General features: G+C 62.6%; 835 protein-coding genes, 14 tRNA genes, 2 other RNA genes, 4 pseudogenes, 3 riboswitches and 1 other annotated feature (2 of these 859 only partly in view). Of the genes and pseudogenes, 377 read left to right on the top strand and 478 right to left on the bottom strand.

The window, feature by feature from the left end:
* A protein-coding gene (gene thiL, locus IEV58_RS12240) for a thiamine-phosphate kinase (protein ID WP_188409991.1) crosses the window boundary here: on the top strand, nt 1–621 show its 3' portion. It extends 384 nt beyond the left edge of the window; 621 of the gene's 1,005 nt are visible here — the last part of the coding sequence; the start codon falls outside the window, past its left edge; it ends in the stop codon at nt 619–621.
* Between the two features lie 39 nt (nt 622–660).
* Here thiL and IEV58_RS12235 read toward each other — a convergent pair whose 3' ends face one another.
* A complete protein-coding gene (locus tag IEV58_RS12235; protein WP_229729394.1) occupies nt 661–1,911 on the bottom strand; it encodes an alpha/beta hydrolase in 1,251 nt (416 codons plus the stop codon).
* A 192-nt stretch (nt 1,912–2,103) separates the two neighbouring features.
* Between IEV58_RS12235 and IEV58_RS12230 the strand changes: the two genes are divergently transcribed.
* Nucleotides 2,104–4,224 carry a sodium-translocating pyrophosphatase gene (locus IEV58_RS12230; RefSeq protein ID WP_188409990.1) on the top strand — a complete coding sequence of 707 codons (2,121 nt, stop codon included), beginning with the start codon at nt 2,104–2,106 and terminating at the stop codon, nt 4,222–4,224.
* 75 nt (nt 4,225–4,299) lie between these two features.
* Here IEV58_RS12230 and IEV58_RS12225 read toward each other — a convergent pair whose 3' ends face one another.
* A complete protein-coding gene (locus tag IEV58_RS12225) occupies nt 4,300–4,773 on the bottom strand; it encodes an outer membrane protein assembly factor BamE (protein WP_188409989.1) in 474 nt (157 codons plus the stop codon).
* A gap of 111 nt (nt 4,774–4,884) precedes the next feature.
* On the opposite strand from IEV58_RS12225, the gene IEV58_RS12220 reads away from it, so the two are divergent.
* The 6 genes from IEV58_RS12220 to IEV58_RS12195 all read left to right on the top strand — a co-directional run bounded on the left by IEV58_RS12220 (nt 4,885) and on the right by IEV58_RS12195 (nt 9,157).
* Nucleotides 4,885–5,442 carry a ubiquinol-cytochrome C chaperone family protein gene (locus tag IEV58_RS12220; protein WP_188409988.1) on the top strand — a complete coding sequence of 186 codons (558 nt, stop codon included), beginning with the start codon at nt 4,885–4,887 and terminating at the stop codon, nt 5,440–5,442.
* Nucleotides 5,439–5,963 carry a YceD family protein gene (locus tag IEV58_RS12215; protein ID WP_188409987.1) on the top strand — a complete coding sequence of 175 codons (525 nt, stop codon included), beginning with the start codon at nt 5,439–5,441 and terminating at the stop codon, nt 5,961–5,963. The genes IEV58_RS12220 and IEV58_RS12215 overlap by 4 nt, the downstream gene beginning before the upstream one ends.
* 127 nt (nt 5,964–6,090) lie before the next feature.
* Nucleotides 6,091–7,152 (top strand): phosphate acyltransferase PlsX, encoded by a 1,062-nt coding sequence (gene plsX / locus IEV58_RS12210; RefSeq protein ID WP_188409986.1) that lies wholly within the window; start codon nt 6,091–6,093, stop codon nt 7,150–7,152.
* Entirely contained in the window at nt 7,149–8,126 is a 978-nt protein-coding gene (locus tag IEV58_RS12205) for a beta-ketoacyl-ACP synthase III (RefSeq protein WP_188409985.1), read from the top strand. The genes plsX and IEV58_RS12205 overlap by 4 nt, the downstream gene beginning before the upstream one ends.
* Nucleotides 8,127–8,204: 78 nt before the next feature.
* A complete protein-coding gene (locus IEV58_RS12200; protein WP_188409984.1) occupies nt 8,205–8,516 on the top strand; it encodes an integration host factor subunit alpha in 312 nt (103 codons plus the stop codon).
* A gap of 38 nt (nt 8,517–8,554) precedes the next feature.
* Nucleotides 8,555–9,157, top strand: coding sequence for a MerR family transcriptional regulator (locus IEV58_RS12195; RefSeq protein WP_229729393.1), 603 nt, complete (start codon nt 8,555–8,557; stop codon nt 9,155–9,157).
* A gap of 277 nt (nt 9,158–9,434) precedes the next feature.
* Here the strand turns inward: IEV58_RS12195 and IEV58_RS12190 are convergent, their stop codons facing one another.
* Together IEV58_RS12190 and IEV58_RS12185 are read right to left on the bottom strand one after the other, a co-directional pair.
* On the bottom strand, nt 9,435–10,574 hold the full coding sequence (locus tag IEV58_RS12190; protein WP_229729392.1) for an NADH:flavin oxidoreductase/NADH oxidase: 1,140 nt from the start codon (nt 10,572–10,574) through the stop codon (nt 9,435–9,437).
* A 31-nt stretch (nt 10,575–10,605) separates the two neighbouring features.
* The gene (locus tag IEV58_RS12185; protein ID WP_188409982.1) at nt 10,606–11,277 is read right to left on the bottom strand and encodes a dienelactone hydrolase family protein; all 672 of its coding nucleotides are present in this window, start codon (nt 11,275–11,277) and stop codon (nt 10,606–10,608) included.
* A 94-nt stretch (nt 11,278–11,371) separates the two neighbouring features.
* Here IEV58_RS12185 and IEV58_RS12180 point away from each other — a divergent pair, with 94 nt between their 5' ends.
* Nucleotides 11,372–12,109 carry a GntR family transcriptional regulator gene (locus tag IEV58_RS12180; RefSeq protein WP_188409981.1) on the top strand — a complete coding sequence of 246 codons (738 nt, stop codon included), beginning with the start codon at nt 11,372–11,374 and terminating at the stop codon, nt 12,107–12,109.
* Between the two features lie 40 nt (nt 12,110–12,149).
* Here the strand turns inward: IEV58_RS12180 and IEV58_RS12175 are convergent, their stop codons facing one another.
* Nucleotides 12,150–13,070 carry an SMP-30/gluconolactonase/LRE family protein gene (locus IEV58_RS12175; protein WP_188409980.1) on the bottom strand — a complete coding sequence of 307 codons (921 nt, stop codon included), beginning with the start codon at nt 13,068–13,070 and terminating at the stop codon, nt 12,150–12,152.
* A 163-nt stretch (nt 13,071–13,233) separates the two neighbouring features.
* On the opposite strand from IEV58_RS12175, the gene IEV58_RS12170 reads away from it, so the two are divergent.
* The 16 genes from IEV58_RS12170 to IEV58_RS12095 all read left to right on the top strand — a co-directional run bounded on the left by IEV58_RS12170 (nt 13,234) and on the right by IEV58_RS12095 (nt 28,328).
* Nucleotides 13,234–13,755, top strand: a complete 522-nt coding sequence (locus IEV58_RS12170) for an FAS1-like dehydratase domain-containing protein (RefSeq protein WP_188409979.1) — start codon at nt 13,234–13,236, stop codon at nt 13,753–13,755.
* Between the two features lie 5 nt (nt 13,756–13,760).
* Nucleotides 13,761–14,303 carry a MaoC family dehydratase gene (locus IEV58_RS12165; RefSeq protein ID WP_229729391.1) on the top strand — a complete coding sequence of 181 codons (543 nt, stop codon included), beginning with the start codon at nt 13,761–13,763 and terminating at the stop codon, nt 14,301–14,303.
* Entirely contained in the window at nt 14,303–15,268 is a 966-nt protein-coding gene (locus IEV58_RS12160) for a hydroxymethylglutaryl-CoA lyase (RefSeq protein ID WP_188409978.1), read from the top strand. The genes IEV58_RS12165 and IEV58_RS12160 overlap by 1 nt, the downstream gene beginning before the upstream one ends.
* Nucleotides 15,269–15,278: 10 nt before the next feature.
* A complete protein-coding gene (locus IEV58_RS12155; protein WP_188409977.1) occupies nt 15,279–16,655 on the top strand; it encodes an MmgE/PrpD family protein in 1,377 nt (458 codons plus the stop codon).
* Nucleotides 16,656–16,678: 23 nt separating this feature from the next.
* Nucleotides 16,679–17,896 carry an acyl-CoA dehydrogenase family protein gene (locus IEV58_RS12150; RefSeq protein WP_188409976.1) on the top strand — a complete coding sequence of 406 codons (1,218 nt, stop codon included), beginning with the start codon at nt 16,679–16,681 and terminating at the stop codon, nt 17,894–17,896.
* A 7-nt stretch (nt 17,897–17,903) separates the two neighbouring features.
* On the top strand, nt 17,904–19,157 hold the full coding sequence (locus IEV58_RS12145; protein ID WP_188409975.1) for a CaiB/BaiF CoA transferase family protein: 1,254 nt from the start codon (nt 17,904–17,906) through the stop codon (nt 19,155–19,157).
* The gene (locus IEV58_RS12140) at nt 19,154–19,855 is read left to right on the top strand and encodes an RraA family protein (protein ID WP_188409974.1); all 702 of its coding nucleotides are present in this window, start codon (nt 19,154–19,156) and stop codon (nt 19,853–19,855) included. The genes IEV58_RS12145 and IEV58_RS12140 overlap by 4 nt, the downstream gene beginning before the upstream one ends.
* Before the next feature lie 57 nt (nt 19,856–19,912).
* On the top strand, nt 19,913–20,863 hold the full coding sequence (locus tag IEV58_RS12135; protein WP_188409973.1) for a tripartite tricarboxylate transporter substrate binding protein: 951 nt from the start codon (nt 19,913–19,915) through the stop codon (nt 20,861–20,863).
* 72 nt (nt 20,864–20,935) lie between these two features.
* Nucleotides 20,936–21,382 (top strand): tripartite tricarboxylate transporter TctB family protein, encoded by a 447-nt coding sequence (locus tag IEV58_RS12130; RefSeq protein WP_188409972.1) that lies wholly within the window; start codon nt 20,936–20,938, stop codon nt 21,380–21,382.
* A complete protein-coding gene (locus tag IEV58_RS12125; RefSeq protein WP_188409971.1) occupies nt 21,382–22,887 on the top strand; it encodes a tripartite tricarboxylate transporter permease in 1,506 nt (501 codons plus the stop codon). Before IEV58_RS12130 ends, IEV58_RS12125 begins: the two co-directional genes overlap by 1 nt.
* 57 nt (nt 22,888–22,944) lie before the next feature.
* The gene (locus IEV58_RS12120; protein ID WP_188409970.1) at nt 22,945–23,904 is read left to right on the top strand and encodes a Bug family tripartite tricarboxylate transporter substrate binding protein; all 960 of its coding nucleotides are present in this window, start codon (nt 22,945–22,947) and stop codon (nt 23,902–23,904) included.
* Nucleotides 23,905–23,915: 11 nt separating this feature from the next.
* Nucleotides 23,916–24,899: an NAD(P)H-quinone oxidoreductase gene (locus IEV58_RS12115; protein WP_229729390.1), complete on the top strand. Its 984-nt coding sequence runs from the start codon at nt 23,916–23,918 to the stop codon at nt 24,897–24,899.
* Nucleotides 24,900–24,913: 14 nt separating this feature from the next.
* Complete coding sequence (locus IEV58_RS12110) at nt 24,914–25,801, top strand: amidohydrolase family protein (protein ID WP_229729389.1); 888 nt, start codon at nt 24,914–24,916, stop codon at nt 25,799–25,801.
* Nucleotides 25,802–25,820: 19 nt separating this feature from the next.
* Entirely contained in the window at nt 25,821–26,276 is a 456-nt protein-coding gene (locus IEV58_RS12105) for a tripartite tricarboxylate transporter TctB family protein (RefSeq protein WP_188409968.1), read from the top strand.
* Between the two features lie 12 nt (nt 26,277–26,288).
* Nucleotides 26,289–27,788, top strand: coding sequence for a tripartite tricarboxylate transporter permease (locus tag IEV58_RS12100; RefSeq protein WP_188409967.1), 1,500 nt, complete (start codon nt 26,289–26,291; stop codon nt 27,786–27,788).
* A 60-nt stretch (nt 27,789–27,848) separates the two neighbouring features.
* Nucleotides 27,849–28,328, top strand: coding sequence for a PaaI family thioesterase (locus tag IEV58_RS12095; protein ID WP_229729388.1), 480 nt, complete (start codon nt 27,849–27,851; stop codon nt 28,326–28,328).
* Nucleotides 28,329–28,352: 24 nt separating this feature from the next.
* On the opposite strand, the pseudogene IEV58_RS12090 reads toward IEV58_RS12095, so the two are convergent.
* Nucleotides 28,353–28,463 (bottom strand): annotated as a pseudogene (locus IEV58_RS12090) (winged helix-turn-helix domain-containing protein); the annotation flags it as partial.
* A gap of 500 nt (nt 28,464–28,963) precedes the next feature.
* On the opposite strand from IEV58_RS12090, the gene IEV58_RS12080 reads away from it, so the two are divergent.
* The 4 genes from IEV58_RS12080 (at nt 28,964) to IEV58_RS12065 (ending at nt 32,923) form a co-directional block, all read left to right on the top strand.
* Nucleotides 28,964–29,143 (top strand): YegP family protein, encoded by a 180-nt coding sequence (locus tag IEV58_RS12080; RefSeq protein ID WP_188409965.1) that lies wholly within the window; start codon nt 28,964–28,966, stop codon nt 29,141–29,143.
* A gap of 786 nt (nt 29,144–29,929) precedes the next feature.
* Nucleotides 29,930–30,475 carry a PTS sugar transporter subunit IIA gene (locus IEV58_RS12075; protein WP_188409964.1) on the top strand — a complete coding sequence of 182 codons (546 nt, stop codon included), beginning with the start codon at nt 29,930–29,932 and terminating at the stop codon, nt 30,473–30,475.
* Nucleotides 30,476–30,520: 45 nt separating this feature from the next.
* Nucleotides 30,521–31,615: a carboxynorspermidine decarboxylase gene (locus IEV58_RS12070; RefSeq protein WP_229729387.1), complete on the top strand. Its 1,095-nt coding sequence runs from the start codon at nt 30,521–30,523 to the stop codon at nt 31,613–31,615.
* Nucleotides 31,616–31,657: 42 nt separating this feature from the next.
* Nucleotides 31,658–32,923 carry a saccharopine dehydrogenase family protein gene (locus IEV58_RS12065; protein WP_188409963.1) on the top strand — a complete coding sequence of 422 codons (1,266 nt, stop codon included), beginning with the start codon at nt 31,658–31,660 and terminating at the stop codon, nt 32,921–32,923.
* Nucleotides 32,924–33,034: 111 nt separating this feature from the next.
* Here IEV58_RS12065 and IEV58_RS12060 read toward each other — a convergent pair whose 3' ends face one another.
* From IEV58_RS12060 to IEV58_RS12050, 3 genes are all read right to left on the bottom strand, one after another.
* On the bottom strand, nt 33,035–34,387 hold the full coding sequence (locus tag IEV58_RS12060) for an amidase (RefSeq protein WP_188409962.1): 1,353 nt from the start codon (nt 34,385–34,387) through the stop codon (nt 33,035–33,037).
* A gap of 191 nt (nt 34,388–34,578) precedes the next feature.
* Entirely contained in the window at nt 34,579–35,532 is a 954-nt protein-coding gene (locus IEV58_RS12055; RefSeq protein ID WP_188409961.1) for a Bug family tripartite tricarboxylate transporter substrate binding protein, read from the bottom strand.
* 1,029 nt (nt 35,533–36,561) lie between these two features.
* A tRNA-Pro gene (locus IEV58_RS12050) sits at nt 36,562–36,639 on the bottom strand.
* A gap of 111 nt (nt 36,640–36,750) precedes the next feature.
* Here IEV58_RS12050 and murJ point away from each other — a divergent pair.
* Nucleotides 36,751–38,274 (top strand): murein biosynthesis integral membrane protein MurJ, encoded by a 1,524-nt coding sequence (murJ, locus tag IEV58_RS12045; protein WP_188409960.1) that lies wholly within the window; start codon nt 36,751–36,753, stop codon nt 38,272–38,274.
* On the opposite strand, the gene IEV58_RS12040 is transcribed toward murJ, so the two are convergent.
* From IEV58_RS12040 to IEV58_RS12025, 4 genes are all read right to left on the bottom strand, one after another.
* Nucleotides 38,225–39,514 (bottom strand): O-antigen ligase family protein, encoded by a 1,290-nt coding sequence (locus IEV58_RS12040; RefSeq protein WP_188409959.1) that lies wholly within the window; start codon nt 39,512–39,514, stop codon nt 38,225–38,227. The two genes, murJ and IEV58_RS12040, sit on opposite strands and share 50 nt — an antisense overlap.
* Entirely contained in the window at nt 39,511–41,025 is a 1,515-nt protein-coding gene (locus IEV58_RS12035; protein WP_229729386.1) for an undecaprenyl-phosphate glucose phosphotransferase, read from the bottom strand. The genes IEV58_RS12040 and IEV58_RS12035 overlap by 4 nt, the downstream gene beginning before the upstream one ends.
* 146 nt (nt 41,026–41,171) lie before the next feature.
* Nucleotides 41,172–42,305 (bottom strand): glycosyltransferase, encoded by a 1,134-nt coding sequence (locus IEV58_RS12030; protein WP_188409958.1) that lies wholly within the window; start codon nt 42,303–42,305, stop codon nt 41,172–41,174.
* A 3-nt stretch (nt 42,306–42,308) separates the two neighbouring features.
* Complete coding sequence (locus IEV58_RS12025; protein ID WP_188409957.1) at nt 42,309–42,854, bottom strand: polysaccharide biosynthesis/export family protein; 546 nt, start codon at nt 42,852–42,854, stop codon at nt 42,309–42,311.
* A gap of 152 nt (nt 42,855–43,006) precedes the next feature.
* On the opposite strand from IEV58_RS12025, the gene IEV58_RS12020 reads away from it, so the two are divergent.
* The gene (locus tag IEV58_RS12020) at nt 43,007–45,136 is read left to right on the top strand and encodes a GumC family protein (RefSeq protein WP_188409956.1); all 2,130 of its coding nucleotides are present in this window, start codon (nt 43,007–43,009) and stop codon (nt 45,134–45,136) included.
* 20 nt (nt 45,137–45,156) lie between these two features.
* Here IEV58_RS12020 and IEV58_RS12015 read toward each other — a convergent pair whose 3' ends face one another.
* Nucleotides 45,157–46,353, bottom strand: coding sequence for a GNAT family N-acetyltransferase (locus IEV58_RS12015; protein ID WP_188409955.1), 1,197 nt, complete (start codon nt 46,351–46,353; stop codon nt 45,157–45,159).
* 166 nt (nt 46,354–46,519) lie between these two features.
* Between IEV58_RS12015 and IEV58_RS12010 the strand changes: the two genes are divergently transcribed.
* A complete protein-coding gene (locus IEV58_RS12010; protein WP_188409954.1) occupies nt 46,520–47,557 on the top strand; it encodes a polysaccharide deacetylase family protein in 1,038 nt (345 codons plus the stop codon).
* A gap of 3 nt (nt 47,558–47,560) precedes the next feature.
* Here the strand turns inward: IEV58_RS12010 and IEV58_RS12005 are convergent, their stop codons facing one another.
* Nucleotides 47,561–47,776 (bottom strand): DUF2842 domain-containing protein, encoded by a 216-nt coding sequence (locus IEV58_RS12005; RefSeq protein ID WP_188409953.1) that lies wholly within the window; start codon nt 47,774–47,776, stop codon nt 47,561–47,563.
* Nucleotides 47,777–47,865: 89 nt separating this feature from the next.
* Here IEV58_RS12005 and IEV58_RS12000 point away from each other — a divergent pair, with 89 nt between their 5' ends.
* On the top strand, nt 47,866–48,966 hold the full coding sequence (locus IEV58_RS12000; RefSeq protein WP_188409952.1) for a COX15/CtaA family protein: 1,101 nt from the start codon (nt 47,866–47,868) through the stop codon (nt 48,964–48,966).
* A gap of 5 nt (nt 48,967–48,971) precedes the next feature.
* Here IEV58_RS12000 and IEV58_RS11995 read toward each other — a convergent pair whose 3' ends face one another.
* The 3 genes from IEV58_RS11995 to IEV58_RS11985 all read right to left on the bottom strand — a co-directional run bounded on the left by IEV58_RS11995 (nt 48,972) and on the right by IEV58_RS11985 (nt 51,279).
* Nucleotides 48,972–49,286: a helix-turn-helix domain-containing protein gene (locus tag IEV58_RS11995; protein WP_188409951.1), complete on the bottom strand. Its 315-nt coding sequence runs from the start codon at nt 49,284–49,286 to the stop codon at nt 48,972–48,974.
* A 105-nt stretch (nt 49,287–49,391) separates the two neighbouring features.
* Complete coding sequence (locus IEV58_RS11990) at nt 49,392–50,678, bottom strand: O-acetylhomoserine aminocarboxypropyltransferase (protein ID WP_188409950.1); 1,287 nt, start codon at nt 50,676–50,678, stop codon at nt 49,392–49,394.
* Between the two features lie 64 nt (nt 50,679–50,742).
* Nucleotides 50,743–51,279 carry a CoA-binding protein gene (locus IEV58_RS11985; RefSeq protein ID WP_188409949.1) on the bottom strand — a complete coding sequence of 179 codons (537 nt, stop codon included), beginning with the start codon at nt 51,277–51,279 and terminating at the stop codon, nt 50,743–50,745.
* A gap of 151 nt (nt 51,280–51,430) precedes the next feature.
* Between IEV58_RS11985 and IEV58_RS11980 the strand changes: the two genes are divergently transcribed.
* From IEV58_RS11980 to IEV58_RS11935, 10 genes are all read left to right on the top strand, one after another.
* Nucleotides 51,431–52,114 (top strand): outer membrane protein, encoded by a 684-nt coding sequence (locus IEV58_RS11980; RefSeq protein WP_188409948.1) that lies wholly within the window; start codon nt 51,431–51,433, stop codon nt 52,112–52,114.
* A gap of 278 nt (nt 52,115–52,392) precedes the next feature.
* Nucleotides 52,393–52,854 (top strand): 50S ribosomal protein L13, encoded by a 462-nt coding sequence (gene rplM, locus IEV58_RS11975; RefSeq protein ID WP_188409947.1) that lies wholly within the window; start codon nt 52,393–52,395, stop codon nt 52,852–52,854.
* A 2-nt stretch (nt 52,855–52,856) separates the two neighbouring features.
* Nucleotides 52,857–53,342, top strand: coding sequence for a 30S ribosomal protein S9 (gene rpsI / locus IEV58_RS11970; RefSeq protein WP_188409946.1), 486 nt, complete (start codon nt 52,857–52,859; stop codon nt 53,340–53,342).
* Between the two features lie 105 nt (nt 53,343–53,447).
* Nucleotides 53,448–54,428, top strand: coding sequence for an agmatinase (gene speB, locus IEV58_RS11965; RefSeq protein WP_188409945.1), 981 nt, complete (start codon nt 53,448–53,450; stop codon nt 54,426–54,428).
* A gap of 157 nt (nt 54,429–54,585) precedes the next feature.
* A complete protein-coding gene (locus IEV58_RS11960; RefSeq protein ID WP_188409944.1) occupies nt 54,586–55,356 on the top strand; it encodes an IclR family transcriptional regulator in 771 nt (256 codons plus the stop codon).
* Nucleotides 55,353–56,459: an ABC transporter substrate-binding protein gene (locus IEV58_RS11955; RefSeq protein WP_229729385.1), complete on the top strand. Its 1,107-nt coding sequence runs from the start codon at nt 55,353–55,355 to the stop codon at nt 56,457–56,459. Before IEV58_RS11960 ends, IEV58_RS11955 begins: the two co-directional genes overlap by 4 nt.
* A 79-nt stretch (nt 56,460–56,538) precedes the next feature.
* On the top strand, nt 56,539–58,257 hold the full coding sequence (locus IEV58_RS11950; RefSeq protein ID WP_188409943.1) for an ABC transporter permease: 1,719 nt from the start codon (nt 56,539–56,541) through the stop codon (nt 58,255–58,257).
* Nucleotides 58,250–59,326 (top strand): ABC transporter ATP-binding protein, encoded by a 1,077-nt coding sequence (locus IEV58_RS11945; protein WP_188409942.1) that lies wholly within the window; start codon nt 58,250–58,252, stop codon nt 59,324–59,326. Before IEV58_RS11950 ends, IEV58_RS11945 begins: the two co-directional genes overlap by 8 nt.
* A gap of 8 nt (nt 59,327–59,334) precedes the next feature.
* Nucleotides 59,335–60,549, top strand: coding sequence for a CaiB/BaiF CoA transferase family protein (locus IEV58_RS11940; protein WP_188409941.1), 1,215 nt, complete (start codon nt 59,335–59,337; stop codon nt 60,547–60,549).
* Nucleotides 60,546–61,385 (top strand): HpcH/HpaI aldolase/citrate lyase family protein, encoded by an 840-nt coding sequence (locus IEV58_RS11935; RefSeq protein ID WP_188409940.1) that lies wholly within the window; start codon nt 60,546–60,548, stop codon nt 61,383–61,385. The genes IEV58_RS11940 and IEV58_RS11935 overlap by 4 nt, the downstream gene beginning before the upstream one ends.
* 76 nt (nt 61,386–61,461) lie before the next feature.
* Here IEV58_RS11935 and IEV58_RS11930 read toward each other — a convergent pair whose 3' ends face one another.
* Both IEV58_RS11930 and IEV58_RS11925 read right to left on the bottom strand, forming a co-directional pair.
* Complete coding sequence (locus IEV58_RS11930) at nt 61,462–63,012, bottom strand: AMP-binding protein (protein WP_188409939.1); 1,551 nt, start codon at nt 63,010–63,012, stop codon at nt 61,462–61,464.
* Nucleotides 63,009–64,850: an extracellular solute-binding protein gene (locus IEV58_RS11925; protein WP_229729384.1), complete on the bottom strand. Its 1,842-nt coding sequence runs from the start codon at nt 64,848–64,850 to the stop codon at nt 63,009–63,011. The genes IEV58_RS11930 and IEV58_RS11925 overlap by 4 nt, the downstream gene beginning before the upstream one ends.
* Nucleotides 64,851–65,060: 210 nt before the next feature.
* Here IEV58_RS11925 and IEV58_RS11920 point away from each other — a divergent pair, with 210 nt between their 5' ends.
* Nucleotides 65,061–65,831 (top strand): invasion associated locus B family protein, encoded by a 771-nt coding sequence (locus IEV58_RS11920; protein ID WP_188409938.1) that lies wholly within the window; start codon nt 65,061–65,063, stop codon nt 65,829–65,831.
* A gap of 56 nt (nt 65,832–65,887) precedes the next feature.
* Here IEV58_RS11920 and hspQ read toward each other — a convergent pair whose 3' ends face one another.
* Complete coding sequence (gene hspQ / locus IEV58_RS11915) at nt 65,888–66,217, bottom strand: heat shock protein HspQ (protein WP_188409937.1); 330 nt, start codon at nt 66,215–66,217, stop codon at nt 65,888–65,890.
* A 72-nt stretch (nt 66,218–66,289) separates the two neighbouring features.
* On the bottom strand, nt 66,290–67,264 hold the full coding sequence (locus IEV58_RS11910; protein WP_188409936.1) for a lysophospholipid acyltransferase family protein: 975 nt from the start codon (nt 67,262–67,264) through the stop codon (nt 66,290–66,292).
* A gap of 120 nt (nt 67,265–67,384) precedes the next feature.
* On the opposite strand from IEV58_RS11910, the gene IEV58_RS11905 reads away from it, so the two are divergent.
* Nucleotides 67,385–68,353 carry an AEC family transporter gene (locus IEV58_RS11905; RefSeq protein WP_188409935.1) on the top strand — a complete coding sequence of 323 codons (969 nt, stop codon included), beginning with the start codon at nt 67,385–67,387 and terminating at the stop codon, nt 68,351–68,353.
* 5 nt (nt 68,354–68,358) lie between these two features.
* Here IEV58_RS11905 and IEV58_RS11900 read toward each other — a convergent pair whose 3' ends face one another.
* From IEV58_RS11900 to rimO, 3 genes are all read right to left on the bottom strand, one after another.
* Nucleotides 68,359–69,543 (bottom strand): UbiH/UbiF family hydroxylase, encoded by a 1,185-nt coding sequence (locus IEV58_RS11900; RefSeq protein WP_188409934.1) that lies wholly within the window; start codon nt 69,541–69,543, stop codon nt 68,359–68,361.
* Nucleotides 69,544–69,636: 93 nt separating this feature from the next.
* Complete coding sequence (locus tag IEV58_RS11895) at nt 69,637–70,497, bottom strand: DUF2189 domain-containing protein (RefSeq protein ID WP_188409933.1); 861 nt, start codon at nt 70,495–70,497, stop codon at nt 69,637–69,639.
* A 128-nt stretch (nt 70,498–70,625) separates the two neighbouring features.
* Nucleotides 70,626–71,945, bottom strand: coding sequence for a 30S ribosomal protein S12 methylthiotransferase RimO (gene rimO / locus IEV58_RS11890; protein WP_188409932.1), 1,320 nt, complete (start codon nt 71,943–71,945; stop codon nt 70,626–70,628).
* 71 nt (nt 71,946–72,016) lie between these two features.
* Between rimO and IEV58_RS11885 the strand changes: the two genes are divergently transcribed.
* Both IEV58_RS11885 and IEV58_RS11880 read left to right on the top strand, forming a co-directional pair.
* Nucleotides 72,017–73,351 (top strand): TadE/TadG family type IV pilus assembly protein, encoded by a 1,335-nt coding sequence (locus IEV58_RS11885; protein ID WP_188409931.1) that lies wholly within the window; start codon nt 72,017–72,019, stop codon nt 73,349–73,351.
* A 41-nt stretch (nt 73,352–73,392) separates the two neighbouring features.
* Nucleotides 73,393–74,142: an SOS response-associated peptidase gene (locus IEV58_RS11880; protein WP_188409930.1), complete on the top strand. Its 750-nt coding sequence runs from the start codon at nt 73,393–73,395 to the stop codon at nt 74,140–74,142.
* 3 nt (nt 74,143–74,145) lie between these two features.
* On the opposite strand, the gene IEV58_RS11875 is transcribed toward IEV58_RS11880, so the two are convergent.
* Nucleotides 74,146–74,433 (bottom strand): hypothetical protein, encoded by a 288-nt coding sequence (locus IEV58_RS11875; RefSeq protein ID WP_188409929.1) that lies wholly within the window; start codon nt 74,431–74,433, stop codon nt 74,146–74,148.
* 102 nt (nt 74,434–74,535) lie between these two features.
* Nucleotides 74,536–74,625: transfer RNA gene (locus IEV58_RS11870), tRNA-Ser, on the bottom strand.
* 197 nt (nt 74,626–74,822) lie between these two features.
* On the opposite strand from IEV58_RS11870, the gene IEV58_RS11865 reads away from it, so the two are divergent.
* The 9 genes from IEV58_RS11865 to IEV58_RS11825 all read left to right on the top strand — a co-directional run bounded on the left by IEV58_RS11865 (nt 74,823) and on the right by IEV58_RS11825 (nt 85,297).
* Nucleotides 74,823–75,866, top strand: a complete 1,044-nt coding sequence (locus IEV58_RS11865; RefSeq protein ID WP_229729383.1) for a septal ring lytic transglycosylase RlpA family protein — start codon at nt 74,823–74,825, stop codon at nt 75,864–75,866.
* Between the two features lie 61 nt (nt 75,867–75,927).
* On the top strand, nt 75,928–77,106 hold the full coding sequence (locus IEV58_RS11860; RefSeq protein WP_188409928.1) for a D-alanyl-D-alanine carboxypeptidase family protein: 1,179 nt from the start codon (nt 75,928–75,930) through the stop codon (nt 77,104–77,106).
* Entirely contained in the window at nt 77,103–77,780 is a 678-nt protein-coding gene (gene tmk / locus IEV58_RS11855; RefSeq protein WP_229729382.1) for a dTMP kinase, read from the top strand. Before IEV58_RS11860 ends, tmk begins: the two co-directional genes overlap by 4 nt.
* Nucleotides 77,781–77,824: 44 nt before the next feature.
* A complete protein-coding gene (locus IEV58_RS11850) occupies nt 77,825–78,883 on the top strand; it encodes a DNA polymerase III subunit delta' (RefSeq protein WP_188409927.1) in 1,059 nt (352 codons plus the stop codon).
* Nucleotides 78,884–79,029: 146 nt separating this feature from the next.
* On the top strand, nt 79,030–80,586 hold the full coding sequence (gene metG, locus IEV58_RS11845; RefSeq protein WP_188409926.1) for a methionine--tRNA ligase: 1,557 nt from the start codon (nt 79,030–79,032) through the stop codon (nt 80,584–80,586).
* Nucleotides 80,583–81,395 (top strand): TatD family hydrolase, encoded by an 813-nt coding sequence (locus IEV58_RS11840; RefSeq protein ID WP_229729381.1) that lies wholly within the window; start codon nt 80,583–80,585, stop codon nt 81,393–81,395. The genes metG and IEV58_RS11840 overlap by 4 nt, the downstream gene beginning before the upstream one ends.
* The gene (locus IEV58_RS11835; RefSeq protein WP_188409925.1) at nt 81,392–82,192 is read left to right on the top strand and encodes an MBL fold metallo-hydrolase; all 801 of its coding nucleotides are present in this window, start codon (nt 81,392–81,394) and stop codon (nt 82,190–82,192) included. The genes IEV58_RS11840 and IEV58_RS11835 overlap by 4 nt, the downstream gene beginning before the upstream one ends.
* Nucleotides 82,193–82,367: 175 nt before the next feature.
* A complete protein-coding gene (locus IEV58_RS11830; protein WP_229729380.1) occupies nt 82,368–83,918 on the top strand; it encodes an ABC transporter substrate-binding protein in 1,551 nt (516 codons plus the stop codon).
* A 35-nt stretch (nt 83,919–83,953) separates the two neighbouring features.
* The gene (locus tag IEV58_RS11825; protein ID WP_188409924.1) at nt 83,954–85,297 is read left to right on the top strand and encodes an MmgE/PrpD family protein; all 1,344 of its coding nucleotides are present in this window, start codon (nt 83,954–83,956) and stop codon (nt 85,295–85,297) included.
* Here IEV58_RS11825 and IEV58_RS11820 read toward each other — a convergent pair.
* A complete protein-coding gene (locus tag IEV58_RS11820) occupies nt 85,284–86,201 on the bottom strand; it encodes a LysR substrate-binding domain-containing protein (RefSeq protein ID WP_188409923.1) in 918 nt (305 codons plus the stop codon). The two genes, IEV58_RS11825 and IEV58_RS11820, sit on opposite strands and share 14 nt — an antisense overlap.
* 90 nt (nt 86,202–86,291) lie before the next feature.
* On the opposite strand from IEV58_RS11820, the gene IEV58_RS11815 reads away from it, so the two are divergent.
* The 7 genes and pseudogenes from IEV58_RS11815 (at nt 86,292) to IEV58_RS11785 (ending at nt 93,820) form a co-directional block, all read left to right on the top strand.
* Nucleotides 86,292–87,410 carry an NAD(P)/FAD-dependent oxidoreductase gene (locus IEV58_RS11815; protein WP_188409922.1) on the top strand — a complete coding sequence of 373 codons (1,119 nt, stop codon included), beginning with the start codon at nt 86,292–86,294 and terminating at the stop codon, nt 87,408–87,410.
* Nucleotides 87,391–87,687 (top strand): (2Fe-2S)-binding protein, encoded by a 297-nt coding sequence (locus IEV58_RS11810; protein WP_188409921.1) that lies wholly within the window; start codon nt 87,391–87,393, stop codon nt 87,685–87,687. Before IEV58_RS11815 ends, IEV58_RS11810 begins: the two co-directional genes overlap by 20 nt.
* Nucleotides 87,684–89,087, top strand: coding sequence for an FAD/NAD(P)-dependent oxidoreductase (locus IEV58_RS11805; RefSeq protein WP_188409920.1), 1,404 nt, complete (start codon nt 87,684–87,686; stop codon nt 89,085–89,087). Before IEV58_RS11810 ends, IEV58_RS11805 begins: the two co-directional genes overlap by 4 nt.
* Nucleotides 89,084–90,214, top strand: a complete 1,131-nt coding sequence (locus IEV58_RS11800) for an NAD(P)/FAD-dependent oxidoreductase (protein ID WP_188409919.1) — start codon at nt 89,084–89,086, stop codon at nt 90,212–90,214. Before IEV58_RS11805 ends, IEV58_RS11800 begins: the two co-directional genes overlap by 4 nt.
* Nucleotides 90,211–91,158, top strand: coding sequence for an ABC transporter permease (locus IEV58_RS11795; RefSeq protein ID WP_188409918.1), 948 nt, complete (start codon nt 90,211–90,213; stop codon nt 91,156–91,158). The genes IEV58_RS11800 and IEV58_RS11795 overlap by 4 nt, the downstream gene beginning before the upstream one ends.
* Nucleotides 91,155–92,015: an ABC transporter permease gene (locus IEV58_RS11790; protein WP_188409917.1), complete on the top strand. Its 861-nt coding sequence runs from the start codon at nt 91,155–91,157 to the stop codon at nt 92,013–92,015. The genes IEV58_RS11795 and IEV58_RS11790 overlap by 4 nt, the downstream gene beginning before the upstream one ends.
* A pseudogene (locus IEV58_RS11785) lies at nt 92,015–93,820 on the top strand (ABC transporter ATP-binding protein). The gene IEV58_RS11790 and the pseudogene IEV58_RS11785 overlap by 1 nt, the downstream one beginning before the upstream one ends.
* 62 nt (nt 93,821–93,882) lie before the next feature.
* Here IEV58_RS11785 and IEV58_RS11780 read toward each other — a convergent pair.
* Entirely contained in the window at nt 93,883–94,779 is an 897-nt protein-coding gene (locus IEV58_RS11780) for a LysR substrate-binding domain-containing protein (protein ID WP_188409916.1), read from the bottom strand.
* Between the two features lie 271 nt (nt 94,780–95,050).
* Here IEV58_RS11780 and IEV58_RS11775 point away from each other — a divergent pair, with 271 nt between their 5' ends.
* Nucleotides 95,051–96,214 (top strand): acyl-CoA dehydrogenase family protein, encoded by a 1,164-nt coding sequence (locus IEV58_RS11775; RefSeq protein ID WP_188409915.1) that lies wholly within the window; start codon nt 95,051–95,053, stop codon nt 96,212–96,214.
* 165 nt (nt 96,215–96,379) lie between these two features.
* Here the strand turns inward: IEV58_RS11775 and IEV58_RS11770 are convergent, their stop codons facing one another.
* The 10 genes from IEV58_RS11770 to IEV58_RS11725 all read right to left on the bottom strand — a co-directional run bounded on the left by IEV58_RS11770 (nt 96,380) and on the right by IEV58_RS11725 (nt 107,869).
* Nucleotides 96,380–97,339, bottom strand: a complete 960-nt coding sequence (locus tag IEV58_RS11770) for a Bug family tripartite tricarboxylate transporter substrate binding protein (protein ID WP_188409914.1) — start codon at nt 97,337–97,339, stop codon at nt 96,380–96,382.
* Nucleotides 97,340–97,400: 61 nt separating this feature from the next.
* On the bottom strand, nt 97,401–99,056 hold the full coding sequence (locus tag IEV58_RS11765; RefSeq protein ID WP_188409913.1) for a thiamine pyrophosphate-binding protein: 1,656 nt from the start codon (nt 99,054–99,056) through the stop codon (nt 97,401–97,403).
* 47 nt (nt 99,057–99,103) lie between these two features.
* Nucleotides 99,104–100,603: a tripartite tricarboxylate transporter permease gene (locus IEV58_RS11760; RefSeq protein WP_188409912.1), complete on the bottom strand. Its 1,500-nt coding sequence runs from the start codon at nt 100,601–100,603 to the stop codon at nt 99,104–99,106.
* Between the two features lie 10 nt (nt 100,604–100,613).
* Nucleotides 100,614–101,081, bottom strand: coding sequence for a tripartite tricarboxylate transporter TctB family protein (locus IEV58_RS11755; protein ID WP_188409911.1), 468 nt, complete (start codon nt 101,079–101,081; stop codon nt 100,614–100,616).
* 327 nt (nt 101,082–101,408) lie between these two features.
* Nucleotides 101,409–102,632 carry a CaiB/BaiF CoA transferase family protein gene (locus IEV58_RS11750; RefSeq protein ID WP_188409910.1) on the bottom strand — a complete coding sequence of 408 codons (1,224 nt, stop codon included), beginning with the start codon at nt 102,630–102,632 and terminating at the stop codon, nt 101,409–101,411.
* A gap of 30 nt (nt 102,633–102,662) precedes the next feature.
* Nucleotides 102,663–103,538, bottom strand: a complete 876-nt coding sequence (locus IEV58_RS11745; protein ID WP_188409909.1) for an HpcH/HpaI aldolase/citrate lyase family protein — start codon at nt 103,536–103,538, stop codon at nt 102,663–102,665.
* A 35-nt stretch (nt 103,539–103,573) separates the two neighbouring features.
* On the bottom strand, nt 103,574–104,380 hold the full coding sequence (locus tag IEV58_RS11740; protein WP_188409908.1) for a FadR/GntR family transcriptional regulator: 807 nt from the start codon (nt 104,378–104,380) through the stop codon (nt 103,574–103,576).
* On the bottom strand, nt 104,377–105,147 hold the full coding sequence (locus IEV58_RS11735) for an enoyl-CoA hydratase/isomerase family protein (RefSeq protein WP_188409907.1): 771 nt from the start codon (nt 105,145–105,147) through the stop codon (nt 104,377–104,379). Before IEV58_RS11735 ends, IEV58_RS11740 begins: the two co-directional genes overlap by 4 nt.
* Entirely contained in the window at nt 105,144–106,448 is a 1,305-nt protein-coding gene (locus IEV58_RS11730; RefSeq protein ID WP_188409906.1) for an acetyl-CoA hydrolase/transferase family protein, read from the bottom strand. The genes IEV58_RS11735 and IEV58_RS11730 overlap by 4 nt, the downstream gene beginning before the upstream one ends.
* Complete coding sequence (locus tag IEV58_RS11725) at nt 106,448–107,869, bottom strand: MmgE/PrpD family protein (RefSeq protein WP_188409905.1); 1,422 nt, start codon at nt 107,867–107,869, stop codon at nt 106,448–106,450. The genes IEV58_RS11730 and IEV58_RS11725 overlap by 1 nt, the downstream gene beginning before the upstream one ends.
* A 116-nt stretch (nt 107,870–107,985) precedes the next feature.
* Here IEV58_RS11725 and IEV58_RS11720 point away from each other — a divergent pair, with 116 nt between their 5' ends.
* Both IEV58_RS11720 and IEV58_RS11715 read left to right on the top strand, forming a co-directional pair.
* Entirely contained in the window at nt 107,986–108,660 is a 675-nt protein-coding gene (locus IEV58_RS11720; protein WP_188409904.1) for a nitroreductase, read from the top strand.
* Nucleotides 108,661–108,723: 63 nt separating this feature from the next.
* The gene (locus tag IEV58_RS11715; protein ID WP_188409903.1) at nt 108,724–109,680 is read left to right on the top strand and encodes a Bug family tripartite tricarboxylate transporter substrate binding protein; all 957 of its coding nucleotides are present in this window, start codon (nt 108,724–108,726) and stop codon (nt 109,678–109,680) included.
* A gap of 366 nt (nt 109,681–110,046) precedes the next feature.
* On the opposite strand, the gene IEV58_RS11710 is transcribed toward IEV58_RS11715, so the two are convergent.
* Entirely contained in the window at nt 110,047–110,421 is a 375-nt protein-coding gene (locus tag IEV58_RS11710) for a hypothetical protein (protein ID WP_188409902.1), read from the bottom strand.
* Between the two features lie 35 nt (nt 110,422–110,456).
* Between IEV58_RS11710 and IEV58_RS11705 the strand changes: the two genes are divergently transcribed.
* The 4 genes from IEV58_RS11705 (at nt 110,457) to mazG (ending at nt 113,554) form a co-directional block, all read left to right on the top strand.
* Nucleotides 110,457–110,864 (top strand): DUF3597 domain-containing protein, encoded by a 408-nt coding sequence (locus IEV58_RS11705; protein WP_188409901.1) that lies wholly within the window; start codon nt 110,457–110,459, stop codon nt 110,862–110,864.
* A gap of 180 nt (nt 110,865–111,044) precedes the next feature.
* Nucleotides 111,045–112,352: a nicotinate phosphoribosyltransferase gene (gene pncB, locus IEV58_RS11700; RefSeq protein ID WP_229729379.1), complete on the top strand. Its 1,308-nt coding sequence runs from the start codon at nt 111,045–111,047 to the stop codon at nt 112,350–112,352.
* A 91-nt stretch (nt 112,353–112,443) separates the two neighbouring features.
* Nucleotides 112,444–112,596: a hypothetical protein gene (locus tag IEV58_RS11695; protein ID WP_188409900.1), complete on the top strand. Its 153-nt coding sequence runs from the start codon at nt 112,444–112,446 to the stop codon at nt 112,594–112,596.
* 139 nt (nt 112,597–112,735) lie between these two features.
* On the top strand, nt 112,736–113,554 hold the full coding sequence (mazG, locus tag IEV58_RS11690; protein WP_188409899.1) for a nucleoside triphosphate pyrophosphohydrolase: 819 nt from the start codon (nt 112,736–112,738) through the stop codon (nt 113,552–113,554).
* 4 nt (nt 113,555–113,558) lie between these two features.
* Here the strand turns inward: mazG and hflX are convergent, their stop codons facing one another.
* From hflX to dusB, 9 genes are all read right to left on the bottom strand, one after another.
* Nucleotides 113,559–114,947, bottom strand: a complete 1,389-nt coding sequence (gene hflX / locus IEV58_RS11685; RefSeq protein ID WP_188409898.1) for a GTPase HflX — start codon at nt 114,945–114,947, stop codon at nt 113,559–113,561.
* Nucleotides 114,948–115,199 carry an RNA chaperone Hfq gene (gene hfq / locus IEV58_RS11680; protein WP_188409897.1) on the bottom strand — a complete coding sequence of 84 codons (252 nt, stop codon included), beginning with the start codon at nt 115,197–115,199 and terminating at the stop codon, nt 114,948–114,950.
* A 128-nt stretch (nt 115,200–115,327) separates the two neighbouring features.
* A complete protein-coding gene (locus IEV58_RS11675) occupies nt 115,328–116,191 on the bottom strand; it encodes a D-amino-acid transaminase (protein ID WP_188409896.1) in 864 nt (287 codons plus the stop codon).
* A 21-nt stretch (nt 116,192–116,212) separates the two neighbouring features.
* Nucleotides 116,213–117,589, bottom strand: a complete 1,377-nt coding sequence (trkA, locus tag IEV58_RS11670; protein ID WP_188409895.1) for a Trk system potassium transporter TrkA — start codon at nt 117,587–117,589, stop codon at nt 116,213–116,215.
* Nucleotides 117,590–117,601: 12 nt separating this feature from the next.
* Nucleotides 117,602–118,969: a nitrogen assimilation response regulator NtrX gene (gene ntrX, locus IEV58_RS11665; RefSeq protein WP_188409894.1), complete on the bottom strand. Its 1,368-nt coding sequence runs from the start codon at nt 118,967–118,969 to the stop codon at nt 117,602–117,604.
* 2 nt (nt 118,970–118,971) lie between these two features.
* Nucleotides 118,972–121,239 carry a sensor histidine kinase NtrY-like gene (locus tag IEV58_RS11660; protein ID WP_188409893.1) on the bottom strand — a complete coding sequence of 756 codons (2,268 nt, stop codon included), beginning with the start codon at nt 121,237–121,239 and terminating at the stop codon, nt 118,972–118,974.
* A gap of 80 nt (nt 121,240–121,319) precedes the next feature.
* Nucleotides 121,320–122,762: a nitrogen regulation protein NR(I) gene (gene ntrC, locus IEV58_RS11655; RefSeq protein WP_188409892.1), complete on the bottom strand. Its 1,443-nt coding sequence runs from the start codon at nt 122,760–122,762 to the stop codon at nt 121,320–121,322.
* The gene (locus tag IEV58_RS11650) at nt 122,731–123,891 is read right to left on the bottom strand and encodes a two-component system sensor histidine kinase NtrB (protein ID WP_188409891.1); all 1,161 of its coding nucleotides are present in this window, start codon (nt 123,889–123,891) and stop codon (nt 122,731–122,733) included. The genes ntrC and IEV58_RS11650 overlap by 32 nt, the downstream gene beginning before the upstream one ends.
* Nucleotides 123,888–124,892, bottom strand: coding sequence for a tRNA dihydrouridine synthase DusB (gene dusB, locus IEV58_RS11645; protein WP_188409890.1), 1,005 nt, complete (start codon nt 124,890–124,892; stop codon nt 123,888–123,890). Before dusB ends, IEV58_RS11650 begins: the two co-directional genes overlap by 4 nt.
* 129 nt (nt 124,893–125,021) lie before the next feature.
* On the opposite strand from dusB, the gene IEV58_RS11640 reads away from it, so the two are divergent.
* Both IEV58_RS11640 and IEV58_RS11635 read left to right on the top strand, forming a co-directional pair.
* Entirely contained in the window at nt 125,022–126,230 is a 1,209-nt protein-coding gene (locus tag IEV58_RS11640) for a bifunctional 2-C-methyl-D-erythritol 4-phosphate cytidylyltransferase/2-C-methyl-D-erythritol 2,4-cyclodiphosphate synthase (protein WP_229729378.1), read from the top strand.
* Nucleotides 126,231–126,239: 9 nt separating this feature from the next.
* Entirely contained in the window at nt 126,240–126,779 is a 540-nt protein-coding gene (locus IEV58_RS11635) for a CinA family protein (RefSeq protein WP_188409889.1), read from the top strand.
* Here IEV58_RS11635 and IEV58_RS11630 read toward each other — a convergent pair.
* From IEV58_RS11630 to IEV58_RS11555, 16 genes are all read right to left on the bottom strand, one after another.
* On the bottom strand, nt 126,764–127,216 hold the full coding sequence (locus tag IEV58_RS11630; protein ID WP_188409888.1) for a type II toxin-antitoxin system RatA family toxin: 453 nt from the start codon (nt 127,214–127,216) through the stop codon (nt 126,764–126,766). The genes IEV58_RS11635 and IEV58_RS11630 overlap by 16 nt on opposite strands.
* Before the next feature lie 93 nt (nt 127,217–127,309).
* On the bottom strand, nt 127,310–128,731 hold the full coding sequence (locus IEV58_RS11625) for a peptidoglycan DD-metalloendopeptidase family protein (protein ID WP_188409887.1): 1,422 nt from the start codon (nt 128,729–128,731) through the stop codon (nt 127,310–127,312).
* A gap of 106 nt (nt 128,732–128,837) precedes the next feature.
* Nucleotides 128,838–129,503: a protein-L-isoaspartate(D-aspartate) O-methyltransferase gene (locus tag IEV58_RS11620; protein WP_188409886.1), complete on the bottom strand. Its 666-nt coding sequence runs from the start codon at nt 129,501–129,503 to the stop codon at nt 128,838–128,840.
* A 3-nt stretch (nt 129,504–129,506) separates the two neighbouring features.
* On the bottom strand, nt 129,507–130,277 hold the full coding sequence (gene surE, locus IEV58_RS11615) for a 5'/3'-nucleotidase SurE (protein WP_188409885.1): 771 nt from the start codon (nt 130,275–130,277) through the stop codon (nt 129,507–129,509).
* A gap of 1 nt (nt 130,278) precedes the next feature.
* The gene (gene serS, locus IEV58_RS11610) at nt 130,279–131,568 is read right to left on the bottom strand and encodes a serine--tRNA ligase (RefSeq protein ID WP_188409884.1); all 1,290 of its coding nucleotides are present in this window, start codon (nt 131,566–131,568) and stop codon (nt 130,279–130,281) included.
* A 65-nt stretch (nt 131,569–131,633) separates the two neighbouring features.
* Nucleotides 131,634–132,425, bottom strand: coding sequence for a twin-arginine translocase subunit TatC (gene tatC, locus IEV58_RS11605; RefSeq protein ID WP_188409883.1), 792 nt, complete (start codon nt 132,423–132,425; stop codon nt 131,634–131,636).
* Nucleotides 132,422–132,967: a Sec-independent protein translocase protein TatB gene (gene tatB / locus IEV58_RS11600; RefSeq protein ID WP_188409882.1), complete on the bottom strand. Its 546-nt coding sequence runs from the start codon at nt 132,965–132,967 to the stop codon at nt 132,422–132,424. Before tatB ends, tatC begins: the two co-directional genes overlap by 4 nt.
* A 27-nt stretch (nt 132,968–132,994) precedes the next feature.
* Entirely contained in the window at nt 132,995–133,234 is a 240-nt protein-coding gene (locus tag IEV58_RS11595; RefSeq protein WP_188409881.1) for a twin-arginine translocase TatA/TatE family subunit, read from the bottom strand.
* Nucleotides 133,235–133,264: 30 nt separating this feature from the next.
* On the bottom strand, nt 133,265–133,459 hold the full coding sequence (locus tag IEV58_RS11590; RefSeq protein ID WP_229729377.1) for a twin-arginine translocase TatA/TatE family subunit: 195 nt from the start codon (nt 133,457–133,459) through the stop codon (nt 133,265–133,267).
* Nucleotides 133,460–133,495: 36 nt separating this feature from the next.
* The gene (locus IEV58_RS11585) at nt 133,496–134,602 is read right to left on the bottom strand and encodes an ABC transporter ATP-binding protein (protein WP_188409880.1); all 1,107 of its coding nucleotides are present in this window, start codon (nt 134,600–134,602) and stop codon (nt 133,496–133,498) included.
* Complete coding sequence (gene scpB / locus IEV58_RS11580) at nt 134,599–135,288, bottom strand: SMC-Scp complex subunit ScpB (RefSeq protein ID WP_188409879.1); 690 nt, start codon at nt 135,286–135,288, stop codon at nt 134,599–134,601. The genes IEV58_RS11585 and scpB overlap by 4 nt, the downstream gene beginning before the upstream one ends.
* Nucleotides 135,285–136,061, bottom strand: a complete 777-nt coding sequence (locus tag IEV58_RS11575) for a segregation and condensation protein A (protein WP_188409878.1) — start codon at nt 136,059–136,061, stop codon at nt 135,285–135,287. The genes scpB and IEV58_RS11575 overlap by 4 nt, the downstream gene beginning before the upstream one ends.
* 4 nt (nt 136,062–136,065) lie before the next feature.
* The gene (nagZ, locus tag IEV58_RS11570) at nt 136,066–137,085 is read right to left on the bottom strand and encodes a beta-N-acetylhexosaminidase (protein ID WP_188409877.1); all 1,020 of its coding nucleotides are present in this window, start codon (nt 137,083–137,085) and stop codon (nt 136,066–136,068) included.
* Nucleotides 137,086–137,124: 39 nt separating this feature from the next.
* Nucleotides 137,125–138,582, bottom strand: coding sequence for an SPOR domain-containing protein (locus IEV58_RS11565; protein WP_188409876.1), 1,458 nt, complete (start codon nt 138,580–138,582; stop codon nt 137,125–137,127).
* A gap of 43 nt (nt 138,583–138,625) precedes the next feature.
* The gene (gene argS, locus IEV58_RS11560; protein WP_188409875.1) at nt 138,626–140,371 is read right to left on the bottom strand and encodes an arginine--tRNA ligase; all 1,746 of its coding nucleotides are present in this window, start codon (nt 140,369–140,371) and stop codon (nt 138,626–138,628) included.
* Between the two features lie 48 nt (nt 140,372–140,419).
* Nucleotides 140,420–141,652, bottom strand: coding sequence for a deoxyguanosinetriphosphate triphosphohydrolase (locus IEV58_RS11555; protein ID WP_229729376.1), 1,233 nt, complete (start codon nt 141,650–141,652; stop codon nt 140,420–140,422).
* A gap of 105 nt (nt 141,653–141,757) precedes the next feature.
* Between IEV58_RS11555 and erpA the strand changes: the two genes are divergently transcribed.
* Entirely contained in the window at nt 141,758–142,087 is a 330-nt protein-coding gene (gene erpA, locus IEV58_RS11550; protein WP_268235585.1) for an iron-sulfur cluster insertion protein ErpA, read from the top strand.
* 78 nt (nt 142,088–142,165) lie between these two features.
* Nucleotides 142,166–142,957 (top strand): exodeoxyribonuclease III, encoded by a 792-nt coding sequence (xth, locus tag IEV58_RS11545; RefSeq protein WP_188409873.1) that lies wholly within the window; start codon nt 142,166–142,168, stop codon nt 142,955–142,957.
* A 16-nt stretch (nt 142,958–142,973) separates the two neighbouring features.
* On the opposite strand, the gene IEV58_RS11540 is transcribed toward xth, so the two are convergent.
* From IEV58_RS11540 to IEV58_RS11520, 5 genes are all read right to left on the bottom strand, one after another.
* On the bottom strand, nt 142,974–143,852 hold the full coding sequence (locus IEV58_RS11540) for a tetratricopeptide repeat protein (protein ID WP_188409872.1): 879 nt from the start codon (nt 143,850–143,852) through the stop codon (nt 142,974–142,976).
* Nucleotides 143,853–144,208: 356 nt separating this feature from the next.
* Entirely contained in the window at nt 144,209–146,917 is a 2,709-nt protein-coding gene (locus IEV58_RS11535; RefSeq protein WP_188409871.1) for a valine--tRNA ligase, read from the bottom strand.
* 81 nt (nt 146,918–146,998) lie between these two features.
* Complete coding sequence (locus IEV58_RS18380; protein ID WP_188409870.1) at nt 146,999–147,748, bottom strand: PopZ family protein; 750 nt, start codon at nt 147,746–147,748, stop codon at nt 146,999–147,001.
* 139 nt (nt 147,749–147,887) lie between these two features.
* Nucleotides 147,888–149,297 (bottom strand): TolC family outer membrane protein, encoded by a 1,410-nt coding sequence (locus IEV58_RS11525; protein WP_188409869.1) that lies wholly within the window; start codon nt 149,295–149,297, stop codon nt 147,888–147,890.
* A 176-nt stretch (nt 149,298–149,473) separates the two neighbouring features.
* Nucleotides 149,474–150,136: a protein-L-isoaspartate O-methyltransferase family protein gene (locus IEV58_RS11520; RefSeq protein ID WP_188409868.1), complete on the bottom strand. Its 663-nt coding sequence runs from the start codon at nt 150,134–150,136 to the stop codon at nt 149,474–149,476.
* A gap of 157 nt (nt 150,137–150,293) precedes the next feature.
* Between IEV58_RS11520 and IEV58_RS11515 the strand changes: the two genes are divergently transcribed.
* Nucleotides 150,294–150,367, top strand: a tRNA-Cys gene (locus tag IEV58_RS11515).
* Nucleotides 150,368–150,369: 2 nt separating this feature from the next.
* Here the strand turns inward: IEV58_RS11515 and IEV58_RS11510 are convergent.
* Nucleotides 150,370–150,624, bottom strand: a complete 255-nt coding sequence (locus tag IEV58_RS11510) for a hypothetical protein (protein WP_229729375.1) — start codon at nt 150,622–150,624, stop codon at nt 150,370–150,372.
* A 104-nt stretch (nt 150,625–150,728) separates the two neighbouring features.
* Here IEV58_RS11510 and IEV58_RS11505 point away from each other — a divergent pair.
* From IEV58_RS11505 to IEV58_RS11495, 3 genes are all read left to right on the top strand, one after another.
* A tRNA-Asn gene (locus IEV58_RS11505) sits at nt 150,729–150,803 on the top strand.
* A gap of 94 nt (nt 150,804–150,897) precedes the next feature.
* Nucleotides 150,898–152,334: a cryptochrome/photolyase family protein gene (locus IEV58_RS11500; RefSeq protein ID WP_188409866.1), complete on the top strand. Its 1,437-nt coding sequence runs from the start codon at nt 150,898–150,900 to the stop codon at nt 152,332–152,334.
* Between the two features lie 73 nt (nt 152,335–152,407).
* Nucleotides 152,408–153,448: a cysteine synthase A gene (locus tag IEV58_RS11495; RefSeq protein WP_188409865.1), complete on the top strand. Its 1,041-nt coding sequence runs from the start codon at nt 152,408–152,410 to the stop codon at nt 153,446–153,448.
* Nucleotides 153,449–153,504: 56 nt separating this feature from the next.
* On the opposite strand, the gene IEV58_RS11490 is transcribed toward IEV58_RS11495, so the two are convergent.
* From IEV58_RS11490 to IEV58_RS11475, 4 genes are all read right to left on the bottom strand, one after another.
* A complete protein-coding gene (locus IEV58_RS11490) occupies nt 153,505–154,287 on the bottom strand; it encodes an amino acid ABC transporter ATP-binding protein (RefSeq protein ID WP_188409864.1) in 783 nt (260 codons plus the stop codon).
* A gap of 13 nt (nt 154,288–154,300) precedes the next feature.
* A complete protein-coding gene (locus tag IEV58_RS11485; RefSeq protein WP_188409863.1) occupies nt 154,301–155,440 on the bottom strand; it encodes an amino acid ABC transporter permease in 1,140 nt (379 codons plus the stop codon).
* Between the two features lie 10 nt (nt 155,441–155,450).
* Nucleotides 155,451–156,656: an amino acid ABC transporter permease gene (locus tag IEV58_RS11480; RefSeq protein ID WP_188409862.1), complete on the bottom strand. Its 1,206-nt coding sequence runs from the start codon at nt 156,654–156,656 to the stop codon at nt 155,451–155,453.
* Nucleotides 156,657–156,799: 143 nt separating this feature from the next.
* The gene (locus tag IEV58_RS11475; protein ID WP_188409861.1) at nt 156,800–157,813 is read right to left on the bottom strand and encodes an amino acid ABC transporter substrate-binding protein; all 1,014 of its coding nucleotides are present in this window, start codon (nt 157,811–157,813) and stop codon (nt 156,800–156,802) included.
* Between the two features lie 239 nt (nt 157,814–158,052).
* Here IEV58_RS11475 and metC point away from each other — a divergent pair, with 239 nt between their 5' ends.
* A complete protein-coding gene (gene metC, locus IEV58_RS11470; protein WP_188409860.1) occupies nt 158,053–159,228 on the top strand; it encodes a cystathionine beta-lyase in 1,176 nt (391 codons plus the stop codon).
* A 58-nt stretch (nt 159,229–159,286) separates the two neighbouring features.
* Here the strand turns inward: metC and IEV58_RS11465 are convergent, their stop codons facing one another.
* The 10 genes and pseudogenes from IEV58_RS11465 to IEV58_RS18440 all read right to left on the bottom strand — a co-directional run.
* On the bottom strand, nt 159,287–159,616 hold the full coding sequence (locus IEV58_RS11465; RefSeq protein ID WP_188409859.1) for a lipid-A-disaccharide synthase N-terminal domain-containing protein: 330 nt from the start codon (nt 159,614–159,616) through the stop codon (nt 159,287–159,289).
* On the bottom strand, nt 159,603–160,349 hold the full coding sequence (locus IEV58_RS11460) for a glycosyltransferase family 2 protein (protein WP_188409858.1): 747 nt from the start codon (nt 160,347–160,349) through the stop codon (nt 159,603–159,605). Before IEV58_RS11460 ends, IEV58_RS11465 begins: the two co-directional genes overlap by 14 nt.
* A complete protein-coding gene (locus IEV58_RS11455; RefSeq protein WP_188409857.1) occupies nt 160,346–162,094 on the bottom strand; it encodes an ArnT family glycosyltransferase in 1,749 nt (582 codons plus the stop codon). The genes IEV58_RS11460 and IEV58_RS11455 overlap by 4 nt, the downstream gene beginning before the upstream one ends.
* 30 nt (nt 162,095–162,124) lie before the next feature.
* Nucleotides 162,125–162,201 (bottom strand) — tRNA-Arg (locus IEV58_RS11450).
* 54 nt (nt 162,202–162,255) lie between these two features.
* Nucleotides 162,256–162,561 carry an ETC complex I subunit gene (locus tag IEV58_RS11445; RefSeq protein ID WP_188409856.1) on the bottom strand — a complete coding sequence of 102 codons (306 nt, stop codon included), beginning with the start codon at nt 162,559–162,561 and terminating at the stop codon, nt 162,256–162,258.
* Between the two features lie 24 nt (nt 162,562–162,585).
* Nucleotides 162,586–162,662, bottom strand: a tRNA-Pro gene (locus IEV58_RS11440).
* A 155-nt stretch (nt 162,663–162,817) separates the two neighbouring features.
* On the bottom strand, nt 162,818–163,294 hold the full coding sequence (locus IEV58_RS11435; RefSeq protein WP_188409855.1) for a DUF192 domain-containing protein: 477 nt from the start codon (nt 163,292–163,294) through the stop codon (nt 162,818–162,820).
* A gap of 13 nt (nt 163,295–163,307) precedes the next feature.
* The gene (locus tag IEV58_RS11430) at nt 163,308–163,898 is read right to left on the bottom strand and encodes a cold-shock protein (RefSeq protein WP_188409854.1); all 591 of its coding nucleotides are present in this window, start codon (nt 163,896–163,898) and stop codon (nt 163,308–163,310) included.
* 106 nt (nt 163,899–164,004) lie between these two features.
* A complete protein-coding gene (locus IEV58_RS18255) occupies nt 164,005–164,226 on the bottom strand; it encodes an SIR2 family NAD-dependent protein deacylase (RefSeq protein ID WP_229729374.1) in 222 nt (73 codons plus the stop codon).
* A 68-nt stretch (nt 164,227–164,294) separates the two neighbouring features.
* Nucleotides 164,295–164,714 (bottom strand): annotated as a pseudogene (locus IEV58_RS18440) (SIR2 family NAD-dependent protein deacylase); the annotation flags it as partial.
* A 100-nt stretch (nt 164,715–164,814) separates the two neighbouring features.
* Between IEV58_RS18440 and IEV58_RS11420 the strand changes: the two are divergent.
* A complete protein-coding gene (locus tag IEV58_RS11420) occupies nt 164,815–165,234 on the top strand; it encodes a VOC family protein (protein WP_188409853.1) in 420 nt (139 codons plus the stop codon).
* Nucleotides 165,228–165,650: an alternative ribosome rescue aminoacyl-tRNA hydrolase ArfB gene (gene arfB, locus IEV58_RS11415; RefSeq protein ID WP_188409852.1), complete on the top strand. Its 423-nt coding sequence runs from the start codon at nt 165,228–165,230 to the stop codon at nt 165,648–165,650. The genes IEV58_RS11420 and arfB overlap by 7 nt, the downstream gene beginning before the upstream one ends.
* Nucleotides 165,651–165,653: 3 nt before the next feature.
* Here arfB and IEV58_RS11410 read toward each other — a convergent pair whose 3' ends face one another.
* The 7 genes from IEV58_RS11410 to IEV58_RS11380 all read right to left on the bottom strand — a co-directional run bounded on the left by IEV58_RS11410 (nt 165,654) and on the right by IEV58_RS11380 (nt 172,143).
* Entirely contained in the window at nt 165,654–165,959 is a 306-nt protein-coding gene (locus IEV58_RS11410; protein ID WP_229729372.1) for a hypothetical protein, read from the bottom strand.
* Between the two features lie 67 nt (nt 165,960–166,026).
* A tRNA-Glu gene (locus IEV58_RS11405) sits at nt 166,027–166,102 on the bottom strand.
* A 38-nt stretch (nt 166,103–166,140) separates the two neighbouring features.
* On the bottom strand, nt 166,141–167,955 hold the full coding sequence (recJ, locus tag IEV58_RS11400; protein WP_229729371.1) for a single-stranded-DNA-specific exonuclease RecJ: 1,815 nt from the start codon (nt 167,953–167,955) through the stop codon (nt 166,141–166,143).
* A 97-nt stretch (nt 167,956–168,052) separates the two neighbouring features.
* Nucleotides 168,053–169,051, bottom strand: coding sequence for a class II fructose-bisphosphatase (gene glpX / locus IEV58_RS11395; protein ID WP_188409850.1), 999 nt, complete (start codon nt 169,049–169,051; stop codon nt 168,053–168,055).
* Between the two features lie 34 nt (nt 169,052–169,085).
* A complete protein-coding gene (locus tag IEV58_RS11390) occupies nt 169,086–170,399 on the bottom strand; it encodes a homoserine dehydrogenase (RefSeq protein WP_188409849.1) in 1,314 nt (437 codons plus the stop codon).
* Between the two features lie 186 nt (nt 170,400–170,585).
* The gene (locus tag IEV58_RS11385) at nt 170,586–171,803 is read right to left on the bottom strand and encodes an LL-diaminopimelate aminotransferase (RefSeq protein WP_188409848.1); all 1,218 of its coding nucleotides are present in this window, start codon (nt 171,801–171,803) and stop codon (nt 170,586–170,588) included.
* Between the two features lie 103 nt (nt 171,804–171,906).
* Nucleotides 171,907–172,143 carry a hypothetical protein gene (locus tag IEV58_RS11380; protein WP_188409847.1) on the bottom strand — a complete coding sequence of 79 codons (237 nt, stop codon included), beginning with the start codon at nt 172,141–172,143 and terminating at the stop codon, nt 171,907–171,909.
* 88 nt (nt 172,144–172,231) lie between these two features.
* Between IEV58_RS11380 and phaC the strand changes: the two genes are divergently transcribed.
* Nucleotides 172,232–174,034, top strand: a complete 1,803-nt coding sequence (gene phaC / locus IEV58_RS11375) for a class I poly(R)-hydroxyalkanoic acid synthase (protein WP_308791180.1) — start codon at nt 172,232–172,234, stop codon at nt 174,032–174,034.
* A gap of 7 nt (nt 174,035–174,041) precedes the next feature.
* Here phaC and argC read toward each other — a convergent pair whose 3' ends face one another.
* The 3 genes from argC to IEV58_RS11360 all read right to left on the bottom strand — a co-directional run bounded on the left by argC (nt 174,042) and on the right by IEV58_RS11360 (nt 177,456).
* Nucleotides 174,042–175,082, bottom strand: a complete 1,041-nt coding sequence (gene argC, locus IEV58_RS11370; RefSeq protein ID WP_188409846.1) for an N-acetyl-gamma-glutamyl-phosphate reductase — start codon at nt 175,080–175,082, stop codon at nt 174,042–174,044.
* Nucleotides 175,083–175,143: 61 nt separating this feature from the next.
* The gene (acuI, locus tag IEV58_RS11365) at nt 175,144–176,133 is read right to left on the bottom strand and encodes an acrylyl-CoA reductase (NADPH) (protein ID WP_188409845.1); all 990 of its coding nucleotides are present in this window, start codon (nt 176,131–176,133) and stop codon (nt 175,144–175,146) included.
* 75 nt (nt 176,134–176,208) lie between these two features.
* Entirely contained in the window at nt 176,209–177,456 is a 1,248-nt protein-coding gene (locus IEV58_RS11360) for an MFS transporter (protein WP_229729370.1), read from the bottom strand.
* Nucleotides 177,457–177,708: 252 nt separating this feature from the next.
* Between IEV58_RS11360 and nadA the strand changes: the two genes are divergently transcribed.
* The 3 genes from nadA (at nt 177,709) to nadC (ending at nt 181,334) form a co-directional block, all read left to right on the top strand.
* Nucleotides 177,709–178,755: a quinolinate synthase NadA gene (gene nadA, locus IEV58_RS11355; protein WP_371873623.1), complete on the top strand. Its 1,047-nt coding sequence runs from the start codon at nt 177,709–177,711 to the stop codon at nt 178,753–178,755.
* A gap of 132 nt (nt 178,756–178,887) precedes the next feature.
* Nucleotides 178,888–180,477: an L-aspartate oxidase gene (locus IEV58_RS11350; protein WP_188409844.1), complete on the top strand. Its 1,590-nt coding sequence runs from the start codon at nt 178,888–178,890 to the stop codon at nt 180,475–180,477.
* Between the two features lie 2 nt (nt 180,478–180,479).
* On the top strand, nt 180,480–181,334 hold the full coding sequence (nadC, locus tag IEV58_RS11345) for a carboxylating nicotinate-nucleotide diphosphorylase (RefSeq protein WP_188409843.1): 855 nt from the start codon (nt 180,480–180,482) through the stop codon (nt 181,332–181,334).
* Between the two features lie 80 nt (nt 181,335–181,414).
* Here nadC and mfd read toward each other — a convergent pair whose 3' ends face one another.
* On the bottom strand, nt 181,415–184,918 hold the full coding sequence (gene mfd, locus IEV58_RS11340) for a transcription-repair coupling factor (RefSeq protein WP_188409842.1): 3,504 nt from the start codon (nt 184,916–184,918) through the stop codon (nt 181,415–181,417).
* Nucleotides 184,915–185,214 (bottom strand): FAD assembly factor SdhE, encoded by a 300-nt coding sequence (locus IEV58_RS11335; RefSeq protein ID WP_188409841.1) that lies wholly within the window; start codon nt 185,212–185,214, stop codon nt 184,915–184,917. Before IEV58_RS11335 ends, mfd begins: the two co-directional genes overlap by 4 nt.
* 175 nt (nt 185,215–185,389) lie before the next feature.
* On the opposite strand from IEV58_RS11335, the gene recG reads away from it, so the two are divergent.
* Nucleotides 185,390–187,483 (top strand): ATP-dependent DNA helicase RecG, encoded by a 2,094-nt coding sequence (recG, locus tag IEV58_RS11330; protein ID WP_188409840.1) that lies wholly within the window; start codon nt 185,390–185,392, stop codon nt 187,481–187,483.
* 104 nt (nt 187,484–187,587) lie between these two features.
* Nucleotides 187,588–189,087 (top strand): CoA-acylating methylmalonate-semialdehyde dehydrogenase, encoded by a 1,500-nt coding sequence (locus IEV58_RS11325; RefSeq protein WP_188409839.1) that lies wholly within the window; start codon nt 187,588–187,590, stop codon nt 189,085–189,087.
* A gap of 5 nt (nt 189,088–189,092) precedes the next feature.
* Here the strand turns inward: IEV58_RS11325 and IEV58_RS11320 are convergent, their stop codons facing one another.
* Nucleotides 189,093–189,839 carry a DUF502 domain-containing protein gene (locus IEV58_RS11320; RefSeq protein WP_229729369.1) on the bottom strand — a complete coding sequence of 249 codons (747 nt, stop codon included), beginning with the start codon at nt 189,837–189,839 and terminating at the stop codon, nt 189,093–189,095.
* A 45-nt stretch (nt 189,840–189,884) separates the two neighbouring features.
* Here IEV58_RS11320 and IEV58_RS11315 point away from each other — a divergent pair, with 45 nt between their 5' ends.
* A complete protein-coding gene (locus IEV58_RS11315) occupies nt 189,885–190,307 on the top strand; it encodes a YbaN family protein (protein ID WP_308791176.1) in 423 nt (140 codons plus the stop codon).
* Here IEV58_RS11315 and glmS read toward each other — a convergent pair.
* Entirely contained in the window at nt 190,294–192,117 is a 1,824-nt protein-coding gene (glmS, locus tag IEV58_RS11310; protein ID WP_188409838.1) for a glutamine--fructose-6-phosphate transaminase (isomerizing), read from the bottom strand. The two genes, IEV58_RS11315 and glmS, sit on opposite strands and share 14 nt — an antisense overlap.
* A gap of 81 nt (nt 192,118–192,198) precedes the next feature.
* Nucleotides 192,199–193,554, bottom strand: a complete 1,356-nt coding sequence (glmU, locus tag IEV58_RS11305) for a bifunctional UDP-N-acetylglucosamine diphosphorylase/glucosamine-1-phosphate N-acetyltransferase GlmU (protein WP_188409837.1) — start codon at nt 193,552–193,554, stop codon at nt 192,199–192,201.
* Between the two features lie 205 nt (nt 193,555–193,759).
* Between glmU and IEV58_RS11300 the strand changes: the two genes are divergently transcribed.
* A complete protein-coding gene (locus tag IEV58_RS11300; RefSeq protein ID WP_188409836.1) occupies nt 193,760–194,383 on the top strand; it encodes an SPOR domain-containing protein in 624 nt (207 codons plus the stop codon).
* A gap of 81 nt (nt 194,384–194,464) precedes the next feature.
* Nucleotides 194,465–194,872, top strand: coding sequence for a hypothetical protein (locus IEV58_RS11295; RefSeq protein ID WP_188409835.1), 408 nt, complete (start codon nt 194,465–194,467; stop codon nt 194,870–194,872).
* Here IEV58_RS11295 and IEV58_RS11290 read toward each other — a convergent pair.
* Nucleotides 194,808–196,418, bottom strand: a complete 1,611-nt coding sequence (locus tag IEV58_RS11290; RefSeq protein ID WP_229729367.1) for a glycoside hydrolase family 17 protein — start codon at nt 196,416–196,418, stop codon at nt 194,808–194,810. The two genes, IEV58_RS11295 and IEV58_RS11290, sit on opposite strands and share 65 nt — an antisense overlap.
* A gap of 705 nt (nt 196,419–197,123) precedes the next feature.
* Between IEV58_RS11290 and IEV58_RS11285 the strand changes: the two genes are divergently transcribed.
* The gene (locus IEV58_RS11285) at nt 197,124–199,763 is read left to right on the top strand and encodes a glycosyltransferase (RefSeq protein WP_188409834.1); all 2,640 of its coding nucleotides are present in this window, start codon (nt 197,124–197,126) and stop codon (nt 199,761–199,763) included.
* 136 nt (nt 199,764–199,899) lie between these two features.
* Nucleotides 199,900–200,085, top strand: a complete 186-nt coding sequence (locus tag IEV58_RS11280) for a hypothetical protein (RefSeq protein ID WP_188409833.1) — start codon at nt 199,900–199,902, stop codon at nt 200,083–200,085.
* On the opposite strand, the gene IEV58_RS11275 is transcribed toward IEV58_RS11280, so the two are convergent.
* From IEV58_RS11275 to coaD, 8 genes are all read right to left on the bottom strand, one after another.
* Nucleotides 200,086–200,601 (bottom strand): flavin reductase, encoded by a 516-nt coding sequence (locus IEV58_RS11275; RefSeq protein ID WP_188409832.1) that lies wholly within the window; start codon nt 200,599–200,601, stop codon nt 200,086–200,088.
* Between the two features lie 70 nt (nt 200,602–200,671).
* Nucleotides 200,672–200,747, bottom strand: a tRNA-Lys gene (locus IEV58_RS11270).
* Between the two features lie 59 nt (nt 200,748–200,806).
* Nucleotides 200,807–201,940: a tRNA guanosine(34) transglycosylase Tgt gene (gene tgt / locus IEV58_RS11265; RefSeq protein ID WP_188409831.1), complete on the bottom strand. Its 1,134-nt coding sequence runs from the start codon at nt 201,938–201,940 to the stop codon at nt 200,807–200,809.
* A complete protein-coding gene (gene queA / locus IEV58_RS11260; protein WP_188409830.1) occupies nt 201,937–203,016 on the bottom strand; it encodes a tRNA preQ1(34) S-adenosylmethionine ribosyltransferase-isomerase QueA in 1,080 nt (359 codons plus the stop codon). The genes tgt and queA overlap by 4 nt, the downstream gene beginning before the upstream one ends.
* A 10-nt stretch (nt 203,017–203,026) precedes the next feature.
* Complete coding sequence (locus IEV58_RS11255; protein WP_188409829.1) at nt 203,027–203,479, bottom strand: DMT family transporter; 453 nt, start codon at nt 203,477–203,479, stop codon at nt 203,027–203,029.
* A 22-nt stretch (nt 203,480–203,501) separates the two neighbouring features.
* Nucleotides 203,502–203,972 (bottom strand): peptidylprolyl isomerase, encoded by a 471-nt coding sequence (locus IEV58_RS11250; RefSeq protein WP_188409828.1) that lies wholly within the window; start codon nt 203,970–203,972, stop codon nt 203,502–203,504.
* Between the two features lie 23 nt (nt 203,973–203,995).
* Nucleotides 203,996–204,517, bottom strand: a complete 522-nt coding sequence (locus IEV58_RS11245) for a peptidylprolyl isomerase (RefSeq protein WP_188409827.1) — start codon at nt 204,515–204,517, stop codon at nt 203,996–203,998.
* A 22-nt stretch (nt 204,518–204,539) separates the two neighbouring features.
* Nucleotides 204,540–205,040 (bottom strand): pantetheine-phosphate adenylyltransferase, encoded by a 501-nt coding sequence (coaD, locus tag IEV58_RS11240; protein WP_188409826.1) that lies wholly within the window; start codon nt 205,038–205,040, stop codon nt 204,540–204,542.
* Between the two features lie 125 nt (nt 205,041–205,165).
* Here coaD and IEV58_RS11235 point away from each other — a divergent pair, with 125 nt between their 5' ends.
* The gene (locus IEV58_RS11235) at nt 205,166–205,351 is read left to right on the top strand and encodes a hypothetical protein (protein ID WP_188409825.1); all 186 of its coding nucleotides are present in this window, start codon (nt 205,166–205,168) and stop codon (nt 205,349–205,351) included.
* A 3-nt stretch (nt 205,352–205,354) separates the two neighbouring features.
* On the opposite strand, the gene gyrA is transcribed toward IEV58_RS11235, so the two are convergent.
* Complete coding sequence (gyrA, locus tag IEV58_RS11230; protein WP_188409824.1) at nt 205,355–208,117, bottom strand: DNA gyrase subunit A; 2,763 nt, start codon at nt 208,115–208,117, stop codon at nt 205,355–205,357.
* 230 nt (nt 208,118–208,347) lie between these two features.
* On the opposite strand from gyrA, the gene IEV58_RS11225 reads away from it, so the two are divergent.
* Entirely contained in the window at nt 208,348–208,974 is a 627-nt protein-coding gene (locus tag IEV58_RS11225) for a MarC family protein (RefSeq protein WP_188409823.1), read from the top strand.
* Between the two features lie 54 nt (nt 208,975–209,028).
* Here IEV58_RS11225 and IEV58_RS11220 read toward each other — a convergent pair whose 3' ends face one another.
* A complete protein-coding gene (locus tag IEV58_RS11220) occupies nt 209,029–209,541 on the bottom strand; it encodes a single-stranded DNA-binding protein (protein WP_188409822.1) in 513 nt (170 codons plus the stop codon).
* 238 nt (nt 209,542–209,779) lie between these two features.
* On the opposite strand from IEV58_RS11220, the gene uvrA reads away from it, so the two are divergent.
* The 3 genes from uvrA to trmFO all read left to right on the top strand — a co-directional run bounded on the left by uvrA (nt 209,780) and on the right by trmFO (nt 214,530).
* Entirely contained in the window at nt 209,780–212,683 is a 2,904-nt protein-coding gene (uvrA, locus tag IEV58_RS11215) for an excinuclease ABC subunit UvrA (RefSeq protein WP_188409821.1), read from the top strand.
* Between the two features lie 157 nt (nt 212,684–212,840).
* Entirely contained in the window at nt 212,841–213,008 is a 168-nt protein-coding gene (locus IEV58_RS11210; protein ID WP_188409820.1) for a DUF1127 domain-containing protein, read from the top strand.
* A gap of 109 nt (nt 213,009–213,117) precedes the next feature.
* On the top strand, nt 213,118–214,530 hold the full coding sequence (gene trmFO / locus IEV58_RS11205; RefSeq protein WP_188409819.1) for a methylenetetrahydrofolate--tRNA-(uracil(54)-C(5))-methyltransferase (FADH(2)-oxidizing) TrmFO: 1,413 nt from the start codon (nt 213,118–213,120) through the stop codon (nt 214,528–214,530).
* A 10-nt stretch (nt 214,531–214,540) separates the two neighbouring features.
* Here trmFO and IEV58_RS11200 read toward each other — a convergent pair whose 3' ends face one another.
* From IEV58_RS11200 to yajC, 5 genes are read right to left on the bottom strand one after another with little or no spacing between them, the layout of a single operon-like run.
* Complete coding sequence (locus IEV58_RS11200; protein ID WP_188409818.1) at nt 214,541–215,383, bottom strand: phytoene/squalene synthase family protein; 843 nt, start codon at nt 215,381–215,383, stop codon at nt 214,541–214,543.
* A 3-nt stretch (nt 215,384–215,386) separates the two neighbouring features.
* The gene (locus tag IEV58_RS11195) at nt 215,387–215,770 is read right to left on the bottom strand and encodes an Mth938-like domain-containing protein (RefSeq protein ID WP_188409817.1); all 384 of its coding nucleotides are present in this window, start codon (nt 215,768–215,770) and stop codon (nt 215,387–215,389) included.
* Nucleotides 215,771–215,773: 3 nt separating this feature from the next.
* Nucleotides 215,774–216,745 carry a protein translocase subunit SecF gene (gene secF, locus IEV58_RS11190; RefSeq protein ID WP_229729366.1) on the bottom strand — a complete coding sequence of 324 codons (972 nt, stop codon included), beginning with the start codon at nt 216,743–216,745 and terminating at the stop codon, nt 215,774–215,776.
* Between the two features lie 29 nt (nt 216,746–216,774).
* Nucleotides 216,775–218,379 (bottom strand): protein translocase subunit SecD, encoded by a 1,605-nt coding sequence (gene secD, locus IEV58_RS11185; protein ID WP_188409816.1) that lies wholly within the window; start codon nt 218,377–218,379, stop codon nt 216,775–216,777.
* Between the two features lie 32 nt (nt 218,380–218,411).
* Nucleotides 218,412–218,753, bottom strand: a complete 342-nt coding sequence (gene yajC / locus IEV58_RS11180) for a preprotein translocase subunit YajC (RefSeq protein ID WP_188409815.1) — start codon at nt 218,751–218,753, stop codon at nt 218,412–218,414.
* Between the two features lie 177 nt (nt 218,754–218,930).
* Between yajC and IEV58_RS11175 the strand changes: the two genes are divergently transcribed.
* Nucleotides 218,931–219,812 carry an ATP-binding protein gene (locus tag IEV58_RS11175; protein ID WP_229729365.1) on the top strand — a complete coding sequence of 294 codons (882 nt, stop codon included), beginning with the start codon at nt 218,931–218,933 and terminating at the stop codon, nt 219,810–219,812.
* Nucleotides 219,813–219,819: 7 nt separating this feature from the next.
* Here the strand turns inward: IEV58_RS11175 and lipA are convergent, their stop codons facing one another.
* Nucleotides 219,820–220,800, bottom strand: a complete 981-nt coding sequence (lipA, locus tag IEV58_RS11170; protein ID WP_188409813.1) for a lipoyl synthase — start codon at nt 220,798–220,800, stop codon at nt 219,820–219,822.
* A 145-nt stretch (nt 220,801–220,945) separates the two neighbouring features.
* Here lipA and IEV58_RS11165 point away from each other — a divergent pair, with 145 nt between their 5' ends.
* Together IEV58_RS11165 and IEV58_RS11160 are read left to right on the top strand one after the other, a co-directional pair.
* Nucleotides 220,946–222,049 carry an acyltransferase family protein gene (locus IEV58_RS11165; protein ID WP_188409812.1) on the top strand — a complete coding sequence of 368 codons (1,104 nt, stop codon included), beginning with the start codon at nt 220,946–220,948 and terminating at the stop codon, nt 222,047–222,049.
* A gap of 7 nt (nt 222,050–222,056) precedes the next feature.
* Entirely contained in the window at nt 222,057–223,127 is a 1,071-nt protein-coding gene (locus IEV58_RS11160) for an acyltransferase family protein (protein WP_188409811.1), read from the top strand.
* A gap of 51 nt (nt 223,128–223,178) precedes the next feature.
* Here the strand turns inward: IEV58_RS11160 and IEV58_RS11155 are convergent, their stop codons facing one another.
* From IEV58_RS11155 to eno, 10 genes are all read right to left on the bottom strand, one after another.
* Nucleotides 223,179–223,565, bottom strand: a complete 387-nt coding sequence (locus tag IEV58_RS11155; RefSeq protein ID WP_188409810.1) for an Ig-like domain-containing protein — start codon at nt 223,563–223,565, stop codon at nt 223,179–223,181.
* A 207-nt stretch (nt 223,566–223,772) separates the two neighbouring features.
* The gene (locus IEV58_RS11150; protein ID WP_188409809.1) at nt 223,773–224,021 is read right to left on the bottom strand and encodes a GlsB/YeaQ/YmgE family stress response membrane protein; all 249 of its coding nucleotides are present in this window, start codon (nt 224,019–224,021) and stop codon (nt 223,773–223,775) included.
* A gap of 76 nt (nt 224,022–224,097) precedes the next feature.
* Nucleotides 224,098–225,534, bottom strand: coding sequence for a dihydrolipoyl dehydrogenase (gene lpdA / locus IEV58_RS11145; RefSeq protein WP_188409808.1), 1,437 nt, complete (start codon nt 225,532–225,534; stop codon nt 224,098–224,100).
* On the bottom strand, nt 225,524–226,186 hold the full coding sequence (locus IEV58_RS11140; protein WP_188409807.1) for a GNAT family N-acetyltransferase: 663 nt from the start codon (nt 226,184–226,186) through the stop codon (nt 225,524–225,526). The genes lpdA and IEV58_RS11140 overlap by 11 nt, the downstream gene beginning before the upstream one ends.
* Nucleotides 226,187–226,198: 12 nt before the next feature.
* Nucleotides 226,199–227,566, bottom strand: a complete 1,368-nt coding sequence (locus tag IEV58_RS11135) for a pyruvate dehydrogenase complex dihydrolipoamide acetyltransferase (RefSeq protein ID WP_188409806.1) — start codon at nt 227,564–227,566, stop codon at nt 226,199–226,201.
* A 15-nt stretch (nt 227,567–227,581) separates the two neighbouring features.
* The gene (locus IEV58_RS11130; RefSeq protein ID WP_188409805.1) at nt 227,582–228,991 is read right to left on the bottom strand and encodes a pyruvate dehydrogenase complex E1 component subunit beta; all 1,410 of its coding nucleotides are present in this window, start codon (nt 228,989–228,991) and stop codon (nt 227,582–227,584) included.
* Between the two features lie 96 nt (nt 228,992–229,087).
* Nucleotides 229,088–230,119 carry a pyruvate dehydrogenase (acetyl-transferring) E1 component subunit alpha gene (gene pdhA, locus IEV58_RS11125; protein WP_188409804.1) on the bottom strand — a complete coding sequence of 344 codons (1,032 nt, stop codon included), beginning with the start codon at nt 230,117–230,119 and terminating at the stop codon, nt 229,088–229,090.
* A gap of 168 nt (nt 230,120–230,287) precedes the next feature.
* Nucleotides 230,288–230,599 (bottom strand): FtsB family cell division protein, encoded by a 312-nt coding sequence (locus IEV58_RS11120; RefSeq protein WP_188409803.1) that lies wholly within the window; start codon nt 230,597–230,599, stop codon nt 230,288–230,290.
* Between the two features lie 39 nt (nt 230,600–230,638).
* Nucleotides 230,639–232,450 (bottom strand): potassium/proton antiporter, encoded by a 1,812-nt coding sequence (locus IEV58_RS11115; RefSeq protein ID WP_229729364.1) that lies wholly within the window; start codon nt 232,448–232,450, stop codon nt 230,639–230,641.
* A 167-nt stretch (nt 232,451–232,617) separates the two neighbouring features.
* A complete protein-coding gene (gene eno / locus IEV58_RS11110) occupies nt 232,618–233,901 on the bottom strand; it encodes a phosphopyruvate hydratase (protein ID WP_188409801.1) in 1,284 nt (427 codons plus the stop codon).
* Nucleotides 233,902–234,001: 100 nt separating this feature from the next.
* Here eno and queF point away from each other — a divergent pair, with 100 nt between their 5' ends.
* Complete coding sequence (gene queF, locus IEV58_RS11105) at nt 234,002–234,454, top strand: preQ(1) synthase (protein WP_188409800.1); 453 nt, start codon at nt 234,002–234,004, stop codon at nt 234,452–234,454.
* Here queF and IEV58_RS11100 read toward each other — a convergent pair.
* The 9 genes from IEV58_RS11100 to tpiA form a co-directional block, all read right to left on the bottom strand.
* The gene (locus IEV58_RS11100) at nt 234,439–235,074 is read right to left on the bottom strand and encodes a thiamine phosphate synthase (RefSeq protein ID WP_188409799.1); all 636 of its coding nucleotides are present in this window, start codon (nt 235,072–235,074) and stop codon (nt 234,439–234,441) included. The two genes, queF and IEV58_RS11100, sit on opposite strands and share 16 nt — an antisense overlap.
* Nucleotides 235,071–235,841, bottom strand: coding sequence for a thiazole synthase (locus IEV58_RS11095; protein WP_188409798.1), 771 nt, complete (start codon nt 235,839–235,841; stop codon nt 235,071–235,073). Before IEV58_RS11095 ends, IEV58_RS11100 begins: the two co-directional genes overlap by 4 nt.
* 8 nt (nt 235,842–235,849) lie before the next feature.
* On the bottom strand, nt 235,850–236,068 hold the full coding sequence (gene thiS / locus IEV58_RS11090; protein ID WP_188409797.1) for a sulfur carrier protein ThiS: 219 nt from the start codon (nt 236,066–236,068) through the stop codon (nt 235,850–235,852).
* A complete protein-coding gene (gene thiO, locus IEV58_RS11085) occupies nt 236,065–237,195 on the bottom strand; it encodes a glycine oxidase ThiO (protein ID WP_188409796.1) in 1,131 nt (376 codons plus the stop codon). Before thiO ends, thiS begins: the two co-directional genes overlap by 4 nt.
* A gap of 7 nt (nt 237,196–237,202) precedes the next feature.
* Entirely contained in the window at nt 237,203–238,036 is an 834-nt protein-coding gene (gene kdsA / locus IEV58_RS11080) for a 3-deoxy-8-phosphooctulonate synthase (RefSeq protein ID WP_188409795.1), read from the bottom strand.
* A gap of 67 nt (nt 238,037–238,103) precedes the next feature.
* The gene (locus tag IEV58_RS11075; protein WP_188410291.1) at nt 238,104–238,967 is read right to left on the bottom strand and encodes a VOC family protein; all 864 of its coding nucleotides are present in this window, start codon (nt 238,965–238,967) and stop codon (nt 238,104–238,106) included.
* 5 nt (nt 238,968–238,972) lie between these two features.
* Entirely contained in the window at nt 238,973–240,601 is a 1,629-nt protein-coding gene (gene pyrG, locus IEV58_RS11070; protein ID WP_188409794.1) for a CTP synthase, read from the bottom strand.
* Between the two features lie 95 nt (nt 240,602–240,696).
* Complete coding sequence (gene secG / locus IEV58_RS11065; protein ID WP_188409793.1) at nt 240,697–241,188, bottom strand: preprotein translocase subunit SecG; 492 nt, start codon at nt 241,186–241,188, stop codon at nt 240,697–240,699.
* 80 nt (nt 241,189–241,268) lie between these two features.
* The gene (gene tpiA, locus IEV58_RS11060) at nt 241,269–242,027 is read right to left on the bottom strand and encodes a triose-phosphate isomerase (protein ID WP_188409792.1); all 759 of its coding nucleotides are present in this window, start codon (nt 242,025–242,027) and stop codon (nt 241,269–241,271) included.
* A gap of 163 nt (nt 242,028–242,190) precedes the next feature.
* On the opposite strand from tpiA, the gene IEV58_RS11055 reads away from it, so the two are divergent.
* The 18 genes from IEV58_RS11055 (at nt 242,191) to lexA (ending at nt 263,622) form a co-directional block, all read left to right on the top strand.
* The gene (locus tag IEV58_RS11055) at nt 242,191–244,086 is read left to right on the top strand and encodes a peptidylprolyl isomerase (protein WP_188409791.1); all 1,896 of its coding nucleotides are present in this window, start codon (nt 242,191–242,193) and stop codon (nt 244,084–244,086) included.
* Between the two features lie 12 nt (nt 244,087–244,098).
* Nucleotides 244,099–245,619 (top strand): anthranilate synthase component I, encoded by a 1,521-nt coding sequence (trpE, locus tag IEV58_RS11050; RefSeq protein ID WP_188409790.1) that lies wholly within the window; start codon nt 244,099–244,101, stop codon nt 245,617–245,619.
* A 72-nt stretch (nt 245,620–245,691) separates the two neighbouring features.
* On the top strand, nt 245,692–246,375 hold the full coding sequence (locus IEV58_RS11045; protein ID WP_229729363.1) for an anthranilate synthase component II: 684 nt from the start codon (nt 245,692–245,694) through the stop codon (nt 246,373–246,375).
* A complete protein-coding gene (trpD, locus tag IEV58_RS11040; RefSeq protein WP_371873620.1) occupies nt 246,372–247,388 on the top strand; it encodes an anthranilate phosphoribosyltransferase in 1,017 nt (338 codons plus the stop codon). The genes IEV58_RS11045 and trpD overlap by 4 nt, the downstream gene beginning before the upstream one ends.
* Nucleotides 247,389–247,392: 4 nt before the next feature.
* Nucleotides 247,393–248,193, top strand: coding sequence for an indole-3-glycerol phosphate synthase TrpC (gene trpC / locus IEV58_RS11035; protein WP_188409788.1), 801 nt, complete (start codon nt 247,393–247,395; stop codon nt 248,191–248,193).
* Between the two features lie 4 nt (nt 248,194–248,197).
* Nucleotides 248,198–248,692: a cyclic pyranopterin monophosphate synthase MoaC gene (gene moaC / locus IEV58_RS11030; protein ID WP_229729362.1), complete on the top strand. Its 495-nt coding sequence runs from the start codon at nt 248,198–248,200 to the stop codon at nt 248,690–248,692.
* Nucleotides 248,692–249,897, top strand: a complete 1,206-nt coding sequence (locus tag IEV58_RS11025; protein WP_188409786.1) for a molybdopterin molybdotransferase MoeA — start codon at nt 248,692–248,694, stop codon at nt 249,895–249,897. The genes moaC and IEV58_RS11025 overlap by 1 nt, the downstream gene beginning before the upstream one ends.
* Before the next feature lie 89 nt (nt 249,898–249,986).
* Complete coding sequence (locus tag IEV58_RS11020) at nt 249,987–250,577, top strand: ANTAR domain-containing response regulator (protein ID WP_188409785.1); 591 nt, start codon at nt 249,987–249,989, stop codon at nt 250,575–250,577.
* Nucleotides 250,578–250,589: 12 nt separating this feature from the next.
* A complete protein-coding gene (locus tag IEV58_RS11015; RefSeq protein ID WP_188409784.1) occupies nt 250,590–251,855 on the top strand; it encodes a CmpA/NrtA family ABC transporter substrate-binding protein in 1,266 nt (421 codons plus the stop codon).
* Nucleotides 251,856–252,180: 325 nt separating this feature from the next.
* Nucleotides 252,181–253,476: a CmpA/NrtA family ABC transporter substrate-binding protein gene (locus tag IEV58_RS11010; protein WP_229729361.1), complete on the top strand. Its 1,296-nt coding sequence runs from the start codon at nt 252,181–252,183 to the stop codon at nt 253,474–253,476.
* Between the two features lie 57 nt (nt 253,477–253,533).
* Nucleotides 253,534–254,439 (top strand): nitrate ABC transporter permease, encoded by a 906-nt coding sequence (ntrB, locus tag IEV58_RS11005; protein WP_188409783.1) that lies wholly within the window; start codon nt 253,534–253,536, stop codon nt 254,437–254,439.
* Between the two features lie 11 nt (nt 254,440–254,450).
* Nucleotides 254,451–255,248, top strand: coding sequence for an ABC transporter ATP-binding protein (locus IEV58_RS11000; RefSeq protein WP_188409782.1), 798 nt, complete (start codon nt 254,451–254,453; stop codon nt 255,246–255,248).
* A 25-nt stretch (nt 255,249–255,273) separates the two neighbouring features.
* The gene (nirB, locus tag IEV58_RS10995; RefSeq protein WP_188409781.1) at nt 255,274–257,721 is read left to right on the top strand and encodes a nitrite reductase large subunit NirB; all 2,448 of its coding nucleotides are present in this window, start codon (nt 255,274–255,276) and stop codon (nt 257,719–257,721) included.
* Nucleotides 257,718–258,071 (top strand): nitrite reductase small subunit NirD, encoded by a 354-nt coding sequence (gene nirD / locus IEV58_RS10990; protein ID WP_188409780.1) that lies wholly within the window; start codon nt 257,718–257,720, stop codon nt 258,069–258,071. Before nirB ends, nirD begins: the two co-directional genes overlap by 4 nt.
* A gap of 2 nt (nt 258,072–258,073) precedes the next feature.
* Nucleotides 258,074–260,821, top strand: a complete 2,748-nt coding sequence (locus IEV58_RS10985; RefSeq protein WP_188409779.1) for a nitrate reductase — start codon at nt 258,074–258,076, stop codon at nt 260,819–260,821.
* On the top strand, nt 260,793–262,244 hold the full coding sequence (gene cysG, locus IEV58_RS10980; protein WP_188409778.1) for a siroheme synthase CysG: 1,452 nt from the start codon (nt 260,793–260,795) through the stop codon (nt 262,242–262,244). The genes IEV58_RS10985 and cysG overlap by 29 nt, the downstream gene beginning before the upstream one ends.
* Nucleotides 262,237–262,872: a molybdenum cofactor guanylyltransferase MobA gene (gene mobA / locus IEV58_RS10975; protein ID WP_188409777.1), complete on the top strand. Its 636-nt coding sequence runs from the start codon at nt 262,237–262,239 to the stop codon at nt 262,870–262,872. The genes cysG and mobA overlap by 8 nt, the downstream gene beginning before the upstream one ends.
* 42 nt (nt 262,873–262,914) lie before the next feature.
* The gene (gene lexA, locus IEV58_RS10970) at nt 262,915–263,622 is read left to right on the top strand and encodes a transcriptional repressor LexA (protein ID WP_188409776.1); all 708 of its coding nucleotides are present in this window, start codon (nt 262,915–262,917) and stop codon (nt 263,620–263,622) included.
* Here the strand turns inward: lexA and IEV58_RS10965 are convergent.
* Nucleotides 263,616–265,787, bottom strand: a complete 2,172-nt coding sequence (locus IEV58_RS10965; RefSeq protein WP_188409775.1) for a ComEC/Rec2 family competence protein — start codon at nt 265,785–265,787, stop codon at nt 263,616–263,618. The two genes, lexA and IEV58_RS10965, sit on opposite strands and share 7 nt — an antisense overlap.
* Nucleotides 265,788–265,961: 174 nt before the next feature.
* Between IEV58_RS10965 and gltX the strand changes: the two genes are divergently transcribed.
* Complete coding sequence (gene gltX / locus IEV58_RS10960; protein WP_188409774.1) at nt 265,962–267,383, top strand: glutamate--tRNA ligase; 1,422 nt, start codon at nt 265,962–265,964, stop codon at nt 267,381–267,383.
* Between the two features lie 143 nt (nt 267,384–267,526).
* Entirely contained in the window at nt 267,527–268,819 is a 1,293-nt protein-coding gene (gene gltA, locus IEV58_RS10955; protein WP_188409773.1) for a citrate synthase, read from the top strand.
* Between the two features lie 32 nt (nt 268,820–268,851).
* Here the strand turns inward: gltA and lpxB are convergent, their stop codons facing one another.
* The 15 genes from lpxB to dnaE form a co-directional block, all read right to left on the bottom strand.
* The gene (gene lpxB, locus IEV58_RS10950; protein ID WP_188409772.1) at nt 268,852–270,006 is read right to left on the bottom strand and encodes a lipid-A-disaccharide synthase; all 1,155 of its coding nucleotides are present in this window, start codon (nt 270,004–270,006) and stop codon (nt 268,852–268,854) included.
* A 3-nt stretch (nt 270,007–270,009) separates the two neighbouring features.
* Nucleotides 270,010–270,870: an LpxI family protein gene (locus IEV58_RS10945; RefSeq protein WP_188409771.1), complete on the bottom strand. Its 861-nt coding sequence runs from the start codon at nt 270,868–270,870 to the stop codon at nt 270,010–270,012.
* Between the two features lie 3 nt (nt 270,871–270,873).
* A complete protein-coding gene (gene lpxA / locus IEV58_RS10940; RefSeq protein ID WP_188409770.1) occupies nt 270,874–271,680 on the bottom strand; it encodes an acyl-ACP--UDP-N-acetylglucosamine O-acyltransferase in 807 nt (268 codons plus the stop codon).
* Nucleotides 271,681–271,685: 5 nt separating this feature from the next.
* Nucleotides 271,686–272,150, bottom strand: a complete 465-nt coding sequence (gene fabZ, locus IEV58_RS10935; RefSeq protein ID WP_188409769.1) for a 3-hydroxyacyl-ACP dehydratase FabZ — start codon at nt 272,148–272,150, stop codon at nt 271,686–271,688.
* Complete coding sequence (gene lpxD / locus IEV58_RS10930; protein ID WP_188409768.1) at nt 272,143–273,228, bottom strand: UDP-3-O-(3-hydroxymyristoyl)glucosamine N-acyltransferase; 1,086 nt, start codon at nt 273,226–273,228, stop codon at nt 272,143–272,145. The genes fabZ and lpxD overlap by 8 nt, the downstream gene beginning before the upstream one ends.
* A 65-nt stretch (nt 273,229–273,293) precedes the next feature.
* Nucleotides 273,294–275,657: an outer membrane protein assembly factor BamA gene (gene bamA, locus IEV58_RS10925; protein WP_188409767.1), complete on the bottom strand. Its 2,364-nt coding sequence runs from the start codon at nt 275,655–275,657 to the stop codon at nt 273,294–273,296.
* 148 nt (nt 275,658–275,805) lie between these two features.
* The gene (gene rseP / locus IEV58_RS10920) at nt 275,806–276,945 is read right to left on the bottom strand and encodes an RIP metalloprotease RseP (RefSeq protein WP_229729360.1); all 1,140 of its coding nucleotides are present in this window, start codon (nt 276,943–276,945) and stop codon (nt 275,806–275,808) included.
* 9 nt (nt 276,946–276,954) lie between these two features.
* Nucleotides 276,955–278,157 carry a 1-deoxy-D-xylulose-5-phosphate reductoisomerase gene (dxr, locus tag IEV58_RS10915; protein WP_188409765.1) on the bottom strand — a complete coding sequence of 401 codons (1,203 nt, stop codon included), beginning with the start codon at nt 278,155–278,157 and terminating at the stop codon, nt 276,955–276,957.
* A complete protein-coding gene (locus IEV58_RS10910; RefSeq protein ID WP_188409764.1) occupies nt 278,157–278,861 on the bottom strand; it encodes a phosphatidate cytidylyltransferase in 705 nt (234 codons plus the stop codon). The genes dxr and IEV58_RS10910 overlap by 1 nt, the downstream gene beginning before the upstream one ends.
* On the bottom strand, nt 278,858–279,637 hold the full coding sequence (locus IEV58_RS10905) for an isoprenyl transferase (RefSeq protein WP_188409763.1): 780 nt from the start codon (nt 279,635–279,637) through the stop codon (nt 278,858–278,860). The genes IEV58_RS10910 and IEV58_RS10905 overlap by 4 nt, the downstream gene beginning before the upstream one ends.
* Before the next feature lie 26 nt (nt 279,638–279,663).
* Nucleotides 279,664–280,227: a ribosome recycling factor gene (frr, locus tag IEV58_RS10900; RefSeq protein ID WP_188409762.1), complete on the bottom strand. Its 564-nt coding sequence runs from the start codon at nt 280,225–280,227 to the stop codon at nt 279,664–279,666.
* Between the two features lie 48 nt (nt 280,228–280,275).
* Nucleotides 280,276–280,992, bottom strand: a complete 717-nt coding sequence (gene pyrH, locus IEV58_RS10895) for a UMP kinase (protein ID WP_188409761.1) — start codon at nt 280,990–280,992, stop codon at nt 280,276–280,278.
* 9 nt (nt 280,993–281,001) lie between these two features.
* On the bottom strand, nt 281,002–281,937 hold the full coding sequence (gene tsf / locus IEV58_RS10890) for a translation elongation factor Ts (RefSeq protein ID WP_188409760.1): 936 nt from the start codon (nt 281,935–281,937) through the stop codon (nt 281,002–281,004).
* 59 nt (nt 281,938–281,996) lie between these two features.
* Nucleotides 281,997–283,004, bottom strand: coding sequence for a 30S ribosomal protein S2 (locus IEV58_RS10885; protein WP_188409759.1), 1,008 nt, complete (start codon nt 283,002–283,004; stop codon nt 281,997–281,999).
* A 160-nt stretch (nt 283,005–283,164) separates the two neighbouring features.
* The gene (gene dnaE / locus IEV58_RS10880; RefSeq protein ID WP_188409758.1) at nt 283,165–286,596 is read right to left on the bottom strand and encodes a DNA polymerase III subunit alpha; all 3,432 of its coding nucleotides are present in this window, start codon (nt 286,594–286,596) and stop codon (nt 283,165–283,167) included.
* A 365-nt stretch (nt 286,597–286,961) separates the two neighbouring features.
* On the opposite strand from dnaE, the gene IEV58_RS10875 reads away from it, so the two are divergent.
* The 7 genes from IEV58_RS10875 (at nt 286,962) to IEV58_RS10845 (ending at nt 293,679) form a co-directional block, all read left to right on the top strand.
* Nucleotides 286,962–287,711: a GntR family transcriptional regulator gene (locus IEV58_RS10875; protein ID WP_188409757.1), complete on the top strand. Its 750-nt coding sequence runs from the start codon at nt 286,962–286,964 to the stop codon at nt 287,709–287,711.
* A gap of 102 nt (nt 287,712–287,813) precedes the next feature.
* Nucleotides 287,814–288,650, top strand: a complete 837-nt coding sequence (locus IEV58_RS10870) for a transporter substrate-binding domain-containing protein (protein WP_188409756.1) — start codon at nt 287,814–287,816, stop codon at nt 288,648–288,650.
* A 127-nt stretch (nt 288,651–288,777) separates the two neighbouring features.
* Complete coding sequence (locus tag IEV58_RS10865; protein WP_188409755.1) at nt 288,778–289,443, top strand: amino acid ABC transporter permease; 666 nt, start codon at nt 288,778–288,780, stop codon at nt 289,441–289,443.
* 10 nt (nt 289,444–289,453) lie between these two features.
* The gene (locus IEV58_RS10860; protein WP_188409754.1) at nt 289,454–290,119 is read left to right on the top strand and encodes an amino acid ABC transporter permease; all 666 of its coding nucleotides are present in this window, start codon (nt 289,454–289,456) and stop codon (nt 290,117–290,119) included.
* 26 nt (nt 290,120–290,145) lie between these two features.
* Nucleotides 290,146–290,925 (top strand): amino acid ABC transporter ATP-binding protein, encoded by a 780-nt coding sequence (locus IEV58_RS10855; protein ID WP_188409753.1) that lies wholly within the window; start codon nt 290,146–290,148, stop codon nt 290,923–290,925.
* A gap of 41 nt (nt 290,926–290,966) precedes the next feature.
* Entirely contained in the window at nt 290,967–291,878 is a 912-nt protein-coding gene (locus IEV58_RS10850; protein WP_188409752.1) for an aminotransferase class IV, read from the top strand.
* Between the two features lie 127 nt (nt 291,879–292,005).
* Nucleotides 292,006–293,679 carry a chloride channel protein gene (locus IEV58_RS10845; protein ID WP_229729358.1) on the top strand — a complete coding sequence of 558 codons (1,674 nt, stop codon included), beginning with the start codon at nt 292,006–292,008 and terminating at the stop codon, nt 293,677–293,679.
* 16 nt (nt 293,680–293,695) lie between these two features.
* Here the strand turns inward: IEV58_RS10845 and IEV58_RS10840 are convergent, their stop codons facing one another.
* From IEV58_RS10840 to IEV58_RS10690, 31 genes are all read right to left on the bottom strand, one after another.
* A complete protein-coding gene (locus IEV58_RS10840; RefSeq protein ID WP_188409750.1) occupies nt 293,696–294,382 on the bottom strand; it encodes an ABC transporter ATP-binding protein in 687 nt (228 codons plus the stop codon).
* Nucleotides 294,379–295,671: a lipoprotein-releasing ABC transporter permease subunit gene (locus IEV58_RS10835; RefSeq protein ID WP_229729357.1), complete on the bottom strand. Its 1,293-nt coding sequence runs from the start codon at nt 295,669–295,671 to the stop codon at nt 294,379–294,381. The genes IEV58_RS10840 and IEV58_RS10835 overlap by 4 nt, the downstream gene beginning before the upstream one ends.
* A 7-nt stretch (nt 295,672–295,678) precedes the next feature.
* Nucleotides 295,679–297,001 carry a proline--tRNA ligase gene (gene proS / locus IEV58_RS10830; RefSeq protein WP_188409749.1) on the bottom strand — a complete coding sequence of 441 codons (1,323 nt, stop codon included), beginning with the start codon at nt 296,999–297,001 and terminating at the stop codon, nt 295,679–295,681.
* 391 nt (nt 297,002–297,392) lie between these two features.
* Complete coding sequence (locus IEV58_RS10825) at nt 297,393–297,647, bottom strand: DUF1467 family protein (RefSeq protein WP_188409748.1); 255 nt, start codon at nt 297,645–297,647, stop codon at nt 297,393–297,395.
* A 59-nt stretch (nt 297,648–297,706) separates the two neighbouring features.
* The gene (locus IEV58_RS10820; RefSeq protein WP_188409747.1) at nt 297,707–299,386 is read right to left on the bottom strand and encodes a ribonuclease J; all 1,680 of its coding nucleotides are present in this window, start codon (nt 299,384–299,386) and stop codon (nt 297,707–297,709) included.
* A complete protein-coding gene (locus IEV58_RS10815; RefSeq protein ID WP_229729425.1) occupies nt 299,383–300,114 on the bottom strand; it encodes a biotin--[acetyl-CoA-carboxylase] ligase in 732 nt (243 codons plus the stop codon). The genes IEV58_RS10820 and IEV58_RS10815 overlap by 4 nt, the downstream gene beginning before the upstream one ends.
* A 53-nt stretch (nt 300,115–300,167) precedes the next feature.
* Complete coding sequence (gene nuoN / locus IEV58_RS10810; RefSeq protein ID WP_188409746.1) at nt 300,168–301,604, bottom strand: NADH-quinone oxidoreductase subunit NuoN; 1,437 nt, start codon at nt 301,602–301,604, stop codon at nt 300,168–300,170.
* A gap of 15 nt (nt 301,605–301,619) precedes the next feature.
* Nucleotides 301,620–303,134 carry an NADH-quinone oxidoreductase subunit M gene (locus IEV58_RS10805; RefSeq protein ID WP_188409745.1) on the bottom strand — a complete coding sequence of 505 codons (1,515 nt, stop codon included), beginning with the start codon at nt 303,132–303,134 and terminating at the stop codon, nt 301,620–301,622.
* Complete coding sequence (nuoL, locus tag IEV58_RS10800; protein WP_188409744.1) at nt 303,134–305,233, bottom strand: NADH-quinone oxidoreductase subunit L; 2,100 nt, start codon at nt 305,231–305,233, stop codon at nt 303,134–303,136. The genes IEV58_RS10805 and nuoL overlap by 1 nt, the downstream gene beginning before the upstream one ends.
* 9 nt (nt 305,234–305,242) lie before the next feature.
* Nucleotides 305,243–305,551 (bottom strand): NADH-quinone oxidoreductase subunit NuoK, encoded by a 309-nt coding sequence (nuoK, locus tag IEV58_RS10795; protein WP_188409743.1) that lies wholly within the window; start codon nt 305,549–305,551, stop codon nt 305,243–305,245.
* A gap of 7 nt (nt 305,552–305,558) precedes the next feature.
* Nucleotides 305,559–306,173, bottom strand: a complete 615-nt coding sequence (locus IEV58_RS10790) for an NADH-quinone oxidoreductase subunit J (RefSeq protein WP_188409742.1) — start codon at nt 306,171–306,173, stop codon at nt 305,559–305,561.
* 66 nt (nt 306,174–306,239) lie between these two features.
* Nucleotides 306,240–306,728, bottom strand: coding sequence for an NADH-quinone oxidoreductase subunit NuoI (gene nuoI / locus IEV58_RS10785; protein ID WP_188409741.1), 489 nt, complete (start codon nt 306,726–306,728; stop codon nt 306,240–306,242).
* Between the two features lie 17 nt (nt 306,729–306,745).
* Nucleotides 306,746–307,771 carry an NADH-quinone oxidoreductase subunit NuoH gene (nuoH, locus tag IEV58_RS10780; protein ID WP_188409740.1) on the bottom strand — a complete coding sequence of 342 codons (1,026 nt, stop codon included), beginning with the start codon at nt 307,769–307,771 and terminating at the stop codon, nt 306,746–306,748.
* Nucleotides 307,772–307,780: 9 nt separating this feature from the next.
* On the bottom strand, nt 307,781–308,500 hold the full coding sequence (locus IEV58_RS10775; protein WP_188409739.1) for an aspartate/glutamate racemase family protein: 720 nt from the start codon (nt 308,498–308,500) through the stop codon (nt 307,781–307,783).
* 8 nt (nt 308,501–308,508) lie between these two features.
* Nucleotides 308,509–310,584: an NADH-quinone oxidoreductase subunit NuoG gene (nuoG, locus tag IEV58_RS10770; protein ID WP_188409737.1), complete on the bottom strand. Its 2,076-nt coding sequence runs from the start codon at nt 310,582–310,584 to the stop codon at nt 308,509–308,511.
* A 6-nt stretch (nt 310,585–310,590) separates the two neighbouring features.
* A complete protein-coding gene (nuoF, locus tag IEV58_RS10765; RefSeq protein WP_188409736.1) occupies nt 310,591–311,895 on the bottom strand; it encodes an NADH-quinone oxidoreductase subunit NuoF in 1,305 nt (434 codons plus the stop codon).
* Nucleotides 311,896–311,903: 8 nt separating this feature from the next.
* The gene (nuoE, locus tag IEV58_RS10760) at nt 311,904–312,863 is read right to left on the bottom strand and encodes an NADH-quinone oxidoreductase subunit NuoE (protein ID WP_188409735.1); all 960 of its coding nucleotides are present in this window, start codon (nt 312,861–312,863) and stop codon (nt 311,904–311,906) included.
* A gap of 27 nt (nt 312,864–312,890) precedes the next feature.
* Nucleotides 312,891–314,081 (bottom strand): NADH-quinone oxidoreductase subunit D, encoded by a 1,191-nt coding sequence (locus IEV58_RS10755; protein WP_188409734.1) that lies wholly within the window; start codon nt 314,079–314,081, stop codon nt 312,891–312,893.
* A 2-nt stretch (nt 314,082–314,083) separates the two neighbouring features.
* Nucleotides 314,084–314,689 carry an NADH-quinone oxidoreductase subunit C gene (locus IEV58_RS10750; protein WP_229729424.1) on the bottom strand — a complete coding sequence of 202 codons (606 nt, stop codon included), beginning with the start codon at nt 314,687–314,689 and terminating at the stop codon, nt 314,084–314,086.
* A 22-nt stretch (nt 314,690–314,711) separates the two neighbouring features.
* Nucleotides 314,712–315,296 carry a NuoB/complex I 20 kDa subunit family protein gene (locus tag IEV58_RS10745; protein ID WP_188409731.1) on the bottom strand — a complete coding sequence of 195 codons (585 nt, stop codon included), beginning with the start codon at nt 315,294–315,296 and terminating at the stop codon, nt 314,712–314,714.
* Entirely contained in the window at nt 315,287–315,652 is a 366-nt protein-coding gene (locus IEV58_RS10740; protein WP_188409729.1) for an NADH-quinone oxidoreductase subunit A, read from the bottom strand. Before IEV58_RS10740 ends, IEV58_RS10745 begins: the two co-directional genes overlap by 10 nt.
* Nucleotides 315,653–316,084: 432 nt before the next feature.
* The gene (locus tag IEV58_RS10735) at nt 316,085–316,483 is read right to left on the bottom strand and encodes a response regulator (RefSeq protein ID WP_188409728.1); all 399 of its coding nucleotides are present in this window, start codon (nt 316,481–316,483) and stop codon (nt 316,085–316,087) included.
* A gap of 257 nt (nt 316,484–316,740) precedes the next feature.
* A tRNA-Asp gene (locus IEV58_RS10730) sits at nt 316,741–316,817 on the bottom strand.
* 118 nt (nt 316,818–316,935) lie between these two features.
* Nucleotides 316,936–317,011, bottom strand: a tRNA-Val gene (locus IEV58_RS10725).
* Nucleotides 317,012–317,105: 94 nt separating this feature from the next.
* On the bottom strand, nt 317,106–317,381 hold the full coding sequence (locus IEV58_RS10720) for an HU family DNA-binding protein (RefSeq protein WP_188409727.1): 276 nt from the start codon (nt 317,379–317,381) through the stop codon (nt 317,106–317,108).
* 205 nt (nt 317,382–317,586) lie between these two features.
* Nucleotides 317,587–320,004, bottom strand: a complete 2,418-nt coding sequence (lon, locus tag IEV58_RS10715) for an endopeptidase La (protein ID WP_188409726.1) — start codon at nt 320,002–320,004, stop codon at nt 317,587–317,589.
* Between the two features lie 231 nt (nt 320,005–320,235).
* Nucleotides 320,236–321,504, bottom strand: a complete 1,269-nt coding sequence (gene clpX / locus IEV58_RS10710) for an ATP-dependent Clp protease ATP-binding subunit ClpX (protein ID WP_188409725.1) — start codon at nt 321,502–321,504, stop codon at nt 320,236–320,238.
* 230 nt (nt 321,505–321,734) lie between these two features.
* On the bottom strand, nt 321,735–322,370 hold the full coding sequence (clpP, locus tag IEV58_RS10705; RefSeq protein ID WP_188410286.1) for an ATP-dependent Clp endopeptidase proteolytic subunit ClpP: 636 nt from the start codon (nt 322,368–322,370) through the stop codon (nt 321,735–321,737).
* Nucleotides 322,371–322,408: 38 nt separating this feature from the next.
* On the bottom strand, nt 322,409–323,770 hold the full coding sequence (tig, locus tag IEV58_RS10700; protein ID WP_188409723.1) for a trigger factor: 1,362 nt from the start codon (nt 323,768–323,770) through the stop codon (nt 322,409–322,411).
* A gap of 66 nt (nt 323,771–323,836) precedes the next feature.
* A tRNA-Leu gene (locus IEV58_RS10695) sits at nt 323,837–323,921 on the bottom strand.
* 89 nt (nt 323,922–324,010) lie between these two features.
* The gene (locus IEV58_RS10690) at nt 324,011–325,519 is read right to left on the bottom strand and encodes an NAD(P)H-hydrate dehydratase (protein ID WP_188409721.1); all 1,509 of its coding nucleotides are present in this window, start codon (nt 325,517–325,519) and stop codon (nt 324,011–324,013) included.
* Between the two features lie 253 nt (nt 325,520–325,772).
* Here IEV58_RS10690 and IEV58_RS10685 point away from each other — a divergent pair, with 253 nt between their 5' ends.
* The 3 genes from IEV58_RS10685 (at nt 325,773) to IEV58_RS10675 (ending at nt 328,825) form a co-directional block, all read left to right on the top strand.
* The gene (locus IEV58_RS10685) at nt 325,773–326,111 is read left to right on the top strand and encodes a P-II family nitrogen regulator (protein WP_188410285.1); all 339 of its coding nucleotides are present in this window, start codon (nt 325,773–325,775) and stop codon (nt 326,109–326,111) included.
* 78 nt (nt 326,112–326,189) lie between these two features.
* Entirely contained in the window at nt 326,190–327,599 is a 1,410-nt protein-coding gene (gene glnA, locus IEV58_RS10680) for a type I glutamate--ammonia ligase (protein ID WP_188409719.1), read from the top strand.
* Between the two features lie 122 nt (nt 327,600–327,721).
* Nucleotides 327,722–328,825, top strand: coding sequence for an acyltransferase family protein (locus IEV58_RS10675; RefSeq protein WP_188409717.1), 1,104 nt, complete (start codon nt 327,722–327,724; stop codon nt 328,823–328,825).
* A gap of 367 nt (nt 328,826–329,192) precedes the next feature.
* Here IEV58_RS10675 and IEV58_RS10670 read toward each other — a convergent pair whose 3' ends face one another.
* On the bottom strand, nt 329,193–329,876 hold the full coding sequence (locus IEV58_RS10670; RefSeq protein WP_188409715.1) for a fumarylacetoacetate hydrolase family protein: 684 nt from the start codon (nt 329,874–329,876) through the stop codon (nt 329,193–329,195).
* 129 nt (nt 329,877–330,005) lie between these two features.
* On the opposite strand from IEV58_RS10670, the gene parE reads away from it, so the two are divergent.
* Nucleotides 330,006–332,051 carry a DNA topoisomerase IV subunit B gene (gene parE, locus IEV58_RS10665; RefSeq protein WP_229729356.1) on the top strand — a complete coding sequence of 682 codons (2,046 nt, stop codon included), beginning with the start codon at nt 330,006–330,008 and terminating at the stop codon, nt 332,049–332,051.
* 18 nt (nt 332,052–332,069) lie between these two features.
* On the top strand, nt 332,070–332,633 hold the full coding sequence (locus tag IEV58_RS10660; protein WP_188409714.1) for a hypothetical protein: 564 nt from the start codon (nt 332,070–332,072) through the stop codon (nt 332,631–332,633).
* A gap of 16 nt (nt 332,634–332,649) precedes the next feature.
* On the opposite strand, the gene IEV58_RS10655 is transcribed toward IEV58_RS10660, so the two are convergent.
* Nucleotides 332,650–333,762, bottom strand: a complete 1,113-nt coding sequence (locus IEV58_RS10655; protein WP_188409712.1) for a hypothetical protein — start codon at nt 333,760–333,762, stop codon at nt 332,650–332,652.
* 333 nt (nt 333,763–334,095) lie between these two features.
* Here IEV58_RS10655 and IEV58_RS10650 point away from each other — a divergent pair, with 333 nt between their 5' ends.
* Complete coding sequence (locus IEV58_RS10650; RefSeq protein WP_188409711.1) at nt 334,096–335,493, top strand: DEAD/DEAH box helicase; 1,398 nt, start codon at nt 334,096–334,098, stop codon at nt 335,491–335,493.
* Nucleotides 335,494–335,595: 102 nt separating this feature from the next.
* On the top strand, nt 335,596–336,669 hold the full coding sequence (locus tag IEV58_RS10645) for a GGDEF domain-containing protein (RefSeq protein WP_188409710.1): 1,074 nt from the start codon (nt 335,596–335,598) through the stop codon (nt 336,667–336,669).
* Nucleotides 336,670–336,672: 3 nt separating this feature from the next.
* Here IEV58_RS10645 and IEV58_RS10640 read toward each other — a convergent pair whose 3' ends face one another.
* From IEV58_RS10640 to IEV58_RS10610, 7 genes are all read right to left on the bottom strand, one after another.
* Nucleotides 336,673–337,071 (bottom strand): HesB/IscA family protein, encoded by a 399-nt coding sequence (locus tag IEV58_RS10640; RefSeq protein ID WP_188409709.1) that lies wholly within the window; start codon nt 337,069–337,071, stop codon nt 336,673–336,675.
* 60 nt (nt 337,072–337,131) lie between these two features.
* Nucleotides 337,132–337,491, bottom strand: coding sequence for an SUF system Fe-S cluster assembly protein (locus tag IEV58_RS10635; protein WP_188409707.1), 360 nt, complete (start codon nt 337,489–337,491; stop codon nt 337,132–337,134).
* 11 nt (nt 337,492–337,502) lie between these two features.
* A complete protein-coding gene (locus IEV58_RS10630; RefSeq protein ID WP_188409706.1) occupies nt 337,503–338,747 on the bottom strand; it encodes a cysteine desulfurase in 1,245 nt (414 codons plus the stop codon).
* A 97-nt stretch (nt 338,748–338,844) separates the two neighbouring features.
* Nucleotides 338,845–340,143, bottom strand: a complete 1,299-nt coding sequence (gene sufD / locus IEV58_RS10625; RefSeq protein WP_188409704.1) for a Fe-S cluster assembly protein SufD — start codon at nt 340,141–340,143, stop codon at nt 338,845–338,847.
* Nucleotides 340,144–340,153: 10 nt separating this feature from the next.
* Nucleotides 340,154–340,903: a Fe-S cluster assembly ATPase SufC gene (gene sufC / locus IEV58_RS10620; protein WP_188409703.1), complete on the bottom strand. Its 750-nt coding sequence runs from the start codon at nt 340,901–340,903 to the stop codon at nt 340,154–340,156.
* A gap of 63 nt (nt 340,904–340,966) precedes the next feature.
* A complete protein-coding gene (gene sufB / locus IEV58_RS10615) occupies nt 340,967–342,442 on the bottom strand; it encodes a Fe-S cluster assembly protein SufB (protein WP_188409702.1) in 1,476 nt (491 codons plus the stop codon).
* Nucleotides 342,443–342,549: 107 nt separating this feature from the next.
* Nucleotides 342,550–343,725, bottom strand: coding sequence for a cysteine desulfurase family protein (locus IEV58_RS10610; protein ID WP_188409701.1), 1,176 nt, complete (start codon nt 343,723–343,725; stop codon nt 342,550–342,552).
* Nucleotides 343,726–343,932: 207 nt separating this feature from the next.
* Here IEV58_RS10610 and IEV58_RS10605 point away from each other — a divergent pair, with 207 nt between their 5' ends.
* Nucleotides 343,933–344,589: an alpha/beta hydrolase gene (locus IEV58_RS10605; protein ID WP_188409700.1), complete on the top strand. Its 657-nt coding sequence runs from the start codon at nt 343,933–343,935 to the stop codon at nt 344,587–344,589.
* A 32-nt stretch (nt 344,590–344,621) separates the two neighbouring features.
* On the opposite strand, the gene IEV58_RS10600 is transcribed toward IEV58_RS10605, so the two are convergent.
* Nucleotides 344,622–345,752, bottom strand: a complete 1,131-nt coding sequence (locus IEV58_RS10600; protein ID WP_308791145.1) for an anhydro-N-acetylmuramic acid kinase — start codon at nt 345,750–345,752, stop codon at nt 344,622–344,624.
* Nucleotides 345,753–345,835: 83 nt separating this feature from the next.
* Here IEV58_RS10600 and tyrS point away from each other — a divergent pair, with 83 nt between their 5' ends.
* Complete coding sequence (gene tyrS, locus IEV58_RS10595; RefSeq protein ID WP_188409699.1) at nt 345,836–347,092, top strand: tyrosine--tRNA ligase; 1,257 nt, start codon at nt 345,836–345,838, stop codon at nt 347,090–347,092.
* Nucleotides 347,093–347,104: 12 nt separating this feature from the next.
* Here the strand turns inward: tyrS and IEV58_RS10590 are convergent, their stop codons facing one another.
* Nucleotides 347,105–350,518, bottom strand: a complete 3,414-nt coding sequence (locus IEV58_RS10590) for a YhdP family protein (protein WP_188409697.1) — start codon at nt 350,516–350,518, stop codon at nt 347,105–347,107.
* Between the two features lie 67 nt (nt 350,519–350,585).
* On the opposite strand from IEV58_RS10590, the gene IEV58_RS10585 reads away from it, so the two are divergent.
* Entirely contained in the window at nt 350,586–351,053 is a 468-nt protein-coding gene (locus IEV58_RS10585) for a peroxiredoxin (RefSeq protein ID WP_188409695.1), read from the top strand.
* A gap of 83 nt (nt 351,054–351,136) precedes the next feature.
* On the top strand, nt 351,137–352,345 hold the full coding sequence (locus IEV58_RS10580; protein WP_188409694.1) for a M23 family metallopeptidase: 1,209 nt from the start codon (nt 351,137–351,139) through the stop codon (nt 352,343–352,345).
* Between the two features lie 19 nt (nt 352,346–352,364).
* On the opposite strand, the gene prfB is transcribed toward IEV58_RS10580, so the two are convergent.
* The 3 genes from prfB to IEV58_RS10565 form a co-directional block, all read right to left on the bottom strand.
* Nucleotides 352,365–353,496 (bottom strand): peptide chain release factor 2 gene (prfB, locus tag IEV58_RS10575; RefSeq protein WP_188409693.1). Its coding sequence is split into 2 segments (ribosomal slippage): nt 352,365–353,426 and nt 353,428–353,496, totalling 1,131 coding nucleotides; the frame shifts between segments, so codons are not numbered across the junction.
* Between the two features lie 141 nt (nt 353,497–353,637).
* A complete protein-coding gene (locus IEV58_RS10570; protein WP_188409692.1) occupies nt 353,638–356,115 on the bottom strand; it encodes a penicillin-binding protein 1A in 2,478 nt (825 codons plus the stop codon).
* 128 nt (nt 356,116–356,243) lie between these two features.
* Nucleotides 356,244–357,467, bottom strand: a complete 1,224-nt coding sequence (locus IEV58_RS10565) for an N-acetylmuramoyl-L-alanine amidase (protein ID WP_188409691.1) — start codon at nt 357,465–357,467, stop codon at nt 356,244–356,246.
* Nucleotides 357,468–358,038: 571 nt separating this feature from the next.
* Here IEV58_RS10565 and IEV58_RS10560 point away from each other — a divergent pair.
* The gene (locus IEV58_RS10560; RefSeq protein WP_188409690.1) at nt 358,039–360,678 is read left to right on the top strand and encodes an Rne/Rng family ribonuclease; all 2,640 of its coding nucleotides are present in this window, start codon (nt 358,039–358,041) and stop codon (nt 360,676–360,678) included.
* Nucleotides 360,679–360,719: 41 nt separating this feature from the next.
* On the opposite strand, the gene IEV58_RS10555 is transcribed toward IEV58_RS10560, so the two are convergent.
* Nucleotides 360,720–361,091, bottom strand: coding sequence for a thioredoxin fold domain-containing protein (locus IEV58_RS10555; RefSeq protein ID WP_188409688.1), 372 nt, complete (start codon nt 361,089–361,091; stop codon nt 360,720–360,722).
* A gap of 186 nt (nt 361,092–361,277) precedes the next feature.
* Nucleotides 361,278–362,462, bottom strand: a complete 1,185-nt coding sequence (locus tag IEV58_RS10550; protein ID WP_308791141.1) for a pyridoxal phosphate-dependent aminotransferase — start codon at nt 362,460–362,462, stop codon at nt 361,278–361,280.
* Between IEV58_RS10550 and IEV58_RS10545 the strand changes: the two genes are divergently transcribed.
* The 6 genes from IEV58_RS10545 to aat all read left to right on the top strand — a co-directional run bounded on the left by IEV58_RS10545 (nt 362,445) and on the right by aat (nt 367,974).
* Nucleotides 362,445–363,941, top strand: coding sequence for a M48 family metalloprotease (locus IEV58_RS10545; RefSeq protein WP_229729354.1), 1,497 nt, complete (start codon nt 362,445–362,447; stop codon nt 363,939–363,941). The two genes, IEV58_RS10550 and IEV58_RS10545, sit on opposite strands and share 18 nt — an antisense overlap.
* A gap of 58 nt (nt 363,942–363,999) precedes the next feature.
* Nucleotides 364,000–364,854, top strand: a complete 855-nt coding sequence (locus IEV58_RS10540; protein ID WP_188409684.1) for a DsbA family protein — start codon at nt 364,000–364,002, stop codon at nt 364,852–364,854.
* A gap of 100 nt (nt 364,855–364,954) precedes the next feature.
* Complete coding sequence (gene aroQ, locus IEV58_RS10535; RefSeq protein ID WP_188409682.1) at nt 364,955–365,410, top strand: type II 3-dehydroquinate dehydratase; 456 nt, start codon at nt 364,955–364,957, stop codon at nt 365,408–365,410.
* On the top strand, nt 365,410–365,868 hold the full coding sequence (gene accB / locus IEV58_RS10530; protein WP_188409681.1) for an acetyl-CoA carboxylase biotin carboxyl carrier protein: 459 nt from the start codon (nt 365,410–365,412) through the stop codon (nt 365,866–365,868). The genes aroQ and accB overlap by 1 nt, the downstream gene beginning before the upstream one ends.
* An 18-nt stretch (nt 365,869–365,886) precedes the next feature.
* Entirely contained in the window at nt 365,887–367,242 is a 1,356-nt protein-coding gene (gene accC, locus IEV58_RS10525) for an acetyl-CoA carboxylase biotin carboxylase subunit (RefSeq protein WP_188409680.1), read from the top strand.
* A 54-nt stretch (nt 367,243–367,296) separates the two neighbouring features.
* Nucleotides 367,297–367,974 (top strand): leucyl/phenylalanyl-tRNA--protein transferase, encoded by a 678-nt coding sequence (gene aat / locus IEV58_RS10520; protein WP_188409678.1) that lies wholly within the window; start codon nt 367,297–367,299, stop codon nt 367,972–367,974.
* On the opposite strand, the gene IEV58_RS10515 is transcribed toward aat, so the two are convergent.
* From IEV58_RS10515 to IEV58_RS10500, 4 genes are all read right to left on the bottom strand, one after another.
* The gene (locus tag IEV58_RS10515; RefSeq protein ID WP_229729353.1) at nt 367,975–368,427 is read right to left on the bottom strand and encodes a DUF2155 domain-containing protein; all 453 of its coding nucleotides are present in this window, start codon (nt 368,425–368,427) and stop codon (nt 367,975–367,977) included. It lies immediately after the preceding gene.
* A 37-nt stretch (nt 368,428–368,464) separates the two neighbouring features.
* Nucleotides 368,465–369,238: a class I SAM-dependent methyltransferase gene (locus IEV58_RS10510; protein WP_188409676.1), complete on the bottom strand. Its 774-nt coding sequence runs from the start codon at nt 369,236–369,238 to the stop codon at nt 368,465–368,467.
* Nucleotides 369,235–369,627, bottom strand: coding sequence for an NADH:ubiquinone oxidoreductase subunit NDUFA12 (locus IEV58_RS10505; RefSeq protein ID WP_188409675.1), 393 nt, complete (start codon nt 369,625–369,627; stop codon nt 369,235–369,237). The genes IEV58_RS10510 and IEV58_RS10505 overlap by 4 nt, the downstream gene beginning before the upstream one ends.
* An 80-nt stretch (nt 369,628–369,707) precedes the next feature.
* Nucleotides 369,708–370,595, bottom strand: a complete 888-nt coding sequence (locus IEV58_RS10500; protein ID WP_188409673.1) for a cation diffusion facilitator family transporter — start codon at nt 370,593–370,595, stop codon at nt 369,708–369,710.
* A 597-nt stretch (nt 370,596–371,192) separates the two neighbouring features.
* On the opposite strand from IEV58_RS10500, the gene IEV58_RS10495 reads away from it, so the two are divergent.
* Nucleotides 371,193–374,906: a vitamin B12-dependent ribonucleotide reductase gene (locus IEV58_RS10495; RefSeq protein ID WP_188410281.1), complete on the top strand. Its 3,714-nt coding sequence runs from the start codon at nt 371,193–371,195 to the stop codon at nt 374,904–374,906.
* A gap of 170 nt (nt 374,907–375,076) precedes the next feature.
* Here the strand turns inward: IEV58_RS10495 and IEV58_RS10490 are convergent, their stop codons facing one another.
* From IEV58_RS10490 to IEV58_RS10465, 6 genes are all read right to left on the bottom strand, one after another.
* On the bottom strand, nt 375,077–375,610 hold the full coding sequence (locus IEV58_RS10490) for an AAA family ATPase (RefSeq protein ID WP_188409672.1): 534 nt from the start codon (nt 375,608–375,610) through the stop codon (nt 375,077–375,079).
* Nucleotides 375,611–375,705: 95 nt separating this feature from the next.
* Nucleotides 375,706–377,205, bottom strand: a complete 1,500-nt coding sequence (locus IEV58_RS10485; protein ID WP_188409670.1) for a tripartite tricarboxylate transporter permease — start codon at nt 377,203–377,205, stop codon at nt 375,706–375,708.
* A gap of 50 nt (nt 377,206–377,255) precedes the next feature.
* The gene (locus IEV58_RS10480; RefSeq protein ID WP_188409669.1) at nt 377,256–377,726 is read right to left on the bottom strand and encodes a tripartite tricarboxylate transporter TctB family protein; all 471 of its coding nucleotides are present in this window, start codon (nt 377,724–377,726) and stop codon (nt 377,256–377,258) included.
* Between the two features lie 60 nt (nt 377,727–377,786).
* On the bottom strand, nt 377,787–378,761 hold the full coding sequence (locus tag IEV58_RS10475; protein ID WP_188409668.1) for a Bug family tripartite tricarboxylate transporter substrate binding protein: 975 nt from the start codon (nt 378,759–378,761) through the stop codon (nt 377,787–377,789).
* A gap of 65 nt (nt 378,762–378,826) precedes the next feature.
* Entirely contained in the window at nt 378,827–381,559 is a 2,733-nt protein-coding gene (gene acnA, locus IEV58_RS10470; RefSeq protein WP_188409667.1) for an aconitate hydratase AcnA, read from the bottom strand.
* A 36-nt stretch (nt 381,560–381,595) separates the two neighbouring features.
* Complete coding sequence (locus tag IEV58_RS10465) at nt 381,596–382,288, bottom strand: GntR family transcriptional regulator (RefSeq protein WP_188409666.1); 693 nt, start codon at nt 382,286–382,288, stop codon at nt 381,596–381,598.
* 367 nt (nt 382,289–382,655) lie between these two features.
* Here IEV58_RS10465 and IEV58_RS10460 point away from each other — a divergent pair, with 367 nt between their 5' ends.
* Nucleotides 382,656–383,456 carry an alpha/beta hydrolase family protein gene (locus tag IEV58_RS10460; protein WP_229729352.1) on the top strand — a complete coding sequence of 267 codons (801 nt, stop codon included), beginning with the start codon at nt 382,656–382,658 and terminating at the stop codon, nt 383,454–383,456.
* 24 nt (nt 383,457–383,480) lie between these two features.
* Here the strand turns inward: IEV58_RS10460 and IEV58_RS10455 are convergent, their stop codons facing one another.
* Nucleotides 383,481–384,149 (bottom strand): DUF2161 domain-containing phosphodiesterase, encoded by a 669-nt coding sequence (locus tag IEV58_RS10455; RefSeq protein ID WP_188409664.1) that lies wholly within the window; start codon nt 384,147–384,149, stop codon nt 383,481–383,483.
* Nucleotides 384,150–384,228: 79 nt separating this feature from the next.
* Nucleotides 384,229–386,370, bottom strand: coding sequence for a hypothetical protein (locus IEV58_RS10450; protein ID WP_188409663.1), 2,142 nt, complete (start codon nt 386,368–386,370; stop codon nt 384,229–384,231).
* Nucleotides 386,371–386,693: 323 nt separating this feature from the next.
* On the opposite strand from IEV58_RS10450, the gene IEV58_RS10445 reads away from it, so the two are divergent.
* The 8 genes from IEV58_RS10445 (at nt 386,694) to IEV58_RS10410 (ending at nt 395,294) form a co-directional block, all read left to right on the top strand.
* A complete protein-coding gene (locus IEV58_RS10445; RefSeq protein ID WP_229729351.1) occupies nt 386,694–387,764 on the top strand; it encodes a type 2 periplasmic-binding domain-containing protein in 1,071 nt (356 codons plus the stop codon).
* Nucleotides 387,765–387,838: 74 nt separating this feature from the next.
* On the top strand, nt 387,839–389,869 hold the full coding sequence (locus IEV58_RS10440) for a tripartite tricarboxylate transporter permease (RefSeq protein ID WP_229729350.1): 2,031 nt from the start codon (nt 387,839–387,841) through the stop codon (nt 389,867–389,869).
* A gap of 252 nt (nt 389,870–390,121) precedes the next feature.
* Complete coding sequence (locus IEV58_RS10435) at nt 390,122–391,321, top strand: amino acid ABC transporter substrate-binding protein (protein ID WP_229729349.1); 1,200 nt, start codon at nt 390,122–390,124, stop codon at nt 391,319–391,321.
* A gap of 55 nt (nt 391,322–391,376) precedes the next feature.
* The gene (locus tag IEV58_RS10430; RefSeq protein WP_188409660.1) at nt 391,377–392,243 is read left to right on the top strand and encodes a branched-chain amino acid ABC transporter permease; all 867 of its coding nucleotides are present in this window, start codon (nt 391,377–391,379) and stop codon (nt 392,241–392,243) included.
* A complete protein-coding gene (locus IEV58_RS10425; protein WP_188409659.1) occupies nt 392,240–393,184 on the top strand; it encodes a branched-chain amino acid ABC transporter permease in 945 nt (314 codons plus the stop codon). Before IEV58_RS10430 ends, IEV58_RS10425 begins: the two co-directional genes overlap by 4 nt.
* Nucleotides 393,181–393,933 carry an ABC transporter ATP-binding protein gene (locus IEV58_RS10420; RefSeq protein WP_188409658.1) on the top strand — a complete coding sequence of 251 codons (753 nt, stop codon included), beginning with the start codon at nt 393,181–393,183 and terminating at the stop codon, nt 393,931–393,933. The genes IEV58_RS10425 and IEV58_RS10420 overlap by 4 nt, the downstream gene beginning before the upstream one ends.
* Complete coding sequence (locus IEV58_RS10415; protein WP_188409657.1) at nt 393,930–394,649, top strand: ABC transporter ATP-binding protein; 720 nt, start codon at nt 393,930–393,932, stop codon at nt 394,647–394,649. The genes IEV58_RS10420 and IEV58_RS10415 overlap by 4 nt, the downstream gene beginning before the upstream one ends.
* Before the next feature lie 3 nt (nt 394,650–394,652).
* On the top strand, nt 394,653–395,294 hold the full coding sequence (locus tag IEV58_RS10410) for a 2-hydroxychromene-2-carboxylate isomerase (protein ID WP_188409656.1): 642 nt from the start codon (nt 394,653–394,655) through the stop codon (nt 395,292–395,294).
* 26 nt (nt 395,295–395,320) lie between these two features.
* Here the strand turns inward: IEV58_RS10410 and IEV58_RS10405 are convergent, their stop codons facing one another.
* The 13 genes from IEV58_RS10405 to IEV58_RS18435 form a co-directional block, all read right to left on the bottom strand.
* Complete coding sequence (locus IEV58_RS10405) at nt 395,321–396,574, bottom strand: alpha-hydroxy acid oxidase (RefSeq protein ID WP_188409655.1); 1,254 nt, start codon at nt 396,572–396,574, stop codon at nt 395,321–395,323.
* A gap of 63 nt (nt 396,575–396,637) precedes the next feature.
* Nucleotides 396,638–397,870 carry a CaiB/BaiF CoA transferase family protein gene (locus IEV58_RS10400; RefSeq protein WP_229729348.1) on the bottom strand — a complete coding sequence of 411 codons (1,233 nt, stop codon included), beginning with the start codon at nt 397,868–397,870 and terminating at the stop codon, nt 396,638–396,640.
* Nucleotides 397,871–397,887: 17 nt separating this feature from the next.
* Nucleotides 397,888–399,012 (bottom strand): NAD(P)/FAD-dependent oxidoreductase, encoded by a 1,125-nt coding sequence (locus tag IEV58_RS10395; RefSeq protein ID WP_188409653.1) that lies wholly within the window; start codon nt 399,010–399,012, stop codon nt 397,888–397,890.
* A gap of 18 nt (nt 399,013–399,030) precedes the next feature.
* A complete protein-coding gene (locus tag IEV58_RS10390) occupies nt 399,031–399,825 on the bottom strand; it encodes an enoyl-CoA hydratase (protein WP_188409652.1) in 795 nt (264 codons plus the stop codon).
* Between the two features lie 35 nt (nt 399,826–399,860).
* Entirely contained in the window at nt 399,861–401,405 is a 1,545-nt protein-coding gene (locus tag IEV58_RS10385; protein ID WP_188409651.1) for a tripartite tricarboxylate transporter permease, read from the bottom strand.
* 84 nt (nt 401,406–401,489) lie between these two features.
* The gene (locus IEV58_RS10380; RefSeq protein WP_188409650.1) at nt 401,490–402,014 is read right to left on the bottom strand and encodes a tripartite tricarboxylate transporter TctB family protein; all 525 of its coding nucleotides are present in this window, start codon (nt 402,012–402,014) and stop codon (nt 401,490–401,492) included.
* Between the two features lie 131 nt (nt 402,015–402,145).
* Nucleotides 402,146–403,138, bottom strand: a complete 993-nt coding sequence (locus IEV58_RS10375; RefSeq protein ID WP_229729347.1) for a Bug family tripartite tricarboxylate transporter substrate binding protein — start codon at nt 403,136–403,138, stop codon at nt 402,146–402,148.
* A 250-nt stretch (nt 403,139–403,388) separates the two neighbouring features.
* Nucleotides 403,389–404,360, bottom strand: a complete 972-nt coding sequence (locus tag IEV58_RS10370; protein ID WP_188409648.1) for a LysR family transcriptional regulator — start codon at nt 404,358–404,360, stop codon at nt 403,389–403,391.
* Nucleotides 404,361–404,536: 176 nt separating this feature from the next.
* Nucleotides 404,537–405,625, bottom strand: a complete 1,089-nt coding sequence (locus IEV58_RS10365; protein WP_229729346.1) for an AbrB family transcriptional regulator — start codon at nt 405,623–405,625, stop codon at nt 404,537–404,539.
* Between the two features lie 58 nt (nt 405,626–405,683).
* Nucleotides 405,684–406,112 (bottom strand): PaaI family thioesterase, encoded by a 429-nt coding sequence (locus IEV58_RS10360; protein WP_229729345.1) that lies wholly within the window; start codon nt 406,110–406,112, stop codon nt 405,684–405,686.
* 188 nt (nt 406,113–406,300) lie between these two features.
* Complete coding sequence (locus IEV58_RS10355; RefSeq protein ID WP_188409645.1) at nt 406,301–406,510, bottom strand: hypothetical protein; 210 nt, start codon at nt 406,508–406,510, stop codon at nt 406,301–406,303.
* 25 nt (nt 406,511–406,535) lie between these two features.
* Nucleotides 406,536–407,462: a ring-cleaving dioxygenase gene (locus tag IEV58_RS10350; protein WP_188409644.1), complete on the bottom strand. Its 927-nt coding sequence runs from the start codon at nt 407,460–407,462 to the stop codon at nt 406,536–406,538.
* Between the two features lie 80 nt (nt 407,463–407,542).
* Complete coding sequence (locus IEV58_RS18435) at nt 407,543–407,704, bottom strand: Rdx family protein (protein WP_371873622.1); 162 nt, start codon at nt 407,702–407,704, stop codon at nt 407,543–407,545.
* Between the two features lie 151 nt (nt 407,705–407,855).
* Here IEV58_RS18435 and IEV58_RS10340 point away from each other — a divergent pair, with 151 nt between their 5' ends.
* The 3 genes from IEV58_RS10340 to IEV58_RS10330 all read left to right on the top strand — a co-directional run bounded on the left by IEV58_RS10340 (nt 407,856) and on the right by IEV58_RS10330 (nt 409,215).
* The gene (locus IEV58_RS10340) at nt 407,856–408,362 is read left to right on the top strand and encodes a YciE/YciF ferroxidase family protein (protein WP_188409643.1); all 507 of its coding nucleotides are present in this window, start codon (nt 407,856–407,858) and stop codon (nt 408,360–408,362) included.
* Between the two features lie 127 nt (nt 408,363–408,489).
* Entirely contained in the window at nt 408,490–408,663 is a 174-nt protein-coding gene (locus IEV58_RS10335) for a hypothetical protein (protein WP_188409642.1), read from the top strand.
* A gap of 135 nt (nt 408,664–408,798) precedes the next feature.
* Nucleotides 408,799–409,215: a BA14K family protein gene (locus IEV58_RS10330; protein ID WP_188409641.1), complete on the top strand. Its 417-nt coding sequence runs from the start codon at nt 408,799–408,801 to the stop codon at nt 409,213–409,215.
* A 132-nt stretch (nt 409,216–409,347) separates the two neighbouring features.
* Here the strand turns inward: IEV58_RS10330 and IEV58_RS10325 are convergent, their stop codons facing one another.
* Together IEV58_RS10325 and IEV58_RS10320 are read right to left on the bottom strand one after the other, a co-directional pair.
* On the bottom strand, nt 409,348–409,611 hold the full coding sequence (locus IEV58_RS10325; protein ID WP_188409640.1) for a YMGG-like glycine zipper-containing protein: 264 nt from the start codon (nt 409,609–409,611) through the stop codon (nt 409,348–409,350).
* Nucleotides 409,612–409,820: 209 nt separating this feature from the next.
* Nucleotides 409,821–411,380, bottom strand: a complete 1,560-nt coding sequence (locus IEV58_RS10320; protein WP_188409639.1) for an EAL domain-containing protein — start codon at nt 411,378–411,380, stop codon at nt 409,821–409,823.
* A gap of 130 nt (nt 411,381–411,510) precedes the next feature.
* Here IEV58_RS10320 and IEV58_RS10315 point away from each other — a divergent pair, with 130 nt between their 5' ends.
* A complete protein-coding gene (locus IEV58_RS10315) occupies nt 411,511–412,404 on the top strand; it encodes a sugar kinase (RefSeq protein ID WP_188409638.1) in 894 nt (297 codons plus the stop codon).
* A gap of 39 nt (nt 412,405–412,443) precedes the next feature.
* Here IEV58_RS10315 and IEV58_RS10310 read toward each other — a convergent pair whose 3' ends face one another.
* Nucleotides 412,444–414,726 carry an NADP-dependent malic enzyme gene (locus IEV58_RS10310; protein WP_308791127.1) on the bottom strand — a complete coding sequence of 761 codons (2,283 nt, stop codon included), beginning with the start codon at nt 414,724–414,726 and terminating at the stop codon, nt 412,444–412,446.
* Nucleotides 414,727–414,916: 190 nt separating this feature from the next.
* Between IEV58_RS10310 and IEV58_RS10305 the strand changes: the two genes are divergently transcribed.
* Nucleotides 414,917–416,800, top strand: a complete 1,884-nt coding sequence (locus IEV58_RS10305; protein WP_188409637.1) for an aq_1923 C-terminal domain — start codon at nt 414,917–414,919, stop codon at nt 416,798–416,800.
* Nucleotides 416,801–416,826: 26 nt separating this feature from the next.
* Here the strand turns inward: IEV58_RS10305 and rnd are convergent, their stop codons facing one another.
* Nucleotides 416,827–417,996: a ribonuclease D gene (rnd, locus tag IEV58_RS10300; protein WP_188409636.1), complete on the bottom strand. Its 1,170-nt coding sequence runs from the start codon at nt 417,994–417,996 to the stop codon at nt 416,827–416,829.
* A 198-nt stretch (nt 417,997–418,194) separates the two neighbouring features.
* Between rnd and aspS the strand changes: the two genes are divergently transcribed.
* Nucleotides 418,195–419,985 (top strand): aspartate--tRNA ligase, encoded by a 1,791-nt coding sequence (gene aspS / locus IEV58_RS10295; RefSeq protein ID WP_188409635.1) that lies wholly within the window; start codon nt 418,195–418,197, stop codon nt 419,983–419,985.
* 40 nt (nt 419,986–420,025) lie between these two features.
* On the opposite strand, the gene IEV58_RS10290 is transcribed toward aspS, so the two are convergent.
* From IEV58_RS10290 to IEV58_RS10260, 7 genes are all read right to left on the bottom strand, one after another.
* Complete coding sequence (locus IEV58_RS10290; protein WP_188409634.1) at nt 420,026–420,508, bottom strand: YciE/YciF ferroxidase family protein; 483 nt, start codon at nt 420,506–420,508, stop codon at nt 420,026–420,028.
* Nucleotides 420,509–420,532: 24 nt separating this feature from the next.
* Complete coding sequence (locus tag IEV58_RS10285) at nt 420,533–421,045, bottom strand: DUF4142 domain-containing protein (RefSeq protein WP_188409633.1); 513 nt, start codon at nt 421,043–421,045, stop codon at nt 420,533–420,535.
* A gap of 108 nt (nt 421,046–421,153) precedes the next feature.
* Nucleotides 421,154–422,632: an exopolyphosphatase gene (gene ppx / locus IEV58_RS10280; protein ID WP_229729343.1), complete on the bottom strand. Its 1,479-nt coding sequence runs from the start codon at nt 422,630–422,632 to the stop codon at nt 421,154–421,156.
* A 32-nt stretch (nt 422,633–422,664) separates the two neighbouring features.
* A complete protein-coding gene (locus IEV58_RS10275) occupies nt 422,665–424,872 on the bottom strand; it encodes an RNA degradosome polyphosphate kinase (protein WP_188409631.1) in 2,208 nt (735 codons plus the stop codon).
* A gap of 46 nt (nt 424,873–424,918) precedes the next feature.
* Nucleotides 424,919–425,611, bottom strand: a complete 693-nt coding sequence (locus tag IEV58_RS10270; RefSeq protein WP_188409630.1) for a P-loop NTPase family protein — start codon at nt 425,609–425,611, stop codon at nt 424,919–424,921.
* A gap of 1 nt (nt 425,612) precedes the next feature.
* Nucleotides 425,613–426,728: an AI-2E family transporter gene (locus tag IEV58_RS10265; RefSeq protein WP_229729342.1), complete on the bottom strand. Its 1,116-nt coding sequence runs from the start codon at nt 426,726–426,728 to the stop codon at nt 425,613–425,615.
* Nucleotides 426,715–427,257: a CDP-alcohol phosphatidyltransferase family protein gene (locus tag IEV58_RS10260; RefSeq protein WP_188409629.1), complete on the bottom strand. Its 543-nt coding sequence runs from the start codon at nt 427,255–427,257 to the stop codon at nt 426,715–426,717. The genes IEV58_RS10265 and IEV58_RS10260 overlap by 14 nt, the downstream gene beginning before the upstream one ends.
* Nucleotides 427,258–427,401: 144 nt before the next feature.
* Between IEV58_RS10260 and purM the strand changes: the two genes are divergently transcribed.
* Nucleotides 427,402–428,487 (top strand): phosphoribosylformylglycinamidine cyclo-ligase, encoded by a 1,086-nt coding sequence (gene purM / locus IEV58_RS10255; RefSeq protein WP_188409628.1) that lies wholly within the window; start codon nt 427,402–427,404, stop codon nt 428,485–428,487.
* Nucleotides 428,484–429,125, top strand: a complete 642-nt coding sequence (gene purN, locus IEV58_RS10250) for a phosphoribosylglycinamide formyltransferase (protein ID WP_188409627.1) — start codon at nt 428,484–428,486, stop codon at nt 429,123–429,125. Before purM ends, purN begins: the two co-directional genes overlap by 4 nt.
* Nucleotides 429,126–429,168: 43 nt before the next feature.
* Here purN and IEV58_RS10245 read toward each other — a convergent pair whose 3' ends face one another.
* Nucleotides 429,169–429,474, bottom strand: a complete 306-nt coding sequence (locus tag IEV58_RS10245; RefSeq protein ID WP_188409626.1) for a hypothetical protein — start codon at nt 429,472–429,474, stop codon at nt 429,169–429,171.
* Between the two features lie 26 nt (nt 429,475–429,500).
* Nucleotides 429,501–429,923 carry a nucleoside-diphosphate kinase gene (ndk, locus tag IEV58_RS10240; protein ID WP_188409625.1) on the bottom strand — a complete coding sequence of 141 codons (423 nt, stop codon included), beginning with the start codon at nt 429,921–429,923 and terminating at the stop codon, nt 429,501–429,503.
* Nucleotides 429,924–430,060: 137 nt separating this feature from the next.
* Between ndk and IEV58_RS10235 the strand changes: the two genes are divergently transcribed.
* A complete protein-coding gene (locus IEV58_RS10235) occupies nt 430,061–430,576 on the top strand; it encodes a DinB family protein (protein WP_188409624.1) in 516 nt (171 codons plus the stop codon).
* Nucleotides 430,577–430,632: 56 nt separating this feature from the next.
* On the top strand, nt 430,633–431,937 hold the full coding sequence (gene ribB, locus IEV58_RS10230) for a 3,4-dihydroxy-2-butanone-4-phosphate synthase (protein WP_188409623.1): 1,305 nt from the start codon (nt 430,633–430,635) through the stop codon (nt 431,935–431,937).
* A 2-nt stretch (nt 431,938–431,939) separates the two neighbouring features.
* Here the strand turns inward: ribB and IEV58_RS10225 are convergent, their stop codons facing one another.
* Genes IEV58_RS10225 through IEV58_RS10215 form a run of 3 tightly spaced genes read right to left on the bottom strand, consistent with a single transcriptional unit; the run spans nt 431,940 to nt 434,944 of the window.
* Nucleotides 431,940–432,938, bottom strand: a complete 999-nt coding sequence (locus tag IEV58_RS10225; protein ID WP_188409622.1) for a YcjF family protein — start codon at nt 432,936–432,938, stop codon at nt 431,940–431,942.
* Nucleotides 432,939–432,956: 18 nt separating this feature from the next.
* Complete coding sequence (locus IEV58_RS10220) at nt 432,957–434,426, bottom strand: YcjX family GTP-binding protein (RefSeq protein ID WP_188409621.1); 1,470 nt, start codon at nt 434,424–434,426, stop codon at nt 432,957–432,959.
* Complete coding sequence (locus tag IEV58_RS10215) at nt 434,426–434,944, bottom strand: SixA phosphatase family protein (protein WP_188409620.1); 519 nt, start codon at nt 434,942–434,944, stop codon at nt 434,426–434,428. The genes IEV58_RS10220 and IEV58_RS10215 overlap by 1 nt, the downstream gene beginning before the upstream one ends.
* Nucleotides 434,945–435,127: 183 nt before the next feature.
* Here IEV58_RS10215 and IEV58_RS10210 point away from each other — a divergent pair, with 183 nt between their 5' ends.
* The 4 genes from IEV58_RS10210 to IEV58_RS10195 all read left to right on the top strand — a co-directional run bounded on the left by IEV58_RS10210 (nt 435,128) and on the right by IEV58_RS10195 (nt 443,139).
* Nucleotides 435,128–435,493: an Hpt domain-containing protein gene (locus IEV58_RS10210; protein ID WP_188409619.1), complete on the top strand. Its 366-nt coding sequence runs from the start codon at nt 435,128–435,130 to the stop codon at nt 435,491–435,493.
* 109 nt (nt 435,494–435,602) lie between these two features.
* A complete protein-coding gene (locus tag IEV58_RS10205; RefSeq protein WP_188409618.1) occupies nt 435,603–435,923 on the top strand; it encodes a 2Fe-2S iron-sulfur cluster-binding protein in 321 nt (106 codons plus the stop codon).
* 86 nt (nt 435,924–436,009) lie between these two features.
* On the top strand, nt 436,010–437,047 hold the full coding sequence (locus IEV58_RS10200) for an NAD(P)/FAD-dependent oxidoreductase (protein WP_188409617.1): 1,038 nt from the start codon (nt 436,010–436,012) through the stop codon (nt 437,045–437,047).
* A gap of 419 nt (nt 437,048–437,466) precedes the next feature.
* Nucleotides 437,467–443,139: an apolipoprotein A-IV repeat region-like domain-containing protein gene (locus IEV58_RS10195; protein WP_188409616.1), complete on the top strand. Its 5,673-nt coding sequence runs from the start codon at nt 437,467–437,469 to the stop codon at nt 443,137–443,139.
* A 169-nt stretch (nt 443,140–443,308) separates the two neighbouring features.
* Here the strand turns inward: IEV58_RS10195 and IEV58_RS10190 are convergent, their stop codons facing one another.
* The 4 genes from IEV58_RS10190 to IEV58_RS10175 all read right to left on the bottom strand — a co-directional run bounded on the left by IEV58_RS10190 (nt 443,309) and on the right by IEV58_RS10175 (nt 447,222).
* Nucleotides 443,309–443,887, bottom strand: a complete 579-nt coding sequence (locus tag IEV58_RS10190) for an ABC-type transport auxiliary lipoprotein family protein (RefSeq protein WP_188409615.1) — start codon at nt 443,885–443,887, stop codon at nt 443,309–443,311.
* Between the two features lie 79 nt (nt 443,888–443,966).
* Entirely contained in the window at nt 443,967–445,277 is a 1,311-nt protein-coding gene (locus IEV58_RS10185; RefSeq protein ID WP_188409614.1) for an MlaD family protein, read from the bottom strand.
* A 20-nt stretch (nt 445,278–445,297) separates the two neighbouring features.
* Nucleotides 445,298–446,065, bottom strand: coding sequence for an ABC transporter ATP-binding protein (locus IEV58_RS10180; RefSeq protein WP_229729341.1), 768 nt, complete (start codon nt 446,063–446,065; stop codon nt 445,298–445,300).
* Between the two features lie 2 nt (nt 446,066–446,067).
* On the bottom strand, nt 446,068–447,222 hold the full coding sequence (locus tag IEV58_RS10175) for an ABC transporter permease (RefSeq protein ID WP_188409612.1): 1,155 nt from the start codon (nt 447,220–447,222) through the stop codon (nt 446,068–446,070).
* A gap of 106 nt (nt 447,223–447,328) precedes the next feature.
* Here IEV58_RS10175 and dgcN point away from each other — a divergent pair, with 106 nt between their 5' ends.
* The 3 genes from dgcN to IEV58_RS10160 all read left to right on the top strand — a co-directional run bounded on the left by dgcN (nt 447,329) and on the right by IEV58_RS10160 (nt 450,236).
* Complete coding sequence (gene dgcN / locus IEV58_RS10170) at nt 447,329–448,345, top strand: N-acetyltransferase DgcN (RefSeq protein WP_188409611.1); 1,017 nt, start codon at nt 447,329–447,331, stop codon at nt 448,343–448,345.
* Nucleotides 448,342–449,325, top strand: coding sequence for an N-acetyl-D-Glu racemase DgcA (dgcA, locus tag IEV58_RS10165; protein ID WP_188409610.1), 984 nt, complete (start codon nt 448,342–448,344; stop codon nt 449,323–449,325). Before dgcN ends, dgcA begins: the two co-directional genes overlap by 4 nt.
* A gap of 116 nt (nt 449,326–449,441) precedes the next feature.
* Complete coding sequence (locus tag IEV58_RS10160) at nt 449,442–450,236, top strand: hypothetical protein (RefSeq protein ID WP_188409609.1); 795 nt, start codon at nt 449,442–449,444, stop codon at nt 450,234–450,236.
* Here the strand turns inward: IEV58_RS10160 and IEV58_RS10155 are convergent.
* The 4 genes from IEV58_RS10155 to ccmA form a co-directional block, all read right to left on the bottom strand.
* Nucleotides 450,172–451,245 carry a glycosyltransferase family 4 protein gene (locus IEV58_RS10155; protein WP_229729340.1) on the bottom strand — a complete coding sequence of 358 codons (1,074 nt, stop codon included), beginning with the start codon at nt 451,243–451,245 and terminating at the stop codon, nt 450,172–450,174. The genes IEV58_RS10160 and IEV58_RS10155 overlap by 65 nt on opposite strands.
* On the bottom strand, nt 451,245–452,039 hold the full coding sequence (locus tag IEV58_RS10150; RefSeq protein ID WP_188409607.1) for a UDP-2,3-diacylglucosamine diphosphatase: 795 nt from the start codon (nt 452,037–452,039) through the stop codon (nt 451,245–451,247). Before IEV58_RS10150 ends, IEV58_RS10155 begins: the two co-directional genes overlap by 1 nt.
* A gap of 91 nt (nt 452,040–452,130) precedes the next feature.
* Nucleotides 452,131–452,787 carry a heme exporter protein CcmB gene (gene ccmB, locus IEV58_RS10145; protein WP_229729422.1) on the bottom strand — a complete coding sequence of 219 codons (657 nt, stop codon included), beginning with the start codon at nt 452,785–452,787 and terminating at the stop codon, nt 452,131–452,133.
* A gap of 5 nt (nt 452,788–452,792) precedes the next feature.
* Complete coding sequence (gene ccmA / locus IEV58_RS10140) at nt 452,793–453,455, bottom strand: heme ABC exporter ATP-binding protein CcmA (RefSeq protein ID WP_268235576.1); 663 nt, start codon at nt 453,453–453,455, stop codon at nt 452,793–452,795.
* A 173-nt stretch (nt 453,456–453,628) separates the two neighbouring features.
* Between ccmA and acnA (IEV58_RS10135) the strand changes: the two genes are divergently transcribed.
* The 3 genes from acnA (IEV58_RS10135) (at nt 453,629) to IEV58_RS10125 (ending at nt 457,869) form a co-directional block, all read left to right on the top strand.
* The gene (acnA, locus tag IEV58_RS10135) at nt 453,629–456,313 is read left to right on the top strand and encodes an aconitate hydratase AcnA (RefSeq protein ID WP_188409604.1); all 2,685 of its coding nucleotides are present in this window, start codon (nt 453,629–453,631) and stop codon (nt 456,311–456,313) included.
* Between the two features lie 114 nt (nt 456,314–456,427).
* A complete protein-coding gene (locus IEV58_RS10130; protein WP_188409603.1) occupies nt 456,428–457,174 on the top strand; it encodes a DUF1223 domain-containing protein in 747 nt (248 codons plus the stop codon).
* A 404-nt stretch (nt 457,175–457,578) separates the two neighbouring features.
* Nucleotides 457,579–457,869 (top strand): DUF2794 domain-containing protein, encoded by a 291-nt coding sequence (locus IEV58_RS10125; protein WP_229729421.1) that lies wholly within the window; start codon nt 457,579–457,581, stop codon nt 457,867–457,869.
* 56 nt (nt 457,870–457,925) lie between these two features.
* On the opposite strand, the gene IEV58_RS10120 is transcribed toward IEV58_RS10125, so the two are convergent.
* From IEV58_RS10120 to IEV58_RS10110, 3 genes are all read right to left on the bottom strand, one after another.
* Nucleotides 457,926–458,705: an SDR family oxidoreductase gene (locus IEV58_RS10120; protein ID WP_188409602.1), complete on the bottom strand. Its 780-nt coding sequence runs from the start codon at nt 458,703–458,705 to the stop codon at nt 457,926–457,928.
* Nucleotides 458,706–458,729: 24 nt separating this feature from the next.
* Nucleotides 458,730–459,263 carry an RNA 2',3'-cyclic phosphodiesterase gene (gene thpR / locus IEV58_RS10115; RefSeq protein WP_188409601.1) on the bottom strand — a complete coding sequence of 178 codons (534 nt, stop codon included), beginning with the start codon at nt 459,261–459,263 and terminating at the stop codon, nt 458,730–458,732.
* A 137-nt stretch (nt 459,264–459,400) separates the two neighbouring features.
* Entirely contained in the window at nt 459,401–460,042 is a 642-nt protein-coding gene (locus IEV58_RS10110; protein WP_188409600.1) for an arylesterase, read from the bottom strand.
* Nucleotides 460,043–460,096: 54 nt separating this feature from the next.
* On the opposite strand from IEV58_RS10110, the gene IEV58_RS10105 reads away from it, so the two are divergent.
* From IEV58_RS10105 to IEV58_RS10095, 3 genes are all read left to right on the top strand, one after another.
* A complete protein-coding gene (locus IEV58_RS10105; protein ID WP_188409599.1) occupies nt 460,097–460,783 on the top strand; it encodes an ABC transporter ATP-binding protein in 687 nt (228 codons plus the stop codon).
* Nucleotides 460,780–463,347 (top strand): ABC transporter permease, encoded by a 2,568-nt coding sequence (locus tag IEV58_RS10100; protein ID WP_188409598.1) that lies wholly within the window; start codon nt 460,780–460,782, stop codon nt 463,345–463,347. Before IEV58_RS10105 ends, IEV58_RS10100 begins: the two co-directional genes overlap by 4 nt.
* Nucleotides 463,348–463,517: 170 nt before the next feature.
* A complete protein-coding gene (locus IEV58_RS10095; protein ID WP_188409597.1) occupies nt 463,518–464,303 on the top strand; it encodes a Bax inhibitor-1/YccA family protein in 786 nt (261 codons plus the stop codon).
* A 67-nt stretch (nt 464,304–464,370) separates the two neighbouring features.
* Here IEV58_RS10095 and bla read toward each other — a convergent pair whose 3' ends face one another.
* The 7 genes from bla to IEV58_RS10060 form a co-directional block, all read right to left on the bottom strand.
* A complete protein-coding gene (bla, locus tag IEV58_RS10090; protein ID WP_188409596.1) occupies nt 464,371–465,237 on the bottom strand; it encodes a class A beta-lactamase in 867 nt (288 codons plus the stop codon).
* A gap of 80 nt (nt 465,238–465,317) precedes the next feature.
* Nucleotides 465,318–466,628, bottom strand: coding sequence for an OmpP1/FadL family transporter (locus tag IEV58_RS10085; protein ID WP_188409595.1), 1,311 nt, complete (start codon nt 466,626–466,628; stop codon nt 465,318–465,320).
* A gap of 154 nt (nt 466,629–466,782) precedes the next feature.
* Nucleotides 466,783–467,394 carry a helix-turn-helix domain-containing protein gene (locus tag IEV58_RS10080; RefSeq protein ID WP_188409594.1) on the bottom strand — a complete coding sequence of 204 codons (612 nt, stop codon included), beginning with the start codon at nt 467,392–467,394 and terminating at the stop codon, nt 466,783–466,785.
* A gap of 91 nt (nt 467,395–467,485) precedes the next feature.
* A complete protein-coding gene (gene thiD, locus IEV58_RS10075) occupies nt 467,486–468,334 on the bottom strand; it encodes a bifunctional hydroxymethylpyrimidine kinase/phosphomethylpyrimidine kinase (RefSeq protein ID WP_229729339.1) in 849 nt (282 codons plus the stop codon).
* Nucleotides 468,323–468,430: riboswitch (TPP riboswitch) on the bottom strand. (Overlaps the previous gene by 12 nt.)
* A gap of 36 nt (nt 468,431–468,466) precedes the next feature.
* Nucleotides 468,467–469,405, bottom strand: coding sequence for a DMT family transporter (locus IEV58_RS10070; protein WP_188409593.1), 939 nt, complete (start codon nt 469,403–469,405; stop codon nt 468,467–468,469).
* A gap of 164 nt (nt 469,406–469,569) precedes the next feature.
* Nucleotides 469,570–471,870 (bottom strand): xanthine dehydrogenase family protein molybdopterin-binding subunit, encoded by a 2,301-nt coding sequence (locus IEV58_RS10065; RefSeq protein ID WP_188409592.1) that lies wholly within the window; start codon nt 471,868–471,870, stop codon nt 469,570–469,572.
* A 46-nt stretch (nt 471,871–471,916) separates the two neighbouring features.
* Nucleotides 471,917–473,068: an aminotransferase gene (locus IEV58_RS10060; protein ID WP_188409591.1), complete on the bottom strand. Its 1,152-nt coding sequence runs from the start codon at nt 473,066–473,068 to the stop codon at nt 471,917–471,919.
* A 94-nt stretch (nt 473,069–473,162) separates the two neighbouring features.
* Here IEV58_RS10060 and IEV58_RS10055 point away from each other — a divergent pair, with 94 nt between their 5' ends.
* Nucleotides 473,163–474,158, top strand: a complete 996-nt coding sequence (locus tag IEV58_RS10055; protein WP_188409590.1) for a threonine ammonia-lyase — start codon at nt 473,163–473,165, stop codon at nt 474,156–474,158.
* A gap of 98 nt (nt 474,159–474,256) precedes the next feature.
* Complete coding sequence (locus IEV58_RS10050) at nt 474,257–475,369, top strand: S-(hydroxymethyl)glutathione dehydrogenase/class III alcohol dehydrogenase (protein WP_188409589.1); 1,113 nt, start codon at nt 474,257–474,259, stop codon at nt 475,367–475,369.
* Nucleotides 475,370–475,424: 55 nt separating this feature from the next.
* Here IEV58_RS10050 and ggpS read toward each other — a convergent pair whose 3' ends face one another.
* The 8 genes from ggpS to IEV58_RS10010 form a co-directional block, all read right to left on the bottom strand.
* Nucleotides 475,425–476,939, bottom strand: a complete 1,515-nt coding sequence (ggpS, locus tag IEV58_RS10045; protein ID WP_188409588.1) for a glucosylglycerol-phosphate synthase — start codon at nt 476,937–476,939, stop codon at nt 475,425–475,427.
* A complete protein-coding gene (locus IEV58_RS10040; protein WP_188409587.1) occupies nt 476,936–477,691 on the bottom strand; it encodes an HAD-IIB family hydrolase in 756 nt (251 codons plus the stop codon). The genes ggpS and IEV58_RS10040 overlap by 4 nt, the downstream gene beginning before the upstream one ends.
* Nucleotides 477,691–478,809 carry an NAD(P)H-dependent glycerol-3-phosphate dehydrogenase gene (locus tag IEV58_RS10035; RefSeq protein ID WP_188409586.1) on the bottom strand — a complete coding sequence of 373 codons (1,119 nt, stop codon included), beginning with the start codon at nt 478,807–478,809 and terminating at the stop codon, nt 477,691–477,693. Before IEV58_RS10035 ends, IEV58_RS10040 begins: the two co-directional genes overlap by 1 nt.
* A gap of 1,297 nt (nt 478,810–480,106) precedes the next feature.
* A tRNA-Lys gene (locus IEV58_RS10030) sits at nt 480,107–480,182 on the bottom strand.
* 94 nt (nt 480,183–480,276) lie between these two features.
* Nucleotides 480,277–481,782, bottom strand: coding sequence for a tripartite tricarboxylate transporter permease (locus IEV58_RS10025; protein WP_188409585.1), 1,506 nt, complete (start codon nt 481,780–481,782; stop codon nt 480,277–480,279).
* A 10-nt stretch (nt 481,783–481,792) separates the two neighbouring features.
* Complete coding sequence (locus IEV58_RS10020) at nt 481,793–482,245, bottom strand: tripartite tricarboxylate transporter TctB family protein (RefSeq protein ID WP_229729338.1); 453 nt, start codon at nt 482,243–482,245, stop codon at nt 481,793–481,795.
* Nucleotides 482,246–482,330: 85 nt separating this feature from the next.
* Entirely contained in the window at nt 482,331–483,314 is a 984-nt protein-coding gene (locus IEV58_RS10015) for a tripartite tricarboxylate transporter substrate binding protein BugD (protein WP_188409583.1), read from the bottom strand.
* A gap of 214 nt (nt 483,315–483,528) precedes the next feature.
* Nucleotides 483,529–485,082, bottom strand: a complete 1,554-nt coding sequence (locus IEV58_RS10010) for a 2-isopropylmalate synthase (RefSeq protein WP_188409582.1) — start codon at nt 485,080–485,082, stop codon at nt 483,529–483,531.
* A 544-nt stretch (nt 485,083–485,626) separates the two neighbouring features.
* On the opposite strand from IEV58_RS10010, the gene IEV58_RS10005 reads away from it, so the two are divergent.
* A complete protein-coding gene (locus IEV58_RS10005; protein WP_188409581.1) occupies nt 485,627–485,977 on the top strand; it encodes a hypothetical protein in 351 nt (116 codons plus the stop codon).
* A 15-nt stretch (nt 485,978–485,992) separates the two neighbouring features.
* On the opposite strand, the gene IEV58_RS10000 is transcribed toward IEV58_RS10005, so the two are convergent.
* From IEV58_RS10000 to IEV58_RS09980, 5 genes are all read right to left on the bottom strand, one after another.
* On the bottom strand, nt 485,993–486,895 hold the full coding sequence (locus IEV58_RS10000; protein WP_188409580.1) for a PhzF family phenazine biosynthesis protein: 903 nt from the start codon (nt 486,893–486,895) through the stop codon (nt 485,993–485,995).
* The gene (gene pdxY / locus IEV58_RS09995) at nt 486,895–487,743 is read right to left on the bottom strand and encodes a pyridoxal kinase PdxY (protein WP_188409579.1); all 849 of its coding nucleotides are present in this window, start codon (nt 487,741–487,743) and stop codon (nt 486,895–486,897) included. Before pdxY ends, IEV58_RS10000 begins: the two co-directional genes overlap by 1 nt.
* A gap of 153 nt (nt 487,744–487,896) precedes the next feature.
* Complete coding sequence (locus IEV58_RS09990; protein ID WP_188409578.1) at nt 487,897–488,907, bottom strand: ABC transporter substrate-binding protein; 1,011 nt, start codon at nt 488,905–488,907, stop codon at nt 487,897–487,899.
* 28 nt (nt 488,908–488,935) lie between these two features.
* Nucleotides 488,936–489,730: an ABC transporter permease gene (locus tag IEV58_RS09985; protein WP_188409577.1), complete on the bottom strand. Its 795-nt coding sequence runs from the start codon at nt 489,728–489,730 to the stop codon at nt 488,936–488,938.
* Nucleotides 489,727–490,563 carry an ABC transporter ATP-binding protein gene (locus IEV58_RS09980; protein ID WP_229729337.1) on the bottom strand — a complete coding sequence of 279 codons (837 nt, stop codon included), beginning with the start codon at nt 490,561–490,563 and terminating at the stop codon, nt 489,727–489,729. Before IEV58_RS09980 ends, IEV58_RS09985 begins: the two co-directional genes overlap by 4 nt.
* A 167-nt stretch (nt 490,564–490,730) precedes the next feature.
* Here IEV58_RS09980 and IEV58_RS09975 point away from each other — a divergent pair, with 167 nt between their 5' ends.
* Complete coding sequence (locus IEV58_RS09975) at nt 490,731–491,342, top strand: DedA family protein (RefSeq protein WP_188409576.1); 612 nt, start codon at nt 490,731–490,733, stop codon at nt 491,340–491,342.
* A 57-nt stretch (nt 491,343–491,399) separates the two neighbouring features.
* Here IEV58_RS09975 and ilvC read toward each other — a convergent pair whose 3' ends face one another.
* From ilvC to IEV58_RS09955, 4 genes are all read right to left on the bottom strand, one after another.
* Nucleotides 491,400–492,419, bottom strand: coding sequence for a ketol-acid reductoisomerase (gene ilvC / locus IEV58_RS09970; protein ID WP_188409575.1), 1,020 nt, complete (start codon nt 492,417–492,419; stop codon nt 491,400–491,402).
* Between the two features lie 134 nt (nt 492,420–492,553).
* Complete coding sequence (pcp, locus tag IEV58_RS09965) at nt 492,554–493,195, bottom strand: pyroglutamyl-peptidase I (RefSeq protein ID WP_188409574.1); 642 nt, start codon at nt 493,193–493,195, stop codon at nt 492,554–492,556.
* Between the two features lie 13 nt (nt 493,196–493,208).
* Nucleotides 493,209–493,727, bottom strand: a complete 519-nt coding sequence (ilvN, locus tag IEV58_RS09960; protein WP_188409573.1) for an acetolactate synthase small subunit — start codon at nt 493,725–493,727, stop codon at nt 493,209–493,211.
* A gap of 86 nt (nt 493,728–493,813) precedes the next feature.
* Entirely contained in the window at nt 493,814–495,574 is a 1,761-nt protein-coding gene (locus IEV58_RS09955; protein WP_188409572.1) for an acetolactate synthase 3 large subunit, read from the bottom strand.
* A 414-nt stretch (nt 495,575–495,988) separates the two neighbouring features.
* Here IEV58_RS09955 and IEV58_RS09950 point away from each other — a divergent pair, with 414 nt between their 5' ends.
* Nucleotides 495,989–496,975, top strand: coding sequence for a Bug family tripartite tricarboxylate transporter substrate binding protein (locus IEV58_RS09950; RefSeq protein ID WP_229729336.1), 987 nt, complete (start codon nt 495,989–495,991; stop codon nt 496,973–496,975).
* A 46-nt stretch (nt 496,976–497,021) separates the two neighbouring features.
* Here the strand turns inward: IEV58_RS09950 and miaA are convergent, their stop codons facing one another.
* Nucleotides 497,022–497,918: a tRNA (adenosine(37)-N6)-dimethylallyltransferase MiaA gene (gene miaA / locus IEV58_RS09945; RefSeq protein ID WP_229729335.1), complete on the bottom strand. Its 897-nt coding sequence runs from the start codon at nt 497,916–497,918 to the stop codon at nt 497,022–497,024.
* Between the two features lie 24 nt (nt 497,919–497,942).
* Here miaA and serB point away from each other — a divergent pair, with 24 nt between their 5' ends.
* Nucleotides 497,943–498,839 carry a phosphoserine phosphatase SerB gene (gene serB / locus IEV58_RS09940; protein WP_188409570.1) on the top strand — a complete coding sequence of 299 codons (897 nt, stop codon included), beginning with the start codon at nt 497,943–497,945 and terminating at the stop codon, nt 498,837–498,839.
* Between the two features lie 16 nt (nt 498,840–498,855).
* Here the strand turns inward: serB and IEV58_RS09935 are convergent, their stop codons facing one another.
* The 7 genes from IEV58_RS09935 to IEV58_RS09905 form a co-directional block, all read right to left on the bottom strand.
* Nucleotides 498,856–500,352 carry a Do family serine endopeptidase gene (locus tag IEV58_RS09935; protein WP_188409569.1) on the bottom strand — a complete coding sequence of 499 codons (1,497 nt, stop codon included), beginning with the start codon at nt 500,350–500,352 and terminating at the stop codon, nt 498,856–498,858.
* A 114-nt stretch (nt 500,353–500,466) separates the two neighbouring features.
* On the bottom strand, nt 500,467–500,652 hold the full coding sequence (locus IEV58_RS09930; RefSeq protein ID WP_188409568.1) for a DUF2065 domain-containing protein: 186 nt from the start codon (nt 500,650–500,652) through the stop codon (nt 500,467–500,469).
* Nucleotides 500,649–501,572, bottom strand: coding sequence for a protease modulator HflC (gene hflC / locus IEV58_RS09925; RefSeq protein WP_188409567.1), 924 nt, complete (start codon nt 501,570–501,572; stop codon nt 500,649–500,651). Before hflC ends, IEV58_RS09930 begins: the two co-directional genes overlap by 4 nt.
* Nucleotides 501,569–502,708, bottom strand: a complete 1,140-nt coding sequence (gene hflK / locus IEV58_RS09920) for an FtsH protease activity modulator HflK (RefSeq protein WP_188409566.1) — start codon at nt 502,706–502,708, stop codon at nt 501,569–501,571. The genes hflC and hflK overlap by 4 nt, the downstream gene beginning before the upstream one ends.
* A 134-nt stretch (nt 502,709–502,842) precedes the next feature.
* Nucleotides 502,843–503,364 carry a dihydrofolate reductase gene (locus IEV58_RS09915; RefSeq protein ID WP_188409565.1) on the bottom strand — a complete coding sequence of 174 codons (522 nt, stop codon included), beginning with the start codon at nt 503,362–503,364 and terminating at the stop codon, nt 502,843–502,845.
* Complete coding sequence (locus tag IEV58_RS09910; RefSeq protein ID WP_188409564.1) at nt 503,361–503,846, bottom strand: GNAT family N-acetyltransferase; 486 nt, start codon at nt 503,844–503,846, stop codon at nt 503,361–503,363. The genes IEV58_RS09915 and IEV58_RS09910 overlap by 4 nt, the downstream gene beginning before the upstream one ends.
* Complete coding sequence (locus IEV58_RS09905) at nt 503,843–504,637, bottom strand: thymidylate synthase (protein WP_188409563.1); 795 nt, start codon at nt 504,635–504,637, stop codon at nt 503,843–503,845. The genes IEV58_RS09910 and IEV58_RS09905 overlap by 4 nt, the downstream gene beginning before the upstream one ends.
* 196 nt (nt 504,638–504,833) lie before the next feature.
* Between IEV58_RS09905 and IEV58_RS09900 the strand changes: the two genes are divergently transcribed.
* From IEV58_RS09900 to IEV58_RS09875, 6 genes are all read left to right on the top strand, one after another.
* Nucleotides 504,834–505,187: a PepSY domain-containing protein gene (locus IEV58_RS09900; protein WP_188409562.1), complete on the top strand. Its 354-nt coding sequence runs from the start codon at nt 504,834–504,836 to the stop codon at nt 505,185–505,187.
* 56 nt (nt 505,188–505,243) lie between these two features.
* Nucleotides 505,244–505,598, top strand: a transfer-messenger RNA (tmRNA) gene (gene ssrA / locus IEV58_RS09895).
* 42 nt (nt 505,599–505,640) lie between these two features.
* Nucleotides 505,641–506,186: an SspB family protein gene (locus IEV58_RS09890; protein ID WP_188409561.1), complete on the top strand. Its 546-nt coding sequence runs from the start codon at nt 505,641–505,643 to the stop codon at nt 506,184–506,186.
* Between the two features lie 105 nt (nt 506,187–506,291).
* On the top strand, nt 506,292–507,683 hold the full coding sequence (fumC, locus tag IEV58_RS09885) for a class II fumarate hydratase (RefSeq protein WP_188409560.1): 1,392 nt from the start codon (nt 506,292–506,294) through the stop codon (nt 507,681–507,683).
* Nucleotides 507,684–507,745: 62 nt separating this feature from the next.
* Complete coding sequence (locus IEV58_RS09880) at nt 507,746–507,931, top strand: DUF4169 family protein (protein ID WP_188409559.1); 186 nt, start codon at nt 507,746–507,748, stop codon at nt 507,929–507,931.
* Nucleotides 507,928–508,143, top strand: coding sequence for a ribbon-helix-helix domain-containing protein (locus IEV58_RS09875; RefSeq protein ID WP_188409558.1), 216 nt, complete (start codon nt 507,928–507,930; stop codon nt 508,141–508,143). The genes IEV58_RS09880 and IEV58_RS09875 overlap by 4 nt, the downstream gene beginning before the upstream one ends.
* A gap of 2 nt (nt 508,144–508,145) precedes the next feature.
* On the opposite strand, the gene IEV58_RS09870 is transcribed toward IEV58_RS09875, so the two are convergent.
* Both IEV58_RS09870 and IEV58_RS09865 read right to left on the bottom strand, forming a co-directional pair.
* A complete protein-coding gene (locus tag IEV58_RS09870; RefSeq protein WP_188409557.1) occupies nt 508,146–511,748 on the bottom strand; it encodes an AsmA family protein in 3,603 nt (1,200 codons plus the stop codon).
* A gap of 71 nt (nt 511,749–511,819) precedes the next feature.
* Nucleotides 511,820–513,226, bottom strand: coding sequence for an FAD-binding oxidoreductase (locus IEV58_RS09865; RefSeq protein ID WP_188409556.1), 1,407 nt, complete (start codon nt 513,224–513,226; stop codon nt 511,820–511,822).
* A 175-nt stretch (nt 513,227–513,401) separates the two neighbouring features.
* Here IEV58_RS09865 and IEV58_RS09860 point away from each other — a divergent pair, with 175 nt between their 5' ends.
* Nucleotides 513,402–513,890, top strand: coding sequence for an NUDIX hydrolase (locus tag IEV58_RS09860; protein WP_188409555.1), 489 nt, complete (start codon nt 513,402–513,404; stop codon nt 513,888–513,890).
* Here IEV58_RS09860 and IEV58_RS09855 read toward each other — a convergent pair.
* Nucleotides 513,887–515,389, bottom strand: coding sequence for an inorganic phosphate transporter (locus IEV58_RS09855; RefSeq protein ID WP_188409554.1), 1,503 nt, complete (start codon nt 515,387–515,389; stop codon nt 513,887–513,889). The genes IEV58_RS09860 and IEV58_RS09855 overlap by 4 nt on opposite strands.
* A 293-nt stretch (nt 515,390–515,682) precedes the next feature.
* On the opposite strand from IEV58_RS09855, the gene IEV58_RS09850 reads away from it, so the two are divergent.
* Both IEV58_RS09850 and IEV58_RS09845 read left to right on the top strand, forming a co-directional pair.
* The gene (locus IEV58_RS09850; protein ID WP_188410272.1) at nt 515,683–517,941 is read left to right on the top strand and encodes an ATP-dependent helicase; all 2,259 of its coding nucleotides are present in this window, start codon (nt 515,683–515,685) and stop codon (nt 517,939–517,941) included.
* A gap of 22 nt (nt 517,942–517,963) precedes the next feature.
* Nucleotides 517,964–518,851 (top strand): 50S ribosomal protein L11 methyltransferase, encoded by an 888-nt coding sequence (locus tag IEV58_RS09845; RefSeq protein ID WP_188409553.1) that lies wholly within the window; start codon nt 517,964–517,966, stop codon nt 518,849–518,851.
* A 16-nt stretch (nt 518,852–518,867) separates the two neighbouring features.
* Here IEV58_RS09845 and IEV58_RS09840 read toward each other — a convergent pair whose 3' ends face one another.
* Nucleotides 518,868–519,143: a hypothetical protein gene (locus tag IEV58_RS09840; RefSeq protein WP_229729334.1), complete on the bottom strand. Its 276-nt coding sequence runs from the start codon at nt 519,141–519,143 to the stop codon at nt 518,868–518,870.
* A 177-nt stretch (nt 519,144–519,320) separates the two neighbouring features.
* On the opposite strand from IEV58_RS09840, the gene IEV58_RS09835 reads away from it, so the two are divergent.
* Both IEV58_RS09835 and IEV58_RS09830 read left to right on the top strand, forming a co-directional pair.
* Entirely contained in the window at nt 519,321–521,141 is a 1,821-nt protein-coding gene (locus IEV58_RS09835; protein ID WP_188409551.1) for an aminopeptidase P family protein, read from the top strand.
* Between the two features lie 104 nt (nt 521,142–521,245).
* On the top strand, nt 521,246–521,401 hold the full coding sequence (locus tag IEV58_RS09830; protein WP_188409550.1) for a DUF3309 family protein: 156 nt from the start codon (nt 521,246–521,248) through the stop codon (nt 521,399–521,401).
* Nucleotides 521,402–521,410: 9 nt separating this feature from the next.
* Here the strand turns inward: IEV58_RS09830 and ligA are convergent, their stop codons facing one another.
* The 21 genes from ligA to carA form a co-directional block, all read right to left on the bottom strand.
* Nucleotides 521,411–523,519 (bottom strand): NAD-dependent DNA ligase LigA, encoded by a 2,109-nt coding sequence (ligA, locus tag IEV58_RS09825; protein WP_229729333.1) that lies wholly within the window; start codon nt 523,517–523,519, stop codon nt 521,411–521,413.
* Between the two features lie 82 nt (nt 523,520–523,601).
* Nucleotides 523,602–525,272 carry a DNA repair protein RecN gene (gene recN / locus IEV58_RS09820; RefSeq protein WP_188409549.1) on the bottom strand — a complete coding sequence of 557 codons (1,671 nt, stop codon included), beginning with the start codon at nt 525,270–525,272 and terminating at the stop codon, nt 523,602–523,604.
* A 12-nt stretch (nt 525,273–525,284) separates the two neighbouring features.
* A complete protein-coding gene (locus tag IEV58_RS09815) occupies nt 525,285–526,148 on the bottom strand; it encodes an outer membrane protein assembly factor BamD (protein WP_229729332.1) in 864 nt (287 codons plus the stop codon).
* A gap of 85 nt (nt 526,149–526,233) precedes the next feature.
* The gene (gene lpxC, locus IEV58_RS09810) at nt 526,234–527,172 is read right to left on the bottom strand and encodes a UDP-3-O-acyl-N-acetylglucosamine deacetylase (protein ID WP_188409548.1); all 939 of its coding nucleotides are present in this window, start codon (nt 527,170–527,172) and stop codon (nt 526,234–526,236) included.
* A gap of 181 nt (nt 527,173–527,353) precedes the next feature.
* Entirely contained in the window at nt 527,354–529,069 is a 1,716-nt protein-coding gene (ftsZ, locus tag IEV58_RS09805; protein ID WP_188410269.1) for a cell division protein FtsZ, read from the bottom strand.
* An 80-nt stretch (nt 529,070–529,149) separates the two neighbouring features.
* Nucleotides 529,150–530,472 carry a cell division protein FtsA gene (gene ftsA, locus IEV58_RS09800; RefSeq protein ID WP_188409547.1) on the bottom strand — a complete coding sequence of 441 codons (1,323 nt, stop codon included), beginning with the start codon at nt 530,470–530,472 and terminating at the stop codon, nt 529,150–529,152.
* On the bottom strand, nt 530,469–531,413 hold the full coding sequence (locus IEV58_RS09795) for a cell division protein FtsQ/DivIB (RefSeq protein ID WP_229729331.1): 945 nt from the start codon (nt 531,411–531,413) through the stop codon (nt 530,469–530,471). Before IEV58_RS09795 ends, ftsA begins: the two co-directional genes overlap by 4 nt.
* Nucleotides 531,380–532,300, bottom strand: a complete 921-nt coding sequence (locus tag IEV58_RS09790) for a D-alanine--D-alanine ligase (protein WP_188409545.1) — start codon at nt 532,298–532,300, stop codon at nt 531,380–531,382. Before IEV58_RS09790 ends, IEV58_RS09795 begins: the two co-directional genes overlap by 34 nt.
* A 25-nt stretch (nt 532,301–532,325) precedes the next feature.
* Nucleotides 532,326–533,246: a UDP-N-acetylmuramate dehydrogenase gene (gene murB / locus IEV58_RS09785; RefSeq protein ID WP_188409544.1), complete on the bottom strand. Its 921-nt coding sequence runs from the start codon at nt 533,244–533,246 to the stop codon at nt 532,326–532,328.
* Nucleotides 533,243–534,661 carry a UDP-N-acetylmuramate--L-alanine ligase gene (murC, locus tag IEV58_RS09780; RefSeq protein WP_188409543.1) on the bottom strand — a complete coding sequence of 473 codons (1,419 nt, stop codon included), beginning with the start codon at nt 534,659–534,661 and terminating at the stop codon, nt 533,243–533,245. Before murC ends, murB begins: the two co-directional genes overlap by 4 nt.
* The gene (gene murG, locus IEV58_RS09775) at nt 534,658–535,767 is read right to left on the bottom strand and encodes an undecaprenyldiphospho-muramoylpentapeptide beta-N-acetylglucosaminyltransferase (protein WP_188409542.1); all 1,110 of its coding nucleotides are present in this window, start codon (nt 535,765–535,767) and stop codon (nt 534,658–534,660) included. Before murG ends, murC begins: the two co-directional genes overlap by 4 nt.
* Nucleotides 535,764–536,918, bottom strand: coding sequence for a putative lipid II flippase FtsW (gene ftsW, locus IEV58_RS09770; protein WP_188409541.1), 1,155 nt, complete (start codon nt 536,916–536,918; stop codon nt 535,764–535,766). The genes murG and ftsW overlap by 4 nt, the downstream gene beginning before the upstream one ends.
* A gap of 58 nt (nt 536,919–536,976) precedes the next feature.
* Nucleotides 536,977–538,392 (bottom strand): UDP-N-acetylmuramoyl-L-alanine--D-glutamate ligase, encoded by a 1,416-nt coding sequence (gene murD / locus IEV58_RS09765; protein WP_188409540.1) that lies wholly within the window; start codon nt 538,390–538,392, stop codon nt 536,977–536,979.
* Nucleotides 538,393–538,395: 3 nt separating this feature from the next.
* On the bottom strand, nt 538,396–539,478 hold the full coding sequence (mraY, locus tag IEV58_RS09760) for a phospho-N-acetylmuramoyl-pentapeptide-transferase (protein ID WP_188409539.1): 1,083 nt from the start codon (nt 539,476–539,478) through the stop codon (nt 538,396–538,398).
* 1 nt (nt 539,479) lies between these two features.
* Nucleotides 539,480–540,919 carry a UDP-N-acetylmuramoylalanyl-D-glutamyl-2,6-diaminopimelate--D-alanyl-D-alanine ligase gene (locus tag IEV58_RS09755; protein WP_188409538.1) on the bottom strand — a complete coding sequence of 480 codons (1,440 nt, stop codon included), beginning with the start codon at nt 540,917–540,919 and terminating at the stop codon, nt 539,480–539,482.
* Nucleotides 540,916–542,379, bottom strand: a complete 1,464-nt coding sequence (locus IEV58_RS09750) for a UDP-N-acetylmuramoyl-L-alanyl-D-glutamate--2,6-diaminopimelate ligase (RefSeq protein ID WP_229729330.1) — start codon at nt 542,377–542,379, stop codon at nt 540,916–540,918. Before IEV58_RS09750 ends, IEV58_RS09755 begins: the two co-directional genes overlap by 4 nt.
* Nucleotides 542,376–544,082 (bottom strand): peptidoglycan D,D-transpeptidase FtsI family protein, encoded by a 1,707-nt coding sequence (locus IEV58_RS09745; RefSeq protein WP_188409537.1) that lies wholly within the window; start codon nt 544,080–544,082, stop codon nt 542,376–542,378. The genes IEV58_RS09750 and IEV58_RS09745 overlap by 4 nt, the downstream gene beginning before the upstream one ends.
* Nucleotides 544,079–544,498 carry a cell division protein FtsL gene (gene ftsL, locus IEV58_RS09740; RefSeq protein ID WP_188409536.1) on the bottom strand — a complete coding sequence of 140 codons (420 nt, stop codon included), beginning with the start codon at nt 544,496–544,498 and terminating at the stop codon, nt 544,079–544,081. The genes IEV58_RS09745 and ftsL overlap by 4 nt, the downstream gene beginning before the upstream one ends.
* Nucleotides 544,495–545,532 (bottom strand): 16S rRNA (cytosine(1402)-N(4))-methyltransferase RsmH, encoded by a 1,038-nt coding sequence (rsmH, locus tag IEV58_RS09735; protein WP_188409535.1) that lies wholly within the window; start codon nt 545,530–545,532, stop codon nt 544,495–544,497. The genes ftsL and rsmH overlap by 4 nt, the downstream gene beginning before the upstream one ends.
* Entirely contained in the window at nt 545,532–546,008 is a 477-nt protein-coding gene (locus IEV58_RS09730; protein ID WP_188409534.1) for a division/cell wall cluster transcriptional repressor MraZ, read from the bottom strand. Before IEV58_RS09730 ends, rsmH begins: the two co-directional genes overlap by 1 nt.
* 252 nt (nt 546,009–546,260) lie before the next feature.
* Entirely contained in the window at nt 546,261–547,466 is a 1,206-nt protein-coding gene (carA, locus tag IEV58_RS09725; protein WP_188409533.1) for a glutamine-hydrolyzing carbamoyl-phosphate synthase small subunit, read from the bottom strand.
* A 183-nt stretch (nt 547,467–547,649) separates the two neighbouring features.
* On the opposite strand from carA, the gene IEV58_RS09720 reads away from it, so the two are divergent.
* From IEV58_RS09720 to IEV58_RS09710, 3 genes are all read left to right on the top strand, one after another.
* Nucleotides 547,650–548,105, top strand: a complete 456-nt coding sequence (locus IEV58_RS09720; RefSeq protein WP_188409532.1) for a GatB/YqeY domain-containing protein — start codon at nt 547,650–547,652, stop codon at nt 548,103–548,105.
* A gap of 478 nt (nt 548,106–548,583) precedes the next feature.
* Nucleotides 548,584–549,591: an extensin-like domain-containing protein gene (locus tag IEV58_RS09715; protein ID WP_188409531.1), complete on the top strand. Its 1,008-nt coding sequence runs from the start codon at nt 548,584–548,586 to the stop codon at nt 549,589–549,591.
* A gap of 62 nt (nt 549,592–549,653) precedes the next feature.
* Nucleotides 549,654–549,709 (top strand) — a sequence feature (sul1 is cis-regulatory element that is thought to sense ions involved in sulfur or methionine metabolism; They are found in Alphaproteobacteria).
* Between the two features lie 74 nt (nt 549,710–549,783).
* A complete protein-coding gene (locus tag IEV58_RS09710; RefSeq protein ID WP_188409530.1) occupies nt 549,784–551,268 on the top strand; it encodes a SulP family inorganic anion transporter in 1,485 nt (494 codons plus the stop codon).
* 31 nt (nt 551,269–551,299) lie between these two features.
* Here the strand turns inward: IEV58_RS09710 and IEV58_RS09705 are convergent, their stop codons facing one another.
* Nucleotides 551,300–551,641 carry an antibiotic biosynthesis monooxygenase family protein gene (locus IEV58_RS09705; RefSeq protein WP_188409529.1) on the bottom strand — a complete coding sequence of 114 codons (342 nt, stop codon included), beginning with the start codon at nt 551,639–551,641 and terminating at the stop codon, nt 551,300–551,302.
* 131 nt (nt 551,642–551,772) lie between these two features.
* Between IEV58_RS09705 and IEV58_RS09700 the strand changes: the two genes are divergently transcribed.
* From IEV58_RS09700 to rnpB, 4 genes are all read left to right on the top strand, one after another.
* A complete protein-coding gene (locus tag IEV58_RS09700; RefSeq protein ID WP_188409528.1) occupies nt 551,773–552,534 on the top strand; it encodes an N-acetylmuramoyl-L-alanine amidase in 762 nt (253 codons plus the stop codon).
* 425 nt (nt 552,535–552,959) lie between these two features.
* Entirely contained in the window at nt 552,960–553,601 is a 642-nt protein-coding gene (locus IEV58_RS09695) for a lytic transglycosylase domain-containing protein (RefSeq protein WP_188409527.1), read from the top strand.
* A 155-nt stretch (nt 553,602–553,756) separates the two neighbouring features.
* Nucleotides 553,757–554,476 (top strand): lytic transglycosylase domain-containing protein, encoded by a 720-nt coding sequence (locus IEV58_RS09690; RefSeq protein ID WP_229729329.1) that lies wholly within the window; start codon nt 553,757–553,759, stop codon nt 554,474–554,476.
* Between the two features lie 53 nt (nt 554,477–554,529).
* Nucleotides 554,530–554,903, top strand: an RNA gene (gene rnpB, locus IEV58_RS09685) — RNase P RNA component class A.
* A 10-nt stretch (nt 554,904–554,913) separates the two neighbouring features.
* Here the strand turns inward: rnpB and IEV58_RS09680 are convergent.
* Nucleotides 554,914–555,675 carry a glutaredoxin domain-containing protein gene (locus IEV58_RS09680; RefSeq protein WP_188409526.1) on the bottom strand — a complete coding sequence of 254 codons (762 nt, stop codon included), beginning with the start codon at nt 555,673–555,675 and terminating at the stop codon, nt 554,914–554,916.
* Nucleotides 555,676–555,775: 100 nt separating this feature from the next.
* Nucleotides 555,776–556,561 (bottom strand): SDR family NAD(P)-dependent oxidoreductase, encoded by a 786-nt coding sequence (locus tag IEV58_RS09675; protein WP_188409525.1) that lies wholly within the window; start codon nt 556,559–556,561, stop codon nt 555,776–555,778.
* Between the two features lie 228 nt (nt 556,562–556,789).
* Here IEV58_RS09675 and carB point away from each other — a divergent pair, with 228 nt between their 5' ends.
* Together carB and greA are read left to right on the top strand one after the other, a co-directional pair.
* A complete protein-coding gene (carB, locus tag IEV58_RS09670; RefSeq protein ID WP_188409524.1) occupies nt 556,790–560,107 on the top strand; it encodes a carbamoyl-phosphate synthase large subunit in 3,318 nt (1,105 codons plus the stop codon).
* A gap of 109 nt (nt 560,108–560,216) precedes the next feature.
* Nucleotides 560,217–560,690, top strand: a complete 474-nt coding sequence (gene greA, locus IEV58_RS09665; RefSeq protein WP_229729328.1) for a transcription elongation factor GreA — start codon at nt 560,217–560,219, stop codon at nt 560,688–560,690.
* A 4-nt stretch (nt 560,691–560,694) separates the two neighbouring features.
* Here greA and IEV58_RS09660 read toward each other — a convergent pair whose 3' ends face one another.
* Entirely contained in the window at nt 560,695–561,156 is a 462-nt protein-coding gene (locus IEV58_RS09660; protein ID WP_188409523.1) for an Lrp/AsnC family transcriptional regulator, read from the bottom strand.
* A gap of 150 nt (nt 561,157–561,306) precedes the next feature.
* Between IEV58_RS09660 and IEV58_RS09655 the strand changes: the two genes are divergently transcribed.
* From IEV58_RS09655 to IEV58_RS09645, 3 genes are read left to right on the top strand one after another with little or no spacing between them, the layout of a single operon-like run.
* Complete coding sequence (locus IEV58_RS09655) at nt 561,307–562,278, top strand: mitochondrial fission ELM1 family protein (RefSeq protein ID WP_188409522.1); 972 nt, start codon at nt 561,307–561,309, stop codon at nt 562,276–562,278.
* Between the two features lie 34 nt (nt 562,279–562,312).
* On the top strand, nt 562,313–563,272 hold the full coding sequence (gene trxB / locus IEV58_RS09650; RefSeq protein WP_188409521.1) for a thioredoxin-disulfide reductase: 960 nt from the start codon (nt 562,313–562,315) through the stop codon (nt 563,270–563,272).
* Nucleotides 563,273–563,276: 4 nt separating this feature from the next.
* Nucleotides 563,277–564,173 carry a LysR family transcriptional regulator gene (locus IEV58_RS09645; RefSeq protein WP_188409520.1) on the top strand — a complete coding sequence of 299 codons (897 nt, stop codon included), beginning with the start codon at nt 563,277–563,279 and terminating at the stop codon, nt 564,171–564,173.
* A 247-nt stretch (nt 564,174–564,420) separates the two neighbouring features.
* Here IEV58_RS09645 and IEV58_RS09640 read toward each other — a convergent pair whose 3' ends face one another.
* The 3 genes from IEV58_RS09640 to IEV58_RS09630 all read right to left on the bottom strand — a co-directional run bounded on the left by IEV58_RS09640 (nt 564,421) and on the right by IEV58_RS09630 (nt 567,232).
* Entirely contained in the window at nt 564,421–564,906 is a 486-nt protein-coding gene (locus tag IEV58_RS09640) for a DUF992 domain-containing protein (RefSeq protein ID WP_188409519.1), read from the bottom strand.
* Between the two features lie 155 nt (nt 564,907–565,061).
* Complete coding sequence (locus tag IEV58_RS09635) at nt 565,062–566,264, bottom strand: pyridoxal phosphate-dependent aminotransferase (protein WP_188409518.1); 1,203 nt, start codon at nt 566,262–566,264, stop codon at nt 565,062–565,064.
* Between the two features lie 107 nt (nt 566,265–566,371).
* Nucleotides 566,372–567,232 (bottom strand): FkbM family methyltransferase, encoded by an 861-nt coding sequence (locus IEV58_RS09630; protein WP_188409517.1) that lies wholly within the window; start codon nt 567,230–567,232, stop codon nt 566,372–566,374.
* 144 nt (nt 567,233–567,376) lie between these two features.
* Between IEV58_RS09630 and map the strand changes: the two genes are divergently transcribed.
* The 6 genes from map to IEV58_RS09600 all read left to right on the top strand — a co-directional run bounded on the left by map (nt 567,377) and on the right by IEV58_RS09600 (nt 573,004).
* Nucleotides 567,377–568,213: a type I methionyl aminopeptidase gene (map, locus tag IEV58_RS09625; RefSeq protein WP_188409516.1), complete on the top strand. Its 837-nt coding sequence runs from the start codon at nt 567,377–567,379 to the stop codon at nt 568,211–568,213.
* Nucleotides 568,213–568,920, top strand: coding sequence for a RadC family protein (gene radC, locus IEV58_RS09620; RefSeq protein ID WP_188409515.1), 708 nt, complete (start codon nt 568,213–568,215; stop codon nt 568,918–568,920). The genes map and radC overlap by 1 nt, the downstream gene beginning before the upstream one ends.
* 104 nt (nt 568,921–569,024) lie before the next feature.
* A complete protein-coding gene (locus IEV58_RS09615) occupies nt 569,025–570,440 on the top strand; it encodes a circularly permuted type 2 ATP-grasp protein (protein ID WP_188409514.1) in 1,416 nt (471 codons plus the stop codon).
* A gap of 16 nt (nt 570,441–570,456) precedes the next feature.
* Entirely contained in the window at nt 570,457–571,401 is a 945-nt protein-coding gene (locus IEV58_RS09610; RefSeq protein WP_188409513.1) for an alpha-E domain-containing protein, read from the top strand.
* Nucleotides 571,401–572,204 carry a transglutaminase family protein gene (locus tag IEV58_RS09605; RefSeq protein WP_188409512.1) on the top strand — a complete coding sequence of 268 codons (804 nt, stop codon included), beginning with the start codon at nt 571,401–571,403 and terminating at the stop codon, nt 572,202–572,204. Before IEV58_RS09610 ends, IEV58_RS09605 begins: the two co-directional genes overlap by 1 nt.
* A gap of 59 nt (nt 572,205–572,263) precedes the next feature.
* The gene (locus tag IEV58_RS09600; RefSeq protein WP_188409511.1) at nt 572,264–573,004 is read left to right on the top strand and encodes a proteasome-type protease; all 741 of its coding nucleotides are present in this window, start codon (nt 572,264–572,266) and stop codon (nt 573,002–573,004) included.
* 34 nt (nt 573,005–573,038) lie between these two features.
* Here IEV58_RS09600 and cueR read toward each other — a convergent pair whose 3' ends face one another.
* The 5 genes from cueR to IEV58_RS09575 all read right to left on the bottom strand — a co-directional run bounded on the left by cueR (nt 573,039) and on the right by IEV58_RS09575 (nt 576,672).
* Complete coding sequence (cueR, locus tag IEV58_RS09595; RefSeq protein WP_188409510.1) at nt 573,039–573,437, bottom strand: Cu(I)-responsive transcriptional regulator; 399 nt, start codon at nt 573,435–573,437, stop codon at nt 573,039–573,041.
* A 240-nt stretch (nt 573,438–573,677) separates the two neighbouring features.
* The gene (locus IEV58_RS09590; RefSeq protein WP_188409509.1) at nt 573,678–573,947 is read right to left on the bottom strand and encodes an usg protein; all 270 of its coding nucleotides are present in this window, start codon (nt 573,945–573,947) and stop codon (nt 573,678–573,680) included.
* Between the two features lie 121 nt (nt 573,948–574,068).
* Nucleotides 574,069–575,679, bottom strand: a complete 1,611-nt coding sequence (locus IEV58_RS09585; RefSeq protein ID WP_188409508.1) for an NTP transferase domain-containing protein — start codon at nt 575,677–575,679, stop codon at nt 574,069–574,071.
* Nucleotides 575,676–576,419, bottom strand: a complete 744-nt coding sequence (locus tag IEV58_RS09580) for an XdhC family protein (RefSeq protein WP_229729327.1) — start codon at nt 576,417–576,419, stop codon at nt 575,676–575,678. Before IEV58_RS09580 ends, IEV58_RS09585 begins: the two co-directional genes overlap by 4 nt.
* Nucleotides 576,364–576,672 (bottom strand): XdhC family protein, encoded by a 309-nt coding sequence (locus IEV58_RS09575; protein ID WP_188409506.1) that lies wholly within the window; start codon nt 576,670–576,672, stop codon nt 576,364–576,366. Before IEV58_RS09575 ends, IEV58_RS09580 begins: the two co-directional genes overlap by 56 nt.
* Nucleotides 576,673–576,924: 252 nt before the next feature.
* Here IEV58_RS09575 and IEV58_RS09570 point away from each other — a divergent pair, with 252 nt between their 5' ends.
* The 6 genes from IEV58_RS09570 (at nt 576,925) to IEV58_RS09545 (ending at nt 582,404) form a co-directional block, all read left to right on the top strand.
* Nucleotides 576,925–577,842 carry an ABC transporter permease subunit gene (locus tag IEV58_RS09570; RefSeq protein ID WP_188409505.1) on the top strand — a complete coding sequence of 306 codons (918 nt, stop codon included), beginning with the start codon at nt 576,925–576,927 and terminating at the stop codon, nt 577,840–577,842.
* A gap of 4 nt (nt 577,843–577,846) precedes the next feature.
* Nucleotides 577,847–579,178, top strand: coding sequence for a high-affinity branched-chain amino acid ABC transporter permease LivM (gene livM / locus IEV58_RS09565; RefSeq protein ID WP_188409504.1), 1,332 nt, complete (start codon nt 577,847–577,849; stop codon nt 579,176–579,178).
* Between the two features lie 8 nt (nt 579,179–579,186).
* On the top strand, nt 579,187–580,089 hold the full coding sequence (locus IEV58_RS09560) for an ABC transporter ATP-binding protein (RefSeq protein ID WP_188409503.1): 903 nt from the start codon (nt 579,187–579,189) through the stop codon (nt 580,087–580,089).
* Entirely contained in the window at nt 580,086–580,811 is a 726-nt protein-coding gene (locus IEV58_RS09555) for an ABC transporter ATP-binding protein (RefSeq protein WP_188409502.1), read from the top strand. The genes IEV58_RS09560 and IEV58_RS09555 overlap by 4 nt, the downstream gene beginning before the upstream one ends.
* Nucleotides 580,812–580,824: 13 nt before the next feature.
* On the top strand, nt 580,825–581,187 hold the full coding sequence (locus IEV58_RS09550) for a DUF6867 family protein (RefSeq protein WP_188409501.1): 363 nt from the start codon (nt 580,825–580,827) through the stop codon (nt 581,185–581,187).
* A 116-nt stretch (nt 581,188–581,303) separates the two neighbouring features.
* Nucleotides 581,304–582,404 carry a branched-chain amino acid ABC transporter substrate-binding protein gene (locus tag IEV58_RS09545; RefSeq protein WP_188409500.1) on the top strand — a complete coding sequence of 367 codons (1,101 nt, stop codon included), beginning with the start codon at nt 581,304–581,306 and terminating at the stop codon, nt 582,402–582,404.
* A gap of 59 nt (nt 582,405–582,463) precedes the next feature.
* Here the strand turns inward: IEV58_RS09545 and IEV58_RS09540 are convergent, their stop codons facing one another.
* The 3 genes from IEV58_RS09540 to IEV58_RS09530 form a co-directional block, all read right to left on the bottom strand.
* A complete protein-coding gene (locus IEV58_RS09540; protein ID WP_229729326.1) occupies nt 582,464–583,477 on the bottom strand; it encodes an aldo/keto reductase in 1,014 nt (337 codons plus the stop codon).
* On the bottom strand, nt 583,474–583,968 hold the full coding sequence (locus tag IEV58_RS09535) for a hypothetical protein (RefSeq protein ID WP_188409499.1): 495 nt from the start codon (nt 583,966–583,968) through the stop codon (nt 583,474–583,476). The genes IEV58_RS09540 and IEV58_RS09535 overlap by 4 nt, the downstream gene beginning before the upstream one ends.
* 67 nt (nt 583,969–584,035) lie before the next feature.
* Nucleotides 584,036–584,773 (bottom strand): cytochrome c biogenesis CcdA family protein, encoded by a 738-nt coding sequence (locus tag IEV58_RS09530; RefSeq protein WP_188409498.1) that lies wholly within the window; start codon nt 584,771–584,773, stop codon nt 584,036–584,038.
* Nucleotides 584,774–584,994: 221 nt separating this feature from the next.
* Between IEV58_RS09530 and IEV58_RS09525 the strand changes: the two genes are divergently transcribed.
* From IEV58_RS09525 to ettA, 3 genes are all read left to right on the top strand, one after another.
* A complete protein-coding gene (locus IEV58_RS09525) occupies nt 584,995–586,332 on the top strand; it encodes a globin-coupled sensor protein (protein WP_188409497.1) in 1,338 nt (445 codons plus the stop codon).
* Between the two features lie 59 nt (nt 586,333–586,391).
* Nucleotides 586,392–587,675, top strand: coding sequence for an MFS transporter (locus IEV58_RS09520; RefSeq protein WP_188409496.1), 1,284 nt, complete (start codon nt 586,392–586,394; stop codon nt 587,673–587,675).
* 79 nt (nt 587,676–587,754) lie between these two features.
* A complete protein-coding gene (gene ettA / locus IEV58_RS09515; protein ID WP_188409495.1) occupies nt 587,755–589,407 on the top strand; it encodes an energy-dependent translational throttle protein EttA in 1,653 nt (550 codons plus the stop codon).
* Between the two features lie 164 nt (nt 589,408–589,571).
* On the opposite strand, the gene IEV58_RS09510 is transcribed toward ettA, so the two are convergent.
* A complete protein-coding gene (locus IEV58_RS09510; RefSeq protein ID WP_188409494.1) occupies nt 589,572–590,552 on the bottom strand; it encodes an acyl-CoA desaturase in 981 nt (326 codons plus the stop codon).
* A 197-nt stretch (nt 590,553–590,749) separates the two neighbouring features.
* Here IEV58_RS09510 and IEV58_RS09505 point away from each other — a divergent pair, with 197 nt between their 5' ends.
* On the top strand, nt 590,750–591,370 hold the full coding sequence (locus IEV58_RS09505; RefSeq protein WP_188409493.1) for an MOSC domain-containing protein: 621 nt from the start codon (nt 590,750–590,752) through the stop codon (nt 591,368–591,370).
* Between the two features lie 6 nt (nt 591,371–591,376).
* Here the strand turns inward: IEV58_RS09505 and IEV58_RS09500 are convergent, their stop codons facing one another.
* Nucleotides 591,377–592,390: an amino acid ABC transporter substrate-binding protein gene (locus IEV58_RS09500; RefSeq protein WP_188409492.1), complete on the bottom strand. Its 1,014-nt coding sequence runs from the start codon at nt 592,388–592,390 to the stop codon at nt 591,377–591,379.
* 156 nt (nt 592,391–592,546) lie between these two features.
* On the opposite strand from IEV58_RS09500, the gene IEV58_RS09495 reads away from it, so the two are divergent.
* The 4 genes and pseudogenes from IEV58_RS09495 (at nt 592,547) to metH (ending at nt 598,497) form a co-directional block, all read left to right on the top strand.
* The gene (locus IEV58_RS09495) at nt 592,547–593,557 is read left to right on the top strand and encodes an ArsR/SmtB family transcription factor (RefSeq protein WP_188409491.1); all 1,011 of its coding nucleotides are present in this window, start codon (nt 592,547–592,549) and stop codon (nt 593,555–593,557) included.
* Nucleotides 593,558–593,562: 5 nt separating this feature from the next.
* Nucleotides 593,563–594,462: a methylenetetrahydrofolate reductase [NAD(P)H] gene (gene metF, locus IEV58_RS09490; protein ID WP_188409490.1), complete on the top strand. Its 900-nt coding sequence runs from the start codon at nt 593,563–593,565 to the stop codon at nt 594,460–594,462.
* A gap of 113 nt (nt 594,463–594,575) precedes the next feature.
* Nucleotides 594,576–595,634: pseudogene (locus IEV58_RS09485) on the top strand (homocysteine S-methyltransferase family protein); the annotation flags it as partial.
* A gap of 175 nt (nt 595,635–595,809) precedes the next feature.
* Nucleotides 595,810–598,497, top strand: a complete 2,688-nt coding sequence (gene metH / locus IEV58_RS09480; RefSeq protein WP_188409488.1) for a methionine synthase — start codon at nt 595,810–595,812, stop codon at nt 598,495–598,497.
* 19 nt (nt 598,498–598,516) lie between these two features.
* Here the strand turns inward: metH and IEV58_RS09475 are convergent, their stop codons facing one another.
* From IEV58_RS09475 to IEV58_RS09460, 4 genes are all read right to left on the bottom strand, one after another.
* Complete coding sequence (locus IEV58_RS09475; protein WP_188409487.1) at nt 598,517–599,170, bottom strand: class I SAM-dependent methyltransferase; 654 nt, start codon at nt 599,168–599,170, stop codon at nt 598,517–598,519.
* A gap of 78 nt (nt 599,171–599,248) precedes the next feature.
* Nucleotides 599,249–600,271, bottom strand: a complete 1,023-nt coding sequence (dctP, locus tag IEV58_RS09470) for a TRAP transporter substrate-binding protein DctP (protein ID WP_188409486.1) — start codon at nt 600,269–600,271, stop codon at nt 599,249–599,251.
* Nucleotides 600,272–600,384: 113 nt separating this feature from the next.
* Entirely contained in the window at nt 600,385–601,587 is a 1,203-nt protein-coding gene (locus tag IEV58_RS09465) for an MFS transporter (protein ID WP_188409485.1), read from the bottom strand.
* A gap of 2 nt (nt 601,588–601,589) precedes the next feature.
* Entirely contained in the window at nt 601,590–602,483 is an 894-nt protein-coding gene (locus IEV58_RS09460) for an HpcH/HpaI aldolase/citrate lyase family protein (RefSeq protein WP_229729325.1), read from the bottom strand.
* Between the two features lie 105 nt (nt 602,484–602,588).
* On the opposite strand from IEV58_RS09460, the gene IEV58_RS09455 reads away from it, so the two are divergent.
* From IEV58_RS09455 to IEV58_RS09420, 8 genes are all read left to right on the top strand, one after another.
* Nucleotides 602,589–603,125 (top strand): MaoC family dehydratase, encoded by a 537-nt coding sequence (locus IEV58_RS09455; protein WP_188409484.1) that lies wholly within the window; start codon nt 602,589–602,591, stop codon nt 603,123–603,125.
* 54 nt (nt 603,126–603,179) lie between these two features.
* On the top strand, nt 603,180–604,592 hold the full coding sequence (locus IEV58_RS09450) for an MmgE/PrpD family protein (RefSeq protein ID WP_229729324.1): 1,413 nt from the start codon (nt 603,180–603,182) through the stop codon (nt 604,590–604,592).
* Nucleotides 604,593–604,670: 78 nt separating this feature from the next.
* Complete coding sequence (locus tag IEV58_RS09445) at nt 604,671–605,849, top strand: acyl-CoA dehydrogenase family protein (RefSeq protein WP_229729323.1); 1,179 nt, start codon at nt 604,671–604,673, stop codon at nt 605,847–605,849.
* A gap of 9 nt (nt 605,850–605,858) precedes the next feature.
* Nucleotides 605,859–607,061 carry a CaiB/BaiF CoA transferase family protein gene (locus IEV58_RS09440; protein WP_188409483.1) on the top strand — a complete coding sequence of 401 codons (1,203 nt, stop codon included), beginning with the start codon at nt 605,859–605,861 and terminating at the stop codon, nt 607,059–607,061.
* A 208-nt stretch (nt 607,062–607,269) separates the two neighbouring features.
* Nucleotides 607,270–608,640, top strand: coding sequence for an amidase (locus IEV58_RS09435; protein ID WP_188409482.1), 1,371 nt, complete (start codon nt 607,270–607,272; stop codon nt 608,638–608,640).
* A gap of 38 nt (nt 608,641–608,678) precedes the next feature.
* Nucleotides 608,679–609,224: a TRAP transporter small permease gene (locus IEV58_RS09430; protein ID WP_188409481.1), complete on the top strand. Its 546-nt coding sequence runs from the start codon at nt 608,679–608,681 to the stop codon at nt 609,222–609,224.
* A 12-nt stretch (nt 609,225–609,236) separates the two neighbouring features.
* Nucleotides 609,237–610,508 (top strand): TRAP transporter large permease, encoded by a 1,272-nt coding sequence (locus tag IEV58_RS09425; protein WP_188409480.1) that lies wholly within the window; start codon nt 609,237–609,239, stop codon nt 610,506–610,508.
* Between the two features lie 20 nt (nt 610,509–610,528).
* The gene (locus IEV58_RS09420) at nt 610,529–611,368 is read left to right on the top strand and encodes a GntR family transcriptional regulator (protein WP_188409479.1); all 840 of its coding nucleotides are present in this window, start codon (nt 610,529–610,531) and stop codon (nt 611,366–611,368) included.
* A 62-nt stretch (nt 611,369–611,430) separates the two neighbouring features.
* Here the strand turns inward: IEV58_RS09420 and IEV58_RS09415 are convergent, their stop codons facing one another.
* On the bottom strand, nt 611,431–612,693 hold the full coding sequence (locus tag IEV58_RS09415; protein ID WP_229729322.1) for an MFS transporter: 1,263 nt from the start codon (nt 612,691–612,693) through the stop codon (nt 611,431–611,433).
* A gap of 47 nt (nt 612,694–612,740) precedes the next feature.
* Between IEV58_RS09415 and tam the strand changes: the two genes are divergently transcribed.
* Nucleotides 612,741–613,505, top strand: coding sequence for a trans-aconitate 2-methyltransferase (gene tam / locus IEV58_RS09410; protein WP_188409478.1), 765 nt, complete (start codon nt 612,741–612,743; stop codon nt 613,503–613,505).
* A gap of 7 nt (nt 613,506–613,512) precedes the next feature.
* On the opposite strand, the gene IEV58_RS09405 is transcribed toward tam, so the two are convergent.
* Nucleotides 613,513–614,055, bottom strand: a complete 543-nt coding sequence (locus IEV58_RS09405) for a GNAT family N-acetyltransferase (protein WP_188409477.1) — start codon at nt 614,053–614,055, stop codon at nt 613,513–613,515.
* A complete protein-coding gene (murI, locus tag IEV58_RS09400; RefSeq protein ID WP_188409476.1) occupies nt 614,049–614,930 on the bottom strand; it encodes a glutamate racemase in 882 nt (293 codons plus the stop codon). The genes IEV58_RS09405 and murI overlap by 7 nt, the downstream gene beginning before the upstream one ends.
* A gap of 161 nt (nt 614,931–615,091) precedes the next feature.
* Here murI and IEV58_RS09395 point away from each other — a divergent pair, with 161 nt between their 5' ends.
* The 4 genes from IEV58_RS09395 to IEV58_RS09380 all read left to right on the top strand — a co-directional run bounded on the left by IEV58_RS09395 (nt 615,092) and on the right by IEV58_RS09380 (nt 620,514).
* Entirely contained in the window at nt 615,092–616,336 is a 1,245-nt protein-coding gene (locus IEV58_RS09395) for an NAD(P)/FAD-dependent oxidoreductase (RefSeq protein ID WP_188409475.1), read from the top strand.
* Between the two features lie 104 nt (nt 616,337–616,440).
* The gene (locus IEV58_RS09390) at nt 616,441–617,100 is read left to right on the top strand and encodes a hypothetical protein (RefSeq protein ID WP_188409474.1); all 660 of its coding nucleotides are present in this window, start codon (nt 616,441–616,443) and stop codon (nt 617,098–617,100) included.
* A gap of 146 nt (nt 617,101–617,246) precedes the next feature.
* Nucleotides 617,247–618,950, top strand: a complete 1,704-nt coding sequence (locus IEV58_RS09385; RefSeq protein WP_188409473.1) for an OmpA family protein — start codon at nt 617,247–617,249, stop codon at nt 618,948–618,950.
* Between the two features lie 112 nt (nt 618,951–619,062).
* Nucleotides 619,063–620,514, top strand: coding sequence for a protein adenylyltransferase SelO (locus IEV58_RS09380; protein WP_188409472.1), 1,452 nt, complete (start codon nt 619,063–619,065; stop codon nt 620,512–620,514).
* Here IEV58_RS09380 and IEV58_RS09375 read toward each other — a convergent pair.
* From IEV58_RS09375 to IEV58_RS09365, 3 genes are read right to left on the bottom strand one after another with little or no spacing between them, the layout of a single operon-like run.
* Nucleotides 620,480–623,602, bottom strand: coding sequence for an efflux RND transporter permease subunit (locus IEV58_RS09375; protein ID WP_188409471.1), 3,123 nt, complete (start codon nt 623,600–623,602; stop codon nt 620,480–620,482). The genes IEV58_RS09380 and IEV58_RS09375 overlap by 35 nt on opposite strands.
* A 4-nt stretch (nt 623,603–623,606) precedes the next feature.
* Entirely contained in the window at nt 623,607–624,710 is a 1,104-nt protein-coding gene (locus IEV58_RS09370) for an efflux RND transporter periplasmic adaptor subunit (protein WP_188409470.1), read from the bottom strand.
* An 11-nt stretch (nt 624,711–624,721) separates the two neighbouring features.
* Nucleotides 624,722–625,210, bottom strand: a complete 489-nt coding sequence (locus tag IEV58_RS09365; RefSeq protein WP_188409469.1) for a GbsR/MarR family transcriptional regulator — start codon at nt 625,208–625,210, stop codon at nt 624,722–624,724.
* On the opposite strand from IEV58_RS09365, the gene IEV58_RS09360 reads away from it, so the two are divergent.
* From IEV58_RS09360 to IEV58_RS09320, 9 genes are all read left to right on the top strand, one after another.
* Nucleotides 625,209–625,823 carry a chemotaxis protein CheW gene (locus IEV58_RS09360; RefSeq protein ID WP_188409468.1) on the top strand — a complete coding sequence of 205 codons (615 nt, stop codon included), beginning with the start codon at nt 625,209–625,211 and terminating at the stop codon, nt 625,821–625,823. The genes IEV58_RS09365 and IEV58_RS09360 overlap by 2 nt on opposite strands.
* The gene (locus tag IEV58_RS09355) at nt 625,805–627,244 is read left to right on the top strand and encodes a CheR family methyltransferase (RefSeq protein WP_188409467.1); all 1,440 of its coding nucleotides are present in this window, start codon (nt 625,805–625,807) and stop codon (nt 627,242–627,244) included. The genes IEV58_RS09360 and IEV58_RS09355 overlap by 19 nt, the downstream gene beginning before the upstream one ends.
* Before the next feature lie 78 nt (nt 627,245–627,322).
* Nucleotides 627,323–627,835, top strand: a complete 513-nt coding sequence (locus tag IEV58_RS09350) for a chemotaxis protein CheW (protein WP_188409466.1) — start codon at nt 627,323–627,325, stop codon at nt 627,833–627,835.
* A 5-nt stretch (nt 627,836–627,840) separates the two neighbouring features.
* Nucleotides 627,841–629,517 carry a methyl-accepting chemotaxis protein gene (locus IEV58_RS09345; protein WP_229729321.1) on the top strand — a complete coding sequence of 559 codons (1,677 nt, stop codon included), beginning with the start codon at nt 627,841–627,843 and terminating at the stop codon, nt 629,515–629,517.
* 18 nt (nt 629,518–629,535) lie between these two features.
* On the top strand, nt 629,536–631,683 hold the full coding sequence (locus tag IEV58_RS09340) for a hybrid sensor histidine kinase/response regulator (RefSeq protein WP_188409465.1): 2,148 nt from the start codon (nt 629,536–629,538) through the stop codon (nt 631,681–631,683).
* Nucleotides 631,680–632,753: a chemotaxis-specific protein-glutamate methyltransferase CheB gene (gene cheB / locus IEV58_RS09335; RefSeq protein ID WP_229729320.1), complete on the top strand. Its 1,074-nt coding sequence runs from the start codon at nt 631,680–631,682 to the stop codon at nt 632,751–632,753. Before IEV58_RS09340 ends, cheB begins: the two co-directional genes overlap by 4 nt.
* A complete protein-coding gene (locus IEV58_RS09330; protein ID WP_188409464.1) occupies nt 632,753–634,483 on the top strand; it encodes a response regulator in 1,731 nt (576 codons plus the stop codon). Before cheB ends, IEV58_RS09330 begins: the two co-directional genes overlap by 1 nt.
* Before the next feature lie 10 nt (nt 634,484–634,493).
* Nucleotides 634,494–636,383: a response regulator gene (locus IEV58_RS09325; RefSeq protein WP_229729319.1), complete on the top strand. Its 1,890-nt coding sequence runs from the start codon at nt 634,494–634,496 to the stop codon at nt 636,381–636,383.
* Between the two features lie 115 nt (nt 636,384–636,498).
* A complete protein-coding gene (locus IEV58_RS09320) occupies nt 636,499–637,863 on the top strand; it encodes an MmgE/PrpD family protein (RefSeq protein WP_188409463.1) in 1,365 nt (454 codons plus the stop codon).
* Nucleotides 637,864–637,915: 52 nt separating this feature from the next.
* Here the strand turns inward: IEV58_RS09320 and IEV58_RS09315 are convergent, their stop codons facing one another.
* The 7 genes from IEV58_RS09315 to IEV58_RS09285 are packed head-to-tail and all read right to left on the bottom strand — an operon-like array spanning nt 637,916 to nt 644,188.
* The gene (locus IEV58_RS09315) at nt 637,916–639,802 is read right to left on the bottom strand and encodes a TRAP transporter large permease (protein WP_188409462.1); all 1,887 of its coding nucleotides are present in this window, start codon (nt 639,800–639,802) and stop codon (nt 637,916–637,918) included.
* 5 nt (nt 639,803–639,807) lie between these two features.
* Nucleotides 639,808–640,803 (bottom strand): TRAP transporter substrate-binding protein, encoded by a 996-nt coding sequence (locus IEV58_RS09310; protein WP_229729318.1) that lies wholly within the window; start codon nt 640,801–640,803, stop codon nt 639,808–639,810.
* 54 nt (nt 640,804–640,857) lie between these two features.
* Nucleotides 640,858–641,661 (bottom strand): SDR family NAD(P)-dependent oxidoreductase, encoded by an 804-nt coding sequence (locus tag IEV58_RS09305; RefSeq protein WP_188409460.1) that lies wholly within the window; start codon nt 641,659–641,661, stop codon nt 640,858–640,860.
* The gene (locus IEV58_RS09300) at nt 641,658–642,092 is read right to left on the bottom strand and encodes a cupin domain-containing protein (protein ID WP_188409459.1); all 435 of its coding nucleotides are present in this window, start codon (nt 642,090–642,092) and stop codon (nt 641,658–641,660) included. The genes IEV58_RS09305 and IEV58_RS09300 overlap by 4 nt, the downstream gene beginning before the upstream one ends.
* Nucleotides 642,082–642,411 (bottom strand): YciI family protein, encoded by a 330-nt coding sequence (locus IEV58_RS09295; protein ID WP_188409458.1) that lies wholly within the window; start codon nt 642,409–642,411, stop codon nt 642,082–642,084. Before IEV58_RS09295 ends, IEV58_RS09300 begins: the two co-directional genes overlap by 11 nt.
* Nucleotides 642,412–642,434: 23 nt before the next feature.
* Nucleotides 642,435–643,484 carry an SDR family oxidoreductase gene (locus tag IEV58_RS09290; RefSeq protein ID WP_188409457.1) on the bottom strand — a complete coding sequence of 350 codons (1,050 nt, stop codon included), beginning with the start codon at nt 643,482–643,484 and terminating at the stop codon, nt 642,435–642,437.
* Nucleotides 643,481–644,188, bottom strand: coding sequence for an EthD family reductase (locus IEV58_RS09285; protein ID WP_229729317.1), 708 nt, complete (start codon nt 644,186–644,188; stop codon nt 643,481–643,483). Before IEV58_RS09285 ends, IEV58_RS09290 begins: the two co-directional genes overlap by 4 nt.
* Nucleotides 644,189–644,389: 201 nt before the next feature.
* Between IEV58_RS09285 and IEV58_RS09280 the strand changes: the two genes are divergently transcribed.
* A complete protein-coding gene (locus IEV58_RS09280; protein ID WP_188409455.1) occupies nt 644,390–645,301 on the top strand; it encodes a LysR family transcriptional regulator in 912 nt (303 codons plus the stop codon).
* Here IEV58_RS09280 and IEV58_RS09275 read toward each other — a convergent pair.
* The 3 genes from IEV58_RS09275 to IEV58_RS09265 all read right to left on the bottom strand — a co-directional run bounded on the left by IEV58_RS09275 (nt 645,298) and on the right by IEV58_RS09265 (nt 651,565).
* Nucleotides 645,298–647,310 carry a CHASE2 domain-containing protein gene (locus IEV58_RS09275; protein WP_229729316.1) on the bottom strand — a complete coding sequence of 671 codons (2,013 nt, stop codon included), beginning with the start codon at nt 647,308–647,310 and terminating at the stop codon, nt 645,298–645,300. The genes IEV58_RS09280 and IEV58_RS09275 overlap by 4 nt on opposite strands.
* Entirely contained in the window at nt 647,310–650,960 is a 3,651-nt protein-coding gene (locus tag IEV58_RS09270; protein WP_188409454.1) for a FecR domain-containing protein, read from the bottom strand. The genes IEV58_RS09275 and IEV58_RS09270 overlap by 1 nt, the downstream gene beginning before the upstream one ends.
* A 119-nt stretch (nt 650,961–651,079) precedes the next feature.
* Nucleotides 651,080–651,565 carry a Pycsar system effector family protein gene (locus IEV58_RS09265; protein ID WP_188409453.1) on the bottom strand — a complete coding sequence of 162 codons (486 nt, stop codon included), beginning with the start codon at nt 651,563–651,565 and terminating at the stop codon, nt 651,080–651,082.
* 213 nt (nt 651,566–651,778) lie between these two features.
* Here IEV58_RS09265 and IEV58_RS09260 point away from each other — a divergent pair, with 213 nt between their 5' ends.
* The 3 genes from IEV58_RS09260 to IEV58_RS09250 are packed head-to-tail and all read left to right on the top strand — an operon-like array spanning nt 651,779 to nt 657,199.
* Nucleotides 651,779–652,492 carry an ImuA family protein gene (locus IEV58_RS09260; RefSeq protein WP_188409452.1) on the top strand — a complete coding sequence of 238 codons (714 nt, stop codon included), beginning with the start codon at nt 651,779–651,781 and terminating at the stop codon, nt 652,490–652,492.
* Nucleotides 652,392–653,945, top strand: a complete 1,554-nt coding sequence (locus tag IEV58_RS09255) for a Y-family DNA polymerase (RefSeq protein WP_188409451.1) — start codon at nt 652,392–652,394, stop codon at nt 653,943–653,945. The genes IEV58_RS09260 and IEV58_RS09255 overlap by 101 nt, the downstream gene beginning before the upstream one ends.
* Nucleotides 653,942–657,199 carry an error-prone DNA polymerase gene (locus tag IEV58_RS09250; RefSeq protein ID WP_188409450.1) on the top strand — a complete coding sequence of 1,086 codons (3,258 nt, stop codon included), beginning with the start codon at nt 653,942–653,944 and terminating at the stop codon, nt 657,197–657,199. The genes IEV58_RS09255 and IEV58_RS09250 overlap by 4 nt, the downstream gene beginning before the upstream one ends.
* Before the next feature lie 205 nt (nt 657,200–657,404).
* On the opposite strand, the gene IEV58_RS09245 is transcribed toward IEV58_RS09250, so the two are convergent.
* From IEV58_RS09245 to dapA, 5 genes are all read right to left on the bottom strand, one after another.
* Nucleotides 657,405–657,842, bottom strand: coding sequence for a DUF1810 domain-containing protein (locus IEV58_RS09245; RefSeq protein ID WP_188409449.1), 438 nt, complete (start codon nt 657,840–657,842; stop codon nt 657,405–657,407).
* 72 nt (nt 657,843–657,914) lie between these two features.
* Nucleotides 657,915–659,201 carry a TRAP transporter large permease gene (locus IEV58_RS09240; RefSeq protein ID WP_188409448.1) on the bottom strand — a complete coding sequence of 429 codons (1,287 nt, stop codon included), beginning with the start codon at nt 659,199–659,201 and terminating at the stop codon, nt 657,915–657,917.
* Nucleotides 659,201–659,722, bottom strand: a complete 522-nt coding sequence (locus IEV58_RS09235; protein ID WP_188409447.1) for a TRAP transporter small permease — start codon at nt 659,720–659,722, stop codon at nt 659,201–659,203. The genes IEV58_RS09240 and IEV58_RS09235 overlap by 1 nt, the downstream gene beginning before the upstream one ends.
* Before the next feature lie 58 nt (nt 659,723–659,780).
* On the bottom strand, nt 659,781–660,758 hold the full coding sequence (locus tag IEV58_RS09230; protein ID WP_188409446.1) for a TRAP transporter substrate-binding protein: 978 nt from the start codon (nt 660,756–660,758) through the stop codon (nt 659,781–659,783).
* Between the two features lie 83 nt (nt 660,759–660,841).
* On the bottom strand, nt 660,842–661,723 hold the full coding sequence (gene dapA, locus IEV58_RS09225) for a 4-hydroxy-tetrahydrodipicolinate synthase (protein WP_188409445.1): 882 nt from the start codon (nt 661,721–661,723) through the stop codon (nt 660,842–660,844).
* Nucleotides 661,724–661,885: 162 nt separating this feature from the next.
* On the opposite strand from dapA, the gene IEV58_RS09220 reads away from it, so the two are divergent.
* The 11 genes from IEV58_RS09220 to IEV58_RS18240 are packed head-to-tail and all read left to right on the top strand — an operon-like array spanning nt 661,886 to nt 670,541.
* Nucleotides 661,886–662,254: a tautomerase family protein gene (locus IEV58_RS09220; protein WP_188409444.1), complete on the top strand. Its 369-nt coding sequence runs from the start codon at nt 661,886–661,888 to the stop codon at nt 662,252–662,254.
* Nucleotides 662,255–662,310: 56 nt separating this feature from the next.
* Nucleotides 662,311–663,453 (top strand): acyl-CoA dehydrogenase family protein, encoded by a 1,143-nt coding sequence (locus tag IEV58_RS09215; protein WP_188409443.1) that lies wholly within the window; start codon nt 662,311–662,313, stop codon nt 663,451–663,453.
* 11 nt (nt 663,454–663,464) lie between these two features.
* Nucleotides 663,465–665,030, top strand: a complete 1,566-nt coding sequence (locus tag IEV58_RS09210) for an acyl CoA:acetate/3-ketoacid CoA transferase (RefSeq protein WP_188409442.1) — start codon at nt 663,465–663,467, stop codon at nt 665,028–665,030.
* 15 nt (nt 665,031–665,045) lie between these two features.
* Nucleotides 665,046–665,981: a dihydrodipicolinate synthase family protein gene (locus tag IEV58_RS09205; protein ID WP_188409441.1), complete on the top strand. Its 936-nt coding sequence runs from the start codon at nt 665,046–665,048 to the stop codon at nt 665,979–665,981.
* A 4-nt stretch (nt 665,982–665,985) separates the two neighbouring features.
* A complete protein-coding gene (locus IEV58_RS09200) occupies nt 665,986–666,495 on the top strand; it encodes an ureidoglycolate lyase (RefSeq protein ID WP_188409440.1) in 510 nt (169 codons plus the stop codon).
* A 14-nt stretch (nt 666,496–666,509) separates the two neighbouring features.
* Entirely contained in the window at nt 666,510–666,995 is a 486-nt protein-coding gene (locus tag IEV58_RS09195) for a MaoC family dehydratase (protein WP_188409439.1), read from the top strand.
* Nucleotides 666,995–667,999, top strand: a complete 1,005-nt coding sequence (locus IEV58_RS09190; protein WP_188409438.1) for an aldo/keto reductase — start codon at nt 666,995–666,997, stop codon at nt 667,997–667,999. The genes IEV58_RS09195 and IEV58_RS09190 overlap by 1 nt, the downstream gene beginning before the upstream one ends.
* A gap of 10 nt (nt 668,000–668,009) precedes the next feature.
* Nucleotides 668,010–668,774 (top strand): enoyl-CoA hydratase-related protein, encoded by a 765-nt coding sequence (locus tag IEV58_RS09185; protein ID WP_188409437.1) that lies wholly within the window; start codon nt 668,010–668,012, stop codon nt 668,772–668,774.
* Nucleotides 668,775–668,821: 47 nt separating this feature from the next.
* Nucleotides 668,822–669,529 (top strand): GntR family transcriptional regulator, encoded by a 708-nt coding sequence (locus IEV58_RS09180; protein ID WP_188409436.1) that lies wholly within the window; start codon nt 668,822–668,824, stop codon nt 669,527–669,529.
* Complete coding sequence (locus IEV58_RS09175) at nt 669,529–670,302, top strand: asparaginase (RefSeq protein ID WP_229729315.1); 774 nt, start codon at nt 669,529–669,531, stop codon at nt 670,300–670,302. The genes IEV58_RS09180 and IEV58_RS09175 overlap by 1 nt, the downstream gene beginning before the upstream one ends.
* The gene (locus tag IEV58_RS18240; RefSeq protein WP_229729314.1) at nt 670,302–670,541 is read left to right on the top strand and encodes a hypothetical protein; all 240 of its coding nucleotides are present in this window, start codon (nt 670,302–670,304) and stop codon (nt 670,539–670,541) included. The genes IEV58_RS09175 and IEV58_RS18240 overlap by 1 nt, the downstream gene beginning before the upstream one ends.
* Here the strand turns inward: IEV58_RS18240 and hydA are convergent.
* From hydA to IEV58_RS09155, 4 genes are all read right to left on the bottom strand, one after another.
* Nucleotides 670,538–671,947: a dihydropyrimidinase gene (gene hydA, locus IEV58_RS09170; RefSeq protein WP_188409435.1), complete on the bottom strand. Its 1,410-nt coding sequence runs from the start codon at nt 671,945–671,947 to the stop codon at nt 670,538–670,540. The two genes, IEV58_RS18240 and hydA, sit on opposite strands and share 4 nt — an antisense overlap.
* 31 nt (nt 671,948–671,978) lie before the next feature.
* Nucleotides 671,979–673,400, bottom strand: coding sequence for an amidase (locus IEV58_RS09165; protein ID WP_188409434.1), 1,422 nt, complete (start codon nt 673,398–673,400; stop codon nt 671,979–671,981).
* Nucleotides 673,397–673,615 (bottom strand): hypothetical protein, encoded by a 219-nt coding sequence (locus IEV58_RS09160; RefSeq protein ID WP_188409433.1) that lies wholly within the window; start codon nt 673,613–673,615, stop codon nt 673,397–673,399. Before IEV58_RS09160 ends, IEV58_RS09165 begins: the two co-directional genes overlap by 4 nt.
* Nucleotides 673,616–673,711: 96 nt before the next feature.
* Nucleotides 673,712–674,641, bottom strand: a complete 930-nt coding sequence (locus IEV58_RS09155; RefSeq protein WP_188409432.1) for a LysR family transcriptional regulator — start codon at nt 674,639–674,641, stop codon at nt 673,712–673,714.
* A gap of 243 nt (nt 674,642–674,884) precedes the next feature.
* Between IEV58_RS09155 and IEV58_RS09150 the strand changes: the two genes are divergently transcribed.
* Both IEV58_RS09150 and IEV58_RS09145 read left to right on the top strand, forming a co-directional pair.
* On the top strand, nt 674,885–676,246 hold the full coding sequence (locus IEV58_RS09150) for a protoporphyrinogen/coproporphyrinogen oxidase (protein WP_229729313.1): 1,362 nt from the start codon (nt 674,885–674,887) through the stop codon (nt 676,244–676,246).
* A 96-nt stretch (nt 676,247–676,342) separates the two neighbouring features.
* A complete protein-coding gene (locus IEV58_RS09145; protein ID WP_229729312.1) occupies nt 676,343–677,302 on the top strand; it encodes a dihydrodipicolinate synthase family protein in 960 nt (319 codons plus the stop codon).
* A 74-nt stretch (nt 677,303–677,376) separates the two neighbouring features.
* Here IEV58_RS09145 and IEV58_RS09140 read toward each other — a convergent pair whose 3' ends face one another.
* The 6 genes from IEV58_RS09140 to IEV58_RS09115 are packed head-to-tail and all read right to left on the bottom strand — an operon-like array spanning nt 677,377 to nt 684,233.
* A complete protein-coding gene (locus IEV58_RS09140; RefSeq protein WP_188409430.1) occupies nt 677,377–678,651 on the bottom strand; it encodes a metal-dependent hydrolase family protein in 1,275 nt (424 codons plus the stop codon).
* A gap of 2 nt (nt 678,652–678,653) precedes the next feature.
* Complete coding sequence (locus tag IEV58_RS09135; RefSeq protein WP_188409429.1) at nt 678,654–679,928, bottom strand: metal-dependent hydrolase family protein; 1,275 nt, start codon at nt 679,926–679,928, stop codon at nt 678,654–678,656.
* A 34-nt stretch (nt 679,929–679,962) separates the two neighbouring features.
* The gene (locus tag IEV58_RS09130) at nt 679,963–681,042 is read right to left on the bottom strand and encodes an ABC transporter ATP-binding protein (protein WP_188409428.1); all 1,080 of its coding nucleotides are present in this window, start codon (nt 681,040–681,042) and stop codon (nt 679,963–679,965) included.
* Between the two features lie 9 nt (nt 681,043–681,051).
* Complete coding sequence (locus IEV58_RS09125) at nt 681,052–681,894, bottom strand: carbohydrate ABC transporter permease (RefSeq protein ID WP_188409427.1); 843 nt, start codon at nt 681,892–681,894, stop codon at nt 681,052–681,054.
* Nucleotides 681,891–682,814 (bottom strand): carbohydrate ABC transporter permease, encoded by a 924-nt coding sequence (locus IEV58_RS09120; RefSeq protein ID WP_188409426.1) that lies wholly within the window; start codon nt 682,812–682,814, stop codon nt 681,891–681,893. Before IEV58_RS09120 ends, IEV58_RS09125 begins: the two co-directional genes overlap by 4 nt.
* A 51-nt stretch (nt 682,815–682,865) precedes the next feature.
* Complete coding sequence (locus IEV58_RS09115; RefSeq protein ID WP_188409425.1) at nt 682,866–684,233, bottom strand: ABC transporter substrate-binding protein; 1,368 nt, start codon at nt 684,231–684,233, stop codon at nt 682,866–682,868.
* 268 nt (nt 684,234–684,501) lie between these two features.
* Between IEV58_RS09115 and IEV58_RS09110 the strand changes: the two genes are divergently transcribed.
* Nucleotides 684,502–684,915, top strand: a complete 414-nt coding sequence (locus tag IEV58_RS09110; protein WP_188409424.1) for a DUF3830 family protein — start codon at nt 684,502–684,504, stop codon at nt 684,913–684,915.
* 13 nt (nt 684,916–684,928) lie between these two features.
* Here the strand turns inward: IEV58_RS09110 and IEV58_RS09105 are convergent, their stop codons facing one another.
* The gene (locus IEV58_RS09105; RefSeq protein ID WP_188409423.1) at nt 684,929–686,137 is read right to left on the bottom strand and encodes a multidrug effflux MFS transporter; all 1,209 of its coding nucleotides are present in this window, start codon (nt 686,135–686,137) and stop codon (nt 684,929–684,931) included.
* A 284-nt stretch (nt 686,138–686,421) separates the two neighbouring features.
* Here IEV58_RS09105 and IEV58_RS09100 point away from each other — a divergent pair, with 284 nt between their 5' ends.
* A complete protein-coding gene (locus IEV58_RS09100; RefSeq protein WP_229729311.1) occupies nt 686,422–687,198 on the top strand; it encodes a sulfite exporter TauE/SafE family protein in 777 nt (258 codons plus the stop codon).
* Between the two features lie 4 nt (nt 687,199–687,202).
* Here the strand turns inward: IEV58_RS09100 and IEV58_RS09095 are convergent, their stop codons facing one another.
* Together IEV58_RS09095 and IEV58_RS09090 are read right to left on the bottom strand one after the other, a co-directional pair.
* Nucleotides 687,203–688,183, bottom strand: coding sequence for a ketopantoate reductase family protein (locus tag IEV58_RS09095; RefSeq protein ID WP_188409422.1), 981 nt, complete (start codon nt 688,181–688,183; stop codon nt 687,203–687,205).
* A 123-nt stretch (nt 688,184–688,306) separates the two neighbouring features.
* Entirely contained in the window at nt 688,307–689,191 is an 885-nt protein-coding gene (locus IEV58_RS09090; RefSeq protein ID WP_188409421.1) for a manganese catalase family protein, read from the bottom strand.
* Between the two features lie 290 nt (nt 689,192–689,481).
* On the opposite strand from IEV58_RS09090, the gene IEV58_RS09085 reads away from it, so the two are divergent.
* The 4 genes from IEV58_RS09085 (at nt 689,482) to IEV58_RS09070 (ending at nt 691,488) form a co-directional block, all read left to right on the top strand.
* The gene (locus IEV58_RS09085; RefSeq protein ID WP_188409420.1) at nt 689,482–690,780 is read left to right on the top strand and encodes an NAD(P)/FAD-dependent oxidoreductase; all 1,299 of its coding nucleotides are present in this window, start codon (nt 689,482–689,484) and stop codon (nt 690,778–690,780) included.
* Complete coding sequence (locus IEV58_RS09080) at nt 690,764–691,120, top strand: hypothetical protein (RefSeq protein ID WP_188409419.1); 357 nt, start codon at nt 690,764–690,766, stop codon at nt 691,118–691,120. The genes IEV58_RS09085 and IEV58_RS09080 overlap by 17 nt, the downstream gene beginning before the upstream one ends.
* A 78-nt stretch (nt 691,121–691,198) precedes the next feature.
* Nucleotides 691,199–691,333 carry an EncA/B family entericidin gene (locus IEV58_RS09075; RefSeq protein WP_188409418.1) on the top strand — a complete coding sequence of 45 codons (135 nt, stop codon included), beginning with the start codon at nt 691,199–691,201 and terminating at the stop codon, nt 691,331–691,333.
* Between the two features lie 79 nt (nt 691,334–691,412).
* Nucleotides 691,413–691,488, top strand: a tRNA-Ile gene (locus tag IEV58_RS09070).
* Nucleotides 691,489–691,536: 48 nt separating this feature from the next.
* Here the strand turns inward: IEV58_RS09070 and IEV58_RS09065 are convergent.
* The 7 genes from IEV58_RS09065 to IEV58_RS09035 are packed head-to-tail and all read right to left on the bottom strand — an operon-like array spanning nt 691,537 to nt 699,239.
* Nucleotides 691,537–692,868 carry an NAD(P)/FAD-dependent oxidoreductase gene (locus IEV58_RS09065; protein WP_188409417.1) on the bottom strand — a complete coding sequence of 444 codons (1,332 nt, stop codon included), beginning with the start codon at nt 692,866–692,868 and terminating at the stop codon, nt 691,537–691,539.
* Nucleotides 692,869–692,889: 21 nt separating this feature from the next.
* Nucleotides 692,890–693,864 carry a dipeptidase gene (locus tag IEV58_RS09060; protein ID WP_188409416.1) on the bottom strand — a complete coding sequence of 325 codons (975 nt, stop codon included), beginning with the start codon at nt 693,862–693,864 and terminating at the stop codon, nt 692,890–692,892.
* A gap of 48 nt (nt 693,865–693,912) precedes the next feature.
* Nucleotides 693,913–695,316 (bottom strand): MmgE/PrpD family protein, encoded by a 1,404-nt coding sequence (locus tag IEV58_RS09055; protein ID WP_188409415.1) that lies wholly within the window; start codon nt 695,314–695,316, stop codon nt 693,913–693,915.
* A gap of 16 nt (nt 695,317–695,332) precedes the next feature.
* A complete protein-coding gene (locus IEV58_RS09050) occupies nt 695,333–696,406 on the bottom strand; it encodes an ABC transporter substrate-binding protein (protein WP_188409414.1) in 1,074 nt (357 codons plus the stop codon).
* Nucleotides 696,407–696,419: 13 nt separating this feature from the next.
* Entirely contained in the window at nt 696,420–697,232 is an 813-nt protein-coding gene (locus IEV58_RS09045; protein ID WP_229729310.1) for an ABC transporter permease, read from the bottom strand.
* On the bottom strand, nt 697,225–698,136 hold the full coding sequence (locus tag IEV58_RS09040; protein ID WP_188409413.1) for an ABC transporter permease: 912 nt from the start codon (nt 698,134–698,136) through the stop codon (nt 697,225–697,227). The genes IEV58_RS09045 and IEV58_RS09040 overlap by 8 nt, the downstream gene beginning before the upstream one ends.
* Nucleotides 698,133–699,239 (bottom strand): ABC transporter ATP-binding protein, encoded by a 1,107-nt coding sequence (locus IEV58_RS09035; protein WP_188409412.1) that lies wholly within the window; start codon nt 699,237–699,239, stop codon nt 698,133–698,135. Before IEV58_RS09035 ends, IEV58_RS09040 begins: the two co-directional genes overlap by 4 nt.
* 115 nt (nt 699,240–699,354) lie before the next feature.
* Here IEV58_RS09035 and IEV58_RS09030 point away from each other — a divergent pair, with 115 nt between their 5' ends.
* Nucleotides 699,355–700,284: a LysR substrate-binding domain-containing protein gene (locus tag IEV58_RS09030; RefSeq protein ID WP_188409411.1), complete on the top strand. Its 930-nt coding sequence runs from the start codon at nt 699,355–699,357 to the stop codon at nt 700,282–700,284.
* 10 nt (nt 700,285–700,294) lie between these two features.
* On the opposite strand, the gene IEV58_RS09025 is transcribed toward IEV58_RS09030, so the two are convergent.
* Nucleotides 700,295–701,041: a sulfite exporter TauE/SafE family protein gene (locus tag IEV58_RS09025; protein ID WP_188409410.1), complete on the bottom strand. Its 747-nt coding sequence runs from the start codon at nt 701,039–701,041 to the stop codon at nt 700,295–700,297.
* 166 nt (nt 701,042–701,207) lie between these two features.
* Between IEV58_RS09025 and IEV58_RS09020 the strand changes: the two genes are divergently transcribed.
* On the top strand, nt 701,208–701,912 hold the full coding sequence (locus tag IEV58_RS09020; RefSeq protein WP_188409409.1) for an SIMPL domain-containing protein: 705 nt from the start codon (nt 701,208–701,210) through the stop codon (nt 701,910–701,912).
* A gap of 7 nt (nt 701,913–701,919) precedes the next feature.
* Here the strand turns inward: IEV58_RS09020 and IEV58_RS09015 are convergent, their stop codons facing one another.
* Both IEV58_RS09015 and panD read right to left on the bottom strand, forming a co-directional pair.
* The gene (locus tag IEV58_RS09015; protein ID WP_188409408.1) at nt 701,920–702,810 is read right to left on the bottom strand and encodes a diacylglycerol/lipid kinase family protein; all 891 of its coding nucleotides are present in this window, start codon (nt 702,808–702,810) and stop codon (nt 701,920–701,922) included.
* A gap of 25 nt (nt 702,811–702,835) precedes the next feature.
* Nucleotides 702,836–703,198: an aspartate 1-decarboxylase gene (gene panD / locus IEV58_RS09010; RefSeq protein WP_188409407.1), complete on the bottom strand. Its 363-nt coding sequence runs from the start codon at nt 703,196–703,198 to the stop codon at nt 702,836–702,838.
* 149 nt (nt 703,199–703,347) lie between these two features.
* Between panD and IEV58_RS09005 the strand changes: the two genes are divergently transcribed.
* Complete coding sequence (locus tag IEV58_RS09005; protein ID WP_188409406.1) at nt 703,348–704,454, top strand: ATP-dependent DNA helicase; 1,107 nt, start codon at nt 703,348–703,350, stop codon at nt 704,452–704,454.
* On the opposite strand, the gene IEV58_RS09000 is transcribed toward IEV58_RS09005, so the two are convergent.
* Nucleotides 704,455–705,330, bottom strand: a complete 876-nt coding sequence (locus IEV58_RS09000) for a Tad domain-containing protein (protein WP_188409405.1) — start codon at nt 705,328–705,330, stop codon at nt 704,455–704,457. It abuts the gene before it with no gap.
* 183 nt (nt 705,331–705,513) lie between these two features.
* Between IEV58_RS09000 and IEV58_RS08995 the strand changes: the two genes are divergently transcribed.
* A complete protein-coding gene (locus IEV58_RS08995) occupies nt 705,514–706,281 on the top strand; it encodes a glutaredoxin domain-containing protein (protein ID WP_188409404.1) in 768 nt (255 codons plus the stop codon).
* Nucleotides 706,282–706,290: 9 nt separating this feature from the next.
* On the opposite strand, the gene trhO is transcribed toward IEV58_RS08995, so the two are convergent.
* Nucleotides 706,291–707,049 (bottom strand): oxygen-dependent tRNA uridine(34) hydroxylase TrhO, encoded by a 759-nt coding sequence (gene trhO / locus IEV58_RS08990; RefSeq protein WP_188409403.1) that lies wholly within the window; start codon nt 707,047–707,049, stop codon nt 706,291–706,293.
* Between the two features lie 93 nt (nt 707,050–707,142).
* On the opposite strand from trhO, the gene IEV58_RS08985 reads away from it, so the two are divergent.
* Genes IEV58_RS08985 through IEV58_RS08975 form a run of 3 tightly spaced genes read left to right on the top strand, consistent with a single transcriptional unit; the run spans nt 707,143 to nt 709,496 of the window.
* The gene (locus tag IEV58_RS08985) at nt 707,143–708,051 is read left to right on the top strand and encodes a class I SAM-dependent methyltransferase (RefSeq protein ID WP_188409402.1); all 909 of its coding nucleotides are present in this window, start codon (nt 707,143–707,145) and stop codon (nt 708,049–708,051) included.
* Nucleotides 708,048–708,776: a pseudouridine synthase gene (locus tag IEV58_RS08980; protein WP_188409401.1), complete on the top strand. Its 729-nt coding sequence runs from the start codon at nt 708,048–708,050 to the stop codon at nt 708,774–708,776. Before IEV58_RS08985 ends, IEV58_RS08980 begins: the two co-directional genes overlap by 4 nt.
* Nucleotides 708,777–708,836: 60 nt before the next feature.
* The gene (locus IEV58_RS08975; protein WP_229729309.1) at nt 708,837–709,496 is read left to right on the top strand and encodes a hypothetical protein; all 660 of its coding nucleotides are present in this window, start codon (nt 708,837–708,839) and stop codon (nt 709,494–709,496) included.
* A gap of 65 nt (nt 709,497–709,561) precedes the next feature.
* On the opposite strand, the gene IEV58_RS08970 is transcribed toward IEV58_RS08975, so the two are convergent.
* The 7 genes from IEV58_RS08970 to dnaG form a co-directional block, all read right to left on the bottom strand.
* Entirely contained in the window at nt 709,562–710,356 is a 795-nt protein-coding gene (locus tag IEV58_RS08970; protein ID WP_188409400.1) for an SDR family NAD(P)-dependent oxidoreductase, read from the bottom strand.
* A gap of 110 nt (nt 710,357–710,466) precedes the next feature.
* Nucleotides 710,467–711,573, bottom strand: a complete 1,107-nt coding sequence (locus IEV58_RS08965) for a mechanosensitive ion channel family protein (protein ID WP_188409399.1) — start codon at nt 711,571–711,573, stop codon at nt 710,467–710,469.
* Between the two features lie 148 nt (nt 711,574–711,721).
* A complete protein-coding gene (locus IEV58_RS08960; protein WP_188409398.1) occupies nt 711,722–712,732 on the bottom strand; it encodes an LLM class flavin-dependent oxidoreductase in 1,011 nt (336 codons plus the stop codon).
* A 50-nt stretch (nt 712,733–712,782) separates the two neighbouring features.
* The gene (locus IEV58_RS08955; protein WP_188409397.1) at nt 712,783–714,063 is read right to left on the bottom strand and encodes a DUF2254 domain-containing protein; all 1,281 of its coding nucleotides are present in this window, start codon (nt 714,061–714,063) and stop codon (nt 712,783–712,785) included.
* A gap of 86 nt (nt 714,064–714,149) precedes the next feature.
* Complete coding sequence (locus tag IEV58_RS08950; RefSeq protein ID WP_188409396.1) at nt 714,150–715,187, bottom strand: metal-dependent hydrolase; 1,038 nt, start codon at nt 715,185–715,187, stop codon at nt 714,150–714,152.
* A gap of 78 nt (nt 715,188–715,265) precedes the next feature.
* Nucleotides 715,266–717,266: an RNA polymerase sigma factor RpoD gene (rpoD, locus tag IEV58_RS08945; protein ID WP_188409395.1), complete on the bottom strand. Its 2,001-nt coding sequence runs from the start codon at nt 717,264–717,266 to the stop codon at nt 715,266–715,268.
* A gap of 120 nt (nt 717,267–717,386) precedes the next feature.
* Nucleotides 717,387–719,306, bottom strand: a complete 1,920-nt coding sequence (dnaG, locus tag IEV58_RS08940; RefSeq protein WP_188409394.1) for a DNA primase — start codon at nt 719,304–719,306, stop codon at nt 717,387–717,389.
* A gap of 275 nt (nt 719,307–719,581) precedes the next feature.
* Here dnaG and rpsD point away from each other — a divergent pair, with 275 nt between their 5' ends.
* Together rpsD and IEV58_RS08930 are read left to right on the top strand one after the other, a co-directional pair.
* The gene (gene rpsD, locus IEV58_RS08935; protein ID WP_188409393.1) at nt 719,582–720,199 is read left to right on the top strand and encodes a 30S ribosomal protein S4; all 618 of its coding nucleotides are present in this window, start codon (nt 719,582–719,584) and stop codon (nt 720,197–720,199) included.
* An 82-nt stretch (nt 720,200–720,281) separates the two neighbouring features.
* Nucleotides 720,282–720,839: a DUF4269 domain-containing protein gene (locus tag IEV58_RS08930; protein ID WP_188409392.1), complete on the top strand. Its 558-nt coding sequence runs from the start codon at nt 720,282–720,284 to the stop codon at nt 720,837–720,839.
* Between the two features lie 72 nt (nt 720,840–720,911).
* Here IEV58_RS08930 and grxD read toward each other — a convergent pair whose 3' ends face one another.
* Genes grxD through purL form a run of 3 tightly spaced genes read right to left on the bottom strand, consistent with a single transcriptional unit; the run spans nt 720,912 to nt 723,725 of the window.
* On the bottom strand, nt 720,912–721,247 hold the full coding sequence (gene grxD, locus IEV58_RS08925) for a Grx4 family monothiol glutaredoxin (RefSeq protein ID WP_188409391.1): 336 nt from the start codon (nt 721,245–721,247) through the stop codon (nt 720,912–720,914).
* 12 nt (nt 721,248–721,259) lie between these two features.
* Complete coding sequence (locus IEV58_RS08920) at nt 721,260–721,496, bottom strand: BolA family protein (protein WP_188409390.1); 237 nt, start codon at nt 721,494–721,496, stop codon at nt 721,260–721,262.
* Nucleotides 721,497–721,505: 9 nt separating this feature from the next.
* On the bottom strand, nt 721,506–723,725 hold the full coding sequence (gene purL / locus IEV58_RS08915) for a phosphoribosylformylglycinamidine synthase subunit PurL (RefSeq protein WP_188409389.1): 2,220 nt from the start codon (nt 723,723–723,725) through the stop codon (nt 721,506–721,508).
* A 520-nt stretch (nt 723,726–724,245) separates the two neighbouring features.
* Here purL and IEV58_RS08910 point away from each other — a divergent pair.
* Both IEV58_RS08910 and IEV58_RS08905 read left to right on the top strand, forming a co-directional pair.
* Nucleotides 724,246–725,478, top strand: a complete 1,233-nt coding sequence (locus tag IEV58_RS08910; protein ID WP_188409388.1) for a TadE/TadG family type IV pilus assembly protein — start codon at nt 724,246–724,248, stop codon at nt 725,476–725,478.
* Between the two features lie 471 nt (nt 725,479–725,949).
* Entirely contained in the window at nt 725,950–727,230 is a 1,281-nt protein-coding gene (locus tag IEV58_RS08905) for a TadE/TadG family type IV pilus assembly protein (protein WP_188409387.1), read from the top strand.
* Between the two features lie 64 nt (nt 727,231–727,294).
* On the opposite strand, the gene purQ is transcribed toward IEV58_RS08905, so the two are convergent.
* The 3 genes from purQ to purC all read right to left on the bottom strand — a co-directional run bounded on the left by purQ (nt 727,295) and on the right by purC (nt 729,117).
* The gene (purQ, locus tag IEV58_RS08900) at nt 727,295–727,993 is read right to left on the bottom strand and encodes a phosphoribosylformylglycinamidine synthase subunit PurQ (RefSeq protein WP_188409386.1); all 699 of its coding nucleotides are present in this window, start codon (nt 727,991–727,993) and stop codon (nt 727,295–727,297) included.
* Nucleotides 727,994–728,008: 15 nt separating this feature from the next.
* Nucleotides 728,009–728,260, bottom strand: a complete 252-nt coding sequence (gene purS / locus IEV58_RS08895) for a phosphoribosylformylglycinamidine synthase subunit PurS (RefSeq protein ID WP_188409385.1) — start codon at nt 728,258–728,260, stop codon at nt 728,009–728,011.
* 86 nt (nt 728,261–728,346) lie between these two features.
* The gene (gene purC / locus IEV58_RS08890) at nt 728,347–729,117 is read right to left on the bottom strand and encodes a phosphoribosylaminoimidazolesuccinocarboxamide synthase (RefSeq protein WP_229729308.1); all 771 of its coding nucleotides are present in this window, start codon (nt 729,115–729,117) and stop codon (nt 728,347–728,349) included.
* 268 nt (nt 729,118–729,385) lie between these two features.
* Here purC and IEV58_RS08885 point away from each other — a divergent pair, with 268 nt between their 5' ends.
* From IEV58_RS08885 to IEV58_RS08875, 3 genes are all read left to right on the top strand, one after another.
* Nucleotides 729,386–729,706, top strand: coding sequence for a DUF1476 domain-containing protein (locus tag IEV58_RS08885; RefSeq protein ID WP_188409383.1), 321 nt, complete (start codon nt 729,386–729,388; stop codon nt 729,704–729,706).
* An 83-nt stretch (nt 729,707–729,789) separates the two neighbouring features.
* Nucleotides 729,790–730,191, top strand: coding sequence for an SH3 domain-containing protein (locus tag IEV58_RS08880; RefSeq protein ID WP_188409382.1), 402 nt, complete (start codon nt 729,790–729,792; stop codon nt 730,189–730,191).
* Nucleotides 730,192–730,270: 79 nt separating this feature from the next.
* Nucleotides 730,271–730,819: an SH3 domain-containing protein gene (locus tag IEV58_RS08875; protein WP_188409381.1), complete on the top strand. Its 549-nt coding sequence runs from the start codon at nt 730,271–730,273 to the stop codon at nt 730,817–730,819.
* A 12-nt stretch (nt 730,820–730,831) separates the two neighbouring features.
* Here the strand turns inward: IEV58_RS08875 and IEV58_RS08870 are convergent, their stop codons facing one another.
* From IEV58_RS08870 to IEV58_RS08855, 4 genes are all read right to left on the bottom strand, one after another.
* The gene (locus IEV58_RS08870; protein ID WP_188409380.1) at nt 730,832–731,383 is read right to left on the bottom strand and encodes an RBBP9/YdeN family alpha/beta hydrolase; all 552 of its coding nucleotides are present in this window, start codon (nt 731,381–731,383) and stop codon (nt 730,832–730,834) included.
* Nucleotides 731,384–731,388: 5 nt separating this feature from the next.
* Nucleotides 731,389–732,696: an adenylosuccinate lyase gene (purB, locus tag IEV58_RS08865; protein ID WP_188409379.1), complete on the bottom strand. Its 1,308-nt coding sequence runs from the start codon at nt 732,694–732,696 to the stop codon at nt 731,389–731,391.
* A gap of 60 nt (nt 732,697–732,756) precedes the next feature.
* Nucleotides 732,757–733,440: a ribulose-phosphate 3-epimerase gene (rpe, locus tag IEV58_RS08860; RefSeq protein WP_188409378.1), complete on the bottom strand. Its 684-nt coding sequence runs from the start codon at nt 733,438–733,440 to the stop codon at nt 732,757–732,759.
* A 65-nt stretch (nt 733,441–733,505) separates the two neighbouring features.
* Nucleotides 733,506–734,321, bottom strand: coding sequence for an RNA methyltransferase (locus IEV58_RS08855; RefSeq protein WP_188409377.1), 816 nt, complete (start codon nt 734,319–734,321; stop codon nt 733,506–733,508).
* Nucleotides 734,322–734,459: 138 nt separating this feature from the next.
* On the opposite strand from IEV58_RS08855, the gene IEV58_RS08850 reads away from it, so the two are divergent.
* The gene (locus IEV58_RS08850; protein ID WP_188409376.1) at nt 734,460–735,671 is read left to right on the top strand and encodes an NADP-dependent isocitrate dehydrogenase; all 1,212 of its coding nucleotides are present in this window, start codon (nt 734,460–734,462) and stop codon (nt 735,669–735,671) included.
* A 103-nt stretch (nt 735,672–735,774) separates the two neighbouring features.
* On the opposite strand, the gene alaS is transcribed toward IEV58_RS08850, so the two are convergent.
* From alaS to IEV58_RS08805, 9 genes are all read right to left on the bottom strand, one after another.
* On the bottom strand, nt 735,775–738,432 hold the full coding sequence (gene alaS / locus IEV58_RS08845; protein ID WP_188409375.1) for an alanine--tRNA ligase: 2,658 nt from the start codon (nt 738,430–738,432) through the stop codon (nt 735,775–735,777).
* 137 nt (nt 738,433–738,569) lie between these two features.
* Nucleotides 738,570–739,658 carry a recombinase RecA gene (recA, locus tag IEV58_RS08840; protein ID WP_188409374.1) on the bottom strand — a complete coding sequence of 363 codons (1,089 nt, stop codon included), beginning with the start codon at nt 739,656–739,658 and terminating at the stop codon, nt 738,570–738,572.
* Nucleotides 739,659–739,753: 95 nt separating this feature from the next.
* Nucleotides 739,754–742,303, bottom strand: coding sequence for a cell cycle histidine kinase CckA (cckA, locus tag IEV58_RS08835; RefSeq protein ID WP_229729307.1), 2,550 nt, complete (start codon nt 742,301–742,303; stop codon nt 739,754–739,756).
* Nucleotides 742,304–742,342: 39 nt separating this feature from the next.
* Entirely contained in the window at nt 742,343–743,419 is a 1,077-nt protein-coding gene (gene flhB / locus IEV58_RS08830; protein WP_188409373.1) for a flagellar biosynthesis protein FlhB, read from the bottom strand.
* A 4-nt stretch (nt 743,420–743,423) separates the two neighbouring features.
* Nucleotides 743,424–744,185 (bottom strand): flagellar biosynthetic protein FliR, encoded by a 762-nt coding sequence (fliR, locus tag IEV58_RS08825; RefSeq protein WP_188409372.1) that lies wholly within the window; start codon nt 744,183–744,185, stop codon nt 743,424–743,426.
* A 12-nt stretch (nt 744,186–744,197) separates the two neighbouring features.
* Nucleotides 744,198–744,461 (bottom strand): flagellar biosynthesis protein FliQ, encoded by a 264-nt coding sequence (gene fliQ, locus IEV58_RS08820; protein WP_188409371.1) that lies wholly within the window; start codon nt 744,459–744,461, stop codon nt 744,198–744,200.
* An 11-nt stretch (nt 744,462–744,472) separates the two neighbouring features.
* Entirely contained in the window at nt 744,473–744,796 is a 324-nt protein-coding gene (gene fliE / locus IEV58_RS08815; RefSeq protein ID WP_188409370.1) for a flagellar hook-basal body complex protein FliE, read from the bottom strand.
* Between the two features lie 14 nt (nt 744,797–744,810).
* Nucleotides 744,811–745,221 (bottom strand): flagellar basal body rod protein FlgC, encoded by a 411-nt coding sequence (gene flgC, locus IEV58_RS08810; protein ID WP_188409369.1) that lies wholly within the window; start codon nt 745,219–745,221, stop codon nt 744,811–744,813.
* Nucleotides 745,222–745,234: 13 nt separating this feature from the next.
* Nucleotides 745,235–745,672, bottom strand: coding sequence for a flagellar basal body protein (locus IEV58_RS08805; protein ID WP_229729306.1), 438 nt, complete (start codon nt 745,670–745,672; stop codon nt 745,235–745,237).
* A 223-nt stretch (nt 745,673–745,895) separates the two neighbouring features.
* Here IEV58_RS08805 and IEV58_RS18235 point away from each other — a divergent pair, with 223 nt between their 5' ends.
* A complete protein-coding gene (locus IEV58_RS18235) occupies nt 745,896–747,176 on the top strand; it encodes a flagellar biosynthetic protein FliO (protein ID WP_229729305.1) in 1,281 nt (426 codons plus the stop codon).
* Nucleotides 747,173–747,925, top strand: a complete 753-nt coding sequence (gene fliP, locus IEV58_RS08795; protein WP_188409368.1) for a flagellar type III secretion system pore protein FliP — start codon at nt 747,173–747,175, stop codon at nt 747,923–747,925. Before IEV58_RS18235 ends, fliP begins: the two co-directional genes overlap by 4 nt.
* A gap of 83 nt (nt 747,926–748,008) precedes the next feature.
* Here fliP and IEV58_RS08790 read toward each other — a convergent pair whose 3' ends face one another.
* From IEV58_RS08790 to fliL, 5 genes are all read right to left on the bottom strand, one after another.
* On the bottom strand, nt 748,009–751,665 hold the full coding sequence (locus IEV58_RS08790; RefSeq protein ID WP_188409367.1) for a hypothetical protein: 3,657 nt from the start codon (nt 751,663–751,665) through the stop codon (nt 748,009–748,011).
* Between the two features lie 76 nt (nt 751,666–751,741).
* Entirely contained in the window at nt 751,742–752,602 is an 861-nt protein-coding gene (locus IEV58_RS08785) for a MotE family protein (RefSeq protein ID WP_188409366.1), read from the bottom strand.
* Nucleotides 752,603–752,614: 12 nt separating this feature from the next.
* Nucleotides 752,615–753,112 carry a DUF6468 domain-containing protein gene (locus IEV58_RS08780; RefSeq protein ID WP_188409365.1) on the bottom strand — a complete coding sequence of 166 codons (498 nt, stop codon included), beginning with the start codon at nt 753,110–753,112 and terminating at the stop codon, nt 752,615–752,617.
* On the bottom strand, nt 753,112–754,287 hold the full coding sequence (gene fliM / locus IEV58_RS08775; RefSeq protein ID WP_229729303.1) for a flagellar motor switch protein FliM: 1,176 nt from the start codon (nt 754,285–754,287) through the stop codon (nt 753,112–753,114). The genes IEV58_RS08780 and fliM overlap by 1 nt, the downstream gene beginning before the upstream one ends.
* On the bottom strand, nt 754,284–754,784 hold the full coding sequence (gene fliL, locus IEV58_RS08770; RefSeq protein WP_188409364.1) for a flagellar basal body-associated protein FliL: 501 nt from the start codon (nt 754,782–754,784) through the stop codon (nt 754,284–754,286). Before fliL ends, fliM begins: the two co-directional genes overlap by 4 nt.
* Before the next feature lie 286 nt (nt 754,785–755,070).
* Between fliL and flgF the strand changes: the two genes are divergently transcribed.
* The 4 genes from flgF to flgH are packed head-to-tail and all read left to right on the top strand — an operon-like array spanning nt 755,071 to nt 758,360.
* Complete coding sequence (gene flgF, locus IEV58_RS08765; protein ID WP_188409363.1) at nt 755,071–755,817, top strand: flagellar basal-body rod protein FlgF; 747 nt, start codon at nt 755,071–755,073, stop codon at nt 755,815–755,817.
* Nucleotides 755,818–755,829: 12 nt separating this feature from the next.
* On the top strand, nt 755,830–756,615 hold the full coding sequence (gene flgG / locus IEV58_RS08760) for a flagellar basal-body rod protein FlgG (RefSeq protein ID WP_188409362.1): 786 nt from the start codon (nt 755,830–755,832) through the stop codon (nt 756,613–756,615).
* Between the two features lie 5 nt (nt 756,616–756,620).
* Nucleotides 756,621–757,595, top strand: a complete 975-nt coding sequence (gene flgA / locus IEV58_RS08755; protein ID WP_188409361.1) for a flagellar basal body P-ring formation chaperone FlgA — start codon at nt 756,621–756,623, stop codon at nt 757,593–757,595.
* A 12-nt stretch (nt 757,596–757,607) separates the two neighbouring features.
* Nucleotides 757,608–758,360 (top strand): flagellar basal body L-ring protein FlgH, encoded by a 753-nt coding sequence (gene flgH / locus IEV58_RS08750; RefSeq protein ID WP_188409360.1) that lies wholly within the window; start codon nt 757,608–757,610, stop codon nt 758,358–758,360.
* A gap of 82 nt (nt 758,361–758,442) precedes the next feature.
* Here flgH and IEV58_RS08745 read toward each other — a convergent pair whose 3' ends face one another.
* Complete coding sequence (locus IEV58_RS08745; RefSeq protein WP_188409359.1) at nt 758,443–759,153, bottom strand: GntR family transcriptional regulator; 711 nt, start codon at nt 759,151–759,153, stop codon at nt 758,443–758,445.
* On the bottom strand, nt 759,150–760,028 hold the full coding sequence (locus IEV58_RS08740) for an NAD(P)-dependent oxidoreductase (protein ID WP_188409358.1): 879 nt from the start codon (nt 760,026–760,028) through the stop codon (nt 759,150–759,152). The genes IEV58_RS08745 and IEV58_RS08740 overlap by 4 nt, the downstream gene beginning before the upstream one ends.
* 270 nt (nt 760,029–760,298) lie before the next feature.
* On the opposite strand from IEV58_RS08740, the gene IEV58_RS08735 reads away from it, so the two are divergent.
* Nucleotides 760,299–761,228, top strand: coding sequence for a dihydrodipicolinate synthase family protein (locus tag IEV58_RS08735; RefSeq protein ID WP_188409357.1), 930 nt, complete (start codon nt 760,299–760,301; stop codon nt 761,226–761,228).
* Between the two features lie 51 nt (nt 761,229–761,279).
* Here IEV58_RS08735 and dksA read toward each other — a convergent pair whose 3' ends face one another.
* Together dksA and IEV58_RS08725 are read right to left on the bottom strand one after the other, a co-directional pair.
* Nucleotides 761,280–761,696: an RNA polymerase-binding protein DksA gene (gene dksA, locus IEV58_RS08730; protein ID WP_188409356.1), complete on the bottom strand. Its 417-nt coding sequence runs from the start codon at nt 761,694–761,696 to the stop codon at nt 761,280–761,282.
* A 188-nt stretch (nt 761,697–761,884) separates the two neighbouring features.
* Entirely contained in the window at nt 761,885–762,316 is a 432-nt protein-coding gene (locus IEV58_RS08725; protein ID WP_188409355.1) for a flagellar assembly protein FliX, read from the bottom strand.
* Between the two features lie 227 nt (nt 762,317–762,543).
* Here IEV58_RS08725 and IEV58_RS08720 point away from each other — a divergent pair, with 227 nt between their 5' ends.
* From IEV58_RS08720 to flaF, 7 genes are all read left to right on the top strand, one after another.
* Nucleotides 762,544–763,851, top strand: coding sequence for a flagellar basal body P-ring protein FlgI (locus IEV58_RS08720; protein ID WP_188409354.1), 1,308 nt, complete (start codon nt 762,544–762,546; stop codon nt 763,849–763,851).
* Nucleotides 763,851–764,168, top strand: coding sequence for a rod-binding protein (locus IEV58_RS08715; RefSeq protein WP_229729302.1), 318 nt, complete (start codon nt 763,851–763,853; stop codon nt 764,166–764,168). Before IEV58_RS08720 ends, IEV58_RS08715 begins: the two co-directional genes overlap by 1 nt.
* A complete protein-coding gene (locus IEV58_RS08710) occupies nt 764,165–764,659 on the top strand; it encodes a hypothetical protein (protein WP_188409353.1) in 495 nt (164 codons plus the stop codon). Before IEV58_RS08715 ends, IEV58_RS08710 begins: the two co-directional genes overlap by 4 nt.
* A 169-nt stretch (nt 764,660–764,828) precedes the next feature.
* Nucleotides 764,829–765,260, top strand: a complete 432-nt coding sequence (locus IEV58_RS08705; protein ID WP_188409352.1) for a hypothetical protein — start codon at nt 764,829–764,831, stop codon at nt 765,258–765,260.
* Between the two features lie 183 nt (nt 765,261–765,443).
* A complete protein-coding gene (locus IEV58_RS08700) occupies nt 765,444–767,606 on the top strand; it encodes a flagellin N-terminal helical domain-containing protein (protein ID WP_188409351.1) in 2,163 nt (720 codons plus the stop codon).
* A gap of 140 nt (nt 767,607–767,746) precedes the next feature.
* On the top strand, nt 767,747–768,229 hold the full coding sequence (gene flbT, locus IEV58_RS08695) for a flagellar biosynthesis repressor FlbT (protein ID WP_229729301.1): 483 nt from the start codon (nt 767,747–767,749) through the stop codon (nt 768,227–768,229).
* Nucleotides 768,171–768,566 (top strand): flagellar biosynthesis regulator FlaF, encoded by a 396-nt coding sequence (gene flaF / locus IEV58_RS08690; RefSeq protein ID WP_229729300.1) that lies wholly within the window; start codon nt 768,171–768,173, stop codon nt 768,564–768,566. The genes flbT and flaF overlap by 59 nt, the downstream gene beginning before the upstream one ends.
* 71 nt (nt 768,567–768,637) lie before the next feature.
* Here the strand turns inward: flaF and IEV58_RS08685 are convergent, their stop codons facing one another.
* Together IEV58_RS08685 and IEV58_RS08680 are read right to left on the bottom strand one after the other, a co-directional pair.
* Entirely contained in the window at nt 768,638–769,747 is a 1,110-nt protein-coding gene (locus IEV58_RS08685; RefSeq protein ID WP_188409349.1) for a PQQ-dependent sugar dehydrogenase, read from the bottom strand.
* Between the two features lie 77 nt (nt 769,748–769,824).
* Nucleotides 769,825–770,178, bottom strand: a complete 354-nt coding sequence (locus IEV58_RS08680) for a hypothetical protein (protein ID WP_188409348.1) — start codon at nt 770,176–770,178, stop codon at nt 769,825–769,827.
* A 316-nt stretch (nt 770,179–770,494) separates the two neighbouring features.
* Between IEV58_RS08680 and IEV58_RS08675 the strand changes: the two genes are divergently transcribed.
* Genes IEV58_RS08675 through IEV58_RS08665 form a run of 3 tightly spaced genes read left to right on the top strand, consistent with a single transcriptional unit; the run spans nt 770,495 to nt 776,357 of the window.
* Nucleotides 770,495–772,216 carry a flagellar hook-basal body complex protein gene (locus IEV58_RS08675; RefSeq protein WP_188409347.1) on the top strand — a complete coding sequence of 574 codons (1,722 nt, stop codon included), beginning with the start codon at nt 770,495–770,497 and terminating at the stop codon, nt 772,214–772,216.
* A gap of 59 nt (nt 772,217–772,275) precedes the next feature.
* Nucleotides 772,276–774,465 (top strand): flagellar hook-associated protein FlgK, encoded by a 2,190-nt coding sequence (flgK, locus tag IEV58_RS08670; protein WP_188409346.1) that lies wholly within the window; start codon nt 772,276–772,278, stop codon nt 774,463–774,465.
* 14 nt (nt 774,466–774,479) lie between these two features.
* On the top strand, nt 774,480–776,357 hold the full coding sequence (locus tag IEV58_RS08665; protein ID WP_188409345.1) for a flagellin N-terminal helical domain-containing protein: 1,878 nt from the start codon (nt 774,480–774,482) through the stop codon (nt 776,355–776,357).
* A 50-nt stretch (nt 776,358–776,407) separates the two neighbouring features.
* Here the strand turns inward: IEV58_RS08665 and IEV58_RS08660 are convergent, their stop codons facing one another.
* The 4 genes from IEV58_RS08660 to chrA form a co-directional block, all read right to left on the bottom strand.
* Nucleotides 776,408–776,752, bottom strand: a complete 345-nt coding sequence (locus IEV58_RS08660) for a DMT family protein (RefSeq protein WP_188409344.1) — start codon at nt 776,750–776,752, stop codon at nt 776,408–776,410.
* Nucleotides 776,753–776,763: 11 nt separating this feature from the next.
* Nucleotides 776,764–778,083: an NCS2 family permease gene (locus IEV58_RS08655; RefSeq protein WP_188409343.1), complete on the bottom strand. Its 1,320-nt coding sequence runs from the start codon at nt 778,081–778,083 to the stop codon at nt 776,764–776,766.
* A gap of 102 nt (nt 778,084–778,185) precedes the next feature.
* The gene (locus IEV58_RS08650) at nt 778,186–779,124 is read right to left on the bottom strand and encodes a DMT family transporter (protein ID WP_229729299.1); all 939 of its coding nucleotides are present in this window, start codon (nt 779,122–779,124) and stop codon (nt 778,186–778,188) included.
* Nucleotides 779,125–779,182: 58 nt separating this feature from the next.
* Nucleotides 779,183–780,478 (bottom strand): chromate efflux transporter, encoded by a 1,296-nt coding sequence (chrA, locus tag IEV58_RS08645; RefSeq protein ID WP_229729298.1) that lies wholly within the window; start codon nt 780,476–780,478, stop codon nt 779,183–779,185.
* Nucleotides 780,479–780,696: 218 nt separating this feature from the next.
* Between chrA and IEV58_RS08640 the strand changes: the two genes are divergently transcribed.
* On the top strand, nt 780,697–781,923 hold the full coding sequence (locus tag IEV58_RS08640) for a lytic murein transglycosylase (protein ID WP_308791057.1): 1,227 nt from the start codon (nt 780,697–780,699) through the stop codon (nt 781,921–781,923).
* Nucleotides 781,924–781,990: 67 nt separating this feature from the next.
* A complete protein-coding gene (locus IEV58_RS08635) occupies nt 781,991–783,508 on the top strand; it encodes a class I SAM-dependent methyltransferase (protein WP_188409341.1) in 1,518 nt (505 codons plus the stop codon).
* A gap of 6 nt (nt 783,509–783,514) precedes the next feature.
* On the opposite strand, the gene uvrB is transcribed toward IEV58_RS08635, so the two are convergent.
* Nucleotides 783,515–786,157 carry an excinuclease ABC subunit UvrB gene (gene uvrB, locus IEV58_RS08630; RefSeq protein WP_188409340.1) on the bottom strand — a complete coding sequence of 881 codons (2,643 nt, stop codon included), beginning with the start codon at nt 786,155–786,157 and terminating at the stop codon, nt 783,515–783,517.
* 68 nt (nt 786,158–786,225) lie between these two features.
* Nucleotides 786,226–786,648 (bottom strand): lysozyme inhibitor LprI family protein, encoded by a 423-nt coding sequence (locus IEV58_RS08625; protein ID WP_188409339.1) that lies wholly within the window; start codon nt 786,646–786,648, stop codon nt 786,226–786,228.
* Nucleotides 786,649–786,765: 117 nt separating this feature from the next.
* Here IEV58_RS08625 and IEV58_RS08620 point away from each other — a divergent pair, with 117 nt between their 5' ends.
* On the top strand, nt 786,766–788,190 hold the full coding sequence (locus IEV58_RS08620; RefSeq protein ID WP_229729297.1) for an APC family permease: 1,425 nt from the start codon (nt 786,766–786,768) through the stop codon (nt 788,188–788,190).
* Nucleotides 788,191–788,256: 66 nt separating this feature from the next.
* Here the strand turns inward: IEV58_RS08620 and IEV58_RS08615 are convergent, their stop codons facing one another.
* Nucleotides 788,257–788,817: a hypothetical protein gene (locus tag IEV58_RS08615; protein WP_188409338.1), complete on the bottom strand. Its 561-nt coding sequence runs from the start codon at nt 788,815–788,817 to the stop codon at nt 788,257–788,259.
* A gap of 142 nt (nt 788,818–788,959) precedes the next feature.
* Between IEV58_RS08615 and IEV58_RS08610 the strand changes: the two genes are divergently transcribed.
* Both IEV58_RS08610 and IEV58_RS08605 read left to right on the top strand, forming a co-directional pair.
* The gene (locus IEV58_RS08610) at nt 788,960–789,376 is read left to right on the top strand and encodes a hypothetical protein (RefSeq protein WP_188409337.1); all 417 of its coding nucleotides are present in this window, start codon (nt 788,960–788,962) and stop codon (nt 789,374–789,376) included.
* Nucleotides 789,373–790,011: a ribonuclease T2 family protein gene (locus tag IEV58_RS08605; protein ID WP_229729296.1), complete on the top strand. Its 639-nt coding sequence runs from the start codon at nt 789,373–789,375 to the stop codon at nt 790,009–790,011. The genes IEV58_RS08610 and IEV58_RS08605 overlap by 4 nt, the downstream gene beginning before the upstream one ends.
* Nucleotides 790,012–790,022: 11 nt before the next feature.
* On the opposite strand, the gene IEV58_RS08600 is transcribed toward IEV58_RS08605, so the two are convergent.
* Nucleotides 790,023–790,250 carry a hypothetical protein gene (locus tag IEV58_RS08600; protein ID WP_188409336.1) on the bottom strand — a complete coding sequence of 76 codons (228 nt, stop codon included), beginning with the start codon at nt 790,248–790,250 and terminating at the stop codon, nt 790,023–790,025.
* A gap of 91 nt (nt 790,251–790,341) precedes the next feature.
* Here IEV58_RS08600 and IEV58_RS08595 point away from each other — a divergent pair, with 91 nt between their 5' ends.
* Complete coding sequence (locus IEV58_RS08595) at nt 790,342–791,193, top strand: 23S rRNA (adenine(2030)-N(6))-methyltransferase RlmJ (RefSeq protein WP_188409335.1); 852 nt, start codon at nt 790,342–790,344, stop codon at nt 791,191–791,193.
* A 37-nt stretch (nt 791,194–791,230) separates the two neighbouring features.
* On the opposite strand, the gene IEV58_RS18465 is transcribed toward IEV58_RS08595, so the two are convergent.
* Complete coding sequence (locus IEV58_RS18465; protein WP_443092847.1) at nt 791,231–791,587, bottom strand: hypothetical protein; 357 nt, start codon at nt 791,585–791,587, stop codon at nt 791,231–791,233.
* Nucleotides 791,588–791,600: 13 nt separating this feature from the next.
* On the opposite strand from IEV58_RS18465, the gene IEV58_RS08585 reads away from it, so the two are divergent.
* Nucleotides 791,601–792,209, top strand: coding sequence for a glutathione S-transferase family protein (locus IEV58_RS08585; protein WP_188409333.1), 609 nt, complete (start codon nt 791,601–791,603; stop codon nt 792,207–792,209).
* 69 nt (nt 792,210–792,278) lie between these two features.
* On the opposite strand, the gene IEV58_RS08580 is transcribed toward IEV58_RS08585, so the two are convergent.
* Together IEV58_RS08580 and IEV58_RS08575 are read right to left on the bottom strand one after the other, a co-directional pair.
* Nucleotides 792,279–792,893 (bottom strand): outer membrane protein, encoded by a 615-nt coding sequence (locus tag IEV58_RS08580; RefSeq protein WP_188409332.1) that lies wholly within the window; start codon nt 792,891–792,893, stop codon nt 792,279–792,281.
* 217 nt (nt 792,894–793,110) lie between these two features.
* Nucleotides 793,111–793,767: an outer membrane protein gene (locus IEV58_RS08575; RefSeq protein WP_188409331.1), complete on the bottom strand. Its 657-nt coding sequence runs from the start codon at nt 793,765–793,767 to the stop codon at nt 793,111–793,113.
* Between the two features lie 316 nt (nt 793,768–794,083).
* Between IEV58_RS08575 and IEV58_RS08570 the strand changes: the two genes are divergently transcribed.
* Nucleotides 794,084–794,851: a glycosyltransferase family 2 protein gene (locus tag IEV58_RS08570; protein ID WP_229729295.1), complete on the top strand. Its 768-nt coding sequence runs from the start codon at nt 794,084–794,086 to the stop codon at nt 794,849–794,851.
* 104 nt (nt 794,852–794,955) lie between these two features.
* Nucleotides 794,956–796,890, top strand: a complete 1,935-nt coding sequence (gene uvrC / locus IEV58_RS08565; RefSeq protein ID WP_188409330.1) for an excinuclease ABC subunit UvrC — start codon at nt 794,956–794,958, stop codon at nt 796,888–796,890.
* A 3-nt stretch (nt 796,891–796,893) separates the two neighbouring features.
* On the opposite strand, the gene IEV58_RS08560 is transcribed toward uvrC, so the two are convergent.
* Both IEV58_RS08560 and IEV58_RS08555 read right to left on the bottom strand, forming a co-directional pair.
* Entirely contained in the window at nt 796,894–797,730 is an 837-nt protein-coding gene (locus tag IEV58_RS08560; protein ID WP_188409329.1) for a phytanoyl-CoA dioxygenase family protein, read from the bottom strand.
* Nucleotides 797,727–798,419 carry a class I SAM-dependent methyltransferase gene (locus IEV58_RS08555; protein WP_188409328.1) on the bottom strand — a complete coding sequence of 231 codons (693 nt, stop codon included), beginning with the start codon at nt 798,417–798,419 and terminating at the stop codon, nt 797,727–797,729. Before IEV58_RS08555 ends, IEV58_RS08560 begins: the two co-directional genes overlap by 4 nt.
* Before the next feature lie 179 nt (nt 798,420–798,598).
* On the opposite strand from IEV58_RS08555, the gene IEV58_RS08550 reads away from it, so the two are divergent.
* Genes IEV58_RS08550 through IEV58_RS08535 form a run of 4 tightly spaced genes read left to right on the top strand, consistent with a single transcriptional unit; the run spans nt 798,599 to nt 800,648 of the window.
* Entirely contained in the window at nt 798,599–799,303 is a 705-nt protein-coding gene (locus IEV58_RS08550) for a class I SAM-dependent methyltransferase (RefSeq protein ID WP_229729294.1), read from the top strand.
* A gap of 49 nt (nt 799,304–799,352) precedes the next feature.
* Nucleotides 799,353–799,949 (top strand): CDP-diacylglycerol--glycerol-3-phosphate 3-phosphatidyltransferase, encoded by a 597-nt coding sequence (pgsA, locus tag IEV58_RS08545; RefSeq protein ID WP_188409326.1) that lies wholly within the window; start codon nt 799,353–799,355, stop codon nt 799,947–799,949.
* Nucleotides 799,946–800,197: a molybdopterin converting factor subunit 1 gene (gene moaD, locus IEV58_RS08540; protein ID WP_188409325.1), complete on the top strand. Its 252-nt coding sequence runs from the start codon at nt 799,946–799,948 to the stop codon at nt 800,195–800,197. Before pgsA ends, moaD begins: the two co-directional genes overlap by 4 nt.
* A gap of 1 nt (nt 800,198) precedes the next feature.
* The gene (locus IEV58_RS08535) at nt 800,199–800,648 is read left to right on the top strand and encodes a molybdenum cofactor biosynthesis protein MoaE (protein ID WP_188409324.1); all 450 of its coding nucleotides are present in this window, start codon (nt 800,199–800,201) and stop codon (nt 800,646–800,648) included.
* Here IEV58_RS08535 and IEV58_RS08530 read toward each other — a convergent pair.
* Together IEV58_RS08530 and IEV58_RS08525 are read right to left on the bottom strand one after the other, a co-directional pair.
* Nucleotides 800,634–801,539 carry an alpha/beta fold hydrolase gene (locus tag IEV58_RS08530; RefSeq protein ID WP_188409323.1) on the bottom strand — a complete coding sequence of 302 codons (906 nt, stop codon included), beginning with the start codon at nt 801,537–801,539 and terminating at the stop codon, nt 800,634–800,636. The two genes, IEV58_RS08535 and IEV58_RS08530, sit on opposite strands and share 15 nt — an antisense overlap.
* Before the next feature lie 126 nt (nt 801,540–801,665).
* Nucleotides 801,666–802,562 carry a branched-chain amino acid aminotransferase gene (locus tag IEV58_RS08525; protein ID WP_188409322.1) on the bottom strand — a complete coding sequence of 299 codons (897 nt, stop codon included), beginning with the start codon at nt 802,560–802,562 and terminating at the stop codon, nt 801,666–801,668.
* A 242-nt stretch (nt 802,563–802,804) separates the two neighbouring features.
* Between IEV58_RS08525 and IEV58_RS08520 the strand changes: the two genes are divergently transcribed.
* The 5 genes from IEV58_RS08520 (at nt 802,805) to IEV58_RS08500 (ending at nt 806,930) form a co-directional block, all read left to right on the top strand.
* The gene (locus IEV58_RS08520; protein WP_229729293.1) at nt 802,805–803,311 is read left to right on the top strand and encodes a MarR family winged helix-turn-helix transcriptional regulator; all 507 of its coding nucleotides are present in this window, start codon (nt 802,805–802,807) and stop codon (nt 803,309–803,311) included.
* Between the two features lie 3 nt (nt 803,312–803,314).
* Complete coding sequence (locus IEV58_RS08515) at nt 803,315–804,013, top strand: response regulator (protein WP_188409321.1); 699 nt, start codon at nt 803,315–803,317, stop codon at nt 804,011–804,013.
* Nucleotides 804,010–805,386: an ATP-binding protein gene (locus tag IEV58_RS08510; protein ID WP_188409320.1), complete on the top strand. Its 1,377-nt coding sequence runs from the start codon at nt 804,010–804,012 to the stop codon at nt 805,384–805,386. The genes IEV58_RS08515 and IEV58_RS08510 overlap by 4 nt, the downstream gene beginning before the upstream one ends.
* 277 nt (nt 805,387–805,663) lie before the next feature.
* Nucleotides 805,664–806,455 carry a carboxymuconolactone decarboxylase family protein gene (locus IEV58_RS08505; protein WP_188409319.1) on the top strand — a complete coding sequence of 264 codons (792 nt, stop codon included), beginning with the start codon at nt 805,664–805,666 and terminating at the stop codon, nt 806,453–806,455.
* Between the two features lie 22 nt (nt 806,456–806,477).
* Entirely contained in the window at nt 806,478–806,930 is a 453-nt protein-coding gene (locus IEV58_RS08500) for a (R)-mandelonitrile lyase (protein ID WP_188409318.1), read from the top strand.
* A 42-nt stretch (nt 806,931–806,972) separates the two neighbouring features.
* Here IEV58_RS08500 and IEV58_RS08495 read toward each other — a convergent pair whose 3' ends face one another.
* Both IEV58_RS08495 and IEV58_RS08490 read right to left on the bottom strand, forming a co-directional pair.
* Nucleotides 806,973–807,866, bottom strand: a complete 894-nt coding sequence (locus tag IEV58_RS08495) for a LysR family transcriptional regulator (RefSeq protein WP_188409317.1) — start codon at nt 807,864–807,866, stop codon at nt 806,973–806,975.
* Between the two features lie 167 nt (nt 807,867–808,033).
* On the bottom strand, nt 808,034–809,149 hold the full coding sequence (locus tag IEV58_RS08490; RefSeq protein ID WP_188409316.1) for an alpha/beta hydrolase: 1,116 nt from the start codon (nt 809,147–809,149) through the stop codon (nt 808,034–808,036).
* Nucleotides 809,150–809,602: 453 nt separating this feature from the next.
* Between IEV58_RS08490 and IEV58_RS08485 the strand changes: the two genes are divergently transcribed.
* Together IEV58_RS08485 and IEV58_RS08480 are read left to right on the top strand one after the other, a co-directional pair.
* Complete coding sequence (locus tag IEV58_RS08485) at nt 809,603–810,691, top strand: MFS transporter (RefSeq protein ID WP_188409315.1); 1,089 nt, start codon at nt 809,603–809,605, stop codon at nt 810,689–810,691.
* A gap of 201 nt (nt 810,692–810,892) precedes the next feature.
* Nucleotides 810,893–811,945 carry an NAD(P)-dependent alcohol dehydrogenase gene (locus IEV58_RS08480; RefSeq protein ID WP_188409314.1) on the top strand — a complete coding sequence of 351 codons (1,053 nt, stop codon included), beginning with the start codon at nt 810,893–810,895 and terminating at the stop codon, nt 811,943–811,945.
* Between the two features lie 52 nt (nt 811,946–811,997).
* Here IEV58_RS08480 and IEV58_RS08475 read toward each other — a convergent pair whose 3' ends face one another.
* The 5 genes from IEV58_RS08475 to IEV58_RS08455 all read right to left on the bottom strand — a co-directional run bounded on the left by IEV58_RS08475 (nt 811,998) and on the right by IEV58_RS08455 (nt 815,475).
* On the bottom strand, nt 811,998–813,158 hold the full coding sequence (locus IEV58_RS08475; protein ID WP_229729292.1) for a winged helix-turn-helix domain-containing protein: 1,161 nt from the start codon (nt 813,156–813,158) through the stop codon (nt 811,998–812,000).
* Nucleotides 813,159–813,178: 20 nt separating this feature from the next.
* On the bottom strand, nt 813,179–813,520 hold the full coding sequence (locus IEV58_RS08470) for a tRNA-binding protein (protein WP_188409313.1): 342 nt from the start codon (nt 813,518–813,520) through the stop codon (nt 813,179–813,181).
* Nucleotides 813,517–814,191, bottom strand: a complete 675-nt coding sequence (locus tag IEV58_RS08465) for a TetR/AcrR family transcriptional regulator (protein ID WP_188409312.1) — start codon at nt 814,189–814,191, stop codon at nt 813,517–813,519. Before IEV58_RS08465 ends, IEV58_RS08470 begins: the two co-directional genes overlap by 4 nt.
* Before the next feature lie 248 nt (nt 814,192–814,439).
* Nucleotides 814,440–814,940, bottom strand: a complete 501-nt coding sequence (locus IEV58_RS08460; RefSeq protein WP_188409311.1) for a type III secretion system chaperone family protein — start codon at nt 814,938–814,940, stop codon at nt 814,440–814,442.
* A gap of 232 nt (nt 814,941–815,172) precedes the next feature.
* Complete coding sequence (locus tag IEV58_RS08455) at nt 815,173–815,475, bottom strand: accessory factor UbiK family protein (RefSeq protein ID WP_188409310.1); 303 nt, start codon at nt 815,473–815,475, stop codon at nt 815,173–815,175.
* A 95-nt stretch (nt 815,476–815,570) separates the two neighbouring features.
* Here IEV58_RS08455 and lgt point away from each other — a divergent pair, with 95 nt between their 5' ends.
* The 10 genes from lgt (at nt 815,571) to IEV58_RS08405 (ending at nt 823,605) form a co-directional block, all read left to right on the top strand.
* Nucleotides 815,571–816,404, top strand: a complete 834-nt coding sequence (lgt, locus tag IEV58_RS08450; RefSeq protein ID WP_229729291.1) for a prolipoprotein diacylglyceryl transferase — start codon at nt 815,571–815,573, stop codon at nt 816,402–816,404.
* Nucleotides 816,401–817,504: a class I SAM-dependent methyltransferase gene (locus IEV58_RS08445; protein WP_188409309.1), complete on the top strand. Its 1,104-nt coding sequence runs from the start codon at nt 816,401–816,403 to the stop codon at nt 817,502–817,504. Before lgt ends, IEV58_RS08445 begins: the two co-directional genes overlap by 4 nt.
* Complete coding sequence (gene pgeF / locus IEV58_RS08440) at nt 817,501–818,265, top strand: peptidoglycan editing factor PgeF (protein ID WP_229729290.1); 765 nt, start codon at nt 817,501–817,503, stop codon at nt 818,263–818,265. Before IEV58_RS08445 ends, pgeF begins: the two co-directional genes overlap by 4 nt.
* Nucleotides 818,266–818,401: 136 nt before the next feature.
* Nucleotides 818,402–819,334, top strand: coding sequence for a ribose-phosphate pyrophosphokinase (locus IEV58_RS08435; RefSeq protein WP_188410238.1), 933 nt, complete (start codon nt 818,402–818,404; stop codon nt 819,332–819,334).
* A gap of 165 nt (nt 819,335–819,499) precedes the next feature.
* Nucleotides 819,500–820,138, top strand: a complete 639-nt coding sequence (locus IEV58_RS08430; RefSeq protein ID WP_188409308.1) for a 50S ribosomal protein L25/general stress protein Ctc — start codon at nt 819,500–819,502, stop codon at nt 820,136–820,138.
* A 26-nt stretch (nt 820,139–820,164) separates the two neighbouring features.
* Entirely contained in the window at nt 820,165–820,779 is a 615-nt protein-coding gene (gene pth / locus IEV58_RS08425; protein ID WP_188409307.1) for an aminoacyl-tRNA hydrolase, read from the top strand.
* A gap of 6 nt (nt 820,780–820,785) precedes the next feature.
* Nucleotides 820,786–821,883 (top strand): redox-regulated ATPase YchF, encoded by a 1,098-nt coding sequence (gene ychF, locus IEV58_RS08420; protein ID WP_188409306.1) that lies wholly within the window; start codon nt 820,786–820,788, stop codon nt 821,881–821,883.
* 111 nt (nt 821,884–821,994) lie between these two features.
* Entirely contained in the window at nt 821,995–822,684 is a 690-nt protein-coding gene (gene nfi / locus IEV58_RS08415) for a deoxyribonuclease V (protein ID WP_188409305.1), read from the top strand.
* Nucleotides 822,681–823,145, top strand: coding sequence for a MaoC family dehydratase (locus IEV58_RS08410; RefSeq protein ID WP_188409304.1), 465 nt, complete (start codon nt 822,681–822,683; stop codon nt 823,143–823,145). The genes nfi and IEV58_RS08410 overlap by 4 nt, the downstream gene beginning before the upstream one ends.
* Nucleotides 823,135–823,605 carry a MaoC family dehydratase gene (locus IEV58_RS08405; protein WP_188409303.1) on the top strand — a complete coding sequence of 157 codons (471 nt, stop codon included), beginning with the start codon at nt 823,135–823,137 and terminating at the stop codon, nt 823,603–823,605. The genes IEV58_RS08410 and IEV58_RS08405 overlap by 11 nt, the downstream gene beginning before the upstream one ends.
* Here IEV58_RS08405 and IEV58_RS08400 read toward each other — a convergent pair.
* From IEV58_RS08400 to petA, 4 genes are all read right to left on the bottom strand, one after another.
* On the bottom strand, nt 823,602–824,123 hold the full coding sequence (locus tag IEV58_RS08400) for an adenine phosphoribosyltransferase (protein ID WP_188409302.1): 522 nt from the start codon (nt 824,121–824,123) through the stop codon (nt 823,602–823,604). The two genes, IEV58_RS08405 and IEV58_RS08400, sit on opposite strands and share 4 nt — an antisense overlap.
* A 109-nt stretch (nt 824,124–824,232) precedes the next feature.
* Nucleotides 824,233–825,114, bottom strand: a complete 882-nt coding sequence (locus tag IEV58_RS08395; protein ID WP_188409301.1) for a cytochrome c1 — start codon at nt 825,112–825,114, stop codon at nt 824,233–824,235.
* 23 nt (nt 825,115–825,137) lie between these two features.
* Nucleotides 825,138–826,424: a cytochrome b gene (locus tag IEV58_RS08390; protein ID WP_188409300.1), complete on the bottom strand. Its 1,287-nt coding sequence runs from the start codon at nt 826,422–826,424 to the stop codon at nt 825,138–825,140.
* A 34-nt stretch (nt 826,425–826,458) separates the two neighbouring features.
* A complete protein-coding gene (gene petA / locus IEV58_RS08385) occupies nt 826,459–827,028 on the bottom strand; it encodes a ubiquinol-cytochrome c reductase iron-sulfur subunit (protein WP_229729289.1) in 570 nt (189 codons plus the stop codon).
* A gap of 188 nt (nt 827,029–827,216) precedes the next feature.
* Between petA and IEV58_RS08380 the strand changes: the two genes are divergently transcribed.
* A complete protein-coding gene (locus IEV58_RS08380; protein WP_188409298.1) occupies nt 827,217–827,699 on the top strand; it encodes a tRNA (cytidine(34)-2'-O)-methyltransferase in 483 nt (160 codons plus the stop codon).
* On the top strand, nt 827,686–828,573 hold the full coding sequence (gene hemF, locus IEV58_RS08375; RefSeq protein WP_188409297.1) for an oxygen-dependent coproporphyrinogen oxidase: 888 nt from the start codon (nt 827,686–827,688) through the stop codon (nt 828,571–828,573). Before IEV58_RS08380 ends, hemF begins: the two co-directional genes overlap by 14 nt.
* A 7-nt stretch (nt 828,574–828,580) precedes the next feature.
* On the opposite strand, the gene IEV58_RS08370 is transcribed toward hemF, so the two are convergent.
* From IEV58_RS08370 to IEV58_RS08355, 4 genes are read right to left on the bottom strand one after another with little or no spacing between them, the layout of a single operon-like run.
* Nucleotides 828,581–829,807 (bottom strand): CCA tRNA nucleotidyltransferase, encoded by a 1,227-nt coding sequence (locus IEV58_RS08370; RefSeq protein WP_188409296.1) that lies wholly within the window; start codon nt 829,805–829,807, stop codon nt 828,581–828,583.
* The gene (locus tag IEV58_RS08365) at nt 829,804–830,076 is read right to left on the bottom strand and encodes a DUF6111 family protein (RefSeq protein ID WP_188409295.1); all 273 of its coding nucleotides are present in this window, start codon (nt 830,074–830,076) and stop codon (nt 829,804–829,806) included. Before IEV58_RS08365 ends, IEV58_RS08370 begins: the two co-directional genes overlap by 4 nt.
* Nucleotides 830,077–830,736 carry a CoA pyrophosphatase gene (locus IEV58_RS08360; RefSeq protein ID WP_229729288.1) on the bottom strand — a complete coding sequence of 220 codons (660 nt, stop codon included), beginning with the start codon at nt 830,734–830,736 and terminating at the stop codon, nt 830,077–830,079.
* The gene (locus IEV58_RS08355) at nt 830,733–831,329 is read right to left on the bottom strand and encodes a DUF1285 domain-containing protein (protein ID WP_229729287.1); all 597 of its coding nucleotides are present in this window, start codon (nt 831,327–831,329) and stop codon (nt 830,733–830,735) included. The genes IEV58_RS08360 and IEV58_RS08355 overlap by 4 nt, the downstream gene beginning before the upstream one ends.
* A gap of 159 nt (nt 831,330–831,488) precedes the next feature.
* Between IEV58_RS08355 and IEV58_RS08350 the strand changes: the two genes are divergently transcribed.
* The 4 genes from IEV58_RS08350 to IEV58_RS08335 are packed head-to-tail and all read left to right on the top strand — an operon-like array spanning nt 831,489 to nt 838,290.
* A complete protein-coding gene (locus tag IEV58_RS08350) occupies nt 831,489–832,499 on the top strand; it encodes an AAA family ATPase (RefSeq protein WP_188409294.1) in 1,011 nt (336 codons plus the stop codon).
* Between the two features lie 9 nt (nt 832,500–832,508).
* On the top strand, nt 832,509–833,420 hold the full coding sequence (locus tag IEV58_RS08345) for a DUF58 domain-containing protein (protein ID WP_188409293.1): 912 nt from the start codon (nt 832,509–832,511) through the stop codon (nt 833,418–833,420).
* The gene (locus IEV58_RS08340; RefSeq protein ID WP_188409292.1) at nt 833,420–836,212 is read left to right on the top strand and encodes a DUF4159 domain-containing protein; all 2,793 of its coding nucleotides are present in this window, start codon (nt 833,420–833,422) and stop codon (nt 836,210–836,212) included. The genes IEV58_RS08345 and IEV58_RS08340 overlap by 1 nt, the downstream gene beginning before the upstream one ends.
* A gap of 2 nt (nt 836,213–836,214) precedes the next feature.
* Nucleotides 836,215–838,290: a hypothetical protein gene (locus IEV58_RS08335; protein ID WP_188409291.1), complete on the top strand. Its 2,076-nt coding sequence runs from the start codon at nt 836,215–836,217 to the stop codon at nt 838,288–838,290.
* A gap of 225 nt (nt 838,291–838,515) precedes the next feature.
* Here the strand turns inward: IEV58_RS08335 and IEV58_RS08330 are convergent, their stop codons facing one another.
* Nucleotides 838,516–839,019, bottom strand: a complete 504-nt coding sequence (locus IEV58_RS08330; RefSeq protein ID WP_188409290.1) for a GNAT family N-acetyltransferase — start codon at nt 839,017–839,019, stop codon at nt 838,516–838,518.
* A gap of 244 nt (nt 839,020–839,263) precedes the next feature.
* Here IEV58_RS08330 and IEV58_RS08325 point away from each other — a divergent pair, with 244 nt between their 5' ends.
* The gene (locus IEV58_RS08325; RefSeq protein ID WP_188409289.1) at nt 839,264–840,214 is read left to right on the top strand and encodes a glutathione S-transferase family protein; all 951 of its coding nucleotides are present in this window, start codon (nt 839,264–839,266) and stop codon (nt 840,212–840,214) included.
* A 3-nt stretch (nt 840,215–840,217) separates the two neighbouring features.
* Here the strand turns inward: IEV58_RS08325 and IEV58_RS08320 are convergent, their stop codons facing one another.
* On the bottom strand, nt 840,218–840,682 hold the full coding sequence (locus tag IEV58_RS08320) for an NUDIX domain-containing protein (RefSeq protein WP_229729286.1): 465 nt from the start codon (nt 840,680–840,682) through the stop codon (nt 840,218–840,220).
* A gap of 418 nt (nt 840,683–841,100) precedes the next feature.
* Between IEV58_RS08320 and IEV58_RS08315 the strand changes: the two genes are divergently transcribed.
* Nucleotides 841,101–841,967: a metallophosphoesterase family protein gene (locus IEV58_RS08315; RefSeq protein ID WP_188409288.1), complete on the top strand. Its 867-nt coding sequence runs from the start codon at nt 841,101–841,103 to the stop codon at nt 841,965–841,967.
* A 9-nt stretch (nt 841,968–841,976) separates the two neighbouring features.
* Here the strand turns inward: IEV58_RS08315 and IEV58_RS08310 are convergent, their stop codons facing one another.
* The 3 genes from IEV58_RS08310 to IEV58_RS08300 form a co-directional block, all read right to left on the bottom strand.
* A complete protein-coding gene (locus IEV58_RS08310; RefSeq protein WP_188409287.1) occupies nt 841,977–842,774 on the bottom strand; it encodes an SDR family NAD(P)-dependent oxidoreductase in 798 nt (265 codons plus the stop codon).
* A 93-nt stretch (nt 842,775–842,867) separates the two neighbouring features.
* On the bottom strand, nt 842,868–843,989 hold the full coding sequence (locus IEV58_RS08305) for a ribonucleotide-diphosphate reductase subunit beta (RefSeq protein WP_188409286.1): 1,122 nt from the start codon (nt 843,987–843,989) through the stop codon (nt 842,868–842,870).
* A gap of 82 nt (nt 843,990–844,071) precedes the next feature.
* A complete protein-coding gene (locus IEV58_RS08300) occupies nt 844,072–846,945 on the bottom strand; it encodes a ribonucleoside-diphosphate reductase subunit alpha (RefSeq protein WP_188409285.1) in 2,874 nt (957 codons plus the stop codon).
* Nucleotides 846,946–847,062: 117 nt separating this feature from the next.
* Nucleotides 847,063–847,278, bottom strand: a riboswitch (cobalamin riboswitch).
* A gap of 193 nt (nt 847,279–847,471) precedes the next feature.
* Between IEV58_RS08300 and IEV58_RS08295 the strand changes: the two genes are divergently transcribed.
* The gene (locus tag IEV58_RS08295; RefSeq protein WP_188409284.1) at nt 847,472–847,960 is read left to right on the top strand and encodes a YaiI/YqxD family protein; all 489 of its coding nucleotides are present in this window, start codon (nt 847,472–847,474) and stop codon (nt 847,958–847,960) included.
* 109 nt (nt 847,961–848,069) lie between these two features.
* Here the strand turns inward: IEV58_RS08295 and IEV58_RS08290 are convergent, their stop codons facing one another.
* Both IEV58_RS08290 and IEV58_RS08285 read right to left on the bottom strand, forming a co-directional pair.
* Complete coding sequence (locus tag IEV58_RS08290; RefSeq protein ID WP_188409283.1) at nt 848,070–848,486, bottom strand: hypothetical protein; 417 nt, start codon at nt 848,484–848,486, stop codon at nt 848,070–848,072.
* A gap of 66 nt (nt 848,487–848,552) precedes the next feature.
* Nucleotides 848,553–850,376, bottom strand: a complete 1,824-nt coding sequence (locus IEV58_RS08285) for a glycoside hydrolase family 15 protein (protein WP_188409282.1) — start codon at nt 850,374–850,376, stop codon at nt 848,553–848,555.
* Nucleotides 850,377–850,499: 123 nt separating this feature from the next.
* Nucleotides 850,500–850,691: riboswitch (cobalamin riboswitch) on the top strand.
* A gap of 107 nt (nt 850,692–850,798) precedes the next feature.
* Here IEV58_RS08285 and metE point away from each other — a divergent pair.
* Complete coding sequence (gene metE, locus IEV58_RS08280) at nt 850,799–853,153, top strand: 5-methyltetrahydropteroyltriglutamate--homocysteine S-methyltransferase (RefSeq protein ID WP_188409281.1); 2,355 nt, start codon at nt 850,799–850,801, stop codon at nt 853,151–853,153.
* Between the two features lie 33 nt (nt 853,154–853,186).
* On the opposite strand, the gene IEV58_RS08275 is transcribed toward metE, so the two are convergent.
* Complete coding sequence (locus IEV58_RS08275; protein WP_188409280.1) at nt 853,187–854,356, bottom strand: 2-methylaconitate cis-trans isomerase PrpF family protein; 1,170 nt, start codon at nt 854,354–854,356, stop codon at nt 853,187–853,189.
* A gap of 122 nt (nt 854,357–854,478) precedes the next feature.
* Nucleotides 854,479–855,309 (bottom strand): aldo/keto reductase, encoded by an 831-nt coding sequence (locus IEV58_RS08270; RefSeq protein WP_188409279.1) that lies wholly within the window; start codon nt 855,307–855,309, stop codon nt 854,479–854,481.
* A 231-nt stretch (nt 855,310–855,540) separates the two neighbouring features.
* On the opposite strand from IEV58_RS08270, the gene IEV58_RS08265 reads away from it, so the two are divergent.
* The 9 genes from IEV58_RS08265 (at nt 855,541) to IEV58_RS08225 (ending at nt 866,200) form a co-directional block, all read left to right on the top strand.
* Nucleotides 855,541–856,809 (top strand): glycosyltransferase family 4 protein, encoded by a 1,269-nt coding sequence (locus tag IEV58_RS08265; protein ID WP_268235571.1) that lies wholly within the window; start codon nt 855,541–855,543, stop codon nt 856,807–856,809.
* Nucleotides 856,797–857,696 carry a dTDP-4-dehydrorhamnose reductase family protein gene (locus IEV58_RS08260; protein ID WP_188409277.1) on the top strand — a complete coding sequence of 300 codons (900 nt, stop codon included), beginning with the start codon at nt 856,797–856,799 and terminating at the stop codon, nt 857,694–857,696. The genes IEV58_RS08265 and IEV58_RS08260 overlap by 13 nt, the downstream gene beginning before the upstream one ends.
* 164 nt (nt 857,697–857,860) lie before the next feature.
* Nucleotides 857,861–859,000, top strand: coding sequence for a UDP-N-acetyl glucosamine 2-epimerase (locus IEV58_RS08255; protein ID WP_188410234.1), 1,140 nt, complete (start codon nt 857,861–857,863; stop codon nt 858,998–859,000).
* Nucleotides 858,997–859,959, top strand: coding sequence for an NAD-dependent epimerase/dehydratase family protein (locus IEV58_RS08250; protein ID WP_188409276.1), 963 nt, complete (start codon nt 858,997–858,999; stop codon nt 859,957–859,959). The genes IEV58_RS08255 and IEV58_RS08250 overlap by 4 nt, the downstream gene beginning before the upstream one ends.
* 3 nt (nt 859,960–859,962) lie before the next feature.
* Complete coding sequence (locus tag IEV58_RS08245; RefSeq protein WP_188409275.1) at nt 859,963–861,081, top strand: glycosyltransferase; 1,119 nt, start codon at nt 859,963–859,965, stop codon at nt 861,079–861,081.
* On the top strand, nt 861,078–861,980 hold the full coding sequence (locus IEV58_RS08240; protein ID WP_188409274.1) for a glycosyltransferase: 903 nt from the start codon (nt 861,078–861,080) through the stop codon (nt 861,978–861,980). The genes IEV58_RS08245 and IEV58_RS08240 overlap by 4 nt, the downstream gene beginning before the upstream one ends.
* Entirely contained in the window at nt 861,977–863,509 is a 1,533-nt protein-coding gene (locus IEV58_RS08235) for a hypothetical protein (RefSeq protein ID WP_188409273.1), read from the top strand. Before IEV58_RS08240 ends, IEV58_RS08235 begins: the two co-directional genes overlap by 4 nt.
* 18 nt (nt 863,510–863,527) lie before the next feature.
* The gene (locus tag IEV58_RS08230) at nt 863,528–864,844 is read left to right on the top strand and encodes a lipopolysaccharide biosynthesis protein (RefSeq protein ID WP_188409272.1); all 1,317 of its coding nucleotides are present in this window, start codon (nt 863,528–863,530) and stop codon (nt 864,842–864,844) included.
* A gap of 96 nt (nt 864,845–864,940) precedes the next feature.
* Entirely contained in the window at nt 864,941–866,200 is a 1,260-nt protein-coding gene (locus IEV58_RS08225) for an Hsp70 family protein (RefSeq protein ID WP_188409271.1), read from the top strand.
* Between the two features lie 4 nt (nt 866,201–866,204).
* Here the strand turns inward: IEV58_RS08225 and IEV58_RS08220 are convergent, their stop codons facing one another.
* A complete protein-coding gene (locus tag IEV58_RS08220) occupies nt 866,205–866,618 on the bottom strand; it encodes a winged helix-turn-helix transcriptional regulator (RefSeq protein WP_188409270.1) in 414 nt (137 codons plus the stop codon).
* 115 nt (nt 866,619–866,733) lie between these two features.
* Between IEV58_RS08220 and IEV58_RS08215 the strand changes: the two genes are divergently transcribed.
* Nucleotides 866,734–867,486: an SDR family oxidoreductase gene (locus IEV58_RS08215; RefSeq protein ID WP_188409269.1), complete on the top strand. Its 753-nt coding sequence runs from the start codon at nt 866,734–866,736 to the stop codon at nt 867,484–867,486.
* Between the two features lie 88 nt (nt 867,487–867,574).
* On the opposite strand, the gene IEV58_RS08210 is transcribed toward IEV58_RS08215, so the two are convergent.
* The 5 genes from IEV58_RS08210 to IEV58_RS08190 all read right to left on the bottom strand — a co-directional run bounded on the left by IEV58_RS08210 (nt 867,575) and on the right by IEV58_RS08190 (nt 872,293).
* Nucleotides 867,575–867,651, bottom strand: a tRNA-Met gene (locus IEV58_RS08210).
* 54 nt (nt 867,652–867,705) lie between these two features.
* Nucleotides 867,706–868,413 carry a class I SAM-dependent methyltransferase gene (locus tag IEV58_RS08205; protein WP_229729284.1) on the bottom strand — a complete coding sequence of 236 codons (708 nt, stop codon included), beginning with the start codon at nt 868,411–868,413 and terminating at the stop codon, nt 867,706–867,708.
* Nucleotides 868,410–869,588 (bottom strand): tRNA 2-thiouridine(34) synthase MnmA, encoded by a 1,179-nt coding sequence (gene mnmA / locus IEV58_RS08200; protein WP_188409268.1) that lies wholly within the window; start codon nt 869,586–869,588, stop codon nt 868,410–868,412. Before mnmA ends, IEV58_RS08205 begins: the two co-directional genes overlap by 4 nt.
* Nucleotides 869,589–869,710: 122 nt before the next feature.
* A complete protein-coding gene (locus tag IEV58_RS08195) occupies nt 869,711–870,400 on the bottom strand; it encodes a flagellar hook assembly protein FlgD (RefSeq protein ID WP_188409267.1) in 690 nt (229 codons plus the stop codon).
* Nucleotides 870,401–870,418: 18 nt separating this feature from the next.
* Complete coding sequence (locus IEV58_RS08190) at nt 870,419–872,293, bottom strand: flagellar hook-length control protein FliK (protein ID WP_188409266.1); 1,875 nt, start codon at nt 872,291–872,293, stop codon at nt 870,419–870,421.
* 295 nt (nt 872,294–872,588) lie between these two features.
* Here IEV58_RS08190 and sciP point away from each other — a divergent pair, with 295 nt between their 5' ends.
* From sciP to flhA, 7 genes are all read left to right on the top strand, one after another.
* On the top strand, nt 872,589–872,867 hold the full coding sequence (gene sciP / locus IEV58_RS08185; RefSeq protein WP_188409265.1) for a CtrA inhibitor SciP: 279 nt from the start codon (nt 872,589–872,591) through the stop codon (nt 872,865–872,867).
* Nucleotides 872,868–873,234: 367 nt separating this feature from the next.
* Nucleotides 873,235–874,878, top strand: a complete 1,644-nt coding sequence (fliF, locus tag IEV58_RS08180; RefSeq protein WP_188409264.1) for a flagellar basal-body MS-ring/collar protein FliF — start codon at nt 873,235–873,237, stop codon at nt 874,876–874,878.
* Nucleotides 874,879–874,885: 7 nt separating this feature from the next.
* Nucleotides 874,886–875,929 carry a flagellar motor switch protein FliG gene (gene fliG / locus IEV58_RS08175; protein ID WP_188409263.1) on the top strand — a complete coding sequence of 348 codons (1,044 nt, stop codon included), beginning with the start codon at nt 874,886–874,888 and terminating at the stop codon, nt 875,927–875,929.
* Nucleotides 875,929–876,570, top strand: a complete 642-nt coding sequence (locus IEV58_RS08170; RefSeq protein ID WP_188409262.1) for a FliH/SctL family protein — start codon at nt 875,929–875,931, stop codon at nt 876,568–876,570. The genes fliG and IEV58_RS08170 overlap by 1 nt, the downstream gene beginning before the upstream one ends.
* Nucleotides 876,567–876,929, top strand: a complete 363-nt coding sequence (gene fliN, locus IEV58_RS08165; protein ID WP_188409261.1) for a flagellar motor switch protein FliN — start codon at nt 876,567–876,569, stop codon at nt 876,927–876,929. The genes IEV58_RS08170 and fliN overlap by 4 nt, the downstream gene beginning before the upstream one ends.
* Before the next feature lie 34 nt (nt 876,930–876,963).
* Nucleotides 876,964–878,334 carry a sigma-54-dependent transcriptional regulator FlbD gene (gene flbD, locus IEV58_RS08160; RefSeq protein WP_188409260.1) on the top strand — a complete coding sequence of 457 codons (1,371 nt, stop codon included), beginning with the start codon at nt 876,964–876,966 and terminating at the stop codon, nt 878,332–878,334.
* A gap of 80 nt (nt 878,335–878,414) precedes the next feature.
* A complete protein-coding gene (flhA, locus tag IEV58_RS08155; RefSeq protein WP_229729282.1) occupies nt 878,415–880,619 on the top strand; it encodes a flagellar biosynthesis protein FlhA in 2,205 nt (734 codons plus the stop codon).
* A 15-nt stretch (nt 880,620–880,634) separates the two neighbouring features.
* On the opposite strand, the gene IEV58_RS08150 is transcribed toward flhA, so the two are convergent.
* Nucleotides 880,635–882,008: an ATP-binding protein gene (locus IEV58_RS08150; RefSeq protein ID WP_188409259.1), complete on the bottom strand. Its 1,374-nt coding sequence runs from the start codon at nt 882,006–882,008 to the stop codon at nt 880,635–880,637.
* Nucleotides 882,005–882,667, bottom strand: coding sequence for a response regulator (locus IEV58_RS08145; RefSeq protein ID WP_188409258.1), 663 nt, complete (start codon nt 882,665–882,667; stop codon nt 882,005–882,007). The genes IEV58_RS08150 and IEV58_RS08145 overlap by 4 nt, the downstream gene beginning before the upstream one ends.
* 102 nt (nt 882,668–882,769) lie before the next feature.
* Here IEV58_RS08145 and IEV58_RS08140 point away from each other — a divergent pair, with 102 nt between their 5' ends.
* Nucleotides 882,770–883,477 (top strand): L,D-transpeptidase, encoded by a 708-nt coding sequence (locus IEV58_RS08140; RefSeq protein ID WP_229729281.1) that lies wholly within the window; start codon nt 882,770–882,772, stop codon nt 883,475–883,477.
* The gene (locus IEV58_RS08135) at nt 883,477–884,079 is read left to right on the top strand and encodes a DsbA family protein (protein WP_188409257.1); all 603 of its coding nucleotides are present in this window, start codon (nt 883,477–883,479) and stop codon (nt 884,077–884,079) included. The genes IEV58_RS08140 and IEV58_RS08135 overlap by 1 nt, the downstream gene beginning before the upstream one ends.
* Before the next feature lie 41 nt (nt 884,080–884,120).
* On the opposite strand, the gene IEV58_RS08130 is transcribed toward IEV58_RS08135, so the two are convergent.
* Nucleotides 884,121–885,200, bottom strand: coding sequence for an NADH:flavin oxidoreductase/NADH oxidase (locus IEV58_RS08130; RefSeq protein WP_188409256.1), 1,080 nt, complete (start codon nt 885,198–885,200; stop codon nt 884,121–884,123).
* 67 nt (nt 885,201–885,267) lie between these two features.
* Nucleotides 885,268–885,843 carry a TetR/AcrR family transcriptional regulator gene (locus tag IEV58_RS08125; protein ID WP_188409255.1) on the bottom strand — a complete coding sequence of 192 codons (576 nt, stop codon included), beginning with the start codon at nt 885,841–885,843 and terminating at the stop codon, nt 885,268–885,270.
* A gap of 69 nt (nt 885,844–885,912) precedes the next feature.
* Between IEV58_RS08125 and IEV58_RS08120 the strand changes: the two genes are divergently transcribed.
* Nucleotides 885,913–886,332, top strand: a complete 420-nt coding sequence (locus IEV58_RS08120; RefSeq protein WP_188409254.1) for a VOC family protein — start codon at nt 885,913–885,915, stop codon at nt 886,330–886,332.
* On the opposite strand, the gene IEV58_RS08115 is transcribed toward IEV58_RS08120, so the two are convergent.
* From IEV58_RS08115 to fliI, 3 genes are all read right to left on the bottom strand, one after another.
* Complete coding sequence (locus tag IEV58_RS08115; RefSeq protein ID WP_188409253.1) at nt 886,329–886,937, bottom strand: glutathione S-transferase family protein; 609 nt, start codon at nt 886,935–886,937, stop codon at nt 886,329–886,331. The two genes, IEV58_RS08120 and IEV58_RS08115, sit on opposite strands and share 4 nt — an antisense overlap.
* A 77-nt stretch (nt 886,938–887,014) precedes the next feature.
* Entirely contained in the window at nt 887,015–887,425 is a 411-nt protein-coding gene (gene fliJ / locus IEV58_RS08110) for a flagellar export protein FliJ (protein WP_188409252.1), read from the bottom strand.
* 25 nt (nt 887,426–887,450) lie between these two features.
* Nucleotides 887,451–888,776: a flagellar protein export ATPase FliI gene (gene fliI, locus IEV58_RS08105; RefSeq protein ID WP_188409251.1), complete on the bottom strand. Its 1,326-nt coding sequence runs from the start codon at nt 888,774–888,776 to the stop codon at nt 887,451–887,453.
* Between the two features lie 355 nt (nt 888,777–889,131).
* Here fliI and ctrA point away from each other — a divergent pair, with 355 nt between their 5' ends.
* Entirely contained in the window at nt 889,132–889,839 is a 708-nt protein-coding gene (gene ctrA / locus IEV58_RS08100; protein ID WP_188409250.1) for a response regulator transcription factor CtrA, read from the top strand.
* A gap of 79 nt (nt 889,840–889,918) precedes the next feature.
* Here the strand turns inward: ctrA and IEV58_RS08095 are convergent, their stop codons facing one another.
* The 6 genes from IEV58_RS08095 to chpT all read right to left on the bottom strand — a co-directional run bounded on the left by IEV58_RS08095 (nt 889,919) and on the right by chpT (nt 896,286).
* Nucleotides 889,919–890,770: a CheR family methyltransferase gene (locus IEV58_RS08095; protein WP_188409249.1), complete on the bottom strand. Its 852-nt coding sequence runs from the start codon at nt 890,768–890,770 to the stop codon at nt 889,919–889,921.
* Nucleotides 890,767–891,915: a protein-glutamate methylesterase/protein-glutamine glutaminase gene (locus tag IEV58_RS08090; protein ID WP_188409248.1), complete on the bottom strand. Its 1,149-nt coding sequence runs from the start codon at nt 891,913–891,915 to the stop codon at nt 890,767–890,769. The genes IEV58_RS08095 and IEV58_RS08090 overlap by 4 nt, the downstream gene beginning before the upstream one ends.
* 25 nt (nt 891,916–891,940) lie before the next feature.
* Nucleotides 891,941–892,306: a response regulator gene (locus IEV58_RS08085; RefSeq protein ID WP_188409247.1), complete on the bottom strand. Its 366-nt coding sequence runs from the start codon at nt 892,304–892,306 to the stop codon at nt 891,941–891,943.
* Nucleotides 892,307–892,335: 29 nt separating this feature from the next.
* Nucleotides 892,336–892,791: a chemotaxis protein CheW gene (locus tag IEV58_RS08080; protein ID WP_188409246.1), complete on the bottom strand. Its 456-nt coding sequence runs from the start codon at nt 892,789–892,791 to the stop codon at nt 892,336–892,338.
* On the bottom strand, nt 892,788–895,487 hold the full coding sequence (locus IEV58_RS08075; RefSeq protein WP_188409245.1) for a hybrid sensor histidine kinase/response regulator: 2,700 nt from the start codon (nt 895,485–895,487) through the stop codon (nt 892,788–892,790). The genes IEV58_RS08080 and IEV58_RS08075 overlap by 4 nt, the downstream gene beginning before the upstream one ends.
* Before the next feature lie 100 nt (nt 895,488–895,587).
* Entirely contained in the window at nt 895,588–896,286 is a 699-nt protein-coding gene (gene chpT, locus IEV58_RS08070) for a histidine phosphotransferase ChpT (protein WP_188409244.1), read from the bottom strand.
* Between the two features lie 87 nt (nt 896,287–896,373).
* Here chpT and cysQ point away from each other — a divergent pair, with 87 nt between their 5' ends.
* On the top strand, nt 896,374–897,159 hold the full coding sequence (cysQ, locus tag IEV58_RS08065) for a 3'(2'),5'-bisphosphate nucleotidase CysQ (protein ID WP_188409243.1): 786 nt from the start codon (nt 896,374–896,376) through the stop codon (nt 897,157–897,159).
* A gap of 84 nt (nt 897,160–897,243) precedes the next feature.
* Here cysQ and IEV58_RS08060 read toward each other — a convergent pair whose 3' ends face one another.
* Nucleotides 897,244–897,630, bottom strand: a complete 387-nt coding sequence (locus IEV58_RS08060; RefSeq protein ID WP_188409242.1) for a YHS domain-containing (seleno)protein — start codon at nt 897,628–897,630, stop codon at nt 897,244–897,246.
* A 260-nt stretch (nt 897,631–897,890) separates the two neighbouring features.
* Between IEV58_RS08060 and IEV58_RS08055 the strand changes: the two genes are divergently transcribed.
* The 8 genes from IEV58_RS08055 (at nt 897,891) to IEV58_RS08020 (ending at nt 906,469) form a co-directional block, all read left to right on the top strand.
* Nucleotides 897,891–898,613, top strand: coding sequence for a DUF1134 domain-containing protein (locus IEV58_RS08055; RefSeq protein WP_229729280.1), 723 nt, complete (start codon nt 897,891–897,893; stop codon nt 898,611–898,613).
* A gap of 165 nt (nt 898,614–898,778) precedes the next feature.
* On the top strand, nt 898,779–900,347 hold the full coding sequence (locus IEV58_RS08050; protein ID WP_188409241.1) for a coiled-coil domain-containing protein: 1,569 nt from the start codon (nt 898,779–898,781) through the stop codon (nt 900,345–900,347).
* 203 nt (nt 900,348–900,550) lie between these two features.
* Nucleotides 900,551–901,207 carry an extensin-like domain-containing protein gene (locus IEV58_RS08045; protein WP_188409240.1) on the top strand — a complete coding sequence of 219 codons (657 nt, stop codon included), beginning with the start codon at nt 900,551–900,553 and terminating at the stop codon, nt 901,205–901,207.
* Between the two features lie 67 nt (nt 901,208–901,274).
* Entirely contained in the window at nt 901,275–902,177 is a 903-nt protein-coding gene (locus tag IEV58_RS08040) for a transglutaminase family protein (RefSeq protein WP_188409239.1), read from the top strand.
* A 62-nt stretch (nt 902,178–902,239) separates the two neighbouring features.
* The gene (gene purU / locus IEV58_RS08035) at nt 902,240–903,094 is read left to right on the top strand and encodes a formyltetrahydrofolate deformylase (RefSeq protein WP_229729279.1); all 855 of its coding nucleotides are present in this window, start codon (nt 902,240–902,242) and stop codon (nt 903,092–903,094) included.
* 253 nt (nt 903,095–903,347) lie between these two features.
* Nucleotides 903,348–903,716, top strand: coding sequence for a DUF1236 domain-containing protein (locus IEV58_RS08030; RefSeq protein ID WP_188409237.1), 369 nt, complete (start codon nt 903,348–903,350; stop codon nt 903,714–903,716).
* A 138-nt stretch (nt 903,717–903,854) separates the two neighbouring features.
* Entirely contained in the window at nt 903,855–905,285 is a 1,431-nt protein-coding gene (locus tag IEV58_RS08025; protein WP_188409236.1) for a mannose-1-phosphate guanylyltransferase/mannose-6-phosphate isomerase, read from the top strand.
* A gap of 11 nt (nt 905,286–905,296) precedes the next feature.
* Nucleotides 905,297–906,469 carry a BaiN/RdsA family NAD(P)/FAD-dependent oxidoreductase gene (locus tag IEV58_RS08020; protein ID WP_188409235.1) on the top strand — a complete coding sequence of 391 codons (1,173 nt, stop codon included), beginning with the start codon at nt 905,297–905,299 and terminating at the stop codon, nt 906,467–906,469.
* Here IEV58_RS08020 and IEV58_RS08015 read toward each other — a convergent pair.
* Together IEV58_RS08015 and IEV58_RS08010 are read right to left on the bottom strand one after the other, a co-directional pair.
* On the bottom strand, nt 906,415–907,329 hold the full coding sequence (locus IEV58_RS08015) for a class I SAM-dependent methyltransferase (RefSeq protein ID WP_188409234.1): 915 nt from the start codon (nt 907,327–907,329) through the stop codon (nt 906,415–906,417). The two genes, IEV58_RS08020 and IEV58_RS08015, sit on opposite strands and share 55 nt — an antisense overlap.
* Before the next feature lie 702 nt (nt 907,330–908,031).
* The gene (locus IEV58_RS08010; protein WP_188409233.1) at nt 908,032–908,970 is read right to left on the bottom strand and encodes a GntR family transcriptional regulator; all 939 of its coding nucleotides are present in this window, start codon (nt 908,968–908,970) and stop codon (nt 908,032–908,034) included.
* A 148-nt stretch (nt 908,971–909,118) separates the two neighbouring features.
* On the opposite strand from IEV58_RS08010, the gene IEV58_RS08005 reads away from it, so the two are divergent.
* A complete protein-coding gene (locus IEV58_RS08005; protein ID WP_188409232.1) occupies nt 909,119–910,186 on the top strand; it encodes an isocitrate/isopropylmalate dehydrogenase family protein in 1,068 nt (355 codons plus the stop codon).
* 39 nt (nt 910,187–910,225) lie between these two features.
* Here IEV58_RS08005 and IEV58_RS08000 read toward each other — a convergent pair whose 3' ends face one another.
* The 3 genes from IEV58_RS08000 to IEV58_RS07990 all read right to left on the bottom strand — a co-directional run bounded on the left by IEV58_RS08000 (nt 910,226) and on the right by IEV58_RS07990 (nt 912,073).
* Entirely contained in the window at nt 910,226–910,381 is a 156-nt protein-coding gene (locus IEV58_RS08000; RefSeq protein WP_188409231.1) for a hypothetical protein, read from the bottom strand.
* Nucleotides 910,382–910,441: 60 nt separating this feature from the next.
* Nucleotides 910,442–911,083, bottom strand: coding sequence for an esterase/lipase family protein (locus tag IEV58_RS07995; protein ID WP_229729278.1), 642 nt, complete (start codon nt 911,081–911,083; stop codon nt 910,442–910,444).
* Nucleotides 911,084–911,149: 66 nt separating this feature from the next.
* Nucleotides 911,150–912,073 carry a ketopantoate reductase family protein gene (locus tag IEV58_RS07990; protein WP_188409229.1) on the bottom strand — a complete coding sequence of 308 codons (924 nt, stop codon included), beginning with the start codon at nt 912,071–912,073 and terminating at the stop codon, nt 911,150–911,152.
* Between the two features lie 115 nt (nt 912,074–912,188).
* Here IEV58_RS07990 and IEV58_RS07985 point away from each other — a divergent pair, with 115 nt between their 5' ends.
* Entirely contained in the window at nt 912,189–913,088 is a 900-nt protein-coding gene (locus tag IEV58_RS07985; protein WP_229729277.1) for a lytic transglycosylase domain-containing protein, read from the top strand.
* Nucleotides 913,089–913,092: 4 nt separating this feature from the next.
* Here the strand turns inward: IEV58_RS07985 and IEV58_RS07980 are convergent, their stop codons facing one another.
* Both IEV58_RS07980 and IEV58_RS07975 read right to left on the bottom strand, forming a co-directional pair.
* A complete protein-coding gene (locus tag IEV58_RS07980; RefSeq protein ID WP_188409228.1) occupies nt 913,093–914,505 on the bottom strand; it encodes an MFS transporter in 1,413 nt (470 codons plus the stop codon).
* Between the two features lie 204 nt (nt 914,506–914,709).
* Nucleotides 914,710–915,299: the 3' portion of a DUF4336 domain-containing protein gene (locus IEV58_RS07975; protein ID WP_229729276.1), read on the bottom strand. 157 nt of this gene lie beyond the right edge of the window; 590 of the gene's 747 nt are visible here — the last part of the coding sequence; its start codon lies beyond the right edge, outside the window; its stop codon occupies nt 914,710–914,712.

The raw sequence follows: 915,299 nt of genomic DNA, 5'->3' as shown, positions 1-915,299 counted from the left end.
CGGACGCACGGGCCGGTCTGGGTCTCGGTGACGGCGTTCGGGCTGGTGCCGGATGGACGAAGGCCGCTCCGCGCTGGTGCGAGGGTGGGCGACTGTATCTATCTCTCGGGTTCCGTGGGCGATGCCGCGCTCGGCCTCCTGCTGCGGCAAAACCCGGATCTGTTTAAATCCTGGGGCATCAGCATCGATGAGCGCGACCACCTGCTCGACCGTTATCTGAAGCCGCAGCCTCGCGTGCGCCTTGCCTCCACCATCGCTAAATTCGCGTCCGCCTCAATGGATGTCTCGGATGGATTGCTCGGTGATCTGGAGCGCCTCTGCGAGGCATCCGACGTTGCTGCCGCCGTCGAGATCGATAACCTCCCTCTGTCACCGGCGGCTCGGAAAGCCCTCCGCGCCGATTTCGATGCCCAGGCGGCAGTCCTCGGCGGAGGAGATGATTATGAGATTCTCGCCACCCTGCCGCCGGAGCATGTGAAGGACTTCGAGGAGAGCGCACGGCGCGCTCGGATACCGGTGACGCGGATCGGCGAGATCGTCGGGGGCGCGGCAGGGCGCCTTCGCGTTACCAGCGGCGGGCGCGTTCTCAATGTTCCCGCGCGCAAATACCAGCACTTTTAACCCGCTGGCTCAGAGCGCGTTAGCGTCGAACTGACGAACCTAGAGGCCGGGCTCCGTGATAATGCTGCCGGTCGAGCGGGCGGTGTGGCTCAGCCGTCCACCGAATTCCCTGGTTCGATCACCATAGTTGCGCCTCGTCCCCGGTGACACGATGGCGATGGGAGCGGCCACCACCAGTCCTGCCGCGCTTCCGACGCTTGCCGCGGCTCCCGTTGTGGCCTCGATGATCTTGTCGCCGAGCCCGATGTTCTCGTCGCTGATGTCCTGCCCAGCGAGCAGCCGTGAACCGATCAGCTTCACCACCTCGGGGCTTTCCGCGAACTTGCCGTGGTGCAAACTGTCGCCTGCCTTGACCTTGGTGAGGTCGAGCACGGCGATGCCACTTCGCTCCAGCTCGGTCTTATAGGGTTCTTGCTCCGGATCGATGGCGCCCAGCCGGGCTGTGCTGCCCCAGACACGCCGGGAGAAGGCGAGGGCCCGGTCGTCGCGTGAGACGAACAGCGTGAAACGAGGTCGCGTCTTGCCCATCTCCGCGATCTGGGTTCGGAAGACGTCCACATCGACGTCGGGGGCGGCCAGCATCACGTTCTTGATCTTCGGCGCGACGTGTCCGTCACGTATGGCCATCTGACGCAGGCCCTCCAGGGTCAACCAGTTTCCCATGGAATGGGAGAGGATGGAGATCTCATCCACCTGAGGATCGCGGGCCAACGCCTGGAGCGTCTCTTCGAAGGCATCCCGCGAGTAGTTGGTGCTCTCACGATCATAGGTATAGGCGAGCAGCTTTCCCCGAGACGGCCAGGTAAAGAGCACCGGAACCGCTTCCGCGCCGGAGTCATGGATGATCTGGGCGAAGCGGTAGACCGCCGCCTCAAACACATTGTTGTAGCCGTGGACGAACAGAAGCACACGCCGGGGGCGCTTCTGCTGCGCCAGCATCCGACGGAAGCTTCTGATGCCGCCGGCCTTGTCCACGGCCTCCGCGCGCGTGACCACGAAGTCACGAGCCGGGTCTCCCGGCAGGCGCTTCGGCCATTGAACCTCTCCCGCCTTGCGCACCGCATCCGGCGGGATCGATATGGTCATGTCGGCAAAGGCGAGTTCGGTCCCGCGCTCACCGGAGAAGAGCTCGGAGGGATTGGCGGGCGCGCGCGTCGTGGCCACCAGCATATCGATCTTCGTGGTGTGCAGTCCCTCGGCCGAGACCGGTAACAACACGCCGTGGGGCCTGCCGGCGCATCCCACGCAGAACATCATGACGGCGGCGAGGGTAATGAGGCGATGCAACATCAGGCGGCGCTCTCGGTCTGTCGGCTCATCGCATTTGAAACGTCATTAGCTCTGAAAGCGCAAGCCTCGTTGCAGGACTCATACAAGTTTGGCACTGTCGCTCACTCTAGGGGCAGGGGTTCTGTTCATAAGCCGAGAAATGGCGCGCGTACGGCGCAACATCCCCCTGCTGGCAACGCACAAGGACGGATCATGATCGCACTTTGGTTGATTATTGCCGCAGGCGCGCTTTCCATTGTCTACGGCATCGTTACTGTCCGCAGCCTTATGGCCGCGGACGCAGGTACCCCGCGTATGCAGGAGATCGCCACCGCGATCCAGGAAGGCGCTCAAGCATACCTCGCAAGGCAATACACCACCATTGCCATCGTCGGCGCCGTCATCTTTGCGGCTGTTGCATACTTTCTGTCCCTGACCGTTGCGATCGGTTTCGCCATCGGCGCGATCCTGTCCGGAGCCGCCGGCTTCATTGGCATGAACGTCTCGGTCCGCGCGAACGTGCGCACAGCACAGGCCGCCAGCAAGAGCCTGGCCGCCGGGCTCGATATCGCATTCAAATCCGGAGCGGTGACGGGCATGCTGGTGGCCGGCCTCGCGCTTCTGGGCGTCACCGTCTACTACGCGATCCTGACTGCCTCGGGCTACCGCGCGGGCGATCGTGTTGTCATAGATGCGCTCGTGGCGCTGGGCTTTGGCGCCTCTCTGATCTCCATCTTCGCCCGGCTGGGCGGCGGCATTTTCACCAAGGGGGCCGATGTCGGCGGCGATCTCGTCGGCAAGGTCGAGGCGGGCATCCCTGAGGATGATCCGCGAAATCCGGCCACCATCGCCGATAATGTGGGCGACAACGTCGGTGACTGTGCCGGCATGGCGGCGGACCTTTTCGAGACCTATGCGGTCACCATTGTCGCGACCATAGTACTGGGATCGATCTTCTTCGCGGGCAACGTCCTGCTCGACACCATTCTTGTCTATCCGCTGGCTATCGGCGGCATCTGCATCATCACCTCGATCATCGGCACCTACTTCGTGAAGCTCGGTGCCAGCCAGTCGATCATGGGTGCCCTTTATCGCGGCTTCATCGCATCGGCGGTGCTCTCGCTGTTCGGTCTTGCTCTGGTCACATGGCTTCTCATCGGCTTCGGCACGGAGCTCACGACCAGCCGCGGCACCACCTTCACCGGCACGGACCTTTTCCTTTGCGGTACCGCCGGGCTGATCGTGACCGGCCTCATCATCTGGGTGACGGAATATTACACCGGCGTCACCTATCGGCCTGTCAAATCAGTGGCCGCCGCCTCGGTTACGGGCCATGGCACCAATGTCATCCAGGGTTTGGCCGTATCCTTGGAGTCAACGGCATTGCCCGCCATCATCATTATCGCGGGCATCATCGTCACCTACAGTCTGGCCGGCCTCTTCGGCATCGCCATCGCCGTGACGACCATGCTGGCACTGGCTGGCATGGTGGTCGCCCTCGACGCCTTCGGACCGGTCACGGATAACGCCGGCGGCATCGCCGAAATGGCCGATCTCCCCAGCGAGGTGCGCAAGACCACCGACGCGCTCGACGCAGTGGGCAACACCACCAAGGCCGTGACCAAGGGATACGCCATCGGCTCCGCCGGCTTGGGGGCGCTGGTGCTCTTCGCCGCCTACACCGAGGATCTGAATTACTTCATCTCCAACGCTAGCCCCGAACGCTTCTCCTACTTCCAGGGCGTGACGCTCGATTTCTCACTCTCGAACCCATATGTCGTCGTCGGCCTCCTGTTCGGCGGGCTCCTGCCCTACCTGTTCGCGGCTATGGGCATGACTGCGGTTGGTCGGGCCGCGGGCGCTGTCGTGGAGGAGGTCCGCCGTCAGTTCCGCGAGAAGCCCGGCATCATGCAGGGCACCGATCGGCCCGATTACGGCCGCGCGGTCGATATGCTGACGCGCGCTGCAATTCGCGAGATGTTCATTCCCTCGCTCCTGCCGGTGCTGTCCCCCATCGTCGGTTATTTCATCATCTATGCCGTCGCCGGCAAGTCGGCGGCCTTCTCGGCGGTTGGCGCCATGCTGCTCGGCACCATCGTGACGGGTCTCTTCGTTGCGATCTCCATGACGTCAGGAGGCGGCGCCTGGGACAACGCGAAGAAGTACATCGAAGATGGCCACTACGGCGGCAAGGGATCGGAGGCCCACAAGGCGGCGGTGACGGGTGATACCGTGGGCGATCCCTACAAGGATACGGCAGGTCCGGCCATCAATCCCTTGATCAAGATCGCGAACATCGTCGCTCTTCTGCTGCTCGCCATTCTCGCGCACTGAGTTAGGTGCCCAAGCAATGAAAAAGCCCCGCCGGGTGACCCGGCGGGGCTTTTTGTATGGGCGGACGAGAGAGGCTCAGTTGAAGAGCTGAGGCGTACCCGTCGTGGCCTTCAGGATCTGATTGAGGAAGGTTAGCTCACGGCCGGAGGTCGGGGTCGTGCGGCTGATGAAGTCGAAGGCGACCCCATCCTGGAGACCATAGTCGGCGACCCGCTCAACCTGCTTGTTCTTGTTGAAGTAGACCGCGATCACCCGCTGGTCGACCGTACGGGCGTTCATGAAGGCTACCGGCCGGCGGCGCGTGGTCTGGATGTAGTAGAAGACCTCGCCGTCGATGGTGGAGACGGTGGACGGCGTGCCGAGCACCACCAGCACCTGCTCCTGGCTCGACCCCCGAGGGATCTGCTCGAGGGCAGAGGCCGGCAGGATGAAGCCGTGGGTGCGGGTCTCGGCGATGCTGTTGCAGCCGGACACGAGGAGGGCAAGGGCGGCGGCACCCGCGAAGGCGCGGGCATGCGAGGAAAACGAGCGGTAACGGCGGTACGTCACGTTTTGAGCGTCCTTCGTTGTCGTCCACGGGCGATCCGGGGACCATTTGGGCTTGTCGCCGGGCGCCTCATGGCCTAACCGCTTCCTTAACGAGGCGCAACCGTTGTGCGTATGGATGATGAAGCGATGATATTCAATCTGTTCAAGCGTCGCCAAGAAGATCCGGCTGTTGCGGTACTTCACGAAGCTGTTGTCAGCCAGTCGCGGCAGCCATGCTTCTATCTGGACTACGGCGTTGCGGACAGCGTCGATGGTCGCTACGACATGCTCATCCTCCACACCTTCCTGGTCTTCCGCCGGCTGTCGGACGGCGGTGAGGAGAGACGCCTGGCGGCGCAGGAACTCTGCGATCGCATCTTCCTCGATCTCGACCGTTCCCTGCGCGAGATGGGCGTGGGTGACCTCTCCGTGCCCAAGCGCATGAAGAAGCTGGCGCAGAAGTTCTACGGCCGCGTGGAGGCTTACGATAAAGCCCTGCTTGAGCCCGACGACATTGCGCTGGCCGAGGCGCTTGACCGCAATGTGTATCGCGGGGATGGCACAGCGACACCAAATGCCATGCGGCTTGCATCTTATCTGCGGACGGCACTGAAAGAGCTCGAGCACCAGGATATTTTTCCCCAGGTGCCGCGTTTTCCGGGTCCCGAGACGATCAGGAAGGTATCATGACCGATCAGCCTATTCTTACGCACATCATTCATGTTCATCAGCTGCCTGCGGGCGGAGAGACGATAGAGATCGGGGCGGACGAAAAAGCCCGCAAGGAGATGGCGCAGGCATATGGGGTGAAGGAGGTGACCTCCTTCCGGGCTCAGCTGACCGCCAAACCATCGGGACGTGATTCTGTCGCAGTGTCGGGAAGAATCGAGGCGGATATCGTGCAGATCTGCGGCGTGACCCTCGATCCATTTCCGGTGAGAATGGAAGAGGACGTCAACATGCTGCTCGCTCCGCCGCAGGAAGCTTCGGAGGAGGATGAGGAGGCGGTCGAGAACCTCGATTTGCCGGATCCGCTCCTCGGCAACACCATCGATCTCGGCGCCATCGCGCTGGAATTCTTCGCCCTCGGCATCGACCCCTACCCAAGAAAGCCGGGCATAGAGTTCACCGATCACGTAGAAAGTGAAGAGCAGGAGAATCCTTTCGCCGCCTTGGCGAAGCTGAGGCTTGACGATCAGAAAAAACAGTAGCCGCCGCAGCAGCGGGACAAGCGCCGACGAACTTTCTATTGCGGGCAGACGTTGAGTGGCTATTGTCCCGGCGCTCTTGAGTGAAGGCGCACGACGCTTGCCGAAGAAGCTTTTTGAACCGGGTTACATGTCCAAAACCGTACGTATTGCACTTGACGTCATGGGAGGCGACTCCGGCGCACCGGTGGTCATCGCAGGCGCTGATCTCGCGCGTGAACGGCACCCAGACGCCAGTTTCATTCTCTTCGGTGACGAGGCGATAGCCGGTCCCATTCTCAGCCGGCATCCAAAGCTCGCTGCGGTTTCCCGGATCAGCCATACCGACGTTGCGATCAAGATGGACGACAAGCCGAGCCAGGCCCTGCGCTATGGCCGGAAGGTCTCCAGCATGTGGCAGGCTGTCGACGCCGTGCGGACGGGCGATGCAGATGTTGTCGTGTCCGCCGGCAATACCGGCGCCCTCATGGCAATGGCCAAGGTCAACCTCAAGTCCATGACCGGCATCGAGCGTCCGGCGATTGCCGCCATGTGGCCCACCATGCGCGGCGAATCGATCGTGCTCGATGTGGGCGCCACCATCGGCGCCGATGCGCAGCAACTTGTCGACTTCGCCGTTATGGGCGGCGCCATGGCGCGCATCGTCTTCGATATCGAGCGGCCTACCGTCGGCCTTCTCAACATCGGCGTTGAGGAGATGAAGGGTGTCGAGAGCATCCGCGAGGCCGGCCAGCACCTGAAGGCGGCGAACTATCCCGACATTGACTACCGCGGCTTCGTCGAAAGCGACGACATCGGCAAGGGCACCGTCGATGTGGTGGTGACGGAAGGATTTTCCGGCAATATCGCCCTGAAGGCGGCGGAAGGCACAGCGCGGCAGATCGGCGCCTATCTTCGTGCCGCCATGAACCGGACCTGGCGCGCCAAGCTTGGCTATCTTCTGGCCAAACCTGCCTTCGATGCGCTGAAGGAGAAGATGGACCCGCGCAAGGTCAACGGCGGCGTTTTCCTCGGCCTCAACGGCATCGTGGTGAAAAGCCACGGTGGCACGGATGCGGAAGGCTTTGCCTCGGCCATCGACGTCGGCCATGAAATGGTGCGATACGCTCTTCTGGAGAAAATCACGGCGGGTCTGTCGCACGCGGGGGCGGCACGACAGTTGGCGGTGGCGAACGAGGTTTCTGAATCGTGACACAATTACGATCCGTGGTGCGAGGCATCGGTTCTGCTCTACCGGCCCGCGTCGTCACCAATGAGGAACTCGCCAAGACAGTCGACACCAGCGACGAATGGATCACCCAGCGCACTGGTATACGCCAGCGCTACATCGCCGATAAGACGGAAACCACGTCGTCCCTCGCCCTGGCCGCTGCCCGAAAGGCACTTGCTGACGCTGGCATGGACGCGTCCGAGATCGATCTCATCATCGTCGGCACCTCAACGCCGGATAACACCTTTCCATCCTCCGCCACTCAGGTGCAGGACGGGCTTGGCATTCGTCATGGTGCGGCTTTCGATCTTCAAGCCGTCTGCTCCGGCTTTGTCTTCGCCCTTGCCACCGCGGATAAATTCCTGACGTCCGGCAGCCATAAGCGTGCGCTGGTGATCGGCGCGGAAGTCTTCTCGCGCATCCTGAATTGGGAAGACCGCACCACCTGCGTGCTGTTCGGCGATGGGGCAGGGGCGCTGGTGCTGGAGGCACAGGAACAGGACGGCGCTGTCACCGATCGCGGCATCCTCACGACACATCTGCGCTCCGACGGGCGTCACCGCGAGAAACTCTATGTCGATGGCGGACCGGGCTCGACGGGAACGGTCGGTCATTTGCGCATGGAAGGCAAAGAAGTTTTTCGTCATGCGGTCGGCATGATCACCGATGTCATCGAGGATGCCTATGCCGCGACCGGCATGACGTCCGATGATCTCGACTGGTTCGTCCCGCATCAGGCTAACAAACGCATTATCGATGCCAGCGCCCAAAAACTTGGTATCGCACCGGAAAAGGTGGTGCTGACGGTGGACCGGCACGGCAACACATCCGCCGCGTCGATCCCCCTGGCCCTGGCCGTTGCCTATGAAGATGGCCGCATCAAGGGAGGCGACGTCGTCCTGCTGGAAGCCATGGGCGGCGGCTTCACCTGGGGCTCGGCATTGCTGCGTTGGTAAAACATCGGTTGACCGGCACCTGCTTGCTTAATACGTTGTTTTTCAACGGGATGAAGGCCTTCTTGATCAGGTGTCGCAATGAGCGGACGAACCATTACCCGAGCGGATCTGTGTGAAGCGGTTTACCAGCGTGTAGGGCTGTCGCGCACCGAGTCGGCAAGCCTCGTCGAGACGGTGCTGGACGAGATCTCCGGCACCCTCGCGCAATGCGAGACAGTGAAACTTTCTTCCTTTGGCTCCTTCATCGTGCGTGACAAAGGCGAGCGAGTCGGGCGCAATCCCAAAAGCGGCGTCGAAGTGCCGATTCCGCCCCGCAAGGTGCTCGTCTTCAAGCCGAGCAATATTCTCAAAGACCGCGTAAACGGGATTGCGACCAGCGGCGAAGATTGAACCCGCGGCCGGCGTTGCCCCGTTAAGGGAGCGTACTGGTGGATAAAGGGCCTGAAGCATTTCGCACGATCAGCGAAGTCGCTGACGATCTCGATTTGCCGCAACATGTGCTGCGTTTCTGGGAAACGCGCTTTTCCCACATCAAACCGCTAAAGCGGGGAGGTGGCCGTCGGTATTACCGGCCGGACGACGTGACCCTGCTGCGTGGTATCAAACACCTGCTGTACGGCGAGGGGTACACCATCAAGGGTGTCCAGCGCATCCTGCGCGAGCAGGGGCCGCACCACGTCATGACGCTGTGGCGCGAACTGGAGGACGAGGAGGTCGAAATGGCTCCTGTGACCTCCATGCCGGAAGATTTTGCACCGCAACGCAATACGGTGCGGACCGTAGAACCGCAGATTCGGGCGGAGCCTCAGATTTCGTTGCATGACGAGGAAGAAGATCTCGTCGAGGAGGTGCCTCCGTCCATAGAACTGGCGCCGGCGTCACATCAGGACGAAGCTTCAAGAGCGGCGGAGCCTCGTCAGGACAAGGTGCCGGAGAGGGTGCAAGCATTCGCGCCCGAAAATGCACGGAAGCTTCAGCTCACCTTGTTTGAGCTTCTGGAGTGCAAGGAAATTCTCGACGCGGCGCGGTGAGGCGCGGGCTTCAACGGCGATAGCCGCGCGGCCGATCGCGCGACCGATTGAGGAATTTCTTGGCGATCCAGCCCAGTATGGCCGCCTTGATAAGATTCTTGATCATAAATCCGCTCCTGATTTTCTCGAACAAAAGCGGCGGAGGGGCTGCTTTGTTCCGCGGGAACATCGACCGCCGCATGCAAAACCGCGCGGAGACTCAGACGCCGCGATCAAGTTCAGCAATGCAGGCGCAAGAATCGCCTCGCCATCAACGGCAAGCCCTGATGCCAAAGGCTTAAATGCCTCTTTGCCAGGTAGATGGTTTCCCCGCGAAGCCAGATGCGCTGCGCTTGTCCAGCCAATAGCCATAGGCCTCCGGGATGCCGGCGGAACTTGGCATGTAACCGAGCTTCTGCGCGGCATCGATGGACCAATTGGGATTGTGCAGCAACTCGCGCCCCAGTGCCACGAGGTCCGCGCGGCCTTCATTTAGGATACTTTCCGCCTGATCCGCGTGAATGATGAGGCCGACTGCCATGGTTATGATGTCGGCTCCGGTTCTGATCCTTTCGGCAAAGGGAACCTGGTAGCCGTAGTCCGGCGGCTGCGCGGCATCGAGAGTATGGCTGCCGATGCCGCCCGAACTGCAATCGATGACATCCACCCCATGTGCCTTGAGGACACGGGCCAAAGCAACGCTGTCCTCTATGGTCCACCCCATGTCGTCGACTGATGAGATGCGTACGAACAGGGGCTTCTCGTCGGGCCAGTATCGCCGCACCTCGTCCACGACCTCGACTGCAAAACGGATGCGGTTTGCGAACGAGCCACCATAGGCATCAGTGCGGCGGTTGGCATCGGGAGACAAAAACTCATGGATCAGATAGCCGTGGGCGGCGTGCAGCTCGATCACATCGAAACCTGCACGCCTGGCACGATCGGCAGCCTGACCCCAGGTCCCGATGAGATCCTTGATCTCGCCGGAGGTCAGCTCGCGCGGCACCGGATAACCTTCCGCATGAGGAGCGGCGCTGGGTCCGATGAGATCCCACTCTCCACCATCCTCCACGTTTACGGCCTGCAGAAGCGGGGCGCGGCCTTCCCAAGGCACCGAATGGCGGGCCTTGCGGCCGGAATGGCTGAGCTGGATGCCCGGCACGGCCCCTTGCGCCTTGATGAAATCCGTCACCCGGCGCAACGGCTCGATGAAATCATCCTTCCACAGGCCAGCATCGCGGATGGTCGTGCAACCACGAGGATCGACCTTGGTCGATTCCATGAAAACGAGGCCGACCCCGCCGACCGCGAACTTGCCGAGATGAGCGAGATGCCAGTCGGAGATCCGCCCATGCTCGGCCGCATATGTCAGCATGGGCGCCAGAACGATACGGTTCTTCAGGCGCACCCCACGTAGGTCCAGAGGTGAAAACAGCATGGGGGCCATAGCCTGATGTCCGATATATAGGTCAGCCTCGCGCGTTGGCCTTGAGAAAGGAGATGGTGCGCTCAAAGGCACGGGCGGCGCTTTCGGGCTCATAGGAAGCACGCGCGTCGCAACTGAAGCCATGGCCCGCGTCATAGGTATAAAGCGGCGCGTCCGGCAGGGCCTTGCGCACCGCGTCTATGGTCTCTGCCGGAATGGATTGATCCTTCTCACCGAAGTGGAAGAGAACCGGGCATCGCGGCGGGCTATTCAGCAGGTTGGCGACACCGCCGCCATAGTAGCTCACGGCGCAGCTCAGCTTGTCCCCGATTTGTGTTGCCGCGGCGAAGGCAAGCGTGCCACCCCAGCAGAAGCCGACGACGGCAGGCTTCATGCTGCCGCATGCATCGACAGCCGCGGCGATGTCCGCTATCGCGTCCGCTGTCGGGATTTCGGACATGACCGCCCGCCCGCGTGCTATTCCGTCCGGCGTATAATCAAGTTCGATATCCGGTTCCACCCGGTCGAAGAGCGCGGGAGCCAGGGCGTTGAAGCCCGCCTGTGCGTAACGCTCGCATACGTTGCGGATATGCTCATTGACCCCGAAAATCTCTTGTACGATGACGACATCGCCAATGACGTCGCCAACTGCATTCGCGCGATAGCAACGTACTGCGGTGCCGTCGTTCCGGCGCGCTTCAATCCAATGTCCCATGATTTTCCCGCGATTTCATGTAAGAAGGTGTTTACGTATACGATATTGCCAATCTGGTATGCAAGATTGCGCGACAGAAGACCAAGGGGATACAGTGAGCCGCACGAAAAGAACCGCCGAGAAGAAGCCTGTCAGTCCACCCGAGACTGACATACCGCTGGCGAGCGATATGATGATGCCCGACAGGGGAGCGACCCGAAGCGAACATCTCAGCCAGAAGCTCGAGGAGATGATTCTCGAAGGCACCCTGAAGCCGGGCGAGAAGTTGGATGAAGTCGCCTTGGCTGCCGAGTTCGGCGTTTCGCGCACACCCGTGCGCGAGGCCATCCAGCGCCTTGTCGCCATCGGCCTCGTGGAGCCGCAACCCCGTCGCGGGCCTGTGGTCACGGTGCTTCCGCTGCCCAAGCTTATCGGTATGTTCGAGCTCATGGCCGAATTCGACATATTGGCCGCGCGGCTGGCCGCCCGCCGCGCCACCGAGGAGGAGCGCGAGCATCTTCGCGACGTGCTGGAGCGCAGCCGAAAGGCGATTGACGATCCGATTGGCTATACCCGGCTTAATCGCGAATTCCATGCCAGCATCTATTCCGCTTCGCATAATGATTATCTCGAAGCGCTTGCGAACCGGACGTGGAAGCAGCTTCAACCGTTCCGCAACTTTCGTCTGGAGCAGCCTGAGCGTCTGCGGGAATCGCTCTCCCAGCATGAACAGATTCTGGAGGCGCTGCTGGCCTATGATGCGGACGAGGCGGCAGCGCGAATGCGCCATCACGTCCGCATCGGCGGCATGATCGCGGATTTCGTGCTGACGATGCCGGAGGCTGCTCGCTGACGCCAAGATATTCTAGGTTATCGGACGTCTGGATTTTCGGTCACATGTGGGAAAAGGCTGCCGCGCCGGGAATATCGACCTTGGCCATCAGGATGGATCCTGAGTGACTCTCGGTGGCGAAGATCGTCCGGTTGTCCGGGCCGCCGAACGCGACATTGGTGACGAAGCTTCCGACCGGCGATTCGATGCGATGGGTTGGCTCGCCCCTGCTGTCGAAGACCCATATGACGCCGAGGCCGGGATGGGCCACCACAAGCCCACCGGATTCATCGATGGTGATGCCATCAGGGCCGACACCACCTGAAAGAGTGATGAAGGTGCCGATCTTGGTAGAGGATCCATCGACCATCAGTGGCAGCCGCCATATGGCATTCGCGCGTGTCATGGCGACAAAAAGCGACGTGCCGTCAGGGCTGAGTACGATGCCGTTGGGGCTTGGGGCGTTCTCCATCAGGCAGCGCAACGTACCGTCGGGCGACAGGCAGAACACCCGGCCGTAGGGATGACTGAGGTCGCTCAGGCCTTGATCGGTGAAATAGATTTCGCCCGCGCTCGAGAAGCACAGATCATTGAGCCCGCGGAACCCTTCGGTGTAGCGGCGCGGCAGGTGGGGTGAGACCTCGCCGGTCGCAAGATCGGCCTTGAGCAGCCCAAGGCGCTGGTCGGTGATGAAGCTGCTGCCATCCTTGTGGATCTTATGCCCACAGGGTTCTCCATCATAGTGCAGCGCCAGTTCGAACGTGCCGCCCGGAGTGATGCGGAACAGGCGGCCGTAGGGAACGTCGTTCACATAGAGGTTTCCCTGGCGGTCAAAGGAGGGGCCTTCCAAAAAGCTGTGCGTTTCCTTGTGCTGACCGCGTGAGCCGCTGCTGCGCGGAGACGGACGCCCCGTGATGCGGAAATGATCCGGCAGCGTGGCGAAGACCTCTGCTGTGAGAGTTTTGCAGTTTCCGAAATACATGGCGCTCTCGCTCGTCCGTGATGCTGGGTGGCAATATGGGCGTTCCATATCGGCTTTGTAAAATAATAAAATGGCCTTGCAATATACGAAAGGCGCTGATTAGGATGCTTAAGCGCAGACGATATATGCGCTGAAGACGTCTCTCGAAACTGCTGGCGGGACGATGAGCATCATCAACGACGACATCAGGAAATACATCGGCATGGAAACGCAGCCCTTGGTGTGCTGCGATCCGGTCGAGCGCGGCGCCGTTCGCCGTTTCTCTCAAGCGATCATGGATCCTGATCCGATCTATATGGATGAGGAGTATGCGGCGCGGACCCGTTACGGGGCACCGGTGGCCCCGCCGCTTTTTGCAGCGGCCATGCTGCGGCTCGAATTCGGCGGCCCGGATCTCGTGCACGAGCGGGCGGAGGATCCCGACTTCGATGGCGCAGTCGGCTCTTCAAGCCTGGGGTTGCCGCCCATCCCCTGCAATCTCGCCATGCTGAACGGCGGCACCGACGTGGAGATCTTCCAGCTCCCGCGTCATGGCGAATGGGTCAGCGTCACGTCCCGCTACAAGGACATCTACGAGCGCGAGACCTCCAAGGGGCCCATGCTCTTTGTGGTCTACGAGAGCGACTTCAAGGATGAGAGCGGCGAGCTGATCATGCGCTTCAGCAAAACACAGATCAGGCGGTGACGAATATGGAACAGGCGATCACCAAACCCATTGCAACATCATCTGATATTTCGCAGATCCTCTTCGAGGATGTCGAGGTCGGCCATCAGCTCGACGAACTGCACAAGGCGCCGCTGACGACCGTGCATCTGATGCGCTGGTCGGCCGCCATGGAGAACTGGCACAAGATCCATTACGACGAACGCTTCGCCATGGAGCACGACAAGCTCCCGGGCCTGATGGTCAACGGCTCGCTGAAGCAGCAATTCATTCTGCAGCTCCTGAAGGACTGGGCAGGGCTTGAGGGCTGGGCCTGGAAAGTCAGCTTCCGCTTCCGCGCCATGGACGTGGTCGGAACGCGGCTCAGGGTCTGGGCTGAGGTCGTGCGCAAGATCCCTCTGGATGACTACGGGATCGTGGAACTGAAGCTCGGCATCAAGAACGAGAATGATCGGGAATCGACACCCGGCATGGCACTGGTGGCGCTGCCCTATCGCGCCGGCAAGCCCGTACCCTATCCCTTCGTGCCGCCGGCTGGTGTCGACTTCTCCGACGAGGGAGGCGCGTGATGTCCGATCTGCCCAAAGCAATCCGCATCAATGAGGAAGGCCCGCGCGAAGGCTTCCAGTTCGAGAAGGGGCACATCCCGACCGAACGCAAGCTGGAGTTGATCGATGCCCTGTCCGGCACGGGCGTAAAGGAGATCCAGGTGGTCTCCTTCGTCAATCCCAAGCGCGTGCCCGGGATGGCCGATGCCGACGAGGTCGTGGCACGCATGAACATGCGTGAAGGTGTGCGCTACACGGCGCTGTGGCTGAACGAGCAGGGCCTGCAACGGGCGCTCGCTGCCAAACGCGTCGACGTCAAGGGACGCATCGTGCTCTGCGCGTCCGACGCCTTCCTGAAGCGCAACACCAACATGACGCCGGAGGAGAACCGCCAGGCGACGCGGAACATGCTGCAGACCTACCGCGAGCATGGCGTGCCGACCTCGCATGGGGGGCTGCAAGCCGCCTTCGGCTGCAACTTCGAAGGTGACATATCGACCGCGAAGGTTCTCGCCGCGGCCGAAAGCGTGTTCTCCCTTGCCCGCGAGCATGACGTCACGCTCAAGACCTTCGCGCTGGCCGATACCATGGCCTGGGCGACACCGGGCTCGGTCAAACGCGTCGTCGGTGCCTTGCGTGAACGTTATCCAGACGTCGAGTTCATCCTGCATCTGCATGACACCCGGGGCATGGGCATAGCCAATGCCTACGCGGGTCTGCAGATGGGCGTGCGGATCTTCGATGCCTCCGTCGCCGGCCTCGGTGGCTGCCCCTTCGCGGGCCACAAGGGCGCCGCCGGCAATGTCTGCACCGAAGACCTCGTCTTCATGTGCGACGAGATGGGGATCGAAACGGGCATCAATCTTGAGGAACTGATCCGCGCGGCGCAGCTCGCGGAAGAAGTCGTGGGCCACCCGCTGCCGGGCTCCGTCATGAAGGGCGGCAGCCTGGCACGGCTGCGTGAAGCCGTCAGCGCTGCGGCGTGAGGAGATCATCATGGCTTTGACCAAAGAAATCGCCGCTTTCGTATCCGGCTTGACCTATGCGGATCTTCCGCAGGCCGCCATCGACGTCGCCAAGCTCGGCTTTCTCGATTGCTCGGGGGTGCTGATCGCGGGAAGCGCGGAGGATACCGCGCGCATCATGGAGACAACGCTGCTTGCCGCGCTCGACGGCAAGCCGGAGGCCTCCATCGTGTTCACCGAGCGCCGCGCCTCGGCACTCGTCGCGGCACGGATCAACGGCACCGCTGCTCATGCGCTTGACTATGACGACGCCGGCGGCCACCGCAGCGCCATCCTTGTCCCGGCCATCCTTGCGGAGGGCGAGGCGCTCGGCTCGACGGGCAAGGACATGATCACCGCCTATGTCGCGGGCTTCGAGGTCTGGTCCGAACTCGTGCGACGCGAGGACGACCAGCTTCACGAAAAGGGATGGCATCCGACGGGTGTCTATGGGGCTGTGGCCGCGGCCGCGGCCATGGCAAATCTTCGCCGGCTGAACCCCGAGGAGACCGCGGTCGCCATCGCGCTTGGCGCATCGCAGGCGAGCGGTGTGGTGGCGAACTTCGGCACCATGATCAAGCCGTTTCACGCCGGTGCTTCCGCCCACGCGGGCGTTCTGGCGGGACGCCTCGCCGCCAACGGCATGAGCGGCGGGCTTTCGGTGCTGGAGCATAAGCGCGGCTTCCTGGCGGCAGTCTCGCCGCGTGGCAGCGTTGACCGCAGCCGGAGCGCCACCCATCTCGGCCGTGACTGGCACATCGTCAATGACGGGGTCAGCATCAAGAAATTCCCCACCTGCTACTGCACGCATCGTGCCATCGACGCCATGCTTGGGCTTGTCGCCGAACGACCGATCCGGCCGGACGAGGTGGAGGAGATTCGAGTCAAGATCGGCAAGACCCAGGCCGCCATCCTGATCAACCACCGGCCGCAGACGGGTCTTGAAGCCAAGTTCAGCATCGAGTTCACCATGGCTTGCGCGCTCCTGGAGCAGGCGGTGACGCTGCAGCATCTGACGGACTCGTTTGTGCTGCGGCCGGAGGTGCAGAAGCTGCTGCCCAAGGTCTTCGTCGATGCCGACGAAACCTATGATCCGACCCTGACGAGCTATTCGCCGGCCGACCAGGTCAGCGTGCGGCTGACTTCAGGAGAGGTGCTGGTGAGCGAGGAGATATCCCGCGCGCGCGGGCATATCTCGCGGCCACTCGCCCGCGAGGAGCTTTTCGCCAAATTCGAGGCTTGTCTCGCCTACGGCGGCTCGGATCTGGATCCGATGGGAGCCTTCGAGATGTTCGAGACACTTGAAACGCTTGGAGCGGGCTGGCCGCGGGAACTGCCCCGACAGGGCGTCGAGCGGATGCGTGCTTGATCTGACGACGTGAGGATTGCTTCGTGGACGCCATTGCCGACGTGAATACCGAACCTGCCTTCGCCCTGCCGTCCGACGTGCAGGAGTTCAAGGATCTCGCCCGCCAGATCGTGCGGGACGAACTCCTGCCATTGGAGCGCCAGTATCTGGCGCATCCCGGCAAGGCGCACAGCCTGAGGGCCCGCGATGCCCTGCGGAACATCTTTCCGACCGAGACGGTGGAGCGGCTCTACAAGATATCAAAGGACACCGGGCTCTGGGGCCTGCACATGCCAGAGGAATACGGTGGCAGCGGCCTCGGCCTCCTCGCCAAGGCCGCGATCCTCGAGGAATTCTACTACACGGCGGTGCCGTTTCCTTTCGCCGAGGTGCCGAACATCCTCTACATGTGCGATCCCTCGCAGCGCGATCGCTATCTCACGCCATGCATCGAGGGCACCAAGCTCGCCGCCTTCGCCCAGACCGAGCCTGATGCGGGATCTGATCCCGGCGGCATGATGAAGACCTCCGCCGTCCGCGATGGCGACGACTGGATCATCAACGGCACCAAGATGTGGATCTCCAATGCCGATCCTGCCGATTTCGTGATGGTTCAGGCGGTGACCGATCCGACCAAGCGCCAGCGTGGTGGCATCACCATGTTCCTGGTGGAGCGCGATAATCCCGGCATGGAAGTGGTCACGCCTGGTCTCACCACCTGGCTCGACAGCATGGCCTCGCAGTTCATCATCCATTTCACCGATTGTCGGGTGCCGGGTCATGCGGTTCTGGGAGAGGTCGGGCAAGGCTTCAACCTCGGCCAGAGTTGGCTGACGATCCATGACCGACTGCTGCGCGGGCCTTTCTGTCTCGGCAAGATGCAGCGCGGGCTCGATATGTCGATCGAATGGGCCAAGCAGCGGGTTACCTTCGGCAAGCCGATCTCAGAGCGGCAGGCGATCCAGTGGAAGCTGGTGGACATGTACACCGCGATCCGGGCGGTGCGGGCACTGATCTACGAAGCGGCGGCGAAGTTCGATGCCGGCGAGGACGTGCGCACCGAGGCGTCCCTCGTGAAGCTGGTTGCGGCCGACTGGGGTGCACGCTGCCTTGACGACGCCATCCAGATCCACGGCGCCATGGGCGAGTCCCTCGAACTCCCGTTGACGCTCTTCTATCGCTACGTCCGTCACGCCCAGATCGGCGGCGGGACCAGCGAGATCCAGCGCATGCTGATCGCGCGCAAGCTCCTGAAAGGGTAGGTGGACCATGACAACCACGAAACCCGTTCCTGAAGCGCAAGGGCCTCTTAAAGGTCTGAAGGTCGTCGACGTCGGCATGCTGTTCGCGGGGCCGCTGATCGGCACCTTCCTCAGCGATCTCGGCGCTGATGTCATCAAGATCGAACACCCGCAGGGCGACGAAGTGCGCCGCGTGGGACGGTTCCGCGATGGCCAGAGCCTCTGGTGGCGCGTCACCTCCCGCAACAAGAAGTTGATGTCCATCGACATCCGCACCCCACGCGGTGCCGATGTGGTGAAACGCCTGGCGGCGCGGACCGATATTTTGATCGAGAACTTCAGGCCCGGCCGGTTCGCCGAATGGGGCTTCGATTACAAGACGCTGTCGGCGATCAATCCCGGGCTCGTACTGCTGCACATCAGCGGCTATGGCCAGACCGGCCCCTACAGCCAGCGCCCCGGCATGGGGACCTTGGCCGAGGCATTCAGCGGCTTCGCCCATACGGCGGGCGAGGCCGACCGACCGCCGACGCTGCCGCAATTCCCGTTGGCGGACGGCATCACGGCTCTGACAGGCGCCTATTCGGTCCTGGCCGCGCTCTACGCCCGCGACCGCAACGGCGGGCAGGGCGATGAGATCGACATCAGCCTCTACGAGCCCATGCTGCCCATGCTCGGCGCCATGCTGATCGACTATGACCAGCTCGGGTTCGTCTCGGCCAGGCGCGGCAATCGCTCGACCTGGAGCGTGCCGCGCAATTCTTACCGCACCAAGGATGACAAATGGGTGGCGGTCTCTGCAGCCGCCAATTCGGTCGCCAAGCGGCTGTTCCGGGCGATCGGCCGGGATGATCTCGCCGATGATCCGTCGCTTGCCACCAACCCGCTGCGCGTGAAGCGGCTGGAGGAATGCGATGGTGCGATTGCCGGCTGGATCGCGGAGCACACCCAGAAGGAGGTGCTGGATCACTTCCTGAAATGGGAAGTGGTCGCGGGGCCGATCTATGACGTCTCGCAGATTTTCGACGATCCGCATGTCCATGAGCGCGAGACGCTGGTGGAACTGGACGATCCGAAGCTCGGCAAGGTGCGCCTTCAGAATGTGGTGCCGCGCTTTGCCCGCAACCCCGGCAAGGTGCGCTGGCCCGGCAAGCCTGACATCGGCGCCGACACCGAGGATGTGCTGACGGAGCTCGGCTATTCGGAAGCGGAGCTGGACGAGATGCGCCGCGAGGGCGTGCTGCGCAATGAAAACGAAACGGCAGGGGAGGCGGCGCAATGACCATGGAAGCTCAGGCACGACAGACGACCTCGATCGACACCGACGCGGCGGCGCGAGATATCGCAACCTTCTTGGCGAACCAGCCAACGGGCATCACCGTCGACGCCATGTGCCGCATTCGTGCCGCCGGCTGGATCGAAGGCATCCGCGCCATGGGCGGACGCCGGCGCCTCGCGGGCCGTGTCCGCACGCTGCTCTATGCCCGCGGGCAGGGCCGGCCGCCGATCGCGCGCTCGATCTACGCGATCATACGGGATTTCGATCCCGGTGATGTGCTTGTTGTCTCCACCTCGGGGGCCAACCGCTGGTTCCTTGGCGAGAACATGACCCACGAGGCTCTCTACCATGGGCTGAGTGGGATCATCACCGATGGGCTGGTGCGTGATGGGGACGAACTTGCCGGCATGGATTTCCCGGTGTTCGCCCGGGGGCTCGGAGTGTCGCCGCCATCGCCCGACTACGGCCTCTACGGTATCGACGTGCCGATCACGCTGGACGGCATGCTGATAACACCCGGTGACGTGATCCATGCCGATGCCGATGGTGTCGTGGTAGTGCCGGCCGGAATGGTCGCGCAGTTGAAGGAACATGTCGTGGACTTCGCCGCGCTGGAAGCGCGCCAGGAAGAGGTCATCCGCAGCCGCGCACCGCTATCGGAGCTCGATGTGGTTCTAAAGGAAAAGTCCAAGAAAATCTGACTTCCAGCCAAAGCATCCGCAGAGATGCCTGGCACATCAAAATAATCGGAGGAAACAATGAATCTGGTGAAAGTGATCGCATCAGCGGTCGGTCTATCTATTCTGTCGGCGACGCCTGTCCTGTCCTACCCGGACCGGCCGGTGAAGATGATCGTCGCCTATACCGCGGGTGGCGCCACCGACCTTGCTGCCCGCACCATGGCCACCTTCATGGAGAAGCAGCTTGGTCAGCCGGTCGTGGTGATCAACCGACCCGGCGCCGGCGGGGAATTGGGATTTACCGAGGTTCAGAGCGCCGCGGCGGATGGCTACACCATCGGCTTCGTCAACATGCCGCCGTTCCTCACCATGCCAATCGAGCGCAAGACGAAGTATTCGCCTGACGACTTCACCTATATCGCCAATCTCGTGGATGATCCGGTGGCCCTGGCGGTCAATATCGAGAGCGAGTTCAAGAGCATCGAGGACATCGTCAAGCATGCCAAGGAGAACCCGGGCAAGCTGAGCTACGGCACCACTGGTGTAGGCTCTGACGATCATCTCGCCGCGCTGGCGTTCGAGCGCGAGGCCGGCATCAAGCTGAAGCACATCGCCTTTAGCGGCGGAGCGGATGTCCGTCAGGCCCTGATCGGCGGCCACATCGATCTCGGGGTCTACAATCTCGGCGTGATGAGCCGGGAAGCCGCCGACAATCTGGTGCGACCCCTGGGGATGATGGGAGACAGCCGCTGGGATGGTGCGCCTGACGTGCCGACCTTCAAGGAGGCCGGTTACGACGTGGTGCAGGGCGCTGCGCGCGGTATTGCCGGTCCGGGCGGCATGCCGAAGGAGGTCACGGCCAAGCTGGCACAGGCGATCCAGAAGACGGTCGATGATCCCGAATTCATCGACCTTGCCAAGAAAGCGCCGCTGCCGCTGCGCTTCCTGCAGATCGATGACTACAACGCCTACATCCGCCAGGAAGACGAGAAATACAAGAAGCTGTGGGCGAGCCAGCCCTGGAACTGATGCCTTCGTGAGCTGACCTGCGGAAGATGATCCTCCCTGCATCATCTTCCGCGCTACACCCGGATGGTTCAGATGGAAAAGCGTGGCGTGATTGACCTGGCCGGCGGCGGATTCATGTGCCTCGTCGGGCTGGTGTCCCTTTCGCAGTCCTTCGAATATGGAATCGGCACGGCCAGTGAGATGCAGGCCGGCTACTTCCCCATGGTGCTGGGGATTATCGCAATCGCCATAGGCATCGGCATCGCCGTTCCTGCCTGGAGCAAGCCGAGTTCCTGGCCGTCGATCCCATGGCGTCCGATCCTGGCGATCGTCGCGGCGCTCGCAGCTTTTGCGCTTCTGATCGAACGCACCGGCATGATGCCCGCCGTCTTCGTAACCGTCGTTATCAGCACGCTTGCCAATCCCGGCTTGGGCCTGCGGCGAATACTGGCCCTCAGCATCGGTGTCAGTCTCACCGCCTGGCTGATTTTCTCCGTCGGGTTCGGCCTGCCCATACCGGCCTTCGGGAGCCTGCTCTGATGGATCTGTTCACGGTAGGGTTCCCGACCGCCTTTTCGCTTCAGAATCTCGCTTTCTGCTTCGCCGGCGTGTTCCTGGGCACGCTTGCCGGAGCGCTTCCCGGCATCGGTGCGCTCACGGCCGTGACGCTGCTGCTGCCGATCACCTTTCATCTTGATCCGACGGCGGCGATCATCATGCTCGCGGGCGTCTATTACGGCACCGAATACGGCGGTTCCACCGCGTCGATCCTGCTCAACCTGCCGGGAACCGCGGCCAATGCCGTGACCTGCCTCGATGGTTATCCCATGAGCCAGCAGGGCAGGGCCGGTGTCGCCCTGTTCGTCACGACGGCGGGCTCCTTTGTCGGCGGCAGCATCGGAATCCTCGTGCTCCTGGCGATGGCGCCGCTGCTGGTCTCCTTCTCCCTCGCATTCGGCCCGGCGGAATACTTCGCCATCATGGTCTTCGGGCTGCTGGCCTCGGCCACAATTGCTCAGGGCTCGCCGCTCAAGGGGCTCGGCATGGTGGTCATGGGCCTGCTGCTTGGCACTGTCGGCATCGACATCAACAGCGGGACCTATCGCTTCACCTTCGGCTTCTTCGACCTCTTCGATGGCATCAGCCTCATCGTTCTGGCGATGGGACTGTTCGGCGTGACGGAAGTCATCGCGGCGATCAGCGAAAAATCGGGCGATCGCGACAGGAAGCTGAACAAGGTTTCCCTGCGATCCATGATTCCGACCCGCGAAGACGTGAGGCGCTCCATCCTGCCGGTGCTGCGCGGCTCGGGAATTGGCTCTATCCTTGGGCCGCTGCCCGGCACCGGCCCGACTATCGCGAGTTTCATCAGCTACAGCATAGAGAAGCGCGTGGCCAAGGACCCGTCGCGCTTTGGCAAGGGAGCCATCGAAGGCATTGCCTCGCCGGAAGCGTCGAATAATGCTGCGGGTCAAACCGCCTTCGTGCCGACCCTTCTCCTTGGGATTCCCGGCAGCGCCACCATGGCGCTTATGATCGGTGCCTTGATGATCCATGGGATATCGCCTGGCCCGCGGCTGATGGCGAGCCATCCGGAGATATTCTGGGGTCTGATCGCCAGCTTCTGGATCGGCAATGTCCTGCTGGTCATCCTCAACATACCGCTGATCGGCATCTGGGTCCGTCTGCTCAGCATCCCGGCCAACATGCTCTATCCGGTCGTTGTCGTCCTGATCTGCCTTGGAACCTACACGGCAACCAACAATCTCTTCGACGTCTGGTTGCTCATCTTCTTCGGCATCGCTGGCTATCTGATGCGGATCCTGAAGTTCGAGCCGGCGCCCGTGCTGGTGGGGTTCATCCTGGGCCCCATGGTGGAGGAGAACCTGCGCCGCGCCATGCTGCTGGCAGACGGTAATTTCCTCGAGATCGTCAGCCGGCCTCTCGCCGGAAGCATCATAGCCGTCACAGTCATAATGGCGGCGATACTGCTCATCCTGAGTATCAAAAAATACTACAGCGGACAGGCTATGCCTGCCGAATAGCCTGTTTTCCTGTGAATGCTTGAAGAAAAACAACTGAGCAAAATAACGGAGGACGCCATGAAGATGCTACGCTTGGCAGCGACGCTGCTCACAGGTGCTTTGATCGCGGGCGCCACACCGGCGCGCGCCGAGTTTCCGGAAGGGCCGATCCGCTTGATCGTGCCCTTTGCCCCCGGCGGCACCACCGATGTCGTGGCGCGTCGGATCGCGCCGAAGGTTGGGGAGCTTCTGGGGCAGTCGGTCATCATCGACAACCGTGGCGGCGGAGGGGGCTCCATTGCTGCCCAGGCGACCGCGACCGCGGAGCCCGATGGCTATACGCTGATGATGACGACCACGTCGCATACCGCCAATCCGTCGGTGCAGATGAACCTGCCCTATGACACCCTCAAGGACTTCGTATCGGTTGCCCTGGTGGCCGACCAACCGGGCGTGATCGTCGTTCATCCAAGTGTGCCGGTGAACAGCTTCAAGGAGCTGATGGAATACGCCAAGACCCACAAGCTGACCTACGCGACGGCGGGACCAGGCACTTTTCCGCATCTCGGCATAGAGCTTCTGAAAAGCCGCGCCGGGGTCGACATGTCCGCCATCCCCTACAAAGGCGCCGGACCGGCCATGACGGACCTGCTGGCAGGTCACGTGAAGCTGAAACTCGACGCCTACATCACCGCCTATAGCCATGTGAAGGCGGGCAAGCTCAAGCTCCTCGCGGTCTCCAGTCCCGAGCGCATTCCGCAACTGCCGGACACGCCGACCGTCGCCGAACTCGGTTATCCCGGATACGAGGTATCGTTCTGGATGGGCATCGTCGGTCCCACCGGAATACCGGAGCCCGTGAGGGCCAAGCTGGAGAAGGCTTTCACCGACGCCTTGACGCCTGAGATCCGCGCCGTGCTGGAGAAGGATGGCGTGCGGCCCATCGGCGGCAGCGGCAAGGATCTGGATGCCCTGATCCAGCGCGAAATCCCGCAATGGGCCAAGCTGGTGAAGGACGCCAACATAACCGCCAACTGACGGGCGCGGCCGTGCAGGACGTTATCGACATCGACGGGTCGGGGCCGGACGGCGCGCTTGTGCTGCGCCAGGCCCCGGTTCCCGAACCGGGCCCAGGGGAAGTGCTCATCGCCATCCATGCGGCCGGTGTGAACCGCGCCGACATAAAGCAGCGGCAGGGGCGCTATCTCATGCCGCCGGGGGCGCCTTCCATTCCCGGGCTCGAAGCGGCCGGCGAGGTTGCTGCCTGCGGCCCGGGTGTTAGTCGCTGGCGGCCCGGCGACAGGGTCTGCGCGCTCCTTCTCGGCGGCGGCTATGCCCAGCATTGCGCTGTGCCGGAGGCGCAATGCCTTCCGGTGCCGAAGGGTCTCTCCATGGTGGAGGCGGCGTCACTGCCGGAAGCGGCCTTCACAAGCTGGCTTGCGCTGATCGAACAGTCATCCATGCAGCCGGGCGAGACGGTTCTGATCCACGGCGGGGCAGGGGGCGTCGGCAGTTTTGCCCTGCAGCTCGCCACGGCCTTCGGGGCGCGCGCGATCGCGTCCGGTGGAAGCGAGGAGAAGCGCCACCTCATCGCTGATCTCGGCGCGGTGCTCGCGCTCAACTATCGCATCACCGACGTCGTGAAGGCGGTTAAGGATTTCACCGGCGGGCGTGGCGTTGACGTCATCCTCAATCAGGTCGGCACCAACTACTTGGCCGCGGATATGGAGATGCTGACGGACAAGGGGCGCCTTTGCATGATCTCCCACGATCATGGCCGGCAGGCCCAGTTCGACTATTTCGACGTGATGTACAAGCGCCTGGTGCTGACCGGGGCGCGGCTGCGCCAGCGCACGACCGCGGAAAAGGCGCATATCGCCCTGCAATTGGAGCGGCGCGTCTGGCCGCTGCTGGAGACCGGCCGGATCAGGCCGTTGGTGACCCAAACCTATCCACTCGCTGAAGCCGCCGAGGCCCATCGCTTCCTGGAAAGCGGGGATGCCGCCGGCAAGATCGTGCTCACCGTTCAATGATCGGGATGAACCTCATGAACACCCATGTGCCGCCCCTGACACCGCCGCCGGATCCGAACCCCAAAACGCCCCGGCTGGTGTGCCCGCCCGGTGCCGTGGACTGCCATATCCACTTGTTCGGTCCGGCCGACCGCTATCCGTTCGATCCCGGCAGCAAATACACGTCGGCAGATGCCCTGCCGGAAACCCACATCGCCATGCAGGATAAATTCGGGTTGAGCATGGCGGTGGTGGTGAGCGGAGGCGGCTATGGCCCGAACACCCGCCACCTCACTGACGTGTTGGAGCGTTTCCCCGACAGGTTTCGGGGTGTGGCCCTGCTCCCCTCCGACGTCACCACCGAGGAGATCGCCCGCCTCGACAGGCTCGGGGTCCGGGGTGCCCGGTTCGTCAGCCCCAATCACGGCGGCCACATGCCAAGACTGTCGGCGGACATGGCCGCGCGCATCGCCGATTTCGGCTGGCATGTGCAGTTCTATCCCCACGGTACGGAACTGGTCGACTATGCGGATGAACTCCTGAAGATGCCGGGCACCATCGTGCTCGATCATTTCGCCTGCATCCCGGCCGAGGGGGGAACGGAGCAGCCCGCCTTCCGCAAGCTGTTGGAAATTCTCGATACCGGCCGTGTCTGGGTGAAGCTCTCCGGCCCCATGCGCTGCTCGCGTCAGGAGCCGCCCTACTCAAACGTGACGCCCATGGCGCGAGCGCTGGTCAGGCACAGTCCGGAGCGCCTCGTTTGGGGGTCGGATTGGCCGCATGTCAATATGACAGGCCGCACCATGCCCAACGACGGCGATCTCATCGACATGCTGCTGGACTGGGTCGAGGACGAGGACGTTCGAAACCGCATTCTCGTGGACAATCCGGCTGAACTTTATGGACTGAACCGCAAGTCATGACGCGGCAGGGGAGCGCCAGATGTTTCAGGTAAAAAGCCCGAAAGACGTGATCGGCGGCGGCTTGCTGGTGGTCTTTGCCCTTCTGCTCGGCGAACAGAGCTTCGTTCTGCCGCTCGGAAGCTCCGCGCGCATGGGTCCCGGCTATTTCCCGCTCGTGCTCTGCGTCGTATTGGCCGCCATGGGCTTGCTCATCGCGGTCAGGGGCTTCCGTTTCGAAGGGGAGATATACGGTCACATCGCGTGGCGCGGCATGGGGCTGGTTCTGATTGCGGTACTGTTCTTTGCCTTCACACTCCGACCCCTGGGCCTCATTCCGGCTCTGGCTGGCACCGGCCTTCTCGCCACCCTTGCCAGCAGACGGTTTCACCTCAAAACGGCTGTGCTGCTGGTCGCGGCTCTCGTCTTATTCTCCTGGGCGGTCTTTGTGGAGGGGCTCGGACTTCCCTTCGTCCTGTTCGGTTCCTGGTTCGGGTAAGGGAGGCGCGCAGTGGAGATCTTCACAGGCATCGAACTTGGCTTTGCAACCGCCCTGTCGTTTCAGAACCTGATCTACTGTTTCGTCGGTGCATTGCTTGGCACCATGATCGGCGTTCTGCCGGGGCTCGGGCCGGTCGCAACGATCGCCCTGCTTCTGCCGCTGACTTTCGCGCTGCCGCCCATTCCGGCGTTGATCATGCTCGCCGGCATATACTATGGCGCGCAGTACGGCGGTTCGACCACCGCCATCCTGATCAATGTCCCGGGTGAATCCTCCTCCGTGGTGACGGCGCTCGACGGATATCAGATGGCCCGCAGGGGCAGAGCAGGAGCGGCGCTCGCCATCGCCGCTCTGGGCTCGTTCTTCGCCGGCACCGTCGCGACCTTCCTCCTCGCGCTCTTCGCGCCGCCTCTGGCCGAGATCGCGCTTACCTTTGGACCAGCGGAATATTTCTCGCTGATGGTGGTCGGATTGATTGCCTCGGTGACATTGGCCTCCGGATCGGTTCTGAAGGCGCTGGCCATGGTGGTCCTGGGGCTGCTGCTCGGCCTGACCGGACAGGACATCTATTCCGGCATGCCGCGTCTGACCTTTGGCAGCGCCAGCCTGATCGACGGCTATGAGTTCGTCGCGGTCGCCATGGGGATCTTCGGGCTCGGCGAGATCATCCGCAATCTGGAAGACGAGAGCCGTCCGCCGATGAAGGTGGGAACGTTCAGCAGTCTTGCTCCCTCACGCGAGGAAGTTCGCCGCAGCATCAAACCGGTGCTGCGGGGCACGGTGCTGGGCTCGCTTCTGGGCATCCTGCCGGGAGGTGGAGCGCTTCTGTCCTCCTTTGCCTCCTACTCCATGGAGAAGAAGCTCTCGAAACATCCGGAAGAGTTCGGCCGCGGCGCAGTCGAAGGCGTCGCGGGACCGGAGAGCGCCAACAACGCGGGGGCGCAGACCTCGTTCATTCCCATGCTGACGCTTGGCATTCCCTCCAACCCTGTCATGGCGCTGATGATCGGTGCCATGATCATTCAAGGCATCACGCCGGGCCCCGACATCATCACCAGCCAGCCCGATCTCTTCTGGGGGCTGATCGCCTCCATGTGGATCGGCAATTTCATGCTGGTTTTGCTCAACCTGCCGCTGATCGGCATGTGGGTCCGGCTGGTGACGGTGCCCTATCATCTCTTGTTCCCCATCATCGTGATGGTCTGTTGCATCGGCGTCTACAGCGCCGAGAACAATGTCGCCAATGTCACCACAATGGCGGTCTTCGGCGCCGCGGGCTATCTCCTGGCTAAGCTGGATTTCGAACCGGCGCCGTTCCTCCTGGGCTTCGTCATAGGCCCGATGGTCGAGGAATATCTGCGGCGGGCCATGCTGCTCTCGGAAGGGGACCCGACGGTTTTCATCACAAGACCGATTTCCGCGGGGCTCCTGATGATTGCTGCCATTGCCCTCGTGGTAGTTGCATTGCCCTCGATCAATTCGGTACGCGACGTGGTATTCCGCGAATAGCGGGAGCTCGCGGGTATATCTCGATGGGCACGATGTTTCTTGACGGCGAAGGATGCTGATGTGAGCAGAGCGATAGAGAAGGATGACGGCTTGTCGGGGGTGGAAGGCGCCACGATTGATCCTGCGGCCTCGGGCTGGGAAATGGTCGCCGACGACGGCTTTATCGCTCTGGTCGGCCCGGTGTGGCAAAAGCGGGATGAGAATGAGCTGATCCGTTATGCCTTTCTCGCCGAGGCCAAGCACAAGAACCTGCGTGGCGTCGTACAAGGCGGCATGATCATGACCTTCGCCGATCGCGCCATGGGAATGACAGCGCGCCAGCAGAACCAGAATCGGCCTCAGGCGACGGTCCAGCTCGATGTGCACTTTGTGGATGCGGTGCGGATCGGTGATTTTGTTGAGGCGCACGCCCAGCTTGTCCGCAAGACGCGATCGCTTCTGTTCATGCGGGCAGACCTCATGGTGGGCTCGCGCGTGGTGGCCACCGCCAACGGCGTATGGAAGACGCTCGAGCGAGCGGAAAAGCCGGCTGGGGAATAGCCCTCCGCCTTGGCGAAAGGCCGTCTAATCGCTGCAAACGCGGTAGCCGATGCCGGGTTCGGTCAAGAGGAGCCTCGGGTTTGCCGGATCATCCTCCAGCTTGGCACGCAACTGGCCGATGTAGACCCGCAGGTATTAGGTATCGTTGAGGACGCCTCAGAAGGACTTACGCTTCAAAAGCAAGGCCACGAGATAGACGCCGAGCGCCAGCGCCACAGCGCCGCCAAGGATGAGGTCCAGCATCATGGGATCAGGCTCGCGTGGCGAGATGGGCGTAGAGACTGAAGAGCGCGAAAGCCGCGCAGCCAGTCAGAAGATAGACAGCATCAAGCATAGTGACGGCTCCAAAGAGGGCGTCACGGCAAGCTAGTCATCAAGGCATAAGGGCTCGATAGAGAATCCGGCGGAAGAGCATAAGGGCAACGTAAAGATGCCGACGCCTTTCAGGTCCAGGCTCGTCGGATCGAGAGATCTCCACTCTTTCCTCAACCACATTCTCTGATTTTCGATAAGACTCGGTTGGCCTTCGAAAAGCGGCATGGCAGCCTGCGAATCGCGTGCCGTCGGGCACGGCGGGGGCCGCCGGTGCAGCCGGCAACAGCGTTGCGCCGGCTCCACTCATGGATGGAGGCTATATGTATTCGTTCGAACTCTTCAAAGACAAGACAGGCGGTTTCCGTTTTCGGTTCCGCGCATCAAACGGCGAAGTAATGTTCAGTTCCGAATCCTACAAGGCGAAGGCTTCCGCAGTTAACGCCATCGAATCAATCAAGAAGAACGCGCCAGGCGCCACCGTTAAGGACGGCAACGACTAGTTCTTCCGTGCCCACGCCCGCAACAATGCGTGGGCACGAAACCTCCCTGAACAAAAAGATAAACGGCCTCAGCTGCGAGGAAGCTGCGCGCCACATCGCCATGGGGCCGACTGAACTTGAATGTGTAACTTTATTCAGGTAGGTTGCGAACCATGTGTCTGGAAACTTTTATCAGGACTTCGAGGCTTGCCGGAAAAGGTCGGGACTTTTCCCGGGGCGGGCACCTGAATCCTGAAATCCGCACGTAATACCTGCTCCGGGACAGTTCAGAACATCGCGGTTCATTTTCTGCGGCGCGTGAGTTGCCGTATCGATGGAGCGTAAGAATGAGAACTCCCCGTACAAGGCGCATTTGCCTTTCCTGCAATCGGACGCTGCCGGCTGCCGCCATTCGGTGCCTGTGGTGCGCTGAATCCCAAACACTTCCTTTAGGTTCGGCATGGGTGTCGAGCCAGCGTCCCCATCTCCAAACCGGGAATGGCGCGCGGGAGCCGCGGTCATGAGTATTTCGGTGCAGCAGGTTCGCCTTGTTCTCCAACAGATCGTGAAATCTTCGGGACGCTCTCCTGACGGATCAACGTTGCGCGGAGGGCACTCGTCGATTGGTCGGTCCGGAACGGCTGCCAAGGAAAGTCGCCCCGAATCAAGCGTCTGATCGGGACGTGATCCCGATCCGGCCTCGCGCGGGGCTAGGCCCCTGCGCCTTGTTTTCTTCCACCCGCGACAGCCGACGGAGCCCTCCTCAACGGAGTTGCCGATCGAATTGCACGATCCCCGGAGCAGACGATGGACATCCTTCAGTTCCTGCACAAGGACGACATCTTGTTGAGAATACCGGCCAAAGGAATTCGGTCGGCGCTATCACGGATTTCTGGCCACCTCGAAGAGAGGACTGGCAAAAGCCAAGAGGAGATACTGGCAGCACTGATCGCGCGCGAGGCGCTGGGACCCACAGGCATCGGACGTGGCGTAGCAGTGCCGCACGGACGTCTTGAGAGGCTGTCGGCTCCTGCGGCAATACTGGCGACCTTGGAGCGGCCTGTGAGCTATGAAGCTCCGGATCTGGTTCCGGTAGATCTCCTGCTGGTCTTGATCTGGCCGAAGTCCAGCATGGCTGGCTCTCTTTCCGCCCTTACTCATTTCTGCCGACTGCTGCGCCAGTCTGAACTGCGGGATCGATTGCGGTCGAGCAAGGATCCGGCCGAAGCGCACGCCTGGCTGAAGCTGTGTGAGAGGCGGACCCTAACCGGGCTCGAGAGGACCGGAGAAGAGCCGTTAAGCATCCGTGATCCCCGTCGGGAGGCTCTCTCATGTTCGATCCCGGAACCCTGAAGCGAGCGTGCCTCGCAGTCTCACGCGCCCAAGCAAGGAAAGCTGATGCAGACGCCGTATTACCTCATCGATAAGTCGAAACTGGCCCGCAACCTCCAAAAGATCGCGTTCCTGCGCGAGAGATCGGGTGCGAAGGCGCTGCTGGCTCTCAAATGCTTCGCCACATGGTCACTGTTCGATTTCATCCGCCCCTACATGGACGGCACCACGTCGTCGTCGCTCAACGAAGTCCGGCTTGGGAAGACACGGTTCGGCGGCGAGACCCACGGCTACAGCGTCGCTTGGGCCGACGACGAAATCGATGAGGCAGTGACGCATGCCGACAAGATCATCTTCAATTCGATCAGCCAACTGAGCCGCTTCGGCGCTCGCGCAGGAGGCATCTCCTGCGGCCTTAGGCTCAATCCGGAGATCAGCTCTTCCAGCTTTGACCTAGCCGATCCCGTTCGGCCGTTCAGCCGCCTCGGCGAACGAGATGTCGGCAGGGTTGAAGCGGTACTGGATCGGATCGACGGTTTCATGATCCACAACAACTGCGAAAATGCGGATTTCAGGTTGTTCTCGGACATGCTGGGCGCGATCGAAACCCGGTTCGGCGAACTCCTCCATTACGTCGACTGGGTAAGCCTGGGCGGCGGCATTCACTTCACGGCCGACGGTTATCCGCTCGACGCGCTGGCCGAACGCCTCCGGGCCTTCTCCGACCGCTTCGGCGTGCAGGTTTACCTCGAGCCGGGCGAGGCCGCGGTCACGGGTGCTGCAACGCTTGAGGTCAGCGTCCTCGACACGATGTTCAACGAGAGGAATCTGGCGGTCGTGGATGCCTCGACCGAGGCCCACATGCTGGACCTCCTCATTTACCGCGAGCAAGCCTCCGTGGCCCCCGGCACTGGTCCGCACGAGTACATGGTCTGCGGGAAGTCGTGCCTGGCGGGCGACGTGTTCGGCACCTTCCGCTTCGACCGCCCGCTGGAGGTGGGCGACCGCATCTCGATCCAGGATGCTGCGGGATACACCATGGTGAAGAAGAACTGGTTCAACGGCGTGCGGATGCCCGCCATCGCGATCCGCGAGCTCGACGGCTCGGTGCGGACGGTCCGCGAGTTCGATTACGCGGACTACGAAGCGAGCCTTTCCTAAGGTCTCGCTGACAGCCCAAAAAGAAGGAGAACCTCCCCCGAAATGAAGAAGCACGTCCTCATCATTGGCGCTGGCGGCGTCGCAAACGTGGTCGCGCATAAGTGCGCGCAGAACAACGACGTCCTTGGCGACATTCATGTCGCTTCGCGCACTCTGGGTAAGTGCGAGGCCATCGTCGCCTCCGTTGTTCGGAAGACAGCTCTGAAGACCGCTGGAAAACTTCAGGCGCATGCGCTCGACGCAACCGATCTTGAAGCCACAAAGGCGCTGATAGAGAGGACGGGTGCGCGGATCGTGATCAATGTCGGATCGGCATTCCTGAACATGTCGGTGCTATCGGCCTGCATCGCCACGGGCGCGGCGTACATCGACACCGCGATCCACGAGGACCCGCTCAAGATCTGCGAGACGCCTCCGTGGTACGCGAACTATGAATGGAAGCGGCGCGAGGAGTGCAGGCAGCGCAAGGTCACCGCGATACTGGGCGCGGGGTTTGATCCCGGGGTCGTGAATGCCTATGCCAGGCTCGCGTTTGACGAATATTTCGATCGGGTCGATTCAATCGATATCATCGATATCAACGCAGGATGCCACGGCAGATACTTCGCCACCAATTTTGATCCGGAGATCAACTTCCGCGAGTTCACCGGGCAAGTCTGGTCCTGGCAAGACCGAAGGTGGGTGTCCAACAAGATGTTCGAGGTCGGCCGGGAATGGGACCTGCCTGTCGTGGGCAGGCAGAAAGCGTACCTCACAGGTCATGACGAGGTACATTCCCTGTCACAGATCCTCAAAGTGCCAAACGTCCGCTTCTGGATGGGATTTGGTGACCACTACATCAACGTGTTCACGGTTCTGAAGAACCTCGGATTGCTGTCGGAGCAGCCGATCAAGACAGCGGAAGGCGTCGAGGTGGTTCCGCTGAAGGTCGTGAAGGCAGTGCTGCCCGATCCGTCATCCCTTGCACCCAGCTATACGGGACTGACCTGTATCGGCGACCTCATCAAGGGAGTGAAAGACGGCCGTGAGTGCGAGGTGTTCATTTACAATCTGGCCGATCACCGCGAAGCCTTCGAGGACGTCGGCAGTCAAGGCATCTCTTACACGGCAGGTGTTCCGGCAGCCGCGGCAGCCATGCTCATAGCCCGAGGAGATTGGGACGTCGGAGAGATGACGCACGTGGAGGAGCTGCCCCCACTGCCTTTCCTCCAGCTGTTGGACCGCATGGGTCTTCCGAGCCGGATCCGCCAAGGCAAGATTGATCAGGAACTGTTGGACGCGCGCTCGGAGCGGCTCCTCACGGAATAAGCGGTGTGATGAACGCCATTGCGGTGAATGCGTCAGTTCCACGGATGACGAGGTGCTCTCGACGGCTAAGGAGGCGAGAGCACCTCATTTTGGCGGCGCGGGAACCAAGCTTCAGCGCCTCAAGTCGATGCCCCATTTGGCAACGGGATCACCTAACGCTTGCTCCAGCCAGTGTCCCACTGCAAGCAGCCGTCTTTCGCTCAGAGGCGGTCCCACCAACTGAATTGCAATGGGGAGGCCCTCACGTGTCATTCCCACAGGAACCACGAGAGAGGGAAATCCGGTTGCGTTCGAAATCGGATTGAAAGGTGCCGTGATCGCGCGCAAGGGGAGCGACCTGCCGTCGACTTCGATTGTGGCGGATCCATGCGGGATGGTTCCTCCGAGATTCGCCGGCAGGAGGACGACGTCCATTCGGTCGAACAACAGCTGCCATTCTCGCCTTGCTGCCGCTTGAATTCCCTTCGCCCGGAGGTACTCAGGCGCGGAGATCTGTTTGCCAGCCAGTGCCCGTTCCCTGAAGCCGGCCCCGTAGTCCGCTTCCTGATCGGCAAATTGCTCGTGGTAGGGCCATAGCTGTGTGGGAAGCAGCACTTGGCGAACTGCATCAACGACTTCTGTGACCCGTTCCAACGCGAATTCGACCGGCTGCAAGCCGCTTTCAATGAGAATGTCTCGAGCATTGTCGATGAGATCAAGCGCCTCCCTGAAGCCGAACCGGAACACCTCGTTTGTCGGGAGACCAAGCCGCAGACCGCGGACGTCAGTGCGGAGAGCTGACATGTAGTCATCCGCATGCTCACGCAGAGAATAGGGATCCTCCGCGTCCCAACCTGCGATGGTTGCCAAACTGGCGGCAACATCGGCAACGGAGCGCCCCAGCGGTCCCACGTGGTCCAGCCCCGGGCTGAGAGGGATGACGCCTCGTACCGGCACAAGGCCATACGTCGGCTTGAGCCCAACCACCCCGCACACCGACGCGGGGTGGCGTATGGATCCCCCCGTATCGGTGCCCAGCGAAACAACCCCCAGACCAGCCGCTGTCGCGGATCCAGAGCCGCTCGACGAGGAGCCGCTCTGGTAACCCATCTTTCGTGGGTTCTGCACAAATCCGAACGAACCGCCTGGGTCGGGGTCACCAAGCGCAAACTCGTGCAGATTAACCTTCCCCAGGACGATTGCACCCGCCGCACGAAGCCGCCGAACGGCAGTCGAATCCTCATCGTCAAGCGGCGCATTGTTCAGGATTTTCGACGCCGCGCCGGTTCGGCTCCCTTTCACCCGGATGATGTCTTTAACGGACACCGGAATCCCGTGCATCGGTCCGAGGTCGATCTCTGCGCGCAGTTGTGTCTCGGCGGCTTGGGCAGCAGCCATGGCAGATTCTGCCAATACACTCACATAAGCGTTCAACTCGGGGTTCAAACGCTCGATCCGTTCAAGCGTCGCCCGTGTAACCTCCACGGGTGACGCCTCACGGCTCCTATAGAGCCGTCCCAGTTCAGTCACGCCTAGAGCGCAAAGATCAGCGCTTGCCATGGCCATCCCAACACCTTTTGTTGTGAATTATAAGTCTGGAGAGGCAGCGAGGGAGCTGCAGATGCGTGGCATTCTCCGGCGCCCCCCGATTGGTGTGCGCGGTTCTGCTGGGGTGTCTACTGGACAGCCATGTTGGCCTGTTTGGCAATCTTCTGCCATTTCTCCGATTCGCTCTTTACGAAGTCCTTGAGTTCTTGGACCTCCATGGGATCGGGGTAGGCACCATCCTGCGCAAAGAACGCTTTCGTGCCGTCGCTCTCCAGTATGGCGTTGATGTCTGCGTTGATCTTTTCGATCACGGCGTCGGGCGTCTTCTTGGGAGCAAATATCGCCCACCACTGCTGCACGTCCATTCCCTGGAGGCCAGCCTCGGCGAAGGTCGGTGTGTCCGGCAGGGCGTCCGAGCGCTTGTCACCCGTTACGGCTATCGCGGTCAGCTTGCCGGCGCGGATCTGCTGCATGAGCTGTGTGAGGCTTCCGAAGTACATGTCGACGTGACCGCCGATAAGATCGATCATCGCGTCAGTTCCGCCCTTGTAGTTGACGGTCTCCAGCTTGATGCCGGCAGATTCCATGAGCAGCACGGATGCAAAATGATCGATTGCGCCTACACCCGTGGTGCCGGAATGAAGCGTTTTGGAGCGGGCGATTTCCAGGAATTCCTTGACTGATTTCGCCGGAACCGATGGGCCGACTGCGAGAACCATCGGAACTTGTCCGAGCATGGCAACCGGAGTGAAATCCGCGTCCAGATCATAGGGCAGGTTTGCTTGAACCGATTCAATCATCGTGATGGTCACCGGACCCACCATCAGGGTGTGCCCGTCGGGAGCGGCTTGCGACACATGGGCAGCACCGATGGCGCCGCCTGCACCCGGACGGTTCTCGACGATGACCGGCTGCCCCCATGTGTCCTTGAGCCCATCTGCGATGTGACGCCCGACCTTGTCGTTCGAGCCGCCCGGTGTGTAGCCGACGACAACGGTGACGACCTTTTCCGGAAATTGTGCTGATGCGGCGGTGGCAGTTAGTGCCAATATGGCGGCTGCGGCATAGCTGATAATGCGCATTCGTTCCTCCCTACATTGAGCAGCACTTCGAAGTTTCTTGTTTGCGGCCGATGCGCATCATCTCCTTGCACTCTGTTGCAGCGGAGGGACTCTGGTGCGCCGGCGGAGCAGTTCGATCCATGTCGTACTGTGCACAGTCGGCAGAGATTCAAAAGCTATCGGCAAAGCAACTTTGAAGTCAAACAACCTTCTGCCGCCGTGAAGGTTATGCGGAAGTGCGAGGGCCCGGCTCCATGCGTGAGGAGGGCTGTGTGGAGACACCTTCGTGCCGGACAGCAGCCTGTCAGGCTCTGTGGCATTGAGGCAAAGGCACCACAGGGCGGAACGCGCATCAACGCGAGCCCTGACGCGCATGATCATGGGAAAGCAGGATCGATGTGTGCCCTTCGGTCAAGGCAGCCTCTGTACGTACAGCGGCGAGCGTATCAACGCGCATCGCTTCATCGGTGGGAAGGACATGCAACAGAGATGGGGCAAGCGAAGGACTGGTATCGCTTTTCCGGCGGCTATTACCGCCGAGCTGCGGAATGCTGCCTTGGCAGCCTGGCTATTTCCGACAGCCGGCCACACACGAACTATGGCTCTGCGTGCAGCTATTTCTGCAACTGGCAGCCGCGTTGCTTCCCATTCCATGCTGGGAAATGCAGCTGTTGGCGCAGGATTCCCGCCGCACATCGCAGTTGTGGGCGCAGTGCATCACGTCTGCTTGCGCCACAACAAGGGGAGTCATGTTGACGACCTGCGAGACACTCTGGCCAGTGCATCCGGTGAATGCGCTTGATCCCTCGGAATGACCGAGGGCGGTCGATGAAAGAAACATGAGCAAGACACATGCGATCCGCAACATCACGGTCACCATCGGTTGCATGTCTGATACGGAACCATAGTAGTTCAGAATTTGAGATCGGCTCTGCGCCAGATCAATTCGGTGGTTCATTCGCAGGAAAAGTGACCGCCGCGGCCACGGACCTGGACTTCCCCACGCTCGTGCTAGCCGGTTGTTAATTCTAGCAACATCGAGAAGTTGAATGGTCGGAGCGGCGGGATTTGAACCCACGACCCCTAGTCCCCCAGACTAGTGCGCTAACCGGGCTGCGCCACGCTCCGACTTGGGCGCCCTTATAGAAGCAGATTTCGCTCCGCGCAACGCATCCGTGGCATCTCTTCCGTGAACAAGTTAAACCGCGTCCGGTGAAGGATCCGGAGGACGAATCGCCGATGTGGAGAAAAGTGGCTTCGGTCGGCGGGCTGACCCTCGTCTCGCGCGTCTTCGGTTTTGCCCGCGATGTGCTTATGGCCGCGGTTCTCGGAGCAGGGCCTCTGGGCGATGCCTTCATGGTGGCCTTCCGTCTGCCCAACCATTTCCGGGCCATTTTCGCGGAAGGCGCCTTCAATGCCGCCTTCGTGCCGCGCTATGCCGGAACGCTGGCCGCCTCCGGCCCCGAAGCGGCGAAACGCTTTGCGAGCGGTATTCTGGGATGGACGCTGCTGGTCCATGCGATCCTGCTGGTGACAGCCTTCGCCGCCATGCCTTGGCTGGTCGGCCTTCTGGCGCCGGGTTTCACCGATGACGCCGGACAGTTCGCCCAGACGGTGGAACTGACGCGCATCACCTTTCCCTATCTGGTGCTGATCTCCATCGTCACGCTCATCTCCGGCATGCTCAACGCCCATGAGCGTTTTGCCGCCGCTGCCGCCGCGCCCATCCTTCTCAACATCTGCCTGATCGGCGCACTCCTGCTGGCCCCCTGGTTTCCCGACGCGGCCTATGCGCTCGCCTGGGGTGTGCTGGCGGCAGGCTTTGCCGAGCTTGCCTTCGTGCTGTGGGATCTGAGGCGAGCCAACATCGGTCTTGGCCTGCGCAAGCCATCGGTCGAGCCGGAGACACGCGATTTCCTGAAGGGCTTCCTTCCGGCAACGCTTGGTTCGGCAGGCACGCAGATCGCCATGTTCGCCGACACCATCATTGCCTCCTTCCTGCCGTCAGGATCGGTGTCCTTCCTCTATTACGCCGACAGGCTCTATCAGCTTCCCGTGGCCATCATCGGCATCGCCATCGGCACGGTCCTCCTGCCGGACCTTGCCCGCCGTCTCGCCTCCGGCGACCACACGGGAGCCAACAGAAGCTTCAACCGCGCCATCGAGGGCAGCATCATCCTGGGGTTGCCCTTCGTCATTGTCTTCGCTCTGGAGGCCACGGCGGTCATAGCGGTGATGTTCGGCCGCGGCGCCTTCGACGCCCGTGCCGTCGAGGGCTCCGCTGCCGCTCTTGCCGCCTATGCCGTGGGCCTCATCGCGGTCCTGATGCTGCGCCCGGTCACCGCGTCCTTCTATGCGCGCCGGGATACACTGACGCCAGTGCTCGCGCTTGGGATCGCGACTGCCGTCAACGTAGGTCTCAAGATCCTGCTGGTCGGCAGCATGGCCCACGCGGGTCTGGCGCTCGCAACCTCCGTCGGAGCCTGGATCAATCTGCTGGTGCTCTTCGTCATCCTGATGGTGCGCGGGCACATCGTTCCCGATCGCAGGCTGATCGCCTTCACCTGCATCGCCGTGGCCGCGGCCGTCGCCATGGCAGCGGTTCTGTGGGGTCTGAGGCCGATGGTGGCGGGGCTTCCCGATCTTCTTCCCGTATTTCCGGGTCTGCTGCCGCTTGGGCTGCGGGGGGCTGCCGCGGCGTCCGCCTATCTCGTCATCCTCGGTATCGCATGGCGCCTGCTGGCACGACGGCTCCCCGGCTGACGCCTTTCGCCCGGCGTTCGTGCATCAAAACGGCGGCAATGAAGCCCCAGTTGATACCGAGCAGCATGAAGAAGTGGCGCCAGTGGTCGGTATCAATGATGAAGCCGAGCACCGTCATCACCATGAAGGTCGCCATGGTGGCGCAGAACGGCCGCTGGAAAGGGCTGGGCTTGAAGAGCTGCCTGAGCCCGCTGATCCAGGTGATGACGATGAGGGTGGCATAGGAAAAGCCACCCAGCCAACCATAGGCGGCAAAGGCGTTCAGATAGACATTGTGCGGATCGCCGCCAAAGCGGATGCCGAAGGCATAGGGGCCGAGCCCCGCCGGTTTTTCCAGAAGGATCGGAATGCTGGTCGCCTGATTGTCGAACCGCCCACCTTCTTCCAGGTCATATTGCTGCCCGAGCTTTGCCCGCGTCTCGAACAATTCGCCAACGGCCGGAACGGTGAGAAGTGCCGAAAGCGCAACCACGCAGACGACGGCCCCCACGGCTGACAGCAGCAGGATGCGCAGCCGCAGTATCGGCGAGGGCAGTGTCACCATTAGAAAGAAGATCATCAGCACGGTGGAGGCGACGAAGTGGGCCCAGGCGCCGCGCGAAAAGGTCAGGAACAGGCCGATCAGGATGATGCCGAGCGGTATCACTCTCCACGCCTTCGTCAGTGATTTGCCGAGCAGGATATCCTGCAGCAAAAGAAGCGCGGGCAGAATGAGGAAGGGGCCAAAAACGTTGGGATCCTTGAAAGAGCCCTTGGCGCGTCCATAGAGCGTGAAAGCATCCGCCAGGCCGGCAACGTCGAAATAGCCGACGATGGCCATCAGGGAGGAGGCGACCGCCGCCAGGATGTAGCCTGCCCGCAGATAGGTGAAACGTTCCAGCGTCCGATCGGCGAGGCAGGCCGCGAAAAAGATGGCGTTCACACCCATGAAGATGGAGACGATGACGTAAGTCAGCGTCTTCTCTTCCCCGAAGACCTCGAGAAGGGCGATAGCGCCGCCGATGTTGAACAGCGTCAAAAGGATGAGAAGGGGGATGTGTGCCTGATGGAACCTCAGGCCTGCCAGCACGAAGACGAGCAGAGCCGGGATCATCATGAACTCATAAGGCGACGGCTCCACCATGACATAGAAGCCGCTGAAGGCCAGCAGACCGAGCGTGAAGCAGGCCAGCCGCTCCAGCGAAATCCGTAAGGGGACGGCCGCGCCGGATGGAAGGGTGCTCAGGTCGATCCGGCTCAATAGGCATTCTCTGTCGAGACGAGTGAGAGCGGCGTCATCGCCAGGATCTTGAGATCGAAGAACACCGACCAGTTCTCGATATAGTAGAGATCATGGGCAACGCGTTGCTGGATCTTCTCTTCCGTGTCGGTCTCGCCGCGCCAGCCGTTGATCTGGGCCCAGCCGGTGATGCCGGGCTTGACCTTATGGCGGGCGAAATAGCCGTCGACCACGTCATTGTAGAGCCGGTCGACGGCCTTGGCGTGGATCGCGTGGGGGCGCGGCCCGACCAGTGAGAGGTTGCCTTTGAACACCACGTTGAAGAGCTGCGGCAGCTCGTCGATGGAGGTTTTGCGGATGAAGCGGCCCACGGGCGTCACGCGCGGATCATCCTTGGTCACGAGCTTGGACGCCGTTGCATCGCACTGATCGATGTACATCGAACGGAACTTGAAGACCTCGATCAGCTCGTTGTTGAAGCCGTACCGCCGTTGCCGGAACAACACCGGTCCGTTCGAGGTGAGCTTGATGGCGATGGCCGTCACCAGGAAGATCGGAGAAAGGGCGAGAAGCGCCAGACCGCCGACGATCCGGTCGAACAGCCATTTCTGCACGATGTCCCAGTCGGCGATCGGACGGTCCAGCACATCCAGCACGGGAACCGAGCCGAGATAGGAGTAGGAGCGCGGCCGGAACTGAAGCTTGTTGGTGTGAGCGGACAGCCGGATGTCCACCGGCAGGACCCAGAGCTTCTTCAGCATCTGGAGGATCCGGCCCTCCGCCGTGATCGGCAGGGTGAAGATCACGAGATCAAGCTTTGTCCGCCGCGCGAAGGTGACGAGATCCTCCACGGTGCCGAGCTTGGCATGCCCCGCGACGCTGTCGGGAGAGCGGATGTCGCTGCGGTCGTCGAACACACCGCAGATGGTGACATCACCCACCGCACGTGCCTCAAGTTCCCGGATCAGCTTCTCGCCCGCCTCACCGCCGCCGACGATGGCTGTCCGGCGTGCGAGGCGGCCGGCGGAGCTCCAGGCCTTGACGAGGTGGTGGGTGGAAAGGCGGAAGAGGACCAGCACCACAGCCAGGATGGCCAGCCAGCGTTCCAGCCAGCCGATGTTTTCGACCGTGAGCACCGACCCCATGGCGAAGGATGCGATAAGCAACCCGCAGACCATGGCAACGACCGCCATGACACGCAGAAGCTGAACGCCCCGCTGGCGGAAGAGGGGAACGGAAAACAGGTGAGCGGCCTCGCCCAGCAATACGTAGACCAGGGCGACGATCGGCGGGACGGCCATCTTCAGCCAACTCTCGCCCACCAGGAGATTTGGCAAGAGCCCGATAAGGCCGGTGGTAACGATCAGGGCAGCTTCGGCAAGGCGGACGACGCCGGCTAGAACCACCGGAGAAGTGGTCTTCGTTGCCGGTGTGCCGGGCAGAGGAGAAATCTCTATCGCAGGCGGTCCGGCGTCTGCGGGTGTCGGTCCCGCATCCATCGGCAATGCGTCGCGGGTAGAAAGGCCGAACATCTAAAGCGTATCCTCACCGGGTCGGTTTTGGCCCCGGGTCGACCCTTAGGAGAAAATGCTCACAGAAGGCTTAATCCGATCGTCGAAAAACCGGTCTATTCTGCGGAATGCATTGGGAACTCAGGAGTAAAAAGCTCATTCGCATTTTATGTATCGAACCCATGCGTTCGGGCCTCGTCATAGAACGAGGTGATCCCCGTCGCCATGGCAGCCACGGAAAACCGGTCGCGAATGGCGTCGGAGAGGTCTTTGGCGGCCGCGAGAGTGCTGGCGCCGCCGTCAATCTTGGATCCTAACGCGGCAGCGAGTGCGTTGACGTCGGACGGGAGAACAAGATTGTTCTCGGGAAGGATTTCCGGGATGCCGCCGACCTTGCTGGCAACCACTGGCTTGGCGGCGGCGACCGCCTCCAGCACGACGTAGGGGAGGGCCTCCGCTCGCGAGGGCACCGCCATGATCCGCCCGAGCCGAAAGGCGTCGAGTGCCGGCATGGGAGCATGAACTGTGATCCGGTCTTCAAGTCCGCGGGTTGCGATGCGCTCGACGAAGGCATCCCGATCCGGCCCGCCACCAACGATGGCCGCGGTTACCACGCGCTCCTTGTTCAGGACGGCGAGGGCGTCGATCAGCACGTCGACGCCTTTGAGTTGCCGGAGTTCTCCGAGGAACAGCACATCCGCGGCTGTCACTGAGAGGTCGCAAGGAATGAAGTCGTCTTGGTGCAGTCCGTTATAGACCTGACGCACCGCGCAACGCGGCATTCCGACCTTGTTGTTGTAGGTGTCCTCTTCAAACCGGCTGACAAAGACGATGCCGTCGGTTGCCCGTTCCAGAAGGCGCTCCACGGTGAAGTAGAACCGCCCGGCCAGGCTTGAGGGATCATAGTGAAGACTGCCGCCATGCGCGGTGTAGAAACGTTTCACCCGACGACCGCGCCGATCCGCCAGCGAGGCGCCCAGGCGAGCGTAAACGCCCCCCTTTGCGCCGTGCCCGTGCACCACATCGGGTTTGATCCGGCGCAGGACACGGGCCACCTCGATCATGGCTTTCAGATCGCCAAGCCCGACGCGCCGGTCCATGGATATGCGGGTCACACCCAATGTGAGATCCTTTGCCAGCGCGTCAAGCCGCTCGCTGTCCCGCTGATTTCCAGTGTCGAGGTCGCAGACGAGACCGACCCTGTGCCCCAGGGAGGTCTGGGCTCGCGCCAGATCATCCACATGCCGCAGTACCCCGCCACGCGGCGCCCGAAGGACATGCAGGATCGACCGGGGTGGCATGGATCAGAACCAGCGTTCCCGCACGGTGATGCTGTCACCTGGCCGGATGGGCGTCGTGATCGGCACGGTGCCTCGCACCTCTTCGCCGCCGAGGCGCCGGGTAACGATCACGGAACTTTTCACGGCGCGCGGGGTGAAGCCGCCCGCGATCGCAACCGCTGTTTCAGCCGTCAAACCGGCGACGTAAGGATATTGGCCAGCCCGTGTCACCTCCCCCAGAATGAAGAAGGGCCGATAGGTTTCGATTTCGACCGAGACATCAGGTTCCCGGATGAAACCGTTGCGAAGGCGGGTTTCGATCGCTTTTTCAAGATGGGCGCCGGTAGATCCACGGGCGGGCACAGCACCGATGAGCGGCATGGCGATGTTGCCGGCCGGGTCGACGGTATAGTTGGCCGTGAGATTTGCCTGGCCAAACACCGTCACGCGCAACCGGTCGCCGGAATCGATGGTGTAGGGCGCGTCGGATGTGTCCAGCTCGAGGGATGCCTGCGGCGCGGCGCATCCGGCAAGAACAGCGGCAAGGAGAAGGCTGGTTATCCGAAACATGAGACGTAGCAGCATCCATGGATAAACGGACCTCACCGTTATCGTCGCATGGTTAATAAAGTCTTTGTGAGCGGCTTTGCCCGTTTCGACTCATTAACCTCGTCGAAACCATGTGAGGAGCACTTTCGCCTCAGTAATTCGTTGAGGCTCCAATGTCCTTCCGTGATTCTCCCGCGAGCGGCTATATCGCCGAGGCAACACCAGCCGGCGCGATCGATATCAATCGATTGCTGGCGGCGTTGTTGAGGCGCTGGGCCCGTCTTCTTGCCGCGGCAATCATCATTGGCGGCATCGTCTATCTTTGGGCCTCTTCGGTCACGCCGCTCTACAAGGCGGAATCGCGGGTTCTGGTCGACCATTCCGACAACTTCTTCACCCGGCCGGAAAATGCGCCGGAGCAGCGTGCGGAATACGACGAGCGGGCCATCAGCAGCCAGGTGCAGGTGATTCTGTCACGGGATTTGGCGCGCGATGTCGTTCGCTCGCTTGATCTTTCCAATCGGGCTGAGTTCGATCCTGTTGGAAACAGTGGCTCCGCCTTCAGTCGCCTTCTCGGTCTCTTCGGGCTTGTCAGCGATCCGTCGAGGCTTTCGTCGGAGGAGCGTGTACTTGACGCTTATTACAAGCGGCTTGTGGTTTATGCCGTTCAGGGCTCGAAAGTGATCGGGATCGAATTCACTTCGGCCGATCCGGAACTCGCGGCCGAAGTCGCCAATGCTGTCGCCGACAAATACATCGAACTCCAGCAATCGGTCCGGCAGTCCAGCACCCGTCAGGCGTCCGAATGGCTGCAGAACGAGATCGAGGGGCTGCGCGCCCGTGTGGTTGACGCAGAAGAAAGGGTCGAGCAGTTCCGCTCCGAGGCGGGCCTGTTCGCCGTTCCCAATAATTCCACGTTGAACACGCAGGAACTTGGTGAAATTAACACTCAACTGGTTGCGGCTCGTGCGGCGCAGGGCGAGGCTGAGGCCAAGGGCAACCTCATCCGCCAGGTGCTGAAATCGGGGCGCCCCATCGAGTCGCTTGACATCGCCAATACCGAGCTGATCCGCCGCTTGCTGGAGCAGCGTGTCAACCTCCAGGCTCAACTGGCGGGCGAACTGCGCACCCTTCTTCCGGGCCACCCGCGTATCAAGGAATTAAACGCGCAGATCGAGAACTTCGAATCTCAGATCCGGGTTGAGGCGGAGCGGATCGCGCGTGCTTTTGAAAATGAGTCGAAGCTCGCGGAAGCTCAGGTGACGGCGCTGACGGCGCGCATCAATGCTCAAAAGGAAACCGTGTCGAGTTCCAACGAGCAGGAGGTCCAGTTGCGCGCCCTTGAGCGCGAGGCGCGGGTTCAACGTGAACTTCTGGAGCAGTTCCTCGGGCGCTATCGTGCCGCCGATGCTCGCGAGGGGATGACCAATCTTCCGCCTGATGCCCGCGTGATCTCGCGCGCTGCGGCCCCGCTGGAACCGTACTTCCCCAAAGTCGTTCCGATGGTCCTGATCGCGGTGCTGGGAACCCTGTTTCTGGGCGTCGGTATCGTCATCGCTGGAGAACTGCTTCGTGCCGACGACAGCGAGGTGGCCATATCAAACTCGCGCAACGTGCCGGAGGTTTCCGGCGCCGTTCCGGTCTATGGGTCACTCGCTCACCGCAGCGGGACGTTCGATGCCGATCCCGGCACGATCGAAGCCGCTGACGCCAAAATCATCAGGGACATCGCCCAGCATCTGGCCGCTGTCGATCGAGGGGAGACCGCCCAGAGGATCCTGGTGACCACGGCCCTTCCGGACGTTGATGCCGGCCGGATCGCTTTGGAATTGTGCCGATCTCTCACCATGCACGACCGCAAGGCTATCGTCGTTGATGCCGGCGCGAACAGCGTGAGCTTGGCAGGCGCCATGATTGACAATGAAGTCGCTGGTCTCAGCGACCTTCTGACGGGAGCGGCCTCCTTCACCCAAGCGATCCATCGCGATCGCGATAGTGGCGTGCATATCATTCCCGCCGGTCAGGCAACTCTCGGTGATAAGTTTAGGTCCCGCATGAGCATCGTGACTGATGCCATTGGCTTTACTTATGATTTTGTCGTCCTTCTCGCATCTGTATCGGAGCAGGAGGACGAGCAGTCGTTCGCTGAGCAGTGCAACGCCGCCATTTTGGTCGCGACAGGGCAGGCCACCGATCCTGCAACCGTGACACTGCACAGCCGGCTGAACAATGTCGGCATAGATGATGTCGTGGTGCTGCTGATGCAGCCGGAGAGTGTCGCCAGCCGACGGTCAGCGGCCTGAGAGCGAGCGCGGCGACAGGATTAGCGGACCAGCAGCCGGCGAATGTGCTGCAGCCTGGCGAGCAGGGCGGGCCGTTGTTTGAGCCTGAACTTCAGGTCGCGCCATCCGTGCCATAGCCAGGAGACGATGGAGCCAAGCCCGGTATTCGCGATCACACCGTCGTAGACCTGCTGGATCTCCGGACAGTACTGCATCTTGTAAGAGGCTTCGCCGAGCCCAAGGTCAAAGGTTTGAAAGCCGCGCTCTCCACAATCCCCGATCAGGCGAAGGAGCAGGATATCTCCGGGGCTGTATCGGCGGGTCTGGCTGTCGAGGGCCATGGCGTTGACGGAGCCGGAAAAGCGGGGCCCGTGCTCGCAGCCGCCGTAGATGGCAACGACGCGATCACCGCTGGTCAAGGCATAGAGGACGAGCGCGGGCGACCCCGTTGTCAGGTGCTCCGTCGCACAGCGACGCATGAAGGCCTTCGTGCCCTCGTCGCGAAACACGTCGGGAATGCCGAGCTCCGCAAAGCGGTCGGCCTTCAGCTGGAAGAAGGCATCGAGGATCTTGGTGACCTCGGCCATGGTCGAGGCCCGAAAGAAGTTCAGGGGCGCGAGGCGGCCGAGCCCCCGTTCTTTCTGCCGATGTTTTTTAAGATGGCTGTGGCTTAGCCGTTCCGCCAGGTAATCGTCGAGCTTCGTGTGGAGGGCCGTCTTGAAGCCGAGAGTGGGCCCTTGGTGGGTCAGCATGGGTGCGAGCGGATTGGGGACGCCTTCCCACTCCATGGGCATGTTGTCCAGGATCAGAAGGTCAATCCCGGCCTTGCGGAGAGTTGAGACGATGGTGCTTCGCAGCACGTCGGGCCGCCACTCCGTCGCCGGGCCGGAAAGGATCGGAAACTTGAAGTTGGCGTGGTCTTCACCGACCACGACAGCAGCGCGGGCCGGGCCGATCTTTTTCAGGGTCAGCGGCAGCAGCAGGCGATCGCCCGTCTCGCTCTCAATCAGCAGAACAATCGGGTTGCGCCCTTGTGGCTCCTCGATTTCCTCGTTCCAGGCCGAGATCCACCGCCAGGTCTGATAGGGGCTGAGATGCCCGCGAGCTTCCGCTTCGCGCCACATGGGCGCGGCGTCGCGCCAAGGCAGGATACGAGATTTGGGGGGCGTTACCGGGGGGCGAGAGGAATCAGGCAATTGTGTCGCTGCCGTTTGGATGTCGGATGCGGAAAGGCTCATGGAAATTCTCGTCGCACGCATGGCCCCCGAGCGCGCTGGTAAAATCCTTATCAAGCAATCATCAACAAAACGTGCCGTATTATCGAAAAATCATCTGGTTTATCGACGCTCACGGTGAGCACCGGGGTTCAAACGCAGCGCGTGCTGCTTCAGGAGACGTTCCGCCTTGCGAACACGTTTGATCGCTTCGGCCCTGGATCTGATGCACGCCAGCGGACTGGCGAAGGCGGCGGAACGGCACACGCGCGGGCAGGGCATCATTCTGACGATGCACCATGTGCTTCCCGACAGGATTGATCCCTTCCAGCCCAACAAGCTTCTTGCCATCACGCCGCAGTTCCTGGAGCACGCCATTCTGACTCTTCGCCGCAAGGGCTACGATATCGTGACCTTGGATGAAGCCGCCGACCGCATGATCTCGGGTCGAGAAAGTCGCTCTTTCGCGGTGCTCACCTTCGACGACGCCTATCGCGATGTCCGCGACAATGCCCTGCCGGTGCTGCGGCGCCATGCCTGCCCAGCCACGATCTTCGTCGTCTCTTCCTTCGCGGCAGGCCGCGGGTTCATGTGGTGGCGGGCGCTGGAAGCGGCTCTTGCCAGCCAGGCCCTGGTCCGGATCGATCTCGGGCAGGGCGAGGAGGCGATCCCGACAGCAACCGCTGAAGAGAAGAACCGCGCCTGGAGCCATATTTATTGGCGTCTCAGAGGAGGCGAGGAGGAGCGCCTTCGGGCTGTGGTCGCCATGCTGGCGGCTCAGGCCGGATACGACTGCGAGAGCGATTGTAAGGCGGTATGCCTGAGTTGGCAGGAACTGCGCGAGCTTGCCGCCGATCCGCTGATTACCATAGGAGCGCACACGGTGCGCCATTACATGTTGGCGAAGTGGCCGGAGGATGTAGCGCGCGCCGAAATCGCCGATAATCGCGCCGACATCGAGCGTGAACTGGGCCTCTCTGTCGATCACCTTGCCTATCCCGTGGGCGATCCAGCCTCTGCTGGCACCCGCGAATTTGCCATTGCAACGGAGCTCGGTTTCCGCACGGCCGTGACCACGCGGCCTGACCATCTCCGTCCACGGCACAGGGCGCAGTTGACCTCCTTGCCGCGGGTTTCGTTGAATGGACTGTTCCAGAGCCAGCGCCATCTGGACGTCTTGCTCTCCGGGCTGCCCTTCGCCCTCCGCAATGCCGTAAAAGGGAGCTGAAGCCTACTCCGCATCATCCGGCTTTTTTTCCATCCAGCGGATGACGACCATGGCGGGCAGGACCCAGCCCATGCCGGCGACGACATAGTAGATCAGCTGCCACATGCGCGCTGCATCCTTTATCCGTCCCTGCGCCAGCGCCATGAAGAACAGCGCCCAGACGATGACGATCGTCACCAGCAGTATCATTCCGATCAGTTTCCTGAGGCGAGGCGGCATGAAGAGGGCTCCCGTGAAGCGGCGAGCGGTCGCGTGGACGCGTTCCGCGGGGCGCTTTATGTGTCCGCATGAACCGGACATCAACCGTCATGACAACAGCTGTTTCTTCCACTGCCATCCCTGACCCGTGGCGCGGCCTGCGCATCTGGCTCTGGATCACATTGGCGCTGGTCGTTGTCATGATTACCATCGGCGGCGCAACACGCCTTACCGGCTCAGGTCTTTCCATCACCGAATGGCGCCCGGTGACGGGTGCCATACCGCCTCTGTCGCAGGGTGACTGGGTGGCTGAATTCGAAAAATATCGGCAGAGTTCGCAATATGAATTGCTGAACCAGGGCATGTCCCTGGGCGATTTCAAGTTCATCTACTGGTGGGAGTGGGGGCACAGACAGCTCGGCCGCCTGATCGGATTGGTCTATCTCGGCGGCTTTGTCTGGGCGGCGGCGACGCGCCGCGTCAGCCTACGCCAGGGTGTGACCCTTTTCGCCATGGGCCTGCTTCTCGGCATGCAGGGTGCTGTCGGATGGATCATGGTGGCGTCGGGGCTGGAGCCTGGCATGACCGCGGTGGCTCCCGTAAAGCTCACGCTGCACCTTGGGTTGGCATGTCTTTTCCTCGCGTCACTGGTGGTGGCGCTGGTGCGCTTTGGCGCCTTCTCTGGGGATGCCGCGCCGGCTTCAAGCGCCATGCGATGGGCGACGACGGGCCTCTTCATATTGATTTTCTGCCAGGTGCTGCTCGGCGGCCTGGTTGCTGGTTCGCGAGCCGGCATGACGTTCAACACCTGGCCCTTGATGGACGGACAGATCGTGCCGTCCACGAGCCTGCTGTTCGTCGTCCAGCCGTGGTGGGAAAACTTCATCGACAACCCGGCGCTGGTTCAATTCAATCACCGAATCGGCGCCTACCTGGTTCTCATTGCGGTGGTCTGGCACGCGCTGGCGTTGCGCAAGGGTGCGCCGGACATTCGCAGACGGGCGAGGGGGCTGATGCACATCGTGGCAACCCAGGTCATCCTTGGGATCGTCACGCTGCTGCATGTGGTGCCGCTGTCACTTGGATTGGCCCACCAGTTCCTAGCCGTCGTGTTGCTGATCTTCGCTGTTCGCCACGCGACGCTCACCTTCATGGGCGCGGGTCAGCGCACAAGCCAATCTCCAAGAGCTGCTGAGACCTTGCCGGCGTAGTAGCCCTACCTGGCGGCTTGCTCGATCGCGAGAATCTGTTCCAGCTCGCCAGCGCCCGGCAGGGCCTGCGCGTCTTCCCAAAGCTGCAAGGCTCCAAGCGGAAAGCGATACTGGGTGGCGAAGTCCGCGCGACTCATCTTCAGCTTTGCTCGTAGAGCACGCAGGCGCGTTGCAAGCTGGAAGCGCTGCGCGGTCTCGTCACGGGCATCGAAGTTCTGCGATTTCTGGCCGTCAGCCGGATCGACCGAACCCACTTTCCGGTGCGGCGGGAAAGCTGAATAGGCGCCGCCTGTCTTGCCGAACTCGATATCGGAACTCATGACCGTCTCCTTTGGACGAGCATGGCGAACGGCATGCTTAGCAATGCTAAGCGAAACAGGCACCGCCTGCAATTGTTGCAGGCGGTCCGATATGCGGGGTGGACGTCAGTTGGCGGAGAGAGCCTGATCGAGATCCGCGATGATGTCTTCCTTGTCCTCAAGGCCCACCGAGATGCGCACCACGTCAGGACCGGCGCCCGATATGGTTTTCTGCGCGTCGCTCAACTGCCGGTGGGTGGTCGAGGCGGGATGGATGATCAGCGAGCGGGTATCGCCGATATTGGCAAGATGCGAGAACAACTGCACCTCGGAGACGAGCTTGACGCCCGCATCATAGCCACCCTTGACGCCGAAGGTGAAAACCGCACCGGCGCCTTTGGGCACATATTTGAGTGCGAGGTTGTGGTAGCGGTCGCCCGGCAGGCCCGGGTAGCTCACCCAGTCGATCTGAGGATGGTTCGACAGGAATTCGGCGACCGCCTGTGCGTTGTCGCAGTGACGTTGCATGCGCAGGGGCAGGGTCTCGATCCCGGTCAGCAGCATGAAGGCGTTGAACGGCGACAGGGCTGGACCGAAGTCGCGCAGCCCGAGGACACGGCAGGCGATGGCGAAGGCGAAATTGCCGAAGGTCTCGTGCAGCACGATGCCCTGATATTCCGGGCGGGGTTCCGACAGCATGGGATAGCGGCCATCGCGCGACCAGTTGAACGTTCCGCAGTCGACGATCACGCCACCGATGGAGTTGCCGTGGCCGCCGAGAAACTTTGTTGCCGAATGGACGATGATATCAGCGCCATGCTCGATGGGACGGCACAGGTAAGGCGTCGCCATGGTGTTGTCGACGATCAACGGCACGCCGGCCCGCTTGGCGATGGCCGAGATGGCATCGAGGTCGAGGATAACGCCGCCAGGATTGGCGACGGATTCGACGAAGATGGCCTTGGTCTTGGGTGAGATCGCCTTCTCAAAGCTCGAGATATCGTCGGGGTCGGCCCAGACCACATTCCAGTTGAAGTTCTTGTAGGCGTGATTGAACTGGTTGATCGAGCCGCCGTAGAGCTTGCGCGACGCCACGAATTCATCGCCCGGCTGCATCAGTGTGTGCATGACCAGGAACTGGGCGGCGTGACCGGAGGCGACGGCCAGACCGGCGGTGCCGCCTTCCAGGGCGGCCACACGTTCTTCGAGAACCGCGTTCGTGGGATTTCCGAGCCGCGAATAGATATTGCCGAAGGTCTGCAGCCCGAACAGCGCGGCGGCATGATCCACATCATCGAAGACGAAGGAGGTCGTCTGATAGATCGGCGTCGCGCGCGCGCCGGTCGTCGGATCGGGCTGCGCACCGGCATGAATCGCCAGGGTCGAGAAACCAGGAAGGCGCTCGTCGGACATCAAAAACTCCCTATCTGCAATCCGCGCCGCCGTAAGATCGTGCCGCGGCCAATCGATGATCCGCTTACTTATCGTTTCTTGCCGGGCTTATCGAGAGCCGTTGAACACCGCCCGTCTGCCGTTGCGGGCGTTTGGCGGAAATCATGCGGGAATTGACGCCGACCCAGCTGATCTCCTTCGACAGGCGGCCGTACTCGATCTTCGGGCAGCGGTTCATCACCACCTTGAGCCCCGCGGCCTCGGCCAATGCTGCCGCCTCATCATTGCGAATGCCGAGCTGCATCCAGATCACGCCGGGGCGCGGCGACAGGGCGAGGGCCTCCTCCACGATGCCGGGCGCATATTCAGGAGCGCGGAAGATATCGACCATATCGATCGGCTCGGGAACATCGGCGAGTCGTGCATAAACAGGCCGCCCGAAAATCTCTTTGCCGGCATGGCCGGGATTGATCGGATGGACCCGATATCCCTTCTCGGTCAGATAGCGGACCACAAAGAAGGAGGGCCGAACCTCCTTGGGGCTAGCGCCAACAATTGCCACCGACTTAACGGTGTTCAGGATGCCGCGAATATAGCCGTCGGAATAAAAATCATGGTTCATGAAAGGTTAAGCTCTGTTGCAAATCCACATCAGTCCTGCCGCCATGTGTGGCAAAGTCTCTTTCCCATGCAAGATTTTGTTGCGGAGGGCTGAGTCGAGGCGTAAGCCGGTTGCACACGAATTCGCCAATATATGACTGGGGTTTCAGCAAATGGCTATCTTCACTTCTACCCGCGCTATCGCGCTCGCAGCTTTCGGCGTTGTCGCAATGACCGGTGCTGCTTCCGCTGCCGACCTTCCGGCCGTGCAGCCCTACGTTGCCGCAGCTCCCGTTGCCTTCAACTGGACCGGCTTCTACCTCGGTGCCCAGGTCGGCTACGGCTGGGGCGAGGCTGGACTTGAGGACTTCGCAGGCGACTATGACGTCGACGGCTTCAATGTCGGCCTCTACGGCGGTTACAACCATCAGTTCGTCAACAACGTGGTCGTCGGCCTTGAAGCTGACATCAACTACAACGATGCAGATGGCGACATCGGCCTCGCTGGCGTTGCATTCTCCTCGACCGAATTCAACTGGGATGGTGCTGTCCGCGCTCGGCTCGGCTACGCCTTCGACCGCGTCCTCGTGTACGTCGCCGGTGGTGTTGCTTTCGCTGACATCGACCTCACCAACACCGTTCTCGGAGTTACTGTAACCGACTCCGACACCACCGTTGGTTGGACCATTGGTGCTGGCGTTGAAGCTGCTGTCACCGAACAGATCGCTGTCCGCGCTGAATATCGCTACACCAACTATGACGACATCGACACCGGCTTCGTCGATCTTGCCGGCGCAGACATCGACGGCGAACTCGACAACCACAAGATCATGGTCGGCGTGTCCTACAAGTTCTGATCTTCCGATCAGTGACTGCATCAAGGGCGCGATCTTCGGATCGCGCCTTTTTTGTTTCTGAATGTCGTTTCTTGGCGCTATCACAACAGATACAGGCCATAGCGAAGGGGTATCTAAATACCCTTTTTATAAACCATTGAAATAACTTGTTTTTCCGCTGTTAGTTGATGTTGACCCCGTGCCGCGCCTTCGGTAAATAACTGCCACTCGCTGCCGCGGCCTTTCCGCGGCGGTTTTCGTTTTGGCGCTGCGGCGCCTCAGCAAGACGGACAGGTTCCATGAAGTCCTATGTGGCCAAGCCTGCCGATGTCGAAAAGAAGTGGGTCTTGATCGATGCCAGCGGCCTTGTGGTCGGCCGGCTTGCTTCGGTCATCGCATTGCGTCTGCGCGGCAAGCATCTGCCGACCTTTACGCCCCACGTCGACACCGGTGACAACATCATCGTCATCAATGCCGAGAAGGTCGTCTTCACCGGCAACAAGCGCGCTGCCAAGCCCTATTACTGGCACACCGGTTATCCCGGTGGCATCAAGGAGCGTCGCGCGGGCCAGATCCTCGACGGCCGGTTTCCGAACCGGGTCATCGAGAAGGCCGTTGAGCGCATGCTTCCCCGCGGTCCGCTCGGCCGCCAGCAGCTCGGCAATCTTCGCGTCTACGCTGGCGCATCCCATCCCCATGAGGCGCAGCAGCCCGAGACGCTCGACGTCGGCGCGCTGAACCCCAAGAACATCCGGAACTGATCATGTCGGACAATTTGCAGTCTCTCGATCAGCTCGGCGGCGCCCTTGGCCAGACAGCCAGCGCGGAAACCTCGCCGACCTACGTTCAGAAGCTCGATGCCCAGGGCCGCGCCTATGCGACCGGCAAGCGTAAGGACGCTGTCGCCCGCGTCTGGATCAAGCCGGGCAAGGGCACCGTCACCATTAACGGCCGCGCGGTTGAAGTCTACTTCGCCCGCCCGGTGCTGCGCATGATCCTTCAGCAGCCGCTTGAGATCGCCAACCGCAAGGACCAGTACGACATCACCGTGTCGGTCGCCGGCGGCGGTCTCTCCGGCCAGGCAGGCGCCGTTCGTCACGGCCTTTCCAAGGCGCTGACCAACTTCGAGCCCGAGCTTCGCGCCGTGCTCAAGAAGGAAGGCTTCCTGACCCGTGACAGCCGCGTGGTTGAGCGTAAGAAGTACGGCCGCGCCAAGGCTCGCCGCAGCTTCCAGTTCTCCAAGCGCTGAGCTTGTCGCATTCGAATGCCAAAAAGCGGGCTTTGCGGCCCGCTTTTTTCATGTGTTGCCTCTGGCGCCCGGCAGGATCATCCTGCGGGCGACCGGAGACTGACCATGAATGATGATCCTGCACATCCGCGACCAGTGGATCGCGCCCTTGATCTAGAGTTTCGCTATGGCCAGTCGACTGAGCCCAATTATTCAGGGGCGGTCTCGTTTCTGAGGCGGCCCTACCGTTCGGCCAGCGATGCAGACGTCGCCGTCTGGGGCGTCCCCTTGGATGTCGCCGTATCCAATCGCCCTGGTACGCGATTCGGTCCACGCGCAATTCGCGAAGCATCGACCATCCTTGATGGTGATCCGATCTATCCATTCGGGGTCGACGCCTTTGCGGAGATGGCGGTGGTCGATACGGGCGACGCCGCTTTCGATCACGGCCGGCCGGAGGAAATCCCGGCGGCCATCGAGGCGCAGGCCCGGGAAAGGCTGCGCTCCGGTACGCAACTGGTGACCCTGGGCGGCGATCACTTCATCACGTACCCCATCTTGCGGGCGCTTGTGGCAAGGCTAGGTACCCCCATTGCTCTCATCCATTTTGACGCTCATCAGGATACCTGGCCCGACGACGGCGACCGGATCGATCACGGCACCTTCGTCCGCCGCGTGGTGCGTGAGGGATTGATCATTCCGGAGAGATCAATCCAGATCGGCATTCGAACGCATGCGCCGGAGGACCTTGGCATCGCCCGAGTGGACGGCTTTGAATTCGACGAGCTTGGCGCGCTTGCTGCCGCAAGCCGGATTCTTGGCCATGTGAAGGATGCACCTGCCTACATCACCTTCGACATCGATGCGCTCGATCCTGCGTTCGCGCCTGGCACCGGCACCCCGGTGTGTGGTGGACTGTCGACGCGCGAGGCCCAGGCCTGCCTCATGTCCCTGGGTTCGCTCGACTTGAAGGGCTTTGATATCGTCGAAGTCTCGCCGCCCTATGATCATGCCGGGATAACATCTCTCGCGGGAGCCATGCTCGCGCAGACCTACCTCAGCCTTCTCGCCGCCCGAAAAGCCAACGGTCAGTCGATCGCCGTCTGAGGCGAACCTCCGATCTTGCGGATCAGTCGACGGCCATCTTCCTCCACATCCTCCCTCTGCCGGTTCAGCCACCGTTGACAGCTCTTTCGCTGACCAGTAAGTTTTAAATAATGAATACGTTCAAAATATTGAACGGAACGGCTTGGGAGGGCCGGAAGTGAGCGGAAGAGGCTCTGAACGCATTCTCGATTTGCTGGAATGGCTGGCTGAGCGATCGAACGCGGCCGGTCTGGCTGATTCCGCCCAGGCGCTTTCCATACCCAAGAGCAGCGCGCTGCTTCTGCTGCGCATCCTGGTGGAGCGGGGCTATGTCCGGCGGCTGCCGGATGGTCGCTATCTTCTCGTGCGGTTGCCGGGTGAGCGGATCGGCGGGCAGGGCACCTGGACTACGCTCCTGCGCCTTGCCGAGCCCTTGCTCCATAACGCCGTGGAGCGGTCGGGAGAGAGCGTCTTCATCGCTGTGCTGGAAGGCGACCGCATTCGTTATCTCAACAAGCTCTTGCCCGATGTCGAGATCCGCTATGACCGCGATATCGGGCCAGCCAGGTGGGTCCATCAGGTCTCCAGCGGCATTGTGCTCCTCTCCTGTCTGGCAGAAGAGGAGGCCGCTCGGCGCCTCGACAATCTCGGCCTTGCAGGGAGCGAGCGGCGTCAGGTTGAAGCTCTCATCGCCCAGGCCCGGCGCGATGGCTTCTATTTCAATGCAGAAGGCGTTGTGGAGGGGGCGGCAGGTATAGCAGCTCCCATTGTCGATGGCATGGGGCGTACCGTAGCGGCGCTTAACATCTCCGGACCGCAGCAGAGGATCCGGAGCAAGATCGCTGACGTCACCGGAGTCATCCTCGACGTCGCCAGCGGCATCTCAGCCGAGCTGGCAAAGCGCAGTCGTTCCAATCACCAAAACAGCTCTGGGAGGAGCAGCACATGAAGAAGCATCTTTTCGCCGGCGTCATGACGGCGGCAGCGGTATTGGCAGGCGCCGCATCGGCGCAGACGCCGTCCGTTCCGGAAGGCTACCCGGCCGATTACGCCAAGATCATCGAAGGTTCGCGTTCCGAGCAGGGCCTCGTGATCTATTCCAATATGGCCGACAACAACTGGCAGCCGGTGCTCGCGGGCTTCCGCGAAACCTATCCCTGGATCAAGGTGGAAACCCTCGACCTTGGCTCCGGCACCGTGCACTCGCGCTGGGAGGCTGAAGCCGGCTCCGGATCCCGCACCGCCGACATTCTCATCTCCGGCGCCAACGACCGCTGGGCGGCCTATGGCGGCGGCGACGGCAAGATGATGGACTACAAGAGCCCCGAGTTGGCCAAGCTTCCGGATTTCGCCAATCCCTATCCCGGCGTCATGACGCTTTCGACCGATCCTCTGGTCATCACTTACAACGCGACCCTGCTGCCGGAAGGTCAGCGTCCGACGGGCATGGCCTCCCTGGTGAAGCTTGTCACCGAGGACAAGTCGACCTTCGACGGCAAGATCACGACCTATGATGCGGCGCGCAACTCCTTCGGGCTTACCGCCTGGTGGGCCTATGTGAACAAGAAGGGCGATGAGGCCTGGAAGCAGCTTGCCGCCATCGGTCCTTCGATCCGCGGCGAAGTTTCCGGCGGCCCGATGAACGAAAAGATCGCCACGGGCGAATATGTCGCCGGCATCGCGGTGTCGGGCATCACGATCTTCCCGCGCCTGGAGCAGCCGGGCGGTGAGCTTCTCGGCTTCGCCTTCCCCGACGACGGCACCATCATGATGCAGCGTGGCATGGGCATTCCCGCCAAGGCCGCCAATCCGAACTCGGCCAAGTTGTTCGTCGACTACGTTCTGTCCAACAAGGGGCAGACCCTGATCGGTGAGGGAGGTCTCGTGCCTTACCGCGATGACGTCGATGAAGGATCGGTGCGCTACACCTATCAGGCCATCGAGAAGGAAGTCGGCAAGGACAATCTGATCATCGCCGGCTTCGACAAGGGGCTTATCGAAGAGGGGCCTGCCTTCATCGAAAAATGGAAAGCTGCCATGGCCGGCCGCTGAACCATCGCCTTTGACGTCGAGCGCCCGGGCACGAACCGGCCCGGGCGCTCAGACTTTTTATCCCGAAACGGATCAATCCATGACTGATATCGCCACCGACCAGGCCCCGGCGACCGGCTGGGACCGTTCGCGCCTCATTTTCTGGGGTGTGTCGCTTCTCACGACCGTGCTGGTCATCGGTCCGATCGCGCCGATCATCGCGCAGGCCTTTCTGGACAAGCCGCTGTACGCCGACGACGCCAATTACACGCTGGCGAACTTCAGCCGGCTGTTTGGTGACGCGGCGATCCTGCAGACCTTTCTGAACACGCTCTATTTTGGCGTGCTCACCATGGTGGTCGCGCAGCTCTTCGGCTCGGTCATGGCCGTCGTCATCGGGCGCACCAACCTGCCGGGTCGGAAGTGGATCGGCGAGATACTGATCTGGCCGCTGTTCGTTTCCAATCTCGTCATCGCTTTCGGCTGGCTGACGATGTACGGCCCATCCGGCTACATCTCGATCGCCATGCGCAACTGGTTCGGGTTTATTCCCTGGAACCTCTACTCGCTGACCGGAATGGGCATTGTGGCCGGCCTCAGCCAGGCGCCGCTTGCCTATCTCATGTGCCTCGGCGCTGTAACAAAGGCCGACGCGCAGCTTGAAGACGCCGCCCGTTCCACGGGTGCCGGTCCTTTCCGCGCGTTGTTCTCGGTGACGGTGCCGATGATGCGCCCCGCGATGATCTACTCGGCGGTGCTGAACTTTGTCGTCGGCATCGAAATGCTGGCCATCCCGCTCCTGTTTGGCGCGCCGGGCAGCATCAACACCGTCACCACGTTCCTCTACAACGTGGGCATCAATGCCGCTGTGCGGCCGGACTACGGCATCGTCGGCGCGGCAGCGCTGTTCCTCCTGATCATGGTCGCGGCGCTGGTGTGGCTGCAGGGCTTCCTGATGAAGGGCTCCGGCCGCTTCGTGACGGTGCGCGGCAAGGCCAGCCGGCCCGCCACCCTTGACCTCGGCGGCTGGCGCTGGGTCGCTTTCGCGGTAGTGGGAACCTACGTGCTCTTCAGCATCATCGTCGTCTTCACCGGCATTTTCATGCGGGCGGGCGTCAGCTTCCTGACGCCGCTGATTCCATTCTGGAAACTGCTCACGACGGCGAATTTCGAAACCGTCTTTGCCTCCGAGACTTACATTCGCTCCATCATCAACTCTGTGGTCATCGCCTTCTTCGGCGGGATCATCGGCACCTTCTTCGTGGCGGTGATCGCGCTCGTCGCGAGGCGTTCGGAGTTCCGCTTCGCGCGGCCGCTGGAGTATGTGGCGCTGTTCCCGCGCTCGCTGCCGGGCATCATCGCCGGTCTCGGCTTCTTCTATGCCGTCATCTGGGTGCCAGGGCTCGACCTCATTCGCGGCACGGTGATCGTGCTGATGCTCGCCTTCATCGTCCGCTACATCCCGGTCGGTTTCGGCGCCATTGCGCCGGCGCTCTCCCAGATAGGCGACGAACTCGACCGCGGCGCGCGCATCTCGGGCGCCGATTGGTGGACCACCGTGACGCAGATCATCCTGCCGATCCTGAAGCCGGCGCTGTTCTCGTCCTTCGCGCTCCTCTTCATCCACTTCTTCAAGGAATACGTGACGGCCGTGTTCCTCTATCAGCCGGGCTCGGAGATTCTTGGATCGACCATGCTGCAGCTCAGCGCCCAGGGCGATAATGGTCCGGTCGCCGCACTCGCCGCGATCCAGATCGTCATCACCGCCCTTTTTGTCATCATTGCCCGCCGCGTCCTTGGAGCTAAGATCTATGGCTGACCTCGTTCTCGACCGTCTCACCATCCGCTATGGCAAGGTGACCGCGGTCAACGACATCTCGCTCACCGTCGGTTCGGGCGAGTTCCTGACCTTTCTTGGTCCGTCCGGCTGCGGAAAATCAACGACGCTCTTCTCCATCGCCGGCCTGAATCACGCAACGTCGGGCACCATCCGCATCGGTGACACGGTTCTCTTTGACGGCGCCAAGGGCATTGCCGTCGCACCGGAGCGGCGGGATATCGGTCTCGTGTTCCAGAGCTATGCGCTTTGGCCCCACAAGACGGTGGCTGAAAACCTCGCCTTCCCGCTGAAGCTCCGCAAACTCGGCCGTGCCGAGCGCGACGAGCGCATCAAGGAAGCGCTCTCGCTGGTGGAAATGATGCCCTATGCCGAACGCTATCCCTTTGAGCTCTCCGGCGGGCAGCAGCAGCGTGTGGCGCTCGCCAGGGCGTTGGTTTACCGACCACGGCTGCTCCTGCTCGACGAGCCCTTGTCCAACCTCGATGCAAAGCTGCGCGAGCGGGCCCGGGTGTGGCTGCGTGAACTGCAGGAGCGCCTCAACGTGACCACGATCTATGTGACGCATGACCAGTCCGAGGCGCTTGCTGTCTCGGACCGCATCGCCGTCATGAGCATGGGGCATCTGCGCCAGCTCGGCACTCCAAAGGAAATTTACGAGAACCCGGCGGATGCCTTCGTGGCCGACTTCATCGGCTCGTCCAACTTCCTGTCCGCCCGGATGGTGGGCGAGGCCAACGGCCGCGCTACTGTGGCGCTTGGCGATGGTACGCAGTTGAGCGTGCCGAAGGGCACGGCCAGCCAGGATGGGAGCCTGGTCATCGCGGTGCGCCCGGAGCGCATCGAGCTTGTAAACGGTCCCGGCGAAAATGCCGTCAAGGTGGATGTCACCAGTGGCACCTACCTCGGCTCAGTATATCAATACGAGGTCGCCGGCGGCGGCTCCCGGTTCCGCATTCAGACGACCCATCCGGTGGAGCAGGGCGCGGCCTTCGTGCGCATCCCGCCGGAAGCCGCGGCCATCTTCGCCGCGGGCCCTGATGTGAAGTGAGGCAAAGCATGACGGACACCATCCGCTTCGACCCTGGTCTCCGGGGGCCGCTGTCGGGCGTGCGCGTTCTGGACCTGTCGCGTCTGGTTGCGGGCAATATGCTGTCGCTGCAACTGGCTGACTTTGGTGCAGATGTCATCAAGGTCGAAGCGCCGGCGGGCGATCCCTTGCGGGACTGGACCGACAACGGTGAGTCGCTGCACTGGAAAACCTATGCCCGCAACAAGCGCTCGGTGCTTCTCAACCTCCGCGAGGCGCAGGACATGGAAGCGCTGCTGGCCCTCGTTAGGACAGCGGACGTCTTCCTGGAAAACTTTCGTCCGGGAACCTTGGAGAAGATGGGCATCGCGCCCGACCGCCTTCTGGATATCAACCCTGATCTCATCGTGGTGAGGATTTCCGGTTTCGGACAGACCGGCCCCTATGCGCAATATCCCGGCTTCGGAACGCTGGTGGAAGCCATGAGCGGTTTCGCGACGCGGACCGGCTTTCCCGACCGCGAGCCGGTGCTGCCGCCGCTCGCCCTCGCCGACATGATCTCCGGCACCTTCGGCGCCCAGGCCGTCACCATGGCGCTGCTGGCGCGTGAGAAGGGAATGGCCAAGGGACAGGTGATCGATCTGTCGCTGCTGGAGCCGATGTATGCCTGCCTGGGGCCGGAGGCCGCCATCTACCGGGTGACCGGCAAGGTCAAGCAGCGCACCGGCAGCGCCTCCAATACGTCCTCGCCGCGAAACGTCTATCTCTGCCGCGATGGCAAATATGTCGCCCTGTCGGGATCGATGCAGGTCATCGCCATGCGCATGTTCGACATCATCGGCCGACCGGATATGAAGACGGACCCGCGCTTCGCCACCAATGCCCAACGCGTGAAGCATCGGGCGCTGGTGGATGAGGCTATGGGAGCATGGTTCGCCACCCGCGACCGCGAGGAGGCCCTGAAGATCATGCGCGAGGCCGGCGCCACGGTGGGCCCGGTCTATGATATCGCGGACATCGTCCAAGACCCGCACTTCCGCGAGCGCGGCGTGATCGTTGAGGTGGAGGACGCCGATCACGGCACCTTGCCCATGCACAATGTGCTGCCGCGCATGTCGGCGACGCCGGGCGGCATGCGCCGGCCGGCGCCCTCGCTGGGCGAGCATACCGCCGAGGTGCTGGCGGAAGTGGGGCTTACGCTTTCCGATGTAAAGCAGCCGAACATGGCGAGGCAGGACACATGATCCGCTCTCTTCTCTATATCCCCGCCTCTTCGGAGCGCTTCATCGAGAAGGCGCACACGCGCGGCGCCGATGCCATCGTCCTCGACCTCGAGGACGCGGTGGTGCCGGCGGAAAAGACACCGGCGCGCCAGCGACTGGAGATTTCCGTGCCACAGGTTGGGCAGGGCGGGGCGACAGTCTATGTCCGGGTGAACTCGGAAGAAGATCGATTGTTCGACGACGCCGAAGCCGCAGCGCGCGCTGGTGCCGGAGGCCTTTTGGTGCCGAAGACGGGTTCTGCGGAGATGCTCGCCGCCATCGCCCGGCGGCTGGAGCCGATTGAGCACCAGATGGGTAGGCAACCGCTCGACTTCGTGCCTCTGGTGGAGGACGCCGCGGCGCTGCTCGATGCCCGCTCCATCGCCCGGTTCGAGCGTGTCAGCGCCATGGCCCTGGGGTCAGAGGATCTTGCAACGTCCATGGGTGCCTTGCCAACGCCCGACGTGCTGCGCATGCCGAAGCTCCTTTTGCACTATGCAGCGAAAGCGGAGGGGCGCCGCTCTTACGGCATGCTGCGCTCCGTCGCCGATTATCGGGATACGGAAGGCCTGAAGGCCGCGGCTGCCGAGGCCAAGGCCTTCGGCTTCGATGGCTCCACCTGTATCCATCCCAGTGTGGTCCCCGTCCTCAACGAGGTCTTCGCCCCCTCGGCGGATGAGATCGCCTGGGCTGAAAAGGTGATCGCGGCCAATGCCGAGGCGGAGCGCAGCGGCACCGGCGCCTTTCTTCTCGACGGAAAGTTCATCGACGTGCCGATCGTCGAACGTGCCCGCCGCACTCTGGCGCAGCGGCGATGACAACTTGGCGGCGGCGGGTTCCACCGCCGCCGATCAAGTCACCCGTGGGCTACGCGTCAAGGTGAACGGAGTATCCTCAGGCGACGGCGGCAGCCGGCGGGGACTTGGTGGTTTCAGCCTTGCCGTGTTGTACCGGGGCATCGTCGCCGAGGCCGGTAAGGGCCGCGGTGAAGCCGGCCTCGCGCAGGCGCACAGCGTGTTTGCCCGCCCAAAGGCGTGATCCGAACATCCCGTCGGCGATGAACTTCGGATCGGCGGCACCGTCCAACGCCTCGCGGATCGCTTCGAGAGTCGAACGTGTGGGCAGTGAGATGCCGCCGATGGATGTCACGCCGCGCCGGCCAGGCGTTATGGCAAAGCACTCATTCCGCGGCTGCGCGCTCCATCCCATCGGATAAAAGCCCTCCGTCTCGCCCATGAGAGCGGCATCCTCCGGCTTCCTGCCGGGAAATTCACCGTCGGGCGCGATGGGTCCGCTGATTTCGAGGACACCATCCTCACGCAGCCGGGTCTCCGCCAGCAGCATGCCGTTCGGAGCTGCTTTCGACACGGGGATGCGTCCCGCGAGCAGGGTCCCGATGGGATGATCGCGCCGCCGCGACAGGAACCCGATTTCGCCGAAAGAGATAAATTCGGTCCGACTGAGCCCGGCAAGCGTTGTCCCCGGCACTTCGCAGGGATCGCGGCGGACGGCAGTGATGCCCCGCAATGGCGGGTGCGGTAGACGGCTGCTGCCGAGCGCATCGGCCACCAGCCCCGGAAGCACCACGTGAGCGGCGCCTGTCGCGGCGATCGCACCGGACAGAGCCTGCCCATTGAAGGTTTGATGCAGATACAGCCCCGCTCCCGAGAGGAGCGCGGTCATGACGCCAGTAGCAAGGCCGGCCAGGCTGGAGGCGGGGAGGGTGGTGACGATGGCGTCCTCTCCCTCGATCCGAGCCTCAACCAGATGGGCCATTCCAGCAACGATGAGCGTATTATGGCTGCGTGGAACAGGCACGAAACCGGCGGAGGTCGCGTCGAAGGTCACGACGGCGATATGATCTCCGGGGTTTCCATCGCGTGCATCGGGCGTGAGTTCCGGCCAGCTGTCGTCTTCCATGGCCTCGTGCAGGGCGAGAACCCCATCGGGCACATCCTCGCCGAAGGCACAAACGAAGCGCATGTCAAAATTTTCCGCGGCGGCGCGCGAGACGACGCCTGCGTGCGCCACCGGCCCGGACCTCACCACGGTGACGGCGGCGGCGGCGGCGGTCCGTTGCATGGCCCAGGACAACTCGCGCCGGCGCCAGGCGAGCGGCACGGGTGCCGCGATCATGCCGGCACGTATGATGCTCAGGAAAGCGATGATGCTCTCGACCGTATTCGGCAGTTGCAGCACCACGACGCTGTCGCCCTGCAACCCAAACCCGGCGAGGCATCGGGCGAATTTCTCGGTCTCCGCATTCAGTTCAGCCCATGTCAGCCGGCGCGGTGGACCGTCGGTGAAGACCGAGCGGTCTGGTGCATCGGCAAGAGCCAGCTGGTCACCTTTGGTGGCAGCAAGGCGTCGCAAGATCTGATCGATCGTCGCCCGGCCCGCGAAAGCGGTGTCATTCCCCGACGAGGGGCGTTGCTCAAGAATCATGGCGCCGGCTCCTTGTGCCACCACGTTTCGAATATGGGTCCGAACAGCGAATTGCGGATTGGATGATCGATTCGAGACCATCGCGCGAGCCATTGTTTCGGCGCATGGTAGAGGGGAACAGTGTAGAAGCCCGACAAGAGCACACGATCAAGCGCCCGAGTGGCGGTGACGAGGTTTTCCCGTGTTTCCGCACCGAGGATGGCCGCGATCATGGCATCGGCCGCAGGCTCATCTACGCCTGCATAGTTGCGGGATCCCGGCTGGTCCGCGGCCGCGCTGCTCCAATAGAGCGACTGCTCGTTGCCTGGCGACAAGGATGACAGCCAGAAGTAGACGGTCATATCGAATTCACGTTCGGCCAGGCGCCTCTCGAACTGCAGCGCGTCGATCAGCCTGACGGAGGCCATGATGCCCGCTCGCTCCAGTGATTTGGCATAGGCGAGGGCAACGCGTTCCTGATCTTTCGTTCGCACCATGATTTCGAAGGCAAAGCGCTTTCCGTCACGGCGGAGGGCGCCGTTTGACGGCGCCCAGCCCGCCTCGGCGAACAGGTTCAAGGCTCGTGCCAAGGCTCTTCTGTCGCGCCCGCTGCCATCACTGACGCTGGGCCGCCAGGTTCCGGCCAGGATATCATCCCGAACAACGCCTTCGAAGGGAGTCAGCAGGGCATTCTCCGCGGGAGAGGCGGGGCGACCGCTCGCCGTGAGTTCCGAGCCCTCGAAATAACTGCTGGTTCGGCTGTAGGCGCCGCCGAACAGATTGGCGTTCATCCATTCGAAGTCGAACAAGAGACCCAGGGCTTCGCGCACCCGCACGTCCGAAAAGAGCGGTCGGCGTGTGTTGAAGACGAATCCGTTCATGCCCTTGGGCGTACCGGTTTCCAGCTCCTCCATAACGACCTTGCCGTCACGCACACCAGGGAAATCATAACCGGACATCCACCGCCCGGGCTCTGTCTCTATCCGCAGGTCCACCAGGCCGCGTTTGAAAGCCTCGAACAAGGTGTTGGCATCGCGGTAGTAGTCATAGCGGATCTTGTCGAAGTTGTTGTGCCCACGCGTGGCCGCGTGATCCGCTGCCCAGTAGCGGGGATTGCGCGTTAGCGTCAGACTTTCTCCGCGTCGGACCTCATCGATGACATAGGGGCCGCTGCCCAGCAGCGGCTCCCACCCGCCGGCCTCGAAGGTCTCCGGATCCGTCACATGTTTCGCCAGGATCGGCATCATCCCCAGGATCAGAGGCAGCTCCCGATCCTCGGCGCCGGCGAGGTCGAAACGCACGGTTTTTTGATCAAGGGCCTCCGCTTTGGCGACCTTGCTGTAGTAAAGCCGATGATTGGGCCGGCCCTTGTTCTTGAGAAGCTGCCACGAAAACACGACGTCTTCCGCCGTGATGGAGCGGCCATCCGAAAACTGCGCCCGATCATCGATTCGAAATTCGACCCAGCTCCGATCTTTGGGAACCCGGATGCTCTCGGCGATCAGTCCATAGAGGGTGAAGGGCTCGTCGTAAGAGCGCGCCATCAGGCTTTCCACGACGTTTCCGCTCACGCCAAGAGCTGGCAGGCCTTGGATTACGAATGGATTGAGCGAATCAAACGTGCCTTGCACACCATAGACGATCTGGCCGCCTTTGGGCGCCCGCGGGTCTGCATAGGGAAAATGCTGGAAGATCGGTGGCAGGGCAGGCTCGCCATGCATGGCGATGGCATGAGAAGGCTGAACAGCCTCAGCTCCGCCCTCCTGTCCTGTGGAGGCAACAGGCGCTAACAGCAGCATCCCGCCCGCAACAGCAGGAACAATCAGCCGTTTCAGGGTCACGCCGTAGCGTCCGATCACAGGACAACTCCACCACGCGCGATTCGCGCCTTGCCAAAAGGTTAACACAAGGCGGCGTTTCGCTGGTGCTCGCGGACGTGCTATGCACACACCTCGATGCGGCGGGGCTTGTGCGAGGTCACGCTCATGCCGTATTTGGCGCTGAGACAGCGCAAAGCTGCGGCTGTGCAGAATGCCTGCCGGCTTTCTCTGACGACGAGGACAACGATTATGTTTGGTGACCGCACGGTGACATTTGCCGCGCCCCGCCGCGCCCTGACGCTGGCAGCACTGCTTGCGCTTGGCACAACTTCCGCCTTGGCGCAGAGCCCTGCTCCTGCACCCGCTCCGGCGCCCGCCAGTCCTGCTGCCCCGGCCGCCAATGCCGATGCGCCAAAAGTCGCGCCGGAATGGTTCAAGCTGTGCGGCGACGATCAGCGGACCAAGGCAAACGTCTGTGCCGTCCAGTCTTTCGCCCTCGCCGAAGCAGGCAATGTGGTTGCCGAGGTTCGCATTCTGGAAATCAAACAAGGGAAGGAGACCAAGCGCGCGTTGGAGGCGCTCATCCCGGTCGGCTTCCTGGTTCCACCCGGCGTGAACTTGGTGATCGATCAGAACAAGCCCGTTCCGGGCCGCTATCAGGTGTGCTTCCCCAACGGCTGCATCATCGAGGCGCAGATCAATGACGAGTTCATTGCTGGCCTCAAGAAGGGCTCGGACCTCACCGTGTTCGCGGCCAATCAGCAAGGCAATTGGGTCGGAGCGAAGGTGTCGCTCGCCGGCTTCACCAAGGTCTTCGATGGCGCTCCGGCCGATGCGAAGGCCTACGAGGAATGGCGAAAGAAGTTCGAAGCCTCTCAGGCCAGCGTTCAGCAGGACCTTCAGGCGGGCCTGATGAAGCGCGCGGAAGAGCAGCGCAAGAAGCTTCAGGAACAGCAGGGCGGCGGCGCAGCCCCCGCAAATGGCGGCTCGGGACAACCGGCGCCAAAACCAGCGAACTGACCGAAAACAAACGGGCGCCGAGGCGCCCGTTTTTTATTTCAGCCCAGCTTGCGCGGTTAGTGCAGAATGGGGTCGCGCTCCCGCAGAATGCCGTTCTCGTCCCGCTCGAAATATTCGTCGATCTCAGGATGACGCAACGGCTCGTCTGACGTGTCCGGAACAAGGTTCTGTTCGGACACATAGGCGACGTATTCGGTCTCGTCGTTTTCGGCGAACAGGTGGTAGAAGGGCTGGTCTTTTCTCGGACGCACTTCTTCTGGGATCGACAGCCACCATTCTTCGGTGTTGTCAAAAACAGGATCCACGTCGAACACCACGCCCCGGAAGGAATAGCGGCGGTGCCGAACGACCTGTCCGATCGAAAATTTGGCGTTGTGACATTTCATTGAATGGTTCTCGTCTGCTTTCGCTCAGATGTGGCGGGGCGGCGCTGAAATCAACTGGACGATAGCGCCGCATCAACCCCAGCGGCGGTGGGCCCACATCCATTGATCGGGTCGCTCGCGGATCCAGCGCTCGAAGGTGGCATGGATCGCGGCCGTCGCCGCGGCGATATCCGCGTCCTTGTCATCGGTTTGGGGAACCGGAATTTCCACGGCCTCGACCTCAAAATGCACCTTCTCTCCGCGCAGGGTGCGGGCCGCGAGCAATGGAACACCGAGGTGCCTGGCCACCATGGCTGGAAAAGTGTTGGAGGGGGCAGGGTGGCCAAAGAAGGGGACATCGATCCCCCGGACATGCCGCTGGTCGGCAAGCACACCAATGAGATTTCCCTCACGAACCCAGTCCATCAAACGGCCGGCCGCACCGGTGCCCTTGCTGTGAAGCCCTCCGAAATAAATGGGCTGACGCATCTTTATGACGGCTTGCTCGATCAGCGGATTAAGAACGCGCTGGTAGGCACCCGCCAGCTTGAAGCCCTGCGCCCCCGCGGGGCAACTGACCAGTTCCCAGTTGCCGTAATGCATCGAGACGACAACGCCTTGCCCGCCGGTTCTGTGGATCGGCTCCAAGGCCTGCTCGTCCGCAAGGCGGACCCGATCAGGATCCGCGATGATATGGTCCAGCAGGAGAGCTTCACCCATCACCTGCCCCAGATTATCCCACATACTGCGGGCGATGGTCTCCCGCTCCGCATCGCTTTTCTCCGGGAAGGCAAGGGCAAGGTGGCGAAGCGCCCGCGTGTGACGAGAGGTGTGGGGCGCGATATGCCGCCAGATAGCGCCGGACAGGCGTGACGATTGTTCCAGGCCGAGCATCCGCAGCAGCCCCCTTACTCCCAGAAAGCCGAGGTATTCCAGCCGATATCTGAGATCGCGCAGGGTTTTGCGCCACCCTTTGGGGTGGTGCTTGCGCAGATAGCGCTTGCGGGTTCTCCGCGCCGCAAGAGCGGCGGCATCCTCGCCAGTGGTGGGGTGGGGGTTCTGGTTCATCAAACTAACTTAGGTCGCAGGTCAATTGACCTCGTATCTTGAAGGGGTTAGGCGAGGGCGGAGCCATGCGCAACCACTCTTGCGCGCCCGGCCGTCTTCCATTCACCGGAACCGCTGACCGTGTCCAGTGTCATCAGCCTCGTTCTGCCGTTTTTCGGCCTGATCTTCCTCGGCTACATCTGCGCCAAGATCGTTCGCATTCCGGAGGCGGGTCTGGAATGGATGAACTTCTTTATCATCTACCTCGCCCTTCCTGCGCTGTTCTTCTATCTCATCGGCGAGACACCGGTGGCGGATCTCGCAAACTGGCGCTTTGTTGCCGCCACCACCTGTTCCACAGCCCTTGCCTTCATGGCGTCCCTCGCCATCGGTCTTGCAGCAAGCCGCCGCCACATTCCCGAAGCGGCGGTACAGGCGGCCGCTGGCAGCTACTCCAACATCGGCTACATGGGCCCTGGCGTCACTCTCGCGGTTCTGGGTGCCGGAGCCACGGCGCCGACGGCGCTGATCTTCTGCTTCGACAATGCGCTCATCTTCACGCTGGTGCCCTTTCTCATGGCTCTTGGCGGCGGTGAAAGGGCCTCACCGGCCCAGATCGCGGTTGCTGTTTTGAAGCGGATCTTCCTGCACCCGTTCATTCTGGCGACCTTCGCCGGAATCCTTGTTGCCGTTTCCGGCGTGAAGGCGCCGGCTGCCTTCGACCAGATGATCCAATTCCTGAAGAACGGGGCGGCGCCCTGCGCTCTTTTCGCCATGGGTGTGACGGTCGCGCTGCGCCCCGTGAAGCGGGTTCCCCACGAAATACCGTTCCACCTTTTCATTAAGCTGGTGCTCCATCCGGTCCTGGTGTGGCTTGTGCTCGGTCTGGCCGGGGATTTTGATCCCGTCTGGGTGCAGACTGCGGTGCTCATGGCTGCCTTGCCGCCGGCGCTCAGCGTTTTCGTCATCGCCCGGCAGTACAACACCTATGTGGAGCGGGCTTCGAGCATCGTCCTCGTCGGGACGCTCCTGTCGGTGGTGACGCTGACAACCTTCGTCTACATCGCCACTCACAACATCGTGCCCATCAACCCCTTCGCCGCCTGGTGATGCCCTCAACGCGCGCCGATGCCGGCGCGCATGGCAAATTTTCGGATCGGTGCGATGCCGGCGATCAACCGCAGTCCCAAACCCCGAGCCATGTCCGAGGGAATGAAACCCGCCAGCAGAGACCGGTTGAGGGCGTCCACGGCGATCGTGCGCGGCCAGACATCCCGCCTACGAGCAGAACCATAGGCGGAGAGGACGGCGGGTTTGCCTGGGTCGGCGCCCAGCCGGATGGCCTGAGCGGCGACAGTCGCTATCGCCTCCGCATCGCGGACGCCGAGGTTCAGGCCCTGCGCTCCGATGGGAGGCAGAAGATGGGCCGCTTCCCCCACGAGAGCGATGCGTCTGGCGCCGAACTGGGTCACGACGCTCGCACCCAGCGGAAAAACGCCGCAAGGGCCGTCCGGCTCCAGTCTTCCCAGGATATTGTGAGACCGGGTCGTAAGTTCGGCCCCGAGCGCATCCGCATCGAGCGCCTTCAGGCGCTCCGCATCATCCGGCCGCAGACCAGCAACCAGGCTCGAGCGGTTGCCGGGCAGCGGCACCAGGGTGAACGGACCGGATTCGGTATGGAACTCTGTTGAAGTATCATTATGCGGCCGGTCATGCCGGAGGCTCAACGCGAGTGCCGCTTGACGATATTGCCAGCAGCGACTGTCGACGCCCGCGGCCTCGCGGGACAGCGAGCGTCGTCCGTCGGCCGCGATGACAAGCCGCGCGTAAAGCTGTTCGCCCCCTTCCAAGGCAATCCGGACGCCATCTTCATCAGGCGTGACAGCAGCCGCTTTGGTGCTCAATGTCCGGATGGAAGGCATGGCGGCGATCCGCTCCCGCAAGGCGCCGGTCAGCTCCACGTTGGGGATGTTCCATCCGAAGGCCTCCAGTCCTACCTCCGCTGCATGGAATGTGACCTCCGGGGCCCGGAACAGTCGCCGCGTCGCGTCGACCATGCGCAGGTGGCGAAGCGGGGCGGCACGTCCGCTCAGTGCCGGCCATATGCCGATCGTGGCGAGCACTTGCAGCGATCCTGCCATCAAAGCCGTGGTGCGCGGATCGTCCGGCGCGGGAGGCGCGACAAGAGTAACATCTATGTTTTGCGCGCCGAGCAGGGCAGCCGCGATCAGTCCGGTTGGACCCCCTCCGAGAATGACGACAGGAGACGGATGAGGCGGGGACGACGTATCGATGCGCATGATTCCTAATGTCGTTGATGTCTCGGTCCAGTCCAAGGCTAATCGACACACACACAGCCTCGAAGTGAAGTGAGGCTGCGTGTGTCCTGAAATCTAGGCAATCGCCCTGCGGTAGAGGTGCCAGGTGGCATGCCCCAACACGGGCAGGGCGATGATGAGGCCGAGCAGGGCTGGCAGCGCCCCGAGCGCGAGACAGGCAGCGACGATCGCGCCCCAGAGAAACATCGGCACAGGATTTGTCATGACGACGCGGACCGAGGCTCGCATGGCCGTCGCGACGGTGACATTGCGATCAAGCATCAGGGGGAATGACACCACGCTGATCGCGAGCACGATAACGGCGAAGACAAAACCCACGCCGATGCCCAGGCCCATCAACAGCCATCCCCGTGGAGTTCCCAAAACCTGCGCGATGAAGGCCGACAGTGAGGCTGGCGTTTCGCCTCCGAAGGTCAGCCAGTAGATGGCCATGGCCGACAGCATCCACAGGATGAAAATGCCAAAGAGGATCGCGCCCAGGAGAACCACGCCGCCGAAGGAAGGCCGTTGAGTGACCTTGAAGGCATCGGACCAGGTCACCGGCTCGCCTCGTTCGCGCCGGCGGCTGATCTCGTAAAGCCCGGCGGCAGCAAACGGGCCGACCAGCGCGAATCCGGAGACAAGCGGGAAGATCAGCGGCAACAGTCTCTCCTGCAGGAGAAGGCCTGCCAAAAGCAGGCCGGCGAGGGGATAGATCAAGGTGATGAAGACGACGTCGGTGCGGTTGGCAGCAAAATCGTCGAGCCCTCGCGACAGTGCCGTTTCGATATCGCGAACACTGATCCGGCGGATGACAGGTTCATCCGATTGCATGCTTTCCTGCGGCCGGTGCAGCATATGCCCCGTTGCTTCGGCGGCCTGAACAGCCGAGCGAAGCTGGTCAACGCCCCATTGGGCCGGATTTCCGATGGTCATGGCTAATCACCTCCCGATCTTTCGAGAGGACGGAGCCGCCGCCGTGCAGCCTTGAACCCGATCAGACACGCGGTGGCCGCGTCCCTTATAGAAGAACATTATATGGCGCTTCTCGCCAAAGGCGACCCTCAGGCGGAGCGCCCATAGAGGTCGTGCTCATCAGCCCGTTCGATCTTCACCGAAACGATGTCGCCGACCCTGAGCGGGCGGCGCGCCGTGACATGGACGGTCCCATCGATTTCCGGGGCATCGCCCTTGGTGCGTCCGCGGATTATGCCGCCGTCGACGCTGTCGATCAGGACCGGCATATGCCGCCCGACCTTGCGTCGGAGCTTGCGGGCACTGATCCTTGCCTGGGCTTCCATGAACCGCCGCTGGCGTGCCGCCTTCACCTCCTCGGGCACGGGTGGTGCAATATCATTGGCGGGGGCGTTCTGGACGGGCTCATATTGGAAGCAGCCGACGCGGTCGAGCTCCGCCGCTTCCAGCCAGTCGATCAGGATGTCCATGTCCTCTTCGGTCTCGCCGGGAAAGCCCACGATGAAGGTCGAGCGAAGCGTGATATCGGGGCAGATCTCGCGCCAGCGCCGGATGCGGTCCAGCGTCTTCTCCTGATGAGCCGGGCGGCGCATCGCCTTCAGGACGTTGGGGCTGGCGTGCTGCAGGGGGATGTCGAGATAGGGCAGGATCTTGCCCTCCGCCATGAGCGGGATGACATCGTCCACATGGGGGTAGGGATAGACATAGTGCATCCGCACCCAGGCCCCGAGTTCACCAAGCTCACGCGAGAGGTCGAGGAACTTCGCCCGGACATCCCGATCCTTCCACCGGCTGGCGGCATATTTCAGGTCGATGCCATAGGCGCTCGTGTCCTGCGAGATGACGAGGAGTTCCTTGACGCCCGCCTTCACCAGCCTTTCAGCCTCGCGCAGCACGTCGGCCGCCGGCCGGCTGACAAGATCGCCCCGAAGCTGCGGAATGATGCAGAAGCTGCAGCGATTGTTGCAGCCCTCGGAAATCTTTAGATAGGCGTAGTGCCGGGGCGTCAGGCGCAGGCCCTGAGGTGGCACGAGATCGAAATAGGGATCATGGACGGGTGGCACTGCCTTGTGGATCGCGTCCACCACAGCTTCGTATTGTTGCGGCCCGGTAACCGCCAGCACGTCGGGATAGGTCTCATGGATGATGCCGGGATCGGCGCCCATGCAGCCGGTCACGACCACCTTGCCATTGGCGGACAGGGCTTCGCCGATGGCCGACAGCGACTCCGCCTTGGCGCTGTCCAGGAAGCCGCATGTGTTGACGATCACGACATCGGCGCCCTGATAGGTCTTCGACAGCTCATAGCCTTCGGCACGCAGATGCGTGACGATCCGCTCGCTATCAACAAGGGCCTTCGGGCAGCCGAGGCTGACTAATCCCACACGTGGGGCGGGCCGTGCCGTCATAAGAATGCATCCTGAGAAATCTGCGGCCCAGATAGCCGATTGTTTGGAAATGTTCAAACCAATGCAGTGGGATGGACCATCCCCTGCCAGTCATCGTGCCGAGCCGCGAAACCATATTTCTTAAAGTTCTTCGGCAAAAATTAATTGCTCAATCTATATATCCTGGCTCCGTGACGCGAAGATCTCGGGGGAAACAGGTGGGAACTCCGTCATTCAGGCGCTGTGAAAGCGGCAGTGTCATGCTGCTGTTTGCGCTTGCCGTTTTCGTCCTGATCGGCATCGCCGGTCTCGCTCTTGATTTCAGCCGCGCATCGGACCTGAAGACGCGGCTGCAGGCGGCAGCAGATTCTGCTGTGCTCAATGTTCTTAATCCTCAAAACCAGAACGCCGATCAGGCGCAACAGGCGAGGGATTTTTTTGCGGCGGTCCTATCGGCTGAAGACGCCGCTTCAGTCAGAACCGTCACGGCGGCACTGGACCGCGATGACAAGGGTGAGCCTGAGAAACTGACGATCACCTTCTCCGCAGCGGCGCGGAGTGCTTTGCTGCAAGTCTTGGGTCATCCGGAAATTGCGGTCGGCGGATCCGCCTCCGCGGTGATCGGTCTCAATACCCGCAGCAACTTTCATTTCCTGATCGACACATCCGATTCCATGGGCCTTGCTGCGACCCCACAAGCGCGTGATCGCCTCCGGCAGCTGACAAGAGACCTTCCAGGCGGCAGCTGCGAATTTGCCTGCCATCAGGCCGAAACCCTTTCATTGGCACGTGCCGAAGGTTTGCCCCTGCGAGTTGATGTAGCGCGAGATGGGGCGGAGCGGCTGGTGGAAATGGCGCAGGAATATGGGGGAGCAAACGCGCGTTTCATGTTCTCGGTGCAATCGATCAATACAGGCGCGGTTGTCGTCTCACCCCTGACGCGGAACCGAGCTGACCTCGTCTCAGCCCTTTCATCGCTGGAGGTAGGCTATGGTCATCAAACCGGCGGCGCGGGCGCAGACGCGGACACCTTTTATGAGATTTCATTCCCGCAGGCCTCGACCTGGCTTGATCAGGCCGGCTCCAACGGACCGTCGGACATCGTCGTCTTGGTCACCGACGGTGTGCGCTCTCAAAACCACGGATGGCAGCCGGACGTGCGGCCCATCAATGTGGAATATTGCGACCTGCTCAAACGAGGCGGGCGCAAGCTGGCCGTGATCTACACGGAATATATGCCGGTCGTCGACAACACGACCTACAATGAGACCGTGGGGAAGTTCCATGATCAGATCGAAATCAATCTGAGAGCCTGTGCCTCCTCGCCGGAGCTTTTCAGCAAAGGCGACTCACCGGAAAGGATCATGCGGGCATTCGAGGACATCTTCCTCAACTCGCTCACAAAACAAGTTCGTCTGGCGTCGTGACAGCTTGAGCCCGAGAGGGGACTCAGTCTCTAACTCGATCCATGTGTGGACGTCTCGCTCAGGTTCTGACCCCTGCCAAAGCCGCCGAGATTTTCGATGTTGCGGAGGCCTTGCCCAATGCGGCGCCGCTTTACAACGCGCCGCCTACCAGCAGCCTCATGGTCATCAGGCAAAACCCGGCCACTGGCCGTTGCCATCTCGACATGCTGCGTTGGGGGCTCATTCCCAGTCGGTCGAGGGATATGACGGTCTCCTCAAGTCTGATGAATGCGCGCTCCGAGACGGTGGCCTCCAAGCCGTCCTTCCGCGGTGCCTGGAAAGCCAGCCGCCGATGCATCATTCCGGCGGATGCCTTTTACGAGTGGAAGCGGAATGGCGACGAACGCATGCCCTTCGCCGTTGCGCATCGCGACAGAAGCCCTATGGCCTTTGCTGGCCTCTGGGAAAACTGGAAGGATCCGGCGGATGGAGCATGGGTTCGAAGCTTCACCATACTGACCAGACCGGCCGGCGCTCCCATCGACAGCATTCATCACCGCATGCCGGTTATCCTGCCGCAGGAGGCTTGGAAGGCATGGCTGACGGCGGGACCTGTGCCCCCGACCATCACGGCAGAGCTGCCGATGCCGGATCTGGTGGTCTGGCCCGTCTCTTCGCGCGTCAATGCCGTGAAAAACACCGACGCTGGTCTGCTTGATCCCGTCTCGAACATCGACGGCCCATCACATCAGGAACAGCGCCAGTCTCCCGTGGAAAACGGCTCGGCCGAGCTCTTCTCAACCTTCTCCTGATTTTCAAGGTTCTGAAGGTTTGCGTTCTTTTTCCAGAAGCACGCGTTCGACGGCATCGAGCTTTGCCCTCATCTCCGTGAAATCGGATTGAAGGCGGGAAAGCGAAGCGGCGCTTGCCTCCTGCGCAAAGGCGATACGTTCCGCCAGCTCCTGATAAGCCTGTTCGGTTGCGGCTCGGCTTCGCGGCTGCCGGCGGGCCGCCAGCATCATTCGCGTGCTCACCACGAGGATGAGGATCAGAACGGCGGCGAGGCCACCAGCCAGCAAGAGGGTCTGCGTATGTGCTGTCATCAAGGTCGCGAAGAATCGCCTCCGATAAGCAAGGCATAGCTGCCGGTGCGGTCGTTGTCATGCAGGGACGAGGAGACCGAGGCGAGATGCGCTGAGGGGGGATGGCGGAAGAGGTGGGATTCGAACCCACGGTGGGCTTGCACCCACGGCGGTTTTCAAGACCGCTGCCTTAAACCACTCGGCCACCCTTCCACGAGCCCTCCATACGCGCGGGTTCGCCAAAAAACAATCGCGGGCGGATAGATTGCATTTTATCGATTTGCTAACCCTGTTCACATCAAGGTCGCATTTTCGACACGTTCTCGCGGCCTCGTGGTGTAATTGCAGCAGGGTCTTCTGCTTCGTTTTTTGAAGCGCAGCCGCACGGACGGTGGGATCGGGGAAAGAGTATGATGCGTATCAAGGGTTTAAACGAGCTGCAGTCGCGGTTCTTCACCGGGCGTGGCCTTCGGATCGCCTGTGTCCTCGGCGCCGCCGCCCTTGTCGCAAACTGCTCCGGTTCGGGCAGCAAAATCGATCCAAAATATGGCGTCGCTCCCAGCCCGCGGGTTGTCGCGGACGGCAAACCGGTCCCGAAAGGGGGAGGGCGCTATCAGGTCGGCAAGCCCTATACCGTGGCCGGGCGCACCTTCGTTCCGAAGGAAAACAAGAATTACCGTGCCGAGGGAGTTGCCTCCTGGTACGGGTCCGATTTCCACGGCCGGCTCACCGCCAATGGTGAGGTGTTCGATCGTCACTCCCTGACCGCCGCCCACCCCACCTTGCCTTTGCCGTCCTATGTTCGCGTCACCAACACCGCCAATGGCCGCTCCGTCATCGTGCGAGTCAATGACCGCGGTCCCTTCCATGGCAATCGCGTGCTCGACGTGTCGCGCCGCACAGCCGAAGTGCTTGACTTCCAGCGCAGCGGCACCGCGCGTGTGAAGGTGGAGTATGCCGGACCCGCGTCGCTCGAAGGCAGTGACGACAGGAAGCTGATGGCGACCTATCGCGATAACGGCAACGCCGCACCGGCATCTGTCGCTCTCGCAATGGCCGATCCTGACAAGAACGCTCCGGCGGCTCAGGGTGCTGCCATCCACACGGCCAATGCGCCCGCTGAAGCTGTAGCGATATCTGCCGCTCCGACGGTTGTCGCGGCCGCGTCGGTGCCCTTGCCCGCGCCGTCACCTCTGCTTGCCGCCGCTCCCGCGGTGCCGTCAACCTTCTCGCATGGCCCGGCGGTTGCCTCGGTCGCCGCGCCGGCCATGCCTGCTCCGGTGCGCCTCGCCATGGCCGACCAGGCATCGGCAACGCCGCAGGCCAAGCCTTCCGCAACCACCGTGTCACAGCGGGTCTCCTCCACCTGGGCTCAGGTCGGTGAGCCATTGTCTCTGATCAATCCAGCTGCCGCGGCAAATGGTGCGGCACTCGCCATTTCCTCCGGCCGCTGAGACGCGTTGCTCCACGGCGTCAGGCTGGCTAATCTCCGCGAGCCTGTTTCGTGGCCGGACAATGACGTCTAGAACCTTTGCCTTCCTGGGATTGCTCGTCGCGTTGACCGCGGCTGCGCCCGCTCGCGCCGCAGAGGAACCAGAGCCGACGCGGGCCATCCTCGTGGATGCCGCCACCGGAAATGTGCTGCATGCGGTGGCGCCCGACGCGACCTTTCCGCCGGGCAATCTTGCCAAGCTCATGACCATGGCCGTCATCGGCGACGCCGTGGCGGCAAATCGCATCTCCGGTGAGGCGCCCTACCTCGTCTCCGAGCGCGCCTGGCGCACGGGTGGCGCTCCATCACGCAACACCACCATGTTCGCCAAGCTGAAGTCCCATGTGGCCGTCGGTGATCTTCTGCGCGGTATCGCGACGGTGCAGGCAAATGACGCGGCCATCGTGCTGGCGGAGGGTTTCGCCGGCAGCGAGGACAACTTCGTGCTGCGGATGAACGAGTTCGCCGACAGGATCGGCCTCAAGGACACGCGCTACGTCAACGCCACCGGCCTGCCGGCTCCCGGCCAGACCACGACCGCGCGTGATACCGTGCGGCTGCTGCGCTATCTCATTGAACAGCGCCCCGAGGTCTACAAGCTGCTCTCGGCTGAAAGCATCGACTGGAGCGATATCTTTCAGCGTAACAAGAACCCCTATCTGTTGGATCCGAAGGGAACGGACGGCGGTTTTATCGGCTTTGTTCAAGGATTTGGTCATCTGTCCACGCTCTCCACGGTCCGCGACGGCCGGCGGCTCATCGCCATGGTAGGCGGGCTGCCCAGCATCGACAGCCGCGATGAAGTGACCCGAGAACTTCTTGAGCTTGGCTTCACCGGTTTCATCGACCGCGTTCTCTTCGCGAAGGACACGCCGATCACCGAGGTGCGTGTCTTCGGCGGAGACATAACGCATGCGGCGCTCTACGCGCCTGATGCTGTGAAGATCGCCGTGCCCCGCGCAGTCGAGGGAAAGGTCGTGGCCCAGGTTGTCTACGAAGGCCCGCTTCAAGCCCCCTTGAGAAAGGGTCAGAAGGTTGCGGTGCTTAGAATCTGGCGGGATGGCCAGCTCCAGCCGGAGGTTCCCCTCTACCTCCGCGAGGATGTCGCCGTGGGCGGACTGGTCCGGCGCGCCAGCGATGGTGCGCGCGCGCTTGCCATTGGTGCCTTCCGTTCTCTCATTGCATCCGTTGGCGGAGCATGATGGCTGGTCAGGGCGGAGGACGCTTCATCACCTTTGAAGGCGGCGAGGGAACGGGCAAATCCACTCAGACGAAACGTCTCGCCGCCCGGCTGAAAGCCCTGGGGCACGAGGTGGTGCTGACGCGTGAACCCGGCGGGTCTCCGCGTGCTGAAGCCCTGCGTGCGCTCCTGCTTTCCGGGAAGGTAAAATCGCTTGGGTCCTTCGCCGAGGCGGTGCTCTTTGCCGCCGCTCGCAGCGATCATCTGCGCGCGACCATCCGTCCCGCCCTCGCACGTGGCGCCTGGGTCATCTGTGACCGCTTCGCCGATTCCACGCGTGCCTATCAGGGCGCGTTGGGCGACCTGGAACCGGACGTGGTGAAGGCGCTGGAGGAGACGGTCGTCGAAGACACGGTGCCGGCGCTGACGATCATCCTCGATCTGCCGGCGGAGGTTGGGCTTGGGAGAGCCCGTGTCCGCGCCGGAGATCAGGCGGCCGATCGGTTCGAGGCGGAAGGGCTGGAGTTTCACGAAAAGCTGCGGCGTGCGTTCCTGGACATCGCATCCTCCGAACCGCGCCGCTGCGTGGTTATCGATGCGCAGAGTGAGCCCGACAAGGTCGAGCAACGCGTCTGGCAAGTGGTGGCGGGGCGCTTCAAGCTGGAAAAACCCGCCGTGGCGCAACAAGGCCGGTAACGAGCCTCGCGCCCGGCCGGCAAATATGCTGAAACAGCGTCACCATGGCTGAAACTCCCGACGATCTTCCTGAACCTGACCGTCTCGAAGGGGTACTGCACCCGCGCGAAATGGGACATCTGTTCGGGCAGGAAAAGGCAGAGCAGGAACTGCTCGGAGCCTATCGGCGGGGGCAGATGCATCATGCCTGGATTCTCGGAGGCCCGCTCGGCATCGGCAAGGCGACCCTGGCCTATCGGCTGGCCCGTTTCGTCCTAGCGCATCCTGATCCGGCAGTACCAGAGGTGCAATCCGCAACCTCGCTCGCGGTGGTGGGCGACCACCCGGCGGCGCGCCAGATTGCGCGCATGGCGCATCCCGACCTCCTCGTGCTGCGCCGAGGATGGGTGCCGGAGCGGAAGACGGTTTCCGGTGAGATCAGGGTTGCCGATGTCCGCCGTGTCGGTGCCTTCTTCGGCGCAACCGCCGGCCAGGGCGGGTGGCGGGTCTGCATCGTCGACAGCGCCGATGATCTCAACATTAACAGCGCCAACGCGCTTCTGAAGAATCTGGAAGAGCCGCCGGCACGGGCCTTGTTCATCCTCGTATCATCTGCGCCCCGGCGGCTGCTGCCGACCATCCGCTCGCGCTGCCGGACACTGATCTTGCCGCCCGTGTCTCCCGAGGCGATCGCCCGGGTCGGTGAGACACTTGCGGGTATGGGCGCCGACATCGACATCAATGCGGTGAGATCAGCCGCTTCCATGGCCGAAGGAAGTGTCCGACGCGCATTGGAACTGGCCAGCGGCGAAAACCATGAACTGCGTGCGGCGGCACAGTCGCTCCTTGGCGCCTGGCCCGACATCGACCGCCGCGCCGTTCACGAGCTCGGCGATATGGTGCTGCGCGGCGGGAGCGATGCTTTCGATGTGGTGGCGGAGCAGGTGCTCGACTGGCTGCACGCTCAAGCGGGCGGACGGGCTCGCTCCGGCAGCCGCGCGCTTGGCGTATGGACCGATCATTGGGAGCGTACGACCCGCATGGCGCGCGACGCCAGAACATTCAATCTTGACGGCAAGGGACTGGTAATAAAGATGTTTTCGGAATTATCCGCTCTCCGTTAGCCGCTCCTGTTACGGAGCACCGGGGAGAGGGGGCGTCTTGGGCGTTTGCTTTGCCCTCGAACAGCGATAAGTCCTCTCACTTACCACGGTCGGCACATGAGAGGCCGGCATTTCGGTTCCTCAGGTTTCAGTCTATTCATAGGCCCATGTCCGAGCGTCAGACCTTCTATCTCACCACTGCCATTTCCTATCCCAACGGCGCACCGCACATCGGCCATGCCTATGAGGCGATCGCCAGCGATGCCATCGCGCGCTTCCATCGGTTGGAGGGAAGGGACGTGTTCTTCCTGACAGGCGCGGACGAGCACGGCATCAAGATGCTGCAGACAGCACGCCGGGAAGGGATCACGCCGAAAGAGTTGGCCGACCGCAATGTGGCGCAGTTCAAAGCCATGGATGAGCGGCTGAACATTTCCTTCGACCGTTTCATACGGACGTCGGAGCCCGCCCATCACGAAGCCTGCCAGGCGATCTGGGAAAAGATGGGGGCTGCCGGCGACATCTACCTCGACAGCTATGCCGGCTGGTACTCCGTTCGTGACGAAGCCTACTACGGCGAGGAGGAGACCACGCTCTCCGCCGACGGGCAGCGCCTGGGTCCTCAGGGAACGCCGGTCGAATGGGTGGAGGAAAGCAGCTATTTCTTCCGGCTGTCCGCCTACCAGGATCGCCTTCTCGCGCATTACGAAGCCAATCCCGATTTCATCGGCCCAGACAGTCGCAGAAACGAGATCATCAGCTTCGTCAAAAGCGGGTTGAAGGACCTGTCCATCAGCCGCACCACCTTCGATTGGGGCGTGAAGGTGCCTGGCGATGAAAAGCATGTGATGTACGTCTGGGTCGATGCCCTGACCAACTACATCACCGGCGTTGGCTATCCTGAGGAGGCAAGCGCCAACTGGAAGTTCTGGCCGGCCGACGCGCACATCATCGGCAAGGACATCATCCGCTTCCATGCGGTCTATTGGCCGGCCTTCCTGATGTCGGCCGGACTGGCCCTTCCGCGCCGGGTCTTCGCCCATGGCTTCCTGTTCAACAGGGGCGAGAAGATGTCGAAGTCGGTCGGCAATGTGATCAATCCCTTCACGCTGACGGAGGCCTATGGCGTCGATCCGGTCCGCTATTTCTTCCTTCGCGAGGTGCCCTTCGGTCAGGACGGCAGCTACAGCCACGACGCCATCGTCAACCGCATCAATGCCGATCTTGCCAACGACCTCGGCAACCTTGCGCAGCGTTCACTCTCCATGATCGCCAAGAACTGCGAGGGCAGGGTGCCGGAGCCGGCGGCATTCTCGGACGCTGACAAGACCATCCTCGCGGCCGTTGATGGCCTTCTGGCGGAGGCGCGCACCGCCATGGAGGGGCTTCAGCTGCACGCCATGCTGGCGAGCATCTGGCGGGTGGTGGCGGACGCCAACCGCTATTTCGCCTCCGAAGAACCCTGGACGCTGCGCAAGACCGATCCGGCACGCATGGCAACGGTTCTCTACGTGACGGCTGAGGTGGTGCGCCGGATCGCGGTGCTGATCCAACCGGTGATGCCGGCCTCAGGCGCGGCCTTGCTGGATGCGCTGGCGGTCGGCGCGGACGACCGCACCTTTGCCGCTCTTGAGCCAGACCGCAGGCTGGAGGCGGGCACACCGCTGCCGATGCCGTCTCCCGTGTTCCCGCGTTATGTGGAGCAGGAAGAGGCCAAGGCATGAAGCCCCTGTTGGTGGACAGCCACTGCCACCTTGATTACGAGGGACTGTCGGAGGACCGCCCCGGCGTGATCGAACGCGCGCGGGCGGCCGGTGTCGGCTTGATGGTGACCATCTCGACGCGGGTGCGGCAGTTCGATCGGATCCGGGCGATCATCGAGGCCCATGACAACGTCTTCGGTTCGGTGGGCACACACCCCCACAATGCCCACGAGGAACTCGACATCACCACCGAAGAGCTGATCCGTTTGGCGCAGCACCCGAAAGTGGTGGCGATCGGGGAGGCGGGGCTCGACTATCACTACGACAACAGCCCGCGGGACGCCCAGGCGCAGGGCTTCCGGGCCCATATCGCAGCCGCCCGGGAGACGGGCCTGCCGCTGGTGATCCATGCCCGGTCCGCGGACGAGGACATGATCCGGATCCTGGAGGAAGAGAGCGCGAGGGGATCTTTCCCTGCAGTCCTCCATTGCTTCTCGTCAGGCGCGGAATTGGCAAGGCGAGGGGTGGCACTGGGCCTCTATGTCTCCTTCTCCGGCATCATCACCTTCAAGAACAGCGCCGAGATCCGGGCGATCGCCGCGGAGGTGCCGGAAGACCGTCTGCTGGTAGAGACGGATGCGCCATTCCTGGCGCCCGTTCCCTATCGGGGGCGCTCGAACGAACCCTCCTATGTCATTGAGACAGCGAAGGTTTTGGCGGGCGTGCGCGGTTGGTCGGAGGAGGAGGTTGCAGAACGTACCACCGACAACTTCTTCCGCCTGTTCTCCAAGGTTCCTCGCACGGCTCTTGCCACGAGTGAAGCTGCGTGAGCCTGCAGGTCACCATCCTCGGCTGCGGCTCTTCGGCGGGGGTGCCGCGCATCGGCACCGGTTGGGGGGCCTGCGACCCGGGCAACCCGAAAAATCGTCGCCGTCGCTGCTCTATTCTCGTCGAAAGAACGACCGCTTCCGGCGTGACACGTATTTTGGTCGACACCTCGCCGGACTTGCGCGAGCAACTGCTCGATCGCGATGTCGACTGGCTGGATGCCGTGCTCATCACGCATGATCATGCCGATCATATCCATGGCGTCGATGACCTGCGCCCGGTGGCCTTGCACATGCACGGCCTGGTGCCGACCTGGACGGACGACCGCACGGCTGCGGTGATGAAAGCACGCTTCGGCTATCTCTTTGAGACACCGGCAGGCAGCAACTATCCACCTATCCTGGCCGAGCAACATCTGGTTGCAGGGGAGGCGACCGAAATCAGCGGCAGGGGCGGCGGCATCCCGATCACGCCCTTTGACCTTCACCACGGCACGACCGACGCCCTCGGCTTTCGGTTCGGGGATCTTGCCTACACGCCTGACGTCAATGCCATTCCGGATGCAAGCCTGCCGTTCCTGGAAAACCTGGACGTCTGGATCATCGACGCCCTGCGCCCCCGTCCCCATCCAAGCCATTTCAGTCTCAAGGAGGCTTTGGACTGGATCGAGCGCATGAAGCCAAGGCGCGCGGTCCTGACGAACCTCCATAGCGATCTCGACTACGAAATGCTGCGGCAGTCGCTGCCGTCGCACATCGTGCCCGCCTATGACGGGCTGGTTATCGAGACGCAGGGCTAATCGCTCATAACCTAGCCTGGAACGCCACCGTCCCTGTCTCCGCGTCCGACGGATGTTCACTCCCCAGATCGGGGTCCTATAACCGTCAGGAATAGAACTCGTGATATTTTGACTTGGACGACTGGGAACCTGCTGGACATCATTGATACCCCAACAAAAAATCAACCAGGGGATCATGATGAACAGGCTCGTTTCTGGAATTGCCGGCTTGATGTTGTCCACCTGCCTGCCCGTGATGGGTTGGGCTGAAGAGGTGGTGCTGCGGAGTGCCGGCAATGGTGACGTTTCGACTCTGGACGCACACCGCGCCAGTTCCACCAACGACAAGACCATCGTCGGCTGGATGTACAACGGCCTCGTCCGTTTCAAGCCGGGCAGCGCCAGCCCGAAGGATCTGGAGCCGGATCTCGCCGAGCGCTGGGAAACCTCGGAGGACGGTAAGGTCTGGACCTTCCATCTGCGTAAAGGGGTCAAGTTTCACGGCGACTGGGGCGAGCTCACCGCGGACGATGTGGTCTACTCCCTGCAGCGCTCGGCTGACCCGAAACGCTCTACCTTCTCGTCGGATTTCGCGGCGATGGAGAAAGTGGAGAAGGTCGACGACTACACGGTCCGCGTGACGCTGAAATATGCCGACGTCAATTTCCTCGGCCGCGTCTCCAACTATCACGGCGGCAATATCGTCAGTGCCAAGGCGGCGGAGAAGCTGGGCGACAAGTTCGGCTCCAATCCCGTCGGCACCGGCCCCTTCTCCTTCGTCGAGCAGGTGACCCAGCAATACGTCAAGCTCGCCGCCCATCCCGACTACTTTCGCGGCAAGCCGAAGATCGACACCATCATGCAGCGGGTGATCCCATCCGACAGCGCGCGCGAGCTGGCCTTCACCTCCGGCGAACTCGATCTGATGTATGGCAAGCGCGAGCAGCGCTGGGTGGATGCGGCGCGCAAGCGCGAGGGCTTCAACGTCCAGATCTTCCAGCCCGGCGAATATCGGCTCCTGCACATCAACCAGAGCGTGCCGCCACTCGATGATGTCCGCGTGCGCCGTGCGATCGCCGCCGCCGTCAACACCGCCGATCTCGTACGCTACGCGGGGCCGGACGTTGCGCCCAAGGGATGCTCGGTGGTGCCGCCCGGCTATCTCGGCGAGGACTGCTCGGTCACCTACAGTTACGATCTTGAGAAGGCGAAAGGGCTCCTGGCCGAGGCCGGGCATAAGGACGGCATATCAATCAAAGCGATCGTCTCCAGCAATACGGCGCAGCTGCCGTTCATGGAGATCATCCAGGCGCAGCTTGCAAAGGCCGGCATCAAGATGGAGATGCAGGTGGTTGACCATGCCACCTATCAGAGCCAGACCCGCAAGGACCTCAGCGCCCTGGTCTTCTATGGCGCGGCACGCTTCCCCATCGCCGACACCTATCTCAGCGAATTCTTCCATTCGCGCGCCACCGTCAACACACCCACGGCGGCCACCAACTTCTCGCACTGCGCGGTGGCCGACAAGGAGATCGAGGAGGCGCGTGTCGCCCCCAGCGCCGAAAAGCAGAATGCACTGTGGAAGGAGGCGCAGCGCAAGATCATGGAAGATGTCTGCGCGGTGCCGTTGTTCGAACTGCGTCAGGTCTGGGCGCGCAGCGATGCGCTGGACTTCGGCTATGAGCTCAAGGGGGCCATCAACCTGGCGCCGCCGATTACCGAGGCGACCACGCTGAAGCCGCGCTGACGGGCGGGTTTCAAGGAACCGGGGAGGCGGCGTTCATGGAGATCCTGCGGGAGCTTGCCGGCCATGTCGCCTCCATCAGCCACGCGACGCTGGACGATGAGACGCGGGAGGCGGCCTGCCGGGCCGTCTTCGATCTTACCATCGCCGCGGCGGTCGGCATCGACGCGCCGGGGCCGCTTGCGGTGCGAAAGGCAGCCCGTGTCACCATGTGCGGCGGCGCGCTGCCGGTCTGGTTCACAGGCGAGCGGCTTGGTCTTGCCGGCGCGGTCTGGTGCAACACCTCGGCCTCGGCCGCGCTCGATCTTGATGATGGGCACCGTATGGCCCGCGGTCATCCCGGTGCCGCCGTTGTCCCCGCCGCCGTTGCCGCCGCCGAGGAGACGGGCGCCACCACCGAGGATCTGCTGCGTGCCATCGCCGTGGGCTACGAAGTCGGCGTGGCGGTCGGCGCCGCACGGAGGTTCTATGCCAACACCGGCATGTGGTCCGGCTATGGCGTCGTCGCGGCGCTCGGCTTCTTGCGGCGCACGCCGCAGGAGCGACTGGCGCAGGCCTTTGCCATTTCCGGCATCAGCGCCCCCAACCAGTTGCACGCGGGAGCGGGACCGGTCTTCCGGGCGCAGGAGGGCAGCGACGTCAAGGAAGGCATACCCTGGTCGAGCGTGACGGCAGTCAACGCGCTGCTGCTTGCCGAGGCCGGCCACGACGGGCCCATCGGGCTTCTCGACAGCGACGAGCACTTCCATCTGGACGGCCTGGTTGAGGGGCTCGGCCGGCAGCGTTACGTCACGCGCAGCTACATCAAATTCCTCACCTGCTGCCGCCACGTTCATCCACCCGTCGATGCCGTGATCGGTCTCATCGCCGCGCATCGCATTGATTCGTCGAGCATCGACGGCATCGAGGTCGAAACCTACAGTGGCGCCCTTAGGCTCGCCAATCGCCCGGAGCCCAGAGGCTTCACCGATATCCAGTTCTCCATCCCCTACTGCCTGGCGCTGGTGGCCCTGGATGGACCGGAAGCCCTGTTGCCGCTGACTCAGGCCGCAGTCGGCCGACCCGATGTCGCCGCGCTGGCGGGCAAGGTTTCGCTGCGGCTGGCACCTGATCTCGACGCCCGTTTTCCCGCCGAAACGCTGTCCCGCGTCACCATTCGCGCGGGGCGGGATGTTTTCATCTCGCCCATCACCGCGCCGCGCGGAGAGGCATCGGCGCCACCCTCCTGGAGCGATCTAGAGGAAAAGCTCTGGAAGGCGACGCGCTTCACGGCAACGCCCGAGCAGCAGGAACGGTTGATCGATGCCGCCGCTCGCCTCAGAGACGGCGATCACGGCCCCCTTATAACGGCGCTTTCGACGCTGGTGCTCAGCGAGGCCTGAGAATGGTCTGCGAGATCTCGGTGGAGACTTCCTGAGCGCTGTCCAGGAACGCCCGGACAAGCCGGGCGTTGCGGCTGTCGCTCATGTGGCAAAGCTGGAAGTCGAGATCGATCGCCGGCTCGAAGGGCCGCATTGCAACTCGGTCTCGCAGCGCTCCCACCACCAGCGGGTGAACCAGCGAAACGCCGACGCCGGCGGCGACGAACTCACACAGCGTCGGCGCCACGTTCACGATCATCACGATGTCCGGCTTCACGCCATGGGCATCCAGCACTCTGGTCGCGACCCGGCTCACGTAGCCTTCCAGGCTGAACGATACGAAGGGCAGGCCGTCGAGATCTTGAGGAACAATCACATCCTTCGTCGCCAGCGGGTTGTCCAGCGCCATGATGCAGACGAGCGGATGCGGCATGAGGGGCACACCGACCGTATAGGGGTTGTCGATGGGCGAGGAGATCAGGCCGACGTCGAGGTTTCGCGTTACCAGCGCATCAGCGATCCACTGCGAGCTGCGGACGTTCGCTGAGCAGAAGACGCCGGGTTGCTTGGCAAGAAAGCGCATCGTCGCTTGCTGGATGAAAGAGCCCGAGAGTGCCGGCATGACGCCGATGAGCAGACGGCTCTGTTCATCGCGCCGGATCGCCTCGACGGCGTTCTCCACCTGCTCCACGCCGGAGAAGATCCGGTCGATCTCCTCATAGAGGCGCATGCCGCGCCGGGTCGGCGCAAGTCGGCCCTTCACGCGATCGAACAGGCGCAGCCCCGTGTCCTCTTCCAGATGGGCGATAAGCTTGCTCATGGCCGGCTGTGAGACACTCATCATCTCAGCCGCCCGGCTGACCGTCCCATATTCGATGACGGCCTTGAAGGCTTCGATCTGACGGAGGTTGAGACGGCGTGGCATGGCATAACCCTGAGGAATAACATCCAGAAAATTACGACTTTGACGAAATACCATCAGCCTTCCTACCGTCAAGACGGAAAGGATGGCCAGATGCAACCGGACATTGTTGTGATTGGCGGAGGAACGGTCGGTTCGGCAATTGCCTATGGGCTGGCGCGGCGGCGGCAGAAGGTGCTGCTGCTCGATGGCGACGATGGCGATTTCCGGGCGGCGCGCGCCAACTTTGGCCTGGTCTGGCTGCAGGGCAAAGGCGTTGGCATGCCGGCCTATCAGGCGCTCACGCGCCAGAGCATTTCCTTGTGGGGGAGCTTCCGCGACGAGATCGAGAGGGAAACCGGCACAAGGCTGCATTACGAGCAGAACGGCGGCCTCAGCTTCTGCCTGGGTGAGGAAGCTTTCGAGAAACGCTCTATGGATCTCCTGCGCCTCCACAACCAGCGCGGTGAGGGCGAGCCCGATTGGGAGATGCTGGATCGGCAGGCGCTGCAGCGCCTGCTTCCCAAGGTTGAGCTCGGCCCCGACGTGGCGGGTGCCAGCTTCGGCCGGCGCGACGGCCACGCGAACCCTTTGCGGCTGCTCTCAGCCCTGCACGCGGGAATTCTGCGTCACGGCGGCCGCATCAGGCATCGCGCCCATGTGGAGCATATCGAACCGGTGGGCTCCGACTTCCGCCTTTTTCTTGGCCGCGAGACGTTGGTCGCCCCGCGCATTGTCATTGCGGCGGGCCTTGGCTCGCCGGAGCTTGCACGCCAGATCGGGCTCGAGGTGCCGCTGCGCCCCGCGCGCGGTCAGGTGCTGGTCACTGAACGGCTTGCCCCCTTCCTTCCGCTGCCGGCCAGCGGCTTGCGGCAGACCGGGGAGGGGACGGTGATGATCGGCGCCACCAAGGATTACATCGGCTTCGACACATCGACCACGGCCGAAGCCGCCGCGCGGCTGAGCCACAAGACTGTCCGGCTGGTGCCCTCGCTCGCCCATGTCCGGCTCGTGCGGCACTGGGCCGGTCTGCGCATCATGACCCCCGACAGTTACCCGATCTACAGCCAATCAGAGAGCCACCCCGGCGCCTTCGTCACCCTCTGCCATTCCGCCGTAACGCTGGCGGCCCTCCATGTGGAAACACTGGCCGAGGCCATCGCCGCCGGCTCGCTGCCCGAGAGCCTGTCACCCTTCCATGAAAGACGCTTCGATGTTCCACAAGCTGCATGACCCGGGGCTCTCTGCCGTCACGGTCTACATCGACGGCCAAGCCGTCGCCGCCGAGGCAGGGGAAAGCGTCGCCGCCGTGTTGCTGCGCCAGCCAGCCGGATGGAGCCGCACCACCCCCATCTCCGAGAGCCCGCGTGCGCCGTATTGCATGATGGGCGTCTGCTTCGAATGCCTCGTTGAAATCGACGGCAAGGGCTCGGTGCAGGGCTGTCTGACGCCGGTGCGCGAGGGCATGTCCATCATCCGCCACATGGGCGTACGGAGGCTTTCAGCATGAACGGCGGTCACAGCGATGTCCTCATCGTCGGTGCCGGTCCTGCCGGCATGGCCGCTGCCGTCAGTGCCGCGGGTCTCGGCCTCAGCGTGCGCGTTATTGACGACCAGGTGGCGCCCGGCGGACAGATTTGGCGGGGGATCGAGGCCGTTGCCGCCTCGCCCCGCCTTGCCCGCCTGGGCGATGCCTACGGCGAAGGCGTCAGTCGAGCCGCCGCCTTCCGCGTCTGCGGTGCCCTTTACGAGCCGCAGAGCCAGCTCTGGCAGATCGAACCTGGCTTCCGCGCCTTCGTCACGCGTGACGGTGAGGCGCGCGTCTTCACCGCGACGGCGGTGATCCTTGCCACCGGCGCGCAGGAACGGCCGGTGCCCTTTCCAGGCTGGACGCTTCCGGGCGTCCTGACGGCGGGCGCGGCGCAGATTCTGCTGAAAACGGCGGATCAGGTGCCGGAAAAGCCAGTCTGGATCGCCGGCTGCGGGCCGCTGCCGCTCCTCTATATGACGCAGCTTCTGGCCGCTGGCGGCAGCATTGCTGGCTTCCTCGACACAACGCCCCGCGGCCGCATGGGCGCAGCGCTGCGCCATCTGCCTGGGGGACTGCGGCGGTTGGGCGATCTCGTGAAGGGCCTCAGCTGGTCGAGGGCGCTGCAGCGTCAAGGCTTTCCCATCATCCGGCAGGTGACGGAGCTGCGCGCCGAAGGCGAGGGCCGGCTGCAGCGCCTCAGCTATCGCACCGCCAACGGCCGCGGCGACAGCGTTCCGGCTGAGGTGCTGCTGGTGCACGAGGGCATCGTGCCCAACATTCACGCGCCGCTCGCACTCGGCTGCGATATCCGCTGGCATGAGGGACAGCACTGCTATGTGCCGGTGCTGGACGAATGGGGCGAGGCCTCCCAGGCCAATGTCTTCATCGTGGGCGATGGCGCAGGCATCGGCGGTATGGAGGCCTGTGAACCGCGCGGGCGCCTCGCCGCGCTGCGCCTTGCCGCACGGATGCAGAAGCTGGGCGAGGCTGCGGCCGATGCGGCGGCGCGGAAGGAACGCGCCGCGCTCTCCCGCGCTCTTGCCTTGCGCCCGCTTCTCGATACGCTCTATGCGCCGCGACCCCAGGTCTTTGCGCCGGCCGATGAGACGCTGGTGTGCCGCTGCGAGGAGGTCACGGCGGGCGAGTTGCGCAGCCGCGCGGTTCAGGGCCAGCCGGGCCCCAATCAGATCAAGGCTTTCACCCGCGCAGGCATGGGCCCCTGCCAGGGACGGCAGTGCGGCTACACCGTGGCCCATATCCTGGCCGCCGCGCAGAACCGGTCGGTGGAAGACGTCGGCTTCTATCGTATCCGGCCGCCGCTCAAGCCGGTGACACTGGGAGAGCTTGCGAGTCTCGATGAACAGGAGACAGCCGCATGAACAGGGAGGGCTTTGATGTCGCGGTCATCGGCGGCGGCCTCCACGGCCTCTCGGCGGCGCTGCATCTGGCGCGCGCCGGGTCGCGCACCGTGGTGATCGAGCGGCACTGGACCGGGCGTCATGCCTCAGGCGCCACGGCGGCCGGTGTGCGCACGCTGAACCGGGACATCGCCGAAATCCCCATCTCGCTGGAGGCCATGGAGATGTGGCACCGGATGGCGTCCATCGTCGGCGATGACTGCGGCTTCAAGGCTCACGGCCAGATGCGCGTCGCCGAGCGGGAGGAGCATATGCCGGCGCTGCTGCAGCGCGAGGCACGGGTGCGGGCCCTGGGGTATACCCATGAGGAGATGATCGATGCTGCCGAGCTGCGGCGCCTCGTGCCCGCCCTGAGCCCGCACTGCCTGGGCGCGCTGATCTCACGGCAGGACGGCGCGGCCGATCCCCATCGCACCATCGCCGCCTTCCGCCGCGCCTGCGAACGCGAGGGGGTGACCATCGCCGAGGGGTGTGGCGTCACCTCGGCCGAACGCCGGGACGGCGACTGGCACCTCTCCTGCGGGTCCCGCCGCTTCACGGCATCCGCCGTCGTCAATGCCGCCGGCGCCTGGGCGGCGCGTGTCGCCGCGTTGTTCGGCGACGAGATCGAGCTTGGCCTGCGGGCCTCCATGATGATCGCTACCGAACGGGTGGCGCCGCTGCTGAAGCCCGTCGTTAGCGTGGTCGGCCGCGCTCTCTCGTTCAAGCAGTCGGATCAGGGCACGCTGGTGATCGGCGGCGGCCTGCAGGGCTCGGCCCAGCTCGACCGGGCGCGCAGCTCGGTTCACTTCAGTGTGCTGGCCAAGGGGGCAAAGGCTGCAAGCGATCTCTTTCCCGTCGTGCGAGGTGCGCGCATCGCCCGCTGCTGGACCGGCATCGAGGCACAGACGCGCGATCATCTGCCGGTCATTGGTGTCTCGCCCAATGCGGCCGGCCTGTTTCACACGTTCGGCTATTCCGGACATGGATTTCAGCTCGTCCCGGTGGTTGGCGCAATAGTCGCCGACCTTGTCACAGAGGGCCGGACGAGCCGTGCGATCGGGGCCTTTGCGCCCGAACGCCTCATGCAGGGGAGGGCAGCAGCATGATGGGCTTTTTCGTCAGGCGTCTCTTGCTGGCCATACCGACGTTGTTCGTCATGTTGACGGCGATCTTCGTCCTGGTACGGCTGGTGCCCGGAGATGCCGCTTCCGTCATTCTGGGCGATCAGGCGAGCGCGGAATCGCTGGCCGCCCTGCGGGAGCGGCTCGGCCTCGATCAGCCGCTGCACATCCAATATTTCTCCTTTCTCGGCGATGTGCTGACCGGTGACTTCGGCCAGTCGCTCAGCAGCGGACGCAGCGTCATCCAGGAGGTGCTGCTGGTCCTGCCCTTCACCATCGAGCTGACGGTGGCGGCCATCATCATCGGCATCGCCTTCGGCCTGCCGCTGGGCATCGCCGCCGCGCTCAGCCGCAACGGTTGGGTCGACTATGTCTCCCGCGTGGTTTCGCTGGTTGGGCTGTCCTTTCCCGCCTTCGTCTCAGGCATCCTTATGCTGATCGTCTTTGCCATCCATCTCGGCTGGTTTCCCGTGCTCGGCACGGTCAGCGGCGGGAACGGCGGCTTTGCCGCCCGGATGCAGGCGCTGGCGCTGCCGGCCCTCAACCTCGGCATCATCATGACCGCTTACGTCATGCGGGTGACGCGCGCGGCCATGCTCGGCGTTCTGACGGAAGATTACATCCGCACCGCGCGGGCCAAGGGCGTGGCGCCGCGGCAGCTCGTCATGACCCACGCGCTGCGTAACAGCCTCATTCCCATCATCACCGTGGTCGGCCTCTACTTCGGCACGCTGATCGGCAATTCGGTGCTGACCGAGATCATCTTCAACCGACCCGGGCTCGGCAAGCTCATCCTCGGCGCTCTGAACGCCCGCGACTACACGCTGCTGCAGGGCCTGATGATCATCTTCGCCGTCTGCGTGATCATCGTGAACACGCTGACCGACATGACTTATGGCCTTGTCGATCCAAGGGTAAAATACTCATGAGCGCCGCCGTCACCACAGTGGATATGCGGCCGGGCGGACTCTGGCTCGCGTTCTCACAGAACAAGCTCGCCTGGGTCGGACTGGTCCTCTTGTCCCTCATCATCCTCATGGCGATCTTCGCGCCATGGCTCGCCCCGCGCGATCCGTTGGAGCAGGACATCGTCGCCCGGCTGCAGCCGCCCTCGGCCGACTATTGGCTGGGCACGGACTCCTATGGCCGCGACGTCCTCTCGCGACTGATCTACGGCGCGCGGATTTCGCTCTTCGTCGGCTTCTTGGCCATCCTCATCGCCATGCTTGTCGGCACTACTATCGGCGTCATCTCCGGCTATATCGGCGGGTTGTTCGACCAGATCGTCATGGGCGTGCTTGATGTTCTGCTCGCCTTTCCCACGCTGCTGCTCGGCCTGATGATTGCGGCCATGCTGGGCGCGAGCCTTGAAAACCTCATCATCGCCATCGCGGTGACCGAGATCGCGCCGTTCGCCCGTGTCGCCCGCGCGCCCACCATTACGCTGCGCCAGCGCGATTTCGTCGAGGCGAGCCGTTCCTATGGCTGCGGACCCTTCCGCATCATGTCGCGCCACATCCTGCCCAACATGCTCTCCGACGTGGTGGTCATGAGTTCGCTGTGGCTTGCCTCCGCCATCCGCACCGAGGCCTCCTTGAGCTTCATCGGGCTCGGCGTGCCGCCTCCCGCGCCGACCTGGGGCGGTATGATCCGTGAGGGCTTCGAAAACATCCTCGACGCCTGGTGGCTCGCCGTCTTCCCAAGCCTCGCCATCCTCCTCACCGTGCTGGCGCTCAACCTCCTGGGCGACGCGCTCCGCGATGCTTCCGACCCGAGGACGCGCTAATGACTGCTCCGATCCTCTCCGTCTCCAATCTCACCGCCTCCTTCAAGGCCGAGGGCCGCTGGCGCACGGTGGTGCGCGACATCTCCTTCGACATCGCGCCGAAGGAAACCGTCGCCGTCGTGGGTGAATCAGGCTCGGGCAAAAGCGTGACGGCTCTCTCCATCATGCGGCTGAACCCGCCGGGTGCGAGCCGGATCGATGGATCCATCCAGCTCAACGGGCGCGAACTCCTGACGCTGTCCGAGCCTGAGATGCGGCGGGTACGCGGTAATGAGATCGCCATGATCTTCCAGGAGCCCATGACCTCGCTCAATCCGGTGCTGACGGTCGGTTTCCAGATCGCCGAGGCCCTGGTCCTGCACCGCGGCCTGTCGCGCGCCGCGGCCGAGGCGGAAACCCTGCGGCTTCTGGACAAGGTCCGCATCCCGGCGGCACGGTCGCGTCTGCATGAGCATCCGCACCGCTTCTCCGGCGGCATGCGGCAGCGCGTGATGATTGCCATGGCGCTGGCCTGCAAGCCGAAGCTCCTCATCGCCGACGAGCCCACCACCGCGCTCGACGTGACAATCCAGGCGCAGATCCTCGAGCTCATCAAGACGCTGCAGGACGAGGAGGGCATGTCGGTCCTCTTCATCACCCACGACATGGGCGTGGTGGCCGAAGTCGCCGACCGCACGGTGGTGATGTACGACGGCGAGCAGGTAGAACAGGGCCCGACGGAGGCGATTTTCCTGGCGCCGCAGAAGCCCTACACCAAGGCGCTGCTGGCAGCGGTGCCGCGGCTGGGCTCCATGGATGGCCACAGGCGGCCCATGCGCTTTCCGGTGGTGGACCGCGCCACCGGCGCCTGCGATGTCCCGCACGAGGTTCCCGACACCGTGCGCGCCGCCGAGCGCCCGGTGCTGGAGGTCTCCGGCCTGACGACGCGCTTCGATATACGCAGCGGCATCCTCAGTTCCGTGAAAGGCCGGGTTCATGCGGTCGAGAACGTCTCCTTCAGCCTGAAGGCAGGCGAGACGCTGGCGCTGGTGGGCGAGTCCGGCTGCGGCAAGTCCACCACCGGCCGCTCGGTGATGCGGCTCTTGGAGCCCGACGCAGGCTCAGTCATGCTCGACGGCATCGACGTCACGAAGCTTGGGCGCAAGGAGCTGCAGGAGCAGCGCTAGCGCATGCAGATGATTTTCCAGGACCCCTTCGCCTCGCTCAACCCGCGCATGGACATCGGCACTGCTGTGGCCGAACCGCTTCTGGTCAACGGCATCGCCAGCCGTGCGGAAGCCCGCGACAAGATCGCCACGCTGCTGGAGCATGTCGGCCTGTCCCCCGACATGGCCAGCCGCTATCCGCATGAGTTCTCGGGCGGCCAGCGCCAGCGCATCTGCATCGCCCGGGCCCTGGCGGTCGAACCCCGGCTGATCGTGGCCGACGAGGCGGTGTCGGCGCTCGATGTTTCCGTGAAGGCGCAGGTGGTCAACCTGATGCTCGACCTTCAGGCGCGCATGGGGCTCTCCTATCTCTTCATCTCCCACGACATGGCGGTGGTGGAACGCGTCAGCCACCGGGTCGCGGTCATGTATCTCGGCCAGATCGTCGAGATCGGCCCGCGGGAGGCCATTTTCGGAAACCCGCAGCATCCCTACACCAAGCGGTTGCTGGCGGCGGTGCCGATCGCCGATCCGGCACGGCGTCTGCAGAAGCGGCCGGTCTCTGACGAGGAGATCAGAAGCCCTGTGCGTGCGCCGGACTATGTCCCCCCGGTGCGCCAGTATCACGAGGTCTCACACGGCCACGCGGTGATGATCTAACGGGTCGGTGAGCCGCAGCTCGTGAGTGCAGAGCCGCTCGCGAAGAGTGCCGGGGCAGATCACTATGATTGCAGTCGCCCCAGTACCCATTCCCTGAAGGCCGCGATCTTCTGCACCTCCGCCCGGCTTTCCGGGCACACAAGGAAGTAGCCCGTCTCACGCCTCAGCGCTTCCGGGAAAGGTTCGATCAGCCGGCCGAGGCTCAGATCGTCAAGGACATAGGCGTGCTGCCCCATGGCAAGGCCGAGACCGGCACGGGCGCACTCATAGGCGATGCCGATATCCTCAAAGAAGAGATTTTCCTTGGGCTGGACTCCCTTGACGCCGGCAAGCGCCAGCCAGTCGGCCCAGTCGTTCGGGCGGCGGTTGTGATGGAGGAGCGTGCATTGGGGCAGCGCTTCGGCAAGACAACGCCCCCGCAATTGCTCCACATAATCTGGCGAGCCGATGGGCCGGAGGTCGTCGAAGAAGAGGGGATCGCTGCGCCAGTTGCGCCAGCGGCCGCTGCCATAGCGGATGCCGACATCGGCGGCGTCGCGCTCAAAGTTGACGGGTTCGCTGGAGGCGACGAGTCTGACCTCGATGTGCGGGAACTTCCTGTGGAAGTCGGGCAGGGCAGGGATCAGCCATCGGGTGAGGAAGGTGGTGTAGGCCCGAATGGTGAGGATGGAATGGGCCTGGGTCGTCACCAGCGCGTCCGCCGCCTGTGCCATGCGCACGAATGTCTCGTTGAGGACCGCAGCAAAGGTCTGGCTGCTGGGGCTGATCTCCAGCCCCTGGCCGGTGCGTTGGAACAGCGGAAAGCCCAGCCGCTCCTCCAGTGTTCGAATGTGACGGCTTACGGCGCTTTGCGTGACGCAAAGCTCCTCCGCCGCCTTGGTCACGCTGCCGTGGCGCGCAACCGCTTCGAACGCGCGCAGGGCGTTGAGAGGCGGCAAGCGGCCGAAGGGTACCATCATGAATTTCTATCGCCGCTGTTGACCGACAAGAATGCACCTCAGGCAAGAGGTTGACGCCAGCATCCTTAAACCATCGGAGCAAGGAAAATTTCACGGCTCACTCAAAGCAGAGCACCATGGCCCAATACCATTAGAAAATTTTGTTTCCGATCTCCAGCATAAAACTCATTTGCAACGGGTGGTATCGGCGGCGGATCATAAGGGACGTCACGCGGGTGACTGGAGCGAAGCCGAGGCTGGCTCAGCACCTGGAACAAGGAAGGAATGGCAGATGGATTTCTCGATCAGCAGCGACCAGCGGGCCATGGTGGGCACGGTCCGGGAATTGGCACAGGGCGAGTTCCGCCATTCCGCTCACAAGTGGCTGGACGGCACATTCCCGTGGGAGAACATGCGCAAGCTTGCCGAAATCGGCGTTATGGGCATGGCTGTGCCGGAGGAATATGGCGGTCTCGGCTTGTCGGTTCTCGACACCGCTCTCGTCCTGGAGGAAATCGCCAAGGTCGACTACGTCACCGCCATGGCGCTCATGGGAGAAACGGGCGTTCAGGTCCGGGTGATCTCGACCTATGCGCCGAAGGAGATCAAGGATCACATCCTGCCAAGGGTGGTGTCGGGCGAATGCATGCTGGCGGTCTGCATGACCGAGCCGGATGCCGGCACCGACGTGAAGGAATATAAGACGAACACCGTCATAAAGGGCGACCGCATCGTCCTCAACGGCACCAAGACCTTGATCAGCCGTGCCCCTGAAGCCGAGATGTTCGTGGTCTTCACGCGCGTGAACGGTCAGCCGGGGCGCGAGGGCATCGGCTGTGTCCTCCTGGGACGTGACACGCCCGGCTTTGCCGTCACCGGCACCTTCCACACCATGGGAGGCGAAAATCTCCACGAGATTCAGTTCCGTGACTGCGAACTGCCGCTGGAGAACCTCGTTATCCGGGAGGACGGCTTCAAGAAACTGCTCACGGCCTTCAACACTCAGCGCTGCCTCAACCCCAGCATTTCGCTCGGGCTGGCCGAAGGCGCCTTCGATGAGGCGGTGGCCTATGTCAAGCAGCGGAAGGTGCTCGGAAAGCTGATTGGTGACCATCAGGGCGTGCGCTGGAAGCTCGCCGATATGCTGAAGGACATCGAAGCCGGGCGTGGACTGCTCTACCGGGCCTGCGCCACCGCTAATCCCTTTCCCGATCCCTTCTTCGCCGCGGTCGCCAAGGTCTTCAACAATGAGATGTCGATCCGGGTCACCAGCGAGGCCCTGCAGCTTCACGGCGGGGTAGGCTTCACCGACGAATATCTCGTGTCCCGACTCTATCGCGGAGCGCGTTACGGCTCGATCGGTGGCGGCGCCTCGGAAACGCTCCGTGACCTGATCGGCCGAACCATCGTCAAGAACGACGCAACAGATGGTATCATGAGCCTGGAGACTTACTGAGCCCTGCAGCTCTGCAGGCAGTGTCAGCCGGCTAAAGCACGTCTGACGGGAGAACAGACGATCTCTCGCTGCTCAGACTTCCTTGGTGGCTCTGGAGGCTTGCGGTCCTTGGGGACCGCAAGCCTGATCTTTCGTCTGGTGCCAGTCGTGCTCCCCCGATTGGAGCTATTTCGCTGTGATCCCGCGCTCTTTGGCAAGCTTGCGCCAAGTGTTCAACTCCGTATGCACACGGGTTTGAAAATCGTCCGCTCCTCCCGGAATAAACTCGGCCCCAAGCTTTGCCAGGAAGGCTTTCGATTCATCGGTGGAAAGGAATTTGTTGATTTCGGCGTTCAACTTCACGACAGCGTCTTCTGGCGTCTTGGATGGGACAAAAACGCCCCACCAGATATTTGTTTCCGCCCCGGTAATGCCCATTTCACCGACCGTGGGCACATCAGGCAAAGCCTCGTTTCTGGTCTTGCTTGTAATAGCAAGCGGCCTTACCTGTCCGGCTGAGATGTATGGCAGAACCTGCGTGACGGTACCGAAATAAACGTTCGCTCTGCCGCCTATCAGGTCGACGAGGGCTTCAGTTCCTCCCTTGTAGTGCACGGGCGTCATCTTAAGTCCGGCGCGATCGTTGAACAGTTCGGCCGCGAACTGGGTTGAACTGCCAACACCTGTCGACGCATAGAACAACTCGCGCGACTTCGCTTCTTCAAGGAATTCCTTGAAATCTTTCGCTTTGACAGATGGCCCGGCGACGAGAACAAACTGACTGGCTGCGGCCAGGGCCACCGGCCGCAGGTCTTTCTCGGCGTCGAAGGGCAGTCCGCTTTGCGTCGCGGCATTCGTTGCATAGGTCGAGGAGACGAACATGATGGTATAGCCGTCAGGGTTCGACTTCGCGACATGCGCGGATCCGAGCGCAGATCCGGCTCCAGGCCGATTTTCAACCACGACCGGCTGTCCGAATGCTTTGCTTAAGCCATCGGCAAGATACCTTCCCAGGATATCATTGGATCCGCCCGCGCTCAGGGGGATAACCATGGTTATCGCTTTTGACGGATAGGTTTGAGCATACACAGATTGAGATCCAAGCATAACCGCGAGCGCGGCAATGATCGAAGCGATGCGCCTCATGTCTTCCTCCCTAAGGCCGTTGTTGGCCGTTGTTGTTTAACTAGGCCACAGGCACGGACGATTATCCGTGTCCTGTGTATTTCCGAAGTGCTGGTGAAACGACGCGATCACTGATGTGAAAGTCCCAGATCTCCGCCGTCTTGCTATCGCTGTAGCTGTTGAAGAGGCGTGGCAGATCGCCCAGGTCTTTGACCGTGGATCCTTGCAATCCGAAGCCACGGGCAATCGCGCTGAAATCCGGCCGGCCAAACTGGGCGGGGCTGTCGTCCACGCCCTCATTTCTGAGCTTGTGAATCTCCGCGCCATAAGCACCATCATTGAGCACGCAGATAAGAAGCTTGATGCCTTGACGCCGGATCGTTTCCAGCTCCTGGGCATACATGAGCACGCCACCGTCCCCATCGATCAGCATGACCTTGCCATCACCCTTTGCGGCGGCCACGCCGATGGCCATAGCCAGACTGCTGCCGATCGCGCCGAATTCACGAAGCACATGAAAGCGCTTCGGACTGCGGTTGCGCATCTGCGCATAGAAATAGGCGCAATGGCCGGTCCCGCTGACAACTTCCCAATCTCTCGGAACGACATCATCCAACGCTCGGACCGCCAGACGAGGATCAAGAAGTTCTTTCTCGATATCAACTTCGGTGCTGTCATCCGCGCGCTGAACGATCTGGGCAGCCAGCTCGGGGGTTCGTATGGTGGCGGCGACCGGTCTGCCTTTGACCTCGTGCAATACCGCCTCGGCCGTGAGTTTCGCGTCCGCTTTGACGTAAAAATCCGCGGCTCGTCGTCCCTGCTGGAGGCCCAGCGGTTCGCGATCAACCTGTGCGACGGTGGCCTGCGGGAACAGTTTCCCGCCATTGACCGTGTAATGGGTCAGGCTGGCGCCGACCGCCAAGACAAAGTCGGCCCCTGCAAACGTCTCGACAGCGATCTCTCGAGAATATCCTCCCGCGATGCCGATCGAAAACGGATGATGATCGAAAAGGCCACGCGCCGGCAAAGTGGTCGCCAGAAGAGCGCCCGTCGCATCGGCCAGATCCTCAATCGCCTGTCCCGCGCCCGACGCCACCGCTCCGCGGCCCGCTATGACAATGGGGCGCTTCGCTCCCGCCAGGAGGGCTGCCAGCTCTACGACATCGTCCGTATTGGGCGGCGTCGGCCGCAGCTTCGGAATGATCGCCGAAGAGGCGGGAAACTCGGCTCCCTGGGGGAGTGGCAACTTCATCAGATCGTAGGGGATGCTGAGCACCACCGGGCGTCTTTGATAATTGGCCACATAGAAGGCTTCTTGAACGTAGGCGAGCATGAGTTGCGGACTCTGCCCCGCAATGTAATGCGCGCCGGTTGCTTTGGTGAGGGCGCTTTGATCCACATCCTGCAGGTACCATCGCGATCCGGCTGGAGTATCTGCCGCCAAGATGATGAGAGGTACTTTCGCGTGAACCGCGGAGGTCAATGCCGTTATGGTCTGGGTGAAACCGGGGCCGCATGTGACCGATGCGATACCGGCTTTGCCGGTGGCGAAATGATATCCGATCGCCATGGCGCAGGCGCTCTGCTCGTGCCTTGCGTGGACGGTTTTCATGCCGGGCATCTTCGACATCGCGATGGCCCAATGCATCTGTCCCGTGCCCATCAAGGTGAAATGGGTATCGACCCCTTCCCGGACGAAGGCTTCAGCGAGGGCTTGGTAGATTACCTTTTCGGTCATTTCATTCCTCAGCAGGACGGACGGCACAGGGATCGGGATTGACCAAGCTATTCGGAAAACACGTCGTCACGACGCTTGCGGACGGCGGGGAGGAGAACGATGGCGACCAGAAACGCTGCGAGTAACAAGAGCCCGGCCGAGATTGGAGATGTAACAAAGGTCGAGAAATCGCCCCGAGACAGGACCAGCGCCCGCCTGAGATTCTCTTCCATCATTGGGCCAAGCACAAAGCCGAGGATCAACGGCGCCGGTTCGCACTCCAGTTTTCGGAAGAGGTACCCGACAACTCCCGCTGCCGCTGCCAGGTATATGTCGAAAGTGCTGAACTGGACGGAGTAGACCCCGATGCAGCAAAACAGCAGGATTGCCGGAAAGAGAGCATGATAGGGGATCTTAAGGAGCTTGACCCAGATCCCCACCAGCGGAAGGTTGAGAACGATCAGCATCAGATTGCCGATCCACATCGAGGCTATCAGGCCCCAGAACAGATCCGGATTCTTGGTCATAACGCCTGGACCTGGCTGGATGTCATGCATGACCATGGCGCCCAACATCAACGCCATGGTTGCACTGCCGGGAATGCCCAGCGCCAAGGTTGGAACAAACGCGGTTTGAGCCGCGGCGTTGTTGGCCGCTTCTGGCCCTGCCACGCCCTCGATCGCGCCGCTTCCAAATTCAGCAGAATGTCGGGAGACTTTCTTCTCAAGGCTGTAGGAGAGGAACGACGCCATGGAGAGGCCGGCCCCTGGCAGGACACCCACCAGTGACCCAATTCCCGTCCCCCGCAGAATGGCAGGTGCCATACGCCGGAAGTCCTCACGGGTCGGGATAAGGCTGGTTATGGCCCCAATGGGCGCCTCCCGGTCTCCTCGTGCTTCCAGACTGGCGATGATCTCGCCGAAAGCGAACAGGCCGACAGCGAGAACTATGAAATCAAGCCCATCCCAGAGATGTGGCTGACCGAAAGTAAATCGTTGAACTCCGGTATTTAAGTCGGTGCCGATCAGCGCCAGAATCAAGCCGATGATCACCATGCCGATCGACTTCAGCATTGATCCCGTCGCGAGAGAAACCGCTCCGAGCAGCCCGACAACCATCAACGAGAAGTATTCCGCGCCCCCGAAACTAAATGCAAGCTTGGTCAATGGCGCAGAAAAAGCAGCCAAAACAAGTACGCCGACACAACCGGCGAAGAACGAGCCAATCGCTGCCGTCGCGATTGCGACACCGCCCCGGCCTTGCCGGGTCATTTGATAACCGTCGATAACGGTGACAACCGAAGAGGTTTCTCCTGGAAGGTTTACCAGAATAGCTGTTGTCGATCCGCCATAGGCCGCGCCGTAATAAATCCCCGCAAGCATGATCAGCGCCGGAAGAGGCTCCAGCCCGAACGTAAATGGCAATAACATCGAGATGGTAGCGAGTGGGCCAAGTCCCGGAAGCACGCCAATCAACGTGCCGAGAAGGCATCCGAATAGTGCATAGAGGACGTTCTGAAAGGAGAGGGCAGTCGTCAGACCCAACGCGATATTACTAAATATGTCCATCTTGTCGCCCTTAGTTCAACATGAATGGCGGCCAGATTTGGATCTGCAAACCAAGGCCATAGACGAACACTGCGATGGTAATAAAAAGAAGCAAAACCGTATTTATGGCTGCCCGCGTCAAGGTAAATTGCTGGCTGGCTGTGCTTGAAATCAATGTTAAAACGACGATTGCCGCTATCAGACCAAGAAACGATAATGCTACGCCGAATGCAACAACAGATATCGTTATGATAAGGAGAGAGCGGACGTGCCAAGCCTCCAGTAATCCTGTTTCATCGCTCCTGCCGCTACCAAGCGAATGAAAGATGACCGCGCCGCCAACCAGCGCCAGGATGAGACCCAGCCAGAACGGGAAAAAGCCGGGACCCATGCTGGCCGCAGTGCCGATCGGATAGCTGGTTGCCCCAAAAGTGACAACGGATCCCAGTGCGATATACAACAACCCGGATGCGAAATCCTTTTGATTGACGATAATCATCTAAACCTCCTCCGCCCCAATTTGGGGAGTAGTCCTGTCGTTTCGACTTTCAGGAAGTCGCCGAGAACTTATTATCGAGATAGAATTTCGTCGAATATCGAGGGTGACCGGGGAGAATGATTTTGTCAATCCTTCTGGTGGTAGAAATAAAAGAACAGAATACTGCAATCAACTTGGGCGCGAAGCATCGCTACGATACCCTTGATCTCTTCTGAACGTCAGAAGCACAAGGATGTCGCCGAGAAGAGGCTTCAAGCCCGAATATGGCGACGGCGGCCGCCATATATCTCGTTTCGTCATGCCCGATTTGCGCCGGGCATGACGCAGCTAGACCACTTGGTCCTGCTTCAGCTTCGTGACCTCCTCATCCGGATAGGCAAGCCAGTCGAGGATGGCGTCGGTGTCTTCACCGAGCCCGCTGCTCGGCTTCAGCGGCACGAGATCGACACCATCGAAGCGCATTGGGCTGTGCGGCACCACGATCCGGCCGAACTCGGGGTGATCGATCCACTGCAGGCTGCCACGCGCGTGCATATTGGGGTCGTTGATCACCTCGTGAAGGTTCCGCACCGGAGCGTGCGGCACGCGGTGTTCCAGGAGCAATTTGGTCAGATCATCGCGTTTGAACCCGACCGTCCAGGCGCCGACGATCTCATCGACGGTATCGATATTCTGCACTCGGGTCTTGAGGTCGAGGAAGCGCGGATCATCGTTCAGATCCTGGCGCCCCATGGCCTTGGTCAGGGCGTGGAAATGCCGATTGTTGTTGCAGATGATTGCGATGTGGCCGTCGCTGGTCGGATAGACATTGTAGGGCGACTCTGCCAACCCACCATGCCGGTTGCCGGTGCGTGGCGGAATCGCGCCGCCACGGCCGAAGTACATGCCGAGATTGGAGCTCAGTGAAGCGTAGACCGACTCCTGCATGGACACCTCCACGACGCGGCCCTTGCCAGATCGCTCGCGCTCGAACAGCGCGGTCATGATCCCGCCGTAGAGGTGGATGCCGGCGAAGAAATCGCAGATCGCAGGCCCCGATTTCACCGGAGGGCTGTCGGGGAAGCCGGTGATGCTGAGAACGCCGCTCATGGCCTGCACGGTGATGTCCATGGCGGGATAATCGCGGTAAGGGCCAGAGCGGCCGTAGCCGGAGCTGGAAGCATAGATCAGGCGCGGATTAGCCTCCTGCAGAACCGACGGGCCGATCCCGAGACGGTCGGTGACGCCGGGCGCGAAATTCTCCACCAGCACGTCTGCCTTGCGCACCATGTCGAGAAGCACTTCGCGCCCGCGTGGCGATTTGAGGTTGAGCGCGATCGACTTCTTGTTGCTGTTGAGCATGGCGAAGGGCAGGGCAGCGCCCCCGAGCGCGGCACGGATCCTGAGGTGTTCGCCCTCGTGCGGCTCGATCTTGATCACGGTCGCGCCTGCCATGGCCATCAGGAAGGTCGCATAGGGGCCGTTGTAGATGTGCGAGAGATCGATCACCACGACACCCGACAGCGGATAGTGGCCGCCCTCTGCAGTCGTGTTGTCCTTTACGTCAGTCATGTCATGTCCTGGTCTGAAAACGTGGCGCATTCAGCGCACGGGAGGTTTGGCGCGCGCGATCAGCCGTTCCGCGAGGCGCAGGTGCGGCCGATCGAGCATCTTGCCGTCAAGGGAGGCGACGCCGCTTGCACTTTTCCCGGCAAAGGCGGCGAGCACTGCCTCCGCCCATTGGATTGCTTCAGCGTCAGGTGTGAAAGCGCGGTTGATCACCTCCACCTGCGCCGGGTGGATGGCGGCCTTGCCCGAGAAGCCGGTCTCGGCAGCGACCTTCGCCTCAGCCGCCAGTCCCGCCATGTCACGAAAGTCGGTATAGACCGCGTCCACCGCCGCCACGCCGGCGGCCGCCGACGCGAAGAGGCAGAAGGCACGCGCCATCTGGAACGGAAAATGATAGTCTCCCGAGGGCGTACGGTTCGCGAAAGCACCGATGTCGGCGGCCAGGTCCTCACCGCCCCAGAGCATTGCGGTGAGGCGTCGGGGCGCCTGATGGTAACCTGCAGATCCCGCAAGTGCCCGCGCCTCCTCGGTAATGATGGGGAACAGGCGGATCGAGCCGGGCTCTACCCCGTCGCGGACCTCCAGCGCATCGAGATAGCCCGACACCAGTGCGACATCCGCGGCACCGCTGCATTTCGGCAGCATGATGCCGACCGGGGCACTGCGCGTCACGATCGCTAAGTCCGGGATCAACAGGCCAGTGTCGAGTCCATTGACACGGATGAAAAGGGGAGGGGCCATCGTACCGCGATGAGCGACCACGAACTCCGCCACCATCTCGCACGCCAGCCGCTTGCGGTCCGGCGCAACGGCGTCCTCAAGGTCCAGGATCAGCGCATCCGCGCCGGAATTGAGCGATTTTATGAGCTTGCGCTCATCGTCGCCGGGAACGAAAAGATAGGACCTCATCGCATCGCTGCGTACATTGCATCCTTCAGCGGGAATCACGGCTGCTCCTTTCGGGTGGCGGAGCCCGCGACCTGGGCCGAGGGCCGGCGCGTCCGGACGGTCACCTGCGTGGGCTGTTCGAGCAGGTGCATGTAACGGGTCCGCACGAGGTGCTCCAGTTCACCAACATGGCTGGCCATGGCGCTCGAGGCGCCCTGAGCATCCCGACGACGGCAGGCATCGAGGATCGCCTGGTGGGCTTGAGCGATGTGCCTGCGGTTGCCGAAGGAATAACGGATGCCGTGATGCTCGCCGCTTGCCATGATGCTGATCGCTTCCCAAAACGTCTTCAGCACCTCGTTGCCGCTCGCCTGCGCCACCAGGCGGTGGAACATCCGGTTCTCCGCAACGAAGGCCTCATCGCTCATGTCGGCTTGTTTCATCCGGACGATCGATTGCTGCATCTCCTCGAACAGCACTTCCTCGCCGTTGAGGGCGGCCTCGGCGGCGAGAGCCGGCTCGATGGCCTCGCGCGCCTTCAGTACCTCGATGAAGGGTACATCGTTCAGTCTCAGGAACACCGAGAAGCTGTGAGCGAGCGTATCGACGCTGGGACGCCGCACCAGGATACCGCCGCCGGGACCGGGCCTGAGCCGGATCACCTCCTGCGATTCCAAGATGCGCAGGCTCTCTCGGAGGGTGGGGCGGCTAACCCCGAACTGAGCGAGGAGCTCTGCCTCGGTGGCGAGAGTGTCGCCGGGCCCAAGCTTGGACGTGGCGATCCAGGCCAGCAGGGCCTGGGCGATCTGCTCCGCCTTGCTGGAATAACTCGCCGGACTGTCGGGCAGGGTGTGATTGTTCATGAGAAACGCGGCGACCTTTTTTCGGCGAAAGCGGCGAGGCCTTCGGCATAATCGGCAGAACTGAAGATAGCTGAAAGTTCGGCGCGCTCCTTGGCGAGCCCCTCCGCCAGCGGCAGCTCCACGCCGCCGTAGACCAGCCTCTTTATTGCCCTCTGTGCTGCCGGCGAGCGGGAGGCAAGGTGCCGGGCCAGTTCCAATGAGCGCTCCTGCAAGCGCTCGGGTGCGACGACTTCATTGACGAGCCCGAGCCGTTCGGCGCGCTCCGCGCTGACAGGATCAGCGGTGAACATCATTTCAAGCGCGGGTGCAGCCCCGATCAGCCTTGGCAGCCGCTGGGTGCCGCCCGCCCCGGGAAAGGCGCCGATCCTGCTCTCGGTGAGGCCCATGGTGGCACTCGCCGCGGCCAGACGCATATCGCAGGCGAGCATGAGCTCGCATCCTCCGCCCAGCGCCGCGCCGTTGACAACTGCGACTGTCACGAAAGGCAGTGCCGCCACCGCGTTGATCGCACCATTGATGGCGCGATTGTGAGCGATCCGCTGATCGTGATCCATTCCCTTGCGCTCCTTGAGGTCGGCTCCGGCGCAGAAGCTCCGGCCCTCGCCGGTGATCAGGAGGACGCGCGTGTCCGTTCCAGCCAACTCCTCCACCGCGGCGATCAGGGCCTGAGTCATTTCAGATCCGAGGGCGTTCATCCGCTCGGGCCGGTCGAGCGTCAGGCGCACGATCTGGCTGTCCAGGTGTTCTATGATGATGCCGGTGCTCATGATGCCGGTTCCTTATCCTGCACCGGCAGCACCGCGCCCGCGACCAGCACCGGCCGGCATTCGCGCCAGAGTTCGTCACGAAATTTCGGATGGGCGACCGCGATCAGCCGTCGCGCTCGCTCCGCCAGTGTCTGGTCACGCAGATCCGCCGCACCATATTCGGTGACCACATAGCCGGCATCGCTGCGGGGGGTCGTCACCACCGCTTCAGCGAGGCGCGGAACGATGCGCGACCGCGATTCATCCGGTGTGGCCGAGGGGAGGGCGATGATGGACTTTCCGCCGGGCGAGCTGAGGGCACCGCGTACAAAATCCACCTGGCCGCCGACCGCGCCGAGATAGCGCCCCGCCGCCGTTTCGGCATTGATCTGGCCGCTGAGATCCACCTCCACCGCACCGTTGACGGCATGCAGGGCGTGAAGCGTGCCAAGCACGGCCTGGCTGTGGGTATGATCGACGCTCCGGAGATGGAGGGCGGGGTTTCCATCGGCGAAATCATAAAGACGTCTGGTTCCGAACAGGCCGCCGGTGACGCTCACGCCGGTATCCAGGCCCTTGCGGGCGTTGGTCACCACGCCCTTCTCGATCAGGTCGACGACCGCGTCGGAGATGACGCCGCTGTGAACGCCGAGGTCGCGATGTCCTGACAGGGCGCGCGCAACAGCCACGGGGAGGCTGCCGATGCCGAACTGGACGGTCGCGCCATCGGGAACAAGCGCCGCCACATGGCTCGCGACCCGCACGTCGATATCCGCCGGTTCCGGATCGGCGAGTTCGACCACTTGCCCTTGCGACCGGACGAGCACATCGATGTCGGCTTCCTCGATCACTGCGTCCTGGGCGGTGAGCGGCAGGTTCTCGTTCAATTCGCCGATCACGAGGCGCGCGTTTTCCACCATGGCACGCACATAGTCCGCCATGGGGCCGACCGAATAACGACCTTTGCCGTCGGGCCGCACCGGCACCAGCACCACGTCGATGGGGATCCGCCGGGCGCGGATCGCGGCTGTGACACCCGAGACATGCATCGGCAGGAGATCGATCACACCTGCTGCGGTCAGCTGCCGGTTGGTGCCCGCGCCGTTGAGCCCGGAAATCTGGAAGGCGTCCACATGCTCGGGGCGGAGCGTGGAGGTCAGCCGCATCCCCACGAACAGACGCGCGTGTTGAAGCTCATGGCGCTGCGCCACCAGTGCCTGAACGAGGGTGACCGGCTCACCGGTGCCCTGCGGCCAAGAGATCACCTCGCCCGGTCGGACGAGATCGCGGAAGCGGAGAGAGGAGACAGCGATCGCCTGCATCACCGACAGACCGGCGCGAGCAGCGACGCTATATCGGGAGCATCGCCGAGATGCTCCACCGCTTCACGAAGGCGCGCCGTTGCATCCGCGTGCAGCGGAATGGCCGCAAAGGTCAGGCAATCGTTCATCTTGCGGTCGAAATCAGCGACGCCCATGGGGTTGTCCGCTCCACCGCGCGGGCGATCCACCCGCTCCTCGATCATGCGTCCGTCAGTCAGCTCGATCCGCACACGCGCCGGCGAGATGTTGCGGCTCCAGTCCCGCTCAATCTCGTCGTCCACCACGCCGTCGACGCGCGCAGCGAGCGCGAGGATATCGGCCCGCTGCAGTCCCTCGTCGGTGAGATGCGAAAGCTTGAGCTCTCCGTCGACGAGAGCCGCCGCCACCGTGAACGGAATGCTGAATTGCGCCTCGACGATCGTGCGGGGCGCCTTTCTGATCTCCACCGGCGTGCAAACCGCCTGATAGGCCTGTCGGTTCACGCCGACCTCCACACGCCGGATCGCAGCGGCCTCCACGCCCGCGGCTTTGGCCGCGAGCGCCGCGTCGATCGCTGTGTGATCGAAGCGGCAGCAGGGATAGGGCTTGTAGCTCAGGTTCAGGAACTCGAACCGGGTTCCCAGATCGTCGCGAAGGCGGCCGGAATCGAACAGGCCACGCAGGTAGACACGAAGAAAACCGTCGAGCCCGTCAAAACTGTGCTGTACGCCGCGCACGCCCTTGCGGGCAAGCTGGGCGGAGACAAGCGCCGCCTTGGCGGCGAACCCCGGCTGCATCCGTTTGGTGAGGGCGGCATCACGTGTCACCTGATGATTACCCGCCACCTGGCTGTAGCCGATGCCGATCGCATTGATGGTCTGCGCTCGGTCGAGCCTCAGAACGCGGGCGGCCGCGACGGTCGCGCCAAAATGGCCGAACAGCGACGTATACATGTAGCCGCTCTCGATGATGCCGATCGACGTCGCGACGCCAAGCCGACAAACGGTTTCCAGGCCGGCAACGACACCCGCCAGAACATCCGCGCCCGTTGCCGTTCCCGAGAGCTCCGCTGCCGCCAAGGCCGCGGGCACGACGGACACGCCGGCGTGCAGCACCGCCTCGTCGTGCGTGTCGTCGTAATCACGGGCATGGGCGATGGTGCCATTGATCCAGGCCGCATGATGTGCGGGAACCCTGTCGCCAAAACCAACCACGGTGGCCTGGCCCGCGCCGCCCCATTCGCGCACGAGCTCAAGCGTTTCGGCCACCACGGGAGCCGAGGTGCCCGCCACCGCACAGGCGAGTGTGTCGAAGATGTTGGTTTTTGCCGCCGCGATGACATCCGGGGGCAGGGCGTCCAGCGTGAGGCTCGACGCGAACTCCGCCAGGGTGAAGGCGAAGTCCGGCTCGGCTGTCGCGGCGGCCTGCGTGCGTTCAAGCATGACACCCTCCCGATGATCTTAATTGCTTTAAATCATTTTAGTCATAGGATGCGTTTTGGCAATGGATGAATGTGATACCGGGGATACTTCGGACGAACTCGGGGAGGTTGCGAACGATGAATGTGCTCGAGGCGGTCAGGAAACGCCAAGCGGTGCGCGCCTTCCGGCCCGATCCTGTGCCGGTGCACCTGGTGCGGTTCCTTATGGATGCCGCACGTCTTGCGCCCTCGGGTGGCAACCTGCAGCCGTGGCGGGTCTATGCTCTGACCGGGGAGCCGCTCCGCCACTTCAAGGAGTTGATCACGGCGAAGCTGGACGCCGGTGAACGCGAGACCGCCGAATACGCGATTTATCCCAGAGATCTCTGGGAGCCTTTTCGTGCCCGCCGCCGTGCCGCGGGGGTGCAGCGCTATGAAGCGCTCGGCATCGGCCGCGCCGACAACGGGCAGGCTCAGCTGGAGCGGCTCAATTACCAGTTCTTCGGTGCGCCGGTCGGGCTGTTCTTCTGCCTCGACCGCCGGCTCGGCCCGCCGCAGTGGTCCGATCTCGGCATGTATATGCAGACGCTGATGCTGCTTGCGGCAGGAGAGGGACTGGCGACCTGCCCGCAGGAAGTCTGGGCCAATTGGCCGAAAACCATCGCGGCCTTCCTTGATCTGCCAGCCGACCACATGGTCTTCGCCGGCATGTCCTTGGGTTATGCGGATCTGGCTTCACCGATGAACGGCTATCGGACCGCGCGAGAGCCGCTCGAGAGCTTCGCCACGATCCTTGGAGCGGAGGAAACTTGACCGCTCAACCGCCGGTCGGAAGTGCTGTCGAACTAGCAAAAAGATAAAAATCGGGAGGAAGACATGAAGATGGTGCAAGCGTGCATCTTTGCCATGGCGGCCCTGGTTGGGCACCCGGCACTTGCCCAGGATTATCCCACCAAGGGTATCACGGTCGTGGTGCCTTTCACGCCGGGAGGCTCCAATGACATCGTGGGGCGCTATCTCGCCGACGGCCTTGCCAAACTCTGGGGCAAGCCGGCGATCGTGGAGAACAAACCCGGAGCAGGATCGGCTATCGGCTCTGCCTACGTCTCGCAGGCTCCGGCGGACGGCCACACGATCCTGTTCGTATCGTCGGGCTACACGACGAACGCTGCGACACAGGCCGGTCTGCCGTTCGATCCCGTCAAGGACCTCCAGCCGGTTGCCATGGCTGCCAAGGGCGAAATCGTCATGGTCGCCGGATCACGGGTAAAAGCAAGCAATCTTAGGGACTTCCTTGCAGAAGCTAAGACACGGGAGATGTTCTACGCGACCGCGGGCGTGGGCAGCGCGACTCATTTCGCCGCCGAATCCTTCAACTCGGCCGCCGGCCTGACGATGACGCCGGTGCATTACAAAGGTGGCTCTGAGGCGGTGATCGACCTGATCGGTGGACGCGCCGACGTTTATTTCGGCACGGTAACGCAGGTTCGCCCAAGCCTGTCCGGTGATCAACTCAAGGCCATCGCCATGATGGGACCGGAGAAGTCAGAACTCCTGCCTGAGGTGGAGACCGTGGCTGAGGCCGGACTGGAAGATGCGGCAACGGCCTTTTGGTGGGGTGTGTTCGTGCCGGCGGCGACACCGCCAGCCGTCGTGGAGAAGCTCAACGCCGGCATCAATGAGATCATGGGCGGATCAGAGACCGAGGCGTTCCTGGCAAAGCAGGGAGCTGCCGCAGCACCGATGTCCTCGGCGGAGTTCACGAGCTTTGTCCACGACGAGCTCGCGAAATGGAAACGTCTGGCGCAGGAGCGCGGCATCGCGGCGAAGTGAAGTGAAGTGATTGGCTGGCGATAGAGCTCACACGCAGCAATAGCTATGAAAAAGTTCCATAATACATCTTATGCGACTCATGTGTGAGGCTGACGGGCTCCTCTCGCCAGCCTCAGCCGCCACATTCATTCCCTTCCACGGTTGCCACCCGCTCATGCAAAGCGGCGAAACTTCGCCTATTTTGTGGTTGTCTTGCGATCGGTGACATGCGTAGGCTTGGGCGCCGATGGTCGGCAAGCAAAGGAGGATACGCGGCAGAGAGCCGGACATCCGAAGATTCCGTGGGAAGGAATGATGGAGCGGCGTGTCAGTCTGCTTTCCGATTCTGCCTACCACTCGCATCCTTGTCTAATGCTGCCTCCCCTCTCATTCCCTCGTACGCGACCACTCGCCTGCAGCTAAGGGTAATTCCGGTCCGCTGAACCAGCGGATTTTTACAAAATGGAGGGATCGATGGAAGCTATTCTCGCACAACTGATTGGTGGTGCTGCCGGCGGAGCCGCTGGTGGCAAGGTCCTCAAGGATTCTGATCTCGGAAACATTGGAAATCTGATCGCCGGCGCGATCGGTGGTGTTGGCGGCGGACAATTGCTTGGAGCTCTGCTCGGTGGAACCATGGGAGACACTGCGGCGGGATTCGATATAGCGACGTTTGCCGGGCAGTTGGTCGGCGGCGGTGTTGCCGGGGCCATCGTTCAGGTCGTTGTCGGCCTCATCAAGAACAAGCTGCTTGCCGCCCATACATAGTTCCATCCCACCTGTTCAGGAGATTAAAAATGGGGATCTTTGACACGATCAAGAATGCCATCTTCGGCCGCGCCGAAGCGGCTCCCATGCCAACATCCGCTAGTGCATCTGCGACACCGGAAGGTAGAACGGCAGCACAGACGATTCCCACACCACAACCGGCGGGACCGGGCGGTGGCACTGTGGATGTGGCGGCCGTTCTTGAGCAGGCAGTTGCCTCGAAGAATCAGAAGCTCAACTGGCGAACCTCCATTGTCGACCTGATGAAGGCGCTGGACCTCGACAGCAGCCTGAGCGCCAGGAAGGAACTGGCGAAGGAGCTGAACTACACCGGCGATACGAATGACTCGGCGACAATGAACATGTGGCTTCACAAGGCACTGATGCAGAAGCTCGCCGAGAACGGCGGAAAAGTTCCTGCCGATCTCAAAGACTAGTCCTCGCCAACTGGGAGGTGCCGCCATGGCGGCGGCACCTGCGTCGCTGGTCCCATCCTTGGCATCCGCGGGCTGCTCCAAAAGGGCCGGTCACCTTGAATGGTCCGGTCAGGCATCGCACTGTGGCCTCGCGTCGGGCTCCCTGTCGGGGCGCGATCTCCCGCTCCCTTGGCCAGGTTCATGATGTCCCTCCCCGATATCGCCACCCGCGTCTGGAATCATACCTTCAAGCTGGACCCCATCGTCCGCAGCCTGCTGGACACCGATTTCTACAAGCTGCTGATGCTGCAGATGATCTGGCGCCTTCATCCTGACGTTGACGCCACCTTTTCGCTTATCAACCGCACTCTCAGCGCAAGAATCGCGGAGGACCTCGATGAGGGAGAACTGCGCGCGCAACTGGACCATGCCCGCACGATCCGTTTCTCGAAGCGGGAACTCATCTGGTTGGCGGGAAACAGCTTTTACGGCAGAACGCAGATCTTCAGTTCGGACTTTCTGGCCTGGCTGAAACACTTCCGTCTGCCGGACTATGACCTGCGACGGGTGGACGGTCAGTTCGAACTGACCTTTCACGGTCGCTGGGCTGAAACCACCATGTGGGAGGTGCCGGCGCTCGCCATCATCAACGAACTGAGGTCACGATCGGCGCTTCAGCAGTTCGGCCGGTTTGAACTCGATGTGCTGTATGCCCGGGCCAAATCGAAACTATGGGATAAAGTGCAGCGCCTTAAGGCGCTGCCGGGGTTGAAGATTTCCGATTTCGGTACTCGCCGGCGCCACAGCTTTCTCTGGCAGCGCTGGTGCGTGGAGGCCTTGAAGGAGGGCCTGGGGCAAGCCTTCATCGGCTCCAGCAATGTCCTCATTTCCATGGAGGCTGATCTCGAAGCGATCGGCACCAATGCGCATGAACTGCCAATGGTCTATGCCGCATTGGCCGAGACCGACGAGGAACTGCGGCAGGCGCCCTACCGTGTTCTTGAGGATTGGCAGCGCTATTACGGTGGCAATCTACTGGTGGTGCTGCCAGACGCCTTTGGTACGGCCAGCTTCCTGCGGAACAGCCCTTCCTGGGTTGCCCGATGGAAGGGCTTCCGGCCGGATTCCGCTCCTCCGATCGAAGGGGGTGAGGCGATCCTGCAATGGTGGCGGGAGCACGGCGAGGAGCCTCGCGACAAACTGCTGATCTTTTCCGACGGCATGGACGTCGAAACAATCGAGCAAACCTATCGCCACTTCGCCGGGCAGGTCGACATGAGCTTCGGTTGGGGCACCAACCTCACCAACGATTTTCGCGGACTTGCTCCGATTCCCGACGACCGGCTCGACGCAATCTCCCTCGTCTGCAAGGTGATATCCGCCAACGGCCGCCCGGCGGTCAAACTGTCCGATAATCCGGTCAAGGCCACAGGAGACCCGGCTGAAATCGCGCGATATCTTCGTGTCTTCGGCGCAAGCAGCTACGAGGCGCGTGAGGTCGTCGTATGAAGGCGGTCTGGTCCGGGTTGTGGAACCGGCGACGGTGCGACGCGGGTTGATAGACGATGGGCAAGACGCCCTCACCGCAACGGAGACAGATATGGCAAAGGAACCAGAGCGCGCCCCTCCCCAGGTCGATCCGGCTGAGGGATCGCGCGACACGATCGACAGGGAACTGGAGCGGAAGTCGGACGAAAAGCAGAAGAAGCCTACGCCATCCGACAGAGACCAGGGCTCCTCTGCTAAGACATAAAAGGCGGCGGGGACCGTCTGCGGTCCCTGACCCATTTTCCCTTGATCCCGCTTCTCGGATTGCCATCACCCCCCATTCCGCTATGGCTATCATCGTCGAGCCAGCATCCCTTCCCATCCCATCTGCAAGAAGCCATGCCATGACATCAAAGCCGGACATCCAGCGTCTTCTTGACATCATGGCGGCCCTCCGCACGCCTGGATCCGGTTGCGAATGGGATCTGGAGCAGACCTTTGACACCATCGCTCCCTACACGTTGGAAGAAGCGGCGGAAGTGATCGATGCCATCGCCCGTTGCGACCGGGACGATCTGAAGGACGAACTCGGCGATCTCCTGCTGCAGGTGGTGTTCCACTCCCGCATGGCTGAGGAGGAAGGAAGCTTTGCCTTCGAAGATGTGGTGGAAGCCATCGTCGCAAAGCTGGTGCGCCGCCACCCGCACGTCTTCGGCGATGCACGCAACCTGCCGTCATCGGAAGTAAAAGCGATCTGGAACCGCATCAAGGCGGAAGAGAAAGCCGCGAGGACCGAACGCCGCGGTCAGGGAGTGGATACCCCTCCCCGGCTCCTGGAAGGCGTTCCGTCGGGGCTCCCTGCCTTGGCTCGTGCCGTCGCGCTTCAGCAGAAGGCGGGTGAGGTCGGCTTCGACTGGAACAACGCCCGGCTGGTGCTGGCCAAGATCCGCGAAGAGCTTGATGAGGTCGAGCACACGATCGACCAGTCTGACCGACGCGCGGCTGAAGAGGAGATCGGCGATCTGATTTTCGTTGTTGCCAATCTGGCCCGCCACCTTCATGTCGATCCTGAACTGGCCACTCGCCGTGCGAACGAGAAATTCATTCGCCGCTTCAATGTGATAGAAGAAGAACTTAAGAAAAAAGATGTGGCTCTGGCCGAGGCGAGTCTGGACGAGATGGAAGAACTTTGGCAGGAAGCCAAACGGCGCGAAAAGGCCTGAGCCGTCACTCCTCTTCCGAGGTTGAAAGGTCCGGCGGCAGGTCGAAACGCCGTTTTGTCTCATCGAGCCGTTCCGGCGGCATCCTGACGAGCACATCGATAGCGCCGTTTTTTAGCTCGCGTCGATCCAGTATCTCGCCATGCCGATAGAGCCAGTTGAGGCCTGAGCCATCAGCCGCGGGCACGGTGATTCTGATCACCATCCGGTGGGCCACCAGCCGTTGCTCGATTTCGGCGAGCAGGGCGTCTACACCCTCGCCGGTCACGGCGGAAACGAGCGCCACGCGCTCGTCCCCTGCCCTCCGCGCGGCGCGTTCAAAAAGCTCATGCCGACCTTCGTCGGACACGGCGTCGATCTTGTTCCAGACCTCCAGCAATCGGTGATGATCTGCCGGATCGATTCCAAGATCGTCCAGGATGGCGACAACGTCCCCGGCCTGGGCTTCCGTGTCTTCGTGCGAGACATCACGCACATGGAGAATGACGTCGGCCTCCAGCACCTCCTCCAGCGTCGCGCGAAAAGCGGCCACGAGCATGGTCGGAAGTTCGGAGATGAAGCCCACGGTGTCCGACAGCATGATTTTCAGGCCGTGAGGGAGTTCCACGGCCCGCAGTGTCGGATCGAGCGTCGCGAACAGCATATCGGCCGCCACCACGTCGGCTTGCGTCAGGCGGTTGAACAGCGTTGATTTTCCGGCGTTGGTATAACCGACCAGAGCAACGATCGGATAAGGCACCCGCTGCCGCGCGCTGCGATGCAGGCCCCGGGTTCGCTTGACCTGCTCAAGCTCTTTCTCGATCTTGATGACGCGTTCCTGGATCTGCCGGCGATCGGCTTCGATCTGGCTCTCGCCCGGCCCACCCAGAAAGCCGAATCCTCCGCGCTGCCGTTCAAGATGCGTCCAAGAGCGCACCAGCCGGCTTTTCTGATAATTCAGATGGGCAAGCTCCACCTGGAGAGAACCTTCGCGTGTACGCGCTCGCCGGCCGAAGATTTCCAGAATGAGCCCGGTGCGGTCCAGCACCTTTGCGCTCCATGCCTTCTCAAGATTGCGCTGCTGGACAGGAGACAGCGGTGCGTCGACGATGACGAGACCCACGTCATCGATGCGCAGCAGGCCCGCGATTTCGTCGACCTTGCCTTTACCAAGAAAGGTCGCCGGACGCACCGTGGTCACCGGCACCAGCCCCTGCCCGATGACATCGAGCTCGATGGCGCGGGCAAGTCCGGCGACTTCCTCGAGGCGCGCCGCTGAGGTCCGCGCCGAAGGTGACGCAGCCGAGCTGGCGGCGCGCGATTTGACGACGGGGACGAGCACATAGCACCGCCCCGTCGCATGTTCCTTCGTGGGATTTGAACTGCGATGCAGCTCAAAGGAGAGAGGGCCCGACAACTACGCCTTCTCGGTACCGGTCTCTGCGCCTTCGAACAGCTGAATGGGCGCACCCGGCATGATCGTGGAGATCGCGTGCTTATAGACAAGCTGCGAGTGTCCGTCGCGCCGCAGGAGCACGCAGAAGTTGTCAAACCAGGTAACGACACCCTGCAGCTTGACGCCGTTCACCAGGAAGATGGTCAGCGGAATCTTGTTCTTGCGCAGGTGGTTGAGGAACGTGTCCTGGAGATTTTGTGCTTTTTCGGCCATTGATTTGTTAGATTCCCCCGTTATCGCCCGCTGACGTGGCAGCCACCCCGGGCTCACCAAAAGATCATCACGACAGGACTTATGGAGGCATATTAAAGGCCGCCATGCGTCCTTCTGCAAGTGCCGCGTCAGATCGGCAGGCGTTCCGCTACGTCGTGAAAGACCGCCCTGAGCGCTTGTGTCACAGGTCCGGGCTTGCCATCCGCGACCATCGTATCATCGATGCGCACCACAGGCATGGTGATCTGGGTCGCCGCTGTGATGAATGCCTCCCTCGCCTTCTTTGCCTCCTCTACCGTGAACGGCCGCTCGACAAAACGAAGTCCCTTCTTCTCCAGGACATCGATCAGGGTGGTTCGTGTGACGCCGCGAAGGATACCCTGCTCTGCCGGTCGTGTGACGAGTTCTCCATCGGGTGTGACGATCCAGGCGTTGGTCGAGGCTCCCTCGGTCACATAGCCGTCGGCGTCGACGAACCAGGCCTCCTTGGCGCCTGCCTCCTTGGCGGCCTGCTTGGCCAGAACGTTGGGCAGCAGGCTCACCGCCTTGATGTCCACGCGGTCCCAGCGGTTGTCCGGCAGCGTGATGACCGAAATCCCCTGTTCGGCGGCTTTCGAGCTCCTGGAGGGGTCAAGGGAGCGTGCTGTGACGACCACAGCGGGCGTCACATGGGTGGGCGGAAAGATATGATCGCGCCGGGAAACGCCACGGGTGACCTGGAGATAGACAATCCCGTCACGCACCCGGTTGCGGCGTAAGACCTCCCGAAGCACGCATTTCAGCGCCGCCCGCGTCATGGGGCGCGCAATGCGAAGCTCGTCCAGCGACCGTTCCAGGCGCACCAGATGACGTGTCTCGTCGATCAGATGGCCATCGCGGATCTCACAGACCTCATAAACGCCATCGGAGAACTGATAGCCGCGGTCTTCAACGTGGACACATGCTTCGGAGTGCGGTGTGTAGCGACCGTTCACATAGGCGATGCGGCTCACGGCTGGCTTCCTTTTTCAAGATCAGAAGAATTCGAGGCTGACGCGGAAAAGCTGCTCAACGCGACGCACGGATTCCCGCTCGGCAAACAGGATGACGCGGTCACGAGCCTGGATCACGGTTTCACCGCGCGGCAATATCACCTTGTCCTTGCGGAAGATGGCGCCGATCCGCATGCCGCCGAGGAGCGTGACGTCGCGCAGCGGTTTGCCGACCAGCGGCGAGGTTTCCAGCGCTTCGGCTTCGATGATTTCGCCCTTTCCGCTTTCCAGCGCGTGGACGGATCGAATGCGCCCACGCCGCACATGCTGCAGGATCTTGGATACCGTCACCGCCTTTGGATTGACGTGGGCATCGATGCCGAGCGTTTCCGCAAGGGTGACGTAGGAGGGCGAATTCACCAATGCCAGGCCGCGGGCGCAGCCGAGCGAGCGCGCCATTACGCAAGCTAGCACATTGGCCTTTTCGTCGTTGGTGATGGCGACCAAGGTCTCGCTCTCGCCGATGCCGGCTTCTTCGAGAATTCCTTCGTCCAGGGCGCTGCCATGAAGCACGATCCCCCGTTTCAGGTCGTCGGCGATGGAAACCGCTCGCGCCCGATCGGCCTCGATTAGCTTCAGGGTGGCGTGCGGCAAACGCTCCTCGATGGCGCGGGCGACGTAGATGCCGATGTTGCCGCCACCGGCGATGATCACCCTGTTGGCCGGCACCTCTTCCTTGCCGAATATTCCCAGCGTGCGGCTGACCTGCCCTCTCTCGGTCGCTACATAGGCGATATCGCCCACGAGCAGGGCATCGGAACTCCTGGGTGCAAAAAGGCGCTCACCCCGTTTCACGCCGATGATGACTGCCTTCAGATCGGGGAAAAGCTCGGTCAGCTGGCGTAGCGGTGTGTCGACGACGGGGCAGTTTTCATCGCACAGCAGGCCCGCGACGATGATTGCCCCATCAGCCATGGCAACCGTCTCGACGGCGCCGGGCAGTGCCAGCCTACGCAGCACGGTTTCACCCACCTCCACCTCCGGCGAGATGATGACGTCGATGGGCATATGCTCGCGGCTGAAGAGATCGCTCCAATGCGGTTCACGGTAGGACTGGGCGCGAATGCGGGCGATCTTGGTCGGTACGTTGAATAGTGAGTGGGCCACCTGACAGGCGACCATGTTGACTTCATCGTGCAGGGTGACAGCGATCAGCATGTCGGCATCCGCGCCGCCGGCGCGAGACAATACATCGGGATGCGCTCCATTGCCGACGAAACCGCGCACCTCGAGCTTGTCAGAGATGGACTGGATCAACTGCGGCGACTTGTCGATGACCGACACGTCGTTCTTCTCGGCGGCAAGCTGCTCGGCGATGCCGAAGCCGACCTGCCCTGCGCCGCATATGACGACCTTCATGAAGAGCCCCTATCAGCCGATGTCCAATGCCTTCAGCTTACGGTGCAAGGCCGATCGTTCCATGCCGATGAATTCCGCCGTGCGCGAGATGTTGCCGCCAAAGCGGCTGATCTGCGCCAGAAGATACTGCCGTTCGAAAATCTCCCGCGCCTCGCGCAGAGCCAGTCCCATCAGCTGTTCTCCACCGGCCCCATTGGGCAGCGGCGGTACCATGGATCCTACCTCCGACGGCAGCATGCTGGCTGTCATGACGGCGTCCGGCTCGCCGCTGGCGAGAATCATGAGGCGCTCGATGTTGTTGCGCAACTGACGGACATTGCCCGGCCAATCGTGCGATTGCAGCACGGCCATGGCATCATCGCCAATGCGGCGGCGTGGCAGACCGGTCTGCATCGAGACCTGCTCGATAAAATGCTCCACAAGTTCGGGAATATCCTCCCGCCGCTCCGCCAGGCTCGGTACCCGGATCGGCACCACCGAAAGCCGGTGGAACAGATCCTCACGAAAAAGCCCCGCTGCGATCTCAGCGTTGAGATCACGGGAGGTGGACGAAATAATGCGAACGTCCACATGGACGCGCGTGGCTCCCCCCACGCGGGTGAAGTTCTGATCGACGAGCACGCGCAGGATCTTGTTCTGCGTTTCGCGCGGCATGTCCGCGATCTCATCGATGAACAGCGTGCCGCCATGTGCCTCTTCCAGTGCTCCAGTCGCCCGAGGTCGGCCCTCGGCCGCCTCAATGCCGAAAAGCTCCGTTTCCATGCGCTCCGGCGTGATGGCGGCGGCGTTGATGACAATGAAGGGCCCATTGGCGCGTGCCGAACTGCCATGGAGAGTCCGCGCCACGAGTTCCTTGCCGCTGCCGGGAGCGCCGCTCACCATGATGCGGCTGTTGGTTGGAGCAACTCTCTCAATAGTGCTACGCAACTGGTTGATGATGCTTGATTTTCCCACGAGCCGTGCGGTCTGCCCGGAACGCTGGCGAAGATCGCGGACCTCACGTTGCAGCCGCGACGTCTCCAGGGCACGCTGAGCAACCAGAACCAGCCGATCGGCCTTGAAGGGCTTCTCGATGAAGTCATAGGCACCCTGTTTGATGGCGGCGACGGCAGTCTCGATGTTGCCATGCCCCGAGATCATGATGACCGGCAGATCCGGGTGCTGTTCCTTGATGACCTCAAGGATCTGCAACCCATCAAGACGGCTTCCCTTCAGCCATATATCCAGGAAGACGAGCTGCGGCCGCCGCTGCCCGATGGCAGCAAGAGCCTCGTCGCTGTTGCTGGCGACGCGGGTGCCGTGACCCTCGTCGCTGAGGATACCGGCGACAAGCTCGCGAATATCGATTTCGTCGTCGACGATCAGAATATCGGTTGCCATGGTCAGTCACCCGTCTCGTTAGCGGTATTGAGCGCACCGGAGGTGCCGGTCGGAAAATACATGCGGACCATGGCTCCACGGCCGCCGCTGGCGACGGCGGGTGCATCGAGCAATTCGATGCCCCCTCCATGGTCCTCGAAAATCTTCGCCACGATGGCAAGACCCAGCCCGGTACCCTTCTCGCGTGTCGTCATGTAGGGCTCCAGCAACCGGTGCCGGTTTTCCGCGGGCAAGCCGACGCCGTTATCGATGACATCGATCTGCACCTTCTCTTTCGTCTGGGTCAGGCGAACATCGACGCGTGGCGCCTGCCGTTCGGCCTCCGGCAGGGCAGCGATGGCTTCCGTAGCGTTCTTGATGATGTTGGTGAGTGCCTGAGAGACCTGGCGGCGATCGAACCGTACCTCGACCGGCTGTTCCGGCACATCCAGCGTGATCTCCACATCCGGATTGCCCACCCGCATCAGAACCACGATCTCGCGCGTCACATCGGCAATGTTCTCCATCGCCATCACCGGCTTCGGCATGCGCGCGAATGAGGAGAATTCATCGACCATGCGTTTGATGTCATCGACCTGGCGCACGATGGTGTCGGTGCAGTGATCGAAGATATCGCGGTCTTCGACAATGACCTTTCCGTATTTGCGTTTGATCCGCTCGACCGAGAGCTGGATCGGCGTAAGCGGATTTTTGATCTCATGGGCGATACGGCGGGCAACATCCGCCCAGGCGGAGGTGCGTTGGGCGCTGACAAGTTCCGTGATGTCGTCGAGTGTCACCACATAGCCGTGCTCGGAGGCAGCGGCCTGTTCCGAGGTCACACGGGCATTGAGGATCCGGTCGCGGCCGCCGCGAGAGACCTCGACCGTTCCCTGTACCAGTCTCCCCTGCCCTTTCGCCGCTTCATCGAAGAGAGCCGCAAGTTCACCCGCGACCAGATTCAGGGACTTGCCGAGGACCTCGCTCTCATCGACAGCAAGCAATCGTGCGGCGGGTTTGTTGAGGAGCGCGATGTTGCCATCAGAATCGAGCCCGACCACGCCAGCGCTGACGCCGGCCAGCATGGCCTCAGTGAAGCGTCGCCTCCGGTCGATCTGCTCGCTTGCCTCCAGAAGCGCGTTGCGCTGAACGCGCAACTGGCTGGTCATGTTGTTGAAAGTGCGGGAGAGGCCGCCGAGGTCGCCGGTTCCGCCGTCGTCGCCGGTGATCGGTACCTGCACATAGAGGTTGCCGCCGGACACCTGATCGGCCGCTGTGATGAGACGCCGCACGGGCGACACGAGACGGTTGGCAAAGGACAGCCCAAGCCAGATCGCCGTCAGTGCCAGAGTCAGGGCAATGAGAAGATACATGGTGCCATAGGCCACCTGCGCTCCAAGCCGACGCTGAGCCAGGACGGAAAAATCCTCCACCGCGCTTTCCGTCGACCGCAGATGCTGAGTTGCCCGTTCGTCCACGGGACGCGCAACGAAGAGATAAAGATCCTCATAGGCGTCGAGCTTGATGATCGCGCCGATGAGGTTCTGGCTTCCCGGCGAAAGCACCAGGGCGGAGTCCCCTTCGGCCTGGATGATGGTCCCAGGTGGCGGCAACGAGAATTCGCGACCGATGTCGGCTGTCGCGCGCTGGACGATCTCGCCGTTCGATCGCAGCAGGAAGGCCCCTTCCAGGGCGCGGAAGTCCACCCGTTCCTGAAAGTCCGCGTTGAACTGGGCGCGGTTGGTGTCGAAGATGAAGCGGTTGCGATTAAGGGTCGCCGCAAGATTGAAGGCATCCGCGGTGATCGTATTCACCTGCTGGTCGCGGTAGGCCTCCGCGATGACAAGTGAATTGTTCAAAATCGACAGGACGCGCGACGAAAACCAGTTATCGAAGCTGCGGTCGATCGTTACAAATGCAACCACAGCCAGGAGGATGCCGGGGACGGCAGCGATCACGCTGAAGAGGGCCACGACACGGCCGTGCAGCTGAGCGCCGGCGAACCCTTCCCGCTTGGCCCGGGCGATGATCCAGAATTCCCGGGCGATGATGCCGAGGAGGACAAGCGCGAAGGCGAGATTGATGAAGAGCGTCGCCACAACGATCGTGTGCGTTGGCTCGATCGATGTCAGCCCACCCAGGATGACGAAGGTCGAAAACGCCGAAATAAGCGCGAGCGCAACGCTGAGGAAACCGGCACGGCCGGCTCCCCGCTCCCGTTCGGCAGCAGGTCTTCCCTCTTGCTCAGGTTTTTGAAGGGTAGTTGCTTCCGTCACGATCCAGCCTTGCATGCAACCGATTCTAGGCCCAACCCTAAATCATGATGCACGCAAAGCACACTGTTGTCGAAATGCGACAACTTTTGGACAGGTCACCGGCTTGAGCGGATAACCTGCAAATCGAGATCCCGCACCTTCTTGCGCAGCGTGTTCCTGTTGACGCCAAGAAGCTCCGCAGCCTTGATCTGGTTGCCGCGGGTTGCGGCCAGAGCCACGGAAAGCAGTGGATATTCCACCTCCTTCAGAATTCTCTGATAGAGCCCAGGCGGCGGCAGCTTGTTGCCGTATTCGGCAAAATGCGCGGTCAGATGCCGCTCCACGGCTTCGCTCAGGCTCTGCGCCGGAGCGGCATCCAGCGGCACGGATCCCTCGGCGGGATCGGCAAGTTCGGCCTCGATGATCGCCGCCCCGATCGTGTCCTGGGGGTAGAGGGCGGAAAGCCGTCGCACGAGGTTTTCCAACTCGCGCACGTTACCCGGCCACCGATAGCGCTTCAGCAGGTCCAGCGCATCGGCTTCGATCTGCTTGCGCGGCAGCCCCTCGCGCTCGGCCAGCGAGAAGAAGTGCCGGATCAGGTCAGGCACGTCGTCGACGCGCTCGCGCAGGGGCGGCAGGCGAATCGGCACCACGTTGAGCCGGAAGAACAGATCCTCGCGGAACATGCCCTGCTGGATGAGGATCCGAAGATCCTTGTTGGTGGCGGCGACGATTCGGACGTCCGTCTTGATGGGCGTGCGCCCGCCCACGGTCGTATATTCACCTTCCTGCAGCACGCGCAGCAGGCGGGTCTGAGCTTCCATCGGCATGTCGCCGATCTCGTCGAGGAAGAGCGTGCCGCCCTCGGCCTGTTCAAAACGTCCGGAGGAGCGAGCTTGCGCGCCGGTGAAGGCGCCCTTCTCGTGGCCGAACAGCTCCGCCTCGATGAGCTCCCGCGGGATTGCGGCCATGTTGATGGCGACGAAGGGGCCGTGCCGACGCTTGCCGTAGTCGTGCAGCGCCCGCGCGACCAGTTCCTTGCCGGTGCCTGACTCGCCGTTGATCATGACGGTGAGATCGGTCTGCATCAGGCGCGCCAGCAGGCGATAGATTTCCTGCATGGCCGGTGAGCGGCCGATGAGGGGAATGGATTCATTGTCGTCGCCTGCGGCGGGGCTGCGGCGGTTCTTCGGTTCCGTCATGGCCCGGCCGACGATCTGGATGAGTTCCTTCAGGTCGAACGGTTTGGGAAGATACTCATAGGCACCGCTCTCGGACGCCTTGATCGCCGTCATGAAAGTGTTCTGGGCACTCATGACGATGACCGGCAGATCCGGTCGCAGGCGGCGGATGCGTGGCAGGAAGTCGAAGGCATTCTCATCGGGCATGACGACATCAGTGATGACGAGATCGCCGTCACCCGACTGCACCCAGCGCCACAGTGTGGCAGCGTTGCCCGTGACGCGCACCTCATAGCCCGCGCGGGACAGCGCCTGGTTCAGCACCGTGCGGATCGCGGCATCATCGTCAGCTATAAGTATCTGTCTTGAAGTCGGCATGGTCGTCCTCAGCCGGCTGTGCATCACCGGCATAAATGGGCATGAGAATGCGGAAGGTGGTGCGACGGGGTTGGTTGTCGCATTCGATGACGCCCCCGTGGTCGCGGATGATCTTGGCCACCAGCGCTAGGCCGAGGCCGGTGCCGGATGGTTTGGTGGTCACAAACGGATCAAAGAGATGCGGCAGCAGATCGTCAGGAACGCCCGGCCCATTGTCGCGCACGCAGAACTCCAACGGCAGGCTCACGCGCGACTGCGTCCCTGGAATGGTCAGGCGCACGCCGGGGCGGAATGAGGTGGTGAGGTGAATTTCACCATCGGGCGCATCGCCGATGGCCTCGGCGGCATTCTTGACCAGATTGAGGAAGACCTGAACCAGGCGGTCTCTGCTCGCTGTCACCGGCGGCAACGAGGGATCATACTCCTCGACGAAACGGATGTGGCGGGCAAAGCCAGACTGGGCCAGCCGTTTCACGTGCTCCAGCACCACATGAATGTTGACCGCATCGCCCTCCAGAGGCCGCTCGTCGCCGAACACCTCCATCCGGTCGACCAGCTTTACGATGCGGTCGGTCTCATCGCAGATCAGCCGCGTCAGCGCCCGGTCCTCGTCGCCGACCGACTGCTCCAGAAGCTGGGCGGCGCCCCGAATGCCCGACAAGGGGTTCTTGATCTCATGGGCGAGCATTTCCGCGAGAGCCGTGACGGACCGGACCGCGCCGCGATGGGTGAGCTGACGGTCCATCTTGTCCGCCATGGTCCGCTCCTGCAGCATGATGATGACATGCCCCGGCCCTTCTGAAAGCGGCGTCACATAGATGTCGACGATCCGTTCGACTCCGATGCGAGGCGTGCCGAGGTCCACACGGTACTCGTTGACTGCCGATCCGCGGCGGCGCACCTGATCGACCAATGTCAGAAGAGGCGAACCGAAAGGTATGAATTCGTCAAGCTTCTGGCGTTTCAGCACAGCCGCGCTGGCCGAAAAGAAGGATTCTGCTGCGACGTTCAATCCGATGACCCGGTCACTGGCGTCCACCAGGAGGATCGGGTGCGGGAGCGCGTTTATGATCGCTTCCGATTCCACATTGCGCTCCTGCCGCTTTAAAATTTGATTGTCGGATGTCATGCGGCTGCCCTCCATCCCAAGGAATCGAAGGCCTCTCGAAGAGCCGTGCGAGCGTCTCGAGGCGAGGCAGCCGTCATCAGTCGCGCTCTCAGTTCCGGCTGGAAGGCGGCGCCGCAAGTTTCCGCGGCCGCCGACACATACCAATCGAGATGTTTGCGGGCATGCCGCACCCCGATCTCCACTCCGTACAGCGAGAGAAGCCCCTCATAATGTTCGATCGCGAGTTCGAATTGTTCGTTGAGCGAGGGAGGCACGGCGTCGATATCCCCCGCCAGATGGCGCGCGACGAGGCCCGGCAGCCAGGCTCTGCCCTGCGCGCCTCGCCCGATCATGACGCCGCTGGCGCCCGATATGGCGAGAATATCCTTGGCGTTTTCAGGCGATGTGACGTCGCCGTTGGCGATGACCGGACATGTCACGGCTTCGACGACCTTGGCGATGGCCGACCAATCGGCGGTGCCATTGTAGAACTGAGACCGGGTTCGTCCGTGGACGGTGATCAGCCGGGCGCCAAGGCCGACGGCGCGCCGGGCCAGAATGGGGGCGACGATCGAATTCTCGTCCCAGCCGAGACGCATCTTCACGGTGACCGGCACCGCGACCGCGGCAACCGTTGCCTCGATCATGGCGGCGGCAAGATCCAGATCCTTCAAGAGCGCCGCGCCGGAATAGCCGCCGGTCACCTTCTTGGCCGGGCAGCCCATGTTGATGTCGATGACATCGGCGCCGGCGGCCTCCGCCAAACGAGCGGCCTCCGCCATCCACCGAGGCTCCCGCCCCGCGAGTTGAACCACATGAGGAGAAATCCCCTCGCCGTCCATACGCAGGCGCGCTTCTTCCTTGCCCGTGACAAGCTCTCCTGAAGCCACCATCTCCGAGACCACCAGACCGGTTCCGAGGCGAGCGGCAATCCTGCGGAAAATGATATCCGTGACCCCGGACATGGGTGCCAAGGCGACGGGGTTGGCGATAAGAAGGTCGCCGATATGCAATGAGGGCATGAAGTTGTCTAAAGTTTGTGCTGTGGTTATTTTTCACGCACAATAGACTTTTTTGAAGCAGAGACAAGGGCCTTAGCCTCGTCTAGAACTTCGACCATTGGATGAGAGACAAAGCGCACGGGGCCGATTTTGGGTAAAGTTGCAGTCATCATTCCGGCCGCGGGCCGCGGGCGGCGCGCGCGGCAGTCGGGGGCGGAGGCCAAGCAGTTTCGGCCTCTGGCAGGCGGCGCAAGCGCGTTAGCGCGGGTGATCCGCCTCTTCCGCAGCCATCCCGCTGTTTCCCGGATTGTCGTCGCCGCTCATCCCGACGATGTGACCCGGATCGAAGGCATGATCGATGGAAAAGGCTGTGAGGCGCAGGTCGTGCATGGCGGTGAGACGCGGCAACAGTCGATCTGCAACGCGCTCCAGGCGCTTGACGCTGCCTCTCATGATCGCGTGCTCGTGCATGATGCAGCACGGCCTTTCGCCAGTGTTCAGCTGGTCGATCGTGCGATCGCATCGCTGGAGACCTACGAGGCCGCTGTACCGGCTATCGCCCTCACCGACACAATCGTCGAACTCGCGCCCGATGATGCGAGAGGGCCGACACTTGACCGCGATCGTTTACGTGCTGTCCAGACGCCGCAGGCCTTTCGTACGAGGCCATTGCAACAAGCACATGAGGCCGCGGTGGCAACAGCGCGCGATGACTTCACCGATGACGGCGCCCTTATGGCATGGCATGGCCATGTGGTCGGCTTGTTTGAAGGCGATAGCGGCAATGTGAAACTGACCACGGCACAAGACATGCGTGATGCTGAGCAACGCCTTTGGGCGCAACAATTCCTTGCCTGTCCCGACGTGCGGACAGGAACCGGCTTCGACGTTCATGCCTGCGTCGATGGTGATCATGTGGTGCTGGGCGGCATTGCGATTCCCCATACCGATGGCCTGTCAGGTCATTCTGACGCCGATGTGGTCCTTCATGCTCTGACGGACGCAATCCTTGGCGCCTTGGCAGATGGCGACATAGGGGCGCATTTCCCACCATCCGACATGCGGTGGAAGGGGCAGGATTCCGCTCTCTTCCTCCAGGATGCTGTGTCGCGCGTTGCGGCGCGCGGCGGTCTGATTTCACATCTTGATTGCACCATCATGTGCGAGGCGCCCAAGGTCGGTCCACATCGGGATGCCATGCGCCGGCGCATCGCCGAGATCGCGGGGCTGCCGCTCGATCGGGTCGCCGTGAAAGCCACCACGACTGAACGCCTCGGTTTCACAGGACGGGGGGAAGGAATCGCGGCCATGGCAACCGCAACGCTCCGATTGCCGTTCACCAGCGACACAGCGAACTGAGGCACCCCGATGGGCGAACTTGAAACCACTCCGATAACCCAGGACCTGCTTGAGCAGGCTGCGGCACTGCTGGACCTGTGCCAGAGCCATATGGTGACGCTCGTCACCGCGGAATCCTGTACCGGGGGTCTTGTGGCCGCTGTGCTGACGGATGCACCCGGCGCCTCCACCGTCGTCGAAGGTGGCTTTGTCACCTATTCAAACGAGGCCAAGATGACGACGCTCGGCGTGCCCGCCGATCTTATCGAGCGCTTCGGAGCAGTCAGCGAAGAGGTCGCCCGTGCCATGGCGTCCGGCGCGCTCGCCCATTCCCAGGCGCGCCTATCCGTCTCCATAACCGGCATTGCCGGCCCAGGTGGTGGCAGCGAGCACAAGCCGATCGGCCTCGTCCATTTTGCCACCGCGCTCGGCGACGAGGTTCGGCACCGCAAGGTCAACTTTGGCGATATCGGCCGCGGCGAGGTGCGCCGTCAATCGGTGAAGACCGCACTCCGGATGCTCGAAGAGCACGTCAGGAGCCTGGGCGATGGCGATCAGGCCCGGCCGTAGATCGCGTCCGCTCTCGCCTCGAATGCCGCCGAGAATTTTCGAAACGCCTTCTCGAAGGCGGCTCCCATCAAAAGAGCAAGCGCCCGGCTGCGGAACTCATAATCGATCGAGAATGTGATCTCGCAGCCGCCCTCCTCGGTCGGCTTGAACAGCCAGCGGTTCTCCAGATGACGGAACGGCCCGTCGATATAGTTGACCAGAATGGAGAGATTGGGACGGTCAAGAGCGACGCGGCTGGTGAATGTTTCGCGAAAGACGGTATAGGCGACGGTCATATCCGCAACCAGCGAAGGGAGCCCGTTTCGCTCTTCGCGGCGCCGCACCCGAAGGCTTTCACACAGCGGCACGAACTGTGGATATTTTTCAACGTCGGCCACAAGGTCGAACATATTCGCGGCGGAATGATTGACCCTGCGGGTCGTACGAAAACTGGGCATTTTTGTTTTCTGAAGAGCCGCTGTCTGTTTGTCCAGTAGCTAAAACAAAAATGCCCGGCGCTGGGGCCGGGCATTGGTCGATCTGACCTGAGATCAGCTGCGGGGCAATTGCTCCAGCGGATCCACCGGATTGGAGCCGCGCCGCACCTCAAAGTGCAACTGTGGTGCCGAGACGTCACCGGACCGTCCGGCTCGGGCAACCACCTGACCACGCCGCACCACATCGCCCTTCTTCACCAGCAGTTCGCTGGCATGAGCATAGGCGGTGACCCAACCGCCATCGTGACGGATCAGCACCAGATTGCCGTAGCCCGCAAGTTCATTGCCGGAATAGGCAACCGTGCCGCTTTCGGCAGCCCGAATGGGTGTTCCCTCAGGCACGGCGAGGTTGATGCCGTCGTTCTGCTTACCGTTGGGCTTGGAGCCGTAGCCGGAGATCACCCGGCCGCGCACCGGCCAGCGGAAGTCCGGCTTGCCACCGTTCGACGCCGCAGCAGTGGTCGTCGCCGTATCATCAGGCCGGGCGACGACGGGCTGTACCGTCGCAACCGTCTCCTGCGGCTTCGGCGTGGCCGCCTGCATCCGCGGCGTCTGCTGCTGCACTGCCTGTGATGCAACGACCGAAGGCGTGGCGGAGGCGGTCGGCGCATAAGCCGATGCGACCTGCGTCCCCGGCTGCTGCGCGGGCTGCTGCTGCACTGGCTTCGGCGCCGCCGCGACGGCCTGCGAGGCCGAACCGTTCATGCCTGGAATCGTTATGGTTTGGCCGATGCGTAGCTGCGCGTCGGGAGCAATGCCGTTCGCGGCCGCGATGTCCCGATGGCTCACGCCATAGGTGCGGGAGAGCGAAAACAGCGTCTCGCCCGATCCCACCGTGTGCGAGCCACCTGCTCTGCGGGAAGCGGCCGGCGCGGTCGATGCCGTCACCGTAGGCGCCGGAGCCGAAGAAGCAACCGATGCTGTTGCGGCACCACCGGCGCGGCGGAAGACCGGAATGGTGATGCGCTGACCTGGAGCCAGGGCTTGCGTCGGCGACAGACCGTTGGTGGCGACGATAGCGCTGGCCGGGACGCCATAGCGCGATGAGATCGTCTGGAGACTGTCGTTCGGGCCAACTGTGATGGGCGTGCCGCCTTGCAGCGACCAGTCACGATCGGCGCCCATGCGGGTCGCCCCGCTGTTCGGCTGCTGATAGCTCGACTGCGAATAGGACGGCTGCTGGTAGTTTGGCTGGCTCGCCGGCTGCTGATAGCCGCCTTGCTGGTAACCCCCCTGCCCGTAGGGGCTGCTGCTGACGGGACCCAGCGGAGCGGTGGAAACGCTTGACGATGGCGCCGCCGCGACTGAGCCGGTGTAATTCGGCTCCTGCTTCGACGAGAAGGGGTTCGAGAAGGGGCTGCCGCCGGAGAATCGCATCGCGTCAGAGCTGCAGCCTGCAGCCATCAGGCCGGCGATGCTGACAATCGCAACCCGCGAGACGGTCCGCGGCGAAAACGCAACTACAGTCTTACGCATGGGACAACTCACTCAAATACGCACCAATTTGATGCGATTGATTAAAAGCTGTTGAGGTAAACAAGCCGTTGCCGTGGCCGGAAGAAATGTAAGAAATCTGCTTTTTTCAAAGCGAGGCGGCTTTGCCGGGGACAAGCGGCACGAATCGAACCGTCAGCAGGTTCTTCGTCACCGTCCGTTCGCCGAACTTCTCGATCTTGAGAAGCTCCTGCTCGCCACCCGGCGGGCCGACTGGGATGATCAGGACGCCGTCGTCCCCCAGCTGATCGACCAGAGCATCCGGGACATCGGCGCAGCCGGCCGTAACCATGATGCGATCGAACGGAGCCTGTGCGGGCCAGCCGAGGGCCCCATCGGCGGTCATGGTGGTGATGTTGGCAATGCGCAGTTCTGCAAAGCGCTTTTCCGCCTCGGCGGTCAGCGTCCGGAAGCGATCTATGGTGTATATCCTGCGCGCCAGCCGCGACAGGATCGCGGTTTGATAGCCCGAGCCCGTCCCGATCTCGAGCACCTTGTGGCGGTCGTTCAGCGCCAACTGCTCGGTCATATAGGCGACGAGATAGGGTTGGCTGATCGTCTGGCCGCAAGCGATCGGAAGCGGCCTGTCGGCATAGGCATGCTGCAGCAGTTCCGGCGCGACGAACAGGTCCCGCGGCACCGTTTCCATGGCACGCAACAGATTACGATCGGCGATCCCGCGGCGTTTCAGGAACAGCAGAAACTCAGCCCGGCGCGCCGCTTCTTCATGTGAGTTCGGGCCCGAAACCGGCATGGCTCAACCATCTCCAAAGACGTCGGTAAGGCGGGCACGATAGGCGTCATCAGTCATGTCGATTCTGAGCGGCGTCACCGAGATCATGTTGTGGTCAAGGGCGCCGAGATCGGTTCCCTCGCCGGGTTCCGCAGCCGTTCGACCATAGATGATCCAATAGTAGGGATTGTTCCGCCCGTCCCTGCGCCCCTCGATCTTCAGATAACCGGGCGCGCGCTTCCCCTGCCGTGTCACGCGCATCCCTTCCACCTGTTCCGGTGCGCAGGCGGGAAAGTTGACGTTGACCAGGCTGCTGGCCGGGATACCCGCTTCGCGGATCTTGAACACCGCTTCAGCGCCCCGTGCCGCGGCGCATGCGAACATGTTGTCGCTGGTCTTGGTGGCGGCGCTGTAGCACTGGCTGAGTGCGATGGAGGGAATTCCCAGGAGGGTGCCCTCGATCGCTCCGGCGATGGTGCCGGAATAGGTCACGTCCTCCGCAACGTTGCGTCCGCGATTGACGCCGGACAGCAGAAGATCTGGCCGTTTGTCCTCCAGCACGTGATGGACGCCCATGATCACGCAGTCGCTTGGCGTCCCGCGGACCGCATACTTCTTCTCGGAGACAAAGCGCAGGCGCAGGGGGTCGTTGAGCGAAACGGAGTGCGATACGCCTGATTGGTCGGTTTCCGGCGCCACCACCCAGACGTCGTCGGACAGTTCCCGCGCGATGCCCTCCAGAACGGCGAGCCCCGGAGCATGAATTCCATCGTCGTTGGTGATGAGGATCCGCACGTCAGGACGCCCGCTCGATCCTTGTGATGCCGCCCATATAAGGAGCGAGTGCCTCCGGCACCGTCACCGAGCCGTCCTCGTTCTGATAGGTTTCCAGAACCGCGACGAGTGCCCGGCCGACGGCAACGCCCGAACCATTCAGTGTGTGGACGAAGGCGGTCCCCTTGCCTTCCGCCGGGCGATAGCGCGCGTCCATGCGGCGCGCCTGAAAATCGCCGCAGACCGAACAGGACGAGATCTCACGATAGGCATTCTGCCCGGGTAGCCAGACCTCGATGTCATAGGTCTTGCGTGAGGAGAAGCCCATGTCGCCGGTGCACAGTGTCACGACCCGATAGGCGAGATCGAGCCGTTTCAGCACGGCCTCGGCGCAGGAAAGCATCCGCTCATGCTCGTCCGCCGAGGTGCCCGGTGTCGTGATGGAAACCATCTCCACCTTGGCGAACTGGTGCTGGCGGATCATGCCCCGCGTGTCGCGGCCCGCCGCCCCCGCTTCCGCACGGAAACACGGCGTGAGCGCTGTGAAGCGTAAGGGAAGTTCCCGCTCGTCCAGGATCATCTCCCGCACGAGATTGGTGAGCGGAACCTCGGCTGTCGGGATGAGCCAGTAATCGTCGCCGGCGCGGAACTGATCGTCGCGGAATTTCGGCAGCTGCGCCGTTCCGAACATCGCATCATCGCGGACCAGAACCGGGGGATTGACCTCGGTATAGCCGTGCTCGTCCACGTGGATATCCAGCATGAATTGGCCAATGGCGCGCTCCAGCCGCGCCAGCGGTCCCTTGGTCACCACGAAGCGGCTGCCGGACAGTTTGGCCGCCGTTTCAAAATCCATCTGGCCGAGGTCTTCGCCGATTTCAAAATGCTGCTTGGGCGTGAAGGCGTAGCTGCGCGGCGCACCGTGACGGTGGCGTTCGACATTGTCGTGCTCATCGGCGCCGACGGGCACATCCTCGGCGGGAATATTTGGGATGCCGGCGAGCTTGTCCTGCAGTGCCGCTTCGGCTGCTTTGAGATCCGCTTCGACAGCCGGCATCTTCTCCTTCAGCGCGGCCACCTCCGTCATAAGGGCCTGCGCCCTCGCCTCGTCCTTCTGCGCCTTGGCCTGCCCGATCTCCTTGGACGCCGCGTTCCGCCGTTCCTGCATCTCCTGAGCGGCCGCAATGAGCGAGCGGCGCGTCTCGTCCAGCTTGACGAGTTCGTCGGCAAGGCCGGAGAAGCCGCCGTTGCGCTTATCTAGACCGGCGTCGAAGGCTGCGGGATTTTCGCGGATCAGGCGTATGTCATGCATGGGGTGAGACTCAAAGCTTTGGCGTCATTGCCCGGGTTTAACCGGCCAGGCGTGGAAAAGCGAGGTCAGGAACCCGATGCGGCGGCCTCTACTTTCGCTTTCTTCTTCTCCGTCAGGCGCACCACGTAGATCGTCGCCTCGTAGAGAAGCAGGGTCGGTATGGCCAGGGAAAACTGGCTGATCACATCCGGGGGCGTCATCACAGCCGCGATCGCGAAGATGGCGACGATGGCATATTTCCGCTTCTGCCTGAGCCACTGGGAATCGATAATGCCGATCTGCGCCAGCAGCGTCAGGATGACCGGCATCTGGAAGCAGATGCCGAAGGCCAGGATGAACGTCATGATCAGGCCGAGATATTCGCTCGTCCTCGCCATGAGCTGGATCGAGGCCTGGCCGGGCGCGCCCTGCTGCTCCATGGAGAGGAAGAAGCTCATGGCGAAGGGCATGGCCACGAAATAGACGAAGGCGGCGCCCAGCAGGAAAAGCAGCGGTGTGGCGATCAGGTAAGGCACGAAAGCGGATTTCTCGTGCTTGTAGAGCCCAGGCGCGACGAATTTGTAGATCTGGATGGCGATGATCGGAAAGGCGATGAAGACGGCGCCGAACAGGGCGAGCTTGATCTGCGTCAGGAAATACTCCTGCGGCGCGGTGTAGATCAGCTGCAGATCCTTCTGCGGTCCGGCTGCAAACTCATAGGGCCACAACAGGATGTTGAAGATGTCGTCGGCGAAGAAGAAGCAGGCGATGAAGGCAATGAAGAGCGCGGCGATCGCCTTGATCAAACGTGACCGGAGCTCGATCAGATGCTCCATCAGCGGCGCGCGCGAGGCTTCGATGTCATCATCGGCAGTCATGATGCATCACCCGCGGGTTTTTTTGGTTTCGGCGCCCGCTTGCGAACCGGCTTCGGAGGCGCAGGCTCAAGTTCGTCAGCTGCTGCCACGGCAGCTTCTGGCGCCTTCGTCTTGCGTTTCGGCCTGACGCCGGCACGGCGTTTCGACGTCGGCTCCGGTGCAGGGGTCACATCGATCTTCGGTTCCTGCATCACCGGCAATTGCGGCTCAGGCAAAGCGGCGGGTAGTGCATCCGGCCCGTCTGCTTTGGGCGTGCCCTCGATGGCGCCTTTTATTTCATCGCGGGCAATGGATGGAATGTCCTGAAAGCGCGTCAGATCACTCGCGGACGAACGAAAGCGGTTGAACTCATCCCGAACGCCGTCGAGTTCAGCTTCCTTCAGAGCTTCATTGAACTGACCCTGAAATTCGCTCGCCATGCGCCTGATGGCACGCATGCCTCGCCCGAGGTTGCGCAACATGTCCGGCAGGTCCTTGGGACCCACCACGACGATCGCCACGACAGCGACGATCAGCAGTTCCGACCAACCGATATCAAACATGTCGCCTGTTCCGCGCCGCGTCGCGGATCACGAGGTTTTACGGTCCGCGCTTTCGGCGGGGGCTTCGGTGCGCGGCGCCGGCGTATGCTCTACCTGCTGAGGCGGAGCGGCCTCGGCCGGTGGAGAGGTCTCGTCGTCCTTGAGCCCGCTCTTGAAGCTTTTAATGCCTTTGGCAACGTCGCCCATCAGATCGGAGATCTTGCCACGGCCGAAGAGAAGCAGCACGAGCAGCGCAATGAGAGCGATCTGCCAAAATCCGATGGACATATGTTTCTTCTCCTAAGGCCGTGACGCCAATCAGGCCTTGGGCTGATCTGCAGGCTGAGCAAGCGAGGCACGTGCCTCGACCGGCTGCGGCGCTTCATCTTCCTTGAGCCCCTGCTTGAAGCTCTTGATGCCCTTGGCAACGTCGCCCATCATGTCTGAAATCTTGCCGCGTCCGAACAGCAGCACGACGACGATGGCAACCACAATCCAGTGACTGACGCTCATACTGATAATCCCTTTGCGCCTAAACTGCCGCAGACGTTAAGTCCCGTCCGCCGGGAACACAAGCACTCCTGACGGATCCGTGATGATCCGGACCTCGTCTCGCGGTGCAAAGGGCACACCCGCCGGAACGCGGGCGCGGATCGGCAGATCAAGACTCTCGATCCCGATTTCAAGCAGCTCGACTTCCCCGAGAAAGCGTCGGGACAGAAGCGTCCCGATCACTCCTTCGCCTGACGGAACGACACGCAGGGCCGAGAGACGGATGGCGGCCGTCACCGGCCCATCCCCGATCCCGGTCGGGAAGGTCCCCAGCGGCGTTTCGACACGCCCGTTGCGCGCGACGGCGTCAATTTCGTTAAGCTCGCTGAAGAAACGCCCCACGAACAGGTCGCTTGGCCGGAGATAAAGCTCCTCCGCGGTCCCCGCCTGAACGAGCTTGCCGCTGCGCATCAAGGCGATCCGGTCGGCCATGCGCATGGCTTCCTCGGGATCATGCGTCACGATCAGGCAGGTCGCGCCGGTCTCGCGCAGTACGGCCAGCGTTTCCTCCCGGACACTGTCGCGTAGGCGCTTGTCGAGGCCGGAGAAAGGTTCGTCCATGAGGAGCACGCCAGGACGCGGCGCGACCGCCCGAGCAAGGGCGACACGCTGCTGCTCTCCACCGGAAAGAGCGTGCGGATAGCTTCCGGCATGCCTTGCCATGCCGACACGTTCAAGCGCTGCCAGTGCCGCCCGGCGCGCCTCTGCACTGCTTAGTGACTTAAGGCCGAAGGCGACATTCTGGACGATGTCCAGATGAGGAAAGAGAGCATAATCCTGGAAGACGAGGCCGATGCCGCGCCTTTCCGGCGGTGTGAACACGCCCTCGCCTGCGATCAGACGATCATCGAGGTGCACATCGCCCGAGACCTGCCGTTCGATTCCCGCCGCCACCCGCAGGAGCGTCGTCTTACCGCAACCGGAGCGACCCAGGAGGGCAACGATTTCGCCGGGCTCTACCGACAGAGTAAGATCATCGACCGCCGTGACGCGGCCGTAGCGATGGGTCAGCCCGGTGAAGGACAATCGCGACGGAATGCTGACGCCTGCTGCTATTCTGCGGCCCCAGCGGGGTTTCGGCAGTGGGTCGATGGTCTCGCTCATGGTTTCGCAGGGCCGTCCGGCACATCCGTTTCAAAGAAATCCCGCATGTCCGGCTCAACCGGGTCTTCATCGTCGCGCAGGGCAGGATCATCGAACGGCAAGGGCATATCAAAGGCTGACGGCAAGCGCCCGTCAAAAAAGCCGGCGGCCTTCAACTCGTCGAGACCAGGAAGATCGGAAATCTGATTCAGGCCGAAATGGTCCAGAAAGCGCGGAGTGGTGCCGAAGGTCACCGGACGTCCGGGCGTCCGCCGCCGCCCGCGCAGGCGCACCCAGCCTGCCTCCACCAAAACGTCCAATGTGCCCTTGGCAACCGACACGCCGCGGATCGCTTCGATCTCCGCGCGCGTCACCGGCTGATGGTAGGCGATGATGGCAAGGGTTTCCACAGCGGCGCGGGAAAGCTTGCGCGGCTCGGACCTGTCGCGGCGCAGGAGCGGCGCAAGATCGGGTGCGGTACGGAAAGCCCAGCATCCGCCCACCTGCACGAGGCGCACACCGCGAGGCGCATAATGTTCCAAAAGATGCTTCAGCACACGCGCCACATCAACCCGCTCTGGCAGATGTTCGGCTATCGTTTCCTCGTCCAGCGGCTCGGCCGCGGCAAACAGCAGCGCCTCCACCATCCGGGCGTGCTCCAGCATTGTCAGGTCGCCATCCCACTCTTCTTGTTCCGGCGTGCTCATGAGCCTTCTCGGCCCTTTCGGAGGTAGATCGGGCCAAAGGGCGCATGCTGGCGGATTTCGGCCGACCCTTCCCGCACCATCTCGAGCAGAGCGCCAAAGCTGGAGGCTGTGACGCTACGGCGCTCTTCATCGGACATCAGATAGTGGCGCAGCAATGCATCGAGCCGCGTCCACTCCGATATCGGTCCGACGAGCCGCGTGAGGCTCTCGCGAGCATCGGCAAGCGCGAGCACCGGACGACGCCGTATGGTCACGAGCGACAGCGCCTCCTTTTCTCGCTGACGGGCATAGCCGGTCAGAAGATCGAAGAGGGTGACGTCATAGGTGGGCGTGACGAGCGAGCGCACGCCTTCGCCGGCTCCGCGCGCGAAAACATCGCTGCCCAGGCGCGGCCGCGTCATGAGCATATCCGCCACCTGACGGATGGCCTGGAGATGACGGAGCCGTCGTGCGAGATTCTCAGCAAGTTCGGCCGCTGACGGTTCCTCCTCATCGCCGGTGTCGTCGGGAAGCAGGAGCCGGGACTTGAGGTAGGCGAGCCACGCGGCCATCACCAGATACTCAGCAGCAATCTCCAGCCGCTTCAGACGCGCATCCTCAATATAGTCGAGATACTGCGCCGCGAGCTTTGCAATCGACACCTGGGCGAGGTCGATCTTCTCCCGGCGGGCGAGATCGAGTAGAAGATCGAGCGGTCCTTCGAAGAGGCCGACGTCGACAAGAAAGGCCTCGTCGACCGCTCCAAGGGAGGCCTCCTCCCCGGTGTCGCTCATGGAGCTAGGCAACGGCGGAGCGCCACATGGCTTCCAGCCGTGCGCGATGTTCGGACAGATCCACCTTGCGAGCGCCCGCGATGAGGGCCAGCGCCGCTTCGGCACGCGCGGCCGCTTTGCCTGTCAGCACGGGAGAGCCGGCGGCGACATCCATCATCTCGGCCATATTGCCGTTGCAGTGGAGCGTCACATCGCATCCTGCTGAAATGGACGCTTCCGCCCGCTGCCGGATCGGCCCCTGCAGCGCTTTCATGGAGAGGTCGTCGCTCATCAGCAGTCCATCAAAACCGATGAAGCTGCGGATGATGTCTTCAACCACGATTGGCGAGGTCGTCGCCGGACGTTCAGCATCGATGCTGCGGTAAACCACATGTGCCGTCATGGCGAGCGGCGCGTCGGCATAAAGGCGGAAGGGGGCAAAGCATGTCGCCTCGAGTTCCTCCCGCGGCGTGTTCACCTCAGGCAGGGAAAAATGGCTGTCGGCCATTGCGCGGCCGTGGCCGGGAATATGCTTCACCACGGGCAGGACGCCGGCATCCATCAGCCCATCGGCCAGCGCATGCCCCAGATCGGCGACGGTTGCCGGCGTATCGCCGAAGGCGCGATCGCCAACGATGTCATGAGCATCCTTGTAACGAAGATCGAGCACCGGCGCGCAATTGACGGTGATGCCGAGATCGGACAGCTCAGCGCCCAGGACCTGGCCGGACAGCCGCGCCGCCTGGCGCGCCCCTTCCGGGTCGCCGGCATAGCGGCTGCCATAAGTCCAGGCCGGCGGATGATCCGCCACAAGCGGCGGCCGCAGACGTCGCACACGGCCTCCTTCCTGATCGATCAGAACCGGTGCATCCGCGCGCCCGACGATGCTGCGGAAATCCTCGCAAAGCGCCCGCACCTGCTGTGGTTCGCTGATATTCCGCGCGAAGAGGATCAGCCCCCAAGGATTGGCGTCCTTCAGAAAGGCACGCTCATCCGATGAGAAGGAAGACTCCGCGCAGCCGCAGATGAAAGCACCGATTGACATTGGCCAAACCTCTTAGCTGGCGCCGAAATGGCGCGTGGCTCAGTTGGCCTGAACCACGCAGTCTCCGCCAGCCGTCTTGAGATTCATGCACAGGCCGGTGGCGTCCTCGCGCGACGCGAAGGGGCCGACGCGAACCCGGTAGTAGGTTCCGCGATCACCCAGATTGGCCGGCTGGATCGACGGCTGATAGGAGCCGAGAATCTGCGGGAAGCGCTGCTGCAACTGCGCGAACGTGCCTCGCGCATCCGCTTCCGTTCGCTGAGACGAAACCTGCACGACAAAACCGCCGCCGCGCGCCGGTTGGGCCGCTGGCGCGGCAGTCTGCGCCGGCGCGAAAGCCTGTGTCTGCTGCTGTTGTTGCGGCTGAACCAACTGCTGCGGCGCCTGTGGTGAAGCGGCGGGCCGCTGCGGTGAAGTCGAAGCCAGGTTGACAGGACGCGGCGCCGGCATGGGAACCGAGTTGGCGCCCGCCGCTGGCGCGGCAGCCTGGTCGGCAGTGGGAGCCGGAGAATCAGCGATGATGCCAAATTGCTCTCCCGGCGCGAAGCTGATCCCGGCGGACGGCCCGTCGCTCTCTCCACGAATTTCGGCCGGCGGCGGTTCCTGGATCGCGGCCGCGAGCTGCTCGATTGATTGAGGAGCGGCTGGCTGGTTGTTCTGCGCGGCTTGAGATTGGTCGGTGGGTTGGCCGCTCTGGGGCTGTTGAGCCGCCGGCTCGGTTGCCGCGGCATTGGTCGACGACTGATCAGGCGTGCCGGACTGCTGGCCCGCCTCCGCCGAATCGACCACCGACCCATCCGGACGAACCACGAAGGTCCGCACGCGGCGGACGCCATTCTCGTCGACCTCACCGCCGCCGTCGCTGGGCGATGTTGGGATCACTCGAGGCTGACCGACCGGACGCTCGGCCGGCTCTTCCGGCTCCACAACCCTCGCCTGATCGGTGGCGCGGTCATAGCTTTGCTTGTTGGTGCCTTGAGGAGAGGCATCTGCTCCGGCCGGGACTTCCTTTGACGGACGCCCGTCTGCCTTGATGACCGGCGGAGGGCCATTTTCGGCTGAGCCCGTGAAGAAGCGATAACCCATGACACCGGCGGTGCCGAGAACGACGATGCCAAGCACGGAGGCGATCATCAGCGAGCCGCTGCGCCGCCCTCCTCCGCGATCCTCGCTTTCAGCCGCGCCTTCAGCCACCGGCTCATCCGGATAGCGATACTCTTCATAGGGTTGATCGCCATCGAACAGCTCATGCTCATTCTGATCATGATCCGCGTGCATCGGCTCCGCCCAGCCTCCCGGCGGGTCGATATCGGCGAAATTCGGCTCCTGCCGACCGGACGCATAAAGATCGCTGTCGTTCTGGCGGCTGTCGGGATGGCCGACAAGTCTGGCGAGCTCCGCGAGCGGATCATCCTCACCGAGCCATTCGTTTTCCGATCCGCGCTGGTGCGCGGATGACTGAGAAGACGGGGACCGCCTATAAGGATCCTGCGACATGTGTTCCCTAAGCAAATTGCGTGTCAGCGGCCAAGCAACCTCGCTATCGCATCTCTTGCGGCGCTGTCACACCAAGCAAAGCAAGACCGGATGCCAGAATATTCCTTATGCCACGCACAAGTCCAAGCCGCATCTTACTCAATTCTTTATCGTTTTCGATAATGAATCGTAAATGCGGCGAGTCTTTGCCGCGGTTCCAGTGCGCGTGAAGCTCGCTGGCAAGCTCATAGAGGTAGAAAGCGACCCTGTGAGGTTCATGGGCTGAGGCGGCAGATTCGATCAGCCGCGGATACTCCGCAAGCCGCTTAATGAGTTTCACTTCCCCGGCATCGTTCAGCTGGTCGAAATCAGCATCCGGCGCCGTGGACTGAACCTCCTCCCCGAAGGCCTCGATGCTGTTCCGAAGAATGGATGAGGCACGCGCATGAGCGTATTGCACGTAGAAGACGGCGTTGTCGCGTGACTGCTCGACCACCTTGGCGAAGTCGAAATCAAGGACAGCGTCGTTCTTGCGGTAGAGCATCATGAAACGGACGGCATCACGGCCGACCTCATCCACGACCTCCCGCAGGGTGACGAAATCGCCTGAGCGCTTCGACATCTTGACCGGCTCTCCGGCCCGGAAAAGGCGCACGAGCTGCACCAGCTTCACGTCGAGGTCGGCATGGCCATCGGAGACGGCGTCGACCGCCGCGCGCATGCGCTTTACATAGCCGCCATGGTCGGCCCCCCACACATCGATCATGTGGTTGAAGCCGCGATCGATCTTGTCCTTGTGGTAGGCGATGTCGGCCGCGAAATAGGTGTAGCTGCCGTCGGACTTCAGCAGTGGGCGGTCGATCTCGTCGCCGAACTTGGTCGCGCGGAACAAGGTCTGTTCCCGGTCTTCCCAATCTTCCGGCAACTGTCCCTTCGGCGGAGGAAGCCGCCCCTCGTAGATGAGGCCGCGCGCCTGCAGGTCACGCATCATACGCGCGATCTTGTCCTCCGGCTGCGACAGTGATCGCTCTGAGGTGAAGACGTCATGGGTGATGTTCAGCGCGGCGAGGTCATCCCTGATGGCCGCCATCATCGCGTCGATGGCCACATTGCGCACCAGAGGCAACCATTCCGACTCGGGAAGATCCTTGAGTGCCGGGCCATGCTCGCGGGCCAATGCTTTCCCGACGGCGACGAGATAGTCGCCGGGATAAAGCCCCTCCGGTATCTGGCCGATCGGCTCGCCCAGGGCCTCGCGATAACGCAGGAAAGCGGAACGGGCGAGAACGTCCACCTGCGCCCCCGCATCATTGATGTAATATTCGCGAGTGACGTCGTACCCGGCGAAGTCCAAAAGATTGGCGAGCGCGTCGCCAAACACGGCGCCGCGGCAATGGCCGACATGCATGGGCCCCGTCGGATTGGCCGATACATATTCCACGTTGATGCTTTGGTTGGCTTCGCCTCGGCCATAGTCCTGTCCGGCGGCAAGTACAGACCGAAGCACCCGCGGCCAGAACGCCGGCGTGAGCGTGAGATTGATGAAGCCAGGCCCGGCGATGTCCACTTTTGCCAAATCGGCGTCGTCTTCCAGCTTGCGCGCCAGCGCTTCGGCCAGCTCGCGCGGTTTCATGCCGGCGGTCTTCGCGAGGATAAGGGCCGCATTGGTGGCGATGTCGCCATGGCTGGCATCGCGCGGAGGTTCGACCACGATCTTTTCGATGTCGGCGCCCTGCGGCAGCACACCCTCGGTGACAAGATTCTGGGCGGCGGCTTTGATCCTCTCCTCGAAGATCGAAAATATATTCATGATAGAACCTGGAAACACGCGCGAAGGGCGGATGATGAGCAGCCGCGCCTACCGTAATTTCGGTGAAGCGTCAAATAAACGCCCATGTTCCTGAAGGGCGAAGCGGTCGGTCATGCCAGCGATGAAATCGGCAATGCGTCGTGCCCGAGCCTCTTCATTGAGCGTGGCGCAGCCCTCGGCCCATTCAGCTGTCATTTCGTCAGGGTGCCGGGAATAGAAATGGAAGAGGTCCCGCACGACGGCTTCCGCGTCGTGCATGATCTTCATCACGCGGTCATGGCGATACATGCGTGGGTAAAGGAATGATTTGATGTCCCTGTCCGCCTCCTCGATCCCCGGCGAAAAGGCGATGATCGGCTTCTCCAGGTGACGAATATCTCCCACCGAGGTGGGTTTTGCGTCCTCCAGACGGCGCGTCGCCTCGCCGATGGCATCTTCCACCAGCCGTGTGATGACGCGGCGCACGACTTCATGAACGCAACGCGCCGTCTCAAGACCCGGCCATCGTGCTTCAACCTCCTCCAGTATCTCGCGCAGGAACGGCGCTTCCTTCAGATCGGGCAGAGCGAACAGACCCGCGTGGAGCCCATCGTCGATGTCATGGGCGTTATAGGCGATGTCGTCGGCAAGCGCTGCGGCCTGGGCCTCCCCGCTGGCGTGGCTCCACAGTTCCAGGTCCTGTTTCTCCGCATAGAGCCTTATGGCCGTGGGAAGAACGGGGCCGGAGTGCCGCCCGACAGGGGTGCCGTCGCGTGTGGTCAGCGGTCCGTTGTGCTTGACGAGACCTTCCAGCGTTTCCCAGGTGAGATTCAAGCCGTCATAGGCGGCATAACGGCGTTCGAGAGAAGTCACGATCCGCAGCGACTGCGCGTTGTGATCGAAGCCGCCGTAAGGTTTCATTACCTCATCGAGCGCCCGCTCGCCGGCATGGCCGAAGGGCGTGTGGCCCAGATCATGGGCGAGCGCGAGCGTCTCGGCGAGGTCTTCATCAAGCTGCAGTGAGCGGGCAATGGAGCGGGCGATCTGTGCCACCTCCAGAGTGTGGGTCAGACGCGTGCGATAGTGGTCGCCCTCGTGGTAGACGAAGACTTGCGTTTTATGCTTGAGCCGGCGAAAGGCCGAGGAATGCAGGATACGATCCCGGTCGCGCTGGAACTCGGTGCGCGTCGGGCTGGGATCTTCCGGATAAAGGCGGCCTCGGCTGCGCCGGGGATCGGCGGCGTAGGCCGCATGCCGCCTGTAAATCGCCTCGGGATGCGGTAGACTGAAGCCGTCGGTCACTTTGCTGCGTCGCCCCTTGCCCTATTGGTATTGCGGTCGCACATAGAGTGATGACACTGGGCACGCAAGTTGCCCGCCGTATGATGTTTAGGAGATGACGTCGTGGTGACGACCGACGTGACATTGAGCGAGAGCGCCGCACGGCGCATCGGAGCGATCCTTCAGAATGAGCCCGAAGGCTCACGTCTGCGCGTGAGCGTGGAAGGTGGGGGCTGCTCGGGCTTTCGCTATGAGTTCGGGTTTGAGCAAGGTATCGCGGCTGATGATGTGCTGGTGAAGCGCGATGGTGTCGAAGTCCTGATCGACCCGGTGTCGCTCGATTTTCTGCGCGGTTCGGAGATCGACTTCGTGGACGAATTGATCGGCGCTTCCTTCCAGATCCGCAATCCCAACGCCGCTTCGTCCTGCGGTTGCGGCACCAGCTTTGCCATGTGACCCGCTCGCCGGCGTTGCACGAGGCCGCCGTCTCTTCTAGAGCCATAGGCTCCACCCGGTCACAGCAGGGGAGTCGCCGTGCGCATCGCCACCTGGAACGTCAATTCAATTCGGCAGCGCCTGGACTATACGGTTGGCTGGTTGCGCGCCAACCAGCCGGATGTCGTGTGCCTTCAGGAGTTGAAGTGCACCGACGATGCCTTTCCGCGCCTGGAAATCGAGGGCGCCGGCTACAACGTCGCTGTTCACGGCCAGAAGGGCTTCAACGGGGTTGCCATACTGTCGCGCCATCCTCTGGAGGACGTGATGACAGGCCTTCCGGGCGATGATGCGGATGAACAGTCGCGCTATCTGGAGGCGACTATCTCGACCGATGGCGGCTCAGTTCGGATCGCGTCGATATACCTTCCTAACGGTAACCCGATCGCCAGCCCGAAGTTCGACTATAAGCTGGCCTGGATGGATCGGCTGACCGCCCGTGCCCGCATGCTTCTCGAGTTGGAAGTTCCCGTGGTTCTGGCGGGCGACTATAACATCATCCCCATGCCCATTGACGCGCGTTTTCCAGAGAACTGGCTGGCGGATGCCCTGTTCCAGCCGGAAAGCCGCGGCCGTTTCCGGGCCCTCGCCGCGCTCGGCTATACCGACGCCCTGCGCGCCTGCAGCGATGACGAGAAAATCTATTCCTTCTGGGACTATCAGGCCGGCGCCTTCCAGAAAAACAACGGCATCCGGATCGATCACCTCATGCTGTCGCCTCAAGCGGCGGACAGGTTGAAGGCAACTTGGATCGATCGGGACGAGCGCGCGCGCGACAAGCCCTCCGATCACGTGCCGGTGGTGGTTGAGCTCGAAATTCCGATCCGTTAGCGGAGTCTCGCCAGCGTCAGTTATGGCGGTTCTGGAGATAGCGTTCCAGGTAGACGCGGGCCTGGGCACGCTCGTCTTCCGTTGCGGCGGCGACGGCTGCCTCGTGGAAATCGATGATCCACTTGTCGGCCGGATTACCGCCGAGTTCCGCCGGCTCTCGTGCAAGGGTCATCCACATAAGCCCGAGCGGGCGGTTCTTCTTCACCGCATCGCCCATGAAAAGGATGTGGCCGAGGAGAGCCCTGGACGGCGGATGGTCCTTCTCAACGGCAAGGTTCAGGAGACGCACGGCCTGTGAAGCGTCCTTACGGACACCGGTGCCCTCCAGATACATCAGAGCCAGCTTGTACTGTGCGTTGGGATCGCCGTAGTTGAAGGCGGCATTGGTGAAGAGATCCCGCGCAAGGCCTGGATTGGGCTTCACATAGGTCCCGGGAATGCCTTCCAGATAGTAATAGCCGAGTTGGACGATCGCATCGGCGAGATAGGGTGCGCGGGCACGGGTTTCGATGGCATCAGGATCTTCGCTCGCATGCAGCCGCACGATCTGGCTGAAGTAGTCGAAGGCCTTGAGGTCGTCGTGCACCACGCCGTCGCCCTCGGCATACATCCGTCCGAGCTTCCACTGCGCGATGGGATGTCCTTTGCCCGCCGCATACTGCAGCGCGGACAGAGCCGATGCCTTGTCGCCGGAGAAATAGGACTTCAGGCCATTTTCATAGGCGCTGCGGGGGGTGACTTCAGCAACGATGTCCGCGGTCGGGGCCGCTGCGGTTGCAGCGGTCGCGATGCCCTGCTCGGCCGGAGAACCGGGAGCACCATCAAATGCCAGGGCCGGAGCGCTCAGTGCGGCGCCGGCAAAATACGCACCGACAAACCAGTTCAATGTCCGCATATCACGACGTCTCGCATGCCCCACCAATTGGGTAACCCACGGCTTCGACATTCTCCTTGTCTTGTCGTTGCCATGCCTAAGAAAGCCAGACAAGTAACGAGCGGAGCGGCTCTGTCGCTCCTGCTTTCAAGAGAGAACTTCTGCAAAGGCTCAGAAAGCTTATACTGATCAACAGCTTAACTGAGCCTATACGAAGCTACGAATTTATGGCGCAATCACGGCGAATAGGGCTTGCACCCGACGAACAGATGCAAAGGAATCAGGTTGTTGCAGGATTGTCACAACCGCAGGAGCGGAGCCACCGCCAGCACTGAAGACTGGCGGTGGCGATGTAATCGCCCGCAGAGTTCCTGGCTTTAGCCGATCGCCTTCAGGCGCATCAGAGCTTCGGTTAGCTTGTCTTTCTGGGCACGGTATTCCTCGCGCTTCTCGCGCTCGCCCTCCACCACCTCTTCGGGAGCGCGCGCGACGAAGCTTTCATTGCCAAGCTTGGCATCGATACGCGCGATCTCCTTGCCAGTCCGTTCGATCTCCTTTTGGAGCCGGTCCTGTTCGGCCGCCAGGTCAATCACCTCGCCCAGCGGCAGCGCGATCACGCCGCCGCGCACGATGATCTGCACCGCACCGGCCGGAGCGGCATCCGCCAGAGTGACCGCCGAAAGCCGTGCAAGACGCCTCAGCATATCATCGTAGCGCATGGAAAAGGTCTGAACCTCTGCTCCGGGTGCCACCAACACCAGCGGAATCTGCGCGGCGGCGGGAACGTTCATCTCCGAACGGATCGAGCGCACCTCGGTCACGAGGTCGACCAGCCAGCCGATCTCCGCCTCGGCCTCCGGATCTTCAAGGCCGGAGAGGTCAGGCCAGGATGCCAGAGCCAGGACGGGCTCACGGGGTGCCTCCCCCTTCGTCAGCGCCCAGAGCTCTTCGGTGATGAACGGCATGAACGGATGCAGCAGGCGGTAGATCTGCTCCAGCACCCAGGCAACGGTTGCCCTTGTTTCCGCCTTCGCCGTGCCCTCCTCGCCCATGAACACGGGCTTTGCGAGCTCCAGATACCAGTCGCAGACGACGTTCCAGACGAAGCGATAGGCCGTCGCCGCAGCGTCGTTGAAGCGGTAGGCCTCGATGGCCGCCGTAGTCTGGGCGACGGCCTTCGCCGCCTCCCCGACGATCCAGCGGTTGAGTGTTGTCTTCACAGCGGCGGGATCAAAGCCGGTCACGGGCCGGCATTCATTCATTTCCGCGAAGCGCGAGGCGTTCCAGAGCTTGGTCGCGAAGTTGCGATAGCCCTCGACCCGCGAGGTCGCCAGCTTGATATCGCGTCCCTGAGCGGCCATGGCCGTCAGCGTGAAGCGCAGGGCATCGGCGCCATATTGATCGATCAGTTCCAAGGGATCGATGACGTTGCCCTTGGACTTCGACATCTTCGCGCCCTTCTCGTCTCTGACGAGCGCGTGCATGTAGACATCGCGGAATGGAATCTCCCCCAGGAAATGGAGGCCCATCATCATCATCCGCGCGACCCAGAAGAAGATGATGTCGAAGCCCGTGACCAGAACGCTGTTCGGATAGAAGCGTTGCAACTCCTCGGTGTCTTCCGGCCAGCCCAGCGTGGAGAACGGCCAGAGCGCGGAAGAGAACCAGGTATCCAGCACGTCTTCGTCGCGTACCAGGCTGACAGGCGATCCATAGTGGATCTCCGCCATGGCAAGGGCGCCGGCTTCGCTTTCATGAACGAAGACCTGTCCGTCCGGCCCGTACCAGGCTGGGATCTGATGTCCCCACCAAAGCTGACGGGAAATGCACCAGGGCTGGATGTTCTCCAGCCAGTCGAAATAGGTCTTTTCCCAGGTCTTCGGCACGAAGGACGTCTCGCCATCTAGAACGGCTTTCAAGGCAGGCTGAGCGAGTGTCTTGGCGTCGACATACCACTGGTCGGTCAGGAAGGGCTCGATGACCACCCCGGAGCGATCGCCATGCGGCACCATATGCACGTTCGGCTCGATCTTCTCCAGAAGCCCCCTCGCCTCCATCATGGCGACGATGGCCTTGCGGGCGGCGAAACGATCCTGTCCATGCAGCGCCAAGGTCTCGGAGAGGGCTTCGTCGGAAGCACCGTCGAGAAAGGCCTCGTTGCCATCAAGAGCGATCCGGCCCTCGATGTCGAGCACGTTGATCTGCGGCAGGTCGTGGCGCTTGCCGACCTCGAAATCGTTGAAGTCGTGCGCCGGCGTGATCTTCACGGCGCCGGAACCCTTCTCGGGATCGGAATATTCATCGGCGATGATGGGAATACGGCGGCCGACCAGCGGCAGTATCACGAACTTTCCGACAAGATCCTTGTAGCGTTCGTCGTCCGGGTGCACCGCGACCGCGGTGTCGCCCAGCATGGTCTCAGGCCGTGTCGTCGCGACGGTTATATACCGATCGGCCTCTCCCTCGACCGGGTAACGCAGGTGCCACAGATTGCCCTTCACTTCGACCGGCTGCACCTCAAGGTCGGAGATGGCGGTGAGCAGCTTCGGGTCCCAGTTGACGAGGCGCTTATCCTTATAAATCAATCCCTTGCGGTAAAGTTCTACAAAGACTTTGCGCACCGCCTGCGAAAGCCCCTCATCCATGGTGAAGCGCTCGCGGCTCCAGTCGCAGGAGGCGCCGAGACGCTTGAGCTGTGCCTGAATCCGGCCACCGGATTCAGCCTTCCACTCCCAGACCCGCGCGATGAACGCCTCACGCCCCATTTCGCGGCGGCCAGGCTCCTGGCGCTCGGCAAGCTGCCGTTCAACGACCATCTGGGTGGCGATGCCGGCGTGGTCCATGCCTGGCTGCCACAGCACGTCCTTGCCCCGCATGCGCTCGAAACGGCACAACACATCCTGCAACGTGTTGTTGAGCGCATGGCCCATGTGCAGCGATCCTGTCACATTGGGGGGCGGTATGACGATGCAGAAGGTTTCTGCGTCCTGCCGCTCGGGCCTGCCCGCGCGAAAAGCTCCCGCTTCGTCCCAGCGCGCAGCCATGCGCGCCTCGATGTCCACAGGCGAATAGGTCTTCTCGATCATGGGAAAGGCTCTCGAACGGCGGTGTCTGTCACGCGCTCGTTGAAACCGAGCCCTCGGCCGAAGTCAACGGCAGATCGGCAATCAGTTATGCCCGCGCGACATGCGCTCGATCTCGGCCCGCACCATCCGTTCGACGAGGCCGGGCAAATTGGTGTCGAGCCATTCCTTGAGCATGGGACGCAGCATGTCTCCCACCAGATCTTCCAGCGTGCGCGGATTCTGGTTCAGAAGCGTCCGTGACAGGGAGCCGAAGGCCGACGACACGGCGGCATTGGTCAAGGGAGAGAGCAGCGGTTCCGTTTCTGCATGACTGGAGCTTCCGCCATAAGTCCGCTCGGCAAACGACGGGACCTCGGTTTCTGCGGGTTCCAGCGCTTCCGCGGCCGGTTCCGTCTCCTCGGGATCATCGAAAACAACACCGGCGGGTTCGACGAGATCGGGAACGGCGGCAGCCAGATCTTCGGCGTCTTCTTCCTCTTTGTCTGCCTCCGCTTCGGCGAGAGCCTCGTCCCAGTCGCTCATGTCGCTGGTCAGCTCAAGCACATCGTCGGGCTCGGCGGCCTTGTCCTCGGTGCTGTCGGCATCCATGGACGCGAAAACGGCATCGATATCGTCTTGATTGAGGCCGTCTTCTTCAGCCTCAGCCTCAGCCTCTGCGGGCGCAGGTTCGACGGCCTTGGGTGCCGGCGCGGCAGGTGCCGGTTCTGCGGGTTTGGCCTTCGCCTTTGCCGCAGGCTCCGCCGTTTGAGTGTCATCGGAGATGATGCGCCGGATGGAGGCGAGAATTTCCTCCATTGTCGGCTCGTGCTGTGCTTTTGCGGCGTTACTCATGCTCTACTTCCCGCTGCAGCGTGACGGTCTCGAATCAGCGCATCCCGAAGACACGTTGGCTGGCAAGTATCGCACTGCATGCATTCAAGGCAAGCAAGGCCAAAGCTTTAACGCCAGCCATCCCCAACAGAGGGCTAACTCAGCGGCCGTCAGGCGTGCGCAGGCCGAACCATTTGTCGCGCACCTGATTGTAATGCTCAGTAGGCTTGTACTCGGAAACCGCGAGCGTGAGGCTCCGGGCCGACAGGCGCCCGACCGCCTGATAAAGGGCATAGGAGGCAACCACCCGGTCCCGCTGCGCGGTGATCAAGGTCACGCGGCCATTGAGCAGTTCCTGCTGTGCGTTCAGCACGTCGAGGGTGGTACGCTGCCCCACCTTTGATTCCTCGCGCACACCGTTGAGGGCGATCTGCGCAGCTTCCACCTGGGCTTGGGCTGCCACGATCTGAGCCCGGGCGCCTTCGAGCGCGCCCCAAGCGGACACGATGGCGGCACGGACCTCCTCACGGGTGAGATCGGCTTCGATCCGCCTTTGGCCGAGCGTTTCCTTGGCTTGGCGCACGCGCGACGACACACCGCCCCCCTGATAGATGGGAACGGTTACGCGGCCCGTGATGGAACCGGCGGTTGAGCGATCGGCGCTGGTTGAGATACCCCCACTGTTGCCACCGTTGTTCCAGGAATTGGTGACGCCCGCCTCGATTGAGACCGTTGGCAGCAGTTCGCCTTCGATGACCTTGGCCTGCATCTGCGCCGCATCGACATTGTAGAGCGCCGCCATGATGGCCGGATGCTCGGCATGGCCGATCTGGATGGCTTCATCGATCGAACGGGGCAGCAGCCGGTCGATGGCGCGGCCCGGGAAGAGCTTGCCGGGGTCATTGCCGATGCGCTGGCGATAGATGGCGCGGCTCGCCTTCAGGTTCGCCTCGGCAACGCTGACCTGCGACCGCCCGCTCGCAAGCCGGGCTTCCGCCTGTGCGACATCGGTGCGAGTGACCTCACCCACATCGAACCGCTCGCGCGTCGCGCGCAGGTCCTCGTTGATCAGGTCGACGTTGTTGCGCTGAAGATCGAAAATGGCGAAATCGCGCAGCACGTTCATATAGGCTTCGACGGCGTCGAAGAGCACATTCTGCTCGGTGTTCCGCAGCGCCTCGCGCGATGCCAGCACCGACGCTTCGGCCGCTCGGACCGAGTTTGGCGTGCGAAACCCATCAAAGAGATTTTGCTCAAGGCTGATGCCGACGCTGCGAGGATAGCCGGTGATGGTGCGGGATTGCCCACCGCCACGAGCCTCGGTCGCTTCCGCCGAAACGGCGGCGCTGCCAAAAATTTGCGGGCGATAACCAGACAGCGCCTGGGGAACCTGCTCGTCCACGGCGCGCGTTGCGGCGCGCTGCGCATTCAGCGTCTGATTCCCGGCATAGGCCCGTGCCAGAGCAGCCTCAAGCGTCTCGGCTGAAACGGACGAATTCATAGCCAAAAGAAGGGCGGCCGCGAAAGCAGACCGCGCCACCCATCTCCGGTGATGCAACGCAAAAGACATATGTTGTTTCCGTAAGCAGCCGAACGGCCAATCCCCGCCATCCGCCTGAAGTTTCCCGTCAATGGCAATCTTAGCCGTGGGAGAAGCCTCGCGGAACCCGCTCTTAGGCGTCAGGGGACGTTCGCGGGAAGATGCGGCTTTTGGGCCACGGTTGCCGACAACAAGCGTTGCCCGTTTCAGAACACAAAGCCTACGCTTTTGGCGAAACCGGGCAGGATAGGTGCGGATGCATCGAAGACGGTCTTGGAGCTGACGGTGTCACCGGAGCGGACATAGACAGTGGCCTTGGCGCTGCCGCCGACGCCGACGATGGTCGCCAGCCGGCCACCATCCTTCAACTGTGCCAGCAGTGCGGTCGGCTCCGCTTCGACAGCCCCCTCAACGATGATGATGTCGTAGGGTGCCGATACGCTGTACCCTTCGGCCAACATGCCGGTTACCACGACGGCATTAGTCGTTTCGGTCTTCGCCAGATTGGTCGCGGCCTCGTTCGCCAGCCCTGCATCCTGCTCCAGACCGACCACGAAAGCGGCAATGCGTGCGATAAAGGCCGTTGAATATCCGCTGCCGCAGCCGACATCCAGCACCATGTCATGCTCGGCGATTTCCGCGGCCTGAACCAGCTTGGCGAGCGTGGTCGGCGTCAACATGTGACGGATTTCCGGCCCCTCCCCCTGCAGTGGCACCGAAGCATCCGCATAAGCGCGAGACTTCCATGACGCCGGCACGAATTCCTCGCGCGGAAGAGCGCCAAGTGCGGCGGTCACCCGCGGATCGGTTATGCTGCTCGGCCGGATCTGGCCGTCGACCATCATCTGCCGCGCTTGCTGATAGTTCATACCCGTTGCCTCTTGCGCCACGCTATTGCTGGCGTCCTATTGCGGGAATTGCCCCCCGAAGGCAAGCAGGCGAACCGCCGCACAGAAAGGTGGTTATTGCGATCTTAGGATTCGCTCTGCTATAGGCTCTTCACCCGCAGCGCTGCTGCCGGTCAGAGGCCACGTGGCGGAGTGGTTACGCAGAGGACTGCAAATCCTTGCACCCCGGTTCGATTCCGGGCGTGGCCTCCATCTCACTTCCTTTCGCCAAACCTGCTCGCTCGATAGCGGCGCAGTACCGCGACTTCCGCGCGGCGCCGCCAGCGGCGCACCACGGGCATGTCGACGGACAGGATGATGAGCCCAAGCGGCACCATCCAGAAGCCGAGCACAGGCAGGAAGCCGACCAGGCCGCCGCAAACGAGAGCAATGCCCAACAATGTGCGGACAATGCGGTTGCCGGGAACGGCGATACGGCGCTTGCCGAAACGGATAGATGAGCCTGACATGGTCCCAGATATAATGGGAGAATGTGGCGTTGCGAGCATTGAGCGCTTGGCATGATGCGGAAGTGTCTGCTATAGGGCGCGCCGTTGGTGCCTTTGGTGCCCGTTCCCCGGTAGCTCAGTGGTAGAGCAATCGACTGTTAATCGATCGGTCGCTGGTTCGAATCCGGCCCGGGGAGCCAAATTTCCGCGATCACCGCGAAAGCGGGACGCCGGAGATGCTCTCATCCAGAAGCGATATTGACCTCTTTGAGGAATGCCGGCGTTGTAGCCGACATGCCGAGCTCCTCTGCCCCTGTCATCGTCTGGTTTCGCGACGATCTCCGCGTCGGCGACAATCCTGCCCTCGTTCATGCGACGGAAGCAGGCCGGCCAATCATCGCTCTTTATGTTCTCGATCTCATAAGCGAATTTCCACGGCCTCTCGGCACTGCCACCCGATGGTGGCTGCATGGCAGCCTGGAGAGCCTGCGCACCTCCTTGCTGCGAGTCGGCATTCCGCTTGTCCTGAGGTGCGGGCCAACCATCGACGTTGTCAGGGACCTCGCGGAAGAGACGGGTGCTGAAGCGGTTGCTTGGAATCGCCGGTACGATCCGGCAGCCGTCGCGCTCGACAACGAGGTGGCGAACGCGATGCACGACCTCGGTGTCAAGGTCGTAACATGTGCGGCCAATCTGCTGTTCGAGCCATCCGATGTAACGACCAAGGCGGGCGGCTCCTTCCGCGTATTCACTCCGTTCTGGCGTGCTGCTCTCCAGCGGGGTGCGCCGCGGGTTCCTCTGCCCCTTCCCAGCGATCGGTCGAACCCTTTGAAGGTGAGCGGCGATGAACTCTCTGAATGGACGCTGCGACCGGCGCAGAGTGAATGGGCGCATAAGCTTTCGCGCGTTTGGCAGCCTGGAGAGCAAGGCGCGCTTGAGCGACTGTCCGAGTTTGTGGACCGGCGGCTCAATGGTTATGCCCGTGCTCGTGACCGGCCGGATCGGGAGGGCACGTCACGGTTGTCCCCTCACCTGCGCTTCGGTGAGATCAGCCCGTTTCAGATCTGGCACGCCGTCAGGAACCGGCAGGGAGAGGATGCCGACCGCTTCCGGATGGAACTCGGCTGGCGGGAATTCAACCACCACATAGCGTTCCACCATCAGGATCTTCATGAGCGCAACGTCCAGCCAAGGTTCGACGCTTTCCCTTGGCGCGAAAATGAAAGCAGCCTGCAGGAATGGCAGGAGGGCAGGACCGGCTATCCGATCGTGGATGCGGGCATGCGCCAGCTGCGTGAGACCGGCTGGATGCACAATCGCGTCCGCATGATCGCCGCCTCCTTTTTGGTCAAGCACCTCTTGGTCGACTGGCGTGAGGGCGAGCGTTGGTTCTGGAACAGGCTGGTGGACGCCGATCCCGCCAATAATCCTGCCAACTGGCAGTGGGCTGCAGGCTCAGGCGCTGATGCGGCGCCCTTCTTTCGCATCTTCAATCCCATTCGGCAGGGTGAGCTTTTCGATCCCGAAGGCAGCTATGTCAGGCGTTTCGTGCCTGAGCTGGCAGGCTTACCTGCGCCGCAGATTCACAGCCCTTGGACCGTGGGCGAACAGCGGTTGAAAGACGCAGGGGTCACATTGGGAAAGACCTATCCTCATCCTGTCGTCGACCACAAGGCCGCCCGCGAGATGGCGCTGGATGCGCTAAAAGATTTGCGAAATTCCAGCGAATGACTGTACGTTTTAACTTCGCACGCGCGCCGCATGTCCTTAAGGTGTGCTCATCTTCTCCGACATTCTGACGATCATGGACATCCGAACCGATTTTCTTGCCACCATCGGCAATACCCCTCTCATTCGCCTGAAAAAAGCATCCGAAGCCACCGGCTGCGAAATCCTGGGCAAGGCAGAGTTTCTGAACCCCGGCCAATCCGTGAAGGATCGCGCGGCATTGTTCATCGTCCAGGACGCGTTGAAGCGCGGCACCTTGAAGCCCGGCGGCACGGTGGTCGAAGGCACGGCTGGTAACACGGGCATTGGCCTCGCCCTCGTCTGCAACACGCTCGGGATCAAGACAGTTATCGTCATCCCCGAGACGCAGTCGGATGAGAAGAAGGCCATGCTGCGCCTTGCCGGCGCCGAACTGATCGAAGTGCCTGCCGTCCCCTACAAGGATCCCGGAAACTACGTGAAGGTGTCCGGGCGCTTGGCGGAGAAGCTGGCCAAAGAGGATCCAAAGGGTGTGATCTGGGCCAATCAGTTCGATAATGTCGCCAATCGGCAAGCACATATTGAGACGACGGGCCCCGAGATCTGGGCTCAGACTGGCGGCAGGGTGGACGGCTTCATTTGCGCTGTTGGCACCGGCGGCACCCTGGCGGGCACGGCTATGGCGCTGAAAGAGCGGAACCCGTCGGTCCGCATCGGCCTAGCGGATCCCCTAGGGGCCGCGCTGTTCAGCTATTACACCACCGGAGAACTCAAGGCTTCGGGCAGTTCGATCACCGAAGGCATCGGACAGGGCCGCATCACCGCCAATCTCGAGGATGCGCCGATTGATACGGCCTTCCAGATCCCGGATGAGGAAGCCCTTCCGATCATCTTTGATCTGCTTACCGAAGAGGGGCTCTGCCTTGGCGGCTCATCCGGCATCAATGTCGCCGGCGCGATCCGCCTTGCCCGTGAGCTCGGGCCTGGACACACCATCGTGACCGTGTTGTGCGATTACGGCACGCGCTATCAATCCAAGCTGTTCAATCCTGAGTTCCTGCGCTCCAGGAACCTCCCGGTACCAGAATGGCTGGAGAAAAAACCCAGCATCACGCGGGAAAGCGCCCTCGCCTCCTGAAGCCAAGCCAGGACCAATGAAAAAGCCGGGCATGCATGCCCGGCTTTTCTTTTTGCTCAGTGCAGGATGTCGGCGAGGAACTTCTTCGTCCGCTCATGTTGCGGGTTGGCAAAAAACTCATTGGGCTCGTTGGATTCGATGATCTGGCCGTAGTCCATAAAGATAACGCGGTCCGCAACCTGGCGTGCAAAGCCCATCTCGTGGGTGACGCACAGCATGGTCATGCCTTCCTCGGCAAGACTGACCATGGTGTCGAGCACCTCCTTGACCATCTCGGGGTCAAGTGCCGAAGTCGGCTCGTCGAACAGCATGATCTTCGGCCTCATGCAGAGCGCGCGCGCGATGGCCACGCGCTGCTGTTGGCCGCCGGAAAGCTGGCCGGGATACTTCTTGGCCTGTTCGGGGATTTTCACCTTGGCGAGGAAATGCATGGCAACTTCCTCGGCTTCCTTCTTGGGCATCTTGCGGACCCAGATCGGCGCCAGGGTGCAGTTCTCAAGGATTGTGAGATGCGGGAAGAGGTTGAAATGCTGGAACACCATGCCGACCTCGCGGCGCACCTCGTCGATCTTCTTCAGATCGTTGGTGAGCTCGGTGCCGTCGACGAAGATGCGGCCCTTCTGGTGCTCTTCAAGCCGGTTGATGCAGCGGATCATGGTGGACTTGCCTGAGCCGGAAGGCCCGCAGATCACGATCCGTTCGCCACGGCTGACCTGAAGGTTGATGTCCTTCAGAACATGGAATTCGCCATACCATTTGTTGACGTCGATCAGTTCGATGGCATGGCGCGTGCTCGCCTGGCTCTGCGGCACGGCGGCTGCTGTCTGGGTGACGCTCATGATATTACCCCTCTTATCGTTTGTGGCCGGTATTGAGCCGCCGCTCGACGTAGCGGGAATAGCGGGACATACCGTAGCAGAAGAAGAAGTAGAAGAATCCGGCGAAGGCATAGCCTGTGAACTCGGTCACTGGTGTCGCCCAATTGGGATCGGCAAAGGCGGCGCGCAACTGGCCAAGGAGATCAAGGATCGAGACGATCAACACCAGCGTCGTATCCTTGAACAGCCCGATGAAGGTGTTGACGATCCCGGGGATAACCAGCTTCAGCGCCTGCGGCAGAATGATGAGGAACATCATCCGCCAATAACCGAGGCCGACGGCCATGGCGCCTTCATATTGACCCCGTGGAATGGCCTGAAGGCCGCCGCGAACCACCTCCGCCATATAGGCCGCGGCGAACAGCGATACACCGACCAACGCGCGCAGCAACCCATTGAATTCCAAGCCCCGCGGCAGGAAGAGCGGCAGCATGTAGGTCGCGAAGAACAGCACCGTGATGAGCGGCACGCCACGCCAGAACTCGATGAAGGCGATCGACGCGAAGCGAATGATGGGCAGCTGCGATCGCCGTCCGAGAGCCAGGACGATGCCCAGGGGCAGCGACGCGACGATGCCAACCACGGCCACAACCAAGGTGACCAGGATGCCACCCCAGATTCGGGTCGAGACCAGCGGCAGACCGAGTACGTCGCCCTGAAGCAGGAAGAAGGCGACAACCGGATAGACGACGAAGAAGAGAACAGCGTTGGCGAGCTTGAAGGGAGCCGTTCGCACCATGAGAGGCACGATCAGGATCGCGCCCAGGAGGAAGACGAGATTGGGCCGCCACCGCTCGTCCACGGGATAGAAGCCGTAGACCAACTGGCCGAACTTCGCCTTGATGAAGGGCCAGCAGGCACCGACCTCGGGACCAAGGCAGGCCTCGCGGTTCTCCCCGGTCCAAACGGCCCGAAGGACGAGGAAATCGAGAAGGGCGAACAGGATATAGGCGAGCAGCCCGAAGCCAATGATGGTCAGAAGGCTGTTGATCGGGCCGCTGAACAGATTGGCGCGGGCCCAGGCGAGAGGTCCGACCTCTGATTTGGGTGCAGGCAGGGTTTCGACAAGCTGAGAGCGGACGAAGACCTGATTTGGAATTGCTGTATCGATCATGGACAGTCCCTCAGCGTTCGACCAGCGCGACGCGCCTGTTGTACCAGTTCATGAAGATCGACGTGACGATGCTGATCGTCAGATAGACGCACATCGTTATGGCGATGACCTCGATGGCCTGTCCTGTTTGATTCAGCGTCGTGCCGGCGAAAATCGCTGTGATTTCCGGATAACCCACCGCCACGGCCAAAGACGAGTTCTTGGTCAGGTTGAGATATTGGCTCGTCAGCGGCGGAATAATCACGCGCATCGCCTGCGGGATCACAACAAGGCGGAGCGTAGGTCCCGGCCGAAGGCCAAGCGAGCCGGCCGCCTCAGTCTGGCCATGGCTTACCGCCATGATCCCCGCGCGCACGATCTCCGCGATGAAGCCTGCCGTATAGATCGACAGCGCCCAGGTGAGGGCAACGAATTCCGGTATGACGCGGGTGCCTCCCCGGAAGTTGAAGCCGCCGAGTTCGGGCACATCGAAGGTGATCGGGAAACCAAAGATGGCCGAGACGATCAATGGCAACCCGATGATCAGTCCAATGGCGGTCCATAGCACCGGAAACTGCTCGCCCGTCTGCTCCTGGCGCTTGCGCGCCCAGTAACGCACCACCAGGGCGAGCACCACGGCGATGACGATCGAAAGCTCGATGAAGATCGCCCCGTTGCCCAGTACGACGCTCGGCATGTAGAGGCCGCGGTTGCTGTAGAAGAACGCGTTGAACAGCGAGAAGCTGTCGCGCGGCGACGGCGAGAACTTGATGAGCACCACATACCAGAAGAAGATCTGGAACAGCGGCGGCAGATTGCGGGTGACCTCGACGTAGATCGTGCCAAGCGTGCGGACCATCCAGTTGGGCGACAATCGCGCGATGCCCACCATGAACCCGATGATCGTCGCCAGGATGATACCAACGGCCGCGACCAAGAGGGTGTTCAGGATGCCGACAAGAAGAACGCGGCCGTAGGTGGCGTTCTGGGTGAATTCGATTAGGCTTTGGTTGACGTCAAAGCTGGCCGGCTGGTCCAGGAACCCGAAGCCGGTTGCGATACCCTGCGAGCGTAGATTGGTCTGCGCGTTGGTCACAAAGATGTAAAGCACCACGGCGATGATGATCGCTGTGATGAGCTGAAAGATGAAACCGCGAACCCTTGGATTATTGACCAGGGAAACGCGGCCGCTGTCGCCAGTCGATGGAGACGGCGAAATCCCTTCCTGTACGGACATGAAACCCCCTCTGTCGCCATTCGACGACGCTGCGGATGAGCGCCCCACACGCCTTCCGCAGATGGTATTTATAAATCTTAAACCATGAAAATACCTTCGGCCAGAGGGTGCTCCGGCCGAAGGTTGCTTACGTTTTCAAACGTTCAGCGAACGGGCATCGCGTACTGGAGACCGCCCTGGGTCCAGAGCTTATTGAGTCCGCGCTCGATCTTGAGCGGCGATCCGGTTCCGACGTTCCGTTCAAAGGATTCGCCGTAGTTGCCGACCGCGGTCACGATGCGGACGACCCAGTCGTTGCTGACACCGAGCTGCTCACCGAAGTTGCCGTCGACACCAAGAAGCCGCTTCACATCCGGATTGTCGGACTTCTTCATCTCTTCCAGGTTGGCCTGGGTCACGCCAAGCTCTTCGGCATTGATCATGCCGTAGAGGGTCCACTTCACGAGGTCGAACCACTGGTCATCGCCGTGGCGGACCGCCGGAGCCAGCGGCTCCTTGGAGATGATCTCGGGAAGAACCACATGATCTTCGCTGTTGGCGAGCTTCAGGCGCAGCGAGTAGAGCTGCGAAGCGTCGGAGGTGAGAACCTCGCAACGGCCGGCATCATAGGCCTGGACCACGGCGTCGTTGCTTTCGAACGCCACCGGCTCGTACTTCATGTTGTTGCTGCGGAAGTAGTCAGCCATGTTGAGTTCGGTCGTGGTGCCCGTCTGGGTGCAGACCGAGGCGCCATCCAGTTCCTTGGCCGAGGAGACGTTCAGATCCTTGCGAACCAGGAAGCCTTGGCCGTCGAAGTAGTTCGGCGAAGCGAAATTCAGGCCGAGCGAACTGTCACGGGACGAGGTCCAGGTGGTGTTGCGGGACAAGACGTCGATCTCGCCTGACTGCAGTGCCGGGAAACGGTCCTTGGCCGAGAGCGGGAAGTACTTCACCTTGTTGGCATCACCGAAGATGACGGCGGACAGTGCGCGGCACAGGTCCACGTCCAGACCAGCCCACTGGCCCTTGTCGTTTGGCGCTGAGAAGCCTGGCAGGCCAGTCGTCACGCCGCAATGCAACTCGCCCCGCGACTTGACGTCGTCGAGGGTTGCGGCAGATGCAGCGGTCGCCGAAATGCCAACAGCAGCGCCGAAAGCCAGCGCGACAAATTTTTTCATAGTGCAGCCTCTGTTTATCCTGTTGGGACCGATGCGTTGTCGATCCCGTTGTTTCGATAAGGCCATCGTGTGGCCTGACGCCCCATGATAAGCAGAACAGGCTGTTAGCGCCCGTTCCGCCCCCGCTCAGGAGACGGCAATGATAACATTATAAATTTGCACGATGATCAAGCGCCTAATTCAAGATTCCGCTACAGATTTGGCGATCTAGTGTTTCAATTTCGGTACAGGGGCAGACTGTGTCAAAAGCAACTGATCAAAATCACGGCACCAATACAGTATTGGTGCAGGCCGGGCGGGATGCGGCCCAGCAGCAAGGCTTTGTAAACCCGGCGGTCACAAGAGGATCGACTGTTCTTTATCCAAACGCCGAAGATTTTCTTGCCGGACGGAGCCGATATTCGTATGGGCGCCGAGGCAACCCGACCACCAATGCATTATCAGCAGCCTTGACCGCCGTCGAAGGCGGTGCGGGTGTGGTGCTGGCACCCTCCGGCTTGAATGCTGTAACCACTGCCCTCCTCGCTGTGCTGTCGGCGGGTGATCATCTTCTTATGGTTGACACAGTCTACCACCCCACCCGGCATTTCTGCGATACGACTTTGGCAAGGCTTGGTATCCGGACGACCTATTATGATCCCGCTCTCGGCAGTGACATCCGCGGCCTTTTTGAGGATCGGACCAGAGCCGTTTTTGTCGAAAGCCCGGGATCGCTCACCTTCGAAATTCAGGATATTCCTGCCATCGCACATGCTGCCCGTGCCTCGGGAGTTGCCGTGGTGATGGACAACACCTGGGCAAGCCCTCTTTATTTCAAGGCCCATGAGCATGGTGTCGATATCTCAATTCAGGCCGGCACCAAATATCTCTCCGGCCATTCCGACGTGATGGTCGGAACCATCTCGGCCACGGAGGAATATTGGCCGCGCGTGAAGGAGACCCACGGCAATCTCGGTCTTTGTCTCAGTCCGGACGATGCCTATCTGGCTTTGCGCGGCTTTCGCACCATGGGTGTTCGCCTGGCCCAACATCACCAAGCGGGGCTTGTCGTTGCCCGCTGGCTTGAGCAGAGGCCGGAGGTCGCGCGAGTGATGCATCCGGGGCTGGAGAGCAATCCGTACCATCCGCTCTGGCGCCGGGACTTTTTGGGTGCTTCCGGTTTGTTCGGCGTTGAACTCCTGCCTGTTGAGGCCGACAGCCTCAAAGACATGTTGAATGAGTTCTCGCTGTTCGGAATGGGCTATTCCTGGGGCGGTTTCGAAAGTCTGATGATCCCGTTCAATGCCAGGAACTCGCGCACCGCATCCACCTGGGAGCCCGCCGGGCCGACCCTGCGGCTGCACATCGGCCTGGAAGACGTTGAGGATCTGTTGGCCGATCTCGAACGCGGCTTGAAAAAACTCAAGCCCGTTTGAATTGACGCGGAAATGAAACAGTTTACGTGCAAATCCCGGGCAAGTTGCTATCGCCCGCCTAGCTCTTGGAGGCCCGCGATTCCCGCCAGATGAGATGAAGGTTCCGGAGATATACAAAAAGGCCGGCACCTTGCCCCACGATGAAGACAGGGTCCTTGCGATACAGCGCATAGACGAACAGGAGGAACCCGCCGGCCACGGAGAAATACCAGAAGGCCAGCGGGACAACGCTTCTGCCCGCCCTTTCGCTGGCGACCCATTGAGCGACGAACCGCGCCGTAAACAGAACCTGTGCGATCCAGCCCACCAGGATCCAGGTATCGAGCTGAGCGACGAAAACCTCATAGGCCCAAATCTGGAACGCATGGGCCAGTTCAACGATCATCATGCACCTCGGCAACTACGGGGATGCGACGCCGCCGCCTGATGAGCCACCAGACACCGGCAAGGTCTACAAGACCAATTCCGAGCCTGTTCCACATGCCATAGTTCGACTGACCGTGGCGGCGAGCGCGGTCCAGAACATCGACGTGGACGATCAGAAAACCTTCCCGTCGCACGAGCGCCGGAAGAAAGCGGTGTTGCCCGTCGAAATAGGGCAGCGTGATATACACGCTCTTCTGAAACACCTTGAGGCCGCAGCCTGAATCCCGCGTGCCATCACGCAGGATGGCCGCCCGGACCCTGTTGGCGATCCGCGACTGAATTTTTTTAAATCGTGTCGCCCTGCGGCCAAGGCGCTGACCCTGGGCCAGAGCGACTGCGGGATCGGCAACCGCGAGAGCATCGCAGAGCTGCGGTATATAGGCGGGATCGTTTTCACCGTCGCCATCGAGGGTAGCGATCAACGGTGCTCTTGCCGCCAGAACTCCCGACCGGACGGCCGCAGACTGCCCGCAGGATACTTCATGGCGAATTTCCCGCAGCCAGGGGCGCCCCACGCGCAGCCGCGCAAGTTCGGTCCCGGTCCCATCGGTGGAGCCATCATTGACCACAAGCACCTCGAAGGGACCGCGCGGTGCGACGGCCGCATCAATCTCTTCGATGAGTGGTCCGATGTTGGCGGCTTCGTTCCTGACGGGCACCACAATCGACAGGAGTGGCGCTTCAGGCAGGGTCATTGTTTCTCCGCCGTGGTGTAGACGGCGATGTCCAACTGGCGTCCGCCATTGAGATTGATGCCCTTGACCCGCGTAAGGAGACGTGGTGCGGGAGTAAGTCCGCCTCTCGCCGCGTCGAAGGCACCTTCTTCCCGTGATTCGACGAAGGCCACGCGACAGCCCCCCGCGGCCAGGAACCGTGCGGCCCCGGCACCGTCAGTCATCTCCAGATCGGTGCGTGTCAGGAAAACAAGGCTGGGCTCACGAAAACCTGTCGTTGCCAGAACAGGATCTCCGCAGGGAACCGCCTCTGCCGCGGCCGCCAGCCTTGAGCTGACCCAGAGGGCGCGCAGCTCGGGAAAAGCGAAGCCGTAGACGCCGGCATAAAGCGTCAGTGAGGCAACGCCGATGCGGACAAAGGATGTCAGGCGATGGCCATTCCACAGAGCCATGGCCGCCCAGACACCAAGGCCAGCCGTGAGGACGGCGAAGGGCTCCTGGCCAAAGGATGGGATGCCATCGAAAGCGTATCCGGCCGCGATAGCCGCCAGAGGCACGCCGACTGAGCCCAGAAGCAGCAAGGCGACAGCCGGCCAGAGCAACGCACGGTTCAGCTTGGGTGGGCCATCGACCAGCCAGCGCCCTGTTGCCAGCATCAGTGCCGGCACCAGCGGCAGCATATAATGCGGCAGCTTGGTCGGAATAAGCTCCAGCACCAGCCACGCCGGAACCGCCCAGGCGATGAGGAACAGCATGGCCCGCTCCCGTCGCCAGGCCCAAAGCGTGGGCAGAGCGAGGAGCAGGAACGGCGAGACGGGCCATAAGGTGCCCCAGGCGATGAGCGTGTAAACGCCGGGAGGCGCGCCATGGCTTTCCTGTCCCTGCAGCAGTTTGCCGATGAAATCCTGGCCGACGCTCTCCTCAAAGAAGGCGCCCTTTGACTGAAGCGCGATTGCAATGAACCACGGAGCGGCCACGGCAAGTGCCAGGAGAAGACCGAGGATCGGCCGCAGAGCCAGCAGCCAGCGGCCTTCTTTGCGGAAGATGGCTGCGAAAAGCGCCGTCATGCCGACGACGAAGGGAGCCATGGGACCCTTGATCAGGATGCCAAGACCCAGCGCGAGCCAGAACAGGATACTCGTGGAAAGAGAGAGCCTGCCGCCGTGCGACGCCACATAGGCGCGCGCCAGGACGCCTTGGGAGAGAATGATGAGACCGAGCAACATGGCGTCGGTCTTGGCGAGGCGGGCCTCAACTCCCATCAGGATTGTAAGGGCAAGTCCGGCCGCTCCGATAAAGGCGGCGCGGCGACCGACCAGCGGGACCCCGGCCCATGCCAGGGCCACGACCGCCAGGATCGCTCCCAGCTGCGATGGCAGGCGGTACAACCAGATTTGCCGGCGGGCGTCATCGACGCCCATGGCTTCTCCGATCGAAACGGCGGCCGTCTGCAGCCAGTAAATTCCAACCGGCTTTTTGTGCCGCGCTTCGTCCTGAAAACGGATGTCGATGAAATCACGCGTTTCCACCATCTGCTTGGTGGCTTGGGCAAAGCGTGCCTCGTCCCGATCGATGGGTGGAACGGTCAACAGGCCCGGCAGGCAGGCCGCCAAGACCAGCAGGATCAGCAGAGCCGATTTCAGGAACGGCTTGCGAACGGCTTGATTGAGGGCATCCTCGGCGGTGCTGGCGACGGTAGGGCTCGGATGCGCGCCCTCTTCCTGGCCTGCAGCCGCCGCTATGTCGTTTTGTGTCGCCATGCTCATCAAACTGCGCCAGCCCCTTGTCCAGCAAACTGGCGACCCCGGCAGGGTTCGAACCTGCGACCTACCGCTTAGAAGGCGGTTGCTCTATCCAGCTGAGCTACGGGGTCTGTCTCAAAGTCCCGGAGGATCCAGGCGGACAGTCGTTCAGCCGATCACGATGATCAATGGGTCCACTGGCCGACGCGACCCCAGCGGAAATTGTCGGAATAGGAAAGCGTCTTGGGCGTGGGGCTGTGCGGCTCGATGACTTTATAGGTCAGGCCCTTGTGCTCCGCATAGGCGATGGCTTCCTCACGCGTGGCGAAGAACAGCCGGATCTGGCTCTTCATGTCGCCCGAGCTGGTCCATCCCATCAGCGGCTCCACGCGCCGAGCTTCCTCAGGCTCATAGTCCAAGATCCAGCGCTTGGTCTTGGCCTGGCCGCTTTGCATGGCATTTCTGGAGGGCTTGTAGATCCGCGCTGTCATCCGCTTGAACCCTATCGAAGATCTTGGTCGGGGCGGCCGGATTCGAACCAGCGACCCTCTGGTCCCAAACCAGATGCGCTACCAGGCTGCGCTACGCCCCGACATCTCATTCGACAGGTCTGATGCCATGAAAGTCATGGTACGGCAAGCCTTTCGAACGGAAACGACGTGGACAGAACGAGCTTCCTGTTGGTCGCTTGAAATTCCGGCAGTCTGGCCCGCATCTGTCTCATCAACGGGGAAATCCGTCGCAAGTTCAGTTGTCAATGGCGGCATGCCGCACCCGGTCACCGCTGGCTGCCCCTATCCGCTTGGCCGTTCCGGCTGGCACTTCGAGCACATAACGGACCGGCGCCGCGGACTCGACCGTCCGTTCGGATAGCGGAACCGTGTCGCGCGCGATGTTCACGACAATGCCGTTCGAGGCGATGAAGAACATATCGAGCGGCACATAGGTGTTGCGCATCCACATGGCGACCGGGCGTTCCGCCACGAAGTCGAACAGCATCCCGCGATCAGGCGAAAGTTCGGTGCGAAACATCAGCCCGCGCGCGCGCTCCTCGTCGGTCCGGGCGAGTTCAACGGTAAAGATGTGAGTGCCGCCGGCGGTATCTACAGCGAGCTCATCGGTGGCAAGTCTCGCGACGCCGCGGTCTGCCGAGACATAGGCGATCGCCGCGGTGATGCCGAGCGCGCCGATGAGGCAGACAAGAAGTAGCCTCCAGCGTGTCATGAGCGAAGGCTGATCAGTGCGACGACGGCGCGCCGGAGCCGTCTTCCGGATGGATTTCCGCCGCCATCAATCCCTTGGGGCCTGGGCCGTAACGCACCAGAACGAACTGTCCAGGGCGAAGCTCCGTAAGACCGAAATGGCGAAGAGTTTCCATATGGACAAAGATGTCGGGCTTGTCCGCGCCTAGCGTCAAGAAGCCGAAGCCGCGCAAGCGGTTGAACCATTTGACCTCGGCGCGTTCCAATCCGCTGGTCGGCTCGACCTCCACATGGGTGCGCGGCAACGGCAGCTGTGACGGGTGAACGGCCGTCGATGTGTCCATGGAGAGGATGCGGAAGACCTGCATGCCGCGCGGGCGTTCAACCGCTTCGCACACCACGCGCGCGCCTTCATAGGCTGTCTGGTAACCGTCACGGCGCAGGCAGGACACATGAAGGAGCACATCCGGCAGATCATTGTCCGGGACAATGAAGCCATAGCCCTTGGCCACGTCGAACCACTTTATGACACCCGCGACCTCGACGAGCCGCCCAGGCGCCTCATCGTTCTCACCAATGTCGCGCCCCACCGCGCCCTGCTTTGCCTGATACACGTTTGAACTCATGGCAATGCCCGCACTCGACTCGCAGGATCGCAATCCTGAGTCGGAGCAAGGATAGCATTCTTAACATTTTCGCCTAGAGGAAAAAGGCAACATGAAGGCATAAGAATCACTCCTTCAGCCTCACTGTGGCCAAGACGTCACCCAGGTCCCCATGGATCGCGAGGTCAGCGATCGCATCATATTCCGTCGGCTCGCGATTGATGATGATGAGCGTTGCCCCGTTTTTCTTTGCCAAAGCGACAAAACCCGCTGCCGGATAGACCACCAGCGACGAGCCGAGCACGAGAAACACGTCAGCCTTGAGGGTGGCCGCCCGGGCTTTCTCCATCGCCTCCCGCGGCATGGCTGACCGAAGGATATGGTGGCCGATTTGACGAAGCCGCCGCAGGATGGGCAGGAAGGGCCCTCTCCCGTCCGCTCGAAGACATCGCGGACCCAGGCAAGTTCGTAGCGTCTGCCGCACGACAGGCAGGTGGCGTAGGAACCATTGCCGTGCAGCTCGATCACACGATCATTGTCGATGCCGGACGTCAGATGCAGGTTGTCGATATTCTGTGTGATGACGCAGGAGAAATGCTCCTGCGCAATCAGCCGGGCCACCAGCCCATGGCTGCCATTGGGCTGGGCGCCGCGATAGTGATCATCCATGGTGAACTTGCGCCGCCAGGCCTCGGCGCGCGCTGCGGGTGAGGCAAGGAACATGTCGAACGGAATGGGCATATTGGTGGCCCAGAGGCCACCGGGAGAACGAAAGTCCGGGATGCCGGATTCGGTGGAAATCCCTGCACCGGTAAATGCGACGCCTGAGCGCGCCATCCGCAGGATGTGGCCCAGTTCCTCAATCTCACCCTTGAGTTCTTGCCCCGACGGCATAGTTTCTCCGGTGTTTTCAATCCCGACTTTGCCTGGAGGCAGAATGCGTTATCTCCATACGATGGTGCGCGTCACCGACGTTGACCAGTCCCTTGATTTCTATTGCAACAAGCTGGGACTGGTTGAACGTCGCCGCAGGGAGGTGCCCGAGGGCCGCTTTACCCTGATTTTCCTTTCGGCACCGGACGACGAGAGCGCCGAAGTGGAACTTACCTACAACTGGGATTCGGAGCCCTATGGCGAAGGGCGCAACTTTGGCCATCTCGCCTATGAGGTCGACGACATCTATGCGGTCTGCGACAAGCTGATGAAGGCGGGGGTTACCATCAACCGGCCGCCGCGCGACGGCAACATGGCCTTCATCCGTTCGCCCGACAACATTTCGATCGAGCTGCTCCAGAAGGGCCCGGCCCTGCCGCCACAGGAGCCTTGGGCCTCTATGCCGAACACCGGAAAATGGTGAAGATAACCGACAGCATTGAGCTCGACGACGACGAGATCGAGCTCTCCTTCATTAGGGCCTCGGGTCCGGGTGGACAGAACGTCAACAAGGTATCGACCGCGGTCGAGCTCCGATTCGATCTTCGGGGCTCGCCCTCGCTTCCTGAAGGACTTCGGCAACGGGCGGAAAAGCTGGCGTCGCGCTGGTTGACGCAGGACGGCGTGGTCGTGCTGGTCGCCCAAAATTTTCGGACACAGGAGCGCAACCGGGAAGACGCTATCGAGCGGCTTGTGGAAATGCTGCGTCAGGCCAGCGTATCGCCGAAATTCCGCCGGCCGACCCGCCCCACCCTCGGTTCCAAGAAACGCCGGCTCGACAAGAAGACCCAGAGGGGGCAGATCAAATCAATGCGGGGTCGCATCAAAGAGGCGGACTGACGCTCAATCCTCTTCGTCGTCGGGGTCGGAAACCGGCACCAGGAAGACGACCGAGGCTTCATCTTCCTCGAAATCCTCTTCCGCCTCGGCTTCCGCGCGGGCTTCCTTCCAGATCTCATGCTCATCGGGCATGGCTTCGCGGACGACCAGTTCGGCCGTCCCGTCCCATAGCGGCGCGCCGTCGCTCTCGAAGGCCATCAGGTCGTCCTGGAAGGCGTCGTCGCTGACGATATCCTGCGCTTCATCACGCTCGACATCGCCGATGACCACAACGGCCGTACCCGAAATATCCAGTGTCCAGATGCCCATGTGATGTCTCCTGGCGCCGGTGGCCTTGGCCATATGCGTCGCGCCGGCTGAACACTTGTGAAAAGGCTGGCGCGCCCAAGGGGACTCGAACCCCTGTTTTCGCCGTGAAAGGGCGACGTCCTAGACCGCTAGACGATGGGCGCTCAGCGGGGGTGAGGGATACAGAGGAAGGTTTGTGCCGTCAACCGGCAACAGCAAGGTCGCACACGCGAATTTCGATCCGCGACCCTCCGCCCCAGGTGTCTTCCGCAATGCGGCCGGCTAGGTGCACCATGCGGCCCTGGGCGTCCACGAGAGCCCGGCCCAGGGGCCGGTCGGCGCACCGAAAAGCGATCCCGCTCACAGTCGCGCCGTCGCCCGAGCGGATCCGGATGCGGATGTGACCGGTTCCGACGACGCTTGCACTGACGAGCGTGTGATTGGGAAAGGCGAAGGTGGGCTCGCTGTTACCGGTGCCATAGGGGCCACCACGCTGCAGGGCGCGCGTGAGATCCGCGGTCGCACCGCCGGCGCTAAGGGCGCCGTCGAAGGTCAGGGCATCGGCCGCTTGGGAAGCCGTGACATCGGATGCGAGTCGCTCGCTTAGGTAGGATTGAAATCGCGGGATGTCGGCGGCGGCCAGGGTGACGCCCGCGGCCATGGCATGTCCACCTCCCTTGATGGCGATTCCCTCGTCGACCGCTTCCCGAACCGCACCGCCGAGATCAACACCTGGAATGGAGCGGCCTGAACCGGTGGCAAGGCCATCCTCGCCAATGGCGAAGGCGAAGGCCGGCCGGCAGAATTTTTCTTTCAGGCGGGCCGAGACAAGTCCGACCACCCCCGGATGCCAACCTTGGCCCGATGTGACGATGACCGTGTCCTCCGTCTCCTCCGGCACCTGGGCATCCGCTTCGGCAAGCGTTGCGGCTTCGACGGCTCGCCGTTCCTCGTTCAGGCGGTCAAGTTCGGCGGCAATGGCCATGGCTTCGACCGGATCAGCGGACAGCAACAGACGTGCTCCGAGCGCCGCGTTGCCAATACGGCCGCCGGCATTGATCCGTGGTCCGAGCAGGAACCCGAGATGATAGGGCGATGGTGCCGCATCCATCCGTGCGACATCCATCAGCGCCCGGGTGCCTGGCCGCAGGCGCGCGGCCATGGCCTTGAGACCGGTCGCCACCAGGGCACGATTGACCCCGACGAGCGGCACGACATCGGCGACGGTGCCAAGAGCCGCGAGATCAGTGAAGGCGAGAAGATCGGGTTGCGGCCGTTCGGTGGTCCAATAGCCGGAGTGCCGCAAGGTGCGAGCGGTGGCGACGATCGCCAAAAAGACAACGCCGCAGGCCGCCAGATGCCCCTGCCCCGACACATCGTCGAGCCGGTTTGGGTTGACCAGCGCGGTCGCGGCCGGCAGGTCCTCCGGTGCTTGATGGTGGTCGAGCACGACGACGTCGAGGCCAAGCTTTCGCGCTTCCGCCAGCGCCTCGTGGCTGGTGGTGCCGCAGTCAACCGTCACAAGCAGCTTGGCGCCCCGCGCCGCAAGGTCCCGGATCGCGGGAACATTGGGTCCGTAGCCCTCGAAGATGCGGTCGGGTATGTGAATGTCGAAGATGGTGCCGCAGGCGCGCAGGAACTGACCGAGGATGGCCGCCGAGGTTGCGCCGTCGACATCATAATCGCCGAAAATCGCAACCCTCTCTTCACGCCTGATGGCCGCTGCCAATCGTTCGGCCGCTTGGTCCATATCGGTCAGCGTCGAAGGATCGGGCATCAATGCTCTAAGTGTGGGATCGAGATGGCGCGCCACCTCCTCCATCTGCACGCCTCGCCCGGCAATCACACGAGCCAACAGGTCGGGAATGCCGTGAGCCTGAGCCATGGCCAGGGCAAGCGCCTGTCCGCGTCCATCAAGACGCTCGCGCCATCGCCGGCCCGTTGCCGAACGGTGGACGCCCAGGAAAGCGGTGTCTCCCGGCTCCAGTGCCAAAGCTGTCGCGATTCGCATGAGCATAATGTGCGCCGCCGTGCTCGCGCACGGAATCAAAAAATGAAAAAGCCCACGCTCATCTTACGACGAGCGCGGGCCTGGGATTTCGTATTATCCGGTGTCAGCCGAGGTGGAACTTGGACAATTCGCGATGTTCAGCATGGATCTTGCGCACCGTGCCCGTGGCGGAGCGATAGACGACGGTCTCGGTTTCGATCACGCCGTCGCGGCGGAATTTGACGCCGCTCAGCAGGCCGCCATCCGTGACACCGGTTGCCGCCACGATGACGTCGCCCGAGGCCAGCTCGCGCAGGTCATACTTCTTCTGGGGATCCGTAACGCCCATCTTGCGGGCACGGGCAATCTTCTCATCGGTGTCGAGCACAAGGCGCGTCTGCATCTGGCCACCGACGCAGCGGAGCGCGGCAGCCGCAAGTACGCCTTCCGGAGCGGCACCGATGCCGAGATACATGTCGATGCCGGTCTGCTCCGGGGTGGTGGTGAAGATCACGCCCGCGACGTCACCGTCGCTGATGAGGCGGATGCCGGCGCCGATCTTGCGGACGGCTGCAATCATCTCGGCATGGCGCGGCCGATCCAGCATCAGCACGTTGATCTCGCTCGGCTTCACGCCTTTGGCCTTGGCAAGAGCGGTGATGTTCTCTTCCGGTGACGCGTCGAGATCGATCACGCCCTTGGGATAGCCTGGCCCGATGGCGATCTTGTGCATGTAGCAATCAGGCGCCGCGAGCAGCGTGCCCCCTTCCGCCATAGCCATCACTGTGATGGCGCCTGGCATGTCCTTGGCGCAGAGCGTTGTGCCCTCCAGCGGATCGACCGCGATATCGACCTTCGGTCCCTTCTTATTGCCGACCTGTTCGCCGATGAAGAGCATCGGCGCTTCATCGCGTTCGCCCTCGCCGATCACGACGGTGCCATCGATCTGGAGCTTGTTGAGCTCGCGGCGCATGGCGTCCACGGCGGCCTGGTCGGCGGCCTTCTCGTCGCCATGGCCACGCAGGCGGGCGGATGCAACGGCGGCACGCTCGGTGACGCGCACCAGCTCAAGCGTCAGGATGCGCTCGATAAACTGGCTCGGCTGAACGGTAATTTCGGTCATCAATATCTCCCCGTAAGCTCGCGAAGCCCGCGTCCTACTGCTCTTTCTCGATACGAATCATTTGTGGCTCGCCAATGACATGGCCGTCGGCGACAACAGCATCCAGCACCTGCCGCACGGCGGTTTCGGTGGTGGCATGCGTGATAAGGACGACAGGCACCGTCCCTTCAGGGCTTTCAAAGCCATAGGTGGTGCCGCCGCGTTGAAGGATGCTTTCGAGCGAAATCATCTTTTCGGCCATTCGCGTGGCAATCGCCGCCGCGGCGCCCGGACGATCCTGGACCATGAGGCGGATGTAATAGCCTCCGGCGTGAAGGGTCATGGGTGCACGCGAGGCGGGAACGAGATGCTCTGTGGCGATGCCAAAAGGCGGACGCGAGACGCCGCGGGCGACATCGACGATATCGGCCAATACGGCGGATGCGGTGGCATTGCCCCCTGCTCCCGGACCGACCAATGTGATCTCACCCACCATATCGCCATCCAGCGCCACCGCGTTGGTCACGCCTTTGACCCGGGCGATGGCAGAGGATTTGGGCACCATGGTCGGATGGACGCGCTGCTCGATACCGGACTGCGTGCGTGTCGCGACGCCGAGGAGTTTGATGCGATAGCCGAGCTCATCGGCCATGGCGAGGTCGAGCAGCGTCAGCGAACCGATGCCTTCCACATAGACCGCCTCGGCGTCAATTTCGGTTCCAAAAGCAAGGCTTGTGAGAATGGCGAGCTTATGCGCGGTGTCGAAGCCGCCGATGTCGAACGTCGGATCCGCCTCGGCATAGCCGAGCCGCTGCGCATCGGCCAGGCACTCCTCGAACGACAGTTTTTCCTTCTCCATCCGGGTCAGGATGTAATTACAGGTGCCGTTCATGATGCCGTAGACGCGGCTCAGCCGGTTGCCCGACATCGCCTCGCGCAGCACCTTGACGATGGGAATGCCGCCGGCCGCGGAGGCTTCGAACGCAAGCGCGACCCCCTTCTTTTCCGCCAGGGCCGACAGCGCCGCCCCGTGTTTGGCCAGAAGCGCCTTGTTGGCCGTCACGACGGATTTGCCCGTCTGAAGCGCAGCTTCCACCGCGGCTCGCGCCGCGCCCTCGTCGCCTCCGATTAATTCGATAAAGATATCGATATCAGTTGAAGATGCGAGGGCGACGGGATCCTCGAACCAGGCGATACCGGCAAGATCGAAACCGCGGTCGCGGCTGCGGTCACGCGCGGCAACGCCGGCCAGGACGAGGTCGCGACCGGCGCGCAAGGTGAAGTCGGCACGGGTGGTGATCAATCGCGCGGCAACCGCCGCGCCGACGGTGCCCAGACCGGCGATGCCAATGCGAAGCGGCTCAGTCATGGCGGTCATGATGTGAGGACGGGAAACAGAATGGGCGCCGGACCGGCGCGCTCATGGCAAGGTCATGGCAGGGCCGCGTCGGGCCAGCCGTATAGTCGTTCATCTTATGGACCTCGGACCCGATCGGGTCGTGGCAAGTCGTGGGATGCCCGGGCGCCGAGGCCCGGGCATGATTATGCCGCGAGGTCAGCGCGTGGCAGCGATAGGAACAACGTTGTGCAATGTTTGATCGGCGCTTTCAAGGAAACGGCGCACATTCCGCGCCGCCTGGCGGATGCGGTGCTCGTTTTCCACCAGCGCGATGCGAACGAATTGGTCGCCATGCTCACCGAAGCCGACGCCGGGCGAGACGGCGACATCCGCCTTCTCGATCAGGAGCTTTGAAAACTCCACCGAACCGAGGCTCGCAAACTTCTCCGGGATCGGTGACCAGGCGAACATGGATGCCTTGGGGGCGGGTATATCCCACCCTGCCCGGCCGAAACTTTCGACCAGCGCATCTCGCCGCTTGCGATAGATCTCCCGTGCCTCGGTGATGCAATCGTCCGGTCCGTTGAGGGCTGCCGCGGCCGCCACCTGGATCGGCGTGAAGGCGCCGTAATCGAGATAGGACTTGATGCGCGACAGGGCGGCGATCAACCGTGTGTTGCCGACCGCAAAACCGACACGCCAGCCGGGCATGGAGTAGGTTTTGGACAGCGAGGTGAATTCGACCGTCACGTCCATGGCGCCCGGAACCTGGAGCACCGACGGCGGCGGATTGCCGTCGAAGTAAATCTCCGAATAGGCAAGGTCCGACAGCACGATGAGGTCGTGCTTCTTCGCGAAGCGCACGACATCGGCATAAAACTCAAGGTCGGCCACCTCGGCGGTGGGATTCGACGGATAGCAGAGGACTACCGCGATCGGCCTGGGGATCGAGTGCGTCACGCCGCGCTCCAGCGCGTGGAAGAACTCCGGCCCCGGTGTTCCCGGCACATTGCGGATCACGCCGCCGGCCATCAGGAAGCCGAAGGCGTGGATGGGGTAGCTGGGGTTGGGCACCAGCACCACATCGCCCGGCGCCGTGATGGCCTGCGCCATGTTGGCGAAGCCTTCCTTGGAGCCAAGCGTTGCCACGACCTGGGTGTCCGGGTCGAGCTTGACGCCGAAGCGGCGCTCGTAATAGGCGGCCTGCGCGCGGCGAAGGCCTGGAATGCCCTTGGAAGCGGAATAGCGGTTGGTGCGCGGGCGCCGTGCGTTCTCGATCAGCTTTTCAGTGATGTGTTCAGGCGTCGGCAGATCCGGATTGCCCATGCCGAGGTCGACGATATCGGCCCCGGCTCGACGGGCGGCGGCCTTAACCCGGTTCACCTGTTCGAACACATAAGGGGGAAGTCGTCTGATGGAATGAAACTCGGTCATGGGGGTGTCCTCGGGCACCTTGGCTAGGGCACGCGCGGGGATCGCGCGGCCATTCTTCTTACACCCTATCTGCGGAAATTCTAAGGCTTCCTGATCGGCGCGCCTATCTCCGGGGCGGCGGCGCCGGTGAGACCGCCTGTCGGGCAAGATCGTCTTCCACGCGCAGCCGCTCCTGCCGCGTCAGCGGATTATGCCGGCGGTGGTAGGGAGGCGCTGCCAGGCTTGGGGTTCGGGCCTCTTCCGCGATGGCCGGCGGCGGCGGCACTTCGACCTTGGGACCTACGCACGCTGCAAGCGTCACGGCGCCAATCGGCAACAGAAAATATTTCAGATGCGGCATGTCCTGCCTCCCCTGGTAGCCCGGCGGGCACATATATAGCAAAGTGGAATCATGTGGCGGAGAAAACCGCCGCCGAGGAGACGACAGGGTGGCGACAGACGAGTCCGGCGGCAAGGTGCCGCCAGAACCGGATTACGACGTTTTCGCGAAGAACATGGCACGGCTTGTCGAGGAAGGCGGCAAGGCGATGGCGGCCTATGTGCGGCCGCGCGAGACCGGTGAAAACAATAACTCCCTTTCCGATGGCGTGGCCGATGTGGTCAAGACCCTGGGCCAGGTCGCCGAAACCTGGCTGTCGGACCCGCACAAGACACTGGATGCGCAGCGCTCCCTTGTCAGCGGTTACTTCGATTTGTGGTCGTCGACGCTGCGCAAGATGAATGGCGAAGAGGTCGCGCCTGTTGTCGAGCCCGAATCCAGGGATGCCCGGTTCCAGGACCCTGATTGGTCGACCAATCCCTTCTTCGATTTTCTGAAGCAGGCCTATCTGCACACGACCCGCTGGGCCGAAACCATGGTCAATGAGGCGGAAGGCATCGATGAACGGACGCGGGCCAAGGCCCATTTCTATGTCCGCCAGATCGGCAGCGCCGTGGCACCTTCGAACTTCGTGCTGACCAATCCGGAGCTCATCAAGGAAACCATGGCCCAGAAGGGCGAAAATCTCGTGCGCGGCATGCAGATGCTGGCCGAGGACATCGCCGCCGGCCGTGGCGAGCTCAAGATCCGGCAGACCGACCGCGCCTCCTTCGAGGTGGGTGTCAATCTGGCGACGACACCAGGACAGGTCATATTTCAGAACGATCTGATCCAGCTCATCCAATATGAACCGACGACGCCCCAGGTGCGACGCCGCCCGCTCCTGATCGTCCCGCCGTGGATCAACAAATTCTATGTGCTTGACCTGACGCCGGAGAAGAGCTTCATCCGTTGGGCCGTCAACAGCGGCCTGACCGTCTTCGTGATCTCCTGGGTCAATCCGGATGCACGGCACGCCCTCAAGGGCTTCGACAGCTATATGCAGGAAGGCGTGCTGGCGGCGCTCGACGTGGTGTTGAAGACGACGCGCCTCAAGCAGGCCGATCTGGTGGGTTATTGCGTCGGCGGCACCCTCCTTGCCGCGACGCTCGCCTATATGGCGGCGACCGGAGACAAGCGCGCCGCAAGCGCGACCTTCCTGACCACCCAGGTCGACTTCACCCATTCCGGCGATCTTCAGTGCTTCGTCGACGAGAACCAGCTGAAGTCCCTGGAGCGCAAGATCAACGAGGCGGGCTTCCTTGAGGGCAGCCATATGTCGTCGGCCTTCAACATGCTGCGGCCCAACGACCTCATCTGGTCCTATGTCGTCAGCAACTATCTCAAGGGCCGGCAGCCACGACCCTTCGACCTCCTGCACTGGAACTCCGATTCAACCCGGATGGCCGCCGCCAATCACCTGTTCTATCTGAAGAACTGCTATGATCAGAACATGCTGGCGCGCGGGCTGATGGAAATCGCCGGCGTCCAGCTCGACATCGGCAAGGTGACGGTGCCGGTCTACGAGCTGGCCACCCGCGAGGACCATATCGCCCCTGCGAAATCAGCGTTCCTGGGCGCGACGCTGTTTGGTGGCCCGGTCCGTTTCGTTCTCTCCGGCTCAGGCCATATCGCCGGTGTCATAAACCCGCCGGAGCGCAATAAATATCAGTATTGGACCGGGCCCGCGCCCAAGGGCAGCTATGATGCATGGCTGAACAAGGCGAAGGAGCATCCCGGCTCCTGGTGGCCGGACTGGCGCAAATGGCTGGCCGATCTCGACGAGGCACAAGGGGCGCCGCCGAAGATCGGCGGCGGCCGTTACAAAAGCCTGGAGCCGGCGCCCGGAAGCTATGTGAAGGTTCCGGCCTGAGCCTTGATCAGGGGAAGAGCGCGATCTGGTCGATGCCTGTCGTCTCGGGCCAGCCCATCATCACGTTGAGATTCTGGATCGCCTGCCCGGAAGCTCCCTTCACCAGATTGTCGAGCGCGGAGATAACGATGGCCCTGCCCTCGCGACGATCGGCGGCGACGCCGATCTGAACGTGGTTCGAGCCACGGATATGCCGCGTGTGCGGCGTCTGCCCGAAGGGAAGCACCGTAATGAAATGCTCGCCGGCATAGGTCTTGCTCAGGACATCATGCAGTTTCCGGGCGTCGCCGCGCACGTGGATCGTGCCCAGGATGCCGCGATTCATGGGGACCAGCAGCGGCGTGAAGCTCGCCTCCACCTTGTGGCCCGCCGCCTTGGAATACTCCTGGTCGAATTCCGAGGTGTGCCGATGGTTGCCGACGCCATAGGCATTGATGCCCTCCGAGACCTCTGAGAACAGCATCGCCTCCTTGGCGGCGCGTCCGGCCCCCGACATCCCGGTGGCGGAGACGATGGCGATCTCGTCGGCATCGATGGTGCCGGCCTTCAGCAGAGGGACGATGGGCAGGATCGAGGTCGTGGTATGGCAGCCCGGGTTGGCGACGAGCCGCGCACCCTTGATCTTGTCACGGTAGAGCTCGACGAGGCCGAACACCGCCTCCTGCTGCAGGTCGAGCGCCTGATGGGCGTGCCCATACCACTTTTCGTAAGCGGCGGGATCCTCAAGCCGGAAGTCAGCGGAGAGATCAACGATCTTCAGCGACGGCTTTTTCGCAAGCAGATCCTTGAGGACGATCTGGGTCGTCGCATGAGGCAGGGCGCAGAAGATGGCATCGATGCCGCCGAGGTCGAGCTCGTCGATCTTCACCAGTGTTGGAAGATTGATCCCGGAAAATTGCGCGAAGACCTCAGCCATGCCCTTCCCGGCCCTGGAATCGGCCGTCAGCGCCGTCAATTCGACGCGCGGATGACGCAGCAAAAGGCGCACGAGTTCGGATCCGGTGTATCCGGAAGCACCTAGGACCGCGACCTTCAGCTTGTCAGTCATGACTGAACCTTCTCCACGAGGATGTTTGAGTGCGACGACGTAAGGATGAGAGCAAGATTATTCAACGGCTCATGTCGACGACGACGCGGCCGCGCACCTTGCCTTCGGTGATGGCGGTGGCCGTCTCGACGATGTCATTGAAGCCGATCGTGCTCGTGAGCGATGCAAGCTTTGCCCGATCGAGGTCACGTGCGAGGCGGGCCCAGGCCATCTCGCGCAAAGGCAGCGGCGCATAAGCCGAATCGATGCCGATCAGAGCCACGCCGCGCAGGATGAATGGCGCAACGGAGGTCGGCAGATCCATTCCCCCGGCATTGCCGCAGGCGGCTACGCATCCACCCCGCTGCATCATGGAAATGACATTGGCAAGCGTGACCGAGCCCGCTGCGTCGATGGCGCCGGCCCAGAGCTCCTTGCCGAGCGGGCGTGGTTCGCCCGCCAGTTCCGCGCGATCAATGATTTCGGCCGCACCAAGTCCCGTGAGATAGTCCGCTTCCGACGTGCGGCCTGTCACGGCGACGACATGGTAGTTCAATTTCGACAGGAGCGAGATCGCGATGCTGCCGACCCCGCCCGCCGCGCCGGTCACCACAACGGGGCCCCGATCGGGCGTTATGTCGTGCCGTTCGAGCGCAAGAAGGCAGAGCATGGCCGTATAGCCGGCGGTGCCGATGGCCATGGCCTCCGCCGTGGTCATTCCCTCCGGCAGGCGCACCAGCCAATCGCCCTTGACCCGTGAGCGATCGGCATAGGCGCCGAGATGCGTCTCACCCGTGCCCCAGCCGTTGAGGATCACCTTGTCGCCGGCCTTGAATTTCGGGTGGGTGGAATTTTCCACGGTTCCGGCGAAGTCGATGCCGGGGATCATGGGCCAGTGCCGCACGACGGGGAGCTTGCCGGTGATGGCGAGCCCATCCTTGTAGTTGATGGTGGAATATTCCACCCGCACCGTCACGTCGCCATCCATCAGGTCGGATTCGGCAAAATCCACCACATTCACCGATTGGCCGGCATCCGATTTGGAGACCTGAAGGGCCCGAAAGCTGCTCATGACCGTTCCTTTCATCACCTATGTCGGTTTTTGGCGCGGCAGCGGCCAAAGGCAACCGAAAAGGCTCGGGGCGTTTCAGGCCGCGCTGCCGGCCAGACGCGCCACCGGCTGTTCCTTGATCGGCAGATTGATCAGCGCCGAGGCATAACCCAGTGCCGCCGCAAACCACCAGACGAGGTCATAGGAGCCCGTTGTCTCATAGAGGACGCCGCCAAGCCAGACCCCGAAGAAGGCGCCGACCTGATGGCTGAAGAAGGCGAAGCCGTAAAGCATGGTCATATAGCCGGTGCCGAACATCAGCGCGACGAGGCCCGACGTTGGTGGCACCGTGGAGAGCCAGAGAATGCCGATAAGGACGCCAAAGGCGATAGAGGTCGCCGGCGTCGTCGGCAGCAAGATGAAGGCGGTGATGAGGAGCCCTCGGGCGAAGTAGTTCCAGACAAGCAGAAGGCGCTTTGACCTGCGGCCGGACAGCCAGCCGGCCGAGAGAGAGCCGACGATGTTCGCCAGTCCGATCATGGCGATGGTCCAGGCGCCAATGCTCGCGGAAATGCCCTTGTCAGCGAGATAGGGCGGCAGGTGGGTGGTTATAAAGGCAAGCTGAAATCCGCAGGTGAAGAAGCCCAGCACCAGCAGCACATAGGAGCGTTCGGCGAAAGCCTCCCTCAGCGCCTGCTTGATCGACTGCGACGGTGGCACATAGGTCACCGCGGAGCCATCGGCCGAGGCTGTCCGCCGCGTCGCCAGCGCCACCGAGAGCGGTACGATGAGCAGCATCAGCGATGCGAAGATCAGAAGCGCACCCTGCCAGCCGAAGCTGTTGATCAGGGAGATCCCGAGCGGCGCGAAGAGAAACTGCCCGAACGAGCCGGCGGCGGTGCCCGCTCCAAGCGCGACGGGCCTCCATGAGGTAGGAAGAAGCTTCCCGAAGGCACCGAGCACCAGGTTGAAGGATGACCCCGACAGACCGAGGCCGATGAGCACGCCCGCTGTAAGATCCATCGTCAGGGGCGTGGAGGAACTCGCCATGAGCGCGAGGCCCACCGCATAAAGAAGGCCGCCGGCCATCAGGACGCGCATGGGACCGAATCGATCCGCCACGGCTCCCGCGAAGGGTTGCCCTATTCCCCAGACAAGGTTCTGCAGGGCGATGGCGAGACCGAAGACATCGCGTCCCCATCCGTTGGTGCCGGAGATAGGCGTCATGAACAGGCCCATGGCAGAGCGCGGGCCGAAGGAAATCATGGCGATCAGGCAGCCGCAGAACAGGATGACGGCGGGTGTTCGCCACCCGGCGGATGGAGATGTTGGAGCGTGCATCATGCGGCCTCGCGGGATGGATCGATCCATCATAAAGCACCAGCGGAAATCACCGACAATGAAAGATGATCATCAATTCATCACGAAAGGCGATATTGCGAAATAATGACAATCGGCACTGGTAATGCTCAGCAAAAAGGCTTATGTGCCTGAGGAACCGGCACGCACCGTCGCCGGTTTTTTTTGAAGAGAGATATGCTCTAGTTGAGCATAATTAAGGAGGGTTCGATGACCCCCGCTCTTGCCACTCTGGAAATGCCTCGCACGGCGCCCAGCGCCGCGGAACGGTTTGGCATCCTGCCGATGCCTGATCTGGCCTTCACGCCCGAGGTTGCGGCCGAAACGGCGCATCTCTACGAGAAGGTCAAATCGGTGGTGCCCTCGGTCGAATGGCCCTTCTTCGCCCCTTACGTGAAGGCGATCAACGACCTGAAGAAGGTGCGCAACGCCGTGATCCTGGCGCATAATTATCAGACGCCGGAAATCTACAACTGCGTGGCCGATGTCGTCGGCGACAGCTTTCAGCTGGCGCGCGAGGCGGCCAGGGTCGACGCCGATGTGATCATCCAGGGCGGCGTCCACTTCATGGCCGAGACGTCCAAGATCCTCAGCCCCGAGAAGACGGTGCTGATCCCGGACGCGCGCGCCGGCTGCTCGCTGGCCTCGTCCATCACGGGCGAGGACATCCGCCTCCTTAGGTCGAAATATCCCGGCGTGCCGGTGGTGGTCTACGTCAACACCTCGGCCGAGGTGAAGGCAGAGGCCGACATCTGCTGCACCTCGTCCAACGCGGTGGAGGTGGTGGAGAGTCTCGGCACGGATCGTGTCCTGTTCCTCCCCGATCAGTATCTGGCCGATTGGGTTGCGACCCAGACCAAGGTCAAGATCATCAAGTGGCATGGCGCCTGCGAAGTGCATGAGCGCTTCACCGGCGAAGAGCTGCGCCGCTATCGGGCGGATGACCCTTCGGTGGTCATCATTGCCCATCCGGAATGCCCGCAGGACGTCATCAAGGAGGCCGACTTCTCCGGCTCGACGGCGAAGATGGCGGATTTCGTGAAAACCAAGCGTCCGAAGCGGGTCGTCATGGTGACCGAATGCTCCATGGCGGACAACATCATGGCCGAGGCGCCGGACGTGGAGTTCGTACGGCCGTGCAACCTCTGCCCGCACATGAAGCGCATCACGCTGCCGAAGATTCTCGACAGCCTCGTCTATATGACCGACGAGGTGGTGGTGGATCCCATCGTGGCCGCCAAGGCTCGACGCTCGGTCGAGCGCATGGTGAACCTGAAGATCTGAAGTCCCTCCCCCGTGTCATGGCTGGGCCGGTGTGCCCAGCCATCCGCAAGCGCCATCGGGCGGTTCCCCTGCCCTTGCACCGGCGGATACCCGGCCCAGCGCCGGGCATGACGAAGCCTTGAAGGCGCGTCCATGCCCAATTCTTCCGACGACGGCATTTCCCTGCAGCCAGAGAGCTGGGCCGGCCTCGACGAGATCGTTATCGTCGGTGGTGGCCTTGCGGGGCTCTTCTGCGCCCTGAAACTCGCTCCCCGGCCGGTCACCATCGTCACCACCGCGCCCATCGGTGAAGGAGCCTCCTCCGCTTGGGCTCAGGGAGGCATCGCCGCCGCCATCGGCGAAGGCGACACACCCGAAGCACATGCCAGCGACACCATCGCCGCCGGCGCCGGCCTGGTCGATCACGCCATCGCCCATCTCATTGCCAACGAGGCCTCGCGACGCATCGAGGATCTCCTGAGTTATGGCGTGCCGTTTGATCGCGACATCGAGGGCAAATTGGCTCTCTCGCGCGAGGCTGCCCACAACGCGCGGCGCATCGTGCGGGTCAAGGGAGACGGTGCCGGCCGCGCCATCATGCAGGCGCTGGTCGCCACCGTGCGGCGGACGCCCTCCATTCGGGTGCTGGAGCACGTGACGCTGGAGGAACTGACGACCGAGGGCCGCTATGTCACCGGCCTGATCGCACACGGCCCGCGGGGACGCGTCGCCATCCCGGCACGCGCCGTGGTGCTGGCCACAGGCGGCATCGGGCAGCTCTTTTCGGTGACGACCAATCCGCCGGAAGCCTTCGGAGCGGGGCTCGCCGCTGCCGCTCGCGCCGGTGCGGCCATTATGGATGCGGAGTTCGTCCAGTTTCACCCCACGGCCATCGATGTGGGGCGGGATCCCGCTCCTCTCGCTAGCGAAGCATTGCGCGGCGACGGCGCCGTTTTGATCAACAGCGCCGGCGAGCGCTTCATGAAGGCCTTGCATCCCGATGCCGAACTTGCCCCCCGCGACATTGTCGCGCGCGGCGTGTTCGCGGAGGTCGTGTCCGGCCGGGGCGCCTTCCTTGACTGCCGTGAGGCCATCGGACAGCATTTCGTCGAGCACTTCCCAACGATCACCGCGGCATGCCGCTCAGCTGGAATCGACCCTGTAACGCAGGCCATACCTATCGCCACGGCGGCGCATTATCACATGGGTGGCGTGCTGACTGACGCGGATGGCCGGACCTCGCTCGATGGCCTCTGGGCCTGCGGCGAAGTGGCCTGCACCGGCGCGCATGGCGCCAATCGCCTGGCCTCGAACTCGCTTCTGGAAGCCATCGTCTTTGCCGCTCGTGTGGCCGAGAACATCGAGAGCCTTCTGCCAGCTTCAGCGCCGGCGGTCTGGTCCCGGTCCGAGAACGGTGCCTCGGCAGCCGCGGCCACCGGCTCATCGGATGAAGTCGCCGACCTGCGCCAGGTGATGAGCAACCACGCCGGCGTGATACGTACCGGTGACGGCCTTGCCCATGCCGCGAAATATTTCGCCGGCCGGGCGCGTGAGGCGCGAGGCGCCGACATCCGCAACCGGGCCACGGCCGGGCTGCTCGTCACCGCATCCGCTCTGCGCCGGAAGGAAAGCCGCGGCGGGCACTATCGCTCCGACTATCCCGAGGCCGATCCCGCCCTTGCCACGCGCCAGCCCATCTTCCTCGATGAGGCTTTCGCGATCGCCGATGCCGTGAAGGAGTGACCATGATCCCGCCCCTCAATCCGCTTCTCGTCAGGCGCGCTGTCGAGGAGGCGCTGCTGGAGGATCTCGGCCGCGCCGGCGATGTCACCACCAGCGCCACGATCCCCGGGGATGCTCGCGCCACTGCCGTCATGGCAGCGCGCGGCCCCGGCGTGATTGCGGGTGTCGATCTTGCCGTCGCCGCCTTTCGCGCGCTCGATCCCGAACTCTCCGTCACCGTTCACCTCAATGACGGGGCTGCGATCACGCGTGGCGATCATGTCCTGACGGTGGCAGGAAACGCCAGAGCCATCCTGACGGCAGAACGCGTGGCGCTGAACTTCACCGGCCGGCTCTGCGGCATCGCCAGCCTCACGGCTCTTTACGCAGCCAAGGTCGTCGGGACGCAGGCGCATATCTGCTGCACCCGCAAGACAACGCCCGGGCTGCGGGTTTTTGAAAAATACGCGGTGCGCTGCGGCGGTGGCATGAACCATCGGTTCGGGCTCGATGATGCCGTGCTCATCAAGGACAACCACATCGCCGTGGCTGGCGGCGTGGCTGCAGCGCTTCGGGGCGCCAAGGCAAGCGTCGGGCACCTCGTCAAAATCGAGATCGAGGTCGACACGCTCGATCAGCTGGACCAAGTGCTTCAGGAGGGCGCGGACGCGGTTCTCCTCGACAACATGACGCCCGACGTCCTGGCTGAAGCCGTCCGCCGCATCGACGGACGTATGGTGGCTGAGGCCTCCGGCGGCGTGAACCTCGACACCGTCGCTGCCATCGCAGGCTCCGGTGTCGACATGATTTCTGTGGGAGCGCTGACCCACTCGGCACCCTGCCTCGACCTGGGGCTTGATATTGCCATAGGAAAATAATGATAGGCTAAAATGCCTAGGTTGAAAAACCTAGGCATTTTGTCTCGTCTTCTGCTGTCGGTGCAGTAAGGCGGCGTGTCTCACGCCGCCTTCTTCGTCTCCGCGATCTTCACGAGATCCCGCAGCAGACTGCGGGTGCCCTGCAACCGATCGACAGGGCGGTCCCAGTCACGCTTCAGCACGATCTTCATGTCGGGGCGGATCTTCGCGTTGGCCCCTTCGCGGCCAATGTAGCCGACAAGACCTTCCGGGTTGGCGAAGGAATTGTCTCGCAGGGTCAGCACCACGCCCTTAGGGCCCGCATCGACCTTCTCCACATTGGCGCGACGGCACAGGCCCTTGATCGCCATGACCTTGAGAAGATGGTCGACCTCCTCCGGCCGTGGACCGAAGCGGTCGGCGAGCTCGGCGGCAAAGCCGTTGATCTCGTCTTCCGTCTCCAGCGACGCGAGGCGGCGGTAGAGGCCAAGCCGGAGCTGAAGATCCTCGACATAGGTCTCCGGAATCAGCACCGGCGTGCCGATGGTGATCTGAGGCGACCATTGGTCCGCGGTGGCCCCATCGATGCCATCACGTAGGGAGGCGACAGCCTCTTCCAGCATCTGCTGGTAGAGCTCATAGCCCACCTCGCGGATGTGGCCCGACTGCTCGTCGCCAAGGAGGTTGCCGGCCCCGCGGATGTCCAGATCATGGGATGCCAGTTGGAAGCCGGCTCCCAATGTATCGAGAGACTGCAGCACCTTTAGCCGGCGCTCCGCCGTCGGTGTCAGCGCCTTTCCTTCCGGCGTCGTGAACAGCGCATAGGCGCGCGCCTTGGACCGGCCGACACGCCCCCGCAACTGATAGAGCGCGGCGAGACCGAACATATCTGCACGGTAGACGATCAACGTGTTGGCGTTCGGGATATCGAGGCCGGACTCCACGATCGAGGTCGACAGCAACACGTCGAACTTGCCATCATAGAAGTCCGACATGACGTCCTCCAGCTCGCCCGCCGCCATCTGACCATGGCCGACCGCGACCTTGACCTCAGGAACCTGCGTTTCGAGGAAGTGACGCACCTCCGCGATGTCATCGATGCGAGGGCAAACGAAGAAGCTTTGCCCGCCGCGATAGCGTTCACGCAGCAGCGCCTCGCGAACGGTCAGCGGGTCGAAGGGGCTGATGAAGGTGCGCACCGTGAGGCGATCCACCGGCGGTGTCGTGATGAGGGAAAGCTCCCGCACGCCCGTCAGCGCGAGCTGCAGCGTGCGCGGTATAGGTGTTGCCGTCAGCGTCAGCACATGGACCTCGGCCCTGAGCTGCTTCAGCCGCTCCTTGTGAGACACGCCGAAGTGCTGCTCCTCATCGACAATGACAAGGCCAAGGTCCTTGAAGTTGATGGTTTTGCCAAGAAGCGCATGGGTGCCGACGACGATCTCGACGCTGCCGTCAGCGAGCCCTTCCTTGGTCTTCTTAAGTTCCGCTGCGGGGACGAACCGGGATGCCTGGGCCACCGTCACCGGAAGACCGCGGAAACGCTCCACGAAGGTCTTGTGATGCTGACGAGCCAGTAGCGTCGTCGGGACAACGACTGCCACCTGCTTGCCGTTCATGACCGTGGCGAAGGCCGCGCGCAGAGCCACCTCCGTCTTGCCGAAGCCGACATCGCCACACACCAGCCGGTCCATCGGGCGGCCGGATGAGAGATCGTCCAGAACAGCATCGATGGCGGTCTGCTGGTCATCGGTCTCGTCATAAGGAAAGCGTGCGGCAAACACGTCGTAGAGGCCGTCGGGCATGGTCATGCGCGGCGCCTCCTGGGTGGCGCGCTGGGCGGCCACCTTGATGAGTTCGCCCGCCATCTCGCGGATGCGCTGTTTCAGCTTGGCCTTGCGTTGCTGCCATCCGGCGCCGCCGAGCCGGTCCAGCGTGGCCTCGGTATCTTCCGATCCGTAGCGCGAGAGGAGCTCGATGTTCTCCACGGGAAGGAACAGCTTGTCCCCGCCATGGTAGACGAGCTCCAGGCAATCGTGGGGAGCGCCTGCGGCCTCGATGGTTTTCAGGCCGACGAAGCGGGCGATGCCGTGGTCGACATGGACCACGAGATCGCCGGCGGAAAGGCTGGTGACCTCCGTTAGGAAATCCTGCGCCCGCTTTGTCTTGCGGCGGCCACGCACCAGGCGGTCGCCAAGGATGTCCTGCTCGCCAATGACGGCCAGATCATCCGTTTCAAATCCCTGCTCGATCCCGAGCACCGCGAAGGCTGGCGTCTTGGCCGGGAGGGCCTGCGCATCGGAAAAGCGGCCGACAGTCTTGCCGCTGGTGAGGCCGTGATCTTCCAGGACGGACGCCAGGCGCTCGCGTGAGCCTTCGCTCCAGCTGGCGATGATGATCCGCTTGCCTTGTTTCCTGAGGTCTTCGATATGGCCGACCGCCGCGTCAAAGACATTGGCGGCAGGGTCGCCGCGCTCGGGGGCAAAGTCCCGCCCGCGCCGACCCTGAAAGTCCACGGAGTTCCCCTCAGCCGCCGCCTCGAACGGCGACAGCTTCACGACGCCACGCGTGTCCAGGCGGCTCCGCCATTCGTCCGGCGTCATATAGAGCTTCTCGGCGGGCAGCGGCCGATAGGCCCCCTCACCTCGCGTCAAGGCTTCATGGCGCGCGTCGTAATAGTCGGCGATCTGCGTCAGCCGCTCGCCGATGGCGTCGTCGACCAGCGGGTCCAGCGACACCACGGCTGTCGGCGCATGATCGAACAGCGTCTCCAGGTCGCGGTAGAACAGCGGCAGCCAGTGCTCGAGTCCGGGATGACGGCGTCCCTCGCTTACCGCCTCATAAAGATGATCGTCGCGCGTCGGTGCGCCGAAGAGCGAGACGTAGTTCTGCCGGAAACGCCGGATGGTTTCGGTGGTGAGCTGCACCTCGCTGGTCGGCACGAGATCGAGCGCGCGCATCTGGCCGATCGACCGCTGCGATTCCGGATCGAAGGTCCGGATGGATTCCAGCGTGTCGCCGAAGAAATCAAGCCGCACCGGCTCAGCGAGGCCTGGCGGGAAAAGGTCGACGATGCCGCCGCGAACGGCATATTCGCCGGTATCGCGTACGGTGCCGGCACGAAGATAACCGTTGTCCTCAAGCCAGGCTGTCAAATCCTTCGTGTCGATAGCGTTGCCCGGCGCCATGGAAAGGCTCTGCGCTGCCATGAAGCCGCGTGTTGCAACCCGCTGGACAGCCGCGTTTGCGGTCGTCAGCACAACGCGCGGCATGTCGCCCTGCTTGGTGCGCGCCAGACGCGCCAGCGTCGTCATCCGCCGTGCGGTGACGGCAGCGTTTGGTGACGACCGGTCGTATGGCAGGCAGTCCCATGCGGGAAACGGAAGCACCTCGATATCAGGCGCGAAAAACCCCAAGGCCCGTTCGATGGCGGCGAGCCGCTCACCGTCCCGCGCCACATGGAGCACCGCCGCCGGCGCGTCCCGGTTCTGCCGCGCCTGACCGCGGGCGAGGTCGGCGATGACGAGCGCGTCAAGACCTTCCGGCACGCGTGACAGCGACCGGTGCCCGCCGTCCAGCAGGTCGGTGATGAGATCAAGTGTCTTCATGCCTTGGCGTCCGGCTTGAAGCCCGCATAGAAGGCGCGCAACCGCCGGAAAACAGGCGTGTCATGATCGGCCGGAACAGCTGTCTTGCCAAGGATCCATTCGTAGAGGTCATGGTCCTGCGCATCGATCATGCGTTCCATGTCGGCTACGTCCTCGTCGGTGAGATTGTCCAGCTCCGCATCGACGAAGCGGCCCATGACGAGATCCATCTCACGAGTGCCGCGGTGCCAGGCGCGATAGAGTATCCGTCGCCGCGCCGGATCAAGCCCTTCGCTGGATCGTGAGGTGCCGGTCATAGTCTCATCCTTCAATTTCAATGCCGCGGTAGATAATAGGCTTGCCCCTGTCGCGCCAGAGTTCTGGCGCCCGGTGCAGAAAAATGCGCAGGGAAGATAAAACGTCAGGCCATGGATTGGTTCACCAGTGAGTGGTCGATTGCAGCACGTCACGCGCCGCTGTAGGACGTTTTCCATGCGCCCACATGCTCTGACGCCCTATTTCGCCTCACTCTCCGGCCTCACCGGCGTCGGTCCCAAGGTCCTTAAGAATTTCACGCGTCTGCTCGATCGGCCCGAGCCCCGCGTTCGTGACCTTCTGTTCCACCTGCCGACCGGGAGCATCGACCGCCGCATCCGCCCGACGCTGGCCGAGGCGCAGCCGGATACGGTGGTGACGGTCGAGATCGAAGTGGAGGAGCACCGCGCCCCGCCACGCGGGCGGCGTGGGCCATACCGTGTCACCGGCTCAGACGGCACCGGCTGGATCACCCTCGTGTTCTTCCACGGCAACGAGGCCTATCTTCAGCGGGAATTGCCGCCGGGCGCGCGGCGCTGGGTGTCGGGCAAGCTGGAGATGTATGACGGGATGCTCCAGATGGTGCATCCCGATCGCATCCTCGATGAAGCAGGGCTTGCCAAGCTGCCGCTGTGCGAACCCACCTATCCCCTGGTCGAAGGCCTGACCAGCGCCGGCGTTGGTCGGACGATACGGCAGGCTCTGGATGGAGTGCATCCTCTGCCGGAGTGGCTCGATACGGCCTTTCTGAAGCAACGACGCTGGCCCGACTTTATTTCCGCTCTGAAGACCCTGCACCTGCCGGAAGCGCCAGAAGATATTGGTGAGGAAGCCCCGGCACGGTTGCGGCTTGCCTATGACGAGCTTCTCGCAAGCCAGCTGGCGCTCGCGCTTGTCCGGGCACGCTTTCGCGCACAGCCTGGCATCTCACGGACGGGGACGGGCGTGCTGGTGGAAGCAATCAGTCAGGCCCTGCCCTATGCCCTGACCGGTGCCCAGGAGCGAGCCCTTGCCGACATTCATCAGGATTTGGCGGCGCCGAAGAAGATGCTCCGCCTCCTCCAGGGTGATGTGGGTTCCGGCAAGACGGTGGTTGCCCTCATGGCCATGGCCTATGTGGCGGAATCCGGCGGCCAGTCCGCCATGATGGCGCCCACCGAAATACTTGCCCGCCAGCACCTGGAGACCATCGCGCCGATCGCCGAGAAAGTGGGCCTCCGCATCCGTCTTCTGACAGGGCGGGAGAAGGGCCGCGAGCGTGCCGAGATCCTGCAGGCAGTGGCGGCGGGAGAGGTTGATATCCTTGTCGGCACTCACGCGCTGTTTCAGGAACATGTCGTCTTCAGCCGGCTGGGCCTTGCCGTGGTCGACGAACAGCACCGCTTCGGTGTTCACCAGCGCCTTGCGCTGGCGGCCAAAGGCGATGCGGTCGACGTGCTCGTCATGACCGCCACACCGATCCCGCGCACGCTGGTGCTGACCTACTTCGGCGACATGGATGTCTCCGCCCTGGATGAGAAGCCGGCCGGCCGAAAGCCCATCGATACGCGCCTCATCGCTCTGGAACGCCTGGATGAAGTGGTTGGCGCTGTGGGTCGGGCTGTCGCCAACGGCGCCCGGGTCTACTGGGTGTGCCCGCTGGTCAGTGAATCCGAAACCCTCGATGTGGCGGCGGCGGAGGATCGTTTCGCTCATCTTGCGGAAGCTTTCCCGGGACGAGTGGCTCTGGTTCACGGGCAGATGAAGGGAACCGACAAGGACGCTGCCCTTGCCGGCTTCCAGAGTGGCGAAACGCCCATCCTGATTGCGACGACCGTGATCGAGGTCGGGGTTAATGTGCCTGAGGCGACCGTGATGGTGATCGAACACGCCGAACGCTTCGGCCTTGCGCAACTGCACCAGCTGCGCGGGCGCATCGGTCGTGGCGACCGCGCGTCCACCTGTCTCCTGCTCTACAAGGGCCCGCTGGGTGAAGTGGCGAAATCGCGGCTCGAGATCATGCGTGAGACGGAAGACGGCTTCCGCATCGCCGAGGAGGATCTGAAGCTGCGGGGTGAAGGTGAAGTGCTCGGCACGCGCCAGAGCGGCGCGCCGGTCTGGCGCATGGCCTCCATCGAAAAACACGGCGATCTTCTGGAGGCGGCACGGCGGGACGCCGCGCTTGTCGTGGCCCGGGACCCCGAACTCACCGATGTGCGCGGCGAGGCATTGCGCCATCTGCTTTACCTGTTCGAGCGTGACGAAGCGGTTCGATTGCTGCGCGCGGGGTGACGTCGTTGTCATTCGTGGCAGGATAATCCACGATCCCGGACGAATGGCTTGCGACCGTCCCGGACGAATGGCAGGGCGCGGCAGTCCTCAACTCGGAGTTTTCGATGCCAAGGCTGATCCAGAACTACATCAGCGGCCGGGAGACGGCAGGATCGGACGGGCAAAGAACGCCGGTTTTCAACCCGGCGACCGGTGACGTTTTGGCCGAGGTCGCCCCTACCTCGGCTGCCGGCGTTCGCGCCGCTGTCGATGCGGCGCGGGGGGCAGCACCTCAGTGGGCGAAGACACCGCCCCTCAGCCGGGCGCGGATCCTCAACAGGTTCCTCCGTCTGTTGGAGGAGCGGATCGATGATCTGGCCCAGGTCATCACGGCCGAGCATGGCAAGGTCTTGTCCGATGCAAAAGGCGAGATCCAACGCGGAATGGAGGTGGTGGAGTTCGCGACCGCCGCGCCGCAGCTTCTGAAGGGCGAAGTGACCGAGAATATCGGCCGGCAGATCGACAGCCATTCCCTGCGCCAGCCGCTCGGCGTGGTGGCCGGCATCACGCCGTTCAATTTCCCTGCCATGGTGCCGATGTGGATGTTCCCGGTGGCGCTCGCCTGCGGCAACTGCTTCATCCTGAAACCGTCGGAGCGGGACCCCTCTGCCGCGCTCCTGTTGGCTTCCTGGCTCACGGAGGCGGGCCTTCCCGATGGTGTCTTCAACGTCGTCCATGGCGGCAAGGAAACGGTGGATGCCATCCTTCATGAGCCCGGCATCGACGCCATAAGCTTCGTTGGTTCGACGCCGGTGGCGCGCTACGTCTACGAGACGGCGGCAAGAAACGGAAAGCGCTGTCAGGCGCTCGGCGGTGCCAAGAACCACATGCTCGTCATGCCCGACGCTGACCTGGACCGTGCCGTCGATGCCTTGATCGGAGCCGCCTATGGCTCGGCCGGCGAACGCTGCATGGCAGTCTCGGTGGCCATGCCGGTGGGACAGGAGACTGCCGATCGGCTCGTCGAGAAGCTGGAACCGCGGGTGCGCGCCTTGAAGATCGGCCCCGGAACCGATCCTGAATCCGAGATGGGGCCTCTGGTGACACGGCAGCACCTGGAGAAGGTCCGCTCCTATATCGATGCCGGCGAGGCCGAAGGTGCGCGTCTCCTGGTCGACGGCCGCGGACTCAAGCTGCAGGGCTACGAGAAGGGTTACTTCATCGGCGGCACGCTGTTCGACCATGTGACGCCGGAGATGACGATTTACCGCGAGGAAATCTTCGGACCCGTCCTCGCTGTCGCCCGCGCCGACACCTACGCCCGGGCCGTCGGCCTGATCAACGGCCATGAATTTGGCAACGGCGCCTCGATCTTCACATCGAGCGGTGAGATAGCGCGTGCCTTCGCGCACGACATTCAGACCGGCATGGTGGGCATCAATGTACCCATCCCGGTGCCCATGGCCTTCCATTCCTTCGGCGGCTGGAAATCATCTCTGTTCGGCGATCACCACATGCATGGGCCCGAGGGCGTGCGCTTTTACACCAAGCTGAAAACCGTGACCTCGCGCTGGCCGTCAGATGTCGCCGCCGGAGCGGAATTCATCATGCCGACCATGAAGTAAGGCAATCAGCTCTCGGTCTTGAGCTTCTTTCCCGTGAGCCGGACCTTGCGGGCTTTCGCCGGAAGAGAGCCTGCGGGTGGCTGCGGCTGGATGATGCCCATGGACATCAGCAGCTTGAAGGCATCGTCGACGCTCATGTCGATTTCGATGACGCTGTCCTGTCGCACCATGACAAGGTATCCGGTTGTCGGCGCCGGCGTCGTGGGAATGTAGATCCACTGGAAGCCCGCCGCCGAAATCTTGTCGGTGATATCAGGATTGACCGGTTCGGAGAGAAGGCAGATCGACCACAGGCCTGGCCCCGGCCATTCCAGCAGGCCGACGCGGCGAAGACTGGTGCCATCCTGTTTGAACACCGTCTCGAAGATCTGCTTGACGGCCTTGTAGAGGCTACGGACGAATGGCATCCGATCGAGGATGCGTTCCCCCAGACCGACTATCCAGCGTCCGACGAGGTTCGCCGTGAAGAATCCCAGGATCACCAGCGCGACGAAAGCAACCAGAAGCCCGAGCCCGGGCACGGCGAAAGGCAGATAGGTCTCGGGATTGTAGGTGGCCGGTATCAGCGGTTTTACCCATCCGTCGATCAGATGGATCAACCACCAGGTGATATAGGCGGTGATGGCCAGCGGGCCGGCGACCAGTAGCCCGGTGAAGAAATAGCCCCGGACCCTGGCGCCGAAGCCGCGCTTCGGCGGCGGCGCTTCGAAGTTGGTAAGCTGAATATCGCCTTTGGGATTCTCGTCCATCATCCCTCTCTCATAGCGCGTGACCACCGCTGCGCCAGCGTATAGTTGATGCCCATGACAGACGAGCCGCCTCCGCTCCGCCCACCCTTGTCGCGCCCGATCCGCGCGGCGTTGCTTGCGGCCGGGTGGTGCTGTGTCGGACTGGGGATCATCGGCCTCATAGTGCCTCTCATGCCTGGCACGGTCTTCCTCATCATCGCCGCGGCCTGCTTCACCCGTGCCTCGCCCCGCTTCGAGCTCTGGCTGCTGACGCATCCACGGCTTGGGCCCCCGGTCGCGGCCTGGCGTCGGCATGGCGCCGTCTCGCCCCGCAGCAAGGCCGTTGCCGTATCGAGCATCGCGCTGTCTGGCGCGCTGCTGTGGCTGACGCAGGCGCCTCTCTACGTGAAGATGGGCACCACGATCATATTGGTTGCAGTGGTAACCTTCCTGCTGACGCGGCCAAGCGGTCCCGGCCTCACTCCACCGTGACCGATTTGGCGAGGTTCCGCGGCTGGTCCACGTCGGTGCCCATGAAGACCGCGGTGTGATAGGCGATCAGCTGGACCGGCACCAGGCACACCATGGGGGCGACGAAGGGATTTGAGGCCGGCACCACCAGCACCTCGCCCACGCCCTCCGCTTCCGCCGCGCCTCTCTCATCGGTGATCAGGATGATCTTTCCGCCGCGCGCCGCGACCTCCTGCATATTGGAAACGGTCTTTTCAAAGAGATGATCGTGCGGCGCGATCACCACCACGGGCACGGTCTCATCCACCAGGGCGATCGGGCCGTGCTTGAGTTCGCCGGCCGCATAACCCTCGGCATGGATATAGGAGATCTCCTTGAGCTTCAGCGCGCCCTCCAGCGCCACCGGATAGCTCGTCCCGCGGCCGAGATAGAGCACGTCCTTGGCCTTGGAAAAGGACTTGGCCATTCCCTCGATCTGGTGTTCGATCTTCAGCACATCGACGATGAGGCGCGGCAGCTCGATCAGAGCCGTGATCAATTTCCGCTCCTCCTGCTCGGTCAGGACACCTCGGGCCCGGCCGGCGGCGATGGCAAGACAGGCAAGCACCGTGAGCTGGCAGCTCAGCGCCTTGGTGGAAGCCACCCCGATTTCCGGACCCGCCAGTGTGGGAAACACCGCGTCGGCCTCGCGCGCGATGGTCGAGCTGGGAACATTGACGATGGCCGCCGCCTTCATGCCCGATTCCATGCAGTGCCGGAGGCTCGCCAGCGTGTCGGCGGTCTCGCCCGACTGGGAGATGACGAGGGCCAGACCATTGGAATTGAGCGGCGGCTCGCGATAGCGGAATTCCGAGGCGACATCGATGTCGACAGGAATGCGCGCATAGCGCTCGAACCAGTAGCGGGCGACGAGGCCGGCATAATAGGCGGTGCCGCAGGCGGAGATGGCGATGCGGTCGAGCGACTTGAAGTCAAACGGCAGGTTATCCGCCAGTTTCACGCGGCCCTTGGCCATATCGACGTAATGCGCCAGCGTATGGCCGATGACCTCCGGCTGCTCGGCGATTTCTTTGGCCATGAAGTGGCGATAGTTGCCCTTGTCCACCAGGAAGGCGCCGGCTGCCGTCACCTGGGTGCCGCGCTCGACCACGGCGCCGGTGGCATCGCGCACGGTCGCCTTGTCGTGGGTGACGACAGCCCAGTCGTCGTCGTCCAGATAGGTGATCCGGTCAGTGAAGGGGGCCAGTGCTATGGCGTCGGACCCAAGAAACATCTCGCCTTCGCCGTAGCCGATGGCAAGCGGGCTGCCCTTGCGGGCGCCGATCAGCAGATTGTCGTAGTCCTTGAACAGGAAAACGAGCGCGAAAGCACCGCGCAGACGCCTGAGCACCCGGCCCACGGCCTCCTCCGGCTCGAGACCTTTCACCAGTTCCCGGTCGGTCAGATGGGCCACGACTTCCGTGTCGGTGTCGCTTGAAAAGGCGACGTTCTCCGCGGCGAGTTCTGCTTTCAGCTCCGCGTAGTTCTCGATGATGCCATTGTGGACGACGGCGACGCGCTCACCGGCATGCGGATGCGCATTGCGTTCCGTGGGAGCACCGTGAGTCGCCCAGCGGGTGTGGCCGATGCCGATATGTCCCGGCAGAGGATCCTGCGACAGGCGATTTTCCAGGTTCCGGAGTTTGCCCTCGGCACGGCGACGCAGAAGGTCACCCTTGTAGTAGGTGGCGATGCCGGCGGAATCATAGCCCCGGTATTCCAGGCGTTTGAGTGAATCCACCAGCCGGTCGGCCACGGTGTCACGCCCGACGATGCCCACGATCCCGCACATGAAAAACCTCTTTGAACCCGTTACGCAAGCGGCTTTAAGCCGTTGCATCGCAAACGCAAAATCACGATCAATGTCGGCCTGTTACGCCTTCTCGCCACGCGGCTTCGCTTTGGCCGTACGGAAGGCTTCGGCCCAGCCGGTCTTTTCAACCTGGCGGCCGCGCGCGACGGCAAGCGCGTCGGGCGCGACGTCCCGCGTGATCACACTGCCGGAGCCCACATAGGCCCCCTCGCCGATGGTGACGGGTGCCACAAGAGCGGAGTTGGAGCCGATGAAAGCCCCCGCGCCGATTGTGGTCCGGTTCTTGGAAAAGCCGTCGTAATTGCAGGTGATGGTGCCCGCGCCGATATTGGCAGCGGCGCCGATGGTGGCATCGCCGATGTAGGTCAGGTGATTGATCTTGGCGCCCTCGCCCACCACGGCGTTCTTCACTTCCACGAAATTGCCCGCCCGTGACTTGCGGCCAAGCTGAGCGCCGGGCCGCAGGCGGGCGTAAGGGCCAACCGAGGCGACCGCACCTACATGCGCTCCTTCAAGATGGGAAAAGGCGTGGATGACCGCGCCGTCTTCCACCGTCACGCCCGGGCCGAAGACCACATGCGGCTCAACCACCACATCCTCGCCAAGCCGCGTGTCGAAGGACAGGAACACCGTCTCCGGTGCAACGAGCGTGGCGCCGCCATCCATGGCCGCCTGACGCAGCCGCCGCTGGATCTCAGCTTCCGCCTGAGCCAGTTGAGCGCGGGTGTTGACCCCTTGGACCTCGGCTTCCGGCGCTTCACGGACGACCGAGACCAGCCCCTTGGCCGCGGCGATTTCCACCACGTCGGTCAGATAGAATTCGTTTTGCGCGTTGCTGCTGCCGATGGCTTGGAGCAGTTCCAGGGCCCTGCTGCCATCGAGCGCCATCAGACCCGCGTTGCAGAGTGACACCCGGCGCTCAGCGTCCGATGCATCCTTATGCTCGCGAATGGCAGTGAGCTTGCCGTCTTCGGTGAGCAGACGGCCATAGTTGGTGGGGTCCTTTGCCTGGAACCCGAGTACGGCAACCGCCACGCCCTCTCCCACGCTCTGCCGCAGGCCGGCGATCGTCGAGGCACGGACCAGTGGCGTGTCGCAGAACAGCACCACGAGGTCGTCGTAACCTTCTGCGATGCGTTCGCGTGCCGCCAGCACAGCGTGAGCCGTTCCGCGCCGCTCGGTCTGCACATAGACCGAAACATCGGCCCGGGCCTTGCGCGCCTCTTCCGCCACCGCCTCATGGCCTGGCCCAACAACCACCGCAAGGGCGTCCGCGCCCGCCTCGGTGGCGCTGGCGACGGTATGGCTCAACATGCTGCGGGCTGCGATCCGGTGCAGTGCTTTGGGTAGCTTTGACCGCATCCGCGTTCCTTCGCCGGCGGCAAGGATCACGGTCAGGCAGCGGCGGTTCGTCATGGAATTCTCCGGAAGACAGGAGGAATCGCGTCAGGCTTGCGGCGAATCAAGCACAATGACCTTACTGTGTCGTTCAATTGAGGCTCCTGACGTGAATTTGCCGCAGACAGTCAAGCAAACGCCGCTTACGGACACTGCCGAAGCGCCGCGGTCAAGCGGTCGCGGCATTTGGCTGCCGGCGGCCTGGGGGCTGGTGGCCGCTGCCATGACGGTCGGCGCCGTGATGATGCTCGGTGTGCCGCAGATCGACGGCAGGATCGATATGCTGCCCGACCCGCTCATTGACCTCGGCACGCATTCAGCATCGTCGGATGCAATCGAACGGCTGTCGGGCGAGGTTGCGCGCTTGGCGGCGGATCGCGAGAAGCTGATCGCACGCCTCGAAATTCTCGAGCGACAGATGGGTGCCAAGAATGTTGCCTCGGCGATTCTGTCGCCGCAGGATGTTCCCGCCATCACCGGATCGATCGGGCGTGTAAGCGGAGCAACGCCCGCCGCGACGGGGTCGATGGAGCCGACCGAGACCGCGACCATTCAAGATGGCCCCGTCCGTCGCATCGCCTTTGGGATTGATCTGGGAAGCGCCGCTTCCGTCGATCGTCTGAAGGACCGATGGACGGCGATGCAGGAGCTCTATGGCCAGGCGCTCGCAAAGCTCGAGCCGCGGGTCGTCTTTGGTCGCACGAGGGATGGCGCGGTGGAATTGCGGCTTCTGGCGGGCCCCTTCCCCAATGCGGAGCTTGCGGTGAAGGCCTGTTCGGAGATTCAGCGCCAGCCGGGCAGTTGCGAGCCTCGCCCGTTTGATGGCGAGCCCCTCTCGAAGTCATGAGGTGACTTGCATCGCGGCGGTTTTCCATGCCGGCCGATGATGGTATGGGCCTGCGTCACGACTTCAGCCACGGAACCTCACATGAGCTTTGAACGTGCCACGCGCCGTTTCACCTTGAAGCGCGGACAGACCATTTTTCTCGTCATCGCAACTCTGCTGGCACTGGCTGCAGCCTTTTTCCTGCGATATGGGCTCGTGGAACCGCGTGAACTGACGCTTGCGTGCGATGCGGGGGCCGAAAGCCTGCAATGCCTCATCCGCAGGGTAACGGTCGGCATCTTCCTGTGGTTTGGCTTTGCCATCGTGACAGTCGCAGCCGCACTGCTCGGCGTGCTGCGACCATCGTTTCTTCTGCTGCTGATCGCCTGTGTGTTCGGTGCTTTCGGCCTTGTGCTCTACAACACAACCTCGACGGCGATCGGCGTCAGCCTCTTGCCGCTGATGTTCGCCCGCCCCCGCCCAGAACCAGACTTCGCGCCAGAACGATGAGCGCGGCGACGAGCAAAAGGGCCTGAACGTTCTGAACGCCCTCGCGGGCGATAATGGCCAGGGCACCGAGCCCGATGATCCAACCGAAGATGTGCTCGGCCCGTGTCGATGCGCCGGTGCCGCCGCGCCGCGGAGCAACGAGAGCCGCAAGAGCGATTGCGACGAAGGCGGCGATGGGAAAATCCCGGTAGCGCGGATCGAACACCAGTCCCAGCACCGTGAACATGCCCACGAAGGCGCCGGCACCGAGCGTGATGCCGAACCAGCGCGCCGTGCGTTGTCCGTCGCGTGGGTCGCCCAGATCACCCAGCGGACGCGGCGGAATGGTTCGCATACGTAGGCTGACCGTGAAGAGCGACAGCGCGACCGTGACCGTGGCGAGCAGCGCCGCCGTTACCGCCGTCACCACATTCTGGACTTCATAGAAGGCGCTCTCTGCGAGTGCTCCGACGGCGCAACCGGACACAAGAGCCACCGCGGCCGCAGCGAGCCAGTCTTTCGTGCCGATGGGCCAGGTAGCACGCTGTGCCGCCTGCTGCGCGACGGCCATCACGACGCCGGCGAAGATGATGCCTGCGATCGCCTGATAGAGCCAACGCGAATGGTCCGACACGGGTGCGCCGAGCCCAAATTTCGGAGCCCGGCTATCGACATCCAAAATTCCCCAATGGCCGCCGACGGTCCCTTCCAGAATACGTTTCCAAGGCTGGTCGAAGGCCTCGATCAAATTAACGTCGAAGCCTTTGTCGTGAGCTTGCGTGAGGATCTCCTGAACCACGCGCGCCTGATTGCTCGGGCTGGGAAAGGCCGCCTCGCGCATGCGGCCCCAACTTGGCCAACCGGTTTCACCAATGAGGATCTCCTTGCCGGCGAAGATCTCGCCGACCTCCTCACGGATGGCGATGACATGGGACGCGGCTTCGGAGGCTCCCACCGGATCGTCTTCCCAATAGGGCAGGATATGAATGGTCAGGAAATCGACCGCCTCTGCCAGGCTGCGGTTCTGCAGCCAGAATTCCCACACGTCGGCATAGGTCACCGGCGTCGGAACCTGCAGTTTCACTGAGTGGATGATGGCGCCAAGCGTGTCCGCCGACAGTTCACGCCGCAACAGCACCTCGTTGCCCACGACCACGGCGCGGATATTATTGGGATTTTTCCGGGCGGTCTCGATACCGAGGGCAATCTCTTTCGCATTGGCCTCCGGATCGCGCCCGAGCCAGATGCCCATGAGCACCGTCATGCCATGCTTGGCGGCAAGGTCGGGCACGCGATCGAGGCCTTGGCCAACGGAATAGGTGCGAACGCAGGACGTGATGGCCTTGAGGTTGATCAGATCCTCTTCGATGGCCTGCGGTGTCGCCACATAGCTTTCATTGAAAGGTGTCTCGCCCCGTCGGAATGGCGCATAGGAGACGCATGGCAGCTTCAGAGCTTCGGCGGCGACCTGTGGCGGCATGGGGACCGGCAGTCCCTGCCACCACCAAAATGTGCCGATCAGCACGGCGATGGGCACGAACAGAACTGCGGCCAACAAACGTTTCAAGGAATACTCCCCCGGATCATACCTACGCGTTACCATTCACGCCGCCGTGAAAGCGACAAATTTTAGGACGAAGTGAAAGATGTTTCAGTCACCTCCCACATGGAGTGCCGAACGTCGATGTCACGACGCTCTTTTACTGCCGCGGCTGCATTTGCCGCACTGATATTGTCGCACAGCCTGGCCATTTCGCAGTCCGCTCCGCAAGTACCACAAGACGCACCGCCGGCGCAGAACCAGCCTTCACCTCCTTCCGGCGGAGAGGCACCTGCTGTGTCTGCGCAGCAAGCGGCGCCCGTCGCGGATACTGCAGGGCGGGAGGAGTGCGCATGGTCGGGAAAGCGGGTCATCACCCTGCTGTGGCGCGACGATATCAACGGCGCTCGTGAACAATTGCGCTTCTATGATCGTTTCCTTTGTCCGGACACGCGCCTGAGAGACGCTTTTCGTTGCGTTATCAGGAGTGGCGAGTTCGATCCGGACAAGCCGGAAAGCGTTGCCTCCAAGGTGGGGCAGTGCTGGACAGCGCCAGACAGACAGCCCCAAGAGCCGCCAGCTCCTGAAAAACCGGCGGCACAGTGACGCAGTGCAGCATGATTCGCTATTATCGCCGCTTGAAACGGATTTTCGCCAATGACGCCGCCCGAAGGTTCTGGTAATATCCACAAGAATTCCCATAACCTCCCTGGAAAACTTAGTTTCACACACATGCGCAAGGTCGTTGCCGCCCTGGTGGTTGTCGCGTGCGCGCATGGTGCGTTCTGGTCGTTGACGCGCTTCAGCGTCGATGCACCGGCCGCGCCACCGCGCCTGTCCAGTCTCTCTTTTGCGCCCTATGAGCCGTCCGCCGATGCGGAAGCTGGTGAAAGCACCACCCGCGAACGCATCGAGAAGGATCTGACCGCAGTTGCGCCTTACACCAAATCCATCCGCACCTATGCGGTGACCGCCGGGCTGGAACATGTCCCGGAATTGGCCGCCGAGCATGGTCTCAAGGTCACCCTGGGTGCCTGGCTCGATAAGGACGACGAACGCAACGAGCGCGAGATTAAGGCGGCTGTCGATCTCGCCCGCAAGAACCCCAACGTCTCCAGCATTGTGGTCGGCAACGAAGTCGTGCTCCGTAACGACAAGACCGTACCGGAGATGATCGAGTTCCTGCGCCGTGTGAAGGCGGAAAGCCCGGTGCCGATCACCACGGGTGAGGTTTGGCACGTCTGGATGGAACATCCGGAACTGGCCGCGGCCGTGGATTATATCGCCGTTCACATCCTTCCCTACTGGGAGGGCATGAGCAACAAGGATGCGGTCGACCACGCCTTCATCATCTATGAGAAGCTGCGTCGGGCCTTCCCGGGCAAGCATATCGTCATCGCCGAGTTCGGCTGGCCCAGCGGCGGACACAATATCAAGGCGGCTGTCCCCGGTCCCTTCGAGCAGGCGGAAACCATACGCTCCTTCGTAGCGCGCGCGGCCATGCGCGGCGTCGACTACAACCTCGTCGAAGCCATCGACCAGCCGTGGAAGCATTTCGAAGGCAGCGTCGGCCCCTATTGGGGCATCATGAACTCGGACCGTCAGCCGAAGTTCGCCTTGAATGGCCCCATCACGGATGCAGCCTGGCAGACCAAAGCCGGCGTCGCCATCCTCCTTGGCTTCCTGCTGTCGATCCCGATCTTCACCCTGCGTCGCCCCACCTTCGCGCAGGCAGCCTCGCTCGCCGTCGCGGCAAATGCCGTTGGCGCCTGGGGTGCACTCCTGATCGATTTCTGGCTGACGCACTACTTCGTGCTCGGCGCTCAGATCGCCATGGTTGTCGGCACCGCCTTCCTGATCCCGCTGGCCATCATCGTGCTGGCCCGGTCGGAGGAGATCGCCAACATCACCTTCGGTGCAAAGCCCGTGCGCCTGCTGCGTCGCCGTCAGGACGTCGCCCTGACGCACACGCCGAAGGTCTCGATCCACATCCCGGCCTACCGCGAGCCGCCGGAGATGCTGAAGCTGACGCTCAACAGCGTGGCCGCCCTCAACTATCCGAATCTGGAATGCGTGATCGTCATCAACAACACGCCGGATCCGGAGCTGTGGCAGCCGATCGAGGAACACTGCCGCGAGTTGGGGGACCGCTTCAAGTTCGTCAATGTCGAGAAGCTCGAGGGCTTCAAGGCCGGCGCACTGCGCGTTGCCCTGCAGCACACCGCAGCTGACGCCGAAATCATCGGCATCATCGACGCGGACTATGTTGTGTCGCCCCACTGGCTCTCCGATCTCGTGCCGACCTTCAGCGACCCCCGCGTCGGTATCGTCCAGGCGCCGCAGGATCATCGCGACGCCGCGCAGAGCCATCTGCACAGCTGGATGAACACGGAATATGCCGGTTTCTTTGACATCGGCATGGTGGAGCGCAACGAGATCGACGGCATCGTGGTGCATGGCACCATGTGCCTGATCCGCCGGGCTGCCATGATCGATGCCGGCGGCTGGTCCTCCGACACCATCTGCGAGGACACTGATCTCGGGCTGGCCATCATGGAGCGTGGCTGGGTAGCCCATTACACCCGCGTGCGCTATGGCTGGGGCCTTCTGCCCGACAGCTATGAAGCCTTCCGCAAGCAGCGTCATCGCTGGGCCTTTGGCGGTGTCCAGATCGCCGTCAAGCACATGCGCCGCTTCTTCGACGACACGACCCTCCTCACCTCCCAGCAGAGACGCTCCTATCTGGTTGGCTGGCTCAGCTGGCTGGGCGCGGAAACGGTTGGTGTCGGCATCGCCATCATGAACCTCCTGTGGGTTCCTGTGGTGGCCTTCGGCGGCATCGCCATCCCGGAGATGGTACTGACCATCCCCGTGCTCGTCGGCTTTGCGGTCTATCTTCTGCACTTCCTTGGTCTCTACGCCCAGCGTGTCAAACACGCACCGGGCGTCACCGCGGGTGCGGCCGTGGCCGCCATGAGCGTGCAGCTGACGGTGGCCAGGGCAGTGTTCGAAGGGCTGGTGAAGCAGCATATGCCCTTCATTCGCACCGCCAAGGGTGGCGCCACGGCACGTGGGCGGCAGTATCCTGCGTTCTGGGAAGCGATCCTTGCCGGTCTCCTGCTCGGCGGTGCTGCTCTTCTGCATGTGACCAACACGGACGAGATCAAGGAGATCAACCTCTTTGCCGTCGTGCTGGTGGTGCAGAGCCTGCCCTTCATCGGTGCAGTGGTGATCGCCTCTCTGGAGCGGTCGCGCTTGAACGATCCCGCCTTCCTGCGCGCAGCGCGCGGCCGTCTGGCGGCCCTGCTGCCGCTGCGTTCCCAGCCGCTTCCAGCCTCGGCGGCCGCGCGCATCGAAGACGCGAAAGTCTGATCAAATTGGCCGTGACGGCTCCATTGTCGCCACGGTCTTTTCACATTGAGTCCCCAGCCGCACCATAAAGCGGCGAAACTTGGCTGGCATGCTCTACCCCGAAGGTGCCTCGGCACCTAGAGCAAGGGAGAGCAGCATGCGTAACAGCATCCTTGCGGGTATCGCCATTGTCGCCCTGGCGCTTGGTCTTGGCGCCATTGTCACTGCGTCGTTTGAAAGCCCGCGTGCGAGTTATGGGTTGAATGTTGTTGATGAGGGCAGAGCCTCATCCGAGAGCGGCCTGCCGTTCGCGCAGGATGTCAGCGACACCGCTGTTCGCTGATCACTCGGGTTGATGCGGAGCAACCCCATACCGTCTATCCTTATAGACGAGGCCGTCCGCCGGGCTGCCCCGGCGAATGGCGACCACCTCGGCGAACATCACGGTGTGCGTGCCGACTTCCACCATCTCGACGATGCGGCAGTCGAAGGTGCAAAGGCCTGATGCAAGAACGGGCGCACCCGTAGCCAGTACCGTCCACCCGCCCTCCGAAAAACGATCCCCATCCTTGCCGCCGGCTCGCCCGGCAAAACGTTCAGCAAGGGTATGCTGATCGGCACGGAGTGCATTCACCGTGAGAACCCCGTTGCCTTTCAGGATGGCGTTGGAGCGGCTGGAATGGTTGACACAGACAAGCAGTGTTGGCGGCGTGTCGGTCACGGAAGCAACGGCCGATGCCGTCAATCCGCTGCGGCCACTGGGTCCGTCGGTCGCCACCACATGCACCGCCATGGGGATGCAGGCCATGGCGTCGCGAAACTCTTGAGCGGTCGAAAGTTCGGTGGTGGTGGCGTCCATCAGGTCCAACGTGTGAGTTGGCGCCCCGCCCGCCAAGACCCGTTCTCATGAAAAAGGGTCGATTTCCGCATGGTGAGCCCGCAGGGATTCGAACCCTGGACCCCATGATTAAAAGTCACGTGCTCTACCAGCTGAGCTACGGGCTCACATGCGGGGCGGAAGCTACGGATGAGACTACCGCGGGTCAAGCCAAAATCGGGGATTTTCAGACATGTGGCGGGATGTCGCCCGCGGCCCATCCGGCTTTGGTTTCAGCCATATAGTCCGCATAGCGCGACTCGGCGATGGCTCGCCGAGCACCCTGCATCAGCCGCTGGTAGTAGCCGAGATTGATCCATGTGTTCAGCACCATGCCCAATATCTCGTTGGAACGTGTCAGATGGTGCAGATAGGCCCGGGAATAGCGGCTGGCGACGGGGCAGTCGCCGTCAGCATCCAGCGGCCGGGGATCATCGGCATGCCGGGCGTTCTTCAGGTTGATTTTGCCGAAACGGGTGTAGCACAGCCCATGACGCCCGGCGCGCGTCGGCATCACGCAATCGAACATATCGATGCCGCGTGCGACGGCTTCCAGAAGATCATCCGGCGTGCCCACCCCCATCAGATATCGCGGTCTTTCCGGCGGCAGTTCCGGCGCCACGATGTCGAGCATACGGAGCATGACGTCCTGCGGCTCACCCACCGCAAGGCCACCAACCGCATAACCGGGGAAATCCATATCGACCAGTGCCCGCGCCGACTGCACACGCAGGTCAGCCTGGTCGCCGCCCTGAACGATGGCGAAGATCGCCTGGCCCGGTTTCCCGCCAAACGCGGCCTTGGAGCGTTCCGCCCACCGCAGCGACAGATGCATGGCCTTCTCGATCGCCGGCCGCTCATTCGGCAGGCTCACGCATTCGTCGAGCTGCATCTGGATGTCGGATCCGAGCAGCGCCTGGATCTCCATGCTGCGCTCAGGTGTGAGGACATGTTTCGAACCGTCGATGTGGGAGGCGAAGGTGACGCCTTGTTCGTCGATTTTGCGCATGCTGGCCAGCGACATGACCTGGAAGCCGCCGCTGTCGGTCAGGATGGTGTGCGGCCAATCCATGAAATGATGCAAACCGCCGAGCCGGGCGATCCTTTCCGCTCCCGGCCGCAGCATCAGGTGGTAGACATTGCCCAGCACCACGTCGGCCCCGGTCGCGCGCACCTGTTCCGGCAACATGGCCTTCACTGTCGCTGCGGTGCCGACCGGCATGAATGCTGGCGTTGCGACGCTGCCATGAGCGGTTGTGATGGTGCCGTTGCGGGCGGTGCCATCGCGGGCATGGATGTCGAAGGTAAAGCGCACGCTCATCGGGGATTTTCCGGGAAGAGAAGGCTGGCGTCACCATAGGAGTAGAAGCGATAGCCACCCGCAATGGCATGCGCATAGGCGCTCTTCATCCGCTCCAGCCCGGCAAAGGCCGACACCAGCATGAACAGCGTCGAGCGGGGCAAATGGAAATTGGTCAGCAAGGCATCGATGCTTCTGAAGCGATATCCCGGCGTGATGAAGATGTCGGTTGCATCCGACCAGGCCGACAGCGTTCCGTCCTCTGCCGCCGCGCTTTCGAGGAGACGAAGCGCTGTCGTGCCGATGGCGATGACGCGCCCGCCGCCCTGCCGCACCGCATTGATCTGTTCTGCGGCCTCAGCGGAGATGTACCCGCGTTCGGCATGCATCCGATGATTTTTGGTATCCTCCACTTTGACCGGGAGGAAGGTGCCCGCTCCGACGTGGAGAGTGATATTACAGATGCTTACGCCAGATACTTCAAGTTTTTCATGAAGAGATGGGGTAAAGTGCAGGCCTGCGGTCGGCGCCGCCACCGCACCCTCTTCCCGCGCAAATAGCGTCTGATAATCCGACTGATCCCGCTCGTCCGGCGGGCGCTTGCCGGCAATATAGGGAGGCAGCGGCATTGTGCCCTGGGCGGCAATGGCAAAATCGAGGTCCGGCCCCGCAAGATCGAAGGCCAGAGTGATTTCACCCGCCTCTCCCTTGTCAGCCACCGTGGCCTCCAGATGGCCGAGAAGACAGGCGTTGCTGCCCCCACCGAATTGGAGCCGGTCACCCACCTCCAGCTTCCGTGCCGGCTTGGCGAAAGCTTTCCAGGTCGCGCTATCGACCCGCATGTGCAACATCGCCTCGATCTTCGGCTCCGTTTCGCCGCGGCCCGTGCGCCTGCCGATCAGCCGCGCCGGAATGACCCGGGTGTTGTTGGCCACCAGGAGGTCACCCGGGCGCAGGATATCGGGAAGTTCGGAGACGATGCGGTCCTGAAGCCGGTCCGGCTCAACCACCAGCAGCCGTGCGCTGTCGCGTGGGTTGGCAGGACGAAGCGCGATGCGCTCCTCCGGCAGGTCGAAGTCGAAGAGCGAAACATCCATTGACGCAGCCTCAGGCGAAAGACACCAGAAAGGCGCCGATCAGCAACAGCATCAGGCCCGCGGCGCGCCCAAGCGTCAGGGCGCGTTCGGCCACGCCGATAAGTCCGAAGTGATCGATCACGACGGCGGACAAAAGCTGTCCGGCAATGGCGAAGGACAGCAGCGAAGCAACACCAATGCGCGGCACCAGGAAGGTTGCGGACCAAACGAATCCCGCACCGATAATGCCGCCAGCAATCCAATAAGGCAGCGGGACGGAGCGCCAGCCCGCGCCCACCAGAGACAACTGGCCGCTGACAAGAGAAACCAGGAACAGCGCGGCCGCGCCGACCGAGAAGGAAATGGTCGCCGCCAGCAGTGCTGACTCCAGGCTCCGTGCGAGAGATGCGTTGATCGCGCTCTGGAAAGACAGGCCGATGCCCACGCCGAGGGCAAGCAGCCCGAAGGCAAGCGTCGCGATCATCGCATCCTCATCGCTTTTGGCGTCACGCCACGTCGGCCAGGACCTTGGCGCTGACGATTTTATCGGGATTCTGCACGGGTTCGCCGCGCTTGATCTTGTCGACGTTCTCCATGCCTTCGACTACCTCGCCCCAGACCGTGTACTGGCCGTCGAGAAAGGAGGCATCGTCGAAGCAGATGAAGAACTGGCTGTCGCCGGAATCGGGGCTTGCGGCGCGTGCCATGGAAGCTGTGCCGCGGACATGCTTGCCGCTGTTGAACTCGGCTTTCAGCTTCTTGCCCGAGCCACCCATGCCGGTGCCGGTGGGATCGCCCGTCTGGGCCATGAAGCCCTCGATCACGCGATGGAACACCACACCGTCGTAGAAGCCTTCGCGGGCCAGTTCCTTGATCCGCGCCACATGGTTCGGGGCGAGGTCCGGCCGGAGGCGGATAACCACCTCGCCGTGGGTCGTTTCGAGGACGAGCGTGTTCTCGGGATCGCGATCGCTCATGGGGATTCTCCTGTGACGTTGTCTTACTGGCTAACGGTCACACGAGTGACCTTGTCTGGATTTGGCACCATGCCGTTGGCGGCTTTGGAGCCGGCGTTGAGCTTCAGAACATTTTCCATGCCTGATGTCACTTCGCCGATAACCGTATACTGGCCGTCGAGGAAGCTCGCATCGCCCGTGGTGATGAAGAACTGACTGTTGGCGCTGTTGGGATCTGACGAGCGGGCCATTCCCACGATACCGCGCTGGAAGGACACATCCGAAAATTCCGCCGGAAGGTCGGGATAGTTGGAGCCGCCGGTACCGGTGGGATCACCTGTTTGCGCCATGAAGCCCTGAATGACCCGGTGGAATGGAACGCCGTTATAGAAACCTTCCTTCGCCAGGGTCGTGAGGCGCTCCGCATGCTTCGGCGCCAGATCATCACGAAGTTTGATGGAGACCGGCCCCTTGGTGGTTTCCAGCGTCAGGCTCGCGGCATCGGCGGCGACGCTGGCCAGTGAAAGCATGCTGATGCCTGCAAGCATCGCGGCGAAGATGCGCATGTGATGGCTCCTGAAGTGAAGGTCAGCGGTTGGTAAAGGCTTCGGTCACAGGCCCGATGACGGCTTTCGGGACGAAGGCCGATATATCGCCACCCATGCCTGCGATCTGCCGCACCAAGGTGGCGGTGATGTGTCGGACATCAGGCGATGCCGGCAGAAACACCGTTCCGATGTCAGGCGCAAGCCTGCCGTTCATGCCCGCGAGCTGCATTTCGTAATCGCAGTCGCTCCCGTCGCGCAGGCCGCGAATGAGGAGCTGTGCCCCAAACCTTGCTGCCGCCTTAACAGTAAGGTCGGAAAAACTGTGGATTTCCAAAATGGTACAATGTTCTTTCGCGACGGGCTCGCAGACGTCGCGAAGCAGTTCCATCCGTTTTTCCGCAGCAAGAACAGGCACTTTGCCGGGGTGGATACCCACCCCGATGACCAGTTTATCGAGCATCCGGCAGGCACTTCGAACGACGTCGAGGTGGCCGTTGGTAACCGGATCGAAACTACCTGCGTAGAAACCAGTATGTGTCATAGGTTCCGGCTTAGCTTGATGGCAGGATTGCCGCAAGCGGCAGGCTGAACGGTCGATGAACGGGACGGTCAGCTGGGGCTCAGGCGACGTGCTCTAATATATCCGCGTCTCTGGAGAGCAAAAACGTGAAACTGGTCATTCAAACGCTTCTCGTGCTGTCCATCGCCGCTGGCCTGGGCCTCTCGCTTGGACGGCTGGCGCAGGCCGCGGGCTTCCACAGCCCAGACCGGCTGACGATCCATTCATCGCTGGAGCCGAATGTGATGCTGCTGCACACATCCGGCCGTACCATCGCCTTCCGGACGCCGTGACCATCAGACCTCTGGTTCGATGATCACATCCTCGCCGGCCTCGCCCTCACCGGCATCCTCGTCGCTGACGCGTTCGACCGAGACCACTTTTTCATCTGCCGCTGTCTTGAAGATGATCACGCCTTGAGAGCTGCGTCCCACAGTGCGGATCCCATCGACCGGGCAGCGGATGAGCTGTCCGCCGTCCGTCACCAGCATGAGCTGGTCCGCGTCCTCCACGGGGAAAGACGCCACCAGCTTGCCGTTGCGGGAGTTAACGGCCATGGCCACGATGCCTTTTCCGCCACGTCCGGTGATGCGGTATTCGAAGGACGACGTCCTCTTGCCGAAGCCATTCTCTGACACGGTCAGGATGAACTGCTCGGCCGCACTCATTTCCGCATAACGCTCCTGGGTCAGGGAGCCTGCCTCGACGCTCTCCTCGGCATCAGTCTCGGTCTCGACCTCGTCATCGCTGTCGAGCCCCATGCTGCGCCGCACGGCGTTGGCCATCTTCAGATAGGCCGACCGTTCCTCGGCCACGGCGTCGATATGATGGATGATGGCCATGGAGATCACCCGATCGCCCTCCTCCAGCCGGATTCCGCGCACTCCGATGGAATCGCGGCCCTTGAACACGCGGACATCGTCCACCGGGAAGCGGATACATTGACCGTTGGCGGTGGTCAGCAGCACATCATCCTGCGGACCACAGAGCTGGACATCGGCGATACCCTCGCCCTCCTCCAGCTTCATGGCGATCTTTCCGCCTCGGTTGACGTTGAGGAAGTCCGCCAGGGCATTGCGGCGCACGGTGCCACCCGTGGTAGCGAACATGATCTCGTTGCGCTCCCAGGCGTTCATGTCCTCCGGCAAGGTGATGATGGAGGTGATGCGCTCGTCGGCATCGATCGGCAGGAGGTTGACGAAGGCTTTGCCACGCGATTGCGGCGCCGCCAGAGGCAGCCGCCACACTTTCATCTTGTATGCCTTGCCCTTGGACGAGAAGAACAGTACTTCCGCATGGGTCGAGGCCACGAACAGCCGAGTGACGAAATCCTCGTCCTTGGTCGACATGCCTGATCGGCCCTTGCCGCCGCGGCGCTGGGCCCGGTAGGCCGCCAGCGGAACACGCTTCACATAGCCTGTATGTGACACGGTCACGACCATGTCCTCGCGGGCGATGAGGTCTTCATCCTCCATGTCGCCGTCGGATTCCACGATCTCGGTCAGGCGCGGCGTGGCATGGGCCTCGCGCACCTCGATAAGCTCCTGCTTGACGATATCGAACACACGCGCCCGCGACCGCAGAATGTCGAGATAGTCTGCGATCTCCTTGCCCAGCTTGTCGAGCTCTTCCCCGATCTCATCCCGGCCGAGCGCCGTCAGCCGCTGCAGGCGCAGATCAAGAATGGCCTTTGCCTGTTCGCCCGAGAGGCGGTAGGTGCCATCCTCGGAAATGCGGTGGCGCGGGTCGTCGATGAGAGCGATCAGTGGCGCAACATCCCTGGCCGGCCAATCGCGCGTCATCAAGGCCTCGCGGGCCGTCGCCGGATCCGGTGCGGTTCGGATCAGGTGGATCACTTCATCGATGTTCGCGACGGCGATGACGAGCCCCACCAGGATATGGGCCCTGTCACGCGCCTTGCCGAGAAGGAACTTGGTGCGACGGCCGACGACCTCCTCGCGGAAGGCCACGAAGGCGACCAGCATGTCGCGCAGGTTCATAAGCTCGGGGCGGCCGCCGTTGAGCGCCACCATGTTGACGCCGAAGGAGCTCTGCAGGGCTGAGTAGCGGTAAAGCTGATTGAGGACGACATCGCCCACGGCGTCGCGCTTCAGCTCCACCACGATGCGCATGCCCTGGCGGTCGGATTCATCGCGCAGGTCGGCAATGCCCTCGACCCGCTTGTCGCGCACCAGATGCGCGATGGCCTCCACCAGCGAGGCCTTGTTCACCTGATAGGGAATCTCGGTGATAACGATGGCTTCGCGATCCTTGCGGATCTCTTCGATGGTGGCACGCCCGCGCATGATGACCGAGCCGCGCCCGGTGGCATAGGCCTGGCGGATGCCGGTCCGGCCAAGGATCAGCCCGGCCGTGGGAAAATCGGGGCCTGGGATGATCTCGTTGAGTTCCTCAACCTCGATGTCGGGTTTATCGATATAGGCAAGACAGGCGTCGATCAGCTCGCCGAGGTTGTGGGGCGGGATATTGGTCGCCATGCCGACGGCGATGCCGCCCGCGCCATTGGCCAGCAGATTCGGAAACCGCGCCGGAAGGACGGTAGGCTCGCTCTCGGAGTTGTCGTAGTTGTCCTGGAAATCGACGGTGTCCTTGTCGATGTCCGCCAGCAACGCGAGGGATGGTTTGGCAAGCCGCACCTCGGTGTATCGCATGGCCGCCGGCATATCGCCGTCGACCGATCCGAAATTGCCCTGTCCGTCCACCAGCATCAGCCGCAGAGAGAAGTTCTGCGCCATGCGCACCAGCGCCATATAGACGGAGGCATCACCGTGAGGATGATATTTACCGATCACATCACCGACCACGCGGGCCGATTTCCGGTAGGGGCGATCCGGATAGTAACCGCTCTCATTCATCGAATGCAGGATGCGGCGATGAACCGGCTTCAGTCCGTCACGAACATCCGGTAGCGCGCGCGACACGATCACGCTCATGGCGTAATCGAGATAGGAGCGCTTCATCTCGTCGCTGATGGAAACGGGACGGACGTCGTGTTCGGGAAGTCCTTCGGACGGTGTCGGGCGGTCAGTATCGGACAAGGCGAAAACCCACTTTTTTCAGACGTTTCTGTATAGGTGATTCCGTCGGGGGGAGCGAATCCTTGACAGAATTATTCAGGGATAATTTTGCAAGCTATTCCAATGGCTTGCTGGATTTTATTTATCGGCCGGCAGCCGATTGAAGCGGGACTGTGGCAAAGCCCCGCTTTCGCGGGCTAAATGCAAGGCGAGATGCCGAGCAAAACCACCAGCGAAACGAGGGCCGTGCCGTGTCCGCCGAACTGCTGACCTCCACCCTCGTCACCATGCTGGTGACGGTCGATCCGCCAGGCCTGGCGCCGATTTTCCTCGCGCTCACCGTAGGAATGACTCAGCTTGAACGCCGCGCGGTCGCGGTCAGAGCCTGCGTCATCGCCACTCTGATCCTGTCGGTGTCCGCGTTGATGGGAGACTGGCTGCTGCGCCAGCTTGGCATCGGCCTGCCCGCGTTCCGTATCGCCGGCGGCCTGTTCCTGTTCTGGGTGGCCTTCGAGATGGTCTTCGAGCGCCGCACCGAACGCAAGGCTCAGACGGTGGAAACGGCGATCACCATCGACCATATCCGATCGATCGCGGCTTTCCCACTCGCCATCCCGCTCATGGCGGGCCCCGGCGCCATCACCGCGGCGATCCTTTCGGCTGGCCGCAGCGATGGCAACCTGCTGCTCCTTGCCGGCATCATTGCTGTCATCTGCGTCGTCGCCCTCGCCTGCCTTGCGGTGTTCCTGGCGGCGGAGCGGCTGGAACGCTTTCTCGGCACCACCGGGCGGATCCTGATGGGCCGGCTGCTCGGGGTGATCCTGGCCGCGCTGGCGATCCAGTTCGTCATCGATGGTGTGAAGGCGGCGGCTGCCTGATGCAAAAAAGCGCACCCGTTTGAGGTGCGCTTCAAAGCCTCCGGACGCAGCCCGTCAGAACGGGATATCGTCGTCGATGGAATCGGCAAAGCGATTTCCGCTACCGCCACCACCGCTACGTCCAGCGCTGCCCGCCGCGCCGGATTCAAAGCCACCGGAGCGGCCGAAATCACTGCTGCTGCTGCGATCATCATAGGACTCACCACCGCCCTGCCCGCGCCCGTCGAGCAGGGTCAGGGTCGAGTTGAAGCCCTGCAGCACAACCTCGGTGGAATAGCGTTCCTGGCCGGATTGATCCTGCCACTTGCGGGTCTGCAGGGCGCCCTCAATATAGACCTTCGAGCCCTTCTTCACATATTGCTCGATCACGCGGCACAGGCCTTCGTTGAACACCACGACGCGGTGCCATTCGGTCTTTTCCTTGCGCTCACCGGAGCTCTTGTCACGCCAGGTTTCCGAGGTGGCGATGCGAAGGTTGGCAATCGGACGGCCATCCTGGGTGCGGCGGATTTCCGGATCAGCGCCAAGATTGCCGATCAGGATGACTTTATTGACGCTTCCAGACATGACATTCGCTCCTTGAGGCCCAACTCGGCGGTCAAGCAGCCAACCTAGCCGCCGCCGCAAACAAAGTCAGGCCACTTCTGATGGTGTCCACAGAGGCCCATTTACGGGCACTGGATGTTCTGTATATGTTCTATCTTCGTTGACTCGAGCCTGCAAGACGTTAGTTCAAATCCTCGCGGGCTCGCAGTTCGCATGGCGAGCACCTATGTAAAGCGTTCCACCACTGTCGGACCGACCTATGCCCAAACGTTCTGCTTCCGAACGCGATACGCGCGTGATCTCCATCCGCGGCGCACGCGAGCATAATCTCAAGAACGTCGACCTCACGATCCCGCGCGATAAGCTCGTGGTCTTCACCGGACTGTCGGGGTCGGGAAAGTCCTCGCTTGCTTTCGACACCATCTATGCCGAGGGACAGCGGCGCTATGTGGAGAGCCTTTCCTCATATGCGCGGCAGTTCCTGGAGATGATGCAGAAGCCTGATGTCGATCAGATCGACGGCCTCTCGCCGGCCATTTCCATCGAGCAGAAGACGACGTCGAAGAATCCACGTTCGACCGTTGGCACCGTGACCGAGATCTACGACTACATGCGCCTGCTGTGGGCGCGTGTGGGTGTCCCCTATTCCCCCGCCACGGGCCTTCCCATCGAAAGCCAGACGGTCAGCCAGATGGTGGATCGTGTGTTGGCCCTGCCGGAAGGCACGCGCCTGTTCCTGCTGGCGCCGGTCGTGCGCGGCCGCAAGGGCGAATACCGTAAGGAGTTGGCCGAATTTCAGAAGAAGGGCTTTCAGCGCGTCAAGATCGACGGCACCTTCTATGAGATCGACGATGCTCCGACGCTGGACAAGAAGTTCAAGCATGACATCGATGTGGTTGTGGACCGCATCGTCGTCCGTGGCGATATCGCAAGCCGCCTTGCCGACAGCTTCGAGACGGCCCTCGGCCTCGCCGATGGCATCGCTTTTGCCGAATTTGCCGACCAGAAGGACGAGAGCGGCCAACCGCGCCGGCTGACCTTCTCGCAGAAGTTCGCCTGCCCTGTCTCCGGGTTCACGATCCCGGAAATCGAGCCCCGGATTTTTTCATTCAACAATCCCTTTGGCGCCTGCCCCGCCTGCGATGGCCTCGGTTCCGAAAGCCGGGTCGACGCCACCCTCGTGGTGCCCGACGAAAGCGTCAGTCTGAAGCGGGGCGCCATAGCGCCCTGGGCAAGATCGACCTCACCCTACTACGGCCAGACGCTGGACGCCCTTGCCCGGCACTATGGCTTCAAGACGACGGTTCCCTGGGCTCAGCTTCCTGAGAAGGCCAAGGAGGTCATCCTCCATGGCTCGGGCGTGGAAAAGATCGCCTTCCAATATAACGACGGCCTCAAGAACTACGAGACACGCAAGACCTTCGAGGGTGTTGTCAGCAACCTGGACCGGCGCTGGCGCGAGACCGACAGCGACTGGGCGCGTGAGGAAATCGCCAAATATATGAGCGAGATCCCCTGCGCGGCCTGTAACGGCGATCGGTTGAAGCCGGAAGCGCTCGCGGTGAAGATCGATGGCGAGCACATCAGTGCGGTGACCCGTCTTTCGGTGCGGCAAGCGGCTGGTTGGTTTGAAGCGCTTCCAGCCCGACTGACCGATAAGCAGAACGAGATTGCGGTCCGCATCCTCAAGGAGATATCCGACCGCCTGCGCTTCCTCGTGGATGTCGGCCTCGACTATCTCGCCCTTGGCCGCGCGTCAGGCACGCTGTCCGGCGGCGAAAGCCAGCGCATCCGGCTGGCGAGCCAGATCGGTTCGGGCCTGACCGGCGTGCTTTATGTTCTGGACGAGCCGTCGATCGGTCTGCATCAACGCGACAACGATCGCCTGTTGGAGACCCTGCGCCGCCTGCGCGACCTCGGCAACACCGTGATCGTGGTGGAGCATGACGAGGACGCCATCCGCACCGCCGATTATGTGGTCGATGTCGGCCCGGGCGCCGGCGTCCATGGCGGCCGCATTGTCGCCGAGGGCACGCCGGCGGAGGTGATGGCCGACAACAACAGCCTCACCGGCCAATATCTGACGGGCAAGAAGAGTGTTCCCGTACCGGCTGTGCGCCGGAAACCCGACAGGAAGCGCATGCTGAAGGTCGTCGGCGCCCGCTCGCACAATCTGAAGGACGTGACGGCGGAGATTCCTCTCGGTCTCTTCACCTGCGTCACCGGGGTGTCCGGTGGCGGCAAGTCGAGCCTGTTGATCGATACGATCTACAAGGCGATAGCGCGAAAGCTGAATGGCGCCAACGAACATCCAGGCCCGCACGACCGGATCGAGGGGCTGGAGAATTTCGACAAGGTCATCGACATCGACCAATCCCCCATCGGTCGCACACCGCGCTCCAATCCGGCGACCTATACCGGCGCCTTCACACCGATCCGCGAGTGGTTCGCCGCTCTGCCGGAGGCCAAGGCGCGCGGCTATCAGCCCGGACGCTTCTCCTTCAACGTCAAGGGCGGCCGCTGCGAAGCGTGCCAGGGCGACGGCGTCATCAAGATCGAGATGCACTTCCTGCCCGACGTCTATGTCACCTGCGACGTCTGCAAGGGCAAACGCTATGACCGCGAGACGCTGGAAGTTCTCTACCGCGGCAAGTCGATCGCCGATGTGCTGGATATGACGGTCGACGAGGCCAAGGAACTGTTCAAGGCCGTTCCCGCGATCCGCGACAGGATGGAAACCCTCGGGCGGGTCGGGCTCGGCTATATCCATGTCGGTCAGCAGGCGACCACCCTGTCGGGCGGCGAGGCGCAGCGCATCAAGCTGTCGAAGGAACTGTCGAAGCGTGCGACCGGCCGCACGCTGTACATCCTGGATGAACCGACCACCGGCCTCCATTTTCACGATGTCGCCAAGCTGCTGGAGGTGCTCCATGAACTGGTCGCCCAGGGAAACACCGTCGTCGTGATCGAGCACAATCTGGAGGTCATCAAGACGGCCGACTGGATCATCGACATGGGCCCCGAGGGCGGCGACGGCGGAGGACGAGTGGTGGCCGCCGGCACGCCGGAACAGGTCGTGAAAGCAAAGGAGAGCCATACCGGGCGCTTCCTGAAGGAGGTTCTTGCCCGTGGCCGGGAGAGCACCGGGATTGCTGCCGAATAGGCGGTAGCAGCCTTTTGCTTTAGGCGGCCATGCATTTACCGCAGTGCAGCAATGCTTTGTCTCCCCTAACCCGGGGATCTTCCTGGGGTTATGTAACTCGCGGTGATTAATTCGCGATCGGGTTCATCGGATCGCAACCGCAAACTGGAGACTGAAAATGCTTATTTGGGCTTTCCTCGCCCGCCGGCTTCGTCAATGGAAGGCGTACCGGGAGACCGTTTCTGAACTGGCTCGCCTCGATGACCGCTCGCTCGCGGACATGAACATCCATCGCAGCGAGATCGGCTTCATCGCTTCGCGTGCAGCCAAGGAACAGGCAGCCTGATCCGGCGAATAATTTAAATCAAAAACGCCGCCCCACCGGGCGGCGTTTTTGATTCTGAAGCCCGCTTACCTGCTTGACGGCACAGGCTCTTGCGTCGACAGATACCGCCATGTCGAACAAGCCAATTCATATCATCGGTGGTGGTCTTGCGGGCTCGGAAGCGGCCTGGCAGATCGCCGAACAAGGTGTTCCGGTCACCCTTCACGAGATGCGGCCCGTGCGTGCAACCGAAGCGCACCAGACGGACGGCCTTGCGGAACTCGTCTGCTCCAACTCCTTCCGCTCGGACGACGACAGTTCCAATGCTGTCGGACAGATCCATTGGGAGATGCGCCGCCTTGGCTCCCTGATCATGGCCTGCGGTGACGCCCATCAGCTGCCCGCAGGTGGCGCGCTGGCGGTCGATCGTGAAGGTTTCTCCGCTGCAGTGACTGCGAAACTTGAGGCTCACCCTCTTGTCTCCATCGAACGGGAGGAAGTGGCGGGCCTGCCGCCGGAGGAATGGGACAGCGTCATCGTCGCCACCGGTCCACTGACCTCTCCCGGCTTGGCGGAAGCCATCCGCGCCGCCACTGGGGAAGACAGTCTCGCCTTCTTCGATGCCATCGCGCCGATCGTGCACCATGATTCCATCGACATGTCTGTTGCCTGGATGCAGTCGCGTTACGACAAGGCGGGACCTGGCGGCACGGGAGCCGATTACATAAATTGCCCGATGGACCGCGATCAATACGAGGCCTTTATCGATGCCCTGCTCGCGGGCGAGAAGACGGAATTCAAGGAGTGGGAAGCATCGACCCCCTACTTCGACGGCTGCCTTCCCATCGAGGTCATGGCGAGCCGGGGCCGCGAAACCTTGCGGCACGGGCCCATGAAGCCGATTGGCCTCACCAATGCGCATCAGCCGGATGTGAAGCCCTATGCAGTGGTGCAGTTGCGGCAGGACAACGCGCTCGGCACCCTCTGGAACATGGTGGGCTTCCAGACCAAGCTGAAGTATGGCGTCCAGGGCCAAGTCTTGCGAATGATCCCGGGGCTGCAGAACGCGGAATTCGCCCGTCTCGGTGGCCTGCACCGCAACACCTACCTCAACAGCCCGCGTTTGCTGGATGGAACGCTGCGTCTCAAGGCCCTGCCTCGGCTGCGATTCGCGGGGCAGATCACCGGCTGTGAGGGCTATATCGAAAGTGCCTCGGTAGGACTTATGGTCGGTCGCTTTGCGGCGGCCGAACGATTGGGACGTCAGCCGAGCCTGCCGCCGCTAACGACAGCTTTCGGTGCCCTGCTCGGCCACATCACCGGCGGGCATCTGTCGGTGGAAGGCGAAGGGCCACGCAGCTTCCAGCCGATGAACATCAATTTCGGACTGTTCCCACCGCTGGAGCAGCTGCCGACGAAAGGCCCCAACGGTGAGCGGCTGCGCGGGACCGCGAAATCTCTGGCCAAAAAGCAGGCCATGACCGCTCGGGCCAAAGCCGATCTCGACCGCTGGATCGGAGATGCAAGCCGCAGCGCCGCGTGAAGAAGTCGTGTCAGATCGCTCCGCGGCGGGCGGCACGCCACAGCGTGAGCTGGCGGCGCCACCCGGGTACTGGTGAGAACGGAGCATAGGGATCAGCGGTCTCTTCCAGGCGCCGGAGATCCCCCTCGATCAGAACGAGCGGCAGGAATGCCGGCAGGAGAAGCGCGCCGTCTGACATCAGCTCGGTACTGGCGCGGTCACGATGGCTGCGGATCAATGTGCAGAGATCTTTGATGACCTCGCGGAGCGCATCAGGCGATGCTTTTGCCAGAACCTCCTCCGCCGACAGCCCATGACGAGCGAGAACATCGGCCGGAAGATAGCATTGGCCGCGCTGCCGCTGGAAAGCCATGGCCCGCAGCACCGATGTGATCCCGAGTGCGACCCCGCCATGACCGGCAGCGTCGCTCGCACCCGGATCCTTGCCTCCCGCAAGGATGATCGATGCCAGCCGCAGCAGCGCGGACGACGTCTCCCCGCAATAGCCTTCGAGATAGCTGAGGCTGGGCATCGGGTCATTGTAGAGGTCGAAGACACGCGCTTCGATCACCCCCTGAAAGGCTTCCCGCGGGAGATTATTGGCCGCGATCGTCGCAAGAAGACGTTGCGCGATTGGATGAGCTTCAGCTTCTCCGGCCCTTGCGCCATCGATGACCTCGCGCCACCACTGCAGCCTGATCTCGCCAGGAAGCGGCTCCCGCACGACATCCCTCACGCGGGCGATTTCGATGTTGAAGGCATAGAGGGCGAAGAGATGCTCGCGCCGGTCTGCGGGCGCGAACAGCGTCGCAAGAAACCGGTCGCGGTCGGCCGACCGCACCAGGGCGGCACAAGGATCTGAAATGTCCGGCATGCGTCACGCCACGGCGATCAATGCCGCGGCGACCTTTCTGTTTTCTCCAAGGAGAATGTTGTAGGTCCGCGCCGCATTTCCAGTGGACATCGGTTCGGCATTTACGCCGGCAGCCTTGAGGCGCTCCAGAAGAGCGGGTGGAAGCGGCCGGATGGTCGAGCCTGTGCCGACCAGAAGATGGCCGATCTCACCCGCCTCTGCGATGACCTTGTCGAAGGCGGCAAGGTTGAGAGCGCCGAAATCACCGACAGGCCAGGCGTGCATCCCGCTCGGTAGGCACAGAAGAGAACCCCGGTGAGACATGCCGCCGAAGCGGAAGCCGCCGTTGCCATAGGCATCGATGGCGGCTCGCTCGGGCAGGAACCGGGACTGCTCTTCCTCGGCCATGGCTCAGCCCTGGCCGGCGACGACCGGCGGCGAAGCCTTGTCCTCCGCGACGGGTGCCTCGAAGGCGCCGGCGCGGCGGGCCACCCCAACTCCGAGATAGATCAGGATCGGCGAAGCGATGAAGATCGACGTGTAGGTGCCGACCAGCACCACACCGAAGGTCATGACCATCGCGAAATTATGGATGGCCGGTCCGCCGAAGATCAGGAGCGCGAGCAGTGCCAGCGTGACCGTCACATGGGTAATGACCGAGCGTGACAGCGTGGAGTTGATGGAGAGGTTGAGGATCTCCTCCATCGGCATCTTCTTGTAGCGCCGCAGGATCTCACGAATGCGATCATAGATGACGACGGTGTCGTTCAGGGAATAGCCGAGGATGGTCAGCAAGGCCGCGATGGAGGTCAGATCGAAATCGATCTGCATCAGGCTCATGAAGCCGATGGTCAGCACGATGTCGTGCGTGTTGGCGATCATGGCGCCGAGGGCGAACTGCCATTCGAAACGGAACCAGAGATAGATGAGGATGCCGAAGGTGGCGAGGATCACGCCCAGCGTGCCGTAGGACAGGAGCTCGCCGGAAACACTGGGCCCGACCACTTCGACGCGGCGATAGTCCACGCTGTCGCCAAGCGCCGCGCGCACCTTGTTTGCAGCCTCTTGCTGCGCCTGCTCGCCGCCCTCCTGCTGGCCGATACGGATCAGCACATCGGTGTCGGCGCCGAACTGCTGCAGGCTCACCTCGCCCAGGCCGAGACCGTCCAGCGTCGTGCGCAACTGCTCGAGGTCTGCGGGGCCGTCCTTTGTCTGGATTTCCATGAGCGAGCCACCGCGGAAGTCGATGCCGAAATTGAGACCGAGCCCGAGGTAAAGCACGACAGCCAGGATCGACATCACCGCCGAGACCGGCAGCGTCACCCGCCGAAAGCGGATAAAGTCGAATTTGGTTTCGTCTGGAACGAGGCGAAGGAGACGCACGGGAATATCTCGCTGTCTTGTCTATGGCGTCAGATCGGCACGTGCTTGGGGCGCTTCCAGCGCACCCACCACGCCACGATCAGTCGCGTTACCGTGAAAGCCGTGAAGACCGTCGTGATGATGCCGATACCGAAGGTAATGGCGAAACCCCGGACAGGGCCCGTGCCGATGAAGAACAGCACCGCGGCGGCGATGAAGGTGGTGATGTTGGAATCAAGAATCGTTGCCAACGCACGATCGAAGCCCGCCTCGATGGCGGAGATTGGTGAGCGCCCTGCCCGCACCTCTTCCCGGATGCGCTCATAGATCAGCACGTTGCTGTCCACCGCGATACCGACGGTCAGCACAACACCGGCGATACCAGGCAGCGTCAGTGTTGCCCCGAGTGCCGACAGCACCCCGAAGATCATGGCGACGTTGATGGCCACCGCGATATTGGCGAAGACGCCGAACAGACCATAGGTCACGATCATGAAGATCACCACCAGGATCGAGCCGATGTAGGCAGCAGTCAGGCCCTTGGAGATCGAATCCTGGCCGAGGCCGGGACCCACCGTCCGCTCTTCGACCACCTGCAGCGGCGCCGGAAGAGCACCCGCGCGCAGCAGGATGGAGAGGTCATTGGCCTCTTCCACTGTGAACTGGCCGGAGATCTGGCCGGAGCCGCCAAGGATCGGTTCGTTGATGCGCGGTGCGGAGATCACCTGATTGTCGAGGATGATGGCAAAAGGCCGGCCGACATTCGCCTGGGTTGCGGCGGCAAAACGCGTGGCGCCGTTGGCATTGAAGCGAAAGGAGACGATGGGCTCGCGCGTCCGCTGATCGAAGCCAGGCTGCGCATCGATGAGGTCTTCACCCGATACGAGGACCTCATTCTTAATGACGTAAGGAACCGGCGGCTCCTCGTTGGAATAAAGGATCGAAGCATCGGCCGGCGGTCGCGTCTGCAGCGCCTGCTGCGCCGACATCGAAGTGTCGACAAGGCGGAACGTCAGCTTCGCCGTCTGTCCGAGCAGAGCCTTGAGGCGCGCGGGATCATCGAGACCCGGCACCTGCACCAGAATGCGGTTGGCGCCCTGGCGCGCGATGTTGGGTTCGGTCGTGCCGAGCTGATCGATGCGGCGCCGCACGATCTCGATGGATTGATCGACCGCGGCCCGCACGCGTTCCCGCAAGCCATCCTCGGTCAGGGTCGCGGTGATGGTGCCGCCATTGGCCTCGGCGGCCATATCCATGGCCGTGCTGACGCCGGTGAACCCGCCGCCCACTTGCACCGCCAGACCCCGAATGCGCTCCAACGCCTGCTCGGCATCCGCCGGATCACGCAGCCGCACCTGCACGCTATTGTCGTTCGAGGTGATGCCTGTCGTGCCGATGCGCGCCTCGCGAAGCACGCGGCGGACATCGTCGCGCAGGATGGTGGCCCGTTCACGCCGCATCGCGGGCGCATCCACCTCGAGAAGAAGATGCGATCCCCCTTGCAGGTCCAGCCCCAGGACAACCGTGCTGGAGGGAAGCCATGACGGTATGGCTCCCCGCCAACTCGCCGGCAGCAGGTTCGGCACGGCGAAGGCCATACCGATAAGGGCGATGGCGAGCACCAGGATGAGCTTGGGGCGGGAAAAGTGCAGCATTGGAACGATCGCTCAGCAGCCGGCGAAGAAAATCAGGCGGCGGTCTCGTCTTTGACGGGCTCGCCCTTGGTGCGAACCTCGGCAATCATGCCGCGCGCCACGCGAATCTTCACGCCTTCGGCGATTTCGAGCTGAATCTCGCTGTCGTCGATCACCTTGGCGATCTTGCCGATGACGCCGCCGGACGTCACGATGGTGTCACCCCGGCGAACGTTCTTGATCATCTCCTGATGCGATTTCACCCGCTTCTGCTGAGGCCGGATGATCAGGAAATACATGATCACGAAGATCAGGACGAAAGGAAGCATGGAGACGAGAAGGCTTCCGCCTCCCGGCGCACCTGCGGCTTGGGCGAAAGCGGGAGTGATGAACATGGGTCGTCTCCGGACTATTGGTTATTGGATGCAAGCGACCTCAGCCGAAGCCATGAAGACGCTCGGCGAAGCGGGCGGACTATAGCCACGCATGTCAGGAAAGCAAACGCGGTGTGACGCATGGACAGCTCCCTCGCGCGAGCGTTATCAGACGCTGTCTCGACGGGAGAACCTCCGATGCCAGCCGACACATTGAATCAAACCGATCTTGCCTCTTTGCTGGAGCGCATCGCGGGCGCGCTGGAACGGTTGGCGCCGCCGCCCCCCAAGGCCCCGTCTTTCACGCAGGCCGATGCCTTCGTCTGGGCCCCTTCGACACAGGGCTTCGTCGCGGTGCCCTCGGTGGCCCGCGTGGACCTCGTTCAGCTCAAGGGCATTGATCGCGTACGCGATATCCTGGTTGAAAACACAGAGCGTTTCGCGCGCGGGCTGCCCGCCAACAACGCTCTTTTGTGGGGCGCCCGCGGTATGGGAAAGAGCTCGCTGGTGAAGGCCTCGCATGCCGAGATCAATCAGCGTTTGGCTGCCGAAGGCGTGCCGCCGCTCAAACTTGTTGAAATCCATCGCGAGGATATCGACAGCCTGCCGGAAGCCATGGCGCTGCTGAAGGCCGCACCCTTCCACTTCATCCTGTTCTGCGACGATCTGTCGTTCGATCCGGAGGATACCTCCTACAAGTCACTGAAAGCCGCCCTCGAAGGAGGGCTCGAGGGACGGCCGACCAACATTATCTTCTATGCCACCTCGAACCGGCGGCACCTGATGCCGCGCGACATGATCGACAACGAGCGCTCCACGGCGATCAATCCTGGCGAAGCGGTCGAGGAGAAAATCTCGCTGTCGGATCGATTCGGCCTCTGGCTGGGCTTTCACAAGTGCAGCCAGGATGACTATCTCGCCATGGTGGAGGGCTATGCCGGCAGCCTCGGTATCAAGATCGCGCCAGAGAAGCTGCGCAGCGAGGCGCTGGAGTGGGCCACCACGCGGGGCGCCCGGTCGGGGCGCACCGCCTGGCAGTTCATCCAGGATCTTGCGGGCCGCTGCGGTGTCAGGATCTGATGGCTTTTTATTCGGCGGCAACGCGGGTGCCGAGCTTGAGCGGCCGCGCCGCACGCAGACGCTCGAAATCCTCGCCGGCATGATGTGACGAACGGGTCAACGGGCTTGATGAAACCATGAGGAAGCCTTTGGCATAGGCGATGGTCTCATAGGCTTTGAACTCATCCGGCGTGACGAAGCGCGCGATCGAATGATGCTTCTTCGTCGGCTGGAGATACTGGCCGATGGTCAGGAAATCGATCTCGGCCACCCGCAGATCGTCCATCAACTGCAGTACTTCGTTCCGCTCCTCGCCAAGCCCGACCATGATGCCCGATTTGGTGAACATGGAGGGATCGAGTTCCTTCACCCGCTGCAGCAGACGAATGGAGTGGAAGTAGCGGGCGCCCGGGCGCACGGTGAGATAGAGCGAAGGCACGCATTCCAGATTGTGGTTGAAGACGTCGGGCCGCGCCTCGACCACGATCTCAAGCGCGCCGTCCTTGCGCAGGAAGTCCGGTGTCAGGATCTCAATGGTGGTGGTCGGGCTCACCTCGCGGATGGCGCGGATCACATCGGCGAAATGCCGAGCGCCGCCATCCTTGAGGTCGTCGCGATCCACCGAGGTAATCACAACGTGGTGCAGGCCGAGCTTCGCGACCGCCTCGGCGATGCGGCGGGGCTCATCGGCGTCGACCGGTTGAGGCATGCCAGTGCGCACATTGCAGAAGGCGCAGGCCCGCGTGCAGGTATCGCCCAGAATCATGAAGGTGGCGTGTTTCTTCGACCAGCACTCGCCGATATTGGGGCATCCAGCCTCCTCGCAGACCGTCACCAGCTTGTTGGAGCGGACGATGTCCTGCGTCTCGCGGTAGATGGGAGAACCCGGAGCCCGCACGCGGATCCAGTCAGGCTTGCGCATCACCGGCGCATCCGGTCGCGACTGCTTTTCCGGATGGCGGACCTGGCGGCGATCCCTGCCATTCAAAGTATCGATCAGCACGGCCATTCAGCTTAACCCTTCGTGCGGCGCATTCTGTCAAAAATCGCAGTGTCGTCAGAGGGCTTTAGATAGCACTTTGGCACGAGACATGCGAGGCCGGCGGGACAAGTCGATGAGATGGCCCCAAGGTGTTGCGTTTCGGGATTTCAGCATGACTCTGGCAGATGCATTCGTCTCGAAACGGAACAACTTCACAGCCGTAAGGTTGCTAGCGGCGCTTGCCGTGGTGCTCTCTCATGCCTTTTATATCTCGACGGGTGTGACCGAGAGCGAACCCTTGATTTCCTCGACCGGATTGTCGTTGGGAGGACATGCGGTCAACCTCTTTTTCGGCATCAGCGGCTGCTTGATCCTGGCCAGCTGGGAGCGACATCCGGACCCGCTGCGCTTCGCTCTTGCCCGGACGCTGCGCATCATGCCGGCGCTTATCGTGGCGGCATGCGTCATGGTCGTATCTGGTATGTGGCTCACGCAGCTGCCGCTGACGGACTACCTGACGTCGTCGAAGCTCGGCGCTTTTCTGCTCAAGGCGTTCAGCTTCAACGCTCGCGCGACGCTTCCGGGTGTATTCGAGAGCCAGGTTCCTACCAACATCGTGCTGATGACGATCTGGACACTGAAATACGAGGTCGCAGCCTATCTTGGCGTGCTCGTCTTCGGGTTGATCGGTCTTACCCGCTCGAGGTTTTTCTATCCCGTTGCCCTTACCGTCTGTATCGCCGCCGAAGTAGCCTTGGCGCTCTGGCCGGAGATCGCCCAAAAGCACACCTCGCTGCCGCACTTTGCCCGCTTTGGCTTCTGCTTCGTGCTGGGCATGTCAGCCTGGCGGTTTCGCGCATACGTCCGGCTCGATGGCACGCTCTTTCTCGTTGCCATCGCGGCTCTGGCAACCGCCACGCTGTTCGGTGGCCTGCCTCGCGCCCTGCTCTACCCGGCCGAGATTTATGCCGGCCTGTGGGTTGCGCTGTCGCCCCGCTTGCCGGTTGTCGGCTGGCTTCAGCAGACCGACCTCTCCTATGGTATCTATCTCTATGGATGGCCGATCAGCCAGGCACTGCAGGTGCAGTGGCCAGGCGTCGGGATGCCGTCGCTTGTCGCTCTGAGCATGGTGCTGGCCGTGGGAGCGGCAGCCTTGTCCTGGATCATGGTGGAGCGTCCCTCCGTCCGGGCTCTGCCGCGAATGACCGCATGGGCGATGATGCGCGCGACGAAACCGATCATCGTCGCGCCGTCACAGAACCCGTCCAACGGCTGATCCTGATATGACCCTGCTTGAAGCTATCGATCGCAACACCGGCAACGTCCCGCTCGTGCGGTTGCTCGCGGCCATCATGATGAGCGTGTCACAGGCCTTCTATATCGCCATCGGCACGGCGGACAGCGAGCCTCTCCTGACGACCACCGGCCTGACCCTCTGGAAACACGCCTTCATCATCTTCTTCGGCCTCAGTGGCTTCCTGCTTCTGGCAAGCTGGGAACGGCACCCCGATGCGCTGCGCTTTTTCCTCGCCCGGCTGCTGAGGATCCTGCCTGGACTGATATTCGCGGCACTGCTGACGGTAGTGCTTGGTGCGGCCTTCACCGCACTTTCGCTCTCCAGCTATGCCGATCCCATGGCTCTCGGCGCTTATATCCTGCGTGTCACCGTCCTGATGGACGGCCAAGCCCATCTGCCCGGCGTCTTCGGACCGCCGGCGCCGGAAGATCACGTGCTGACGACACTCTGGACCATGAAATTCCTGATCGCCGGGATCATCGGCGTGATCCTGCTCGGCATAACAGGCCTCTTTCGCTGGGCGTTTATCCATGTGGCCGCCATCGTGGCGCTTATTGCCCTCGATCTGGCACTGAATGGCGCTCAGCCCCTTATCACCCTGCATGATGCCATAGGCCACGGCGTGCGCTTCGGCTTGTGCTTCGCCCTCGGCATGGCCGCCTGGCGGTTTCGCTCCAGCCTGCCCATGCATGGGCGCATTGCCGCGGCGGCAGCTCTGATGACACTGGCCGGCATGTGGTTCGGCGGCTTTCCGACGCTCGCTTACTATGTGCTTGAGCTTTACGTGGCGCTCTGGCTCGCCTTCGGCCTTCGCCTCCCGAAAACCAGGGCGTCGGACACAGACCTATCCTACGGTCTTTATCTTTATGCCTGGCCTGCCACCCAAGCCTGGCACATGGTGGCGCCGGATATGTCGATCGCTCTGTTGGCGATCCTCGGCACCGCGACGGGCGGTGTCCTTGCGGCTTTCTCCTGGTATGCGGTCGAGCGACCGGCCATGGCATGTCTGCCGCGGTTGCTCTCACGCGCCAGGCGTTCGTCCTTGTCCGCAGCCTGACGTGTCAGGCCGCAGCTTCTTGCGGGATGTATCCGGCGCCCGATTTTGCGCTCAACGAACGGTAACGGCGATGCACCCGGAAAGGGATTGTCCCCTCACCTTGGGACTGGTGTTCTTGGTGCAGAAACGGTCGGTGCCTTTGAAGCCGGCGTTGGGCGTATAGGTAAGCCCCCGACCCGCCACGATCGCCACCTTCCCCGACTTCGGAGCCCTGGTGATGGTCACGTCGGTCGCCGGGGTTCTCGTCTTTTTGGCGTCGTCAATGAAGCCGGGAAAGCTGATCTTGCACAGCTTGTCGGCGGTGGTCATCGAGAATTGACCCTTGCCATTCCCGCTGCCCCAGCCTCGGCCATTACTGCCGGTACATTCCGCCTGCGCCGCTGAAGCAGCGATCAGGCCAGTCACCAGGCAGCCGATGAAAGTCACATGTGTGCGCATCTCTTCTCCCCCCGCACGTTTCTTACAGTGCGACATTGTGGCAAGGAAACATGCAGCTGACAATCTTTTGCGACACAAGGATCGGCGTGTGCGGAACTCTTTGTCCGACATGAAGATATCGAAACAAATCAGTAGGATGGTGCTCAGATTAATAAGCACCATCCTCGCAGACAATGGGAATGACGATCCGGCGTCGCCTTGCCGCAATCAGCCTCGTCGGACCAATCCAAGCAGGAAGAGCAGGACGATCGCGCCGACGGCCGATACCAGGAGGCTTTGCCAGAAGCCAGCAAAGGCATAGCCGAGTTGGCCGGCGACAAAGCCGCCCAACAATGCGCCGACTAGGCCGACGATCAGATTCGTAATCAGACCGTGATCCCGTCCGGTCACGCGTTCCGCGATCCAGCCGGCAAGAATGCCGATAATGATCGCACCGAAGAAGCCGACACCGCTCATACTGTTCCTCCGTAATATGGGCTTTCAACCCTCCTGCGCGTCAGGAGGTTCCTTGCCCGGCGCTGGAAAGTTACCGTTACATATGGATGACGCGGCCGTAAGCGTCCAGCACTGCCTCGTGCATCATCTCCGACAGGGTGGGATGCGGGAACACTGCATGCATCAGCTCTTCCTCGGTGGTCTCACAGTTCATGGCCACCACGAATCCCTGGATGAGTTCGGTCACTTCAGCGCCGGTCATGTGAGCACCGAGCAGCTCCCCGGTCTTCTTGTCGAAGATCACCTTGACCAGGCCCTGGTCCTCGCCGAGCGCGATCGCCTTGCCGTTACCGAGGAACTGGAAGCGGCCGACGCGGATGTCGCGGCCCGCTTCCTTGGCCTTCTTCTCGGTGAGGCCGACCGAAGCGACCTGCGGATGGCAATAGGTGCAGCCGGGAATCTTGTTCTTGTCCAGCGGGTGGGTCTTGAGGCCCTTGATGGTCTCGATGCAGACGACGCCCTCATGCTCGGCCTTGTGGGCCAGCATGGGCGGACCGGCGACGTCGCCGATGGCATAGACGCCTTTGACATTGGTGCGGCCATAGCCGTCGGTCACGATCGCACCCCTGTCGATCTTTACACCGAGGGCTTCCAGCCCGAGATTTTCCGTATTGCAGGCCACCCCGACGGCGGAGATGACCCGATCGACGGTAATGGTCTCGGTCTTGCCGTTGGCATCGACCGTCGCGGTGACGCTGTCGCCCTTCTTGTCGAGCTTCGACACCTTTGCGCCGGTGAGAATCTTGATCCCCTGCTTTTCCAGCCGCTTCTGGACGTGCTTGGCGATCTCGTCATCCTCGACCGGCAGGATCTGCGGCAGCAGTTCCACGACGGTCACCTCCGCGCCCATGGTGCGGTAGAAGCTGGCAAACTCGATGCCGATGGCGCCGGAGCCGACGACCAGGAGAGACTTCGGCATCGCCGGCGGCATCATGGCTTCAAAATAGGTCCAGACGAGTTTGCCGTCCGGCTCCAAGCCCGGCAGCACGCGCGGGCGTGCACCGGTGGCGATGATGATGTGCTTGGCCTTGTAGGTGCCCTCGCCCAGCGTGCCCTTCGGCACCGGATTCTGCGGCTGCACAGGCGGCTTCTTGGAGGCGGACACCTTGATCTCGTCAGGCTTTGTGAGCTGCGCCTCACCCCAGATGACATCGACCTTGTTCTTCTTCAGAAGCATGCCGACGCCGCCGTTGAGCCGGCCGGACACGCCCCGCGAGCGATCGGTGACGGCCTTGATGTCGAAGCCGACCTTCTCCGCGCTCAACCCATAGTCCTTGGCGTGGTTCATGTAGTGGTAGATTTCAGCCGAACGCAGCAACGCCTTCGTCGGGATGCAGCCCCAGTTGAGGCAGATGCCGCCGAGGTGCTCGCGCTCGACCACGGCGGTCTTGAATCCCAGTTGGGCAGAGCGGATCGCGGTCACATAGCCGCCCGGTCCGCCGCCGATGACGATCACATCATATTCATTGGCCATCGGTGTCACTCTTTCCTGTGTTCGATTGAAGCAGGCCGTGCGGCTGCTGGCAGGTCAGCAAGAGCCACCGGCTCTCCGCCGCATAGGCAGAACGGGGTCCGACCGGCATGCTGGCTGTTACGGCCATGCCGCGCTTGTCATAGTGGGCGAGAAGCTTGGTGTTGCTCTCGTGCACGATCGCCGAGATCGTCTTGTAACCCATTTTATAGGCGGTGGTGATGGCGACGTTCAGCATGGCCGTGGCAAGCCGGTAGTCGCGCCAGTCTGGATAGACGGCCATGTTGCTGAGGTAGAAGCTGCCCGGCACATGGGTTTTCAGCTCCGCGAAGGCGCGGGTCGCATCGGTCTCGCGGGAGGGATCCGGTGGCACATCGGGAATGAGCTTCCAGATGAGCATGCCCGCCACCTTGGAGCGACCATCGCCGAAGCCGGCTTCGGCGATGATGGTGTGAGCAGGCCCGATCTCCGAACCCGGCGCGAGGATCTTGCGCTTGGCAACATCGAGCCAGGTTTCGCCCTCCTGCGCCTCCTCGCCCCAAAGCTGGGTGATGTACCCGGCGTTGGACATGTCGAAGAGGATCGCGACATCTTCCGCGTCAGCCTCGGTGCCTGTCCGAAAGCGGATCTGAACCTGCTGTTCGGTGGCGGCCATGGCGTCCCCCTATCACACGAGAAGTGATATGGGCTTCTCGATCAGATCCTTGAAAGCCGCCAAGAACTCGGCGCCCAAGGCGCCGTCCACCGCGCGATGATCGGTCGAGAGGGTGACCGACATCAGCGTGGCAACGGCAAGCTGGCCGTCCTTGACCACCGGCCGCTGTTCTCCCGCGCCAACCGCAAGGATGGTGGCATGGGGCGGATTGATGATGGCCGAGAATTCCTTGACGCCATACATTCCGAGGTTGGACACCGCCGTCGAGCCGCCCTGATATTCCTCAGGCTTAAGCTTGCGGTCGCGGGCCCGTTTGGCGAGATCCTTCATCTCATTGGAAATGGCGGAGATCGCCTTGGTGTCGGCATTGCGGATCACCGGCGTGATCAGGCCATTGGGGATCGACACGGCGACGCCCACGTCGGCGCTCTTGTGCTTCAGCATCGCGCCTTCGGTCCAGGTCACATTGGCGTCGGGCACGCGCTTCAGCGCCAGGGCCAGGGCCTTGATGACGAGATCATTGACCGACAGCTTGTAGGCAGGATTGCCGTCCTTGTCCTTGGGCGCGCTCTTGTTGATTTCGGAACGCAGCGCCAGCAGGGCATCGATCTCGCAATCCGCCGTGACATAGAAGTGCGGAACCGTGAGTTTTGACTCAACGAGGCGCCGGGCGATGACCTTCCGCATATTGTCATGCGGCACGGCCTCATAGGAGCCTTCGGCGAACAGGGCGCGGATCTTGTCGTCCGCCATGGGTGCCGCGCCTGCGGCGGCAGGAGTAGCCCCGCCCGCTGCAGTCGCGGCCGGCTTACCGGTGCCGCTCGCCATTGCCTGTTCGACGTCGCGCTTCACCACACGGCCGTGCGGGCCCGATCCGTTGATCGCAGACACGTCGAGGCCTGCGTCCTTGGCGATGCGCCGTGCCAGGGGAGACGCGAACACGCGCTCACCGGTGTTCGGGCTGGGGGTCTTTGGGGCCGCCTCATGACCTGCTGCCTGGGGCTTGGCACCGGCAGGCTCCGCCTCTTTGGTGGGATCCTTCGACGATTCGGTTTTTTGATCGGCCTCAGCGGGCCCAGCCTTGGCTTCAGCCTTCGGAGCGGCCTTGGGCGCACTGCTGATGTCACCAGCACTTTCGCCCTCTTCCAGCAGGATGGCGATGGTTTCATTGACCGGCACGTCGGCGGTGCCCTCAGCCACCACGATCTTGCCGATGGTGCCTTCGTCCACGGCCTCCACTTCCATGGTGGCCTTGTCGGTCTCAATTTCGGCGATCACATCGCCGGATTTGACCTGGTCGCCTTCCTTCTTGAGCCATTTGGCCAGATTGCCCTTCTCCATGGTCGGAGACAGGGCGGGCATCAGGATGTTGATGGGCATGGATCCGCCTCCCGCTCAGCGATAGCAGACGGATTTTGCCGCCTCGACGACCTCGGCCACCGACGGCAGCGCGAGTTTTTCAAGATTTGCCGCATAAGGCATCGGCACATCCTTGCCGGTGACCCTTGTCACCGGAGCATCAAGATAGTCGAAAGCCTGGGTCATGAGCTGTGCCGCGATTTCGGAACCGACGCCGGACTGCGGGAAACCTTCCTCGACAGTGACACAGCGACCGGTCTTCTTGACCGATTCGATAATGGTCTCGATGTCCATGGGGCGGATGGTGCGCAGGTCGATGATCTCGGCCTCGATTCCGTCCTTGGCCAGTTCTTCAGCCGCCTTGAGGGCGTAAGTCATGCCGATGGACCAGGAGACCAGCGTCACATCCTTGCCGGGCCGTGCGATCTTGGCTTTGCCGATCGGCACGGTCCAGTCGTCCAGCTTGGGAACCGGGAAGCTCTGGCCGTAAAGGATTTCATTCTCCAGGAAAATGACCGGATTGGGATCGCGGATTGCCGCCTTCAGCAAGCCCTTGGCGTCGGCCGCCGTATAGGGCGCGACCACCTTGAGCCCCGGAATATGCGAGTACCACGCCGCGTAGTCCTGGCTGTGCTGGGCCGCAACGCGCGCAGCCGCGCCGTTGGGGCCGCGAAACACGATCGAGCACTGGATCTTGCCGCCGGACATATAGAGCGTCTTCGCCGCCGAATTGACGATCTGATCGATCGCCTGCATGGCGAAGTTGAAGGTCATGAACTCGACGATGGGCTTCAGGCCCGCGAAGGCAGCGCCGACGCCAAGGCCGGCGAAGCCATGTTCGGTGATAGGCGTATCAATGACGCGGCGATCGCCGAACTCCTGCAGGAGGCCCTGGGTGATCTTGTAGGCACCCTGGTATTCAGCCACTTCCTCACCCATGACGAAGACGTCGCCGTCGGCGCGCATCTCTTCCGCCATGGCATCCCGGAGCGCCTCACGGACAGTCTGCGTGACCATCTCGGTGCCTTCTGGCACATCGGGTTCGGCCGGCCGAGGCGTCTTGGCAAGCGCCGGCGCGGAAGCGGATTCGCTTGTGGCCTTCTCGCCGCTCTTGGGTTCCGGCGCCGCGTCATCAGCCTTCGCCGTGTCCGCTTCTTCGCCCTTTGGCGCGGAGGAAGACGTGCCGATGTCTCCGGCCGATTCCCCATCGCCCAGCAGAACGGCAATGGGCGTGTTCACCGCCACATCAGCCGCGCCTTCCTGAACCAGGATCTTGCCGATGGTGCCCTCGTCCACGGCTTCCACTTCCATCGTGGCCTTGTCCGTTTCGATTTCGGCGAGCACATCACCTGACTTCACGGCATCGCCTTCCTTGACGAGCCATTTGGCCAGATTGCCCTTTTCCATTGTCGGCGAAAGCGCCGGCATCAACACTTCGATCGGCATACGATAATTCCTTGACGTTCCCGGTCGGTAAGCGGTTACCCGAACGATAAATCGCGGGGGGTGGCGCTTCTGTCGCGCCACGCCCGCGAGCGATTATTAGCGCAAGATGTCGGTGTAGAGCTCGGACGGATCGGGCTCCGGATCGGAGCTGGCAAATTCCGCAGAGGCATTGACGACGGAGCGAACCTTCTGGTCGATGACCTTCAGTTCGTCTTCCGTTGCGAACTTGGAATCCAGGATTCGCTTGCGGACATGTTCGATCGGATCGCGATCGTCGCGCATCTTCTGCACTTCTTCCTTCGGCCGGTATTTGGCCGGATCGGACATGGAATGGCCACGATAGCGATAGGTCAGCATTTCAAGGATGTACGGTCCCTTGCCGGACCGCGCATGTTCGACAGCACGTTCGCCCGCCGCGCGCACAGCGCGCACGTCCATGCCGTCCACCTGCTCACCGGGGATGTCGAACGAGGCGCCTCGCTGGGACAGATTGGTCACCGCAGAGGCGCGGGCGACGCTGGTGCCCATACCGTACTGATTGTTCTCGATGATGTAGACCACCGGCAGGTTCCAGAGCTTCGCCATGTTGAAGCTCTCGTAAACCTGGCCCTGGTTGGAAGCGCCATCACCGAAATAGGTCAGCGAGACGCTGTTGTTGCCGCGATAGCGGTTGGCAAAGGCAAGGCCCGTGCCCAGAGGCACCTGCGCGCCCACGATGCCGTGGCCGCCATAGAAGCCCTTCTCCACGCTGAACATGTGCATGGAGCCGCCCTTGCCCTTGGAATAGCCACCACGCCGACCGGTCAGTTCAGCCATGATGCCGTTGGCTTCCATGCCGCAGGCCAGCATATGAGCATGATCACGATAGGCGGTAATGACCTGATCGCCCTCCTCGAGGGCCATCTGCATGCCGACAACCACGGCCTCCTGGCCGATGTAGAGATGGCAGAAGCCGCCGATCAGACCCATGCCATAGAGCTGGCCGGCCTTTTCTTCGAAACGGCGGATGAGGAGCATTTCTTCATAGGCATGCAGCTCCTCTGCCTTAGTAAAGTCTATCTTTTCAGAAGTCTTGGCAGCCGTGGCAGGCCCGTTCTTCGGAGCAGCCTTGAGGGCGGTCGTGGCCATACGCTCTCCCACTTTTGTCGTATGAATTTTGCGGGAGACTAGCGCAAGGTTTGTCGAAAAGCGAGTAGGCGCAGTTTCGAGTTGAACGCGTTTTCTTCTTGAAACACAAGGGTTGTGTTGCAATGCACCATGCATAGTCCTCATGCGCTGGGTGCATGGCTCGTGTTTTTACTGCTTTTCCAGCACGCGCTCATCGGGATGCATATAGCCCAGCCGTTCGCGCGCGAGTTGATCCAGCATATCACGTTCGACCTGGGTTGGACGGAGCGCGGCGACACGCTTTTCCAGTGCTGTCCGTTCCGCCTTCACTTTCTTCAAGTCCGCTTCAAGCGCCTTCATCTCGGCTTCATAGGCACGTTTGGCGACGATACCGCGGTTGCCGCTGACCGCATGATGGGCGAAGTAGGCCATGGAGGCGAGCGTCGCCATCCAGAGCACCAGCTGGGCAAGAGCAGAACGAAGACGATGATGTCGGACCATGCCTTAAACTTGCGCCGCTCCGGTTGATATCTCGTTAACCTAACGCCGGCGCAACCGGTCGCTGGCCTCCTCGGCCAGTCCCCGAATTTGCTGCCATGCGGACGTCATCCAGCCGCCGATCCGCTCATTCCAGGTCGGTAGGCCCACCTCGGCCCCGCTTTCTTCGCCAAGGGAAAGTTCCGCCTCGCTGATGCGGCCTTCGTGCATGTCCGTGATGGTGAGCCGCAGCGGGCCGATCTCAAAACTGTCGCCGACGCCCGGCTCCCCTTCAAACTGCTGTGTGAAAGCCTCGGCGACCGTGCGATCGCCGAATTCCTCCGGCAATTCGACGCCATAGATGGACGTGACCCCGCCGAGTGGTGCGTCCGGACGGATGGGAAAGCGCGCGCCGCTGACTTCATGATCGGCTGCCCGGGCGATGAAGAGCCGGTCAAGCTCCCTCACCCGCTCTGGCGGAACGAGAAAATAGCCGTAGTCCCCCGGGCGCAGCGGCCCCGCCTTGGCCGTGTCGATGATTGTATCGTCACGAATGACGAAGACGCGCTGTGCCCATTTCGGCAGCGCGGCTCTCACGGCAACGGGGCTGTCTGCCTCCACCGGATAGGCCACCATCTCCTGCGCGTGCTGACCCGGTAGATCGATCTCCACACGGGAAACCTCAGGGCGAACGCCCGGCCGCGCCAGTTCCAGCATCCGGGCGAGCGGGTTGAGCGTCCATCCCTGGCAGATCAGGGAGATGCAGACCACGACAAAGGCCACATGAAAATAGATGCCGCTGTTCGGCACACCCGCCAAGGTCGGTATGGCGGCAAGGAAGATCGAGACGGCGCCGCGAAGACCGACCCAGCCGACAAAGGCGATTTCGCGCCGGGAGTATCCGAGCGGCGCCAGGCAGGCGGCGACAGCAAGCGGACGCCCCACGAACATCAGGAAAACGGCAATGACGAGGGATAGGCCGAGATCCGGCAGGAGGCTCGACGGCGTGATCAGGAGGCCGAGCATGATGAACATCACGATCTGGCACAGCCAGGTCACCGTATCGTGGAACGAGATAATGGCGGGAAGAGCCCGGACTGGCCTGTTCCCCACCACGAGGCCGGCAAGATAAACCGCCAGCAGGCCGGAGCCATCCATAACCGCCGTGAGCCCGTAGATCGCGACTGCGGAGGCCACCACGAACAGGGGATGCATCCCCGTGGGAAGACTGACCCTGTTGAGCATGATGGTGATCAGCCATCCCCCGCCAAGCCCGATCGCGCCACCAAGAGCGCCCTGCCGTAAGAGCAGGAGCGCGGTTTCTAGGCCTGTCTCATGCCCCTGTGCCAGGATGAGTTCGATCAGCAAGATCGTCAGGAAGACGGCGACGGGATCGTTGGTGCCCGATTCGATCTCGAGGATGGCCTGAAGCCGGTTACGCAACTGCAGCCCGCCGGATCGCAGCAGGAAGAACACCGCCGCGGCATCGGTGGAGGCCACCATGGCGCCGACCAGGAAACCCTCAAGGACGGAAAGGCTGAGGACCAGGGCGGCGAAAAGGCCTGTAAGCGCCGTCGTGATGACGACACCGACCGTCGCCAGCGACATGGCCGGCAGCAGCACGCCGCGGAACTTGTCCAGCCGCGTGCGCAACCCGCCGTCGAACAGGATGATGGCCAGCGCCAGCGATCCGACGAGATAGGTCAGCGCGTAATTGTCAAACGCGATTCCGCCTATCCCGTCGACACCGACCAACATGCCAATGACGAGGAAGACCAGCAGCAGCGGCGTGCCGAAGCGCTGGGCGACGAGGCTGGAGATGACACCCATGAGCACAAGCGCGGCCCCAAACAAGATGGCAGCGTTGGCAAACATGATGTTCTGCATGGGGAGCCCCGGCCGGCGCGAATCCTTCGGTGAGCCGTCGGATCATGCTCTTGTCGGGACAGTTTCCGGCCAAAGTTTGAAATTTCGACAACCGGCCGGAAACTTTAGGAGGATCAAGTCCTCGGTGCATCCAAGGATGCGTATCAGTGATTGGTTCAGGCAAGTCCCTTCAGCGCGCTACGTCCGGCGTATTGCGCCTGGGCGCCCAGCGCCTCTTCGATACGGAGGAGCTGGTTGTACTTTGCGAGCCGGTCGGAGCGCGCCAGCGATCCCGTCTTGATCTGACCGCAGTTGGTGGCAACCGCGAGATCGGCAATGGTGGCGTCTTCCGTTTCGCCCGAGCGGTGGGACATCACGGCGCGATAGGATGCCCGATGTGCCATGTCGACGGCTGCGAGGGTTTCGGTCAGCGAACCGATCTGGTTGACCTTCACGAGGATCGCGTTGCCGATACCGAGATCGATGCCCCGGCTGAGGCGATCGACATTGGTGACGAAGAGATCGTCTCCCACGAGCTGGACCTTGCCGCCGATCTTGTCGGTCAGCGCCTTCCAGCCGTTCCAGTCGTCTTCCGCCATGCCGTCCTCGATGGACAGGATCGGGTAGCGTCCGCACAGTTCGGCAAGATAATCGGCCATGGCTTCCGGATCGAGCGTGCGGCCCTCGCCTTCCAGATGATACTTGCCGTCCTTGAAGAATTCCGTCGAAGCAACGTCGAGCGCAAAGACCATGTCATCGCCCAGCTTATAGCCGGCGGCTTCCACCGCCTTGGCCACGAAGCCAAGGGCGGCATCGGCGGACGGGATGTTCGGCGCGAAACCACCCTCGTCACCCACGTTGGTGTTGTGGCCGGCGTCCTTCAGCTGCTTCTTCAGCGTGTGGAACACCTCGGCACCCATTCGCACGGCGTCCCCCAGCGTGTCGGCGCCCACCGGCATGATCATGAATTCCTGGAAGTCGATCGGATTGTCGGCGTGGGCGCCGCCATTGACGATGTTCATCATCGGCACAGGGAGGACGCGGGCCGAGGTGCCGCCGATGTAGCGGTAGAGCGGCAGCGCCGAAGCGTCGGCCGCAGCCTTGGCGACCGCCATGGACACGCCAAGGATCGCATTGGCGCCGAGGCGCGACTTGTTGGGAGTGCCGTCGAGATCGATCAGCGTCTCGTCGATCTTGACCTGGTCCTCGGCATCCATGCCGCCGATGGCGTCGAAGATCTCGCCGTTGACGGCTTCCACCGCCTTGAGGACACCTTTGCCCATGTAGCGCTTCTTGTCGCCGTCGCGCAGCTCCACCGCTTCGTGGGCGCCGGTGGAAGCGCCGGAGGGGACGGCGGCGCGGCCGGACGAGCCATCCTCGAGGATGACATCGACTTCCACGGTCGGATTGCCGCGGCTGTCGAGGATTTCACGCGCGATGAGGTCGATGATGGCGGTCATGAGGGGAAACTCCGGGATAGTCAGGCGGGATGGCCGCGCTTATACGCAGTGGCACGGCGCGCGGCAAACAGTTCGCGCAGAAGATTGCGAAGGAAAAAAGATGACTCGCACCGAGGACCTGCAACTCGGGCATTTGACGCCCACGCCCACCTCGCCCGAGGAGGCGGTGATCGACCGCGTGCCCAACCCGCATGCGGACACGAACTACCTGGCCCGCTTCACCTGCCCCGAGTTCACCTCGCTGTGCCCCGTGACCGGGCAGCCCGATTTCGCGACGCTTGTGATTGATTACGTGCCGGATCAGTGGCTGGTGGAATCCAAGGCCCTGAAGCTTTACCTGCACTCTTTCCGCAACCATGGCGCCTTTCATGAGGACTGCACGGTCGGCATCGGCAAGCGTCTGGTAGAGCTGATCGCCCCGCGCTGGCTGCGCATCGGCGGCTACTGGTACCCGCGCGGGGGCATCCCGATCGATGTCTTCTGGCAGCACGGCAGCTTGCCGGAAGGCGTCTGGGCGCCTGATCAGGGCGTTCCCACCTATCGTCCGCGCTGACCGCCGATCGCGGTTACGAGGCAGCCGATGTCGCGTGCCGGATCTGGCGCGCGCATGATGCCGCCCATGACGCAGATTCCGGCCGCTCCGGCGGGAAACATGCCTGCCGCATTGTTCATGTCTATTCCACCAACCGCCAGCAGCGGCACCCGCGACCGACGCGCGGCTGCCGCGATACCGGCCGTCTCCAGCGCGGGTCCATAGCCCGGCTTGCTCCGCGTGACGAAGGCAGGGCCGATAACGGCATAATCTGCCAGCAGAGGGTCGACCTCCGCCGCGTCGTCGGCGCTGTGGATGGAGATACCCACCAAGGCTTCCGGCCCCATGGTGCGGCGTGCGGCGGTGACATCCGAACCGGAGGCGAGGTGGACGGCCCCGACGCCGAGCGCCCGAGCTTGATCCGCCGTGCCGTGAAGGCCGATTCTCGCACCATATCGCTCGCCCACGACCATGAGGTCGGCAACGAGCGCTTGCAGGTCCGAGGCGGGAAGATCCTTTTCCCGGATGGACAGCCAACGGCAGCCGGCGCTGAAGGCGGCCTCTGCGATCTCGTGCAGAGGGCGGACAGCCTGATGCCTGTCGGTGATGAGCAGCAACGGCGGTTGCGGCAGATCCGTCACCCGCCGATCAATCCAAGCTGCGGGCTCGAAGGCTCGGCAAAGTCGCGCTTCGGCATCCGTCCGGCAAGACGCGCGCCGCGTCCCGCTTCGACGCCGAGCCTCATCGCGGAGGCCATGCGCACCGGATCAAGCGCTTTTGATACAGCGGTGTTGAGGAGAACGGCGGAACAGCCGAGCTCCATGGCCTGTGCCGCATCGGAGGCCGTGCCGATGCCGGCGTCCAGCACCACCGGCACGGGGCTGCGCTCGCAGATCAGCTCGATCATGCGCGGGTTTGCGATGCCCTGCCCCGAGCCGATCAGGGAGCCGAGCGGCATGACCGCGGCCGCGCCGACATCCGCAAGGCGGCGGCAGGCGATGGGATCGTCGTTGCAGTAAGGCAGCACCACGAAACCGTCGTTGACCAGTTCCTCCGTCGTGCGCACGAGCTCCACGATATCGGGATAAAGGAGCTCACGGTCGCCGATCAGCTCCAGCTTGATCCAATTCGTCTCCAGCGCCTCGCGGGCAAGATCCGCCGTCAGCCGCGCGTCGTGTGCGGTATGGCATCCCGCCGTGTTCGGCAGGAGGTGAACCTTGCCGCGGATGACATCGAGGAGACCTTCCTCTGTGCCGCTGAGGTCCATGCGCCGGATCGACATGGTTGCCATTTCCGATCCGCTGGCCTTCAGCGCATCCAGCATCACCTTCTGGTTGGGATATCCAGCGGTGCCGAGGAAGAGGCGGCTTTGAAAACTGCGGCCGGCAATAACAAGTGGGTCGGACATGTTGTTGGTCATCCGCCCTGCTTTGCCTGGACGATCTCAAGTACATCGCCTGCTGCGACAGGCGTTTCGGCCCATGTGGCGCGCTGCACCAGGCGCCCGTTGAGCGCCACGGCGACGCCCTTGGCGCCTGCGTCCACACCCTTGTCGGCAAGCAGGACCGAAAGGGTGGTGGCTTCCGCAAGCGCTTCTGTTTCGCCGTTTACGCGAATGGTGTTTTCCGTCGTCATGCTGCTGTTCTAGACCTGAAGCGTTCAAAACCAAAAGCTGAGATCAGATTGCCGACCGGCCGATCGAGAACGATGTCCCGCACGGCATCTGCCGTGACCGGCGCCAGAAGCACACCGTTGCGGTGATGCCCTGTCGCATAGACCAGGCCTTCCACCGGGCCGCGCCCCAGAATGGGCGCATCGTCCCGGCTACCCGGCCGATGGCCGACCCAGCTCTCCCCCAGAGGTAATTCCTCGATGCCGGGAATCAAGCGCCAGGCGGCTTCCAGCAACGCCAGCATGCCGCCGGCCGTGAGGCGACCGTCAAAGCCCTTTTCCTCAGTGGTCGCGCCCACGATCAGCCGTCCGTCAACGCGCGGCACGAGATAGATTCCAGCGCCCCGGATGACATGCCGCACCAGTGGCGCCTCGGGGTCCATGCCGAGCGCCAGCATCTGGCCCTTGATGGGCCGCACGGGCGGGCGTTCATCCTTGGGCAGGCCCTCGATCAGGCGCGACCAGGCGCCGGCGGCCAGCACGACGGTGTCGCCCCGGATCTCCTCACCGTCTCTCAGCCGCACGCCGCAGACGCGGCCGTCGCTGAGCAGCAGAGAAGCAACCTCGGTCTCCTCGCGCAGCACCGCCCCTGCCCGCTCAGCCGCGATCTTCAGTGCCAGGGCCAACTTGCGGTTGTCTACCTGGTGGTCGTCGGGCACCCAGAGCGCGCCCTGAAGGGATGGGGTTAGATAGGGCTCGCGCTGGCGGGCATCGACAGCGGTCAGCCATTCCACCGGAAGATCCAGCGCCTTCTGCAGGTGGATATGATGCTGCAGGCGCGCACGATCGTCTGCCGTGATGGCGGGCATGAGCGTGCCTTCGGTCCGAAGGTTCACGTCGACGCCGGAGGCCTCTAGAAGCTCGCTTGCAAATCCCGGCCAGAGAAGCTGGCTGTGCCGGCCGAGCCGCGTCAGCATCTCTTCGCCGGGCTCAACCTCGGCGCAACCGCCCAACATGCCCGCGGCGGCATAGCTCGCGCCCGACCCTGCTTGGCCTTTGTCGAACACCGCGACAGCAACGCCTGCCTGCGCGAGGCGCCATGCGGCACCAAGCCCGACAATGCCTGCCCCGATGATGACGACCTGGGGCATGGCTCTATCAGCTCCCGCCCTTGGCGAGCCTGTCGAAGGCCATCAACTGGCGAAGCAGCGCTTCCATTTCGTCCAGCGGCACCATGTTGGGGCCGTCGGATGGGGCATTGTCAGGATCGGGATGCGTTTCGATGAAGACGCCGGCGACCCCCACCGCCACAGCCGCACGCGAGAGCACCGGCACGAACTCCCGCTGTCCGCCGGAGGACGAGCCCTTGCCGCCGGGCTGCTGCACGGAATGGGTGGCGTCGAAGATCACCGGAGCGCCCGTCTCAGCCAGCACCGGCAAGGCCCGCATGTCGGACACCAGCGTGTTATAACCGAAGGATGCACCCCGCTCGGTGACCAGCACATCGGCATTGCCCGCGCCGATGACCTTGGCCACCACATTGGCCATGTCCCAGGGCGCGAGAAACTGCCCCTTCTTCACATTGACGGCCTTGCCGGTTTGCGCCGCCGCGATGAGAAGGTCTGTCTGCCGGCACAGGAAGGCCGGGATCTGCAGGACATCGACCGCCTCACCCACTGGCGCGCATTGATAGATCTCATGCACGTCAGTCAGCACCGGCAGGGCCAGACTCTCGCGGATCTCCGCAAAGATCGGCAGTGCCTCCTTAAGCCCGATCCCGCGTGCGGCATTGGCGCTGGTCCGGTTCGCCTTGTCGAAGGAGGATTTGTAGACAAGTCCGATGCCGAGCCTTCCGGCGATCTCCTTCAGCGCGGAAGCGGTTTCCAGCGCATGGTCGCGGCTCTCCATCTGGCAAGGGCCGGCGATCAGCGCGAGCGGCAGATGATTGCCAAAGGCAACGGAGCCGAGGGTGACGGTCTGGTTTGCTTTCATGGCGCTTTACCTACTGCGGGCACGGCGCGCTCACAAGGCATGACTGGAATGCAGCCATGGGGTGAGTTCAGGCCTGCTCAAAGACGATGACCGTCTCCGTCAGCTCCTCCGGTCCAAGGACAAGCCAGTCCCCTTTTCTCACCGATTGAACGCCACTGGCTTCAAAGCGCATGGCCGTCTCATCGAGATCGGCAACCCGCACCCTGAGCCCGCGCAGCCGGGGCGCATCGTCGACCATCACGCCGCAGCGGCGCGCGAAGGCGATCGGCGTCATCATCTCCACGCTGCCGCGTGGGGTTTTGAAGACGAGCCCCGTGGAGGTTGAGATGAAGTCCCGGATGCCGGTGAAGGCGGAAAGGAAAACGTGATGGTCGGTCGGATTTTCGGCGGTCAGCATTACCGAGGAGATCCCGACGGCGCCATTGGCATGGCTCTGGAAGGCCGGGTTCCAGAAGTCGTCCGGCCGGTGCTGCTGGCACACGAAGAAACTCCCATCCGGCATCGTAGGATCTTCGGCAAATGCCAGAGTGAAGGCCACATGCACGTCCGACCCGTCGGGGCGAAGGCCGCGGCGTTCGAAAAAGACGGGCTCGAAGTCACCGATCCCGCCTTTCACGAAGGCGGCGGCATCGGCTTTTGCATCACGGCTTTCAAGAGCCAGCATCGATGGCCCCTCGCCCGCGCGCGTCAGGAAATCCCGATTGAAGGCGGCGAACGAAAAATTGCGGCCGAAAGTCTCTGATATCACCGCAGGATCATTGATCGCCACGAGTTCAATAAAGAACCCCGGCATCTGGATGATTCGGTTCTTGGTGCCGAAGGGATGCTTGTTCTCCGCGCCGACCTGGAAGCCGATCCTGTCCCAGGTCTTCGCCGCGGCATCGAGATCGTGCGTGGCGACGACGAGATGATCGAGCCCTCGCGCGGTCATGGCCATCAAACCAGGCGTGACTGGACTACCGCCGCCTCGATGAAGGAGGCGAACAGCGGGTGCGGTTCGAATGGCCGTGACTTCAACTCCGGATGGAATTGAACACCGACGAACCAGGGATGTCCCTCGATCTCGACGATCTCAGGAAGGATGCCATCCGGGGAAAGGCCGCAGAAGCGCATGCCTTTTTCCTCCAGCCGCGACACATAGGCCGTGTTGACCTCATAGCGGTGGCGGTGCCGTTCGGAAATTTCAGTCGAGCCATAGATATCGGCGACTTTCGACCCTTCCAGCAGGCGCGCTTGATAGGCGCCCAGGCGCATGGTGCCGCCCAGATCCCCGCCTTCCTTGCGCTGCTCCAGCTCATTGCCGCGCAGCCATTCCGTCATGAGGCCGACAACCGGCTCGGTGGCCGGGCCGAACTCGGTGGAGTTGGCGCCCTCGATTCCGGCGAGGTTACGTGCCGCCTCCACCACGGCCATCTGCATGCCGAGACAGATGCCGAAGTAAGGAACATTACGCTCGCGGGCGAAAGTTGCCGCCTTGATCTTTCCTTCCACGCCGCGCGGGCCAAAGCCGCCCGGCACCAGGATGCCGTGGACATGTTCCAGGAAGGGTGTCGGATCCTCGTGTTCGAAGATTTCCGCTTCGATCCAGTCGAGGTTGACCTTGACCCGATTGGCGATGCCACCATGGGCCAGGCTCTCGATGAGCGACTTATAGGCATCCTTGAGGCCGGTGTATTTGCCGACCACGGCGATGGTGACTTCGCCTTCCGGATTCTTGATCCGGTCGATGATCTCGTTCCAGCCGGTCAGGTTCGGCTGTGGTGCGGTGTCGATGCCGAAGGCCGCCAGCACTTCCTGGTCGAGGCCTTCGTTGTGATAGGCGATCGGCACCTCATAGATGGTGCCGACGTCCCGGGCTTCAATCACGGCGCTTTCACGCACATTGCAGAAGAGTCCGAGCTTGCGGCGCTCATCCTTGGGGATCGGACGATCGGTCCGGCACAGCAGGATGTCGGGCTGGATGCCGATGGAACGCAACTCCTTGACCGAGTGCTGGGTCGGCTTGGTTTTAAGCTCGCCCGCGCTCGGGATGAACGGCAGCAACGTCAGGTGGATATAGATGCAATGGCCGCGCGGCTGGTCGTTGCCGATCTGGCGGATAGCCTCGAAGAACGGCAGCGCCTCGATGTCGCCCACGGTGCCGCCCACTTCCACGAGCACGAAGTCATAACCCTCGTTGCCGGTGAGAACGAACTCCTTGATGGCGTCGGTCACATGCGGGATCACCTGAACGGTGGCGCCGAGATAGTCGCCCCGCCGCTCCTTGGCGATGATTTCCTGATAGATCCGGCCGGTGGTGATGTTGTCCTGCTTTGACGTCGGCCGTCCGGTGAAGCGCTCATAGTGCCCGAGGTCGAGATCGGTTTCTGCCCCGTCATCGGTCACATAGACCTCGCCGTGCTGATAAGGGCTCATCGTGCCCGGATCGACGTTGAGGTAAGGATCCAGCTTGCGGAGCCGAACCTTGAAGCCGCGCGCCTGCAGGAGCGCGCCAAGGGCGGCAGAGGCCAGACCTTTGCCGAGAGAGGAGACCACGCCTCCGGTGATGAAAATATATCGGGCCATGGCTTCGACCTAGAATCGATTCGGCATGCGAACAAGCGGAGGCAGCGCCGCGAGGTCTGGATAACCCTGCGGCGCTGCTGTGGATAAGCTGGGCATTACTGCGAAACGGGTGCTTGCGGCGCAGCGGGTTGCTGCGGCGCCGGCTGTGTCTCAGCCGGGGGCTGTGGAGCGGTGGGCTGCTGACCTGCGTTCGGCGCGGCGGGAGCCGTTGGTGCACCGTCAGCCGGAGGCGCCGGCGGTTGCGGCTGCTCGGACGTCTCACCGTTGGAGCCTTGCGGACCACGCAGCAGCGGAAGCAGGCCCTGACCTTCGGTGCCGGCCGGCGCGGTCGCGCCGGGCTGGTCGAAGATGGACCTGCCGCCGCCGGTTTCGCCGCGAGCCAGAAGAGCAAGTCCCAGGCTGGTGCCGAAGAACAGGATGGCCAGAACCGTCGTCGCGCGGGTCAGCGCATTGGCCTGTCCGCGGCTCGACATGAAGCCGCCTCCCCCCCCGATGCCGAGCGCGCCGCCCTCCGAGCGCTGCAGGAGAACGACCGCGACAAGCGCGAGCACGACCATCAGGTGGATGACGATAATTACCGTATGCATGGTGTCCGGGGTTCCGTTTGAGCGTGTCTCTACACCACGCGCGCCGCGGTTTCTACCCGCCTTTCCGCCTTATGTGACGATCAGGCGTAGGCTTCGCAGATGGCGAGGAAATCCTTTGCTTTCAAGCTGGCGCCGCCCACAAGGGCGCCATTGACGTCGGCGATCGCCAGAATCTCGGAGGCATTGGCCGGTTTCACTGAGCCGCCGTAGAGCAGCCGGACGCCTTCCGCATTGGCGCCAAAGCGCTCGATGAGGAGCTTGCGCATGTGGCCGTGCATTTCAGCGATGTCCTCATTGGTCGGCGTGCGGCCGGTGCCGATGGCCCAAACGGGCTCATAGGCCACCACGAGGTTATCCGCCGTTGCGCCGCCGGGGATCGAATCCTGAAGCTGGCGCCCGACAACCTCCAGAGCTTTTCCCTCAAGCCGTTCAGCCTCGGTTTCGCCGACGCAGACGATCGGCACAACCCCGGCGCGCCACGCTGCTTTGGCTTTTTCCTGCACCAGCGCATCCGTTTCGCCGTGGTCCGAACGGCGTTCCGAATGACCGACGATGATGTAGGAGGCTCCAAGTTCGGCCAGCATTTCCGCCGAGATATCACCGGTATGGGCGCCCGATTCCTTTGGGTGACAGTCCTGCCCTCCCAGGGCGATGGCGCCGCCGACCGTCTCCGCCGCCAGCACGAGCAGCGTTGCCGGCGGGCAGATGGCAACTTCCGCATCGCCCGCGGCCTCCGATGCCGCACCGTCCGCGATCGCGCCGATTTCCTCCAGAGCGGAGCTGAGGCCGTTCATCTTCCAGTTTCCAGCGACAAGGGGACGGGGGGCTTTCTCGGTCATGGCGCTCTCGTGAGTTGATTATCTGCGCGCGACCTAGCAGAGATGGGACGAAAAGGCCAAGCCCATCCGGTTGCGGCGCTTGTCTCTCATCCCTATGATCCGCCGCCGTCGCCGGCCGGCGACCAGGCTTCAAGACAACCAAGACGACAGGATACCCCACTTCATGCTTCGGGCTCTTCGCTCCCGCTCCGCCGGCTGGGTCGCCAAAACGCTGCTTCTCCTGCTTATCGCCAGCTTCGCGGTCTGGGGTATCGGCGATGTCTTTCGCAGTGTCACTCAGGCCAATGTGGCCGAGGTGGGTGACCGCGAGATCAGCCAACAGGAATTCAGGCAGGGCTTCGACAACGCGCTTCGCCAGGCGGCGAGCCAGCTCGGCCGCCAGCCGACACCGGCCGAAGGCCGCATGCTGGGGCTCGACCGTCAGGTGCTGGGCGAAATGATGGCGGAGGCGGCGCTTGACCAGACTGCGCGGCAGATGAAGCTGAACGTCACCGATGAAACTGTGGTCGATAGCGTGCGCGACGACCCGAGCTTTGCCCCGGGCGGCACCTTCGACGTGGACCGCTTTCGCCGGGTGCTGGCCGCCAACGGCCTGAGTGAAGCCGCCTTTGTGGATCTGCAGCGCGATTTCCTGCGCCGTCGCCAGATCATCGAAGGGCTGGCATCCGATGTCAGGGCGCCCCGCCCCATGCTGGAGGCGGCGCATCATTACACCAATGAGAAGCGCAGCATTTCCTATCTGACCGTCGGCACAAGCGCGCTGGGCGAGGTCGCCCTGCCCGATGAGACGGCGCTTCGCGCCTTTTTTGAGGAACGTAAGGCCGCTTTCCGTGCACCGGAATATCGCAAGCTCACTCTGCTGCCGCTGTCGCCCGGAGCCCTTGCCAATCCCTCCACCGTTTCGGAAGAGGACCTGCGCAAGCGCTATGAGGAGCAGCAGTCGCGCTTTGCCCAGGCGGAGCGGCGAACCATCGATCAGCTGCGTTTTGGCTCCACGGAAGAAGCCGCAGCGGCCAAACAGTCGCTCGCGTCAGGCAAGAGCTTCGAAGATCTCGTTGCCGAACAGGGGCAGACGGTCGAAGCCATCTCGCTCGGGACACTTCGGCGCAACGAAGTGATCGATCCGGCGGTGGCCGAGGCGGCCTTCAGCCTTGCCGAGGGCGCGGTCAGCGGTCCCGTTGCGGGAAGCTTCGGCCCGGCATTGGTCAGGGTGCGCGCCATTGAGGGCGGCACGACCCGCCCGTTCGACGACGTGCGCCAGGAACTCGCGACCGAGATCGCCAATGAGCGTGCGCAGGCAGACGTCGGAAGCAAGCACGACGCGATCGAGGAAGATCGTCTCGGTGGCCTAACACTGTCGGAAATCGCCTCCAAACAGGGTCTGGAGGTGCAGACCGTGGAAGCGGTCGATGCCGAAGGGCGTGGAACGGACGGCAACACTGTTTCCCTGCCCCAGGCCGATGGCCTGCTGCAGCAGGCCTTTGAGGCCGAGGTGGGCTTGGAGAACGAGGCATTGCGCACGCCGGGCAACGGCTATCTCTGGTATGAAGTCGCCGACGTCACCCCCAGCCGCGATCGTACCTTCGAGGAGGCCCGCGCTCGTGTTGAAGAGGCATGGCGCAACGAGGAGACGGCGAAGCGTCTCGCGGCGAAGGCCTCCGACATCGTGAAGAAGCTGACGGACGGTGCGCCGCTGGCCGATGTTGCGGCCGAAGAAAAGCTGACCGTCGAGACCGCCGCCGGTCTGACCCGGGAACAAGGCGCGGGCGATCTCGGCCGCGTGGTGGCCACCCAGGTCTTTGCGACGCCGGTCAATGGTTTCGGTGAGGTCCAGGGCAACCAGGAGAACACGCGGATCGTGTTCCAGGTGACGGGCAGCGAGGTGCCGCCCTTCGATCCTGAGAGCGAAGCTGCCAAGCAGATGGCGGGACGTTTGTCGGTCATGATGGAAGGCGATCTTGCCACCACCTATGTGCTGCAGCGCCAGAATGAACTGGGCTCGTCCATCGACCAGACCGCGCTGAACGCCGCCCTTGGCGGTAGCGCCGAAGCTTACTGACGGAAGATAGACATGCGTTTCGATCCGCCTCTCGGTGTCTTTGCCGCTCGTTATGATGCCGGTGAGGCCCAGGTCGTCTGGACGACGCTCGTCGCTGACCTGGAAACGCCGGTCTCCGCCTTTCTCAAGGTCGCCAGCGGGAAGGCCAACACCTTCTTGCTGGAATCCGTGGAGGGAGGCAGCGCGCGCGGACGCTATTCCATGATCGGGCTGGCGCCCGACCTTATCTGGAAGTGCCGAGGCGAAACGGCCGCGATCAACCGCGACGCCTTGGAGTCGCCGGATGCGTTCGAGCCGGCCAATGAGCCGCCGCTCGATTCGCTGCGCCGCCTGATCGCGGAGTCCAGGATCGACGACATGCCAAAGGAGCTGCCGCCCATGGCAGCAGGCATCTTCGGCTATCTCGGCTATGACATGGTCCGGCTGATGGAGAAGCTGCCGGAGCCCAATCCCGACCGTGCCGATCTGGATGACGCCACGCTGATCCGCCCGACCATCCTTCTCATTTTTGATTCGGTGCGCGACGAAATCACTGTGGTGACGCCGGTCCGGCCGGACCCGTCACTGACCGCCCGCATGGCGCTTGATCGGGCCGTCAACCGGCTGACGGATATTCTCGACACCCTCGATCGTCCGGTGCCGAAAACCGACGCGGCACCCGCGACGGCCCTCCCCGTTGCCTCACCGGCGTCGAATACGACGCCGGACGAGTTCAAGGAGATGGTGGCCAAGGCCAAGGAATATATCGCGGCCGGCGATATCTTCCAGGTCGTCCTGTCCCAGCGGTTCGAGAGCGATTTCGATCTTCCGGCCTTCGCGCTCTACCGCGCCCTGCGCCGCGTCAATCCGGCGCCCTTCCTGGTTTATCTGGATTTCGGACATTTCCAGATCGTCTCCTCCAGCCCCGAAATCCTGGTGCGGTTGCGTGGGGGCAAGGTCACGATCCGGCCGCTTGCCGGCACGCGGCGGCGCGGCGCCACCGAGGCGGAGGACATCGCACTTGGCGCGGAACTCCTCGCGGACCAGAAAGAATTGGCCGAGCACCTCATGCTGCTCGACCTTGGCCGCAACGATGTCGGCCGGGTGGCCCGGGTCGGCACGGTGGAAGTAACGGACAAGTTTTTCCTGGAGCGCTTCAGCCACGTCATGCACATCGTCTCCAACGTCGAGGGACAACTTTCAGCCGACCACGACGCGCTTTCGGCTCTTGTCGCCGGCTTTCCGGCGGGAACCGTATCGGGAGCGCCAAAAGTGCGCGCCATGGAGATCATCGACGAGCTGGAGAAGGACAAGCGGGGCGTTTACGCCGGCTGCGTCGGCTACTTCTCCGCCAACGGCGATATGGACAACTGCATCGCGCTGCGCACCTCCGTTATCAAGGACGGCCGCATGTATGTGCAGGCTGGCGCTGGCATCGTCGCGGACTCAGTGCCGGAGAGCGAGCACGAGGAATGCGTGAACAAGGCGAAGGCCCTGTTCCGGGCCGCCGAAGAGGCCGTTCGTTTCGCCAGCAGTGCCGGACGGGGGCAGTAATGCGTGCCGCCCGGTCGAGATCTCAAGGGTTTGAGCCGCTGCGGCGGCCTGTGATAGAAGGGCATCAACGCCATGGGCAGCGATGGCGCGCGGGACGAGCCTGACCAGCTTTTCCCCACGACATCGGACAAGACCATGACCCGCGTTCTCCTGATCGACAACTACGACAGCTTCACATTCAACGTCTTCCATGCCATCGCGCGTCTCGGCGCGGATGTTGCCGTGCATCGCAACGACAAGATCACGGTTGAGGATGCGCTGGAGGCAAAGCCGGATGCCATCGTCATCTCTCCCGGCCCCTGCACGCCCAAGGAGGCTGGCATCTCCTGCGAATTGATCCGGCGCGCCGGACCCGACATCCCGATCTTTGGCATCTGCCTTGGCCTTCAGGCCATTGGCGATGTCTATGGCGGCGAAGTGGTCCGGGCCCCTACCCCCGTGCACGGCAAGCTTTCCCCGGTGAAGCATGAGGGGAAAAGCGTGTTCCGGGGGATCAATGGCCCGGTGAGTGCCACGCGCTACCACTCCCTGATCGTCGATCGCGACAGCCTGCCAAAGGATTTGGAGGTGACGGCCGAGACCGACGACAGTCTCATCATGGGGCTGGCGCATAAATCCCATCCCGTGCACGGCGTGCAGTTCCACCCCGAGAGCATCGCCTCCGAACAGGGCGACGTGATGTTCGCGAACTTCCTGGAGATCGCGCGGGAGTGGAAGGCGCATAAGGCCACTCTGCTCGGAAGGCTTGGCCTGTGATGGATAATTTCAAGCCTCACATCGCCAAGATCGCGACCGGCACGCCCCTTTCCTTCGAAGAGGCGCGGACAGCCTTCGACGTCATCATGTCGGGCGAGGCCACACCCGCGCAGATCGGCGGCTTCCTCATGGCGCTGCGTGTGCGCGGCGAGACGGTGGACGAGATAGCCGGCGCAGTTTCGGTCATGCGGGACAAGATGACCACCGTGTCCGCTCCCGCGGGCGCCGTGGATGTGGTTGGTACCGGCGGAGACGGTTCCGGCAGCTATAATGTCTCCACCTGCGCGGCCTTCATCGTCGCAGGCTGTGGCGTGCCGGTCGCCAAGCATGGCAACCGCGCCCTGTCGTCGAAATCAGGCGCAGCCGATGCGTTGGCCGCTCTCGGCATCAATCTCGATCTGACGCCCGAGCAGATCGGCGCCTGCATCGCAGAGGCCGGCATCGGCTTCATGTTCGCGCCGAACCATCACAGCGCCATGCGCCATGTCGGCCCCGCCCGCACGGAGCTTGGTGTCCGTACCATCTTCAACTTGCTCGGACCTCTCTCCAATCCCGCCGGCGTCCGGCGGCAGATGGTGGGTGTCTTCTCGCGCCAGTGGGTTGAGCCGGTGGCCGAGGTGCTGCGCACGCTCGGCAGCGAGGCGGCCTGGGTGGTGCATGGTTCTGACGGGCTTGACGAGATCACAACCACCGGCCCGACCACGGTAGCGCGTCTGGACGGCGGCGGTGTCACGGTTGAAGAGATCTCGCCGGAAGATGTAGGTCTTTCCCGAGCACGCGCGGAAGACCTCAAGGGCGGTGACGGCAAGCACAACGCAGACGCGCTGCGTGCTGTGCTTGAAGGCGCCCGCAACGCCTATCGTGACATCGCCGTCTTCAATGCCGCGGCCACCCTCGCCGTCGCCGGCAAAGCGCCCGACCTTGTCGAAGGCGTGAGACAGGCAGCAGAATCGATCGACACGGGAGCCGCGATGGCGCGTCTTGAGGCGCTGGTCGCGGTTTCGAACAGGTAGCGGCATGACGGATATTCTTACCCGCATCGAAGCCTACAAGCGCCGCGAGATCGCGGAAGCCAAGGAACGTGTGCCAGTATCGGCCCTTCAGGCGACGCCCGGTTTCACTCGGCCGGTCCGGTCCTTCGCCGGCGCCATCGCCGAGCGTGTCGATGCCGGTGGAACCGCCCTCATCGCCGAGATCAAGAAGGCGAGCCCCTCCAAGGGCCTTATCCGCGCCGACTTCAATCCTCCCGCGCTGGCCGAGGCCTATGCCGCGGGCGGCGCCACCTGCCTCTCGATCCTAACCGATGCTCCGTCCTTCCAGGGTGCGCCGGAATATCTGGCGCAGGCGCGGGAGGCCAGTGGATTGCCGTGCCTGCGCAAGGACTTCCTGTTCGATCCTTATCAAGTGCTTGAAGCGAAGGCCTGGGGCGCCGACTGTATCCTGATCATCATGGCCGCTGTCTCGGATCAGGAGGCGCAGGATCTCGCCAAGGCGGCGGCGGATACCGGCCTCGATGTCCTGGTCGAGGTTCACGACGAGCCGGAACTCCACCGGGCCCTCGAGCTCGATGTGCGCCTGGTCGGCATCAACAATCGCAATCTGCGCACCTTCGATGTCTCGCTGGAGGTGACGGAGACGCTGGCGCCGCTCGTGCCGGCGGACCGGATCATCGTCGGCGAAAGCGGGATCTTCACCGCCGCGGATGTGCAGCGTCTGTCCCAGGTCGGCGTCAACACGATCCTCGTCGGCGAAAGCCTGATGCGCCAGGTCGATGTCACGGCGGCCACCCGCACTCTTCTCGCCCCGGTCGAGGCTTAAAGCCATGACCGGTCCGCGCCTCTCCCATCTCGGCGCGACGGGCGAGGCCAATATGGTTGATGTCTCCGACAAGCCTGTGACGACCCGAACGGCGGTCGCCGAAGCCTTGGTGCGCATGGCGCCGGAGACGCTGGAACTGATCCTCAAGGGTGACGCCAAGAAGGGCGATGTCGTCGGCACCGCGCGTCTTGCAGGTATCATGGCCGCCAAGCGCACCAGCGACCTTATCCCTCTGTGTCATCCTTTGCCGCTTGCGCGGGCGGGCGTCGACATCACCCCCGACCACGACCTGCCGGGGCTGCGGATTGAGGCGACCGCAAAGGTGACGGGCATGACTGGCGTCGAGATGGAAGCTCTGACCGCCGTCACGGTCGCCGCCCTCACCATCTACGACATGGCAAAAGCCGTCGATCGCGGCATGCGGATCGAAGGCATCCGCCTTCTGGAAAAAACCGGCGGCCGCTCCGGCGACTTGAGCCTCGCGGATCGAGGCGCCTGATGCTATCGGTCGATGAGGCCCGGGAGCGCATCCTCACAAGCGTGGCGCCGCTGAGCGCCGAACGGGTTCCGCTTTCCCAGAGCCATGGCCGGATCCTCGCGGCACCATTGGAGGCCCTGCGCACGCAGCCGCCCTTCGACGTCTCCGCCATGGATGGTTATGCGCTGCGGGCCGCCGATGCGGAGCCTGGCCGACAGCTGACAATCATCGGAACGTCCCAGGCCGGCTGCGCCTTTGACGGCACGCTCGCCGCCGGCACGGCCGTGCGCATCTTCACAGGCGCACCGCTGCCTAATGGGGCCGACGCGGTGCTGATCCAGGAAAATGCCGAGCGCGATGGCGACTTCCTGACACCGCTGGCCGAGGTAAAGGCCCGCCAGAATATTCGGCACCGCGGCCTCGACTTTCAGGAAGGCGATATCGTCTTCGATGCCGGCCGGAGGCTGACCGCAAGGGATCTTGGGCTCGCGGCCGGTCTCGGTCATGCCAGCCTGCCTTTACGCCGCCGTCCGACTGTCGCCATCCTCGCGACCGGAGACGAACTGGTGCTGCCCGGGGAAATGCCGGGCAAGGATCAGATCATCGCCACGAGCAGCACCGCACTGGCGGTCATGGTCGAGGCAGAGGGCGGCATCGCCCATGATCTCGGCATCGCCCGTGACACAGTCGCGGATCTGAAGGCGGCCATTGCGCGCGTGCGGGACATGCGGCCGGATGTCTTCATCACGCTTGGAGGCGCATCCGTCGGCGATCACGACTTGATCCGCCAGGTGTTCGAACAGGAGGGCATGCGGCTCGATTTCTGGAAGATCGCCATGCGCCCGGGAAAGCCGATGATCTTCGGCTGGTTCGGCGAGACCCCCCTCCTCGGCCTGCCTGGCAATCCGGTGTCCGCGCAGATCTGCGCGCTTCTCTTCCTCAAGCCGATGCTTCGCAAACTCCAGGGCCGAACCGATCTGCTGCCATCTCTGGAAGTGGCGACGCTGGCGAGCGATCTTCCCGCAAACGGGCCTCGCGAGGACTACATGCGCGCAACCTTGTCCGAGGGGCCGGAGGGCATCGCCATCCGCCCATTTGATGTGCAGGATTCGTCCATGACGCGATCTCTCGCCCTGGCGGACGCCCTGTTGGTCCGGCCGGCCCACGAGGGTGAGATCCGCGCGGGCGCGCCGTGCCGCTTTCTGCGGCTAGGATTGTCCGACTAGAGGCCACACCTTCGCACCTCGTCCGATGCCTGCTGGCATCTGCCTTGCATGGGATACCTGCTGATACAGTGGCGGGTCGGTCCTACCAGATGGCTCCTCCTTTTCTTCGCGTTGCTGTCATCGATGAGAACGCCCTGCGTGCGGCGATTCTGGTCGAGGGGCTTCGTGCGGCCGGACACACGGAAATCGAAGTGATCGCCAGCACGGCGAGCCTGCTGCGCCGCCTGACCGAGATCGATCCTGACGTCATCATCATCGATCTTCAGAATCCCAGCCGCGACGTGCTGGAACAGATGTTTCAGGTGTCGCGTGTTGTCTCGCGCCCCGTGGCCATGTTCGTAGATCAGTCCGACGGCGACATGATCCAGGCCGCGGTGGATGCCGGCGTCTCCGCCTATATCGTCGATGGCCTGCGCATGGAGCGCGTGAAGCCCATCGTCGATATGGCGGTCAGTCGCTTCAACGCTTTTGAGCGCCTGCAGCGCGAGTTGGACACGGCCAAGAGCCAGCTCGAGGAGCGCAAGATCATCGAACGGGCCAAGGGCATCCTCATGAAATCGCGCGGACTGGGCGAGGAAGAGGCCTACGCCCTGATGCGCCAGACCGCCATGAACGAGAAGCGCCGAATGGCTGATATCGCACGCAGCGTGGTCACCGCTGCCGCCTTGCTGGGGCAATAGAGAGGTTCCGCGATGACTGCTCCTGCCACAACATCGGGATTGGCCCGCCCCGCGCAGGTGCGCGGTAATGAAGCCCGTCTGGTGCGTGCTGGTTTCATTCCACTGATCGATATTGCGGTTCTGGTGGCCGCGGTCGAAGTTGGCTTCGCGGCTCGTGAAGGACTCGAGCTGCAACTCATCCGGGACGTCTCCTGGTCCAACATCCGCGACCGCCTCGCCTTCCGCCAGTTCGATGTGGCGCATATGCTCAGCCCAATGGCGGTGGCTTCCGTGCTGGGCATCGGATCCAATCCCTATCCCAGCTTCGCGCCCTTCGCCCTCGGCCGAGGCGGCAATGCCATTACGCTTTCAATCGCGCTCTACAGGGACATGCAAGCAATGTGCGGCCTCAAAGGTGATGAGGACGCACTCACCAATGCTCGCGCTTTAAAGGATGTCATCGACCGGCGCAGGGCTGAAGGCAAGCCGCCGCCAGTCTTCGCCATGACCTACCCATTCTCCTCGCACAACTACGAATTCCGCTTCTGGATGGCGTCGGCCGGCATTCATCCGGATCGCGATGTCATCATGACAGTCGTGCCGCCGCCCCTTACAGCTGATGCGCTGGCCATGGGTGCCATCGATGGCTTTTGCGTCAACGCCCCCTGGAACATCATGGCGGTCGAGAGCGGGGTCGGCCGCATCGTCGCAACCAAGCCCGACATATGGCCGTCGGCGCCGGAAAAAGTGCTGGGCGTGCGGCCGGACTGGGCCGAGGCTAATCCTGAGAGCTTGATGCGATTGATCGTGGCACTGGATGCGGCGGCACGCTGGTGTGACACGCCGGAGAACCATGCGGATCTTGCGGTCATGTTGAGCGGTGAAAACTATGTCGGGGCCTCTCCCCGTATGCTGGAACGCCTGCTGGCGGGCGATTTGACCGTCGATCCGGATGGTCGACATCGCTCAATTCCGGGCTACTTCACCTTCCACGGCCAACACGCGAATTTTCCCTGGCTCAGTCAGGCCCTCTGGACCTACAGCCAGATGGTGCGATGGGGACAGGTCGAGCATCGCGCCGAACAGGCGGCGGTGGCTGCATCGGCCTACCGGCCAGATATTTATCGTGCGGCGCTCGCCGGAGCGGCAATCGCGTTTCCCCCTGCCGACAGCAAGGTGGAGGGCCTCCAGAACGATGGGTTCATCGACGGCCGCATCTTTGATCCCGCGCGTCTCGACGCCTACATCGGGGACTTTAAGCTGAGAACCGAGCCTGGAACGAGCAATACGCCCTTCTGACAATCCGACCTGACGCTGATGCACAAAATTACATCATGCAGTGCACAAACTTTCGTCTTGCGGAAAGAAGCAGCGGCTTCATACTGGAAACAACCTAAAGTGCAGATGTGACGAGACCTTCGCTCGTCCTATCTTAGTAATGATCCGATCAACGGCGATCGGCACCATAGCGGGATTAGTAATCCCGCACGATCGACAACGACGTCGCTCGAACCTGAAGCAGCGAGGCCTTGCTATCTGGCCCGTGTTCTTGGTTCGGCGGCGTTTTTTATTTTCCGGCTGAGGCGGGCGCTCTGAGGGGCGATCCGAACATGAGGGGTGACACGTGGCGACATCGACGACCAAGGGCATGACCCGCCGCAGGTTGCTGCAATCGGCCGCCGGCACCGCCGCCGTGGCTTCGGCCATCAGGCTCGGTTTTCCCAGTGGCGCCTTCGCTCAGGGAGCCGGTCCGGAGACCACCAAGGCGCGGCTCGGTTTCATCGCCCTGACCGATGCCGGTCCGCTGTTCGTCGCCAAGGAAAAGGGCATCTTCGAAAAATACGGCATGCCTGATGTCGAGGTGGTCAAGCAGTCGTCCTGGGGCACGACGCGCGACAACATCGTGTTGGGTTCCGCCGGCAATGGGATTGATGGCGGCCATATCCTCACGCCGATGCCCTACCTCATCACGTCAGGGGCGATGACGCAGAACAATCAGCCGACGCCCATGATGATCCTCTCCCGGCTCAATCTTGCCGGCCAGTGCATTTCGGTCGGCCAGGAATACATCGACCTCAAGCTCGGCACCGATGCGTCTCCCTTCAAGGCGGCTCTGGAGGCGAAGAAGGCGTCCGGCAGGCAAGTGAAGGCGGCCATGACCTTCCCCGGCGGCACCCACGATCTGTGGATCCGCTACTGGCTGGCGGCCGGTGGCATCGATCCCGACAAGGACATTCAGACCATCGTGGTGCCTCCGGCGCAGATGGTCGCCAACATGAAGGTTGGCACCATGGACTGCTTCTGCGTCTGCGAGCCCTGGAATGAGCAGCTGAAGAACCAGGAGATCGGCTATACGGCCCTGACGACGGGCGAACTCTGGAACGGACATCCGGAGAAGGCTTTCGCCCTGCGCGCCGACTATGTCGACAAGAACCCGAGGGCCGCAAAGGCACTGCTGATGGCAGTGATGGAAGCCCAGATGTGGTGCGACAAACACGAGAACAGGGAAGAGCTGGCGGAAATCAGCTCCAAGCGCAACTGGATCAACGCTCCCTACAAGGACGTGGTCGAGCGCATGAAGGGCAACTTCGATTACGGCACCGGCAAGGTGGTCGAGAACAGCCCCTTCGCGATGAAGTACTGGGCCAATAACGCCTCCTATCCCTATCAGAGCCATGACCTCTGGTTCCTGACCGAGGACATCCGCTGGGGCTATCTGAAGGAAAACACCGATACCAAAGCGTTGATCGCGCAGGTCAACCGCGAGGATCTGTGGCGCGAGGCCGCGAAGGAACTGGGTGTGGAGAACATTCCCAGCTCCACCTCACGTGGCAAGGAAACCTTCTTCGATGGGAAGGTCTTCGATCCCGAAAATCCGACCGCCTATCTCGAGAGCCTGGGCATCTCCCGCCTCGCCTAACTGAGGACACCGGCCGGCGGATGCCGCCGGTCTGTCTGCCCCCGCACGGAGAAAAGTATGAGCCAGACCGCACCGATAGGAGCCGATGTGACGCCTCTGCCGACCCCGCCGGTACGCCGCGCCGCAGAGGTCATCGCCTTGCCGAAGCCGGGTGCCGCCCGTCTGCCGAAGCTTAGCGCGCACGCCAACGCCGCCATGGCGAACGTCCTGCCGCCACTCATCACCCTGGTGCTCCTGATCGGCCTGTGGGAGGCGCTCTGCTCCAGCCCCTCCTCCGCCCTGCCGCCGCCCTCACAGGTCATAACCGATACTTGGCAGCTCATCGTCGATCCCTTCTACGACAATGGCGGGAACGACAAGGGCATGGCCTGGCAGCTTCTCGCGAGCCTGAAACGCGTCGCTCTCGGTTACGCGCTGGCAGTGGTCGCCGGCGTGGCCCTGGGGGTGCTCGTCGGCCAGTCGACCTGGGCCATGCGAGGCCTCGATCCGGTGTTCCAGGTGCTGCGGACGGTGCCGCCGCTTGCCTGGCTGCCGCTCTCGCTCGCCGCGTTCCGTGATGGAGAGCCGTCCGCCATTTTCGTGATCTTCATCACCGCCATCTGGCCCATCATCATCAATACCGCCGTCGGCATCCGCAATATTCCGTCCGACTACCGAAACGTGGCGCAGGTTGTGAAGCTCAACGGCCTCGAATACTTCGGAAAGATCATGCTGCCGGCGGCCGCGCCATACATCTTCACCGGCCTGCGCATTGGCATCGGCCTGTCCTGGCTCGCCATCGTGGCGGCCGAGATGCTGATCGGCGGTGTCGGCATCGGCTTCTTCATCTGGGACGCGTGGAACTCGTCCCTCATCAGCGACATCATCCTGGCCCTCGTCTACGTCGGCCTCGTCGGCTTCGTGCTGGATCGGATCGTCGCCTTCATCGGCAGCCGCATCACCCGCGGCGTTGCGGCAGCGTGAGGAGGACGACCATGGCCAAGGCCTATCTCTCCATCGAAGGCATCGACAAGAGCTTCTCGCGCGGCCCCGCGACCACGGAGGTGCTGAAGGATATCTCCCTGACGGTCGACAAGGGCGAATTCATTTCGATCATCGGGCACTCCGGCTGCGGCAAGTCTACGCTGCTGAACATCGTGGCCGGCCTCACTCCGGCGACGTCGGGCGCGGTGCTGCTGGAAGGACAACTGGTCGATGAACCGGGGCCGGATCGCGCGGTGGTCTTCCAGAACCACTCGCTGCTGCCCTGGCTCACCGTCTACGAGAATGTCGCCCTCGGTGTCGATAAGGTGTTCAGGCGCCGGAAAAGCGCTGCCGAGCGCCGCGACTGGACCATGTTCAACCTGGAGCTGGTCCATATGGGCCACGCCAGGGACAAGCGCCCATCGGAAATCTCCGGCGGCATGAAGCAGCGCGTCGGCATCGCGCGGGCGCTCGCCATGGAACCCAAGGTGCTGCTTCTCGACGAACCCTTTGGAGCCTTGGACGCCCTCACCCGTGCCCATCTGCAGGATCAGGTCATGCAGATCCAGGCGACGCTTGAGAACACGGTGATGATGATCACCCATGATGTCGATGAGGCGGTCCTTTTGTCCGATCGCATCGTGATGATGACCAACGGCCCCTCCGCCCGCATCGGCGAAGTGCTCGAGGTTCCGCTTGAGCGTCCCCGCCGCCGGCTCGAACTGGTCAACGACGCCACCTATCTCGCCTGCCGCGCGGCGGTTCTGAAGTTCCTCTACGAGCGCAATCGCTTCGTGGAAGCTGCCTGACGGCTCAAGTCCGGGGAGGATGAACATGACTGAAAAACTGGTCGTCATCGGCAACGGCATGGCCTCGGGCCGCGCCCTGGAGCATCTCTTCGAAAGCGCTCCGGGCCGCTATCAGGTCACCGTCTTCAGCGCCGAGCCGCGCGTCAATTACAATCGGATCCTGCTTTCGCCGGTGCTCTCCGGCGAGAAGACCTTCGACGAAATCGTCACCCACCCGGAAGCCTGGTATGACCAGCACGAGGTGACGCTCGTTCGCGGCCAAACCATCACGACCATCGACCGCACCCGCAAGATCGTGGAAACGGCCGATGGCGTCGTCGCCCCTTACGACAAGCTGCTGATCGCGACTGGCTCGTCTCCCATCATGATCCCGGTGCCGGGCAAGGACCTTCCCGGCGTCATCGCTTATCGCGATCTCGACGACGTGGACCGCATGCTCGCCGCCGCCGAGAAAGGCGGCCGCGCGGTTGTCATCGGCGGCGGACTGCTGGGGCTTGAAGCGGCAGCCGGCCTCAAGATGCGGGGCATGGATGTGACGGTGATCCATCTTGCCGCCACGCTCATGGAGCGCCAGCTCGATCCTGCCGCCGGCTATCTTCTGGAGCAGGAGATGCGTCGCCGCGGCATCGATGTGGTGACGCGGGCCAACACCAAGGCCATTCATGGCGACGGCCATGTCCAGGCCCTGGAGCTGGAGGATGGCACCCGGATCGACTGCGATCTCGTCGTCATGGCCGTGGGCATCCGCCCTCACGCGGCGCTTGCCAAGTCAGCAGGCCTCGATGTGAACCGTGGCGTCGTCGTCGACGACCGGATGCTGACCAGCGACCCTGATATTCTTGCTGTGGGTGAATGCGTTGAGCACCGCGGCCAGTGCTACGGTCTCGTGGCGCCGCTTTACGAGATGGCCAAGGTGGTTGCCGCGACCTTGAGCAATGCCGAGGCGGAATATACCGGCTCCGTCACCTCCACCAAGCTGAAGGTCACAGGTGTCGACCTCTTCTCGGCGGGCGATTTCGCCGAAGCCAAGGACCGCGAGGAGATCGTTTTTCGCGACGCGGCGCGCGGTGTCTACAAGCGGATTGTGCTGAAGGACAACAAGATCCTCGGCGCGGTTCTCTACGGAGAAACCTCCGACGGAGGATATTTCTTCGATCTCCTTCGACAGGAAGCGGATGTCGCGGCCGATCGCGACACGCTGATCTTTGGCCGTTCTTTCGCCGGGGGCGCCCCCCTGGACCCTACGGCGGCCGTTGCAGCCTTGCCGGATAGTGCTGAGATCTGCGGCTGCAACGGCGTTTGCAAAGGTGCCATCGTCGAGGCCATCGGCGCCAAGGGCGTCACCGATCTTGATGGTGTACGCGCCCACACCAAGGCTTCCGCGTCCTGCGGCTCCTGCACCGGCCTTGTCGAACAGGTGCTGGCCCTGACCTTGGGCGATGCCTTCGAAGCCAAGGCGGTGACGCCCATGTGCACCTGCACCGATCTGTCCCACGCCGATGTGCGGCGCCTGATCGTGGTGAGGAGGCTGAAGTCAATTCCCGCGTTGATGCAGGAGCTTGAATGGAAAAGTTCATGCGGCTGCGCAAGATGCCGCCCGGCCCTCAACTATTATATGATCGCGACCTGGCCCGATGAGGCAGCCGACGATTACCGCTCGCGTTTCGTCAATGAACGCGTTCACGCCAACATCCAGAAGGACGGCACCTACTCGGTCGTGCCACGCATGTGGGGCGGCGTCACCACGGCGGCGGAACTGCGCGCCATTGCCGATGTTGCCGATAAATTTGCCATTCCCACGGTGAAGGTCACCGGCGGCCAGCGCATCGATCTTCTCGGCGTGCGCAAGGAGGACCTGCCCGCCGTCTGGGCGGATCTCAACGACGCAGGCATGGTGTCCGGCCACGCCTATGCCAAGGGCGTGCGCACCGTGAAGACCTGCGTCGGCACTGATTGGTGCCGCTTTGGCACGCAGGATTCCACCGGCCTCGGTGTCAAGCTGGAGAAGGCCATGTGGGGTTCATGGACCCCCGCCAAGGTAAAAATGGCGGTGTCGGGCTGCCCACGGAACTGCGCCGAGGCAACCTGCAAGGACTTCGGCGTGATCTGCACCGATGCGGGCTATGAGCTGCATTTTGCCGGTGCGGCGGGGCTCGACATCAAGGGTACCGAGGTCCTGTGCCGGGTCAAGACCGAGCAGGAAGCCATCGATCACGGCATCGCTCTGCTCCAGCTCTATCGCGAGCAGGGCTTCTACCTCGAGCGCATCTACAAATGGGCCAAGCGCGTCGGCATGGACGAAATCCGCCGTCGCATCGCCGAGGATGAAACCGGCCGCACCGCATTGGTGGAGCGTTTCCTCCATTCCCAAAAGCTGTTCCAGACCGACCCCTGGGCGGAGCGCGTTGCCGGCCACGATGCCCACGAGTTCGCCCCGCTTGTCACGATCCCCGCCATGGAGGCCGCCGAATGAACGCTCCTGCCACCATCCGTACCACCATCGGCCGCATTGACGACATCCCGCGTGAAGGCGCGCGCATGGTCCGTGCCGGTCCCATGGAGATCGCGATTTTCCGCACTGTCGCCGACGAAATCTATGCCATCGACAACCGCTGTCCGCATCGCGGCGGCCCGCTGTCTGAGGGCATCGTCCATGGCGGCTTTGTCACCTGCCCCCTGCACAACTGGGTGATCGACCTGAAGACCGGCCTTGCGCAGGGCGCGGATGAGGGCTGCGTTCGCACCATCGCCACCTATGTGGATGCCGATGGGCGGCTCTCGCTCGATCTTCCCGTCAGTATAGCGGCAAACGTGGCAGCCTGATCATGGACGACCGTCCGTCTCACGGGGAAGGTTTGCTTTCTGCGCCCGCAGGACTCGACCTTGCCCTGGTGGACGCGACCGGGACGCCGGAAAGGTCCGTTCCTGACGCAGTGCGGACCACCTGCCCCTATTGCGGCGTTGGTTGCGGCGTGACCGCCTCGGTTGATGGCACAGGTCTCGCGTCCGTCAAGGGCGATGCCTCCCATCCCTCGAATTTCGGAAGGCTGTGCTCAAAGGGCTCGGCCCTTGCTGAAACGCTCTCCCTCGATGACCGCGTCTTGCACCCTCGGATCGACGGCCGTACCGCGGATTGGGACGAAGCTCTCGATCTGGTCGCGGCGAAATTCCGATCAACCATCGCCGAACATGGACCCGACGCAGTTGCTTTTTACGTGTCCGGCCAGCTCCTTACAGAGGATTATTACGTCGCCAACAAGCTGATGAAGGGCTTCATCGGCTCCGGCAATATCGACACCAACTCGCGCCTCTGCATGGCCTCCTCGGTAGCGGGGCACCGCCGCGCGTTCGGCGCCGATACGGTGCCGGGCACCTATGAGGATCTTGAGCTCACCGACCTCGCGGTGCTGGTGGGTTCCAACCTTGCCTGGTGCCATCCGGTCCTGTTCCAGCGCCTCCTGGCGGCGAAGGCCGCCCGGCCGGACATGAAGATCGTCGTCGTCGACCCCCGCCGCACGGCCACCGCGGAGGCCGCCGATCTTTTCCTCCCCATCGCGCCCAACGGAGACGTCGCCCTCTTCAACGGTCTGCTCAGCCATCTCGCGCGGGAAGGCAAGGCCGATGCGGGTTTTGTCAGCGCCCATACCTCAGGGTTGGATGACGCTCTGGCGGCCTCGGCAGCCGACATCGAAATAACAGCCGCCGGCACCGGCCTTTCGACCGCGGACATCGCCACCTTCTTCCAGCTCTTCGCGGCGACGGAGAAGGTCGTCACCGTCTACTCGCAAGGGGTCAATCAATCGGTATCCGGCACCGACAAGGTCAATGCCATGATCAACTGCCACCTCTTCACGGGGCGGATCGGAAGACCCGGCATGGGGCCCTTTTCGGTGACGGGCCAGCCCAATGCTATGGGCGGCCGCGAGGTCGGCGGGCTCGCCAATCAGCTCGCCGCTCACATGGATTTCGACGAGATCGCCCGGGATCGCGTGGCCCGGTTTTGGGGCACCGATCGGCTCGCGTCACGGCCAGGTCTCAAGGCGGTCGACCTTTTCGAAGCCGTAGGCGACGGACGCGTCAAGGCCATCTGGATCATGGGCACCAATCCCGTGGTCAGCATGCCCGCCGCCAACCGCGTCCGGGATGCTCTTGCGCGCTGCCCTTTCGTGGTGGTCTCCGATGTGGTTTCGGGAGCCGATACGGCCGCCCTCGCCCATGTGCTTCTGCCCGCCGCTGCTTGGGGCGAGAAGGACGGCACCGTGACCAACTCCGAACGCCGCATCTCCAGGCAGCGCCCCTTCCTGCCGCTGCCCGGAGATGCCAGGTCCGACTGGTGGATCATGACGCAGGTGGCCCAGCGTCTCGGCTTCAAAAAAGCCTTCGCTTATGAAGGGCCTGCCGACATTTTCCGGGAGCATGCCGCGCTGTCGGCCTTCGAGAATGACGGCACACGCGATTTCGACATCGGGGCCTTCGAGAACGTCACCAACACCGATTACGAGGCCCTGGAGCCTTTTCAATGGCCAGCGCCCAAGGGCGGAAATCCGCCCACCCACGATGGCCGGTTCTTCGCGACAGGACGCTTCTACACGTCCGATACGCGCGCTCGTTTCATTCCGACGCCGGTTCAAGCCAAACAGGATTACAGCGGCCTTCGCCTCAACACCGGCCGCATTCGAGATCAATGGCACACCATGACGCGGACGGGCAAAACCCCGCGACTGGCGAGTCACATCGCCGAACCCTTTGCCGAACTTCATCCCTCCGACGCGTCGCAGCTCGGCGTGACACCCGCAGGACTGGTTCAGATCACCAGCGCCCATGGAGCGGCAGTCGCGCGGGCCCTCGTCACCGATCGCCAGCAGCCCGGATCGGTGTTCGTCCCCATGCACTGGACAACGGAATATGCCCCCGCGGCCCGGATCGACGCGGCTGTTTCTCCCGCAGTCGACCCTGTGTCCGGCCAACCCGGCCTGAAACTGACGGATGTCGCAGTAACCCCTTTTGCCGTTGCCTGGTACGGCTTCGCGGCCTCGCGCGGAAAGCCGGTCCTGTCAGATCTTCCCTATGCGGCTGCCGCCCGGGCCAAGGGCGGCTGGCGCCTGGAATGCGCCGGTAGCGACACGCCCGATGATTGGACAGGCTATGTCACGACGCTGCTGGGCCTGCCGAAGGACGCGGAGGTCGTGTCTTATCAGGATGCTGCCGGCCGCTCCTTCCGCTTCGCCGCTTTCCATGACGGCCGGCTGGCGGGGGCATTCTTCGCCGCGCCCGAGCCTGTTGCGGTGTCTCGGAACTGGATCGCCGATCGGCTGGATGATGCCTCCTTTGATGGGCACGGCCGGATGAGTCTCCTGGCGGGCCGCGCCGGTGCCCATGCGCCCGATCAAGGCGCGACGGTCTGTTCCTGCTTCGACGTGGGCGTGAACACCATCATCGCGGCGATCAGTTCGGGCGCCGCGGTCACGGTGGAGGCTATCGGCGTGTGTTTGAAGGCGGGCACCAACTGCGGCTCCTGCCGTCCGGAAATCAAAAGGCTCTGTGATGGACACCACCTTCAGAAAACCGGCTGAGGCCGCACCCGCCCGCATGGGCCCTCTGGCTGTCCTTCCTGTTTTTCTCACGCTGGAAGGCCGCAGGGTATTGGTTGCCGGCGGCAGCGATGCCGCGGCCTGGAAGGCGGAGCTCACCGCCGCTGCCGGCGCCAGGGTCGAGGTCTTTGCCGCCGGGCCCGGCCAAGTCATGGCCAAGCTGGAAGAGGCCGGCACCCTACGCATCATTCGCCGGAACTGGACCGAAGCCGACATTGACGGCGCTGCGATCGCCATCTGCGACGCCGAAGATGAGGCGGAGGCCGCCGCATTTGCCGCAGCAGCATGTACCGTGGGTGCGCGTTGGAACGTGATCGACAAGCCGGATTTCTGCGACTTCCAGTTCGGCTCCATCGTGAACCGCTCGCCGGTCGTGATCGGTATTTCAACGGCGGGGGCAGCTCCGATCATCGGCCAGAACCTGCGCCGCCGCATCGAGGCCATGCTGCCGCAAACGCTCTCTACCTGGGCCGCCCTTGCCCTGCGCATCCGGCAGCGAACGCTTGATCTCTTGAAGCCGGGCGCCGAGCGTCGTCTATTCTGGGAACGCTTCTCCGATCTCGCTTTTTCCCGCACCGTCGCTGATGAAGCCTCGGCCGAAGCCCTGATCATGGCGGCACAGGCCAGCGCGAAGGCGCCGGGGCACGTCACCATTGTCGGCGCCGGCCCCGGCGATGCGGAATATCTCACCATCAAAGCCATGCGGGCGCTTCAGGCCGCGGACGTCATCCTTTTCGACGACCTTGTGTCAACCGAGGTACTGGAACTGGCGCGGCGGGAGGCCAAGCGCATGATGGTGGGCAAGCGCGGCGGCAAACTCTCCTGCCGCCAGGACGACATCAACGCGCTGATGGTGCGCGCGGCGCTGGCGGGCAAGCATGTGGTGCGGCTGAAGTCGGGTGATCCGATGATCTTCGGTCGCGCCGGCGAAGAGATCGCTGAGCTGTCCGCGGCCGGCATCCCTGTTGATGTGGTTCCTGGGATCAGTGCGGCTTTCGGGCTTGCCGCCCGCCTTGGCGTGTCTCTGACCCATCGGGATCACGCGCAATCGGTCCGCTTCGTCACGGGGCACGCCCGCGACGGCAGCCTGCCCAAGAACCTAGACTGGAAGGGACTGGCCGATCCCGCCACAACGCTGGTGGTTTATATGGGCGCGGGTACTTCCAGGCTGCTGGCTTCCCGGCTGATAGCCGAGGGCCTTTCGGGAGGGACTCCCGTTGTCGTGGCGGAAGCTGTGTCACGGCCGGAAGAAGCCATCCGCGCGATGACGCTTGGAGCACTTGCCGAACAAGGAGCAGCCCTGGGCGCGGCGCCGGTCCTGATCGGCATTGGTCGCTGTTTTGCCGAAGCCCGAGCTGCGAGCCGGGGCGAAGCAGCCCTGCAGATCTTCAGCCACTGTGCCTGACACCGGCATCACCGGCGTCATCCTGGCCGGCGGCAAGTCCCGGCGCATGGGCATGGAAAAAAGCCTCGCGATTCTCGAAGGGCGGCCCCTCGTAGAGCACGTGGGGACACGTCTGAGGCCGCAGGTCTCTCGGCTTGTTCTGAACGCCAACGGCGTGGCCTCCCGGTTCGGGAATTGGGACCTTCCCATGGTGACCGATGATGCACTCGGCGATCGAGGTCCGCTGGCCGGTGTCCTCGCCGGCCTTGCCTGGGCGAGAGGGTCGGCACCGGGTGGGCAGGCGATCGTGACCACTCCGGCCGATACACCCTTTATTCCTCGCGATCTCGTGACCCGTCTCGCGGCCGGATGGGATGGAGAGGGAATCATTATCGCCGCATCGCGCGGCAGAGTGCATCCGGTGGTCGCAATGTGGCCCATGAGTGTTGAAGCCGACCTGCGGCGTGATCTGGCGAAGGGCGCGCTGTCCGTTGGCGGATGGGCGCTGAGCCGGCGTCATGAAGTCGTTGAGTTTGCGGATGTTGCAGGCATTGACCCCTTCTTCAACATCAACAGTCCGGCTGATCTGCTTTCGGCAACGGTGGCATCGGCATATATTTCGGTTGCGGAACACAGCGGGAACAGCTAGAAATGTTCTTGATTTGTTTTCCCTGCGGAGCGCCGCCGTTTCATGCTTACACGCAAGCAGCACGAACTTCTTCGGTTCATCAATGAGCGTCTGAAGGAAACGGGCGTTCCTCCCTCCTTCGACGAGATGAAGGAGGCACTGGATCTGCGCTCGAAATCGGGAATCCATCGCCTGATCACCGCGCTGGAAGAGCGTGGTTTCATCCGGCGCCTGCCGAACCGGGCGCGCGCGTTGGAGGTGATCAAGCTGCCGGATTCGGTATCGCAAGGTTTGGGCCGCTCGACGCCGCGATTCCAGCCCAATGTCATCGATGGCGATCTGGCCGGCACACCTAAGAAACCAGAACCGGCCGTGGATCTGGACACGCAGGCCATTTCGATCCCCGTCATGGGCCGTATCGCAGCTGGTACCCCGATCTCGGCGATCCAGACCAGCAGCCACAGCGTCAGTGTTCCGCCCGACATTCTGACTAAAGGCGAGCACTATGCCCTGGAGGTCAGGGGCGACTCCATGATCGAGGCCGGTATCCTCGATGGCGATACAGTGGTCATTCGCAAGACCCAGAGCGCGGATTCCGGCGACATCGTCGTGGCATTGATCGATGACGAGGAAGCGACGCTTAAACGGCTGCGACGTAAAGGCGGCTCGGTGGCGCTGGAGGCCGCCAATCCAGCCTATGAAACCCGTATTTTCGGGCCGGATCGGGTGACCATTCAGGGAAAGCTCGTCGGTCTCATCCGCCGTTATTGAGCGATCCCGTCATAGGGGTCCTGGGAGCCGCCCTCTACGCGTGTGTCATCCTCCTGCGGTTCCACAAACAAGGGGCTACGGACGCGGGGACGGTTGAACCAGTAACGCTCTTCATGGGGCTCCCGCGCCGATCGCAGCAGAAACTTTCCATCATCCAAGGTGAGCGCAATGGCGCCGCGTGATGCCAGATCCCGCGCATCGATGACCGTGGTCATCGCGCGGCATTCCGGCGGCGCGACCAGCCGTGTCACAATGAGGTCCGCCCTGGCGCAATCGGTCTTCAGCGCCTGATAGGTCCAGGCCAGCACCGCCGCACGGCCATCAGGAAGCGTGAGCCGGCAAGCGGTTCGATCGCATGAGACATCCGAGGTGATATGGCGATCTGAGATTTTGCGCGCGTCGCCATCAGCGGCAAGCCAGCTTTCCCCAGCGAAACGGGCAAAGCGGATGCCGGTGATGCGCAGGTCACCATCGGGATGGCGAACGGCCATCGCCCGTCCCTCCGGTTCGATATAGATGTCGGGCTTGGTGCTGAACGTCAGCGCGACGAAGGCCGCCACGAGCGGAAGAGCGGCCAGCCAGCGCAGCAGGGTCCTCCACAGGCACAGCCAGATCAGGGCGGCGATCATCAGCAGGAAGGGAATGCTGCCGAAGGCAGAGGTATGAACCGCGGCGCCGGGCAATCCCGCCACGACATCGGCCACCTTGATCATGCCATCAACACCCCAGCCCATGATCTGCCACGCCGGGGCATCGAGCCTGAAGGGCGTGAGGGCAAGGCCGATCACCGCGAACGGCATGATGAGAATGCTGACGATCGGCAAGGCTGCGAGGTTTGCCAGCAAGGAATAGATGCCGCTGCGCTGGAAATAGAAGGCCCCGAAGGGCGCGGTTGCCAATCCTGCGACGAGCGTCGTCACCGCGGTCGTTGCGAGCGCCAGCACCAGATAACGCGTGACCCCCGACCGCTCGCGGCGTTCTTCACGCTGGTGATGGCGATGCTTCCAGTGATCGTAGAGGGCGACGAGCGCAAGCACGGCGGCAAAGGACATCTGGAAGCTGATGGAGAGCAGAACCTCCGGCATCAGTATCATCAGAGCCAAGGCCGCAAGAGCAACGGATCTCAGCGAGATGGCCGCGCGATCAAGCACGATCGCGAGAAAGGCGATCGCCGCCATCAGGAACGACCGTTGCGCCGCGATCTCGGCACCCGCCAGCAGCAGATAGCCATAGGCAGCGAAAATGGCGGCAACGGCGGCCCACTTCTTGATGGGGTGGCGCAGCGGGATCGGCGTCCAGAGCACCAGTGACAGCCTCAGCGCCCAGAAAACAGCACCGGCAAAGAGCGCCATATGCAGCCCGGAGATAGAGAGGACATGGGAGAGGCCGGCGACACGCATGTCCTCGTTGATGCTTTCAGGAATAGCGCCTCGTTCTCCCACCACGAGCGAGACCGCGATGGCTCCGGCGGCGCCCGAGACAGCGGCCTTGATGCGCTCTGCAATGGCACCTCGCGTTTCCGTCACGGCCTTGTCAAAAGCAAGACCCAGGGGAAGTGCAGCTGCTCTGTCGACGATGCGCGGCGGCCCTTCGGTGAGACCCACGGCACCGATCCTCAGGAAGAAGGCATCTCTGCTCCAGTCATAGCCGCCCGGCCGCACCGCTCCAGGCGGAGGCCGCCAGAGGCCATCGACAGCGATCCGTGCCCCGACAGGCGGCTCCGATCCTTTGCGGCTGACGATGGCACGCAGTTTGACAGGAGCGGAGACGCGGGCGCGGCTGTCGAAGCGCTCAACCGCAATCAGTATCCTGTATCCGCGGGCCCGTGGCTCGACGTGCTCCACGAGGCCCGTGACGGTTGCCCTCGCCGGTCGCTCCAGAATTGGCGCTTTGACGTTTTCCGTCCGGATCGCAGCGCTGGTGAAGCCGAACGCAATCAAGGCGGCCCCGATCAGAACCGGGCCGGAAAACTCACGCCGCCGGGCGAGAAAGGCTGCCGCCGCCAACATGCCGCTCAAGGTGGCTGACAGGAACCCGTTGGGATTTTGGCCGGCGCCGAAGAAGAGCAGCACGCCGCAGCCGAACAGCACCGGGAGCCAGAGAAACAGACGTCCCCACTCACGTTCCTCAGCCAGAAGATCGGCAAAACGCGGCCACGGCCGCACACGAGCGGCAAACCGGCGGCGCGTTGCCGCCGCCGCCAGCGCTTTCGCCCGTGATTGTGATGCAGGCCGTTCGATTGACAGCGCTTGTCCCCCGTTTCTCCCCGTCGCGGGCCATGATACAGGAGGCACCGCATGTGCGTCAGCAGCCGAAAATCTGAAGTGGTCTCAAGTTCTATGTCTGAAACCGTCGTTACTCGTTTTGCCCCCTCGCCCACTGGCTTCCTCCATATCGGTGGTGCCCGCACGGCGCTGTTCAACTGGCTGTTCGCCAAGGCCAAGGGCGGCAAGATGCTGCTGCGCATTGAGGATACCGATCGCGCGCGGTCCACGGAGGAGGCCATTGCCGCGATCATGGACGGGCTGGATTGGCTCGGCCTCAAGTGGGATGACGAGCCCGTGTTCCAGTTCTCTCGAGCCGAGCGCCATCGCGCCGTGGTGGAGGAGATGCTGTCGGCAGGTCGCGCTTATCGCTGCTATGCGACACCGGAGGAACTCGATCAAATGCGCCAGCAGGCGCAGGCTGAAGGTCGTCCCCCGCGCTATGACGGTCGCTGGCGGGATCGTGATCCGTCCGAAGCACCGGCAGGCCGCGCACCCGCCATCCGCCTGAAGGCGCCGCGCGAGGGCGAAACCACGGTGGAAGACGCCGTGCAGGGGCACGTCGTCTTTCCAAATGCCGATCTCGACGATCTTGTGCTGCTGCGTTCCGATGGCACCCCGACCTATATGCTGGCGGTCGTTGTCGACGATCACGACATGGGCGTCACGCATGTCATCCGCGGGGTAGATCATCTGACCAACGCGGCCCGGCAAATGCAGATCTATGCGGCGTTGGACTGGCCCGTGCCTGAGATGGCGCATATTCCTCTGATCCACGGACCCGACGGGGCCAAGCTCTCCAAGCGTCACGGCGCTCTAGGCGTCGAGGCTTACCGTGCGATGGGGTATCTGCCCCAGGCGCTGCGAAACTATCTCGTGCGCCTTGGCTGGAGCGCCGGTGACAAGGAAATCTTCTCCACCGACGAGATGATCTCACTGTTCGAGCTGGATGGCATCGGTAAGTCAGCCGCGCGGTTTGACTTCGCCAAGCTGGAGAACGTCAACGGCCAATACATGCGGTCGATGGACAACGCGGATCTCCTCGCGGAATTCCGGAAGGCCCTGCCCTATCTTCCAGGCGGTGCGGACGCCGAAGCCCGGCTCGACGCAGGTCTGTGGCCGGTCTTCGAGCGACTTCTGCCGGCATTGAAGGAGCGCGCCAAGACCTTGGTCGAATTGCTGGAGAGCATGGAGTTCCTTTTCACACCGCGTCCCCTGTCGTTCGATGAAAAAGCCAGCGGCATGCTGACGCCGGAGGCACGAGCGCTCATGGCCGAACTCGGCGCCAATCTGGTTGCTCTACCGAACTTTTCCGCAGCATCGGTGGAACGTGAAGTGCGCGCTTTCGCCGAGCGCAAAGGCGTGAAGCTCGGCCAGGTCGCTCAACCTCTGCGTGCCGCCTTGACCGGGCGGGCCGTTTCGCCGCCGATCTTTGATGTGCTGGAGGCACTGGGGCGCGATGAAAGCCTTGCGCGACTTGCGGATTTGAACGCCTGACATCCGCACTTCGTCTTGCGGTGCTCTACCGTTTCAGATACGCCAGTCCTACCTACTTTCCCCGGGGTTGGGCGCCTTGTGACCACAGGCGCCTGTTCTTGCCGCAGCCCCAGCGGGAACTTCCAACATGGGGTTTCTGAACCATGACTGATAATAAAGGCACACTTATCGTCGACAACAAATCATTCGAATTCGACATTCGTAAGGGATCTGTTGGTCCCGATGTTGTCGATATCTCGTCGCTCTATGGCGACACGGGCATGTTTACCTATGATCCGGGCTTCACGTCGACCGCCAGCTGCGAATCCAAGATCACCTATATTGACGGCGATGCCGGCATCCTGAACTACCGCGGCTATCCCATCGAACAGCTCGCCGAGCACGGTGATTTCCTCGAGACCTGCTACCTTCTGCTCTACGGCGATCTGCCGACGCCGGCACAGAAGGCTGACTTCGACTACCGCGTCACGCGCCACACGATGGTGCACGAGCAGATGACGCGCTTCTTCACCGGCTTCCGCCGTGACGCGCATCCCATGGCGGTGATCGTCGGCTGCGTCGGCGCCCTCTCGGCCTTCTATCACGACTCGACCGATATCACTGATCCCATGGCCCGTGAGATCGCCTCCATTCGCATGATTGCGAAGGTGCCGACGCTCGCCGCCATGGCGTATAAATATTCGATCGGCCAGCCCTTCGTTTATCCTCGCAATGACCTCGATTATGCGGCGAACTTCCTGCACATGTGTTTCGCCGTGCCCTGCGAGGAGTTCAAGCCGAACCCGGTGCTTGCCCGGGCACTGGACCGCATCTTCATCCTGCACGCCGATCATGAGCAGAACGCATCGACCTCGACCGTGCGTCTCGCAGGCTCCTCTGGCGCCAATCCCTTCGCCTGCATCGCCGCCGGCATCGCCTGTCTCTGGGGGCCCGCGCATGGCGGTGCCAACGAGGCGGCCCTGCAGATGCTGCAGGAGATCGGCACGCCTGACCGCATTCCGGAATATGTGGCCAAGGCCAAGGACAAAAACGATCCGTTCCGCCTGATGGGCTTCGGACACCGTGTCTACAAGAACTACGACCCGCGCGCCAAGATCATGCAGAAAACCTGCCATGAGGTCTTGAGCGAGATGGGGATCAAGGACGATCCGCTTCTCGATGTTGCTATCGAACTCGAGCGTTTCGCGCTCAAGGACGAGTACTTCATCGAGAAGAAGCTCTATCCGAATATCGATTTTTATTCGGGCATCACCCTCAAGGCGATGGGCTTCCCCACCTCGATGTTCACGGCCCTCTTTGCGCTTGCCCGCACCGTGGGCTGGATCGCGCAGTGGAAGGAAATGATCGAGGATCCGAGCCAGCGCATCGGCCGCCCTCGTCAGCTCTACACCGGTCACGCCAAGCGCGACTACGTGAGCATCGCTCAGCGCCGCTGAGCTTGAATTTCGGATAAATGAGAACGGGGCGCTCAGCGCCCCGTTTTTTCATGCAGTACTTCAAGCACGATCCGAGCCGATCGCTGCGACGGCGTTTCGTCACCAGTTTCCATCTTCAGCCGAAGCGTCTTAAAGGCCTCCACCTGATGCTGCCGTTTCGGTGTCTCGGCGATGATCTGGGTCAGGGCGGGCGCCAGGATTTCCGGCCGACACGGGCCGTGCAGGAATTCCGGTATCGCGTTTTCGCCCAGGATCAGATTGGGCAGGACAATCGAGGGCACGCGCACGAGCGGCACAAAGAGCGACTCGAAGGGCGGTACGCGGTAACCCACGATCATGGGCACACCAGCCAGCGCCAGCTCCAGCGAGGACGTTCCCGAACAGACCAGCGCCGCCCGAGCTCGGCGGAACTCCGCGAATTTCTCATCGTCTCCCAGCACGAGACGAACCGGCTGATCCCAACCGGCGACCTCGTCCCGCAGCCAGTCCTGCAACGCGGGAACCGTCGGCATGATGATCTCCCGCGTGCCGGCGATCCGCTGGATCGTGGCGCGAAAGACCGGCAGCATACGCTCGGCGACCGAGCGGCGGCTGCCTGGAAGCACCAGAAGCGGCCCATCCGAAGCATTGCGCTCGGCAAGTTCCGCCTGGTTGGGCGTGAGAGCATCGAGCCGCTCGGTCAGAGGGTGTCCGACATAGGTGCAAGGCGGACCCCCGAGCTTGCGATGGACCTCAGGCTCGAACGGCAGGAGCGCCAGGATATGGTCGACATAGGCTCGCATCTTCCTGGCGCGTCCTGATCGCCAGGCCCAGACCGAGGGCGAGACATAATCAACGATCGGCAGGTCCGGCAGCCGGCGGCGCACGCGTTTTGCGACGGCATGGGTGAAATCAGGACTGTCGATGATCACAAGGATATCCGGATCTTCCCGCACAATGGCGTCGACCGCGCCATGGACGCGCCGGATAATGGTTGGAAGACGCCCAATTACGGCGGTGACGCCCATGACGGCAACATCGTGCAAGGGAAAGAGGCTTTCCATCCCTTCTTCGGTCATGCGCCGACCGCCTACCCCGCTGAAGGCAACGTCGGTTCCAGCACTGGCTTTCAAGGCGTGCATGAGCTTGAAACCGAGCTGATCTCCCGATTCCTCGCCGACGACGATTGCGATTTTCAGCCCTGTCATCGCTCAGCTCCGATCAAGGCCACGAGCCTTTGAGGGCATGCCATAAAGGAACAGGCCACCCTCGTCGGCGGCGCGCACCGTTGATGCCCGGTCGGCGATCAGCACGCCCTGGGCGGCAATGGCGATTCCCGCAAGCTGGGCTTCAAGCGCTTTCTCGATGGTTCGGACGCCGATCGTCGGCAGATCGACCTTCATGTTCTGGCCCCGCTTCGGCGCTTTGACCAGAACGCCGATGCGGCCCTTGACACGCAGCCGGCCGGACGCCCGCAACGCCGCGACCCGCTCGAGCATGGCGTCCGTTCCCTCAATGCCTTCCACGGCGATCGCGCGCCCGTCCATGACCACGGCACCCTGCCCCACATCAAAAGGGGCAAGGGCTGTCAGAAGATCGGCGCCATAGGTAATCAATCGCTCGGCGCTGGCGTCCACGGGGACGGCGCCAAGGCGTCCCTCCCGCGCGGCGAGGTCGGGCGCGACATCAAGAATGCCATGCACCCGATAGCCCCGAGCCTCCAGGAAGCTCACGATCCCGCCAAGAACACCGTCGTCGCCGCCCTTCAGAAGCCGTGTCAGATCCGGCAGACTGGACAGGGCGCCGATATCGAATTTGATCTCGCTCATGTGGGGACGGGTGACCGCGCCGACGATGACGAGATCCTGACACTCCCAGGCGTGAAGCTGCTTGTACAGCTTGCCGAGCTCTCCGAGCTTCACCCAGACATGCGGGAAACGCTCGATCTCCGGGTCCGCTGACCCCGCGATGCCGACAAGGCGGACATGGTACCCGTTTGCCGTGGCAGCCTCTGCCACTTCAAGGGGAAAGCGGCCCGCCCCCGCGACGATAGCCAGCGGTCCGGCCGGCATGGGTCAATCCGCCATGTCGGCGTTGTTTGATGGCATGCAGAGCTGGCGGTCGCGACCGGCATTGATGAAATCAAGAATTTCCTCGACCAGCGGCTGCCCGGCATAGCTCTTCGCCACGTCCTCTGCCCGCTCCTTCAGTGTGCCCTCGTTGGCGAAGAGCAACCGATAGGCCTGGCGAAGCCCGTGAATGGCTTCACGGGAAAACCCACGGCGCTTCAGGCCGACGATGTTGAGACCAGTCAGTTTAGCCCGATTGCCCAGCACCATGCCGTAGGGAATGACATCGGCTGCGATCGCGCTCATACCGCCGGCAAAGGCATGCGCCCCAATTCGGACGAACTGGTGGAGGCCGGACCCGCCGCCGATGATAGCGTGTTCGCCGATCACGCAATGGCCGGCGACCATCGCGCCGTTCACCAGCACGACGTGGTTGCCCACCATGCAATCGTGGGCGATATGCGCACCCGCCAGCAGCGAGACATGATCTCCAAGCCGCGTCACCCCGCCGCCGCCCTCGGTGCCGGGATTGATAGTGACGTTCTCCCGGATGGTGACATGGTCGCCGATTTCAAGTCGGGTCTTCTCGCCCTTGTATTTCAGGTCTTGGGGAGCATTCCCGACCGAGGCAAAGGGGAAAATGCGGGCGTGCGCGCCGATGGTGGTATTGCCCGCGACGGAGACGTGTGAATGCAAAATGCTTCCGTCGCCGAGAACGACTTCCGGTCCCACCACGCAGAATGCACCGATCTCGACATCAGCGCCGAGTTGTGCGCCGGGCTCGATGATCGCCGTGTGATGAATTCTCGACATCTGATCTACCGATCCAACAGCATCGCGGAGACTTCCGCCTCAGCGACGATGGTTCCATCAACCTTGGCTTCCCCTCGGAACCACCACATGTTCAATCGCTGCTTGAGCTTGGTCATGTGGAACTCGACCGTGTCCCCGGGAACAACAGGTTTGCGGAACTTGGCTTTGTCGATGGTCATGAAATAAACCAGCTTCGGAGCCGCCGTCTCCTTGCGGTTGTTGACACACAGCGCGCCGGCGGTCTGTGCCATTCCCTCGATCAGCAGAACGCCCGGAAATACAGGCGCCCCCGGAAAATGGCCCTGGAACTGCGGTTCATTGAACGTCACGTTCTTGATGCCGATGCCGTAATCATCGCCACGGATCTCGGTGATCTTGTCGACCATCAGGAAGGGATAGCGGTGGGGAAGGAACTCCAGCACCTTGATGACGTCGAGGGTTTCGAGCCTATCGGTGGCACCGTCAGTCATTGCTTTCTCCCCCGCCCTCGGCCCTGGTTTTGCGCGTGTGCGACGCGCTTTCGGGCTTTTCGGCCAAACGCTTCAACGTTGTCAATTCTCGGAACCATTCGCGATAGGGTTTTGCCGGCGTCCCGCCCCAGCGTGCACCTGCGGGAACGTCCTCGCGAACATTGCTGGAGCCGGCGATCTGGGCGCCCATGCCGATGCGGACATGACCGACCACGCCCACCTGTCCCCCCAGCACCACAAAATCGTCCAATGTGGAACTACCCGACAAGCCCGTCTGCGCGACGATAACACAATGCCGTCCGATGACGACGTTGTGACCAATCTGGACGAGATTATCGATCTTGGTGCCCTCGCCCACGATCGTGTCCCTGTTGGCACCGCGGTCGATGCAAGTGCCGGCGCCGATCTCGACATCGTCCTGAACGACAACGCGGCCAACCTGGGGCACCTTGCGATGTCCGCCCGGCCCCAGCGCGAAGCCGAAGCCGTCCTGACCGAGACGGCAGCCGCCATGAACAATGACGCGATTGCCGATCAGGCTGTGCACGATGGATGCGGACGGTCCGATGGCGCAGTTGCGGCCGATGCGGACATTGGGACCGACCACGGCATTGGCGCAGATGACCGTCCCGGATCCGATCTCGGCACCGGGACCGATGACAGCACCTGGGTCAATGTGGACATCAGGCTCCAGGTGGGCATTGGGATGAATGATGGCGCCGGGCGCAATTCCATTCTCTCCAAATACCGGCTGCGGCCGCATGGCAGCGGGAAACATGCGCGCCGCCACTTGCGCGAAGGCATGATAAGGCTGCGGCGCGATCAGCAGCGCTAAATCCTTCGGGGCGTGCGCCGCGAACTTCGGCGCCACCAGGCAAGCGCCCGCGGAGGCGGTTTTAAAGGTGTCGAGATAAGCGGGATTATCAAGAAAGGCTAGATCGCGGGAGCTTGCCTGGCCCAGCGGCGCAATACCGTCGACGAGGCGCTCGGCGGGGCCGCGAAGCTCCGCTCCTGTGAGCGCTGCAATATCCGCCAGAGACAGGGGCGCGACAGAATCGAAAAATTGAGGATCGCCCATAACGCTGGCTCACAGAAAATCGGGGTGCATGCACGATGCACCCCGAGTCCGCCCTCAGGCGTAGATCAGAACTTGGTGCCGCCGGAGAAGCGGAACGCCTGTTCCTTGTCGTACTCTCCGCTGGAGAGCACATACGCGTAGTCAAAGCGGATCGGTCCGAGCGGTGAGGCCCAGAGCAGCGACGCGCCAACCGACGAACGGATCGAGTCATCGTCCCAGACGTCAATCGTGCCGTCAGCGCCGAAGTCCGTCTGACCCTCGAAGTTCATCACCGTACCGGCATCAGCGAAGACCGCGCCCTTGAGGCCAAAGTCTTTCGGGATGCCGAAGAGCGGAAACTGCACTTCGAGCGTGCCGCCGAAGTAAGCTGTGCCGCCGATGGCATCGAGGTTCGGCGAGTTCAAGTCACGCGGACCAATACCGGAGGTGCGGAAACCACGAACGAGATCCGGACCCTTGTAGAAGTGGTCAAGGATGCGCAGGTCCTCATCATCACCCCAACCGGCGATATGACCGCCCTGGAGGCGAACGAAGCCGATGAGCTCGCCGGGAAGCTCGTGGTAGTAACGCGCATCAGCCGTGGAACGGATGAAGTTGACGTCACCGCCCACACCCGCGAAATCCTGCTTGAACTCGGCGTAAAGGCCTTCGGAGGGGTTACGATTGTTGTCGAGCGAATTGTAGACCAGCGTATAGCCGACGCTGGAGGTGAAGGTCTCGCCTTCCGCCTGCTTCAGACCAACCGATGCTTCACCATTACTGGAATCACCATCCTTGTAGACCGAGGGGATCGTAATATCGCGGTTGTAGCCGGTGTAGTTCAGGCCGAGCTGCAGGTTCTCGGTGATCGGCAGGCCGAGACGAAGCGCACCGCCAATGACATCGGACTCATACGAAGCATAGTTCGTGCTGTCGCGATACTTCCGATAGACGTCGAAGCCGGCCGAGATGCGGTGGCCGAGGAAATAGGGCTCGGTAAAGGCGAACTCAAAGCCGTTGGTCCGCTCGCCCCAGGAACCGGAGAGCTTTACATACTGGCCGCGGCCGAGGAAGTTTTTCTCGGCAATGCCCACCTCACCGATGATGCCGTCGGAGGTCGAGTAACCACCGGCCACCGAGAACTCGCCGGTTGCCTGATCAACGACGTCGACATTGACCACGATGCGATCGGGTGCACTGCCGGGCTCGGAGGAAATGACCACCCGTTCGAAATAACCGAGATTCTTGAGGCGGCGTTCAGCCCGGTTGATCAGGGCCTGATTATAGGCATCGCCTTCGGCAAGATCGAACTCGCGGCGGATGACATAGTCGCGCGTGCGGGTGTTGCCCCGTACATTGATGCGCTCGACATAAACCCGCGGGCCTTCCTCGACCACATAGGCGACGGAAATGGAGTTGGTGGCGTAGTCGCGCGATCCGCGCGGACGAACACGGGCGAAGGCATAGCCCCGCGTCGCGACTTCGATGGACAGGGCTTCGACGGTCTTATCGACCGCCTCGGCGTCATAGGTGCCGCCGGATTTCGTCTCGACAAGCCGTCGTAGGCTGTCGGGGTCGACGTCGGCAACATTGGATTCGACATCAATGGCGCCGAAATCATACTTCGTGCCCTCTTCCACCGTGATGGTGATGGAATAGGCGTTTTCGGCCTCGTCGAAGTCCACCTGCGAATCCACGACGCGGAAATCAGCGTAGCCGCGGTTCATATAAAAGCGGCGAACCAGCTCGAGGTCGGCGTTCAGCCGATCCGGGTCATAAACATCGCTGCTCTTCAGCCAGCTCAGGAAGTTTGAGCGCGTGGTGTTCATCTCATCGCGCAGGCGACCGTCCGAATAGGCTTCATTGCCGACGAAATCGATGGTCTTGATCTTGGTCTTCTTGCCTTCGTCGATCTGAAACACGAGGTCGATACGACCGTTAGGGAGCGTCACGGTCTGGGCTTCCACGGAAGCTGCCGCCCGGCCGGAACGGCGATAGATTTCCTCGATACGCTGAACGTCGGCCTGCACCAGGTTGGCGCTGTAGGGACCACGGGCTTTCGATTGAACCTCAGGAGCGATGACGGCGTCCTTGATCCTCTTGTTGCCCTTGAAGTTCACGTTGTTGATGACGGAGTTCTCGACCACGGTCACGACGATTGCGCCGCCGCTGCGGCTGACGCGGACATCCTGGAAAAGGCCGGTGGCATAGAGGCGGCGGAGACCTTCGTCCACGGCGACGGCATCAAGCCGTCCATTGGCTCCGTTCTGGAAATAGGCGCGGACGGCATCAGCCTCGATGCGCTGATTGCCGCGGACCACGATGGAACTGGCTGATTGAGCGAAAGCGTAGCCATTCACATAGGGCACTACGGGCGCAACAGCAGCAGCACCGATTCCCAGGGCAGTTGCGACGGACAGTCGTCCAAAAACACGCGAAACACAGGTCATTGGGTTCCCGGCCCTCATATTTCAATCCCCGTCGCCTAGAACGCGACCGTTACACACTCCGGCCGCTTCTAGCTCTTTTAAACAAGCCTGCAAAGCCGAAGCACAAGGTTGATGCCGTTTTTCCCCGCGCCGTGGCACTCAGGACACGTCATAACGACCACAGATGCGCGATGTCATTGGACGTCGCGACGATCATCAGCATCAGAACCAGCGCCACCCCGATCCGCATTCCATACTCCTGGATCCGCTCGCTGAGCGGTCGCCCGCGGACGGCCTCGATCGCATAAAACACCAGATGGCCACCATCGAGCATCGGAATGGGAAAGAGGTTCAGCAGGCCGATCGATACCGACAGCACGGCCATCAGCTGGATCAGCGCCGCAGCACCAACCGTGGCGGCCTGCCCGGAGACCTGGGCAATCCGAATCGGCCCGCTGAGCTGATCCGTGGATTCGCGGCCTGAGAACAACCCGCCGATGTAATCGAGCGTCCGGGTCACGACAAACCAGGTCTCGCCCATCCCCAGTTTCACCGCTTCCACCGGACCGGCATAAACGCGCTGGATGTCACCGTCCTCGAAGGACCGCGTGATGCCAAGCACACCGATGTTCATCTTGTTGCCGAAGCCGTCCTCGACCTCGCGGCGTTCAGGCGTGACGTTGAGCTGTACTTGTCCGTCGGAGCGCTGCACGGTCACGCCGAGAGCGCGGTCGGCATTCGACGAAACCACGCGCTGAAGCTCCGCGAAGCTGGAAATCGCATCGCCGTTGATAGACAGGATGATGTCGCCAGGCTGGAAACCGGCCGTGGCGGCAGGGCTTCCCTCCTGCACGGTGTCGATCCTGGCATCCGTGACAGGGCGGCCGACAAAGGCGAATATGCCAGCGAAAAGAGCAACCGCGAGAATGAAGTTGGCAAAGGGGCCCGCGGCGACGATGGCGGCACGGCGCGGCAGTGATGCCGCCGCGAATGTTTCCGATCTCGCGCGGTCACTCATCTGTTCTATGGCTTCATGATCCGTGCCGCTCGCAGCATTGGCATCGCCCAGAAAGCGGACATAGCCGCCCAGAGGTATGGCTGCGATCCGCCAGCGCGTGCCGTGGCGATCGGTTCGGCCGAGAAGCTCCGGTCCAAACCCGATGGAGAACACGAGTACCCGAACGCCCGCCCACCGGGCGACGAGAAAATGGCCGAGCTCATGGATGAAGATGACGACCGTCAGCACCAACAAGAAGGGAATGAGGTAACCAAAGGCCGACCCGACGAAACCGCTAATGTTCTCGATCATCATTGTCCCTTAAGGCAGCGCTTTCGCCTGCGTCGCAGTTTGGTTCGAAATGCTTTGCATTAGGTTACGCGCCGTCTTGCGCGCCTCATCGTCGAGCGCGGTGACCTGTTCAAGATCGCGAGGCGCCGCAAGCCCGTTTCGACGATCGAGCTGCTCAAGCGTTTCGATAACAACCGGCATAATATCAATGAAGCGGATGCTGCGCGCCAGAAAAGCTTCGACGGCCACCTCATTGGCTGCATTGAGTGCCGCAATGGCGCCATCGCCACGCTCCAGTGCCGCCCGCGCGACCTTTAGCGCTGGAAAGCGCTTTTCATCCGGCGCCTCGAACGTCAGCGTTCCGATTTGGATCAGGTCAAGTGAACCGACAGCGGTTTCGATCCTGTCTGGATAACCCAGGGCGTGGGAAATCGCGACCCGCATGTCCGCAGGAGCCAACCCGGCCACAACAGAGCCGTCACGAAACTCGACCATTCCGTGCACAATGGACTGCGGATGGACGACGATCTCGATCCTGCCGGACTCCACCCCGAACAGATAACTCGCCTCGATGAGTTCCAGTCCCTTGTTCATCATCGTGGCTGAATCGATCGTGATCTTGGCGCCCATGCTCCAGGTGGGATGTTGCAGGGCATCTTCGAGGCGCGCGGTCGCAATACGCTCCAATGGCCAGGACCGGAACGGCCCGCCGGAGGCGGTAAGAACCATCTTCTTGATGTCGCGAACTGCGGCGCCCGCCAATGATTGGAAGATGGCGTTATGTTCCGAATCCACCGGAAGCAGTGCCCCTCCCCCTGCCTTGACGGCATCAAGGAAAACCGTGCCCGCGCTGACGATGCATTCCTTGGTGGCAAGCGCCAGCGTGCCACCGCGACGCGCTGCCGCGATGCTTGGTCGAAGCCCTGCGGTCCCCGAGATCGCCGCCATGGTCCAATCCACTGGGCGTGCCGCCGCTTCCACGACCGCGGATGGTCCTGCCGCGGCTTCAATCCCGCTGCCGGCGAGCGCCGCCTTCAGGTCCTGGTAAGCGTCGGGATCCGCGATAACCGCCACCCGCGCCTGCATGCGTCGGGCGGCCTGTGCAAGAGCCGCTACATCACGCCCGCCAACCAGGGCATCGACAGCAACCCTGTCCTGCTGTGACTGAAGCACATCGAGCGTTGCCTTGCCGATGGAGCCGGTCGCTCCCAGAACCGAAACCGTACGGACCATCACCACATCAAAAAGCCTTGCGCGACCTGCTCCCAACCGGCCCGCGCGGCGCCGATGGCACAGGCGAGGAAGGCGGCGACAGCAAAGCCATCGAGCCGGTCCATGACACCGCCATGACCGGGGATCAACTGACCGGAATCCTTGACATGAAAGCGGCGCTTTACGGCGGATTCCAGGAGATCACCGGCGTGAACGGAAACCGACAGGAGCAAGGCCAGAAGTGTGGGCAAAAACAGGTTTGGCAGCCCGGCAGCCGCGGTAACAAGGAAACCGCCGATGGAGCCGCCAAGCAGGCCGCCGATGAAGCCGCTCCAGGTCTTCTTGGGAGATATCCTTACCCAGAGCTTCGGGCCACCGAGCGTTCGTCCGACCACGAAAGCCATGATGTCCGTTCCCCAGACGACGGCAAACAGCCAGAGGATGCCTTGCAGGCCAAGCAGCGGGTCCATGCGTACGACAATGGGCGCGACGGCAACCGTTGCTGCAAAGGCAACTCCTGCGATCTTCCAGCCGAGGCCGCCTGCACCGGCGACCTTCAGCCATTCCACCAGAGCCATAGCTCCGGCGATGCACCAGAGCCCGGCAAACAGAATGCCGCCCGTCCAGGTGACGAAGATCGCAAGCGCGCCGAGCACCACGGCCGAAGCGATACGCAGCTTTATCTCGCTTGAGCTGCCTCTGGCATGAGCCGGCTCACCGCTCATAGCGGCCGCTCTTTGCTGGAGGTGCCACCGAACCGGCGGTCCCGGGAGGCATATTGTGCGATGGCTGCTTCAAAGGATGAGCGGTCGAACTCCGGCCAATGGATCGGCAGAAAGACGAACTCGGCATAGGCGGACTGCCAAAGGAGGAAATTCGACAGACGTTGCTCTCCGCTGGTACGGATCACAAGATCGGGGTCCGGCACGCCGGCGGTGTCGAGGTAATCGGCAAAGAGATCGGCGTTGATCGCATCCGGCGCCAGACGGCCTCCGGCCACATCGGCGGCAATCAAGCGCGCCGCCCGGGCGATCTCCTGGCGCGAGCCGTAATTGAAGGCGATCTGCAGCACGAGCCGGCCGTTGTCGCGCGTCAGGTTTTCCGCCTCCTCGAGCAGGGAACGGATATCGGGCGCTAGATTGCCGCGCTCGCCGATGACCTTGATGCGGATGCCGGCCTCATGAAGCTGCGCCAGGTCATCCCGCACGAACCGGCGCAGGAGATTCATCAAATCGCTGACCTCGGATTCGGGCCGGCGCCAATTCTCCGACGAGAAGCTATAGATGGTGAGGTAGAGGATTCCGAGCTCGCCCGCGGCCCTTACGGCGCGCCGCAAAGCTTCAACACCTCGCCTGTGTCCCTCGAAGCGCGGCAAACCACGCTTGGCCGCCCAACGTCCATTGCCATCCATGATAAGGGCGACATGACGTGGCGCGGCACCCGAACCGGGATCCGAGAGGGGGGCGGCTTGATACCGCGATGTGGTTTGAGGGTGCGACATGACCTGCCGCCGGATCATGCAGGCACCTAAACCTGCATGATCTCCTTTTCCTTGGTTGCCAGGGCCTGATCGATTTCGGCGATGATCTCGTCCGTCGTCTTCTGCACCAGGTCCGCCTGGTGGCGCTGCTCATCCTGGCTCATCTGTCCGTCTTTTTCCAGGCGCTTCAGATTGTCCAGACCATCGCGGCGGACATGACGGACGGCGATGCGCGCGTTCTCAGCGTATTTATGCGCGACCTTGACCAGTTCAGCGCGGCGTTCCGCATTGAGCTCGGGGATCGGTACACGGATGACCTGGCCTTCGCTGACGGGATTGAGGCCAAGGTTGGCGTCTCTGATGGCCTTGTCGACAGCGCCCGCCATGCTGCGGTCCCATACCTGGACCACGAGCATACGCGCCTCCGGCACGCTGACCGTTGCCACCTGGTTGAGTGGCATGGAGGAACCATAGGCATCGACCATGACAGGATCGAGCATGTTGATGCTGGCACGGCCGGTGCGCAGGCCCGAGAATTCCTGCTTGAGGGCGGCGATAGCGCCATTCATGCGGCGCTTGAGCTCGGCCATATCATGTGAGCTTTGGGACATTCTGGCCTCGCATGTTCTGCAGTGGATGGACTGTGGGATGTATTCGCTTCAGGGCCCAACAACCGTCGAGCGCCCCTCACCTCGAATGGCGGCGCCAATCGCGTGAGGTTCGTGAATGGAAAATACGATTACCGGAATGCGGTTCTCGCGAGCAAGAGCAAAGGCCGCGGTGTCCATAACCTTGAGATCGCGCGCAAGAGCCTCGTCGAACGACAGACGGTCGTAACGTGTCGCCGTTGGATCCTTCTTCGGGTCTGCCGAATAGACACCATCGACCTGCGTCGCCTTCAGCAAGGCATCGCATCCCATTTCGGCGGCGCGGAGGGCGGCGGCCGTGTCTGTCGTGAAGAAGGGATTGCCGGTGCCGGCAGCGAAGATCAGCACATGGCCCTTTTCAAGATGGCGAAGCGCCCGTGGCCGCGCGTAAGTCTCGCAGACGGCGGACACATCCAATGCGGACATCACACGTGCGGATGTTCCCTGTCGCTCCAGGACCTCCCCCAGCGCCAGCGCGTTCATGACCGTCGCCAGCATGCCCATGTAATCGGCCGTGGCCCGGTCGATGCCCTCGGCCGCACCCTGGATGCCGCGGAAGATATTGCCGCCGCCGACGACGATGGCAACATCGACACCGGATGCGCGGACCTCGGACACGTCCTGGGCAATGCGTTCGACGGTGGCGGGGTGAAGTCCGAAGGCGGAGGGGCCCATGAGGGCTTCACCCGATATTTTTATGAGAACTCGCCGATAGGGAGTTTCCGACATCGGTCGCGCTCAGCGCTGTCCGGCCGCCGCGGCAACCTCTGCGGCAAAGTCGCTTTCCGTCTTCTCGACGCCCTCACCAAGAGCATAGCGAACAAAGCCGGCAAGCTTAATGGGTGCTCCCACCTTGCCTTCGCTTTCCTTGACAGCCTGGGCCACGGTCTTGGACGGCTCATGGATGAAGGCCTGGTCGACCAGGCAGACTTCCTTGTAGTAGGTCTTGAGGCCGCCCTCGACGATCTTCTCGACGACAGCTTCCGGCTTGCCGCTGGCACGGGCCTTCTCCAACAGCACCGCACGCTCGCGCTCAATCACGTCCGCGCTCAGCTGCGAAGATTCCAGTGCGAGAGGGTTGGCCGCTGCGACATGCATGGCAATCTGGCGGCCAAGCGCTGTCAGCTCGTCCTTTTTGCCAGCGGATTCAAGGGCAACAATCACGCCGATGCGGCCGAGATTTGCCTTGTCCGCGCTGACTGCGTTGTGGACATAAAAACCGAAGGCGCCCTGCGTCACCGTCAGTTTCTCCACCCGGCGAAGGGTCATGTTTTCGCCGATCGTGGCAACCGCTTCAGCGATGGCCGAGGAGACGGTGCCGCCGGCCGGATAGGCCGCCGATGACAAAGCTTCCACGTCAGCCGGTGCTGCAAGCGCTACCTTGGCAATCTCTGACACGAGAATCTGAAACTGATCGTTCCGGGCCACGAAGTCCGTCTCGGAATTGATCTCCACCACGGCGGCTTCGGTCTCTCCGACCGCGAGGCCGACAAGACCTTCCGCGGCAATCCGGCCAGCCTTCTTGGCAGCCTTGGCAAGACCCTTCGTGCGCAGCCAGTCAACCGCGGCTTCGATATCGCCGTTGGTCTCGGTCAGCGCCGACTTGCAGTCCATCATGCCCGCGCCAGTCTTGTCGCGCAGCTCCTTGACCATGGCCGCGGAGATGTTCGTCATGGGAAAGTCCTCGTATGCCGTCTTTATGCAGAAAATCAGGAGTTAATTGAAGGCGCGGCTCAAGCCGCGCCTTCCATGAGGTTGCGAGCCTGGTCCACCCAGCCCTCGCGGCCAATGCGGCCGGACAGCTTCAGGTCGCCGTCGAGCTTTTCAGCATCAGCCGGGGTCAGTGCGGCAAGCTGCCAATAGTGGAAAACACCGGCCTCATTGAGCTTCTTCTCAAGCTGCGGGCCGACGCCGGGGAGCTTCGACAGATCGTCCGGAGCGCCCCGTGGTGCGGTCAGAAGCTCGAAGCTCTCTGTGGCTTCGGCCGCGGCATCTCCCAGATCTTCAGCCACGGGCTGCTCTGAGGCACCGAGGTCGATGCCGGCGCCGCCCTGTGCACGGGCGATACCGTCGAGAACGGCGCGCGCCACGAGATCGCAGTAAAGCGCCAGCGCACGACCGGCGTCGTCGTTGCCCGGGATCGGATAGGTGATGCCGTCGGGATCGCTGTTGGTGTCGAGGATGGCTGCCACGGGAATGCCGAGACGGCGCGCTTCCTTGACGGCGATCTGCTCCTTGTTGGTGTCGATCACGAAGATCAGATCCGGGGTGCCGCCCATATCGCGGATGCCGCCGAGGGCCCGATCAAGCTTTTCGCGCTCGCGCGACAGCGTCAGGCGCTCCTTCTTGGTGAAGCCCTGGGCTTCGCCGCTGAGCATCTCCTCAAGCTTCTTGAGGCGGGCGATCGAGTGGGACACCGTCTTCCAGTTGGTCAGCATGCCGCCGAGCCAACGGGAGTTCACGAAATACTGTGCCGAGCGCCGAGCAGCAGCGGCCACCGGCTCCTGGGCCTGCCGCTTGGTGCCGACGAAAAGCACGCGGCCGCCACGGGCAACGGTGTCGGACACAGCCAGAAGGGCCTGATGCAGAAGCGGAACCGTCTGGGCCAGATCGATGATGTGGATGTTGTTGCGCGAGCCGAAAATATACGGACCCATCTTGGGGTTCCAGCGATGGACCTGATGGCCAAAGTGGACGCCGGACTCGAGCAGATTACGCAAGGAAACGTCAGGAAGTGCCATTCTCATTCTCCGGTTAAAGCCTCCGTGGACGTCTTACGCCTTGCGGGATAGGCAAGGAGCACCGGGGCAGTTCACACTGCATGTCCACGTGTGGAATGCTCGGGCTTGTAGGCGAAGCGCCGAGGATTGGCAAGGGAAAAACCGGACCGAAACCTGTCGGTCAGCCATCCGTCACTTCGACGATGCCGGGTATGGCCTTGATCGCGCCGATCAGGGGCGGAGTGACCCGGAACTTGCCGGGCAACTTGATCTCCACCTCCGTCTGGCCCTCGTCGATCAGCATGACCACATTGACCTCGCTGTCGCCTTTGGAAAGGTGCTTTTGGACGCCCTCGAAGACGACGGGATCACGCAGGAAGATGCGAAGGTTCCCTCCCCCCTGGGCCGCCGCGGCCTTGTCCAAAGGTTCGATGTGCTGAATGCGTGCGCGAACATCCTCGCCGTCGAGCGCCGCAGAAAGTGTCACCAGGATGGCGCTGTTCGGCTCCAACAGATCACGATAGTCGTTCAGTCCTTCCGAGAAGAGGACGGCTTCATAATGTCCGCTCGGATCCGACAGCCGCACGATCCCCATCTTGGTGCCGCTCTTGGTGCGGCGCTCCTGGCGGCCAACGACCGTCGCGGCAAGCTTGCCGGCCGTGGCGCCCGCCTTCACCGACGTGACGAACTCCGCCCAGCGCTGCACGCGCAGCCGCTTCATGACGCCGGCATAGGCGTCCAGCGGGTGCCCCGACAGGAAGAAGCCGACCGCATCATATTCCCGCGCCAGCCGGTCCCAGGGCAGCCACGGCTCCACCGCCGCCAGACGGATCGGCTCGCCGTCCATCTGCGAGGCGAAGAAATCATTCTGCCCGATTGTGGCGGCCTGGCTGGTGCGTTGGGCCATGGCGGTAATCTGCTCAATCCCGCTGAACACACGGGCCCGGTCGGGTTCCAACTCGTCGAAGGCGCCCGCCTGAACGAGGCTTTCAAGCGCCTTCTTGCCCACGGCGCGCCCGTCGATCCTGCAGGCGAAATCGGAAAGGCCGCGGAAGGATGTGCCGTCACGCGCCGCCACGATGGCCGCGGCGGCCGGCACGCCCACGCCTTTCACGGCGCCGAGTGCATAGCGGATGGCGCCATTGTCCACCTCGAACTCCACCGCGGAATGATTGACCGACGGCGGCAGCACCTGGATGCCCAGACGGTTCGCCTCCTGGCGGAATTCCGCCAGCTTGTCGGTGTTGCCCATATCGAGGGTCATGGAGGCTGCCAGGAATTCGACCGGATAATTGGCCTTCATATAGGCGGTCTGATAGGCGACCAGTGCGTAGGCCGCGGCATGGCTCTTGTTGAAGCCGTAGTCGGCGAATTTCGCGAGAAGTTCGAAGATGGTTTCCGCCTGCGCCCTATCCACTCCGTTCTTCATGGCGCCGGAGACGAACCGCTCGCTTTGTGCCGCCATTTCCGCCTTGATCTTCTTGCCCATGGCGCGGCGCAACAGGTCGGCTTCGCCCAGCGAGTAGCCGGCGAGCTCCTGCGCGATCCGCATCACCTGCTCCTGATAGATGATGACGCCGAACGTCTCCTCCAGCGCCGGTTCGATCTTCGGATGCGGATATTCCGGCCTTTCCCGTCCGTGCTTGCGCGCGCAATAAGTCGGGATGTTCGCCATCGGCCCCGGCCGGTAGAGCGCGACCAGGGCGATGATGTCTTCAAGACGGTCAGGCTTCATGTCGACGAGAGCGCGGCGCATGCCCGCGCTTTCCACCTGGAACACGCCAACCGTCTCGCCCCGGGACATGATCTCATAGGCCGGCTTGTCGTCGAGCGGCAGCGCGGAAAGATTGATGTCGATGCCGCGCCGTTTGACGAGATCCACCGCCTTGGTCAGCGTCGTCAGCGTCTTCAGGCCCAGGAAGTCGAATTTGACCAGCCCCGCCTGCTCTACCCATTTCATGTTGAACTGCGTGACCGGCATGTCAGAGCGCGGATCGCGGTAGAGCGGCACGAGTTGCTGCAGAGGCCGATCGCCGATCACGATTCCGGCGGCGTGGGTCGAGGCGTGGCGGTAGAGCCCCTCCAGCTTCAAAGCGATGTCGAGCAGCCGGGCCACCACCGGCTCTTCCTCCCTCGCCTCTTTCAGCCGGGGCTCGTCGTTGATGGCCTGTGCGAGCGTGACGGGGTTGGCCGGGTTCTGCGGCACCAGCTTGCAGAGTTTGTCCACCTGCCCATAGGGCATCTCCAGCACACGCCCGACGTCACGCAGCACGCCGCGTGCCTGCAGGGTGCCGAAGGTGATGATCTGGGCGACACGGTCTTGGCCATAGCGCTCCTGGACATAGCGGATCACCTCTTCCCGCCGCTCCTGACAGAAATCGATGTCGAAATCCGGCATGGAGACGCGCTCGGGATTGAGGAAGCGCTCGAAGAGAAGCCCGAAGCGGATGGGATCAAGGTCGGTGATGGTGAGGGCCCAGGCTACCACCGAGCCCGCGCCGGAACCACGCCCTGGGCCCACGGGGATGTTTTGATCCTTGGCCCATTTGATGAAGTCGGCAACGATGAGGAAATATCCGGGGAACTGCATCTTCTCGATGATGCCGAGCTCGTACTCCAGACGGGCCTGATACTCCGCCTCCGTCACATCAGGGGCCAGACCATGGGCGGCAAGCCGCATTGCCAGCCCCTCTCGCGCCTGACGCTTCAACTCCTCCGCCTCGTCAGCGGCCACACCATCGGCGGTTGTGAAACGCGGCAGGATCGGCTTGCGGGTCTTCAGCCGATAGACGCAGCGCTGTGCGATCTCAATGGTGTTGTCCGTTGCTTCAGGAAGATCGGAAAATTTCCGAACCATCTCCTCGCGGGACAGGAACGCATGCTCCGCGGTGACCTGGCGCCGGTCGGCTTCGGCGACATAACGCCCCTCGGAAATGGCGAGCAGGGCGTCATGGGCCTCGTGATCCGAGTTTTTGGGAAAATAGCTCTCATTGGTGGCAACGAGAGGAATGCCACGCTGATAGGCCATGTCCAGCAGCGCCTGCTCGACCGGAACTTCAGAAGGATCATTGTGGCGCTGGATCTCGATATAGAGCGCATCCCCGAACATCCGGCTCATCGTTTCGAGCCTTGCGGACGCAAGCTCGGATCGATTCTGCCGTAGCAAGCCATCCAGCGTCCCCAAGGGGCCGCCCGTCAATGCGATCAGGCCTTCGCTGTGGTCAGCAAGCCGCGAAATCGGAACATGCACGCCGTCGGAGGGATCCGTCTCTAGAAAGGCGATACTCGAAAGGGCCATGAGATTGACCCAGCCAGCTTCATTGCGGGCCAGCAGCACCAGCCGTGGCCTGGCTTCAAGGCGCTGCCCCGGCCGTTCTTCCCGGTCTCCGAACTCGACCGTCAGCGAGGTGCCAAGGATGGGCTGGATGCCGGCCTTTGCCAGTGTTTCCGAGAACTCAAGTGCGCCGAACAGATTGTTCGTGTCCGTGAGCGCTAGAGCGGGCATCCGGTCGGCGCTGGCGAGCGCCGACAGCTTCTTGATCGGTAGCGCCCCTTCCAGCAGCGAATAAGCGGAATGCACGTGCAGATGCACAAAACCCGGCCCACGCGCCATGAAAGGAACCTCCCGGCGGTCCCGCCGAGGGCGCTCACATGGGGCGCGCGGCGTCGGCGAAGACCAGCAGCATTGCGATGAAAAAGCCGATCGAACCCAGCTCGACCACACCCGATATAATGACTCGAAGTGCGCGATCCGTCATGACATCTCTCCCGTTATCCACATATGTTCTCTATATGTTCTCATCTTGTTGCCGATGTCAACCATATCTCCTGAGGCCAAGAGCGGATGCTGGCGGAGGCCTCTGTCAGCTGCCGGTGACCCTGCGGAATGCTCTTGCTGCGCGTTCTGACCTTGACGGGACCTCCGCCGTCGCGCAGATTGATTGTTGACAATCGATCAGAAGCATTTTGGCAGTCCACATGGCGCCTTCAAATGAAACTGGAAGATCCGCCGGTGTCCGGCCGCTCGCGCGCGTCCCGAAAGCGACCTTCCGCGCGCACATCGCGGATGGCTTGCGTGCCGCCATTCTGAACGGGGACATTGAGCCCGGGTCTCAGCTGATCGAAGCAAACCTCGCGGAACAGTTCGGCGTAAGCCGCGGTCCGCTGCGCGAGGCGATGCGTCAGCTTATCGATGAGGGCCTTCTGGTCACGGTGCCCTACACCGGCACCCACGTCATCGACCTATCGGTCGACGATGTTCGCGAAATCTATTCAATGCGCGTCAATCTCGAAATCTTTGCGTTCGAGCAGATCTGGGAGCGGCGCGACGACGGCTTTCATAAAGGTTTGCTTGAGCGGCATCAGGCTTTGACGGCCTGCATCGACGCCGAGGACGATGCCGCCAGCATTCACGCCGAACTTCAGCTCCATGGCTTCGTCTATGAGGCAACCGGCCACAGGATCCTGATCAAGACCTGGGAGAGCATCCGTGGCCGGCTCCAGCTCTACTGGGCCGCCCATCACCGGGCGCATGGTATCCGTGGCCCGCGGCGCGAGGGGCACGACGATTATGTCGCGACGGCATTGGGCGATGACCTTGAGGCATTGAGACGGGAGATCACCGTCCATATGGCGCGCGGTGGTAGTCAAACCGAAGCCTTCCTCACCAATCGCCCGACGGTGCAGAACAATGAAATGACTGAGATTAAAGCCCGTGCGCGCCGCTGAGCAGTTGGTTGCCGGTGCAAATCCGACGACCGCGCGCGAGCCAATGGAAAGAAGCCCGTAAGGCCAACCAGCGAACAGAGAATTCTTCAGAGGAGAACAAAGATGAAATTCAGCAGACGGAGCTTTGCCGCCCTGGCGGCCCTCATGGTCGCGGGACTGTCCGCAGTTCCCGCCTTCGCCCAGGACGCATCAACACTCGATCAGATAAAGGCGAAGAAGCAACTTCGCATCGGTGTTACGTCCGCCGAGCCTTGGTTTTTCAAAGATCCCATGACGGAGAAATGGACCGGCGTCGGGGTCGCCATGGGGGAACGGCTTGCGGCCGATCTCGGCGCCACACTGGTGCCCGTTGAAACGACCTGGGCCAATGCCGTTGCAGCTCTTCAGGCCAATCAGATCGACCTCATGTTCGTGCTTGATCCGACGGAAGAGCGAAAGAAGGCGATCGACTTCCCCGAAGCTCCCCTCTTCTACTATGCCATGGGCGCTCTGGTTGCGGAGGATTCCACTGTAAAGGCATGGGCCGACATCGACAAACCAGGAACGCGCATCGGCGTCACCCTTGGAACCTCGCTCGACAAGAATGTCACGGCGATGGTCAAGTCGGCGGAAATCAATCGCTTCTCGAACAATGATGAAGCCATTGCCGCCTTCGCCGCCAAGCGCGTCGATGTGGTCGTTCAGTTTCACCCGGCACTCGTCGTGCAATATTCCCGCCTGAAACTCGGCAAGGTGATCCTGCCGGAACCCGTCAATCCGGTGCCCACGAGCGCGGGCCTGCGCAAGGAAAGCAATCCCTCGTTCCGGAACTGGGTGAGCGATCAGTTCGCGAAACTCTACAAGGCCGGCGTTCCCGATCAGATCTTCGGCGAATATCTGAAGTCCAAGAACATCGATCCCACGGGAATCCCGGGCCTGGTGAAAGAAGCCTGGAAATAAGGTGCTTGGCGATGGAAGGCGGCTTCCGCCTTCCCTCGCCTGCCCCGTCGATCGCTCGTGACAAGGGATCCCGTCCGGCGGCACCCATCGGGTGCCCATTCCTCTCGTGCAGGAGGATAGCTCCGCTATGACCTACCAATGGGACTTCGCGCCCGTTCTGGCTCGCTTTGATCTGCTCCTCTACGGCCTCCTGAACACGGTGAAGATCGCGCTCATCTCCATCGTGCTCGGGGTGGCCATCGGGCTGCTTCTTGCGTTCCTCCGTCTGTCGCCGAAGCGGATACTTTCAATCCCGGCGACGGCCTTCATCGAGTTCTACCGGAACACGCCGCCGATCGTTCATTTCTTCTGGTTTTTCTACGCCCTGCCGGTCCTGATGAATGTCAGCCTCGATCCATTCGTGGCCGCCGTGCTGGCGTTGTCGACGCAGTCGGGCGCGTTCTATGCCGAGGTGTTCAGAGGCGGAATCGTCTCGGTCGAGCAAGGTCAATGGGAGGGAGCGAAGGCCCTCGGGATGGGTCGCGCGCAGCTCATGCGCCGGATTATCTTGCCGCAGGCTTTCACGCGCATGTTCCCGCCCTTTGTCGAGCGGTCCTTCGAGCTCACCAAGACGACGGCGCTGGCATCGACCCTCGCTTATGCCGATCTCCTCTACCAGGCGATGATGGTGAACAGCGAAACCTTCCGCCCGCTCGAGGTCTATACGACCATCGCGCTCATGTATGTCGTGTTGCTCGTTGCGGCCAGCAGCCTCGCCCGCGTCGCGGAAGCGCGCATGACGGCCTATCGGTGAGGATCGATCGATGAACTATCAAATCGACTTCACCCTCATCCTGAACAGCCTTCCGGTATTGCTTCGCGGCCTCCTGGTGACGATCCAGCTCTGGATTCCGAGCATCGTAATAGGTTTTTCGCTCGGGTTTCTGCTGGCGCTGGCGAGGCTCGCCAGGAGCCCATTCCTGAGGATTCCGAGCCTGGGCTACATCGAACTGTTTCGCGACACACCGGTGCTGATCCAGCTGATCTGGCTCTTCTACGCCTTTCCGATCGTCATCGGGGTCCAGCTCTCCCCCTTCACAGCCGCTCTGCTCGGCCTTGCCCTCAACACCTCTGCCTACTCGGCCGAGATTTTTCGCGGCGGCATCCAATCCATCGTATCGGGCCAGTGGGAAGGCGCGAGGGCGCTCGGCATGCGGCACACAATCGTGCTGCGAAGGATCATCCTTCCGCAAGTCTTCAAGAGAATGCTTCCGGCCTTCACAAATCGCGCGATCGAAGTTGCGAAGATGTCCTCGCTTGCCTCGGTCATTTCCGTTCATGAACTGATGTATCAAGGGCGCCTTCTCAGCTCGGCTTACTACAGGCCGCTGGAAATCCTCACCACCGTCGCTGTCATATATTTCATCCTGATCTATCCCGGCAGCTATCTTTCAATGAGGCTCGGACGCCGCATGGCAGCCAGAAGCTGACTGCCACACACGGGAGACAATCCCCCATGTCAGAATCCATTCTTCGCGTTTCGAACCTCCAGAAAAAGTTCGGGAGCCTGCACGTGCTCCGTGGCATCGACTTTGCCGTCGAACCGGGAGAGCGTGTCGCCATCATAGGCGGCAGCGGCTCAGGCAAGAGTACCTTTTTGCGGTGCCTGAATTTCATGGAGATCCCGACCTCGGGAACGGTCGAGTTGGACGGCAAGACACTCGGCCGGCCGATCTCGGACACATCGGATGTGAGACAGTATCCGGAAGCGGAACTCTGCCAGGTTCGCGAGCGCGTCGGCATGGTGTTCCAGCAGTTCAATCTCTTTCCTCACATGACGGTCGTTGAAAATGTGATGGAGGGATTGGTCACCGTCAAAAGGATGAAGAAGCCGCAGGCCCGCGAACGCGCACTGACGGAGCTGCGAAAGGTCGGTCTGGAGGAAAAGGTCGAGGTCTATCCCAGCCGCCTGTCGGGCGGACAGCAGCAACGTGTCGCGATTGCCAGGGCTCTCGCCATGGAACCTGAGATCATGCTGTTCGACGAACCCACCTCCTCGCTGGACCCTGAACTCGTCGGCGAAGTCCTGCGGGTGATCCGCCAGCTCGCCGATGAAGGACGCACGATGCTTCTCGTGACCCATGAGCTCGGGTTCGCGTATCACTTTGCGACCAAGGTCATATTCCTGGCCGACGGCGTCTTCCATGAGGTCGGCACACCGGACCAGGTACTGAAAAATCCCGTTCAAGAAAAAACGCGCACATTCCTGAACAGATTCAGCGAGTTCTCCTTCTAAGCCGGAACCGTATCAATGAAGAAAACTGAAAGGCCAAGGAAATGACGGTGAGTAACACCAGCTCCCAGGGTTATGCCGATGATAGCCGCAACGATGACGTGCTCATCTACGTGAACGGAGAGTTCTACAAGCGCGACGAAGCAAAGGTGTCCGTTTTCGACGCCGGTTTCGCGCTCGGTGATGGCGTGTGGGAGGGCATCCGTCTCGTCAAAGGCAAGCTGATCGCGCTCGATGAGCATCTGGACCGCCTCTACGAAGGCGCAAACTCGATACAGCTCGATATCGGTATGACGCGTGATGAGATGGCCGCTACGCTGTGGGAGGTATTGAACAAGAACGGGATGACGGACGGCGCGCACATGCGCCTCATGGTTACACGCGGCCGGAAAAAGACGCCGAACCAGGATCCGCGTTTTGCATTGGGGCAGCCGACGATCGTCATCGTGGCCGAGTACAAACTGCCTAAGCCCGAATCCAAGACGAATGGCCTGCGTCTTCTCACCTCGACCATTCGATGCAGCGGACCTGACGTCTTTGATCTGCGCCTCAATTCCCACAGTCGCCTGAACTTTATCCAGGCCCTGCTCCAGGCCATCAACGCCGGCGCTGATGAAGCGCTTATGCTTGATCCCTACGGCTTCGTTGCAAGCTGCAACTCCACGAACTTCTTCATCGTGCGCGATGGGGAGCTGTGGACATCAACGGGCCGGTTCAACTTCAAGGGCATCACGCGCAAGAAGGTTATTGCCCTGTACGATCAGGATGGCGGTACCGTTCGGGAAAAAGACTTCACCCTTGCAGAAGTCTACAACGCCTCCGAAGCCTTCGTGACCGGCACACTCGGCGGCATAACGCCTGTAGCGAGCATCGACGGCAGAAAAATAGGAGACGGCAGGCCAGGCCGGATCACGCAGCACATCGCTGATCTTTATTCGAATTATCTCTCAGCTTGATTGTAAGCTAAAGCGCATGGCCGCGATTGAACGACCAGAAGGTGGAAAGCCTCGGCACGATCGACGATTCACCTTCAAGGTGCCTCATCGGTTTCGGGCATTCGTTCGCGCGGACGAACTATGGCTCGTGTTGCTGGCCACGCTCATCGGCGTCCTCGCCGGTGGGTGTGTGGCCGCAATGCTCGCCCTCATCCAGTGGCTTCATCACGTGCTCTTTGCCGTGGAAGGCCATGAGGTCAGCGGGGCATCCTTCATCGAGCCGTGGCGCGCCGCCTTCATTCCGGCCATCGGCGGGCTCATTCTCGGGCTGGTGAGCTGGTTGATCGCCCGCCGCTCGCGGCTGCCCGTCATCGATCCCATTGAGGCCAATGCCCTCTACGGCGGACGCATCCCCACGCCGGGCAGTCTGCTGCTTGTATTCCAGACCATGGTTTCAAACGGCTTCGGCGCATCGATCGGCATGGAAGCCGGCTATACACAGATCAGCTCCGCCCTTGCCTCCCGGCTGGGGCAGATTTTTCACGTTCGACGAAGCGACCTCAGGACATTGGTGGGCTGCGGCGCCGCGGGAGCGATCGCCGCGGCCTTCGACGCTCCCTTGACGGGCGCGTTCTATGCTTTTGAGCTCGTCATCTCCACCTACACGATCGCGACGCTTGCGCCGGTCGTTATTGCATCCATCGCAGCCGTCGGGGTCATGCGGCTCCTGCTTCCCCAACCGTCCTTCCAGGTTGGTTTCGCTGGAACGCTTTCAGCCTCGGACTATTCCCTCGTTCTCATCATGGCGATTTTGAGCGCGCTCATCGCGATCGCCATGATGAGAACGGTGACGCTGGTGGAAGTCATCTTCAATAAGAGCAGGCTTCCCATCTGGATAAGGCCGAGCATCGGAGGCATCTGTGTCGGCGGCCTCGCGCTTGTCACGCCTGCGGTCCTGTCGTCCGGGCATTCCGCCCTTCATGTGGGCTTCGGCGCTTATTACACCGCGCCATTCCTCGCCTTGCTGATCCTATTGAAGGTGCTCGCCTCCGCCATCTCCATCGGGTCAGGCTTCCGAGGCGGCCTCTTCTTCGCCTCGCTCTTCCTCGGTGCCATGCTCGGGAAATTGGTTGCATTCGGATGGATGGTGGCCTTCGGGCTCCAGATCCCGGGCGTCGTCGTTGCCATCGTGGGCATGTGTGCCATGGCGACAGCCGTTCTGGGCGCACCGCTGACCATGGCCTTCCTGGCGCTTGAGACCACCGGAAGCCTTCCGCTCACGATCGCGGTGCTCGTGGCCGCCGTCGTGTCATCAATCACCGTCCGCCGTATATTCGGCTATTCGTTCGCGACATGGCGCTTCCATCTGCGCGGGGAATCGATCCGTAGCGCGGCTGATATCGGCTGGATCCGTGAACTCACGGTGGGACGCATGATGCGCAAGGACGTCCGCACGATCCGCTCAGACACCGACGTCAGCCAGCTTCGCCGCGATTTCCCACTGGGAGCGACCCAGCGCGTCATCGTGGTGGATCAAGCGGATCGATATGCCGGGATCGTCCTGGTGCCGGAAATCCACCGGGAGCTTCCGCCGGGAACCACGGCCGGGGATCTGGTCCATTTCGCCGACATCGCACTGGTGCCAAGCTTGAACGTGCGCGAGGCCATGAAGGCCTTCTCGTCGGCCGAAAGCGACGCGCTCGCGGTAATCGACAACACGTCCGAAAGGAACGTCCTGGGCCTTCTCACAGAACAGCACGCTCTTCGACGATACAGCGAAGAGCTTGATCGGCGGTCGAACGAAGGCAATTCACGCGGCTAAGCTCGAGGCGATCCGGTTAGATCTCCTCCACCTTCCCGTCCTGGATGGTGATGCGGCGGTCCATGCGGGCCGCAAGCTCCAGGTTGTGGGTTGCCACCAATGCGCCCACGCCCGACGCGCGCACCAGGTGCAGCATGGCCTTGAACACATGGTCGGACGTTCCCGGATCAAGATTGCCCGTCGGCTCGTCTGCGAGCAGGACGCGCGGCGCGTTGGCGACGGCGCGGGCGATGGCTACCCGTTGCTGTTCGCCACCCGACAGTTCCGACGGCCGATGCGACACGCGCTTGGCAAGCCCGAGCCATCCCAGAAGTTCAGCGGCGCGTTTCGTGGCCTCGCCGCGAGTGAGCCCGCGAATGAGCTGCGGCAGCATCACGTTCTCAAGAGCGGAGAATTCCGGCAGCAGGTGGTGAGCCTGATAGACGAAACCGATGGCTCCGCGCCGCAGCGCGGTCCGGGCTTCGTCATCGAGCCCGACGGTCGGACGGCCCATGACATAGACCTCTCCGGAATCGGGCTTCTCCAGAAGGCCGGCGATCTGCAACAGGGTCGACTTGCCCGTACCCGACGGGGCAACCAGCGCGACCGCCTCCCCCGGGTTCAGCGTCAGGTTCGCCCCTTTCAATATGTCGAGCCGCCCCTCGCCCTGCACGAAGGCACGTGCGACATCGACGGCAACCAGCGCGGGCTCATGTTCCATCATTCGTACCTGAGAGCTTCGACGGGATCGAGCCGCGCTGCCCGCCAGCTCGGATAGAGCGTCGCCAGGAACGACAGGACAAGCGACATCAGCACCACCGCCATCACCTCGCGCGGTTCCATATCGGCCGGCAGGCGGCTGAGGAAGTAGAGCTCCGGCGAGAACAGCTCCGTCTGTGTCAGGCTGCTGATGAACTGGCGGATCTCCTCGACATTGAGGCAGACGATGGTGCCGAGCACCAGTCCGGTTAGTGTTCCCAGAGTGCCGATGGCCGCGCCGGTGATGAGGAACACGCGCATGATCGTGCCGCGGGTCGCGCCCATGGTGCGCAGGATCGCGATGTCAGGGCCCTTGTCCTTCACCAGCATGATAAGGCCGGAAATGATGTTGAGCGCGGCCACCAGCACGATCAGTGTGAGGATGAGGAACATCACGTTCCGTTCCACCTCCAGTGCGCTGAAGAAGGTCGCGTTGCGCTGCCGCCAGTCGGTCAGAAGCGCCGGCCGTCCCAGAACTTCCATGATCACCGGTCGCAGGCGTCCCACGCTGTCGGGATCATCCAGATAGATCTCGATGGAGGACGCGCTGTCTCCCTGGTTGAAATAGGCCTGCGCCTCGGCGAAGGGCAGAAAGACCATGGAGCTGTCATATTCCGACATGCCGACTTCGAAGACAGCCTTCACGGGGTAGCCCTTGATGCGCGGCGTGGTGCCCATGGGGGTCACGGCGCCGCGTGGCGAAACAAGCGTCAGAGTATCCCCGGTTCTGAGGCCAAGGTTCTGGGCCAGCCGCCGGCCGATCACAACCCCGCCCCCGTCGTCATAGTTCTCCAGCGTGCCTTCGCGAATATTTCCGGAAACGATGTTGAGGCGCTGCAGATCGCCTGAGGAAATGCCGCGCACGAGGACCCCGGTGGACTGGTAGGGCGAGGACGCAAGCGCCTGCCCCTCCACCAGAGGAATGGCGGATCGGACACCGTCCACCTCCTCCACCCGGCTGGCGAGACCGGTGAAATCCGTCAGCGGGCTGTCCACCGGTTGAACGATCACATGGCCATTGACCCCGAGGATCTTGCCCATGAGCTCGTTGCGAAAGCCATTCATGACCGCCATGACGATGATGAGCGTCGCCACGCCAAGCGCGATCCCAAGGAAGGAGAAGCCGGCGATGACGGAGATGAACCCTTCCTTGCGGCGGGCGCGCAAGTAGCGGCCGGCGATCATCCACTCGAAGCCCGCAAACGGCTTGGTGCCGCCGAGATGTTGCTGTGCCGCCGTACCGCTGCCGCTCACGCTTGCCTCACCCAACGAGCTTCACCACCGCTGCATCGGGCGACAGGATCTCGCGCTCGCCGGAGGAGCGATGCTTGAGCTCAACCGTGCCGTCGGCGAGGCCCTTCGGGCCGACGATCAACTGCCAGGGAAGGCCGATCAGATCCATGGTGGCAAACTTGCCGCCAGGCCGATCGTCGGTATCATCGTAAAGCACTTCGACGCCGGCCCGCGAAAGCTTTTCGTAGAGCGCCTCGCAGGCCGTGTCGGTCGCCTCATCGCCGCGCTTGAGGTTGATCAGGCCCACCTTGTACGGGGCAACGGCTTCCGGCCAGATGATGCCCTTGTCGTCGTGGCTGGCCTCGATGATGGCAGCCAGCAGGCGACTCGGACCAATGCCGTAGGATCCCATGTGGACCGGCACTTCCTGCCCGTTGGGGCCAGCCACATGGGCGCGCATGGGCGCCGAATATTTGGTGCCGAAGTAGAAGATATGCCCCACTTCAATCCCGCGGGCTGAAAGCTGTTCGGCCTCAGGAAGAGCGCCGAAGGCAGCCTCGTCGTGCTTTTCTTCGGTTGCGGCATAAAGATCGGTCCAACGGTCCACCAGGACCTGAAGCTCCGCCCGATCCTCGAAGTTGACATCCTCGGCCGGCGTATCGAAATCAAGGTAGTCCTTGTGACAGAACACCTGGCTTTCGCCCGTCGAGGCGAGAATGATGAACTCATGGCTGAGATCGCCGCCGATGGGCCCCGTATCGGCCTGCATGGGGATGGCCTTGAGGCCCATCCGCGCATAGGTGCGCAGATAGGCCACGAACATGCGGTTATAGGCGTGCCGGGCGCCCTCGGCATCGAGATCGAAGGAGTAGGCATCCTTCATCAGGAACTCGCGCGAGCGGTAGACGCCGAAGCGGGGGCGCACCTCGTCCCGGAACTTCCACTGGATGTGATAGAGATTGAGTGGCAGCTGCTTGTAGGACCGCACCGACCCACGGAAGATCTCCGTGATCATCTCCTCGTTGGTCGGCCCGAACAGCATGTCGCGCTCGTGGCGATCCTTGATGCGGAGCATTTCCTTGCCGTAGTCGTCATAGCGGCCGCTCTCGCGCCACAGATCGGCCGACTGGATGGTCGGCATCAAAAGCTCGATGGCGCCGGCGCGACTCTGCTCTTCCCGAATGATGTCGCAGACCTTGTCCAGCACGCGATGCCCGAGCGGCAGCCAGGCATAGATGCCCGCTGATTCCTGCCGGATCATTCCGGCGCGCAGCATCAGGCGGTGGGAGATGACCTCCGCCTCCTTGGGCGTCTCCTTGAGAATGGGAAGGAAATAACGGCTAAGACGCATGAAGGAGGCTCCGGAAGTCAAACGGTGTGCGACGCAGGACGCGCGACGAAAACCGAATTCTGTTCAAAATACAAGGTCTTCACAGCCAGAATGCTGTGGCTTGCAAGCATGGATGGCAGCACAGTAGACCAAACCGCACTTTTTTTTGGCAAGGGCTGCACAAGAAGGTGACAGAGTAGATTCCTTGTCGTAACATTTAGTCATAAGAAGTGAGGCCAGTGCCCGTTCGGGTGCGCAACCGATCCAAGTCTTGGGAGGAAGTGTGGCGCGATCACCCGCGCCTACGTCTGGTTTGAAGTCGTCTATCCCCACAGGACGACTCCCAGGCGGTCAAGAAAGGAGCACTGGAAAAAGCGAGGCTTATCGGCCTTGCTTTTTTTTTGGCTTCGCTTCAGCCGAGGACCGGCTTTGAATAGCCGATCAGGCCTGTGCTCCAGGCCCACCACAGCGCGCCAAAGATCACGCCGGAAACAAGCGAGGTCACCAGCACGATGCGCAGCAGTGGCGGGCGTGCCGGTGCGCCGGGATCCGAGCCGGCGACCACGTTGCCTTCTTCCAGCTGGCTGCGGATACCCCACGGAAGCACCGCGAAAAGCACCACCCACCAGATGACGAAATAGACGGCAAGACCGTTGATGATGGGCATGGAGCGACCTCTCAGTTCCGTCTGCGTGCCGAACTAGTCTGAGAACCGTGGCATGCCCGTCATACGGTCAGCACAAGCACATGACAAACGGGCTTTTTGCCCCACACCTGATTGAGCTCGGCGCGGATGGCACGTTCCACGACATCCGCGACGAAGGCCGGATCGCGGCGCCGGGCGCGCGGCAGGTTGTCTAAGGTATCGAGGGCCGTGTCGCGTACGATGTCGATGAAGCTCTCGCCCTCACCGTCCTTCTCGGGAAGACCCGTCAGCGCCACATCAGGATCGCTGACGACCTCGCCTTTGGGCGTCATGGCAAGCGCCACGCTCACCGCGCCGGCGAAGGAAAGCTTGCGCCGTTCAGCCGTCGCCGGGTCCCTTTCCGAAAGCAGCAGCCGCCCGTCCTTGTGCAGACGGCCCGACGGTGCATCGCCGATGATTTCCGGCTTGCCCGGAGCAAGCTTGACCATCTTGCCGTTGCTGCCCTCCACCACCGTGGGTATGTCCAGCTGTTTGGCGAAGGTGGCATGTTCGTGCAGATGCAGGGCTTCGCCGTGCACGGGTACGACAGCAGCCGGCTTCAGCCAGGAGTAGAATTCGGCGATTTCCCCACGGCGCGGGTGCCCCGAGACATGGACGAGGCGGGTGCCATCGGTGATGACCTCGACCCCCCGCACGATCAAACCGTTGATGATGCGTCCCACGGCCTTCTCATTGCCGGGGATGGTGCGGGACGAGAAGATGACCTTGTCGCGCGACGACAGGGCGATTTCAGGATGGGTGTCCTCGGCGATTCGGGCCAGCGCGGCGCGCGGCTCGCCCTGGCTGCCGGTGAGGATCAGCACGACTTTATCAGGCGGGATATAGCCGTAGTTCTTGGGAGTGAGAAACGCCGGAATCCCGTCGAGATAGCCGGTTTCCCGGGCGACATTGATGGAGCGCTCCATGGCGCGGCCCACCACCACCACCTGGCGGTCGGCGGCCAGCGCCGCCTCCGCGATCGCCCGGATCCGGCCGATGTGAGAGGCGAAGGTTGTCACGGCCACTCGGGCCTTTGCCTCGCGGATGATCTCCGCGAGCGACGCGGCGACATCGGCTTCCGAGGGCGAGCGACCATCGCGCGTGGCATTGGTGCTGTCGGCCACGACCGCGAGAACGCCCTCCTCGCCAAGCTCCCGGAAACGCTTCTCATCCGTGCCGGGCGGCGTCGCCGGATGCGCATCGAGCTTCCAGTCGCCGGTATGGACCACGAGACCTGCGGGTGTCCGGATCGCCAGAGCGGTGGCTTCCGGGATGGAATGCGCGACCGAAACCATCTCCACATCGAATGGGCCAAAGCTGATCCGGCTGCCGGGAGGCACGATACGCATCTCCGGCCGCGGCGCGGGAGGACCGGACTCCGAAACACGCTTGGCCTCCAGTAAGGCGGCGGCGAAGGGCGTGGCGGCGACAGGGACCCGAAGCCGCGGCCATAGATCGAGCAATGCGCCGAAATGATCTTCATGCGCGTGCGTCAGAACGATGCCGACGAGGTTCTTGCGTTCCGCCTCGATGAACGAGATGTCGGGCATGATGAGATCGATGCCGGGGGTCAGCGCGGGATCACCGAAGGTTACCCCGCAATCCACCATCAGCCAGTTGCGCTTGCCCGCTCGTCCATAGCCATAGAGGCCGAGGTTCATGCCGATCTCGCCAACACCACCAAGCGGAACGAAGACCAGATCGTTGTCTGCCTTTGTCATATACCAATCCTGCCCGGCGTGCCGAGGAACACCTCGCCATAGCCGATCACTTTACGCGCGCCGTCGGCGCCTTTGAGAATGAGCCGCCCCTGGCGGTCGAGATCTTCGAACGTGCCCGTCAACGTCGCCTCCGGCAGTCTTACCGTGATCGGCCCGCCAAGTCCCGTCGCCCTGTCGAGCCAGCTCTCTCGGATTTTTGCGAAACCCGCCGAGGTGCGCCAGACGGAAAGCCACTGCGCCCAGCTTCCCGACAAGGCGTGAAAGAGTTCGCCGGGCCCTGTTTCAGCGCCAAGGCCTCGGAGGCTCACTGCCGGATAGGGGAGATCGGTCGGATGCCAGAGGCAGTTCACGCCAAGGCCAACAACAAGCCGTGTTTCCTGCCCGGGACGGCTCTCAGCCTCAATGAGGATGCCGGCGAGCTTGGCGCCATCGATCAGGATGTCGTTGGGCCATTTGACGGCAAGCCGGCCGCGCGCGGCGGGCGCGACGACTTCGATGGCGTCGGCAAGTGCGAGCGCCGCGACAAGGCCCAGAAGCGCCGCTCGTTCCGGCGCCAGAGTTTCCGACAGAAGGCAGGTTGCGTAGAGATTGCCGACAGGCGAATCCCACGCCCTCCCCCGACGTCCCCGCCCCGCCTCCTGGCTGTGAGCCAGGATCCACAGCGGACCGGCCTCGCCATCGCGGCCACGGCGAAGAGCCTCGGCGTTGGTCGAATCGACCGTCTCCAGAACAGCTAGGCGATGCCCCGCGTCCAGGGCGAGCCGATGCAGTGTCGGCGGCGTCAGAACAGGCTCCTGGCCGCCGCGGCGGCAGCCTCGGTCAGGGGCAGCGGATAGATGCCGAACAGGACGATCGCAATGGAGGAAAGCGCGAGCACCGTCCGCAGCTCGAAAGCCATGGGTTCGAAGTGACCCTTGGGATCATCGAAATACATGATCTTCACGACGCGCAGATAATAGAAGGCGCCGACGACGCTGGTCACAACGCCGATCACCGCCAGCCAGTAAAGGCCCGCCTGGATGGCAGCCGTGAAGACGTAATATTTCGCATAGAAGCCGGCGAGCGGCGGAATGCCGGCAAGGGAGAACATCAGGACCAGGAAGCAGAGCGCCATCGCCGGCTTGGTGCGCGCGAGGCCGGACAATTCGGCGATGTCTTCCACCATGCCTTCCTTGCGGCGCATGGCCATGATGCAGGCGAAGGTGCCGAGCGTCATGGCGAGGTAGATCGCAAGATAGATCAGGACGCCCTTCACGCCCTCCTCCGTGCCGGCCGCAAGTCCCACTAGGGCAAAGCCGATGTGGCCGATGGATGAATAGGCCATGAGGCGCTTGATGTTGCGCTGGCCGATGGCGGCGAAGCTGCCGAGCGCCATGGAGGCGATGGCGATGAAGGTGACGATCTGCTGCCAGGAGTCCTGGATGTTCGGGAAGGCATCGATGGCGACCCGCACGAAAAGTGCCATGGCGGCCATCTTCGGCGCGCTGGCGAAGAAGGCCGTGACCGGAGTTGGGGCGCCCTCGTAAACGTCGGGCGTCCACATATGGAACGGCACGGCGGAGACCTTGAAGGCAAGACCGGCAAAGACGAAGACAAGCCCGAAGACGAGGCCAAGCGACGGCGTGCCCGTTGCGATCTGCGCGATGCCTTCGAAGCGCACCGTGCCGGTGTAGCCGTAGATCAACGAGGCGCCGTAGAGCAGCATGCCCGAGGACAGTGCGCCGAGCACGAAGTACTTGAGGCCGGCTTCGGTCGATCGGACGTTGTCGCGATGAATGGCAGCGATCACATAGGCCGCCAAGCTCTGAAGCTCCAGGCCGAGATAAAGCGCGATAAGGTCATTTGCCGAGATCATCAGCAGCATGCCGAGCGTCGCCAGCACGATGAGGATCGAGAACTCGTAACGCTCGAACTTCTCGGTCTTGAAGAACTGCAGGCCCATGGTCAGGGTCGCGATCGATCCGATCAGCGTCAGAATCTTGAAGAAAACGGCGAAGCCATCGACCAGGAAGCTCCCGTTGAAGATGGTGGACCGTTCGCCGGGGAGCCAGAACAGCAGTCCGAGAGCGGCGATCAAGATGGCCAGTGCCACACCGTTGACCACATGCCCGCGCCGGTCGCCGCCGATGGCGCCGAGCAGGACAAGGACGAGAGCACCTCCGGCGAGCAGAAGCTCCGGGGCGGCGGGAAGAAGGGCCGGAAAGGAAAACGGCGTCATCTCGGCTGGTCCTCGTCAGCGCGGTGCCACAGCGGCCGTTTCGGCCACCATGCGGATCGCGGCTGTCGCGTTGGTGATAAGATTGTCGACGGAGGCGGCGGTCGCATCCAGGATCGGCACGGGCCAGACACCGAAGAGGATCGTCAGCACCACAAGCGGAACGAAGATCGCGACCTCCCGGACGTTGAGATCCGTCATCTCCCGGAGGCTCTGCTTCTCCAGCGCGCCATAGACCACGCGCCGATAGAGCCAGAGCGCATAGGCCGCTGAAAGAATGACGCCCGTGGTGGCGAAGAAGGCAACCCAGGTGTTGGCCTCGAAGGCTGCCAGCAGCGTCAGGAATTCGCCGACGAAGCCCGAGGTGCCGGGAAGCCCGGCATTGGCCATGGTGAACAGCATGAAGATGGTGGCATAGACCGGCATTCGGTTCACGAGGCCGCCGAAAGCGGCGATCTCACGGGTGTGAAGCCGGTCATAGATGACACCCACGCACAGGAACAATGCGCCGGAGATGAAGCCGTGGCTGATCATCTGGAACAGCGCGCCCTGAACGCCCTGCTGCGTCATCGTGAAGATGCCCATGGTGACGAAGCCCATGTGCGCCACCGAGGAATAGGCGATCAGCTTCTTGATGTCCTCCTGCATCAGCGCCACCAGCGAGGTGTAGATGATGGCGATGACGGACATGGCGAAGACCAGCGGCGCAAAAAAGTCGGACGCCAGCGGGAACATCGGCAGCGAGAAGCGCAGGAAGCCGTAGCCGCCCATCTTCAGAAGGATGGCCGCCAGAATGACCGATCCGGCTGTTGGGGCTTCGACGTGCGCGTCGGGAAGCCAGGTATGCACCGGCCACATCGGCATCTTCACCGCGAAGGAGGCGAAGAAGGCGAGCCAGAGCCAGGTCTGCATGGATGCCGGGAACTGATGGCCGAGCAGAGCCGCGATATCGGTGGTGCCGGCCTCCCAATACATGGCCATGATGGCGAGCAGCATCAGCACCGAGCCGAGCAGCGTGTAGAGAAAGAACTTGAAGCTGGCGTAGACACGCCGCTTGCCGCCCCAGACACCGATGATGAGGAACATCGGGATGAGGCCTGCTTCAAAGAACACATAGAACAGCAGCAGATCCAGCGCGCAGAAGACGCCGATCATCAGCGTCTCCAGCACCAGGAAGGCGATCATATATTCCTTCACCCGCTTCTCGACCGAGGTCCAGCTCGCCAGGATCGCGATCGGCATGATGAAGGTGGTGAGGACGACGAAGAGCACGGAAATGCCGTCGACACCCATGTGATAGGTGATCGAGGAGCCCATCCATTCGGCGCGCTCCACGAACTGGAAGGCGGTCTCGTTCGGATCAAACTCGACCAGCACAAGGAGCGATACGAGGAAGGTCGCAACCGTCGTCCAGAGCGCGACATGACGGGCATTGCGCACGGCGGCCGTGTCGTCGCCGCGGATCATGAGAATGAACAGCACGCCTGCCAGCGGCAGGAAAGTGATGACGGAGAGGATTGGCCAGTCGATCATCAGTGCGTTCCGAACATGAACCAGGTGAAGAGAGCGGCCACGCCGATGAGCATGGCGAAGGCGTAGTGATAGACGTAGCCGGTCTGCAGACGGACCACGCGGTTGGTGACGTCGACGACCCAGGCCGATACGCCATCCGGGCCGAAACCGTCGATCAGCCAGCCGTCACCCTTCTTCCAGAGGAAGCGGCCGAGCCATTTGGCCGGGCGGACAAAGATCGCGTCATAGAGCTCGTCGAAGTACCACTTGTTGAGAAGGAAGCGGTAGAGGACGTCGTGCTCGCGGGCGAGCTGCGCCGGCAGGCGCGGATGGGCGATGTAGAAGTACCAGGACAGCACGAAGCCCGCGGCCATCATGATGAAGGGCGAGGCCTTCACCAGTGCCGGCACGTGATGCATCGCCTCGATGATCTCAGGGTGGTCGCCACCGGCCAGCGTTCCTTTCCAGAACTCGGCATAGCCTTCGCCGACGAAGCCACCATAGAAGATCATCCCCGCCAGGACGGCACCGGCCGAAAGCACCATCAGCGGCACTGTCATCACCAGCGGCGATTCATGGACGTGCTTCATGGTTTCCAGCGACGCGCGGGGGCTGCCGTGGAAGGTCATGAAAATAAGGCGCCAGGAGTAGAACGACGTCATTCCGGCGGCAACGACCAGCAACCAGAAGGCATAGTCGGGGATCGCACCCTCGGCCGCGAAAGCGGATTCGATGATCGCGTCCTTGGACAGGAAGCCTGCAAAGCCGAAGTGCGTCAGCGGAATGCCGAAACCGGTCAATGCCAGGGTGCCGATCACCATCATCCAATAGGTCAGCGGGATGAGACGGCGCAGACCGCCCATCCGGCGCATATCCTGCTCATGGTGCATGGCATGGATCACGGAGCCAGCGCCCAGGAACAGCAGCGCCTTGAAGAAGGCATGCGTGAAGAGATGGAAAATACCGGCCGAATAGGCGCCGACACCCAGCGCAACGAACATGTAGCCGAGCTGCGAACAGGTCGAATAGGCGATGACACGCTTGATGTCGTTCTGCACCAGGCCGACCGTTGCCGCGAAGAAGGCGGTCGTGGCTCCGATGAAGGTGACGAAATGCATGGTGTCGGGCGCGGCCTCGAACACCGGCGACATGCGCGCCACCATGAAGACGCCGGCCGTGACCATGGTCGCAGCGTGGATCAGAGCGGAAACCGGCGTCGGGCCCTCCATGGCATCAGGCAGCCAGGTGTGCAGGAAGAACTGGGCCGACTTGCCCATGGCGCCGATGAAGAGAAGGAACGACAGGATCGTCAGGGCGTGGAACTCGTGCCCGAGGAAGACGAGGTTCGCTTCCGCCTGCGCCGGCACTGCGCCGAAGATCGCGTCGAAGGTCACGCTGTCGAACAGGAAGAACACGCCGAAGATGCCGAGCGCGAAGCCGAAGTCACCGACACGGTTGACGACGAAGGCCTTGATGGCGGCGGCATTGGCCGAGGGCTTGGTGTACCAGAAGCCGATCAGCAGATAACTCGCAAGACCCACGCCTTCCCAACCGAAGAACATCTGCACCAGGTTGTCGGACGTCACCAGCATGAGCATGGCGAAGGTGAACAGCGACAGATAGGCGAAGAAGCGGGGCCGCTGCGGATCTTCGTGCATGTAGCCCATGGAATAGAGATGCACGAGCGCTGACACCGTGTTGACCACGATCAGCATGACCGCCGTCAAACTGTCGATCCTGAAGGCCCAGTCGATGGTCAGATCGCCGGAGGTGATCCAGCGCAGAACCTCGATGCGGGTGGCACCCTCACCCTGCGTGACGCTGAAGAATGCGACCCAGGACAGAACGGCGGCCACCATCATGAATCCGGTGGTGATGAACTCCGCCGGGCGGGCGCCGGGCGCGATCGGATGTTCCGGCGCGTGGTGATGATCATCATGACCGCCGTGGCCATGGCCGTGATCGTCATGGGTGTGCGGGGCATGGCCATGGGAGTGGCCGTGATGACTGCCTCCCTCGACAACAAGCTCGGCCCGCCGGGTGCGGGCACCGCCCACCAGCGTAATGGCGCCCGCGATAATTGCACCCAGCAGCGGCAGAAAGACGATAGCGTGATACATGGCCGCTGCTCAGCCCTTCATCATGTTGATGTCTTCAACCGCGATGGAGCCGCGGTTGCGATAGAAGACGACGAGAATGGCAAGGCCGATGGCCGCCTCGGCGGCCGCCACCGTCAGGATCAGCAGGGCGAAGATCTGCCCAACGAGATCCCCCGAGAACGTGGAGAAGGCGACCAGATTGATGTTGACCGCGAGCAGGATCAACTCGATCGACATCAGGATGACAATGACGTTCTTCCGATTGAGAAAGATGCCGATGACCCCGAGCGTGAAGAGGATCGCGGCGACCGTCAGATAATGGCTGAGACCGACTTCCATGATGCTTTCAGACCCCTTGTCCGGGACTGACCTTCTTGATGTCGAGGCTGTTGGCAGGGGTGCGGGCGACCTGCGCGCTGATGTCTTGGCGCTTGACGCCTTCCTTGTGACGGAGCGTCAGGACGATGGCGCCGATCATGGCGACCAGCAGGATGAGCCCGGCCGCCTGGAAATAGAACAGATAATCCGTGTAAAGAACCCGGCCGATCGCCAGTGTGTTGGAAACATCGGCCACGGGTGGAACCGGCGTTGCCCGGAGCGCCTCGGCCCCTGGAGAGGCGGCCCAGCCGCCCACAACCAGGACCAGCTCCGCGACGAGGATAAGGCCGACGAGGCCACCGACCGGCAGATACTGCAGGAAGCCGTGGCGCAGAGCGACGAAATCCACGTCCAGCATCATGACGACGAATAGGAAGAGCACCGCCACGGCGCCGACATAAACCACCACGAGGATCATGGCCAGGAATTCGGCGCCCATGAGCAGGAAGAGGCCAGCCGCATTGACGAAGGCGAGGATCAGGAACAGCACCGAATGCACGGGGTTTCGCGCCGCGATGACCATGAAGGCCGACGCGACGGTGATCCCGGCAAAGAGATAGAAGAAGGCGGACGCCAGACTCATACCCTGTCCCCGTTGCGGCCGGACCCGGCCGCTTTCGTGATTCTCATGCTCATATCGCCTTAGCCGTCAGCGGTAAGGCGAGTCGAGAGCGATGCGACGTGCGATGTCGCGCTCCCAGCGATCACCGTTCGCGAGCAGCTTCTCCTTGTCGTAAAGAAGCTCTTCGCGGGTTTCGGTGGCGAATTCGAAGTTCGGACCTTCGACGATGGCGTCCACCGGACAGGCTTCCTGGCAGAAGCCGCAGTAGATGCATTTCACCATGTCGATGTCGTAGCGGGTGGTGCGGCGCGTGCCATCGTTGCGGCGCGGGCCCGCCTCGATGGTGATGGCCTGGGCGGGACAGATGGCCTCGCACAGCTTGCAGGCAATGCAGCGCTCTTCGCCGTTGGGGTAACGGCGCAGCGCATGTTCGCCGCGGAAGCGCGGGCTGATCGCACCCTTTTCGAAGGGATAGTTGAGGGTGGCCTTCGGCTTGAAGAAGTAACGCATGGCCAGAACGAAGGCCGCTACGAACTCCGACAGAAACAGCGAACGGGCCGCTTGATCGAGACGCATGTTCTTAACTCCTCGCCTCAGGGCGCCCAGCCCATGAACTGGATGACGCCGGCGACGATGACGACCATGGCGAGCGAGATCGGAAGGAAGACCTTCCAGCCCAGGCGCATCAACTGGTCATAGCGATAGCGTGGCACGAAGCCCTTGACGGCGGCGAACATGAAGAACACCCCGAACACCTTGACCACGAACCAGAAGATACCCGGCAACCAGGTGAAAGGCGCGAACGGGAATGGAGGCAGCCAGCCGCCGAGGAACAGGATCGTCGTCAGCGCGCACATGGTCATGATCGCTGCATATTCGCCAAGCATGAACATCATGTATGGGGTCGAGCCGTATTCCACCATGAAGCCGGCAACCAGTTCCGATTCCGCTTCCGGGAGGTCGAACGGCGGACGGTTGGTTTCTGCCAGCGCCGAGATGAAGAAGATTACGAACATCGGAAACAGCGGCAGCCAGTACCAATTCAGCAGGCCGTAAGCTCCGTTCTGCGCTTCCACGATCGCCGACAGGTTCAGCGACCCTACGCAGAGCAGCACCGTGATGATGACGAAGCCGATGGAGACCTCATAGGACACCATCTGTGCCGCAGAGCGCAGCGCGCCGAGGAAGGCGTACTTCGAGTTGGAGGCCCAGCCGCCCATGATGACGCCATAGACGCCAAGCGACGAGATCGCGAAGATGTAGAGAATGCCGACATTGATATCGGCGATCACCCAGCCTTCCGCCACCGGCACGACCGCCCAGGCCGCGAGCCCCAGCACGCAGGTGACGAGCGGGGCCAGCAAGAACACGCCCTTGTTCGCGCCCGACGGAATGACCGGCTCTTTGAGCACGAACTTCAGAAGGTCGGCGAAGGATTGGAAGAGGCCGAAGGGCCCAACCACGTTGGGGCCGCGCCGCAGCTGGATCGCCGCCCAGATCTTGCGGTCGGCCAGCAGGCAATAGGCGATGAAGATCAGCAGCGAGACGAGCAGGAGAACGCTCTGTCCCGCCATGATGGCAAGCTGAAGGAGGTAGTCGCTGAAGGTCGCCAGATCCATCGTTCTGTCCTACTCCGCCGCGCTGCGGCGGAGATTGTCGTCAAGCGCCGCGGCAAGCGCCGCATCGGCATGAATTTCGGTCGTATCGAACACCGGAACCGAAACATTCCCGGCGTTTAGCAGGAGTCCGACTTCTGTGCAGCCAAGGATGAGGCAATCGGCCCCCTCTGCGACAAGACGCGCGGCCATCGTCTCGAAGGCAGACCGGGATCCCTCGGTGACGATACCCTGGCAAAGCTGATCATAAATGATGCGATGGATCTCGGCGCGATCCTCTTCTCCGGGCACCAGCACGTCAAAGCTGTGATAGTCGCGCAGCCGGCCCGTATAGAAATCCTGCTCCATGGTGAAGCGGGTCGCTATCAATCCCGGCCGCGCGCAGCCGGTGGCGCGGATGGCGTGGGCTGTGGCATCGGCGATATGCAGGAAGGGAATGTCCACCGTTGCCGCGATGACATCGGCCACTTTGTGCATGGTGTTGGTGGCGAGCAGGATCATGTCCGCCCCTGCCCGCTCCAGTCGTTCGGCGATGCCGGCGAGATATTCGCCCGCCTCATCCCAGCGCCCTTCGTTCTGCATCCGGGCGACGATGTCGAAGTCGACCGACCACAGCAGGATGTCCGCCGAATGGAGACCACCAAGCACATCGCGGGCGCGATCATTCAGGCGCTTGTAGTAGAGCGCCGTCGATTCGCAGCTCATTCCGCCGATGATACCGATGGTCTTCATGGGCTCCCCTACTCCGCCGCCTGCTGTCCCGCGCGAGAGGCGGCAAGCGCGCTGCAGTCGGCCATGATCTTCGAAGCCCGAGCGATGGGATTGGTCAGGTAGAAATCGCGGATCACATTGGCAAAGGTCGCCTTGCCGAGCTTGCCCGCCCTGCCTTGAGCGAGCTTGCTGACGCCAGCCGTGTCTCCGGCCGCGATTTCGTCGACGCCCGCGAAATGCGGATAGGCGTCAACGAGGGCCTGCCGAACCTGCACGAGCGAATCGTAAGGCAGCGTGTGGCCGAGCACCGCCGACAGCGCCCGCAGGATCGCCCAATCCTCGCGCGCTTCCCCAGGGGGAAAGATGGCGCGGTTGGCCTGCTGCACACGGCCCTCGGTGTTGACGTAAAGACCGCTCTTTTCCGTATAGGTCGCGCCGGGCAGTATCACGTCGGCGCGGTGAGCGCCGCGATCACCATGCGTGCCCTGGTAGATGACGAACGGCCCCGCCGGGACGTCGATTTCATCGGCGCCGAGCAGGAACAGGACATCGAGCGCGCCGGGCGCCAGCATCGCGGCGACATCCTTGCCGCCCTTTGCCGGCACGAAGCCGAGATCCAGAGCGCCAACGCGGCTGGCAGCGGTGTGCAGGATCGACAGGCCGTTCCATTCCGCCGTCACATTGCCGGCAAGACGTGCCGCGAGGCTGAGGATGGCCTGTCCATCTTCGCGGGCAAGAGCGCCCTGCCCCACGATCACCAGCGGACGCGCCGCGCCTCTCAGGACTTCGCTGAAGCTGTGGCTGCCCTCGGCGATCTCCGACAGCGTGTCGGGACCGGCGCCGAGATAGTCATAGGTATAGGTCAGATCGGCGTGTTCACCCACGACGGCGATGCGCACATTGCCCATCCGCCACCGCTTGCGAAGGCGGGCGTTGAGCACCGGTGCTTCCAGACGCGGATTGGAGCCGATGATCAGAATGGCATCGGCCTGCTCCACGCCGGCGATCGTCGGATTGAAGAGATAGCTGGCCCGTCCCCGTGAGGGATCGAGCCTGGCTCCATCCTGGCGGCAATCGATGTTGGGGCTGCCGATACGGCCCATCAGATTCTTCAGCGCGAAGATCTCTTCCACCGCGGCGAGATCACCAACGATAGCGCCAACCCGTTCCGGCTGTGCCTTCTTCATCCGCTTCGCGATGACCTCGAAGGCTTCGGTCCAGGTCGCCGGGCGCAGCTTGCCGCGCTCGCGCACATAGGGGCGATCGAGCCGCTGGCTCTTCAACCCGTCCCAGATGAAGCGGGTCTTATCGGAGATCCATTCCTCGTTGATCTCCTCATTGAGCCGCGGCAGCACGCGCATCACCTCACGGCCGCGGGAATCGACCCGGATGGCGCTGCCGAGCGCATCCATCACGTCGATGGATTCGGTCTTTGCAAGCTCCCAGGGTCGCGCCTGGAAGGCGTAAGGCTTCGAGGTCAGCGCACCCACCGGGCACAGGTCGATCACATTGCCCTGGAGTTCGGAAGACATGGCGCTTTCCAGATAGGTGGTGATCTCCATGTCCTCGCCGCGTCCGATCGCGCCGAGTTCAGACACGCCGGCAACCTCGGTGGCAAAACGCACGCAGCGGGTGCAGTGGATGCAGCGGTTCATGCTCGTCTTCACGAGCGGGCCGATGTATTTGTCCTCAACCGCGCGCTTGTTTTCTGAGAAGCGGTTTTTGTCCACGCCATAGGCCATGGCCTGGTCCTGCAGGTCGCATTCGCCGCCCTGGTCGCAGATCGGGCAATCCAGCGGATGGTTGATGAGCAGGAACTCCATCACGCCTTCGCGGGCCTTCTTCACGGTCTTGGAACGCGTGATCACTGCTGGCGGCTCGCCGTTCGGCCCGGGCCGCAGGTCCTTCACGGCCATGGCGCATGACGCCACCGGCTTCGGGGCGCCCTTCACCTCCACAAGGCACATGCGGCAGTTGCCGGCGATGGAGAGTCGCTCATGGAAGCAGAAGCGCGGCACTTCCGCGCCACCGGCTTCGCAGGCCTGAAGAAGCGTTGCTTCGGCGGGAACCTCGATCTCGAGACCGTCGATGATGATTTTGGCCATTGTGCCCTACTCCGCCGCGACGGGAATGATGGTGTCCCCGCGCGAACGCGCTGAATAATCGTCGATGCGCTTTTCGATTTCGTGCCGGAAATGCCGGATCAGTCCCTGCACCGGCCAGGCCGCCGCGTCGCCGAGCGCGCAGATGGTGTGACCTTCCACCTGATAGCTGACATCCAGCAGGAGATCGATCTCGCGCTTCTCCGCCTCGCCACGCGCCATGCGCTCCAGCACGCGCCACATCCAGCCCGTGCCTTCGCGGCAGGGGGTGCACTGGCCGCAGCTCTCGTGCTTGTAGAAATGGGCGAGACGAGCGATGGCGCGGACGATGTCGGTGGACTTGTCCATGATGATGACGGCCGCGGTGCCGAGACCCGACTTCAGGTTCCGCAGCGTATCGAAATCCATGGAGAGATCGTCACACTGCGATGCGGGGATGCAGGGCACCGAGGAACCGCCCGGGATGACGGCCATGAGATTGTCCCAGCCGCCGCGAATGCCGCCGCAGTGCTTCTCGACGAGCTCACGCAGGGTGATGCCCATCTCCTCTTCCACATTGCACGGCCGCTCCACATGGCCGGAAATGGAGAAGAGCTTCGTGCCGACGTTGTTGGGCTTGCCGAGACCAGCGAACCAGGAGGCGCCGCGCCGCAGGATGGTGCCGGCAACTGCGATGCTCTCGACATTGTTGACCGTCGTCGGCGCGCCGTAGAGGCCCATATTGGCCGGGAACGGCGGTTTCAGACGCGGCATGCCCTTCTTGCCTTCAAGGCTTTCGATCAGCGCCGTCTCTTCGCCGCAGATATAGGCGCCTGCGCCGTGATGCACATAAAGATCAAAGGGATAGTCGTGGATGTTGCTCTTGCCGATGAGGCGGGCTGCATAGGCCTCGTCCACGGCCGCCTGCAAGCGCTCCTTCTCGCGGACATATTCGCCGCGAATGTAAATGTAGCAGGCATGCGCGCCCATGGCGAAGGAAGCAAGCATGCAGCCTTCGATCAGGAGGTGCGGATCATTGCGCATGATCTCGCGGTCCTTGCACGTTCCGGGCTCGGACTCGTCGGCGTTGACCACGAGGTAATGTGGTCGGTCGCCCACCTGTTTGGGCATGAACGACCATTTCAGGCCGGTCGGAAAGCCGGCGCCGCCACGGCCGCGCAGGCCCGACGCCTTCATCTCTTCGATGATCCAGTCACGTCCCTGCTGAAGGAGGAACTTGGTGCCATCCCAGGCACCACGCTTCTTGGCGGCCTCAAGCCCCCAGGGGTGCAGTCCATAAAGATTAGTGAAGATCCGGTCGCGATCCTGCAGCATAGCGGGCCTCACTCACCCTTCGGCGCTTTGGGCGCCCGAGTTTTCTTGACGTTGTCCTGGCCATCAACAGCGTTCAGACCGTTGCCGGGAGCACTTGCGGAAGTCTTTGCTTTCACCGCACGCGGTTTTACCCGTTTGGGATCCGGAGAGGTCGCCGGGTCCGAGGCCGGAACCGACCTTTCAGCCGCCGCCTGATCCGCCGGCTTGATGGCGGGCTTGCCTTTCGCGGCACGCTCGCCCGGATTATCGGCCGCAAGCTTCTCTCCGGGGCTGGGCGCCTCCGGCTTGGCGGCCTCTGTAGGGGCCTGCTCAGGAGCTTTGGCTTCATCGAAGCGCTTGCGCCAGGCACCGATGACCGAACCATCGAAAAGCGTCTCATCGGTGAGCGAGGTTGGTCCTCCGCTCGGGCAGGATGCGGCGCGGCCGGTCTGCGATCCGGGTGTCACGTCCTTGCCTGCCCTGAGGTCGTTGAGCATGGCCTCGAAGCTCTCTGGCGTCAGATCTTCATAATAATCGTAGTTGATCTGAACCATGGGCGCATTGGCGCAAGCGCCAAGGCATTCGACTTCCAGCCAGGACATCGTGCCGTCGGCGGAAAGCGTCTTTTCCGGGCCGATCACCTTGCGGCATACGTCTTTGAGTTCATTGGCGCCGCGCAGCATGCACGGTGTGGTGCCACACAGCTGGACCAGATGGCGCCCCACCGGCTCCAGGTTGAACATGGTGTAGAAGGTCGCAACCTCCAGTACGCGGATGAAGGCCATGCCTAGCATGTCGGCGACCACCCGGATTGCCGGTTCGGGCAGCCAGCCGCCGTGCTGCTCCTGGGCCTTCCACAGCAGCGGGATCACCGCAGAGGCTTGGCGGCCCTCGGGGTATTTCGCAATCTGGGTATTGGCCCAGGCGATATTGTCAGGCGTGAAAGCGAAGCTTTCGGGCTGCTGTTCAGCGAGGCGGCGTACGGACATTTTAAAGGCGTCCCATATCTTTCGTCATCACCGGTCGATCTCGCCGAAAACGATGTCGAGCGAACCGAGCACAGCAGTGACGTCGGCGAGCTGATGCCCGCGGCAGAGGAAATCCATGGCGGCAAGATGGGGGAAACCGGGCGCGCGGATCTTGCAGCGATAAGGCTTGTTGGTGCCGTCCGAGACGAGATAGACGCCGAACTCGCCCTTGGGCGCCTCGACGGCGGCATAGACCTCGCCTTCCGGCACGCGATAGCCCTCGGTGTAGAGCTTGAAGTGGTGGATCAGCGCTTCCATGGACCGCTTCATCTCCGCCCGCTTGGGCGGCACGATCTTGTTGTCCATGGAGGATACCGGCCCCTGCCCTTCGGCCGACAGAAGCTTCTCAACACACTGCAGCATGATCCGAACGGACTGACGCATCTCCTCCATGCGGATAAGATACCGATCGTAGCAATCGCCCGTCTTGCCCACGGGAATGTCGAAATCAAGCTCGGAATAGCACTCGTAGGGCTGCGCGCGGCGCAGGTCCCAGGCCGCGCCCGCACTGCGGATGTTCGGTCCCGAGAAGCCATAGGCCCAGGCATCTTCCAGCGAGATGCCGCCGATATCCGCGGTCCGCTGCTTGAAGATACGGTTTCCGGTCACGAGTGCGTCGAGGTCGTCGAGAAGTTTCAGGAACGGACCGCAGAAGGCGCCGATATCTTCGACGAGCTTGGTCGGAATATCCTGGTGGACGCCGCCCGGCCGGAAATACGCGGCATGCATGCGCGCGCCCGATGCACGTTCATAGAAGATCATCAGCTTTTCGCGATCTTCCATGCCCCACAGCGGCGGCGTCAGTGCGCCAACGTCCATGGCGAAGGTGGTCACATTGAGGATGTGGCCCATGATCCGGCCAATCTCGGAGAACAGTACCCGGATCAATTGGCCGCGCTTGGGCACTTCCAGTTCCAGCAGCTTCTCGACCGCGAGCGCGAACGCGTGCTCCTGATTCATGGGCGCGACGTAATCAAGCCGGTCGAAGTAAGGCACGGCCTGGAGATAGGTCTTGGCCTCGATCAGCTTTTCCGTGCCGCGATGCAGGAGCCCGATATGCGGGTCGACGCGATCGACGATCTCGCCATCGATATCAAGCACCAGGCGCAGCACGCCGTGGGCCGCCGGATGCTGCGGCCCGAAATTGATCGAGAAATTGCGAATCTCGGCTTCGGCCATGATCAGTTTGCCTTTGCCTTTTCGTCGCCTGGGAGCACGTAATCGGTGCCTTCCCACGGCGAAAGGAAATCGAAGTTGCGGAATTCCTGCGTCAGCCGTACCGGCTCGTAGACCACGCGCTTCTCCTGGTCATCCCACCGCACCTCGACATAGCCCGTCAGCGGGAAGTCCTTGCGCAGCGGATAGCCTTCGAAGCCGTAGTCGGTGAGGATACGGCGCAGGTCCGGATGGTCGGAGAAGAAGATGCCATAGAGGTCGTATGTCTCGCGCTCGAACCAGTTGGCCGCCGGAAACACATCAACCACGCTGGGAACTGGCGTTGTCTCGTCGGTCCGCACGGTCACCCGCACGCGCTGGTTCTGGCTCGGCGACAACAGGTGGTAGACGACGTCGAAACGCTGAATGCGCGAGGGATAATCAGCGCCGCAAACATCAACGAATGCAGTGAACTTGCAGCTCGGATCATCTCGCAGGAACGTCATGATCCGCACGATGTTTGCCGCAGGCGCATCGATCGTGAGCTCGCCGAACGCGATCCGGTAGCCGGACACCGCCGGGCCGAGCTCGCCAACGATGTGCTCGCCGAGATCCTTCAGGTTCTCGTCCAGTGACGCCATCTTCAAAGGCCTCTTAACGCTCGATGGTACCGGTACGGCGGATTTTCTTCTGCAGCAGCAGCATGCCGTAGAGCAGCGCCTCTGCGGTCGGCGGGCAGCCGGGCACATAGACGTCAACAGGCACAATGCGGTCGCAGCCGCGCACCACCGAATAGGAATAATGATAGTAGCCGCCGCCGTTGGCGCAGGATCCCATGGAGATCACATAGCGCGGCTCAGGCATCTGATCGTAGACCTTGCGCAGCGCAGGCGCCATCTTGTTGGTCAGCGTGCCGGCGACGATCATCAGGTCGGACTGACGCGGGCTCGCCCGCGGCGCGAAACCGAAGCGCTCGGCATCATAGCGCGGCATCGACATCTGGATCATTTCGACGGCGCAGCAGGCAAGTCCGAAGGTCATCCACATCAAGGAGCCGGTGCGGGCCCAATTGATGACATCATCGGTCGAAGTAACGATGAAGCCCTTATCGGCCAGTTCGTTGTTGATCTCGGCAAAAAACGGATCGGTTGCGCCAACGGGTTTTCCGGTCGCAGGATCGAGCACGCCTGTCGGGCGCGGCGCCACCAGTGTCTGCCGGGAGTTTGCAGTCAATCCCATTCAAGGGCTCCCTTCTTCCATTCATAGACGAAGCCGACGGTGAGCACGCCCAGGAACACCACCATGGACCAGAAGCCGAACAGGCCGATGTCACCGAAGGCAACTGCCCAGGGGAACAGGAAAGCGACTTCCAGGTCGAAGATGATGAACAGGATCGCCACGAGATAGAAACGCACGTCGAATTTCATGCGAGCGTCGTCGAAGGCGTCGAAGCCGCACTCGTAGGCCGATAGTTTCTCCGGGTCCGGATTTTTATAGGCCAGGAGAAATGGCGACACGAGAAGCGCCAACGCGATGACGAGGGAAACGCCAATGAAGACGACGAGTGGAAGATATCCGGCGAGAAGCTCGTTCATGGCACCGTCTGAGGCTGATTGTAGAGCGGCGAGGCCGCCGCCCCTTCCTAGCTCCAACCGGTTAAATAAGAACGCCTGGTGCGTTTTACCAGCCAGTTTGGAGTCAATCTGAATTCGGCACGGGAGGCTTAGCGTAGCCCCCAGGAAGAGGCAAGCTTACCGCCAGCGATTTCGCCGCTCCGAGACGCGACGCCGCAGGTTTTTGTCATGAGGAAGAAGACGATAATCTTGCGTTCCTGGTCGGCCGGAACAAGAGGGCACTCGGTCTGAAGCGTGGCACCGATCTTGGACGGGTCAGCAGCGCACAATCGCGTTACGAGCAGTCGATATACGCTATACACCTAATGTCGCCAGAGGACTTCGTACGCGGCCGGTGCAGCATTGGAAGAGCGCCCCAACAGTAACCGGACCCGCCACCCACTCCGTCCAGGTTTACTGGGAATCGTCCTGAACCGGAACGGTCACGCCAAGCTCCTCAAGGGCAGAGATCAGCGCGTTCTGATTGTACGGCTTTTGCAAAAAGCCGACCGATTCTATGCCCTGGTAAGCCTCACGGATCGATCGTTCGTCCAATCCGCTGAGAACCAACAGCGGCAACATCGGCCGTTGCTGCCGTAGTTCGAGAGGCCAGGTCTCGTCGCCGCGATCCGGCAGCCGGACATCGGTCAAGGCGATGAGATAGTCCCGCCCCTCTGCGAGCAAGGCAAGAGCCTCCGTGGCTGTCCCGGCTTCGTCCACCTGGAAACCCAGGTCCATCAACGCGTCGACCGCAAACATCCGCACAAGAGGCTCATCCTCGACAACGAGCAGACGCCCATCCGTCACATTCATTCTCAGCTCCGCCTTCTCTTGCCCGGTCTAGATGCTCGCCGAGACACGCCGCATTGGTGGCGGGTATCGCCCACGCACGCTACGTCTTTTTACATGTTCGAGTTTGGTTTGTTGAACAAAAACGCCGCAGCGGCAGGATAGCCCTATAGGGTCCGCCACGCATCACTCTTCGGTCGGTAAAAACGCTCGGAGCAAAAATCCGAGGTAAAGTTCGATGCGAGCTTTTTCAGAAAAGCTGTTGAGGCATCAAAGTAAAGTGGCGGGAGTGACGGGACTCGAACCCGCGGCCTCCGGCGTGACAGGCCGGCGCTCTAACCAACTGAGCTACACCCCCGAAGCGATGCCGTGAAAGCATCGCGAGGCGGATGGGTGATATGGCAGGCCCCATCCGGTGTCAAGCTGACGCTGTGCATTCTTTCAGCGTTTGTTTGACGGAATTCACATTCAAGTCGTGGTGGGCGGTGACGGGCTCGAACCGCCGACCCTCTCGGTGTAAACGAGATGCTCTACCAGCTGAGCTAACCGCCCTGCCCCCTCTTCTTAAAAGAGAGACATGGTTGGAAGCAAGCGCGGCATCTTGGCCTTCAATCAGGCCGCGACGCCGCAATCGCTCGTTGTCGGATTACTTGTTGACGGCATCCTTGAGGACTTGGCCGGCCTTGAACTTCGGCGTCTTGGACGCCGGAATCTTGATCGTCTGGCCCGTACGCAGATTGCGGCCAACGCCTGCGGCGCGGTTCACAACCTGGAACGTGCCGAAACCGACGAGGCGGACTTCGCCACCGTTCTTCAAGGTAGCCACGATCGAATCGATCATAGCTTCGACAGCGGCATTCGCCTGCGCCTTGGTGAGGCTGGCCTGTTCGGCAACCGCAGCGATCAAATCAGACTTATTCATTCTGTGCCCTCCGCATCACATGAGGATTGAGCGCCCCTCTATGGGTTGCGCGAGGGGGACAGTTTCCCGAAATGGGCGGGAACGCAAGCTGTTCTTGGAAAAAAGAACACCTGGATGGCCAATTTCCCCCAACCTGCGGTCTTTTCCACCAACAAAAAAGGCCCCGATCGCCTGCGACCGGGGCCTCGTCGTTCGACATTCAGCGTCAGTGGGCGGTCACGCCGGCCGACTCATCTCCCTGAGCAACCGGCACATATTCCGCTTCATCCCACTCGATGGCCTCGGGCTGACGGACCAAGGCTTGCTTGATCACGTCATCCATCCTGCTGACCGGGATGATTTCGAGGCCATTCTTCACGTTGGCCGGAATATCCGCCAGGTCCTTGGCGTTGTCCTCGGGAATCAGAACCGTCTTGATTCCGCCCCGAAGCGCCGCCAGCAGCTTCTCCTTTAAGCCGCCGATGGGCAGGACACGGCCGCGCAGTGTGATCTCGCCGGTCATGGCGATGTCCCTGCGCACGGGAATGCCCGTCATCACCGAGACAATGGCCGTCGCCATCGCGACACCCGCCGACGGTCCGTCCTTGGGTGTGGCACCTTCAGGCACGTGCACGTGGATGTCCCGCCGGTCGAACAGCGGAGGCTTGATACCGAAGGCTACCGCCCGCGAGCGGACATAGGAGGTTGCTGCAGAGATCGACTCCTTCATGACATCGCGCAGGTTGCCCGTAACGGTCATCTTACCCTTGCCCGGCATCATGAGCCCTTCGATGGTGAGAAGCTCGCCACCGACCTCGGTCCAGGCAAGCCCTGTCACGACGCCCACGAGATCCTCAAGCTCCGCCTGCCCAAACCGATACTTCGGCACGCCCAGATAGTCGGAGACCGTCTTGGCCGTGATCTTGATCGATTTCTTCTTGGACGTGAGAAGTTCCTTCACCGCCTTGCGGATCAGGTTGGCGATCTCGCGCTCAAGATTGCGGACGCCGGCCTCACGGGTGTAGCGACGGATCAGCTCAAGAAGGCCGCCCTCATCGATCGACCATTCCTTGGGCGTGAGGCCGTGCTTTGCCAGCACCTCGGGAATGAGATGCTGACGGGCAATCTCAGCCTTCTCGTCCTCGGTGTAGCCGGCGATCCGGATGATTTCCATCCGGTCGAGCAGCGCCGGCGGAATGTTCAGCGTATTGGCCGTGGTGATGAACATCACGTTCGACAGATCGTAGTCCACCTCAAGATAGTGGTCGTTGAACGAGTTGTTCTGCTGCGGATCAAGCACCTCCAGCAGCGCCGACGCTGGGTCGCCGCGGAAGTCCATGCCCATCTTGTCGATCTCGTCGAGCAGGAACAGCGGATTGGCTTTCTTTGCCTTCTTCATCGACTGGATGATCTTGCCCGGCATGGAGCCGATGTAGGTCCGGCGGTGGCCGCGGATCTCCGATTCGTCACGCACGCCGCCGAGCGACATGCGCACGAACTCGCGGCCTGTCGCCTTTGCGATCGATTTGCCGAGCGAGGTCTTGCCGACGCCGGGAGGACCGACCAGGCACAGGATCGGGCCTGTAAGCTTGTTCACCCGCTGTTGCACGGCGAGATATTCGACGATGCGCTCCTTGACCTTCTCCAGGCCGAAGTGATCGCTGTCGAGGACCTCCTGAGCAAAAGCCAGATCCTTCTTGACCTTGCTCTTCACGCCCCAGGGGAGTGACAGCAGCCAGTCGAGATAATTGCGCGAAACCGTCGATTCCGCCGACATCGGGCTCATCTGCTTGAGCTTCTTCAGCTCGGCGACAGCCTTCTCCCGGGCTTCCTTGGTCAGCTTGGTCTTGGCGATGCGTTCTTCGAGCTCGGCAAGGTCATCCCGGCCCTCGTCATCGCCGAGTTCCTTCTGGATCGCCTTCATCTGCTCGTTGAGATAGTATTCGCGCTGCGTCTTCTCCATCTGGCGCTTCACACGCGTGCGGATGCGCTTCTCGACCTGGAGAACAGAGATCTCGCTCTCCATCAAGCCCATGACGCGCTCGATGCGCTCGCCGACGTCAAGCAGTTCCAGAATGGCCTGCTTTTCCGTGATCTTGACGGAAAGGTGCGAGGCGATCGTGTCAGCCAGCTTGGAGGCGTCATCGATCTGCCCGATGGCCGTGACGACCTCGGGGGAGACCTTCTTGTTGAGCTTGACGTAGTTCTCGAACTCGCTGAGCACGGAACGGCCAAGCGCCTTCATTTCGATGTTGCCACCGACCTGATCGGCCAGCGCCTCGACCTCGGCTTCATAGAAGGCGGTTTCGCCGGTGTACTGTCGCACGACCGCGCGTCCAATGCCCTCGACAAGAACCTTCACCGTGCCGTCGGGCAGCTTCAAAAGCTGAAGCACCGTCGCCAGCGTGCCGATTTCATAGATGTCCTTTGGCTCCGGATCGTCATTGCTGGGATCCTTCTGGGTGACCAGCAGGATCGGCTTCTCGATCCGCATCACCTCTTCCAAAGCCTTGATGGATTTCTCGCGGCCGACGAAGAGCGGCACGATCATATGCGGGAACACGACGATGTCGCGCAGCGCGAGAATCGGGAAGCGATCGACTTCACCAGGATTGAGCGTATGGCGAGGCTTTGAGCTACTCATGCCAAATATCCTTATGTCACAGCGCCACGTGTCATGGCGCACCGCCCACCAGGAGCGAGTGTAGGCCGAGTCGAATGATGAGAAAGAGGATCACCGGCGACATCGGAGGCTGTCCCCTGCCACTTTTGCAGAGGGACCGTGTTGGCCTTCAGATGGTTGTGATCAACCGAGGTTTCAAGATGTCGCCCCGGCGGCTTTCGACAGCCGCCGGGTGAAAAAAAGGTCAAGACGTCAAGCGCTTGCCTCTGCACCGGCATCACCTGCCCTGTCGGTGTATATGTAGAGTGGACGAGACTTGCCATCCACGACGTCGCCGCCGATCACGACCTCTTCCACACCTTCCAGGCTGGGGAGATCATACATGGTGTCGAGTAGGATGCCCTCCATGATGGAGCGCAGGCCGCGCGCGCCTGTCTTGCGCTCGATGGCCTTGCGGGCGATCGCGCCAAGGGCTTCGTCCTGGAACGACAGGCCGACGCCTTCCATCTCGAACAGCCGCTGGTACTGCTTGACCAGGGCGTTCTTCGGCTCCTGCAGAATGATCTTCAACGCTCCTTCGTCCAGATCCTCCAGCGTCGCCAGAACCGGCAGACGACCCACGAACTCTGGGATGAGGCCGAACTTAAGCAGATCCTCAGGCTCCACCTCACGGAAGATCTCGCCCGTGCGGCGATCGTCGGGGGCAGACACGGTCGCGCTAAAGCCGATCGAGGTGCCCTTGCCGCGCGCGGAGATGATCTTCTCCAGGCCGGCGAAAGCGCCACCGCAGATGAAGAGGATATTAGTCGTATCCACCTGCAGGAATTCCTGCTGCGGATGCTTGCGGCCGCCCTGGGGCGGAACGCTGGCGACCGTGCCCTCCATGATCTTGAGCAGCGCCTGCTGGACACCCTCGCCTGACACGTCGCGTGTGATCGACGGGTTGTCCGATTTCCGGCTGATCTTGTCGATCTCGTCGATATAGACAATGCCGCGCTGCGCACGCTCGACGTTGTAGTCGGCGGCCTGCAGCAGCTTCAGGATGATGTTCTCGACATCCTCACCGACATAACCGGCTTCGGTTAGCGTGGTGGCATCAGCCATGGTGAAGGGAACGTCGAGGATCCGCGCCAACGTCTGGGCGAGCAATGTCTTGCCCGAGCCGGTGGGGCCGACCAGGAGGATGTTCGACTTCGCCAACTCGACGTCGTTGTGCTTCGCCGCGTGACCGAGGCGCTTGTAGTGGTTGTGCACGGCCACGGACAGCACCTTCTTGGCGTGGTCCTGGCCGATGACGTAGTCGTCGAGCACCTTGCGGATCTCGCGCGGGGTTGGAACGCCATCGCGCGACTTCACCAGCGAGGACTTGTTCTCCTCACGGATGATGTCCATGCAGAGCTCAACGCACTCGTCGCAGATGAAAACCGTAGGCCCCGCGATGAGCTTGCGCACCTCGTGCTGGCTTTTCCCGCAGAACGAGCAGTAAAGCGTGTTCTTCGAGTCGGTACCGGATTTGCTCATCACCGTGCTCCTTACGAGCCGCGCAAGCGACGCGACTCTCATAATTCTAAGCCTGCCTGTGCTAACGAAGCGTAGCGGGCTGAAGATCGGTGGCGGCGACTCGATACTGGAACGTATTCGCCCCGATCGCCGCCGTATGTCATCACGCTAGCGCGCGCAAAATCAACAGAACATTAACGATGACACTGAACCATCGCAAATAACGGTTAAACTTTGCGCTTAACGCTGCGTCAGGGCGTCACGCTTTCGCCGCCCTCGGGACGTTGCTCCAGCACCTTGTCGACAATGCCGAAATCACGCGCCTGCTCTGCTGACATGAAGTGGTCGCGATCGAGCGTCTTTTCAACCGTGTCGTAGTCCTGACCGGTGTGCTTCACGTAGATTTCATTGAGCCGGCGTTTGATCTTGATGATGTCTTCGGCGTGCCGCTCGATGTCGGAGGCCTGTCCGCGGAAGCCGCCGGACGGCTGATGCACCATCACGCGGGCGTTCGGCGTGATGAAGCGCATGTCTTTCGCGCCGGCCGTCAGGAGCAGCGATCCCATGGATGCCGCCTGGCCGATGCACAGGGTCGACACCTGCGGCTTGATGTACTGCATGGTGTCGTAGATCGACAGCCCGGCGGTCACGACGCCGCCAGGCGAGTTGATGTACATCGAGATCTCTTTCTTCGGGTTTTCGGCCTCCAGAAAGAGAAGCTGAGCCACGATGACCGAGGCCATATTGTCCTCGACCGGGCCGGTCAGGAAGACGATCCGCTCCTTCAACAGACGCGAATAGATATCGAAGGCCCGCTCGCCGCGGTTGGTCTGCTCGACCACCATCGGAACCAGGGTATTGAAGTAGGTATCAAGCGGATCACGCATATCGATCATTCTGGTCTCCCGCAGCCCGGAGCGACAGCTTAGGCCGCGTCCGCCTCGTCGTCTTTCTGGATCAGCTCGTCACGGGTGACCTTCTTCTCGGTCACTTCGGCGAGCCCAGCGATGTAGTCGATGACTTTTTCCTCGAACAGAGGCGCGCGCAGTTCCGCGAGAGCATCCGGATTGTTCCGGTAGAACTCCCAAACCTGCTGCTCCCTGCCGGGGAATTGACGTGCACGGTCGACGACCGCGCGAGTCACTTCGTCTTCGCTTACCTTGATGTCGTTCTTCTCGCCGATTTCCGCAAGGACGAGTCCCAGCCGGACGCGCCGCTCCGCGATTTTTTTATACTCGGCCTTTGCCTCGTCCTCGGTCTTGCCTTCGTCTGCCAAGGTCTTTCCGCTCTGCGCCAGATCACGCTCGACCTGATTCCACACAACGGCAAACTCCTGCTCGACGAGCGTGGGCGGCAGCTCGAAAGAATGGCGCTCGTCGAGCGCATCGAGCAACTCGCGCTTCAACCGCTGGCGGGAGACCAGGGCCAGTTCACGCTCATGCTGCTCCTTGACGGCATCCTTCAGCTTGTCCAGCGACTCCATGCCAACGGCTTTGGCGAGCTCGTCGTCGATAGCCATTTCGCCGGGGGCTTCGATCTGCTTCACCGTGACGGTGAACTTCACCGGCTTGCCGGCAAGATCCGCGCGGCCGTAATCAGCCGGGAAGGAAATTTCGACGTCGCGCGTCTCGCCCGCCTTGGCTCCGACCAGCTTTTCTTCAAAGCCGGGGATGAAGTTGCCAGCGCCGATCTCGACGGTCATGTCTTCGCCGGAGCCACCCTCGAAGGGCGTGCCGTCGATTTCGCCCTTGAAGTCCACTGTCAGGCGATCACCTTCGGCGGCCTTGGCACCCTTCTTCTCTTTCGGGCTGAACGGACGGTTCTGCTTGGCGATGCGATCCAGCGTCTCGTTGATTTCCGTGTCAGTGACATCCGCGACCGGCTTCTCGGCCTTGATGCCTTTCAGATCGGCGATTTCGATCTTGGGCAACACCTCGAGGGCGACGTCGAACACAAGATCGCCCTTGGCTTCCATGACGCGCGCGATCTCGGCCTCGTCCTCGGGCAGCTTGATGTTGGGCTGCATGGCAAGCTTAATGTCGTTCTCTTCAACGATACGGCGGTTGGATTCGCCGATCATCTCCTGAAGCACCTCGCCCATGACCTGCTTGCCGTAGATGCGGCGCAGGTGCTGCGTTGGCACCTTGCCCGGCCGGAAACCGTTGATGCGGACCCGATCCTTGATGCTCTCAAGACGTTCGGACAGTTTGGCATCGAGGTCGGTCGCGGGAATCGTGATCTTGAACTCGCGCTTCAAGCCCTCGGAAGAAGTCTGGGTCACCTGCATGTCGTCGTCTTTCGAAATCTCTTGTGCCGCTCGGGCAATGCTTACGAATGGGAGGACGTAGGGCGTTGGTGCGGGCGGAGGGACTCGAACCCCCACGACTTTCGCCACTGGAACCTAAATCCAGCGCGTCTACCAGTTCCGCCACGCCCGCGCCGGACGCCCCGAACGCGCTACGCGCCCCGGTTCGGGGCGCTCTATAGCACGCCCTTTGCGGCATGCACTAGAAAATGACAACGGCCTTCAATCGACGCGCAGTGGATCGTCATCGCGCCATGGCCTGACGAAGCTGCGCAGGATGGAAGGAAGCTGGTCCGGCAGGTCTTCCGCGATGAGACCAGGACCAAAGTCGGCCGCCGCTTTGCCGTGGATCCAGACAGCTGCGCTGGCCGCTTCGAAGGCGGGCATACCCTGGGCCAAAAGGCCGGCGATGATGCCGGTCAGGACGTCGCCGGCGCCGGCGGTGGCAAGCCACGGAGGAGCGTTGTCGGCAATGGACGCTCGGCCATCGGGTGCTGCGACGACGCTATCGGCGCCTTTGAAGAGAACGACCGCATTCGCTTGCCGCGCAGCGTGCCGGCAAAGATCAAGTTTTGATCCAGCATCTGGCAGCAAGCCGCGAAAAAGACGATGGAATTCGCCGGCGTGAGGTGTGAGGACCGTGGGGCGCGGCCGCTGCCTCAGGGCCGCCAGCAGCAAGCTGGCCTCTCCCTCAAAACTCGTCAGAGCATCGGCGTCGAGCACCACTGCGGCATCTGTCGCGAGTATGCCGAGTACGTTCTTGCGCGTGCCCTCGCCCACGCCGGTGCCCGGGCCGATGACGACAGCCGATATCTTCCGTTCTGCGACCAGCTTTTGAAGATCGTCAGCTGTATCGGCGATGCGAAGCATGGGTCCTTCAAGGGCAGGCGCGAGCACGAAGGCGGCCTCCGCCGGCGCCAGGGCCGTGACCAGACCCGCGCCTGTCCGAAAGGCACCACGGATGGCGAGCCGCGCCGCGCCGGTCGCCGTGGCACCACCCGTGACGACACCAACATGGCCGCGATCATACTTGTGCCTGTCGTGGGCAATGGCAGGCCAATGTGCCTGCCAAAGGGTGGGACGATTGGCGAAAGTGCCGGCGCCGATCTCATCAACGGTTGCGTCGGAGATGCCGATATCGAAAAGAAGGCGCTCGCCGCAGAGTTCTCGGCCAGGCAACAGGAAATGGCCCGGCTTGCAGCGAACGAAGGTCACGGTCTGTCTCGCCTGGATCGCACAGCCCCGGATTGCTCCCGTGGCTCCATCGATGCCCGACGGAAGGTCCACAGCTACCACCGGCGAGCCGGAGGTGTTTACGGCGTCGATGACCGCCGCGAGAGGGCCTGCGACGTCTCGTCGGAGACCGGCGCCAAGCAGTGCGTCCACGATAAGGTCGGGGCGCCCGTGATCGGTCGACAACCGCTCCAGGGGTGCGCTCCAGGCCTGGGCGGCCAGGGCCGCGTCGCCGGCGAGAGCTTCCCGTGCGACCGCGCTCATTACCCGCACGTGCATTCCCGCTTCGGCAAGATGGCGAGCAGCGATAAAACCGTCGCCGCCGTTGTTGCCACTGCCGCACAACACCAGAACGTCCCTCGCCCCGGCGAAATGGCGCAGTATCGCTTCCGCAACCTGTGCCCCGGCTCGCTCCATAAGAGCGATGCCCGGGCTTCCATCAGCGATCGCCAGGCGGTCGACCCTCTGCATCTCCGTGGGCGTCAGCAGCTCTATCATTAGGCTTTTCAGCTCCCTTGGCGGCACCAATCGACCGTTTAGCCATTTCGGGGCGATCGATGCACAATTTATAGCCAACATGCACATTCAATGGTCACTTCGCACTTCCATCTGGCGGTCAGAAGGACGGGTCCATTTGCGTTCCGCTCGAATTCGAGCACATTCAACGAAGTTTCGCGACTTGGCACGTTCGGTGCTAGCGTTTGACGCTTGCCCGTGGCCACGGGCAAGAGCCGAGGGAGAAGTAGACGCAATGAAGAAAATTGAAGCGATCATCAAACCCTTCAAGCTCGATGAGGTGAAGGAATCGCTGCAAGAGGTTGGTGTGCAAGGAATAACTGTCACCGAAGCCAAGGGCTTCGGGCGGCAGAAGGGTCACACCGAACTCTATCGCGGCGCCGAATATGTCGTTGATTTTCTCCCGAAGGTGAAAATCGAGGTCGTCATTTCCGACGACATGGTGGAGCGCGCAGTGGAAGCCATCCGCAAGGCGGCCCAGACCGGCCGCATCGGCGACGGCAAAATTTTCGTTTCGAGCGTGGAGGAAGCGATCCGCATCCGCACGGGCGAAACGGGCAACGATGCGATCTGATCCGCCGCGTTCTCCACGCCGCGCGGACCGCATCCTCAAAGACTCACTCAGAATCAACGCACAAGAAGGATCTCATTCATGAAGACTGCCAGCGACGTCCTGAAATTTATCAAGGATAACGACGTCAAGTATGTGGATCTCCGCTTCACCGATCCCAAGGGCAAGTGGCAGCACGTCACCTTCGACATCACCATGGTCGACGAAGACTTCTTCGAAGAAGGCCAGATGTTCGATGGATCCTCGATCGCCGGCTGGAAGGCCATCAACGAGTCCGACATGCTGCTGATGCCGGATCCCTCCAGTGCCTGCATGGATCCGTTCTTCGCCGCGCCCACCCTGTCGGTGGTCTGCGACATTCTCGAGCCCACCACCATGGAGCCCTATGAGCGCGATCCGCGCGGCACCGTGAAGAAGGCCGAGGCATACCTGAAGTCGACCGGCATCGGCGATACCGTCTATTTCGGTCCCGAAGCCGAATTCTTCATCTTCGACGACGTGCGCTTCTCGGCCACGCCCTACAACACCGGCTTCAAGCTCGATAACGTCGAACTGCCGACCAATTCCGACGCGGAATATGAGACCGGAAACATGGGTCATCGCGTTCCGACCAAGGGTGGTTATTTTCCCGTTCCGCCGGTCGATAATGCTCAGGACATGCGCGGCGAAATGCTCGCTGCCATGGCAGCGATGGGTTGCCTCGTCGAGAAGCATCACCACGAGGTCGCGTCCGCTCAGCACGAACTCGGTTTGAAGTTCGAGTCGATCGTGCCGATGGCTGACCACCTTCAGATCTACAAGTACGCCATCCACAACGTCGCGCACAGCTACGGCAAGACGGCGACCTTCATGCCGAAGCCGGTGTACGGCGACAACGGCTCGGGCATGCACTGCCACATGTCGATCTGGAAGGACGGCAAGCCCATGTTCGCTGGCGATCGCTATGCCGGCCTTTCGCAGGAGTGCCTGTGGTACATCGGCGGCATCATCAAGCACGCCAAGGCCATCAATGCCTTCACCAACCCGACCACGAACTCCTACAAGCGTCTCGTGCCGGGCTTCGAAGCACCGGTTCTGCTGGCCTATTCAGCGCGTAACCGCTCCGCGTCCTGCCGCATTCCGTGGACGAACTCGCCCAAGGCCAAGCGCGTGGAGGTTCGCTTCCCCGATCCGGCAGCGAACCCCTATCTCGCCTTCGCGGCCCTGCTGATGGCAGGTCTTGATGGCATCACCAACAAGATCGATCCGGGCCAGGCCATGGACAAGGATCTCTATGATCTGCCCGCCAAGGAGCTGAAAAAGATCCCGACCGTCTGCGGTTCGCTGCGCGAAGCTCTGGTCTCGCTCGACAAGGACCGCGAATTCCTCAAGAAGGGCGGTGTCTTCAGCGACGATCAGATCGATGCTTATATCGAACTGAAGATGCAGGACGTGATCCGTTTCGAGCACACCCCGCATCCGGTCGAATTCGACATGTACTACTCGGTCTGATCGGCCATTTTACCCGAGATGCATCATGGCCGGACCCCGTTCCGGCCATGATCGTTTTAACGGCGGCCTAACCCCCACCTGTCATAGCTCATGGGAGTGACCGGCTCCTGACACGTGAAACCATGGCCCAGGCCCGCATCGGCAATCTCGACCTGCTCCGGTTTTGCGCGGCCCTCGCCGTCGTATTCTACCATCTGATGTTTCGCGGTGCCGCTGCGGATGGCTATAGTCCGCTCATCTTCGCGGGGGCGGATGTTGCCCGCTATGGCTTTTTGGGCGTCTCGTGCTTCTTTGTGATGTCGGGCTTTGTGATCGCCTATTCAGCTGAAGGCCGCGGGCTTGTTGCTTTCGCCGCCGCACGTGCGAGCCGCCTTTATCCCGCGTTTCTCGTCTGCATGACCATCACCGCTCTCGCGGGCCTTGTTCTCGCCCAGCCGGGCAGCAGGTTTGCGCCGTCTTTGCCGAGCTACATCGCCAATCTGACCATGCTGGCGCCGGCGTTTGGTCAACCCTTCATGGATGGCGCCTACTGGTCGATCGTCCTCGAAATCATGTTCTATGGCTGGGTCGCCCTCTTCATAGCGCTAGGGCTGTTCCAGCGGCGCATGCTCATCCTCGTCACAGGCTGGCTTGCGATCGGCCTTCTCAATGAGGTCTTTCTGCAATCGGGCGTGCTGCGCATCCTGCTTGTCACGCAATACGCAGGCCACTTCTCCATTGGCATCCTGCTCTATCGCCTGTTTCGGAGAAACTGGACGGTTTCAGCCGCCGATGCGACCGTTGCGTTGGCCGCTGCTGCGCTCCTAGGTCTGGGCGAATACAACAGCATGCGCACCATGGAAGACCACTTCGGCTTCGAAGGAAGCATCGGCCTGACGCTCCTGGTGTTGGCGGTTGCCATAGCGGCCGTTGTGACGGCCGTGCGGATGCCCTGGCCAATCCTGCCGGCGAGCCTGTCAGCCGCTCTCGGCGGGATCAGCTATCCGCTCTATCTGCTCCATCAACACATCGGCTATCTCGTATTCCAGCATCTGGCTGACACCATCGACACCTGGCTCCTGCTCACAATCGCTATCGCGGCTCTTGTTGCACTTTCTTTTGTGATCTGGCGCTTTATCGAGCGTCCGGCCATCCCTGCCCTTCGCAGCTTCCTGATGCGCCTGGGGGATAAAGCTTTGCTTTACGCCACCAGCTCGATTGCGCGTTGGCGCGTCGCACGACCTTGACTTGTCGAATCGCCGGGCGCAGACTGCACATATTCAGAAAGTGGAGGTCTAAGAAAATGACGCCACCGGAGAGTAAGTAATTGTCGCCACAAGAGTGGGGCGCAACGTCTCACGTGAGCGGCAACAAGAGCCGACAATTTAAAAACTTTGACGACTGGCGATTTCCAATCGAAACCTTTCGGCTGACGTTCGCGAATGCGTCTATGAAGAAGATCGTGCGGAATTAAGACGTCGTAAAACCGGAAAACGATCCGATCAGGCTTGCATCTCGGGCCGGCCCTCTGAGGCGCGCCCCTCACCCAAAGCAACGCCACGGATAGATCGCCCCGTCCTGACAAGGTCACGACGGGGCGTTGCCATGTGGGCATCAAGCGATGGTGATGCTGATTTCGTCGAGCCCGTCGATGCCGCCGCTGACACGGTCGCCGCGAACGATCGCACCGACGCCATCAGGTGTTCCCGTCATCAGAAGATCGCCCGGCTCCAGGCGTACCAGGGTCGACAGATAGGCGATCGCTTCCGGCACCGCCCAGATTTGTTTGGCAAGGTCGCTGTCCTGACGGATGCCGTCATTGACCTTGAGCCAGATCCGGCCGGAAGACGGATGGCCGATCTTTTCGGCGGGATGCAGGGCTGCCATGGGCGCGGACTTGTCGAACCCTTTGGCCATGTCCCACGGCCGACCGGCTTTCTTCGCCTCGGCCTGAAGATCGCGCCGTGTCAAATCGATCCCGACGGTATAGCCGTAGACGTGCTCCAGAGCACGATCGACCGGGATATCCGCCCCGGCCTTGCCGATTGCGACCACAAGCTCGATCTCGTGATGAAGGTTGTCGGTCTGCGGCGGATAAGGCACCGCGGAACCGGAAGGCACAATGGCATCGGCCGGCTTGGTGAAGAAGAACGGCGGGTTACGGTCGGGATCTCCGCCCATCTCGCGCGCATGGTCGGCATAGTTCTGGCCGACGCAATAGATCCGGCGAACGGGAAAGGTCTGATCGGTTCCTGCGACAGGCATAACCGACGGCGCGATCGTGAAGATGGATGTCATGGGGAAAACTCGTTGCAGACAGGCAGGACGGGCACAGTCATGCCATGTTATGGGACTGATCGCACCACCTTAATGGTCATCGCTTCCAATGGCCCGGCGTGCGATAGTTCAAAAGTCGAGCGAATCAGAATGAGCGGTATGGACGACGGCAAGGATCTTTTTGGCTCATTGGCCGAGGTGGCGGCGCGGCACACGAACCCGCGGCCGGCTGAGGCGGCGGTTCAGGCCGAGGTTGTGCGCGATCCATCGAGCTATACGGCAGCCGATATCGAGGTTCTCGAGGGGCTGGAACCGGTGCGCCGCCGCCCCGGTATGTATGTCGGCGGTACTGACGAGAAGGCCCTGCACCACCTCTTCGCGGAGGTGATCGACAATTCCATGGACGAGGCCGTCGCGGGTCACGCAACCTTCATCGCGGTGGATCTCGATGCGGAGGGTGCCGTCACCGTCATCGACAATGGACGCGGCATACCTGTCGACCCCCATCCCAAGTTCCCCGGGAAGTCGGCACTCGAGGTGATCTTCACGACGCTGCATTCCGGCGGCAAATTTTCCAGCAAGGCGTACGAAACCTCGGGCGGCCTTCATGGTGTCGGCATATCGGTTGTCAACGCACTGTCCGACCGGCTTGAGGTGGAGGTGGCGCGTAATCAGCGCCTCTATCGGCAGAGCTATTCACGTGGCCATGCCCAGTCGCCGCTCGTTGAAGTGGGCGCTATAAACAACAGGCGTGGCACGAAAATCCGCTTTCATCCGGATCAGACGATTTTCGGCGCCAGTGCCCGCTTCAAGCCGGCACGGCTTTTCGCCATGGCCCGTTCCAAAGCCTATCTTTTCGGGGGTGTCGAGATCCGCTGGACCTGCGCGCCGGAACTCCTCGGCGGCGACAGCACGATCCCGGAAAAGGCGACCTTTCATTTCCCGGGAGGCCTGAAGGACTATCTCGGTGCCCAGCTTGAAGGCGACAGTCTGCTTGCCGACGGGCTTTTCTCGGGCAAGGTTCAGGTCAACGGCGGCCCTGAAGCCGTCGAATGGGCCATCGGCTGGCTGGATGAGGGCGACAGCTTTGTCCGCTCCTACTGCAACACCATTCCCACGCCAGAAGGCGGCACCCATGAGCAGGGCCTGCGGGCGGCGCTCCTGCGTGGGTTGCGCGCCTATGGCGAGCTGATCGGCAACAAAAAGGTCAAGGACCTGAGCTCCGACGACGTCATGGGCGTCTGCTGCGCCATGCTTTCCGTCTTCGTGCGTGAGCCGGAATTCCAGGGCCAGACCAAGGAACGGCTGGCGACGAGCGAGGCAGCCCGCATCGTTGATCAGGCCATGCGCGATCCCTTCGATCACTGGCTTGCCGGACAGCCACAAACCGCCAAGCGGCTTCTGGACAAGGCGCTGGAGCGGGCCGATGAGCGCCTGCGCCGCCGCGCCGAGAAGGAGACGCTGCGCAAGACCGCAACCCGTAAGCTGCGCCTTCCCGGCAAGCTCGCCGACTGCAGCCAGGACACGGCCGCGGGTGCGGAACTCTTCATCGTGGAAGGTGATTCCGCCGGCGGATCCGCCAAGCAGGCGCGGCAGCGGCAGAACCAGGCCATTCTGCCACTGCGCGGCAAGATTCTGAACGTTGCCAGCGCCGCTGACGGCAAGCTCGCCCAGAACCAGCAGCTTGCCGATCTCATCCTGGCGCTGGGCTGCGGCACGCGATCCGCCTATCGCGAGGACGACCTGCGTTACGAGCGGATCATCATCATGACCGACGCCGATGTGGATGGCGCCCACATCGCCTCGCTCCTGCTCACCTTCTTCTTTAGGGAAATGCCGGAACTCATTCGTGGAGGGCATCTTTTCCTGGCGGTGCCTCCTCTCTACCGACTCACCCACGGCGGCAAGACGGTTTACGCGCGTGACGACGCGGAGAAGAATGAGTTGCTGGCAACTGCCTTCAAGGGGAAGAACGTGGAGATCGGCCGCTTCAAAGGCCTTGGCGAGATGATGCCGCAACAGCTGCGCGAGACAACCATGGACCCGAAGAAGCGGATTCTGCTGCGGGTGGTGGTTGACGAGGAACTCCGTGGTGAAACGAAGACCACGGTTGAGGAATTGATGGGAACGAAGCCGGAAACACGCTTCCGCTTCATCCAGGAGCGTGCCGCCTTTGTCGAAGAGCTGGATGTCTGAAAAATCGGAACCGACGCTATGACCCGCACAAGCACCCTGCTCGCCGCCGCAAGCCTGGCCGTTTTGTCCGCGACAATGGCGTTCGCACAAACATCACCTGTGCCGAACAATGCGCAAGGCGAGCCGGCGCCTGTCGCCGAGCCCAAAAAGACACCTGACAAACCGGCGGAGGACAGCACGAGCGGCGATGCACTGCCAAAGATCGAGTCGCTAGACACGATCCCACCCGTGCTCGAGGTGATCGATCCCACGGTCTTTGCCGTGCGGGTGGTGGGGCCCTGGAGCGAGGGTGACCTTCAGGGGTTCAGCCGCGTGGTTCTCGTGGCCGAAGGCGATACGCCGAAACTTTACGTGCAATGGGTGGAGCAGCCTTCTGAGGGTGAACCCAACATCATCGCCACCATCGAGATCGCACAGGTCGCCGAGGAAAAGCTGGTCTTCGGCGATATTCGCGTGGAAGCCTCGCAGAATGATGCCTCCGTGTTCCTCGACACGCGTGTGGATGTCCAGGGCTTCCGCGAGACCTATGTTCTGAACGTGGGCGCACCGGGACGGGCGCAATTCGGGCCCGCCACCAACTGATCGTGCCTGTTCGGCTTCAGCGGCCGGAGGCGATGATGCCACGATTGGTGGTCACCACCCACCGGCCACCGGCGCGGCGGATATCCTGCACCACGCCGCCACCGGGCAAAACCGAGCCCTCCACCACTTCGATCATGCCATATCGGCCCTCGATGAGGGCGACGCCCCCATAGACGTCCCGCAGCACCCAACTGCGCAGGACCGGGCTTGAAGGCACCGAGGCGGTCTGCTGACTTGCTGGCGGGCGTACCACAGAGATTGAGCCGAGATCGGACGGCCGCGGCTGCGGGAGGGGATTGGACGCGGTCTGCTCGGTCGAGGCAATCACCGGATCGGCCGGCGGCGCTTCCGCTGCAGGCTCTCTGCCCTCCTCTCCGTCCGGCAGCGGCTGCGGCCTAGCAGCGGCCGTAGCGGTGTTGGAAGGCGTTGCGGCCGCGCCGACGGAGGCAAGCTGCTCTTCAGCACTCGCCAGCCGCTTCTTTAGTTCAGCAACAGTGTCGGCGTGTTGCTTCTCCAACGCGTCAATGCGCTTGGTCAGGGCCACCACCCGCTCGTCAGTTTCGGTCTCCGCGCGTGCCACATTATCCTTGAGAGCGCGAAGTTCGTCGGCGACGGCGGCTTCTCCCTCTGGCCGTGTGACCTGCCGTGGCTCGGTGACATTCGTCGGCGTCTCCGCCGTCGACGCATCCGCGAGCTTCGGCGGAGGATTGTAGCCTTCGCCGGAACGTCCGCCGGAGGCTAAAAAGGGTGTGAGAATGCCGGACCAGACGATACCGGCGCCCGCTGCGGCAGCGACAAGTAGCAAAAGTGCCCTGCTGCGCCGCTTGGGGCGTTTGGTAGGACGCGGCCGATCACCGGCGAGAGGCCGAGCGACCTCGATAGGCGGCGCCTCCTTTGAAGCCAGAGATGCCGTTTCAACCGTCTTCACTTCCGGAGCCGCATCCGAGGCCCCTGGCTCCGCTACCTTCGGCTCTGGACCAACCGCAACGGGTTCCGGAGCGGGTTCATCGGGGGCTGCTTTTCCGTCCGGGACAAGCGCCTCGGTTTCCGGCTCTGCCGCGGCATCCGCCGCGGGCACATCCGCCCTCGCCTCAGGATCGTGAGCGCCCTTGGTCGCGTCCAGACGCATTTCAGCATCATGGGCAAGGTCGCTGGTCTGACTTTTTCTCCGCCTCGGGGCCATGCACGTCACTCCAAGGAAACGCAGGCGTTGCCTGCTCATCTTATGCGTTTTCACATGTCGGGAAAAGACGGCCCAATTGCGACGCATACGGCTGCGTGATGCTTAACGCAGTCAGTCTCTTCGTAAACCCTGAATTTACTTGACTTTTAGGGCTCAATGCCTAGTTTCTGCCACGAACAGCACACGGCTGCCTCGATCGCACGTACGATAGCAAGCGCGCGCACTTTAGAGCTCCGACCATCACGATCGCTTTTGCGCCGTTTCCGGACCGAACACGATATGCCTTTTTCCGATCTCGGACTAAGCCCCAAAGTCCTCGAAGCCGTTGATGCGGCAGGTTACACGACCCCTACGCCCATTCAGGAACAAGCGATTCCTCACGTGATGGCGGGCAAGGATGTGCTGGGGATTGCCCAGACCGGGACGGGTAAGACCGCGTCCTTCACCCTGCCCATGATCACCCGCCTGGAGCGTGGCCGTGCCAGAGCCCGCATGCCACGCACCCTCATTCTTGAGCCGACCCGCGAGCTGGCGGCCCAGGTCGAGGAAAGCTTCGACAAATACGGCAAAAACCACAAGCTTTCGGTCGCGCTGCTGATCGGCGGACTCTCCTTTGGTGATCAGGATGCCAAGCTTACCAAGGGTGTCGACGTTCTGATCGCAACACCGGGGCGCCTGCTCGATCACTTCGAGCGTGGCCGGCTGCTTCTTACCGGCATTGAGGTTCTCGTCATCGACGAGGCCGATCGCATGCTGGACATGGGTTTCATTCCGGACATCGAACGGATCTGCAAGCTGATCCCGCCGTCGCGGCAGACTCTGTTCTTTTCCGCAACCATGCCGCCGGAGATCCAGCGCCTGGTATCGCAGTTCCTGCGGGATCCGGTGAAGATTGAGGTGGCTCGAGCCTCGACCACCAATGCCAGCATTAAGCAGAAGCTGGTGCCGACACGAAGCGAAGCCGCCGCCAAGCGCGACACCCTTCGCGAACTGATCCGCAATGCTGCCGACTTCAAGAACGCGATCATCTTCTGCAACCGCAAGCGTGATGTGACAATCGTCCATCGCTCGCTCCAGCGCCATGGCTTCAATGCCGTCACCATTCACGGCGACCTGGATCAGCGGGCACGTATGGCGGCTCTGGATGCCTTCAAGACCGGGGAAGCGTCCCTTCTTGTCGCAAGCGATGTGGCAGCGCGTGGCCTCGATATTCCCGACGTCAGCCATGTCCTGAACTTCGATGTGCCGATCCATCCGGAAGACTATGTTCACCGCATTGGCCGGACCGGCCGTGCCGGAAAGACAGGGACGGCCTTCACCCTGGTGTCGTCGGCCGACCGGAAAGCACTGGGTGCGATCGAAAAGGTCATCGGCAACGCGCTGGAATGGCAGGACGGCGGTCTTGAAAACCTTTCCGCCGCAGCGGAAGAGGATGACACCAAGCCGGCCCGTTCCAGCAGCCGGCGCAAAAGCGGTGGCGGGCGCGCAGGAAAGGCGAAGCCTTCTGAAAAGCCAGAAGCCCCCGCTCGGCAGGAAGCCCCGGCCCGGCAGGAAGCTGCCGCGCCAAGGGCGGTGCCCGCCAAACCTGCCGAACATGATGCCGGTGGGGTGCCTTTCGGCCAAAGCGATCAGGTGCCGGCGTTTCTTCTACGCCCTGTCCGGCTGGCCAAGGCCTGACGTATCATCTTTAACGGCCAGTTAGGCCCACTCTGCCTAGGCTCTTCGACAATGCTGCGATCGGTCTGACCGATTCTCGCGAGCATTGCCGGAGGCAGGATGATGGCGTCGAACATTAGCGAATTCGACCGTACGATCAGCTTCGGTGAGGCTGCGTTGCAGCGGATCCGGGCCTTCCGGCATCCTGCGCACCCCACGAACTACGAATTCTGGTTCACCTATGCAACGGGCTTCAACGCCGGCCTGAACGACGCCGTGAATAAGATCATTTCGGCCGGGCGCGCCGTCACGCCTGAAGAAGCGGACACCCTCTACCAGATCCACATCGCTCCCTCCCATCTGTCGCAGAAGGTGGACAAGATGGGCGCCATGATCGTGGACGAGATCAGCCAGGTCATGGCGATGATCGATGCGGCGCGAGGCTCGGCAAGCGCCTACGACCAGTCTCTCAACGGCCTGGAAGAATCACTCGGCAGAATCGACCAGGACCGCGATCAGGTCCGACTCATCATCGGAGCGCTCATTCAGGCCACGCGAGAAATACAGCATGCAAATGACGAGCTGGAGCAGCGCATGGTGGAGACACGTCAGGAGATCCTGGCGTTGCAGCTCAATCTGGAGGCCATCCGCGCGGAGGCCATGACAGATCCCCTTACGCAGATCTCAAACCGAAAGTACTTCGACGCCGCCCTGGAAAAGATGCTCGCGGAAGCACGGCGCGGCGAGCGCGGTTTTTCCATGCTCATGATCGACATCGACCATTTCAAGAGCTTCAACGATACCTATGGCCATCTCGTCGGTGACCAGGTGTTGCGCGCCGTCGCCACGGGGCTTCAAAACAACACGAAAGGTCAGGACGTCGCTGCCCGTTATGGCGGCGAGGAGTTTGCAATTCTCCTGCCGGACACGCCGCTGCGATCGGCGGTTACGCTCGCCGACAACATCCGCCGCACGATCTCCGCAAAAGAACTCCTGCGGCAGACCACCGGCGAGCGTCTCGGTCGGCTTACGATCTCCGTCGGTGTCGCTACCTATCACGATGACGATACCGCGCAAGCGCTGCTGGAGCGCGGAGACCACTGCCTCTATGCGGCCAAGCGGAGCGGCCGCAACCGGGTCATCAGCGAAACCGATCCTGAGGCCGTCATGCACATATCGGATCAGGAATTGCTTTAGAGGTTAGGGAGCAGCCGGTGCCATCGCGTCCGGCTTGGCGGCGACCAGCGAAACGGATTCGCCACAGCCGCAGGCACCGGTCTGGTTGGGGTTCTTGAAGACGAAGCGGGCCGACAGCTTTTCGATCACATAATCCATCTCGCTGCCGAGCAGGAACAGAATGGCCTGCGGATCGATCAGCACCAGTGCCCCGTCCACCTCAACGGCCTCATCGGTCGGGCGGATCTCCTCGGCTTCCTGCATGGTGTATTCCATGCCGGCGCAGCCGCCCTTCTTCACGCCGATGCGCAGCCCGACCGTCTTCTTGTCGGTGCGCGCCATCAGTTCCCGTACTCGCGCGGACGCCGCGGGAGTGAGCGTGATGATCTTCGGCCGGGGACGCGGAGCTGTGGCAGTGGTCATTGAAACACCTTCCTGAAGCTCACTGAGATATGGGTCGGGATGCGCAATAGCGCAATCGCCTCACCACATATCCAGCGCGACCCTGGCCTCATCGGACATGCGGCTTTGGTCCCATGGCGGATCGAAAGTCATGGTCACCTTGACCTTGCCGACACCGGGAACGGACCCCACGGCATTCTCCACCCAGCCCGGCATTTCCCCGGCCACGGGGCAGCCCGGCGCAGTCAGGGTCATGTCGACGGTGACATCCCGGTTGTCCTCGATCTCGAGTTTGTAGATCAGGCCGAGCTCGTAGATGTCGACCGGTATCTCCGGATCGTAGACGGTCTTGAGGGCCGCGACGATGTCGCCGGTCAGGCGCTCAAGCTCCTCCGGTGGGATTGCGGAGGCGTTTTCGGTTGCAGGTGCAACGTCGTTCATGTCGATCTCATTCACGCGAACAGCTCGCGTGCCTTTTCAAGAGCTTCGGACAGTTTATCAATTTCCGCCCGGGTGTTATAGAGGCCGAACGATGCGCGGCAGGTTGACGTCACTCCGTACCGTGCCAGCAGCGGCTGCGCGCAATGAGTGCCCGCCCTTACCGCGATGCCAGCGCGATCAATGATCGTGGCGACGTCATGGGCATGAGCGCCTTTCATCTCGAAGGAAAGAATGGCGCCCTTCTCCTTGGTCGTGCCGAAGATCCGAATGGAGTTGATCGCCGCCAGGCGCTCGTGGGCATAGTCGCGCAGGTCGTTTTCATGAGCGTGGATCGCTTCGCGGCCAATGCCCGACACATAATCGATGGCGGCGCCAAGCCCAACGGCTTCCACGATGGCCGGTGTGCCGGCCTCGAACTTGTGCGGTGGATCGCCATAGGTGACCCAGTCTTCCGTGACGTCGCGGATCATTTCCCCGCCGCCTTCAAAGGGTGGCAGCTTCTCCAGCCACTCACGCTTGGCATAGAGCACGCCGATGCCGGTCGGTCCGTAAAGCTTGTGGCCCGTCATGATATAGAAGTCGGCATCCAGCTCCTGCACATCCACCGGCAGGTGAACCGCCCCCTGACTGCCGTCGATCAACACGGGAATGCCCCGTTCATGCGAAAGGCGGATGATCTCTTTCACCGGCGTCACGGTGCCGAGGACATTCGACATATGCGTGATGGCGACGATCTTGGTGCGCTCCGTCAGGAGATCGGCAAAAGCGTCGATATCGAAGGATCCGTCATCGCGCACGGGTGCCCATTTGATCACCGCGCCTTTGCGCTCGCGATGATAGTGCCAGGGCACGATGTTGGAATGATGCTCCATGATCGAGAGGACGATCTCGCCACCCTCACCCAGGTGGTGCTGGCCAAATGAGGATGCGATGGCATTGATTGCTCCCGTCGCGGAACGGGTAAAGACGATCTCATCGGCCGAGCCGGCGTTGAGGAAGCCCCTCACCTTCTCGCGTGCGCCCTCATAGGCCTCGGTCGCGGCATTGGCGAGGTAGTGAAGCCCGCGATGCACATTGGCATACTTCGTCTCATAAACCTCGCGCATGGCGTCCAGCACCTGCTGCGGCTTCTGCGCGGACGCTCCGTTGTCGAGGTAAACCAGCGGCTTGCCATAAATTTCGAGCGACAGGATCGGGAAATCCTGCCGGATCGTATCGATGTCATAGCTGTGAAGGCCAGAGACAGGTGCGTTCATCGCCGCTTATCCCTCTCGCGCCGACGATCCAAATGGCTCCGCCGGCGGTATGCTTGAAGAATGGCCGGGCATTTAGCCGCCCGGCCATGAATTGGTTTTAGCCGCGGTTCGACAGCCAATTCTGCGCGGAGGCGACGAAGATGTCCCGGACAGCATCGTTCTCGATGCCCTCGAAGACCTCACCGGCAAAAGCCGTGATCATCAGGGTCTCCGCTTCGGCCCGCGGAATGCCGCGTGCCATGAGATAGAACAGAAGCTCGTCGTCGATAGCGCCCGCCGTCGCACCGTGAGCGCAGACGACGTCGTCAGCGTAGATCTCCAGCTCCGGCTTGAGGTCCATCTCAGCGCTTTCGCTGAGGAGCAACGCGTCGGACTTCATCTGGCCGTCAGTCTTCTGAGCGTCACGCCGCACCAGGATCTTGCCCTGGAACACTCCTCTCGCATCATCCGTCAGCACGGTCTTGTAGCGCTCGCGGCTGGCGCAGTTCGGCACGGCATGATCGACGAAGAGCGTCGTGTCGAGATGACGGCGCGCACCGGCAAGGCTGACGCCGCCGAGAACGGCTTCCGAATGCTCCCCGGCAAAGGTCAGGAAAATCTGCTGCCGGGCCAGATTTGCGCCTTTGGTCAGCGCGGTGGAGCTGAAGTTCACACCCCCCTCGAGCTTGGCGGCAAGTGTTGCCAGATGCAGCGTTTCCCGGCTTTCGTCCTGCAGCTTGTAGTGAGCCACCCTGGCGCCCTCGCCGACCAGGATTTCAACCATGGTGTTGGTCTGGTGAGCGCCACTGCCGGTGTGCGTCTCAATGAGCTCCACCTCAGCGCCTGCATCCACCGCAACAACGATGCGGGTATAGGACGCATGGTCGCCTTCCTGATGCAGTGCGAGGTGCAGCGTCGTCTTCGTCCTTGAAGACATCCGAACCAGAACGCCGTCGGATGCGAAGGCATTGTTGAGGGCCACGGCCGTATTTGAAGCCGGAGCGCCGCTTTGTCCGAGGCTTGCGAGAAGATCGCTGCTCTCGGTGAGGGCTGCGGCCAGCGGCGTGATTTCGACACCATCAGCTGCCTGCGCCAAATCCTGCACGTATTGGCCATTCACGATGACGGCCCTAGCGGCCCCGAGGCTGCCAAACTGTGCGATCGCGGTCTTTGCCATAGCAACGACGGCAGCGCTGTTCGGCTCCGCAAGGGGCTTGGCCTCGCGCATGGCGGCGCGCAGATCGGTGTACTTCCACTCCTCGACGCGGCGGTGCGGCAAGCCGGCTTTGTGGAACTCGGCGAAAGCTGCGTCGCGGCGAGCGATCTCACCGGCAGGCAGCGGCTGCTTGAATCTGGCAAAAGCCTCCGCAAGTGCCGTTTCAGCGGCGGTGCGGATCGGTTGGATATCGGCGGTCATTGCCCTCTCCTTACGCGGCCGCGCCGACGTAATCGGCGTAGCCCTTCGCTTCCAATTCATGCGCCAGCTCCGGTCCGCCCGTGCGGACGATACGGCCCTTCGACATCACGTGAACGATGTCAGGCACGATGTGATCCAGGAGACGCTGATAGTGGGTGATGACGAGGAACCCGCGATCCTTCGCCCGCAGCGCATTCACGCCCTCGGCGACGATCTTCAGGGCGTCGATGTCAAGGCCGGAGTCGGTTTCATCCAGGATGCAGTACTTCGGTTCCAGGAGCGCCATCTGCAGAATCTCGTTGCGCTTCTTCTCGCCGCCCGAAAAGCCGACGTTCAGAGCGCGCTTCAACATCTCCGTGGAAATGCCGAGGCCATCTGCCTTTTCTCGAACTTGCTTCATGAACTCCGGCGTCGACAGCTCGCCCTCGCCTCGGGCGCGGCGCTGGGCGTTCAGGGCCGCCTTGAGGAAGGTCATGGTCGCGACGCCGGGGATCTCCAGCGGGTATTGGAAGGCCAGGAACAGGCCCTTGGCGGCACGTTCATCTGCTTCCAACTCGAAGAGATCCTCGCCATCGAGCGTCGCCGAGCCCTCGGTCACTTCATAATCTTCCTTGCCGGCAAGCACATAAGACAGCGTGGATTTGCCCGAACCGTTGGGGCCCATGATGGCGTGCACTTCGCCGGGCTTGATCACGAGGTCCAGGCCCTTGAGGATTTCGTTATCTTCGACCGAAGCGTGAAGGTTCTTGATCTCAAGCATTGTCATCTTCCGTTCTGTCGCGCTCCGTTCCGGATCGCGTGTCATTTCCAAAGTGAAAGGGCCTCAGCCCACCGATCCTTCCAGGCTGATCGAAATCAGCTTCTGGGCCTCCACCGCGAACTCCATCGGCAGGTGCTGGAGCACCTCCTTGACGAAGCCGTTGACGATCAGGGCGATCGCCTCCTCCTCGGACAGGCCGCGCTGCTGGCAATAGAACAGCTGGTCCTCAGCGATTTTGGAGGTCGTCGCCTCATGCTCGAAGATGGCCGTGGAGGTCTTCGCCTCGATGTAAGGCACCGTGTGCGCGCCGCACTGATCGCCGATCAGAAGGCTGTCGCAGTTGGTGAAGTTGCGCGCGTTGGTGGCTTTGCGATGCGCGGAGACAAGACCGCGATAGGTGTTCTCCGACTTGCCCGCCGCGATACCCTTCGAGATGATCTTGGAGGTGGTGTTCTTGCCCAGGTGGATCATCTTCGTGCCGCTGTCAACCTGCTGGCGGCCGTTGGAAATGGCGATCGAATAGAACTCGCCCTGGCTCTCGTCACCGCGCAGGATGCAGCTTGGATATTTCCAGGTGATGGCAGATCCGGTCTCGACCTGTGTCCAGGAAATCTTGGCCTTGCGGCCGCGGCAGTCGCCACGCTTGGTGACGAAATTATAGATGCCGCCCTTGCCCTCGACGTCACCGGGATACCAATTCTGGACAGTTGAATATTTGATTTCGGCGTTGTCCAGCGCGATCAGTTCGACGACGGCGGCATGCAGCTGGTTTTCGTCACGCTGCGGCGCCGTGCAGCCTTCCAGATAGCTCACATAGGAGCCCTCGTCGGCAATGATCAGCGTACGCTCGAACTGGCCGGTGTTGCGCTCGTTGATGCGGAAATAGGTCGACAGCTCCATCGGGCAGCGGACGCCCTTTGGCACATAGACGAAGGAGCCGTCCGAAAAGACGGCGGAGTTGAGCGTGGCAAAGAAATTGTCGGTCACCGGCACCACGGAGCCGAGATACTTCCGCACCAGCTCGGGATACTCACGGATCGCCTCCGAGATCGGCATGAAGATCACGCCGGCGGCCGCCAGTTCCTTCTTGAAGGTGGTGGCGACGGAAACGCTGTCGAAGACCGCATCGACGGCCACGCGCGATCCTGCGCCTTCCACGCCAGCCAGCATTTCCTGCTCACGCAGCGGAATGCCGAGCTTTTCATAGGTGCGCAGCAGCTCCGGATCGACATCGTCAAGGCTCTTGGGCGCGACGAAGTTCTTCGGCGCGGCGTAATAATAGAGCTCGTCGTAGTTGATCTTGGGGTAATCGACCTTCGCCCAGGTCGGCTCGCGCATGGTGAGCCAGCGGCGATAGGCGTCGAGCCTCCACTCCAGCATCCATTCCGGCTCTTCCTTGCGGGCCGAGATGAAGCGCACGATCTCTTCCGATAGGCCCTGAGGCGCCTTCTCGGTTTCGATGTCCGTGACAAAGCCGTATTTATATTGGTCGACGTCGATCTGGCGGACGCGTTCAACCGTTTCCTGTACCGCAGGCATGTCTTCGCCTTCTCCTTCACGTCGCGGGTTGAAGGCCCGCGTGTAAAACTCTGGCAGTCCCTGATGGGGCCGCCGCATTCATCTCATCGCTGGCGCGTGATGCGCGCTCAGGCGGCACGCCCCTGTGCCCTTACACGTAGTATCGAAAGCTCTCGATCCAAGATCGCCAGAGCGTGCCTAACCTCTTCTTCGGTCGTGGACCAGCCCAGACTGATGCGGATAAGCCCTCGGGCCAGTTGCGGATCGACGCCCATGGCATCAAGCACATGGCTGATCTGCACCTTGCCTGATGAACAGGCCGATCCCGCTGAGACCGCAAGCCCGGCAAGATCCAGCGCCATCAGCGCCGTTTCCGATGAAATTCCCGGCACTGCGAAGGCAACGGTATTGGGCAACCGCGGCGCGCCTTCTCCAAAGACCACGAAATCGGGCGCGATATCCTTGAGCCCTATCTCAAGCCGGTCGCAAAAGGATGCGAGTTGGGCCGCTTCATATTCGATCTGCTGTGCTGCAGCCTCTGCCGCCGCGCCGAAGCCGACGATGCCGGTCACATTGGCCGTGCCGGCACGCAGTCCCTTTTCCTGACCACCGCCACGCAACATCGGCTCGGTGAGATGCAGGGCTTCCCGGATACGGATCAGCGCACCCACACCCGACGGACCGCCGATCTTATGCGCAGACACTATAAGGAGATCGGCACCCATCGCCCTGATATCAAGGGTCATCTTGCCGGCGGACTGGACAGCATCGACGGCCATGAGGCCACCCACCGCGTGCACGCGGGCCGCCACGTCACCTATTGGCTGAAGCACCCCGGTTTCATTGTTTGCCGTTTGCAGGGCCACCATGATCCGCTGACCAGGACGGCGTGCCAATGCCTCGTCCAGTGCATCGAGTTCGATGCGGCCGTCCCGGGCGACCGGCAGAACCTCGACGGCCTCTGCCGGGAAACGGTGGCCCTGGAGGGCGGCGGAATGCTCGGTCGCGGAGATCAGAAGCGCGTCAAGCGGCGGCTTCTCGGCGCCATCCTGCCAATGGGGCGACAGCGCCAGGCTCAGCGCTTCGGTAGCGCCGCTGGTAAAGGTCACATTCTTGGCTTCGGCGCCGCACAAGCTCGCCACTGCCTCGCGTGCGCGTTCGGCCGCACCGCGCGCAATCCGGCCCTCGGCATGAATGGCCGAAGCATTTCCGGGCATATCCAAAGCCGCGATCATGGCCACACGCGCCTCCGGGCGCAGAAGCGCCGTAGCGTTATGGTCGAAATAAATTCTTGGGCTTGCCATGATCAAAATCTGTTTTTGGCCACTGGCGCTTGTCAGTAGCCTTGCCATCTATGCTAGAACGCGACGTTCCGCGCCTCGCGCCTGAATTCTACAGGCTTGAGTGCGTGAATTGCTTAGAACAGTTCTAACACCTGTTGCCCGTGGGCGAAAGCCCAAATTCGCCCACGTTTGAGAGCGCCGGCATCCGGCAAGACGAGTAGAGACACTATGCCCGAAGTGATTTTTAACGGCCCCGCCGGACGGCTCGAAGGCCGCTATCATCCTGCCAAGAAGAAGACGGCGCCCATCGCAATCATCCTGCACCCGCATTCTCAATTCGGCGGCACGATGAACAATCCCATCGTCTATCAACTCTACTACATGTTCGCCGAACGTGGATTTGCGGTGCTGCGCTTCAACTTCCGCGGCGTTGGACGCAGCCAGGGCATCTATCATGGTCAGGATGAGCTGTCCGATGCCGCCTCCGCGCTGGACTGGGTGCAGACCATCAATCCCGAATCGCGTGCCTGCTGGGTCGCCGGTGTCTCCTTTGGAGCCTGGATCGGCATGCAGCTTCTGATGCGTCGGCCGGAGGTCGAGGGCTTCATCTCCGTTGCGCCGCCGGCAGGCCGCTTCGATTTCTCGTTCCTTGCGCCCTGCCCCTCGTCCGGCCTCTTCGTCCATGGCGATGAAGATCGGGTGGCCACGCCAAAGGATGTCCAGAACCTGATCGACAAGCTGAAGACCCAAAAGGGGATCGTCATCGACCAGGACGTCATTCCCGGCGCGAACCACTTCTTCGAGAACAAGACCGATGAACTTGTCGAATCGGTGGGTCGCTATGTCGACAAGCGCCTCGCCGCCATCGGCGAAACCATGGTCTGAGCTAAGAGGCCGGGATAATCCCCGGCCTTTTTCTAAATGCGCACAAGCGTATCCGCCTTGAAGATGACGCCGCCTGTCAGTGGCGACGGCACGCCGGTCGTTGAAGGATATGTCAGAGGCAGCCCGCGCAGGGCCCGCACCGCCAGATAGGCGAAAGCCTGCGCTTCCACATAGTCAGCCGGAAATCCGAGGGCATCGGCGGCAGTGACCTCGGCTGGCGCGAGGCGCTCCGACAGCATGGCCATCAGCGTTGGATTGCGTGTACCCCCGCCAGCGACGACCCAGAGCCGGGGCGCAGAGGACATGAACCGTCGTGAGACGGCAACGCCGGCTGCGGTCAACGCGGTCAACGTTGCCGCCCCGGTCTCCAGCGTGACTTCGGAAAGTCCGCCCTGCTCGTCCGTCCAGGCCCGAAAATCATTCCGGTCCAGGGATTTCGGCGGCGGCTGATCAAAGAAGGGGTGGCGCAACAGTCGCGCCAGTGCCTCCTCGTCGACTTCGCCCGCGGCGGCGGTGAAGCCATCCCGGTCGAAACCCTCGCCTGTCCGCTCCTTCATGAAGTCGTCCAGAAGCGCGTTTGCCGGACCAAGATCGAAGGCACGCGGTGCGGCCCCATCGTCAACCAGCGTGACATTGGCGACCCCGCCGAGATTGAGGACGGCAATCGGGCCCGCAAGCCCGAGCCGCTGCACCAATGCTTGATGATAGGCCGGCACCAGGGGAGCGCCTTGGCCGCCCGCGGCCACATCGGCGGCGCGAAGATCTCCAACCACGGTGATACCGAGCCTGCTGGCAAGAGCGTGCCCGTCGCCGATCTGAACGGTCAGCCGCGCCTGCGGTCGATGCAGAACGGTCTGCCCGTGGAAGCCCACCACATCAATATCGCGAGGCATCAAACCATGCCCCTTGAGGAAGGCTTCCACGGCCTCCGCATGTGCCGCAGTGATCATTGTCTCGGCGCAGGCGAGGACGCCTGGCCTGGCGGTCCGATCTGTCAGCGAGATGGCCTCAGCGAGGGCATCCTGCAGCATCGCGCGCTCAATCTGGCTATACGGCCGGTATCCGGTCGGCCCAAAGGCTTCGATCGTGTCCCCGTCCGTCTCAAGAACAGCTATATCCACGCCGTCAAGGGAGGTACCGCTCATCAATCCAAGTGCGCGCAACAGCAACTCCCCGTGAACTTTGGTGCCGAACCTGATACAGGACCGGCTCTTGCTTCCCCTGTAACGAACCAGAAGACCTGACGATGACCGCCCACCGCTCCGATTTCCTCCGCATTCTGTCCGAACGCGGCTTCATCCACCAGATGTCAGATGAAGCGGGTCTCGATGCGGCCGCTGCGCAGTCCGGATTTTCAGGCTACATCGGATTTGATGCCACCGCGACCAGCCTCCATGTCGGCTCTCTCATGCAGATCATGGCATTGCGCTGGCTTCAGAAAACGGGCGGGCGACCCATCGCACTCATGGGTGGAGGAACGAGCCGGATCGGCGATCCCTCCTTCAAGGATGAGGCGCGCAAGCTGCTTTCTGACGAACAGATTGAGGAGAACCTCCAGGGCATCCGCAAGGTCTTTGCCACTTATATCGATTTCGGCGACGGCCCCAATGACGCGCTGATGGTCAATAATGCCGATTGGTTGTGCGATCTCAACTACCTCGATTTCCTGCGCGACTACGGGCGCCATTTCTCGGTCAACCGCATGTTGTCGTTCGACAGCGTGAAGCTGCGCCTCGATCGCGAGCAGTCTCTGAGTTTCCTGGAGTTCAACTACATGATCCTCCAGGCCTATGACTTCACGGAGCTCTACCGGCGTTATGGCTGCCGCCTGCAGATGGGCGGATCGGATCAATGGGGCAACATCGTCAACGGTATCGATCTTGGCCGCCGCACCGATAATGCTGAACTTTTCGCGCTGACAACGCCGCTCCTGACCACCGCCTCCGGTGGAAAGATGGGCAAGACCGCCAACGGAGCCATCTGGCTCAATGCCGATCTCCTCGGCCCCTACGAGTTCTGGCAGTACTTCCGCAACACCGAAGACGCCGACGTGGTCCGCTTCCTGAAGCTTTATACGGAGCTGCCGCTGGACGAGATCGCCCGCCTCGGCGCGCTCGGTGGAGCGGAAATCAACGAGGCGAAGAAGATCCTGGCGACGGAAGTAACTGCCCTCCTTCACGGCCGCGCCGCCGCGGAGGAAGCCGCTGCCACGGCCCGCACGACCTTCGAGGAAGGGGCGCTGTCGGCAAATCTGCCGACGATCGAGATCGCGAGGGGTGAGCTTGTCGAAGGTATCGGCGTCCTCGCCGCTTTTGCCGAAAAGGCCGGTCTTGTGGCCTCCAATGGAGAAGCACGGCGTCAGGTCAAAGGCGGCGGTCTTCGCGTCAACGACATCGTCATCGCGGACGAACGCGCTGTGCTGACCCAGGCCGATCTCACGGGCGAAGGTGTGATCAAGCTGTCGCTCGGCAGGAAGAAGCATGTGCTGCTGAAGCCGGTTTGAAGCACCGGGGCCTCAGCCTGGTGCGCCCGCCTGCCCGCCGGGGCGCACGCTCGGGTCCTGGTTGCGGAATTCAAACAGCTTCCTCAGGAAGCCCGGAGCGACCGCGGATACCGGATTGACGCTCAGGGTTGGATTGCCGATGGGCCCCTCGACCTTGAACGTCACCCCCACCAATCCCTCGTACTGCCCTCCTCCCAGGAGAGCGCCGATGATGGGAATACGCGCGAAAAAGTTGTTGAGCGCATAGGCGGGAACGAACGTGCCGGTGAGGCTCATGCTGTCACTGGCAAAATCAAGCGCACCATCCAGCGTGGCACCGATATCCGGTCCCCATACGGCCGATTCCTGAATGAGCAGGCTTCCCTGCTCCTGCCGGAAGGCGACGCGTGCCTTCGAGAAGTTGACGACCAGCTGGTTTCCTTCCCGCCGACCGGCGGTGACGGAAGCCAGGGCCTTTTCGTCGACGATGGAGAAATCCCTTATGGCCATAAATCCCTGGCCTGCACCGTCCGAGGGCGCGACGAGCTCGAATCCACCGCCTCGCATCCGTCGGTAGATGTCGAAGCCGCGCAGCAGTGCACCGGCATCATTTGATTCAACGAGGATGTCCCTTTGCGCGCCCTCGCTCATGCGCGCCGTGACTTTCCCCGCACCCAGAACAGCCTCGAGCGTCAAGGCGCGCAGACGGCCTCCCCGACGCGACATGCTGAAGGATACATCCCTCAGCGCCTCATTGTTGAAGGCAACAGCCCGTTCCAGCTTCGCATCGACCGTGATGTCTCCGGTCGACGGGGAAGATCGACCGCGGATACCGCGAATGAAAGGACGAACATCGAGCGCTTCGCCCCGAAGGGTGAACTTCAGGCCGCCACTAGCCGGCGTCACGTCCAGACGGGCATCATCATCCGCCGACAGCCGGACCGTATCCATGCGCGCAAGTGACAATCCGCCGTTTCGGTCGAACTCGATGCGGCCCTTGGCCGCGATGGGGGCTGCATCCAGATCAAGCTGTTCAAGCACGATCCCGGCGTCTTGCTTGCGCACCGTGAAGGAGAGACGGCCGGGCTGACCGACGGCCTTGGTGGCGCTTGCTGCGCCGATATCGATGCGTGTCCCCGAAAGATCAGCCTCGACGGTCGCGCCATCGATGGTATCGGGCGATGCCATCTGCAGCCTGAGGGCCGCGGAGCCTGAAATACCGGCCATGGCTTTCATGCCCTCGATGCGGGAGGGATCGCCTGTGACGTTGATGGTGGTAGCACCCATCTTGTTGTCCACACGCACTATCCGTGCGCTGATCGAGACCGGCGCGCCACCGAGGGTGGCATCGCCCTGCACCTCCGTGGCAGCGTCATCCAGCGATATCTTGAAATCACCCTTTCCCAGGTCGAGGGGTCCGACAACATCGGGAATGGACAGGTCTTCGGTCTCGAACTGGGCCGCTTTCCCGAGTATCTCCAGCTTACCGCCGGGCTGAGATCGAGCGCGCAGGCGAACCTCTCCGATCAGCTCACCTCCGCCTATCTTGTCGAAGAAGGCAACGGAAGCGGCGGGATCGATGCTGGAAAGCACGCGACCCGTGGTGGCGGCTTCGCCCTTCACATTCACACGGAGATCAACCTCGGGATCGCGCGGTATGAGATTGGCGATGTTCGCATCCGAGGGCATGACGTCGATCGTGCCGCGGCCAGGCGAGGACAACTGACCGCCTTCGATGTTCACCTTGAGCCTGTGATTGGCGACATGGATGGTTCCATGCCCTTGAGTGAGCGCTAGCGGCAGACGCGCCGGCGACATTTCCACTCCGGTGACCTGGGCGTCCAGCGCCACATCCATGCGGGGGCGCGGCTGATCCGGCGGGGGCGGCGGTATCACAAGAGGGCCGTGCGCGGCGAAGACGAGATCTTCGGCAATGCCGGTCTGAATGTTGGTCGCGATCCACCCCCGGGTTCGCGGCGCCAGCATGGGAGGCCAGAGGCTGAGAAGTGCGCTGACGGGCACACGCACGCCGGCGATGGATGTGTCCAGGATCGGCTTCTCGCCGTTCCAGTCAAGCGCCGCAGAGCCTGCCAGATTGATGGTCGGGCTTGAAAGCTGCAGGCGATTGATGCCCGCCTTCTTTGCTCTCACATCCAGATGGCCGTCGCCGGAAATGGCCGAGAAATAGACAGGCGCCTGGCCTGTCGCGGTGTTGAGCACCACGTCCTGCCCGGCGACATTGTACCGCCATCCGCCGTTGGGATCAGCCGTATCGATCGGCACCGCCTCCATGACCAACTGACCCCGGCCCCAACCGGAATTGAGGCTGAGGTTTCGAACCGAAATCCGCGGGTTGCGAAAATCCCAACGTGCTTCGAGCTTCAGAGCGTCGAGACGAAGGATGTTGTCGGCATTGCCTGCAACGACGCCCGCAACATCCAGCCTCACCTCATAGGCATGCGGTTTTCCGTCACTGCCGAGGCCTGCGAAAAGATGTCCGGAAAGTCGCCCCTGCAATTCCTGGCCGGCATTCGGCCGCAGGCTCTGCAGTACTCGTCCGACGTTGATATTCTCGAATCCTAGATCGAGCGACCTTTCATCACCGGGCATGCCGTTCAGTGTGGCGGAGGCCGACCAGCGTTGGTCTGGGCGGGTCGACGTCAGGCTTGCTGTAAGGCCGCCGTCGACACGGCGGACGAATGTTCCCTCGACGTCGCTGATTGCTTCGCTCCAGCCATTCCGGCGATCGTCGACGGCGATATGAGCATCGCTGATGGTGATGCTTTCGAGAGCCGATAACGGGCCTCCAGGCCCCAGAACCGTATCCAGGGCGGCCACCAGTTCGGCGACAGGCCTGGCTGCGGCGTCCTGGACAGAGACGCTCGGCACACGCACCGCCAGTTCCTCGCCACCCGATAGAAGGACTCCCCCCTCCTCCTCGATTCTCAAAGACACGCGAGGTGCTTCGATCTCGACCCGCTTGGGGGCTCCGAAGCCGAAGCTGAAAAAGCCCTTGTCGGAGCGTTCGAGACTGACCATGACCCGCGGCACGGCGAGGACCGCGCGTCCATCAGGATCGAGGATCTCGAAATCATTGAGCCTGACAGCGGAGCCTTGGTCGTCCCGGTCCAGCCGCGCGCTGCCGATCGAGGCCTCAAATCCAGGACCCAGTCGCTGCTGCAGGGCGGCCGTAATGCGCGGCGTGACGACGGACAGAGGCAGCGGCGTCCACAACAGCATGGCATAGCCGGCACCGAGAATGGCAAGAACACCGCCTGTAAAATAGAGCGCCCGCCGCCGCCACCGCTCCGAGCGGCTCAGGTGCAGCCTGCGCACCCTCGCGCGCACGCTTGCGGCAAGCGCGGTTCCGCCTGTCCACACGGGGGCCAGCAGGCGGCGCCTGAATTTGCGCAAGCTTTCCGTTGACGCGCGTGTCTTGCCGTCCATCTTTCATCCGCCGCCATATGCGGCACTCAGGAACACAAATGCCATCAATCCCGGAAGGATCGTGACAATGGCTACAATCGAGGCTGGCGACAAAGCGCCTCTCTTCACCCTCCCGACAGACGGTGGTGGCCATGTCAGCCTCTCCGGTCTGAGGGGCCACAAGGTACTGCTATATTTCTATCCCAGGGACGACACGAGCGGCTGTACCAGGGAGGCGATCGCGTTCAATCGTCTGAAGGGCGAATTTGAAAAGGCCGATACCGTCATTATCGGAGTTTCCGCCGATTCGGTGGCAAGCCATGAGAAATTCAAAAAGAAACACGACCTCGGCCTTACTCTCGCCTCCGATGAGAAGCGCGAGATGTTGGAAAACTATGGCGTCTGGGTCGAAAAGAGCATGTACGGTCGCAAGTTCATGGGCATCGAGCGTACGACGGTGCTGATCGGCACCGATGGCACCGTCGCCCAGGTGTGGCCGAAGGTCTCCGTTGAAGGCCACGCGGAGGAAACCCTTAAGGCGGCCCGGGAGCTGTAAGGCGGAACTTACGCAATATTAACCACGGTAGGGCCTCCTGCTGTTGGTCGGCATTTCCTCGCGGACCGCTTCGGGGGCTTTCCATGACCAACAGACGCGCCAATCGCATCTCGCGTCGGCGACTCCAGTTCTCATTGAGCCTTGGCCAGACCCTCGGGATCCTGGTGATCATCGGTGGTGCGCTGGCTTGGTCCATGGCGACCGCCGGATACATCCTCTTCAAGGACGATGTCCTCTTGCAGTTCGCCGCTCGGCACAAGGCGATGCAGGAGGATTACGAAACGCGCCTCGCTGAACTTCGTCGCAACATGGAGCAGATCCGCACCGCCGGATTGGCGGAGAAAGCCATGCTTGGCGCGAAACTCGATGCGCTGATCCAGTTTCAGGCGGAACTCCAGGAGCGTCAGGACGCGGTGGCAAAACTTGTGGGCGCCGCTCCGGTTTCCCCGCTGAAAGGCGAGAGAAACGCCCAGTCATCCATGCCTAAACCGCGCCCGCTGAACGATGGATCCGAACAGCCGGAAGACCTGTCGTTTCATAATGACGGAGAGCCGATCGTAACCGCCAGCCTGGGCTTCCCTTGGCGATCATCACGAAGGTCACTGCCATCGCGGTTCGAGCAGGCCGAGACGGGATATCATCGCCTCAGGGCCTCCCAGGAGAATCTTCTGGCCACATTGGAAACCCGAACCGCCGTGGAAAAGACCTCTCTTGAGGTGGTCTATAATCACATTGGCGTGCCGCCTTCTGACGTGCGCGCCGGCATCGGCGGCCCCTTCATCGAAATGCCTGACGGCGACAGCTCCGACGTCAGGATGCAGCGCATCAGGCTCACGCTCGCAGATGTGCAACAGCTTCGTCAGGGGTTGACCAGCATTCCGATCGGCATGCCGGCAAAGGTCAAGACGATGTCGAGCGACTTCGGCTCGCGGATGGATCCTTTTCTCGGCCGTCCCGCCTTTCATTCAGGTATCGACTTCAGCGCTCCCGCCGGCACCCCTATCCATGCAACCGCCTCCGGCCGCGTTGCCGAGGCTGGCCGCAACGGTGGTTATGGTCTGATGGTGGAAGTGGCACATGATCATGGCCTGACGACCCGCTACGCTCATATGTCGTCTATCGCCGTTCAGGAGGGCGCTCGTATCGAGGCAGGCCAGCTTGTCGGCTATGTCGGCAGCACCGGCCGCTCCACGGGGCCCCACTTGCATTATGAGACCCGCCGCAACGATAAGCCGCTCGATCCGACGGCCTTCATCGAAGCGGGACGTATGGCGGCAACCATCGAGCGCTGACCGCCGCCTCGGCTGTCTCCTACTCCACGTCCTCGACGGCGTCGGGACCACCGCCATAGACGCGCTGCGCCAGCGAGGCCTCCATGAAGGGGTCGAGATCGCCGTCCAAAACATCCTGCGGGCTGGTCGACTGGATACCGGTGCGGAGATCCTTGACCATCTGATAGGGCTGCAGCACGTAGGATCGGATCTGGTGGCCCCAGCCGATATCGGTCTTTGCCGCCTGATCGGCTGCGGCTTGCTCCTCGCGCTTCTTCAGCTCAAGCTCATAAAGCTTGGCTCGCAACATGTTCCATGCCGTCGCGCGGTTCTTATGCTGCGACCGGTCGCCCTGGCTGACAACGGCGATGCCGGTCGGGATATGCGTCAGGCGCACAGCCGATTCTGTCTTGTTCACGTGCTGTCCGCCGGCGCCGCCTGAGCGCATCGTATCAACGCGCACCTGGCTCTCGTCGATTTCGATCTGTATGCGGTCATCGACAACAGGATAAACGTCGATCGAGGCGAAGCTCGTCTGGCGCCGCGCGTTCGAATCGAACGGGGAGATGCGCACGAGCCGATGCACGCCAGCTTCCGTCTTGAGCCAGCCATAGGCGTTGCGACCCTTGATCAGCAGCGTTGCCGACTTGATTCCGGCACCATCGCCATATTGATGGTCGATCATCTCTACCTTGAACTTCCGCCGTTCGGCCCAACGCGTGTACATGCGCAGGAGCATTTCGGCCCAGTCCTGGCTTTCGGTGCCGCCGGCGCCGGGGTGGACCTCAAGATAGGTGTCCATCTCGTCGGCTTCGCCTGACAGGAGGGATTCGATCTGGCGGCGCGCCGCTTCCTCGGCGAGCGCCTTGATGGCAGCCTCGGCATCGGCGACGATAGCCTCATCGCCTTCGGCCTCCCCCATCTCGATCAGTTCGATGCTGTCGGCAAGTTCGGTTTCCAGACGTTTGATGCTCTCGATACCATCTTCCAACTCCGTGCGCTCGCGCATGAGCTTCTGCGCGTTCTCGGGGTCGTTCCAGAGGTCCGGATCCTCGGAAAGAGCATTCAGTTCGGAGAGGCGAAGCTGGGCCTGATCCCAGTCAAAGATGCCTCCTCAGCAGCCCGACTGACTGCTTAAGCTCTTCTACGGTGTTGACGATTTCAGCGCGCATGATGTCCTTGCCGCAAAACGGATGTTCGGCTGCGTGGGTAGTCGAGATGACGTCGGAAATCCAGTCTCGGCGCCAACAACAGCCAAAAAAGAAAAGGTCGGAGACACACGCGCCTCCGGCCACTCATTCGATGAAGGATGATCAGTAGAGGCCGCCGGTACCTGATCGGATCGCGTCGCCCGCCTCCGGGCTCACGTCGATCGGCTCACCTTGATATTCCGTATTCGCCTGACCGATCACCGAATAGCTGTCGGGCGGCGCAGTGCCTGGCTTGAAAGCCTCCAGGATGACGCGCTTCTCGCCAGGACCGGCGCGCATGCCCGTCACCGGGTTGATGCGGATCAGTTTAATGCCCTCAGGCACGCGGAAAGGTGTCGCCGGCTCGTCGGCCAGGGCCAGCTTCATAAAGTCCTTCACCACGGGAGCGGCAATGCCGCCGCCGGTGGCTGCGCGCCCCATGTTTCTGGGCTGGTCATAACCAAGATAGACGCCCACCGCGAGGTCGGGTGAGAAGCCGACAAACCAGGCATCCTTATAGTCATTGGTCGTTCCGGTCTTGCCGGCGATGGGCTTGCCGACTTCCTTGAGCGCGGTGCCCGTACCCCGCAGCACGACACCCTCCAGCATCGACGTCATCTGATAGGCCGTCATCGGGTCGAGCACCTGCTCCCGGTTATCGATCAGCGTCGGCGGTTGCTGACCAAGCCAGGCCGTTGCCCGGCAGCCGTTACAGTCGCGTTCATCATGCTTGTAGACGGTACGGCCGTATCGATCCTGGATGCGGTCGATCAAGGTCGGTGCGACCTTCTTGCCGCCGTTGGCGAAGACCGAATAGCCGGCGACCATTTTCAGCAGCGTGGTCTCGCCCGCGCCGAGCGACATGGACAGGAAGGGCGGAAGGTCCTCATGAACGCCGAAGCGGCGGGCATATTCGGAGATGATCGGCATGCCCATGTCCTGCGCAAGGCGGACCGTCATGACATTGCGCGACTTCTCGATCCCGAACCGCAGCGTCTGGGGTCCGTAGAACTGGCCGGAGTAGTTTTCCGGCCGCCATGTATCGAGACCCGGCCCCTGGCTGATTTCCACGGGCCCGTCCAGTACGACGGAGGATGGCGTATAGCCGTTATCGAGCGCCGCGGCATAGATCAGCGGCTTGAACGATGACCCCGGCTGGCGCAGTGCCTGGCTTGCACGATTGAATTGGCTCTGATCGTAGCTGAAGCCGCCCACCATGGCGCGGACACGGCCGGTGGCGGGGTCCATGGCGACGAGCGCGCCGGATATTTCCGGCACCTGACGCAGCCGATAGGTGCCCGCCTCCTCGTCCTTGCCGAGAGGCTCGACATAGATCACATCGCCCGGCTCCAGAATCTGGCTCGCCGACTTAACCGCCGCCCCCCGCTTGGGACCCGTTGCCCATTTCGCCCAGGCCATGCCTTTGAGTGGAATGGTGCCCCGCTCACGTTCAGGCACGATGGAGCCGTTGTTCTCGCGCAGCGGCTGAAGGCCGATGATGGCCTCACCGCCGGAGGTATCGAGAACGACCGCCAGCCGCCAAGGTCGCACGTCGCTGAGCGCCGGGATCTCCGCCAGAGCGACGCCCCAGTCGCCGGAAACGTCGATCTTCTGTTCCGTCCCGCGCCATCCCCGAGCCTCGTCGAAACGAATGAGACCGGCGACCAGTGCCGCACGCGCCATCTCCTGCAACTGCGGATCGAGCGAAGTGCGAACCGACAGCCCGCCCTCGTAGAGACCTTTTTCGCCGTAGCGCTCGTAAAGCGTCCGGCGCACCTCCTCGGCGAAATATTCTGCTGCATAGATGTGAGCACCGGTGGGGCGCGCTGTAACCGCGAGCGGCGTTTCCTTGGCCTCCGCGCCATCGGCGGCCGTGACGTAGCCATTCTCGACCATGCGGTCGATCACCCAGTTGCGGCGTTCGATGGCACGCTCGGTCTCGCGGAAGGGATGGTAGTTGTTGGGCGCCTTCGGCAGGGCCGCGAGATAGGCCGCCTCGGGGATCGTCAGTTCGTTCACCGACTTGTCGAAATAGAGCAAGGCCGCTGCGGCGACGCCGTAGGACCCGAAGCCGAGATAGATTTCATTGAGGTAGAGTTCGAGAATGCGGTCCTTGCTCAGCGCCTGCTCGATCTTCACGGCGAGCAAGGCCTCCTTGATCTTCCGGTCCAGCGAAGTCTCGTTGGTGAGAAGGAAGTTCTTGGCGACCTGCTGCGTGATAGTGGAGGCGCCCTGCGGGCGCACGTTACGCCCGCGATTTTCGAAGTTGATGATCACGGCGCGCATGATGCCGACGGGATCGATGCCGTTGTGATCATAGAAGTTCTTGTCCTCTGCGGAGAGGAACGCCTGCTTGATCACATCGGGAATAGCCTGGATCGGCAGGAACAGCCGTCGCTCCTTGGCATATTCGGCGATCAGGCTGCCGTTGGTAGCATGAAGCCGCGTCATCACCGGCGGCTCGTAATTTTCCAGCGCGGCGTACTCAGGAAGATCCTGCGAGTAATGCCAGAGCACGTAACCTACGACGGCTGCGCCGACGATGCCGAGAATCGCTCCCGTGGCGAACAGAAAGGCGAAGAAACGCACAAGCAAGCGCATAGGGTAATATATCCTGAAAGCAGAGGCCGGGGGAACCGGCGGTCGCGCATCTACTCGTCAGCGCAAACCATACCAACGGCCTGATGCCGGTTTATGATGAAATTACGGCGCTCGAAAGGTCCTTACCGTCAATTCACTTTTCGGGCAGCATCCGATGCCACCTTGCGTCCGAAGAATTCATCAACCGCCTTCATCATGGCCTCCGTCGCCTTCTTCCTCCATTCATCCGACTGCAGAAGCTTCAGATCCTGCTGGCTCGACATATATCCGAGTTCCACCAGGACAGAGGGCACATCCGGCGCACGCAGCACCCGGAAACCTGCGGAGCGCTGCGGGTTCTTGTTCAAACGCACGACATGGCGCAACGAGGACGCGAGGCTCTGAGAGAGGCGCGATGAGAAGCTGCGCGTCTCGCGCTGCATCAAATCTATGAGAATGCCGGCGACATCGTCGAGTTCTTCAGGCAACTCGACACCGGCAATGGCGTCCGACCGGTTTTCCTTGTCCGCCAGTGACGCCGCTTCCGCATCGGAGGCACGGTCGGAAAGCGTGTAAATCGTCGCGCCCCGAACACCGTTAGACGCCGACAGCGAATCGGCATGAATCGACATGAAGAGCTGGGCGCCGGCTTCACGAGCGATACGCACACGCTCGCCCAACGGGATGAAGGTGTCATCCTCACGCGTCATGACAACGCGGTAATTGCCTCCATCCTCCAGCTTCTCGCGCAGCATATGGGCGACCTGGAGCACGATGCTTTTTTCGCTGACCCCGCCTGCACCATAGGCGCCGGAGTCGATCCCGCCGTGTCCGGGGTCGATCACGACTACGGGCCGCGTGTCACCCGCTTTGGGCGCCTCGACCTTGCGGCGGGGCGCAGCTTCCGATCCGGGAGCCGAGACCGAGGCCAGGAATTTGCCGCGAGTCGTCGGCGCGAGATCAACCAGCAGACGGGCAGGTTGTCCTTCCGAGGCCTCGACGACGGAAACATTCTCGACGTGGACCGGCTTCGCCGTATCGATCACGATGCGTGAGCGCCCCGTCGCGATAAGCCCGTAGCGGAAGGCGGAGACGAGACCCCTGCCCTCATGCCCCACCTTGTCGGAAAACTGGAAGGCGATTTGAGGGAGATCGATGATAACCCGGTAAGGGTCAGCTAGAGTGAAGAAGCGCGGCGTCTCGATCGAATTGCTGAGATCGACGACAAGGCGGGTCTGTTTGGCGTCGCCCCCAACCCTGGCATCGAGCGCCGAGATCCGGTCGGAAGCCGCAACCGGAAGCGACGTCGACCACACGGCGATCAACACCGCCGTGACCCGTGCGCACCTCGCGATGATCCCGATCCGACTCACGCGCCCTCCTCAATCGAATGCTTCCGGAGTGTAGCCCTAGCCTACTATGGCGACGAGGGTTAACCCGATCTAAAGACGTCTCATTCAGTTGCAATGATTAATGTGGCGCGCGCGCAACAGTTGCTCTTGCCGCTTGTCAAAGATCAACGCGGCTCTTATGAAATAATGGTGTCCATTGCGGAATCGACGCGCGCTCAGGGTTAACCTGCGGAAATGGCGCGCGCGGACGCCAAGGATACAAAGGCCTGAACAAAGGGTTCCGACGTTTGCCTACTGACAACAGGCAGCGCCGACGTGGCAGACCGGATATTGTGCCGGCGCTTGATATCCACTGTTCGGCCAATCGCCTTTTCACGTCATCAGTCGGTGGCGTTTGCAACGAGGTTGTTCAGGATGGTGTCGCTCACGCAGAGCTCCAGTTGCGGATTCCGCGCTCGCTCCGCGTCGCCGGCCATGACGTCCAGCCTCTCATTCTTCAATCCATCCCCCATTCGCGCCCAACACCCTGACGAAACCTGCATCATGCAGGGATTCGCGATGCGGACCCGGGGCGCGCCCAAGAGAGTTCTTCATGGCCAACAAGATGCTGATCGATGCCACCCACCCGGAAGAGACCCGGGTCACGGTGGTCCGTGGGAATCGTATCGAGGAGTTTGATTTCGAAAGCGCCAGCCGCCGGCAGTTGCGCGGCAATATCTATCTTGCGAAGGTTACCCGTGTGGAGCCCTCGCTGCAGGCCGCTTTCGTGGAATATGGCGGCAACCGCCATGGCTTCCTCGCCTTTAGCGAAATTCATCCTGATTATTATCAAATTCCGGTCGCGGACCGCCAGGCCCTGCTCGAAGAAGACGAGCGCGCCGAGCAGAGGGACGAGGAAGAGCAGAACGCGGGCAACTCCGGACGCCGTCGTCGCGGCCGCGGCAAGGAACGCAATGCCGCCAAGGACATGCCTTCAGACGAGACGCTGACCGAAGAGGCGCCAGTCGGAGGCGAAGATCAGGCGAGTGGCGTTGAACCCGCCGAGCAGGTCGACGCGTCACCGGTCGCGGAAGAGGCGGCGGATGACGCCGCGCCCGAAGACAATGCTGACGGTGACGATGACAGCGATCAGGTCGATTCGGTCGGTTCCGACGACGCGCTGGAAGAGCTGCCTTCGCGGCGCGAACGCCGCAGTCGCGTTTACAAGATCCAGGAAGTCATCAAGCGGCGTCAGGTATTGCTGATTCAGGTCGTAAAGGAAGAGCGCGGCAACAAGGGCGCCGCTCTGACGACTTACCTGTCCCTCGCAGGCCGCTACTGCGTTCTCATGCCGAACACCGCCCGTGGCGGCGGTATCAGCCGGAAGATCACCAGCGCGCAGGACCGCAAGCGATTGAAGGAGATCGTCACGGACCTGGAAGTGCCGGAGGGAATGGGCGTCATCCTGCGCACCGCCGGCGCCAACCGCACAAAGACCGAGGTCAAGCGCGACTTCGAATACCTCCTGCGCATGTGGGAGACCGTCCGGGAGATGACCCTTTCCTCCGTTGCGCCCAAGCTGGTCTACGAAGAGGGCTCATTGGTAAAACGGGCCATCCGTGACCTCTACAACAAGGACATCGACGAGGTCCTGGTTGCGGGCGACAGCTCCTACAAGGACGCCAAGGACTTCATGCGCATGCTCATGCCGAGCCATGCCAAGAATGTGAAGCCCTATCGCGAGGCGACGCCGATCTTCACCAAATATGGTGTCGAGAGCCAGCTCGATGCGATGTTCTCACCTCAGGTCACGCTGAAATCGGGCGGTTATATCGTCATCAACCAGACCGAAGCTCTGGTGGCCATAGACGTGAACTCCGGTCGGTCCACGCGCGAGCACAACATCGAGGATACGGCGCTCAAGACCAACCTCGAAGCCGCCGAGGAAGTGGCGCGGCAGCTCCGCCTGCGCGATCTCGCGGGTCTTATCGTGGTCGATTTCATCGACATGGAGGAAACCCGAAACAATCGGGCCGTCGAAAAGAAGCTGAAGGAATGCCTCGAACACGATCGCGCGCGGTTGCAGGTCGGGCGCATTTCCCACTTCGGGCTGCTGGAAATGTCGCGCCAGCGCATCCGCACCGGCGTGCTGGAGAGCTCCAGCGAGATCTGCCCGCATTGCGCCGGCGCTGGCATCGTTCGTGCCGTTCCATCCGTTGCGCTTCACGTGCTGCGCATGGTCGAGGAATTCCTGCTCCGCAATCCCGGACATAATCTCAATGTCCGCACGCGCGGTGCCGTGGCGCTTTATGTCCTCAATCAGAAGCGCGCCCATCTCCACGAGCTGGAGGACCGTTTCGGCGTGACCATCCTGTTCAGCGCTGATGAAGCCTTGGCGGTGAACACGCATCTTGTCATTGAGAAGGGTGAGGCTTCCAACCGTCCGGCCGGCCGCGTGACCGCGGTGCAGATCGAGACCATCGAACCCGAGATCGATGACGCTGAGCCCAATGCTGCTGAAGCAGCTGAAGGTGAGAGCGAGGATACAGCCTCCGGCGAAACGGAACCTTACGGCGGCGAGGACACCGGGGGACGCAGGCGCCGCAGGCGCCGCAGACGGCGCGGTGGCAATGGCGGTCAGCAGGCCGATGCCGTCCCGCGGGAACAGCATGACGCGATTGTCAGCGATGACCGGGATGACCTTGGCGAGGACGAAGCCACAGAGGCGGAAGCCGGTCATCCGGAAGAAGGTGAGACATCGGAAGGCCGGAAGCGTCGCCGTCGTGGCCGCCGTGGCGGACGCCGTAACCGACGCGAGGAGGATGCCACCACCGAGGCTGGGGCCGAATCGCCAACGGGCGAGACCGGTCTGGCCGAACAGGGTGGCGAGGAACCCATCACGGAAGCCGTGGCCATGGGCACGGCACCTGTGACGGTCACCGAACAGCCCGTGCAGCCGGAAACCGTGCCCGAAGCGCCCGCTGCCGAAATTGTCGAAGAAGAACCGGTCCCGGCCGCTAAACCCGCACGTAAACGCGCGCCCCGCCGGAAGAAAACTGACGCCGAAGCGCCAACGGAGACCTCGGTGGAAACCGTGGAGGCGCCTGCACCCGACGCTGAATCAGCGACGGCGCAGACGGCCCCGTCCTCCCCGGCCCCCAGCGCCGAATCTCCCCAGGACAATGACCCTGAGAAGCCGGCAGCACCTGCGCGCGGAGGATGGTGGCAGCGCAGGATCTTCGGCAAGTCCTGAAGGTATGCGCCCCCTTCACCGGGCGCATACTCACTTGAGCCTCACTTACGACCGGCGAGCTTCTGGCTGGACAGGATGTTTCCGAGTCTCCGCCAGAAGTGCTTTTCAGTGGTGAAGCCCTCGATCCGGCCGACTTCGCGCCCTTTTTCCATCACCACGAATGTCGGGACGGCAAAAATTGTCCCGACATTCGGCTTATCGAGGCCGGCCGGGCGCGGAGTGCCGATCTCGACGCGGCGCAGTGGCGCCAGACGGCCGACGTCATTGGTGGCGTAGTTGGGCGCTACCGTCTTGTTCCAGTAGCGACAGGTCGGACACCAGCTGCCTTCGAACAGAACCAGTTGTGCGGCTTGTGCTTCCCGGCTCGCGGGCGGGAAAAGGACCGTCAGACCTGCGACCAGGGCAAAGGTCAAGGAATGCCATGACTTCTTCATGGTGCTCTCTCGCATAGCAGATTTCGAGTAGCGCGTTCTGCGCCTCGCAGGAGAGCTAACGGGTCGCCGCCTAAATGAATTGTTACGCTTGAAACCTTCCATGCTGGTTCAAGCCAAGCAGGATTAACGTCTGAATATACTGCGCGGCGAAAACACAGCTGCCCGCTAACGCTGCTTTAGCCATGCCCCGAGAGTGGTGATGGCATCTTCAACATCGGCTTCCGCTCCCGCGAAGGAGAAGCGCAGATACCGCCCGCCCTGCTGCGGGTCGAAATCGACCCCGGGTGTCGCGGCAACGCCTGTTTCGGCGAGCATGGCTCTTGCAAAGGCGAGGCTGTCATTGGTGAGCCGACCCACGTCGCAATAAAGATAAAAGGCGCCATCCGGAGGTGCGAAGTGATCAAGACCCATCGCGGGCAAGGCATCGATCAACCGCGCGCGGTTGCGCGCATAAGCAGCGCGGCGCTCCTCAAGCTCGTCTGTTGCGTCAAAGGCGGCGAGAGCCGCGACCTGACTGAGCATCGGGGCGGAGATAAAGAAATTTTGAGCAAGCCGCTCGATGGGGCGCACCAAATCTTCGGGTAAGATCAGCCAGCCGATGCGCCAGCCCGTCATTCCGTAGTATTTGGAGAAACTGTTGACCACCATCGCCTCATCGGAGAAAGCAAGAGCGGTCTGCGCGGTCACGCCATCATAGGTCAGTCCATGATAGATTTCGTCCGAAATCAGGTGAATTCCAAGACGTCGGCACGTTTCGGCAAGCGGCCTGAAAGTGGCGGCATCGATGACGGTCCCTGTCGGATTTCCCGGGCTCATGACGAGAACGCCCTTCAACGGCTCGCGCGCGTGTTCTTCTTCAACTTGTTCCGCCGTCAGAGCCCAGCGCGTGGACTCGCGCGTTGGGATCTCGACGGGCGTGATTCCGAGCGCCTTCAAGGTGTTGCGGTAGGGAGGATAGGCCGGCATCGTGATGGCAACCCGGTCTCCCGGATCGAACAGCGCCTGGAACAGCAGAATGAAACCGCCGGACGAGCCGATCGTGACGGCAACGCGGCTTGGCGCGACAGTGAGCCCGTAGGCGTCTTTGTAGTGACGCGCGATGCGGCGGCGGAGCTGCGGCAATCCCAGGGCATCCGTATAACCGATGGTTCCGCCTTCGGCGAGCATTCGCTGCGCTGCCTCGACCGCCAGACGCGGCGGCGGGAATCCCGGCTCACCGATCTCCATGCGCATAACGCGTCCGCCGGCCTCCAGCCTGTCACGGGCCGCAGCCATGACGTCCATGGCGAGAAAGGGGCTGACTTCGGCGCGCAGCGCCTTGAGGATACGAGGATGAACGGCGTCAGTCACGGCACACTCCTTGAGGGCTTTCGCGGCCTTACCAATGCCACGGTCGCTCTCCATGAGCGGGGTATGCCGCGCTCCCCCCACGCCCGCAAGCCGAAAACCGGCGGCCTTCGCAGGATGATCGCCCTTGTGACGGCTGCCGCGGTCATGAGCGCCAGCCTGCCCGTTGCCGCGCAGGACCAGGGCAAATCCAGCAAGAGCCGGCTGGTACCCGTCCGTGATGCCGAGATCGAGGAACTGCTGCGCGATTACACCGCGCCGATTTTCAAGGCGGCCGGCGTCAGGGCGGGAGCCACCGAGATCGTCCTGATCCGCGACTTCAGCTTCAACGCTTTTGTCGCCAACGGCCAGAGGATCTTCGTCAATGTGGGCGCCCTGCTGCAATCGGAGACGCCCAACCAGTTGATCGGGGTGCTCGCCCACGAGACCGGCCATATCGCCGGCGGACATCTGGCAAGCACACGCCAACGCATGGCCGAGGCACAGACCCGCGCCATCATCGCCATGCTCCTGGGCATGGCGGCCGTCGCCGGCGCGGGTGCCGCGGGCGCCGGCAACGTCGGCGCGGGCGCGACGGGCGCCATGCTGGCGCCGCAGGCTGTGGCCAAGCGGGACATGCTCTCCTATGTCCGCGCGCTGGAACAGGCGGCCGACCAGGCGGCGGTGTCCTACCTCGCCAAGTCCGGACAGTCGGCAAAAGGCATGATCGACACCTTCCGGCGGTTCGCGGACCAGTCGATGTTCTCCGCGCGCTATTCCGATCCTTATGCCCAGAGCCACCCGATGCCGCGCGACCGTATCGCGAACCTCGAGGCGCTGGCAAAGAAAAGCCCATCCTACAACAAGGCGGACCCCGACATTCTGCGCTATCGCCACGCCATGGCGCAGGCTAAGACCATCGGCTTCCTGAAGGACGCGGGATCCATCGCCCGCGCCTATCCGTCCCGGGACACGAGCATGCCCGCACGTTACGCGCGGGCCATCAGCGCCTACCGCTTCGGGCCGGTCGACCCCGCCATTCAGCAGATCGACCAGTTGATCCGGCAGGAACCGGGAAACCCCTATTTCTGGGAACTCAAAGGCCAGGCCTACCTGGAGGGTGGCCGTCCGCGCGAGGCCGTCGCGCCCTTGCAGAAGGCTGTTGCACTGGCGCCCGAACGCCCTGCCGCACTCATTCGCATCATGCTCGCCCAGGCTCTCGTCGCGACCGGCAGCTACAAAGGCGCGATCGCGGAGATCAATCGCGCGATGGCCTATGAGCGGGATGTTCCAGCCGCCTATCGTGTTCTCGCCATGGCCTATGGCCGGACCGGTGACAACGCGCGCGCGGATGTGGCCTCGGCCCAGGCGACGTTTCGCGAAGGAGACATCCGTCTTGCAAAACAGCTCGCCGCGCGTGCCAAGACACGGCTGCCGACGGGTTCTCCAAGCTGGCTCCAGGCCGATGATATAGTGAGCTACAAGCCGCCGCAGATGGATTAGTCTCCGGCCGATCCCGAATCGTTGAAAAGAGAGGCGTGCTGTGTCCGTGAAAAGCAAAATGGTGAGCCTGGCCGCCATAGCAATCGTTGGCGTGGCGGCCTGGGCGGTCGCCACCGGCCAGATGGAAGTGACCTTTCCCAAGGCGCAGCAGGCCATGGAAAGCCCGCAGGAGCCTGGCCAGTTGTCGGCGGTCGTCGCTGCGCCCGAGGGGGCCCCCTCGCCTCAACCCGCGCCCATCGACCGAACGGCTGTTGAGACCATCGTTCGCGAATACATGCTGGCCAATCCCGAACTCCTGCGTGACATGGCCGGAGCTCTCCAGGCCAAGGAGCAGGCGGCCCAGCAGGAACGCGCGAAGGTGGCCATGGCGGATCTGAAGCCGAAGATCTTCTCCTCCCCGCTTCAGATGGAACTTGGCAACCCTGAAGGTGATGTGACGCTGGTCGAATTCTTCGACTACAACTGCGGCTTCTGTCGGCAGGCATTGTCCGACCTCAACACCCTGATCGAACAGGATCCGAAGCTGAAGGTCGTGTTGAAGGAGTTTCCGGTCCTCGGAGAAGAATCGGTCCAGGCCGCGCGCGTCGCCATCGCCGTGCATCGCAGCGCTCCGGAAAAATACGCCGAGTTTCATCGCGCCCTTCTCGGCAGCGAGGGCCAGGCCAATGGAGAGGCGGCGCTGAAGATTGCGGAGGGGCTTGGTCTCAACGCGCAGGATTTGATCGCTGATGCGGATTCTGCCGAGACCGAGGCCTATATCCGGGAAAGCCATCAGTTGGCCCAGGCCTTGGGGATCAGCGGCACACCAAGCTATATCGTTGGAGAAGACATCCTGCCGGGCGCCATTGGCGTCAAAGCCTTGAAGCAGGCGGTGGATAATGTCCGCAGTTGCGGCAAGGCAACCTGTTCCTGAGGGATTTTGCTGTTGCGCGGCTTTTTTTCGTGAAAAGCAGCACGTATAAGAACGCCTTCATCTAGGCTCCCCCGGAAGCTTTCCCGAAAGCGCCAGACGCATGCGCCCGACTCTGTTTGTCCTCAACGGCCCTAACCTGAATCTGCTCGGCACCCGCGAGCCCGAGGTCTATGGCCGGGAGACTTTGGCGGACATCGAGGCACGCCTAAGGGATCATGCGGAACGGATCGGCTTCGACCTCGATTGCAGGCAATCCAATCACGAGGGCGAATTGGTCGACTGGATTCAGGAAGCGGGGAAGAGCGCCGGCATCATCTTCAATCCCGGTGCCTACACGCATACCTCTGTCGCCCTGCGCGATGCCATCGCGGCGATCGCAGCTCCCGTGATCGAGGTCCATCTGTCCAATGTGCATGCGCGGGAAGATTTCCGCCGGCATTCGTATATCTCACCGGTCGCGCGTGGCGTCATCGCCGGGCTCGGCTCCAAAGGCTATGAGCTGGCCCTGGATGCCCTCGCCGGGCTCGCCACCTCCGGCTTCCAAGGAAAAAAGTGATGTCGAACGAGCGTCCTACCATCGATCAGAATTTGATCCGCGAACTGGCCAATCTCCTCACGGAGACTGATCTCACGGAGATCGAGATCGAAAACGACGATCTGCGCATTCGTGTCGCGCGGACCGTGGGCGCAACGACCATTTCCGTTCCCGCCGCGGCCCCTACGGCGGCAGCTACGGCACCCGCCGCCGCTGCTGCGGCACCGAGTGATCCCGCCAAACATCCCGGCGCCCTTCTGTCTCCGATGGTCGGCACGGCCTATCGGGCGCCGGAACCGGGTGCCAAGCCCTTCGTGGAGGTTGGGACCGAGGTACGGGCTGGCCAGACGATCCTCATCGTCGAAGCCATGAAGACCATGAATGCGATCCCGGCACCCAAGGCTGGCACGGTGAAGGAAATCCTCGTCGAAGACGGCTCTCCGGTCGAATACGGCGAACCTCTCGTCATCATCGAATAAGCGTTAGGCGGCACTCTGATGTTCGACAAGGTCCTGATCGCCAATCGCGGCGAGATCGCGTTGCGTGTGCTGCGCGCCTGCAAGGAGCTCGGAATTTCAACCGTTGCGGTGCATTCCACAGCCGATGCCGATGCCATGCATGTCCGGCTGGCAGACGAGAGCGTCTGCATCGGGCCTCCTGCCGCGCGTGACAGCTACCTGAACATTCCGGCGCTGCTCGCGGCATGCGAGATCACCGGTGCCGACGCCGTGCATCCGGGCTATGGCTTCCTCTCGGAAAACGCCCGCTTTGCCGAGATCCTCGATGATCATGACATCGGCTTCATCGGCCCCAAGGCCGAGCATATTCGTGTGATGGGCGACAAGATCGCCGCCAAGAAGACCGCCAAGAAGCTCGGCATTCCGGTCGTCCCTGGGTCGGACGGCGGCATCTCCGATCCTGATGAGGCGATGCGGGTTGCCCGCGAGATCGGCTTTCCCGTGCTGATCAAGGCCGCCGCCGGTGGCGGTGGCCGTGGCATGAAGGTCGCGCAGTCGGAGGAAGACCTCGCAACGGCGCTCTCTACCGCCCGTTCGGAGGCCAAGGCCGCATTCGGCGACGATGCCGTTTACATGGAACGCTACCTTCAGAAGCCCCGCCACATCGAAATCCAAGTGATCGGCGACGGCCAGGGCAATGCGGTGCACCTGGGGGAACGGGACTGTTCGATCCAGCGCCGTCACCAGAAGGTCTGGGAGGAAGGCCCCTCGCCGGCTCTGAACGCCGAAGAACGGGAGCGCATCGGCGCCATCTGCGCCAAGGCCATGGCTGACCTCGGCTACCTCGGCGTCGGTACCATCGAATTTCTCTATGAGAACGGCGAGTTCTTCTTCATCGAGATGAACACCCGCATTCAGGTGGAACATCCGGTGACCGAGATGATCACCGGCATCGATCTTGTCAACGAGCAGATTCGCATTGCCGGCGGCGCCCGCCTGTCCTTCCGGCAGGAGGACGTCATTTTGCGCGGCCATGCCATCGAGTGCCGCATCAACGCCGAAGATCCCAGAACCTTCCGCCCCTCGCCCGGCACGATCCAGCACTGGCACATGCCAGGCGGCCTCGGCATCCGCGTCGATTCCGCCGCCTATCAGGGCTATCGCATCCCACCCAATTACGACAGCCTGGTGGGAAAGCTTATCGTCCACGGCCGGAACCGCACCGAATGCCTGATGCGCCTTCGCCGTGCCCTCGACGAGATCGTCGTGGACGGCGTCGAGACGACAATCCCGCTGTTCCGGCAGCTGGTGCGATCGCCCGACATGCAGGATGGCGCCTATGACATCCATTGGCTTGAAAAGGCCCTTGCCGAAGGCGGCTCGCTCGCAGGTTGAGCGTCCGCGATCTCGCACATGACGAGGACGGCGTTTTCGTCTTATCGTTGAGGCATGACCCGTATCGACGACGTACTGGTAGAAATTACGCCCGAGGTGCTGCTGAAAGCCTACGCCTGCGGCATCTTTCCCATGGCCGAAAGCGCGGACGATCCCGGCCTCTACTGGATCGAGCCGGAGCTGCGCGGAATCCTGCCGCTGGAGGAGTTCCGCCTCTCTCGCCGGATGGCACGAACCATTCGCTCGGATCACTTCGAGATGCGCGTCGATCACGACTTCGAGGCGGTGATCGATGGCTGCGCCCGCCCGGCGGCCGGACGGCGCAAGACCTGGATCAATCGGCGCATCCGCAATCTCTATGGCGATCTTTTTGACGCCGGGCACTGCCACACCGTTGAGGCCTACCGGAACGGAACGCTGGTTGGCGGCCTCTATGGTGTCCGGCTGCGCGGCGCCTTCTTCGGCGAGAGCATGTTTCACACCGTCACCGACGCCTCAAAGGTTGCGCTGGTGCATCTTGCGGCGCGGCTGCAGGCGGGCGGCTTTGTGCTGCTCGACACGCAGTTCGTCACGGATCACCTGCGCACCTTCGGCGCCATCGAGCTGAAGAAGGCCGAGTATCACCAACGCCTGCAGCAGGCACTGACTGTTCAGGGCAACTTCGATGTCTGGCCAAGGGAAGGCATCAGTGGCCGTGCCGCCCTCTCCGTGCTGCGTCCGTCCCGCGACTGATCACTGGCCGACGGGGGGAATGTCCGGAGGTGCCGGTGTCGCGCCGCCCTTGCACTCAATCAGCCAAACGTCATTGATGGGATGTTCCACGGCGTTGAGGCCCGGGCTGGAGGCGAACATCCAGCCGGAAAAAATGCGCTTAGTTTCCTTCTGAAGCGTGATCTCATCCACTTCGACAAAGGCGACCGTTTCCGGCGTCTCCGTCGGAGGGTTGGTCAAACAGGTCTTCGGCGTCACCTGCAGCGCGCCGAATTGCACCGTCTCATTCACCGCCACATCGAACTGCACGATACGCCCGGTGATCTTGTCCAGCCCCGCGAAGATCGCGATCGGGTTCTGGATCCGCTCCTGCGCGGAAGCAGCCATCACAGTAAAAGAGAGAAATCCCAGGGTGAAAGCGGCGGGCCGAAGGCGTGGAAGCATGAGAACGACGCGGTGCAGGAGAAAAATCATGTCGTGACGCGAGATTACGGCAGGGGCTTGGCGAGAATCACGCCGCAGCAGGCTTTGAGGCATGCACCCTGATACGAACATAGTCGGCCGTCCAGTTTCCAGAACGGTCGCGCAGCGAGGCACCCAGCAAAGCTTCGACCTCCGACACCGCCGCCTCGCGATCTTTGCCGAACTGATCAAAAAAAGGTGCGCGGAAGGTAGAGAGCCATCCCGCCATTCCCGTCGGCAGGGGCGTCGGGCGCGGGTAGAGCCCGATACGTTCCACGGCAAGACCGCGTGCCTCGAGCATCGTGCGATATTCCGCCGGCGTGGGGAAAAACCAGGGATTGGCAAGGCGAAGATCTCCGCCACGTGCTTGCCCCACGGCCCGCAGGGCCGTCACGATGGCGGCGACATTGCCATGGCCGCCAAATTCGGCAACGAACCGCCCGCCGGGTTTCAGCGCCCGAAAGACCCCGTCGATCACCGCCTCGGGCTTCGTCATCCAATGCAGGGCCGCGTTGGAAAAGACCGCATCGAATTCCGCATCGAAGGCGAGCGCCTCACCGTCACCGATCCGTGCATCGACGCCCCGCGCGCGGGCCGCCGCGACAAAATCCTCGCTGGAGTCGACACCAACGACGGAAGCGTCGTTCTTCGCCAGGTGCTCGGTCAGAACGCCGTCGCCGCAGCCGAGATCGAGAATGCGCTCTCTCGGCTGGGCATCAAGCCAGCCGAGCACATCTCCCGCGAGATCGGAGACGAAGCGGGCGTTCTTGTCGTAGCTTGCGGCAGACCATGTCTGCGCGCCCGCCACGGAAGCTGCCGTCATCGGCCGGGGCTCCAGGCTTCGTAATCACCGGTCGCCTTCGGGCGCTGGCCGCTGGCCAGAGTTGAGCCGCTCGGCCGATAGGCGCCGGCCGTGCCCGTCATGTTCGGCCGATGGGCCTTCTGCCACTCACGCGGGACATAGTCCTCCTGCGAAGGCGGCACGTCCACCGTGTGATGGAGCCAGGCGTGCCAGCCCGGAGGCACCTGCGACGGCTCCCAATTGTTGGCATAAACCGCCCAGCGCCGGTCGCCCAGCGGCGGCACATCGGCCTGATAATACTTCGTGCCGAACTCGTCCTCGCCCACAAACGTGCCCTTGCGCCAGGTGAAGAAGCGCGTGCCGATGGTCGTGCCGGTCCACCAGGCAAAAATCTCGGTAAACATACCCATGCCAGAAAGGCCTCCGAATGTTGGGCGGACTATGGCTTCGGCCGGCCGCCATGTCCAGCGAACGGACGCCGCAGGCGCGGCTAAACCACCACGATGCCGGCATGCTTCGCCTTGTTCTCAGGCTCCACATGGATGCTGATGGTCGAGCCCGGCACCTCCCGCTTCAACGCCTGCTCCACCCGGTCGCAGATGTCGTGCGCACAGGTCACCGTCATGTCGCCGGGCACCACCAGATGAAAGTCGACAAAGGTGGCGCTGCCGGCGATTCGGGTGCGAACGTCGTGAGCCTCGATGGCGCCATTCGCTTCCGCCGCAATGATGCCGCGGATCTGGTCGAGCAGTTCGGGCGGCACCGCAACATCCATGAGACCGGCGACGGATTCCCGCATCACTTGCCAGCCCGACCACAGAATGTTGAGCGCAACGAGTGCGGCCAGCACGGCATCCAATTGCTGCCAACCGGTCGCGATCGCCAGGGCGATGCCGATGATCACACCAGCCGATGACAGGACATCCGTCATGAGGTGGCGGCCGTCCGCCGCCATAGAGGGTGAACGATGCTTGCGGCCATACCGGATGAGGATCTGCGCCCAGATCAGGTTGATGACGCCGGCAATGCCGTTGACGACGAGGCCCTGAGCAGGCGCCTCGATCTGCCGCGGCGAATGGAAGGCATAGTATGCCTCGTGCAAGATGGAAGCCGCAGCGAGGATGATGAGCACGCCGATGAGGACGGCAGCGAAATATTCCGCCTTGTGGTGGCCGTAGGGATGATTGCTGTCAGGCGGCAGAGCGCTGTAGCGGACGGCGGCGGCGGTCGCGATGGCGGTCGCCACATTGACTACGCTCTCCAGCGCATCGGAATAGAGTGCGACTGATCCGGTCAGCCAAAAGGCCAACATCTTGAGCCCCAGCACGGCGCAACCGACCAGAATGCTGGCAAACGCGATATATGAGGTTCGGTTCATGCGGCCCTGCTCTCATGATGAGAATGGCGCCCGCATAGCTCTTGGGCCACTCCCGCACAACAAAGATCTTTGCAATTGCAAATGGTTATCAATCGCTGCGCACATGGAGCTTCCACATTCGGGAAGGCGCGCCACCTACGGAGTCCACGCGTTGCCGGAGCCGCTCCGATTTTTTGTACCCGCTCTCCACAGGAACCACAGCCGAAGAGAGCTTCACAGGAGGGTATGGGGCGGCGCAGGGTGCGTCTATCAATTCGTTGATGTTTCGAAACGTTAAGACTCGATTCATCATTCCGGAGTCACTAAATATAGTGGGAAAGAGGGACGCGATGCCCCATGTGTGGTTTTTCGGTCGTTGCCTTGCCTGACGACTCGACCTAGCCTCCGGGGACATTGAGCGTGCAACGATGAGCTGGGGGCCGTCGTTCTCGCTGGTTCCTGATCCTGAGCGCCAGGGCGTCGCTGCAGATGATGCAGCGCATGCCTTTTGCCGCTCCGTCAGACGAGCCAAGAGAACCGCCCAGCCACGGCCGGGCAATGCGGGAACAGAGCCGGCGCTGCCGGCGGGGCCTTCGGCCCTGACTTTGGAGCTGAATGATGCGGATCGAACGCCGATACACGGTTGAAGGACAGTCACCCTATGCGTCCATCGAATTTCGTTCGGCTACGAGCGAGATCCGCAATCCGGACGGGTCCACGGTCTTCAAGCTCGACGATATCCAGGTGCCCGCCGGCTGGAGCCAGGTGGCCTCTGACATCCTCGCGCAGAAGTATTTCCGCAAGGCCGGCGTGCCCGCCACGCTGAAGCGTGTCGAGGAAGAGACCGTTCCCTCCTGGCTGTGGCGTTCGGTGCCTGATGACAAGGCGCTGGCGAAACTGCCCGAGGACAAGCGCACCGGTTCGGAGCGCGACGCGCGTCAGGTCTTCAGCCGCCTTGCCGGCACCTGGACCTACTGGGGCTGGAAGGGCAACTACTTCGACTCAGAAGCCGATGCCCGCGCCTTCTATGACGAGCTCTGCTACATGCTGGCGGCCCAGAAAGTGGCGCCCAACAGCCCGCAGTGGTTCAACACCGGCCTGTTCTGGGCCTATGGCATCGATGGCCCCAGCCAGGGCCATTGGTATGTCGACCACAAGACCGGCGATGCCGCGCCCTCCCCGTCGTCCTACGAGCGCCCGCAGCCGCACGCCTGTTTCATCCAGTCCATCGAGGACGACCTCGTCAACGAGGGCGGCATCATGGACCTCTGGGTGCGCGAGGCGCGCCTGTTCAAATACGGCTCCGGCACCGGCACCAATTTCTCGGCCTTGCGGGGTGACGGCGAAAAGCTCTCCGGTGGCGGTCGTTCGTCCGGCCTCATGAGCTTTCTCAAGATCGGCGATCGCGCCGCCGGTGCCATCAAGTCGGGCGGCACCACCCGCCGCGCCGCCAAGATGGTGGTGGTCGACGTCGACCATCCCGACATCGAAGCCTATGTAAACTGGAAGGTGAAGGAAGAGCAGAAGGTCGCCGCTCTCGTCACCGGATCCAAGATCGTCAAGAAGCACCTCAAGGCGATCCTCAAGGCCTGCGTGAACTGCGAGGGCCCGGGCGATGACTGCTTCCTGCCCGAGAAGAACCCCGTGCTGAAGCGCGAGATCAAGGCCGCCCGCAAGGGTCTCGTGCCGGACAATCTGATCAAGCGCGTGATGCAGTTCGCCCGCCAGGGCTACACCGATATCCAGTTCGACACCTATGACACCGACTGGGACTCGGAAGCCTACCTCACCGTCTCCGGCCAGAACTCCAATAATTCGGTTCGGGTCACGGACGATTTTCTCAAGGCTGTGGAAGAGGATGGCGACTGGAATCTCACCTATCGCTCGAACGGCAAGGTGAAGAAGACGCTGAAGGCCGCGGAGCTGTGGGAGCAGATCTCCTACGCCGCCTGGGCCTCGGCCGATCCCGGCGTGCAGTATCACTCGACGGTCAACGACTGGCACACCTGCCCGGCCTCCGGCCCGATCAACGCGTCGAACCCGTGCTCGGAATATATGTTCCTCGACGACACGGCCTGTAACCTCGCCTCCATCAACCTCCTGGAGTATCGCAACGCCGACGGCTCCTTCGACGTTGAGCGTTACGAGCACACCGTGCGGCTCTGGACCATCGTCCTCGAAATCTCGGTGATGATGGCGCAGTTCCCGTCGCGCAAGATTGCCGAACTGTCCTATCGCTACCGCACGCTTGGTCTCGGCTATGCCAACATCGGCGGGCTGTTGATGACCTCGGGCATCCCCTACGACAGCGATCAGGGCCGTGCCTATTGCGGCGCCCTCACCGCGATCATGACCGGCGTGGCCTATGCCACCAGTGCCGAGATGGCGGGTGAGCTGGGGGCCTTCCCCGGCTATGGCCCCAACCGCGAGCACATGCTGCGCGTTATCTCCAATCATCGCCGTGCCGCCTATGGCGAGACCAAGGGTTACGAGGGCCTCAACACTCTGCCCGTCCCGCTGGACCACAAGTCCTGCGCCTCGCTCGGCGACTTCGGTGGCCTCTTGGTGGAACGCGCCAAGGCGGCCTGGGATCTCGCTTCCGAGCTCGGCATCCTGCACGGCTTCCGCAATGCGCAGGCGACCGTGATCGCCCCGACGGGCACCATCGGCCTCGTCATGGATTGCGACACCACCGGCATCGAGCCGGACTTCGCACTGGTGAAGTTCAAGAAGCTCGCCGGCGGCGGCTACTTCAAGATCATCAACCGCGCCGTGCCGGAAGCGCTTCGTACCCTGGGCTATCGCGAAAACGAGATCGCCGAGATCGAGGCCTACGCCGTGGGCCATGGCTCGCTCGGTCAGGCGCCGGCCATCAACCCGACGACCCTCAAGAGCAAGGGCTTCACCGAAGACGCCATCGCCAAGGCCGAGGCGGCCGTGAAGTCGGCTTTCGACATCAAGTTCGCCTTCAACCGCTGGACCTTCGGCGACGAGTTCCTCACCGGCAAGCTCGGCATCTCGCCGGAAGCACTGGAAGATCCCGCCTTTGATCTTCTCTCCGCCCTTGGCTTCTCCAAGGCCGACATCGAGGCCGCCAACACCCATGTCTGCGGCGCCATGACGGTGGAAGGCGCACCGCACCTGAAGGCCGAGCATCTGCCGGTGTTCGATTGCGCCAACCCCTGCGGCCGCACCGGCAAGCGCTTTCTTTCGGTCGCAAGCCACATCCACATGATGGCAGCGGCGCAGCCTTTCATCTCGGGCGCCATTTCCAAGACCATCAACATGCCGAACGAGGCTACGGTCGAGGACTGCAAGGAAGCCTACATGCTCTCGTGGCGCCTGGCGCTGAAGGCCAATGCGCTCTATCGCGATGGCTCCAAGCTCTCCCAGCCGCTGAATTCCCAGCTCATCGCCGATGAGGACGATGACGCCGACGAGATCGCCGAGGCCATCGCCGCCCAGCCGGCCGCCGCCAAGGCCGCCGTCATGGCCGAGAAGATCGTGGAGAAGGTCATCGAGCGCGTGGAGCGGATCCGCGAACGCGAGAAGCTGCCGAGCCGCCGCAAGGGCTACACCCAGAAGGCCATTGTCGGCGGACACAAGGTCTACCTGCGCACCGGCGAATATGATGACGGCCGCTTGGGCGAGATTTTCATCGACATGCACAAGGAAGGCGCCGCCTTCCGTTCGCTGATGAACAACTTCGCCATCGCCATCTCGCTCGGCCTGCAGTACGGCGTGCCGCTCGATGAATATGTCGATGCCTTCACCTTTACGCGGTTTGAACCCGCCGGCTTCGTGCAGGGCAATGACGCCATCAAGAACGCGACATCGATCCTCGATTACGTGTTCCGCGAACTCGCCATCTCCTACCTGCAGCGCCATGACCTCGCTCATGTGGCACCGGAGGACATCGGCGCCACGGCCATGGGCCAGGGCGTCGACGAGGGCAAGGCTCCGGCCGCAAGCCCCGTCTCCCACGGTCTCCTGCGCGGCCAGAAGGCCAAGGGCCTGACCCTCATGTCCGGCAGTGCCGGCGTGACCGCCATCGGCGGAAGCGCCACCGGCATCCGCACGGAAGGCGCGACGGCGCTGAAGGCACAGGAAGCGGTAAAGAGCGAGATCGAAGCTGCCTTCGCCCGCCTGCCCCAGCATGAGGAGCCGGCTCCCGAGCAGGACGCCAAGGCCAAGGCCGCCGAGCGCCGCGCCCAGGCAAGGCTGAAGGGTTATGAGGGAGAAAGCTGCTCTGAATGCGGCAACTTCACCATGGTGCGCAACGGCACCTGCCTGAAGTGCGACACCTGTGGCTCGACGAGCGGCTGCAGCTGAGACTTCGAAAGCGTCGACAGAACAATGGCAGGGCGCAGCAGCGCCCTGCTTTGCTTTTCTGCCGTCCATGCAGCAAGCATCACCGCAGAGCCAGAACCCATAAATAGAGCGAAAATGTCAGATAACGGTTTCGAGCTTTGATCGAATATTCTCCCTCAAGGCTCTCAGCTCTACCGCAACCTGAAATGCCCACTTTCCACCGCCTCACCGATCGCGTCGCAGGTTTCGTCAACGCTCAAACCTGCCACCGACAGCGAATGGCCCTCCAATGCGCCCAAATTCCCGAACTGCTGATGCAGAGCAGAAATCGGGACCGAATCTGAAAGGGTGGTGCCGCCCCGTTCGCGGCATCGTCTGATGGCTTCCTCCAGATCCGGACGAAGGACGATATAGTGCAAGACCGCTTCGATATTTCGGAAGGCGTCCAGAAACCAAGGGCCTATGATGCCATCCACCAGCACGAAGTAGCCGCCTTTCGCATAGCGGGCAGCAGCATCGGACACCGCGTCGATCACCGTGGCATTCTGGCCGTGGGCCTCGGGACGCCAGGGCGGAATCGAACCTGCCTTGATGAAATGCCAAAAGTCGTCCGAATGCAGGTGGACCTTCGGGCTGCCGGGCAATTGCGCGATTCTCTTCGAGGCGGTCGTTTTGCCTGAACCGGGTGCCCCGGTCAGGACAAGAATTTCTTCAGGTCTGAACATCTTGCGCTCGTGGTCCCGTCGTTTTGGCCGGCGGTCATAGCAACATGCAGCGGCTTTGTCCGCACGGCGGGCGTCGCGAAAGGACCATTCAATGATCAGGCTACAGCCATTTTTTGCCGTTGCCGCAACCGCAGCACCATAGGAACGAACAGCAGGAGCGCGGCAATGGCAAGAATCGCTGCCGAAAGCGGATGGGTGAAGAAGACCGAGGGATCGCCTTGCGCGATCATCAAAGCACGGCGGAAGTGCTGCTCAGCCATCGGGCCCAGGATGAGGGCCACGATGCAAGGCGCGACAGGAATCTCGTAAACGCGCATCCCGAAGCCCGCAAGACCGATCACCCAGAGAATGACGAGGTCCACCACATTGTTGTTCAGCGTGTAGGTGCCGAGCGAAGCAAAGACCAGGATGCCTGCGTAAAGCCAGGGCCGAGGAATCGACAGGAGCTTCACCCAGATGCCGACAAGCGGCAGGTTCAACACCAGCAGCATGACGTTGCCGATGTAAAGGCTGGCGATCATGCCCCAAACAAGTTCGGGATTGTTCTGGAACAGCTGCGGTCCCGGCTGCAGGCCATACTGCTGCAGCGCGGCCAGCATAACCGCCGCCGTGGCCGAGGTGGGCAGACCCAGTGCCAGCATGGGCGCGAGCACACCGGCGGCGGAGGCATTGTTGGCCGCCTCCGGACCTGCGACGCCTTCAATGGCGCCCTTTCCGAACTCCTCCGGGTTCTTCGCGAGCCGCTTTTCCGTGAGGTAGGACAGGAAGGTCGGGATCTCCGAGCCACCCGCCGGCAGCGCCCCCAAGGGAAAGCCGATGAAGGCGCCGCGCAACCAGGGCTTCCAAGAGCGCGCCCATTCCACCGGCGTCATCCAGAGCGAACCGCGTATCTTGTACAACTCTTCCGTTTCATAGCGCGCTCGGGTCGCCACATAGATGGTTTCGCCCACGGCGAAGAGGCCAACCGCCACCACCACGATGTCGATGCCATCGAGAAGCTCAGGCACGCCGAAGGTGAAGCGTGTCTGCCCGGTCTGAATGTCGATGCCGACGAGGCCCAGCATCAGGCCGGCCATGAGGCTGATGAGGCCGCGGATCAGCGACGAGCCAAGCACAGCCGTAACCGTGACGAGCGCCAGCACCATCAATGCGAAATATTCGGCGGGCCCGAAGCGCAGGGCCACCTTGACCATGAACGGAGCGACAAAGGTCAACGCCAGCGTGCCGATGGTGCCCGCAACGAAGGAGCCGATCGCGGCCGTTGCCAGTGCAGCACCAGCCCGGCCCGTGCGGGCCATGGCATGGCCGTCGAGTGCCGTGACGATGCTGGCGCTTTCGCCCGGCGTGTTGAGAAGGATCGCCGTGGTCGAGCCACCATAGACGGCACCGTAGTAGATGCCGGCGAACATGATGAAAGCGGAGGTCGGATCGAGCTGGAAGGTGACCGGCAGCAGGAGCGCCACGGTGAGCGCCGGCCCGATGCCAGGCAGCACGCCGATAGCGGTTCCCATGATGACACCGACTGAGGCCCACATCAGGTTGTAGGGAGTGAGCGCGATGGCAAAGCCGTGAAGCAGTGAGGCGAAGGTGTCCATCAGAGGTACCGATCAGAATACTTAAGGCGGTAGACGGCAAAAGCTGGCGATCAGCCGAAGAAGAGATTGCCGAACGGGAGGCGGAGGCCGAGCCATCGGTCGAAGACGAGCAGCGTGGTGATGCTCAGCGTCAGGCCCACCACGAAATCCAGCAGCAGGTTGCGCTTCCCGAAGGCCATTGCACCGGCCATGAACAGTGCCGTCGTCGAGGGCACCCATCCCAGGGGCTCGATGGTGAAGATCTGCAACAGAAGCCCGCCCGCCATGATGCCGGCTGGCAGGAGATCGAGCTCCAGTTCGCCGTCAGGCGCCAAGGTGCCACGAAAAGCCTCCACCATCGCGATCAGGCCGATCAGGATCGTTGCCCCGCCGATGAGATAGGGAAAGAGCTGCGGCCCCGCGGCTGCATAGACCGGCGAGACGTTTATCTGCGAGGTGGCGGCCACCACGGCGATGCCTGCGGCAACGGTTGCGAGCGCGATGACCTGGCCGCCGATGCGGTAGGCGCGAAGACTTTTCATGACGGGATCCTGTTCCGCAAGGAGATGGCGGGCCCACCGCGGCGCGGCGGGCCCGCGCGATCACTTCACGAGGCCGATGTTCTTCAGCACCTTTTCGATCTCAGCCCGGTTCTGCTTCAGGAAGGGAACGAACTCGGCCTCCGGCTGATACATGCCGATCCAACCACGCGTTTTCAGCGCTTCGGCCCATTCGGGGCTTTTGGCGGCCTGGTCGATGACGTCAGCCAGAACCTTGAAGTCGGCGTCGCTGATCTTCTCGGGTGCCATGATGCCGCGCCAGTTGACGAATTCGATGTCGAGCCCCTGCTCCTTGAAGGTCGGGACATCGATGTCCTCGACCTTGGCTGCTGCGGAAATGCCCAGCGCGCGCAGATCGCCCGATTTGATCTGCGAAGCGAACTCCTGGTAGCCGCTGACACCCACGGTGACATGACCACCGAGAATCGCCGCCAGCGCTTCGCCGCCACCGGAATGGCCGATGTAGTTGATGCCGGCGGGGTCAACGCCGGCCGCTTCCGCGATCATGCCCACGAGGAGATGATCGGCGCTGCCGGCCGATCCTGCACCCCAGGACACCGATTTCGGATCAGCTTTGAACTTGGCCATGAGGTCTTCGAGGCTCTTGATCGGCGAATCCTTCGGCACCACGATGACTTCATATTCGCCAATGAGACGGGCGAGCGGACGAACCTGATCCAGCGTCACAGCCGATTGGTTGATGAGCACGCCCGAGACCATGGCGAGGCCCGACAGCATCAGCGCGTCATCGCGGCGGCCCTTGGTGGTGACGAACTGGGCGAGGCCGACGGTCCCGCCGCCGCCACCGACGTTCAGCACCTGGACACGGCCCGCAAGCTTCTTGGCTTCCAGCACGCTCTGCAGCGCGCGTGCGGTCTGATCCCAGCCGCTGCCTGGATTGGACGGGGCGAGGATCTCAAGGCCGGAAAGTTCGGCCCGGGCCGGCATGGCGATCGCGAGGCCAGCCAAGGCGAACGCCGCGATGGCCGTGCGGCGGGTAAAGGTTGAAAGCGACATTCTCATTCCTCCGATTGTTGTTATCGCTCGGCCCGAATGGCCGGGATCTCTTGGGCGGCTGCGGTTTATGAAAAGAGCAGCTTCCGCAACACGTATTTCGGCACGCCTCCATGCCGGAAGTATTCGGTCTCGATGGCGCTATCGACGCGCGCCTGAACGTCGGCAGAGATCACCGAGCCGTCGGGTTTGACGGCCGTCATGCGCAGAATAGAGCGCGGCGCAATCTCTTCCGTCATGCCATCGATTGAGATCACCTCGCTGCCGTCGAGGCCGAGACTCTGGGCGCTTTCGCCGGGCATGAACTGGCAAGGGAGCACCCCCATGCCGATCAGGTTGGAGCGATGGATGCGCTCGAAGCTGCGGGCGATCACGGCGCGCACGCCGAGCAGGAAGGTGCCCTTCGCGGCCCAGTCGCGGCTGGAGCCCTGGCCATATTCCTCGCCGGCGAGAATGACGAGCGGCGTGGCCGTCTTGCGATAGGCCTCGGAGGCGTCGAAGATCGACATGACCTCGCCGCTGGGCTGCATCGCGGTGACGCCGCCTTCCGATCCCGGCAGCATCAGGTTGCGCAGCCGGACGTTCGCGAAGGTGCCTCGCACCATGACCTCGTGCTGGCCGCGCCGGGTGCCGTAGGTGTTGAATTCGGCCGGCGCGATCTGGCGCTCCTGCAGCCATCGGCCTGCGGGGGAGTCCGTTTTGATGATGCCGGCCGGACTGATGTGATCGGTGGTGATGGAATCGCCCAGGATCGCCAGAATGCGGGCACCGGACACCGGCGCCGGCGGCACCACCTCTTCGGTAAAGCCCTCGAACAGCGGCGGCTCGGCTATGTAGGTGGAGTGCGGCCAGGGATAGGTCGCGCCAACAGGGCTCTCCACCGCATCCCAAAGCGCCCCGCCCTTCTCCTTGTCGGCATAGACTTTGCGGAAGGCTTCCGGGTCGTTGGCAAAGTGCCTGATGGAATCGATCTCTGCAGGGGTTGGCCAGATATCCGCCAGGGTGACAGGTGCTCCGTCTGGATCCGTACCCAGTGCGTCCTTGAACAGATCGACCCGTACCGAGCCTGCGATGGCATAGGCGATGACCAGCGGTGGGCTCATGAGGAAGTTCGCCCTCAGCGCGGGATGGATGCGCGCCTCGAAGTTGCGGTTGCCCGAGAGTACGGCCGCGCAGACGAGATCATCGCGCGCTATGGTGGCGTCGATGGCAGGCTCGAGCGGTCCGCTGTTGCCGGCACAGACACCGCAGCCATAGGCCGCCACGCCGAATCCCAGCTGTTCCAGTGCGGGCAGCAGGCCCGCCGCACCCAAATAATCGGTGACGACCCGCGAGCCTGGAGCGAAGGAGGTCTTGATCCACGGTGAAACCCACAGTCCGCGCTCGACCGCCTTCCGGGCGAGGAGACCCGCCGTGAGCAGCACCTCGGGATTGGAGGTATTGGTACAGGAGGTGATGGCCGCGATCAGGATGTCGCCATGGCCAAGATCGGGCGGGCTGTCCGCCGCCACGTCCAGCGCCAGTGCCATGCTGCCCTCGGTCGTCACCGCCGGGCTCACAACACTGCGATGATCGATGTCGGAGGTCCTGCCATAGCCGCCCGATGCAACGGGCGCGGAATAGAGCTCGTCAAAGCGGCGGGACACCTCCGCCAGATCGATGCGGTCCTGCGGGCGCTTCGGACCGGCGACACTGGGGCGAATGGAGGACAGGTCGATCTCGACCACGGCGGAGTAATCGATGTCACCGGCAGCGGGGCAGCCATAAAGACCCTGAGCCTTATAGTAGCCCTGCAGAGCCGCAATCTCTTCTTCCGTCCGTCCGGTCGCGCGATAGTAGGCCACGGTCTGATCGTCCACCGGGAAGAAGCCCATGGTGGCGCCATACTCCGGCGCCATGTTGGCGATCGTGGCGCGGTCCATGGCCGTGAGGTTCGCGGCACCTTCGCCGAAAAACTCCACGAACTTACCGACGACCTTGGTCTGTCGCAGCTTCTCGGTGATGAGCAGCACCGCATCGGTGATGGTGACGCCCTCGCGCAATGCGCCTGTCAGATGCACACCAACAACATCGGGCGCCACCATATAGACCGGCTGGCCCAGCATGGCGGATTCCGCCTCGATGCCGCCCACGCCCCAGCCAACGATGCCGATGCCGTTGATCATGGTGGTGTGACTGTCGGTGCCGACGAGCGTGTCCGGCAGATAGACGCCGTCGCGCTCGAACACGCCCTTGGCCAGAGCCTCGAGGTTGACCTGGTGGATGATGCCGAAGCCTGGTGGCACCGCTGTCAGGGTATTGAAAGCCTGGGTGCCCCACTTGAAGAACTCGTAGCGCTCACGGTTGCGCTCATATTCGAGTTCCATGTTGCGGCGGATGGCGTTCTGCGTGCCGCTTTCGTTGATCTGCACCGAATGATCGATGACCAGTTGCACCGGCACAAGCGGCTCGACGAGATCCGGCGATTTGCCTAAGCGCACGGCCGCCGACCGCATGGCCGCCAGGTCGCAGACGAGCGGCGTTCCGGTGAAGTCCTGCAGCACCACTCGCGCGACGCTGAAAGGAATTTCATCGCGTACGCCATTCGGAACCCAACCGGCGAGCGCCTCGACATGCGCCGAGGTCACCGTGCTGCCGTCATGGTTGCGCAGAGCGGATTCAAGCAGGATGCGGATCGAGACGGGCAAGCGCGCCAGGTTAGGGTAGCCAACTTTGGCCACGGCCGGCAGGGAATAGAGCTGCCCCTCACGGCCGAAACCGGCATCGAAGCTGCGCATTACCCTGAATTCATCCTGATGCATGTTCCGGCCTCCAGCCGTGGTCTTGTCGTTCGATTGTCAGCCGCGCAGGCTAAGCGGTTGCGGAGCTTCGGGAGCGGTCCACATGAGGTTCTTGCGGGCGTTGGCGATGTGGGTCCTCATGGCTTCCTCGGCTTTCCTGGCGTCGCGCGCGGCAATGGCCGCAACGATGTCGCGGTGCTCCTGCATTGCCATCTCTGCCCGCCCTGGCTTGGACGACGAGCAGAAGCGGTACATGCGAATTTGGAGATAGAGTTCGGAGCACAGCGTGTGGAACAGCCGCCGGCTGCCGCTCTCACGAATGATGCAGAAGTGGAAATCGTCATCTGATGTGAGCTGGCGGTACTGACCTTCGGCGGCCAGAACGTTGCCATGCCGGTCGAGCAGCCCCTGCAGTTCGGCTATGCCCGCGTCCGAGATGCGGCTTGCCGCTAAGCTGCAAGCCGCCCCTTCAAGAACCTCGCGCATTTGAAAGAGGTCATCCAGATCATCCAGCGACAGCGAGGTCACGAAGGCGCCAAGACCAGGCCGGCGCTCGACCAATCGGTGGCTCTCAAGCCGGCGCAACGCCTCACGCAAGGGACCGCGGCTGATACCGAGATCGCGGGCGATCGTTGCTTCCTTGATGCGCGTACCCGGCGCGATCACACCCTGCGCGATGGCGTCGGCGATGGCCGCGAATGCCTGATCGCTGAGCGACGGATGCGCAACAATCGTGCCCTGCACTAGCATTCGCTCTCCCACCATCTGTTGACAGTTTTCTGTGTTGACAGGTGTGACCTGTTTAGAACGGTTCTGTCAAGCAGTTGGCCGACGAGCGCAGGCTGTTGATTTCTTCGTGGCTGTGGAACTGGACGTTATTTATTGCCTGGGCGTTACGGCGAACTCCCGCTGCGCCAGCAAGTCGGGCAAGGTCGGGCTGATTGGCCAAATGTATGAATATACGCCAGCGGCTGACGCAGCTTAACCTGACGATATGAACGAAGCCGCTCCTTCCCTCGCAACGCTCCGAGGACACCCGGTTGGTTTCACATGCCGCGATGGTGTCGCCATCCGCGGTCATCTCTGGCCGGCAGAGATACGGGATCCGCTCGGCAGCGTGATCATCAATCCAGCGACCGGTGTGCTCGCCAGCTACTACCACCGCTATGCCCGGTTCCTCGCGCATCACGGCTTCGACGTGCTCACCTATGATTATCGCGGCATCGGCCTGTCGCGTCCTGAGCGGTTGAGGGGCTGCGGTTATCGCTGGCGCGATTGGGGCGAACAGGATTTCGATGCCGCCTTGCGATACATGCGCGAGCACCGGCCGCATGCTCCGCTAACCGTCGTCGGACATAGCGTCGGCGGCTTCCTGCCGGGCCTGGCCGGGAGTGCGCCGTTGATCGATCGGATGCTTACGGTGGGGGCGCAATATGCCTGGTGGAGGGACTATGCGCCGCACCGGCGACTAGCCCTGTTCCTGAAGTGGCATGTCGCAATGCCCGCCGCTACCGCATGTCTGGGCTATTTTCCCGGCCGAAGACTGGGATGGCTGGAGGATCTGCCGGCTGGCGTTGCTCTTGAATGGAGTTTTCGCAGATCCCGCTTCGAGCGCAGTCATCCGCATGCGGAGCGGCAGGAAGCGCTTGCGCGCATGAAGGCCTTGAAGGCGCCGATCCTGGCCGTCTCGGTTTCGGACGATGAACTTGGCACCGTGCCGGCTGTCCGCCGCACGCTCGGCTATTACACGAACGCGCAGCGGACAATGGTTCTGCTGCAGCCCGTTGACTATGGCCGGCAGGCGATCGGTCATTTCAACCTGTTCCACGACAGCCACGCGAGCGGCTTCTGGTCCGACACGCTGCACTGGCTACGGGACGGGAGAAACCCCTGGCCCGCTCATGTCATCGATCTCTAAATCGGAGCCCTTGCCGCGAGCGGCTCAAGCACCGATCGAGAGATGATCCTGCGGCCAACGTTCAAGGGCGGCTCGCCCGGTGTCGGTCAGAACATAGCTGCCCCGGTCCACGCGCTCGAACCAGCCATAGACATTGTCGAGGAGGATGCGTCCAGCTTTCGAGACGTGTGGACGCAAGTCCGCCGGCCGCGAGCACCCTTGCGCAAGCGCGGCCGCACAGACGAGCGCCTGCTGGCGGTAGGCTGTCATGATGGGCGCCTTGGTCCCGCCGCCGGCTGTCGGATCACCGCGCCGTTTGCGATGTTCCTCCACAAGGCGGGATCTCCGCCTGGCGTTGGTTCGCGGCATGGGCGATGTGGACGCGACGATCATGCTGACCTCGCCGTTGTCGGCAACCCCAAGCATGCCGATGCCGAGCCTGCGGCAAAGGTCGCGATAACGGCGGTCGGCCTCGCGGCCCCTGCCCTTTCTGGAAACACGTGCCGCGATCCAGACTTCGTCGGCGACAGCACAACGATCGACCGCCTGCAGAACAAGCTCAAGATTGAAGCTCATCTTGAGCTCGCACACCACCACCAGCGTCGGCTCGCCGTCGGAAAGCCCGACAAGGTCGCAGCCGCCGATCTCGCCCTTGACGCTGTATCCGGCACGTTCAAGAAAACCCTTCACGGGCTGGTAAAGCGCAGTTTCCATTGCACCGGATATGCGGGAATCGATGACGACAGGCTAGCACGATCAGCGCCTCCTTGAACCTCATGCCCTGCAGGTTCCGCTAGAGGGTCGGTACCTGACGCCGGGCCAATTCCTGGGCGAACTCAACCGGGAAAGCGCGCTCGGCCGCATGCATGAAGTTTGTCGCCCATTGCGCGCTTCGGTCGAACCAGATTGCACGCCAACGTGGATCAGGTTCCGGTTCCGGGCCAATCGGGATGCCCTGATCGATCAGATCCTGCAACGTGAAACGGTCCTGCAGCCCCTTTATGTCGCGAAGCATCGCGTGGAAGGCTGCATCCAGATCCTCGAAAAAGTCTCGGTCGATAATGACGAAGCTCGGAACCATGTGAACCGTCAGCTGATCCGCCACGCCCCATTCGACATGCCCAATCTGGTCGCTGAGCGAATCGAAGCGGTATCGCTTCTCGAGAACCTGAACATCCAGCGCGATTGCTCCCGGAAACTCCCGCGGCGAACGATTGGCTATGGCCAGTTCCACCCTGCCCGCTGCGTTCGGGCTTGCTCCAAAAGGATCGAAGGAAAGCTTGATCTGGAGATCAAGGGCAACATCCCCCGGGCGTCCGTTTACGAAAGCGCGCGGAACGCCAGCGACGGATCCCTCCTGCTCGAACGTATCCTCCTGCGCCGCCGACATGGCCGCAGCCTGAAAGCAATCGAAGACTTCCAGAGGGCCCGAAAGCGACCTTTGGATCGTCTGTTCAGGGAAAATCTCAACGGGAGTACCTATCGCCGGAGCCGCCGTAAACTCCACCAGATCGATCACCATCCCCCCGATCTTCAGTCTGTAGCCGAGCTGGATCTGGGATCGATCGGCCCGCCGGGCGATATCGAAAACGATGCGTTTTTCCGTCTCCTGATAGAAGCGGGTGCCGGCGTAATCCCGCCTAGGCCTGAAATATCGCGCCAAACCGTCGGTAATCTGTGGCCGCACACCGCTGTCCCCCCGCTCTATGGGCGAGAGCAGCTTGAACTTGGCATCCGGGAGGACCACGAAATCCGAGCCTTCGAAATGCGAGAGATACTCCCCGAGGGTTCGTTCCAGTTCTGCCAGCTTATAGATTCCGCAGGCTTTCTTGAGTTCAAAATGCAGCGCCGACTGCCGGACGATCGCTGCATGGAGAGCTTCATCGGGATTTAACACGCGAGTCCAGTCCGGCACACCGCTGGCGGAGATGCTCCAGTCGAAACCACTTTCGATCTTCATCTGGCCCAATCCCCAGCCCAAATCGAGCATCGAAATGCCGCTGGTCGGATCGACTGCACCAACCGCGATGAAGACGGGTGCCCGCTCAAAGGGGCTCGACATGCGGCCGCCGGGATTTATCCAGGCGGCTGGGTCACTCACAATGATGCTGTTTTCCCAGTTTGCGAGGAAGGTGGCGAGGTGCTGCCGGAGGTTGACCACGAGGCCACGCTCCCACTCGGTGGAACGCGCGCCCGGTTCGACCATCCTCATCACGATCGGGAAAAGAATGAGTGCTCGACCAAGAACCGCCAGGAACCAGCCAGCATCCCAGATGCGATCGGCCAGATTGGTAACAAGTTTGATTTCGCCCTTATCGGCGCGGCGCAGCCATGGAGGGCGAGCAGCATCGACCCATTGCCCTGCGGCAGCATCAACCGACGTATAGGTGTTCCGGTTGTAGGGGATCTTATCGACGCTCAACATCTCCAGCAAGATGTCGTGGAGATTCTTCAGCTCTTGTGTCAGGGCCTCGAGATCGGCGGAAGAACGAGACCGCCTTACTGTGTTGAGAGTCGACTCTGCCCGGGCACATACACCATTCCAGCGATCTCTGGCCCTACGCTGCTGCTCAAGCTCCCTGAGTTCGAAATAAGTATAGAGGCCATCCAGCTTAGCTTGTATTTGATCGAGGGCCTTCAGGACCTGTTTGATTTCGCCGCCGCCCCCGAAAAACTTTTCATATAATTCCATCGCGCCAAAAACGGCCCCGCCCACCCCCACCATTCCGGAGGCTAGGCTGACCGCAGAACCGAAGCCTCCAAGCACTTGCTTCAAGGCTTCATCATCAAGCTTCAGGAATTTGGCGACTGTGCCAACAGTATCGTTCTGCAGAAGTTGAGGCGGGGGAAATTCGTGGCCGTTCGGAAGTGTAACCAGCCCATTTGCAAAACGAGCCGCGGTGCCGTTGAGCGATGCGATTGTTCTGACACGCATGGACTCCCCTCCATCGATCTGGACGAACAGTGGGCAAGGCCTGCTTTCAGGAGCCCAGGGTCCAAGGGACCCAGACGCCTGGGACATACTTCTCACAAATATCGAAATACCAGCAACAGATCGGAGGCAGCTGAGAGCTGCCCGCCACATACAAGCATGTCAGCGCGTGTTCGTCATCAGTTATCTGCAATAACGGCTTGCATTCAGCTTGTAAAACAACAAGCAGAGCCCTAGCCTCAAGGTAATAATCATACATACGGGAGGGAAAAATGAAGATCTATCAGAAATTCTGCACAGTTATTCAGAAATCCAAGATAATGCCATTGACTGGCCTGCTCGTTGGGGGTCTGGGACTGGCAGCATCAGCGGGCGCAGCAAGTGCTCAGAGCGCCGACTTCAGCGGGAAACGCATCGAAGCCGTCGTACCTTTCGGCGAAGGCGGCGGAGCAGATACCTACACCCGCTATATGGCCCGCGTGCTGGCGCCGAAACTGCCGGGCGAGCCCACCATCGTCATTCGCAACATCCCGGGCGGCGGCTCCGTCAACGGTGCCAACTGGTTCGAGGCCAACGCCGCGAAAGACGGCACGCACTTCGCCGTCGCCTCCACCAGCACAACCCTCACCTCAACGCTGCGCAGCACCGATCCCAACATCCAGTTCAAACCCGAAGGCTGGATCGCCTTCATCGGTTCTCCCATGGGAAAGGTGATCTATGTCCATTCCCAGACCGGCATCAAAAACGTTGAGGGTCTGAAGGATTACAAGGGCGAACTGCTCATGGGCCTGCAGAACCCGACCGGCAGCGATATGCCGACGCTGCTGTCGCTGGAGCTCCTCGGCGTCAACGTCAAACCGGTGCTCGGCACCGACGGTGGCGATCAGCACCTCGGTTTTCAGCGCGGCGAGTTGACCCTCAACGCCGATGTGACCTCCGCCTATAAGCAGATGGCGCAGCCGCTTATTGACGCCGGCACCGCCGTGCCGCTGTTCACCATGGGCTATGCCGACGCCAATGGCGAGATCGTCCGCGATCCCAACTTCCCGGACCTTCCCAGCTGGGTGGAGGCCTATGAGATCATTCATGGCAAGAAACCCTCCGGCACGGAATACGATGCCTGGCTCGCACTGTTCCATCTCTCGGTGATGAGCTCCAAGGCCCTGGTGCTTCCTGCGGGAACACCCGAGGACGTGGTCGCGGCCTACAATGCCGCTGCGGCCGATCTGGTCGAGGACAAAGACTTCAAGGCGGAGTCCGGCGAGTTCATCGGCACCTACCCGCAACTGACCGGCGAAGCGGCCCGCAAGAGCCTTGTCACCGCCACCTCGATCACTCCTGAAGCCCGCAAATGGGTGACGGACTGGCTGAAGCAGCGCTTCAAGATCGACCTCTGAACAACTCAGCTGTCTTCTGCGCGCCGTCTCCACCGGACGGCGCGCCTGTTCCCTATTGTCCGGATCGCTGTCACATGGCCACCATCCTCGATGCCGTCCTTCCCGCGCTCGTCAATCTCTTCACGTTCCACCACCTTGGAATGCTGCTCCTCGGGGTTGTCATCGGCCTGATCGTCGGCATCCTTCCCGGGCTCGGCGGTATCGCTGGGCTCTCGCTGTTGCTGCCCTTCACCTTCGACATGGAAGCGAGCATGGCGCTGGCCATGATGATCGGCATGCTGGCACCGCTGAACACATCCGACACGCTTCCGGCCATCCTCATGGCGATCCCCGGTTCCGCCGGTGGCCAGACGACTGTGCTCGACGGCTTTCCCATGGCACGGCGCGGCGAAGCCGCGCGCGCGCTCTCGGCCGCCTTCACGGCCTCCATGATCGGCGGCGTCTTCGGAGCTTTCGTGCTTACCTTCGCAGTCTTCGGCGCGAAATCCATCATCCTCTCGGTCGGCTTTGGCGAACTGATGATGATCACCATCTTCGCGCTGACGGTCGTTGGCACACTCACCGGCAAAAGCGCGCTCAAGGGCATCGCCGCCTGCGCCATGGGCCTGCTCGCCGGCACGATCGGCGGAGCGCCGGCCACCGGCGAGTTCCGGATGACCTTTGGCACCATCTATCTCGGCGACGGCATCCCTCTGGTCATCCTCGGCCTTGGGCTGTTCGCGCTGCCTGAAGTCATCGATCTCCTGCGCCATCACATCACGATTTCAGAGACAGGCCAGCTCGGCAAAGGCTGGATGCACGGATTGCGAGACACCATCCGGCATCGCTGGCTGGTGTTGCGGACGTCTGCCCTGGGGGCGCTGATCGGCATGCTGCCCGGCCTCGGCTCTTCGGCTGCGGAGTGGATCACCTACGGTCACGTCGTCCAGACCAGCCGTGACAAATCGCAGTTCGGCAAAGGCGATGTCCGCGGCGTGATCGGCGTGGAGGCCGCCAATAATGCGGTCACCGGCGGCTCGCTCGTGCCGACGCTGCTCTTCGGCATCCCGGGCTCCGGCAGCATGGCCATCCTCCTCGGCGGCTTTGTCTTGATCGGTATCCAGCCCGGTCCGGCAATGGTCTCCTCCAACCTCGACATCACCTTCACCATTATCTGGTCGCTCGCGATCGCCAACATCCTCGGCGCCGGGGCCTGCTTTCTCCTCGCCAATCCCATGGCACGCGTGACCACGGTGCCCTACGCCTTGATCGCTCCTCTCATGGTGGCGATCCTGTTCTTCGGTGCCTTCCAGGCAACCCGAAGCTGGAATGATCTGATCGCCTTGACCGTGATCGGAATCATAGGCGTCTACATGAAGCGCTTCGGCTGGCCCCGCCCTGCGCTTCTCATCGGCTTTGTTCTGTCCAACGGACTGGAATCCTCCGTCTACCGCGCGATGCAGGTCTATGGCTGGAGCTTTTTGCAGCGCCCAGGCGTGATCGTGATCGCAGCCCTCGCCCTCCTCTCCGTCGCCGCCGTCTTCTGGGGCCGCAGGAACATGGGCGCGGGGACGCAGGAAGCCTCGACGGGGGCCGATGAGGTCATTGCCGTTCGCTACGACATCAACACCGCACCACCGGCTCCATCCCTGATGGTGCGGAGCCCACAGATCCTCTTCACGCTCATCCTAGTCGGCGTCGTCGTCATGTTCCTCTATCGCTCGTTTCAGCTCAGCGAGCTCGGTGGCATCTTTCCGCTGATCGCCGGCTTTGCCAGCCTTGCGCTGCTGGTGCCGATCCTCGGCTTCCAGATCTTCAGCACGAAAGAGCGGACCGTCATGACCGATCATGAGCAGTCGGATGTCGTGACCCGCCACAGCAACCTCTATTTCCTGATGTGGTTCGGAGGGTTGCTCGCAGGCGTGGCTCTGGTGGGCTTTTCACTGGCAATCGCCGGCTTCATTTTCGCCTTCACCACCGTGCTGGTAGGCCGGCCGCTGTGGCGGAACGCACTTCTGGCGGGAGGTCTCGTCGCCATCCTCGCCGTCATGGCCCATGTGCTTAATCTCTATTATCCGGCCGGCCTTCTGCAGCAGCTCGTGAATTTGCCCCGCTGGCTCGGCTGACATCGGAACATCGGTGAGTGATTTTACGGTCAGTGATGGCCGCGATCAAACACGCATGTTTCATGTAGACAACGTTATTATTCCTGATATCAATAGGTGAATTCTACATAGTACATGAAAATGAAGTTAAATGGTCGCGTGCACATCCAAGACGCCCTTGGCTGAAGTGGTTCGGCAGCCGCTCGCCCGAACGGCAGGCTGCCAACGTGCACCTCTGTCACATCACTCAGATTACCTTCAGGGATGCATATCATGAAGCTCGGCATTCGCCCGCTGCTCGCAGGTCTCGTTTTGGCCGCTGCGGGCAGCACATCCTCTTTCGCACAGGATAAGCTCCTCATCGGAGCGCCCCTGCCCGTCACGGGTGCATTGTCGCCCGAAGGAACCAAGCTCAAGCAGGGCTATGAGCTCTGGCAGGACCAGGTCAATGCCGCCGGCGGCATCAAGGTCGGCGATCAGCAGCTGAAGGTGGAGCTGCGCTACTATGATTATCAGTCGGCGACGCCTCGTGCCATTCAGCTGGCGGAAAAGCTCATCACCGACGACAAGGTGAACTTCCTCTTCTCGCCCTTCGGCTCCGGCGCAACCAAGGCCACCAGCGCGGTGGCGGAGAAATACGGCGTGCCTATGATCGCCTCTTCCGCCTCGTCGGTCGAAGTCTTTGATCAAGGCTACAAGAACCTCTTCGGGGTCTATACCGACAACAGCACCTTCAGCGAACCCATCGCCGAGCTGGTCAAGACCAAGCTGCCGGATGCCAAGCGGGTTGCCATCCTCGCACGCAACGATCTCTATCCGCTTTCCCTGGCGAACGAGTTCGAGAAGAGCGCCAAGAAGCGCGGCCTCGAGGTTGTTTTCTTCGAAAAGTATGCCATCGGCACGCTCGATCATGCCTCGGCACTGACGCAGCTTCGGGCGACCAACCCTGACTGGATCATTGTCACCGGCTACATCAATGATCTCATCACCGTGCGCAAACAGGCGGCGGACCTCAGGATCAGTGGCAGCGTCTTCACCCTGATCAATGGCCCGGCCTATCAGGAATGGATCGATGCCGTCGGCCCCCTCGCCGAGAATGTGACCACGGCCAGCTGGTTTCACCCCGTCGTGAAATATCAGAGCGACGATGTTTTCGGCTCCTCCGCCAAGTTCGTCGAACTGTTCAAGCAGAAGTATGGCTCGGAGCCCGATTTCACCCAGGCCTCCGGCGCTGCGGTCGGCGTGGTTCTGCAGCTTGCCATCGAACGGGCCGGCTCGACCGATCATGACAAGGTCCGCACCGAGCTTCAGAAGGGTGGCTTCAAGACCTTCTTCGGCCCGATCTCATTCGCCCCTTCGGGTATTGCGAACTCGTATGTTCCGCCCGTGCTGCAAATACAGAACGGCAAGGTGGAGGTCGTGGTACCCCAGGAAATCGCAACCAGCGAATTCCGCACCGCCCCGCAAAACTGACAGACAAACGAGGCGCCGCACTGGAAACGGTGCGGCGTGCTGAGGAAGATCCCCGATGCTGTGGTTGCAGGTTTTCGTCAACGGTCTGGCGGTGGGCGGTCTCTACGCCTGCATCGCCGTGGGCTTTTCGCTGGTGTGGGGCGTGCTGAGCGTGATCAACATCCTCCACGGCTCACTGATCGTGCTCGGCGGGTACCTCGCCTTCTTCGCCCATCAGCAGTGGGGCATCAATCCGTTGCTTTTCGCGCCTGTCGCAGGAGCGGTCCTGTTCGTTCTGGGCGCGGGTGTGCAGGGCCTGGTGATCAATCACGTCATGGCACGACCCTTCCTCATCACCCTGCTGCTGACCTTTGGCCTCAATCTCTTCCTCGACAATTCCATGCTGGCCCTGTTCAGCGCGGATTATCGCAAGGTGCTGCTTGACCCACCGCTGGGTGTGTTTGATCTCGGTGCGATCGTGGTGCCCGCCGACCGGATCTATGCCACCGTCATCGGTTTGATCCTCATCGGCCTTCTCGCGCTCCTACTGCGCACAACGCAGCTCGGCCGCGCCATCATCGCCGTGCGGATGGACCGTGATGCAGCGGCTCTCCTGGGCATCGACGTACGCCGCACCTATGCGATCGCCTTTGGTCTGGGTGCTTTCATGGCAGGCTGCGCAGGCGCGCTCCTCAGCGTGATCTTCCCAATCTCGCCGGTCGCGTCCGCGGGTTATCTCGGCAAGGCTTTCGTCATCTGCGTGCTCGGCGGGCTCGGCAGCATTCCAGGAGCCGTGCTCGGCGGTTTCGCACTTGGCATCATCGAGAGCTTTGGTGCGCTGTTCCTCGGCCCCGAACATGCCATGACGCTCGCTTTCCTGCTGCTCATCCTGCTCCTGGCCGTCCGTCCATCCGGCCTTCTCGGCAAACGGGGCTTCGCATGACGCTGCGCCTCGTCCTTATCGCCGCTGCGACGGTTCTGGCCATTTTCGGACTGGCTCAGGCTGACGCCTATGTGATCCGCCTTGCGACGATCTTCGGAATGTACGCAACGCTCGCCCTGTCGTGGAACATCATCGGCGGCTTTGCCGGTTATCCCTCCTTTGCCACCGCCGCCTTCTTCGGGCTGGGTGCCTATATCACCGCTGTCGGCCAGAATGCCGGGCTTCCGCTTCCCGTTGCGGTGGCGCTGTCCGGCGCTGTTGCGGCCCTCTTTGCCGGTCTCCTGGGCACGGCCATTCTTCACCTGCGCGGCCGCTACTTCGCCATCGCCAGCCTCGTCGTCGCGGAAGTCCTGCGCGAGCTGACGAACTCATGGACAGATGTGACCGGCGGAGGCATGGGGATCAACCTGCCGCTGATCGATGGCAGCGTCATCGGTCAGGCCCAATTCTACCTGGTCGCCATGCTCAGTCTCGCGGCCATCGCTTTGGCCGCCACGATCTGGCTGGACCGGTCAAGACTTGGCATGGCACTGCGCTGCATCGCCCAGAACGAGGACGCCGCGCAGATCATCGGCGTCGACACCCGAAAGGCGAAAACATTCGGCTTCATGCTGTCCAGCCTTTTCGTCGGGTTCGTCGGCGGGGTCTATGCGTCATGGGTCACCTACATCGACCCAACGGACGTTTATGATGGGGCGCTCTCGATCAAGCCCATCCTCATGGCATTGCTGGGCGGTGTCGGCACCATCTTCGGGCCGCTGCTTGGGGCATTCACCTATCTTGCGCTGGAGGAACTGCTCTGGCGGAATCTTCTGGAGTTTCACGCCGGCATTCTCGGCCTGATGGTCGTGCTGCTCGTTCTGTTCCTGCCGGGTGGCCTTAGTGAGATTCGCGGCCGCGGCCTTTTCCACCTCCTGACCCGCAGGAGACAGCCGTCATGAGGCCTCTGCTGGAGATCACGGGCGTGACGAAGCGCTTCCGCGGCCTCGTTGCGCTGGATAACATCAACCTGGCCCTGGCACCCGGCGAGATCGTGGGCCTCATCGGGCCGAACGGCGCCGGCAAGACAACGCTCGTCAATGTCATCACCGGCGTCCACAAGGCCGACGAAGGCGACATCACCTTCTCCGGTCGATCCATCAAGCGCGAAAGGCCGGACCGCATCGCCCGGCTCGGCATCGCGCGGACATTTCAGGTGGTTCAGCCATTTCCCGCGATGACAGTGCTTGAAAATGTGACTGCCGCCGCACTTTTCGCAGGTGGTGCGGCCTCCATCGCAGAAGCGCGGGACGCGGCCGCGCATCACCTTGAGTTCTGCGGCCTCGCGGATCAGGCGGGAAAGCCCGCCTCCGCCCTCACGCTCGCCGGCCGCAAGCGGTTGGAGCTCGCAAAGAGTCTGGCCTTGCGTCCGAAGCTCCTGATGCTTGATGAGGTGAACGCCGGCCTCAATCCCGCCGAGATCGATAACGCGCTCGAACTCATTGCCTCGATCGCCAACAGAGGCATCACCATCTTCCTCATCGAGCATTTGATGAAGGTGGTGACCCGGACCGCGCAACGCGTCATCGTTCTGCACCACGGCCGGTTGATCGCCGATGGTCCGGTTGCTCAGGTCCTGAGCGATGAAACGGTCGTCGAAGCCTATCTCGGCCGCCGCTTTGCCGAGCGGATGGCAGGAGCCGGCATATGAGCGGGATCCTGCTGGACGTCCAGGGCCTGGAAGTCGCCTATGGCGACGTTCAGGTTGTGTGGTCGGCGGATCTTGTCGTCCGGCATGGCACGACAACGGCTCTGATCGGCTCGAACGGCGCGGGAAAAAGCACGCTGTTGCGCGCGCTCTCCGGGCTTCTGCGTCCGCTTCGCGGCAGCATCGTCATCGGCGGCCGCGATCTTGCCGGCGCGTCGCCGCGTGACTTCGTGGACAATGGCATCGCTCATGTGCCGGAGGGCCGGCGGCTCTTCACGGGGCTCTCCGTGCACGACAATCTGCTGCTTGGCGCCTATCGGCGCCAGGATGGCAAGGCCGCCATCAGAGCCGATCTGGAGCGGATGTACGATCTCTTCCCACGCCTGGCCGAGCGCCGCCGCCAGGATGCGACCACCATGTCCGGCGGCGAGCAACAGATGTGTGCCATCGCGCGCGGATTGATGGCGGCCCCCAGACTGCTGCTGATCGACGAGCTTTCGCTGGGTCTGGCGCCGGCGGTCGTCGACCAGCTCGTGGAAACGCTCCACCGCGTGCGGGCCGACGGCGCAAGCTTGCTTGTGGTCGAACAGGATGTCGGCATCGCCCTGGAGCTGGCTGACCATGTCTACATCATGGATCAGGGCCGCACCGTGCGTAACGGGCCCTCCGACGTCATCGCGGCCGATTCGTCCATTCTCGCCGCCTATATGGGAACCTGATCAATGACCGAGACCCGCCCCAGGATCGAATACTACTTCAGCTTCATCTCCCTCTGGTCCTACATAGGCAGCCGCGTGTTCCAGGATCTCGTGCGGCGTCACGATGCAGAGGTCATATTCAAGCCCATCAACCTTCTGCAGGTCTTCGCCGCCGGGGGCGGCAAACCAGTCAAGGAACGGCCGCCGCAGCGCCAGGCTTACCGGTTGGTCGAGATGCAGAGGTGGCGCGATATTCGCGGCATCCCGCTGCTCCTCCATCCCAAGTTCTATCCTGCCGATCCCTCGCTCGGACATCGGATGCTCCTGGCCGCAATAGCCGATGGCGCAGACGTCAGCACCTTCGTCCACGCCGGCCTGAAGGCGGTCTGGGCGGATGAATTGAACATCGCGGATCCGGACACCCTCGTGCGTCTTGCCGATCAGAACGGTCTGAATGGCCGGGCCCTGCTGGAGCGGTCGGATGAAGCTGCCTTGCATGAGCAGGAACAAGCCCTGACCCGGGAAGCCATCGACCGCCAGCTCTTTGGCGCGCCCTATTACTTCTATCGCGACGAACCCTTCTGGGGGCAGGATCGCCTCGATATGCTGGACAACACCATCATCAGCGGCCGCCCCGCCATCGTAATGGAGCCGATCTCGCAGTGACCGGCCGGGTGGCGGCTTTCTCGCCGTTACACCTGCTGCTGCCGGACCGGCACCAGGAAGTCACGGGACATCTCGTCCAGACTGTTGATGCCGATCAGCGCCATGTTCCGCGTGATCTCGTTGGACAGTGTGTCGATGGCATGCCGCACGCCCACCTCGCCGGCAATGGCGGCCGCGCATAGGAAGGGCCTTCCCACGAAGACGAAGCGGGCGCCGAGTGCCCTCGCCTTCAGAACATCAGTGCCGCGCCGGATGCCGCCGTCCATCATGACCGTCATGTCGCCGGCGACCGAGGCCACCCGCTCCAGGACACGCAGCGGTGACACGGTTCCGTCGAGTTGCCGGCCGCCGTGGTTCGATACGATAATGCCCTGGGCACCCTCGGCGCGTGCGACCTTGGCGTCTTCGGTGCCCATGATGCCCTTGACCACCAGATTGCCTTTCCACTGCCGCCGGATCTCGCGCAAATGCGACCAGTTGAGATGGTCGCGCATGCTGAAATCACGCTCCACATTGCGCGAGATGATAGGTGCTCCCCGCGTTGAGAAGGAATTCTCGAAATGCGGTACGCCGTGTTTCACCAGCGTGCGCAGGAAGGTGCCGATCGTCCAGCGCGGGCGGATGACGCCGTCCCACGCCAGACGCAGGCTGGGGCGCAGCGGCGTGGCGAAGCCCGCGCGAATGTTGTTTTCCCGGTTGGCCCGCGTTGCGGTGTCGACCGTGAGCACGAGCGTCTCATAACCGGCGTTCGCGACGCGTTGCACCAGGGCCGCGATCTTTACAGGATCACCCGGCAGATAGGCCTGAAACCAGGCGTCTGGAGCCACCTCGCGCACATCTTCCAGCCGCGTCAGCGCTGAACCGCTGACGATCATTGGGATGTTGCGCTGCGCCGAGGCGCGGGCGAGCGCTATGTCGCCTTGATAAGCCACCAGAGCGCTGAGCCCCATGGGTGCGATGCCGAAACTGGTGGCGTAGGTCTTGCCAAAGAGCTCGGTGGCCTGGGAGCGCTTCGACACATCACTCAACACACGGGTGACGAAGCCATAGTCCGCGAATGCTGCGCGATTGTCCTTTAAGGAGAAATTGGTCTCCGCCGCGCCCGCGACATAGTCGAGGATCGGCCGTGGCAGATGTTTTCTGGCGAGCGCTTCGAAATCTTCCAGCGCGAGCACCCCACGCAGCCGTCTGGGGCCGCCTCCCACCTTTCCGCCATAGGTGGCGGTGGTTGTCTCGAAAGTCTGAGTGCCCCCAGGCGTTGATACGGAAATACCCGCCATCTTTGCTTTGCTTCCCCTGTCTGCAGAGGCAGCACCCCGCCCCCGCCACCTGCGACCTGACGATCAGACGATGGTTCGCTCGTGGAGATCGGTGATCTGCTCAGGCGTGTAGCCCAAGCTCTTGAGGACGTCATCCGTCTGCTCGCCGAGGCTGGGCGGCGCGCAGCGGATGTATTTATCGTGTCCTTCGATGTTGTAAGGCTGGGCCACCATGTTCAGATCGCCAAGCGTGTCGTGATGCACCGCCATGGTCATGCCCACATGCTGCACCTGCTTGTCCTCGAACACCTTGTCGATGGTGTTGATCGGACCGCAGGGAACGCCTGCCTCGCTGAGAACATCGAACCAATACTGCATGGATTTCTGCTTGGTGATCTGTCCGATCTTCTCGTTGAGTTCATCGCGATTCTTCAGCCGTGCCCCGCTGGTGCTGTAGCGCTCGTCTGTCAGGAACTCCTCGCAACCGGCCGCTTGGCAGAACCGGATCCAGAGCCTGTCCCCTGCAGCTCCCAGGAGGATCTGCCCGTCGGATGCAGGGAACAGGCCGGTCGGGATGCTGGTGGGATGGTTGTTGCCCGCCTGGCCGGCGACTTCGCCGGCCATCAGGTAACGCGCGGCCTGGAAGTCCAGCATGGCGATCATCGATTCCAGAAGAGAGGTGTGCACCCAGCGTCCCTTGCCGGTCACTTCCCGCTCCAGCAGCGCCACCATGATGCCTTGGGCCAGGAACCCGCCCGCGGTAAGATCGATCACCGGAATGCCGGCCCGCACGGGTCCCTGCCCGGGATGACCGGTCACGGACATCAGGCCCGCCATGCCCTGCACGATCTGGTCGACGCCGGCGCGATCCTTGTAAGGGCCCGTCTGGCCGAAGCCGGAAATGCTGCCGTAGACGATACGCGGATTGACCTTGGAGACGCTCTCATAGTCGATGCCCAGCCGATGTTTCACATTGGCGCGCATGTTCTCGATGATGACGTCCGACTGCTCGACGAGCTTCATGAAGATCGCCCTGCCCTCCGGCTCCTTCAGGTTCAGCGTCATCGATTTTTTGTTTCGGTGGAGATTGAGCCGGTCGGGGCCGAAGCGCCGACCGGTATAATCCTCGGCATTGGACAGCGCCATGGGAGGCTCCACCCGCAGCACGTCGGCGCCCCAGTCCGCCAGATGTCTTGCCGCCGTTGGGCCGGCTCGCGCCAGGGTGAGTTCGAGCACCTTGAAACGCGCCAGAGGCAACGGTTGATCCGACACGGGTGTGGCCGTCACATTGGTCATTTGTTCGACAGACTGTTCCATTGGATGTGCTCTCTTTCTCAGGCTGCAGAAGCCACTCCGGCACGTAGGAGCTTTTCGCGGCACCAGTCCGCGATCGCCAGCGAGGCCGTCAGCCCTGGCGACTCCATTCCGTAAAGGCAGATGAGGTTGGGGACGCCGTGCTCCGCTTCGCTCTGAATGACGAAGTCGGCGTCCGATTGGCCGCGCGGCACCACCTTGGGGCGGATGCCGGCATAGGCCGGTTCAAGGCATTCATCACGAAGCGCGGGCCAATAGCGGCGGATGGCGGCGTAGAAGGCGGCGCTGCGAGTGGGGTCGACCCGATAATCGATCCGGTCCACCCATTCAACATCAGGACCGAAACGGGCCTGGCCTGCCATGTCCAAGGTCAGGTGCACGCCCAGACCACCCGGTTCGGGTACGGGATAGATCAGATGGCCGAACGGCGAGCGGCCACGCAGCGCGTAATAGTTTCCCTTGGCCATGTGGAGCTGCGGGATGGTTTCTGCCCGCAAGCCCTCTAAGCGTTTCGCGATCTCCTGGGCGCCGAGCCCAGCCGCATTCACAAGATAGCGGCATGAGAAGGCATAGTCCTGGCCTTCAAGGCGGATCTCAAAGCCTCCCGTTGTGACGGTGATATCGCCGACGGGACTGTTCAAGGCGCAGACGGCGCCATTGTTCTCGGCATCGCCGAGGTAGGCGAGCATCAGGGCATGGCTGTCGATGATGCCGGTGGACGGTGACACCAGGGCTCCGGCGCACTGCAGGGCCGGCTCCAGCGCGATGGCCTCCTTCTCCGAGATCACGCGCAGGTCCGTGACCCCGTTGGCCGCCGCCTTGTCCTTTATGCCGTCGAGGACCGGAAGCTGACCTTCCTCGGTCGCCACGATGAGCTTTCCGAGCCGTTTGTGCGGCACGCCTCGGTCCTGACAATAGTCATAGAGCATGGCTTTGCCGGCCACGCAGAGGCGGGCCTTGAGACTGTCCTTGGGATAATAGATGCCGGCATGGATGACCTCGCTGTTGCGCGAGCTCGTGCCCATGCCGATCGCCTCTTCCGCCTCGAGGACAACGACCTCAAGTCCGGCCTGGGCGAGGCTGCGGGCAATGGCGAGGCCCACCACTCCCGCTCCGATTACCACTGCATCGACTGCTGCATCCATGATCGGACCTCGACCCACTCAGGCGCCGGTGAACGCTGGGGTACGCTTTTCCATGAAAGCGCGCCGGCCCTCGGCGTAGTCCTGACTGTCGAAACAGCGCTTGAAGCTCTCCTCGACCAGCGCCATGTCGCGCGCCGAAACATCTTTCAACGCCTCGTCGATGGTGATCTTGGCCGAGCGCACCGTGAGCGGCGCGTTGCCTGCGATCTCCGCCGCCATCTCCTTGACCGTCGTTTCCAACTGGTCGACCGGGACGACCCGATTGATTAGGCCGATGCGCAAAGCCTCCTCGGCATTCAGCCGCCGCCCTGTGAACATGATCTCCTTGGCAAAAGCGGGGCCCACGAGGTCGACCAGCTTCCTTAGGCTGTCGAAGGCATAGGCGAGACCCAGCTTTGCTGCCGGTATGCCAAAGCGGGAATCCTCCGTGGCAATGCGGATGTCCGCTGATGTTGCGATGCCAAGCCCCCCGCCGATGCAGAAGCCATGGATCATGGCGATGAGCGGCTTCTCCAGCGTCGCCATCTTCTTCTTGGCGCCGTCGGAGATCTTGGCGTAGGCCTCCGCCTGCTCCGCATTCTTCCGTTGGTCCTCGAACTGCGAGATATCAGCGCCGGAAACGAAGGACTTGCCGCCTGCGCCCGTCATGACCACGACGCGAACGTCGGGATCCTTCTCGAAATCTTCCAGCACCACTCCGACGGCCCGCCACATCTCAAGGCTCATGGCGTTGCGCCGTTCGGGGTTGTTGAAGGTCAGCCAGCCGATCCCGTCTCGTTTTTCGGCCAGGACCTTGTCGGTATCCAGTTGCATGCTCTTTTTCCTCAAACCCATATGATCGTGTGCAGTCAATTTGCGGGATCCCGCATTACAGGTGCGGCGGGCGCGCCCCCGCCTCCGTTCAGGCCCAGTTTGCGGTCGCGCCGCCGATTAATGAAGCCGAAGATCTGGGCTGAGAAGACGCCAACGAGCGTGCAGGCGAAGAAGAACAGCACAATCGGACGGACGAAGAATAGCGACCAATCCTGTTGGAAGATGATCATCGACTGCTTGAGCGAGGTTTCCAGCATACCGCCGAGGATCAACCCCATGGCGAGTGGTACCACGGAAAATCCGAACCGTTTCATGAAGTAGCCGAGGATACCGAAGCCCAGCATGACCCAGACATCGATCATGCTCTGATCCAGAGAATAAGAGCCGACCACAGCCAGAACGAAGACAGACGGCCAGAGAAGCGCATTCGGCAGCAGCGTCAGCAGCGCGAATACCTTCGCGCCCAGAAGACCCATGAACAGCCACAGCACGTTGGCCAGCAGCATGATGGCGAATATAGCGTAGATGAACTCGGGCTGTTCTTCGAAAAGATAGGGGCCGGGACGCACGCCCTGGGCGGTCAGACCAACGAGGATCACGGCGGTAACGGCGCTTCCGGGAATCCCCAGGGCAAGGGTTGGTACCATGGCGCCGCCGGTTGCGGAATTGTTCGCCGCTTCGGCCGCTGCCAGCCCTTCGATCGACCCATTGCCGTACTCGTGCTTGTTGCGCGACCAGCGCTTTTGCTCGTTGTAGGCGACGATGGAAGCCACCGTGCCGCCCTCGGCGGGCAGAATGCCGATAAAGGTGCCGATCCCCGAACCGCTGAGGATCGCCTTCCAGATCTTCTTATAGTCGTCACGGCTCGGCAACTTCATCGCCTTCATGGCAACGCGCTCGACCACGATGTGCAGCGTGTGCGTCTGCAGCAGGAGCTCGGTGATGGCAAAAAGGCCGATCAGGATCGGCACCACCTTGAATCCCTCGCTCAGGCCCATGTAGCCGAAGGTGAAGCGATCCGCGCCGGTGACGAAGTCGATGCCGACCGTGCCGAGCAGCACGCCGAAGGCAGCCGAAATGAGATTTTTGGCCGATCCTTCGTTGCTGATGGAAGCTACCATCGAAAGCGCAAACAGCATCAGCGCGAAATATTCCGGAGGACCGAACTGATAGGCCACACCCGCCAGAAGCGGTGCCGCCAAGAGAAAGGCGAAGACGCTGAAAATGCCGGCTAAGGTGCCGGCGACCGTTGCCACACCAAGCGCCCGCCCAGCCTCCCCGCGTTTTGCCAACGGATACCCCTCGATGCAGGTGATCATGGCAGATGACGAGCCTGGTACATTCACCAGGATTGCCGAAATTGCGCCTGCGAAAGCGTTGGAACAATAGATCGACAGGAGCAGTGACAGCGCCGGCAACGGCTGCATCACCATGGTGAAGGGCAGCAGCAGAGCCGTCGTCATGGTGGCGCCGATGCCGGGCAGGATTCCGATCACTGTGCCGATCAGGAGACCCATTATGATCAGCATGAAATTGTAGGGATCAAAGACGATCGAAACGCCGGACAGAAAGGCATCCATGTGTGTCTTGCTCCTGGAGGAGAATGCCGAACCGAGGGCTTAGGCAATCGCCTCAGTATGGGTTGGTTCAGCGCCGCGTGGGACTCAAGAAAACAGGCTCGTCAGCGGCCCTGCCGGAAAGCGCACCCGCAGGAAGGTTGAGAACAGCAGAAACAGCACGGCGTGCAGACAAAGGGCGTAAAGAAGCGCAATTCCCAGGCGCGGCATGCCCCATAAGGGCACGCAGACCACCACGAAAGCGATCAACCCCAGGAAGAAATCCACCTGGGTCACCAGCACCAGGGAGATCACCATCGCCGCCATGGTCATATAGGCCAGACCGGGCACCGGCTCCGGCACCTCCATCGCCTGCTCGCGCGTCTCGTAGAGTGCGAGCAGAAGCAGCACCAGGATCGATACCAGAACGCCCTGCGGAAAGCTGGCCGGCTGGATTCCCTGGGCAAGACCGGCCGGCACCTGTTCGATCAGGGTGGAGAGATAGTACACGACCGCAATGATCGCGATGATGATACCGGCGACCGTATAGTCGTTGTAAAGCGCCGAACGCGGGGACCGCGCGCGATGCGGAGCGGGTGCTACCGGAACAGAAAGGCGGTCGTGGTGATCCATGACGAAAGCCCAATCTTTGTGCGAACAGGCTGAAACTTGCGAACCCGAAGCATCGCTCGAAGACGTGCTGCAGCCCCGGGATGCGCAAGATCAGCTGGCGATGCGCCCCATGGAGCGCATCGCCACAGCGACTACATCAAGCCAAGTTCTGTCAGAGCGAGCTTGGCTTCATCGTGCTCGCGGCGGATCGACTGCTCGAACACCTCTCCGGAAGCGGCGCTATCGAGCGGAATGCCAGAGCTTTTCAGATATTCCTGGTAACTTTGCGCGGCCATTGCCTTGGCAAAGCCGTCGCGGAGTATCTGAAGGCGATCCGGTGGCGTTTTCTTCAGCACGGCAAAGCCGCGCAGGGTCGGTCGCACCAGGTCGATGCCCAATTCCCTCGCCGTCGGCACATCGGGCAACTCAGGAGAGCGGTTCTCACTGAAGTTGATCAGTGGCCGAACAACGTTGGAACGGATCTGAGCATCGGCTTCGCTGATGCCGATCATGCCGCTGTCGAGATTCCCGCCAACGAGATTGATTGCGACCTCTCCGCCACTGGAAATCGGCACCGCCTGCATGGGCTGCATGTCGGCCATCTTCGCCAGAAGGAAGGTTGTGATGTGGTCGCCGCCGCCAATGCTGACGAGACCGACGCTCATGGATTTTTTCTTCCCGGCCTCGAGAAATTCTTGAGCGGTTTTATAAGGGCTCTTGGCACCGACCATGAGATAGATCGGATCCACCGTGCCGCGGCCAACACCCGCGATATCATCTATCTTCAGCGGGGATTTGCCCCGAGCGATGATGGAGATCTGAGAGCTGGTCAGGACGATGACCGTATGGCCATCCGCCGGTCTGCTCAGGGCATAATCGTGCGATACAGCGCCGCCAGCACCGGTTTTGCGGACGAGGGCCATTTGCCACCCCAGTTCCGAGCGTCCACCGTTAATGAGAGCGTGAGCCGTCAGATCAGTGCCGCCGCCTGCGCCGGCATGCACCAGAAGCTCGATGGTTTCACTGGGGAAACCCGCTTGAGCGAACGCGGACCCGGGCATCAGCGGGGTTGCCGCGACAGCGGCGCCCGCCATGAGAACTTGGCGACGGCTTAAGGAAAAGCGTCGGTCGAAACCTCCAACCATGGAATCTATCCTCCCGATAGATTATCGCACCTTTGCGGCGCGTATTTATGTCTATTGCAGATGTTCTTCGGTCCCGAGTTGCTTTTTTTATATTTGAAATAGTGACCGATACGCACTTATAAGACAAGCGAGAATTAAGTATCTCAGAACAGAAACAAGGGCTTATGCTGCCTTGTTTTGGTAAGGCTAGCAGCATACACCTCGTGATCAATCAAATTTATTTCCGCCATTATGCGGCTTTGCAGGACAATTATCCCGCCGCTTCGAGCTCCACCTCCCCTCGGTGGATGACCTCGCTTTCAAAGGGCAGATCGATTTTCTTTCGAATGAGGTCTGCCAGCTGTGACGCCGCCGGGGGCAGCCTCTGGCCGCGAACAGTGATGATGGCGACCTGGCGACATATGCGCGGATTGGCGAGGGGGATAACCCGGACACCGGACGTTCTGATGCGCGATGCCACGGTGTTTGGAAGCACAGCGATCCCCAGCCCCGCCTCCGCCATGGCAATGAGGGTCTGATGCTGGGTGCACTGATACTTGGTTATGAAGCTGACGGAGGATTTTTTTGCCGATGCCTCGAAGATCTGCCGGGTTACGCTGGTCTTGGTGGACATCAGCACGGGCATCTCCGCAAGTTCGTCCACCGTGAGGAAAGGCTTGTCCGCTGCGGGAAAATTGCTGGGTACCAGCGCCATCAGGGGATCTTCCAGCACAGGCTCAAACTCCAGATTGTGACTGGAGGGAAAGACCGGGCCGACACCGAAGTCAACATCACCGGCGAGGATGGCCTCCGTCATCTTGATCAGCGGCAACTCCGCCAGCACGACCCTGACACCTGAGTATTGCGTCTCGAACATTTTGAGGATGGCGGGAAGCCGCGTGCCGGCGATGGTGGGCGAGCAGGAAAGGGTCACCTGCCCCTTGTGAACATCGACGGCCTCGAACAGCCGCCTGAAACCGAGATTGAGTTCATTGATGCCCTGACGCGCGCTTTTGAGGAGTATCTCGCCATAAGGCGTGAGCGCCACGCTTCTCGTCGTCCTGTAGAATAATGGAACGCCAAGCTGGTCTTCAAGCTGCTTGATCTGAGCGCTGACGGCGGACTGCGAACGGCCAACCCGCTCAGCCGCCTCTTTGAAACTCAGATGTTCCGCCACCAGGATGAACACCTGCAGGAGGTTCATGTTCACCGATATGCCGGGCAACAGGTTCATCGCGATCATAATATTTCCTCCGATATTGTATTTTTTCCGGAGGATATCACCGCGGTTCATGAGCGCGCCATAATCCTTTTATGGGGAAACCGACATAATCATTATGAATGCAGCCGTATTAGCGAAGAACAACAGCCCAGCCTTATTCAAAAAAAGCTAAGAAAAACAACGATATAGCGAAGACGCTAGCCTTTCCCGGCCTTGTTCTTGCCTTTCCCGGCCGCCGGGGATTCTGCACCCGCGCGGCTCAACTGGTTGTAAAGGACGGGAGAGATGATGAAGACAAAGGTGATGCGGCAGACTTGGCAGGTCACCACAAACGCGACCTCAAAGCCGATCGCATAGGCGATCAGGGTCATTTCGGCCATGCCACCGGGCATGAAGGCAAGAGCCAACGCGGCCGCTGGTGGTTCCAGAAAGAGCGTACAGATCTCCGCCGAGACCACAGCGCCGGCAATGAGCACCAGGCACCAGACAAAGCCGCCGACCATGGTCTTTGTCATTTCCGCCCAGCGCACGCCGGAAAAACGCGAGCCGGCCAGTGATCCAATGACGACCTGCACAGCAGCAACCAGCCAATCCGGAGGCGACGAGGCCGTGAGATCCAGGGAATGAACAATCGCGCTCAATACCAGTGCCGGAATCATCACGCCGCCGGGAATGCGGTATCTCCTGCCGATCAGAAAGCCCAAGACCGCGCACGCGAGAAGAATGACACCATCGGTGATGCCCATTGCCGTGGCGTGAGCCACCACAGCCTTGCTGCGGTCCACGGGCAACCCTGACAAGAATTGCACGATAAAGGGCGCCGAGAACACCGTGACGACCACCCGCATCGAATGGATTAGCACAAGGCTCCGCAGGTCCCCTCCCAGGGAACCGCCAAGCAGCGTCAGTTCAGCCAGCCCTCCGGGCGATGACGCGAAGAAGGCAGTGGTGCGATCGAGGCCGACGAGCTTTCGAAAGAACAGCCCGCCCAGGAAGATCGTAACCAGAGTATATCCGAGCATCACGAGGATGGCCGGCCACCAGGCGGCGAGTGAGGCGATGACGGCGGGCGAGAACGCGCTTCCCGCCATGACGCCAACCACCGGGCGCGCGAAATCCCGGACCGAGAGTGGCACGCCGAAATCATGGCCTGCGATGGAGACAACCGCCGATGCGACCATGGCGCCCAAGGTCCAGGGCAGAGGCAGCCCCAGCGCATAGAACGCTGCGCCGCCCAAGGCGCCGACCAGCATGGCGATCGTGAATCGTCCGGTAGATGCGAGCACGAAACCGCCCATTCATGGAATGGCCGCCCCGCCGCCAGAGCTGCCGTGATGTCGCCGCTTATGCGGGCGGCGTGCCTTCGACCGATTCACTGCCCGAGCGGTAGCGATGCACATTCGTGCTGGTTGCCACTAAAAGCCCGTCGGCGGTGTAAACTGCCGTCTTGGAGAAATAGATCTTGCCGCCGCCTCTGACGCGCTCGCCGACAGCCGTCAGCACGCCGGTCTTGCTTTGAGCGATGAAGTTGCAGGTCATCGAGAGCGTCATGCCGACGCGCCTGTTTCCCGGCACACTGCACCACAGGCCGCAGAACCCGCCCGCGTGATCCATCAGCGTTGACAAGAGGCCACCATGGACGACACCGGCACGGTTGAGATGATGAGGCTTCAGTTCAAGGCTGATGCGCACATAGCCGTCGCGCCATTCCTCCAACTGCGTTCCAACGAATTCGAGAAATGCACTTCCGCTGTAGTGCGGCTGATCCTGCACACTGGTCTCCTGCATAAGCATCTGCCGCCCTTGTAAAGGGTTTGCGGGGTGATAGACGTCGGGACGCTTGAAGCGTAGACCTATAATGCACGTCCAAAGCGGCGACGGAAGGCCCGGATTATCTCATAAATCAGGCAGTTTTTGCTGGTTTCCTTCACTATGCCGGCAAGCTGCGCGCAGGGCTCGCCCTAACCCAGGCCGTGCCACTGCTTCTCCTTCAGGATCAGCCGCTTCCCCTTCTCGCTGAGGACAGGTTTCCGCCCCCGACGGCTCACCACTCCTGCGTCGGCGAGAATATCGACGAGAACGCTTGGAACCAACCCCGCTTCGGGCAAGCCGCGGCTTACCCGAAGCAAGGCTTCCCATTCCTCATCTGAAAAATCGGCGCGAACGGCCATACGTCATCCAATGCAGTCGGTGAAATCAGTCCAAGGCGGGCAGAACCGCTTCGATCTTGCCGCGATGTTCTTCCAGACCCGGCGGCAGTTTCAGGTCTTCGCCCAAGCGATCCGCCGGCTCATCCACCGCAAAGCCCGGGGCGTCCGTGGCGATTTCGAATAGCACACCGCCCGGCTCACGGAAGTAGACGGAGCGGAAATAGTTCCGGTCCTTCTGCTCTGTGACATGGCGGCCATGCTGCTCGACAAGCTTGGCGACCATAGCCTGCTGCTCGCGATCATCAGCCGCCCGGAAGGCTACATGATGCACAGTACCCCTTCCCGAGCGGCCCCGGGGAAAGCCACCGACCTCCCGAAGGTCGATCGTGCTGCCGACGCCCTTGCCCGTTCTGTAGCGTATGAACGCGCCCTCCCGGCCGATCTCGCGAAAACCGAAGACATCGGTCAGGATTGCAGCGGTCGGCCTCGCCGTTTCAAGCAGAAGACTTACTCCGTGAAGACCAAGGATGGCATGCTCCGAAGGAACCTCCGGGGTTCCTGGCATGTCTGATGGCGTGAGGCCGGGGATGGCGGCGAACGCCAGGCGCATGCCGTCAGGATCCTTGAACGGCAACAGAGTTTCCCCGAACCGCTTTACGGACGGATCGTAGTTCACCCCCTTCTCGAGCAACCGGTGGGTCCAGAAGCCGAGTGATCCCTCGGGAATCCGAAGCAGGATTTCATCAGTTTCTCCCGGACCAAGACGACCCGGTGCGGCATGCTCCCAGGGAAAGAAGGTCAGGACTGTCCCGGGAGTTCCAACCTCATCCCCATAGTAGAGATGATAGGTGGTGGGATCGTCGAAATTGACGGTCTTCTTCACCAGTCGCAGACCTAGGACGTCAGTATAGAAATCGAGGTTGCGCCGCGCCGGTCCCGCGATAGCGGTTACATGATGGATGCTATTTCCCATGGAAGCCTCCTGTCGCGGGCACATGTCCGCGTGTGTTCCTCCATAACTTAGATGCAAGAAAGCATAACTGCTATGGTCCACTAATTGCGCCCGTGCAATCGACATTGTGCGGCATCAGCGGCGATGTGCCCAAGCTTCTGGTCAGGCCAGAGTTCGTCCCGCGCAGGCTGCTTCAGCGTTTTTATGTCGGGAAAGCCGCCGTCGGTCTTGCGGTCCCAGATCAGCCTGTCACCGGCGTTGATCTGGAAGACACCTCCTCCGGTGCCCGGAACAAGCGCGACCTCCCCGATCTGCCGGTCAAGCCTCCCGCGCCAGCCGGAACCTCACCCGCTCGGGAGCGTTGCTCAACCGACGCCGCGGAAGCGGCCTGAATAATCCAAGGGAGATCAGCAAATGGGTCTTTTTTCAAAAGACATAAAAAGCATGGAAGACCTCTTCCAGCACCAGCTCGAAGATATCTATTACGCCGAGCAGCAGATCGAGAAGAACCTGCCCACCATGGCTGAAAAAGCCACCAGCCCGGAACTCAAGGCTGGATTTGAGAAACATCTGCGGGAGACACGTACCCACGTTCAGCGCCTTGAGCAGGTATTCGCCGTGATTGGCAAAGAGGCCAAAGGCGTGGATTGCGAAGCCATCGACGGCATCATCAAGGAAGCCAAACATGTCGCCAAGAATGTAGACGACAAGGAAGTGCTGGATGCCGCGCTGCTCGCGTCGGCGCAGGCCGTCGAACATTATGAGATCACGCGCTATGGCACGTTGATCGCCTGGGCCAAGGAACTTGGCTACACCGCCGCAGTGAAGCCTCTGGAGGCAAACCTCAATGAGGAATATGCCACCGACAAAACATTGACATCGTTGGCGGAAAAGCGCGTGAACAGACTTGCAGCCGCGTAACCGGCGAAATCTCCATGTCCGAAAACGGACGAACTTTGCCGCGGCGCCTCGATGACGATCGCCGCGGCTGATTGCGAAAGCCGCGGCGATCCCTTATGCCTCCCTTTCGCATTGGGAGACTGCAGGAATGAATGAAAATGTGCAGCGGCTGTTGAACCGTCTGAAAGCGGCGCAACGCGACTTGGTTCTCGTCGCAGCCCGAACTGACGCGACGCCGCCTGACAGCTTGATACGAAAAATAGCCGATCTGGAGGTTGCGATCGGCGCCGTCGAGCATCTTCTGGAAGAAGATAGTGATTAGGCGACGGAATTGGCCATCCTTATCGTTAAAGCCTTAGAGCCCGCCCTGAGGAACATTCATGTCCTCTTCAACGTTGACCAGCGGGTATAAGTGAGCTCGAGCCGATAAAGGCATCTGGAGCACGAGGAGATGAGAATGAGGAAGGCCCTCTCGTTAATGGTGGCGGCAGCCATCGCGGTGTCCGGTTTCGGGATGCCGTCTGCCGTCCAAGCCAGTCCGCTGAAAAGCCTGGCAGGAGTGAATCAGTCCGCCGTTGAGGATGTGCAGTATCGTCATGGCCGGCGTTATCATGGTCATCGTTATCATGGTTCGCGCCGATACTACCGCGATCGACGCTACTACCGCCGTGATAACGGGGGCGCTGCTGTCGCAGCAGGTGTCGTCGGCCTCGCCGCCGGCGTTCTCGCGGGGCAGGCTCTGGCGCAGCCGCGCTATGCCCCCGCGCCGGCGTATTCTGACCGTCATGCCTACTGCTACTCCAAGTACCGGTCGTATGACGCGCGGACCGGCACCTATCTCGGCTATGACGGACTTCGCCATTACTGCCAGTAAGACAGGCCGATACGATAAGAAAAAAGCCGCCGATTTATGATCGGCGGCTTTTTTACATGTACGACGCATTTCATCGGCCGCAAAAAAAGCCGGACGGAAAACCCGTCCGGCTCTTGATTGATGCGCGGCAGATCAGCAGCGGTAGGCGACCGGCCGGCCGTAGCGATCGTAGCCACGGCAGGTGCGCGGGGCGGTTGAAGCGCCAACGATCGCGCCGCCCGCGCCGCCGATAGCAGCACCTGCGAGAGCGCCACCGCTCGAGCCGGTCGCAAGACCGCCCACGAGAGCGCCGGCACCAGCGCCGATCGCGCCACCTGCAAGAGCCCTGTTCTGCTGTTCCGTTGCACAGGCGGCAAGACCGAGTGCCACAACTCCGAGAGCCAAGATTTTCTTCATCGAAACCTCCAAAACTGTCCCGTTACATTAGCCGTCCCACAGGGGCGGCATATCCAGCGCCTGACGCCTGAGCGGAAAATGCCCTTACAGCGAAGCAGTCGACGCGTAAACGCTTGCCATAAGAGATGGTTCCCGTCGAGTGGAAGGCATGACAGGCGTTGGAGGCTATATTTGGTTCAAAACCGGGCTCAGATGCGTCGCTGCAACAATCAGGCGGCATCCGAAGCCTGGCCGCGTTGCTTAAGCGGGCACATCGCTTCTGCCAACGCGGCATAGGCTTTTGCTGGCAGCGGCGGCGCGAAGATGTAGCCTTGGGCGGCTCGAACGCCCTTTGCCCGCAGATACTCCACCTGCTCCTGGGTTTCCACACCCTCAGCCACGAGATCCATCGACATCTCGGAAGCAAGGCGCACGAGACTGTCGATGATTGCCGTGGAATAGCGATCGGTTCCGATGGCATCGACAAACATCTTGTCGATCTTCATCTGATCGACCCCCAGTTTCAGAAGATATGACAGGCCGCCGTGCCCGGTCCCCACATCGTCCAACGCCACCTGAGCTCCGAGTTCCTGCAATCGGGCAATGACCACGCGTGCGCGGGCGATGTTCGGCAGTTCTTCGCGTTCTGTCACCTCGAAAACCAGCTGATTCATTCTGATGCGCGAGTCGGCGAAGACGGTGGATACGTCATTGATGACATCGAAGGACGCGAAGTGTCCGGCAATCAGGTTGAATGATAACTTCAACTCGGGGCGGCCCTCATAGACCCGCTCCAGATCCTCGCGCCCGCGCTTCATGACGGATCGCGTGATGTCGTAGATCTGGCCGGACTTTTCCGCCAGGGCGATAAAACCGGCGGGCGATATGATGGTGCCATCGGCTTTGCGCCACCGAACCAAGGCTTCGCAGCCAAGGAGGTTCCCGTTCGAGATGTCGATCACGGGCTGGTAGTAGGCGATGAATTGGCCCTTGCGGATGCCCTCCGCGATCTCGCGCTCCGGTCCCTCGATCCGGCGAGACACGCCCCAGGCCAGCAGGACGGCAAAGAGCGCCATCACCGCTCCGCCGGCGTTTCCATAAATGAACAGCTCTTGATAGGTCCGCAGCAATGCGGTCGACGGAATGCTAATTTTGATCGCCAGGGGATAGCGTTCCGATCCGCGGCTCGCTTCGAAGACGCGAGGTGTTGATTCGCTGATGCTGATGTCCTGTGAGCTCAGCCTTCCCGCTATTAACGTGCCATCCGCCAACATCAGCTGGGTAAGAAAGCCGGATTGGAGCTTGCCCACGATGATCGGCGGAATGAGCTCAGAACCGGGGATCACGACGCGTATTGAGCTTCCGTCGGCATAGTTCCATGCTAGGCGGATGTGCGTTGGTCCGTTGTCGCCACCATGGTCGACGACATCCATCGTCACCTTCGGATGCAGCGTGTCGTGCTGCGGCGAGATCTCCCGCAGGACGCGCGAACGGCCGACGCTGGAGCATCTCACCTCCCCCTCCGGATCAACGATCGCGATCTCCTGAGAGAAGGGCGCCCGCGCCGCCGCTTGAGAGATATGATCTCGATTCTCCTGCGAGCAGGATCTCACATCTTTCACGCCAAGGCTGATCAGCGCGGTCATGGCAGAATCGAGCCGCCCATGAACCTGGGACATGATAGCCTCGGCGGCATCCTCCACCTGCCGATCCTCATTCGCCTTGATATGGAGCCAGAGAAGAGCGTTCAAACCGATCAACGGAACGACCGAAATGACGGCCGCTGCCATAAGCGGTAACCACTTCGCTCGTCTTCGCTCAATCATGCACTATCCTCTAGCCGGGCTGATTAGAGGATCGGACCATTAACCAGACGTTAACCGCGCCGTTGCATCGCGCAATTAAAGTAGGGATCACGATATGCAGGCTCTGTTCATCGGTCAGACTTACATCGACGTCACCTTCCTGACCGACCGCCTGCCGACAGGCGACGAGAAGACAATCGCTCATGATTACGCCGTCAGTTTCGGCGGCAACGCGGTCACCGCCGCTTTCTGCTGCGCCAGACTTGGCATCGCGCCGGACCTTCTGTGCTCTTATGCCGATGACTGGCTCGGCCGCATGTTCATGGACATGGCCGCCAAATACAGCATTCCCATCCACGCCAGAAAGGTCCGGGAATCCTCTCTATCCTTCATCATGCCGAACAATGGCAAACGCGCCATCGTCCGGTGCCGCGACGATGACTATCTCCACCCCTTCCCGAATCTCAACATCCGGGAGGCTCGCGCACTGCATGTCGATGGGCACCAACCCGATGCCGCGCTTCACTATGCCAAGGCGTTCCGCGAAGCCGGGCGACTGACGTCGCTTGACGGTGGCGCTGTGCGATCCAACACGGAGGAATTGCTGGAGTTCATCGATGTCGCCATTGTTTCCGACCGCATGTGCGAGCAGATGAAGCTGTCACATTCCGGCATGCTCGACCATCTCAGGGAGAAGGGCTGCAAGATCGGCGGCATCACCCTCGGTGAGCGCGGTCTCGTCTGGTATGATGAAACGGGCCAGCGCCGCGAAATGCCCTCGCTCGCAATCCCAAAGGAGAAGGTCATCGATACCAACGGCGCCGGTGACGTGTTCCACGGCGCCTATGTCTTCTCCTATCTGCAGAACCCCGACGCCAGTTGGGAGAGCCACTTCCAGTTCTCCCGGGCTGCCTCCGCCCACAAGATCCAGCGCCTGGGCAATGAAGCCGGCCTGCCCACGCTCGACGACGTCAAGGCCATGCTGGCGGACGCCAGCGAAACGGTGTGATCCAAATATCGGGTGCCGGCCTCGCGAGCCGGCACCGCATCATGCCGACTGAGCCTGCACGTCGGTCACGGCGATGGCTGTCATGTTGACGAGGCCACGTGCTGTCACCGACGGCGTGAGGATGTGTGCAGGCTTGGCCGGGCCGAGCAACATCGGGCCGACCGGCAAGGCATCGGCGACCGCCTTGATGAGCTGATACGAGATGTTGGCGGCATCGAGGTTCGGCATGATCAGCAGATTTGCCTCTCCTTTCAGCGTCGATGCCGGGAAGTTGCGAGCCCGCTGCGCCTCGTTGAGAGCAGCGTCAGCGTGCATCTCGCCGTCGACCTCAAGCTCGGGAGCTTCGCGACGGAGGATCGCCAGCGTCTCGCGCATCTTTTCCGACGACGGCGAGTTGAAAGAGCCGAAGTTGGAGTGCGAGAGCAATGCGACCTTGGGCTCGAGGCCAAAGCGGCGCACATAGTCCGCGCAGCGCATGGTCATGTCAGCGAGTTCTGGCGCTGTCGGATCCGGCGTCACATAGGTGTCGGCGATGAAGTGCACGCCGCGCGAGGTGATGACGAGACTAAGCGCGGAATAGTCGTCGATGCCGCCGGCTTGGCCGATCACCTCGTCGATGGCGCGCAGATGGCCGTGATAGCGTCCTTCGAGGCCGCAGATCATGGCGTCGGCATCGCCGCGCTGAACTGCCAGGGCCGCGATCACTGTGAAGTTGGTGCGCACCACCGTGCGGGCACGGTCGGGCGTCACGCCGCAGCGCCCTGCCCGCTCCAGATAGAGCGCAACATAGTCGCGGTAGCGAGGATCGTCTTCCGGATCGATGATCTCGAAGTCAATGCCAGGCCGGATCGACAGGCCGTAACGCTTGGCGCGAACCTCAATGACATGCGGGCGTCCGATCAGGATGGGAACGGCGATCTTCTCCTCGATGGCGATCTGGGCGGCGCGCAGCACGCGTTCGTCCTCACCCTCGGCATAGGCGACACGCTTGGGCGAACGCTTGGCTGCCGCGAAGACCGGCTTCATGGCAAGGCCGGAGCGGAACACGAAGCGCGACAGGCGCTCCTCGTAAGCCTCGAAATCTGTGATGGGCCGGCGCGCGACGCCCGTGTCCTGCGCCGCCTTGGCGACGGCCGGCGCAATCCGCAGGATCAGGCGCGGGTCAAACGGGCTTGGGATGAGCGAGTCGGGCCCGAACAGACGCGTCTCACCGCCATAGGCCTGGGCGGCCACCTCGGACGAGGCCTCGCGGGCGAGCCCGGCGATTGCCTCCACGGCGGCGCGCTTCATCTCCTCGTTGATGGCGCGGGCACCCACGTCGAGTGCGCCACGGAAGATGTAGGGAAAGCAGAGGACATTGTTGACCTGGTTCGGGAAGTCCGAACGGCCGGTGCAGATCATGGCATCCGGCCGCACCGCACGCGCTTCCTCCGGCATGATCTCCGGATTGGGATTGGCGAGTGCCATGATCAGAGGCTTTTCTGCCATGCGCGCCACCATGTCGGCCTTCAGCACGCCGCCAGCCGAGAGGCCCAGGAAGACATCGGCCCCTTCGATCACTTCGGCCAGGGTGCGAAGATCGGTCTTTTGAGCATAGACCGCCTTCCAGCGGTCCATCAGCGCCTCGCGCCCCTCATAGGCCACGCCCTCCAGGTCCGTGACCCAGATGTTTTCTCGCCGCGCACCGAGCGAGACGAGAAGATTGAGGCAGGCAAGGGCCGCAGCGCCGGCTCCTGATGTGACGATCTTGGCATCTTCGATCTTTTTCCCGGCCAGTTCGAGAGCGTTGCGAACCGCCGCGCCCACGATGATGGCCGTGCCATGCTGATCGTCATGAAAAACCGGAATGGACATGCGCGCCTTGAGCTGCTCCTCCACCTCGAAGCATTCCGGCGCCTTGATATCCTCGAGATTGATCCCGCCAAAGGTTGGCTCCAGCGCCGCGACCACGTCGACAATGCGCGAGACCTCATCGGCATCGATCTCGATATCGAAGACATCGATGCCGGCGAACTTCTTGAAGAGAACAGCCTTGCCTTCCATCACCGGCTTGGACGCGAGCGGGCCGATCGCACCAAGGCCGAGAACCGCTGTGCCATTGGAAATGACAGCAACGAGATTCTGCCGCGCTGTCAGTTCCGCGGCCGTCTCCGGATCTTCCGCGATGGCTTCGCAGGCAGCAGCAACACCCGGCGAATAGGCCAGAGCGAGATCCCGCTGTGTGGCCAGCGGCTTGGTGGCCTGGATCTCCAGCTTTCCGGGCTTGGGCAGCCGGTGATAGGCAAGTGCGGCCGCCTTCAGATCGTCAGTCAGAGATGCCATGTGATGTCCTCCCGTGCATGCCCCTCTTATCGCCGGGAGCGACCAAGGAAAAGAGCGCTTCTGTTGCAAAGGTGATGCGCGACCGCGACAGCTTGCCTCTGCCGTTGCGACCTTGCGATTGCCGGAGGTCTGTCGATCCCCTAAAGCACGAGCAACACACGTGCGGAAGCATCGCGGGGGAGCGGCAGACATGGCAAAGAAAGCACTGTTGATTGGAGCAGGCATGGTTGCCTTGCTGGGCATCGGAACCTTCCTGGCCGCGCCGCCGATCATCGAAAGCTGCGTGAATTCAGCGCTCGACGCTGCCTTGCTGCAGGCGAACCAACACGAGAGCGTGAAGGTAAGCCGCAAAACAAGCCGCTTCGATCTTTGGAGCCGCCGTCTCGAGATAGACGATCTGGTCTACGAACAGGCTTCGGCCTACGCGGCAAAGGTCGTCGTGCCGAAGCTGACCATCGAAGGCATCAATGTTCTTGCCCTCACCGCAGAGATCTTCAGCGGCCAGCCTGCCCCCGTCGATGCCGTGGATGCGGTTCGGCGATTCTCTGCGGCGCGCGTCTATGCTCCGACCATTGAGGTGGAAGACCGCTCGCTTCCCGGAGAGGTCGGCAAGAGCACCTATCGCGAAACGATTATAACCGATCTAAAGAACGGTATCGCCGCGTCTCTGTCGATCGCGAGCGCCGAAACCCAGGTGCCCCCTGACGAGAACATAACGTTTGAACCGATGACGTTCGGCAGCATGCGCTATGAAGGGATCGACATCGGCCTGAACCTTGCCCTCTTGGCCCCGAATGCGCCGCGCGGTGACGAAATGCGGCCGCTGTTCCGGAGCTTCACCTCGGAACCGATCATCATGAAGGGCAAGGCCGGTGATGTGGCCCTGACTCTGGAAATTGGCGGAATGACCTCTGACGAGATGCGGGTGAGGCCATCAGCCTTTGATGCCGAACGCATGATGAGTGCCGTGTCGGCCATCGAAAGTGCCGAGGCCCGCGGAGAAACACCGCCCGAGGATGCCACACATCAAGTCCTCACCGCGGTTACGGATGCCTTGCTGGGCGTGGAAATGGATCGGTTAGCCATCGACAGTTTCAAGATGACGGTGGGAGGCGATCAGCCGGGGGATGTCGACCTCGGTCCAATAACCATCCAGGGACTTAAGGATGGCGCGCTTCTCATGCTGGACATGCGTGATTTGCACTTCGAGGCACGGGGACGCCGATCTTTGAAAGCGTCGCGGTACCAGCTGAAGAACGCCGATTTCAGCGGAACCCTTGCCTTCCTCCGTGACAAGGACATGCTCAATGCGATCGCCGAAAAGCAGATTTCACCGGGAGATATCCTGCGTATGCTGCCGCGCTTCGAAGTGGTGCTGGAAGGCCTTGTGCAGCAGGAGAACGGAGATGCGGTGCTGGAGGTCGCACAGCAAAGCCTGGCGTTGACGGGTCCCCGCGGCGGCCTTCCCTCCCGCTTCGCATTCGCCATGGAAGGCTTCAGCGTTCCTGTGCCGGCGGACGACCCGCGGATGGATATCCTCAAGGACTTCGGGATCGAGACGCTGCGCGGCCGCCTCGCTTACATCATGTCCTATGATGACTCGGCATCAGCGCTCAAGATCGACAGTGTCACAGCCGATCTAGATCAGCTCGCAGCGCTCGAGGGAAAACTGACGCTCGGCAAGATCGACATGACCAAGCTGATTGATTCCCCTGAGGCCTTCGCTGAAAGTCTGGGCGAGGCAACCTTCACCAAAGCTCAGGTCAAGATCAGCGACCGCAATGGCGGCATCACACGCCTCATGGAGAAAACCGCCGAGGAACGCGGAGGTGATCTTCAGACCCTCAAGGATGAACTTGTCGTCAAGGCTCAGGTGATGGGCGTTCTCTTTCTCGGCGGGAGCGCCGTGGAGGTGATGCCCGCGCTTTTGAAATTCATCGAGGATCCCAAATCGATCACGGTGACAGCTCGCCCTAAAAATGACGCTCAACCAGCCGCCGAACTCTATCGGTCTCTCCACGAAGGCCCGCAGAATATCCCCAATCTGCTCGACTTCGAGGCTGTTGCGGAGTGAGCGCCAGACAAAGGCCTCGTGCGTGATCAAGCCTGGGACGATGCCATCTGCTCGATCATGGTAACCCGCCCGCCGTCGAGCCCGAGCGAAAGTTCGCCGCGTTTCAGCTGAAGCGCCGCCTCGCCGAAAAGATCTCGCCGCCACCCACGCATGGCCGGGATGTCCGCATCGTCATCGCTGGCCAGGCGATCGAGATCATCCACCGTGGCGATGACCTTCGCCGCAACGCCATGCTTTTCGGAAATGAGCTTCAGCAGCACCTTGAGCAGTTCGACCGTTGCGCTGGCGCCATTGGCGTTGGGGCGGCGGCCGTCGCCAATGTCGGGAAGTTGCTTCGGATTGCGGGCAAGGCCTCGCGCAACCGCCTCAAGAATATCGCCGCCGACGCGTGAACGTTCAAAGCCGCTCGGGATCATGCGGAGATGGCCGAGAGCCTCCACGCTGGTCGGCTGCCGCTGGGCGATCTCGGCCAGGGCCTCGTCCTTGAGCACCCGGGATCGGGGTACATCGCGGCTTTGCGCCTCTCGTTCTCTCCAAGAACAAACTTCAATGAGAACAGCAAGTTCCTTCGGCTTTTTTATGCGGGCCTTCAGGCGCCGCCAAGCCTCTTCGGGCTCCTGCCGATAAGTCGAGGGAGAGGTCAGCACAGCCATTTCCTCGCCCACCCAATCGGCCCGGTCGCGCTTGGCCAATCCTTCCGCCAGCTTGACATAGACCTTCCGCAGATGGGTCACATCCGCGGCGGCATAGGAGAGCTGCGCATCCGATAGCGGCCGCCGGCTCCAGTCGGTAAAGCGGGATGATTTGTCGAGCTGCGCCCCCGTCAGCCGCTGGACGAGCTGATCGTAGGAAATGGAATCGCCATGGCCGAGGACCATGGCGGCGACCTGGGTGTCGAACAGCGGATGTGGGATGATGCCGGCCAAGTGCCAGATGATCTCGATGTCTTGCCGGGCCGCGTGAAACACCTTCAGCACACTCTCATCCGCCATCAGCGCGAAGAACGGTGCGAAGTCCAGGCCGGCAGCCAGTGCGTCGACCATGACGGCGCCCTCGTCATCCGCCATCTGGATGACACAGAGCTTTGGCCAATAGGTGGTTTCGCGCAGGAATTCGGTGTCGACGGTGACGAAGCTGGATTGTTTCAGGCGGTCACAGGCGGCAGCCAAAGCATCGGTCGTATCAATCAGCATCATCGGCTGCGGTCACTCACAACAGCGTTGGCTCCTGTTCAAGGAGACACCAAAGCCGCAACCTGCCGGATTCTGCCGCAGGGCTCAACCCGAGCGGGCCAAAAAGCCCTAGCCGCCTTGACAAATCGGGCGCCCCTATGCGCTCTACGCGCCGACGGTCGGCCCCGGCCTCCCCATATTATTTCCTTGAAGGATCGTACCATGCATCGCTACCGCACGCATACCTGCGGAGAGCTTCGTGAAAGCCACATCGGCCAGGAGGTTCGCATTTCCGGCTGGGTTCATCGCGTTCGTGACCATGGCGGTGTGCTCTTCATCGATCTGCGCGACCATTATGGCATCACCCAATGTGTGGCCGATCCCGACTCGTCTTCCTTCAGCCAGGTCGAAGCCGTCCGCTCCGAATGGGTGATCCGCATCGACGGCAAAGTGCGCCAGCGCCCCGAAGGCACCTCCAACAGTGAGTTGCCCACGGGTCAGATCGAACTCTATATCACTGACGTGGAAGTGCTGGGCCAGGCGGCGGAACTGCCCATGCCGGTGTTCGGCGATCAGGAATATCCCGAGGACATCCGCCTCAAATACAGGTTCCTGGACCTGCGCCGCGAGCGCATCCACCGGAACATCATCAAGCGCGGCCAGATCATCGACAGCCTGCGCCAGCGCATGAAGGATCAGGGCTTTTTCGAGTTCCAGACGCCCATCCTCACCGCCTCTTCGCCGGAAGGAGCGCGTGACTTCCTGGTGCCGTCGCGTCTGCATCCTGGCAAGTTCTATGCGCTGCCACAGGCTCCGCAGCAGTTCAAGCAGCTCACCATGATCGCGGGCTTTGACCGCTACTTCCAGATCGCGCCCTGCTTCCGCGACGAAGACGCGCGTGCCGATCGTTCACCGGGCGAGTTCTACCAGCTAGACATCGAGATGAGCTTCGTCGAGCAGGAAGACGTCTTCCAGGCGGTGGAGCCGGTGCTGCGCGGCGTGTTCGAGGAGTTTGCCGAAGGCAAATCCGTCACGCAGAAGTTCCCGCGTATCCCCTACCGCGAAGCCATGCTGAAATACGGCACGGACAAGCCGGACCTGCGCAATCCGATCGTGATCGTGGACGTGACTGACGAGTTCAACCACGAGAGCGTCACTTTCAACGCCTTTAAGCGCGTCATCGCCGACGGCGGCGTCGTCCGTGCCATCCCCGCGCCCGGCGCCGGATCCCAGCCGCGGTCGTTCTTCGACAAACTGAATGACTGGGCGCGCGGCGAAGGTGCCCCCGGGCTGGGCTACATCGTCTTCGAGGCCGGTGCCGGCGGACTGGAGGGCAAAGGCCCGATCGCCAAGTTCGTGCCCGCCGAGATTCAGCAGCAGATCGTCTCAAAGGCCGGATTGCAGGCTGGAGATGCGGTGTTCTTCGCCTGCGATACCGAATTGAAAGCCGCCAAGCTGGCGGGTGCCGCCCGCACGCGCGTCGGCACCGAACTCAGCCTTATTCCAGAGGGCGAGTTCAAATTCTGCTGGATCGTCGATTTTCCGATGTACGAGTGGAACGACGACGACAAGAAGGTCGACTTCTCGCACAACCCCTTCTCGATGCCGCAGGGCGGCCTGGAAGCGCTCGAGAGCAAGGATCCGCTCGATATTCTGGCCTATCAGTACGACATCGTCTGCAACGGCATCGAATTGTCATCCGGCGCCATCCGAAACCACCGCCCGGACATCATGAAGAAGGCCTTTGCCTTAGCGGGCTACGGCGAAGATGTTCTGGAGGAGAAGTTCGGTGGGATGCTGCACGCGTTGGAGCTTGGCGCACCGCCGCATGGTGGCATCGCGCCGGGCGTCGATCGGATCGTGATGATGCTCTGCAACGAGCCGAACATTCGCGAAGTGGTGCTGTTCCCCATGAACCAGCGCGCCGAGGATCTGATGATGGGTGCGCCGGCTCATGTGACGCCGAAGCAGCTGCGCGAGTTGCACATCCGGCAGAACCTTCCGGAGAAATAAAAGACCTCGCCGGTTGCCCGGCGAGGCAGTTGCAGAGGAATCAGGCGGCCTTCTTGTTGACGTTCTGAAGAGCGAGCTTGGACAGCAGTTCGTCCGTCTTCTTCTCTTCAGCCAGTGTTTGTTCAAACAGCTTGGCGGCATCTTTCAGCCCCAGCTGGTTGGCCCAGGCAACCAAGGTGCCGTACCGGGCGATCTCATAGTGCTCGACGGCCTGCGCTGCAGCGAGGAGGCCTGCGTCCAGGACTTCCTTGTCCTCGGCCTCTTCGATGACTTCCTTGGCTTCAGCCACCAAGCCCTGCATGGCTTCGCACGGCACACCGCGCGCCGCCTTGTCCAGCATCTCGAACACTTGATCGAGCCGCTCGATCTGGCCGATGGTCTCCTCGCGGTGCTTTTCAAAGGCCTGTTTGAGCTGATCGTCTTTCGCCTGCTTCGCCATCTGCTTCAGCGCGCGCACCAGCTGCTTTTCTGCGTGGTAGACGTCTTTCAGCATGTGAAGGAAAAGGTCATCCATTGTCTTCATTGGTAGATCCTCATTCTTGTTGGGTCAGTCCATCTTCTGGATGTGGTCGTAGTGCTTCTGCAAAACAGGCAGGGTCTTCGTCGCAAAATCCTTGAGAGCCGGCTGATCGCCTGATTTCGAATAGGTGGTGAAGAGGGCGACCGCCTTTTCGTGAGCGTCTACCTGGGCGTCCACATACTCCTCATCGAAGTCATCGCCGGTCTCCGCGTTGAGATCGTCCAGTATCTTCTGATGCTCAGCATCCAAGGCGGTTGGCATCTTCATGTCGCCGCCCGCCTTTGCGACTGCGGCCTTCATGTCGTTGGCGGCTTTGGTATGATCGTCGATCATCTGCTGCGCAAAGGCTTTGACCTCTTCGGTCTGCGCCTTTTCGAGCGCTGCCTGGCTCGACTGGATTTCGAACAAGTTGGAGATGGTGGCAACTTCGACGAATTGAGCACCGGTCATAGCCTGCGTGCTTGTACTACCCCCGCTCTGTGCGACAGCGGGCACGGCAGCCATCATCATCGCGCCCGCCAGGAGCGATTTATAGATCATTATTTCCTCCACGAAGTGCAGTCGTTGATGTCAGAGCCAACGAGCCACGCACCGCGAGGTTCCACACATTTGCAGATAAAGGATTGTGTCCAGGCGGCCTGCTCGACCTCAGGCAGCCATCGTTACACCCGAGCGCCCCAGGATCTTGGCGAGCTTCGTCAAACGGTTTTCTAGCCTGTCGCCGCCCAGACCACTCAGGTCCGGCGGCAGCTCCAGATCCAGCCTGCCCTTTTTTACTTTGCAGCCCACACGCGGCAACACGCCCGGCATGCCGGCGGTGATGAGGAACGCGAGGCGCAATGCCGCCCCGAGAATGCGGGTCAACTCCATCATCCGGGTGGAGGCAAGCTCCCGGATGCGCGGGCTCAGCTCCTCGTCCACGAGACCTTCATGCCTGTAAAAGATTGCCAGAGCCAGGAAAGCCCGGCCTGGATGATCGATGCCGACAAAGGCGGCGTTGGCAATGATGTTGAGGCTCTGCTCGCCCCGATAGTCAGGATGGGCCCGCCAGCCGACATCGGAGAGATAACAGGCGGCGTGACGCAGACGGCGCTCATCCTTGGTCTCGTCGATTTTGGCCGCATGAAACAACCGGTCCGTCCACTCGATGAGGTCGGTACCGTGCTCCGGCCAGCGTGCCCGCAGATATCCCAGTTCGCGCGCCGCTGTGAGAAGAGCGTCTTCATGGCGCGTCTTTTCGTCCAGAAGTTCGTAAAGCAGCCCCTCACGCACCCCAAGGGCGGAGGTCACGATTTCCGATGGTTTGGCCGCCAGGATGATCTGTTCCAGGACAAGTGCGCCGTACGCGAGCAGAGGCCGACGCTCCGCCGACACCGCCTTGATCGAGCTGAGAGCCTCTGTGTCGGCGACATGCACCATGCGGCAGAAGTCCAGAGCTTCCCGCGCGGGAATCTTATAGCCGTGCATGACACGCAGCGGATATCCCTTCTGGGTCATATGCAGGCGTGCAAGAGCGCGCCATGTACCGCCGACCGCGAAGAAGGGTCGCTCGTTGCCGCATTGCAATTGATCGGTTCTGCCCAACGTCTGACGGACAATCTTTTCCGCCTTCTCTATGGATTGTTCCGATGCGTCTCGCAGCGCGAGGCCGCCCAGCGGAAAGGTCGCTCCACCGCTGAGCCTGCTCTTCTTGACGTCGATCAGTTCCAGACTTCCACCGCCGAGATCGCCCACAAGACCATCGGGATTGTGAAAGCCTGCGATGATCCCGTAGGCGGAAAGCCGCGCTTCCCGCTTGCCGGACAGAATCTGGATCTCGGCACGGCAGATATCAGCGGCCGCCGCGACGAAATCCTCACCATTCTTCGCATCACGCGCGGCAGCCGTTGCAAGGACGTGAAGGTTGCCCACCTGCATGATGTCGCACAGCGTGCGAAAGCGCCTTAATGCCTGAAGGGCGCTGACGACAGCGTCCTCGGCCAGTCGCCCGGTGGTTGCCACTTCACGGCCGAGACCGCACAGCACCTTCTCGTTGAAGATGGGCGTCGGGCTGCGGCTGAGCGCCTCGTACACCACAAGGCGCACCGAATTCGAACCGATATCGATCACCGCGACAGGAGCGGCCAAGGACAAGCGTCCCGGAGCGATCATGCATAGCCTCAGCTTGGCTCTTCAAGCTGCTGTGGACGGTTATCCTTCAAGGATTTCCCGCGCCCCGACAGACTTGGATTGGTCATGAAGTAGCGATGAGCATTGAAGGGCTCCTCGCCAGGGGCCGGGAATATGCGCCGGGATGTGCCGTCGGGCAAGACGGTCCAGCTCTGCTGATTATCTTTAAGATTAGCGACCATGATTTGGTCGAGAACCTGCGCGTGAACCGTGGGATTCATTATGGGGACAAGTGCCTCGACGCGCCGGTCCAGATTGCGCGGCATGAGGTCTGCCGAGGAAATATAGACCGCAGCGTCGGGGTGCGGCAGCCCGAATCCGTTCCCGAAGCAGTAGATGCGGCTGTGCTCCAGAAAGCGGCCAACGATTGATTTGACGCGGATATTCTCCGACAGTCCGGGCACCCCCGGACGCAGGCAGCAGATGCCACGCACGATGAGGTCGATCGACACCCCCGCCCGGCTTGCGTCATAGAGCGCATCGATGATGATGGGATCTACGAGGCTGTTCGCCTTGCACCAGATTTCGGCTGGTCGGCCGGCCTTGGCGTGCTCAATCTCCATCATGATGTGATCGAGAATCCGCTTGCGCAGCGTATGGGGCGAGGCAGCCATGGCTTCCAGCTCCGCAGGTTGCGCGTAGCCGGTGATGAAGTTGAACAGCCGTGCCACATCGCGCGCGATCACGGGATCAGCGGTAAAGAACGAGAGATCCGTATAAATCCGGGCGGTGATGGGATGATAATTGCCGGTGCCCAGATGGCAGTAGGATACCAGCGAACCCGCCTCCCGCCGCACCACCAGCGACAGCTTTGAATGTGTCTTCAGCTCCAGGAACCCGAACACCACCTGCACGCCCGCGCGTTCCAGGTCGCGCGACCAGCGGATGTTGGCCTCTTCATCGAACCGTGCCTTCAGCTCCACGAGCGCCGTGACCGACTTGCCGGCCTCGGCGGCTTCCATCAGCGCCTTGATGATGGGGCTGTCGGCTGAGGTGCGATAGAGCGTCTGCTTGATAGCAACCACGTTGGGGTCGCGCGCCGCCTGATGCAGGAACTGCACCACGGCATCGAAGGATTCATACGGATGATGGACGATGATGTCCTTCTCCCGGATGGCGGCGAAACTGTCCCCGCCGTGCTCGCGGATCCGCTCGGGAAAACGCGGATTATAAGGCGTGAACTTCAGTTCGGGCCGGTCGAGCGACACGATCTGTGACAGCTCGTCGAGTGCAAGCACGCCATCAATAAGGAAAATCTCATCGTCGGCCACATCCAGGGCTTCCGCCACGAACGTCCGCAGCGTTTCCGGCATGGCCTGTTCGACCTCAAGCCGGATCACGGATCCGCGGCGGCGGCGCTTCAGGGCTGTCTCAAACAGGCGGACGAGGTCTTCGGCCTCCTCTTCGACTTCCAGATCGCTGTCGCGAAGGATCCGGAACGCGCCCTGCCCCTTGACCATATAGCCGGGGAACAGGCGGCCGATGAACAGCCCGATAACCTGCTCCAGCAGTACGAAGCGCGTAGTGCCGCCGCCGCGATCCGGCAGGCTGATGAACCGGTCGATCTTGGCTGGAATCCGGATCAGAGCATTGAGGGTTCGCCCGTCCGTTTGGCGCGCCAGATGCAGCGCCAGCGAAAATCCGAAGTTCGGGATGAAGGGAAAGGGATGGGCTGGATCGATCGCCAAAGGCGTCAGAACCGGGAATATGTACTGAAGGAAATACTCTTCCAGCCATCGCTTTTCATCATGCTTGAGCGTCGTTCCGTCTGTGAGGACGATATCGGCCTCCTTCAGGTCCTTCCGCAGTTCCAGCCAGCGTGATTGCTGATCGGCCGCAAGCAGGCTGACGACCTCGGAAATGGCCTTGAGCTGTTCGGACGGAGCCAGCCCGTCCGGGCTGCGTATGGCGACGCCTGACCGGACCTGCCCCTTGAGGCCCGCAACACGCACCATGAAGAATTCATCGAGGTTGGCGGCCGATATCGACAGGAAACGCAATTGCTCCAGCAGCGGATGATCGGGATTGGCTGCTTCCTCGAGCACACGGCGGTTGAACTGAAGCCATGAAAGCTCCCGGTTGATGAAGCGATCGTGGCGGGTCCGAAGATCAGGGTCTCCCACCTTCACCGCGGCCGCAGCCTGCGCGCGCTCAACATCCAACGCCACGACTTTGCTGGCTTGCGGTTCACTCTGCATTTTTCGCCTCATCTCTCTTCGGAAGGCGCATGATACGTCAAGATTGCTACAGATCCTTGTCGGTTTCGAGACGCTCAAGGACAGCTGCGGCAACAGCCCGGGTGATACGCCGGTTGGCCGCCAGAGATTCCCTGTCGATATTGCCCACAACATGGCGGGCCGCGCCGATCGAACGCTCTATGCGGCGGGCGATGTAGTCCACCACGCCCTCGTCCACGATCAGCTGTCGGTCATCGAAGAGTTTGACCAATACCGCCCGAACCAGGGCATCATCAGGCGGGGCGATGCGGGCCACCGGCAGGGCCCTAAGCCGGGATGAAAGGTCCTTCAATCGCGGCCAAGTGGCGTCAGGCCCGCGCCTGCTCGTCAGCAGCACCGAGAAGGGTCTCTCCCGTGCCAGGTTGAGCAGGTGAAAGAGCGCCGTTTCACTGACGTCGGCAGCGTCGATGTTCTCAACGACGAAGCGGCTGCCGCCGGCGGCCGCGTCCAGAGAAGCCATGTCGAGCTCGCTTGCGGCATAGACATCGGCCGCGGCGTTTTCCGCCCAGACGGCGGCAAGATGGGATTTGCCGGCTCCCTCCGGGCCGCAGAGAAGCAGGGCGGGACCCGGCCAGCGCGGCCAGCCCATGACCAGATCATGAGCCGGCGCGATCGAGGCGGTCACAAGATAATCGTCGGCGCCATAACGCGGCGCCAGCGCCAGATCCAGCACAAGCTGGCGCGGGGGAACGCGGGCCATGTCAGGTCACGGGGTCGTCGGTCAGGGGTTGGCCGAAGCGGCTGTCGTAGAAGCGGCTCTGCTGATAGTGCATGAGGCCGAACCGGACGAGCACGGCAATGGCCGCCGAGATGGGTACGGCCAGAAGAAGCCCGACGAAACCGAACAGCGCGCCGAAGGCGAAAAGCGCGAACATCAGCCAGACCGGATGCAGGCCAACCGCATTGCCGACCAGCTTCGGCTGCAGGATATTGCCTTCGATGAACTGCCCCACACCGAAGACGGCGGCGACAAGGAAGACGGATACCCAGTCCGGCCAGAACTGAGCGAGAGCAACGGCGATCGCCACCACGAAGCCGGTGATGGAACCCACATAGGGAATGAAGCTGAGCGCGCCGGCGCCGATGCCGATCAGGAGCCCGAAGTTGAGGCCCACCAAAGTCAAGCCCACGCCGTAGAACGCTCCCAGGAAGAAGCACACCACCGCTTGCCCGCGTAGAAAGCCGGACACGGCGCGGTTGATCTCGCGGGCGAGCTGCCGGATCGTCTCGCGATGCTCAAGCGGAAGGAAGCGATCGATGCTGCCCACCATGCGGTCCCAGTCGACCAGCATGTAGAAGGTGACAACGGGCGTGACCACCACAAGGGAAACCAAACTGATAATGGCCTGGCTGCCGGCCCAGAGCTGCGTCAGGAATGAGGTGAGATAAGAGGCGCCCTGGCTGACGACCTCCCCGAGCGAGCCTTGCACCTCTTCAAGATTGCTGCCGAGAAGATCCCGCAGCCAGGCCTGTCCCGGACCGGCGAAGGTTTGTTGCAGCGTATTCACATAGTCCGGTATCTTGGCGATGAACTGCCCGAGCTGCTCGACCATCAACGGCACTACAACGACAAGAACAATGACCAGCAGGACGATAAAGCCGAGCAGGATGAAGAGTGTCGCCACCAGCCGGCTCATACCCACGCGCTGCAGGCGGTCCGCGACGGGATCGAGCAGATAGGCCAGCGCCATACCGGCGACGAATGGCAGCAGGATATCACTGAGCAGCCACAGTAGAAGAACGGAAACGACCAGGGCCACGCCCCAGAAAAAAGCCTGCCGCTGAAGCGTCACTCGCGCACCCTCATTCGCCGTCATGGCCCGCCATGTGGCGAGCCCATATGGCGAGGTATGATCCTGCCGAAGCAACCGTCAAGAGTGCAACGATCCAGACGCCTGCACTATAGGGCCAGCCCGTCTCATAACCATAGCCGCCCGCCGCCAGCACAAGCGCCGCGAAAGTGATCTGCGCAAGCGTGTTGGCCTTGGACAGGACGGTCGGTCGGATCGTGAGCGGCCGCCCGATCACCCAGCACAGCAGGACCGCGCCCACGATCATCAGATCGCGTGACACGACGGTGATCGCGAGAAGAGCCGGGATCTGCCCCGCCACAGCCAGCGTGATGTAGATCGACACCAGCAGCGCCTTGTCGGCGATGGCGTCGAGATAGGCGCCGAGCTCGGTCCGCTGATTCCACCGCCGCGCCAGGAAGCCGTCGATGCCGTCGGTGATGCCAGCGAGCACGAAGACCCAAAAAGCCGCCATGAGATGGTCGGCGAGGATAAGCCAGATCGCGATCGGCACCGCCAGAATACGCCCGATCGTTATCAGCGTCGGTATGTTCACGTGCGTTTCTCCCGACGAATGGGTGGCATGCGAAGGCCGCTTTCGTCAAAGAAAACCGTGAGCTTTCCGCTTCTTCCGGAGCGCGGCGTTGAAAAGAGGCGGCCGCCGCGCTAAGCGAAGCCTCTCGAACGACGGAGCCCCTCGATGGCGCAGCTTCCCACATCCGGCCTCACCTATCGCGATGCCGGCGTTGACATCGATGCAGGCAATGCCCTTGTCGACAAGATCAAGCCGCTGGTGCGCGCCACGCGCCGTGCCGGAGCGGATGCCGAGATCGGCGGATTTGGCGGCCTGTTCGATTTGAAAGCCGCCGGGTTCAAAGATCCCATTCTCGTCTCTGCCACGGATGGGGTCGGCACGAAGCTGAAGATAGCCGCCGCGACGAACATCCACGACAGCATCGGCGTCGATCTCGTCGCCATGTGCGTCAATGATCTTATCGTTCAAGGCGCCGAGCCGCTGTTCTTTCTCGACTATTTCGCCTGCGGCCGGCTGGAATCCGGCGTCGCGGTCGACGTGGTCAAAGGCATCGCGACAGGATGCTTCGATGCCGGCTGCGCCCTCATAGGCGGCGAGACGGCCGAAATGCCGGGCCATTACAAGGACGGCGAGTATGACCTTGCCGGCTTCGCCGTCGGCGCGGCCGAACGGGATCAACTGTTGCCCAAGGGAGATGTCCAAGAGGGCGACGTGCTGCTCGGCCTGTCCTCCTCAGGCGTGCATTCCAACGGCTATTCACTCGTCCGCAAGATCGTCGAAGTGTCCGGCCTTGCCTGGGACGCGCCCGCGCCTTTCGCGCATAGCACATCACTCGGTCGCGCCTTGTTGAGCCCGACGAAGATCTATGTTCGTCCCGTGCTCGAGGTCCTGCGCAAGACCGGAGCCATCAAGGCACTGGCGCATATCACCGGCGGCGGTTTCCCAGACAACATTCCCCGGGTCCTGCCCGATGGCCTCGGCGCCCGCATCGATCTTGGCACGATTGCCGTACCGCCTGTGTTCGGCTGGCTTGCACAGACCGGCAATGTGGCGGAAGCGGAAATGCTCCGCACCTTCAACTGCGGCATCGGCTTGGTCGCTGTCGTGGCCGCATCGGAAGCCGAACGGGTGGCCCAGAGCTTCCGTGAGGCCGGTGAACCGGCCATCATGCTTGGCGAGGTCCTTGCCTCCGGCAACGAGAGGGTCATCGCCAGCGGCAATCTCAAGCTGGACACCGCCCAGCCGTCATGACGAAACGCAAGGTCGGCATCCTGATCTCCGGGCGCGGCTCCAACATGAGCGCCCTCATCGAGGCAGCAAAGCAACCGGATTATCCCGCGGAAATCGCCCTCGTTCTGTCCAACCGACCGGAGGCCGCGGGCCTGCGGCACGCAACGGACGCGGGCATTGCCACCGGTGTGATCAGTCATCGCGATTTTGCCGACAAGCGATCCTTCGAGGAAGCCATGGACGAGCGTCTGCGGGAGGCGGGGATCGATCTCATCTGCCTCGCAGGCTTCATGCGGTTGCTCAGCCCCTGGTTTGTCGACGCCTGGCGCGACAGAACGCTGAACATCCACCCTTCCCTGCTCCCAAGTTTCAAAGGCCTCGATACCCACGCGCGCGCGCTTGCTGCCGGTGTAAGGGTTCACGGCTGCACGGTACACATCGTTCGCGCGGAAATGGATGACGGACCCATCGTCGCCCAAGCCGCCGTCCCGGTCTCGTCACAGGATACGGCCGAAAGTCTGGCCGCACGCGTGCTCGGCGCGGAACATCGCCTCTACCCGCACGCTCTCGCGTTGATCGCCTCCGGGCGCGCCATCGTGGAAGGCGAAAGGGTCAGGGTGGATGCGGAGGCGGTCCTGCCGCAAATGATCATCGTCTGAGCAGAACTTCAGCGTTGTTAGCCGGCGACAGCCTTGTGCCTGCTCAAGAACAACTGGCGAACAGCTTTTCAGCCTCGGCTTTGATCCGTCGCGGTACGGAGGGATCGCGGCCGAACGCCGCGATCTCTTCCGGGCTCATGAGCGCCGAGACGCCCTTGCCGTAGCAGGAGCATTTCGGCACGATCCGGTTCTTCAACGGATCCGCTTCCCGCGACATGTCATAGACACAGCCGTCCAGCAGCCGTGTGCGGACCTGATCGCGGGAGATGGAAGCGGGAGCTGTCTGCGACTGAGCGGCGAACGGCACCATCGCAGCTATAATCGCAACCGCCAGACTGGTTTTGCGCATTCCGTTCTCCCGCCTCGGTCTAGTCGTCAGCCGACGATCTCTTCATCCTTGAAGAAATAGGCAATCTCCTCCTTCGCCGTGTCCTGGGCGTCGGAGCCGTGGACGGAATTTGCCTCGATAGATTCGGCAAAGTCCTTCCGGATGGTGCCGGCGTCGGCATTGGCGGGATTGGTCGCACCCATCACTTCGCGGTACTTGGCGACCGCATTTTCCCCTTCCAGCACCTGGACCACGACCGGGCCTGAGATCATGAAGGAGACGAGATCGTTGAAGAAGGGCCGCTCCTTGTGAACGGCATAGAAGCCCTCCGCCTGCTCGCGGGTGAGGTGGAGACGCTTGGAGGCGATGACCCGCAGGCCCGCACTTTCGATACGGTCGATGATCTTGCCGGTGATGTTGCGACGAGTGGCGTCGGGCTTGATGATCGAGAAGGTGCGCTCGATGGCCATATGTTGATTTTCCGATCGTTGTTGGATGTGGCGCGTGTATAGCGACGGCACTTGAAGGCGGCAAGACAGCACGAGCCGTCTTATGATTGAAACGAACGACATCTCCGATCGTAGCCACCGCCAAGGAACAGCACACGATGTCCCTCTCCCAGCACTACATCATGTTCGCGCGCTATAACGCCTGGGCGAACGGGCGCATCTATGATGCAGCAGCGGCCTTGCGAGATGAGGACTACCGCGCCGACCGTGGCGCCTTCTTTGGTTCGGTCCACAGGACCTTGAACCATCTTCTGGTGACAGACCGCATCTGGATGGTGCGGCTTGCACAACAGGGCACGGCGCCGGACCGCCTCGACGCCATCCTTCACGAGAGGTTGAACGAACTTCGCACCGCACGGGAGGCCGAGGATCGCAGGATCACGGCCTGGATTGAAAGTCTTGCCGAAGCGGATCTCGGCGCGATCGTGCAGTACCGTCCGGTGTCCAACCCAAAGCCGGTGGCCCAAAGCCTTTCATCCGCCCTGGCACACCTCTTCAACCATCAGACCCACCATCGCGGCCAGATCCATGGCCTGCTGACAGCCATAGCCGGAAAAGGCGCCGCCCCTTCGCTGGACCTGATCCTCTTTCAGCGGGAGCAGGGTATCGGCTGACAACAACAGCACGATCTTTTCATTGATACTGAAAAGTCGCTCGGCTAAGAAGCGGTATGAAGCTCAACGACTGGCTCACGCGGCACAACATTTCCCGCAGCTCCTTCGCCCGTTCGCTCGGTATCGCACCGGCCACGGTCACGGCGCTCTGCAATGATCCCTCTGCCTGGATCTCCAGAGAGATGGCGGAGAAAATCACGCGCCAAACCAAGGGCGAGGTCACACCCAATGATCTTCTCGGACTGGCTGCAGACATGAAAGACGACAGCATGGACACGATCGAAAAGAGGGTGCAAAGCGCCGTCGAGGCTTTCGCTCAAGGCGAAATCCTTGTGGTCACCGATGACTATGACCGCGAGAACGAGGGCGATCTGATCGTCGCTGCGGTTCACGCCACACCGGAAAAGATGGCCTTCATCGTCCGTTATACCTCCGGCATCGTCTGTGCCCCCATCACGTCGGATACGGCAAGGCGGCTGCGCCTTTCGCCCATGGTGGCCGATAACGATGCGCCGCATTCCACGGCCTTTACGGTTTCGGTCGACTACCGCCATGGTACGACGACGGGGATCTCGGCTGATGACAGGACGGCCACGGTACGCGGGCTTGCCAACAACAACGCAGGCGCTGCCGATTTCGTGCGCCCGGGACACATCTTCCCGCTCATCGCCAAGGATGGTGGTGTGCTCATCCGTTCCGGCCATACCGAAGCAGCGGTGGATCTGTGCAAGCTGGCCAGCCTCGATCCCGTGGGCGTCATCTGCGAGATGGTGAATGACGACGGGTCCGTCATGCGCGGACCTCAGGTCGCGGAATTTGCCGCACGGCACAAACTCAAGCACATCTCGGTGGCCGATCTCATTGCCTACCGTCAGGCTCGGGAAAAGCTCGTCGAACGCATTTCTGAATTCACGGTCGACACGGAGATTGGCCAGCTTCAGGGCTATGCCTATGTGACGCCCTTCGACCGGGTGCAGCATCTCGCCTTCGTCTATGGACGGGTGGGCGATGGCCGCAACGTTCCTGCCCGGCTTCACCGGGCTGATGCCATCACCGATGTTTTCGGCGGTGCCAAGGCGATCCACCAGGCGTTATCACACTTCAAATCGGAAGGTCGCGGCGTTCTGGTCTACCTGCGTGACGGTGCGGCGGGCGTTCCGCTGAACGTGGCGGGCAGCGAGGACAAGACGGAGAGCGAAAGCGCGCGCCACAAGCTCTGGCGCGAGGTCGGGCTTGGCGCGCAGATCCTCAAGGATCTCGGCGTCGGCTCAATCAACCTCCTCGCATCGCGTGAGCGTCACTACGTCGGGCTCTCCGGTTTTGGCATCGAGATCGAGAACACCGAGATCGCGGACGGCTGAAATCAGCCGTCTGTCTTCTTCTCCGCCCGTTCGAAGAGCCTGCCGGCCACATCCCGTACGGTGGGCGCCCGCACGGCATCAAACGGCAGTGGTCGGCATACGGCCATAGCTGCAAGGCCGACACGAGCCGTGAGGATGCCATTGATGACGCCCTCACCTAGCTTGGCGGAGATCCGCGCCGCCAGCCCGTGTCCAACCACCTGATCGATCATGCTCTCACCGGCAGCCATGCCGCCGGTCACGGCCAGATGCGACATCACGTGGCGCAGGAGCGTGAAAAATCCGAGTGTGCCCGGCCGCGCGCCATAGATCGTGGCAATGCGGCGGATAAGGCTGATGGAAACACCCGCAACAACGGCGATGTCGATGAAGGCACGCGGCGCCACTGCCGTGACGATTGAGACGCGCTGCGCCGCCTGAGCCACCGCACGGGCCGCGGCGGCATCCAGCGGTGCGAGGATTTCGCGCTCCGACAACCGCAAAAGGTCGGAGCCGTCGAAAATATCCGCCGCGTGTCGTGTGACGGCGGAACGGCCACGCGCCGTTTCCGGCACGGCGGCATAAAGACCCGTCAGGCGTTCCGCGATCCGTTTGGCCCCGGCGAGTTCATCCGTTCGCAGCACTTCGGTCGCGTCGTTCCTGAGATCATCGATCGCGGCCAGCCGGCGGATGGCAAGCATCTCCCGCGCGACAAAGCCCATACCGGCAACAGCCGTGACGCCTGCGACGGCAAGTCCTGCCCAGCCCAGCCAATCGGCCCGCGCATAGAGATCCTCGATCAGATGGGTCACGGCCAGTCCGAGCGCCATCGAGCCAAGAATGCCGAGACCAGACCAAAAAATTCTACCTAATTTCCAACGGCCTGAAGACTTCGGCTCAACTGGAACAGGAGGTAGCGCCGCGGGATCATTCAGCAGCACGAGATCATCGGGCACGGGTGCCGCTTCGATGATCTCCGCTTCATCGAGATGGAAGGTCGTCGGCCTGCGCGTTGTGTTCATCAGATCATCTATCCGGGGTCATGCGAGGGCATCGCCGATCAGGAATTCCAGCGCGCGATCGAGACGGATATGGGGCAGCCGCATGCCCCAGGGCGCGGGCTCGATCTGCGGCGGGCGGAAGTTGACGAAACGCATATCCGCCTCTGCCCCGCTCAAGCGCCCACGAAAGCCGCCCGCGGCAAGCGCCTGGGACGGGTCCGCCGGAAGATCACCTGGGAAGAAGGCCATCTCGCGCTCGCCATCGAAAATCTCATCTCCGGCCTGTTCACCAGCCTCAGGTACGCCAATGATAACGGGATATTCCACGCCGCCACGCCTGACCTGCCCTTCCCGCGTCGCACGCACCGAAGCCAGAGCGAGAATGTCGACCATCGCGCCCGCAGCACCAGCGCGGACAGATGCCCGCTCCACCAGCTTGGCGAGGATCGCCTCGAGCCGGTCATGGCTAGTGTGGTGGAGGTGATCTGCCTTCGTGGCTGCGAACAGGAGCCTGTCGATCCGGGGCCGCAGAACTCCCAGCCAGGACGGGCCGCCGTGGCGGAAGGCCGTCAGGACATCAGCCAGGGCATTCTCCAGATCCATCACCGCGTCCGGCCCGGCATTGAGCGCGGTCAAGGCATCCACGAGGACGATCTGCCGGTCGAGGCGGGCGAAGTGGTCCCGGAAAAACGGACGGACAACATGCTGGACGTAGGCATCATACCGCCGCCCCATCAGGGCCCAGATCGATCCTGCCGGAGCCGTGCCATCTGCGGGAACGTCCAACGGCGCGAAAGTCAGCGCCGGCGATCCCTCAAGATCGCCGGGCATGAGGAAGCGCCCGGGCGGTAGCGCCGACAAGGCATGGCGGGCGTCTCGGGCGGAGCGCAGATAGCTGGTGAAGAGAGCCGCGTTTCGGCGCGCCACATCCTCGCTCTCCCGGGTTCCGGGATCGGTTGCGGCTGTCGCCTCCAGCCAGTCGGCGGCGATCGCGGCACGCGCGCCGATCCGCGCCTGCGCCACTGTCTCGGATGACCAGCGTTCAAAACTCTTGCCCATGAGGCCAAGGTCAAGGAGCCACTCGCCAGGATAATCGACGATATCAAGATTGAGCTTGGAAGGGCCAAACTGCCGCCCCCAGAACCCCTGGCTCTGGTAGTCGATCACCACGCGAAGCTCGGCGATCCGCCGTGTGGATTCCGGCCAGTGGCGTTCGGCACCGGTGAAGGCCGACAGATGTTTTTCGATTTCGAAACGGGGTACGGCGTCATCCGGCTGGGGTGCGAGGCGGGCCGAGGCTATGCGCCCTTCTCCTGCCGCGCGGAAGAGCGGCATGCGGGCGCCAACCGTCAGTGCGTGCACGAGCGAGGTGATGAACACCGTCTTTCCCGCGCGGGAAAGTCCGGTGACACCCAGCCGAAGACTTGGCTCGACCATGCCGCTTGCCGCGTCCAGCAGGCTCCGGGCCGTGATGCGCGCCTCATGGCCAATGTTGCCGATAATCCCCATCACCTCGCCCCAAGATCTGCCGGGGTGACGATGTGGGTAAGCTCAGCGCCTCCAGGCTGCAGATCGCTCCACTTTCCGTCAGGGCAATTGAGAACGGCGATGGCCCCCGGTGGAAATCCGGTCGCCAGGCGACGCCGGGCACTGGCTTCTGAGAGGCCGGAAAGCTGTCCTGCAAGCTCTTCAAGTCCGGGGTTGTGCCCGACGACGACCAGGGAGGCCACCTCCGCGCCCACCGAGCGGACCAGGCTCAGGATAGTGGTCACGCGTGCGTCGTAGAGCGCGGCTTCAGAATGTGCCTTGATGGTCCGATCGAAGGCAGGCGCCGCCAGAGCCCAAGTTTCCATGGTGCGAAGCGCCGGTGAAACAAGCGCGAGATCAGGGATGAAACCCTGATCCGCCAACCAACGGGCCATCACAGGTACGGCCCGGACCCCGATGGGATCGAGTGGCCGTTCGCGGTCCGCAAGTCCTTCGGGCGAGAGAGCTTTGGCATGTCTGAACAGGATCAACCGACGCATATATCTTTCACTTGGGTAGGAATCGGCATGTGGCAAGCTCGCTACAACAAAAGTGTTACATAACGATTCCGCAGTCCGTTTACCGATTGGAGGAAGTATTTGCCTTAAATTGGCCGTAGCAGGATTCAAACTCAAGCATGCTCGTGAGTTGAGAGCATCAGGTCCATTTGAGGTTAACTAGTCATGTTAGTGTCAGCCAGCGATCAGGCAACAGCCGCCATCCCCACCCGCCCGATCGATCTCGTCCACCTCTCCCGCCAGACTGCGGGCGATCGCGCGGTGGAGCGCGAAGTGCTCGCCATCTTCCGTCGGCAGACCCGCCTCTTCATGATCCGCTTGGAGGGAACGACCGACCCCACCGGGCGCGCTGAAATTGCGCATGCTCTCGTCGGGTCCGCCCGCGGCGTGGGTGCATGGCGCGTTGCCGCCGCTGCCGAGGAACTGGAACGCGCGGCAAAGGGTGTTGGCAACACCGGCAGCGCCCTCGAAGCCGTCGCCGAGACCGTGGCCGAAGCCACGCAGGAAATCGACACGCTTCTCGCGGCCTGACGCCGCATCGGCGCATCGAAGTCTAGCATCGATTGCCGAAGGCCCCTAAGAAACCGAGGCGTCGTGCATCTTGTGCGACGCCTTTCTGCTTTGAATGAGCCGGGACGTCATGCCGAAGATCACCTTCGTCGAAGCCAGCGGTGAACGCCACACTGTGGACGCACCCGTCGGGTCGACGGTCATGGAAACAGCCCTCCGTAACAATATCCCTGGTATCGACGCCGAATGTGGCGGCGCCTGCTCCTGTGCCACGTGCCATGTCTATGTGGATCCGGACTGGAGCGAGGCCGTGGGTGGTCCCTCGCCCATGGAAGAGGACATGCTGGATTTCGCCTTCGATATCCGTCCGACGAGCCGACTGTCCTGCCAGATCAAGATCACGGAGGCTTTGGACGGTCTCGTCGTCGAGACGCCCGAACGCCAGGGCTGAACGACGACTTCCGCCACGCAGCACAATGGATTAGAAGCCGGGGCAGCTTCGCTGATCCTCAGGCCAATCCACAGGCTGCCGCACCCATGACCGAACCCTTTGACAGCGATGTCGTCATCATAGGCGCCGGTCCCGTCGGCCTTTTTGCCGTCTTTCAGCTCGGCATGCTGGGCCTCAAGGCCCATGTGATCGACACCCTCGATCAGGCGGGCGGCCAATGCGCGGAGCTCTATCCGGAAAAGCCGATCTTCGATATTCCCGGGCTTCCCTCGGTAACGGGTCAAGGACTGGTCGACAATCTGCTGGAACAGATCCGGCCCTTCGAGCCGCAGTTCCATTTCTCGCAAATGGTGGAGCAGATCATTCCGCTCCCCGACGGCCGTTTCCGCCTGACCACCGACGCAGGCCCTTCGTTCAACGCAAAGGCGGTGATCATCGCGGCAGGCGGCGGTTCATTCCAGCCCAAGAAGCCAACCTACCCCGGCATCGATGGTTATGAGGGCACCTCGGTCTTTTATGCGGTGCGGCAGCGCGAGCGCTTTCGCGGCAAGAAGGTGCTGATCGTGGGCGGCGGCGACAGCGCTCTCGACTGGGCGCTCAACCTGCAGCCTATCGCCGAACGAGTAACGTTGATGCACCGCCGGGACGTGTTTCGTGCCGCCCCCCACAGCGTGGCAGGCATGCGCGCCCTCGTGGCCTCCGGCGACATGGATCTCGCGCTGGGGCAAATCACGACGCTTCATGGAGACGGACGGACCCTCACGGGCGTCACGGCGCAGCGTGGGGATCTGACCACCTTCCACGTCGAAGCCGACATGCTGCTGCCCTTCTTCGGGCTGATCGTCAAATTCGGACCCGTCGCGGACTGGGGCCTCACGCTCCGTGAACATCACATCGTGGTGGATACCGAACGTTTCGAAACCAGCACGCCAGGCATTCATGCGATCGGCGACATAAACTGGTATCCCGGCAAGCTAAAGCTGATCTTGTCCGGTTTCCATGAAAGCGCACTCGCCGCCCAGGCCATCGCGGCGCGCATCAGGCCCGGCGGCGTTCCCAAGTTCGAGCACAGCACCTCCTCCAGCCTCCTGCAGGAAAAGCTGAGGGCATTGGACAGGGAATAATCGGCACGTCCCGAGGCGCTATTCACGGCAGCCGCCGCCCTTAACTCTCAGGAAACTATTCCCTTTAGCAAAATATTTTTTGCGGTGGCGCAGGATCTCGTCGCGCCCCTCAAATTCACATTTCAAGCGTGGAAATTAAAAGTCGTTGAAATTTATGGTAAAAAAGACGTTAACGAAACTTGCGATTTCCACAGCCGACGTGTTTTCTTTCGCCTCTGGCCCGTTTAGGATCGCCCCCGCGGCGAAGAATGCCCCAAAGCCGGCGTGTTTGCACCGGTGGGGAAAGGCGGGAGGGGACATGTCCATGACCTTCATACGTCCTGATGATTTGGGGTCGGCGCGTGTTCGACGGCGGGACGCTTCATTGTGATGAAGTTTGACCGCCGATGAGTTTTGAGTACGGGCGCGAGGCGAAAGACATGGCTAATAATCCACGTAAGATGAAGGACCCGGCCGAGGCAGCTCTCTCCGCCATCGAGGAAGCGTTGAACCTCGTCGGCGAGCAGGAGGCCGAGGTTCAGGAAAATCGTCCGGTGAAGGACGAGGAAGTGTTCAGGGAGCCAAACCAGTCCGCGCCCTTCGCTCGCGCGCCTCAGGCGCCTCGCCCGCAGCCACGCATCGAAACCGCAGGGCCCTTGCCTGCCAATGACGACACCCGCTCCTTCGCGCATATCGCCTATGCATTGCAGAAGCGCCCGTCGCGCACCCCTTACGTCCTTGCTACCCTCGCATCGCTTGGCTGGGCCGCCCTCGGCGTCGCCTATGCCTTCAGCGCCGGTCTGCTCCCAATTGCTCCAGGTGCCCTCTCCGATCCGGCGGCCCTCGCCCCGCTGGCCGCGGTGACCCTTGGCATCGTCGCGCCGATCTTCATCTTCTTCATGCTGGCCGCGTTGACGCGCCGTGCGAATGAGATGTGGCTCGTCTCCCGCTCCATGACGGAAGTCGCCCTTCGTCTGGCCGAGCCTGAGTCCACCGCCCGAGATGGCGTTCTGTCTATCGGGCAGGCCGTGCGCCGTGAAGTTTCCGCCATCGATGATGGTATCGAACGCGCCTTTAGCCGCGCCACTGAACTTGAGGCCATGGTCCGGGGCGAGATCACCGCTCTTGAACGCTCGTTCCAGGACAATGAAGTGCGCGTGCGCTCCATCGTCGAGGAACTGCGCAATCAGCGCGAAGGCCTTGTCGCCAATGCTGAACAGCTGCGCCATACGCTGACCGCCACGCACAGCGACCTTGCTCGCGAACTCGCCAACGCCACCGAATATCTCACCACCAGCATCACCGAAGCCGGTAACCGCGCCACGCAGAACCTCGGCGAGAGGAGCATCCAGATCACCGAGGCTGTCGGCTCGGCCGGCGAAAACCTGATCCAGTCGGTCACCACGCAGGCGCACGAGATCATCGACCGTCTTTCCAGCACCGGCAACGACGTCAACGGCACCTTGACCCGCGTCAGCACCGAGGTAACCGTCAACCTCGAAGAAAAGGCCTCCGCCTTCCACGAGACCTTCGTCAATTCCAGCCGCGACCTCACCCAGTCACTCGAAGATCGTGCCCGCAGCATCACCGAGACCCTGACTGAAACCAGTTCGGGCATGATACGCTCCTTCGAGGACCGCGCCCAGACGATTACCGATACGCTCGCAGACAGCAGCGCGCGCCTCAGCGAGACCATGGCCATGCGCGCGCATGCCATCAGCGAGGAGCTAACCCGCGCCAGCGAGACCACCACCTATACGCTGTCGGAGCGCGCCACGGCGATCACGGACGCCCTTAATCGCACCAGCACGGACGTCACCGAAGGCCTCACCGGCCGCGCGCAGATGATCACCGAGGCTCTGGCCCAGACCAGCGCGGATCTGACGGAAGCTCTCGCCGACCGCGCCATTGCCATCGCCGATCAGCTGTCGCGAACCAGCACCGATGTGACCGATACGCTCAACGAGCGTGCCAACGCGGTGTCCGACGCCCTCACCCGCACCTCCGCCGACCTGACCGAAAGCCTCACGCTTCGGGCCCGCGAGGTCACGCATACGCTGGCCGACACCGGCACCCGCATCGCGGAAGCGATCGCCGCCCGCTCCATCGAAGCCAACGACACGCTGGAACGCACAGGCGAGACCCTTGCCGGCACCTTGGGCGATACCGCCCATCGCATTGCCGATATGATCACGGAGCGCACCGGCACCGTCACCGAGACACTGAAGGCGACCGGTGAGAGCCTCGTCGTTGACCTCTCCATGCGCGGCGCGGAGGTCACCAGCCGCCTCGACGACACCGGCAGCCGCATTGCCGAAGTCATCACGACGCGCGGTGGAGAGCTCGCTGAGCGGCTCGCCGCCACCGGCGATCGCATTTACGAGACCATCGCCATCCGCGGCGTCGAGATCGATCGCCGCATTGGCGAGACAGGCGAGCGTGTGGCCGAGTTGCTCGACACCCGCGGCATGGCCATCGCCGACCGCATCGACGGCTCCAGCCAACGCATCCACGAGGCTGTGGTCGTGCGTGGCGGTGGCATCGAGGAAAGCATCGAGTTCGCGGCCAACCGCGTGCTCGACACCATTACGACGCGCACGACCGACGTCCGCAATTCGCTCGAAACGGCCACGTTCGAGATCGACCGCGCGCTCCATGAACGCAGCCTCACCTTCGAGAGCGTCTTCGCCAAGGCCCGCGAGCGGCTGGGCGAAGCCATCGTCGAGCACGGCGGCGCTCTTGCCCGTGACCTGCGCTCCACGGCAACCGACATTCACGACGCGATCGTGGTGCGCGGCTCCGAGCTCGAGGCACGCCTCGGCGACAGCGGCTCGCGCATGACCGACCTCATCCGGCAGGAGACCGATCTTGCCGAACAGCGGCTCGCGGAATCCATCGAACGCATCGGCGAGACTCTCGGCGCGCGTTCCAAGGAAGTGGAATCCCACCTCGTTGGCGCAGCCGAGCGCACCAGCGCGCGTCTCGTGGAAGAGGCCTATTCGCTCGAGGGCCGCTTCGACAACGTCGCCGAGCGCCTGTCCAGTGCTGTTACCTCTGAAATGCAGCGCACGGAGTCCGCGCTCACCGATGCGGTGGAAACCACCTCGCGCCTGCTGATGGAGCGTATCGGCGATATGAGCCGCGAGATCAACGCCAGCGGCGAAGGCCTGATCGAGTCCATTTCCGAGCGCAGCTCGAAGGTCAACGACGCCATTGTCGAGAGCACCATGCAGCTCGCGGAGAGCATCACCACCCGTGGCTCTTCGGTGAACGACTTGCTTGCCATGAAGATCGGCGAGCTCGATCACATCATCGGCGGACGCGGTATGGAGCTCGCCAACCGCATCAGCCACGACATGGTTGGCTTCTCCTCGACCCTGGAGGATCACTTCAGCCGCGCCGAAGACGTGCTGGGCAATCGCGGCGCCGCGATCATGGAATCGCTCGCGGCCCGCACGGCCACCCTCGGCGACACCGTTGCCGAGCGCACCCGCGCTCTGGAGACCATCCTGACCGACCGCACCCGCGAGATCGAGTCGGCCCTGTCGAACCGCTTGGAGGATTTCGAGCGCTCGCTGACCGACAAGATCAGCTCCGTGGGCGACAGCATGGACGGCCGCCTGGCCCGAGTGAACGACGGACTGGACGCCCGCGCCAACAACCTCAACGAGGTTCTGGCCACGCGGACCATCGAGCTCGCACGCACGCTCAACGACGGCGAGCAGATGATCACCGAGTCGCTGGCGGCCAAGTCCCAGAACTATGCCGATGAGGTTACCCGCCGGGCGACCGAGGTCATCGATGTGCTCGCCGGCAAGACCGAGGAGGTCAATCGCGTCCTCGGCACCAAGGCCATGGAGATCGCGGAAAGTCTCGACAGTCGTGCCGCACGCTTCGAGATGGTCGTCGTCGGCCGCCTCGACACCGTCTCGGCCGATCTGGAGACGCGGGGAACGGCCCTCGCCGATCGCCTGTCGGACAAGGTGCAGAATGTCACCGACGCCCTCAAGGGCGCTGCCGGCGAAGTCGAACGCTCCCTGGAGAAGCTCTCCAGCGATGTCGTCGATACCCTCACCGCCCGCGCTGGCGACATCGGTTCGACGCTTGGATACCGCACGGCGGAAATCGAGCGCGTCCTCAATGACAACGGCGGCCGTCTCGTTGAACTTCTCACCGAACGTTCGGCACAGATCGGCACCGCTCTCGGCGAGACGACAGCTCAAATCGAACGCGTACTGAATGACAACGGCGGCCGTATGCTGGAGACGCTGGCCGCCCGAACCGGTGAAATCAACACGACGCTGACCCAGCGGACGGCGGAGATCGAACGCGTCCTCAATGACAACAGCGGCCAGTTCATCACCAGCATCACCGAGCGCAGCGAAGAGCTGAGCGATACCCTCCAGAAGACCAGCGCCTCCGTTATCCGCGCCTTCGAGGATAGCAGCACCCGGTTGGGCGACGCTCTGTCAGCCCGGGGCAGCGAAGCCCGCGCTCTCTTCCTCAACGCTGCGGAAGAACTGGCCACGGCCTTCGGCGCCGAGACCAGCAAGCTGGTGGACGATCTGAAGACCAGTGGTGAGGATCTCAAGGGCTCCATCTCCGACACGCTCGGAAGCCTTGGACGCACCAGCGTCGAACTCTCCGGCATCGTCTCCCGTGCCCGTGACAGCCTGGTACTTATCGAGGCTGGCCTCGGCGAACGAACCAAATCGCTGGAGGCCACAGTCGAGGCGGTTGCCAGCACCAGTGACCGCACCAACGCGCAGATCAGCGAACAGATCGCTGCGCTCAAAACGGTCTCGAATTCGGTGCTTGCGGACGTTTCCAAGCTCGCGGACCGGCTCGACGATCAGGGGCGCGCCCTCGGTCAGGCGAGCACCGCGCTCGACGAATCCCAGGCGCGTCTGGAATCCACGCTGGAAAGCCGGAGGAAATCGCTGGAGGATACTGCCAGCGGCCTCGCCTCTCAGACCGACGATCTCGATGTCCTGCTGCGCGGCTTCGTCCGCCTGATCGACGAGTCGCTGTCGAGCGCCGAAACCCGCGCCCGCAATGCCTCCTCAAGCATGGCCCAGGAAGTCGCTGAAGCCGGGCGGGCTATCACCGAAAGCTTCGACAAGATCCGCGCCACCAGTGGCGAGGAGCGTGAGAAGACCACAGAGGCTCTGCGCCGCACCTATGAGCAGGCGATCGGTGAGGTCACCTCCCTGCTCCGCAGCGCCAACGACGGCTTCAGCGATCTCGCCAAGAACATGCGTATGACGACGTCGTCGATCCAGACGGAGTTGCAGACGACCCGTGACGAACTCCGCAAGGGCATCATGGCTCTTCCGCAGGAGACTGAGGAGAGCACCGCCGCGATGCGTCGCGTCGTGTCTGATCAGCTGAAGGCACTCAATGCGCTGACGGAGATCGCGGCACGCCACGGCGGCCTGCATGACGTCGGGGAAAATCGCCGCGTCGACTATGCAGCAGCGGTGGCGTCGGCCTCGCAGGCTGCCGAAGACCTGCGTGCCAAGCCGGCCGTACAGCAACCTGCCCCCACTCCGGCACCGGCTCCGCTGAACCGCGCCCGTGAGGCAAATCCTCAGCCGCTGCCGACACGCAGCCCGTCACCTTTCGAGAGTGACAACGAGGACGGCAGCTGGCTGTCCGGCCTGCTTGCCCGCGCGTCACGCGAGCCGCTCGCCAACAACAACGCCGCGCCGGCACCGGCACCGGCGCCCACACCGGCAAAGCAGCCGGCAGGCGAGCGAAACGTCCGCTTCGCACTGGAGTCGCTCGACAGCCTGTCGGTGGACATCGCCCGCATGATTGATCATCAGGCGGTGATGGAGCTCTGGGATCGCTACCGCCGCGGCGAGCGCAATGTCTTCACCCGCCGCCTATACACGCTGCAGGGCCAGAAGACCTTCGACGAGGTACGCAAGAAATATGCGGCCGACGGCGAATTCCGCCGCACGGTGGAACGCTACATCGGCGAATTCGAGCGCCTGCTCGACGAGGTTGCCCGCGACGGCAGCGACCCCTCGGTCGGCCAGAGCTACCTGACGTCCGAGACGGGCAAGGTCTACACCATGCTCGCCCATGCGGCCGGCAGGTTCGACTGATCCAATTGAAAGAAAACGGGCGCCTCAGGCGCCCGTTTTTTCGTTAGCCCACTCGCGTTCCACGGACACCAACTCGTCGCCTTTCGGCCGGCATTCGCGCAAGGCGATGCCTGGACGGCAAAAAGGGCGAGCTTCGATCTGAAGCCCGCCCTAAATCACGCCATATCTCTCAGATCCGGCTGGTGGTCCATTCAACCAGATCGCGGAGCACCTGGTGAAGGGCCGTGTCCAGCGCGCGTGAGGCTTCAGCGCCGTTGATGGCTCCGACAGGTGCCGTTCCACGGAAGATCTTGCCGGCTGCGATACGCCCATTCCGCTCATTGATGATCTTGGCGGAAATCTCAACCACAGCCATGCCGCTGCCCGCATCCACTTCGAAGGAACGCACGTCTGTCGCCAGCTGAAAATCCGAGCTCAGGCGATCGCCAACCCGGCCAACCGCCGACAGCCGACTGGCATTCTCAAAGGATTCCAGGATCCGCGCCTGCAGCAGCCGGGTCAGTCCGTCAGACCACTGCGACTCCTGCACATAGGTGATCTCCCCTGTCGCCGGTCTCGCGACGATGCGCTCACTGTCGATTGCGGAGATCGCCGTCGGCTGGGCGATGACGAGAAGGCCACGGGGTGCACGCGAGGATTTGGTGAAGCTCGGCGCGGTCAGCGTATATGTGTCGGGCGGCGTAGGCGTCGATAACAGCGCGCATCCGCCAAGGAGAAATGCGGCCAGCGCCACGCTCGCGACTCTCACTCCGGCTCCCCGACCCCTCACGATGCCCTCTTTCTGCTCGTCTGACTGACTGATACGCGATTGCAAATCATCGTTGTCCTCAACGGCCCCTAAACTCGGGGATGCTGGACCCGCCGAAGAGAAACTGGCGCGGATTCCGCTCGAACGAACGCAGCACACGCTCAATTTCCGTCAGCGTCCGGGTGCCCTGGCTGGTGAAGGCATCAATCTGGCGCAGCCCGCGACCGGTGAAGCCGGAGATGTCGCGCGACAAGAGCTGCGTGCGCTCATCGAGGTTCTCGGCGAGGATCCGGATGGCCTTCGCCGTCTCGGTAAACTCACCGAAGCCGCCGCCCTGGCCATTGCTGCCGATGAGTGAATCCGCACCTTCCAGAATGCTGTCGAGCCTTTTCGAGGCCTCGTTGAGACGCTCTGTCAGTTCACGCGCGTCCTCCACGATGTCGTCGACATTGCCTCGGTTGGATTCCAGCGTGCGGGCAAAAGATGAGAAGCTGTTGACCGTGCTGCGCACCTGGTCCGCATCGACCGCCGCGATCACACGATCCACATGAGTGAAGGTGTTCTGCAGCCGGCCCGTCACTTCCCGGATGTCACGGGTCACGGCGGAGGCGTCGGCGGAGATCGAATCGATGCGCGGCGCAGCCTTGGCAAGGCCATCGGAAAAGGTCTGGAAGTTGCCGACGATGGCGTCAACTTCCTGCGGATTAACCGCCTGCACGATGTTACGCAGGTCATCGGTCAGGCCTTCCAGCCGGCCTGCCAGTTCCGTGATGCGGGTGGCGGCATCGCCGGTCGCCCGCAGGAAGCGATCGATCTGGTCGGAATTGCCGGCCACGGCCGTCGTGAAGCGCTCCACATTGTTCAGCGAGTTGGTCAGCGGCTGGCGCGCCTCGACGATGAATTCCTCCACCGTCGCCATGATGCCATCGGCGCGCGTCATGACCTTGCGCGCGCCTTCCAGAAGGTCCTGAACGGCGGAACGTTCAGCGATGATGACGCCCGGCTCGCTGCTGCTGGTGGCCAGCACCGGCGCATCCGTCTTGCCACCTTCAAGCTGGATCGCCGCGACACCGGTCAGGCCCTGATATTCAAGCCGTGCCTTGGTATCCGTTCGAATAGGCGTCGTGGGCTCGGTGGTGATGCGGGCCGTCACACGCTGCGGATTCTGCGGATCGAGCGCGAGGCTCACCACCTCGCCCACCCGGATGCCGTTGAACAGCACGCCGGAACCCCGCGTCAGACCCGAGACGGACCCCTGAAAGATCACGTTATAGGCGTTGCGCTGGCCGGAATCGGCCGCTCCGGCGAACCACCACACAAAGCCGAACCCGCAAAGGACGACGGCAAGCGTGAAGAGACCGATGAGAGCGTGATTGGCGCGGGTTTCCATCAATTACGTCCTGTCATCACTCACACACCCGCCGCACGAGCACGCGGGCCCCGGAAGTAGGTCTTGATCCAGGGTTGTTCAGATTTACGCATGTCAGCAATGGGCCCGGTGGCAAGCATCTTCCCTTCGCCGAGCGCAGCGATGCGATCAGTGATCCGCACAAGGCTGTCGATGTCGTGGGTTACCATATAAACGGTGAGCCCCAAAGCCTCCCGCAGGGTCAACAAGAGTTCATCGAAATCGCCCGCACTGATCGGATCGAGACCCGACGTGGGCTCATCCAGGAAAACGATTTCCGGATCAAGCGCCAAAGCGCGGGCCAGCGCCGCGCGCTTGATCATGCCGCCGGAAAGTTCGGACGGGAACCGGCTGGCGGCCTCCGGCTTGAGTCCCACGAGCGCGATCTTGTACCGCGCGATCTCCTCACGCAGCGCAGGGCTGAGATCGGTATGCTCGCGCAGCGGCATCTCGACGTTCTGCTGCACGGTCATGGAGGAAAAAAGCGCACCCTGCTGGAACAGGATGCCCCAGCGGCGTTCCAGCGCCCTGCGCTCGATCTCCTTGGCTTCATCCACATCGACGCCGAAAATCTCGATGCTGCCGCGCCGCTTGGGCAAAAGACCGACAATGGCGCGCAGCGACACCGACTTTCCCGAGCCCGAGCCCCCGACGACGCCAAGGATCTCACCGCGGAAAAGGTCAAGATCGAGGCCATCGATGACGAGCCGGTCGTCAAAGCCCACGGCCAGGTCGCGCACTTTGATGATGGTCTCGCCCGTCTGCGCCACGGTCACCATCCGAGAGCCGCGAAGAACATGGCAAAGAGGCCGTCGAGTACGATCACGACGAAAATCGCCTTCACCACGGAGGCGGTGGTGCGCTGGCCGAGCGACTCGGCTGAGCCCTCCACACGCAAGCCTTCGACGGTGGCGATGATGCCGATAACGATGCCCATGAAAGGCGCCTTGATGATGCCGACCATGAAACTGGAGACGGTCAGCGTCTCCTTGAGCCGGTTAAGAAAGATTTCCGGGCTGATGTTACCGTAGATCCAGGCGACGACGCCGCCCCCAAGGATCGAGAACAAGGAGGCCATGAAGGCCATCAAGGTGAGCCCGATCACCAACGCGAAGAGGCGCGGCAGAACCAGGACAGCGATGGGATCGAGCGCCATGGTGCGCAGGGCATCGATCTCCTCGCGCATTTTCATGGAGCCGATTTCGGCGGTGAAGGCGCTGCCCGACCGTCCCGCCATCATGATGGCCGTCAGTAGCACGCCAAGCTCGCGCACGGTGAGGATGCCGATGAGATCCACCACGAAGATCTCGGCGCCAAACCCGCGCAGCTGAAAAATGGATTGCTGGGAGACGATCGCGCCGACAACGAAGGAGATGAGGCCGATGATCGGCAACGAGCGGAAAGCGACCTGCTCCAGATGGAACACCACAGATGTTCCGCGGAACGTGCGGGGACGCAGGAGCACGCCACCCATGCCAGCCACGATCGAGCCCAGAAAGCCGACGCTCGCCTTGACATCGCTGAACGCGCCGACGACGCCGTGGCCGATGTCCTCCAGGACATCAACGATGGATCCGCCCCCCCGCTTTGGCTCAGGAAGAGCCTGTGTCCGCTGGGCGGATTCGATCAGCGTCTCCTGCTCCTTGCTCGCCCCGCGCACGGTGATTGAGGCCCCAGCTCCCTCCGCATCGTGAAGAAGCCGCCCCAGCATGATGGCGCCGACTGAATCCATACGGTCGAGCTGATCGAGATCGAGAACGACGTTTGACGCCTGGGCCAGATGCGAGGACGCCTCATCGGCCATCTGCTCCAGATCCCGCGCGGCCGTTTTCGTCCAATCGCCATCGGCGCGCAGAACGAGCGCATCCTTCCCTGGCTCGATGGCGAGCGAGGGTTCTGCACGGGACTGGGTCGAATCCTGGTTCATCCGCCTTCATCCCTAGCGGAGGTATGGGTTTATTGTCGAGCAGCGTTCGGTTGGTTCGAACGAAATGCCCATGCTATGCCTTACACACAACAGTGGGACGGACCTCATGGACATCACCAAGCCTTACCTGCTTTTCCTGGGTGACGCGCCGGACCAGCTCGCGGTGAAGACCGCGGCGGGCATCGTTGACTGGCGGCGGGACTGGTGCGTCGGTCAACATCGGCTGCCGGGCTGCAAAGCGGATGTCGGATTGCAGGATTTGTCGATCATGGACGCCCGGGCGCTGGGCGCCCGCACCATGATCATCGGTGTGGTCAACGCCGGAGGCGTGCTCCCCGACAGCTGGATCGGCGCCATCGTGGAAGCGCTGAACGCGGGGCTGGACGTCGCCAGCGGCCTGCATATGCGATTGAAGGAGGTGCCGGCCATCGCCGAGGCGGCGGAGGCCAATGGGCGGCAGCTTTTCGACGCCCGCCACCCGCCACAGCGCTTCGCCACCGGCAAAGGCACCAAACGGAGCGGAATGCGCCTCCTGACCGTTGGCACCGATTGCTCCGTGGGGAAGAAATATACGGCGCTGGCGCTGGAAACCGCCATGCGCAACCGGGGCTATGATGCGGATTTTCGGGCCACGGGACAAACAGGTGTGTTCATCTCCGGAAGGGGAGCGGCCGTCGACGCTGTAGTGGCCGATTTCATTTCCGGCGCCGCCGAATGGATCAGTCCGGAAGCGGACGACCCTCGGCACTGGGATGTCGTCGAAGGCCAGGGCTCCCTCTTCCACCCCTCTTTTGCCGGTGTGACGTTGGGCCTCCTCCATGGCAGCCAGCCCGATGCCTTCGTGGTGTGTCATGAACCCACCCGCACCACCATGCGCGGGGTGTCTCACCCGTTGCCGTCCATACAGGAGGTGATCGACCTCACCATTCAGTGCGGCAAGCTCACCAATCCTGCCATCCGCTGCATCGGGATCGCCATCAACACCTCGGCGCTGGATGAGGCCGCAGCGCAAGCCATGCTCGCTGATGTTGGCGAGGCTCATGGCCTGCCCGCCTGCGACCCCGTACGCTTTGGTGTGGAGCCCATCGTCGACCGGCTCCACAAGGAATTCGGCACATCATGACACGGCGGCTTTCCATCCGGACAGAGCGGTGGCCCATCGCCGGCCGCTTCACCATCGCCCGCGGCTCCAAGACGGAGGCGGTGGTCGTGGTGGCCGAGATCAGCGACGGAACCCACATCGGCCGAGGGGAATGCGTTCCCTACGCGCGCTATGGCGAAACGGTCGAGGGTACCGCCGCCGACATTCTGGGGCTCGCCCAGGCCGTTGCGGACGGCATGACGCGGAACGAGTTGCAAAAGACGCTGCCGTCAGGCGCCGCACGAAATGCCCTCGACTGCGCCTTCTGGGATCTCGAAGCCAAGCTGTCCGGAAAACCGGCGTGGTCGCTCGCGGGATTGCCCGAGCCGCAGCCGCGCACCACCGCCTACACGCTCAGTCTCGGCACACCGGATGAGATGGCGGAAGCCGCGGCAAAGGCCGCGCATCGGCCGCTGCTCAAGGTCAAGCTCGGCGCAGCCGGTGACCCGGAGCGCATCGCCGCCATCCGCAAGGCCGCGCCAAAGGCGGAACTCATCGTCGATGCCAATGAAGGCTGGACCGGCGCCCTGCTTGAACAAAATCTGACCGCCTGCGCCGCCGCCGGGGTCATCCTGATCGAGCAGCCTCTGCCCGCCACCGAGGACGACGCCCTGATGAGCCTGCGGCGGCCGGTGCCTGTATGCGCTGACGAAAGCGCTCACGATCGGGCCGGCCTATCCAAACTGTCGGGCAAGTATGACGCCATCAACATCAAGCTCGACAAGACCGGAGGTCTCACCGAAGCGCTGGCGCTTCAGAAGGACGCCGAGGCGGCGGGGCTGCAGGTCATGGTCGGCTGCATGCTGGCGACTTCGCTTGCCATGGCGCCCGCCTTCCTCCTCGCGCAGACGGCGCGCTTCATCGACCTTGATGGGCCGCTGCTCCTGAGCGCCGATCGGCCCGGCGGCATCAGATTCGAGGACAGTCTGATGCATCCTCCTTCACCCGACATCTGGGGATGAGCGGCTGATCGCAGCCGGGATGCCATTCCGCGCGCGCCCGATAGGCTTTAAACTCAGCAAGGCGTTGTGCTGAAAAGCGATTCGGAAACGCGCTGGGAAGCGTCGGCGGGACAGGCATGAGAGACAATCCTCTCAAGGACGAGGACTTCGAAACGATCGAAGCTGCCGTGCTGGAAACAGCACGTGGTCGGTGGTTCCTCGCCGAATACGCGCGCCGTCAGAGGCTTGCCGAAACCGCGGATCTGGCCCAAGCGATCGAACGCCTCGAAACCCGTCTTCTGACGCAGCGCTCGTCTCAGGAAATGGAACGGATACAGATCGAACTCATCGATCTCGCACGCGCCATTCATCAGGCCCGCAATGATGTGATGACGGCCTTCGGCGTCACCAAGTCAAAAGCCTCAGCCGCTCCGGGAGAATCACGCGCAGCCGCCGCGCAGAGGGCAGCCACGGCATTGCGATATCTGGAAAACCGCATCCAGATCATCATGGGTCAGGCTGGCATGGACGCCTTTTCCGGTCCTGAGCCGGTGAAGGAAGCGACCGAGATAACCGACGTGGCAGCTCCCTCACCTGCCGAAAAGCGGGAGCGTTCAGACGCCGATGCGGCAAGTTTCGCAGAGAGTGGCGCACTGGCCAAGGCTGCTCTACCGGAAGCGATCACGTCAGCGCAACCATCCGGGGAAATCGCGGCAGACGGCGATAATGTTATCGAAGATGAACTCTTTGGTGATGAACCAGAAGGCCGTGAACCCTCACCGCGTGTGAACGTGCCGAAAGCGGCCCTGCCGCGCCTCGACAATCACGAGCATCTGGCAACAACGTTGCGCGCTGCCATCGCGCAGGTCAGAGGTCCGTCGTCCGATATCGACGCATTGTCATTCGAGGCAAAATCCGTCCTCTTTGCCTGACGGCGCGGCTGAACTTCGCGGCCCGTGCCTCGTCAAGGAAGAGCTGCGCACAGGCGGTCCAGCTGTGGCGAAGCGCAAGCTCTCGCGCCTTCTCCCTGGAGAGGTTGAGCGCCGCGAGACATGCCGTTTTCAGATCGGCATCAAGAACGCCCGCCTCCGTTCCACCGATCACATCGATGGGCCCCATCACAGGATAGGCCGCCACCGGCAGTCCCGAGGCCAGCGCTTCAAGAAGCACAATGCCGAACGTATCGGTCAGGCTAGGGAAAACAAAGACGTCGGCCGAGGCGTAGATCGCGGCGAGATCTTCTCCGGTGCGGGCGCCGAGGAATACGGTGTCGGGATAACGCGCCTTCAGTTGCGCGAGAGCCGGACCGTCGCCGACAACCACCTTGCTGCCGGGCAGATCGAGCGAAAGGAACGCTTCCAGGTTCTTCTCGATCGCAATCCGGCCGACAGACAGGAAGATAGGTCCGGGAAGATCGAGCACCCGGCGATCCCGCGGCCGGAACAGATCGCCATCCACCCCCCGCGACCACAGAACGACATTGTCGAAACCGCGTGCGCGCAGGTCCGATACCAGCGTCGGCGTGGCGGCAAGGGTTGCTGAGCCGTCGTTGTGGAAGCGCCGGAGCCAGGCATAGGTCCAGGCTTCCGGCACCGGCACCCGCGCCCGCAGATATTCGGGAAAACGGGTGTGATAGCTGGTTGTAAAGGCGCGGCCGGACGCAAGGCACGCGCGCCGGGCCATGATGCCCAGAGGGCCTTCCGTGGCGATATGAACGTGTTCGGGATCGTGCTGCGCGATGCGCCTTGCGACATTCGCCGGCGATGTGAGCGCCATCCGGATGTCAGGATAGGTTGGCATCGGCAGGGTGCGGTAGTCCTGAGGCGTCAGATAGTCCACCTGCGCCCCCAGCGCCGGCAGTTCCTGGCCCAGCCGCTCGAGTGTGCGCACCACGCCGTTTATCTGCGGCTGCCACGCGTCGCTCGCGATCAAAATGCGCATCACGCGGCCTCCGGGACCGGCGCGGCAAGAGGCAGCCTCTCATGAGCAGGGTTGCTCCAGCGGATGATCTCCATGGTTCCGTCATGCCGTTCGCCGACGGCCGTGCAGCTTTCCACCCAATCGCCGGTGTTGATGTAGCGCACGCCGTTGATGTCGCGCATGGCGGCGTGGTGGATGTGCCCGCAGATCACGCCATCCACTTCGAGCTTCCTGGCTTCCGCCGACAGAGTGTCTTCGAAATCGCCGATGAAGTTGACGGCGTTCTTGACCCGCAGCTTCGCCCAGGCCGAAAGCGACCAATAGGTCAGGCCCAGACGACGCCGTATCATATTGACGTAAGTGTTGATCCCAAGGGCGGCCGTGTAGGCCCAGTCGCCAAGGAAGGCCAGCCATTTGGCATGGCGCACCACCACATCGAACACATCGCCATGAATGACGAGATAGCGTTTGCCGTCGGCTGCTTCGTGGACGATCTGCTCCACCACTTCGATGCCGCCGAAATGAACGCCGTAGTAGTCACGGAGAAACTCGTCGTGGTTGCCCGGCACATAGATGAGCCGCGCGCCCTTACGGGTTTTGCGCAAGAGCTTTTGCACCACGTCGTTGTGCGTCTGGGGCCAATACCAGCCGGTTTTCAGTCGCCAGCCGTCGACGATGTCGCCGACAAGATAGATCGTCTCCGCTTCATGCACACGGAGGAAGTCGAGAAGGAGATCAGCCTGGCACCCTTTGGTGCCAAGATGGATGTCGGACAGAAAAAGGGTCCGAAAGGATTGGATGTCCTGCCGCGCCATCAGCGGGTCCCTCGTGGATGATCCATGAGGAGCAGATAGCTTGGATAAGATTTCACCATTGTGACAGCGCGTAAGCTGCGAATATTGCTCGCTAATTTCTGCCCGCGCGGAGCGCCGCCGCCGCCGCGAAGGGAATCAGTGCGAGTGTGGCGAGCACCAACCCTGCAAGAACCAGAAAAGCTGGAGCCATGAATCCGTGCTGTGCCACGCCTTCGACAGCGGCAACGCCGAAAATCAGCACCGGCACAGCCAGCGGCAGGACAAGCACCGGAATGAGCAACCCGCCGCGCCGCAGGCCAACCGTCAGCGAGGCGCCGATCACGCCGATCAAGGTGAGCGCGGGAGTGCCGATGAGAAGGGTCAAGGCCGTTGCGAAGCCTGTCGCCACGGACATGTTCAGCATGAGCGAGAGCAACAGCGACACGACGGCGAGCGGCAGACCGGTTGTCATCCAGTGAGCGGCGGCCTTTGCCAGCACAAGCAGTTCCAGCGCCGAAGGTGAGGCAAAGAGAAGGTCCAGGGTGCCTTCCTCCGCGTCTCGCGCAAACAGCCGGTCGAGCCCGAGCAATGTGGCGAGAAGTGCCGCGAGCCAGATCAGCGCCGGTCCTATCCGCGCTAGAAGGACAAGGTCCGGACCGAGCGCGAACGGCGCGACGGCGATGACGCTTGCAAAGAACACGAGCGCGAGACCGGGTCCTCCCCCGCCTCGAAGTGCGAGCAGGAGGTCGCGACGAAAAAGGGCCATCATCCCGCTCATCGCACGCCTGCCATCGAAATAAGATCGAGTTCCATGGCGTCAGGCAACTCAAGGGGGTCATGTGTTGCCGCCACCACCATGCCGCCGAGGGCGCGATGCCGCGCGATCAAGATCCTGAGGCGTTCGCGTCCGGCGGTATCGAGTGCATTGGTCGGCTCATCCAGAAGCCACAGCGGCCGCGGTACGGCGAGCAGCCGGGCGAGAGACAGGCGGCGGCGCTGCCCGGAGGAGAGATAGCCGGCCGGCATGGTCTCCAGATGGCCGATACCCAACGCATCGAGGATTGAAAAAGCGGCCGCTTCAGATCCCGTGTCATCACCCAGAAGGCGTGCCCAGAAGCGGATGTGCTCGATGACACTCAGTTCCGGTGTCAGAGCATCCTGTGCACCGACAAAATGACAGTCTTCGGAAAGCGTGCGATCCGTCCTGCCCGGCTCGGCATCAAAGCGGATCGTCCCATCCGCGGGAGCCAGAAGCCCGGCCATGAGGCGCAACAGGCTCGTCTTGCCCACGCCGTTCGGGCCCGTCAGCACCAAAGCTTCTCCTCCGCCAAGCACGAGCGAGAAATCGCGGACCAGCGACCGTCCGCCGCGCATACAGTTTACACCTTGGATTATCAGCCGTTGCCGAGGGAACAGATGACCGGATGGGGACGTCAACGGCGATTCCTCTTTAGAATTGCTCTCGTTCTTATGGCGCTCTTAAGGAAAGTGGGCTATAGCACTCCCGGCTGCGTCGTTCGCATCATGCGGGAGCTCGGGCACACCCGAAACGGCGCGCGCGTCCGCGCTCCAAAAGCTGATCGTCACCATTCCAAGAGGATTGTGCCGTCATGGCTTCTCTCGATAGTTTCAAATCCCGCAAGACGCTCAATGTGGGCGGCAAGCAATATGTCTATTACAGCCTGAAGGACGCCGAAGCGAACGGCTTGTCCGGTATTTCCAAGCTTCCTTTTTCGCTGAAGGTTCTCATCGAAAACCTGCTGCGGTTCGAAGATGGCCGCACGGTCACCGCCGATATGATCCGCTCCAGCCTCAATTGGCTGCAGACGCGCACCAGCGATCTTGAGATCGCCTTCCGTCCGGCGCGCGTGCTGATGCAGGACTTCACCGGCGTTCCCGCCATCGTGGATCTGGCCGCCATGCGCGACGCCATGGTTCACTTCGGCGGCGACCCGAAGAAGATCAACCCGCTCATCCCCATCGACCTGGTGATCGACCACTCGGTCATCATCAAGTACTTCGGCAACAACGCCGCCTTCAACATGAATGTTGAGGAAGAATACAAGCAGAACCAGGAACGCTATCGCTTCCTGAAATGGGCGCAGGGCTCCTTCGACAACTTCCGCGTCGTGCCGCCCGGCACCGGCATCTGCCATCAGGTGAACCTCGAATATCTCTCGCAGACCGTGTTCACCTCGGAAGAAGGCGGCGAGACCGTCGCCTATCCCGATACGCTTGTCGGCACCGACAGCCACACCACCATGGTCAACGGCCTCGCGGTCCTCGGCTGGGGCGTCGGCGGCATCGAAGCCGAAGCGGCCATGCTCGGGCAGCCAGTTTCGATGCTGTTGCCTGAGGTCATCGGCTTCAAGCTCAGCGGCAAGCTGCGCGAAGGCGTCACGGCAACCGATCTCGTGCTGCGCGTGACCGAAATGCTGCGCAAGAAGGGTGTGGTCGGCAAATTCGTCGAGTTTTATGGCTCGGGCCTCTCCGCCCTGCCGCTCGAAGACCGCGCCACCATCGGCAACATGGCGCCGGAATATGGCGCGACCTGCGGCTTCTTCCCCGTCGATACCGACACGCTGCGCTATCTCACGCAAACCGGTCGTGAAGAGGACCGTGTTGCGCTCGTGGAAGCCTACTGCAAGGCGCAGGGCATGCTGCGCACCGACGATCTGGAAGATCCTGTCTTCACCGACACGCTCAGCCTCGATCTTGCCGACGTCGTTCCGGCGGTTGCCGGTCCGAAGCGTCCGCAGGACCGGGTCGAACTGGCATCGGCCAAGCAGGGCTTCCTCAAGGCGATCGAAACTGAGTTCAAGAAGGGTGCCGATGCTGCCGCGGCACGTTTCCCCGTGGCCGGCAAGGACTACGACATCGGTCACGGCGACGTGGTGATCGCGGCGATCACCTCCTGCACCAACACCTCGAACCCTAGCGTCATGATTGCGGCCGGCCTTCTGGCGCGCAACGCGGCGGCCAAGGGCCTGAAGTCGAAGCCCTATGTAAAGACATCGCTGGCGCCGGGTTCGCAGGTCGTGGGTGAATATCTGTCCCGTTCCGGTCTTCAGACCGATCTGGACAAGCTCGGCTTCAACCTGGTCGGCATCGGCTGCACCACCTGCATCGGAAACTCCGGTCCATTGCCGGAAGAAGTGTCCGAGGCGGTGAACCAGAACGACCTCATCGTCACGGCCGTTCTGTCGGGCAACCGCAACTTCGAAGGCCGCGTCAATCCGGATGTGAAGGCGAACTATCTCGCCTCGCCACCCCTCGTGGTCGCCTATGCCATCGCCGGTTCGCTGCAGGTGGATCTCGCCACCGAACCGCTGGGCACGGGTTCCGACGGCCAGCCGGTTTATCTGAAGGACATCTGGCCATCCTCTCAGGAGATCGCGGACTTCATCCGCGAGAACGTCACACGCCAGATCTTCCAGGAACGCTATGCCGACGTCTTCACCGGCGACGAGCACTGGCAGAAGATCCAGGTCGAAGGCGGCATGACCTATGCCTGGGATGATCGCTCGACCTATGTGCAGAACCCGCCCTACTTCGAGGGCATGGAGCGTGAGCCGGCTCCGGTGGAAGACATCGACAAGGCCCGCATTCTCGGCCTCTTCCTCGATTCCATCACCACCGACCACATCTCGCCGGCCGGCTCGATCAAGGAAGCAAGCCCCGCGGGAGCCTACCTGCGTGACCATCAGGTTCGTCCCCAGGACTTCAACCAGTATGGCACACGGCGCGGCAACCATCAGGTTATGATGCGCGGCACCTTTGCCAACATCCGCATCAAGAACCAGATGCTGCAGGGCATCGAAGGCGGCCTGACCAAGCACTGGCCCGACGGCGAGCAGATGCCGATCTACGACGCGGCGATGAAGTACCGCGCCGAGGGCACTCCGCTGGTCATCTTCGCCAATCGCGAATATGGCACCGGCTCCTCCCGCGACTGGGCAGCCAAGGGAACCTTCCTCCTCGGCGTGCGCGCGGTCGTCGCTCAGTCGTTCGAGCGCATCCACCGCTCCAACCTGGTGGGCATGGGCGTCGTACCGCTGGTCTTCGAAGAGGGCACCTCTTGGCAGACACTCGGCATCCAGGGTGACGAAACCGTCACCATCAAGGGATTGAGCGAAGGCCTGAAGCCCCGCCAGACCCTCAATCTGGAGATCACCTTCGCGGACGGTTCGGTCAAGAACGTGCCGGTGATCTGCCGAATCGATACGCTGGACGAGCTCGACTACTACAAGAACGGCGGCATCCTGCAGTACGTGCTGCGCGGCCTCGCGGCCTGATCCCGCAGTCATCCCCGTGGCCGGAGTTCTCTTCCGGCCACGGGCTCTTCACTTTCCCTCTCCTCGCATGCTCGTGACTGGTCGCTTTCCCATGCAGCACCTATCACTTGTCTCATGATCACAGCGTATCGCACCGCCCTCGCCGCCCTCTTGTCTTTGTCCGCCAGCGCCGCTGCGGCAGGGGGGGATGCGTCAAAACCTCCGCGGGCGGTGATCGAACTCTTCACAAGCCAGGGCTGCTCATCCTGTCCGCCGGCGGATGTCCTGCTGGAGACATTGGCCGAACGCCCCGACGTGGTCGTCCTGTCGCTTCCGGTGGATTATTGGGATTATCTCGGCTGGAAGGACACCCTCGCCTCGCCGATGTTTTCCGCCAGGCAACGCGCCTATGCCATGGAGCGCGGTGATCGGCAGGTCTACACACCTCAGACCGTTGTGAATGGCGTCACCCATGCCCTGGGCAGCGATCTTGACGCCATCGAAGCCGCCATCACTTCCACGTCGCGGCGAGAGGAGGTTCTGAGCCTCCCCGTCAGGGCGCGCGAACACGACGGCCGCATCGAGGTGGAACTCGACGAACACCCGTCATCGCCGAAGGGCGAGATCTGGCTCATCGCCGTTGCCAGCAAGCAGCAGGTTGCCATCGAGCGTGGTGAGAACGCCGAGCGAAAAGTGAGCTATTCCAATGTGGTGCGTAAGATGACGCGCCTTGGCCCTTGGAAGGGCAAGCCTTGCCGCTTTGCCGTTGCCCGCGACGACGCCATGACCAAGGACGCGGATCGGGTGCTTGTGGTGGTGCAGGCGGGAAATGGCGGCATGCCAGGAGCAATCCTGGGCGCGGCGTGGGTCTCTGAACACTGAGCTGCAGAGCGCAAAGAAAAGGGCCGGTAGAACCGGCCCGAGGGTCTTGCTTTGGGATGAACCGTTGCTACTCGGAGGTCCCGACACCGGCACGCCCCGCGGGGCTGGGGGGCTGGGGTTTGGAGCGCGACAGCATCGGGCTCCGAGGCAACTGTGGGTATATGACCCCACCACTAGGGCGGGCGAAGGGCCGAACTCAGGCGAAAGTATGTTTTTTTGCACCCACTTTTAATCTATTGATTGATGCGCGCGTTTTGACTTGCAGACGCAAGTATCTGGCGCGATCATGAGCCAGCGAGATCGGAAAGGAGGGCCTTTTGCTCGAAGATGAACCGATACGCCTGTCGCTTCGCAGGGACCCACCTGCGGTTGCGGAGCCTCCCAAGCCACCGGCACCCGCGCGCATCAGCTTCAATCGCGATGAACTTCGTGAAATCCTGAACGTCTATGGCCGGCAAGTCGCCGAGGGCGAATGGCGGGACTACGCCATCGATATTCTGAAGGACAAGGCGATCTTCTCCATTTTTCGCCGCACCTCAGAGGTGCCGATCTATCGGATCGAAAAGGATCCCAAGCTCGCGCGCAAGCAAGGCGCCTACAGCGTGATCGCCGCCACGGGTCTGATCCTGAAGCGCGGCCATGATCTCAGCCGCGTGCTGGCCGTGCTGGACCGCAAGCTGAAGCTGGTCAACTAGCTGGCCTCATGGGGCCCGCTTGGAGACCGTAAGCTTTCGGCAGAGAGGCCATGATCCTAGAAAGCGGCCGGGAAGTTGCCGCCGTCGATCAGGACGTTCTGGCCGGTGATGTAGCCGGCGTGAGCGGACGACAGGAAAGCGCAGAGTCGTCCAAATTCGTCCGGATCCCCAAAGCGTTTGGCCGGCACATGGGACCGTCGGCGCTCCGCCACCTCCTCGGCCGTCACGCCGAGAAGCTTTGCTTCGGCCGGAAATCCACTGCGCAGCCGATCAGTATCGAACATACCGGGAAGGACGTTGTTGATGGTGACGTTGTACGCCGCGACCTCGCGCGCCACACCGGCAAGAAAGGCGGTGAGACCGGCACGGGCGCCGCTGGACAGATCGAGGCCTGTGAGCGGCATCTTCACAGAGGCGGAGGTGATGTTGACGATACGTCCGAAGCGCCGTTCCACCATGCCGTCGATCACACGCTGAATGAGCTCGATCGGCGTGACCATATTCGCGGTCACTCCTTTCAGCACGGCCTCTCGATCAAGCTCGCGAAAATCCCTGCGCGGCGGCCCGCCATTGTTATTGATGAGGATATCGGCCGCGGGCGCTGCCGCCAGCAGAGCGTTCTGCCCCTCATGGGTGCTGACATCGGCGGCAACCCCGACCACATCGGAGCCGCTCAGCCGTGAGATCTCCGAGGCGGTTTCGTCAAGCGCTGCCGCATCGCGCCCATTGATGACGACGCGGCATCCCTCCTTCGCCAACGCAAGAGCACAAGCCCGGCCGAGCCCTCGGCTGGAAGCGCAGACGATGGCCGTGCGGCCGGAAATTCCGAGGTCCATGGGGAATCTGCCTTCCTATGGGGATCACCAGAGCGGGTAGCTCGCTTCCGCGATGTAGGGACCGCCGCCGATCGAAGCCCGCGACGAGAACAGCACAAAGCTTTCAGGTTTGAAACTCTGACCGAAAAACCCGCCCTTCATCGAAAGCCAATCCGCCGCGGTGCGGGATGACACATCGCGCAGGCGGGCGAGCGTGATGTGGGGCGTGAACTTTCGCGTCTCGGCTGGCAGGCCGGCCCGCCGCGCCAGCCGTTCCAGATCGGCCTGCAATTCAGTCAACTGAGGCGACGGCCGGACACGTACGAAGAGCGACCGCGGCCGGGTCCCGCCAAAGACATCCAACCCGTCCAGCACGATTTCCACGTCACCGTGTCGGATGCCGCCCAACAGAAGCTCCACCTCATTGGCGGTGCGATCGTCGATATCGCCGAGGAAGCGCAGGGTGACGTGATAGTTTTCGGCGTCGATCCAGCGTGCTCCGGGCAGTCCGCCGCGCAGGAACGAGAGGCTCTGACTGACGTGGTCAGGCACTTCAAGTCCGATAAAGAGCCGGGGCATGATGACCTCCCTCGTTCGGACAACAGACCGGCGCGATTCGCACGGCCCTTCCCCTCAGCATGACGCGTTCGGCAATCTCGGTCACGGGGGAAGACAGGATGAATGTGGACAAGGTGAATGACCTGGAGGCGGTAACGCTATCCCTTCCCCTTCAGTTCATCCACGAAGTCTTCCACCATGGGCAGGATGCGTTCAACGATCTCGCCGACACCCGCCTCATTGGGATGAACGCCATCCCCCAGGTTGAGCGTTCGGTCGCCTGCCACACCGTCGAGAAAAAACGGATAGAGCGGGACGTCGTATTTCACCGCCAGCTCAGGATAGATGCGATCAAAAGCCTGGACATATTCAGGCCCCATGTTGCGCGGCGCATACATGCCGGCAAGCAAAACCGGGATGTTGCGCTCCTTGAGACGCGACAGGATCCGGTCCAGCGCCTTTCGCGTCACGTCGGGGTCGACGCCACGCAGCGCATCGTTGGCACCGAGCTCGACGATCACCCCATCGACGTTCTCTCCCACGGCCCAATCCAGGCGATCCGCACCGCCGCTGGCGGTATCGCCGGACACACCGGCATTTTCGATGACGACCTCATAGCCCCTGGCTTGCAGCGCGGCCTGCAGTCGGGGCGCGAAACCCTGGTTCGGCGGCAGCTGGTAACCCGCCGTGAGGCTGTCGCCCAGGGCCACGATCTTGACGGGCTGCGCGTGGGCGACGACAGAGCTGGCAAGGAGCGCGGTCACGATCGCGATAGCGGGAAGAAACAGGCGTTGGATCATACGAGGAAAGGCTCCATATCTCGGCCGGCATGAAAGATCTATGACAGAGGGCACATGGCGAAGGCGGTCGAGCTTGGCGGTGTTGATCTAAGTCTTGGCCGCGGCGCCAGCCGCGTTCATATCCTCAAAGGGGTCACCCTTCATATAGATCGCGGCGAGAGCGTTGGCCTTGTCGGCCCCTCCGGATCCGGGAAATCGACGCTCCTGATGGTCCTTGGCGGCTTGGAACGTGCTGATTCTGGAACGGTACGGCTGCTCGATCAAGATTTTGCGAAGCTGGATGAGGATGGGCTTGCCCGCTTCCGCGGCCGCCATATCGGCGTTGTCTTCCAATCCTTTCACCTGATCCCGACCATGACCGCGCTGGAAAACGTCGCCGTGCCGCTGGAGCTTGCCGGCGTGCCCGGCGCCTTTTCGCTTGCGGAAGCCGAACTCGCCGCTGTCGGGTTGAAGGAGCGGGTAACGCATTATCCGTCCGAGCTTTCAGGCGGCGAGCAGCAGCGCGTGGCTTTGGCACGGGCACTGGCACCACGACCGGATGTCCTTATCGCTGATGAACCGACCGGCAATCTCGACGAAGCAACCGGCCGTCAGATCGCGGACCTTCTCTTCGCCAAGACGGCCGAACGCGGCGCCACCCTGGTTCTCGTTACCCACGATCCCTCGCTCGCTCAAAGATGCGCCCGCACCATTCGCATGCGCTCCGGCCGCATCGAGACCAGCGAGCCGGTGTCTGCATGAGCGCCTTCGCGCCGCCTTGCCAGAAGCCCGGCCTGGGACTTGCGGTCCGTTTCGCTCTTCGGGAGTTACGCGCGGGTGTCTCGGGCTTTCGCGTATTCCTTGCCTGCTTGGCGTTGGGTGTCGCCGCCATCGCCGGCGTCGGTGGTCTCGCGCGCGGCATGACCGACGGCCTCGCCTCCGAAGGACGTGTCCTTCTGGGCGGCGATCTGGAGTTCGAACTCAACCACCAGGAAGCAACACCCGAACAGCGGGCCTTCTTGGAAAGCCGCGGGACCGTATCCCGGGTCGCATCCATCCGCGCCATGGCGCGTGGCGGTAACGGAGAGGCGACGCTTTCGGAACTCAAAGCCGTCGATGGCGCCTATCCGCTGGTCGGCGCCGTGGAAACAAATCCGCCGGTTGCGATTGAGGATGCCTTGTCCGAGCAAAACGGCAGCTTCGGCGTTCTGGCCGCGCCCGCCTTGCTCGACCGTCTCGGCATCGAAACCGGCGCTCGTATCCGCATCGGAAACGCCGAATACGAGGTACGGGCGACACTTGCAAAGGAACCAGATGCCATTGCTGGCGGGATCGATTTCGGCCCTCGCATTCTGATGTCCGACGCGGGCCTTGCTGCAAGCGGCTTGATCCAGCCCGGCAGCCTCGTCGAGTGGAGTTACCGTCTGGCCTTGCCGGAAGGTGCGTCGGACGACGCGATTCGGACGACGCGCGAGGCTGTGTCCTCTGCCTTTCCGGATGCGGGCTGGCGGATCCGTGACCGCCAGAATGTCTCGCCGCGCCTGGAGCGTAATATCGAACGCTTCACCCAGTTTCTGACGCTCGTGGGGCTGACAGCGCTGATGGTGGGCGGTGTGGGCGTGGTCAATGCCGTCGGCGGCTTCGTCGATCGGAAGCGCGAGACCATTGCGAGCCTCAAATGCCTGGGTGCATCCGGCGGTTTCGTCGTCCTCGTCCACCTCGTGCAGATCATGGCGCTGGCGCTGGTCGGCGTCGTGATCGGCCTGGTATTGGGCGCGGCTATGCCCTTCGCGGTTGCCTGGGGTCTCGGCGCCATGATCCCGGTGCCGTTCACACCCTCGGTCGACGGCCTTAACCTCGCCCTTGGCGCATCATATGGCCTCCTGACCGCCCTCGCCTTCGCCCTCTGGCCTCTCGGGCGCGCGCACGACGTTGCCGTCTCCGCCCTCTTCCGCGAACGCATCGGCGGGGTGAAGGGCTTGCCGCGCCTGCGCTATCGCCTGACCGGTGCCCTCGCGCTCACGGCCTTGGTCGCGCTCGCCATCGCGGCCGCCTACGATCGCTACATCGCCATCCTTTTTGTCGGTGCCGCTGCCGCGATTTTTCTCGGCCTCCGCCTCATCGCCAGCCTGATCACCTGGGCGGCGCGCAAGCTGCCGCGCCCGCGCCAGACCGAACTGCGGCTGGCGCTGACGAACATCCACCGTCCTGGAGCCTTGACGCCTTCGGTTGTGCTGTCGCTGGGCCTCGGCCTCTCCCTCATGGTCACGGTCGTGCTGATCGAAGGTTCGCTGCGCCGGCAGCTCACCGGCAACCTGCCGGAGATGGCTCCCAGCTTCTTCTTTCTCGATGTGGCCAACACCGACGGCGATCGCTTCGAGACTTTTCTGCGGGAGCGCGGCGCCGATCCTCAGATCGAGCGTGTGCCGATGCTGCGCGGCCGTGTCGTCAGCCTCAAGGGCATTGCCGCGGCGGAGTACCCGACGACGCCGGAATCGGAATGGGTCCTACGCGGAGACCGGGGCATCACCTTTTCCTCCGCACCGCCGGAAGGTTCCACCGTCACCGAGGGAAGCTGGTGGCCCGCCGATTACGACGGCCCGCCTCAAGTCTCCTTTGGCGCGGAGCTAGCGCGGGAACTGCAGCTTTCCATTGGTGACGAAGTCCAGGTCAATGTGCTCGGCCGCACCATCACCGCTCGGATCGCCAACCTGCGGGACATTCAGTGGGAGCGGCTCGGCATCAACTTTGTCATGGTCTTCTCGCCCAACGCCTTCCGCGGCGCGCCCTACACATACCTCGCCACCCTCTCCTATCCTGATGGCGCCGGCGCGGAGCAGGAGCGCGGCCTTCTGCGTGCCGTCGCAGATGCCTTCCCCAACGTCACTGCCGTGCGGGTGAAAGAGGCGCTGGACACCGTGAACGCGCTCGTCGGTGATCTCGCTCTTGCGATCCGCTCGGCCAGTGGCGTCACGCTCGTCTCCAGCATACTTGTGCTCGCAGGAGCATTGGCGGCCGGCCATCGGCACCGTGTCTATGACGCGGTGGTGCTCAAGACGCTGGGCGCGACGCGAAAGCGCCTGCTGGCCGCTTTTTCGCTGGAGTATCTCATGCTGGGTGCCACCACAGCCCTCTTCGGCGTCCTGGCTGGCAGTGTCGCGGCCTATGCTGTGGTCACCCAGGTCATGAATCTCGCCTTCTTCCCCGACATTACGGGCGCGGCCATTGCGGCTTTTGCGGCGCTGCTGCTGACCGTTTTTCTGGGCCTTGTCGGCACCTGGCGAATTCTTGGCGAAACGCCGGCGCGGCACCTTAGAAATCTTTGAAGCAGCAGGGCCTTACCAAAATTTCATGTGCCGAACATGGCGGCGCGCCGATTTCCGTGTCATGCTGCGAAAGCATGGCGTTGGCATAGACTTGTGCGCGTGCGAAACGACGCCATATTGAGACGTAGGAATCCTGGCTTTCGCCTGGATCAACACAAAGGGTGGAACACATGTCCGACTTTGATCGCAACGCCACGGCCCGCTATGGAGCTGGGGTCGCGCGCGCTGAAGCGGGCGCGGTCGATCAGGGCCTGCGCTCCTATATGCTCTCTGTCTACAACTACATGACCTTTGGCCTGGCCATCACCGGCCTGTTCGCCATCGGCATCTTCATGGCTTCCGTTACCAGCGACCCGGCAGGCGCGGCCGCGCAGGTGCGCGAAGGCATGTATCTGACCAACTTCGGCTACGCCATGTTCGTCAGCCCCCTAAAATGGCTGGTGATGCTGGCACCTCTTGGCCTCGTCTTCTTCCTGTCCGCCAGGATCGGCACCATGAGCGTGGGCGCGGCGCAGACCACGTTCTGGATCTTCTCCGCTCTCATGGGAATGTCGCTGTCGTCGATCTTCATGGTCTACACGGGAGCCTCCATCGCCCGGGTGTTCTTCATCACAGCCGCGTCCTTTGGTGCGCTCAGCCTCTATGGCTACACCACGAAGCGTGACCTCACGGCCATGGGCAGCTTCCTGATCATGGGCCTCTTCGGCATCATCATCGCCAGCGTGGTCAACATCTTCCTCGGCTCGTCCATGCTGCAGTTCGTGGTCTCGGTCGCCGGCGTGCTGATCTTCGCAGGCCTCACCGCCTACGACACGCAGCGGATCAAGGAGATGTATTTCTTCGGTGACGACGTTGCCGTGGCAGGCCGCAAGGCGGTCATGGGCGCCCTGTCGCTCTACCTGAACTTCATCAACCTCTTCACCATGCTGCTGTCGCTTCTCGGAAATCGCGAGTAAGCAGCACGACGAACCGCACTTACGAAGGCCCCGGCAACTGCCGGGGCTTTTTTCATGTGGGGTTGTTCTAGTCGATGGAAGCGGCGATGCGGCCGACCTCCGCGATCACCTCATCCCGTTCGGCCTGCGGCAGTTTCGACCCCATGAAATATGCCGTCACAAGGATCGGGCTGTCCTTCGGCGGAAGCATCAACCCGATGTCGTTGGTAACGCCGTTGCGGCCTGTGCCGGTCTTATCGCCGACGCGCCACGACGGCGGCGCGCCGGCCCGCAGGCGCCTGTCTCCCGTGGTGTTCTCCAAGAGCCATCGAGCCAACTGACGTTGCGAGGGCTCCGACAAGATGTCGCCGAACAGGAGCTTGCGCATATTCTCGAGCATGGCCCGCGGCGTGGTCGTGTCACGTGGATCACCGACACCGGCCTCGTTGAGCTTGGGCTCGGTTCGATCCAGACGGGTCTGCGTATCGCCCAGCCTTCGGGCGAAGGCCGTCAATCCCTCCGGGCCGCCGAAGCTGGCAAGCAGCAGATTGCCGGCGGTGTTATCGCTGAGCGTGACCGCCGCCTTGCACAGATCAGCCATGGTCATGCCACGCCCGCCGATGTGCTTCTCGGTTGCGGGCGAATAGGTCACGAGATCCTTCCGGCCGAAGACGACGCGGCGGTCCAGCCTCTCCTGATCCTGCTCAACGCGCCACAGCACATGCGCTACCGCGAGGAACTTGAAGGTGCTGGCCATGGGAAAGCGCTCGTCTGCGCGCCAGTGGTTACGGAGTCCGCGCGCCATATCGAAGATCGCGAAGCCGAGACGCCCGCCGGTGCGTTCCTCCAAAACCCGCACCCGTGCCTCAACGGGGCTCGGCTGCGCCACGGCGGGCATGGCCAACATCGATATGGCACCGCCGATCCAGACACGGCGACTGACTTCGATCGTCATGTGACCTCCCCGAACAGGGTGCAGCAAAAAAGCCGACCCTCAGGTCGGCTTTTTCTGCGAGCATTGCGGCAAAGCAAAGATCAGTATTTCGCGACGACCGCCGCCGGTTCCGGATTGCCGAATTTATAGCGGATGCCGACCGACACCACATGGGTGACGGCATCGGTCTCGCCGACGAACAAGGCCCGGGTGCCCAGACCAGCGACGTCTACCGTGCGGTTGATATCGCCATCGCCGAGCGCGGTGATGAAAGAATAGCCCAGGTCGAAGGACAGCCTTTCCGACCAGTTGTAGCTGCCGCCAGCGCTGAGCCACAGTCGATCGCTGTCCGGCAGGCGGGTGGAGCGATCCTCATCGGAGATCGGGGAAATCTCGTAGCCGATGCCCGCGCGCAAGCTGAACTCCGGCGAGTACTGATATTCAACACCGCCAGAGAAGAACCAGCCGTCATCATATTCAAACGGCAGGGCAGCACCCGGAATATAGGCGGCACCAGGTCCCTCGCCACGAAGCGTGCCGAGCCTGCTCCAGTTGGTCCATTCGACCGTGCCCGCCACGGTGAAGGCATCGCCGATGCGCTGGCGCACGCCGAGCGTGACCACCTCCGGCGTATGCAGCTTGGTATCGAAGGGCAGAACGGGCGCGGCGCCGAGGCGCGCGTCGGAATCCAGTTCATGCGTGACTGACGAGCGGAAGCCAATGCCGACCTCGGTTGTTGGTGTCGGCCGCAGTTGGACACCAGCGGTGAAACCGATGCCAAGATCGTCCTCGGCATTGATGTCGAGCAGCTGATTGGTCAGACCGACGGGCAGGAAATTCTTCAGGTCGGCCTTCAGGTACTGGAACTGGATGCCGGCACCGATGCTGATCCAATCGTTGATGCGATAACCGATCGTTGGGGTCGCGTTGATGGAGAAGATGCGCGAGGAATAGCTGTCGTAAGACCCGACCCAGCCTGGATTCGGTTTCGTTACCAGGCCGAAGGGACCGCTGAGCGAAAGGCCGAGATAAAGATCGTCGGTCAGGCGGATGCTGCCGGAGGTGGCGGGAACAAGAGCATCCTGGCCCATGTCGCCACTTTCGCCAAAGAAGGGCGTCGGCGACAGGATGCTCGGGTAATTGCCCACGCCTTCAAGCTCCACGATAGGAGCAACAAGCGAATAGCTGGAATCGATGGTCACCTTGGCCATGGAATTCGTGACGAGCGCCGGATTCCAGAACATGCCGGATACGCCGGGGCCTCCGGCGGCGGAGCCCGCGAAGGACCAGCCCTGTCCATAGGCGCTCTGCTCACGCAGTGCGAAACCGCCTGCCTCTGCCGCCCCCAGCGTGGCCAGGACACCGGCAACGCTCGTTGCCGCGAAGGCCAGTGTCTTCAGATGGTGTGACATGCGTTTTCCTGCCCCTAACGATTCCCGTTGCCCACATGCTGCCCAAAGCCGCGTGCCACAGCAATCTCAGATGGTTGGAGAGGTTGTAGCAGCCGAAGCTTTCGCAACGTATGTGGCCGAAGAATCACAAGTCAGGCATGCTGACCAGTAATTGTCAGTCGAGGACAGCCGCCTTCATGATATTGACCATGACCGCCTGCAGCGTCGTATCGCCCACGGACCGGATGACGTGTGGCCGATCGCAGCGATAGCGTAACGTCTCTCCCGCTCTCACCCGCTCCACGACGCCGGAAACATCGACTTCCGCTTCACCGGTGATGACCGAGAGATTCTCGACCGAGCCCCGTTGATGCCCTTCCGATTCCAGCGCCCCGCCGGGCTCCGCCGAAATCTCATACCATTGCAGCCATTCGACCGTCTTGATCCAGCCGATGATGGTCAGCCGCACCTTGCCGTCGTTTGAGACGAGAAGCGGCGTGTCCGCCCGGCTCTGCTTCTGAAGGATCGGCCTGTCGTCGGTATCGGCAAGGACGCCCTCGATGGACACATCAAGAGCTTTCGACAGTCGCCAGATCGTGGCCAAGGTGGGATTGGTCTCGTTGCGTTCGATCTGGCTGATGATCGATTTCGCAACGCCCGACTGCTCGGCAAGTTCGGAGAGCGAAAGATTATAGGCCTTGCGCAGCCGCTGCACGGTTTTCCCCAGCTGGCCGGAAAGAACCTGTGCGCCCTTCTCGATGTCGCCTCGCCGCCCCTCACGTTCCATGGTCACCCGTTCCGCAATCCGAACATTCGTACGCCCGGGCGGACGCTAGCTGGCGGGCGCAGGAGACGCAAGCAGATAGGACGATCAAGTATCACTGCTGAGCTGCAGCCGGCCACAGGGCATGAAAGTGGTGCACCGGGCCGTATCCCTGCCCCACGGCAAGCTCACCGGAGCAGCGGATGGCCTCTGTTACGAAACGCTTGGCCATCTCGATCGCATCTTCCAGCGGCAGTCCCTTCGCAAGGCCGGCAGCGATGGCCGAGGACAGGGTGCATCCGGTGCCGTGGGTGTTCATCGTGTCGATGCGGGGCGAGGTGAAATGGCGAGCCCGTTCCTTCGCGGCAAAGACATCGACACTGTTGGGCCCTTGCCCGTGCCCGCCCTTGATGAGCACGGCGCGGGCCCCGTAAGAGCGGAGGCGTTCGGCCTGCACCGCCATCTCGCGTTCCTCCAACGCCAGAGGCGCGTCCAGCAGGGCTGCGGCTTCCATGAGGTTCGGCGTGACGAGATTGGTGAGCGGCATCAGCCGATCCCGCACCGCGACGATGGCGCTTTCTTCCAGCAACCGTGCGCCCGTCGCGGCCACCATGACCGGGTCCAGCACGATGTTGCGCGCGCCGTGGCGGCTAACGCCGTCGGCCACCGTCTCGATCAATTCAGCGTTGCCCAACATCCCGATCTTGACGGCGGCCACATCAAGGTCGGTGAAGACGGCATCGATCTGCTCGGCGACAAAGGCCGGCGGCACAGGATGGATGGCGGTAACGCCCCGGGTGTTTTGCGCCGTTAGCGCAACAATGACCGATGCGCCATAAACTCCCAGCGCGGAGAACGTCTTGAGATCGGCCTGAATACCGGCCCCTCCCGAGGAATCCGATCCGGCGATGGTCACTGCAATCGGGTAAGGCACGTCGTGTTCAGGCATGGGTGATTTCAGCATCTCGCTTCCCTCCGCCGGTGCGATCCGGATCAGGTTCATGGGTTGGCGCTCGTGGCCTCTCAGCCCTTCGGTGGAAGGGCACCCCAAGGAGACTTGGGTGTGTTAGAGCATCTTTGACGGTTGGTCTCAAGATCAGGTCGACGGGGGGGCACTGGCCTTTCTGGCCCGGGCCCTCTTGATGCCCAGCCGATGCTCTCGGAAGATTACATAGACGCCGGAGCCGATGATGATCGCAGCGCCGATATAGACGGTGGACTGCGGCACGTCGCCAAACAGCGCCCAACCGAGAGCGACCGACCAGATGATGGTTGTGTATTCGAAAACGGCGATCAACGACGCATCCGCATACCGGTAGGATTGGGTCATCAGGAGTTGGCCGATACCGCCGAAAATGCCTGTCAGAAGCAGGACGCCCATGACCGTGAGGTCCGGCATCACCCAGCCGAAGGGGATCGACAGGAAGCTAAGGACCGCCGAGAACAAGGAGAAGTAGAAGACGATCGCGCCCGCCTTCTCCGTCTGCGCAAGCCGCCGCACCTGGATCATGGCGCAGGCCGAACAAAAGGCTCCGGCCAGGGCGAAAAGTGCGCCCTGCGACACGCGCGCCTCCCCGCCCACACCACCAAAAGCCTCCGCAAGGGTGCCGCCTGACAGATGCGGCCACAGCAAGATGAGGACGCCGATCAGACCGACACCGACCGCGCTCCAGCGATAGATGCCGATGCGCTCCTTCAGGATGAAATAGGCAAGCACGATGGTGATGAGCGGCGCGGCATAACCGATGACAGTCGCATCCGGCAGTGGCAGACGTGCAAGCCCCGAAAACACGAAAAGCATCGAGAGACAGCCGATAAAGCTGCGCAGAAAGTGCCCCGGGATGTTCCGCGTCAGAACAGTCTGCTTCAGCTCTCCGACCAAGATCAGCCAGACCACGATGGGCAGGAGACCAAGGAAGCTGCGGAAGAACACCACCTGGCCGGGCGGCACGGCATCACCGATCCAACGGATGCATGCGGCCATCAGCGTGAAGAAGAACGCGGCCAGGATTTTGAGAGCAATTCCGGCGAACATCCGGGCACAAAAGAAAAGGCCCCACGCGCCTTTGGAGGAGGACGCGCAGGGCGACGTTATTGGGTCTCGTCAGGTGCACCTTATCATCGGAGGTTGATGCCGCAAAGGGAACTTTCGCGGGGCTGCTCTGCACCCGTGACATGGCAACGAGGAGTGCAAACGCCTTATGCCGACACCTCCCGGATCGCGCGCCACACCCGCTGCGGTGTTGCGGGCATGTCGAGATGGCGAATGCCATAGCGGCGGCCTAGAGCGTCCATCACGGCGTTCATAACGGCTGGGCAGGCGCCTATGGTGCCCGCCTCGCCCGCACCCTTCATGCCCATGGCGTTGGTTGTGGAAGGCACGTTCCGCGTCTCGAAATCGATCATGACCATATCGTGCGCACGCGGCACACAATAATCCTGGAATGATCCCGTCAAAAGATTGCCCGCGTCATCGTAGATGGTGTGCTCCAACAGAGCCTGGCCCACACCCTGCGCGACACCACCGTGGATCTGGCCGGCGAGCAGCATCGGATTCAGCGTCACGCCGAAATCGTCGACCACTGTATAGGCCACGAGTTTCACTAGGCCTGTCTGCGGGTCGATCTCCACTTCGCTTACATGTGTGCCGTTCGGATAGGTGGCTTCCGGCTGCTTGAAGGCGCCCTTGCCGGTCCGGCGCTCCGCCTTTGCCTGCGGCAGGGCGGCAAGTGCCGCCAGCGACAGCACGTGATTGGTACCGGGCACGCTGATGGTGCCATCGCCAATCTGGAGGTCGCCGACCGGCCGGCCGAAAACCTCCGCCGCGAAACTGAGCAGCTTGGAGGCGAGATCCTCTGCTGCCCGCGCCACCGCGACGCCGCCCACCGGGATCGAGCGCGAACCGCCGGTTCCGGCACCCGTCGGGATGAGATCGCTGTCACCCTGCACCACATCGACCATGTCAGGGTCGAGATCGAGGTGCTGCGCCACCATCTGAGCATAGGCGGTCTTGTGGCCCTGCCCGTTGGACTGCGTGCCCACAAGCACCGTGACGCGGCCGCTGGTCTCCAACCGCACCGTCACATCTTCAGCCCCGAAGGCACAGCACTCGATGTAGCTGGCAAAGCCGAAGCCCCTCAGCAGCCCCTTCGCCTCGCTCGCACGGCGGCGGTTCTCAAACCCGGCTTGATCGGCCGTTTTGAGCGCTTGCTCCAGGTGGCCGGAAAACTCGCCGCTGTCGTAATTGCGCCCGCTCGCGGTTGCGTAAGGCAGCTCTGCCGGCGTGACGAAGTTTTTGAGCCGGAGATCCTCCGGCGCAACACCGAGGTCGCGGGCGGCCACATCCACCAGCCTTTCGATCAGATAGAGCGCCTCGGGCCGCCCGGCGCCGCGATAGGCGTCCACCGGCACGGTGTTGGTGTAGACGCCCCTCACCCGGATCGCCATGCACGGCAGCCGATAGAGACCCGGCAGCATGGTGGCCCCCGTGTTCTGGATCATGAGGCCATATTGGGCGGCATAGGCACCGACATTGGACAGCGTATCGACACGAAGGCCGAGGAAGCGATGTTCGGCATCGAGCGCAAGCTCGGCAGTGGAAACAGTGTCGCGCCCCTGCGCGCATCCGACGAAATGTTCGCGCCTGTCGCTGATCCAGGCGACCGGAACCCCGGCCTTCTTCGCCGCAACCAGCGCGAGCGCATACTCAGCATAAAGGAAGATCTTAGGTCCGAAGCCGCCACCGACATCCGGCGTCGTCACCACCATGGCTTCTCGTGGAATTTTGAAGACGTGGTCGCACAGGTTGTCACGTATGCCATGGACACCCTGGCTGCCCACGGCAAGCGAGTAGCGGTTGGTTTCGGCGTTCCATTCTGCCAGGACGCCCCTGGTCTCCAGGTAATTGGCAACCAGTCGGTTGTTGACGAGGTCGAGCTTGACGACATGGGCCGCCTTGGCGAATGCCTCCTCCGTCTTTTCCCTGTCTCCGTGGAACGCGTCGTACGCCAGGTTCGAGCCATGGCTGGGATGGACGGCCTTCGCGTCCACTTCAAGCGCCCGCGTTACGGAGACCATGGCCTCGCGCGGCCGCCAGTCGACCTCCAGGGCGGCTGCCGCATCCTGAGCCTGCTCGAGCGTGTCGGCGATGACGGCCGCCACGGGATCGCCGACATGGCACACCACGTCCTTTGCCAGAACCGGGCGCTCCACCGGCCGCACCGGGCTGCCATCCTGGTTTTTCGGAATGCCGCGTGTCGGCAAACGGCCGAGCTCTTCGACATCATGCGCGGTTAGAACCAGGCGAACGCCGGGCATCTCCCTGATGTCGCTTACATTGGTCAGCGCAAATTCGGCATGAGCGTGCGGCGAACGCACGACGACAAGACGCAACGTCTCTGGTGTCACGAGATCGGCGAGATAGCGCCCCTCGCCCGTGATGAAGGATACGTCCTCGATACGGCGAACAGCCTGGCCAACGCCGAACTTCATGGGTTTCATGCGGGTTCCTTTATGCGGTGCGCTCGCCAGCGATTATAGGGCTGGATCAGACTTTCGCGAGGAAGGCCGCCAGCTTTTCAAGCGCCCCATCCAGCGTCTCCCGACGCTTGGCGAAGCAGAATCGCAGCACCGTACGCACGTGATCCTGCGCATAGAAGGCGCTGACGGGGATTGTCACGACGCCGGCCTGATGCACCAGCTTTTGCGCGAAAGCGACATCGTCGGTCTCATCCAATGGTGCGATATCGACGTTGAGGAAATAGGTGCCGGCGCTCGGCAGCACGGTAAATCCGGCCTCGGCGAGACCCCGTGAGAGATAATCACGCTTTGCCTGAAGATCATCGCGCATCTCCCTGAAATACCGATCATCCTTCGTCAAACCATAGGCGACGGCGACCTGCAGGTTGGGCGGCGTTGTAAAGGTGAGGAATTGATGTGATCGCGCCAGAGCCGCTAGGATATCCGGCGCGGCACAGACAAAACCGACCTTCCAGCCCGTCAGCGAAAAGATCTTCCCGGCCGAGCCGATCTTCACGGCGCGGTCGCGCAGCCCGGGAATATTCAGCACCGAGACGTGACGAGCTCCGTCGAAGACCACATGCTCCCACACTTCGTCCGAGACGACGACCGCATTGCTACGCTCGGCAAAGCGGGCGAGGAGTGCAAGATCCTCCCTGGCAAAAACCGAGGCGGAGGGATTAAGCGGATTGTTGATGATGGCGACGCGCGTTTTGTCGGAAAAGGCAGCCGAGAGCGCCTCCTCGGTAAAGCGCCAGTGCGGGGGCTCGAGGGTGACGAATTTGGGCACGCCGCCAGCACGCAGGACCAGCGGCAGATATGCATCATACATGGGCTGAAACAGCACCACTTCGTCGCCCGGCTCGATCAGGGCGAACAAGGCTCCAGCAAGCGCCTCGGTGGCGCCGGAGGTCACCATGACCTCTCTGGCCGGATCGAGCGTCACGCTGTGGTGATGAGCGTAATGCGCGGCAATGCCCTCCCGCAGCTCAGGAATACCCAGCATGGAGGGGTACTGATTATAGCCGTTCAGCACCGCATCGGCGGCGGCGCGCCGCACGTCCTCGGGGCCCGGATCATCTGGAAAGCCCTGCCCCAGATTCACAGCGCCGGTTTCACGAGCCAGCGCCGACATGGTTTCGAAGACGGTGGTCGGGAGTGACGAAAACAAGCGATTCATGTGAAGTCCTGCATCACTTATGCGAATTGGCCGATAGCCATGTGATCCTGTATCGCTGGCTAAAGCAATGTCCCGGGAGAACAGGAGTGCTTCGATGACCGCTCATGCCAAACTGGCGATGTGCTTCTCCGATATTGAAGCTGCGGCCGCTCGCCTTAAAGGCCATGCCGTCCGCACGCCCCTGCAGCCGAATGCGGCGCTGGACGAGCGTACTCAAGGGCGCATCCTGATCAAACCGGAGATGCTCCAGGTTTCAGGCTCCTTCAAGTTCCGCGGCGCCTTCAACCGCATCGTCCAGATACCGGAAGCCGATCGGGCGCGCGGCGTCGTCGCCTGGTCATCGGGAAACCACGCGCAGGGCGTCGCCGCTTCCGCCGCCCGCCTGGGGATTCCCGCCACCATCATCATGCCGAAGGATGCACCGGCGCTGAAGATCGCGAACACGCGTGGTTATGGCGCCGAGGTACGGCTCTATGATCGTTATTTGGAAGATCGTGACGCCATCGGTCTTGCCATCGCTGCGGAAACCGGCGCCGTCGTGGTGCCACCCTTTGATGACCCCGATGTCATGGCCGGGCAGGGAACGGTCGGGCTTGAGATGGCGCAGGATGCTAAGGCCATGGGCCTTGTTTTCGACGACGTTCTGGTGTGCTGCGCCGGTGGCGGGCTTTCCTCCGGCGTGGCCACGGCCATCAAGACCTTCATGCCGGAGGCGCGCATCTGGACGGTGGAGCCTCTCGGCTTCGAAGACACCGCACGCTCGCTGGAAGGCGGCACGCCTGTTACCAACAGCCCCTCGTCGCGGTCCATCTGCGACGCACTCCAATCACCCACTCCCGGAAAGCTCACCTTCCCAATCCTGCAGAGGTTGGGTGCCGGCGGGCTGGTGGTGAGCGATGAGGAGGCGCTCGATGCCATGGCATATTCTTTCCGCAACCTGAAGCTGGTGGTCGAACCTGGCGGGGCCGTGGCCCTGGCCGCCGTGCTCTCGGGCAAGCTCGCCGTCGAGGGGCGGACAGTCGGCGTCGTCATGTCGGGCGGGAATGTTGACCGGGCGATGTACGAACGCGCCCTCGCACGGCTCGACTGAGATCACACCATCGTTTTCGCGCCTGCTGGACAGCCTTGCCCCATTTAGCCGAAAACTGACAAACAACAGTCAATCCATTGCCAGGAAAGCAGATCCTCATGAAAACCCGTGCCGCCGTCGCCTGGGAAGCCAACAAACCCCTCACGATCGAGACCATTGAGATCGACGGCCCACGTCCGGGCGAGGTGCTCGTTGAAGTCATGGCGACCGGCGTCTGCCACACCGATGCCTATACGCTCTCGGGACTCGATTCAGAGGGCAAGTTCCCGGCCATCCTCGGTCACGAGGGCGCCGGCATCGTGCGCGAGGTGGGCGCGGGCGTCACCAGCCTGAAGCCGGGCGATCACGTCATCCCGCTCTACACGCCAGAGTGCCGCCAGTGCAAAACCTGTCTGTCGCAGCGCTCCAATCTCTGCACCTCGATCCGCGCGACTCAGGGCCAGGGCCTCATGCCAGACGGCACCAGCCGTTTTCGCTGCGATGGCGATGAGGTCTTTCACTATATGGGCTGCTCCACCTTCGCCAATTTCACAGTGCTGCCGGAGATCGCGCTGGCCAAGGTCCGCGAGGACGCTCCCTTCGACAAGATCTGCTACATCGGCTGCGGCGTGACGACCGGCATCGGCGCCGTGATCTATACGGCCAAGGTTTGGCCTGGCGCCAATGTGGTGGTCTTCGGCCTCGGCGGCATCGGCCTCAACGTCATCCAGGGAGCGCGCATGGTTGGCGCCGACAAGATCATCGGCGTCGACCTAAATCCGTCCAAGGTCGAGATCGCCCGCAAGTTCGGCATGACCGACTTCATCAACCCCAATGAGGTCGGAACGGACAAGGTGGTCCAGGCGGTGGTCGACCTGACCGGCGGCGGCGCCGATTTCTCCTTCGACGCGACGGGCAATGTGAACGTCATGCGCCAGGCGCTGGAGTGCTGCCATCGCGGCTGGGGTGAATCCATCATCATCGGCGTGGCCGAAGCCGGCAAGGAGATCGCCACCCGCCCCTTCCAGCTCGTCACCGGCAGGGTATGGAAAGGCACCGCCTTCGGCGGCGCCAGAGGCCGCACGGACGTGCCGAAGATCGTGGACTGGTACATGGAGGGCAAGATCAACATCGATGATCTCATCACCCACACCATGCCGCTTGATGAGATCAACACTGCCTTCGATCTCATGCATGAGGGCAAGTCGATCCGCTCAGTCGTCGTGTACTGAGAAATGAGGCGTCGGAACCATTGCGCGTTCCGGCGCCGTCGATCCGCATCGCAGTTCAAGCGGCGTCGTCGACCTTCGCCGGCGGGTTGAGACCTTGGAGCTTTTCGAAGCAGCCAAGCACGTGCCGCGCCCAATGCGTGGAGTCGTATTTCTCGACGCTGTCCCACATGCGTGCCATGCGGCGGCGCTGCTCGTCTTCGGGCATGGCCAGGGCCTGATCGATGGCGGCATCCATGGCACGCGTCGAATAGGGATTGGTCAAAACCGCGCTCGGAAGCTCCACGGCAGCCCCGGTGAACTCTGAAAGGACGAGTGCTCCGTTCATATCCTTGCGCGCGGCCACATACTCCTTGGCGACAAGATTGAGCCCATCACGCAACGGCGTGATCCAGCACACATCGGCGCAGCGGTAATAGGCGATCAGCTCCTCGAAGGGGATGGCGCTGGTGAAGAGCAGAAGGGGCTGCCAGCCGAAGGTAGCGTACCGGCCGTTGATGCGCCCTGAGATCTGCTCAATATCGCGCTGGACGCTACGATAGACCGCCATGCCGGAGTTGGCCGACACGGATGTGACGAGAAGCTGAACTTGTCCGACAAGATCCGGTCGTCGTTCCAGAAGGCGCTCGTAGGCAAGCAGGGTATCTCGGGTGCCCTTGGTGTAATCGGTGCGCCCCACCGAGATGATAAACTTGCGGTCGCCCAGTTCGGCCTTGATCGCTTCCTCGCGCTGCGCCGTCTTGGCAGTTGCCGCGACTTCCCGGATGTAATCGGCATTGGCACCGACTGGGAATGCATCGATCAGGATGTCGCGCCCCTTGTAACGCAAGCGCTGGGGAATCTCCGGTTCAGACAACGCGGTGCCGCGCGGCGTCAGCGTCTCCTCCACCGCGATGCTCTCGACGATCTCGACATCCTTCAAGCTGCAGGCGGTCGCAACAAAGCTCGTGGCATAGCGCGGGATGTGAAAACCCACCAGATCGCAGGCCAGCAGGCTCTCGATGATTTCGTCGCGCCAGGGCAGGATGTTGAACATGCTCGGCGCTGGAAACGGCGTGTGGTGGAAGAAAGCCACCTTCACGTCGGGCCGCATCTGCTTCACGTATTCCGGCACGAGCCAAAGATTGTAATCATGTACCCAGATCACGGCACCGTCCGCCGCCTCGGCCACGGCCGCCTTGGCAAACAGCAAGTTCACTTCTCGGAATGTCGCCCAGTCCACGGGATCGTAATTGTACTTCTCGGGGAAGGAGTGAAGGATCGGCCAAAGCGCCTCCTTCGACGTCACGTGGTAGAAGCTTTTGACTTGCGCGGCCGTCAGCGGCAGGCGCGAAACATTGTATTCGCCGTAGGAGTCTGAGATCCGCACCACACGCTCAAAACTCTTCTGCGCCTTGGGATCGACCTGCTTCCAGGCCACCCAGGCGCATTGTTCCACGGCACCGAAAAAGCTCTTCAGCGTCGGAACAATACCGTTCGGGCTGGAATGCTCCCGATAGGTGACACGGCCGTCCTCCAGCACCTCTTCATAGGGCTGGCGGTGGTAGACGATCACAAGGTTTGATTTCTTCACGCGGGAACCTCCGCAAAAAAGGCATGGTGTCGGATGGCATCGCGGATACCTGCCGCCCCCTCACCCGGGCTTTGGTAGACGTGCGGCAGACCCGCAAGGCGCTCTTTCAGGGCCGGCTCGGAGTTACCGACAGCAACAGCCGGATAGCCGCTCTCAAACAGCGACAGATCATTGAGCGTATCGCCGGCGACCAACACGGTTTCAGGATCAAGGCGCAGATGGTCGACGAGACGGCGCAGAGTGGGCCCCTTTGAGATGCCGCGCGGCAAGACATCGAAAAAGATATCCGCCGAGGTGATGCAGTCGAACCCCGCCGCCTCCACTTTCGCGCGCGCCGTCGGCCGCAGCATGGCAGGGTCGTAGTAATAGCTGACCCGATAGCGGAAGGGCGTTTGCTGGAGGCGCAGGCCCGGCTCGTCTGCCAGCATGGCCATCACCCGATCGTTCGCCTCGTTCCAAAGTTCGGCGATCGGGGCCTCCAGTTCCGGCAGCGGTTCGATGCCTGTCCCGCCGGCAACGGTGGTGCCCACATCTCCAATCACGTAGTCCGGCTGCGGTACCTTGGTGTCGCGGACCAGCCGGCGGATGAATGGCAGATCACGCCCGGTGACGAAAATCAGGACGATGGAGCTGCGATTGGCTTCGATCCATTCATAGAGCTCGGAACGTTCCGTTTCGCTCCCGCCCAGAAAGGTGCCATCGAGGTCAGTGGCGAGAACGAGGCGGCAGTCAGTTTTATGGTCACTCGGCATCAGGCCAGTTGCACCTCTTGTTCTGCTGTTTGATTGATCGGTCGTTGCGGGATCACGAGTGCGACGCTTCTTTGTTCGCCTCGAAACGGCCGGGACAGGAGCTCGTTCATGGCATCCTTGATCGGCTTGCCATCGGCGATGATGGCGCGCACCGCTTCACAGATGGGCATGTCGACGTTGAGCCGGCGCGCCAGATCAGTGACGGACACGGCATTCTCCGCGCCCTCCACCACTACGGGCCGTCCGCCGAAGATCTCCGCATCGGATTTGTCCTGGGCGAGGCCCATGCCGTACCGCATGTTCCGCGATTGCTCACTGGAGCAGGTCAGCGTCAGATCACCGATCCCGGCAAGTCCGGTCACTGTGTCGCGCCGGCCGCCGAGCGCTTCGGACAATGTTTTCAGTTCATCGAGACCGCGCGTGATAATGGCGGCCCGCGCATTGGAGCCGAAGCCGAGCCCGGTTGCGATCCCGCTGGCGATCGCCAAGACATTCTTGACCGCACCGCCGACTTCAACGCCGGCAACGTCGTCGGAGATATAGGGACGGAAGGTGGCCGTCCCGATCGCGCGGGCAAGAGCTGCCGCAAGGGAATGCTCGGGACGGGACGCCGCATCCGGAGAGGCAATGGTGACGGCCGTGGGCTGGCCGGCAGCAACCTCGTCGGCAAAGGTCGGTCCAGACAGCACAGCGAGCGCGTGTGAGGGAAGCACTTCCTCGACCACCGCAGCCAGGAGAAGGCCATTGCTGCGTTCGATCCCCTTCGAACAGATGACCAAGGCCACGTGCGGAGCCAGGCAGGTCTCCAGGGCCTGACAGGTTGCTCGCAGAAACTGCGACGGGACGACCAGAAGAACAGCATCCGCGTCCTTAACAGCCGCGGCAAGATTCTCCTCAGGCCTCACCACTTCGGGAATGTCATATCCGGGAAGGAAAATATCGTTCTGCCGGCGGCTTCGAATACTCTCGACCACCTCGGGCTCCCGTGCCCAAAGGGAAACGTTACACCCGGCGCGGGCCGCCGTGATGGCGAGCGCTGTTCCCCAGGCGCCTCCGCCGACAACGGCTACATTTTTGATGGGTATTTGAAATCGTGCAGGTGCGAGCTGCTGGATCATACGCGATCAGCCTCCGTGTAAGAGCAAGCGCCTTTTTTGCGACGGCGCGCGAAGCAGTGGTTACAGGCGGATGCGCACCATAATTCGACCACAATCAGAAATCAAGCACTTTTAAAGTATTTCTTATTTCAAGAACAGATTGAATCTCGTACAGATAACTTGTTTAAGAATATTGAATCTATGTAATTATGCTTTTGTGACATAGAAATGCGTTTTAGGGAGAAGCAATATCTTTGTATTTTACCTTGTTATTATTTCATATCCACTTGGTATCGAGATTGTTCTTTCTGATATAGCGCACATTGAGGGATCAGCCTTCGGAGGCACTGCCTCGATCACTTTCTTGCCGTACCCCGGCGGGAAGATAATCATCGAGGAGCCCGGTCTCACACTGGGTCGACAGCATGCGCTCCCGGGACAGAATCCCCCTCATCAGCTGAGTCAGCAGCCATTGGTGACACTCGGAGGCGGTGGCCGGATGTGCTGGCATGCAAATGAAATCAAGAAATTTGAATGCGCGTTGGAATAAGTGGCTGCATCCGCCGTCTAGCTAGATGAACGACCAACGAGCCTCCCTGGAGGAAACAGACATGATCCCGCATTACCTGCGCTCGTCAGCCCTCGCCGTTGCCCTGCTGGCATGAGCATTCGGCTTAGCACCGGCCAGTCTATAACTACGCTGGGCGTTGGCGTCAGCTCGACCGGCGGAGCGGGAACGTCGTCTTCGGTCGGCACGGGAAGCAACACCGCAGGAGAGGCCGGTGGGGTACCTCAACATCAATACGATGTCCTAGGCACGCGCACAGGATGGCGGCACATGGAGTTCCTCCAAGACAACGACGAAATTGAAGGCCGGACAGGAGGTCGACTCCCGGACTATGTCGCACGTGCTCAGCCGAGATCCCTTCAGTTCGATCACATCGAGCGACGCCCGGATCCCTCAGTGATCGCCACGCCTCATGACCGTTTTCAGATGACAACCAGAATGGCGCCGAATGCCCGGGCGCTGAGCGCGCAACCGATTGAAGCGGCGCCTGATACTGTGATCTCTGCTCCAGCGCCAGCCTTGGACCTCCTCCCGCGTCGGAAACGCATCGCTGAGCGGCTTCTTCTCTGGTTGGCCTGCGGTACCGTCGGCAGCGTAATGCTCGGCTGGCTCGGGCTTCTGAGCTGGGGTCTTCTGTGGCTGGCAGGTGCCGTCTAGCAATCCGCCTGCGCGCCCTCCAGCCCGACAAGCGGGTCCCGGCAATATAGGATAAAGAAAAACCCCGGAGGCCAAGGCCTTCGGGGTTTGCATTGGTGGGCGATGTAGGGCTCGAACCTACGACCCGCTGATTAAGAGTCAGCTGCTCTACCAACTGAGCTAATCGCCCGTGCATGCGCCGAAGGCGAATGCGAAACGCCGGGTGCAGATAGCAAAGGCCACCTGCCCTGTCCAGCGGCAGGCGGCCTTTATTTGAAGAAAGATCAATCCTCTTCGACGAAAACCTCGTCACGCTTCTTCCGCACCGATGGCAGCAGCACCACCACCAGCACGAGCGCAGCCGCGACCAGGAGACCGGCGCTGATCGGCCGTTCGAAGAACACCATGGGATCGCCGCGGGAAATGATCATGGCGCGACGCAGATGCTCTTCCAGCATCGGTCCGATGACGAAGCCGAGCAGCAACGGCGCGGGCTCACAATCGAGCTTCGACAGGATGTATCCCAAGAGCCCGAAAGCGGCCATGGCGTAGAGGTCGAACTCATTCGACATGACGCTGTAGACGCCGATCGACGCGAAGGTAAGGATCGCGGGGAACAGCACGTAGTAAGGCACGGTCAGGAGGCGCACCCATAGCCCGATCAGCGGCAGGTTGAGAAGCACCAGCAGCAGATTGCCAACCCACATGGAGGCGATGATGCCCCAGAACAGCTTCGGCTGGGAGGTCGCCACTTCGGGCCCGGGGACGATGCCCTGGATGATCATGGCACCGATCATGAGCGCCATGACGGGATTAGCCGGAATACCGAGCGTCAGCATCGGAATGAACGATGTCTGGGAACCCGCGTTGTTGGCGGCTTCCGGACCAGCCACACCTTCGATGGCGCCCTTGCCGAAACGCTCGGGGGTCTTGGAGACCTTCTTCTCCACCGTATAGGCGGCAAAGGAGGAGAGGATCGCGCCGCCACCCGGGAGGATGCCAAGCGCAGAACCAACGAAAGTGCCGCGAATGATGGGAGCGATTATGGCCTTGAAGTCGGCCTTGCTCGGCCAGAGCCCGGTGACCTTTTTCACCATGATTTCGCGGTCGCTTTCATCCTCCAGATTGCGAAGGATCTCCGCGATACCGAAGACACCGACTGCCACCGCGACGAAGTTCAGTCCGTCTGCCAGTTCCAGGCGATCGAGGGTGAAACGTGGCGTGCCGGTATAAATGTCGGTGCCGACGAGACCGAGCAGCAGGCCCAGGATGATCATGCCAATGGCTTTGACGACGGATCCGTGAGCCAAAGCGACAGAACTTATGAGGCCAAGCACCATCAGCGAGAAATATTCCGCCGAACCGAACTGCAGCGCGATATCTGTCAGCGGAGGTGCGAAGATGGCGATGATGAAGGTGGCCACGGTCCCGGCAAAGAATGACCCGAGCGCCGCCGTTGCCAGTGCCGGACCTGCCCTGCCCTGACGTGCCATCTGATACCCGTCGATGGCGGTGACCGCGGAGGCGGACTCACCGGGCAGGTTGATCAGGATGGCCGTGGTGGAGCCGCCATACTGCGAGCCGTAGTAGATGCCCGCGAGCATGATCAGCGAGGTCTCGGGCGAAAGCTTGAAGGTGATCGGCAGCAGCATGGCGATGGTCGCCGTCGGACCGATGCCCGGCAGAACACCGACCAGGGTTCCAAGAAGGACGCCCAGGAAGCAGAACAGGATGTTCTGCCAATGCAGCGCCGTTTCCATGCCGAGGATGAGATTGTCGAAAATTTCCATTGTCTCGTCCTCAGTTGAGCCAGCCGCCGAACAGGCGAACAGGAAGCCCCAGAGCGTAATAGAACACCCCGATGCAGAAGAGCGTCATACAGACGGTGATGATCGCCGCCTTGAGCACCCCCATGCGGTGGCTGGCAAAAGCGGAAATCCCGCAGACCAGTACCACTGCCGGAACGAAGCCGAGCGCGCGAATCGTGAGGCCGAAGACGATCGGCGACAACAGGATGAAGAACAGCCCACGCCAGGCAATAGGCGTCATGAGGGGATGCTCGGCATTGAGGGACTGCAGCACGACGATGATGCCGATCAGGATCAATAGGCCGGAGAGCACCACGGGAAAGAAGCCCGGCCCCATGCGGAAGGCTGAGCCAATATTTAAGTCTACGTAGGCGTAGATCCCAAAAAAAAGGCCAAGGGCAATGAGGAATGCCCCCGACACCATGTCTCTTTTATTGATACTCAAGGATTACCCCCCGTACGATTTGGCTCGCCGCTATGCGGCGAGCCACGTTCAGTTCGGACACTTCAAAAGCGTCGGTGATAAGCAATCAGTCGGCGTACTGGCCGGCAGCCTTGATAACCGGTTCCCAGCGCTTGATCTCGCTTTCAAGCTTCTCCTTGAGCGCGGCCGGCGTTGCCTCTTCCTGGGTTGAGGGCGCAGTGCCAAGCGAGGCGAACTGCTTCACGACGTTTTCGTCTTTCAAGGCTTTCTGGAGCGACGCGCTGAGACGATCGATCACTTCCTTGGGCGTTCCCTTCGGCGCATAGAGGCCATGCCAGATGCCGACCTGGAAATCGGCAAGACCCTGTTCCGCGGCCGTCGGAACGTCAGGAAGGTTATCCAGGCGCTCCTTGGTCGTCGTGGCATAGGCCTTGATCTTGCCCGACTTGATCTGGTTGGTCGTGTTGGTGGTCTGATCGCACATGAAATCGACCTGTCCGCCCATGAGATCGGTCAGAGCGGGGCCGGTTCCCTTATATGGCACCGTCGTTACCTCGGTCTCAATGGCGCTCATGAACAGCATGCCACACAGATGAGAGGCAGCACCGATGCCGGCGTTGGCATAGGTGACGGTGTCCTTGTTGGCCTTCACATATTCGATCAGGCTCTTCAGATCCGTCGGCTCCCAATTGGGCTTGGAAACGATGACCATCGGCACATCGGTCACCAGACCGACGTATTCAAAAGCGTTGAGCGGCTCGTAGGGAAGCTTCCTGTAAAGCGTGGCGCTGGTCGCCATACCGATGTGATGCAGCAGCAGGGTATAGCCGTCGGGATCCGCCTTTGCGACTCGGGCGGCGCCCAGTGTTCCGCCGGCACCGCCGACATTCTCGACAACGATCTGTTGACCGAGGTCGCGGCTCATGGCTTCCGCGACGAGACGGGTGACGGTATCGGTCGGACCACCTGCGGAGAACGGCACCACGACGGTGACGTTCCGCGTGGGATACGACTGCGCAGCGGCAACACCGGCGCTGAGGGCCAGCAAGCCAAGACCGGCTGCTGCAATCTTAAACACTCTTCCGACCATTCAATGCCTCCTCCCCGCAAGGGGTTCTTTTTCAGTTGCAGTATTTTTGGAAGGTTATTCTGCAAAGCACAAGCTGCCCGGGTCAAGGGCAACGTTTTCCTCCCACACTAGAAAATGGCAATCCTGGGATAGCTTGCGGCGTTACATGACAGCCCCTGTGCATCGCCGTGCACAGGGGCTGTAAACAATTCACATCTAGTTTCAAAAGCTGCGCTTATGCCGAAGCTGCTTGAGCGTGTAGCCTGTTTCGCTTCGATGAAAGCTTGTTGAGAGCCGCCACATAGGCCTTGGCAGAAGCCACCAATGTGTCGGGATCGGAGGAACGAGCTGTGACAGTATAACCCGCTTCCGACAGGCGTATGGATACCTCCGCCTGGGCATCTGTGCCCTCGGTGACCGCGTGCACCTGATAAAGCTCCAGCACCGCCTCGTGTGGAATCAGCTGGCGTATGGCGTGGAAGGTTGCATCGACCGGGCCGTTTCCGGAGGCCTGTGTCGTCCGATGTTCACCATCGATATCAAGCGTCAATGTCGCCGATTGCGGACCCATGGTTCCCGCGATCACGGTCAGCGACAACACCTTGGTGCGGTCATGCGCGGAGGCGATCTCCTGGTCCACCAGCGCCTCGATGTCCTCGTCGTAGACATTCTTCTTGCGGTCGGCCAGATTCTTGAACCGGTTGAACACATCCTCCAGGGCATTTTCGCCCAGCTCATAGCCGAGATCCTTCAGCTTTTCCCGGAAGGCATGGCGGCCGGAATGTTTGCCCATAACGAGCGAGGTCTTGGTCACGCCCACCGATTCCGGCGTCATGATCTCGTAAGTCGTGTTGTTCTTCAGCATGCCATCCTGGTGAATGCCGCTTTCGTGGGCGAAAGCATTCCGCCCGACGATGGCCTTGTTGTATTGCACCGGGAAAGAGGTGACCGCCGATACCATCTTGGACGCGCGCGTCAACATCGTGCTGTCCACCCCTGTTCCGTAGGGCAGCACATCGGCACGGGTCTTGATCGCCATGACGATCTCCTCCAACGCGGCATTTCCGGCGCGTTCGCCGATGCCGTTCAGCGTGCATTCGATCTGCCGCGCGCCGCCGGCGAGGCCTGCCAGCGAATTGGCGACTGCAAGGCCGAGGTCGTTATGGCAATGGGTGGAGAAGATCACCTTGTCAGCACCCGGCACCCGCTCACGCACCGCGCGGAACATCGCCGCATATTCTTCCGGCACCGCATAGCCGACCGTATCCGGCAGGTTGATGGTGGTCGCGCCCGCCTTGATGGCGGCCTCGACACAGCGGCACAGGTATTCGATCGGCGTGCGCGTCGCATCCATGGCCGACCATTCGACATCCTCCACCAGGTTGCGCGCCTGGGCCACAGTTGCCGAAATGATCTCCAGAACCTGCTCTTCCGTCTTGCGCATCTGATGAGCGAGATGGATCGGCGAAGTCGACACGAAAGTGTGGATACGGGGCCGTTTGGCAACCCTCACCGCTTCCCCGGCCCGGGCGATATCGCCCGAAATGGCGCGTGCAAGGCCGGCGATCACGGCCTTTTCGGAACGCTTGGCGATTTCATGGACACTTTCGAAATCGCCCTGGCTGGCAATGGGGAAGCCGGCTTCGATGACGTCCACGCCCATTGATTCCAGAAGTTCGGCAACCTCGATTTTTTCTTCATAGGTCATTGAGGCGCCAGGACACTGCTCGCCATCACGCAGGGTGGTGTCGAAAATGATGACGCGGTCGGACGGTGCGGAAGCTGGCATTGGAGAGATCCTTCTTTCAGGCGAATGCGTATCGCGCTCTGGGTCTTGGGTTCGATCCTGTCCCCTGAGTGCCCAGGCACACGCCCGGCCGGCCCTCAGGGGCGACTAAGGAGAAGGAGACCGGAAAGAAGGCGCGCGGACGGATTGGCGAAAATGCCATTCTCATTCCGGAAGAAGGTCAACTTCGCGCTCATCGCGAATGTCCTCGTTGCGCCGTGCGGCAGCCTAGCGGCGACCGAAGGCCGTTCATAACCCGAGAGCTCTTTGGCTGGCAAGCGCTTCACGCCGGTCCGCGCAGCGAGCTCTGCTTTATGATTACAGCGAAAGAAATGGATGCAACGATAACGGGCGTGGCGCTGTGCTCTCTACAGGCCCTGGGGCTCGGCGCCATTCTCTCCGTCCAGAGCCGTGCCTTCCCTGCCGATCACCGAGGCGGCAGCTCCGGCTCACCCCTGGAGCTGCCATCAGATCGAGGGGTGCATCCACCTTGCAAGGAACGGCCGCGCGCGCCTGACGTTCACTCCCCAACAAGGGAGAAAAAACCATGGCACGTCAGGATCGTGACCCGCCGAAGCGGAACAGCAATTACGCCAATACGGCCGAGACCAGAATGGACGAACGGCCCATCCTGGAGTCGCCTACCGGGACTCGGGCGCCCACCATCGAAGGTGAAACGAGCGTCGCGCAGGACGAAATTCGTGAAAAGAGCGTCGGCACCCGTCCCGTCAGCGACAAGACGAACTTTCATTTGTCCGGCACAGGCGGCATCGAGACCGACGATGGCCTCGACGAGCGATCCGAAATGGCGCGGCACGCGGCTGAGGACATACCGGACGAAGGCATTTCCGATGAGCCGGAAGGTGGCCCTGTCTTCGACAAGGCAGACAAGCTCTAACAGACGGGCTTTCGGTTAGACGTGCAGCTCGCCGGAGGCAACCACCACGGCATGGCCGCCGATGGTGGCTGCGGTGAGCGCCCGATTCTCGATGATGAGGGACAGGACGATTCGGCTCGGGCGCCCCATCTCATAGCCCTGCTCGATGACATAGGTGTGTTCGCCGTCTCCGGGCCGCTCGGTGGCTTGGACGACGCCTGCGAAACCCGCCGCCGCGGCGCCCGTGGCCGGGTCCTCGGCGATACCCATGGAGGGCGCAAACATCCGGGCGTGATAGGATGCGCCCTCCTCCCGTCCGCCCTTGGTGTAGACATAGATTTCCGGCGCCGCCGCATCGAAGACGTTGTTCCACCGGCTCATGTCCGGCCGCGCCCGGGCGACCGCATCCAGATCGGACAGCGGGACATAGTAGAACGGCACGCCCGCGGAGAACCGCGCCGGCACATAGTCACCGCAGCCGATGTCTCCAGGTTCAAGCGAAAGGGCGGCTGCGACGTCGCTCCTGTCGAAATTCCAGGGAAGGCGCTCCGGCAGTTTGGGGAGTTCAAACCGGGCCCGTCCCTTGCCGGTGTCCATCAGGCGCACCGTACAAGGCACCAGGCCAACCTGCTCCTCGACGAGAAAATTGATGTCCTCGCGGAACCCGACCGCATTTTCGATCGCAAGTTGAACGGCGGTCCCCACAGTGGGGTGGCCGGCGAAAGGCAGTTCGCGGCGAGGCGTGAAAATGCGCAGCCGCGCCAGGTTCACATCATCGGCAGGCGGCAGCAGGAACACCGTTTCCGACAGATTGAACTCCCGCGCGATGGACTGCATCGCTTGCGTATCCAATCCGTCGCAATCAAGCACGACCGCCAGCGGATTGCCGGTGAGCGGCCGGTCAGTGAACACGTCGAGAATGCGGTAACGACGGGGCATCAGATGCTTTCGGCCTGGAACAGAGTGGTTGGCGAGACGAACTCATCCTGTGCGGCGACGGTGAGGATTTCGCGGGATTGGGCCTCTGCGGTTCGCTTCAGGAGGCCGTATATGGACGATGCTGCCTTTACCAGCGAGGCGGCGATATCGCGCGTAACGAGGTAATGAACGAAGAACAATGCTGCGATGGCGTCACCCGCGCCGTTGATGGAAAGCGGCAACAGCGGGGTACGCACGCGGAAACGCTGCGCGCCGTCGGATACCAGCATCTCGATGGCGTCATCCGGCGTTTCATTCGTTCGGAAGCTGGTCACGAGAACGATCCGCGGGCCCATCGAATGGACATGCTTGAGCGCCGCCACAGCTTCACTCAGGCTTTGGACCGACATGCCGGAGAGGTATTCCAGCTCGAACTGGTTTGGCGTGATGATATCGGCGGCGGGAACAGTCCTGTCCCGCATGAATTCGGGAATGCCGGGGCGCACGAAGACTCCGCGCCCAACGTCGCCGATCACGGGATCGCAGCAATAAAGCGTGTCCGGATTGAGAGACCGGACCTTCGCTGCCGCTTCCAGGATCGCCTCACCGATGCCGGCGTCTCCCATATAGCCGGACAGGACACCATCGCAGCGGGGCAGCACGCCGCGCTCTTCTATGCCTGTGACGAGCTCGCGTATGGCCTCTCCGGAAAAGACCTGTCCCCGCCATTGGCCATAGCCTGTGTGATTGGAAAACTGGACAGTGTTGACGCTCCAGACTTCATGGCCAAGCCGCTGCATGGGAAAAACGGCCGAGGCATTGCCTACATGGCCGTATGCAACCCAGGACTGGATAGAGAGGATATTCACCTGCGCCCCCGGAAGGTCACGTCCTGCAAGGCGTTAGGACGTAAAGCCGACTCAATGTCTCAACGGGAACATTAGGCGCCCGAAAGGTCTCGCTGAAGCGAAAAGCGGTGATGGCGCCGATGAACAAACGTCATCGGCGCCATCAATTTGAAGTCAGTTGCCTGCGGCCTTCTTCACGAACTGGCCATCGAACGTCTTGCTGACATCCACAGTGGCCTTCGCCATCTCCGGATCATAGGACAGCAGTTCCATGGCAGCCTTCTGGCCCTCCTCGGTGATGACACCGGTGCGGGAATAGGTGGGCAGGGAGTTCTTGACAGCTTCCAGATAAAGCGTGCGGTCGTTCAGGTGATATTGCGCCGGCACCGTGTCCGCCACGTCCTCCGGCGTTGCCGTGTCCAGCCACTTCAGCGCCTTGTAGAGGCCGTTCACCAGGGCCTGCACCGTCTTCGGATTGTTCTCTATGAACTCCTGCTTGGTGTAGAGCACCGCGGCCGGATTGTTGCCGCCAAAGATCTTCTTGGTACCTTCCTCGGTACGCGTGTCCGCCAGGATGGTGATGAGGTTGTCACGCGCCAGGGTCGAGATGACCGGGTCCAGGTTGGAGATGGCGTCGATTTCGCCGCGCTGCATGGCGGCAACACCAGTGGCGCCGCCACCCACGCCGATGAAGGCGACTTCTTCCGGCTTCACCCCTTCCTTGGCCAGAAGATAGGTGGCGAACATGGCCGTCGAGGAGCCGGGAGCGGTGACGCCGATCTTCATGCCCTTGAGGTCTCCGATGGACTTCACCTTATCGGCTTTCTCCTTGCCCACGGCGAGCACGATGCCCGGGAAGCGTCCGAGCTCAAGCACGGCGCGGATGTCCTGCCCCTTGGTCTGCATGCGGATGGTGTGCTCATAGGCGCCGGTGACCACATCCACCGAACCACCGACCAGAGCCTGCAACGATTGGGAGCCGCCCCTGAAGTCGTTGATGGTCACGTTCAGGCCCTCTTCCTTGAAGAAGCCCTTCTGCTCCGCGATGGTCAGCGGCAGGTAGTAGAGCAGCGACTTGCCGCCAACACCCAGCGACACGTCAGGCTTCTCCACCTGCGCGAGGGCCGCGCTGCCGAAAGCAAGACTCGCGGCTGTCGCCAGTCCGAGGATGTTCAAGAGTTTCATGCCATTCCTCCCAGATGAATTATGGTTGTCATTGCGCCGAGGCTGACGGCGCGGGCCGCCACACCAAAAGTCGGTTCTCGATCATGGTCACGATGGTGTCGATGACGATGACGAAGATCGTCAGGACCAGCATTCCCGAAAAGACACCGGTGACATCGAAGGTCATCTCGGCCTGTTGGATTCGATAGCCCAGCCCGGCGGAGGCCCCAAGGTATTCGCCCACCACGGCACCCACCAGCGCGAAGCCCACTGATGTGTGCAGCGAGGAGAACATCCATGAGAGCGCGGAGGGCAGATAGACATGCCGCAGCAGCTGACGGTCGTTCATACCCAACATGCGCGCATTGGCCAGCACCGTCGGGCTCACTTCCTTCACACCCTGATAGACGTTGAAGAACACGATGAAGAACACCAGGGTGACGCCGAGAGCGACCTTCGACCAGATGCCGAGGCCGAACCACAGCGCGAAGATCGGCGCCAGCACCACGCGCGGCAGAGCATTGGCTGCTTTGACATAAGGATCGAACACCGCGGCGAGCAGCGCGCGTCGGGCAAACCAGAAGCCGATCAGGATGCCGCCGATAGCACCGATGGCGAAAGCCAGAATCGTCTCGGTCAATGTGATGCCAAGATGATGCCACATCTGGCCGGACGCGAAATCACTCCAGGTCCGTTCCAGCACGTCCAGCGGCGTGGAAAAGAAGAACGGATCAACGAAGGGCTTGTTGTTGCCCCAGAACGGAATGGTCGTGGAATAGTGCCAGAACAACAGGGCAAGGACCGCCACCAGGAACTGCAGCACCGTTATCGTCGCGCGGCTCATCCCTGGTCTCCCTGCTCATAAGCCTTGATGACTTCCGTTTTGAGTTCCTGCCAGATGGCTTTGTAGATTCGGCCAAACTCGGGTGAATGGCGGATTTCCGCCGGATCGCGCGGTCGCTCCAGGTCCACCCGGTGATCGCCGATGATGGAGGCGCCCGGCCCCGCCGACATGATGATGACGCGATCCGCCAGCGCTATGGCTTCCTCAAGGTCGTGGGTGACGAACATCACGGCCTTGCGATCCTCCGACCACAGCTTGAGCAGGAGCTCGCACATCAAGGCCCGTGTCTGCGCATCCAGCGGACCGAAGGGCTCGTCCATGAGAAGGATCTTCGGGTCTAGAATGAGCACCTGAACGAGAGCGACACGCTTGCGCTGGCCGCCGGAAAGCTGATGCGGATAGCGGTCGAGGAAGGCCTTGAGACCGACGCGCGCCAGCCACCGCGTGGCGCGTTCCCGCGCCTCCGCGGACCGGACACCGCGCACCTCAAGTCCTACGGCGACGTTCTCAATCGCGGTCTTCCACGGCATGAGCGCATCGGCCTGAAACAGATAGCCCGCATCGCGGTTGAGACCTGCCAAGGGGGTGCCGCCGATGAGGACTGTTCCCGCCGCAGGTTTCAGCAGGCCCGCCGTGGCATTCAGCAGGGTCGACTTGCCGCAGCCGGTCGGTCCCACGATGGCGACGAATTCGCCTTCGGCCACATCAAGCGATACGCCGTCGACCGCGCGGTAATAGCCGCCGCCGCGTTCGGGAAAGCCGATGTCGATGGTATCCAGCCGAACAGCCGGCGTCACATGAGATGGTGCAGCCACCACGGCTGTTTGCGCCACACGGTCCTCCCTTCATTCTCAGCGGTCTTCTGCCGACTGTTGCAAACCAAGGTACCCGCATCTTGGCAAGAGGCAATAAGGATTAGAAGCCGCCATCTTGACGGGAAGGGTCACCGCAGGCCAGACCCCTCGAAGGGTTGCTAGATTCGAAGCGAGGTGTGCCGAATATGTTCGATTTTCTGAGAGAATTCGTTGAAACAAGCGGATACCTCGGCATCTTCCTGCTGATGTTTGCGGAAAATCTTTTTCCTCCTATTCCTTCCGAAGCGATCATGCCGATCGCGGGGTTCAACGCGGCCGATGGAAAACTGTCGCTCGCGGGTGTTCTCATCTCGGGCACGCTCGGGGCGCTCGCGGGAGCGTACTTCTGGTATGTGATCGGCAGGGTGTTCGGCTACGAGCGCCTCCGCTGGCTGGTCGAACGCTACGGCTTCATCTTCACCGTCACGCCCGAAGAGCTTGATCGCGCCCGGGCCCTTTTCGAGCGCCATGCCCGCAAGGCCGTGTTCTTCGGTCGCCTGATCCCGGCCATTCGCTCCGTGATTTCAATTCCGGCCGGCGTCGCGGCGATGCCTCAGCTCTCGTTTCTGTTCTGGAGCCTCATCGGCACTGTCATCTGGACCTGCTTTCTAACGTTTGCGGGTTATATCCTGCATGCGCAGTTTGAGCTGGTCGTCGGCTGGGTGAACCCCGTCAGCAATGCGGTCGCCATCGCCGTGGTTCTGCTTTACCTCTACCGGCTTGTCACTGGTCGCGGCCGCACAGCGCGGAAAAGCTGACAACAAAAAAGCCGCGGCAGTAACGCCGCGGCTTTTCTTTTGAAATGATCCGCAGGCTCAGTTCTTGGCCTTGTCGACCAGGGCTTTCTGCTTGATCCAGGGCATCATGTCGCGAAGACGCTCGCCCACCTCTTCGATGGGGTGCTGGGAAAGGCGTGCACGCGTGGCCTTGAACGAGGTTTGGTTGACCTTGTTCTCCAGCATCCAGTTGCGGGTGAAGGTTCCCGTCTGGATGTCGTTCAGCACCTTCTTCATCTCCGCCTTGGTCTCGGCCGTCACGATGCGGGGACCGGTGACATACTCGCCATATTCGGCCGTGTTGGAGATGGAGTAGTTCATGTTGGCGATGCCGCCCTCATAGATGAGGTCGACGATCAGCTTCACCTCATGCAGGCACTCGAAGTAGGCCATCTCGGGCGCGTAACCCGCCTCGACCAGCGTCTCGAAGCCTGCCTTGATGAGTTCGACAAGACCGCCGCAAAGAACTGCCTGCTCACCGAACAGGTCGGTCTCGCACTCTTCCTTGAAGGTGGTCTCGATGATGCCGGCGCGGCCGCCGCCGACGCCCGAAGCGTAGGACAGGCCGATGTCATGGCTGTTGCCGGTGGCGTCCTGATGGACGGCGATGAGGCACGGCACGCCGCCGCCCTTGAGGTATTCGCCGCGCACGGTGTGGCCGGGCCCCTTGGGCGCCACCATGAGGACGTCGATGTCCTTGCGCGGCTCGATCAGGTTGAAGTGGACGTTGAGGCCGTGCGCGAACAGAAGCGCGGCGCCTTCCTTCATGTTGTCATGGAGCTCATCGCGATAGATGTCGCCCTGCAGCTCATCCGGCGTCAGCATCATGACGACGTCGGCCCATTTGGCGGCCTCGGCCACGGTCATGACCTTGAGGCCCTCGCCTTCCGCCTTCTTGGCGGTGGGCGAGCCGGCGCGCAGCGCCACGGCGATGTCCTTCACACCGGAATCGCGAAGATTCAGGGTGTGAGCGTGCCCCTGGCTGCCATAGCCGACGATGGCGACCTTCTTGGACTTGATGAGATTGAGATCGGCATCCCGATCGTAATAGACGCGCATGACTTGAGCCTCGTGTTGAACGTCTGGTGGATGTCTGGGTGGATCGGACGCCGCCCGGGAAGGTTCGGGCGCCTTTTAGCGCTGCGGCAGCCGAATTGGAACGATGAATTCGTGAAAGAGGGCCTTCCTGAAATTTAATGACTGGAACCGGCTGCCAGCAGAATGTCGCCGTTCGACGTCAGCGCCACCTCCGTGGCGAGAGCGACGGCATCGCGCATCATGGTGACGCTCATGGAGGGGGCCTCGCGGGCAACAGCTTGCAAGGGACTGAACGGAACGTGCAGGAATCCGACCTTCATATCGGGAAGGCGTGTTTCGGCGAGATGCCGCGCAAGATAGAAGACATGGTTGCAGACGAAGGTCCCGGCGGTATTTGAAACTTCGGCGGGAATGCCGGCCTTCATTAGCCTTGCAAGGATCGACTTCACGGGAACCGTGGCGAAATAGGCGTCGGGCCCATTAGCCACCACCGGAGCATCGACCGGCTGCGCACCTGACTCATCCGCGTGCCTGCAATCATCGATGTTGATGGCGACACGCTCGATGCCGATCCGGCTTCGCCCCCCGGCCTGACCAACGCTGATGACGACCGAGGGCGTGGTGGCGGCAATGGCTTCCTCCAGCCTCTCAGCCGCAAGCTGGAACACACAGGGCAGACGGAGCGTCTCGACCGCATGGCCGGCGATGGTGCCCGTGCTCAGACGCTCGATGGCATCCCAGGAGGGATTCACCGTTTCACCTGCAAAAGGTGCAAAGCCGGTCAGAAGCACACTCATCTCGCCCTTCCGCTCACATGGCTTCAGGGCCGCGCGCGATGGCGGCAACGCCCGTCCGTGCCACTTCCACCAGCCCCAATGGCAGCATGATGGAGATGAATTCGTCGATCTTGTCCGGCTTGCCGGTGATCTCGAAGACAAAGCTTTCCACCGTTGCGTCCATCACTCGGGCACGGAAGGCGTCCGCAAGGCGCAGCGCTTCCACTCGGGTCTCGCCCTTGCCCCGCACCTTCACCATGGCCAGTTCGCGCTCCACCACGCGGCCGGCGGTCGACATATCCGTGACACGGTGGACCGGCACCAGACGCCCGAGCTGGGCCTCGATCTGATCGACCACCGCCGGCGTACCCGATGTCACGATGGTGATGCGCGACAGATGCTTCTCGTGCTCGGTCTCCGAGACCGTCAGGCTCTCGATGTTATAGCCGCGCGCGGAGAAAAGGCCGACGACACGGCCGAGAACGCCCGGTTCGTTGTCAACGAGGACGGACAGCGTATGGCGTTCGACAGGGCCGGTGTCGCGAGGCGGCATGGGAAAGCTCCGGAAGGTAGGAAAGCAACGGAAGGAAATAAGGAAAAAGGCAGGACCGATGCTCACGGCCCTGCCCTCATATGCGATCAGACGAGCATCTTGCCTGCGTCGTCGATGACGGAGCCGATGTCGTCGGCGGCATCGCCGAGGATCATCTCGTTGTGCGCCTTGCCCGAGGGGATCATCGGGAAACAATTCTCCGTCTTGTCGACGACGCAGTCGAAGATGACCGGCCGCGGCGTGTCGATCATCTGGCGGATCTTGTCGTCCAGCTCATCGGGCGTTTCAGCGCGGATGCCCACACCACCGTAGGCCTCTGCCAGCTTCACGAAATCGGGCAGAGCTTCCGAATAGCTGGAGGAATAGCGCCCGCCATGCAGCAGTTCCTGCCACTGGCGCACCATGCCCATATATTCGTTGTTGAGGATGAATATCTTGATCGGCAGACCATACTGAACCGCCGTCGACATCTCCTGCATGGTCATCTGGACCGAGGCCTCGCCCGCAATATCCACCACCAGGGCGTTCGGATGGGCGATCTGGACGCCGACAGCCGCCGGCAGCCCATAGCCCATGGTGCCGAGGCCGCCCGAGGTCATCCAGCGATTGGGCTCATCAAAGCCGAAGTGCTGGGCTGCCCACATCTGGTGCTGGCCGACTTCGGTCGTGATGTAGACCTCTTTGCCGCGGCTCAGTTCATACAGGCGCTGAATCGCATACTGGGGCTTGATGACGTCCTTGGAGGAGCGGAAGGAAAGGCTCTTGCGCGCCCGCCACTGGTCGATCTGCTTCCACCAGTCCTCCAAAGCGGTTTTGTCGACCTGCGGCGAAGTGCTGCGCCACAGTCGGACGATGTCCTCGAGCACATGGGCGACATCGCCAATGATGCCGATGTCGACGTGGACGTTCTTGTTGATCGACGAAGGGTCGATATCGATGTGGATCTTCTTCGATCCCGGTGAGAAGGCATCAAGCCGGCCGGTGATGCGGTCATCGAAGCGTGCACCGATGCACAGCATGACGTCGGCATCATGCATGGCGTTGTTGGCCTCGAAGGTGCCGTGCATGCCGAGCATACCCAGCCACTGCGGGCCCGATGCCGGATAGGCGCCGAGGCCCATCAGCGTGGAAGTGACGGGGAAGCCGGTCAGATCGGCCAACTCCCGCAGAAGTTGGCTCGCCTGCGGGCCGGAATTGATCACGCCACCGCCGGTATAGAGGATGGGGCGCTTGGCCTCGCCCAGCAGCTCGACCGCCTCGCGGATCTTGTCGAGATCGCCCTTCACCTTCGGCGCATAGGTCTTGTGCGCGACGTTCTTCGGCGGGCTGTAAGCGCCGGACGAGAACTGGATGTCCTTCGGGATGTCGACGACGACAGGTCCTGGACGGCCGGAGCGCGCGATATAGAAGGCCTCGTGCATGACACGCGCCAAATCATTGATGTCGCGGACAAGATAATTGTGCTTGGTGCACGATCGAGTGATGCCGACGGTGTCGCATTCCTGGAAGGCATCGGAGCCGATCAGATGCGTCGCAACCTGCCCGGTGATGACGACGAGCGGGATGGAGTCCATCAGCGCGTCGACGATGCCCGTGATGGCATTGGTCGCGCCTGGGCCCGAGGTCACAAGAACGACGCCGACCTCACCAGTGGAGCGGGCATAACCTTCCGCCGCATGTGTCGCGCCCTGTTCATGGCGCACAAGGATGTGCCGAACCTCATCCTGCTGGAACAAAGCGTCATAGATCGGCAAAACCGCGCCGCCGGGATAGCCGAAGATGTGCTTGACGCCCTGATCGACGAGCGAGCGGACGACAATCTCCGCTCCAGTCATCATCTCAGCCATGACGTCACCTCCTGTTTGTTTCTCGTCCTGTTTCACCTCGCGCGCCCCAAGGCAAGGGGAAATCGAGGCAATAAAAAAGGGCCCCAAGGGACCCTGCATGCGCCACCTTTCGGATATCGACCCCTAGGGTCGTCCGGCCGATGGCGCTCCAAGTACTACAATGATCTTACGCAGCATGTGCGAAATGTCCTGATTTTGATTTCACGGGGAAAATAACGGCACCGCGCTGGCTGGTCAAGAGCATTTCAATTTCAACCGGAAAATAAGGATAGGTGCAGATGCACTGAAATCAACATCGATTCCTGGAAGAAAAGGTATTCGTTTCCAGTTGCTTGCGACCTTTAAATGACTACAGTCGCCGCGCATGACATCCCATCGAAGATGTCGCATTCTCCCCAACTGGAGGCTAACGCCGTGCTTCAGAAGTCTTCAACCCTGCGTTCGTTCGCAGCGGCCCTGCTGGGCCTTGGGCTCGCAGCTGCTCCCGCTGCCGCGCAGTCCGATTTCCCGACCCGCCAGATCACCCTGGTTATCCCCTTCGCCGCAGGCGGTTCCACCGATCTCGTCGGCCGCGTCATCGCCAACAAGATGGGCGAAGAGCTTGGCCAGCAGATCGTCGTGGAGAACCGCGGCGGCGCCGGCGGCAACCTCGGCGCGGCAGCGGTCGCCAAGGCCGATCCGGATGGTTACACCATCCTCATGGGCACCGTCGCGACCCATGCGCTGAACCCCGCGCTCTACAAGTCCATGCCCTACAATGCCGAGACGAGCTTCGCGCCAATCTCGCTGCTCGTGTCCGTACCGAACGTCCTGACGGTGAACCCGCAGTTCGGACCGAAGACGATTGCCGAGCTCATCGAGAAGCTGAAGAAGGAACCGGGCGAGTACAGCTACGCCTCCTCCGGCAACGGCTCGCCGCTGCATCTGTCTGGTGAGCTCTTCAAGTCGCTCGCCGGCGTCGACATCGTCCATATCCCGTACAAGGGTTCGGGTCCCGCGCTCATCGACGTCGTCGGCGGCCAGGTGCCGATCCAGTTCGACAACCTTCCCTCCTCCACCGAGTATATCAAGACCGGCAAGCTCATCGGCCTGGCTGTGACCACCAAGGAACGGTCACCGCAGTTCCCTGATATGCCGACCATGGAAGAAGCAGGCGTCAAGGGCTACGAAACCTATAGCTGGAACGCGCTGTTCGCGCCCGCCGGCACGCCGAAGGAAGTCGTGGCCAAGCTCAACGAGGCGGCCAACAAGGCGATCGCCGATCCCAAGGTGAAGGAACAGCTGGCCGTGTTCAGCGCCACCACCGTGGGCTCCACGCCCGAAGAACTGGGCGAGCACGTAAAGGCGGAACTCGCTAAGTGGGCGCCCATCGTCAAAGCGTCCGGCGCTCAGATCGACTGATCGCTTCCGCAGAAACAAGAAAAGGCTCCCGTTCGGGGAGCCTTTTTTATTGCGCGGCTTTTATGGCCTGAAGCGCGAAACCGACCGCCTCATCCGGCCGCACCCAATGCCAGTCTGCCATCCGATGGCGAAACCAGGTTCGCTGCCGCTTTGCGTATCGCCTGGTATCGCCCTTGGCGCGGTCGATCGCATCGTCCAGCGCCATGGTGCCGTCGATGTGAGCCGCAAGCCACGGCATTCCATGCGCCTTCATGATCGGCAGTGTCGGATCGAGACGCCGCTCCACCAGGCACCGCACCTCTTCCATGGCACCCGCGGAGACCATGGCATCGAACCGTGCGTTGATCCTTTGCCGCAACACCTCCGGCTCCACATCGAGCACCAGCCTCAACGCGCGCTGAGGTTCCAGCAAACCGCCCGTCTCTTGCTGAAAACTCGCCAGCGAGCGTCCGAGACCATCGATCACTTCCAGCGCCCGAACCACCCGCTGCGGGTCCGTCGGTCGCAAGCGCGCCGCCATGACCGGATCCCGCCTCGCCAGTTCCTCATGCAGCGCCTGCACCGGTTCGGTTCGCCCCCGCCGGCGCCAGTGCTCCCGCACCTCGGCGGGAATGGGCAGCACCTCGGCTAGTCCCTCGGTCAGGGCCGAGAAATAAAGACCCGTTCCTCCGATGATGATGGGAAGCGACCCGTCAGTTTCCTCCAGCACCCGCCGCACGTCGCCCTGCCACCGGCCAACCGAATAGTGCTCGCTGCCATCGACATGTCCGTAGAGAAAATGCGGTGCGCGTGCCTCCTCATCCGCGGGCGGTCGGGCGGTCAGGACGCGAAGATCGCGATAGACCTGCATGGAATCGGCATTGACGACCCGGCCGCCCAAAGCCTCAGCCAGTTCAAGTGCAACAGCCGACTTGCCGCTGGCGGTCGGACCGGCGATAAGCACGGCGCTTATCGAACGTTCAGAGCCATGACCCACGTCGCCACCCTCATCTCAAATCCCGCCGCGCCCGGTCTGACCGACGCCATCGTCACACGCACCGCAAAGAGCTTGCCACAGGCGCAAGCGCCGGTTTGGCTTGCGCCTGATGTGGCGGCGGACATTCCCTTCACCCCGGCGGCAGGTCAAGACGTACAAACCCTTCTTGACGCGCTGAAGCTCGATCTCCAGGGGCTGGCGGTCGATATCGCTGTGCAGGGAACCGCGCATCGCCGCAAGAAGCTTCTCGTGGCCGACATGGACTCCACCATGATCGGTCAGGAATGCATCGATGAGTTGGCCGGTGTCCTCGGACTGAAGGAGAAGGTGGCGGAGATCACCGAACGCGCCATGAATGGCGAGATCGCCTTTGAGCCAGCGCTGCGCGAACGGGTCGCGCTGCTGCGCGGACTGCCGAAGTCCGTCGTCGACGATGTGCTGGCTGACCGCATCACGCTTATGCCCGGCGCCCGGACCTTGGTGCGCACGATGAAGGCCAACGGCGCTTATGCCGCGCTGGTCTCCGGGGGTTTCACCGTCTTCACCGGGCCGGTCTCCAAGATGATCGGCTTCGACGAACATCGCAGCAACATCCTCCTCGTGGAGGGCGACACCCTTGCCGGCGAGGTGCAGGAGCCCATCCTGGGCAAGGAGGCCAAGCTTGCCTCGCTCAAGGAACTGACAGCGGCTCATGATCTCTCAATCGAGGACACTATGGCCGTGGGCGATGGCGCCAACGATCTTGCGATGCTGCAGGCGGCAGGTCTCGGTGTCGCCTATCATGCAAAACCGGCCGTCGCGGCCGCGGCGCATCTTTGCGTCGACCACGGCGATCTCACCGCGCTGCTCTACATCCAGGGCTACCGCCAGAGCGATTTCGCAGCCTGAGGCGAGCCTGATCGCCTCAATCGAGCTTGGCGGTGACGAAGCGGTAGGCCCCATCGGGCGAAGAAAACAGCAACTGTGCTGTGGTCTTGCCCGTGGCCTTCAGGCTCTTGATACGTTCCTTCAAACCCTCGCCGTCCCGCACCGCGTGCTGCTGGACTTCCAGCAACACAAAGCCCGGCGCGATCTGGGCCGCCGCCAAGGGCGCATCCTTGGAGACTTCGACGACCACCAGCGATCCCCGCACGGTTTGATCGATCGAGAAACTACGCCTCAATTCATCGGTGATATTGGCGAATTTGGCGCCGAAGGCATCGGCGGTGCCGGTCTGCTCGACCTCCGGAGCAGGTTCGGCCGCGCCGGTGTCGTCAGTCTCTTTCTCCAGCCGACCCAGCATCACCTTCAAGGTCTGCTCCTTGCGGTCGCGCAGAATGACCACATCGACGGCGCGATCATTGCCGGCGTCGGCCACGATGCGCTGCAGCGCCCGCGAGTCCGGCACCGGCTTGCCATCGATGGACAGGACCACGTCACCGATCTTCAGCCCCGCCTTGGCCGCCGGCCCCTCTTCCGTCACGCCAGCGATCAATGCGCCGCGCGCACGATCAAGCCCTAGGCGGCTGAGCAGCTCCGACGTTACGTCCTGAATGCGCACGCCCATATAACCGCGCCGGGTTTCGCCGTAGCGGACCAGTTGATCCACGACACGCGAAGCGGTCGTGATGGGAACGGCGAAGCCGATGCCGATGGAGCCGCCGGTCGGTGACAGGATGGCCGTGTTGATGCCGATCACCTCGCCGTTGAGGTTGAACAAGGGGCCGCCGGAATTGCCTTTGTTGATGGAGGCATCGGTTTGGATGAAGGCATCAAACCGTCCGGAGCGGATGTCGCGATTGCGCCCCGAGATGATGCCCGATGAGGCCGACAGGCCGATGCCGAACGGATTTCCCAGGGCCACCACCCATTCGCCCACGGTCAAAGCGTCCGAATTGCCATACTTCACCGCCTTCAGAGGGGATGACGGCTTTACGCGCAGCACCGCGATGTCTGTTTCCTTGTCGCGTCCCACCACCTCGGCAGGCAGCTTGGTCCCGTCGTTCAAGGTGACTTCGATGCCGTCGGACCCCTCGATGACGTGATTGTTGGTCACGATCAATCCTGATGGGTCCACCACAAAGCCCGAGCCTTCGCCGGTGGGCCGCCCCTGCGATTCGCCCTGCTCCTGGCGCTCGAAGAACTCCTTGAAGAATTCATCAAGCGGCACATCGGGTGAAAGCTCCGGCTGCCCTTCGGCATTCGGCGCGATGTCGGTGGAGACGCTTTCGGAGGTGGAAATCAGCACCACCGTGTCGATCACGTCATTGATGACCGTTGAAATCGCTTCAGGGCCGCGCGCCTGAGCGGGAGCCGGGGCCACCGTCTGCGCCTGTGACGTCAGAGGAAACGCCAAAGCCACGACAACCAGCGCCGCGGCAGAGCTCCGGCAGGTTCGGCCTATGACACCATGGTACGACATGCGGTCCCTCTTAAAGCATCGCCCCACCACGAGGTTATACTTGTCCGGTGGTGTCAGGCGACAGTTCTCCTCTGCCGGGAAAGGTCACGCTTGCGTGCGCGACCATCCAAGGCATCAGCCCCGTATCAACCAGACGATCAACACCCCGAGGATTGCAGAGCCGATGCCCGTGGCGCGAAGCACCTTTTCAGGTGTCTTCGCGGTCGCAAGCATCGCCATGCGCGTGGCATGGGGAAAGGCCGCGAAGACCAGACCCTCGATCGCGAGCACCATTCCGATCGCGACGATGAGGTCCGTCATTGCGGAGCAGCTGTCCCTGCGCCTGGCTGGCCTCCGGCCGGCGCTGCGGCCTCGGCTCCGGTCGGAGTATTGAAGAACCGGAAGAAGCTGTTGTCGGGCGAAAGCACCAGCCGGGTATTGTCACCCTTCAGCCCCTGCTCATAGGCCTGCATGGAGCGGTAGAAGGCGAAGAACTCGGGATCACGGCCATAAGCTTCGGCGTAGATGGCGTTCCGCTGGGCATCGCCCTCGCCTCGCTTCTGTTCGGAATCGCGGTGCGCCTCGGCGATGATCACGGTGACCTCGCGGTCGGCACGGCTGCGGATACGCTGTGCCGCCTCGCCGCCTTGCGCGCGGATTTCAGCCGCTTCACGTTCGCGTTCGGTCTTCATCCGATCGTAGATCGCCTGACTGTTCTCGTTGGGCAAATCGGCGCGACGGATTTTCACATCGACGACGCTGAGGCCGAGCTTCTGCGCCTCCCCGTTCACCTGATCCCGGATCTGCCCCATGAGCTGGGGCCGCGCGTCACGCACGACGTTCTGGAAGGTGTTCTCGCCGAGGACGCGGCGCAGCGACGAGTTGAGGAAGGTCGCGAGCCGGTTTGCCGCACCCTCGACCGAGCCGACGGTCTGATAGAACAAGAGGGCGTCGTGAACGCGGTAGCGGGCGAAGGCATCGACCACAAGGCGTTTCTGATCGGAGGCGATCACCTCCTGCGCGGGCAGATCCAGATCGAGAATGCGTTTCTCGATATAGACGACATTGTCGATGAACGGCGCCTTGAAGTGCAGCCCGGCCTCGCGGATCGGCATCTGCGGGCTACCGAAGCGGATGACGAGCGCTTGCTCTGTCTGTCGCACCGTGAACAGGGCGCTTACCGCCAGAATCAACGCCCCGATGACGACGACGGCGAGAATGCCAAGAAAGCCGGTTTTCATCGTGTGGCTCCTGTCTGGGCGGTCGGCGTGCGCTGAGGCCCGCGGGGCAGTTGATCGAGCGGAAGATAGGGTACGACACCGCTGGTTCCGGTGGCGGAGGGGTCGATGATGACCTTGTCCATGGAGCCATAAAGCTTCTCCATGGTCTCCAGGAACATACGCTGGCGGGTCAGCTCGGGCGCTTCGGCATACTCAGCATAGATCTGGGTGAAGCGGTCCGATTGGCCCCGGGCCTGGTTGACCACGCTTTCGCGATAGCCTTCCGCGGCCTGGGTGATGCGGGCAGCCTCACCTCGGGCTTCCGGCACCACGCGGTTCGCGTAGGCCTGCGCTTCGTTCTGCAGACGTTCCTGGTCGGCACGCGCCGCCTGGACGTCACGGAAAGCGCCGATGACCGTCTGCGGCGGATCGACCTTCTGGAGCTGGACCTGTGTGATGCGGACACCCGCGCCGTAAGCATCGAGCGCAGTCTGCATCAGTTCATGGACCTGGACTTCGGTGGTCTGGCGCGCACCCGTCAGGATGGGCTGCAGCTCGGACCGGCCGATCACTTCACGCATGGCGCTTTCCGCCACGGCATTGATGGTGCCTTCGACATTCTGAACGTTGAAAAGATAGTCCGCGGCGTCACCGACCACCCAGAACACCGAGAAGCTGACATCGACGATATTTTCGTCGCCGGTCAGCATCAGGCTTTCTTCCTGCACCGGGCGCAGGCCAACCGTGCGGTTGGTGTTGGTATCGGTGATGCGCACGCCGACGTCGATGCGCCGGTTCTCGGTCACATTGGGCGTCAGCACGGTTTCGATGGGATATGGCAAGTGGTAGTTGAGGCCCGGCGGGGTCGTACGGTGGAATTTGCCGAACCGGAGGACGACACCCTGCTCGCTCGGCTGCACGGTATAAAGGCCGGACAGCCCCCACAGCACCAGCACGACGGGAATCAGCAGGAGGAACAGGCCGCCACCGCCGCCGCCACCCGGGATCACGTTCCGCAGCTTGTCCTGCCCGCGGCGGAGCAACTCCTCAAGGTCGGAACCGTTGCCGGGACCGCCAGGACGTCCTCCACCGGACCCCCATGGTCCCGGATTCTGCTTCCACGGTCCACCGCCACCGCTCTGATTGCTCCAGGGCATATCGTCTCCACTCTATCGCCGATCTCTCTCGGACGGCCTCGCGACATGGCGTTGTATGCGACACGCCCTCGCGCTTCAACCATTCCGGCGTGTCAGGTGCGCAAGAACGTCAATCCAGTCAATGGCCGGATGCATCACCTTCGCGTCAGGGTCACGAAGGTGAAGGCATGATCGTCCTTCTCGCCCGCGCTGTGCGGCTCCCGCGAGACCTCACGCCAGATTGTTTCATCGACAGCCGGAAAGCGTGCGTCGCCCACGGGCGACGCATCAACCTCGGTCATCTCCAGACGGTCGGCGTAGGCCATGGCCTGGGCGTAGATCTCCCCGCCACCGATCACCGCGATTGATTTCGCCCGCATCTCCCGCGCCAGCACCTGACCGCGGTCCAGGGCCTCGTCGAGGCTCGTCGTTACATGAATCCCAGGGCCGAAATCCGCATAAGCGTTGCGCGTAACCACGATGGTCTCGCGGCCCGGCAAGGGTTTTCCGATCGATTGAAAGGTCTTGCGACCCATGATGATGGGCTGCCCCATGGTGAGCGCCTTGAAACGCTTGAGATCAGACGACAGCCGCCAGGGCAAGCCGTTATCGGCACCGATGACGCCGTTGCGCGCGACCGCCACCACCAGCACCACCGGCACCACCGGCACCTTCATCTGCCCTCCTCCCCGAGCTTCTTCAGCGCCTCTCCCGTCAGACGGCAGGTGGTCCAGCCGTCCATGAGCTCAGCGCCGCATGTGATGTAGAAATCGATGGAAGGCTTGTTCCAATCAAGCACCGACCACTCGAGCCGCGTCAGTCCTTCCGTCACGCAACGCACAGCCAGGGAGCGCAGGAGGGCTTTGCCCGCTCCTTTCCCGCGCATGTGCGGCTTGACGAAGAGATCCTCCAGATAAATGCCGTGTCGCCCGCGGAAGGTGGAGAAATTATAGAACCAGAGCGCAAGACCGACGACCTCGCCATTCCATTCAGCCAGGTCGCAGAAGACTCGCGGCCGGGAGCCGAACAAAGCCATCTCCATCATGGCCTCGGTCGCATCCACCTCATGCGTCAGCTTTTCATAATCGGCAAGTTCACGCACCAGGCCGAGAACCAGGGCGCCTTCACCGGAACGCGCAGGCCGAATGGTGAGGGTCACACCGCCACCGGAGCCTTGATCAGCGGATGAGGGTCATAGCCCTCGATCACGACATCCTCGTAGCAAAAGCCGAAAAGATCGCGCTTGGCGGGGTTGAGCTTCAGTTTCGGCAGGTCGCGCGGTGTACGGGCCAGTTGCTGGCGCGCCTGCTCCAGGTGATTGAGATAGAGATGCGCATCACCGAAGCTATGGACGAAATCGCCGGGCTGCAGACCAGCAACATGGGCCATCATGTGGGTCAGAAGCGCGTAGGAAGCGATGTTGAACGGAACGCCAAGGAAGACATCGGCCGACCGCTGGTAGAGCTGACAGGACAGCCGCCCTTCCGCTACGTGAAACTGGAACAGACAATGGCAGGGCGCCAGTGCCATGCGGTCCAGATCAGCGGGATTCCAGGCGCTGACCACAAGACGGCGGGAATCCGGATTGCGACGGATCTCGTCGAGGACCCAGGCGATCTGGTCGATCGTCCGGCCATCGGGCGCAGCCCACGACCGCCACTGCTGGCCGTAGACGGGTCCAAGATCGCCCTTCTCGTCCGCCCACTCGTCCCAGATGCGGACGCCGTTGTCACGCAGATAGCCGACGTTGGTGTCGCCAGCGAGGAACCACAGGAGCTCATGCACGATGGATTTGAGATGCAGCTTCTTGGTCGTGACCAGGGGGAAGCCCTGCGACAGGTCGAAGCGCAGCTGATGCCCAAAGACGGACAGTGTGCCGGTACCCGTGCGGTCGCCCTTCTGGACGCCCTCATCGAGAATGCGTTGGACGAGATCAAGATAGGCGCGCATAGCGATGATTCCGTGTTTGGAGAACCATTTTACATCGTTTCGCGCGGGCGGCACATGAAAGAGATACTCATCCACATTCGACACCCGGTTCGAAACGGATGTTCTGCTTTATGGCAACAGCCTCTAAGGAACAAAAGCGTGAGCGGGAAAGTTAGTTGAACGACAACAGCTTCACCCGTCTAGGGAGGACATAATAATGAAACGCGCCTCTATTGCCGCCATCTCTTTCGTTGCCTTGGGCCTTGGCTTCTCGATCCCCGCGCAGGGTCAGAGCATCCAGATCGGCCCAGGCGGCGTCACCGTTGAACCCAATTATCGCGGCGACCGCGACCGCGATCGTTACCGCGACCGGCGGGAGTATCGCGGGATCAGTTCACGTGACGCGGCCCGCGTCGCCCGCTCCAACGGGATGGTCAATATTCGGGATGTTTCAGAGCGTCGCGGTCGTTATGTCGTGCGTGGCGATGATCGGCGAGGCCGCGGCATGATCGTCACCGTTTCCAGCAGGACCGGCGATATTATCGACGTTGAGCGCGAGCGCCGTTGGTAACAACCGGACAACGCACCGCTTTTCCTTCATGGGAGCCGGCTGAAAAGCTCGGCTCCCATCTTTATTTCCGTCGGAACTTCCCTATATTCAGATGTGCTGGCGCAAGCCGGCTATGGCGATAAACGGACATCGAAATAAACCATTCGGACCCGGGGGCGGTACCCGGCGCCTCCACCAAAATGAGCCTGTGGGCTCATTCTGATGGGGGCGAAATAGGATCGACGAGGGTGTAAAGGGTGCTCTTTTGCTCGGCATGGTACCGCCGTTATCGGACCAAACCTGTAGTTGCAAACGACAACTATGCTCCGGTTGCTCAGGCCGCGTAATGCGGTTTGAAATACCGACTCAAAGCCCTGTGGGTTAGCACCTTCAGGCGGGGTTCGGAGGCACCTGGCAACAGAAGCCTCCACTATCATTTCGGCCGAAGGGCCAAGGACGAGAAGCGCGGGGACAATGCCGACTGACCTTATTCGCTACGATCTGCGCGCCCAGGAGGCTCTTCGCGGACTGGTCCGCAAGGTTCTGTCGGATGTGGCGCGCGACGGTCTTCCCGGCGAGCATCATTTCTTCGTCTCCTTCCGCACCGGCGCGCCGGGAGTAAAGCTTTCCCCCCGCCTGCGCGAACAGCATCCGGAAGAGATGACCATCGTCCTGCAACATCAGTTTTGGGATCTCGAGGTGATGGAGAACCACTTCACGGTGGGTCTCTCGTTCGGTGGCGTACCCGAAAAGCTGGTGGTGCCCTATGAGGCACTGGTCGGCTTCTATGATCCATCCGTGCAGTTCGGGCTGAAGTTCGAGATCGCCGAGAGTGCACCGGCGGTGGAGGATGAGGTCATATCGGCCCCATCCGGCCCGGGCGCCGATATCACCAGCATTGCCAAACCGTCAGGCTCCGAAGCAGAGCCGAAAGCCGATGCGGACGAACCGGCCGCGGCATCTGACGACGGCGAAGGCGGCGCGCAGGTCGTCAGCCTCGACAAATTCCGCAAGAAGTAACGCCCGAGCAACGGTGACGACCGCGCTTGGCTCATGCTAGACAGCCGCGCATTAGCCGTGGCGCGCGTCCGCGCGCCTTCATTCTTTGAACGCAAGGCCTCGCTGATGACCGCGACACGCACCGAAACCGATACCTTTGGCCCCATCGAAGTTGCTTCCGACCGCTATTGGGGTGCCCAGGCCCAGCGCTCGCTCGGCAACTTCAAGATTGGCTGGGAAAAGCAACCCGCACCGGTCATCCGCGCCCTTGGCATCGTGAAGCGCGCCGCGGCGGAAGCCAACATGAGCCTCGGCCGGCTCGATCCAAAGGTTGGCGATGCCATCGTTCGAGCCGCGCAGGAAGTGATCGAAGGAAAGCTTGACGATCATTTCCCGCTCGTCGTGTGGCAGACCGGCTCGGGCACCCAGTCCAACATGAACGCCAATGAGGTGGTCTCCAACCGCGCCATCGAGATGCTCGGCGGCGAGATGGGATCCAAAAAGCCGGTGCATCCGAATGACCACTGCAACATGTCGCAGTCGTCAAACGACACCTATCCGACGGCCATGCATATCGCCTGCGCCGAGGAGATTCATCATCGCCTGCTGCCGGCTCTGCAAAAGCTGCGCAACGCCCTGAACGACAAGGCCAAGGCCTGGGACAAGATCATCAAGATCGGCCGCACCCACACCCAGGATGCGACGCCCATCACTCTCGGCCAGGAGTTCTCCGGCTACACGGCACAGGTCGAGAACGGCATCGAGCGTATCGAGCAGACCATGCCCAAGCTCATGGAACTGGCGCAGGGCGGCACCGCCGTCGGAACCGGCTTGAACGCGCCAGTCGGCTTTGCCGAACTGGTGGCTGAAAAGATCGCCGCGATCACGCAGATGAAGTTCACGACGGCGCCCAACAAGTTCGAAGCTCTCGCGGCACATGATGCCATGGTGTTCAGCCACGGCGCCATCAACACCGTCGCGGCCTCCCTGTTCAAGATCGCCAACGACATCCGCTTGCTCGGCTCCGGCCCCCGCTCGGGTCTTGGCGAACTTGCGCTGCCCGAGAACGAGCCCGGTTCATCCATCATGCCTGGTAAGGTCAACCCGACCCAGTGCGAAGCCCTGACCCAGGTTTGCGTCCAGATCTTCGGCAATCATGCCGCCCTCACCTTCGCCGGCAGCCAAGGCCACTTCGAGCTGAACGTCTACAACCCCGTCATGGCCTACAACTTCCTGCAGTCTGTCCGTCTCATGGCCGATGCCGCGGTGTCATTCACCGATAACTGCGTTGTCGGCATCGAGCCGCGCGAGGACAACATCAAGGCCGGTCTTGAGCGCTCGCTTATGCTGGTGACAGCGCTTGCTCCGAAGATCGGCTACGACAATGCCGCCAAGATCGCCAAGACCGCTCACAAGAACGGAACGACGCTGAAGGAAGAAGCCATCAATCTCGGCCTCGTCACCGCGGAGGAATTCGACGCCGTGGTGCGCCCGGAGAAGATGATCGCTCCCGAGTGAGTTTGCAAAACCCGAGGGGTGATGCGCTATCCTGGCGCGTCGCCCCTTAAGCGGAACCAGCCATGGCCGAGGTCATCAATCTCAATAAGGCGCGCAAGGCCAAGACGCGCGATGAGAAAACGGCAAGAGCCGAGCAGAACCGCGTCAGCTTCGGCCGCACCAAAGCCGAGAAGGATGTCGAGCGGATGAAAGCCGAACAGGCTGCGCGCAACCTCGACGGTCACAGACGCGGCCGAGACGAACCGTGACAGGCACGATCGTCAAGCGGTCCATCGAAATCGCGGGTCACCGCACCTCCATCAGTCTGGAAGATGCGTTCTGGGCCGCACTCAAGGATATCGCGGCGATCGAGGGCAAGACGCTGCGGGCGCTGATCGCCGAGATCGATTCCTCGCGCGGCGGCACCAACCTGTCGTCGGCTATCCGGCTGCGCGTATTGGCGCACTACCGCCATCCCTAGGCTTACCGCAAGGGCAAGTCCCGCGGCTGGATCTGCGGCGAAAGGATCAGCGGCCCCTGCCCTTCAGACGGCGTGATGCTGAAAGGATCAACAGGCGCGCGTGCACCGGGCGGCGGTCCGATCTCAAGCGGCGGCGGCAGCGCCGGGGCCTGTCGGGCCATCCGCTCCTGCTCAGCTCTTCGCGCGGCGGCGCGGCGTCTTTCCTCTTCCGCCCGGCGCTGCTGGTCCCGAGCATCCATTTCACGGCGCAGGCGTGCTCGCTCATGCGCGGCATCCTCAAGCTCGTGGATACGTTTGACTTCCCGCTCGATTGCTTCCCCGGTCAAGAAGCTGCTCAAACCGGTCACATCCACCTCCCGGCGGGGTTCGGTCAGGCGCCCCGTGAAGTTGAGGGAGACACGCGGCAGAGCCGATGGTTCGATCTCGTCCATGGTCTGTGGGCCGACGCCGATGGTGCTCTGCAGGTGAAGCCGTGCAAGATCGAGGGTGGCAAGGGCCGATATGGTCGCCGCCGGCGCGTCGACAGCCATATTGGATAGCCGCACCGTTCCCCCTGCAACGGAAAAGGCACCGGTCGCCTCGGTGATGGTGAGATCATCCTTAGCAGCCTCCGCCGAGAAGGCTTTGGCGATACTGGCGGGCGCAAGATCGAGGCCCTGTTCCGCCGCGGTTCGAATGCGGCTGAAGGCCGTCGGATCGAGACCTGCGATGGTGACATCCCTTAAGGTCAGTGAGCCCCCTCCACTCAGCCCCCCTACCGCTTCGGCAATCGTGGGGCCGGAACCCTGGACGTCCATCGAGAGATTGCCCTGACCCACGACGGCAGCCTTTCCATCAGCCCCCTGCCACAGCACCGCGCTTAGATCGGCGTTGGTGACATTGATCGTCGTTTTCAATGTCATGCCTTCGTCGAGCAGCGACAGCCCGAGTGCCGCCTCAAGACGGCCGCCGGCGATCTCACCGCTGACCTGATCAAAGCGCGCTTCACGCGGCGCAAGCACCAGAGTGGCCTTCGCCGCGCGCAGGGAGGGCACCATCGGCAGCCCGACCTCCTCCAGCGACAGGCCGATTTGCCCGGTGAAACCGTCAAAAGGACCAGGTGCCACGGGCCCGCTGGGCCACGGAGCTTCCCGGGCGGGACCATCGAAAGCCAATGGACCAAGTCCCATCGCCATGGCTTCGGACAGATCAAGACGCGCCAGTTGCAGCGCCCCGGACACGGTGCGCCAACCACCGCCGGCAAAGGCGAGACGGCCCGCCACCGCACGGCCATCCACCATGCCCTCGATATCCGAAAAAGCCATGCGGTCCTTGCTGAGATCAAGCCGCGCCTCGAGCGCGATCGGCAAGGAATCCAGCGTCACCGGCGGGAGACGCCCGAAGCGCGACATCAGACGCGAGATGTCGGCGCTGGCCAGCGAGGTCTGCAAGACACCTTTCAGCTCGCCGCCGGCGAATGCGAGATCGCCATGGGCGTCCAGGTCCGTCTCCAGCATATCGACCTCAAGCCGCGTCGCCACCGCTTTCGCCAGGAGCCCGCGGGCTCCCAGCACCAATCTTCCCGGACCGCCGCTCTCCAAGGAGACCACCGGAAATCCCAGCTGCTGCAGCAATCGGTTCGCCTCGGCCGCATTCACACTCGCGCGGGCCTCAATGGTGGCATCGGCCGCCGGCGCATCCAGCTTTAACTGAGCGTCAACAACCGACCCTCCCGCAGTGCCCTTGGCGCGCAGCAGCACGCCTCCGGCCTTCTCAGGATCAGCTCCGAAAACGACTTCGGCGTCCATGGGCGCCAGAACGGCGGCACGATCCGCAAATCCCTCCGCGACGGCATCCGGAAGAGGGCTTTTGCGCAGGAGGGCAGCGATGCCGTCAAGCTCGCGGGCCGAGATCCGGCCGCTCAACATGCCACTCACCGCGCCCGAGCGGATCTCCAGGTCGCCGGAGACATCGACCTTTGCGCCGCCGACATCGTCGAGTGCGAAGCGGCGCACCGTCAAATCCCTACCGTGGGTCACCAGATTGATCGAAACGCCGCGCGCATCGAGCCCGGCGTAGCGTATTGCCTTCGCGTCGAGGGCAAGATCCACGGCTGAGGCGACCTCTATCGATCGGGAAAGTCCGGGAAGATCGATGGCATCGAGATCGAGGCGTTCTGCTGTGACAGCGGCCGCAAGTGACGCCGCCCCACCCTTGCGCTCCCAGACCACGCGCCCCTCCGCCGTTTCGCCGTCGAGCGAAAGTGTGGCCTGAGACAGCTCCACGCGCGATGCGGAGGCTTCGACGTCGCCCAGAAAGGAGATTGTACTGATACCGGGAAGCCGATCGGTACCGCCAAGCCAGCGCGCCAGTTGCGGCCAGTCCCGAACGTCAGTCTCGGCGCGGCCTTTGAACGTTGGCCCGCCAGGACCCATGGCGAGCCGTCCGGCGACCGCCGCACGCGCACCACCGGGAAACCGAGCCTGGGCCTTGCGAACCGCGATGGCCGAGCCGTCTCCGCCGGCGGTTTCAAATGCCAGATCGACGTTTTGAATGAGCTCCTGGCTTATAAGAAGGCCGTCGGTTTTCAGCTCAACCGCCAGCGGCATTCCTGAAGCCGGACGCTCCAACCGGGAAAGCAGCATCTCCAGGGACTGGCGCGGGGTGCGCGGCTGATCGCCGGGGCCCAGCAGGCGATCAACATCCAGCTGCCGGGCGGACAGCGTGACCTTGCCTTGCGGCCGCGCGCCAAGCGCCAGATCGCCGAAGCCTTCCAGACGCAATGCCCGATCATCGGGACCAAGCTGAAGACTGAAGTCGTCAATGCGGACAGTACGGGGATCGGCGACAAGACGCCCCTCAATGCGCCAGCTCTCTATAGTAGTATCGGTCGCTGCGCGCGTCAGCACAGCCCGCCCCTGGAATGAGGGCCTGAGGCCGGAGAAGCTCAGAAAACCATCGAGCAGAAGATCACGTGCCGGCGTATCGGAGGTGAGCTCAAGGCGGGTCTGCATCCGCTCGCCGGCGAAACGACCGGTCGCGAGCTTCAGATCATAAGCCTTGCTGCCGCGGATTCCGCGGCCTTCGAACTTGAAGGGACCCATCAGCGAACTGGCGCTGCCCTGCCCAAGGATACCTGTGATTTTTTCAGACCGGCCCGTTTCCGGATCCAGAACCACCAGCACGCCCTGCGTGATACCGATCCGCTCCAGAGTGACCTTCGCCGGATCGACCAGCTGGAGGGAGTTGGCTTCCAGTGGCAGCGCGAGCTCGCCGTCCGGCCCGATCTCGACCGTCAGGCGGGGCGCCACCACATCGACGTCGCGGACATGCACTTCCCCTCTCAACAAGGGAGCGGGGAAAAGCCTCAGCGAAAAGGATGTCGCCTCCAGCCGCGCCTTCTCTCCCGGAGCGCCCATTTCAACGTCGTTGAAACTGATGGAGGGATGGGGAAGAAGCCGTGCCTCCACCGACCCGCGCACGTGCACCGGCGTCCCCACAATCTGGCTCGCCCGCGCTTCGAATTCCGCGCGATAGGCCGTCCAGTCGACGAAGTAAGGTCCGATCAGCGCGGCACCCAGTGCCAGAACCAATGCCGCCGCTATGGTCGTCAGAATCGTATTCACGAAACCTGCGCGTCCTACCAAAAGGGTACGGCGCCCGATGCGCCTGAACTCCCTTTATGCCGTCACACGGGCTAGATTGCGACAAGCTTTCCCGGGTTCATGATGTTGTGAGGATCGAGCGCCCGCTTGATGGCGCGCATGGCGTCCAGCGCCCCGGCGTCATGCTCCTTGGGAAGATAGGCCATTTTGCCCTGTCCCACGCCGTGTTCACCGGAACAGGTGCCGCCCATGGCGAGGGCGCGCTCCGTGAGACGCCCGATGAACGCTTCGACGCGTGCGATATCACCGGGATCATCCATATCGACCAGCGGCAGTGTGTGGAAATTGCCATCGCCGACATGGCCCACGACGGTTGCGATCACACCCGAGGCTTCGATGTCGGCCTTGGTCTCGGCTACGCATTCGGCGAGACGTGAGATCGGCACGCAGACGTCGGTGGAGAACGCTCTGGCTCCGGGGCGAAGCGACTGAGCGGCCCAGAATGCATCATGCCGCGCTTGCCACAGAGCGCCGCGCTCCTCCGGATGTGTGGTCCAGCGGAAGGGACCTCCGCCGAATTCGCCCGCGATGGCGCCGAAGGCCTCGGCTTGTTCGGCAACGCCGGCGGTGGAGCCGTGGAACTCGACGAAAAGCGTTGGTGTCTCCGGCAGGCCGAGCTTTGAATAATTGTTGCAGGCGCGGACCTGCACCTCATCAAGAAGCTCGATGCGAGCAATGGGAATGCCCATCTGAATGGTCATCATCACGGCCTCGCAGGCCGAAGCGACGGAAGCGAAAGGGCAGATGCCGCCTGATATCGCTTCCGGAATACCGGCCAGTCGCACCGTCAGTTCCGTGATGATGCCGAGCGTTCCCTCTGATCCGACGAGAAGACGCGTGAGGTCGTATCCGGCGGAGGACTTGCGGGCGCGGGTGCCGGTGTGGATCACTTCCCCATTTGCCAGCACCACCGTCAGCGCAAGGACATTGTCCTTCATAGTGCCATAGCGGACGGCATTGGTGCCGGAAGCCCGCGTCGCGGCCATGCCGCCAAGCGAGGCATCTGCCCCGGGATCGATGGGAAAGAACAGCCCCGTGTCGCGCAGATGCGCGTTGAGCTCGGTGCGGGTGACGCCCGCCTCCACGGTTGCGTCGAGGTCCTCGGCATGGAGCGAAACGATGCGCTTCATATCCCTGAGACAAATGGTGACGCCGCCCAGGGGTGCATTCACATGGCCCTCGAGCGAGGTTCCCGTGCCGAACGCTATGACTGGCACGCGATGCTCGGCACATGCGCTCACCACTTTGGCCACCTCGTCGGTCGTCTCGGCAAAGACCACCGCATCAGCGGGCTGGGTAGGCAGCCACGTCAACGTATGGGCATATTGATGGCGCACGGCCTCGGCGGTCGACAGGCGCGATCCGAAGTATTCCTTGAGGCTGTTGATAGCCTTGTTGACGGCAGCAGCCGAAGGTCGCTGGGCAGGCGTTGCTGTCATGGAACTGTCACTCCCCGCTGTTAGGCCCGCTACCACTTTATGGGGCGTTCTGTGGAAGACCTCTCGTTTGCCTCCGATCATGCATTCAATTCCGCAACTTTGCGATTATCCTCACCTCTCAGCGATGGCTGGTGGTGCCAGCTCCCTCCCTCCTGACTGCGATGGGAATTCGACCTTGAGCTTCGCGCGTTTCCTGACGAACCTGCGTGACCGCATGAGCCCGGTGCCGCCTCTGGCACAGGGTGACCAAAGACAGGTCGGGGCGATTCCCTTCACAACCGTCGATAGTCAGACGGTATTCCTCATCATAACATCGCGCCGGACAGGCCGTTGGATCTTCCCCAAAGGCTCCATCATACCAGGCATGACCGCTTGGGATTCGGCGGCCCAGGAGGCCTTCGAAGAAGCTGGTGTCCGCGGCATCGTCGAGGAGACGCCTATCGGCACCTACAGCACGATCAAAGCACGCGAAATGCGGCGGCAGCGCCTGGAGGTCGATCTTTATCCGCTGCGTCTGACGGAACAGCTTACCTCCTGGCCCGAGGACGGCCAGCGACACAGACATTGGGTCGTCATGTCGGACGCCAAGCGCCTTCTGTCCGACACCCAATTGGTCGAGATCATCGAACGGCTCGACGCCCGCGAGCGATTGGCGCGCAGCTAAAGCGCCAGCGCACCCATCACGGTGTAGAGCACCGCCGCTAGAGCGGCGGACGCCGGCACCGTGATAACCCAGGCTGCCACGATACCGATGAGATGTTGCCGCCGGACAAGACGGCGACGTTCGCGCTTCAGCTGATTGCGAATTGCATCTTCCGGTGTCTTGTTCAGTTTCGACGGCTCGAGAAACAGGCTGCGAGGCTGCACCGCCGGATTGCGCACGCCCTTGTTGGTCAGCCGCTCGCGCAGAAATCCCACACCGAAGATCGCCCCGACAGCGATGTGTGTGGAGGACACTGGCAAACCGAGAGCTGATGCAAACAGCACGGTGACCGCCGCGGACAGAGCCACGCAATAAGCTCGGATCGGGTCCATCTTGGTGATCTTTTCGCCCACCGTGCGGATTAGGCGTGGCCCGAAAAGCGAAAGCCCGATGGAAATGCCGGCGGCGCCGATGGCCAGCACCCACAACGGCAGTTCGACCACGCCTGCCTCAGTCGAGCCGCCAGCGACCGTCGCAACGATGGCCGCCAAAGGACCGACAGCATTGGCAACGTCGTTTGCGCCGTGGGCGAAAGACAGCAGGGCCGCCGCGAAAATGAGAGGGATCGAGAACAGGGTCGCGATCTGCTTGCGACGGTTCTCCATGCCTTCCGAGCGCCGCCGCACCCATGGCCGGCACAGGATGTAGCCTCCCGCGGCGAAGCCAGCACCCAGCGCGATTACCCAGGGTGTCGGCACCGACGTGATGCGCTGAACGCCCTTGCTGGCCATGTACATCGCGAAAACGCCAAGCATGAGCGCGATCAAAACCGGCACCCACCGGCGCGCCGCGGCGACACGATCCGGCTGAAACAGGATCGACCATTTCACGAAGCCCAGAAGAGCCGCAGCAAAAATGCCCCCCACGACCGGAGAGATCAGCCAGCTGGCCGTGATCCGCGCAATGATGTGCCAGTCGACCACATGCGCGCCCGCAGCCGCAATTGCCGATCCGACGACAGCGCCCACGATGGCGTGCGTGGTTGAAACCGGCGCACCCAGAATGGTGGCGACATGTATCCACATGGCGGAAGCGAGCAATGCCGCCATCATCAGGATGATGAACTGCTCCGATGACAGCGGGCTATCGGGATGGATCAGATCGCTGGAGATGGTTGACACCACGTCCCCACCGGCCAGCATAGCGCCGGCTGCTTCGCAAATAGCAGCTATGACGATGGCGCCGCCCAGCGTGAGGGCCCGGCTGCCCACGGCGGGGCCCATGTTGTTCGCCACATCATTGGCACCGATTGACAGCGCCATGTAGCCGCCTATGACGGCGGCAGCGATCACGGCCCACCCCAGCGGGCCTTCCGTCACATAGAGGCTGGCCAGCAGCAGCACGACGACGAAGAACATTGCCGTGAGGCCAGGCACAGCAAGGGAGCGCGATAGACTGTAAGTCGCCTGTTCGAGATGAACGACCTTCTTCAAGTCCTTGTCGATGGTGCTCTGCGCCACGAGATCCCCGTGCCTTGACGTGTTGCGGCGCGATTATCATCAACACGAAGATGATGCATGCCTTTTTCGCGCCAAGCGGCGCAATTCGGCGCTTGCATCTTGGCTTACCGCGCCTGCCATGACAGAACGAACAAAGAACACGCTGGCATTGTGGCGTCCTGACATGATGCAATCACGCCACCGATTCATTATATCGGCCTAATGCTCCCAAGGACCCTGCCGTGACCGATTCCGCCCGCACGCCCCCTGCCCCCGCCCCGGCCATCAGACCCGGCGGCATCGCGGCTCGTGCCATGGGCGCACGTCCTGCCGCCGCCTATCTGGAAGGCCTCAATCCCGAGCAGCGTCACGCTGTAGAGACATTGGATGGGCCAGTGCTAGTGCTTGCCGGCGCAGGGACGGGCAAGACACGCGCCCTGACGACCCGCATCGCCCACATCCTGGCGACGGGCAAGGCGCATCCTTCGCAGATCCTGGCGGTGACCTTCACCAACAAGGCCGCGCGCGAGATGAAGGAGCGTATCGCAGCACTCGTAGGAGGTGTTGCGGAAGGCATGCCGTGGCTCGGCACCTTTCACTCCATCGGCACCAAGATTCTCCGCCGCCATGCCGAGCTTGCCGGCCTCAAGTCCGGTTTCACCATCCTCGACACCGACGATCAGATCCGGCTGCTGAAGCAGGTTCTGCAGGCGGAAAATATCGATGAGAAGCGCTGGCCCGCCCGCCAGCTCGCCCATCTCATCGATGGCTGGAAGAATCGGGCTATCGGCCCCGACAAGGTCTCGGCAGCCGATGCCGGCCTGTTCGCCAACGGCCGCGGCCCCGATCTTTACGCCCTCTATCAGGAGCGCCTGAAGATCCTCAATGCCACGGATTTTGGCGACCTGTTGCTGGAGCCGATCCGCATCTTCCGCGAAAATCCCGATATCTTGGCCGATTACCACCGCCGCTTCCGCTACATCCTGGTGGACGAGTATCAGGACACCAACGTCGCGCAATATCTCTGGCTTCGGTTGCTTGCGCAGGGATCGCACAACATCTGCTGCGTGGGTGACGACGATCAGTCGATCTACGGCTGGCGCGGCGCCGAGGTGGACAACATCCTGCGCTTTGAAAAGGATTTTCCCGGCGCAACGGTGATCCGCCTGGAGCGCAATTACCGCTCCGACGGGCACATTCTCGCCTCCGCATCCCATCTGATCGCCCACAACGAGGGGCGACTTGGTAAGACCCTTCAACCACAGGGCGACATCGGCGAGAAGGTGACCGTCAACGGCGCCTGGGACAGCGGCGAGGAGGCGCGCACCATCGCCGACGAGATCGAAAGCCTGCAAAACAAGGGACATGCGCTCAACGACATCGCGATCCTGGTGCGGGCCTCGTTCCAGATGCGCGAGTTCGAGGATCGCTTCGTCACGGTAGGCCTGAACTACCGCGTCATTGGCGGCCCGCGCTTCTACGAGCGCGCCGAAATTCGGGACGCCCTCGCCTATTTTCGCTGCGTCGTAAGCCCAGCGGACGACCTAGCCTTTGAGCGGATCGTCAACACCCCGAAACGCGGCCTTGGCGATGCGAGCATCGCGCTGTGCCATGCCATCGCCCGGGCGCAGAAGATACCGCTCATGGCAGCGGCGCACATCGCGGTCGACAGCGGCGAACTCAAGCCCAAACCCCGCGCGGCGTTGAAGGATGTGCTGGATCATTTTGCGCGCTGGTCGGCTAGGCTCGACCAGATCACCCACACCGAACTTGCCGAAATCATCCTCGATGAGAGCGGCTATACCGAGATGTGGAAGCGGGATCGGTCGGCCGATGCCGCCGGCAGGCTTGAGAACCTGAAAGAGCTGGTCCGGTCCATGGACGGCTTTGAGAATATGGCCGGCTTCCTGGAGCATGTGTCGCTGGTGATGGACACCGAGGGCGGCGCCGGCTCGGATGCGGTGACGATCATGACCCTGCACGCCGCCAAGGGTCTGGAATTCGATACAGTGTTCCTTTCCGGCTGGGAGGAAGGCCTGTTTCCGCACCAGCGCTCTCTGGATGAAAGCGGCCGGGCGGGCCTGGAGGAAGAGCGCCGCCTCGCCTATGTCGGCATCACACGTGCCAGGAAACGCGCCAAGATTTCCTTCGCGTCCAACCGCCGCATCCACGGCATGTGGCAGACGTCGATCCCCTCCCGCTTCTTGGACGAACTGCCGGAGGAGCATGTGGACGTGTTGGAGGCACCGGCCACCTTCTCCTCATCCTATGGCCGCAGCCGCTTCGATGGGCTGGCGCCCTTCTCGTCGAGCTACGCGACCCCCGGCTGGCAACGCGCGCAGGCCAATCGCGCGGCCCCTCAGGCAGAGACCTTCCGCCGCGGACCAAGAGTTATCGAGGGCGAACTGGTGGCAAAATCCACCGGCACCAGCGCCTATCCCGTCGGCACTCGCATCTTCCACCAGAAATTCGGCTATGGACATGTGGCCATGGTGGAAGGCAACAAGCTGACGGTCGATTTCGACAAGGCCGGACAGAAACACATCCTCGACAGCTTCGTCGAGCCGGCCTGACCTTTTCACGAAAGATCTCCTCGTGCCCACAGCCGTCGTCCGCTTCCACGCCCCCACCAAGCTCGCACATCGCTTGAGCAATGTCCTCGAGGAGACGCTCTCACTTGAGGAAAATACCGTCGCGACTTTTGAGGACCCGCAGGATGAAAGCCGGTGGACCGTCGAGATCTATTCCGGGCCGATGACCGAACCGAATGAACTCTTGCAAAGAGTAAATGCCATTCTTGGGGACGATGCGAAGGTCGTTGAACTGCAAGCCGACAGCATCGAAGATGCCGATTGGGTTGCCGCCAGCCTCGAGGGCTTGGCCCCCGTGCGTGCTGGCCGCTTCTTCGTTCATGGTGGCCACGACAGTCATCGGGTACCGGCCAACGCGCTTGGCATCCGTGTCGAGGCAGCCCTGGCCTTCGGCACCGGCCATCACGGCACGACGCTGGGCTGTCTATTGGCTCTGGATGACGTTCTGAAACGGGAGCAGCCAGCGAAAGTGCTGGACCTTGGAACGGGCACAGGCGTTCTCGCGATCGCCGTCGCAAAGGCCTTGAAGCGTGCCGTCCTTGCGACCGACATCGACCCTGTCTCTGTCCGTATCACGAGAGAGAATGCGCACCTCAACCGAGTCGGTCATCTCGTGAAAACGGAACAGGCGGATGGCTTCGGCACACCGATCATCGCCCAGAACGCGCCTTTCGACCTCATCCTGGCCAATATCCTGGCCCGTCCCCTCATGGCGCTATCCACCGGGATGGTGCAGCGCACAAGATCCGGAGGCACCATCATCCTGTCAGGCTTACTGGTCTCTCAGGAACGGATGGTGCTGGCAAGCTACGCCGCGCAGGGCATGCGTCTGATCGCGCGGCGTCACATCGACAATTGGGCGACACTGGTGCTCCGCCGAGGGCGCGGCTGAGCTGCCAGCGCCGGCATTAGAAGCAGGCGGCCTTAAGCGGCATCTTCTTCAGCTTCTCGACGTCATAACCCAGTTCCTGAGCCATGGCCGGATTTTTGTGAGCCAAGAATGACCCCACGAATTCGTCTGCCCGACGGGTTTGATGCGCCATAACTGCATTATGCAGGCGCTTCCAAAAACCACCGGTCTGGCTCGGCGTGGCAGGCAGGTAACCGTGAAGGGTTGAACTCGTCATCATGATTTCTTCTCCGAACGACAGGTAAGCAAAACTTACCTTGATATTGCGACGCAATATGCACATTCCGCAGCCAATGACCTAGATCGAAAGCTGCATGCCAGCCCTGAGAAAAAGTCATGGCACATAATTTTTGGTGAAAAGCCAGAGGTTTGCTGTTAGTTACAGCCAAATCTGCTCAATCCCAGTGCAGGCTTCCCTCATCTTCTCCCCTGCACGAGTTTTGTCTTGGCCATGTCCGCATCACACTTTCAATCCTTTGACGATGTTACCGATCCAAGCCTCGGCGCCGGCCGCCTCGCCGCATTGCGTGGTATTCTCAAGGACCGCGGGCTTGATGGTTTTGTCGTTCCGCGCGCCGACGCTTATCAGAACGAATATGTGTCCCAGGGGGAAGAGCGGCTCGCCTGGCTGACCGGCTTCACAGGATCAGCCGGGATTGCCGTCGTGCTCGCGGATCGTGCCGCCCTTTTCATCGACGGGCGTTACACGGTCCAGGCACGCACGCAGGTTGACGGCAGCGTTTTTGAACTTGTCGACATCACAGTAACCGCACCTTGCGCATGGCTCGGCGACGTCCTGTCGGCCGGCTGCCGGCTTGGTTATGACCCTTGGCTGCAGACACCGGCCGAGGTGGAACGTTTCACAGCCGTTTGCGAGAAGGCCGAGGCGAAACTGGTTCCGGTCATCGAAAATCCGGTTGATGTGCTGTGGACTGACCGCCCCAAGATTGCCCCCGCCCCCATCGTGGACCATCCGTTGGAATTCGCGGGTCGCTCCACCGACGATAAGCTTACGCTGCTTCGCAGCGGCCTCGCCGCAGCCAAGGCCGGCGTCCTGCTGCTGTCGGACCCCCACGCCGTTGCTTGGCTGTTCAATATCCGCGGCGGAGATGTCAGCCATACACCCTTGCCGCTTTGCCGCGCGTTGGTACCGCTGGAGGACAGGCCCACCCTCTTCGTCGCCGTTTCCCGGCTGACAGCTGGCGCGCGCGCGGCTCTTGAAAAAGTCGCAGCGATCGAAGAGCCGGATGCCATCGCGTCGGCGCTGAACATGTTGGGCAGCCATAAGGCGCGCGTCATGCTCGATCCGTCGAACGCGCCAGCTGCCCTGGTCTCGCATCTTCAGACATCGGGAGCAGAGATCATCCTGGGGCCGGATCCGGTCACGGCTTTGAAAGCGATCAAGAACGAGGGCGAGATCAGGGGTATGCGCGCCGCTCACAAGCGGGATGGTGTCGCGCTCTGCCGCTTTCTCGCCTGGCTAGACCGCCGCGCATCGAGCGACAGCGTCACCGAGATCGATGCCGCCATCGCGCTGGAAACCTTTCGCGCCGATACCGGCCTCCTCAAGGATATTTCCTTTCCCACCATCTCTGCAGCCGGCCCGAATGCGGCTCTGCCGCATTACCGCGTGACGGAAGCGACCAACAGGGTGATCGGACAAGGTCTGTTCCTGATCGACTCCGGCGCGCAGTATCAGGACGGCACCACCGACGTCACCCGCACCATAGCGGTCGGCGAACTTTCCGACACCATGCGGGATCATTTCACCCGCGTTTTGAAGGGCCATATCGCCATCGCAACCGCCAGGTTCCCCAAGGGAACCACCGGCGCCCATCTCGATGCCTTCGCCCGGCGCGCGCTCTGGGATATCGGCACGGATTTCGATCACGGCACGGGACATGGCGTGGGCTCCTACCTCTCGGTCCATGAGGGACCGCAGCGCATTTCCAAGACCGCCCATGTCGCCCTCCTGCCAGGCATGATCCTGTCCAATGAGCCGGGCTATTACCGCGAAGGCCACTACGGCATCCGAACGGAAAACCTCCTGCTCGTGACCGAAATCACCATTCCGGATCAGGAGAGGCCGATGCTCGGCTTCGAGACGCTGACATTGGCACCCTTCGACCGCCGTGCCATCGCGCTCGATCTCCTCACGCGCGAAGAATGGGCCTGGATCGACGCCTATCATGCCCGCGTTCTGCAGGAAGTGGCGCCGGAACTTGACACGGAGGCACGTGCCTGGCTGACGGCGGCCTGCGCGCCTCTTTGATAAAGGCCTCCCATCATCAATTTTGATGCAAGGTTCCTCTCGGGGGGAACTTCACGGAAGCGTGTGCGTTCAGTTGCTACAAAAACCGCCTGGAGGGCACGCTAATGCTTTCGACGATCCTCATCATCCTGCTGATTCTGATTCTGATTGGCGCTTTGCCGAACTGGGGCTACAGCCGTGGCTGGGGTTACGGTCCCGGCGGTATCGTCGGCGTCATCCTGATCATCGTTCTCATCCTTGCCCTGATGGGCCGGATCTGACGAATCAGGTCACGCTCCCACGCGGGTGAACCATTCATCTTCGGAAATAACCTCGATATTGAGCTCGGACGCCTTCTTCAGCTTTGATCCCGCGCCCGGGCCAGCAACCACCAGATCCGTTTTCGAGGACACCGAGCCGGCCACCTTCGCTCCTAGCCGTTCGGCCATGGCCTTCGCTTCATCGCGTGTGATCCGCTCCAGCGTTCCGGTAAAGACGACCGTCTTTCCCGCCACCGTGCTGTCGGCCGAAACGGGTCCCGCCAGTTCTTCCGTCGTGACGTGTTCCAGAAGATCCTCGACCGCGGAGCGGTTGTGCTCTTCAGCGAAGAATTCAACAACCGCATCCGCGACGATGGGACCGATACCATCGATCGCTACCAGATCGTTCCAGGCACGGCCCTCGCGAGATGCTGCCTCCACGGCCGCCTCTTGCAGAGTGACCACGTCCTTGTAATGGCGCGCAAGGAGCTTGGCGGTTATCTCGCCCACATGGCGGATGCCCAGCGCGAAGAGAAAGCGATTGAGCGGCACCGTGCGGCGCGCATCTATCGCCGCGAAGAGGTTCCGTACTGAGGTCGCTCCCCATCCCTCGCGATCCTTCAGCTTCTTCAGTGATCGCGCGTCACGCGCTTCCAGGGTAAAGATGTCGGCCGGCCGCGCGATAAGCCCGTCACGATAGAAGGTCTCGATCTGCTTGTCGCCGAGGCCGTCGATGTCCATGGCGTTGCGCGAAGCAAAATGCTTCAGCCGTTCAACCGCCTGTGCCGGGCAGATGAGGCCGCCGGTGCAGCGTCTCACCACATCTTCACGGCCCGTTCGCGGGTTGACCTCACGCACGGCGTGGCTGCCGCAGACCGGGCACGTCTTGGGAAAGACATAGGGCACTGCATCCGATGGCCGCTTCTCCAGAATCGGCCCCAGGATCTGCGGAATGACGTCGCCGGCCCGCTGCACAGTCACAGTATCGCCGATGCGGACATCACGTCGGGCGATCTCATCTTCATTGTGCAGCGTGGCGTTCTGAACCACGACGCCGCCGACGGTCACCGGCTCCAGTTTGGCCACCGGTGTCAGCGACCCGGTGCGGCCCACCTGCACATCGATTCCGATCAGGACGGTGGTCGCCTTCTCGGCAGGAAACTTGTGCGCGATCGCCCAGCGTGGCGAGCGAGCCACCTGCCCCAGCCGCCTTTGCAGATCCAGGGCATCGATCTTGTAGACCACACCGTCGATGTCATAAGGCAGCGCACCCCGCTCCAGCTCGATGGCGCGATAATGGGCCAGAAGCTCCTCGGCGGATGTACAGAGCCGCGTCAGCGGGTTGGTGACGAAGCCCCAGCGTGCGAACGCGGCAACAACATCCGATTGGCTTTCTGCCGGCAGGCTGCTTGCCTCGCCCCAACCATAGGCGAAGAAGCGGAGCGGCCGCTTCGCCGTGATGCCGGCATCGAGCTGCCGCAGCGAGCCGGCGGCGGCGTTGCGCGGGTTGGCGAAGATCTGCTTGCCCTCGGCCGCCTGGCGCGTGTTGAGGGCCAGGAAGTCGTCCTTGGCCATATAGACTTCGCCGCGGATTTCGATGGTGTCGGGAACATCGGTCCCGTTCAGTTGCTCGGGAATATCGGCGATGGTCTTCAGGTTGGGCGTGACATCCTCCCCCTCCGTTCCATCTCCGCGGGTGGCGCCGACCGCCAGCTTGCCGCCGCGATAAAGCAGATTTGCCGAGAGCCCATCGATTTTCGGTTCCGCCAGCACAGGAAGCGGTGCGTCAGCCGGCAGACGCAGAAACGACCGGACGCGGCCGAGAAAATCGGTGACGTCCTCATCGGCGAATGCATTCGCGAGAGACAGCATGGGCACGGCATGCCGCACCTTGGTGAAACGCTCCGATGGTGCGGCACCCACCTTGCTGCTGGGGCTTGCGACGCCCTTGAGAGCGGGAAAGCGCTCCTCAATCTCCCCTAGACGCTTGCGGAGCTCGTCATAGTCCCCGTCCGAGATCGAAGGAGCGTCGTCCTGATAATAGCGCCGGTCGTGGCCTTCGATCTCCACCACCAGCCGCGCGTGCTCGTCCGCGGCCTCCTGCGCATCCATTTCAGGAACGGCTTTGAGCGATGCCATATCGATCTCGAACAAAAAACTGGGAAGCGCTAGAAAGCTCATCTGGCAGGCAAAGTGCAAGCCCAAGTGTCGGCGCCTGTGCCTAGACGGCACCATGGAGCAAACGGGCCGCGGCGGCGCGGGCCTCGTCGGTAACCGACGCACCGGCGAGCATGCGCGCCAGCTCTTCCTTGCGAGCGTCTTCTTCGAGCACCACCACCCGTGTCGCCACCCGCTCGCCACCGGAGACGTCATCTTTGGCGATCAGAAGATGGTTGGCCGCACGGGCGGCCACCTGCGGTGCATGGGTCACGGCGATGACCTGTACGGCCCCGGCAAGACGCGCCAGCCGTTGGCCGATGGCATCCGCTACGGCGCCGCCGACGCCCGTGTCGATCTCGTCGAAAATAAGCGTCGGCGCTGAGCCACGATCCACCAGCGCAACCTTCAGCGCGAGGAGGAAGCGGGCCAGTTCACCGCCCGATGCCACCTTCAGCATCGGACCGGGGCGCGTTCCAGGATTGGTCTGCACCCAGAACTCCACCCGATCATTGCCATGGGGACCGCTGCTGCCGGCCTCGCTTTCGATGCTGGTCACGAATCGCGCGCGTTCCAGCTTGAGGTCAGGCAATTCGGCATTGACCGCCTTGTCCAGCAAAGTGCTGGCAGCCTGGCGCCTCTCCGTCAGCGCTGCCGCCGCCTTGCGGAAGGCGATCTGTGCTGCGAGGGTCTGATCTTCCAGCAGGCGAAGACGTTCTTCGCCGGCATCAAGGGCCGCCAATTCTCCACCAAAACGCGCGGCGGCGACGGGAAGGTCATCCACAAGGACATCGTATTTACGAGCGGCCGCCCGGAGCGCGAACAGCCGCTCTTCGATCCGTTCCAACTCTCGGGGGTCGAATTTCGCAGCTTCCTGAGCCGCCGTCACAGCAGCGGCCGCCTCGTCCAGCGCCAGCATGGCCGCATCCATGGCGGCAATGATCGGCTCCACCAGGTTCGGCGCCTGGACGCCCCGCCTTTCAAGCCGCCGTACAGCCGATGACAGATTGAGCGTGGGTGAGTTCGGTCCCGCAATCGCTTCTGCGACCTCAGCGAGATCCTGTGCGATCTTCTCCGCCTGCATCATGTCATGGCGACGTTCGGCAAGCTGCGCCTCCTCGCCGGCCTCCGGCGCGAGCTTCGTCAGCTCTTCCTGCGCGTGACGCAGGAAGTCTGCCTCGGCGCGCGCAGCGGTCACCTTGGCACGGTGTTCAATTTCGGCGCGCTCGGCACCCTTCCAGGCCGACCAGAGCCGCGCTACCTCCTCAGCCTCGCCCTGATGACCGCCGAAGGCATCCAGCAGCGAGCGATGCGCTGCCGGATCAACGAAAGCGCGATCGGCATGCTGGCCGTGAATTTCCACGAGGGTCGCGCCGATTGACCGCAGAAGCTGCACACTTACCGGCTGGTCATTGATGAAGGCGCGGGTTCGGCCGTCGATGAACTGGGTGCGGCGAACGACAAGATCGCCCTCGTCAGGCAGGTCCTGTTCCACCAGCATGTGTCGCGCGGGATGGGTTACGGGCAGATCAAAGACGGCGGTGACATGACCCTGCTCACAGCCGCTGCGCACCAGCCCGGCATCGCCTCGCCCCCCGAGCGCAAGTGCCAGCGAATCCAGCAGGATGGATTTGCCGGCGCCGGTTTCGCCGGTGAGCACGGTAAGGCCGCCCTCAAGCGAAAGGTCCAGCCGGTCAATCAGGACGATATCGCGAACCGAAAGCTGAACCAGCATGTTCCGCTCAAATCAGCTGAAGCCCACCTTGCGAAACGCCTTGCTGATCCAGGACTCCTTGTTCTCGCGGGGCTCAAGACCGCGCGACTGAACAAGCTTGTAGGTGTCCTGGTACCACTGGCTGTCGGGGAAGTTATGTCCCAGGACGGCCGCGGCGGTCTGCGCTTCATCCACAATGCCGAGCGCCATATTGGCTTCCGCCACCCGCGCCAGGGCTTCCTCCACGTGACGCGTCTTCTGGTAATCGGAGATGACGCTGCGAAAGCGGTTGATCGCCCCGATATAATTGCGCTGATTGAGGTAGTAGCGGCCGACCTCCATCTCCTTGCCGGCGAGCTGGTCCCGGGCCACGACGATGCGCTGACGGGCCGGTTCGGCATATTCGGAGTTGGGGTATTTGTCCGCGATCTCCTGAAGTGCAAGCAGAGCGCGCTGCGTGCGCTGCTGATCGCGCGAGATATCGGGGATCTCGTTATAATAAGACATGGCGAGGATGTACTGCGCATAGGCAGCGTCCTCGCTGCCGGGGTGCAGTGCCAGATAGCGTCGCGCATTGGTGATCGCGTCGTCGTAATTGCCCTGCGCGTAATGGCTGTAAGCCACCATCACCAGGGACTTGCGCGCCCACTCCGTATAGGGGTGCTGCTTGTCGACCTCTTCGAACTTCTCGGCAGCCTTGTTGTAGTTGCCCTCGTTCACATAATAGAGGCCTTCATTGTAGAGCTTATCCGCGGGCTCATCGGGGAGGACCACCGCATCCTCGTCCTTCTCGCCGAAGATGGAACAGGCGGAAAGGGAAACGGCTACGGTCAACACCGCCACCACACGCAGTGCGCTGCGCGAGCGCGAACGGATACGCATCATCATGTCGGTCATCAGTCCTCAGATCCCATGCGCTGGGGTTTTGAATCTGGGCCTTTTAACCCATACGCAGGAAAACCGCCACGCAGGAATGGCTGGATTACACCCGGTCGGGCGCAAAGGCGGGGACAAGTGCCGGTGAAAGCTCGGCATAACCGGGCACCGGTGTGGGAGCCTCGGCCTCGACGATGGTCCAGGCAGAGGGCTGTGCCGCCAGAGCCTTGACCATTTCGACATTCACGCGGTGGCCACCCTTATAGGAGCGATAGCGGCCCCGCAGGGGAAGACCGGCCAGTGCGAGATCACCGATGGCATCGAGCGCCTTGTGGCGCACGAAATGATCCGGCGAGCGCAGACCGGTCGGGTTCACCACCTGATCGCCGTCGACGACGATGCTGTTCTCGAGCGACGAGCCACGCGCGAAGCCCGCGCTGCGCAGACGTTCCACATCGGAAAGGAAACCGAAGGTGCAGGCCCAGGCAATCTCGCGACGGTAGCTGCGCGGATTGACGTCGAGCTGCAGACGCTGGCGACCGATCAGCGGCGTGGGGAAATCAATCTCGATATCGATGGAGAAGCCCTTGGCTTGGGGAACGAGTTCCGCCCAGGCATCGCCACGTTCAAAACGCACCGGCTTCAGGATCTTGATGTAGCGGCGCGGAGCATCCAGTGTTTGCAGGCCGGCATCCATGATGCCGTCTGTGAAGACTTCAGTCGCGCCGTCGAGAATCGGCGCCTCCGGCCCGCTCATCTCGGCGACGACATTGTCCAGGCCGACGCCCCGGAAGGCCGAGAGAAGATGCTCGACGGTGGCGACGCCCCCGTCAGCCGGATCTCCCAGAACCGTGGAGAGCTCGGCAGCCGTCACGCGATCATAGCGTGCATGAATGACCTTGGTGCCGAAGGAACCCGTACGGCGGAATGAAATGCCCGTTCCAATGCCCGAGGGATGGAGCGTCAGTGTCGTCGGCGCACCGCTGTGGACGCCGACACCTGTAAAGGTGAGCGGGGCTTTCAGCGTGGTCTGGCGATCAAACATCGAACACTCTCAAGGTCACTGTGACGCGAATCTCCGGGGCATGAGTCCCCGACGTCTCGTTGGTCTGGAAAGTAGGGTTATCCCGGACCCGAAACAAATCACGCTTCCTTTCGGACTGTTACAATCCGTCCGAAACGAGAAAGGCCCGGAAAACCGGGCCTTTCCAATCATACGAGGAGGCTCAGTTGGCCTGCCTGCGAAGGAACGCTGGAATTTCCAGCTGGTCATCATCCAGGCTCGCCGGACGTGGTGCAGGCCGGCCATGAGGATCAAGCTGCCCCTGTGCCACACGTGGGGCGGGCTGAGGCTGCGGAGCCGGCTGGCGGCGCGCATATTCAGCGGCGATATCAGGGCGCGGCGCCGGCGCCTGTTCGACCGGAGCGGGCTGGATCGACTGCGGCGCAGCCATTCCCTGCTCATAACCCTCGTCGTCGGCATGACGGCCGAGACCGACCGACGCCAGGCGCTGCAGCAGACCCATGCGCTTCTTTTCGGGCGCATGGAGATCGGCCGCCATTTCGCCACGGCTCTGCCGAATCTGATTCTGCACAGGAACCGGCAGGTCCTCGATCTGCGGCAGGCGAGCCGGGCGCAGCACGGTCCGCTCTGGCATCGGAGGAATGAAATGCTCCTCCGTGTTCACGTCATCTTCCGCCGCCAGAGCCTCGGAAAAAGCCTCCTCCGTCAGAGTCGGCCTTGGGGCTAAAGGGCGAAGAGTGACGTCCTCCTGCGCCGCGATCGGTGCCTGCTCCACCGGCTGGTGGTGAGCCGGAGCCGGCTGCGGAGCCGGTGCCAGGGGTGCGTGATGCTGCGGCGCGTGCTGCGGACGCTGTCCGGTCGCCGGAGCGGCCGGTGCGGGCGACGTGGTCTGCAGGCGTTCGGCCAGGGCAGCGAGACGCTGCTCGGCCGGAGAGGACACCACGGCGTCGGCTTCCTGGTCGATACCGGTTGCCACGACAGACACGCGGATCGTGCCATCGAGGCTCTCGTCGAAGGTCGCACCCAGAATGATATTGGCGTCCTGGTCGACTTCCTCGCGGATGCGGGTCGCGGCCTCATCGACTTCGTAGAGCGTGAGGTCGTTGCCGCCGGTGATGGAGATCAGGAGACCACGTGCACCCTTCATGGACACGTCGTCCAGGAGCGGGTTGGCAATCGCCGCTTCGGCGGCCTCGATGGCGCGCTTGTCACCGGAGGCCTCGCCGGTGCCCATCATGGCCTTGCCCATTTCCCGCATGACGGAGCGGACGTCGGCGAAGTCGAGGTTGATGAGGCCTTCCTTCACCATCAGGTCAGTGATGCAGGCGACGCCGGAATAGAGCACCTGGTCCGCCATGGCGAAGGCGTCGGCGAAGGTCGTGCGCTCATTGGCGATGCGGAAGAGATTCTGGTTCGGGATGATGATGAGCGTGTCGACGTTCTTCTGCAGTTCCTCGATGCCCGCCTCGGCGACACGCATGCGGCGGACGCCTTCAAAATGGAACGGCTTGGTGACGACGCCGACGGTGAGGATACCGAGTTCGCGGGCAGCGCGTGCGACCACGGGAGCGGCGCCCGTGCCGGTCCCGCCGCCCATGCCGGCGGTGACGAAGATCATATGTGCGCCCGACAGATGATCGCGAATCTCGTCGATCACCTCCTCGGCTGCCGCCCGGCCGACTTCCGGCTGCGAGCCGGCGCCGAGCCCTTCGGTGACCTGCACACCCATCTGGATGATGCGTTCGGCCTTGGACAGGGTCAGCGCCTGGGCATCGGTGTTCGCAACCACGAACTCCACGCCCATGAGGCCGGCCTCAATCATGTTGTTCACGGCGTTGCCGCCGGCGCCACCGACACCGAAGACCGTGATCCTCGGCTTTAGCTCCCGAATATCGGGCATTTTCAAATTGATCGTCATCATCGACCCCTTCGGTTTACGCGCCGTCCAAACCGCATCGCGTCATTTTTCGCCACAGCGTGCGACCATCGCCCGCCTGATTAGAAACTGTCCTTCAGCCACTGCCCCACGCGGGCAAGATAGCCATCCGTCCCCGTCATCAGACCGGAACGGCGTTGTTCGAAATGTTCCAGCCCCGCCACCTGCGGATACGTCAGAAGACCCAGCGCCGTCGTAAAGGCAGGCCCCCGCGCCGCTTCCGGCAGACCGCGCGCGCCGATCGAGCGACCGATCCGCACCTGTTGCCCGATCATCCGTCCTGCGAGATCGACAAGCCCGGTCAATTGCGACGCTCCCCCTGTCAAAACGACTCGCCGCCCAGCATCAACAGCAAAACCGGACGCTTTAAGGCGATCTCGGACAAGTTCGAGAATTTCCTCGACGCGCGGGCGGACCACCCGGACGAGATGGGATTTCGGCACATGATGCGCGTCGCTGCCGTCATCCTCGCCCACCGGCGGCACGGCCACCATGTCGAGATCATCCTTGAGCCCGGGGAATACGCTGGCATGCAGCGTCTTCAAGCGCTCGGCGTGATCGAGACGGGTCGACAGTCCCCGTGCGATATCCATTGTGATGTGGTGGCCGCCCAGGGCGATCCCGTCGGCATGAACGCAGTGTCCGCCGGAGAACACCGAAAAGGTCGTGGTTCCGCCGCCGAGATCGATCAGCGTGACGCCAAGCTCCGATTCTTCCTCCGCAAGCGCGGCAAGTGCGCTTGCATAGGGCGATGCCACGACACCGGCCACCTCCAGATGGCAGCGTTCCACGCACAGAATCAGATTGCGCAGCGGTGCGCTGTCGCCCGAGATCACATGCATGTCGACGCCGAGTTCCTCGCCGACCATGCCGCGCGGGTCGCGGACGTTGCGGGTGGCGTCGAGCCCGTAGGAGATAGGCAGCGAATGGAGGACCGCCCGCCCGTCGCGGACGCAATAGGCGCTGGCGGCACGAAGCACCCGCTGAATGTCGCTTTCGCCTACGGGATGACCCGCCACATTCACCGAAGCAGCATAACTGTCGCTACCGATACGACCCGCGGACATGGAGACGATGACCTGATCGACCCGAAGGTCCGCCATGCGCTCTGCGGCATCGACCGCATGCCGGATGGAATGTTCGGCGGCTTCCATATCGGTGATGGCGCCGGCCTTCACTCCACGGGAGCGATAGTGACCGACACCGAGAACCTCGATGCGATGTGTGCGGCCGGGAATAACGTCATCCCGATCGAGCGGTCGCAGGCGAGCGATCAGGCAGACGACCTTGCTGGTGCCGACATCAAGCACCGAGAGCTCGACCGTCCGCTTCGGCGGAAGCGGACGAAGGCGCGGCGCGACACCTTGAGCAAGCTGCGTTCTCATGTCTGGCCTCCAGCCTTCTTTGCCTTGGCCATCGCTTCCCGGGCCGTTTTCGCCGCCTCAGGGGTCAGCCGGACCAGTGTGCGTTTTTTATCCCTGAGATCGATGGAAACGAGGTCACGGGACATGATCTTGCCGTCGCGGATAAGACCATCCAGCTTGGCGAGAGCGGCTTCCACGCCCTCGTCCGGCAGCTTCACGTCGAAGCCATTGGTAAGACGCAGGTTCCAACGCCGATCACCGATGCGCACAGCGCCATAGGTCTTCTTGGCGACACCCGGAAATTTGGCGAGAACGGGAAGAAACTCGCCGGCGGCCGCATCAGCCCCCTCGCCCACCACCAGCGGCAGATGCGAGAATCGGCCATCGCGCGCCGAATCGATGGAGGTACCATCGGCTGAGATCACCGAGAACGAGCCCTCTTGCTGCCAGACCGCGAAGGGTTTGCGCTCGGTGACGGCGATCTCGACGCGATCCGGATAGAACTTGCGGACCGACGCGCTCTCCACCAACGGCAGGGCCAGCAATTGGCCCCGAGCCACATTGGCGTCAAGAAAGACGAGCGAGCGGGTGGCGTCGAGACCCACCGCATCCACGATTTCTTCCGTGGTCAATTCCATCTGGCCGGTGACGACGATGGCCTCGATGCGAAAGCCCAACAGGCTGGCCATCACGTCAGGGGCTTGGGAAAGAGCGCTGGAGACAGCAGGTCCGTGACCGCCGAGAACGACACCATAGCTGATGGTGCCGGCAAAAAGGCTGACAAGACCGAGACGACCCAGCAGCCGAGCGCGAGCGATCGGATTGCGGCCGCCGAGGCCGGAAGCGCGACGGCGAGGCTTGCGGCGGGCAAGCCAAGCCCAACGCCCGGGCTGTTCATCCCGAGCAGCAGCCACCCCTTGCCGGGGAGCTACCGATTTACTGACGCGTCTTCCACCATCCATGCCACAAGCTCGTTGAACGAATACCCTGCGTGAGCTGCGATTTCGGGCACCAACGAGGTCTCGGTCATCCCCGGCTGCGTGTTCACCTCCAGACAAATGAGCTCTCCCGTTCCATCAGGGCGGTCATCGTATCGGAAGTCAGCACGGCTAACGCCTCGGCACCCGAGCGCTTGGTGCGCCTTCAGCGTCAACATTTGAATATTCTGGTAAACAACTGGTGAAAGATCGGCCGGCAAAATGTGGCGAGATCCACCCTTCGCGTACTTCGCCTGATAATCGTAGAAGCCCATCTCGTGAATAATATCTATTATTCCCAAAGGCTTGTCTCCGAGAACCGCACAAGTTAATTCACGTCCCGCGATGAAACGTTCCGCCAAAAGAATTTCGCCATAGGCCCAATCGTCCCGATAAAGCTCCTGCGGCGGGTGCTCCTGACCCTCCCGTATGATCAGGACGCCCACGCTTGAGCCCTCATCCACCGGTTTCAGCACGTAGGGCGGCTCCATGACGTGGCTTTTGGCGGCTTCGGCGCGACTCACCACCCGACCAGGCGCCACCGGCACACCGGCCGCCGCCATCATGACCTTGGCCCGATCCTTGTTCATGGCGAGCGACGACGCCAATACACCCGAATGGGTGTAGGGAATCCCGAGGACCTCAAGAATTCCCTGGATGGTGCCATCTTCGCCGACCTTGCCGTGAAGCGCGTTGAACGCAACATCCGGACGAAGCTGGGCAAGCCTCTCCGCGATGTTGCGGTCCACATCCACCGGCGTCACCCGGTACCCGGCCCCTTCAAGCCCGGCCACGCAAGCCGCGCCTGAGTTCAGTGAAACCTCGCGCTCGGCAGACCAGCCGCCCATGAGAACCGCAACATGTTTGCTCATTGATTCCTCCAGGCAGACCGCGCTGTCAGGCGGGCACGCCGATACGCTTGATTTCCCATTCGAGCTCCACTCCGGAATGCTCGAACACCCGGCGCCGCACTTCTTCACCGAGGGCTTCGATATCGGCAGCGGTAGCGCCCTCATCATTGATGAGGAAATTGCAGTGCAGTTCCGACATGTGCGCGCCTCCGACCCGGAGCCCTCGGCACCCTGCAGCATCGATGAGCTGCCACGACTTGTGCCCGGGCGGATTCTTGAAGGTCGATCCGCCCGTGCGGCTGCGGACCGGCTGTGTCTGGTCGCGTCGGTCGGTGATCTCGTTCATGGCGGCGAGGATTGCCGTGGAATCACCAGGCGTTCCTGCAAACAGTCCTTCGGTGAAGATGAGATCGGCCGCCGCCTTGGACTTGCGATACTCAAAGTGCATGTCCGCGTGGGAAAGGACATGCACCTTGCCAGCCCGATCAACAGCCCGCGCTTCCACGAAAATATCAGTGATTTCACCGCCATAGGCGCCGGCGTTCATACGCAGTGCACCGCCGATCGCCCCCGGGATACCCCTGAGGAACGCCATGCCGTCGATACCGGCTTCGGCAGCCGCGCGGGCGACCTTCACGTCAGGCACGGCGGCCCCGGCGCGAACGCGGCACCCTTCCTCCACCTCGATCCGGTTGAACCCGCGCGCGAGTCGAACGACGACACCCGGAACCCCGCCGTCCCGCACCAGTGTATTGGAGCCGATGGCGATGACGGTCACCGGGATCTGCGGGTCGAGACGCGACAGGAAATAGCTCAGATCGGCTTCATCCTCGGGCGTGAACAGCATCTGCGCCAGGCCGCCCGCCCTGAACCAGGTGATGTCAGCCAGAGGCTGGTTGGGCAGAAGCCGCCCCCGCAGCTCCGGCATCGCGGCCTTCAACTCGGGCGAAAGGTCCGCGAAGCTCATGACATCGCGCTGGCGGACATGGCCGACAGCTCCTCAGGCAGCGCATTGGCCCATTGCGTGATGGAGCCGGCGCCGAGACAGACGACATAGTCGCCGGGCTTGGCGCGCCCCGCGATCAGACCCGCGAGCGCCTGAGGCGATTCCAGCGCGAGGACGTCGCGATGCCCGCGTGCCTGGAGGCCGGCGATCAGGTCCTCGCGGCCCGCGCCGGGAATGGGCTGTTCACCTGCTGCATAGATCTCGGACACGATGACGGTATCGGCGTCGTTGAAGCAGCCGCAGAACTGATCGAACAGGGCGTGAAGGCGCGTGTACCGATGCGGTTGGACGACGGCGATGACGCGTGCGTCGGTGGAAGCGCGAGCTGCCTTCAGAACCGCCGCGATCTCAACCGGATGATGGCCGTAGTCGTCGAAGATCGTGACGCCGTTCCATTCGCCCGTGCGCGTGAAACGCCGCTTCACGCCGCCGAACTTGGAAAGCCCAAGACGAATGGAATCGGCGCTGATGCCCAGCCGATGGGCGACAGCGATAGCCGCTGTCGCATTGAGGGCGTTGTGATGCCCCGGCATGGGGAATTCGAGGCCGGAGATCTCCGTTTCCAACGCTCCATCGCGGCCGCGGAACAGCACCCGAAACCGGCTGCGGCCACCGGAAAGATCAAGGTCGACCAGCCTGACATCAGCCTGCGGGTTTTCCCCATAGGTGATGACCTTGCGGTCCTCGATCTTGCCCACCAGCGCCTGTACCTCGGGATGATCAAGGCACATGACGGCAAAGCCATAGAAGGGCACGTTCTCAACAAACGTCCGGAAGGCTTTCTTGATGGCATCATAATCACCGAAGTGGTCGAGATGCTCAGGATCGATATTGGTGACGATCGCAACCTCGGCCGGCAGCTTCAGGAAGGTGCCGTCGGATTCATCCGCCTCCACCACCATCCATTCCCCCTCGCCGAGGCGGGCGTTGGTGCCATAGGCATTGATGATGCCGCCATTGATGACGGTGGGATCCAACCCCCCTGCATCGAGCAAGGTGGCAACAAGCGATGTGGTGGTGGTCTTGCCGTGGGTGCCCGCTATCGCGACACAGGTCTTGAAGCGCATCAATTCCGCCAGCATCTCGGCCCGACGCACCACCGGCAAGCGCTTCGCCCGCGCTGCGATCAGTTCCGGATTGTCGCGCTTGATGGCGGAGGATACGACCACCACCTCGGCATCGCCGAGATTGGAATCGGAATGTCCAACGACCACGCTAATGCCTTTGTCGCGAAGGCGTTTTACGTTCTGGCTCTCGCTGGCATCGGAGCCTTGGACGCGATAACCGAGATTGGCGAGCACCTCGGCGATGCCGCTCATGCCGATACCTCCGATTCCGATGAAATGAATCGGGCCTATATGGTTCGGAAGTCTCATGTTTTCGTCCTTGTCTCCGCCCCGGCAATCTCTTCGACGAGATCGGCCAGGCGGTCGGCGGCGTCAAGCGTGCCGAAGGTCTTTGCAGAGGCCGCCTGCGCGGCGAGAATATGCGGATTGTCGAACAGCTCCATCAGCATGCCCGACAGCTTCTCTGATGTCAGGTCCGACTGCCGCACCACGGTGCCACCACCGGCATCGGCGAAGGCCGAGCCATTGGCGAACTGGTCCTGGTCGAGAGAGCCCGGCAGGGGCACGAGGATGGCCGGACGGCCGATGGCCCCGAGTTCCGCCACCGTGGAGGCACCTGCCCGGCTGACGACGAGATGCGCTGCCGCGATCCTGACCGGCAGATCCGTGAAGAAGGGCGCGACATCCGCACGGACGCCCGCCTTCTCGTAGGTCGAGACGGCAAGGTCTCGATCCTCGGCACGAGCCTGATGAATGACCGTCAGCCGGCTGCGGATGGCCGGTGAGAGCCGCGCCACGGCGGCGGGAACGACTTCGGACATAACGCGGGCGCCCTGGCTGCCGCCGAACACCACAAGCCGGATCTCGCCTTCGGTTGGGGCCGCATAGGGCGTCGCGGCAAGCTCACGCACCGCCGCCCGGATCGGGTTCCCGATGGGGATCATCTTCGTGCGCAGGTTGTCGGCCGCCTTGGAGATCCGGGTGAAGCCGGTGGCGACCCGCGTTGCCCGCGCCGCCAAGGCACGATTCGCACGGCCAAGCACGGCATTCTGCTCATGGACTGCCGTCGGAACGCCAAGAAGTTGCGCGGCAAGGACGGGTGGCAGCGAGGGATAGCCGCCAAAACCGACCACCACGGCCGGCTTGAGCCGACGGATCAGCCGTGCCGATTGGGTAAGGCCGCTGACGATCCGCCAGGCCGAGCGCGCCAGCGCAGCGGGATGCTTGCTGCCGAATGTGGCCGAGGGAACAGTATGGATCGCATCGGAAGAAAAGGCGACGCCATAGCCGAGGGCGCGGCCGTCGGTGACCAGCGCCACCTTATGGCCGCGCGCCACGAGCACGCCGGCCAGGGCCTCCGCTGGGAACAGATGACCGCCGGTGCCGCCGGCGACCAGAAGAAATGTCCTGCTCACCGCCGGCTTCGCTCAGCCTGGGCGGCCATCTCCTCGGCCACCAGTTCGGCGCGGGGGCGGTCACGAGTCAGGGCGATCAGAAGACCCATGCCGAAGGAGAGCGAGACAAGTGACGAACCGCCAGAGGAGATAAAGGGCAAGGTCATGCCCTTCGCCGGCAGCAGATGAACATTCACCGCCATGTTGATCAGCGCCTGCAGGCCGAACAGCATGCTGAGGCCGGCGACCGCAAAGCGGACGAAGAGATCCTCTTCCCTCCTTGCCCGGTTGAGGCCGCGCAGCACGATGAAGGCAAAGATCGAAAGAAGCGCGAGGCAGGCGATGATGCCGAACTCCTCGCCGGTGACCGCGAAAACGAAGTCCGTGTGGCTGTCGGGCAAGACGCGCTTCACGGTGCCCTCGCCCGGGCCTTTGCCGAACCAGCCGCCGGACACGAAGCTCTCGATGGCGCGATCGACCTGATAGGTGTCTCCGGATTCAGGGTCGAGGAAGCGATTGATGCGCTCGGCCACGTGGGGAATGAAGGTATAGGCGGTGAGGAAGCCGACGGCACCGGCGCCGGTGAGCCCGACGACCCACATCCAGCCGAGGCCGGCGAGGAAGAACAGCGCACCCCAGACGGTGGTGACCAGCAACGTTTGCCCGAAGTCCGGCTGCAGGATCAGGGGCGTGACCACAAGGCCGAGAAGCAGAACGGCCAAGAGATGGCCGGGCACGTCGCGACGACGCGCGCCTTCGGAGAACAGCCAGGCGCAAAGGATCACGAAGGCGGGCTTGATCAGTTCTGAAGGCTGCACCGTGATGCCGAGGATCGATATCCAGCGGCGGGACCCTTTGATCTCCGCGCCAAAGAACAGCGTGCTCACCAGCATGACCCAGCCGACGATAAAGGCGAGAAGCGCAACGCGTCGAACCTGCCGCGGCGACAGGAACGAGATCGTCAGAAGCACCGGGATTGCGATGAGGGCGAAGAAGACCTGGCGGTTGACGAAGTGGAACAACCCCAGGCCCAGCCGCTCGGCGACAGCCGGGCTTGCCGCCAGCGACAATACGATACCGGCGACAGTGAGGAGCCCCAATGCCCCAAGAAGCCAGCGATCGACGGTCCACCACCACTCACCGGCAATGGTGCGTTCAGCGCGCGACATCATGGGCAGACCTCATGTGCTCGGAGGCAGGGCGATGACGAGGATGGGATGGAGGAGGCTTTCAAGGCAGCGCCCTTTCCTGTCCCGATGCGGCGATCCGATCGTTCACGAGATCGCGGAACGTGTCTCCCCGCACTTCGAAATTGGGAAACTGGTCGAACGAGGCACAGGCCGGCGACAGCAGCACGACGGCTTCTGGCAGGGGTTCCCCGGCAGCATCATCGGCAGCTGCGGCAACGGCGCGATCCAGCGTGCCGCAGATCGCATGAGGGACATGCGCCCCTTCCAGGGTCGCGGCAAATGCCTCTGCCGTCTCGCCAATGAGATAGGCCTTGCGGATGCGCGGAAAGAAACCAGTCAGGCTTTCGATACCGCCGGTCTTCGGCTTGCCGCCGGCGATCCAGAAGATGTCCGAGAAGCTTGCCAGCGCACGGGCTGCTGCATCCGCATTGGTGGCCTTCGAATCATTGATGAAGAGCACATGCCCGTCCCGGGCCACCTCTTCCATGCGATGGGCAAGGCCTGGGAAAGTGGCCAGCCCCTTCGCGATGGCCTGTGGCGTCAGCCCCAAGGCCAGCGCCGCGGCAGAGGCTGCTGCGGCATTCTGAGCGTTATGTTCACCACGCAGGGTTCCGATGCCGCCCAGAAGCGCGAGGGGCCGTGCCGCGCCGCCCGATGCGGCGATGAGCTGAGCCCCTTCCGCGTAGACGCCGTCGAGCACCGGGTTTCGCGACGAGATGCGCATCACCCGAATGCCGTGGCGCGGCAGGCGATCGGCGATCATTGCCGTGCGGCTGTCATCGATGCCGACGACGGCCGTGCCCTCGCGTCCCACCCCTGCAACGAGCCGCTCCTTGATCGAGGCATAGCGGTCCATATCGCCGTGCCGATCGAGGTGATCCTCCGAGAGGTTCAACATCACCCCCACCGTGGGATCGAGGGAGGGAGCCAGATCGATCTGATAGGACGACATCTCGATCACGTGGACCCGCGACGGCGCCGGCGGATCGAGTTCCAGCGCCGGCGTGCCGATATTGCCGCCAAGGGCGACCTGGCGGCCGGCCGCAGAGAGGATGTGCGCGATCAGGGCCGTTGTGGTGGATTTTCCATTGGTGCCGGTGATGGCCACCAAGGGGGCGTGCGGCGCGTGAGCACGGCGCTCGCGAAGCATGATTTCGATGTCGCCGATCACCTCGATGCCAGCGGCTCGTGCCTTGCCCACCGTCCAATGCGGCGCCGGATGCGTGAGGGGCACACCGGGCGAGAGGAGCAGTGATGAGAAGCTGTCCCAGTCGGCGGTCTTAAGATCGGCGGTCGGAATACCTGCCGCGGCAGCCTGTTCGACCCGGCCGGGCGCATCATCCCAGGCGACCACATCGGCGCCGCCAGCGACCAGCGACTTGGCCGTTGCCAGACCGGAGCCGCCAAGACCGAAGAGCGCGACGCGTCTTCCCTTGAAGGTTGTTGCCGGCGTCATGCCTCACCTCAATTTCAGTGAGGAAAGGCCGATCAGCGCCAGCACCACGGCGATGATCCAGAAGCGGATGACCACCTGCGATTCGGTCCAGCCGAGCTGCTCGAAGTGATGATGGATCGGCGCCATCTTGAAGACGCGCTTGCCGGTGAGCTTGAAGGAAGCAACCTGGATGATGACCGACGCCGCCTCCAGCACGAACAGGCCGCCGACGATAGCCAGAACGATCTCGTGCTTGGTGGCAACGGCGATCGCCCCCAGCATGCCGCCAAGGGCAAGAGAACCGGTGTCCCCCATGAAGATCTGCGCGGGCGGAGCGTTGAACCACAGAAAGCCGAGCCCTGCTCCAAGCATGGCGCCGCAAAGAACGGCAAGTTCGCCTGTGCCCGGCATCAGGTGAATCTGAAGGTAGTCCGCAAATACGGCGTTGCCGGCGAGATAGGCGATGAAGCCGAAGCTGGCCGCGGCCACCATGACCGGCACGATGGCGAGACCATCGAGGCCATCGGTCAGATTGACGGCATTGCCGGACCCCACGATGACGAGCGCACCAAAGAAAATGAAGACATAGCCAAGGTTGAGCAGCACGCCCTTGAGAAAGGGGAAGGCAAGCGAGGTCGACAGTGAGTCCGGCGCCAGCCGCGTCATGATGTAGACGGCGAGGCCCGCCAGCACGAATTCCACCGCAAGCCGCGCGCGGCCGGAAAAGCCCTTGTGACTCTGCTTGGAGACCTTGAGGTAGTCGTCGTAGAAGCCGATCAGGCCAAATCCGAGGGTCACCGCCAGAACGACCCAGACATAGATGTTGGCGAGATTGCCCCACAGCAGCGTACCCACCACGAGGCCGGACAGGATCATCAACCCGCCCATGGTGGGCGTGCCGCGCTTCAGAAGATGGCTCTGCGGGCCATCGTCGCGGATCGGCTGTCCCTTGCCCTGGCGGATACGCAACTGCGCGATGATCGCCGGACCGAAGAGAAAGACGAACAGCATGGACGTGATGATCGCCCCGCCGGTGCGGAAGGTGATGTACCGGAACAGATTAAGGAGCGGGATCGTCTCCGCGAAGGCGGAAAGAAACGTCAGCATGCTATTTCTGCGCTCCTGCGCTTTTGCCCTTGCCCTTTTTGGACTCGGTTGCGAATCGTTGAGCAAGCGCTTCGACGATAGGTCCCATGCGGCTGCCAAGCGAGCCCTTCACCGTGATGGTGTCGTCGGGCTGGATGGCTGCAAGAACAGAGGGCGTCAGCTCTGCTGAGGTCGGTGCCCAGGCGCCGCGCTTCTCGGCGGGTAACACATCATATAGCCCCCGCATGCTCTCCCCGGCGGCGAACAGAAGATCGGCATTGGCTTCGACCGCATCGGCCAGCTCCACATGCAGGTCACCGGCCTTGGTTCCGAGTTCCAGCATGTCGCCGAGAACGGCGATGCGGCGTCCTTCGGCCGGCGTTGTCCCGAGCACCGCGAGGGCTGCTCGCATGGAGGCCGGATTGGCGTTATAGCTCTCATCGATCAGCAGGGCCTGGCCCTTGCCAACCTTGAGCGTGATGCGCGCGCCACGTCCCTTGGGAGCGGTAAACTCCGACAGGGCGGTCACGGCCTCATTCACATCTCCACCGAGATGATGAATGGCAAGAAGCGCCGCCAGGCTGTTGAGCACCAAGTGCCGGCCGGCGGCACCGAGGCGATAGGTTGTCGGCTCACCGGCCACCACGGCCGTCACCATGCTGCCGTTGTCATAAGGATCGGCGCGAACCAGCCTGGCGTCGCAGGAGGCGTCACTGCCGAAGGTCGCGACGGTGAGGCCGAGGGCCTTGGCATGGCTGACGAGCCGCTCGAACTGTCCGTTGTCACGGTTCAGGACGACGACGCCGCCGCGCTTCACGCCGAAGAAGATCTCGGCTTTGGCATCGGCGATGGCTTCGATCGACGGAAAATGGGCAATGTGCACCGGCTCGACCGTCGTGATGATCGCGACGTCCGGTTGAACCATCTTGGTCAGCGGGATGATCTCTCCGGCGTGGTTCATGCCGATTTCGAAGATGCCATAGCGGGTATCTGCGGGCATGCGCGCCAAAGTCAGCGGCACGCCCCAGTGATTGTTGTAGGAGGCAACGGAAGCATGCGTCGCCCCCTGCCCCTCCAGCCCGAGCCGCAGCATCTCCTTGGTGCCGGTCTTGCCGACCGACCCCGTCACCGCCACGATACGGCCCTTGCAACGCTCGCGAGAGGCACGCCCGGCATCCTCGAGCGCTTTGAGCACATCAGGCACGATGAGAGCCGGCGTCACCGCCTCCAGTTCATCCGCCTTGTCCTCGGCGATCACCGCCAGGGCCGCGCCTTTTGCCAGGGCCGCCCCCGCGAAGGCATGTCCGTCATGAACCTCGCCCTTAATGGAGAAATAGGCGTCGCTTTCCTCCAGCGTGCGGGTATCGATGGAGATGCCGCCGATCCAATCGGCCGGCTCCCCCCGAACTTCAGCCTTCATGGCGGTGGCGAGCGCCGCCGTGGACCACAGCTTGTCGCTCACCGGGCTTTCTCCAGAACCATTTCTACGGCCTCGTGGTCCGAAAAGGGAAGCGTGCGGTCGCCGACGATTTGGCCCGTTTCATGACCCTTTCCGGCAATCAACAGAACATCGCCTTCCTTCAGCTCCGAAATCGCGGTTGCGATGGCCTCACCACGATCGCCAATCTCGCGTGCGCCCGGCGCGGCCGCCAAGATGGCGGCGCGGATCGCGGCCGGATCCTCAGTGCGCGGATTGTCGTCGGTGACGATCACTCGGTCGGCCATCTCCGCCGCGATGCGGCCCATCTCCGGCCGCTTTCCGTGGTCTCGGTCGCCGCCTGCCCCGAACACCACCACGAGATGGCGGTCGGCGTAGGGTCGCAGCGCGCCGAGGGCATGCGCCAAAGCGTCAGGCTTGTGGGCGTAGTCAATGAAGATCGGCGCACCGGCATAGACGCCGGCGTTATCCAACCGGCCGCTGACACCTGTCAGGCCCGGGATGGTGCCGAGCACCTGCTCCAGATCGGCACCCGCACCGATTGCAAGAGCTGCGGCCACCAGCGCGTTGGAGACCTGGAAGGCGCCCACCAGGGGAAAATCGATCTCACGGGAGCGGCCGCCAGCCTCGATCACGAGACGCTGGGAGAAGCCGGACCGCTCCAGCGTGGTGATCTTCAGATCATCACCCTGAAAGCCGACACTAAGGACGCGCAAGCCGCGTGCCTCTGCCACCTCCGCTACGCGCCGCCCCTCCGCACTGTCGGCATCGACAACGGCCACAGCTCCACTGGGCAGGAGTTCGGTAAAAAGACGCAGCTTGGCAGCGAAATAGCTTTCCAGGTCGGGATGATAATCCAGGTGGTCGCGCGACAGGTTCGTGAAGGCGGCAGCAGTCAGCCGCAAACCGTCCAGCCGGTGCTGATCGAGCCCGTGCGAGGAGGCTTCGAACGCCGCATGAGTGACGCCCTCGGATGCCAGCCGGTCCAGCGTCCGGTGGAGCGTCACAGGGTCGGGCGTCGTGAGGCTGCCGTAGGTGGAAGCCCCCGGCGCAGTGACGCCGAGCGTGCCGAGAGAGGCTGCCGCAAGCCCCAACTGTTCCCAGATCTGGCGCGTGAAACTGACCACCGAGGACTTGCCGCTGGTACCGGTGACGGCCACCAGCGCGTTCGGCTGCTTCGGGAAAAGGCGCGCGGCGATATGGGACAAGGCGACCCGCACGTCAGGCACTTCGATGGCGGCAACGTCGCGAGGAACTCCATCCGGTACCTTTTCCGCGACGACCGCAACAGCGCCGGCTGCCAGCGCCTGAGGCACGAACCGAGCCCCATCCAGCCGTGTGCCTGGAACGGCGACGAAGATATAGCCCGGCTCAACCTGCCGGCTGTCGGCGGTGACACCGCGGACCGAGCTTTGGCCCGAACCTGAAACGAGTTTCGCATCACTCGGCAGAATATCGGCGAGAGCGAAAGAGCCCGCCTTCACCGCAGTTGCTCCGAAACCGAGGCCATGACCGGCGGCGCGTTGACCGTATCCATCTTCGGCTCCACGTCGAGCAGCGGCGCGATCCGCTCGATGATCTTCGATGCCGTCGGCGCTGTGTTCCAGCCGGAGGTGCGGAAGCCAAAGGTCTCTTTAGTTCCCTTGGGTTCATCCAGCACAACGAGGAGCATGTAACGCGGCTTGTCGGTGGGAAAAACCGCAGTGAAGGTGTTCATGACCTTTTCTTTGGAGTAGCGGCCGTTGATGACCTTCTCGGCCGTTCCGGTCTTGCCGCCCACGCGATAGCCCGGCACGTTGGCCTTCTTCGCCGACCCCTTCTCCGCGTTCAGGCGAAGAAGATAGCGCATGGCGTCGCTGGTCGAGGGCTTGATCACCTGCGGGCTCATATCGTCGGCCTGCTGCTTGGTGCGGCTCATGAAGGTGGGCGGAACGAGCTTGCCGCCATTCACGAGAGCAGCGGTCGCCATGACCGTTTGGATGGGAGCAACCGCGATGCCGTGGCCGAACGAGATCGTCACGGTGTTCAGCTCGCCCCAGCGCTGCGGCAGGATGGGTGCCGAGCTCTCGGGCATTTCCGTGCGCAGCCGGTCGAGCTGACCCATCTTCTTCAGGAAGGCTTTATGAGCATCGACGCCTAGCATCAGCGCCATCTTCGCAGTGCCGATGTTCGAGGAATGCAGGAAGACTTCCGGCACGCTCAGGATCCGCCGCGTCGGATGGAAATCGTCGATGCGGAACCGACCAAACTGAAGCGGCGTCCGCGCATCGAAGGTATCGTTGAGATGGATCCGCCCGGAATCCAGCGCCATGGCGACCGTCAAGGCCTTGAAGGTCGAGCCCATCTCGAACACGCCGACGTTGACGCGGTTGATGGCCTCCGGCTTCAGGGCATCGGCGGCGCTGTTCGGATCGAAATCCGGCAGCGACACCAGCGCGACGATTTCTCCCGTCTCCACATCCATGACGGTGCCGGATGCGGCAATGGCTGAGAACTCCTTCATGGACTTCATGAGCTCATCGCGGACGGCATGCTGCACGCCGAGATCAAGCGGCAGGGTGATGGGCCGCGGCTTCGGCTTGGAGGCGTCCGTCACCATATAGCCGGCGGTATCGAGATATTTTTCCAGCCCGGCGATCCCATGATTGTCGATATTGACGGCGCCGAGGATGTGGGACACCAGCGGCCCGTTGGGATAGATGCGGCGCTTCTCGGTCAGGAAGCCGAGTCCGGGAACACCAAGCCGGAAGATCTCGGCCTTCTGCTCCGGCGTGATCTCGCGTTTCACCCATTCAAAACCGCGGTCGGACGCAAAGCGGCGACGCAGATCCTCGGCATCGAGATCCGGAAAGACCGTCATGACGAGATCGGCCGCCTCGTCCGGATCGATCATGCGGCGCGGCTCGGCATAGAGCGAGGTCGAGACGACGTCGGCTGCCAGCAACCGCCCGTGGCGGTCCACGATATCGGGCCGGCGGACCGCAAGCGCCGCTTCGGCATCCACCTTCGCCTTGATCTCGGCATCCGGCACGGTGGCGAGCATGACAAGACGGCCGGCAACGATCGCGTAGACCGCGAAAAAGGCCAGAAGAGCAAGACCCAGACGGCTTCGCGACACCGCGCGGGCATCATCTCCGGCAGACAGGTGAAAGAGTGATATGAAGCGCCGCAAGAGATTCTGCTTCATCGGCGGGTGCTCCCCGTCATTGTCGGCTCGCCGAGATCGTCGAAGGAATCGATGGCGTTGGCGATCGGGTCAGATTCGGCAGCGGCCTCCAACCCGAGTGATTCCAGTGTCTGCGCGATGCTATCGACCTCAACGGGCTTTTCCGGCAGCGCGGAAAGCTTGACCGTCTGTTCCGGCTTTGCGACCGCCAGCCCAAGATGCTCGGTTGCCAGTGCCTCGATCCGATCCGGACGCGCCAGCTTTGCCCATTCGGTCCTGAGCATTACGACGGTTGCTTTTTCCGCCTCGATCAGGCGCTCCAGCCGCGCCACATCCTCGGCGTGGAAGATCGCCTCATATTTGATCTTGTAGACAGCCAGCGCACTGCCGAAGAGAAGCAGGACCGCCAGGAAGTTGAGGACGCGAGCGATGTTCATGCTGTTCCGAGATAGCGATCGAGGGCGGGAAGATGGGGTACGCCATAGGCGAGGAGATCGCCCTCACGCGGCGGCGCGTCCGACCGCTTGGCCGCACGCAACCGAGCCGAACGGGCACGGGGATTGACGGCAAGCTCAGCCTCGGACGGCGTGACGACGCCCCGCGTGATCGGCGAAAAGGTCGGTGCATGGCCGACGCCCATTGGCATGTGGCGCGATACGGGAGCATGCTCGCGGGTACGCTCGTTGAAGAAGGTCTTCACGATACGGTCTTCGAGTGAGTGGAAGGAAACCACCACCAGGCGCCCTCCCGGCTTCAGCGCCCTCTCGGCGGCGAACAATGCGCGGGCAAGTTCACCGAGCTCGTCGTTGACGACGATGCGCAGCGCCTGGAAGGTGCGCGTCGCGGGATGGATCAGGTCCTGGGGGCGCCCGATTGCCCTCTCGAGCACACGCGCGAGTTCCAAGGTGGTCGTGATCCGTCCCTTCTGCCGCTCGGCGACAACAGCGCGGGCAACCGCGCCGGCGCGACGTTCTTCACCGAAGGTGCGCAGGAGAGCGGCAAGCTCCTTCTCGCCCAGGTCATTGACGAGATCAGCCGCCGTAAACCCGTCGCCGCCCATCCGCATATCGAGGGGTCCGTCGAAGCGGAACGAAAAGCCACGTTCCGCCTGATCCAACTGCATCGATGATACGCCGACATCCAGCACAACCCCGTCGATGCCGCCGAGCCCACGGTCGGCGACCACGGCATCGAGTGCGCTGAAGCGGCTGTCGACAAGGACGAAACGCTTGGCCAGAGCCGCCGGGAAGGACGGCGCGCTGGCATGCGCGGTCGGATCCCGATCGAGGGCTATCACACTGGCGCCCGCCTCCAGGATAGCCCGCGTGTAGCCGCCCGCACCAAAGGTGCCGTCGAGGTGAATCTCTCCCTTGCGCGGCGCCAGCGCGGCAAGCATCTCATCAAGCAGAACCGGCCTGTGCCGGATGGTGTCCGCCATGGTCAACGAGATCCCATGTGCTTGCGCCGCCATCACGCCGCACTCCCATCAGCCGCGGCCACACCCGGTGTGTGGAGACGCCGCTTCAATTCGCCCACCCTGGCACGGGCATCCGAAAGATGCGCTTTGAAGCGCTCGGGCTCCCACAGCTGGAATTTCGGGCCGAGCCCGACAAAAACCACTGAATCGCCGATGCCGGCGTGAGCTTTGAATGCCTCATTGAGAACCACGCGCCCCTCGCCGTCCACCTTGAGCACATCGCTCGTCCCGAGAAGGGCCGTGGAAAAGAGGTCACGTTCGTCAGAATATGGCGAGAGACGTGCGAGAAGCCGATCGATCTCACCCAGGAGCGCGTTGCCACCGGCATCAAGCGCCGGAGCATCAAGCGCCGGATGAACATAAAGCCCTTCGAAGCCGTCCCGCGCAAGAACAGCGCGATAGGGAGCCGGGATCGAGACCCGCCCTTTTGCGTCGAGCCTGTTCGTGAAGTTGGACACGAAGCGGTCCATTCCCCGTACGATCCTTCCGGCGCCCTCATGGCGCAAACCCCCGACTGCGCGACAAGCGCGCCGGCCCAGGTTGCACACCTGTCAGACCGTTCATGAGGGATGCTTTGGGATAGCATGGGATGTCATGGGCGTCAATGGAATCGGGGCGCAGGCAGGCATTTGGAGTTCACGGTGAGTCGCCGCGAATCCATTGGAATCCGAGATGGTTAATTAAAAATTCCCAAGGACGTTAAATTGCCGTCCTTTCGCCTGTTAGGCGCGTGTTTTTGCGTGAGCTTTGACCATGTCCGCGAAACGCTGGAATAGGTAATGGCTGTCCTGCGGCCCCGGGCTTGCCTCCGGATGGTGCTGCACGGAAAACGCCGGCCTATCGTTAAGCCGGATGCCGGAGTTCGAACCATCGAACAGAGAGACGTGTGTCTCTTCCGCGTTGGCCGGCAAGCTGTCCCGGTCGACCGCGAAACCATGGTTCATGGATACGATCTCCACCTTGCCGGTGGTCAGATCCTTTACGGGATGGTTGGCGCCATGATGGCCCTGGTGCATTTTCTGCGTCTTCGCGCCAACAGCCAGAGCGAGCATCTGGTGGCCAAGGCAGATGCCGAAGGTGGGAACGCCCTTGTCCAGGATCTGCCGGATCACCGGCACGGCATATTCGCCCGTCGCGGCCGGATCGCCGGGACCGTTGGACAGGAACACGCCATCGGGGTTCAACGCGAGGATGTCTTCGGCACTTGTGGTTGCGGGCACCACGACCACCTCCGCGCCAGTGTTCGACAGAAGCCGAAGAATGTTTCTCTTCAGGCCGTAATCGATGGCGACGATGCGCTGCGCCGGCTTATCCTGCTTTCCATAGCCATTCGGCCAATTCCAAACCGTTTCGGTCCAGTCCTGACGCTGGCCGGCGGTGACCATGGGCACGAGATCCTGCCCCTCCATGGACGGCAGAGCAGCCGCCTCACGCTTCAGCGCCTCGATGTCGAAGTTGCCCGCCGGATCATGAGCGATCACCGCATTGGGCATGCCCTTCTCGCGAATGAACGCCGTGAGCGCGCGTGTATCCACGCCACCGATGGCGGAAATGCCATAGCTCTTCAGCCATTGATCGAGGTGCTTGGCCGACCGCCAGTTGGACGGCCCGGTGATGGCCGCACCGAAAACCGCCCCCCGCACGCCTGAGCTGGCCGCCGCATTGACGGTTTCGGTATCCTCGTCGTTGGCACCCACGTTGCCGATGTGGGGAAAGGTGAAGGTGACGATCTGGCCCGCATAGGATGGATCGGTGAGGATTTCCTGATAGCCGGTCATCGCCGTGTTGAAGCAGACCTCGCCGGTGGCCTTGCCTTCGGCGCCAAGCCCCTGCCCTTCCAGAACCGTACCGTCGGCCAACACCAGAACTGCAGTGGCGGGGGGCTCGGTCCAGCCGTTATCAGTCTCGGGCGCGTGAGGTGTCGTCATGGTTCTCGTTCCGGATCGCTTGTGTGACCGCCGCGGTTGGGCCATATACGCGCCCGAACGCTCCGATACCGGAGCTGCCGCCGACGATCGTGGCTCGCCGGGTAGCTAGACCCAACGGCCGCGCGGGTCAACGGCGGCATCGTCGCGGAACGGCGACGGCATGAACCTGAGGACAATATTGTTATGCTTCGCGACATGATCAACGACGGCCTGAAGGACTCCATGAAGAGTGGAGACAAGATCCGGCTCGGCACGTTGCGGCTCATCAATGCGGCCATCAAGGATCGCGACATCGAGGCACGCGGCAGCGGCCGACAGGGCGGAATTAGCGATGACGAGGTGCTGTCGCTCCTGCAAAAGATGGTGAAGCAGCGCCAGGAATCAGCCGGCATCTATGAGCAGGCAGGCCGAATGGAGCTCGCAACCCAGGAGCGCGACGAAATCGCGGTCATCCAGAGCTTCATGCCCAAGCCGCTTACGGAGGACGAAGCCCGTGCTGCCATCAAGACAGCCATCGCCGAGACCGGCGCGGAAAGCGTCCGCGACATGGGCCGCGTCATCGCTGCCCTCAAGGAGCGGCACGCCGGGCGTATGGACTTCGCCAAGGCCAGCGGCATGGTCAAGGAAGCACTGAGCTGAGTTGAACGGGTAGTTCATCAAAAACGAAAGCCGGGAAGCGTCTGCTCCCCGGCCCCATTTTTGTCCGTCTATGCGGTTTGTCGGGCGTGCCGCAGCGCCCCCGACGGTGGATAGCTCAGAAGGCTCCGAACACGACTGCGCCGATGAATGCGAATGCGACGCAGGCCACCATCATATTCAGCTTCTGGGTCTGTACCATCGCTCGGAACTCCGCTCGTTGGACTAAGGTAGAGTCTAGCGATGTGGAGCCCCATGGCCAGTCAAAATCGTCGCTGCACTGCAGCAGACTTTATGTCTACAGTTGAGGCGCCGGACTCAAGAATTTGAAATGGCTCAATTTTCTCGCACATGCAGTCGGTAATAATTTTTTGAAGATTGTGGCATCAGCCGCCACAAATCGTTGACAGCCCCTTAACCGTACCGCGTGCATCTTACGCAAATGAGACGGTGTATTGCGTTTGGTCTCATTGCTGGCGCCTTGACGGTCGCGCTTTCGGGCTGCGGATTCCTCGATACGGAGGAACGCGAGCCATGGCGCGCGAAGGAGGAGGCACGTTGTTTAGCCTCCGGCGCGGTCGTCGCTTCCGCTTACATACAGCCTGCGCCCGAGATCAAAGGCCCACGCGTCTGCGGCCTGACCTATCCTTTCAAGGTCAGCGCCCTGGCCGGTGGCACCGTTCCCATCTCCAGGGCTGTTCCGCTCTCGTGCTCGATGATTCCGGCACTGGAAAACTGGGTGCGTCAAAAGATTCAGCCCGCCGCCTACATGCACTTCGGCATGCCGGTGGTCGAACTGAAGGTCATGGGTTCCTATAACTGCCGCACCATGAACCACAGGAAGGGTGCCAGCCTTTCCGAACACGCGTTCGCCAATGCGCTCGATGTCTCCGGCTTCAAGCTCCTCGACGGACGCACCATCATCATCAAAAAGCACTGGAAGAGCGGCACCGAAGCCGAAAGAACCTTCCTGCGCGACGTTCACGGCGGCGCCTGTGATTACTTCAGGACGGTACTGGGCCCGGGTTCCGACGCGTTGCACTACGATCACCTCCACCTTGATCTCCGGATGCACGATCCTCGCGGCGCACGCCACGTCTGCAAGCCACGGCCAAACGTGACGCCGTCGCCGTTCCACGACGACACGCCCATCGCCGAGGCGCCCATGCCGCAGCAGCCGGTTCAAACGGCTGTAGCGCAACCGCCGATGTCCTATCCGCCCTCGCCCGCGCCGGTCCCCGCACATGGACCTGCGTCCTACACTCCGCTCCCGCCCTACCCCGCGCCGGAGGCCTATCCGGCTGCTTCACCGCCGCCCGCCTATCCGCAGGCGACGCTGGCCGCTGCGCCGCCCCCACCTCAAGTCGCCGCGCCTTCGGCGAGCGACCCGATCGGGATGTGGCTCGATCAGACGGACCCTTACGCCGTCACGCCCAGCGCCCCGGCACCGCAACTTTTCCCGGCAAACGGGCCCGGCGGCATCTACTGACGCTTACTCCTGTCGCAACCATGTTGCACTGCAGCGCAGATGGGGTTAGATGATCCTACTCGCACGGACCCGGTGAAAGCCCGGGTGGCTCTTCCGGCCGCCGATCCGCCGGACAACGCACAAACGTAGACTTCACGCTCGCGCCGCGTCCTTGGACCGGTGCCTTGCACGTCTGTTGCGGACACCACTCACATGACAACGCATTCTTCCTACCGCCGCGAATGGTTCTCCAACCTTCGCGGCGACCTCCTGTCGGGCGTACTCGTTGCCCTTGCCCTTATCCCCGAAGCGATCGGCTTCTCCGTGATTGCCGGGGTGGATCCGAAGATCGGACTGTTCGGTTCCTTTGCCATAGCCTGTGTGTCCGCCTTTGCCGGCGGTCGGCCAGGCATGATCTCAGCGGCCACCGCGGCAACGGCCGTTCTCATGGTGACGCTCGTGCGTGACCATGGCCTGCAGTATCTTTTCGCGGCCACCATCCTCATGGGCATCATCCAGATCGCGGCGGGCTTCCTGAAGCTCGGGCGGCTGATGACATTCGTCTCACGCTCCGTCATCACAGGCTTCGTCAACGCTCTCGCCATTCTCATCTTCATGGCCCAACTGCCGGAACTGCTCGGCGTCCCCTCGGTAACCTACGTAATGGTCGCCGCCGGTTTGGCGATCATCTACCTATTTCCCTACGTGACACGGGCCATTCCGTCACCGCTGGTCGCCATCGCGCTGCTGACCACGGTCGCATGGTACTTCGGCATGGATCTGCGCACCGTGGGTGACTTGGGAGAGCTTCCCTCCTCACTTCCCATCTTCGCCTTCCCGCAGGTTCCGCTGACATGGGAAACGCTGGAGATCATCCTTCCCTACTCTGTGACACTGGCTGCGGTCGGCCTGCTGGAATCCCTGCTCACGGCGCAGATCGTCGACGACATGACCGACACGACGAGCAACAAGAGCCAGGAGTGCCTCGGCCAGGGCACCAGCAACATCGCTGCCGCCCTGATCGGCGGCATGGGTGGCTGCGCCATGATCGGCCAGTCGGTGATCAATGTCAGTTCCGGCGGACGCGGGCGGCTGTCGACCTTTATCGCCGGTGCCTTCCTGCTGTTTCTGATCCTGGTGCTGGATGACCTTGTCCGGATCATCCCCATGGCCGCCCTTGTGGCTGTCATGATCATGGTGTCCATCGGTACCTTCTCCTGGCGATCGATCCTGGACCTGCGCCGCAACCCGCTGCCATCATCAGTGGTGATGCTGGCGACCGTCGCAACCGTCGTCGCAACACACGATCTCGCGCAGGGGGTCGGCGTGGGCGTTCTCCTGTCGGGAGTGTTCTTCGCGGGAAAGGTGGCCCGCATGGTGGGGATTCAGCAGCAGGCCTCGGAAGATGGCGCGGAGGTGACCTATATCGTCCGTGGCCAGATCTTCTTTGCCTCCGTGGACAGCTTCCTGAAAGGCTTTGACTTCGCCGGTGCGCCCACGCGCATTAGCATCGACGTCAGCCATGCGCATTTCTGGGACATTTCGGCCATCGGCGCTCTGGACAAGGCGGTGCTTAAGTTCCGCGCAAGAGGTGCGGAGGTTACCGTGATCGGCCTCAATGAAGCGAGCGCCACCATGGTCGATCGTTTCGCCCGGCACGACAAGGCTGGCGAAACGGCACCGATCGCCGCACACTGATGCTACCGGGGGCGGAGCGCTCCGCCTCCAACTACTCCTTAAAGCCTCCGCGGCCATGAGCCGTCAGCAGCCGCAGCACCTGCACCGCCTTCGGAAGCTCGATCAGGAACTCAGGATCACGGTCGAGGTGATGAATGTCGGTCGGATCAGCGCCCGTGAAGCGGGCCATGGCGTCGACGCTCTCCCAATAGGAGATCGTCATGAATTCGCTCTCCTCCTCCCGGTCCTCCCGAAAGGTCTGCACGCCGAGAGCCTTCTCGATCAGTGGCTTGATACCCACCTCATAGTTATAAGCCTCATATTCATCGGCACGGTCTCGGCGGACACGTCCACGCCAGATGCGGGCTATGGTCGGCTGCGATGGCTGCTCCACGGTCTGCTCCTCTGATGGATTGGCAAAGAGGTAGCGCCCGCCGCAGCCACAGCCAGCCGACTTTTGCTATCGCGCATCGAGCCTCGTCTCTATACAGGCGTCGCTTCGATACCTGAAAGGAAGTGCCCTCGATGTCAGATGCTCTTGCCTCCCCCGACTGCACCGTGAAGGCGAGCCTTGCACCCTCACCCAATCATGATGCGCGCCCGGAGGGCCAGGAGATCGACATCCTGTTGCTGCACTACACGGGCATGGCAAGCGCCGAAGCGGCGATTGAGCGGCTGACCTCGCCGGACAGCAAAGTGTCCTGCCATTATCTCGTGCATGAAGACGGATGCGTGGTGCAGATGGTGCCGGAGAGCCGGCGTGCTTGGCACGCGGGGCTTGGCTCCTGGGCCGGCGACAGCGATATCAACGCCCGCTCCGTCGGCATCGAGATCGTCAATCCCGGACATGAATTCGGCTACCGGCCGTTTCCGGATGCGCAGATCCAGTCTGTCATCCTACTCGGCAAGGACATCTGCGCCCGTCACGGCATCCCGCCGGAACGGGTGCTTGCGCACTCCGACACCGCACCGCGCCGCAAACAGGACCCAGGAGAGCTCTTTCCTTGGGACGCGCTGGCCGTTGCCGGTCTCGGGCACTGGGTCGAGCCTGCTCCCATCTCCGGCGGCCGTTTTTTGTCCGAGGGTGATCGCGGCGAACCGGTCGAGGCGTTGCAGGCCATGCTGGCCCTTTACGGTTACGCGATGGACATCAATGGTCACTTCGACGGCGCCACGCGATCCATTGTCGAGGCCTTTCAGCGCCATTTCCGTCCTGCCCGCGTGGATGGAATTGCGGATGGGTCCACTGTCACTACCCTGCGGAATCTGCTAGCGGAACTCCCCTGACAGAACAGCCGCGACTCCACTTCGAATACTTTGGTGAACGAAATAGAAACAGGTCACTAAATAAGAATATTCCGGCAGAATTACATCATATATAGTTGGGATAGGATTATATTGAAATCGACATCATCTGCGACTAAAGGTGGTGAATATCGACGAATCTGGCTATCAATCTTATTTTCGCCATAAAATGACCTTTAGCGAGCCCTGACTCGGTCTTTTGCCCAACGCAATACCAAGGCGATAACCGAACATCAAAAATACTAAAAAGGTCTCGCCTGATGCTGACTTACCGTTTGACGGCAACCGCGCTTGCCGTGCTCGTTGTTTCCGCTGCCCCATCTTACGCGGCACCCAAAAACCCCGAACGAAACGCAGTCGCTTCAGCAAAAGTTCCTCAACAGGATGTCTCGGCGCAGGATTTCATCATGATGGAAGCCGCCCGCGCTGAAAAAACCAAGCCGCGGGCAGCCAGGACGAAGGCGAGGCAGCGCACGGAAACCGCCAAGGCTGCCAAGCCCTCGCGGCAAGCCAAGGCTGAGAAGTCGGCTCCGGTGGTTGAAGGCCGCGCCGCTGCCGTCGACATCCCTCAGACACGCGTGGAAAAGTCTACACGGGGTACCGTTCGTGCTTCGGCGCCTGCCGGAAGCGAGTCGCTTCGCGCCATGGTTGCGCGTCACGCAGCTGCCAATGGCGTTCCCTACAATCTTGCCCACGGCGTCATCATGGTGGAAAGCCGCTACAATGCCCGTGCCACCGGGCCTGGCGGCTACATCGGCCTGATGCAGCTCAGCTACCGCACGGCCAAGGGCATGGGATACAGCGGCACCCGCGCCGGTCTTTATGATCCTGACACCAATCTCCGCTACGGCATGAAATATCTTGGCGGCGCCTTGCGCCTCGCCGGCGGCAGCACCTGCGGTGCCGTTTCCAAATACCAGGGTGGCCATGGCGTGAAGGGCGTGACCCGCGCCGGCTCGGTCTATTGTGCCAAGGTGCGCAAGCACATCGCCGCCATGCCCGCAGCACCCAAATCCGAACAGGTCGCCGCCAACACGCCCCGCTCGTAACCCAAGTCTCTGTCCCGTGTTTCTGCAGCCTGCCAGATAGCGCCGGCTGAAGGCCGGCCGGTCAAGGCGAACAGCCTTGCGGCCGGGGACAGAATTGCCTGCCCCCGCACGTGAGTTGCCGGGCACATTCCCATCGCCTGAAGGATAAAATGAAAATGACGACTTATACCGCTATGCGCTCCTGGCGCATGACGACTCTTGCCTGCCTTGTCGCCACCGGCGCATTCGCCCACACCGCAAAAGCCGAGGATTCCGCTCAAAGCTTCTTCACTCAGGAGAAGGCCCGTTTGGCTGTAAAGACCGACGACAAAGCCGCCAAGGGAGACAAAGTCGCCAAAAACACGGACAAAAAGGTCAAGGCCAAGGCCCATATCACGGCGAAGGCCGAGGGGCAGAGATCAAAGAACCGCAGGTCGAAGACCGCCGCATCCAATCCGGTGGCCGCCGCGCCACAGACGCTGCGCGAGATCGTGCGCCGCGAGGCGGAGGCCAATGGCGTGCCCGTGACGCTTGCCGCCGCCGTCGTCAGCATCGAGAGCCGCTGGAACCCGAGGGTGACGGGAGGGGCCGGCGAAGTTGGTCTCATGCAGATCAAATATCCCACCGCGCGGATGATCGGCTACACCGGCACCCGGAAGGCGCTTTATGATCCTGCCACAAACATTCGGTGGGGCATGAAGTATCTTGCCGGAGCCCATAAGCTTGCCGGCGGCGATCTGTGCCGTACCGTCTCGAAGTATCAGGGCGGACACGGCGTGAAGGGCGTCACCCGCATGGGCAAGATCTATTGCGGAAAGGCCCGGACCATCATCGCGTCCATGCCGGCGGAAAAGCCGCGGCTGGCCCTCAACGAGCGTGACGAGCCGCGCGGCTGAGATCTGCAAGGTTAAACTTGACCCCGGACGGCTTTACGGCCACATCCCGCTGGCCAGTCGGCCGGACGGCCGCTCCGCCTCGTGCGGGGAGGAAAGTCCGGGCTCCATGGATAAACGGTGCCGGATAACATCCGGCGGGGGCGACCCCAGGGAAAGTGCCACAGAAAGCAAACCGCCGGCGGGCTTGCTCGCCGGTAAGGGTGAAAGGGTGCGGTAAGAGCGCACCGCGCAACTGGCAACAGGAGCGGCACGGCAAACCCCACCGGGAGCAAAACCGAATAGGGATGGCATATGGCCCGATCCAGGCCGCCGTCCGGGTTGGTTGCTTGAGGCGTCCGGCAACGGGCGTCCCAGAGGAATGGCCGTCACGTCGGAGCGGACAACCGCTCCGGCCATACAGAACCCGGCTTACAGGCCGGCTGGCACTTTCACTCCAATCAGTCCCACATGCCTTTGGGGATTGGCAGTCCCTCATAGACCGCCTGATCCACAAGGTTCGGCGAGCCGGCAACCTCGGACAGGACGAAGTCCAACTGCCGCGTATGCTGCGCGGAATGCCACGTGAATCTTTCGAGAAGCTGGGTCGCGGGCTGCATGCCCCAATAGGTCTTTACGATCCGCCCCTCTCCCAAGGTCGGGTTGGCCTCAAACCATGCGGCGAGATCTGCCCGGACGGCATAGGCGTAATCGAGCACCTCTGCCTTGCTCCGAAGGTGGTCATAAACGCCGTTCACGACAGGGCGCGTGTCTTCCAAGCCCTCGTCCATCACCTTGATGAAGGCTTCCGGTATCTGGAATACGTGATAGCTGAGCTCGAGCAGAAGCCTTGGGCGTTCAGGAAAGGCGCGCTCCGCAAGCCGGCTCACCGGAAGGCGCTCAATGATCTCCAGTGCCCGGTCAAGCACATAAGACCATTTCTCGGCCAGAACCGGCGATGGCAATCGCACCGCCTTCCGGTCCAGGCCAACGAATTTCGCCACATCGTCTAGCGATTGGCCGAAGACCATGTCTTCGCCCTTGAAAACAAGGGGGAGCGCCTTGATGCCGCGACGCTGCAACTCCTCAAAACCGGCCTGATCCTCAAGCACATTGATGGACTCGAAAGGAATACCGTTGTCGGTCAGCATTTCCTTGATCTTCACGCACGCGGTGCATCCCGGCTGCCAAAAGTAACGGATGGTGTGAGCCTGCTGCTCCATCGGAAATCCTCCCGGATCCGCGAAACCACTCGCGGCACATAATCAGCCAGATGATGATCCTGCCTTAGACGATTGTCTATATTTGCCAACTGCTGACATCTCAGCGCTTGGAGCCCTGGATGCGCGCCGCCATCTTCCGCGTCACGAAAGTCGGCAGAATCTTGGAGCCAAAGCGGGTGGCTTTATTCGACCATCCCGGAACCACCGTCGCTCTTCCCGCCGCATAGGCTGACAAAGCGGCATCAACGACCACCTCAGGCGTCACAGATGGCAGGTGCACCAGCTTCGAGCCATGAAGATCCGCAACGGAGGAAAACTCGGTCGGCACCGGCCCCGGCGCCACAGCGGTGACCGTGACGCCGTAGGGTCTCGCCTCCTCATACAAGGCCTCCGACAGCGACATGACATAGGCCTTGGTCGCGTAATAGACCGCCATATAGGGACCGGGCTGAAAGGCCGCCGTGGAGGCGACATTGATGATGCCTCCCCGTTTGCGCGCGATGAGACCGGGCAGGACAGCGCGCGAAAGCGCCGTCAGCGCAACCACATTGAGGTTCACCATGGCGAGCTGCCGGTCGGGCGGCAGGGTGGCAAAAGAGCCACGCAGGCCAAAGCCGGCATTGTTGATCAGCGTGTGGACGGCGATTCCCTCATCATCGAGGGTGCGCATCAGGTTCCGCGGTGTGTCGGGATGTTCAAGATCCGCGGCGAACACGCAGATAGGGATGCCATGAGCGGCCACCAGTTCCTCGGCCAAACTCTCGAGCCGGTCCCTGCGCCGCGCCACCAGCACAAGCCCGTCGCCCTGCCGCGCCAGAGCCCGGGCAAAAGCCGCCCCTATTCCGGAGGAGGCGCCGGTGACGATGCTCCAGCGTGGTTCGGTCATGGCTTTTTCCTTTTGAGGCGAGGATTCGCAAGCGACCTACTATAGATGCAAGCGAGCGCCTGTGACGCGAAGACACGGTGAATAGCATAGCGCAATGCGCCGAAAGGCTTCCCCTCCGGAGCCATGGCGTGTAAACGACGCCCTTAGCCAATTTCATCCAGTGACTTTCGCCCCGATCAACCGCCATCTGGCGCGCGTTCGGGCGCGGTCGCATGACGCTTGAGACCCATGCCCAAACGCACAGATATCTCCTCCATTCTCATCATCGGCGCTGGCCCCATTGTCATCGGTCAGGCCTGCGAGTTCGATTATTCCGGCACCCAAGCCGTGAAGGCATTGAGAGCGGAGGGCTATCGCATCGTCCTGGTCAACTCCAATCCGGCGACGATCATGACGGACCCGGATGTGGCCGACGCAACATATGTGGAGCCGATCACGCCTGAGGTGGTGGCGAAGATCATCGAGAAGGAGCGCCCGGACGCGCTGCTTCCCACCATGGGTGGACAGACGGCGCTGAACTGCGCCTTGTCGCTCAAGAAGATGGGCGTTCTTGAGAAATTCAACGTCGAGATGATCGGCGCGACCGCCGAGGCGATCGACAAGGCCGAGGACCGCGAGCTCTTTCGCGAGGCCATGACGAAGATCGGCCTGGACACCCCGAGATCCCATCATATCAAGACTTTGGTGCAAGCTCTTGAAGCTTTGGATGACATCGGGCTGCCCGCCATTATCCGCCCATCCTTCACCATGGGCGGCACCGGCGGCGGCATCGCCTACAACAAGGCCGAGTTCATCGACATTGTCGAGCGCGGCATCGATGCCTCGCCAACGAGCGAAGTCCTGATTGAGGAAAGCGTCCTCGGCTGGAAGGAGTACGAGATGGAAGTCGTCCGCGACAAGGCGGACAACTGCATCATCATCTGCTCCATCGAGAACATCGATCCGATGGGCGTGCACACAGGCGACTCGATCACCGTCGCTCCTGCCCTGACGCTGACCGACAAGGAATATCAGCGCATGCGCGATGCCTCATTGGCCGTGCTGCGCGAGATCGGCGTCGAGACTGGTGGATCCAACGTGCAGTTCGCCGTCGATCCCGAGACCGGCCGCATGATCGTCATCGAGATGAACCCGCGCGTCTCGCGCTCCTCGGCGCTTGCTTCCAAAGCAACCGGCTTTCCGATCGCCAAGGTCGCGGCCCGCCTTGCCGTCGGCTACACGCTCGATGAGATCGCCAACGATATCACTGGCGGCGCAACGCCAGCCTCGTTCGAACCGACCATCGACTATGTCGTCACCAAGATCCCGCGCTTTGCCTTCGAGAAGTTCCCGGGCGCCGACACCACCCTGACCACCGCCATGAAGTCGGTGGGCGAGGCCATGGCCATCGGCCGGACCTTCCCGGAAAGCCTGCAGAAGGCATTGCGGTCGCTCGAAACCGGTCTCACCGGTCTCGACGAGATCGAAATCCCCGGCCTTGGCCAGGGAGATGACCGTAATGCCATCAAGGCGGCCCTCGGAATGCCGACGCCCGACCGGCTTCTCAAGGTTGCCCAGGCCATGCGGCTTGGCCTCGACCACGAGCAGATTCACGAGAGCTGCAAGATCGACCCCTGGTTCCTCGAGCAGATCCAGGCGGTGGTCGACCTGGAGGAAAAGGTCCGCCGTCACGGTCTGCCGACCACGCCGGGCGCCTTCCGCCGGCTGAAGAGCATGGGCCTGTCAGACGCGCGCCTCGCCGTGCTGGCCAAGACCACTCAGGAGGACGTCCGGGCAAAACGGCGCGCTCTCGACGTCCGTCCGGTGTTCAAGCGGATCGATACCTGCGCCGCCGAATTCGCCTCCCCCACCGCCTATATGTATTCGACCTATGCGCCGCCCTTCGCCGGCCAGCTCATCGACGAGGCTTATCCCTCCGACACCAAGAAGGTGGTCATCCTCGGCGGCGGTCCGAATCGCATCGGTCAGGGCATTGAATTCGACTACTGCTGCTGCCACGCCTGCTTCGCGTTGAAGGATGCCGGATATGAGACCATCATGGTCAACTGCAATCCGGAAACCGTCTCCACCGACTACGACACCTCAGACCGCCTCTATTTTGAGCCGCTGACGGAAGAAGATGTGATGGAGATCATGGACACCGAGCGTTCGCGCGGCACGCTCCATGGCGTCATCGTCCAGTTTGGCGGCCAGACACCGCTGAAGCTCGCCCGCGCGTTGGAAGATGCCGGCGTCCCCATTCTCGGCACCTCGCCTGACATGATCGACCTCGCCGAAGATCGCGACCGCTTCAAGCGCCTGCTCGACAGGCTCAACCTGAAGCAGCCCAAGAACGGCATTGCCTACTCGGTCGAACAGTCCCGTCTCATCGCCGGTGAGCTGGGCCTGCCGCTGGTGGTGCGTCCTTCCTATGTGCTCGGCGGCCGCGCCATGGCGATCCTGCGCGACGAGAGCCAGCTCAACGACTACCTCTTTGATACGCTTCCGGCTCTTGTGCCGGAGGATGTGAAGGCGCGTTATCCCAACGACAAGACGGGGCAGATCAACACCGTTCTCGGCAAGAACCCCCTCCTGTTCGACCGCTATCTCTCCGACGCCATCGAGGTGGATGTCGACGTGCTGTGCGACGGCAAGGATGTCTTCATCTGCGGCATCATGGAACACATCGAGGAAGCGGGCATCCATTCCGGCGACAGCGCCTGCTCGTTGCCGCCGCGTTCGCTGTCGAAGGAGATGATCGAGCGGCTGGAAGCGCAGGCGAAGGCCATGGCGCTGGCGCTCAACGTCGGCGGCTTGATGAACGTGCAGTTCGCCATCAAGGACGGCGAGATCTATGTCCTGGAGGTGAACCCGCGCGCCTCTCGCACGGTGCCCTTCGTCGCCAAGGTGATCGGCGAGCCCATCGCCAAGATCGCGGCCCGCATCATGGCGGACGAGACGCTCGCGTCCTTCGGTCTGACGCCCAAGGAGCTCGACCATATCGGCGTGAAGGAATCCGTCTTCCCCTTCGCCCGTTTCCCCGGTGTGGACATCGTTCTTGGACCGGAGATGAAGTCCACTGGCGAGGTGATCGGCCTCGACAAGAGCTTCGGCGTTGCCTTTGCCAAAAGCCAGCTCGGCGGTGGCACACGGGTGCCGAAGGCGGGGACCGTTTTCATTTCGGTGCGCGATGCGGACAAGGAGCGCATCCTTCCGTCCGTGAGGCTTCTCGTGGAGCTTGGCTTCAAGGTGGTCGCCACATCAGGCACCCAGCGCTATCTGGCCGCCCAGGGCTTGGAGGCCGCCAAGATCAACAAGGTTTTGGAAGGCCGACCTCACATCGTGGACGCCATCAAGAACGGCGAGATCCAGCTGGTGTTCAACACCACGGAAGGGGCCCAGGCACTGGCAGATTCCCGCTCGCTTCGGCGATCCGCCCTCTTGCACAAAGTCCCCTATTACACCACGCTATCGGGAGCAATCGCTGCGGCGGAAGGAATCAAGGCCTATCTCTCCGGTGATCTGGAAGTGCGTGCCTTGCAGTCCTATTTCCCCGGACGCAGCTGACGACGCCGGAAGCCTCGTTTCAGGCTGACGCGCTGCCTGTTTCTGTCCCATAGGTCCCGGCCCGGGTGGGTCCGGGACAGGTGGGATTTTGTGTGTTGAGAGATGGATCATGGATAAAATCCCGATGACTCCCAATGGGCATGCCGCGCTCGAGGAGGAACTGAAAAGGCGGCAATCGGAAGAACGCCCGCGCATCATCGCGGCCATTGCCGAGGCGCGCTCGCACGGCGACCTGTCGGAAAATGCTGAATATCACGCGGCCAAGGAGGCCCAGAGCCACAACGAAGGCCGCATCGCCGAGTTGGAAGGCATGCTGGCGCTGGCCGAGGTCATCGACCTGACGAAACTGAAGGGCGATACCATCACCTTCGGCGCGACCGTGAAGCTTGTGGACGAAGATACCGATGAGGAACGCACCTATCAGATCGTGGGTGACGCCGAGGCGGATGTGAAGTCGGGCAAGGTTTCCATCTCCTCTCCGATCGCCCGCGCGCTCGTCGGCAAGAAAACCGGCGATCAGGTCGAGGTCTCAACCCCGGGCGGCGGCAAGAGCTACGAGATCCTGGACGTTCGATTCGGCTGACCCACTAGAAGGGAACAGCGGCCTCACCCTTTGTTTGCCCCAGCGTGAGGGCGGTCTTCACCGTCTTCACGTTGGGCGCGGCCGTCAGCTCCAGTACGAAGGCCTGAAACGACTTCAGGTCCCGGGCCACGCACTTCAGCATGAAGTCGACTTCGCCTGAAAGCATCCAGGCCTCGCGCACATTGGTGTGGTTCTCTATCGCCTTCTGAAAGGCCGCGAGATCCGCATCGGCATTGCCGACCAGTTGAACGAAGGCGAAGGCCTCCACAGGAAAGCCGAGCCGCGCGGCATCGAGCATGGCGCGGTAGCCGCGGATATAACCCGCCTCCTCCAGCGCTCTGATGCGCCGCAGGCAAGGCGGGGCGGAGATACCAACCCGCCGCGCCACCTCGACATTGGTCATGCGACCATCGGCCTGCAGTTCACGGATTATCTTCCAGTCGATGTCGTCCAACTGATCGCGCATGCCCGGCCTGTACGAGATTCCCTTGCCGAACCATACCTTTCCTGCAGGGCACACAGGGATTTTTTGCCGATCCTGCGGGTCTTTCTGGCAAAAAACATACATCATCACCTTCAAGCAGGCGGCCGATTCCCCGATGACGATCAGCAGGACATGACCACACCCTCACTCACGGCTTGGATCGTCACCGATGGAAAGGCCGGAGACGAGGCGCCCTGTCTCGGGCTTGCAGAGCAGCTTCGGCTCGACCCCAGCCTTCACCGGGTGGCACCCCGCGCACCCTGGGTCTGGCTCATGCCCTGGGGCCCGATCGATCCGCGAGACCATCCGGATAATCCGAAGAGCCCCATCGCGGCTCCCTTCCCTGATCTCCTGATCGCAGCAGGCCGCCGCAGCGTCGCCTATCTTCGTTATGTGCGGAAGGCATCGGGCGGGAGAACCTTCACCGTCATGCTCCGCGATCCGCGCACCGGAGCCGGAACCGCGGACCTCCTATGGGTGCCGGAACATGATCCGCTCCGTGGCGCCAACGTCGTGGTGACACCGACCAGCCCGCACAGGATCTCTCCGGAACGGCTTGCGGATGCGAGGAGAAATCCGCCTCAGCCCCTGGCGGCGATCACCGCTCCACGCGTTGCCGTCCTCCTGGGCGGAAACAGCCGGCATCACAGTTTCACGGCGAGCGACATCGATCGGCTGACGGAGCATCTGACGGAACTGACGGTTCGCGGCTACTCGTTGATGGTGACAGCTTCACGCCGCACCCCCGCCACGCTCCGCGAGCGCGTCTTCACCCTGGCCCTGCGAACGGGGGGCTTTGCCTGGCACGGGAACGGTGAAAATCCTTACACCTCCATGCTCGCCCTCGCGGATATCATTGTCGCGACGGCCGATTCCACCAATATGATCGGCGAGGCTGCGGCCACGGGGACGGGCATCTATGTCTTCGAGCCCGGCGGCGGCCACAGCAAGATCACGCGCCTCCTCGCACGCCTCCGCGAGATGGGCGTCTTAAGAAGACTGGAGGGAAAGCCTGAACCCTTTTCCTATTCACCGGTGGATTCAACCCCTGTGATCGCCGATGCTGTACGCAAGAGGCTCGCGGCACGCGGCATGATGATTTAAGACCGAACGACCTAGTGGAAAGACGAGATAACCAATGAGCCAGCACGCACGCCTGATCATTCTTGGCTCCGGCCCCGCCGGCTACACCGCCGCCGTCTATGCCGCCCGTGCCATGCTGCAGCCCGTGATGATCGCCGGCTATCAGCCGGGCGGGCAGCTGACCATCACCACCGATGTTGAGAATTACCCTGGCTTCTCCGACGCCATTCAGGGCCCCTGGCTCATGGAAGAGATGCGCAAGCAGGCCGAGCGGTTCGGCACACGCATGGTTTCCGACCAGGTCGCGAAGGTTGACCTGACGGTGCGGCCCTTCGTGCTGACCTGCGACAGCGGCGAGATCTGGACAGCGGACGCGCTGGTTATCGCCACGGGCGCCCAGGCGCGCTGGCTTGGCCTCCCCGGTGAAGAGACCCTGAAGGGCTTCGGCGTCTCTGCCTGCGCGACCTGCGACGGCTTCTTCTTCCGCGGCAAGAAGGTGGCGGTGATCGGCGGCGGCAACACCGCCGTGGAGGAAGCGCTGTTCCTCACCAACTTCGCCGAAACCGTCACGGTGATCCACCGCCGCGACAGCTTCCGGGCCGAACGTATCCTTCAGGATCGGCTTTTCCAGCATCCGAAGGTGGATGTGGTCTGGGATACGGTGGTGGAAGATATTCTCGGCGGCGGCACGCCGCTGAAGGTGGACGCCGTGCGGTTGCGCAACGTCAAGAGCGGCGAGGTCACCGAGCGCGCCTTTGATGGCGTCTTCGTCGCCATCGGGCATGCGCCGGCAACCGAGATCTTCAAGGATCAACTGGAACTGACCAGCGGCGGCTATCTGAAGGTGCAGCCCGGCACGACCACCACAAATATCCCTGGCGTCTTCGCCGCTGGCGACGTCGCGGACGATATCTACCGCCAGGCAGTCACGGCCGCCGGCATGGGCTGCATGGCAGCCCTCGACGCTGAACGTTACCTGCATGCAGAGGAGGCGCGCCGGGAGGCCGCAGAATAAACAGATGTCGCTCGACTGGGACAAACTGAGGGTCTTCCACGCCGCCGCCGAAGCTGGCAGTTTCACGCATTCTGGCGAAAAGCTGGGCCTGTCACAATCGGCCGTAAGCCGGCAAGTGTCAGCGCTGGAGCATGAGCTGAACGCGCCGCTGTTCCACCGCCACGCGCGCGGATTGATCCTGACCGAGCCCGGCGAACTGCTTTTCCGCACCACGCAGGAGGTCTTCGCCAAGCTGGAATCGACACGCGCAAAGCTGACAGACTCCCGCGAGCGTCCCTACGGCGAACTCAAGATCACCTCTACCGTCGGCATAGGCACCTTCTGGCTCACCGCAAGGCTGGCCGAGTTCTTTGACCTTTACCCGGACATTCGCGTCCAGATGCTGCTGTCCGACGATGAGTTGGACCTTTCCATGCGCGAGGCGGACGTGGCAATCCGTATGCGCCAGCCGACGCAGCCGGACCTCATCCAGAAGAAGCTGTTCACCGTCCACTTCCACGTCTACGCCTCGCCGGACTACCTTAAACGTCACGGCACGCCAAAGACGACCGATGATCTCGACAACCACCGGATCCTCGCATTCGGCGGCGACATCCCTTCGTTCCTGTTCAACCTCAACTATCTTCTCAGCCTCGGCCGCAGCGGCGCGGCGCCGCGTCAGCCGACGCTCTTGATCAACAGCCTCATCGGCATCAAGCGCGCGATTGCGGGCGGTGTCGGACTGGCCGTGCTGCCCGATTACATGGTCGACAATGAGAGCAATCTGGTGCGGGTTCTGGCAGACGCGGACATGCCTGCACTGGAATGCTACTTCGTTTATCCCGAAGAGCTCAGAAATGTGGCACGCATCCAGGTATTTCGCGACTTTCTGCTAAGTAAGGCGCAAAGATGGTCGTTCTGATTGCAGAATAGGCGGCCGAAGCTGAAATAAGCGGCAAAGCATGGCTGCCATGCATATTCAGCAATGGTAAATCGCCTACAACTCAGGCATTTAAACCAGGCATTTGATTGCTGAGCTGTTGCTTTAGGCCGGTTCTGCAGCCAACTGTTCCTCTGGATAAGAGCCAGCACTGGTCCCCTCTGGTGTGCGGCTCGAGACTTTAGCCGGGCTTTTTAGCCCGGCTTTTTTTTGCGCTGGAGGTATCGCCTCAGGGCGTCACGGGAGAATTAAGTGAGATCCCGCCAATGCCGGCGGCGACGTTCAAGCCCGTCTGGGTTTGCGTGCTGATGGGCTGGAGGGCGATGGTGTTGCCCGACCCGCCGACCAATGCGTTGGCGCCGACCCCGACGCCGGCCGTTGCCTGGACCGAGGCGCCGACGTAGTTGCCTTCCAGCGATCCCGGCTGGAGGGCGTTCGATGGCGCGAACACGGCCCAGACGATCTGGGACTCTCCCGTCACGCCGATGTCGATGCCGACCTTCGTGACCTTGCCGGTGTAGATCTCGGTGACCTTGCCGTCCGCGGTCTGGAAACGGCACTCCGTGGACTTCTGCGAACCCAGGATGAGGCCGATGCCGCCTTCGACGCTGCAGTTCAGCACGCCCACTTCAACGCGCGTCTCCTGCGCGGCAGCCGGCGTGGCGATGAAGGCAAGGCCCGTCATCGTGGCTGCGGTAATTGCGGTGGTTTTCATGGCGAATCCTCTCTGACTGTAACCTCTTGTGACTGTGCACGAGAACGTTCAGGTCAAAGCGGATGTTCCTCATGCCGCCAAAAGGCCCCGGCTGAGGCTAAAAACAGACATGCCCGGCGTGAAGCCGGGCATGGTCGTCTCAACGAAGGTATCTATCAGCGCAGATTGGCGCAGAACCGCTGAATGCGCTGTCCCGCCTCCTCCAGCGCCTCTGTAGAGGCGGCATAGGAAATGCGGAAGTTGGGGCCAAGACCAAAGGCGGAGCCGTGAACGACGGCAACGCCCTCCTCCTGCAGAAGCTCGCCGACGAAATCCTCGTCGGTCTCGATCTTCTTGCCCGACGGCGCGGTCGCCCCGATCAGCTTTGCGCAGGACGGATAGACGTAGAAGGCGCCCTCCGGGGTCGGGCACTGCACGCCGTGCGCCTGGTTCAGCATGGACACGATCAGGTCACGGCGCCGTTCGAAGATCTGGCGACGCTCTTCCAGGAAGTCCTGCGGGCCGTCAAGCGCCTCCACCGATGCCCATTGAGCAATGGTGGACGCGCCGGAGGTCTGCTGCCCCTGCACCATATCCATGGCCTTGATGAGCTCGATCGGCCCGGCGGCATAACCGATGCGCCAGCCGGTCATGGCATAGGCCTTGGAGACGCCGTTCATGGTCAGCGTACGCTCATAAAGCCGGGGCTCCACCTGCGCGGGCGTGGCGAACTTCACGTCGCCATAGAGAAGGTGCTCGTACATGTCGTCGGTGAGCACCCACACATGCGGATGCCGCACCAGCACATCGGTCAGCTTCTTCAACTCATCCCACGTATAAGCGGCGCCGGACGGGTTGGACGGCGAATTGAAGAGGAACCACTTCGTCCTCGGCGTGATGGCTGCTTCCAGAGCCTCAGGCGTAAGCTTGAAGTTGTTCTCGATGGTGGCCTTGGCGAAAACTGGCGTGCCGCCGTTGAGAGCCACCATCTCAGGATAGCTTACCCAGTAGGGCGCCGGAACAATGACCTCATCACCTGGATTAAGAGTTGCCAGGAAGGCGTTGTAAAGAATCTGCTTTCCACCCGTCGCGACGATCGTCTGCGCCGGCGTGTAGTCCAAGCCGTTTTCCCGCTTGAACTTGCGGGCGATAGCCTCGCGCAGCGGCTGAATGCCGGATACGGGCGGATATTTGGTCTCGCCGCGCTTGATGGCCTCGATTGCCGCCTGCTTGATGTTCTCAGGAGTGTCGAAATCCGGCTCGCCGGCGCCGAGGCTGATGATATCGCGGCCTTGGGCCTTCAGGTCGCGAGCCTTCTGGGTGACGGCGATGGTTGCGGACGGCTTCACGCGCTTCAGCGTGTCTGCAAGGAATGCCATTTTAACGCGGCTCCAATGAACCAGTTGAAACAGGGGGCGAACGCGGCGAACCTATGCTCCTTTCCCGCGTGGCACGCAAGTGTCAAAAAGGCCACGAAACATATGTTTCAAGATGCCGTTTCGATGGATCGCTCAAGGACGAAATTGAGGCGTGTCTCGGTGAGGACACGATAGCCCTTTTCGTGCAGCAGCCTCATCAGATCGAGCTGCCAGCGCTCACGCGCACTTTCAACAATCAGCATCCGGGGCCAGAGGCTTTCCGGCGCCTCCTGAAAGAAGGGGGCGAGGATGATGTCTTCCGCGCCTTCCACATCGATTTTCAAGGCATCGATTTGCGACAGCCCCTCTTCCTGGGCGAAGGCCAGCAGCGTTTTCGCCGGCACCACCACAACGCCGTCGCTCTGCTGATCGGGCCGCACGAACTTAAGTCCGGTCTCGCCACGGTTGTGGTTGTCGACGAACAGGATCGCTTCGCCATCCTGATCGGCAATCGCACAGGCAACGGCCTTCACGCCGCTGCCCGGGTTCTGCCGGATGTTCTCGATCAGTCGATCGAAAATCTCCGGCTGCGGCTCGATGGCAAACACCTTGGCACCGCCGCGCGCCGCATTGGCGACAAAGAGGGAATAACCGCCGATGTTGGCACCAATGTCGACGAACACATAGGGCGCGCCGCTCGCCTGGATGTGACCGGCGATCAGACGGCGCTCGTCCGCATCGAAATACTGCGGCGTGAAGAGGATGCGCTTCTCGCAGACATTGTCGAAGGGATAGAGCCGGAACCGGGCGCCGAAACTTTCCACATCTACCGGAGCATCGAGACGTTTCAACGCGAAGTGACGCAGAAGGAAGGCGATGCGGCGGCCAAGCCAGCTATCCGGCATGGCTCTCGTCCAGCCGATCACACGCTGCAAGCCAGCTTTGGGCGCACGTGCTCCGAACGGCGGCGATTCGCTTGTCATGGTCATCGGTCAATCCAGCTTGTCATGCGATGGGGCGAGATAGCACCCGCCGGTGGCTGGGCCAAGGCCGCGCATGCCGAACAGATGTCTTCCTTGTTCACGCTGCCGCGTGGCATACATTAGCCTCGAGCGTGAGAAAGACGATGTGCCATGACCCTCTATGTTGACGCCGACACGGCCCCCAAGCGCAAGACGACCGGCCAGATCAAACTCTACGGTCCGGAAGGCTTCGAGGGGATGCGCAGAGCCGGCCAACTGACGGCGGAAGCGCTCGACCTGGTTGACGATTTCGTGAAACCGGGCGTGACCACGGAAGCCATCGATCGCCTTGTCTTCGCCTTTGCCCGCGACCGCGGCGCCATTCCAGCCACGCTTATGTACCGCGGCTACAGGCATTCGACCTGTACCTCGATCAATCACGTGGTCTGCCATGGCATTCCCAATGACAAGCCGCTGCGTGAAGGCGATATCATCAATGTCGACGTCACCCTGATCCTCGATGGCTGGTACGGCGATTCCAGCCGCACCTATGCCGTCGGCACGCTGCCCCGCCGCGCCGAGCGGCTTGTCGAAGTCACCTATGAAGCCATGATGCTCGGCATCAAGGCAGTCCGTCCTGGCGCCACCACGGGCGACATCGGTCACGCCATCCAGACCTATGCCGAAGCTGAGCGCTGCTCGGTCGTCCGCGATTTCTGCGGCCATGGGGTCGGGCGCCTCTTTCACGATGAGCCGAACATCCTGCACTACGGGCGGCCCGGAGAAGGCGCGGTGCTGAAGCCGGGCATGATCTTCACCATCGAACCCATGATCAATCTGGGGCGCCCGCATCTCAAGATCCTGTCGGATGGCTGGACCGCTGTCACCCGCGATCGCTCGCTCTCCGCGCAGTTTGAGCATGCGGTCGGCGTCACCGAGACGGGAGCGGAGATCTTCACCACATCTCCGCGCGGGCTTCACCTGCCCCGCTTCAGCCAGGCCGCCTGATGCCCAAATCGTCCGCGGCATCGGCGGACCGGCACGAGGAACCGCATTACCACGGTCATCGCGATCGGCTGCGCGCCCGTTTTCGCAGCAATGCGGACGGTTTGCCCGATTACGAACTTCTGGAACTGATTCTCTTTCGCGCCATCCCGCGGCGCGACGTGAAACCTCTCGCAAAGCAGCTTCTGGCCCGCTTCGGCTCCTTTGCGGAAGTACTCGCGGCGCCTCCCGAAAGGCTCATGGAGATCGGCGGCATCAAGGAGGCCGTCATCACCGAGCTCAAGATCGTAGAGGCGGCGGGCCGTCGTGTCCTTCGGGGTGCGGTGGAAAAGCGGATGGTGCTCTCGTCGTGGTCAGCCGTCATCGACTACGTGCGCTCGGCCATGGCCTTCGCCGATCGGGAGGAGTTCCGCATCATCTTCCTCGACAAGAAAAACGGCGTGCTGGCCGATGAGGTGCAGGGCCGCGGCACCATTGATCACACGCCGGTCTACCCTCGCGAAGTGATCAAGCGCGCGCTGGAGCTTTCCGCCTCCGCGCTTGTGCTCGTGCATAATCATCCTTCCGGCGACGTCAGCCCCAGCTCTGCCGATGTCGAGATGACACGAACAATCCAGGATGTGGCCAAGCCGCTTGGCATCGTCCTGCACGACCACATCATCGTCAGCCGGGAAGGTCATGCCAGCTTCCGCAGCCTCGGCCTGATCTAATTCATGAGGTGCATTCTTTCCCTGCAAGAAAAGATGCGTTGAGGCTCTTTCCTCTTTCAGGCAATGCCCGCTAGCATGGATCATCATCAATCAAAGGGGTGGCAATGGCGGCATTTGATGAAATGACCAATGCGGACGGCTCGATCCGTCCCGCCTATGCCCCTCTCGCCGAATGGCTGCGCACCGCCCCTCCCGATCTTCTCACCTACCGCCGTCAGGAAGCTGAACTCCTGTTCCGCCGCATCGGCGTGACCTTCGCCGTCTATGGCGAAAAGGAAGCGCAGGAGAGGATCATACCCTTCGACATCATTCCCCGGATCATGACGACCAAGGAGTGGCGCGGCCTGACGCAGGGGCTGGAGCAGCGCGTCAAGGCCCTCAACGCGTTCCTGAAAGACATCTACGGCAGGCAGGAGATCCTCAAAGCGGGGATCGTGCCGCCGGATCTGATCTATCTGAACCCCGCGTTCCGTCCGGAAATGGCGGGAAAGTCGGTGCCGCATGATCTTTACGTTCAGATCGCCGGCATCGACGTCGTTCGGGTGGATGCCGATACCTTCTACGTTCTGGAGGACAATGCCCGCACGCCATCCGGCGTTTCCTACATGATGGAGAACCGCGAGGTCATGATCCGGCTCTTCCCCGAGCTTTTCGGGCAGAACCGCGTGGCGCCGGTTGAGAATTACACGGACGAGCTCCTCGCCACACTCACCTCCATCGCCCCCAACAGTGCGTCTTCCGATCCGACCGTCGTTCTGATGACGCCCGGCCAGTTCAATTCCGCCTACTACGAACACTCTTTCCTGGCGGACAAGCTCGGCATCGAACTCGTGGAGGGATCCGATCTCTTCGTCAAGGACGAGGTTGTCTACATGCGGACGACCAAAGGGCCGCAACGCGTCGACGTCATTTACCGGCGCATCGACGATGAGTTTCTCGATCCGCTCGTCTTCCGCCCTGACTCTACGATCGGTGTCCCTGGCCTGATGTCAGCCTATCATGCCGGCAATGTGACGCTGGCGAATGCCGTGGGCACAGGCGTGGCCGACGACAAGGCGATCTACAGCTACATGCCTGACATCCTGCGCTTTTATCTCGGCGAGGAACCGATCCTGAAGAACGTGCCGACCTGGCGCTGCCGTGAGCCGGAGGCCCTGTCCTATGTTCTGGACCACCTGCCCGAACTGGTGGTGAAGGAGGTCCATGGCTCGGGTGGCTATGGGATGCTTGTGGGACCTCACGCGTCGAAGCAGGAGCTCGAGACCTTTCGAAAGAAGTTGCAGCAGGATCCGGAAGGTTTCATCGCCCAGCCGACGCTGGCACTGTCCACCTGTCCCACCTTTGTCGAGAGCGGCATCGCCCCTCGCCACGTCGACCTTCGCCCCTTTGTGCTCTGCGGCGCGGACGGCGTGCGTATCATTCCCGGAGGCCTGACGCGTGTTGCCTTGAAGGATGGTTCGCTGGTGGTGAACTCCAGCCAGGGTGGCGGCACCAAGGACACCTGGGTCATGGACGTATGATGGCAGGGACACGAGCATGCTGAGCCGCACCGCCGACAATCTCTACTGGATGTCCCGCTACGTGGAACGCGCGGAATCGCTCGCCCGTATCCTCGAGGCGACCCAGCGCCTTTCCGCCCTCCCCGTGGATTATGGCGGCAGTACAAACGAATGGGAGAGCGCCGTGGCAACGGCCGGCTGCACCGCCAGCTTCTACACCGTTCACGAGGAAGCCACTCAGGAAACCGTGATCGACTACCTGGTCTTTTCCGACCAGAATCCCTCCTCGATCCGCAATTGTTTCCGCCTCGCACGCTCCAACGGGCGCGCCGTCCGCACCGCACTCACCGGTGAGATGTGGGACGCGCTCAACGGCGCCTGGCTGGAGCTCAAGGACCTCGACAGCCGTGGCATCCTCAAGGGAGAGGAACTTGGCCGCTTCCTTGGCTGGGTGAAGTCCATGTCCCTGCGGGTCGATGGCTCGGCCTACCGGACCATGCTGCGCAACGACATCTACTGGTTCTCGCGGCTGGGTGTCTTTCTCGAACGCGCCGACAACACCGCCCGCATCCTGGACGTGAAATATCATGTCCTGCTTCCGGAAATCGAACGCGTCGGCGGCGGCCTCGACTATTATCAATGGTCGGCGGTGCTGCGCGCGGTCTCCGCCATGACGAGCTACCATTGGGTCTATCGCGATAGCCTGAAGCCATGGCTGGTCGCCGATCTTCTGATCCTCAACGCCCAAATGCCTCGCTCGCTGGCGGCGTGCTACGGCAATGTTGGGCTCTATCTTGATAACCTCGCCCGCGCCTATGGCATGCAAGGCCCATCGCAGAAGCTCGCCCGATCCATGCGCGCCAAGCTTGGCAACGCCAAGATCGACGACATCTTTCAAAGCGGACTGCATGAGTTCATCGTGGACTTCATCGGCACCAACAATCGCCTTGGTGCGGCCATTTCAGAACAATATCTGACCTGATGCGCATCTCGATCCGCCACGAAACCCGCTATCAGTACAGCGCCTCTCCGACGCGTGTGACGCAAATCCTCCGTCTGACGCCGCGTGATCATGACGGTCAGTACATCACCAGCTGGCGTGTGGAAGTGGATCGGCCGGTCAGGCTGTCACAGTCTGAAGATGCTTTTGGCAACATCACGCATACGTTCACGGCCGAGGGTGGAGAAAGCCTGACGATGCTCGCCGAGGGCGAAGTGCAAACACATGACGCCAACGGCATGGTGACAGGGACCTCGGAGAAGTTCGCACCAGAGCTTTACCTGCGGGAAACCCCGCTCACCAAGGCGGATTCCGCAATCACCTCCTTCGCGAAGGAAATCACGGAAGAGGCTCGCGGCGACAGGCTGAACCAGCTTCACGTGCTGCTCGCCGGCGTTCATCGCGGCATGATCTTCGATGCCCGCCCGACGGATACGACGACGACAGCCGCGGAGGCTTTCGCCATGCGGCGCGGCGTTTGCCAGGATCTGAGCCATGTCTTCATCGCAGCAGCACGCAGCATCGGCATTCCCGCTCGCTACGTCTCCGGCTACTTCCGGCGGATCGATGGCGTTGTGGATCAGGAAGCTGGCCATGCCTGGGTCGAGGCCTATGTTACAGGGCTCGGCTGGGTCGGTTTCGATCCCGCCAACGGCATTTCCGTCACCGATGCCCATGCCCGCGTCGCCATGGCGCTGGACTACCTGGGGGCAGCTCCAATCCGCGGCACGCGCTATGGCGGCGGTGAGGAAGTTCTCAACGTCTTTCTAAAGGTGCAAGCTTAGGTCCGCGTTGTCCTACGTCCCCACCCGCGTTAAGTAGCCACGAAGTCGTGGGGAAGAGCATGACGTATTGCGTCGGAATTCTTGTGCGTGACGGCCTCGTCATGGTTGCGGATACCCGCACCAATGCCGGTGTCGACAATATCGCGACCTTTCGCAAGCTTCACCACTTCCAGGGCCCGGATCGTTTCATCTCACTGGCAGCCTCGGGCAATCTGTCCATCACCCAGTCCGTTCTGACCCTGATTGTCGACGGTCTGGAGGATCCTGCGTCCGGCAGGAGCGAAACGATCTATAATCAGTCGTCTCTCTTCAAAGTGGCCCAATTGATCGGCCGTGCGGTGCGTGAAGTGTGGCGTGTCGACGGCCCAGGCCTTGAAGAACAAGGCGCCTTTTTCGACGTGCAGATGATGTTGGGTGGCCAGGTCGGAAACGGGCCCATGCGGCTGTTTCAGATCTATTCCGCCGGCAATTTCATCGAGGTTGCCCAGGAAACGATCTTCTTTCAGATCGGCGAACACAAATACGGCAAGCCGATACTCGACCGTGCCATGAATTTTGACACCGACCCGCTCGACGCCCTGAAAATCGCGCTGATCTCCATGGATTCGACCATGCGATCCAATCTGAGCGTGGGAATGCCGCTGGATATTCTCTTCCTCAGACGCGGCAGCATCGTGCCCGATATCAAATATCGGATCGATCCCGGCGAGCCTTACTTCCATGATCTCAGGGAAAGGTGGTCGGCGGCTTTGCGGGCAGCTCATATGGCCATTCCAAAGCCACCATACCGCGTGAACTAAGGGCCGCGGCAAAGGAGCCGCTACAGGGTCTCGATCAAGCCTTGGCCGCGATCGGACTGGCCGCCTCATCAAGGATTGGGCAGTCCGGCCGATCGTCGCCCTGGCAGCTGGCAAGGCGCATCAAGGCTTTGCGGATTTCCCGAAGTTCATGGATCCTGCGGTCGATTTCCTCCATGCGTATTTCGGTGAGGGTTCTGACCTCGTCGCTGCTGCGCTCCTTATCGTCATAGAGATCGAGAAGCTTCCGGCATTCTTCCAGTGAGAAGCCCAGTGAGCGGGCGCGGCTCAGGAAGCGCAGGCGGTTGATGTCACCTTCGTCATAAACCCTGTAGCCGTTGGCGGCACGAGGCGGACGAACAAGCCCCTCCGATTCATAGAAGCGAACCGCTTTCGGCGTCAGTCCGGCAGATTTGGCGGCCTCGGCAACATTCATGTTTCTCTCCCCACATGCTGATCGTTCTCGATCAGGTTCACGCTCTCCTCGCGCCGTGCGTTCCTCAGAACAGCAAATAAATCAGTATGATAATGGGAATAGGAATGCCGATCAGCCAGAGCAGGATGCCCTTCATGTCTGTAATCCTCCATGTCTGGGGGATGAACAACCGATGTGACACATCGGTTCCACCGCCCGTGAAGGTACATGACGAAGGAATCGGAGCTTGATTCGCTCTGGTCAGTGCAGGTGGAACTGGCGGCCAACCGTCCGCAGTTCGGCGGGCGCGATCAGTCCTGAATGGGATACCCTGACCATATGCAAGGGGCCTTCCAGGCGAAGGCGCCACCAGTCCAGGAACTTGATGAGCACAGGAAATTTCGGCGCAAGATCGTAGTCTTGCCAGATGTAGGTCTGCAGAAGAGCCGGATGATCCGGCAGGCGGTAGACGATTTCCGCCGTGGTCAGGCCGTAGCCTTGAAGCTGTTGTTCGAAATCACGTGATGCCATGTCAACGCCTCCATCACTTGCGAGCCGCTTCTGGAGTTTGACCGTCCCTGCATCGAGTGCAACGCACAGACGTAAATAACAGATAAAAATCAAAATATTAGCAGCAATATCGGGGGAGTGCTTACAGCTCGGTCAAGGACGAAAGAGCGGCTTGAGTATCGACATCCAAGAAAATGGCGTCATCCTCGGTTTCGAGTTCGGCCACCGCGTCACCGTGCCGTCCCAGAACGCCCCGGCCGCCGACGTCGCCGGAGAGCGCTTTGAGTTCGTCGAACAAACTGCGTGCGAATAGCACGGGATTGCCACGCCGAGCGTCACGTACGGGGACGACCGCTTCGATGCCGTCTTGCGGCTGATAGGCCTCCACCAGCTGATTGATCAGCCGCGGCGACACGCGCGGCATGTCGCCCAACATCACGATGGCGCCATCGCAGTGAGCCGGCACAGCGGCAATACCGGAGCGAAGCGAAGACGAAAGGCCTTCCGCAAAATCGGCGTTGTGCACGAACCTGACGTCCAGGCCTGCAAGCGCCTCCCTCACGAGGTCGGCCTTGTGGCCGGTGACGACGATCACGGGGGATGCTCGGGACGAAATAGCACTCTCGACGGCTAAGCGGATCATCGGATGGCCGTCGATCCTGGCCACCATCTTGCTCAAGTGGTCGCCACCCATGCGTGAACCTCTTCCCGCGGCAAGCACAAGGGCTGCGATCTGCGGAACGCGGACGGTCTCTCCCAGCCGCGGCTGGGGGCGCATGGTTGTCTCCACCAAAAGTCCGCCAACGCCCATCTGCGTGATGTCTCGGGGCTTGACCGGAACACCGGCCAACAGACGATAAAGCACCCAGTCGAAGCCATTTTCCTTCGGGCTTCGGGCGCAGCCTGGGGCGCCGATCACCGAAACGTCGCCAATCGCACCAAGCGCCAAGAGATTTCCCGGATCGACAGGCATGCCGAGGTGGGAGACAAACCCGCCCGCCTTCTCGATGGCCGACGGGATGACGTCTCGGCGATCGGTAATGGCCGAGCCTCCGAATATGACGACGAGATCATTGCGCGAAACCATGGCGGACAGCGCATCCCCCACGACCACCGCATCATGGGGCAGGCGCAATTCCTCATGGACAGCCGCGCCGACAGGCGCGAGGCGCCTCTCAAACACCCGCAGCGTCTTTTCGATCACCTTCGCCTGCAAGCCGGGCGTGATGGTCGAGATGACGCCGACCCGGCCCACCCGCCACGGCGCGATTCTGAGAACGGGTGAGGAACGAAGAGCCGCCGTCTCGGCCGAACGAACCACATCCTCTGCAACGGCGAAGGGGATGATCTTTACCGTTGCAACCATATCGCCAGCCGACACCAGCCGGAATGGAGGCAGAGTGGCGAGCGTCACCGCCTCGTCGATTTCATTGATTGCGTCGATGGAGGCGCGCTCCACAAGCAGGAGGCCATCATGCGCCGCGAACAAATTGCAACGACCTGTGAACGGCCGCTCCGTCACGGTGCCCTCCCCGCCGACCGCCCGTGCGATCCGTTGGGCGGCCTCATCCTCCATGATTTCACTCGCCTCCAGCCGCGCGACAACGAGTTCCGTTTCGCCGGCCGCGCGCAGGGCGGCGACATGGTCGTCGCTCACCACGGCGCCCTTCTTCAGGACCACACCATTCTGCCGCACGCTATGGGCGGCGATACAGCCAACCGCTTCCTCGATGGGCACAGGGCCGAACTTCAAAGGTCTTCGCCTTTGCGAAGAACCTGGGTGATCTCAGCAAGGATCGACACAGCGATTTCCTCCGGACTGATGGCACCGATGGCAAGGCCGATCGGAGCGCGGATCCTGGAAAGAATGTCTGCCGGAATTCCTTGTTCCGCAAGGCGTTCAAGCCGCCTTGCATGGGTCTTTCGGGAACCGAGCGCGCCGACATAGAAACATCCGGCGGTTAGCGCCGCCGTCAAAGCCGGATCATCGATACGTGGATCATGCGTCAAGGCCGCCACGGCAGTGAAGCGGTCAAGCCCAATGTCGGGCAGCGCATCCTCCGGCCACTGCGCACGCAGAACGACGGTAGGAAAGCGCTCGGGCGAGGCAAAGGCTGTTCGGGGATCGATGATGGTGATGTCATATCCAAGCCTCTCGCCCATGGCAGCCAGCGCCTGTGCGATATGCACCGCACCGATGATGACGAGCCTGGGCGAAGGCACGTGAACGTCGATGAAATATTCGCCGCCTTCATGCGCCACGATTCTGCTGCGGCCTGCACGGAACGCTCTGGAGAGGTCCTCCGCCAGTGGATCGCCCGTCACCGCGTCAGCCAGCACCAGTCGCTGTCCCTCGCCGGTGAGAGGGGTCACCACAGCGACGGCCGAGCGCTTTTCCCGCTCACGGTTGAGTGCTGAAAGAATGTCGAGCCGCATGTCAGACCAGAGGCTCGACGAGGATGCGGATGCGGCCGCCGCAGGATAAGCCAACACGCCAGGCGGTCTCGTCGGCCACACCGAACTCAAGCACGCGTGACTGACCGGTCCTGATGACGTCGAGCGCCTCGGTGACGACCTCGCCTTCGACACATCCCCCGGAGACGGAACCCTCAAACCGTCCATCGCCATTGATGACGAAGTGGCTTCCCACAGGACGCGGCGCCGAGCCCCAGGTGTCGATTACCGTGGCCACGGCGACGTCATTGCCGGCGCGCCGCCAATGTTCGGCAAGTTTCAGGATGTCCATGAGCCGTGCACCTTTTCGCCCCGCCTTCAAAGATCGTCGCCAGCCACATCAGGGTCAAGTGAGCCCTATGATAAACCGGAGCAGGTCTTGTCCATCCATCGCCAACACTGATGATTGTATCACTTTGGGTGATTGTCGCGGCGGAAACGGCTTGCTAACACTGAAGCACGGAAGGGTCACAAAGGCCCTCGGAAGCAACCAGTAGTTTCGAACGGACATGATCCGTAACGGAACAGAGGGGGCATATAGGGAATGGAATATTTCCTCCAGCAGCTCATCAATGGGCTGACGCTGGGCTCGATCTACGGGCTCATCGCCATCGGCTACACGATGGTCTACGGCATCATCGGCATGATCAATTTCGCCCATGGCGATATCTTCATGGTCGGCGCCTTCGTGTCTCTGATCGCCCTCCTCCTCATCACGGCTCTTGGAATCACCGCGGTGCCGCTGGCGCTGCTGCTGGTGCTGGTGATCGCTATGATCATCACCTCGCTCTACGGCTGGACCGTGGAGCGCGTGGCCTATCGGCCGCTGCGAGGCTCCTTCCGCCTCGCGCCGCTGATCTCGGCCATCGGCATGTCCATCGTGCTGCAGAACTACATCCAGATCGTGCAGGGCGCGCGGGTGAAGGCCATCCAGCCCATCGTCACCGGCGGCATACCGCTGATGGAAAGCGCGGATGGATTCGTCGCACGCATCGCCAACATCCAGATCATCATCATCGTGACGACGGTGGTGCTGATGACGGTCTTCTCGCTGATTGTCGCCAAGACATCGTTGGGACGGGCGCAGCGTGCCTGCGAGCAAGACCTCAAGATGGCCGCCCTGCTCGGCATCGACACCAACAGGGTCATTTCACTGACCTTCGTGATGGGCGCGGCGCTCGCCGCTGTCGCCGGTTGCATGTACCTCGTCTATTACGGCGTCCTGGATTTCTACATCGGCTTCGTGGCCGGCGTGAAAGCGTTCACCGCGGCCGTTCTCGGCGGCATCGGCTCCCTGCCTGGCGCCATGCTCGGAGGCATCCTGATCGGGCTGATCGAAGCCTTCTGGGCGGGCTACTTCTCCAGCGAATACAAGGATGTCGCCGCTTTCTCCATCCTGGCGATCGCGCTCATCTTCCTGCCGACCGGCATCCTTGGCCGTCCCGAAGTTGAAAAGGTCTGATGTGATGAGCTCTCCCGCACGTCAGCCTTTCGGCCTTGCTGCCCTCAAGGATGCCGCCATCGCAGCCTTGATCACGCTGGGGCTTTTTGCCCCCGTGATGGGTCTTCGCACGGCGCAGGACAACAGCGGCCTCACGATCGTTGAAAATTGGTGGCCCGTGCTCGTAGCCGTGGCCGTGGTCTTCTTCGGCCGCCTCATTCTCAACGCCTTCTTCTGGAGCGACAACGGTTTCAAGGTCACCGACCTCATCCCGCGAGGCGAGGCCACGGCAAAAGTCGGAGAGACCCTCGCCAAATTGCTCGCGCCCGTTCTGATCATCGTGGCAATCGGTCTGCCCCTCATCCCCGGCCTGGACCGCTATTATATCGACCTGGGAATCCTGGTCCTGACCTACGTCATGCTCGGTTGGGGCCTGAATATCGTCGTTGGCCTCGCCGGCCTGCTCGACCTCGGTTATGTCGCTTTTTATGCGGTGGGCGCCTATTCCTTCGCGCTTATTGCCACTGTCGTCATCCCCAACTACGCGCCCGGGCTTGAGCTTTGGGCGTTCTGGATTTGCCTGCCGCTCGCCGGCCTCCTCGCCGCCTTCTGGGGCATCATTCTCGGCTTTCCCGTGCTGCGTCTGCGCGGTGATTATCTCGCCATCGTCACCCTCGCCTTCGGCGAAATCATCCGCATCGTGCTGCTGAACTGGTACGAATTCACCGGCGGGCCCAACGGGATCAACCGCATTCCCGATGCCACCTTCTTTGGCTTGGAGTTCAAGCGCAACAATGGGTTCGCCGATTTTTTCGGGCTGGACTACAGCAGCACCCAGAAGTTCATTTTCCTTTATTATCTGATCCTGGTCCTGGCCTTCCTGACCAACTTCGCCACGATCCGGCTGAGACGCCTGCCGATTGGCCGCGCCTGGGAGGCCATGCGCGAGGATGAAATCGCCTGCCGCTCCCTCGGACTTTCCATCGTTAAAACCAAGCTTACGGCATTCGCCCTGGGCGCGATGTTCGGGGGTTTCGCGGGCTCATTCTTCGCCACGAAGCAGGGCTTCATCTCTCCTGAGAGCTTCAGCTTCATTGAATCCGCCAACATCCTGGCCATCGTTGTTCTGGGCGGCATGGGCTCCCAACTCGGCATCGCGATCGCCGCTCTCGTGATGGTCGGTGGTTTCGAGTATTTCCGGGAGTTCGAGCAATACCGCATGCTGGTTTTCGGTCTGGCCATGGTCTTGATCATGATCTGGCGCCCACGTGGGCTGATCTCCTCACGGACCGCGACCGTGTTCCTGAAGGAAAAGAAAACCGTTTCGGCCGACATGGTCGCCGAGGGACGAGGATGAGCCCCAGCATGTCCTCCGATACCATCCTTACCGTTGATAATCTGACGATGCGCTTCGGTGGCCTCACCGCGGTGGATTCCCTGTCGTTCACCGCCACGCGCGGTGAGATCACGGCTCTGATCGGTCCCAATGGCGCCGGCAAGACCACCGTGTTCAATTGCATCACCGGCTTCTACAAGCCCACCGAAGGGCGTATCGCTCTGGCGCATGGCTCGGCAGCAGCCTTCGATCGGCTTGAAGACCTGACGGACAGCCCGGAGCAGTTCAGCCGCAACGGCAGCGATGCTCTCTTTCTCCTGGAGCGGATGCAGGATCACGATGTGTCCGGCAAAGCCCACGTGGCCCGCACCTTCCAGAACATCCGGCTGTTCGGCGGCATGACGGTGCTGGAAAACCTCATGGTTGCCCAGCACCTGCCGCTGATGAAGGCGTCCGGCTACTCGATCTTCGGCCTTCTTGGCCTGCCTGGCTATCGAAAGGCGGAAAACGAGGCGATCGACAAGGCGCGTTACTGGCTCGAGCACATCAACCTTGTGGATCGTGCCGATGAGCCCGCTGCCGGCCTGCCCTACGGCGACCAGCGCCGTCTGGAGATCGCCCGCGCCATGTGTTCCGATCCGGTGCTCCTTTGCCTGGATGAACCGGCGGCCGGCCTCAACGCCCGCGAATCCCACGACCTGAACGACATCCTCACCTTCATCCGGCGCGAACATGGAACCTCGCTGCTTCTCATCGAGCATGACATGAGCGTGGTGATGGAAATTTCCGATCACGTCGTCGTGCTGGATTACGGCAAGAAGATTTCCGACGGCACGCCGGACTATGTACGCAACGATCCCAAGGTGATCGCCGCCTATCTCGGTGTCGATGACGAGGAGATCGACGACGTGGAAGCGGAGGTGTCGAAATGAGCGAGCCGCTTCTCGCCGTACGTGGCGTCAAGACCTATTACGGCAACATCATCGCGCTCAAAGGCGTGGATCTCGATGTCAACGAAGGCGAGATCGTCGCGCTGATCGGCGCCAACGGTGCCGGCAAGTCGACACTGATGATGACCGTCTTCGGCAAGCCGCAAGCGCGCGAAGGCCAGATTCTCTACCGCGGGCAGGACATCACCCGCATGGAGACGCACGAGATCGCGCGTCTGCAGATCGCGCAGTCGCCGGAGGGGCGGCGCATCTTCCCGCGCATGACGGTCTATGAAAACCTGCAGATGGGCGCGGCGGTTACAGGCGGGCAGCATTTCGCTTCGGACCTGGAGCGCATGTTCACGCTGTTTCCGCGCCTCAAGGAACGCATGGGCCAGAGGGGCGGCACGCTGTCGGGTGGCGAGCAGCAGATGCTCGCCATCGCGCGCGCCCTCATGAGCCGCCCTCGCCTGCTTCTGCTGGATGAACCCTCGCTCGGTCTTGCTCCGCTGATCGTGAAGCAGATCTTCGGCGCCATCGGTGAGCTAAACAAGGACGAGGGTCTCACGGTGTTCCTCGTCGAGCAAAATGCCTACCACGCGCTGAAGCTGGCACATCGCGGCTATGTCATGGTCAACGGCGTGATCACGATGTCGGGCACCGGCCGCGAACTGCTGGCGAAAGAAGAGATAAGAGCCGCCTATCTGGAAGGTGGGCGGCAGTGAGGGGGATCGCCGCATGAACATGATCTGGGAAGTCTCTCTGCCGGAATTCATCTTCATCACCATCATCCTGGGCGGCAGCGCGGCCTGGATGTCAGGGCGTGCCATCGCAGGCTCCTGGCAGCCGTTCTGGATCGCGGCACTTTGGATGCTGCTGCTGGGCGCTGCCGTGCGCTTCATCCATTTCGCGCTGTTTTCCGGCTCACTCCTGACGTTGCACTATTATGTCGTCGACACTGTGATCCTGATCGCGATCGCAGCGCTCGGCCATCGCGCCACAAGAGCCAGGCGCACCGCCCAGCAGTATAGCTGGCTCTATGAAAAAACCTCCCCTTTCACCTGGCGGCGCAAACCCGCCGGTGGGACGCCTTCACCCTGAAGGCAAGCACGCGCAAATTGACGTGACAAACCGTCGGAAAAGCGCAGAAATGGTGGCCAGATGGCGGGGCCACCGCCCAATGTGACTCCTAAAGCAACCAAGCAGAGGACAATCGCATGACCAAGAAACTCATGACAGGTGTGGCTGTCGGCGCGCTATTGGCATTCGCCGCGCCGGCTTACGCAGACATCACCATCGCCGTGGCCGGTCCGATGACGGGCCAGTATGCGACATTTGGCGAGCAGATGAGGAACGGCGCGGAACTGGCTGTCGAAGAACTCAACGCCGCCGGCGGCATCAATGGCGAGAAGGTCATCCTCAAGGTGGGTGACGACGCGTGCGACCCGAAACAGGCCGTGACTGTAGCGAACCAGCTCGCCAGCGACGGCGTGACTTTCGTCGCCGGCCATTTCTGCTCGGGCTCTTCCATTCCGGCGTCCTCCGTCTACGAGGAAGAGGGCGTCATCCAGATCTCTCCCGCGTCGACCAATCCGACCTTCACAGACGACCGGCCGGGACCGGGCATCTATCGGACCTGCGGTCGCGACGACAAGCAAGGCGTCGTGGCAGGCCAATACCTGGCCGAAAAATACAAGGGCAAGCCGGTCGCGATCCTTCACGACAAGTCAGCTTACGGTAAGGGCCTTGCCGACGAGACCCAGAAGGCGCTTCAGGCCGCTGGTGAGAAGGAAGCCCTTTATGAAGCCTATACGGCCGGCGAAAAGGACTATTCGGCGCTGGTCTCCAAGCTGAAGGCCGCCAACGTCGAGGCCGTCTACATCGGCGGTTATCACACCGAGGCCGGCCTGATCCTGCGCCAGATGCGCGACCAGGGCCTTAACGCCCAGATCGTCTCGGGCGACGCGCTCGTCACTGACGAGTTCGGCCAGATCACCGGCGACCTCAGCGACGGCACTATGATGACCTTCGCGCCCGACGCGCGGAAGTTCCCGGAAGCGGCGGACGTGGTGAAGAAGTTTGAAGCAAAGAAGATCAATCCCGAAGGCTATACACTCTACACCTATGCCGCGATCCAGGCCTATGCGAAGGCCGTGACCGATGCCAAGACGACGGACTTCGAACCCGTGGTGGAGAAGCTCGACAGCGAAACCTTCAAGACCGTCATCGGCGATCTGAAGTTCGATGAAAAGGGCGATCCTACAGAAGCCCCATACGTCTGGTATGTCTGGAAGGGCGGCAAATACGCCCAGATGTGACGTCACCCGCAAACGGAACAGGAAGGCCCGTCGTTTTCGGCGGGCCTTTCTTTTGGCGGTCAGCGGCGTGGCCGGCCTTCAACAGGATAGCTGGGATCAGTGTACTGCGGCACAGCTGTGGCGCCGGGAGCCACCAGCGCGTCGACCGCCTCTTCATCACGGCTGTCCAGCGACACATTCAGGGCCGTGAGGTAGGACACCCACTGCTCATAGGTTCGCGGCCCGGCGATAAGGCCGTTGATCAACGGATTGGCTAAGACCCAGGCTCCGGCAAAGGACGCAAGATCGATGCCCCTGCCCTCCGCGTGCTGCTTCAGACGTGCCGCAGCGGCGAGATTCTCGGGGTGAAACTCGCTTTCCAGTATCCGTTTGTCGCCCCGGGCGGCACGGCTGCCTTCCGGCGCTTCAACATCGGGAGGATATTTGCCGGTGAGGACGCCGCGCGCGAGCGGGCTATAGGCCACCGTGCCAATGCCGAGCGCCGCGGCCGCAGGCAGCAGTTCGACTTCGGCGGTCCGGTTGAGAGCGTGATAGTGGAGTTGGCACGCCGCCGGTCTGTCGATCCCGGCCTGATCGCAAAGGCTCGCGATCCGCGCCAGCCGCCATCCGCGATGGTTCGACACGCCGAAGTAGCGGATCTTGCCTGTTCGAACGAGATCGGCGAGCGCCCTGACCGTCTCTTCCAAGGGTGTGTTGTGGTCTTCCTTATGGAGGTAGAGGATATCGATGGTCTCGGTGTCGAGGCGTCGCAGCGAGCGTTCCACCTCTTCAAAGATCCAGCGCCGCGACAGCCCCCGCGTCAGCGGACTGGTGCCGATAGGATTGCCCAGTTTGGTGGCGAGAACCCAGTCAAACCGCTCTGCTTTGATCGCCCGCCCAACCACCTCCTCCGAGCGCCCTTGCGCATAGCTGTCGGCGGTGTCGATGAAATTCACGCCTCGGTCTCGGGCATCGGCGATGATGCGATGGGCTTCGGCTTCCTCGGTGCGGCCGCCGAACATCATGGCTCCCAGGACAAGACGCGAGACCTTGAGCCCGGAGCGGCCCAGCGAGCGGAAGGTCATGTCACTCATGCAAGCTTGCCCGCTACGACACCGGTAAAGCGGAAACCAGCGAGAACGCTAAGAACAAGAAACACCAGAAAAGTAGCGAGTTGTGCGATCACGAAGGGCGGCTCCGTCTGCGTGGGTGCAAGGGCATTGAGAACAGGAAGCTTCTGAAAAGCCTGAACAACGGTGACAAAGGCCAAAAGATAGACGCTCAGCACTACGCCCACGGCATAGATCGGGCGCCAGGCGCCGGCGCAGTGAAAAACATAGCGAGCGATCAGCACCGCACCAAGAATGGTCAGCGCGATGATGCCTGTGACGAACGCCGGCGTCAGCGCCACGAAGGGAAACATGAAGCCCGTCACGCTTGTCGCAACTGCCGTGATCAGGAACCACTGCGTCCAGGTGGGTGAAACCGTCCGGCGGAACAGGCGCGCAATCGCCGGGAAACCAAGCACCAGTGCCACAAGGCTGATCGCCGTGTGGATGTAAACCAACGCGAGAACGTAAGACATCTGCCACCTCCCGTGTGATCGGTAGGCAAATGTAGCATTGCTGCGCCTGAAGCGGCGAGCGTGTCGACTAGCCGAGTTGGCCAAGGACCGGCCAGGTCTCCAGCATCCAGAACGCCAGGGTGCTCATCCAGCCGCTGAGAAAACCGACACCCACAAGAACAAGCAAGGCGCCGGTGACCTTCTCCACCATGCCGATATGCTGCCGGAAGCGGGTGAGGAAGGCCGCGAAAGGCCGGGCGGCGAAGGCCGCTACCAGGAACGGCAGCCCCAGGCCGGCGGCATAGATCGCCAGATAACCCGCGCCTGTTGCGACCGTGGTCTGACTGGCCGCCACGGCGAGGATCGCGCCCAGAACCGGACCGATGCATGGCGTCCAGCCGAAGGCGAAGGCAAGGCCCATGACGTAGGCGCCCCAGAGGCCCACCGGACGGCGTGTCTGGAACCTGGCCTCGCGATAGAGCAAGGCGATGCGGAACACACCAAGGAAATGCAGGCCCATGACGATGATAGCCGCACCGGCCAGCATGGACAGCACTTCGAAATATTCACGCAGCAACGCGCTGAGCGCCGAGGCGGCGGCACCGAGGATGACGAAGACGGTGGAGAAGCCGAGAACGAAGAGGCCGGCGGCGCCGAACGCGCGGCCCGTCACGGCCTTCGCCGAGACCGCTCCGCCGGAGATATGATCGGTGGTGGTACCTGCCAGATAGGTGAGATAGGCGGGCACGAGGGGCAGCACACAGGGCGAGAGGAAGCTGAGCAATCCTGCGAGGAAAAGGATTGGGATGCTGAGCTCTTCAACCATGGAACGCGCTTCCACTCACTCTGACAAACATGAACCTGCGGCACCGACCATTCGGCGGCGGCACCAGACCATGCCGTTCATGCCAGCATGAAATCACGAAGCCGTATCGCATTCGTTTCGCCGCGCTTTGTCGCAGGGTTGGGAGCTCCCTCATAACCATCTCTTAACACCACCCACCCAACTGTCCCCTCAAGATCAAGGTCTGGATTCGGGGATCGACTATGTCTGGCAATACTCTCTCCTTGGCCGAGCGGCTGGCGCTTCATGTCATCGACGATGAAACGCGAGCCGACCTGCGCGCGGCATGGGAAATCCTTGAATCCGGCATTCCTGCCCTTCTCGACGAGTTCTATTCGCACATCGCGCATTTTCCCACCCTCGACGCGCTCGTCGCTCGGCATCGCGGTCATCTGATCGACGCGCAGGCACGGCACTGGAAGCGGCTGTTCTCCGCCTCCTTCGATGATGACTACGCCACCAGCGTGCGCCGGATCGGCGAGGCCCACGTGCGCTCCGGCATCGAGCCGGGCTGGTACATCGCGGGCTATGGCTTCATCATCGATCGCCTCGTTCGCGAGATCGGCCGCAGCCGCCGGTTCAATGGCCGCGCGACCGCCCGCATGGCCGGCGCCGTCACGCGCGCCGCCATGCTCGATCTCGACATAGCGATCTCGCTTTATCATGAGACCCAGATCAGCAACGCCGAAGCGCGTGAGGCCGAGATCACTCTCTCCGTCAGCGCCTTCGACAGCATCATGACGCGCAGCCTTCGCGCCATGGTCGAAGCCACAGAGACGTTGAATGCCATGTCCGACGGTCTCGGAACCGCGGCCCAGGATTCATCCGCCCAGGCCCGCGCGGCATCAGACATCGCAACAGGCATCACCATGAAGATTGCCCAGAGCGCCAGCGCAACGGAGGAGTTGTCCGGCTCCATCGCCGAGATCGGCAGCCACGCCAACACCTCGCTAGATACCGCCCGTCAGGCCGTGTTTGACGCGGAAAGCGCGGATACGACCGTTCGCGGGCTGGCGGAAGCGGCTGAAACCATCGGGTCGGTGGTCGAGCTCATCACTGGCATCGCGGCCCAGACAAACCTTCTTGCATTGAACGCGACCATCGAAGCAGCGCGCGCCGGCGAAGCGGGACGTGGTTTCGCCGTCGTGGCGAGCGAGGTGAAGTCGCTCGCCGAACAGACCGCCAAGGCGACCGATGAGATCGGCAGGCAGATCGCCGCCATCCAGAACGCGACCCGGCAGACGGTCAGTGATCTTGCCGGCATCGGCAGCACCATCAAGACGCTGGCGGAAGCGGCTCAGTCCATCGCCAGCGCGGTCGAGGAGCAGAGCGCGGTGACACGGCAGTTTGCCGAAACGGCGAGCCACATCTCCGCCGATACCGAAGGCTTGACCCACGCCGTCAGCAGCGTCGGAAGCGCGACCTTTTCCACGGAAGAGGCCGCAGGCCGCGTGCGGCAGTTGTCAGTATCTCTGGAGCAGGAAACACAGGCCCTTAATCAGGAAGCCCAGGACTTCTTCGTCAAACTGAGGCAAGCCTAATGGTGAAGTGATCCCCGGCCCGGGTTGCGCTATCGAGCTTAGTCGGCCAAGTGAGGCGCATGTACAGCAAGCGCCAGATCCTCGCGCCGGTCACGGCCCTTCTGCTCAGCGTTGCCCTCTTGATCATGGGCAATGGCCTGCAGACCACGATCCTACCCATCCGTGCCGGGCTGGAGCATTTCTCCGCCATCGAGATCGGCGTGCTCGGATCATCCTACTTCGTGGGCTTCATCGTCGGCTGCCTTGGGGTCCCGTATCTCATCCTGAATGTCGGCCACATACGCACATTCACCGCACTCGTGGCCATCGCATCAACGGCAAGCCTGCTCCATCCGATGATCGTCGATCCCGGAGCGTGGATGATGACGAGGCTCCTGACCGGCGCCTGCCTTGCCGGTCTCCATCTGATCATCGAAAGCTGGCTTAACGAGCGGGCGACAAACGAGACACGCGGTCTCATCATGTCGACCTACATCGTGATCAACTTCAGCGTCATCACCATTGGCCAGCTCATGGTGATGCTCTACGAGCCGCAGTCCTTCGCGCTGTTTTCACTGGCCTCCGTGCTGGTCTCGCTGGCTGCCGTACCCGTGGCACTCACGCGGTCCGCCCAACCGGCACCCATCACACTGGTCCGGTTCAATCCGCGCAAACTCATCTCCGTCTCGCCTACGGGCGTCGCGGGAGTGTTTCTGGTCGGTCTCGCCAATGGCTCCTTCTGGGCGCTGGGGCCGGTCTTTGGCCAGCGCATCGGCCTGTCGGTGGAGGCCATCGCCTTTTTCCTGAGCGTCACGGTGATCGGCGGCGCCATCGCGCAATGGCCGCTTGGCCGCCTGTCGGACAAGATCGATCGGCGCCTCGTCATGGTCGGCGCCGCCGGCGCCTCCACGATATTCAGCCTGGCGCTTGCCAGCTTCGGTGATGGATCGACCGCCACCCGTCTAACGCTCGCCTTCCTCTTTGGAGCAACCACTCTGCCGGCCTATGCCATCGCCGTGGCACAAACCTTCGATCACGCGGCACCGGGCGATTACGTCGAGATATCGGCGGGCCTCCTGCTCCTCAATGGACTGGGTTCGGCCATCGGTCCGCTGATCGCCGCAGTTCTGATCGAGATGAGTGGAGCCGCCGCGCTCTATCTTTTCATCGGCGGCGTCGAATGCATCATCGTGATCTTCGCACTGAGCCGCATCCGCATGCGCGAGGGGGTGCCGGAGGCGGAGAAGGAAGATTTCGATCTCGCCAACACCGGTCTTGCCGTAATGGTCGGAGATGCGGAAGCCATGGAGGCCTCGCCCCTCGTCGGCACGTCGGACGAGCTGAAGGCGGAAGAGAACAGCTGACCCGCCTTGCCCCTATGGGCTGTGCCGCGTTAGAAGGGCGCCAGATTTCCGCACACCATGTTCAGGGAGCCGCCCACTTATGGCGCAGCAATTCGCTTACTTTATGCAGGGTCTCTCCAAGACCTATTCCGGCGGCAAGAAGGTCCTCGACAACATCCACCTGCAGTTCTACCCGGACGCGAAGATCGGCATCCTCGGCGTCAACGGCGCAGGTAAGTCGACCCTTCTTCGCATCATGGCCGGCACCGACAAGGACTACACCGGTGAGGCCTGGGCCGCTCAAGGCATCCGCGTCGGCTACCTCCCCCAGGAGCCGCGCCTCGATGACAGCAAGACGGTTCGTCAGAACGTCGAGGAAGGCGTCGCCGCCAAGCGCGCGATCCTCGATCGCTACAACGAGCTGATGATGAACTATTCCGACGAGACGGCGGATGAATCGGCCAAGCTCCAGGACGAGATCGACAGCCAGAATCTCTGGGATCTCGACAGCAAGATCGACCAGGCCATGGAAGCCCTGCGCTGCCCGCCTGACGACGCCGACCCCAACAAGCTGTCCGGCGGTGAGCGCCGTCGCGTTGCACTCTGCAAGCTGCTCCTGGAGGAGCCGGAACTGCTGCTGCTGGACGAACCGACCAACCACCTGGATGCGGAGACCATCCAGTGGCTCCAGAACCATCTGAAGAACTATCCGGGCGCCGTTCTTATGGTGACCCATGATCGCTACTTCCTGGACAATGTCACCGGCTGGATCCTCGAGCTCGACCGTGGCCGTGGCATTCCCTACGAGGGCAACTATTCGACCTGGCTGGTGCAGAAGCAGAAGCGCCTCACCCAGGAAGGCCGCGAGGATGCCGCGCACCAGCGCGCGCTCGCCCGCGAGCAGGAGTGGATGGGCACCTCCCCCCGCGCTCGCCAGGCCAAGAACAAGGCCCGCATTCAGCGCTACGACGAGTTGGTCCAGCGCAGTCAGGACACGGGCCCGGGCACCGCGCAGATCATCATCCCCATTGCCGAGCGTCTTGGCGCCAATGTGGTTGATTTCGAAGGCATCACCAAAGGCTTCGGTGACCGGCTGCTGATTGACGATCTCACCTTCAAGCTGCCACCCGGCGGCATTGTCGGCATCATCGGTCCCAACGGCGCCGGCAAGACCACCCTCTTCCGCATGCTCACCGGCCAGGAAGAACCGGATGCCGGCACCATTAAGATCGGCGAGAGCGTCCAGCTCGGATATGTCGACCAGTCGCGCGACGCCCTGGACCCGAACAAGAACGTCTGGGAAGAGATCTCCGGCGGCAACGACATCATCTATCTCGGCAAGCGCGAGATCAATTCCCGCGCCTATTGCTCGTCATTCAACTTCAAGGGTTCCGACCAGCAGAAGAAGGTGGGCGTGCTCTCCGGCGGTGAGCGCAACCGTGTCCATCTCGCCAAGATGCTGAAGTCGGGCGCCAACGTCCTGCTGCTCGACGAACCGACCAACGATCTTGATGTGGAGACGCTCCGCGCGCTCGAAGAGGCGCTGGAGGATTACGCCGGCTGCGCCGTGGTCATCAGCCATGATCGCATGTTCCTCGACCGCATCGCGACCCACATCCTGGCCTTCGAAGGCGACAGCCACGTCGAGTGGTTCGAAGGCAACTTCGAAGCCTATGAAGAGGACAAGAAGCGCCGCCTCGGCGCTGACGCCGTCGAGCCGAAGCGCATCAAGTACAAGAAGTTCTCACGCTGAGCACTACGGACCACATGCAGAAAAGGGCGGCTTGTCAGCCGCCCTTTTCTATTGCCCGCACGTCAATCAACAACTCGGGGCGTCGGTGTGCATAAGCGCGGCATCTTGATCGACTTGGAAGCGCCCGCCCGCTCTATCATCAGTCGCTGAAGCTATGTGGTTTTTCACGCCACGGCCTTGCCCTTGGGCGCCTCATTGTCCTGTGCCACCGGCACCGTCTCCGGATAGAGCACGGACTCGGGCACGCTCACCACGTTCCAGGCAAGGCCGATCTTGCCCATGCCGTGAATGATCCAGCCGTTGACGTCGATTTCCCACCAGCGGTGGCCGGCCATGGCGGCGCGGGGGAAGTGATGGTGGTTGTTGTGGAAGCCATCGCCGAAGGTCAGCAGCGCGAGCCAGAAGTTGTTCTTGGAATGGTTATCCTGGCCGTAGCGCTCCGAGCCCCACTTGTGGCCGATGGAGTTGACCGCCAAGACAGCGTTGAGCAGCACGAAGGTGCGAACGAAGCCGCCGAACAGGATCGAACCCATCATGCCGTCAAAGCCGCCCAGCGCGTATCCATAGATGCCGGGGAAGATTGCGACGGAGGCCACATACCAGAAATAGCGGGTGCGGCCGAAGAACTGGACGACGGGATCGTCCGCAAGGCCCTTGCCGTAGATCTTCAGATCGGTGGTGGTGTCATCGAAGGCCCAGCCGATGTGCGCGTGGAACATCCCGCGCAGGGTATCGGTGTCATGGCAGTGATGATCCACATGGGGGCTGTGCAGGTCGCCGCATTCGTCGGTATGAGAATGATGCCGGCGATGATCTGCGGCCCATTTCAGGATCGACCCCTGGCATGCCATGGTTGCGAACGATCCAAGCACATATCGCATCCAAGTATAGGTCTCATAGCTCTTGTGCGAGAAATACCGGTGCAACACCATGCCGACGCCGATGTTGATCACGGTATAGCCGACGAGGAAGCTGGAAATGTCGATCCAGGTCAGCGGCTTTCCCAAGCCGAAATACCAGTAGGCCGCGCCCGCGCAGCCGAGCAGAAGGCTGATCAGGATGAGCCCGTGCTCGAACCGTTTCTGAAAGGCAGCCGGCCCGCCGATGACAACACCGAAGGGAGGCTCTTGGCTCACAACAGACATCGATCACCCCGAAGTTATGGTTAAGAAATAATTACTGCCACCTCCTTACATAGCTCAGCTTGTGGTTGCGGTCCAGTTGTCAATATTTCATTAACCACGATCGACCAGCACAACTTTCGTATTATCGTTAAGACAGAACGCGCCAATACAGGTGGCAGCACCGGACATCCGGATTGCAGATGAGCAAACGACAACGAATGTCCCATCCCCACACCTTCCCCGCCCGCACTTTTAAGGCACAGGTTGTTGAGGTTCTAGTTGAAGGCAATGCCCATCCGGAGACGCGCCGCACCGGGTGTGTGAGCATCGACTTCGAAGGAATGGGGGGAAGCCGCCACTACGGCTATCTGCGCAAGGCCGGCCCTCGGGAGCCTTGGTACAAACGCGGCAGCCTTATGCGGTCGGGGCGCCAGATCACCCTGGTGAGCCGCGAGGAGCTGGCTGCGGTGGCCGATGCCATGCAGATCGAACGGCTGGAAGCGGCATGGATCGGGGCGAATGTCGTGGTTGAAGGCCTTCCCGATTTGTCCTGGCTTCCGGCGGCAACACGCATCGTTGCCCCTTCCGGACTGGTGTTTGTGGTCGAAGGGCAGAATGCGCCCTGCCGCATCGCCGGGAAGGCGATCGCGCGCCACGTTCCGGTGGAGCGGCGCGCGGAGATTGATCGTAGCTTTGCCAAGGCCGCAGCCGGACAGCGTGGCCTTGTCGCTTCAGTCGAACGCCCCGGTGATCTTCGGTCCGGGGACGCGCTCATCGTGAAAGTGGGCAAGCAGTGGATCTACGATCCGCAGGATCAGGATCAGGGACGCCTATTCTAACCTGCCCTACCGGAACGGCAGCGCGTACTGCAGGCCGCCTTTGGTCCAGAGGTCATTGATACCGCGTTCCAGCTTCAGCGGCGATCCCATACCGATGGTGCGCTCATAGATTTCGCCGTAGTTGCCCGAATGCTTGATGATGCGATACGCCCAGTCCTTGGACAGGCCCAGCTGCTCGCCGAGGTCGCCCTCGACCCCAAGCATACGTCGGATCTCGGGGTTCTCCGATTTCAGGAATTCATCCACGTTGGCTTTGGTGATGCCGAATTCCTCGGCTGCCACCAGAGCGCTCAACGTCCAGCGGCCGATATCGGCCCACTGACTGTCGCCCTGGCGCACCACAGGTCCCAGCGGCTCCTTGGAAAAGGTGTCCGGCAGCACGATGAAGTCATCGGGATTGGCAAGGAGAAGCCGCTGTGCCGCAAGGCCGGAACGATCGGTGCTGAGCACCTCGCAGCGTCCGCCCTCGAAGGCTTTCACGACGTCGCTGTTTCCTTCGAAGGTGACGATCTCATACTTCTGGTTGGTGGCCCGGAAGTAATCCGCCAGGTTCTGCTCGGTCGTGCTGCCCGACTGGGTGCAGACGGACGCTCCGTCCAATTCCTTGCCGGAGGCAACGCCGAGATCCTTGCGCACCATGAAGCCCTGCCCGTCGTAATAGGCAACGCCGATAAAGTCGAAGCCCAGTGAGGCATCGCGCGAGAATGTCCATGTCGTCACCCGCGAGAGGATGTCGACCTCGCCAGACTGCAGCGCGGTGAAGCGATCCTTCGGCGTGGTCGGCTGAAAGCGGACCGCATCGGGGTTGTCGAAAATCGCTGCCGCCACGGCCCGGCAATATTCGGCATCAAAGCCTTGCCACGCGCCCTTATCATCGGGCGCGGAGAAGCCGGGAAGACCAGTCGTTACGCCGCAAATCACTTCCTTGCGGTCTTTCACGACATCCAGTGTCGCGGCCGAAGCCGGGGCGGTCATCACCAGCAACGCCGCGCCAGCAAGAGTTGGAAATTTGAATCTCATATCTGCCTCCGTTGCATCGGTAGGTAGATTGCCCGGTGGCCACGGACGGGGGCAAGCCAAAAAATCGGCATGCCTATGTATATAACGATATATATCATGCCGGTGATGTGATTAGCGGCCTTGCCTTGCGACCGCTGCGGGCATAAAGATATCTTTATGTCTGATGTCAAAGCCCCTCTCGATTCCATTCTCGCTGCCCTGCGCGCGGCGGGCGAGCCGACGCGCCTGCGGCTTCTCGCCCTCTTGGCGGACGGCGAATTGAATGTGACTGATTTGACGGAAATCCTGGGCCAGTCACAGCCTCGTATTTCGCGCCACCTCAAGCTGTTGACCGAGGCCGCGCTCGTGGAGCGCAACCGCGAAGGATCCTGGGCCTTCTTTCGTCTCGCCGACCGTGGGCCGATGGCGGCGCTGGCGCGGGATCTGACCAGCCGCATCACGGGGGACGATCCGCAGGTCGCGCGGGATCGCGAAAGGTTCGCCGAGGTGCGCAAGGAGCGTGCTGAAGCGGCCGCCGCCTACTTCCGCACCCATGCCCATGATTGGAACGCCATCCGAGCTCTTCACGTGGAGGAACAGGCGGTAGAGGCAGCGGTGCGTGAAGCCATCGGCGCGGCGCCCATCCACTCACTGCTGGATCTCGGCACGGGAACGGGACGGATGCTGGAGCTTTTGGGCAGCGACGCCGAACGTGTGGTGGGCCTTGATCTCTCCCACGAGATGCTGGCGGTCGCCCGCGCCAATCTCGCAGAAGCGGGCCTTGCCCGCGCGCAGCTTCGCCAGGGCGACGTCTATGCCCCGCCGGTGACTGCCAACAGCTTTGACCTGGTGGTGGTGCACCAGGTCCTTCACTTCTTGGAAGATGGTGCGCGCGCCATCCGGGAAGCTGCCCGCGCCCTTCGCCCGGGTGGGCGCCTGCTGGTGGTGGACTTCGCCCCGCACGACCTCGAGTTTCTGCGCGATGCCCATGCCCACCGCCGCCTCGGCTTTGCGGCCGATGTGGTGGCCGACTGGATGCTCGCGGCAGGCCTGGAGGTCACCCTCCATCGCAATCTGCCGCCCCCGGACGACGCGCCCGACAAACTCACTGTTTCGATCTGGCTGGCGCGCGATCCGCGCGTCATCACCGATCTTCCTCTTACCGACCCGTCTCGGGCCGTCGCGTGACCGCCATGGAACCTCTTCGCCTGTCCCGCCGCCAGGATGCCAGTCCCATCCGCGTTTCCTTCGAATTCTTCCCGCCGAAGACCGAAGAGATGGAAAAGACGCTCTGGAATTCCATCGGACGGCTGGCGCCGCTGAGCCCCTCCTTCGTCTCCGTCACCTATGGCGCTGGTGGCTCCACCCGTGAGCGCACGCACCAGACCGTGACCCGGCTTGTGCGCGAGACGGACGTGAAGCCTGCGGCGCATCTCACCTGCGTTGCCGCCTCCAAAGCGGAGGTCGATGACGTGATCCGCTCCTATGCGGCCGCCGGCGTGCGCCACATCGTGGCCCTGCGCGGCGATCCAGTAGGCGGCATCGGCACCACCTATGAGCCGCATCCGGAAGGTTACGCCCAGTCCAATGACCTCGTCGCCGCCATCCGCCGCATCGGCGATTTCGAGGTCTCCGTCTCCGGCTATCCGGAAGGGCATCCTGAAAGCGCGTCCATCGACGCCGACATCGAGATTCTGAAGCGGAAGGTTGACGCCGGAGCAACGCGCGCGATCACCCAGTTCTTCTTCGACAACGATATTTTTGAACGCTACATCGAGAAGGTGCGTGCCGCCGGCATCAACGTGCCCGTTTTGCCGGGCATCGTGCCGGTGCACAACTTCAAGCAGGTCTCGAACTTCGCGGCCAAGACCGGCGCCTCGGTCCCCGCCTGGCTGGCGGCCCGCTTTGAAGGGCTCGACAACGACCCTGCCACACGTCAGCTCGTGGCGGCCGCCGTGGCCGCCGAGCAGGTGCTGGACCTGGTTGATCGCGGCGTCACGGATTTCCACTTCTACACCATGAACCGCGCCGACCTGGTCTATGCCATCTGCCACCTCCTCGGCCTGCGGCCGAAACTTGCGGAGGCGGCTTAATCATCATGCCCGGGCTTGGCCCGGGTATCCACGAATTAGACGCCCGCAGCCAACGAAGTTAAGTCGTGGATGCCAAGGCCAAGCCTTGGCATGACGAAAGAAAGAGCATCGACATGCCCATCACCCGCTCCAAGACCGAAGATACCCTGCGCAAGCTTGCCGCCGAGCGCATCCTTGTGCTCGACGGCGCCATGGGCACCATGATTCAGCGTCTGAAGTATTCCGAGGAAGACTATCGCGGAACACGCTTTTCCGACTGGCCGCGCGACGTGAAGGGCAACAACGACCTTCTGATCCTGACCCAGCCCGACGCCATCCGCGACATCCACCTGCAGTACTTTCGCGCCGGCGCCGACATCGTCGAGAGCAACACCTTCTCCTCCACCACCATCGCCCAGGCCGACTATGGCATGGAGGAATTGGCCTATGAGCTGAACGTGGAAGGCGCGCGTCTGGCGCGCGAGGCCGCCGCCATTGCCGAAAAGGAAGACGGCCGCCCACGTTTTGTAGCCGGCGCCATTGGTCCCACCAATCGCACGGCATCCATTTCGCCCGACGTGAACAACCCGGGCTATCGCGCTGTCAGCTTCGATGAACTGCGGATTGCCTATGCCGAGGCCACGCGTGGTCTGCTGGAAGGTGGCGCCGACATCATCCTCATCGAGACCATCTTCGACACACTGAATGCCAAGGCCGCCATCGTGGCGGCGGAGGAGGTCTTCGAGGAACGCGGCGAGCGCGCGCCCGTCATGATCTCGGGCACCATCACCGACCTGTCGGGCCGCACCCTCTCCGGCCAGACGCCGACGGCCTTCTGGTACTCCGTGCGCCACTCCCGCCCGCTCACCATCGGGCTGAACTGTGCGCTCGGCGCCCGCGAGATGCGCGCGCATCTGGAAGAGATCGCCCGTGTCGCCGACACCCTCGTCTGCGCCTATCCCAACGCAGGCCTGCCCAATGAGTTCGGCCTCTATGACGAGAGCCCTGAGGCAACGGGGAGCATGGTGGGTGAATTTGCCGAGGCTGGTCTCGTCAACATCGTCGGCGGCTGCTGCGGCACGACGCCCGATCACATCAAGGCCATCGCCGATGCTGTGCGTCCCTTCAAGCCGCGCCCGATCGCCAATCCGCCGGTGAAAATGCGCCTGTCGGGCCTGGAGCCCTTCGAGCTCGCATCATGATGATCGTCCTTCGTCCGAGCCTTCGTCATGCCCGGCCTCGTGACGGGTATCCACGACTTGACGGCATCAGTCAGACATCAGGAAGCAACTCGTGGATGACCGGGCCAAGCCCTGTCATGACGACGTTTGCCGCCAATAATCAATCACCCTCGAAAGCAATCGCATCATGACCATCAACGCCGCCGCCAACTTCGTCAACATCGGCGAGCGCACCAACGTCACGGGCTCCGCCAAGTTCCGCAAGCTCATCACGGCGGGCGACTACACCTCCGCCCTCGCGGTCGCGCGCGACCAGGTCGAGAACGGCGCGCAGGTCATCGACGTCAACATGGACGAGGGCCTGCTCGACAGCGAAAAGGCCATGGTCGAATTCCTCAACCTGATTGCATCGGAGCCGGATATCGCCCGTGTGCCCATCATGGTGGACTCGTCCAAATGGTCGGTCATCGAGGCGGGGCTCAAGTGCGTTCAAGGCAAAGCCATCGTCAATTCCATCTCGTTGAAGGAAGGTGAAGCTTCCTTCCGTGAACAGGCGGAAAAGGTGCGCCGCTATGGCGCCGCCGTCGTGGTCATGGCTTTCGACGAGACCGGCCAGGCCGACACCTTCCAGCGCAAGACCGAGATCTGCGCCCGCGCCTACCGCATCCTGGTCGACGAGATCGGCTTCCCGCCCGAGGACATCATCTTCGATCCCAACGTCTTCGCCGTGGCCACCGGCATCGAGGAGCACAACAACTACGGCGTCGATTTCCTCGATGCGGTGCGCTGGATCAAGGCGAACCTGCCGCACGCGCATATTTCGGGCGGCATCTCCAACCTGTCCTTCTCCTTCCGCGGCAACGAGCCCGTGCGCGCGGCCATGCATTCGGTGTTCCTCTACCACGCCATCGGCCTTGGCATGGACATGGGTATCGTCAATGCGGGCGCCCTGCCCGTCTATGACGATATTGATCCGGAACTGCGCGAACTCTGTGAGGACGTGGTGCTCAACCGCCGTCCGGATTCGACCGAGCGCCTGCTGGAAGAGGCCGAACGCTTCCGCGGTGGCCCGAAGATGGAGGAGAAGAAGGCGGATACCGCCTGGCGCGAACTGCCCGTCAAGGAGCGCATCGCCCATGCGCTGGTGAAGGGCATCACGCAATACATCGAAGAGGACGCTGAGGAAGCGCGCCGGCAGGCCAAGCGGCCACTCGACGTCATCGAAGGTCCGCTCATGGACGGCATGAACGTGGTGGGTGACCTCTTCGGCGCCGGCAAGATGTTCCTGCCCCAGGTGGTGAAGTCGGCCCGCGTCATGAAGCAGGCGGTGGCCTATCTCACCCCCTTCATCGAGAAGGAAAAGGAAGAGCTCGGCCTGACGCAGAAGGCCGCCGCCGGCAAGATCGTCATGGCCACCGTGAAGGGTGACGTGCACGACATCGGCAAGAACATCGTCGGCGTCGTCCTCCAGTGCAACAATTACGAGGTGATCGACCTCGGCGTCATGGTGCCCGCCACCAGGATCCTCGAAACCGCGCAGGAAACAGGCGCCGATGTCATCGGTCTGTCCGGTCTTATCACGCCGTCGCTGGATGAAATGGTGCATGTGGCGGCCGAGATGGAACGCCTCGGACTCGATCTCCCGCTTCTCATCGGCGGCGCCACCACGTCGAAGATCCACACGGCGGTGAAGATCCATCCCGCCTACAGCCGGGGCCAGGCCGTCTATGTGCAGGACGCCAGCCGGGCCGTAGGCGTGGTGTCAGCCCTGCTGTCGGACGAGCAGAAGCCACAATATGTGGAAGGCGTTCGCACCGATTACGCGCGCCTTGCCGAGCAACACGCCCGCGCCCAGGAGGACAAGGCCCGCGCGCCCCTGCCCACCGCGCGCGCCAATCGGCTGAATCCGTCGTTCGAGAACTGGAAACCGGTGAAACCGAGTTTCCTGGGCACCCGCAGCTTCCGTGAAATCCCGCTGGAAACGCTCAACCAGTTCATCGACTGGACGCCCTTCTTCCAGACCTGGGAGCTGCCGCGCCGTTACCCGGATATCCTGACGGACGAAAAGTACGGCGAGGCGGCGCGCCCGCTGTTCGAGGATGCGCAACGCATGCTCGAGCAGATGGCCAAGGAGAAGTGGCTGGAGGCGCGCGCGGTGGTCGGTTTCTGGCCTGCCGCCGCCGAGGGCGACGATGTCGTGCTCTTTAAGGACGAGAGCCGCAGCGAGCGCATCGCCACCCTGCACACGCTGCGCCAGCAGATGCAGCGCACCAACAACCGGCCCAATCTGGCACTCGCCGATTTTATGGCACCCATCGACAGCGGCATCCCGGATTGGATCGGCGGCTTCGCCGTCACGGCGGGTATCGGCGAAGAGGTCATGTCGGAGCGCTTTGCCCGCGCCAACGACGATTATTCGGGCATTCTTGCAAAAGCGCTTGCGGACCGTCTGGCAGAGGCCTGCGCCGAATATATGCACATGCTGGTCCGCCGCGAGCTCTGGGGCTATGCCGCCGACGAGAAGCTCAGCAACGAGGAACTGATCGCCGAGGCGTACCAGGGCATTCGCCCTGCCCCCGGCTATCCCGCCCAGCCCGACCACACCGAGAAGAAGACGCTGTTCGCGCTCCTGGACGCGCCCGAGGCCATAGGCCTGACACTGACGGAGAGCTATGCGATGTGGCCGGGCTCGGCCGTCTCGGGCCTCTACTTCTCCCATCCCGAAAGCCACTACTTCGGCCTCGGCAAGATCGACCGCGATCAGGTGGCGGACTATGCGGCACGCAAGGGCATGGAACGCGCCGAGATGGAGCGCTGGCTGGCGCCGGTGCTGAATTATAACCCTCACAGGGCGGCGAAGGGCGAGGCGGCGTAGCCGCAGCTCCGGATACCGTTCAAGCTCGCGACACCACATGCCCAATCATGGGCTGCATCAGATCGAAGCCGCCCCTGCCGCATGGAACCGCTGCTGACATGAACGCTCGCTCAAGGTCCGCCCTCTTCAGCCGGGCGCCTTCGGCGCGGGTCTGGTCGGCGGCGACCATGCGCTGCACAAAGGTCTCGAAATCGGCAAAGCGCTCCACCCTCACCCACTCCTCCTCGCGCTGCAGTTTTGCGGCGTCGCAGAAGCGGACAATCGCCGCCTGAGCGGCGCGCCGCACCTCGGTCTCATCGTCGATCGGTTTCAAGGCATCGAACAGACCACCGTAGGCGCGCGGCTCCACGATGATCACCCTGCCCGCGACCCGGAGAGCTTCTGCCAAGGCGGAAGCCATGAATGCCACCGGCACGTGATGGAGCGAGTTGAGAAAAATCGCGCCGGCGAAGCTTCTGTCCTCGAAGGGCAGTGCGCGAGCATCCCCGCGAATGACGGGATGTCCAGCCTTGGCGCAGGCCGCCGCCGCCTCGGGATCGATTTCCAGTCCGAGCCAATGGAGTCCGGCCTGTTGGAGAGGCCGCGCCAGGCCGCCCCGACCGCTGCCGACATCGAGCACTCGCGCCCCGGCGGCATCCGGCAAAGCCTGTAGAATGAAGGTCAAGGCGTCCATGGACCTAGCCCCGGCAACCTGTGAAGGGAGAAGCGCCCGAAGAAGAGAGCCGCCTTGACCGTCTCATCACGTTCCCGACTACTTGGAGGCGAAAGGCTTTATCGTCTCCTGGAACTTGGCCCAGACCTCGCTGTTGTCCTCCGTCCATTCCGCGTTGGCTTCCATGGCAGCGGCACGGAACGCCTCGCGGGCTTCCGCCGAAACCTCGCGGTATTCTCCACCGGCCTTGATCAGCCTCTGGAGCGTTTCCTTGTCGTGCTCCATGGCGGTAGGCCAGTTGTTCTGGATCAACTCCATCGTCGTGTCTTCGACGATCTTGCGCAGATCCTCGGGAAGGTTCTTGAGCCACTTGTCGTCGACGAGAACCGCATAGGTCACGAGGCTGAGGCCCGGCACCGAGGTGGCCTTTGGCGCGGCGCTCAGACCGACGATTTCCCAGCCGCCCGACGAGGTGAAGATGCCGTCGATGGCGCCCTGCACCATGGCCGGCGCCATCTCAGCCGCCGACATGGAAATGGGGCTAGCGCCGAATTCCCGCATCAGTTGCTGCAGCACGCGTCCACCGGTGACGCGGATCTTCTTACCCTCCATATCGTCGATGCTTTCGACGAAATCATCGCGGAACAGGAAGAACAGATCGGCCGTGCGCGCCAGACCCATCACGCGGATGCCCTTGTCCTCGACATAGCTCGACAGGAACTTTCCAAGAGCTTCCGGAGCCCCCGGCTTCATCATCATCTCGTCGGTAATGGCGAAGGGAAGACTGATCACGCCGGTTTCCCGCGCGATCGTCTCGAGACGAACAGCGACCGGCCAGACCATATGAACCGCGCCCGAGCCAAGCGCGCCGACCGCGTCCTGGTCCTTGTAAAGGGTGCCGGCGTGGAACACCTTCGGTACTATCCGACCGCCGGTGCGCTCCTGAATGGTTTTTGCATAGTTATCGATGATCTTCGTGGACCAATGCGACGTCGCGAGCTCATCCGTCAGGATCATCTCGATCGGCTTGTGTTGTGCCTGCACGGGTAACAGCGTCGCGCCAAATACAAAGCCGAGGGCCGCCGCCACCTGCAACGCATAGCCCCCCAATTTCAATGACATCCCCTTGCCTGCCATCGCCATTCCTCCCGGTTTTTTGATTGACTGTGTGCGTACATATACGTGCAAACGCTAGCATCAGGTGCATCGATTTTCTAGCGATTAGTCCGTACATGCTATTGTGCAGCGCGGCGAATCCTCCGGTGAGCCCGCAGGATCACCACGGCACCGATCAGCGGCGCCGTTGCGAAGACCGCATAGGCTTGCGAATAGGATTCCAGGACACGATAGAGCAGCGCGAACAGGGCCGGTCCGGCGACGACGCCGGCGAAGGTCAGCATGAGAACTCCGCCGGCAACGGCGCCGGCGCGCGCGGGTGGGCTGAGGCGGGCCGCCTCTGCCAGCATCACGCCGTTCCAGCCCACGGAAGCAAGGCTCATCATCATCAGCAGGACGATGGCAAAGGCGTCGGGGAAACTGCCGATAGCGGGCATGGCGACCGCGCAGAGGGTCGCCAGCCCCCCTGTCGCCGCGAGGACGGGAACGCCCGCGTCGAACTTGTCGGCAAGCCCGCCCCAGATCAGTCGGCCCGCCACGCCCGCCGCCTGGATGGCCGCGGCGGCAAAGCCCGCGCTCACGGGCGTCCAGCCGAATTCGCCGACAAGCATGGTGACCGCGAAGGAGACCAGCGACAATTGCGTTGCTGAATAGAGAAAGCTCATCAGCGAGAGGGCCCGAAGGGGAGCGCTTCCGAGCACCAACGCCAGGCCCTCTTTGACATTGGCGCGAAACGACACCGCCGGGTTTCGGTTCTCGTTCCACCCGCCTCGAACGGAGAGCAGTCCAAAGGCCAGAACCAGCGCGGGAATGGCCGCCACCGCAACGGTGACGCGCCAGCCGTAGCGGACCGCCAGAACCGGCAAGACGATCGCAGCGATCATTCCCCCGATGGGAACACCGGTCTGCTTGATGGAGAACACCAGGTTTCGCGCCGATGGCGGGGTCACCCGATTGAGGGCTTCCGATGCCGCCGGATTGGTCAGCGAATAGCCCACGCCGATCACGGCGGAGGCCAGAGCCATGCCAGGCGCCCAGCCGCAAGCCAATCCGATCAACCCGGCCGCCACCGCGGCCATGGCGAATTGGCTCGCCGTACCGGCTCCGAACTTTCCAGCCACGGCCCCGGCGAAGAGCGAGGCGATGGTGGCGAAGAGATAGATCAGGCTGACCTGATAGCCGATCAGATGCGGCGACAGGTCCAGATCCGCCGCCACGATCGGCGCGATGGGTGCAAGCGCCAGCACGGCGGCACTGGCCATGGCCTGAACGGCGACAGCGGTGGCGACGGTCGGCGCGAGCCGCATTGGTGGACGCGCCATGCTCATGCCGTCTCACCGGCGCGGGCGAGAAGCCGGCGGCTCTGCTCGATGGTCGGCCGCTCGATGAGCCGGCCGTCGAGAAGGCAGGCGCTCCCCTTCGAGGCCGCAAAGGCCGCCATCACGCGGCGCGCGTGATCGAGTGCTGCCGGATCCGGGGTCAGCATGGCGTTGATGCGCGGAGGCTGCGCCGGATGTATCGCCGCCCGCGACGTGAAACCCAGCGCGAAGCTCTTGCGCATCTCGGCCTCCTCGCCGGCGACATCCGCGAGCTCGATCCACGGCATATCGACCGAGGCGCGACCAGCGCCGGCAGCCGCGGCAACCAGCCTCGCGCGGGCGGCCAGGAGCGGATCCCAGCCGATCTCGACACCCAGTTCGGCCGCCAGGTCCGCACCGCCGAACATCAGAAAGGACAAGCGGGCGGAAAGGCGGGCGAGCGCGAAGGCTTCTTCGGTTCCGTCGATCGTCTCGATCAGAGCGCCCAGCTCCCACGGCGCGGCGATGTGATCGATAAGATCGGCGACGACAGCCACATCACCGGCGCGCGCTTTGGGAAGCAGAAGACCCGCCAGGCCGGGGATAGAGGGGGCAGCCTCCAGCACAGCGGCGAGATCGGCAATGCCGGCCGGTGTGCGAAGGCCATTGATGCGCAAGAAAACAGCGCCCGCCGTTGAGGAGCGCCCGGCAATCCACTCGAGAGCGGCGCTTCGCGCCGTTTCCTTGTCCTGGATCGCAACGGCGTCTTCCAGATCGATGATGACGGCATCAGCGCCGGCGGACGCGGCTTTGTCGAAGCGCTCCGGCCGGTTGCCCGGCACGAAAAGATAAGACCGCCTTGCTGCCGCGCGGCGCATGAGGGCTTCGGCATCAACAATCCCGACTTGGCTTTCCGGCATAAGTTTTCAGATCCCCTTGACCTAATTAAGTACGTACATAACAATCAGAGAAAGTCGAGTACCAAGACGGCTCTAAATGCCGCACGGATCGGGAGAAACGACCAAATGTCTCACGACGATTCAAGCGTCGCAGGAGCGGCTGAGAGCGCGAAGGCGAAGGCCTCACGCGTGAAAATCGCGAGCTATGGGCGCTACCTTGAGGAATTTGAGGTCGGCGACATCTACGAGCATCGCCCCGGCCGAACCATCACCGAGGCGGACAATATCCAATTCTCGCTCCTCACGATGAACGCGCATCCGATGCATTGCGACAGTGCTTTCGCCGCGAAGTCGGAGTTCGGGAAGCCGCTGGTGAATTCCGGCCTCTCACTCGCGATCGTGCTTGGGATGACGGTCAATGATGTCAGCTACAAAGCCATCGCCAACCTCGGCTGGAGTGAGATCAAGCTGACCGCCCCGGTCCATCCCGGCGATACGCTCTATGCGCGCAGCGAGGTGCTTGAGGTGCGCGAGAGCAAGTCGCGCCCGACCCAAGGGATCGTGACCACGCGCACCGAGGCTTACAATCAGGACGGCGCCGCCGTCATGCACTTCATCCGCATGAGCCTCATTCCCAAACGTGGTCACGGCGTCGGTGACTGAGGCCTATTCCCATTCGCGGCCGGACCTCCGGCGTCCTGCCTTGTGGAGATTGATATGAACAAGCCGTTGGATATGCAGACACTCGTCGGCCTCAAGGATCCAGCCGCCGAGCTCGCTCGTTTCGTCGTCAGCCTCAAGGCGGAAGATATACCGTCGGAGGTGCGTGCGCGTGCGCGCCACCACCTGCTTGACGCCGCCGGCATAGCCCTCGCCTCGACGAAGTATGATTTTGCCCAGCGCACCTTCAATGCCATCGCAGGGCTCGGCGGGAGCGGACGTGTCCCGGTGATCGGCATGCCCATGAGCCTTGCCCCGCGCGATGCCGCAACCGTCAACGGCCTTCTCTGCCACGGGCTCGATTTCGATGATACCCACCTGGGCGGCATCGTGCATCCCACGGCCAGCGCATTGCCTGTTTCCCTGTCCGCCGCCATCCACACCGGCGCGTCGGGCCGCGATCTCGTCACCGCGGCGATCATCGGCATCGAGACTTCGGCACGCATCGGCGCGGTCGCCAAGGGCGGCTTCCACCAGGTCGGCTTCCATCCGACCGGTCTCGTCGGCGCCTTCGGCTGCGCCCTGGCGGCGGGCTATCTCTTCGGACTGTCCGAGCGGGAGCTTACCCACGCCCAAGGCATCGTCCTGTCCTTTGCATCCGGAAGCCTGGAATTTCTCGAAGACGGCGCCTGGAACAAGCGCATTCATCCCGGCTGGGCGGCGGCGGCCGGCATCACTGCGGCAGCGCTCGCCAAGCAGGGGTTCAAAGGCGCGGGCCTGCCCTACTTCGGACGCTTCGGCCTCTTTGCCTCGCATCTCGGACCTCTGGTCGAACAATGCGACTTCAGCCTGGCGGCAAAGGACCTCGGCCAAAGCTGGGAAGTGCTGAACACCGCGATCAAGCCCTATCCCGCCTGCCATTTCACCCATGCCTGCGTCGACGCCGCCATCCAGCTGCGCGAACAGGGTGTGCAGCCCGACGAGATCGTCGAGATCGAGGCTCTCGTTCCGGCTGAAGTGGTCAAGGTTGTCTGCGAACCGGAGGCTTCCAAGAAAAAGCCGGCCAACAGTTACGAGGCGCAGTTCTCCATTCCCTATCTGGTGGCCTGCGGCCTTGCCCTGGGCAAGCTGACGCTCACCGAACTGGAAGAGCCCGCCTTGACCGACCCCGCCATTCTCGCGTTGGCGCAGAAGGTTCGTTATTCGACTGATCCGGCATCGCCCTTCCCGCGCGCCTATTCCGGCGAGGTCCGCGCCACGCTGAAGGATGGCCGCACCCTCACCGTCAGGGAGGAGATCAATCGCGGGGCGCCGGACCGTCCTCTGTCGGACGCCGACATTCTCGAAAAGTTTCGCGCCAATGCCGCCAGCTCGGTCAATCCGGCCGCCGCGGCCCGTATCGAAGCGGCCGTCCTCGGCCTCGATGATTGCACCGACGTGGAGGCGAGCGCCCGCGCCCTGGCTGGCTAAGGCTCACGACGCCGACTGACCCCTTGAAGCGATGCGAGGCGACGCGGTCAGCGCGCCTCGACAGGAAAGGCTTGTCCGATGATGACCCAGAATGACTATGCGGCCCAGCAGGAGGCGCTCGAAAACGAGCGCATGATCCTGGAGACAGTAGATCGCTTTCTCGACCGGCACGTCCGCCCCGTCGCCATGAAGCTGGAGCACGAGGACATCTATCCCGATGAGATCGTCGAGCGGATGAAGGAACTCGGATTGTTCGGCGCGGTGATCCCGGCCGAATACGGGGGATTGGGCCTGCGCCCTTCCACTTATGCCAAGGTGATCGAGAAGATCGCCTCGGTGTGGATGTCGGTCTCGGGCATCATCAACTCCCACCTGATCATGGCTCACATCGTCAACAAGCGCGGCACCCAGGCGCAGCGCGAGCACTTCCTGCCGCGCTTCGCCACCGGCGAGCTGCGCGGCGGCCTCGCGCTGACCGAACCCGACTGCGGCACCGATCTCCAGGCGGTCCGCACCACCGCTCTGCGTGATGGCAATGGCTACGTCATCAACGGTACCAAGACCTGGATCTCCAATGGCATCAAGGGGACGTGCTTCGCCCTGCTGGTGAAGACCGATCCCAAGGCCGAGCCTCGTCACGCCGGCATGAGCATGTTCATCGCCGAGAAGGGCGACGGTTTCGCGCACTCCAAACGCCTGGAGAAGCTTGGCTACAAGGGCATCGACTCGGCGGAGCTCGTGTTCGACAATTACCGCATTTCGGCCGACTGCCTCGTCGGCGGCGAGGAAGGCCACGGCATGGCTTCCGCCATCGCCGGGCTCGAACTCGGGCGGGTCAATGTGGCGGCGCGCGGGGTCGGCGTCGCCCAGGCGGCGCTCGATGAGGCGGTGCGCTACTCCCAGCAGCGCAAGACCTTCGGCAAGCCGATCCACCAGCATCAGGCGATAGCGCTCAAGCTCGCGGACATGGCGACCCGAACCGAGGCCGCACGGCTGCTCACCCAAAGAGCCGCGGACGCGCTCGATCGCGGCGAGCGCTGCGATTACGAGGCCGGCATGGCCAAGCTCTTTGCGACCGAAGCGGCGCTGGAGAACTCCATCGAGGCCATGCGCATTCATGGCGGCTACGGCTATTCCAAGGAATTCCTGGTCGAGCGGCTCTACCGCGACGCGCCCCTTCTCGTGATCGGCGAAGGCACCAACGAGATCCAGCGTCTCGTGATCGCCAAACGCCTGATCGAACGCAATCCCGTCTGAGGCGCCACGATGACGTCAGATAATCTTCCCTTGGCAGGTGTCACTGTCCTCGCCGTCGAGCAATATGGCGCCGGACCATTTGGCAGCATGCTGCTCGGCGATCTCGGTGCCGATGTGATCAAGATCGAGAACCCGCAGGGCGGCGGCGACGTCGGCCGGCATGTCGGGCCCTATTTTTTCGACAAGCTCGACAGCCATTTCTATCAGTCCTTCAATCGCAACAAGCGCAGCATCACGCTCGATCTCAAGAAGCCGGAAGGCGCCAAGATCTTCCGCGATCTCGCCGCCGGCGCCGACGCGGTGCTCGACAATCTGCGCGGCGATCTGCCGTCGAAACTCGGCGTCACCTACGATCATCTCAAGGATGTCAATCCAAAGATCGTCTGTGCGCATCTTTCCGGCTACGGGCGGCAGGGACCCCGCCGCTCCTGGCCCGGCTATGACTATCTGATGCAGGCCGAGGCGGGTTACCTGAGCCTCACCGGCGAACCGGACGGCCCGCCAACGCGCATGGGCCTCTCCATCGTCGACCTGATGACCGGTGTGATGACGGCCTACGGCCTTGTAAGCGCGCTGCTCGGGGCACGCGCCTCCGGGCGCGGGATGGACGTGGATGTCAGCCTCTTCGATACGGCGCTTCACACCCTTTGCTATGTCGCCACCTGGAAACTCAACAGCGGCCATGTGCAGGGACGAGAACCACGTTCGGCGCATCCGTCGCTGACGCCCTCCCAGCTCTACCGCACCGGTGACGGCTGGCTCTTCGTCATGTGCAACAAGGAGAAGTTCTGGCCCATCTTCGCCGACAGAATAGGCCGGCCTGAACTGGCGACCGATCCGCGCTTCATCGACTTCGCCGCGCGCCTCAAAAACCGCGAAGAGCTGACCGTCATCATTGACGAGGTGCTGTCCACGCGCACATCCGCTCAATGGAGCGAGGCCCTGGGTGGGCATGTGCCGATCTCACCCGTCTACGATGTCGCTGAAGCACTGGATAACCCCTTCGTAGCCGGCAGCGACCGTGTGGCGGACTTTGAACGTGCAGAAGGTGGTGATCCGGTGCGCATGCTGGTCGGCCCGGTCAGGATCAACGAGCAGGTTGGCCTCAAACGCGCGGCACCGGCCATGGGGGCCGATACAAAGGACGTTCTCGGCACGCTCGGATACAGCGAGGATCAGCTGGCCGCGTTGCGGGACAAGGGGGTCATATGATAGCCGCGGCCAGCACGGAGGATTGGTTGCGCGAGGCTCATGGCATCAGGCCAGGAGATCGGACCACCGCGGATGTCGCACAGGCGATCAACACCACACACGCCAACATCGAACGCGCGGTTCGCAAAGTTGCACCACAGCCAGGCGCCCTGTTTGACCTGCGCGCGGCATCCTTTGACATCCTGTGCCGCGGCGGAGACGCGGCACCATGAGATCGCCGCTCGGCCTCACTTTGTGCGCCGCCACCGACGCCATCGCCGCGGGTGATCTCACCTGCGAGGATCTGGTGACCGCGTCGCTTGACGCGCTCGACGGCATCGGCGTCACCCTCAACGCCGTCGTGGCGACCGAGCGTGACGAGGCCTTTAGCCGCGCCCGCGCGCTCGACCGTGTCCCCCGTGAGAGCCGAGGCAGGCTGCATGGTGTGCCGCTCGCGCATAAGGACATGTACTACCGCGCCGGGCATATTTCCGGTTGCGGGTCGAAGATTCGCGCGGGCTTCACGCCCGACACCACCTCGCCGCTGGTCGCCGCGCTCGAACGCGCGGGCTCGGTGACCGTCGCGCGGCTGCACATGGCGGAATTTGCCATGGGACCGACCGGCCACAACACCCATCTCGGCCGCTGCCGCAATCCCTGGGATCCGGAGAAGATCACCGGCGGCTCATCCTCCGGTTCGGGCGCAGCGGTTGCCGCACGCACGGTCTTCGCGTCCCTCGGGTCCGACACGGGCGGCTCGGTGCGCCTGCCCGCCGCCATGTGCGGCGTCGTTGGCCTGAAGCCGACGCAGGGGCTTCTGTCCACCGACCACATGATGGGGCTGTCCGAAAGTCTCGATTGCCCAGGCCCGCTGGCGCGTTCGAGCCGAGACGTCGCGCGGCTGATTGATGTCATGGCGGCGCTCGATTGCGAGGCTGGATTGGCGGGTGACGCACGCGGGCTTGCCGTCGGGATCGCGCGCGGCTTCTATTGGGAAGACCTCGACCCTCAGGTCGAGACTGTGATGACCGAGGCAGCGCGGGTTTTCAAGGACCTCGGCGCCGAGGTGTTTGACGTCGATATCCCCGACCAGACCGCACTGGCGGATCTTGCCGATGCGGTCTGGACGCCGGAGGCGGCCGCCCTCCACCTGGACTGGCTGCGCGAGCGCATGGAGGATTACGGCCCTCAGCTGCGTGCCCGTCTGGCTCAGGGACTTGCCGTCAGCGCCGTCGGCTATTCCCGCGCTCGCGCGCTGCGCGCTCTGGCTCTGCGCGCCATGGTCGAGGGGCCGCTGGCCCGCTGCGATGTCTTGCTCGCGCCCGCCATGCGCCACCCGACTCCGACCGGTGCCGCGACTGATCATGGCGGCGGTCCCGCGATGCGCGAGGCACTTGCCCGGCTCTCGGCGCTCACGCGTCCGATTTCGTTCCTCGGGCTTCCCGCTTTGTCGACACCGGCCGGCTTCGACGCGGAAGGATGTCCCATCAGTCTTCAGCTGATCGGGCACCCGCGCGGCGAGGCCAGGATGCTTCGCTTGTCCGATGCCTTTGAACGCGCGACGGGCCATCTTGATCGCAAACCGAAATACAGCGCCTGACGCTCGGAAGCGGCGCAGACAAAATGGGGAGAATGCACATGAGTTCGAACACCACTGAAGGAGAGTTCGCCCCCGCCCAAACCTCAGGCAATTGGTTCACGCGTTTTGAACGCGGCCCTCTGCTCGGCCTCGCGACCGCGCTGTTGCTCGCGGCCATGGCGCTGATGTTCTATGAGGCGACATCGCGCATGCTGCTGGGCGACAGCCATTGGTGGGCGGAGGAAGCGGTGCGCTTCCTCGTCGTGTGGAGCGTGATGATGGCCTTCGGCGTCGCCACGCGACAGGGCAACTACATCCGGATGGAGCTCTTGATAGACACCGCGCCGCACGTCGTGCGGCGGTTCGGCGCCTGGCTCAACTGCCTCTGCGGTCTCGCTTTCTCCGGGATGGTCTTCGTGGCGGGCGTCTTGAGCTGCCTCCACCTCTACACCGTGGGCATGATGACGGAATCAAACCTCGATCTGCCCCTGTGGCTGGTACGCGCGGCCCTGCCGATCGGCGCGCTGTTCTACGGCCTCTATTTCGTTTCCGTCGCCATCGAGCTCTTCAAGGGCCGCGATGAAGTCCAGCCCGTCGCGCATTGATCGGCAACGACCATGACAACCGCTCTCACCATCCTCACCCTGCTCGCCCTGATCTCGCTGGGCGTGCACATCGCCGTCGCGCTCGGCCTCGTCGCCATCGGCCTCATCGTCATATCGGGCGTCACCATCCCCATCACGCTTGCCGCTCAGGCGGCCTGGGACGGGATCGACAAATATGCGCTGGTGGCCATCCCCTTCTTCATCTTTGCCGGCAACATCATGTCGCGCGGCGATCTCGCCTTGGTCATTCTCGATCTCATCGGCTGTGTGGTGCGCTGGTTCAGGGGTGGCATCGCTCTGGCGGTGGCGGTGTCCGCCGTGTTCTTCGCCGCCGTCAACGGCTCCAGCGTTGCCTGCGCCGTGGCTCTCGGTCCGGCAGCCACCCGGCTGATGCCACAGGAAGGCTATCCAAAGCAGTTTGCTGCCGCGCTTGTCGCAGTGTGCGGCACCCTCGGCCTGATGATTCCGCCGTCGCTGACGTTCATCCTGATCGGTTCGATCGTGGGCCTGCCGGTTTCCGATCTCTTCATCGCCGGTATTGTGCCAGGCTTGCTCGAGGCCACCCTGCTTGGAATCGTGACGCTGGTGATCTCGCGCCTTCGCGGCTATGGCGGGCAGACCAAACCTGTTGATCTTCCGGGTTTCGCAAGACGCCTGCCGCGCGCGCTCGGCGCCATCGCCATGCCGGTCCTGATCATCGGAACCATCTATGCCGGCTGGTTCACGCCGACCGAGGTTTCCGCTCTCGCGGCGATCTATGCCGCCGTCCTGGTGCTCTTCGTCTACCGCACCGCCAATCTCCTCACGGTGTGGCGCACGGCGAAGGAGACCGTGACACAGACAGTGCTGATCTACGGCATCCTCTTGTCGTCAGGTCTTCTCACCGTGGTGCTCACGCGTCTTGGACTGGCCGACGAACTGTCACGCTTCATGGTGGAGTATCAGGTTTCCGCCTTCCAGTTCCTGCTGATGGTCAATCTGGTCCTGATCGTGGTTGGCATGTTCATCGACGGTGTGTCGATGATCGTCCTCTTCGCGCCGCTGCTGTTTCCGATGGCGACGGCCGCCGGCATCAACCCCCTCCACTTCGGCGTCATCATGACAGCGCTGGTGGAGGTCGCGACGCTCACCCCACCCGTCGGGCTCAACCTCTTCGTCATGGCGCGCATCACCTCGCTGCCGATCCATTCGGTCATCATGGGCGTGCTGCCATTCTATGCCGCGCGTGTGCTGGGGTTGATCTTGATCAATGCCTTCCCCTACCTATCGCTCGCGCTTCTGTAGCAAGGGACCTCGAACACCACATGCCCCAAACTTCCGACCCGAACGGTCCGGACACCTGGTCCGACACAGGCCCGTTGCCGGCCTCAAATGGCCCGGCCGGCGGGATCGATCGGGAGGGAGGAAACGTTCCGCTCTACCTGCAGGTGGCGCAACTGCTCCAGCGCAAGATCCATGAGGGCGTTTATCCAGTCGGAAGCCTGCTGCCGACCGAGGTCGAGCTCGGCGCACTGCTCGGCGTCAGCCGGCAGACCGTGCGCCAGGCAACCCAGCTCCTGCGCCAGAAGAAGATCCTGTCCGCCCGCAAGGGCGTCGGCACCCGCGTCGAGGCGCGCCAGCCCGAACAGGCCTATTACTATGCGCTGCAATCACTGGTGAACATCTTCCAGTTCGCGAGCGAAGCCACGCTCCTCGTGCTCAGGGAGGAGATGACGCCGGTTTACGGTGCGCTTGCCGCCAGGCTGGGCTCGCGACCCGAGCGGGAGTGGCTGCACCTCGTCGGCGTGCGCCAGGCCGTGGGGCGGACGGAGCCCATCTGCTGGACCGAAGTCTATATCCACAGCCGCTATGCGCGCCTGTTCCGCGGCAAGACGGAGCATCGTTCGGCAATGTTCTCCGCCATCGAGGAAAAATCCGGCGAGCCGGTCACCGAGGTCGAGCAGGAGATCGTCGCGGTAACGCTATCGCGCGAAATCGCGGAAGCCATCGGAGCTGAGGTGGGTACACCTGCGCTCCAGATCACGCGTCGCTACTTCGGTCCGGGACGGCGGCTGTTCGAAATGTCCATCAACGTTCATCCCTCCGACCGCTTTTCCTATCTGATGACGCTCAAGCGCGAGATCGCCGCCGGCAAGGACGGCTAAGATGATTGCCCGCCACCGGTGCTGAGATCAAATCGCCACGCAGCGTCGAAAAGCAACGCGTCCTAGCTCAGGTCCTCTCGAAGGGCCGGCAGCAGGAGCAGGCTCGCGCTGGCCATGAGGGCTACCAGAGCCGCGACCCCGACCAGTGGCGCGAGGCCAAGCGCGATGAAGGGAGCGGCCAGCGCCGTTCCGCCCGCGGCCGTACCAAGAATGCCGAGGACAACCAAGGCCGAACCGCGAGCATCGTCGGCTCCCGACGCGACCACGGCCCGATGAAACCCGGCCGGGCCACGCAGTCCGAAGCCGAAGTTCACCACGACGAAGAGCGCGATGATGACGGCAAGGGCGGAACCTCCGGCAAACGCATAAAGAAGCATCGCGACGAATGCAGCCGTGAGCGCGAGTGTTCCGCCTAGGATCACGCTTTCCGCACCGAACCGCCGCACCGCGGAAGCTGAGGAGCTTGCGCCCACAATGAATGCGGAGACGCCCACGATCTGAAGAGTGACGAAACCAGACAGGCCGAGCTGGAGCGAGCCGGTCAGAACAGCGGGCATGCCGAAGACGAAGATAAGGAGGCTACCGAGGGAAAAGGCCTGACTGAGCGCATACCGCAGGAAAACCAAGTCACGCAGCAGAGCGAGATAGCCTCCCGAACCCTTCTCCTGCCGAGGGCTCTTCGGCAACCTTGAGCCGAAAACGGCCATGATCAGTGCCAGAAGCAAGGCGAGCGCGCCGATGATGTCGAACGAGAGCCGCCAGCCGCCGAGATCGAGCAGATAGACCCCGACCAGCGGCGCCAGTGCCGGTGTCAGTGACTCGATGGATCCCAAGCGCCCCATGGCACCGACCGCGCGATCATCGCCATAGAGCGCACGGATCAGCCCCGGCGCGAAGACGGCGGCTGCCGCGCCGAATGCTCCCTGCACCACACGGATCACGATCAGCTCGGTCATCCCGCCGGCCCAGCTTGCGGCAAAGGATGTGAGGGCAAACAGCAGCAGTGAGAGGCCAAGGAGAAGGCGCCGGTTGAACCGGCTTCCAAGCTCCCCGAAGACAAGCAGCCCGGCAGCCGTGCCGAAGCTATAGCCGGCGAGCACCAGCTGCGCTTCCTCGATGGAGCCCCCCAAGGCCTCCGGCAGGCTCGGGACCGCCGGCAGGACGAGATCGATGCCCGCGATCCCGACGACGGTGCTGGAAACGACCAATGCGAAGGCGAGGCTTTGTTGAACGGGCGACGGCGTGTGAGGCATGGCTAAGGGATGGGGCACGAGGGGATCGGAGGTTTCCGGCGCAGCCATCGCGGGATAATCGCTGCGGGGCAAGGAAAATCCGATTATAGATTTCCCCTCACCCCACGCAGGCAACATCCATGACCTGGTCCGCCAAGCAATATGTCACCTTCGAAGATGAACGCACCCGCCCGGTGCGCGATCTCCTCGCCGCCATACCCGCCCATGACGTCCGGCGCGCCATCGATCTCGGCTGTGGACCGGGCAATTCCACCGAAGCGGTTGCCGCGCGCTATCCCGATGCCAAGGTTATCGGGCTCGACAACTCCGAGGACATGATCGCGGCCGCGAACAAGCGCCTGCCGCAGCTGTTCTTCATCACCGGCGACATCGCAAGCTGGCAGTCGGATGAGCCCGTCGATCTCATCTTCGCCAATGCCTCCATGCAATGGGTGCCGGACCACCGGATGCTCTACCCGCGCCTTGTCGGCATGCTGACCGAAGCCGGCACCCTCGCCGTGCAGACGCCCGACAATCTGGACGAGCCCGCCCATCACGCCATGCGCGAGGTGGCGGCGCAGGGGCCCTGGGCATCGAAGCTCGGCAAGGCAGGCCGCGAAGCACGGCACACGGCGGACTGGTATTACGAACTGCTGAAACCACTCTGCGCGCGGGTCGATGTCTGGCGCACCATCTATCATCATCCCATGAAGGATGGCGCCGCGGGCGTGGTCGAATGGTTCAAGGGCAGCGCCTTGAGGCCCTATCTCGCGGCTCTCGATGAGAACGAGCAGAAAGACTTTCTCGGCAACTACCGGGAAGCTATCAGCAAGGCCTATCGGCCCTTGGCCGATGGCACCGTGCTGCTGCCCTTCCCCCGCCTTTTTGTCGTAGCCACGCGGTGAAGCGCCGTCAGGCGCTCAGCGCCTGCTCGCGATAGCCGTTGATGCGGTAAAGCACATGGGGCATGCCGGCCCGGTTGATGCGTCCGTCGAAGCGCATGCCGGTGCGCACCATCACCGCTTCGGCGCGGTTGTTCTTCACATGGGCCACCGCGACGATCTCGGGAAGTCCCAGGTTTTCAAAGCCCAGTTGCACGGCAAGCTTGGAGATTTCGGTGGCGCAGCCCCTGCCCCAGAAGCCGGGACGCAGCGCGTAGCGCAGTTCCACCAGGTCATCGCCCGCCGCATCTCCATGACGGATGCCGCCCCAGCCGGCGAATTCGCCCGTTTCCAGGTCGCGGAAGAACCAGACGCCGAAGGCGCGGTCACGCCAGTGCGCACGCTGACGCTGCACGAAGGCCTTGGCGGCACCGGGCGGACGGATGCCGCCGAACATGGCCATGACCTCCTCGTCGGCGAACAGTTTTTCGAGGCCGGGAAGATGCCCTTCATGCGGCACATCGCCGAAGAGACCCGCGACTTCGACCAGCGTGGGAAAGATACGGATCAGCAAGCGGCAATCCTTGAAGGTTCGGGCAAGACGGAGGCATCGGTGTCCGCTTGGCGGCCCGCCAGCAGAACATCGCGGAAGGCAGCGGGACAAGCGCTGCCGGATGTGAAGATGGCGCGTGGCGGCGGCACCGTGCCTCTCGCGTCGATCTCTCCGGCCAGCGTGGCGGCGCGGCGGGCGATCGCAGCCGCCGGATTGATCCAGGTGACAGGCCACGGCGCCAGCGCCTCGAACCGCGCGAGCAACAGCGGGTAATGCGTACAGGCGAGGACCACCGCATCGGTGCGTCCGCCCTCATCCGACACGAAACACGGCGCGATGGCCGCGCCGATGACGCTGTCGGAAACAGGAGCTCCATGCATTTCCGCCTCGGCATGGGCGGCAAGGTCAGCGGCCCCCACCAAAGTGACACGGCAGTCCGAAGCATGGGTGCTGACGAGGTCGCGGGTATAATCCCGGGCAACCGTTCCGGGCGTTGCAAGAACCGAGACGCGGCGGGACCGGGAGAGGCTGGCGGCGGTCTTGATGGCAGGCACCGTGCCCACAAAGGGAATGTAATGACGCGACCGAAGCACCGGAAGCGTCAGGGTCGAGGCCGTGTTGCAGGCGATCACGACCATATCGAGCCGCTCGCTCTCGATCAGCGGCTCAAGCACGAAAAGAACCCGGTCGATCAGCGCTTTGTCGCTGAGCGGCCCATAGGGGAAACCGGCGTCGTCGGCGATGTAGATGAGTTCGGCCTTTGGCATTTGACGGATGATCTCGGCGAACACCGTGAGGCCGCCCACACCTGAATCGAACACGCCGACACGCGGCGGCCGGCCCGTCACCAGCCTTGCCGTTGTCGTCGTCGCTCCCGCCATCAGGTCAACGCCCATCGCGCTCCCCCGCACATACATGTGAATCCGACTGAAGTAAGCTGTACAGAAAACGGTAACCAAATCGTGGCTGAAACCGCTGCCGCGGCTAAATTTTTTCAGATCCGTGTCTTCCGCGACCCCGCTATGGCCGAAACGGCGCCAGGCGATATGTTTATGTCATGAGAAAAGACGTCACGATTCTTGGCGCAGGCATCGTCGGCATCAGCACCGCGCTGCATCTGCAGGCGCGCGGGCTCGACGTGGCGCTTGTGGACCGCCGCGCGCCGGGTGAGGAAACCTCCTTCGGCAATGCCGGCGTCATCGAAACCTCCGCGCTCTTCCCGGTCGCCTTCCCACGCAACATCACCACCTTGATGAAGGTCGGGCTGAAACGCGCGCCTCAGGCCAATTACAGCATCGGCGGGCTCGCCAGTGTCGCGCCCTGGCTCTGGTCCTATTTCCGCAACTCCACACCGGACAAGTTGGAGCATACCGCTCGCACGCTCTACCCCCTGGTCAGCCGCGCGCTGGAGGAGCACGAGCCCTTCATCGCCGCGACCGGCGCGGAACGCTATCTGCGGCGCACCGGCTGGATGCGGGTCTACCGCTCGGAAATGCCCTTCAACGAGGAGAAGACCGAACTTGCCCTCGCCGACGAGCTCGGCGTCCCCTATGAAATCCACGAAACCGAGGGCGCCCTCAAACTGGAGCCCTATCTGGCGCCGGTGTTCCGGCACGCCGTGCTCTGGACCGGCACGGCCAGCGTCTCCGATCCCGGCGCGGTCGTGGCAGGCTACGCACGCCTGTTCGAAGAATGCGGCGGCCTTGTCACCAAAGGCGATGCGCTGTCGCTTGCCAAGGTCGATGGGCTTTATCGGGTGGAAACCGCAGCGGGTTCCGTTGCCGCGGAACGCGTTGTGCTGGCGCTCGGCCCCTGGACCAACGATGTTTTGACCCCCAAGGGATATCGCCTGCCGCTTGCGACCAAGCGCGGCTATCACATGCATTACAAACCCGTGGGAGAGGCCACCTTGCGCCGCCCGGTGGTGGATGTGGACGGCGGCTATTGCCTGTCATCGATGACACGGGGCCTGAGGCTGACCACAGGCGTGGAATTTGCCGGGCTCCGTGCCCAGCCGACGCCGACACAGATCACCCGCACCCGCCCCTATCTCGATGAACTTTTCCCGCACATCGAAGGTCCGGTCGATCCGGAGCCCTGGGTCGGAAATCGCCCCTGCCTGCCCGACTCCATTCCCATCATCGGCCCCTCACCCGAAGATCCCGATCTCTGGCTCGCCTTCGGCCACCAGCATCTTGGCTTCACCCTCGGTCCTGTCACCGGGCGGCTGCTTGCCGAGATGATGCAGGGCGAAAATCCCCTGACGGACCCCGCGCCGTTTCGGGCAGAGCGGTTCGGATAGATGACGATCAATAACAGTTGCGTTTAAGCATGAACGAATCAGGCGCGTGAACCTTTCGGTTATCGGCACAGTTTATGTGGCATCCATGGTGACGGGTGCGGGCGATGACCAACGACAGCACATCCATAGCGGCTCTTGGGCTTGGCGCAGCATGCCTTGCAGCGCTGTTTGCAGCGGTCCACACTGCTCGAGCCGAAAGCCCGGCCGACTTCTTCATGAACGAAGCGAAGCGCATGGAGAGGCAGGTAAACCAGCGTGCAGAGTCGCAACGACGGCTGCAAGCCGCGCGCGGCACGCAATCCGTTACCGATGCCCCTCCAAAGGTTTTCGACCGGGTCATATGCACCCGCGTCTGCGACGGCGCTCGCATGGTCATGGCGATCCGACCCTCGGACCGGGATCACGACAATTATCTGCAGATGTGCAGTGCAGCCGGCAATGGCGAGATCACCGAAATGACGGTTGAGCGCCTCGGCCCCGTTGTGGTGGCCGACCTTGCCGCGTCGAAACCCTTGTTCAGCGGCCGCTCCTCTTCGCCCGCCGCGGCAAGCTCCTGCGGCGGTCGCATCAACAATCTCTCGGTCCCCATTTTTGCCGACACGACCCTGCGCCGGGGAGATATCGTTGCCCTGAATGGCGGGTTCAAAGTTTTTATCGGCCGCGGGGAACCACCCTTCACCGAAGCGGATTTCAAGACGCTCGGGGAGAAGGATATGGCCAAAGGTCTGCGCGGCATGAAAGTGGCCGGCGGGGAGCCCATGTAATTTTTAGAATATGAACAAATATTCAGGAAAATAAATCCAAGATGAACGCCGTGAACAAAAAATAACCTTATTGAATTCCATTATTATAGACAATTGCAACCGGCGCACAGGGAGACGCCGTCTTGAACAAAACATCGAAGATTATAATGAGCGCTGCTGCCTTTCCTTTGATTGCAGCATCGTTACCAGGTTCAGCCACCGCCCTCGAAACCATCGCCGCGCAAGCACCCGGAGTGATTCTTGCGCAGGCCGTGGTCGTGCCCGAGGAAAAGGAGCGATCTCAGACCCCGAAAGCCACCGAACGGCCTGACCGTCCGCAACGTCCGGATCGGCCGGAACGTCCGGCTGCCCGGGAATCAGCGCCTCCGGATGCCCCGGAGCGGCCTGCCCGGCCAACGTCGCGGCCGGCAGAACCAACGTCGCGTCCGGCGCAAGCAGGACCGGAGAAACCCGCCCCCCGCCGGGAACGGCGGGAGGAAACCCGCTCTGAGGAGCGGCGGCCGGAGCGGCCAGAACGCGCGGAACGTCAAGAGCCGAAAGAGCGGCCGGAGCGGCGAGAAAGGTCCGAACGGCCAGAACGGGGCGAGAATCGAGAGCGTCGCGAGGACGTCCGCGAGAAGAGCGCGCCCGCCGAAACGCCCTCCGCACCCACCGAGCGTCGCGCGGAACCTCAGCCGGCTGAACGTCGTGCTGCCCCAACCGCCGCGCCGGAGACGCCGGCCGCGCGTGAGGCGCCCGAACGGTCGCGCCGTGACGGGCCGGAGCAAGGTGAGCCGCGCGAACGTCTCCGCGACCGACTCGAACACCGGGCTGACCGAGGCGAGCGTCGTCCTGATCGCGATGACCGCGACCGGGGAGAACGCAACCGGGATGAGGGCGGTCGCGATCGCGGAGACCTCAGGGAGCGTCTGGAGCAACGGCGGGATGAGGAGCGCGCGGATCGCGGTGAACGGCCCCGTCTCGACCGACGGGAGGTGATCGAGCGGGACAACGACCGCACCATCATCCGCGATGGCGAGGACCGGGTGATCATCCGCGAAGACAATCGGATCATCATCCAGAACGACGACAGCGGCCGTCTGTCTCGCAACGCACGTGATGTCCGAACGGATCGGCGGCCCAACGGCAATACCGCGACCACAGTGGTGCGGCCCAACGGCACGCGCATCGTCACCGTGCGGGACGAGTTCGGCAACATCGTCAGCCGCACCCGGGTCGACCCGGCCGGCCGCGAGATCGTGCTGATCGAAGAACATCGCGGTCCTGACCGCCGCGATCGCTACGGCCGCGGAATCGGCCCGATCATCGAGCTGCCGCCGCTGGTCCTCGACATCCCCCGCGAGCGTTACATCGTGGAAGCGGACGAAGCCCCGCTGCCGCTGATCGAGGAGACCTTGATCGCGCCTCCCGTGGAACGCGTCGAGCGTGCCTATAGTCTCGGTGAAATCCGCCGCAACTACCGAATTCTGGAGAAGGTGCGCAGCATCGATCTGAACACCATCAACTTCGAGTTCGGAGCCTGGGAGATCGGAGACGACCAGATCGACAGGCTGGAGACGATCGGCACAGCCATCGAAGACATCGTGAAAAAGAATCCCGAGGAGGTGTTCCTGATCGAAGGCCACACCGACGCGGTGGGCTCCGACGAGGATAATCTCGCCCTCTCCGACCGCCGGGCGGAGTCGGTGGCAATCATCCTCACCGAGCATTTCGACATTCCCGCCGAGAACCTGATCACGCAAGGCTATGGCGAAGAGCAGTTGAAGGTTCAGACGGAGAGCGAGGAACGCGAGAACCGTCGCGTCACGCTGCGGCGGATCACGCCGCTCCTCACCTCGAACGCTCAATGAGCATGCGGCGGGCGGCCGAAATGCCGCCCGCCGTCCTATGAAGGCAACATCTCTTCGCGCGCCGCGTTAGGTCCGGTATCAGCATGATGCACACTCGACCTGACGCAGGGCCATGACAGCTACCCCTTTCAAAGCCTCGACCAGCCACGCCGCACTGGGACCCGACTTCTATGATCCGGTGGATGCGGCGGCTTTCCCGCAGCACATCCTGCGCTATCGCAATCACCGCTGGTCGGATCGGGTGGGCCTGTCGCATCTGTCCGACGAGGAGTGGATCGCCCACTTCGGCCAGTTCGAGCCCTTGCCCGGCAGCTTCGCGCAGCCGCTCGCGCTGCGCTACCACGGTCACCAGTTCCGGGTTTACAACCCCGATCTCGGCGACGGCCGCGGCTTTCTCTTCGCGCAGCTCCATGACCTTGAAGACGGCCGCCTGCTGGATCTCGGCACCAAGGGCAGCGGACAGACGCCCTGGTCACGCACCGCCGATGGCCGCCTGACACTGAAAGGTGGTCTGCGTGAAATCCTCGCGACCGAGATGCTGGAGGCACTCGGCGTCTATACCTCCAAGACCTTCAGCCTGATTGAAACCGGCGAACCGCTCTACCGCAATGATGAGCCCTCTCCCACCCGTTCATCCGTGCTCGTTCGCCTGAGCCATTCCCACATCCGCATCGGCTCTTTCCAGCGGCTGGCCTACCGCAAGGAAGAGGACAATCTCCAGAAGCTGCTGGATTACACGATCCGAACCTACATGCCCCACGTGTGGCGAGACGAGCTTTCAGCCCGGACCGCCGCCTTCGTGGGAGAAGTTTGCCGCAATGTGGCCCGCACAGGAGCTCAATGGATGATGGCCGGCTTCGTCCACGGCGTCCTCAATACCGACAACATCAACGTCACCGGCGAGAGCTTCGATTACGGCCCCTGGCGTTTCCTGCCCACCTATGATCCAGGCTTCACCGCCGCCTATTTCGATGAAACCGGGCTATATGCCTATGGCCGCCAGCCGGAGACGCTCGCCTGGAACCTCGTAAGATTGGCCGGTTGCCTCCTGCCGCTGGCAAGCAAGGAAGAGTTGGAGGAGGCCCTTCAGGTGTTCTGGCCGGCCCTGCAGCGTGAACTTTCCATCGCCATGCTGAAACGGCTCGGCCTCACCTCGCGATCGGACGAGGAGGATGCCGATCTGATCGCCCGCTTTTATGGCTTCCTCCTGGAATCGCGTGCGCCCTTTGAACAGGCGATCTTCGACTGGCGGGGCGGCCTTCTGAGCGAGCAACGGGCCGCGAAAAGTCCATCCGCCCTGCTCTACGCAACACCGCAGTTCGAGCCTGTTCATCTTGCCCTGCAGCTCTATGAGCCGGTGCCCGATGTCAATCTCGACCACCCCTATTTCCAGCGTGGCGAGCCAGTGACCATGCTGCTGCCGGATGTGGAGGCCATCTGGTCGCTCATCGACAGCACCGATGACTGGTCAGGCCTTGACCGTAAGCTCTCCGATATCGCTGAGATGTCGGACGCTTACGGCACTCGCATCATTCCGCGGGTTCAAGCGGCGCCTTCGGTGTGAAGCGGCTGACCCAGCGCCCGAAACGGTCGAGGTAGGTCAGGATCACCGGCACGAAGACCAGGGTCAGCACGGTGGAGGAGATCAGTCCGCCGATCACCGCATGAGCCATCGGCGCCCGCTGCTCACCACCCTCGCCCAGCCCCAGCGCCAGCGGCAGCATGCCGAAGATCATGGCCAGTGTCGTCATGATAATGGGCCGGAGCCGGATGGCGCCCGCCTCCGCCAAGCTGTCCTCCAGCGTCGCTCCCCGTTCACGCTCCTGATTGGAGAAATCGACCAGCAGGATCGCGTTCTTGGTGACAAGGCCCATCAGCATGATGAAGCCGATGATGGAGAAGATGTTGAGCGTGGAGCCGGTCAGAAGCAGGCCCACCAACACGCCGATCAGCGACAGCGGCAGCGTCGCCATGATCGCGAGAGGCTGAAGGAAGCTGCCGAACTGCGAGGCAAGGATCAGATAGATGAAGATCACCGCAAGACCGAGCGCCTGGACGGCATAGCCGATGCTCTCCTGCATGTTCTCGGTATCGCCGCCGAAGCTGACGCGATAGCTGGCAGGGATGTTCATGGCCGCGATCTCGCGGTTGAGATCGGCCGTGACCTCACCCAGCGCACGGCCGGAGACATTGGCCGAGATAAGCACCTGCCGCGAAAGGTCCTTGCGGCTGATCACATCGGGCGCAAAGGACGGCACGATGTCCGCGACCTGATCGAGATAGACGTTGATCGGCTGGCCGTTGGCATCGGTCTTCGAGGACCGGATCATCAGGTTCCTGAGGCTCTGGGGATCCTCGCGGTAGTCGCGCGGCAGGCGCACCTCGACATCATAGGTTTCGCCATTGGGCGCATTCCACACCGAGATGGCATCGCCCGCCACCAGCGGCCGCAGCGTGTCGCCGATAGTCTGCAGGGAAACACCGAGATCACTCGCCACCTCGTGCCGCACCCTGATCGCCAGCGTCGGCTGCTCGTTTTCCATGCTGGATTCGACTTCCACCGCTCCTGGGATCGCACGCAGCTTTGCCATCACCTGCTCTGAGAGCCGCTTCAGCGTGTTGATGTCGGGCCCGAGAATCGAGAACTGCAGCGGCTTGTTGTTGCCGCCGCCACCCACGGCGCCGGGCTGATTGACGGAAATGGTCAGCCCCGCGATTTCCGAGAACCGCTGTCGTAGCGGCTCGGCGAGATCCTGCGGCGTGCGCGTGCGTTCGGCACGTGGCAACATCGACACATGGATGTTGGCTTCATTGTAGCCGCGAGCGCCGCTTGCGTTGATGGTGCTGTAGAAGCTGCTGACCTCGGGAAACTCCCGCAACGCCTCCTCCACCTGCCGCACCTTGGCGACAGTGTAGTCCAGTGACGAGCCCTCGGGCGCCTTCACGCTGACTGCGAATTCACCCTGATCGCCCTCCGGCACAAACTCGCCGCCGATCATGGGCACCAGGAACAGGCTGCCGACGAAAAGGGCCAAGGCCGAGATCATGGTCAGGAGCCGGTGACGGAAGCTCCAGTGAATGATCCTCTTGTAAATCGCGGCAAAGCGCTCGAAGGCACGATCGAAGCGTGCCACGAGACGGCCAACAGGCCCCCGCTTGGCGCCGGCATGAGCATGCGGGTCGTACCACACGCTTGAAAGCATTGGATCAAGCGTGAAGGCGACGAAGAGCGAGATCATGACGGCGACCGAAACGGTCACGCCGAACTGGAGGAAGAAGCGGCCGATGATGCCGCCCATAAAGGCGACGGGCAGGAACACCGCCACGATGGACAGCGTGGTCGCGAGCACGGCAAGGCCGATCTCATTGGTGCCCTCCAGCGCCGCCTGCCGATGGCTTTTGCCCATGGCGAGATGACGGGTGATGTTCTCGCGCACCACGATGGCATCGTCGATCAGGATACCGATGGCCAGGGAAAGCGCCATCAGCGTCATGGTGTTGAGCGTGAAGCCGAGGAAGAAGATTACCGCGAAGGTGCCAATCACCGAGATCGGCAGCGTCAAGGCCGTGATCACCGTGCTGCGCCATGAATTGAGGAATAGGAAGACGATGGCGACGGTGAGAAGGCCGCCCTCCACCAGAGTACGCTGGACGTCATTGACCGAATTGGAAATCGCACGGGAGTTGTCGCGCGTGATCTCCAGCTTGATGCCCTCGCTGCGCAATTCATTGCTCAAGCGGCCGATCTCGGCGCGAAGGTCACGGGCCACCTGAACGGTGTTGGAACCCTGGACCTTGACCACATCGATGCCCAGCGCCGGCGTGCCGTTGAACAGCGCCCGGCTGGTGAGTTCCGCGCCCTGGTCAAGCACCTGTGCCACCTGGGAGAGATAGACCGGATGACCGCCGCGCTGAGCCACGATGATGTTGCGGAAATCTTCCGGCTCCGCGAGGCGCCCTTCCACTGTCACGATGCGCTGGTTGATGCCTGCCTGAAGGTCGCCGGCCGCGATGTCCTGGTTGTCGCGGCGGATCGCGTCCATGACCTCGGTCACGCTGATCTCGAGCGCCTGGAGGCGCTCCGGATCGAGAAGAACCGCGATCTGACGCGCGCTGCCGCCGACGATGGTGGTCTGGCCGACGCCGGGCACCACATTGAGCCGCTTGGTGATGACCTCATCGGCAAGCGAGGTGAGCTCGGGCAGCGTCTGAGTTTCGCCGCTGAGCGCCAGCGACAGGATCGGCGCGTCATCGGGATTGAAGCGGGTCACCTGCGGTGTATCCACCTCATCGGCGAAGATCGCTTCAAGGCGCGAGACGCGGTCACGCACCTCCTGTGCCGCGGTGCGGGCATCGGTGTCCAGGGTGAACTGGACGATGACGAGCGAGCGTCCCTCGTAGGATTCGGAGGTGATCGTGTCGATACCACCGATGGTGTTGACGGCGTCCTCGACAGGCCGCGTCACCTCGCTCTCGACGCTCTCCGGCGAAGCGCCGGTATAGGTGGTCGAGACCACGACCACCGGCAGGTCGACGTCGGGAAACTGGTCGACGCCCATGCGGGAGAAGGAAAAGAGGCCGATCACCACCAAGGCCAGCATCATCATGGTGGCGAAGACGGGATTGTTGACGCTGATGCGGGTCAGAAACATGGCGTCAAAGTCCCGCGATGCGGATGTTCGTGTCCGGCTTCAGATCAGGCAGCGGCGCCGTGACGATGACATCGCCCTCCTCCACGCCTGCCGTGATTTCCACCAGCCGTCCATTTTGCCAGTTGCTGCCGGCCGTCACGTCCTGACGAACGAGCTTGTCGTTATCGACCTTCAGCACGAAGGAGGTCTCGCCGTCCTTTCGCAGCGCCGCAGCCGGCAGCGCGACCACGTCGTTGGACTGGCGGATGGTTATCGCACCGCTGGCGAACATGTTGCCGCGCAGCGAGCTGTCGCTGTTGTCGATGTCGAGGAAGACGTGGATTGAGCGTGAATTCGCCGTCGCCACGGGGCTGATTCGACGAACCTCCGCTTCAAAGACCCTGCCGTCGAAGCCGTCGATCCGCAGACGAGCCTTCTGGCCGACAGCGACTTCCGCGATACGGTTCGTCGGAACACCTGCCGCGACTTCGAGTGTGCTGAGGTCGACGATGCTGACGAGTTCGGCATTGACGCCTACCGTCTGTCCCTCCTCAACATTCCGGGCAGAGACAAATCCATCGAAATCGGCGCGCACGACGGTGTCGTTCAAGTTCTTCTGAGCAGATTCCACCTGCGCCTGCAGCGCGCGCTCCTGCGCCCGAAACTGCAGCACGCTTGCCTCAGCCTCATCAAGAGCGGCCCGCGACGAAATTCCGCTGCCGCTGAGCTGCCTGGTGCGTGCCAGGGTCTGTTCGGCCACTTTCAATTGGGCGCTCGTGGCCGCCAACGTGGCCTTGCGCTCATCCAGGCTGTTGATGAAATCTCTCGTGTCGAAACGCGCGATGACGTCGCCCGCCTTCACCTTGTCGCCGACGTCGACAAGCACTTCGCTCAGCGTTCCCGAGACCTTTGCCGTAAGGCTCGTACGGCGCACCGGCTGCAGCGAACCGCTGACGCGGATTTCGGTCGCAAGGTCCTGCCGCTCGACCCGCGTCACTTCCATCGCGGCAAGCTCCACCACTTCGGGCTGCTCCACCGGCACAGCCGTCCGCGGCGATGCATCCCGTCCGCCGAACATCCAGAACGCACCGGCCGCGAGGACGGCGACGCCGGCGATAATCTTCAACATTCTGGCTCTGTTCATGACGACGTCGTTGTCCGATTTATGAGATCTTCCGACTGCTCGCAGAGCTCGATCAGGCTCTTGCACGTCGCGCTGTAGAACTGGGAGAGGCCATCAAGGCGGGCTTTTACGGCCGGCTTGTCCTTGGCCAATGCGGCGCCTGCCGCGGAAACCGCCTCCCGCATGCGCTCGACGCGAGTAATGATCCGACGCAACAGCAGAAGATGGCATGACGGCGCGAGGCGGTAATAATCCTGCCGGTCGCCGGAAATAGCCACCCGCTCGATCACACCGATCTCCATCAGAAGCCGCGCATTGGTGCTGATGCTGGCGCGGCTGACCTGCAGGCTGGTGGCGATATCGGAGAAGCTGAGCGGGTGTTCGGCGATGACCAAAAGACCCACGATCCGGCCGGCTATTCTCGGCAGATCGTCGGCCTGGGTCAGGATGCCCATCTCTTCGATGAACTCTGAAACGGCGGTTTCGTTTGAATGTGCGTCGAGCATGCAGAGCATTTGGCAACGACAAAACGTTCAGTCAAGACTGAACAATATAAATATCGGTTGCCGGGGAGCCGCACCGCTGGCTTTTCCGCATGTCCTGCGTGATAAGAAGCGGATGCAAAGCAACGTGTTCGCAGTCTTTGAGGTCAATGGTACGTCCTGCGCCCTGCGCACCGACGAAGTCGCGGAATTTCTGCCGCTTCCGCGCCTCTCGCGCCCACCGAGCCTGCCCCGTATGATCGCAGGCTTCCTCAATCTCGCGGGCACGGCGATACCTGTTATCGACATGGACGCGCTGCTCGGCTCTTCTCGCGATGCACTGGCTGAGCCCGGCCCCTATGCCCACCTCATCCTCACCCGCCCCGCTGCCGGGCAAAAAACTGTCGCGCTTTTGGTGAAGCGTGTCTCGGAAGTCATTTCCTCCAAGGAGGCGCCGCAGCCCGTCAGCGATGACAAAACACTCAATGGCTGTGTATCCGGCATCATCGAAATCGGCAGCCGGTCTGTTCACATTCTGGCATCCGAGCGTCTGCTGCTCGAAGCCGAGCGACAGGAACTTGCCGCCCTGACTGCTGCTGCCCAGGTCCGGCTTGGCGAATGGCACGTGACGCACTGACCCGCCCGCCCCGACTGGCCGCACCGCCCGGACGGGACTTTACGCGGCTGAAAAGCCTGATCATCCAGCGCACTGGGCATTTCTACTATCAGGATAAGGATGATGTGCTCTGGGAAAGGGTATCCCGCCGCATGCGCGACAAGGGCGTGCGCAGCCTCCCCGATTATATCCAGCTGCTTCAGGACCCGTCGGCGCCGGAGTGGAACGCGCTGGAAGCCGAGATCACCATCGGCGAGACCTATTTCTTCCGGTACGCCGAGCAGTTCACGGCGCTGAGCCAAACGATCCTGCCGTCCATCATCGAACAGAACCGGGACGAGAAACGCATCCGCATCTGGAGCGCGGGCTGTGCGACAGGCGCGGAACCCTATTCCGTCGCCATCCTTCTCTGGCGCCTCCTGGGCGAAGAGCTGGAAGACTGGCGCATCAGCATCATCGGCACCGACATCAACGATCGATTTCTGGCCGCCGCCCGCAAGGCGCAGTTCGGCCATTGGGCGTTAAGGGCTGTATCCGCGGACGAGCGTGATCAACTGTTCGAACCTGTCGCCACTCAAACATGGCAGCTGAAGAGGCGCTTCCGCGCCATGGTGCAGTTCGAACGCCATAACCTCATGAGCTTGATCGACGGGGCAAGCCCGCTCCAGTTTACCGACTTCGATCTGGTCATGTGCCGGAACGTGCTGATCTACTTCGATCCGGCGGCAATCCTGCGGCTGATGGAGGCCTTCCGCGATCGCATCGTGGAGGGCGGCTGGCTCCTTATTGGCCATGCGGAGCCCAATCCGGCCTTCTCGGGCATCCTGCGCGCAGTCACGCTGCCCGGCACCGTCGCCTATCGCAATCTTCCGCCCGAAGCAGCCGCTGCTGACCCGGGGTTTGTTGCCATCCCATATCCCGAAACTCCTCGCCCGGCGTCACAGCTACCGCAGGCGCCGATCGTCCTGCCGCCGCCGCGTCTGCCGCGCCCCTCACCGGCCGTCATGACACCGTCCGCTCCACCGACCGAAAGGCAGCCGGTCGCCGATGTCATTTCAGAAGTGCAGAGCCTGTCCGATCTCGGCAGCCTTGAGGCGAGCCTCAAGATCTGCATCGAGGCTCTGGAAGATCATCCGACCGAGCCCAGGCTTTATTTCTATCAAGGCCTGATCCGGCGCGCGCAGGGTGACAATACCGGCGCCGAGCAGAGCCTGAAGAAGGCGCTGTTTCTCGAGCGCAACTACATCATGGCACATTATCACCTTGGCCTGATCCAGCTTCATAACGGAAATATTCGTGGTGGACGCCGTCATCTGACCAACGCGGCGCGCTTGAGCCTTGCCCTTCCCGCGAAAACCGCCTTACTGGATGGGGACGGCCTTGAGCCGGAAACCCTGGTCGACCTCGTACGCTTTCATCTTGAGCATCACCCGCCTCATTAATCGCAGCAACGGATCCGCGCCCTGACATCTCCCGCTCTCGTCCCCAATTTTATTGCTGCGGCCGATCCATCGCGGTTGTTGGATGAGCGCGCCGCCCGGCTGTCGGCGCGACACTCCCAGAGCGCCGACAACAAAGGCAGCGACGTCATCGTCTGCGAAATACAAAACGATCTTTATGGCTTCGATGTCCGAGCCGTCACGGCTGTGATGCCCATGGTGGAAACGACCGCGGTGCCGCAGGCCCATGACGCGGTGATCGGATTGTTCGGACGTGACGGGCGTGTCTTCAGCGCAGTGGACCTCAGCGCCGCCCTTGGATTTGCCCGCGGCGACGAGCGCAGCGGGCACCTCCTCCTCATGCGTCATGCGCATCCGCGGACTGCCTTCCGGGTCGATCGTGCCCTTGCCCTGATGAACGTCATCACCGACGACGATCCCTCGGCACCGCCACCCGTCGCGCAAAACCTCGTTCTGAGCTATGCACGCCCAAACCAAACCGAGCGGAGCAACGAGCAGCGCCGCATCGCCCTTCTGGATGCGGACCGCCTCATTGGGCTGTTCGCTACCTCTTCCCGTCCGTCCGGAGTGTAACACCCGTGTCGATATCGATCGCCAATCGCATCCTTCTCGGCTTCGCCGTCATCACCCTTCTCATGATCGGGCTCGGCACCTATGCCCTCAATCAGATCGGTCTCGTACGTGATGCGACGGAGACCATCGTTACTCGCGACCTCAACGTCGTGCGGCAATTGGACCTCGTTCGGAACGGCGAGAGCCAGATGGCGAACGCCCGCCACGCCATCGTGCGGGGCTATTTCCTGCGGTCACTGAATCAACCGACGGAAAACACCGAGAACCTGACGAACCGTTGGCGGCAGTCGTCCTCTATCACCGAGAGCACGCTGGCCGAAGCCATCACGACCGTGAACCGTTACCGCACGGAGGCAGCATCGGCAGATCGGGTTGAAGCCTGGCGCCAGATCGGCGGCAGGCTGACGGAGATCGAAGGCGATATCCGCCTCATCATCGATTTGACGCAGAGGCAGTTCGGAGCGATCCAGGCAAACGATCTCGCAACGGTTCAACAGACGGAGACGGCGCTCGCCGCGGCAAGCGGCGCCTTTGCCGATCACATGGCTACCGCCCGAAATGACGTCAATGGCGCCGTCCTGGCAGGCCAGCGCCGCACCACCGAGGTCTATGAGACCAGCAGGACTTCCGTCTTCGTCGCTCTTCTGGCGATGGCCGTGGCCGCCATCCTCGTCAGCTATGGAATTCGCAATTCCATAGTGGGGCCGCTCGGCCAGTTCGTGACCTTCGTGGAACGGGTCGGTCGGGGTGAACTGACCGGCGACAAGGCGATCAGCAGCAAGGACGAGATCGGGCTCCTCGGCGGCCACCTCAACACCATGGTCGACGGTCTTCGCCAGCTCGCCAAACAGAGCCGCGACGCGACCGAAAATCTCAACGCGGCTGCAGCTGAGATCCGCGCCTCTACCCAGGAGCAGGCCGCCAGCGTCGAGGAACAACTCGCCGCCGTGCAGGAAACGGCCGCAACCGTCGACGAAATCACCCATTCCGGTGCGCAGATCGGCAAGCGTGCCCAGGAAGTCATCGTTTCCGCGCAAAGCACGGTGCAGACAAGCGCGGTCGGCCTCAAGGCCGTGGAGGAAACCACCCGGGCGATGGATGCCATCCGCGAACAGGCGGAAGCTGTGGCCGAGAACATCGTGGCTCTCAGCGAGAAGACGCAGGCGATCGGCGAGATCATCACCGCCGTCAATGATATCTCCGAGCGCTCGCATCTGCTCGCGCTGAATGCCGCCATCGAGGCTGCAGCGGCAGGCGAAAGCGGCCGCAGCTTCGCCGTGGTCGCGGCGGAGATGAAGATGCTGGCCGATCAGGCAAAGGATGGCACGGCGCAGGTGCGCTCCATCCTCGGTGACATTCAGCGCGGCATCAACTCTTCGGTTATGTTGACCGAAGAAGCGGTGAAGCGGGTAACCGCCGGCAAGGAACGCAGCGACCAGACACAGAAGACCATCGAGGAGATCACAAGCCGGATCCAGGAAAGCGTGGAAACCTTCCAGCAGATCGTCGCCTCGACCAACCAGCAACAATTGGGCATCGAACAGGTCATGGGAGCACTGCAGAACATCCGGCAGGCCAGCCAGCAGACCGCCGCCGGCACGCGCCAGCTGGACACGGCGGCGGGGAATTTGGCCTCGCTGTCGCAACACCTCATCGGCATCACCGATCGCTACCGCATCTGATCGGCAGGCGCGCCGCCCGTGATCGACCTCCGGACCCAGCTTCTCGCCGCTTTCCAAAGCGAACATCGCGAGCACATGGACGCCCTGCGTCATGGCTTCGATGCGCTCGCCTCGGGACGGGAGGCGGACATCAAGGAACTGTTCCGGCGCGCGCATAGCCTCAAGGGCGCCGCCCGGGCGGTCGATCTGCCTGACGTGGAAGAGTTGGCGCATCGGCTCGAAGCACTCCTGTCCGACCTGATGGAAGGCGTAAGGCCCCTCGACCATGAGCTCTCAGCTGAGGTCCTGTCGCTTCTCGACGAGATCGAAGGCGCGGTGCTGGATGCCGAGACGCCTTCTGCATCGGCGCAGACACCCCCCCGTGGGGCGGACGCCCGAGAAGCGCCGGTGTCCCAACCCGAGGAGGTCCCTGCGGAAGGCCCGGTGGAGTTTATGCGGGTTGCGTCCGAGCAGATCGAAGCGCTTGTGGTGTCGATGCACGAGTTCGGCGGCGAACTCGATGGCCATGAAGCCTTGACCGAACAGCTGGATCTTCTGCGCGACGACCTGCGTCGCCTGGAGCAGGATCTGTCGGTGATGGCGCGCGCAGCAGAGAACGAGGCCACGCGCCGCGCCTCCATGGCAAGCCTCGCACGCGGACTCTCCGCGGCCGTGCGGAGCGCCACCAGCCTATCGCGCAGCTACAAGCAGACCATCTGGTCGGCGAACCATGCCGCGCAACGCGTCAAAGAAGACATCGAACGGATCGCGCTCGTACCGGCAAGCAGCGTTTTCAGTGGTTTCGGCCATATCATCCGCGATCTCGCCCGGAGCGAGGGCAGCGAGGTGAGCGTCAAGATCACCGGAGGCCACGTCCAGGCGGACCGTCGCGCGTTGCAGGCGCTGAAGGACCCCGTCCTGCATCTCGTCCGCAACTCCGTCCGCCACGGCGCCCAGTCAGCGGAGGAACGGCAGCGGCAGGGCAAGCCACCCGAGATGCAGATCACCATAGCATTTCGCTCGCGCGGCGGTCGGCTGCTGATGACGGTGGAGGACGATGGCAAGGGCCCGGATCTTGCGCGCATAGCCGCCACGGCTGCCGAGCGTGGCCTCGTGCCTGCGGCCGAAAGCTTTGCCCCTTCGCCGGATCAGCTACTTTCCTATGTGCTCGAGCCGGGGTTCTCCACCTCGCAGGAGGTGGATCACATCTCCGGGCGCGGCATGGGATTGTCGGTGGTGGCCGAGGCAGTCCAGCGCCTCAATGGCAGCCTCCACCTCCAGATGCGCCGCGGCGGCGGACTTGAAGCGGTTCTTTCGGTGCCGCTGCTTACCGCCCTGCAGCCCGTCGTTCTGGTCGGGGTCGATGAGGTCTTCTACGCTCTGCCAAGCTTTGCGGTGGAGAAACTTCTGACGTTGAAGCCGTCGGAAATCGAAACTGTGGAAAGCCGCCCCGTGGCACGGATCGAATTGGGTGGAACCGACGTTGTGGTCCCCATACAGCCGACCGCCACTCTTCTCAGACCTGATGCTTCGTCTCAACTCGATCCGCGCCGCATCCATCTCGCCATTCTCAAGCGCGGTCCGCGCCGTCTCGCAGTCGCCGTCTCCAGCTTCCAGGAGGTGCGTGCCATGAATGTGCGTTCCGCCGAAGCTTCCGGCATCGTCTCGCCCCTGGTCAGCGGAACCGTCCTGCTTGACCGGGGGCACGCCGCGCTCGTGCTTAATCCTGATGGCCTGATCGAGCATTGGGTGCGGAACCAGGCCCGTTTTGCGGCCTCCGGTATCGGGCTCGTCAGCGAATCCGTCGCACGGCCAAACGCACGCACCATCCTGGTGGTGGACGACTCCATCACCACACGCACCCTTCAACGCAGCATATTGGAAGCACAGGGATACCGCGTGCTTCTCAGCGTCGACGGATTGGATGCGCTGAACACGCTTCGCTCCAGCAGCGAGATCGTGGACCTGATCATCGCCGACGTGGAGATGCCGCGCATGGATGGCTTCGGCCTTCTCCAGGCGCTGAAGCAGGATGCACGCTTCGGTGTGATCCCTGTGATCATGATGACCTCTCGGGCCGATGCCGATGACGTGCGACGGGGCATGTCGCTGGGGGCCGAGGCCTATTTGACCAAGCAGAAGTTCGACCAGCGAGATCTTCTGGCGACTGTTGGCCAGCTTCTATGAAGCGAACCGCCGGCCCCGTGAAAGTGATGATCGTCGAGGATTCCGCCGTGGTGCGGCTCCTCCTGACGAACATCATTTCACGCGATCCCAGGCTGGCCGTGAGCACCGCAGTGACCTCCGGCGAGGAAGCACTCGCCGCCCTCGCCAAGGTCAAGCCGGACGTCATTTCCATGGATATCCGCTTGCCGGGTATCGACGGTCTGGAAACAACCCGGCGGATCATGGAAGAACACCCGACGCCAATCGTGGTGATTGCGGACAGCGTGCATGACGGCTCGCTGAAGCTCTCCATGAACGCCTTGCGCGCCGGTGCGCTTACCGTCGTGGAAAAACCGGTGGGCGTAGCCTCTAGCGCCTATGAGGAGATCGCCAGCCAGATCTGCACCCAGCTCTACATCATGAGCCAGGTCTCGGTGATCCGTCGCCGCGGCATCCTTGCCCGTACCGCGCAATCCTTGCCTCCTTCGCCTCCTCCTGTTCCTCACCTTTCGCCGGAACAATCAAACATCATTGGCATCGCAGCCTCCACCGGTGGGCCGCCAGCTCTGGCCAGAGTGATCGGGGCACTTCCAAAAAACTTTCCTCTTCCGGTCCTGGTAGTGCAGCATATGGGCGCGCCTTTCATGGAGGGTTTTGCCTCATGGCTGAACGGTCTTGTTCCTCTCGATGTAACCCTGGCAAAGGACAATGAGGTCGCAAGGCCGGGGCGTGTCTATGTCGCCCCCGGCGATCGCCATCTCGTGCTTTCGGAAGGTAACGTGCTGCGGCTGACGGGCGATCCTCCCATAAGCAGCCAGAGACCGGCGGCAACGGAGCTGTTCCGTTCCCTGGCGCGGCATGCAGGGCGGCGCGGCTGTGGCGTTGTCTTGACTGGCATGGGTGAAGACGGCGCGCGGGGCCTTCTGGAGATGCGTATGGCGGGTGGCCGGACGCTTGCCGAACATGAATCGAGCTGCGTCGTGTTCGGCATGCCCGGGGCTGCCATCCGTCTAGGCGCTGTCGAGACGGTGCTGCCGCTTGATGCGATCGGCGAGCGCCTGCTCCAGATCGCGGGAATGGGAGAAAGCTGATGCAGGACATCTCTGCGCAGCGGCCGCATATCCTGGTGGTCGAGGATTCCGAGACCCAGGCCATCAAGCTTCGTTATCTTTTGGAAGTCCAGGGCTTTTCCGTACGAACGGTCGCCAGCGCCGAGGCTGGCCTCGAAACCTTCAATGAGCGCTTGCCGGATCTGGTAATTGCCGACCTGCATCTCCCAGGCATGGACGGCAACGAGTTCGTCCGCAATCTCAGGATGAATGCCCCGACCCGTGCCATCCCCGTGCTGATGCTGACCGAAACGCAGGGGCTGCGGTCCGAACGCCTGGGGCTTGACAGCGGCGCTGACGCCTATGTGTCGAAGTCGGCGGACTGGGACCTGATCGTGCTGCGCCTCAAGGCACTTCTGCGTCGCCGTTCCCAGGAGGTGAACTCGGATATCCCTGAGACGCAGCCGTCGGCTTCGACCTTCCGGCGGGCGCGCCTCGTGCTGGTGGACCACAACAGCGAAGGACGCGCTCACCTGCAGAGCGCGATTTCATACGAGGGTTATGCCATTGAGCCGGCAGACACCATGGCGGAGGCTCTCCGGCTCGCGCAGCAAAAGCCGCTGGACGCCGTGCTGGTCCATATCAACCTCGGGTATGACGACAGCCTTGAGCTTTGCCGCCGGCTGAACGCCATGCGCATCATGGCGCCGGTCCCAGGCCAGGACCCACCGGCATTTCAGATCGTGCTGATCGGTTCGGAAGCCGACAAGAAAACGCTGACCGACGCCTTCGCTGCGGGTGTGGACGATGTCGTCTCCACCGATATCGACGCCGAAGGGCTACGCATCCGCATCCGCAGCCTGGTCCGGCGCAAGCTGTTGCAGGACGAAGATCGGAGGGTGGAAGCCGAGCTGCGCGACCGCGACCGCGCAATCGCCCTCGCACGGGCGGAAGCGGAAGCCGCACAGGCCCGCGCTTCTCTTTCCGACGCTCTCGCCAAGGCCAATGTGGAGCTCGCGGCGGCCAATGAGCGCCTGAAGGATGCGCAGGGCAAACTGGTGCATTCTGCCAAGATGGCCTCTCTCGGTGAGTTGGTGGCCGGCATCGCGCATGAGATCAACAACCCGCTGGCCTTCATCCTGGCGCACCAGCAGACTGTGGAGCGGGTCCTGACCGACGCGGCCGGCGCCGAGAAACCTGATCCCGTCAAGCTCCAGAAGGCAGCCGAGCGATTGGCGTCCATGCGGATCGGCCTCCAGCGCATCCAGGATCTCGTGCTCGGCCTGCGCAAGTTTTCACGGTTCGATCAGGGTGACTTCCAGATGGTCGATGCCCCTGCCGCCCTCGATACGGTGATTTCGCTGCTCGCCCCGAAGCTCACGGGACGCATCGAAGTGAAGCGCAACTACCACGGCGCGCGAGAGCTCTACTGCTCCCCGGCGCTCTTCAATCAAGTGGTCATGAACATCATCGGCAATGCCGCCGATGCGATCCCTGACGAAGGGACCATCTCCGTCGGAACGCAAAGTGATGACGATACCTACACCATCGATATCGCCGACAGTGGCGTGGGTATGCCGGATCATATAAAGGAGCGGGTGTTCGAGCCGTTTTTTACGACCAAACCCTTGGGATCCGGCACCGGCCTCGGCCTTGCGATCGCTTACGGCGTCGTCGAAGCCCACGGCGGGTCGATCACAGTAGAAGATGGTGTGAACGGCGGCACCCTCTTTAAGTTGAGCATTCCCATGCGGCAGCAACGGCGTGGATGAACCGGCAACCATGACGATGCATTCACCAGAGGCTGGCCTTGATCATCCCGCGCGGGAGACGATCCTTGTGGTCGATGACGAGGCCGACATCCTCATCGCACTTCAGGATCTCTTCGAAGAGGACTATCGGGTGCTGCGGGCGCAGTCGGGCGCGGAAGCACTCGAGATCATTGACCGCGAAAGCAGCATCGCCGTCATCATCTCCGACCAACGCATGCCCGGCATGACGGGCGACGTGTTTCTGACCCAGGCCCGGGCGAAGACGAAGGCCGAAGCGATCCTTTTGACGGGTTACGCAGACCTGCAGGCGGTGATCGACGCCCTGAACAACGGCCGTATCGTGGGTTATATTCCGAAACCCTGGGACATGGACGTGCTGCGCAGCATGGTGCGCACCGCCTGCGGCCGATATCAGCTCGCACGCGACCTCAGCGTGGAACGCACCCTACTCCACGGTCTCATGGATCATGCCGACGATGCGATTTCCTTCAAGGATGTCGCTGGCCGGTTCATCCGGCTTAACGCAGCCAAGGCAGCGTCGCTAAATCGGAGCATCGAAGACTGCCTCGGTCGCCGGGAGATCGATCTCATCGATGCCACACAGGCCAAGGCCATCGCACGCCTCGACAGCCGGGCCATGCGCGAGGGTCCCTTTGACGAAGTGCGGGAAGAACCGGGAGCAGAAGGTCAGATACGCTGGACCGAGGTGCACCGCATCCCCCTCCGGGACAGTTTCGGCAAACCGCGCCATCTCGCGACCATCGAGCGCGACATCACAGAACGCAAGATGCTCGAGCAACGCCTGCGCCAGGCCGACAAGATGCAGGCGCTCGGCACCTTGGCGGGCGGCGTTGCGCATGATTTCAACAACCTGCTCATGGCAGTGCTGGGCAATCTCGATCTTGCACGGCGCAATCTCGGCAATCCGGAGAAACTGGAGCGGATGCTGGGGAACGCCCACATCGGTGCCAGCCGCGGTGCATCGCTGACACGGCGGCTGCTCGACTTCAGCCGCACCCAGACGCATGAGGTGAACTCCCTCAACATCAACACCATGCTCGACAGCATGAAGGATTTCCTCGCGAGCACCCTCGGCAGCAACATTCCGGTGAGCTTCGACCTGTCCCCCGACATCCCGGAAATCATGCTGGATGGAGAGCAGTTCGAGCTGGCCATTCTCAATCTCTGCATCAACGCCCGCGACGCGATGCCGAACGGTGGGAAGATCGACATCAGCACCCGCCGCGAAGCCCTTTCGGCCGGCAACCAGCACGATCTTGGGGCCGGCAGCTATGTCGTGGTCTCAGTACGTGATCAAGGCACGGGAATCCCGCCGGATGTTCTGGCCCGCGTGTTCGAGCCATTCTTCACCACCAAGGATGTCGGTCAGGGCACAGGTCTTGGGCTGACCATGGTCTATAGTTTCGCCCAGCAAGCCGGCGGAACAGTCAACATCATAAGCCAGCAGGGAGAAGGCACCGCCATCGAGCTCTATTTTCCCGAGGTGGAGCCCAGGAGTGACAGTGAAGAAACGGCGCGCCCCCACAACCAAGCGTCCGCCCGTTCCATGCGCGTGCTTCTGGTGGATGACGATTCCCATGTCAGGGACGTAACCGCTTCGCTTCTGTTGGATCTCGGACATGAGGTCGTAGAGGCGGATGACGCTGCAAGCGCCATGACACTCCTGAAGGGCAACAGCTTCGACATTCTGGTTGCCGATGTCGCCATGCCCGGGGTTACGGGCACCCAACTGGCCAACAGGGCGCGAGCGGAAGGCTTCAGCAATCCCATACTGCTGATCTCCGGCTTTGTCGGCGATACCGATACGCAGGACTTCCCTGTGCTGATGAAGCCCTTCCAACTCGAAGATCTGGATCGCCGAATACGCGAAATCTCCTGAACCTCCAGCATACTGTTGACAGTATGCGAGCGTCGTCCCATGGTTCCAGACATAACCACAGCCGCCACGGTGACCTCGTCACTGCCGGTCGGAACAGCCGAGGAAACGCTCCGCCATGCCGCAGACTGCATCCCAGTCGCTTGCCGACTATTTTTGCTCTCTCACCATCTCATCCCTCACGCCTGATAACATCGCTGTCGCGAAGACGCTGACCGGCGACTATCTCGGCGTTGCACTCGGAGGCAGCAAGACCGACAGCGGCAAGATCGCGGCCCGCTTCGCAGAGGAAATGGGCGGCAGCCAGGAAGCGACCCTGATCGGCCAGAGCGGCCGCGCTTCCGCCGTCCACGCCGCCTTCGCCAACGCCATTGCCTCTCACAGCATCGAGCTCGATGACATCGACGTGCTCGCGCTCTTCCATTTCAGCCCGCCAGTGGTCTCGGCCGCCCTCGCCACGGCCGAGAAAGTGGGTGCCACAGGCGCCGAGACGGTTACGGCTGTTTTCGCGGGCTGTGAAATGATGGAACGCGCCAGCCGCGCCACCAACAATTCGCTGCGCAACCGGGGCTTTCACACCACGCCCACCTGCGGCGTCTTCGGCGCAACGGTGGCAGCAGGCATCCTGTTGAAGCTCAAGCCCGAGAAGATGGTTTCCGCTCTCGGCATGGCGGGCGCTCAGGCGTCCGGCCTGATGGAGATGTATGGCCCCTCCATGCAGAAGCGCTTCAACCCGGGGCCGACTGCGCGCAACGGGCTGACGGCCGCGATCATGGCTTCCATGGGCTTCACCGGCACCAATCTGATCTTTGAAGGAGAACGCGGCTTCTGCAAAGCCTTCTCCGATGACGCCGCTGTCGGTGAACTCACCCGCGACCTCGGAAAGCCTTACGAGCTCCTCCTGGAATACAAGCCCTACTCCTGTGCCCGGCCCATCCACAACGCCATCGACTGCGCGCTCGATATTCGCGGCCAGATGAAGGAGCCGCTCTCGCAGGTGAAGAGCATCGCCATGCGCCGCCATCCCGACTGGGCGCACTACCACCTCAATGCGACGCCGAAGACCTACCACGAGGCGCAGGTCAGCCTGCCCTATTCCGTCGCCATCGCTCTCCTGGAGGGTGGCGCGCTGCCCCCGCAGTATCAGAACAGCAAGCTGAACGATCCTGATATCCGCCGCCTCTCCGACCTCGTGAAGGTCACGCCGGATGCGAGCCTGCCGCGCGGCGTCTCCTGCCACATGACCTTGGAGACCGCGGGCGGCGCGACCTATACCAGCCAGATCGACTATCCGCGCGGCTCGGTCCAGAACCCGATGACGCGGGCCGACATGGACAAGAAGACCCATATGCTGGGAGACGATGTCATCGGCGAGGCTGGTGTGAAACGGATGCTCGAACTGGTCGCCGGTATGGACGATCTGCCCAAGCTCTCCGTGCTGATGGAAAGCGTGAGCCGGCCAAAGGTGCGTGAACTCGCGTAAAAAAACTCGGATCCAAATATTGGCGGCGTCCCTCGGGACGCCGCCTTCTTTTTTACAGGAAGCCGATGCTGAGCCAGGGGAAGATCGCGATGATCACGATGGCGAGGAACAGCGCGGCCAGATAAGGCACCATGTTCCACATCGCCTCATCCGGCGAGACACGCGCGACGGCACAGGCGGTGTAATAGCCATAGCCGAAGGGCGGCGAGAACAGGCCGAGGCCCATGGAAAGCAGTACCACCATGGCATATTGCACCGGATGGACGCCGAGCGACTGCGCGGCCGGCACAAGCAACGGGCCGAACAGCACGATGGCGGGGATGCCTTCCAGGATGCTGCCGAAGACAATGAAGGCAATGATCGAGACGATCAGGAAGCCCGCCTTGCCGCCCGGCAAATTGGTCATGAAGTCCACCAGCGTCTGCGCAAAGCCTGACTGCGTCAGTGCCCATGACATCGCCCCCGCGAGCGCGATGATGATCATGATGGCACCGGACATGGCGATGGTTTCCACCAGCATTTCCGCCATGCGGCGAAGCGAGATGCCGCGCATCATCACCGTTCCCACGACAGCCACATAGGCGATGCCGATCACGGCCACTTCCGTTGCCGTTGCCACGCCTTCCAGAACCGCCGCGCGGATGATGAGCGGCAGCGCCAGGGCCGGAATGGCGACGATGAAGGTCTTGCCGATAACCCGCATGTCGCGTTTGGCCGTGCCCCGCCGTTCCCCGCGCGAGCGGATGAAGACGACCGCCGCCAGCGCCAGCATGCAGACCACCGCCGGAACAAGACCGCCGACGAACAGGGCGGCGATGGAGATGCCGGTGACAGAGCCGATGATGATCAGCACCAGGCTCGGCGGGATGGTTTCCGCCGCCGCGGCCGAGACGGCGAGCAGTGCCGCGATGTCGCCTTCCTTGACGCCGCGGTCCTTCATGGCCGGTGACAGGATCGGCCCGATCGCGGCCATGTCGGCGGCCTTGGCGCCCGAAATACCGGAGACCAGATACATGGCGCACAGCATGACGTAGCTGAGCCCGCCCCGTGCGTTGCCGATCAGCGCCGCGACGAAGTCGATCATGCTCTTGGCCATGCCGGTGTACTGGATCTGGATGCCAAGGAAGATGAAGAGCGGGATCGTCAGGAGAATGAAGTGCGACATGCCCTCGTTGATGCGCCCGACGATCACCATGAGCGGAAGGTCGGTGGTCAGGAGGAAATAGAACAAGGTCGCCGTGCCGAAGGAGAAGGCGATGGGCACGCCGATGGCGATCAGCGCCATGACGCCAATGCCGAAGAAGATCACCAGGTTGATATTTCCAAGATCCATCATAAAGGGCGGCGTCAGCTCCAGCGCCACGCCGACCACAACTGCCGTTCCGAGGCTCAAAGCGAAGGCCGCTGGGGTCATGGCCCGCCACATCCGGATCAAAAGGAACACGGTCATCAAGACCACGCTGATGGCGGTTGCCGTTGGCGCGACCGAGCCTGGGATGCCGAGGTTGGGTGACGTGATGATGTGATTGAGCTCGATCAGCTCCAGCGTGGGCCTCACAAGCTTCGCCAGGAAGATCAGGAGAATGACATTCGCCACCGTCTCAAAGCGCGTCCTTCGCTCCGCCGCCATGCGCGACAGGATGAAGGAGAGCCGCATGTGGATGCCGCGCCGGAGCGCGCTGGCAACACCCAGCATCCCGAACCAGAGGAAGATCAGCGCTGCCAGTTCCTCGATCCAGGTCACCGGCACGTTCAGCACATAACGTGCGGTGACGGCCCAGGCGAGAAGGACGATATCGATCAGCAGCAGTACCGCTGCCGTCGCATCGACCGCAAACCCCAGCACACGTTCGACGCGGTCGAGGACACGGCCGATGGAAGTGCGCTGGTCGCCGGATGCGAGAACATGCGGGTTGGCCTGTGCATCAGCCGTGTCCATGGCGCTTACCCCAGCTTTCCGGTGTACTTCTCAAGCGTGGCCCAGGCCTCGGCGCCGAATTTCTCCTTCCAGTCCGCATAGAAGGAGGTGGCGTTGAGGGCCGACCGGAACGCCTCACGGTCCGGCTCCACGAAGGTCATGCCGGCCGCCTTCAGCTTCTCCGTGATGCTGCCGGTGAGCTCGACCAGATCCTTGCGCTCCGCCAGCGCCGCCTCGCGGAAGCGTTTTGAAACGATCTCCTGCGTCTCCGGCGGCAACTTCTTCCAGAACGCGCCGTTGGCGAGAATCCAGAAGCCATCCCACATGTGGTTGGAGAGGCTGACGTATTTCTGCACCTCGTAGAACTTGCCGGAATCGACGAGCGGCAACGGATTTTCCTGCGCGTCGACCAGCTTGGTCTGAAGCGCTGTATAGACCTCGCCGAAGCTGATGGACTGCGGCGCGGCACCGAAGGCCTTGAAGAGTGAGGTCGACAGCGGGCTCGGCGGCACGCGGATATGGACTCCGGCAAGATCGCCGGGCTTTTCGATCGGCTTCGATCCGGTCGTGATCTGCCGGAAGCCGTTGTCGAACATTTCGTTGAAGACAAAGAGGCCGGAGTCCGTCAGGGCATTGCGGATAAGGGTGCCGACCTCACCGTCCATCGCCTTCCAGACCTCATCGATGGTGTTGAAGGCAAAACCGACGCCGTTGAGCGAGGCGATGGGAACGAGGTTCGACAGCTGCGCGCCGGCCAGTGGATAGAACTGAATCGCGCCCGAACGCAGCTGTGACAGAACTTCAAGATCTCCGCCTAACTGACTGTTTGGAAAGAAACGGATATCGAATTCGTCGTTGGTATCGGCTTTAATCTTGGTGGCCGCTTCCTGCAACCGCGCCAGCATGGGATGTCCCGCCGGAAGGTTGGTTGCGAGCTTATAGGTGGCGGCGAAAGCGGGCTTCACGATCGAGAAGGTCGTCACGGCGGCTGTCGCCGACATCACGAAGGATCTGCGTGTCATTTTCATTGGTGTTCCTCCAGAGATTCTTGTTCACGCGTCTTTGCTGCACGTTGGTCAGGCCAGGATCAGTCCTCCCGACACGTCGAGAATGGCCCCGGTCATGTAGCGCGAGGCCCCGGATGCCATGAAAAGCACCACATCCACGATGTCCGAGGGGTCAGCCAGACGCCCGATGGGGATCTGTGCGTTGAGGGCCGCCCCATTGGCCTCTCCGTCTATGAGCTCGCTGACCCTTTCGCCGGCGACCGGGCCCGGGGCGATGGTGTTCACCAGGATGCCGTGGCGGGCATATTCACGGGACAGATGCCGCGTCATGCCGATCACTGCGGTTTTCGCAGCGGTATAGGAGCAGCCAAGCAAGGGGCTGACGGATCGGCCGGCATTGGATGCGAAATTGATGATCCGCCCCCTTCCCGCTGTCACCATGTGCGGCAGCACCGTCTTGGCGCAGAGGAAGCTGCCGCGGACGTTTGAGGCAAAAACGGAATCCCATTCCTCCACCGGCGTCTCGTGGGTGACACGATAGGCGGCGCCATAGCTGCCAGCGGAATTGACGAGGACATCGACGCGCCCCCAGCGGTCCAGCACTGCCGCGACCGCGCGCTGCACATCTTCTTCCTTGGAGACATCCGCCGTCAGCGCCAATGCGCTGCCTTGACCAGCCGCGATCACCTTGGCTGTCTCTTCGGCCCGTCCGGCCACGAGATCGCAGAGAGCAACATGCGCTCCGAGCCGTGCCAACCGTTCGGCGAGAAGCTTGCCGATGCCGCGACCAGCCCCCGTCACCAGGAAGACCTGGTCCTTGAAGATGTCGTCGGCAAAGGTCGAGACGGCGACGCCTGGATCCATTGAATTCATGATTGCAGTGCTCCGGCGTCGAGCCCGCGCGGCGTCACCGAGGGCGGCAGCGGCAGGGGCTCATTGGCGCTTTCAAGATGTTCGACAGTGATGAAGAGCAGCGTGTCGCTGCCGATGTTTTCCAGATCGTGCAGCATGTATTCGCCGCGCTTGAAGGTCATGTGCTGCGTCTGGCCCGCGAAATACTCCGAGGTCTTGGGAGCGCCGCCGTTGACGTGCGATCGGGCTTTGCCCGCGGTCAGTGCCGTCCAGAAATAATCGAGCACATGGCGGTGGAAGCCGACGCGCTCGCCGGGCTCCAGGCGAATGAACCAGACGCGCGAGCGCGGACTTTCCGACAGGAGGACCTGCCCCACGCATGGGTTGAACTCGTTCCGCTGAAGCTCAGCTTCGAGTTCGGTGCCAAGGGCGAAACGGCTGTCAGCGGACATGACGTCCCTCCCTCATCTCCTGCGGAATGAAGCTCTGGTGATCGAGGATCGCCTTGCGCCAGCGCGTGGCGACAAAACCCTCGAACACGCCGGAGGTGAAGAACGGATCCTCGGCGACGAAGCACTCGGCCTCCTCGCGGCTGTCGGTCGCGATCAGATAAAGGCTGCCGAGCGGCGTCTTGCCGTCGTCGTCAAGCTTCGCCCCTGCTCCGATCAGCTTGTCGAGATTGGCTTCCAGGTAAGCCACATGAGCGGCCTGTGTCTCGGCGCGAAGGCGGCTCGCGCCGGGTCTGTCGTCAGCGATCACCATATAGGGCATGGCAAGGCACTCCCTTCCGCGCGTCAGGGCACGATTTTTTCGGATTGCAGGTAGCGGAACTGGTCGAGGAACATCTCCTCGCTGTCGATGAACTCCAGGAAGCCGAACTTGCGGCACTTGGTGGTGTCCGACATCACGTCCCAGTCGTTGGAGAAGGCGTAGTTGGCGAAGTTCCAGTTCACCAGCTGCGACAGCGGATGCTTCTGCAGCCCATGTTTGGCGACGATCTCGTCCCAGAGCTTTTCCTTGCCCGCCATCCGGCTCGGCATGTCCACGGTTTCAACACCACCTGGCTCAAGGCCGAAGTGCCTGGCGAAGACCGGCCAGAGGTTCTGGTAGCGGAAGAAGTCGCCGTTGGTGATGTTGAAGGCTTCATTGGCGCAGTCAGGGGTCGTCGACATCCACACCATGGCGCGCGCCAGCAGCGCGGCGTCCGTGGCCTGATAGATCGAGGTGAAGGCGCCGGGCTTACCCGGGAAGGTGAAGGGCTCACCCATCTCCTTCAAAAGCGTCGCATAGGTCGCGATGGTAGTGATGAGATTGAGCGGATTTCCAAGGGCGAAGCCGCAGATCACATGCGGCCTTGCCGCCGACCATGACCAGCCCTTGCCCTCGCTCGACTTCATCACGAGGTCCTGCTGATCGTAGTAGAAGTGCGGCACGGAGATGCGCGGATCGCTCTCCTTCGCCGGCGTTTTAAATGGACCGAGATACTGGCCGTAGTATTTGGTGCCCTGGAGAAGACAGACATGCTGCAGGTTTGGAGCAGCCTTCTCGATCACCGGCAGGAAGTTCTCGAACATCCGGGCGTTGGGCGCGCGCGTCTCGGCAATCACCTTGTTGTCGAGATAGGCGGTGTAGAACACATGGGTGACCTCGCTGAGCCCGCCGAGGTTTTCCTCACAGCTCCTGGGATCCATCAGATCCGCGGAGACAAAGCGCGCCTTGGTCGGGAAATACGGCGGCTTGCGCGACACGCCGATCACCGACCAGTCAGGCTGCTTGTCCAGGTGATCGATCAGGGCCCGGCCGGACACACCGGTCGCGCCGACCACGAGAGCTGTCTTCTTCATGCAAAGGTCCTCATGTCGAGCCCATAGGCAGGCGCCGGCGGCATCACCACCACGTGCTCCTGCAACAGGGCGTCTTCCTGTTTTGATAGCTGCGGCGCGAGCGTGGCGGCGATCCAGGCGCTGAACCGCTCCCGCCCCTCCTCGGCCGATCGCCTGGAGGTGAACCAGAGTTCGATCAGCGCGTCATGCACGCCCTCGCCTTCAACAAGGTCGAGTGCGCCCTCGACCTTGGAGTTGAGAAGAAGTCCCGCTTCGTCGAGACTGAGCCGTGACTGGCTTGCGCCCATCTCGGCAGCCACGGCAGCGGTCACCTGTTCCTTGAGCCAGGAGATGAAATCCTCGCGGGCCATTCCGTCGCGACGCTTGACGGAGAACACCAGTTTGAAAGGCGTCTCCGAGATCGGCGCGTTTCTTGTGAGCCAGACTTCAGAGGCAAGAAGATGCTCGCGGCGTGCCAGCCAGGCGCTTGCATCGGCCGAGCCGCGCCGGCCGATATCGGAGGCATAGGAGGCCTGCGCGTCCTTGCGGCTGTCGAACCAGAGCTGGGCGATGCCGTCGGCGGCGGGTTCACCTTCGTCGAGTGAGAAGCCGAGCATGTAACCACGGAGACCAGGGAATACGGCCGCCATAGGTCCATGCACAGTGAGCCAGCGCTGCTCGAACTCGGACCGCGTCAGGCTGGGCACCCGCTTCTGAAAGGTCACCAGTTTGATCATGGTTGGGCGCGTCGGTCCGCGCTCAGGACATGCGTTGCCGCTACCGCCATCGTCGTTCTCCTCCCGCGTGGATCGTCGTTTTGAGCTTGTGCGATCCAATTTGCTTGATCAGGCTAGGCGCAGATCGCCCCGGTCGAAATCCCCGACGGGGGACACATACCGTTACGATAAACTCAACAATGAAGCGCCATGAGCCACGAGAGCGAACTGAACATCTTCACCTGTGTCGTCGACCACGGCGGCTTTGCGCCGGCGGCCCGCGCCCTCGGCGTCACGCGCTCCGCCGTCTGCCGGCGCATCGACGGACTGGAGAAGCGCCTGGGCGTGCGCCTGTTGGATCGCACCACGCGGCGCATCGGCCTGACGGATGCCGGCGAGGCTCTGTACCAGCGCAGCACGCAGATCCTCGCCGACATCGCGGAGGCGGAGCTGGTCGTCAGCGATTTCGGCGAAGAGCCGCGCGGAACGCTGAGGGTCACGAGCCCGATCATGATCGGGCTTCACAAGCTGGCGCCGCTTCTGCCGGACTTCCTCGGTCGATACCGCCAGCTCAAGGTTCAGCTCGACCTGTCCGACGACATCATCGATCCTGCCCTCGCCGATCATGATGTCGGCTTGCGTTGGGGCGAGCAGCGCTCGTCTTCGCTGATGATCACGCGCGTAGCGGAAAGCAAGCAGATCGTGTGCGCGGCGCCATCTTACCTGGAACGCTTCGGCATGCCGAAGACCCCGCCGGATCTTCTCAAGCACAATTGCCTGCTCATGAGCCGGCTCGGGCTCAACTTCAACGAATGGACTTTCGTGGTCAACGGCGAGCCTATGACGCTGAAGGTGTCCGGCAACTTCGTCGTCAACGGTGGACACGGCAATTATGAAGCGCTCATCGCCGGCCTCGGCATCGGCCGTGTGACGGACCTCCGCGTGCAGGAGGACATCGCGGCAGGTCGCCTGCGCCCGATCCTGCGCGAGTTTGAGCCGGAAGAAGCCATCCCCATCTACGCGACTTACAAAAGCGGCCGCCTGGTGCCGCCGAAGGTGCGCCTTTTCATGGACTATCTGCGCGGTCATATGAAAGCCAACGACGAACCCGTCATCGGCTAACGCGCGAAGCGAGCTGTGAGGATAGCCGCCATCTTTTCGCTGTAGGCCGACAGCGGCGGCCAGGCCTCGCGCATCAGGCGGAGCGCCTCGAGACAGGCCGGCAGATCCTCCACCACCTGCGCCGCCTCGAGTCTGCGGCGGGCTTCGGAAAGCGCCGATCGCGACGCCTCGTCTATATTCGCGAACACCGTGAAGATGGGCGCTGCCTCACTGCGGCCGCGAACCGCGATCCGGTCCAGCTCCAGCACCGTGAACTCATCACCGACCACCGCCGCTGTGGCCGCGCCGAGGATGACGGCGACGCCGTAGTCTTTCGTGAGCCCCTCCAGACGGGAGGCGAGGTTCACGGTGTCCCCCAGAACCGAGTAGTCGTATCGCCAGCGCGATCCGACGTTCCCGACGAGGCACATCCCCGTGTTGACGCCAACGCCGACCGCCAGCGATGGCAGATCCGGGTTTTCCAGTTGAAGCTCGGCGTTGAGACGCCGCACCGCATCCGACATTCTGAGGGCCGCGCGCACGGCCGCACGGGCATGTTTCGGCTCTGGCAAGGGCGCGTTCCAGAAGGCCATGATGCAGTCGCCCATATATTTGTCGATGGTGCCGCGCGCCTCCATCACCTGTTCGGAGAGGGCATCGAGCAGGCGGTTGATGAGATCGGTGAGACCGACAGGGTCGTCCTTCATCTGCTCCGAGAGGCTGGTGAAGCCGCGCACGTCGCAGAACAGCACGCTGAGTTCGCGCCTCTCACCACCAAGCTTGAGCGAATCCGGGTTTCGCGCGAGCTCCGCCACGAGATCAGGCGTGACATAGCGCGAGAAGGCGGCGGAGACCGCCGCGCGCAACCGCCGCTCCCGCGCGTAATCGAGCCCAACCCGCGCGCCAAGGCCGGTAAGCGCGGCCAGCGCCGGCGTCACCGGCGGTAGCCAGATCCGGCCGAAGCGCAGCATCAGCCAGCTTGCGGCGACGATGCCGACGAGGCTGCCGAGCGCGATCAAGCCGGTGCGCCAGGACATGGCCGATGCCCCGGCCCCACACCCCAGCAAGGCGCAGGCGATGACGGCAAAGCTGATCGCCCGCACCGGCGCGGGGGAAATGGCAAGACCGTGCCGCAGGTTATCCAGGATCGTCGCATGCACTTCGACACCGGCCGTCAGCGTCCCCGTCTGGATGGTGAAAGGCGTCGCGAAGGCATCCACGGCTCCGCTATCGACCACGGGTGCGGCCTTGAGGCTCAGGCCGATCAACACGGTCTTGCCCTGGAAGAAACCCGGCGGCAGGAAGCCCGCCGGATCGAGCGCCTGATAATAGGAGACGGTGGGATAGCTGCGGGCGCCGCCGAAATACTGAACGAGAGGCCTGCCCGGCAGATCCGGGACCGATCGCCCCTCCACCTGCATGAGCGCTCGGGCGAAGCTGTCATCGAGCGGCGGCATGCGCCGCAACACGCCATCTCCGTCGAGGTTGACCGATGTGACACCGGATGTGGCGCCACCTTCCATCAGCGCCGCGAAGGGGCCGACGCGGGTGACTTGCGTGCCTTGGTCCATGGCCACAACTTCACGGTCGGCAGCAAGCACGCTGTCGGGGCCGAGCGCGGCGGCGAGTTTCGCATCGGCGTCAGGATTGGACGGCTCGGCAAAGACAACGTCGAAACCGATCGCGCGTGCGCCGGCGGCTCGAAGGCTTTCGATCAGCCGCGCGTGTGTCGCGCGCGACCAGGGCCATTGCTCCGGGATTTCGGCAAAGGACGGCTCGTCGATGGCGACGATCACGGCCCCCGGCGCGGCTGGCCTCGGCGGCGCAAATGTCGACAGGATGTCGAACATCCGCGCTTCGGCGATGCGGATGCCGGCACGCCCGTGCAGGGGAATGATAAGCGCGGACAGCAGCATGGCCAGCAGAAGGTCCCGCAGCCACGGTCGCCGGCCAAAACCTCGCCCCAGGGCGCGATAGCGTGAGCCAAGAACCGCAGCGGCACGCTCCGGCCCCGGCACGACAGGTCGCATCAGAAGCGGACTTTCAACGATCCGGCAAAGGTGCGCCCGGTGCCGGGAACCGCTTCGTTGTTGCCGGGCCGCGCGGCCACGAGATCATATTGCTCGTCGAACAGGTTCAGCGCCGAGAGGCTGAAGAGGAAGCGCCGGTCAGGCGTCTCGTAGCTCGCCATGGCGTCCGTGGTCCAGACGGCATCGACCTCGATACCGCCGGGGGCATCGAAACGGGAGCCGATGTAGTTCTCGATCAGCGAGAAGCGGATCCGGCTCGGATGCACGAAGGTGACCCCGGCTCGCCCGAAGCGCTTGGGCACGAAAGGTAGGTCGATGTCTCCGCCTGCGCCGTCATCGGTGCTGCTGTCGGCTACTCCAACGGTGCCGAAGACACCGATGCCATGCGTCAGCCAGATGTTGGCGGTGGCGGTGATGTAGTCGATCCGGCCTTCCTCGAGGGCATATTGGTCAAGGTTGTCGGGGAACGGAATATCGAGGTCCCTCGCCCGCTGGTTTTGATATTCCACCGCCGTGAAGATATGCGGCGTCCACTCCGCGTCCCAGCGCAGCGCCGTCGTATCACGCCGGCCGCCAAGCGAGACCGGCAGCGCGTGTGGCAGAAGGCCAACCGTCGTAATGGGTGACAGCGTGAAGCCGGCGGAGGTTTCGGTATCGCGCCGCCAGGCGGCACGCAGCCAATGGCCGTTGGCGGGCGAGAAGGCGGCGCCAATACGGGGATCGACATAGGTGTCGCGCGAGCCGGAGCGGATGTCGATCAGATGGGCCTGGACCCCCGCCTCCATTTCGAACCGATCAGACGGCTGCCACATGAGGTTGGTGTAGGCGCGACCTAAGTTGAAGTAGACGCTGTCTTCTTGTGAAACGTCATCGGATATGCTGAGACCGATCCCTGGAATGGCGAAGGTTATGCTGGTGGCAGTGAAGCTGTCGATGCGGCCACGTTGGGCTTCGATACCGGTACGAAGGGTGAAATCACCCCAGCCGAAGGTATGTCCCAGGGCCCCCGTTATCGTGTCGGCGCGCGTCCGTTGATTGAAAATCATCTCGTTCGTGAGTAACAGGCCAAAAACGGGATCAATCGTACTTGAGAACTGATACCTGTCCTGCACATCCCGTGCCCGGGTCGCCACCACCGCGCCCGTCAGCACGTTCTGATAGCTGAAGGTGTGGCTCCAGCCGGCGCCTACCTGATAGGACTTCACGGTCTGCTCGTCGCTGTCGAACTGAGCAAGGTTGAGAGCGAAAAGATCCGGCGACGCGGAACTCAGCGTACCCCAGAAGAGGAAGCGGTTCTCGGCATTGGGCTGCATGCCCACAAAACCGCTCGCCAGATAGCTGTTCTCGCCGCCGAAGCCATCAGGGTTGCTCGTCCGCTCGCGGTTGAAGGTGAGCGAGATCGAGGTCGGCACGGGCACGTTGGAGAAGGCCTGCACCGAGGCTTCCTGTCCCCAGCCGGTGCGGCCGTCGCGATGGATGACGCTGCCGCCCACCTCCGCATCGAGAAACGGGCGGCGCAGCAAATCGATGCGGCCGAGACGGCCCGACACCGCCAGCGGGTCGAAGAACAGGCCCTGCAGCACCAGACTGCCGGCGGCATCCGATACCTCGCCCTGGATCTGATCCAGCGTCGGCCGCGAGAAGAAAATGTTGGGCCGATAGGCCGCGGACTGATCGAAATAGCCGGTGCCGCTGAAGGGATCGAACACGCGGTCGGTGTAGAAGCGGCCCCAGTCCTCCAATCCGAGCAGACGATAAGCCTGACCAAGATATGAGCCGCCGGACCGTGTGGAAGCCAATGCCGCGAAATAGCCGCCTCGATTACGGTAGCGCCGCACAGCCTCGCGCGCATGGGTAATGGCGGCATCGGCCTGCAGCTGATCGACCGCGATGGCCGTGCGGACCATGGATGTGATCGGATCATTCCGGTCCAGCCGGTCGGCATTGTCGAGCGCCTGGGCCGCGACCTCAAGGTCGCCGCTCTGATATTGCCCGATGGCAAGTGCCAGGAGGCCTTGGGCCGCGGCCGGGTCGGCCGCGCTGCCGGCCAGGAGGAATTCCAATGCCTTAGCCTCGTCGCCCTTCTGCAGGAAATAGCGGCCTTTGGCCGTATAGGCCGCGGAGAAGGAGGGATCGAGCGCCAGCGCCTTGTCCAGCAGGGCGCCTGCTTCTTCGACACGGCTTTGATCAAGCAGGAAGGTGGCAAAGTTGGAGTAACCGAGCGCGTCGTCGGGATCCGCCTCAATGGCCTGGCGGAAGGCAAATTCGGCCTCACGCGTGGCGTCCCGCTCGCTCTGCGCGAGTCCAAGACCATTCCAGAGCTCAGCGTCACCGGGGGCGATTTCAACGCCGCGTGAGAAATCCGCCACGGCCCCTTCAATGTCGCTGTCGATGCTGAGCTTCAGATAACCGGAGGCGAGCAGCGTTTCCGGGCTGTCGGGATCCGTCGCCACCATGCGCGCGACGGTTGCCCGCATCTCATCGCGCCGGTTGAGCAGCAGTGACACCTGGGCCGAAAGAAGCGAGGACAGAAGATGATCCGGCGACCTCTGCTCGGACTGACGCAGGATTTTTTCCGCATCCTCAAGCCCCGTGCCAAAGGCCGTTACATAGGCGGCGCAGACATCCTGATCGGCCGAACCCGTCTTCGGCAGGGTCAGGTCACGCTTGGGATCGGCGAGCACGGACGCCGCGTAATAGCCGCATCGGGCCGTGACTTTCTGCCGGCCCCCGGTGCCCGCGGCAGCGCGGGAGAAGAGTCGCGCGGCCTCCTCGTAGCGCTTGGCGGAGGCGGCCAGCATGGCCTCCACCAGATCGAGCCGGGCATTGGGGCGCCCTCCGAGCCTGCTGCGCGCCTCGGCAACTGCCTGCACGACCACATCGCGACGGTCGTATCCGAGCCCGTTCTCGGCCACGGCGATCCAGTCCTCTGTGGTGCGGGTCTCAGCCGGGATAGCGGCAAGACGCGAACGTTCCGCGCGCCGGGCAGCACCATCGAGGTTGCCAGCAGGCAGGCTCCGGAACAGGCCGCGGAGCTCCAGATAGAACATCATCTGTTCGCGGTCGTCGGGGCGCACGAGGACGGTCTTGGTCGGCCGCTCGCCGATGCGCGCCGTCGCCCCCTCGCCCTGATGCACGGTGACGGAGCCCTGGGGGTTGGAGAAGACGACGACGCCTTCCAGCACCACCAAAGAGGTGCGGTCGCCTACCACCGCCAGCGACCAATCGGTGCCGCGAATGGCGGCGGAGGCGGCGGGCGTTTTCACCGTGACGCCCGATCCGCCGCGCGAGGCGCGGGCCCAGACACTGCCGCTGGGCAGTGTCAGTTCGGTCGAGCCGCCTGATGTGGCCACCTCATTGACCACGAGGGTGGACAGGCGGCCGACACGGATGGTGGTCTGATCGGCAAAGGTGAGGCCGAGAGTGCCGATTTCGCCGGTGCGCAGGGTGTCGCCGCCGATGATGTCCTGCCGCACAAATGCAGGACGCCACGAAGGTTCCGCCGGAAACTGCAGCTCCTCACCGCCTTTGGCGGAAACGATGAAACCGGCGCGCGGCGATGTGCGTGGGAAAACCTCCTGGGCGAAGGCTGAGACGCATCCAAAGGCCATGAGGCTGGCCACACCACCGCAGAACGCACGACGGAACATCACCACGCCCCAGCAACGAGCCCAGACTGTAAGCAGAAATCTGTCTTATACTACTCCGGGGTGAAGTCAAACACAGGCGTGTAAGCCATAGGCCAGCATGAAAGCTTGAGAGGCTTGCTTTAAAGGGACTTTGCCAGCGAGATCGCCCAGGCCCAGGGAATGGCCGTCACCAGCAGGCCGACGAGGCCCCGCTTCAGGCAGCGGAATTTCGACCGCAGAATCCGCGCGTTGACGTAACACTGGCTCAGCAGGTCCTCGATATATTCAGCTTCCGTCATGGCGACGAACTTGTCCCGGAAGTCCTGCGGCGGCATTCCCGCGACCGTGCCGAAGAAGGACAGCGACGGCTTGCCCGCACGCAGCCGCGGGATCTGCCCTCGCATCAGTTGATAGAGCACGAAACCGAAACCGGTCACGGTTATGCCGAGAGCGACCATGAAGACCGGGCTCCAGTCTTTGAGCGGAGGCGTGGCGGCTGAAAGCGCGCCCATCATGGCCACCGTGATGCCCATCAAGCCTGCGCTGCGGCTGTCGTGCCGGCCAATCCAGTCGATCATCTGCGACAGCTGCTTTTCCGCGCGTTCCCTCACCCATTCGTCCGACATCTTTGCCGCCCCGCTGGAGACCCCGGGGATACTCTCATCAAGCTCCTTTCATGTTGGCAAGCGGAAGTTTTCCGTGCCGCGATTGACTCCACTCGTGAGTTGAGTCCCTAATAGAACAAAGCATGAACATAAGGAATTTCAGCTGTGCAGGATGCTCTTGCCCGGCTCCGGCGAAGCCTTGCCAAAATCAGTAAGGAGGACTGGCCCGATCCTGTGACATCAGGGCGTGTTCCGTTCGGAATCCCGGTTCTGGATGAAGCCCTCGGAGGTGGCCTGCCGCGTGCGGCCCTCCATGAGGTTTTCGCCGGGGCCATGGCGGACGGCGGAGCGGCGCATGGCTTCGCCCTGGCGCTGGCGCTGCGCGCCTGCACGACCGGGCGGAAGATCATATGGGTGCAGCAGGCCAGTGCCGTGCAGGAATATGGCGCGCTGCATCCGCCGGGGCTTGCCGAACTGGGCGCCGATCCCTCGGACTTCCTGGTGGTCTGTGTGAAGGATGCCCTTCAGGCCCTGCGCGCGGGGCATGAGGCATTGCGGTGCTCGGCCTTGGGATATGTCGTTCTGGAAGTGCGGGGCGCTCCCAAGGCACTGGACCTGACGGCCAGCCAGCGCCTGGCGCGCACGGCGGCGAAATCGGGCGTCGGCCTCATCATGGTCCGCACCGATGCGGACCCGCAGCCGAGCGCGGCCCTCAGCCGCTGGGGCGTGCGCGCCCTGCCCTCCAGCCGCCTGGAGGCCAATGCCCCGGGCTGGCCGGCCTTTGACATCACACTGCTGCGCCACCGGGAGGGCATCGCCCCCGGGCGCTGGAACGTGGAGTGGAACCGTGACGAGCTTGTTTTCCGGACACCGGCGCTACCTGGCGCTGTGGTTCCCCTTCCTGCCCACCGACCGGCTGCGGCGACAGGCTGGCGGCAAGCCGGATGACCGCCCGCTTGTCATCACCGCCAAGGTCAAGAGCGCCCTGCGCATCGCCCATGCCGACCGCAAGGCCCTGAGCCTTGGATTGACGCGCGGCCTGACGCTGGCCGATGCCCGCGCTCGCGTGCCCGACATCGCCATCGCCGAGGAAGACCCGGAGGCGGACGCCCTTCTGCTGCGCCGCATCGCCAGTTGGTGCGACCGCTTCACGCCGCTGGTGGGCCTCGATGGTGACAGCGGCATCATGCTCGACATCACGGGCTGCGTGCATCTCTTCGGTGGCGAGGCCGCCATGCGCGCCGAGGTCACGGCACGACTGGGCTTCCTTGGCCTTGCCGTGCAGAGCGCCATTGCCGGCACGCCGGATGCCGCCCGCGCCGTCGCGTCTTTCACATCAGGCGGCATCGTTGCGCCGGGCGAGGAGCCGGCGGCCGTGCGCCCCCTGCCCGTGACAGCGCTGCGGCTTGACGCGACCGAGGTGCTGACGCTGGCCCGCGCCGGGCTGAAGACCATCGCCGATCTGGCCGATCGGCCCCGCGCGCCCCTCGCCGCCCGTTTCGGCGCGGATCTGCTCGACCGCCTGACGCGCGCGCTGGGTGAAGTGGATCATCCCATTTCGCCTAACCGGCCGGTGCCGGAGCTGATGGTGGAGCAGCGCTTTGCCGAGCCCATAGGGCGGGCGGAGGATGTGAGCGCGACCCTTGCAGGCCTTGCCCAGGAGCTTTCTCGCCGTCTGGAGCGGCAGGGCCTTGGCGGACGCAGCTTCGAGGCAAGTTTCTTCCGCGCCGATGGCGCCGTGCGCCGCATCAGGGTGGCCAGCGGCCGTCCCTTGCGGGACCCGCCGGTTTTAAACCGGCTCTTTGCCGAAAAGCTCGACGCCTTGGCCGATCCCGTGGACCCCGGCTTCGGCTTCGATATGATCCGCCTTGCCGCGCTCGCGACCGAACCCATGCAGGCCCTGCAGGCCCGCTTTGATGGCAAGGAGCGCGAGGACGAGGCGGTGGCGGAATTGGTGGACCGGCTCAGCGCCCGCTTCGGCGCGGAACGGGTGATGCAGTTCGTGGCTGAGGACAGCCACATCCCCGAGCGCAGCTTCCAGGCCCTGCCGGCCCTGGCGCCATCCAAGGATCCGAAATCCTGGCCCGATCGCCCCTCAGGCGAGCCGCCGGTCTATCCCATCCGCCTGTTCGAGCCGCCGCAGCCCATCGAGGCCATGGCCGAGGTGCCCGATGGCCCGCCCATCCGCTTTCTCTGGCGGCGGGTAGTGCACGATGTAGTGGCGGCGGAAGGCCCCGATCGTATCGCGCCGGAATGGTGGCAGCGGCAGCCGCAAACCAACACGCGCGACTATTTCCGCGTCGAGGACCGTGAGGGTCACCGCTTCTGGCTGTTTCGCGAAGGGCTTTACGAGCGCGAGGTGGAGCATCCGCGCTGGTATCTCCATGGACTGTTCGCATGAGCTATGCCGAGATTGCCGCCGCCACCAACTTCTCCTTCCTGCGCGGGGCTTCCCATGCCAGCGATCTCGTGGCGCGGGCGGTAGAGCTCGGCCATACCGGCATCGGAATTGCGGATCGCAACACCGTGGCCGGCGTGGTGCGCGCCTATTCCGCGCTGAGGCATGCGCAGGAAGCCTGCCTGGAGGAGAATGGCACCACCTATCCTTTCAAGCTCATGGTCGGCAGCCGGCTCGTCTTCCAGGACGGCACGCCCGATGTGGTGGTCTATCCGGAGAACCGCGCCGGCTGGGGCCGCCTCTGCCGCATCCTCACCGAGGGCAATCGGGATGCGAAGAAAGGCGAATGCCACCTCACCCTGGACAATCTCATCACTGATCCGCGTGATCTGCTTCTGGTGCTGATGCCAGGCTCTGATGCGGCCCAGACCGAAAAGGCGCTGGATCTTCTGGCCGAAAGCGCCGGCAGCAATCTCTGGCTGGGCGCCACCATGCACCGCACGGGCGCCGACCGGCGCCGCCTCGCGGGCCTCAGCCGTTTGTCCCGAAGAACCGGCATCCCGCTGATCGCCACCAACGACGTGCTCTATCATGCGCCCGAGCGGCGCGAGCTTCAGGACATCATCACCTGCATCCGCGAGGGACTGAAGATCGAAAGCGCCGGCCGCATCCTGGAAGCCAATGCCGAACGGCATCTGAAAGCCCCTTCCGAGATGGCCCGCCTCTTCCGCGACCAGCCGGACGCCATCCTGGAGACGCAGCACCTCCTGGCGCGCATGGATTTCTCGCTGGACCAGCTACGCTATGAATATCCCAGCGAACCGGTGCCGCCGGGCAAGACCGCGCAGCAGCATTTGGCGGACCTTGCCTGGCGGAGTGCCGAATTCCGCTATCCCAATGGCATCCCTGAAAAGATCGATCGCCTTTTGCGGGAGGAACTGGCGCTCATCGAAAAGCTCAACTACGCCCACTATTTCCTCACCATCCACGACATCGTCCGCTACGCCCGCGACCAGCGCATCCTTTGCCAGGGGCGCGGTTCGGCAGCCAATTCCGTGGTCTGCTTCGTGCTGGGGATCACCAATGTGGATCCTGAAGAAATCGACGTCCTCTTTGCCCGCTTCATCTCGCAGGAGCGCAAGGAGCCGCCTGACATCGACGTCGATTTCGAGCACGAGCGGCGCGAGGAGGTGATCCAATGGATATATGAGCGCTATGGCCGTCACCGCGCCGGCATCGCCGCCACCGTCATTTCCTATCGCCCGCGCAGCGCCATTCGGGAAGTCGGCAAGGTACTGGGCCTCACCGAGGACGTGACCTCGGCCCTTGCTTCCACGGTCTGGGGGTCCTGGGGCTCGGACCTTCCGTCCGAACAGGTGAAGCATGCAGGCTTTGACCCGAGTAACCTAGAAATTGCCCGTGCCGTTCATTTCTCCGAGCAGTTGATGGGCTTTCCCCGGCATCTCTCACAGCATGTGGGCGGCTTCATCCTGACCCAGGGCCGGCTCGATGAAGTGGTGCCCATCGGCAATGCCGCCATGGAGGACCGCACCTTCATCGAATGGGACCGCGACGACATTGATGAACTGGGGTTGATGAAGGTCGACGTGCTCGCGCTCGGCATGCTGACCTGCATCCGCAAGGCCATGGACCTGTTGCACAAACATTGCGGCCTCGATCATGACCTTGCCTCCATCGAACGCAAGGATAAGGCCGTCTATGACATGCTGTGCAAGGGCGACAGCATCGGCGTCTTCCAGGTGGAGAGCCGAGCCCAGATCAACATGTTGCCGCGCCTGAAACCGCGAGAGTTCTACGATCTCGTCATTCAGGTCGCCATCGTCCGTCCCGGCCCCATCCAGGGCGACATGGTGCACCCCTACCTCAGCCGGCGGAACCACCATGAAAAAGTGACCTTTCCCTCTCCTTCGCCGGAGTTCGGCAAAAAGGATGAACTGCATGCCGTGCTCGGCAAAACCATGGGCGTGCCGCTCTTCCAGGAGCAGGCCATGAAGCTTGCCATGGTGGCGGCGAAGTTCACGCCGGAGGAGGCAAACGGCCTGCGCAAGGCCATGGCCACTTTCCGCCATGCTGGCGGGATCGACAAGTTCGAGAGCATGATGATCGACCGCATGACCGCGCGCGGATACGATCCTGACTTCGCGAAACGATGCTATGCGCAGATCCAGGGCTTCGGCAGCTACGGCTTTCCCGAAAGCCACGCCGCCTCTTTCGCCCACCTCGTCTACATCTCATCCTGGATCAAGTGCCATTACCCGGCGGTCTTCGCCTGCGCGCTGCTGAACTCCCAGCCCATGGGCTTTTATGCTCCGGCCCAGATCGTGCGCGATGCCCGTGAGCATGGAGTTGAGGTGCGCCCCATCGACGTCAACATGAGCCAATGGGACAGCACCATCGAACATGGGGAAGGCAATCGTCTCGCTCTGCGCATTGGCCTGCGCCAGATCGATGGTTTCAGGGATAAATGGGCTGAGGCCCTCGTGGAGAAACGCGGGGCCGGCTATTCCGACATGGAGACGCTGGCCCGCCGCGCGGCCCTGCCGCGCGCGGCGCTGGAAAAGCTTGCCGATGCCGACGCCTGCCGCTCCATGGGCCTTGATCGCCGCAACGCCCTTTGGGCCGTCCGCCGCCTTCCCGATGATACGCCCCTGCCTCTCTTCGCCGCCGCGGATGCCGGAGAACTGGCAGCCGAACCTGAGGTTTCCCTGCCGGAAATGTCGCTGTCGCAGCATGTGGTGACGGATTATCAAACCACGCGGCTCTCATTGAAGGCTCATCCCATGACCTTCCTGCGGCAGCGCTACCGGGCGGAAGGCATTCTGAGCTGCGCGGAAACATCAGCCCAGGCCGACGGCCGCTGGGTCAAGACCGCCGGCGTGGTGCTGGTACGCCAGCGCCCCGGCAACGGCAATGTGGTCTTCATGACCATCGAGGATGAGACCGGCATCACCAATGCGGTAGTCTGGTCGAGCCTGTTCGAGCAGTTCCGCCGCCAGGTCATGGGCTCCCGCCTCATCGAGATCCGAGGCCGCGCGCAACGCAGCCCCGAAGGCGTCGTCCACCTCATCTCCCAGCGGCTGATCGACCGCAGCCCCGATCTGGAATTGCTCTCTGCCGACAACAAACCCCATTTCCAGCTCACGCGGGCCGACGAGATTCTGCACCCGCAGCATCCCAGGACATCAAGCCATCCGCGCAACGTGCGGATCATCCCGAAATCGAGGGATTTTCACTAAGGCCGGCTAGCGCAATCCAGAAAGCCGCTTCTGCAAAGCTTAACGCAGGAACTACGACCTCACCCTGAGGGCGCCCATAGGGCGCGTCTCGAAGGGTGAAGCCCCACCCACTGGTCTTGGCTACATGCTTCGAGACGCCATGCTGCGCATGGCCCTCAGCATGAGGATGCGGGCTTGGCAGGTTTGTCAGCAGGTTGCGAGCTTTTCATGAATCCCGCTGCGAAGACAAAAGCTCCAGAGTGCGCCCGTCCTTCTCACCGCCGCACCAGCGGTCGAGCGCCCGCTGAAACAGGTCCTCTCCCGGCGCCGCGGCGGCAAAGAGTGTCATGGAGGAGCGGAACTTCAGATCATCAGGTGATCCGAAAATCTCGCGCAGCGAGGCAGCCTTCGCAGCAAGAACCGCATGGGTCGCCACCCTCAGCCGGCTGCCGAGAACGGGATGCGCAAGATAGGCTCGCGCCTCCCCAAGTGACCCGATACCGTAGAACTCCGCCGTCGGCGAATGGCCGAGCCCCTTAAGCTGCGGGAAGATGAACCACATCCAGTGGCTGCGCTTGCGGCCGGCGCGCAGTTCCTCAAGGGCGATCTCAAATGTGCCCTCCTGCGCTTCCACGAAACGCTGCAATCGGTGCGGATCATCCATTTCTGTCGGCTTTATCGGTCCGGAGACCCTGATATTTGGGTCACCCATCCAACGCCGTCCACTCCGTCTCGGTCAGTTCATCAAGCCTGCCCAGCGCGGCAGAGCCAGCGATAGGTCGGGCACGAATGTCACCAGTGCCAGGATGACAAACATCGCGAGCAGCGGGGCTGCCAGCTTGCGCGAGACCTGGACCACCGTACGGTTCGCGATGCTGGAGGCGACAAACAGCGAGATGCCATAAGGCGGCGTCACCGTTCCGATCGCGCAGTTGAAGACGACCACGAGACCGAAATGAATGGGATCAATCCCGAAATCGCGCGCGATGGGCATCAACACCGGCACAATGATCAGGATGGCCGCGATGGTCTCCATGAACATACCGATGACAAGAAAGAGACCGTTGGCGATCAGCAGGAACATTAGCGGACTGGATGACACCGCACGAAGCCAGTCGCCCAATATCGCCGGCACATTGGCATTGGCGATCAGCCACGCGAAAACACTGGCGGTGCCGATGATCAGCATGACAGCGGCCGAAAGGGCGGCTGACCGCAGGATCAGCTGCGGCAGATCCGAAAGCTTCATCTCGCGGTAGACGAACAGGCCCACCAGCAAGCCGTAGAAGCCGGACACCGCGGCGGCCTCTGTTGGCGTAAACGCACCCCCGAGAATGCCGCCCAGGATAAGCGCCGGCATGCCGAAGGCCGGCGCCGCCGCATAACCAGTCCGCGCCAGGCGCGCCAGGGTGAAAGGCTCGGATTCCCGATACTGCGGCCCGCCACGTCTGGCGTGGAGATAGGACGCGATCATCAGCGTCACGATGCACAGGAAGCCCGGAACCACGCCCGCAAGGAAGAGAGCGCCGATGGACATATTGGCGATGACAGCCACCACGACCATGGTGAGGCTTGGCGGGATGACCTGCGCGAGGGAACCGGCGCAGGCGATGATGGCAGCGCCGAAATCCACGTCATAACGCTTCCGCTTCAGTTGCGGTTGCATGATGGAGGAGATAGCGGCGGTGTCGGCCGAGCCGGAACCGGAGATGGCGGCAAGACCAGCCGCGGCGACGCAGGACACCAGCAGCAGGCTGCCGGTCACCCATCCGATCAGCGCGGAAGCAAAATTGACGATCCGGCGCGAGATGCCGCCGGCGTCCATGATGACACCCGCGAAGACGAAGAAGGGAATGGCCATCAGCGTGAAGGAGTTCAGCCCGGCGAAAACCCTCTGGCTGACGATGGTGACCGGAACGCCGGTGGTGGTGACGAGGGCAAGAACGGCCGAAGCCCCCAGAACGAAAACAACCGGAACGCCAAGAAGCAACAGACCGAGAAAGCAAATGAAAATGATGGTCATCAGGCCACCTCGGCTTCGGTATCTTCGGCATTGGGAAAAGGATCTTCCCAGCGGTTACAGACGGAAACCATGAGCTCAAGAGCGATGTAGAAGGCACCTGCCGGCAGGCAGGAGTACATGACCCACATGGGCAGATGCATGGCTGAGGAGGTCTGCATGGTGCCAAGCCGCAGGAGCGGCAGGCTGCCCCAGGCGAGAACGGCAAGGAAGGCGATGGTCACGGCGGCGATCAGCACCATGGCGACACGGGCCAGCGGAAGCGGAAGCATGGCGGGAAGAAAGTCGATCGCCACATGCTGATTTCGCGCCATGGCGACGCCTGACCCGAGCAGGACAAGCCAAATCTGGCTGAAGGTGGCGAGTTCCGTCGCCATGGCGATGGAATAATTGAAGATGTAGCGCCCGCCAACCTGGACCAGCACCGCTCCCATCATCACGCAGAAGAGGAGGACCACTATGGCCGAGATCACGCTTCGCAAGCCGTGGACGACCGCTGCGGCCGCCGAAAATGCCGAAGACATCAGGCTTCCTTTCCGGATGCATTGAGCCGGACGGTGTCGCCACCGTCCGGCGCCTGGATCACTTCACGGATTTCAGAAGATCGAGCAGCTTCTTCTGCTCGTCGGTCTTGACATAGGTGTCATAGACCTTGGCCGCCTGGTCGCGAAACGGCTTGTCGTCGGGCTTGGTGACATTGACGCCCTTCTTGACGAGGTCGTCGTAGCGTTTCTGGTCGCTCTCGCGGTAAGCCTTCCGCTGATAGGATGCCGCTTCGGCTCCGGCTTCCATCAGGGCTTTCTGCACGTCTTCCGGCAGCGCCTTGAAGCGTTCTTCACCCATGATCACCGGCGCCACCAGCTCCAGCCAACCCAGGATCGCCCAGTTGGGAGCAACCTCATAGAACTTCTTGGAGTCATAATTGGTGTTGGCCGCTTCGGCGCCATCCACGACACCGGTTTCCAGCGCGCCATAGAGCTCCGTATAGGCCATGGGAGTGGGGTTGGCGCCGAAGTTCTTGAAGGCATCGAGGTGTGCTGGCGTCTGCATGGTGCGGATCTTCATGCCGCTGAGATCCTCCATGCTGTTGACCGGCTTCTTGGTCATGATGTGCCGGGTTCCGGCGGAAAAGAAGCCGATCAATCGAAAGCCCTTCTGCGCCAGCACTTCATTGACGTAGTCCCGCACTTCCGGAGCATTCAGCGCTTTGTCCATTTGCACGGCGTCGCTAAAGACGAAGGGCATGCTCAGGACGTTCATGTCAGGCACGAAGTTGACCAGCAGTTCATTCGCCGTCACGGCGATGTCTACGGTGCCAATCTGCGTGCCCTGGATGCTTTCCATCTCGTCGCCGAGTTGTGCGTTGGCGAAGACCTGGATTTCGGCCTTGCCGCCGGTCTTCTCCTGGAGCAGCTCATTCATGCGGACCATGCCCAGGTGATAGGGCTCGTCCATATTGGCGTTGTGGCTTGCCTTGAGGGTCACTTCTGCCGCCTCAGCCGCCGGGATCAGCGGTGTTGCGGCCATCAGCAATGCTGCAAGTGCGATAGACAGTTTCATGACCAGTCCCCTGGATAAGGTGGTGCGTTGTTCTGTGTCTTGATCGCGCGGCGGCTCGTTGGCCACCGCGCACTGCATCGAGGCTATTGCAGAAGCCCCAGATCCTTCAGCACCGCGCGCAGCGGTGCAACGCGATCGGCCGGCAAAGGCAGGCGCGGCGCGCGCGGATGTCCTACCGGCATGCCGATGAGACCGAGAGCCGCCTTGGTGGCGGAGACATAGAGGTCACCGCTGAGCGCCTCCAGCAAGGGCAGGACGCGGTGATAGATGCGCCGCCCACCTTCCGGGTCTCGCTGATCGACAGTCGTCTGAAACAGCTCGGTTGAGAGCCCCGGTGCGATGTTGGAGAAAACCGAAACATAGCCCTGGGCACCGACAAGATAGCCCTCCCAGGGGTGGTATCCCGCGAAAACCGTCATGCGGTCGCCGCAAAGTCGCAGGATCTCCGTGGTGCGCGTGACGCTGCCGCTGGATTCCTTGATGTAGGAGACGTTGTCGATCTCTGAGAGCCGCGCCACCAGCGGTGCCTTGAGGTCGACGTTGGATGTGTAGGGATTGTTATAGGCCATGACCGGTATGGAGATCGCTTCCCCGATCCGCCGGTAATGGGTGAAGATCTCCTCTTCCGTGGGTGAGGAATAGTACGGCGGCACGACCATCACGCCATCCGCGCCATAGCCCTCCGCCTCCTTGCTGAAGGCCACTGCCTCATCGGTCCATTCGGCAGCCGTGCCGACCAATACAGGCACACGGCCCGCCGCCTGTTCCACCACGATCGCGCCGACTGCCCGCCGCTCCTCTCGCGTCAACGAAAGGAATTCACCGGTGCTGCCGAGCGGGATCAGGCCCTGCACGCCCTGCTCGATCTGCCAGTCCACGAACTGGCGCAGGCGCTGCTCGTCAAGCCGCCCCCCATCGTCGAAGGGCGTAACCATAACTGTGTAGCTGCCGCGAAATGCCGCCATGCAATGTCCCCTGCTGTTCCTCTCAGGCTGCCGATTTATGGCTCGATCTAACCCGACGTTCGGAGGTTGACATTTGATCAGATCGTCTGTCAACAATTGATCTCAGCGGCGGAAATAAATCATTCTCCGCCCCACATGCCCTTTTATGCGGCAGGAGAAGCCATGCCATTCTTCGAGGTTTTTGACTTCGGCGCAACCCCGCAGCAGCGGGCGGCCGCCACTCGGCTCATGACCAAGGCCCTTTGCGAGGCCTATGACATCAAGCCGGACATCATCTCCGCCTATTTCCTGGATATCGGCCCAAACAGCTATGGCCACGAAGCAATTTTTGGTGAATCGGCAGCTGAAAAGCGACTTTTCGTGAAACTGCACGCCTTCCGCCGCCCCGACCAGATGCGGCGCACCGCAGCAAGGTCGCTGACCGATGCTTTGGCCAAGGCCTATGGCGCGCCTTCAAAGTCGATCGCCGTTTACTTCTTTGACCGGGATCCGGATCAGGTCTCGCACGACGGAATCCTAGCGTCTGACTAAATCGCAGTCATTTGATCAAATTACACCCAGTCTTTCGCCTTTTGTGAGTGCACACCGTGAACCGCTTCTTCAGTGATGAGCAGCGCCTGCTGCAAGAGACCGTCCGCCGCTTCGTCGCGGACGATGTGTTGCCTGCCGCCAGCGCGATCGACCGCGACGACGCGTTTCCGCAGGCGCTTTACAAGGGGCTGGCCGACCTCGGCCTGTTCGGTGTCAGCCTCGCCGAAGAGGCAGGCGGCAGCGGGCTCGAAACCACGGCCGCCTGCATCGTCATGGAAGAGATCGCCCGTGGCTCGGGCACCCTCGGTAATGCCTATGCTCTCCCGGTCGAGGCCGCCCATTTCCTCAATGAGCATGGCGATGCCTTCCATAAGACATTCATCCCGGGCTTGCTGAGCGGCGAACTTTTGCCTGCCACCGCTGCCACCGAGCCCGATTGCGGTTCCGACGTCGCCGCCATGCGCACCACCGCGGACCGCGATGGTGATGATTACGTGATCAACGGCACCAAGGCCTGGGTCACCTTCGGCCGGATCGCCGACTTCATCATGGTTTTCGCCAAGACCGACCGCAATGCCGGACACAAGGGCATCAGCTGCATCCTGGTGGAGACCGACCGTCCCGGCGTCAGCCGCGGCAAGTCTGAAGAACTTCTCGGAATGCATGGCCTCGAAGACTGCCAGATCATCTTCGATAATGTGCGGGTCCCCATCACCAACCGGATCGGGCCCGAGAACGAGGCCTTCAAGATGGCCATGGGGAACTTCAATTTCTCGCGTCTCATGATGTCGTCCATGGCGCTCGGCATGGCGCAGGCCGCCATGGAAGACGCCGTGGCCTATGCCAAGTCGCGCAAGCAGTTCGGCTCCGAGATCATCAAGTTCCAGGCGGTGCAGTTCATGCTGGCCGACATGTCCATGGACATATCGGCCGCCCGCCTTCTGATCCATCACGCAGCCCGCCTGTACGACGCCGGCCACTCCATCGCCAAGGAAGCCGCTCACGCCAAGCTCTTCACAACCGACATGGCCATGAAGCACGTGTCCAACGCGCTGCAGATCCACGGCGGCAACGGCTATTCGAAGGAATACCGGATCGAGCGCATTTTCCGCGATGTGCGCCTCTCGCAGATCTACGAGGGCACCAATCAGATCCAGCGCCTGATCATCGCACGTCAGCTTGAAAAAGAATTCGCCTGAGGACCCCGGACATGATCAGCCTCATCTCACCGCAGGATGCCGCCAATCTGGTCCGCGACAAGGACGTTCTCGCCGTCGGCGGCAACGGCGGAACGGGTGCGCCGGAAGCTATTCTGGACGCGCTGGAACAACGCTTTCTGGATACGAAATCGCCGAACAGCCTCACCCTCTTCCATGTCACCGGCATTGGCGCCGTCACCGAAAAGGGTCTCTGCCATCTCGCCCACGCCGGGCTGATCGAGCGCGTCTTCGGCGGCAACTACGGCCTGCAGCTTCCCTTCATGAAGCTGATCCGCGAGGAGGCCATGGAGGGCTACAACTTCCCGCAAGGCGTCATGGCGCAACTGTGCCGCGCCATGGCCGCCAAGCAGCCGGGCGTCATCACCCACGTCGGCCTGAAGACCTACATGGACCCCCGGCAGGAAGGCGGTCGCATGAACGCCCGCACCCGCGAACCCATGGTGGAAGTCGTGGAACTGGCCGGGCGTGAGTGGCTGTTCTACCGCGCGCCCACACCCACCATCGCCTTCCTGCGCGGCACCAGCGCGGATGAGGATGGCTACATCTCCATGGAGCATGAGGCGACGACGCGCGAAGACCTGTCGATCGCCCAGGCCGTTCACAACGCCGGCGGCATCGTCATCTGCCAGGTGAAGCGCATCGTGAAACGGGGCACGCTCCATCCGCACATGGTCAAGATCCCGGGCTTCCTGGTGGATCATGTCGTGCTCGTGCCGGATCAGATGCAGACCTATGCGACGCAATATGATCCCAGCCGCTGCGGCGAAACGCGGGTCCCGATCTCCTCGCTGGTGCCGGACCCTCTCACCGACCGCCGTGTCATAGCGCGGCGCGCGGCCTGCGAGCTGCGTCCGGGCGATGTCGTCAACCTCGGCGTGGGCATCTCAGCCATGATCCCCAATGTTGCGGCCGAGGAAAACATCGACGAGATCATGACGCTGACGGTCGAATCCGGCGTCGTGGGCGGCGTCCCTGGTTATGCCCGCGAATTTGGCACCGCCTATAATCCCCGCGCCATTCTCGATCAGCCCTATCAGTTCGATTTCTATGATGGCGGCGGCCTCACCTGCGCTTTCCTGTCCTTCGCGGAGGTCGATGCCCACGGCAACGTCAACGTTACCCGCTTCGGCGACCGCTATGACGGCTCCGGTGGCTTCATCAACATCACGCAGAACGCCCAGCGTCTCGTCTTCAGCGGAGCGCTTACTGGCGGCGGTCTAGACGTGGTGGTGGAGGACGGCAAGGTGAACATCCGCCGTGAAGGCAAGTTCAGGAAGTTCGTTCCCGCTGTCGGGCAGATCAGCTTCAACGGCAGCTTCGCTCGCGAACGCGGCCAGGACGTCACCTTCATATCCGAGCGCGCGGTCTTCAAGATCGAACCCGAAGGGCTGGTTCTGGAGGAAATCGCTCCCGGCGTGCGCCTCAAGGAGGACGTCCTCGATCAGATCGGTTTCACCCCGCGCGTGTCCCCCGACCTCAAGCTCATGGATCCACGCATTTTCCGCCCCGGCCCGATGGGTCTCAAGGCCGAACTGCTCGCCCATAAGGCGAACTGACCGAGGAGACTGTCAATGAAGACGATTTCTCTGAATGGCGTCACCGTCGCAACCGTCCTTCCCTTCAAGGAAGACCTGTCCATCGACTGGAAAAGCTATGACCGGCTGCTTGAGTACTGCACCACGCCCAAGGGCATGAGTGCTGTCTTCGTCAACGGCCATGCCGGCGAAGGCGCAACGCTGACACCGGCGGAACGGGTCGAGGTGATCAAGCGCACCCGCGCCTTCATCGGCGATGATGTGCCCCTGCTGACGGGGATCATCCCCTATTCCACGGCGGACGCGATCGAGCAGGCGAAAGAGGCGGAGGACAACGGCGTCGACGTGGCGGTGCTCTTCCCCATGCCGCAGTTTTCAGCTGGCGCTTCATCCGATCCGCGCTACGCCGTCGATTATGTCGACACCGTCCTCAACGCCGTGAAGTTGCCGGTGTCGATCTTCCAACAGGCGGTCAGCGCCGGCTTGGGCTTCACCACGCCCGTGCTTCTTGAACTGGTGAAGCGCGAGCGCGTGATCGCCATCAAGGAAGGCAGCGGCGACATCACCCTTTACGAGGACAATCTCCGCCTTCTCAAGGCAGCAGCGCCGAAGGTCGCCATCCTGCCGTCCAACTACCATTGGCTGTTCGCGCAGGTCGCCACCGGCGCCGATGGCATCCTCTCCGGCATGGCCAGCATGATCCCGCATATGCTGTGCGATCTGTGGGCCGCGACCGAAGCCGGCGATCTCAAGGCCATGCGCGCGGTCAACGACCGGCTCTATCCCATCGTGCGCACGATCTATGGCTCACCGCCGCTGATCGACATGCACACGCGCCTCAAGGTGGGGCTGGAGCACATGGGCATCATTGCCAGCGCCCGGCCCCGGCCGCCGCTGCTTCCGGTGCCGAAAGACACCATCAAGCGGGTGATCGCCACCGTCGACGACGCCGGCCTCAAAGCTGCGGCCTGATCCCATGCAAACCGCTGCCGCCACGCTGCAGATCCGACCTACGCCGCTGACACGCGAAGCTTTCGCGCCCTTTGGCGATGTGATCGAGATGCAGCCAGGCGGCGGCTATGCCATCAACGGCGGCACCTCCTGGCGGTGGGACGACGTGGCAGCACTCGACCTGACACGCGAGGGAGGGCAGCCTCTCCTCAGCCTGTTCCGCACGGAGCCCTGCCAGCTGCCGCTCACCATCGCGTTTCTGGAGCGGCACCCCCTTTCGTCCCAGGCCTTCGTGCCACTGTCACAACGTCCCTTCCTGGTGGTGGTCGCGCCGCCGGGAGAGCAGATCAAGCCTTCCGACATCCGTGCGTTTCTTACCGCGCCGGGCCAGGGCGTGAACTATGCCGCAGGCGTCTGGCACCACCCGCTGCTGGCGCTCCACTCATCATCGGACTTTGCCGTCCTAGGGCGCCGTGGTCCGGATGAGAACTGCGATCTCCACCATTTCGATCACCCGATCACTCTCGTTCAATGACAGGAACTCCTCCTATGCAGACCAAGCCCCGCGAAGCTTTCGTCGACCTCCATTACGAAGATGTCGTGGTGGGTGACGAGGTTTACACCGACAGCCACACCGTCACCATGGAGGGCATCCTCGCCTTCGCCGATGTCACGCGGGACCACCACCCGCTCCACACCGACGAGGACTACTGCAGCAAGACCGCGTTCGGACGCCCTATCGCCCACGGCCTTTTCGGCCTGTCGCTCATCGAGGGGCTGAAGTCGGAACTCAAGCTCTATGAGAACACTTCTGTCGCCTCCCTTGGCTGGGACAAGGTGCGCTTCCGCAAACCCATCTTCGCGGGCGACACGGTGAAGGTGCGGGTGATCTTCGACAGCAAGCGGGAGAGCAAGAGCGGTCCTCATGGCATCGCCGTCGAAAAGATCGAGATGATCAACCAGAAGGATGAAGTGGTCATCGAGGCCGAGCACGCCACACTGCTCTACAAACGCGCGAACGCACCGGCATTCTGATGGAGCCCCCTCCTCTTCCCACACGCGCCCTGCCGCGAACCGGTCTTCACATCCCGATCATCGGGCTGGGCGGCGCGGCCCTTGGGGGCATGCATGGGGTCGTGACGGAAGAGGAAACCCGCGCCACGCTGACGGACGCCTGGGGCAGCGGCTTCCGCTACTTCGATACCGCGCCGCTCTACGGCCACGGCCTGGGCGAACTTCGCCTGGGTGCCGCTCTGCGTGACCGTCCGAAGGGCGGCTATGTGCTGTCCACCAAGGTGGGCTGGCGGATGACGCCACTGGCTCCCGCCGAGGAGACACCTCCCAACGGCAATCTCCCCTTCGGCCGCCACATCGATTACAGCTTCGACGGCACGCTTCGCTCTGTCGAGGACAGCCTCATGCGCCTGGGCCTCGACCGGCTGGATCTCGTTTTCGTCCATGACGTAGATCCCTACAACCATGGCAGTGATTATCCCGCCCGCTTCACCGAGGCGGTCGACGGCGCTCTGCCTGCACTGAGGCGCCTGCGCGAAGAAGGGGTGATCGGTGCCATCGGCATCGGCGTGAACAACTGCGACGTCTGCCGCGACTTTCTGGAAAAAGCGGATCTGGACTGTTTCCTTCTTGCCGGCCGCTACAGCTTGCTTGACCGGGAGGCGGAAATCACGCTCCTCCCGGAATGCGAGCGGCGCGGCGTAGGCGTCATCATCGGCGCGCCCTTCAACACAGGCATCCTCGCCAAGGGATCGACCGGCAAGTTCAACCACGGCTCAGAGATACCTCCCCACATTCTCGCCCGGGTCGAGGCCATGACGTCCGCCTGCGCAGATCATGGCGTCAGCCTGATGGCGGCAGCGCTCCAATTTCCACTCCGGCATCCGACAGTGATCAGCGTCTTGCCGGGGCCGCGTTCCCGTCAACAGCTGCAAGGCATCGCCGTGGCCGCCAGGACCCAGATCCCTGAGGCGCTCTGGGCCGAAATGGACGCGATTCGTTCCACCTCTCCCGCTCCGATGTGAGGCAAGCCCCATGTCCGCCGTCACGATCACCACGCCCGCGCCCTTCATCCGCCTCATCCGCTTCAATCGGCCAGAGGCGCGGAACGCGCTGAACCGCGCGCTCCTGCGCGAAACCGCAGCGGCTCTGGAGGAGGCGCGCGGGGACGATGAGGTGCGGGTCGTGGTGCTGACGGGCGACGACCGCGCCTTTTCCGCAGGCGCCGACATCAAGGAGATGCCGGACAATGGCATTCCCATGTGGGGCCAGGCGGACCGGCTGAAGGCCTGGAAAACCATCGAGCGGTTCCCCAAACCGCTCATCGCGGCGGTCAATGGCTTCGCTCTCGGTGGCGGGTGCGAGCTCACCACGCTCTGCGACATCGTCGTGGCGGGCGACAATGCGCGCTTCGGCCTACCCGAGGTGAGGATCGGCGCCTTCCCAGGAGACGGCGGCACCCAACGTGTTCCCCGCGTGATCGGCAAGAGCCGCGCCATGTGGATGATGATGACCGGCAACACCATCGATGCCGCCAAGGCCTGCGACTGGGGCCTGGCGACAGAAACGGTCCCGGCGGATCAGACTGTTGATCGGGCGCTTGAAATCGCCCGCGAGATCGCGGAGATGTCGCCGCTCGCGGTGGCGATGATCAAGGAAGAGGTCCTGATGACCTATCAGAAACCGCTGGACGAGAGCCTCAGCCTGGAGCGCAAGCTGCTGCTCTGGCAGACCGAGGACCATGACGAAGGCATCGCCGCCTTCACCGAAAAACGGAAACCCAATTTCAAGGGCCGATAATCAGTAACCCGCCTGTCTCACACGAGCAGCACCTCAGCAGAAAAACCATGAACGTTCAGACCCGCCGTGCCCGATCCAATGGAAGCCGAGAAGCGGCCGGCCTCGATGACCTGTCGTCGACATCCGTCGAACAGGCGACTGCCATGATCAGGCAGGCCATTCTCTCCGGCCGCTATGGCCCCGGCGAGCGCATCAAGGTCGCGGATCTGTCGAGCCAGTTCGGCTTCAGCGCCATGCCTCTGCGCGAGGCACTGCGCAAGCTCGAAGGCGAAGGGTTGGTCGAAATCGAACCCAACCGGGGCGCCACGGTGCGCCGGCTCGACCGGAGGTTCGTCGAGGACCTCTACGAGCTGAACACCGAACTCCGCATCTTTGCCGTCCGACGTGGCATCAAAACCATGACGCTGGACAAGATGGATGTGCTCGAAGGGATCGCCAAAAGCTATGAAGAGGCGGTGAGCCAGGGCGATTTCGAGGAAGCTCTACGGCTCAATCGCGAATTCCACGGCAAGATCGTCGAGATCGGCGGCAACCGCGAGGCCCTGCGCATGTTTCAGCGCGGCTGGGAGCTCATCAGCGCCTTTCGCCGCCGCTTCGGCTACGGCAGTGGTCGCCAACAGGGGCTCGCGCGCGAAAAGCTCATGCTGATCGAAGCACTGCGACGTCAAGACCTGGAACTCGCCGAAGCGATCTATCGCATGCAGCATGCCGCGGCGCTGGAAGACATTATCCAGCGGCTGGATGGCAGCGACTGATGGTGGACGCCGAGCCGAACAAGGCCGCCATCGTTGTGATGGCACTGGGCGGCACCATCGCCATGACAGATGCGGCAGCCGGCGTATCACCGAAGCTTTCCGCCGCAGAACTGGTCGCCGCCGTGCCGGCTCTCAGCGGCTATCCCAATCTCAGCGCCCGTTCTTTCCGCCAGGTCCCCAGCCCTCACCTGACCTTCGCCGATCTTGAAGCGCTTGCTTCCGCCATCGGCGACAATTTCCGTGAGGGCGCCGATGGTGTCGTGATCACCCAAGGCACCGATACCATCGAGGAAGCCGCCTTCGCGCTCGATCTTCTGCTGGACGCCAATGCTCCGGTCGTCGTGACAGGAGCAATGCGGAGCCCCACGCTCGCCGGGGCGGATGGCCCTGCCAATCTGCTGGCCGCGGTCCGCACGGCAGCCAGCGCGGGTGCGCGCGGCCTTGGGGTCATCGTCACCTTCAACGATGAAATCCATCTGGCGCGCCACGTCTGCAAGCGGCACACCAGCAGCACGGCCGCCTTTGTCTCGCCCAATACCGGCCCCGCCGGATTCGTCGCCGAAGGGCGGGTGCACATCTGGTCACGCGGTGTGGGCATGCGTCCGCACGTCGAACCCAGCCCCTCGCCGCGTGAAGCGCGGGTTGCCCTCGTGACGCTTTCCATGGATGACGACGGAGCGCTCGTTGCGCTGGCACGCGATGCCGGTTTCGACGGCATGGTCGTCGAAGCCTCGGCGGCGGGCACAGCTCGCCACGGACCGCCAGGGAGCTGATGTCAGCGGCTGAGCGGATGCCGGTCATATTGGCATCCCGAACCGGCGGCGGGCCGGTCCTGCAAAAGACCTACGGTTATACCGGAGGCGAGATCGACCTTCTCGAAAAAGGGCTCATTCCGGCCGGCTGGCTGGACGGCCCCAAGGCGCGGGTATTGCTGTCTCTCCTGCTCCGCCACCGCTCTCCGGCGAAAGCGGACATTGCCGCCGCCTTCGCGCAGTTCAGCGGCCAGGATTAGGCAAGGGCTCGGGTGTGCGCTGAGAGTTCGCGGGGCAGATAAACCCCATGTCCCTTCGTGCCGACCAGTGCGCCCTCTCGGGCCACCACCTTACCGCGCACCATGGTCAGCACCGGCCAGCCGGTGATCTCCATGCCCTCGTACGGTGTGTAATCGCAGCCGTCCTGAAGATCATTATGGGTCAGCGAGATCCGCTTGTCCGCATCCCAGAGCGTGATGTCGGCGTCGGCGCCAACGGCGATGGTGCCCTTGCGCGGATAAAGTCCATAGGTCTTGGCGGGATTGGTCGCCGTCACCGCCACGAAGGTCTCCATGGTGATGCGGCCCTTCACGACACCCTCGGAAAAAAGGATCGGCAGACGGGCGCCGACGCCGGGAATGCCGTTTGGAACCCAGCGGAAGCTGGTCTTGCCCTCGGGCGTCAGCTTGCCGGTCTCATCATAGCGATAAGGGCAGTGGTCGGAGGAGAACAAGGTGAAAGCGCCGGTCTTCAGTCCTTCCCAGCAGGCCTTCTGGCTGTCCCTGTCGCGCGGCGGCGGAGAACAGACATATTTCGCGCCCTCCATGCCGAGCCCGTCAAGATCATCGGCGGTCAGCACGAGATACTGCGTGCAGGTCTCGCCGATGACGTTGAGCCCCTTGTTCTGCGCCCAGCGGATCTGCTCCATGGCCTCGCGATTGGAGACGTGCACGATCACGAGCGGCGTGTCCGCGATTTCCGCCAGCGAGATGGCACGGTGGGTCGCTTCCCGTTCCACGGGAATGGGCCGCGAGGTCGCATGATACTTCGGAGCCGTGCGGCCGGAGGCTTCCATCTGCTCGGTCAGGAAGCGGATCGCGTCGTAGTTCTCCGCATGCACCATGACGAGCGCGCCGGTGTCACGCGCGACCGCCATGACATCGAGGATCTGACGGTCGTTGAGACGGAGGTCGTCATAGGTCATGAAGATCTTGAAGGAGGTATAGCCATCCGCCACCAGGGCCGGCAGGTCCTGTCCAAGAAGCTGCTCGGTCGGATCGGAGATGATCATGTGGAAACTCACGTCCACATGGCATTCGCCCTCCGCCTTGGCGTGATATTCCTTCAGCACCTCCCGCATGGAGCGGCCCTTCTCCTGCAGGCAGAACGGCAGGATCGTAGTGGTCCCGCCCAGCGCCGCGGAACGGGTGCCGGTCTCAAAGTCATCGGCCATGACGATGCCCTCCCCGGAGGGCTGGGAGATATGGACATGGGCATCGATGCCGCCGGGCAGCACATATTTGCCGGCCGCGTCGATCACCTCGTTTGCCTCGGTGATATCTTCCGCCAGAAGCACGATGCGTCCGTCCTTGATGCCGACGTCGCAGCGCATGGTATCCGCGGCCGTCACGACCGTTCCTCCGCGAATGGCCACATCGAGTATCATGCTGTCAGGCTCCTTTCGATCGTCTCACCAATCATGCCGCCTGGACTGCCTTTGCAAGAGCCGGCCGGCGCGTCATCCAATTGGTCGCTTCCTCATAGGCAGCGCCGGCTCTCAGCACCGTGGCTTCGTCGAACATGCGCCCTATGATCTGCAGCGACAACGGCAATCCTGCCGAGCTGAAGCCTGACGGCAGCGACATCGCCGGATTTCCCGTCACGTTGAAGGCATAGGTGGTCAGGCCGAGCATGTGCATTGGTTCATCCGGCATTTCATCCAACCGCCAGGCGGGCCGCACCGCCGATGATGTGAGCACGAGATCGTATCGAGCCATGATGTCGTTGTTGAACGCAAGTGCCAGCCTGCGGCGCACCCGCAGCGCATCCACGTAATCGGAAGCGCGCGCGAAGGCGCCCACCATCAGCCTTTCGCGTGCAGGGCGCTCGTAGAGCTCCGGGCGGCGCAGGAGGTTTTCCTGATGCACGGCGTAATATTCGGAGATCAGGATCGTCCGCCCGACCGCTAGGAAAATGTCCTCATCCTCAAAGGCGATTTCTTCCACCATCGCCCCGAGATCCTGGAACATCGCCGCCGCTGTATCGAGTGCGGCCATAACCTCAGGATCGGTGATGGGATCCTTGGCGGGCCACGATCTGAGATAACCGATTCGAAGACCTCGCAAGCCGGTGCGAAGCTGGCTGACATAGTCTCCCGCATCGACCATGGCGCTCGCGGGATCCAGCGGGTCGGGACCGGCCATGCCGCCAAGCGTAATGGCGGCATCCTCCACCGACCGTGCAATCGGCCCGCAGTGATCGAGCGAAAACGACAAGGGAAACACGCCGCGGCGGGAGACCAGACCATAGGTTGGCTTCAGGCCGACCGCCCCGCAGAAAGCCGCCGGTCCGCGCACGGAGCCGCCGGTGTCGGAACCGAGCGCCACCCGCAGGAGGCCGGCGCCCACTGCGGCTCCAGATCCGGTTGAAGATCCACCCGTATAGCGTTGATGATCCCAAGGATTTCGAGCCGGAGGAAAAAGCATGCCGGGGCTCGGACCACCCGTCCCGAATTCCGCCGTAGCGCATTTGCCGATGAGGATGGCGCCCGCCTGCTCCATCCGCTCGATGGCTGCGGCGCTCTTTGTCGGCACATGATCACGTCGCATATGCGACTGACAGGCTGTCAGGATGCCGGCGCTGTCGTAATTGTCCTTGGTGGCGAACGGGATGCCATGCAACGGGCCGCGCCGCCGCCCGTCGCGAATCTCGGCCTCGGCCCGATGGGCGGCCGCCCGGGCGTGGTCGCTGGCAAGGGTCGCGAAGCTGTTGAGAGCGCCATCATAGGTTTCGACTCGCGCCAGCGTCGCCTCAACGAGCTCGACCGGCGACAGCCGTCCGGCGGCGATGGCGGCGGATGCCTGGGCGATGGGCCACAGGGACGGATCGGGATCGCTCATCGCGCCACCTCGCCCGCGCGCAGGATGGAGGCGACCGCATAGGCATTGGCTGGTTCCGCAGCTGGCGGGTTTTCCCAGGCACGAATGGTGTCGCTCCAGGCCCTCACCTCACGGTAGGCGGCAAAGAGCACGGGCTGTCGTTCCTCCGGCAGGCTGAGGCCGGAGCGTTTGAAGAGAGTGCTGAATTCAACCCACAGGGGATCTGCGGTGGACATCACTTCCTCCCGATCGTTGCCGAGGACACGACCGAAACCTGCCACCTTTGGATAGCGCGCTGAAATGCCTTCGCCGCATGACTTTGATGCGTGGTGCTAGGCGGCAATGCTTTCGCGGATGATGGAGCCGATCAGCGGTGCGGTCGGCGAGATGGTGCGCCCCGCCACGGATGCGATCGTTAGGGGCATGTCTGCCGGGAACAGCGGCGTCACATTGAGTTGGACCACCTCGCCTGCCCGGAACTGCCTGAGGTAGGCAATGTTCGACCCGAAGACCACCGCATCGCTGTTGAGCATGAGATCGACCAGTGCCCCATAGTGGTTGGAGCGAAGACGGAAGAAGGCATCGACCGAACCGAAACCATAGGTGTTCTTGATGGTTTTAACGACCGACTCCGGCAGCGGGTAAGTGGCCCCCACCGCATAGGCCGCCAGATCGTCGGTGGTCAGGACCTCCTTCTCGCACAGAGGATGGCCGGCGCGGGCAAAGAAGCCGCGCTGGAACGATCCGACCGTATCAATGTCGAATTCGACGAACGACGGCATGGCCTCCGTATTGCCGACCACCACATCGATGCGTTCGGTGAGCAGCATGTCATAAAGCTTCTCCGGCGCATCGACTTGGAGGATGAGCCGAAGCTGCGGATGCCGCTCGGCGAATCCACGCAACAGCGGTGGGCCGAACAGCGCCGAGGTCACATTGCCGAGCCCGATCTTCAGTTCACCGATCTCGTCGAGGTCGGCATGGCCGACCATGCGATGAAACTCCGCCGCGCTTGCCAAGATCTGCCGCGCCGCTTCGATGCCGAGATAACCAACCGGAGTGAGCTGGATGTTGCGCGACGCACGGTCGAACAGCCTCACGCCGAGTGCATCCTCCAGCGACTGGATGCTGCGGCTCAGCGCCGGCTGGGTGATGTTCATGGCTTCGGCGGCCTTGCAGAACGAGCCATGCTCGGCCAGCGCCAGCATGTGCTTGATCTTGCGCAGGTCCAGACCAGACAAGAAGTTATGCAGCGAGCTCATGGTCACTATCATCCGATCTCATTTCATCGAAGTGTCATGACCGCGTAAGCATCTGTCAATGCCGCCGCTGACCAAAGACTAATCTCAAAATGTCTTCAGATGAGGCAGGAGATGATCTCGACCAGCTGACGACCAATACGCGGGAGAAATTCTCCTAGATTTTCAATGGTTGCGGATCAAACGAGCATGTTTAGGCTGCAGCCTTGCAACTGATCCATGCCTAGAATTTAGCCAGAGGTGGACGTGCCAGCCGTGCCTTTTTCTCCCGCCTATGATGCCGTCATCGTCGGCGCCGGCATCGGCGGCCTCAGCGCGGCCTGGAAACTGCGCCATCGCAACATCCTGGTGCTGGAAGCGAGCGATCGTCCCGGCGGGCGGCTGCGCTCGGAACCCCGTGGTAACTACTGGCTGAATTTCGGCGCCCATCTGTTTGGCGACGAAACTTCGCCCGCGGGAGCGCTCGTGCGCGATCTTGGGCTTGAGGCGCGGCCCATCCCCGGCGACCGGATGGGCATCGCCTTTAAAGGCCGTGTCGTTGCCGGCGGCCGCTCGGAGACCTTCCCGCTACGGCTGCCGCTGAGCCTCACGGCACGGCTATCCTTCATCAAGATGGGCCTGAAGCTGCGCGGCGGGGTGCTGCGACTGCTGGATGTCCAGAAGCCGGTCGGAGGCGAGAGCCCGGCGGAGCGCCGGGTGCGGCAACTGTCCTTCGACAATGATCGCACCTTGCAGAACTATGTGGGCCCGCTTCACCCGGACATCGAGCTGATGCTGCGCACCATCACCGAGCGCACCTCAGCCGATCCTGAAGAGATGGCGGCAGGATATGGGCTGACCTCCTTTGCCCAGGTATGGAGCAAGCATTCCTTCGGCCGCAATCTCTTCGGCGGATCGGCGCGACTGCCGCAGGCGATCGCCGCCGCGCTGGGCGAGCGCCTGGTCTTGAATGCGCCCGCCGCCTCAGTGGTGTCGGGAGAGGAAGCTGTCACGGTCACCTACGTCAAGGAAGGTGAGCAGCGTCAGGTCTCGGCACGACATGTCATCGTGGCTACGCAGGCCGATGTGGCGCAACGGATTCTGCATGACCTGCCGGACGATACTGCCAGCGCTCTCGGCCAGATTCGCTATGGCGCGTTCCTGTCGGCGGCGGTGCTGACCGCGGAGACCGGCCCGATGCCGTGGGACAACAACTACGCCATCGCAACGCCGGGCCTCTCCTTCGGCGTGTTCTTCAATCAGGCAAGCACCCTTCGTGTCGGCCCGCGCAAGCCCGGCGGCAGCCTGATGCTGTTCCGTGGAGCGCGGGGCGCCGCGGAATTGATGCAGCAGAGTGATGAGGAGATCGCGTCGCGCTTCATTGCCGATCTCAATCGCCTTTTCCCCGGATCGAAGGCCATCGTCCGCGAGGTCATCGTGCAGCGCTGGCCGCAGGGCGCGCCCTATTCATTCCCCGGACGCGCCGCGCTGCAGCCGGCTTTGACGCGCGATCTCGGGCGGGTGCACCTGGCCGGCGACTATCTGGAGTTTCCCTGTATGGACGCGGCGATTGCGACCGCCGGCGAGGCGGCCGCCCGGATCGAAAAGGCGCTGGATCACGACCGCTGAGGCTCCGGCCTCCCCGCATCGAATAGATGCACAAAAGGCATTTCCGCTGCCGGGTGCGAAGACCGACACTCTGGCCAGTTCATCGGGTTACAAGTCTTGCCAAACACCATCACCAGTGCACATTCCGCCTTCACTGCCGGCATCCATGCGGCGGTCGTCCTTCCCTACCGTTCGGACTACAGCCTGGATGAAAACGGCTACCGTCGGCAGCTGGAATTCATCATGGGCCACGAGGGCATCACCGGCCTTCTGGTCAATGGCCACGCCGGCGAAAACAGCCTCACCAGCGATGAGGAGAAGGAGCGCGTCGTCCGCCTCACCCGCGAGGTGGTGCCGTCACGCATCATGATCACCAGCGGCGTCTATTCGGAAAGCAGCGAAAACGCCGTGCGGCAGGCGGTTCGTCTTGAGAAGGCAGGCTCCGACGCACTGCTCGTGTTCCAGCCCAACAGCTGGGCGCTGGGCGCCGAACCCTCCTCCATCCTCACCCATCACCGCATGATCCACGATGCGGTGACAACGCCGCTGATGTTTTATCAGGCACCGGTCAATTCAGGGAAGTTCGCCTATTCCTTCGAGGTGATCCGAGAGCTGGTGGGTCTGGAGCGCGTCCGAGGCGTCAAGGACGGGAGCTGGGAAATCGCCATGACCGAACTCGTCCGCGACGAGATCAAGGCCAGGCGTCCCGACATCACCGTCTATGGTTCCGGTGACGAGCATCTTTTGGTCAACTATCTTATCGGCACCGAAGGCAGTCAGGTCAGCTTGGCGGCTGTAATCCCAGGGCTGATCTGCGATCTCTGGGCCTCGGCCCAGGCGCAGGACTGGTCACGCGCAAAAGCGCTGCACCAGCAGATCCAGCCACTGGCAACCCTCATCTATCGCAACGCCCCCGCGTCGCGCGCCGTGGCGCGGCTGAAGGCCTGCCTCACCATCCTCGGCGTGATCGAAAGCGACAGCGTGCGGCCGCCATTGGCGACCGTGCCAAAGGAGGAACTCGCACTGCTGGAGCGCGCGCTCCAGGCATGCAAGGCGCCCGTTCCGGCACACGCCTGAACCTCGACATAGCTAGAAACGAAAAAACCCGCTGGCGATCCCAGCGGGTTTTTTACTTCCGCATCGATTTCCCGCTAGCCGGCGACAGGCAGTCCGGTCAGCCCTTCCTCATCCTTCACGATCTGCCCATTGGCGAGGATGACCTTGAAGTCGGGTCCGCCGCTGGCGAGAAGATTGATGTCATCAAGCGGATTGCCGTCAAGCACCAGCGCATCGGCGAAGGCACCTTCGGCGATCACACCGAGCTCGCCCTTACGCCGCACCACTTCCGCGCCCATGACGGTGGCGCTGTGGATGATCTCGGCGTTGGACAGAACGCGCGACCGGATCTCAAACTCGTCATTCTGATAGCCGTCGAGTTCGCCGATCAGGTCGGTGCCGAAAGCCATGGGTACGCCGGCTGCCTTGGCGATCTCAAGCGAGGTCGTGCCCACGGCAAGAACCCGCTCGTTCTTCTTCAGGTTTTCAGCGGGATAGCCCTGCTGCGCGCCAAATTTCATGGTCGCCTCATAGGCGACGAGCGTCGGCACCATGATGGCGCCATGCTCCACCATGAGATCGGCGGTGGGAGCATCGAGGAAGTTGGCATGTTCGATGGTGCGGATGCCCGCCCTCACCGCGCGCGCCACCGCCTTTGCCGTATAGGAATGGCAGGCGACATAGGTATGGGCATTGGCCGCTTCTTCCACGGCAGCGCGCAGCTCTTCCATGGAATACTGCACGAAATGGATCGGATCGGCCGGCGAGCCGACGCCGCCGCCGACCTGCAGCTTGATGTGATCGGCGCCGAGGCGGATTTCATCACGCACCGCGCGGCGCACCTCATCGACACCGTCCGCCACGCGGCGGTTGCCGGAAACACCCCCAGTGAAGTGGAAGGAGTTGGATGGCACGGGATGATCGACCCGTGTCCGCTGGTCACCATGGCCGCCGGTCTGGCTGATGGATCGTCCGCAGACGAAGAGGCGCGGGCCGATGACAAGCCCCTGCTCCACCGCCTCGCGATGTCCCATATCGGCACCGCCCACATCGCGCGCGGTGGTGAAGCCGCGCATGAGCATCTTCTGCATGCGGCTCCATGTGGCGGCAGCGACTGCCGAGGGCAGCAGGAACATATAGGACTTGTTGGCCCAGACCGTCTTGATCGATGTCACATGCACGTGGCAGTCGATCAGGCCCGGCATCATCACACGACCGCCAAGATCGATCTTCACCGCGTCGGAGGGTGCCTCGACCTGCTCACCCACACCGATAAAGCGGTTGCCACGCATGAGAACGCACATGCCGGGCTTCAGCTGTCCGGCTTCGGGGTCGAGCAGGCGCAGGTTGTGGAAGAAGACATCAGCCATGATCACGCCTCCCCGCCCAGTTGAAGACCGAGCTCGTTCTTCCAGAGCTTGCCGTCCTTCATGATGACGCGAATGTCGTCGCCGCCGCTGGCGAGAAGACCGATATCCTCAAGCGGATTGCCGTCGAGCACCAAGGCATCGGCGTAAGCACCTTCGGCAATGACGCCGAGTTCGCCCACCCGGCGAACCACCTCGGCAGCGATGGTGGTGGCGCTGCGAATGACTTCAGCGTTGGAGAGAACCCGGGCGCGGATCTCGAATTCCTCACTCTGGTGACTGTCGAGCTCCCCGATGAGGTCTGTCCCGAAGGCGGTCTTCACACCGGCGGCCTTCGCCACCTCCAGCGACTGCGTGCCGACGGAGAGGACATATTCGTTCTTCTTCATGTTCTGCTCGGGGTAGCCCTGCTCACGTCCGAACTTCATGGTCGCCTCATAGGCGACCAGCGTCGGCACGAGATAGGCCTCGCGTTCGGCCATGAGATCGGCGGCATGCGCATCGAGGAAGTTGCCATGCTCGATGGTGCGGATGCCGGCGTCGACCGCACGGTAAATGGCCTCGGCGGTATAGGCATGGGCCATGGCATAGGTCGCGCCGTTCTCGGTTTCCTCCACGATGGCCCTGAGCTCATCCATCGAATACTGCAGGAAGTGAATGGGATCGGCATCGGAGCCGACACCGCCGGAGGCGAAGACCTTGATCTGATCGGCGCCCAGCCGGATCTCGTCACGCACCGCGCGGCGCACTTCCGTCACGCCATCAGCCAGTCGTGCGATGCCGCCGGTGGTCCCGGCCGAGAGGTGATGACAGGCGCAGGGAAAGGCGTGATCGACGCGGGTGCGGAAGTCGCCATGCCCGCCGGTCTGGCTGATGCCGCGCCCACAGACGAAGAGGCGCGGACCGACCAGCAGGCCACTGGCGACCGCGTCGCGGTGGCCCATGTCGGCACCCGCCGCGTCGCGGATGGTGGTGAAGCCGCGCATCAGGATCTTGCGCAGCTTGATCGCCGCCGCCGCATTCGCGAAGGAATGCGTCATATGCATCAAGGTATTGTTGGCCCATTTGGTCTTGATGGACATGATGTGGGCATGGCAATCGATCAGCCCTGGCATCAGCACCCGGCCGCCAAGGTCGAGCCGCGGCACTTCCGGCGGCGCATCCACATCAGAGCCGACGCCAACGAACCGGTCATCGCGCACCAGCACCTTCATGCCGGACACGAGCCGCCCTGCCTCGGGGTCGAGCAGGCGAAGGTTATGCAGAAGAAACTCGGGCATTTTGGGCGATCCTCGGGAGTTTGCCGTCGCGACCTCAGTTCGGGCCGATGCGACGGCCCGTATCAGCGGCGAAGAAGTGAAGGCGGTCGGGCCGCAGGGCGTAGGTGACATGCTCGCCGATGCGATGCTTCTCGCCGCTCGTGGAGCGCAACACCAGTTCGCGGCGTCCGGTGTCTATGGTGATGATCTGCTCGTTTCCGAGGGACTCCACCACCGTGATCTCGGCCTTGTCGGTGCCCTGCCCCAGCAGGATGTGCTCCGGCCTGATACCCAAGGTAAGCGGCCCCTGCAGAGGTGCCGTCATGCCATCCGGCTGCGTGACATCAAGCGTAAAATCACCGGCCTTGATCCGGGCCGTTGCACCATCGGGCACAACCTCGGCCTCAATGAAATTCATGGCGGGCGTGCCGACGAATCCGGCCACGAATTTCGTCGCCGGCCGCTCATAGATCTCATCGGGCGTGGCAAGCTGCTGGATGCAGCCTGCCTCCATGACGGCGATGCGAGTGGACATCGTCATGGCCTCCACCTGATCATGCGTGACGAACACCATGGTGCCGCGCAGCTTGGCGTGCAGCCGGATCAATTCGTTGCGCATATAGGAGCGCAAGGCCGCGTCCAGGTTTGAAAGCGGTTCGTCGAACAGATAGACGGCCGGGTTTCGGATCATCGCCCGCCCCAGGGCGACGCGCTGCTGCTGGCCACCGGAAAGCTGGCGCGGCTTGCGATCAAGCAGCATGTCGATCTTCAGGAGCGCCGCGATCTCCGCGATCCGTGCGGTGCGTTCGTCTTTGGGAACTCCGCGCTTCTTCAAGGGATAGCCGACGTTCTCCGCGACAGTCATATGCGGATAGAGCGCGTAGTTCTGGAACACCATGGCGATGTTGCGCTCGGCGGGATCAAGTTCGTTGACGATCCGCTCATCGAACATGATGCGCCCGCTGGTGGGCGTTTCCAGCCCTGCCAGCATGCGCAGAAGCGTGGATTTTCCGCAGCCCGAAGGCCCCAGCAGTGTGAGGAATTCGCCATTCTCGATCTTCAGTTCATCCACATCGACGGCGGGAGCGTTGGTGCCGAAGACCTTCTTGAGAGTAGAGAGCCGGACAGTGGCCATGGTTGACGGTCACCCCTTGGTGTTGCCGACGCCGAAGCCGCTCAGCAGATAGCGCTGGCAACTGACGATCACGATGAGGACGGGAAGCGTCATCAGGACGGAGGCCGCCATGACGATGTTCCATTCGATTTCATAGGAGGTCTTGACGATGAAGTTGATGCCGACGGGCAGTGTCTTCTTGGCGTCGGAATTGATGAAGATGAACGAGAACAGATACTCGTTGTAGGCGATGATGAAGGTGAAGAGGCTGGTGGCGATGATGCCCGGCAGGGCTTGCGGCAGCACGATCTCGAAGAACAGTCCGAGCCTGGACGCGCCGTCGACACGGGCCGCCTGTTCGATCTCCACCGGCAGCGTCTGGAAGAACAGGCGCAGCATCCACAGCGCGAAAGGCAGCGCGAAGGTCGTATAGCTCAGCACCAGCCCCGTCAGGGTATCGGACAGCCCCAGCTGATTGATGGTCAGATAGATGGGAACGACGATGATGGTGGACGGCAGGAAGTAGGTGAAGAGGATGGTCGCCGCTCCGAGTTCCGCCCCGCGGAACTTGAACCGCGTCAGGCCGTAGGCCCCGAGCGTTCCCACGATCAGCACCAGCAGCGTCGTGCCCACCGCCACGACAACGCTGTTGAGGAAGAGCTGCACGAACATGGTGTCGAACAGCAGCGTTGAATAGCTCTCGAAGGTGAAGCTCTCTGGCCAGATGGCGACCGGGAAGGTCAGCGTGTCGCCCTTCGGCTTGAGCGAGGTCAGCAGCGCCCAGAGCATGGGCATCGCGATCAGGAAGATACCGAGCCAGACCAGGCCGACGCGGAACGCGCGGGCTGACTGGCGAACGACCATCGACATCATTGGGCCGCCCTCTTTTCTTCGCGCTGGTAGTACCAGAGATAGATAAAGAACATGATGGTCATGATGATGAGCATCAGGATGGCGATCGCCGCTCCTCGGCCCAGATGGAGCTGTCCGAAGGCTTCCTTGTAGATCAACAGAGGAAGCGTCTGCGTGCCGATCTGTGGGCCACCGCCGGTCATGAGGAAGATGAGGTCGAACTCCTTGAAGTCCCAGATCCCACGCAGCAGGAGGATGAACAGCAGCACCGATTTGATCTGCGGCAGCGTGATGTCCAGGAAACGGGCGAAAGGTCCCGCCCCGTCGATCTTGGCCGCTTCATAGAGCTGTTCGGGAATGGTCTGCAGCCGCGCCAGGATGGTGATGACGACAAAGGGGAAGAGCTTCCATGTGCCGATCATGATGGTGGTGATCATGGCGTTCGGCATCCGCGTGAGCCATGGCACCGGCATATCCGTCACGCCCCATGCCATCAGCGTGGCATCGACCACGCCGTAGAGGTCGTTCAGCATCCACTGCCAGATCATGACGGTGACGACGGAGCTCAGCATGTAGGGCATCAGCATCACGCCGCGCGCGATGGAACGACCGCGGAACTGCGTGTTCAGCAGAAGCGCGATCAGGATGCCGAGGCTGATCTGGCCGATCAGGGATCCGACCGTCCAGATCACCGTATTGCCGAAGGATATCCAGAACTCGGAACGTCCCAGCACATCCTCATAGTTCTTGAGACCGACATATTCGCCCTCGAGCGTCAGCGTACTGACATCGTGAAAGCTGAGGACGAAGGCCTGGAACAAGGGGTAGACGATCAGCCCCAGGAACAGGAGCAGTGACGGCAAGACCAGAAGGAAGCCCAGCATCGGGTCCGAAACGCGCCAGCTCTTGCGAGCGGCGGGAGCATCTAAGGCGAGTGTCATCAGGTTCCTCCGGCAGCGGAGATGGCGGGCACCCGCCATCTCCGAACAGCATCAAGCCTTCATGATCGAGGCGATCTTGTCGGCACCCTTCGCCGCGGCGTCGGCCGGGCTGACGCCGCCGATGATGACATCGTGAATGGTCTCGACCAGAACACGGGAGTTGAAGATGGAACCTGCCCTGACGTTGAGCTGATGCTCGGGCGTTTCCTTGAGGAAGCTGCGCGACATGGAGGTGGCATCGATCAGCGTCTGCGATTCCTGGGCATATTTCTGCAGGAGCGGATCTGCCTTGTATTCCTCGGAGTTTGCGATCGATTTGAGGTTCGGCAGATTGTGCCCGGGAACGGCGTGGAGATACTTGATGTAGTTCTCCTTTCGGAACAGCCAGAGCGCCATGGCCTTGGACACTTCCTTATCCTTTGCCGCCGCCGGAATGACCAGCGACTGGAAGTCGCCGACGAAAACCTTCCTGCCGCCCTCGCCTTCCGCCAGATGCGGAAAGGGTGTGACAGAGAAATCGTTCTCCAGCTTGGCGTTGTTGCTGACCATATTACCGAGCACGCGGCCGGAATATGGCGCCATAGCAACCCGGCCCTGGACGAAGACATTGATGGTCTCCGCATAGGCATAGGTGGCCGCACTTGGCGGAGATAGCTTTACGGCCGCCTGGACGAATTCGAGCGCCCGCACGACCTGAGGAGAATTGAAGGCGACGGACAAGTCGGGATTGAAGACCGTCCCGCCTGCCTGCCAGATGGTCTGCAGGAAGAGCTTGTCACCCATCGAGGTCTTGCCGAAGGGATAGACGTTTCCAAAGATGCCGCCCTTCGTGGTTGCCTTCGCCACCGCAAGATATTCGGCCCAGTTGGTCGGCACTGTGACGCCCGCCTTCTCCAGGAGATCCTTGCGGTACCAGAGCGGACCGGTGGTCGTGGAGTTGACGATGGCGAGCGCTGGATAGAAGCCCTTCTTCTCGTCCTTCAGAAGCTCCAGCGAATTCTCGAAGAAGTCGTCGGCGCCCACCTCTTTCAGGATCTCGTCCATGGGCGAAAGCAGATCGCGGTCGTTCAGCGCCATGGCGAATTCCGGCGGCATATGGGACATCAGGTCCGGCACCTGATTTGCCGCCATTGCGGCGGTCAGCTTCGGCAGATATTCCTCTTCCGTCAGATACTGCGGAGCAACGGTGAAACCGGGATTGGCTGCCTCGAACGCCTTCCAGATCTCCTCATAGGCCTTCATCTGTGTCGGGCCGCGCTGGGTCGTCCAAAAGGCCAGCGTCTTGCCCTGGGCGCGCACCACATGCGGTGCGGCGAGAACACCCGTCCCAGCGGCGGCGAGCAGCCCCATCCCCTTCAGGAGCGAGCGCCGCGTGGTGCGGGCGGACTGTAAATTGAGGCTGCTGTCACGTTCCTTCATAGCCAAGTCCCCTGGTTTTTATTATGCCGAACAGGCGGTGCCGGCTGAGCGTCCTTGTGGGCGATGCCAGCTTTTGGAAGGAGACTAGAAGGCACGGCACAGCAATCGAAATGCTTTCGCCGCATCGAATGCATGTGCAATTCGCAGCAGTGAGTCTCTTGTTCGCGAACTTTGTCGCTCGCTAGGATCGCCGCGTCAGGAATGACACGGAATCGGTTTCGCCTGGGAGCGGCATCCTGAGCGATTAACGGCAGGAAAGTCCAAAGGCATGAAAAATCTTAGAGTAACGATCGCCGACGAGGTGTTCGACGCAAGGCTGGAACTGGAACACGCGCCCAAGACCTGCGCCGCCTTCATCGAGCGACTGCCTTTCAAGAGCCAGGTCGTGCATGTGCGCTGGAGCGGCGAAGGCGTCTGGATTCCGCTCGGCGACTATAAATTCGGCGTCGACTACGAGAATCACACCAGCTATCCCGCCCCCGGCCAGATCATCCTCTATCCCGGCGGCATCAGCGAGACCGAGATCCTCCTTGCCTATGGCGGCGTTCATTTCGCCTCCAAGTTGGGCCAACTCGCGGGCAATCATTTTCTGACCCTGACCACGGGCCTCGATCGTCTCGCGGAAATCGGCAAGCGGACGCTGTGGAAGGGCGAGCAGCCGATCCTGTTCGAAGCCGCTTGATGAGGTGCTTGGGTCAGGCTTTGTCTGACCCGGCCACCCAGGCCAATAGGCAGGAGATCACGGCACAGGCGAGCATCATGCCCACCATGGGCATCGCCGTGCCGTCGGCGAGCGCGCTCACGAGGCTGCTCGACAGGGCCCCGCAGGCATATTGCACCACTCCCATCAGCGCCGAGGCGGCTCCTGCCGCATGGGCATATGGAGCGAGCGCCCGCATGGCAACGATGGGGAAAACCATACCCTGGCAGGCAAGGCAGGCCACCAGCGCCGTCACCACCACGATTGGGCCAAAGCCGAGCGACGCCACGGCGAACAGCAGTGCCGCGCAGCTTGCGTAGACCAGCATCACCGCGCGCATCAGCACCGAGGCCGCAACACGTCGCGCCAGTCGGGCGCTCACCTGTGCTGCCGCCACCATCAACAGCGCGTTGGCGCCGAAGAACAGCGCATACTGCTGCGGGCTCAGGCCATAGAGTGTCACCAGCACGAAGGATGATCCGCTGAGATAGGCAAAGAAGCCCCCACTGGCGAAGCCCCCGGCGAGGATGATGAGCATATAGTGCCGGTCCGCTGCCAAACGGCCATAGCGGGCAAAGGCTGGTCCAAGGCCGTGGGCGCGGCGCGCCGAGCCAAGCGTCTCCGGCAGGCGCAGCATCACCAGCGCAACCGCCATCAGCACCACGAGTGCTGTCGCACCGAAAATCCAGCGCCAGGAAAAGTGCAGCAGCAGCATCCCGCCGAGGGCCGGTGCCAACATGGGCGATACGGCTTGCACCATGGCCATCATGGCAATCAATCGCGCTACCTCATGCCCTTTCCCGATGTCACGGGCGATCGCGCGGGCGATCACCACGCAGGCGCAGGCCCCCATGCCTTGCAGGAAGCGCATGGCAACCAGCATCTCCAGGGATGGCGCCAGCGCGGCGCCGAGACAGGCAACGAGGCAAAGACACAGCCCAGCCGTCAGCGGCGGCCGACGCCCGAAGCGGTCAGCCAGCGGGCCGTAGACTGCCTGCCCCAGCGACAGCGCCACGAGGTAGCTTACGAGACTCAGTTCAACGGAGGCATGCGGCACGGTCAGATCTGCCGCGATGGCGGAAAAGGCCGGCAGATACACATCGATGCCGAGCGGTCCGATGACCGTGAGAAAGCCCAGCATCAGCGCCGCGCGATTGAGCGTGCGATGGTGGGGAGCGGCGGGATCGATTGGACGGTCGGTCACAACAGGAAGGGCGCCACGAATGAGCTCAGGCTCACCTCTTATCGCGTCGGCAGGTCGTGCCGCCCAATGCGCTTTCCACATTCATTCTATGCACGCATCGAAGATCGGCATTCGTTCAGTCGCGATTTCCCGCAGCCGCATCACGAATCCGGCTTTAAAAAGAGACGGTGACAGGACAAGCTGTGCGGGACCCCACCAACGCGTCGTCCAGGACTGCGCAAGATGCATCTCCGTGAAGATGATCACCCCCCCACACCACGTCTTGGGTCGGGGAAGCCTTCAGCATGACCGGCGGCTTGATGTCAGGCGCCGGACCGACGCTCGAGCTCTGGCAATTCGCGGCTCTGGCCGTGATCTCCTTTCTGGGGGCGGTGCTCGGCGGCGTCAGCGGCTTCGGTGCCGGGCTCATCGTCACGCCTTTTCTCGTCCCGATCGTGGGCGTGAAGGGCGTGGTGCCGGTCATGGCGGTGGCCATGACGCTCGGCAATATGTCCCGCGCCTGGGTCTACCGTTCCAAGATCGAGAGAAAGCCGATCCTACAGATCCTGATCGCGGCCATTCCGGGGGCCGCCCTCGGCACCTACCTCTATGACCTGTTGCCACGCGATCCCTTGGCCATAGCCATTGGCGTCTTCCTTCTTGCGTCCATCCCGCTCAGGCGGATCCTGACGCGCAGGAAGGTGACGCCGACACCGCGTGCGATCCTGGGCGTGTCGGCTGGTTTCGGCGTCGTCTCCGGCGCATTGCCAGGTGGCGGCATCATGCTGATGCCGCTGCTGCTGGGAATCGGCCTCAGCGGCGGCGGCCTCGTCGGCACCGACGCGGTTGTTGGCGTTTTGATCAATGTTTCGAAGGCGTTGTTCCTGAATTCTCTCGGCCTGCTCGATGTGCGCCTGTTCCTTGGAGGACTTCTGGTTGGCCTGTGCATGATACCCGGCGCCTATGGCGCGCGTTGGCTCATCGACCGGTTGCATGTGAAGGTCCATACCGCGATCATCGAAGTGCTGGTGGCGGGCAGCGGCATCTCCTTCATCTGGAGCGCCTTCCGCGAAATGACGTAATGGATCAGGGATAAACGCCGAGCGTCATCGCGCGGGCCTTCAGCAGCGCCGCCACGATATCCAGCGTCGGAACAGGAATATCAAGCCAGCGGGCGACCGACTGTGTTGCGCCCGGCACGGCATCGAACTCGATGGTCCGCCCCTTCTCAAGGTCCTGCAACATCGACGGCTTGTGCTTGGAGTAGCGTGTGGGATCGAGAGTACTCTCGTCCAACGACAGCTGGACGCCGCAGGCCGCAGCCAATCGGTTCACCTCACCCTGAAGGTCCAGGGCCGGCTTGTGCAAATCCTTGAACGACATCAGTGCCTGCATATCGAGCCCGGTCAGGCACGCGAAGGACGCCGCCAGCACATTAGCCCGCAGCTTCACCCAGATGTCGGGTGCGAGCGTTTGGACCGCCTGCCCCGTCGCACCTCCTTTGGTCACCAGTTCGGCCAGCCTCTGAATACGGTCGGTCATACGGCCGGTCGCTTCGCCGAACACGAAACGATTGGCTGATGGGAGTTCATTGTGGATCACGCCCGGCGCAGTCTGTGAATTGGCGGAGGTGACGACGCAACCAATCACGTTTTCAAGCGGCACGAGACCCGACAGCGCCGCTTCATCGCTGGCGGCCGGCACCTCTTCGGTCACATCGAAGCGCTGCCGGAGCTGCTGACGATACCACCATGGAAGGCCATTGAGCGCGAAGACGATCGGCGTGCCGTTGCCGGCAAGGCGCTCGAGTGTGGAAGCCGTGGACGCCAGCGACTGCGCCTTGACCGCGACGATGACCACATCGGGCTTCGGCAGGTCATCCAGGCAGTCCGACGCGGCGATGCGCGCGACATGGGTGAGGTCGCGGTTCTGGAAGGTCAGCCCCTTCTCACGGATCGCTTCCAAGGCAGCGCCGCGCACGAGCGCGGAGACCGAGGCGCCGGCAAGATCAAGACGAGCCGCAAGATGGCCGCCGATGGCGCCCGCACCGAGAATGCAAATGTTCATCCAATCATCCCTGTGGTCCGGACGCGGTCCGGCGAAGAGGATGATCACGATAGATAATCCCGGGCAGGCACGGAAGGCTTAGGACGGCGCGGGCACTGGCCCGCGCCGCGATCTGCTCACGTTTCAGCTCAGGAGGTTGCGTTCGATGGCACCCTCGACGCGCCCCATCATCCCGCCGGTGCCGGATCGCGATGTCTGCTCGACCTGGGCGCCGCTGTCGGGCCGCGCAGGAGCCAGGGTAGGCTTGTCGCCCATGGGTTTGGAGGGCATGGCTTGAAATTCGCTCTTGCCGTCCATGGTCGGACCGGAGGTCCAGCGGCCTTCGGGAATGGAGCCGTCTGTCATATGACCGAAATAGGCATAGGAGAACTGCTGCTGTTCCTGCTCCTGCGGGAAGCTGTTGGGGATGGGCAGCGAAGCCTCGCCTCCCATATCTTCGATCGCGGCAAGCCACTGCTGCTGGTGCATGGTATCGCGCGCGATCAGGAACGAGAGCATCTCCTTCATGCCGGGGTCATCGGTCATGTTGTAGAGCCGGACAGCAAGCACCCGACCCGACGATTCCGCGGTGACGTTGGCATACATGTCGGCCGCGAGATTGCCCGAGGCGTAAACATGGGAGGCGTCGAAGGGCACACCATTGGCGTCGGAAGGCAGAGCAGCGAGACCGGTCGACAGGATATGCCGGAAATCGGTGCCGTTAAGCACGGCACCGCCGACAGGATCGGCCGCCATATCCTCCTTGAAGGAAAGCGGGGCATTTTCCAGGTTCAGCGCCACCGCGGTGGAGAGCATCTCGATATGGCCGAGTTCCTCCGTCGCTGTGTTCAGGAGCATGTCTCTGTATTTCGCGGGGCCGCGCGCTCCGAAAGCCTGAAACATATATTGCAGGCAAACCCTGATCTCGCCTTCGACACCGCCTATCGCCTGTTGCAGAGCGCGGGCGAAGGCTGGATTGGGCTTTTCAACGCGTACCGGGAATTGCAGTTTTCCATCGGTGTAGAACATCGGAACTGTCCTTGTTTTATCGGGGGTGTAAAGTCGCGCGGCACAACCGGGGCGGCGATGCCATGACAACCGATGGAGCGTTCTGGCGTTCCGCCCGGACGCCAAAACAATTCCTAACTTGATCTGAATCAATACCAGCACCGTCGAGGCTTCCCTCGAGCAAGGACAATATTGGGCTCAACTGTCGCGCTGAATTCCTGCCACAGGAACAAAAACCAGCCAGACACGTTCGCCGTTTGATGCGGTAAATTCGGAAGAACGCGCGCCGATCCAACCCCCAGATGCACTTGATGACCTTGAGACCTCGAATAGTAATTGTTGGCGGGGGCTTTGGTGGCCTGGAAACCGCCAAGGCGCTCGCCGAGAAGGATGTCGATGTCACCCTCGTCGACCAGCAAAACCATCACTGCTTTCAGCCGCTGCTTTATCAGGTGGCAACCGCGGCGCTTTCGCCGGCGGATATCGCCTGGCCCATACGGAGCATCCTGAAGGGCCAATCTAACACCACAGTTCTCATGGCCGAGGTGACCGGCATAGATACCAGCGCCAGGACCGTTAGCGCGAGCGGCCGCCAGATTCCCTATGACTATCTCGTCATCGCCACCGGCGCGACGCACTCCTACTTTGGTCACGACGAATGGCAGGATGCGGCGCCCGGTCTCAAGCGCATCGAAGACGCGACACACATCCGCCGCCGAACGCTTCTTGCTTTTGAACGGGCCGAATTTTCAACCGACGAGGCCGAAAAGCAGCGGCTGATGACCTTCGCCATCGTTGGCGGCGGCCCCACGGGCGTCGAGATGGCCGGCGCCATCTCGGAGGTCGCGGGCAGGATCCTTCCCGCGGATTTTCGCCACGTGGATCCGCGCACCGCGCGCGTTGTTCTGATCGAAGCGGGACCGCGCATCCTGCCGGCCTTCCCAGAAGATCTGTCAGCCTACGCCCACCGCTCACTGGAGGACATGGGAGTGGAGGTCATGGTGAACACGCGTGTCACCGGATGCGATGATGGCGGCGTCGATCTGGGCGACAGGCGGCTGGAAACCGGATGCACCATATGGGCGGCCGGTGTCGTGGCCTCTCCCGCAGGAAAATGGCTGCAGGCGCCAACCGACCGCGCGGGCCGCATCGAGGTCCGGGACGACCTGACGGTGCCAGGCCATCAGGAGATCTTCGCCATCGGTGACACCGCATCGATCAAGCAGGCAAATGGCACGCCCGTTCCCGGCATCGCGCCCGCCGCCAAACAGATGGGGCAACACGCTGCCGCCGAGATCATCGGCCGTTTGAACGGCAAGGCCCCAACTGCCTTCACCTATCGGCATCAGGGAGACCTCGCCACCATCGGCCGCAAATCCGCCATCGTGAAACTGAAGCGCACCAAGCTCACCGGTTTTCCCGCATGGCTGTTCTGGAGCCTGATCCACGTCTATTTCCTGATCGGCCTTCGCTACCGCATCGGTGTCGCCTGGAAATGGGCGTGGGATTATCTCTCCGTCCAGCGCGGCGCGCGGCTAATTACGCGAAGCGTGAAAGACGAACCTCCGACAGCTCACAAGAATGGAGCCTCGCATGACGCAGCCGCCTGAAAAAACCACCGATCGTGGAGCAGCTCCGACGACCGACCGCCTACGCCACGACATCGATCAAGGGCGCACGGGCGAGAAGATCTCCTACAGCGACCCTGCGGCAGCGCCCCTCGGCACAGATGATGAAGCGGCTGGGCATCCGCCCTCGCCCGCTGCGATCGCGCATGCCCACCGGCAGGAAACCGCTGGCGGCGATCACGCAGAGCCAGGCGCGACCGACGAACGCGGCCGCGAGGCGACGGGAGAGCTGAAGACGCGGGAAAAGAAAACCATCTCGCTGACCTTCGGTCTCCTGATTGCGGTGCTGGCCGCACTCGTCATTGCGGCGCTGCTGGTTTAGGCGCGGGGCAAATGCTGGATGGGAACGGGTCAGCTCGCGCTCGCGTTCATCAATGACTTTCACAAACGGAGACAGCCAATGCACACCCGCTCGAAAGCCCTGATCGCGGTCATACTCGCGGCCATGACCGTCTCGGCCTGCGCCAACACCGTTCGGGGCGTCGGCGCCGACGTCAAATCAACCGGACGGGCCGTGCAGGACGTCGCGCGGTAAGCGGCGATTCCGCTAAAGCTACGCGGTTGCTTCAGACGCTTCTGGCCATTATCGTGCCCGCGCCCTCTTCGCAGAGCGCGGGCCTGTAGCTCAATGGTTAGAGCCGACCGCTCATAACGGTCTGGTTGGGGGTTCGAGTCCCTCCGGGCCCACCAACACATTCTTCAAATCACTCCTGCCACCTAATCCCCGACGGCCACGCGTCAAACGCCGGTCATCGGTACAATCTCCGAGCCATCGGAGAAGCGTGACAGCCGGAAGGCCGTGGGATCAACCATCGGCGGAACAGCGGTCACGAGATCAGCCGCCATTCGGCCCGCTCCCGGGCCAAGCCCGAAGCCGTGCCCGCTGAAGCCGGTGGCAACCACCAAACCGGGATGGCTGTCGACGGTCGAGATCACTGGCACCGCATCAGGCGTGACATCGATGAGGCCAGCCCACCGCTGCGCCACCTTCGCCTGCCGAAAGGCCGGGAAGGCCTCGGCAAGACGGGCGAGCGCTTGGTCGGTCATGGCGACGTTTGGCTCCGGATCGAGAATCCGGGTGCGCTCGTAGGGGGATAACTCACCAGGATCGCGACGGCGCAAGTCCCGCCATTCCTCAAGGAAGCGGCGCCCGATCCGCGGCTTGAGGCCGGACCATTCCATCTTCAGGGCGGGGATGAACTGATGAAGAAATCGGAAGCTGTCCGGTGTCAGATCATAGACATTGGAGGCCAGCGTCGAAACGGTATAGCCGCCATCGGCCCGCCGCCGCACCGAAAAGCGGGGACCGCGGACCGTGATCTCCGGCCCATCCGGCACCGGTTCCGTACGTAGCACTGAATTGAGGACCTTCAATTGCGGCAGCGTCACTCCGATGTCGCGCAGGAGCAATCGCGACCAGGCCCCACCCGCGACGACAACGGCACTGGTTCCGATCCGTCCTCGTTCGGTGATGACACCGGAGACGGCACCCGCACTGGTTTCGATGCGACGGACGGCGCAGCCGGTGAGAATTGTCGCGCCCCTCGCCTGCGCGGCCCGGGCGATCGCGGGCGCGACCCTCTGCGGCTCGGCCCGTCCATCCGTCGGTGAATAGAGCGCGCCGTCGAAATCGAGCCGCATGTCGGGCACGAGCTGGCGTACCTGGTCAGAGCTGATCGCCGCGACGCGGTGCTGTGTGTCCCGAATATGCTCCAGCCAGGCCTCATTCTCCGCGCGAAAGGCTTTGGAATGGAATGGAACGAGGATGCCGCACTGGCGATATCCCACGTCGTGACCGACCCGCTCCGCGAGCCCCTCCCAGATCCGGATTGAAGCTGCCATGAGCTCGATCTCGCGCGGATCTCGCCGGGACAGGCGCACCCATCCCCAGTTACGGCTCGATTGCTCTCCGGCAATGATGCCCTTCTCACACAGGACCACCGAGAGCCCCCGCTCGACGAGCTCCAGGGCGGTTGAGGTGCCTATGATGCCTCCGCCAATGACGACGACATCCGCATGGGCTGGCAGGTTCTTAGATGGTTCGACGGAATCGACGGCTGGACCCGGCATCTGGTTTTCTCCGATCCAGGATCACCAAACGCGTTCCAGGAAGTTCAACCAGTTCTCGCCCAGGATCGCGCGGACGCGGCGCTCCGGCCAGCGTCGTTCCATGGCGGCTGTGAGGGCGGGATAATTGGAGGGAGAATTAAAGCCCTTCACGGTCGGCGCTGTCCCATGGCTTGGAACGATGCGCTGTCCATAGCCTTTGTCGAGGCGGATCCAGTTGAAGAAGGCTTCATCCTGGCCTTCCGTGAAATCGGTGCCGATACCGACGTTCTCCTCACCGCAGACGTTGATGACATAGTCGAAGAGGTCCACGACATCATCCAAGCCTGAGTCACCCTTGTTGCGCATGAACGGCGCATAGGCGGCAATGCCGACGAAACCGCCGCTATCGATCATCTCGCGCAGCTGGGCATCTGTCTTGTTGCGCGGGTGGTCGAAGAGACCGGCCGGACAGATATGCGTATAGGCACAGGGCTTGGCTGCGACCCGGATCGCGTCGGAGGCGCTGCGGGCGCCGACGTGCGAGAGATCGACGACGATGCCGACACGGTTCATTTCGGAGATGAAGCGCTCGCCGAACTGGGACAACCCGCCATCATGCTTTTCCCAGCAGCCGCTCGCGACATAGTTCTGCGTGTTGTAGGTGAGCTGGATAAAGCCGACACCCAGGTCCTTGAAGATGGGCAGGAGATCGAGGCGATCCTCTATCCCCGAGGAATTCTGCCAGCCGAGCACGATCCCCACCTTGCCCAGTTCCTTGGCCCTGCGGATGTCCGCGACGCTGCGGCAGGGCATGATGATATCGCCATGCTCATCGAACCATCGCTTCCATTGCGCGATGTTGAGAAGAGTGTCGCGGGTCCCCTCCCAGATGCAGACCGTGCAATTGGCCGCGGTCAATCCGCCTTCGCGCATGTGCTCGAAAACCGGCCGTCCCCATTTCGATACGATCAATCCGTCAAAGACGATGGCTGATTCATGCAGGTTTGACTGGGCCATGAGCGGTCATGAACTCCGTGTTGGTGTGGCTCGTGCCAGCAAGGTTCATCAAGCGATCTGAGCGATCAGCTCAGCGATGGAATGGTTCTCAAGGTTGCGCAGGGTCGACAGGGAAGAGCGCGCGCGATCGCCCCCCAGAACGCCGCCGGTGAGACGAAGGAACTTGGCGTCGATAGCTTCGGGTGAGTTCCCGGCCGCGGCGCTTCCGGAAGGGTCCTGGCGCGCGGCAGCCCGCGTGGTGCCGTCGCTCAGCCGCAACGTGACACGAACTGGAAGAGCACCGGACGCGTAGTAGGCTTCATCAGCACTGGGATCGTGTATCATCGTGATCTTGCTGCGCAGCCGGGACACCCGGGGATCGACAAGATCTTCGTCGGCGAGGCCGCGTTCCGGCGACCTCCCGAGCAGTTCGAGAGCCGCGAGGTGCTGAGGGTTGAACTGGGCATCGACGATCGACGTCGGCGCCTCTCCGCCCAGGCCGAACAACTCCTTGAAGCCAGCAACCTCGATGGTCTCTATGGCATCCGGATCAACACCGGCCCCACAGTCGCGCAGGGCGTCAAGCATGGTGTGGGTCCACCGGCAGCAGCCGTAAAACTTGAACCCGACCTCGCGCAGGAGCCAGGTGGTGCCGAGCCCTTCGGTCAAAAGCTCCGGCCGGAAACGATCGCTGCCGGACATGATCCAGAAGCCGCGATCACCATCGAAGATCGTGCGGCTGCCGACATAGCCGTCGGAAGCGAGCAAGGCGGCAAGGACGCCGCCTTCGCTGGCTGATCCATAAGTATTCTTGGTCCAGGGATAGGGTCTGGGGTCTTCCGTCCCGAGCTTGCGCAGGCTCGGCACCGGGGCATGAACGGCAGCGATGCCGAACGCGTCGATGATCGCGGCGCGGGGAAGACGCAGCAGGCTCGCCGCCGCAGCCATGGCGCCAAAGATCTGCCAGGTCGAGAAGCCATAGACCTCGGCCTTTCGCTCCGGCGTCGGCTGTACGGCGCGGCCGATCCTCAACGAGATCTCATAGCCGAGGATCACGGCGCGCAGAAGCTCGGCGCCGTCACATGGCACCGCCTGGGCCAGCGCCAGCGCTGGCGGAATGATGGTTGCGCCGGGATGGCACGGTGCGCCACTGCGAAACGAATCGTCGAAATCCAGCGCGTTCGCCGATTGGGCCATGAAATAGGCGGCCGGGAGCGTGCCGAGGCGTTTGCCAGTGGCAGGTATCGCGACGTCCCCCACCCCGCCGTAACGCTCAAGAGTATCGAGCAGGAGGCGTGACGGGCGCGCCGAAGTGCCCGCCACGACACAACCGACACTGTCGACGATGCAGGATTTGGCCTGCTCCACGACGTCGTCAGGGACATCGGCCAGATTGAATCCGGCAATCCAGTCGCCGAGGATCGCACTTGATCCTTCTCGGGCAACACCGGTTGCCGAGGCCAGGTTCAACATCACGGCTCTCCCTAGATTAGCGGCTGATCCAGTCGTTCCAGCGGGTGACGATCTCGCTGCGGTTTTCCGCAAGCCAGGCAGAATCGTAGGTGATCATGTTCTCGAACCGCTTCATGAAGGTCTCGGACGAGCCGTAGGTCTTGTCGAGAGCCGCACGATTGGCCGTGTCCCAGAAGACCTGGGAGGAGAAGGCGAGATGGGCCTCCGGGCGGCTCATGAAGAAATTCAGAAATGCTTTCGCCGCTTCTTTGTGGGGGGCATTTTTGAGGATGCCCCAGGAGCTGAGTTCCGCGGATGCATTGTTCCAGACGACCTCGATGGGTTGTCCCGCCTGCTGCAGCTGCATGGCCCGGCCGGACCACATCATCGACATGACGACCTCGCCGTTGCGGAAGGCCTGCTGGCTCTGGTCTCCGGTCTTCCACCAGATCGAGACATCCGGTTTGACTTTGTCGAGCTTGGCGAAGGCACGGGGCACATCGAGCGCACGGTCTCGAACCTCGCTCAAGGGTGCGCCGTCGGCCAGCAAGGCAACCGCGAGCGACACATAGGGCGCGCCGTAGTTGGGCATGGCGCGGGGGCCCGGAAATGCGGCAACGTCCCAGAAGTCGGCCCAGCTTGCCGGTGCCTTCTCCTTGAAGGTGTCGGTGTTATAGGCAAGGACCGTTCCGCCGATCGTGCGAAGGAGCGTGTACTCCCGGCAGGCGCCGTCGATCGCCTGGGTCTTTACGTTGGGCATGCCGGCGCAATCGAGCTTTTCAAGCAGGTCCCGGTTGGCGGCGTCCTCACCGATGCCGACGGTCACGATATCCCATTCGGTTCGCCCCGATTCAGCCATCGCGCGTGCCTTGGCCCACTGCTCGGCATAGCTCGCCGACACCGGATGAACCTTGATGCCTGTTTCAGCCGTGAAGGCCTCGTAGAAATTCTTCTGCAAGGCCTTCTCGAAGGTCCCGCCCGAGGTCACGATCACCAGTTCAGTCCCCTCCTGGGAAAGAGCAGGCTCAGAGCCAAAGCCTGCGAGCGCGGCGATCGCCAGCGTCGTGAGGCGCAACATTCGACGGCGGCCCTTGGCAACAGCGAAGTCCATAGCGCTTCTCCTCCTAGTTAGTTCCGGTTTTCCGGATGGTGGCCCTTCGGGCGAGTTGGCCAAGGCCCATGATCGCGATCGTCATCACGACGATGATCGTGGAAATGGCTGCGATGATCGGTGACAGATTGAAGTCGATGTCCTCGAACAGCTTGCGCGTCAGCGTCTTGTTCTCGACACCCGACAAGAAGAACGACACGACGGTTTCATCGAACGAGGCAAGAAAGGCGAAGACCGCCCCGGCGGCGATGGCAGGCGCCGTCAAGGGCACGGTTATTTCAAGAAATGCCCGCAGCGGGGACGCCCCGAGATTGAGGGCCGCCATCTCCAGTGACTGATCCAGGCGTGTGAGTGCCGCTGAGACGATCAGAACAACGTAGGGAACGGCCAGGACGGTATGGGCGAGCACGAAACCCGTTGTGGTCCCGACGAGGCGCAATGGCGCGAACTGCAGATAAAGCGCGATGGCCACGACAATATGCGGAACGATCAGCGGCGCGAGGATCAGGGCCTGTATGGTTTCGCGTCCGGGAACCCTGCCCCGCACGAGCGCCACGGCCGCCATGACGCCGACGATCGTTGACGCGACCGTGGTCAAACCTGCGATTTTCAACGAGAACAATGTGGCCGCGATCCACTCCTGATCGCTGAAGTAGGCGCTGTACCAGTGAAACGAGATGCCCGTCGGCGGAAAGCGCAGATAGGACGTCGGGCTCACCGACATGGGAATGACGAGCAGGGTCGGCACGATAAGGAAGGCAAGGATAAGCCCCACCGCGACGGCTGTGGTTGAACGCTCGAGCCACCGCATTACGCTGCTAGCCATGATGCACCATCCGATCGACGCCGAGCAGGCGCTTGAAAGCCATGGTCACGCCCAGCGACAGCACGAGCAGGACAAAGGACAGCGCCGCAGCGAGAGGCCAGTTGGACAGCTCGGTTGCCTGTTGCGAGATCAGGGTGGCGATCATCAATGTACGCGGCCCGCCGACCAGGGCCGGCGTGATGTAGAAACCGAGCGCCAGGACGAAGATCATCACGGCTCCCGCGGCGGCTCCCGGCAAACTGAGTGGCAAGGTCACGGCGAGGAAGGCGCGCAGCCGTCCGGCGCCCAGATTGCGCGCCGCCCGAGTCAGCTCGGGCGGGATGTTACGGAGGGTTGCATAGACGGGCAGCACCATGAACGGCAGGAGTACCTGTGTCATGGCGACGAGCACCGCGCCGTCGGTATGGAGCAGCGTCAGCGGCTGATCAATGATCCCCAGGTGCTGGAGCGACTGATTGACGAGCCCGTTGCGCTGCAACAGCACGATCCAGGCGTAGGAACGCACAAGGACCGAGGTCCAAAGCGGAATGATGACACACAGGCTCACCACGGCTGCCGCAACGCCGTTGATGCGGGTCATCAGCAGGGCGACGGGATAGCCCAGAACGAGTGTCAGTGCGGTGGTAGCCAAAGCAATCCACATGGTCCGCAGGAGGATGCGCAGATAGAGCGGCTCGCCGAAGAGCTCGGCGTAATGTGAAAGCGTCAGTTGTGGCTCAATGAAGCTGCGCGATAGAAAATTGACGATCGGCAGAAAAAACACCGCCGCGAGCAGCAGGCCCAGGGGAGCGATGAGCAACAGCGACGCTACCCTGCCGAAACGACCACGGCCTTCCGAAGCATCGGCCGTTCCCGGCCTGGCGGACCTGTCCTGCCCGATATCGGCGGAGGTAAGCGCGCTCATGACCCGGCCCGCGGAAACAGATGCGCGCGTTCTGGTGCCCAGGTGATGGCAACGGGATCGCCAGTTGCCAGGGAGGCCAGCGGCGACTGCGCTTCGACCTGGGCGCGAAGCTGGCCCACGCGGTCCACGGAAACCAAGATCGTCAGGTTCGATCCCTGGAACACCAGCCGGTCGACCATGCCCGACAGCCCCTGGCCGGCGGGTCCGGGTAAAACGGTGACATGTTCCGGGCGGACGGCCAGCCTGACGGCACCCTTGTCTTTCCAGCAGCCTGACGTTGCAACCGGAACCCTGCGGCCCCCGACTGTGACCTCGATGCCCCGTTCGTCCATGCCGGTGATTTCGGCAGGCAGGAAATTCATGTCGCCGAGAAAATCCGCCACGAATGCTGTCGCAGGTGCTTCATAGAGCTCGCGGGGGCCGCCACTCTGCACCAGCTTGCCATGATCGAGGATCGCCACACGATCGGACATCGTCAGCGCTTCTTCCTGATCGTGCGTCACATAGATCACTGTCGCCTTCAGACGCGCCTGCAGTTCCTTTATTTCGATCTGCATATGCTGGCGCAGCTTCTTGTCGAGCGCACCCAGCGGTTCATCCATGAGGATAACCGGCGGTTCGAACACGATGGCTCGCGCCAGAGCGACGCGCTGCTGCTGTCCCCCGGACAGCTGGGCGGGCATGCGCTGGCCATAGCCATCGAGCTTGACCATGGCGAGCACCTCGGCGACCCGTTGCTCCCGCTCGCTCCGGCCAATGCCTCGCATGCGCAGGGGAAACGCGATGTTGTCCGCGACGGTGCGGTGGGGAAACAGCGCGTATTTCTGAAAGACCATGCCAATATTGCGGTGGTTCGGCGCAAGATCGGTGACATCGCGCCCGCTCACGGCAAGGCGTCCTGCGCTGGGCTGCTCGAATCCGGCGAGCATCATGAGGAGGGTCGTCTTTCCCGACCCGGAGGGCCCAACAAGCGACAGAAACTCTCCAGGGGCGACATCGATCGTCACGTCATCGACTGCCGTGACGGAGCCGAACCGACGGCTCACATGCTGGAAGGACACAGCCGGTACATTCACTGCGCGATTACCGTTGACGCTATCCATCTCGCCTTCCGATGTTCGACCCTGGCGTGCTGGCGACCTCTTGCTTGCTTGATCAGACCCAATTCATAATGGCGCGTCCAATAAATTATCGGCATTTATTGATCCAGGTGTGTGTATGAATAAGACGATCGGAACGCGCGATCTCCGAATCTTCGCCACCGTCGCGGAAGAGCTTCACTTCCGACGCGCTGCCGAGAAACTCGGAATGGCCCAACCACATCTCAGCGCCCAGGTTCGCCAGCTCGAAGAGCGATTGGGCGCGAGGCTGCTGGATCGGACGACGCGCTCGGTCAAGCTCACGGCGGCTGGAGCCCATTTCCTTGAACGAGCCAAATATACCTTGGCTCAGGTCGAGGAGGCTGTGGCGTCGACACGCCTGATCGCCGATGGCGGCGGCGGCCATCTGCGGGTCGGCTTCACTCCTGCCGCCTCGTTCGAGGTGCTGCCCTGGCTGATCCGGACGTTCAACAAGGCCCGCCCCGACATCTTCGTTGCTCCGACCTACAGAGAAACAGCGGGCCAGATCCCCGATCTTCTTACCGGCCAGCTCGACTTCGGACTGCTCCGGCTACCCGTCCACACGCGACGGCTGGCAACCTTGGTGCTGGCGTCCGAAGGCGTGGTCGCAGCCATACCGCGCGAGCACAGACTTGCGGGTTGCCTGCCCGTGACGCTCGAAGATCTGGCCGAGGAGGATTTCATCCATTACGCGCCGGTTGCCGGGGTGGAGTTCCAGGAGCACGTGGCGGGCTATTGTAATCGCGCAGGATTCAAGCCGCGGGTGGTGTTTGAAGCGCAGCACACCTATTCGATCCTCACCATGGTCGCGGCCGGTGTCGGGATCGCGATCCTGCCTGAATGGGCCTCCCGTACCTCCCACCCTGAGATCATCTTCAGCCCCCTTAATCAGATCCCCGCGCTGGTCGATCTCGCCCTGGCCTGGGTAGCCGAAACACCGTCCAACCCGATGCAAGCCTTTATCGACGTTGCTCATGGCTTTTCCAGCCGATCAAGCCAGTCAGCCATAGCTGGCGCCTCTTTATGACAGCGCAGTCTTATCCAAAGAGCCTCGCGAAGAAGATCAGGCTCATGACCGAGCCCACGATAATGACCACCGCCCGGACCACCGAGCGCGGCAATGCCCGCGCGACCGGAGCGCCCGCATAGCCGCCCACGGTGGCGGCAGCCATCATGACCAGCGCCTGGGGCCAGGCCACAAGGCCGGCCACCGCGAAGGTCACCACCGAAATGGCGGACAGGACAAACGAGAGCCCATTCTTCAGGCCGTTCATGGCGTTCAGGTCGCGCATGCCCCAGAGCGAGAAGAGCGCGAGCAGCACGATGCCGAGTCCACCGTTGAAATAGCCGCCATAAATGGAGACGAGAGTGGTTCCGATGGGCCCCTCCGCCGTTTCGGCGCCGCGACTGCGTGCCCAGGCCTGCAGCCGATCACCAAAGGCGAAGGCAAATGTCGCCAGCGCCAGGAGAAACGGCACCACGGCCGAGAATGCCTCGTTGGACGAGACGAGCAGCAGCAGCGAACCGATCAGGCCGCCAATCGAAGTCGCCGCTATGATCTTGAGAAGCCTCTTGCGCTCGAAGGTTTGCAGCTCCCGCCGGAATCCGAGCACGCCGCCGAGATAGCCGGGAAAGACGGCCACGGCGCTTGTCGCATTGGCCGCGACTACAGGGACACCGGTGTAGACGAGCGCGGGAAAGGTCAGGAAAGTGCCTCCCCCCGCCACGGTGTTCAACATTCCAGCAAAAAAGGCTGCCCCGGCCAAGAGAAGATATTCCGTCATGATTCCTTCCTACGTCGCGGGGCGACCATCGTGCTTGACGGTTGATCACGCAACCGTGCGGGTTGTCCAAGCATTTTCGCCGCCAAGCTTCCCTTGAGGGGCAGGCTGCCGCATAGCTGTCGTATTTCGATGATGCTCATAGTCCCATCATGCTCAGGAGTACGACATGCGTCTTGCCGCTCTTTCCCTCATCGCCTTTACCGCCCTGGCCGCTCCGGCGCTGGCTCAGGATGCCGCTCCGAGGCGGCCGACGCTGACCATCAACGGCGAAGGCACGCTGACGGCAGCCCCTGATCGCGCCAGCATCAGCTCGTCGGTGGTCACCGAAGGCAAGACGGCCCGCGAGGCGCTGGACGCCAACACCGCCGCCATGACCCAGGTGATGCAGAGCTACAAGGACGCAGGCCTTGAGGATCGCGACATTGCGACCTCGGGCTTTACCATTCAGCCTCGCTATGCCGACCGGAAAAACAACAACGAAGCGCCGCGCATCACCGGCTATGAGGTGCGCAATTCGGTCACCATACGTGTCCGCGATCTCACCCGACTCGGCGATATCCTGGACAAGGCAGTCACATCAGGCGCCAACCACTTCAACGGCCTGTCGTTCGAAATTTCCGATGCCGACCGGAAACTCGATGACGCGCGCAAAGCTGCTTTCGCCGACGCTAAACGCAAGGCGGAACTTTATGCCGCCGCCGCCGGCGCAAGGCTTGGGCGGGTTGTCGACATGAGCGAGAGCGGCAGCAACCGGCCGATGCCAATGATGATGCGGGCGGAATTCGCCAAAGCCGCGGCGCCCGTACCGATCGCACCCGGCGAAAGCGAGGTGCAGGTGAATGTGAACGTGACTTTCGAACTGGAAAACTGAGGGCGTATCAATCCGGCGCGAGGACCGCGAGGCCTCGCGGTCGGATCGAGTAACGCAACGGCGCCGTTTCGCGGCTGACTTCCCCATCTGTGGCTGTCCAGAGCTTCGTGCGGTTCCGGCGCGACACCGTCACCCGGCGCGCCTTGAAGCTCTCGATTTCAGGATTGTCACGCCAAGCATCGGTGATCAGATCGGCACCGGCCTTCAACCGATCTGCCAACGTTGTATCGTGACCCACGTGTACTTCCAGCACTCCCTCATCGAGCCTTGGCCGGCTCCAGCCGGGCCCCTCGAAGGCATTGTTGGTGACGAGCAGCGCGTAGGCCTCAACCTGCCGCACTGAACCATCGACATCGAGTTCGAGCTTCATGGGCTTCACGCGCTTCAGCGCCCGATAGGCTGAAACCGCGACGGCGACATAGCGGCCGAACGGCAGCTTCAGCCCCCTCACCTCCTCGCGTGCCCGTGCGATCTCGCTGAAGAAGCCGAGGCCGGACAGCGTGTGAAAGGGTTTGTCGTTGATTTCCGCAAGATCGATCATCTTCGGCCGGGCTTTCGCCAGTGCCTCGACCGCGGCTTCGAACTCCAGTGGAATACCGATGTCCTTGGCGAGCAGGTTCAGAGTGCCGAAAGGAAGGATGCCAAGCGCCGTGCCCTTACCGGCCAGCCGGTCCACCGCCATGGCCACGGTGCCATCGCCGCCGCCGATGATGACGGCCTCAGCCTCCGATTTCACCGCTTCATCAAGGCAGGTGTTGATGCCTTCCGTCTCGCAGAGAATGACATCGACCGGCTGCCCGGCTGCTTCGAATGCGCGTTCCACCATGCCGGCAGGGTCATCCCCGCCCTTGTCGAGAAGTGTTCCGGCGCGGGCGTTGAGGATAACCTTGGTTTTCATGCCACCCTCAACGTTGCCTCAGACGTCAAGTTCCCTTGGGCTGATTGTTTTCATCCACCAGAACGACCTTGGGCCGGAAGATGTCGGCCTCCTCGGGCGTCATCTGCGCATAGGCCGCGATGATGATCTCATCGCCCTTCTGCACCAGCCGCGCAGCCGCGCCATTGAGACAGATTTCAGCCTGCGGTGCCCCCTCCACCATGGCTGGGATCACATAGGTGGAGAACCGGGCGCCCGTGGTGATGTTGTAGATATCGACCCGCTCGTTGAGAAAGAACCCCGCCGCGGCGATCAATCTGCGGTCGATGCTGATGGAGCCTTCGTAGTCGAGATCGGCACCAGTCACACGGGCGCGATGAATCTTGCCCTTCATCAAGGTCACGAGCATGCGGATCTCCTTGCTAAATTCCGCGCCGGGGCACTTGGCAGCCACGGCTCAATGACGGAAAACCGCAGATGAATCAATCTCTCAACTCGTGGAATCAGAATTTGAGCACCGTGCCACAACCTCCTGCCAAACCTTACTAAACCGCTGTCATGCCGAATTTTACCCCACATCAGGATAGCGCTCTCAACGCGGTCGCCAGCTGGCTGAAGGAGCGTCCGGGCGAAGGCAGCACGCCGCAGATCTTCAGGCTGTTCGGCTATGCCGGTACGGGAAAGACGACGCTCGCGCGTCACCTGGCGGAAGGCGTGGATGGCAAGGTGCAGTTTGCCGCCTTCACCGGCAAGGCAGCCCTCGTCATGCGTGAAAAGGGCTGCCACAACGCCTCCACCATCCACAGCCTGATCTATAGGACGCGTGAGCGAAACGAGGAGGCGCCCAACTTCGAGCTGTGGGACGATGCCCCCGCCTCACGCGCCAAGCTGATCGTGATCGACGAATGCTCCATGGTGGATGCCGAACTCGGCCGTGATCTTCTTTCCTTCGGCGTCCCGCTGCTGGTGCTGGGCGACCCGGCGCAGCTGCCGCCCATCCAGGGCGGTGGCTTTTTCACGAGCGGCGAGCCTGACGCCATGCTGACCGAGGTGCATCGCCAGGCCGAAGACGACCCCATCGTTCGCCTTTCCATGGAGGTTCGCGCGGGCAAGCGTCTGGAGCCGCGGGATTTCGGCCAGACGCAGGTGGTGCGGAAAGCAGATTTCGATGCTGCCCGCGCCTTGGAAGCCGACCAATTGCTCGTGGGGCGCAACAACACGCGCAAGGCTTACAACGCGCGTATGCGCCTGCGCCGCGGATTTGAAGATCCGCTGCCTATCGCCGGTGACCGGCTGGTCTGCCTGCGCAACAACAAGCGCAAGGCACTGTTCAACGGCGGCCTCTGGAACGTGACCGAACGCGCGGTCTCAAAGTCTCACATCGTCACCATGCACATCTTCTCCGACGATGGCATGGGCGCGCACGCCAAGGTCTCGGTGCGCCCGGAATGCTTCATCGGCGAGATCGAGAAGTTCGACTGGCTGGAGCGCAAGGCCTATGACGAGTTCGACTATGGCTATGCCCTGACGGTTCACAAGGCGCAGGGATCGCAGTGGGACGATGTGGTGCTCTTTGACGAAAGCTTCGCCTTTCCCGATGCGCGGGAGCGCTGGCTCTACACCGGCATCACCCGCGCGGCGAAGCGGTTGACGGTGGTCGTCTGATCATTCGATCAGACGCACCTCACGCGTGGTCTCATCAACGTCCGGGCAGGCCATGATCAGGCGAATATCGTTGAAGTCGCTGTCGCCAAAGGATTCAGGCGTATCCTCCCACCCGTAGTACATGAAGTGCCCGGGTTCACAGGGTCGGGTCTCAATATGGGGGACGCGATTCGGACCTTCCGGCAGCGGCCCGCCCATGCTTACCGGATAGCACTCCTGCTCGGTGTCGCAGAGGTAGGTCTCCAGTACCCGCGCCTTGTTGGCGTTCTGCCAGTCGGGAACGCCGGTGTCGGTCTTGTAATAGCGCTGCAAGGCCGGGTTATTGAAGTTTTCCTCGCCGTACCAGACGTTGTGGAGCGCGAGTTCAAAACTCTCGCCGGGCCCGCATTGGGGAATGTCCACGTCGAAGGTGCGCCCCCGGTTGTCCGCCAGGATGACGATCTCGGACCGGGTGTTCTCAGCCTTGTTGTAGCAGTAGACGCCGATGCGATTGTAATCCATCGCATCGCCATCGAGATACATATAGGCGGGAGGCCCATAGACCCTCACCGGCGGCACATGGCGCGCCACTGCCCGCACCGTGAAGTCGACCTCCGTCAGCCCGAGCACGGCCATGATCGATGTATCGAGCCTTCCTTGGCGGACAACTTCGTAACGCACATCGTCGAGCCAAACACCGTTGCGTTTGGACAAGGCATCGGCATCGGCCTCTGCCTGCATTTCAGCCCTCATATCCGAGAGACGCACATGATCCAGCGCCACGCCCATGGCGCCCACGACAGGAATGGCCGCGAGCGCGGTGGCAACGGCGACATTACCGCTCGCCTCCTGCAGGAAATCAATCATGCCGCGCCACTTTGCCATAACGCGAAACATACTATAGTTCCATAAAGCAGCGGTTACATTCAATGCAAAAGAAGAAGACTTCGATTTACCAGGCGTTAATCTTACGCCATTTCGGGCCATGAAACTGCTATGTCACCGTCTCTGGCCAAGCACTTGCACCTGAAATAGGATGCTTTGAATCTGCAAGCTCAGAGCGGATAGGGAGAAACAATCATGGCCGATATCGCGGAAGCGGAACGTATTCGCCTGTTCTGGCAGCCCGGCTGCACAAGTTGCGTCAAGATCAAGGAGCTCCTGACGGAAGCCGGCGTGGAATTTGAATCCGTCAACATCCTCACCCATCCGACAGGGCTTGATGAGATGCAGCGCCGCGGCATCATGACGGTTCCCGTCGTCTTCAAGGGCGAGGAGATGACCTTCGGTCAGTCGCTGGACGATGTGGCAGCCTTCGTCGGCATCGACCGGAAGGTAAGCCGCTTGTCCATGGAAGAACTGGCACGGAAATGGACCTATTTTCTCGATAAGGCATCAGACCTCATCGAGCAGATTCCAGATGATCGGCTGAACGAGCGCGCCTTTCACGGCCGCCCCCGCACCGTGCGCGAACTCAGCTATCACATCTTCCAGATTCCCGACGGTTTTGTCACCTCGCAGGAGACGGGTCTGGAGGACACACGCAGCATCACCAACGTACGTTTTGATCATCTGAAGACGAAGGACGATCTCCTCGCCTATGCAAAAACCTCGACCGACCGCCTGAAGAAGTGGATCGCGCAGATGCCGGCCGATATCGGAGAGCGGCGGGTGAAGACCTATTACGGCGAGCAGCCTCTTTCCGGCATCTTCGAGCGCGGCACCTGGCATTCCGGCCAACATACGCGGCAGCTCGATCAGATCATCCAGGATGCCACCGGCGCGGCAACAGCGATCGACCAGCGGGTGTATGACGGCCTGCCGATGCCGAAGGGTCTCTGGGATTAGACTACCGGTTCACTTTACGTCCGGCCGCTGCACGTCCTCACTGCATTCGGTGAGCCCGTGGCCAAGCGCCACGCGCTCGTCGAAGACGAAGCAGTGACCGCGCCAGAGACTTTCCTTTTCCGGCACTGTCTCGAGATATTTCAGGATGCCGCCCTGGAGGTGGAAGACCTCCTCAAAGCCCTGCGACAGGAGATAAGAGGTCGCCTTTTCGCAGCGGATGCCGCCGGTGCAGAACATGGCGACTTTCTTGTGCTGCGCGGGGTCGAGGTTCTGCCGCACATAATCAGGAAACTCGCCGAAGGTGGTCGTGCCCGGATCCACCGCTCCCTCGAAGGTGCCCATGGCAACCTCGAAGCTGTTGCGCGTGTCGATGACAGTCACATCCGGCTGGGTGATGAGCGCGTTCCAATCGGCCGGGGCCACATAGCTGCCGACAGCCCGGCGCGGATCGGCCTGGGGCACGCCCATGGTCACGATCTCTTTCTTGAAATGAACCTTCAAGCGCTTGAATGGCATGGATTCCGCGCGTGAGTACTTCAGCTCAAGAGCATCAAGGCGGCCGCCGAACAGGGCCCCCTTGGTGATCTCCCCGATCAGCGCCGCGATGGCGGTATCGGTGCCGGCGACAGTGCCGTTGATCCCCTCCACCGCCAGGATCAGCGTCCCGCGAATCCCGAGGCTTTCACACAGAGCGCGAAGTGGAGCGCGCAGTTCTGCGGCATCGGGCAAAGCGGCGAACTGATAGAGGGCGGCGACAGAGAACGACATGCCGCGCCCCTTATCACGCGCCACGCCACTGCAAAAGCTAGGCTTTCGCAGGACGGCCATGACCTGTAGGAAGACCACGACACAACGGACTGCATGATGACCAATGTCAGACATGGCCTCTACGGCCTGCCGCCGCGGGATCTCGCGGACTATCCCGATGAAGCGGTCCAGTTCTCACCGCTGATCCCCGGCGCAGACGACCTTGAGAAACACGAGAACATGCTGCAGAGCCTCACCATGCTCGCGCCTCCCGGCACGGTGGAGCGTCGTGCCGCGCTGGCACTGGGCTTGAGAGCGCTAAGCCCAGGAGCTTCGCTGACCACGCTTGCCCTCAAGGACAAGGGCGGGTCACGTATCGCCAAAGACCTCAAGGGTCTTGGTTGCGTCGTGCAGGAAAAATCAAAGCGTCACTACCGGATATGTACGGCCGGAAAGCCTGACGTCTCTCCTGATTTGGACGCGGCCATCGCAGAGGGCGCACCACGCTTTGTTGAAGACATCGGCCTGTGGTCGCAACCCGGCATCTTCAGCTGGGACCGGCTCGATCCCGGCAGTGTGCAGTTGGTCGAGCGTCTACCGCCGCTGTCCGGCCGGGGCGCCGACTTTGGCTGCGGCACCGGCTATCTCGCCCATGGTGTCCTCGCCTCACCGGCCGTCTCAAACCTCCAGCTCATCGACATCGACCGCCGCGCGATCGAAGCCGCGCGGCGTAACGTCGACGATCCACGCGTGAGCCTGCAGTGGGCCGATGTGCGGAAAGTCACCTTGCCCACGCTGGACTTCATCGTCATGAACCCGCCATTCCATGATGGCGGCATTGAAGACAAGGCGCTTGGCAAGGCCTTCATCGAGAAAGCCGCGTCCATCCTGCGGCGTGGAGGGCGCCTGTGGCTTGTCGCCAACAAGCACCTTCCCTATGAAGCCCTCCTCGCCCAGCTTTTCGCGCGCTTCGAACTGCAAAGCGAAGCTCAGGGCTTCAAAGTCTATGAGGCGGTGAAATGAGCAAGAGCGTTCGGCTGGACCGGCTGCTGGCAAACCTCGGCTACGGCTCACGCCGAGAGGTGCAGGCGCTGGTGCGTCATGGCGCGGTGGAACTGGACGGTGAGGTGCTTGAAAACGCCGATGCCAGGATTGCACTTGAAAGCGATCTTCCCACCCGCCTGTCCGTGGAGGGAGAGCCGCTCGATCCCCTTCCCGGCATGATCCTCATGCTGCATAAGCCCTGCGGCGTGACCTGCTCCCATAAGGAAGCGGGGCCGCTGATCTACAGCCTTCTGCCGGAGCGCTGGCGCCGACGCGACCCCGCGCTGTCCACCGTGGGCCGGCTCGACAAGGAAACGTCGGGTCTTATCCTCCTCACCGACGACGGCGCGCTGCTTCACAAGATCATCTCGCCCAAGAGCCAGGTGACGAAACGCTATCGCGTGACGCTCGATCGTCCGCTTGAGGGGCATGAGGCGAATGCTTTCGCCTCGGGCGAACTTTTGCTGGAGGGCGAGGAGCGGCCGCTGCTGCCCGTTCCCATGGAAGTGGATGGGCCGAAGGCCGCCACGGTAACGCTGACCGAAGGCCGTTACCATCAGGTGCGCCGGATGTTCGCGGCTGTGGGCAATCACGTCACCGCCCTTCATCGCGATCGCATAGGCACCCTCGAGTTGCCCGCCGATCTCGCTGAAGGAGATTATCAGGTGCTGACGCCCCAGGATGTGAAGAGCGTTCTTACGTGATCTTCCTCTCCACGCGGGGATGGGCCTGCCGACAGCGGAACCCGCGAGCGATATCCTTGGTTGCTGAACTTTCGGCTGCAACGCCGTATGGAGCTCCCATTGCAATGGATTGCCGAGCACAGCGAAGCCATTAGCGCTCTTACGGACCTTGGAACGCTCGCTATCTGGGCGATCTATTTACAGGTCTTCGTCAGCAGCTACAGGCGGCAGCTTCGCGCCACGCTCATCATCACGCGGGGAGTTGGGTCAGATTTGGACGCCCGCTGCCTCGTCAGCAACATGAGTTCGGGGCCGATCTACATCTCCAGCGTTTTCGTGCGCCTGGAGACCTCAAGCGGAACAATCATCACCCCTGTCACCGATGTTTTTGACGCTGAGAAACAGCGAGACAGGGAACCTCATCAACATACGCGGCAAGGACCGTTGCAGGCGGGCGAAAGCAGAGACATCGGCTCTTTCCGTCAGTTGATCGAGCACGCGCTTCACGCCGCGCCAGGCATCGATCGCTCAGGCGACGAGAAGGTTCAGGTGGGCTTCATTCTTGTCGAGGTGGTGGGCCTATATGGGTCCGAGGACTTGCCTATCGGAGCTCGGCGAGGCTTCGACATCCTCGCCGAGGGTGTCCAGCACCACGTTCATGGCAGGCAGGTCCACACCGAGCAGATCAGAACGCGGCGGCAGCGCCGTGAGCTGACAAAGGATCTGCAGCGCGATCAGTGAAATGAGCCGGACATTTGCGCCTTAAAAGTTCGCGGCGCTGACGATCCGGCACTGGTCGAGGAGCTTCAGTGAGCGCCGGAACCGGGTTCGGCCATCTTCCGGTGCATCTCGGCCAACCGGTCGGACGGCGTGATGGTCGCCATGGCGGACTGAAGCTTGTTCTTCATACCGGAGACGACGTCGCCCTCGCCTTTCATCATGGCGTCAAAGCCGACCTTGGCCACATCGGCCGGATCATCCTTTTTGCCCTGACCGACATCGGTGTCGAGCATGTCGGCGCGCGCGAAGAAGTTGGTGTCGGTCGGGCCAGGCATCAGGCAGGTCACCGTCACGCCGGTATCCTTCAGCTCGTTGCGCAGGGCAAAGGAGAACGAATCGATGAAGGCCTTGGTGCCGTTGTAGACGGCCTGGAAGGAGCCCGGCATATAGCCCGCAATCGAGCCGGTGAAGAGAATGCGCCCGCTACCGCGCGCCCGCATGGTGGCGGCGACTTTCTGGGCCAGATAGATCGTGCCCGTGATGTTGGTGTCGATCACATGGCGCACATCCTGAAAGTTCTGATCCAGGAACCCCTTGCCGAGGCCGTGTCCGGCATTGGCAAGCAGTGCTTCGATGGGATGCCCCAGAGCATCAGCGGCGGCAACGAGCTCGTCCACGCCCTCCGTGGTGGCAAGATCGGCAACGACTGTCGTCACAGAAGCGCCGAGGGCGCGGAAGGTGTTCGCCGCTTCTTCCAGCTGCGGCTCATCCGCGGCGACGACGAGATCAAAACCGTTCTCGATGCAGCATTTCGCAAGCTCGTAGCCAATGCCACTGGATGCGCCAGTGACGATCGCGAGCGGACGGGGTTGGCTGGCCATCTTGGTTCTCCTGGATTTCTGAGTTGTCTCTTCAACCCGAGGAGAAAGCGATCGTTCCTACAATAACGGGGCGTTTGCATGCGCCGTTTTCCAAGCGCAGCCAGTCTTTCTCACGTCTGCACCGGGTCGAGGTGCTTCAACAGCGCCAGCTCTTCGCCATTCTCGGACACCAGCCGCCGCGTCGGATAGGAGAAGCGGATGCCACGCTCTGCGAAGGCCCGGGCGATACCGAGATTTATGGACTGCTGGATGTCCATGTAGAGGTTGAAGTCCGGCGAGAGGACAAAGTAGATCGTTTCCACCCGCGCGCCGAATTCTTCGAAAGCCGCCACATGTGAGCGGTCGAAGCGTGTCTTTTCAGTTCCTTCGATGATGTCCCGGATGAGACCGGGGATCGCCTCCAGATTGTCGGGTGACGTCTCGTAAGGCACCACGACGTTGAAGGAGATGCGACGCTCGCGCATACGCTTGTAGTTCTGAACTCGCGTGTTCAGAAGATCATCATTGGAAACACTGATCTGCTCGCCCCACAGGCTGCGGATCCGCGTGGTCTTGAGACCCACCCGCTCGACCGTTCCGAGGTGATTTCCGAAAACGATGAAATCTCCGATCACGAACGGCTTGTCGAGCACAATGGCCAGGGACGCGAACAGGTCACGTAAAACGCTCTGCAAGGCAAAGGCAATCGCAACACCGCCGACACCAAGACCGGCGATAAGACCGGTGATATCAACGCCGAAGTTGCTCAGTGTCAGCATCAAAAGCGCGGACCAGATCACGACCTGACACAGGAACTGGATGATCTGCGCCGCGCTGGCGCTGGCCGGATCACGATCCGTGGTGCGGGCAAGGTAACGCGCGATCCACAAGGCAAGGGCCGCGGTGGCCCAGATGCCGACCTGGACCATGACTGCGATCGTCACCAGAGCCGCCAGGATACCCTCGATGCGGGTAGGCAATATCAGCAGGTAAGCCAATGTGCCCAAAGCCAGCGCCACAAGAAAGAACTGCTGCGTTGCCCGTGCCTGAGCTCCAAGGAACTGCGTAATAAAGAGACCATCGCCGCCTGTGTGGAGCGGAAAGCGGCGTCTCGCCACCCGGCGCGCGGTAACAGCAACGCTGTAGACGACAATGCTGAAAAAGATCGAGAGGCACCAGACGATCAGCGAGTTGCCATAGATTTCCAGGTTGACCAGATTTTCGATCGACGCAGACACAGCTTTCCCTTCTGTGGTGACAACGACAAAAGGCGGATCAACTCCGCCTTACACGACGTCGGGGATGGAGATATGGGCCAAGATGATCCAGGAAGATCAGGCCAACGATAATCCCGAAGCCTAAGTTTGATGACCGGCACGGTCAACCTCAGGCCTTCGTCAGGTTTTCCTGCGAAAGTTCTGCGAAGATATCTGCCGCGATCTCATAAGACCGCAGACGAGCGGCATGATCATAGATCGCCGCGGCTATGATGATCTCGTCGACCCCGGTATTATCCAGAAATGCCTTCAGGCCGCGGCGGACGGTGTCGCGCGAGCCGACAAAGGAACAGGCCAGCATGGCCGAGGCTTGATCCTTCTCCATCGGCGACCAATAGGCTTCGATATCATCGATGGGCGGCGGCAACTTTCCGCGCGTACCGCGAAACATATTGGCGAACTGCTGCTGCGCGGAAGTAAAAAGGCGCCGCGCCTCCTCGTCCGTCTCGGCGGCGATGACGTTCACACCAGCCATGGCATAGGAGCGATCGAGCTGCTCGGAAGGTTGAAAGCGCGCGCGGTAGGCTTCCAGGGCCTGCATGAGGGCGCCGGGTGCGAAATGTGAGGCAAAGGCATATGGCAGGCCGAGCATAGCGGCCAGTTGTGCGCCGAAGAGGCTTGATCCGAGAATCCACAACGGCACCTGTGTCCCGGTGCCTGGCACCGCCTGGATCACCTGCCCCTCCTCAAGTGGGCCGAGCAGGGCCTGAAGCTCCAGCACATCCTGCGGGAAGGCATCGGAGGCGGAAGGATCGCGGCGGAGCGCCCTCAGCGTCCGTTGATCGGTGCCGGGCGCGCGGCCAAGACCAAGATCGATGCGTCCCGGATAAAGGCTCTCCAATGTGCCGAACTGCTCAGCGATGATCATGGGCGCGTGGTTCGGCAGCATGATGCCGCCCGCGCCAACTCTTATGGTCTTGGTGCCGCTGGCGATATGCCCGATGACCACCGAGGTCGCCGCGCTGGCGATGCCCACCATGTTGTGGTGCTCGGCCAGCCAGAAGCGCTTGTATCCCCATTGCTCCGCATGCTGGGCGAGATCGAGAGAGCGATGAAGGGCATCGGACGCGGTCGAGCCCTGCGGAATGAAAGCGAGATCAAGAACGGAGATGGGCGGCATGTTGCCTCCATAAAGGAAGGTAGTGGACACATCGGCATGTCAGGCACCGATTACAAGGCCGTACCCCGACCGATGGACATGATCTCCTGCGCCAGGGCGGCCAGACGCTCCTTCTCCTCGTCGAGGGTAAGCACTGCATCGGCCCTTTTAAACGCGAGCCGCGCGTGAACCTGCGCCGTTGCCAGCATCTCCGCGTCACCCAACCTGGCAAGGGTGCGAAGCCCTTTGAGGAGACGCAGCGATACTTCCATCATGGCTGCTCCATCTCGAGCGATGGGTGAAAAGAAATCTTCGAAGATATCCGCCAGTTGGATGCGCGGCACATAAACACGCTCGTATGTTACGTCATCTTCGTCATCAGCATTCGGCGGTTCCTGCCACAGCGCGAGAAGCCGCACCCCGCGCCCGATAACATCGATCGCCGTGCCGGGATCATTGACCGCCGGCGAGAGCGCCCGCGACGCGATCTCCGACAGCACGCAGAAGCCGAACCGTGGGTCCTGATCGAACGAACGATGATCGGCAATGGAAAAGGCTGTGCGCCATTCGTCGATCCGCTCCTCGCTCTCGCTTCCCTCTACCCAGGCCAAGGGCCGTGACGGATCAGCAAAGGACCCTGGCAAGGCGGTGACATAGACGGTCGATCGGCCTTCTTTGGCAATGCGGGACAAAGCTTTCACATCGATATGCTGCACATAACCGATTGCCTCGGCATGAATTGCGCGGGCACCTGAAGGGATCATCCCTTCATCTCTCAACTCCCGCGCCCTCATGCATGGCGCCTCCCTTCGGTCTTCCACCGCCGCGCGGGTGGCGGCCTCGACCCTGTCCGTGGTCTCGCCAACCCTCCCAAGCCGCGACAGATGATTGATCCACCGGAGGAGCATCACCACGATCACCACGATCACGCCGATAGTGACGATGAAGACAACCACCCTTCCCTCAGCGCCGTAAAGACCTGTCGCCAAGGCGATGATAGCGACGAGGCTATAGAGAAATGAGCCTATGAAGGTGGCCAGTGCGTTCTGTGTGGTCGAATCTTCGATGAGCAGCTTCGTCGCGCGCGGCGTGACATTGCTCGTCGCGGCCGAATAGGCGGACACCATGGTGCTGAGCGAGAAGGTGGTCACCGCCAGCATGCTGGAGGCAATGATACCAAGGATGTTGTCGACGGCGTCGGAGCCAATCTTCGCCGGCATATCCGTCGGGATCAAAGGCTTCGACCAGATCGCGATCAGCGCCGTGAGCACAGCGAGAACGGAGAACAAGGTGGTGCGAAACCAGATCTGCCGCACCATCTGGCGCAGCAGCCATTGCCAGCGAGACATCATGCCTGTTCAGAATCCTGCGGTTAGCGCTGCACCTTAAGCGCGGGAATGACGAGGATGTTCCGAAAGCTCAGCGCTCGCTGATGCCGTTAGAGACCGGTCATGTCGTGCCAGAACTGGCGGAACTGATCACCAGTGGCCTCGCGCGGTGTCGAGAAGCGCTCCACTGGCCCGGCGAGCGTTCCGTCGGGCATCACACGGGCGCGCACGCCCCACATGCTGAGGTTCGAGGGACCAGGCATGCCATAGCGCAGGTCATAGCCTTCCACGATGCGCGAGCCATCCTGCTGTGGTGTTGACCGCCACAAAGGCTTGTTCATGGAGAACCACTCGAACACGGCTCCCTCATGCGTCGCCCTCACCGCCTCGACCTCGGGGCCGCTGGCGATGGGAAATTCCTGGAAATCAATGGGCTTGGGGTTGAGCACCGAATAGTAGCCCACGTAAGCGGTATCAGGTGTCGTCACCAGCACGCGACGATAATAGGGCTGAAACAACAACGGATAGGCGGTGACCTCGCCTGCTCTTGCGAACTGTTCCCGAGCGACCCGCTCCACCTGTGTGTTGAGAGCCCATCCGCCGAGCGAGTAGAGCACGATGAACAGCAGAGCCGCCGCCGCCACGTCCTGCGCCAGCCGCGGCCTCTTCTTGACCGCGATGCCCACCGCAACGGCCGCGATCAGCACCAGCGAATAGAGCGGATCGATGATCGGCATGGAATTGATGGCAAAGCGCGTCGTAGTGATCGGCCACAGCAGCTGTGTGCCGTAGCTGGTAAAGGCGTCGATCAAAGGATGCGTGAAGAGCCCCAGCACACAGAGCCAGACCCATGCCCGGAGCATGTGCTGCTCCTCATCTGCAGTCAGAGCGGGATGTCTGCTTCGCTGCCAGCGCCAGATCATCCAGGCGAAGATCGGCCCCACCAGCGGGCCGAACAGCAGCGAATGGGTGAAAGCGCGATGATACTGCCAACTCGCGAAAGGCCCCCAGATCCAGCCGACCGCAACGTCGAGATCGGGGATGAGCCCCATGATGGCGCCGACCACCAGGGCTTTGCGCCCGAGCCTGCGACGGAAGCCCGCCTGCGCGACCGTCGCGCCGAAGAGCATCTGAGTGACGGTATCCATGGCGGTCTAACTCTCGTGAAAATGCCCGGCACGAGGGCCGGGCATATAACAGGACCAGGTGACGCTTCAGCGTCAGGATCAATTGTCGAGGAAGCTGCGGAGCTTGCGCGAGCGGCTCGGGTGCTTGAGCTTACGCAGCGCCTTCGCCTCGATCTGGCGGATGCGTTCGCGCGTCACCGAGAACTGCTGGCCCACTTCCTCCAGCGTGTGATCGGTGTTCATGCCGATGCCGAAACGCATGCGCAGCACACGTTCCTCGCGCGGGGTGAGTGAAGCGAGCACCCGGGTCGTTGTCTCGCGCAGGTTCGACTGGATGGCCGCATCGATCGGCAGCAGCGCGTTCTTGTCCTCGATGAAATCGCCGAGGTGCGAATCCTCCTCGTCACCCACAGGCGTCTCGAGGCTGATCGGCTCCTTGGCGATCTTGAGAACCTTACGCACCTTTTCCAGCGGCATGGCGAGCTTTTCCGCCAGCTCTTCCGGTGTCGGCTCGCGCCCGATCTCATGCAGCATCTGGCGCGAGGTGCGAATGATTTTGTTGATCGTCTCGATCATATGCACCGGAATGCGGATGGTGCGGGCCTGGTCGGCGATCGAACGGGTGATCGCCTGCCGGATCCACCAGGTGGCATAGGTCGAGAACTTGTAGCCGCGGCGGTACTCGAACTTATCAACGGCCTTCATCAGGCCGATGTTGCCTTCCTGGATGAGGTCGAGGAACTGCAGGCCGCGGTTGGTGTATTTCTTGGCAATGGAGATGACGAGGCGCAGGTTCGCCTCCACCATTTCCTTCTTCGCCTGGCGGGCCTCGCGCTCGCCCTTCTGCACCATGTGCACGATCTTACGGTATTCCTGGATCTCCAGGCCCGTCTCCGTGGCAAGTGCCGAGATTTCCTGGCGGATGCTCTCGATGGTCTCAGCCTCGGCCGCAACCCATGCCTTCCAGCCGCGCTTGTCGAGACCGGCGATGCGATCGGTCCAGTTGGGATCGAGTTCAGAGCCCTGGTATTCCGCAAGGAAAGAGAGGCGATCGACGCCATAGCTGTCGGCCAACCGGAACAGGCGGCCTTCCAGCGACACAAGCTGCTTGTTGATTCCGTAAAGCTGCTCCACCAGCGCATCGATGCGGTTCTGGTTGAGCGACAGGGACTTCACCTCCAGGACGATTTCATCCTTGAGGTCCGTATATTTCTTGTCTTGCGCGGGCGAAACATCGCCGCCTCCGAGACGGATTCCGGCGATCTCATCCTGCAGCTTGCGCAGCTTCTTGTAGTTCTCGGCGATCTTGTCGAAGGTCTCCAGCACCTTGGGCTTAAGCTCGGCCTCCATGGCGGCGAGCGATGGGTTGCCCTCGCCGTCCTCGTCATCCATCTCGCCTTCCGGCGCGCCCTCTTCGCCTTCCGGCCGCTCCTGAGGCTCTTCCTCAGGCTCGCTTACCGGTGTCTCCGCGCCCTTGCCCTCGGGATCGGCATAAGTGGCTTCAAGGTCGATGATATCTCGCAGAAGCACTTTTGCCTCGTTGAGCTCATCACGCCAGATGATGATGGCCTGGAAGGTCAGCGGGCTCTCGCAGAGACCAGCGATCATCGCCTCGCGGCCGGCCTCGATGCGCTTGGCGATGGCGATTTCGCCTTCGCGCGACAGAAGCTCCACTGTACCCATTTCGCGCAGGTACATGCGAACGGGATCATCGGTGCGCTCGGCCGGCTCGGACTTTGTCTCGGCACGGGCGGGGAGACCACGCGCGGTCTCGACCAGATCGCCGCCGCTTTCCTCCTCGTCGTCACCGTCGCCGTCTTCGGCCTTGCGCTCGGCCTCTTCAGCCTCTTCGTTCTCAATGACGTTGATGCCCATCTCGTTGAGCATGGCGAGGATGTCCTCGATCTGCTCGGAGTTCACCTCCTCGGAGGGCAAAACGGCATTCAGTTCGTCATAGGTGACATAGCCGCGCTTTTTCGCGGCCTTGATCATGCGACGAACGGACTGATCGGAAAGATCGAGCAACGGGCTGTCGGTCGTGCCTTCGGGCGCAGCCTGGCCGTCCTGTGCTTCGTCTTTCACCGTTGTCTTCGTCGCCATGCTTAGATATCTCCGCGCAATCCGTCACACTGGTGGCGCATTCGTCGCCGAATTGATGTGTGAATGTGGTGCGTGCCTCTTAAATCACAATTAACCTAGCGCCCCAAATGCGCGGACGCGTCACAAAGTCCTAGCCCCACGGCCCGAGAAGGCGCCGAAGCCTTCGATGGTGGCTTCCGTGCCTTCAACTGCGCGGAGCTGGTGCTGAATATCAGAGAGACGAGCAAAATTCTCCTCGCTCATATCGTTGCCGAGAGCGCGCTCCGCCTCCCTGAGGTCCTTATGTAACGCGTGGGCCTTCCTGTGCAAGGCCAACGTGTGCAGGAAGCCCGTCTCGGCATCGCTGACATGCGCGCCCGGCTCCGCCCACCAGACTCCAGGCGGCATGGCTGCGCTCAGCCGACTCAGCCGCTCGCCATGCCCGGAGCGCTCCAGAGTAGCCGCAAACTGCTCTGCATGATCGGCGCCTCCCTGGGAAGCCAGATCAACCATGGCGCTGCGCAGCATATCGAAATCGCGGTTTCCTATTTCAAGGTCCATCAGCGCGTCCAGATGCCGGTCGATCAATTCCGGATGCCTCACCAGCACCGACAGGAGAACCGCCTCGCGGGGGCTGGGGCGTGCGGTGCCGCCGAGGGCCAGCGATGCGGGCGTGAGCGGCTGCATATCAGCCGCTGTGATGCCGCGTCGATCGCGCGGATCACGCCATCCCCCTCGGGACCGACCAGGAAGTGCCCCACCTTTTCGGCCAAAGGGCTTTTGCCCGCCGCGCGCCGGCATCAGTTCGAACAGCCGCGCCTTCAATTCGCTCGCATAGTGGCGGCGTACATTTTCATCCTTTATCTCGCGCACGAGATCGCCAATGCGCGTGTCCAGCGCCGCCCGCCGCTCGGGCGTGTCCAGGGAGGCGGCGTTGAGCTCGCGGGTCCACAGCACCTCCACCAGAGGCTTGGCCGCGGCAAGCACGTCTTCCATGGCCTTGCGGCCGCTGCCCCGCACGAGATCATCGGGATCCTGCCCATCGGGCAGGAAGGCAAAGGCAAGACTGCGGCCGGGCCCGATCAGGGGCAGAACCGTATCCACCGCACGATGCGCCGCACGAATGCCAGCCTTGTCGCCATCAAAGCAGAGGATCGGTTCGGGCGACATGCGCCACAGCAATCCCACCTGTTCTGGCGTCAGCGCGGTGCCCAGCGGCGCCACCACATGCGCGATGCCGGCCTGGTCGAGTGCAATAGCATCCAGATAGCCTTCCACGGCGATGACGGTTCCGCTGGCATGGGCGGCGGCTCGTGCGCGGTGATGGTTGAAGACGACCGTACCCTTGTGAAACAGCGGCGTATCGGGCGAGTTGAGGTATTTGGCCGGCGCATCCGCGGAAAGAGCACGTCCGCCAAAGGCGATCACCTTGCCGCGGGCATCCTCGATGGGAAACATGACCCGGTCGCGGAAACGATCGTAGGGCTCAGGAATATCGTCGCCGGCGATCAGGAGACCGGCCTCGATCTGATCGGACAGCGGCACGCCCTTGTCCGACAGGAAGCGCTTCAGAGCCGTGCGGTCGCCCGGCGCATAGCCGATGCGGAACTTGGCAATGGTCTCGGCGGTGAGTCCGCGCCGCTCCACATAGGTCCGGGCGTTCTGCCCCGCCCGATCGCGGAACGCCTGCTCAAAAAACCGCGCCGCCATATCCATCACCTCACCGAGACCGGCGCGGCGCCTCTCCCGCTGGATGTCCTGGGGGCTCGACTGGGGCATCTGCAGCCCGGCCATGCCCGCCAGATGCTCCACCGCCTCCGGAAACGGCAGGCCTTCGGTTTCCATGACGAAGTCGAAGATGTCTCCATGCTTGCCGGAGGAGAAATCGTGGTAGAAGCCCTTCTGGTCGTTCACGAAGAACGACGGCGTCTTCTCCTTGTTGAAGGGCGAGAGCCCGGCCCATTCCCGCCCCTGCTTGCGCAGCTTGACCCTGCGGCCAACCACGTCGGAGACGGGCAGACGGGCGCGGATCTGGTCCAGAAAATCGGGCGGAAAGCGCATCGGCTCCGGCGGCTCAGCTCATATGACGTGAAGGACGGCGCCTCGCCTCTTCGACGGGCTCCGTCGCACCATACATATATGGTCGGCCGCCTTCATCATAGCGTTGCATTGACTTCACGCCCGGCGGCGGCTAGAGACGGCCCCGCATCGCGCGGGTCAAAAGCCCGCGTGAGGCATTTATAGCGCACCCGGGGTTCGGCCTGTTTTGAACCTGTCGGCCGGAAACGGCAAAGGAGGGCGCGTTCCTCGAAACCTTAAGCTCGTGAGGACACGCGATGTCGAAGCGTCACGCAGTAAAGTTCAAACTTGATCGCCGTCTCGGCGAAAACATCTTCGGCCGTGCCAAGAGCCCGGTCAATCGCCGCGAATATGGCCCGGGCCAGCACGGACAGCGCCGCAAGGGCAAGCTCTCCGATTATGGCGTCCAGCTCCGCGCCAAGCAGAAGCTGAAGGGCTCCTACGGCGACATCACCGAGAAGCAGTTCCACAAGACCTACGTCGAAGCCGCACGCCTCAAGGGCGACACCGGTGAGAACCTGATCGGCCTGCTCGAGCGCCGCCTCGACTCCGTCGTTTACCGCGCCAAGTTCGTGCCCACGATCTTCGCCGCGCGCCAGTTCGTGAACCACGGCCACATCCGTGTGAACGGCCGCCGGGTCAACATCGCCAGCTACCTCGTGAAGGTCGGCGATGTGATCGAGGTCAAGCAGTCGTCCAAGGAACTGGCGCTCGTTCTGGAAGCCGCTCAGTCTGGCGAGCGTGACGTGCCCGAGTACATCAGCGTCGACCACAGCAAGATGGTCGCGCAGTATGTGCGTGTTCCGACGCTTGCCGAGGTGCCCTACCCGGTTCGCATGGAGCCGAACCTGGTGGTCGAGTACTACTCGCGCTGATCCGACGGGTCATCCGAATTTGGAAAGGCCGCCTCCGGGCGGCCTTTTTCGTGCCGGCCTTTCCGCAGCAGGACACGAGAGGATGATGGCATCCCGACCCGCCTTCGAAACCGCTCTGGCGCGTCTCGGCATCCTAAAGACGCTGGAAGCCTTCGACCCCCATGTGGCAGGAACCCTGCCGCTCGGGATCGACATTCCGGGAAGCGACATCGACATCCTCTGCCATGCACCGGCCCCTGACAGATTCGCTTCGCTGCTCTGGAGAACCTATGCCGGCTTCACCGACTTTTCGCTGAGGCAATGGAGAGGCAATGGTCGGCCGATCATCACAACCTTTGAGGCAGAGGGCTGGCCGTTCGAGATTTTCGGCTCGCCTCAGCCTGTCGCCGAACAGCTGGGCTGGCGCCATTTCAAGGTGGAACGCCGCCTCCTAGCGCAAGGCAACTCAGCCTTTCGTGACAAGGTCATGGCGCTGAGGCATGTGGGCGCAAAGACCGAACCGGCTTTTGCTCAAGTCCTAGGGCTTGAGGGTGACCCCTATCAGGCCCTGCTCGATCTGGAGATTCTGGATGACGCGGGTCTCAGGAAGCGTCTTGCCGCAGCTGGCTATCTGGGAGGCGCTTCACTTCGGGCGCATTGAGCGGCCGTCGCCGACCAAAAAGAGGGCGCAGGAGGGACCAGCGCCTTCTGATCTATGCGATGATCAAGCCGCTCAGCCGGCAGCCTGGCGCACTTCGATGCCCTTCCCGGCCAGGAGTGACTGCAACTCACCGGCCTGGAACATCTCCCGCACGATGTCGCAGCCGCCGATGAATTCGCCCTTCACGTAGAGCTGCGGAATGGTGGGCCAGTTGGAGTAATCCTTGATGCCCTGCCGGATCTCGTCATTCTCTAGCACATTCACATCCCTGTAGGGCGCGCCGAGATAGTCGAGGATCTGCACGACCTGGCCTGAAAAGCCGCACATGGGAAACTGCTTGGTCCCCTTCATGAAGAGGACGATATCATCGGATTTCACGGCGGCGTCGATCGTGTCGTGTGCGCTCATTGTCTTTCTCTCTCAATTCTCCGGCGCTGAGGTCTGCAGGGCCAGCGCATGCAACGCCCCACCCATTTCACCCTTCAGCGCCTGATAGACCATCTGGTGTTGCTGGACGCGCGAGCGCCCGCGAAAACTCTCCGCAACGACCACAGCTGCGTAATGATCACCGTCGCCGGCAAGATCGCGGATCGTGACCTCGGCGTCCGGAATGGCGGCCTTGATCAGCCGTTCGATGTCATGGGCTTCCATCGGCATGGCGTGATCTTACTCCGCTGCCATAGGTTCGCCAGCCATATAATGCGGCATCCAATCCTCATGCGCCGACGTCAGTTCGGAAACAGATATCGGATCGCCGCCGGGCAATTGCAATGTCGTACCGCCCGTACTGCCCAGGAGCAGCGCCGGCACCTCGGCCGCCTTGGCCGCCGTAAGCAGCGGTTCGAGCCGATCGGTCCGCACCGTCACCACATACCGTCCCTGGTCCTCTCCGAAGAGCGCGGCATGAACCGGTATGCCATCAGGCAGAGCATCAATGCTGGCGCCGCGCTTGCCGGCAATCGCCATTTCGGCAAGCGCCACGGCCAGGCCGCCGTCGGACAGATCATGCACCGCCGTGACGGTGCCCGCCATGATGAGATCGCGGACGAAATCGCCATTGCGACGTTCCACCGCGAGATCCACCGGCGGAGGAGCCCCCTCCTCACGGCCGGTCATGACCGAAAGATAGATGGAACGGCCGAGACAGCCCCTGGTCTCGCCAATGAGAACGACCGCCTCGCCGTCCGCCTTGAAGGAAAGCGTCGCGGTCTTCGAAATGTCATCGACGACGCCAACGCCGCCGATCGTCGGGGTCGGGAGAATGCCCCGGCCTTGCGTCTCGTTGTAGAGCGAGACATTGCCCGACACGACCGGGAAATCGAGGGCACGGCAGGCCTCACCGATGCCTTTGAGACAACCGACGAACTGGCCCATGATTTCCGGGCGCTCGGGGTTGCCGAAGTTGAGGTTATCGGTGATGGCAAGCGGGCGCCCGCCCACGGCCGTGATGTTCCGCCAGGCTTCGGCAACCGCCTGTTTGCCGCCCTCAAACGGATCGGCCTCGCAATAGCGGGGCGTGACATCGGTTGTCAGGGCAAGGCCCTTCGGCCCTTCCTTGATGCGGACGATGGCCGCATCACCGCCCGGCCGCTGCACGGTATTGCCCTGGATCAGATAGTCATACTGCTCCCAGACCCAGCGCTTGGAGGAAAGATCGGGCGAGCCGAGCAGCCTTTTAAGCGCGCGGTCGCTGCGCTCGGCCTTCACATCGGCGGCATCGACAACCGGCGCCTTCGGCGTCTCCACCCAGGGACGGTCATAGAGCGGCGCCTGATCGCCCAGCTCCTTGATCGGCAGGTCGGCCATGACCTTGCCGCCGTGCTTGATGACGAAGCGCAGCGTGTCCGTGGTCTTGCCGACCACCGCGAAGTCGAGGCCCCAGCGGGTGAAGATCGCCTCGGCCTCCGCTTCCTTGCCGGGGCGGATCACCATGAGCATTCGCTCCTGGCTTTCCGACAGCATCATCTCGTAAGCAGACATGCCCTCTTCACGGCAAGGCACCTTGTCGAGGTCGAGTTCGATGCCGAGATCGCCCTTGGCGCCCATCTCCACCGCCGATGAGGTCAGGCCCGCCGCGCCCATGTCCTGGATGGCGATGACGCAGCCCTTTTCCATGATCTCCAGGCAGGCTTCCAGCAGGAGCTTTTCCGCGAAGGGGTCGCCCACCTGCACGGTCGGGCGCTTTTCCTCAGCCCCCTCGCCGAACTCCGCGGAAGCCATGGTCGCGCCGTGGATGCCGTCGCGGCCCGTCTTGGAGCCGAGGTAGACGATGGGATTACCGACACCCGTCGCCTTGGCATAAAAAATCTTGTCCGTCTCAGCGAGGCCCACGGCCATGGCGTTGACGAGGATATTGCCGTCATAGCGCGTGTGGAAGCCGACAGAGCCCGCCACAGTAGGCACGCCGAAGGAATTGCCGTAGCCGCCGATGCCCGCCACGACGCCGGCAACCAGATGGCGGGTTTTGGGATGATCCGGCGCGCCGAAGCGCAGTGCGTTCAGCGAGGCGATCGGCCGCGCGCCCATGGTGAAGACATCACGAAGAATGCCGCCGACGCCGGTCGCCGCGCCCTGGTAAGGCTCGATGAAGGAAGGATGGTTGTGGCTCTCCATCTTGAAGACGGCCGCAAGCCCGTCGCCAATGTCGATGACACCGGCATTCTCGCCCGGTCCCTGGATCACCCAGGGCGCCTTGGTCGGCAGACCACGCAGGTGCAGGCGCGAGGATTTATAGGAGCAGTGCTCGTTCCACATGGCCGAGAAGATGCCGAGCTCGGTCAACGTCGGCTCGCGCCCGATCAGATCAAGAATCCGTTGATATTCGTCCGGCTTGAGGCCGTGCTGGGCAACGAGTTCGGGTGTGATCGGGGGATTGTTGTCTATCATGAGATCGCGAGCTTTCAGGTGCAGGCCGAGCCGTGGCAAGGCAATAGCTTTCCTGACCCAGCGGCGCAACCGCAACATCAGGCTTTGAGCCCGTCGTCCCAGCCAAGGCCATCACCTTTGGACCCCGTTGGTGCGTGCCATTGCGGGACCGAGAACGGCGCTCGGAGAGTGAAAGCCGATGGTTGCAAGCAGCCATTGGCGGTCTTAGGCACATGCCCTGCCCTACCCGTGCCGTTTTGACACGACATGTCGCAGATTGGGACAGGCTTTATAAGGTCATTCTCACACCAACCCACAGATGCACATCGCACGGAAGTACTCGGCACCATTCACGAGCACTGAAGAGAATTCAACAGCTTCAGAAAGGACCAAACAATTCTAATAAATATTTACATTCCATTAGAACAAGGCATTTACCTAGCCGCAATCTAACTCGTAAATACATCGAATTTTAGATGCATATGAAAGTTCATGCATCTATTAAAGATTGACGGAAGTTGAAGGCCCGGAGCACGGCAAAATGTCCTTGGTATCCCGTTTTGGTCAGGATCAGCGCGGCAACATCGCCATGATGTTCGGCCTGAGCATCCTTCCGGTTGTTATCGCCATGGGCCTAGCACTGGACTACACACGCGCGTCTGACTTGAAGACGCGCCTGCAGGCTGCCGCGGATTACGCCGCCCTGGCGACCATGAACAAGGACAATCAGGGCAAGTCACTCGCAGAGCTGGAAAACGATGCGGAAGCGCTGTTCCAGAGTTCGCTGGATCCCCGGGATGCGGCGCGCCTCCGCAACGTGAAGGCCCGAGTTACGACGACCGACGAGGACAAGAAGAGCCTGCTGCTGACCTTCGACGGCGACATCGAAAACGCGCTGATGCCGGTGGCAGGTATCGACACCACCACCGTCACCGGGTCGGTGTCGGTCAATATGGGCGCTGCGCGGCAACCGCTGCGCTACCATTTCCTCATCGACACCTCGGATTCCATGGGCCTCGCGGCCGATGACTTCTCGAGGGACGCGCTCAGGGCGGTGACACCATCAGAAACCCATCCGCAAGGCTGCGAATTTGCCTGCCACCTGAAGATGAGTTCCGAACCTGCGACCTACCTCGAAGTCGCCCGTGGCATACAGGGCATGAAGCTCCGCATCGACGTCGCCAAAAGCGGGATCGAGCGGGCGCTCGATATGGCGGAAGCGCGCGAAAGCGGCCAGACCGCCCCCTTCAGCTTTTCGCTTTATTCCATTTCCGACGACCTGAAGACGATCATCGCCCCCACCACCGATAAGCGCGCAGTCCGCGACGCATTAAGCCAAGTCGACATCGGCTACAAATCGCCGGCCGAAGCTGCGACCTTCTTCGACAAGACACTGCCGAACGCCGCCTGGCAATTTCGCAATCACGAAACCAGCGACGTCATCATCCTTGTAACGGATGGCGTGCAGTCCGCACGCGGCAAGAAGAACGAAGACGGCACCAATGATGTGCGCATGATCGACCTCACCTATTGCGACGACCTGAAGAAGGGCGGCCGGAAGCTCGCGGTGATCTATACCGAGTATCGGCCGATCCAGGGCGACGCCACCTACGACGCCACGGTCGCCAACTTCCGCGACCAGATCGAAGACCGCCTCCGCCAGTGCGCCTCTTCCCCCGATCTCTTCGAGATGGGAGATGCGCCAGAGGACATCGTGAAGGCCTTCGAGACGCTCTTCAAAAAGACCTACGACGTCCTTCGCCTGGCAACCTGATAGCCCCCACCGCGTCGCGCTGATCAGAGCACCGGCTATCCGCCGGTGCTCATTCATTTTGAGGCGCAGGGGTCGCCGCGGAGACGCCGATTCCGTCTGTCCCGGATCGGAGCAAGCCTCCGCAGCGCCCCCATAAGCAGCCATATCCGCAAGATACACAAAAGGCTTGCCGCTGCAGAAAATGCACCAAATCGGGGCATCCAGTCCCATTTCGGGATCGCGCTTTTCCCAACTCCAAAGCGGCCTGTCTGCCTCAGACGGAAGACCTGCTGGCAGCCGGCAATCACAACCAGCTGAAAACTGAGCGATTCCCCCATCAGGAGTCAGAATTAAGCATAAAATTCAGCACCAATAGTAAATCTACATTTACCAAGATCGTAAGCCGATCGTAAATAGATTGGATTTTAGATGCATCTAAGAAATAAACGACCTATTAAATATTGACGAAATTTAAAGACGTGGAGTTCAGAGATGTCCCTGCTTTCCCGCTTCCGCAAAAATGAGCGCGGCAATATCGCGATCTTGTTCGGCCTGGCGGTAACCCCGGCCATCATGGGAATGGGCCTCGCGGTGGACTACACCCGCGTCAGCAATGCCCGCACGGAACTACAGGCGGCCGTCGATGCAGCAGCCGTCGCTGCGGCAAAGGCAGCCGGTAATATGAATGACGACGAGTTCGAAAAATATACGGACGCCTTCTTCAAACAGAACCTCGGCCAGCCGAGCTTCGAGTTCGGCTCATTCAAGGTAGAGCGCGACGAGAAGGCAGTCGTCGCGAAAGGCGAAGGAACTTTGCCAACCGCTTTGATGGCCATAGTCCCGGGCTATGAAACGCTGCCGGTAAAGGCCGAGGCCCGGGTTGAGTGGAAAAGCACGAAGATCGAAGTGGCTATGGTCCTGGACACTACCGGCTCAATGAAGGGCAACAAAATCGCCGAAATGAGGAAGGCCGCGAAGGGTCTCGTCGACATCCTCGCAAGCAATGAATACACCACGGATGCGGCTCGTATCGCGGTTGTACCATTCAATGCTCAGGTGAGGATCGACACCAAGTACCGCAATTCCGACTGGCTCTACGCCGAATTGAACGATCCCGCTTACCAAAACCGGCCTCAGTATCAGGACGCGGCATATCAAGCGACGACCCGCAGTGCCTGGCGGGGCTGCCTGAGCAATCGCGAGCGTGCCGGTAACTACGATGCCACGATCAAGAAGGCCTCCAGCAGTTCTCTACGCCAAACAGGCCACTGGGCGAGCACGTGTGAGAGCAACTCGGCAACCATCACGCCGCTGACAAACGACTTCGGCAGACTCAAGCAGGACATCGGCTCTCTTCCCGCGGTCGGTGCGACGAACATCACCCTCGGTGTCTCCTGGGGATTGATGACTCTTTCTGATGAGGGGATCTTCGCAAACGCTGCGCCAGCCTCTCGTGAGGTGGAAAAATTCATGATCGTCCTCACCGACGGCGACAACACCGTGGATCGAGTTACGAAGTATGCCGAACCGCACCTGCCGGGCGGAACAGCTCGTATCAACGACATGAACCAGCGGACAGCCCTCGCTTGCTCAACCGCAAAATCGGAAGGCATCAAGATCTACACGATCCGGGTGATCAACGGCGACGCTGACCTGCTTCGCAATTGTGCGACCGATGACAGCAAATATTACGATGTTCAGAATGCTGCTGAGCTTGACGGTGTCTTCCGCAACATCGCGATGGAAATTGGCAACATCCGTCTGACGAACTGACCTCCTGCTAGAAACAAAAAAGCCCGGCGCGAGCCGGGCTTTTTGTTTGCCACTCACGGCGGCGCTAAGCGTTCTCAAGCACCATCGACAGGCTTTTGAACAGGGCGAGGCCATCAGTCGGCCCCACCGCCGGATCCACGTGGTTTTCCGGGTGCGGCATCATGCCGAGCACGTTGAGTTTCGGCGAATAGATGCCGGCGATCGCGTTCAGAGAGCCGTTATGGTTCCAGCCGGCGTCGATGCTGCCATCGGGGGCGCAGTAACGGAAGGCGACGAGCCCCTCACCTTCCAGCCGTGCCAGCGTTTCCGCATCGGCCTGATAGTTGCCCTCGCCGTGCGCGCAGGGGATCGCCAGAACCTGGCCCCTGTCATAGGCGCGGGTGAAGGGCGTATCGTTGCGCTCCACCTTCAGGTTGGTCACCTTGCAGACGAAGCGCTTTTCCTTGTTGCGCATCAGCACGCCCGGCAGCAGCCCCGCCTCGCAGAGGATCTGAAAGCCGTTGCAGATGCCAAGCACGAGGCCGCCGCGATCGGCATGGGCCTTCACCGCGTCCATGATGGGCGACCGACCGGCGATGGCGCCGCAGCGCAGATAGTCGCCATAGGAAAAGCCGCCCGGCAGCACCACGATGTCCGTCCCGGAAGGAAGCGATGTGTCCCCATGCCAGACGATCGCGGCCTCCTGCCCCGTCGCCAGCCTCAAGGCGCGGGCGGCGTCATGTTCACGGTTGGAACCGGGAAAGACAACGACGGCGGATTTCATGGCATCACCTCGGATTTAGGCGTGGTTATCCAGGATTTCGACCCGGTAATTTTCCACCACGGTGTTGGCGAGAAGCTTTTCGCTCATGGCCTTGAGCTGTGTTTCGGCGGCCGCGCGATCACTGCCGGAGAGCTCGATGTCGAACACCTTGCCCTGGCGCACGCTGCCGACACCGGCAAAGCCGAGACTGCCGAGCGCGCCTTCGATCGCCTTGCCCTGAGGATCCAGGACGCTGGGTTTCAGGGTGACGGTGATGCGGGCTTTCATGATCGGCTCTCGAGAATGGTTCTTTTAAGAAAACAGGGGCCAGTTGGCCCCTGCGGTAGCATCGTCGCCCAATCCTGGCAAAGCTTTTAGTGCTTGACCAGGGAAGGGCCGGCCGTCGGCGGCGGATTATCGCTTTCCGACAGGATGCCGAGACGGCGGGCAACCTCCGAATAGGCCTCAACGAGGCCGCCCATGTCGCGGCGGAAGCGGTCCTTGTCCAGCTTGTCGTTGGACTTGATGTCCCACAACCGGCAGGAATCCGGGCTGATCTCATCGGCCAGCACGATGCGTACCATCTCGTTCTCCCAGAGGCGGCCGCATTCCATCTTGAAGTCGACGAGGCGGATGCCGACGCCGAGGAACAGACCGGACAGGAAGTCGTTGACGCGGATCGCCAGCGACATGATGTCGTCGATCTCCTGCGGGGTCGCCCAGCCGAAGGCGGTGATGTGCTCTTCGGAGACCATGGGATCGTTCAGCGCGTCGTTCTTGTAGTAGAACTCGATGATCGACCGGGGCAGCTGGGTTCCTTCCTCGATGCCGAGGCGCGTCGACAGCGAACCGGCGGCGACGTTGCGCACCACCACCTCCAGGGGCACGATCTCAACTTCGCGGATCAGCTGCTCGCGCATGTTGAGGCGGCGGATGAAGTGGGTCGGCACTCCGATGTCGTTCAGGTGCTGGAAGATATATTCCGAGATCCTGTTGTTCAGCACACCCTTGCCGTCGACGACCTCATGCTTCTTCGCGTTGAACGCGGTCGCATCGTCCTTGAAGTGCTGAATGAGCGTTCCAGGTTCCGGACCCTCATAGAGGATCTTCGCCTTGCCCTCGTAAATGCGGCGGCGGCGATTCATGGGCATATACCGTGGCTTGAGGAAATCCATATCGTGGCGCTCGAGGCTCCTTGTTGAGATGCCGGTCATGCCGCCGGAATCGGCAGCGGCCCAGCACGCGTCCCCGCCCGAGCGCGCGCAACCTATCCGAAGGCACCGCCCGTGACAATGAGAGCTTTCACGAAGACGCGCGCTTTGTGAGGCTCCGTTGATTTAGGGAATGCCGGGTTTTATGCAAGATAGTGACCATTCCGCCGCAACGGGCGGGGCGATAGGGAGACATACGGATATGACCACGTTCGACAAGCGCGAAGAGACCTTTGAACGCCAGTTCGCGCATGACGAGGAACTCCGTTTCAAGGCCACGGCCCGGCGCAACCGCCTGCTTGGCCTTTGGGCCGCCGAGAAGCTCGGCAAGAGTGGCGATGAAGCCGATGCCTACGCCAAGGAGGTGGTCCACGCCGATTTCGAAGAGGCTGGCGACCATGACGTGTTTCGCAAGATCCGCGCTGATTTCGATGCCGCCGGCGTGACGCAGTCCGATCACCAGATCCAGCGCACCATGGTCGATTTGATGGACCGCGCGATCCTTGAAGTGAAGAGCAGCTGAAAGCCTTGTTTCCAACATAGTCCGGCGCAGGAATGTTATCATCCTCATCATGCGCCGGACCTGCCGGCCAAGGGATTTGCGTCATGACCTTGTCCTTGAAACATCTTCTCGTCGCTGGCGCGACATCGCTCGCGACAGCGACCTCCGCCCTCGCCGTCCCCGCAAATGTGACGGCGGACCTCAATCTCCGTCAGGGGCCGGGCACCGCCTATGCCCCGGTCGCGACCATTCCGCGTGGCGATATGGTTGAGGTGGTCGACTGCCAGGGCGCATGGTGTGAGATTGGCTGGCGTGGTTATGGTGGCTTCGCCAGCCGCTCCTACCTTGCATATGACTATCGCGGCCCGCGCCGTTATGCGCCGGCGCCCGTGGTCGTGATGCCGCCCCCGCCTCCGCCTCCGGGCCCGGTGATCTACTCGGTGCCTTACTACGATCCCCCGATCTATTATCGCGGAGGCGGCGTCGGCCTCTTCTTCGGCTTCTGACAGTCGCCAGCAACCTTTCGCGCGGCTGCAACGTTTCCATAAATCTCTCGCGCGAACGCGCTGTTATGAGCTGAAAGCCATGGTTGCCAGAACCGCCACCCTTCTTTCGGTCCTGCTGCTGTCGGCGGTCTGGGCCGCCGACGCGCAGGCTTATTCCGCCTACGCCACCGCGGACCTGAACGTCCGGTCCGGACCCGGGACACGCTACCCTGTCATAACGACGCTGAGGGACGGCGAGCCGGTTGAAGTCATCAGTTGCGCCGGATCCTGGTGCCGCCTCGACTTCGGCGGCGGTCAGGGCTTCGCCAGCGCCTCCTATCTTGCCACAGGAGGGCCACGCGCGGTCTATCGGCCGCCTGTTGTCGTTGCGCCCGCGCCCTATTTTGTCGACCGCTACTACTACGGGTCCAACAACTATCGCTACCGCGACCGCTATCGTCGCGACCGTCATCGCGATCGCTATGATCGTGATCGCCGGCCTTCGCGCGGCGGCCGCCCCAACCGCGATGGGGCGGTGACGGTTGGGCCTGGCGGTAGCCTGATTTACCCATCCGGCCGCAATCGCTCTCGAGGCGGTGATAGCATGAGCCCGCAGCAAAGGCATGAGCGCGACGGCTCAAACTCGTAGCTAGGCCTCGGCTCAGAGCCGCGAAATGAAGCCGGCGAAACGCAGGATGCCTTCGGGCCAGGGGCCGTGGCCGCTGGCCCCGTTGATATGCCCTGCCTCGCCCGCCTGAGCGATTTCCGCGCCCCAAAGCGTACCAAGCCGCACCGCTTCATCGTGTTCGCAGAATTCGTCGTTGCTGCTGACGGTCAGCACCGTTGTGAAGGGCAACGGCGCCTCGGGCATCGCGGCAAAGGCCGGGTCGATGCTACCCGCTGATGCCAGAAAGGCCGGCGCCGGCGGAGCGACGAGAAAGGCCCCGGCGACCTTGCCCGGCGTGAACCGCGGTGCAGCGTGAACGACCGTTGGCACGCCCAGGCTATGGGCGACCAGCACGACCGGCCGGGTGGACGTGTTCACCTCACTCACGAGCCGGTCCGCCCAGTGGCTGAGAACCGGCTGCTCCCAGTCGTCCTGTTCGACCCGCCGGGCGGTCGACAACTTCTCCTGCCACCGGCTCTGCCAATGGTCGGGGCCGGAATTCTGCCAGCCTGGCACCATCAGGATGTCGGCATCCGCCGCGCGCATGGAGGTCAGGCCCGGCCGAACACGCGACGGAAGATCGTGTCGACGTGCTTGAAATGGAAGTCGAGGTTGAAGAGCGACTCGATTTCCGCTTCCGACAGCTTCTGAGAAACCTCGGCGTCGCCTTTGAGAAGACTCATGAAATCGCCCTCGCCCCGCCAGACCGGCATAGCATTGCGCTGCACCAGGCGGTAGGCGTCTTCGCGCGATACGCCCTTCTGCGTCAGCGCGAGCAGCACGCGTTGGGAATGGACGAGACCGCCGAGAAGATCGAGATTCTTCTGCATGCGCTCTGGATAGATCAGGAGCTTCTCGATGACGCCGGCAAGGCGGTTGAGCGCGAAATCGAGCGTGATGGTGGCATCCGGCCCGATGAACCGCTCGACCGAGGAATGCGAGATGTCGCGCTCATGCCAGAGGGCGACGTTTTCCATGGCCGGCAGGGCGTAGGAGCGCACCATCCGGGCAAGGCCCGTGAGGTTTTCCGTCAGCACGGGGTTGCGCTTGTGCGGCATGGCGGACGAGCCCTTCTGCCCGGCCGAGAAGTACTCTTCCGCCTCCAGCACCTCGGTGCGCTGCAGGTGGCGGATCTCGATGGCGAGGCGCTCCACCGAAGAGGCGGTCACTGCCAGCGCCGCGAAGAAGGCCGCGTGCCGATCGCGGGGGATGACCTGGGTCGATACCGGCTCCGGCTTGAGGCCGAGTTTCTCCGCGACATGTTCTTCCACGCGCGGATCGATATTGGCGAAGGTTCCGACGGCACCGGAGATGGCGCAGGTGGCGACTTCCTCCCGTGCAGCGACGAGCCGCGCGCGATTGCGCTGGAACTCAACGTGGGCCTGGGCGAGCTTCAGCCCGAAGGTCACAGGCTCGGCGTGAATGCCGTGACTGCGGCCTATGGTCGGCGTTAGCTTGTGCTCGAAGGCGCGCTTCTCCAGCGCGGCCAGCACCCGGTCAAGATCGGCGATCAGGAGATCGGCCGCCCGGACGAGCTGGACGTTGAGGCAGGTGTCCAGCACGTCTGACGACGTCATGCCCTGATGGACGAAGCGGCTGTCCGGTCCAACGAATTCGGCAAGATGCGTGAGGAAAGCGATGACGTCATGCTTGGTCTCGCGCTCGATCTCGTCGATCCGCTCCACGTCGAAGGTCGCGGCTCCGCCCTTCTCCCAGATGGTCCTGGCCGCCTCCTTGGGGATCACGCCAAGATCGGCCAGGGCGTCACAGGCATGAGCCTCGATCTCGAACCAGATGCGGAACTTGGTCTCCTGCGACCAGATCGACACCATCTCGGGGCGGGCGTAACGGGGGACCATTCAGAGACCTCTTGAATATCAAAAATGGGAAGCGCCGGCGCGCTTCCGGAAAAGGAGAACTCAGGCCGCCACAGCGTTCGCGGCCAAGCCGGCCTTGCGGATTGCCTCTATCCGCTCGCCGTAACGCTCGGCGCCGGCGGAATAGACCGCGGAACCGGCGACCAGGACATTGGCGCCGGCCTTGACGCAGGCACCTGCCGTGTCGGGCGTCACGCCCCCGTCGATGACGATGTCCACGGGTCGTCCCGCAAGCATGTCGCGTATCTCGCGGATTTTGGGGACCACCGGCTGGATGAAGGACTGGCCGCCGAAGCCGGGATTGACCGTCATGACGAGGACGAGGTCGATGCGGTCAAGCACGTAACGGATGACCTCGGCCGGCGTTGCCGGATTGAGCGCGACGCCGGCGCGCTTGCCGAGCGCGCGAATGGCCTGCAGCGAACGATCGAGATGCGGGCCCGCTTCGGCGTGAACGGTGATGGCATCCGCCCCGGCCTTGGCGAAAGCATCCAGATAGGGATCAGCCGGCGCGATCATCAAGTGGACGTCCAGCGGCTTCTTCGTATGCGGGCGGATCGCCCGAACCACCTCGGGACCGAAGGAGATATTCGGCACGAAATGGCCGTCCATCACATCCACGTGGATCCAGTCGGCACCCGCTTCGTCGACGGCGCGCACCTCCTCGCCAAACCGCGCGAAATCCGCCGCGAGAATCGAAGGGGCGATAAGAACGTCCTGGGTCATACCGGATCTCCAGAGGGGAAGAACCGCGCGATTACCACGCGGCGGCGAGCACGCCAACCCGGCTTCTATTCGGTCTCAGCCTTGTCCATGTTCTTCAGGATACGCCGCTCGCGACGCTCGCCCTTGGCCGGGCGCCCCTCCACCAGCGAAGCCACCACGCCGTGAAGGGTGCGCAGATCCTGCTGCGTCAGTTGCAGGCCCTGGAAGATGTTGCGCAGGTTACGGCTCATGATCTCGCGCTTTTCCGGAGATCGGAAGAAGCCCGAGGCGTCGAGCTCCTGCTCAAGATGCGCATAAAACGCGTTGAACTCTTGTTTGATCGCCGGCCGGGAGCGCGGCTGCGTCTCATAGGGGATCTCGCCGCCGGAAGCCTGCATCAGGCAATAGCCGACCAGGAGCACGGCCTGCGCAAGATTGAGCGAGGCATAGGCCGGATTGACGGGGAAGGTCAGGATGCGGTCCGCCTGCGCAACATCATCATTGGAGAGGCCGGACTTCTCGCGGCCGAACAGGATACCGGCCTTGACGCCCGTTGCTTCCATGGCGCGGATGCGGCGGGCGCCCTCTTCCGCGTCATCGACCGGCTTTTCCTGTCCACGTTCCCGGGCGGTGGTGGCGACGAGATAGGAGATATCGGCAATCGCCTCCTCCAGCGTGGCGAAGACCTTGGCCTCTTCAAGAACGTAAGCGCCGCCAGCCGCGAACATGGTGGCGGCCCGGCTGGGAAATTCATCGCGCGGCGCGACGAGGCGCAGTTCGGAAAGGCCGAAATTGGCCATGGCGCGCGCCGCCGCACCGACATTTTCCATGAGCTGGGGCTCGACCAGGATGATGGCCGGGCCTCCGGTGAGGCGTTTTGCCGATCGGTTCGTTCCGGCCATCCAGGCCACTCCTGTCAACAGTAAGCCTCGGCCCACTCTATGCCTTGGCGTTTGCCGCGCCCGCATGCTAGAGGGGCCGCGATAGTTTCAAATGCGGTTCAGCCCCGCTTCCCCTGCACAGAAAAAGGACATGGCGCAATGGCGAAAATCAAGGTCGCGAATCCGGTGGTGGAACTTGATGGCGACGAGATGACCCGGATCATCTGGCAGTTCATCAAGGACAAGCTGATCCATCCCTATCTCGACGTCGACCTGCACTATTATGACCTGGGCATGGAGAACCGCGACCGCACCGACGATAAGGTGACGGTGGATTCCGCCGAGGCCATCAAGAAATATGGTGTCGGTGTGAAGTGCGCGACCATCACGCCCGACGAAGGCCGCGTCGAGGAATTCAAGCTGAAGAAGATGTGGAAGTCGCCCAATGGCACCATCCGCAACATCCTCGGCGGCGTGATCTTCCGCGAGCCCATCATCTGCAAGAACGTGCCGCGCCTCGTTCCCGGCTGGACGCAGCCCTTCGTCATCGGCCGCCACGCCTTCGGTGACCAGTACCGCGCCACCGATTTCAAGTTCCCCGGCAAGGGCAAGCTGACCATCAAGTTCGTCGGCGAGGACGGTCAGGTGATCGAGCACGAGGTGTTCGACGCTCCGGGTTCCGGCGTCGCCATGGCCATGTACAACCTGGACGACTCGATCCGCGATTTCGCCCGCGCCTCCTTCAACTACGGCCTGGCCCGCAACTATCCGGTCTATCTCTCCACCAAGAACACGATCCTCAAGGGCTATGACGGCCGCTTCAAGGACCTCTTCCAGGAGATCTTCGACGCCGAGTTCAAGGATCAGTTCGACGCCAAGAAGATCACCTATGAGCATCGCCTCATCGACGACATGGTGGCATCCTGCCTCAAGTGGTCGGGCGGTTATGTCTGGGCCTGTAAGAACTACGACGGCGACGTGCAGTCCGACACCGCGGCCCAGGGCTTCGGCTCGCTCGGCCTCATGACCTCCGTGCTGATGACGCCGGATGGCAAGACCGTCGAGGCGGAAGCGGCCCACGGCACGGTGACGCGTCACTACCGCCAGCATCAGAAGGGCCAGGAGACCTCGACCAACTCCATCGCGTCGATCTTCGCCTGGACCCGCGGCCTCGCACATCGTGCAAAGCTCGACGACAACGCTCAGCTCGCGAAGTTCGCCGCAACGCTGGAAAAGGTCTGCGTGGACACGGTTGAATCCGGCTTCATGACCAAGGACCTCGCCCTTCTCGTCGGGCCTGAGCAGCGCTGGCTTTCCACCACCGGCTTCCTCGACAAGGTCGACCAGAACCTGCAGAAGGCCATGGCCTGAGCATCGCCTAAGACTTAAAAACACAAAAGGCGCGGAGAGATCCGCGCCTTTTTTCATGTTTCAGGAGAAGAAAAGGGACGCGCCATCGCCTCCCCCCAATCGGTCAGCTTGCTGCGCGCATCGTTTCGGCAACAGCATCGAGGGCCTCGTTGGCCTTGGAGCCGTCAGGGCCGCCGGCCTGGGCCATATCGGGGCGACCGCCGCCGCCCGTTCCGCCGAGGGCCGCTGCCCCGGCGCGCACGAGGTCGACCGCGTTGAAGCGTGCTGTCATGTCAGGCGTGACGCCGATGACGATGCCGGCCTTGCCTTCGCCGGTCACACCCACAATGGCGACGACACCGGAACCGATCTGCTTCTTGCCGGCATCGGCAAGGCTTTTGAGGTCCTTCATCTCGATGCCTTCGACTGCGCGGGCGAGCAACTTAACGCCGTTGAGGTCACGGACTGCGTCATCGGCGTTGGCACCGGATGCGCCGCCCATGGCCATCTTCTTGCGCGTCTCCGCAAGCTCGCGTTCCAGGCGGCGACGGTCCTCGACGAGCGCGGCAAGGCGCGTCTCCACATCCGCCACCGAAACCTTGAGTTCGGAGGCCAAACCTTCAAACCGGCGCGCGCGCTCGGCGAGATGTTTGCGCGCCGCCTCACCCGTCAGGGCCTCGATCCGGCGCACGCCCGCCGCGACGGCACTCTCGCCCACCACCGCCACAAGACCGATATCGCCTGTGCGCTGGGCATGCGTGCCGCCGCAGAGCTCTATCGAGAAGACCTTGCCATCCTCGTTGGCGCCCATGGAAACGACCCGGACTTCATCGCCATATTTCTCGCCGAAGAGCGCGCGTGCGCCCGAGGCAATGGCATCGTCAACGGCCATGAGACGCGTCTCAACGGGTGCGTTCTGGAGCACCATGCGATTGGCGATGTCCTCGACCCCGACGAGTTCGCCCGACGCAACCGGCTTCGGGTGCGAGATGTCGAACCGCAGACGCTCGGGCGAGACCAGCGAGCCCTTCTGCGCGACGTGGTCGCCGAGCACCTGGCGCAACGCCTCGTGCAGAAGATGGGTCGCGGAATGATTGGCGCGAATCGCGGTGCGGCGGCCATGATCGACCTTCAGCTCCAGCGCGAGGCCTGGCACCAATTCGCCCTCCTCCACCGTCACAGCGTGGACGAAGAGACCATCAGCCTTCTTCTGTGTGTCCGTGACGCGCGCCTTCACACCGGCACCCGTGACGACGCCGGTGTCACCTACCTGGCCGCCGGACTCCGCATAAAACGGCGTCTGGTTGACGATGAGGAAGCCACTTTCGCCTTTCGCGAGGCGGTCCGCCTCGGCGCCATCCTTCACGAGCGCCAGCACTTCGCCTTCCGCGCTTTCGGTGTCATAGCCCAGGAACTCCGTGGCGCCGGCCTTGTCGCGAAGACCAAACCACACCGTCTCCGTCGCCGCTTCTCCGGATCCGGCCCAGGCCGCACGCGCCTCCGCCTTCTGCCGCGCCATGGCAGTCTCGAAGGCCGCAGTGTCGACGCTGATGCCGCGGGCACGCAGGGCATCCTGCGTCAGATCCAGCGGGAAGCCATAAGTGTCATAGAGCTTGAAGGCGACGTCGCCGGAGAAGGTATCACCCTCGGAAAGTTGAGCGCTTTCCTCATCCAGCATGCCGAGGCCCCGCACCAGCGTCTTGCGGAAGCGGGTTTCCTCAAGTTTCAGCGTCTCGGTGATCAGAGCCTCGGCCCGCAGCAGCTCCGGATAGGCCGGCCCCATCTCGCGGATCAGGGCCGGCACGAGGCGATACATCAGCGGCTCCTGCGCGCCGAGAAGCTGCGCATGCCGCATGGCGCGGCGCATGATCCTACGCAGGACATAGCCACGGCCTTCATTGGACGGCAGGACGCCGTCCGCCACCAGGAAGGATGAAGCGCGCAGGTGATCGGCGATGACACGATGGCTGACGCGGGCCTTGCCTTCTGCCGGCGCGCCGCTGGCCTCGACCGAAGCGCGAATCAAGGCCTGGAAGAGATCGATGTCGTAGTTGTCGTGCTTGCCCTGGAGCACCGCGGCGACGCGCTCCAACCCCATGCCGGTGTCGATCGACGGACGCGGGAGATCGACGCGCTCGCTCTTCGACAGCTGCTCATACTGCATGAACACGAGGTTCCAGATCTCGATGAAACGGTCGCCGTCTTCGTCAGGCGATCCGGGAGGCCCACCCGGAACGCCCTCGCCGTGATCGAAGAAGATCTCCGAGCACGGGCCGCAAGGACCGGTGTCGCCCATGGCCCAGAAGTTGTCCGACGTCGCGATGCGGATGATGCGGCTGTCCGGCAGTCCGGCCACCTTCTTCCAGAGACCGAAGGCCTCCTCATCGTCATGATAGACGGTGGCGAGCAGGCGCGAGGCATCGAGGCCATAGGTCTTGGTAACAAGCCGCCAGGCGAAATCGATGGCATCGGCCTTGAAGTAATCGCCGAAGGAGAAGTTGCCGAGCATCTCGAAGAAGGTGTGATGCCGGGCCGTGTAGCCGACGTTCTCGAGATCGTTGTGCTTGCCGCCGGCCCGCACGCATTTCTGCGCCGTGGTGGCGCGCGCATAGGGGCGCGCCTCAACACCGGTGAAGACGTTCTTGAACTGCACCATGCCGGCGTTGGTGAACATCAACGTCGGGTCGTTGCGGGGCACCAGCGGGCTCGACGGCACGGCCGCATGCCCTTCCTTCACGAAGAAGTCGAGAAAGGCCGCCCTGATCTCGTTGACGCCGCTCATGATACCGATCCTGTCGTCTAGTCACCTTAGCGCTGGCACCTGCCAGCAAACAGCGAAACGCGCCCCGCCAGGGAGCGCGCCGCCATGTCTTAGCCTGAGGTCCGGGAGAGTGTCCAGAAAGCCGGAGCCTTAAGAACTCAATCTTCCGGCGGCGTACCGTCGTCCTCGCCGTCGCCCGGCTCCTGGTTGAGGATCTGCTCGGCGATAAGGCCCGAGTTCTGCCGCACCAAAGCTTCGATCTTCGCGGCGATCTCAGGGTTGTTCCGCAGGAATATCTTTGCGTTCTCCCGACCCTGCCCAAGGCGTTGGCTATCGAAGGAGAACCAGGCACCGGACTTCTCGACCACATTGGCCTTGACGCCGAGATCGATCAACTCGCCCATCTTGGAGACGCCTTCGCCATACATGATGTCGAATTCGACCTGTTTGAACGGTGGCGCCACCTTGTTCTTGACCACCTTGACGCGGGTCTGATTGCCCACCACCTCATCGCGGTCCTTGATGGCGCCGATGCGGCGAATGTCGAGGCGCACGGAGGCATAGAACTTCAGTGCATTGCCGCCCGTGGTTGTCTCCGGACTGCCGTACATGACGCCGATCTTCATGCGGATCTGGTTGATGAAGATGACCAGCGTCTTGGAGCGGGAAATGGAAGAGGTCAGCTTGCGCAGCGCCTGGCTCATCAGGCGGGCCTGCTGGCCGGGCTGAACCTCGCCCATTTCGCCTTCCAGTTCCGAGCGCGGCACGAGGGCGGCGACCGAATCCACCACCAGCACGTCCACCGCGCCGGAGCGGACCAGCGTATCAGCGATCTCAAGCGCCTGTTCGCCGGCGTCGGGCTGCGAGATCAGGAGGTCATCGAGGTTGACGCCCAGCTTGCGGGCATAGATCGGATCGAGCGCGTGTTCGGCGTCGACGAAGGCGCAGACGCCGCCCTTCTTCTGAGCCTCAGCGATGGTGTGCAGCGCCAGCGTGGTCTTGCCCGATGACTCCGGGCCATAGATCTCGACCACACGGCCGCGTGGCAATCCGCCGACGCCGAGCGCGATGTCAAGGCCGAGAGACCCCGTCGATACGGTCTCGATTTCCACGATCTGCTGGCCGGCGCCAAGCCGCATGATCGAGCCTTTGCCAAAAGCCCGCTCGATCTGCGAGAGCGCGGCGTCCAGCGCCTTCGTCTTGTCCATTGAGGTTCCTTCAACGAGCTTGAGAATCGATTGGGCCATGATGCGCGCTCCTTATGCACGGCTGAGAAGAGCCGTTCAATGTGGGCGCGACATTCGCATGTTCCCGTCTTGTTCGCAAGAACAAAATGTGAACATTACGGCATGGTGTCCTTAACGGCTTGAACCAACTGCTTCAGCGTAAAGGGTTTCGGCAGGAAGGAGAACTGCTCCTCCTCGCCCAGGTTCTTCTTGAAGGCGTCTTCCGCATAGCCGGAAACGAAGATGATCGGATATTTGGCGCTGCGGGCGCGCAACTCGCGCAGCAGCGTCGGGCCGTCCATCTCCGGCATCACCACGTCGGAAACGACCAGATCGATGTGGGCACCTTCATCAACGATGGCCAGTGCCTCGACCCCCGACGAGGCCTCCAGAACCGTATACCCCCGCGAGGCCAGTGCACGGGCACCGAAGGCGCGGACGGCATCCTCGTCCTCCACCAGAAGGACGGTGCCGCGGCCAGTCATGTCGGCCTGCGCCGCTGGTGCCTCTACCGCTTTTTCGGGAGCGGTCTCGGCCGGAATGTGCTGCGGCAGAAGAATCTGGAAGGTGGAGCCTTCGCCGAGCTTGCTCTTCACGAAGACGAAGCCGCCGGTCTGCTTGACGATGCCATAGACCGTCGACAGGCCGAGGCCGGTGCCCTTGCCCACTTCCTTGGTGGAAAAGAAGGGCTCGAAGATCTTTTCGAGGATTTCCGGCTCCATGCCGGTGCCGGTGTCACTGACCTCGATCAGCACATAATTCGCCGCCGGCAGGCTGGTCTCTCCAAAGGTCGGCACCTCGGCTTCAGGCAGGTTGCGGGTCCGCACCGTCAGCGTGCCACCCTCAGGCATGGCATCGCGCGCATTAACGGCTAGGTTGATGACGACCTGCTCGAGCTGGTTGATGTCGGCCTTGACGAACCAGAGGTCACGGCCGTGCACGACATCGAGGGTGACCTTCTCGCCCAATAGACGCGCGAGAAGGATGCGGACCTCCGCCAAAACGTCGTTGAGGGCCAGCACCTGCGGCCGCAGCGTCTGCCGGCGCGAGAAGGCCAGCAGCTGCCGCACGAGACCCGCCGCGCGGTTGGCGTTCTGCTTGATCTGCATGATGTCCTGGAAGGACGGGTCCGTCGGCCGGTGGCTGGCGAGCAGCAGATCGGAATAGCCGATGATGGCGGTCAGCACATTGTTGAAATCATGCGCCACGCCGCCGGCGAGCTGGCCGATGGCCTGCATCTTCTGGCTCTGGGCGAACTGGGCTTCCAGCGCCCTCTGCTCGGTGGTGTCGAGCGCATAGACAATGGCAGCCTCGTCGTCGCCCTCGTCTTCCTCCACCGGGCTGACGAAGAAGCGCGCCGATCGGTTCGCCGGTCCCGCGAATTGCGCGTCGAGAGGCACGAGATCGCCCCGCCCCTGCGCCGCCGCCTCGATGGCCAGCGCCAGCGCCGCGCGGTCGCGCTCTCCCAAAGCCTGCGTGATGCTGCGCTCATCGTCGTTCTTGATGATGTCGCCGAAGAGGCGCGCGAACGCGGCGTTGGAACGGGCGATACGGCCCGAGCGGTCGACGGTTGCGATGGCGATGGGCGTGTTATTGAAGAAGCGCGCAAAACGCACCTCGGCCGCTCGCAGCGGATCGGGCACGCCGGTGCCGCGTGAACGATCGAGCACCAGCGTCCGTGATGCTCCGGGCGTTCCGTCGGGCGCGGTGGCCACCTTGTGCAGGAGGCGCACGGGCATGCTCTGGCCGCCGCGGGTCTTGAGATCGACGTCGATGACCTCGGTGGTCACCGTGCCGGGAGCGCCAGTGGCGGAGAGAAGCAGCACGCTGTCATTGGCGAGGATATCGCCCACCACGAGGCCGCCCGAACCGATCCGTGTCAGGTCGTAGTCCAGCCAGCCGGCAAGCGTAGCGTTCATATAGCCTATGGCGCCGTCTGCCTCCGCCGAGAAGAAGCCGGCCGGCGCATGGTCGAGAAAATCGATGGCGTGCTGCAGTTCCTGGAAAATATTCTCCTGCCGGTCGCGCTCGCGGGTGACGTTCGACAGCGTCCAGATCAGCTCCTTGCGCGCGCTCTCAGGCGCATAGACGGAGGCGCGGAACCACGCAGGGCCGCCGCTGCGGCTGGAGGCGACGCGGAACTCCTCCTGCGCCTTCTTGCCCTCACGGGCAGCCTGGGACAGCCGATAGACCGCCTCGGCCACGTCGGGATCGCCTGCGAAGACACGCTCGATCGGCCTTGCGTCCTCGGCGCCTTCCGCGCCGGTGAGCGCAAGATAGGCGCGATTGGCGAAGATGATGCCGCCGTCGGCATCGGTGACGAGAATGCCGTCGTCAGCGCCGGCCACGAAGGCGCGCGCGAAATCCTCGCGCACCGCGCGGCCGCCGAAGTTGAGGACACCGATGGCCAGCGCGAAAAGCGCGAAGATGCCGATGACCGCCAGCGCCCCGAGGAACACGAGGATATAGGGACCTGCCCGGTCCTCTTGCATGAAGGTAATGGCGATGGACGCGCCAACCAGCAGCACCGCCACAGCAAACACAAGACCTATGCTGCCGGAACGCTGCGTGCGGTCGATCGGCGCCTCATAGGCCGAAAGATCCTTATCGGCCATAGTGGCCAGCCCCTCGTTCATGGGAATCGCCGCATCTCTATGCCGGAGCATGGTCTGGCGTCCATCGAAATGCAAATGCGGTCGACTGCCTCAATTCTTTCGTGTCTTCCCCTTCAGGCGATAGACATAGCCGATGACTTCCGCCACGGCGCGGAAGTGCTCATCAGGGATAGCATCGTCGATCTCAACGCTGGCATAGAGCGCGCGGGCCAGCGGCGGGTTTTCCACAGTCGGCACGTCGTTTTCCTGCGCCACAGAGCGGATTCTGAGGGCCACGGCATCGAGACCCTTGGCCACACAGACCGGTGCGTCCATCCCGTTCTCGTATTTCAGCGCCACCGCGAAGTGAGTCGGGTTGGTGATGACCACGGTCGCGGTCGGCACCGCCGCCATCATGCGTCGCCGCGAGCGCTCCATCCTGAGCTGGCGGATGCGCGCCTTGATATGCGGATCGCCTTCCTGCTGCTTGTATTCCTCTTTCAGCTCGCGCACCGACATGCGCAGCTTGTTGTACCAGGTCTGGCGCTGGTAGACGTAGTCGGCGCCGGCGAGCACGGCGAACACCGCCACAGTCGCGATCAAGACCTTCATAGTCTCTTCAAGGATAAAGGGACCGAGCGCCATCACGTCCATCTGCACCGTCAGGGCGAAACGGTCCTGCTCGGGCCACACCACGGCGATCAGGATCGCGCCGACGATGCCGATCTTCACCAGGCCCTTCAGAAATGTGACGAGGCTTTGCTTGGAAAAGATCCTGCCGAACCCCGCGATCGGTGAGACCTTGGAGAATTTGGGCATCAGCGGTTCGGTGGTCCACAGCGGCGGGTGCTGGATGATGTTGCCGACGAGGCCCGCCAACATGAAGAGCGCGAGCGGCAGCGCGATCGCTCCCATGACGGCGTAGAACACCTCCTGCCCGAACAGCATGATGCTGCCGCCGTCGAGCCGGATGTCGTGGGCATGTTCCAGGATCCCGCGCATGGAGCCGACCACCGCCGCGGACGAGTTTGCCCCGAACATGGACAACGCCATGGCGCCCGCGAGCAGCATGAACCAGGTGTTGATCTCCTGGCTCTTGGCGATATTGCCCTTTTTCCGCGCGTCATCGAGCTTCTTTTGGGAAGGCTCTTCTGTACGCTCGGCATCATCGTCACCACCCTCGGCCATGGGCTCACCTCATGACGAGTTCGGCGAGGCCGTCACGGATGTAGTCCGTGAACACGCCCATCATGGTCGCGAGGACCACGGCCATGAGGGCAAAGCCAAGCATGATGGATGCCGGGACGGCGATGAAGAAGACCTGCATCTGGGGCATCAAGCGTGCCAGCAGGCCGAGCCCCACGTTGAAGATCAGGCCGAGAACGAGAATCGGCGCGGCAAGCTGGATGCCGATCTTGAAGGCGCCGGCCGCCACCAGCACGGCATAGCGCGCGCTGTCACCGAGATCGGGCAGATCGCCCGGGCGGAAAATCTGATAGCTGTCGCCAAGCGCGGCAATGGACATGTGGTGCATGTCCGTGGCGAACAGCAGCGTGATGCCGAGGATGGTCAGGAAGTTGCCGACAAGCGCGCCCTGCTGTCCCTGGCTTGGATCGACCTGAGTGACGAAACCAAGGCCCAGCACCTGCGCGATGACGGTGCCGGCGGTCTGCAGGCAGGACAGCAGCAGGCGGCCTGTGATGCCCAGGAGAACGCCCACCAGCACCTCGCCGCCAAGCAGCATGATCATCTGCGGCGCGTCGCTCAGATTGTCGGGATAGAACGGACGCGCGAAGGGATAGAAGATCAGCGCCATCAGAAGCGCGAGCGACAGCCGGACACGCACCGGCACCATACGCTCGCCCAGCGCCGGCAGGAGCATGACGAGGGTGCCGATGCGCGCGAAGATGAGAATGAAGGCAGAGGCGATATCCGGCAGGACGGTGACGGTCACGGGCGCTCAAGCCTAGCCGGTGATGACGCGCTGGATCACCCGTGCCATGTGCTGGGCCAGGGCATCTCCCATGAAGGGGAGCGCAACGATCATGGCCACGAAGACCGCGATGATCTTCGGCACAAAGGCCAGAGTCATTTCCTGGATCTGCGTCAGGGCCTGGAAAAGCGCGATAACCACGCCGACCACGAGGCTGATGATCAGGAGCGGCGCGGAGACGATCAGCAGCGTCACGATCGCATCACGGCCGACATCCATTACCTCTGCGCCCGTCATGCTGCAGCTCCTTAGATCGGCATGCGCATGATTTCCTCATAGGCGGAAATCATGCGGTCGCGGACGCTGACCAGCGTTTCGAGAGCCAGTTCGCTCTCGGCAACCGCTGTCACCACATCCACCAAATCCGCCTTGCCTTGTACCATCGATTCGGTCTTGGCGTCTGCGGCATGGCCGCTGTCGGCGACAGCCTTGACCGCATCCTCCACCATGTCGGCAAAGTTGCCGCCGGTAGGCTGTGCCGGAATGGCCGCGGCGGCGGCGCCGCCACCGCCACCCTGCGTCAGGCGGCCGAGCGCGGCATAGGCATTGGTGGCGAGAAGGTTCGTTGTCATCAGGAAATGCCCTTTCAGCCGCGCAGGATATCGATGGTGCGGGAGATCATCCGGCGCGTGGCGCTGACGACGCCGACGTTGGCTTCATAGCTGCGCTGCGCCTGCCGGAAATCCATTTGCTCGATGAGGGAGTTGACGTTGGGCGTCTGCACGTAGCCTCGCGCGTCGGCCGCCGGATGGCCGGGCTCATAGCGGGTGCCGAACGGGGATGTGTCCTCTTCGATCCGGCCGAGCTTGACCACCTCGGAGCCGATCTGGCGGTTAAGCTCGGTTTCGAAGGTGGGCACCCGCCGCCGATAGGGTTCCATGCCGGCCCGGGGGGCGACCGAATCCGCATTGGCGAGATTTTCGGCGATGACACGCATGCGGCCGGATTGAGCCTTAAGACCCGAGGCGGCAATGGCGATTGTCTTCATGAAGTCCATGTCAGATCACTCCTCAGGCAGGCCGCGCTATGGCGCGGCGCAGAATGCCGATGCTGCGGGTGTAGAGCTGAGCGGCGGTCTGATGATCCATGGCGTTCTGGCCGACCTTCAGCACCTCCTCCTCAAGCACCACGCTGTTGCCTTCCGGCGTCGTCTCGAAGGTGTGGGCCCGATCCTCGTTCGCGGAGGCGGTACCGGGCAATGACCCCTGATGTCCCGGCGCGGTGGCAACCAGCTGCACGGGATTCGGACGATGCACCTGACTTGGGGTAAATTCCAGCTGGCGCAGATCATGCGCTCTGTAGCCGGGGGTATCGGCGTTGGCGATGTTCTGCGCCAGAACCCTTTGGCGTTCCTGATGCCACATCATCTTGGTCTTCAGGAACCCGAGAACATTCAGCCCGGCGATCGCCATATCGGGTGCGCCCATCTTGTTAAAGGTACTAGGCAAAAACTGCCCCCTTTATGGTTAACCGTGGGTTAATGGCCCTCGCAGCTTGCAATCAGCGGCGGTGCAGGTTACGCGGAAAATTGCCTGCACGCGGCAAGGCTGTTAATCGTCTGTTAGATCGCCACCGGCAAATCCTGCCGCTACGGTTAATCTTTATACAGCCGGCAGCCGGTCGCTGAAGGACCTAGAGTTAGCGGCAGCGTACAGAAGGAACAGGCAGATCATGGGATTCATGGACCAGATCCTCGGCAGTGACATGCCTCTGCCCATCCGCTTCGCGGTCGCCTTTATCATCGTCCTTGTGCTGATCGCCCTGGCGGCCTGGATCATCCGACGCTTTTCCGGCGCCAGACTGCTGAAGAGCATGACCAACGGCCGCGCCCGGCAGCCGCGTCTCGGCGTGCTGGATGTGCAGGCCGTGGACACACGCCGCCGGCTCGTCCTGATTCGTCGCGACAATGTCGAACATCTGCTGATGATCGGCGGGCCCAATGATGTCGTGGTCGAGAGCGGCATCGTGCGCCACGCTCAGAGTGCAGGCCGTCCGCCGCAGCGCCGGCCGGAAGCCGCGCCTCCAGGGCAGCCACAGCCCGCTTCCCAGGCAGCCGCACCCCAGCGCCCCGCGGCGCCTCCGCCGGCCGCCCCTCGCCCGCCAGTCCCGGCACCCGGCACCGCAGCCGGCCAGCGTCCGCTGGCTTCCGCGCCACGCCCGGCGCCCGCCCGTCCAGCCATGCCATCGGCCGGGGGCACGACCTTCTCTGCACAAGCCTCAGGAGCTTCCGCACAGACTTCGGGAGCCTCGAACGGCGAACAGCCTCGCCCCTACGCGCCGCCGGCTCCGAGCGAGCGTCCGGCTCCGGTCACCCCCCTGTCGCAGCCGTCCGCGCCGGGCGCTGCGAAACCCGCAGCCCCTCTTTCGGGGCCCGCGGCACCTGTTCATGGCGGCTTCAACCCTCCGTCCGCCGCGGATTCTGCCTCAAGCAACCGCACACCTCCGCCTGCACCTTCCACACCGGTGCCGGCACCCGCATCCGGTTCCGCCGATTTTCCGGATTTCGCTGCAAGCCTAGAAGAGACGCTCAAGTTCGAAGGCGGCGACGGGCCGACTACAAAGCCTGTGATCGTACCTACTCCGACGCCCTCATCAGCGGCGCCCTCAAGCCCGCCGCCCCCGGCGCAGCCCGTTGTCTCCATCACCCGCCCGTCGTCCGGCCCCGCAGCGCGCGCCTTTTCATTGCCCTCCTCGCAGCCTGCCCCCGAACCGCCGGCGGTGGAGAACAAGTCCGCTCCTTCCACGGAATCGGCACAACCTCCGGCCAACCCCGAGGAGCCGTCTTCCGCTCCCGCGGCAGGAAAGCCGGACGCGCCCAAGCCGGAACCGACCAAACCCGAACCTGCGAAGCCCGAGCCCGCCAAACCTGAGCCCGCGAAGTCTCCGCTCGACGCGCTCGAAGAGGAAATGGCCAGCCTTCTCGGCCGCGGACCGGACCGCAACAAATCATGAGATGGCCGGTGGCGTTCAGCGCCGCCGTTCTCATCGCCGGCCTCCTCCTCGCACCCGAGGTTCACGCCCAGGGCATCACGATCGACCTCGGTGGTGGAGCCGGGGGCGACACCGGCGTGACGCAGCGCGCGCTGCAGTTCGTCGCCCTCATCACGGTCCTCAGCCTGGCCCCGTCGATCCTGGTGATGGTGACCTCCTTCACCCGCATCGTCATCGTCCTGTCGCTGCTGCGCACCGCCATCGGCGCCCAGACGGCGCCGCCCAATGCCGTGATCATCGCACTCTCGCTGTTCCTGACGGCCTTTGTCATGGGACCAACGTTCCAGACCGCCTATCAGGCCGGCGTGGTGCCGCTGCTTGCCAATGAGATCGACGGCCAGGAAGCCTTCAATCGCGGCTCTGCGCCGTTCCATGCCTTCATGATGCGCCATGTGCGCGAGAAGGATCTCGGCCTCTTTCTCGACCTGGCCAATCAGCCGCCGCCGGAAACACCCGAGGCGACGGAGCTGCGCATTCTAGTGCCGGCCTTCATGATCTCGGAACTGAGGCGCGCCTTCGAGATTGGCTTTCTCTTGTTTGTGCCCTTCCTTGTCATCGACCTCGTGGTGGCCTCTGTGCTGATGTCCATGGGCATGATGATGCTGCCGCCGGTGCTGGTTTCCCTGCCCTTCAAGCTCATCTTTTTTGTGCTGGTGGACGGCTGGTATCTGGTCGCGGGCAGCCTGGTGGAAAGCTTCGGCGGCCAATAAGAACCGCCGCAGAGGCTCTCCACCGATGAATCCGACTGGCAGAAGCGCCGTCTAAGCTGTTGATCTGCCCCGGAATCGGGCGGCTAGGAGCGTGCCGCGGTTTGCTCGGTCTCCGGAGCAGGCGTTGTGTCCATGGCTTCCGGCAGCGGCTGAGGCTGAGGCGATGGCGCCACCGAGGGCACAGGGCCGGCCTCATCGGGATGACGCTTGCGGTATTCCTCCAGAAAGGCCGTGAAGGTATCGGTCGCGGCGATCGCACGCGCGATCTCGGTAAAGGCGGCGCCACGGGCCTCAATGGGCGCCGTGATGGTGTCGAAGGCTCTGCCATCAGGGCTGTTGGCCATCAGCGCGGCGAACTTGACGCGCAGCCGCTCCAGGCCCAGCGAATCCTCTGACATGGCATAGGCGATACCCGAGCGCAGCACCTGCATGCGCTCCTCGTCCGTCAGTGGGGTATTGTCGCGCCAGCGGGTGCCGACCAGAAGCTCCAGGGCCTCGCCCGCCTCCTGCCACTTGCGGCCGCGCCATAGGATATCGGCCTTCATCAGAAGAGCATCGTTGCCATCAAGCGTATCCACGAGCTCGACAGCCACATCCCCGCGCCCGATCTCGGCCAGCGCCTTGGCCTCCAGGAGCATGCGGCTGCGGCGCAGTTCCGAAGGCAGACCGGCAAGCCGCGTCGCCTGGAGAACCCGATAGGCCCGCGCCGGCTTCTGGTTCAGAAGATGCACCACGGCGGCCCTTGCGCCGACCTGCGCCTTGGCCGCCCCCGCCAGACGATTGTTGATCTGATATTCCAGAAGGTCGGCCGCCTCCGTCAGAAGGTCGACATCCACCATGCGGTCGGCAAGACGGCGGATGATCTCGTCGCCCCGGCGGCCTGGAGGCGTCAGCTCCTTGAAATCCAGGAACAGCGCCAGCGCATCCAGAGTGTCTATACGGCTGGCGTCGCCCAAAAAGATGCCGGCAAAGCGATCGGACATCGTCTGCTGCAGGTTGCGGGTGATCTCCGCATCCGGATGCACATTGATGGCGGTCCGCATAACGCCGAAGGCATCGCGCCAGCGATTTTCTGCCGTATAGAGCTCACCAAGGCTCGCCAGCACCTCTGCCTCGACGACATCGCCGCGCCACGCCACGGACATCAGCTCAAGCTCACGTATGGCGTCCGCCTGGCTGATCTCGCCGCGATCAATGCGCAGCTTGGTTGCACGGTAGCGTGCTTCCGCCGCGGCGATCTCATCGTCACCGCCCTGGACGGCGCGGTAGCTTTCCAAGGCCAGCCCCGCCTGGCCGAGACCATCGGCAATGCGTGCCCGCAACAGCGCGCGGCCGAAACCGCCGTCGGCCGGGTTGAGCGCATCGATGGCGTCGAGCTCGATGGCCGCGGTGGAATAATCGCGTGCATCGATGGCGATCCGTGCCGCGGTTTCACGGAAACGGACCTGGAGATCTGTTGGCATGGCGCTCAGCGCCGGCTCGCCCTTCCTATAGGCCTCCCGTGAGCGCGACAGGCGGCCAAGCCCGGCCTCGGCCACCGAACGCCACAGCTGCGCCTGCCTGAGATCGGCGATGCCGCCCCGGTCGAGGATCTTGAGGCCTTCCTCATTGCGCCCGAGCTCGATCAGGGCGGCGGCATACATCAGGCTGGTGTCGGCTCGCTCATCGGGTTCTTCCTTGCCGTCGCGCATCACCTCCAGCACCGCCTTCGCCTCGGCCGCGTTGCCATGGGCGAATTCGAAGCGCGCCAGCGCCAGGCGCGCCGCCGCCTGCTCGCTGGGGCCGGCGGAGGCGGCAACGCGCATCGCTTCGGCAGCCCCTTCGCGATAGGGTCGTTTCCGTGCCGCCTCCCAGGAGGCCGCCTGAAAGGGCCCCGCGTTCAATTCCGGAGCCCGGCTGACATAGGGGACCGGCTGTTCCCGAGTGGGGCTGTCCCAGCTCGAAAGAGTAAGACCGCCGTCCCGGGTGATGGTGAGGTCGGCGAGACCGGCCGTCACGGTTACATCATCGGCCATAGGCTGGATTGCCACGCCGTGCGCGGTGGCAAGGGCCCGGAACTCCACGAAGTTCTGCGGGCGCACGATGCCACGCCCCGGACCTTGCAACGTCAGGACCGCCAGTCGATCCCCGACGATCGGGTCCTCCAGCCAGCGCACGCCCCCCATGCCCTCCAGGGTGGTCCGCACCGAAGCGCGCCCATCAGCGGCAAAACCGGGGCTGAGATAAATCGGGCGCGAGGGATCGACCACCGTCTCACCCAGAGCGACCACCCATGTGTCGCCTTCCGGGATCACCGAGATCAGGCGCGGTTCCGTCACGGTCAGACGCGCGATCTGGGTTCCTCCGGTGGCCGACTGTTCGACATTGCTGATGAGGCCGCTGCTGTCATCGAGCAGAAAGCCAAGATCGAAGGCGTGATTGCTGTCGAACACCATCCAGAGTGTGCTGTCGCGCATGAAGACCGCCGCTGCTGGACGCTGCGGGAACGGCAGAACGATCTCCAGCGCGTCGCGAACACGGCGCACGGAAGGTGTCGCCGCGGCCGGTGGTGCGGCCTCAACCGAAACGGACGGCACGGCCGGTTTGTCCGTCGCCTCCTTGTTCTCCTCCGCAACCATCGCGGGCGCCTCGACGGCAGCCACCGGCTCCTCCCGGGGTGCCTGGGCGGCCGGCGGCTTTGCCGCTTCGGTGGTTTCGGGCTCCGGCGCGGCGGCTTGAGCCGCAGGTTCAGGTGCCGTCTCCTGTGACGCCGGCGCTGACGCCCGCTGCGCGGGTCGAGCCACCGGCATGGGCACCGCAGGGGCTCCCTGAGTGGCGATTGGGGGCGACCTCTCCGCGGCAGGGGCAGATGTCAAGCCCGGAGCGGCGGGAGGCACGGCTGCATCCTGCGGCAGGGCGGAGACCGCAAGAGGTGCCGGAGCCTGTGAGCTGGAATCCGGCGGCACCAGATCCAGCACATAACTGCTGTCTTCGCGAAAGGCGCGAAGATCGTAGGTGGGATCGAGGTCGAAGCTGATCACGAGCCCATCCGCCGTCGTCCGGCTGGCGAGGTTCTTTACCTCCTCAGGCATTTGCCCGAGAGCCTCGCGCGCGTCGAATTCAACCGGCACATCGAAGTTCAGCACCACCTTCTCGCCGGACCTGTCATGGGTGACCTTCACGGCGGGATCGGTAGTGAACATGAGACGGGTGAAAGTCGGGTTGGTCCCGACCTGCACCGTCAACGGCTGATAGTCGCGCTGCTTCAACCGGCGGATGTCGGCTGCCGCCTGACGTGCCTCGCGCGCTTTCTTGTTCAGATCCGCGATCACCTCGCGCGGCAGGCCCGGCGGATAACCGCTCCAGCCGGCAGGGAGAAAATCGATGAAGAGCTTCTCCCCCGCCTGCATCGTGTTGACGGTCAGGGGGCGGGTCAGCGCCATGCGCACTGCTTTGCCATCCGGATCGCGCCGCGCGGCCGTGACATAGTTCGGCATGCCGGCGACAACGGCATCCAGTGACACCTCGATGGAATCAGCGAAGGTCACCACCAGCACACCCGTCGTAATGCGGGCATCGAAAGCCGGCAGCATGTCGAAGCTCATGATGACACGGCCGAAGCCGCTTTCCTCTTTCGCCTCCACCGTGGCTTCAGAGGCCGCAGCCGTCGTGACGGTGAAGGCGAACAGCAGCGTCAGGGCCGCAAGGAGCCACTCCCCCGGCTTCCACTTCCTCAACTGTGCGGACATGATGGTCGGCACGGCGCTGGTCTCCTGACGTCTCAAGGCGCTTCACAAGGGGTAGAACGGGCCGGTTAAGGTCCGGGCAATATTTTCATTAAGGCTGCGTGGGAATTCCCGGTATCTGTGGCAGCGTCTCCACGGCGGCCGTGGGCGCGGCCGGCCTTCGACCGCTGCCTGCAAGTTCCACGGTAAGCCGTTGCGCCGCCGAAGGTGTCATCTTCGCCAGCACCTCCGACATCTTGCGCGGATTCATCTGCTTCACGACGTCCACCAGCACCCGCAGATTGAGCTCGTCGAAGATTTTGGCCGCATCCTTGGGGCGCATGTTCTCGTACATGGTGACGAGATCCTTGACCTTGGCGGGCGAGACCTCGTCCTCCCCTCCGGCCTCTTCACCCTCGGCCGCGTCGGCCGGCTTGGTCGCGGCAATCCTGGCTTCGATGGCTTCCAGTTCCTTGATGCGCGCTTCGATCCGCTTCTCAGCCGCCTTGAGGAGACTGTCCCGCATCTCGATTTCCTTGGCCTTCTCCTCCAGCTCGTTGCGGCGCTCGGTCAGGCGCTCCAGCACAGCCCGCTCGCCTGGGGTGGTCCGGTCGGGAGAATCACTGTTCTGCAAGGGGTTTGAAGGTGGCACGGCTTCGGCGGAGGGAGCCGCGCCTTCCGTCGGCGTCGTCGCCTCGGCCGCCTCAGCAGGCGCCTCGGGCGTGGGGGTCGAGCCGGTGATGACGGGATCCTTCAGGACAGACTTTCCCTCTCCGGCCTGAGCCGAACCGACGGTAAGCGCGTCATGTGCCCAGGCAACCGGGCGATAGGTGAGATCCGGACCACGGCTGGCAGCGGCGTTGTTGTCGAGCCGCAGTGCCCAGCCTTCCCCGCTCGCGACCCCAATGACCTTAAGCGTGAGCACGGCGAGCGCCGAGGCAACCACAAGAGGCAGAACGCGCACGCCGCTCACGGCCGTCTCCGTTCAGGCTGCGGCGCTGGCGGCGCGCCGCTCGCGGGCACGCATCGCAAGCGCCTGGGCCGCCAGGGCCGCCGCGGCGGCCTTGCTCTGCTGAGGTGCGGGACGGGCCTCGACGGCGGGCGCGGCATCGTCCGCGCAATCTTCCGCCACGAAAGCCTCGGCAACCGACGCCGGGCGCGCGGCTTCGGTGATCATCGCGATCCGCTTCAGCACATCCTGTCCCGAAGCGATCTGATCGGCCATATCCACCGAGACACGTTCCGCGACACGGAGCCGCTCAGCCAGGGTCACGTCGCAGTCGCGGATGGCGACCTTGAACCCGGCGATGGCGCGTTCGGCGATATCGGTTGCCGTGACCAGTTCAGCGATCGTTGCCCTCAGCGCGGTCTCGTCGGTCCTGAGCCTCACCAGCTTTCGATTGAGGACGAAACAGTAGCCGATGGTGGTGACCAGAAGAATCGCGACCGTGCCCTCGATCATCAGGGCGAAACCATTGTTCATCAGGCGACCTCCTGGCGGGCATCCGCCGAGTCAAAAATGGCCATCGTGGTTTTGGACTGACGCAGTTCGCGCTCGATTTGCAGCGCGACCTGCTCACCCGAGCGGCCCATGCGCCCTTCGGTCAGGGTTACATTTCCGCAGCGGAGCTCGACCAATTCATCGGGCTCCATATCCAGCATCAGGGTGTCGCCGACATTAAGTTCCATGATGCGGCGCAGCGGGATCTGCCGTTCGTAGAGGATCACATCGAGATCAAGTTCGGCGGACCAGATCTCGGTGGCGAGATGGCCCTCCCAGGTCGCGTCCCGGCCGAACTTTTCGCCCATGAAGCCCTGCAGGAGGACGTCTCGGATCGGCTCGATGGTGGCATAGGGCAACAGGAACTCGAATGCACCGCCACGGTCTTCCATGTCGATGTGGAGCCGCACCAGAATCGCGGCATTTGCCGGCCGGGCAATGGCGGCAAAGCGCGGATTGGTTTCCATGCGGTCGATATTGAAGGTCACCGGCGACAGCGGCTTGAAGGCCTGCTCGGCATCGGAAAGCACGATCTCAAGCAGCCGGCGCACCAGGTTCGTCTCGATGGTGCTGTAGGGCCGCCCTTCGACCTTGACGGAGGAAACGCCGCGGCGCCCGCCGAGCAGCACATCGATAATGGAATAGATCAGGCTCGAGTTGACGGTGACGATCCCATAGTTGTCCCACTCCTCCGCCTTGATCACCGAAAGGATCGCGGGCAGCGGGATCGAGTTGAGATAGTCGCCGAAACGGACCGAGGTGATGCTTTCCAGGGAGACTTCGACGTTGTCGGAGGTGAAATTGCGCAATGAGGTCGTGAGCAGCCGCACCATGCGGTCGAACACGATTTCGAGCATCGGCAGACGCTCGTAGGACACCATCGCCGAATCGATGATGGCGCGAATGCCCGAATGCTGGCTGAGGGAGAGCTCGTCGAAGGAGAAGCCCAGAAGGCTGTCGATTTCCTCCTGGCCCAGGATGCGGTCAGCACCGCCACGACCGGCGACGGAGGTTGCCGCACCCTCGCTGCCCAGCGCGGCCGACCATTCCGGCGACATCTCATCACCGCCGTCTCCACCCTCGAGCGAGGCCATCCATTCGGCGGCCATTGCGTCCTGATCGAGATTTTCCTCTTCCGGCCCCATGATCGCGCTCACTGCACCAGAACTTCTTTGAAGAGAATCGCTTCGACCTTGCCTGGATAGACCGCGGCATTGATGCGCCGAAGAAGCTCTTCCTTCAGGCGGTAAAGGCCGGCCGAACCATCGAGATCGGCGGGACGCATCTCGCGCAGATGCACCTGGAATGCATCGAGCACGCGCGGCATCATGGGGTTGATCCGCTCCACCAGCCGCTCGTCGGAGACTTCCAGCGCGATCTTCAGTTTAAGATATTGCGGGCGATCAGCCGGAACCGCGAGGTTGACCATCATGTCCGGCAGGTCGATGAAGATCGGCGGCTTTTCAGCCACAACCGCTTCACCTTCGTGGGCATTCTCGCCGCCGGTCAAAAAGAAGTAGCCGCCGCCCGCCGCCGCGGCGAGGACAGCAATCGCCCCGCCGATCATCATCAGCTTTTTCTTCTTGCCGGCAGGCTTCGCCGAATCTTTACCGGCGACTTCCACATCCGTAGCAGCATCGGCGACGTTCGCCATGGCATCCCGAACGGCCTTCCAGCCGCCCCCTTTTTGCGATGCTTAATAGTAACGAAAGAAAGGTTAACGCTTCCTTTTCGGACAACCTTTGGCGGCAACTTTTGCCGGGCCGTTCTTTCCTCAACGGAAAATTACGCCGACCGCTAAAATTGTCCGGACTTTCGTTAACGGCTCAGAAACCAACACATTTCCGCTTTGGCACGCTCAGTGCATTGCAATTTGCGGCGTCGCGGTCGGGGAAGGACCGGGGCAGCCATATGGTAAACGACCGAGGGGAAGCGGTCGCATGGACAATTCATTGCTGATCGGGCTGTCCCGCCAAGCCGCGCTCCGGCGCGAGCTGGACGTGGTGGCCAATAACATCGCGAATATCGGGACCAACGGCTACAAGTCGCAGCGCATGGCGTTCCAGGAATACGTCATGCCTGTTGCTCGCTCCGATGATTTTCCGAGATCTGACCGGCGCCTGTCCTATGTGCAGGACCGCGGCACCTGGCAGGACTTCAAGACCGGCCCGATGCAGGTGACGGACAATCCGCTGGATATGGCCATCAACGGCTCGGGCTTTTTCGTCATCGATACGCCGCAGGGCGAACGCTACACTCGCGACGGTAGCTTTCAGGTCAACACCGCAGGGCAGTTGGTGACCGCGTCCGGCGCTCCGGTGATGACGACCGAGGGTGTCCTCCAGCTCGCCGAGAACGAAACAGACCTTTCCATCGGCGCCGACGGAACCATCACCACCAACGCCGGTGCTCGCGGCCGCATCCGCCTGGTCGACGTGCCGAACCCCCAGAACCTCACCTCGGACGGAAGCAATCTCTTCCAGTCGCCCACCCCCGTCGCGGAGATGGGCGCCGGCGAAGTGCGGCTGGAACAGGGCGCCTTGGAGAAATCCAATGTCGAACCGGTTCTGGAGATCTCGCGGATGATGGAACTCACCCGCAGCTATCAGTCGATTTCGAGCCTCATGCAGCGCAGCGAACAGATGCGCTCCACCGCGATCGAACGCCTGTCCGACATTCCGGCCTAAGGGGACCAGACCATGCGCGCGCTCTACACCGCAGCCACCGGCATGATGGCTCAGGAACTGAACGTCGAGACCATCTCCAACAACATCGCCAACATGCGCACCACCGCCTACAAGCGGCAGCGCGTCGGCTTTCAGGACATGCTCTACCAGATCAATCGGCGCGCCGGCACCGCCACCTCCGAGACGGGAACGATCGTCCCGGCCGGTGTCGAGATCGGCTCCGGTGTCCGGACCGTGGCCACGCCGCGGATCTTCACACAGGGCAATGTCACGCCGACGGAAAAGGAGTACGACCTCGCCATCCGGGGCGACGGCTTCTTTCGCATCCAGATGCCCGACGGAACCACCTCCTACACACGCGACGGCTCATTTGAGCTCGATGCGGAGGGCCAGATCGTTACCGTCGACGGCTACATCGTCGATCCGGGTATCGTGGTTCCCGAGGATGCCAGCGGCATCTCCATCAACGCCGAGGGCACGGTGGAAGTGAAGCTGCCCGGCCAGGCCGAGCCTCAGGAACTGGGCCAGCTTCAGATGGCCCGCTTCATCAACAGGTCGGGCCTCGAGAGCATCGGCGATAACCTCTACCGCGAAACCGGCGCCAGCGGGCCGGAGATTGCCGGCGTTGCTGGCCAGGAAGGCTTCGGAACCCTGCTTCAGGGGCACCTGGAAGAGGCCAACGTCAACGCGGTGACGGAAATCTCGGACCTCATCTCAGCGCAGCGCGCCTACGAGATGAACGCCCGGGTGGTCTCCGCCGCAGACCAGATGCTCGAAGCAACCTCCAACCTCAGGTGACGATGATGACGCATCCGATTCGCCTCGTGGTCGCTTTCGTTCTCGGCATCGCCGCCTTCAGCGCATTTGTCGGCGCCGCCAAGGCCGCGCCCGCACTTCGTTCCGACGTAACCGTCTCCCGCGAGATCGTTCTCCTGGGAGATCTTGTCAGCGACGCCGGCGCCCTTTCCGACAAGCCCATCTTTCGCGCGCCCGGTCACGGCCTGACGGGCACTCTCACCGCCGCCGCCGTTATCGCGGCCGCCGAAAAGGCCGGTCTCGGCGGCATCATGGCCGGCAGCATCACCGAGGTTTCGGTGACACGCGTCGGCCGCGCCGCCGGCCAGACCGAAATCGAAGCGGCGATTCGGCTTGCCCTCGCCGAGCACAGCCGCAGCCCGGCACCTGAGAACATCGATATCGCCTTCGACCGCGACCCTTTGATCACGGCAAACGCCGCGCGGGACGCGCAGCTCAAAGCCCGCGTGATCAGCTGGTCAGAGCAGAACGGCCATTTCGAAGCGGAGATCACCCTCGGTGATCCCGCAGGTCCTGCCGCACGCAAAACTGTGATCGGGAACGCGTTCGATGGCGTCGAGGTGGTTGTTCCGACGCGGGCCATCGCCCGCAAGAAGATGCTCGGCACCGACGACCTCACCCTGACCCGCCTGCCGCGCCGCTCGGTCACCGGCGGTATGCTGACCAGCCTTGCCGATGCCGTCGGCATGGTGGCGGGCCGTGCTCTGCGCGCCGATGAGCCGGTGAAAGCCGGAGACCTGGAGAAGCCCACTCTGGTCGAGCGCGGCAGCGCCGTCACCATCATCCATGCCATTCCCGGTATGACGCTGACCGTGCGCGGCGAGGCGTTGGCCTCCGGCTCGCATGGAGCACGTGTTTCCGTCATGAACAAACAATCCAAGCGCGTGATCGATGGCACCGTCACCGGTGCCGGCCAGGTCACGGTTGCGACAGGCCATGCCGTCGCCATGTCCGCGCGTTGAGGAGTATCGAGTATGACCCCCTATAGTCTCTCCAGAGCCTGTCTTTCTGCTGGTCTGGCCCTTTTGGTCGCCAACTGCGGCGCCGCTGATCGCCTGAAGCAGGTCGGCCAGCCTCCAGCCCTCGCCGCCATCGAGGATCCCACGGCACAGCCCGGTTATCGCCCGGTACGCATGCCCATGCCTGACCCGGAAGTCGCAACCTATCAGGCCAACTCGCTCTGGCAGACAGGCTCACGCGGCTTCTTCAAGGATCAGCGTGCGCAAAAGGTCGGCGACATCCTCACCGTGAAGGTCCAGGTCTCCGACAGGGCGGAGTTTGAGAACGAGACGGAGCGTACCCGCACCAACAGCGAAGGCCTCGGCCTCAACAACCTGTTCGGATACGAGCAGGCTCTCAACAAGGTGCTTCCCGAGGCGGTCGACAACGAGAATCTCGTTCGCGCCGGATCAACGTCCTCCAGCTCCGGCGCCGGCTCCGTTGAGCGCTCGGAGCGGCTGGTGACCAACGTCGCGGCCGTCGTGACGCAGATCCTGCCCAATGGAAACCTTGTGGTCGAAGGCCGCCAGGAGATCCGTGTCAACTTCGAGATCCGTGAGCTGATCGTGGCGGGTATCGTGCGTCCTGAAGACATCGACAGCTCCAACCAGATCGACAGCACCAAGATCGCCGAAGCTCGTATCGCCTACGGCGGCCGCGGCCAGATCACCGACGTCCAGCAGCCCCGCTACGGTCAGCAGGTCCTGGATATTCTCCTGCCCTTCTAAGGTTCTCTCTTCCGCCGTCACAGTCCCGCTCCCCCGGGAGACGGCGCGATGCGGCCTCCAGGCTCCCCCCTGGAGGCCGCGCTCATTCCTGGGCCGAAGTCTGGTTTTTCTTGAAGATCTCGTGGGTGACCCTGAGGTGGACCGCCATGACCTGGGCGGCGAAATACCGATCCTTGGCCTTGATGGCCTCGATCAGTTCACGGTGATGCTGAACACTGCCCCGCATGTCCATGTAGTCATAGAAATGGAACGTGCCGACGATCATGGGCATGCCGGTCAGGCTCAGCGCGAATTGAGCCAACCGCGGCGAGCCCGCCGCCTGGATCACCAGATCATGAAAGGCATGGTTCGCGTTCTGGATATCCTGGAGGCGCTCACGGAAGGTCTCGTCGGCGAGATCGTCCATCCGGTCGGTCAGCGCGGTCATCTCGGCGATCTGCTCTTCTGTCGCGCGCTGCGCCGCGAGGCCAGCTGCTAACGGTTCCAGGGCCAGTCGCAGTTCGAACACATCCTCGATGTCCCAGCGCGTCCATTCAGCAACGAAAACGCCGCGGTTCGTCGCCGAGCGCAGCAGCCCGTCACCGACGAGACGCTGGAGCGCGGCACGCACCGGGGTGCGGCTGACGGACAGGCTTTCGGCGATCTGCTCTTCCTTCAGCTGCACGCCTGGCGCGTAGCGCCCCGCCATGATCTGCCGGCGCAGCGTATCGTAGACGTGATCCGTGGCGGATCCGCCCGGCCGCAAAGGCATCGCCGCCCCCTCATCGTCTCTTTCTGCGAGAACGCGGGTCATGACACCATGGCTCCGGATGAAGCACGCGCATCCTCGTCCAGCCAGGCAAAGGCCTCGCCGATGGATGGTATCCTGTCGATCGACGGCCGCCGGGCCAAAGAGGCGCTGGTGCGCTCAAAGCGGGCACGCACCCCAGGCAGGACGTCCGCCGGCAGCCCCGCCTTGCGCAACTGCCGCTCCGCCTCCTCCACCTCGTTCAGGCGCCGGGCTGCGTGGATGACATGGGTGCGAATAAGCACTTCAAGCGTGTTCCGAAGTGGATTTCGGTCGATATCGCCAAGCACGTCATAAAGCGCATCCGTCACATTCTGCCGTTCCGCGGCCAGAAATGTTTCAATGGCCAGAGCCTCGAGTCCTTTGGTAAAGACGCTGCGGAGGAGCTTCAGCGCGGCAGCATCTCCCGCACCGGCCGTGATGGCGCGAATGGGCGCATCGATGGCGCCGAAAAGCCTTGTTGCCGCTGGAGCTCCCGTCCCGGCCACGAGGAGATGGGTCCGGGCGCCTGATAGCGCCACAGCCCCCATGATGGCCACATCAGCATAGAGGATGTCGGCGGCAGCGGCCTCAGCCGCGGCGGCTCTGATCTCGTCCGGATCACTGGTGGTCATATCGATGAAAAGGGTGTCCGAGCGCATATCGCGGAAGCCGCGCCTTGCGACCGCAAGCGAAAGGCTACCGACGACGCAGGACACCACCACATCAGCGTCAGCAAGCCAGGAACCGGAGGACGGATGGAGAGCAATCCCTTCCCTGGCGGCCCAAAGCTTGACCTCCTCCCTCGGCTTCGGGTCACAAAGCGTGATCGCTTGGCCCGCCTGCCGAAGGGCACGCGCGTAAAGCAGCCCAACCTCGCCACATCCCATCACTGCCAGCATCACACCATCCTCACCGATAAGAACAAAAAAAACACAATCTGGGTGAGATGTCTATGAAAAGAGCTTGAAAACAGCGGTGAGACCCGTCAGAGCAAGCACCATCGCAGAGAAGCATCTTCTAGAAGTTCTATGCTCAGAAATCAGAATTTTTGCAAGAACGGCCGGGGGTCGTTGGTTTGACAGCCCCACCCACGCATTGTACACAATCATTTCTCGTGGACGGCTATCCCCGCTCCGCCCCCCCCCTCATTGACCCAGGACGCCCATCTGATGCAACTGACCAACAAAGCCGAAGGCACCTTTGCCATCGCACCAACGCCCTTCGACCCCGAAGGCGGAATTGACGTGAAGTCGGTCGACAGCATGTGCGACTTCTACACCGAGGTTGGCTGCAGCGGCATCACCGTACTCGGCATCATGGGCGAGGCGCCGAAGCTGGACGCCGACGAAGCCATCGCCGTTGCGTCCCAGGTCATCAAGCGCGCCGACAAGCTCCAGGTGGTGGTTGGGGTTTCCGCTCCGGGCTTCGCCGCCATGCGCAGCCTGGCCCGCAAGGCCATGGATGCGGGCGCCGCAGGCGTCATGATCGCCCCCATCCCCTCGCTGCGCACCGACGATCAGATCGTCACCTATTTCAAACAGGCCATTGAGGCCATTGGCTCCGACATCCCGTGGGTACTGCAGGACTACCCACTCACGCTGTCGGTGCAAATGACACCCGGCGTCATCCGCCGGATCATCCAGGACCTGCCCTCCTGTGTGATGCTGAAGCATGAGGACTGGCCGGGCCTGGAGAAGATTTCAACCTTGCGCGGCTTTGAGAAGGACGGCTCCATGCGTCCGATCTCCATTCTCACCGGCAACGGCGGCCTGTTCCTGGATTTCGAGATGGAACGCGGCGCGGATGGCGCCATGACCGGCTATGCGTTCCCCGACATGCTGGTCGACGTGGTGCGGCTGTCCAAGGAAGGGCGCCGCGAAGATGCCCATGACCTCTTCGATGCCCATCTGCCGCTGGCGCGCTACGAGCAGCAGCAGGGCGTGGGCCTGGCAGTCCGGAAGTATGTCATGGCCAAGCGCGGCATCATTGCCCACGACGCACAGCGCAAGCCCGGCTCGTCTCTCAGCGCGGCCGGGCGAGCGGAGGTCGACTACCTTCTGGCGCGCTTGGCGATCAAGGACAAGCGCGCGGCAGTCTGACCTTCCTCTCCAATACGAAAAAGGCGGCCCGTGGGTCGCCTTTTTTATGGGTCACTCGTCCCGATAAACGCGCTCGCGACGTTCGTGGCGTTCCTGCGCCTCGATCGACAGCGTCGCGATGGGGCGGGCATCCAGCCGCTTAAGGGAGATGGGTTCACCCGTCTCCTCGCAATAGCCGTAGCTGCCGTCGTCGATCCGCTTGATGGCGGCGTCGATCTTGGAGATCAGTTTGCGTTGCCGATCACGAGCCCGAAGCTCGATGGCCCGGTCGGTTTCTGACGAAGCCCGATCCACAAGATCGGGATGATTCTGATTTTCGTCCTGCAGATGCTCAAGCGTCTCCCGGCTCTCGCGCAGGATGTCCTCTTTCCACTGGAGGAGCTTGGCGCGAAAATATTCACGCTGACGCTCATTCATGAAAGGCTCATCCTCGCTGGGATGATACTCTTGATCAATAACGTCCGTCATGCTCACCCGCTTGTCACGGCACACCATGGGACCGAATACGACAGTCACCAGCGGCCCCATTCGATTGGCGGATATATATCCAGCGATCATTAACTGCACAATCTTTACGATAATATCTCAGCGCGGGACGCAGCCGGGTTCAAATCAGAATTAATTGAAGCACCCTAAGTCACTGCAAACACTTGGCCTTATCTGGATGCCGCCTGTTGAAGTTTCGCCAGTTCCACACGGGCGCGCAGCTCGACTGCATCCAGCAGCGCCTCAAGTGTGGGGTCGTCCGTGCCCTCCCGCGCCTCATCAACGGCCGCCTGTAGATCGGCGAGACGCCCCACATCCACCTGGCCGTCCAGCAGCGCGACCTTCAATCCATCGAGCGCATCAAGAAGCCGGCGCCCCCGTCTGACCATGCGGCCCTTGCGCTGCTGCACCGGATCGGCCGTATCTACCATCTGCAAAGCCAGAAGAGAGGATACATCGGCGATCGCCCGCGGTGCCCCCGCCCCTCCCGCCGAACGCACACCCTCCGCGTCAGGCAGAGAGAAGCCCGACCCCGAAGCGGTTTTGCGCGGGCCGTTGCCGGCACCGGCAGTGTTGGGGCGTTGAGGTCCAGTGATTCGCATGGGTGCTGACCGCGTCTTTCTCGATGGGAGGCTGGGCGATAGCCGTTAACCACCCATTAACATCGGCAAATCCTGCCGGGCAACCGGCAGTCCTGTCCGCCCGCAGGTGGCCGCCGCCGATCTGCCCGTCAGAAATTTAAAAGTAAAACCAGCAAGTTAGTTAGGACAGTCAAACCGGCACGGTCCCTGCATATACCAAGGCTGGAGCCAAGGGGAGTTGGATCCTGATGCGTTTTGCCTATCACAAGATCATTGTCGTCATTGCCAATATCGCGCTGGCCACCGCCAGCGTGCCGGCGCTTGCCGACGGCCCGAGCGAGAACTATCGCGGTCCCGGCGCCTCGGCGCCGTCTCAGCCGCCGCTGGGCGGTCCCAAGCCACCTACCTATGGCGGCAGGGAAGAAACGCTTGCGGGGCTGACGCCCGGCAGCGCGCCCTTCATCGCCAAGCTGGAAAGCCCCTACGCCCCCTTCGGCGGAGGAAATCCAGGTGTGGAAGCGTCGCGCATCAAGGATCTCATTGATGTCGAGGGCGTCCGCGAGAACCAGCTGATAGGCTATGGACTGGTCGTTGGCCTCAACGGCACCGGCGACAGCCTCAATGCCTCGCCCTTCACGCGGCAAAGCCTGACCTCCATGCTGGAGCGGCTCGGCGTCAATACCCGCGGCGCGACCTTGCGCACGAAGAATGTCGCCGCAGTCATGGTCACGGCGAACCTGCCCCCCTTCGCGACCCAGGGCACCCGCATCGATGTGACCGTCTCCGCGCTTGGTGACGCAACCAGCCTTCAGGGCGGCAGCCTGTTGGTCACCCCTCTTATGGGCGCCAATGGCGAGGTCTATTCGGTGGCGCAGGGGCCGGTGGCGGTGATTGGCTTCAACGCGGAGGGCAGTGCCGCCACCATCGTGCGCGGTGTGCCGACCGCCGGGCGCATCTCAAACGGTGGCTTGGTGGAGCGCGAGATCGACTTCTCGCTCGGCCGGATGACATCGGTGCGGCTTTCGCTGCGCAATCCCGATTTCACCACAGCGCGCCGGATGGCCGCCGCCATCAATGACTACGTCGGCTCCGGCGCCGCCGAGCCCGTGGACCCCGGCACGCTGCAACTGACCCTGCCCCCGAAATATGAAGGCAACATCATTCAGCTGCTCACCGAGATTGAGCAATTGCGTGTGGTTCCCGATATTCCCGCCAAGATCGTTATCGACGAGCGCTCCGGCATCATCGTCATGGGGCGCGACGTCCGCGTCTCCACCGTCGCGGTGGCCCAGGGCAACCTCACCGTCACCATCAGCGAGCAGCCGCAGGTCAGCCAACCCGAACCCTTCTCCGATGGCACGACGGTGGTGGTGCCCAACACCACGATCACAGTGCAGGAGGACGCCCGGCAGCTCGCGGTCGTCAAGCAGGGCATCACCCTGCAGCAGCTCGTCGACGGACTGAATTCGCTCGGCATCAGCCCGCGTGACCTGATCGGCATTCTCCAGGCTATCAAAGCCGCCGGTGCCCTTCAGGCCGAGATCGAGGTGATGTGATGGCGATGCTGCCGGGAAGCGGACCGACAGACATCTTTGGAGCACTGCCAGTCTCCAAGAACCTCACTCCCGCGCAGCAGAAGGCAAAGGGAGCCTCTCAGGAGTTTGAGCAGGTCTTCCTGTCCACCGTCCTGGCGCAGATGTTTTCCGGGCTGGAGGGTGAAGGTCCCATGGGATCCGGTGAACAGACCGAATCCTGGCGCAAGTTCCTCACCGATGCCTACGCTCGCGAAATCACCGCAGCGGGAGGCGTCGGCATCGGAGATACCGTCTACCGCGAATTGCTCGCCATTCAGGAAGCAGCAGGATCACAATGACCCACGCCCCCATGCATCAGATGTCCGCGACCGAGCAACAACAACCCGCCATCGAGAGCGCCCTCGACGCTGAAAGCGTTCTGCGGCAGATCTCCGACACGGTGGAACGCCTGCATCTCATCGTGCAGCGCGAGACCGAGCTCATGCGTGCATCGCGCCTTGTCGAAGCCGCTGGCCTCGAGGAGGAAAAGCGTGTGCTTGCGGGAGAATATCAGCGTCACATAGAGCTTGTGCGCCGTCATTCAGAGCGCATCTCCTCTCTCGCTCCGCAGTCGATTGCGGACTTGCGCAGCCGTCACGAAAACTTCCAGGCCGATCTTGAAGTCAATCTCGCAGTGCTCGGAACGGCTCGCGCTGTCGCTGAAGATATCATGCGCACGGTCGCCAGCCGCGTGGGCCAGCAGCACCAGGGACCTGCCACCTATGGCGCCTCCGGCACCGCGAGCAACAAAGCGCAGGCAGCCCCCCTGTCGGTTTCACGAAGCCTTTAGAGTTCGTCTTTAAGACCACAGCTCCAGGCGCGACACCGCAAGTTATCAGAAGTAAAAAAATCGTTTATTCACTATAAATTTTAGACTTGTCTTAATTGGCCTATGCCAAGGCTTTTCCACGAGCCGCTGCAGACAGAACGTTTGCAGCCAACCCATCGTGGAGGCCGTCATGGACGCCGCCTATCCCACCAAGGCAATGCCGCCGCTGCCCCCGACGCGGACAGATCTCACGCCGTCGCAGCAGAGCGTGACCACCGACCTCCCTCAGGAGAAAAGCGTCGCCATGATCAGCAGCAGCCAGGGCATGCCCCCTGGTGGAACCGATCCTCGCGCACGCAGCGCCGTCATGCACGGCACACCCTCGCAACTCCCTGCCGAGGCCCGCCGACAAGCAACACGCGAGGTCAAGGTCGAGGTGGACGAATCAACCAATGACTTCGTCTATAAGACCATCGATGGCGAGGGGGATCTCATCAGTCAGTTTCCCAACGAAACCATGATGAAGATCCGCGCTTATGTGGCAACGGAATCCTCGACCAGCGAGGAGATTGCCGACGCCGCGCCCCAGGACCAGATCGCCCACGTCGAACGCCGGGTATAATCAACGGGATAAGTCTTCGTTAAGTCTAAACCCAGTTTCGCAAGTTGATCTCTCATTGAGCGCTCATCGGCGAATTTTTGACGGGCGCCGTTAAAAGCTTGTTAGAGCCTCGCGTGTGAAGGTGCCGCCGGCTTCCAGGACGGAAGCTTATTTCCTTCAGCTCCTAGGATTGGAGACTACAACATGGCATCTGATATCACTCTCTCGAATGCCGTTCGCAACAACCTTCTGTCGTTGCAGAACACGGCCGACCTGCTCGGACGGACGCAGGAGCGTCTTGCCACCGGCAAAAAGGTCAATTCGGCACTCGACAACCCGACCAACTTCTTCACCGCTTCCTCGTTGACCGCCCGTTCCAGCGACCTGTCGTCGCTTCTGGACAGCGTGTCCAACTCGGTGCAGGCTCTCAAGGCCGCCGACACGGGCATCTCCGGTCTGACCAAGCTGGTGGAAAGCGCTAAGGCTACCGCCCGCCAGGCCCTTCAGGCACCGGTCGCCTATACGCAAAAGCCTTCGGTCACCTCCAATGCCCTGACCGGCATCAGCGCCGATGCCCTCACCGGCACCACCAACAAGGTGACCGGCACCAAGGCTGGCCTGACGCTCGACAAGACGCTCAATGAAGGTTCCATCACCATCGCCACGGCGAACGGCGCTGCCACCACGATCACCGTGGGCGCGGCTCCGGGCAATGCCGCGACGGTTGGTGACGTGATCGATCAAATCAACTCGGTCTCCGGTCTCGCCGCCCGTCTCACCGACACCGGCAAGCTGGAAATCACGTCTGCTGACGGCACCGGCGTTCAGATCAACTACAAGGGTGGCGCCGCCGACCTCGCAGCTGGTCCGTCCGAAACAACCGGCACCGTGGCCGTGGCTGACGATGCTGCTCTGCAGGCTCTCTTCGCGACCGACAAGGAATTGACCCTTGTGGCCGAGGATGGTGATACCTCCACGATCACGCTGACCGCCACCTCCACCAAAGAGGATCTGCTGACGGCCCTCAATGCAAACGGCTTCTCGGCAGAATTCGACACGGACAACCAGCTCCGCGTCGGTCGTGAGGACGGCCAGTCCTTCACGGTGTCCGGCACCGCCGCCACCGATCTTGGCATCACCAACGGCACCTTCGTTGCAGCCTCTCAGGGTGGTAGCTTCACCGCTCCTCCTCCGGGCACCTCGCAGGTCTCCGGCACGGTGGCTGTTGCTGACGACGCTGCTCTGCAGGCCCTCGCCGGCGAAATCAATCTCGTTGCCGAGGATGGTGACAGCGCCACCTATACGATCGATGGCACCTCCACCATCGCTGATCTTACGAGCACCTTGACGGCCAACGGTTTCACTGTCTCCTTCGACAGCGACAACCAGCTCAAGATCGCCCGTGACGACGGACAGTCCTTTAGTGTTGCAGGTACCGGCGCCGCCGCGCTTGGCATCGACAACGGAACGACAGTCCCGGCCTACGATCCGGCTGATACCGCCGGCCCGCTCGAGCAGCTCGGACTGAGCAGCACCTACTCCAACAACCTCGACGGCAAGTCCCTGACGGTCACCACCGGCCAGGGCACCAGCGACGAGCGTACGGTGACGGTGAGCTTCGGCGTGGGTGAAGACCAGGTCAACTCGATCGCTGCCCTGAACCAGGCCTTCGGCGACGCTGGCGTTGCGGTGGAAGCCCTGGTGGTCAATGGCTCTCTCAAGATCCAGTCGACCAACGCGGCCGCCGGCCAGACCTTCGAAATCGAAGGAACGGCTCTCGGAGCGACCGGCACCGACGCTGCCTTCACCTCCGCGACCGGCACGACCAAGGAAAGCACCCCGGCCACCTTCGGCGGCGCGGGCGACGAGAGCCGCAAGGCCTTCGTCAAGGACTACAATGACCTTCTGAAGCAGATCAATGTTCTGGCTTCTGACTCGAGCTACAACGGCATCAACCTCCTCGCCGGCGACGACCTTTCGGTGGTCTTCAACGAGAACGGTTCGTCCAAGCTCGACATCAAGGGCGTGAGCTTCGACGCTGAAGGTCTCGGCCTCAACGACATCACGGAAAGCGACTTCCGTGACTCGCAGTCGGTCAACAACGTCATCGGCAAGCTCGATGCCGCTCTCGGCTCCCTGCGTTCGCAGGCGTCCAAGTTCGGTTCGAACCTCTCGATCGTCGAGACCCGTCAGAACTTCACGAAGGAACTGATCAACGTCCTCGACACCGGTGCCGCGAACCTCACGCTCGCCGACACCAACGAGGAAGGCGCGAACGCTCTCGCGCTTCAGACCCGCCAGCAGCTTTCGACCACGGCTCTCTCGCTGTCGTCCCAGGCCGACCAGGCTGTTCTGCGTCTCTTCTGATCGATCATCCCCTCGATCGATCCTGGCCGGCGGAGCAATTCGCCGGCCTTTTTATTTGCCCCGCGTCGAAGCTCATTCCCACGCGGTCCAACTACTTCAGGGTGCAGCCACCCAAAGTTGCAACGGCAACAACGCGCGTCTTGCCCGAATCTGATAGCGATACAGCTACGGAAAAAGGAGTATTCGCGATGTCGCTAAAGGTTCAGCTCAAGCCCGACGAGCGCATCATCATCGGCGCGGCCGTCGTGACCAATGGTCCCAGCCGCACGCGGCTCACCGTGGATGGCGATGTGCCGATACTGCGGGAAAAGGACATCATGACCGCGGATGCCGCCAACACTCCGGCCAAGCGGATCTACCTCGCCGTTCAGCTCATGTACCTCGCGCGGAACCCACGCGAACACCACGGTATCTATTTCGAGCTGATCCGAGACTTCATGATGGCGGTGCCATCAAGTCTGCCCATTCTGGACGAAATTAATAATTCGATCTTAACCGGCAGCCTATACAAAGCATTGCGGGCGGCGAAGGATCTGATCGCCCATGAAGCGGAGCTCCTTAATCATGCACAGCGCGATGCAGGCCTACGCCAGAACGGCACAGAAGACAGCAAGCCCTCGTGAGCTGGAATCACAGCTTCTTTTGCGAGCGGCCTCCAAGCTTCAGGCCGTCTGCGATGGGCGTGTCAGCGACGCGGGTGGCATTGCCGAAGCCCTCATCTATACCCGCCGTCTCTGGGCGGTGCTCCTGTCTTCGATCACCCGTCCGGACAATCCGCTTCCGGTGGAAATCAAGCAGAATCTCGCCAATTTGGGCGGTTTCATCATCAAGCGGACTCTTTCCGCTGAGGTTGTCTTCGCGGTGGAAAAGATCGAACCCTTGATCGCTCTCAACCGCGAGATTGCCGCGGGTCTGCGCGACTCCGCAACGCCGGGCGAGCCGGTGCAGCAGGCAAGCTGATTTTGCCGGATTGAAGATTTGCGCCGCGCATATCTTCCTCCGCATCGAGCCTGCCGTCGCAGAGGGCCGCTTCAATCGCCGGGCGTGAGCCTCAGAATGCGGCCTTTTGACTCATCCGTCAGGACGTAAAGCGCTCCATCCGGGCCCTGCCGAACGTCGCGGATGCGGTCGCCCACATTTTCGATTAGCTTTTCCTCGCGTACGATCTTCTCGCCGTCGAGCTGAAGCCTGGCGAGATGCTGGCCCTTGAGCGCGCCGACGAAAAGGCTGCCCTTCCATTCCGGAAAAAGATCGCCGGTGTAGAAAGCCATGCCCGATGGCGCGATGGACGGATCCCAGTAGTAGATGGGCTGCTCCATCCCTTCCTTTGCCGTGCCCACGCCGATCTTGGCACCGGAATATTCCACTCCGTAGCTGATGACTGGCCAGCCGTAGTTCTTGCCGGCTTCCGGATCGTTGATCTCATCGCCGCCGCGCGAGCCATGCTCAACGGTCCAGAGCTTGCCCGTCGCGGGATTGATCGCCGCCGCCTGCACATTGCGATGGCCGATGGACCAGATCTCGGACTTGGCACCTTCCTGGCCAACGAAAGGATTATCCTTCGGCACCGACCCGTCAGCATTGATCCGCATCACTTTACCGATGTGGCTGGTCGTTTTCTGCGCCTCGTCCCGAAAGCCCTGTCGGTCACCGACCGTGATGAAGAGGGTGCCATCGGGCGCAAAGGCGAGGCGCGACCCAAAGTGGCCCCGCCCCTCGACCTTCGGCTCCTGGCGGAAGATCACCTGCACATCATCGAGCCGGGAACCATCTTCCGACAGTGTACCGCGCGCGACAGCGGTTCCCGCGACGCTCTTGGCTGCTTCGGCATAGGAAAGATAGACGAGACGATTGGTCTTGAAATCGGGATCTATGGCGACATCCAGAAGACCGCCCTGCCCCGACGCCATCACCTCCGGCACACCGGCTATGGCCTCTGTGAGAGAGCCATCGGACGCCGCAATACGCAGGCGCCCAGCCTTTTCCGTCACCAGCATGCGTCCGTCCGGCAGGAAGGCCAAGCCCCAAGGGTTCTCCAACCCGTCTGCGACCGTTTCCACTTTCACCGCTGTCTGCGCCAGGGCACCCGTCGCACCCAAGGCAAACAAGCCGGCAATCAATGGGAAGCGGCTGTAGCGCATCGTTTGGGCGTCCTCATGCTGTTTGATTTCCCGCGATCATGTAGCGCGGAGGCCGATCATGGCCAGCGCCTTGCCGTTCACGAGTTACGGCGCGGACCGTTGGGCCGGCGCATCATATGGTCAAACATCATCAGGACAAGGGCAAAGGCGCCCGCAAGAGCGAGGGCCAGCGCTCCCACGCCAATAAACCTGGCCGTCACTGTTTCGGTGTCCCTTGTGGAATTTTGCAGGTTGTGCGGCATCTGCAGCTTCCACTGCGCCTTCTGCACCTTGCTCGGTTCGACACTGAAGCTGGTCAGGTCCTGATAGGCCGGCGCGGGCATGGCTTCCGCCGGGGTGCGGTCCGCCACGGCGCAGGCAAGGCCCGCAGTCACCGTAACGACGGCGGCAAGGGGAATAAAGCGACGGGCTATCCGGCTGAAGGTGATCATAGGGTCTCTCGTCGTCGTTAATGCAACGTCTCGGGAACCCATAAAGCTGTCTCAATCGGGCGCTGGTTCGCCGCGCGCATGGCGAAACCCGGCATTGATGGTGGCCTTTTTGCGGCGCTGTTAACCGTGACCGGAAAACCACGGACGCGCGGCAGATCTTGCCGGGCAGATAGTTTGAATCCTGCAGGAAATGCATGGTTTCCGGCACGTTAACGCCAAGAATTTCTAGGGAAGTTCGAGTTGGCATCCCAGTTGCAATCATCTGCACGAGGCCGGCGCCGATGCCGGTGACATCTGTAGCGTGCAGGAGACACGAATGGGCATTCTCGGAGCACTGTCGACCGCGGTAACCGGCTTGAGGTCGCAGTCCTATTCGCTGGAGAATATCTCCGGCAACATCGCGAACTCGCAGACGACCGCCTTCAAGCGGCAGGACACCAGCTTCTCGGATCTGATCCCGAGCGGCAGTTCGCAGCGCCAGGTCGCCGGCTCGGTCACCTCCTTCAGCCGCTCCACCAACAATGTCCAGGGCGACATGATCCCGTCGCCCATCGAGACCCACATGGCCATCAACGGCGACGGCTACTTCACCGTCGGCAAGGCCACGAGTTCGGCTGACGGCACCCCGGTGTTCGGCGGCAGCAATCTCTTTACCCGCCGCGGCGACTTCGAGATCGACAAGGACGGCTTTCTCGTCAATGGCGCCGGCTATTACCTGATGACGCTGCCGGTCGATCCGACGACGGGCAACACCTCCGCCAACGTGCCCCAGGTGCTGCGTCTCTCCAACGCCGTGATGCCCGCCCGCACCACCACCACTATTGCCTATCGTGCGAACCTGCCGCTGGTGCCGTCGACCCAGAACGCCCTCGACAATCCGAACACGCCAAACAGCGAACTGCTGAACCCGGCAGGCTTCAGCCAGGATCCGCGCACCGCCACCGCAAGCCGCAGCCCGGCGACCAGCGGTCCCGGCCTCATCCTCGGCGACCCCGCCGATCTCATCGCGGGAGATATCACCGACAACAACACGCTGACCCTGCAGGTCGGCTCGGGTGCCACGATCAGCTACACGATCGGCAACGACCCCGGTGAGTACAACAGTCTCGACGATCTCGTTGCCGCCATCAACGGTGATGCGAACCTTGAAGGTATCACCGCCAGCGCCGACGGCGGCCGCCTCACCATCAACGGCGACAACAACACCGCCAGCTTCACTCTCGGCGGCACCGCGGCCGCTGAATTCGGCCTCACCGCCGGCACCGAGGCGCCCGTCACCGGCACCGGTACGGGCGTCGTGCTCGGCCAGGATGTCGAAAGCTTCGCCGACAGCACCATCCCCGGCGGCACCATCACCGTTTATGATCCCGCGGGTTCGCCGGTGAACGTCCAGCTGCGCTGGGCCAAGGTCGACAGCACCGACACCGGCGGCACCGACATCTGGAACCTGTTCTATCAGGTGGATTCCGACCCGGCGAACACCGATCCGGCCTGGATGAACCTGGGCACCGACTTCACCTTCGGCCCGAACCAGCAGCTCACCCCGCCGATTGCCTCCGTCACCATTCCCGGCCTCACGGTCGATGGCGTCGCTGTGGGCGATGTGCAGATGAACTTCGGCACCAACGGCATCACCCAGTTCGCCGATCCCAATGGCCAGCTGAAGCCCATTGAACTGAACCAGAACGGCTATGCGGCGGGCGATGTCTCGCGCGTGACGATCGAAGGCAACCGCATAACGGCCTTCTACTCCAACGGGCAGACGGCCGACCTCGCCGAAATCCCGCTGGTCTCCTTCAACGCCGACAACATGCTCCAGCGCGTCGATGGCGGTGCTTTCGCCGAGACGCTCGGTTCCGGCGCGCCGGTGCCAACAGCCAATGGCACGATCCAGGGCTCTCAGCTCGAAGGCTCCAACACCGATATCGCCGACGAGTTCACCAAGCTCATCGTCACGCAGCAGGCCTATGCCGCCAACACCCGCATCGTGACGACCGCCGACCAGATGCTCCAGGAAGTCATGAGCATGAAGCGGTGATGATGACGGCGCGCCCGGCCGGTCCGGGCGCGCCGGGCTTATCTGTCAGGAGTTGAGCCATGGGCCTTACCACGACATTGAGTTCCGCCCTCAGCGGCCTGCGCGCCACGCAGTCCGGGCTGGAGCTCGTCGCCAACAATGTCGCCAATGCACAGACGCCCGGCTACACCCGCAAGGCGCTGGGGATGGAGGTCTCCCTCTCCGGCAACAGCACCACCGGCGTTCGCGTCACCGACGTCCAGCGCGAGATCGACATCTACCTCCAGCGCCAGATCCGCACCGAAACGGCGGGCGCGGGCTATGCCGACGCCAGAGCCTCGATGCTCGACCGGCTGCAGCGTCTGTTCGGCGCGCCCGGCGCCGACGGCTCAATGGATTCTTTCGTCAATTCCTTCGGCGCGTCGTTGGATGCTCTGGTCACCAGTCCGGAATCAAGCGCGGCACGCACCGACGTCATCGCCAATGCCCAGCTTCTGGCGCAGTCGCTCAACCAGATCTCCAATCAGGTCCAGCAGCTGCGGAGCGACGCCAACAGCGCCCTGTCGGACCTGACCTTCAACGCGAACAACCTGCTGCAGAACCTGGCCAGCATTCAGGACAAGCTCGGTAACAGCGTAACATCGGGCACCGCGCACGCCGATCTCCTCGATCAGCGCGACGCGACCCTGACGCAGCTCGCCGAGATCATGGACATCCAGGTCATCAGCCGCGAGAACGACCAGATCTCCGTCTATACCACCACCGGCATCTCGCTCTACGAGGCTGGTCGCCCGGCTCAACTGGTGTTCGACAAGGAGGTCTCGGTCAGCCCCGAGACGCTTTACAGCAGGGATCCCGAGACGCGCTCCATCGGCACCATCGTGATCAAGAATGGCGCCGGCGAGGAAATCGATCTTCTCGGACCCAATGGCGTCAAGTCGGGCCAGATGCGCGCCTATGGCGAGATGCGCGACGAGACCCTGGTCGAGGCGCAGAACCAGGTCGACGAACTGGCGGCGAGCCTCGCGGAGGCTTTCGGCTCACGCACCGTCTCCGACACCGACGGCAGTGACGGCTTCGATATCGACCTTAAGGGGCTGCAGCGCGGCGACACCGCGAACATCAGCTTCACCCAGGGCGGCCGCACCTACAACGTCACGCTGATCAACAGCGCCAACCCGGCCTCGACCAACATCACCAACGCGCTGACGGCGTCGCCCAACGACATCGTCATCGGCGTCAACTTCGACCCCAGCGATCTTGCCGGCACCGCGGCTGCCATCAACGCGGCCCTTGCCGGACATGCCGACCTGCCGGCTGACGTGCCGACCGTCACGCTCGGCGGCACGGCGCAAAATCCCAGCCTGACCGCCACCACATCGGGCAGTGCCACGGTGACCGGCGTCTCGGCTGACATCACGGTCACGGCGCTGACCAATGATGGTCTTGAGGTGCCGCTCTTCGTCGATGCCGGCCGCAACAATCAGGTCTACACCGGCAACGTCGATGGCATTCCCCAGCGCCTCGGCTTCGCCGGCCGCATCGCCGTCAACCCGGCGGTGGTCAAGGACCCCTCCAGCCTCGTCATCTATCAGACGACGCCCTCGACCACCCCCTATCCCGCCGAGACGACAGCCGAGAGCGCCTTTGACTACGCCGCGCTGACGCCGGGCGATACCTTCACCTTCCAGCTCAGCGGCGGCAGCGCCGTCACCCTGACGTCCGGAACGGATTTCACCGACCAGGCCACCTTCCTGGCGGCACTCAACACCGCGCTCGGCACCGATGGCACGGCCAGTTTCGATGCCCTCAACGCCCTGTCCATCGAACTGACGAGCACCACGCGCACGCTCACCCTGAGCGGCGAAGTGGCGGAAGCGGTCGGCATTGACGGCACCTCGGAGCCCTGGGTGCCGACGCTGGACAGCGACACCGCGCGTCCCAAGTTCCTGCGCGACGCCTTTGAAGCGGCTGGGCGTCTGTTCAGGCCCGACACGGGCATCGGCGGAACGACACCGTTCAGCGGATCGATCAGCGCCTTCGCACGCTCCATCGTCGAGACGCAGGGCCGGAATTTTGAATTTGCCGCACGTATCGCGGAAGGTCAGAGCGTGGTGTTGACTTCGCTGCGCGACCGTTTCGCCGAGACATCCGGCGTTGATATCGATCAGGAAATGGCAAAGCTGCTTCAGCTCCAGACCGCCTATGCCGCCAACGCGCGTGTCATGACGGCGGTCAAGGATCTGATGGATCAGCTTCTCGCGATATGAGGTGAGGTAAGATCATGGCTGTTGGACCCGCAACCGGAACAGGCATCTACAACGTCACCCAGGCGCGCGCGATCCTGAACATGCGCTCGACCCTGAACACGCTGACCAACCAGATGGCGACAGGCCTAAAGGCCGACAGCTTCGGGACGCTCGGCAGCGCCCGCACGCTCTCCCTGGTGCTGCGCGAGAGGGTATCGGCAAATGATGCCTACAAGGCCAATATCGATCTGGTGAAGCCGCGGCTGAACCTTGTCGCCACCACCGTGGACCGCATCCAGAAGATCGGGTCGGAGGTCAAGGGCGCGGCGGTGCCGGGCAATTACACCATCATCGACAACGGCCAGACCATCGCCCAGCGCGAGGCCTACAACAGCATGACGCTGGCGCTGGAGGCGCTGAACGCCGAGGTCAACGGCCGCTATCTCTTCGGCGGCCCCGACACCACCCAGAAGCCCGTCGAGACGACCGACGTGATCATGAATGGCCAGGGCAGCCGCGCGGGCTATCTCACCCTGGTGGATGAACGCCGCCGGGCCGACCTCGGCGCCGATGGGCTCGGCCGCCTCACCATCCCCGCCATCACCAGCACGGTGACCATGGGCGAAAGCACGGTCACGCCGCGCCTGACGCTCGACAGCGTGGTCTCCGGGCTGAGCAACGCGACGGCGACATTGAACCCGGCGCCTGATGGCCTTGACGTGTCCTTCACCGGCCAGCCCCTAGCGGGTGAGACGCTGGCGCTGACGGTTGAACTGCCCGACACCACCACCGTCACCCTCACCATGACGGCCCAGACCGGACCTCTGCCCGATCCCGCGCCCGCCGGCGACTTCGCCATCGGTGCGACGCCGGAGGAGACCGCCCAGAATTTCGCGGCAGCACTCCAGGCCCAGATCGCGACGACCTCCGAGGGTGCCGGCGTGCCCGCCGCCAATGTGGTGGAGCCGCAGGCAAGCTTCACCACATCCGTCAGCGAGGATGGCGCCCACCCCTTCGGCTTCAAGCTCTCCAGCGTCGGCAACACCATGGCGGGCGTTTCCACCACCCCGGTTACCGGCGATCCCGCCACATTCGACATCAGCTTCACCGGCCAGCCGGAGGCCGGCCAACAGCTGCGCATCGCCGTGGAACTGCCAGATGGCACGACGGAAGAGATCACGCTGAAGGCCGCGACCGCCCCGCTGGCCGTCCCGCCGGAGAAAGGCAGCTTCGCCATCGGCGCCACGCCGGCCGAGACTGCGCTGAACTTCCAGACGGCCCTCCGCACTGAAACGGCCCGCGTGGCCGATACGGCGCTCGTCACCGCCTCGGCGGAAGCCGCCGCCGACAACTTCTTCAATATCGACGCCGATCATCCACCCCTGCGCGTCGGCGGCACTCCACCTGAAACGGCAACAACCCTCGTCTCCGGCACGCCTGACGACACCGTCTACTGGTACAAGGGCGACATGGGGCTCGACAGCGCCCGCCACACCGCCAGCGCCCGCATCGACAGCTCGGTGGTCGTGAATTACGGCGTCCGCGCAAACGAGGCCGGCATCCGCGACACCATCAAGCAGCTCGCGGTGATGTCGAGCATGACCTTCTCGGAGGCCGACGAGAACGGCAGCGCCCGCTATGCCGCCCTGATGAACCGCGCCCGCGGTAATCTGGATAACCAGAAGAACATCCAGGGCATGCAGGTGGACCTCGCCGTCGCCAACCGCTCTCTTGAATCCACCGACACCCGCCTGCGCACCACGGCCGCCACATTGGAAGGCATGCAGTACGATGCCGAAGGCGTGGACAAGGAAGAAGTGGCTGTCCGCATCCTCGACCTCCAGACGCGCCTTCAGGCGAGCTACGAGACAACCTCCATCGTCTCACGCCTGTCGCTGGTGAACTTCCTCTGACGGAATTGCCCTGGCGACCGTCGGAATCGCCAGGTTGATTTCCGGCCAGGTCAGAACTTCTTGAAGATGAAGAAGGCGCCCGCGCCGATGAGGGTGAAGCCCAGGGCGTGGTTCCAGCCGAGCGGCTCCTTGAGATAGACCACCGAGAAGACGGCGAAGACCAGAAGCGTGATGACCTCCTGCATGGTCTTCAGTTCGGCCGCCGAATAGACCTGATGGCCGATGCGGTTGGCGGGCACGGCGAGGCAATATTCCAGGAGCGCGATGCCCCAGCTCACCAGCACCACGGCATAGAGCGGTGCATGGGGAAAGCGCAGATGGCCATACCAGGCGAAGGTCATGAAAACGTTCGACATGACCAGGAGGAGGATGGGCAGCGTGGCCGATGCCGACATGGCCGCCGGGCTCAAACCAGCGGCAGCATGATCGCGAAGATCGCCGCCATCAGCACAACGGCAACGTTCAGTTCTCTCATCCGTCCCGTCAGCACTTTCACCAGCACATAGGTGATGAAGCCGAGGCCAAGGCCAGTGGCAATGGAATAGGTCAGCGGCATGGTGATGGCGACGACAGCGGCGGGCGCGGCCTCCGTCAGATCATCCCAATCGACCTCCGCGAGGCCGCGGGCCATGACGACGGCCACATAGAGCAAGGCGGCGGCGGTCGCATAGGCCGGGATCGATCCCGCCAGCGGCGAGAAGAACAATGCGGCGAGGAAGCAGAGCCCGGTCACCACCGAGGCCAGCCCGGTGCGTCCGCCCGCGGCGACGCCCGAGGCGCTCTCAACATAACTGGTGGTATTGGAGGTGCCGATCAGCGCCCCCAGCACCGTGCCGCTGGAATCGGCCAGGAGCGCCTGCCGCAGCCGGGGAAGACGTCCTTGCTCGTCCAAGAGCCCTGCCCTGTGGGCGACGCCCACCAAGGTGCCGGCGGTGTCGAAGAAGTCCACGAAGAACATGGACAGCGCCACGATCCAGAAGGCGGCAGTGGCGACCTTGGCAAAATCGAGCGCCAGCAACGTCGGCGCCGGGCTCGGCGGGATCGAAACGAGACCCGTCAGCTGCGCCGCGCCGAAGGGGATGCCGATCAGCGTCACTGCAAGAATGCCGATGATGGTTGCACCCGGCACGCGGAGCTGGTTAAGCGCGGCGACCACCGCGAAACCGAGCAGAGCAAGGATCGGCCCGGCGGCGGTGAAGTCGCCCGCCGTCACCAGCGTGGCGGGGTGGTCGACCACCACGCCGGCGCTTTCCAGCGCGATGATGCCGAGGAAAAAGCCGATGCCCGCCGAGGTCGCCATCTTGAGGCTTCTGGGGATGGAATTGACGATCCAGGCGCGGATGGGCAGGACCGAGACGATGAGAGCCAGAATGCCCGACACCAGAACCGCGGCCAGCGCCTCCTGCCAGGTGAAGCCCATGGTGCCCACCACCACGAAGGCGAAATAGGCATTGAGGCCCATGCCCGGTGCGAGCGCGATGGGATAGTTGGCCACCAGCGCCATGACCATGGTGCCGACGAAGGCGGCAAGGCAGGTGGCGACGAAGACCGAGCCCTGGGGCATCCCCGCCGCCGACAGGATCTGCGGATTGACGAAGATGATATAGGCCATGGTCAGGAAGGTCGTGATGCCGGCCAGGACCTCCGTCCGCACCGTGGTGCCATGTGCGCTCAGCTGGAACTGGCGCTCCAGCATGGATGGGCCGGTGGAACTGGTGTCGGTCATGCGCATCGCCTTCCGCTGGGAGCGATGTGATTCGTCCGCATCGCCGGTGGATTCGACGGCGCGGCGGCCGAAGCGTCAACAGTTCTGCCGCTTTGCCAACAGTCAGGTTGTGGGTCCGGTCGGCGCCAGCGACTCTTCCGGCGCCTTTTTGCCCAGCCTCTGCTCACGGAAGAAGATGAAGAGGCCGGCGGCGACGATCAACAGCCCGCCCACGATGACGGCCGGATGGGGAATATCGCCGAAGAAGACATAGCCAAACACCACGGCCCAGATGAGCAGGCTGTAGTGGAACGGCATCACCGTGGACGCCTCGGCGAACTTCAGCGAACGGGCGACGCAGACATGGGCGATCATGGCCACGATGCCCAGCAGCGAGAGCAGTGAGAAATCGATCAGCGTCGGCGTCTCGTTCCACTGGAACGGCGCCATGAACAGGCCGAGCACGATGGCGCCAAGCATCTGGTAGAAGACCAGCGCGACGTCAGGCGTGCCGCGCAAGGTCCGCGACAGCATGATGCCGAGCGCGAAGGCAAGGCTGCCGGCGATGCAGAGGAAGGCCGGCAGCGTCAGCGTGGCGGCCGATGGCCGAAGCGCGATGACGACGCCGAGAAAACCGACGCAAATGGCCGTCCAGCGTCGCCAGCCGACTTTTTCGCCCAGCAGAACGGAGGACAGAGCGGCCACATAGATGGGGGCCGCCATCCAATAGGTCATGGCATCAGCCAGCGGCAGATAGGCCACCGCCCAGTAGAAGAAAAAGGCGTCGCTGGTGGCAAAGACCGCACGTGCCACCTGAAGCCCCGGCCGTTGCGGGCGGAACAGCTCCCGGAAGCCGATCCTCCAGAGGAAGGGCATGAAAATGACCAATGCAGCCAAGCTGCGGATCAGCAGCACCTGGCCGGCCGAGTAGGTCTCCACCAGCCATTTGCCCAGCGCGTCGTTGGCCGCGAACATCAGCATGCCGACGAGGGTCAGGGCGATGCCGATGAGAGCTCCTCGGGAGGATGGCGGTGCGTCGGACATGCCGGGGCCGTTCGTCATGGGTCTGCTGTGGCAAAAGCCATAGCCTGAGCGGTGACGGCGATACCAGCCTCTTCGATCAGCCGGCAACGCCGGCCATGTGGAGCAGCAGGCTCGCCAGCGCCGCGAGGCCAAGCACGGGCAGCATGCCGAGCCGCGTCAGGAACAACCCCATCATGGCGAAGAGGCTGAGCGCCAAGGCGACCGGATCGAGGCTCGACAGAATGGGCATGTCGAATTCGATGCCATAGCCTTGCAACGACCGCCGTTCCGCGAACCAGGTGCGAAGCGCGAACCAGAAGGCAAGGTTGAGGATCACGCCCACCACGGCCGCCGTCACGCCCGCGAGCGCGCCCGACAGCATCCGATTGCCGCGAAGCGCCTCCACATAGGGCGCGCCGAGGAAGATCCAGAGAAACGACGGTACGAATGTGACCCAGGAGGCGAGAAGTCCGCCGATCACGGCCGCCACCATGGGGTCCAGTGGCCCACCACCCCGCAGCGCGCCCATGAAGGCCACGAACTGCACCACGAGGATCAGGGGTCCGGGCGTCGTCTCAGCCAGGGCAAGGCCGTCAAGCATCTCGCCGGCCGTCAGCCAGCCGTAGCTGTCGACCGCCACCTGCGCCACATAGCTGAGAACGGCATAGGCACCGCCGAAGCTGACGACCGCCATCTGGCTGAAGAAGAGGCCGATTTCCATGAAGACGTGGTCCCGTCCCAGAAAGAGCAGCACCACAAGAAGGGGCAGAAACCAGATCGTGAGGCCGAGAGCGAGGATGCCCAGGCTGCGTGAAGGAGCCGGCCTTCGCGCGCCGTCCGCTGCGGCGAGTACAGCAGGCTCGGGCCGGATCGCCAGGGCTCCCGCCAAACCGGCGATCAGCACCACCAGCGGAAAAGCCAGGCCGAAGAACGCGCTGCCGATAAAAGCAAGCGCGGCGATGGCCGCTGGGAAGGCGCCGTTCAGCACGCGACGTCCGATGCGGAACACTGCCTGCAGGACCACCGCCAGAACAGCCGCTTTGAGACCGAGAAAGATGGCGCTGACGACATCCGTGTTGCCGACCAGCGCGTAGAGAATGGAGAGGGCCAGAATGGCGAGAACGCCCGGCAGCATGAAGAGCCCGCCGGCGACAAGCCCGCCGCGCGTGCCGTTCAGAAGCCAACCGATGTAGACCGAAAGCTGATGCGCCTCAGGACCGGGCAGCAGCATGCAGTAGTTGAGCGCATGCAGGAACCGGTTCTCGGAAATCCATTTCTTCTCATCGACAAGGATGCGGTGCATGACCGCGATCTGCCCGGCCGGCCCGCCGAAGGACAGCGCCGCGACACGCGCCCAGACCCGCACCGCCTCGCCGAAGCGGACCTCTGGCATCTCCATCGTCACAGGCCCTGACATCGGCATCCTCTCGAAGATCCGGGAACGACTGGCCGCAATGAGAATCGAAGGGCCAGTATTGAAGGAGAATGTCTCATGACCGAGCGGTTTGAAGATAAGATTGCAACAGGCATCAATCGGAGCGGCCTGAATAACCACCGCCGCATTTTGCGGTTAGGGTTTCGTTCAATGATTCTCATCCGGGACGGGACATCGTGCGCTTCCTGATCTGCCTTTTTGCTTTCCTGGCGCTGATCGCGACCCCTGCCCTTGCGCAGAACGCCTACCGTCAGGGCGTCGAAGCCCAGTTCCATCAATGGCTCGAGCGCACCGCCTGGCCGGATGCGCAACGCCAGGGCATCACCCGCGCCACCTTCCAGCGGCTGACCTCGGGGCTCGCCCTCAACTGGGACCTGCCCGACCTCGCACCTCCGGGCGCGCCCAAGCGCCCGCCGGAACGCCAACACCAGGCGGAGTTCTCCAGCCCCGGCCGCTATTTCTCCGAAAAGCAGCTCGCCAACCTCACCGCCATCGGCCGCCGCCTCGCCAAGGAGCACGGCCGGGCGTTAAATGCCATCGAGCGGCAATACGGCGTGCCGCGCGGCATTCTTCTCGCCATCTGGGGCCGGGAGTCCGCCTTCGGCCGCGCCAAGATCCCTCACGACGGGCTGCGGGTGCTGGCCACCAAGGCCTTCATGAGCACGCGCACCGCCATGTTCTATCCCGAATTCATCGCCGCGCTCCGCATTCTGCAGGAGGGTCACGCGCCTTCCGGCGTGCTCTACAGCTCCTGGGCAGGAGCCTTGGGCCAGCCGCAGTTCCTGCCGACCAAGTTCCTGGCCTATGCCGTGGACTTCGATGGCGACGGGCACCGCAACATCTGGACCTCCGCGCCCGACACCCTCGCCTCCATTGCCAACTACCTGCGCCAGCACGGCTGGCAGCCGGGCCGTGCCTGGGGCGCGGAGGTGCGGCTGCCGCAGGCGCTGTCCTGCACGCTGGAAGGGCCGGAACAGGGCCGCCCGCTGGAGGTCTGGGGCCAGGCGGGCATATCGGGCTCCATCGAACGGCTCGGCCGAGGCTCCGCCTTTTTGATGATGCCGGCCGGGCGGCACGGACCCGCCTTCCTGGTTTCCGACAATTTCTATGTGCTGAAGCGCTACAATGAGAGCGATCTCTACGCCCTCTTCATCGGCCACCTCGGTGACCGCATCGAAGGCCGCGGCCAGCCCTTCTCGACCTCGTGGAAAGCGCCGGACGGCTTCTCGCGCGGCGATGTGCGCGCCATGCAGCAGCGGCTGGTCAAGCAGGGCCACGACGTCGGCGGCGCCGACGGTCTCGCCGGCTTCAAGACACGCATCGCCATCGGGCGCTGGCAGGAGGCGCAAGGCCGCGCCGCCACCTGCTTCCCCGACCGGGAGCTGACGCGGGCCATCCACTGATCGTCAGGATTAAATTCAACTTTGATGATTAGCCTGCCGGCGCCCAGCAAGGACGAAAGGACGCTCGATGCCTGCGTGGAACTCCGGCTACGTCACGGACACCGACTGCACCTATGGCTTCTACCGTGACCTCGCGCCCTCCGCGCTGACTTTCGCGAACTTCCTGGCCGGCAACAAAGGCCCCGACGTCAATGCGCCGCTGACCTATTGCGAGCTCGGCTGCGGCCAGGGCTTTTCCACCAACCTCCTCGCGGCCGCCAACCCGCACATCGAGTTTTACGCCACTGATTTCCTGCCCGAGCACATCGTCAACGCGCAGGATCTTGCGCGCGATGCCGGCCTCAGGAACGTGCATTTCTACGATCAGGGCTTTGCGGACTTCATCGACGAGCCTGAACTGCCGCAGTTCGACATCATCGCGCTGCACGGGATCTATTCCTGGGTGGATGCCGAGGCCAGGCGTGACGTCGTCAGGTTCATCCAGAAGAAGCTGAAGCTGGGCGGGCTCGTCTTCGTCTCCTACAACTGCCTGCCGGGCCTTGCCTCGGAAACGCCGGTGCAGCGCCTCCTCACCATGGCGCAGGACCACGGCACCACCAGCCAGCGGATCGCGGCGGGTCTTGACCTGGTGCAGCGCCTGAAGGCCACGCGCACCGCCTTCTTCGTCATGAATCCGTCAGCCACCATCCGACTCGACGGCATGTCGAAATCGCCGCACACCATCGCCCATGAGTATTTCAACGCCACCTTCAAGAGCTGGTGGCACGCGGAGGTGGCGCACGATCTGGCGGAGGCGAAGCTGAGTTTCTCCGCCTCCTGCGCCCTCCTGCAGGAAGCCCACGGCATCTATCTGACGGACGAGCAGCGCCAGCTTCTGGCCGAGGCGCCGCACGATCAACGCCAGACGCTAATCGACTTCATGTACAACCGCATGTTCCGGCGCGATGTCTTTGTAAAGGGGTCAGTTTCCCTGCCCACCCTCACACGCGACGAGATGTGGAACCGCCAGCGCTTTGCTCTGCTGACACCCCGCTCACAGGTGCCGGCACTGTCCGTTCCAACCATCCGCGGCAAGGTGGAGCTCTCAAAGGAGATCTACGACCCGCTGCTGGACGCCTTCGCCGAGGGCCCGCGCACGCTGGGCTCCATCACCGATCCCCGCGTCACAGAGATGCCACGCGCCGCGCTGCGTGAGGCCATGCTGGTCTTGAACGGGCTGTTCCACCTCTGCCCCTGCCTTGACGAGGCCGGAGAAGAAAAGCGCCGCGCGACGACCCAGATGCTGAACTGGGCCGTGATCAAGCGCGCCGTGACGACGGATGAGCTCGATTTCCTCGCCTCCCCCGTCACTGGCAACGCCCATCCCGTCAACCACGTGCAGCAGCTCTTCCTGCTCTCCGGCAGCCGCGATGCCGATAAAGCCTCGGCCTTTGCCTGGGAGCACCTGCAACGCCTCGGCCGCCGCATGACGCGTGATGGCGTGGCGCTGGAGGCACCGGCCGACAACCTTGCCGAGCTCGCGGACATCTACCGCAGCTTCGAGGATCACGATCGACCGCTGCTGGAGCAACTGGGGATCGTGTGAGTCCTATTATTTCCGGCGCTTCGGAATAGGCCCCAGCAACGGCATATCCCTGTTGTGCGGGCCCATCTCATCCAGCGTCGGCTTGCGCACGCGGCTGCTGGGTTTCACCCGTTTTGCCTCGCGGCGCTCCGCCATCTCCGTCGGTGATATCTCCACCATATCGCCGTCGCCCTTCACCACGGCACCGTCGTCATAGACCTCCATGGCGGCCTCGCGCAGGCGCTTGAGTTCGTCGCGCAGGCGGGCGGCTTCCTCGAACTCCAGATCGGCTGCCGCCTTGCGCATGCGCGCTTCCAGATCGGCAACGGTGGCCTCGAAGTTGTGGCCGACGAGGGTGCCCTCCTCCACCAGCTTGGTGTCGACCCGGACGTGGTCGCGCTCGTAGACGGACTCCAGGATGTCCTTGATGTTGGCTTTCACGCTGGCCGGCGTGATGCCGTGCTCCTCGTTATAGGCGATCTGCTTCTCGCGGCGGCGCGAGGTCTCGGCCATGGCGCGTTCCATGGAGCCGGTGACATGGTCGGCATAGAGCACCACCTTGCCGTCGACGTTGCGTGCCGCGCGGCCGATGGTCTGGATCAGCGAGGTCTCCGACCGCAGGAAGCCTTCCTTGTCGGCATCGAGGATCGCCACCAGCGCGCATTCGGGGATATCGAGCCCCTCACGCAGGAGGTTGATGCCGACGAGCACGTCATAGGCGCCGAGCCTGAGATCACGGATGATCTCGATGCGCTCAAGCGTGTCGATGTCGGAATGCATGTAGCGCACCCGCACGCCGTTCTCGTGCAGATATTCCGTCAGGTCCTCGGCCATGCGCTTGGTCAGCACGGTGACGAGGCTGCGATAGCCCTTCTTGGCGACCTCCTTCACTTCGCCCAGCAGGTCGTCCACCTGCGCCTTGGCGGGGCGGATCTCCACCGGCGGGTCGATCAGGCCGGTGGGGCGGATCACCTGTTCGGTGAAGACACCGCCGGAACGCTCCATCTCCCAGCCGCCTGGTGTCGCCGAGACATAGACCGACATGGGACGCATGGCGTCCCACTCCTCGAAGCGAAGCGGCCGGTTGTCCATGCAGGATGGCAGGCGGAAGCCATATTCCGCCAGCGTCGCCTTGCGGCGGAAGTCGCCTTTGTACATGGCGCCGATCTGGGGAACGGTGACATGGCTCTCATCGATGAAGACGAGTGCATTGTCGGGCAGATATTCGAACAGCGTGGGGGGCGGCTCGCCCGGTTTGCGGCCGGTCAGCCAGCGCGAATAGTTCTCGATGCCGGCGCAGGAGCCCGTGGCCTCCATCATCTCCAGATCGAAGGTGGTGCGTTGCTCCAGCCGCTGCGCCTCCAACAGGCGGCCCATCTTGTGGAGCTCGTCGAGGCGGGCGCGCAGCTCCGCCTTGATGCCCTTGGTGGCCTGGTTGAGCGTCGGCTTCGGCGTCACGTAATGCGAGTTGGCGTAGATCTTGATCATGCCGAGTTGGCTGTGGGCCTTGCCCGTCAGCGGATCGAACTCATCGATGCGCTCGATCTCGTCGCCGAACAGGCCGATGCGCCAGGCGCGGTCGTCATAATGGGCGGGGAAGATCTCGATGGTGTCGCCGCGCACGCGGAAGCTGCCGCGGATGAAGTTCGTGTCGGAGCGCTTGTACTGGAGCGCCACCAGGTCGGCCATGAGTTGGCGCTGCTCGATGCGCTCGCCCACCGACAGCGAGAAGGTCATGGCCGTATAGGTCTCGACCGAACCGATACCGTAGATGCAGGAGACCGAGGCGACGATGATGACGTCGTCGCGCTCCAGCAGCGAGCGCGTGGCCGAATGGCGCATGCGGTCGATCTGCTCGTTGATGGAGCTTTCCTTCTCGATATAGGTGTCGGTGCGCGGGACGTAGGCTTCCGGCTGGTAATAGTCGTAGTAGCTGACGAAATATTCGACCGCGTTGTCGGGGAAGAAGGCCTTGTACTCGCCGTAGAGCTGCGCCGCGAGCGTCTTGTTGGGCGCCAGGATCAGCGCGGGCCGCTGCGTCTGGTGGATGACCTGCGCCACCGTATAGGTCTTGCCCGAACCGGTGACGCCCAGCAGCACCTGGTCGCGGTCGAACCGGCGCACGCCGTCCACCAGCTCGGCGATGGCCGTCGGCTGATCGCCGGCCGGCTCGAATTCCGAACTGAGCTTGAATTTGACGCCGCCTTCGGACTTTTCCGGCCGCGGCGGACGGTGCGGGGTCCAAGGCTTGCCCTGAAGCTCCTTGCGGCCATGCTGGATCAGATCCTCCAGCGCCTGCACGGTTGCCGAGACCGCGCTTGATGAACCCGACAGCGGCGGCATTGCGTTGCGTCCGACCTTTGGCTTGGCGCGCGGGTTGGGATAGGCGGCGGCCACATCGGCGGCGGTGGGCGCATCGGTGTTGGAGGCCGCGTCCCAGCGGCGCTCGCGCGGAGTCACACCGGGCTCGGCATTCTTCTTGGTGCGGCTGCTGGCGGTCTTTGCCTTCGACCTGGCCTGCTCGGCAGCCTCCTTGCCTCGCCCCAGCGCCTTCAGCAGTGACAGGTCGTCGGTGACATCCGCGATGTCGAGCGCTTTCGCACCATGATCGAAGCCGGCTTGCGGAGATTCCCCGAAGCCGGGCTGCGTGGAGGTTTTCTTTTTGGCCATGGCCCCAATATGGCGCCGGACATCTCGTTTGTGGAGAGGCCAAACAGCATTGAAAGGATGAAATACGATCAGTTTCCTGCCGAAACCGGGCAGCTCATGTCACCTTCCTCGCAGTTCAGGTAACGCTCGAAATCGGCTATGCGCTGCTGCGTCAGACCGTCCCGGCACATGGCGTTCGTCATCGGATAGACGCTGCCGCCCTCCACGGCGGACGATGCGAAGGAACATTCGGCATCGCGGAACGCAACCCAGGCCCGCTGCGCGGAAACCAGGCCCTTGGCCGCCTCTGCCTGCCCCTGCAGCCGCTGCCGGATCTGCTTGTAGAGATCATTCAGCTTGACGTCCGACGCCTTGAACGCGGCGGCCGCGCAGGCGTTCATGGAGGCCTGGTCGAGCGCTTTGGCACATTTGTCCTGGGCATGAGCGAAGCCCGGAAGCGAAACAACCAGCCAGACCAGCACCATGGAGCGCAGGATTGTAGAGGTACCCATCGGAAAAGCTCCTTATTCCGACTGACGGAAACGCCGCCCTGCATGGAACGACATTACGCAAAATAAGTTTCCACAATACGGGCAACTCGCCCGGTGCCATCAAAGGGGGGAACCTCGATGACAGCTGTCACGGGTACCGAAGTCAATCCTCAAGAACGAACCGACCAGCCAGCCCTGAAACAGGTCATGGGGCCATGGCTGCTGTTGCTTTTCATCGTGGGCGATATCTTGGGAACGGGCATCTACGCCCTCACCGGTCAGGTCGCCGGCCACGTCGGCGGCGCGGTCTGGCTGCCGTTTCTCGTGGCCTTCGCGGTCGCCTTGCTAACCGCCTTCAGCTACCTGGAACTGGTGACGAAATACCCTCGCGCCGCTGGCGCCGCGCTTTACACGCATAAGGCCTTCGGCATCCACTTCATCACCTTCATCGTGGCCTTCGCGGTCATGTGCTCGGGGATCACCTCGGCCTCCACGGCCTCGCGCGCCTTTGCCGCCAATCTTTCCTCCGCGCTCGGGCTGGGACTCGAGGATGGGATCGGCATCACGGTGGCGGGTCTCGCCTTCATGGCGCTGGTCGCGGCCATCAACTTGCGGGGTGTCGGCGAAAGCGTGAAGGCCAATGTGGTCCTCACCTGTGTGGAGCTGACGGGCCTGCTCATCATCATCGTGATCGGCCTTTGGGCCATCGGCGCCGGTCAGGGCGATGTATCCCGCATCACCCAGTTCAAGACTGATGAGAGCGGCAGTCTCGTCTGGCCCGTGATCGCGGCGACCACGCTTGCCTTCTTCGCCATGGTCGGCTTCGAGGACTCGGTCAACATGGCCGAGGAATGCAAGAACCCCAACCGGATCTTCCCGAAGGTGCTGCTGGGTGGCCTCGTCGTCACCGGCATCATCTATGTGCTGGTCTCGATCTCGGCGATCACCCTGGTGGAGCCGGCCGAGCTTGCCGAAGGCGAGACCCCGCTTCTCAAGGTGGTGCAGGCCGGAGCGCCGAATTTCCCCATCTGGATCTTCGGTTTCATCACCATGTTCGCCGTTGCAAACAGCGCGCTGATCAACATGCTGATGGCCAGCCGCCTCGTCTACGGCATGAGCCGTGAGCATGTCCTGCCGCCGATGCTGGGCAAGGTGCATCAGACCCGCCGCACGCCCTATATCGCGATTGGCTTCACCACGCTGCTGGCCTTCGCTCTCATTACCTTCGTCGGCGGGGTGCCGGCGCTCGGCGGCACCACCGCGCTGCTGCTGCTCTGCGTCTTCACGGTGGTCAATGTGGCGGTGCTGGTCCTGCGCAAGGACACGGTGGAGCACAGCCACTTCCGCACTCCCACGCTCATGCCGATCCTGGGAGCGCTGTCCTGCGCCTTCCTGGTGGGTCCATGGACCGGACGGGCCGTCGTCCAGTACCAGATCGCCGGCGTCCTGATCGCCATCGGCGTGGTGCTCTGGTTCGTCACCGTCCTGGTCAACAAGAAGACCGGGACGATGGTGAAGGACCCTGACATGGAGACCATGGGCGGCCGCGGTCCGATCAACTGATCCCATCGGCCAGAAACAAAAATGCCCGGCACTGCCGGGCATTTTCTCGGATACCGTTTTTTCTGATCAGGCCCGCTGCGCGATGGCGCGGGGTGCGAAGGCGGCGAGCACCAGACCCGCGATCACGTAAAGCGCCGCCCATTTCAGGTAAGGAGCGAAATAGACCGCGACGGCCGAGGCATAACCCATAGCGCCGTGGGTCTCTGCAAAGCCGCCGCCGAGATAATAGCCGAGGTTGGACAGCGCGAAAAAGCCGATGACGCCGGCCACCAGCGCGAGACCGACGCGGGCACCGCCGGCAAAGCCGCGATAGTTGGTCGATGCGACAGAACGCCCGGCGAGCCACAGCACGGCATAGGCCGGCGCCATGAAGGCATAGCCCCAGGTGAAACAGACGGCGGGCACGTTGGCGAGGCCGATGGCCGCCACATCGATCCCGAAGCCGAGCGCGAAGAAGGCCGCAAGCCAGCCGATGCCAAGACCGGAGACGCCGAGGAGGAAGAAAATCGCAACCGAAGCATCCGGCAGGACCGTCCCGATGCCGAAGTGATGGAAGCGGGTTGCGAGCATGGCGAGCGCCAGCAGCAGGGGAACGATGAAGCTGGTGCGGGCGGTATTGTCGGTCATGGCGAGATTCCTAGAAGACAGGCCGCACTTTTACCCGCTCCTCATCCAACCGCAAGAGCAACCTTGGGCGGGTTCCGCTTGACGGTAAGCCCTGTCCGCCCCATCGTCTCTCCAACATCACAGAACTCCTGGAGCCTGGCGCATGATGGTGTTCCGCCCCCTTGCCCTTGCCGCCCTCGCCTCAACCGTTCTCGCCGGTGTGGCCCAAGCCCATTGGTCCAACGCTCATCCGCAACGGCTGCCTGCCTGCGAGCAGGCGCTTGGCAAGGCGACCAGCCGCTTCAACACCAAGGAACGCATCTACTGGTGGCCGAGCCTCGCCATCGCCGCGGCGCGCGACATCCGCGAGATCGCGGTCAATCCCTGGGGCCCATACTATATCCCGCGCCGGTTCTGCACGGCGGTGGTGGCCACAAATGATGGGCTGGAGCGGCAGATGTACTATGTCGTCGAGGCAGGAACCGGGCTCGCCGGCATCGGCTATGGCGTCGAGGTCTGCGTCTCCGGCGTCGACCGCAATCTCGCCTACGCACCCAATTGCAAGATGACTCGTCCGTGAAGGCACTTGCCGTCATTTTACTGTGCCTGCTGCCGCTGAATGCCATGGCGCAGGAACGCCGGGGCGCGGCTGCGGGACGCTTTGATTTCTGGGTGCTGGCGCTCTCGTGGTCGCCAACATGGTGCGCCGAGCGCAGGGATCGGCGCGACGACGCCCAATGCGTCCGCCAACGCGGTTTTGTGGTGCATGGGCTCTGGCCGCAATATGCGCGCGGTTTCCCCAGCTATTGCGGAACGGATCCGACGGTGGTCTCGCGTGAGGCGATGCGGCCGGCACTCGGGTTGATGCCCTCCGAAGGGCTGGCGCGCTATCAGTGGCGCAAGCACGGCACCTGCTCCGGCCTCGGTCCGTCCGCCTATTTCAACACCATCGGCAAGGCCGCGCAGGCAATCCGCCTTCCTGCCGCCATGGCTGGCGGAGCTGAGCTTCCTCACCGGCTACGTCCTGACGCATTGGTGGCGAGTTTTGTGCAGGTCAATCCTGGCTTGCGCCGGGAGATGCTGGCGGTCGCCTGCGAAGGCGGTGCACTCACCGAGGTCAGGATATGCCTGTCGCGGACATTGCAGTTTCAGCCGTGCCCGCAGGTCGCCGCACGCACGTGCCGCCAACGCGAAATCAGTGTGCCGAAACCGTGAGATCTAAGGCGTCAGACGCCGGACAGTGCAACGGAGATCCGGTTCATATGCCGCTCCGCCAGCGCTGGATGCATATTGATCCCAAGGCTGGACAGCCTGTCGGAAACATCGTCAAAGGCGGCATTCACTTCGCCGTGGAACATGGCCAGCGGCAGATCAAGGACCTGCGGCCGCACGCTCTCGAAATGGGCGTGTCCCAAGGTGTAGGCGGAGAAGAGGAGCAGTCCGAGACGAATCATGTGAACCGTGGCGTGCTACGGCAGTTCTACAGACCAAGCTTCTAAACGGCCTTTAAGCGGATAGATCGCATTTGAATAAGATCCGGGCGAAATGAACTACAGACACGCCTTCCATGCCGGAAACTTTGCCGATGTTTTCAAGCATGCGATCTTTGCACGGTCGTTAACCTATCTTAACCAAAAGAACAACGCCTATAGGGTGATCGACACCCATGCCGGCGTCGGCATCTATGATCTTCGTCAGGACGAAGCCAGCCGGACCGAAGAGTGGCGCGAGGGCATCGGGCGCCTCTGGCAGCAGGCGCTGCCCGCTCCGCTGGTGGAATTCCTGAAGCCCTACCTCGATACGGTTGCCGCGCTTAATCCGTCAGGAGACCTCAGGCTTTATCCCGGGTCGCCCGAGCTTGCGCGCCGGCTGTCGCGTCCGCAGGACCGCCTGGCGCTGTGCGAACTGCACCCACAGGACAACATGGCCCTGCGGCGTGCCATGGGACGGGACCCGCGCGTGACCACGCTCGGGATCGATGGCTGGGTCGCCCTGAATGCCCAGGTGCCTCCGAAAGAGCGTCGGGGTCTCGTGCTGATCGACCCGCCGTTCGAAAAGCCGGGGGAATTCGACCGGCTGTCAGCCAGCATCCAGCAGGCCCATGCAAAATGGCCCACGGGGACCTACTGCGCCTGGTATCCCGGCAAACATCTCTCCGAAATCGAAAACTTCGCGCGGACCATGAGGCGCCTCGCCCTGCCCGCCACGCTGCGCATGGAGCTCTGGATCCGGGACCCACGCGACCAGCAGCGGCTGAACGGCAATGGCATCATCATGATCAACCCGCCATGGACATTGGCGCGGGACCTTGAACTCGTCCTCCCCGCCCTGGTCGAGCTTCTGGCCCAGGGTGAAGGTGCCTGCGGCGCGATCGAATGGATCGTTCCGCAAACGTAAGATTCGCAACCACTCTTGCCGCTTTTTTACAGCCGGGTTACCAATTTAGATGGTGGCGGCGTTTCAAGACGAGCGTTACTGCGAGAAAAGCAGGGGAAATACGGTGTCTCAAAGCGGTATCGTGAAATTCTTCAATAACGACAAAGGTTATGGCTTCATCCGTCCAGATGATGGAAGTCGCGACATTTTCGTTCACATCAGCGCGGTGCAACAGTCCGGGATGGGCAGCCTCGTCGAGGGTCAGCGCATCCTGTTCGACATCGAGCCGGATGCGAAGGGGAAAGGCCCCAAGGCCGTCAACCTGAGCGCCGGCTGACGCGGCCAGCGTCGGCCGTTTCTTCATCATCGCCTGCGGCCGGGTATCCCATCCGGCCGCCCATAGCCATTTGCCCATTGGAGAGTTTCACATGCTGACACTTCGCTCGTCGGCGGCATCGCCGTTTGGCCGGAAGGTAAAGATCGCACTCGAGCTTCTTGGCCTGAAGGACCAGGTTGAGGTAGTCACCGCAGACACGCAGAGCGAGACCGATACGCTCCGCCAGCAGAATCCCTTGGGCAAGATCCCCGCTCTCATCCTTGAAGACGGCAGTGCCCTCTATGACAGCCGCGTCATTATCGAATATCTCGACTGGAAAGCCGGCGGCGGCAAGATCATTCCCGCCGACCCGCAAAAGCGCTTCGAGGCGCTGCGTCTTCAGGCCCTTGCCGACGGCATGATGGATGCGGGCATCCTGCGCGTCTATGAGGGGCGCTTCCGCCAGCCGGAGAAGTTCGAGCCCAAATGGCTCAAGCATCAGGAAGGCAAGATGGAGCGCAGTCTCGACGTGCTGGAGGCATCGCCTCCGCCCGCCCCCGGCCCCCTTCCCCATGCCGGCTCCATTGCGCTGGCCTGTGCGCTCGGCTGGTTCGATTTCCGGTTCGATGGTGCGTGGCGGAAGGACCGGCCGAAGCTCGCTGCCTGGTACGAAGGCTTCCGCACGGCCGTGCCGGTCTTCGATCACTATGCGCCCAAGTGAGGCAATAAAAAAGCGATCAGGCGATGAGGCCTGATCGCTCCAAGGCACGTGGTGTCGTCGACGAGATCGTCAGAACTGATAGTTCAGGCCGACGCGCAGCGTATTGGTCGTCGGATCGAGTCGCTGATTGATATAGCCCTTCTCGTCGAAGCTGTTGTGCAGATAGTCGACCTTGGCCGAGAGCTGCTCCGTGATCGCCGCCTCGGCGCCAACGCCCAGGGACCAGCCGAGGTGGGAGTTGCTCTCCTCGGCGGCGCCGAATTCGTAGGTCGCGCGCGTCCAGGCAAAACCACCGGTGCCGAACAGCATGAAGCGGTCGAAGGCATAGCCGATACGGCCACGGCCGGTGGCGATCCAGTCGACGTTGAATTCATCGACAAGGCCGGAGTTGCCGATGCCGGACAAGCCGATATCGCCCTCAAAGCCAAACACCACGGGGCCCTGCTGCCAATTGATGCCGCCGGTCACGCCGCCGGCAAAGCCATCGATGTCGTTGATGTTTGAATCGCCCCAGCCGTAGCCGAGATTGGCGCCGACATAGGGGCCGGACCAGTTGAAGGTCTGCGGCGCGCCATAGCCCGATGAATAGGAATTGCTGGCGCCGTAAGGATCGGCGGCCTGCGCTGCGCCGGCCGTGAGGCCCAGGGCGACAAGCGCGACGATTGTGGGTTTAAAGCGGGTCATGGTCGAACTCCAATGCTACGCAACTCTGATAGGCCCCAATCCCGCGGAGCTGAGTTCGACTGTAGTTTTGTAACCTTTCGGAAATCATTAACGCGGCGTAACCAGAACCGCTAAAAGGAGAAATGGTAAAGGGCAGGTAAAGCTGCCTTTGTTCCCATTAAGACAAAAAAATACCCCGGCCGAAGCCGGGGTATCTTGGCAAGATCTGCTCTTAAAGTCAGAACTTGTAGTTCAGACCAACCTTGAAGGTGTGGGCATCAAGACCGGCTTCCGTCGCAACGGGAAGGCCGAGATTGTAGTCCTCGTCCTGAAGGTCGATGTAGGAGTACTCACCCTTGACGCTGATGTTGTCTGCGACAGCAACTTCAACGCCGGCGCCGACGGTCCAGCCGAGGTGCGTGTTGGACTCGCTGAAGCCAAAGACGGTGTCTTCGACTTCGACCTCACCGAGGGCGAGACCACCGGTGACGTAAGGCAGCACGCGGTCGAAGGCATAGCCGACGCGGACGCGGGCGGTACCGAGCCAGTTCAGCTGGGTATCGATACCGGCGACATCGTCACCTTCGATACCCGAGTACGAGGCTTCGAGTTCGACGCCGCCGACCCAGTTGCCCCACTGAGCGTTGTAGCCAGCCTGGAGACCACCGAGGAACCCGTCAGCGTCGGTCTCGAGGCCCGGGAGGTCGGTGTCGATGTCGCCCCAGCCATAGCCGGCATGCGCACCGAGGTAGACGCCGGACCAGTCGTAGACGGATGCGACGGGGGTATAGGCAGCGGGAGCCTGCTGCTGAACCGGAAGATCAGCGGCCATGGCAGCGGCCGGAAGCCCGAGGATTGCCGCGGCCGCGACAAGAATACGAGTGTGCTTCAGCATTGTAGAACCTCTTGTTACAAATGGAGCGCGGCCTAAAGAACCCAGGCCCCGCGCACCCCAAACTCCGCCACCGGAAGCCGATAGCAGTTGGTTAGCGTTCCTCAGGGTTGCGAAACTCGTTCCCCGATCCCCAACGAAACGTCACATGCAGAATGCCGTTCCAAATGTGCCGGTTTGTTGGCGAACCTGTTGCATTCCGGTCACAACGGGGGGAAACATCCCGGTGCCGCTGAAAAGCCGACCGAAACCCGCTAGCACCGGAATGAACGTTCCGAAATGAGGCCTCGACGTGCAACCTACCTCCCAAGATCAATCCTTGCCCATCTCGATTTTCCTGATCTGCTTCAATGAGGTGGACCGCATCGAAGCGGCAATTGCGGCGGTCAGGGGGCTGACTGACGACATTGTTGTGACCGACTCTGGATCGAGCGACGGGACCCGCGAGATGGCGGAGCGACTCGGCGCCAAGGTGTTTCTCAACACCCCCTTTCCCGGTTACGGACCGCAAAAGCGCTTTGCCGAGGATCGTTGCCGGCATGACTGGGTGCTGAACATCGACGCCGATGAGATCGTGCCATCGCGGCTGGCGGAGGAAATCCGCACACTCTTCCGGAACGGGGAACCAGCGGCGGACGCCTATCGCATTCCCATCGCCGAAATTTTCCCCGGCGAAGGGACCCCTCATCCCTGGGCCTATACTCTGAAGCCCGTTCGCCTTTATCGCCTGTCGCGGGGCCGTTATGTCGAGAGCACGGTGCATGACCGGGTGGCGCTCGAACCGGGTGCCCGGATTGGTGACCTGAAGACGGCGATGCATCACTTCTCTGTGCGCTCCCTCGGCGACCAGATCGCCAAGCTCAACGCCTATTCCGATATGCAGGCAGCCGATCTGGAAAAACGCGGCGTCTCGCTTCCGAGCTGGCGCATTTTCACCGAGTTTCCCCTGTCTTTCCTGAAGGCCTATGTGATCAGGCGTCATTTCGTGCGCGGCGTCTATGGCTTCATGACCGCCATGAACTATGCCTTCTCCCGCCATCTTCGGCTTGCCAAACACATCGAGCAGCGCCGGCTGGAGAAGCGCTGAACGGCAAGGTACCTATATTAGGTGCGACTCTTCCCCGGTTTGCCCCCATGGGAGCAACAGGGCGCGGGTCGCTCCTGCCAATGACCTTTTGGAATGCTTGAGCTTTGATCAGCGACGCCGACATCACCGAAACCGACAGCGACGTCGATCTCTCCTCCGCGCCGCCTGCCTTCGTGCGCGGGGTCGAGGTGATCCGCGGCCTCCTGCGCACGCTGCCCAATGGCCCAGGTGTCTACCGCATGATCGATGCCGCCGGCGAGGTGCTCTATGTCGGCAAGGCGCGCAGCCTGAAGAAGCGCGTCACCTCCTATGCCCGGGGCATCGGCCACACCAACCGCATCGGCCGCATGATCTCCGAGACATGCTCCATGGAGTTCGTGACGACGCGCACGGAGACCGAGGCGCTGCTCCTGGAAGCAAACCTCATCAAGCGGCTGCGCCCGCGCTTCAACGTGCTGATGCGGGATGACAAATCCTTCCCCTACATCGTGCTGCGCACCGATCACCCTGCCCCACAGATCGTCAAGCATCGCGGCGCCCGCAGCGTGAAGGGCGACTACTTCGGCCCCTTCGCTTCTGCCGGCGCCGTCAACCGCACGCTGACCGCGTTGCAGAAGGCCTTCCTGCTGCGCTCCTGCTCCGACAGCGTCTACGAAAGCCGGACGCGACCGTGCCTCCTGCACCAGATCAAGCGCTGCTCCGCCCCCTGCACCGGTGAGATCGCTCTGCCCGACTACGTCGAACTGGTCGACGAGGCGAAAGCCTTCCTGTCCGGGCGCAGCCAGGGCGTCAAACATCACATCGCCCAGGCCATGCAGGAGGCCTCCGAGAAGCTCGATTTTGAGAGCGCCGCGCGCTATCGCGATCGCCTTGCCGCGCTCTCCGCCGTGCAGTCGCACCAGGGCATCAATCCGCAGACCGTGGAGGAAGCCGACGTCTTCGCCATCCATCACGAAGGCGGGCAATGGGCCATCGAGGTCTTCTTTTTCCGCACCTATCAGAACTGGGGCAACCGCACCTATAACCCCCGGGCGGACCGGTCGCTCGAGCCGGCCGAGGTGCTTGATGCCTTCCTGGCCCAGTTCTACGACGACAAGCCGGTTCCACGCCTGATCCTTCTGTCGCATGAGATCGAGAGCCGCGATCTTCTGGCCGAAGCGCTGTGCCTGCGCGCCGGGCACAAGGTCGAGATTTCGGTGCCCCAGCGTGGCGAGAAGCGCGACCTCGTTAATCACGCCATGACCAACGCGCGGGAAACATTGGGCCGCCGTCTGGCGGAAACCTCCACCCAGAAGAAGCTGCTAGAGGGGCTTGCCCAGACCCTCGGCGTGGAAGGGCCCTTGCGGCGCGTGGAGATCTACGACAACAGCCACATCATGGGCACCAATGCGGTCGGCGGCATGATCGTCGCCGGTCAGGACGGCTTCGCCAAGGCCCATTACCGCACCTTCAACATCAAGTCGGAGGAACTTACCCCCGGCGACGACTTCGGCATGATGAAGGAGGTGCTGGGCCGGCGCTTCTCCCGCCTCGTCAAGGAGCACCCGCGCGAGAACGACCCTTCCGACGCCGATGCCATGCCCGCTTGGCCGGATCTCGTCATCATCGACGGCGGCGCCGGCCAGTTGAGGGTGGCGCGCGAGATCTTGGCGGAATTGGGGGTCGAAGACGTGCCGCTGATCGGCGTGGCCAAGGGTGTCGATCGCGAGGCGGGACGCGAGACCTTCCATATGGCCGGCCGCCAACCCTTCACCATGGAACCGCGCGATCCGGTGCTCTACTTCGTGCAGCGCCTGCGCGACGAGGCTCACCGCTTCGCCATCGGCACCCATCGCGCGCGGCGCAAGAAGGAACTGACGAAGAATCCGCTGGATGAAATCGCCGGCATCGGACCGACCCGCAAACGCGCGCTCCTAACGCATTTCGGCACGGCCAAGGCGGTGGCGCGCGCCGCGCTGTCGGACCTGGAGCGCGTGCCCGGCATCAACCGTCAGACAGCGCAGGTGGTCTATGATCACTTTCACGAGCGACGGGAGTGAAACTCAGTCGAACACCGGTTCCGTGGTCAGCGTTCCGGTTCGTTTCCCTTCATTTGCAGGCGGCGTACTGTTTAGGTGGAGAAGTTTTTGCACCTTGGGTGGAAGCGCTGTCAGCTGCTCGCGAGTCATATTTTCAGCGAAACGGAAATATGGCTTCATAAACCATGGGCCATACATGTTGAAAACGGACCAGCGGGAATCGTTAGTCGCGGCCCCGGCACGGTGCCAAAGCGCCGAGTCGAAGAAGATCACGGTACCGGCGTCAGCCTCCCATATCAGGTGATCCATCTCCGCATCGCGGCTTGGAGGCCGTTGATAGCGCAGGTGTGACTTCGGGACATAGCGCGTTGCGGAGTTGCCGGCGCGGAACGGCTCGAGCGCAACGACTGAGTAGAAGCTCATAGACGGCTGATAAAGCGTTCCTGTCGCAACGTTTGCAACGCGAGAATCAACATGCCAGCCTTCACCAGACGTCTTCTTTCCTTCCGGCAGGTCGGATCGGATGTGGGGATTACGTGCCGATGGCGAGACGAGAACATAATCTTTATCGATAAGTGCGGCCATCACCTCATCCATGAGAGGATGAGCAAACAAATCGAAAAGCTTCTCGTCGTGCAGGAAGTAGTTGTAGAGCACCTGGGTTGTGCGGGATCCAAAATAACCGCCGCTAGCCATCTGCTTCGAAACCGCCTTCTCAAGAATTTCACAGTAGTCGCGACATTGTTCAACTGAAAAGACGCCCGAAACCGCTGCGAATCCTTCTCGCCGCACCTCAGCAACGATCGCCTCTGAATCAAAACGAGCGCCCGGGCCTTTAAATGCTACTGCAGTCTCAATCATGCCGGTTCCTCAAAATTTTTCGCAGCTTCGGGCTTCACCGCCATTGCGAGGATAGATTTGGATTGGCCCTTCAAGAATTCGGGGATCATTGGGTTCTGCGACCAGCGAAACGGTATCACACGAGCCAATTCGAAAGCCAAGGGAATGGTCCACATCCAAGCCGGCTTGCATACAAGCCAAGGGACCACAGTTACCCGGTCAAAGCCCGCTCCCGTGAGCAGGAAGCGCATAGAGGCATCGGTGTATGGGTGCACATGTGTCGGATCGTTGAAGAAGATGCGGTAACTAAAACGCCAATTCGGTGTAACAAAAATTGCAGCACCGCCTGGCTTCAGGACGCGCATAATCTCATTCAGCATAACGTTTGGCGAACGGAGATGCTCGATCAGCGATACTCCGGTGACCGTGTCAAACGTATCGTCGTCGTGAGGAAGCCGATCTGTCTCGAAATTAATACCGTCCGTGACGTCGAGACCTACGGCATACAGCCCGCGCGACTGAGCGACCTTCACCAAGGCACCATCAGCAGTTCCGAGATCGAGCAGCGACTGCCCTGCGTTCAGGCCGGCTAGCCCTGCGTGCCGCCGCAACGCGTCGAAGGTCACGAATACTCGCTCTTTAAGCATGATCTGCCGAGCAGCATCGTACTTTTCAGATTTCAGAAGGGCGTTGAGATAAGTATGCGTCATAACAATATCTGTGATCCAGTCGCTCTAGCCGCAGACTAATCGGGCGCGTAGAACACAAACAAGTGGTATTTGACCGAGGAGCGATGTTTATCCTGCATCCTTTGCAGCTTCGAGGGATTGCGCATCGGGCAAGATATCAACCGGCAGGCTATCTATGATGAATGTGAGTGAGAAACCTATTGAGTGACAGCGCCGCCAAATTCGATCCCGCCCGCGCCGGCGAATACCAGGAACAAAGCCGTATCGCGCTGGCCGGCTATGATGCGTGTCATGAACTAGCGGCTGCGATTCTCGCCGCAGCGCTCGGAACTGGATCCAGGGCCCAGGTCCTGATCGTCGGCGCTGGCGGGGGTGCGCCGGAGATTTCCAACGCACACCGCCTGGAGCCGAACTGGCGATTCACGGCGGTGGACCCCTCCGCCGCCATGCTCGAGCTGACCCGGCAGCACTTGAACCAAGCCGGACTGGATGATTGTACCGAACTTCACCTCGGCCTTGTCGAGGATCTGCCAGAACAGTCAGCTTTCGACGCGGCGACGCTCATTGGGGTGCTCCATCACGTGCCAGGCGATGAGGCGAAAGTCGCGTTGCTGGCATCCATTGCCAAGCGGCTGAAGCCGGGCGCCCCGCTGATCCTCGCCGGCAATCGGCTTGTCTATCGGGAGCACCCGCTGCTGCTTGCCGCCTGGGGCAACCGATGGCGCATGACCGGCGCCACACCTGCGGAAGTGGAGGTCAAGCTCGGCAAGATCCTGCAGGGCGCCGACCCGCCCGCTGCTGAGAGCACGGTCTTCAATCTCCTGGCAGATGCGGGTTTCGAGCGGCCCTTGTCGTTCTTCAGCAGCCTGTTCTGGGGAGCATGGATCGCCTATCGGGCAGGATGAGATGTGAGAGAACATTGACGAACACTCGGCGCTGGTGTTCCGTCCGACCATGAGCGACGCACTGAAAGCCAGTCAGGCCCATGCATGGAGCCTGCCCAACATCCTGACCTACGCGCGCATCGCCACCATTCCCGTCGTGGTGGGCTGCGTCATCGCGGAGGATGAATCCCTGCGATGGGTGTCGCTCGGCCTCTATATCGCGGCGGCCATCACCGACTTTTTCGATGGTTATCTCGCCCGCGCCTGGGGCCAGCAATCCGCGCTGGGCCGCATGCTGGATCCCATCGCCGACAAGCTGCTGGTGGCTGCCTGCCTTCTCGCCTTCGCCGACGTCGGCACCATCGGAGGCTGGTCACTCTGGGCCGCTCTGGTGATTCTCAGCCGCGAGATTCTGGTGTCGGGCCTGCGCGAGTTCCTCGCGGAGCTGCGCGTCAGCGTGCCCGTGACAAAGCTGGCGAAGTGGAAAACGACAGCGCAGATGGTCGCCGTCGGCTTTCTGCTGGCGGGGCCTGCCGGCGATGCGATCATGCCGGGGGTGACCATTATCGGCCTGATCCTGCTGTGGATTTCCGCGGTGCTGACGCTTTACACAGGCTATGATTACTTTCGCGTCGGCCTCACCCACGTCTTCGAGCGTCGGCCGTGAAGCTGGTTTACTTCGCCTGGGTGCGCGAGCGCATCGGCCGCCCCGGCGAAGAGCTTGACCTGCCCGATGATCTGGTCACCGTTGCCGATCTCATCGGCTGGCTTAGCGAGCGAGGCGATGAATATGCCCACGCCTTCAAGCGCCCCGAGGTGATAAGGACCGCGCTCGACAAGCGCCACGCACCGCACGATGCACCGCTGGCGGGCGCGACCGAGGTCGCCTTCTTCCCGCCGATGACGGGGGGATGAGATGGATGTCCGCGTCCAGTCGGATCCCATAGACGTAGGCGCCGAGACCGCCCGCTTCTCTGCCGGACGGACCGATGTCGGCGCCGTCGTCACCTTCACCGGTCTTTGCCGCGATGAGGGTGGGCGCCTGACAGCGCTCCATATCGAACATTATCCAGGCATGGCAGAAGACGAGATCACCCGCGTCGCCGATGAGGCCCGCGAGCGTTTCAGTGTCGTCGATGTCACGGTTGTTCATCGCTTCGGCCGCATCCGGCCCGGAGAAACCATCGTCTTTGTCGCGACAGCCTCAGCCCACCGCGGCGATGCCTTCGCCGCGGCCGGCTTCATGATGGACTATCTGAAGACGCGCGCACCCTTCTGGAAGAAGGAGGAAGGCGCGGACGGCGCCTGGGTTGCGGCGTCAGATCGGGACGAAGGCGCCGCCGCGCGCTGGTCAGAGGAACTGTAGCAGCGCTTTCATCAGATCCTCCGGCGCCTCCTCCTGCGGACTGTGCCCGCAGTCGATCCCATGACCGCGGACATCGAGCGCCTTTTCCCGCCAGGTTTCCAGCACATCATAGAGCGCACCGACTGTGCCGCGTCCGCCCCACAGGGCCAACAGAGGCACATCGATGCGTTTTTCGAGGTCCGCACGATCGTGCTCGAGATCGATGGTCGCCGCCGCACGATAATCCTCACAGATGGCGTGGCGCGTCGCGGGATCGGCGTAGCAGCGGCGATATTCATCCATGACGCGCGGATCGCTGCTGCCGGGGACCTTGATCTGGCCCGTGATGTGACGATCGAGAAAATAATCGGGATCCGCCGCGATCAGCCGCTCCGGCAGGGGAAAGGGCTGGATCAGAAAGAACCACCAGAAGTACCGGCGCGCGAATTCCATGTCGGTACGCTCGTACATGGTGAGGGTGGGAGCGATGTCGAGAAGCGCGACTTTCTCCACCGCATCGGGATGATCCAGCACCAGGCGATGCGCCACACGCGCGCCGCGGTCATGTCCGACGAGGCGGAATCGCTCGTGGCCGAGCGCCTTCATCACCTTGACCTGGTCCTCCGCCATGGCCCGCTTGGAATAGTTCAGATGCCCCGGCCCGCCCTGCAGCTTGACGCTATCGCCGTAGCCACGCAGGTCCGTCAGCACCACCGAGAAGCCCTGCGCCAGCCGCGGCGCGACCTTGTGCCAGGTCAGATGGGTCTGCGGATGGCCATGGAGCATCAGGAGAGGACGCCCCTCGCCCGCGATGGCGGTGCGGATGCGGATACCGTCAACGGTGACATCGTGCCAGCGGAACCCCGGGAGAATGTCCTCGCGACCTTCGACCGCTTCCACCTTCGTCACCATGCCCTGCTCCCGCTGATTGTCTGATCACAAGGGTATGTGGCTCGGAGCGCAGCTGGCAACGGTGGTGGACGCAAAGAAAAAGCGCCGGGACGAAGCCCGGCGCTCGTTCATTCGCTTGCATAAGGGTCAGGCCGCTGCGGCGTCGCCCGTCTTGCGCTGGACCAGGGTCATGTAGTCGTCCATTAGCGTCTGCACGATGGTGCCGACTTCGAAGCGATAGGGCCCGATCTCGCCCACCGGAGTGACCTCGGCAGCCGTGCCGGTGATGAAGCACTGCTGGAAGCCTTCCAGCTCCTCCGGCTGGATCGCCCGTTCGACCACTTCGATGCCGCGCGCCTTTGCAAGGCCGATGACCGTGCGGCGCGTGATGCCATCAAGGAAGCAATCCGGCGTCGGCGTATGGATCACGCCGTCCTTGACGAAAAAGACGTTGGCGCCGGTGCATTCGGCAACCTGGCCGCGCCAGTCGAGCATAAGGGCATCGGCATAGCCCTTCTTCTCGGCGGCATGCTTGGAGAGCGTGCAGATCATGTAGAGGCCGGCCGCCTTGGACTTGGAGGGGGCCGTCTTCGGATCGGGGCGCCGCCACTCGGCAATGTCGAGCCGGAGGCCCTTGAGGCGCTGCGCCGGGTCGAAATAGCTCGGCCATTCCCAGGCCGCGATGGCCAGGTGGATGGTGTTGTTCTGCGCAGAGACGCCCATCATCTCGCTGCCGCGCCAGGCGATCGGACGCAGATAGGCGTTCTGGAAGCCCTGCTTCTCCAGCACGAGGTTGGTGGCCGCGTTGATTTCATCAAGCGAATAGGGAATGTCAAAGCCGAGGATCTTCCCGCTGTCGATCAGGCGCTGGCTGTGCTCGTTGAGCTTGAACACGGTGCCATTGTAGGCGCGCTCACCCTCGAACACGGCGCTGGCATAGTGCAGGCCGTGGGTGAGCACATGAACCTCGGCATCGGTCCAGGGAACCAGCTTGCCATCCATCCAGATGACACCGTCGCGTTTATCGAAAGGCTCTCCGGCCATGACTTTCCTCCTGAAGCAGCCGCTGCTGGACGCCTGGCCGCTTTACGTTCCACCGCTCTATCGTTTTGCCTCGCGCGGCGAGAGCCGTTATCTTCCACATCCCGAGGGCGTGCTTCAAATAAAAACGCGTTGTGAGCTTTAAAACCGACTGCACGCACACACGTTTCGCGAAACAGGCCGATCGGATAACAAAGTTGCCGAGATAAGTCAACATAGCTGACATAATTACCCTGGAAGCGCCCTTGTCATATCCTTCTGATCAAGACCCGATTTCGCAGCCCACCTACGAGATCATCGAGTTGCTCTTTTTCGGCTATCGCGATTTCATCCGCGGCCCGGATTGCATCCTTGATCGCTACGGTTTCGGCCGAGCCCATCATCGCGTGCTGCATTTCGTCAACCGTCACCCGGGCCTCAAGGTCACGGAGCTGCTCGACATCCTCAAGATCACCAAGCAAAGCCTCGGCCGCGTGCTGCGCGACGTGGTGGATCAGGGCTTCGTGGAAAGCAGGCTCGGCACGATGGATCGGCGCCAGCGCCTGCTCTACGTCACGGACAAGGGCTCAAAGCTCGCCATGGAACTGGCACAGCTCCAGGCGCGCCAGATCGAAAGCGCCCTCGCCGCCATGCCCGCCGGCAGCCAGGAGCAGATCAAGACATTCCTGCTTGGCATGGTCGCCAATGACGACCGAGAGGCTGTGCGTCAGCGCATGTCCCGGGTCGCCCAGCTCGAACCGGCGGAGGTGTGACGCATGGCTCTCGCCAAGCGTAACCTTCCGGACGATGCGCCACACATCCTTGTGGTGGATGACGACAGCCGTATTCGCACGCTTCTCTCGCGTTTTCTCAACGACAACGGTTATCGCGTCACCGGTGCCGGCTCGGCCGCCGAAGCCCGCCTCCGATTGGAGGGACTCGCCTTCGACCTCATCGTGCTCGACGTGATGATGCCGGGCGAAAGCGGGCTCGACCTGGCACGGGATCTCAAGAGCCGGTCCCATCTGCCCATCCTGATGCTCACCGCCCTCGCCGAGCCGGACGCACGCGTCACCGGCCTCGAAACCGGCGTCGACGACTATGTTCCGAAGCCGTTCGAGCCGCGCGAACTTCTCCTGCGCGTCGGCAACATTTTGCGGCGCTCGGGGCCATCACGCACCACTGACGCCGTGCGATTTGGTCCCTTCACGTTCGATCCCGGCCGCGGCGACCTGCGTCAGGGCAGCGAATTGATCCGTCTCACGGAACGTGAACGCGAGCTTCTGAAGATCCTGGCGGCCAAGCAGGGAGATACGGTGCCGCGGCTCGTCCTGGTCGGTTCCGATGCCGCCGGCGAACGGGCGGTCGATGTCCAGATCAACCGTCTGCGCCGCAAGATCGAAACCGATCCCGCCAATCCCACCTACCTTCAGACCGTGCGCGGCGTCGGCTATCGCCTGCTCGTGGATCTATGAGCATCGTCGACCTTGATCGCGTGACACGGATCGGACGGCTCATGCTGCGTGCGCCCGGGCGCACCCTCAGCGTCTTCGGCCGTGCTCTGCCGAAGGGTCTTTACGCCCGCTCGCTGCTGATCATCGTCGTGCCCATGGTGCTCCTGCAATCGGTGGTGGCCTTCGTCTTCATGGAACGCCACTGGCAGACCGTGACGCAAAGATTGTCCGCCGCCGTGTCCCGTGACATCGCAGCCGTGGTCGATTTCTACCGCGCTCATCCAGATGACGAGGACACGCTACGGCGCATCGCCGCCGAGTCACTGGAGCTGATCGTGGAGGTCATGCCGCCGGGGCCTTTCCCGCCGCTGGCGCAGAAGCCGTTCTTTTCGCTCCTTGACGAGGCCCTGTCCGTCGAACTGAGCCGCCGCATCGAACAGCCGTTCTGGATCGACACCGTCGGCCGATCCTCCTTGATCGAAATCCGGGTGCGCGTCGACGACGCCGTGCTGCGCATCCTGACGCGGCGCAATCAAGCCTATGCCTCCAATTCCCACATTTTCCTCGTCTGGATGGTCGGCACTTCACTGGTTCTGCTGATCGTGGCCATCCTCTTCCTGCGCAATCAGATTCGCCCCATTCAGGCTTTGGCCGATGCCGCGGAGAGCTTCGGCAAGGGGCGCAAGCTTCCCGATTTCCGGCCCCGCGGTGCCCGGGAGGTTAGACGGGCGGCATACGCCTTTATCGAGATGCGGGACCGCATCGAGCGGCAGATCGAACAGCGCACCGCCATGCTGGCCGGCGTCAGCCATGATCTGCGCACCATACTGACGCGCTTCAAGCTGGAGATCGCCCTTCTGGGCGAAGGCGAGGAAACGCGGGAACTTGCCCGCGACGTCGACGAGATGACACGCATGCTTGAGGCCTATCTGGCCTTCGCTCGCGGCGACTCCGGCGAGATCGCGCAGCCGACGGACGTTCCCGCGCTGCTGGAGGAGTTGAAGGTGGATGCCGAGCGCCATGGCAACGCCATCGAGACTGCCTTCTTCGGCGCGGAACTTGCGACCATACGGCCGGATGCCTTCAAACGCTGCCTTGCAAATCTCATCGGCAATGCCAGCCGTTTTGGCCGACGCATCATCGTGACCGCGACGCATGGGCCGCGCCATCTGACGGTTACGGTGGACGATGATGGGCCGGGCATCGCCCCGGAAGACCGTGAGACGGTGTTCCGCCCCTTCCTGCGCCTCGATCATGCGCGCAATCAGGATTATGCCGGAACAGGCCTCGGTCTTGCCATCGCGCGCGACGTCGCCCGCGGGCACGGCGGCGATGTCACCTTGGGCGAGAGCCCTCTGGGAGGCCTGCGGGCGACGGTGCGTGTGCCCGCATAATTAAGCTACTAATGCACCAACACGTTAGCAGCAAAACGTGAATCAGTTTTGCAGGCCGATTGCCGCTTAAAGCCTCTTGATCTCCCACATGATCCGCCTCTGCCATTGGTGAGCCAGCCTCATAGCTCCTATCGATTTGTACAAGCTAATCATGAGTGCAAGGTGGCGGGTAGTATGAGCCATGACAGGCAAGGCCGCCAGAAACGACGCCCCTTTCAGTCATAACGGCCTGTCGGTCGCTCCTGCTCGGCACGCCATCGATTGCTGGAGTGTTTGCATGAGATTACTCGCCGCGACGTTGCTGACCGCTGCCATGGCTGCGCCTTCATCCGCGCAGGACCGAGCCGGACACCAATCCCTGCCATCCACTCGACAGCCGCAGTCAGAGGCCGATGTTAACGCCGTTTCGCCTGCTCTCTCCGGCTACATGAGCGAGGCAATCGATGGTGATCTTTGGCAGCGGCCGCAGCTTACGCCGCGAGACCGAAGCATCGTCACGCTGGCTGTGCTGATTGCCAGAAACCAGACCATTGATCTTCCGCTCCATCTCCGCCGGGCGCTCGACAATGCTGTCACGCCGCGAGAGATCTCGGAGATCATCACCCATCTGGCTTTCTACTCCGGGCTCGGGAACGCAAACGCCGCTGTTCCCCTGGCGAAAGACGCTTTCGTCGAGCGCGGCATCGGTGCCGAGCAGCTGCCGCCGGCATCACTGCAGCTGCTGCCGATCGACGAAGCGGCGGAGGCCCAGCGTGCCGCAATCGTCGAAAAGAGCGTGGGACCTGTTTCCCCGGGGCTGGTGAAGTTCACGGAGGATGTTTTGTTCAAGGATCTCTGGCTCCGTCCTGACCTCGCCCCGCGCGACCGCAGCCTGATTACGGTCGCAACTCTCATTGCCAACGGACAGGTGGCGCAGATGCCATTCCATCTGAACAAGGCAATGGATAACGGCCTCACCCTCGAGCAGGCCGGCGAGGTCACTGCGCATGTCGCCTTCTATGCCGGCTGGCCGAACGCCTTCTCCGCCGTGCCCGTCGCGGCCGAAGTCCTCAAGAGCCGCGGCAACTAACGCTTCGTCGAAAGGAAGAAATATGAAGAGGCTTCTGGCGCCCACATTGACCGCGCTCACGCTGTCCAGCCCCACCCTGTCCCATGCGCAGAGCATTCAGGTCACGCCTGGCGGCTCAACGCCCTCTGCGATCGGCTCTGCGGAGAATTTCTCGGGTCATGTCGTTGTCGATCTCCTCGGCCCCGCGGGCACGCAGACTGGCGCCGCCACAGGTCTCGTGACATTCGCGCCCGAAGCCCGCACCGCTTGGCATAGCCATCCGGCCGGACAATTGCTGATGGTCACCACCGGCGCTGGCTGGGTCCAGCAGGAAGGGCAGCCGCGCCAGGACATCAAATCCGGGGATTCGGTGTGGATTCCCGCTGGTGTAAAGCACTGGCATGGCGCAACCGACACAAACGGCATGAGCCATATCGTTGTCACCTACATCCTGGACGGAAAGAATGCCGATTGGATGGAGCTGGTGAGCGATTAGGAATATGAGCCTGAATGATGCCGGCCTGAGGGATCGCTCGCGTCACTCGCGGTGGCGCAGCGCCTCCACCAGTGCGACGAACGCGGGAGAGGATTGGCGCCGGCTCGGATAGTAGAGATAGAACCCGTCCCAATGCGGACACCAGCTCTCAAGAACCCGCTTAAGACGGCCTTCTGCAATGTGAGGCCGCGCGATTTCTTCCGGTACGTAAGCGAGTCCAAAACCGGCCACTGCCGCGTCCAGCACGTGGAAGATGTTGTTGAAGGCGAGCTGGCCGTCGACACGGATCCGGACCTCACGGCCGTCCTTTTCGAAGTCCCAGGCCCAGAGGCCACCAGAACTCGAAAAGCGATAGTTGATACAGGTGTGCTGCATAAGCTCTTGCGGCGTTTCAGGCTCGGGTCGGTCCGCAAGGTAAGACCCGGCACCGACAACGGCGAACCGGAAGTCTGGACCGATGCGCGCGCAAATCATGTCCTTGGCCAGTTGCTCGCCCATGCGCACGCCGGCGTCGTAACGCTCGGTGACAATGTCGGTGAGGCCATTGTCGAGCATGACCTCGACCCTGATGTCGGGATACTTCGGGAGAAAGCTCTGCAGCTTGGGCCACAGAACGCTGCTGATTGCGTAGTCCGATGCAGTGATCCGGATGGTGCCGGCCGGTTTTTCCCTAAGTTCGTTCAGAGCATCGAGCTGTACCTCAATCTCGTCGAAATGTGGGCCGATGCCCGCCAGCAGGCGCTCGCCGGCCTCGGTCGGAGAGACGGCGCGCGTGGTGCGCGTGAGCAACCGTACGCCTAGCCTTGCCTCGAGCTGCCGAACGGTATGGCTCAAAGCCGATTGAGAGACCCCAAGCTTGGCGGCGGCTTTGGTGAAACTGCGTTCCCGGGCGACAGCCAGAAAGACCAAGAGATCATTGATGTTTTCGCGCGCCACTCCGGCACCCTCCGATGAGCAGATTATAGTCGGCCGCCGACCGTAAGCCATGACCGCCTGCGGGTCAGGCCGTGGGCGCACCGTCCGAAAAAAGCGACCCGGCAAGCCCCACAGTACTGGGACTTGCCGGGCGCGTTAGGACTGCCTTCTGATGATGCAAGCTTCGTCTATGCGGAGAGACTCTGGTCGAAGAAGGACTGAAGCTTGTTGAAGGGGATGAGGTTCACCCGATCGTAGAGATCGACGTGACCGGCGCCGGGAACAACGACCAACTCTTTCGGCTCGGCTGCCAGCCTGTAGGCCTCTTCGCTGAATTCACGGGAGTGAGCCACGTCACCGGTGATGAAAAGCATCGGACGGGGTGAAATGGTCTCAATGTCATTGAACGGGTAGAAGTTCATGAATTTGACGTTGCTGGTCAACGTCGGATGCGTCGTCAGCAGGGGCGATTGACCGTGAGGCGTGAACTCGCCCCTCGGCGTGCGGTAGAAGTCATAAAACTCGCGCTCGATGGCAGTGGAGCTTTCAGTCAGTTCGTGCACCGACCCGCTGGTGTACTGGGTCTGCCCGCCGGTGAACTCGGCATAACGCTGCTCGGCTGCCGCGGCGATCGCCTTCTTCCGCTGCTCGACCGACTGTGATTGCCTCAGGCCGCTGCGATTGGCTGCGCCCATGTCGTACATGCTGACGGTGGCGACGGCCTTCATGCGCGGGTCGATCTTGGCCGCGCTGATCACAAAGCTGCCGCTGCCGCAGATGCCGATGGCTCCGATCCGGTTCCTGTCGACGAACGGCCGTGTACCGAGGAAATCGACGCCCGCGCTGAAGGCTTCGGCATAGATATCCGGCGAAACAAGATTGCGCGGCTGACCGTCGCTCTCGCCCCAGAAGGGCAAGTCAATGGACATCGCGATGAAGCCTCGCTCGGCCATCTTCGTGGCGTAAAGAGTTGCGCTCTGCTCTTTCACAGCCCCCATCGGGTGCCCGACGATGATCGCCGGTTTCGCCTGTGTCCGGTCAAGGTCTTTTGGCGTGAAGAGATTGCCGGCCACCTTCATCTCGTACTGGTTCTTGAATGTAACCTTCTCCAAGATCACGCTGTCGCTGACATAGAAGTTGGCGGCCCCGTTGGACATGTCCTGAGCCCTGGCAGAGGGGGCATGAAGGATTGCTCCCGCGCCGAGAGCGGCGATGCCCCCCGCCGTGATCCTCAAGAGATCCCGCCGGCCAAGATCCAGCCCCTCGCGATCAATTCCGTCGGTCGTGCCCTTGCGCTTGTTCATATCCAATCTCCTGTGACCTACTCCCCCTCTTACTCACAGATCGCTCGATCCGGGGTGTCAGGTTCGTGATGCTGATCGGAATGTAAAAGCTTGGCCCGCGGTGTATTAGCCTGCGTAATCTGCTTGTGGTTATGAGCCATGCTCATCAATCATCCAATGCAGAAGGCTGTCCGTGCCTACTAATGAGCGGACCTCATAATTGCATGCGATCGTGCGCCGCTAATTGCTGACGGCGCCCTCGGCTATCTCCTCCTGACAAACCACGTTCGACGGAACCTGACCTCCTTCGCCGGTACAGGCGCTGATGAGGTCAGGTGCCGCATCACAGCTGCAGGTGGACCAAAAGGTGATACAGGTTTCGTCAGAAGAAAGAGCGGCCGAAGACAGGCCGGCCGCTTGGGGCGCGATATTTGCGCTCTCCCTCGGCGCCTCGCACTGGTGGCATCGGAATTCATGCCGGTCAGCTTGCTGACGCCCATCGCGACCGATCTTCACGTCAGCGAGGGACAGGCCGGACAGGCCATTTCCGTGTCCGGAGCCTTTGCGGTGCTGGCGAGCCTTCTCATCTCGCCCCTCGCGGGCCGACGCGACCGGAGAATCCTGCTGCTGTCGCTGACCGGGCTGATGATGCTCTCGGGCGCCATTGTCGCCCTCGCCCCGAACTACGCGACGTTCATGGTCGGTCGGGCCCTGATCGGCATCGTCATCGGCGGCTTCTGGTCACTGTCCGCTGCCACGGCGATGCGCCTTGTGCCGGAGGACCAGGTGCCGCGGGCTCTGGCGATCTTCAATGGTGGGAATGCACTTGCGACAGTCGTCGCGGCTCCTCTCGGAAGCTTCCTCGGGGGATTGGTCGGCTGGCGCGGAGCCTTCTTCTGTCTCGTTCCGGTCGCTGTGGTCGTTTTCCTATGGCAGCTGAAGACCCTTCCCTCCATGAAACCGGAACCGCGATCGCGCTCAAATAACCTCTTGAAGCTTTTGAAGCAGCCCGTCGTCGCTCTGGGCTTGGTGGCCGTCAGCCTGTTTTTCATGGGCCAGTTCGCACTGTTCACCTATCTGCGGCCATTCCTTGAAGCAGCCGCCCACGTAGACGTCCCGATATTGTCGCTCCTGCTCCTGCTGATGGGTGTGACCGGCTTCATCGGCACGATCTTGATCGGGTCATTTCTGACGAGCCGCCTCTACCAGACGTTGATCGCTTTGCCGGTACTGATGGCGGCGATCGCCTCAGCTCTTGCTCTTTCCGACGGCTGGATCATCGCCGTAGCACCGCTGCTCGGCTTCTGGGGCCTGTTCGCCACCTCGGCGCCGGTCGGCTGGTGGACCTGGCTTTCGCAAACGCTTCCTGAAGATGCCGAAGCAGGCGGCGGACTCATGGTGGCTGTCGTCCAGCTTGCGATCACGTCCGGTGCTGTCGTCGGCGGGATCCTGTTCGACACGATCGGCTATCAGATGACCTTCGGCGCGAGCGCGGTTCTGCTTGTTGCTGCGGCGCTTTTCGCGATCCTGACTCGCCAGACTGTTGGAAGCCAGCCCGCCTGACCGGCATCACCATGCGGGCAGATGGAACCGGCACCGATGTCAGCAAACTTGATAGGCGTGCACCCGTCATCAATCATGAGAACAGCTCATGATACCAAGCGAATTCCAGGAGCTAATCTCGCGAAAAGCGACAGGTTAAAATCGCTGGCGAGCCGCCCCGGCGCCTCACAGCTTCACCGATCGTTAGAAGGAGTGCCCTCGATGACCGTCAAGGCATACGGCACCTACGCTGCCGACAAACCACTCGAGCCATTGGCGATCACCCGCCGGGCTCCCGGTCCGCGGGATGTCCAGATCGAGATCGCCTATTGCGGCATATGTCATTCCGATCTGCATCAGGCACGTGCGGAATGGGCCGGCACCCAATGGCCCTGCGTTCCAGGCCACGAGATTGTCGGCCGTGTCTCAGCGGTCGGTGGAAGTGTTTCGGGCTTCCGCGAGGGCGATCTCGTCGGCATTGGCTGCATCGTCGACAGCTGCAGGAGCTGCTTTGAATGCGACGACGGCCTGGAGAACTACTGTGACCATATGATCGGGACCTACAACTTCCCGACACCCGACGCGCCGGGCCATACCCTTGGCGGCTATTCACAGCGGATCGTTGTGCATGAGCGCTATGTGCTGCGGATCGCGCATCCGGAGGAGCAGCTCGCGTCGGTCGCGCCGCTGCTGTGCGCGGGCATCACCACCTACTCGCCGCTCCGGCACTGGAGGGCCGGCCCGGGCAAGAAGGTCGGTATCGTCGGCATCGGCGGTCTCGGCCATATGGGCATCAAGCTTGCCCATGCCATGGGGGCGCATGTGGTTGCCTTCACCACTTCGGAATCGAAGCGCGAAGACGCCCGAACCCTCGGCGCCGATGAAGTCGCCGTGTCTAGAAATGAAGAGGAGATGGCGGCGCACACGCAAAGCTTCGACCTCATCGTGAACACCGTGGCTGCCCCGCATGATCTCGATGCCTTTACTGCCCTTCTGAAACGCGATGGGACGATGACACTCGTTGGCGCGCCGGCCTCGCCGCACCCCTCTCCCAACGTCATGAACCTCATCACCAAGCGGCGGTCGATCGCCGGCTCCATGATCGGCGGCATTCCGGAGACCCAGGAGATGCTCGACTTCTGCGCCAAGCACGGCATCGTCGCCGATATCGAGATGATCAAGGCGGACGGGATCAACGAGGCCTACGAGCGCATGCTTAAAGGCGACGTGAAATACCGGTTCGTGATCGACAATGCCTCCCTGGCCGCGGGCTAAGGGTCGACGGAGAAAATGGCCTGATCTCAAAGAGGTAGGCGCGCCTTATGACTCAACGTCTGAAACCGGAGAACTGATCGAGCTCCAGCCACTTGGCCAGCAGAGCCAGTTCGGCCGCAAGCTCATCCATGGTCTCCGGCGGTGCGTCCGGCTCTTGATGGACGGCATGGACCAGAAGCCGGCCAGTCTGCCTGTCAGCCTTCAGATCCACGCGGGCAACCAGGCGGTCGTTCAGCAGAAACGGCAGCACATAGTACCCGTGCTGCCGTTTCTCGGCAGGCGTGTAGATCTCGATGCGATAGTAGAACGCGAAGAGCCGATGAGCCCGTTTGCGTTCCCAGACCAGCGGATCGAAAGGCGCCAGCAGCGCGCGCGTTTCGATCCGTCGCGGGCAGCGGGCGTCGCGGTGGAGGAAGGCCGCCGGCCAATGCGGAATTTTGACCGGCTGCAGCGTGCCGTCCTCGACCAGCGTCACGAGCGCGGCCCTGGCGTCTTCCGGCCCGAGGCGGAAATAATCCCTGAGTTCGCCGATTGTTGCCACTCCAAGCGCGCGGGCGGATCGCTCGATCAGAAACCGATGAGCTTCGGCCTCCCCCGGCGTCGGTGAGGAAAGGACGGCCGACGGGATCACGCGCTCTGTGAGATCATAGACGCGCTCGAAACTGCGGCGGCGCGTGGCGGTGGTGAGATGGCCGGCATAAAACAGCCACTCCAGTATGCGCTTGTGCTCGCTCCACTCCCACCAGCCGGGCCGGCTGCTTTCAAAATCGGAGGCCGCCATCGGCCCTTCCTCGCGGATGCGGGCGAGCACCGCCATGGCTTCCGCTCTTCGCTCATTGGCGAAAACCCTCATGCGGCCGTAACCGGCCTCGCCTCGATCGGCGCGAGCCATGCGCCACCGCAGGGCCGGATGAAGCTCAAGCGGCAGCAGCGATGCCTCATGTGCCCAATATTCGAACAGGCGCCGCTCGCGTTGCCGGCCCCAGGCGGCACGATCCAGAAGTGACCGATCGTAGTTTCCCAGGCGAGAGAAGGCAGGCAGATAGTGAGCCCGGGCAAGGACATTGACGCTGTCGATCTGATGCAGTCCAAGCTGCTCGATTGTCCGCCGCAGGTGGCCCTGGTTCACCTGCACTGGTCTTGGCTTGCCGAAGCCTTGCGCCGCCAGCGCGATGCGGCGCGCCTGTTCGGGGCTGATATGCTCAATCATCATGGAATGCGCCGCGATCGCCGCTAGAACAACCGCCCGCCCAGCGGCACTTCCTGCTGCGGTTGCAGCAGGACCACTTCGCCATCGGCATCGGGAACGCCGAGGGTCAGCACCTCCGACATGAACGGGCCGATCTGGCGCGGCGGGAAATTCACGACGGCCAGCACCTGCCGGCCAATGAGTTCTTCCGGCGTGTAATGCCGTGCGATCTGCGCGGACGACTTCTTGACGCCAATCTTGGACCCAAAGTCGATCTTCAGCTTGATTGCCGGCTTGCGCGCTTCGGGAAAGGGTAAGGCTTCAACGACGACACCGACGCGGATATCGACCTTGAGAAAATCATCGAAACTGATCGGCTCGCTCATATGGCGTTGGCTTCCGACAGTTCCTCACCCGGGGCCGACCTGTCGCGGCGCGATGAGCCGCAGCAGAAGGCCCGAAGCGGTGCCGTCAGCTGGCGCAGTCCGTTGGCGGCTTCAGCAAGCCGTTCCAACCTGCCGAGCTGCTCATCCAGGATGCGCAGGGTCCGGTCATGTCCCGGGTCCAGGTCCTCAGCCCACGCATCGAGGACCGATGAAAACGCACAGGCAAGCACCTGCGCCTTGGTGGCGCCCAGCGCTCCGGTTTCAGTCACGCCGGCGGCGGCCAGCGTCCATTGGTGCGAAGTGACGGAAAGCTGATTCCAGGCCTTTGCCGCGAAGGGATCGTAGCGCAATCCGCGACGCAGGCGCCTGATTGCCGCCTTGTGGGGCTCCATGGCATCGAGCCGCCGCATGAGAAGGTCGAACAGACGCTCCCGCACCGGCTGATCGGCGAGATCCGAACTGTCGTCCTTGAGCACTGCGAGATCGATCCGTTTGACGTAAGCGCCGAGGATGGCCCCGGTGGACGGATAGGCCGCACGCAGATCCGCCAGTGAGACCTCCGCCTCGCGAGCGACATCGGCGAGCGAGATTTCGCCCCAGTCGCGCCGGGCGAGCACTGTCATTAGCGCGTCGATCGCCTTGTCGTGGATGGTCGGCTTTGCCTGGGCCATAACGTCCTCCTTGCCTTTCGGTCACCTTACAAAGGTAGGCGGGTCAGCTTCAGATGCAAAGGGCGGAGATCATGACGTGAGGTGCGGGCGACCGCGTCCTGCAGCGAAAGAAGCCATTCCTCGGGGAAGGATTGATGACTTCAACGGCGGCGAAGGCCAAAGCCGGAGCCAGTCACCTGCATGGCCGCCCATTTTGCCCGCGCCGACCAGCAGCAGACTGCCGGCCGGCAGCGGTCCATGGGTAAGCCTCATGCTTCGCCCATGGTATCGAACAGAACGGCGGCGAGCGCCTCGTCGGTAGTCTTCCCGGCCCAAACCACGAACTGAAAGGCCTGGTAATGCCGTTCACACGCCTCAAGGGCTGTTTCCAGCAACGCCTCGCATTGGCGATCGTTGGCCTCCGCCCCACCGGACAGGAGAAGGGAATGGCGGTACATGACCGAGCCCTGCTCGCTCCAGATGTCGAAATGGCCGATCCACATGCCCTCGTTGATGCGGTTCAGCAGCCTGAGGACCTCGACCTGCCGGTTGTCCGGCACCTTGAGGTCGAAGGAACAGGCGATATGAAGCGATTCAACATCATCCATCCAGCTGATGGAAACGCTGTAATCGGCCCAGGTTCCCGATACGCTGATGGCAATATCGTCTTCTCCGGAACGCTCGAAGCTCCAATCGTTGATGGTTGCGAGTTGTTCGATGGTATCGACCGGATTAGCGAGACGGTCGATGTCTACGTCGATATGAGCCATTCGGGTCTCCTCGTGAAAGGTGAGACCTCTCGCGCGCCCAAACTTCAAGCGCGTCCGACGCCAGATGGCTGCACTGCCTGTACCTGGGTGCGGCCCAAGCAGGCAACCGCACAAGTAACGCCGAGGGACGTCTTGGGAGAATCCCCCGATTCGCCACGTACTCAATATATAGGGTCTTAGGTAAACAGGGCCACCACAGTCTAGAAGCCTACCCCGCTGTTCACGATATTTTTCATTCCAGGTCCGCGGCAGCCGCCGGAGCACTTGCTTCACCTGCCGGTCCCTGCGCTGCAAGGCGCTGCTCCAGAGCCTCCAGCCGCGCCGAGAGGGCTTCGTTTTCGGCCCGCGCCTTGGCCGCCATGTCGCGCACCGCGTCGAACTCCTCGCGCCGAACGAGATCAAGATCCGCCAGGATCTTTTCCGCCTGCGAGCGCACCATGGTGTCGACCTCGCGCTTCACGCCTTCGGCGGCTCCCACGGCATCGGTCATCAACTGCGCCATTCCGTCGAAAAGGCGGCTTCGCGTCTGCGTCATGGCTGGCATCTCCTCGTGATCTCTCAGGGAGATGGGAATTGCATATCTTCGCGGCAAGAGTAAGAGCAGCTATCAAAGATCCCGCGTCTCCTCCCATGAGTCTCCGCACGCACATGCCTATTTTCGCCATTCCCTTCCCCATGATCGATCCCGTGGCCGTCTCTGTCGGGCCTCTGGTGGTGCGCTGGTACGCCCTGGCCTATGTGGCGGGCCTCCTGTTCGGCTGGCTGGTCGCGAGGTGGATGGTCGGTCGCCAGAACCTCTGGGGCCGCACGCCGCCAACCGACGCCGGCGGTCTTGACGATCTTCTGGTGCTGATCGCCTTCGGCGTCGTGCTCGGCGGACGCATCGGCTACGTCTTCTTCTACAACGCTGAATATTACGCCGCCCAGCCACTGGAGGCGCTGATGGTCTGGCGCGGCGGCATGTCCTTCCACGGTGGCCTTCTCGGCGCCATCGCCGGAATGTGCTGGTTCGCCTGGCGGCGTGGGCAGTCGGTCCTGCCGATCTTCGACCTGATCGGCGCCGTGGCGCCCATCGGCATCTTCTTCGGTCGCATCGCCAATTTCGTGAACGGCGAACTCTGGGGGCGTGTCTCGGATGTGCCCTGGGCGGTGATTTTTCCAAACGCCGGTCCTTTCCCCCGTCACCCCAGCCAGATCTATGAGGCGGCGCTGGAAGGTCTGCTTCTCTTCATGATCGTGCAGGTGGCGGTGCGCCTTGGCGGCCTCAGACGTCCCGGCCTCGTCGCCGGCATCTTCGCCCTCGGCTATGGGCTTGCCCGCATCGTCTGCGAGTTCTTCCGCGAGCCCGACGCGCAGATCGGCTTCTTCGCCGATGTCATCACCATGGGCATGATCCTGTCGCTGCCACTGGTGGCCGGCGGGCTCATCCTGATCACCACGTCCGTCAAGCAGCGGACGGCATGACGCCGCTGGAAGCAAAGATCCGCGACCTGATCGCCCGGCAAGGGCCGCTGACTGTCGAGCGCTACATGGAGATTTGCCTCGCCGATCCCGACCACGGCTACTACCGCACCCGGGATCCGCTCGGCGCGGCCGGAGACTTCGTCACCGCGCCTGAGATCAGCCAGATCTTCGGCGAACTCCTTGGCCTCTGGTCCGCGGCCGTCTGGGACATGATGCACCGCCCGGCCCAGGCCGACCTTGTGGAGATCGGACCGGGGCGCGGCACCCTCATGGCCGATGCGACCCGCGCCGCCAAGATCCTGCCGCCGTTCCGGGAGGCGCTGAGGGTCCATCTCGTGGAAACCAGCGAACCGCTGCGCAAGGCGCAGAAATCGACCCTCTCTCCCGGTGGTCTCGAGGTGTGCTGGCACGACAGCTTCACCGATCTGCCCGAGGCACCCGTCATCGTCCTCGCCAATGAATTTTTTGACGCCCTTCCCATCCGGCAGGTCGGACGCGCGTCCGACGGTTGGCGCGAGCGGGTTGTGACCATTGCCCGGGGCACCCTCGCCTTCGGCTTTGGCGCGCTCGTGCCCGATGCTGAAATTCCGCCGGCCCTGTGCGGCAGTGAGATCGGCACGATCATCGAATTGCTACCGAGAGCGCGCAGCGAAATCCAGGCCATTGCACGGCATCTGGTGCGCCACGGCGGTGCCGCGCTCGTGATCGATTACGGTTATGCCGGTCCCGCCACCGGCGACACCCTTCAGGCCGTTCGCCAACATCGTTACGCCAACGTGCTTTCCGCCCCCGGCGAGGCCGACCTTACCGCCCATGTGGACTTCCATCAGATCGGCGCCGCCGCCGAAGAGGCCGGCGCACACGCCTACGGACCGATCAGTCAGCGCGACCTGCTTCTGCGGCTCGGCGCGGAGGCTCGGGCCGCCAGGCTGAAAGCCTCGGCACGGCCGGATCAGGCCGAGAGCGTAGAGATCGGTTTTCGCCGCATCACCGCCCAGGGCCATCGCAGCATGGGCGATCTGTTCAAAGCCATGGCGATAACGGCGCCCGGCCTGCCGGCTCCGCCCGCCTTCACCGACCAGGAAAGATTTCGCCCGTGACACTGTCGCCGCTCACCTCCAACGCTCTCACGCTCCCCGGCATCCGCCATGCCTTTTTCACACGCGAGGGCGGCATTTCGCAGGGCATCTATGCCAGCCTCAACGGCGGCATCGGCTCCGATGACGCAGCGGATGCGGTCGCCGAAAATCGCCGGCGTATGGCCGCGCATCTCGGCGTTCCCTCTACCGCGTTCCTCTCCGTCTATCAGGTGCATTCGGCCGATGCCCTCATCGTCGAGGCACCCTTCGACGGCGAAAGACCTAGGGCGGACGCGCTGGTGACGAAGACGCCCGGCCTGGCCCTCGCCGTTTCCATGGCCGACTGCGGGCCCGTGCTGTTCGCCGATCCCAAGGCCCGGGTGGTCGCGGCGGCACATTCCGGCTGGAAGGGTGCCGTGGGCGGCATCCTGGAGGCGACGCTCCAGCGCATGGAAGAGCTTGGCGCGTCGCGGACCGACATCATCGCTGTGCTCGGTCCCTGCATCCGTCAGCCGAGCTATGAGGTTGGAGCCGAGTTCGCGGGCCGTTTCGCGGCCGATGACCAGCTCTTCTTCATCCCTTCGGACAAGCCGGAGCATTTCCTGTTCGACCTGTCCGGCTACATTCTCTCCCGTCTCAAGGCTGCAGGTTTGAGGCGAATAGAGGATCTCGCGCTGGACACCTATGCCGATGAGCAGCGCTTTTTCAGCTACCGACGCACGACACATCGCGGCGAGCCGGACTATGGACGGCTGATGGCGGGAATCGTGTTGCACGAGTAACGGCTGTAGACATCTTGCCGCTTTGGCCTTTCGATGTGTTGAGGCCGAGGGCAAAGGTTGCTAAGAGCCGCCTGTCATCAAAACTCGAAAGTGAAGCAAGGCGCTGATGCCGCTTCAGCAACGGGAGCCTTCCGCCATGAAGCTCGTCGCGGGCAATTCCAATCGTCCGCTGGCGGAGGCGATCGCCGCCTATCTCCAGCAGCCCCTCACCAAATGCCTCGTGCGGCGCTTCGCCGACATGGAGGTCTTCGTCGAAATCCAGGAGAATGTGCGCGGCGCGGATGCCTTCGTCATCCAGTCGACGTCCTTCCCGGCCAACGACCATATGATGGAGACACTGATCATCATCGATGCCCTGCGCCGCTCCTCGGCCCGCCGCATCACCGCCGTCATGCCCTACTTCGGCTACGCCCGGCAGGACCGAAAGCCCGGCCCACGCACGCCGATCTCGGCCAAGCTCGTCGCCAACCTGCTCACCCGTGCCGGAGCCGACCGCGTCATGACGCTCGATCTTCATGCCGGACAGATCCAGGGCTTCTTCGACATTCCGGTCGACAATCTCTATGCCTCGCCGGTCCTGGTGCGCGACATCAAGGAGCGGTTCGAACTGTCCAACGTCATGATCGTCTCTCCTGACGTCGGCGGCGTGGTGCGTGCCCGCGGCATCGCCAAGCGCATCGACGCGCCGCTGGCCATCGTCGACAAGCGCCGCGAGCGCCCGGGCGAAAGCGAAGTGATGAACGTCATTGGCGACGTGACCGGCAAGACCTGCATCCTCGTTGACGACATCGTCGATTCCGGCGGCACGCTCTGCAATGCCGCCGATGCGCTGCTGGCTCAGGGCGCCAACGAGGTCTACGCCTACCTCACCCACGGCGTCCTCTCGGGCGGCGCGGTCGCCCGCATCACCGCATCCAAGATCAAGGAAATGGTGATCACCGACTCGATCCAGCCGACCGAGGCGGTGCGCGTTGCCCGCAACATCCGCGTCTGCTCCATCGGCACGCTGATGGGCGAAGCGATCCAGCGCACGGCCCATGAAGAATCGGTGTCGAGCCTGTTCGACTGAGGCGAAAAGCATCCGGCGCGTTTGGCGCGGCTCTTCCGCGCTAAACGTTGCCAATCTCGGGCTTTGGCGTTATAGAGCCCCCGTCCGGTGTCCGACACCCCTGGAGGTGCGCCGGCCACGCATTTCAAAGGCCGCTGCGGCGGCCGTTTTATTTGGAGATAACCCATGTCCGAGACCAAGGCTCTCAAGGCCGAAGCACGCGACCGGAGCGGCAAGGGGGCCGCACGTGCGCTGCGCCGTGAAGGCAAGATTCCCGCCGTCATCTATGGTGACAAGAAGGCCCCCGTTGGCATCGCGCTGAACCAGAACGACGTCAGCAAACTGCTCTTCGCAGGCGGCTTCATGACCACCATCTTCGACATCGACGTCGGCGGCAAGAACGAGCACGTCATCCCCCGTGACTTCCAGCTCGATCCGGTTAAGGACAAGCTTGTCCATGTCGACTTCCTGCGCGTGGGCAAGAACTCGGTCATCTCCGTCGAAGTGCCCGTGCACTTCATCAACGAAGAGAAGTCCAAGGGCATCAAGCAGGGCGGAGTCCTCAACGTCGTTCGCCACGCCGTAGAGCTCTATGTCCCCGCTGACAAGATCCCCGACTTCATCGAGGTCGATCTGGCCGGCACTGAGATTGGCGACAGCATCCACATCTCGGCGATCAAGCTGCCCGCGGACGCCAAGCCGGTGATCCAGGATCGCGACTTCACCGTGGCCACCATCGCCCCGCCGACGGTTCCGACGGTCGCTGATGAAGCCGCTGATGCCGCCGCCAAGCCTGAGGGCGAAGGCGAGGCTGAAGGCGAATAATCGTCTGACGGCAGGAGGCGAGCCTCATGATCCTCCTTGTGGGGCTCGGCAATCCTGGCAGCCGTTATGCGGGCAACCGCCACAACATCGGCTTCATGGCCCTCGACCGTATCGCATCTCGCCAGGGGTTCGGCCCCTGGCGTTCGCGTTTCCAGGGCCTGACGGCCGAAGGCTCACTGGATGGCGTGAAGACCCTGCTCCTGAAGCCGAACACCTTCATGAATTTGTCGGGTCAGTCAGTTGCGGAAGCCGCCCGCTTTTTCAAGATCGGCCTGTCCGACATGGTTGTGCTGCACGACGAGCTCGATCTTGCGCCGGCCAAGTTGCGCATCAAGACCGGGGGCGGCAATGCGGGCCACAACGGGTTGAGGTCCATCACCGCCCACCTGGGTAACGACTACAAGCGCGTCAGGCTGGGCATCGGCCATCCCGGTGACAAGGCCATGGTCTCCCCTTACGTGCTGAATGATTTCGCCAAGGCGGAAGAAGGCTGGCTCGAGACGCTTCTTGATGCCATCGCCGACAACGCCGCGTTGCTCGCCAAGGGCGAGGACGCGAAGTTTCAGAACACCATTCATCTCGCTCTTGAGGCCAAGGGATTCGCAAACCCCAAGCGCCCGGGCAAGCGCGACACGGAGTAGAAGCAGATGGGTTTCAAATGCGGCATCGTCGGTCTGCCCAACGTGGGCAAGTCGACCCTTTTCAACGCCCTCACCCAGACCGCCGCTGCTCAGGCCGCCAATTATCCCTTCTGCACCATTGAGCCCAATGTCGGCGAAGTGGCGGTACCGGACCCGCGGCTCGACCAGCTTGCCGGCATCGCAAGCTCCAAGGAGATCATCCCCACCCGCCTCACCTTCGTCGACATCGCAGGCCTCGTACGCGGCGCCAGCCAGGGCGAAGGTCTGGGCAACCAGTTCCTCGCCCACATTCGCGAGGTGGATGCCGTGGCCTATGTGCTGCGCTGTTTCGAGGACGACGACATCACCCATGTCGAAGGCAAGATCGATCCCCTGGCCGACTATGAAACGGTTGAGACCGAACTGATGCTGGCCGATCTGGAAAGCCTTGAGAAGCGTCTGGCTGCTTTGGAGAAAAAGGCGCGCGGCGGCGACAAGGAAGCCAAGGAAACCATGGCCATCATCGAAAAGGTGCTGCCGCTGCTGCGCGACGGCAAACCCGCACGCTTGGCCGCCGTCAAAGAAGATGAGCGCAAGCTCTTCGAGGGACTCAATCTTTTGACGTCGAAGCCCGTGCTCTATGTGGCCAACGTCGACGAAGCCTCGGCCGGTACGGGCAACGAATACTCCGCCCGCGTGGAAGAGCAGGCCAAGGCTGAAGGCGCGGTTGCCGTGACCATTTCCGCGAGGATCGAAAGCGAGATTGCGGTTCTTCCCGAGGAAGAGCGCGCTGAATACCTGGAGGCTCTGGGCCTTCATGAAGCCGGTCTAGACCGGCTGATCCGTGCCGGTTACGACCTCCTGGGCCTTGTGACCTATTTCACCGTGGGTCCCAAGGAGACGCGTGCCTGGACCATCGAGAAGGGCACCAAGGCCCCGCAGGCAGCGGGCGTCATTCACACCGATTTCGAGAAGGGCTTCATCCGCGCCGAGACCATCGCCTACAATGACTATGTCGCCCTGAAAGGCGAACAGGGCGCGCGCGACGCCGGCAAGATGCGTCTCGAGGGCAAGGAGTACGTCGTTGCCGATGGCGACGTCCTGCATTTCCGCTTCGCCAACTGAGACCGCAGAGCCGCTCTGGCAATCCGGTGCGCTCGTGCTGAGACGCTAGAGCTTTCATCAAATGCGCGAGAGATGACTTGAGCCGACTCGCGAATTTGACGAAGCTGGCTTATGCGCATCTATCCACGCCACAGCTGGAATGTGACGCCCACCGAAGCGGTTGCCCTGCAACGCCGCCTCAAGCCGGAACTCATCACCACAACGCCGCTGGACCTCAAGCGCATCCGCCTGGTGGCGGGTGTGGACGTCAGCGTCAAAAACAACGTCTCCAATGCCGCTGTGGTGGTCGTCTCCCTGCCCGACTTCCGGATCGTCGAAAAGGCCACGGCCGAACAGCCGACCCCCTTTCCCTACGTCCCGGGGCTCCTCAGCTTTCGCGAAGGACCGGTGCTGGAAGAGGCCTTTAGCAGACTGGAAAGCGAACCTGACGTCTTCATCTTCGACGGCATGGGCATCGCCCATCCCCGTCGCATGGGTATCGCCGCCCATATGGGTCTATGGCTGGAACGGCCTACCATCGGCTGCGGCAAGACCCGCCTCTGCGGCAGCCATGGCGATGTGATGGAGACCAGGGGCTCATTCGCGCCCCTGATGGATCGCGGGGAGAATATCGGCGTCGCGCTGCGCACCCGTGCCCGTGTCGCGCCCGTCTATATCTCGCCCGGCCACCGCACGGATCTCGGCTCGGCCATCGGCCTCATCCTGGCCTGCACGCCGAGATGGCGTTTGCCGGAGCCGATCCGGCTCGCCCATAAAACGGCGGGTGAATTCACTCCCGAGACACGGCTCTTCGGCACATGACGGTCTGCTACGAGGATTTCACACCCGGCGAGATCGTCAGCTACGGCGCCCGCACCATCACGCGCGAAGAAATCACTGCCTTCGCCACGCTTTACGATCCCCAGCCCATGCATCTGGATGAGGCCGCGACGGCGAATACCATGCTCGGCGGTCTCGCCGCATCCGGCTGGCACACCATCTGTATCCTGATGCGGCTCAATGTCGACCACATGCTGAAGGACAGCGCCTCCATGGGTGCACCCGGCGTCAAGGAGGTGAAGTGGCTGAAGCCGGTCCGCCCCGGCGACACGCTCAGTGTCCGACGGACGACGCTGGAAGCGCGCCTTTCGCAAAGCCGGCCGGACATGGGTTTTGTCGGATTCCTGTTCGAACTTCTGAACCAGAAGGGCGAGGTCGTCATGACGCAGGAAAACGTCATGATGATCGGGCGCCGCGGAACGGGAGACGCTCATGTTTCTTGAGGAATTTCATCCCGGCGACCGCGTGATCCTCGGCAACTACCACTTCACCGCCGAAGACATCATCACCTTTGCCAGCGCCCACGATCCGCAGCCCTTCCACATCGATCCCGAGGCTGCGAAGCGAAGCCATTTCAAAGGCCTCATTGCCTCCGGCTGGCACACCGCCGCCATCTGGATGCGGCTTAATGTGGAATATATGCAGGAACTTGCCGCCATGCGCGCGGCGAAAGGCGAGGCCATGGGTCGCCTTGGCCCCTCCCCCGGTTTCACCAACATGCGCTGGACCAAACCTGTGCGTCCCGGCGATGTCCTGACCTATGGCGTCGAGGTGTTGGAGGTCAGGCGCTCGGAGCGGCGGCCGGGCTGGGGCATCCTGCATCACCGGGGCTTTGCGACCAATCAGGACAACGAGGAGATCTTCTCCTTCTTCGGCAAGGTCTTCGTCGAGAGCCGCGGCTAGAACGACAGCAGGCTGTGGACGGCCACATCGTGCTTCCGAAGCCGGGCCGAACCTCCCAATTCCTCAAGGTCAATCACGAAGGCGGCGGCATGACAGTCACCACCCGAGCGCTGGATCAATGAGAGCGCCGCCTCTGCTGTCCCGCCGGTCGCGATGAGATCATCGACCAGAAGCACCCTTTGCCCCGGGCCGATGGCATCCGCATGCACTTCGATGGCGTCGACGCCATATTCCAGCGCATACTCCTGCGCCAGCACCACGTGCGGCAGTTTTCCCTTCTTGCGGATCGGCACGAAGCCCGCGCCGAGGGCGTGAGCCACCGCACCGCCGAGAATGAAGCCACGCGCCTCGACGCCGGCTACCAGATCGATCGCCACGCCACGATAGGGGCCCGCCAGCGCATCGATCGTGTCCCTCAACCCGTCACGATCCCGAAGAAGCGTGGTGATGTCGCGAAAGACAATCCCCGGCTTGGGATAATCGGGGATAGCGCGGATCAGCGAGGAAAGATCTGTCACGGAACCTCTCTGGACGTCGTCTCTCGCATCATGCGCGATGACTGGCAGGGAATGAAGAGCAAGCCCTTAAAGGAAAGGGCCCCGAGGGGCCCTTTTCAAATGCTTGCTATCAAAGCGAGGTCTGCGCAGGGTCCTTGCCCTCGGCGATCTCACGCGGCTTCTCCACCTCGTGCCAGATCTTCTTCTTCGTGAAGTAGAGCAGCAGGGCGAAGCCGATCAGGAAGATCATGACCTGGAAGCCGATGCGCTTGCGCTGTTCCATGTGCGGCTCGGCCGCCCACATCAGGAAGGCCGTGACGTCGCGCGCATATTGGTCGACCGTCGCCGGCGCGTTGTCGTCATAGGTCACCTGACCATCGCTGAGCGGCTTTGCCATGGCGATGACGTGCCCAGGGAAATAGGCATTGTAGTGGGTGCCCGCCGGCACCTCGAAGCCCTGCGGCGGCTCCGTGTAGCCCGTCAGGAGCGCGTGGATATAGTCCGGCCCCTGGGTCTGGTACTGCGTGAAGATGTCGAGGATGAACAAGGGAAAGCCGCGCTCGTAGGTGCGCGCCTTGGCGATCAGCGACAGATCCGGCGGAGCCTTGCCGTTGGCGGCAGCCGCCGCTTGCTCGTTGGGATAGATCGGCGGGAAACGGTCGGACGGACGTCCCGGGCGATCGAACATCTCGCCGTCCTCGCCCGGACCATCGGTTATCTGATACTCGGCGGCGAGCGCCGTGATCTGAGCCTCGGAGAATTCCGGGCCACCGGGCTCGCCGAGATTGCGGAACGCGACGCGGTTGAGGCCGTGGCACGAGGCACAGACCTCGCGATAGACCTTGAAGCCGCGCTGAAGCTGAGCCCGATCGAAGCCGCCGAACGGACCGGAGAAGCTCCACTCCTCCTGCGGAGGATGCGGGGTTCCTTCCGCGGCCACGGCCGGAGCCGAGGTCAAGGACGCCGAGGCGAGAAGCGCGGCGCTAAGAGCGAGGGTGATGCGAAGCGACATAATTTTCGTTCCTCGACCTAACGTCACGCCTTGGTATCGGGAGCAGCGGTCGCGCCGCCGAGACGAGCGGTCCCGCCACCGAACAATTTCTTCTTGGAGAGCACCGAATCCGCAATCGATGCGGGAAGCGGCCGCGGCTTTTCAAGGAAGCCGAGCAGCGGCAAAATCACCAAGAAGTGGAAGAAGTAGTAGAAGGTCGCGATGCGCGAAAGCACCACATAGATGCCTTCCGCCGGCTTGGCACCGAGCCAGCCGAGAAGGATGCAGACAGCCCCGAAGATCCAGAAGAACTGACGGAACAGCGGACGGTATGCGGCCGAACGCACCTTGGAGGTGTCGAGCCAGGGCAGAACGAAGAGCACCGCGATGGCGCCGAACATGGCAATCACGCCGCCGAGCTTGGACGGAATGGCGCGCAGGATCGCGTAGAACGGCAGGAAGTACCATTCCGGCACGATGTGCGCGGGTGTCACCAGCGGATTGGCGGGGACATAGTTGTCGGCATGGCCGAGGTAGTTCGGCGTGTAGAACAGGAACCAGGCGAAGAAGATCATGAAGCACACCGTCGCGAACACGTCCTTGACGGTCGCATAGGGTGTGAAGGGCACGGTGTCGTCCTTCGACTTCGGCTCGATGCCCGCCGGGTTGTTCTGGCCCACGTGATGCAGCGCCCAGATGTGTAGGACGACGACGCCGGCGATCATGAACGGCAGGAGATAGTGCAGCGAGAAGAAGCGGTTGAGCGTCGGATTGTCGACGGAGAAGCCGCCCCACAGAAGCTGCACGATATATTCGCCAACGATAGGCAGCGCCGAGAACAGGTTGGTGATCACGGTCGCGCCCCAGAAGCTCATCTGGCCCCAGGGAAGCACATAGCCCATGAAGGCAGTGGCCATCATGAGAAGGAAGATGATGACGCCGAGGATCCACAGCACTTCGCGCGGCGCCTTGTAGGAGCCGTAGTACATGCTGCGGAACATGTGGATGTAGACGGCGATGAAGAACATCGATGCGCCGTTGGCGTGCATGTAGCGGATCAGCCAGCCGTAATTGACGTCGCGCATGATGCGCTCGACCGAATCGAACGCCATGGAGACATGCGCCGTGTAGTGCATGGCGAGTACGACGCCGGTGACGATCTGCACGACCAGCATGAAGGTCAGGATTGCGCCGAAGGTCCAGAAGTAGTTGAGGTTCCGGGGCGTCGGATAGGCCACCGCGCTGGCATGGGCCAGGCTCAGGATCGGGAGCCGGTCTTCCAGCCAGCGGGCTGCGGGATGGGAGGGCTGATAGGTCGAGTGTCCGCTCATCGCTGTCTCGTCTCGCTTGAGGTTCTACGCGTCGTCAGCCGATGCGGATGGTGGTGTCATTGGTGAAGGCATACGGCGGAATATGCAGATTTTCCGGCGCCGGCCCCCTGCGAATACGGCCCGCCGTGTCGTAGTGCGAACCGTGGCAGGGGCAGAACCAGCCGCCGAAATCGCCGGACAGCCCAACCGGCACACAACCAAGATGCGTGCAGTTGCCGAGCATGATGATCCAGTTTTCCTTGCCCGCCGCCGCGCGGTTGGCGTCGGTCGCCGGGGCGTCCGCCTCGAGGTTCTCGTTGCGGGCCAGCGGATCGGGCAGCTCGTTCGGCTGCACGGCGTTGGCCTCTTCGATCTCCTTGGCGGTGCGGTGGCGGATGAAGACCGGTTTGCCGCGCCATTTCACCGTGATCGCCTGCCCCTCGGCCACCTGGCTGACATCGAAGTCGAGCGAGGCAAGGGCCAGCGTCGATGCGTCCGGATTCATCTGGTCGATGAACGGCCAGACGGTGGCGGCGACGCCGATGGCACCAACGGCTCCTGTCGCGATGTACAGGAAATCGCGGCGGGTGGGTTCGGCGGAGGTCTCGGGATGGGTCGTGGCCACGTCGGTCACCTTGGCAAGTGTAGGTTCGTCCGGGCATCTGGCTGCCAATAGAGGATGGCACCGGCGCGCAAACGCCCGGAAACATGCTCGGTTTGTGGCACCGCCTAGGTCAAAATGTCCATAGCGCCACGCGCCGGACGACACCATGTCGCACGCCTTATCCAAAGCGCCGGGGATAGGTTTCGCGCATGCGTCTCGCCCTCTATCAGCCCGACATCCCACAGAACGCCGGAACCCTCATGCGCTTGGGAGCGTGCCTGGGGGTGGCGATCGACCTGATCGAGCCCGCCGGCTTCTATACTTCGGACCGCACCTTTCGCCGCGCCGGCATGGATTATCTGGGCCTCGTCGACCTGACCCGTCATGCCTCCTTCGCCGCATTTGATTCCTGGCGGAGAGAGACGGGCCACCGTCTTGTGCTGCTGACGACACGCGGCGATCTCAGCCACACCGAAGCGGCCTATCATCCCACCGACATTCTCATGGTGGGGCGCGAGACAGCAGGTGTCCCCGACGACGTTCACGACATCTGCGATCTTCGCGTGGTGGTGCCCATGCGCCCTGCCCTGCGCTCGCTCAATGTCGCGGTGGCGGGCGCACTGGTGCTGGGCGAAGCGCTGCGGCAAACAGGGGGCTACCCCCGAATGGAGGCAACCGATGAACGCGGATGATCTGGTAGAGCGGCAGGAACGGGCACGGACCTGGTTCGAGGAGCTGCGCGACGGCATCTGCGCATCCTTCGAAGCCCTGGAGGATGAGACGTCCCGGCTTCCCACCGCGCAAGGCGCAGCCGGGCGCTTCAAACGCACGCCGTGGGAGCGGACGGATCATTCCGGAGCGCCGGGCGGTGGCGGCGTCATGTCCATGATGTCGGGCTGCCTCTTCGAAAAGGTCGGTGTTCACTGCTCCACCGTCCATGGCGAATTCGCACCTGAATTCCGCGCTCAGATCCCCGGCGCCGCCGATGATCCGCGGTTCTGGGCTTCCGGCATCTCGCTCATCGCCCACCCTTGGAACCCCCATGTGCCGGCCGTGCACATGAACACACGCTTCGTGGTCACGACCAAGGCCTGGTTTGGAGGCGGTGCCGACCTGACGCCCGTGCTTGATCGCCGGCGGACACAGGAGGATCCTGATTCGGCCGACTTCCACGCCGCGCTGAAACACGTGTGCGAAGCCCACCACGTTGCCGATTATCCGCGCTACAAGCAGTGGTGCGACGACTATTTCCACCTGAAGCATCGCAATGAGCCGCGCGGCATCGGCGGCATCTTCTTCGACTGGCACGACACCGGAGACTGGGAGGCGGATTTCGCTTTCACCCGCGACGTCGGCCGCGCCTTTCGCGACATCTACCCGCGGCTGGTGCGGCGGAATGTGGCCACGCCCTGGACCGATGCCGATCGTGACGAGCAACTGGTCCGACGGGGCCGCTATGTGGAATTCAATCTGCTCTATGATCGCGGCACGATCTTCGGCCTGAAGACCGGCGGCAATGTGAATTCGATTCTCTCGTCCATGCCGCCACTGGTGAAATGGCCCTGACGCGAGGCTAGCGTCGCGTCGGAATCGCCTTCTCAAGAAGCTGCCCTAAGATTCGAGGCTCACTCGAAAAATCGGCCTCGATCCAGGCCTCTTCCAGGCGGCGCAATCCCTGCCCCACCTCGGCGCCCGCAAGCCCCCGCGCAATAAGATCGCCCCCAGTCCATGGCAAGAGTGGCGGCTGGTAGCGGGAGGCAAAATCCCACACGTCGCGCCACGCTCTATCGTCCGCGCCGCCTTCGGCCGCCCAAGCGGCAAGCACCCGCGCCTGGAAGGCCTCGGCGCCAAAGCCATAGGCCAGCCGCCGCCACTCCACCGAACTCTGGCCAACGCGGCGGACCGGCGGGACACCATCGCCGAGTGCCAGAAGCGCGGCATGGTCCCGGTTGGAAAGTCGCAACCGTTCGCGCAGACGATCGGCGTCTTCGGTCACCCCAACGAACAGCGCCCCCAATCGCCGCAGGGCATCGGGTTTGAGGCCAGCGTGCGTTTCCACACGAGTCATCGCACCCAGCCGTGATACCCGCGGCACCCCGCCCAGCAGCCGGCCCAGAATGCCCGTTCCAGCCATCACTGCGATCGTGTCCACCGCGCCGGGAGCGATGAGAAGTTTCATGAGTTCGCTGCGGATGCGCTCACGCGACAGCCGGGTCAGTCCTTCCCGCTCGGCGATGACGGCTGACAGTCCCGCCTCATCCAGGGCGCCCCGGCCGTAGGAGGCATGAAAGCGAAAGAAGCGAAGGCTGCGGAGGTAGTCCTCGCGAATGCGCTGCCTTGCATCCCCGATGAAGCGGACCTTTCCCGCTTCAAGATCCGCCTGCCCCCCTGTCGTATCGTGAACCACCCCGTGACGATCCATGGACAGGGCGTTGAAGGTGAAGTCGCGGCGCTGCGCATCTTCGGCCCAGTCGCGCCCAAACACGACGGTTGCGTGGCGTCCATCCGTCTCCGTGTCCCGCCGCAGCGTCGTGACCTCAAAGGGCCGTCCCTTCACGACCAGCGTGACCGTTCCGTGGTCGATGCCGGTCGGGATGGCTTTGATGCCGGCAGCCTCGGCTCGCCGCATGACGTCCTGCGGCACAGCACTGGTGGCGATGTCGAAATCCTCCACCGGCTGCCCCCGCAGAAGGTTGCGCACCGCCCCTCCGACGATACGCGCCTCCTCGCCATCGCCATCAAGGACGGCAAGGACGCAGCTGACTGCGGGATCGTCGAGAGCGCTGCGCGGGTCGTTCATCGATCCTCCGGCGGCAGGAAGCGCCCCGGCACATAGGTGCCATTCTCCATATGCGGCGGCACATAGCGCGCGCCGGGAGGAGCGGCATCTCCTTGCCCGAAGACGATGAGGAAGGCGATCGAGAGCACCGCGCCCGCCATGGCCGAAAAGAAGAGCACTTTCACGTTCATGCCGTCACGCATCTGCCGGCGGCGCAGAAGGCGCCAAAGCACGAAAACCGCGAAGGGCAGCAGGAACAGGGCGAGTTGGATCAGGACGACACGTAGCATTCAGGTAAGGAGCCGATCATGGAAATTGCGGATAATGCCCGCCGTAATGCCCCAGATGTACCGTTCGCCGTAAGGGATCGCCAGATAGTGCCGCTCGATGCCCTTCCATATCCGTGAATGGGTCTGGTGGTTTGCCGCCTCCATCAGGAAGCGGAGAGGAACCTCGAACACGTCCTTCACCTCCTGCGGGTTGATGGTCAGCGTCATCGCCGGGGAGACGAGACCAACGACCGGGACGATGCGAAAACCGCTGCCGGTCTGGTAAAGGTCGCAGTAGCCTAGCGGTGTCACATGGCGCCGGTCGAGCCCGACCTCCTCCTCCGCCTCCCGCAGGGCAGTCGCCAGCGGGCTGTCGTCCGCCTCATCCATCTTGCCGCCGGGAAAGGCGATCTGACCGGCATGGGTCGGCAGATGGCTGGTCCGGGTGGTGAGGAGAACCGTGAGCTCATCCGGTCGGGCGACCACCGGGATGAGCACGGCGGCTGCCCGTGCCGGCTGTGCGCGCATGAACTCCACCATGCCGGGCGAAAGCACGTGGTCGCCGGCCGGCGGCAATACATCATCGTCCGGAACCGGCGGCGGATCGGCTTGGAGCCGGCTGCGGGCGAAACCGGGAAAGTCCCGACCGGAAAAACGTTGCGGCGACTCAACTTCGCTCAAGAGGGTGAATCCATCTCAGAAGCGGGTGCGATGACGAAATCTGCACCGCAAGAGGTCAGCGCAAGCGATTCCACACCCTCGATATTCTTCACCTCGCCGAGGTCCACCAGATCATACATCAGAGCGCGGGACACAAGGGCCCGCAGCCCGTGGCGCACCAGGAGATAGGGCTTGATCCCGCCCTCGGCGTCGCGCTCGAAGGTGAGCGGGTGCTCGGCATCGGCCAAAACCCAGTCGTCGACATTGGTGCGGAAGGCGATCCGCGGCTCATCTCCTTCCTCACGGCGCATCTCCACGGCAAGGAATGGCGCGTCCTCCACCTCGATGGCGACTTTCTCCACAGGCGTCACCAGCACATGGCGGCCTTCTTCCGCTTCATACTTCAAAACAGAGGCAAAGAGCTGCACCAGCGCCTGGCGCCCGATGGGCGTGCCCTGATAAAACCAGGTACCGTCAGCGGCGATGCGCATGTCGATGGCGCCGCAGAACGACGGATTCCAGAGATGGACCGGAGGCTTGCCCTTGGCGCCTTGCGCAGCCGCCACCAGCGCGTCCAATGCGCCGGGAACATCCTTGGTACTGGTATCGTTCACGTCAGCTTGACCGCTCTTTGTCACGCTCTTGCCGCTTTCCCTTTGGCAGGTTGCAATGCGAAAGGTAGCCTATCTTCGAGCCAGACCCAGTATGGTTGGATCGGACGCTCTCGCTCCTTGGATATTTAGCGCCGAAAAGCGCATGCGGAAGGCCGGCTTATGACGCGTAACGCGACCGACACTGCCGAATCCCTCGATACCATGATTGCCCGCGCGGCGGAGACCGCCGTCGCCGAAATCGAACAGGCGCGGGACGCGATCCATTCCGTCATCTTCGGGCAGGCGGATGTGGTGGATCACGCGCTCCTCACTGTTCTCTGCGGCGGACATGGCCTTCTCGTCGGCGTGCCGGGCCTTGCAAAGACCAAGCTGGTCGAAACCATGGGCACTGTTTTGGGGCTGGATGCCCGCCGCGTCCAGTTCACGCCCGATCTGATGCCGTCGGACATCCTGGGTGCCGAGGTGCTGGAGGAACAGGCGGATGGGCGCCGCAGCTTCCGCTTCGTGCGTGGTCCGATCTTCGCCCAGCTCCTCATGGCGGACGAGATCAACCGCGCCAGCCCCCGCACCCAGTCGGCCCTGCTGCAGGCCATGCAGGAGCATCATGTCACCGTGGCGGGCCAGCGCCATGACTTGCCACGCCCCTTCCATGTGCTCGCGACCCAGAACCCGCTGGAGCAGGAAGGCACCTACCCATTGCCGGAAGCGCAGCTCGACCGCTTCCTGATGCAGATCGACATCACCTATCCCGATCGTGACGCCGAGCGCCGCATCGTGCTGGAGACGACGGGCATCGAAGACGTCAAGCCCGTGCCGGTCATGACCGCGGAATCACTCCAGACGGCGCAGCGACTGGTGCGCCGGGTGCCGGTGGGTGACAGCGTGGTGGACGCCATCATCGATCTCGTTCGCTCCGCCCGTCCCGAGGACGCCCCGAAGGAGATCGCCAATCTGATCAGTTGGGGGCCGGGTCCTCGTGCCAGTCAGGCCTTGATGCTCGCCGTGCGTGGCCGCGCCCTGCTGCAGGGCCGCTTCGCTCCCTCCATCGACGATGTCGCCGCTCTGGCGACCCCGATCCTTAAGCATCGCATGGCGCTCAGCTTTGCCGCCCGTGCTGATGGTGAAACGGTCGAAAGTGTGATCGCGCGCCTTGTCACGCGGCTTGGCTGAGGATCGTTGATGGCGAAAGCCCGTATCATCGAGGACACCGCCGCGGCTCTGGGCCACGCGCGGGAGGTCGACGGGCAGACGTTAGCCGAAGCCATGCCGCGCCTGATCGTGGCCGCCCGGCGCACCGCCGCCACCGTTCTGCATGGCCTCCACGGCCGCCGGCGCGCAGGGCCCGGGGAAAATTTCTGGCAGTACCGGCGTTTCACGTCGGGGGAGCCGGCGCGGCGCATCGACTGGCGGCGTTCGGCCCGCGACCAGTACCTCTACGTCCGCGAACGCGAGTGGGAAGTCTCCCATACCGTGTGGCTCTGGGTCGACCGGTCCCGATCCATGTGGTTCGGCTCCAATCTCGCCGGCGACGCCAAGATCGAGCGCGCCGTGGTGCTGAGCCTCGGCCTTGCCGAAATCCTGGTCGATGGTGGCGAGCGGGTTGGCCTTCTCGGCCTGACGCGGCCCCTCGCCAATCGGCGGGTCATTCCCATTTTCGCGGACGCCATGCGCATCAAGCCGGAAGATGAGGGTTTCGCGCCCTCCGCCGATATCGGCGCGCGTTCGGAGGTGGTGCTGTTCGGCGATTTCCTGGCACCGGTGGATGAGACCATCGCCCAGCTCAACAGGCTCGCCTCACGTGCCGCTCGCGGACACATCATCATGATCGCCGATCCCATCGAGGAGGTTTTCCCTTTTTCAGGTCGCACCGAGTTTCGCGATCCGGAGAGCGGGCTCAAGTTCATCGCCGGCCGTGCCCAGGACTATCGGGAGGCTTATGCAGAGCGGCTTGCCGCGCATCGCGCCGCCATCACCGCTCATGCCAAGATGCTCGGCTGGACCCTGGCAATCCACCGCAGCGATCGCCCGGCCAGCGAGCCGCTGCTGGCGTTGCACGCGCGTATCGGGTCGCTTGAAGCGGGGGCGGCGTGATGTTCGGCCTGCCGCTCGCCTTCGCCAGTCCCTGGCTTCTTGTGGCGTTTGCCGCCCTGCCGGCGCTGTGGTGGCTGCTCCGCGTCGTCCCACCCCAGCCGCAACGGGTACCCTTCCCGCCGCTTCGGCTGCTCATGGATGCTGTCCGCCCGCGGGAAACGCCGGCCAATACGCCATGGTGGCTCATCCTGCTGCGCCTTCTTCTGGCAGCTCTCGTCATCTTGGCGCTGGCGGGGCCCATCTGGCGCCCGCAGGCCTCCGTCGCCTCCAGTGCCGGCCCGCTGATCCTTTTGATCGATGACGGCTGGCCGGCGGCGCCGGACTGGCCGCAGCGCCGCGCGGTGATCGAGCAGCGCCTGACCTCCGCCAACGACGATGGTCGCCCGGTGGCCATGGTGCCGCTGGCGCAGGCGCCGGGGGACATCACGCTCGGCACCGGTGCTGAAGCCATCGATCGCCTGCGCGTGCTCACGCCACGCCCCCATCTTCCTCAAAGGGCCGCCCATCAGCCATCGCTGGAACGCATCCTCGCCACCGCGCCCAATGCCAGCATCGTCTGGTACGCCGATGGCCTTGACCAGGACGGCGGCCGCGCCTTTGCCGAAGCCCTTGCCCGCCTCGCATCCGGACGCGTCACCGTCCATGTCGCCGATCAGCTGGCGCGCGGACTGATCGACCCTCGCAATCGCGCGTCCGCCCTGACAGCAACCGTGCTGCGCGCCAACGCGGCCTCGGATGCCGCCGGCACCGTGCGCGCACTGGATCAACGCGGGCGGCCTGTGGGTGAAGCTGACTTCACCTTCGGGGGCAATGACCTTGCGGCGGAGGTCACACTCGAGCTGCCGCTGGAATTGCGCAACGCCGTCAGCCAGCTTGAGATCGTCGGGGAGCGTTCGGCCGGAGCCGTCAGCCTCATGGATTCGTCCAGCCGCCGCCGCACGGTCGGCCTCCTCTCCGGCACCAATGCCGATACGGCGCAGCCCCTGCTCGCGCCGGGCTTCTACATCGGCCGCGCGCTGGAGCCTTTCGCCGATGTGTCGACGCCGCAGGGCGGCACGGCCGACGCCATCGGCCGCATGATCGACGACCGCGTATCGGTCATGGTGCTGGCGGATATCGGCACCATCCCGGATCCGGTTCGCCCGCGTCTTGATCGCTGGATCTCCGAGGGCGGGGTGCTGATCCGCTTTTCCGGCGGCAGGCTGGCGGCGGGCGACGATGATCTGGTGCCGGTGCGGCTCAGGCGCGGAGACCGCACTCTTGGCGGTGCCCTGTCATGGGAGGTGCCGCAGGCGCTCGGAAGCTTCTCGGCCGATGGCCCCTTCGCCGGGCTGCCCGTACCAGAAGACGTGGAGGTCAATCGCCAGATCCTCGCCGAACCGGACGCCGAGCTTCCAGCCCGCACCTGGGCCGCGCTGACCGATGGCACGCCGCTGGTCACCGGCCGGCAGGAAGGCAAGGGCCTCATCGCCCTGTTCCACGTCACCGGCGATACGACCTGGTCGAACCTGCCACTGTCGGGCGCCTTTGTGTCCATGCTGGAACGGCTGGTGGAACTCAGCCCGACACCAAGCGCAGACCTTCCCGGAGACGGCGCAGCCTCCGAACAGCGTAACGCGACACCGGCGGAAGTGCTCAGTCCGCTGCGCACCCTTGATGGCTTCGGCGTGCTCGGCAGCCCGCCACCGACCGCCCGTCCGCTCACCGCCACCATCTCACGGGTGGCGACACCTGATCACCCGCCTGGTTTCTATGGCGCGGCGGAAAGCCCTTCCGCCGTCAACGCGCTCGCCAGTGACGCGCGGCTCGTGCCGCTGAACCTCGATGGCGTGGCGGTGACACGCGCGAGCTATGCTCCCGCCGCCGAGATCCGGCTCGCGCCCGCCTTCCTCGCCGGCGCCACCGGTTTGCTCATGCTTGATGCCCTGATTGTTCTGCTGTTTGCCGGCGCTCTCACACTGCGCCGGGCGGGAACGGCAGCGGTGGTCACCCTGTGCCTGATCGCCGCGGGGAATGATGCCCGCGCGCAGGCGGAGGCGAACGATGCCGCTATCATGGAATCGGCCCTGACGACGCGGCTCGCCTATGTGGTCACCGGCGACGCCGAGATCGACGAGACCAGCCGTTCCGGCCTGGAAGGCCTTGCCCTGCAGCTTGCCACCCGCACCGCCTTCGAACCGGGAGAGACTATCGGGATCGACCCGGAGACGGACGATCTTTCCTTCTATCCGCTGCTCTACTGGCCGGTCGTTCCGGAGGCCCAGGCACCGACGCCGGAGGCGCTCTCGAAGATCGACAGCTACATGAAGCTCGGCGGCACCATCATCTTCGATACCCGCGACGCGCTTTATTCCACGGGCTCCATCGCCAATGGACCGGGCGGACAGGCCCTGCGCCGCATTCTCGCCTCGCTGGATGTGCCGGATCTGGAGCCGGTGCCGCTGGACCACGTGCTGACCAAGGCCTTCTACCTCATGCCCAGCTTCCCCGGCCGCTATGCCGAAGGGGAGCTCTGGGTGGAGGCGCTACCGGCCGGCGGCGACGGCGCGGCCGACCGGCCGGCGCGTTCCGGCGATGGTGTCTCCCCCATCATGATCACCTCCAATGATCTGGCCGGTGCCTGGGCCATCCAGCCGGACGGCTCACCGCGCTATCCGACTACCCCGGGCGATCCGCGTCAGCGCGAGCTGGCCTACCGCGCCGGCATCAACATCGTGATGTATGCGCTCACGGGGAACTACAAGGCGGATCAGGTCCACATCCCCGCCCTTCTCGAACGGCTGGGGCAGTAGACATGACCTCCAGCTTTGGCCTCAGCTTCGCGCCCTTCCTGCCGTGGCAGGCCCTGGCCGCTATTGCGGCGGTGGCCGCGCTGCTCGCCCTTTGGGGCATCTTCCGCCGCGTCCGTGGCGCCTGGCTTCGCGGCCTTGCTCTGCTCCTGGCGCTTGCCGCCCTCACCAACCCTTCCCTTACACGCGAGGAGCGTGAGCGGCTGCCCAATGTGGTCGCCGTTGTGGTGGATCGCAGCGCCAGCCAGAGGCTGGGCGACCGCGAGGCCATGACCGAGGAGACGCGGGCCGAGCTTGAGCAGCGGCTGGCCGGCCTCCCCAACACCGAGGTGCGTTGGATCGATGCCGGCGGTGATCCGCTCTCCAGCGACGGCACCGAGCTGTTCAATGCGCTCTCGCGCGGCCTCGCCGACGTGCCGGTGGAGCGCATCGGCGGGGCCATTCTCGTCACCGATGGTGTCGTCCATGACATTCCCGCTGAGGCCTCCGCGCTGGGCTTCAATGCGCCGGTCCATGCTCTGATCACCGGCCATCCGGATGATCGTGACCGCCGGATCGCACTGGAGACCGCGCCACGGTTCGCCATCGTCGGCAAGGACCAGCCCATCGCCTTCCGTGTCCTGGAGGAAGGCCCTGCCGACAACGGCCCCGTCGGCATTACCGTGCGGCGCAATGGCGAGGAGCTCGGCCGCATCACGGTGATACCCAGCGAGCGCGCGGAATTGCCGATCCCCATCGAGAACCCCGGCTCCAATGTGGTGGAGATCGAAGCCGACGCCGCTCCGGGCGAGCTCACCACGGTCAACAATCGCGCGGTGCTGCCCATCGAAGGCGTGCGGGAAAAAATGCGCGTGCTCCTGGTCTCCGGCGAACCGCACACCGGCGAGCGCGTCTGGCGCAATCTCCTGAAGGCCGACGCCAGCGTCGACCTCGTCCACTTCACCATCCTGCGTCCGCCGGAGAAGCAGGATGGCACGCCCATCAACGAACTGTCGCTGATCGCTTTCCCGACACGCGAGCTGTTTGCCACGAAGATCGAGGAATTCGACCTCATCATCTTCGACCGCTACTCGCGGCAATCGATCCTGCCCATGATCTATTTCGACAACATCGCCCGCTTCGTGCGCGAAGGCGGCGCGGTGCTGCTGGCGGCCGGCCCCGATTATGCCCAAGGCGGCTCGCTCTACGACACACCGCTCGGCGACGTTTTGCCGGCCGCGCCCACCGGCGAGGTCATCGAAGAACCCTTCCGCGCCCAGATCAGCGAAGAAGGCCGCCGCCATCCCGTCACGCGCGGCCTGCCCGGAGGAGAGGAAAACCCGCCGCGCTGGAGCCGCTGGTTCCGCCATATCGGAGCCGAGGTGCGCGACGGCGAAACGGTGATGGAGGCTCCCGGCAACGCACCGCTCATGGTGCTCTCCCGCGAGGGCGAGGGCCGCGTGGCCGCGCTTCTGTCCGACCATATCTGGCTGTGGTCCCGCGGCTTTGAGGGCGGAGGACCGCATCAGGAAATGCTGCGCCGGCTTGCCCACTGGCTCCTTAAGGTGCCGGCATTGGAGGAAGAAGCGCTTCGCGCCTCCGCCCGCGGCACCTCCATAACGGTGGAACGGCAGACATTGGCCGAACAGGCGGAGCCGGTCACGGTCGCGGCCCCCGATGGCTCGACCACAACAGTCACTCTCACCGAGGACGAGCCCGGTCTCTGGCGTGGACGGCTCGAGGCACAGGGCTTTGGCCTGCATCGCGTCACCAGCGGCGATCTCACGGCATTTGCCAATGTCGGCCCGCCAAACCCGCGCGAATATCTTGAAGTCGCCAGCACCGAGCAGCGTCTGTCGCCCCTTCTTCAGGATACCGGCGGAACGGTGCGGCGCTTAGCGGGCAGTGATGGCATAGAACTGCCGCGCATCAGCGCGACACGTCCCGGCGCACGCCAGGGCGGCGATGACTGGATCGGCCTCGCGCTGCCCAACATTTCCGTTGCCCGAGGGCTGGAGGTCTATCCGCTGTTTGCCGGGGTGATCGGGCTGACGCTGCTTCTGGGCGCCTTGGCAGCAGCCTGGGCCCGCGAGGGGCGCTGAGCGCAGCGAATGCCCATACCCAGTGTCTTGGCTGCATGCTTCGAGACTTGGCCTTCGGCCAACCTCAGCATGAGGGTAGTGGGTGAGGCACGCTCTGAGCGGAGCTGTTCAGGCCCACAAACCTCATCCTGAGGGCCGCCGCAGGCGGCGTCTCGAAGGATAAGCCACAGGCTCCGGCCCGACCTCACTGATTGGCATGCGTCTAAGGGATCGCGGGAAAAGCGGCTACTCCCGCCAGGCCTGCATCACGCCGCTGACGCCCTTCAGCGCATCCGGCTGAAGCTCCAGATAGAGGAGACGTGCCGGATCCACCGGGCCAGGCAGTGTGACCTGGCCCCTCGGAACGGGAGCAAACCCGACCCGGGCGTAGTAAGGTAGATCCCCCACAAGGAAGATCAGGCGATCTCCCCTCGCCTTCGCGGCATCGATGGCGCGCGTCATCAGGCTCATGCCGATGCCCTTGGAGGAGAAGGCGGGTTCAACCGCGAGCGGGCCCAGTACCAGCGCCGGGGTCTCGCCGATCTTCACCCGCGACAGGCGGATCGAGCCGACCAGAAAGGTGCCGACACGCGCGACGAAGCACAGTTCTGGGAGTTCCCTGTTGCCTTCACGCAGACGGAAGGCGGTGCGGGCGAAACGGCCAGGGCCGAACGCGCGCTCGTGCAGCTTGTCGATGGAAAGGGCATCGTCCGGCGTTTCGGGCAGGACATCCACGGTCAGGGTGGTCATGGCGAAAGGATCAACTCCAGTGAGGCGAGACGGGCGGCACGTGTCAGGCGGCGCGGCGTCGTCGGTGTTGGCTGGAGTGGGTCATGATCCTGAAGTCCCTCGGGCTTGAGATGCGCGATATCATGGCGCGTCCGTAACGTCCATGTCTTGCATGGCTGCATGGCGGCTCTTGCATCGTGGCTGGTTGCCTCGGCTTCCTCGCTGCGCCATCTCCCTGATGACATTCAGAACAAGGAAAAGCACGATGGGATTGCTGGTCGACGGCATCTGGCAGGATCAATGGTACGACACCAAATCGACCGGTGGGCGCTTCAAGCGCCAGGACGCGGCCTTCCGTGACAGGATCACCGCCGACGGTTCCAGCGGCTTCAAGGCGGAAGCCGGCCGCTATCACCTCTATGTCTCTCTCGCCTGCCCCTGGGCTCATCGCGCGCTCATCTTCCGCAAGCTGAAGAAGCTGGAGGATCTGATCTCGGTGTCCGTCGTCGATCCTCATATGGGCTCGGAGGGTTGGACGCTCAGCGAGGGCGCCGATCCCATCAACGGCGCGCGGCGTCTCTATGAGGTCTATCTCAAGGCCAAGCCCAATTACACCGGCCGCGTCACGGTGCCCGCGCTCTGGGACAGGGAGAAGGAGACCATCGTCTCAAACGAGAGCGCCGAGATCATCCGCATGTTCAATGAGGCCTTCAACGGCCTCACCGGTTCCGATCTCGATTTCTATCCGCAGACACTGCGGGAGGAGATCGACGCGCTTAACGCAGAGATCTATGCCAAGGTCAACAATGGGGTCTACAAAGCAGGCTTCGCGACGAGCCAGGAAGCCTACAGCCAGACTTTTTCCGAACTGTTCGAAATGCTGGATCGGCTGGAAAATAGGCTTTCGAGCCGCCGTTACCTCCTGGGCAGCACCGTCACCGAGGCGGACTGGAGGCTGTTCACCACGCTGGTGCGGTTCGATCCCGTCTATGTCGGCCACTTCAAATGCAACCTGCGCCGCATCGCCGACTATCCCAATCTTTCCGGCTATGTGAAAGATCTCTATCAGGTGCCAGGCGTCGCCGAGACGGTGAACCTGGAGCACATCAAACGCCACTATTACACCAGCCATCCGACGATCAATCCGACCGGCATCATTCCGGACGGGCCGCTGCTCGATTACGAAGGCCCGCATGACCGGACGCGGCTCGGCTGACGCCTACCAACTGGGATCGGGGGCCGATCCCTCCTTCATCTCCATGAGCCGCGTCCGGGTGGCCCGGGTCACGCCCGGCGGCAGCGCGTCGAGAGAAAACCAACCGATCTCGGCGATCTCCTTCGTCGGCGGCGGCACCGGACCCGCCCGCCAGTCCGTGACCTGATAGACGAGGACATGGTCGCGCCCGGCCAGTCCCGCGTGGTGATGCACGCTCATCAGCCGGCCCGGCGCCATCGCCGCCACACCGGTTTCCTCCTCCAACTCCCGCACGAGCGCCGTCTGCGCCGTTTCTCCGGCTTCCACGCCACCTCCCGGAAGGTGCCAGCCCGCGACATAACCATGACGCACCAGCAGCACCCGGTCGCCATCGATGACGATCGCGCGGACACCAAGGGTCAGACCGCGGGACATCCGCCAATAAAGTGCCAGGACGTTGCGCACCAGCGGCTTGAAGATCTGCATCATCGGGAGGGCAACACGAACTGTCGAGGACTCATATTTATGACCGAAGAATGAACGGTTTTCATGCCGTGCTCCGCGAATATCGCATGGCTGCACCTCAACCTTTGCGTTGGTCCGGAACAACGTAATTGCCTATATACGCGCCATGAAGTGATGAAAAACTCATCACCCACTAGGACACGATAATGTTGACCGCCTTCATCACCCGCTTTCTCACCAAGCGCTATGTCTGGGCCCCGTCACTCGCGCCGCATGACAGTCGCGTGGCATCGGAACTGATGACCTTCAGCGGCAACTGATCTCCTAAACGGGGTTCAGCTACCAGGATTGAAGGCCAGCCGTCGCTGGCCTTTTGCATTTTTCGCACCATAACGAAGAATGCCGATTGATTGCGACCTTGCGAGCGCGTTAGACCCCACTCGTGTTTCGTCTTGCTCATGTAACTGACGCCCATCTGGGGCCCCTGCCACGCCCTCGCCTTCGCGAGTTGGCGGGCAAGCGCGTCCTTGGCTTCACCAACTTTCAGCTTCTGCGGCGAAGGAAGAACAGGGGCGGGCTGATCGAAGCCTTGGTGGCTGACGTCCTCGAGCAGAAACCTGATCACACCGCTGTCACCGGCGATCTTGTCAACATCGCCCTGCCCGGCGAATTCGAAGTGGCCAAGCTCTTTCTGGAAAGCATGGGCGCGCCCGCGGACGTCTCCTTCGTGCCGGGCAACCACGATGCCTATGTAAAAGCCATCATCGGTGAGCCTGAACGCCTCTGGGGCGGCTACATGCGCGGTGATGAGGGTCTCACGGACAACGATCACAACTTCCCCTACGTCCGGCTGCGCGGCAACATCGCCTTCGTGGGTGTGTCCTCCGCCGTGCCGACGGGCCCTTTCTCGGCTTCCGGCAAACTGGGGCGCGAGCAGACGGAACGGCTGGCGACGACATTGAAGAGCCTCGACGGGCGCGGCCTCTTCCGCATCCTGATGATCCATCACCCTCCCAATGCCTTCGGCGTTGCGCGTGTGCGCCGCCTCACCGACATCCGGCGGGTGGCCGATGCCATCCTCGAAGGCGGGGCGGAGCTCATCATCCACGGGCACGACCACAAGCTGGAGCGCACGGAAATGGTGGGCAACGGGCACCGCATCCCCGTCATGGGCGGGCCCTCCTGCGCCGGCGGCTATCTGGTCTATGACATCGAAGGCGGCCCGGGAGCCTGGACCTGCCGCGCGGCCCTCCGCTCGCGCAGCACCGACGGCGCCTTCAAGGTCACCTGGACCGGCGACCTGATCTGACGCGTGCCGCTACGGCACGATGCTGTCGACCACACCGCCGTCGACCCTGAGCGCCGCGCCGGTGCTGGCCGAGGCCTGAGGCGAGCAGACATAGACGATCATATTGGCGACCTCCTCCGGCCGCGCGACACGCTGGATGATCGATGACGGCCGCTCGCGCTTCACGAATTCCTCGCCCGTCTGCTCGAGCGTCTTGCCCGACTTTTCAGCTTCATCAGACAGCATGCGCTCGACACCTTCCGACATCGTGGGCCCGGGAAGCACAGCATTCACCGTGACGCCGCTGCCGGCCGCCAGTTTAGCCAGACCGCGCGAGAGGCCAAGCAGAGCCGTCTTCGTCACGCCGTAGTGGATCATGTCAGCCGGAATGTTGAGGGCGGATTCGGAGGACAGGAACACCACCCTTCCCCATCCGCGCTCCATCATGCCCGTCATGTAGGCGCGCGACAGACGGACACCCGACATGATGTTGGTCTGGAAGAAACGCTCCCATTCGCCGTCGGGAATGTCGAAGAACGGCTGCGGGCCAAAGACGCCGAGGTTGTTGACGAGAATATCTGCCGACGGAACAGCCCGTGTGAGGATCCCGCAGCCCTCGGCGGTCGAGAGATCAGCCGCGACACCACGCACGGTGGCACCCGCGACCGCCGCCCCCACACGCGCCACGGCGACATCCACCTTGCCCTGCCCGCGTCCGTTGATCACGACACTGGCACCAGCACGCACGAGGCCCTCGGCGGCCGCATAGCCGATGCCTTCGGTGGAGCCGGTCACGATGGCGGTCTTGCCGCTGAGGTCGATCTGCATAGGTCTCTGTTCCGCTGAAATGAGAAAGGGAGCGACCAGACGGCCGCCCCTTCGAGCTATGTCGATGCGAAGCAAGTTCAAGAGGACTGAGGGTCAGTCCCAGGCCAGCGAGCCGCCGTTCTGATATTCGATGACGCGGGTTTCGAAGAAGTTCTTCTCCTTCTTGAGGTCCATGGCCTCAGACATCCAGGGGAACGGGTTCTCCGTCTCGGCGAACACAGGCGCGAGGCCGATCTGCTGGCAGCGACGGTTGGCGATGAAGTGCATGTACTGCTCGCACAGCGCCGGGTTCAGGCCGAGGAAGCCACGCGGCATGGTATCGCGGCCATAGGCGGCTTCCAGCTCGGCGGCCTCCTTCACCATCTGACGGACCTCATCCTGGAAGGTCTTGGTCCAGATCTGCGGGTTCTCGATCTTGATCTGGTTGATCACGTCGATGCCGAAGTTCAGATGGATGCTCTCGTCGCGCAGGATGTACTGGTACTGCTCGGCGATGCCGACCATCTTGTTGCGGCGGCCCAGCGACAGGATCTGTGCAAAGCCCGTATAGAACCACATGCCTTCGAAGATGACGTAGAAGGCAATGAGATCGCGCACGAAGGCCTGATCGCTCTCAAGCGTGCCCGTTTGGAAGTCTGGGTTCTCCAGGTTCTGGGTGTGCTTCAGCGCCCAGGCAGCCTTGTCCGTGATCGAGGGCACCTCACGGTACATGTTGAAGAGTTCACCCTCATCGAGGCCAAGGCTCTCCACGATGTACTGGAAGGTGTGGGTGTGCACCGCCTCCTCGAAGGCTTGGCGCAAGAGATACTGCCGGCACTCGGGGTTGGTCAGGTGGCGGTAGATCGCCAGCACGATGTTGTTGGCGACGAGGCTCTCGGAGGCGGCGAAAAAGCCGAGGTTGCGTTTGATGGCGCGGCGCTCGTCCTCGGTCAGGCCGTCGCGCGACTTCCACAGCGCGATGTCCGCCTGCATGGAGACTTCGGTCGGCATCCAATGGTTGTTGCAGCCGGCGAGGTACTTGTCCCAAGCCCATTTGTATTTCAGCGGCAGGAGCTGGTTCACGTCGGCGCGGCAGTTGATCATGGCCTTGTCGTCGACCGAAACCCGGGCACCGCCGCGTTCGATCTCACCGAGGCCGGTGGCGTCGGCCTTGGGGCCAGCCTGCGGGGCCACGGGGACTTTGGGAGTTGCAGACGGTTCGGACCAGTCGAGCATGGCGGTATCCTTGGAGTTGATTGGCTTTCTCCGTCATAGCCGGGCCAGGCCCAGCCATGACGTTGGATGGTAACAAGCGGCCTTACTGGCAAGCCTCACAGGTGGGATCGTCGATGGAGCAGGCGTTCGGAACCGTGATGGGCTCAGCCGCCGTCGCCACCGTGGCAGAAACGGCGTTCAGCTTGCCGTCCGTCCCCTTCAGCGTCGATTTCTCCACATGCGTCGCGCTCTGCGAACGCAGGTAATAGGTGGTCTTCAGGCCGCGCTTCCAGGCGAAGCGATAGAGCGCGTCCAGCTTCTTGCCGTTCGGGTTGGCGATATAGAGGTTGAGCGACTGCGCCTGGTCGATCCACTTCTGCCGGCGCGACGCCGCCTCGATCAGCCAGGAGCTGTCGATCTCGAAGGCGGTCGCATAGAGCGCCTTCAGGTCATCGGGCACACGGTCGATGGCGCCAAGGCTGCCGTCGAAATACTTCAGGTCCGAGATCATCACCTCGTCCCAGAGGCCGCGCTCCTTCAGGTCCTTGACCAGCGCCGGGTTCACCAGCGTGAAATCGCCCGACATGTTCGACTTCACATAGAGGTTGCGATAGGCGGGCTCGATGGACTGGGCGACGCCGCAGATGTTGGAGATCGTCGCCGTGGGCGCGATCGCCATGACGTTGGAGTTGCGCATGCCGCTCTTCTTCACCCGCTTGCGCAGGGCTTCCCAATCGAGCGTCTGCGAACGATCCATCTCCAGCACGCCGCCGCGCGCCTCCGCCAGCCGCTCAATGCTGTCGATCGGCAGCACGCCCTTGGACCAGAGCGAGCCTTGGAAGGACGGATAGCGGCCACGCTCCTCGGCAAGATCCACCGAGCCGGAGATGGCATGGTAGGAGATCGCCTCCATGCTGCGGTCGGCAAATTCCACCGCTTCCTGCGATTCCGTCGGGATGCGCAGCGTGTGCAGCGCGTCCTGGAAGCCCATGAGACCAAGGCCGACCGGCCGGTGCTTCAGGTTGGAGTTCCGCGCCTCCGGGATGGTGTAGAAGTTGATGTCGATGACATTGTCGAGCATCCGCGTCGCCGTCTTCACCGTGCGCGCCAGGCGCTCCATGTCGAGGCCTTGGGGCGTCACATGCTGGGCGAGGTTGATGGAACCCAGGTTGCAGACCGCCACCTCGTCCTTCGACGTGTTGAGCGTGATCTCGGTGCAGAGGTTGGACGAATGCACCACGCCCACATGGCCCTGGGGCGACCGGATATTGCAGGGATCCTTGAAGGTGACCCAGGGATGGCCGGTCTCGAACAGCATGGTCAGCATGCGCCGCCACAGGTCCAGCGCCTTGATCTGCTTGTAGACGCGCATCTCGCCGCGTGCCGCTTTCGCCTCATAGGCCTCATAGGCCTTGGCGAAGGCCGGACCGTAGAGGTCGTGCAGGTCGGGCGTCTCGTCGGGCGAGAACAGGGTCCAGTCGCCGTTTTCCTCCACGCGCTGCATGAAGAGGTCGGGCACCCAGTTTGCGGTGTTCATGTCATGGGTGCGGCGACGATCGTCGCCCGTGTTCTTCCTGAGGTCGAGGAATTCCTCGAGGTCGATGTGCCAGGTCTCGAGGTAAGCGCAGACCGCGCCCTTGCGTTTGCCGCCCTGGTTCACGGCGATGGCCGTGTCGTTGGCGACCTTCAGGAAGGGCACAACGCCCTGGCTCTCGCCGTTGGTGCCCTTGATGTGGGCGCCGAGGCCGCGCACCGGCGTCCAGTCGTTACCGAGACCGCCGGAATATTTGGCGAGCAGCGCATTGTCCTTGATGGCCTTGAAGATGCCGTCGAGGTCATCGGCAACGGTGGTCAGGAAGCAGGACGAGAGCTGCGAACGCTGGGTGCCGGAGTTGAACAGCGTCGGGGTGGAGGCCATGAAGTCGAAGGACGACAGCAGGTCGTAGAACTCAATGGCTTTCGCTTCACGATCGATCTCGCGCAGGGCAAGACCCATGGCGACGCGCATGAAGAAGGCCTGCGGCAGCTCGATGCGGGTGCCGCGATGATGCAGGAAGTAGCGGTCATAGAGCGTCTGAAGGCCGAGGAACTGGAAGTTGAGGTCGCGCTCCGGCTTCAGCGCGGCGGCGAGCCTCGCCAGGTCAAAACGGCCAAGCTCGGGGTCGAGCAGATCGACGTGGATGCCCTTGGCGATATAGGCCGGGAAATATTCGGCGTAACGCTTGGTCATCTGCGCCTGGGTGGCCTCTTCAGGCGCTCCCATGACGCCGGTGAGAACCTCACGGCGCAAGAGGTCGAGCAGCAGGCGGGCCGAAACATAGGAGTAGTTCGGCTCGGTCTCGATCAGCGTGCGGGCGGCCAGGATCGGCGCCTGGGCCAGTTCCTTGATTGAGATGCCATCATAAAGGTTGCGCTTGGTCTCGGTGAGTACAGGCTCGGCCGAAACGTCGGCGAGGCCTTCGCAGGCTTCCCGGATCAGCATCGTCAGGCGCGCGGCGTTAAGCGGCACGAGGTCGCCCTCGGCGTTTTTCATGCGCAGAGCGGGGCTGAACGCCTCCTCCCGCGTTTCTTCCTTGGCCTGCAACCGCTCGCGAGCCCGCTCCTCGCGGTAGAGCACATAGGCGCGGGCCACCTTGTGGTGCTCACTGCGCATCAGGGCCAGTTCCACCTGGTCCTGAATGTCCTCGATGTGGAAGGTGCGGCCGGTATCGGCGCGGCGCATCAGGGCGGTGACGACCTGACTCGTCATCTCCTCGACGCTCTCATGCACGCGGCGTGAGGCCGCCGCGCTATGTCCTTCCACAGCCAGGAAGGCCTTGGTCAGGGCAACGGTGATCTTGGTGGCGTCGAAGGGCGTCACTCCGCCGTTGCGGCGGATGACCTGGAATCCCGGTTCGGCAGGCGTGCGCGCGATCGTCGGTGCCACTGGAGCGGGGCCGGCGCCATCGGCGGATCTGGTTTCGAGAGTGAGAGACATCGGCATTCTTCCCAACTGTTTTGGGAGATGGGCCGAAGGGACGGCAAGACGGCGGGCGCACATGGCTGTGCGCACGCTTCGCCAAGCGACCCACCGGTACACCCCGCCCGTGGACGTTCAAACTTACTTGTCGTGGCAGGTCTCCTGGCTCGCGGATCGTCGCGTCGTGCCGGCCTTCCCGGTGTCGAAACACCAGTGGCCTCCGGTCGGCACACGCTCACCGCTCACAGTTGCGGGGGCAGCTCCGGATCAGGCTGCTCTCAGCCCTACCGGATTCCCTCTTAGCTCCCAGCCCGATCCTGAGTCGGGAGCACCACGATGACTAGATTTAGTATCCAGAAGCATGAAGCCGTCAATAGGTCGTGGAGCGAGCATCGACATTTCACCGCAATCCCCAGAGGCAGGAATTTCGCGAGAGGTGGACTGGCGCTTTGAAGCGGCGTTGAAACTGTCGGGGCGGCCGCCGGTTGGCGGCGATCGCCCTCTCCTGTTTCCCTGCCGCCAAACCCGCGCTATTCCCCACGGTATGGAAAACCAAACTGCCTCCGACGATCGAAAGATCCTGGTCTACATCGACGCCGACGCCTGCCCCGTGAAGGACGAGACCTATCGCGTGGCCGTACGCCACGGCGTCAAAACCTATGTCGTGGCGAACAGCTTCATGCAGGTGCCGCGCGATCCGCTGATCGAGCGCGTGATCGTCCCGGCCGGCCCCGATGTGGCCGACGACTGGATCGCCGAACGCGCCCGTCGCGGCACCGTGGTCATCACCACCGACATCCCGCTGGCCGCGCGCTGCGTGGCGGCGGGCGCCGATGTGCTCTCGCCGAAGGGAAAGCCCTTTACCGAGGAAAGCATCGGCATGACCTTGGCGACCCGCAATCTCATGGACCAGTTGCGTTCCGCCGGTGAAGTCACCGGAGGCCCCCGCCCCTTCGCGGCCAAGGATCGGTCCGCTTTCCTCTCGGCGCTGGACCTGATCTTCGTACGGTTGAAGCGCGCGGGCTTTGCTTAAAGCCGAGTAGCATCAAAGCGCTACCGTCAAAATCGGAATCAAATCCTCAGACTGCTTTTTCAAGGCAGGAACGGTGATCGAAAGCTGAGGGGTGGTCGCGCGCGAAATCTCATTTCGTGACGATAACAGCGCCCCAGCCGTCATACTCAATGTCGTGCAGGAGTTCAGCCTCGATACCGGCCTTGGCCAAGCCGCGGACGTCTTCCGGAGTCACAGCTTGCGAGCGCTGAATGTCGAGTGCCCAACGACCACCCTCAAGAGAAACCGTCTGAACAATCTTCCATTTGCCGTCGCGACTAATCCGCCGCTTGAACTCCCGGATTCCAGAAGCACTTCCTGTGAAGCGCACGTCCACAGGCCTGACGCGCTCGGGGATGTCGCCCAGCCGCCTTCTCTGCTCGAGAAGAACCCTATCTGAATGGTGATGTGCTCGAGCCGCCTGTCCAGCGGATCCCCCTGAAGTTGACTGGCATGCGGACAGCATCAATACGAAGGCGCACGCCACCGCGATCTTTGAGATTTTCATCAGCCTGGTCCCCGCTCCCCCGGCCTCTGTAGCTTCAACGTGCCGTTCGGCACAAGAAGCTCGATCTCAGTCGGCCTCGAAAACAGCCTCCTCGGCCGTTTTCGCACGTTCCTCGGCCGGTCCATGGTGGCTGGCGAGGTTCAGCGCCGTGTTGATCAATCCCACGTGACTGAAAGCCTGCGGGAAGTTGCCCAGCATCTGCCTGGCCGCCGGGTCGTACTCCTCCGACATCAGACCGACGTCGTTGGCAAGCCCCCGCAGCCGTTCGAACAGGCGCAACGCGTCTTCCTTGCGGCCCTGCATGTTGAGCACGTCGGCCAGCCAGAAGCTGCACGCGATGAAAACGCCCTCGCCGGGTGGCAAACCATCGTTTGTCATATGTGTGGAATATCGCTGAACGAGGCCGTCCACCGTCAGGTGCTGCTCGATGGCGGCTACCAGGCCGATCACCCGCGGATCGTCCGGTGGCAGGAACCCCATCATCGGAATATGCAGCAGGCTGGCGTCCAAGGCCTTGGATCCGTAGGCTTGAACGAAGGTGTTCAGTTCAGGATCAAACCCTTTTTCGCAGACATCGGCGTGAATTTCATCGGCCGCGCGGCGCCATCGGCGAGCGAGTTCGTCGCCACCTTCTGTCTCGGCGGCAAGCGTGGCGATGCGGTCGAAGGCAACCCAGGCCATCACCTTTGAATGGGTGAAGTGCTGACGCGGGCCCCGCACCTCCCAGATGCCTTCGTCCGGCTCCCGCCAGGCTTTCTCCAGATAGGGCATGATGACTTCGGCCAGCGCACCCGTGCGCGGATGCCGGGGCAGCCCACCGCGCAGGGCTTGCGTCATGGCATCGGCCACTTCGCCATAGACATCGAGCTGGAATTGCTCGGCGGCGGCGTTGCCGACGCGCACCGGCTTGGAATTCTGAAAGCCCTCCAGCCAGGGCACTTCCCATTCCAGAAGGTTCCGCTCGCCCGACAGGCCGTACATGATCTGCATCTGGCCCGGATCGCCGGCGACAGCGCGGAGCAGCCAGTTGCGCCAGGCCTCCGCCTCCTCGTAATAGCCGAGCTTCATGAAGGCGAGCAGCGTCATGGTGGCATCGCGCAGCCAGCAGATGCGATAGTCCCAGTTGCGCGTGCCGCCGATGTGCTCGGGCAAGGAGGTCGTGGCGGCCGCCACGATGCCGCCCGTCGGCATATAGGTCAGCGCCTTCAGCGTGATCAGCGAGCGCTTCACATCCTCGGTCCAGGGACCGACATTGGGACAGCGGCCGGTGAAGTCTCGCCAGAAGGCCTCCGTCTCCTCCAGCGCGCCGAACGGCTTGCGGCCTGGCGGGGGGGCGAGATGGGAGGCGGCATGCGTCAGGACGAATGGCACCCTCTCACCCGCCGAGACAGTGAAGGTGCCGACGGTGTGCATGTCCTCGCCCTTGAGATCGACAGGCGTGCGCAGAACGAGCATGTCCGGGCCGGCGATGGCCACCAACGCCCCATCATCGGCATGCGAGATCCAGGGGACACTGCGTCCGTAATCACAGCGCAGGGTGAACTCCACCTCGAATTCGACCTCGCCCCGCGTTCCGGCAACAATGCGGATGAGATCGCGCGAGCCGTCGCGCAGCGGCATGAAGTCGATCACCGTCGCCGCCCCTGTGGCGGTTTCGTATTCCGTCTCCAGGATCAGCGTGTCACGGCGATAGCGCCTGCTGCGGTGGAGCAATGGTCCCTTCGGCGTCAGCAGCCAGCGTCCGTTGTCCGGATTTCCCAGCAGAGCGGCAAAACAGGCAGAGGAATCAAATCGGGGAAAGCAGAGCCAGTCGATCGACCCGTTGTGCGATACGAGGGCCGCCGTCTCGCAGTCACCGATCATCGCGTAGTCTTCGATTCGGATGGTCAAGCTTGTCTCCCCGTTGCCGCTCTTGGAAAAACATAGGAGGCCTGTCGGGAAATGAAAGGCCGAATGCCGATTAGAGATATAAAGATGTCCTTATATGCACCTTGACGGATGGCCCTGCTTAAGCCACCCTGAAGTTGTCGAGGTTCTTCCGACACTGCGTCGGGAGCTAAGAGGGAATCCGGTTTAATGCCGGAGCTGCCCCCGCAACTGTAAGCGATGAGCGAAGGGCTCAGATGTCACTGGCGGCGATGCCGGGAAGACAGCCCCAAGCTTTGACCCGCGAGCCAGGAGACCTGCCCCGGCGAGATAACGTCCACGGGCGGGGTGTCCCAGTGTGTCGCGGAGGACTGCGGCCGGCGTTTGCTTGTCGCCGAACACGCGTCCGCTCGGCCTTTGCCCCCAAACTTCTGGGGTTCAAGCCGATGTCTAAGAAATCTCTTTCCATAGCCAGCCTTGGCGTCCCGCGCATCGGGCCGCGCCGCGAATTAAAGCTGGCGCTCGAAAGCTACTGGTCGGGCAAGACCGACGCAGCAGCGCTGCTTGCAACGGCGGCAGAACTGCGCGCCGCCAACTGGGCGCGCCAGCACGCGCTCGGCGTGACCGAAATCCCGTCCAACGACTTCTCGCTCTACGATCAGGTGCTCGACACCAGCTGCATGGTCGGCGCCATCCCTGAGATCTACGGCTGGAACGGCGGCGAGGTTTCGCTGGACACCTATTTCGCCATGGCGCGTGGCAGCCAGCAACAATCAGGCGAAGCCTGCGCCCACGGGCATAGCCATGGCGCCGGCCACGGCGTTCCGGCTCTGGAAATGACCAAGTGGTTCGACACCAATTACCATTACATGGTGCCTGAGTTCACGCGTGGTCAGACCTTCACTCTCAGCTCGACCAAGCCGATGGATGAGTACCGGGAGGCAAAGGCGCTTGGCTATCAGACGCGCCCTGTCCTGCTCGGGCCCGTCACCTTCCTCAAACTCGGCAAGTCGAAAGACGCCACGCTCAACCCACTCTCGCTGCTGCCGAACATCCTGCCCGTCTATACCGAGGTTCTGCGGCGCCTTTCGGCCAACGGCGCGGAATGGGTGCAGATCGACGAGCCGTGCCTGGTGCTCGATCTCGATGATACGGCTCGTCGGGCGCTGCGCGATACCTATGCCGTCCTCGCCCGCGCGCTGCCCAACGTGAAGATCATGCTGACGACCTATTTCGGCGATCTCGGCAACAACCTCGAGACGGCGCTCAGCCTTCCTGTGGCCGGCCTCCATCTCGACCTTGTGCGGGGCGCTGATCAGCTTGATGCCGTGGTGGAGAAGGCACGGGAAGGTCTCGTCCTTTCGCTCGGGATCATCGACGGCCGCAACATCTGGCGCGCCGATCTGGAGAAGATCCTCGAACGGATCGAGCCCGTGGTAGCTCAGCGCGGCCGCGATCATGTGATGCTGGCGCCGTCGTGCTCGCTGCTCCATGTGCCCATCGACCTCGAACAGGAAATGCGCCTCGATCCCGATCTCAAGAGTTGGCTCGCCTTCGCGGTTCAGAAGATGAGCGAGCTTTCCGTTCTCGGCCGCGCCCTGACCGATGGCCGGGATGCCGCAGCGGAAGAGCTCAGGGCCTCATCCAGTGCAGCCGAATCGCGACGCACCTCGCCAAAGGTGCACAACAGCGCGGTGGCCAAGAGGATGGGTGCGCTGACGCCTGACATGGCGATAAGGGCCACGCCTTTCATTGAGCGGCGGGCGAAGCAGCAGGAGAGGCTCGATCTCCCCTCCTACCCGACAACCACCATCGGCTCTTTCCCCCAGACGCCGGAGGTGCGCAAGGCTCGCTCCCAGTTCGGCAAGGGCCAGCTCAGTCAGGCGGATTATGATGCCTTCCTTGCCAGGGAAACGGCGGCCTGCGTGCAGTGGCAGGAAGAGATCGGCCTCGATGTGCTGGTCCACGGCGAGTTCGAGCGCAACGACATGGTGCAGTATTTCGGCGAGCGCCTGTCAGGCTTCGCCTTCACCCAGCACGGCTGGGTGCAAAGTTATGGTTCGCGCTACGTGCGGCCACCGCTGCTCTTCGGTGATGTCTCGCGCCCAGAACCCATAACGGTCGACACTTGGAAGCACGCGCAGTCCCTGGCGGAAAAACCCATGAAGGGCATGCTCACGGGCCCGGTCACCATTCTCAACTGGTCTTTCGTCCGCGACGATGTCACCCGTGATGCGGTCTGCCGCCAGATCGCACTCGCCATTCGTGATGAGGTGATCGACCTCGAAGCCGCAGGCGCGAAGATCATCCAGATCGACGAGGCCGCCCTGCGCGAGGGCCTGCCGCTCCGTCGCGCCGATTGGCAGCACTATTTGGACTGGGCGGTGGAGAGCTTCCGCATCACGGCCTCGGGCGTCAGGGATGAAACCCAGATCCACACCCATATGTGCTACTCGGAGTTCAACGACATCATCACCGCCATCGGCAACATGGACGCCGATGTCATCTCCATCGAGACCTCACGGTCCAAGATGGAGCTGTTGGAAGCCTTCGTCAGCTACCGCTATCCGAACGACATCGGGCCCGGCGTTTACGACATCCACTCGCCGCGCTGCCCAGCCACGGCCGAGATGGTCGACCTCCTGCAGCGCGCGGGGCGGCATCTGTCCCCGGAGCAGATCTGGGTCAACCCGGACTGCGGGTTGAAGACCCGCAAATGGGACGAGGTGCGCCCTGCCCTCATCAACATGGTGGAAGCTGCCCGCGTGCTGCGCGGGGAGCTGAGAGAAGCCGCGGAATAAGGCTTCAGGAGCACATCATCGCTTCGTGCCGGATCACTCCGGCACGAAGACATAGCCTTCCATGATGCGCCGGGCTGTGCGCGACACCGTCGCCCGCTTCACCTTATAGCCACCGTCGACCTCTTCCAGCTCCGTCTCGGTCTCGATGACGCCGGCGGGATGGCCGATCCTGACCTCGCGGCGGTTGCGCAGAGCCGTCCGCGCCTCGGGCCGCGTCATCTCATAGACGAGCGTACCCGGCACCTGGCTCGCGACCCCGGTGCAGGCCGTGCTGGTGGCGGCATATGCCTTGTGCATCTGCTGCATGAACATCAACCGCGAGACCACATCGACATCATCGGCCGAGATCGTGCGGTCGGCGATAGCATCGTGATAGTCCGCTGGCTCGCTCACCATGCCGATCAGCGGAGTTGCCGGGCTTTCATGCCGCGCCGCTTCCGGCGAGGAGACCATGCCCATGCGGAAAGCGCCCGCGCCGCGGATCTTCTCAAGAAGCGCGATCAGCGGCTTATTCTGGTCGATCTCCGCCGCCGTTTCCGTGCCCTTGATGCCGAGATCCCTGGCGCGCACGAAGACATGGGCGTTGCCGGTATCGATCAGCGTGACCTCCACCTCGCCGAAGTCGGGGATGGTGAGGATGTCGGTCGGATTACCCGTGGGCAGAAGCGCCCCCGTGGTGCCGCCGGCAGTATCGGAGAAATCCACCTGGATGCGAGCGCCCGTTCCCGGCACGCCCGGCACCACATAGTCCCCCGCCTCCAGAGGCCTGCCGTTTTCCACTGGCACTTCGATGGTCAGCACGCGATCGAGGTTGGTGTTGTAGCAGCGCACCGAGGTCAGCGGTGCTGTCGGCACCACCATTCCCTCGTAGATTGCAAAAGCGCCGACAGCGGCCGAGATATTGCCGCAGAGGCTGTACCAGTCGATGTCGGGATGGGCGATTTCCACCTGCCCGAAGGTGTAGGTGATGTGGGTATCCTTCGCCCGCTCCACACCCTGGCGCGCCGGTCCGATGATGGCGAGCTTGCTGGTGAGGGGATCCGCGCCGCCAAGCCCGTCGATCTGGCGTTTGTCGGGTGAGCCGAAGACCTGAAGGATGGTTTTGGTCCGCGCTGCCTCGTCCTGCGGCAGATCGGCTTCCTTCAGGAACACAGCCTTGCTGGTCCCACCCCGCATGATGACCGAACGTAACGGGCGACCCATGATTCCTCCGACAGCTTTGTTATCTGCTCTGCAGAATTGTCTACAGTCAACGCAACGCAGTTGCAATGGCGGCGCAACTTGTGAGGTCAAAGGCGCGACGCGGGCCGCCATTGACCTTGCTCTCAGAATTCCGCAGTCACCGGATTGGGACCGATCCGGCCATCCCGGCTGTCGAGCCCCTCGATGGCCTTGAGATCTTCGCCATCGAGCTTGAACCCGAACACATCGAAGTTCTCTTTGATCCGGCTGGGCGTCACCGATTTCGGGATCACGACCAGCCCGTTGTCGATGTGCCAGCGGATGATGACCTGTGCCGGCGTCCGCCCGTGCTTCTTCGCGATCGAGGTGATCGCCGGATCAGCCAGCAGCGTGCCCTGACCCAGCGGGCTCCAGGACTGAGTGGCGATGCCGCGTTGCGCATGGGCTTTGCGGAGCGCCCGCTGCTGAAAGCGCGGATGAAGCTCGATCTGGTTGAGAACAGGTGTCACGCCCGTCTCGCCGATCAGGCGGTCGAGATGTTCCACCTCGAAGTTGGAGACGCCGATGGACCTGGCGCGGCCCTCCTCCTTCAGCCGCAGGAAGGCCTTCCAGCTATCCACATAGGCTCCCCGCGCCGGCGACGGCCAGTGGATGAGGTAGAGGTCAACATAATCGAGGCCGAGCCGCTTGAGACTGGCATCAAAAGCCCGCAGCGTCTTGTCGAATCCCTGTTCGTCATTCCAGAGCTTCGTGGTGATGAAGATGTCCTCACGCGCCACGCCTGAGGCCTTCAGCCCCTTCCCCACACCGGCTTCATTCTCATAGATCGCGGCCGTGTCGATGTGCCGGTATCCGGCCTTCAGCGCGGTGTCGACCACCGCGACGGCGGTATCATCAGGCGTTTTCCAGACACCGAGGCCGATCTGCGGGATGGAGCGGCTGTCGTTCAAGGTGACGATGGGTTGGGAGGTCATGCGATGATCCTTGCTGCACATGCTGTGTTGATAGCAGGGATATAGGCGCCATCGACGCGGACGGGAGGGCTGGCGGTCATCTCATCCGGGTAGTTTTCCCCACCGGTGCTTTCAGTTTCCCGTGTGGCGGTTGACTTCAAGCGACGGGCTGGGGCATGCCAACTTGGTAGCATCCGCACTGATAATGCACTGCCACACAGAAGATCCGGCAGAAAAGATTGAGGGTCGATCATGGTAAACTGTAGGCCCTCAGAACAATCGGGGCTTACGCTCGATCTGCTAGTTGTTTCCCAGTATTACGATCCTGAAAACTTTATTATAAATACTGTCTCGCAGCGGCTAGCGGCCTTGGGCCACAGGGTCAACGTCCTGACCGGCATGCCCAATTATCCCACGGGACGGCTCTTTCCAGGCTACCGGGGGTTCGCACCGCGCCGGGAAGCACAGGGGCGGGTCGGTGTTTTCCGCGTGCCGATCATCCCCCGGGGCAGCTCGGCAGTCCAACTGGTCCTCAACTATCTCTCCTTCGCGGTTTCAGCGAGTGTCGCTGCGTTTCTTTGCCGGCCACGGGCCGACCTCGTCCTCGTTTTCCAACCGTCCCCGGTAACGGTTGGCATACCCGCGCTCGTGGTGAAATGGCTGAACGGCGCACGTCTGATCTTCTGGGTGCAGGACCTATGGCCGGAAAGCCTGGCCGCAACGGGCGCAACGCGCAGCCGCATGATCATCGCCACCGTCAGGCGGCTCGTGCGATTTCTCTACCGCCGGTCGGATATCATCGGCGTTTCCTCACGCGCGTTCGAACAGCCCGTCCGGTCCCTGTCGCCGGATGCCGACGTCCGCTACCTGCCCAATCCCGCCAACCCGGAGCCGCAGGAGCCATCGGACGCGCCGCATGACGAGCAGAAGCATCTCCTGCCGGCCGGGTTCCGCATCCTCTTCGCCGGCAACTTTGGTGCCGCTCAGGGCCTCCACACGGTCCTCGACGCCGCGCACCGCACGCGCCATCTGCCCCACATCAAATGGATCCTTGTCGGAGATGGCCGCGCAGGCCCGGCGCTGCGATCGCGGATCGAGATAGAGAAACTGGAGGACACCGTCTTCATCACAGGGCCTTTTCCCCAATCAGCCATGCCGAACCTGCTCGCGCAAGCGGACGTCCTGCTGGTGGCCTTGCACAAGGATCCGCTTTTCGCGCTCACGGTACCATCCAAGCTGCAAACCTATCTCGCGGCAGGCAAGCCCATTCTGGCAGCGACCGACGGCGAAACCGCGCGCATCGTACGTGAGGCCGGTGCCGGTATTGCTTGCCCTGCGGGGGATGCCGAAGCGCTCGCCGAGGCTACCATCCAGATGTCACTGCTCGACGCCACCGCGCGTCAGGCCATGGGAGGTGCGGGGCGCACCTATTATGCCCGCGAGTTCGCCCTCGACCAGATCGTCGCGCGAATCGAGGGCTGGCTGACCGAACTCGATGGAAGCCGAAGATGCGCATCCTGATCCTCGGCGGTGACGGAATGCTCGGGCATCACCTGCTGTCCGAATTCGAAGCCACGCATGATGTGGCCGTGACGCTGCGCCGGCCGTTCCGGGATTATCACTGCTTTGGCTTATTTGCGCCGGAGCGCAGCTTCTGCGGCGTCGACGCACGCTCCTTCGACACCATTGCGCGGGCTGTCGATGCCTTCGAGCCAGAGGTCGTGATCAATGCCATCGGTCTCGTGAAGCAGCGTGACGATGCCAATGACAGATTATTGGCCATAGAGATCAATTCCATGCTGCCGCACCGGCTGGCCGCGCTGTGCCGGACACGAGGAGCGCGCCTCATTCACATCAGCACGGACTGCGTATTCTCCGGGCGGCGCGGGCTCTACCGTGAAGCGGATGTCGCCGATGCCGAGGACATCTATGGCAGGACCAAGCTCCTCGGTGAGGTCTGTGATCCGGGCTGCCTCACATTGCGGACCTCCTTCATCGGCTACGAATTATCGCGCAAGCGCAGCTTGCTTGAATGGCTGCTGGCCCAACGCGGACAGATCCGTGGGTTCACCCGTGCGGTCTTCTCGGGCCTGACGGCGCACGAGCTCAGCCACGTCCTGCGCCTGATCGTCGAGCGCCACCCCTCGGCCTCCGGCCTTTATCACCTCGCATCAAGACCGATCGACAAGTTCCGCCTGCTTACCCTCATCAAGCGCTCGTTCGGCCTGCCGATCGAGATTATTCCCGATGAGGGCGTGGCGGTGGATCGCAGCCTGGACGGAAGCCTTTTCAATGAAAGGTTCAGCTATCAGTCGCCAAGCTGGGAGAAAATGATTGCCGATCTCTGTCATATCCAAGCCGATCACTCCGCCGTCTCGCCCTCCCTGAGATACCTGCGGCAGCCTTAGTCGGCCCCCGCCACATCACTATCGAGATGGCCAAGAATGCGCCCAGATGGAACATTGAACGAGCTCATGATGTCCGATACGGAAATGCCGCCGACGGTCCGTCGTAGCGCTTGCTTTGCGGTCCCTGTCCTCAAGGCTCTAGAACGTTCTGGTGTTTCGTGCCGATGAAAGTCGTCACGCTGGTCGGCACGCGACCCGAGATCATCAAGCTGAGCCTCATCGCTCAGGAGCTGGACCGGACGTGCGACCATGTCCTGGTCCATAGCGGCCAGAACTTCGATGACGAGCTCAGCGGCGCGATGTTCCGCGACCTCGGCCTTCGCAAGCCGGACCATTTCCTGGATGCGGGCGGCACAACGCCCGCGCAGATGATCGCGCGCGTCATCGAGCGGTTTGACGATGTTCTCGCGGTCGAGCAGCCCGATGCCATGCTGCTGCTCGGCGACACCAACACCGGCCTCGGCATCATCGCCGCCAAACGTCGGAAAATCCCCATCTTCCATATGGAAGCGGGCAACCGTTGCTTCGATCAGCGCGTGCCGGAGGAAATCAACCGGCGCATCATCGACCACACCAGCGACGTCAATCTCACCTATACCGAGCATGCGCGCCGCTATCTTCTGTCCGAGGGCCTCAGGCCGGAGACAGTCATCAAGACCGGCTCGCCCATGCGGGAGGTTCTCGATCATCACCGCCAGGCTATCGCAGACTCCACCGTGCTGAGCGATCAGGCGCTCGAGGCCGGCCGCTATTTCGTTGTCAGCGCCCATCGCGAGGAGAATGTGGACATGGAGGAGAACCTGCGCGGTCTGATAACCGCGCTCGATCTTCTCATCCGGCAACATGGAATGCCGGTGCTGGTATCTACCCATCCCCGCACAGGTCAGCGACTGGCGGCCATGAATCTTGGCCGGCTCAACCCTCTCATCCGTTTCGCCCAGCCATTCCGGTTCTTCGATTACGTGAAGCTGGAAATGAACGCCGCCTGTGTCATCTCCGATAGCGGGACCTTGACCGAAGAAGCCTCCATTCTTGGCTTTCCCTCCGTCATGATCCGCAATGCGCACGAGCGTCCGGAAGGCATGGACGAGGCGACAGTGGTCATGAGCGGGCTTGCTCCAGACAGCATTCTGGCAGCGGTTACGCTGGCGATGCAGCAGCATGAACGCGGGTTCCGGCCGCGCCTCGTCGAGGATTATGCCGCCGATCTGGTATCGACCAAGGTGGTCAGGATCATCTTCAGCTATGCCGGCTACGTGCGGCGGACCGTCTGGCGCGAGGCCGAACGGCTGGCGGCGCCGTGATCAGCGCGCGCCAAGCGGACATCCAGGCAAGGGCTGACGATCAAGGCAGCGTCGCCGTGCTTGGCGCCAGCGGGATGATCGGCCGGGCACTGGCCGAACGCTGGCCGGCCGGCGGCTGCCGGCTCCGGCTGCTGTTTCATCGCACGCGGCCGCAGTGGCAGAGGCGCGATCATGTTGTGTCGCACCGCGTCGACCTGCAATCGGCGGATGATCTGCTGCGGGCGCTTGATGATGCAACCGTCGTGATCGATCTCCTGCGCCCAGTCGGCGACGGCTGGCGCATCCGGGCCGCCGAATGCCTCGGTGAGGTGATCAGGCGTTCAAACGTGCGGCGTGTTCTCCATGCGAGCAGCATCGATGTATACGGTGCCTGCAAAACCGAACTCGTGGATGCGGATACGCCGCCGGAGCCGGTATCGGACTATGCCCGTGAACACCTCGCGGCCGAACGGCTCGCGGAAAGCAGGTCCGTTCCAAGCAGCGTTCTTCGACTGGGCGCCGTCTTTGGCCCCGGAAGCAAGAACCTCGCCTCGCTGGCGAGCGAAACCGCCAAGGCGCCAGCATGGCGCCTCGCGGCACGACGCTCGCTGAACGGCACGCGCCGTCTTCATCTCGTCAGCCTGGAGACAGTCACCGAGGCGATCCTGACCCTCATCGGGACGGCAGACACGCCGCCGCGCCTTGTGATCACGGATGATGCCGCGCCCACCAACAATTTCGCCTACGCACAGGACCTCCTGATCGCGGCATTGCAGCGGCCTTCCGTCGCCTCCACGCCGGTCCTGCCCCGCTCGGTGCTCCATGCCGTCCTGGCGTTGCGCGGCTACCCGCCTGCGCTTGCACACCGGCGTTTCTCCGCCACGGGGCTGCCGGAGGTCGACAGCACGGCGATAGCGTATTTCCCCGAGCGATTGAAGGCCTATATCGACGCGCTCACGGCGCATCTTCGGAGCGGGTGACCTGTGAGGATCCTTCTCGTCACCATTTCGCTGCACGGGCAGCGCGGCGGCGGTACGGCGGAACGCACGCGGCAACTTGCCCTGCATCTCACCGCTCTCGGCAGACAATGCACTGTCGTGGCGATGGAGGATGGCGCCCATGCCCAGGCGCTGCGTGCCGCGGCTATCCCCGTGCACATCACGGGTTATATCCGATGGAAATTCCACATACCGCTCGTTAATCTCGCCGCTCTCTACCGGCTGGTGAAGTGGGCAGACCGCGTGCACATTCTTGGGTACTGGAATCTCCTGTCGGTTGCGAGTGCCTGGGTGGCGCGGGCTTCAGGCCGGCCCTATGCCTTGTCGGCGGCTGGTGAGTTCACCGCGCTCGAATGTCCCCGACCGGCGAACGTCTGTTTTCACCGGCTTTTTGGCATCGGCATGATCAGGAACGCGCGCTCCATCATCGCCATCACGCCTCTGGAGCGTGATCAGATCGGAGCCCGTTTCGGTCATTTCGCCCCGCCGATCGCCGTCATTCCCAACGGCGTGACGATCTCGCCTGCCCCCGCGCGACCGGCAACCTTCGCGACCAGAACGGCGCTGGTCTTCATCGGGCGGCTTGCTCCCATCAAAGGACCTGATCTGCTGCTCGAAGCCTTCGCACTCATCGCCGATCGCTACCCGGATGTCGAACTCATCCTGGCCGGCCCCGACTTCGGGCTCGCCGCTCAGCTCTCGGCCCGCATCGCAGAGCTAGGTCTTGAAGAGCGTGCCTCACTGGTCGGCTTTGTCGACGAAGAGACTCGAAACAGGCTCCTCGAACGCGCGCTGCTCGTGTGCATACCTTCGCGCGCCGAAGCCATGTCGCTTATCGCGCTGGAAGCCGGCGCAGCGGGACTGCCGGTCCTTCTGACCGATCAATGCGGTTTTGACGAGGTCGCGGCGGTGGGGGGCGGCACCGTTGTACCGGCAACTGTCACCGACCTGAGCGAAGGGCTGGAAGAGCTTCTGGCCGAACGCGAGACGCTCGGCGCCAGGGGGCAGCGGCTGCGCGATCACGTCGGCGCACACTATGCCTGGCCGAAAGTTGCGGGGCTCCTCGACCAACACCTTTCAACGCTCGGACCTGTGCCGCGATGACTGGACCGCCCGTCTCCGTCATCATTCCCGTCTTCAACGGCCGTGCGTTCATCCAAGACGCCATCGAGAGTGTTCTGTCCCAGGACTATCCGGCACTCGAACTTATCGTCGTCGACGATGGCTCCACAGACGACACGATCGAACTGGTTCGCCCGTTCCTGCCCCGTGTCACACTGCTGCAGCAGCAGAATGCCGGGCAGAGCGTGGCGCTGGCGACAGGCTGGGCCCAGGCTTCCGGCATTCTGCTGGGATATCTGAGTGCCGACGATCTGTTGCGCCCCGGGGCCATCACGACGATCGCGAAAGCGCTGACGGACGCGCCGCAGGCGGTTCTCGGCTATCCCGACTTCGGCCTCATTGATGAAACCTCACGCGCCACCGACCAGGTCATCACGCCGGATTATGACGAACGGCGGCTCATCGGGCAGTTGCATTGTCTGCCGGGCCCCGGCGCCCTGTTCCGCCGCGACGCCTATGAAAGGGCAGGTCCCTGGGATCCGGGCTTGCGACAGATCCCCGACCTCGACTTCTTCCTGCGGATGGCTCTGCTTGGCCCTTTCGTCCGGGTGCCCCATGTTCTCGCGGACTATCGCATCCACGCAGGCGCGACCACCTATCGTCCAGCGACGCCGGACCGTGCGGATGAGCCGCTACGCGTGGTGGACCAATACTTCGGCCGGACGGATCTGCCGGACCGCATCCGCCGCTATCACCGCGAGGCGAAAGCCAACGCGCTGCTTCTGTCCGGGGTCATGCACGGCCGCTCGCTCCGCCCGCGATGCGCCACGAGCCGTTTCCTCCGTGCGTTCCTCGCCGATCCGCGCGTGCTGCCCACCCGAAAAACCCTCGGTTTCATCGCGGACTCCGCCGCCGCCAACCTGAAGCGAACCCGCCGTTGAACAAGATTTTCTCCACCGTGGCGTCACAGCCCGCACTCCTGCGCCGTCTTCTCGCAGCGAGCGCGGCAACGGCAGTCGTCGTCGGATCCGTTCCGGCCATCCTGTCCTATCCGGGCGGCACCTGGCAGGCGGTCCTGTTCTGTCTGATCTCCGGTGGGCTATTGCCTCTCGCCACCCTGAACCTCCATTCGCCGTTCAGGGTGCTGACCGCACTGTTCCTCGCGCTCGGCTTCTGGGCCAAGTTCGTCGCCCACTTCGCCGTTGGCGCCGCATTCATCGAGCCCATCGGAAACTTCGCGGGCACACCCGCGGCCTGGGATCAGGCGCTCACGATCGCTTCCGCCGGCCTGGCGGGCGTGGTGGCGGCTCTTGTCTGCATGCCGCGGCTTGAGCCCCGGCCTCAGCCGGCAGGTGGCGGTTCGGCCGACCTCCTGGTGCGCTTCGGTGTTGCGATCCTGGTCATTTCATCCGTGCTTGCCCTGGCCGTTTTTGCTTTCAATTACGGCTATGCGATCCTGCGCATCGGCTTCGTGCCGAAGCTCTCTCTGCATCCGTTTCTCTACGTTCCGGTCGCCTTCGCGGTCAGCTGGGGAATCCTGCTGTGGCTCCTCGGTCTTACGTGGTGGCTCATTGAACGAGGGCGGTTGCCGCCGTCGGCCCTCGTCTACATCGCTGCGGCTGAAGGGGCGCTTGCAACCCTTTCCATGGGCAGCCGGGTGCAGATGATCCTGCACGTGCTGGCGGGGCTGTTCGCCCTGGGGTGCGGAATGCGGTGGCGGGGGTGGCGTATCTCCATCACGGGCCTGCTGAAACTCGCCGTCATCGTGGCCCCGCTCTTCATAGGCACCCTTCTGCTCGTCTCTGTCGATCGCGCGATTTCCTTCGCCGAGGCGATCGCGACCGTACCTGCCGAGACGGCAGGGCAGACCACCGCGCCTGGAAACGCTGCGCCTTCTAGGGACGCCGCTCCCATCGACGCGGAGAAAAAACGCGAGATGGCCGTCGCATCGAGCCTCCGCACGATCCCTCATGAGATCAGCCGCCTCTTTGTGATGCGTTGGGTCGGCCTCGACGGTGTTCTGGCCACCGTTGCAGACGACGAATTGGGCATGCCGCTGTTGCGCCGCGCTGCACTGGAACAGCCCGCCGTCGGGGTCGATGCCATCTATCAGAAGATGTCCGGCTCTCCTTACGCACGGCTGGACAAATTCGTCTTCATGACCATCCCCGGTCCGGTCGCCGTCGCGGCCTTCAGCGGCAGCGCGGTCCTTTGCTTCCTCTTCATGGCCGCAGCCGTCATGGCCGGAACGTTGATCGAAGGCCTGGCTGGCCGGCTGACCGCTAATCCGGCAATCGCGGCGGTGGCCGGCGTTGCGATGGCCTATCTCCTGGTGCAGCTGAACTTCCCGCGCACCCTGTTCTTCTTCGTCATCGAACTTCTTCTCGCGGTCTTTGCCGTGAGCCTCTTCGCCCGCGTCATGAGAACACCGGCAGGCCGGATATCTCCAACAGTTCCCCTCGCGCGCTAAGGCCGGGGCGAGGCACGCATGGCATTGCTGCGAACCAGCACCATCGCCCTGAGCGGCCGAATGCTGCAGCTGTCGCTCGGCACGGCGATCGCCCTGCTTCTCCCCCTGCTGATCTCGCCGGCAGAACTCGGCACCTATTTCCTGTCGCAGGTTGCCATCGCCGCCGGTGCCGTCCTCGCCCAATCCGGCCTGACCCTCGCCTTGCCGGCGCTGATTGGCGAGGCGATCGCCCGGAATGATTCGGGCAAGGCCAGAAGTCTTTGCCGAACCGCCATGCTGCAATGCCTGCTCGCCTCGGCGGCCGTATGCCTCATCGGCCTGCTGCTGGTTCGCACCTGGCCTGCCGGCGCTCTCGCATCACTCGGCATCGACGGGCTTGTTCCGGTGGCCATTCTCGCCATCATTCCCTTTGCCGCCCTTTGCGCCGTGCTTACCGAGATGCATCGCGCATACCGCGACATCACCTTGGCTTCGCTGCTGCCGAACGCCCAAAGCGGCGGTGTCGCAGCGATCACTCTCCTGGCATTTCTCCTCGCCCTGCGCCCGAGCGTCACACAGCTGCTGTTCGCCGGTCTCGCCGGCCTCGTCGTGGCGGTGATGATCGGCGTCGGTGCCCTGCTGCGGCGGGCTGAGCTGCGCACACCGGTGAGCAGGCATCCTGTCGGTATCGCCCACCTTGCTCTCAGCACCTGGCCCGCCTTCGTAACCAGCGTCGGCGGACTTGTGATCTCTCTGGCCGACCAGACCATCGCCGGGATCATCGGAGGCGCTGTCGACGCCGGTCATTATGGCCTCGGACTGCGCCTGTCGGCCCTGCTCACATTGCCGCTGGCCATCGTTAATGCCGCCATCATGCCGCAAATCGTTTCGCTCTGGGCCAAGGGCCGCCGGCGACGCCTGCAATGGCTCCTGGTCTCCTCGGCCACGACGGCCAGCCTCTGCGCCGTGCTCGGCTTTGGAGGTCTGGCGATCTTCGCTGTGATCGGGCCACAGCCCGTCTGGGACGCGTCCTATGAGCCGGCGCTCCTCGTCGGCGTGATCCTTGGATTCGGCCAGCTCGTCCACACGCTCGGCGGCTCCAGCGGCTATCTCCTCCTGCTGCTGGGCCACCAGAAGACCTTCATGTGCCTGTCGTTGACGATCGGCGGCCTGGCCATTGTCCTTGCGAGCATGGCCATGGCTGAGTGGGGCATCGTCGGTCTGGCTGCGGTGATGGCCGGAGCGAACATCATTCAAACGCTCGCCTGCTGCGTGATGGCAAACCGGTTGCTTGGCCTGAAGAGCCACGCTTCTCCTATCAGTCCGCTGCGGGTGTTCCGGCAGGCGGCGGAGTAGCGGACAAGAGGGTGGGGATTGCCTCCCGCGCTTGTTTCGTCCGGATTGATGGCCTATCGACGCCGTCCCACGCATTCCAGACAGGCGCCTTCCCCAATGAGCCACATCTCTGCCGGCATCGATTTCGGCACATCTAACTCGACCGTCGGCCTGACGGCACAGGGAAGCACGCGGCTCGTTCCGCTCGAAGGCGGGCACAGCGTCATGCCGAGCGCCCTGTTCTTCAACTTCGATGATGATTGCTCCTATTTCGGCCGCTCCGCCGTCGCGCATTACACCGATGGCGTCGATGGACGCCTGATGCGGGCGCTCAAAAGCGTGCTCGGGACATCGCTGATCGGCGAGAAAACCCGCGTGAAAGCGCGCACCCTCACCTTCTCGCAGATTCTCGCGATCTACATCGGCCACCTGAAGAAGCGGCTGGAGCAGGAAAGCGGCTGTGAGGTGGCCGACGTCGTCCTCGGCCGTCCCGTGCATTTCGTCGACGAGGATGAGGCGGCCGACCGCAAGGCCCAGGACGAGCTTGAAAAAGCCGCACTCAGCCAGGGCTTCAGGAACATTCTCTTCCAGTATGAGCCGATCGCCGCGGCCCTCAGCTATGAGCAGCGGGTGACGCGGGAGGAACTGGCGCTGGTGGTGGACATCGGCGGCGGCACCTCGGACTTTTCCATCGTTCGGGTGTCTCCGGAACGGGCAAAGGCCTCCGAACGCAAGAACGACATTCTCGCCAACACCGGCGTGCACATCGGCGGCACGGATTTCGACCGGCAACTGAGCATGGCTCAGGTCATGCCGCACTTCGGTTACGGCACGCGAACGAAGGACGGCAAGCGCGAGCTGCCATCCGGCCCCTATTTCGATCTCGCCACCTGGCAAATGATCAACATGCTCTACAACAACAAGGCGATGGCGGAGCTGCGGGAGATCCGCTACGAGGCCGCCGAACCCGGTCTTGTCGACCGGATCATCGCCGTGGTTGAGCAACGCCGCGGCCATGAACTGGCGGGCCGTGTCGAGGAAGCCAAGATCAAGCTCTCCGAAGAATCGGAGATCAAGCTGGCCCTACCCTTCCTGAGCGATCTGGCACCAATCACGCTGACCCGCGAAACCTTCGACACGGCCATCGCGCGCTCGGTCGGCCGCATCCGCACGACCATCGCCGCGACAGTGGAGGCCGCTGGCGTGGCGCCGGACCGGATCGGCACGGTCTTCTTCACCGGCGGCTCGACCGGCATTCCGCTGGTGCGCCGCGCGGTGCTCGAGTTCTTTCCCGGCGCGGCTGTGGTGGATGGCGACATGTTCGGCAGCGTCGGCTTCGGCCTCGCCCTCGATGCGAGCCGCCGCTTCCGATCCTGAACCGTCAGCCCTTCGCCCGCTCGTCGAAGGCCTGCCGCGCGCGATCCACCTCTTCCAGGTGTTTTGCGGCCCAGATCCAGACGCCGCAGAAGGCCTCGCTCAGACTGAGACCAAGTTCCGTCAGCCTGTACTCCACGCGCGGCGGGATAACGGGGTGGATGGTGCGTATCAGCAGCCCGTCGCGCTCCATCTGGCGCAGGGTCTGCGTCAGCATCTTCTGGCTGATGCCGCCGACGAGATCGCCAAGCCGGGAGAAGCGCTGCTCGCCGTGTTCGGTCAGAACCTCCAGGATGATCAAGGTCCATTTGTCCGCGACCTTGCCGATCAGATCCTTCACCAGCGCCTCGACGCGCGGATCGAGATCGTCGGGATAGGCATCGTGCGCGGCGGGCGATGCCACGGCAGAAGGCAAGGACATCAATTACTCTCCTTTTGGTAAGTACCATTATTTCTGGTGCCTACTTTCGATAAGAGAGTGACACGGTATATCAGTTCCCACAAGCATCGATCCGCAGCAAAAGGGAACAGCCCTCATGAACATCTCCGGCAACACCATCCTCATCACCGGCGGCAACTCCGGCATCGGCCAGGGCCTCGCCGAAGCCTTTCACAAGGCCGGCAACAAGGTGATCATCGCGGGCCGCCGCCGCGAGGCGCTGGAGGCGATCACCGCCGCCCATCGCGGCATGTCCGCCGACGTGCTCGATGTGGACGACGCCGAGGCGATCAAGACCTTCGCCGCGAAGGTGATCGCCGAGCACCCTTCCCTCAACGTCGTCATCAACAATGCCGGCATCATGCGCGACGAGGATCTTTTGGCAGATCCCCTCGATCTGTCCGATGCCGAGGCCATCATCACCACCAACCTGCTCGGGCCGATCCGTCTGACGGCGGCCCTCTTGCCGCATCTGCGCCGCCAGCCAAAGGCCACGGTCATGACCGTGTCCTCCGGCCTCGCCTTCGTGCCGCTGACGCGCACGCCGACCTACAACGCCACCAAGGCCGCGATCCATTCCTGGAGCCAGTCGCTGCGCCATCAGTTGAAGGACACCAACGTCGAGGTCGTCGAACTCGCACCGCCGGCCGTCGCGACCCCGCTACAGCCCGGCCACGACACCAACCCGAACTCCATGCCCCTCGCCGACTACATCGCCGAGGTCATGGCGCTGATCGAGACCCAGCCAAATGCCGAGGAGATACTGGTGGAACGCGTGAAATTCCTGCGCTTCGCCGAAGCGCGCGGCGATTACGATCAGGTCTTCAGCCTGCTCAATCAGCTGCACTGACCTGAAAAGGCGGCGCGGAACACGCGTCGCCAGATCTCATGCTCAACATGAGGACTTCCGAACAAACCATTTATTTCAAAGGGAAGATTGGTAGCGGAGGAGGGACTCGAACCCCCGACACGCGGATTATGATTCCGCTGCTCTAACCAGCTGAGCTACTCCGCCACGGCGCAGTCGCGACCGTCACGGGCGCGATATAAGGAAGGCGGCATCGCAGTGTCAAGCGAAGGAAGCGCCCGCTCCGTCGTTCGGCACAGGCGGTGCTGCCGCCTTCCGCCGGAAATGCAGCAGCGTGTAGATGCCAAGAGCGCCGATCGGCACCCGATCGATGAGCTCAAGGTCGGGGCAGCCCAGCACACGTTCCATGGGAAAATCAGGATGCCAGCCCAGCGAATGCGAGAAAGGCGCGATGCCCTTTTCGATCTTGGCGCGCACCCCCTCCTCCGCCACGAAATGATTGACGAGGATCACATCGCCGCCGGGCTTCACAAGCCGCGCCATCTCCTGAAGCACGCCTTCCGGATCGGGCACCACGGTGATGAGGTACATGGCGACCGCCATGTCGAAGCTGGCATCGGCAAAGCCGGTCTGCGTCGCATCCATCACGGCAACGCCCGTCACGTTGGAAAGCCTCTGCCCCGTCACCCGCTCCTGGGCTTTCATGAGCATGTCATGGGACAGGTCTATGCCTGTGACCGTGACCTGCTGGCCGTAGGCGGGAAGCGCGATGCCGGTGCCGACACCCACCTCTAGCAGCGTGCCGGTGCGGCTGTTGATGATCTCCAGCGCCTTCTGGCGCCCCTTGTCGAAGACCGCGCCGAAGACGAGGTCATAGACGGGTGCCCAGCGCTTGTAGGCTTTGCGAATGGCACCGTCGTCGAGATTGCGGCGCACAGCGGCTTTGTCCTTGAGAGCGGCGTCAGTCATGCAACATTGGCTTCCGGCAGAAGGGAGCGGGTCTGCGCGGCAGACATCGTTTCAGTTGAATCGATGATGCCACCACCAAGAACGCGCGCGCGGTCCAAATTGTTCTCGTAAATCACGCAGGCCTGCCCCGGAGAGACGCCTTCTTCACCGCCCATGATCTCAACCGAAGCAATGCCGTCACGGAAGAAGAGCTGGGCCTCCACGGGCGAGCGGGTGGAGCGCACCCTCACGGCGACCGGCATCCCATCGTCGGGCAGATCCGACAGCGCGCCGTCGCCGATCCAGTTCATCTCGCGCAGCGTCAGGCTTGCCGCCGCGAGATGCTCGCGCGCGCCGACGATCACCCGCCGCCTGACCGCATCCATCCTCACGACATAGAGCGGCTCGCCCGAGGCGATCCCCAGCCCTTTGCGCTGGCCGATGGTGAAATGCATGATGCCGTTGTGGCGGCCGAGAACGCGGCCATCCACATGGACGATGTCACCCTCCTGCGCCGCATCGGGCCGCAGTTTGGCGACGATGTCGGTGTAGCGGCCATGCGGCACGAAGCAGATGTCCTGGCTGTCAGGCTTTGCCGCGACCCCAAGGCCAAACTCCTCCGCCAACTCACGTGTCGCCGTCTTCGGCAGATCGCCCAGCGGAAAGCGCAGCAGCGAAAGCTGCTCCGGAGTGGTGCCGTAGAGGAAATAGCTTTGGTCACGCGAGGAATCGGCGGCGCGGAAAAGGCCGCGCCCGCCGGGCACGGCGCGGCTCGCCACATAATGGCCGGTGGCAAGCACCGCCGCGCCGAGGTCCCGCGCTGTCGTCAGAAGCTCGGTGAACTTGATGCGCTGGTTGCAGTCGATGCAGGGGATCGGCGTCTCGCCCTCCGCGTAGCTGGCGGCGAAGCGATCGATCACCGCCGTACGGAATCGGGACTCATAATCGAGGACGTAATGGGGAATGCCGATCTGTTCGGCCACCAGGCGCGCATCGTTGATATCCTGGCCGGCGCAGCAGGCGCCCTTGCGGTGGATGGCGGCGCCGTGATCGTAGAGCTGGAGGGTGATGCCGACCACGTCATAGCCTGCCCGCGCGAGCAGCGCCGCGACGACGGAGGAATCCACACCGCCGGACATGGCAACCACAACGCGGGACGAAGCGCGCGGGCCGGGAAGGTCAAGATCAATATCCATAACGTCAAAGCAAAGTGTGGCAGCCAATGGCCGCGATGGCGCGCAAGATATGCCTTCGACCGACAATGATCCAGTCCCGGCCGAACGCCAGGGCAAAAACGCCCACCTCCGTGAGCGTATGATCAGGCTGCCGGAGCCGTTGCGGTCTGTTTGGTGACGGTCTTCACCAGGCTCATGGGAACCAGGAGGTCACCGATCTTGAGCACCGGCTCAGAACCGGTGAGGTCGATGCCGTCAACCGTTCCCATGATGTCGGTGCTGGCGGAGATCGCCTTGCTGTTCTCATCGAAGGCCCGAACCGACAACCGATAGATGCCCTGCCCAGCCTTCCCGTTGGTGGAGAGATCGCCGTTCCAGGTGTATTTCGCCGATGTGCCCGACATGCTGATCTCATCGGTGTAGACCACGTTGCCGTTGACATCGAGCACCTCAACCTGGACGCGGGAGGCATTGCTGGCGGTGCTGATGTTCCACTCGGCCGTCTTACCGTCGAACAAAGTCGAGGAGCCCTCGGCCACTACCTTGGCTCCGAGGAAGCCGACCGCATCGGAGACCTTATTCGATTCGGACATGGCGAGCAGTGCGCTCAAGGTCGTGTTGGTCTGGATCTGCTGTTCCACCGAGGCGAACTGCACCAGTTGCTGGGTGAACTGGTTGGTATCAAGCGGATCGAGCGGGTTCTGGTTCTGAAGCTGGGTGGTCAGCAGCAGAAGGAACTGATCGAAGTTCTTGGCGATGGTCGCCGAGGCGTTCGACGTGGTGGACGTCGAGGAAGACCTTGTGCCGGGAACGGCGCCTGAAACATCAGCCATGACACCCTACTCCTAACGCTACACGCGAATATCGAGGTTGGACGTATCCGAGACGCCCGGCCGTGGCGCGGGCGCGGCGATCGGCGCGATCTCGTCCTGCACCGGGCTTACCGTTACCTGGGCGATGTCCTGCTGGAAGGACCGCGCATTCTGCTGGGACCCGCCGCGATCATCGCGCAGGCTCATTGAGATTCCATTGGGATCGGACTTGAAACCTGCTTGTTCCAGCGTTCTTTCCAGGTTGCGCTGGTCGGCGCGCAGCAGGTCCAGAGTCTCGGAACGCTCCACGATCAGATGCGAGCGCACATTCCCGGACTTATCGACATCAAGCCGCACATCGATGCGGCCAAGTTCCGGCGGATCAAGCCGGATTTCGAAACGACTGGCTCCCGCCCGGTGTTGCGCCACCATTTCAGAGGCCACTGCCAGTGTCGCGGCCATCGGCATGTTTCCACCGGCGAACTGCGGTGTTGCCACCTGCTGTCCTTGCGTCACGCCAGCGGTCGCCGTCGGAGCCGCATTGAGGCTCTCCGGCAGTTGGATATGCTGAGAGGTTGGGTTGCCGGCACGTGCCTCGGCCGGCTGACGGCGGGCAAGGGCGTCGATGTCGGCACGTGGCCGCTCAACCCTGCCTTCGGTGCCTTGCGCGCGGTCACGCCCATTGGCGGCACCCTCACCCTGCCCCTCGCCCTCTGCGATGGCAGCCTCCGCCGCATCCTGCGGCGTTTGAGGCGCCGTGAAGGGCTTCATGGCGGTCGAAGCCACTGCGTCCTGCCGTACGACCGGCGAAACAGCGATATCCTCGCCCTGCGCGCCGGCGCCCCGGATGGTCAGGGTGGCCGCCGTCGCGGCAGCTGCCGTCACCTGAGTCGTGTTGGACACCTGACCCGCGGTTTCTTCATTGGCAGCAGCTGCGGCCGCAGCCGGATCGCCATTGGTTCGTACCGGCGTGGTGGTTGTGGTTGTGGTTGTGGTTGTGGTCGGCGCAGGCGCCGCCTCCCCTCCCGCCTCAGCATCGGCAGCCGATGCGGGGGGCACGGGCTGGGTCGGCTGCGTGGGCGGCGTCGGCTTTGCCGGCTCGGCTGGCAGGTCCGGCTCAGCCGTCCCGCTCTCCACCGGAGCTTTCACCACGGTTTTAAGCTCGGTGGCGAGTTCGGCTTCGGTCGGTTGACGCACCGGCTCGACCGTTACATCTGCGGCAGTCTCCGATGATGCGGCCGCCTGCCCGTCCTGAGAGCCCTGGGCCTGTTCGGACGGGGCGGCCTGATCGGTCACCGGCACCGCCGATCCCGGGGTCATATGCTGCGCCACGCCCGAGGCTTCGGTGCGCACGACGTCGGCAAGGCCTTTGCCTGGCCCGGTAGCCGTGCCTGTGCCGGCATTTGCGCCCGTACCGGCGCCCGCGCCTGCACCACCGAGACCGGCCGGCGATGTGGATTCACCCGCAACTTCCGGATCGGCGCTGGTGTTGGTGTTGGTGTTGGTGTTGGTGCCGGCCTCCACCACCACCGGAATCTCACCCTGGGGAGGCGCCTTCTTGATAAAGCCAGCGCCAGCCGCCGCGGCGGCTTCCGCGGACAGGCCGTTGGAACGCACAGCCCCATTGAGAGGCTCGGCGGCAACAGGCGGAACGTTCGGCACCACAGGCGCGACCGGAACGGCGGGAGCCACCTGGGCTACCTGATCGCTCGCGGTCACATCAGCCGCATCCTTGCCCGCAGGGGCGGCGGCGGCATCGGCCACCTCCTCATTCAGCATGCCGGCAAAGGCGCCGGAGGATGAGCTGGTGCTGTCGGCCTTGGACGATGTTCCTGCCTTCTGCGTGGCACCAGACGACATCGCGTTGACGCCGGGAGACGCAGGCATGGCGAAATCAAAGGGCATAGATGGCATGCTCGGGTACCTTTCCGAGCCTTACCAAAGCAAGAGCCAAGCCAACTTTCGGCGTGATTTTTTACCTAACTATTTCAGGGCCTTAAGCCAAGAGACAGAATCTCTGCCTGAACCTCGGTCGGCAAAAACTGCCCCGGCACCGGCATGAAGGTACCGCTCCGCCTCGCCGCGAAAAACCGCGCGCCTATAGGGAGATTCGGAGATAGATGCAAATCACCAAAACAGCTTAGGTAAATCTTAAGCCGTCGGATCTAGGGTTCTCTTCGGTTTGGTCAGTCGAAGTGTGAGAGTACCCATGACCAAGACGTCACGTCTGATGGTGAAATATGTGATCGGTCCGGACGGAAGTCCGCTGACGATCTCGGATCTGCCTCCCCCGCAGACCAAGCGCTGGGTCATCCGGCGCAAGGCTGAGGTTGTGGCAGCTGTAAGAGGCGGCCTTTTGAGCCTCGAAGAAGCATGCGAGCGTTACACGTTGACGGTCGAAGAATTCCTGTCGTGGCAGGCGTCCATTGAAAGCCATGGTCTGGCCGGGCTCCGCACGACGCGAATCCAGCAGTACCGCCTCGCCTGACGCGCTCGTCGCCTCAGAGTGAACATCCCTTCAAAACGCCGGCCCATGGGCCGGCGTTTTGCGTTTAAGCCTTGACCCAAGCGGCGGGATGAGACCGACCCGCCGCCTGGCAAAGCGTTCAGCGACGCACGGCTTGAGACTGCTGATCCAACCCCAAAGCGACACCGCTTGGAGTGAAAGCTCGCAGCTTATGGTAAATGGCCAGTTAACAAATCCGGAAAAATCTGCCGGGCACCTTCCCATCCCGGGACAGGCCTTAAGAGAATTTAGTCCTTTTTCGCCCATATTAACCACTCGTTTACCGCATGGCAGGCAATTCTTGCCGGGTGAGTTGAAGCGCGGCTTCAGGTTTTCGGTAGGCGGGATCGTGGGCGGATTTGTTAACTTCTTCCGGACTCTCGGCACGGCCCGTCTCATGGCCATGGCCGTGGTCACTCTCGCGCTGGTCGGCTTCTTCGCCTTCGTCACCCTCAGGTTGACGACACCGACCATGGCACCGCTGTTCACGGACCTCACCATCAAGGACAGCGCCGCGGTCACCCGTGAGCTCGATGCCCAGGGAATTGTCTACGAGACCCGCCTGGACGGCGCTACCATCATGGTGCCGCGCGAGGACATCGCCCGCGCCCGCATGCGCCTCGCCGAAAGCGGCCTGCCCGCCGGGGGCAACGTCGGCTATGAGATCTTCGACAAGGGCGACAGCCTGTCGGCGACAAGCTTCCTGCAGAACGTCAACAAACTGCGCGCCATGGAAGGCGAGCTCGCGCGCTCGATCTCTTCACTCAACCGGGTATCGGCCGCACGGGTTCACCTTGTCATGCCCGACCGTCCGTTGTTCCGCCGCGATGCGCCGGAGCCTTCGGCCTCCATCGTGCTGCGCGTTCAGGGTGAACTTGGCGCCGAACAGATCCGGGCGGTTCGTCACCTCGTCGCCTCGGCCGTGCCAGGCCTGAAGACAGAGCGTATCTCCATCGTCGACGAAAGCGGCCGCCTACTCGCTTCCGGCGATGGGCAGACCGATCCCTTGATGAACGGCTCCACCGACGAGCGCGTAGTCGCGGTGGAAACGCGGCTGAAACGGCAGATCGAAGGCATCCTTGAAAGCGTCGTTGGACCCGGACGGGGGCGCGCCGAGGTCCGTGCCGAGCTGGACCTTTCCCGCGTCACCCAGACCTCCGACAACTTCGATCCGGAAAGCCGCGTCGCTCGTTCCACCCAGACGCGCGAGGAAACCAACCAGAGCCTGGAGCAGAACGAAGGCGTCACGGTCGCCAACGAACTGCCCAATGCCGATGCGACCGGCCCCAACCAGCCGGCCAATCAGGAAAATTCCACCAAGACCGAGGAAGTCACCAACTACGAGATTTCCCGCACCACCCGCACCCAGGTGCAGGAACCCGGCAGCGTAAAGCGGATCTCGGTCGCGGTGCTTGTGGACGGCATCTATGGCACCGGGCCCGAAGGCGCCGTGACCTATACACCCCGAACGCAGGAGGAGCTTGATCGCATCGCTTCCCTGGTGCGTTCGGCCATGGGCTACGACCAGCAGCGCGGCGACCAGCTCGAGGTGGTCAATCTGCGCTTCGCGGAGGGGCCCAGCAATGATCTTACGATTGAGCCGCAGAGCCAATGGCCGTTCGGGCTCACCACTGACAACATCATCCGTGCCGCCGAGACGCTGGTGCTCCTGCTGGTCTGCCTGATCGTCATCTTCGCGGTGGTCCGCCCGCTGATGCGTCGCATGTTTGCTCCCACGGAACTGCCGAAGCCGGAGGGCCAATCGTACCTTCCCTCGCCCCTTCCTATGGCGGGTGCGGGTGAGGCTCCCACAGCCGCAGCTGACGAGGGCGCCCTTTCGGCGCCTCCCTCCAATGCATCGCGCATGGTCGAGATGGCCCAGGTCAACGGCAAGGTCCGTGCCCAGACGCTCGAACAGGTCGGCAAGCTTGCCGAAGAGAACCCCCAAGAGACTGTTGCCATCATCCGGCAATGGCTCAGTGAACCCGCGTGATTAAGACATGGCATTAGCAGCACAGCCCCTCGCGAATCCTGCAGGAACTCCGCCGAAGCTGAACGGAGCGAAACGGGCGGCACTCCTGATGCTGAGCCTGGGCGAACAGTTCGGCTCGGAGATCTGGCGCCATCTGGATGATGACGAGATTCGCGACATCTCCCATGCCATGGCGACCCTTGGCACCGTGGAGGCGGAGACCGTCGAAAACCTTCTGGTGGATTTCGTTTCCATGATGTCCGCCTCCGGCGCCGTGATGGGCACGCTTGATTCCACCGAGCGCCTGCTGACCCAGTTCCTCCCCAAGGACCGGGTCAATGAGATCATGGAAACTATCCGTGGTCCGGCCGGCCGCAATATGTGGGAGAAGCTCTCCAACGTGCAGGAGCAGGTTCTCGCCAACTACCTGAAGAACGAATATCCGCAGACGGTGGCGGTGGTGCTGTCGAAGATCAAGTCGGAGCACGCCGCCAAAGTGCTGGCGATTCTCCCTGAAGATTTCGCGCTTGATGTCATCGGGCGCATGCTCGGTATGGAATCGGTGCAGAAGGATGTGCTCGACCGGGTTGAGCAAACCCTGCGTTCCGAATTCATGTCCAATCTGTCGCAGACCAGCCGGCGCGACGCACATGAACTCATCGCCGAGATCTTCAACGCCTTCGACCGCCAGACCGAGACCCGCTTCATCACCGCGCTGGAGGAGGACAACCGCGAAAGCGCCGAGCGCATCAAGTCGCTGATGTTCACCTTCGAGGATCTGATGCGGATGGATGCGGCCAGCGTCCAGACCCTGCTGCGGGCGGTGAACCGCGAACAGCTCACGGTGGCACTGAAGGGCGCCAGCCAGACCATGCGCGAATTTTTCCTCAAGCATATGTCGCAGCGCGCCGGCGCCATACTGGTCGACGACATGTCGGCACTCGGCCCCGTGCGCCTGCGCGATGTCGATGAAGCGCAGAGCCAGATGGTGGCCACGGCCAAGGACCTCGCCGCCAAGGGAGAGCTGATGATCTCCAAGAAGAGTGGCGGCGACGACGAGTTGGTGTACTGATGGCGCGCCCGGTTCCTTTTCACTTCGGTCGGGATTTCAAGGCGGCGGAAGAGCCCGCTCCCCAAGTGAAACCCACCATCGACCTGGAACAGCACAAACGTCTTCTCGCGGATGCCGAGGAGACGGGTTTCGCGCGTGGCCTCGCGGCGGGACGGGACACCACATTGCAAAGCCAGACCGCCCGAATCGCCGATACCTCCGAGCGCCTCTGCAACGAGGTGGCACAGATCCTGAGCGAGATGGATGCGCGGCAACAACAATACGAGCGCGAAGCGATCGAACTTGCCGTGACGCTTGCCCGAAAACTCGGTGGCGCCGCCGTCCTCCGCTTCCCTCTGGCGGACATCGAGGCGGCCGCGGTCGAATGTTTCCAGGAAACGCGGACCGCGCCTCACGTCGTCGTCCGCATCGCTCCTGATATGGTGGAAGAGGTGGAGAGCCGCCTGACCACCATCGCTGCCGAAAAAGGCTTCGCCGGGCGCCTCATCGTGCTGGGCGAGCCGGAAATCCAGCCCGGCGACGCCCGCTTCGAATGGGCGGACGGCGGCATCATCCGCGACGGCGCCGCCCTTGATACGGCCATCGCCAATGCCGTCGCCCATTACCTTCGCACCACCCCTGCCGCGGAAGACCCGTCATGAGCAACACCAACGACAGTGGCGTCCCTCTGCCCGATCTGAAGCAGGGCAGCCCCACCCAGATGCGACAGCCCAAGCCGCAGGCCGGCCTGGAACCCACCGGTGACGACCCGAAGATGGCCCAGGATCTGGAAACCGTCCTCGACGTTCCTGTGCGGGTATCGGCGATTCTCGGGCGCACCAAGATCGACGTCGGCCAGCTCATGCAGATGCGGCCAGGTCTGGTGCTGGAGCTCGACCGCAAGGTCGGCGAAGCCATCGACATCTACGTCAACGACCGCCTCGTCGCGCGCGGCGAGGTGGTGCTGGTGGAAGACAAGCTCGGCGTCACCATGACTGAAATCATCAAAGGCGGGAAATGATGAACGTCCGTTTCGGTAACAGGAGCCTGCCCCCATGCGTTTGATGATCGTCGGCGCCCTCAGCGGCCAACTTACGCTCGCAACGAAGATCGCTCTCGATCGGGGAGCGAAGGTCGTCCACGCCGAGACCACGGAACAGGCACTGAAGCACCTGCGCTCCGGCCGGGGCGCCGACCTCCTCATGGTGGACGTTGCCCTCGACATCCGTGATCTCGTGCGGACGCTGGAGATCGAGCGCATTCATGTGCCTATCGCCGCCTGCGGCATCGATAACGACGCGCGGGCCGCGGTGGCGGCCATTCAGGCGGGAGCCAAGGAGTACATCCCGCTTCCGCCGGATCCCGAACTGATCGCCGCCGTACTGGCCGCTGTGACAGAGGATGCGGGCGACTTCATCTACCGCGACGATGTCATGGCACGGGTGGTCAAGCTCGCGGCGCAGATCGCACCCTCGGACGCGAGTGTTCTCATCACCGGCGAGAGCGGCACGGGCAAGGAAGTGATCGCCCGCTTCCTGCATCAGAAGTCTCACCGCGCCGACAAGCCCTTCATTTCGGTCAACTGCGCCGCCATTCCCGATCAGCTTCTGGAATCAGAGCTATTTGGTCACGAGAAAGGCGCCTTCACCGGCGCCGTGTCGCGCCGCGTCGGCAAATTCGAGGAAGCCTCAGGCGGCACGCTGCTGCTCGACGAAATCTCCGAAATGGACGTGCGCTTGCAAGCCAAGCTCCTCCGCGCGCTCCAGGAACGCGTCATCGACCGCGTCGGCGGCAGCCGCCCTGTGCCCGTGGACCTTAGGATTCTGGCCACCTCCAACCGCAACCTCTCCGAGGAAGTGCGCAAGGGCACCTTCCGCGAGGATCTGCTCTACCGCCTCAACGTGGTCAACCTGAAGCTGCCGCCGCTGCGCGAGCGGCCCGCCGACGTCCTGGAGCTCGCAGGCTACTTCGTCCGGAAGTATTCGGAAGCCAATGGCATTCCCCTCAGGACCCTGTCCGCCGAAGCGCGGCGCGACCTGCAGCGCAACCGCTGGAGCGGCAACGTCCGCGAATTGGAAAACACCATCCACCGCGCCGTGCTGCTCTCCACCGGTTCCGAAATCGAACCCGATGACCTGATGTCGCCGGATGGCGAACGCATCGAGGCCGGACCGCAGAACCCCGCGTCGCAGGCCGCCGCAACGGCTGAGGCGGCAACCCGCACGCTGGTCGGCCGCACCGTGGCCGATGTCGAACGCGCCCTGATCCTCGACACACTCAGCCATTGCCTCGGCAACCGGACCCATGCCGCCAACATTCTCGGCATTTCCATCCGCACCCTGCGCAACAAGCTGAACCAATACACCGTCGAGGGGCACGCCGTGCCGCCTCCGGGTGCGGAAAGCCGTGGAGGAATCGCCGGATGAGACAGATCACCCGGGCCTTCCGGCGCGCTGTCGGCCGCTTTCATCCGCGACTCGGCTAAGATCCGGCGGAGGAGAAGCGCATGGACATCAGCCCGCTTCCCTCCATCACTCCGGCGCACCGGCACGACCACTTCCATCCGAACCTCGGCTCCTCTCGCATGACAGACATCAGCGGCGATACCACCCGAGCCTCCGGCTTGCAGATGCCCGGACTCAAAGGTCTGAGCGCGATCTTCAACCGCCCCGACCTCGCGCTGGCGGTCGGCGTGATGGTGATCCTGTCGATCCTGATCGTGCCGCTGTCGCCGATGGTCCTGGATCTGTTCCTCGCCATCTCGATCATCTTCTCCGTGCTGATTCTGATGACGGCGCTGTTCATCCATTCGCCACTGGAATTCTCGGCCTTTCCCACGGTGCTCCTCATCGCCACCATGCTGCGGCTGGCGCTGAACCTTGCCTCGACGCGCCTGATCCTCGGCCACGGCCATGAGGGCACGGACGCCGCCGGTCACGTGATCGAAGCTTTCGGCTCCTTCGTGATGAGCGGCAACTTCGTGATCGGCATCATCGTCTTCACGATTCTCGTCATCGTAAATTTCGTCGTCATCACCAAGGGCTCCGGCCGCATCGCGGAAGTCGCCGCCCGCTTCACCCTCGATGCCATGCCCGGCAAGCAGATGGCCGTGGACGCCGATCTCTCCGCCGGCCTCATCGACGAAGAAACCGCCAAGAAGCGCCGCAAGGATCTGGAGGACGAAAGCTCCTTCTTCGGCGCCATGGACGGTGCATCGAAATTCGTGCGCGGCGATGCCATCGCGGGGCTTCTCATCACCGCCATGAACATCATCGGCGGCATGATCATCGGCGTCGGCCAGCAGGGCATGGGCTTCGGCGAAGCCGGCCAGACCTACACCCTGCTGACGGTTGGCGATGGCCTCGTCAGCCAGATCCCGGCTCTCATCGTCTCCACCGCCGCCGGCCTTCTCGTCTCCAAGGCGGGCGTGTCCGGCGCCGCCGACAAGGCGTTGGTGGACCAGCTCTCCGGATACCCGAAGGCCCTCGGAATGTCCGCCGCCGTGATGACCGTGATGGCCGTGCTGCCGGGCATCCCGATGATCCCCTTCCTCGGCCTTGCGGGAGGCGCGGGCTATCTCGCCTGGCGCGTGGAAAAGGGCCGCCGCAACGTTGCCGCCGAAGTGATCAGGACCAAACAGGTGGAAGAGGCAGCTGTCGCTGCCGCGCCGCGCGAGGAGCCGATCAGCGACAGCCTGAAGATGGACGATCTCAAGATCGAGCTCGGTTACGGACTTCTGCCGCTGGTGAACGGCCCCGAAGGCGCCGACAAGCTCACCGAGCAGATCAAGGCGCTGCGCCGCCAGTTTGCCATGGACATGGGCCTCGTCATCCCCTCGGTGCGCATCGTCGACAATGTGCAGCTCGGACCCAACAACTACATCGTCAAGGTGAAGGAGGTCGATTCCGGCTCCGGACAGGTGTTCCCGAACCAATATATGGTCATGGACCCGCAGGGGCAGCAGATCAGCCTGCCCGGCACCCACACCACGGAACCCACCTTCGGCCTGCCGGCCACCTGGATCGACAGCGCGCTGCGCGAGGAAGCGAACCTGCGCGGCTACACGGTGGTCGATGCGCCGACCGTGCTCTCCACGCATCTCACCGAGATCCTCAAGGCCAATGTGGCCGATCTCCTGACCTATGCCGAGGTGTCGAAGCTCCTGAAGGAACTTCCCCAGGAGCAGGCCAAATTGGTGGAGGACCTGGTGCCGAGCCAGATCTCGGTCACCGGCATTCAGCGGGTCCTTCAGCTTCTTCTGGCCGAGCGGGTCTCCATCCGCGATCTCGGCACCGTCCTGGAAGGCATTGCCGAAGCATTGGGGTTCAGCCGGAACCCCCAGACCCTGGCCGAGCATGTCCGCGCCCGCCTCGCCCGCCAGATCTGCGCGCAGCACCAGAGCCCCGACGGCCATCTGCCGCTGGTCGTGCTCTCGCCGCAATGGGAGCAGGCTTTCGCGGAAAGCATCGTCGGCAACGGCGACGACCGCCAACTCGCCATGGCGCCATCCAAACTGCACGAGTTCATCGGCCTGGTGCGCGCCCGCTTCGAGGAGGCCGCACGTATCGGCGAGGTGCCGGTCCTGCTCACCTCTGCCTCGATCAGGCCCTTCGTGCGCTCGATCGTTGAACGCTTCCGCAGCCAGACCACGGTGATGAGCCAGGCTGAGATCCACCCCCGTGCAAGATTGAAGACGCTGTCGAGCGTATAAGCCGCCACGAAGCGATTACACTTCCGCCTTCGACGGCAGATGAACGGCGACGGTGAAACCGGAATCCGCGTTGGAGAAGCTCAGGCTTCCGCCAAGACGATCGAGCCCCATCTGCACGATCGAAAGGCCAAGGCCGCTGCCGCGCAGATTTGCGGATGAGGTGCGGACAAACCGCTCTTTCACGCGCTCCTGATCGGCCGGATCGATGCCCGGGCCCTGATCATGGACCGCAATGGTGACCACACCCTCGCCGAAGGAAAGCTCACACATCACCTCGCCATGCTCTGGCGTGTGCTGAATGGCATTCTCAAGGATGTTTCTGAGCACGAGCCGAAGCAACAGCCGGTCGGCAGTGATCGTCTGTGCGCCGTTCCCCGGCGCGGCTGTGAGAACGAAACGAGCTTTCGCCAGTTCCAGCGGCCCCTCCAGTTCAACGGCCACATCGCTGATGAGGGCCTGGACATCGACGTCCTCCAGCACCCGGCCCGGCTCCGCGGCGTCGACGGCGGCCATGTCGATCAGCTGCCGCGCCATGCGGCTCGTCCTGTCCACACTGGTGACGATATGCGACAGCGCCTTGCGCTGGACCTCGCTGTCGTTGCTGCGGATGGCGATCTGCGCCTGCGTCTTCAGTCCGGCAAGGGGCGTCTTCATCTCATGTGCGGCGAATACCGTAAAATTGCGCTCCCGTTCCCGGGCTTCCCGCACACGATCGAACAGGCTGTTGAGAGAGGTGACGATGGGCTGCACCTCGCGCGGCGCCACACCATGATCGACAGGATGAAGATCAGTGGCGGCACGCCCCGTCAGGCTGGCGGCGATCCGGTTTAGCGGCTCCAGACCGTGACCGACGCTGAGCCAGATAAGGATCGCGAGCAGCGGCAAGATGAATATGGTTGGAAACAGAAGCCCCTTCACCACATCGCCTATCAGACGCTCACGGATCTCCAGGCTGTCACCCACAAGCACGCGCACGCCCAGTTCAGCGTTGACCACGGCATAGACGCGCCACCGCTCGCCACCGATATCGGTTTGGGCGAAGCCATCGCTGTGATCAGCCAGAGAAATCACCGGCGCGCTTTCGGAACGGCCGATGAGGTCGCCCTGGAGAGACCAGATCTGACATGAGAGCTGACGATCGTAGTCTCTTGGAGAGGCGAAGAAGGAGCCAGGATCGATCTGCATCGCCGCATCCACGGCCGCGGCAACATCGACATGACGGTTGTCGATCAGAGAGCTGACCATTCTGGCGGCCTCGGCAAGACGTGCATCGAGCACCCGCCCGACCTTTTCCTGCGTGCTGGCGTAAATCCAGGCGACCGCGAAGAGCCATACGGCACTCGTGGTTGCGAGAAGAATGGTGACGAGCCTTCGCCGGATGGAGGTCATACACCCGTTCTCAGTCGGTATCCGACACCGCGCACTGTTTCGATCAAGGCAGCGCCGAGCTTCGATCGCAGTTTATGCACGTGAACTTCCACTGTGTTGCTTTCCACGTCTTCCTGCCAGCCATAGAGCATCTGCTCCAACGATGACTTCGAATGGATCACACCGGGGTTTCTCATCAGCGCCTGGAGGACCGCGAATTCCCGCCGGGAAAGCTGGATCGGCTCCCCGTCGCGCCGCGCGATCATGCGAGCTGGATCCAGCGTAACTCCTTGCCAGGACATCTGGCTTTCAGCCCTGCCCTGGCCACGACGGATGATGGCCCGCAAGCGAGCGGCAACCTCATCGAGATCGAAAGGTTTTCCGAGATAATCGTCCGCGCCCGCATCGAGACCCGTTATCCGGTCTGGCACCCCATCCTTCGCCGTCAACAGAAGCACCGGCGTCTGGCTCCTCCCGCCTCGCATCGCGGCCAGCACGTCCAGTCCCGAACCATCCGGCAGCATGAGATCGAGCACCACGGCATCGAAGTGATCTGTCGCGACAGCAGCCAGCGCATCCGACACCGTCATCACCATGTCCACGGTGAAGCCGCACATCTGGAGCCCGACCTTCAGGCCGTCAGCCAGCACCTCGTCGTCCTCGACCACCAACAGGCGCATCGCGTTCTCCGAACAAAGCCACGTTCCCGCACTCCCCACCTTAAGGCTGCCTTAAGGTGGGCGCCGATCGAACGCCGTGGAAAACGATCAACGGGAACCATCTTGCGCGTCCTCCTATCACTTCTGGCTTTCATCAAGACCACTGTCTTTTCGCCGCCGCGGCTCGCCGCAGCAGCGACGCTCTTTCTGGGAGCCTGCGTTCAGACCACGACGGAGCCGGCGCGGCCGGCGATCGACCCGGCGGTTGCAGGCATGTATGCGTCGGCCCAGGATGGTGACGTCCTTATTCCCGGCGTTGACGTTTCGAAGATGGACCCAAAGAACGTCCGTCAGATCGTCGACTACCGGACGCCCCATGCACCGGGCACCATCGTCGTCGACCCCTATGCGCGTTTTCTCTACCTCATCATGGAAAACGGCAAAGCCATGCGCTACGGCATCGGTGTCGCGAAGGCAGGGCTGGAGTTCGAGGGCGAGGCAGACATCGCCCGCAAGGCACGATGGCCGGGATGGACCCCGACGCCGAACATGATCAAACGCGATCCGGAGCGCTATGCCGCCTTCGCCAAGGGGCTGGATGGCGGCCTGAGCAACCCGCTCGGCGCGCGGGCGCTTTATCTCTATCAGGGAGGCAGGGACACCCTTTACCGGATCCATGGCACCAACGAGCCCTGGTCCATTGGCCAGTCTGTATCATCCGGCTGCATCCGCCTCTTGAATCAGGATATCATCGACCTTCACAGCCGGGTGCCCAACGGATCCCGCGTCGTGGTGCTGGGGCCAGAGGAAGCAGGAAAAGGCGAAATCTGATGATCACCCGCAGACACCTGCTTCAGATTTCGGCGGGCGCGATGGCCGTGATGACAGCCGATAGCTCCTTGGCGCAGGAGCCGAGCGAACAGGCTGTCTTCTTCGACAAGAATGCTCCCGTCCTCGGCAACGCCAAGGGCAATGTCACGGTGGTCGAATATTTCGATTACCAGTGCCCGCACTGCAAGACGATGCACCCGACGCTCATGAAGGTGGTCAAGGAAGATGGCAACGTCCGCCTTGTGATGAAGGACTGGCCGGTGTTCGGCGACGTGTCGGTCTTTGCCGCGCAGGCCACGCTGGGCGCGGCGCAGATAGGTAAATATGAGGCCGCCCTTGAGGCACTGATGTCCACGTCAGGGCGGCTGACCCACGAGAGCATCGAAGAGGCGCTCACGGGCCGTGGTATGACCATGAAGGAGATCGCCGCTGCCGTGAACAAGCACTTCGCCAAGATCTCAGGGCTGCTGGACCGCAACTATCTCCAGGCCGTCGCCTTCGGCTTCATCGGCACGCCCTCCTTCGTGATCGGGCGCACCACCTATCCCGGCGTGCTGGACGAGAAGGGGCTGCGCGAGGCAATCGCCGCAGCACGAACGTGAGATCAAAAGCGTGGCGCTTACACTGCAAACAGGTTCTTGAACTACTGCGGCTGTGAGCGAAGGTACTGATCGGGCGCCTTGATGCGCGCTCCCAGATGAGCGGCGGCATGCCAGGGCCATCGGGCGTCATAGAGGATGGTCCGGGCGAGCGCGATCAGGTCCGCGTCTCCGGTGCCGACAATGGCTTCAGCCTGATCGTAGTCGGTGATCAGTCCGACCGCCACGACGGGCATGGTCACCGCCTGCTTGACCGCTCTGGCCAAAGGCACCTGATAGCTCGGCCCGACGGAAATCTGCTGAGCCGGAGTGAGACCTCCACCGGAAACATGAATGGCGCTGCATCCCCTCGCTTCCAGCACCTTGGCGAAAGCGACGGTTTCCTCGGTGTTCCACCCCCCTTTCGCCCAATCGGTGCCGGACACGCGCACCGTCACGGGTTTATCGGCCGGGAAAGCCTCACGCACAGCGTCAAAAACCTCCAGCGGAAAACGCATCCGATTTTCGAGGCTGCCGCCGTATTCATCGTCGCGCCTGTTGGAGAGCGGCGACAAGAACTGGTGCAGGAGGTAGCCATGCGCGGCATGGATCTGGACCGCATTGATGCCGAGCTGGGCCGCGCGCCTTGCGGCCTGGGCAAAACCATCGCGCACCCGCGCCAGGCCTGCGGCGTCCAGAGCCACCGGCGCATGCTGGCCATCGCTATAGGCAAGCGCCGAAGGCGCGACGGTCTGCCAACCATTGGCGGTGCCGGGCGCGATCTGCTGGCCGCCCCTCCATGGCTTCTCGGTCGAAGCCTTGCGGCCGGCATGGCCAAGCTGGATGGCGATGGGCATGTCCGACCAGCGGCGCACGCTTTCCAGCACGCGCCCCATGGCCTCTTCCGTGGCATCGTCCCAGAGGCCCGTATCCGCATAGGTGATACGGCCCTCCGGCACGACGGCAGTCGCTTCGATGGTGAGAAGCGCCGCGCCTGACAATGCGAGGTGACCGAGGTGGATCTGATGCCAGTCGGTCATGCAGCCATCCTCGGCCGAATACTGGCACATGGGGGCAATGACGATGCGGTTGGCAAGCGTCAGGCCACCGACCTCGAGGGGAGTGAAAAGAGCCGGGCTGCTCATGATGCACATTCTCCAATGGTAGGCTGAATGGTGAGTGGGTCGGGCGTGGGCCTGTGCCTTTCAGAGATCATACGGAAATGACGCAGTCCACCAGAGCGAGCATGGTGGCGCGCATTTCCGCTCGCGGCGCTCCGCCGGCCACTGCCAGAGCCGCGCGATCGAAGGCCGCAGATAACAGGATCGCCATGGCTGGCACCGATATGGTGGCAGACTTGCCAATTGCTTCTCTGAGGCCCTCCTCCAGGGTCCGCGCCGCGTGTGCGCCGTCGATCGCGTCGAGTTCCTGAAGACCCAGCACCGCGGGAGCCTCGATCAGCATCAGCCTCGTGCGCCCCTCCCTTTCCATGGCGTCCAGATAGGCCAGGCTGCCGGCCTTCAGCGCCTCTCGCGGAGTAAGTTCACTGGATGCCGTGGCCGTCTCTATGGCGTCGGCGACCTCGCGTGCTTCCGCGATCAGCACGGCGCGGAAGAGATCGCGCTTGTCGGCAAAGTGATGGTAGAGCGCGCCGCGTGTAATACCTGCGTCCCTGACGATCTCGGGCGTGGAGGTCTCAGCATAGCCCTTCTCGATGAACAGGCGGCGTGCGACGCCGATCAGCTCCCTCCGGGTAGTTTCGCTTCGCTCGTGCTGGGTACGTTGCATACATACAGCCTGTATGTTATTGATTAAGATACATACAGATTGTATGTTACTTGGAGGCGATGACCAACCATGAAAATCACGAGCTACTATCCCGTCATCATGACGGCCGACGTTGCGGGCACGGCGAACTTCTATCAACGGCATTTCCGTTTACAGCCGGCCTTCACCAGCGAATGGTACGTGCACGTCCGCTCCAGCGTCGATGAGACCGTCAATCTCGCGATCCTTGATTACCGGCATGAGACTGTGCCGATTGAAGCACGTGCTCCCGTTCGAGGTCTTATCCTGAATTTCGAGGTGGAAGATCCCGATGCTCTCTATGCCGGCGCCCGTGCGGCGGGACTACCGATCCTGACGCCGCTCAGGGACGAGGATTTCGGCCAGCGCCACTTCATCACGGCCGATCCCAACGGCGTTCTGATCGACGTCATCAAGCCGATCCCGCCCTCGCCCGAGTTCGCCGCGCTCTATGAGGCAAGTGCCAGCTAGTTGCCGAACACACTCTGGAAGGCGCGACGTGTCTGCAGGCGCTGCAGATAGGCCCCGATCTCCGGGGTGGGCGTGACGGCCTTGACCATCATGCCCCAGCCGAGGGTTGAACCGATAACCACATCCGCGGCGGTGAAGCGGCCGTCCGCCAGGTAATCCTGCCGCGACAGAGCATCACTCAGGACGTGCATGACACGATCATAAGTGCCGTAGCCGCTGGCGGTGTCCGGCACCGAAGGCCGCTCGAAAAGCTTGTCGGAGATCGCCGGCTCCAGTGCGCCCGGACCGAAGAACAGCCATTTCATGTAAGGGCCGCGTTGTGGGTCACCGATGGGGACCGACAGGCCTTTTTCAGGAAAAGCATCGGCGAGATAGGTGCAGATCGCTGCGACTTCCGAAACAGCAACCCCCTTGTGGGTGATGCTTGGGACCTTGCCCATGGGGTTTACGGCGAGATAATCGGGCTTGCGCTGGTCGCCCTTGCTCAGGTCGAGAGTCTGCCGGGTGAAAGGAACATCAAGCTCCGCCAGCATCCACTCGATTACGATCGAGCGTGATTGTGGGGCGGAATAGAAAACGAGTTCTTCGGATTGAGCCTCAGGCACCCGCGCCTCCTCCCTCTTGAATATCGGGGACGCTGGACAGTCACTGCGGCCGTATGATGGCGCGAAGCGGCGCCCTGTCAGGCCCGGGCTCGTCCTTGAAGGCCGATCTCGTCCATGGCTGCCTGCTCGCGGGCGTTTTCTTCCGCTCGTTCGCGCGATGCGTCCCGCTCGTCGAGGAGTTCCAGCTTCTTCAGCTCCTCGAAGGCTTCGGCGAGATCATCCCGCGCCGCGTCCAGCTGGCCTTTCAACTCATCGGCCGAGCGGAGCAGATTATCCCGCCGGGTCATGGCGGCCTTGGCATAGGTCGGATAGGCGTAGTGGGCCACATCCGTGATGCCGGACCTTTCCTGCTCCTGCTGGATCTCGCGATCGAGGTCCGTCGCCATCCGGTGGAATTCGGCCACCATGGACTCGATCTGGGTCACATGCCGACGCTTCTCGTCGACCTGGAAGCGCTTCAAGCGCAGAAGGGTGTCGCGTGATTTCATGATCAGGGACATTACATGTAATCAGTTAGCGATCGGTTTCCGAATCCGCGAGAATCCGAGCCAGCCACTCATAACCTTCCATCAAGGGGGTAGCGTCGGCTTTTCCCTGTTTCAGAAAGGCCTCCAGCGGCTCGTTCAGGCGGATCGCCTCGTCCACTTCCGGGCTTGAACCCGCCCGATAGGCGCCGAGGCGAATGAGCTCTTCCATATCCGCATAGGTTGCCAATATCTGCCGCGCCCGCGCAACGGTGCCCACATAGTCCGGATGGATGGACTTGGGCATGGTGCGCGACACCGATTTCAGCACATTGATGGCCGGGTAACGCCCGCGCTCGGCAATCGAGCGCTGCATCACGATATGGCCGTCAAGGATTCCGCGCACCGTATCCGCCACGGGTTCGTTGGTGTCGTCGCCTTCCACCAGCACCGTGAAGATGGCCGTGATCGCCCCCTCGCCCAGACCGGGTCCGGCACGCTCCAGGAGTTTTGGCAGTTCGGAAAAGACTGTCGGCGTATAACCCTTCGCGGTTGGCGGTTCGCCGGCGGAAAGGCCGATGTCGCGCTGGGCCATGGCGAAACGCGTGACGCTGTCCATCAGGCACAGGACGTCCTGGCCCTGGTCGCGGAAATATTCCGACAGCGTCAGAGTGAGATAGGCCGCCTGGCGCCGCATCAGGGCAGGCTCGTCGGAAGTCGCCACCACCACGACCGCGTTTTTCAGGCCCTCCTCTCCGAGGTCGTCCTGCAGGAACTCCTGCACCTCACGCCCGCGCTCACCGATCAGGCCGATCACGGAGACCGCACTTTCGGTGTTGCGGGCAAGCATGGCGAGCAGCACTGATTTGCCGACCCCGGAACCGGCAAAGATGCCAAGCCTCTGTCCGCGGCAGCAGGTGATGAAAGTGTTCATCACACGCACGCCCACATCGAGCGGCTCGCCCACCCTCTTGCGCGAATGGGCCGGTGGCGGCGACGCCCGGTAGGGGTAGAGTTGCGCGCCTGAGGGAAGCGGTCCCTTGCCATCGATCGGCTGACCCAGCGCGTTGATGACCCTGCCTCGCCATGCGTCAGACGGTCGCACACCGCTGATGGAGGCGCCGACGATCGCCCGGCAGCCACGACGCACGCCGTCCAGGGTGCCGAAAGGCATCACAAGCGCCTTTTCCCCGCTGAACCCGATCACTTCGCAAGGAATAAACTTTTGGCCGGCACCCTCGATATCGATGCGTCCGCCAACCGCCATCCGACCGATCGGACCGGCCACTTCCACCAAGAGACCCTTGACGGCGACCACCCGGCCGAAAATCTCGCGGTCCGGAACGTTTCGCAGGTTTTCGATGAGACTTTTCACGGGCATTTTTCCAGAATCAGCGCCATCGTAACCTTTCGTTTACGCCCTACGTTAATGATCAACCCCAGGCACTTAAGAGGCGGGAAACCTTTTCGGCGCCAATGAGACCAAGCTGGGTCCCACGAGTCGATTGCAAGATTTTGTTAAAGCAAAACGTTAAATACGTTTTCAACAGAATCACCTTGAGACTCAATAATTTAGTGGAACTCGAATTTAACGTTGCCTTATCGCTTGCCTGTCCGAATTAGAGTTTGTTAACCATTTGGACATTAGGATCGCGAATCAAGGCAGCACACATGATGCCAGCGACGCATCCTAACGTTTGCGGGGCGTGGCGCGATGGTTGGGGATTGATATGCGCGTTCTTCTGATCGAGGACGACAGCGCGACCGCGCAGAGCATCGAACTGATGCTCAAGTCCGAGAGTTTCAACGTCTACACGACCGACCTCGGAGAGGAGGGCGTGGATCTCGGTAAGCTGTACGACTACGACATCATCCTTCTGGATCTGAACCTGCCCGATATGAGCGGCTATGAAGTGCTGCGCTCCCTCCGGGTTGCCAAGGTCAAGACGCCGATCCTGATCCTTTCGGGTCTCGCCGGCATCGAGGATAAGGTACGCGGTCTCGGCTTTGGTGCCGACGATTACATGACCAAGCCCTTCCACAAGGACGAGCTGGTCGCCCGCATCCACGCCATCGTGCGCCGCTCCAAGGGCCATGCCCAGTCGGTCATCGCCACCGGCGATCTCATCGTCAATCTCGACACCAAGACGGTCGAAGTCGGCGGTCAGCGCGTGCATCTGACGGGCAAGGAATACCAGATGCTGGAGCTTCTGGCGCTCCGCAAGGGCACCACCCTCACCAAGGAGATGTTCCTCAATCATCTCTACGGCGGCATGGACGAGCCCGAACTCAAGATCATCGACGTTTTCATCTGCAAGCTGCGCAAGAAGCTCGCCAATGCCACCGACGGCAAGAACTACATCGAAACCGTCTGGGGTCGCGGCTATGTGCTGCGCGAGCCGGCTGAAGACGAGGCGCCCATGCGCGCCAGCGCCTGAGACTGGTCCGTATCAAACAAAAAACCCGCTCTTCGGAGCGGGTTTTTTGTTGTCCGGCGCCTGACGCCGAAGCGATGACTCAGCCGGCGATCCGGGCGAGCACCGGCTGAGGGGAGACGCTGCGACTGGGCTGATAGAGCCCGCGATGCTCGCTGTGCCCGGCGAAGGCATTGGTCAGCCCGATCACCGTCTCCGCTGCTCCCAGCGTCAGGTAGCCATCCGGCGCCATGAGGCGTGCGATACGTTCCATGATGTCACCGCGCGTGCGTTCATCGAAATAGATCAGAACGTTGCGGCAGAAGACGATGTCGAAGCGGCCGAGCGACGAGAAGTCGCGCAGCAGATTGAGCGTGCGGAACTGCACCATGGGCTTCAAGACCGGCGATATCTCCCACTTCTCGCCCTTCTGTTCGAAATACTTCAGGAGCAGCTGGATCGGCAGGCCGCGCTGCACCTCAAACTGGGTGTAGACCCCTGCCCTCGCCCGGTCGATCACCGTCGGTGAAAGATCCGTGGCGACGATCTCGATCTTCCAGCCTGGCAGCTGTGCCGCACGTTCCTTCAGAAGCATCGCCAGCGAATAGGGCTCCTGACCGGTCGAGCAGGCCGCGCACCAGATGCGCAGACGGCGTTCGGTGGCGCGGGCCTTGATCAGCTGCGGCAGCATCACCTCCGTGAAGCGGTCGAAGGGCACCTTGTCGCGGAAGAAGAAGGTCTCGTTGGTGGTCATCGCATCGATGACCTCCTCTGCGAGCACGGCATCGCTGCCAAAGCGGAGACGCCCGATCAGTTCCCCCAGATCGGCGAACTTATGGCTGCGCACCAGCGGCAGAAGCCGGCTTTCCACCAGATAGGCCTTGTCCTTCGACAGCGCGATGCCCGAGCGCTCGTGGAGGAAACGGGTCAGAAATTCGAAATCGGCGTCAATCATGACGCACTCCCGGCTAAGGTGGACAGTATCTTGGGTGCAATCTCGCTGAGCGGCAGGACCGCCGCGCAGGCGCCTAGCTTCACGGTGTGGCCCGGCATTCCCCAGACCACGCTCGTGGCCTCATCCTGGGCGATGATGGAGCCTCCACCCTGTGCGATGTCGAGGGCGCCCCGGGCGCCGTCCTGGCCCATACCGGTCAGCACGACACCCAGTACGGCGGGGCCGTAGATCGCCGAAAGTGAAGCGAACAGCGGGTCGACCGCAGGGCGGCAGTAGTTGACCGGAGGCTCGTCCGTGATCCGGATCACAGGTTCCGCGGCCGTACCCGTCACCAGCATATGATGGCCGCCGGGCGCGACATAGATGTGCCCCGGACGGGCATGGACGCCATTGGCGCCCTCCTGAGCCGGAAAGCCCGACGCCGCGTTCAGATGTTCCGCCAGCACCGCGGTGAAGTTGGGCGGCATGTGCTGGGTGATGAAGACCGGCACGTTCAGCGGGCGATGCTTCATGCTCCGGAACACTTCCGCCAGCGCCTGGGGGCCGCCGGTCGAAGAGCCGATCGCCAGAACCTTGGGACGCGTGCGGCTGAAGGGCCGCAGTGCCGGCGAGACGCTCGGCGTCAGGAGTTGGCGCAATGCGGTGCGGCCAAACTCCGGCGCGCCGCGCTTGGGCGCGCGACGAGTGCCGAGCACCTTCACCTTGTCGATCAGATCCCGCTTGAAATCGCTCAGCGCGTCTGGACCCTGCGTCATATTCGGCTTCGGAATGCAGTCGGCGGCGCCTTTGGAAAGACAGCGGATCGAGATCTCGGCGTTCCGGCGGGTCAGGGACGAGACCATGATGATCGAAATGCCGGGCTTTGCCTCAAGCAGCAGCGGCAGCGCTTCCAGGCCGGTCATGTCGGGCATTTCGATGTCGAGGAGGATGACGTCAGGCGCGACACGCTTGACGTCATCGACAGCCTGACGGCCTGTCCGGGCGCTCGAGACCACCTCGATGCCAGCCTCCGTCATCCAGCGCCGCAACTGCGTGCGCACGACGGTGGAGTCATCGACGATCATTGCGCGGACGGCCGCGCCCGTTTCCGACGCCGTATCCGCCGCGGTCTGCGGAGCATGCGCATCAGCTCTTTGGATTGACATGCTCACGCCTCAAGCGCTGCAGAAATTAAATCAGGCCGACTTCCTGGAACTTCGCTTCCACGATGTCCTTGTCGAAGGGCTTCATGATGTATTCGTTGGCGCCGGCGCGAAGGGCACGGGCGATGTGCGCCACATCATTTTCCGTGGTGCAGAACACCACCTTCGGCTTGTCCCCGTCAGGGACCTGGCGCAGCTGCGTCAGGAATTCGAAGCCATCCATGACGGGCATGTTCCAGTCCAGCAGGATCGCATCCGGCATCGCCTGAAGGCATATGTCGAGCGCCTGACGGCCGTCTCCTGCCTCGCCGACCTGAAAGCCGAAGCCTTCCAGGATGCGGCGCGCAACCTTACGGATGACGCTTGAATCGTCCACCACGAGGCAGTGTTTCATAACGGTTCCTCAAACCCTGTGAGCAGCCCTCAAGCCGCTGCAAGTTCTTGTTCAGTTCCAAGCACTTGATCGACATTCAGGATGACCAGCAGGCGGCCGTCGAGGCGGTAGACACCATCCGCGACACGCGCCCAGCGCGTGTCCAGATTGGCCGGGGCGGCTTCCATCTCCGACATCGACAGCTTTGTCACCTCTCCGACGCTGTCGATGAGGAGGCCGAATGCCTCACCCTTGGCTTCGATGCCGACCGCCATCAGCGGTGCCCCGTCCTCGCGCGGAGGCAGGCCGAGCACGGTCCGCATATCGAGCGCCGTTACGATCCGCCCGCGCAGGTTGAGAACTCCGGAAACTTCCGGCGCCGCCAGTGGCACCCGCGTCAGGCGCTCCGGCACGAAAACATCATGGACCCGGCCGATGGGCAGCCCGAACAGCTGATCACCGATCATGACGGTCACGAAATCGACTTCGAGTTCCTGCCCGCTCATGCCACGTTCCTCATTTCGTTTGTCTTGTCCTTCAGCGCCGCGAGCAGCCCTGGTCGGTCGAACTTGGCCACATAGTCATGGAAACCGGCGGCACGTCCGCGCTCCATGGCGGCGGGCGATACCAGCGACGACAGCGCGATGATCGGTGTATCGCGCGCCTCATCCGTCTGCCGCAGCGTCTCGGCGAACGCGAACCCGTCCATCTCAGGCATTTCGATGTCGGAGACGATGATGTCGAAGCGGTGTCCGCTCTTGACCAGCGCCAGACCGTTGCTGGCGCTTTCCGCCGAGACCACTTCGAAACCTGCTGCCTTCAGCACAGGTGTCAGCATGTTGCGGAAGAACGCACTGTCATCCACGAAAAGGAGCTGCTTGCGTGTGGGTGCCCCGACATCGAGTTCCTTGCGGTGCAGCCAATCCTCGAAGACCTGCGTGAGGTAATAGCTCACGTCGATGACCTCGGTGGCCTTGCCCTTGACGATGGCGCTGCCGACGACCCCGCGGGCTTCAGCGGCAACGTCGATGTCCATGCGGTCTTCGACGATGTCGACGATCTCATCGACGAGGAGGCCGATGGAGCGCTCGCCCTCCGAGAAGACCAGGAGCGGCTGCATTCCCTCGGTGCGCTCTTCCGTTTCGGGCGACACAGACACGAGCTGCATAAGGCGGCCGCGATACTGCACCATGCTGCGGCCGCTGGAGCGCTCAATGGTGGAAACGTCGATTTCTTCGAGGCGTGTGATCAGCGACAGTGGCACGGCCTTCGGCGCGTCACCACCGGCGCGGAACAGCAGGAGCGAGGTCATGGCACTGGACACAGCCGCCGCAGCCTGGCGCTCGGCGCTGTCGTCGCGCGCAAGGTCCACATTGCTGCCGACCGCGCTGGCGACGCCATTGGGATCGATGATGAGGATCACCGATCCATCGCCCAGGATCGTCGTGCCGGAGAACATGGTGATGTGCCGCAGGCGCGATGCCATGGGCTTCACCACGATTTCCTCGGTGTGGAAGACGCCGTCGACCACGATGCCGAAGTTGAGGCCGCCGATCTGCGTGACCACGATGAAACCGGTCTGCGCGGTCATGTCCGAGGTCTCGCCTCGGCCAAGCAGGTTGGACAGATGCACCAGCGGCAGCAGCTTGTTGCGCAGCCGCAGAACCGGCGTGTTCTTGATCAGCTCGATGCGATGCTCGGAATTCGCCTGCACCCGCACCAACTCCACCACCGCAAGCTGCGGGATGGCATAGCGATCGCCGGCCGCTTCCACGATAAGAGCCGGAACGATCGCAAGCGTCAGCGGGATCTTGATGGTGAAGGTGGTGCCCTCGCCGGACGCCGTCTTCAGGTCGATGGTGCCGCCGATCAGCTCGATGTTGTTGCGGACGACGTCCATGCCGACGCCGCGGCCGGAGACGCTGGTCACCTCCGCGGCCGTCGAGAAGCCCGGCGCGAAAATGAACTTGTAGATCTGCTGGTCGCTGAGCTTTTCCAGTTCAGCTTCCGTTGTAACGCCGCTCTCCAGCGCCTTTCTCTTGATCTTGCCCAGATTGAGGCCGCGGCCGTCGTCCGAGATCTCGATCAGGATCTGGCCGCCCTCATGGTAGGCCGAGAGCTTGATGAGGCCACGTTCGGGCTTGCCGATGGCAAGGCGCTCGACGGGACTTTCCAGCCCGTGGTCCGCCGAGTTGCGGACCATATGCGTCAGCGGATCCTTGATGAAATCGAGCACCTGGCGGTCCAGCTCGGTTTCCGCACCGGACATTTCCAGATCAATCGGCTTCTGCAGTTCGGCCGACAGATCGCGCACGATGCGCGGCAGCTTCTGCCAGGCGTTGCCGATCGGCTGCATGCGCGTCTTCATGACGCCTTCCTGCAGCTCGGCCGTCACATTGGACAGACGCTGCAGCGGCACCTTGAATTCGCTGTCTTCGTGATGGCGCACGATCTCCAGGAGCTGGTTGCGTGTCAGCACCAGTTCCGAAACCATGGTCATCATGTGCTCCAGCGTATCGACGCTGACGCGGATGGTGGAGTTGGCAGCGGCAACCTCTGCCTTCGGCTCGGCCTCTGCCGCCGAAGCGCGCACCATCGGCACCTTTATGGCCGGCGCCTTTTCCTCCACCACCGGAGCCGCTTCGACGGGCTCAATCTCGGTCTCGCGGAAGGCCCGCTCCAATTCGTCCAGGGACACCTCGCCTGGGCGTAGCTCACGCTCCAGAACCTGATAGGTCAGCTCGCCCGCCGTCTCGGGGACCACGGCAGGCTGCGGTTCGGCCTCAGATGACGGCACCGGAATGTTCTTGGCGGCGGCCTTGACGCCACTCGCCAGCGACATCTCTTCCAGCACCTCGATCAGGTCGCGGTCGTTGCCGACCGGCTCCTCACCCGTGCGGTCGAGCTCGCCAAGAATTGCCTTGATCCGGTCAATACTGGAAAGGATCACCGTCACGGCTTCGCCGGTCACCGGAACACCGTCGCGGAACCGGCCCATCAGCGTTTCGCCGGCATGCGCCAAGGCTTCAAGCCGTGGAAGACCTAAGAAGCCGCACGTCCCCTTGATGGTGTGTACGAGGCGGAAAACGTTGTCGAGGATCTTTGCATTATTTGGATCCTGTTCGAACTTTACCAGTTCAACGTCGACAACATCGAGACTCTCATTGGTCTCGGTCAAAAACTCACGCAGAAGATCGTCCATCTTCATCCCCGACGAACAACGCCGTCCTGGCGTTGCTTCCTCCGTCGGGAGAGACCCTAAGGCAACAACCGTTACCGTCAGGTTGAAGTCTGACGTGAAATCAGCTTCCTGCAGTGCCTTCCGTGACGCCACTTTCCGGCTGCGCCTCCGCCGGTTGCGGCGTCGCCGTCAGGGTGACACCATCTTCCCGCGCCTCCAGGGAAACGTCCATGCGAGCGGCGCGGCCCACAAGGCCGGTATAATAAGGCTGGATCACATGGGCATCGATCCCATGTTCCGGCGCCTTCCCATCCAGAAGGTCCTCAAGGCCTGCCGGAATGCGGGAGGAGATACCTGTTGTCACGATCCGGAAGGTCATGTCGGGATCGAAGCCGCTGCCCTCCAGCGTCACATCGATCTTGCCGCCGCGCGGAATCGTGGTGGATGCAATGACGATGAGGTTGAGCAGCAGCTTCACCCGGTTTTTCGGCAGCAGCGCGCGGGGACCAGTCCAGCTGAGCTCCGCCTTGCTGTCGGCGAGGAAGGCCCGCGCGACATTCTCTGCATCGCCCGTATCGATCGAGGCACCCGCCGAACCCGCGGCACCGAAGGCGATGCGCGCGAACTGCAACCGCGCCGAAGCTTGCTTGGAGCTCTTCTTGACCAGGTCGAGGGCAAAGACGCGCATCTGCTCGTCCTTTTCCTCCTCCAGGACTTCCAATCCATTGACGATCGCGCCGACCGGACTGATGACATCATGGCAGATGCGGCTGGCCAGAAGAGCGGCGAGATCGAGAGAGTCCAGGGTAACGGCGGTCATAGGCGAATCTCGGAGCTTGGTTTTCAGTAAGAAGGTGATACACCGGCCCTCCTCCAGGGCCAAGCGCGGCCTGCCTTTATGAAGCCCATGATGCCGTCAGCGCGCGATCTCCGATCCCTTGCCGCCGCCTTCGCCGACATTGCCGACGAAGCGGGCACCATCATTCTCGACATCAAACGCCGCGGCGTTGAAACCATGATCAAGGCTGATGCGAGCCCGGTGACGGAGGCGGATCAGGCAGCGGAGAAGCACATCATCCAAAGGCTGCGAGACCTTTTGCCTGACGTGCCGCTGATCGCTGAGGAACAGGTTTCCGCGGGAGTGTTACCGGAGGCAGGCAGAATCTTCCTCCTTGTCGACCCTCTCGACGGCACCCGCGAGTTCGTCGCCGGGCGTGCGGAATATACGGTCAACATCGCGCTGGTGGAGGACGGCGCGCCTGTTGTCGGCGTTGTCGGAGCGCCGGAGCTTGGCCGTCTCTACGCGGGAGCACCGGGCTGGGCCGGGCGCCGCGATGGAACCGACAAAAGCTTTCGCGCGATCGCGACGCGGACCATGACCGATCCGCCGGTTGCCGTCACCAGCATCAGCCACAGGGATCCGCAGACCGAAGCCTGGCTGACGCGCTGGGGACGGATCGATCGCTGCTGCATCGGCTCTTCCCTGAAATTCGCGCTTCTGGCGGAAGGACAGGCCGATGTCTATCCCAGGTTCGGGCCCACGTTGGAGTGGGATACGGCGGCAGGTCATGCGGTTTTGACCGCGGCGGGCGGTGTAGTGCTGAAGCCGGACAACACGGCCTTCACCTACGGCAAGCGTGAGGAAGGTTACCGCAACGGCGCCTTCATCGCCTGGGGCCGAGCGCCCTCGTGACGCGATACTCGATCGCCGTATGAAGAAGATGAATCACCTCTTGCAGATACCGCCGCAACCCTTTGCAGCGACTCCGGAAGTGGATCAGGGAACCACCTTCACCACCAGTTCCTGCCACATGGAATTGGCTTTGGCGGCAAGGTCCTGATCACTGATGAAGGTGCGGCGCGAATCCTCGTTGCTGAAGAGATAGAGCCGCTTGTCCATGTCGCTCATGGCGAAGACGTGGCTGTCGCCTTTGACGAGGAGGCCGCGCGCGACGCCGTTGGGGTCAAAGCCGCCGAAGCGCGGCGCATAGACATCAGGATGAGCCTTGAAGGCGGCAAGGTTGCCTTCGTTGGCGAAGCGCCAGACAGCATCGCGCCAGACGAATTCATAAAGCGGGCTGCCGGGACGTGGCTTCTCGTCGGTGAAGTAGCTGACCGGGTCATAGCCGTCGATGGCCACACCATTCCATGGACTGATGGCCACCAAAGCCGTTAATCCGATGCTTGCATGAACAGCCGTTCCGGCGCTAAGCCCAACAATTAGGACGCCGGCAAGAAAAGAGCGCAGGAAATGCCTTGGGCGCGTCATAGTTTTGAGCAACCTATGTACCAACGATTCGTGGATGATGATGTCCATGGACGAAACGCTGGATAGCATGACGGGTTGGACGAGCCGGTTAACGGCGAGGATGTAGCGGGAAGACATTGGGCAAAAATTGCCCATGTCGTTAAGGGAGCGTTTCGATGCATGGCACAGCGAAGCTGTTCGCGCTGATAGCAGCGGCACTTATCACCATGGCAGCGCCACTGTCCGCGCAGGTCATCCAGGCGCCGTCAGGTGCGCCTGGCGGCAACTACCAGGGCCAGCAACCCTATGGGCAGCAGCAGCAATATGCGCCGCCGCCCGCTCAGCCCTATGGCGGCAGCGGCCAGCCGGAATCGCGCCAGTACGGCGGCCAGCCGGCCCAATCCCAGCAACAGGGCACCTACACCATCGATGAGATCGTCGGCGAAGGACACAAGTTCTTCGGCACGGTTTCCCGGGAGCTCGGCTCATTGGTGGAACGCGCCTTCCGGCAATGGGGACAGCCCAACGGCTATATTCTCGGCCAGGAAGGATCCGGTGCCTTCGTCGCCGGTCTGCGCTATGGCGAAGGCACGCTCTACACCCGCCTCTTTGGCCAGCGCCATGTCTATTGGCAGGGCCCATCCGTCGGATGGGATTTCGGCGGCGACGGCGCCCGCACCATGATCCTGATCTACAATCTTCCCTCGGACCAGGCACTCTTTCAGCGGTTCCCCGGCATCGCCGGCTCCGCCTATCTCATCGGCGGGTTCGGCATGACCGCGCTCGGCGGCAGCAACAACATGGTGCTGGTGCCGATCCGTTCCGGTGTCGGCGTCCGTCTCGGTGCCAACGTGGGCTATCTGAAGTTCACACCTGAAGCGACCTGGAACCCCTTCTGAGGCTTCGACTGACAGGCCAAAACCGCGAGCACGAGAGGACGGGAGAAACGCGCCAAAGCGCAGCATTTTAGCCACATTCGATCGAACCAAGATGCTCATCAGGCGCCCGCATCTGGAAGTCGCCTCCTAGCCGTGGCATGCTACGGATATCGAGGCGGGCCGCTAATGATCGATATCTTTCTCCATGTGATGCTTGGCTTTCTGGCCGCAAGCTGTTTGGCGCTTGCCGGAGGCCGCATGTTGTGGTCTCGCGCCGTGCGCCTGACCACGCGCCGTTTGGAGAACCAGCTTCCGTCCAGCGTCGGTGAAATTGTCGCGGCACAGGATATGATCCGTGCCGAAAGCGCCATCCGCATCCGTGCTTTGGAACGCACCGTCTCCTCCTTGCGGGCAAAGCTCGTTGTCGCCGAAGCGGCGGCGGCCAGCTCCGATACCGAACGCACCCGCTACGCCCTCGACCACAGCGAGAAAGCCACCATCATCGCGGCAATGGAAACCCGCATCGCCGCGCTTGAGGAGCAGCTGAGTGAGGCGCAGGGATCGGGCGCCGAGGCTGTAGCGGCCCGTGACAAGGCCCGGGAGGAATTCGCCGCGCTTCGCAAGAAACTCGATGCCGACAGCCGGGCTCTGGCCGAAGCACGGGTGGAACTGAACGCCCAGAAGGTTCGTCTTGTTGCCATGGACGTCGAGACCGCGAACATGCGCTCGGATCGCGACAATGGGCGCAGTGAGCTGGCCAGGTCGGCAAACCGTCTGGAGGAAGCCGAGGGCAAATTGAAAACGGCGCTTGAACGATGCGACGAACTTTCCGCGCAGCTTAAGGCCGCGACGGCCGAGACCACCGACAATTCCTCGCGACTGACCGATCTGAAAAAGCAATACGATCGCCAGACTGCCGAACTCGGCGACATCCGGAAGGCTCTGGCGGAGGCCACCGCAAGCGCCGAAGCGCTGAAGGCGGAACTTGCCGAACGCAGCGCTCATGTCGACAAAAGCCGGGCTGCCCGTGACATTCTCGACCGCAAGTTGTTTGAAGCGGAAACCGCGCTGAAGGCGGCCGACGAACGCTCCATGCGTGACGCCAAGCGGGCCGACCGGCTGGCGGAGGAATTGGAGGAGGCGAAAAACAGCCGAGGCGAATGGAAAAGGCGCGCTGAGGTTGCCGAGACGGAACGCAATGAGCTGGCCCGGAAACTTCCCGCCGAGATGAAGGCGCTGGAGCGCAAGAGCGTGGAGCGCGAGGCAGCCTATGCGGCCGAGACCAAGCGCCTTGAAGCGGCGCTGAACCGGGCGACGAAGGAACATGCCAAGGCCCGGGCAGCTGAAGCACGCGCCGTGGAACGCGTGAAGGCGCTTTCGCAGGAGCTGCTTGCCGCCCAGAACGGTCCCGATGGCCAAGCCATATTGGAAGGCGAACTTGCCAAGGTGCGCACGGAAAAAGCCGTACTGGAAGCTCAGCTCGCGAGCGCCCGTGCCGAATGGTCAAAGGTCGAACGTCACATCCAGCGCAGTGTCGAAGCGGGGCCGGATGCGAGCGGCAAGAGCGGCAACGCCGTTCTGCGCGCCCGGCTCGATATGCTGGCCGACGAGATCGCCCTCTTCGCGGGTGCTGAACTGCCTCCGGCAAGCGGCCTCGTCACTCCCCTTCCCTCCCGGGCCGAGACCACTGTGGTTCCCCTTGCGAAGGGCACGGAAACCGCACGCACACGGAATCCCGTGGGCGCGGCGGGATAAGGCCTCGCGGCTTGCGGCTCTCCCTCCCGATTGCCGCCTGCCTGCTGGCCTTTTCCTCCAGCGTTTACGCCGTTCCACAACCTGAGCCGCGGCCGCGGCGCTCCGAACCGCCGCAAGTGGCGGCACCAGCGCCACAGTCTGCCCCGGCGCTTCCTCCGGAACGGCCGCCACATCTGAGACGTATCCATGATGCCTTCAAGGATGTGCCCACGATCTCAGCGCCCTTGCCGCAACCGCGACCGGCAAAACTCACCGATACGGCAAAGGTCCAATCGACGGCACCCGCCAATCCGCTGGCGACTGCGCCTGACGCCGATCCGGCGTGCGCCGCGCTTACCGCCAATGGGCAACTCGTCTTCGAACCGGCGCCGCCCATCGTCAACGGCGCCTGCGGCGCCCCTTCCCCCATCAAGGTTTCCGCCATCAAACTGGCGGATGGCGGCTCCGTTGCGATATCGCCGGCAGCAACGATGCGTTGCGCCCCGGCGCAGGCCCTTGCCGACTGGGTACGGGGGGATGTGATCCCAGCCGCCCGTCAACACCTCAGGGAGCCTGTTGTGGAACTGAGGAACGCGGCCTCCTATGACTGCCGCGGCCGCAACAGGGTCAAGGGTGCGCGGCTCAGCGAACACGGTAAGGCCAATGCCCTGGACATAGGCGCCTTCAAGAAGGCCTCGGGCGGCTGGGTCGAGGTGGGAAAACTCGGCCAAGCCAAGGGTTTTTTTGCCGAGGTGCGAAAGAAGGCCTGTGGGCGCTTCACAACGGTGCTCGGTCCAGGGTCAGATGGATATCATGAGGAGCATCTTCACCTGGACCTCGCGCAGCGTGGCCGCAACAAACGCGCCCTCTACTGCCGTTAGCGTTTCGGCCAGAGTGAACGAAAGCGCCGCAGTCGCGTTATCTCGACGACACCGCCGGAGATGATTTTTGCGAACGCTGACGATCCGCCACAACACGGTCTATCGCTACAAGCGGCCCGTGACGTTCGGCGAACATCGCCTGATGCTGCGGCCGCGCGACAGCCATGATCTGCGTCTTATCTCGGCGGATCTGATCCTCTCGCCCCGGGCATCCGTGCGCTGGATCCATGACGTGTTCGGCAATTCGGTCGCGGTCGTCATCTTCGCGGAACCGGCCGCCGAACTGAAGGTGGAGAGCAAGCTCGTCATCGAGCGCTACGCGCTCGACGCGCCTCGTTTCGAGTTGGACGACAACGCCCACAACTATCCCTTTATCTATTCCGCCGACGACCGCACCGACCTTGGCCGCACGCTGGAGCGACATTATCCTGATCCCAAGGGCCAACTCGAGGCCTGGGCGCAGGGTTTCATCGCTTCGAGACCGACCGACACGCTCGCCTTGCTGGCTGACATCAACGCCACCATCAAGGACGCCTTCACCTACAACACGCGCTGGGAGGAAGGCACCCAGACACCACTGGAAACGCTGGAGCTCGGCTCCGGCACCTGCCGCGATTTCGCCCTGCTCTTCATCGAGGCCCTCCGCTCCCTCGGCTTTGCCGCGCGCTTTGTCACCGGCTATCTCTATGATCCCGCCCTCGATGGCGCCGCCGACAGCGAAATCAAAGGCGCCGGCGCGACCCACGCCTGGGCCGAAGTCTATCTTCCCGGCGCGGGCTGGATTGAATACGACCCCACCAACGGCATCATCGCCGGCGAAAATCTGATCCGCATCGCCGTGACGCGAGACCCGCACCAGGCGGTCCCGGTTGGCGGCAGCTTCGACGGGACGCCGGAGGATGGCGACGGGATGACGGTCGAGGTGGAAGTGACGAGCGCGGGGCGCAGCGCCCGCCGGGCCGCCGCCTGAACTTGCCATCGGCGGCACCGAGCCTTATGAGCGCGGGGTTCCTCGCAAAGGATTTTCCTGCCTTGTCACGCGGCATCGTGCTCACCCTCGCCTGTCCCGACGCGCCGGGCCTCATCGCCGAAACCTGCGGCTTCATATTTCGCCAGGGGCTCAACATCATCGAGTCCGCGCAGTTCACGGACCAGACCACCGGCACCTTCTTCATGCGCATCGTGGCCGAGCCCGTTGCCGGCGAGAGCGACGCACAGGCGCTTTCAACAGCTTTCGAGCCCATCGCCGCCGAGCACCGCATGCGCTTCACCATGGCCGACCGCAGCCACCGCCTGCGCGCGCTCATCATGGTGTCGAAGTTCGACCACTGCCTGAACGATCTGCTCTACCGCACCAGCATAGGGGCCCTCCCCATCGAAATTCCCGCAGTGGTGTCCAATCATCGCGACAGCTACCAGCGCGTCGCCGCGCACGACATTCCCTATCACCACATTCCCATCAGCGCGGCCACGAAGGAGCGCGCGGAGGCCAAGCTCGCGGAGATCATCGAGGACGAGCGGATCGACCTCATCGTCCTTGCCCGCTACATGCAGGTGCTCTCCCCCAGCCTCTGCCGCCGCTTTCCTGGACGCGTCATAAACATCCATCATTCCTTCCTACCCAGCTTCAAAGGCGCGAAGCCCTACCATCAGGCTTTTTCCCGCGGCGTGAAGCTGATCGGCGCCACCGCGCATTACGTCACCGAGGATCTGGACGAAGGCCCCATCATCGAGCAGGAGGCCGTGCGGGTCGATCAGGTGACTGGTCCGGACGAACTGGTGGCCCGGGGCCGCGACGTCGAGGCGCTGGTGCTGTCCCGCGCGGTGCGCTGGCACGCGGAGCATCGCATTCTCCTCAACGGCACCCGCACCGTCGTCTTCAAGTGATCTTGCCAAGCGCCGGCTGCGCGAGCGATTATTCTCTTTCCGTGCGGGTCTTCAGGCACGGCGAAGTAAAAATCTTTTGCCCTGCCTTAGACTTGCCGCCAATTCGCCATGAATAGGCCGGGTAAAGCGCGAGTAAACCATTGAAACATTTCGTTATTCCAAGTGGTGAACAACTTCGCATCATCGCGCGTTAACCTCCCGCTTGGCCGCCTGTGCGGTGAGGCACAGGTATTAGATAAAATGGGAGGCTTAGATGAAAGCCATTCTGATTACCGCAACCGCCGCGTCGGCCATCGCTGTCGCCACCTTCGGCGCACATGCGCAGACGACCATCACCACCACCACGACGCAGCCCGCGCCGCAGGTTGTGTTCACGCCGGAACAGACCACTGTCATCCGCCGCACCTTCGTTGAAGCTCCTCCGCCCGCCGATCCGATCGTGCTTGATGAGGATCTGATCGTCGGCGGCATCGTGCCGGGCTCCGTGCCCCTGCAGCCGGTACCCTCGACCATCGTGACAGAGGTCCCGAACGCACAGAGCTACCACTATGCCGTGGTCGGCAATGAGGTGGTCTTCGTTGAACCCTCGACCCGCCGCGTTGTTGCTGTGATCAACCAGTAAGCCGCAGCGTGGAAGGCTACGCACCCCGGTGGCTCCGCCGCCGGGGTGGCTCTATGTCCGGCTGTTGCGATCCGGTTCTCTTTGTGGTCTGACGAGGGTCAGCCGCTTTGCCGGCGCTAGGTTGAAAGCCGAGGGTGCATGACTGTTCGTGGCAGCCGGATCGTGCCGGTCATCCTGTCGGGCGGGTCTGGCTCCCGTCTGTGGCCGTTGTCGCGCCACGAAAATCCAAAGCAATTTCTGCCCCTCGTCGGTGACAGCAGCCTTTTCGAACGGACTGTCCGCCGCGTCGGCGATCCCACGCGCTTCACGCCCCCGGTCGTCGTTGCCAGCAACGATCACCGTTTCCTTGTTGCCGAGCGCCTGCGCGGCCTCGGGCAGACTCCTGAGACCATTCTGCTGGAGCCCTGCCCCCGCAATACGGCGCCGGCGGCTGCAGCGGCCGCCCTTTTGTCCCTGCGCCGCAATCCAGACGCCATGGTCCTGCTCATGCCGTCCGATCACATCATCGCCGATGAAGCAGCCTTTCATGCGGCGATCGAACAGGGACGTCCGGCGGCCGAGGCAGGGCATTTCGTGCTCTTCGGCATGCCGCCCAGCCACGCCGCCACCGGCTATGGCTACATCGCGAAGGGCGATGCCCTGACCGTTGCCACCGGCGCGCATCATGTCGAGCGCTTTGTCGAAAAGCCGGATCGCGAGACCGCGGAGACCTACCTCGCGCAAGGCGGTTACGTGTGGAACAGCGGCATCTTCCTCCTGCCCGCAGGCGAGCTTATCGATGCTTTCGCCAGATATGCCCCAGAGGTTCTGGACGCTGTCACGGCCAGTCTTGATCGCGCCGCGGCCGACATGGACTTCCTGCGGCTCGATCCCGCCTGTTTCGAAGGGACCCCCTCCATTTCCATCGACTACGCCGTAATGGAAAAGACCGATCGCGCGGTGGTTGTTCCCGCCAGCATGGGCTGGGCCGATCTTGGCAGCTGGTCGTCGCTGAAGGAGATCGAACAACCGGACGAGGCGGACAATGTAGCCGTAGGCCCAGTTGTGACGCAGGATGTCTCAGGCAGTTATCTGCGCAGCGACGGGCCTCTGATCGCCGCGCTTGGCGTAGAAGACCTCATCATCGTGGCGACGGCCGATGCGGTGCTCGTTGCCCACGCATCGCGTGACCAGGAGGTGAAGGACCTCGTCGCCCGCATCTCGGCCGAAGGTCACGCCACCATCCACGACGCCACGGTCTATCGGCCATGGGGCTTCTACCGTTCGGTTCATGCCGGCGACCGTTTTCAGGTGAAGCGCATCACGGTCAAGCCCGGAGCGCGGTTGTCGCTGCAGGCGCACAAGCACCGCGCTGAACATTGGGTGGTGGTCAACGGCACCGCGCTGGTGACACGCGACGACGAGGTGTTCGAGTTGACGGAAAATCAGTCCACGTTCCTGCCGCAGGGCTGTGTTCACAGGCTGGCGAACCCCGGCACCGTCCCGCTCAATCTCATCGAAGTACAATCTGGCAGCTATCTCGGCGAAGACGACATCGAGCGGTTCGACGACGATTACGCCCGGACGTGACGGGACATCCGATGCATCCATGGGACGTGATCATCATCGGCGCAGGCGCCGCCGGCATGATGTGCGCCATCGAGGCCGGGAAACGTGACCGAAAGGTGCTGCTGCTCGATCACGCCAAGGCGCCGGGTGAGAAAATTCGCATCTCCGGCGGTGGGCGCTGCAACTTCACCAATCTCGATACCAGTCCGAAGGCTTTCCTGTCGCAAAATCCGCGTTTCTGCATATCGGCTCTCAGCCGTTTCACACAGCATGATTTCATCGCTCTCGTGAACCGTTACGGCATCGCCTGGCACGAGAAGACGCTGGGCCAGCTCTTCTGCGACAGTTCCTCCCGGCAGATCATCGACATGCTGGTGACGGAGATGAGGAAGGCAGATGTGACGCTCAGACTGCAGACAAGTCCGTCTGACGTTGCAAGAACCGACACCGGCTTCCGCCTCTCACTGCCGGAGGGAGAGGTCAGCTGTTCCTCACTCGTCATCGCCACCGGCGGCAAATCGATCCCGAAGATGGGAGCGACCGGTTTCGCCTACGAGCTCGCCGCCCGCTTCGGCCTCAGGCTGGTGGAAACGCGCCCTGGTCTTGTGCCACTGACCTTCGATCCGGCCATGCTGCAGCGCCTTGCGCCCCTGGCGGGTGTTGCCGTGGAGGCTGAGGTCTCCTGCGGCAAGCAGAGTTTCCGGGAAGCCATGCTCTTCACCCATCGCGGCATCAGCGGTCCCGCGATCCTGCAGATTTCCTCCTATTGGCGCGAAGGCCAGGAGATCAGGATCTCCATGACCCCCGACATCGACATCTTCGATGCGCTGCGCCGGGCGCGTGCCGAGAACGGCCGCCAAAATCTGAAGACCGCGCTGGCGAGCCTGCTCCCCCGAGCACTGGCGGAGATCATCGCGGATGGCACCGCCGGAAACATAGCCGATATGCCCGACCGCGAGCTGCGCCGGATCTCCGATGCTGTCTCCTCATGGCGCATCAAGCCGGTTGGATCGGAAGGCTATCGCACCGCCGAGGTCACGCTCGGCGGTGTCGACACGCGCGACCTCAATTCCCGCACCATGGAAGCAAATGGCGTGCCCGGCCTCTATGTCATCGGCGAGGCCGTCGACGTGACCGGCTGGCTCGGCGGCTACAACTTCCAATGGGCCTGGTCGTCCGGCTGGAGCGCCGGGCAAGCTACGTGAGGCAAGCGGGCCTTGAGCGCAAAGCGGTACCGGCCGAGCAGAAGTTCCTCCACATCGTACTCGGACAATTCCTGCCGGATCTCATCGGTCAGGAACTCGCCGCCAAGTCCCTCTTCGACGTTCCACTCCTCCGCGATATGAAAGTGGCGTCGGAACAGGCGGCGATAGTATTCCAGCCTGAACTCGTTGAGGTAGCAATCCGCCCTCGCCCTCCGCTTGCGTAAATGCTCCCAAGGCTCCGTCCGGCGCTGGTATCGGTCCGATAGGAAATCCGCATACCATTCGGTCAGATGGCCACCTGCAATGCCGCTGAAAACATCCGGCATCACCAGGGCAACGCCCTGCGGGGAGAGCCATTTTGCCATCCGGGCGCAGAGGATCTCCATGACGTCGGGCGGAAGATGCTCGAAGACATTGTCCGAGTAGATGAGGTCGATGCTTCCCTCGGGGATTTCCATTTCGGCTGCGTTCCCGACGTCCAGGCGCCTTATGTCGATCCGCAGCTGCGCGCCCGCCTCGCGAAGCGCCTTGTCGAGATGGCGCCGCTCCGCCCGGTCGAACAGAAAATGCCGCACCGCCGACTTTACGAGCCGTCGCGAGCCACCCGCTCGGGCGATCGATCTGAACTCGCTCATGGAGCCCCTGATGACCGGGGGATCAAGATCCACTCCTCGCGCGTCGTAGCCAAGCGATTGCAAGGCAAGCAGGCGCATCGGCCGCTGACCGTATCCGATCTCATAGATCCGGGCTTCCCGCAGGTTCCGGCCGGTAAGACGGAGGAAGGCCGTTTCCAGATCAATCGTCGAGCGGACGACGGCTCTGTAGGGCGCCCGCCCCTGCTTGAGCAGGCGCATTCGCATGCGGAAGAACCGGTAGTTCTCCGCCACCCACTGCCGGGAAGTCGGGCTCTGCCCGACTGATGTTTGACTCGATCGAGCAGCAGGAGCCTTGGAGGACCGGGGCGCGCGCATCGACATCAAGCGACCTCCGATGGTGTGGTGCGACTTACTTCGTGCATGGCAACATGTGGCAGAGGTCTCAGATGTGGAGGACGTCATCTACGACTTTGGATCCGCCGGCATCTCCGAATCCTACGGAAAGCCGTGGAAGTGCGTACGTCTCGGTTTTTGAGCATTGCTCAGCCGATGCTCGTGACGGCAGCCTCCCGCTTGAGAGAGCAGCCTGAGCCCCGCAGTGTCGCAAGAGCCGTCACCTCCGTAAACAAAGAAGATGTCGGAAGTTCACCGGCACCTTGGCAGAATGGCGGCAATAGACGCCGAGCGATCACCGAAAAAACGACACATAGGTATCAACACATGAGGCATCAGGATCATCCAACTAGAGGATAAATAGTTGCAAACCGCAAAGTAAACACTTGCAATAGGAAACAATGCTCTTATCGCACTGGCTTCGCGCCCGCCCTCTATTCGCCCATGCCCTCCTCTCCCGATGACCGTCGCGCAGCTTCCGTCCACCGCCGCTATCTTCGTTTTTGGCTTCTTGTGAGGCACATCGGCGGCTGGCTGACCGCCTCGCGGTGCCCGGGGCGGCTTCCCCCGCAATCAGCCCAGCGGATCGAGCCTGAGAGCGGAGCCGGCCTTTTTTGCAACCGCCTTCTCCAGATGCAGCTTCAGCATGCGGGCTGCCTCCTCACGGTCTCCCGCCTCCAGCGCGTCGATGATCTGAAGGTGTTCGGTGCACTGAGAGCTGAGGCGATCGCGATCGATGATCGCACGGTACTCGAAGAGCCGCCGCATCCGGTTCACCCGCACCAGCGACATATGCATGAAGGAGTTGCCGCTCATCCGCACCAGTTCCTCGTGGAACAGGGCGCCGTTTTCGATCAGCCGCTCGGCAGGCAGGCGGGCAAAACCCGTTTCCAACATGTGCTCCTGAATGCGCCGCTGCTCGCCAAGCGCCGTATGATCCAACTCGAATGTGGGCTCCAGCAAGGCCGCCGGCTCTACGACAAGGCGGAAGCGATAGATCTGCGTGAAGGCTTCCGAGGTCTTCGCTACCGGCAGGAAGCGCCAGCCATAACCCTGCTTGGGCTCCGCCCAGCCCTCGCGGCTGGCGCGTACCAGCACATCCGACAGCTGAGCCCGCGTCAGCCCGTAGCGCTCGCGCAGCATCTGCTCCGTCACTTCGGCGGGAATACGATCATGCAGCCAATCCTCCGCCAGCATGCGGTATTCCGGCCGCGCCTCGCGGGGCAGCTCATCGCTTTGGGCCCCCTCGGCATGGGTGACATCGGATCGGACAAAATAGCCTCGGTTCGGACGCTGCTCGATCAGTCCCTCCACGGCCAGGAAAGCAAGAGCTTCACGGACCGGCGAGCGTGAGACACCGAAATCGTCGGCAAGTCTCTGCGTTGCGAGCTTTTCGCCGGCCACGAGCGATCCCGCGCGGATCAGCCCCGCAAGCCGCCCGGCGAGTTCACGCACCAGAGGGCTGGCGCTCGAGGGCGTCTCCTTCGCGGCAATGGCGCCGGATGAAAGCATAGAGTCAGCTCCAGATCGAAACGGGCAGCAGCGCTTCATCGCACTTCCCGGCTACGAATGCCAAAATATGATTTGCACTTTTTGCGCAAGAAAGCCAAAACGGACAAACAACACCGGCGGCCTCGCCGCCTTTGAGGGAGAAGCCTAAATGCGTTTTCTTGTTGTGCCGTGCGACGGCATCGGGCCTGAGATCACCGCCGCCACCATGGAGGTTCTGGAGGCCACGAACAGTCGCTTCGGCCTCGGCATCACCTCCGACTATGAGGACGCCGGCTTCGTCAGCCTGGAGAAATACGGAACCACTCTGCGCGACGAGCTGATCGAGAAGGCCAAGACCTACGACGGCATCATCCTCGGGCCGCAGTCGCATATGGACTATCCCGCGCGCGACAAGGGCGGCGTCAATGTGTCGAGCGGGTTCCGCGTGCGCCTCGACCTCTATGCCAATGTCCGCCCTGCCAGGAAGCGCTCCTTCCTGCCGGGCAAGGACATGGACCTCGTCATCATGCGCGAGGCCACCGAAGGCTTCTATCCCGACCGCAACATGTACAAGGGCATGGGCGAGTTCATGCCTACAGAGGACGTCGCGATCTCCATGCGCAAGTTGACGGCCAAGGCCTGTGAGCGCATCGCCCGCGCCGCCTTCGAGCTCGCCATGAAGCGCAGCAAGAAGGTGACCGCCGTTCACAAGGCCAACAACTTCATCGTCACCGACGGCTTTTTCATGGACTGGGTTCGCAAGGTGCACAAGGAGTTCCCGGAGGTCACTCTCAACGACGTCCTGATCGACGCCATGGCCGCCCATCTCGTGCGCGATCCCTCGCGCTACGACGTCATCGTCTCCACCAACTTCTATTGCGACATCCTCTCCGACCTCGCGAGCGAGCTCTCAGGCAGCCTCGGCCTCGCCGGTTCCATCAACGCCAACAAGGAGGCCAATCTCGTCTGCGCCCAGGCGCAGCACGGCTCGGCCCCTGACATCCAGGGCCAGAACGTGGCCAACCCCTCCTCCCTCATCCTCTCCACCGCGATGATGCTGAGCTGGCTGGGCGAAAAGCGGGGCCTGCCCCTCTTCGAGCAGGCGGGCGCCGAAATCGAGCGCGCGGTCGATGCGGTTCTGGAAGATCCCGCGGGCCGCACCCGTGATCTTGGCGGCACCCTCAACACCGATGCCTTCGGCACAAGGGTCGCCCAGGAGATTGCTCGAGGAGCCTGACCCAGATCAGGGCGGATCTGCCAAGGTCCGCCCTCCCCGTCAGCCGCCCGGCTGCCGCGTGGGAACATCCTGGATATCCGTCGGATTTGGCCCGGGATCAGCGACATAGTTCTCCCAGCTCAAGACCACGATGATGAGCGCCGCCACCGCAAGCAGCCCATAGAGCACGATCCGCCCCGTGTTGTTCTTGTTCATGCCGACCTCCTGAGATGGAGGAAATCCTGAAGATGCCGGCTTGTTCCGAGAACTGGCACGTCAGGCGAAAGAGCCCTCGCGCAGGAAGTGCAGCGTCTGGCGGATCACCTCGCGGTTGAACATCATCATGGGATGGGTCGTGTGCAGGGTGATGTGATCGGCCTCGCCCTCCACATGCGTGGCCGCCACCGACACTTTGCCGTCGTTCGGCCGCGGGATCACCAGAAGGGACGATATGAGATTGATGCTTCGATCGCCGGCGATGACGCCCACCGGATAGTCGATGCGGCCGAGCACTGCTGCAAGCGCGTCCGTTTTCGGCGTGACAAGCTCGCTTCCCGCCGGGCCGAAATAGGCACGGTAGAAGCGGTTCCTTTCCAACAGATCGGCCACCTCGCTGCCGCTGTTGGGCGGACCGAGCATCACCACGCGCCCCAGCCGCGCCGGGCGATGCCGCGCGAGATAGGCGCGGGCCACCAGCCCTCCCATGGAATGCGTCACGAAATGAAGGCGACCGTCGACCCGGGCGGAGAAGCGCTCGATCGGCTCATGGACGCCTCGCGCCAGATCGGCAAGGGCCTGTCGACGTGCCGGATAATCAAGATTGAGCGTCAGATAGCCCTGCCCCGCGAGAGCTCGCTCCATACGCCGCATGGAGGCCGCCCGCCGGGCGATCCCATGAAGAAGGACGACACCGTCCAAACCCCACGCCTTTCTAAAACAAAAGAAAATCAATGACTAAGACCAAAAACCTGAATCAGCCTCCCATCACGACGGCCGGCCGTCCGCAAAGATCGCCAGAATGTCTGCCACCGCGCGATTACAGGGCGTATCGATACCGAGCCGGCGGCCCTGTTCAACGACGCTGCCGCTGAGCCAAGGCACCTCAAGCCGGTTTCCGGTCTGCAGGTCATGAAACATGGAAGCGATCATTTCGGGCGGCAGCGTGTCGGTGAAGATCAGTCGATTTTCGGCGAAATCGGGAGCAAGATTGACACCATTCGCCCGCCCCACCGTCACTACCTCCTGCATTAGGTCACGCAGGAAGGACCTCGCCTGCGGGTTTTCCCGGATCACGCCGATGGGCTGGCGCATGGCGGTCGTAACAGCCGACAGCCCTACCAGAAAAACGAACTTTTCCCAGATATCCCGCTCGATATCAGCACTCAGCTTTGCCGAGATTCCGGCTCGCGCACAGGCGGCCAGAAGCGCCTCGGCGCGGGAGGAGCGTGCGCCGTCATATTTACCGAAGCTGAGACCCTGCATCTTGCCCTTGTGCGAGATGACGCCCGGTTTCTCGATGAAGGCCGAGATATAGCTAACGCCGCCCATCAAGGATGCTGGCGGCAACCTGTTCTTCAGCACCTCGTCCTTGTAGATGCCGTTCTGGAACGAGACGACCGTGGCGCCCTGCTCTGCCAAAGGACGCACGGCCTCGACCGCCTCTTCGGTAGACCAGAGCTTCACGGCGATCATCACAAGGTCGATCGGCCCCGCCTCGGCGATATCTTCGACTGCTTGGACATCCCGCAGCATACAGTCGCCGAGCGGGCTGCGGATGAGGAGGCCCTTCTCCTTCATGGCGGCGAGATGCTGGCCCCGCGCGACGAAGGTCACGTCCTCGCCGGAGGCCGCGAGTCGACCGCCGAAATAGCCGCCGACACCGCCGGCACCGAAAACCGCTATGCGCATTGGCTTGACCCCCGAGAGGTGCCCCAGACAAAGCCGCTTGCCATCAAGCCCGGCCCGTTGCAACCCTTAAGCCACGGGAAGCAGTAATTCAGAGGCTTGGCGTCTGAAGATGCGCATGCTGAGAACCCTTTGCATTCTGATCACGATCCTCTCCGCGCAGAGCGCCCGCGCCATGGAGGATGGCGCATCTACTTCCGCGCCGACACCGCCCGCCACGCTGGCGGCGGCGCATGGCAAGATCGGCCCTGGCATCATCTGCGACCTCATCGCGCTTCACGCGGGCGAGGTCGGCATGTCGGCGGATTTCTTTGCCCGGCTGATCTGGAAGGAAAGCCGCTTCGATACCGCCGCCATCTCCCCCGTGGGCGCGCGCGGCATTGCCCAGTTCATGCCCTATACCGCGCAGGAGCGCGGGCTGGCCGATCCCTTCGACCTGTCGGAGGCGATCCGGCATTCCGCGCTTTATCTGCGCGACCTTAAGGCGGACTTCGGCAACTGGGGCCTGGCGGCGGCGGCCTATAACGGCGGCCCGAACCGGGTGAGGGATTGGCTCTCCAACGGCGGCTCGCTTCCCTTTGAAACCGAGGACTATGTCTTCGCCATCACCACACGGTCCGCCGACTGGTTCCGCGACGCCGGCCGTGAGATCGAGGGTCGGCCGCTCAGCGAAGGCCGGAACTTCGCGGAGGCTTGTCGCGACTTGCCCATCATGCGCACGCGCGCCCTGGCAACCGCTCTCAATTCCAACGATCCGGCCGCTCCCCTGCCACCCTGGGGCGTTCAGGTCGCGGGCAATCCAAACAGTTCGGCGGCAAACAGCATGTATCGCCGCACCCAGTCCCGCCACGCCACCATCCTGGAAGGCCGCAAGCCCATCGTCCTCAAGACTCGCACCGGCAAGGGGCGGCGCACCATCTTCGCCATCCGCGTCGGCGCCACCTCGCGCTCGGAAGCCGAACGACTGTGCAACAGACTCAGACGCGCCGGAGGCGCGTGCAGCGTCATGAGGAACTGACGGCTCAGTCCACCACAGGTGCCTCTGGTGCGGGTTTCGACGGCCGCTGATGACGCAGAAGGCTGAGCACCGCCGCCACGGCGGCCGCGACGGAAGCGGCCTGAAGCAGCGTCGGTGCAGCGCCCACGCCGAGCCAGTGGAAACCGGCTGCCACGCTCACCGCCCCGGTGGTCTGACCGAGAAGCCGGGCCGTTGCCAGCATGCCGCCGGCGGCGCCGCTCCGCGCGCGCGGCGCGGAGCTGACGATGGCGCGGTTGTTGGGCGCCTGGAAGAAACCGAAGCCAAGCCCGCAGACCACCATCCGCCAAGCGATGTCGAGCGTGCTGGGGTCGTCGCCCATCATGGACAGGGAGAAGAGGCCGAGGGCGAGAGCGGCGAGACCGGCACCACCAAGAAGCCCGGCGGAATAGCGGTCGGCGAGCCGCCCGGCGATGGGCGCCGCGAAGGCGACCGCCAGCGGCCAGGGCGTCATCAGAAATCCTGTTTCCACCACGCCGCGTCCGAGCACGCTCTGGAACAGGAATGGCAGGCTGACGAAGGCCAGCATCTGCGCCGCGAAGGAGGTGATGGAGGTGGCGATCGACAGCGAGAAGACCCGGATCCTGAGAAGGTCGAGCGGCACCAGCGGCGTCGGGCGGTGCCACTCGCGCCGCACCAGTACCGTCCCGCAGACAAAGCCGGCCGCCAGCAGCGGAAGACCGGTTCCGGCGCCTTCCCGCGCCAGCGTCTCGGCGCCGAACATGATCAGGCCTAGCGTCACCGCGCTGAGGATCGCCGAGAGATAATCCGGCGCGCGACCATGTCCTTCTGTCCGAGGCAGGGCATGGAAGGCCACCGCCAGCGCCAGAAGTCCGACCGGCACGTTGATGGCGAAAAGCCACGGCCATGGACCCACGCTGAGGATCAGCGCCGCGACGGTTGGCCCCACTGCCGACGCGACCGAGACCACCAGCGCGTTATAGCCAAGGCCGCGCCCCAGCGTCCTTGAGGGATAGGTGGCCCGCACCAGCGCGGCATTGATGCTCATCACGCAGGCCGCGCCGATGCCCTGAAAGACGCGTGCCGCGATCAATCCCGTCAGGCTCTCCGCCAGTGCGCAGCCGAGGGAGCCGACGACGAAGATCGCAAGCCCGGGAAGATAGACGCGGCGATAGCCGATACGGTCACCCATCGCTGCCAATGGCAGCAGCAGAACGGTCACCGCCAACTGATAGGCATTGATGATCCACACCGAAAGCGCGGCCGAGGCGTCGAGCTGCGCGGCGATGGTGGGAAGCGCTACATTGGCGATACCGGCGTCCAGCACCGACATGGCGATGGCGAGCCAGATGGCGAGCGCCGACCAGTAGCGCTGCGGAACTGGCAGGCCATCAGCTTCGGAGGGCGGTGTCGCGGAGGCGCGGTCGGGGGGCTTCATTGAGGCATGTCGCTAACGTCTCTTCCCGTTTCTGTCAAAAGCCGACACGGCGGAAGAGATGTCGATCTTCTAGAAAGGTGCGGGATCACCAGCAATGGGCTGGAACCTCATTCTCAACATCAGCGAGACGATCAGGTTCCCTCGTCGCTGGCGACAGCATCGGCAGCGATGCCGTCCAAGGCGTGGCCACGGCGTACATCTTATTTAGTCCAGCAGCCACCGAAATGCTCGGCGCAGTTCTGCGGCGCCATCCTGTTCGTACCAGCGCCCATGGGCGAGGATGATCCGTTCCGGATCCCACGCAATCATCTTTTCCACCGCCGCCTTGAGTTGCTTCCGCTTTCTGAAGAAAGTCATCCTCATGTCACGCGGCATGCTGCCATGCGGATCCTGCACGCCGCCCAGCCGGGTAAGCCAGCGCAGGAGGACACTGTGCAGCCGGGCGGGTTCGAAATTCTCGATCAGATCGGTAAGCACCAGCGTCCGGCTGGCATGGTGGAAGAAATCGATTTCCGTCATGAAGCTTCCCGATACCGGCACCGTGGAAAGCTCTCCGTCCCACGGGTAGCCGCCGTGGGCGGCAAGCTCGCGCGCGGGAAAATCGATGCGGCCTTTGGCCTGTTCGCGGATGCCGGGTGCGAGATAGACCTCAGCGCCGGGATAGGCGTCTCGCCACTCGGGAATCCACCAGTAATGAATGCGGTTCGGCCCGATGATCCAGCGCGGCTGGCCCACCTCTTCCAGCTGCGCCTTGAGATCGGGAACAAGCGGCGTTGGTGAATGGATGAAGAGGC

This window comes from Agaricicola taiwanensis (assembly GCF_014635245.1).
Lineage (GTDB): Bacteria > Pseudomonadota > Alphaproteobacteria > Rhizobiales > Methylopilaceae > Agaricicola > Agaricicola taiwanensis.
The sequence above is the reverse complement of the archived record's forward strand: the minus strand, read 5'-3'. Positions and strand labels throughout refer to the sequence as shown.

Bases quoted from the DNA above. Each gene is read 5' to 3' on its own strand.
- IEV58_RS10875 (WP_188409757.1), top strand. From the start codon at position 286,962: ATGGCGCCTTCAAATGAAACTGGAAGATCCGCCGGTGTCCGGCCGCTC.
- ftsW (WP_188409541.1), bottom strand. From the start codon at position 536,918: ATGATGTCGCGCGCTGAACGCACCATTGCCGGTGAGTGGTGGTGGACC.
- IEV58_RS08190 (WP_188409266.1), bottom strand. From the start codon at position 872,293: ATGCCATCTATGCCCTTTGATTTCGCCATGCCTGCGTCTCCCGGCGTC.
- IEV58_RS10220 (WP_188409621.1), bottom strand. From the start codon at position 434,426: ATGGGGATTATCGGCAACATTGGCCATGAGGCGCGCATCACGGCCCGG.
- IEV58_RS08130 (WP_188409256.1), bottom strand. From the start codon at position 885,200: ATGAGCAGCCCGGCTCTTTTCACTCCCCTCGAGGTCGGTGGCCTGACG.
- IEV58_RS09680 (WP_188409526.1), bottom strand. From the start codon at position 555,675: ATGGAGCAGCAGGCTCACACCATCCGTTACTTTTGGCAGCCGGGATGC.
- IEV58_RS11295 (WP_188409835.1), top strand. From the start codon at position 194,465: ATGAGCTTTGAACGTGCCACGCGCCGTTTCACCTTGAAGCGCGGACAG.
- IEV58_RS08960 (WP_188409398.1), bottom strand. From the start codon at position 712,732: ATGCCGCCCATCTCCGTTCTTGATCTCGCTTTCATTCCGCAGGGCTCG.
- IEV58_RS09015 (WP_188409408.1), bottom strand. From the start codon at position 702,810: ATGAAAACCAAGGTTATCCTCAACGCCCGCGCCGGAACACTTCTCGAC.
- IEV58_RS08735 (WP_188409357.1), top strand. From the start codon at position 760,299: ATGCAACTGACCAACAAAGCCGAAGGCACCTTTGCCATCGCACCAACG.
- IEV58_RS10315 (WP_188409638.1), top strand. From the start codon at position 411,511: ATGCAGGCTCTGTTCATCGGTCAGACTTACATCGACGTCACCTTCCTG.
- IEV58_RS09795 (WP_229729331.1), bottom strand. From the start codon at position 531,413: ATGGATGGTGGAAGACGCGTCAGTAAATCGGTAGCTCCCCGGCAAGGG.
- IEV58_RS12140 (WP_188409974.1), top strand. From the start codon at position 19,154: ATGACCATGGAAGCTCAGGCACGACAGACGACCTCGATCGACACCGAC.
- IEV58_RS10745 (WP_188409731.1), bottom strand. From the start codon at position 315,296: ATGGGATTGACTGCAAACTCCCGGCAGACACTGGTGGCGCCGCGCCCG.
- IEV58_RS11810 (WP_188409921.1), top strand. From the start codon at position 87,391: ATGTTCCACAAGCTGCATGACCCGGGGCTCTCTGCCGTCACGGTCTAC.
- IEV58_RS11715 (WP_188409903.1), top strand. From the start codon at position 108,724: ATGAAGATGGTGCAAGCGTGCATCTTTGCCATGGCGGCCCTGGTTGGG.
- IEV58_RS10235 (WP_188409624.1), top strand. From the start codon at position 430,061: ATGTCCCTCTCCCAGCACTACATCATGTTCGCGCGCTATAACGCCTGG.
- IEV58_RS10415 (WP_188409657.1), top strand. From the start codon at position 393,930: ATGAGCGGGATCCTGCTGGACGTCCAGGGCCTGGAAGTCGCCTATGGC.
- IEV58_RS11195 (WP_188409817.1), bottom strand. From the start codon at position 215,770: ATGGCCGAGGAAGAGCAGTCCCGGTTCCTGCCCGAGCGAGCCGCCATC.
- IEV58_RS10755 (WP_188409734.1), bottom strand. From the start codon at position 314,081: ATGGCCGAAGCCGAGATTCGCAATTTCTCGATCAATTTCGGGCCGCAG.
- purB (WP_188409379.1), bottom strand. From the start codon at position 732,696: ATGGTCCCCCGTTACGCCCGCCCCGAGATGGTGTCGATCTGGTCGCAG.
- IEV58_RS09560 (WP_188409503.1), top strand. From the start codon at position 579,187: ATGTCCTCCGATACCATCCTTACCGTTGATAATCTGACGATGCGCTTC.
- IEV58_RS09695 (WP_188409527.1), top strand. From the start codon at position 552,960: ATGATGGAAGCCGCCCGCGCTGAAAAAACCAAGCCGCGGGCAGCCAGG.
- tatB (WP_188409882.1), bottom strand. From the start codon at position 132,967: ATGTTTGATATCGGTTGGTCGGAACTGCTGATCGTCGCTGTCGTGGCG.
- IEV58_RS08555 (WP_188409328.1), bottom strand. From the start codon at position 798,419: ATGACGCATACTTATCTCAACGCCCTTCTGAAATCTGAAAAGTACGAT.
- IEV58_RS09090 (WP_188409421.1), bottom strand. From the start codon at position 689,191: ATGTTCTACACCGATGGAAAACTGCAATTCCCGGTACGCGTTGAAAAG.
- IEV58_RS10495 (WP_188410281.1), top strand. From the start codon at position 371,193: ATGCGGATCGAACGCCGATACACGGTTGAAGGACAGTCACCCTATGCG.
- IEV58_RS08080 (WP_188409246.1), bottom strand. From the start codon at position 892,791: ATGAGCGGGCAGGAACTCGAAGTCGATTTCGTGACCGTCATGATCGGT.
- IEV58_RS09320 (WP_188409463.1), top strand. From the start codon at position 636,499: ATGCCGCAGACTGCATCCCAGTCGCTTGCCGACTATTTTTGCTCTCTC.
- IEV58_RS09230 (WP_188409446.1), bottom strand. From the start codon at position 660,758: ATGAAACTGTCTATCGCACTTGCAGCATTGCTGATGGCCGCAACACCG.
- nuoF (WP_188409736.1), bottom strand. From the start codon at position 311,895: ATGCTGCAGGATCGCGACCGGATCTTCACTAATCTTTATGGACTGCAC.
- serB (WP_188409570.1), top strand. From the start codon at position 497,943: ATGACCCACGTCGCCACCCTCATCTCAAATCCCGCCGCGCCCGGTCTG.
- tsf (WP_188409760.1), bottom strand. From the start codon at position 281,937: ATGACGAACATCTCCGCGGCCATGGTCAAGGAGCTGCGCGACAAGACT.
- fliG (WP_188409263.1), top strand. From the start codon at position 874,886: ATGGCATTAGCAGCACAGCCCCTCGCGAATCCTGCAGGAACTCCGCCG.
- IEV58_RS09600 (WP_188409511.1), top strand. From the start codon at position 572,264: ATGACGTATTGCGTCGGAATTCTTGTGCGTGACGGCCTCGTCATGGTT.
- IEV58_RS12230 (WP_188409990.1), top strand. From the start codon at position 2,104: ATGATCGCACTTTGGTTGATTATTGCCGCAGGCGCGCTTTCCATTGTC.
- mfd (WP_188409842.1), bottom strand. From the start codon at position 184,918: ATGAAGACACTTGATCTCATCACCGACCTGCTGGACGGCGGGCACCGG.
- IEV58_RS12030 (WP_188409958.1), bottom strand. From the start codon at position 42,305: ATGCCACCCCGGTCGATCCTGCATGTCCTTCGGGCGCCGCGTGGCGGG.
- IEV58_RS09250 (WP_188409450.1), top strand. From the start codon at position 653,942: ATGAGCTATGCCGAGATTGCCGCCGCCACCAACTTCTCCTTCCTGCGC.
- IEV58_RS11885 (WP_188409931.1), top strand. From the start codon at position 72,017: ATGGACCATCCCCTGCCAGTCATCGTGCCGAGCCGCGAAACCATATTT.
- IEV58_RS10335 (WP_188409642.1), top strand. From the start codon at position 408,490: ATGAATGAAAATGTGCAGCGGCTGTTGAACCGTCTGAAAGCGGCGCAA.
- dnaE (WP_188409758.1), bottom strand. From the start codon at position 286,596: ATGGCGCGTGGGCCGGGTTTTGTGCATCTGCACGTGCATTCCGCTTAT.
- thpR (WP_188409601.1), bottom strand. From the start codon at position 459,263: ATGCCCCGGCTCTTTATCGGACTTGAAGTGCCTGACCACGTCAGTCAG.
- IEV58_RS10105 (WP_188409599.1), top strand. From the start codon at position 460,097: ATGGCGAAGGCGGTCGAGCTTGGCGGTGTTGATCTAAGTCTTGGCCGC.
- IEV58_RS11075 (WP_188410291.1), bottom strand. From the start codon at position 238,967: ATGACCGCGCGAGGGCTCGATCATCTCGTCGTCGCCACGCACGATCTC.
- IEV58_RS08350 (WP_188409294.1), top strand. From the start codon at position 831,489: ATGACGCGTAACGCGACCGACACTGCCGAATCCCTCGATACCATGATT.
- IEV58_RS09890 (WP_188409561.1), top strand. From the start codon at position 505,641: ATGCCGACTGACCTTATTCGCTACGATCTGCGCGCCCAGGAGGCTCTT.
- ligA (WP_229729333.1), bottom strand. From the start codon at position 523,519: ATGGCATCGCTCAAAGCCGTTCCTGAAATGGATGCGCAGGAGGCCGCG.
- IEV58_RS10355 (WP_188409645.1), bottom strand. From the start codon at position 406,510: ATGGCCGTTCGCGCCGATTTTTCAGATGAGGAATGGGAAGCCTTGCTT.
- yajC (WP_188409815.1), bottom strand. From the start codon at position 218,753: ATGTTCATCACTCCCGCTTTCGCCCAAGCCGCAGGTGCGCCGGGAGGC.
- IEV58_RS10265 (WP_229729342.1), bottom strand. From the start codon at position 426,728: ATGACGGCGAATGAGGGTGCGCGAGTGACGCTTCAGCGGCAGGCTTTT.
- IEV58_RS11705 (WP_188409901.1), top strand. From the start codon at position 110,457: ATGGGGATCTTTGACACGATCAAGAATGCCATCTTCGGCCGCGCCGAA.
- IEV58_RS10395 (WP_188409653.1), bottom strand. From the start codon at position 399,012: ATGGATGCAGCAGTCGATGCAGTGGTAATCGGAGCGGGAGTGGTGGGC.
- IEV58_RS11020 (WP_188409785.1), top strand. From the start codon at position 249,987: ATGGCTCCTCCTTTTCTTCGCGTTGCTGTCATCGATGAGAACGCCCTG.
- IEV58_RS12130 (WP_188409972.1), top strand. From the start codon at position 20,936: ATGGAAAAGCGTGGCGTGATTGACCTGGCCGGCGGCGGATTCATGTGC.
- IEV58_RS08410 (WP_188409304.1), top strand. From the start codon at position 822,681: ATGACGGTCTGCTACGAGGATTTCACACCCGGCGAGATCGTCAGCTAC.
- IEV58_RS10885 (WP_188409759.1), bottom strand. From the start codon at position 283,004: ATGGCACTTCCTGACGTTTCCTTGCGTAATCTGCTCGAGTCCGGCGTC.
- tatC (WP_188409883.1), bottom strand. From the start codon at position 132,425: ATGACTGCCGATGATGACATCGAAGCCTCGCGCGCGCCGCTGATGGAG.
- IEV58_RS10100 (WP_188409598.1), top strand. From the start codon at position 460,780: ATGAGCGCCTTCGCGCCGCCTTGCCAGAAGCCCGGCCTGGGACTTGCG.
- IEV58_RS09420 (WP_188409479.1), top strand. From the start codon at position 610,529: ATGCCCCAAACTTCCGACCCGAACGGTCCGGACACCTGGTCCGACACA.
- IEV58_RS09365 (WP_188409469.1), bottom strand. From the start codon at position 625,210: ATGCTCGACGCACATTCAAACGAAACCGCCGTTTCAGAGTTCATCGAA.
- IEV58_RS09325 (WP_229729319.1), top strand. From the start codon at position 634,494: ATGACGATGCATTCACCAGAGGCTGGCCTTGATCATCCCGCGCGGGAG.
- nuoK (WP_188409743.1), bottom strand. From the start codon at position 305,551: ATGGAAGTCGGTCTCAGCCATTATCTGACGGTCGCCGCGATCCTCTTC.
- IEV58_RS09155 (WP_188409432.1), bottom strand. From the start codon at position 674,641: ATGAGCTCGCTGCATAACTTCTTGTCTGGTCTGGACCTGCGCAAGATC.
- IEV58_RS09505 (WP_188409493.1), top strand. From the start codon at position 590,750: ATGTCCCATCCCCACACCTTCCCCGCCCGCACTTTTAAGGCACAGGTT.
- IEV58_RS18465 (WP_443092847.1), bottom strand. From the start codon at position 791,587: ATGGGCAAATGGCTATGGGCGGCCGGATGGGATACCCGGCCGCAGGCG.
- IEV58_RS10275 (WP_188409631.1), bottom strand. From the start codon at position 424,872: ATGCAGAGTGAACCGCAAGCCAGCAAAGTCGTGGCGTTGGATGTTGAG.
- IEV58_RS10675 (WP_188409717.1), top strand. From the start codon at position 327,722: ATGGCCCAGGCCCGCATCGGCAATCTCGACCTGCTCCGGTTTTGCGCG.
- flhA (WP_229729282.1), top strand. From the start codon at position 878,415: ATGGACATCAGCCCGCTTCCCTCCATCACTCCGGCGCACCGGCACGAC.
- IEV58_RS11420 (WP_188409853.1), top strand. From the start codon at position 164,815: ATGCGTTATCTCCATACGATGGTGCGCGTCACCGACGTTGACCAGTCC.
- IEV58_RS09710 (WP_188409530.1), top strand. From the start codon at position 549,784: ATGACAACGCATTCTTCCTACCGCCGCGAATGGTTCTCCAACCTTCGC.
- IEV58_RS08955 (WP_188409397.1), bottom strand. From the start codon at position 714,063: ATGATGTCTCGCTGGCAATGGCTGCTGCGCCAGATGGTGCGGCAGATC.
- IEV58_RS11900 (WP_188409934.1), bottom strand. From the start codon at position 69,543: ATGCGCATCGATACGTCGTCCCCGCCTCATCCGTCTCCTGTCGTCATT.
- IEV58_RS08585 (WP_188409333.1), top strand. From the start codon at position 791,601: ATGCTGACACTTCGCTCGTCGGCGGCATCGCCGTTTGGCCGGAAGGTA.
- rpe (WP_188409378.1), bottom strand. From the start codon at position 733,440: ATGACCCAGGACGTTCTTATCGCCCCTTCGATTCTCGCGGCGGATTTC.
- IEV58_RS10185 (WP_188409614.1), bottom strand. From the start codon at position 445,277: ATGGAAACCCGCGCCAATCACGCTCTCATCGGTCTCTTCACGCTTGCC.
- IEV58_RS10380 (WP_188409650.1), bottom strand. From the start codon at position 402,014: ATGGATCACCACGACCGCCTTTCTGTTCCGGTAGCACCCGCTCCGCAT.
- IEV58_RS09265 (WP_188409453.1), bottom strand. From the start codon at position 651,565: ATGTCGGACGAATGGGTGAGGGAACGCGCGGAAAAGCAGCTGTCGCAG.
- IEV58_RS10585 (WP_188409695.1), top strand. From the start codon at position 350,586: ATGGCTACAATCGAGGCTGGCGACAAAGCGCCTCTCTTCACCCTCCCG.
- IEV58_RS11770 (WP_188409914.1), bottom strand. From the start codon at position 97,339: ATGAGGCGCATCGCTTCGATCATTGCCGCGCTCGCGGTTATGCTTGGA.
- proS (WP_188409749.1), bottom strand. From the start codon at position 297,001: ATGCGTCTTAGCCGTTATTTCCTTCCCATTCTCAAGGAGACGCCCAAG.
- argS (WP_188409875.1), bottom strand. From the start codon at position 140,371: ATGAATATATTTTCGATCTTCGAGGAGAGGATCAAAGCCGCCGCCCAG.
- rpsI (WP_188409946.1), top strand. From the start codon at position 52,857: ATGTCGGACAATTTGCAGTCTCTCGATCAGCTCGGCGGCGCCCTTGGC.
- IEV58_RS08015 (WP_188409234.1), bottom strand. From the start codon at position 907,329: ATGCGAATGCGCCTGCTCAAGCAGGGGCGGGCGCCCTACAGAGCCGTC.
- IEV58_RS10175 (WP_188409612.1), bottom strand. From the start codon at position 447,222: ATGAACCAGGATTCGACCCAGTCCCGTGCAGAACCCTCGCTCGCCATC.
- IEV58_RS09120 (WP_188409426.1), bottom strand. From the start codon at position 682,814: ATGACACTCGCCTTAGATGCTCCCGCCGCTCGCAAGAGCTGGCGCGTT.
- IEV58_RS08215 (WP_188409269.1), top strand. From the start codon at position 866,734: ATGAACATCTCCGGCAACACCATCCTCATCACCGGCGGCAACTCCGGC.
- IEV58_RS10205 (WP_188409618.1), top strand. From the start codon at position 435,603: ATGCCGAAGATCACCTTCGTCGAAGCCAGCGGTGAACGCCACACTGTG.
- IEV58_RS09730 (WP_188409534.1), bottom strand. From the start codon at position 546,008: ATGGACCGCTTCGTGTCCAACTTCACGAACAGGCTCGACGCAAAAGGG.
- IEV58_RS11460 (WP_188409858.1), bottom strand. From the start codon at position 160,349: ATGACCCTGCCTGAAGCGCCACTCCTGTCGATTGTGGTGCCCGTCAGG.
- IEV58_RS11765 (WP_188409913.1), bottom strand. From the start codon at position 99,056: ATGACCGAAAAGGTAATCTACCAAGCCCTCGCTGAAGCCTTCGTCCGG.
- acnA (WP_188409604.1), top strand. From the start codon at position 453,629: ATGGCTTCTCTCGATAGTTTCAAATCCCGCAAGACGCTCAATGTGGGC.
- IEV58_RS11575 (WP_188409878.1), bottom strand. From the start codon at position 136,061: ATGAGCGACACCGGGGAGGAGGCCTCCCTTGGAGCGGTCGACGAGGCC.
- IEV58_RS11165 (WP_188409812.1), top strand. From the start codon at position 220,946: ATGACTCTGGCAGATGCATTCGTCTCGAAACGGAACAACTTCACAGCC.
- nadA (WP_371873623.1), top strand. From the start codon at position 177,709: ATGCCTCGCACGGCGCCCAGCGCCGCGGAACGGTTTGGCATCCTGCCG.
- thiD (WP_229729339.1), bottom strand. From the start codon at position 468,334: ATGCTGAAATCACCCATGCCTGAACACGACGTGCCTTACCCGATTGCA.
- IEV58_RS09465 (WP_188409485.1), bottom strand. From the start codon at position 601,587: ATGGCGCGTCCACCAATGCGGCTCGCGCCGACCGTCGCCACCGCTGTC.
- IEV58_RS09395 (WP_188409475.1), top strand. From the start codon at position 615,092: ATGAGAAAAGACGTCACGATTCTTGGCGCAGGCATCGTCGGCATCAGC.
- IEV58_RS08880 (WP_188409382.1), top strand. From the start codon at position 729,790: ATGACCTTGTCCTTGAAACATCTTCTCGTCGCTGGCGCGACATCGCTC.
- IEV58_RS10645 (WP_188409710.1), top strand. From the start codon at position 335,596: ATGGCGTCGAACATTAGCGAATTCGACCGTACGATCAGCTTCGGTGAG.
- IEV58_RS08725 (WP_188409355.1), bottom strand. From the start codon at position 762,316: ATGCGAATCACTGGACCTCAACGCCCCAACACTGCCGGTGCCGGCAAC.
- IEV58_RS10685 (WP_188410285.1), top strand. From the start codon at position 325,773: ATGAAGAAAATTGAAGCGATCATCAAACCCTTCAAGCTCGATGAGGTG.
- IEV58_RS08465 (WP_188409312.1), bottom strand. From the start codon at position 814,191: ATGGCCCAGGCAAAGCCGACCATCCACGACAAGGCGATCGACGCGCTA.
- IEV58_RS11595 (WP_188409881.1), bottom strand. From the start codon at position 133,234: ATGTCCATCGGATTTTGGCAGATCGCTCTCATTGCGCTGCTCGTGCTG.
- IEV58_RS09540 (WP_229729326.1), bottom strand. From the start codon at position 583,477: ATGAGTGACATGACCTTCCGCTCGCTGGGCCGCTCCGGGCTCAAGGTC.
- glnA (WP_188409719.1), top strand. From the start codon at position 326,190: ATGAAGACTGCCAGCGACGTCCTGAAATTTATCAAGGATAACGACGTC.
- IEV58_RS09520 (WP_188409496.1), top strand. From the start codon at position 586,392: ATGTACAGCAAGCGCCAGATCCTCGCGCCGGTCACGGCCCTTCTGCTC.
- IEV58_RS08025 (WP_188409236.1), top strand. From the start codon at position 903,855: ATGACTGTTCGTGGCAGCCGGATCGTGCCGGTCATCCTGTCGGGCGGG.
- IEV58_RS11740 (WP_188409908.1), bottom strand. From the start codon at position 104,380: ATGAACAATCACACCCTGCCCGACAGTCCGGCGAGTTATTCCAGCAAG.
- IEV58_RS08030 (WP_188409237.1), top strand. From the start codon at position 903,348: ATGAAAGCCATTCTGATTACCGCAACCGCCGCGTCGGCCATCGCTGTC.
- IEV58_RS08480 (WP_188409314.1), top strand. From the start codon at position 810,893: ATGACCGTCAAGGCATACGGCACCTACGCTGCCGACAAACCACTCGAG.
- IEV58_RS08575 (WP_188409331.1), bottom strand. From the start codon at position 793,767: ATGCTGAAGCACACTCGTATTCTTGTCGCGGCCGCGGCAATCCTCGGG.
- clpX (WP_188409725.1), bottom strand. From the start codon at position 321,504: ATGAGCAAATCCGGTACCGACTCGAAGAACACGCTTTACTGCTCGTTC.
- IEV58_RS10580 (WP_188409694.1), top strand. From the start codon at position 351,137: ATGACCAACAGACGCGCCAATCGCATCTCGCGTCGGCGACTCCAGTTC.
- IEV58_RS09935 (WP_188409569.1), bottom strand. From the start codon at position 500,352: ATGTCGTACCATGGTGTCATAGGCCGAACCTGCCGGAGCTCTGCCGCG.
- glpX (WP_188409850.1), bottom strand. From the start codon at position 169,051: ATGACCGAAATTACCGTTCAGCCGAGCCAGTTTATCGAGCGCATCCTG.
- purM (WP_188409628.1), top strand. From the start codon at position 427,402: ATGGCGCAGCTTCCCACATCCGGCCTCACCTATCGCGATGCCGGCGTT.
- hspQ (WP_188409937.1), bottom strand. From the start codon at position 66,217: ATGAAATGTCACAACGCCAAATTTTCGATCGGACAGGTCGTTCGGCAC.
- tam (WP_188409478.1), top strand. From the start codon at position 612,741: ATGACCTGGTCCGCCAAGCAATATGTCACCTTCGAAGATGAACGCACC.
- IEV58_RS18240 (WP_229729314.1), top strand. From the start codon at position 670,302: ATGTCAGCGGCTGAGCGGATGCCGGTCATATTGGCATCCCGAACCGGC.
- IEV58_RS08310 (WP_188409287.1), bottom strand. From the start codon at position 842,774: ATGCAGATCGACCTCAGCGGCAAGACCGCCATCGTGACCGGCTCCACC.
- IEV58_RS11735 (WP_188409907.1), bottom strand. From the start codon at position 105,147: ATGAGCACCGGCATCATCATAGAACACCTGGACAGCCAGATCGTGCGC.
- ctrA (WP_188409250.1), top strand. From the start codon at position 889,132: ATGCGCGTTCTTCTGATCGAGGACGACAGCGCGACCGCGCAGAGCATC.
- IEV58_RS08020 (WP_188409235.1), top strand. From the start codon at position 905,297: ATGCATCCATGGGACGTGATCATCATCGGCGCAGGCGCCGCCGGCATG.
- IEV58_RS11780 (WP_188409916.1), bottom strand. From the start codon at position 94,779: ATGATGGTACCCTTCGGCCGCTTGCCGCCTCTCAACGCCCTGCGCGCG.
- IEV58_RS11315 (WP_308791176.1), top strand. From the start codon at position 189,885: ATGCCCATGACAGACGAGCCGCCTCCGCTCCGCCCACCCTTGTCGCGC.
- IEV58_RS09450 (WP_229729324.1), top strand. From the start codon at position 603,180: ATGAACAAGCCGTTGGATATGCAGACACTCGTCGGCCTCAAGGATCCA.
- flhB (WP_188409373.1), bottom strand. From the start codon at position 743,419: ATGGCCGAGGGTGGTGACGATGATGCCGAGCGTACAGAAGAGCCTTCC.
- nuoH (WP_188409740.1), bottom strand. From the start codon at position 307,771: ATGGATCTGGCGACCTTCAGCGACTACCTCCTTCAGCTTGCCATCATG.
- IEV58_RS10860 (WP_188409754.1), top strand. From the start codon at position 289,454: ATGAACTATCAAATCGACTTCACCCTCATCCTGAACAGCCTTCCGGTA.
- IEV58_RS09605 (WP_188409512.1), top strand. From the start codon at position 571,401: ATGCGCATCTCGATCCGCCACGAAACCCGCTATCAGTACAGCGCCTCT.
- moaC (WP_229729362.1), top strand. From the start codon at position 248,198: ATGACCGGTCCGCGCCTCTCCCATCTCGGCGCGACGGGCGAGGCCAAT.
- IEV58_RS12215 (WP_188409987.1), top strand. From the start codon at position 5,439: ATGACCGATCAGCCTATTCTTACGCACATCATTCATGTTCATCAGCTG.
- IEV58_RS09720 (WP_188409532.1), top strand. From the start codon at position 547,650: ATGCTTCGCGACATGATCAACGACGGCCTGAAGGACTCCATGAAGAGT.
- IEV58_RS08905 (WP_188409387.1), top strand. From the start codon at position 725,950: ATGTCCCTGCTTTCCCGCTTCCGCAAAAATGAGCGCGGCAATATCGCG.
- IEV58_RS11200 (WP_188409818.1), bottom strand. From the start codon at position 215,383: ATGCCGGACATTTCAGATCCTTGTGCCGCCCTGGTGCGGTCGGCCGAC.
- metE (WP_188409281.1), top strand. From the start codon at position 850,799: ATGTCTAAGAAATCTCTTTCCATAGCCAGCCTTGGCGTCCCGCGCATC.
- IEV58_RS10155 (WP_229729340.1), bottom strand. From the start codon at position 451,245: ATGCGCATTTTGATCGCGAGCGACGCGTGGCAGCCGCAGATAAACGGC.
- IEV58_RS10475 (WP_188409668.1), bottom strand. From the start codon at position 378,761: ATGTCGCTTTCAACCTTTACCCGCCGCACGGCCATCGCGGCGTTCGCC.
- IEV58_RS09880 (WP_188409559.1), top strand. From the start codon at position 507,746: ATGGCCGAGGTCATCAATCTCAATAAGGCGCGCAAGGCCAAGACGCGC.
- flgC (WP_188409369.1), bottom strand. From the start codon at position 745,221: ATGGACTTCATGAAGACAATCGCCATTGCCGCCTCGGGTCTTAAGGCT.
- IEV58_RS08505 (WP_188409319.1), top strand. From the start codon at position 805,664: ATGAGATTACTCGCCGCGACGTTGCTGACCGCTGCCATGGCTGCGCCT.
- flgA (WP_188409361.1), top strand. From the start codon at position 756,621: ATGACGCATCCGATTCGCCTCGTGGTCGCTTTCGTTCTCGGCATCGCC.
- fliP (WP_188409368.1), top strand. From the start codon at position 747,173: ATGAGATGGCCGGTGGCGTTCAGCGCCGCCGTTCTCATCGCCGGCCTC.
- argC (WP_188409846.1), bottom strand. From the start codon at position 175,082: ATGACTGACAAGCTGAAGGTCGCGGTCCTAGGTGCTTCCGGATACACC.
- IEV58_RS10110 (WP_188409600.1), bottom strand. From the start codon at position 460,042: ATGATCCAACGCCTGTTTCTTCCCGCTATCGCGATCGTGACCGCGCTC.
- IEV58_RS12235 (WP_229729394.1), bottom strand. From the start codon at position 1,911: ATGTTGCATCGCCTCATTACCCTCGCCGCCGTCATGATGTTCTGCGTG.
- IEV58_RS09055 (WP_188409415.1), bottom strand. From the start codon at position 695,316: ATGTTGAACCTGGCCTCGGCAACCGGTGTTGCCCGAGAAGGATCAAGT.
- glmS (WP_188409838.1), bottom strand. From the start codon at position 192,117: ATGTGCGGGATCGTGGGCATCGTCGGGCGTGACACCGTGGCCGACCGG.
- rpsD (WP_188409393.1), top strand. From the start codon at position 719,582: ATGTCGAAGCGTCACGCAGTAAAGTTCAAACTTGATCGCCGTCTCGGC.
- IEV58_RS09240 (WP_188409448.1), bottom strand. From the start codon at position 659,201: ATGACCATCATTTTCATTTGCTTTCTCGGTCTGTTGCTTCTTGGCGTT.
- IEV58_RS08340 (WP_188409292.1), top strand. From the start codon at position 833,420: ATGTTCGGCCTGCCGCTCGCCTTCGCCAGTCCCTGGCTTCTTGTGGCG.
- IEV58_RS11620 (WP_188409886.1), bottom strand. From the start codon at position 129,503: ATGCCGGTTTCGGGCCCGAACTCACATGAAGAAGCGGCGCGCCGGGCT.
- IEV58_RS11510 (WP_229729375.1), bottom strand. From the start codon at position 150,624: ATGTCAGGCTCATCTATCCGTTTCGGCAAGCGCCGTATCGCCGTTCCC.
- sufC (WP_188409703.1), bottom strand. From the start codon at position 340,903: ATGCTTGAGATCAAGAACCTTCACGCTTCGGTCGAAGATAACGAAATC.
- IEV58_RS11325 (WP_188409839.1), top strand. From the start codon at position 187,588: ATGCCAAGGCTGATCCAGAACTACATCAGCGGCCGGGAGACGGCAGGA.
- IEV58_RS10560 (WP_188409690.1), top strand. From the start codon at position 358,039: ATGGCCAACAAGATGCTGATCGATGCCACCCACCCGGAAGAGACCCGG.
- IEV58_RS11455 (WP_188409857.1), bottom strand. From the start codon at position 162,094: ATGAGCATGGCGACACAAAACGACATAGCGGCGGCTGCAGGCCAGGAA.
- dxr (WP_188409765.1), bottom strand. From the start codon at position 278,157: ATGGTCCGTACGGTTTCGGTTCTGGGAGCGACCGGCTCCATCGGCAAG.
- IEV58_RS08295 (WP_188409284.1), top strand. From the start codon at position 847,472: ATGGAAAACCAAACTGCCTCCGACGATCGAAAGATCCTGGTCTACATC.
- IEV58_RS11350 (WP_188409844.1), top strand. From the start codon at position 178,888: ATGCCCAATTCTTCCGACGACGGCATTTCCCTGCAGCCAGAGAGCTGG.
- IEV58_RS09900 (WP_188409562.1), top strand. From the start codon at position 504,834: ATGAAACGCGCCTCTATTGCCGCCATCTCTTTCGTTGCCTTGGGCCTT.
- IEV58_RS11390 (WP_188409849.1), bottom strand. From the start codon at position 170,399: ATGACTGAGCCGCTTCGCATTGGCATCGCCGGTCTGGGCACCGTCGGC.
- metF (WP_188409490.1), top strand. From the start codon at position 593,563: ATGGAACCTCTTCGCCTGTCCCGCCGCCAGGATGCCAGTCCCATCCGC.
- IEV58_RS11980 (WP_188409948.1), top strand. From the start codon at position 51,431: ATGGCTATCTTCACTTCTACCCGCGCTATCGCGCTCGCAGCTTTCGGC.
- recJ (WP_229729371.1), bottom strand. From the start codon at position 167,955: ATGCTCATGCGAATCGCGACAGCTTTGGCACTGGAGCCGGGAGACACC.
- dapA (WP_188409445.1), bottom strand. From the start codon at position 661,723: ATGGCGGCATTTCGCGGCAGCTACACAGTTATGGTTACGCCCTTCGAC.
- IEV58_RS10510 (WP_188409676.1), bottom strand. From the start codon at position 369,238: ATGACGGCAGCTTCCGTGGCGGGCGCGCAGACATGGTCTGCCGCAAGC.
- purN (WP_188409627.1), top strand. From the start codon at position 428,484: ATGACGAAACGCAAGGTCGGCATCCTGATCTCCGGGCGCGGCTCCAAC.
- IEV58_RS10545 (WP_229729354.1), top strand. From the start codon at position 362,445: ATGAACGGCGTCAGTCACGGCACACTCCTTGAGGGCTTTCGCGGCCTT.
- IEV58_RS10720 (WP_188409727.1), bottom strand. From the start codon at position 317,381: ATGAATAAGTCTGATTTGATCGCTGCGGTTGCCGAACAGGCCAGCCTC.
- IEV58_RS09305 (WP_188409460.1), bottom strand. From the start codon at position 641,661: ATGAATTCAATGGATCCAGGCGTCGCCGTCTCGACCTTTGCCGACGAC.
- IEV58_RS08580 (WP_188409332.1), bottom strand. From the start codon at position 792,893: ATGACCCGCTTTAAACCCACAATCGTCGCGCTTGTCGCCCTGGGCCTC.
- IEV58_RS12110 (WP_229729389.1), top strand. From the start codon at position 24,914: ATGAACACCCATGTGCCGCCCCTGACACCGCCGCCGGATCCGAACCCC.
- IEV58_RS11825 (WP_188409924.1), top strand. From the start codon at position 83,954: ATGGAGATCCTGCGGGAGCTTGCCGGCCATGTCGCCTCCATCAGCCAC.
- aroQ (WP_188409682.1), top strand. From the start codon at position 364,955: ATGCGCCCGACTCTGTTTGTCCTCAACGGCCCTAACCTGAATCTGCTC.
- IEV58_RS09655 (WP_188409522.1), top strand. From the start codon at position 561,307: ATGACCACACCCTCACTCACGGCTTGGATCGTCACCGATGGAAAGGCC.
- clpP (WP_188410286.1), bottom strand. From the start codon at position 322,370: ATGCGTGATCCGCTTGATACCTACTTCAATACCCTGGTTCCGATGGTG.
- aspS (WP_188409635.1), top strand. From the start codon at position 418,195: ATGCATCGCTACCGCACGCATACCTGCGGAGAGCTTCGTGAAAGCCAC.
- hemF (WP_188409297.1), top strand. From the start codon at position 827,686: ATGAACGCGGATGATCTGGTAGAGCGGCAGGAACGGGCACGGACCTGG.
- lpxD (WP_188409768.1), bottom strand. From the start codon at position 273,228: ATGGGCGATCCTCAATTTTTCGATTCTGTCGCGCCCCTGTCTCTGGCG.
- tgt (WP_188409831.1), bottom strand. From the start codon at position 201,940: ATGAGCGTGCGCTTTACCTTCGACATCCATGCCCGCGATGGCACCGCC.
- IEV58_RS12055 (WP_188409961.1), bottom strand. From the start codon at position 35,532: ATGCGCATTATCAGCTATGCCGCAGCCGCCATATTGGCACTAACTGCC.
- mnmA (WP_188409268.1), bottom strand. From the start codon at position 869,588: ATGGATATTGATCTTGACCTTCCCGGCCCGCGCGCTTCGTCCCGCGTT.
- queF (WP_188409800.1), top strand. From the start codon at position 234,002: ATGACTCGCACCGAGGACCTGCAACTCGGGCATTTGACGCCCACGCCC.
- IEV58_RS11790 (WP_188409917.1), top strand. From the start codon at position 91,155: ATGAGCGCCGCCGTCACCACAGTGGATATGCGGCCGGGCGGACTCTGG.
- flaF (WP_229729300.1), top strand. From the start codon at position 768,171: ATGCACAGCGCGATGCAGGCCTACGCCAGAACGGCACAGAAGACAGCA.
- IEV58_RS12080 (WP_188409965.1), top strand. From the start codon at position 28,964: ATGTATTCGTTCGAACTCTTCAAAGACAAGACAGGCGGTTTCCGTTTT.
- fliN (WP_188409261.1), top strand. From the start codon at position 876,567: ATGAGCAACACCAACGACAGTGGCGTCCCTCTGCCCGATCTGAAGCAG.
- IEV58_RS10035 (WP_188409586.1), bottom strand. From the start codon at position 478,809: ATGATCCAGCAGCTCGCACCTGCACGATTTCAAATACCCATCAAAAAT.
- IEV58_RS08470 (WP_188409313.1), bottom strand. From the start codon at position 813,520: ATGAGCGAGCCGATCAGTTTCGATGATTTTCTCAAGGTCGATATCCGC.
- IEV58_RS10825 (WP_188409748.1), bottom strand. From the start codon at position 297,647: ATGCCCATCATCAACGGTCTTGCCGTCTATTTCGTCATCTGGTGGGTG.
- IEV58_RS09200 (WP_188409440.1), top strand. From the start codon at position 665,986: ATGCAAACCGCTGCCGCCACGCTGCAGATCCGACCTACGCCGCTGACA.
- IEV58_RS12105 (WP_188409968.1), top strand. From the start codon at position 25,821: ATGTTTCAGGTAAAAAGCCCGAAAGACGTGATCGGCGGCGGCTTGCTG.
- IEV58_RS11635 (WP_188409889.1), top strand. From the start codon at position 126,240: ATGGGCGAACTTGAAACCACTCCGATAACCCAGGACCTGCTTGAGCAG.
- IEV58_RS08685 (WP_188409349.1), bottom strand. From the start codon at position 769,747: ATGCGCTACAGCCGCTTCCCATTGATTGCCGGCTTGTTTGCCTTGGGT.
- accC (WP_188409680.1), top strand. From the start codon at position 365,887: ATGTTCGACAAGGTCCTGATCGCCAATCGCGGCGAGATCGCGTTGCGT.
- dusB (WP_188409890.1), bottom strand. From the start codon at position 124,892: ATGCCCTCATTGCATATCGGCGACCTTCTTATCGCCAACCCCGTCGCC.
- IEV58_RS08125 (WP_188409255.1), bottom strand. From the start codon at position 885,843: ATGCAACGTACCCAGCACGAGCGAAGCGAAACTACCCGGAGGGAGCTG.
- IEV58_RS09915 (WP_188409565.1), bottom strand. From the start codon at position 503,364: ATGAAGGTGCCGGTGGTGCCGGTGGTGCTGGTGGTGGCGGTCGCGCGC.
- murC (WP_188409543.1), bottom strand. From the start codon at position 534,661: ATGAGACTTCCGAACCATATAGGCCCGATTCATTTCATCGGAATCGGA.
- IEV58_RS08500 (WP_188409318.1), top strand. From the start codon at position 806,478: ATGAAGAGGCTTCTGGCGCCCACATTGACCGCGCTCACGCTGTCCAGC.
- IEV58_RS08005 (WP_188409232.1), top strand. From the start codon at position 909,119: ATGCGTTTTCTTGTTGTGCCGTGCGACGGCATCGGGCCTGAGATCACC.
- IEV58_RS09390 (WP_188409474.1), top strand. From the start codon at position 616,441: ATGACCAACGACAGCACATCCATAGCGGCTCTTGGGCTTGGCGCAGCA.
- IEV58_RS09675 (WP_188409525.1), bottom strand. From the start codon at position 556,561: ATGACCGAACCACGCTGGAGCATCGTCACCGGCGCCTCCTCCGGAATA.
- IEV58_RS09690 (WP_229729329.1), top strand. From the start codon at position 553,757: ATGACGACTTATACCGCTATGCGCTCCTGGCGCATGACGACTCTTGCC.
- ychF (WP_188409306.1), top strand. From the start codon at position 820,786: ATGGGTTTCAAATGCGGCATCGTCGGTCTGCCCAACGTGGGCAAGTCG.
- IEV58_RS08620 (WP_229729297.1), top strand. From the start codon at position 786,766: ATGACAGCTGTCACGGGTACCGAAGTCAATCCTCAAGAACGAACCGAC.
- IEV58_RS11920 (WP_188409938.1), top strand. From the start codon at position 65,061: ATGTTTGGTGACCGCACGGTGACATTTGCCGCGCCCCGCCGCGCCCTG.
- accB (WP_188409681.1), top strand. From the start codon at position 365,410: ATGTCGAACGAGCGTCCTACCATCGATCAGAATTTGATCCGCGAACTG.
- cysQ (WP_188409243.1), top strand. From the start codon at position 896,374: ATGATGCCGTCAGCGCGCGATCTCCGATCCCTTGCCGCCGCCTTCGCC.
- IEV58_RS09135 (WP_188409429.1), bottom strand. From the start codon at position 679,928: ATGCCCGAGTTTCTTCTGCATAACCTTCGCCTGCTCGACCCCGAGGCA.
- IEV58_RS08220 (WP_188409270.1), bottom strand. From the start codon at position 866,618: ATGTCCTTGCCTTCTGCCGTGGCATCGCCCGCCGCGCACGATGCCTAT.
- IEV58_RS09110 (WP_188409424.1), top strand. From the start codon at position 684,502: ATGAAAAATCTTAGAGTAACGATCGCCGACGAGGTGTTCGACGCAAGG.
- IEV58_RS10635 (WP_188409707.1), bottom strand. From the start codon at position 337,491: ATGAACGACGTTGCACCTGCAACCGAAAACGCCTCCGCAATCCCACCG.
- IEV58_RS09370 (WP_188409470.1), bottom strand. From the start codon at position 624,710: ATGTTGAAGATTATCGCCGGCGTCGCCGTCCTCGCGGCCGGTGCGTTC.
- IEV58_RS12035 (WP_229729386.1), bottom strand. From the start codon at position 41,025: ATGTTCGGCCTTTCTACCCGCGACGCATTGCCGATGGATGCGGGACCG.
- thiS (WP_188409797.1), bottom strand. From the start codon at position 236,068: ATGACGACGGAAAACACCATTCGCGTAAACGGCGAAACAGAAGCGCTT.
- IEV58_RS11795 (WP_188409918.1), top strand. From the start codon at position 90,211: ATGATGGGCTTTTTCGTCAGGCGTCTCTTGCTGGCCATACCGACGTTG.
- IEV58_RS08535 (WP_188409324.1), top strand. From the start codon at position 800,199: ATGGATGTCCGCGTCCAGTCGGATCCCATAGACGTAGGCGCCGAGACC.
- ntrX (WP_188409894.1), bottom strand. From the start codon at position 118,969: ATGGCAACCGATATTCTGATCGTCGACGACGAAATCGATATTCGCGAG.
- aat (WP_188409678.1), top strand. From the start codon at position 367,297: ATGACCCGTATCGACGACGTACTGGTAGAAATTACGCCCGAGGTGCTG.
- IEV58_RS11865 (WP_229729383.1), top strand. From the start codon at position 74,823: ATGATGCGTATCAAGGGTTTAAACGAGCTGCAGTCGCGGTTCTTCACC.
- cheB (WP_229729320.1), top strand. From the start codon at position 631,680: ATGAAGCGAACCGCCGGCCCCGTGAAAGTGATGATCGTCGAGGATTCC.
- IEV58_RS10435 (WP_229729349.1), top strand. From the start codon at position 390,122: ATGAAGCTCGGCATTCGCCCGCTGCTCGCAGGTCTCGTTTTGGCCGCT.
- IEV58_RS09375 (WP_188409471.1), bottom strand. From the start codon at position 623,602: ATGTTTCTGACCCGCATCAGCGTCAACAATCCCGTCTTCGCCACCATG.
- IEV58_RS11015 (WP_188409784.1), top strand. From the start codon at position 250,590: ATGACTGCTCCTGCCACAACATCGGGATTGGCCCGCCCCGCGCAGGTG.
- IEV58_RS10735 (WP_188409728.1), bottom strand. From the start codon at position 316,483: ATGAATGTGACGGATGGGCGTCTGCTCGTTGTCGAGGATGAGCCTCTT.
- IEV58_RS08290 (WP_188409283.1), bottom strand. From the start codon at position 848,486: ATGAAAATCTCAAAGATCGCGGTGGCGTGCGCCTTCGTATTGATGCTG.
- IEV58_RS09195 (WP_188409439.1), top strand. From the start codon at position 666,510: ATGCAGACCAAGCCCCGCGAAGCTTTCGTCGACCTCCATTACGAAGAT.
- IEV58_RS11895 (WP_188409933.1), bottom strand. From the start codon at position 70,497: ATGACCATCGGAAATCCGGCCCAATGGGGCGTTGACCAGCTTCGCTCG.
- IEV58_RS11755 (WP_188409911.1), bottom strand. From the start codon at position 101,081: ATGATTATCGTCAATCAAAAGGATTTCGCATCCGGGTTGTTGTATATC.
- IEV58_RS08255 (WP_188410234.1), top strand. From the start codon at position 857,861: ATGAAAGTCGTCACGCTGGTCGGCACGCGACCCGAGATCATCAAGCTG.
- hydA (WP_188409435.1), bottom strand. From the start codon at position 671,947: ATGATACTCGATGTGGCCATTCGCGGAGGAACGGTCGTGACGGCCGCG.
- IEV58_RS09975 (WP_188409576.1), top strand. From the start codon at position 490,731: ATGTTCGATTTTCTGAGAGAATTCGTTGAAACAAGCGGATACCTCGGC.
- IEV58_RS10905 (WP_188409763.1), bottom strand. From the start codon at position 279,637: ATGTCGCACCCTCAAACCACATCGCGGTATCAAGCCGCCCCCCTCTCG.
- ilvC (WP_188409575.1), bottom strand. From the start codon at position 492,419: ATGCGCGTCTATTACGATCGGGATGCCGATCTCAATCTCATCAAGTCC.
- IEV58_RS10430 (WP_188409660.1), top strand. From the start codon at position 391,377: ATGCTGTGGTTGCAGGTTTTCGTCAACGGTCTGGCGGTGGGCGGTCTC.
- IEV58_RS10740 (WP_188409729.1), bottom strand. From the start codon at position 315,652: ATGAACGAGCTTCTCGCCGGATATCTTCCACTCGTCGTCTTCATTGGC.
- IEV58_RS09185 (WP_188409437.1), top strand. From the start codon at position 668,010: ATGTCCGCCGTCACGATCACCACGCCCGCGCCCTTCATCCGCCTCATC.
- IEV58_RS10000 (WP_188409580.1), bottom strand. From the start codon at position 486,895: ATGCCCCGTCGTTACCGCATTCTCGACGTGTTCACTGACCGGCCGCTC.
- IEV58_RS12075 (WP_188409964.1), top strand. From the start codon at position 29,930: ATGGACATCCTTCAGTTCCTGCACAAGGACGACATCTTGTTGAGAATA.
- IEV58_RS11475 (WP_188409861.1), bottom strand. From the start codon at position 157,813: ATGAAAAAATTTGTCGCGCTGGCTTTCGGCGCTGCTGTTGGCATTTCG.
- IEV58_RS11430 (WP_188409854.1), bottom strand. From the start codon at position 163,898: ATGAGTTCAAACGTGTATCAGGCAAAGCAGGGCGCGGTGGGGCGCGAC.
- IEV58_RS11565 (WP_188409876.1), bottom strand. From the start codon at position 138,582: ATGTCGCAGGATCCTTATAGGCGGTCCCCGTCTTCTCAGTCATCCGCG.
- IEV58_RS10400 (WP_229729348.1), bottom strand. From the start codon at position 397,870: ATGGAACAGTCTGTCGAACAAATGACCAATGTGACGGCCACACCCGTG.
- pdhA (WP_188409804.1), bottom strand. From the start codon at position 230,119: ATGGCCACGACCGCCCTCAAGGCTGCTCCGAAGAACGGGCCTGCCACG.
- IEV58_RS08595 (WP_188409335.1), top strand. From the start codon at position 790,342: ATGAACTACAGACACGCCTTCCATGCCGGAAACTTTGCCGATGTTTTC.
- coaD (WP_188409826.1), bottom strand. From the start codon at position 205,040: ATGACACATACTGGTTTCTACGCAGGTAGTTTCGATCCGGTTACCAAC.
- recA (WP_188409374.1), bottom strand. From the start codon at position 739,658: ATGGCCCAATCGATTCTCAAGCTCGTTGAAGGAACCTCAATGGACAAG.
- IEV58_RS08195 (WP_188409267.1), bottom strand. From the start codon at position 870,400: ATGGCTGATGTTTCAGGCGCCGTTCCCGGCACAAGGTCTTCCTCGACG.
- IEV58_RS11745 (WP_188409909.1), bottom strand. From the start codon at position 103,538: ATGAGGTCCTATCTTTTCGTTCCCGGCGACGATGAGCGCAAGCTCATA.
- IEV58_RS10485 (WP_188409670.1), bottom strand. From the start codon at position 377,205: ATGGACACCTTCGCCTCACTGCTTCACGGCTTTGCCATCGCGCTCACT.
- IEV58_RS11800 (WP_188409919.1), top strand. From the start codon at position 89,084: ATGAACAGGGAGGGCTTTGATGTCGCGGTCATCGGCGGCGGCCTCCAC.
- IEV58_RS10505 (WP_188409675.1), bottom strand. From the start codon at position 369,627: ATGGGTATGTTTACCGAGATTTTTGCCTGGTGGACCGGCACGACCATC.
- dksA (WP_188409356.1), bottom strand. From the start codon at position 761,696: ATGACGGACGTTATTGATCAAGAGTATCATCCCAGCGAGGATGAGCCT.
- IEV58_RS09590 (WP_188409509.1), bottom strand. From the start codon at position 573,947: ATGGCATCACGTGATTTCGAACAACAGCTTCAAGGCTACGGCCTGACC.
- IEV58_RS08995 (WP_188409404.1), top strand. From the start codon at position 705,514: ATGGCCGATATCGCGGAAGCGGAACGTATTCGCCTGTTCTGGCAGCCC.
- IEV58_RS10340 (WP_188409643.1), top strand. From the start codon at position 407,856: ATGGGTCTTTTTTCAAAAGACATAAAAAGCATGGAAGACCTCTTCCAG.
- IEV58_RS08265 (WP_268235571.1), top strand. From the start codon at position 855,541: ATGGTAAACTGTAGGCCCTCAGAACAATCGGGGCTTACGCTCGATCTG.
- IEV58_RS08225 (WP_188409271.1), top strand. From the start codon at position 864,941: ATGAGCCACATCTCTGCCGGCATCGATTTCGGCACATCTAACTCGACC.
- IEV58_RS11150 (WP_188409809.1), bottom strand. From the start codon at position 224,021: ATGAGCGGTGTCGGCTTCTTCGGTGCGATCATTATCGGCATTCTTGCC.
- IEV58_RS08275 (WP_188409280.1), bottom strand. From the start codon at position 854,356: ATGGGTCGCCCGTTACGTTCGGTCATCATGCGGGGTGGGACCAGCAAG.
- IEV58_RS10870 (WP_188409756.1), top strand. From the start codon at position 287,814: ATGAAATTCAGCAGACGGAGCTTTGCCGCCCTGGCGGCCCTCATGGTC.
- IEV58_RS11850 (WP_188409927.1), top strand. From the start codon at position 77,825: ATGGCTGAAACTCCCGACGATCTTCCTGAACCTGACCGTCTCGAAGGG.
- IEV58_RS10455 (WP_188409664.1), bottom strand. From the start codon at position 384,149: ATGGAAACTGCGCTTTACCAGCCCGTGAAGGGTTTTCTTGAACGTGCC.
- IEV58_RS11820 (WP_188409923.1), bottom strand. From the start codon at position 86,201: ATGCCACGCCGTCTCAACCTCCGTCAGATCGAAGCCTTCAAGGCCGTC.
- IEV58_RS10805 (WP_188409745.1), bottom strand. From the start codon at position 303,134: ATGATCGACTGGCCAATCCTCTCCGTCATCACTTTCCTGCCGCTGGCA.
- IEV58_RS09175 (WP_229729315.1), top strand. From the start codon at position 669,529: ATGGTGGACGCCGAGCCGAACAAGGCCGCCATCGTTGTGATGGCACTG.
- dgcA (WP_188409610.1), top strand. From the start codon at position 448,342: ATGACACGGCGGCTTTCCATCCGGACAGAGCGGTGGCCCATCGCCGGC.
- murD (WP_188409540.1), bottom strand. From the start codon at position 538,392: ATGACGCCGGCAACAACCTTCAAGGGAAGACGCGTCGCGCTCTTCGGT.
- IEV58_RS08230 (WP_188409272.1), top strand. From the start codon at position 863,528: ATGGCATTGCTGCGAACCAGCACCATCGCCCTGAGCGGCCGAATGCTG.
- IEV58_RS09270 (WP_188409454.1), bottom strand. From the start codon at position 650,960: ATGTTCCGTCGTGCGTTCTGCGGTGGTGTGGCCAGCCTCATGGCCTTT.
- fliJ (WP_188409252.1), bottom strand. From the start codon at position 887,425: ATGAAATCACGCGACACCCTTCTGCGCTTGAAGCGCTTCCAGGTCGAC.
- trhO (WP_188409403.1), bottom strand. From the start codon at position 707,049: ATGTCGTTCTCTGTCGCCGCCCTCTATCAGTTCGCCGCTTTGCCCGAT.
- IEV58_RS11480 (WP_188409862.1), bottom strand. From the start codon at position 156,656: ATGTCCGTACAGGAAGGGATTTCGCCGTCTCCATCGACTGGCGACAGC.
- fabZ (WP_188409769.1), bottom strand. From the start codon at position 272,150: ATGACTGACGGTGCCACCGATAGGCTCGAAACCCTCGACGTCATCAAG.
- IEV58_RS10820 (WP_188409747.1), bottom strand. From the start codon at position 299,386: ATGACAAAGGCAGACAACGATCTGGTCTTCGTTCCGCTTGGTGGTGTT.
- IEV58_RS08010 (WP_188409233.1), bottom strand. From the start codon at position 908,970: ATGCTTTCATCCGGCGCCATTGCCGCGAAGGAGACGCCCTCGAGCGCC.
- murB (WP_188409544.1), bottom strand. From the start codon at position 533,246: ATGAGCTTCGCGGACCTTTCGCCCGAGTTGAAGGCCGCGATGCCGGAG.
- IEV58_RS11130 (WP_188409805.1), bottom strand. From the start codon at position 228,991: ATGCCGATCGAAGTGTTGATGCCGGCGCTTTCGCCGACAATGGAAAAG.
- IEV58_RS09500 (WP_188409492.1), bottom strand. From the start codon at position 592,390: ATGAGATTCAAATTTCCAACTCTTGCTGGCGCGGCGTTGCTGGTGATG.
- nuoG (WP_188409737.1), bottom strand. From the start codon at position 310,584: ATGGCCAAAATCATCATCGACGGTCTCGAGATCGAGGTTCCCGCCGAA.
- IEV58_RS12070 (WP_229729387.1), top strand. From the start codon at position 30,521: ATGCAGACGCCGTATTACCTCATCGATAAGTCGAAACTGGCCCGCAAC.
- IEV58_RS09850 (WP_188410272.1), top strand. From the start codon at position 515,683: ATGGGCGCACGTCCTGCCGCCGCCTATCTGGAAGGCCTCAATCCCGAG.
- IEV58_RS12065 (WP_188409963.1), top strand. From the start codon at position 31,658: ATGAAGAAGCACGTCCTCATCATTGGCGCTGGCGGCGTCGCAAACGTG.
- IEV58_RS08930 (WP_188409392.1), top strand. From the start codon at position 720,282: ATGATGGCATCCCGACCCGCCTTCGAAACCGCTCTGGCGCGTCTCGGC.
- IEV58_RS09190 (WP_188409438.1), top strand. From the start codon at position 666,995: ATGGAGCCCCCTCCTCTTCCCACACGCGCCCTGCCGCGAACCGGTCTT.
- rnd (WP_188409636.1), bottom strand. From the start codon at position 417,996: ATGATGCTGATTGATACGACCGATGCTTTGGCTGCCGCCTGTGACCGC.
- IEV58_RS09430 (WP_188409481.1), top strand. From the start codon at position 608,679: ATGAGTTCGAACACCACTGAAGGAGAGTTCGCCCCCGCCCAAACCTCA.
- hflK (WP_188409566.1), bottom strand. From the start codon at position 502,708: ATGCCCTGGAGCAATCAGAGCGGTGGCGGTGGACCGTGGAAGCAGAAT.
- flgH (WP_188409360.1), top strand. From the start codon at position 757,608: ATGACCCCCTATAGTCTCTCCAGAGCCTGTCTTTCTGCTGGTCTGGCC.
- IEV58_RS11335 (WP_188409841.1), bottom strand. From the start codon at position 185,214: ATGACCGGCACCTCACGATCCAGCGAAGGGCTTGATCCGGCGCGGCGA.
- IEV58_RS11220 (WP_188409822.1), bottom strand. From the start codon at position 209,541: ATGTCTGGAAGCGTCAATAAAGTCATCCTGATCGGCAATCTTGGCGCT.
- IEV58_RS11775 (WP_188409915.1), top strand. From the start codon at position 95,051: ATGGATTTCTCGATCAGCAGCGACCAGCGGGCCATGGTGGGCACGGTC.
- IEV58_RS10650 (WP_188409711.1), top strand. From the start codon at position 334,096: ATGCCTTTTTCCGATCTCGGACTAAGCCCCAAAGTCCTCGAAGCCGTT.
- IEV58_RS11945 (WP_188409942.1), top strand. From the start codon at position 58,250: ATGGCTGACCTCGTTCTCGACCGTCTCACCATCCGCTATGGCAAGGTG.
- IEV58_RS11880 (WP_188409930.1), top strand. From the start codon at position 73,393: ATGTGTGGACGTCTCGCTCAGGTTCTGACCCCTGCCAAAGCCGCCGAG.
- IEV58_RS08370 (WP_188409296.1), bottom strand. From the start codon at position 829,807: ATGAACGACCCGCGCAGCGCTCTCGACGATCCCGCAGTCAGCTGCGTC.
- flgF (WP_188409363.1), top strand. From the start codon at position 755,071: ATGGACAATTCATTGCTGATCGGGCTGTCCCGCCAAGCCGCGCTCCGG.
- IEV58_RS10055 (WP_188409590.1), top strand. From the start codon at position 473,163: ATGACCGCTCATGCCAAACTGGCGATGTGCTTCTCCGATATTGAAGCT.
- ettA (WP_188409495.1), top strand. From the start codon at position 587,755: ATGGCGCAGCAATTCGCTTACTTTATGCAGGGTCTCTCCAAGACCTAT.
- IEV58_RS11815 (WP_188409922.1), top strand. From the start codon at position 86,292: ATGCAACCGGACATTGTTGTGATTGGCGGAGGAACGGTCGGTTCGGCA.
- IEV58_RS10840 (WP_188409750.1), bottom strand. From the start codon at position 294,382: ATGATGGAACATGAGCCCGCGCTGGTTGCCGTCGATGTCGCACGTGCC.
- IEV58_RS07990 (WP_188409229.1), bottom strand. From the start codon at position 912,073: ATGCGCATAGCGGTTTTCGGTGCCGGCGGTGTCGGCGGCTATTTCGGC.
- IEV58_RS08000 (WP_188409231.1), bottom strand. From the start codon at position 910,381: ATGAACAAGAACAACACGGGGCGGATCGTGCTCTATGGGCTGCTTGCG.
- IEV58_RS08515 (WP_188409321.1), top strand. From the start codon at position 803,315: ATGGCTCTCGCCAAGCGTAACCTTCCGGACGATGCGCCACACATCCTT.
- IEV58_RS08120 (WP_188409254.1), top strand. From the start codon at position 885,913: ATGAAAATCACGAGCTACTATCCCGTCATCATGACGGCCGACGTTGCG.
- parE (WP_229729356.1), top strand. From the start codon at position 330,006: ATGAGCGGTATGGACGACGGCAAGGATCTTTTTGGCTCATTGGCCGAG.
- IEV58_RS11255 (WP_188409829.1), bottom strand. From the start codon at position 203,479: ATGATCGCGACGCTTGCCTTCGGGCTGCTTGCCCTCGGCGTGGGCATC.
- IEV58_RS09535 (WP_188409499.1), bottom strand. From the start codon at position 583,968: ATGTCTTACGTTCTCGCGTTGGTTTACATCCACACGGCGATCAGCCTT.
- IEV58_RS08525 (WP_188409322.1), bottom strand. From the start codon at position 802,562: ATGGCCGGAGAGCCTTTCGATAAACGCGACGGTGTCATCTGGATGGAT.
- IEV58_RS11990 (WP_188409950.1), bottom strand. From the start codon at position 50,678: ATGTCCGACGAGCGCCTTCCTGGTTTCTCGACCCTGGCGATTCATGCC.
- IEV58_RS11725 (WP_188409905.1), bottom strand. From the start codon at position 107,869: ATGCTTGAACGCACGCAGGCCGCCGCGACAGCCGAGCCGGACTTCGCC.
- rplM (WP_188409947.1), top strand. From the start codon at position 52,393: ATGAAGTCCTATGTGGCCAAGCCTGCCGATGTCGAAAAGAAGTGGGTC.
- IEV58_RS11750 (WP_188409910.1), bottom strand. From the start codon at position 102,632: ATGACTGACGTAAAGGACAACACGACTGCAGAGGGCGGCCACTATCCG.
- tpiA (WP_188409792.1), bottom strand. From the start codon at position 242,027: ATGACCGAGAAAGCCCCCCGTCCCCTTGTCGCTGGAAACTGGAAGATG.
- IEV58_RS09030 (WP_188409411.1), top strand. From the start codon at position 699,355: ATGAATAAGACGATCGGAACGCGCGATCTCCGAATCTTCGCCACCGTC.
- IEV58_RS08305 (WP_188409286.1), bottom strand. From the start codon at position 843,989: ATGCTCGACTGGTCCGAACCGTCTGCAACTCCCAAAGTCCCCGTGGCC.
- IEV58_RS10160 (WP_188409609.1), top strand. From the start codon at position 449,442: ATGAGAGACAATCCTCTCAAGGACGAGGACTTCGAAACGATCGAAGCT.
- hfq (WP_188409897.1), bottom strand. From the start codon at position 115,199: ATGGCCGAAAAAGCACAAAATCTCCAGGACACGTTCCTCAACCACCTG.
- murI (WP_188409476.1), bottom strand. From the start codon at position 614,930: ATGGGCGTTGACCTGATGGCGGGAGCGACGACGACAACGGCAAGGCTG.
- IEV58_RS12175 (WP_188409980.1), bottom strand. From the start codon at position 13,070: ATGTATTTCGGAAACTGCAAAACTCTCACAGCAGAGGTCTTCGCCACG.
- IEV58_RS12160 (WP_188409978.1), top strand. From the start codon at position 14,303: ATGTCCGATCTGCCCAAAGCAATCCGCATCAATGAGGAAGGCCCGCGC.
- IEV58_RS08055 (WP_229729280.1), top strand. From the start codon at position 897,891: ATGCATGGCACAGCGAAGCTGTTCGCGCTGATAGCAGCGGCACTTATC.
- IEV58_RS11285 (WP_188409834.1), top strand. From the start codon at position 197,124: ATGCGCAAGGTCGTTGCCGCCCTGGTGGTTGTCGCGTGCGCGCATGGT.
- IEV58_RS10605 (WP_188409700.1), top strand. From the start codon at position 343,933: ATGCCCGAAGTGATTTTTAACGGCCCCGCCGGACGGCTCGAAGGCCGC.
- IEV58_RS09085 (WP_188409420.1), top strand. From the start codon at position 689,482: ATGACCTTGAGACCTCGAATAGTAATTGTTGGCGGGGGCTTTGGTGGC.
- IEV58_RS18380 (WP_188409870.1), bottom strand. From the start codon at position 147,748: ATGAGTAACGCCGCAAAAGCACAGCACGAGCCGACAATGGAGGAAATT.
- fliQ (WP_188409371.1), bottom strand. From the start codon at position 744,461: ATGACGGGCGCAGAGGTAATGGATGTCGGCCGTGATGCGATCGTGACG.
- IEV58_RS09080 (WP_188409419.1), top strand. From the start codon at position 690,764: ATGACGCAGCCGCCTGAAAAAACCACCGATCGTGGAGCAGCTCCGACG.
- IEV58_RS09275 (WP_229729316.1), bottom strand. From the start codon at position 647,310: ATGCGACCTGTCGTGCCGGGGCCGGAGCGTGCCGCTGCGGTTCTTGGC.
- IEV58_RS10120 (WP_188409602.1), bottom strand. From the start codon at position 458,705: ATGGACCTCGGAATTTCCGGCCGCACGGCCATCGTCTGCGCTTCCAGC.
- IEV58_RS09300 (WP_188409459.1), bottom strand. From the start codon at position 642,092: ATGTCCGCTGACAGCCGTTTCGCCCTTGGCACCGAACTCGAAGCTGAG.
- rsmH (WP_188409535.1), bottom strand. From the start codon at position 545,532: ATGGCGGCGCAAGCACATGGGATCTCGTTGACCATGGCGGACACCATC.
- IEV58_RS08970 (WP_188409400.1), bottom strand. From the start codon at position 710,356: ATGGCCAGCCAACCCCGTCCGCTCGCGATCGTCACTGGCGCATCCAGT.
- IEV58_RS08600 (WP_188409336.1), bottom strand. From the start codon at position 790,250: ATGATTCGTCTCGGACTGCTCCTCTTCTCCGCCTACACCTTGGGACAC.
- IEV58_RS09020 (WP_188409409.1), top strand. From the start codon at position 701,208: ATGCGTCTTGCCGCTCTTTCCCTCATCGCCTTTACCGCCCTGGCCGCT.
- pcp (WP_188409574.1), bottom strand. From the start codon at position 493,195: ATGAGTGTGCTTCTGACCGGCTTTGCACCTTTTGCAGGTGAAACGGTG.
- IEV58_RS09445 (WP_229729323.1), top strand. From the start codon at position 604,671: ATGATGACCCAGAATGACTATGCGGCCCAGCAGGAGGCGCTCGAAAAC.
- IEV58_RS11055 (WP_188409791.1), top strand. From the start codon at position 242,191: ATGCTTCGGGCTCTTCGCTCCCGCTCCGCCGGCTGGGTCGCCAAAACG.
- panD (WP_188409407.1), bottom strand. From the start codon at position 703,198: ATGCTCGTGACCTTGATGAAGGGCAAGATTCATCGCGCCCGTGTGACT.
- IEV58_RS09235 (WP_188409447.1), bottom strand. From the start codon at position 659,722: ATGTCTTCGGCATTTTCGGCGGCCGCAGCGGTCGTCCACGGCTTGCGA.
- IEV58_RS10310 (WP_308791127.1), bottom strand. From the start codon at position 414,726: ATGGCATCTCTGACTGACGATCTGAAGGCGGCCGCACTTGCCTATCAC.
- IEV58_RS09180 (WP_188409436.1), top strand. From the start codon at position 668,822: ATGAACGTTCAGACCCGCCGTGCCCGATCCAATGGAAGCCGAGAAGCG.
- IEV58_RS09330 (WP_188409464.1), top strand. From the start codon at position 632,753: ATGCAGGACATCTCTGCGCAGCGGCCGCATATCCTGGTGGTCGAGGAT.
- nuoE (WP_188409735.1), bottom strand. From the start codon at position 312,863: ATGTCCGTACGCCGCCTCGCTGAACAGCAGCCCGAAAGCTTCGCTTTC.
- IEV58_RS11650 (WP_188409891.1), bottom strand. From the start codon at position 123,891: ATGACATCCGACAATCAAATTTTAAAGCGGCAGGAGCGCAATGTGGAA.
- acuI (WP_188409845.1), bottom strand. From the start codon at position 176,133: ATGAGCAGCTTTCGGGCCCTTCAGGTCTCCAAATCGGATGCCGGCCAA.
- IEV58_RS09460 (WP_229729325.1), bottom strand. From the start codon at position 602,483: ATGCCGGAAAGCCAAGTCGGGATTGTTGATGCCGAAGCCCTCATGCGC.
- IEV58_RS08395 (WP_188409301.1), bottom strand. From the start codon at position 825,114: ATGTCGCTTCGCATCACCCTCGCTCTTAGCGCCGCGCTTCTCGCCTCG.
- IEV58_RS08325 (WP_188409289.1), top strand. From the start codon at position 839,264: ATGGGATTGCTGGTCGACGGCATCTGGCAGGATCAATGGTACGACACC.
- IEV58_RS12170 (WP_188409979.1), top strand. From the start codon at position 13,234: ATGAGCATCATCAACGACGACATCAGGAAATACATCGGCATGGAAACG.
- IEV58_RS09050 (WP_188409414.1), bottom strand. From the start codon at position 696,406: ATGGACTTCGCTGTTGCCAAGGGCCGCCGTCGAATGTTGCGCCTCACG.
- IEV58_RS12005 (WP_188409953.1), bottom strand. From the start codon at position 47,776: ATGCCGCCTCGCCTCAGGAAACTGATCGGAATGATACTGCTGGTGACG.
- tig (WP_188409723.1), bottom strand. From the start codon at position 323,770: ATGCAGGTGACCCAGACTTCTTCCGAGGGCTTGAAGCGCGAGTTCAAG.
- IEV58_RS09435 (WP_188409482.1), top strand. From the start codon at position 607,270: ATGAGATCGCCGCTCGGCCTCACTTTGTGCGCCGCCACCGACGCCATC.
- radC (WP_188409515.1), top strand. From the start codon at position 568,213: ATGCCCAAATCGTCCGCGGCATCGGCGGACCGGCACGAGGAACCGCAT.
- IEV58_RS09745 (WP_188409537.1), bottom strand. From the start codon at position 544,082: ATGAAGCAGAATCTCTTGCGGCGCTTCATATCACTCTTTCACCTGTCT.
- IEV58_RS10670 (WP_188409715.1), bottom strand. From the start codon at position 329,876: ATGACATCCATCTTCACGATCGCGCCGTCGGTTATGCCTGTCGCAGGA.
- serS (WP_188409884.1), bottom strand. From the start codon at position 131,568: ATGCATGACATACGCCTGATCCGCGAAAATCCCGCAGCCTTCGACGCC.
- trkA (WP_188409895.1), bottom strand. From the start codon at position 117,589: ATGAAGGTCGTCATATGCGGCGCAGGGCAGGTCGGCTTCGGCATCGCC.
- IEV58_RS09075 (WP_188409418.1), top strand. From the start codon at position 691,199: ATGCACACCCGCTCGAAAGCCCTGATCGCGGTCATACTCGCGGCCATG.
- IEV58_RS10590 (WP_188409697.1), bottom strand. From the start codon at position 350,518: ATGGACGGCAAGACACGCGCGTCAACGGAAAGCTTGCGCAAATTCAGG.
- IEV58_RS09525 (WP_188409497.1), top strand. From the start codon at position 584,995: ATGTCTGGCAATACTCTCTCCTTGGCCGAGCGGCTGGCGCTTCATGTC.
- IEV58_RS11985 (WP_188409949.1), bottom strand. From the start codon at position 51,279: ATGAACCATGATTTTTATTCCGACGGCTATATTCGCGGCATCCTGAAC.
- IEV58_RS08740 (WP_188409358.1), bottom strand. From the start codon at position 760,028: ATGCTGGCAGTGATGGGATGTGGCGAGGTTGGGCTGCTTTACGCGCGT.
- gltA (WP_188409773.1), top strand. From the start codon at position 267,527: ATGACTGATAATAAAGGCACACTTATCGTCGACAACAAATCATTCGAA.
- IEV58_RS08430 (WP_188409308.1), top strand. From the start codon at position 819,500: ATGTCCGAGACCAAGGCTCTCAAGGCCGAAGCACGCGACCGGAGCGGC.
- IEV58_RS11540 (WP_188409872.1), bottom strand. From the start codon at position 143,852: ATGCGGACATTGAACTGGTTTGTCGGTGCGTATTTTGCCGGCGCCGCA.
- IEV58_RS10070 (WP_188409593.1), bottom strand. From the start codon at position 469,405: ATGTTCGCCGGAATTGCTCTCAAAATCCTGGCCGCGTTCTTCTTCACG.
- IEV58_RS10195 (WP_188409616.1), top strand. From the start codon at position 437,467: ATGGCTAATAATCCACGTAAGATGAAGGACCCGGCCGAGGCAGCTCTC.
- IEV58_RS09815 (WP_229729332.1), bottom strand. From the start codon at position 526,148: ATGACCGACATGATGATGCGTATCCGTTCGCGCTCGCGCAGCGCACTG.
- IEV58_RS10005 (WP_188409581.1), top strand. From the start codon at position 485,627: ATGGCACGTCAGGATCGTGACCCGCCGAAGCGGAACAGCAATTACGCC.
- IEV58_RS08910 (WP_188409388.1), top strand. From the start codon at position 724,246: ATGTCCTTGGTATCCCGTTTTGGTCAGGATCAGCGCGGCAACATCGCC.
- speB (WP_188409945.1), top strand. From the start codon at position 53,448: ATGAATGATGATCCTGCACATCCGCGACCAGTGGATCGCGCCCTTGAT.
- IEV58_RS12200 (WP_188409984.1), top strand. From the start codon at position 8,205: ATGAGCGGACGAACCATTACCCGAGCGGATCTGTGTGAAGCGGTTTAC.
- IEV58_RS10375 (WP_229729347.1), bottom strand. From the start codon at position 403,138: ATGGTTGGAGGTTTCGACCGACGCTTTTCCTTAAGCCGTCGCCAAGTT.
- IEV58_RS10500 (WP_188409673.1), bottom strand. From the start codon at position 370,595: ATGAACCGAACCTCATATATCGCGTTTGCCAGCATTCTGGTCGGTTGC.
- dnaG (WP_188409394.1), bottom strand. From the start codon at position 719,306: ATGCGCTTTCCGCCCGATTTTCTGGACCAGATCCGCGCCCGTCTGCCC.
- IEV58_RS08660 (WP_188409344.1), bottom strand. From the start codon at position 776,752: ATGTCGGCATCGGCCACGCTGCCCATCCTCCTCCTGGTCATGTCGAAC.
- IEV58_RS11710 (WP_188409902.1), bottom strand. From the start codon at position 110,421: ATGGGCGGCAAGCAGCTTGTTCTTGATGAGGCCGACAACGACCTGAAC.
- IEV58_RS09355 (WP_188409467.1), top strand. From the start codon at position 625,805: ATGGCACGTGACGCACTGACCCGCCCGCCCCGACTGGCCGCACCGCCC.
- lpxC (WP_188409548.1), bottom strand. From the start codon at position 527,172: ATGTTTGATCGCCAGACCACGCTGAAAGCCCCGCTCACCTTTACAGGT.
- IEV58_RS09790 (WP_188409545.1), bottom strand. From the start codon at position 532,300: ATGAGCAAACATGTTGCGGTTCTCATGGGCGGCTGGTCTGCCGAGCGC.
- IEV58_RS11525 (WP_188409869.1), bottom strand. From the start codon at position 149,297: ATGTCTTTTGCGTTGCATCACCGGAGATGGGTGGCGCGGTCTGCTTTC.
- IEV58_RS09035 (WP_188409412.1), bottom strand. From the start codon at position 699,239: ATGGATAGCGTCAACGGTAATCGCGCAGTGAATGTACCGGCTGTGTCC.
- IEV58_RS09130 (WP_188409428.1), bottom strand. From the start codon at position 681,042: ATGGCCACTGTCCGGCTCTCTACTCTCAAGAAGGTCTTCGGCACCAAC.
- cckA (WP_229729307.1), bottom strand. From the start codon at position 742,303: ATGCTCCGGCATAGAGATGCGGCGATTCCCATGAACGAGGGGCTGGCC.
- IEV58_RS11210 (WP_188409820.1), top strand. From the start codon at position 212,841: ATGCTTATTTGGGCTTTCCTCGCCCGCCGGCTTCGTCAATGGAAGGCG.
- lpxB (WP_188409772.1), bottom strand. From the start codon at position 270,006: ATGACAGGGCTGAAAATCGCAATCGTCGTCGGCGAGGAATCGGGAGAT.
- flbD (WP_188409260.1), top strand. From the start codon at position 876,964: ATGCGTTTGATGATCGTCGGCGCCCTCAGCGGCCAACTTACGCTCGCA.
- IEV58_RS10660 (WP_188409714.1), top strand. From the start codon at position 332,070: ATGACCCGCACAAGCACCCTGCTCGCCGCCGCAAGCCTGGCCGTTTTG.
- IEV58_RS08240 (WP_188409274.1), top strand. From the start codon at position 861,078: ATGACTGGACCGCCCGTCTCCGTCATCATTCCCGTCTTCAACGGCCGT.
- IEV58_RS11320 (WP_229729369.1), bottom strand. From the start codon at position 189,839: ATGATGGACGAGAATCCCAAAGGCGATATTCAGCTTACCAACTTCGAA.
- arfB (WP_188409852.1), top strand. From the start codon at position 165,228: ATGGTGAAGATAACCGACAGCATTGAGCTCGACGACGACGAGATCGAG.
- IEV58_RS12155 (WP_188409977.1), top strand. From the start codon at position 15,279: ATGGCTTTGACCAAAGAAATCGCCGCTTTCGTATCCGGCTTGACCTAT.
- IEV58_RS08530 (WP_188409323.1), bottom strand. From the start codon at position 801,539: ATGGTGACGAAGGTGGAAGCGGTCGAAGGTCGCGAGGACATTCTCCCG.
- IEV58_RS11000 (WP_188409782.1), top strand. From the start codon at position 254,451: ATGGCCAAGGCCTATCTCTCCATCGAAGGCATCGACAAGAGCTTCTCG.
- IEV58_RS08435 (WP_188410238.1), top strand. From the start codon at position 818,402: ATGAAGCTCGTCGCGGGCAATTCCAATCGTCCGCTGGCGGAGGCGATC.
- IEV58_RS10010 (WP_188409582.1), bottom strand. From the start codon at position 485,082: ATGCCAGCTTCCGCACCGTCCGACCGCGTCATCATTTTCGACACCACC.
- metG (WP_188409926.1), top strand. From the start codon at position 79,030: ATGTCCGAGCGTCAGACCTTCTATCTCACCACTGCCATTTCCTATCCC.
- IEV58_RS18255 (WP_229729374.1), bottom strand. From the start codon at position 164,226: ATGGAGAAAGCCCGGGCGGCCACCCTCAAGGCTGACGTGTTTCTCGTG.
- IEV58_RS10465 (WP_188409666.1), bottom strand. From the start codon at position 382,288: ATGCTAGTGCAGGGCACGATTGTTGCGCATCCGTCGCTCAGCGATCAG.
- gltX (WP_188409774.1), top strand. From the start codon at position 265,962: ATGTCTGAAACCGTCGTTACTCGTTTTGCCCCCTCGCCCACTGGCTTC.
- metH (WP_188409488.1), top strand. From the start codon at position 595,810: ATGACCATCAACGCCGCCGCCAACTTCGTCAACATCGGCGAGCGCACC.
- IEV58_RS12025 (WP_188409957.1), bottom strand. From the start codon at position 42,854: ATGTTTCGGATAACCAGCCTTCTCCTTGCCGCTGTTCTTGCCGGATGC.
- IEV58_RS08985 (WP_188409402.1), top strand. From the start codon at position 707,143: ATGATGACCAATGTCAGACATGGCCTCTACGGCCTGCCGCCGCGGGAT.
- IEV58_RS10910 (WP_188409764.1), bottom strand. From the start codon at position 278,861: ATGAGCGGTGAGCCGGCTCATGCCAGAGGCAGCTCAAGCGAGATAAAG.
- murJ (WP_188409960.1), top strand. From the start codon at position 36,751: ATGTGGAGAAAAGTGGCTTCGGTCGGCGGGCTGACCCTCGTCTCGCGC.
- IEV58_RS10610 (WP_188409701.1), bottom strand. From the start codon at position 343,725: ATGGCAAGCCCAAGAATTTATTTCGACCATAACGCTACGGCGCTTCTG.
- IEV58_RS09645 (WP_188409520.1), top strand. From the start codon at position 563,277: ATGTCGCTCGACTGGGACAAACTGAGGGTCTTCCACGCCGCCGCCGAA.
- IEV58_RS08655 (WP_188409343.1), bottom strand. From the start codon at position 778,083: ATGACCGACACCAGTTCCACCGGCCCATCCATGCTGGAGCGCCAGTTC.
- IEV58_RS08490 (WP_188409316.1), bottom strand. From the start codon at position 809,149: ATGAACAAGCGCAAGGGCACGACCGACGGAATTGATCGCGAGGGGCTG.
- IEV58_RS11805 (WP_188409920.1), top strand. From the start codon at position 87,684: ATGAACGGCGGTCACAGCGATGTCCTCATCGTCGGTGCCGGTCCTGCC.
- bamA (WP_188409767.1), bottom strand. From the start codon at position 275,657: ATGACCTGTGTTTCGCGTGTTTTTGGACGACTGTCCGTCGCAACTGCC.
- sufB (WP_188409702.1), bottom strand. From the start codon at position 342,442: ATGCCTGCGGTACAGGAAACGGTTGAACGCGTCCGCCAGATCGACGTC.
- IEV58_RS11660 (WP_188409893.1), bottom strand. From the start codon at position 121,239: ATGCAAGGCTGGATCGTGACGGAAGCAACTACCCTTCAAAAACCTGAG.
- IEV58_RS10085 (WP_188409595.1), bottom strand. From the start codon at position 466,628: ATGTCACACCATCTGAAGACACTGGCCTTCGCGGCAACGAGCGTTGCC.
- IEV58_RS12145 (WP_188409975.1), top strand. From the start codon at position 17,904: ATGACAACCACGAAACCCGTTCCTGAAGCGCAAGGGCCTCTTAAAGGT.
- IEV58_RS10405 (WP_188409655.1), bottom strand. From the start codon at position 396,574: ATGGCGGGTATTTCCGTATCAACGCCTGGGGGCACTCAGACTTTCGAG.
- IEV58_RS11120 (WP_188409803.1), bottom strand. From the start codon at position 230,599: ATGGTCCGACATCATCGTCTTCGTTCTGCTCTTGCCCAGCTGGTGCTC.
- IEV58_RS09005 (WP_188409406.1), top strand. From the start codon at position 703,348: ATGCCGAATTTTACCCCACATCAGGATAGCGCTCTCAACGCGGTCGCC.
- IEV58_RS10370 (WP_188409648.1), bottom strand. From the start codon at position 404,360: ATGATCGCGATGAACCTGTTGCCCGGCATATCGGTGAACATGAACCTC.
- IEV58_RS11410 (WP_229729372.1), bottom strand. From the start codon at position 165,959: ATGGGCATCTGGACACTGGATATTTCGGGTACGGCCGTTGTGGTCATC.
- IEV58_RS08475 (WP_229729292.1), bottom strand. From the start codon at position 813,158: ATGATGATTGAGCATATCAGCCCCGAACAGGCGCGCCGCATCGCGCTG.
- IEV58_RS08095 (WP_188409249.1), bottom strand. From the start codon at position 890,770: ATGATTGACGCCGATTTCGAATTTCTGACCCGTTTCCTCCACGAGCGC.
- pyrH (WP_188409761.1), bottom strand. From the start codon at position 280,992: ATGTCGGAAACTCCCTATCGGCGAGTTCTCATAAAAATATCGGGTGAA.
- IEV58_RS08650 (WP_229729299.1), bottom strand. From the start codon at position 779,124: ATGACGAACGGCCCCGGCATGTCCGACGCACCGCCATCCTCCCGAGGA.
- IEV58_RS09555 (WP_188409502.1), top strand. From the start codon at position 580,086: ATGAGCGAGCCGCTTCTCGCCGTACGTGGCGTCAAGACCTATTACGGC.
- IEV58_RS08075 (WP_188409245.1), bottom strand. From the start codon at position 895,487: ATGGACGATCTTCTGCGTGAGTTTTTGACCGAGACCAATGAGAGTCTC.
- IEV58_RS10790 (WP_188409742.1), bottom strand. From the start codon at position 306,173: ATGAGTCTGGCGTCCGCCTTCTTCTATCTCTTTGCCGGGATCACCGTC.
- IEV58_RS10945 (WP_188409771.1), bottom strand. From the start codon at position 270,870: ATGCCGGCCGGACCGCTGGCTATCGTCGCGGGGGCGGGCCGCTTTCCC.
- IEV58_RS10290 (WP_188409634.1), bottom strand. From the start codon at position 420,508: ATGAAGACAATGGATGACCTTTTCCTTCACATGCTGAAAGACGTCTAC.
- IEV58_RS09040 (WP_188409413.1), bottom strand. From the start codon at position 698,136: ATGAGCGCGCTTACCTCCGCCGATATCGGGCAGGACAGGTCCGCCAGG.
- IEV58_RS08445 (WP_188409309.1), top strand. From the start codon at position 816,401: ATGACGCCGCTGGAAGCAAAGATCCGCGACCTGATCGCCCGGCAAGGG.
- IEV58_RS11955 (WP_229729385.1), top strand. From the start codon at position 55,353: ATGAAGAAGCATCTTTTCGCCGGCGTCATGACGGCGGCAGCGGTATTG.
- IEV58_RS12000 (WP_188409952.1), top strand. From the start codon at position 47,866: ATGACAACAGCTGTTTCTTCCACTGCCATCCCTGACCCGTGGCGCGGC.
- IEV58_RS09160 (WP_188409433.1), bottom strand. From the start codon at position 673,615: ATGTCCACCGCAGATCCCCTGTGGGTTGAATTCAGCACTCTCTTCAAA.
- IEV58_RS09700 (WP_188409528.1), top strand. From the start codon at position 551,773: ATGTCAGATGCTCTTGCCTCCCCCGACTGCACCGTGAAGGCGAGCCTT.
- ntrC (WP_188409892.1), bottom strand. From the start codon at position 122,762: ATGCCGACTTCAAGACAGATACTTATAGCTGACGATGATGCCGCGATC.
- IEV58_RS09025 (WP_188409410.1), bottom strand. From the start codon at position 701,041: ATGACGGAATATCTTCTCTTGGCCGGGGCAGCCTTTTTTGCTGGAATG.
- IEV58_RS10270 (WP_188409630.1), bottom strand. From the start codon at position 425,611: ATGGCCCGCGTTCCCCCGCGCCAGCTTGTGCTGGATCTGGCGCTGGCG.
- IEV58_RS09985 (WP_188409577.1), bottom strand. From the start codon at position 489,730: ATGAGCCGCGCGACGATAACGGTGCTGCAGTTCCTGGTGGCGGTCCTT.
- grxD (WP_188409391.1), bottom strand. From the start codon at position 721,247: ATGAGCGCACACGACACGATCGACGCCGCCGTGAAATCCGATGATATC.
- nirB (WP_188409781.1), top strand. From the start codon at position 255,274: ATGACTGAAAAACTGGTCGTCATCGGCAACGGCATGGCCTCGGGCCGC.
- IEV58_RS11585 (WP_188409880.1), bottom strand. From the start codon at position 134,602: ATGAGCGAGACCATCGACCCACTGCCGAAACCCCGCTGGGGCCGCAGA.
- IEV58_RS09615 (WP_188409514.1), top strand. From the start codon at position 569,025: ATGGCGGCATTTGATGAAATGACCAATGCGGACGGCTCGATCCGTCCC.
- trpE (WP_188409790.1), top strand. From the start codon at position 244,099: ATGCGTTTCGATCCGCCTCTCGGTGTCTTTGCCGCTCGTTATGATGCC.
- IEV58_RS08300 (WP_188409285.1), bottom strand. From the start codon at position 846,945: ATGTCTCTCACTCTCGAAACCAGATCCGCCGATGGCGCCGGCCCCGCT.
- IEV58_RS10440 (WP_229729350.1), top strand. From the start codon at position 387,839: ATGGCCACCATCCTCGATGCCGTCCTTCCCGCGCTCGTCAATCTCTTC.
- IEV58_RS09530 (WP_188409498.1), bottom strand. From the start codon at position 584,773: ATGGTTGAAGAGCTCAGCATCCCAATCCTTTTCCTCGCAGGATTGCTC.
- recN (WP_188409549.1), bottom strand. From the start codon at position 525,272: ATGCTGGTTCAGCTTTCGGTTCGCGATATCGTCCTGATTGACCGGCTG.
- IEV58_RS12190 (WP_229729392.1), bottom strand. From the start codon at position 10,574: ATGCTGTTTTCACCTCTGGACCTACGTGGGGTGCGCCTGAAGAACCGT.
- IEV58_RS10450 (WP_188409663.1), bottom strand. From the start codon at position 386,370: ATGCGTGTCAGAACAATCGCATCGCTCAACGGCACCGCGGCTCGTTTT.
- lpdA (WP_188409808.1), bottom strand. From the start codon at position 225,534: ATGGCCAATGAATATGATGTGATCGTCATCGGCGGCGGACCGGGCGGC.
- nuoN (WP_188409746.1), bottom strand. From the start codon at position 301,604: ATGACGCCGTTTTCCTTTCCGGCCCTTCTTCCCGCCGCCCCGGAGCTT.
- IEV58_RS11245 (WP_188409827.1), bottom strand. From the start codon at position 204,517: ATGCGCATCTTCGCCGCGATGCTTGCAGGCATCAGCATGCTTTCACTG.
- IEV58_RS11115 (WP_229729364.1), bottom strand. From the start codon at position 232,450: ATGTTTGCCAACGCTGCCATCTTGTTTGGGGCCGCGCTTGTGCTCATG.
- dctP (WP_188409486.1), bottom strand. From the start codon at position 600,271: ATGTCATTGAAATTGGGGGGCTATGCGTTGCAGGTGGCGGCGGCCCTC.
- IEV58_RS11485 (WP_188409863.1), bottom strand. From the start codon at position 155,440: ATGATCGATACAGCAATTCCAAATCAGGTCTTCGTCCGCTCTCAGCTT.
- IEV58_RS12185 (WP_188409982.1), bottom strand. From the start codon at position 11,277: ATGGGACATTGGATTGAAGCGCGCCGGAACGACGGCACCGCAGTACGT.
- IEV58_RS10490 (WP_188409672.1), bottom strand. From the start codon at position 375,610: ATGTTCAGACCTGAAGAAATTCTTGTCCTGACCGGGGCACCCGGTTCA.
- IEV58_RS11445 (WP_188409856.1), bottom strand. From the start codon at position 162,561: ATGACAGCGCGGATCTACAAGCCCTCCAGAAATGCCATGCAAAGCGGC.
- IEV58_RS08270 (WP_188409279.1), bottom strand. From the start codon at position 855,309: ATGACCTCCCAACCCATCGTCACCTTGAACGACAGCCGCTCCATCCCG.
- IEV58_RS12120 (WP_188409970.1), top strand. From the start codon at position 22,945: ATGAAGATGCTACGCTTGGCAGCGACGCTGCTCACAGGTGCTTTGATC.
- IEV58_RS08680 (WP_188409348.1), bottom strand. From the start codon at position 770,178: ATGATCACCTTCAGCCGGATAGCCCGTCGCTTTATTCCCCTTGCCGCC.
- IEV58_RS10210 (WP_188409619.1), top strand. From the start codon at position 435,128: ATGTTAGTGTCAGCCAGCGATCAGGCAACAGCCGCCATCCCCACCCGC.
- IEV58_RS11095 (WP_188409798.1), bottom strand. From the start codon at position 235,841: ATGTCCGACCCACTTGTTATTGCCGGCCGCAGTTTTCAAAGCCGCCTC.
- eno (WP_188409801.1), bottom strand. From the start codon at position 233,901: ATGACCGCCATCATCGACCTCATCGCGCGTGAAATCCTCGACAGCCGC.
- tmk (WP_229729382.1), top strand. From the start codon at position 77,103: ATGATGGCTGGTCAGGGCGGAGGACGCTTCATCACCTTTGAAGGCGGC.
- ntrB (WP_188409783.1), top strand. From the start codon at position 253,534: ATGAGCCAGACCGCACCGATAGGAGCCGATGTGACGCCTCTGCCGACC.
- IEV58_RS10215 (WP_188409620.1), bottom strand. From the start codon at position 434,944: ATGCGTCGGTTGATCCTGTTCAGACATGCCAAAGCTCTCTCGCCCGAA.
- IEV58_RS11520 (WP_188409868.1), bottom strand. From the start codon at position 150,136: ATGAACTATCAGCAAGCGCGGCAGATGATGGTCGACGGCCAGATCCGG.
- glmU (WP_188409837.1), bottom strand. From the start codon at position 193,554: ATGACGAACCGCCGCTGCCTGACCGTGATCCTTGCCGCCGGCGAAGGA.
- IEV58_RS11590 (WP_229729377.1), bottom strand. From the start codon at position 133,459: ATGAGCGTCAGTCACTGGATTGTGGTTGCCATCGTCGTCGTGCTGCTG.
- IEV58_RS08205 (WP_229729284.1), bottom strand. From the start codon at position 868,413: ATGACTGACGCCGCTCTCAAGGACAAAGCCGCTGTGCGCCGCAATCTC.
- rpoD (WP_188409395.1), bottom strand. From the start codon at position 717,266: ATGGCGACGAAGACAACGGTGAAAGACGAAGCACAGGACGGCCAGGCT.
- IEV58_RS09210 (WP_188409442.1), top strand. From the start codon at position 663,465: ATGATCAGCCTCATCTCACCGCAGGATGCCGCCAATCTGGTCCGCGAC.
- IEV58_RS09835 (WP_188409551.1), top strand. From the start codon at position 519,321: ATGTCCGCATCACACTTTCAATCCTTTGACGATGTTACCGATCCAAGC.
- frr (WP_188409762.1), bottom strand. From the start codon at position 280,227: ATGTCCCAAAGCTCACATGATATGGCCGAGCTCAAGCGCCGCATGAAT.
- mazG (WP_188409899.1), top strand. From the start codon at position 112,736: ATGACATCAAAGCCGGACATCCAGCGTCTTCTTGACATCATGGCGGCC.
- livM (WP_188409504.1), top strand. From the start codon at position 577,847: ATGAGCTCTCCCGCACGTCAGCCTTTCGGCCTTGCTGCCCTCAAGGAT.
- pyrG (WP_188409794.1), bottom strand. From the start codon at position 240,601: ATGGCCCGATATATTTTCATCACCGGAGGCGTGGTCTCCTCTCTCGGC.
- sciP (WP_188409265.1), top strand. From the start codon at position 872,589: ATGACCAAGACGTCACGTCTGATGGTGAAATATGTGATCGGTCCGGAC.
- IEV58_RS08455 (WP_188409310.1), bottom strand. From the start codon at position 815,475: ATGACGCAGACGCGAAGCCGCCTTTTCGACGGAATGGCGCAGTTGATG.
- queA (WP_188409830.1), bottom strand. From the start codon at position 203,016: ATGGATGTTTCGCTCTTCGACTTCGACCTGCCGGAGGAGCGCATCGCG.
- IEV58_RS10540 (WP_188409684.1), top strand. From the start codon at position 364,000: ATGGTGAGCCTGGCCGCCATAGCAATCGTTGGCGTGGCGGCCTGGGCG.
- IEV58_RS10080 (WP_188409594.1), bottom strand. From the start codon at position 467,394: ATGGAACGTGAGGGGCGGCGAGGCGACATCGAGAAGGGCGCACAGGTT.
- carA (WP_188409533.1), bottom strand. From the start codon at position 547,466: ATGACGACACCTCACGCGCCCGAGACTGATAACGGCTGGACCGAGCCC.
- trxB (WP_188409521.1), top strand. From the start codon at position 562,313: ATGAGCCAGCACGCACGCCTGATCATTCTTGGCTCCGGCCCCGCCGGC.
- IEV58_RS10640 (WP_188409709.1), bottom strand. From the start codon at position 337,071: ATGACCACTGCCACAGCTCCGCGTCCCCGGCCGAAGATCATCACGCTC.
- IEV58_RS11930 (WP_188409939.1), bottom strand. From the start codon at position 63,012: ATGATTCTTGAGCAACGCCCCTCGTCGGGGAATGACACCGCTTTCGCG.
- nfi (WP_188409305.1), top strand. From the start codon at position 821,995: ATGCGCATCTATCCACGCCACAGCTGGAATGTGACGCCCACCGAAGCG.
- ndk (WP_188409625.1), bottom strand. From the start codon at position 429,923: ATGGCCATCGAGCGCACCTTCTCGATCATCAAGCCCGACGCCACTCGT.
- IEV58_RS08150 (WP_188409259.1), bottom strand. From the start codon at position 882,008: ATGACCTCCATCCGGCGAAGGCTCGTCACCATTCTTCTCGCAACCACG.
- IEV58_RS11910 (WP_188409936.1), bottom strand. From the start codon at position 67,264: ATGAACCAGAACCCCCACCCCACCACTGGCGAGGATGCCGCCGCTCTT.
- IEV58_RS12125 (WP_188409971.1), top strand. From the start codon at position 21,382: ATGGATCTGTTCACGGTAGGGTTCCCGACCGCCTTTTCGCTTCAGAAT.
- IEV58_RS08485 (WP_188409315.1), top strand. From the start codon at position 809,603: ATGCCGGTCAGCTTGCTGACGCCCATCGCGACCGATCTTCACGTCAGC.
- IEV58_RS08780 (WP_188409365.1), bottom strand. From the start codon at position 753,112: ATGAACAATGGTTTCGCCCTGATGATCGAGGGCACGGTCGCGATTCTT.
- IEV58_RS09440 (WP_188409483.1), top strand. From the start codon at position 605,859: ATGACGTCAGATAATCTTCCCTTGGCAGGTGTCACTGTCCTCGCCGTC.
- IEV58_RS09000 (WP_188409405.1), bottom strand. From the start codon at position 705,330: ATGTTTCGCGTTATGGCAAAGTGGCGCGGCATGATTGATTTCCTGCAG.
- IEV58_RS08460 (WP_188409311.1), bottom strand. From the start codon at position 814,940: ATGGCTCATATCGACGTAGACATCGACCGTCTCGCTAATCCGGTCGAT.
- IEV58_RS10985 (WP_188409779.1), top strand. From the start codon at position 258,074: ATGGACGACCGTCCGTCTCACGGGGAAGGTTTGCTTTCTGCGCCCGCA.
- IEV58_RS09310 (WP_229729318.1), bottom strand. From the start codon at position 640,803: ATGACACGCAGATCCTTCGTGATGTCGGCGACAGCCGCCGTGACGACC.
- IEV58_RS10350 (WP_188409644.1), bottom strand. From the start codon at position 407,462: ATGGGAAATAGCATCCATCATGTAACCGCTATCGCGGGACCGGCGCGG.
- IEV58_RS09510 (WP_188409494.1), bottom strand. From the start codon at position 590,552: ATGTCTGTTGTGAGCCAAGAGCCTCCCTTCGGTGTTGTCATCGGCGGG.
- carB (WP_188409524.1), top strand. From the start codon at position 556,790: ATGCCCAAACGCACAGATATCTCCTCCATTCTCATCATCGGCGCTGGC.
- IEV58_RS09610 (WP_188409513.1), top strand. From the start codon at position 570,457: ATGCTGAGCCGCACCGCCGACAATCTCTACTGGATGTCCCGCTACGTG.
- IEV58_RS09060 (WP_188409416.1), bottom strand. From the start codon at position 693,864: ATGGCCCAGTCAAACCTGCATGAATCAGCCATCGTCTTTGACGGATTG.
- IEV58_RS08885 (WP_188409383.1), top strand. From the start codon at position 729,386: ATGACCACGTTCGACAAGCGCGAAGAGACCTTTGAACGCCAGTTCGCG.
- IEV58_RS08705 (WP_188409352.1), top strand. From the start codon at position 764,829: ATGGACGCCGCCTATCCCACCAAGGCAATGCCGCCGCTGCCCCCGACG.
- lon (WP_188409726.1), bottom strand. From the start codon at position 320,004: ATGAGTAGCTCAAAGCCTCGCCATACGCTCAATCCTGGTGAAGTCGAT.
- IEV58_RS09385 (WP_188409473.1), top strand. From the start codon at position 617,247: ATGAGCGCTGCTGCCTTTCCTTTGATTGCAGCATCGTTACCAGGTTCA.
- IEV58_RS10015 (WP_188409583.1), bottom strand. From the start codon at position 483,314: ATGGTCGGAAGAGTGTTTAAGATTGCAGCAGCCGGTCTTGGCTTGCTG.
- IEV58_RS09495 (WP_188409491.1), top strand. From the start codon at position 592,547: ATGTCTGATGTCAAAGCCCCTCTCGATTCCATTCTCGCTGCCCTGCGC.
- IEV58_RS10320 (WP_188409639.1), bottom strand. From the start codon at position 411,380: ATGGCAGCGGCCGTCATTTCGGTCGTTCCGTTGATCGGTTTGAACGCT.
- IEV58_RS10130 (WP_188409603.1), top strand. From the start codon at position 456,428: ATGATCACAGCGTATCGCACCGCCCTCGCCGCCCTCTTGTCTTTGTCC.
- IEV58_RS11275 (WP_188409832.1), bottom strand. From the start codon at position 200,601: ATGGACGCCACCACCACCGAACTTTCGACCGCTCAAGAGTTTCGCGAC.
- IEV58_RS11385 (WP_188409848.1), bottom strand. From the start codon at position 171,803: ATGACCGAGTTTCATTCCATCAGACGACTTCCCCCTTATGTGTTCGAA.
- IEV58_RS09165 (WP_188409434.1), bottom strand. From the start codon at position 673,400: ATGAGCGATCCCGATCCGTCCCTGTGGCCCATCGCCCAGGCATCCGCC.
- IEV58_RS10330 (WP_188409641.1), top strand. From the start codon at position 408,799: ATGAGGAAGGCCCTCTCGTTAATGGTGGCGGCAGCCATCGCGGTGTCC.
- tyrS (WP_188409699.1), top strand. From the start codon at position 345,836: ATGACCGCCCACCGCTCCGATTTCCTCCGCATTCTGTCCGAACGCGGC.
- nuoI (WP_188409741.1), bottom strand. From the start codon at position 306,728: ATGCGTCTCGATCAAGCGGCCCGTTCGCTGTTTCTGTCGGAGTTCGTA.
- IEV58_RS08675 (WP_188409347.1), top strand. From the start codon at position 770,495: ATGGGCATTCTCGGAGCACTGTCGACCGCGGTAACCGGCTTGAGGTCG.
- IEV58_RS10425 (WP_188409659.1), top strand. From the start codon at position 392,240: ATGACGCTGCGCCTCGTCCTTATCGCCGCTGCGACGGTTCTGGCCATT.
- IEV58_RS12135 (WP_188409973.1), top strand. From the start codon at position 19,913: ATGAATCTGGTGAAAGTGATCGCATCAGCGGTCGGTCTATCTATTCTG.
- IEV58_RS11500 (WP_188409866.1), top strand. From the start codon at position 150,898: ATGCCGAGCTCCTCTGCCCCTGTCATCGTCTGGTTTCGCGACGATCTC.
- IEV58_RS11940 (WP_188409941.1), top strand. From the start codon at position 59,335: ATGACGGACACCATCCGCTTCGACCCTGGTCTCCGGGGGCCGCTGTCG.
- dgcN (WP_188409611.1), top strand. From the start codon at position 447,329: ATGGACATCACCAAGCCTTACCTGCTTTTCCTGGGTGACGCGCCGGAC.
- IEV58_RS11155 (WP_188409810.1), bottom strand. From the start codon at position 223,565: ATGCGCACACATGTGACTTTCATCGGCTGCCTGGTGACTGGCCTGATC.
- IEV58_RS09990 (WP_188409578.1), bottom strand. From the start codon at position 488,907: ATGAAACTCTTGAACATCCTCGGACTGGCGACAGCCGCGAGTCTTGCT.
- IEV58_RS09205 (WP_188409441.1), top strand. From the start codon at position 665,046: ATGAAGACGATTTCTCTGAATGGCGTCACCGTCGCAACCGTCCTTCCC.
- IEV58_RS09360 (WP_188409468.1), top strand. From the start codon at position 625,209: ATGCAGAGCATTTGGCAACGACAAAACGTTCAGTCAAGACTGAACAAT.
- IEV58_RS09575 (WP_188409506.1), bottom strand. From the start codon at position 576,672: ATGGACATCCTGAAACTTGCCGAACATTGGCGGCGCGCCGGCAATGAC.
- ftsL (WP_188409536.1), bottom strand. From the start codon at position 544,498: ATGAACATCGCTCGCGTCCTCAACTTCCTGGCGGTCCTGCTTCTCTTC.
- IEV58_RS10630 (WP_188409706.1), bottom strand. From the start codon at position 338,747: ATGAACGCACCTGTCTCTGGCCTTCACAGCTATGACATCGATACGATC.
- plsX (WP_188409986.1), top strand. From the start codon at position 6,091: ATGTCCAAAACCGTACGTATTGCACTTGACGTCATGGGAGGCGACTCC.
- IEV58_RS11135 (WP_188409806.1), bottom strand. From the start codon at position 227,566: ATGCCCATCAACATCCTGATGCCCGCCCTGTCTCCGACCATGGAGAAG.
- flgK (WP_188409346.1), top strand. From the start codon at position 772,276: ATGGGCCTTACCACGACATTGAGTTCCGCCCTCAGCGGCCTGCGCGCC.
- IEV58_RS09125 (WP_188409427.1), bottom strand. From the start codon at position 681,894: ATGATGTCGATGGTCGTTCGCCAGTCAGCCCGCGCGTTCCGCGTCGGC.
- IEV58_RS09635 (WP_188409518.1), bottom strand. From the start codon at position 566,264: ATGGCATTCCTTGCAGACACGCTGAAGCGCGTGAAGCCGTCCGCAACC.
- IEV58_RS10025 (WP_188409585.1), bottom strand. From the start codon at position 481,782: ATGGAAATTTTCGACAATCTCATCCTCGGCATGGAAACGGCGCTGCAT.
- IEV58_RS08560 (WP_188409329.1), bottom strand. From the start codon at position 797,730: ATGATTGAGACTGCAGTAGCATTTAAAGGCCCGGGCGCTCGTTTTGAT.
- IEV58_RS11935 (WP_188409940.1), top strand. From the start codon at position 60,546: ATGATCCGCTCTCTTCTCTATATCCCCGCCTCTTCGGAGCGCTTCATC.
- IEV58_RS11630 (WP_188409888.1), bottom strand. From the start codon at position 127,216: ATGCCCAGTTTTCGTACGACCCGCAGGGTCAATCATTCCGCCGCGAAT.
- IEV58_RS11465 (WP_188409859.1), bottom strand. From the start codon at position 159,616: ATGATGATCGTTGAACTGGCCCATGCGTTCCAGATTTGGGCCTATGAG.
- IEV58_RS11380 (WP_188409847.1), bottom strand. From the start codon at position 172,143: ATGCCGCATCTGAAATATTTTCTGTTGCCGATTGGCGCCGTGACGCTT.
- IEV58_RS10390 (WP_188409652.1), bottom strand. From the start codon at position 399,825: ATGCAACTGGATACCGACAAGGTCCTGGCCGAAAAACGAGACGGGATC.
- bla (WP_188409596.1), bottom strand. From the start codon at position 465,237: ATGACGATCGAAGTCAGTCGCCGTGTCTGGATCGGCGGTGCCATATCG.
- IEV58_RS10040 (WP_188409587.1), bottom strand. From the start codon at position 477,691: ATGCCGAGTGACCATAAAACTGACTGCCGCCTCGTTCTCGCCACTGAC.
- IEV58_RS09280 (WP_188409455.1), top strand. From the start codon at position 644,390: ATGAGCCACGAGAGCGAACTGAACATCTTCACCTGTGTCGTCGACCAC.
- IEV58_RS11175 (WP_229729365.1), top strand. From the start codon at position 218,931: ATGCCAGCCGACACATTGAATCAAACCGATCTTGCCTCTTTGCTGGAG.
- IEV58_RS10305 (WP_188409637.1), top strand. From the start codon at position 414,917: ATGGCAAAGAAAGCACTGTTGATTGGAGCAGGCATGGTTGCCTTGCTG.
- IEV58_RS12015 (WP_188409955.1), bottom strand. From the start codon at position 46,353: ATGAGCCTTTCCGCATCCGACATCCAAACGGCAGCGACACAATTGCCT.
- IEV58_RS08365 (WP_188409295.1), bottom strand. From the start codon at position 830,076: ATGCTACGTGTCGTCCTGATCCAACTCGCCCTGTTCCTGCTGCCCTTC.
- purS (WP_188409385.1), bottom strand. From the start codon at position 728,260: ATGAAAGCCCGCATCACCGTCACCCTGAAACCCAGCGTCCTGGATCCT.
- IEV58_RS09140 (WP_188409430.1), bottom strand. From the start codon at position 678,651: ATGGCTGATGTCTTCTTCCACAACCTGCGCCTGCTCGACCCCGAAGCC.
- rseP (WP_229729360.1), bottom strand. From the start codon at position 276,945: ATGATCGAGAACATTAGCGGTTTCGTCGGGTCGGCCTTTGGTTACCTC.
- IEV58_RS11730 (WP_188409906.1), bottom strand. From the start codon at position 106,448: ATGCAGGCGATCGCTGTCTCCTCTCTCCGCTTCCGCGATCTCGTCCGA.
- IEV58_RS09065 (WP_188409417.1), bottom strand. From the start codon at position 692,868: ATGCCGGGTCCAGCCGTCGATTCCGTCGAACCATCTAAGAACCTGCCA.
- IEV58_RS08715 (WP_229729302.1), top strand. From the start codon at position 763,851: ATGGCGATGCTGCCGGGAAGCGGACCGACAGACATCTTTGGAGCACTG.
- IEV58_RS08720 (WP_188409354.1), top strand. From the start codon at position 762,544: ATGCGTTTTGCCTATCACAAGATCATTGTCGTCATTGCCAATATCGCG.
- map (WP_188409516.1), top strand. From the start codon at position 567,377: ATGACCCTCTATGTTGACGCCGACACGGCCCCCAAGCGCAAGACGACC.
- thiO (WP_188409796.1), bottom strand. From the start codon at position 237,195: ATGCCCCAGGTCGTCATCATCGGGGCAGGCATTGTCGGGCTTGGTGCC.
- IEV58_RS08260 (WP_188409277.1), top strand. From the start codon at position 856,797: ATGCGCATCCTGATCCTCGGCGGTGACGGAATGCTCGGGCATCACCTG.
- IEV58_RS08085 (WP_188409247.1), bottom strand. From the start codon at position 892,306: ATGAAACACTGCCTCGTGGTGGACGATTCAAGCGTCATCCGTAAGGTT.
- trmFO (WP_188409819.1), top strand. From the start codon at position 213,118: ATGTCGAACAAGCCAATTCATATCATCGGTGGTGGTCTTGCGGGCTCG.
- IEV58_RS11995 (WP_188409951.1), bottom strand. From the start codon at position 49,286: ATGAGTTCCGATATCGAGTTCGGCAAGACAGGCGGCGCCTATTCAGCT.
- IEV58_RS11140 (WP_188409807.1), bottom strand. From the start codon at position 226,186: ATGGCCGCCACCGAACAGCAGGTTCAGATCCGCTTTCGGACAGGCACC.
- IEV58_RS09830 (WP_188409550.1), top strand. From the start codon at position 521,246: ATGCTTTCGACGATCCTCATCATCCTGCTGATTCTGATTCTGATTGGC.
- IEV58_RS10325 (WP_188409640.1), bottom strand. From the start codon at position 409,611: ATGAAGAAAATCTTGGCTCTCGGAGTTGTGGCACTCGGTCTTGCCGCC.
- uvrA (WP_188409821.1), top strand. From the start codon at position 209,780: ATGCCCAAACGTTCTGCTTCCGAACGCGATACGCGCGTGATCTCCATC.
- cysG (WP_188409778.1), top strand. From the start codon at position 260,793: ATGGACACCACCTTCAGAAAACCGGCTGAGGCCGCACCCGCCCGCATG.
- IEV58_RS09380 (WP_188409472.1), top strand. From the start codon at position 619,063: ATGACAGCTACCCCTTTCAAAGCCTCGACCAGCCACGCCGCACTGGGA.
- IEV58_RS09865 (WP_188409556.1), bottom strand. From the start codon at position 513,226: ATGACAGCAACGCCTGCCCAGCGACCTTCGGCTGCTGCCGTCAACAAG.
- purQ (WP_188409386.1), bottom strand. From the start codon at position 727,993: ATGAAATCCGCCGTCGTTGTCTTTCCCGGTTCCAACCGTGAACATGAC.
- IEV58_RS09115 (WP_188409425.1), bottom strand. From the start codon at position 684,233: ATGAAGGAACGTGACAGCAGCCTCAATTTACAGTCCGCCCGCACCACG.
- IEV58_RS11250 (WP_188409828.1), bottom strand. From the start codon at position 203,972: ATGAGCGATCGCGATCCCGAGAACACGCTCGTCCTCGAAACGACCCAC.
- IEV58_RS11950 (WP_188409943.1), top strand. From the start codon at position 56,539: ATGACTGATATCGCCACCGACCAGGCCCCGGCGACCGGCTGGGACCGT.
- IEV58_RS10865 (WP_188409755.1), top strand. From the start codon at position 288,778: ATGACCTACCAATGGGACTTCGCGCCCGTTCTGGCTCGCTTTGATCTG.
- IEV58_RS10570 (WP_188409692.1), bottom strand. From the start codon at position 356,115: ATGCGCTTGCTTGTGCGTTTCTTCGCCTTTCTGTTCGCCACGGGAGCG.
- IEV58_RS09640 (WP_188409519.1), bottom strand. From the start codon at position 564,906: ATGAAAACCACCGCAATTACCGCAGCCACGATGACGGGCCTTGCCTTC.
- IEV58_RS18235 (WP_229729305.1), top strand. From the start codon at position 745,896: ATGGGATTCATGGACCAGATCCTCGGCAGTGACATGCCTCTGCCCATC.
- pncB (WP_229729379.1), top strand. From the start codon at position 111,045: ATGATGTCCCTCCCCGATATCGCCACCCGCGTCTGGAATCATACCTTC.
- IEV58_RS11045 (WP_229729363.1), top strand. From the start codon at position 245,692: ATGGGCAGCGATGGCGCGCGGGACGAGCCTGACCAGCTTTTCCCCACG.
- IEV58_RS11160 (WP_188409811.1), top strand. From the start codon at position 222,057: ATGACCCTGCTTGAAGCTATCGATCGCAACACCGGCAACGTCCCGCTC.
- IEV58_RS09245 (WP_188409449.1), bottom strand. From the start codon at position 657,842: ATGGATGATCCGCACCGATTGCAGCGTTTCGTGGAAGCGCAGGAGGGC.
- IEV58_RS11495 (WP_188409865.1), top strand. From the start codon at position 152,408: ATGGACATCCGAACCGATTTTCTTGCCACCATCGGCAATACCCCTCTC.
- ftsA (WP_188409547.1), bottom strand. From the start codon at position 530,472: ATGAGAACGCAGCTTGCTCAAGGTGTCGCGCCGCGCCTTCGTCCGCTT.
- mraY (WP_188409539.1), bottom strand. From the start codon at position 539,478: ATGCTGACGTTTCTTTCCGCCTTCGCGGAGACGATCCCGCTCCTTAAT.
- IEV58_RS10060 (WP_188409591.1), bottom strand. From the start codon at position 473,068: ATGAATCGCTTGTTTTCGTCACTCCCGACCACCGTCTTCGAAACCATG.
- IEV58_RS11720 (WP_188409904.1), top strand. From the start codon at position 107,986: ATGAATGTGCTCGAGGCGGTCAGGAAACGCCAAGCGGTGCGCGCCTTC.
- IEV58_RS09545 (WP_188409500.1), top strand. From the start codon at position 581,304: ATGACCAAGAAACTCATGACAGGTGTGGCTGTCGGCGCGCTATTGGCA.
- secG (WP_188409793.1), bottom strand. From the start codon at position 241,188: ATGCATACGGTAATTATCGTCATCCACCTGATGGTCGTGCTCGCGCTT.
- IEV58_RS10285 (WP_188409633.1), bottom strand. From the start codon at position 421,045: ATGATCTATAAATCGCTCCTGGCGGGCGCGATGATGATGGCTGCCGTG.
- IEV58_RS08090 (WP_188409248.1), bottom strand. From the start codon at position 891,915: ATGTCAATCCAAAGAGCTGATGCGCATGCTCCGCAGACCGCGGCGGAT.
- IEV58_RS08665 (WP_188409345.1), top strand. From the start codon at position 774,480: ATGGCTGTTGGACCCGCAACCGGAACAGGCATCTACAACGTCACCCAG.
- uvrB (WP_188409340.1), bottom strand. From the start codon at position 786,157: ATGGCCAAAAAGAAAACCTCCACGCAGCCCGGCTTCGGGGAATCTCCG.
- IEV58_RS10420 (WP_188409658.1), top strand. From the start codon at position 393,181: ATGAGGCCTCTGCTGGAGATCACGGGCGTGACGAAGCGCTTCCGCGGC.
- chpT (WP_188409244.1), bottom strand. From the start codon at position 896,286: ATGACCGCCGTTACCCTGGACTCTCTCGATCTCGCCGCTCTTCTGGCC.
- chrA (WP_229729298.1), bottom strand. From the start codon at position 780,478: ATGCCAGAGGTCCGCTTCGGCGAGGCGGTGCGGGTCTGGGCGCGTGTC.
- IEV58_RS09955 (WP_188409572.1), bottom strand. From the start codon at position 495,574: ATGGCTGAGATGATGACTGGAGCGGAGATTGTCGTCCGCTCGCTCGTC.
- IEV58_RS11875 (WP_188409929.1), bottom strand. From the start codon at position 74,433: ATGACAGCACATACGCAGACCCTCTTGCTGGCTGGTGGCCTCGCCGCC.
- IEV58_RS10410 (WP_188409656.1), top strand. From the start codon at position 394,653: ATGACCGAGACCCGCCCCAGGATCGAATACTACTTCAGCTTCATCTCC.
- IEV58_RS09905 (WP_188409563.1), bottom strand. From the start codon at position 504,637: ATGCGCGCCTATCTTGATCTCGTCCAACGCATTCTCGATGAGGGCGTC.
- IEV58_RS10050 (WP_188409589.1), top strand. From the start codon at position 474,257: ATGAAAACCCGTGCCGCCGTCGCCTGGGAAGCCAACAAACCCCTCACG.
- IEV58_RS08710 (WP_188409353.1), top strand. From the start codon at position 764,165: ATGACCCACGCCCCCATGCATCAGATGTCCGCGACCGAGCAACAACAA.
- cueR (WP_188409510.1), bottom strand. From the start codon at position 573,437: ATGAATGTTGCCGAGGCCGCCAAATCTGCCGGACTGACGCCGAAAGCG.
- ribB (WP_188409623.1), top strand. From the start codon at position 430,633: ATGAAGCTCAACGACTGGCTCACGCGGCACAACATTTCCCGCAGCTCC.
- IEV58_RS10065 (WP_188409592.1), bottom strand. From the start codon at position 471,870: ATGAAACCCATGAAGTTCGGCGTTGGCCAGGCTGTTCGCCGTATCGAG.
- greA (WP_229729328.1), top strand. From the start codon at position 560,217: ATGGATAAAATCCCGATGACTCCCAATGGGCATGCCGCGCTCGAGGAG.
- lipA (WP_188409813.1), bottom strand. From the start codon at position 220,800: ATGGCCGTGCTGATCGATACTTTGAATGGCAGGGATCGCCGCCAGGTC.
- IEV58_RS08745 (WP_188409359.1), bottom strand. From the start codon at position 759,153: ATGACCCGCGTTCTCGCAGAAAGAGACGATGAGGGGGCGGCGATGCCT.
- IEV58_RS08950 (WP_188409396.1), bottom strand. From the start codon at position 715,187: ATGGATACCGTCACTCAGATGCTCTTCGGCGCGACGGTCGCGCAGGCG.
- IEV58_RS12220 (WP_188409988.1), top strand. From the start codon at position 4,885: ATGGATGATGAAGCGATGATATTCAATCTGTTCAAGCGTCGCCAAGAA.
- IEV58_RS08615 (WP_188409338.1), bottom strand. From the start codon at position 788,817: ATGACCGACAATACCGCCCGCACCAGCTTCATCGTTCCCCTGCTGCTG.
- IEV58_RS11830 (WP_229729380.1), top strand. From the start codon at position 82,368: ATGATGAACAGGCTCGTTTCTGGAATTGCCGGCTTGATGTTGTCCACC.
- nadC (WP_188409843.1), top strand. From the start codon at position 180,480: ATGATCCCGCCCCTCAATCCGCTTCTCGTCAGGCGCGCTGTCGAGGAG.
- IEV58_RS09475 (WP_188409487.1), bottom strand. From the start codon at position 599,170: ATGGACGCCTTGACCTTCATTCTACAGGCTTTGCCGGATGCCGCCGGG.
- IEV58_RS10655 (WP_188409712.1), bottom strand. From the start codon at position 333,762: ATGCGTCTGGACGCGACCAAGGGCGCTCACGATCCTGAGGCGAGGGCG.
- IEV58_RS09100 (WP_229729311.1), top strand. From the start codon at position 686,422: ATGACCGGCGGCTTGATGTCAGGCGCCGGACCGACGCTCGAGCTCTGG.
- IEV58_RS08050 (WP_188409241.1), top strand. From the start codon at position 898,779: ATGATCGATATCTTTCTCCATGTGATGCTTGGCTTTCTGGCCGCAAGC.
- IEV58_RS08625 (WP_188409339.1), bottom strand. From the start codon at position 786,648: ATGGGTACCTCTACAATCCTGCGCTCCATGGTGCTGGTCTGGCTGGTT.
- flgG (WP_188409362.1), top strand. From the start codon at position 755,830: ATGCGCGCGCTCTACACCGCAGCCACCGGCATGATGGCTCAGGAACTG.
- IEV58_RS08170 (WP_188409262.1), top strand. From the start codon at position 875,929: ATGGCGCGCCCGGTTCCTTTTCACTTCGGTCGGGATTTCAAGGCGGCG.
- IEV58_RS09660 (WP_188409523.1), bottom strand. From the start codon at position 561,156: ATGCGCGATCAGTTGGACGACATCGACTGGAAGATAATCCGTGAACTG.
- IEV58_RS10225 (WP_188409622.1), bottom strand. From the start codon at position 432,938: ATGAACACAACGCGCAGGCCGACGACCTTCCATCTCGATGAAGCGGAG.
- ccmB (WP_229729422.1), bottom strand. From the start codon at position 452,787: ATGATGGCCCTTTTTCGTCGCGACCTCCTGCTCGCACTTCGAGGCGGG.
- IEV58_RS08700 (WP_188409351.1), top strand. From the start codon at position 765,444: ATGGCATCTGATATCACTCTCTCGAATGCCGTTCGCAACAACCTTCTG.
- IEV58_RS11025 (WP_188409786.1), top strand. From the start codon at position 248,692: ATGCTATCGGTCGATGAGGCCCGGGAGCGCATCCTCACAAGCGTGGCG.
- IEV58_RS08635 (WP_188409341.1), top strand. From the start codon at position 781,991: ATGCCTGCGTGGAACTCCGGCTACGTCACGGACACCGACTGCACCTAT.
- IEV58_RS10690 (WP_188409721.1), bottom strand. From the start codon at position 325,519: ATGATAGAGCTGCTGACGCCCACGGAGATGCAGAGGGTCGACCGCCTG.
- trpC (WP_188409788.1), top strand. From the start codon at position 247,393: ATGACGGATATTCTTACCCGCATCGAAGCCTACAAGCGCCGCGAGATC.
- IEV58_RS10775 (WP_188409739.1), bottom strand. From the start codon at position 308,500: ATGAAGACCATCGGTATCATCGGCGGAATGAGCTGCGAATCGACGGCG.
- pgsA (WP_188409326.1), top strand. From the start codon at position 799,353: ATGAGCGACGCACTGAAAGCCAGTCAGGCCCATGCATGGAGCCTGCCC.
- purL (WP_188409389.1), bottom strand. From the start codon at position 723,725: ATGATAGACAACAATCCCCCGATCACACCCGAACTCGTTGCCCAGCAC.
- IEV58_RS08870 (WP_188409380.1), bottom strand. From the start codon at position 731,383: ATGCGCGCGGCGGATGCCGACATCCTGATGGTGCCAGGCTGGCAGAAT.
- lexA (WP_188409776.1), top strand. From the start codon at position 262,915: ATGCTTACACGCAAGCAGCACGAACTTCTTCGGTTCATCAATGAGCGT.
- IEV58_RS09220 (WP_188409444.1), top strand. From the start codon at position 661,886: ATGCCATTCTTCGAGGTTTTTGACTTCGGCGCAACCCCGCAGCAGCGG.
- IEV58_RS11300 (WP_188409836.1), top strand. From the start codon at position 193,760: ATGACGGTCGGCGCCGTGATGATGCTCGGTGTGCCGCAGATCGACGGC.
- ftsZ (WP_188410269.1), bottom strand. From the start codon at position 529,069: ATGACGATCAATTTGAAAATGCCCGATATTCGGGAGCTAAAGCCGAGG.
- pth (WP_188409307.1), top strand. From the start codon at position 820,165: ATGATCCTCCTTGTGGGGCTCGGCAATCCTGGCAGCCGTTATGCGGGC.
- IEV58_RS08875 (WP_188409381.1), top strand. From the start codon at position 730,271: ATGGTTGCCAGAACCGCCACCCTTCTTTCGGTCCTGCTGCTGTCGGCG.
- nuoL (WP_188409744.1), bottom strand. From the start codon at position 305,233: ATGTATCACGCTATCGTCTTTCTGCCGCTGCTGGGTGCAATTATCGCG.
- IEV58_RS08855 (WP_188409377.1), bottom strand. From the start codon at position 734,321: ATGGCCGGAACGAACCGATCGGCAAAACGCCTCACCGGAGGCCCGGCC.
- IEV58_RS10245 (WP_188409626.1), bottom strand. From the start codon at position 429,474: ATGCGCAAAACCAGTCTGGCGGTTGCGATTATAGCTGCGATGGTGCCG.
- purC (WP_229729308.1), bottom strand. From the start codon at position 729,117: ATGAATCGCCGCCGCCGCATTTACGAGGGCAAGGCGAAGATCCTCTAT.
- nirD (WP_188409780.1), top strand. From the start codon at position 257,718: ATGAACGCTCCTGCCACCATCCGTACCACCATCGGCCGCATTGACGAC.
- IEV58_RS08330 (WP_188409290.1), bottom strand. From the start codon at position 839,019: ATGACCACCCTGACCGTGGATGTCCTGCCCGAAACGCCGGACGATGCC.
- IEV58_RS08610 (WP_188409337.1), top strand. From the start codon at position 788,960: ATGATGGTGTTCCGCCCCCTTGCCCTTGCCGCCCTCGCCTCAACCGTT.
- alaS (WP_188409375.1), bottom strand. From the start codon at position 738,432: ATGAGCGGCGTCAACGAGATCAGGGCGGCCTTTCTCGACTTCTTCGTG.
- IEV58_RS10850 (WP_188409752.1), top strand. From the start codon at position 290,967: ATGACGGTGAGTAACACCAGCTCCCAGGGTTATGCCGATGATAGCCGC.
- IEV58_RS09045 (WP_229729310.1), bottom strand. From the start codon at position 697,232: ATGGCTAGCAGCGTAATGCGGTGGCTCGAGCGTTCAACCACAGCCGTC.
- secD (WP_188409816.1), bottom strand. From the start codon at position 218,379: ATGCTGCACTTTTCCCGCCCCAAGCTCATCCTGGTGCTCGCCATCGCC.
- IEV58_RS11695 (WP_188409900.1), top strand. From the start codon at position 112,444: ATGGCAAAGGAACCAGAGCGCGCCCCTCCCCAGGTCGATCCGGCTGAG.
- IEV58_RS11360 (WP_229729370.1), bottom strand. From the start codon at position 177,456: ATGATGCACGCTCCAACATCTCCATCCGCCGGGTGGCGAACACCCGCC.
- IEV58_RS09550 (WP_188409501.1), top strand. From the start codon at position 580,825: ATGAACATGATCTGGGAAGTCTCTCTGCCGGAATTCATCTTCATCACC.
- IEV58_RS08850 (WP_188409376.1), top strand. From the start codon at position 734,460: ATGGCGAAAATCAAGGTCGCGAATCCGGTGGTGGAACTTGATGGCGAC.
- IEV58_RS10515 (WP_229729353.1), bottom strand. From the start codon at position 368,427: ATGATTTTTCTCCTGCACCGCGTCGTTCTCATGCTTCCACGCCTTCGG.
- acnA (WP_188409667.1), bottom strand. From the start codon at position 381,559: ATGCATCAGGATGAATTCAGGGTAATGCGCAGCTTCGATGCCGGTTTC.
- IEV58_RS09095 (WP_188409422.1), bottom strand. From the start codon at position 688,183: ATGAACATTTGCATTCTCGGTGCGGGCGCCATCGGCGGCCATCTTGCG.
- IEV58_RS09425 (WP_188409480.1), top strand. From the start codon at position 609,237: ATGACAACCGCTCTCACCATCCTCACCCTGCTCGCCCTGATCTCGCTG.
- recG (WP_188409840.1), top strand. From the start codon at position 185,390: ATGCGCCCACATGCTCTGACGCCCTATTTCGCCTCACTCTCCGGCCTC.
- IEV58_RS11280 (WP_188409833.1), top strand. From the start codon at position 199,900: ATGCGTAACAGCATCCTTGCGGGTATCGCCATTGTCGCCCTGGCGCTT.
- IEV58_RS09570 (WP_188409505.1), top strand. From the start codon at position 576,925: ATGGAATATTTCCTCCAGCAGCTCATCAATGGGCTGACGCTGGGCTCG.
- IEV58_RS11435 (WP_188409855.1), bottom strand. From the start codon at position 163,294: ATGACACGCTGGAGGCTACTTCTTGTCTGCCTCATCGGCGCGCTCGGC.
- IEV58_RS08980 (WP_188409401.1), top strand. From the start codon at position 708,048: ATGAGCAAGAGCGTTCGGCTGGACCGGCTGCTGGCAAACCTCGGCTAC.
- fumC (WP_188409560.1), top strand. From the start codon at position 506,292: ATGACCGCGACACGCACCGAAACCGATACCTTTGGCCCCATCGAAGTT.
- IEV58_RS07980 (WP_188409228.1), bottom strand. From the start codon at position 914,505: ATGAAGCCCCCCGACCGCGCCTCCGCGACACCGCCCTCCGAAGCTGAT.
- IEV58_RS07985 (WP_229729277.1), top strand. From the start codon at position 912,189: ATGCTGAGAACCCTTTGCATTCTGATCACGATCCTCTCCGCGCAGAGC.
- nagZ (WP_188409877.1), bottom strand. From the start codon at position 137,085: ATGTCAATCGGTGCTTTCATCTGCGGCTGCGCGGAGTCTTCCTTCTCA.
- IEV58_RS09630 (WP_188409517.1), bottom strand. From the start codon at position 567,232: ATGACCATGACAAGCGAATCGCCGCCGTTCGGAGCACGTGCGCCCAAA.
- IEV58_RS08320 (WP_229729286.1), bottom strand. From the start codon at position 840,682: ATGATGCAGATCTTCAAGCCGCTGGTGCGCAACGTCCTGGCACTTTAT.
- hflC (WP_188409567.1), bottom strand. From the start codon at position 501,572: ATGAAAACCGGCTTTCTTGGCATTCTCGCCGTCGTCGTCATCGGGGCG.
- IEV58_RS08145 (WP_188409258.1), bottom strand. From the start codon at position 882,667: ATGCGCCTGTTGGTGGTCGAGGACGACGAGGTGCTGGCTGACGGCCTG.
- IEV58_RS12020 (WP_188409956.1), top strand. From the start codon at position 43,007: ATGTCCTTCCGTGATTCTCCCGCGAGCGGCTATATCGCCGAGGCAACA.
- kdsA (WP_188409795.1), bottom strand. From the start codon at position 238,036: ATGAAAGCAAACCAGACCGTCACCCTCGGCTCCGTTGCCTTTGGCAAT.
- IEV58_RS11625 (WP_188409887.1), bottom strand. From the start codon at position 128,731: ATGCGTAAGACTGTAGTTGCGTTTTCGCCGCGGACCGTCTCGCGGGTT.
- sufD (WP_188409704.1), bottom strand. From the start codon at position 340,143: ATGACCGCCGATATCCAACCGATCCGCACCGCCGCTGAAACGGCACTT.
- IEV58_RS08390 (WP_188409300.1), bottom strand. From the start codon at position 826,424: ATGAGCGGACACTCGACCTATCAGCCCTCCCATCCCGCAGCCCGCTGG.
- IEV58_RS09930 (WP_188409568.1), bottom strand. From the start codon at position 500,652: ATGACGGACCTCATCGTCGCGATCGGAATGGTGCTCGCGATCGAGGGT.
- IEV58_RS10855 (WP_188409753.1), top strand. From the start codon at position 290,146: ATGTCAGAATCCATTCTTCGCGTTTCGAACCTCCAGAAAAAGTTCGGG.
- ilvN (WP_188409573.1), bottom strand. From the start codon at position 493,727: ATGCCGCCTCGCGACACCGGCCCTGTCGAACGCCATACGCTGTCCGTC.
- IEV58_RS08135 (WP_188409257.1), top strand. From the start codon at position 883,477: ATGATCACCCGCAGACACCTGCTTCAGATTTCGGCGGGCGCGATGGCC.
- IEV58_RS08345 (WP_188409293.1), top strand. From the start codon at position 832,509: ATGGCGAAAGCCCGTATCATCGAGGACACCGCCGCGGCTCTGGGCCAC.
- IEV58_RS09290 (WP_188409457.1), bottom strand. From the start codon at position 643,484: ATGAAGAAGACAGCTCTCGTGGTCGGCGCGACCGGTGTGTCCGGCCGG.
- lgt (WP_229729291.1), top strand. From the start codon at position 815,571: ATGAGTCTCCGCACGCACATGCCTATTTTCGCCATTCCCTTCCCCATG.
- IEV58_RS10385 (WP_188409651.1), bottom strand. From the start codon at position 401,405: ATGGATGCCTTTCTGTCCGGCGTTTCGATCGTCTTTGATCCCTACAAT.
- IEV58_RS10480 (WP_188409669.1), bottom strand. From the start codon at position 377,726: ATGAAAAGTCTTCGCGCCTACCGCATCGGCGGCCAGGTCATCGCGCTC.
- IEV58_RS09295 (WP_188409458.1), bottom strand. From the start codon at position 642,411: ATGCCCTATATGGTGATCGCTGACGACAGACCCGGCGCGAGCCGCCTT.
- rimO (WP_188409932.1), bottom strand. From the start codon at position 71,945: ATGACGGCACGGCCCGCCCCACGTGTGGGATTAGTCAGCCTCGGCTGC.
- IEV58_RS08335 (WP_188409291.1), top strand. From the start codon at position 836,215: ATGACCTCCAGCTTTGGCCTCAGCTTCGCGCCCTTCCTGCCGTGGCAG.
- IEV58_RS11840 (WP_229729381.1), top strand. From the start codon at position 80,583: ATGAAGCCCCTGTTGGTGGACAGCCACTGCCACCTTGATTACGAGGGA.
- IEV58_RS11860 (WP_188409928.1), top strand. From the start codon at position 75,928: ATGACGTCTAGAACCTTTGCCTTCCTGGGATTGCTCGTCGCGTTGACC.
- fliL (WP_188409364.1), bottom strand. From the start codon at position 754,784: ATGGCGAACGTCGCCGATGCTGCTACGGATGTGGAAGTCGCCGGTAAA.
- scpB (WP_188409879.1), bottom strand. From the start codon at position 135,288: ATGAGCACGCCGGAACAAGAAGAGTGGGATGGCGACCTGACAATGCTG.
- IEV58_RS08920 (WP_188409390.1), bottom strand. From the start codon at position 721,496: ATGCCGATGGAAGCCCATGACATCGAACGGCTGATCAAGGCCGCCATT.
- IEV58_RS11535 (WP_188409871.1), bottom strand. From the start codon at position 146,917: ATGATCGAGAAGACCTATTCGCCTGTGGACATCGAGGCGCGCATGGCT.
- IEV58_RS08405 (WP_188409303.1), top strand. From the start codon at position 823,135: ATGTTTCTTGAGGAATTTCATCCCGGCGACCGCGTGATCCTCGGCAAC.
- IEV58_RS12165 (WP_229729391.1), top strand. From the start codon at position 13,761: ATGGAACAGGCGATCACCAAACCCATTGCAACATCATCTGATATTTCG.
- IEV58_RS08510 (WP_188409320.1), top strand. From the start codon at position 804,010: ATGAGCATCGTCGACCTTGATCGCGTGACACGGATCGGACGGCTCATG.
- IEV58_RS09455 (WP_188409484.1), top strand. From the start codon at position 602,589: ATGTCTCACGACGATTCAAGCGTCGCAGGAGCGGCTGAGAGCGCGAAG.
- IEV58_RS09315 (WP_188409462.1), bottom strand. From the start codon at position 639,802: ATGGACACGGCTGATGCACAGGCCAACCCGCATGTTCTCGCATCCGGC.
- IEV58_RS08380 (WP_188409298.1), top strand. From the start codon at position 827,217: ATGCGTCTCGCCCTCTATCAGCCCGACATCCCACAGAACGCCGGAACC.
- fliE (WP_188409370.1), bottom strand. From the start codon at position 744,796: ATGACAACGAACCTTCTCGCCACCAATGCCTATGCCGCGCTCGGCCGC.
- IEV58_RS11760 (WP_188409912.1), bottom strand. From the start codon at position 100,603: ATGGACATATTTAGTAATATCGCGTTGGGTCTGACGACTGCCCTCTCC.
- IEV58_RS10200 (WP_188409617.1), top strand. From the start codon at position 436,010: ATGACCGAACCCTTTGACAGCGATGTCGTCATCATAGGCGCCGGTCCC.
- IEV58_RS11490 (WP_188409864.1), bottom strand. From the start codon at position 154,287: ATGAGCGTCACCCAGACAGCAGCCGCCGTGCCGCAGAGCCAGGCGAGC.
- lpxA (WP_188409770.1), bottom strand. From the start codon at position 271,680: ATGTCGAGAATTCATCACACGGCGATCATCGAGCCCGGCGCACAACTC.
- IEV58_RS10095 (WP_188409597.1), top strand. From the start codon at position 463,518: ATGTCCGACTTTGATCGCAACGCCACGGCCCGCTATGGAGCTGGGGTC.
- IEV58_RS10150 (WP_188409607.1), bottom strand. From the start codon at position 452,039: ATGGCGCGGCAGGACATCCAATCCTTTCGGACCCTTTTTCTGTCCGAC.